The sequence below is a fragment of the Mesorhizobium sp. WSM4311 genome, assembly GCF_002295115.1.
Lineage (GTDB): Bacteria > Pseudomonadota > Alphaproteobacteria > Rhizobiales > Rhizobiaceae > Mesorhizobium.
The window spans coordinates 55,025-780,609 of record NZ_NSFV01000001.1 but is presented as its reverse complement, the minus strand read 5'-3'; the positions used below and the strand labels follow the sequence as shown (position 1 = coordinate 780,609).

Here is a 725,585-nt window from a genome sequence, read left to right as displayed (position 1 = left end):
GCTGGCGCTTGCGCTCGACTTGTCTGCCGTCGATGTCGAAGATGGCGACGCTGTCGCGGCGCACCACCGCCCAGTCGCCATCCTCGAGATAGGTGATCGAATTGGTGAACGGCGCCAGCGCGATGGCGTCGGAACCCAGGAACATCTCGCCGTCGCCATGGCCGACGGCCAGCGGCGGGCCGTTGCGGGCGCCGACGATCAGGTCCTCGTCGCCCTTGAACATGATGGCCAGCGCAAAGGCGCCTTCCAGCCGCTTCAGCGCCTGGTGCGCGGCTTCGACCGGCTTCAGCCCCTTGGCCAGTTCCCGCGCCACCAGGTGGGCGACGACCTCGGTGTCGGTCTGCGAGGAGAAGGCATAGCCGTCGCGGACCAGCTCGTCGCGCAGCTCGGAAAAATTCTCGATGATGCCGTTGTGGACGATGGCGACGCCGTCGGAAAAATGCGGATGCGCGTTGGTCTCGTTGGGCACGCCATGGGTGGCCCAGCGTGTGTGGCCGATGCCGATCGTGCCGTCGAGCGGCTCGTCCTTGAGCCGGCGTTCGAGGTTGATCAGCTTGCCTTCGGCGCGGCGGCGGGCGAGTTCGCCATGCTCGATGGTGGCGACGCCGGCCGAGTCATAGCCGCGATATTCCAGCCGCTTCAGCGCATCGACAATGAGCGGCGCAACCTGCGAGTGGCCGACGATTCCAACGATACCGCACATGCAGATAGCCCCCGATTCCCCATGGAAAACCAGCGATACTTAGGGATGGCCGGTCTACCGCGAAAGTCACATTGCATTTCGCCCGGTGTAACGGACGGTTGTGCACCCATGCACCATGACAGACCGCTGTTGCAATCCGGTTACTGCAATTGGTCGGTTTTTCGATTGCTTCGGCGGGAAGTAAACCCGCTGGCTGACCGTCAGTGATCGGCGCCAGCCGCCTTCTTTTTCGCCGCCGCGGCCGAGGCAAAGCGCTCGCGCAATTCCTTGCCCTTTCCGGGGATCGTCTTCTGGCGGGCGCGGCCGAAGGCCAGCGCATCGTCTGGCACGCTTTCGGTGATCACGCTGCCGGAGGCGATGTAGCCACCCTTGCCGATCGATACGGGCGCCACCAGCGAGGAGTTCGAACCGACAAAGGCGCCCTCGCCGATGTCGGTGAAGAATTTCGAATAGCCGTCATAATTGCAGGTGATGGTGCCGGCGCCGATATTGGCCCCCGCGCCGACACGGGCATCGCCGATGTAGGTCAAATGGTTGACCTTGGCGCCCTCCTCGATGACAGCCTGCTTGACCTCGCAGAAATTGCCGACCTTTGCCTTGTTCCGAAGATCGGCCCCCGGCCGCAACCGCGCGAACGGACCGACATCGCAGTTCGCGGCAATGGTCGCGCCTTCGATATGGCTGAAGGCATGGATCTTGGCGCCGCCGGCAATCTTCACGCCCGGGCCGAACCAGACATTCGGCTCGACGATGGTGTCGGCGCCGACCTCGGTGTCGTGCGAGAAATACACCGTCTCCGGCGCGATCAGCGTCACGCCCGACAGCATCGCCTCCTGGCGGCGGCGTGCCTGCCAGATGCCTTCGGCCTGGGCCAGTTCGGCGCGGTTGTTGATGCCGAGCGCATTCTCGAAGCTGGCCTCGGTGGCGACGACATCAAGGCCTTGCGCGCCCGCGATCTCGACGATGTCGGTGAGATAATACTCGCCCTTGGCATTCTTGTTGCCGACCGCGTCGAGCAGCTTCAGTGCGTGGGCGCCGGCCACCGCCATCATGCCGGCATTGCAGAAACCGATCTTCTTCTCCGCCTCGGAGCAGTCCTTTTCCTCGCGGATGGCAATCAGCTTGCCGCCTTTTTCGACCAGCCGGCCATAGCCGTTTGGATTGGGCGTTCGGAAGCCGATCACCGCAACGGCCGCACCTTCGGCGAGCTTCAGCCGAGCCAGGTTCAGCGCTTCCGCATCGATCAGCGGCGTGTCGCCGAACATCACCAGGATGTCGTCATAACCCCTTGATATCGCTTCACGTGCGGCAAGAACGGCATGCGCCGTACCCAGGCGCTCTTCCTGCACGAAGGTCTCGGCCTTGGGCGAGAACTTCGCCACCGCCTTGCGCATCTCTTCCGCACCATGGCCGATGACGATCGCATCGCTGCTGGCGCCGGCGGCGTCGGCCGCCTTGACCACATGAGCGACCATCGGCAGGCCTGCGATCTGGTGCAGCACCTTCGGCAGCGCGCTCTTCATGCGCGTGCCTTCGCCGGCGGCGAGGATGACGGACAGGCAGGATCTCTGGCTCATGGAAGGGCAACCGTAGGAAAAGGGTTGGGAATCAAGACAGGATAGCAGTGGCGCCATGCTGCACCAATGCGGTTAAATTCCGGTGAGGTGGCGGAGCAGCTGACTCTTGATCAGCTACCCCACAGCTCGATCCTAACAGCAATAGCGGCAGTGGCGATCTACCCCAGCCGGCCCAGCACCGGGAAATTCTCCAGCAGCCAGTAGGACACGGTCTGCACGCCGCCGGTGAGGAAAAACACGCCGGCGACCACCAGCAGCGCGCCGATCGCCTTTTCGACGCGGCCGAGATGGACGCGGAATTTGCCGAGAAAGCGCATGAAGGCGCCGGAGAACAGCGCCGCGATCAGGAAGGGGATGCCAAGGCCAAGCGAATAAGCGGCGAGCAGCAGCGCGCCCTCGCCTACGGTTTCGCGGCCGCCGGCCAGCGTCAGGATCGGCCCCAGCACCGGGCCGATACAGGGCGTCCAGCCGAAGGCGAAGGCGAGCCCCATGACATAGGCGGCGATAGCGTTGGCCGGCTTGCCTTGCGACTGGAAGCGCGCCTCGCGCGACAGAAGCGGAATACGCAGTATGCCGAGAAAATTCAGGCCCATCAGGATGATCAGCACGCCGGCGCCCATCGCCAGCGGCTCCTGCCAGACGCGCAGCAACCGGCCGATGGTCGAGGCGCCGGCGCCGAGCGCGACGAACACCGTCGAGAAGCCGAGCACGAAGGCGATCGAGGAATAGAGCAGCGCGCCGCGCGTGCCTTCGCGGGCTGTCACGCCCGCATCGCCGCGAAAATCGTCGACCGACACGCCTGCCATGTAGCAGAGATAGGGCGGCACCAGCGGCAGCACGCAAGGCGACAGGAACGAGATGGCTCCCGCCCCGACGGCGCTGACATAGCCGATGTCCAATGCCATTCCAAAACTCCAACTGCTCCCGGCCGGATATAGCGACGGCCAGGCCTGTCTGCCAATCACCATTATGTGGAACGTCAGCGGCATACCGACATGGGGACGAAAGCGGCGGCATGGGACGTTGATATCAAAGAGGCCGCGATTTCCCGCGCCTCTCCAATATCAGCCAGGGAGATTTCCATGAAAACCATGACCATAGGGCTGGCCGCGCTGCTTCTCAGCACCGCCGCATCCTTCGCCGCCGACGCGTGGAAGAAAGCCGAGGTCAACGGCACCAAGATCTACACCGACGCCAAGGGCATGACGCTCTATACCTATGACAAGGATGAGAAGGGCAAGACCAATTGCTACGACAAATGCGCCGCCAACTGGCCGGCGCTGAAGGCCGCGGCCGGCGCCAAGGCGGACGACGAATGGAGCGTCATCGACCGCACCGACGGCACCAAGATGTGGGCCTATGACGGCAAGCCGGTCTACACCTTCATCAAGGACAAGAAGGCCGGCGATGTGAACGGTGACGGTGTCGCCGGCGTCTGGCACATGCTGAAAGCCGATTGATCCTCGATACAATCGCCCGCCCGACGGCGGGACAAGGCTGGTCGCCGGGCATCCTCCATGCAGCCGGCGGCCAGCGTCAGGCGGCCTTTCCCCTCGTCGTCCCGGCATCGTACGCAAGCCGCCTTCTCCGCAACTCGGCGCAAAATGAATCGGGCCGTTCGCCCCGAGCAAGCGACGTCATCCCTCCCAGCCAAAATCTGTGATTTTCTCCATACACTCTAAGAGTGTATTGCTGCGAACAGCCCCGCAATTTGGGCGCTTCCCCTTGACCGGATGCAAAAGCGCGGCCATGTGAGCGGCAAATAGAACGAGATTTCGTCGCGCGCAGCGGAATTCTTCTGCCGCATCACAGCTGATATGAGACCTCATGGACGTCGTCGTCGTCGAATCGCCGGCCAAGGCGAAGACAATCAACAAATACCTCGGCAAGAACTACAAGGTTCTGGCCTCGTTCGGCCATGTCCGCGATTTGCCGGCCAAGGACGGCTCGGTGCGCCCGGATGAAGACTTCGCCATGTCCTGGGCGGTCGACACCGCCTCGGGCAAGCGGCTCGCCGACATCGCCAAGGCGGTCAAGGATGCCGACGGCCTGATCCTCGCCACCGACCCGGATCGCGAAGGCGAGGCCATTTCCTGGCATGTGCTGGAAGTTCTGAGGCAGAAGCGTGCGCTGAAGGACAAGCCGGTCAGCCGCGTCGTCTTCAACGCCATCACCAAATCGTCGGTGCTGGAGGCCATGGCCAATCCGCGCCAGATCGACGCGCCGCTGGTCGATGCCTATCTTGCCCGCCGGGCGCTGGACTATCTCGTCGGCTTCACGCTGTCGCCGGTGCTGTGGCGCAAATTGCCCGGCGCCCGCTCGGCCGGCCGCGTCCAGTCCGTGGCGCTGCGCCTGGTCTGCGACCGTGAATCCGAGATCGAACGCTTCATCCGCGAGGAATATTGGCAGATCGCCGCCATCCTCGGCACGCCACGCAACGAGACTTTCGAGGCGCGGCTGACCGCCTTCGAGCGCAAGAAGCTGCAAAAGCTCGACATTGCCAACAAGGCGCAGGCCGACGACATCAAGGCAATGCTCGAGGGCGCGACCTTCAAGGCATTGTCGGTGGAAGCCAAGCCGACCAAGCGTAATCCAGGCCCGCCCTTCACCACCTCGACGCTGCAGCAGGCCGCTTCATCGGGCCTCGGTTTCTCCGCCACCCGCACCATGCAGGTGGCGCAACGGCTCTATGAAGGCATGGAGATCGGCGGCGAGACCGCCGGCCTGATCACCTATATGCGAACCGACGGCGTTCAGATGGCGCCCGAGGCGATCGACGCTGCCCGTGAGGCCATCGCCAAGGAATTCGGCCCGAAATACCTGCCGGAAAAGCCGCGTTTCTACACGACCAAGGCCAAGAATGCCCAGGAAGCGCACGAAGCGATCCGCCCGACGGATTTCATGCGCACCCCGGCCTCGGTTCGGCAATATCTCGATTCCGACCAGATGCGGCTTTATGAGCTGATCTGGAAGCGCGCCATCGCCAGCCAGATGCAGCCGGCCGAGATCGAGCGCACCACCGTCGAGATCGAGGGGGTCAACGGCGCCCGCAGCGCCGAGCTTCGCGCGGTCGGTTCGGTCGTTCGCTTCGACGGCTTCATCGCCGCCTACACCGATCAGAAGGACGATGACGCGGAGGACGAGGAAAACCGCCGTCTGCCGGAAATCCGCGCCGGCGAGCAGCTTGCCCGCCAGGCAATCAACGCCACCCAGCACACGACCGAGCCGCCGCCGCGCTATTCCGAAGCCACGCTGATCAAGAAGCTGGAAGAGCTCGGCATCGGCCGGCCTTCGACCTATACGGCAATCCTGAAGACGCTTGAGGACCGCGACTATGTCACGATCGACAAGCGCCGGCTGGTGCCGCAGGCCAAGGGCCGTCTATTGTCAGCTTTCCTCGAAAGCTTCTTCGAGCGCTATGTCGAATATGACTTCACCGCATCGCTGGAGGAAAAGCTCGACGAGATTTCCGACGGCAAGCTCGCCTGGAAGGACGTGCTGCGCGATTTCTGGAAGGATTTTTCGGGCGCGGTCGCCGACATCAAGGAGCTGCGTGTCACCGACGTCCTCGATGCGCTGAACGAGGAACTGGCGCCGCTGGTCTTCCCCGCGCGCGAAGACGGCTCCAACCCGCGCATCTGCCCGAAATGCGGCACCGGCAACCTCTCGCTGAAGCTCGGCAAGTTCGGCGCCTTTGTCGGCTGCTCGAACTATCCCGAATGTTCCTTCACCCGCCAGCTCGGCGACGCCGCCAATCCGAATGGCGAGAATGGCGGCGGCGAGGACGGCATCAAGGTGCTCGGCAAGGACCCCTACACGGCGGAGGAAATCACCCTGCGCTCGGGCCGCTTCGGTCCTTACCTCCAGCGCGGCGACGGCAAGGAAGCCAAGCGCTCGAGCCTGCCCAAGGGTTGGACGCCCGGGACCATCGACCATGAGAAAGCATTGGCGTTGCTGGCGCTGCCGCGCGATATCGGCAAGCATCCCGAGACGTCCAAGATGATCTCGGCCGGGCTCGGCCGCTACGGCCCGTTCGTGCTGCATGATGGCACCTACGCCAATCTCGACAGCATCGAGGATGTCTTCTCGATCGGCCTCAACCGCGCCGTCACGGTGATTGCCGAGAAGCAGTCGAAGGGCAAGGGCGGCCGCAATGGCGGCACGCCGGCGGCCCTGAAGGAGCTTGGCGACCATCCGGATGGCGGCGGCAAGATCGTCGTGCGCGACGGCAAATACGGGCCTTACGTCAATTTCGGCAAGGTCAATGCCACGCTGCCCAAGGGCAAGGATCCGCAATCGGTGACGATCGAGGATGCGCTGGCGCTGATCGCCGAGAAGGAAGCCAAGGGCGGCGGCGGCAAGAAGCCGTTCCGCAAGGCTGCCGCGGCCAAAGCGCCGGCAGCCAAGAAGACCGCGGCCAAGAAGCCGGCAGCGAAGAAAAAAGGGTAGGACGGCGTGGCGCGCAGGATCACCGGACGGAGCCACGGCGATCCGCGCACCGCCGACACCAGGGCCAAGGTCAAGGACGACTACCGGCCCTCGCGCGACGAAATCCTGCGCTATATCGCCGAAAATCCCGACCGTGCCGGAAAGCGCGACATCGCCAAGGCCTTCGCGCTGCGTGGCGACGACCGCGTCTGGCTGAAAGATATTTTGCGCGACCTGCAGGATGAAGGCGTGCTCACCAAGGAGCGCAAGCGGCTGGCCCGCGTCGGCGCCCTGCCCCATGTCGCCGTGCTCGACATTTTTGGCCGTGACGGCGACGGCATTTTGCTGGCGCATCCGGCGGAGTCCGTAGGTACCGGGGAGCCACCTGTCGTCTCGATCCGCGTTTCGCGCAGCGGCAACGGTCCGGCGCCGGGCATTGGAGACCGCGTCCTGGCCAAGACCTTCCCGACCGATGATCCGTCAGGCCCCGCCTATACCGGCCGGGTGATGAAGATTTTTGAGAAACGCACAGATGCCGTCCTCGGCGTCTTCCGCGTGCTAAAGGACGGTACCTTCCGCATCGAGCCGGTGGAACGGCGCCAGCCGGAGTTGATCGTCGACAAGGAATTCCAGAACGGCGCCAAGAATGGCGACCTCGTCGAGGTCGAGCCCGCGCGGGCTTCCCGCTACGGGCTACCGAGAGCCAAGGTGCTCAATGTGCTGGGCTCGCTGACCAGCGAAAAAGCGGTCTCGATGATCGCCATTCACGCCCACGACATCCCGCACATCTTTCCGGCCGATGTCATCGCCGAATCCGAAGCCGTCAAGCCGGCGACGCTTGACCGCCGCGAGGACTGGCGCGACCTGCCATTCGTCACCATCGATCCGGCCGACGCCAAGGACCATGATGACGCTGTGTTTGCGACGCCTGATCTCGACGAAAAGAACCCGGGCGGCGTGATCGCCACGGTGGCGATCGCCGATGTTGCCGCCTATGTCCGCTACGGCACGGCGCTGGACCGCGAAGCCTTGAAGCGCGGCAATTCGGTCTATTTCCCGGATCGCGTCGTGCCGATGCTGCCCGAGCGTATTTCCAATGATCTCTGCTCGCTGCGCGAGGGCCAGGATCGCCCGGCGCTGGCCGTGCGCATGACCTTCTCCGCCGATGGCCACAAGATCCGGCACTCTTTCCACCGCGTGATGATGAAATCGGCGGCGAAGCTCGCCTATCCGCAGGCGCAGGCGGCGATCGACGGAGTGCCCGACGACAAGACCGGCCCGATCCTCGACACGGTGCTGAAGCCGCTCTGGGATGCCTATGCGATCCTCAAGCAAGGTCGCGCCGGCCGCCAGCCGCTCGAACTCGACCTGCCGGAGCGCAAGATCATGCTCAAGCCGGATGGCACGGTCGACCGTGTCATCGTGCCGGAACGCCTCGATGCCCATAAGCTCATTGAAGAATTCATGATCCAGGCCAATGTCGCCGCCGCCGAGACGCTGGAGGCGAAGAAGCAGGCGCTGGTCTACCGCGTGCACGACGCGCCGTCGCTCGCCAAACAGGAATCGCTGCGCGAATTCCTGCAGACGCTCGGCCTGTCGCTGGCGCGCGGCGCGCAGATGCGACCCAGCCAGTTCAACGGCATTCTCGAGCGCGTGCGCGGCGCCGACAATGAGGCACTGGTCAACGAAGTGGTCCTGCGCTCGCAGAGCCAGGCTGAATATTCGCCCGGGAATATCGGCCATTTCGGCCTCAACCTCAGGCGCTACGCGCATTTCACCTCGCCCATCCGTCGCTATGCCGATTTGATCGTGCATCGCGGGCTTATTGCCGCACTCGGCCTCGGTCAGGGAGGACTGACGCAGGACGAAGCAGCCCGGCTCGAAGACGTTGCGATCCTGATCTCCGGCACGGAACGGCGTGCCATGGCGGCCGAGCGCGACACGGTCGACCGGCTGATTGCAGCCTATCTCGCCGAGCGCATCGACGACCGGTTCGACGCCCGAATCTCCGGCGTCACCAAATCAGGACTATTTGTCCAATTGCCGCAATATGGCGCCGATGGCTTCATCCCCGTGTCAACTCTGGGCGGCGATTACTATATATACGACGAAACGGCTCGCTCGCTCTTCGGAGAACGCTCAGGCAAAGGCTACCAGCTCGCGGACCATGTCGAGGTCCGGCTCGTCGAGGTGGCACCGATGGCCGGCGCCATGCGCTTCGAGATGCTGACCGACCCGAAGCCCCTGCCAGGCTCTACCAGGTCGTTTCACAAGGCTAAGGGCCGCGCCCGTGCGTCGCAATCGCGACCGGGTTCGCGCGGCAGGAGACGATGATGCCAGAGGAATTAGGGATACAAGAACGGGTTTTCGGCGGCGAACATCACACGGGTCGGGTCGCCCGCCCCTTGTGGACGGCGATGAAGCGCGGCCTTTTGGGCCGCTGCCCGAACTGCGGCGAAGGCAAGCTGTTTCGCGGCTTCACCAAGACTGTCGAGACCTGCAGCGTCTGTGGCGAGGAAATCCATCACCATCGCGCCGACGACCTGCCGGCCTATCTGGTCATCGTCATCGTCGGCCACATCGTTCTCGGCGCCTTCATGGGCGTCGAAGCGGCATCGACGCTGTCCACCTGGCAGCACATCCTCATCTGGGTGCCCTTGACCATCATCTTGTCGGTTGCGCTGCTGCAGCCTGTCAAAGGCGCCGTCATCGGACTGCAATGGGCGTTCTATATGCACGGATTCGGTGGCGAAAAGGATGGGGCGGGCTCCCACCACGGCGCCTGATGCGCCGCTGGCGCAACACGCCAATCGCTAAGGCCACTTTCGCATGCAAGAAGTTTCCGCTAGGTCCCTGCGCATGGAAGCAATGACCAAGGCGGATGTCGACAAGCTCGACAAGGGTCTTGCCGCGCATGGCGGCCGGCCCCTGCGTCCGCGTGACGCCGCGACCCTGATTCTTCTCGACCGCGAGGGCGATGAGGTGCTGGTGCTGATGGGGCGCCGTCACGCCGGCCACGCCTTCATGCCCGGAAAATTCGTGTTTCCCGGTGGCCGTACCGACCCGGCCGACAGCCGCATCGCGACGGCCACGGCATTGCATCGCGACGAGGAAGCGAAGCTGCGTGCGGGTCCCGGCCGCACCAGTGCCGCGCGGGCCCGCGCTGTCGCTCTGTCGGCAATTCGCGAGACCTATGAGGAAGCCGGTCTGCTCATCGGCGAGAGGGCCGCCTTTGCCACCGACAAGCGTGACTGGCAAGGTTTCGTCGAACACGGCGTAAAGCCTTCGCTCGAAACGCTGCGCTTCATCGCGCGCGCCATCACTCCGCCCAACCGGGTGCGCCGCTTCGACACGCGTTTCTTCAGCGCCTGGCGCAGCGACGTCGCCGTTGAACTGCCGGGCGGCGGCCCGACCAATGAACTCGAGGAACTGGTCTGGCTGCCGCTTGCCAAGGCCAGGGAAGCCGACATACCCGACATCACCCGAATGATCCTGGACGAGCTGGAAAAACGCCTCGCCCAAGATCCGATGCTGCGTCCGGGCGGCCCCGTGCCCTTCTACCGGCTTGTCCGCAACAGCTTCACCCGCGAACTTTTGTAGAGCAATTCCGGGAAGAGGGTGACGCGGTTTTCCGCCCGGAATTGCGCAAGATCAACGAGACAGAGTATTCAGCATCCCATGACGGTCGATACCCAACCAAAGGGCGACGAACGCGTACACTGGCTGCCGATGGTGGCGGCGATCTCGTCGATCAGCGTCGTCGGCATCGCCATTGGCCTCGGCATGCCACTGCTCAGCGTCATCCTCGAAACGCGCGGCCACTCGGCTTCGATGATCGGCCTCAACACCGCCGTCGCCGGCCTGGCCTCGATCGCCGGTGCGCCGCTGGCGACGCCGCTCGCCATGCGCTTTGGCGTCGCCTGGACCATGATCGCCATGATCGCCACCGGCGCGCTGGCCTTCGTCGGCTTCCATTTCGCACCCAATTTCTGGATGTGGTTCCCGCTGCGCATCGTGCTGCATGTCGCGTTGACGGTGCTGTTCATCCTGTCGGAATTCTGGATCAGCACGTCGGCGCCGCCGCACCGGCGCGGCCTTGTCCTTGGCATCTACGCCACCGTCCTTTCGCTCGGGTTTGCCGCCGGCCCCTGGCTGTTCGCCCATCTCGGCAGCTCCGGCTTCAGGCCGTTCGGCGTAATCATTGGATTGGTGACGCTGGCCGCCGTACCGGTGCTGGCCGCGCGCAACGAAAGCCCCTCCATCGTGGCCGATGGCGAAACCAGCAATTTCCTGCGCTACGTCTGGCTGGTGCCGACCGCGACTTTTGCCGTGCTGGTGTTCGGCGCGGTCGAAACAGGCGGCTTCGCGCTGTTCCCGGTCTATGGCAACCGCATCGGCTATTCCGAAGCCGACGCCGCATTGCTGCTGACCATGATCGGGCTGGGCAATGTGCTCCTGCAGATCCCGATCGGCATGATCAGCGACCGCGTTTCGGACCGGCGCCATCTGCTGCTCGCCTGCGCCACGGTTGGCCTCGCCGGTACGCTGTTCATGCCCTTCTTTGCCGCGAACTGGCACTTGATGGCAGCGCTTCTGTTCGTCTGGGGCGGTGTCGTCGCGGCCATGTACACGATCGGCCTCGCCCATCTCGGTTCGCAGCTCTCCGGCCACGAACTGGCGTCGGCCAACGCGGCCTTCGTGCTGTGCTACGGCGTCGGCATGGTGCTTGGTCCGCAGGCGATCGGCATCGGCATGGACAGCTTCGGGCCTTCCGGCTTCGGCTGGTCGCTCGGCCTGTTCTTCGGCGCCTATATCACCCTGGTCTGCTTCAGGCTGGTGCGCAAGATCCTTTTGTAGCGCGACCGGGACAGCGATTCTGTTCGCGTACGCGGCAGGCTGCTGACAGAACCATGTCAGCAGCAGCGCGGTAAAAGAGTGTCCCCAAACATCGGAAGTTGAGGACACTCCCATGATCGACAGCGGCTTTGAAACCACATCCCTGAGAATGACGCTTCTGCTGCTCGTGACCTTCCAGGCCCCGGCGGCGGATGTCGACCGCATCATGGACGCGGTGGTTGCGATCGCCCCGCTGGCGATGGGCAAATATGACCGCAACGCCTATCAGTCGGCGCACGGCATCGAGCGCTACAGGCCGCTTGAGGGGGCCGCAGCCGGCGCCGAGACCGAATTGCGCCGCCGCCCGGGCACGGTCGAGGTTTCCTTCGAATTGCCTGATGACCAGGCTTTGGCCAGCCGTGTCGTCGAGGCGATTTTCCAGGCCCATTCCTACCAGGAGCCGGTGATCCGCATCCAGCCGATCCTCGCCAGCCGCTCCAAAGGGCTGGACGACCGTGCCAATCCGAATCGCTGGTGGAACACCACCGGGGACTGGAAAAAGATTGCGGCGCCGGAGACAGAAACCGCATGATTTGAGGCCATGGGGCGGTTCCGGTGGGGCGGAGAAGCTCCGCCGGGCTTGACTTTCCAGGCACGTTCTTTATGTGTCGCGCCAAGTTTCCCGCGTCCGGGTGTTTTCCCGTGCTCCAGCGGCCAAAACCCCACGAACAAACGGACTGATACCATGGCCAAAGCCGCAAACATCAAGATCAAGCTTCTGTCGACCGCCGACACTGGTTTCTTCTACGTGACCAGCAAGAACAGCCGTACCAAGACCGACAAGCTGTCGTTCCGCAAGTACGACCCGGTCGCCAAGAAGCACGTCGAATTCAAGGAAACCAAGATCAAGTAATCTGGTTTTGCCCTTGCAAACAAAAACGCCGCCCATCGGGCGGCGTTTTTGTTTCTAAGTCATTGTTTTCGTTAAGACAGGCGATGGACCGCATAGCGGCCAGCATAACGCGTCGGGTAGCCAATATGGCTAAACCACGAGCCGCTATTCCTTAAATTGCCGATTTTTCTATTAGCAATCTCTAAACTAAGTGGGAGGACGATGCGGCGTTGGGTTGGCTAGTGGGTGTTGCGATGCAAAGCGACTTTGCAGCGGCGCGCGAGCTGTTGGAATGCGCACAAAACCGCCTGTGCGGCGAGGATGAAACAAGCCAAAGCATACGGGCCAGGCTGGATGTAATGATCGAAGAAATAGCGGCTGCGGAATTTCAGAAGTCGCCGCTGACGATCGTGCCTTTCCCGAAAAGCCGGCCGCCGAGGTAGCCCAACAAATAGCCCGCACGGTGCGGGCCTTGCGGCACGAAAGACCCGCTTCTCCTTTCGAAGCGAGGGAGCCTCCCAAATCTGGTGAAGCGGAGTACCTCCCTGGCAATTGCGGCGCAGCGCCTGCTGAGGCTGCGAGTTGGGTTCCCTCGGCCCCGCCCGAAATCTCTTTCAGCCGATGCGATCGCCGCTTTTCGGATCGAACAGATGCAGCGCCGCAGGATCGGCCGCCAGCCGCACGGTGTCGCCGGGCCTCACGCCGGCCCGCCCCATGGCAAAGACGCAGAGCTGCTGGTTGGCCAGTTTGACGTAGAACTGCGTCGAAAGCCCGAGCGGCTCCACCACCACCACCTCACCCTGCAGCGCGCCGTCATCGGCCAGCCTTATATGTTCAGGCCGCAGGCCGATGGTGATCGCGTCGCCGTCCTTCAGCGGCAAGCCATCCGGCAGCCGCAGCTTCTGGCCATCGGAAAGCACCGCGTCCACCTTTCCGGCCTTCTCCACGGTTGCCGGCAGGAAATTCATGCCCGGTGAGCCGATGAAGCCGGCAACGAACATGTTGGCCGGCCGGTCATAGAGATCGAGCGGCGCACCAACCTGCTGGATCAGCCCGTCATGCATGACGACGATCCGGTCGGCCATGGTCATCGCTTCGATCTGGTCGTGGGTGACATAGACCGAGGTGGTCTTCAACTGCTGGTGCAGCGCCTTGATCTCGGCACGCATATGCACGCGCAGCTTGGCGTCGAGGTTGGACAGCGGCTCGTCGAAGAGAAAAACCTTGGGATCGCGCACGATGGCGCGGCCCATGGCGACGCGCTGGCGTTGGCCGCCCGACAATTGCCGTGGCAAGCGTTGCAGGAATGTGTCGAGCCCGAGCCGCTTGGCCGCGCCATCCACCCTTGCATCGATCGTCGACTTCTGCGCCTTCTTCAGGAGCAGGCTGAAGCCCATGTTCTTCGACACGTCCATGTGCGGGTAGAGCGCGTAAGACTGGAACACCATGGCGATGTCGCGGTCCTTGGGCGCCACATCATTGACCAGCCGCTCGCCGATACGGATCTCGCCGCCTGAAGCCTCCTCCAGTCCGGCGATCATGCGCAAAAGCGTCGACTTGCCGCAGCCGGACGGCCCGACCAGGACGACGAACTCGCCATCGGCGATTTCAAGATCGACCGCATGCAGGACGCGGACGGCGCCATAATCCTTGCGGACTTTTTCGAGCGTAACAGAGGCCATCGATCTATCCTTTGACGGCGCCGGCGGTCAGGCCGGTGACGAGATAGCGTTGCAGGAAGGCGAAGAAGATGCAGACCGGGATCAGCGCCAGGATGGACGCTGCCATCATCTGCCCCCAGTCGACGGCGAACTTGCCGATGAAGGTGAGCAGGCCGACGGCGAAAGTCTTCTGGTCGTCGCTGGAGATCAGCATCAGGGCGAACAGAAGCTCGCTCCAGGCGGCGGTGAAGACAAAGCCGAGCGTCGCGCCCATGCCGGGCAGTGTCAGCGGCACGATCACCTTGCGCATCGCCTGCGCACGGGTGCAGCCGTCGATCATCGCCGCTTCCTCCAGATCCTTCGGGATGCCATCGAAGAAGGACTGCATCAGGAAGGTGGCGAAAGCGGTGTTGAAGGCGGTGTAGATGATGATCAGCCCCGTCAGGCTGTTGATCAGGCCGATCTGCCCCATGACGCGGTAGATTGGCGGAATGACCATGACCAGCGGAAACGTCTGGGTCAAAAGCAGCATCAAGGCCAGCGCCGCCTTGCCGCGAAAGGTGAAGCGCGACATGGCGTAGCCGGCAAGCGTGGCGATGATCGTGACCAAGGCCGCCGTCGACACCGAGACGATGACGCTGTTGAGGAAGTAGCGCGGGAAATCGGTGGCCTCGAGCACGGTGACGAAGTTCTGCAGCGTCATGCGCGATGGCCAGAAGGTGATGCCTTCGGAATAGAGCAGCCGTTCCGGCGTCACCGAGATCTTCAGCGTCCAGTAGATGGGGAACAAGGCGAAGACCACATAGGCCGCGATCGCCGCGTAGAGGCCGACGCCGCCGAAGAACCGTTGTGAGGTTGAGCGTCCCGCGATCATCAGACGTGCCTCACCAGGGAGCGGCGTATGCCGATCAGCGCGATGGCATAGGCGATCAGCAACACAAGCAGCAGCACGGCCACCGCCGAGGCATAGCCCTTGTCCAGCGACTTGAAGGCGCTGACATAGATGTAGACCGGTACCGTGTTGGTCGAGCCGGCCGGTCCGCCCTCGGTCATGACGAAGATCAGGTCGGCGAAGGTGGCGATCCAGATGGTGCGCAGCATCACCGTGATGGCAATCGTCGGCGCCAGGAACGGCAGCGTCACCTTGGTGAAGCGCTGCCAGGGCGAAGCGCCGTCGATCGCCGCAGCCTCGTGCAGTTCCGACGGAATGGACTTCAGCGCCGCCAGCAGCGTGATGGCGAAGAACGGAATGCCGAACCAGACATTGGCGACGATCGGTCCCCACATCGCCGTGGCAGGATCGGAGAGCACATTGGTCGGTTCCGCCTTCAGCCCAAGCGCGAACAACCAGTGCGGCAGTGGCCCGATGATCGGATTGAACAGCCAGGCCCAGGTCAGGCCCGACAGGAAGGATGGCACCGCCCAGGGCAGGAACACCAGCGCCTGCACCGCCTTGCGGCCGCGGAACGGCTTGTCGAGCAGCAGCGCCAGGCCAAGGCCGAGGAAGAATTGGAAGAACAGGCTGGCAACCGTCCACCACAGCGTGTTGACCAGCGCCTGGCCCAGCACCTGGTCCGACAGCATCGCCTGATACTGGCCAAGCCCGACATATTCCGACTTGAACGCCGAGAATTTGCGGAAGGAGTAGCTGATGCCGATGACCAGCGGCACCAAAAGCACCACGACCAGCAGGATGATCGCCGGGCTGAGATAGAGCCAGGGCTCGATGGCGGCGTGCGACAGCCGCTTTCGTCGCGGCTTGCTGGCGGATCGGATTTCGGACACGGCGTAGGTCATCGATTTGGCTCTACGGTGGAGGATGGTGCCGGAAGGCAAAACAGCGTCCTTCACCCGTTCGACGGGGAGAAGATGCAGGCAGGCAGATGAGGGCGGCGCTGGCTTCTCAAAACTTGGAGCCGCCTCTCATCCGGCCCTTTCGGGCCACCTTCACCCCGTAAATGGGGAGAAGGGAAGAAGAACTACTTCTTGTTCTTCGCCAGCCAGTCCTGCTGTTCCTTGGTCAGGAAGGCGGCCCACTGGTCGGCGACATCCTTGGCGGTCTTCTGCCCAAGCAGCACTTCCTGGAAATTCTTGATCGCCACCTGGTCGACGAAATTGCCGAGGTTTTCCAGATGCGTCGGCGGCGTCACCATTTCATATTTGGAGGTGTCGCTGAGCTCCGTGAACCAGCCCTTGAACTGCTCGGTCTTGAAATGCGGATCCTGGTCGGCGCCGTTGTGGATCGGCACCACGCCGACTTCCTTCGCCCATTCGAGATTGTCCTTGGGCGAGAGCAGCGTCGCCATCAGCTTCCAGGCATCGTCCTTGTGCTGCGAGTTCGCGAACATCGCCCAGCCGGCATAGCCGAGCGTCGGATAGGACTTGCCGCTCGGGCCAACCGGCAGCGGCGCCACGGCGAAGTCGTCGGCGCTCATCTTGTCGGCGATGCCGAGCAGCGCGTCCGGATCCTGGTTGAGCATGGCGCAGGTGCCGGAATAGAAACCGGTGACGGTTTCGTTGAAGCCCCAGCTCACCGCATCCTTCGGCGCCAGCCCGTCCTTGTACATGTCGGCCAGCATCTGCAGGCCCTTCACCGAGCCCTCCTCGTTGATGGTCGAGGTGCCGTCCTCGTTGAAGTATCCGCCCTTGCCCTGGGCGATGTTCATGAACATGTGCATGCCGTTGAAGGCGCCCGGTCCGCCGCGCAGGCAGTAGCCGTATTTGCCCGGAATGGCGGAGATCTTCTTGGAGTCGGCGACGAACTCGTCGAGCGTCGCCGGCGGGCCGTCGAGGCCGGCCTGCTTGAACAGCTTCTTGTTCCAGAACAGCGCATTCACATAGTAGCCGTACGGGATCATGAACTGGGTGTTGTTGACCGTCGAGCCGAACTGCTTGGCGCGCTCGCCGAGCGTCTTGGCGTCATCCCATTTGGCCATGTAGGGACCGAGATCCTCGAGCTGGGCATTGTTGGCATAGAGGCCCATCCAGCGTTCCGGCATCTCGACCACGTCGGGCGTGTCGCCGGCCTGCACCATGGTCAGGAACTTTTCGAAGGCCTGGCCCCAGGGCAGCGAGATCAGCTCGACCTTGACGCCCGGATTGGCGGCCTCGAACTCGGCGATCTGCTTTTTCAGGAATTCGGTGCGCGGCGGGCTGGTGATGACTTCGACCATCTTCAGGGTCGAATCGGCCAGCGCGCTCCCGGCGGAAATTGCCAGCCCCGCAACGGTGGCAAGCATGACGGTCAGTTTTTTCATGTTCAAGACTCCCATTTTGAACCCGCTTGTTATTTTCTGGCTTTTTCGAAGGCCTGGGCGACGTCGGCCCAGAGGTCTTCGACACTTTCCAATCCGACATTGAAGCGGATGGTTCGGGGGCTCACGCCGAAGCGCGCCATCGAATTCAGTCCCGGCGTCTGCTCCAGCGACGCCTTGGCCGGCACGACCAGACTTTCATGCCCGCCCCAGCTGACGCCGATGCGGAAATACTTCAGCGCGTCGACGAAGACCGGGATGTCGATATCGTCCGTGACCTCGAAGGAGAACAGGCCGGCATAGCCGGCCAGCGTCGCCTTGCCGGGATGGTTCGAATAGGCTGGATGGTTGACGCGCTCGACATGGGCATGCGCCTTCAGCCGTTCGGCGATGGTGAGGCCGCTCTTCATGTGGTGCGGCAGGCGCAGCGGCAGCGTGCGCAGGCCGCGCAGCAGCAGCCAGGCCTCGAATGGCGACAGCTTGCCGCCTAGATAAGAATAGGTCTGCTCGTTGATATGCCTGATATGGGCGGCCGAGCCCGCCACCACGCCGGCGACTGTGTCGCTGTGCCCGCCGAGATATTTCGAGGCCGAATGCAAAACCAGGTCGACGCCATGCGAGATCGGCTTCTGGAACACCGGCGTTGCCCAGGAATTGTCGATCGTGGTGACGATGCCCTGCTCTTTCGCCAGCCGGGTCAAATGCGCGATGTCCTGGAGTTCGAACATCATCGAGGTCGGGCTTTCCAGGTAGAGCAGCTTGGCGCCGGGAAATGCCGCCGCGACCGCATCCGGATCGGAGCCGTCAACATAGTCGACCTTGATGTTGAGCCGGGGCAACAACCGTTCGAACAGCCGGTAGGCATCGCCATAGCAGTTGCGCACCGCGACAATGCGCTCGCCCGCCCCGACGAAGGCAAGCACGGTGGCGCTGATCGCCGCCATGCCGCTGGAAAAGCCGCGCGCGGCCTCGGCGCCCTCGAGCGCGGCGACGCGCGCTTCGAACTCCATCACGGTCGGATTGTCGCCGCGCGAATAGATCGGCTGTTTTCGTTTGCCGGCAAATGTATCGGCCATTTCGGCATAGCTGGCGAAAGTGAACAGCGAGGTCTGATAGATCGGCGGCACCACCGCGCCACCGGGGAACGGTTCATCATGCGCCAGCAATGTCGCCGCCTCGGCAAGATAATCGTGATCGAAACCGGTCGGATGCTCGTTCATGTCTGGCTCGAAAGTTTGAGTTTCGCAGCACCGCGCTTGAGATCGTCCTCGACGGTCGCGATCAGCTTGAGCGCCTCGGCACGGGCGCCTTGCGGGTCGCGTGCGGCAATGCATTCGTAGATGGTGCGGTGATAGGGAAAGCTGGCGTGGCCGAAATCGCGCACGCCCAGAGGATGCTCCCAGAAGCGATGGAACAGCTCGTGCATGGCGGCGATGATCTGCTCGAACAGCGGATTGCCGGAGACCCGGTAGATCGCCTGGTGGAACTCCCAGTCCTCTTCCGACGACATGCCGTCGCGGGTGCGGAAGGCCTGCTCCATGATGTCGAGCTTGCGCATGATCTCGGCAATGTCCGCGGGGCTGGCGCGTTCGGCGCAAAGGGCCGCCGCCTCCGCTTCCAGCGCGCGGCGAATTTCAAGCGTATGCATCAGGCTGGTGAAGTCGTTGCCGCCTGCCAGCGTCAGCGGCATGTGCAGCATGTCGGGCGAAACAGCCGCCTTGAGATAGGTGCCGCTGCCTTGCCGGCGCTCGACCAGGCCAAGCCCCTCCCACCGCGTCAGCGCCTCGCGCACCGTGTTGCGGCTGACCTTCAGCCGCTCGGCCAGGATGCGTTCGGTCGGAAGCCGGTCGCCGGGCTGCAGGGCCTCGGCGCGAACAAAACCCACCAACGCCTTCAGCACGGCGTCATCGCGCGCCGTCGTCTGAATGGGTGGCAGGCTGTTCTGGTCCACAAATCCTCCCGACTTCAAGTGGTCCAATGGTCCAACCAATTTCTGCACAGATGAAACCTCCTGTCAACTGATTGTCAGGAGGACTGTCGGCTTCTGCCTTATCGCAAGCTGCCACGCGATGCGCTTCAGGGCATCGCGTGGACCCGCTTCCATCTATGCGCTAGCTGGCGGGCGGCCCGAACCAGGTGGTTAGCGCCTCAGCCAGCCCCTGTTGGGTTCCGAACCCAACCCAGGCCACATAGCCATCGGGCCGGATCAGCACGGCGGCCGGCGCGGCCACCGTCCCGAGAACCGGCAGCTCCCAGGGGCCGTCATATCCATCCTCGATCTGCCGGACCCGATCCGCCCAGGGCGCAATATCCACCCTGCCCGGTTCGCCGAAATTTAGAAGCACCGGCCGGGCATCGTGAAGCAGACTGAAGACCCGCACCGGACCGTTGGCCGTGGCCAGGTCGAGGTCGGGCATTCGCCGCCCAAGCAGTGGATGTCCCTCGCCGAGATCGTAATGTACACCCAGACCGGACATCTCCCCCGCGATCCGTTTGCGCGGCTCATCCATGCCAAGCAGTTCGGTAAAGATGTCGTTCAACGCCTTGGTGCTGGCATCCATGCGGCGAAGCGCAACCTGTGCCTTCGCGTTGCGCAGCACGCGAGCGGCGATCGGATGACGCTCGGCGTGATAACTGTCGAGAAGGCTTTCCGGTGAGGTCCGCTTGACCACCTGGGCCAGCTTCCACCCCAGATTGACCGCGTCCTGCACGCCGACATTGAGCCCCTGCCCGCCCATCGGCGGATGGATATGCGCGGCGTCGCCGGCCAGCAGGACACGTCTGTCGCGGTAGGCGGCGGCCTGCCGTGTCATGTCGGTAAAGCGCGAGATCCAGGTCGGACTGTGGATCCCGTAATCGGTGCCATAGACTGCAGCAAGCGCCTCACGGAGATCTTGCAGCGTCGGTTCGCCGCCGATGGTCAATTGTCTCTCGGTCAGAACGACACCCAGCCGGTCGCTGTCTTCGATCTTGCCTATCGCATGAATTCCGTAGGCGTCGCTGCGAAAGCCCAGTGCCGGCTCACTGGACATTTCGACCTCGGCGATCATCCAGCTTATCGTCGGATCCCAGCCGGGGAACTCGACACCCGCCGCCTTGCGGATCGTGCTGCGCCCGCCGTCGCAGCCAACGAGGTATTGTGCCCGCAACCGTTGGCCTCCGGACAGCTCCACGTCGACGCCGCCATCATCCTGCGCGAAACCGGTGACGTCCTGTCCGCGATAGATCGGCACCCCCAACTCGTCGATCCAGTCGGCCAATATCCGTTCGATATGGTTTTGCCGCAGCGCCAGCAGGTAGTTGTGCCGGCTGGGAAAATCGCTGATATCCAAACGGATCATGTGGAAGCCGACGGTCGGGAAGCTTTGCCCTTGCGAGAGAAACCGTTCGGCAATTCCACGCTGATCGAGAACTTCGATGGTGCGCGCGTGCAGGCCGCCCGCGCGCAACCCGGCCAGCTGATGGGTTGGGCGCCGCTCGACAATGGCAACGTCGATGCCCGCCAAAGCGAGCTCCCCCGCCAGCATCAATCCTGTCGGACCGCCCCCGGCGATCGCCACCGCATGCTCTGAAATCATTAATCGCTACTCCGTTTTCGCGCCTGATCTGCGTGGTTTTTACGGGAGGAGACGGGTCTTGCCGCAAGCCCCTTGTGCGCCATATGTATGAAATGGAAGGGGTACTCTGCCGCCGTGATCGCTTGGCCGGCCGGCGGCCGTGGATCGAGGACGGGAGTCCTGATTGCTCACAGGCAAAAAAATCAGAGAACTTCGTGCCTTGGCACGAAGTTCTGATGTTCTGTTTGGAGGAAGGGGGCCGGTCGGCGTTTGGCAGCGGTACGAGGAGGCCACTATGTGCCAGCGCCGGCCGGCCGACCCCACGGACCCAGGAGATGCGGCGGACCTGAGCATCATGGGGTATTTCAGGGATCGAGCCGGTTGACTACCCTCGTGCCGGCTTCGTCTTGGCCTTCACATTTGCGCAAGAGCTTATGAAAATCAACAATTTCTTAACCAAGGCTCGCGAATCGCTTGGATTAAGGTAAATAGCTAACCTTATTGGATTGACCGTGGAATCGGTCGCGGGCGCCTACGCCGCCTTGGCTACGACGCGGTTGCGGCCGCCGCTCTTGGCTTCATAGAGCGCGAGATCCGCGCGCTTCATCAGTGCCGCCACCGTGTCCACGCCCTTCAGCACCGACGACACGCCGACGCTGACGGTGACCTCGATCGTCTTGCCGTCGGCGCCAATGGCGAACGGCTTCTGGGCGATTTCGGCGCGGATGCGTTCGGCCACTTTCTCTGCCACGGCGCCATCGGTGTCCGGCATCACCACGACGAACTCCTCGCCGCCGAACCGGCAGGCAAGGTCGATACCCCTGACATTCTTGCGCAGCCGCCGCGCGAATTCCCGCAGCACCTCGTCGCCGCCATCATGGCCATACGCATCATTGATCGACTTGAAACGGTCGAGATCGGTGATCATCACCGACAGCGGCCGGCGCCGCGCCACGGCGCGGTCGAACAGCGTCTGCAGATGGCTGTCGAGATAGCGGCGGTTGTGCAGCCCGGTCAGACCGTCGGTCACCGCCATCTCGATGGTCTGGGTGACACTGGCGCGCAATTGGTCGTTGTAGCGCTTGCGGCGCACCTGGGTGCGCAGCCGCGCCGTCAGCTCCTGCTGGTCGATCGGCCGCATCAGATAGTCGTTGATGCCGAGCTCGAGGCCGCGGATGATACGCTCCTCCTCGCCCTCCTCGGCCAAAAGGATGATCGGCACGAAACGGGTGCGGTCGAGCGAGCGCAATTGCGAGCAGAGCCGCAACGGATCGAAATCGGCGAAGGCCGTCGAGATCATCACGCATTCATAGGACGTCTCGGCGGCTTGAAAGAACCCGGCATGCGGGTCGCCGATGACATCGAGATCGGCGCGGTCGCGCAGCATTTTCTGGATGCGCTCGACCGACGATTTGCGCTCGTCGATCAACAGCACCTTCGGCGTCGTGTCCTCGGACGCGAAATTGCGGCTGAGCAGCTCCTCGATGCCGATGTTGCGCGTCGTCGAGGCACGCAGCCTGAGCTCGTCGGTGAGAGACTTCAACCGGACCAGGCTCTTGACGCGCGTCATCAGTTGCAGATCGTTGACTGGCTTGGTCAGGAAATCGTCGGCGCCGGCCTCGAGCCCGCGCACGCGGTCGGAAACCTGGTCGAGCGCGGTGATCATCACCACCGGGATGTGCGACGTCGCGGGGTCGCTCTTCAGCCGGCGGCAGACCTCGAACCCGTCCATGTCGGGCATCATCACGTCGAGCAGCACGACATCGACCTTGCCGTTCTCGCAGGTCTCGATGGCGTCAGGCCCGTTGGTGGCGGTCAGCACCTCGAAATATTCGGCCAGCAGCCGGACCTCCAGCAGCCTCACATTGGCAGGGATGTCGTCGACGACGAGGATCCGCGCGGTCATTTCACAAGGCTCCGGCTCGGCTGGAAAGGGACATCAGGCATCGCCCAGGTAAGATTTGATGGTTTCGATGAAACGCGGCACCGAGATCGGCTTCGAAATATAGGCCTCGCAGCCGCCCTGGCGGATGCGCTCCTCGTCGCCTTTCATGGCGAAGGCGGTCACGGCGATGACCGGGATGACGTGCAGATCGTCATCTTCCTTCAGCCATTTGGTCACTTCCAGCCCCGACACTTCGGGCAGCTGGATGTCCATCAGGATGAGATCCGGCCTGTGCTGACGTGCCAGGTCGAGCGCCTCCAGACCATTGCGGGTGCGCACTGTCTCGTAACCGCTCGCTTCGATGAGGTCCCGAAAGAGCTTCATGTTGAGCTCATTGTCCTCGACGATCATGACCTTCTTAGGCATCGACATCCCGTCCCGGCCGTCCTTCCGCTCGAAGGTGGCCGTCATGCGCTCCCGGTTGAACGCACCAAACCCTGCTTCACTATACGGCAATATAATTGACGAAACGGAAACCTCCGGGCTGCAAAGCAGCGCGAATTCCACCTCGCCTCGCTGCGCGTCCAAACGGCGCGCGGCGCTGTAAAGGCTTGCCGCAAGCAACTCTTGCCATTACTGCGGAAGAGACTCATTCCACGTACCGAAGGTAGTGATGGCAAACGCGGCGTCAATGCGCGAAGAGGCGGAAACCATTGCCGTGAAGGCGTTGGGCTTCGTCGCCTCTGATCCGGAGCTGTTGCCGCGCTTTCTGGCGATCACCGGAATAGAGGCGCATTCGATCCGCAAGGCCGCAGGCGAGCCCGGCTTTTTGGCCGGCGTGCTGCAGTTCATGCTTGCCCATGAGCCGACCCTGATGCGCTTTGCCGAGGAAACCGGCACGCCGCCGGCCGCCGTCGGCAAGGCGTTGCGCGCACTGCCGCTCGGCGACGACAACCATGAGCGGTCCATATGAGCGATGATCCCGAGACCGCGCGCCAGATCGAGGAACTGTCAGCGGACGACCGGCCGCTGCTGGTGCTCGACGTCGACGATGTCGTGCTCGAATTCATCCGCCCCTTCCCGCATTTCTTGAAGTCGCGCGGCTATGGGCTGACGCTGGCGTCCTTCCGGCTGACCGGCAACATTGCCGAAACGGCCAGCGGCCGGCTGATCGAACAGCCGGAAGTCACGGCACTTCTGGGTGATTTCTTTGACGCGCAGGCCGATTGGCAAAGCATAACCGACGGCGCCGCGGAATCCTTGGCAAGGCTTGGCGACCGCGCGGAAATCATAATGCTCACGGCCATGCCGCACCGGCATCGTGCCGTGCGCCGCGCGCATCTCGATGCCTTGGGTCTGAACTATCCGCTGCTGACCACCGAAATGGCCAAGGGACCGGCAGTGGCCAGGCTGCGCGGCAAGAGCGGCCGGCCGGTGGCCTTCGTCGACGATCAGCCGCACAATCTGGCGTCGGTGCGGGAATCGGTCACCGACGCCAATCTTTTCCACCTGATGGCGGACAATTCGCTGCGTGCGTTCCTGCCGCCCGTCCCGGACGATGTCATCGTCGTCCAGGACTGGCACGAAGCCGCGCCGAAGATCGTCAGCGCGCTGGGGCTCTAAAACGTTACACGCAATTCCCAAGGGAAAAACGCTGTGCGTTTTTCCTGGAATTGCTGGAAAGCCCAACCTCAAGGATTCAGCTTCGCGCCGGCCCCACCATTATCGCTGTCGCCACCATTGTCGCTACCGCCACCATTGGCGCCATCGCCATTGTCGCCGCCGCTGCTGTCGTCCGCGCCGTCACCGTCGTCGACGCTGTCGTCCACCGCCGGATCGGCGGGCTTCAGCATGACGCCGTTGACGGTGACCGAGCCGTCGGCCTTGGTGCTGACGGCCCATTCCAGCCGACCGTCCGGCAGCGTCTTGGCAAAGCCCTTGACCATGAGAGCGACGGGCACATACTGCCCGACCTCCGGTTCCGCCTTTGCCGCTTCCTGCAGATGCGCCATGATCTTGTCGAAGCCGGCGACATCGACGGTGAGATTTGCGTCGGGTTTCTGGCCGAAGCTCGTCATCTCACCTTCCAGCGCGATCTCCATGTCCTTGTTCTTCACAACGCTGTGGCCAATGACGACCTTCGGCGCCTTGGCCAGGAAGTCGGTCTTGAGCTGGTCGCCGAACTCGGCCGACAGCGGCGGATCCTGATTGAGATCAAAGGCTTCGATCGCCTTCTTCGCCATGGTGTCGAGATCGATATTGGCACCGCCGAAGTTCAGGTCGATATCGGTGGGCAGCAACGCCACGCTCCAGCTCGGCAAAAGCTGCTGCGGCACGGTCAGGCCCGACGCCTTGATGCCGTAGGTGACCTTGCCGCTCTGGGAAACGCCATCGCTGCCGAACGCGGTGCTGAGCTGGGTCGCGCCGAAAGTGCCTATCGGGCTGTCGACCGCGAAATCCTTGAATCCATAGGTGCCGTCGATGCGCTCCCACACCGGAAGCGCGGCGCGCAGCAGCGACTTGAGCTGCGCCTGGTTTGCCTTCAGCGTCTTCTCGTCCTCATTGGCCACGGCAAATGCCAAGAGGTCGAGCAGCGGCCTCGTCTGCACGCCCTTGCCGCTGGCTTCCACCGACAATTCTGGCGACTTGATGGTGACCGGGAAATTCAGCCCGTTCTCGGGATCGTCCAGTTTGATCGCCTCGGCGAAATTCGAAATTTTTTGCGACATCGTGAAATCGACGCCGCCATTGGCGGCCTTGGTGGCGGCGATCGTCGCGGTGCCGGCGCCAGTGCTGGCCTCCATCTGCTGCTTGGCATCCTTCGATGCCATCGTCATGCCGGCCAACGAGCTGGTGCCGCTGATGAATGCCGCCAGACTGGGATCATAGATGCCGGAACCCTTGCCGTCCTTGATCGAAAACTGCGTGCTCTGCAGCCCCTCGGGCCCGTTGAACTCGAAGGATCCGCTCTGCGAAAAATCCATCGAGACATCCCAGGTCCCGTCGCTACGCGGCTTCACCAGCACGGCGTAGGGCGCGAAGTCGAGTTTCACCTTTCCCTGTGCGGGAACCGTCGCGGCAAGCGCCTTGAGATCGAACGCGACCTTGTAGGCGTCGCCTTCGACCGAAACCTTCAGAATGCCCTTGTCGAGCGCCTGTTTGCCGACATAGCGGGACAGGTCATCGGACAATTGCTTGGCACCCTTGCTGTCGACGGTCTGGCCGAAGGCGGGCGCGCTGAAGAGAAGCGCGGCAAAGGCAATTGGCAACATACGGTTCACGGGAAGTCTCCGTTGATCGAAAAGGCAAAAATCGTTTCGTGCTTCTGGTAGGGAAATACCATCACAACTGCAAGATGATGACAGTCAGGCTGTCAGCCAAAAGCAGGAGCCGGCTATCAGCGCTGTGAAGCTATACCCTCAGGGGCTCTGTTTCGCGCCTGCATCGCCGCCATCGTCTTGGCTGCCGTCGCCATGAAAGCGAAAGGCAGGGCACGTTTCACAAAAATTCTCCGTTTCTTCATGCGGGTATGAAGTTACCGCCACAACTGCAAGATGAAATCAACAACGCCCGCCGACAAAAACGAGATCAAAGCACCAGCCGCATCAGCGGCCGGCCCGCCTTGCGTTCCACCAGCCTCTCGAACCCGGCTTTCTCGAACACCCCCGACGAGCCGACGAACAGGCCGATCGAGCGCGAATCGCGCGACAGGTCGATCGGGCAGGCCTCGACAAGCCGTGCGCCGTTGCCGCGGGCGAAATCGATGCCGCCTTCGACGAGGCGGTGCGTGATGCCCCGGCCCCGCGCCTTGGCGCGGACGAAGAAGCAGGAGATCGCCCAGACGGCCGGATCGGAAGCGTCGGCGGGATCGATCGGCGCCGAGCCCCTGCCCTTGTTGTTCCATTCAGGCACGTCGGCGCGCGGCCCGATCTGCATCCAGCCGACCGCCTTGCCGTCCTCGAAGGCCAGCAGGCCGGGGGGCGGGCCGGCCTCGATGCGCGCCTTGATATGGTCCTTGTTGCGTTCGCGGCTGCTCTCGCGCCGCGCCGCCGGCGCCAGCCGGAAATGCGTGCACCAGCAGCCGTAGCAGGCGCCCTGCTTGCCGAAAAGGTCCTCGAAATCAGGCCACAGCTCGGGCGCCAGCGGTACTACGGTCGTGCTCATATGGTTCTCCCCAGGCCAAGCTTGTCGCTGGCCCTGCACTGTCGTACCATTGCCTCTGTTCTCTTTATGTTCGCAGTGATGGCGGCCCCTGTCAACAATCCCGATCACGGTTTTTGCCGTGACTGCCTGACGTTTCAGCGCGGTGAATCGCGCCGCTGCCAGCGCTGCGGCAGCCCTCGCCTTGCCCGTCATCGCGAGCTTTACCGGCTGCATCTGGCCCATATCGATTGCGACGCCTTCTACGCGGCGATCGAAAAGCGCGACAACCCGGCGCTCAAGGACAAGCCGCTGATCATCGGCGGCGGCAAGCGCGGGGTCGTCTCCACCGCTTGCTACATCGCCCGCATCCGGGGCGTGCGCTCCGCCATGCCGATGTTCAAGGCGCTCGAGGCCTGCCCCGAGGCGGTCGTGATCCCGCCCAACATGGAAAAGTACGTACGTGTCGGCCGCGAGGTGCGTGCCATGATGCAGGCGCTGACGCCGCTGGTCGAGCCGCTGTCGATCGACGAGGCGTTTCTCGACCTCGCCGGCACCGAACGGCTGCACGGTCTGCCGCCGGCCGTGGTTCTGGCGCGCTTCGCGCTGGCCGTCGAGAAAGAGATCGGCATCACCGTTTCCGCGGGCCTCTCCTACTGCAAGTTCCTCGCCAAGATCGCGTCGGACTTCCGCAAGCCGCGCGGCTTTTCGGTCATCGGCGAGGCCGAGGCGGTCGGCTTCCTGGCGACGCAGCCGGTGACCATGATCTGGGGCGTCGGCAAGGCGTTCAACGCCACGCTGGAACGCGACGGCATCCGCACCATCGGCCAGCTTCAGACGATGGAGCGTGGCGACCTGATGCGCCGCTACGGCGTGATGGGCGACCGGCTCTACCGGCTTTCGCGCGGCGAGGACGTTCGCCGCGTCGACCCCGACCAGGACGCCAAGAGCGTGTCGGCCGAAACCACCTTCGACACCGACATCGCGTCGCTGGACGAGTTGGTCGCGGTGCTGAGAGGGCTCTCGGAAAAGGTCTCGGCGCGGCTGAAAAAGTCAGGCATTGCCGGACGCACCGTGGTGCTGAAGCTGAAGACCCAGGATTTCAAACTGCGCACGCGCAACCGCCAGCTCGGCGACCCGACGCGGCTCGCGGACCGTATCTTCCAGACCGGGGTGGAGCTTCTTCGCAGGGAAACGGACGGCACGAAATTTCGATTGCTCGGCATCGGCGTCAGCGACCTCTCCGACGACGACAAGGCCGACCCGCCGGATCTGGTCGACGTCAAGTCGCGCAAACGCGCCATGGCCGAAGGCGCGATCGATGCGCTGCGCGACAAATTCGGCCGCAAGGCGGTGGAGACCGGCTATACGTTCGGCAGGGGTCGCGATGCCCATCCGCCGGAGCCGCTGGAAGACTGAGCCTGGATACCAGATGTGTCGAGATTCAGTCGGATCCTGCCGTCAGACGCGCGTCAGATCGATCCGGCTCATCACCACGTTCTTGCCGGTTTTCGGATCGGTATCGGTGACCGTGAGCCGGATGCCGTTCTCGCCTCGCTTCTCGACCGTCATCCGCGCCTTGCGATCGCCATTGACCTCCTGGGCCCAGCGGATGCCAAGATTGATCGCGTCGCCCGAACGGCTGCCGTTCAGCTGTGCCGGCCCGGTGCGCGACCCGACATAGACGCCGCTGTATTTCGCACCCGTCACCTTCAACTTGGCACTGATGGCCCGCGTCACCAAAACGAGACCGCGGCAATTGCCATCCAGCGAGAGCGAGGTCGAGGTCGCGTTCGACTTGAAGCTGCAGGAAACACTGACGTTCGGCACATCGGTGGTCAACTGGACAGTGCCCTTGCCGGCAAAACTGCCCTTGAACGACTGGAGAAACTTGGTCTCGTCGGCATGTGCCGTGCCTGCCGCGACCAGGAGACAGCCGGCAAGCGCAAATTGCGCGAATGGTCTCATCGAAATTCTCCCTGTCGACGCTGAAAGACGTCCTGCGAAGCTCGGCTGAATACCGGGACTCAACGCCCACTGCCCTATCGGGTTCCGCTCGCGACATGACCGTTTTGCACATCACGCCACTGCAACTGGCCCAGAAGAATGGAGTGACTAGCAATTGCGGCAAAAGCCCCAGCCTGCGAGATAGCTGCCATGGCACCCACCCCCTCGATCCCCAAGGCCGCGTTCTGGATGGCGCTGTCGATCAGCTCTTTCCTGGCTATGTCGGTCGCCGGCCGCGCCACGACGGCCGAACTCAACGTCTTCCAGGTGCTGGAACTGCGCTCGGTGATCGGCTTCTTCATCCTCTTGCCGCTGGTGCTGGCGAGCGGCGGCTTCGCGGCAATGCGCACGCAGCGTCCCCTCGCCCATCTCGCCCGCAACGTCGTCCACTATAGCGGCCAGGCGGCATGGCTCTACGCCTTGACGCTGATCCCGCTGGCTGTGCTGATCTCGATCGAATTCACCACGCCGATCTGGACGGCGATCCTGGCGGTGACTTTTCTCGGCGAAAGGCTGAGCCGGCCGAAACTGGCGGCAGTCGTGCTCGGCCTGATCGGCGTGGTGGTCATCGTCCGTCCAGGCGTCGACGCGGTCGATCCCGGACATCTGGTCGTGCTGGGCGCCGCGGTCTGTTTCGGCATATCGCTGGTGCTGGTGAAATCGCTGACGCGCACCGACAGCGTCGTGCGCATCATTTTCTGGATGCTGATCATCCAGTCGGCGCTCGGCCTCATCCCCGCGCTCTACGTGTGGCGCACCCCATCGCTTGAACTCTGGCCCTGGATCCTGCTGATCGCCTTCACCGGCATGTCGTCACATTTCTGCATGGCCCGCGCGCTTACCTATGCCGATGCCACCGTCATTTCGCCGATGGATTTCCTGCGGGTGCCCTTGTCGGCGCTGGTCGGCTGGCTGCTCTATCACGAGCAGATCGACGCTTTCACCGCTGGTGGCGCGCTGCTGATCCTGATGGGCAATCTGCTCAATCTGCAGCGCAAACCGGTACAGCCGGCTGAAGTGGCGGCATCGTAGCGTTCAGCCCGTCAGTCGCCTTCGTTCGGATGTTGAGGACTTGCCCGCAGGCCTTGCAGTGCACGGCATCCGGTTCATGCCGCTGCAGCCCGCATTGCGGACAGGGAAAGAACACCTTGGCCGGCCGGAACATCGCCTGCGCCAGCCTGACAAACAGCGATATGCCGATGATCATGGTGACGATCGCCGTCAGCTTGCCGGCCATTCCCGGCAGCACGATGTCGCCGAAGCCGGTCGTCGTCACAGTGGCGACGGTGAAATAAAGCGCGTCGATGTAGTTTTCCAGGCCGGCTCCATTACGGAAGAAGAAGGTGTAGACGAAGCCGGTGATGACGAACAGAAACGTCAGGAGGTTGATGACCGCATGGCTTGCCTCGCGCCAGGGCCTGAGCCCACGCATCTCGAAATGCCGCCAGATCGAACCGCTGCGCGACAGCGACCACAGCCGCAGGATGCGCAGAAAACCGAGATTGGCGAGCGCCGTCGGCATCAGCAGCGTCAACAGGATGAAGACATCCACCCAGGAAGTCGGCTGCTTCATCAGGCGCAGCATGTCGTTTGAGGCCAGCAGCCGGGCGATCAGATCGGCGCCGACGAGCGCGGCCACCGCATAATCCAGCCATAGGAACGAGGCCGATTGCTGGATGACGGGTGTCGCGATGAAGAAGGCGACAATGGCCAGATCGATGACGATTGCCGCAGCGTGAAACCGGAAGGCGGCGGGCGCCCATGATAGAGCCTGCGCAGCGTGTTGCGCAGCCGCGCCATGGCGGAACGATCCTGTGATGCTCGCTTGTCCGCGGCCTTCATGCCGATCGCGATGACATGGGCGGCATGTGCCGACGCCTGCCAAGGCCGCGGATCACACCAACTCCACTTCGACCACACCGGGCACGGCGCGCATTGCCGAGGCGATCTGCGGCGAAACGCGGTAGCCGCCCTGCAAGGCGATCTCGACCTCGCCCTGGGCCTCTTCCTTGATCACGATGATGCTCACCTGGCTTTCACCGCGCTGGGTGAGCTGGGATTGGATTATCGAGGCGGGTCCATCGTTCCTGACGAATATGCGCAGCGCCTTCTGAATGCGGCTTGCCTCCTCCTCCAGCGATTGCACGGAGTTGATGCGCAAATTGACGCCCTCGGGCCGGTCCTCGGCCGCGACGGTGATGACGACGGAGCGGCCAGCTTCGAGCAGGTCACGGTACTGCGCCAACGCTTCGGAAAACAGCACGGCCTCGTACTGGCCGGAAGTATCGGAAAAGGCCACGACGCCCATCTTGTTGCCGGTGCGCGTCTTGCGCTCCTGTTTGCTGGTCACCGTGCCTGCCAGGCGGCCGGCGGAAGCGCCGCGTTTGACGGCGGCCGAGAACTCCGCCCAGTTCTGCACCCGCATCTTCTGCAAAGCCGCCTTGTATTCGTCGAGCGGATGGGCCGAGAGATAGAAGCCGACGACCTGGAATTCGCGGTGCAGCCGGTCGGCCGCGAGCCATGGGTCCGTCGCCGGCAGGTTCAGCGCCTGCGACTGTGCGCCGAGCGAGGCGCCGAAAATATCGGCCTGGCCGGAAACGGCGTTCTGCTGGGCAAGTGACGCCAATCCCATCATCCGTTCGACGCCAGCCATCATCTGGGCGCGGTCATGGCCGAAGCAGTCGAGCGCGCCGGCCATGATCAGGCTTTCGAAGACGCGCTTGCCGACGATCTTGGGATCGACCCGCTCGCAGAAATCGGCGAGATTCTTGAACGGCTTTTCGCCGCGCACGGCAACGATGTGCTCGACCGCCGCGTCGCCGACGCCCTTGAGCGCCGCCATCGAGTAATAGATGCGGTTCTCGCCGACCTCGAAAGGCCGGAAACTCGTCATCACCGACGGCGCCAGAACCTCGATGCCGAGGCGCAGTGCGTCCTGGCGGAAGTCGGCAAGCTTGTCGGTATTGCCCATGTCGAGCGTCATCGATGCGGCCAGGAACTCAACCGGATAATGCGCCTTGAGATAGGCGGTCTGGTACGAGACCACGGCGTAGGCGGCGGCGTGCGACTTGTTGAAACCGTAGTCGGCGAACTTGGCCAGCAGGTCGAAAATAAAGTCGGCTTGCGGCTTGCTGACACCGCGCTCGACCGCACCCGAGACAAAGCGCTCGCGCTGCTTGTCCATCTCGGCGCGGATCTTCTTGCCCATGGCGCGCCGCAGAAGGTCGGCCTCGCCGAGCGAATAGCCGGACAGCTCCTGCGCGATCTGCATCACCTGTTCCTGGTAGACGATGACGCCTTGCGTCTCCTTCACCAGATGGTCGATCTTCGGATGGATCGAGGCCATCTCCTCCTCGCCATGCTTTCTGGCATTGTAGGTCGGGATGTTCTCCATCGGGCCAGGCCGGTATAGGGCAACGAGCGCGATGATGTCCTCGATGCAGTCGGGCCGCATGCCGATCAGCGCCTTGCGCATGCCGGCACTTTCCACCTGGAACACGCCGACCACCTCGCCGCGCGACAGCATGGCGTAGGTCTCGGGGTCGTCGAGCGGGATCGTCGCCAGATCGATGTCGATGCCGCGCCGGCGGATCAGCTTCACCGCCGTCTCCAGCACGGTCAGCGTCTTCAGGCCGAGGAAGTCGAACTTCACCAACCCGGCCTGCTCGACATATTTCATGTTGAACTGGGTGACCGGCATGTCCGAGCGCGGATCGCGGTACATCGGCACCAGTTCCGACAAAGGCCGGTCGCCGATGACGATGCCGGCGGCGTGTGTGGAAGCGTGGCGGTAAAGGCCTTCCAGCTTCTGCGCCATGTCGAGCAGCGTCTGGACGATCGGCTCCTTCTCGGCCTCTTCGGCAAAGCGCGGCTCGTTGGCGATGGCATCCGCGAGCTTGACCGGATTGGCCGGGTTCTGCGGCACCATCTTGGACAACTTGTCGACCTGGCCATAAGGCATCTGCAGCACACGGCCGACGTCGCGCAGCACGGCGCGCGCCTGCAGCGTACCGAAAGTGATGATCTGGCCGACCTGGTCGCGGCCGTATTTCTGCTGGACGTAGCGGATCACCTCTTCGCGGCGATCCTGGCAGAAGTCGATGTCGAAGTCGGGCATCGACACGCGGTCGGGATTGAGGAAGCGCTCGAATAGCAGGGAGAAGCGCAGCGGATCGATATCGGTGATGGTCGTCGAATAGGCGACCAGCGATCCGGCGCCCGAACCACGGCCCGGTCCGACTGGAATGCCTTGCGCCTTGGCCCATTTGATGAAGTCGGCAACGATCAGGAAGTAGCCCGGAAATTTCATCTTCTCGATGATGCCGAGCTCGAACTCGAGCCGTTCGCGATATTGCTCGACCGTGTAGCCCGGCGTCGGCCCGTGCAGCGCAAGCCGCGCGTCGAGCCCCTCGCGCGCCTGGCGCGCCAGCTCCGCGGCCTCGGCCTTTTCGGCCGCGTCCTTGTCGGACCCATCGCCGCCGGTGAAGCGCGGCAGGATCGGGCTGCGGGTTTTTGGATAGTAGGAACAGCGCTGCGCGATCTCGACCGTGTTGTCGATCGCTTCCGGCAGGTCGGCGAACAATTGCGCCATTTCGGCCTGGCTGCGCAGGAAATTGTCCGGCGACAGCCGGCGGCGGGTGTCGACGGCGACGACGGAGCCTTCGGCAATGGCAATCAGCGCGTCATGCGCTTCATAATCGTCGCGCGACGAGAAGAAGGCTTCGTTGGTGGCGACAAGCGGTAGTTCGTGCGCGTAGGCGAGATCGATCGTCTGATGTTCGATGACCCGGTCGTAGCCCGCGACCCGGTCCAATTCGACATAGAGCCGGTCGCCGAACATCGCCTTGAGCGTCAAAAGCCGCGCCTCGGCCAGATCGCGGCGATCCTCCTTCAAGGCGTTGCCGATTGGGCCGCGCGGCCCACCGCTGAGGCAGATCAGCCCATCGGCTTTTCCCTCCAGCATCTCAGTCGTCAGATGCACCGCTTCGCCGGGCGGCGTTTCCAGGTAGACGCGGCTGACCAGCCTGACCAGGTTGGAATAGCCGGCTTCGGTCGCGGCGAGCAGAACGACCGGCCGCATCTCCGGGCCTTGACGTCGGCGGTCGCGCTGGCCGTCGCTGTTCTCACCGGAAAAGGCGAGCGCGATCTGGCAGCCGATGATCGGCTGGATGCCGTCCTTCACCGCCTTCTGCGCGAATTCGAGCGCGCCGAACAGATTGTTGGTGTCGGTGACGGCGATCGCCGGCGCCTCGTCCTTCACGGCATGGCCGACGATCTTGCCGAGCTGGAGCGCGCCCTCGAGCAGCGAATAGGCCGAATGCACGCGCAGATGCACGAACGGCCGCGCCGGCACCTCCGGCCGCGCGGCCGCAATGGCGGCTTCGCGCTTCAAGGGATCGCGTGGAAGTCTGTCATCCGCCATGGTTTCTCGCGCACTCGAAGGCTCTGAGTCGATGGAGATGTATTGTCCGGGACCGGGCGATACCAGTCCAGCACAAACGACCGCTGATCACAGGCTTGCCGCCGGCACGCGCCTCACCTCGGAGATTGTTTCGAAATTCGCTCCGGCGAGTCATGGAGGTGGTTTCGAGAACTGGAGCGCGGCGTACTTTTGGGTACGCGAGCACCGGAAGCGCAGAAAACGCCTTCAGATGGCCGCCGGAGTAGAATTCCAAACAATCTCTAGGCGAATTCCATGATCACTGCGTCCACAGCGAGACTGTCGCCGGGCTTGGCGTTGAGTTTCGACACGATGAGATCGCGCTCGGCGCGCAGCACGTTTTCCATCTTCATCGCCTCGACCACGGCCAAGGTCTCGCCGGCCTTGACCTCCTGGCCCTCGGTGACAGCGATCGACACGACGAGGCCGGGCATAGGGCAGAGCAGCAGTTTCGACGTGTCCGGCGCCACCTTCTCCGGCATCAGCCGTTCCAGCTCGGCGATGCGCGGCAGCATGGCGCGCGCGGTCACCGACATGCCTTTCCAGGCGATGCGAAGACCGTTGGCGACAGGCCGGATCTGGGCGACAACGGAGCGCTTGCCGACCGTGCCGCGCCAGATCAGGTCGCCCGGCCGCCAGTCGGATGAAACGGTCAGCGCCTTGCCGCCGTCGATCGACAGGTCGATCTCCATCGGAATGGAGATCATGCCTTCGAGGATGGACGCCTGGAGATATTCGCCGCCGAGCTTCACCACCCAATCGCGCTTGAGTACGCCCGAATGCGGCGCCAGCCGCCCACCCAGCCGGTCGAGCCGGTCGCGTCGCAGCAGTTCCACCGCGGTCACGATGGAGGCCAGCACCGCCTTTTCTTCGCTGTTCGGCACGATGGGCGCAAAACCGTCGGGATATTCCTCTGCTATGAAGCCGGTCGATATCGCCCCTTCCCGCCAGCGCGGATGCTGCATCAGCGCCGCCAGGAACGGAATGTTGTGCTCGATGCCGTCCACCACAAAACTGTCGAGCGCTTCCGACATGGCGTCGATCGCTTCGATGCGCGTCGGCGCCCAGGTGCACAATTTGGCGAGCATCGGGTCATAGAACATCGAAATCTCGGAGCCTTCGGTGACGCCGGTGTCGTTGCGGATGACGACATCGCCGAATTGCCCTTCCTCCGGCGGCCGGTAGCGCGTCAGCCGGCCGATCGACGGCAGGAAATTGCGATAGGGATCCTCTGCATAGAGCCGGCTTTCCACCGCCCAGCCATTCAGCTTGATGTCGCTTTGCTTCAAAGCGAGCTTCTCGCCGGCGGCGACCCGGATCATCTGCTCGACCAGATCGATGCCGGTGACGAGCTCCGTCACGGGGTGCTCGACTTGCAATCGTGTATTCATTTCAAGGAAATAGAAGTTCTTGTCCTTGTCGACGATGAACTCGACCGTGCCGGCGCTCTGATAGTCGACGGCCCTGGCCAGCGCCACCGACTGCTCGCCCATGGCCTTGCGCGTCTTGGCGTCGAGGAATGGCGACGGCGCCTCTTCCGCGACCTTCTGGTTGCGGCGCTGGATCGAGCATTCGCGCTCGCCGAGATAGAGCGCATTGCCATGCGCGTCGGCCAGCACCTGGATCTCGATATGGCGCGGATCGACGACGAATTTTTCGATGAACACGCGGTCGTCGCCGAACGAGCTCTTGGCCTCCGAGCGCGCCCGGTCGAAGCCGTCGCGCACTTCCGACTGGTTCCAGGCAATGCGCATGCCCTTGCCGCCGCCGCCGGCCGAGGCCTTGATCATCACGGGATAACCGATCTCGCCGGCGATCTTCTCGGCATGGTCGGCATTCTCGATGACGCCGAGCCAGCCCGGAACCGTCGAAACCTTGGCGGCATTGGCGAATTTCTTCGATTCGATCTTGTCGCCCATCGCCTTGATCGCCTTGGGCTTCGGGCCGATGAAGACGATGCCTTCCTTCTCCAGCGCTTCGCAGAAGGCGGCCCGTTCAGACAGGAAGCCATAGCCGGGATGCACGGCCTGAGCCCCGGTTTCCTTGCAGGCGGCGATGATCTTTTCAGGGACAAGATAACTTTGCGCGGCGGGCGAAGGCCCGATATGCACCGCCTCGTCGGCCATCTCGACATGCACGGCATCGCGATCGGCATCGGAATAGACCGCGACCGTGGCAATCCCCATCATGCGCGCCGTCTTGATGACGCGACAGGCGATCTCGCCACGGTTGGCGATCAGGATTTTCGTGAACATGCTGAGGTCGTTCCCCTCCGGTCGGTCGTTCCTTTTATGACCTGTGCTTGCGGGGTCAAGCCGACCATGCAAATCAGTGCCTTTCAATCGATTTGCGATTCCAATTCATCGCTGTGGCCCAGTCTCGGCGCCAGCTTCCAGTTGATCGTGTCGAAAAAACCTGAAACCTTGGAAAAAAATTCGCATTTGGAGGACGCCCTATGAAAACCCGCGCCGCTGTTGCCGTCGCCGCCGGAAAGCCGCTGGAGATCATGGAGGTCGACCTCGACGGTCCGCGCGAAGGCGAGGTGCTGGTCGAGATCAAGGCGACCGGCATCTGCCACACCGACGAGTTCACTTTGTCGGGCGCCGATCCCGAAGGCCTGTTCCCGGCCATTCTCGGCCATGAGGGCGCTGGCGTGGTGGTCGATGTCGGCAAGGGCGTCACCTCGGTCAAGAAGGGCGACCATGTCATCCCGCTCTATACGCCCGAATGCCGGCAGTGCCCGTCCTGCCTGTCGAGAAAGACCAATCTGTGCACTGCCATCCGCGCCACGCAGGGCCAGGGCCTGATGCCCGACGGCTCGTCGCGCTTTTCGATCGGCAAGGACAAGATTTTCCACTATATGGGCTGCTCGACCTTCTCGAATTTCACCGTGCTGCCCGAGATCGCGCTGGCCAAGGTCAATCCCGACGCCCCCTTCGACAAGATCTGCTACATCGGCTGCGGGGTGACCACCGGCATCGGTGCGGTCATCAACACCGCCAAGGTCGAGCAAGGCGCCACCGCCGTGGTCTTCGGCCTCGGCGGCATTGGCCTCAACGTCATCCAGGGCCTGAAGCTTGCCGGCGCCGACATGATCATCGGCGTCGACCTCAACAACGACAAGAAGGAATGGGGCGAGCGGTTCGGCATGACGCATTTCGTCAATCCGAAGGAGATCGACGGCGACATCGTCCCGCACCTCGTCAACATGACCAAGCGCGGCGCCGACCAGATCGGCGGCGCCGACTACACGTTCGACTGCACCGGCAACACCAAGGTGATGCGCCAGGCGCTGGAAGCCTCGCACCGCGGCTGGGGCAAGTCGGTCATCATCGGCGTCGCCGGCGCCGGCCAGGAAATCTCGACGCGGCCGTTCCAGTTGGTTACCGGCCGCACCTGGATGGGCACCGCCTTCGGCGGCGCGCGCGGCCGCACCGACGTGCCGCGCATCGTCGACTGGTACATGGACGGCAAGATACAGATCGATCCTATGATCACCCATTTGCTGAAGTTGGAAGACATCAACAAGGGGTTCGACCTCATGCATGAGGGCAAGTCGATCCGCAGCGTCGTCGTTTACTGAAGCAAGCCACACGCCGCCGACCGACCGGCCTGCGACCTCTGTGGTTCACAACTGGGAGGAGAAAAGAATGGCGGAGAAACTGCATCCGAAAATCGACAATGGCCTGCCCAAGGAGAGCGCGAGCTTTGCCGGCGGCACGCTGGTCTGCGCTTGTACCAGCAAGCCGGTCAAGGTGAAGGTCAAGGGCCAGATCGCCCACAACCACGCCTGCGGCTGCACCAAATGCTGGAAGCCGGAAGGCGCTATATTCTCGGTGGTTGCCGTCGCCGGCACCGGGGACGTCACCGTCACCGAGAACGGCGACAAGCTGAAAGTGGTCGACCCCTTGGCGCTGATCCAGCGCCACGCCTGCACCGGCTGCGGCGTCCACATGCACGGCCCGGTCGAGCGCGACCATCCGTTCAAGGGCCTGACCTTCATCCACCCCGAGCGCTTCGTCGAGGACGGCTGGTCGCCGCCGGGTTTCACCGCCTTCGTCTCGTCGATCATCGAATCCGGCGTCGATCCAAAGCGGATGGATGGTATTCGCGCGCAGCTAAGGACAATCGGGCTCGAACCATATGACTGTCTCAACCCCGGCCTGATGGACTATATCGCCACCTGGACGGCAAAGAAGTCTGGCGCCTTGCCGGCCTGAACGCTGCAGGATTTCAGGCAGGGGCCGGACACGCTTCCGGCCCCTGTCCGTCTCGGAGAAACAATGTCCGCACCCGCCATCTACGTCGACGCCGATGCCTGCCCGGTCAAGGCCGAGGTCGAGAAAGTCGCCGAGCGCCTCGGCGTCGTCGTCACCTACGTCTCCAATGGCGGCTTGCGGCCCTCTCGCGATCCGATGATCCGCAATGTCGTGGTCTCCAAGGGCGCGGACGCCGCCGACGACTGGATCGTCGAGAACGCCAGATCCAACGATGTCGTGGTGACGGCAGACATTCCGCTTGCCGCCCGCGCGGTGGCGCTAGGCGCCCATGTGCTCGGGCCTACCGGGCGGCCGTTTACGCCCGAAACCATCGGCATGGCGGTGGCCATGCGCGACCTCAAGCAGCATCTGCGCGAGACCGGCGAGAGCAAGGGTTACAACGCCTCCTTCGCGCCACAGGACCGCTCGCGGTTCCTCGGCGAACTCGACCGCATCTTGCGGCGCGCGCTGAAATCCGCCACACCCGGCTAGAAACCGAGCGCGAGGGTGGAGACGTCATGGCCACCGAAACCCCGATCCAGGGACCAATGCAGCGCCATATGCTGTTCGCAATGTCGGCGTGTTTCGGCGCGCTCGCGCTCCTTGTGGCGTTGCTGCTGCACGCCCCGCTCGCCTACTCGATCGGCGCCAATACCTTTTTCGCCGCCTACGTCATTCTTGTCGTCAGCCAGATGCCCAAATTCACCGGCAAATATCTGAGCAAGAATGCGCGCGCCACCGACCAGCCGGTGCTGGTCATCTTCGCCGTGACGCTCGTCGTCGTTGTCGTCGCCGTTGTCTCGTTGTTCCTGCTTATCAATCAGAAGAACAGAGGCAATTCCGTCGAGCTTGGTTTCGCGCTGCTGTCGATCCCGCTTGGCTGGTTCACCATCCATGCCATGGCCGCACTTCATTATGCGCATGTCTACTGGATGGACGGCGATGCGGTGGAGGCCGAAACCAATAAGAAAATCCCGGTCGGCGGATTGCTGTTCCCGGGCGACAAACGGCCGGAAGGCTGGGATTTCCTCTATTTCTCGGCGGTCATCGGCATGACCGCGCAAACCGCGGACACCAACATATCGACCACGCATATGCGCTGTGTCGTGCTTGTTCACTCGATCCTGTCGTTTTTCTTCAACACCGTCATCGTCGCCGCGGCCGTCAATCTCGCCGTCAGCCTGGGTGCTCCGTAATAAATCCGTGATCGGGTGAAACATCGGTTTGGATCGCGACGTATCAGGAGGACAATGAACGCGCAGGCCACGCCGCGAGGCCGGGAGACGAGACAAGATGGAATCCGTTGCCAGAAGCCAATCCGCCACCGGACCGGACGCTCCCGTGTCGAGTGACAGCACGCTGATCTACCGGCAGTCGCGCTGGACGCGGCTGACGCACTGGATCTGGGCCATTTCGCTGTTCTTCATGCTGCTTTCCGGGCTGCAGATCTTCAACGCCCGGCCGCAGCTCTATATCGGTAAGCAATCCGGCTTCGGCTACAACAACACCATCTTCGAAATCGGCGCCGAAAACACGAGCGCCGGGCCGCGCGGCTACACCGAAATCTTCGGGCACCGCTTCGACACGACAGGCGTGCTCGGCTGGTCGGGCCCGCCGGGCAACGAGACGGCGCGGGGCTTCCCGTCCTGGGCGACCATTCCGTCCTATTATGACCTCGGCACCGCCCGCGTCGTGCATTTCTTTTTCGCCTGGATCCTGACGACCACCTTGATCGTCTGGCTGGTCGCCAGCCTGGTCAACGGCCATATCAGGCGCGACCTCGCCCCGCGCCTCGACGACCTCAAGCGCCTGCCGCGGGACATAGTCGACCACGCCAAGCTGAAATTCCATCACACGCGCGAATACAACACGCTGCAGAAGATGGCTTATGGCGGCGTGCTGTTCGTGCTGTTGCCGCTGATGATCATCACCGGCCTTGCCATGTCGCCCAGCATGAATTCGGTGCTGCCCTTCCTCAACGAGGTGCTCGGCGGCCGGCAGACGGCGCGCACCATCCATTTCACCGTCATGCTGCTGCTGGTCGGTTTCTTCATCATCCACATTCTGATGATCCTGGCCGCCGGCCCGATCAACGAACTGCGCTCGATCATCACCGGCTGGTACCGCACCGACCCTCCCGCGCATGACGACGAGACGACCGAGAGGAGTGCCTGACATGGCCAAGTTTGAGATCAGCCGCCGGAAATTCCTGACCGCCGCCAGCCTTGGCGCCTCCGGCATCATGCTGTCGGGCTGCGACGCCTTCGACGGCCAGCTGAGCATTGGCGGCGGCCTGCGCAGTTTCCTCGAAAACGCCAATGGCCTGACGTATCGCGCGCAACGCCTGCTTGCCGGCCGTGACGCGCTGGCACCGGAATTCACCGAGGCCGACATCCGCCAGGCGCAGCGGCCGAACGGCGTTACCGCCCCCGACGATGACACCTACAAGGGCCTGCTCGCCAACAACTTCGCCGACTGGCGATTGGAGGTGTCGGGTCTAGTCGAGAAGCCGCTGTCGCTCAGCCGCGAGCAACTCCAGAACATGCCGAGCCGCACCCAGATCACCCGCCACGACTGCGTCGAGGGCTGGAGTTGCATCGCCAAATGGACCGGCACGCCGTTGTCGCTGGTGCTCGACCAGGCGGTGGTCAAGCCGCAGGCGCGCTACGTCATGTTCCATTGCCTCGACACGATCGACCGCAGCCTGTCCGGCGACATCAAATATTACGGCACCATCGACCTGATCGACGCCCGCCATCCGCAGACGATCCTCGCCTATGGCCTGAATGGCAAACCGCTCCCGGTCGAGAACGGCGCGCCGCTGCGCGTCCGCGTCGAGCGCCAGCTCGGCTACAAGATGCCGAAATACCTCTACAAAATCGAGCTGGTCGACGGCTTTGCCAATGTCGGCGGCGGCCGCGGCGGCTATTGGGAAGACAATGGCTACGATTGGTATGGCGGGATTTGATGACCATCCGCATACAGGCCGAGCACGATCTGTCGCCGATCGAGTTGAGCTTGCTTGAGGAACGCCTTCACGAGGACAACCGGCGCGCGACGGGCTGCGCCGATGACCGGACACTGGCTTTCGTTATTCGTGACGGTGCAGGACATGCCATCGGCGTTGCCGCCGGCTACTCTTGGGCGAGCACGTCCGAGCTGACATTGATGTGGATTGACGAGGCCTATCGCGGTCGCGGCTATGCAACGCAGTTGCTCAGCGCTTTTGTGGCTGAGGCAACCGTTCGAGGAGTCAGGAGAATTTGGGTCTCCAGCCACGACTTCCAGGCGCCGGGCCTCTACGAGAAGGCTGGCTTCCGGCGCATCGCCGAACTGGCGCAATGGCCCGAAGGCCACTCCAACATCATCCTTTGTAAAACGACAGCAGCGGACGGTGCACTTTAGGCAACCTTCTCAAGCAGCGGCCTTAGCGCCGGATGGATCTCCGGCGAGGCATGCTTGATCAAGGTCAGCAGCGCGCGCTCGTTTTCGTACAGGGGCCTGTCCACGCCGATGTGCTCGATCAGCCATTTGGCTTCGCCGGCATCGATCGTCTCGGCGCGGCGAGCCAGGGCCTCGGCCGCCCTGTTCTTCGCCTCCCACTCGGCCTCGATGTCATCAGGGGACCGATAGGCCTCGATGATGCCGGCAAGGCCGCCGGACACCATGCGGCTGAAGAAGCCGCCGATTTCCGGATCGGCGCGTTCGAGGAAGCTTTCCTGCCGCAGCGCCACATCGCGGGTCGGCGCCTCATAGCCGGCCGAACACATGACGAAATTGGCGATCGCCTTGACGAAAAGGTCGTTCCACGAAGGATCGTTCTTGGCCTGGGCGGTCTGCTCGTTGATCCTGAACAGCAGCTCGGCCTCGCCGCGGGTGATGGCGATGTTGCCGTCGCCGCCATGGGCATGCAGGATGCGGCGCAGCAGCTCGACTTCCGCCTTGGCGATCAGTCCGGGCACCAGCGCGCCGCCCAGCATCAGCGGCCCCTTGCCGTCGATGACGGCATGGGCGACCTGCTCCAGCGCATAGACGCAAAGCTTGCTCGGCGTGGATCTCGCCTTTTCCAGCACATGGACCAGCAATTCGAGTTCGGTGCGGCTGTCGACCATGCCGTCGCGCGAGATCGTGCGGACCAGCCAGCCCGCATTGTCCTGCGATATATAGCCGGACGGCTTTTCCTGATGGACGATGTAGTCGGTCACCGCCTCGACGAAGAACGGTGCCCACTGCGCGCATTTGTCCTGGGCCGTCTGGTCGAGAGCAAACAGCGCCTCGGCCTCGCCACGGGTCACCACGCCATCGGCGAACACGTCGCGGCGCAGCATCACCACATCCTCCGGGGCAATGCGATTCTTCGAGGTCAGCCCCGCCACCGGCGCGCTCATGATCAATTCGCCCATTGTCGTCCCCGTCCGCCCCAAAGCGTTACATCGGCCTGCTATATCAGGAGTGTCTTGAAAAACCGGCAAACGGCGTGGTTAGCGAAGACTTGTCGGTAACATGTCGCTGGGAGGTGACAAGGTGTCGCCGACGGGCTATGGATGGCGCGTCGAGGGCTCGGGATTCTGAGTCCTACCTGTTTGCGGGAGAGAGCAGCGAGAGCTGCCGCCGAAGGGGAAATCGCCCGAAATCTCTCAGGCAAAAGAACCGTAGACGGGAAAGACACTCTGGAAAGTCGGGGCTTGCCCCCGCGCCGAAGGTGTAAGCGCCGCTGACAGAGTTCCGGTTGCGCGAGTCTCTCAGGCTTCAGACAGAGGGGCACGGACTGGTCGCCATTCGCGGCCGATTGCGTGCGACTCTGGAGACGACATGACGGGCGACGACTCAAAACACCTTCCCCTCGAAGATATCCACACAGCCGCCGGTGCGCGCTTCGGCGCCTTTGCCGGCTGGTCGATGCCGCTGACCTATCCGGCCGGCGTCATGAAGGAGCACCTGCACACCCGCGAGCATGCCGGTCTCTTCGATATCTCGCACATGAAACTGTTCGAGGTCAGCGGGCCACAAGCGGTTGCACTACTCAACCGCGCTTGCCCCCTGGATGCCGGCGCGCTCGAAATCTCGCAGTCGAAACTGTCCTTCTTCCTCAATGAGGCCGGCGGCATCCTTGACGACCTGATCGTCACCCGGCTCGGCGATACCAGATTCATGGTGGTCGCCAATGCCGGCAACGCCGTCGCCGACGAAAAGCATCTGCGTGAGCTCGCCACGAATTTCGATGTGAAGGTCGAGCCGCTCGACCGCGTCTTCCTGGCCATCCAGGGACCCGAGGCCTGGGCAGTGCTGTCGCGCGCCGGCATCGAGACCGGTTCGCTGCTGTTCATGCACGGGGTCGAGCCGCGGAAAGACTGGTTCATGAGCCGGTCTGGCTATACCGGCGAGGACGGTTTCGAGATCGGGCTGCCGGAGGCCGACGCGCGGGATCTCGTAGCCAAACTGCTTGGCGATGAGCGCGTGCTGTGGATCGGCCTTGCCGCCCGCGACAGCCTGCGGCTTGAGGCCGGGCTTTGCCTGCATGGCCAGGACATCACGCCCGAGACCGACCCGGCCGCGGCGGCGCTGATGTGGGCGATCCCCAGGGATATCCGCGCTTCCGGCGCCTTTATCGGCGCCGACGCCTTGCGTGCCGCCGTCGAACGCGGCCCGGCACAAAAGCGCGTCGGGCTGAAGCCGGAAGGCCGCCAGCCGGTGCGCGCCGGTGCCGCTCTGTTCGACGCCGACGGCAATCCCGCCGGCCATGTCACATCGGGCGGCTTCGGCCCCTCGTCCGGCCATCCGGTCGCCATAGGCTATGTCGCCACGGCGCTGGCAAAGCCCGGCACGCGCGTGTTCGCCGAGGTACGCGGCACGAAGATCCCCGTCGATATCAGTTCCCTGCCCTTCACCCCTCATCGCTACCGCAAAGGATGAATTTTATGGCAACGACCTATTTCACCTCAGATCACGAATGGCTCCGCGTCGACGGCGGTATCGCCACCGTCGGCATCACCGACTACGCGCAGGAGCAGCTCGGCGACCTCGTCTTCGTAGAACTGCCGGAAACGGGCAAGAAGCTGACCAAGGGCGACACCGCCGTCGTGGTCGAATCCGTCAAGGCGGCCTCCGACGTCTACGCGCCGGTCGACGGCGAGATCACCGAGGCCAACGGCACGCTGTCTTCCGACCCGTCGCTGGTCAACTCGGCGGCAACCGGCGCCGGCTGGCTGTGGAAGATGAAGCTTGCCGACGAAAGTCAGCTCGCCGGCCTCATGGATGAGGCCGCCTACAAAGCCCATATCGCCTGAAATCAGGACACAGAGATGATGACCGCAGCACTTACCCCCTTCTCGGCCCGCCATATCGGTCCTGGCGTCAACGATGTCAGGGCCATGCTTGCCGTTATCGGCGTTCCCTCCGTCGAGACGCTGATCAGCCAGGCCGTACCGCAGTCGATTCGCCTCGATCTGCCGCTGACCTTGCCCGCGCCGGCCAACGAGGCCGAAGCGCTGGCCGAATTGTCGGCCATCATGGCGAAGAACACGGTGCTGAAAAGCTTCATCGGCGCCGGCTATCACGGCGTCCACGTGCCGCCGGTCATCCAGCGCAATCTGTTCGAGAATCCGGCCTGGTACACGGCCTACACGCCCTATCAGGCCGAGATCAGCCAGGGCCGGCTCGAAATGCTGTTCAATTTCCAGACACTGGTCACCGAACTGACCGGACTGCCGGTGGCGTCTGCCTCGCTGCTGGACGAGGCAACCGCTGTCGCCGAAGCGGTCGGCATTGCGCTGCGCCACCACCGCGACAAGCGCACCAAGGTGGCGTTCGCCGGCACGCCGCATCCGCAGACGCTGGATGTGGTGCGCACCCGCGCCGAACCGCTCGGCATCGAGATCGACGGCGAGACGATCGACGACAACACCGCTGCCTTGCTCGTCTCCTGGCCCGACACCCTTGGCGTCTATGGCGACCATAAGGCGGCGATCGACAAGGCCCGCGCCGCTGGCGCGCTGGTCGTCTTCATCGCCGATCCGCTTGGCCTGACACTCACCGAAGCGCCGGCGAAGCTCGGTGCCGACATCGCCGTCGGCCCGATGCAGCGCTTTGGCGTGCCGATGGGCTTCGGCGGCCCGCACGCCGCTTACTGCGCCGTCTCCGATAAACTGACGCGCCTGATGCCCGGCCGCCTCGTCGGCCAGTCGACCGACAGCAAGGGCCGGCCCGGATACCGCCTGGCCCTGCAGACGCGCGAACAGCATATCCGCCGCGACAAGGCGACCTCCAACATCTGCACCGCGCAGGCGCTGCTCGCCAACATGGCGACGGCCTATGCCATCTGGCACGGCCCCGCCGGGCTGCAGGCGATCGCCGGACGCATCCACGCTCTGGCCAACCGCCTGGCGAGCGGCCTCAAGGCGGCGGGCGTTTCGGTGCTCGGCGCCAGCCGCTTCGACACGGTGACGGTTGAGGCGAAAGGCAAGGCCGCGCAAATCGCCGAAGCCGCCGAGAAGACCGGCCGGCTGCTGCGCATCCTCGACGCCGACCATGTCGGCATCGCCTTCGACGAGACCTCGACCGATGCTGATCTCGATGCGATCGCTTCCCTGTTCGGTGCCAAGGCTGCCTCTTCGGCCGACAGCACCGTTCCCGGCAAGCCGCGTGGAAAGGAGTTTCTGACCCAGCCGGTGTTCAACGAGAACAAGTCGGAGACCGACATGATGCGCCTGCTGCGCCGGTTGGCCGACAAGGATCTGGCGCTCGACCGCTCCATGATTCCGCTCGGATCCTGCACCATGAAGCTCAACGCGGCGGCCGAAATGATGCCGGTGAGCTGGCCAGGCATCGCCAATCTGCATCCCTTCGCACCGGCCAGCCATTCGGCCGGCTATCGCGCCATGATCGGCGAGCTGGAAGTCTGGCTATCCGAAATCACCGGCTTCGACGCGGTCAGCCTGCAGCCCAATGCCGGCAGCCAGGGCGAATTTGCCGGCCTGCTCGCCATCCGCGCCTATCACCGCTCGCGCGGCGAAGGCCATCGCACGATCTGCCTGATCCCCTCCTCCGCGCATGGCACCAATCCGGCGAGCGCGGCGATGGCCGGCATGAGCGTCGTCGTCGTGCGCTGCCTGGAAGACGGCAATATCGACATGGACGATATGCGGGCCAAGGCCAACGAGCATTCCAAAAATCTCGCCGCGCTGATGTTCACCTATCCCTCGACGCATGGCGTCTATGAAGAAGGCGCCCGCCATCTCTGCGCCCTCATCCACGAGCATGGCGGCCAGGTCTATTTCGACGGCGCCAACCTCAACGCGCTGGTCGCGCTCGCCCGGCCCGCCGATATCGGCGCCGATGTCTGCCATATGAACCTGCACAAGACCTTCTGCATCCCGCACGGCGGCGGCGGCCCCGGCGTCGGCCCGATCGGCGTCAAGGCGCATCTGCAGCCTTATCTGCCGGGTCATGTCACCGAAGGCTCGGCGCAGGCCGTGTCGGCGGCACCCTTCGGCAGCGCTTCCATCCTGCCGATCACCTGGATGTATATCCGCATGATGGGGGCCGCCGGACTGAAGCAGGCGACGGAGACCGCCATCATCTCGGCCAACTATGTGGCGACACGGCTCGCGCCGCACTTCCCGCTGCTCTACAAGGGCCGACACGATCGCATCGCGCATGAATGCATCCTCGACACCCGCGTGCTCAAGGAGAGCGCAGGCATCAGCGTCGACGACATTGCCAAACGCCTGATCGACTACGGCTTTCACGCGCCGACCATGTCGTTTCCGGTCGCCGGCACGCTGATGGTCGAGCCGACGGAATCGGAGCCGAAGCGCGAACTCGACCGTTTCTGCGAGGCGATGATCGCCATTGCCGGCGAAGCCGCGAAAGTCGCCAGGGGCGACTGGCCGTTGGCCGACAACCCGCTGGTCAACGCGCCGCACACCGCCGCCGAGACGCTGGCCGGCCAGTGGACCCACCCCTACTCGCGCCTGGAAGCAGCCTATCCAGCCGGCGACGCCGATACGGCGGCCAAGTACTGGCCGCCGGTGTCGCGCATCGACAATGTCGCCGGCGACCGCAATCTGGTCTGCTCCTGCCCGCCGCTGTCGGATTATCTGGGAGCGGCTGAGTAGCAGTCCTACGCAGAGCGCAAGGCCGGCTTGACCGGTTCGGCCTTGCCCATTCTTTTGCGGCTGATGACGCAGTTTCGGCCGGCGCGCTTGGCCGCGTAGAGCGCGGCGTCCGCCTCGGCCAGCACCTCGTCGAGGCTGCTGCCGTCGGCGCCGCCAAAGCCGATGCCGCCGCTGACCGTGCTGCGCAACGGACCGAGCGCGGTAGGGACGATTTCGGTGCCGAAGGCCACGCCGATCCTGCTGGCGAGATCATGGGCCCGCTCTTCCGTCATCCGCGACATGACGATGGCGAACTCCTCGCCGCCCAGGCGAAAGGCGTCGACGCCGGTCCTGGCATATTTCCGGATGACGGTGGCGAAGCGGCATAGCACCTGGTCCCCGACCGGGTGACCATAGATGTCGTTCGTCCTCTTGAAATGATCGAGGTCGAACATGACGACCGCCATGAACGGACCGAACGGCCGCTCGCCGTGGAGGGACATCAACCCGCGACGGTTCATCAGCCCGGTCAATGGATCGGTCATCGTCTCGGCCTTCAGCTCGATCTGCGCCTGCAGATGGTGCAGCGAGAGCGTCAAGGCACCCAGGCCCGTCATGCAAGCCACCGCCACGACGGAATTCAGACGTTCGGCCCAGTTGTCGGGCGCCGCCCCGAGCGCCCATTGCCCCTTGGCCATCAGAACCACACCGCAAAGGGCAAACGACACCGCGCAGGTGCCGCTCAGGAAGGAAACCACCAGCAGGATCCGGCGATCGTGGCTGCCATTGACCCAGAACATGGCTCCGATCGTCGCCAGCAGCACGGTCACCGTCGTGTAGGTGACAATGAAGCCGACACCGTCAAGACCGAGAAAGGTGAAGGCCGCGCAGACCGCCATGGCGGCAAGTGTCGGCACGATCGCACGCCTGTGGTCCGGCATGCCGAGATACTGCATGGCCGAAAGGCAGATGATCAGGAAGCCCAGGCTGAGCAGCGCCAGCGCTATCTGGCAAAGCAGAGGATCGGGTTCCTTGGTGTAGCGCCAGAACAGGATCACATGCGCGACAAGCACGATGATGCCGCACGCCACCGTAAACACGAAACGCGCCCGCGGCGCGGTGAGCCAGATGGCAAACATGGTGACGGCCAGGCATGTGCCCGACAGCGCGGCCGCGAGCAGGAGCGAACTGAAATCCAGCATATCGGGCGGGAGCCTCTCCAGCGTCGGCGGTTACGCCGCATTCTAGGTCAGCGGCAGCCCTCGAACATGGTTTTCAGCCGGTCTTTCGACCCAAGCTGCGGTTAGGGTTTACAAAGCGTCGACAGTGCCTGGCCGGAAATCGGACCCTTGGCCGGCGCGAGGATCGAACGCGCATCAGCCCTTGTTCAGCAAAGCGAGATTGGCGTTGACGACCGTCGGGTCGGCCAAGCCGGCCTTCGCCTCGAGCAGCAGCGCCCTGGCCTTCTTCTTGTTGCCGCGCAGCATTTGCGAATAGCCCATATTGTTGACGATCTGCGGTTTGCGGCCTGCGACCTTCAGGAGTTGGCCATATGCGCGGTCGGCGAAGTCGAAGCGGCCGAGCTCGTCATAGGAGGCGGCCAGCCCCATCCAGGCCTCCGCATTGTCGGCCTTCAGCTCGACGGCCTTGCGGAAATGCTGTTCGGCGAGACCATAATTGGCGTCGCGAAACTGCGCCTTGCCCTGCGCCAGGTCGGATGTGTCGACATCCTTCGCCGCCGGCTGGATCGCGGTCGTCTTGGTCGTGTCGACGTTGTTGTTCGTCGTACACCCGGTGATAACAAGGACGGCCGCCATCGTGGCCACCGCCGCAAATTGTGTCTGACGCATGCCCTGCCCCGTCGCCCGATTTGCCGGGTCGTTCTTCAGGTAAAGACTTTAGAGCAAATCGATTAAGCTTCGGTGCAGAAATGCAGCTAAGATTTGGGTTCCGCAATACCAGCCATTAACCACTGGGCCCCAACGCCTCAGGCGGACGCAGGAGGTTCTCTCACGGCGGATCGATGGCCTTGAGCGCCGCCGGAACTGGATAGCGGCTGCCGTCATAGCGCAGCCGGTGGGTCCGGCTCACCGACTTGCCGGGGTGGGACTGGCACTCGCCATCCTTGTCGGGCAACGGCTCGTCGGTATCCTGCCGCTCGACCGCGATGATGTCATGATAGCCGCGATGGATCGTCGGGCTCATCGCCAGGCTGACCTGGCTGGAATGAAAGGACCCCGCGCAACTGGCGTCGCCTTCGCCGCCATAGCCGGCTACGGCAAGCCCGTCGAGCACCGCACGTAGCGCGTTGCCGGCGATGGCGTAGAGCCGCAGGTCGGTTTCGTTGAAGGGATTGGGCTGTGAATGATTGGCCATGTCGATGCGCAGGCCGAAGGCCGTGACACCGGGCGCCAGCCCATAGCGAGCGGTATCGAATTCGATGCCCCGGATGGCGACGGCATCGTCGTTCATCTGCCTGGGCTGGAGCAGTCGCTGGCGTACCTGCAGGGTTTTCCTGTCGACGACCAGAAGCTCGATGTCGCCAACATGCTGGCCGTCGACGGATTGGGCGCTGTCGATCAGCGGCACCGCGGCCAGCAGAAGATCGTCATGGGCGGGCCAGACCTTGCAGACCAGGCCCGGAATACCGTCCTGAGGAACCGCGAGCGGGATGCTGGTATGGGGTTCGAGCGTGAAAGAGCGGCCGTCGGCGCTCTTTTGAAGCTTGGGATAAGCCTGCCGCAACAGTGCGACGGCATCGCCGCAATCGTCGGCGGCGGCCAGGGCGGGCCACAGGCTGGCCACGACAAGAGCGGCGGCACATAACAGTATTCGCATGGGATCCTCATGTTGAAGGGCCGAGATCGGGCTGTCGGCCCAGCTTGGCATTAAGCCCCGCAAGCCGCCATCTGCCAGGCTGGCCGCTGAACATCGATGTCGCCTAGTGGCTGCCCGTCATCTTGACGATGATTGGGATGACAGCGATCATCAGTACAACGGGCAGGATGCACACCGTCACCGGTATCGACATCTTGGCCGGCAAGGCATGTGCCTTTTCCTCGGCCAGCGACATGCGCTTGTGGCGCATTTCGTCGGAGAAGACGCGCAGCGCGCCCGACAGGCTGGTGCCGAGTTCCTTCGACTGCTGCAGCAGCGTGGCGAAGGAGCGAACCTCGTCCAGGCTGAGGCGGTCGGCGAGCGCCTTCAGCGCATCGTCGAGGCTGCGCCCTGCCCTCAGTTCCAGCGACACAAGCTGCAAATTCTGGCTGAGCGCTGGATAGGTCTTGGCGAGTTCCTTCGAGACGCGCTCGATACCGGCTTCCATGCTCATGCCGGCATCCGAACAGACGATCATCAGATCCATGAAGTCGGGAAAGCCGTTGCGGTACTCGCGCATCTTCTCCCGCACCTGCTGGGTCAGCACCAGGCCGGGCAGGAAATAGCCTGCCACGCCCGACAGGATGACGAAAGCCCAGCGGCTGGTCATCGTCGCTTCGGCGCTGGCCAGCCACTGGTTGAGGACAAAGGCGCCGATCGCGCCGCCGACCAGCGCCGAGAAGCGTATGATGAAGAACGTGCCGACGGCGCGCGGCTCCATGTAGCCGGCCTGGATCAGCTTCATGCGCAACCGGGCGACATTTTCCGGATCGCTCTTGGCGTAGAATTCCTGCGCCCGCTTCACCGCCTTTTCGCGCACGACATTGGCGTTCTTCTTCTGCAGCGGCTCGGGCTTCGCGGCTACGGCGCCATGGTCGATCTTGAGCCGGCGCTTGACGTCGTTGCGGTCGCCCTTCGCCGCCACCATCGGCCAGGCGACGGCGACACTGCCCAAGGCCAGAAGCAGGATCGCCACCGGCATCAGGGAGGTCGGTGCGAGCGAGGCGAGGAATTCGATGAAGCCCTGCATGTCAGAACCTGAAATTCGACATCTTGAACATCATCAGATTGCCCAGCATCAGCCAGGTCACCGATCCGCCGATCAGGTACCAGGTTTTCGGCTCGTCCCAGACATCACGGTAGAAGCCCGGCATCAGCGCCATGATCGCGGCAAACAGCAGCGCCGGTATCGCCGTCAGGATGTAGGCCGACATGCGGCCTTCGGTCGAGATGGCGCGCACCTTGCGGCGAAGCTTGCCGCGCTCGCGGATCGTCAGCGCCAGGCCGTCAAGAATTTCGCGCAGATTGCCGCCCGAACTGGACTGGATGGACACGGCGGTGATGAACAGCGGCAGATCCTCATGGCCGACCCTGTCGAACAGCGAATTCAACGCCGAGACCAGGTCGGAACCATAGGTCACCTCATCGGCGATGACGCCGAACTCGGTACCGATCGGATCGGGCATTTCGCGCGACACCATGGCGATGGCCACCGGCACGGGGTGACCGGCCTTGAGGCCGCGCGTGATCAGCTCCAGTGCCTCGGGCAGCTGCATGCCAAAGCGCTTGAGCCGACGCTTGCGCTTGGAGCGCATCACCATCACCGGCACCAGCGGCATCAGCACGACGAACAGGAGAAGCCCCATCAGCAGCGGCAAGCCATGCCAGATGGCGACCAGGGCCACGGCCATCGCCACGCCCGAGGTGATCATCAGGAATTTCGACAGCGGCATGATCATGCCCGACTGCGTGCGCAGCGCGCGGAACCGGTCCGGCGAGAACAGCGAGGTGCCGGCGTCGAGGCCGCGCTCCTTGCGCAGTTGGATCAGCACCTGCTCCTGGCTGATCTTGCTTTCCTGCAGCTTCATGCGCCGGTTGATGGCGGTGCGTTTGTCGCTGCGTCCGGCATAGAGGAGATAGCAGGCCTCGGCGATCATGATGCCGGTAAGTGCAGCCCCGGCATAGACGACATAGATTGCGCTCAACCCGTCGAACACCTGGCTACTCCTGCGGCCGGCCGGGTTCGAAGTACCGTCCGGGAAACTCGATGCCCATGGCGCGCAGATCCTCAAGGAAGCGCGGCCGGATGCCGGTCGCCTCGAAATAGCCGAGGATGCCGCCATCGGCATCCATGCCGGTGCGTACGAAGCGGAAGATCTCCTGCATCTGGATGACGTCGCCTTCCATGCCGGTCACTTCGGCGACGCTCGTCACCTTGCGCTTGCCGTCGGAAAGCCGGGTCAGCTGCACGATGATGTCGATGGCGCTGGCGATCTGGCTGCGGATCGACTGCACCGTCATCGGCATGCCGGTCATGCCCAGCATCTGCTCGAGGCGCGAAATGGCATCGCGCGGCGTGTTGGCGTGGATCGTCGCCATCGACCCTTCATGGCCGGTGTTCATCGCCTGCAGCATGTCGAAGGCCTCCTCGCCACGGCACTCGCCGAGGATGACGCGGTCGGGGCGCATGCGCAGCGCGTTCTTGACGAGATCGCGCTGCTTGAGTTCACCATGGCCCTCGATGTTGGCGGGGCGCGTCTCCATGCGCGCGACATGCGGCTGCTGGAGCTGAAGTTCGGCCGCATCCTCGATGGTGATCAACCGCTCGTCTTCGGGAATGAAGGCCGACAGCGCGTTGAGCATCGTCGTCTTGCCGGTGCCGGTGCCGCCCGAAATGATCGTCGTCTTGCGTGCGTGGACGGCCGCCGCCAGCACCTCGGCCATGTTCTGGGTGATGGCGCCGAATTCGACGAGCTTGTGCAGGCCGAGCTTGTTCTTGGAGAATTTGCGGATCGACACCAGCGGCCCGTCGACGCCCACCGGGCGGATGGCCGCATTGAAGCGCGAGCCGTCCAGCATGCGGGCATCGACCATCGGCTGCGATTCGTCGACGCGGCGGCCAACCGCAGCGACGATTTTGTTAATAATTCTAAGCAGATGCGCCTCATCCTTGAACGGGATATGGACCTGCTGCAGCTTGCCCTTCTTTTCGATGAAGCAGTTCTGGTGGCCGTTGATCAGGATGTCATTGATGTCGGGATCCTTGAGCAAGGGCTCGAGCGGACCAAGGCCGACCATCTCGTCGACGATATCGTCGACCAGCGCTTCGAGTTCGGCGGTGTTGATCGCCATCCGCTCCTGGCGGGTTTTTTCCGAAACGAAATCATGCACCTGACGGCGCATCTCCTCCTTGGGCAAGCGCTCCAGCGCCACCAGGTTGATTTCCTCGAGCAGCATGCGATGAATGCGCACGCGTGCATCGAGCACCTTGTTGGCGTTCTTTGCCGGCGCGACATCCGGCTTTGCCGGCAAAGCCTTCCGGCTGGTCGGGATGACGACCGCATGATGCGCGACCGGCGTCGACTCCGCCGGGCGCTGCGGACGCGCATCGCGGTTCTGCAGGGTGGAAAAACGGCTGGTCATCCGGCCTTCCTCTTCAAGAAGCCCTTGCCGAGACCGAACAGCGACTTCGATTTGGCTCCGGTCGCGACCGCCTCCTCCGGCAGGATGATCTTCTTCAGATCGTTGACGACATTGGCATTGGGATCGATCTCGTGCAGCGGCACGCCGCGGTCGACCGCCTCGCGCACCAGCCGGTAATTGTTGGCGATGCCGCCGACGAAATGCTCGCCAAGGATCTCCTGGACATCCGCCTGCTTGATGCCGTTGTCGAACATCTTCTGCTCGAAACGGTTGACGATGACATTCGGCTTCACTTCCTTGCCGGCGGTCTCATAGACCGCCTGGATCAGCCTTTGCGTGTGGCGCAGGCACGGCACCGTCATTTCGGCGACGATATAGAGCTTGTTGGATCCAAGCAGCACGGTCTCCGTCCAGGGAAACCACGTGCGCGGCATGTCGATGACGACATTGTCGAAATAGGCCGAGACGAGGTCCAGCATGCGCACCACGACGTCGGTCTTGAACGAGCGCATCTCCGCCGGATGCGTCGGTGCGGCCAAAACGCAAAGCCCGCTGGCATGCTTGGACAGCATCACGTCGAGCAATTGCCGGTCGAGGCGTTCGGGCTGGTTTTCGATCTCGGTGATGTCGAAACGCGGCTCGAGGTCGAGATATTCGGCACAGGCGCCCTGCTGGAAATTGAGGTCGACCACGCAGGTCGAGGCGCCGCGCGTCACCGAGTGATGCAGCTGGAACGCAGTCTGCAGCGCCAGCGTCGTGGTGCCGACGCCGCCGGCGGCCGGCATGAAGGTGTAGATCTGCGACTCGGTGTTTTCCTCACGCCCCGGCCCTTGCAGGGCCCGCACCACCGAGCGCACCAGATCGGCCGTGGTGATCGGCTTGACCAGGAAGTCCGCGACCTTGAGCTGCACCAGGATGCGGACGGCGGCGGCGTTGAACTCCTGGGTGACCACGACCACCGGCGCCTTGCCCTCCAGCCGGCGCATGACGCGCTGCAGCGACTCGACCTCCTCCAGTCTCGCCGCGTCCATGTCGACGATGATGGCGCCGAAGTCCGCTTCTTGGATCTCGCCGCGCAGTTCGGTGACATTCTTTTCCACTGTGGAGAGCTGGATGATCTCGGAGGCGGCGAATGCGGTCCGCGTGTCCTGCACGAAGGTCCTGTCCGTCGATACGAGCAGGATCTTCTTGGTCTTGATGCCGTTTGCCATTTTTGTCAGCCTGTGAGCGCGATCGCCCTTTGGGGTCAGTTGCCCGTGGTCTGTTGCGAAGCCTTCGTAGCGGCGGCCTGATCCGGCGTGACCGGCACGGCGTCGCCGCGCTTGGCAGGCACGAGAAGCCTTGTGTTCTGGACGCCGTACTTCCAGGGATCGACCATCTGCATGACGGTGTTGGCGGCCTGGGCGTCGCCGGAGCCCGGCGTCACCCCTTCGGTGCGTATGTAATCGTCGCTGGTGCAGCCGCCGGCCAAGCCGGCAAGAAGCAAGGCGACACTCGATTTCAAGGCCACACGCATGGCTTCAGTCCTTCGGCAGGTCGAGGAAGTGCCCGACCGTGGTGGCGGGAGCGGTCCGTGCGGCGCTGCCATCGGCCAGTGCCAGCGCCCGGCCAGTGTCCGACGCCTTCACCTCCTCGGTGTTGTTGAGGAAATAGTCGACATTGCTGGCCGGCCGCGTGCCGTCGGTCGGCTCGACCATTTTCTTCGACGGATCGACCGGCTTGACCAGGTAGGGCGTGACGATGATGACCAGATCGGTCTCGCGCCGCTGATAGGATTTCGACGAGAACAGCGCCCCGAGCACCGGCATCTTTCCGAGGCCGGGAATGCGCGACGTGGTGATGTCGTTTTGCGACTGCAGCAGTCCGGCGATCATGAAGCTCTGGCCGTTCTTGAGATCGACCGAGGTCCTGGCGCGGCGCACGATGAATCCCGGCACCGAGATGGTGCCGATGTTGTAGGAGGACGACGCATCGATCGAGGAGACTTCCGGCGCGATGTCGAGGCTGACCAGCCCATCCTTGAGGACGGTCGGCGTGAAGTCCAGGCTGACGCCGTATTTCTTGTAGCTGACGGAGATCTTGCCGTTGTCTTCAGAGACCGGGATCGGGAATTCGCCGCCGGCCAGGAAGCTCGCCGTCTCGCCCGAGCGGGCGATCAGGTTCGGTTCGGCCAGCCGGCGGGCGAGGCCGCGCTCTTCCAAGGCCTTGATGGCGATGTCGATCGACACGCCGTTCGATAGCAGCCGGCCGATGATTTCACCGGTTCCGGCCGTCGGCACGGTTCCTGGGTCGAGCGAAACATCGCGCCCGCCGAAACCGTAGGCGAAATTGGCAGCGTATTTGGCACCCAGATCCTGCCCCGCCTGGCGGTTGATCTCGACGAAGCGTACGTTGAGCTGAACCTGCTGCGACGACGAGATGTTGACCGAGTTGATCACTTCCTCGGTGCCGGAAAAGCGCGTTGCGATCTTGTTCGCCTTTTCGGCGGCGACCGCATCATCCGCCTCGCCCGATAGCACGACACGGCCATTGGCCGAGCCGACCTTGATCTTGGCGTCCGGCACGCTGGCGCGGATGGTGCTGGCCAGTTGATCCGTGTCGAGCGTCACTTCGATGTCGACGGTGCCGACGAGCTGCTTCTTCTCGTCGAACAGAGCAATGCCGGTTGTGCCGAGATTGTTGCCGAGCACATAGAAGGATTTGTCGGTCAGCGGATTGACGTTGGCGATCTCAGGATCGCCGATGACGATCTGGTAGAAGGCGGCACTCGTCACGATCGTCTTGGGCTTGCCCTTGGCGACCTTGATCGACGCATTCTTGGTCGCCGAGACATAGACGATGTCATTGTCCGCCTTGGCCAGGCCGGGCAAGGCGAGCATCCCGCCGGCAACCAGCGCAGCAGCCATCGCCAAGGCGCGCGCAAAGCGCGATCGGTCCATCATTCGATATAGGGTACGCATCAACATTGCCCTGTCCCGTCCGGTCCCCACCGGCTTTTACTTCTGGTCCCGCTCAGGAACCTGATATTCCTCGGCCTTCGTGCCGCGCGTCACGATGACCGTCTTGAATTTCGGCTTCTCCGGCTCCTTGGTCACTGCGTCGAACAGCGAGCCGGCCGCGGCCTGAGCCTTGGCCGCCACCGATCCGCCAAAGGACGAGATGGTGGTGACGCCGTTCTTGCCGTCGCCGCCTTCGCTGGCGGAGCGCAGCGACAGCGACAGCGTGCCGACGGTGCGGGCAAGCGCCACTTTCTGCGCGCCTTCGGTCGTCACTTCGATGGTCACGGAATTCGTGATCTGCGGCGTCGTTTGGCGCTCGTCGGCACCCTGGCCGACACTCAGCACCTTGGCGTCGGCAACGACGATCTCGGAGGTGACGGTCGAACCGGCCGCGCCTTGCGCGTTCTTGGCGACTTCCTGGATTTCGCCGGCATCGCGCGTCAGCACCACATCGACGCGGTCGCCCGGCGTGACGAAGCCGCCGACACCGGCGATCTCGTCGGTGCGGATGGTCACCGCCCGCATTCCGGGCGTCAGCATGTTGGAGAGCGTGGCGCGACCGTTCGGTCCCGACAGCTTGGTCAGCAGCAGCGGCTCGTTGACCTCGATCGGCGACAGCACGATGCGATTGCCCTCGCCGAGCAATCCGTCGATGGTGGCAAAGGCACCTTGCGGCAGCGAATCCTGCGGCCAGGGGATCTCGATCAGCTTGGCGCGGTCGAGTTCCTGGCCGTAGCGCAGCGGCGCTTTCGCCACCACGATGGTCTTGAATTCGATCCTGGGCGGGGCAGGAGCGGCGATCGACGCCGTCTTCTCTTCGGCATCGGCCTTGGCCTGGCTCTTGACCCAGAAATCCGCGGCAAAGATCGAGATCGCGCCGAAAACGGCGGCGATGCCGATCATCGTTATGGCCTTGCCCCTCACGCCGAAACCCCTGATGTCCGTCGATTCTTGTTTTGTTAGGCTCACGCTAGGCGGGTTTGTTAAAGAAACAGGAATCTTGAAAGGCGGCATTCGACCTATTTCCGCCCGCTTGGTTATCGAATGGTTTTAGGATAAGACGGGTCAAATCCCCGAACGTAACAGGAACCTCCGTCGCTTGGCGCTGAAAAGCGTGGCAGTATCGACGGGTGATTCGCAGCACCGGACCCTATGGCAGGCATGGACGACAACAACGATCTCTTCGGCAATATGGACAAGCAGCCGCAGCCGGTTCGCTCGCCGGCGCGCCCGGCCGACCCGCTTGTGCAGGCAGCAGCCAAGCGCCCGGCCGCGACCAAGGATGGCAGCGAGGGCTATAGCGCCGCCGACATCGAGGTGCTGGAAGGCCTGGAGCCTGTGCGCCGCCGGCCAGGCATGTATATTGGCGGCACCGACGACAAGGCGATGCACCATCTGTTCGCAGAGGTCATCGACAATTCGATGGATGAGGCGGTTGCCGGCCATGCCACCTTCATCGATGTCGAGCTTTCGGCCGACGGGTTTCTGACCGTTACCGACAATGGCCGCGGCATCCCGGTCGATCCGCATCCGAAATTCAAGAAGCCGGCGCTCGAAGTCATCATGACGACGCTGCATTCGGGCGGCAAGTTCGACTCCAAGGTCTATGAAACCTCCGGCGGCCTGCACGGTGTCGGCGTTTCCGTGGTCAACGCGCTGTCGGATCATCTCGAGGTCGAGGTCGCGCGTGGCCGGCAGCTCTATCGCCAACGCTTTTCGCGCGGCATTCCGGTGAGCGGCCTGGAGCAGCTTGGCGAGGTCCACAACCGGCGCGGAACGAAAATCCGCTTCCATCCCGACGAGCAGATCTTCGGCAAGGGCGCGGCCTTCGAACCGGCGCGGCTCTACCGCATGACGCGGTCGAAAGCCTATCTGTTCGGCGGTGTCGAAATCCGCTGGACCTGCGATCCCTCGCTGATCAAGGAAAAGGACCAGACGCCAGCCAAGGCGGAGTTCCATTTCCCTGGCGGCCTGAAGGACTATCTCAAGGCGTCGCTCGGCGACGACTTCCAGGTGACGCGGGAAATTTTCGCGGGAAAAAGCGAAAAGCAAGGCGGCCATGGCTCGCTCGAATGGGCGGTGACCTGGTTCGGCGGCGACGGCTTCATCAATTCCTACTGCAACACCATCCCGACCGGCGAAGGCGGCACCCATGAGGCCGGCTTCCGCAACGTGCTGACGCGCGGCTTGCGGGCCTATGCCGATCTCGTCGGCAACAAGCGCGCCTCGATCGTCACCTCGGAAGACGTCATGATCTCGGCGGCAGGCATGCTGTCCGTGTTCATCCGCGAACCCGAATTCGTCGGCCAAACCAAGGACAGGCTGGCGACGATCGAGGCAATTCGAATTGTCGAGACCGCGATCCGCGATCCGTTCGACCATTGGCTGGCCGACAATCCGCAGGAAGCCTCGAAACTGCTGGAATGGGTGATCGCGCGCGCCGACGAGCGGGTGCGCCGGCGCCAGGAAAAGGAAGTGTCGCGCAAGAGTGCGGTGCGCAAATTGCGCCTGCCGGGCAAGCTCGCCGACTGCACGCAGAACGCGGCGGCCGGTGCCGAACTGTTCATCGTCGAAGGTGATTCCGCCGGCGGCTCGGCCAAGCAGGCGCGCGACCGCGCCAGCCAGGCAGTACTGCCATTGCGCGGAAAAATCCTCAACGTGGCCAGCGCCGGCAATGACAAGCTGGCCGCCAACCAGCAGATATCGGACCTGATCCAGGCGCTCGGCTGCGGCACGCGATCAAAGTACCGCGACGAGGATTTGCGCTACGACCGCGTCATCATCATGACCGACGCCGACGTCGACGGCGCCCATATCGCTTCGCTGCTTATCACCTTCTTCTACCAGGAAATGCCCGCGCTGGTGCGTGGCGGCCATCTCTATCTGGCGGTGCCGCCGCTTTACTCGATCCGGCAAGGCGGCAAGGTCGCCTACGCCCGCGACGACGCACACAAGGACGAACTCCTGCGCACCGAATTCACCGGACGCGGCAAGGTCGAACTTGGCCGCTTCAAGGGCCTGGGCGAGATGATGGCCTCGCAACTCAAGGAGACCACAATGGATCCGAGGAAGCGCACGCTTCTGCGGGTCGATGTGATCGACGCCGAGGCAGCGACGAAGGACGCGGTCGACGCTCTGATGGGCACCAAGCCGGAAGCCCGCTTCCGCTTCATCCAGGAACGTGCCGAATTCGCCGAGACGGAAGTGCTGGATATCTAGCCGCTGGCCAGTTTAGCTTGCGCTTCCGATATGGAGACCGGCATGTGACCTGGACGCGGCTGAAAGTCTATTTCGAGACGAGCCTGGCTGGGTTAACGCAGCCGACGCGCTCGGACTGGATTTTCGCCCTGCGCACCGTTTCGGCCGGCCTGATCGCGCTGCTCGCCGCCTATGCCCTCAAGCTCGACCACCCGCAATGGGCGATGATGACGGTGTTCATCGTCGCCCAGCCGGTCGCGGGCATGGTGCTGGCGAAGGGCTTCTACCGGTTGCTCGGCACGCTGGCCGGCGGGCTGGCGGCGATCGGCATCACCACTGTCTTCGGCACCAACCCATGGGTTCTGGTGACGGTGCTCGCCGTATGGATCGGCATCTGCACCTTCGTTTCCTCATTGCTGCGCAATCCCGAAGCCTATGGTGCGGCTCTTGCCGGCTACACGGCGATGATCATCGGCCTGCCTGCCTTCGGACAGCCGCATCTGGTCGTCGATCTCGCTGTCGCCCGTTGCGCGGAAATCGTGCTTGGCATCGTCTGCGCCGGCGTGACCAGCCGGCTGATCCTGCCGAAACTGGCCAGCGATGCCATCATATCGCGGCTGAAGCGCTGCATTCTTGACCTTGCCACCTATGCCGCAGGGGCCTTCTCGGGAGGTGATACAGCGACACTTTCCGCACTCCATCGCAAACTCGTCGCGGACACCCAGGCACTTGGCGAAATGCGTGCCTATGCCAGGCTGGAAGCGCCGAGCTTCGCGCCGCGTGCCCACCCGGTGCGGCGCACCATCGGACAATTGCTCTCGGCCCTGTCGGCGGCACGCGCGCTGCATTCTCACGCCGCGCCGAAAAACGCCGCCCTCATCCCGGTGCGTTCGGAATTGCAGGCCCTTGTCGGCGATCTGGCGGCAAAGCCCGGCGCACTGGACGATACGGCACCCTGGGTGGAACGGCTCGACGCGATCTCGGCCAAGGCCCGGCAACTGCCCGATGCCTCGGTCGACCAGGGCGACGACAGGGTCGGCACCATCACGCGCCTCACCATCGCCGCCGATTTTGCCGAGGCGCTCAAGCAGGTGCTGCGCGGGCTCGATGCCTTGCGCGCGCCGGTCACACGTACCGGCCGCGCCAGCAGGCAGCCTGCCCTGGTGGTGCACCGCGACTACCCCGGCGCATCGCGCAATGCCGTGCGCGCTGCCCTTGCCACCTTGCTGGTCGCGGCCTTCTGGCTGACGACGAAATGGTCCGAGGCAGCGGGTACGGTCATTCTCGTTGCCGTCGTATCCAGCCTTTTCGCCGCTCGCCCCGATCCGGTGCAGGTGTCCTGGGGCTTCTTCAAGGGAACGCTGCTTGCCCTGCCCTTTGCCTTTCTCATAGGCCAGATAGCGTTGCCCGCCCTGCCCGGCTTCGGCTGGTTCGTCCTGTTTGTCGTGCCGATCCTGGTGCCGACGGCGCTGGGCATGGCCAATCCGCGCTATGTCGGCGTGGCCACGGCCTTCGCCATCAACTTCCTCGCTTTCCTCAGTCCGCATCAGGCGATGACCTACGATCCTGGCCCGTTCTTCGCCGGCTCGGCGTCCGTGCTGGTTGGTATCCTGCTGGCCATCGGCGTCTTCATTGCCGTGCTGCCCGCCGATCCGTGGCTCGCGGCAAACCGCATCGTGCGGGCCATGCGCGAGGATTTGGCACGGCTTTGCCTGCACGAGCGCGTGCCGAGGCGTTCAGCCTTCGAAAGCCTCGCCTATGACCGCGTCAACCAGCTGATGCCGCTGGTGCAGAACTCCGGCAGGAAGGGCGAGGCGGTGTTGGGCGGCGGCGTTGCTGCCGTGACGGTCGGCCTGGAGATCCTGAGGCTGCGCGGCACAAACCAAAACCATGCCATCCCGTCCGAAACCGCACTTTCGATCGCCAATTTCCTGAGAGGGCTGGCGCGCGAGCTGCTGTTCCGCGCTCCGGGTGATCCGCAGACAGCGACCGTCGCTGTCGCCCGGCAGTATGCGGCGAGCATCGCCCAGCGCAACGCCACCGGCGACATGCTGCAGATCGCGGCATCGCTACGCATCATTGCCGCAGCGATGGAGGATTTTCCGGATTTCTTCGCGAAAGACCGAGGCTAAGCCGCCGCTATCGCCAACGCATGGCCGCGTGCGTTTTCGCGCAGCGCGTCGAGATGGATCGACTTGACCAGGGCGGCGAGATCGCCTTCCGCGGATTGCCCGCCCAACTCCTTGAGCATCAGCCAGCTGACTTCCTGCACGCCGGCGACGCGCTTGCCATTGGCGACCTCGCGCCAGATTTTCAGCGCACGCAGGATGATCGTATGCGTTGCCGCAGCCAGGCCCGCGCCGCGGAACAATGCCTGCAAGGCCACATCGTGGCCGCCGGCCAGCAGCGCCCTCACCCGCGGTTCGGACTGCTGGCCGAGTGCCACCAGCGTGGAGCCGAAGAAATCGACCTTGCCATGCGCTATGGTGCGGATGAGGAAGCTCGCGGTGAGATCGCCACGCAGCCTGAGATGCTCGATCAGCGCGGCATGTTCTTCCTGGCGCGTGCCCTCGATCAGCGTCACCGAGGCCTTGACGCAGGCGTCCCGCAGGACGCGATCGGCCCGCGCGGCGCCCATCAATGCCATGACCAGCGGTGAAGTCTTCAATGTCTCGCCGAGCTTTATGAGCAGCATGTGGCGGCAGTCGGCCGGAAGACGGGCGTCCGAAATCAGCGCCTCGCGCACCAGCGGCAGATGCCCATGGCGTTCGGCCATGCGGCGGAAGCTCAGCGACGCGATGTCGGCGCCGCTATTGGCGAGCAGAACCGCGCAGGCTTCCGATTCGCCGATCTCGGCGATTGCCGCCGCCAGCGCCATCGAGACGACAGGCCGGTCGGCGATCAGCTTCTGCGTCGCCTTTTGGCTCGCCGCCACGCGGTTGATCAGATCGGCATCGGTGAGCAGCGGTGAGCGCGCCAGCACCACACCGGCGACTTCCGGCTGGTCGGACGCCAGCGCACTGATGATCTGCAGCGGCGCGTGGTGGCTCATGGAGAGCGCTTCGGCCATCGCCAGCCGCACTTTCGACGAGGCATCGTCCAGCAGCAGCGTCAGCGCCGCCTCGGCGGCGCAGCGGTCCTCGAACGGCAATTCGGAATTGACATAGGCCCGGGCCAGCGCGTTGGCCGCGGCTGCGCGCTCGGACACTCTTGCCGTGTAGATCCATTTCAGGAAATGCGAAACAACAACCATGCCCGTCTGCTTACGCCCCTTGCCGGAAGGTTTCCGGCCCCGCTGAAGACGGTAGGCAGAAATGGTTTACGAACGGTTCACCATGTTCATTAACTGGCTTGCGACCACCGGATGCAGCGCCTATCAACCGTCAATCAGCGCAGGAGACTGAAAAATGGCCGGCCTATACCTCGAAGAGTTCGTCGTCGGCCATGTCTTCCGGCACACGCTGCGCAAGACCGTGACCGAGAGCGACAACATGCTGTTTTCGGTGATGACGCTGAACCCGCAGCCGCTGCATATCGACTTCGATTTCGCCGCCAGGAGCGAATGGGGCAAGCCGCTGGTCAACTCGCTGTTCACGCTCGGCCTGATGATCGGCATTTCGGTCAATGACATCACGGTCGGCACGACGGTCGCCAATCTCGGCATGAAGGAAACCACCTTTCCGCATCCGGTTTTCCACGGCGACACCATCCACGTCGAGACCACTGTCATCTCGGTGCGGGAATCGAAATCGAAGCCGGATCGCGGCATCGTCGAATTCGAACATCGCGCCTACAACCAGCATGGCGACCTGGTCGCCAAGTGCACCAGGCAAGCGATGATGCTGAAGAAGATCGCCTGATGCGCTCGCTGCTGTTTGTCCCCGGCGATTCCGAGCGAAAGCTGGAAAAAGGATTCGGCGCCGGCGCCGACGTCGTGATCGTCGACCTCGAGGATTCCGTGGCGCCGCAGAACAAGGCGACGGCGCGAGACATTGCGGCACGCTTTATCGCCGAACGCAGGGGGCAAACCAGCTCGGCCATCTATATCAGGGTCAACGACCTGTCGACCGGATTGACGGATGACGATCTTGCCGCGCTCGTACCGGCGAAGCCGGACGGCATCATGCTGCCGAAGTCCAACTGCGGCCAGGATGTGCAGCAGCTCTCGGCAAAACTCAGGGTGCGCGAGGCCGAGAACGGCTTGGCCGACGGCGCCATCAAGATTGTACCGATCATAACCGAAACCCCGGCGGGTGTGCTCGCCGCCGCGACCTACGCCGGCGCAAGCGCGCGGCTCGCCGGTCTAACCTGGGGCGCGGAAGACCTGTCTGCGGCGGTCGGGGCGCGCACGGCCCGCGACGAGCACGGACGCTACACCGACGTGTTCCGCCACGCTCGCCTGACGACCATCCTGGCGGCCGCAGCCGCGGAGGTCGCGGCGATCGACACCGTGTTCCCGAATTTTCGCGACATGGCGGCCTTCGCCGCGGAATGCGCGGAGGCCGAGCGCGACGGCTTCACCGGCAAGATGGCCATCCACCCCGATCAGGTGCCCGTGATCAACGCCGCCTTCACGCCCTCGGCCGAGGCGGTGAAGCAGTCGGCGGCGATCGTCGCGGCGTTCGAGGCGGCCGGGAATCCCGGCGTCGTCGGCATTGACGGCAAGATGTTCGACCGCCCGCATCTGCGGCTGGCCGAACGGCTGCTGGCACGCGCCAAGGCAGCCGGGCTCTCCGCTTAGTCTGGCGAGCCTTTGCTCGTCAGTCCCGCGCCAGCACGATGATCCGGTCCTCCGGCAGATAGGCCAGCGCTTCCGACCTCAGGGGATTGACGGTGACGCCGCCCAGCGCCCGCTGGTCGGCAACTCCGGCGCGGATGCGCCGGTAGCCTATCGCGATCTCGCCGCGCAGCCGCGCCGATTCCGCGATCGTCCAGAAGGTCAAGGGCTGGTCGATGGCGACATAGTCGGCGACCGGCCGCATGTAGATTTCGGAGCCCTGCTCGTCGAGCAGATCATCGAAGATCGCGGCGAGATATTGGTTCTCGGACGCCTGCGCCAGCATCAGGCTGACCAGCCGGTTGCTGACGACGAAATCTTCGGCCTTGGTCACCGCCGCAAGCTCGCGGTTGCGCACGTCGATCATCTCGCTGACGATGGAGATGTGCAGGCCGGCATCATCGGCGATCTTGCGCAGATGCAGCAGTGTCACCAGCGTGCGCGTGTCGGCCGGCTGCGCGGCCATGGTTTCGCTGTAGCCGAGGACCAGCACGTGGTCGTAGGAAGGCACGTCTAGGCTTGAAAGTGCCGTGCTGCTCGACGTGTCGGTGATGCGGCAGGAAACCTCCAGATTGTCGCCGGCGACCGGCAGTCCGGCAACTTCCTGCTCGAGGCCAGGCGTATCGGCGGCGATGGTCAGGATCGAACCAGGCGCGACATAGCGCGACAGTTCATAGGTGATGATCGGACCGCGCCGGTTCCAGCCGAGGATCAGCGTGCGCTCCGGCTTCGCCTCGACGGGCCGGGGGCCGCGGATCGCCGCCGCATTGATCTTGATCCCGGTGCTGCCGAGCCTGATCGCGGCATCGTCCTCGGCGATGATGATGGCGCGCATGTCCTTGCCGATCACCGTATCCGACGGCGGGTTGAGATTGACGCGCCCCTTTTGGTCGCAAAGCCCGATCAGCGCGCAATGCTCATAGGCCATCACCGCCTCGCCGAACGTCTTGCCGGTGAGTTCCGGCTGCGCGGTCGTGTAGATCTCGCAGCCGTCGAAATCGAGCAGCTCCGAATAGACGCCGCTGAGGCCCGACTGCCGGCTCGAATGCACGACGATGCGCGAGATCAGCTGATCGGCCAGCACGAGCTGCACCTCGGACCCGCCGACGACGCGGGCGACCTCGGCATTCTTGCCGTCGCGGATCTCGGCGGCGATGTTGTAGGGGTCGGTGCGCCGGCTTGGGTCGTTGACCAGCGCCAGCACCGTCTTGATGACCTGCGAATCCGGATCGTCACCGTCCGGCGACAGCACGATGACCGACCGCGAGGTCTGCGGATTGACGATGGCGAGATCATAGAGATCGGTCGGATCGCCGCTGCGGCAGATGATGCGCGTGTTGCCCAGTTTGCCGACCTTGGCCGCGATCTCATCCTCCATCGCGACCTTGTCCATATTGGCCATGACGACGATGCGCGGACGGCGACGGCTGGCATTGGCAATGACGAGTTCGGAGATGACGTCGAAGATCGACGGCGACCAGTTGAGGATGATGGTGTGATCGGCCTCCAGCACCCGAGAACGGCCCTTGCGCAATTCGTCGAGCTTGCCGTCGACGCCGGCGCTGAGCACGCCGATGAGGGCCGATACGACGAAGATGCCGGCAAGCGTGACGGCCAGCATGACGAGGCGGAAGGCCCAGCCTGTGTCGCCGCCCATCGTCCCGGAATCGAGCGTGCGCATCAGCGATTCCCAGAACGCCTCGAAGAAATTCAGCGGCTCGCCACCCTCCGGCGCGATGCGGGTCACGGCAAGGAAAGCCGCGGCGGCGATGATGATCAGCAGGGAAACGACTGCAAGCCAGCCGATCAGCGCGATCGGGCCGGCGGCCATGCTCTTGTCAAAGCCGTAGCGCAGCCGGGTTTCCAGCGTGTCTCGTCTCTTCATGCCAGTGGTGCCCCCGCACTATCCCCAAGGTCGATGCGCCAACCCCAACGCATCGCCGAAGCCGCTCTCTTAGCGTGTGTTCGGAGGAAGGGGAATCGTTTTTCGCGGTCACTGCCAAGGAAGCCGCCGTGAGGCGAACCTGACGCGCCGGTCTGGTGCGGCGGCTACCAGACCATCGGGATCAGGCGGTAGCGGACCCGGGTTGCGTAGTCGTCATAGCCGCGCAGGCCGGTGCGCAGGGTCTTCTCCTCGATGAAGGTGCGCATGGCGAGGAGAACGATGAACACGAGCACGGATACCAGCCCCCACCAGGAGCCAAGCAGGAGTGCGGTGCCGGCGAAGAAGAGGATGGCGCCGGCATACATCGGATGACGAACGTAGCTGTAGGGTCCCGTGGTGATCACGCGCTGTCCACGTTCGTCCTGGATCTTCACCACGGGTGCCGCGAAACTGTTCTCCAGCATGGTCAGGTAGCAGATCCAGATTCCGACCAGCAGGACCAGCGCGCCGACCGCCTGCGCCCAGAAGGGGACCGCCGACCAGCCGAAACGGAAGTCCAATCCCATGAAGCTCAGCCAGCCGAAGATGCCGATGAGAAGTATGGAGAGCAGGACCTTGTCGGCCGCGGTCTGATTCTTCTGGATGGGAGGGCTCAGCCGCTCGTTCATCAGGCCCGGATCGCGCCGCGCCAGCGCCACGCCCATGGTGAGGCTGAGCCCCACCATCACCATCAGATAGACCCACGCCCCCGGCCAATGCAGCGTTCCGGCCGACAGGAAGAGCAAGGCGCCCATGACGCCGAACCAGATGAATGTCTGAAGCACCAATTTCGCGATCATGATCGACCTTCCACGTTATGCCCCTCGCCCGCATTGGCTGAAACAGACCAATGGTCTATCATACCGACCACTGGTCTGTAATTCAAGCGGACTATCTGATATCCGTGCTGGACGGGAACGGCCGTCGCGTGCAGAAGGTTTCGTCATGCCCCGTGTCATCAAGCATCCAGAGATCAGGCGAGAAGACATTCTGGACCATGCCCAGGCCCTGTTCCTGACGCAGGGCTACGACAGAGCGAGCCTCAACGACGTGATTGCCTCCGCCGGCATCTCGAAGGGCGCCTTCTATCACTACTTCCCCTCCAAGGAGGCTCTTCTGGAAGCCTTGGCTGACCGTTTCGCGCGGCAGGCACTGGCTGGGGTCCAGGGTATACTCGACGATCCCGGCCTCGACCCACTTGGCCGGCTGAACAGCCTGCTCAGCCAGTCGCGGCAGGCCAAGATCGAGACCGCGGCGGAGGCCTGGGCTCTTTTCGAAACGATGTTCCGGCCGGAGAATCTGGTGCTTTTCCACCGCATCAACCTGGCGGCCAACGCGTCGTTTTCGCCCCTGCTGGTCAAGATCATCCGGCAAGGTGTCGAAGACGGCACCTTCAGGACCTTCGATCCGGAGGGTGTCGCCGATATCGTCATGCAGTTCGGCTTGGCCACGCACGATGTCGTCGCCAAGGCGATCACCGGCGGTAGCGACGCCGATATGGAGGTCGCGATCAAAGTTCTGGAACAACGCGTCAGGCTCTACGAAATCGCTCTCGACCGCATCCTCGGCCTTCCCGACGGCAGCATTCGGATCGGGGAACCCGGCTATATCAGAGCCGTCATGACGGCCCGACGGAAAGCCGACAAGGCGCGGTGACTTGCCAGGTCCAGAAACCTACTCCTTGCCCCAGCGTGGCCGGCGCATCGAGAAGACCTCATTGACGCAGGCGTAGTCCATGTAGCCGAGCCGAGCCACGTTGCCAGCCTTGATGATGTCGAACAGGCCATCTTTCAGGAAGGCGTCGTCAATGTGCACGCCGACCACCTCACCGGCGACAACGACGGCGCTCGTCGGCGTTCCATCCAGCGCCTTCGGGCGAAACACCTCCGTCACCCGGCATTCCAGCGCGGCAGGCGCGGCCGCCACGCGCGGTGGCTTCACGAGACGCGAAGGCGCCATGGCGAGATCGGCATAGACGAACTCGTTGACGCCGCGCGGCGCGTTGACGGACGTATAATTCATCTTCTCCGCGAGATCGCGGCTGACCAGATTGGCGACGAACTCGCCGGTCTCCTGGGCAAAGGTGGCGCTGTCCTTCTCGCCCTCCGAGGAGAACCAGACGATGAACGGCCGCGTCGAAACAGCATTGAAGAAGGAGTATGGCGCCAGGTTGATCTCGCCTGCCCCGTTCAGCGTCGATATCCAGCCGATCGGCCGCGGCGCCACGATCGCCTTCGACGGATCGTGCGGCAGCCCGTGTCCCTTGGGCGGCTCGTAGAACATTCAGCCTGCCCAGGCTCCTGAGTAGTCGGCATAGAGCTTTGCCGGATCGGGCCGTGGCCGCTCCGGCGCCGGGCCGGCATAGGAGCCGATATGGATGAAACCGACGACGCGCTCCTGCGGCGCCAGTCCGAGGATCGCCCTGCCCTCCGCCACGTCGGAATACCAGTTGCTGATCATGTTGGTGCCATATCCCAGCGCATTGGCTGCGATCATAAGGTTCATCGCCGCCATGCCGCCGGACAGGAACATCTCCCATTGCGGGATCTTGGGGTTCTCTTTCGGCACCGACACCACGCCGATCACCAGCGGCGCGCGGGAGAAGCGCGCCAGTTCCTGGTTGCGGCGGCCCTCGGGCAGCGGCCCTTCCCGCTGTTCGGCAAGCGTCGCCAGCTTCCTGCCGATCTCGATGCGGGCATCGCCGCGATAGAGGATGAAGCGCCAGGGCTCGAGCCGGCCATGGTCAGGCACGCGCGTGGCGGCGGCGATCATCGTTGCGATATCGGCGTCGCTCGGCGCCGGCTCCTTGAGGTCCGGAATCGGCGCTGAAGTTCGGGTCAGCAGGAAGTCGATGATCGGCGACGCCATGGGCGCAAGTCTCCTGAACACTCTGTTTTGAGCTGAAGCGCACCATCGGGAATTCGGGCGGCTCGGGCAAAGGCGCGCAAGCGCCGGCTGAAGAGTCTATCGATCGGACTCTTAAGCCTTGAAATTGCCACCGCCATGGGCTTCAACGCAAGGCATGTTTGAGGGGCGACTGCGTCTTTTCCTGGTCTGGCTCTGCGCCGCGCTGTTCCTGCTGCCGGTCTCCCTGGCTGCTGGGCAGGAAAAGGACGGCGTCAGCGACCTGAAACTCCCCGGAATTTCGAGCTACGCGACGCCAAAGAGCGAAGCCCCGCTGGCGCTCGGCGGCGGTGGCGCCATCACTTTGTCGGCGCAGCTGACCGACAAGGGCACCGATATCACCCGCGGCCTCGTCTGGCGTGTCTTCAAGCCCGAAGCCGTCAACGGCAAATTGCCGATGGTCGCCTCCGCGCATGGCGGCAGCGCCGTCTTCCAGCTCGAACCCGGCAGCTATCTGGTCCATGCCTCCTATGGCCGCGCCGGCGCCACCAAGCGCATCACTGTCGGCAAGGAAGCCAAGCGCGAAAGCCTGGTGCTCGACGCCGGTGGCCTGAAGCTCGATGCGGTCCTGTCCGGCGGCGTGCGCATTCCCCCGAAAAAACTGCGCTTCTCGATCTATGAGGGCACCGCCGAGGCCAATGGCGACCGCGCGCTGATCATTCCCGATGTCGAACCCAACAGCGTCGTGCGGCTCAATGCCGGCATCTACCATGTCGTCTCGACCTACGGTGCGGTCAATGCGGTGATCCGCTCCGACATTCGCGTCGAGGCCGGCAAGCTGACGGAAGCCACTGTCGAGCATCATGCCGCCGAGATCACCATGAAGCTGGTGCGCGAAGCCGGTGGCGAGGCCATCGCCGACACGTCATGGTCGCTGCTGAACGAATCCGGCGATCCGATCAAGGAGACCGTCGGTGCCTTCGCCTCGATGGTGCTTGCCGAGGGCGACTACACCATCATCGCCAAGAACCGCGACCGCATCTATCAGAAGGATTTCACGGTCGTGGCCGGGCAGAACCAGGAAATCGAGGTTCTGGCGACCGAAGCGGCGGCCATGGACCCCGAAGAAGGCGCGGACTAGCCTCCGCTGCGAATTCTCTAGCTTTCAGGCGGCCAGCTTGGTCCGCGCGGGCAGGAAGGGAATCCGGCGGCGCGGCACCTGCGGTGCCAGGTCGAACACACCGCGGTAAAGCCGGTCGAGCAATGCCTTGCGGTCGCGCAGCGGCCCCAGTTCGCTCCAGCTCAGAACGTCGCCGACGCGCACGTCGATCGCCTTGCCGGACAGCCGCGCGAATTCGTGGATGAGCATCGAAAGGCGCAGCGTCAGCGAAGCCTTGCCGACGAATTTGGCCACGCGGCCATCGCGCTCGGCCATGTTCATCGGCCCGCTGACCAGATGGAACAGCCTGCCATTCTGTCCGGAGAAATGCATCGGAATGACGGACGCCTTGGCATCCTGCACCAGACGCGCCGGAAACATCTTCCATGGCAGGTCGCGCGCCCGGCCAAAGCCTTTCGGCGCGGTGGCGACACCACCGGCGGGGAACACCACGATGGTGACACCCTCCTTCAGCAGCCGTACCGCCTCGTGGCGCACGGCCATGTTGTTCTTCAGCGCTTCCTTGGTCTCGGAAAAGTCGATCGGCAGCGAATAGGGCTCCATCTCGCGGATCTTGAGCAGATCCTTGTGGATCATCACCCGGAACGGCCGCCCCAACTGCTCCGCCAGCGACAGCACGGCAATGCCGTCGCCAATGCCGAACGGATGGTTGGCCACGATCACCAGCGGTGTGTCCGGCAATGGTGCGGGCGGCCATTGGTCGGCGGTGCGGATCCGCACGTCGATCAGGTCGAGCATGCGGCTGAACACGCGCTCGCCTGATGGCACCACCTGGCGGCGCCAGAAATCATAGAGCGCGGCATAGCGGTCGCGCCCCGACAGGCCTTCGATGGAATGGATGACCCAGCGCGTCAGCGCCGGCTGTCGCGGATTGGCATAGGAAAGCTCGGGAAACGGTTTTTCGCGCGTCTTCAGCTTGAGCATGAGGGCTCGTTACAAGGTTGGCGTGACAGGGATATGAAAATGGCGGTGGATCGCTCCACCGCCATTCCTGGGAACTAACGGATCAGGCCGCGCGTTTGCGCCTGCGGTCCGGCGTAACGGCCTCTTCGGTCAGTTGCGCGATCGCCTCGGCAAGGCCAAGCGATTCCTGGTCGCGCGAGCCGAGCCGGCGGATGTTGACCGTCTGTTCCTCCGCCTCGCGTTTGCCGCACACGAGGATGACCGGCACCTTGGCCAGCGAGTGTTCGCGGACCTTGTAGTTGATCTTCTCGTTGCGCAGATCGGCTTCCGCCAGCAGACCGGCGGCCTTCAGCTTTGCCACCACCTCGGTCGCGTAGCTGTCCGCCTCCGATGTGATCGTTGCCACCACCACCTGTAGCGGCGCGAACCACAGCGGGAAATGGCCGGAATAATTCTCGATCAGGATGCCGAGGAAGCGCTCCATCGAACCGCAGATGGCGCGGTGCACCATGACCGGCTGCTTCTTCTCCGAATCCGAGCCGATATAGAAGGCGCCAAAGCGTTCCGGCAGGTTGAAATCGACCTGCGTGGTGCCGCATTGCCATTCGCGGCCGATGGCGTCCTTCAACACATATTCGAACTTCGGCCCATAGAAGGCGCCCTCGCCCGGATTGATCGAGGTCTTGATCCGGTTGCCGGACCGCGTCCTGATCGTCTCCAGCACGCTGCCCATGATCGCCTCGGCATGATCCCAGGCCTCGTCGGTGCCGACGCGCTTGTCCGGCCGCGTCGACAGCTTGACGCTGATTTCGTCGAAACCGAAATCAGCATAGGTCGACAGGATCAAATCGTTGATGCGCAGGCATTCCGACGCCAGCTGCTCCTCGGTGCAGAAGATATGCGCATCATCCTGCGTGAAGCCGCGCACACGCATGAGCCCATGCAGCGCGCCCGACGGTTCGTAGCGATGCACATTGCCGAATTCCGCAAGTTTTACGGGCAGATCGCGATAAGACTTCAACCCATGCTTGAAAATCTGCACGTGGCCAGGGCAGTTCATCGGCTTCAGCGCGAAGACGCGGTCGTCGTCGGTTTCGTCGCCGGCAACCGTCACCTTGAACATGGCGTCGCGATACCAGCCCCAATGGCCCGACGTTTCCCACAGGCTCTTGTCGAGCACCTGCGGCGCGTTGACCTCCTGATAGCCCTGCTCGTCGAGGCGGCGTCGCATGTAATTGACCAGGTTCTGGAACATCTTCCAGCCCTTGGCGTGCCAGAAGACAACACCCGGCCCCTCTTCCTGGAAATGGAAGAGGTCCATCTCCCGCCCGAGCTTGCGGTGGTCGCGCTTCTCGGCCTCCTCCAGCATCGTCTGGTAGGCTTCGAGCTGCGCCTGGTCGGCCCAGGCCGTGCCGTAGATGCGCGTCAGCATCGGGTTGTTCGAATCGCCGCGCCAATAGGCACCGGCCACCTTCATCAGCTTGAATGCGTTGCCGATCTGGCCGGTCGAGGCCATGTGCGGGCCACGGCAGAGATCGAACCAGTCGCCCTGGGCATAGATCTTGAGGTCCTGATCCTCGGCAATGGCGTCGATCAATTCCAGCTTGTAGCGCTCGCCCTTGTCGGCGAAGACCTTTTTCGCCTTGTCGCGCGACCAGACTTCCTTGGTGAACGGCTTGTTGCGCGCGATGATCTCGCGCATCTTCTTCTCGATCACCGGAAAGTCGTCCGGTGTGAACGGCTCGTTGCGGGCGAAGTCGTAATAGAATCCGTTCTCGATCACCGGACCAATGGTCACCTGCGTTCCCGGCCACAATTCCTGCACGGCCTCCGCCAGCACGTGCGCTGTGTCGTGGCGGATAAGCTCGAGAGCGCGCGCATCGTCGCGGGTGATGATCTCGACCTTGCCGGACTTGCCGAGCGGGTCGCTGAGGTCACGCACGGTGCCGTCAATAGCGTAGGCGACGGCCTTCTTGGCCAGCGACTTCGAGATCGATTCGGCAAGGCCGGCACCGGTCATCGCCGCGTCGTAGTCGCGGACGGAGCCATCGGGAAATGTCAGGGAAACGGAATTCAGCATATGGTTCTCCTATCCAGTCCCGCAAACGAGCGCGGGTGGTTGAAATGCATGTCACCCAAAAATGTATGATGGTCCTGGGGTTACGACATACACAAGATAAAGCCGGATGCGCCAATCACATGGACAAACGGCAGCGCGCGGGTTTTAGAGGCAGTGCCGGGCCAGGTAAAGAGTGCTGACTGGCCGGCCGTCAGGAAATGTCGGCAGTGATGTCGCAGCCCTCCGCCCAGGCTTGCGAACATCCCCGCAATCGTCTGGAATTGCCGATATGGAAAACGCAACACCCAGCCGAACCGCCCTTGGCGTCGCCCGCATGAGGGCTCTGCATCAATTTTCACCGCAGGCAGGGTTGTTTCGCGATCCCTACGCGATCGCGATTCTGGGTGAAGCCGCTCCCGCGGCGCGCGAGCTTGAACAGGAAGACGAGCGCCGCCGGCGCATGCGCCTGTTCGTGGCAGCGCGCGCCCGCTTCGCCGAGGACTGGCTGGCGGCGGCGGTGCGTCGCGGTGTCCGGCAACTCGTCGTGCTTGGCGCCGGCCTCGATACGTTTTCGCTGCGCAATCCGTATCCCGACCTCGGCGTGTTCGAAGTCGATCACCCGGCCACGCAAGCCTGGAAACGCAAATGCATTGCCGACAACGGTCTCGCCGAGCCAGCCGCCACCAGATTCGTGCCGGTCGATTTCGAGCGGCAAAGCCTGTCTGCGGAACTGGCCGCGGCCGGCTTGCAGTCGACCGCGCCGAGCTTCTTCATCTGGCTGGGGGTCGTTCCCTACCTGACGAAGGAAGCGATCTTCAAAACCTTGTCCTGGATAGCCAGTGTCCCCGGCTCGGAGGTCGTGTTCGACTACAGCGAACCGGCTGCGAACCGCAGCGCGGCGGGACAGGCGGCGCTGGCCTTCCATGCGGCCCGCGTCGCGTCTGTCGGGGAGCCATGGATCAGCTTCTTCGTGCCGGCCGAGCTGGCGAAATCCATGGGCGAGCTCGGCTTCGACGAGATTGAAGATATCGAGAGCGGCGATATCGCCGCCCGTTTTTCCGAGGCCCCGAAGGAAATGACGAACAATTCCGGCGGCCACATCATCCGCGCGCGCCGGAGCATCTGAGCGACCTACTTCACCAGCAGCGGCAGGTCTTTCAGAAACGCCCCCCGCGTTTTGAGGCCTTTTGGCATATCGGTGCGGGTGGCATCGACAACAAGGCGGGCAAAGACGATCTGCTGGCCGTCCTTTTTCGCCCAGCCGACGAACCAGCCGAGCGAACGCTTGTCCCTGATCTTGTCGGCATCACTGGCCAGCCTTGTGCTGCCGGTCTTGCCTTGCACCGTCCAGCCTCCGGCCTGGAACGTCGGGATGATGGCTGACGTCATGTCGTAGGCCTTGGCCGAGACCGGCAATTTGCGCGCCAGCAGCTTGCGCAGGAAATCGACCTGCTCGACCGGCGTGATCTTGAGCGAGGAGTTGACCCAGGAATGGGTAAGCCCGTCATTCTTGCCGGGATTGCCGGAAACGTCTTTGTTGCCATAGTCGAGTTTCGAGACATAGCCGGCAAAGCTCTCGGGTCCAAGCTTGCGAGTGATTTCACGCGAATACCAGAGGATCGAATCCTTCTCCCAGATCGTCGGGTCGACTGTCTTCTGGTCCCGCTTCACGGCCGCGAACTCTGGCTTGTAGTCCCAGCTCGGCGTGTGCTCGTCGCCCAGGATGCCGGCGTCATAGCCGATCAGCGAAAGCGGCACCTTGAACGTCGAGGCCGGGCTGAACCGCTGGTCGCAGGTGCCGTCCTGGTAAAGCACCTTGCCGCTCGCCGCATCGGCAATGAGGGTGCACTGCACATCCCCAAGCGGCGCCGATTGCGCGCGCATCGGGAACCCCAGCAACCAGGCGAGCAGGAAGAGGACTCCAGCCAGGATAAAGGGAAGACGGTCGATGTTACGCATTGATGCTCGCTCCAGAAGGGTGTTCGCGAGCGGGCTTAGCGAGGTCTCTTGTCTCGATTTTGTCTCAAATGCGCAGTTGTTGTGCAGGCTGGCGTTAACCCTACCAGTTCGTAAAGAACGAGACGCCCGCGCAAAACCCGTCAGGTGCGATCAGCCCTTTGCTTCGCCACGCTTCTTGCCGATCCGCCAGTATCGCCACGGCATGAACCAGACGTAGCGATCCGCCAGCAACTCCGGCACGAGGTCGACACCGTGCGTGCCGAACGGCCCGCAGCGCAGCACCCTGAAAAACCCCATCCAGCCGCCGGCCCACAGGCCGTGGCGGGCGATCGCCTCATGCGCGTATTCGGAACAGGTCGGCAGATGCCGGCAGGAATTGCCGACAAAGCCGGACAGCGTCAGCTGGTAGAGACGCACGAGCGAAGTGCCGACGAGACGGCCAGGCGTCTTGCGCCACGGGCCGGGCCAGTTGCGCCCTCGCCCCGGCGGTCTGACAGTATGGGCATGCCCGTGCGGGTCGTGCACCGCAGTCTCCGTATCGCGTTTCCCGTGCGATAGATGTGAGCTTCGTCGGGAGAACGCAATCCCTGCCCCTTGCCCCCCTGTGCTGTCATGGGCGCGAGCGACGAGACGGCAGCCTGTCAACCGGAGGCGCCCAGCGGCCGTTGCGGACAGGCTCCTCGCCGCACTTTGCATGGTGGCTTTCGTCACACCATTGGAATGTTGCGATCCGCATGACATCGCCAAGGATGCTCAGGAACTGGATCATGGTCTGTCTCCTTTGACGCGATTAGATCGCCGCTGGCCTTGGCCTTCAAACGAGTATAATTTCCACTTCGGATAATCTTGGGTTATGCGAATGAAGCGCGGGCGGCTGCCGTTGACTGCATTGAGAAGTTTCGAGGCGGCGGGCCGGCACCTGAGCTTCAGCAAGGCCGCAGAGGAGCTTTTCGTTTCCCAGGCGGCGATCAGCCGCCAGATCCGCGAACTTGAAACCTTCCTGCGCCAGCCCTTGTTCGAACGTCACCATCGCCGCGTCGAACTGACCGACACCGGCCGCCGGCTGCTCGCCCAACTGGTCAGGAGTTTCGACGACATCGACAAACTGCTTTCGGAATTGGTCGCCGCCCCCGCGCAATCCGTGGTTCGCGTCAGCGTCGAGCCGTCGCTTGCCTCCGTCTGGCTGGTGCCTCGGCTCAACCGGTTTCGCCAGTTGCGGCCCGATATCGACGTGTCCCTCGAAGTCGATGCCAGGCTGATCGAATTCCGCAGCGATCAGCCCGAGCTTGCCTTGCGCTTCAGCGCAAAGGCGACCTCGTGGCCGCGCAACCAGGCGGAGCGGCTTGCCTCCACAGTCGATTCACCGGTTTTGTCGCCGGCGCTGCTCGCCTCGGGCCCTCCCCTCGAAAAGCCGATCGACCTTGCCCGCTACACACTTTTGCATGAGGAGAATCGCCAGGGCTGGACGCGCTGGTTCGAAGCCGCCGGCGTGCCGGCCGATGCCGTGCCCGCGCGCGGGCCGATGCTGGCGGATATATCGCTTTCAAAGCAGGCCGCCCTGCTCGGACATGGCGTGGCGTTGGGCGATCTCTTGCAGATCGGCAACGAGCTCGAAACCGGCGCGCTGGTCAAGCCGTTCGACATCGACGTTGCGTCCGGCGGCTACTGGCTGGTGGCCAGGAGCTTGAAGGAGCTTTCCGAGCCGGCCGCAGCGTTCGCCGACTGGATCCGAAGTGAATTTGCCTCAAGCAGACGGACATTGGAAGCAAAGGTCTAAGCCGGTTTCCGGGCCGGGGCTCCCGCTACTTTGCGTTCTTGTATTTATCGAGAAGCTTGTCGATGTCGTTTACCCCGACTGCTGGACGCCCGCCCGACGTGTCCTGTGCCGGGTGGAATGTGAGGACGACCTCGCGCCACAGATCGTAGTGCGCCGCATAGGACGTCAGGCCGGGAAACGGCGCACAACGCTTGATGGCCCGGACGGCAGCCTTGGCGACCTTGTCCGGCTGTGGTGTGACAGGATCGAGGATTTTTGGCGGACCGGCGAGAGAGCCGTCCTTGTTCAGGCTGATCCGGACGCGCGCAACACTCGTGGCATTTGCAGGCACTGCCCAACAGGTCTGGATAGCCTTCATGAGATAGTCGTGGATATCCCGCGTGACTGCCACGTCGGCCCGGCTCGAGCCACAGCCTGACATGAGTGCGCCGGCAAGGCTCCAGACGAACACCAGGCCATGAAAGGGTCGGTGTCGCGGGCTGCCGCGAAGTCCGCGCATCGTCAGAACGGGAAATGGCAAGATCAGGCCGCCTGTTCGGCGCGCTTCTTCTCGATTTGGCCGATGGCGTCGACCACGGCGTCAAAGGTCAGCATGGTCGAGGCGTGCCGTGCCTTGTAGTCGCGCACCGGCTCCAAATATTTGAGGTCGGCGAAGCGCCCTTCCGGCGGCGCGCCATTCTCTTTCAGCATCTTCAGCATGGCGTCGCGCACCGTGCGCAATTCCTCGGCGCTCGCGCCGACGACATGCTGCGCCATGATCGAGGACGACGCCTGGCCGAGCGCGCAGGCCTTCACGTCATGGGCAAAGTCGGTGACCACGCCGTCCTCCATCTTGAGATCGACGGTAACGGTCGAACCGCACAGCTTGGAATGCGCCTTGGCGGTCGCGTCCGGATGCTCGAGCCGGCCGATGCGGGCGATGTTTCCGGCAAAACCGAGAATTTTCGCGTTGTAGACATCGTTGATCATTATTTTCCAATCCGTCGCCGCCAAGCGAACAGCGATTGCCGCTGCTGCGTCTTCCTTTCGCTCGCTACGACCTTATATAATGCTGGCAGTCCGGTAACGACAAGGCGATGAGCGCCGCTGTCCTGGCCGGGAAGTTCACGCCGCTTACGGGGCTGGAAACGGGGCGAGTTTCCGACACCGAAAGGTCGTGGTCCGTTCAACTCGTTCCTCCTTGGAGAGGAACTACGGGAGACGCCTTTTATGGATGCCGTCATCAAGAAACTCATGCCCCAGTCCGTCTACATGGAAAAGCCGGTCACCGACCGGCCGAGCGAGGCCGAGGTCGAGGCCGCCGTGCGCACATTGCTGCGCTGGACCGGCGACAATCCGGACCGCGAGGGGCTGATCGACACACCCAAGCGCGTGGCCAAGGCCTACCGCGAAATGTTCGGCGGCTACGACATGTGCCCGGCCGATGAACTCGGCCGCACCTTCGAGGAGGTCGCCGGCTACGACGATCTCGTCATCGTCAAGGATATCCAGTTCCATTCGCATTGCGAGCACCACATGGTGCCGATCATCGGCAAGGCGCATGTCGGCTATCTGCCGGATGGCAAGGTCGTCGGCCTGTCCAAGATCGCGCGGGTCGTCGATATCTTCGCCCATCGCCTGCAGACGCAGGAAGCGCTGACCGCGCAGATCGCCGGCGTCATCCAGGATGTGCTCAACCCGCGCGGCGTCGCCGTCATGATCGAGGCCGAGCACATGTGCATGGCCATGCGCGGCATCCGCAAGCAGGGCTCCACCACGCTCACCTCCACCTTCACCGGCGTTTTCAAGGACACGCCCGAGGAGCAGGTTCGTTTCGTCACCATGGTTCGCGGCGGCGGGGCATAACGTCTAGGCCGATATCGCTAGGCCATGATCCTGAAAAACGCGGACCGGTTTTCGGGTAAGATCATGGTCAAACAGGAAGATACACCGGCGATGTCGGCACTGGAATTTCCCAAAACTCCATCAGACAAGAAAGCCCTGGAGGAAGGCGCGGTGTTTTCGCCGCGCTTCGACGCCGCCGGCCTTGTCACCGTCGTCGTCACCGATGCCCAAGACGGCATGCTGCTGATGGTCGCGCATATGAATGCGCAAGCCTTGGCGCTGACACTGGAAACCGGCATCGCCCACTATTGGTCGCGCTCGCGCAACGCGCTTTGGAAGAAGGGCGAAACCTCGGGCAATTTCCAGCATGTCGTCGAGATGCGCACCGACTGCGATCAGGATGCATTGTGGCTGCGCGTCAAAGTGTTGGGCCACGACGCAACCTGTCACACCGGCCGGCGTTCATGCTTTTATCGGACGGTGGGACTCGTCGACGGCAAGGGGACACTTGTTGACGACGGCAGCAAGCCGCTGTTCGATGCGGAATTCACGTATCGGAAGCCATCGTCTTGAACCATCTGCCTCACACCAACCACACAGATTCATCATTTCGATACGGCCTGTCCGTATATTAGTCTTGGGACAAGGGAGATCATGATGCTCGAGTGGGCGTCATTGCGTAACAGACCAGATGTCAGGGAGGCCAACGGCCTGACCTCTTCCGGCGGCGCGTCCGAAACGAAATCTCCCAAGAAAACAGCCATTTCGCTCGCTTTGGGCGGCGGTTGCGCAAGAGGCTGGGCTCATATCGGCGTGCTGCGCGCGCTCGATGAAGCCGGCATCGAAGTTTCGATGATCGCCGGCACCTCGATCGGCGCGCTGGTCGGCGGCTGTTATCTCGCCGGCAAACTGGATGAGCTGGAAGAGTTCGCCCGCAGCCTGACGAAGCGGCGCATTTTCGGCCTGCTCGATCTCAATCTGCGCGGCAGCGGCCTGTTCGGCGGCTTGAAACTCGATGCCCGTCTGCGCGAGCATGTGGCGGGCGTCCGTTTCGAAGACCTGCCAAAACCCTTCGTCAGCGTCGCATCGGAAATCCGCACCGGCCACGAGATCTGGCTGTCGCACGGCTCGCTGATCACGGCCATGCGCGCGTCCTACGCATTGCCTGGCGTGTTCGAGCCGGTGAATTGCAACGGCCGCATGCTGGTCGACGGCGCGCTGGTCAATCCGGTGCCGGTATCGGTTTGCCGCGCCTACGAGCAGCCGCTCGTCGTGGCGGTCAACCTTCACTACGACCTGTTCGGCCGCGCCGCCGTGATCAAACACAGCGCCGGCGAACTTGTTGTCGAAAAGGACGCGCCGCGCCCCGGCCATGTCGGCACCGAGCACCAGTCGCATCAGACCCGCCTCGGCATCACCGGCGTCATGGTCGAGGCTTTCAACATCATCCAGGACCGCATCTCGCGCGCCAGGCTGGCGGGCGATCCGCCAGATATGTCGCTGCAGCCCAAACTCAGCCATATCGGCCTCACCGAATTCCATCGCGCCGACGAGGCGATCCAGCTCGGCTATCAGGCGACGATGGCCCAGATCGGCGAACTGACCCGGCTGCAGACCGTTCTCGCCTGAGGCCAGCCGCTGTCCGAAACACCGTCCGTTGCGTCCCATCGACGGAGTGGTGCTGCACCCTTGAAGCGTTGGCGGCCTTTTCATTTGCCTGTTGTGTGAAAAACTGATTGCAAAACGCAATTGGTTATGCTGGCCTGTGCTGCTTATACGGAGGCGCCAATGGCCAGGCTCGTTTATTCCATGCTCACCTCTTTGGACGGCTATATCGCCCGATCGGACGAGGACATAGCACTGCCAGTGCCGGAGACAGAATTGCATCAGCATTTCAATGACATGATGAGGCTAGCCTCAGCAGTCCTTGCCGGGCGACGGATGTACGAGACGATGCGCTTCTGGGACAGCCCTGAGCGCGAGACCGGCTCCACCGAGGTCGAGCGGGACTTTGCCCGCGCATGGCGAGAGACACCGAAGATCGTCTTCTCGACCACGCTTCGGCAGGTCGGGCCCAATGCCCGGCTGGTGAATGGCGATGCCGAGACCGCGGTGAGATCGCTCAAGTCAAAGACGGATGGCCTCGTCATCCTCGGCGGCGCAGACCTTGCCGCCGGTCTGGCACGAGCAGGGCTTATCGATGAATACCGGCTGTACATGCACCCGGTCGTGCTGGGGGGCGGCAAGCCGTACTTCCAGTCCGGCCTGTCGCTGAGGCTGAAACCGCTCGGCAGGGAAAGCCTGCCCCAGGATGTGACGCTAATGCGTTATGCGCCGGCCAACCAAGCTGCATAGATACTGACGCGGCTACGCTCGCGCCGCATCGACAATGCGGAATTGCACCGTGCGGTTGCCGTTCCAGTAATTAACAGACAGCGAGCCGGCGACATGCACGCTCTTGCCACGGTTCTTGAACAGGAATTCGCCAAGCACCGTATCGACGGCACGAAAGGCGATCGCCTGGATACGGCCGCCGCTGTCCGACTGCAATTCACAGCGTATATGGTTGGTGCCGACCGGCCTGGCGTCGGCCAGCCGATGGCGCGGCAGCACGAAGACCGGCGCGACGTGGCCGGCGCCAAAGGGGCCGGCCTTTTCCAGCGCGTCGAGCAGGCTGAGCGTCGCGCCTTCGGCCGCAAGCGCGCCATCGATCGCCAGGCTCTCCTCGTCCTGTAGCCGAAACACGTCGGCAGCCGCCCGTTCCTCGAAGAACGCCCTGAGTTCGCCGAGCCTGGCGCGCTCCACAGTGATGCCGGCCGCCATGCCATGACCACCGCCCTTGACGATCAGCCCGACATCGGCGGCTTCGCGCACCAGCCGGCCGAGGTCGAAGCCCGACACAGAACGGCCCGAACCGGTGCCGATGCCCACAGCGTTGAAGGCAATGGCGAAAGCCGGCCGGCGCGCATGATCCTTCAGCCTCGAGGCGAGCAGGCCGACAATGCCGGGATGCCAGTTGTTGCTGGCGGTGACGACGATCGCCGGGCCGCTGCCACCGGCAAGCTCGGCATCGGCCTCGGCGCGCGCCGCGGCCAGCATCTCCTGCTCCATCAGCTGCCGCTCCTGGTTCAGCCGGTCGAGCGTCTCGGCGATGGTCCGCGCCTCGACCGGATCGTCGGTCGCAAGCAGCCGGCTGCCAAGCGCCGCATCGCCGATGCGCCCGCCGGCATTGATGCGTGGCCCGATCAGATAGGCGAGATGGAAGGTGCTGACCGGCTCGCCAATGCGCGATACCCGCGCCAATGCGGCCAAGCCTTCATTCTTCTGCTGGCGCGCCATTTGCAGGCCTTTGACGACGAAGGCACGGTTGACGCCGGTGAGCGGCACCACATCGCAAACGGTCGCCAACGCCACGAGATCGAGCAGCGAAAGCAGGTCTGGCGGCGCGACATCGCTCAGGCCACGCAGGATTTTCGCGGTCTGCACCAGGGCGAGGAACACGACACCGGCGGCACACAGATGCCCCTGCCCGGAAAGATCGTCGTCACGGTTTGGATTGACCACCGCAATCGCGGCCGGCAACGCGCCGCCGACCTGATGGTGGTCGAGCACCACGACATCGGCGCCGGCTTCGTTGGCGGCATCGACGGAAATGGCACTGTTGGTGCCGCAATCGACGGTGACGATCAGCGTCGCGCCGCGCGACACGAGTTCGCGCATGGCATCGGGATTGGGACCGTAACCCTCGAAGATACGGTCCGGAATATAGATTTCCGACGGTATGGAGAAATGTGCCAGAAACCGCTTCAGCAAGGCCGACGAGGCGGCGCCATCGACATCGTAGTCGCCGAAGATCGCTACCTTTTCCCGCGCCATCACCGCCGCCGCGATTCGGGTTGCGGCCTTGTCCATGTCGGTCAGCGACACCGGATTGGGCAACAGGTCGCGGATCGTCGGATCGAGGAAGCGCTCAGTCTCGTCGGCGGTAACGCCGCGTCCGGCCAGAACGCGCGCGACGATGTCGGGCACGCCATGACCTTGCGCGATGGCAAGCGCGACCATGTCCTGCCGTTCGGTCAGCCGGTGCTCCCAGGAGAGACCGGTCGCCGACTGCCTGACATCGAGGAAAAGGCGCCTTTCGCCCATTATGCGCTTTGCCAATTCATGGTCGGCCGCAGGATAGAGCATGTCGCGCAAAAATGTGCAGCGGTTTTGGGCTAACGACATGCGCGGACAACAGCCTAAAGTGCTGCGCGTGAACGCGACGCGCTTTAGGGCCAAAGACGGGCAAAACCAGGTGGTTCGCGGCGGGTGGCGTCGCAGGAGAATTCAAGACAAACCACGCTTTCCGCTTTTCAGCCAGGCGCGCCTGATCCATTCGTCGGCGGCGTCGCCCATTGTCTTGTCCCGACCGTCCTTTAGCCAGGCCATGAAAGGCCGATCGAACCTGAACGTATCGCCGCATTCGCGGGGTGAAATAGCGGCGCACATTCTGGGTGTTGCGATAGGATTTCGTGATGGGCGCGGCACACGAAATCGGATCCGCGTGCCAGTCGAACACATTCATCGTCAATCCTTGCGCCGCCAGGGTTCAGATGCAGCCAAGGGCTAGCAACTGCGGTGCGGCTTCGCAAGGAGGCCTAGAACTTATCCAGATCCTGATGCCGCGCCTTGATCTCGCGCACGGTCCGCGACGATGAGCGCAGTACGATGGTGTGGGTGGTGATATAGGTGCGGCCGAACTTGACGCCGGCCAGCATGTTGCCGTCGGTGACGCCGGTCGCCGCGAACAGCACGTCGCCGCGCGCCATGTCTTCCGCATGGTAGATCCGCTTCGGATCGGAAATGCCCATCTTGGCGGCGCGCGCGACCTTGTCCGGCGTATCGAGGATCAGCCGGCCCTGCATCTGGCCGCCGGTGCAGCGCAATGCGGCCGCGGCCAGAACGCCTTCCGGGGCGCCGCCCGTGCCGAGATAGAGGTCGATGCCGGTCTCCTCCGGGTCGGTGGTGTGGATGACGCCGGCGACATCGCCGTCGCCGATCAGCCGGATCGCGGCTCCCGTGGCGCGCACGGCATCGATCAGCTTGGCGTGGCGCGGCCGGTCGAGGATGCAGGTGGTGATGTCCGAGACCGCGACGCCCTTGGCTCGCGCCAGGCTCGCGATGTTCTCGGCCGGAGAAGCATCGATATCGATGACGCCTTCGGCATAGCCCGGACCAATGGCGATCTTGTCCATATAGACGTCGGGTGCGAACAGCAGGCTACCCTTCTCGGCAATGGCGATGACAGCAAGCGCGTTGGGCAGGTTCTTGGCGCAGATCGTCGTGCCTTCGAGCGGATCGAGCGCGATGTCGACTGCCGGTCCTTTGCCGGTGCCGACCTCTTCGCCGATATAGAGCATCGGCGCCTCGTCGCGCTCGCCCTCGCCGATCACCACCGTGCCTTTGATGGCAAGACGGTTGAGCTCCTGTCGCATGGCGTCGACAGCGACCTGGTCGGCAGCCTTTTCATCGCCACGGCCGCGCAGCCTGGCGGCCGCCACGGCGGCCCTTTCGGTGACGCGCACCAGTTCCATGGTGAGTATCCGGTCAAGGCCGGCGACGATGTTCTGGGCCACATTCATGTTCGGCAAATCCTCGTTGGCATAGCGCCTCCCGCCGGAGGCGGGCCTGTTTTGTCAAACGAGCATGACAACGGCAAGACCTGCCGGACGTTTTATCGAAAAGCCAGCAATATCAATCGATTGAACCGCATTTCCGACAAGATTGCGGACCGGTCGGAAACGACCGGGCCGCCTTGAAGAAGCACTGAGGATTGCCGCCGCGATCTAGAAAACCGCGAGATATCTGAGCAACGAAATGATGCCGATGATGATAACGATGACCTGCACGATCTGCCGCATCCTGGCGTCGAGCGGCAGGCGCTGCACGAGATAGAGAACGAGAATGATGACGAGGAATGTGATCAGTATGCCCATCAACATGGATGAAGCCATGATGCCCTCCTTCAAATGAATTCCTGAAACGGGAAACGAGCCGGCACTGCCAGCCCGTTACCGGCACGCTCAATACCAACGGCGGGGCGTGTCGTTGTTCATCGACTGGCCGACGGCGATCCCGGCCAGAAAACCAAGCAGGCCGACGACGCCGATCACGGCTGTCGTCGTGCCCGGGTTTTCGCGCGCGACTTCCGAAACCGCCTGAGCCTGGCTGCGCAGCTGCTGTGCTGTGCGCGATGCACGCGCCGCGGCCGTCTCATAAAAATCCGAAGCCTGTTCGCTGGCATCATCGAGCATTTCCGCGCCCCTTGCCGAAATGCTCTTGTTGATCTTGGTGATCTCCTTGCGCAGTTCAGCGATCTGCTTTTCCAGCGTTTTCTGGATATCGTCGATGGAGGGGGGGTCGGACTTGCTGGTATCGGCCATGAAGCGGCTCCCTTGGTTACTGACCAAGAGAACGGCGCCGCAACGAATTCGTTCCGGCCAATGCGCGGCTGGTCGCCATCTGTCGACCGCAGGCGCCGGCGAGGACGTTACCCGCCGGGGGACGACTACCCTGCCCGCTCGATGCGGATGACCTGCGGCTTGTCGGTCAGGTGACCGTCCTTGGTGATGCCATCGACGGCCTTGCGCACGGCTGCCTCGGTGGTCTCATGGGTAACGAGGATCACCGTCTTCTGCGCCGCCGCCTCGCCGCTGACCGCATGCTGGACGATCGATTCCAGCGAAATATCGTTGTCGGCCATGCGCTTGGCGATCGCGGCAAAGACGCCGATGCGATCATGCACGGTCAACCGGATGAAGTAGCCGCCGGCATGGCTGCGCATCTGCGCCTTCTTGTAGGGCCTGAGCTCCTTCGCCGGCAGGCCGAAGACCGGGCCATGCTGGAAGCCGGGCCGGCTCTTGGCGATGTCGGCGATGTCGCCGATGACGGCCGAGGCAGTGGCGTTGCCGCCGGCGCCGGGGCCTGAAAGCAACAATTCGCCAAGAATGTCGGTCTCGATCGCCACCGCATTGGTGACGCCATGCACCTGCGCGATGACGGAAGCGGTCGGCACCATGGTCGGATGCACGCGCTGCTCGATGCCGCTTTCGGTGCGCTGGGCAACGCCAAGCAGCTTGATCCGGTAGCCGAGATCGCCGGCCGCACGGATGTCGGCCTGGGTGATGTTGGAAATGCCTTCCATATAAATGTCGTTGGCGGCGATCTTGGTGCCGAAGGCAAGGCTGGTCAGGATCGACAGCTTGTGCGCGGTGTCGTGGCCCTCGATGTCGAAGGTCGGATCAGCCTCGGCGTAACCCAGCCGCTGCGCGTCCTTCAGGCAGGCGTCGAACGAAATGCCCTCGGCCTCCATGCGGGTGAGGATGTAGTTGCAGGTGCCGTTGAGAATGCCGAACACGCGATTGACCGAATTGCCGGCCATCGCCTCGCGCATCGTCTTGATGACCGGAATGCCGCCGGCCACCGCCGCCTCGTAGTTGAGCAGCACGCCCTTCTTCTCGGCGATCTCGGCCAGCGCCACGCCATGCTTGGCGAGCAGCGCCTTGTTGGCGGTGACGACGTGGCGGCCGGCTTCGAGCGCCGCCTTGACCGACAGGCGCGCCGGCCCCTCGTCGCCGCCGATCAGTTCGATGAACACGTCGATGTCGGCGATCTGTGCCATCTTGACCGGATCGTCGAACCATTTGGCGGCGCTGACATCGACGCCACGGTCGCGTTTCGGGTCACGCGCCGAAACTGCCGACACGACAATGTCGCGCCCGCATTGCCGGGTCAGTTCCGCTGCCTTGTCGCGCAGCACCCGCGCCACCGATGCGCCGACCGTACCAAGTCCGGCAATTCCAACACGCAGAGCTTCAGCCATGGAAGGCGACGTCCCTCAAAATCAGATCGAATTTTTGCTTACCGGTGGGCGGACAGCGGCACCACATTGTTGGGCTGCTTGGCGCTGGTCGACAGGAAGCGCTTGATGTTGCGCGCCGCCTGGCGGATCCGGTGCTCGTTCTCGACCAGCGCCAGGCGCACGAAATCGTCGCCATGTTCGCCGAAGCCGACACCGGGCGCCACCGCCACATCGGCGTGCTCGATGAGCAGCTTGGAGAATTCGAGCGAACCGAGATGCTTGAACGGTTCGGGGATCGGCGCCCAGGCGAACATCGAGGCGGCGGGAGCTGGAATGTTCCAGCCGGCGCGCCCGAAGGAATCGACCATGACGTCGCGGCGCTTGTGGTAGACCTCGCGCACCTCGGCGATATCGGCGCCGTCGCCGTTGAGCGCATGAGCCGCTGCCACCTGGATCGGCGTGAAGGCGCCGTAGTCGAGATAGGACTTCACCCGGGTCAACGCCGAGATCAGCCGCTCATTGCCGACGGCAAAACCCATGCGCCAGCCGGGCATGGAGAAGGTCTTCGACATTGAGGTGAATTCGACGCAGACATCGATGGCGCCCGGCACCTGCAGCACCGAAGGCGGCGGGTTGCCGTCGAAATAGATCTCCGAATAGGCAAGGTCGGACAGGATGATGATGTCGTTCTTCTTCGCGAACGCCACCACGTCCTTGTAGAAGTCGAGCGAAGCGACCAGCGCCGTCGGGTTCGACGGATAGTTGAGGATCAGCGCCAGCGGCTTCGGGATCGAGTGGCGAACGCCGCGTTCCAGCGCTGGAATGAACCCATCGTCCGGCTCGACCTGCAGCGACCGGATGACGCCACCCGACATGATGAAGCCGAAGGCATGGATCGGATAGGTCGGGTTCGGGCACAGGATGACGTCGCCAGGCGCGGTGATCGCCTGCGCCATGTTGGCGAAGCCTTCCTTCGAGCCGAGCGTGGCCACCACCTGCGTGTCGGGGTTGAGCTTCACGCCGAAGCGGCGCTGATAATAGGCCGCCTGGGCGCGGCGCAGGCCGGGAATGCCGCGCGAGGAGGAATAGCGATGGGTGCGCGGATCGCGCACCACTTCGCACAATTTGTCGACGATGGCCTTGGGCGTCGGCAGGTCCGGATTGCCCATGCCGAGGTCGATGATGTCGGCGCCGCGCGAACGGGCACTGGCCTTGAGCCGGTTAACCTGCTCGAACACGTAAGGCGGAAGCCGGCGGACCTTGTGAAACTCTTCCATGGCAGTTCCAGACAGCAAAAGGGGCTATGGGCGCGCGCTATATACTCATTTGCAGGTAGGGTCGAGGGCGGGATCGCATTTGCCTTCGATCTGCTTCAGCGTCTGCGGACCATGTTTCGTGGCTAGGTCCGCCAACGCCGCCTGATTGGCGACCGCAGCGCCGCCGCCGCTTTTGGCGCTCTGTGCGCCGCCATCAGCCTTGAGTTCGGCGAGCTTGGCGTTCGTCTCGGCCTGCGTCAGCTGCTTGTTCGCCACTTTGGGCGGGATGTTGAGGTTCGGAAAGGTGCCGGTATCCTTTGGACCTGCATTGTCGGCCATCGGCACCGGAGCGCTGGTATTCGTGCTCGAACACCCGGCGATCCCCAAAAGCACGATCGCCGCGCCGATGCGGCAAAAGCGTGCGGCATCAAAAAAAACAGTCTCGCCAATATTAATCGTCATATTGTTTCCTTGGCAGCCGCGGTAGAGCGAGATTGGACCCTGTCGGATGTCCCATGTTAATATGTCAAGAAAACGCTTCGGGAGGAACCCCGCGAACCATGTCCAAAACACCCGATTCGGGCAAAACGGAAGATGACGAGCCTTCGACCGTCGAGCAATATCTGGTGAAGGATCCGGAGCGCTTCGCGTTGAACATGGCGCGCATGATCGAGCAGGCCGGCAAGGCGGCGTCCGCCTGGGCCGAACCGCGCGAGCGCGGCGAAGTGCGCGACCACGTCGCCGAGCCGGTCGTCGACATGGTCAAGACGTTTTCCAAGCTGAGCGAATACTGGCTCGCCGACCCCCAGCGCGCGCTCGAAGCGCAGACGCGGCTGTTCGCCGGCTACATGACCGTGTGGGCGAACGCCATCCAACGCGTCAGCCCCAACGCCGAAGGCCCCGACGACGCCGTCAAGCCGGAGCGCGGCGACAAGCGTTTCCAGGACCCGGAATGGGGCCGCAACGCCTTCTTCGATTTCCTCAAGCAGGCCTATCTCGTCACCTCGCGCTGGGCGTCCGAACTGGTCGAGCACGCCGAAGGTCTGGACGAGCACACCCGCCACAAGGCGAGCTTCTACGTCAAGCAGGTGTCCAATGCCATCTCGCCGTCGAATTTCATCCTGACCAACCCCGAGCTTTTCCGCGAGACCGTCGCTTCCAACGGCGAGAACCTGGTGCGCGGCATGAAGATGCTGGCCGAGGACATCGCCGCCGGCAAGGGCGACCTGAAACTGCGCCAGGCCGACTATTCGCCCTTCGAGATCGGCAGGAACATCGCCACCACAACCGGCAAGGTCGTTGGCCGCAGCGATGTCGCCGAGATCATCCAGTATGATCCGGCGACCGAGACCGTGCTGAAACGCCCGTTGCTGATCTGCCCGCCCTGGATCAACAAGTTCTACATACTCGACCTCAACCCGCAGAAATCCTTCATCCGCTGGGCGATCGAGCAGGGCCACACCGTCTTCGTCATCTCCTGGATCAATCCGGACGAGCGCCACGGCGCGAAGGGATGGGAAGCCTATATCAGGGAAGGCCTGCAATATGGCCTCGACACGATCGAGGAGGCGACCGGCGAGCGGGACGTCAACGCGATCGGCTACTGCGTCGGCGGCACGCTGCTGGCGGCGGCGCTGGCTCTGATGGCACAGGAAGGCGACGACCGCATCAAGTCGGCTACCTTCTTCACCACGCAGGTCGACTTCACCTATGCCGGCGACCTGAAAGTCTTCGTCGACGAGGAACAGGTCGCGGCGGTGGAGAAGTCAATGAACGAGAAGGGCTATCTCGACGGCACCAAGATGGCGACCGCCTTCAACATGCTGCGCTCCGGCGACCTGATCTGGCCCTATGTCGTCAACAACTACATGCGAGGCAAGGACCCCCTGCCCTTCGACCTGCTCTACTGGAATGCCGATTCGACCCGCATGGCGGCGGCCAACCATTCCTTCTACCTGCGCAATTGCTATCTCGAGAACAACCTCTCGCGCGGCAAGATGGAACTGGCGGGGCATACGGTCTCGCTCGGCGATATCACCATTCCGATCTACAACCTCGCCTCGCGCGAAGATCACATCGCGCCGGCGCTGTCCGTCTTCCTCGGCTCGAAATATTTCGGCGGCAAGGTCGACTACGTGATGGCGGGATCGGGCCACATAGCCGGTGTCGTCAATCCGCCCGCCTCCGGCAAGTACCAGTATTGGACCGGCGGCAAACCGGAAGGCGATTTCGGCCAATGGATTGCCAGGGCCGCTGAGCATCCCGGGTCGTGGTGGCCGCACTGGCAAAGCTGGATCGAGGCCAAGGACGACACCCGTGTGCCTGCCCGCAAACCCGGCAAGCATATGAAAACCTTGGGCGATGCTCCCGGCAGCTATGTGAAGGTGCGAGTGTAACGGACTGTAATGTCTGGTGAGTTGACGGCCCGTCAAAAGCGGGCGAAATGGTGTCGTCAACCATCAAGCAGCCGTAATTCGGCAATCACTGCAAAAATACTTCCAGGCTTGCGGATTTGACACAGGTCTCGTTTCCGGATCGGAGACAAAGGTCACCTTGGACAGCGACTTCCAGTGCTGCGCCAAGGACGTACCGACCGGACATCGAGGGGGAATTTGACTTTGAAATCAGCAGGATGGAGCCTCGCAAAGGGAGAACGCAGCGCCATCTTGGCAGCGCTCTGCTGTGTGCTCCTGGCCTCCTGCACATCGGCCGGCGACCCGACAATGTCGGTCGGAATGCCCGGCTACAATGCCTCCGCCTCTGACATCAATGCGGCCGCCACCGGCAAGTCCATCGCCACCGCCGATTCGACATCGCAGACAACGGCCACGCAAACGACCGTGATGAGCGAAGGCGACACCGCACTCCCCGAAAAAGTCGCTTACGTACCGATCGCCAAGCCGCAAGCAGCCTTTCCGCTGATAACGCCGGCCGGCGCTGAAGCGATCGCGGGACAAACGCCGCAGGCCTTGCAGCAGCCGGCCCAGACGGCGCAGCAGACAGACGCGGTCGCCCAGAAGATCGCCGCCGCCGATGCGGCGGTGACAACGCCAAAGCCGGCCGCGGCGCCGGTGATGAACAATCCGGTCTATGTGACCGCAGGTGAGGCGACACCAGCCGAGGCGCCAAAGAAACGTGGCTTCCTGGCCTCGATGTTCGGCGCCACGCCCGCTTCGGCCACACCGGCTCCGCTCATCAACACGCGATCGGGCGAACAGCCGACCGCACAGGCCAAACCCGCGCCTGCGGCGGCGGCAAAGCCGATCATCACGTTGGCCTCGGCCGACTCCACGGCAAAGCCGATACAGTTGGCCTCGACCGGTGACGACGCAGGTCATATCACCGGCAGCGATGCCTTGCCTGGCGTGCGCCAGACCGCCCTGTTCGAGATCAAGCGCAAATCCGGCCTCGACGACGAAAGCGACGTCGACCTCAATGAGGATGAGGGTCCAATCGGCGGCAGCTATCAGGTTGCGTCCGCAGCCGGCATGGCCCGGCTCGCGCCAAACGGCCTGCTGAAGCAGAACGAAAGCGTCGATGTCGCCTGCCTGAAGCCGTCTCTGGTGCGCGTGCTGAAGACGATCGAAGGCCATTACGGCCGCAAGATGATGGTCACGTCAGGCTACCGCGACCCTGCCCGCAACCGCCGCGCCAACGGCGCCAAGAACTCGCTGCACATGTACTGCGCCGCCGCCGACATCCAGGTGCCCGGCGTCTCCAAATGGGAACTGGCGAACTACATCAGGACCATGCCCGGCCGCGGTGGCGTCGGCACCTATTGCCATACCGAATCGGTACATGTCGACGTCGGGCCCGAGCGCGACTGGAACTGGCGCTGCCGCCGGCGAAGCGGCGGCGGTGACGGCTGAACGGCGCGATTTGACGGGCCAGAGCGGCTAGGGTCGTGCCATCAATATCGTTCCAGTGGACTTTCCATTGGCCTGAGCGCCCCCCCAACTTCGTCATCCACGGGCGGAGCAGGAGCGAAGCTCCGTCGCGAAGACCCGAGGATCCATTCCGTGGCCTTGGTTGACGAGCGCGGCCGACCAGAATTCCGCACCGTTTCAACGCCTTGAAGTCGCGGCATGGATTCCTTTGGCTGCGGAGCAGCTCCAGGGTCTGCGCCGAGTAGCTTTGCTCCTTGCTCCGCCTTGGAATGACGAAGCAATGGGCGTTTTCGCTAGTCACCAAGCCGCGCAGTGGGTGGCGAAGCCCCCGATTCCAAAGCCTCGGAAAAAAGTTGTCCAAGCCGGCACCTGACGGGTTGCCGGTTGCGCACAACGTCAGTATAAGCCGCTTCGTCTGAGCGCGCCCATCGTCTAGCGGTTAGGACACCGCCCTTTCACGGCGGTAACAGGGGTTCGATTCCCCTTGGGCGTACCAGACCTTTCAAACACTTAGCGACCTCCCAGTCCTTACTGTCCAATTTTTGGGCCGATTCCAGGGAATTGGTCAAAATGGCAACACAAACAATTTCGCGTGCATGATGGACGTCACCACCCGCGCCGAATCCCGCATGTCTGATGCGGCGGACCTTTCGGAGATTCGCCATTCCATCACCGGACATGTCGCCGCCTGCGCCGAGCCCTTTAGCGCTCCTTCGGCTTCAGGATCTCCTCGACCCGAGCCCTCGCGCGCCATGCTGAAGCATCGCCTGTCCGGCGCTTGGGTTTCACCCTCATCCTGTGTAGTCAGGATAGTGCGCACGTGCGCCTTGCCGAAGACGCTGGCGAGCAGGTTGTGGCCGGCTTTGTCGGTCATTGGCCGGGATCGGTGCTGTTGAGGCTGCACATGCGGATCAGCCAGCGTCCGCCAGCAGCCTGTCGCTCAAAAACGCTGAGCGAAGTTCCGTTCCCGGTCGCCTCACCCTCCGAATAGGCCGCGAGAGACCATGCCAGCTTCCCGGATGCCCCCGCCTCTGGCTAGTGTTTTGTCGGGGTGGCGTATTGGGTCCAAACGCCATGCAGCGCCTCTATCGCCGCGCGGCCGCGAGGCGGCGGCGCATAGGGAGAATGCAATTCCGCGTCAGAAGTGAATACCGCCGCACAACCGGCAGCATCGCCGGCCCGATAGGCCGCAACGTAGATGTCCCAAAGCTCCTGCAGTTCGTCGCGGATCGACATCATTTCCTCCCGGTAAGGCCACGGAACCTTGGGCGCCTGTTGGCCTGCTCAGCCGCGGGCGGCCGCGCCGGTGCTGTCCCACGAAAGGCCGGCCGCGAGTTCATTTGCATTTTAGCTAATTGAATGTGAGATGGTCGTGAAATTCCGAGCGGGGGCTCATGACCACAGACATTTTTCTGACCGCTATCGCGGCATTCTCGATACTCGTTCCGCTGTACTTCATCCTCAGGTGAGGCGTTAAGCCGCTTGGCGGGCGCACCAGCGCGCGTTCCTCGCTGGCGCTGTCCTACGCGGCAGAGGCTTCCCGTGCGTCCTGGCGCCCGCCCATGGCCAGTCGCTGTGTCTCTGGATGCACCTGCAATCTGCTTGAACGCAGAAACCCCGCCGCTCCATTTGCGAAGCGGCGAGGCCTGCCCCAACCTCGGCCCCAATTGCCGGTCCCAACAGCCGGCATCGCTGACAATGCAATTGTTGTGCCAGCGACGATTGATCCATTACTGGACGGAAGAACCGGTCGCCGCAAGTTGCGCGGCCGCATCGTCCGGCCTGCTCAGGCGCCGCCCACCAGGCGCGATCGATTTCAACGGCGCCTTCCTTCCAGGGAGCCTCGCGAAGCCCGCCCTTTTCACGGCGGTAACAAGGGGTTCGATTCCCCTTCGGCGTACAGGCTTTCGTGCACTCCACCCCCTGTTTGCCGAATATCTCAGCCGCCCTTGCCTTGAGTCCCGGAGCAACCGCATCAACCATCTTATTAGCAAGCGCTTGTGTTCCTCACCAAGCCGGATCATTATCCAAACCATCAGGTCGCTGAAGGGGTAGAGCGCCATGGAACTGAGCTGCTATGATCCGGGCGGGAGCATCTTTGCATCACCCGCCTTCCTTAACCTCACGGCTGTTTTCATCATTCTGGCCGCCTTCGCCGTTGCGCGACTGATGGCAATGTCACGCGCGGATTCTCTCGACCAGCTTCGGTTCGCGCCGATCCAAGCCGCAAGTTGAGGACTGTCGTTCCTTGCCTTCAGCAGTCATGCTCTCGACGGTGTGCGCAATAGCGAAGTTGTGGGGGCGCCATCTTGTTCGTTGATTACTACGAACTCCTGGAAATCAGCCCGAACGCCAACTCGGAAACGATAGAACGGGTATTCCGCTATTTTGCCATGCGCTACCATCCTGACAATCAGGACACCGGCGATGAATCACGCTTTAGCGAAATCCTGGAAGCCCACAATGTGCTCAAGGATCCTGTGAAGCGCGCGCGGTATGATATCCAGCACAAAGACCATTTGAATCTGCGAACGGAGTTGATTGGGGAAGCCAGCAACAACACAACAATCGACCGCGATGTGGCCATTCAGGCGAAATTGCTCTCGCTGCTTTACGTCAAGCGCCGGCAAGACGTAAACAATCCCGGCATTGGCGATACAGAAATCGAACGTTTGTCAGGCTGTCCACGAGAACATCTTGAGTTTCATCTCTGGTACCTAAAAGCCAAGGGCTGGATTGGAAGGATCGAGAACGGAACCTTCGCGATCACCGTGGAAGGCATCGATCGCGCCAATTCCGAACATCGCCGTGACACCACGATAAGATTGCTGGACCATGCCGGCTGAAACGCGGAAGTTCGCGTCAGCGCCGCATTTCACTAACCGCCGACCAGCGGTACGGTAACGGTGGTGGCGTAGTTGATCGGAAAGGTGTCGAGGTAAGGAAAGTCGACGACGAAGGCATAGGTGGCGGTCAGATGCGCCATGCGGAAACCGCCGCTTGCCGGGTCGATGGCGATCGTCACGTTCACATCCTTCAAACCCAAGGCCTGCAATTTCTGCCTGGCGATCGATTGGATGTCGGCCTGGGTCAGCGTGTTCTGAAGCTGCAGCGAGCGCGATGATGTCTCCAGCGTATAGCGAACGCTGGACACCGAATGCATCGACCAGCCCAAGGCGAAGATCCCGAACAGCAATATGATGAGGAACGGTGCGATCAGCGCGAACTCCAACCCGGCCCCGCCCGAACGATCTCGCCCGAAGGCGCCTTGCCTGGCGCAATTCCAGGAAAAGTGTGAGCTGGTTGTCCCGGGAAAAGCGCGCAGCGCTTTCGCTTGGGAATCGCGGCAAAACAAAGAGCGAGGGCGTTTCGCCATTTCCGCGAAACGGTGAGACGCCCTAGCGAACACGGATCACCTCCAGATGGCCGATGACGCTGGAAGCGGAAAAGACGCCGAAGGTGAAGGGCGGCGTCCAGGTGGCCGATGCCTGGATCTGAACATAGACCGACGGCACCTTTGGTCCGCTGCACAGAGTGGAGGCGTCGACCACGGTCGTCCCGCACATATAGATCCGGCTTAGCGTGACCTGGCCGTCCGCCGGCCGTTTCTCCCAGCTCGAAATGGCGACGGCCTGCGTCGCCGTATCATTCGTCGAGCCTTCCATGATCAGGTTCGCGGCGGTCTTCACGCCGGCACGCATCGACAGCGAACTCGTCACATAGGACCAGCCGTCGATGATACCGAGCAGCGCCGCGCACAGGAAAGGCAGGACCATCGCGAACTCGACCGCTGCAACGCCCGTTTTATCGCTCAGGATCGGCACAGATCGGGGCTCCACGGAGGCTACTCCACCAGCGCCACGGACCGCGCCGCCGGAATGTCGCGCATTCCGAGGCTCGTGCAATCCTGGTTGATGGTCGTGCTGCCGGACCATTGAATCGTATTGGCGACGACCTGGGTGCAGCCGCTGTTGCCCGAGAAATTGCCAAGATAATTCACTTGCTGTTTGGGGAAGTAGATGGCCCCGGTTAGCAGCGAATCCGCTGTTCCATTGAATGTGCTGGATGCACTGTTGCCGGCCCTGTCGCCGTAGAACAGCACACCGGAATAGATACCCGAGGTCGGCGCGCTGAGCTTCACGGAGGCGTTGCCATTCATGCTGACGGTCGAACTGCCCGACATGAAGATGGTCACATCGCTGCCGGTGATGATCGCGTTGGCGTTTATCTTGAGATCGCCCTGAACGACATAGACGCCGGGCGAGAGGGCGACATTGCCCTTCAGCGTCATGCCGCTGCAATAGGTGCCTGGGCTCAGCGTCGCCTTGTTGTCGTTCTGGCATGGGTTCGAGGCCGCCGGAACCGGGAGGTCTGCAAATGGATCTGCCGCAGGCAGCGCCTGGGTGATCGGGGCCGCGCAGACCGTGGTGACGGGATTGCTGAGAGACACGCCGCCCGCCGATATCAGGCAATCGACCTGGAGGCTCGCCGAGCCCTGGAGCTTGATGGCGTCCGGAGCGATCGAATTGGACATCACCACGCAGCCGGTGACCTTCACGGTGGTATTGCCTGAAAACGATGCAGCCTGCGAGGCGGTCTGGTCGAGCGCGGTCATGCAGGCCTTCGAGGCATCGGTGATGAGAGCCACCGCCCTCGCCTGTTCGGGAACCTGGCTCTGCGTGAAGATCGAGGTGAACATCCGGTTGAGGTTCTGAGCGACGATGACCTCGACCGCCTTCTTCGCCGTATTCGGCCCGGACGCCGGCGGCGTGTTGACGATGATCGTGCCCGAGCCCAGCCCGTTCGTCGCTGCCGACTGCGTCGCGGCCGCGACGATCGTCGGCTTGTCGGAACCCGAGATCTGTTCAAGCGCGCCGGCATAGGCCGCGGCATCGGCCGTCGCCTGTAGTCTCAGGCTGTTGTAGTACCAGTAGGAGGTCTCCACGCCAAAGCCGGCCGCGCCGACGACGATCGGCAGGCTGAGGGCGAAGATGGTGGCAACATTCGCCCGTGTGCTCCGGCGTATACCGGTCGCCATGATCCGAATTCGGGCGAAGCAATTGAAAATCATAACTTAAATTAGAAAGCATGCATATATGAAGGAACGGCTAAAAAGTTCGGTTCATTTTTTGATGAGGGCTTCGATTGGCTTCAAACAGTGGGCCGTCGGCTGATCAGTGCATGCAGACGTCGCGATAGGCAAGAAACTCACGGCGCTGGAACGTCAGCACGGTTCGGCACCTTGCGCCTGGGCAAAAGCCCTCGAACTACATGTTGCTGGCTGGACGAATCGGAGGCGGTGGGCGATGCGCGGGTTTTTGCCGCGATTTAATGGGAATGTCCGCCAAGGATGCGCGTCTCGGCTTGATGGACAGCGATAGGGCATTGCCACGGCGCTTCAGCAACCCAACTGATATCTTGGCAACGAGGTCCCGTATTTCCATGGGCGCTCCTCCCGAGCAGCCCCCGCCACCTTATTATTAGCAGCGAAGCGAATTCTCCGCATTTAACTTTGATGTATCAAGGTCGCGCGATGTTGCTTCGATGTCAGGCTCATCGAACGCCATCTCCGCCCGTTGACGGTGACCGCGTCCTCGGCCGCCCTCGGGACAACGAAGGCGCAGCCAGGTGCTGCCTGGAAGAAATATTTTCTTCAGGCGGAAAGAACTGGAGCCGACTCAGTCGCCAGTCCAGCCGAAAGCTCTCTCTGTACGGCCAGGAAAAACCTGCGCACTTCATCACTGGCGGTTGCTCTGTCCCTGCCCGACCCGACAACCAGGTCAAGCAACTCGGCCGCTTTAGCCCTCCAGAACGAGGCTGCAGGCTCGCCATGCAGATTGTCTAGGCTGGCTGCAACTTCCCTGACCAAGAACAGCTGACGGTCGATCGGGAATGCACGGACTTTTTCTGGGGACATCTTCCAAACCTGAACTGACGCAACGAATCAACCATTGCTGAACAAGCATTGGCATAGCCGCCAAGGTGGAAACGGAAGCTTAACGCCGCTGTCGATGCATCATCGTGCGAGGAAATGCAGATGATGATCGAGGCACGAGATCACCACGCACATTCAAGGCAAGTTGGTTGAGAAAACGGAGTTGGTCGATCGGAACAGGCGAAGCAGCCCTCAGGCCCGCTGCAGGCTTGCCTCGCCGCCACGCTTGCGCGGCGCCATCATGTCGCTGGCCATCAGTCCGGTGACACGGCAGAACGCCATGAACGCCCGGCAGGCATCCTCGGTCTTGACCACGTCCACCGTGGCGCCGAAGCAGGCATTGAAGGCTTTCTGATAAACCGGTCCCTGCCGGCGCGCCGGCCAGTCCTGCAGGAAATCCAGCGCCTGCTCGACGCTGTAAATCTCCTCGACGGGCAAGCCGGGGCCTTGCGCAATGCGCACCGGCACCTCGAATTGCAATCTATCCATCCGCAAATCTCCCGACCCCGTCGCCCAGGCAGCGCCGTTCGTCGTCAAAAGTTGCTTTGCCCGCTCAGTGCCACGCAAATGTGTCGTCACTGCGGAAACGGCCGTTTTTGCTTCGCACGATGGCCGGAAAGGAAAGCAACCGTGCAAAAACCGATCGAAATTGGCCCGACGAGACGAATATCCCGCCGGCTAAGCCCGCATCAGCCAGTTCTTCCTTGAACCTTTTGCCCTCAAGTGCCAAATCTGGCGGAATACCCTCGCCAGAACTCCTGCAGCGCTCACTCTTCCATACGGACAAAATGGTCACCTATCTCGACGCCGCCACGGCCCCTCTCAGAAACACCGGCCAGATCCGCCTCTATGGCGAGGACGGTTTTGCCGGCATGCGCAAGGCATGTGACCTCACCGCCCGTTGCCTGGACGCGCTGGTGCCGATGGTCGCGCCCGGCGTCACCACGGACGCCATCGATCGTTTCGTCTTCGAGTTCGGCATGGATCACGGCGCGCTGCCGGCGACGCTCAACTATCGCGGCTACACGAAATCGTCCTGCACCTCGATCAACCACGTCGTCTGCCACGGCATTCCAGACAACAAGCCGCTGAAGGATGGCGACATCGTCAACATCGACGTCACCTACATTCTCGATGGCTGGCATGGCGATTCCTCGCGCATGTATCCGGTAGGCACCATCAAGCGCGCGGCCGAACGCCTGCTCGAGGTCACCCATGAATGCCTGATGCGCGGCATCGCCGCCGTCCGGCCGGGTGCCCGCACCGGCGCCATCGGCGCCGCCATCCAGACTTTTGCCGAAGCGGAGCGCTGCTCGGTGGTGCGCGACTTCTGCGGCCATGGCGTCGGCCAGCTCTTCCACGACGCCCCCAACATTCTGCACTATGGCAGCGCCAATGAGGGCGTCGAGATGCGGCCCGGCATGATCTTCACCATCGAGCCGATGATCAATCTCGGCCGGCCGCATGTGAAGGTGCTGTCGGATGGCTGGACGGCGGTGACGCGGGACCGTTCGCTGTCGGCACAGTACGAGCACACGATCGGCGTGACCGACACCGGCTGCGAGATTTTCACGCTCTCGCCCAAGAACCTCGACCGGCCCGGCCTGCCGGCCTGATATTTTAATACGTCGGGCGAGCGCCTTGCCCGACTGATTGGCTGGATGCGGGGGCTGATGGGGAAGGCCAGCGACGACGACGAGCGGAGTTTCTTCGCCGAGGTGCCGGTTCGGCCCGCGGCGAAGGCGAGGCCCGTTCCAGCTGAAAAGCCTGGATATCTCGGCCACCGCGACCGTTTGCGCGAGCGCTTTGCCTCGGCGGGTCAAGACGCCCTGCCCGACTATGAACTTCTGGAGCTCTTGCTCTTCCGGCTGATCCCGCGCGCCGACACCAAACCGGCCGCCAAGGCATTGCTGGCGCGCTTCGGTACGCTGGCCGAAGTGCTTGGCGCGCCCGTCAACCTGCTGCAGGAGGTCAAGGGCATCGGCCCGGCGGTGGCGTTCGACCTGAAGGTTGTCGCTGCGACAGCGCAACGCATGGCGCATGGCGAGGTGCACGGCCGCGAAGTCCTTTCGTCCTGGACGCAGCTCCTCGCCTATTGCCGCTCGGCCATGGCCTTCGAGGCGCGCGAGCAATTCCGCATCCTGTTCCTCGACAAGAAGAACGCGCTGATCGCCGACGAGGTGCAGCAGACCGGCACTGTCGACCACACGCCCGTCTATCCCAGGGAAGTGGTCAAGCGCGCGCTCGAACTGTCGGCCACCGCGATCATCCTGGTGCACAACCACCCGTCAGGCGATCCGACGCCATCGCGCGCCGACATCGAGATGACGAAAGAGATCATCGAAGCGGGCAAACGGCTGGGCATCGGCGTGCACGACCACATCATCATCGGGCGCAAGGGATACGCCAGCATGAAGGGCCTGCTGCTGATCTAGGGGCAACGACCAACATGGCGACCATGCCGTCTTCGCTGAAAGCAAAGCCATGGCGTTCCTGCCTCACGCATTCGGCCAGGCTTTCGTCATCGACTTCCGGTATTCCAACGCGTTTCCGACCGACATTGTCTGACGGACGGGACCATGGTCCTGGCTGGTATGGGACTTCAGTAGCACAGCGACCTCACGGCGCCTATTTGCATGAAATATCAATAAGTTAAGCCACAAGCCATTACCAGACTCGCGCATTGCGACCGCATTTGTCTAAAGTTTACTCCGTACGATTAGTGGATTCTCATATTACGCTGATCTAGCGCGGTTGGGCGGAGGTGGCGATTCCCCGAGGAGACACCATGACAAACCGAAAAACTCTGTTCGCGGCGCTTGCCGCATTGACGCTTCTGGCGTCGCCGGCGCTCGCCGGGGCCGGCGGCAACGGGCACGGTGGCGGCAATGGCAGCGGCCACGGTGGCGGCAACGGCAATGCTGGCGGCAATGGCAAAGGCAACAGCGGTGCCTCGCATGGCAAGTCTGCGTCGGCCCCCGGACGTGTCGGCAAGGTCGATGCTGACGCAACGACCGACACCACGGTCGACACGACCACCCAGGTCGCAGCCGTGCCGAAGGAGAAAAACATCCATGCCAAACTCGGCCGGCTGAATTCGCTGCAGCGCAACATCAACGCCTATATGAATTCCAAGAGCAAGAAGTTCGCTGCCCTCCAGGCCTTCGTGACACAGTCGGCGAAAGCCAAGGCTGCCCAGGCCGCGGCTGAGACGGCAGCCGCCACGGCCGCCGCCGCGCAGGCCCAACTGGATAAGCTGAATGCGCAACTGACCGCACTGCAGGCTGATCCGAATGCCACGGCTGCGCAGATCCAGGCTGTGAAAGATCAGATCACCGCCCAGCAGGCCGTTGTCGACGCCGACAACGCAGCGGCGGACCAGGCTGAGGCGGCGGCTGCCACGGCAACCGTCGGCACCGACCAGGCATCGCTCGATGCAGCGCTGACGGACATGGCCAACAAGCCCGTCGACGACGACGTCACCGCCTGGGCCGAAGGCGTCCTTGCAGACAAGATCGACCAGATGGCTACCAAGATCGAAGCGCAGACGACGCCTTAGGCGTCGACCGGAACGGCAATAGCAAGGCCGCCGGCGGCCTTGCTATTTCTTGACCATCGAGAAAAACTCGCACCCTCGGTCCTGGCCGGGTCAGAAGGCGACCTTGTCGCCGCCCTTCAGCGACAGGATCTCGCGCGCCTCGTCAGGCGTCGCCACCTCCATGCCAAGCCCTTCGATGAGCTTGCGCGCCAGCAAGACCTGTTCGGCGTTCGACTTGGCGAGCTTGCCCTTGCCGGCCCACAGGCTGTCCTCCAGCCCAACGCGGATGTTGCCGCCGAGTGCTGCCGATTGCGCGGCGATGCGCAGCTGGCTGGCGCCGGCGCCCAGCACCGACCAGCGGAACTGGTCGCCGAACAGCCGGTCAGCGGTGCGCTTCATATGGGCGACGTCTTCGGAATGGGTGCCGATGCCGCCGAGCAGGCCAAACACCGACTGCACGAAGAACGGCGGCTTCACCAGCCCCCGATCGGCGAAGTGGGCGAGGTTGTAGAGATGGGCGATGTCGTAGCACTCGAACTCGAAGCGCGTGCCATTGTCGTAGCAAGTCGCCAGAATGTATTCGATGTCCTTGAACGAGTTGCGGAAAACGAGGTCGCGCGTCGCCTCCAGATGCGGCTTTTCCCAGTCGAACTTGAAGGTCTCGTATTTGTCGGCGAGGTGATAGAGCCCGAAATTTATCGAGCCCATATTGAGTGAGGCGACCTCAGGTTTGAACTGGGCAGCCGGGCGCACGCGCTCCTCGACCTTCATGTACGGGCTGCCGCCTGTGGTGATGTTGATGGCGGCATTGGTTCCTTGCTTGACGTGCGGCAGGAAGCGGGCGAACGCCTCCGGCGTCTGGTCGGGCTTGCCGGTTTCCGGGTCTCGCGCATGCAGATGCAGGATCGCAGCACCGGCCTGCGCCGCCGCGATCGCTTCCGAGGCGATCTGATCCGGCGTGATCGGCAGATAGGGCGACATGGTCGGCGTGTGGATCGCGCCCGTCACCGCGCAGGTGATGATGACCTTGCCCTTGGCCGCCGATGCGCCTGATTTGCGGCTGGTTTCTTTCATTGTCCGAACTCCTGATCCGATTTCTTCTTGTGTGCCGCCAGCGCCATCAGCCGGCGATCCCGCCAGACCTGCCGGTCACCCAGGCTTTCCCTCGGCAGGCGCTTGCTGCGCTCGGCCTCGACCGTTTTCATGACATCGCCCGCCCAGTCGACGCGGCGCAGCATCTGCGGGAAGATGTTGGAATAGATGCCTTGGTAACGATCGACATAGTCGCGCACGCCGCCGGGTGCGTTGAGGTCGATGGTCTCGAACGGTCCCATGAAGGACCAGCGCAGTGCCAAGCCATCGCGAATGCCGATATCGACATCCTCGACACTGGCGTAGCCGTCCGCGACAAGCCGGAAAGCCTCCTCCAGCAAGGCCCCTTGCAGGCGGTTCATGATGAAGCCGTCGAGCTCGCGCCTCATCACCAGCGGCGCGTGGCCGGCGTCGATGAGGAAGGCGCGCGTCTTCTCCAGCGTCTCGGCGGAAGTCCACGGCGCCGGCACCACCTCTGCCGCCGGAATGAGATAGGGCGGGTTGATCGGATGCACGACCAAGCAGCGGTGCCGCCCTTGCAGATGGTCGGTGAATTTCGACGGCAGCAACGCCGAGGTGGAACTGGCGATGATCGTTTGCGGCCCGGCAAGCCGATCGATCAGCGAGAACACCTCCCGCTTCACATCCAGGTTTTCAGGCGTGTTTTCCTGGACATGGGTTGCGCCGGCCAGCGCCTCCGCCAGCTCGCCAACGATGGCGATGCGGCCAAGCACGGTGTCGACGGATTGCCCGCGCAGCAGGTCGTTCGCGGAGAGATCGCCGAGCACGCCCTCTATGTAGTGGCGCGCCCCGCCCGTCGCGGCAGGCGACTGATCCCACATGCGCACCTCATGGCCGGCGCGGGCGAAGCTGATTGCCCAGGCCCGCCCGATGAACCCGCTTCCGACAATCGCGACATTGGCCATGGCTTGGTCCTCAAAGTGTTTCGACGTTGCCGTCGACGCCGAGCGACTGGCCGGAAATGTTGATGCCCGCATCGGAGAGCAGGAACGCCACCATCGAGGCCACGTCATAGGGGCTGGTCATGCGGCGCAGCGAGATGTTCTGCAGATAGCGGCCCGTCATCTCCTCGTGGCCGATGCCGACCTGTTTGGCGCGCGCCGCGATGACGCTTTCGATGCGTGGCCCCTCGATAATGCCGGGCAGGATGGCATTGACCCTGATGCCGTGCGGCCCAAGCTCCTTGGCGAGGCTTTGCGTGAAACCGATGACGCCGAATTTGGCGGCCGAATAGGGCGTGCGGAACGCGTAGCCATGGCGGCCGGCCGCCGACGACATGGACACGATCGAGCCGCCGCCTTCTGCCTTGATCAGCGGTACGGCGCGCCTTGCGCAGAGGAACTGCCCTGTCAGGCAGATATCGATGCAGCGCCGCCAGTCATCCGGTTCGATCTCGTCGACACCGCCTGTCGGCCCGGCAATGCCGGCATTGTTGATCAGCGCGTCGAGCCCGCCGAGTTTCTCCTTGACCGTCTCGAACAGCCGGTCGACGTCCTCGTCGCGCGAGACATCGGCCTTGACCGCCGCGACCAGGTCGATCTTGCCGGGAGCCGCGGCCAGCGCCTCGTCGGAGATGTCGCAGACGACGATGCGTGCGCCGAGCCGCGACAGCGTGTCGGCGATGGCGAAGCCGATGCCGCCGGCGCCCGCCGTCACCAGCACGCGCTGCCCTTTCAGCCCGGCCAGAAATTCGTCCGCCGATGCGGGTGCCTTTGCGCTCATCGTCCTGTCCTTTTCATTGCAGCCGCCGTTCGCGCAGCGCCATGACGGCGCCCAGAACGACCAGCCCGTAAAGAATTGCCCTGGTGGCGTAGGCAGCGTGTTGGCCAGCAGCATCTGCAGCGCCGTCAAAAGCAGCTCGCCGCCGAGCATGCCCTCGTCATTCGATGTCGGAGACCGTATCATCATTTGATCAACGATCAATGATGAAATATCTTACATCAAGACTGGGGCGCCGACGCTTGACGCGGCAGCCGGAACCCTGCATTCCGGGAACGAGTTATGGCGCGGCCTTTGCGCCGAAAGGTTGATGGAAATGGCCGGAGCGGCGTTCAGGAAGCCGGGTGTCGAGATCGTGCCCCTGTCCAGGGAGACCCTGCAGGACAGGGTCTATCGCCACGTCACCGAATTGATCCTCGACGGCAGCATCGTGCCTGGCGAGATGGTGACGGTGCAAAGCCTGGCCGACGCCTTCGGGGTCAGTCCTATGCCGGTCAGGGAGGCATTGCGGCGACTGACCGCGGCCAATGCCCTGATGGTCGTTTCAGGGCGCTCGATCGGCATTCCCGCACTCAGCCGCGCGCGCCTCATCGATCTCAGGAATGTCCGCTTCGAGATCGAGGCGATCGCCGCCGCCTGGGCGGCAGAGCGCATCGACGATCAGGGCATCGCGCAACTCGGCCAGCATCTGACAGCGCTCGAACAGGCCAACGCGGCGGGAGACGTCAAATCCTATCTGCGCGCCAACTACGCCTTTCACTTCTCCATCTACCGCGCGGCCGGCTCGGAAAACATCCTCAACATCATCGAAAATCTGTGGCTGCAGATCAGTCCCTATTTCAACATGCTGCATGATTCCGGAAATTATTCGACCGCCAACGAGCATCACCAGGAGATGTTCGCGGCACTGCGCGACCGCGATGCCGAAGCCGTCCGCCAGGCCGTCCGCGCCGATATTGACGCCGCCTTCGACGTCCTGGTCGACCTGCTGAAATAGCACTGGGAATCCGGCTAAAACAGCCTCCGCTCATATCCTCCTCAAGCGCCGTTCGGAATTCCTGCTCGAACGATCGTTGAGGCGGTCAGAAGGTCATTCCAGCCTGCTGCTGATCCAGGGATAGCCCGTCTCGCCGCGGCAAAGGGCGCATTTTTCCCGTCAAGATAGTAGCCTCTGGAATTGCGACCCCAAATTAAGCTATGATGCGCTTGGCATTTCTTGCGGGCGGCTTCGCTCCCCCTTGAATGCCGGAGGAACGGGACATGGCCGTAGCGCTTGTACTCGTTTTGATCGTCGTGGGCTCGGTGTTGTTTCACCTCCTGAGCCCATGGTGGTGGACGCCGATTGCCTCGAACTGGGCCTATATCGACAACACCATCATCATCACCTTCTGGATCACCGGCGTCGTCTTCGCCGCCGTCGTGCTTTTCATGGCCTATTGCGTGTTCCGCTTCCGTCATCGGGAAGGCAATCGTGCTGCGTACGAACCGGAGAACAAGCGGCTCGAATCGTGGCTGACGATCGTCACCGCGGTTGGGGTCACGGCGCTGCTGGTTCCCGGCCTGTTCGTCTGGAGCCGATTTGTTACCGTTCCACGCGACGCGACAGAGGTCGAGGTCATTGGCCAGCAATGGCAATGGAGTTTCCGCCTGCCCGGCAGGGACGGCAAGCTCGGTACATCAGACACGCGCGACGTCGGTGCCGACAATCCGCTGGGGGTCATCCCCAGCGATCCCAATGGTCAGGACGACGTCGTGGTCGCAGCGGCCGATCTGCATCTGCCGGTCGGCAAACCGGTCAAGATGCTGCTCCGCTCGATCGATGTGCTGCATGATTTCTATGTACCGGAATTCCGCGCCAAGATGGACATGATCCCGGGCTCGGTGACCTATTTCTGGTTCACCCCGACCAGGACCGGAACCTTCCAGGTCCTATGCGCCGAACTTTGCGGCCAGGGACATCCGATGATGCATGGCGTCGTGATGGTCGACACCCAGGAAGATTATGTCGCCTGGCTCGGCCAGCAGCAGACTTTTGCACAATTGTCGGCCCCCCAGAAGACGGGGTCGGCAGACGAGACGACGGGACAGACCGCGGCAGCGGGTCCCGAAATTGCAGCAAGGCTCGAAACGGTAGGGTCTCGCTGAAAAAAGGACACGGAGGTGTTCCTATGGTCGACATCACCCCTGCAGATGGCATCCCGCCGGCCGAAGTCGCGGAAGTAGAACTCTACCATCCGCACAGTTGGTGGACCAAATACGTCTTCTCGCAGGACGCCAAGGTCATCGCCGTCCAGTATTCGGCAACGGCAACAGCAATCGGCTTGGTCGCCCTGGTGCTGTCCTGGCTGATGCGACTGCAGCTTGGCTTTCCCGGCACGTTCGACTTCATCACCCCGGAGGCCTACTACCAGTTCATCACCATGCACGGCATGATCATGGTGATCTACCTGCTCACCGCCCTCTTCCTCGGCGGCTTTGGCAACTATCTGATCCCCCTGATGGTCGGCGCGCGCGACATGGTCTTTCCCTATGTCAACATGCTGAGCTACTGGATCTACCTGCTCGCCGTGCTGGTCCTAGTGTCGAGCTTCTTTGCGCCCGGCGGACCGACCGGGGCCGGCTGGACGCTCTATCCGCCGCAGGCCATCATGAGCGGGACGCCAGGCGGCCAGGACTGGGGCATCATCCTGATGCTCTCCTCACTGATCCTGTTCATCATCGGCTTCACGATGGGTGGCCTCAACTATGTGGTGACCGTGCTGCAGGGTCGCACCCGCGGCATGACGATGATGCGCCTGCCGCTGACCGTCTGGGGCATCTTCACCGCGACCGTCATGGCGCTGCTCGCCTTTCCGGCGCTGTTCGTCGCCAGCGTGATGATGCTGCTTGACCGCGTGCTCGGCACCAGCTTCTTCATGCCGGCGATTTCCGAGATGGGCGAGCAGTTGCAACACAATGGCGGCAGCCCGATCCTGTTCCAGCACCTGTTCTGGTTCTTCGGCCATCCCGAGGTCTACATCGTGGCGCTGCCGGCGTTCGGCATCGTATCCGACCTGATCAGCACCCATGCACGCAAGAACATCTTCGGCTACCGGATGATGGTCTGGGCCATCGTCGGCATTGGCGCGCTGAGTTTCGTGGTCTGGGCGCACCACATGTATGTCAGCGGCATGCACCCTTATTTTGGCTTCTTCTTCGCCACCACGACGCTGATCATCGCCATTCCGACCGCCATCAAGGTCTATAATTGGGTGCTGACCCTGTGGCGCGGCGACATCCATCTCACCATACCCATGCTGTTCGCCCTGGCTTTCATCGTCACCTTCGTCAATGGCGGGCTGACCGGCCTGTTCCTCGGCAATGTCGTCGTCGATGTTCCGCTGTCCGACACGATGTTCGTCGTCGCCCATTTCCATATGGTCATGGGTGTCGCCCCGATCCTCGTGGTCTTTGGCGCGATCTACCATTGGTACCCGAAGGTCACCGGCCGGATGCTCCACGAAACGCTGGGCCGGTTCCATTTCTGGGTCACCTTCCTCGGCGCCTACCTGATTTTCTTCCCCATGCACTACCTCGGCTTGATGGGCGTGCCGCGGCGCTATGCCGAACTGACCGACATGACGATCATGACGGAGTCGGCCCATCACCTGAACTCTTTCATCAGCGTCATGGCCTTCATTGTCGGCTTCGCCCAGATGGTGTTCCTGTTCAACCTGATCTGGAGCATCCGCCATGGCCGCGAGGCCGGCGGCAATCCGTGGCGGGCCACGACTCTCGAATGGCAGACGCCGCAAACACCGCCGGCCCACGGCAATTTCGGCAAGGACCTGCCGATCGTCTATCGGTGGGCTTACGATTACAGCGTACCGGGTGCCAAGGAAGACTTCATCCCGCAGAACATGCCGGGCTCCTTCGGACCCTCAAGGGAGCCGGCATGAGCGTCATCCTGGTCTTCCTGCTCGTCATTGCCGGTTTTGCCGGATGGTGGCTTTCGCACCAGCGGCTGATGACGAAGCCATGGCTCGAGCAAGGTCTGGCCGGTGATTTTGTCGGGCTCGACCGGTCGGCCCTGCCAACAGCCAAGATAGGTCTCGGCGTTTTCCTTGCTGTCGTCGGCTGCCTGTTCGCGCTCTTCACCAGTGCTTATTTCATGCGGATGGCGGTGTCGGACTGGCAGCCGTTGCCCCTGCCGCGACTGCTCTGGCTCAACACCGGCGTGCTGGTCCTGAGCAGCGTCGCCCTGCAATGCACTTCGGTGGCGGCGCGCAGGGGTCAGATCGACACTGTCAGGCTCGGCCTTGCCACGGCCGGGCTCACCGCGCTCGCCTTCCTGGTCGGTCAGTTCATGGCATGGCGGCAGCTGACCGCCGACGGCTATTTCCTGGCCTCCAATCCGGCCAACAGCTTCTTTTACCTGATAACCGGCATGCATGGCCTGCACGTCTTGGGAGGGCTGGTGGGTCTGGGCAGGACGACCACGAGCGCCTGGACTGGAGCGCGGCCGGAACGGCTTCGCCTCGGCGTGGAACTATGCGCCATGTACTGGCATTTCCTGCTCTTCGTCTGGCTTGCCATCTTCGCGTTGCTGGCCGGCTGGGCCGCGACGTTCATCGACATTTGCCGGGAGTTGCTGACCTAAAGGGGATCAAGCGGATGGCAGAGACACTGACACATATCGGCCATACGGAGCCACGGCCTACAGGCTGGCGAGGCATTGCCGCCGATTGGTCCTCGGATCAGCGTGCGTTCAAGAACGTGTCCTGGGGCAAGGCCATGATGTGGATATTCCTGCTCAGCGACACCTTCATCTTCGGCTGCTTCCTGCTCTCCTACATGACCGCGCGCATTTCGACACGGGTGCCGTGGCCCAATCCGAGCGAGGTCTTTGCGCTTCGTATCGGCGGCTCGGATATCCCGCTGATCCTTATTGCCATCATGACCTTCGTGCTGATCTCCAGCAGCGGAACAATGGCCATGGCGGTCAACTTCGGCTATCGCCACGACCGCCGCAAGACGGCCATCCTCATGCTTCTGACCGCGGCACTCGGCGCGACCTTTGTCGGCATGCAAGCCTTCGAATGGACAAAGCTGATCACTGAAGGGGTGCGACCCTGGGGTAATCCCTGGGGTGCCGCACAATTCGGGTCGTGTTTCTTCATGATCACCGGTTTCCACGGCACGCATGTGACGATTGGTGTGATCTTCCTGATCATCGTGGCGCGCAAAGTCTGGCGCGGAGACTACGACCTCGGACGGCGCGGCTTCTTCACCAGCCGCACCGGCCGCTACGAGAATGTCGAGATCATGGGGTTGTACTGGCACTTCGTCGATCTGGTCTGGGTGTTCATCTTCGCATTCTTCTATCTTTGGTGAGAGGCAGACATGGCTGAAGCAACCGCAAACGGCCTAGGACAACACGCACTTCATGCGGCAGCGCCGGCGGCCGTCGCCCGTGCCGACGTGCATCAGCAACATCCGATCAAGCTCTATCTGGTGGTCTGGGCGTGGCTGTTCATCCTCAGCACCTGCTCCTACCTGGTCGACTATTTCGGCCTCCACGGCTATCTCAGATGGTCGCTGATCCTGATCTTCATGATCCTCAAGGCAGGGCTGATCGTCGCTGTCTTCATGCACATGGCCTGGGAACGGCTGGCGCTGGCCTATGCGATCATCCTGCCGCCGATACTGGTGCTGGTGTTCGTGACAATGATGGTCTTCGAAGCCGACTACACGCTTTTCACCCGGCTGGCATTTTTCGGAGCCGGACCCTGAGGCACGAACCGCATTCAGATCTTGCCGCCGCGCCTCGAACCATCAGCAGCTGGTCTATTTTAGTATCGGAAACGACATAAGGAGAATGACTGCCCTCGTTTCCCCACCCGTCGCGAACTCCGGCAAAGGGAGGCCAAGATGACGATCGCTACCAGACTGAAGGACTTTATCGACAGGAAGGGAATTTCATACGACACAGTCGCCCACCATCGCACGTCCACCAGCAGACAGTCCGCCATCGCGGCGCATGTACCCGGCAGCATAGTGGCCAAATCGGTCGTTGTTCACCACGAGCTCGGCTATGCGTTGGCCGTCGTTCCCAGCACGCACAGGATCGAGCTCGGCACATTGCAAGACGTCATGGACAAGCGTCTCGGACTGGCCTCCGAAGACGAGGTGACTTCGCTCTTCGCTGATTGCGATACCGGCGCCATTCCGCCGATCGGCGCCCCCTACGATGTGCCGGTGATTGTCGATGACAGCCTTGGTGATGCCGCCGACATCTACTTCGAAGGCGGCGACCACAGAACGCTGGTGCATGTCAGCGGCGAGGATTTCCGCAACTTGACGATGGGCGCATACCGCGCCCGCTTCAGCCACCGGGCTTACTGACGGCTTCGATCAAACCCGCACCGGCATCCTGAGCAATCCAGGAAAAGTGTGATCGGTTTTCCGTCCGGAATTGCGTTAAAACAAAGAGATAGAGCATTTTACCGTTTCCATGAAACGGTAAAATGCTCTGGCCGGTGCGGTGAAGCAAAACGTCCTTAACTCGTCGGTCTGGCGGGCGACTCCACAACCTTGCGGTAGACATGCCAGGTGGCATGGCCGAGGATCGGCAACACGACGGCGAGCCCGACGAACACCGGCAGCGAGCCAATGATCAGGCCGACGGCGACGATCAGCCCCCAGACAGCCATCACGATCGGGTTCGCCAGGACCGCACGCACCGAGGTGTGGATCGCTTCATAGGCACCGACATCGCGGTCGAGCAACAATGGGAAGGCGACGACCGTCGTGCACAACACCACCACGGCAAAGACAAAGCCGATGGCGTGCCCCAATATGATCAGCGTCCAGCCGCGTCCCGTGGCAAATATCGCGTTGATGAAGCTGGATATCGATTCCGGCGGAGCCGGGCCGAAAAGATATTCGTAGAATATCTTCGCCGTCAAAAGCCACGTGATGAAGATTGCAAACAGCATGATCCCGACCGCCGCGATGGCCGGCAGCGCCGGAGAATTCCTGACCTCGAAAGCGTGCCTCCAGGAGGTGTCGAGGCCGGCTTCCCGTCTACGGCTGATTTCATAGAGGCCTATCGCCGCGAATGGGCCAACCAGCGCAAAGCCAGAAACCAGCGGAAACAACAACGGTAAGGCATTGGCGCCTGAAGTCCAGGCGGCGAGCACGACGCCCACGAGCGGATAGATCAGGCAGAGAAAGATGATATGCGACGGTTTGACCATGAAATCATCGACGCCCCGCCTGAGCGCGTCAAAAAGGTCGGAAACAGAGATTTTTCGAATTTTGGTATGTTCCAGCGTCTCGCTGGCGCCTGCTATCACATGAAAGCTTGCCATGACCGTTCCTCCAGACCGGGTCCGGAAAGGTCGCGATTTAGCGGTGCTGACGTTTGCGCGACTGGCCACGCAAAACCGCGACCTGCACCGCCACCAATATACTCTCTTGTGAGGGACTTGTCGCCCGTTGTTGGGCCGCATGGCTGGCTCTGGAAACCCTTCTTCGATATGCTCATGCTGCGCCGCATGTCTCTTTTTGGGGCACGTAAAGGCGCTGGACCACTTGGATCCTTTGCGAACCGGAGAGCGGCGCAGCAGAGTCGATCCCGATCCTCAGGACCATGCACTGGGTCGAAGGCGAAGGTCATGGACGCAAGGACGCTTCTCATAGTCGGCCTTGGCATAATCATTCTGCTGTTGCTGGGATTCTGTGCGCTGCCATCGTGACGGCACTGCGCCGTCTTCTGCACGGCAATCGCCGGCCGGCCAGAGCGGTTCGCGGATGGCGATCTGCGCTCAGATCCCGGCTGAGATCAGCGCGCGCATGGCAATGGTGTCGGCAAGCAGCGCGGCGAAGATCGCGAAAAGATAGAGGATCGAATAGGCAAACAGCGCCTTGGCGGGTTTCAGCTCCGTTTCGGAAGCGGCCAGAACCTTCCATGAATGCCAGATGAAACCGACGCCCAATGCGGCCGAGGCGATTCCGTAGTAGCCGCTGGTGTATCCGAAGAGCCAAGGCAGCACGCCGACCGGCGCCAGAAGCAAGGCATAGACAAGGATTTGCCTACGCGTCGAAGCAGGGCCGGCCACATTCGGCATCATCGGAATGCCGGCAGCGGCGTAGTCGCCAACCTTGAACAGCGCCAGCGCCCAGAAATGCGGCGGCGTCCACAGAAAGATGATCAGAAACAGGATGAGGCTTTCGATGCCGACGGCGCCGGTTGCGGCCGCCCAGCCAATGACAGGAGGGAGGGCACCAGCCGCGCCGCCGATGACGATGTTCTGCGGTGTCGAGCGCTTCAGCCACATCGTGTAGATGACGATGTAGAAGAAGATGGTGAAGGCCAGCAGCGATGCGGCAAGCCAGCCTACCAGTACGCCGAGTGTCACGACCGAAAGCGCGGAAAGCACAAGGCCGAAGCCGAGAGCTTCGCCCGGCGCGACGCGGCCCGACGGAACCGGCCGTCTTGACGTGCGCGACATCAGCGCGTCGATGTCTGCGTCATACCACATGTTGAGGGCCCCCGCCGCTCCTGCTCCGATCGCAATCGAACCGATTGCGATCACGGCGATGACCGGATTCATCGCGCCAGGCGCCACCATCAGGCCTACGAAAGCGGTGAATACGGCAAGCGCCATGACCCGTGGCTTCAAAAGCGCGAAGAAATCGGCCGCCGTCGCTTCCGAAAGGCGGATGGAGGTATCCTTGAGGGGGCTTTCCCTAGTCGACATCTCGGACGACCACCGATGGGTGGCGAGGGGCCCAGGTCACTTGGAGAAGGTTTTCAGATAGGCAATGACGTTGGCCACGTCCGCATCGTTCTTGAGGCCGGGAAACGTCATTTTGGTGCCTTTGACCATGGCCTTGGGATCGTGAAGGTAGGTCGTCAGCGTTGGCTCGTCCCATTTGACGCCGGATTTGCCGGCCGCAATCATGGCATCGGAGTATTTAAAATCCGGATGAGTACCGGCCGTGCGGCCGATGACGCCGTGCAGCGATGGACCGATCTTGTTCTTGTCCTCGTTTGCGATGTGGCAGACTTGGCATTTGGTGAAGACCTTCTCACCAGCCGCGGCATCCTGTGCCTGCGACGGATGCGCGATGAAGATCGTAACGGACACCCCAGCAAAAAACGCTATAGCGCGCATGGCATTTCCTCCCTGATCGCCATTTATGCCTCGGACGATCGCGCCTTGGGCAGAATATCTCTCCCCAGTGGAATTGCGGTACAAACATACCATGGAATCCAGGCGGCGGGTAGAAAAAGCCAAGCATTGCGAAGGTTTAGAACCCAGCCACGCTCAAGGCGGATCGGTCCGGCAGCTTCCGGCGATCTGCTCAACCGCCTCTTCGAGCCCCGCAAGGTCGAAATCCGCCTGGCCGCGGCCTGACAACAAGCCGAACCGCCATGAAAGCGACAGCCGGCTTGCGGGAACAAGGCGCTTGATGCCGTCGGCGCCGTCGCGCACCAGCATTCGGCCGCGCGATCCGACCGACCAGCTCTCGTCGAACTTGCCGCCGTCGTCAACAGTGACGGACATGGTGATCTTGCGGCTGGCCGAAACCCCGTCATTCAACTGCAGCCATTCGGTCCAGCGCGGTTCTCCGTCTGCCCGGCAGGCAATGGTCAACACCGGGCTGTAACTCAAGGCACCGCCACCCGTGATCAGCTTGTTGGTGCCATGAAGCGAAGCGGTCACAAGGCCATCATCGTCCGTTCCGAAGCGCCACTCGCCGGCAAGCGCGCCGGCCTGGGCAACATCGCAGGCGAAGGCCAGAACGAGCGCCAGGGCGACGGGACGCCCCTTTTCGAAGAATAGGCTCAACGCCCCCTCCAGGAACCACACGGTTTGCAACAGCAGCGCAGATAATGCTCAACGCCAGGTATCGCCAAGTGCCATTTCCCGCAAAGCGAATCGGCTGTTGCAGTTTCGCAACGAAAAAGGCCGCCTCGAGGGCGGCCTTCGTCGATTCCATCAAGCTCGGGACTTATTCGGCGTCCTTGGGGGCCTTTTTCTTCGGCGCGGCCTTCTTCTTCGGCTCTTCCGCCTCGTCGCCGGCCTCGCTCGCCTTGGCTTCAGCCTTCTTGGCCGCGGCCTTCTTCGCGGGCTTCGCCTTGGTCGTGGTTTCCGCGTCCTCGTCGTCGGCCATCAGCTCTTCCTTGCTGACCTTGACGTCGGTGACCGAGATCTGGCCGAGAAGGTGGTCGACGACCTTCTCCTCGAACATCGGCGCGCGCAGCGCATTCAGCGCCTCGGGGTTGCTGCGGTAGAACTCGAAAGCTTCCTGCTGCTGGTTGGCCGGGAAGCGGCGAACCTGCTCGAACAGGCCACGCTGCAATTCCTCGTCCGATACGGTGACACCGGCCTTCTCGCCGATCTCCGCCAGCACCAGGCCGAGACGCACCCGGCGTTCGGCAAGACGCTGATATTCGGCGCGGGCTTCTTCTTCGGTCGTCTCTTCGTCGGCGAAGGTGCGGCCGGCGGCCTCCAGGTCGCGGGTGACCTGAGCCCAGATGTTGTTGAACTCGGCCTCGATGAGCTTCGACGGCGCCTCGAACGAATAGGCGGCATCGAGCTGGTCGAGCAGCTGGCGCTTGACCTTCTGGCGCGTCATCGAGCCGAACTGGTTCTCGATCTGGCCGCGCACGATCTCACGCAGGCGCTCCAGCGATTCCAAGCCAAGGTTCTTGGCGGTCTCGTCGTTGATTTCCAGCTCACCCGGCTTCGACACTTCCTTGACGGTGACGTCGAACGTGGCTTCCTTGCCGGCCAGATGTGCCGCCTGGTAGTTTTCCGGGAAGGTCACGGTGACCTGCTTTTCGTCACCGGCCTTGGTGCCGATAAGCTGGTCCTCGAAGCCAGGAATGAATTCCTTGGAGCCCAGCACCAACGGCTGGTCGGTGCCGGCGCCGCCGGCAAAGGCCTCACCATCGATCTTGCCGACATAGTCGATGCTGACGCGGTCGCCTTCGGCGGCCTTGCCGGTCTTCGGCTCATAGCTGCGTGCCGATTCGGCAACGCGCTTGACCTGGTCGTCGATCTCGGCCTCCGGTACGTCGAACACCTGACGCGTCACCTTGATATCGGAGAAATCCTTGATCTCGATCGCCGGGATGACCTCATAGTTGAGGCGGAACTCGAAGTCGGTCCCGCCGGCCAGGATCTTCTCGGCTTCCTTCTCGTCCTCGGTCATGATGACTTCGGGCTGCATGGCGGCCTTTTCGCCGCGGCCCGTAATGATCGAACGGGTGGAGTCGTTGAGGATCTCGTTGACCACTTCGGCCATGAACGACTTGCCATAGACCTTGCGCAGGTGCTGCACCGGCACCTTGCCCGGCCGGAAGCCGTTGATGCGAACCTTGTTGCGCGCGTCCGAGAGCCTCGCCATCAGCTTGGCTTCCATGTCACCAGCCGGCACGGTGATCTTGATCTCGCGCTTGAGACCGGAATTAAGCGTTTCGGTGACCTGCATCGTAAAACCTTTGTTTTCACCAATGAGACTGCCACGGCCTCTGCCGTTTACAGCCTGCCGGTATATTCTTGCCGGGAATGGCTTTTGGTACGGAACCTGGCGATTTGACCGAAATTACGGCTCAAACTCTCCCAAACTGCGTTCCAAAATGTGAATAAGTTCTTGTTTTTCCTACTTCTTATCACATTCTGTAGAAGCGGATCGTCGCGTCCCGTCACATTTGACACGCCTTTTGTCACAGGCGAGCCTAATTTTCAACAGTCTTCGCGCTTAGGCGAATAACCAACATTTCGGCCCTAGCCCACATCTCGTCTCTGACATCTCGTCTCCGACATTGACAGAATGATGGCTACATGGGATTGCCGGGCGATGCGGATGTGGCGGAACTGGTAGACGCCCTGGATTTAGGTTCCAGTGCCGAAAGGCGTGGGGGTTCGAGTCCCTTCATCCGCACCACCCTTCGCTCTGCGAGCTTCGGGTCGCAGGCCACCTGAAGCTCGCTAGATGCAAAGAGTCTCCTCGGAAGCTAGCTTCTGATGGCCTCGTCAAATGACCGCTATCGCATCGACCTCTATGAGGTAGCCTGGGGACATTATCGCCACCCCGACCACCACATTGGCTGGCTTGTGATCTCCAAACAGCGAAATCTGCGCTTCTTCGATGATCGGCACATGTTCGTCGCGCTTGTAGTCGACAATGTAGATCGTAATCTTGCAAACCTGCTCGGGCCGCGCGCCTGCCGCACTGAGCGCCCGGCCGAGATTGCCGAATGCCAGGCGCGCTTGCGCCGCAAAATCACCATGCCCAACCAGCTTGCCGTTTATGTCTTCGGGCTGCTGACCTGAGATGAATACCAGCTTGGATCCCGTCGCGACGACAACCTGTGTGTACATCTCTGGAACTGGCAGATCATCGGGGTTGATGAGTTCGAGCGACACTGGACAATCTCCTGCTTTGTTCGGCTGAAATCGATAGTGATGATCACCGCGCCGCTGGCACACAGGGCGACAGCGCCGGGCGCGTGACATCAACGGCACGGCCCCGCGCGAAATCTCCCAGGGCGACGACGCGCTGGCCAGCGCGCCGATTGGGCTCAACGCCATCAACACGGCTAACTCAGTGCATTTCGCATGGGGTGTCCGGCAATGATTGATCAGTCGACAGCGTGCTGTCAATTGATCCGGCCGGCGCGCGGTGGCGCATCCACATGTCGCCGGAGCATGCGGATTTGGCGGAACTGGTAGATGCCCTGGATTTAGGTTCCGGCGCCGAAAGACGTGGGGGTCCTTCATCTGCACCAATCTTTTCGGCGAATGGCCCCCACGAAATCCAACTTTCAAAGAAGGCTCTTGAAATAGCTCGTAGACAGGTTCTTATTGGCTGAAGGCAGGTTGGGGCTCTGTCAGCTTGTGCGTGTATTGTCTCTAGTTCTGGCGGTAGGGTCGATTGTAGCGGCGGCAACATCTCAGGTTGAGGCCCTAGAATACACGCCTGTTTCGTCTCCAGGGCAGCAGCCGTTTCTTGTTGTTTCCGGAGAGTTCAAAGACAATGAACCCCTGAACGCCTTTAGCAACGCGGTTGCGGGCAGCGGGGCCCGGATGATCGTATTCAACTCCCCCGGCGGCAACGTCGGCAGCGCGCTTCGGTTGGGGCGTATGATCCGCGCGGCGGGGTTGGATACGCTTCAGGTTCGCCAATTGCAGTGCGCTTCAGCCTGCTCACTGGCCTTCTTGGGTGGCGTCCACCGTGTTGCCGAACCAGGTACTATCGGCATTCATCGGGCTTGGTTGAAATGGACTGACGGGATTTCCAGAGAAGAAGCCAAGGCCCGTGTCGAGCTCGGAACGGCCGCAATCACATCCTATGTAGTCGAGATGGGAGTGGACCCCGAGCTGATTGAATTGGCGTCGAGCTATGACAAGCATGACATAAGATACCTATCGGCCAGCGAAATGGCAGAGTTGCGTGTGACCAATGTCGCAGCGAACCAATCGCCCGTGGATACGTCGCAGGTGTCGACGCGGCCAGATCCTGCGCCCGTGCCAGTGCCTGCACCCGACGCAAGGCAACAGGCGGAGAGCGCTGCGGTCGCCTTCGTCAAGGATCTGATCGAGCATCATGGCGACAACGACGATTTCGCTCTTGCTCAAGTTCAGGCGTCCTACGCTCGCACCGTCGACTATTATGGCAAGTTGACGAACCTGAGTTCGATCATTCAGGACAAGAGGAACTATTACCGGCGATGGCCTGAACGCATATATAACGTCCGCATTGACAGCATTGTGGTCACCTGTGCAAACGATCGCTGCATGGTTTCTGGCGTGTATGACTGGGTCGTGCGCAGCCCCTCGACACACAAGCAGGACAAAGGCGTAGCAGACTTTAGCTACACCATATCGACTGGCCCCTATCTCAAAATCATCGCCGAGACGAGTAGGGTCCGGAGTTGACCAGCGGAGTCCTCCATCCTGAGTCGGTGAACTCTCTTGCGAAAAATCTGTTCAGCTATTTCGCATAGTGGCACTCGCCCCTCCCGGTGGGCACCACAGTTGATACAAAGTGAGTCCATTCCGGTGCCGCGCTGCCGCAACGCTTGTACGGCAAGGCCTTACACTGATTTAGAGGCGTCTGGTCTTGCTTCGCACCGATAACCGGCATCCATCGTTATTAATATAGCGGTTCCTCGAATAGCGTCTTGTCGCCGTCGACCAATGCCTTGATCTGCGCGGTGCCGTCGCTGGCGAGCGCAAGCCTTATGCCGAACGGGCGCACCCGCATGTCGCTCTGGATCGCCATCCCCTCGCCTTCCGGCAGGTAGAACCGCTCGATGCCGTAGTCCGGCGCGATGGTCATGCCCTCGCTGCGCAGATCCCAGCCTTCGGCGACATGGCCTGCAATATCAGCCTCGTCGGCAGCGGTCGGCGCCGGCGCCTTGCCGAACCAGGCGGTGGTCGGCGTCCAATAGCCGTCAGCACCCTTTTTCAGGCGGACCACGATCGACGTATCGTCGCTGGAGAATTTGCCGGCGGGAATGTTGGCGATCATTTTCACCGGAATACGCGAAATCGCGTAGCCGAGGATGATGTAGTCGCCGCGCAGCAGATCGCGCGGATCGACGGGTTCGATCCTCAGCAGCACTTCCTTGCCGTTGCGCAGGATCGCCGCCCGGCCGGCGATGATCCAGCTCAGGAAGCCGATCTGGACGAGCGCCAGCACCAGCGCCGAGATAACAAGCCTCTTTCCGATCATCATGCGGTGGCTCCCCCCGTTGCCGGACCCTTCATGCGTTTTTCGACGCGAATGATGATGATCGCCAGGATGCCGAGCAGCACCGCGGCGGCAAGGAAGAAGCCGGCCGTGTCGAGCATGGACTGCAAGGTCACGACATAGATCATGGCGAGTTCGAAGGCGAAGCCGAGATAGGCAAGCCAGCGCAGGCCACGGCTCTCCCGTCCCGCCAGCACGATGGCGGCGACGATGCCGGCCAGCGCGACGACCGAGGCAATGGCGAAACCGCTGTTGTAAGTACTTTCGTCGGCCAGTTCGAACTGGATGATGGCCAGCCCGGTAAGAAAGGCGAGCAGCGCATGCAGGGGCAAGCGGCCGCCGAGTTGCACGATCCTGTCGACAGGTTCCGGTGCGAAGACAGAAGCCGCGAAGAGCACGGCGGAGACGATGACCAGAGGGATCGCCACCGGCAGCGTCGCGTGATTCCCGGCCAACAGCACGAGATAGAAGAGCAGCGACAGGATGATCAGATGCCGCGCGGCCTGGCTGCGGGTCCAGAACGAGACGGCAAACAGCACGATGGCCATGACGACGAAGGCATGCGGAAACTCGCTGCGGCTGTAATAGTCGAACCCCTTCAGGAACAGCCAGGCGTCGGCGATGCCGACCGAAGCGACGGTCAGCGGGTTCGACCGCAGCGCGACCGCCGCCAGCGCCGTTCCGGCGCCCCAGGTGACCAGCGCGGAAGCCTCGTCGCCGGACAGATGGTACATCTGGCCGATCAGCGCGATCGAACCGCCAAAGGCAGCCGCCGCCACGATCCACAGGGCTTCGCCGATCGCCGCATGGTCGCGCGTCTTCAGCACCGCGCCGCCGACATAACAGCCAAGGATGATGGCAAACAGCGCCGCGACCCGCGCCAGCCGCGGAATGGCATCCCAGTTGGCAGCGACGAAGATCAGGATGGCCGCGCCGAACAGCAGGGCCGCCATCATGGCCAGGATCGAACCGAAGCTCAGCGACTTGCGCGTATTCGCCTCGACGTCTCGCGTCAGGGCGTCGGCCGTCGCGGCGTCGATCAGGCCTGCCTGGAGCCACCGCACAATGTCGGATCTGACCCGTGTCGAATAGCCCGCCATGTCCTGCATCCCCCGCTAGGTCGTTTTTTTAACCGAACCAGCCAAACCGTTGACGTCACGGCACTTTCCGATTCTGGCTTCTTTGTGTCGGGTCCATGAAGGCGCGTTAATGTTGCATTGCACAATTTGCATTGCTGCCATGCAGCCATAGCGCTTTTAAATCGATATGAGCCCGCCTATTTATAGTTCGTACACAAACGGAATGATCCGCAAGAAAGACGAAACGAGAACTACCATGAACCTGATCCGCAACTATCGCAACTGGCGCCGCTACAGGGACACAGTGTCCGAGCTGAGCCGCCTGAGCAACCGCGAACTGACCGACCTCGGCATCAGCCGCAGCGACATTCCTTACGTCGCTCGCAAGGCGGTCTAATTTTTCGGACCGCAAATGGTCCGAACAAGTTTCCGAAAAGAGAACGACAATGAACCTGATCCGCAACTATCGTAACTGGCGCGTATATCGCGAGACGGTTACCGAGCTGGGTCGCCTTTCGAACCGCCAGCTGCATGATCTCGGTATCGTCCGCGACGAAATCAAGATCATCGCCCGCCGGGCGATCTAACGGAATTTCGCTGGGGTCGACCTCCTCCCCGACCTCCAGCGAACGGTCAGCCCTTATCCTCCTCCCGAGGGTTGACCACCAAAACGGCGCCCGCCGCACCTCCTCCCGCGGCGGGCGCTGTTCCCGGGGCAAACGAATTTTGCTCCAAAGGGTTTTGCCCCTTTTAAAAGATGGCAAAAGAGATTTCGTCAAAGCCGACCTCCTCCCCGGCAATGACGAATAGGTCCAACCTTCACCTCCTCCCGAGGGTTGGCCAACCAAACGGCGCCCGCCGCACCTCCTCCCGCGGCGGGCGTTGTTTCCCCGGAGCAAAATGAATTTTGCTCCAAAGGGTTTCGCCCCTTTTCAAAACGCGAAAGAGATTTCGTCAAAGCCGACCTCCTCCCCGGCGATGGCGAATACGGTCGATCTTCACCTCCTCCCGAGGATCGACCCCCAAAACGACACCCGCCGGACCTCCTCCCCCGGCGGGTGTTGTTGTTTTCGGCGCCTGGTTCACCATCTGCGGTTTGCCCGCACCAAGCACGGCAATTGCAATCGCCGCCCCAAGCGATTATTCCGGCGCTCATGAGCAAAAATCCCATACACATAATCGGCGGCGGTCTCGCCGGTTCCGAAGCCGCATGGCAGGCCGCGCAGGCCGGTGTTCCCGTCGTGCTGCATGAAATGCGCCCGGTTCGCGGCACGGACGCGCACAAGACCGATGGCCTGGCCGAACTCGTCTGTTCCAATTCCTTCCGCTCCGACGACGCCGAGAACAACGCGGTCGGCCTGCTGCACGCCGAGATGCGACTGGCCGGCTCGCTGATCATGAGCGCCGGCGACGCCAACCAGGTGCCGGCCGGCGGCGCACTGGCCGTCGACCGCGACGGCTTCTCCGAGGCCGTGACGAAGAAGCTCCAGGCGCACCCGCTGATCACCATCCAGCGCGAGGAAGTTCCCGGCCTGCCGCCGGCGGACTGGGACCAGGCGATCATCGCCACGGGACCGCTCACCGCCCCATCGCTGGCCCAGTCGATCGCCGAGGCGACCGGCGCCGATGCGCTCGCCTTCTTCGACGCCATCGCGCCGATCATCCATTTCGACACGATCGACATGGACACCTGCTGGTTCCAGTCGCGCTACGACAAGGTCGGCCCCGGCGGCACCGGCAAGGACTACATCAACTGTCCGATGGACAAGGAGCAGTATCTCGCCTTCGTCCAGGCGCTGATCGACGGCCAGAAAACCGAATTCAAGCAATGGGAAGGCACGCCCTATTTCGACGGCTGCCTGCCGATCGAGATCATGGCCGAGCGCGGCGTCGAGACGCTGCGCTACGGGCCGATGAAGCCGATGGGCCTGACCAACGCGCACAACCCGACGGTCAAGGCCTATGCCGTCGTCCAGCTAAGGCAGGACAATGCGCTGGGCACGCTCTACAACATGGTCGGCTTCCAGACCAAGCTGAAGCATGCCGAACAGGTCCGCATCTTCCGCACCATTCCGGGCCTGGAAAACGCCGACTTCGCCCGCCTCGGCGGCCTGCACCGCAACACCTACATCAATTCGCCGACCTTGCTCGACGCCTCGCTGCAGCTGAAATCGCGTCCGGGCCTGCGCTTCGCCGGCCAGATCACCGGTTGCGAGGGTTATGTCGAAAGTGCCGCGATCGGCCTGCTCGCCGGCCGCTTCGCCGCCGCCGAGCGGCTTGGCCATACGCCGTCCCTGCCGCCGCTCACCACGGCTTTCGGCGCGCTGCTCAACCACATCACCGGCGGCCACATCGTTTCGGACGACGAGCCGGGCAAGCGCTCCTTCCAGCCGATGAATGTCAATTTCGGCCTGTTCCCGCCGGTGGAAGCGGTGAAGATCGAAGGCAAGCGTCTGCGCGGCAAGGACAAGACGGTTGCCAAGCGCCATGCCATCACATCGCGCGCGCTGGGCGATTGCCGGCAATGGCTGGGTTTGCCGGCGCGGGCAGAGGCGGCGGAGTAGTCCATGGCTGGACGCTCCAGCCTACCTCAAATTCTGCCGCCGGGCTTGCCGCCCAGCGAGGAGCCTTTCGCCGGCGACTACGAAATTGTCTGGAGCATCTACGTCAGATGCAACAACCTGCAGAAGTTGCGCGGCACCCATATACCAGCACTTGAGGCATTGATCGGCCAGCCCCACGGCGGCAAGGGCTGGGTGATCGACAGCGAGAGTTACAATGAGAACCGCGATAGAAGTTTAAAGAGAATTGTTGCCGCAAAGCGCCTCCAAGGCCCCTACACCGAACAGTTCCTCCTCGATTTCATGAAGACGCTCTATTTGCTAGCGCCGTCTTGGAACATACAAGCCCGGCTGAGCCCATCCCATCCACATGGGGTGTATGTCTGCGCTCATTTCTCGAGGGAAACGACTACCTCAGAGGCGCCGGCAGTTGTTGATGCACTCGTCGAGTTAACGGCTGCTTTCACGGGCGATGGTCAATCCGGCACCTACATTGGCTCGGGTCAACGCATTAGCTGATAGACGACTATGAACAATGCCGACGAACCGTCCTATTCCGCCGGCTCGGCACCCGCCATCGGCAATCCCGGCTTCCCCGCCTCGGCAGGATTTCGCCTGACATAAGCTGCCTTCAGGCTTTCCGATGTTTCGCGCGAGCCGTCATGGCTCCAGCCGGGCGGCTTGATCAGGTAGTTCAGGCGATCGCTGAGCGTAATACCCGGCGCGAACGCATCCCTGAACATGCCGATCCATTCGTGGAACGCCACTTTCAGCGGATTGAAGGTGCCGAGATTCCTGACGATGCCGTAGCGCGGCCGGTCCTCCTCCAGTTCCTCGACGAATGTGCCGAACATGCGGTCCCAGATGATCAGCGTGCCGGCATAGTTGGCGTCGAGATAGCGTGGATTGGTGGCGTGGTGGACGCGGTGGTGCGAGGGCGTGTTGAAGATGAACTCGAACCAGCCCCACATCTTGCCGATCGTTTCGGTGTGGATCCAGAACTGCCAGACAAGGTTGAAGCCGAAGGTGAAGGCAATCACGGCTGGGTGAAAGCCGAGCAGCACCAGCGGCGCCTGCAGCACGAACATGAAGGTGAACAGGCCCGTCCAGCTCTGCCTGAGCGCCGTCGACAGATTGTAATGCTGGCTTGAGTGATGGTTGACGTGTTCGGCCCACACCCAGCGCACCCGGTGCGCGATGCGGTGATAGACATAGTAGCGCAAATCATCGAGCAGGAAGGCGGCCAGGAACACCCAGACCGACAGGCCGAGATTGAAGACGCGGAACTGCCACAGCCACAGCAGCGCCCAGTAGGAGACGACGCCAAGCAGCAGCCCGGCGACGACATTGCCGGTGCCCATCATCAGGCTGGTCAGCGTGTCGCGCGTCTCGAACGAGCCTTTCGCGCGGCCGGTGCGCACCAGCCAGAGCTCGATCAGGATGGCGGCGACGAAGAACGGAATGGCCAACTGGGTAACTTGCGGAAAATCATAGCTGTCCATCACGCGGCCTCCCTGGCGGCATGGCGTGCTTCAAAAGCTTTCAGCAAGGCCTGCGCATCGCCGGCATTGGCGAAGCGGAAACGGCCGCCCTTCCAGGTGAAGTCCGTCAATCGCAATTGAATTGTGTTCGTCTGGTCGGAATTGGACACCGAGACGTCCGTAGCGGTGACGATGCGCGTCAAGAAGCAGTCGCCGATGCTGTGGACGATGCCGGTGCGCCCTCGTCCAAGGTCCAAAAATGCCGTTTTGGCGTCCGCCGTCAGGCGAACTGTTGCAACCATCTCGTCGGGAAAATCCTCGGCGAAACGGTGCAACGCCTGATCGGGATCGGCCAGCGTGGCCGTCTTGCTGCCGCCGGTGAAATGCACCGCGGCAACCGACAGCGCAATGCCAAGGACGACGATCACGACCAGAAAGGGCAAGCTCATGGATTTCCTCCGGGCCGGCCTGTCATCTCTGGCGACAGTTCCCGGCACGGCCAAATCCTTAGCACGATTGACGTTTACGTCAAAGTGCAGGCCAGCCCTTGCTCGCCCGCCGCACCAGCAGCCAGTGCCGGCGCAAGGCGGATAGCCGCGCGACGCCGTCGAGCGGCGAATGGCGCGAGCCTTCCATCCTGTCGAGATAGGCGCGCGACAGCGCCAATGGCAGGAATGCCGGGCGCAACGACGCCGGCAGCACGGCGGCGCCTTGCTCGAAAGCTGAAAGGTGTTCGCGTGCCAGCGCTGTCATCGCCGCTACGGCACGCCGCGCCCCAGGCCCGCCATCGCCGGCAACAAATTCCTCCGGCGTCGATCCCGCCGCCGCCAGAATGTCGGCCGGGAAAAAACACTGCCCGCGCCTGTGATGCAGCGGCAACAGCAGCAGCAGTCCGGTCATGGCCTGCGCGCAGCCCGCCCTGCCTGCCAGTTCGGCGAAGCGGGGCGCCTCGACGGGATCGAGCACCATTGCGGCAAGCTGGATGAGCGCGGCCGCCGTCTCGCCGCAATAGCCTTCCAGGTCGGTGCGCGACGGCATCGGATCGTCATAGAGATCGAAGATGCGCGCCTCGAGCATGTTGTCGAAGGCCAGTTTCGGCAGGTGATGGCCAGAAATTGTCGCCTTCAATGCGTCGGCGACGGGATGGCCGATGGCTGCGCCGTCACTGTCGGCGGCGATGAGGTCACGCCACCATTGCAGCCGCACCTCGCCCGGCAATGCTTCATGGATGCGATCGCGGATGCCAGCGATTTCGGCATTGAAAGCGTAGAGCGAAAACAGCGCATCGCGCTTGTCGGCCGGCGCGTAGAGTACCGTCAGATAGCGGTCATGATCGGCGGCGCGCACCGCGTCCATGACGATTTTGGCATTTTGCGACATATCACTCGACGGCGATGAGCGCGGCAGCCACGGCGCGGTCTTCCGCCAGGAGGACATTGTAGGTCCGCACCGCAGCCCCGGTCGACATCGGGTCGGAGGCAATACCGGCCTCCTTCAACGCCGCTCGCAGCGCCGCGGGCAATGGCCTCAAATCCTTGCCCATGCCGACCAGCAGGATCTCGACCTTGTCGGCCTCGGCCAGCAGTTTTTCGAAATCCGCCACTGTCAGCGCTGAAGCGTCCGCCGGCTCCCAGCCATGGATGCCGGATGGCAGGCACAGCAGCGAACCGCGATGCGACATGTCGGCAAAGCGGAACCCGCCATTGCCATAGGCCTCGATCGACGCGCGGCCGGGGAAGTGCGCCTCGCGGATGACGATGCCTTTGCCGGTCACCACTTTCGTCACCCCTTCGAGGCCGCGCGTCAGGTCGCGACCGCCTTGCCGCCGTTGACCGGCTTCTCCTCGTCGGCCGAAGCCTGCGGCCGCAGCTTGAACAGGATCAGCAGCGGTGCCGCGATGAAGATCGACGAATAGGTGCCGAAGACGACGCCGAACAGCATGGCCAGCGTAAACGAGCGGATCACCTCGCCACCGAACAAAACCAGCGCCAGCAGGGCCAAGCTGGTCGTCACCGAGGTCAGCGTCGTTCTCGACAGCGTCTCGTTGATGGCGTTGTTCAACAGTTGCGGCAGCGGCATGCGCTTGTATTTTCGCAAATCCTCACGAACGCGGTCATAGACCACGATCGTATCGTTCAGCGAATAGCCGATGATGGTCAGGATCGCCGCCAGCGATGACTGGTTGAATTCAAGCCCGGAGATGACGAAGAAGCCGAGTGTCATGACCACATCGTGCACCGTCGCAACGATGGCGCCGACCGCGAACTGCCATTCGAAGCGGAACCAGACATAGACCAGGATGCCGACCAGCGCGACCAGCATTGCGATCGTGCCTTGCTTGGCCAACTCCCCGGAAACCGTTGGCCCCACAACTTCGACGCGGCGGAAGTCATAATTGTCCTGCAGCTCGCCGCGCACCTTGTCGATGACCGTCTGTTCGGCGTTTTCACCGGCATCCTGCGTGCCAACGCGGATCAGCACGTCGTTTGGCGCACCGAACTGCTGCACCTGGACCTCACCGATGTTGAGATCCGACAGCCGGCCTCTGATGTCAGCGATGTCCGCATTGCCGTTCTTGGCCTGCACCTCGATCAGCGAACCGCCCTTGAAGTCGATGCCGTAATTGATGCCGACGGTCATGAACGTCACCACGGACAGGATCGACAGCGCGCTCGAGAGCGTGAATGTCCAGCGACGGATGCCCATGAAGGGTATCTTGGTGCCCGGCGGAATGAAGGTCACCGGGGCCTTCGGCAATTCCTTCGGACGGGCGCGGCGCAACCAGATCGACACCAGCATGCGGGTGAAGGTGAACGCGGTGAACACCGTGGTCAGGATGCCGATGGCGTAGGTGATGGCAAAGCCCTTCACCGGGCCGGTGCCGAGATAGAACAGCACCACTGTCGCGATCAGCGAAGTGACATTGGAATCGATGATCGTCGCCAGCGCCTTCGAGAACCCGGTATCGATCGCCTGGATCACCGAGCGGCCGGCGCGTCGCTCCTCGCGGATGCGTTCGTAGATCAGCACGTTGGAATCGACCGCCATGCCGATGGTCAGCACGATACCGGCGATACCCGGCAAGGTCAGTGTCGCGCCGAGCAGCGACAGCAGGCCGACGATCATCGCCACGTGCACCGCCAGCGCGATGTTGGCGAGGAAGCCGAGGAAGCCGTAGGCGACGAACATGAAGGCAACGACGAGGATCGAACCGATGATGCCGGCCACCTTGCCGGCATGGATCGAATCCTGGCCAAGGCCCGGTCCGACAGTGCGTTCCTCAATGACCGTCAGTGTCGCCGGCAGCGCGCCGGCTCGCAAAAGCACGGCGAGATCGTTGGCGCTCTGGGCGGTGAAATTGCCAGATATCTGGCCGGTGCCGCCGAGGATCGGTTCACGGATCTGCGGCGCCGAGATTACCTGGTTGTCGAGGATGATGGCGAACAGTTTGCCGACATTTTGCGAGGTCGCCTGGCCGAAGCGGGCGGCGCCCTTCGAATCGAAGCGGAATGAAACCACCGGCTCGTTGTTCTGCGAATTGTAGGTCGCCTGCGCGTCGACGAGGTTTTCGCCCGAAACGATGACGCGGTTTTCGATCAGATACGGAACTGGCGGATCGTCCTGGGAATAAAGCACCGAGGAGCCTGCGGGCGGGCGCCCCTTGAGCGCGTCCTGCACCGGCATCGACTGGTCGACCATCTGGAAGGTCAGTTTCGCGGTCTGGCCGAGGATTTCCTTCAGCCGCTGCGGATCCTGCAGGCCTGGCACCTGCACAAGGATGCGGTCGTCGCCCTGCCGCTGCACGATGGGCTCGGTGGTGCCGAGTTCGTTGACGCGGCGCTCGACCACTTCGATCGACTGCGCCAATGCGGTCGATGTGCGGTATTTGATGCCAGCGTCGGTGACGGTGAATTTGAGCAGGCCCGGCTCGGAATCATCCAGCGACATTTCCTGGATGGAGCCACCGGAGAACAGGCCAGCGGCGACAGGATCGGTCAAGGTCTTCAACGCCTTTTTCGCGGCGTCGAGCTGGGCCGGATCCGTGATGCGCACCTGCAAGGTCCGCCCGGTGCCGGCAAGGCCGGTATAGCCGATCTTGGCGTCACGCAGCAGCGTGCGGATTTCGTCGCGCGTCGTCTCCAATCGATCCTTGATCAGATCGTTCTGGTTCATCTCCAGCAGAATGTGCGAACCGCCCTGCAGATCGAGGCCGAGCGTCATCTGCCGCTTCGGCACCCAGCTCGGCAGCTGGGCCAACGTGCTGGCGGGGAACAGATTGGGCGCGGCGAGGATCACTGTGATGGCGACGGCCACCCAGATCAGGATCATCTTGAAGCGCGAAAAATACAGCATATGGCGTCGTCCGTCAGAGCGTGTCCGCGGATCGCTCCGCCTTGAATTGGGTTATTTCTTGGCGTTCTGGTTGGCCACCGGTTCGCCCTTGACGCGCACATCGGCGATCGTCGAGCGCAGCGCCGTCACCTTGGTGCCACCACCAAGGTCGATCTCGAGCTCGTTGTCGTCGATCACCTTCGTCACCTTGCCGACGAAACCGCCGCCGGTGACGACCGTGTCGCCGCGGCGGACCGCCGCCAGCATCTCGCCGCGCTTCTTCAGCTGCGTGCGCTGAGGGCGGATGATCAGAAAATACATGATCACGAAAATCAGGACAAACGGCAAAATGCTGATGAACATATCGGGAGAGGCGCCGCCAATGCCTTGGGCGTATGCCGGTGTCACGAACATCGAGGTACTCCTGAATTTTGAAAACAGCCGCCAACCGTCCTGCGGAGTTTGGCGGCCCCTTGAAATTTGGCCGGAATATAGTCGGTAAAGTTGTCAATGCAACTGCGCGACCGACCAAATCGGCTGCTTTTCCGGCCTGTTCGCCCGTGTTAGAGCAGGATCGCGAAAAGCGAGAGCCGGTTTACCGAAAAGATCACGCTCGAACAAAAGGTTGGGACAGGTTTCGAACCCGACGGATTCGAACGTGTCCCACCTGCCTGCCCAGGAAACGAGCCAGAAGACCTGAAATGACCGACAGCACCATCGACGCCCTCAACAAGAAACTTGACCGCCTGATCGAGGCTGTCGGCCGCCTCGCCCCGCCGCCGGTGCATGAAACCGACCTCCGCGAGGCCGACTGCTTCGTCTGGCAGGCGGATCCCGGCTATCTTGAGCCGGTGCGCAAGGTAAACCGCGTCGACATCGGCCTGATCCGCGGTGTCGATCGCGTCCGCGACATCCTCGTCGACAATACCGAGCGCTTCGCCGCCGGCTTTGCCGCCAACAACGTGCTGTTGTGGGGCGCGCGCGGCATGGGCAAATCGTCGCTGGTCAAGGCCGTGCATGCCGAGATCAATGCCCGGGCCAAATCACAAAAGGCTAAATCCGACCTGCCGCTCAAGCTGATCGAGATCCACCGCGAGGACATCGATACGCTGCCGAAGCTGATGGGTCTGCTGAAGGCCGCGCCGTTCCGCGTCATCCTGTTTTGCGACGACCTGTCCTTTGATCATGACGACACGTCCTACAAGTCGTTGAAGGCGGCACTTGAAGGCGGCGTCGAAGGCCGCCCGGCCAATGTCATCTTCTACGCCACCTCGAACCGCCGCCATCTGTTGCCGCGCGACATGATCGACAATGAGCGCTCGACCGCCATCAACCCGTCCGAAGCGGTCGAGGAGAAGGTCTCGCTCTCCGACCGGTTCGGGCTTTGGCTCGGCTTCCACAAATGCTCGCAGGATGAGTATCTCGAGATGATCAACGGCTATGCCAGCCATCATGGCCTCGACATCGACCCCGAGCAGCTGCGCGCGGAGGCGCTGGAATGGGCGACGACGCGCGGCAGCCGCTCGGGCCGCGTCGCCTGGCAATTCACGCAGGATCTGGCCGGCCGGCTTGGCAAGCCGCTCAAGGATTGAGGCGTCGCGCCCGTCGCACGTCGCGCGGCGTTTGGCCGATCTCGCGGCGCATCCAATGCGCCAGATGTGACTGGTGCGCGAAGCCCGTCAATTCCGCGACCTCGCTGGTGCTGAGATCTCCCTGCTGCAGCAGGGCACGCGCGCGTTCGACCCGACGTCGCAACACATAGCGATGCAGTGTGACGCCCGTCGCCACCTTGAACCATGTCCGCAAGTGCGAGCTGCTCGCGCCGGCCACCCGGGCCAGCCGATGGATCGAGAGCGGCTCGTGGAGAGCGGCCTCGATGTGCTCCAGGACGCGCTTGAGCTGGATATCCGACAGGCGGTTCGTTCGTTCGATGTCCATATCGTCGGCACCAAGCAGCCTGACCGCCAGCGCGGCGCCAATGCTGTCGGCGAATAGAGAGCCACTCGGTGCGCCCGCATCGAGATCGCTCTGGAGCGCGCGAGCGAGATGCGCGATGCGCTGGTCACGAAGCAGGTGGCGCGTGTCGAGCCGCGACATCAGCGCCCTGCCGCCAAGTTCCGCCGCTACCCTTTCCATCAGGGCTGGCTGCAAGACGATCTCGATCGTGTCGAACGCGGTTTCGGCCTCGAAACCGCCCTCCTCGCCAGCTGGTACCAGGTCGATATCGCCGGCGCGCCTGACGAAATGGCGCCCAACCTGATTGCAGTAGGAGCGTGTCGCCGCGCTTGCATGCACCATGACACGATGGTGCGGCGCCCGCGGCAGACGATGGACACCTGCCTCGATGTGCCGGGAGATCATTGCGACGTCGGATGGGGATCGGGCCGGAGCGAATTGTGGACGCATGCTCTCTCGATTCGTGGCGAAACCTGTTCAAGATTTGGCAATTCCCGCGCGATTTTCAATGCCGCGAACCTGTACGCACGTCTCTCCATCAAGCTTGGAAGAGAGGTTGCCATGAGTTTCTATGTTGTCGTCGGCGCGGGCCCGGTTGGACGCGAGACCGCGCGCCTTCTTGGAGAGGAAGGACATGATGTCGTTCTCACCAGCCGAGGCGTCGGTTCGAACGCGCTGCCGAACGTGCGGACCATACAGGCCGATGCCACGCATGCCTCGGAACTGTCGCGTATCTGCCGAGGTGCCGATGCCATTTTCATGTGTGCCATGGCCGCTTATGATCGGTGGCCGATCGACTTTTTCCCCATCATCGATGGCACCGTGCGCGCGGCCGAAGCGGTCGGCGCCAAACTCATCGTGCTCGGAAACCTCTATGGCTATGGGGAAAATGCCGATAGCCCGCTTCGCTCCGACCTGCCCCTGGATCCCACTTCGAGGAAGGGAACCGCCAGGACGATCATGTGGCAGCGGGCGGTTCGTGCCGACGTACCGGCGATCGAAATACGCTCCAGCGACTATCTCGGACATGGCGCGATCAGCTATTTTTCACTGATCGCGCTGCCCTTCATCATCGAGGGCAAGCCTACCGCCTTCATTGGCGACCTCGACGCAACCCATGCCTGGACCTTCACCAAGGACGTCGCGAGGACGCTGGTCGCGGCGGCCCGCTACAACGGCGAATGGGGACGCGCGTTTCACGTTCCCTCGCAATACGCCTCACCACGGGAGCTCATCCAGAAAACCGCGGCGGTGCTCGGACGAGAGCTTTCAGGGACACGTTCCTATTCCGCCCCTGAGATCGAATCCCTGGGCATGCATGAGGCCATCGAGATGCGCTACCTCTTCGAGAGACCCCTGCTGGTTGATGCCTCCGACACAGAAGCACTTCTGGGCGTGAAGGCCAGCAGCCTCGAGGAGATGATCGCCGACACGCTCCGCGATCATCTGTGAACCGCGCGGGCGGGCTTTGCACAAACTGAAAAAGCCCGCTCCTTGCGGAACGGGCTGAGCCGGCGGGCCGGACTGGAGGTCAGACGGCCCGCAAAATCGCTTTTTTGTTCTATTCGAGATAGGTCGAGGGTTTTTTTGTTCTATTCGAGATAGGTCGAGGGATCGACCGGCGCCGAGTTCTTGCGCACTTCGAAGTGCAGCTTCGGCGAGTCCGTCGTACCGCTCATGCCCGAGAGTGCGATCTCCTGGCCGCGCTTGACCTTCTGGCCGCGCTGCACCTCGATCGAACTGGCATGGCCATAGACGGTGACCAGGCCGTTCTCGTGGCGCACCAGCACCGTGTTGCCGAATTCCTTGAGCCCGTCGCCGGCGTAGATGACGACGCCGTTCTCGGCCGCCTTGATCGGCGTGCCCGAGGGCACGGCGATGTCGACGCCGTCCTTGCCGGATCCAAAACCGGAGATAACCCGGCCGCGCACCGGCCAGCGCATCTTGCCGATACCCGTGGCATCGGGCGCCACCGCGTCGTCGTCCTCGGCCTGCTGGATGACCTTCGCGTCCTTCTTCGGCGGCGTATAGGATGCCAGCGTTTCCGACGGCGTGGCCTTTGCCGGAGGCTGCGTGGTTGCCGTGGTCACCGGATCGACTTTTGCCGGCTTGGCGCTGGCGACCGTCGCGGTTCCACCGGCCGGCACCTTCAGGGTCTGGCCGATCTTGAGCAGGCCATCCTTCATGCCGTTGGCCTGCTTCAGCGCAACGACGCCGACGCCGGTCTTTCTGGCGATCGAAGACATCGTGTCACCCGACTGGACCGTGTAGGTGCCGGCGGCGCCTGTTGCCTTGGCGACCTGCGCCGGCTTGAGCTCCTTGGGCTGGCTTGCGGCGGCCGAAGCATCGACCTGCGCGGCGGACTTGCCTTCCTTGAGCTTAGGCTGCTGCGGCAGGACGGCGACCTTGTCCGGCGCGGTGGCCGGCAGGTCGTGCTTGCCATCCTTCACCGGCCCGTCCTTCAACGGCCTGGCGTCGGCGACCTTCGGCTCGGCCTTGCTCGAATAGGCATAGGCCGGAATGACGATCTTCTGGCCGGTCTTCAGCCCCTTGGTCGGGCTCAGGCCATTCACCTTCATGATGACATCGGCCGGCACTTTGTAATGCGCCGCCAGGCCGGAAATGGTCTCGCCGTCCCTGACGACGATCTCGGTCGCGTGCGGCCTGCCCGCCTCGGCCACCTTCGGCGCGTCGGGCTGGGCATTCTTGAACGGCTTGGCGGCCGGCTCCACGGTGCCGGTTGTCGTCCTGTCGACATGGGGAGCAGGCCGAACCATGGCCGGCGCCGAAGCGACACGCACTGGATTGGCGGCAGGCGCGAGCGCCGGCGCGGGTTGCGCCTGGGCTGAAACGGGCGGCGGCAACGGCCGGCTCGAAACCGGGTCGAGGCTCGAGCGGCTGATCGACTGCGTGTGGCTACCGTCAAGCGGCGCGGCCGAGACATCGCCCGGATAGGGCTGTACGGCATCCTGCTTGTTGATGATGGCGCGCTGATTGTTGGTCGAGGAAGTGAAGACGTCGTCGACACTGTTGAACCGCGAAGCCTGGGAACTGCACCCGGCGGCCGCCCCCGCAATCATGAGAACAGCGCAGCCCCGCGCCAGATTGCGACTGTTTGTCTTCAAAACACTGAGTTGCATCGCACTAACCCGCACAAACGCTGCACCAACTGGATTGGATTAAAGCGCGTTAATGTTACTGGTCGGTTAACCCATTAGAATTCGACGAAAATTTTCTTAAAACATTCGAGTGCGCAGGAGGCGCGTCGAGATTCAGGTCAGACCAAGTCGAAAATGGTTGATACCGAGAACCGGAGCGGAGCGTACTTCAGTACGTGAGCACCGGCAGCGCAGGTGTCAGCCATTTGCAGGCCGGTCTCACCTGAATATCAATGCTCCTAGATGACCGCAGCTATGCTGCGCAGGATCGGCTGCAGCCGCACGAGGCCGATGTCCTCGCGCTCGAAACGGCTGCCGACCTTGGTGAGCTTGGCCAGCACCTGCTCGCCCTCCTCTGGCCCGATCGGCGCGATGACGATGCCGCCGCTCGACAGCTGGTCGAGCAGGAAGCGCGGCAGGCTGTCGAAGGCGGCCCAGGCGACAATGCGGTCGAACGGGCCTTCTGCAGGCAGGCCGCCGGAGCCGTCGGACTGGCGCACGATGATGTTGCCGATGCCAAGCGCCTCGAAACGCTGCCTGGCCTGCTCGACCAGGGTCTTGTAGCGGTCGATGGTGACGATCCGCGCCGCCAGCCGTGACATCACCGCCGCCGTATAGCCGGAGCCGGCGCCGATCTCGAGAACGCGGTTTCCCGCTTCGATGGCAAGGGCCGCGATCACCGCCGCCTGCATGTCGGCGCCTTCGATCGCCTCGCCGCATTCGATCGGCAGCATGCGGTCGGACCAGGCGAGTTGGTGGAAGTGGGCCGCCAGGAAGCCGCGCCGTGGTGTCGCCTCGAAAGCCGCGATCAACGCCTTCGGCACGGTTCCCCTGCCGCGCAGGCGCAACAGGAAAGCGGCAAATCCTTCGCGGTCATCGATTGGCAGATTCATGCAAGCGCCTTGCTCAGCTGGTCACGGATCTCATGCGCGGTGAGGTCGAGCTGCAACGGCGTCACCGACACCAGACGGTTGCGCAGCGCGTGGAGGTCGGTGCCTTGCTTGCCCTCGACCGGCTCGCGGCCGAAGCGCAGCCAGTAGTAAGGCAGGCCGCGCCCGTCACGGCGCTCGTCGACCCACAGGCTGTGCACGAGTTTTCCTTGTGTGGTGACCACCGTGCCCGCGACCTCTTCGGGAAGGCAGTTGGGAAAATTGACGTTGAGAAGCACGCCGTCCGGCAGCGGCGTCGCGACGAGCTTCTTCAGCAGTGCCGGCGCAAGCGCCTCGGTCGTTTCATAGGGAACGATGCGATCCTCGCCGACATAGGAATAGCCCTGGCTAAGCGCGATCGAGCGGATACCGAGCAGCGCGCCTTCCATGGCGCCGGCGACGGTTCCCGAATAGGTGACGTCGTCGGCGATATTGGCGCCCGAATTGATGCCTGACAGGATCAGGTCGGGCGCGCCGGGCAGGATCTTCTTCACCCCCATGATGACGCAGTCGGTCGGCGTGCCGCGCACGGCAAAATGCTTCTCGCCGATCCTGCGCAGCCGCAGCGGCTCCGAGATCGACAGCGAATGCGCATAGCCGGACTGGTCCTGCTCCGGCGCCACCACCCAGACATCGTCGGAGAGTGTGCGCGCGACGCGTTCGAGCGACGCCAGGCCCTCGGCATGAATGCCGTCGTCATTGGTCAGAAGAATGCGCATTACTTCGCTTCGATCTTTGCCAGACCGCCCATGTAAGGCCGCAGCACTTCAGGAATGGTTACGCTGCCATCCTCGTTCTGGTAGTTTTCGATGACGGCAATCAGGGCGCGGCCGACGGCGGTGCCCGAACCGTTGAGCGTATGGACGAAGCGATTGCCCTTGCCGTCCTTGTCCTTGTAGCGCGCGTCCATGCGGCGCGCCTGGAAATCGCCGCAGACCGAACAGGACGAGATTTCGCGATAGGCGTTCTGGCCGGGCAACCAGACCTCGATGTCATAGGTCTTGCGCGCGCCAAATCCCATGTCGCCGGCGCACAAAACCATGGTGCGGAACGGCAGTTCCAGCCGCTTCAGCACTTCCTCGGCGCATTGCGTCATGCGCTCGTGCTCGGCGAGCGAGGATTCCTGGTCGGTGATCGACACCAGCTCGACCTTGTAGAACTGGTGCTGGCGCAGCATGCCGCGTGTGTCGCGGCCGGCCGAGCCGGCTTCCGAACGGAAGCACGGCGTCAGCGCGGTGAAGCGCAGCGGCAGCTTTTCATGCGCGGTGATTTCTTCGCGCACGAGATTGGTGAGCGGCACCTCGGCGGTCGGGATCAGGCCAAGCCTACCCTCCCCATGCGGCGTGAAGAACAGGTCTTCCTCGAATTTCGGCAGCTGGTTGGTGCCGAAAAGCACTTCGTCGCGCACCATCAGCGGCGGGATCACTTCCTCGTAGCCGTGCTCGGTCGTATGCAGGTCGAGCATGAACTGGCCGATCGCGCGTTCCATCCGCGCCAATCCGCTCTTCAGCACGGTGAAGCGCGAGCCCGACAGCTTTGCCGCCCGCTCGAAATCCATCATGCCGAGCGCTTCGCCGACCTCGAAATGCTCCTTCACCCAGTTCGGCCGCGTCGGCACCTTGCCGACAATGTGTTTGACGACATTGTCGTGTTCGTCCTTGCCGACCGGCACATCGTCGAGAGGCACGTTGGGCAGCACCGCCAGCGCGTCGGTCAGCGCCTTGTCGAGCTCGCGCTCACGCGCCTCGCCATTCTGGATGAAGGTTTTTATATCGCCGACTTCGGCCTTGAGTTTTTCGGCAAGAGCGGCGTCACCCGAACGCATGGCGTTGCCGATCTCCTTCGAGGCGGCGTTGCGGCGCTCCTGCTTGGTCTGCAGCTCGGTGACGTGTTCGCGCCGCGCCTCGTCCCTGGCGATCAGATCATCGACCGTGGACTGCGCCTCGCCGGCCGACCACGAGCGCTTCACCAGCGCCTCGACAAGGGCCTTCGGGTTGTCGCGAATCCATTTGATGTCAAGCATGGTTTGAACGCTCCTGAGCTAAGCTCCGAGGGCGTAAACCGCATCCTTGACCGATGCAAGATGAGGCTGGGCGGCGCTTGTCGTTTTCCGCCGCCGCTGAGGTCTTACGAGGCAGCCGACGCCGGAGGCTCGTCCGGTGTCTTGTCGACCACGGTCTCCCCGGCTTCCTGCTTCTCACGCGCCAGGCGCTCGCGCTCCTGGCTGCGCTCGATCAGCCGGGACGACCAGATGGCGACCTCGTAGAGCAGGATGGTCGGGATGGCCAAGCCGATCTGGCTCATCGGATCGGGAGGCGTCAGCACGGCGGCGACGACGAAGGCGATGACGATCGCCCATTTGCGCTTCTCGGCCAGCGCCTTGGACGACAGCATGCCTACGCGCGTCATCAGGCTGGTCACCACCGGCAGCTGAAACACCAGGCCGAAGGAGAAGATCAGCGTCATGATCAGGCTGAGATATTCCGACACTTTCGGCAGCAGCGAAATCTGCACCTGCTCGTCCGTGCCGGCCTGCTGCATGGCGAGGAAGAACCACATCACCATCGGGGTGAAGAAGAAATAGACCAGCGAGGCGCCCATCAGGAACAGGATCGGCGACGCGATCAGGAACGGCAGGAAGGCGTTGCGCTCGTTCTTGTAGAGGCCGGGCGCGATGAATTTGTAGATCTGCGTGGCGATCAGCGGAAAGGCGATGACCATGCCGCCGAACATGGCGAGCTTGACCTGCGTGAAGAAGAATTCCTGCGGCGCGGTGTAGATCAGCTCGACCTTGTGCGGGTCAAGACCCGCCCATTTCGTCGCCCATCTGAAGGGGACGACCAGAAGGTTGAACAGCCTCTTGGCGAAGAAGAAGCAGACCAGGAAGGCGACGAAAAAGCCGCCGAGCGACCAGATCAGCCGGCGGCGCAACTCGATGAGATGCTCGATCAGCGGCGCCGACGACTTCTCGATCTCGTCCTTTTCCTTGTCCGAAACGCTCACTTGGCGGCTCCAGCCGTCTTCTTGGCCGCCGGCTTCTTCGCCGGCGCAGGCTTCGGTTCGGCTTTCGCCACGGTCTTTGCCGCAGTCGCCTTGGCGGCGGCAGGCTTCGTCACGGCCTTTGTCGACGCCTTAGGCGCGGGTGCGGCTTTTACCGTCACCGTCTTCGCGGATGTCGAGGTCTTGGCTGGCACCTTTGCCGCCGGCGCGGCCTTGGCGGCTTTCCTGCCCGCCTTCGGCGTCACGGCAGGTCCCGTGGACGCCACCACCACCGATTCATCGGTCATGGCCGGGAAAATCGGCGTTGGCGGCGTTGCTCCCGCGGCGCTGACGCCAGGCATTTCCGTCGCGCCGTTCTTCAACGGCTCGGACGCCTGCGGCGCCGTAGCCACCGGCGTTGCCGGATCGGCGGCCGGCTTCGGCTTCATCGCCGAGTCGACGCCGGCACGCACATCGGCCGCAGCCTGCTCGAACGGATTGAGCTGTTTTCTGATCTCGGCAACGGGGCTGAGCCCCCTGAGCTCGTCGACCGACTTCTTGACGTCGTCGAGTTCCGCTTCCTTCAGCGCTTCGTTGAACTGTTTCTGGAAGTCGGCGGCCATGGCGCGCAGCTTCGCCGTCGTGCGGCCAAAGGTGCGCAGCATATTGGGCAAATCCTTCGGCCCGACGACCACGATCATGACGACCGCGATCACCAGCATTTCGGTCCAGCCGACTTCAAACATGGCACTCTGTTCCGACTAGAACTTTTTGGCTCAGCTCTTGCTGGCTTTTTCCTTCACGGCCGAAACGGTCTCGTCGGCACGGTGTTCGACGGTGCGCTTGTCGTCGGCGACGTCGTCGTCTGCCATGCCCTTCTTGAAGCTCTTGATGCCTTTGGCCATGTCGCCCATCAGCTCGGGAATCTTGCCGCGGCCGAAGACCAGCAGCACGATCACCAGCACGATCATCCAGTGCCAAATCGAAAATGAACCCATAGCAAATCTCTCTCGAATGTTTTCCCTGGCGATGATCTATGCGTTTTCGCGTTGGGATTCAAACACAACAGCGACAGAGTTTATGAAAGGGTGACGGATGTCACGCTTTTTCGACTCGCTGGCCCGCTACCAATCGGCGCATCTACGACCTATCGGCGCGCTTGGACAGAGCGCCAGTGGTCAATCTTCCGTGACGCGTGGCGTCAGCAGGCCGAGTTCCTCGAGATCGATGTCGGTCAGCGGATCCTCGTCTTCCGTCAGCACGTCGGGATCGGCCGGCGGCTGCGGGATGGAGAAATTCGACGGCATGCGGCCCGAGAGCAGGCCCGCCCCCTTCAGTTCTTCCATACCGGGAAGATCGCGGATTTCCTCGAGCGCGAAATGATCGAGGAAGGTTTCGGTGGTGCCATAGGTGACGGGGCGGCCAGGTGTCTTGCGGCGGCCGCGCATGCGCACCCATTCCGTCTCGAGCAGCGTGTCGAGCGTGCCCTTCGACGTCTCGACGCCGCGGATATCCTCGATCTCGGCACGCGTCACCGGCTGGTGATAGGCGATGATCGCCAGCACTTCGAGCGCCGCGCGCGACAGCTTGCGCTGCTGCACCGTATCGCGGCTCATCAGGAAGGCGAGATCGCCGGCGGTACGGAAAGCCCAGGCGTCGCCGACCCGCACCAGATTAACGCCGCGCCGGGCGTAGACCTGCTGCAGCTCGGCCATGGCCAAAGCAACGTTGATGCCGTCGGGGAGGCGCGCGGCAAGCTGCTTTTCGCTGACGGGTTCGGCGCTGGCGAACACGATCGCCTCCGCCATGCGCACGGCCTCCGCAATATGCAGGCGCTCGGCCGGGTTCTGCATCGGATCCTCGGCCGAAGTCCGGTCGAGCTCGCCTTCCAGCTCATCGTCCACCTTGAAGGGGATAACCGAAGCGTTGGCGCGTTCGCTCATGATGCCACCTCGACTGCCTTGATTGCCGGTGCGCGGTGATCGCGCAGATAGATTGGCGCGAACACCTCGTCCTGTCGCAGATCCATCTTGCGCTCGCGCACCAGTTCCAGTGTCGCCGCGAACGAGCTGGCGATCGCCGTGCGCCGCTCTTCCGGGCTGGTCATGTATTGGATGAGGAAGCTGTCCAGCGCCGTCCAGTCGCGCAGCGAGCCGATCAGCCGGGTCAGGATGTCGCGCGCGTCCTTGAGCGACCAGACGCCACGCCTGGCGATCGTTACATTGGTGATCGCCTGCTTCTGCCGCTGCTGGGCATAGGCGGTCAGGAGATCGTAGAGCGACGCCGAATAGGCGTTGCGCTTCTCGATGATCACCATTTCGGGCATGCCGCGCGCGAACACGTCGCGGCCGAGGCGATTGCGGTTGACTAGGCGGGCCGCCGCATCACGCATCGCTTCCAGCCGCTTCAGCCGGAACTGCAGCACGGCCGCCAGTTCCTCGCCGCTCTCGCCCTCTTCGCCCGGCTGCTTGGGGATCAACAGCTTCGACTTGAGGAAGGCGAGCCATGCCGCCATCACCAGATAGTCGGCCGCAAGTTCGAGCCGCAGCGCCCTCGCCTTCTCGACAAAGGCCAGATACTGCTCGACCAGCGCCAGGATCGAGATGCGCGCCAGGTCGACCTTCTGGGTGCGGGCAAGATGCAGCAGAAGATCGAGCGGGCCTTCGAAGCCGGCCACATCGACGACCAGCGACGGGTCGCCGGTGACGCGTGAATCGTCATTCTCGGCCCACAGGCGGTCCATCGGTGCGGCCTTCGCGGCCTTGCCTTCCAATGTTTCCGCCACTGCCTCTGTCACTTCCCTTGGTTAGGCCACCGCATCGAAATAGGTGGCGAATTCAGCGCGTATCTCGGTTTCCTCTGCCGCGTCGCGTTTCCTTATATAGGTCAGCGCCCGCTTTGCACGCTCCAGCGACTTGCCTTCAAGCCCCGTGGTGCGCGACGCAATGCCCGCCATCTCCTCGAAAACGCCGTTGCAGTGAAGGACCAGATCGCAGCCCGCCGCAAGGATCGACGCCGCCTTTGTCGGGAAATCCCCAGAAAGTGCCTTCATCGAGGTGTCGTCGCTCATCAGGAGCCCGTCGAAGCCGATGTCGCGGCGGATGATCTCGTCGATGACCTTGCCGGACGTCGTCGCCGGGTTCTTGGGGTCGATGGCGCTGTAGACGACATGCGCCGTCATCGCCATCGGCAGGTCGTTGAGCTCTCGGAACGGGGCAAAGTCATGCCGCTGCAGGTCGCTGAGCGACGCGTCGACCGTCGGCAGCTCGAAATGCGTGTCGGCAAAGGCCCTTCCATGCCCCGGAATGTGTTTCATCACAGGCAGCACGCCGCCCGACATCAGGCCTTCGGCGGCGGCACGGCCGAGCTCGATGACCGCGCGCGGCTCCTTGCCGTAGGCACGTGCGCCGATGACGTCGCTGGCGCCTTCTATCGGCACGTCGAGCACCGGGAGGCAATCCGCGGTGATGCCGTAGCGCAGTAGATCGAAGGCGTGCAGGCGCGCCATCAGCCAGGCAGCACGGGCACCGGCGTCATGATCGTCGCGCCACAGCGCACCAAGCGCCCCGCCCGCCGGGTAGTTCGGCGCCAGCGGCGGCCGCAGGCGTTGCACCCTGCCGCCTTCCTGGTCGATGAACACCAGCGCGTCCGGCCGCCCGATACAGTCGCGCATCTCGGCGACGAGATCGCGGATCTGCTCGGTCTCGCCGATGTTGCGGGCAAACAGGATGAAGGCCCACGGGCATTCATTGCGATAGAAATTGATTTCTTCGCGGGTGAGCGATTTCCCGGCACAGCCGAGGATCATGGATTTTGATTCGGTCATGCCAGAAGTCTAGGGCTTCGCGCGGCCAAAGGGAATCGTCTGGAAATACATGCGGTCCGACGCCCGAAAATGCTTCCACATGAAAAAGCACTGGGCGTATGAAAAAACCGGCGCGACCTTGGGCCGCGCCGGCTTTGATTGGTTGAACGCGTCTAGCGCGACACGAAGCAGTTGCCGCCGGCGGCCTTGTAGCTGGTGCACAAATTGATGGCATCGTTGCGTGACTGGGCCACAACGCGGACGCGGTAGAACGTGCCCTTGCCGGCTATCTCGGCCTTGACGATGTTGGCGGTGCGGCCGGCAAGCACGCTGCCATAGCGGCGCTGCAGATCCTGGTAGGTCGACTGGGCGCTTTCCACCGTCGGCTGCGAAGCAACCTGCATCGACCAAGAACCGCTGCCGGTAGCCGTCGTTGCCTGGTCGATGGAGGCGACCTGATCGGGCTTGACCTCGCCGACCACGTCGACGGGCTGGTCGGATGGACGCTGCGGCGCGATCGCAACCTTGGCCGGCGTATTGGCCGACTGCGCCTTGGCCGGTTTGGCCGCCGGCTTGAGGGCCGGCTCATCGCCCGATTGGGCCGCGGCGGGCGCCACGGTGCCGGTCTGGTCGGCATCGGCGGACGGCGCGACGTGCTGCGGCGCCGGATCGCTCGGTTCAGCGGCCGCCACCTGCGGCGCGGCCGGCGCCGGATCGTCGCGCGGCACCAGCGAGCCGTCCGATTTGACCACCATCGTCCTCACCTTGCGCGGTGCGACGGCGACGACATCGGTGTTGTTGCCCTTGTCGGTATCCTGCAGCACCTGCGCGATGCGATCCTCGGACTTGGGCGCTGGCGCCGCATTGTCGGTCGGCGCAAGATTGCCAGCCGGCGCCGCACTGGCGGTCGGCGCGGCATTGCCGTCATCGGCTCCGCCGACGACAGCACCCTGGCCGGCAGAAGGATCGGCGGCACGGGCCGGATCCTTCGCCTGCACATCCACGGGAACCTCGGTGTTGGTGACAAGCTTCTGCTGCACCGGTTCGGCGGGCTTCGCGCCCTTAACCACCGCGTCGTAAACCTTGTTGTCCTGGTTCGGCACCACGGTGCCGCCCGGATTTTCCGGCTTGACCTTGATCGGCGAATTGTCGGCCTTGACGATCACCGGCGCTTCGCTGCCGCCCTTGCCGCCGAAAGACAGCGCAAAGGCGCCAAGACCGCCAGCGACCGCCACGGCACCGACGATCGCCGCGATGAACAGGCCACGCCGGCCCGACGGCCTGGCCGCTTGCCGCTCGCCGAGACCCGGAACGGACATTGCTTCGTCCAGTTCAGGATCATAGTCGAGCTCATCGACGGTGAAATCGTCCGCCTGCGAGACCGGCTGGCTGCCAGGCAGACTGTCGAGATCGAAGCCGTCGGCAGCGTCGGCATAGCCGGTGTTCGCTGCAGCACGGGCGGGCATTTCCGCCGGCCGCGCCGCATAGGTCCGCGCTTCCGGCTGAAGGGCCGGTTTGACCCCGCCATAAGCCGGTTTGGGTTCTTCGTACGCCGACGCATGATAGGCCGATTTGAATCCGCCATCAAAGGATTCATCGGCATAGGCAGCGCTGCTTGCGGGTGCGGCTGGAGCAGGCGCGACCTCCACCGAATTCATTTCCGTCAGAAGGCTGGCGAACTCTGCGTCGAGATCGTCATAGCCTGATGCGGCCGGTTCATCTTCCTCGAAATGCAGTTCCGGGATGTCGAGATCGTCCGCCAGCGCCACGACGCGCTCCGGCACATCGACCGTTTCGACATCGGGCATCTCTTCGTAGCGCGACGACTGTCGCGGCTGCGGTGCGGATGCGGGCGCCGCATAGGGCGCGGCCGCAACCGGCTCGGGCGCGCGGTAGGGCGGCACCACAGCCGCCGCTGGGGCCATTTCAGGCGCGGCGGTCCTTGCCGTCATCGAAGCGGCCGGCTGCGCCGCGAATGCCGGCTGTTGGGGAACCGGTGTCACGCGGCTCCACGAACGGGTCGGCTCGGTCGGTGCGGAGCGTTCGGCCAGCCAATCGGGGGAATCGGTCTGATCCTGCCGCCAAGCTGCCTCGTCGCGCGGATCGAGATCCCCGGCCAAGGCCGCGTCGAACGCATCATCGTCGAAATCGATGTCGCTATGATCGGCGGCGTCCGTGCCCAGATCCTGGCCGTGAAGCTCATCGAGCGGCAGATTGTCGAGATGCGGATCCTCGGTCGCATGTTCGTCGAGATCCCAGTCGAGATCGGCAGGCTCCTCGGCGGCCTTTGCCGGCGCGGGAACATACGACTGAACGGGAGCAGTGGCCGGCTGAGCCGCAACGGGTTGAGCGGCGGCGGGCTCGGGCTCCTTGGCCGGCGGCGGCGTGCGCGCCGTCATGGCGCCCAGAAGTGCGTTCAACTCGTCTTCGAGGCTACGCTCGTCCGCCACGGGGGCCGGCGCCGGCTCGGCCATGACGGCTGCCGGCGTTGCCGGAACTATCGGCTGGACCGCGGCAGCGGCAACCTCGGCGACCGGCTCTTCGGCAGGCTCGGCGAACGAGTCGTCCAGGTTCAGATCGAAATCATCTTCCGAAACGGCTTCGGAGCTCGAGAACTCGTCCATCGCATCCACGGCATGAGCGGGCACTTCGTGCGCTTCCGCCGCATCAAAGGCCACCGGCTGGTCCGCCTGAACCTCAAAATCCATATCGACATCCGCCATGGCGTCGTCGAAATGCCCCTCGAAATCCTCGTCGGCGATCGCCTGGGTTTCATTCGCGGCGGCCAGCACCGGCTCCGGATAGTCGACCGCGGCCGCATGGGGCTGATCCGCCGAATGGTCGTCGAGCATCAGCTCGTCTTCGAGCGAAATCGCGACCGCATCGTCGAATTCGTGCGCGGCGGCCGGCTCGACAGCCATCGGCACTTCGGCAACGGCATGCTGGGGCTCGACGGCTTCGTCCTCGATCTCGGCGGCATGGTCCTCGACGTGGAAATCCTGGTCGAGCGAAGCGGCAAGCTCGTCTTCCATCGGCAGGTCGTCCTCGAAGGGCGAAACGTCTTCGAGCGAACTGGCGACGGCATTGTCGAAATCGGCGTCGAAGGCAGGCTCGACGGACGGCGCGGCTTCGGCAGCGCCAGGGTTGGCATGGCTGGCGACGAGCCCCTGCTCGTCGGCACCCGCGAGGTCCAGATGGAAATCGTCGTCGAGCGACAGCGCAAGATCGTCGTCGGCCGCGTCTGTGGCAGCCGTTTCGAATGCCGGCTCATGAGCCTCGACAACCGGAGCGGCGACACTGTCGCCAGCGTCGAACTCGCCCATCAATTCCTTTTCGAGGTCGATGTCGAAATCGTCCTCTTGCACGGGCTGACTGGCAACAGCGGCCTGCGGCTCGACCCGCGCCTGCTGCTTGACTGGCTGGCGTGGGTCGAATCCCATGATCCTGGTCAGTTCCGCGAACGGATCATCGTCAGTGATGTCGTTGTTGTCGGCTACTCTCAGCTGGGTTCTGTCTGCCATTATTGTTCCCGAACTCGCACTCATTCGGACGCCATGGACGTCGCGCAGGGTTGGCCCTTACCAGCGCAATGTGGGCAAAAGGTGACAGGTTTTTTAGTCAAACCTAACGCATTTCGGTGGGCGCAGCGGCTCCGATCAACGTCAGGCCGGACGTCAGAACGTCCGAAATAGCCTGCACCAGCCCTAGTCTGGCATGCGTCAATTGTCGGTCGTTAACCTTAACAAAACGTAAGTCCGGATTATCCGTACCCCGGTTCCAGTGTCCGTGGAAACTGGAAGCCAGGTCATAAAGGTAAAATGCCAGCCTATGCGGCTCCAGCGCAAGAGCCGCGGATTCGATCAGGCGTGGATATTCGGCGAGCTTGCGGATCAGGCCGATCTCGCCCTCGTCGGTCAGCGAAGCCGCGGCGGCAGCCAGGCTCTTGCGATCGAAATTCGCTTCGCCCAGCTGCCCGCTTGCCTGCCGGAACACCGAATGGCAGCGCGCCGAGGCGTACTGCACGTAAAACACCGGATTGTCCTTGGACTGTTCGGTCACCTTGGCGAAATCGAAATCGAGCGGCGCATCGCTCTTGCGATACAGCATCATGAAACGGATGGCGTCGCGGCCAACCTCCTCCACGACTTCCCGAAGCGTCACGAAATCACCGGACCGCTTCGACATGCGAACCGGCTCGCCCTCACGAAACAGCTTGACCAGATTGCACAGCAGGACGGTTAGTTTGACCTCGTCACCGGCAATGGCCCGTGCCAGCGCCTCCAGCCGCTTGACGTAACCGCCATGGTCGGCGCCCAGCACATAGATCAGATCGACGAAACCGCGATCGACCTTGTCCTTCAGATACGCCACGTCGGCGGCGAAATAGGTGAACGCGCCGTCGGACTTGACCAGCGCCCGGTCCATGTCGTCGCCGACCGCGGTCGAGCGGAAAAGCGTCTGCTCGCGGTCTTCCCAGTCGTCCGGCTTCTCGCCCTTGGGCGGCGGCAGCTTGCCCTTGTAGATGTGGCCCTTCAGCGTCAGGTCGTTGATCGCCGAACGGATTTTCCTGGCATTGTCGGTATGCAGCGTGCGTTCGGAGAAGAACACGTCGTGATGCACGTTGAGCAGCGCCAGATCCTCGCGGATCATCGCCATCATCGCATCGATGGTGCGGTCCTTGACAATGGCCAGCGCCTCGTCATCGGGCATCTGCATCAGCGAACGGCCGAACTCCTTGACCAGCGCCTGACCAACCGGCACCAAGTAGTCGCCGGGATAGAGCCCGGCCGGTATTTCGCCGATGTCGTCGCCCAGCGCTTCGCGGTAGCGAAGGAAGGCCGAGCGCCCGAGCACATCGATCTGCGAGCCGGCATCGTTTATGACATATTCCTTGGTCACGTCGTAACCGGCAAACGCCATCAGATTGGCGAGCGCGTCGCCGACAACGGCGCCCCGGCAATGGCCGACATGCATCGGCCCCGTCGGGTTGGCCGAGACATATTCGACATTGGTTTTCCGGCCGGCGCCGATCGTCGAGCGGCCGTAATTGCGCCCCTCGCCCAGAAGCGCCGACAGGTGCGCCTGCCAGAAGCCGTCCTTGAGCCGGAGATTGACGAAGCCGGGGCCGGCAACCTCGGCGGCGGCGACATCCTTGTCATCGCGCAACGCCAACGCCAGCCTTTCGGCTAGCGCGCGCGGGTTCTGGCCGGTGGGCTTGGCCAGCACCATCGCCGCATTGGTCGCGAGATCGCCATGGCTGGCGTCGCGCGGCGGTTCGACGGCAATGCGTGAAAGGTCGGGCGAAACGCCGTCCTTGTCTTTCAGATCAAGCGCTTCGACAGCCTTTGTGACTCGCGCGGTGAAATCGGCGAAGATGTTCATGGGTATTGCTCTGGCGGTTTAGGCGAATCCGGCTCATTGGCCGGCAAAATCGCGCTCGCCCTAGCTCAAATCCGGGGTGCGGTCAAACAAACGCCTGTGTTCCTTGAGCGCATAGGTGTCGGTCATCCCTGCCAGGAAATCGGCGACGCTGCGCGCCTTGATGCGATCCTGCGCCCGGTCCAGCCCCTCGCGCCAGCCGTCCGGCATGGCGCGCGAGTCGTCGAAATAGACGTCGAACAGGTCCCTGACGATCTGCTCGGCACCGGCGCGCACCCGCATCACCTCCTCGTGCCGGTAGAGGTGCTTGTAGAGAAAGGCCTTCAACTCCTTCTCGGCCGCGGCCATCTCGGCGGAAAAGCTCACCATCGTCTCGCCGGCCGCCCTCACCGCGTCGGCGCTTTGCGGCCCGACACGTTCCAGATTTGCGGTCGTCGCGACGATGACATCCTCGACCATGGCGGTGATCTGCCGCCGCATCAGTTCGTGACCGGTGCGCACGTCATCGAGCCTGGGATAGCGTTGGCGCACGTCCTCCAGGATCTTCCCCGGCAGCGAGACGGTTTTCAGCATGTCGAGCGTCAGCAGCCCTGCCCGCAACCCGTCGTCGATGTCATGCGTGTTGTAGGCGATGTCGTCGGCGATCGCCGCGCACTGCGCCTCGATGCCGGCGAACCGGTCGAGTTCGAGATCCTGCAGCTGCGAATAATCGCGGATCGCTTGCGGCACCGGCCCTTTCAGCCCCTTGCCACTGGCATCGGTCAGCGGGCCATTGTGCTTGACCAGGCCCTCCAGAGTCTCCCAGGTCAGGTTCAGCCCGTCGAATTCGGCGTAGCGCGCCTCCAGCCGCGTCACGATGCGCAGCGACTGGGCGTTGTGGTCGAAGCCGCCCCAGGCCGCCATCTTGTCGTTCAGCGCGTCCTCGCCGGTATGGCCGAAGGGCGTGTGGCCGAAATCATGCACCAGCGCCACCGCCTCGGCGAGATCCTCGTCGCCACGCAGCGCCCGCGCCAGCGCACGTGCGATCTGCGCCACCTCGATCGAATGGGTCAGCCTTGTGCGATAATGGTCGCCTTCATGGGCGATGAAGACCTGTGTCTTGTGCTTGAGCCGCCGGAACGCCGTGGAGTGGATGATGCGGTCGCGGTCGCGCTGGAACGGCGTGCGGGTCGGGCTCTCGACCTCGTCGAACAGCCGCCCGCGCGAGCGCGCCGGATCGGTGGCATAGGCCGCGCGCGGCCGATAACCGAACCCGATGTCGCCCAACTCATTGGTCATGGCTGATGCTGCCGCAGTTGACTTGGCCCCTTGCGCTTCATACCTATCATGTGAAACCGAAAGCAAGGTGACGCCGATGGGCGCTGATGCCAAGACCGCCATGAAAGTGGACATGACCGAGGCCGCCGCCAGGCGGATCGCCAAGATTGTCTCTGGCGAGGCCGGCAAGACGGCGTTGCGCGTGTCCGTCGAAGGCGGCGGCTGCTCTGGATTCTCCTACAAATTCGACCTGGTCGACACGCGCAACGATGACGACGTCGCCATCGAGAAGGACGGTGCGACCGTGCTGATCGACGATTTGTCGCTGGTCTATATGGGTGGCTCGGTGATCGACTTCGTCGACGATCTGATGGGTCAGTCCTTCCAGATCCGCAATCCGAACGCGGTCGCCTCCTGCGGCTGCGGCACGAGCTTCTCCGTCTAGCGGCATGCCGGCCATCGGCGCGGTCCGTCAGGTCGCGCTGTCGGCCGGACGCAATCTTGATTCGACGCTGGCCTTCTGGCGCGATGTGCTCGGCATGGCCGTTCATGCCCGCTACGATCCGCCGGGCATCGCCTTCATCATGGCCGGCGATGTGAGGCTGCTGTTCACCGACGGCGTTCCGGCCGGCATAGTCTATCTCGACATAGCGGGCATCGAAGCCTTCCACGCCGAGGCGAAAGCCGCGGGCGTCCCCTTCACCGCACCACCGGCGCTCGTGCATCGCGATACCGAAGGCACCTTCGGACCACCGGGGGAAAGCGAGTGGATGGCCTTCCTAAAGGATCCCGCAGGCAATACGATCGGCCTGGTGGAACGCCACCCGCCGCAGGAAGAATAAGACCGTCATGAAAATCGTCACCTGGAACATCAACGGCATTCGCGCCCGCATCGGCAACCTGACCCACTGGCTGACCGAGAGCGCGCCCGACATCGTCTGCCTGCAGGAGATCAAGACGGTCGACGACCAATTCCCGCGCGCCGAGATCGAGGCGCTGGGCTACAATGTCGAAACCCATGGCCAGAAGGGTTTTAACGGCGTGGCGCTGCTGTCGAAGCTGCGCTTTGACGAAGTTATCAGAGGCCTGCCCGGCGACGACACCGATGAGCAGGCGCGCTTCATCGAAGGCGTGTTCTCGACCGACAAGGGCGCGTTGCGCGTCGCCTCGCTCTATCTGCCGAACGGCAATCCGATCGATGACGAAAAAAAATTCCCCTTCAAGCTCTCATGGATGGCGCGGCTGGAGCGTTGGGCCGAAGAGCGGCTGAGGCTGGAAGAGGCGCTCGTGCTGGCCGGCGACTACAACGTCATTCCCGAGCCGATCGACGCGCGCTTTCCGGAAAACTGGCTGGGCGACGCGCTGTTCCAGCCGCAGACGCGGCAAGCCTTCCGCCGGCTGCTCAACCTCGGTTTCACCGAAGCGGTGCGCGCGGTCACCGATGCACCCGACACCTACACCTTCTGGGACTATCAGGCCGGCGCCTGGCAGAAGAACAACGGCATCCGCATCGACCATCTGCTGCTGTCGCCGGAGGCCGCCAATCGCTTCTCGTCGGCCTCGATCGAAAAACATGTGCGCGCCTGGGAAAAACCATCGGATCACGTCCCGGTGGCGATCGACCTCGCTCTGCAGCCGGCCTGACCGGGAACCCTTCGGCCGGCGAATTGCCCCGGCCTGTGTCGCCACAACGACGTTGTATCGCCACAAATCGGGCGCATGATGGAAAATCATCATGGCGGCCGGGGTTCCCATGACCATTCGATTTTTTGCTTGTCCGATCGGCTTGGCATTTGCCACGGCCACCATGGTGCCGGCCTTCGCCGCCCCCGAATGTCTTGCCAATGGAAAATCCTATCCGGTCGGTCAGGTGGCCTGCCTGACGGTGGCCGACCAGAGCCACCTGGCGCGCTGCGAGATGGTGCTCAACAACACATCCTGGACGAAGATCGGCGACAGCTGCCCCGGAAACACGATGGCGCCGCACCTGCACGTCACGCCGATCTCGACGCCCGCGCCAAGCATGGTGCCGACAGAGCCAACCGAGAATTGATTTTGTCGCTTAATTGATCTCCCCGTGGAGGAGAGCGGCAGACGACCTTACTGGTCCGCGTTGGTGGTGCCCTTGGTCAGGATGTCATCGGCCAGCGAAATCGCCGTGCGCCGGTCGGCCTCGCCTGCGGCGGCGAAAGCCTCTTCCTGCATGCCGCGGATCCAGGGCTGGTCGGCAGGCGACGCGCGCTCGAGTGCGGCGGTCATCATCGCCAGGCCGCGAACGATCTTGCCGCTCTGGAACAAGAGATGGCCAAGCGTCGCCTGCGCGCCGGCATGGCCCTTCTCGGCGGCGAGCTGGAACCAGCGTCCGGCCTGCTTGACGCTGGCCTTCACGCCACCCTCGCCCTTGAGGAACATCTGCCCCATCTCGAACTGGGCGTTCGGGTTGCGGTAGTTGGCGGCGGCACGCATGTAATATTCCTGGGCCGCCACCTCGTTCTCGGTGACCGGGCTGCCGGGAATGCCCTTGCGCAGGTAATCGCCGAGCGCCACCAGCGCGTCGGAGACGTAGCTCTCTTCTGGCGAACCGGGCTCGACGTCCTGGTCGACGATCTCGGAGAAGAACTTGAACGCCTCATAGTCGTCGCGCGCCACGCCGTCGCCCTCGGCATACATGCGGGCAAGTTTCCAGGTGGCGCCGATCTGGCCGTTTTCGGCGGCGTATTTATAGGCTTCGGCGGCCTGTTCCTTGTGGCCGTTCTTGTAGGCGGAGAAGCCGAACTGGAACACCGCCCAGGGACTGGACTGTGGCTTCACGCCGGTTTTGTCGTCGAACACCTTGTCATCGAAGGCCAAAGCCTGGCCCACGGCGCCAAAGATCGCCGCAGCGACCAGTGCCGGAAGGACAGATGACCTCAACAACTCAGATATCCGCATAGCAGTGTGTTTCTTTCGCACCGCCCGGATGGGTGACCGCGCCATCCCTGGCCGACCCGACCGTCTGTGCGTATTTCCATATCGCGCCCGACTGATAGTCGGTCGTGCGCGCCTTCCATGTCTTGGCCCGCGCCGCCAGTTCGGCCTCCGACAGTGCCACCTCGATCGTGCCGTTCACGGCGTCGATCGAAATCACGTCGCCATCCCGGATGAGGCCGATCGGGCCGCCCACCGCCGCTTCCGGCCCGACATGGCCGATGCAGAAGCCGCGCGTCGCGCCCGAGAAGCGGCCGTCGGTAATCAGCGCCACCTTGCCGCCCATGCCCTGGCCGTAGAGCGCTGCCGTCGTCGACAGCATCTCGCGCATGCCGGGACCGCCGCGCGGCCCTTCGTAGCGAATGACCAGAACCTCGCCTTCCCTGTAGTTGCGATGCGTCACCGCCTCGAAACATTCCTCTTCCGAATCGAAGCAGCGCGCCGGGCCGGAGAATTTCAACTCCGCCATGCCCGCGACCTTCACGATCGCGCCTTCGGGGGCAAGGTTTCCCTTCAAGCCCACGACACCGCCGGTTTGGGTAATTGGTCTGTTGGCCGGGCGGACCACATCCTGGTGTTCATTCCAGGAAACGTGCTCCATGTTTTCGGCCAAAGTGCGGCCAGTGACCGTCAGGCAATCGCCATGCAGATAGCCGTGATCGAGCAGCGTCTTCATCAGGAGCGGAATGCCGCCGGCCTCGAACATGTCCTTGGCGACATATTTGCCGCCAGGCTTGAGGTCGGCGATGTAAGGCGTCTTCTCGAAAATCCTTGCGACGTCGAAGAGATCGAATTTGATGCCCGCCTCGTGCGCGATCGCCGGCAGATGCAGCGCTGCATTGGTCGAGCCGCCGGTCGCCGAAACCACGGTCGCCGCGTTCTCCAACGCCTTCAGCGTGACGATGTCGCGCGGCCGGATGTTTTTGGCGATCAGCTCCATGATCTTTTCGCCGGAGGCGAAATTGAAGCGGTCGCGCATTTCGTAAGGGGCCGGCGCACCGCAGGAATAGGGCAGCGCGAGACCGATCGCCTCGGCGACGGTCGCCATGGTGTTGGCGGTGAACTGGGCGCCGCAGGAACCGGCCGACGGACAGGCCGCCTGCTCGATTTCGAGCAGCTCGGCATCGCCGATCGTGCCGACCGAGTGCTGTCCGACCGCCTCGAACACGTCCTGCACGGTGATCTGCCGGCCGCGATAGCTGCCGGGCAGGATCGAACCGCCATAGATGAAGATCGACGGCACGTTGAGCCGCACCATGGCCATCATCATGCCGGGCAGCGACTTGTCGCAGCCAGCGAGGCCGACCAGCGCATCGTAGCAATGGCCGCGCATGGTGAGCTCGACCGAATCGGCGATGACCTCGCGCGACACCAGCGACGACTTCATGCCCTGGTGGCCCATGGCGATGCCGTCGGTGACGGTGATGGTGCAGAATTCGCGCGGCGTGCCGTTGGCGGCGGCGACGCCCTTCTTGACCACTTGCGCCTGGCGCATCAGCGAGATGTTGCAGGGCGCGGCTTCGTTCCAGCAGGAAGCAACGCCGACCAGCGGCTGCGCGATCTCGGCGGCCGACAGGCCCATGGCATAGAGATAGGACCGGTGCGGCGCACGCGCCGGACCGACAGTCACATAGCGGCTAGGGAGCTTAGCCTTTGAAATGACCTTGGCGTCCATTCTCATCCTTGCCGCGGGCGGTGCGGCCTGCCCCGTCGCCGAGCCTTTTGGCGCGTGTCCCGAGACAGGTTCGAGGTGCGCCGGGTTTATGGCGGGAAATGGGCAATTTCCCCGACCTGACTTCTAGCGCGGGGGTTGTTCAGAAAGTGTTGCCAAAACGTCACAATCGCAGCGGGCGATCCCAGTGCGGCTTATATACAACGCAGCTTGGATACCGGAGGCACCGACAATGTCGGTTCCAAACAAAAAGGCCGAGCATTGCCCGGCCTCTTTGTCGAATTCTCAATAGGTTAGAACTTGATCTTGATGCCGCCGGAAATTGCCGTGACCAGATCGTTGCCGAAGTCGTAGCTGACGTCATTGCCGGCCACATAGCCGTTTTCGCCATTCACTGTCCCAGAATGGCCGCTGGTCAGCACGCCGATCGCACCGGCCAGACGAACCTCGATATTGGGCTGGGGCGTATAGGCGACGCCGCCACCCACGGTCCAGGTATCGGTCTGTGAGCCATAGCCGTGTGACGTGCCGCGATCCCATGAAAGCTGGCCGGCCGCACTCCACTGATCGTTGAACTTGTGGCCGATGCCGCCCGTGACAGTCCAGCCGTCGCGATACATCAGATCCAGCGAGGTGATCTGGCCTGAATGCAGAGCATCACCCGTAACGCAGGCCGCCGAAGGAGTGCCGACCACGCAAATCGGAACACTCTGCAGCAGGCTCCAATTGACCCACTTCAGCGAGCCGAAGGCAAGCCAGCCGGGAGCAATGCCCGATTGCAACTTAAACTCGACCGTGTCCGGCATGTATTGTGTCGAGCCATAGATCGGCAGCACGACACTGCCGACATGCGTCAGGTCCAGCGTGCCCGAGATATTGTCGAGCTTGACCCGCGAATTGTAGACGAGGCTGGCGCGCAGCGCGATGTCAGGGATTTCATAGGCAAGGCCGGCGCGCCAGCCCCAGCCGGTCCCTTTGAGATCAACCTGACCGGTGCCCTGGAAACCCGGTACCAACGGCGACACCAGGTCTTTCTTGAAACCGTAGACTTCCTGGTAATACACGCCGCCGATGAAGCGAATCTGGCCTTTGCCGGCATCCATCTTGTAGGAGCAAGTCGTCGCGTAGTTGTTGCTCTTGATATCGGTTTCCATGTTGGATTCGGCGCCGGCCCACAGACCCGGGTTGGTGTGCGCGCCCCAAGGCTGGGAATAGTCGAACATACAGTCGACACCCTGAACGATCTGCGCCTTGACGCCGATGCGCGGCACCCAGTAGCTCTCGCTGTCCTTCGCCGTGCTGCCCAGGAATGTCAAATTGCCGTCGAGCGGGTTGGTATCCACCGCATTCTTGAGCTTGCGCTGCGGCATAACATAAGTCGATTCCGCTTCCGTTGCGAACGGCGCCGGATCGAACAGAAGATCGATATCGTAGCCGCCACGCTCAATGCCGCCGGCATGCGCCGAACTCATCGCCGTCCCGATCAAAGCCAGCGAAAAGCACCCTGCCCCCAGCAGTGCTTTCAGTCGCACAATAGTCATGAATGTCCTCCCCGAATTCGAGTGCATCAAGCTAGAACCAATTCGGGTTAACGGTGCAATAACGAATTCTTGGAGCGTACATGTACATGCTTGCCAAACGCATTTCCGACAAAATGCGGATAGGCACCGCAAGGCCGAAAAACGGCCAGACGCGTGCTTATCCGACCGAAAAATAGGGAAGATTCGTTCCAAAAGGCTTAAAAATAGCTCTTTTCACGGGCTTTCGGCCCCATTGTTACATTATGGCAACAATGGGGCTAAAACTTCCGTTTACGTCAAAATTACGCAACGGAATGCCTACTTTCGAGGCAAAAAGGGCCGTCATTTTAGAGACGGCTAAAGTCCAGCGAATCTATCCTCAACCGGCATCGCGAACCCTGGTCAACGCCACCGAGAGCTTGTCCTGCGCGTCGCGATATTCGGCGAGCTTTTCGCGCTCGGCGTCGACGATCTCGGCCGGCGCGCTGGCAACGAATCTTTCATTCGATAGCTTCTTGTGCAGGCGCGCTATCTCCTCGGTCACCTTGGCCAGTTCCTTCTGCAGCCGGGCAGCCTCGGCGGCGAGATCGATCAGGCTGCCGAGGGGCAAGCAGATCGTCGCCTCGTTGAGGACGATCTGCGCCGCGCCCTTGGGCGCCGCGTCGGCCAACGAGATGTCGCCGACGCGGGCCAGCCGCTTGATCGCCGAGTCCTCGCGAACCAGCCGCTCGCGCGTCACATCATTGGCGCCGACCACGACCAGCGGCGCGATCGCCGCCGGCGGCACGTTCATCTCGGAGCGCACCGAGCGGATGCCGGACACCAGGTCGACCAGCCAGTTGATGTCGGCGGCGGCATCCGCGTCCTCGAAGTCCGGCGACGGCCAGGCGGCGTGACACAACAGCGAGTCGCGCTCCTTGCCCTCGCCCGCCGTTTGCGCCCACAGCTCTTCCGTCATGAACGGCATCATCGGATGCAGGAGCTTGTAGATTTCGTCGAGCACGAAGGCGACGCAGGCGCGGCTCTCGGCCTTGGCCGCCTCGTCCGTGCCCATGAACACCGGCTTCAAGAGTTCCAGATACCAGTCGCAGAACAGGTTCCAGACGAAACGGTAGGCAGCTCCTGCCGCTTCGTTGAAGCGGTATGAGGTGATGCCGTCGGTGATCTCGCGCGCTGCCCGCGTCAACTCGGTCAGGATCCAGCGGTTGACCGCAAGCTTGGCGTCATTCAGCCAGAAATCGTCGTTGCGCGCGACTTCGTTCATCTCGGCAAAGCGCGTCGCGTTCCACAGCTTGGTGCCGAAATTGCGGTAGCCGGCGATGCGCGCCGGGTCGAGCTTCACGTCGCGCCCTTGCGCCGCCATCACGGTCAAGGTGAAGCGCAACGCATCGGCGCCATATTCATCGATGAGGTCGAGCGGATCGATGACGTTGCCTTTCGACTTCGACATCTTTGCACCGTTCTTGTCGCGCACCAACGCGTGCACATAGACGGTGTGGAACGGCTCCTCGTCCATGAAATGCAGGCCCATCATCATCATGCGGGCAACCCAGAAGAAGATGATGTCGAAGCCGGTCACCAGCACGTCGGTCTGATAATAGGTCTTCAGTTCCGGCGTCTGGTCCGGCCAGCCCAAAGTCGAGAACGGCCACAGCGCCGAGGAGAACCAGGTGTCGAGCACGTCCTCGTCGCGGGTCAGTATCTCGCCCGGCTGGAAGTTTTCCAGCTTGTCCTCGACCCAGGCCTTCCACGGGCCTTCGAGCGCCAGGTAATATTCGATCGCCGCGCTCAACGCCTCTTCCTCGGTCTTCTCGACAAAGACGCGCCCGTCAGGCCCGTACCAGGCCGGGATCTGGTGGCCCCACCACAGCTGGCGCGAGATGCACCAGGGCTGAATGTTCTCCATCCAGTCGAAATAGGTCTTTTCCCAATTCTTCGGCACGAAGTTGGTGCGGCCTTCGCGCACCGAGGCGATTGCCGGCCTGGCCAGTTCCGCCGCGTTGGCGTACCACTGCTCGGTCAGGAACGGCTCGATCGGCACGCCGCCGCGGTCGCCATGCGGCACGGCATGGCGATGCGGCTCGACCTTGTCGAGGAAGCCGCCTTCTTCCATCAGTTCGACGATCTTCTTGCGCGCGACGAAGCGGTCGAGCCCGTCAAGCTCGTCCCAGACGGCCTGGCGCTCCGGTGTCGCATCGAGACCGGCGAGGAAATCCTCATTGTCCTTCAACTTGATGGCGGCTTCGATGGTCAGGATGTTGATCGCCGGCAGCTTGTGGCGCTTACCGACCTCGAAGTCGTTGAAATCATGCGCCGGCGTGATCTTGACCGCGCCCGAACCCTTTTCGGGGTCGGAATACTCGTCCGCCACCACTGGGATTTTTCTGCCGACGATCGGCAGCAGGACGTTCTTGCCGACCAGATGCCGGTACCGCTCGTCATCCGGATGCACGGCCACCGCCGTATCGCCCAGCATCGTTTCCGGACGCGTGGTCGCGACCGTGATGAAGGTTTTCGGATTTTCCGGGTCGAAGGTCGCGCCCTCCAAGGGATAGCGGAAGTGCCAGAGATTGCCGTTGACCTCCTGCTGCTCGACCTCGAGGTCCGAGATCGCGGTCAAAAGTTTCGGGTCCCAGTTCACCAGGCGCTTGTCCTTGTAGATCAGCCCTTCCTTGTAGAGCGTGACAAAGACTTCGAGCACGGCCTTGGACAGGCCTTCATCCATGGTGAAGCGTTCGCGCGACCAGTCGGCTGAGGCGCCGAGCCGCTTCAGCTGGTTGAAGATGGTGCCGCCGGATTCGGCCTTCCACTCCCACACTTTCTCGATGAACTGTTCACGCGTGAGGTCGCGGCGATGGATCTGCTTCTCCATCAGTTGCCGCTCGACCACCATCTGCGTGGCGATGCCGGCATGGTCCATGCCGGGCTGCCACAGCACGTTCTTGCCGCGCATGCGCTCGAAGCGCACCAGAATGTCCTGCAGCGTGTTGTTGAGCGCATGGCCCATATGCAGCGAGCCGGTGACGTTGGGCGGGGGAATGACGATGGTGAAGGCTTCGGCGCCCTCCTCCGCTCCGGCGCCGGCGCGGAAGGCGTCCGCCTCTTCCCACACTTTGGCGATCTTCGGCTCGACGGTCTTTGCGTCGTAGGTCTTTTCAAGCATGGGGAAACGGTCCGCGCTGTCGGGATTTTTGCTGGTTCGGTGTAAATCGGAAGGTCTTGGCCAAGTCAACCGCAAGGGCCGCCTCGGTTCATGAGAAGCAAATAGGTGTGTCCGCGTTCATTTCAACGGAAGGTCGTGGCGTTCGGCAATCGCACCTTGACCGCCAGCCGTCGCAGCCATACCGTGCGGGCGCTGCAGTAGGGCGCATCGGCTTCCAGCCGGAGGGGCATTGCCCGCCTACGCCACCTCAACTCCACAATGCGCCCATGCCGACCCTCGAACACCACAAGAAACAGGCCAAGCTCTATCTGAAGTGGCATCGCGAACGGTATTATCCCGTCGCCGCTGTGATTGGATGGCTCCTGCCGCGTTTTCACCATCTCAGCGACGGCCAGATCCTCGATCACGGCTTCAAGCTTGCCGATGCCCAGGAACTCGTCGCCAGGAAGTCAGGTTTCGAGAGCTGGCAGGCGCTGAAGGAAGGCCTTCAAACCGTGACCGATCATTTAGCAACCGACGCCGCAAAACCGCATCTCGCCTTTGCCGAGCCACAGCTCTTTGTCTGCGACATCGTAGCGGCCTGTAGTTTCTACCGGCAAAAGCTCGGCTTCGAGACGCGCTACACCTATGGCGAGCCGCCCTTCTACGCCCAAATCATCCGCGATGGCGCACGGCTCAACCTGCGCCATGTCGACAAGCCTCCACTCGCCGCCAGTTCGACCGATGACCTACTGGCGGCGACGATCGTTGTCGACAACATCAAGGCTCTATTTCTGGAGTATCAGGCGGCCACGGCCCCGTTCCACCAGACATTGCGGACCGAACCCTGGGGCGCCCGCACCTTCATCGTCAAAGACCCCGACGGCAACCTCATCTGCTTCGCGACCAGCGCTGGCTGACCTCGTCGACAAAAACGCCGCCTCATGGGCGGCGTTTCGAGAGTGATCGTTGGAGGAGATTACTGCGCGCCGCGCGCGACGCGCTCGATCTCCTCGCGCACCAGGCGCTCGACCAGCGTCGGCAGATTGTTGTCCAGCCAGTCCTGCAGCATCGGCCGCAGCATCTCCTCGGCCATCTCGTCGAATGTCTTCTTGCTGCGGCTGGCAAAGGCGTCGGACAGCTCGCCGAAGGCCGCCGCGACCTGCCGGCCCGCATGTTCGGAAAGGATTGCCGGGCGCGCCGCGGGCCCATCGCTCGCCGCCGCCCACGCCTGAGCGGCGTCTGCAGGAGCCTCGCTCGAAGACGGCCGTTCGAACGCAGCCTCCACCACCGGTTCGCTCGTCGGCGTCTCGGGTTGGGCGACCGGCTTGCGGATCGCTTTCGCCTGCTCCCCGACCGCCGCGATCTCGCGCCGCCAATCGGCAACGATGGCATCGCTTGTCGCGCTGGCCTGCGGGGCGGCCGGCGCTTCGGTCGTGGCGGCGGGCGCCGGCTCGGCGGCGATCCTGGCGCTGACCTCGGCAAGCGTCATCGACGGCTTGAGCGGCACGGGATCGGCGCGCGTCTGCGATTCCACGCGCGCGATCACCGGCTCGGGCGAAGGCGGCTGGATTTCCGTGAGCGCGCCCGGCTTTCTGGCTTCGGGGGCTGCATGTAGCTCGGCGCGAAATGCATCGACATCGGCGGCGGGACCTTCGCCCGGCGACGGCTCCAGATCCTGCCGCAGCTCTTCGGCCTCGCCCGGCTGCTTGCGACCGTTGTCGCTGTCCTCGATGATCCTCCTGATGGAAGCCAGTATCTCTTCCATGGAAGGTTCGCGTTGTGCGCTGCTTGCCGTTGCCATCGTCACATCCGCCGCCCTTGTGACCTGTTAGTTCTTTCGCTCCGGCAGAAGCCGGATTCGAATCATGGCGACAGCGTAACCGACGGATCGCCCAACGAGAATCCCCAATCTGGGGACATGTGGGATTTCAACAGATTAGAAGCAATTCCGGGAAAAGTGTGAAAACGGGTTTCCTGGGGAAAGCGCGCCGCGCGCTCCCTTCGGAATCGCGCAAGTGCAAAGAGACAGGCGCAATTCCGAAGCAGAACCGGTTTTCAAGCAAGGTTGCGCTCGGACTGGCCCGACATAAGTCGGGCCGCCGGCGCTTAGCGGCCGTCCGGCGTGCGCAGGCCGATCCATTTGTCCTTGACGGCGTTGTAGTGCTCTTCGGGCTTGTACTTGGTGACCTGCAAGGCAAGCCGGTCGACCGACAGGCGACCCATCGCCGACAGGATGGCATAGCTCGCCACCACCACATCGTGTTCGGAATTGGCCTGGTTGATCTTCGCGGTGATGACGGCGGCCTGCGCGTTGAGGACGTCGAGCGTGGTCCTCTGGCCGACATTGCGCTCTTCGATGACGCCGTTCAGCGCCAGTTGAGCGGCATCGATCACCTGCCTGTTGGCCGAGACGCTCTGCTGCGCGGCGGTGTATTGCGACCATGCCGTAGCAACGGCCTGGCGAACCTGGTCGCGGCTGACGTCGACCTGGATGCGGGCCTGGCCAAGCGATTCCTTGTTCTGCCGCACGACCGCCGAGGTCCGCCCGCCCGAATAGATCGGAATGGTCAGCGTCGCGCCGATATTCGCCGAGGTCGAATTGCCGTTGGTGCCCGAGATGTCTGGAATGGCCTTGCGGTAGTTTTCCGAGATGCCGGCCGACGCCGACAGTTGCGGCAACAGCGCGCCCTCCGCCGACTTCACCGAGAACGCCGCCGCGTCGACCAGATGTTGCGTAGCGAGAATGGCCGGGTGTTCGTTTGCCCCGATCGCAATCGCCGCATCGAGGCTCGACGGCAGCAGCCTGCCCAACGGCGAAGCGGGCTTGAGCTTGCCCGGCTCGTCGCCGACCACCTGGTGGTAGGTTGCGGCGCTGGCCAGCGCCTGCGCGCGGGCGGCACTGAGCGAGGCCACCGCCGAGGCGCGCGACGCATCGGCCTGCGCGACGTCGGTGCGCGTGCCCTCACCAACCTCGAAACGCGAGCGCGCGGCACGCGCCTGCTCGGTCAGGAACTGCAGGTTCTGTTCGGTCAGCACCGCGATCTGCCGATCGCGGATCACGTCCATATAGGCCGTGGCCGCGCTGAACAGCGTGTTCTCTTCGCTGTTGCGCAGGCTCTCGACCGACGCCTTGACCTGGGCTTCAGCCGCCGCGACGTTGTTTTTCGTCTGAAAACCGTCAAACAGCGACTGGTTGATCTGAATGCCGTAGCCGCCGCTCGTCAGCTTCGAGTTGCCGCCGCCATTTGCCTGGCGCGTGTTTGTATAGTCGATGGAAGCCGATCCCGTAATCGTTGGGCGCCAGCCTGATTTGGCGATGGCCACGCCTTCGTCGGTGACGCGCACGCCGGCGCGGGATGAATTCAGCGTGGAATTGTATTGATAGGCCTTGGCGAGCGCGCCGGTGATGGTTTCCGCCGACGCGGTTAGTGGGGACAGCGCGGTCGCGGAGACGAGGACGGCGGCAAAAAGGGTCTTGGATACAGACGGCACGAGTACATCCCTCATTCGTTTTCCATGGGAACTTCGCCGCGCCAGCTTCTCGTCAGAGCAGCCGGAGTGGCGTGTTTCGTTCCCTGTCACTCGGTCCCAAAGTGCCCCCAGTCTGGGATTAGCAACGATTGTTCAAATGTAAGCGACCATGACAAAGCCTCTGCTGCAAGGCTAAATCATTCAGAATTCAAAAGCATGCTCACGTTCGAATCCCGGTAGTGGCTTAATTGCCGCATTAAATGCCCTTCTCCCGGTTACAACCCCCCCAGCCTTGAAAAAAAGTCGCGCCACGCCGGAATTGCCACGCCCTTCGACCGCGACGAGTCGGCCGCCTTCGGCCAGCTGATCGAGCAATGGCGCCGGCACTTTCTCGACACTGCCGCCGATGAAGATGACGTCATAGGGTGCCTTGGCCGCATGGCCCTGCGCCAGCGCATCCTGGACCACGGTCACATTGCCGCAGCCAAGGCCGGAAAGGGTCGATGCCGCGGTTTGCGCCAGCGCCGAATCGCTTTCGAGCGCCACGACCGACCTCGCCAGCCGCGACAGGATGGCCGAGGCATAGCCGGTGCCACAGCCGACATCGAGCGCCGAATCGGTCGCATTGATCTCGGCCAGCTGCATCAGCTTGGCCAGCGGCGATGCTTCCATCAGATAGCGCGCGCCATCGGCGCCATCGGCAATGCGGATGTCCTCGTCGATATAGGCGAGATCGCGCTGGCGGTCGCCGACGAAAACCTCGCGCGGCACGGTAAGCATGGCCTCCAGCAGCGGGGCGCTGGTCACGTCGGTGGTGCGAACCTGACCGTCGACCATCTTGACGCGAAGCTCGGAGAAATCAGCGCTCATGTTCCAACCAATCCGCTTGCCGCGCCAGAACCGCGGTTCATTTCGATGAGAACGTCAGGCTCCGGCGCTGAGCGCGCGGGAGCCCGGGTATTGGAGGCCTCGCCCGGAATCGAACCGGGGTGCAAGGATTTGCAGTCCTCTGCGTAACCACTCCGCCACGAGGCCTCGTTGCTCCCGGCGTTCCACCCGGTTCCAATAGGTTGCGGCGAAAATGGCGTCAAGCGGCCACCACGCATTCCGCGCGGTTTCCTCTGCAAGAATCCGACCCTCCACATCGAGCGCCGTGGCCACGGTGGGTCACGGCGAATATTAGACGATCATTAAGTATAGCAGCAGATCACGAGAAACTCCACGCCCTCGCCACCGTTGAGAAACGAGGAGGACTTCGCCATGCGACCGGCAGCGCCGAACACCGGAAGGAACGCCTGGGACGGCTTGTCGCGATCAGCACGCGAGGCATTGCTGCGCCATGCCATCGACTGCCTTGCGATAGATGGCACCGCCAGGCTTTCGCCGCGCGACCGCGCGCGTCTCGCCTCGGCTGCCGCCGTTCTCAGGGAAATCCGCGAGGATTTGGAGAGAGGTGTGAACCGAAAAGCGGATTCGCCAAAATCCGAAACACGAACAAGGGCATGACGACGCGGAAGGATGGCACGGTCAAAGGCCCGGCTTGGTACCCGTCGTTCCATCCGGCCGACGCCGCCGCTCCCACCAAACGACGAAGCGACGCCGGTGGCGTCGCACCATGGCGAATTCATAGGAGAGCACCAGCAATCCGATCGGAACCATCCAGAAGCCGAGGATCGGCAGAAAGCCGAGAATGCCGCCGATGGTCAAAAGAATGCCGATCGTGATTCTGAGGCCACGCGATTGCGGCATGGTGAATTCGCGCCCGAAAATCGAGATCTTTCGTGCCGGTATCCGGTTTTCGTCTGCTGCCGTCATCGCAATGGCTGCCCATCTGGTCGCTCGAAAAAGCCTATTTACGAAAGCCGCGACCGCCGTTTCGGTTCCGCGCCTATCGCCAAGACGGCTAATATGAGGGCGGACGCCGCCGATTGCGAGAAACCGTCGCGCGAAAAAGTCTCGGAAAAAAGCGAAATGCTTCTTTGCAAAGCCGAAAGGTGTTTGCTATAGGCTGCGCCACTTGCTGAAGAGCATCCGTTCCCCGGTAGCTCAGTGGTAGAGCAACCGGCTGTTAACCGGTTGGTCGCTGGTTCGAATCCGGCCCGGGGAGCCAAACATTTCCAAGCACTTGGCTATGATGTCTGCGTGAGCGCGAAATTGCGCTTTTGCCTTTGGGGCTATGTCTGGGGCAATAATTGCGAGTCTCCCGTCGCTTCCGATCGTGATGTTGCTTTCGCACGCGTTCCTGCGCGACTATCCAACTTTCAATGAAAGGGGCTAGACTAGAAGCCCGCTACCATATTCCTCCTCGCCGGGGTATGTTTCGGCAGGAGCGCAAAATGGGCCGGTACAACCGGCCCATCCCCAATCATTCCTCCTCAACGGATTCCGGGATTGCATCCGGAATGTTTTGCCGCCCAACACGGTCGGCAACGAGCATCGAAAGCATCATCTCGACAAGGCCATTGGCGGCCCCCTTCTCGCCACCGGTAGCGCCGATCTGGATCTGCGGCACGAGCGGCAGCCTGCCATTCTCGATCGCCTCAGCGAAGCGCATGAGAACCTGCGAGTTGAGCTGATAGTCCGGGCCGCCGAAGGCCGCGACCTTCTTCTCGGTTGCCTCGGCCTCCGCCAGACCGATGGCGCGCACCTTCTCGGCCTCCGCGAAACCGGTCGCCTTGATGCGTTCGGCATCGGCAAGCGCCACAGCCTTGATCATGTCGGCCTCGCCCAGGCCGGCCAGGCGTACCTTCTCGGCCTCTGCCTTGGCGGTGACCTGAATGGTTTCCGCCTCCTGGCGAGTGCGGGCGAGTTGCGCCTTGCCCTCGTTCTCACTGATTTCGATGGTAAGCGCCGACGTCGTGATCTTGGCCTGCTGTTCGGCGAGCGCCTCCTTCTCACGCAACGTGCGTTCCTGAGTGGCCGCCCTCTCTTGCAATTTATAAGTCTCGACCTTTTCGACCGCGATCTGGCGCTCGCGCAGCTGGATCAGGATCTGCTCGATGCTGTTCTGGCCATTGGCGGCACGGGGGGTGCCAATCAACACTTCCTGCAGCTCGAGACTGTAGGAGTTGAATTTTTCGCGCATCTCCTCGCCGGATTTGCGCTGGATATCGCTACGCTCCTGCAGAAGCTGGATCAGCGTCTTCGTCTGGGCGATATTCTTGAAGTAAGCCGAAACCATCGGATCGAGCGTTTGTTCGACCAACCGCTTGATGTCACCGAAACGCTGCACGACGAGCGGCGCCTTCATATAGTCGATATGCACCACGACGGAGAGCGGCAGCACAGGCTCGAACGCATCCTTGGTGATCAACGACACCTCGGACAGGTTCTCGTCCAGCCTGTGTTCGCCAAACTGCTCCTTCGTCCATTTGAGCACGAAGTTGGTGGTCGGTACGGTGATGATTTTGCCGGCATAGGTATTGAACGCATACTTGCCTGGCAGCAGCGGCGTCGACCAGACACCGCGCGCGCCGATTTCGACCAGCTCGCCGTGGCGGTATGCCTGCCCGGATATGTCCGTGCCGTGGCGGCCATTGTAGGAGACGACGACACCCACCGTGCCAACGTCGATGATCGTCTTCTCGACCAGTTCGACAGTCGCGAAAATGCGATTGAGGAAGTAGCTGCCGTCGGCCAGCACCTGCAACTGCCGGCCACGGTAGCCGCCGGCATTGAGAAACTTCTCCGGGTCCTGAAAATTGTTATGGAAGTTCGGGTCGTTCGGATCATTGGCGACGGTCGGCGCGATGATCTCGCCGTCCGGCAGCGCCGGACCGTCATGGATGGTGACGATGCCGATCATGTCCTCTGCATTATGGATGACGACTGGCTCAAAGCCGCCCCGCTCAGAAATCATGCTCGACATATTGGCAAAAAGGCTTTGTTCCGACGAACTCAGATTAACGGCATAGATCGACTGGGCGGTGAGCACGATGAATTGTGCGAGATTGATGGCATAGGTGCCTTCACGCAAGATCTTGCGTTGAGGTCCTTTCTGTCCGCCTTTTTCGAGAAAGCCGCGCACATCCTGGAAATCATCGGCGTCGGTGTTGGAAGCAAGTGTCTGCGTCGGAGGCAGCGGCTTGCCATCGCGGGCAAAGACATAGCCGATCTGACCCTGCGGGATGGTGACAAGGTTGGCGCGATGCATCGAATACTGGAACGGCATGAAGAAATGCAGGCCGCCGCGCACGACTTCCGGCTGGTAGCCTGCCTCACGGTTGAGCGCAATGAAGCCGCTGCTGACGGAGCCGCGAAAACTCCATAGTTTTTCCAAGATGCCGAGCCTGTCGTTTGGGATGTAGCGGACCACGCCGCTCCACCACAACAGGATTGCCAGCGCGATGACTAGTACCGCTACTTCGATCGCCATCCATTCCATCGGGCCGAGATATTGTAGGGTTTCCATCTCTTCTCTCCTATAGGGCGCGCAGGTTTGTTCACCCAACGGCCACCCGGTTGGTGTTGATTGATGAAGCGGGGAGATCGCGCACCGACACGCTCGACGCACTAAGGGCGTGTCGAACGCTTGGGCTGCTCAGTATCGGAAAGTGACCGCGCGTCCCGAGTCCCCAGTAAGGGCAAGCGCAGCCGTGAGCGATGTTACATCGGTGTTGCCTTGATAGACAATGGATGAAGTAGGGATAGCGCCTACAGGTTTAAAGATATTTCGCGAGGAAATCGTAAAAGTATTTCCAACGCTGTCGCTATTTCGAAAACATTGGCTTTAGAAATTGGCAAGAGCGCGAAATCGCGCTCTTGACGGGTCAGAACCGTCGGAAGGTTCTGGCGTAGTTTCGAGGGGGATCAGCAGCTCGTAGTTCGCGGTTTCATTCGGCCCGGGGAGCCAAACATTCTCAAGCACTTGGCTATGATGTCTGCGTGAGCGCGAAATTGCGCTTTTTCCTTTGGGGCTACGTCTGGGGCTATAATTGCGAGTCTCCCCGTCCTTTCCGGTCGTGATGGCGCTTTCGCACGCGTTCCTGCGCGACTATCCAACTTTCAATGAAAGGGGCTAGCGCGATGCCATCCAAGGTTTGGAATGCCGTTGCGTCTGGGGCAGTTGGGGTCGTCGGCGGGACCCTCACCACCGGTGCTTTCGGATGCCTCAACAAAAACCGAGAGCTCGACATCGAGATGGTCAGAGTCTGGCTTTCGATTTTTGGCATGAGAAGACAAGACACTTCCCTGTCAGGCCGAAAATTCGCCTAGCCATTCGACTGCTCCGCATCGCGAAGGTTCTAGGCGCCGCAGGGCACCGCGTCATGGACCAAGTAGAGCGGGAGATCGCCCAATGACCGCTCACGTCGGCACGTGGGACCTTTCGGTATGCCGGCGGGGATGAACCCGCGCGAATGCGCCGGTCAGTCGAGAAGCGTCTGAACGGCCTCCTAGACCGCGCCATGGGCCTGATTGCGTCCTTCGTTCGCATGTTTCTACAATATTAGCATGGACGCATATACTTGCCATGCGGCGCCTGGAGCGGAGACCCAAATGGGCGGCTATAAGGCCTGGCATGATGCTATTCACGACCATCAGGTCGAAAGTTTCGCTTCGGAGAACGGTTTGACTGCGGACCTGGTCTGGGAGTTGATCCTAAAACACGGTAACAGCCGCAAGGCCGTGATCAAAGCTGCGCAGGGTCTAAAAGGTGATGTCAGGCGACACGGCCGATCAGCACCCTGCCCGCCGACCCGCCCCGGACGATGAGCGTGGCCCGACGAAAGCAATAGCCGGCTTGCTCCAATAAGCCGCGATGGGCCACTGTCAGGTCGCTCGCTTGGCGCTTTCGAAAGTCGGTTTCGGCTTGCGCACGATTTGCAGAATCACAGCCATCCATGGCATTATATTCGTGACCGCTAATATGAAGGGCGTCGACTTCGTGAGACATTCCGAAACCGTCAGTTTTTGAAGCAGGAGCATGGCCCCAACTGTAGAAATCAGCCAATCCCTAGGCGAGTGGGTTGTTACGATCGTAACAACGGACGGCAACACCTATTCTAGAGCCTTCGAACGTGAGTCCGATGCGATCGCTTTCGCTGTCAATCAGCGTTTGCATCAGGAATTGCAACTTCCGCCGCCCGACTAGTCGCCCTGAACTGGCACCTTGCTTAGGCCTTTGTCCTCCTGGACTGGCCTGGGGTCAGGAAGCCATCCCTTATCAGGTCCAACGCGTCGAGCGCGTCTTCACCCAACAAGTTTGTCAAGGGCACTCCACCCACGCGCACAACCTTGTTGTTGTCTATGTCGTAGACTTCCCAGAGGCCATCATTGACCCTTCGGATTGCGTGCCGTCGCTCCATAAGGAGTCTCTAATAAACGAGTCACCGAAGCGCCAGCAAGAAAACTCGATCGAAAGAGTTAACGGTGGAAAACCATGCTCGCTTTGGCAAACCCCTGCGAATGACCCGCAAAGAGGCCGCGTCAAATCAGATCAAACTGGCAATCAGCTCTTCCACGAAGGCGAGTTCGCCGGCGCCATCACCCCAAATCGTCCAGCACTTCCGAAAGGGAGCTGGTTTGCGTTTGTAGTCGACCGGCGCGGTGCTCGACCTTAAGGGCAAACAGGATGGCGAAACATGCCGCCGCCTTGGCTACCAGGCCAAACGAACTATCTGGGAAAGCTCGGCAATGTCGCCATAGATCATCGATCCCTTGACGAGCAAACATTTGTTACCGAGAACCTTGGAGAGTGGGCTCGACGCGGTGCAAACCGGCCGGTCCCTGTCCTTGGCCTCGGCATAGCCGATGCTGATGGCAAGGACAGCGATAGCAATGAGTGTCGTCTTGGTCATATTGGGCCACCCACCAGCGAGTCTCTGCAAAACATAGGACGTGAGTATTTATTAGCACCTACTCATATTAGGCTTCATCCATCAATTAAATGAAGCGAACCCATCTTCGATCGCGCGCTAAAGGTAGATCAAAGCCGGCGGAGACCAGAGAGCGGCCCGGGGCGAGCGCAATAAAAATCGCCGCTTCACCATTGCTTTCCAGGGAGCTTGCGATGGATTACGTGGAACGGCGAGGAAGCCTGCGGAGCCATCCCACGGCGCCCCCCTCACGCCATACCGACAATGCTCTGCGCATGGGCATGGAGCTGTTGGGCCGCTCGCTGGTATTCGATCGCGTCGCCGCTGCAAACAACCAGGAACTGCGCCGCGAACTCGTGCGTATTTGTAGCCGGGATGGCAAGGATGGCCTTCACGATCTCCGACATGTCTTGATAAACGCGTTTCAGATCGCGGTCGGAAATGTCCAGGGAGATCGAATTCGTCAGTGCCTCCCAGCGCCGAAAACCCGCCAGGATGGGACTTTCGTTCGAGTTTGCGGCAAAAATCTTTTCCGCCGCAGCGGCCCCCATGGGCGGAAAGGAGACCATCGTGCCTACCACCGTGCGTCTGGTCATTGCATCAAACATCATGTCCGAGCTCCTACGACTGAACGCAATTCTGTAGGGCCGGCGATCGGGCGGCACATTGTTCTGCGTCAAATTCCGGCAAGCTGCCCGACGCGGAGCAGGCGGAATATGAAGGAAGTCTTCGGCTGGCTGGTCGATTGAGCCATTCATCGCAATGTCGAACGCCACTCCCGCTTGCACGCGGTTGTCCGCCGCGCGATAGATGCCTCGGTTCGGGGAGGTATCATGCGCAAAATCCTGATTTCGGTTCTGCTGGCCGCGGTTGCGCTTTACGCGAATTGCGCTCTGGCACTGGACAGCAGCACCGCGCCTGTCGTCGTCACCCCGCTCGCATCACGCACGACCACCGCTTCCGGCCAGCCGATCACGCTGCCGCAGAAGAACGTGCAGGTGCTGGTGTCGAGCTATGACATCGCACCGGGCGCGACCTTGCCGGTGCACCGGCACCCCTTCCCGCGCTATGCCTATGTCGAGGCCGGAACGCTGAAGGTCACCAATGTCGAGACCGGCAACAGCAACACCTACAACACAGGCGATTTCATCATCGAGATGATCGGCCAGTGGCATCAGGCCACGAACATCGGCGATGGCCCGGTCAAGCTCCTGGTGATCGACCAGGTCGAGCAAGGCGCCAAGAACACGGAACTGCGGCAGTAGCCAGGCGTCACGCTCATGTGGCGAAAGGCGGGAGGCAACGCGCCGCCCGCCTTCCCGCTCCGTATCGGATGACCATCCTGCAGCGCAGGACCGGTGCTCAGCCCCAGCTGCCGACCATCTGTCGTGTCGTCGCATTCAGCCGGTTGAAGGCGTTGATCAGGGCGATCTGGACAACCAGCGCGGCGAGGGCCTTCTCATCATAGTGGCGGGCGGCTTCGTCCCAGACATCGTCCGGCACCGCGTCGGGCCGGTCGGCAAGCCTCGTGCCGGCCTCGGCCAGCGCCAGGGCGGCCCGTTCGGCGTCGGTGAAGTAGGGCGTCTCGCGCCACGCAGCCAGCGCAAAAATGCGCTCGTCCTTCTCGCCGGCCTTCTTCAGTTCGCGCGCGTGCATGTCGACGCAGAGGCTGCAGGCATTGATCTGGCTGGCGCGCAGATGAATGAGCTTGCGCGTCACATAGGGTATGTCGGCCGCTTCGGTCGACTTGTCCAACGCCAGCAGCGCCTGCAGGGCGCCTGGGATGAGCATCACGGGATTCTTGAGTCTAGCTTGCATGGTCTTCTCCTTTTGAAGCGTTTTCGTCAGGACGTGTTTTGCCGAGCCCGGAAGCAACGCATCCGGGATTTTCAGCAGATGGAATTTCGGCTGCCGCCGCACGGCCACCGGTCAATCCATAACCGTGTAGCTATGGGTTATTCATAACTACACAGTTATAGGACTGTCAAGCCGGGAAATGTCGGCTGGTCCAAATGGCGGTGCGCCGTTCACGCTTTCGCGCCAGCCGCCCGGGTGCTAGGGCTTTGCGCAACATCATGAACTGGATCGCCCCTTGACCACGCAAACCCGCCTGCCGCTGATCGAAATCTGTGTCGAAGGCATCGATGGCCTGCTCGCCGCGCAGGCTGCCGGCGCCGACCGGGTCGAACTGTGCGCCAGCTTGGTCGAAGGCGGCATCACGCCGAGCCTCGGCACGGTGCGCGCGGCTCTCGATCAGGCGACAGTGCCGTTTCACGTCATGGTACGGCCGCGCGGCGGCGATTTTCTCTACAGCGAGACCGAATACCGCTCGATGCTCGCCGATGTCGCGGCGCTGCGCGATCTCGGCGTGCCGGGCGTGGTGTTCGGCTGCCTGAACGCCGACGGCACCATCGACGAGAAGCGCATGAGCGAATTGACGGAGGCCGCCGGCTCCCTGAACGTCACCTGCCATCGCGCCTTCGACATGACACGCGACCCGGCCGAGGCGCTGGAGGCGCTGATTGGCTGCAAGGTCGGCCGCGTGCTGACCAGCGGCCAACGCGACACCGCGATCGAAGGATTGTCCATACTGGCGGATCTCGTGCGGCAGGCCGGCGACCGCATCATCATCCTCGGTTGCGGCGGGCTCGATCTCGGCAACATCGCCGAGGTGCGCCAAAGAACCGGACTGGCCGAAATGCACTTTGCAGCGCTGAAGGACGTGCCAAGCGCCATGCACTACCGCAATCCCAAGGTTGGCATGGGCGGCTCCAATCTCGATCGCGAATACCGCAACACAGTGACCGACACACCGCAGGTGGCGGCGACGATCGCGGCGGCCAAGGCATGACCACCCCGATAGACCGCATAGCGCAAGGCGACGAAGCGGACATACTGGCGCTCAACAACGAGCATGCCGCCGAACTGTCCTGGCTCGAAGCCGAGCGGCTGTCGTTCCTGCTCGGCGAGGCGTTCTACGCACGGCGCATCGGCGATCTCGAGGCCTTCATCATGACCTTCGACCAGGAAGCCAACTACGACAGCCCGAACTTCATCTGGTTCCGCGAACGCTACGAACGCTTCATCTATGTCGACCGCGTCGTCGTGGCGGCGCATGCAAGAGGCCGCGGCCATGCGCGCCGGCTCTATCAGGACCTGTTCGAACATGCCGAACGCGCCGGCCACACGCTGGTCACCTGCGAGGTCAACGCCGATCCGCCCAACCCCGCCTCGGACGCCTTCCACGCCGCGCTGGGCTTTGCCGAGGTCGGCGAAGCAGTGATCCACGGCGGCAAGAAAGCGGTGCGGTATTACGTCAAGCAGATCGTCGCCTGATTGCTGGCCACATAAAGAAGACGCGCCTAATATAAGCGTTCCACCAAATGGAGGAACCGCGATGCCAAGCAACGTCTTCCGCTTCGACGAAAGCTGGGACATTCCCGAAGGCACGCCGCAGCAAGTGTGGGACGTGCTCTCCGACGCTGAATTGCTGCCGCTCTGGTGGGGCGAGGTCTACAAGGAAGTGGTTCCGCTCGACCGCAAGGGCAAGGCGTCAGTCGGCTCGCGGGCAAGGGCGCGGGCGCGCGGCGCCCTGCCCTATGAGTTGAACTTCATCATCGAGGCCGCAGAACTCGAGCCGGGCCGGCTGGTCGTCGTGAAAACCTTTGGCGACTTCGACGGGCTGTGGCGGGCCGAACTCTCGCCGTCGGGCAGCGGCACCCATGTCCAACTGACCTGGCAGGTCACTGTCGAGAGGCCGATCCTCAAATTCCTGGCACCCCTGCTGCGGCCGGCCTTCGCCTGGAACCATCGCTGGACAATGCCGCGCGGCGAAGCCGGCCTGCGGCGCTATCTCAGGCTCGCAACAACAGTGCCTCGGCGCGATGACGCCTGAATCACCAATTGCGGTTCAGCCATTCACGCGCCGGCCGCTCGATGAGGTAATAGCTGCAGAGCGCGCAGGCAAAGACACCGGCCAGCATCGGCCACGGACTGCTGCCTTGCTCGTAGACGAATTTGTAGAAGGGCTGCTGCCACAGATAGAGTGAGTACGACCACAGGCCCAACGTCGCCATGGGCCAGGACGAGAGCAATTTGGAAAAGATTGGCGTGCTGAAATCGAGCGCATTGACGGCCAGCGCCAGCAGCGGCACCGCCAGGAGATAGTGGATCGGCGTCGGCACCGGGTCCATGAACAGCAAAACCGCGACCGCCGCCGCTGCCAGGGCGATATAACGCCCCTTCAGCACCTCCGGCAGCCGGCCTTCGGCCTTGAGCAGGCAGATCGAAGCCGACAGTAGGATCGAGGCGATGTGCACATCGGTGCGCCAGTAGGTAGCTTCGTAATCCAGCCTGAACACCCAGTACGACACCGCGCCATTGGCCATTGCGAACAAGGCGAGCGTCACCAGCAAAGGGATGACGAGATTGCGGCTGGAGACGAGCGCGCTGATCAACGCCAGGATGATGTAGGCATGCTCCTCGACACAAAGCGACCAGATATGGTCGAGCGCTCCGGCGCGGGTGACGAGAATTCCGGCGTAATTGTAGGTGAATGTCAGTGCCGTCAGCGCCGCCTTCCACTTGAAGGCGACGAAGGTGCCGGAAAGCGCGATCATGGCGATGACGACGAAGACCAGCAGTGCCGGGTAGATGCGCGAAAAGCGGCGTTTGAAGAACTTCTTCAGCGGATAGCGTTCGATGAACAGGATCTCGCCCATCAGCCGGCCGCTGAGCACGAAGAAGAATTCGACGCCGAGCACGCCCAGATTGATTCCGGGCACCGGGAAAAAATGCCCGATCAGCACCAGGGCGATCGACAGGCCGCGCCAGCCATCGAGATAGGCCAATCTTGTTCTGGCCGATCTGTCGACGGCGGATCGGGACGGAACCATCTGGGTCGCGGTAATTTCGGACATGCCGATCCTTCGCATTGGCATGCGAAAGGGCACGGCGGTACATGTCCGAACCCGGCTCGCATTCCCGCCCCAACCCATACTGCAGTGCAATATAGGTTTGTGCAAGTGCGAGATTGGCAGCGACGCAGTTCCTTGGGCAGCAGGCTGGCGGAAATGCCTCGAGCAAGGGAGCGGCCGCGTGGCGGAATTCCTTCACGAGCCGCACGGCTACACTGCCGCATACAAAAGGGGCCAAGATGGCCCCTTTCATGTCGGCAACCGATGCTGTCAGGCGTTAGCCGCTGCCACCGCGCGCTTGGCCATGACTGCGATCAGGTTGGCGCGGTAGTCGGCGGAAGCGTGGATGTCGCTCATCAGGTTCTTCGCCGGCACTTTCACGCCGGCGAGCGATGCGGCGTCGAAATTCTTCGCAAGGGCTGCCTCGATCTCCTTCGAGCGGAACACGCCGTCGTCACCGGCGCCGGTCACCGCGACGCTGACGCCGTCCTTGCCCTTGGCCACGAACACGCCGACGATCGCGTAGCGTGAGGCCGGGTTACGGAATTTTTCGTAGGCCGCCTTTGCCGGGGCGGTGAAGGAGACCGCCGTGATGATCTCGCCATCCTTCAAGGCCGTTTCGAACAGCCCTTTGAAGAACTTGTCGGCCGATATCTCGCGCTTGTTGGTGACGATGGTGGCGCCCAATGCCAGAAGGGCCGCCGGATAGTCGGCCGCCGGATCGTTGTTGGCGATCGAACCGCCGATCGTGCCCTTGTAGCGCACCGCCGGATCGCCGATCAGCGATGCCAGATGGGCAAGCGCCGGGCAGGCCTTCTTGAGCTTCTCGTCGTTGGAGACGTCGAAATGCGTGGTGGCCGCGCCGATAGTGACCGTCTTTCCCGACACCTTGACGCCCTGCATCTCCTTGATGCGCGACAGATCGACGAGATCGGAAGGGGCCGCCAGCCGCGTCTTCATGGCAGGTATCAGCGTCATGCCGCCGGACAGCAGCTTGGCGTCGCCGCTCTTCACCAGCTTGGCGGCATCCGCAACCGAGGCGGCGCGATGGTAGTTAACCGAATACATGGTTGTTCCTCCTCAGTGCTTCGCGGCGCGGATCGCGGCCCACACGGTGGGCGGCGAGGCGGGCATGGCGATGTCGGCGATGCCGATGGCATCGGTGATGGCGTTGATCACCGCCGGCGGCGAGCCGATGGCGCCGGCCTCGCCACACCCCTTGATGCCGAGCGGGTTGCCCGGGCATGGCGTGTTCGAGGTCGAGACCTTGAACGACGGCAGGTCGCCCGCGCGGGGCATCGTATAGTCCATGTAACTCGCGGTCAGCAGCTGTCCGCTGGCGTCATAATGGGCGCCCTCCAGCAGCGCCTGGCCGATCCCTTGCGCGATGCCGCCATGCACCTGGCCCTCGACGATCATCGGATTGATGATGTTGCCGAAATCGTCGGCGGCCACGAATTGGACGATCTCTGTCGTTCCGGTCTCCGGTTCGATCTCGACCTCGCAGATGTAGCAGCCCGCCGGGAAGGTGAAGTTCGACGGATCGTAGAAGGCCGTTTCCTTCAATCCGGGCTCCATCCCTGCCGGCAGATTGTGGGCGGTATAGGCGGCCAGCGCCACCTGGAACCACGGCACGTTCTTGTCGGTCCCGGCAACCTTCAGCGCACCGTTCTCGATGACGATGTCGCCCTCGTCGGCTTCGAGCAGGTGGGCGGCGATCTTCTTGGCCTTGGCCTCGACCTTGTCGAGGGCCTTTGATATCGCCGACATGCCGACCGCGCCCGAGCGCGAACCGTAAGTGCCCATGCCCATCTGCACCTTGTCGGTGTCGCCATGGACGATCGAAACCGAATCGATCGGTACGCCAAAACGCTGGTTGACCAGTTGCGCGAAGGTCGTCTCGTGGCCCTGGCCATGGCTGTGCGAGCCGGTCAGCACCTCGATCGTGCCGACGGCATTGACCCGCACTTCGGCCGATTCCCAAAGGCCGACGCCGGCGCCAAGCGAGCCGACCGCCGCCGACGGCGCGATGCCGCAAGCCTCGATGTAGCAGCTCATGCCGATGCCGCGCAGCAAGCCCTTCTTAGCGGCCGCCGCCTTGCGCTTGGCAAAGCCGGCATAATCCGAAGCTTTCATGGCCGCGTCGAGCGAGGCGCCATAGTCGCCGGCGTCATAGTTCATGATCACCGGTGTCTGGTGCGGGAAGGAGGTGATGAAGTTCTTGCGCCGCAATTCGGCAGGCGACACGCCAAGCTCGCGCGCCGCCGCTTCCATCGTGCGTTCCAGGAGATAGGTGGCTTCCGGCCGCCCTGCCCCGCGATAGGCATCGACAGGAGCCGTGTTGGTGTAGACCGTGCGCACATTGGCGTGGATGGCCGGAATGTCGTACTGGCCCGACAAGAGCGTCGCGTAGAGATAGGTCGGCACGCAGGACGAGAACAGCGACATGTAGGCGCCGAGATTGGCGATCGTGTCGACCTTCAGCCCGGTGACCCGGTTGTTCTTGTCGAAAGCCATTTCCACCGTCGAGACATGGTCGCGGCCATGCGCGTCGGAGAGAAAACTTTCGGTGCGGTCGGCGACCCATTTGACCGGCACGCCGGTTTTCTTGGAAGCCCACAGGCAGACGATCTCTTCGGGATAGATGTAGATCTTGGAGCCGAAGCCGCCGCCGACATCCGGCGCGATGACGCGCAGCTTGTTTTCCGGCGCGACATTGTAGAAGGCGCTCATCACCAGCCGCGCGACATGCGGGTTCTGTGATGTCGTCCAGCAGGTGTAATGGTCCTCGGCCTTGTCGTAGTGGCCGAGAGCCGCGCGCGGCTCCATGGCATTCGGCACCAGCCGGTTGTTGACGATCTTCATGCGGGTGACATGCGCCGCGGCCTTGATCGCCGCGTCGGTCGCCTTGGCATCGCCGATCTCCCAGTCGAAGATCAGGTTGTTCTCGGCCTCGGCATGGATCTGCGGCGCGCCCTTTTCGAGCGCCTTGGTGGCTTCGACGACGGCCTTCAATTCCTTGTAGGTGATCTCGACCGCCTCGGCCGCATCGCGGGCCTGCCCCTTGGTCTCGGCCACGACGATGACGACGGCGTCACCGACATAGCGCACCTTGTCGACGGCCAGCGGCGACCAGGCGCCCATCTTCATCGGCGAACCGTCCTTGGAATGGATCATCCAGCCGCAGATGAGGTTGCCGATGCCGTCGGCCTTGAGCTCCTTGCCGGTCAGCACGCCGATGACGCCGGGCATGGCTTGCGCTCGTTTGACGTCGATCTTCTTGATCTGCGCATGCGCGTGCGGGCTGCGCACGAAAGCCGCATGCTTCATGCCGGGAACCACCATGTCGTCGACATAGCGACCGGCGCCGGTGATGAACCTTTTGTCTTCCTTGCGCGCCACCCGAGCGCCAACACCTTCAATACCCATCAGAAATTCCTCCCGAATTTAAGGGGAGTAGGTGAGCAGGGCACTAAGGCAGCAGGGAAGTTTTTCTGCTGGTTCCCTACTGCCTTAGTGCTCTACTGCCCTACTGCCTTGTTCATCACGCCGCTTGCTTGGCCCTGCCCTTGGTCCCCTTCGCCATCGTCTTCGATGCGGCGAGGATCGCCTTGACGATGTTATGGTAGCCGGTGCAGCGGCAGATATTGCCTTCCAGTTCGGCTCGCACCGTCGCCTCGTCGAGGCCTTCGGGATGGCGGTTGATCATGTCGGTTGCCGCCATGATCATGCCAGGCGTGCAGAAACCGCATTGCAGGCCGTGATGTTCCTTGAAGGCGGCCTGCACGGGATGCAGGTCGGCGCCGTTGGCGAGACCTTCGATCGTTACAACGCTCGAGCCGGACGCCTGTACCGCGAGCATGGTGCAGGACTTCACCGCCTTGCCGTCGACATGGACGACGCAGGCCCCGCATTGCGAGGTGTCGCAGCCGACATGCGTGCCGGTCAAGCCGAGATTCTCGCGCAGGAAGTGAACCAGCAGCGTTCGATCCTCGGCGGTCCCGCTGAACCGCCTGCCGTTCACCATCAACGAAACGTCCGACATGAATCCTCCCTGGGTATCAACCTTGGTCATCACGCTGCCGACGCGCCGCTGGCACTTCGGCCATGCGTTATTCGTACACCGCACAACGCACAAAAAACAGCGCGACGGAAAAGGCGGATCATTGTACTTTCGGTCATGGCCACGGCCGGAGGCACATTCCCCTCACCCCATTGCCAAAACACCGATTGGAAGCAACAATATCCTTCGACGCCTGCGCGCCAGAAGCCTGTAAAAACAGCCGCGTATAAAAGAGCGTCGGAGGAAATGCGGGAGAACGCCGCTGACCAGTTCACGGACGCGCTACGCTTGCGGCCTGTCGGCGCTGACCACGGACGAGCCCGACCCGGTTGCTTTCGCTCGCGCGGTCGCCAGCGAGGCCGCGGCAATCGACGCCGGCTTTGCCCTCGTGTTCTTCTCCCAAAGCCTTGTCGAGGCCGGCGCCCTGTCGCGGGCGCTCTCGGCGTATGCGCCGGGGCTTCACCATGCTGGCTGCTCCACCGCCGGCGAGATCACGCCGCAGGGGCTCGAGGAAGGCCACATGCTGGCGATGCTGCTTCCCTCGGCGTCGTTCACCGCGGTCAGCGCCATGGTGGACAATCTATCCTCGTCGGGCATGGACAGGATCACCGGCGAGGTCGAGGCCTTGCGGCGCACGCTGCGCGTCCGGGTGGGCGGCGAGCGGACCAGGAACACCTTCGCGCTCTGCTTCATCGACGGGCTGTCCTATGCCGAGGAAGCGGTCAGCTCTGCCATCCATTGGGGTCTTGACGACATACCCCTGCTCGGCGGCTCGGCCGGCGATGACCTGAAATTCGAGACGACGCGCCTGATCTCGAATGGCAGGGTCACCTCGGACAGCGCCATCATCGTGCTGATCGCCACGGAAATTCCGTTCCACGTCTTCAAGACCGACAATTTCGTGCCGACCGACGAAAAACTGGTGGTCACGGCGTCCGATGCCGATCACCGCATCGTACGCGAGTTCAACGCCACCAACGCGGCAGAAGAATATGCCGCTTCCGTCGGTATCGTCCCGCAGACCCTGACGCCGCTGAGCTTCGCCTCGCACCCGGTCGTGGTGAAGGTGGGCGGTGAATATTATTGCCGCTCGATCCAGAGGATGCACGCGGACGGCTCGCTGTCGTTCTTCTGCGCCATCGACGACGGCGTCGTGCTGTCGATCGCCCAACCCAAGGACATGGTGGAATCGACACGCGCGGCCCTGCGCGAGGTCGAGGCGAGGCTTGGCGGCATCGACCTGATCCTCGGCTTCGACTGCGTGCTGCGCCGGCTCGATGCGCGCAACCGGCAGGTCTTTCGTGATATTTCGGAACTCTACCGGGTCAACAATGTCGTCGGCTTCGGCACCTATGGCGAACAGTACCGGTCGATGCATTTGAACCAGACCTTCACCGGCATTGCCTTTGGCGAACGCCAGGCTGCAGAATGACAAGATGCCGCTCAAGGATATAAACGACCTCGAAAAACTGAAGAAGATCAATGCCGCCCTGGTCAGCCGCGTCGAGCGCTCGATGGACCAGCAAGGCAATGCCTTCTCGCTGTTCCAGACCGCCATCTCGCTCGAAAACCGGGTGCGCATGCGCACCGAGGAGTTGCACTCGACCTTGCGGCGGCTGGAACAGTCCAACATCGACCTCAGCGCCGCCAAGGAAAACGCCGAGTTCGCGAACCTGTCCAAGACGAGGTTCCTCGCCGCCGCCAGCCATGACGTGCTGCAGCCGCTGAACGCGGCTCATCTGTCCGTCTCGGCGCTCGCCGAGGTGCAGACCAGCGACGAAGGCAGGAAGCTGGTGCGGCAGGTCGAGCGCTCGCTGGAGACGATGGAGGACCTGCTGCGCACCCTGCTCGATATTTCCAAGCTCGACGCCGGCGTGGTGCACCCCGACATCGGCGACGTCAACCTGGAGGCGCTGTTCTCGTCGCTGCGCTCGGATTTCCAGCCGGTCGCGGAAATGAAGCGGCTGTCGCTGAAATTCCGGCCGGTCAATGCCGTGGTCCGCTCCGACCGCACGCTGCTGCGCCGCATCCTGCAGAACATCCTCTCCAACGCGCTGGGCTATACCCGCTCGGGTGGCGTGCTCGTCGGCACCAGGCATCGCGGCGATACGATCCGCATCGACGTCGCCGATACCGGCTGCGGCATCCCCGAGGACCAGCGCGAGGCGGTGTTCGAGGAATTCCATCGCGGCACCTTGCCCGCCAATGCGGGGCTCGACGGCGGCGGCCTGGGGCTCGGGCTTGCCATCGTGCGCCGCATGGCCGGCGCCCTCGGCCACCCCGTGACCTTCTCGTCAAAGGTCGGGCGCGGCACGATCTTCCATATCGATGTCCCGGTCGGCATCGGCGCCCCCGCCGACGCCATCGCCAGCGCCACCAGCCTGGAGCGGTCGCGCGGCTACGGCCTGTTCGGCACCAAGGTGCTGCTGGTCGAGAACGACGCCGAGGTGCTGGAGGCCATGACCTTCCTGCTCGAGCGCTGGCAATGCCTGGTGCGGGCAGCGACCTCGACCGACGATGCGCTTGACCTGCTCGGCGATACCGACTGGGTGCCTGACATCGTCATTGCCGACCAGCATCTCGACGGCGGTGACCTCGGCACCGCCACCATATCGGAAGTCCGCGACTATCTCGGCCGCGCCGTTCCGGCGCTGATCGTCACCGCCGACAGTTCCGAAGCCGTCGCCAAGGCCGCGCGCGCCGACGGCATCGAACTGATGCGCAAACCGCTGAAACCGGCGCAGTTGCGGGCACTGCTGGCGCATTTGCTGGCTTAGCTCCATACCCCCTGACATGGAGGTAAAAGATCAAAACCCAGCCTGATCCCTGAAAAGCTCCGCATTATCCAGCTTCGAAACCTCGATCACCGCTTGCGTGCGGCTGTAGACGTTGAGCTTGCGCAGGATCTCCGAGACATGCGCCTTCACCGTGGTCTCGCCGACCTGCAGTTCGTAGGCGATCTGCTTGTTGAGCAGGCCCTGGCGCAGCATCTGCAGCACGCGCAACTGCTGCGGCGTCAGCTTGGACAGGCGCTGGACCATGTCGGCGCGATCGACGCTGTCGGCGTCCGCCGGCTGGCCTTCATAGGTTTCCGGCACATAGATCGCGCCGTCCATCACCGAACGGATGGCGGCGGCCAGATCGCTCTTGCGCGCCGATTTCGGGATGAAGCCGGCAGCGCCATAGGACAGCGCCTCGGAAATGATCCGCGGCTCCTCATAGCCCGATACGATCACCACCGGCAGGCGAGGATAGCGGGTCCTGAGCTGCAGCAGCCCGTCGAAGCCGTGCACGTCGGGCATTGAGAGATCGAGCAGCGCAAGGTCGAAAGGCTTGGCGTCGGCCAGGAGATCGAGCGCCTCTGCGATCGAGCGTGCCTCGACCGTGTCGACCTCCGGATAGGCCATCTGAACGGCGCTATGCAGCGCCTCGCGAAACAGCGGATGGTCGTCGATGATCAGGAACCGGGCGCGATCGTTGGGGACTGTCATGTGGCTCGTTCCGGTTTACCTGCCACACCATAGTCCCGCGACCATGGCCGGATTATTAGCAAATAGTCTATCGCCGGTTGATAGGTCGCTGCAAATGTGATGGGGACCCTGAATTCCTTATACGGCCGGGCAAAGCCCGTGCTTTATGAAAAGCGACGCCTTGCCCGGTCTCCGAAATCGGCCGAAGGTGCCGCCATCGTCCTGATATCCAACGCAGAGACCGCCATGACCGCCTTCGTCCTTCCCGTGCCGCCAACGCCTTCCGTCGCCATCAGCGGGTCGGCCGAGCGCTTTGCCGTGCGGCGCATCTTCTGCGTGGGCCGCAACTATGCGGCGCATGCGCGCGAATTCGGCAATAACGAGCGCGATCCGCCCTTCTTCTTCACCAAGCCGGCCGACGCGGTGGTCGATTCCGGCACCGTCATCCCCTACCCGCCGCTGACGACCAATCTGCACCACGAGATCGAGCTGGTGGCCGCGATCGGCAAAGCCGGTTTCCGCATTCCCAGCGAGCGTGCGCTCGACCACGTCTGGGGCTACGCGGTCGGCATCGATCTCACCCGCCGCGATCTCCAGGATGAGGCCAAGAAGGCGGCGCGGCCCTGGGACTGGTCGAAAGCCTTCGACCGTTCCGCCCCTTGCGGCCCGCTGGTTCCTGCACAAAAGACCGGCCATCCGACGAAAGCGCGCATCTGGCTTGCCGTCGACGGCAAGGTCCGGCAGGACGCCGATCTCACCGAGCTGATCTGGCCAATCGCCGACATTGTCTCGATCTGCAGCGAGGGCGTAGAATTGCAGGCTGGCGACCTGATCTTCACCGGCACGCCGGCCGGCGTCGGCGCGGTCAATCCGGGTGAGACGATGACCGGCGGCGTCGACGGCATCGGCACGATCGAAGCGACGATCGGCCAGCCGCAATCATGAATGACAGGCCATGAGCGACATCGTCCTGCACAATTACTTCCGCTCCTCCACCTCCTACCGGGTGCGGATCGCGCTGGAGATGAAGGGGCTGAGCTATGACTATGTCCCGCATCATCTGCGCCATGGCGAGCATCTGGAGCCGGCCTATCTCGCGGTCAACCCGCAGGGGCTGGTGCCGGCATTGGTGCTCGACGACGGCACGCTTTTGACGCAGTCGCTGGCGATCATCGAGTATCTCGACGAGATCCAGCCCGCGCCGCCGCTGCTGCCGAAGGACCCGCTTGGCCGGGCGCGCGTGCGAATGCTGGCGCAGATGATCGCCTGCGACATCCACCCGGTGAACAATCTGCGCGTGCTGACCTCGCTGCGCACCTTGTTCGGTGCCGGCGACCAGGACATCACCAACTGGTTCCGCCACTGGGTGAACGAAGGCTTTCAGCCACTTGAAAAGATTCTGGCTTCCTCGCCTCAGACCGGAACATTCTGCCACGGCGAGGCGGCGGGGCTGGCCGATATCTGCCTGGCGGCACAGATCACCAGCAACGCCCGTTTCGGCGTCGACCTGACCCCTTACCCGACGATCACCCGCATCAACGCCGCCTGCATGGCACTGCCAGCTTTCCAGACAGCCGCTCCGCAGAACCAGATCGATGCGGAGTAAAGGCTGCTACTGCCGACGCGCCGAGCGAGTAGAAGATCATGTAGCCGCCCGCCCCGGCGACACAATGCTCGCGGATTTCCTCAACCGGGAAAACGGCTGACCCTGGCCGGTTCAGCAGACTGGTCAGGCTGGCGGAATCGATTTCCGCTTGACCGGCCAGGGAATCGGCTATCGTTTCCCCGGAGCAATTCCAGGAAAAGTGTGATGCGGTTTTCCGTCTGGGATTGCGTCAAAACAATGAGATAGAGTGGTTCTTCGTTTCCATGAAGCGATGAACCGATCTATCGCGCAGGGGTGGAGTGACCGATGAAAGCCGTCGTCTTCGAGAAGTTCGGCGAAGCGCCGACGATCCAGACCGTCCCCGATCCGAAACCGGCCGCCGATGGCGTCGTCATCAAGGTCGAGGCGACAGGGCTGTGCCGCAGCGACTGGCATGGCTGGATGGGCCATGATGACGGCATCACCTTGCCGCATGTGCCGGGCCATGAGCTGGCGGGAGTCGTCGTCGCCGCCGGCAAGCAGGTCAGCCGCTGGAAGGCCGGCGACCGCGTGACGGTGCCGTTTGCCGTCGGCTGCGGCCGCTGTTTCGAATGCAACTCGGGCAACCATCAGGTCTGCGAGCACCAGACGCAGCCCGGCTTCACCGGCTGGGGCTCGTTCGCCGAATATGTCGGCATAGAGCACGCCGACACCAATCTGGTTCGCCTGCCCGACGAGATGGAATACGCCACCGCCGCCAGCCTCGGCTGCCGTTTCGTCACCTCGTTTCGCGCCATCGTCGACCAAGGGCGGGTCAAGCCCGGCGAATGGGTGGCGGTGCATGGCTGCGGCGGCGTCGGCCTGTCGGCGATCATGATCGCCAGTTCGATGGGCGCCAATGTGATCGCCATCGACCTCACCGACGAGAAGCTGGAGTTCGCCAAAAAGATCGGCGCCGTGGCGACCATCAATGCGTCAACGACGCCGAATGTGGTCAAGGCGGTCAAGCAGATCACCAATGGCGGCGCGCATATGTCGATGGACGCGCTCGGCCACCCGACCACCTCGTTCAACTCGATCGCCAATCTGCGCCGGCGCGGCCGCCATGTGCAGGTCGGCCTGATGCTGGGCGAGCACGCCCGCCCGCAAGTGCCGATGGACAAGATCATCGCCTTCGAACTCGAAATCCTCGGCAGCCACGGCATGCAGGCCTATCGCTACCAGGCGATGATGGACATGATCCGCAACGGCAAGCTCAAGCCCGAACTGCTGGTCGGCAAGAAGATCAGCCTCGACGAGGCGCCCGCGGCCTTGATGGCCATGGGCGGTTTCGAGGGGATCGGCATTGGGGTGGTGACGAAATTCTAGGCGGGGGGGCGCTTCCCGAACTACCGCGCGAACTTCTTCGCCCCGAACACACATGCCACCACGCCGAGCGTGACGACCACCATCAGCGGGCTGACCTGCTCGTGCAGGAGGGTTGCCGCGAGCGCCAGGCCAAAGAAGGGCTGCAGCAGCTGTAACTGGCCCACCGCCGCAATGCCGCCTTGCGCCAGGCCGCGATACCAGAAGACGAAGCCGATCAGCATGCTGAACAGGGAGACATAGGCGAGCCCGATCCAGGCGTTGGAGCCGATGCCGGCAAAGGATGGCGGCAGGGTCGCGAAAGTCAGCACCAGCATGATCGGCAGCGACAGCGTCAGCGCCCAGCAGATCACTTGCCAGCCGCCAAGCCTGCGCGACAGCGCGGCGCCCTCGGCATAGCCCAGGCCGCAGACGACGACGGCGGCGAGCATCAGGCCATCACCGACCGGCGAGGCGGTCACGCCCTGCGCCAGCGCGAAACCGGCGACCAGCGCGCTGCCGATGCACGAAAACAGCCAGAATGCCGGACGAGGGCGATCGCCGCCGCGCAGCACGCCGAAGATCGCGGTCGCCAGCGGCAACAGGCCGATGAAGATGATCGAATGGGCCGAGGTGATGTGCTTGAGCGCCAATGCCGTCAGCAAGGGAAAGCCGACGATCACGCCCAGCGCCACGATCACCAGCGACACCAGATCGCCGCGCTGCGGACGTTTCTCCCGGAACAGCAGCAGCATCGCCAGGCCAAGCAGTCCGGCAATCGCGGCCCGGGCTGATGTCACGAAGGTCGGGTCGAAATCCATGACCGCCACACGCGTCGCCGGCAGCGAGCCGCTGAAGATCAGCACGCCGATAAATCCATTCACCCAGCCGCTCGCGGTCTTGTCCATTGCAGGCTCCATTGCTTTCGCCTTCTATCGGGCAGATGCCCGTGGCGCGGCCAGAGACAATGCGGTACAATTCTACGAAACTGTAATGGCATATTGAGCAGTACAGATGACCGACCTCGCCTTGGAAACTGATGGCGCGCGAACCCTTGGCGCCCCCACTCTGGTCGAAAGCGTCATTGCGGCCATTCGCCAGCGGATCGCCGCGCGCAGCCTGACGCCGGGAGCACGGCTGCCGTCGATCCGCGCCTTCGCCCAATCCATGCAGGTGTCCAAATCCACCGTGGTCGAGGCCTATGAGCGGCTCGCCGCCGAAGGCACGATCCGCTCCCGGCCGGGCTCGGGCTTCTACGCCGCCGGCTCGCTGGCACCGTTGTCCCTGGCCGAGATCGGTCCCCGGCTCGACCGTGCCGTCGATCCGCTCTGGGTCTCGCGCCAGTCGCTGGACGCCGGCGACGAGGTGTTGAAACCCGGCTGCGGCTGGCTGCCGGCCTCCTGGATGCCGCAGGCCGGGCTGCGGCGCGCACTCCGCACGGCAGCGCGCGCCGATGATGTCGCGCTTGCCGACTACGGCACGCCGCTTGGGCTGCCGCCGCTGCGGCAACTCTTGGCGCGGCGCATGGCCGGGCATGGCATCGAAGTCTCGCCTGAACAGATCATGCTGACCGAATCGGGCACGCAGGCCATCGACCTCCTATGCCGGTTCCTGATCGAGCCTGGCGACACCGTGCTGGTCGACGATCCCTGCTATTTCAATTTCCACGCTTTGCTGCGCGCCCACCGCGCCAAGGTCGTCAGCGTGCCCTATACGCCGTCGGGGCCCGATATCGAGCTGTTCGCGCAGGCGCTCGCCGAGCACCGGCCGCGCCTCTACATCACCAACTCCGCCATCCACAACCCGACCGGCGCGATCCTGTCGCCGGTTACGGCACACCGTTTGCTGAAGCTCGCCGACCAGTCGGACCTCACCATTGTCGAGGACGACATCTTCGCCGATTTCGGACATGCCCCTGCCCCGAGGCTGGCGGCATTCGATGGCCTGAACCGCGTCGTCCACATCGGCAGCTTCTCCAAGACGCTGTCGGCGTCGGTGCGCTGCGGGTTCATCGCCGCGCCCCGCGACTGGATCGAGGGCCTGACCGACCTCAAGATCGCTACCACTTTCGGCGGCGGACGCCTGGCCGCCGAATTGGTGCTGACCCTGCTGAAGGACGGCAGTTACCGCAAGCATATGGATCTGCTGCGCGCCAGGCTGGCGCGCGCCATGGCCGAGACCGGCGCCCGGCTGAAGGCGATCGGCATCACGCCCTGGATCGACCAGCCGGCCGGCCTGTTCCTGTGGTGCAGGCTCCCCGATGGCGTTGACGCGGCCGAAGTCGCCCGCCGGGCACTTGCCGACAATGTCGTGCTGGCGCCCGGCAATGCGTTCAGCCTGTCGCAGACGGCCAGCCATTTCCTGCGCTTCAACGTCGCGCAGTGCGAAGACCAGAGGATTTTCAAGGTGCTCGAGGCGGCGATGGCGCGCTGATCTCAGCGCCCCGCACAGACCTCCCGCACGCAGTCGCGCAACCAGCGTTGCGCCGGATCGGCATCGAGGCGCGGATGCCAGAGCATCGAAATGGTGACTTCCAGCGTCGTGACCGGCAGCCGAAAACTGTGCATGCCGGCGCGCGCGCCGGCCGTGTGCCGCTCGGGCACGCTGGCGATAAGCTCCGACGCGCGCGCCATGGCGAGCGCGGCCGAGAAACCCGAGACCATGCAGACGACCGTCCGCTGCAGCCCAAGCGCGCCCAGCGCCTCGTCGATCGGTCCTTTCTCGCGGCCGCGCCGCGAAACACTGATGTGCCGGCCCGCCGCATAGCGCTCGGGCGTCACCGTGCCTTCGCTCAAGGGATGGCCTGATCGGACAGCGCCGATGAAGCGGTCGCGAAACAGCGCCTGGATGCGCACTTCGGGTCCGGTTTCGCCGGCAACCCCGATTTCCAGGTCGATCGCCGCGTCGCGCAGCGACATCACATCCTTGTCGGACTTCGGCGCGAAACGCAGCCGCACCCCCGGCGCTTCGGCCTCGATGCGGGCGACCAGGCGAGGCCCGAACTCCTCGACGAAGCCTTCATTGGTGCGCAGCGTGAAGACCCTGTCCAGGGTTGAGAGATCAAGCAATTCGGCAGGGCGCAGCAGCGCCTCCGCCTCCTGGACGACAGGACTGATTTGGCGGCGCAATTCCTCCGCGCGCGGCGTCGCCACCAGGCCGCGGCCGGCACGGACCAGCAAAGGATCGCCCGTTGCGTCGCGCAGCCGCGCCAATGTCCGGCTCATCGCCGAGGGGCTGAGACGCAGACGGCGTGCCGCGCGGGCCACGCTGCCTTCCGCCAGCAGCACGTCGAGAGCAAAGAGCAGGTTGAGATCGGGCGTCGTCATTGGCGGATCTTAGCATGATGTGGCGTTTCATGCACTGATATGATGCAGATGCTGCGCCTTCCGCCATATCATCCGCAAGATTAGATCTCCATCGGCTCCGCTTTCGGAGCGAACGGAAAGGAGATCGCATGGCAGTCGCCGCACAAGATCGGGAAGGGCTGATATCAGCCTCGCAACAGAAGCAATCGGTCGGCTGGGTGCTGGCAAGCCTGTCGCTCGCCACGCTGTTGTCGTCGCTCGGAACCAGCATTGCCAGCGTCGGGCTGCCCTCGCTGATGCAGACGTTCGGGGCGTCGTTCCAGGCCGTCCAATGGGTGGTTCTGGCCTATCTCCTCGCTATCACCACGTTGATCGTCAGCGCCGGGCGGCTGGCCGACATGTTCGGGCGCCGGCCCCTGCTGCTTGGCGGCATCGCCGTGTTCACGTCGGCATCGGTGCTCTGCGGCCTGGCGCCGACGCTTTGGCTGCTGATCGTCGCACGGACCGTGCAGGGGCTTGGCGCGGCGCTGATGATGGCGCTGACGCTGGCCTTTGTCGCCGAGACGGTGAGCAAGGAACGGACCGGTAGCGCCATGGGCCTGCTGGGCGCCATGTCGGCGATCGGCACGACGCTCGGTCCGTCGCTCGGCGGCCTGCTGATCGCCGGCCTCGGGTGGCGCGCGATTTTCCTGGTTAATGTCCCGCTGGGCCTCCTGACCTTCGCCCTCGCCTGGCGTGCCTTGCCAGCCGGCAACAAGAACGCGCAGGCCGCTCATGGCAAGTTCGACGCGATGGGCACTGTCCTGTTGGCGCTGACGCTGGCCGCCTATGCATTGGCCATGACGCTTGGCCGGGGCCATTTCGGCGCACTCAACATCGGCCTGCTGGCCGCCACTGCTCTCGGCATCGGTCTATTCGCCATCGCCCAGAAGCGGGTGAAGAACCCCCTGGTCCAACTCGCCAGCTTCAGGGATCCGCGGCTCAGCGCCAGCCTGGTTATGAGCCTCATCGTCGCCACGGTGATGATGGCGACCCTGGTGGTCGCTCCGTTCTATCTGTCGCGTGGATTGGGACTCGATGCGGCAATGGTCGGCGTGGTGCTTTCGACCGGGCCGCTTGTCTCGACCCTGTCGGCACTGCTGGCCGGACGGCTCTCCGATCGCTTCGGAGCCCACCGGATGATGATCGCCGGGCTCACCAGCCTCGCCACGGGCACCTTCCTGCTGTCGCTCGCCATGACGAAACTCGGCATTGCCAGCTATGTCGTTCCCATCACTGTCACCTGCTTCGGCTACGCCCTGTTCCAGACGTCCAACAATGCGGCCGTCGTGAGCGGTGTCGGCGCCGGCGAGCGCGGCGTCATTTCAGGCCTGCTCAATTTGTCGCGCAATCTCGGCCTCGTCACCGGCGCTTCCCTGATGGGCGCCATCTTCGCGGTTGCATCCAACGGCGCTCGCCAAGGAACAGGACAGGATGTTCTGAGCGCCGGCGCGGCCGCCCGAGGCATGCAGATCACCTTTGAGACGGCAACGGTCCTGGCGCTGGCGGCACTGCTGCTCGCGCTGTTCTTGCTGCGCTTTGCTGGCCGTATCCAGCCCGGGATTGCCTGATCCATTTGGACGTTCGCCGGTACTGCCTAAGGTTGCCGGGCCGATTCCGGGCTGCTACTGAACGGCGCGCAGGCGGATGCCTGCAACGTCAATTTGGGGCAGCGGTATGGGAACCAGCGGCGGGCTTGGGCGAACGCTCAGGCCCCTGCCCGTTTGCGGCGTTCGTAGAGCATGACCAGCGTTTCCGCCGTCAGCGCCGGCTTTTCCTCGCCTTCGATCTCGACGGTGTTGGCTGCCTTCATCAGATACTGGCCGGGCCCCCTGTCTTCCATGGAAAGCAGGACGGTGCGCAGCCTGATGCGGGCGCCGACCCTGACCGGCGCCAGGAAACGCACCTTGTCGAAGCCATAGTTGAAGGCGGCCTGGGTGTTTTCCGGCACTATGCCCATGCCGAGCGCCAACGCGCCGATGATCGACAATGTCAGATAGCCATGCGCGATCGTGGTGCGGAACGGGCTTTGCCGCCGCGCGCGCTCAGGGTCGACATGGATCCATTGGTGGTCGCCGGTGCATTCGGCGAACTGGTTGATACGGTCCTGATCGACCGTGGTCCATTCCGAGACGCCGAGTTCCTGCCCGGACATCGTTCTCAGCTGCTCATAGGTCGGCGGCGTTTTAGGCCGTACTTCGTTCATTCCTGCTTTCCCGATCGCTTGCCGTGCCTCCGGACCACGAACGGATGGCTCCTGTCAATTCACCCCTTGTGAATCGGTTCCGTCGAATTCCGGCTGAACCGTGCCATGCCTTGCCGCGCAGTGGCAGGCCGAATTCGGATTTTCGGACCTTCCAGCGGCGCCGACGCCAATAACGTGGCGCGGATGCAACTATGCGCAGGGTCGCGAAATTGCAAACCGGCATGTCCCGCCGAAGACGAAACGACAGGCCGCGGGAGCCTATTTCTGCCCGTAGCCGGCGCGGATTTCCTCCATCGCCTCCTTGATGCGCGCGCGCAGGATTTCGATCGATTCGGTTCCGGATTTGCGAGCCAGTTCAGCCACTTCACCGGCATTCTTGAGCGCGGCCTCGAAGGATTTCCTGGCGAACTCCGTCTGCTTGGCCATCAGGTCCTGCGGGTTGCCCGGCGCCCGGTAGCTCTGCGCCATGTCGGCAATTTCGCGCAGCGTGTCCTGCAGCATTTCGCGCTGCCTCGACAACAGCGAGGTCGCGCCATCGGCGCCGGCTCGCGCCGATTTCTCCAAGGCTTCGAGATTCTTGCGGTGATGGGCAAGGATCGCCTCGACATCGACATTGGGCACCTTCAGGTCGCGGCCGAACCTGCCGAACATATCCATGAAGGAATCGGATTGCGGTAGCTTGGCCATGCTGTCTTCTCCCCTTTGCCGCGGATGCGGGTGCCCTCGCAGGGAGCATAGCACTCGGCTGCAGCCTGTCCATTTCGAAGACGGGCCCGACGATCGATGCGCATCAATTGACCGGGAGCAGCAGCTCGATCGTATAGAGCACGATACCCGCCAGCCCGCCGATGATCATGCCATTGAAGCGGATATATTGCAGGTCCCGACCAATGTTCATCTCGATCAGCCGCGTCAATTGCGCCAGGTCCCAGCGCTTGACCTGATCGGCGATGAATTTCGACACGCCGCTCTTCTGGCTTTCGACGAAGGAGGCCAGCGCCACGACGAACCCCTGGTTCATATCGGCCCGGATCTGCGCATCGCCGGCGAGATGGCGGCCGACCTCGACGAACATGTTGGCGAGATGCACGCGGATCACCGAATTCGGCGCCTTGGCATCCTGCTCGATGAACAGGCTGAGGCTCTCCCACATGTCACCGGCCAGCGCCCTGACTTCGGGTCGGGCGAGGAAATCGTGCTTCATCTTCTCGGCACGCTTTGCATATTGCTTGGACGTCCGCAGCCGTTCGACGAAGCCTTGCGCGAAACGATCGAACTCGGCGCGCATCGGGTGGTCGGGATCGGCCCGCACCTCGTCAAGCAAGGAGCCCGCCGAGGCGACGATCTTCTTCAGGAGATAGGCGTCGGCGCGGAACAGGTTGAACAGCGACGGCAGCTCCTCGCGGATCTTCTCGCGCATCGTCGCCAGGGCCTGTTCGTCGTTGAGGAAGCGCCCGACCACCTTGATGAACTCGTCGAACAGCTTTTGATGACGGCGGTCGTCGGTCAGCGCCGACAGCAGTTCCGCCGCCAGCGGCGCCAGCGGCACTTTTTCGATCTGCTCGAGCATGCGGCTGGTGACGAAGCCGCGCAGACCGGACTGCTCGACGGCGGCAAGTGTCTGCGGCACCAGCCGCACGACGAAGCGCGACAGGCCGGCGGCGCGTTCGGCATTGGTCAGCCAGTCGGCGACGAGTGCCGCAAAATCGACCTCGGCAAGCTTTTCCCGCACCGGTTCCGGCGCCAGGAAATTGGCCTCGATGAAGCGGCCGAGATTGTCGGCGATGCGGTTCTGGTTTTCCGGGATGATGGCGGTGTGCGGGATCGGCAATCCGAGCGGCCGCCTGAACAGCGCCACCACCGCGTACCAGTCGGCAAGGCCGCCAATGGTCGCCGCCTCGGCGAAGGCTGCGACAAACCCCAGCCATGGATGGGAGCTCTCGAACGACTTGGCCAAGGCGAACACCAGCACGCAAAGCGCCAGCGCGGCCGTGGCGATGAATTTGGTGCGACGCAACGCCGAGAGCTTGGCGGTCGCGTCAGTATCGAAACGGACAGGCGCCAGGGACGAAGCCGATTGGGACATGGATGAACTGCTCCTCGTCGATCTCTGGTCGACCTCTTGTCGATCTCTGGTCGACCTCTTGTCGATCTCGGCCCTATCTAGGGTTTCATCAGCCGGAATGCCCGTAGCGGCCGGTTTTCCCCTCGTTTTGTCGGGCTGCGCACATAAAGTTGACGAGAATATTCATCTATGATGCCCGGCTAGTCTGGAATTGTTCCAAGGTATAGGCCATATTCGGGTCAAGGCCAGCGCGGCGAATCCGAAACTCCGGGATCAGAACCGCGGCGGCGAAGTTCAGGAATCAGGCGTGGTTGAACCGCGCCGGCGCCTAGTGAGGACGAAATGCGGCTTACACGCCAGACCAATTATGCCATGCGCATCCTGATGTATTGCGCCGCCAACAATGACCGGTTGAGCCGCATTCCCGAAATCGCGACCGCCTATTCGGTGTCGGAACTGTTCCTGTTCAAGATCCTGCAGCCGCTGGTCGAGAACGGACTGGTCGAGACGGTGCGCGGCAGGAATGGCGGCGTCCGGCTTGGCCGCGCCGCCGAGGCGATCAGCCTCTTCGACGTCGTGCGCGTGACCGAGGAAAGCTTCGCCATGGCCGAATGCTTTGAGAACGATGCCGCCGAATGCCCGCTGGTCGACAGCTGCGCGCTGAATTCAGCGCTGCGCGAGGCCCTCAACGCCTTCTTCGCCGTGCTCGCCCGCTACACCATCGCCGACATGGTGGCGGCAAGGCCGAATGTGCGCAACCTGCTCGGCATCGACATGCTGGAGCGCCGCGCCCCGGCCGCGTGAGCTTCTTTCTCCTGTCCAACGGGGAGAAATGCCCGGCAGGGCAATGAGGGGCAGCGCTGACTTCGACAATTGGCGCGTCACCACAGAAATGCGCAGGAAACCGCCATTCGAAGGCCGGCCTCACCTGAATATCAATAGACCGCGGATTGCGGCAACACGAACGGCATATTGCCGGCCGGCAGCACGCCGACCCTGAGCCGGCAATCGAATACTTTTTCGATCAGATCATCACTCAGCACATCGTGTGGCGAACCGGTGGCCACGAGCCGACCACGATGCATGACGAAGATCCGGTCGGCATACATGGCCGTCAGATTGAGGTCGTGCAGAATGGCGACCACGCCGCCGCCCCTTCTGGCGAAGTCGCGGGCGATGTCCATGATGATCAGCTGATGCTTGATGTCGAGGCTGGAAACCGGCTCGTCGAGAAAGAGATAGCGCGGCTTGCCGTCGAGCACCGGCGCCCAGACCTGGCACAGCACGCGCGCCAGCTGGACGCGCTGCTGCTCGCCGCCCGAAAGCGCCTGATAGAAACGCCCGCCAAAACCGTCGAGGTCGACACGCGCCAGCGCCCGCTCCGGCAGCCGCGCATCCTCGCCCGGCAAGGCACCCGAGCGCCCGCCGACGAGGCCGAGCTTGACCACCTCGCGCACCGTGAACGGGAAGGACAGCGTCGTCGCCTGCGGCAGCACCGCACGATGCACCGCACTCTCGGCCGGCTTCATCGACGAAAGATTTCGGCCGTTGAGGGCGACGTGCCCGGTATAGGCGAGTTCGCCCGACAACGCCTTCAGGAAGGTCGTCTTGCCCGAACCGTTGGGGCCGACGATCGCCGCTATTTCGCCAGGCCGCGTGTCGAAATCGACACCACGGATTATGCGCTTGCCGGCGATATCAACGGAAACATCCCTTGCCTCGATCATCAAAGCCTCACAGGTCCCAGGTCTCGCCGAACTCACGTCTCACAGATCGATCACGCCGCGCTTGCGCAGCAGGATCCACAGGAAGAACGGCGCGCCCGCGATCGCGGTGACGATGCCGATCGGCAATTCGGCTGGCGCCACAATGGTGCGCGCAACGGCATCGGCCAACAGCAGCAGCGAGGCGCCAAGCAGCGCCGACGCCGGCAAGAGATAGCGGTTGTCCGGACCGATCAGCAGGCGCAGCAGATGCGGCACGACGATGCCGACGAAGCCGATGCCGCCGCTGACCGCGACGGAGGCACCGACCGCAGCCGACACGCCGATGATCGCTGTGTATTTCAGCCGCTGCACCGGTAAGCCGAGATGGCCGGCGGTCGCCTCGCCCAGCGCCAGCGCGTTGAGGCCGCGCGCCAGGAAAGGCATCGCCGCCAGCGCCAGTATGATGATCGGTCCGACGGAACCGATCTTCGCCCATGTCGCGCCACCAAGCGATCCGAGTGACCAGAACGTCAGGTCGCGCAGTTGGCGATCGTCGGCCATGAAGATGAGAATACCGGTCAGCGCCATGGCAAGGGCTGCCAGCGCGATGCCGGCGAGCAGCATGGTGGCGACCGAGGTTTGGCCACGTCGCGTCGCGACCTGATAAAGCACCAGGGTCGAGGCAAGGCCACCGAAGAAGGCCGCCAGCGGCAGCGCAAGCGTGCCGAGCAAGGTGGTCAACGGCGCCAGCACCGTGGTGCCAAGCACGATGATGGCCACGGCGCCGAGGCTGGAGCCGGCGGAAACGCCGATCAGGCCGGGGTCGGCCAGCGGATTGCGGAACAGCCCCTGCATGACGGCGCCCGAGACCGCGAGCGCCGCGCCGACCAGCATGCCGAGGATGATGCGCGGCAAACGGATGTCGTAGATGATCAGGCTGTCACGGGCGCTCAGCGCCACGTCGCTCGGAATGGCCCCAAGCAGCCATTCCTTGAGGACGCTGACAGCCGAAGCATCCGATGCCCCTGACGTGAGCGACAAAAGCATGGCGGCCGCGAGCCCTAGGCACAGCAACAGGATGACGATGCGGGCGCGGCCCGAGCGGTCGCCCTCGGATGCATTCGCCATCACCTTCACCGGGCCGGCGATCGATTGATCGACCATGATCCGCCCGCTCAGTCCGTGACCTGCGCGCCATAGAGCGAGACGGCGAGGTCGTGAATGGCGTCGGCGGTGCGCGGCCCGAAGCCGAGCAGATAGCCGCCATCGATGCGGATCAGCTTGCGCGCGGTTCCGGCCGGCGTCGAGGCGATCGACGGGTTGCCGAACAATTCGTCGTCCGACACCGGTGGCCCGGCATTGCTCATCATCAGGATCACGTCAGGCCTGGCGGTGATGATTGCCTCGTCGGACATCTGCTTGTAGCCGGAGAAACCGTCGACGGCGTTGACCCCGCCCGCCAGCTTGACCATGCCCTCGGCCGCGGTCTCGGCGCCGGCGGCCAGGATCTTGCCGCCCTGTATCGACAGCACGAACAGGATGCGCTTGCGCTCCTTGATCGAGGCCGTCTGTTTTTCGGCTGATGTCAGTTTGGCATCAAGTTCCTTGGCCAGCACCTCGGCCTTGGCATCAACGCCAAGCGCCTTGCCAACGATGCGGACCTTCTCGAGGATGCCGTCGTGGCTGTAGTGCTCAGGCACCTCGATGAAGGGAATGCTGGTTTTCTTCAGCACGTCGACGGCCTCCCTGGGGCCGCTGCCGTGCAGCGCCAGGATGCCGGTCGGATTGACCGACAATACGCCTTCCGGCGACAGGGCGCGCATATAACCGACATCGGGCAAGGCAAGCGCCGCTTTCGGATAATTGCTGGTGGAATCGCGTGCCACCAGGCGTTTCTCCTCGCCAAGCGCATAGACGATTTCGGTGATCGAACCGCCTATGGCGGCGATCTTCGACGGATCGGAGAAGACCTGGACGCCCTCGGCGGCGCCGGCCGGCTGCAGCGCGGCAAGAGAAAGGCCGACGATCGGCGCAAGCATCGATAGGCGCATGGCCGGCAGGTTCGGGAAAAACCGCATCACACTGTTCCTCACGCTGCCGTCGGGCTCGGGATACGCGGCAGGTTCTCGGCCAGGAATCGCCAATCGTCGCGCTCGCTTTCGCCTTCATGGCGCTTGCCGAAGAATTGGATGATCATCTCGCCGTCAGCGCCAAAGACCTCGAGCGAGGTGACATGGCCATCCGTGGTCGGCTTGCGCACCGCCCAGACTTCATGGATGTGGTCGGTGCGCAGGTGCAGGTGGAAGGTCTCGTCGAGAACGTTGATCCACGGTCCCATCGGCTTGATCGCCTTGACCGGTCCGGAATGGATCTGGATGCAGCCGCGGTTGCCGACGAAGCACATGATCGGCATCTCGCCTTCGGCGGCGTGATGAAACATGGCGCGGACCGCGTCATTGTCGAGCAGCCAGGCATAGTCCGTTCCGACCATGCGCACCGCCTGACGGCGGCTGAGCTTGAGCGTTTTCAGCATGCCGAAGAACTGATGCACGTCGGTCAGCCGGCTCCAGCGGTCGCGCAGATCGTTGGGGTTGGCGCTGGTTGCCCCGGCCTCGCTCCGATCGTCGGAGATTGGCCCTGAAATATCGACCGTCGGTTCCTGGTTGGGCGATTCCAGCGAGGCGACCAGCTTCTGGTAGGCATAGAGGCTGGAGGCCGGCCGCAGATGCACCTTGTGCACCGCCTCGCCCGCTGCATCGAAGAACTGCAGGCTGCGGCGGATCTCGTCGCCGTCGCGCTTCTCGACGGCAAAGCCATGCGCCCAGACCTTCGGGAAGATGCGCAGGTCGATGTTCTCGCCAAGCACCATGGCATTGTGGTTGCCGGTGACGACCTTGTCATAGACGCCGATCTTTTCGTGCACGGCGCTTTCGTTGCGGGTCAGCGCCATCACCTCGCCGACCGCCTCGAGACCGGTCAAGAGGTCGTTGACGCGCGGTTCGATGCGAACGACGCCGTCGCCGCAATGCGCGGCGACCAACTCGGCTTCCGAAATGCCGAGTTGGGCGGCCAGGTCACGCTCGCGCGTTTTCGGGTTTTCTGTCCGTGCCCGCCGGATTTCGTGCGGGGCGGGTTTTACGCGCTGGTCCATGTCTCGTCCCTGCTGCCTAGAGCAATTCCAGGAAAAGTGTGAAACGGTTTTCCGTCCGGAATTGCGTTACAAAGAGATAGAGTGGTTCGGCGTTTCCGCGAAACGGTGAACCGCTCTTGCCTTACTTGTTGAGAATGAGCTTGCCCTGCCGGGTGATCTTCAGCCGGTAGAGCGCGCCATGATGCTCGATGCCGATCTCGTGCTCGCCCTGGAACAGCGTGTTGCTGGAGAGCGTTCGCACCGCCAACGGGATCCGATCGAAGCGGGCGGAGGCATCATCGGAACGGCGGACGCGATAGCGAAAATCGTTGGGATTGTGCGTGTTCATCTGGGTCGATCCCTTTCCTGTGCCGGGCATCTGGCTAGGCGTTGCGAAATTGCCGATTCATTTCTTGACTTGAATAATCATGTTTATTAGTCAGTGCAATACCGGAGTAAACGAGTCAACATTTAAGACGCCGGACGCGATGAAAAATGCCAGCAAGCCCCGGGCCAGCCAGCATGAAACCTGGAATCTGGAGTTGGGGCATGGGGTTTTTGAACTGGGAATTGCGCGGCCGGTCGACGGCAAGCGGTGTCGCGGCTTTGTTGGCGAGCGGGGCGGCGATCGCCTTGTCCGCGCCACCGGTGCATGCCCAACAGGCAACGCAGCCGGCGGGCGAGCGGACGGATCAGTCGAAGCAGGCTGACCAGGAAAAAGCCGCCCCCGCGGGCGCGACGCTGCTCGACAAGATTTTGGTTATCAGCCGTACCGGCGAAACGGCTATCGAATCACTGGCCTCGGCAAGCCATGTCGACCAGGAGCAACTCGACCGCCGCATGGCGACGACGCCGAACGAGATGCTGTTGGGTGTGCCCGGCGTCGCGACACAGGCCGACGCCAGGCGCGTCAGCACCAGCATCAACATCCGCGGCCTGCAGGATTTCGGCCGCGTCGCGGTCATTGTGGACGGCGCGCGCCAGGATTTCCAGCGTTCAGACCATGGCACCCAGTCGACCTTTTACATCGACCCCGAGCTCGTCAAATCCGTCGATGTGATCCGCGGTCCGGTCGCCAACACCTATGGTTCGGGCGCCATCGGCGGCGTCGTCTTCTTCGACACCAAGGACGCCGCGGACTTCCTCAAGCCGGAGGAAACATGGGGCGCTTCGGTAACCGGACGCTATGAGAGCAACGGCAAGGGCTGGACCACCAGTGCCACCGGCGCCTACCGTTTCAACGAGAACTGGGACGCACTCGGCAACATCGTCTACCGCAACTACGGCAACTACAAGGATGGCGACGGCGACACCGTCAACGGCACCGGCTTCGACGTCCTGAGCGGCCTGCTCAAGACCAGCATACGGCCGACGGAGAACAGCGAGTTGAAGCTGGGCTGGGTCGGCTCAAGCGACAGCTGGGACGAAACCAGCGGCGGCGTGCCGGTCAACGATGTCGACCTGAAGTCGAACACTTTCACCGCCCGTTACAACATCACGGATGAGGACAAGAGCTGGCTCGATCTCCACATCAACACCTCCTACAACAAGACCAATCTCGACTTGACCAGCCTCGTTCCGCAAAAACGGTTTGATCCCGTAACGGGTCTTCCCACTGTCCTGCCGGCGGGGTCGCAATCGACTTTCGACGTCGGCACCACGGGTATCGACATCTGGAACACATCGCGCTTCGAAACAGGCGGGATCGCCCACGAATTGACCTATGGCGGCGACTGGGTCGGCGACAATGTGAAGACCGGCGGTACGGCCGGCGGCGACAGTTTCTACACGCCTTCGGGCAAGCGCAACGTGTCCGGCGCCTATGTCCAGGACAAGCTCACCTGGGACTGGCTCGAGGTCATCGCCGGGCTGCGCTACGACAATTACAGCCTCAAGGACAGCACGCGCGAGACATCGGGCGACCGGCTGTCGCCGCGCATCACCGTCGGCGTCTCGCCGTTCGAGACCGCCGGACTAGCCGGCCTGCAATTCTACGGTACCTACGCCGAAGGCTATCGCTCGCCGTCGCTGACGGAAACGCTGATCAGCGGCAACCATCCGGCCGGCGTCACCTTCCCGTTCCTGCCCAATCCCAATCTGCGGCCCGAGACCGGCAAGACGACGGAATTCGGCATCAACTACAAGCAGAACGACATCTTCGAACCCGGCGACGCGCTTCGCGTCAAGGCGGCCTACTTCCACAACAATGTCGACGATTACATCGATGGCGTGACCCTGTCGCCGTTCGCTCCAGGCAGCGGCTGCCCGTTCGGGCCTGGCATTCCGATCTGCTTCCAGTATCAGAATTTCGCCCAGGCCAAGATCGACGGCTTTGAGCTGGAAGGCGTCTACGACGCCGGCTGGGGCTATGCCGGGCTTTCGGCCTCGATCACCAATGGGCACACCATTTCCTACAAGGGTGTAGAAGCCGATCTCGCCACCATCCCCTCCTCGCAGGTCACCGCCCAGCTCGGGCTGCGCTTCCTCGAGGACAAGCTGACCGTCGGCGGCGAAGTGCAATACAACGGCAAGCCGAAGGGCAATGCGGTGGCCGAGGACTATACGCTGGTCAATGCCTTCGCCAGCTATCAGGCGACCGACAATCTGAAGGTCGATTTCCGCGCCGACAATCTGTTCGACGTCAAATACGCCAACCCATTGAACGGCAGCACGACGGTTGCGGTCTATGAGCCGGGCATAACGCTGAAACTGGCGGCAACCATGCGGTTTGGAGGCTGATGGCATGATGGGCTTGACGGCATCGCTTCGTATGCTGACCTCGACGCTGGCGATGTCGCTTGCGATGGTTCCGGCGCGGGCTGAAGGGTCCGCGCCGGCCCCCGCGCTGACCCTGGAGCTCAATGCCGCGCAGCCTTCCGACAAGGGCTGCCGGCTGACCTTCCTGGTCAACAACAATCTCGGTGCCGACCTCTCCAAGGCGGCGTTCGAGATTGCGCTGTTCAATGAGGCCGGCATCGTCGACCGGCTGACCGTGCTCGATTTCAAGGATCTGCCGGCTGGCAAGACCAAGGTGACCCGCTTTGATCTCGCCGGCACCGACTGCACCAAGGTCAGCCGCGTGCTGATCAACAGCGCGACCGAATGCGCAGGCGCCGGCGTCGAACCGGCCGCCTGCATGCGCAAGCTGAAGACGGACACCAAGACCGGCATCGCTTTTGGCGTCTGAGAACGGCCTTGGGACTGCATCCCGCATTCGGGCGAGACACCATGGCCTGGCCGCTGGCTGGCCATGGATCAGTGACGCCACGGGCAAACGATCTTGATTTGACTTTTGCCCGCCGGCCGCTGCAATTTCCGGCCCGCGAGATGCAGGAAATCAGCCCCCTCCCCGACGCTGGCAAAGAGCTGGCGATAGCGCCGGCAGAGCCGCTTGCAGTCGCGCGGCCGGTGGCCCGATGGCCCATTGCCATTGTCGTCTCCGGCCTGCTTCACGCCGCTGTCGCGGCATTCTTTCTGATCTCGCCCGCCGGCACATTCGATTTCCCGAATGCGGAGCAACCGGAAGGCAGCGATCACACAGGCGACAAGGTGGCTGGCAGCGCCCTGGACAAGGATCCGGCGGCGATCAATGTCACGCTGGAGTCGAAACCGCAGCCGACCAAGCCGGAGCCGGCGGTCAGACCGGTGCCGCCGACAAAACCCTTGCAGCCTGAGCAGCAAACCGTGGAGCAAGGTTCTCAGCCCACACAGGAACCAGCCAAGCCGCTTCCCAAACCTTTGCCGGAAGTTGTCAAACAGCCAGCAGTCACGCCGGACATACTGGTGGCGGCGACCCCGCGCCCTGACAACCAGAGTGTGGCTGCCAGGACCGAAACACCGGCACAGCCGAGCGTCCAGGCCGAGAGCGCTGAGATGCCTGTCGCCGTTCCGGACCAACCGCCGATCCCCAGCACTCGGCCCACTCCGGCGATCGCTCCTTCAAAGGCAGCGGACGAGAAGCGTGGCACGGCAGACGGCCAGGACCGGCTGGCGCAGGCCGCCAGCAAGGGCAAAAGGCGGAACGAGGCAGGCTCCAACGCTGAATCCAGCTACCGAAGCGACGTCATCAGCAAACTTGGCCGCGTGTATCGAGCAGTGCCGCCTTCGTTGCAAGCGACGGCGCGCACCAACGCCGTTGTCACCTTCGTCATCGGCAGGCAGGGCAACATCGACGAGCTGCGTGTCGTCGAAAGCTCGGGCTCGGCAACTTTCGACCAGATCGTGCTTGGTTTCGTTCGCAAGGCGGCCCCTTTCCCTCCGATCCCGGCAAAGGTTGGCAACAGTCTGGAATTCACCGGCGCGATCGGTCCGTTCTGAGAGCCGACGCCTCGCCGCATCCTTCAATCGCAGCAGTCCACCAATTCAGAAAGGAACGCCATGTACATCGCCATGAACCGCTTCAAGGTGCAGAACGGCTCGGAAGCCGATTTCGAAGCGGTGTGGAAGAACCGCGATTCCAGCCTTGCCGAGATGAAGGGTTTTCGGGAATTCCATCTGCTGCGCGGCCCGGTGAACGAGACCGAAGGCTACACGCTGTTTGCCTCGCACACGGTGTGGGCGAGCCAGGACGATTTCGTCGCCTGGACCAGGTCGGAGAATTTTCGCGCCGCGCACAGGAATGTCGGCACGACGAAGGTCCACTATCTCGGCCATCCGCAATTCGAGGGTTTTTCGGTCGTCGAAGGCGCCTGAGAATGGGCTGAACTAGGCCGCAGCTAGCAGGCTGGCATTGCCGCCCGCGGCCGTGGTGTCGACGCAGACCGCACGCTCATGCGCATAGGCCGCCGGGTTGAGCACCTCGCTGACCAGCGGGACGATCGGACCCGTTCTGTCAGCGATGACCTTGCGCACGATGCGCGCCGCCTCCGGTGTGCCTGAGAAAGCGACGACATCGACGCGCAGCGAACGCGCTTCGACCGGATCGGGGCGGCCATCTATTGCCGCCAGCGGCAAGCCCTTGCCGGTCAACGCCGACAATGCAGCCGGCGCCCCAGGCGCCACGGCCAGCACCGCATTGCCGGCGGCGAGCGCCTGGATCGTCTGGGCCAGCAGCGTCGCGGCATCCGGCCCCAGGCACAGCACCCGCCCGCGCGGCGACAGCGACAGCGTGTTGGCCTCGCCCGTCGGTCCGGGCAGGTCGACCTGGCCGAAATCGATTGCAGCGGCGGCGCCGATGGCTGCCGCGCCCTTGCCGCGCAGATGCTTCCTCAGGATGGCGATCCGGTCCGGGCGCGTCGACCAGCCGCCAAGGGTCGGATCGGGCAGATTGTCGGCCAGTTCGGTGGCCGTCACCTTGTGGCCATCGCCAACTTCCGTGCCGGCTTCCGGCCCCTTGCGGAAGCGGCGCAGATAATGCGGGCCGCCGGCCTTTGGACCCGTGCCGGACAGCCCCTCGCCGCCAAAAGGCTGTGATCCGACGACGGCGCCGATCTGGTTGCGGTTGACGTAGATGTTGCCGGCATGGATACCGTCGACAAAATGCTGGACGCGACCTTCGATGCGGGTGTGCAGCCCGAAGGTCAGGCCATAGCCCTTGCGGTTGATGGCGGCGATGACAGCATCGATCTCATCGGCGTCGAAGCTGGCGACATGCAGCACCGGCCCGAACACCTCACGGTCCATCTCCTCGATGCCCTTGACCCGGAAGACATGCGGCGCGACGAAGCGCCCGTCCTTCGGCGCCTCGAGCTTGGCGATCAGCCGGCCCTCTAGACCCTTCTTGACGCAATAGTCGCGGATCGACGCCTGCGCCTCATCGTCGATGACCGGCCCGACATCGGTCGAAATCCGCCAGGGATCACCGATGTTGAGCGCCTCCATGGCGCCTTTCAGCATCTCCAGCATCTTCTTCTCGACGTCCTTCTGGACATAGAGCACGCGCAGCGCCGAGCAGCGCTGACCCGCACTCTGGAAAGCCGAGGCCAGGATATCGCGCACCGCCTGCTCGGGCAGCGCGGTGGAATCGACGATCATCGCGTTCAAGCCGCCGGTCTCTGCAATCAGCATGGCGTCTGGAGCGGCGGTCTCGGCGAGCTGTTTTTCGATCAGCTTGGCGACATCGGTCGACCCGGTGAAGCAGACGCCGGCAATGCGCGGGTCGGCGGTCAGCGGCGCGCCCACCGACGGGCCGTCGCCGGGCAGCAGTTGGATGATGTCTTCCGGCACGCCGGCCTCGCGCAGCAATTCGACGGCACGGAAAGCAATCAGCGGCGTCTGTTCGGCCGGCTTGGCGATGACCGAATTGCCGGTAACCAGCGCTGCCGCGATCTGGCCGGTGAAGATCGCCAGCGGGAAGTTCCACGGCGAAATGCAGACTATGGCGCCACGCGCCTGCGTGCCCGCCTCGGCATTGGCCGCCTCGGCGGCGTAGTAGCGCAGGAAATCGACGGCCTCGCGCACTTCCGCCACGCCGTCGGCCAGCGATTTGCCTGCCTCGCGGGTGGCAAGCGCGAAGAACTCGACCGCATTGGCCTCATAGAGGTCGGCGGCGCGGTTGAGGATGGCGGCGCGTTCGGCAACGGGGCGCTTTGCCCAGGCCGGCTGCGCTTCCACAGCGATGCGCACGGCGATCGTGACCTGCTTGGCAGCGGCCTCGTGAACCGTTCCGACCACTTCATCGGGCTTGGCCGGATTGACGACCGGGCGTGGCTTGCCATAACCGGCAGCCCGCGTGATCGGCTTGGCGTGCCAGCGGTCCGGCCCGGCGAACGCCGCCCTGGCTTTGTCGATGACCGCCAGCGTCACCGTGTCGGTGATGTCGAATCCCCTTGAATTGCGGCGGCCCGCGCCAAAAATCTGCGACGGCCTGGCAATCGCCGGATTGGCGGCGGGGCCTTGGCTTTCGACCGTTTCGAGCGGATCGCGCGCGATGTCTTCCGGCTCGACATCCTCGTCGGTCAGTTGGTGCACGAAGGAGGAGTTGGCGCCGTTTTCCAGCAGGCGACGCACCAGATAGGCCAGCAGGTCCGAATGCGCGCCGACCGGCGCATAGATGCGGCAGCGCGTGCCTTCGGCCTGGCGCACGGTCTCGTGCAGGGCCTCGCCCATGCCATGCAGGCGCTGGAACTCAAAGGAATCGCGGTTCGTGGCCATCGACAGGATGGCGGCGACGGTATGGGCGTTGTGGGTGGCGAATTGCGGATAGATGCGGTCGGTCATGCCAAGCAGTTTCTTCGCGCAAGCCATGTAGGAGACGTCGGTGTTGGCCTTGCGGGTGAAGACGGGATAGCCGGCCAGTCCGAGCGTCTGCGCCCGCTTGATCTCGGTGTCCCAATAGGCGCCCTTGACCAGCCGCACCATGATGGTGCGGTCGTATTTCCTGGCCAGCGCATAGAGCCAGTCGATGACGAAGGCCGCGCGCGGCCCATATGCTTGCACCACCACGCCAAAGCCATTCCAGCCGGCGAGTTCCGGCTCGGCCAGCACGCGCTCGATGACATCCAGCGACAGATCGAGGCGGTCGGCCTCCTCGGCGTCGATGTTGAGGCCCATGCGCGAATGTCTGGCCGCAAGCGCCAGCGACAGCAGCCGCTCGGCCATGACAGGCAGCATCTCCTCCTTCTGCGCCACCTCGTAGCGCGGATGCAGCGCCGAGAGCTTCACCGAGATACCGTGGTTCTGCCTGATGTCAGGTCCGTTGGAACCGCCATCGAGCGAGGAAATCGCGTCGGCATAGGCCTTGTGGTAGCGCAGTGCATCGGCCTCGGTGCGGGCCGCCTCGCCCAGCATGTCGAAGGAATAGAGGTAGCCCTTCTGTGTCATCGGCCGGCCGCGCTTGACGGCTTCCGCGATGGTGCGGCCGAGCACGAACTGTTCGCCCATCTCGCGCATGGCGGCGGCCACCGCCTTGCGGATGACCGGCTCGCCCAGCCTGCGCACCATCGAGCGCAGCGTGCCTTCGATGCCGCCCTCGCCCTCGTCCAGCACGCGGCCGGTCAGCATCAGCGCCCAGGTCGAGGCATTGACGAAGATCGAGCTCGAACCGCCGGAATGCGCCGACCAGTCATGCGGCGCGATCTTGTCGGCAATCAGATCGTCCATCGTCTCGGTGTCGGGCACCCGCAGCAGCGCCTCGGCCAGGCACATCAGCGCCACGCCCTCCTTGGTGGAAAGGCCGTAGGCGGAGAGGAAAACTTCCATCAGCCGGGGATCGGAGGAGCCGCGCACCGCCCGCACCAGATCGGCCGCCCGCGCCGAGATCGCATCGCGATCCGCAGCCGAAAGCCCTGTCGCCTCGGCCAGCCGCTTCACGGCCTCGTCTTCGTCGGGAAGATAATTGGCACGGATCTGCTGGCGGATGGTGTCGAGCGGCATGGCGGGTCCCGTGGAGCGAGCATCAGGGAGCGGGCCGGTTGTCACCGGACCGAATGGCGCAAGCTAGCACAGGCGCGGATTCCAGTCGGTCCAAAGAAATCGACAGGACAGACCGATCGATCTATCATTATGTCAATTCCTCAGAGTTTGGACTGTAATTTTTATGACAGAAGACCAATTGGACCGCATCGACCGCAACATCCTGTCGGCGCTGGCCAGCAATGGCCGCCTTTCCATGTCGGAACTCGCGGCCAAGGTCGGTCTCTCCAAGACACCGGTGCAGGCGCGGGTCAAGCGGCTGGAGAAGGACGGCTACATCAGGGGCTACCAGGCGATCATCGACCGTGAGCGCATGGGCGAAGGCCATGTCGCCTTCGTCCAGGTGAAATTGTCCGATACCCGTTCCGCCGCGCTCGACGCTTTCAATCGCTCGGTGCAGGCGGTGCCGGAGATCGAGCAGTGCCACATGATGGCGTCGAGCTTCGATTACCTACTGAAGGTCCGCACCCGGGACATCGCCGCCTACCGCCGCGTATTGGGTGAACGCATCTCGGCGCTCCCCCACGTCGCCCAGACCTCGACCTTCGTGGCGATGGAGACGGTGAAGGATCGCTGACCATGATCCCGAAAAGTGGATGCCGGTTTTCGGACAAGATCATGGTCAAACAACAGCTTACTCCGACAGCGTCTTCAAAAACGCCACCAGCGCCGCGCGTTCGCGGTCCGACAGCTGCAGCGGATGGATCTCGGTTGTCCCCCTCACGCTCGCCGCCGCCTTGGCGTAATGCGCCACCACCTCGTCGAGCGACGAAAACTGCCCGGCATGCATATAGGGCGGCCGCGTGGCCGCGCCGCGCAGCGACGGCGTCTTGTAGGCGCGCACCAGTTCCGGCGCATCCTTGACCATGAAGCGCAGCTCGCCGCAGGCGCTGACGTCGCCGTCACGGTAGGCGCCGAAACAGTTGAACGGATCGGCCTCGACCTGTGCAACCGCGTCGACCCGGCCGCGATCCGGCGGCAGGTCCGCGACGGGCGGCACGCCGGTGTTGTGAAAACCGTTGTCGGTGAAGCGCGGGCCATTGTGGCAGGTCACGCAATTGGCCTTGCCGATGAACAGTTTCAGCCCAAGGATTTCTTCCCGCGTAAAGACGGCATCGCTCTTCGGCTCGGCGCCGGTGGCAAGGTCCAGGGCAAACCGGTCGAAGCGCGTCTGCGCCGGCTCGATCGAGCGTTCGAAGGCCGCGATCGCCTTGCCGATATTGGCAAAGACGCGGTTGATGGCGTCGCGCTGCGCATCGCTCATCGCGTTCCAGGCAGCCCTTTCGGCATCGTTGCCAAGCGGGCTCGCATTCAACGGAATGCCGGCAAAATCGGGCAACGGCCCGAAAATGCGCTCATAGCGCTCGCCGAAGCGTGCCTTGATGTAGTGCGCGTAGGCAGTACGGTTTCCTGCTTGCTCCAGCGGATTTTCCAGCGGCGTCAGCGCTTGCGCCCACAGGCTGTCGCGGCGGCCGTCCCAGAAGAACCAGGGATCGTGCGCCACGCCGGCCAGCGGCATGGTGCGCCGGTTGGTGCGGCCGACGCCCAGGGCTTGCGGCAGGTCGTCCTGGAACTGGCGGTCGATCTTGTGGCAGGTCGAGCATGACACCGTGCCATCGCGGCTCATGCCCAGATCGAAGAACAGCGTCGAGCCAAGGGCCGCGGCGGCCGGCACGTCGGCGAAGCGATTGGTGGTGTCGGGTTTCAGCGACGGCAGCGTGTTCAGGGCCAGCGAGGCGATGGTTTTCCTCTCGGCGTCGGAAAAATCCGACTTGCCGCAGCCCACGAGGATGACGGCGACCATCAGCGCCAGAAAGCAGAAAAGGCGCTTCATCGATCGCTCACAGCACCACGTTGAACAGCACCGTATCTGAGCCGGCGCCAGACGAGATGGCGAACCGAACTTGCCACCAGCCACTCATGGTGAATTTCAGCCCCTCGATGCGGTAACGGCCATCGCCGAGATAGTCGGTCACCTGCGGGCTGGTCGGCAGGCCGTGATTGTGTTGCGGCATGCCGCCGGAGATGGCGATCGCAGCTCGCTCCACCGAAGCCCCGGTCTTTGTTTTCAGCGTCAGCAGCCAGGATTCCAGTTCGCCCTGCCGCACCACGCCCCGTTCCGGTACGAAGCTCGCCATGTAAAGCCCGTTGTCGGTTTTCTTCGTCCGCGAGAGATCCGGGCCAGCAAGCTGCGCGCTTTGCGGCGCCGTTAGATAGACGACCGCGAGCACGCCGACCAGCAGAGCAGCCAGACCAAGACCCGCCAAAAGATAACGCCATATCGATGCCAAACCGGTTCCTCTTCTGCGGATAACGCTCGGCCGGGTGGATCGCGTCCCGCCAGCCTGTGGGAAAACGCTGTGGCGCAAAAAAGCCTGCTTGCCAAGCATGGCGCTGCCGCCGGCAAAAAGCTACAGCACCGAAATCAATGGAGGATTGCAGATGGCGGGAAACGGCGTCGCCTCGATCGGCGAATGCATGCTCGAACTGTCGGGCCAGACCGGGCCGAACTGGCGCATGGGTTTTGCCGGCGACACGTTCAACACGCTATGGGCGCTGCACGCGTTGAGCAAGGACCGGCCGGCGACCTATGTCTCGGCCTTCGGCGACGACCCCTTTTCGCAAGGCCAGATAGGCTTCTTCGCCGAAAACGGCATCGGCATCGGTTCCAGTCCGATAATACCGGGCGCGCGGCCCGGCCTCTATGCGATCACCCTGACAGGTGCCGAGCGCTCCTTCACCTACTGGCGCGGCGACGCCGCCGCCCGGCAGCTTGCCTCGGATCCCGCCGCACTGTCGAAAAATCTTGAAAATCAGGCGCTTGTGTACTTTTCCGGAATCACTTTGGCAATTCTGGACGATGCCGCACGCAAGACACTGCTGGAAGCCGTCGCCAAGGCACGCGCCGCTGGCTCGCTGATCGCCTTCGATCCCAATTATCGGCCACGGCTTTGGCGCAACCGCGAAAGCGCGCAGGCAGCGATCGTCGAGGCACTCGGCGTCACCGACATCGCCCTGCCGACCTTCCCCGATGAACAGATGCTGTTTGAGGATGCAACGCCGCTGGCGACGGCCGAGCGGCTCAGGCAATGGGTCGGCGAGGTCGTCGTCAAGAACGGCGAACGGCCGGCGCTGATCGCCGAGAGCGGAACATTGCATGACGTGCCGGCGATCCATGTCGCGGCCGCCGTCGACACCACCGGCGCCGGCGATTCCTTCAATGGCGGCTACCTGGCGGCGCGTCTTGCCGGCCATGGCCCGCGCGAAGCGGCAAGCCGGGCGCATCGCGTCGCCGCCGCCGTGGTCCAGGTTCGCGGCGCCCTGGCGCCATTCGAGACGCTGCGGGCAGCGTTCGAAAACTAGCCGCCTGGAGACCTATGGAAGGCGGAAACGGTATTCCGTCACGTGGTGATAAATCGCACCTGGCCAGAGCGTTGCCTGCGGGAAATACGGCCGGTTCGGCGCATCCGGCCAGATTTGCGGCTCCAGGCAGAAGGCGGAAAAAGCCTGGTAGTCGCGGCCTTCCAACCCCTTGCGCGGCGTCACATACTGGCCGGTGTAGAGCTGAACGCCTGGCTCGGTGGTCCAGACCTCCATCTCGACGCCGGAGCTCGCCCCTTGCGTCCATGCCGCTTGCCGCAACGGCCCGCGTGCCGATGCAAGGCAGAAATTCTGGTCGTAGGGGAGCTGCTCGCCCTCGGTCTCCATGCGCAGCGGCCGCGCCTGGCGGAAATCGAAGGGCGTGCCGTCGACCGGCTTGACCACGCCGGTCGGGATCATGTCGCCGTCGACAGGCAGATAGGCGCCGGCGTTCAGCATCATCCTGTGGTCGAGAATGTCACCGGCGCCGCCATCATCCAGGTTGAAATAGGAATGCTGGGTGAGATTGCACAGCGTCGGCTCCTCGCAGGTCGCCGTCAGCTCGACGCTGAGCGTGCCGGGGATCTTCAGCCGGTAGGTGCAGGTGACGTCGAGCGCACCGGGAAAACCCATCGCGCCGTCGGGATCGTGCAGCGTCAGCGTGACGAAGTCCCTGCCGTGCAGCGAAACCGCCCACGGCCGATGCGCATAGCCCTGTGAGCCGCCATGCAGCGTATGCTTGCCGAGGAAGTTTTGCTCGGTCTGGTAGCGGTTGCCACCGATGGTGAAGCGGCCGTCGCGGATGCGGTTGGCATAGCGGCCGACCACCGCGCCGAAGAAGGCGTTGTCGGCCTCATAGGCTTCCAGCGTGTCGTAGCCGAGCACCAGCGGCGCATCGTGACCGGTCAGGCGCAAATCCTGGATGATGGCGCCGAGGCCGATGACATTGGCGGTGAGACCGCCGCCCCTGATGGTGAAGCGGCGTACCGGCTCACCCGCCTGCGTCGTGCCGAAAACCTCGCCGTCCTTCATTGCCATGCCCGCAAACGTCAGTTGATCCAAAGGATTTCGGCTGGTTTTCTCGACCCAAGGCGGCGGGCCAGGCCCGCCGACTTCAGGGACAAGGTATCAGAGGCCGAGGCCGCCGATACAGACATATTTGGTATCGAGGTAATCCTCGATACCCTGATGTCCGCCTTCCTTGCCGAGGCCCGATTCCTTGACGCCGCCGAACGGCGCCTCCGGCGTGGTGATCAGGCCTTCATTGACGCCGACCATGCCGTATTTCAGCCCTTCCATGACGCGGAAGGCGCGGCCGAGATCGCCGGTGTAGAAATAGCAGGCAAGGCCGAATTCGGTGTCGTTGGCGAGCGCTATTGCTTCCGCTTCGGTCTCGAACTTGAACACCGGAGCGACCGGCCCAAAAATCTCTTCCTTCATGAAGCGCATCTTGGGCGTCGCGTTGGCGATCACCGTCGGCTGGAAGAACGAACCGCCGAGCGCATGACGCTTGCCGCCGGCGACAATCTTGCCGCCCTTCGAGGTCGCGTCTGCGATCAGTTCCTCGACCTTCTCGACCGCCTTCTCGTCGATCAGCGGCCCCTGCTGCACGCCTTCCTCGAGGCCGGAACCGACCTTCAGCCCGTTGCTGGCGGCGGCCAGTTTCTCGACGAACTTGTCATAGACGCCGGCCTGGACGAGGAAGCGGTTGGTGCAGACGCAGGTCTGGCCGGAATTGCGGTATTTGGCGGTGATCGCGCCGGCGACGGCACGGTCGATATCGGCGTCGTCGAAGACGATGAACGGCGCGTTGCCGCCAAGCTCCATCGACACCTTCTTCACGGTAACCGACGACTTCTGGATGAGGAGCTTGCCGACTTCGGTCGATCCGGTGAAAGTGATCTTCGACACCAGCGGATTGGCGCAGATCTCGTCGCCGATCTCGCTGGCCGAGCCGGTCAGGATGTTGACGACGCCCTTGGGGAAGCCGACTTCCTCGGCAAGCGCGCCCCAGGCGAGGCCCGAGTAAGGCGTCTGCGAGGCCGGCTTGACGACGGCGGTGCAGCCGGCGGCGAGCGCGGGACCGAGCTTGCGGGCCAGCATCGAGGACGGGAAATTCCACGGCGTGATGGCGGCGATGACGCCGACCGGTTCCTTGGTCACCAGGATGCGGCGGTCCGCCCATGGCGAGGGCACGACGTCGCCATAGGTACGGCGGCCTTCCTCGGCGAACCACAGAATGTAGGCCGCGGCCGAACCGATCTCGCCCTTCGATTCGAACAGTGACTTGCCCTGCTCGATGGTCAAGAGCTCGGCCAGCACGTCCTGATTGTCCATCATCGCGTCATGCAGCTTGCGCAAGAGCTTCGAACGCTCGAGCGCGGTCGTCTTGCGCCAGGTCTTGAAGGCGGCGTCCGCGGCCTCGATGGCGCGGCGGGTCTCGGCCTTGCCCGATTTCGGCACGGTGCCGATCTTGAGGCCGGTGGCGGGGTTGTTGACGTCGACCGTCTGGCCACTATCGGCCTGCACCCATTCGCCGTTGATGAGATTGGCCTGCCGCATGAAATGGCTGGTTTTCTGAAGCATGGTCTATCCTCCGTTCGGCGCACTGACGGGCCGGTCTGTGAAATCTTCGGTGAGCGTGCGCCATGACCTGAAGCCGGCACGCCGGAGCCACTGCTCTTTACCTAGGGCAAGGCTCGCAAGCAATCGCAAGATGGCATATAGGGGTTGGGCCAGCCCGGGACGAGAGCAAGCTTACCGCCTCGCCTGGATCTGCGCATCGCCTAGCCAAAGACATGCACGACAATCGTCAGCCAGAAAGCCATGGTGACGGCAGCGCAGGCGGTGGCGATGGTCATCTGGTTCGATGCAAGCGCCTGGCCGGTGTTGAACTGCACGGCGATCAGGTAGGAGTTGATGCCGGACGGCAGCGCCGCCACCACGACCGCCACCTTGGCGGTCAGGGGCGGCAGGCCGAGCAGCCAGACGAAGGCAAGAACCAGCGCCGGCATCAGGAACAGTTTCAGCGCCGAAAGCGCCAGTGCCGGCCGGACATTGCCGGAAACGCCGAAGCGGCGCAGGCTGAGCCCCATGGCAAACAGCGCCACCGGCCCTGCGGTGTGGGCCAGCGCATCGACCAGCCGCATGACGAGGCCAGGCAGCGGCACGCCGCTCAGCCGCCACGCCAGGCCGAGCAGGATGCCGATGATCAGCGGATTGATGAACAGCCGCCGCAGGAAGCTGCGCAGCACCCGCAGCGGATGCACATGTTCGTCACCGCCGCGGCCGAACATCTCGAACAGCACGATCGAGGCCATCATCATGACCGGCAGATGCACGGAAACCAGCAGCGACAGCACTTCGAAGCCGCTCGGGCCGAATATGCCGAGGATGAAGGGAGCGCCGAGCAGCACGACATTGGAATAGGCCGACGATACGCCTCCGACGACGCCGGCGCGCGCGTCGCGCCCGAAGATCCGCGTGGTGACGAGATGGCCGGCGGCCCAGGTGATCGCCGCCGCCGCGAAATAGGCTCCCCACAATGGCCACGGCGCAACGCCGTGGAAATCGGCCTTCACCATTGTCTGGAACAGAAGCAGCGGCATCGCCACCGAGACCGCGAAATCCGATATCCCCTCGCCGCTCGCCGGTCTGAGATAGCCGGTCAACCCGGCGAAATAGCCGAGCGCCACGAGACTGAAGACGAAGAGCACGGTTTCTGTAAGCGGAGACATTTTTTCAGGGATAGGCGAGCCATGCGCGCGGCGCAATCGCGCCCGAATTTGATCATGGTATGCTGGCAACGTTATAGAGGGTTTGCATCAGGGCGGACACGAACGGCAAATGACCTTTGTCGAAACCTCAGGACGCAATCTTCTTGCACGGATGTGGCTGACAGCTTTCGTCGCCGCCCTGTTTTGTCTTGCCGCGACGGCGCTTGCATTTGCCGAGGCGAAAAGCCTCAAGGGCGTGGCGCTGATCATCGGCCAGTCGAACTACCTGCACATCGCCGCCCTGCCCAACCCGGCCAATGACGCCCGCGACATGGCCAAGATGCTGACCGACCTCGGCTTCGACGCCCGCAACGTCACCGATCGCGATGCCGCCAAGCTGAATCGCGATCTCGAACGCTTCGTCGAGGACGCCGAAGGCGCCGACGTCGCTTTCATCTATTACTCCGGCCACGGCATCGAAGCCGGTGGTGAGAACTATCTGGTTCCGGTCGATGCCGATGTCACGTCGCTCAAGGACGCGGGCCAGGAGCTGGTGCCGATTTCCGCCGTCATGGACGAGTTGAAGAAGACCGTGCCGGTGACGATCATGCTGCTCGACGCCTGCCGCACCAATCCGTTTCCGGCGGACGCCGTGGTGCGCCGGGCGCCGACCGCTTCCGCCGAGCCGATCGGCGCCGGCGGGCTGGAACCGGTGCGCGGCGCCAAGGCGCTCGCCAACGCGTCGGCGCAAGATGCGAGCCTGGGCACGGTGGTCGGCTTCGCCGCCGAACCGGGCCGACCGGCGCTCGACGGCGCGGCCGGCGAAAACAGCCCCTATGCCGCCGCCCTGCTGCGCCACCTCGCGGCGATGAAAGGCACGGAGTTCGGCTCCGTCATGCGCATGGTGACGGAGGAAGTCTATCTCGACACCAAGGCCAAGCAGCGCCCCTGGGTCAATGAAAGCCTGCGCCGCCTGCTGTATTTCGGCGTCGCGCCACCGGAACCGACCGGCGACGACGGGCTGATCACCGGCGAGAGGCGGCAGTTGCTCTTGACCATTTCCGACCTGCCCGACCCGAAGCGGGCGCAGGTGGAACTGGCCTCGCTGCAGGAGGGCGTGCCGCTAGACGCGCTCTATGGCGTGCTGAGGGCGCTGGGAACGGACAAGATCCCCGAGGATCCGACCGACCTGCAGAAGGTGCTCGACGCGCAAGCCGAGCGCCTGAAGAAGATGATGTCCGAGCGTGCGGCACTGCGCACCGACGATCCCGAGATCAAGCGGCTGGTCGCCTCCGCCGACAAGGCCATTGGCCAGGGCGCCATGGTGACGGCGCGCAAATTCCTCGACGACGCCGTCGGCAGGGTCGAGCAGAACAGCGGTGCCGTCGACGAGGCCGAAGAACTGGTCAGGCAGAAACGCATCGCCGACGCCGCCATCTATGCCAAACGCGCCGACGCCGCCGCACTGGTCTTCGACTACAAATCCGCCGCCAACGACTATGCCAAGGCCTTCTCGCTGGTCGAGAAATGGGACGACAAGCTGCGCTGGAACTACAAGAACCAGGAAGCCGAGGCGCTCAACGCCCACGGTTACGCCACCGGCGATCTCGATGCATTGCAGCACGCGATCGAGGCCTATCGCGCCATCCTGAACTTCATTCCCAATGGCGAGCAGAACAGGGATTGGGCCATCACCCGCAACAACATGGCTGTGGTGCTGCAGACCATCGGCGAGCGCGAGACCGAGACCGCACATTTGGAAGAAGCCGCGCAGATCTTCCGCGCTTCGCTCGTCGTCTTCGAGCGCGAGAAGGACGATCGCAACTGGGCGGCCGCGCAGAATAACCTTGCCAATGTCCTCTTGAAGATCGGCGAGCGCGAGAGCGATCCGAAGCGTCTAAACGAGGCAGTGGCCGCGATGCGCGCCACGTTGGAAAAGCGCCCGCGCGACAAGCTGCCGCTCGACTGGGCAGCTTCGCAGAACAATCTCGGCCTGGCGCTCTATGCGCTTTCCGAACGCGAACCAGCCGGCGAGCACCTGAAGGACGCGGAAGCCGCCTACCGGCTGGCGCTCGAGGAATACACGCGCGAGAAAGCCCCCGTGGAATGGGCGATGGTCGAGAACAATCTCGGCAACACGCTGGTGACGCTCGGCATCCAGCTCAACGACAAGGCCAAGATCAACGAAGCGGCCGATGCCTTCCGCGCCGCGCTGAAGGTGCGAACCCGCGAGACCTTCCCGGTCTCGTGGGCGACCAGCCGGCTCAACCTCGGCAACGCGCTGAGCGGTGTTGCCCGCTTCGACATGGGCACGGACACGCTTGAAGAGGCAGCCGCGGCCTATGACGATGCGCTGACGGTGTTTACCCGGCAGCGCTTCCCGATGGACTGGGCGTCCGCCCAGAACAATCTCGGCTCGATCTACCAGACGCTTGGCCAGCGGACCCGCGACGCGGCCAGGCTCGAACAGTCGGTGGCAGCGTTCCAGGCAGCCCGGCAGGTCTATGTCAGGCGGAAATTCCCGCAGGATTGGGCCATGAGCTACTACAATCTCGGCAACACGCTGCAACTGCTTGGCGGCGTGACGGACAAGCCCGAGCACTACAGCGAGGCGGTCGACGCCTACAGCAATGCGTTGCGCGAGTACAAGCGCGAGACCAACCCGCGGCAATGGGCGCTCGCCCAGGCCGGCCTCGGCTCGACGCTGCACTGGCTGAGCATGAGCAATGCCGATCCCAAAACCCTGCGGGATTCGATCGCCGCCCGGCGGGCGGCACTCGAAGTGCTGACCATCGAGACGGCACCGGTCGACTGGGCCAACGCCCAGAACGGCATCGGCATGAGCCTGCTCAATCTCGGCAATATCGAACGGACCGGAAAATATCTCGACGAGGCCGAGGTGGCCTTCACGGCGACGCTGAAAGTCTTCACCAGGGAAAGCCAGCCCATGCAGTGGGCCTTTGAGCAGAACAATCTCGGCGACATCCACTGGAACCGCGCCAGCTATGGCGGCGGCAAGGCCGAGTATGTCAGGGCTATCGCGTTCTTCGAGAATGCCAAGCAGGGCTTTACCGAAGCCGGCTACACCATTCCCATCCCGCTTACCGACCAGAAGATCGATCTGGTGAAAAAGCAAATCGCCAAAAAGTGAGGCTGGGACATCTGCGACGCCCGCTTGTCTTTGTGCCGGCGTTCCGATCCCTATATGCGAATGGCCGGAACCCGATGTCGGGCCCCTGGAAGGACTGCGATGATCCGATTTGCCCTGGCCCTGTTGCTGCTCGTCGTTCCCGTCGCGGCCCATGCCACGGATGCCGGCTGGGCGTTGCTGCGCGATGGCGGCCATGTGGTGCTGCTGCGCCATGCCATGGTCACCGGCACCACCGATCCGGCCAATTTCGACATCGACAGCTGTGCCACCCAGATCAATCTGTCGGCGCGCGGCAAGCAGCAGGCAAGCAAGATCGGCGCCTTGTTTGCCGCTCGCGCCGCGCCGATCGAACGCGTGCTGTCCAGCCGTTACTGCCGCTGTCTCGACACCGCGCGTATCGCCTTCGAGGCCGAGCCGGAGCTTTTTGCCCCGCTCGATCTCCTGAAGGGCGACGACGGGCAGAAGGCAGCACAGATCGCCGCCATCATGAAGGAAATCCGCGCCTATTCCGGCTCCGACAATCTGGTCATGGTCACCCATTTGGAAGACATCGTGGCGCTGACCGGTGTTTCCCCGCGCGAGGGCGAGGCCGTGGTCGTCGAGCCGCAGGGCGACGGTCTGCGCGTGCTCGGCCGCGTCACCTTCTGAGGCCACTGCGTTCCATCCCGGGCGCGGCAGACAGTGTTGCCGAAATACCACCGCCGAAAGAAGCCGTAAATTCGCCGCGACAATGCCGCTTGCGACAACCCGTCGCAGGGGCTATAGGCGCGCACCCGGTCACGAAAACCGAAGTGAGCACAACGGTTGGAGCTTTCGTCTCCGCCCGTGCAGGCGGCTTTGCCGCGCTGTATACGGTGCCGCTTTGGGGATTGGGATCGCGGACGTAGCTCAGCGGAAGAGCGCCGGATTTGGGTCCGGAGGTCGCAGGTTCGATTCCTGCTGTCTGCACCACGGATAGCTCAGTTTGGTTAGAGCATCAGATTGTTAATCTGACTGTCGAAGGTTCGATTCCTTCTCCAACGGCCTGATAAGCCGACACCTTTGGGTGGTGTTATCCAAAAACGGTCCGGGGACCGGAATGCTGAAGACCTGACGAACGGCCGAAGCCTGCGGGCCAGGGCCGTATCGAAAGGTCCGACGCCATCGGTTCGCGGCCAGGTCCGCGGTGACGATCAAGGCGCAGTGTCGCCGGCAAGGGAGGCTTCGACCTCCGGCGCCCGCTTCGCTGCCCCGCGATCCGCTCCCGAAGGCCCGCCACGGATCGATGCCACCGGTCTCCGGATCATTCGTGCCCGGAAGATGATGTGAAACGAGAAACGAAGGGAAGATCGACGCATGAGTTGACGCCTCGCATGGGGCCATGCCCGACAGGAGTAAGACAATGACTGTTCTCGATAAGGTTCTTGGACGCGAGCGCGTCCTCGTAAGGGAAAACGAACGTGCCCTCACCCTCTACAAGGGTGAGATCAAGGCCGTCCTGATGCCGGGCGAGCACTGGCTAGCCAACCGGCGCGAGAGCCTGGAAGTGTCACGGCACGATCTGAAGAACCCGGAATTCGTTTCGGCATACGAGAAGGCGTTGTTCGACAAGCTCCCGGATGTGACCGCGCGTCATTTCACCGTCGTTCGCACCGGGCGCACGGATGTCGCCATCATCGAGCGCGACGGAAACCTGCATGCCGTTCTGGCGCCGGACCGCAAGCTGGTTCTGTGGACCGATGCCGGGCCGTGGACGGTGACGACGGTCGATACTTCGGCCGATCTGGCCATCGATCCGGCGGTCATGCGCCGGCTCGGCCAGGCCCGGAAGGCGGAGTTGATGTCCGTCCATCCGGTCGTCGATGGCCAGGCCGGCCTGCTGTTCGTCGATGGTGTCCTGGTCCGGACGCTAGCCGCGGGCGTGCACGGCTTCTGGAATGTCGGACGCCTGCTGCAGGTGAAGGTCGTCGACCTCAAGCGCCAGTCGCTCGATGTCGCCGGGCAGGAAGTGCTGACCAAGGATCGCGTAACGATCCGCGTCAACATCGCCGCCGAATACTGGGTCGTCGACCCGGTCAAGGCGGTGAGCGCCGTGAAGGACTTCTCCGAGGCCCTTTATCGCGCCCTGCAATACGCCTTCCGCAAGACGCTGGGCGCGCTGACGCTCGACCAGATTCTTGAAAAGAAGGTGACGGTCGACGAGGAAGCCGCGGCCAAGGTCCGTGCCGACATGGCCGATATCGGCCTCGAGGTCAGCGATATCGCCCTCAAGGATGTGATCCTGCCGGGCGAGATGCGCGAGATCCTCAACCAGGTGGTTTCGGCCGAAAAGCAGGCCGAGGCCAACGTCATCCGCCGCCGCGAGGAGACGAACGCCACGCGTTCCCTGCTCAACACGGCCAGGGTGATGGCGGAGAACCCGGTGATGCTGCGGCTGAAGGAGCTCGAGGCTCTGGAAACCATCGCCGGCAAGGTCGAGCGGCTGACTGTCCACAACGGAACGGGCGGGCTGCTGAACGACTTGGTCAAGCTCCGTGACAACAACTAACCTGACGTAATGGGAAGGGCCGCCGGGTTGACCGGCGGCCCTTCTTGCGTTTCTTGGGCACGCTTCCCATCTGCGCCCGGACTATCAGGCCTTTTCCTGCCGGGAAAAACCGATTAGACAGCGCCCAAACAGGATGCGGACAGATTCCGCCCGCAAAGAAGGAAAAGCCCTTGTCCACCACGTTCGACAAAGTCGCCAAGATCATTGCCGACACCAGCGAGATCGATATCGACACCATCACGCCCGAGAGCCACACGATCGACGATCTCGGCATCGACAGCCTCGATTTCCTCGACATCGTCTTTGCCATCGACAAGGAATTCGGCATCAAGGTGCCGTTGGAAAAGTGGACCCAGGAAGTCAATGACGGCAAGGCTTCGACCGACGACTACTTCGTCATGAAGAACCTGTGCGCCAAGATCGACGCGCTCGTCGCCGCCAAGACCGCCTGACGTCAGTTGAGCGCGTGACCTTGACGCGCTTTGCCGCCTGACCCACAAAGCCGCCCATGAGTAACCCCCGCGACGTCGTCATCACTGGTATCGGCCTTGTCTCCTCGCTGGGAGAAGGCCCTGACGCCCACTGGCAGAAGCTCGCGCAACCGGGCCTGCAGCCGGTGCTCGAAACCGCGCGCTTCGCGCCCTATACCGTTCATCCGCTGCCGGAGATCGACTGGAACCTGCAGATCGCCAAGCGCGGCGACCAGCGGCAGATGGAGACATGGCAACGGCTCGGCACCTATGCCGCCGGCCTGGCGCTCGACGATGCCGGCATCAAGGGCAATGACGAGCTTTGCACGACCATGGACATGGTGGTGGCTGCCGGCGGCGGCGAGCGAGACGAGGCGGTCGACGCCGCCATCCTCGCCGCTTCGGAAAGCCGCAACGACCGCGATGTACTGCTCAACGAGAAGCTGACCACGGAATTGCGGCCGACCTTGTTCCTGGCCCAGCTTTCCAACCTTCTCGCCGGCAACATCTCCATCGTCCACAAGGTGACGGGCTCCTCGCGCACCTTCATGGGCGAGGAAGGGGCCGGCGTTTCCGCCGTCGAGACGGCCGCGGCGCGGATCCGCTCGGGCCAGTCGACGCACGTGCTGGTCGGCGGCGCCTTCCAGACCGAACATTCCGATATGCTGCTCGGCTACGAGCTTGCCGGCTATCTGCATCGCGGCCCCTGGAAGCCTGTCTGGCAAAGGCAGGGTGCCGAGGGTGGCGGCGTGGTCTCCGGCTCCGGCGGCGCCTTCCTGGTGCTGGAACAGCGCGACCACGCAATGAGCCGTGGGCGCAAGATCTATGCCGAGCTCGGACCGGTCGTCTCCGGCCGGGCCAGGCGGTCGCGCGGAGAACTCGACGCCGAAATCGCCGGACTGCTCAGCCAGGCGGCGCTGCCGAACGGCAGACTGCTCGCCATGTCGGGCGCGTCCGGCGCGCATGCCGCAACCACTGCCGAGAAAACAGCGCTCGATGCCGTCGAGACAATCGCCGCGCGCGGCTTCTCGACGCTGACCGGGCACATGAAGGAAGCGCAGTTTCCGTTCGCCGTGGCGCTGGCGGCACTCGCCGTTGACCGTAAGGCCGCCTACCCCGTCTTTGATGCCGCGGCCGAGAAGCCGTTCGAAGGCATTCCCGCAAGCGTCCTTGCAACGGCGATCGGCTATCACCAATTCGAAGGCATGGCGCTGGTCAAATCAGCGTAAGGCGGGCACTCGCCATGCTGCCATGCTGCAGAGATAAACCGCTCGAGGGCTCCGATGACCAATTTCAGAGATCACATGGGCAGGCCGATCGTCGCCGTCACCGGTATCGGCGTGGTGACTTCGCTTGGCGTCGGCAAGGCTGACAATTGGGCGGCGCTGACTTCGGGCAAGTCGGGCATCCACCCGATCACCCGCTTTCCGGTCGACCACCTCAACACCCGCATTTCCGGCATGGTCGACTTTCTGGACTCAAGCTCGAAGGGCGCCAGCCCCCTCACCTACGAGTTGGCCGAAACCGCCGCGCATGAAGCCGTGGCCGAATCCGGCCTTGATTCCAGCGATTTCGGTGGGCCTCTCTTCCTTGCCTCGCCGCCGGTCGAGCTCGACTGGCACGAACGCTTCTCGCTCTACAATTCCGACAAACAGGACGCCGGCGCCGAAAGGCTGCTGCGGGTAGCGCGCGGACTGAAGGAACTCGACATCTTCGAGACCACCCAGTTCGGCTCGATCGCTGACCGGCTCGCCGATCGGTTCGGCACGCGCGGCCTGCCGATCACGCTGTCGACCGCCTGCGCCTCGGGCGCCACAGCCATCCAGCTCGGCGTCGAGGCGATCCGCCGCGGCGAATGCGACCGGGCGCTGTCGATCGGCGCCGACGGCTCGGCGACCGCCGAGGCACTGATCCGCTTCTCGCTGCTGTCGGCGCTGTCGACCCACAACGACATTCCCGAAAAGGCTTCCAAGCCGTTCTCCAAGGACCGCGACGGCTTCGTGCTGGCCGAGGGCTCCGGCGCGCTGGTGCTGGAATCGCTGGAAGCAGCCCTGGCCCGTGGCGCGACCGTGCTCGGCATCCTGCGCGGCTGCGGCGAAAAGGCCGACGATTTCCACCGCACCCGCTCCAAGCCTGACGGTTCGCCGGCAATCGCGGCGGTTCGCGCCGCCCTTGCGGATGCGGGCCTCAGCAAGGACGAGATCGACTACGTCAACGCCCATGGCACCTCGACGCCGGAAAACGACAAGATGGAGCATTTGTCGCTGTCGACAGTGTTCGGCGAGCGCATCGGCTCGATGCCGGTCTCGTCGAACAAGTCGATGATCGGCCACACACTGTCTGCGGCGGGCGCCGTCGAGGCGGCGTTCTCGCTGATGACGATGCGCGAAAGCGTCATTCCGCCGACCATCAACTACGACAATCCCGACCCGGCGATCGTGCTCGACGTGGTGCCGAACAAGAAGCGCAACGCCGAGGTTCGCAGCGTTCTGTCGAACTCCTTCGGCTTCGGCGGCCAGAACACTTGCCTTGTCATGGCGCGGGAACCGGTCTAAGCGACCTTTTTCAGCCCCACTGAACCGACAGGCCCAATGCGCGCATTGCAACTTATCGAGGATCGCCGTCTTGAGACGGTGGACCTGCCGCCTCCCCCGCCACCCGCACTCGGCGAAGTCACGCTGCGCATCAAGGCAGTGGCGCTGAACCATATCGACGTCTGGGGCTGGCGCGGCATGGCCTTCGCCAAGCGCAAGCTGCCGTTGGTTGTCGGCGCCGAGGCCTCCGGCGAGGTCGAGGCGGTCGGTCCCGGCGTGTCCAGCCTGCTGCCCGGGCAATTGGTGTCGATCTACGGCGCGCGCACTTGCGGCCTTTGCCGCGCCTGTCGCGAAGGCCGCGACAATCTCTGTGAACATGTTTCCGGCGTCCACGGCTTCCATCTCGACGGTTTTGCCCAGGAGAAGATCAACCTGCCGGCGCGCCTGCTGGTCCCCGCCCCGCCCGGCGTGAGCGATATCGGCGCCGCGGTGGCCCCCGTCACCTTCGGCACGGTCGAGCACATGCTGTTCGACAATGCGAGATTGCAGCCCGGCGAAACCATCCTCGTCCATGCCGGCGGCTCCGGCATCGGTTCGGCGGCGATCCAGCTGGCGAAGCGGATGGGCTGCACCATCATCACCACGGTCGGTTCCAACGACAAGATCGACAAGGCCAAGGCGCTCGGCGCCGACCAGGTCATCAACTACCGCGAAGACCGCTTCGAAGGCGTCGTGCGCAAGCTGACCAAGAAGAAGGGCGTCGATGTCGTCTTCGAACATGTCGGCGCCGACACCTTTGCCGGTTCGATGCTGTGCCTGAAGCGCGGCGGCCGCCTGGTGACCTGCGGCTCGACCTCGGGCGTTTCGACGCAGATCAACCTGATGCAGCTCTTCCAGCAGCAATTGAAGCTGCTCGGCTCCTTCGGCTGCCGCATGGAGAACATGGCCAACGCCATGCAGAAAATGGCGGCGGGACAGGTCGCGCCGGTCATCGACACCGAAGTCGGCTTCGACGATATCGACGCAGCGCTGAAGCGCATGGAAGGCCGCGACGTCTTCGGCAAGATCATCCTGCGCGTCGCCTGAGGCCTTGACTTCGGTGCTCAAGAAGTTTCGCCGCGATCTCAGGTTTCGCTATGGCAGGCAGCTGCGCCAGCTGAACTACTGGCTGGTCGCACGTGCGGCGATGATCATCATTTCGGTGCTGCGCCTGCTGCCGGTCGACAGCGCGCTGAATTTCGCCGACCGCGTCGCGCGCTTCATTGGTCCCAGGGTCGGACGCCACCGGGTCGCCATCGACAATCTGCGCAAGGCCTATCCGGAAAAGAGCGAGGACGAAATCCAGGCTATTGCCTCCGACATGTGGGGCAACATGGCCCGCCTTGCCGCCGAATACATCTTCCTCGACGCCCTGTTCGACTATGACCCGGCCGCCAGCACGCCCGGCCGCGTCGAGGTCAAGGGAATAGAGCATTTCGTCGAGATCGCCGCGGAGAAGCAACCGCACATCGTCTTCACCGGCCATCTCGGCAATTTCGAGCTGCTGCCGGTGGCGGCGGCGACCTTCGGCATGAATATCACGGCCCTGTTTCGCCCGCCCAACAACCCCTACCTTGCCGACTACATCCTCTCGACGCGGCGCTCGACCATGGGCGCGCTGCTGCCGTCGATGGCCGGCGCCTCCTTCGCATTGGCCGGGGTGCTGGAAAACGGCGGCAATATCGGCGTCCTTGTCGACCAGAAATTCTCCAACGGCCTGGACACGACCTTCTTCGGCCGCCCCTGCCAGAGCAACCGTGTGCTCGGCACGCTTGCCCGTCACTATGACTGCGACGTCTATCCGGCGCGTTGCATCAGATTGCCAGGCAACCGCTTCCGCCTCGAGATCGAGGACAGACTGGTCCTGCCGCGCACCGCCGACGGCAGCGTCGACGTTCACGCCACCACCCAGATGCTGAACGACGTGGTCGAGCGCTGGGTGCGCGAGGATCCCGGCCAGTGGATGTGGTTCCACAAAAGGTGGGAGATCAGCAACTGGCGGCGTAAAAAGCAGCCGCAGGCAAAAGCGCCGGCCGCAAACAGCTGACCCCTGAAGTGTTTGGCGCCTACCATTTCCGGTACCGATGGGCCGCGATCCAGACATTCGTAACGTCGCTGGTCAGGGAATCTTAAACGACGAGAGCGCACATACCCCACCGAGATGTTCATCGACTGGGATGGAGCCCGTGGCATGACGAATATCGAAATGCCGCGCCTGGATCGGGATGGCCTCGAAGATCGTTCCTTCGGCCGTCTTGGCCGGGCATGGTCCTATCTCCGCCAGCATGGCCTGCTGGAGCCGCTAAGGCTCATCCGCCGGCATGGGCTCGGCGCAAGCCTTGGCTTTGTCCAGCGCAACATCAGGCATATGCTCGCCGACCGCGTCGCCCGGAAATGGGATCGCCGGCACGGCGTCGATACGGCCGGCTCGATCCAGCTCGGCGCCCTCAATGTCGTCGGCCCGCACCGCGCCATGGGCAATGAAGCCGTCTGCACGTCGCCCAGAACCTTCGACTTCATCATGAAGTCGCTGCCACGCGATCTCCATGCCCATACATTCATCGACATCGGCTCCGGAAAATCGCGAACGCTGTTGCTGGCCTCGCAATATCCGTTCGCCGAGATCATCGGCGTGGAGTTCGCCCGCGAACTGGTGGACATCGCCCGAAGCAACATCGAGCGTTTCCGCGACCCGTCGCAGCGATGCCGAGCGCTCAGCGTCGTCGAGACCGATGCGGCGGCCTACGATTTTCCGCAAGTGCCCCTGGTGGTCTATTTCTACAATCCCTTCTCACAGGACGTCTTCGATATCGTCTTGAAGAATCTCATATCGTCGCTCGAACGCCACCCGCGGGATTGCTTCATCGTCTATGGCAGCTCGAGCCACCGCGCCATCGATTGGGCAAGGCCCGCCATCCGTGACACCGGTATTTTCCGGGAACTGTCCGTGCCGGCCATGCCGGGCTTCCTCGATGCGGTCCGCACCATCGACTACGCGGTCTTCCAGCTTCAGGCAGCGTAACGTCTGTCTCTCGTCCTCTGAATGAAACGGGAGACGGTGCGCGCGGCGAACGGCGTGCCGGCGGTGAACCGCATCAGCGGGCCAAAGCTGTCGACCGCGCTCGCGCCGACGAAATGCAGGCCCGGGATGCTGGATTCGAACCCGGCGGAAAGCAGCGGCAACCCTTCCCGGCGCGCAATCGGGGCAAGCATTGCGGGCGCGAACAGACCGAGCTTGGCGATATCGATCCGGTAGCCCGTGCCGAGCAGGACGTGGTCGAAGGTGGCGGCATCCTTCTCGAACCGCAGTTCGATGCCATTGTCCTTGGCGGATGCGCTGATCATCCTGCTGCCGGCCCTGATCTCTATCCCGTCAAAATCCGGCTTCAGCCAGCCCGTCGCACCGGCGCCGAGGCTGCGCTTGTTGAGCCCTGCCCGGGCTGGCTCCGGGAACCGGTGCACGAAGCCGGGGACCTCGACCAGCCAGGAAATCGGGAACGGACCGACCCTGGACGGCGATGCGAGCCGCTCCGACAGGAAGTCGCGCAGGCTCCAGCTCTGCTTTCCCGACAGCGCCCGATAGCCCAGCCAATGGATGTCGCCATGGCAGATGAGCTCGACTTCGGCCCCGTTTCGTTTGAGCAGAACGGCGGATTCGCAGGCGCTTTGCCCACGCCCGATGACGGCGACGCGCTTGCCGCGGAAGGCCTCATAACCAGTATGGTCGCTGGCATGGCTGACGAGTTCTTTTGGGATGCCGTTGAAGACAGCGGGGATCAGTTGCTGGTTCATCAGGCCGGTGGCAACCACGACGCGACGCGCCTTCAAGGCATCGCCATCGGCCAGTGCCAGACGAAATCCGCCATTCGCCTTCTCGACGCGGTCCACCTTGCGAGTATCCAGATCCGGAACCGTCTGGGCCTGGATCCACAATCCATAGTCGACGAAGTTTTCGAGCAGCAGCGGTTCGCGTGGCGAGATTCCAAGGGCCTTGGCATAGGAATCGAGCGAGAGCGGACCTTTGGTGTGGCCGATATAGGTCGCGTGCCAGGGCGAGCGCAGCCTCATGCCTCTCGGCATATGGTCGCGCCAGAACGACATCGCGCCGCCGAGGGTAAGCGTATCGACGCCCGCTCGCTTGAGGGCGGAAGCCACGGCCAGCCCAAAAGGACCGGCGCCGATCACGGCCACCTCGCAGTCGGTCCTGGGCGTGAAAACGGTCATGTCAGCGGTCTCGCCTGTCTGGTTCTGCAGCCGTGGAACTCACTCCGTCACGCCGCCGTCCTAAACATTTCCCGGTTAAGATTGCGGAAAGTATCCGTCGCGTCAGCACTCTCCAGGCCGTCAACGGCACGTCGATCAGGCCAGGCATCGGGTCATTCGCCTGGAATGTCGCCCATGCCCGTACTTTGGCGAATGAACTGAAATAGGCGAGTTTTGCCAACCGGCCGCTCGAGATCAACCGGCCGGCCGCCACAATATCCCGGACCAGATACATCCACGACGTGTTGGGCCGCGCTGAACCTGTCTTTACCGGCTGGCCCGATTGGACCGCCCAAAGCATGGCGCCGAGGTCGACGCCAGCGGCGGCACCCAGCCCAAACCATGTCCAGGGCCGTGGATTGACGTCGAGCACCTTCATCGAGCCATCGCGCGCATCGCGCTTGAATTCGACCTCCACCAGCCCGTGATGCGCGATCGATCCAAGCAGCCGGCGCGCGGCGTCGATCAATTGCGGTTCGTCGACCACCTCCACGAAGGTGCTCGTGTAGCCGAAATCGACCGGATATTGCCGTGTACGGCGGGCGGTGAACTCCGCCACCGGCGCGCCCTCATTCCAGAGCGCCGCGTAGGAGAACTGGCCCTCGCCTCCGCCCGGTATCATTTCCTGAACCACGACATTGTCGCTACCGATCTCTTCGGCAGCCCAGGCATAGGCTGCCAAAAACGCTGCTCTGTCATTGGCGAGAACGGCCTTGGCACGCGCAAAACGGCTGCGCCCGCCCATATTCGGCTTCAGGATCACGGGAAAGCGAAATTCGGCTGCCTCTGCCTGCTCGAGCGAGCTGATCGCATAGGTCAGTGGAACGGCAAGCCCCAGTTCGCCCGCCCGGCGATACAGCAGCGGCTTTTCACAGACCCATTTCAGTTGCTCCCAAGGCGGCAGCACCACGTCGAACGCGGCGGACAACCGGTCGATCGATTGCGATACGAAGCGAACTTCTGGATCGCCGCCGGCGATCAGCAGAAAACCGCCCAGCCCATGAACCTTGGCCAGATCGAGCAGGAAGGCGACGGCACCACCATCGTCGGGGCCGGGCCACGTCATTGTCCGCCGGGCATATCGCGAAAAGCCGGGCAACGGCGTGTCGTTGCTCACCAGCCAGACAGGCACTTTCCGAGCGCCGAAGCTTCTGGCCAGCGCCAGCGTCCCGTGCGCCCCGCCAAGAATGAGCACCCCGGCGGGCCGACTGGGAAGACGATCGTCCATCTGTGACTGGGGATGCATCTGTCAATTCCAGCAAACGGCACGCAACGGCAGGTTTCCGGCGAACCGATTGATCAGCCGGCAATATTTAAGCTACTCCTAATAATTCAAACCGCCCGATACTGCCGATTGTCCTCAGTCAGACATTGGCATGGAAAGCACACCCCTTATCCCTCGGCAATAGCCCTCAATCTCGGAACAGGTAAACCTTGGCCGATTGTTGTTGCCGTCAGTGGAATGTCTCGCGCCGGGCTCCGGCCCGGCAACGAGAATTCGCGCGTGCTGCTAGTTCGTCACGACAATGCGCGTGTTGCCGAAGCCCACTTCCCGCACCATGGCATAGAACGTCGCGGCATTGGCCGTGTGCAGCCGCACGCAGCCATGCGAGGCCGGACGGCCGAGTTGCCTGACGGCGCCCGTCCCATGGATGGCATAGCCGCCATGGAAGAACACCGAATAAGGCATCGGCGACATTTCGTATTTGCGCGAATACCACATCCGTGCGGTCCGCTGCGGCCGATACGTGCCACGCGGCGTGAAATAGCCCGGACGGGCAGTCGACACGACCCAGCGATAGACCTCCGAGCCGTACCGTACCGTCATCGTCTGCGACGACACGTCGATATTTGCTTCCAACATTGCCGCGTAACTTGCGGACGGCGTACCAAACAGCGCGGTTGCCAACATCGCCGCTGCTACGAGAAAGAACTTCCTCATGCGATCAAACCCCTTTGATTGCCCCTTGCCTTCTTGCCATCACGTTGTTTTTCACCTTTTTAATGGCAGTGAACAGCTAGCACACACTCCTTGATCAATTCGCCAATCCAAAGCAGCGAATTTGAACGATTTCCCGCGATAGTTGCCGCAACGACACGCCGCACCGGCTTGATTGCCGGCGGGCTTGCAATGCAACGTCGTTCGTTGCTCAACTCCCCTGATGAACGAGCGACTCCTGCAAGCAATCGATGACAGGCGCGACGATGTCGTCGCGCTGACCGCTGACCTGATCCGTTTCCCGACCATCAATCCGCCCGGCGAGGCCTACCGGCCATGCGCCGAATATGTCGGCGCGCGGCTGAGGAAGCGTGGTTTTGAAACCGAATTCATTCGCGCCGAAGGCACGCCCGGCGACACTGATCGCTACCCGCGCGTTAATGTCGTGGCCCGCTTCGACGGCCGGTCGCCCGGCGCCTGCGTCCATTTCAACTCGCATATCGACGTGGTCGAGGCCGGCGACGGCTGGACCGTCGATCCCTTTGCCGGCATCGTCAGGGACGGCAGGGTTTATGGACGCGGCGCCTGCGACATGAAGGGCGGCCTGGCCGCGTCGATCATCGCCGCCGAAGCCTTCATGGAGGTCTATCCCGACTTTCCCGGCGCCATTGAGATATCCGGCACCGTCGACGAGGAGTCCGGCGGCTTTGGCGGTGTCGCCCATCTGGCCGGGCTCGGCTATTTCTCCAAACCCAGGGTCGACCACGTCATCATCCCCGAGCCGTTGAACAAGGACCGAATCTGCCTTGGCCATCGCGGCGTCTGGTGGGCGGAGATCGAGACCAAGGGTGAGATCGCGCACGGCTCAATGCCGTTTCTCGGCGACAATGCGGTGCGCCATATGGGTGCCGTGCTCAGGGCGTTCGAGGACGAGCTGTTCCCGGCGCTCGATCGCAAGATAACGCGCATGCCGGTCGTGCCCGAAGGCGCCAGGCGCTCGACCATGAACATTAATTCCATCCATGGCGGCCAGACCGAGGATTTTCGGCCTGGCCTGCCTTCGCCCAACGTGCCCGATTCCTGCCGGCTGACCATCGACCGCCGCTTCCTGCTCGAGGAAGACCTCGCCACGGTCAAAGGCGAAGTGACCGGCATTCTCGAGCGGCTGAAGCGCGAGCGCAAAAAATTCGACTATGAGATCCGCGACCTGATGGAAGTGCTGCCGTTGATGACCGAGCGCGACGCGCCGGTGGTCAAGGCGGTGGCGCAAGGCATTCATGCGATCTTCGACCGCGAGCCCGACTACGTCATTTCGCCCGGCACCTACGACCAGAAGCACATTGCCCGCATCGGCCACATCTACGACTGCATCGCCTATGGGCCCGGCATTCTCGATCTCGCCCACCGGCCGGACGAGTGGGTCGGCATAGAGGACATGGTGGAATCGGCAAAGGTGATGGCGATCGGCCTCAACGTGCTGCTGCGCGGCACAACCGGATGATCGGCCCGCGGCGCAAAAACATTTCTCCTGGCGCGGCGCGACAGCACGAAACGCAATTTACTCCCGTGCGAAATCACGCTTCTATCCCCCAGGCTTGAGCATTTGAGCATATCGGGAGTTCAGCGATGAAACTTTGGAAGACCCTTCTGGCCGCTGCCGTGCTGGCGGTCGCAACCGCCACTTCGGCGTTTGCCGCCCGGACCGATCTCGTCATCGGCATTCCGCTTGAACCCCCGCATCTCGACCCGACGGCGGGAGCGGCCGCGGCAATTAGGGAGGTCACCTACGCCAATGTGTTCGAGGGCCTGACCCGGATCGGCCCCAATGGCGAAGTCTTGCCGGATCTCGCCGAAAGCTGGACCATTTCCGATGACGGCAAGATCTATACCTTCAAGCTGCACACCGGCGTGAAATTCCACGATGGCGCCGATTTCAGCGCCGACGACGTGAAATTTTCGCTCGACCGTGCCCGCGCGGAAAACTCCGTCAACGCGCAAAAGCAGCTCTTTGCCGCCATCGACGAGGTCGACGTGGTCGACCCCGCCACCGTGAAGGTGACGCTGACCCACCCGCAAGGCTCGTTCCTCTACAATATGGGCTGGGGCGACGCGGTGATCGTGTCGCCGAAATCCGCCGACACCAACAAGGAAAAGCCTGTTGGTACCGGCCCGTTCAAGTTCGAGAGTTGGGCCAAGGGCTCATCGATCACGCTGCTGAAATCAGATCACTACTGGGGCGCCCCTGTCTTCCTCGAAAAGGTCGAGTTCCGCATCGTTCCCGATGCCGCGGCGGCGGTGCCGGCGCTGCTTTCCGGCGACATACAGGCCTTCCCCTTCTTCGATCCCGACAGCGTCTCCCAGGTCAAGGATGATCCGCGCTTCAAGGTGGTGGTCGGCGCGACCGAAGGCGAGACCATCCTGTCGATCAACAACAAGCAGCCGCCCTTCGACAAGTTGCAGGTGAGACAGGCGATCTCCTACGCGCTCGACCGCAAGGCGATCATCGACGGCGCCTCGGCCGGGCTCGGCCTGCCGATCGGCTCGCATATGTCGCCGGCCAACAAATATTATGTCGACCTCACCGGCCACTATCCGCACGACGTGGCCAAGGCCAAGCAACTGCTGAAGGAAGCAGGACTGGAGAACGGCTTCAAGGCCACGTTGAAGCTGCCGCCGACGACCTATGCACGGCTCGGCGGCGAGATCATCGCCTCGGAACTCCGCGATGTCGGCATCAACCTCGAGATCATCCCCGTCGAGTGGGCGCAGTGGCTGGACCAGGTGTTCACCAAGAAGGATTACGATCTGACCATCGTCTCCCATACCGAGCCCAACGACATCGATATCTATGCCCGCAAGGACTACTACTTCAATTACGACAACCCCACCTTCAAAAAGGTGATCGCAGATCTGGAACTGACGTCCGACGAGGCCAAGCGCAAGGAATTATATGCCCAGGCGCAGAAGATTCTGGCCGACGATGCCGTGGTCGGCTTCCTCTACGAATTGCCCAAGGTCGGGGTCTGGGACGCCAAGCTGCAAGGGTTGTGGGAAAGCGCACCGATACCTGCCAACGACCTGACCAAGGTGAAGTGGAGCGAGTGAGGTTCGTTTCGTCATCCTGGGGCGGAGCAGGCGCGCTGCGACTGTGCAGACCCTGGGATCCATTCCGTGACTTACGAGCGCCCTCGCGGTGCAGAATCTGGGAGACGTTGCAGTGGAAACATTGAGGCGCGAGGCTGGTTCTGGACCGTCGCGCTGTTCGACCTCTGTTACGGAATGGATCCTGGGGTCTACGCGACGGAGCTTCGCTCCTGCTTCGCCCCAGGATGACGATACCTCTCTCGTCCCGTGTCCATGACCGCCTACCTCCTCAAGCGCCTCGCCATCTCGCTTGCCACGCTGGTGCTGGCCTCCATCGTGGTGTTCGCCGTGCTGGAAATCCTGCCGGGCGACCCGGCGCGGCTGATGTTGGGCATGAACGCCAGCGCCGACCAGGTCGAACTCTTGCGCAACCAGATGGGGCTGAATCAGCCCCTGCTCTTGCGCTACCTGCACTGGGCCGGCGGCCTGCTCAGCCTCGATTTCGGCCGCTCCTATACCTATTCGGTGCCGGTCATCGATCTCGTGCGTGAACGGCTTGCCGTCTCGCTGCCGCTGGCGCTGATCGCGCTTGCACTCTCCACGATCATCGCCATTCCGGTCGGCCTGTTTTCCGCCAGCCGGCGCGGCCGGGCCGGCGACACGATTTCAATGGGCGCGGCACAGCTTGGCGTTGCCGTGCCGAATTTCTGGTTCGCGCTGATGCTGATCTATGTCTTCGCCGTCTGGCTGCGGCTGGTGCCTGCCGGCGGCTTTCCCGGCTGGAGCGCTGGCATATCGCCTGCACTGAAATCGCTGCTGCTGCCGGCGGTGGCGCTTGCCTTGCCGCAGGCGGCCATCCTGGCGCGCGTCACCCGCTCGGCACTGATCGAGGTGCTGAACGAGGACTATATCCGCACCGCCCGCGCCAAGGGCCTGCCCTATCGCACCGTGCTGTGGCGGCATGCATTGCGCAACGCCATGATCCCGGTCCTGACCATTCTTGGCCTGCAATTCGCCTTCCTGCTCGCCGGCACCATCATCATCGAGAATGTTTTTTATCTGCCTGGTCTCGGCCGGCTGGTGTTCCAGGCGATCACCCAGCGCGACCTGATCGTCGTCGAAAGCGTCGTCATGTTGCTGGTCGCCGCCGTCATTGCCGTCAACCTCGTCGTCGACCTTTCCTACGCGGTCGTCGATCCACGCCTGAGAAGCCGGCAATGACCCTGCACATCGACATCCCCGAGGAGACGCTCAGCGGCATCCTGGCCAAGGCGTTCCGGAACACGGCTTTCGTCACCGGCTTCGTCATCACCGTGCTTATCCTGGTGATGGCTGTCATCTCCTACCTCTGGACGCCTTACGATGTGACGAAGCTGATCATAGCCGACAAGACGCAAGGCCCCTCGCTGGCACACTGGTTCGGCACCGACCATTTCGGCCGCGACATCCTGTCGATGATCATGGTCGGTGCCCGCAATTCGATCGCCGTGGCGCTGGTCGCGGTCGGCATCGGCATGGGTGTCGGCGTGCCGCTCGGCGCTTTTGCCGCCGCGCGCGGCGGCCTCGTCGACGAGGCGCTGATGCGCGTCAACGATCTCGTGTTCGCCTTTCCCGCGCTGCTGTCGGCCATCATGATAACAGCCATCTTCGGGCCGGGCGCCGTCAACGCCATCATCGCAATCGGCATCTTCAACATCCCGGTCTTTGCCCGCGTCGCCCGCGCCGGCGCGCTGGCGATCTGGCCGCGCGAGTTCATCCTGGCCGCGCGCGCCGCGGGAAAAAGCAGCACGCAGATATCGATCGAACACGTGCTGCCCAACATCGCCACGCTACTCCTGGTGCAAGGCACCATCCAGTTCGCGCTGGGCATCCTCGCCGAAGCCGGGCTTTCCTATCTCGGCCTCGGCGCGCAGCCGCCAATGCCGAGCTGGGGCCGCATGCTGTTCGACGCCCAGACGCGCATGGTGGTGGCGCCGTGGATGGCGATCTTCCCCGGCATGGCGATCGTCATCACCGTGCTCGGCCTGAATCTCCTGGGCGACGGCATCGCCGACATTCTCGACCCGAAATCGCGGCGGCAGCGATGAGCCTGCTGGAAATCGACAGTCTGTCGCTGACCATCGGCGACACGCAGATCCTGAAGGGGATGGAGCTTTCCGTCGCCCCCGGCGAGGTGATGGGGCTGGTCGGCGAATCCGGCTCCGGCAAGTCGATGACCGCGCTGACGGCGATGCGGCTTTTACCGCATGCAGCGCGCGCCACCGGGCGCGTCACCTTCGACGGCATCGACATCCTGGCGGCAACCGAGGACCAGATGTGCGCGCTGCGCGGCGACGACATCGGCATGGTGTTCCAGGAGCCGATGACAGCTCTCAATCCAGTGAAGACCATCGGCGAGCAGGTCGCCGAAGGCATACGCTGGCATACCAAGGTCACACGCGCGGCGGCTGAAGAGCGGGCGCGACAAATGCTCGACCGCGTTGGCCTGCCGCAAGCGAAATTCCCGCTGTCGCGCTATCCGCACGAACTCTCCGGTGGCCAGCGCCAGCGCGTCGTCATCGCCATCGCATGCGCGCTGAAGCCGAAGCTCTTGATTGCCGACGAGCCGACGACGGCGCTCGACGTGGTGCTGCAGGCGCAGATCCTCGGCCTCCTGCGCGACCTTGTCGCGGAGAGCCGCATGGGTCTGCTCCTGATCTCGCACGACCTCGCCGTGGTGACCGAGATGGCCGATCGCATCACCATCCTGCGCCGCGGCGAGGTGATGGAGGCCGGCGACACCGCCCGCACGCTGTCCGAACAGCTCCACCCCTACACACGCCAGCTGGCGCAGGCCTCGATGCATGTGCCGGCACGCGCCAGAACGCACGATACAAGTCAGGGCAAGCCCCTGATCCAGGTCGAAGGCGTGACCCGCGACTACCCCGGGCGGCGCAGTTCCCTGCTCAAACGGGCAGCCCCTATCCGCGCCGTCGACGATGTCTCGCTGTCGATGCAGCCGGGCCAGTCGGTGGCGCTGGTCGGCCGCTCCGGCTGCGGCAAGTCAACACTCGCCCGCATGATCCTGGCATTGGATCGACCGAGTTCGGGCACGATCCGGTTTCGCGGCGAGACCATTACCGGCAAGAGCGAAGTCGAGCTAAAACCCGCCAGGCGCGACATGCAGGTTGTCTTCCAGGACCCATACGGCTCCTTCGATCCGCGCCAGAAGGTCGAGAAACTGGTTGCCGAGCCGCTGCACGTGCTGGAGAAAAAACCGACGCGCGCCGAGCGCCGCGAGATGGTTGCACATGCGCTGCATGAGGTCGGCCTCGACCAGCGCGACATGGATAAATACCCGCACGAATTTTCCGGCGGCCAGCGCCAGCGCCTGTCGATCGCCCGCGCTATCATCACCCGCCCCAAGCTGGTCGTCGCTGACGAGCCGGTCTCGGCGCTCGATGTCTCGATCCGCGCGCAAATCCTCGATCTGTTCGCCGAGCTCAATCAAAAACTCGGTATCGCCTATCTCTTCATCACCCATGACCTGACTGTCGCCCGCGCCATCACGGACGAGGTGCTGGTGATGCATGACGGCAAGATCGTCGAGCGTGGCAAGACGACCGAGGTGCTCGATCATCCGCAATCAGAAGCGGCACAGGCGCTCGTCGCTGCCGCGCCGGACCTGCATCGGGCGATCGCCCGGAAGATGCAAGAGCAAGGCTGAGCGGGTGAAAGAACCTACTCTTCCGGCTTCACCACATCGACCGGGCTGATGTCGAGCAGGTCGAGCGTGCGGCGCAAGAGGCGCACCTCGCTCTCGGCCAGTTGCGAATCCGCCTTGGCGATCTCAGCCATGTGCTGGGCCAATTGCTTGCGCCGTTCGACATCGAGGTCGCGAAACAGCGCGATCGCCTGCGAGCCATTGGTCTCGTAGCCGAACTCGTTGAGATATTCGATGACGGCGTCGATGCTGGTTTCCTGGATGCCGAAGGCGTCCTTGCAGATCCGCCGGAAGGCAACCATCTCGCTCTCGCTGACCGTCCCGTCGGCCAGGATCATACGGAAAAGCATCAGCAGCTCCGCCGACAGGACAGGATCGTCGGCAACCTTGCGCACGCCCGGGTCGCCGTCGAAGATGGAGCGTATCTGGTCCAGCAATGCGAATGCCATCAGAGTCTCTTTCCGGGTTAACCAAATCCAAGCGCATTGCGCTTGGATAGAGGTAGCGCGGAATCGGCCTTGCGCAAACAGGGCTGTCGTGGTCGAACGCGTTATCCCGCCGACCGGACGCCTCCTCACATCAGATGATCGATCTCACCACCCAGACAATCGTCATGCTCGCCTTCGCCGCCTTTGCGGCGGGCTTTGTCGATTCTATTGCCGGCGGCGGTGGGCTGATCACCATTCCGGCGCTTTTGCTTGCCGGCTTCTCGCCGGTCGAAGCGCTTGGGACCAACAAGCTGCAAGGCATGTTCGGCTCCGGCTCGGCGACCATCCACTATGCCTCCAAGGGCCATGTCGATCTTCGCCGGCAATTGCCGTCGGCGCTGCTGGCGGCTGCAGGCGGTGTCATTGGGGCCTTGCTGGCCACCATCGTTCCGGGCGATCTCCTGCGCGCCCTGCTGCCCCTGGTGCTGATCGCCATCGCCCTCTATTTCGCGCTCAAGCCCAACATGAACGATGTCGACCGGGCCGAGCGCCTGTCGCCATTCCTGTTCGGACTGACCCTGGTGCCGGCGATCGGCTTCTATGACGGCCTGTTCGGTCCGGGCGCCGGCTCCTTCTATATGCTGGCCTTCGTCGCCCTTGCCGGCTACGGCGTGCTCAAGGCGACGGCGCACACCAAGCTGCTCAACTTCGCTTCCAACATCGGCGGCTTCATCGTCTTCGCCGCTGTCGGCGTCATCTCCTGGAAGATCGGCCTGATGATGGGCGTTGCCCAGTTCCTCGGTGCCCGCGTCGGCGCGAGCCTCGCCATGCGCATCGGCGCCAGACTGATCAAGCCGCTGCTGGTGATCGTCTGCCTGGCGCTGGCCGTAAAGCTGCTGGCCGATCCGGCCAACCCGCTGCGTGTCCTGATTGGTGTGTGATCACGCGCCTGTTACTATGGCGCTGTTCGAATCATGTTGGAGGAGCCACACATGAATCTCAGCGCGCCTACCCAGATCGTTTTCATCATTTCCCTGGTCATCGCCATCATCGGCATTCTCGCCGCGCTTGGCCTTCTTGCGTTCATCCCGCTCGCATCGGTGTGGATAGTTCTCATTGCCTACATCGTGCTCGCCGCCGGCTGCCTGATGCGCGGCGCCTGACAGGTTTCCCTTGAAGTGGGGACGGAGAGCGCCCGGCCAAAAGCCGGGCGCTTTTGATTCCGGCCGACGGCTGATAGATTTGTCCCGGCGGAAGGATGGCCATGCCGATCGAGATGCAGCGCCGGGAGGAACAGGACCGCTCCGTCGCAGGGCGCTTCGAGATGCGCCGGCGTCTTCCTGATCCGGCGCTTGACGGCATCGTCACCGATATTTGTGGCTATCGCGAAACAGCGGCAGGCCATTTCCGCAATGTCGAATACGCATCACTGACCGTGCCGCTGGTGATCAGCTTCGCCGAGCCTTTCGCCATCGGCCTCGGCAGGACGCCTGGCGACAATGACCGCTTCGCCAGTTTCGCCGCCGGGCTTTTTGCCGGACCCGTGATGATCGAATCCTTCGGCGCCGCCTGCTGCATCCAGGTCAACTTCACGCCGCTTGGAGCGCGCCGTTTCTTCCGCTTGCCGATGAGCGAACTCACCGACACCATGGTCGTCCTCGACGACGTGCTGGGCGCCGAGGGGACGGCACTGCGCGAACGGCTCGGCAATGCGTCGGACTGGGCATCGCGTTTCGAGCTTGCAGAAACCTTCGTCACCGCCCGGCTTGAGCGCGCCGCCGAAACGCCGCTGGAAATCGCCTGGGCGTATGACCGCATCATCGCTTCCGGCGGCCGGGTCCGCATTTCCTCCATCGCCGAAAAACTGGGCTGGAGCCGAAAGCATCTCGCCGGCAGCTTTTCCAATGCGATCGGCATCGGTCCGAAGACACTGTCGCGCATCGTCCGCTTCAACCGGGCGCTCGGCCTGTCACGGCGGCAGACTGCCGATTGGGCCGATATCGCCGCCGATTGCGGCTATGCCGACCAGGCGCACATGGTGCGCGAATTCCGCGACCTTGCAGGCGACGCGCCGACGGCGCTCTCGGTCAGGTAACATTTCTTCAAGACGCTGGACCGGCCATGGAACAGAGTGGGTTATCGGCCAACTCAGATCAAGGAGGTTCCCATGCCCACCGCCACTGAAGCCCCTCGCCTCTACCCTGCCTTGCGTTACAAAAACGCGGCGAAAATGATCGACTGGCTCTGCGAAGCCTTCGGCTTCAGCGTCCGTGCCCGCTATGGTGAAGGCGATGTCGTGCACCATGCCGAGCTGGTCTTCGGCACCTCGATGATCATGCTGGGCAGCGCGCGCGATGACGATTACGGCAAGATGGTCGGCGAACCCGGCACCGGTGGCGGCAAGTCGATCTATATCGCCGTCGATGATGCCGATGCCGCCTATGCCAGGGCCAGGAAAGCCGGCGCCACGATCATCCAGGAACTGACCGAGCGCGATTATGGCAGCCGCGAATTCATCTGCCGTGATCCGGAAGGCAATGTCTGGTCGTTCGGCACCTACTGGCCGAAGGCCGGGGAAAGGGCATAGGTCCTACCTAGCCAGCGAAAAAATCGCGTCGCAGTCGAGATGGGTCTCCAACTCGGCCGCGACGTCGTCCAGCGCCCGCTCGACTTCGGCGCGGTAGTCGATGCCGCCGCCCTTGATGCCGAGGCTTTCGAGGAATTTTCCGCGAAAGGCGTCGGCACCGAACAGACCGTGCATATAGGTGCCTGACACCTTGCCGTCGGCCGAGATCGCACCGTCGGCAACGCCATTGATGATCGCCGACGGCCGCATCGTGTCCGGGCCGGTGGTGCGGCCGAGATGGATTTCGTAGCCTTCGAGCGGCAGGTCGAACTGGACCGAATGCGCGCTGACATTGCGCACCGTCTTCTCCGGTTCCATCACCGTTTCGATATCGAGCAGGCCAAGCCCTTCGGCCTCGGTGATGCTGCCTTCGATGCCGTCGGGATCGCGCACCCTGCGGCCAAGCATCTGAAAGCCGCCGCAAATGCCGACGACATGGCCGCCGCGCTTGCGATGCGCGGCAAGATCCCGGTCCCAGCCATTCTCGCGGAATTTCAGGAGATCGCCGATCGTCGATTTGGAGCCGGGAATGACCACCAGCCCGGCATCGGCCGGCAGCGGTTTCCCAGGCGGCACGAACACCACCTCGACCTGCGGTTCGGCCTTGAGCGGGTCGAGGTCGTCGAAATTGGCGATGCGGCCAAGCATCGGCACCGCTATTTTAAGCGCCCGCGCCTCGCCGGATGCCAGCCGCTCGAGCACCACCGAATCCTCCGACGGCAGCCGCGCCGCCGCCTTCAGCCACGGCACGACGCCAAAACAGCGCCAGCCGGTGAATTTCTCGATCGCCTTCAAACCGTCATCGAACAGCGAAACATCGCCCCGGAACTTGTTGATGAGATAGCCGACGATCATGCGCCGGTCCTCTTCCGGCAGGATCAGATGCGTGCCGGCGACCGAGGCGATGACACCGCCCCGATCGATGTCGCCGACCAGCACAACCGGCACGTCGGCACGCGTGGCAAAGCCCATATTGGCGATATCGCGGCTGCGGAGGTTGATTTCGGCCGGCGAGCCCGCGCCCTCGACGATGACCAGATCGGCGCCCTCGCCGACCTTGCCCCAGGAGTCGAGTACGGCATCCATCAGCTTGGCCTTCAGCGCCTGGTAGTCGCGCGCGCGCGCCTCACCGAACACCTTGCCCTGCACGATGACTTGGGCGCCGACATCGGTCTGCGGTTTCAACAGTACCGGGTTCATGTGGACCGATGGTGCCACGCCGCAAGCGATCGCCTGCAGCCACTGCGCGCGGCCGATCTCGCCGCCGCCATGGTTGTTGTCGCCCGGAATATCCGCGACGGCGGCGTTGTTCGACATGTTCTGCGGCTTGAACGGCCGCACCTTCAGGCCACGCTTCTTCGCGGCGCGGCACAGGCCGGCGACCAGCACCGTCTTGCCGACATCCGAACCGGTGCCTTGCAGCATGATTGCCCTGGCCATCAGATTCGGCCCTGCGTGGCGGGTCCAGTGATAGTGGATTTCTGCGCCAGTGGTCCGCCGCGCCAGATGTAGAGCGCCAAAAGCGGTTCGGTGCCGGTTCGCATGGCGTGGTTGACATTCGAGGCGTGGTGGACGACCTCGCCCGCCTCCCGCACTCGAAAACCGCCCTCGCCCATGCGCCATTCCGTGCCGCCCGTCAGCGGAATGTAGATCTCCTCGGCGTCGTGATGATGGTCGGGATAGACAATGTCTGGCCCAAGGATCAGCAGGCCGGCGGCCACTTCGTCATTGGCGAAAAGGCCGCGCGTACCGAACACTTCCAGCCAGCCATAATTGTCGATGAAGGCCTTGCTGAAATCCGCCTCGGTGTAGGTCTGCCCCCAGTGCAATCCGTTGCGATGCTCCGTCAGCCATTGCACCAATGGTTTGGCGGCAGGCGGCGCCAGTTCGGCGGCACGGTCGAGATGGCGCACGCAGCTGATCCTATGCGGCTCCAGCGCGCGGGCCGGCATGTCCCAGCCGATGCGGGCCACGGCGTCGCGCACCAGGGCATTGTCCACAGAAGTGAGATAGGCGTGGAATTGCCGAAGCAGCTCATCGAATTTTGTCGTCACATCTCGCTCCGGACATGCATTGGTGCACAGCCGCTCCGCAGCGGGTCGGGTTGCGCGGCGGCATCATTGGTCTAGATTGATGCGCGCGCAAAGCCAAAAACGACAGGCCAGTGGGCCAGCTGGCATATAGGGAGAGAACGCCATGGACGCCGCGGTCGATGCGAGCACCAGCCAGTTCGAACTCAACGAGGAACAGCGCGCCATCCAGGAGATGGCGCAGGCGTTCGCCGCCGACCGCGTCGCGCCGAATGCGCTCGACTGGGATCGCAGGAAGCATTTCCCGGCCGATGTGATCCGCGAGACCGGGCCGCTCGGCCTCGGCGGCATCTACGTCAGGGACGATGTCGGCGGCTCCGCGCTCGGCCGCCTCGACGCCGTGCTGATCTTCGAGGCATTGTCACATGCCGACCCGGGCTTTTCGTCCTTCATCTCGATCCACAATATGGTGGCCTCGATGATCGACCGCTTCGGCAACGACGAGCAGCGCCAGCGCTTCCTGCCGAAGCTCACCTCGATGGAATGGCTGGCGAGCTATTGCCTGACCGAGCCGGGCTCCGGATCGGATGCCGCGGCGCTCAAGACGCGCGCGGTCAAGAGCGGCGGCGACTATGTCCTCAACGGCGCCAAACAATTCATCTCGGGCGCCGGCGACAGCGATGTCTATGCCGTCATGGTGCGCACGGGCGCCGACGGGCCGAAAGGCATCTCCACCATCGTCGTACCGAAAGATGCGCCTGGCCTCTCCTTCGGCGCCAACGAGCACAAGATGGGCTGGCACATGCAGTCGACCCGCCAGGTCATCTTCGAGGACTGCAAGGTGCCGGCGGAAAACCTCTTGTCGGGTGAAGGCGCCGGCTTCGGCATCGCCATGGCCGGGCTCGATGGCGGCCGGCTGAACATCGCCGCCTGTTCGCTGGGCGGCGCCCAGTCGGCGCTCGACAAGGCGCTGTCCTACACCGCCGAGCGCAAGGCCTTCGGCTCGAAGATCAACCAGTTCCAGGCGCTGCAGTTCAGGCTGGCGGACATGGAGACCGAGCTGCAGGCAGCGCGCATCTTCCTCTATGCCGCCGCCTCCAAGCTCGACCGCAAGGCGCCGGACGCCGGCAAATGGTCTGCCATGGCCAAGCGTTTCGTCACCGACACCGGCTTCAACGTCGCCAACGATGCGCTGCAACTGCTCGGCGGCTACGGCTATCTGCACGATTACGGCGTCGAGAAATTGGTGCGGGACCTGCGCGTCCACCAGATCCTCGAAGGCACCAACGAGATCATGCGCGTCATTATCGCGCGCGCGTTGATCGGACGATAGGCAGTAGGCAGTAGGCAAGAGATGATCGGCAAGATCAATTCTTACAAGGATCTTATCGTTTGGCAGCAGGCAATGGATCTGGCCGTCGCCACCTACTCCTTGACCAAGACATGGCCAAAAGAAGAAATGTATGGCCTGACCAGCCAAATCCGCCGCTCTGCAACCTCTATCCCTGCCAACATCGCTGAGGGCTACGGCCGCGACAACAGAGGCTCCTATCAGCAATTTCTCGGGATAGCCCAAGGCTCACGGAAGGAGTTCGAGACACACCTCCAGATCGCTGAACGCATTGGCCTCGCCACGCATGATCAGGCTCATCAGATGCTATTGGCGACCGAGGGTCTTGGAAAAATGCTTCGCCAACTCATTATCAAACTTGCCCCAGAATAAAGTCCCTACTGCCTACTGCCTACTGCCTACGGCCTTACCCAACCACGGAGCGTCACAATGACCACAATCGCCTTCATCGGCCTCGGCAACATGGGCAATCCGATGGCCGCCAATCTGGTAAAGGCCGGGCATGCGGTTCTAGGCTTCGATCTCATGCCGGAGAACCTTACGGTCGCAAGGGAGCATGGCGTGACGGTGATGGCCAACGCCATCGCGGCAGTCAAAGATGCCGATGTCGTCATCACCATGCTCCCTGCCGGCAAGCACGTGCTGTCGGTCTATGAAGACATCGCGCCCAAGGCAAAAAAAGGCGCGCTGTTCATTGATTCCTCGACCATCGACGTCGAGTCGGCGCGCAAGGCGCATGCGATTGCCGCCAAACACGGCCTGCTCTCCATCGACGCGCCCGTCTCGGGCGGCACCGGCGGTGCGGCGGCCGGCACGCTGACCTTCATGGCCGGCGGCTCCACCGATGCCTTCGCCGCCGCCGAGCCGATCCTGAAGCCGATGGCCGGGCGCATCGTCCATTGCGGCGGCGACGGTGCCGGCCAGGCGGCGAAAATCTGCAACAATATGATCCTCGGCATTTCGATGATCGGCGTCGCCGAGGCCTTCGTGCTGGCCGAAAAGCTCGGCCTGTCGCATCAGGCGCTGTTCGAGGTCGCCTCGACCTCTTCGGGCCAATGCTGGTCCTTGACCACCTACTGCCCGGTGCCCGGTCCGGTGCCCACTTCACCCGCCAACAGGGATTACAAGCCGGGCTTCGCCGCTGCCCTTATGCTGAAAGACCTGAAATTGTCCCAGGAAGCCGCACTGAGCGCGGGCGCGGTGACCCCACTTGGCGCCGAGGCGGCACAGCTCTACGCCCTGTTCAACGCCCAGGGGTACGGCGGCGCCGATTTCTCCGGCATAATTAATTTTCTCAGGGGCAACCCAGCGTAACCAGCGGACTTGATGGGTTTTTTCCAGATCAACCCGGCAGAAGAACCGCAAATTTAGATTTGCTTAAGCTCTCGATAACTCTGCGGTAACGATGTCCCTATAAAACGGACTGCGAGGCGGACATATCGCATCCGCCCGGCGCTCCGGATCAGGTCTCGCGTACCGGAGCCCGTAAGTTTCGCCAAGTGTTTGCGTAGCGAAACGCCATGCGTATCTGGCAAAGCCGCGTTCCCGATGGAGCGCGGTTTTTGCATTTCTGCCGCACCCACTTCTCCCCGATGTCTATATTCCGATCGCCGCGTTCGGGATTGGCACATGATCTTCGTTGGTCAGCACAATCGGCGCGTCCACTCCATCGACCCTGACCACAAGCAGGCGGATGCTCCACGTGCCGGCATTGCGGACCAGATGGGATAACACGGTGGCTTTGCCCTTGGCGCCGTGGACGGGAATGCTGAACTGGGCGTCGCCCGTGCCGTTCGCACTGACGTTGAGATGGCCGCCGACCCAGAAATTGTCGGTCACGTCGTCGCCAATGGCAGCCTTGACGCGGGTATCGGAACGCACGGCATCCATGGTCATGTGGTAGGCGTCGCTGCCTTTGAACATGAAGGGGATGCTGCCGACCGCCGTCGCACAGCCCCCGATACTGAGCACCCAGACAGCCAGGCCGGCTATTGCCCAGTTGCGCTGCGTCTTGCGGAACTGCTCGGCGTCGCGCCAGGCCCGGTTCTGCCAGGCCCAGCGGCTGCCGCGTGCTCCGAGCACGAAGATCATGACGAGGTTGACGACCGGGATCAGTGCCAGCAGCGCGATGAAGGTGCTGTTGCCGATGCCCCAGATCCAGTTGAGGAAGAAGGCGCCCCAATTCCAGCGGTCGAGCTCGGCCGGGATTTCAGCCGGCTGGTTGAGCGGTTGTCCGGCCATGATGTCCCCCCATCGGTGCTTATACCGATTGGTTCTAGACCATGATTTCGACAATGCGCAAAATCAAAGTTCCGCAGGGTCTATTTCAAGCCTTTGCCGACAGCCGGCGAAAATTCGCCTTCACCGCGCGGCTGGCGGGCTTGAGCGCGGCGCTGATCGACCGTTCCGCCGCGACGCCGTTGAACAGCGACGGCGTGCGACCGGAAAGGAGTTCCGGCCAGAATCGCGATGCCGATTGCAGGAAGGACATTTGCGCCGCGAACGCGCCCTCGGCGATTGCCGCGGTCTTCTCGTTCACCGCACGCGCGGTTTCGGTGCTCCAGGGCTGGCTGCTGCCGCTGTCCATGGCCATCAACGGCAGGCGCATCATCGCCACCAGCGGCGCCAGCATCAGGTCAGCGCCGATGCTGGCTGCTTCTTGCGCGCGTCGGCTCTTGCCGGTTTTTGTCATGGAAATGAACCCCTTGTCGCGGCCGGATGGCTGCTGCCGGACACACTACGCGCGGAGGATAACGTTTGTTCCCCATCGGGCAGCATGTTTCTCGAGGCCGGGCGTTCCCCTGAAGAAACGCCCGGTCGAGGTTCGCCTTACCGCTTGCGCAGATCGGCCTGCGCCAGATCCAGCGCCTTGCGGATCCGCTCGCAGGCCATGTCGATCGTGTCGCGGGTCCAGATCAGCGGCGGCGACAGGATCATCGTGTCGCCGGTGGCGCGCAGCATCATGCCGTTGGCGATGGCATGGTCGCGCACCGTCACCGCGGCACTTCCCGACGGCAGGAACCGTTCCTTGGTCGCCTTGTCCTTGACGATCTCGATCGCGCCCATCAGCCCGATCGAGCGTACCTCGCCGACCAGATCATGCCCGGCGATACGCTCCTGCAGCGCCTTGGCGAAATAAGGCCCAGTTTCGTTCCTGACACGATCGACCAGGCCTTCCTGCTCGATGATCTCGAGGTTCTTCAAGGCCACCGCGCAGGCCACGGGGTGGCCGGAATATGTGTAGCCATGGTTGAACTCGCCGCCCTTCTCGACCAGCGTCGAGGTGATGCGGTCGCCGACCAGCAGCGCCGACAGCGGTTGATAGCCCGAGGTCAGCGCCTTGGCGGTGGTGATGGTGTCCGGTTCGATGCCGAAGGTCTGTGCCGCGAACCATTCGCCGGTGCGGCCATAGCCGGTGATGACCTCGTCCAGCATCAGCAGCACATCGTATTTGCGGCAGATGCGCTGCACCTCAGGCCAGTAGCTCGCCGGCGGGATCTTGACGCCGCCCGCACCCATTACCGGCTCGCCGATGAAGGCCGCGACCTTGTCGGCCCCGGCCTCGAGGATGGCGTCCTCGACCGATTTGGCCGCGCGCAGGCCGAAATCATGGTCGCTCTCGCCCGGCAGCGCCAGCTCATAGGCATAGGGCATCATCACATGCACGATGTTGGGCACCGCTCCGTTGAGCTGCTTGTGCATGGCGTCCATGCCGCCGAGCGAGGTGCCGGCGATGGTCGAGCCGTGATAGGCCATCTTGCGCGAGATGACGCGGTTCTTCTCGGGCTTGCCCTCGATCACCCAGTAGTGGCGGACAAGACGCAAGGCGGTGTCGTTGGCTTCCGAGCCGGAGGAGCCGTAGAACACCTGGTTGACGTTCTTCGGGGCGATCTCGGCCAGCTTCTTGGACAACAGCACCGGCGTCGGCGTCGAGCATTTGAAGAAGGAATTGTAGTAAGGCAGTTCCTTCATCTGGGCGTAGGCGGCCTCGGCCAGTTCTTCGCGGCCATAGCCGATGTTGACGCACCACAGGCCGGCCATGCCGTCGAGCAGTTCCACCCCTTCGGAATCGTAGATGAACGGGCCATTGGCGCGGGTGATGATGCGCGAACCCGCCTCACGCAATTCCTTGTGGTCGGTGAAGGGATGGAGGTGATGCGCGGCGTCGATCTGCTGAAGCTGCTTCAGCGAATAATTCTGATAGGTCATGTCTGGATCTTTCCTCTGGATTCAGTCCGGCTGGCGCCGGGGCGAATGCATCAGAGGGCGGCGGGTGGCGAATAACCGATGCGGGCGCACAGCCGCAAAAGCTCCGCACGCAGCGTGCGCGGTGACGGTGTCACCGCGACCCCGAACGTGCAGGCAAAGGTCATAGCAGGAGCCATGCCAGGCACCTTAGAGCAAAGGCTGGCCGAGGTGAACCACCCTTTGCCTGGCCCATGACGGAATACTTCTAAGCCTTGGCGCTCAGTGCCCGCTGCAGGAAGACATATTTCATCGCCGTCTGTGCCGCCTGCGGCCGGCGGTCGCCCCGACCGCCATGGCCGCCTTCGGTCTCCTCGAAGAACAGTGTCCTGTCGTGGCCGGCCTCCTGCAGACGAGCCGCCATCTTGCGGGCATGTCCGGGATGGACGCGGTCGTCGGCGGTCGAGGTCGTCAGCAGCACCGGCGGATAGTCGGCACCCACCTTGACGTGCTGGTAGGGCGAATAGGCGGCCAGCCACCTGGCGTCCTCCGGCTTCGACGGATCGCCATACTCGGCCATCCATGAGGCGCCGGGCGGCAATTCGGTGTAGCGCAGCATGTCGAGCAGCGGCACCTCGATGATGACGGCGCCGAAAAGGTCCGGGCGCTGCGTCAGCGAAACGCCGGTCAGCAGGCCACCATTCGAGCCACCCTGGATGCCGAGCGAGCCTGCCGTCGCGATGCCGCGCCTGACGACGTCCTCGGCCACCGCGGCAAAATCGTCAAAACCGTTCTGGCGATTGCCTTTCAGCGCCGCCTGATGCCAGGCCGGGCCGAACTCGCCGCCGCCGCGAATGCAGGCCTGCACATAGGCATTGCCCTTCTCCAGCCACAGCCTGCCGCGCACGCCGGCATAGCCGGGCAAGAGCGGCACTTCGAAGCCGCCATAGCCGTAGAGCAGCGTCGGCACCGGTCCTTTCTGGTCGCGCCGCCTGACGACGAAGTATGGGATCATCGTGCCGTCCTTCGAGCGCGCCTCGAACTGTTCCGAGATCAGCGGCGCGGCATCGAAGCGCGCCGGCTGCGACTTCACCGTGGCGAGCGTCTCGCCATCGTCATCCGACCAGATGATCGAGCTTGGCGTCAGGAAATCGGTGAAGGAGAAGGACACGCTGGAGCCGAAGTGCTCGGCATGGCTGATGCCGACAGTGCCGTTCTCAGGCAACGCGACCGGCTTCAGAGACCAGGCGCCATTCTTGCGCTCGCAAACGAGAACCTTGCCGCGCACATTGTCCATCAGGCTGATGAACAGCCGGTCCTGCGTTCTGGCGAGCCCGGCGATGGACACGCGATGCGCCGGCGCCAGCAGGGTTTCGATGGTGCCCAAGCCGCCGGTTTCGATCCAGTGGGCGAAATCGAGCGAATAGAGCCCGTCCGGTTGGCACAGCGTGCCGTCCGGCGCCGTCCAGGGCGTGCGCACCCCGAACACCAGCTGGTCCTTGAAAAGCGATGTGTCGGTGGCGTCGTCGGGCAGCGGAATGCGCCTGTTCTCACCGGACGGGAGATGCAGGAAACTGTGCGATGCGAAGAAATTGATTGCCCGCGCCAGAAACACGTGACGCTTGTCGCCGTCGAACTCGACGCCCGCGCCGGCGGCGAGATCGTCTTTCTGCGCCTCGAAAATGGGTGTTGCGTCTTCGAGGCTGGTGCCGCGCTTCCAGAGCTTGATCACACGCGGATAGCCGGACTCGGTCTTGTCGGATTCCTCGAAGGCCGCCGAGACGATGACCGTGTCCTTGTCCAGCCAGCCGAAACCCGACTTGGAAGCCGGCGCACGGAACCCGCCCTCGATGAACGATCTGGTTTCAATGTCGAATTCGCGCATCTCGCTGGCGTCGCCGCCGTCCGGCGACATCGAGAGCAGGCAGCGGCTGAAGTCCGGATAGAGCCGGCTGGCGCCGCTGAACACCCATTTTATCCCCTCCTTCGCCGCGAGCTGGTCGAAATCGATGATCGTTTCCCAGACCGGGTTCTCGGTCTTGTAGGAAGCGACCGTCGTGCGGCGCCACAGGCCGAGCGCATTGGTCTTGTCCTGCCAGAAATTGTAGACATGGCCGGCGATTGCCGCGCCGACGGCGATGTTGTCCTCGGCCGTCATCAGGTCGAGTGCCGTCTGGAACGACGCCTGATACGAAGGATCGCCCTGCAATTCGCCAATCGCGATCTCGTTCTGGCCGTGCACCCAGTCGAGCGACTGTTTGCTGGTCCTGTCCTCCAGCCAGAGGAAGGGGTCCGCGGTATCGGCTTCTGGCTTGGCGATGGGCTTGGTCATGGAATCTCCAAATAGGCAATGCTTGGGCAAGCAACATCGACATGCCGCGCCCGATATTCAAGAGTTGCAGCCAAGGATTTAGGCCTTGCCGCGACCGGCGAGGCTCGCGACCGCCAAGGCCAGGCACATGAGGCAAAGCGTGATCGGCAGGCCTCTCGCGCCCAGTATATCCATGGCGCTGCCAGCCGTCGGCGGCACGGCTATGCCGCCGACGCCCCACATCAGCGAGAAGGCGGCGTTGCCAGCGACCAGTGTCGAGCCGGTGAAACGCTCGCCGAGCTCGATGATCGACATCGTGTAGATGCCGTAGGAGACCGCGCCCCAGACGAAGATCATCGGCCAGATCAGCGGCGTTTCGATGAGAAGCGGCAGCAACACGCATCCGACCACGGTCAAGGAAACACAGGCAAGCCGAACCAGGCGTGCGGTCAGCCTCTCCGCCAGCAGGCCGAGCGGCACCTGCATGGCAATGTTGCCGGCGATCATCATCGACAGCAGCGCCGACATGCGGGCCTCCGCGATACCATAGTGGTTACCATAGACCGGCAGCAAGGCCAGCGCCCCCTGTTCGAACCCCGCGGCCACGATGACCGCCAACAGAAGCAGCCAGGCCATCGGTACGAAGCCCAGAACGGAAACCCGATGCCCGGCCTCGTCCACCTTCGGCAGGCGCGGCAGCACCGACGCCAGGCACATGCCGCATAGCACGAAGGCGCAAATACCGACGAGGAAGGGCGGCCATCCCTGCGTACCGACGGCGAGCAGGCAGAGCGGGCCGGCCGCGAAGCCGGCCGAAATGATCGTCGAATAGACGCCCATGATGCGCCCGCGCCTGGCCGGCGGCGCAAGGGCAATTACCCAGATTTCGCTCAAGACATAGAGCGGATTGGTCACCGCGCCGATCAGGAAGCGCAGCGGAAACCACAGATAGACATTCTGCGTCCAGCCGATCAGCGCCAGCACGACGGCCGAGAGCGCGGCGCAAGTAAGCGCCGTGCGCCCCGCCCCGAACCGCCGCGCCAGCCCCGGGATCAGCGGCGACGAGACGATGAAGCCGATCGGCGTCATCGCAGCCGACAGGCCGATCATCGCCGGCGAGACGCCCTGGCGCTGCAGGATGAAGCTCAGCAGCGGATAGGACAGGCCCTGCGCGATGGCGAACACCGAGACGGTCGCGATCACGCCGGTGATCGCCGCCCATTGCATTCCTTCGCCAGTTTTCGAATCCGCCGCGGCCATGGTGCTACCGTTGGTACCCGGCAGGATTAACGGTTCGGCCAGACAGCGGTAAGCCCCGCCGGCGGAAAGCGCTTGCTCCAGCCAGATCGATGTCAGGAGGCTCGACGTTGCGAGGAGCGGTACTAGGCGAAGACGACCAGAACCGCATCGAGACCGGCGATCACCACGGGCAGGCCCAGCGGGCCGATGCCTTGCATCAGCTGACCGGCACCCGGCGGGCAGACAATGCCGCCAACGCCCCACAGCAGGGCGAAGGCCGCATTGCCGGTGACGAGCAGCGTGCCCTTGAAGCGGCTGCCGAGTTCGACCAATGCCATCGCATATACGCTGTAGCCGACCGCGCGCATCGCCAGCAACACCGCCCCAGATCAACGGCATGGTGAGCAGCAGCGCCGCGCAGATTGCCGTCGCCACCGCGCAGGCGCGGCTCTGGCCGAGCGGCCGCGGACTGGAATGAATGGCGGATCCCCGGCCCGGCGGCACTACGGGAAATAGCGGGCAATCGCGCCCTTCTTGCCGTCGGCGTATGGCTTCAACCACTTGTCGTCGATATTGAGCCCGTCGTCGTCGGAAGGCCCCTTGCCGATTGTCCTGCGCCAGGCGCGGAATTTGTAGTGGTCGAACACGTCAAGCATGTGCACGGCATAGGCGGCCGCGAAGGTCTTGTCGCCCTCGACGATCACCATGTTCTCGTCGTTCTCGTAGGACGCCTTGTAACCGAGATTGTGGCTGCCGGTGATGACGGTGGCGTTGTCTTCCATCGGATCGATGATGACGATCTTGTCGTGCACGATCGCATGGCCGACGGTCAGCACCTCCGCCTGGAAGTCGCGGGCGATCGTGGCGCCGGTCAGGTTTGCCGCACGCACGATGGAGACGTTCGGCGCTTCCCAGACCTTCTCCGGATAGACGAACGGCGCCTTGCCGTCCTTGTTCGACTTGTGTGTGACCGCATCCTTGGTCGGCGCGACATAGTTGGGCATGGCGGTTTCGTCAGAGATCGCGCCCTGCACGATCAGGTTCGGATCGGCCTTGGCCGCCGCCACGGCCTGGTCGACGATCGAGTTGTCGCCGAGCAGCGAGGGATTGAACACCAGGAACAGCACCGCCCGCTTCGCCGCTTTGATGCGGGCAAACACATCCGCGAGGTCGACCGGCCGCACGGAGATGTCCTTCTTGTTGCGGTCAGGGTCGTTGGGCGAAAACCAGACCGTCATGCCGTCCAGCGCTGCGGTGGCGCCGTTGAGCGGATTGGGCATGTGGTTCTCCCCGCGGAACGGCACGCCTTGTGTCTGCGCGACACGACCGGCCGCACTTTCCGAGGCCGGGGGCGGAAAGACGTCGGCCTTCATGCGCTGCCAATAGGCGTCGAAGATCTCGGCCATCGCCGGATCGTCGCGGATGAAGGCGTTGTTGGACTGTCCGCAGATACCGGTCGACGTCCAGTTGGTGCTGCCGGTCATCACTGCTTGCGGCTTGCCGTGGGCATCGCGGTAGACGGCAAATTTGTTGTGGCCGATGTGGTTGTTGTTGAACAGGCGGTCCGTCACCACGACGCCCGCGTCATGCAGGCGCTTCCTGTATGGCGCATTGCCGGCATCCCAGGCCTTGGTCTCGTCGTCCCTGCCCGAATTGGAAAGGATGACCTCGACGGCGTCCTTGGCGGCGATGATGGCATCGCACAGCTCGTCGTCACCGAGTTCATAGAGCGCGAGCCTGACGGTGCCGCCTTCGGTCTTGGCCCGCTTCAGGAGGCTGGTCAGCACGTCGGGAACATCGCCATGCAGATAGGCCCGTATATTGCTCGTCGGGTCCTGCAGCACTGCCCTGATCTTGTCGCGCTGCCCGACCTTGATGCCGGCCTCCTGCAGCGCATGCGACATCCATTGCGTCGACAGCACGCCATTGGTGAAGGCAACCCGCGCCTTGCCGAACATCTGACCCAGATAGATCGGCGGGCTGACCGCACCCTTGCCGAGATAACCGAGCGGGCGCGCCGTGCCGGTGTAGGCGGGTTTGCCGTCGACGATCTGATCAGGGCGCACCGGCACCGCATCGAGGCCTGGCTTCATGTCGCCGACCGGGCGCACCCGGTAGGCGATCATTTCGCCGTCCGGCCTGACGTCAATGCTGTCGCGCCGGCGCCGCACGGTGAGATCGCGCCAGAATGTCTTCTGCACCGGCCAGACGCCGGTATCCTGCGGGATCCATCTCGGATTGCGCTGCCCTTTGAACGGCACCCAGGAGGCCAGGCAGCGCTCCTCGCCTGTCTCGGGATAGAGGCGAACGACCTCGAAACCGAGGCAACCCGGGATCATCCCGTCTATGTCCCAGGAAAGGAACGCGACTTCGTTGTTTGTCGCGGCACGCACTTTGACGACGTCAGGCATGGCTGTCCCTCCAGAGACACTCGGCGCGCAAGTATGTCAGAAGTAGCGAGTATGTCAGAAGTAAAAGACGATACTGTAACGTATGACCCGTCGATATCCATCGCGCTCGGCACTCGTCGGGCGCGACGCTGTGGACCGGGCAATGTCGCAGCCATGCGGCTGCCGTTCAGGCATGTCGCTTCCCTCGCCCTAGTGGTCGCCGCCTCCGCAATGGCTGGCGGGTCGCCGGTCCATTATGCCGGCCGCTATTCGCATCCTACGAGGACCATCATGACCGCCGCCCTAAACCCCTTGGAACCGGCTCTGGCACCCGACCGTGCCCGCCGTGGCGGCCGCGCCGGAAAGCGCGCTGGAGGCTCGGCCGCCTTCGAGCAACCGGCTTTCCGCCAGTTGAAAAACCCGCTGGCGCCGACCAGGCTGGTGTCGGAAGACGAGCTGGAATCGATCCACCTCGCCTCCTTGCGCGTACTCAAGGAAATCGGTGTCGACGTCCTGCACGACGAAGCCCGTCGCATCATGCAGGCGCATGGCGCCGACGTGCGCGAAGGCTCGGAGCGCGTACGCTTCGACAGCGACATGATCCTCGAACTCGTCTCGCACTGCCCGTCCGAATTCACCATCCATGCCCGCAACCCTGCGCATAATGTGCGCTTTGGCGGCGACAATCTGATCATCTCGATGATGGCGTCGGCGCCCAACTGCTCCGACATCGACCGCGGGCGACGGCCCGGCAACCAGCAGGACTACCGCAATTTCCTGCGCCTAGCGCAGATGCACAACATCCTGAATTGCACCGGCGGCTATCCGGTAGAACCGACCGACATCCATCCGTCGGTGCGCCACCTCGAATGCATCCGCGACCTCGCCACGCTGACCGACAAGGTGTTCCACATTTATTCGCTCGGCAAGGAGCGCAATGTCGATGGCATCGAGATCGCCAGGATCGCGCGCGGCATCAGCCACGAGCAACTGCTCGAGGAGCCGTCCGTCTTCACCATCATCAACACCAATTCGCCGCTCAAGCTCGACGTGCCGATGATGGAAGGCATCATCCAGATGTCGAGCAAGGGCCAGGTCGTTGTCGTCACGCCCTTCACCCTGTCGGGCGCCATGGCGCCGGTCACCATTGCCGGCGCGCTGGTGCAGCAGAATGCCGAGGCACTGTCCGGCATCGCCTTTGCCCAGATGGTACGCAAGGGAGCACCCGTCGGCTATGGCGGCTTCACCTCCAATGTCGACATGAAGTCAGGCTCACCGGCCTTCGGCACGCCCGAATATATGAAGGCGCAGCTTGTCGGCGGCCAGCTTGCCCGCCGCTACAACATCCCCTACCGCACCTCCAACACCTGCGCCGCCAACACGGTCGACGCGCAGGCGGCCTATGAGAGCGTGTTCTCGCTATGGGGCGCCATCCAGGGCGGCGGCAATCTGATGATGCATGCCGCCGGCTGGCTCGAGGGCGGCCTGCGCTGCTCCTACGAGAAAACCATTCTCGACATCGACCTGTTGCAGATGGTGGCCGAATTCCTCACCCCGCTCGACCTGTCCGAAGAGGCGCTCGGCTTCGACGCCATCCAGTCGGTTGGCCCCGGCGGCCATTTCTTCGGCACCCAGCACACGCAGGACCGCTACAAGACCGCCTTCTATTCGCCCATCATTTCCGACTGGCGCAATTTCGAGACCTGGGCGGAAGCCGGCTCGCCGACGGCGCTCGAAAAGGCCAACAAGGTCTGGAAGGAACGACTGGCGTCCTATGAAGAACCCTACATGGATCCGGCGATCCGCGAGGAACTCAACGACTTCGTCCAGAAGCGCACAGCCGAAGGCGGCGCGCCGACCGATTTTTGATCAATGTTGTTGATGAACAGTCGACCCCCACTCCGTCGAGCTGCGCTCGACACCTCTCCCCCGATCGACGGGGGAGAGGAAGGGCGCGAGCGTGCCCCGGATCGCTCCCTTCCTCTCCCTCCGGAGGGGGGAGAGGTGGCGCCGCGAAGCGGCGACGGAGTGGGGGAAGCCGCTGGTCAACCCCGCAGTCGCCGCAAGACAGGCACAACCCAGCGGGTGCGCAACCTCAGGCAAGCAGGCAATCAGGCGGAAGCATTGCTTTGGCTTGAACTGAAGGCGCGCAAGCTTGGCGGCTATCGCTTTACACGCCAGTTTTCCATCGGCCCCTTTTTTGCTGACTTCTGTTGCCGCGAGCGAAGGCTCGTCGTTGAGACTGACGGCTCGCAACACGCCGGCAGTTCACATGACCGCCGCCGCGACGACTTCATGCGCGGCCAAGGCTATTCGATCCTGCGTCTTTGGAACCATGACGTTCTGAAACATCGTACTTCCGTCTGTGAAGCCATTCTTGCCGCGCTTGACGGCAGGCTGGTCGAGGATACCACTGTCTCCGACCTCCGCTTCGTCTTCGCGCCGCGCTTATCCGATTCAATTTCTCTAAAAACGGACCTATCTTCATGAAATCCCATGCAAAAGCGGTTGTCATCGGCGGCGGTGTCGTCGGCTGCTCGGTGCTCTATCACCTGGCCAAGGCCGGCTGGACCGACATCATGCTGATCGAGCGCTCGGAGTTGACCTCCGGCTCGTCCTGGCACGCGGCGGGCGGCTTCCACACGCTGAACGGCGACCCCAACGTCGCCAAGCTGCAGGCCTACACGGTGCAACTCTACAAGGAGATCGAGGAAATCTCCGGCCAGTCCTGCTCGCTGCACCTGACCGGCGGCGTGATGATGGCCGACACGCCGGAACGCATGGACTTCCTGCGCCTTGCCCATGCCAAGGGGCGTTATCTCGGCATGGACACCGAGCTGATCACGCCGTCCGAAGCCAAGGCGATGTTCCCGCTGATGGACGAGAAGAACTTCGTCGGCGCCATGTGGGATCCGGTGGAAGGCCATCTCGACCCGTCCGGCACCACCATCGCCTACTCCAAGGCGGCGAAGAAACTCGGCGCCGAGATCGTGCTGCGCAATCGCGTCGTTGATCTCACGCAGCAGCCTGACGGCACGTGGAACGTCGTCACCGAACAGGGCACGGTCCACGCCGAGCATGTCGTCAATTGCGGCGGCCTGTGGGCGCGCGAGATCGGCCGCATGGTCGGCGTCGAGCTGCCCGTGCTGGCCATGGAGCACATGTACCTCCTCACCGAGCCGATGCCGGAGGTCGAGGAGTTCAACAAGTCGACGGGCCGCGAAATGATCGGCGTGCTCGACTTCAAGGGCGAGATCTACACACGCCAGGAGCGCAACGGAATCCTGCTCGGCACCTATGAAAAGGCCTGCAAGCCGTGGTCCCCGGTCAACACGCCGTGGGATTTCGGCCACGAATTGCTGCCGCCCGATCTCGACCGCATCGCACCGTCGCTGGAGATCGGCTTCAAGCATTTCCCCGGCATCGAGAAGGCCGGCATCAAGCAGATCATCAACGGCCCCTTCACCTTCGCGCTCGACGGCAACCCGCTGGTCGGTCCGGTGCAAGGCCTGACCAATTTCTGGTGCGCCTGCGCCGTCATGGCCGGTTTCAGCCAGGGCGGCGGCGTCGGTCTCGCCCTGTCGAACTGGATGGTCCATGGCGATCCGGGCTTCGACGTCTGGGGCATGGATGTCGCCCGCTTCGGCGAATGGGCAGGCCTGCGCTACACCAACGCCAAGGTGCGCGAAAACTATTCGCGCCGCTTCTCCATCCGTTTCCCCAACGAGGAGCTGCCGGCCGCGCGGCCGGCCCAGACGACGCCGCTCTACGACACGATGCTCGCCAACAACGCCGTTATGGGCGACTCCTGGGGTCTTGAAACCCCGCTCTGGTTCGCGCCGAAGGGCAAGGAACCGAAGGACATCGTCTCCTTCCATCGCTCCAACGATTTTGGGCCCATCGGCGAGGAAGTGCGCGCCACGCGTGAGCGCGTCGGCGTCACCGAAATCGCCAACTTCGCCAAATACGAAGTGTCGGGACCGGGCGCGGAAGAGTTCCTCAACCGGCTGATGACCAACCGCATGCCGAAGACCGGCCGCATCGTGCTCACCCCGATGATCAACGAATTCGGCAAGCTGATCGGCGACTTCACCATCGCCAAGGCCGGCGAGGACCGCTTCATGATCTGGGGTTCGTCGGCCGCGCAGAAATACCACATGCGCTGGTTCGAGAAGCACCTGCCGAAGGACGGTTCGGTGCGCATCCACCGTTTCGACCAGACGCTTGTCGGCCTGTCGATCGCAGGGCCGAAATCCCGTGACCTCTTGCAGAAACTCGTCGACGTCGACATCTCGACGAAAGCCTTCCGCTTCATGGATTTCCGCGAGATGGCGGTCGGCGGCGCTCCCTGCATGGTCAACCGCATCACCTATACCGGCGATCTCGGCTACGAGATCTGGATGGCGCCGGCCTATCAGCGGCTGGTGTACAAGGCGATCAAGGACGCCGGCGAGGAGTTCGGCCTGGTCGATTTCGGCATGCGCGCTTTGCTGTCGATGCGCCTGGAAAAGAACTTCCCGACCTGGTTCCGCGAGTTGCGGCCGATCTACGGGCCGTTCGAAGGGGCGATGGACCGCTTCATCAAGCTCGAGAAGAACGACTTCATCGGCCGCGAAGCCGCTGCCAAGGAACAGGCGGAAGGCCCGAAACTGCGTCGCGTCTCCTTCATCGTCGATGCGGCGGACGCCGATGTCATGGGCGATGAGCCGATCTGGGCCAAGGTCAGCAAGGATTACGGCACGGTGGAAAAGCCGCATGGCTATGGCGCGCCGCGCTTCGATGACAAGGGCAAGGAAGTGCGCGGCTCCAACGCCGCCGAAGGCGCTTCCGCCGTGCGCGGCATCGTCGATGGCGGCTGGCGCGTGGTCGGCTGGGTCACATCAGGCGGCTATGCGCACTATGTGCAGAAGTCGATGGCGCAGGGCTACGTTCCGGCGGCACTGGCCGAGGACGAAAGTGCCGGCCTTTTCGAGATCGAGATCCTCGGGCACCGCCGCCCGGCGCGAATCAATGTCGAAGCGCCTTTCGACCCGAGCGGCGAGAAGATGCGGACCTGAGGTTCGACGATGGACAGCGCGGGGCCAAAGGGCAGTTTTGGCCGCCATCGCAAGATCATGCCGTTCGAGCCCGGCTCGATCGAGGCGCTGCGCGAAGCCTCCCGCCAGAAGGCGGCTTCGCTCAACCAGCACGTGCTGGGCTATGGCGCGCAGGCGGAAGCTGAATGGGCAGCGGCAGGGATTGCCGCGCCCGACCTGCCGGCGATGCGCCAATACCGGCTGGCGCGCATCCGCGCCGAGCTGAAGCGCCGCGACTATGCCGGCGCCCTTCTCTACGATCCCGTCAACATCCGCTACGCCACCGACAGCACCAATATGCAGCTGTGGGTGGCGCACAATCCGACTCGGCATTGTTTCGTCGCCACCGAGGGTCCGGTGGTGCTGTTCGACTATTTCTCCTGCGAGCACCTGTCCGACCATTCCGGCGTCGTCGACGGGGTGCGTCCGGCCGTGTCGTGGATGTATCTCTATGGCGGCGAACTGACAGAGCAGAAAGTCCGCCGCTGGGCCGCCGGCATTGCCGATCTGGTCAGGGAACATGGCGGCGGCAACAGCCGCATCGCGGTCGATTACATCAATCCGGAAGGCGTCGAGGAACTCGCCCGTCTCGGCATCTCGATCGGCAATGGCGAAGCGGTGATGGAGAATGCCCGGCTGATCAAATCACCGGACGAAATCCTCGCCATGCGCCGCGCCATCGTTGCCTGCGAGGCGGCGATGGGCGAGATGAAACAGGCTCTGCAGCCCGGCATTTCCGAGAACGAGTTGTGGGCCGAACTGCACCGCGGCAACATTGCGCGCGGCGGCGAATGGATCGAGACGCGGCTGCTGGCGTCCGGCCCGCGCACCAATCCGTGGTTCCAGGAGTGCTCGTCGCGCATCATCGAGGCCGGCGACCTCGTCGCCTTCGACACCGACCTGATCGGCCCCTACGGCTTCTGCGCCGACCTGTCGCGCACCTGGCTGTGCGGCGATACAAAGCCGACCAACGAACAGCGCGACCTGTTCCGCATCGCCGCTGACCAGATCACCCACAATACCGAATTGATGCGGCCGGGCATCTCGTTTCGTGACCTTGTCGAACACTCGGCCGTGCCGCCTGGAGACTGCTTCCCGACCCGTTACGGCGTGCTCTATCACGGCGTCGGCCTGGCCGACGAATACCCGACGCTGCCACATGCCAGCGACTGGACGCCGGACACGCCGGACGGCATGCTCGAACCGGGCATGGTGCTGTGCGTCGAAAGCTATATCGGCAGGCTTGGCGGGCGCGAAGGCGTCAAGATCGAGGAGCAGATCCTGATCACCGAGACCGGCAACGAGCAGCTTTCAACCTACCCGCTGGATGCGAGGCTGCTCGGCTAACCCAGCCAAGGCTTCACGCATTGCCCGGACGGTCTTTTCCGGCGTCGTCCTGGCAGTGATGAAGGGCAGGCCCTTGCGCCGTGCGGTCCAGCCGACGATCACAACCTTGCGTGCCGCCGGTTCGAAACGCTGCGCCAGCGCCCAGCTCTCGCAGTCGATCGCGGCGACATCTGCCCTGCCCTCGGCAACAGTGACGATCGAAGCGCGATGACCGCCGCTTTCGCTGCGCGAGGAAAAGATATCGAGGCTTTCGCCGGCCGCCTGCAGATCGCGCGTCAGGCCGAGAGTGCCCGACATCGAATCCAGGCTGTTGAAGGTGAAGCGTTTGCCGCGGAGCAGGTCGAGCGGCAGCACGGCCTTGCCATCCGCAGGCGATCGCGCCTCCGGCCCCTCGCCTGTCCGCATCACCAGCGCGCTGGAATAAAGTTCGCCCTGCCCGCCTTCATAGGCGTCATAGCTTGGCTGGCCGACCACTTGCACATGGCTCGACAGGCCGAATTCCATCGGCCCCCAGCAGGTCTGCGCGAACAGCAGCGCCGGATGTAGCCAGAGCATATGATAATCGAGTTCATCCGGTGGCGATGTCGCTGGATCCGGCGCGATCAGGACCCCCTGGGCATCGTGGATGCCGCCCGGCACCGGCGGCAGATCGCCATTGCGACGCACGATGGTTTGCGGTGCGTCGATGCCCTTTTGCCGGAAGGCATCGCACAGCAGCGCCCACTGCGCATCGACCTCGCCGCGCACTTCGGGCCAATCGTACATCGGCAGGGCCGCAATCGATTCACTCATGCCGATATCAAATCATCATGTCTGTAGAAAGGATCGCAAAAACGCGGCGTCCAATCAGAATTGGCCGACACAGAACCCGAGGGATGCCCCGGATTATTCCTTGGGCGGCTCGGCGGGCACCGGCGCGGTGCCGAGGCCATTGATGTTGCGCGCCCGGATACGCGGCTTGAACGCCCGGCCGTGCTCGGGCGCACGCCGCAGCACCGGATGCACGATCGGCTCTTTCGCCTTGAAGGCATAGGCTTTGATCAGCGCGAAATAATTCGGATAGGCATAGCCGTTGTTCATCCGCAGCCATTCGTCGCGACGCTCGCGAAACAGTTTCGGCAGCTTGTACCAGGCCACCGTAGGCGTCTTGTGATGGACGAAGTGCAGATTGTTGTTGAGGAACAGGAACGACAGCGGCGAGCGCTCGATGATCACCGTGCGGCCTTCCGGATGCTCGGACCACTGATGCTCGGCAAAGGTGCGGATCGCGATCAGCGACTGCCCGAGCCAGACCGGCGCCAGAATGTAGAGCCACAGTGGAATGCCGAAGCCAAACTGCACGATCGGCGCCACGATGGCGAGGCCGATCGCATGCAGCAGCCAAGCCTTGCGGATCGCCTTGTCGCCGGCCATCATCTGCTTGAAATCGTCGATGAAGAAGCCGATGCAGGACAGCCAGGGGCCAAGGAAGAAACGGCCGACCATGGTGTTGTTGATCTTGAGCAGGAACTTCATCGTCGGCGGCAAATCGTCATGCTGCCACAGCGCCTGGTAATAGCTTTCCGGATCGTCGAGCGGATCGGTCAGCCGCTCGTCGGCATGGTGGCGCAAATGCAATGTCTTGAAGCGGCGGAACGGCCAGACCAGGCCGATCGGCAGGAAGACGAAGGCCTCGTTGATCAACGCGCTGCGCGTCGGATGGCCATGCAGCACTTCGTGCATGATCGACGACTGCAGTGCCAGGATGAAGCCAAGGAGAGCGAGCGCGAGGATGGGATAGGACGGCCAGAGCAGGAAACCGGTGGCAAGCCATGTTCCGTAGCAGAAGAAAGCGAGAACCACTGTCGGCCACTCGATGGCCGGTGCGTTGCGTCGCTTGATGCTCTTGCCTGTCATGCTATCGACCACTGCCCCTCAGTCGTCGGAACCCCAACTGGTTCCTGACAGCATAGTGTCAGGAGAAACGATTCCACTCAACGCGACAAAGTATACAAAATGTTGCGATTGCGCATTTTTGACCGCACATGTTACACATTGTAAACAACCTTAGGGATTCATTTACGCCTGAGACGCCTCACCAGGCTGCCTTGACGCAAATTTTTCCTCAAGACTCGGAGAAGCGGACGATGGACAAACGCGATCTGTCAGCAATTTTCCGGGAGCGTCTGAAGCTGCTCCTGACACGCTCGGACCTCAACCAGTCGGCCTTCGCGTCAGCGGTCGGCATCGACCGGTCGGCACTGTCGCAGCTGATGTCAGGTGCCTCGACGCGCCTGCCGCGTGCCGAAACGCTGCTCAACATCGCCGCCGAATTCAAGGTGTCGCTGGACTGGCTGCTGGGCCTCAGCCAGGACGAAGGCGTCACCGGCGAAATCCGCGAAAGCCTGGAGATCGAGGAAGCGCCCGATGGTTTCGACCGCACGCTGCTCGCCAAATGGTTCGCCGAGGCAGCGGGCACCAAGATCCGCTACGTGCCCGCGGGCATTCCCGATCTGCTGCGAACCCGCGCGCTGGTCGACTACGAAGCCAACATCACCAACAGGAGCCGGCTGGCGCAGGCCAGCGAGACGCAGTACCGCATCGAATACAACCGCCGCCCGGAAACCGACATGGAAGTCTGCATGCCGCGCCACACGCTGGAGATTTTCGCGCGCGGCCTCGGTGTGTGGGATCGCTTTCCCGAGGCCGACCGCCGGCAGCAGCTCGCCCATATGGCGACGCTGCTCGACGATCTCTATCCGACCTTCCGCCTGTTTCTCTATGACGGCCGCATGCGCTATTCGATCCCGCTCACCATCTTCGGCCCCTATCGCGCCGCCATCTATGTCGGCGACATGTATGTCGTGCTGAACGCCACCCAGCCGGTCCAGGCACTGACCCAGCATTTCGACAATCTGATCCGTGCCGCCGACGTCAATCCGCACGAGGCAGCAAGCTTCGCCCGCAATCTGGCCGGCATGTCGTTCCCGTCAGGCTCTGTCTGATCGACGGCAATCATGGTCATTCGAATGCTGGACCCCGACACGGTCGAAGGCCACGCCATTGGCATTGCCGAAGGTCGCCACAAATCATTGACTAGACATAAAGACTTCTTTATATCCTTATTCGAATTTGAAACACGAAAGCCAATCCGATGACCACCACCAATCCGATCGATGCCCTGCTGGCTGAAAAGGGCGTGCTGCTGGCCGATGGCGCCACCGGGACCAACCTGTTCGCGATGGGTCTGGAGGCCGGCGAGGCACCCGAACTGCTGAACGAGACGGCGCCCGGCACCATCACCAGCCTGCACCAGAATTTCGTCGATGCCGGCGCAGACATCATCCTGACCAACTCCTTCGGCGGCACCCGCCATCGGCTGAAACTCCACCATGCGCAGGACCGCGTGCATGCACTCAACAAGCGCGCCGCCGAGATTGCCCGCGCCGTCGCCGACAAGGCCGGCCGCAAGGTGATCGTTGCCGGCTCCGTCGGCCCGACCGGCGAATTGCTGGTGCCGCTTGGCGCTATGACCTATGACGAGGCGGTCGACGCCTTCGCCGAGCAGATCGAGGGTCTCAAGGAAGGCGGCGCCGAAGTCGCCTGGATCGAGACCATGTCGGCACCCGACGAGATCCGCGCCGCCGCCGAAGCCGCCATCCGTGTCGGCCTCCCCTACACCTATACCGGCTCCTTCGACACCGCCGGCCGCACCATGATGGGCCTGCTGCCGAAAGACATCCATGGCGTCGCCGACGGGCTGTCGGAAGCACCGCTCGGCGTTGGCGCCAATTGCGGCGTCGGCGCCTCGGACATCCTGGCCTCGCTGCTCGACATGACTGAGGCGAAGCCGCGGGCGACGGTGATCGTCAAGGGCAATTGCGGCATTCCGGAATTCCGCGGCACCGAGATCCATTACTCCGGCACGCCGGAACTGATGGCCGACTATGTTCGCCTCGCCGTCGATGCCGGCGCCAAGATTGTCGGCGGTTGCTGCGGCACTTCGTTCCAGCACCTCGCCGCCATGCGCAAGGCGCTCGATGGCCACACCAAGGCCAGCCGCCCGACGGTCGAGACGATCGTCGAGCGCATCGGTCCGATGCGCAACAAGGTGGCAACGCAAAACACCGCCGAGACCAGCGAAGCGCGCCGCGAGCGTCGCCGCAGCCGGGCCTGAGGATTTCGATTATTCGCTGTTGTCGGCGTAGCTCGACTGCGCCGACTTGAAATCGACGGCATTGTCGCCGCGCATCGTCATCAGCGCGCCGGACGAAGCCGGATCGGTGATCTGTTCCAGCATCGCGCGGAAGCGGTCGTTGGTCAGCGCCGACATGGCGGTGTGACGGGCCTGCGCGACATCGTCGCTGATGCGTTTGGATTCGGCTGATGGTCCGGGCGAAGCCGTCGATGTTTGTGCTGGAATCTCTCGCGCCGGCGGCAACGAGTTGGCGATGGTGGTGATCTGCAATTGCGGCTCCCTCAAGCCCGAAGGCCAGTCCTGAATAATGGACCCGGGTTGCGATCCTCTACCGGAAATAACGCGCAATTTAACGACCTCGGAAAATCCGAAAAAAAGGTCGGCAAGGGAATGAACCCCTCGCCGGCCTGCCTCACCCGCCCGTGGGCCGGTTTCCCCTGTCAGAACGATCCCACCTGAAGGAAACCGGCCGTCATCGCCACTACCGGTTACCGCCCAGCGCCGAGGCAAGGCGCACAAGCGAGAGGAACTCGGACCTGTACCCAAACGGGTCGGCTCCTCGGGCGGCAGTGGCAATCTCCATGATCTTGTCGTAGCCGAACTTCGCGGTCGCATCCTCGTCGCGCAGCTTCTGGCCGAAGGCGGCGACCGCGACGGAGAAACGCTGGTCGGTGCTGGCCTGGTCGAAGGACGCCACCTCGTTGGCCGATGTCACCGGCGTGGTGATCAGCTTCGAGACGTCCTCGCTGGGCAGCTTGTAACGGATCTTGACGAAGGCATATTCATCCGCATTGGCGACGCCGCCATTGTTGACCGTGGCCTGGCCATAACGCAGCGGATCGATCTGCTCGCCACCACTGCCCTTCGGGGTGATCTCATAGATCGCGGTGACCGAATGGCCCGAGCCGATATCGCCGGCATCGACGCGGTCATTGTTGAAGTCCTCGCGGTTGAGCGCCCGGGTCTCGTAGCCGATCAGGCGGTATTCCGAGACCTTGTTGGGGTTGAACTCGACCTGGATCTTCACGTCCTTGGCGATCGGGAACAGCGTCGAGGAGGCATCCTCGACCAGTACCTTCTCCGCCTCGGCCAGTGTGTCGATATAGGCGGCGGTGCCGTTGCCGTTCTGGGCGATGGTCTGCATCATCTGGTCGTTCAGATTGTCGTGGCCGAAGCCGAACACCGACAGGAAGACACCGCTCTTGCGCTCCTGCTCGATCAGGCGCTTGAGATCATCGTCGTCGCTCTGTCCAACATTGAAGTCGCCATCGGTGGCCAGCATCACCCGGTTAACGCCGTCCTTGACGAAGGATTGCTGGGCAAGCTTGTAGGCTTCCTTGATGCCGGCCTCGCCGGCCGTCGAACCGCCGGGCGTGAGATTGTCGATGGCGTTCAGGATCTTGTCCTTCTCGGCAGCCCTGGTCGGCATCAGCACGGTGCCGGCCTCACCGGCATAGGTGACGATCGAGATCGTGTCGTCGGCCCTGAGCTTGCTGACCAGCAGCCGGAATGCCGACTTGAGCAGCGGCAGCTTGTCCGGCTCGTCCATCGAGCCCGAGACGTCGATCAGGAAGACCAGATTGGCCTTCGGCTGCTCGGTCGGCTTGATGTCGAAGCCCTTGATGGCGACATGCATCAGCTTGGTGTGACCATTCCACGGCGTCGGCATGACGCTGACGGTCGAATTGAACGGCGTCGACGCCGAGTCCGGCCCCTTCCAGTCATAGGGGAAGTAGTTGATCATCTCCTCGACACGGACGGTGTCGGCCTGCGGCACGGCCCCTTCCTTCAGCGAACGGCGCACGAAGGAATAGGAGGCGGTGTCGACATCGATCGAGAAGGTCGAGACCGGGTCTTCCAGTGCCGCATGCACCGGATTGGTCTTGAAATCCTGGACGCGATTGCGGTTTTCCTCTTGCGGCGCGATCTGATCTGCCGGCACCATGGCAGGCTGCTGCGGGGCCATCAGCTTGGCCTCGGGAGCAGCTCGCGAGGCACTGCCCTCGAGCGCGAATTCGCCGGTTGGCGCCGGCGCTGGCGGTGCAATTTCGCTCAGCACGCCTCGTCCGAGCGCTTTCTGCTGCTGCGCTGTGCCGCCGGCAACGGTCGATTCGGATTTAGGCGGCGAAGCCGGCGCGACGAGCGCATCGCTGGCGCCGCGGCTTTCGACATCCGCGTCGGCCTTCTTGTCCTTGGCCGGCTCGGTGGCTGCAAGCGGCTGGTTGATCTCCGGCTTCGCCTGCTTCGGCTCAGCCGGCTTCAGCGTCGCCGGCTTGTCGGCCAGCGTCTCGGTGATCTTTTCGTCACCGCCAAATTTGGCCGGCTGTTCCCTCAGCAGATGGAAAGTGGCGTATCCGGCGATCGGCAGGGCGACGAGCCCGGCAAGGGCCGGCGTGGCGATGAGTTTCTTTTGCATGATCTCTCTCCAGAGCTTTTGTGCTCGCTCTGTGAGACGAAGGCCGCCGACCGATCCTTGGGTGACGGCAGAAATAATTTCCTCATCATAGGCGCGCAGGGCGGCTTCGAAGGCGCGCGCCTTCGCGCTCTCACCCGGCGCCGGTGCCGCGATATCGCGCAGTCTGTTGAGTTCGTTGTCGTCGACCATGGTCACACTTCCCCGGCCGAGCGCATCAGCGTCTTCAGCCGTTTCTTCGCTTCATGGATGTGCCAGGAAACCGTCGTCTCCGAGATCGCCATCGCCTCGGCAGCGGCCGCATGGCTCAAGCCCTCGCCATAGACCAGCAGCACGGCGTCGCGCTGCTTGTCCGGAAGCTGCCGCACGGCGGCCCACAGCGCCTCGGCCGGATCCTCGCTCTCGGCCGGGGCCTCGCCCGAAATCAGCGCATGGACGCCATAGGCCTCGGTCTTCACGGTCTCGCGGGTGGTCTTGCGCATCATATCGCGCGCCGCGTTCATCGTCACGGAATAGAGCCATGTCGTGAAGGCACCTCCACCGCGATAGTCGCGGATCGCCTTGCCGAGCCGGACGCAGACTTCCTGGGCGATGTCTTCGGCATCGGCCTTCTTGCCGCACCAGCGATAGGCGGCGCGATAGACGAAGTCGTAGTGGCGCTCCAGCAATGTGCCGAAGGCCCCCCTGTCTCCGCCCTTCGCCCGCCCGATCAGTTCGGCGTCGGAGGCTTCGCTCTCATCCAGCATCATCGCCATCATTTGCCTGTTGGACGAAGGCTAATGGCTAATCCTTGGGATGATGGAAATATTTTTTTGGCAAGCGCCCTCCTCCTTCACCCCGTTCACGGGAGAAGGTGCCCGGCAGGACGGATGAGGAGCGGCGCCAACTCTCGAAGGTTCGTGCTGGAGTGCCCGAAATTGGAGCTTATCCCAAGCAGGCAGCCCCCCCTATCCCAGCGTCTCCGCAAACAGCGTGATCAGCCTCTGCCAATGCCGTTCGGCGCCGGCCTCGTTGTAGACGCTGTGGTCCGGCACGCACCAGCCATGCGCCATGCCGACATAGTTCTCGATGGCGTGGTCAACTTCGGCATTGCGCAGCGCCTCCTCCAGCCGTGTCGACTGCTCCGGCGGGAAACTCCTGTCGATCCCCGCCATGCCGACATAGACACGCGCCTTGATGGATGTCGCTTTGCGGTGCGGGCTGTCGGCGGCATCGCTGGCGAGATTGCCGCCATGGAAACTCGCGGCGGCCCTGATCCTGTCCGGGTAGGCCGCGGCCGCATTGAGCGCCCGCGCGCCGCCCATGCAATAACCCACGGTGCCGATCGGACCGGTGACGCCTTCCTCGGCGAGCGCATCGAGAAAGGCTTCGCCGTCACTGATGGTCATCTGCTGCGTCGTGCCGGTGACCAGCCCCATCAGCGCTGCCTTGGTGCTTTCCTCGGTGAAGGCGGTCTTGGCGTCGAACGGACCATAGGGCGCGTTGCGATGGAAGAGGTCCGGCACCAGCACCGCGTAACCCTCGCCTGCCAGCCGCTCGGCCATGCCGTCGAGCGCCGGACGCGGACCGAAGGCGTCCTGGTAGAGAATGACGCCGGACTTGGCGGAGGGCGTCTTGGCCGAGCGGAACAGGCCCGCTTTCGCCACCCCGTCACGGGTCTTGATCCTGAGATCCTGCTTCGCCATTGCGCGCTCCATTTGTCGGATGCGCGATACATATCCACGCGGCCTGCCACGGCAAGGCATTCCTTGAAAGTACCCGTCAACATTTCGTGCAGGATCGCGGGACGATCACAGGCCGGCGAATGCCGCCATGTGGAAGGCCTGGATATCAGACGGATAGCGATATTCCGTGCCATAGGGACAGGCATTGCGGTCGAGGCAGCCGCCGCTCCGGCACGGTTCGCCATTCCCTCCCCGCACATGCGCCAGGCAGGCCTGATAGGCGAAGCCTTTCGTGGAATAGGCATCGACCGGACAGGATTTCAGGCAAGGTTTCTCAACACAGGCATCGCAGAGATGCGCTGCCGCGCCCTGCCCCGGAAGCGCGATCTCGTCCTCGAACAGCAAAGCGCCGCGATAGGCATGCCAAAGCCCGTATTGCGGATGCATCAGAATGCCGAGCGGCGACGGTTTTAGCCCCTCGGCCCGGACAGCCCATTGCTGGAACGGCAGATAGGGCTTGTCGGAGGGAGAAACGGCGCGCGCGCCGAATGCCTCCGCCACATCGCCGATGACCTGCCGCGACCAGCTGTCGAGCGGATCGGCGATTGTCGACGGCTGCTGCTCCCGCCAGCGCAGGAAATGCGGCCAGGGTGCCGCACCCGCCTGCCCCACCAGCAGCACGGATTTCGCCGGCGCGCCCGAGGCGCTATGAGGGGCATCCTCATCACCGGGGAAAAAGAAGCCGCCACGCAGGATGAGGCCGTTGACGCCGAGCGCGGCCGTGATCTCTTCGATCATGCCGCGGGCAATCATCCCTTGTTGTCCGGATCGGAGAAGGCGCTCCGCCAGACTTCCTTGTGGATGATGTTGGCGACTTTAGCCCCGCCTGACTCGGGCTCCTTTCAAGTGAAGGCGTCGGGCATCGACCCCTTCTTCTTGGCGATGAACTCCTTCAGGGCTTCGTCGATGCTCGGATCGAGATGCGGCGCCTCGTAGCTTTCCAGCCAGCGGCGGGCGAGCTCGTTGGCGCGCTGCGGCGCGGTCTTCTCGCCTTCGGCCAGCCACTGTTCGTAGGAATTGTTGTCGGCGATGCTGGAGCGGTAGAAGGCCGTCTGGAAATTGGCCTGGGTGTGGTCGCAGCCGAGATAGTGGCTGCCCGGGCCAACCTGGCGGATGGCGTCCATCGCCTGGCCGTTCTCCGACAGGTCGACGCCTTCGGAGAATTTCTGCTGCATGCCGAGCTGATCGATGTCCATCATGAATTTTTCATAGCAGGACGCCAGCCCGCCCTCGAGCCAGCCGGCCGAGTGGAGGACGAAGTTGGTGCCGGCAAGGATCGTCGAGTTCAGCGTGTTGGCGCTTTCATAGGCCGCCTGCGCATCCGGAACCTTGGACGCGCACAGCGAACCGCCGGTGCGGAACGGCAGGCCGAGGCGGCGTGCGAGCTGTGCGGCGCCATAGGACACCAGCGACGGCTCCGGCGTACCGAAGGTCGGCGCTCCCGACTGCATCGAGATCGACGAGGCGAAAGTGCCGAACAGCACCGGCGCGCCCGGCCGGATGAGCTGCGTGAACGATGCGCCGGCCAGCACTTCGGCCAGAACCTGCGTCAACGTGCCGGCGACCGTCACCGGGCTCATCGCGCCGGCAAGGATGAACGGCGTGACGATGCAGGCCTGGTTATGGCGCGAATAAACCTTCAGCGCGCCCAGCATGGTTTCGTCGAACACCATCGGCGAGTTGGCGTTGATCAGGCTGGTCAGCACCGTGTTGTTCTCGACGAAATCGTCGCCGAACACGAGCTTGGCCATGGCGACGGTGTCCTCGGCGCGTTCCGGCGCGGTCACCGAGCCCATGAACGGTTTGTCCGAGTATTTTATGTGCGAATATATCATGTCGAGGTGGCGCTTGTTGACCGGCACGTCGACCGGCTCGCACACCGTGCCGCCCGAATGGTGGATCGACGGCGCCATGTAAGCGAGCTTCACGAAATTCTGGAAATCCTCGATCGTCGCGTAGCGCCTGACACCATCAAGGTCGCGCACGAAGGGCGGGCCATAGACCGGCGCAAAGACGGTAGCATTGCCGCCGATCTGCACCGAGCGCTCGGAATTGCGGGCATGCTGGGTATAGACGGACGGCGCGGTCTTCAGCAGCGAACGGCAAAGCCCCTTCGGGAAATGCACACGCTCGCCCTGGACGTCGGCGCCGGCCTCTTTCCACAGCTGCAACGCTTCGGCGTCATCGCGAAAGATGATGCCGATCTCTTCGAGCACCGTATCGGTGTTCTTCTCGATCAGCGCGAGGCCTTCCTCGTCAAGCACCTCATAGATGTTGATCTTGCGCTTGATGTAGGTGAGTTGGGTGCCGGGTCCGCCGCCGGAACGCGCGGCGCGCCTTGCCGCCGCTCCGCCGCTCGCGCCGCGCCCACGCCGCGCGTTTGACGCTTCCTGGTCGACTGCCGCGTGTTCACTCATGATCGCTCTTCCCTGAATATGGCCTGGCCTGACGATGGCCGGTCCGTAGCCGTTCTGGCCGCATGGCGCGGCTTTCGCCGGATCGTAGCCAAGCACCCTATTCGAAACGGCCCGTCCGCGCCAACGCCTGTCGCAAAATCGACAAGAAAACCAATAGATTTTCCAGTCGCTTTCCTTTTGCGGGAAGTCGCAAATCAGCTATGGATAGCAGCCCGTTGCGGGTTAGGTATGAACGCTAATATTTTGTGCCTTGCGACACAGTCGCGATGCCGTGAGGAGCTGGATAAAAATGTCCGACGACGAGATCATCCTTTCTGAACTTTCCGACGACGAGTTGGTGCAGCAGATGCACGACGACCTTTATGACGGGTTGAAGGAAGAGATCGAGGAAGGCACGCGCATCCTGCTCGAGCGCGGCTGGGTGCCCTATAAGGTGCTCACCGAGGCGCTGGTCGAAGGCATGCGCATCGTCGGCGAGGATTTTCGCGACGGCATCCTGTTCGTTCCCGAGGTGCTGCTGTCCGCCAACGCCATGAAGGCCGGCATGTTCATCCTGCGCCCGCTGCTCGCCGCCACCGGCGCGCCGAAACAGGGCAAGATGGTGATAGGCACCGTCAAGGGCGACATCCACGACATCGGCAAGAACCTCGTCGGCATGATGATGGAAGGCGCCGGCTTCGACGTCATCGACCTCGGCATCAACAATGCGGTCGAGAAATATCTCGATGCGATCGAGCAGCATCAGCCCGACATCATCGGCATGTCGGCGCTTCTGACCACGACCATGCCCTACATGAAGGTCGTCATCGACACGATGAAGGAAAAGGGCATTCGCGACGACTATGTCGTGCTGGTCGGCGGCGCGCCGCTCAATGAGGAATTCGGCAAGGCCGTCGGCGCCGACGCCTATTGCCGCGATGCCGCGGTGGCGGTCGAGACCGCCAAGGACTTCATGAAGCGCAAGCACAATGTCCGCGCTTCGGCCTGACCCAAGGCATCAGGATGACCGATAAGAAAAGCCGCGCCTTGCAGCGCGGCTTTTTTGTTCCCAGATGATGGGAAAGGCTGCCGATCAGTTGGCGACAGTGTCTTTGACTGCCCTTGCGGTCGATTTGACATCCTTGCCGACACCCCAAATGGTGTTGGCGCAGGCGGTGAGTGCAAGTGCGCAGGCAAGGATGGCTATCGGCGCGATGCGTAGCAGTTTCATGGATGGTGTCTCCCTCGACAGATAAATTGGCCCCGCAGCGAAAGCCTGATCGACTTGGTCAAGACGCAAAAAACGAAACCGAATCAAACAGACAGGTTGCTTGTCATCGCCTGTGGGATGATTGCGCGTGAGGTATTGGCCGTCAAGGAACAGCTCGGGCTGGATCACCTGGAACTGACCTGCCTGCCGGCAGAGTTTCATTTTTATCCCGACCGCATCGCACCCGCCATGGACAAGGCGATCGAGAAGGCCAAGTCGGAGGGGTACGAGCACATCTTCGTCGGCTATGCCGATTGCGGCACCGGTGGCCTGCTCGACCGCGTCATCGAGAAGCATGGCGTCGAGCGCATGGCCGGCCCGCACTGCTTCGCCTTCTATCAAGGCATGGAAGCCTACGCGAAGATCGCCGACGACGACATGATGTCCTTCTATATGACGGACTTCCTGTGCCGTCAGTTCGATTCCTTCTTCATGAAGCCGCTCGGCCTCGACAAGCATCCGGAGCTGATCAAGGACTATTTCGGCAATTACGAGAAGCTGGTCTATCTGGCCCAGACCGACGACCCGGAACTCGACAAGGTCGCGGAAAAGGCCGCCGCCCTGCTGGGCCTTGCCTATGAGCGGCGCGCGACCGGCTATGGCGACCTGACGGCGGACTTGGCGCAGGCGGCGAAGGTCGCCTGAGCGCAATGCGCTAGGCGGCCTCCTCCGCCCTCAGCGCCGCCAGCACATCGGCAAAACTCGTCTTACAGACAAAGCCGAGCCTCTCCCGCAACCGCGAGGCATCATAGACGCGGTCGATGGAGGAAAACATCGTCCAGCCTTTTTGCGCGTACAGCGCCGGAAAATCCGGGAAATAGCGCGCGGCCACTGACGGCGCATCGGCGATCAGTTCGGCGCAATCATCAGGCCGGAACGGCGTCGGCGCACAGACGATAAAGATGTCGAAGCCGAGCTGTGGCGCCTTCTCCAGCGCAGCGACATGGGCTTCCGCCGCGTCTTCCACCGTCAGCCGGCGGAACAGCAATTCATTCGCCTTAGTGTTGGCGTCAGACTGTTCGATCGCATGCGCCATGTCGTCGGCTTCGGGAAAGAAGCGGGCCGTGCGCAGCACGACCACCGGCAGGCCATGCTGCAGATGATAGAGGCGGCAGAGATGTTCGGCCGAAAGCTTGGTGACGCCATAGATGTTGCGCGGCTCGGGCGACATCGCCTCGGTCAGCCAGGCGGCCTTGCGCGCACCGCCCTTGAACCCGTCGCGTATCGCCTGCGAGATCATCAGCGAGGTGGTCGAGGTGAAGACGAAGCGCTGCACGCCGCTCGCCACCGCGGCGTCGAGAAGGTTAAGCGTGCCTTGCACGTTGGTGGCGACGAAATCGCTGTTGGCGCGGCTCTCAATATTGGGCTTGTGCAGCGCGCCGCTGTGAATGATGGCTTCGATTCGGTTGTCCCCGACCGCCCGCATGACCAGATTGCGGTTGGCGATCGAGCCGATCATCTGCGTTTCCACCGAAGGAACAGGGTCGAGGCCAATCACCTCATGGCCAAGCGCGCGCAGGCGCGGCGCCAGCGCGCTGCCCAGCCAACCCGACGATCCCGTGAGCAAGATTCGCATGCGTCACACCATGATTTCTGACGGCGACGCTGTTAAGCACGGATGACAGACGCGGGCGACCCGATAAAATCAGCCATCGACCGGCAACGGCGCCGCTCCAGACACTAACTGCCATTTTCCCGACTGCCATTTTCATTTTAGAGACTCAGGGAGTTCCAGATGATCCTTCGTCCCCTTTTTGCCGTCATCGGCCTGCTCTGCTGCAACCTTCCCGCTCTTGCCGACGGCCAGGTGCAGAAGCTGATCACGCCTGCCGACAAGGTCCGCCTCGACGAATATGGCGAGACGCGCAAGGCGGCGCTCGCCGAGGCGAAAGCGGGCGGCCCGGCCGAGGTCAAACAACTCGATGCCTTGCTGTCCAAGCCGCTGGTGTCGTTCTCCGACAAGGACCTGACCGGCAGCTGGAAGTGCCGCACCATCAAGGCAGGCGGTTTGAGCCCGCTCGTCATCTATGGCTGGTTCAAGTGCAAGGTGACCGACGATGGTTCCGGCTGGCGGCTTGAAAAAATCAGCGGCTCGCAGCGAACCCAGGGCCGCTTTTTCGACGATGGCGAGAAGCGCGCCATCTATCTCGGCTCCGGCTCCGTCAACAATGATCGGGCAAAACCTTATGGCAGCGGTCCGCAAACCGACCAGGTCGGCTATGCCTTCCGCACCGGTGCCAGCGAATGGCGCGTCGAACTTCCCGCGCCCTACTACGAATCGAAACTCGACATCATCGAGTTCAAGCGCTGAGTGCGGTCATCAAGATTTAACCCCATTCCGGCACAAATCAAGCCAGCATGCGGCAGCCGGCCGCGTGCAAGGCAGGAAAGCGGGCCATGTCTTCACCGGTTGGAGCCAGCGCGTCGATCGTCGTCGTGACCGGCGGCGGCCAGCATGTATGGGCCATGATCAACGCAATTGCCGATCGCGTTGGTCCTGTCAGCGTCATCCTCGAAACCCCTGGATCCAAAAAGCAATTGCTGCGTGGTCGGGCTCGCCGCCAGGGCTGGGTCTCGGCCATGGGCCAGCTTGGCACGATGGTGCTGAGTAGGTTGGGCAAGCGGCTGCGGGCCGGCCATAGCGCGCGATTGATTGCCGAGGAGAGACTGGAGGTTGAGCCGCGACCAGGCCAGGAGATCATCCAGGTGGCCTCGGCCAATGGGCCTGAGTGCCTGCAGGCGATCCAGAAGATCCAGCCAGGCGTCGTGCTGCTTAACGGTTGCCGACTGATCTCGGCTGAGATGCTGCGCAAAATGCCCTGCCCGGTGCTCAACTACCATGCGGGCATCACGCCGAAATATCGCGGCATGAATGGCGGCTATTGGGCCCTGGCATCAGGTGATGTGCAGAATTTCGGCACGACCGTCCACCTCGTCGACGCCGGCGTCGACACTGGCGGCGTGCTGAAGCAGGCACGCGGCAGACCGGAAAAAGGCGACACCATCTCAAGCCACGCGCTGCGCCAAACGGCGTTCTCGCGCGATATCTGCATCGAGGCGGTCAGCGATGCCCTGGCCGGAAAACTTACGACTTTCGATCCCGGCCTGCCTTCCAAACTATGGTATCATCCGACGATCTGGTTCTACCTCTGGACCGGCCTCAGAACCGGAATCTGGTAGGGTCTCATCAGCCCGGAGCCGCACAGGGCTAGACGGCTTTTCGGCACGCCGACGCTCCGCCGCTGCGCCCCGCGAACGAATTAACACGCCTTTCATTTTACGACATTGCAATGCGTCGCTTTTGAATGCGCGCGCGTCGTCCCATAACAAGCGGGTCCATTGCGCATCCGGCAATGCTCTGAGATCGAGGAGCGAGAATTCATGGCCGATCTTATCGTCGTCTACTGGCGCGACATCCCTGCCCAGGTCATCGTCAAGAAGGGCCGGCAGAATGCCAAGCGCGAGCTGCCGCTGCGCTTCACCGAAGCCATCGACATGTGCGCCATGCGCACCGGCGCCGGCGGCACCGACGACTATCTGGCCGAATGGCGCAAGGCCGATCCGGTTCCTGTCGGCGACGATCTCGAAACCGAGGTCGAAAAGGCTTTCCAGGACCTCGATACGAAATATGACCGAGAGAGACTGGTCGCTCTGGTCAAAGCGGGCGGCAAAGAAAATGTCTGAGACCACTCCTGTCAAAAACGATGGGCCGACGGTTACCCAGGCCACCCTGGTCAAGAAGGCAGCGCCGAAATCCGACTACAAGCCGGCCGACGTGTCGCCGCAGCGGCGCGTGCAGCGCTCCTTCGCGGTGAGACTATGGTCGATCCGGCATTCGCGCCTGCTCGAATGGTTCTATTCCCGTTTCGCCGACATGTTTCTGCTCCTCCACCCTCTGTGGAAAGGCATCGGCTACGGTCGCGTCGAGGCTCCGATCAAATTCGTCGAGAAGCGCGTCAAGGGTTTCATGTTCGACTGCCGCATGTGCGGCCAGTGCATCCTGTCTTCGACCGGCATGTCATGCCCGATGAATTGCCCCAAGCAACTGCGCAACGGCCCCTGCGGCGGCGTGCGCGCCAACGGCAATTGCGAGGTCGAGCCCGATATGCCCTGCGTCTGGGTCAAGGCCTGGGAAGGCTCGCAGAACATGGTCAACTCCGACAAGATCCTGGCCGTGCAGAAGCCGGTCGACCAGTCGTTGCGCGAGACCTCCGCCTGGCTGCGGGTCACCGCGCAGGCGGCCGCCGCCCGTGAGACCGCGGCCGCGCCAAAGACCGGAGCCGCCACATGAGTGCCCGTCAGCGCGACGAGAACCCGGCCGGCATTCACCTGCCGCTCGACCCCCTGCCCGGCCATTCGTCCCGCGGCCGCCTCGAGCGCGTGTTGCGGCGCGGTGAATTCGCCGTGACGACCGAGCTCAATCCTCCCGACAGCGCCGATCCCGAGGACGTCTACAACAGGGCCAAGATCTTCGACGGCTGGGTCGACGCCATCAACGCCGTCGATGCCTCCGGCGCCAACTGCCACATGTCCTCGGTCGGCATCTGCGCGCTTTTGACCCGCATGGGCTATGCCCCGATCATGCAGATCGCCTGCCGCGACAAGAACCGCATCGCCATCCAGGGCGACGTGCTGGGCGGTGCTGCCATGGGTGTCGCCAACATGCTGTGCCTGACCGGCGACGGCGTGCAGGCTGGCGACCAGCCCGGCGCCAAGCCGGTGTTCGACCTCGATTCCATGTCGCTGCTCGAAACCATCCGCATCATGCGCGACAACGGCAAGTTCCTGTCCGGCCGCAAGCTGACGACGCCGCCGCAGGTCTTCCTCGGCGCTGCCGTCAACCCGTTCGCGCCGCCCTTCGACTTCCGCCCGATCCATCTCGGCAAGAAGATCGCCGCCGGCGCGCAGTTCGTGCAGACGCAGTATTGCTTCGACGTGCCGATGTTCAAGACCTTCATGCAGAAGGCGCGCGATCTCGGCCACACCGAAAAAGTGTTCGTCCTGTGCGGCGTAGGCCCGCTCGCCTCGGCCAAGACCGCCAAGTGGATCCGCTCCAACGTGCCGGGCATCCACATCCCGGATGCCGTCATCAAGCGGCTGGAAGGCGCGCAGGACCAGAAGAAGGAAGGCAAGCAGCTCTGCATCGACATCATCAACGAGGTGAAGGAAATCCCTGGGATCTCGGGCGTCCATGTGATGGCCTACCGCCAGGAGGAATATGTCGCCGAGATCGTCGATGAATCGGGCGTGCTCAAGGGCCGCCAGCCCTGGAAGCGCGAAATCCGTCGCGACGACCAGATGGTTGCCGACCGGCTCGACCACATCCTGCACGACGAGATTACCGAAACCCAGGTGGATATGGTCAAGACCGCGCATTGATCCGCGCGGAGGACCACCATTCGCTTGATCGAGAAGAGATAACGATATAAAGAACTCTTTATATCACGACGGAGAGATTTCATGACCCGGACCATCGTTGCCTCGGCGACACGAGAAATCATCATCGGCTTCGACCAGCCCTTCTGCGTGATTGGCGAGCGCATCAACCCGACCGGCCGCAAAAAGCTCGCCGCCGAGATGGTGGCCGGCAATTTCGAGACCGTCATCAAGGACGCGCTGGAACAGGCCGCCTGCGGCGCCACCATGCTCGACGTCAATGCCGGCGTCACCGCCGTCGACCCCAACGCGACCGAACCGGCGCTGCTGGTGCAGACGCTCGAGATCGTCCAAGGGCTCGTCGACCTGCCGCTGTCGATCGATAGCTCGGTCACCGCGGCGATCGAGGCGGCGCTCAAGGTCGCCAAGGGCCGCCCGCTGGTCAATTCCGTCACTGGCGAGGAAGAAAAACTCGAAGCCATCCTGCCATTGATCAAGAAATACAACGTCCCGGTCGTCGCCATCTCCAATGACGAGACCGGCATTTCGATGGATCCGGACGTGCGCTTCGCCGTCGCCAAGAAGATCGTCCAGCGCTGCGCCGATTTCGGCATTCCCGCGCACGACGTCGTCGTCGACCCGCTGGTCATGCCGATCGGCGCGCTGGGTGACGCCGGCCGCCAGGTATTCGCGCTGCTGCGCCGCCTGCGCGAAGAGCTCAAGGTCAACACCACCTGCGGCCTGTCCAACATCTCCTTCGGCCTGCCGCACCGCCATGGCATCAACGCCGCCTTCATCCCGATGGTGATCGGCGCAGGCATGACGAGCGCCATCATGAACCCGGTGCGTCCGCAGGAAATGGAAGCCGTGCGCGGCGCCAATGTGCTCAACGGCACCGACGAGAACTGCACCAACTGGATCAGGACCTACAAGGACTACAAGCCGGCCGAAGGCGGCCATGCGGTCGCGGCGCCGACGCAGGTCAATGCGCCAGGCGACGGCGCTGCCAACGGTGGCCGCCGCCGCGGCGGCCGTGAAGCCCGCATGGCTCGGGGGTAAGCGCGCAATCGTGAACCGGACTGCAAACCACGCTGGACCGATCGCATCATCGATGCGGTCGGACCCGCCTGCGTTGCGGTCAGGCGACGCCCAATATGGCGTCGAACAACGCCATTCCCGCCCACGATCCGAATATGCCTGTCACGCCGCCTATGACGAAGTCATCGTCATAGGCGGGCCACAGCCCGTGCAGCAGCAGCACCGCGACGATCGCGCCGAGAATTCCGGTGGCCAGATATTGCGGATTGCGCAGCCACGGCCCCTTCAGCACCCGCACCATGGTAAAGGCGGTAAATATGCTGGACAGCAGGAGATCGGACATGATTGGCCTCTGGACCATCAGACACTCCGCCCAATAATGAAACGATCCGTTAAACGGTATCGACAATCCCTTCCGAGACACGTGTACGCATGAACTCGCCTGCCAACATTACCGATCCACTCGTGCTGTTCATGCCGTCGGGCAAGCGCGGGCGGTTTCCTGTCGGCACGCCGGTGCTCGATGCCGCGCGCCAGCTCGGTGTCTATGTCGAGAGCGTGTGCGGCGGCCGCGCCACGTGCGGGCGCTGCCAGATCGAGGTGCAGGAAGGCAATTTCGCCAAGCACAAGATCGTCTCCTCCAACGACCACATCTCGCCCAAGGGACCGAAGGAAGAGCGCTACGAGCGCGTGCGCGGCCTGCCTGAGCGGCGCCGCCTCTCCTGCTCGGCGCAGATCCTCGGCGACCTCGTCATCGACGTCCCGCAGGACACCGTCATCAACGCGCAGACCATCCGCAAGGATGCCGACACCAGGGTGATCGCCCGCGATACGGCGATACGCATGTGCTATGTCGAGATCGAAGAGCCCGACATGCACAAACCGCTCGGCGACCTCGACCGGCTGAAGATCGCGCTGATGAAGGATTGGGGCTTCAAAAACCTCGAATTCGATTTCTACCTGCTGCCGCAGGTGCAAGGCATATTGCGCAAGGGCAACTGGACCGCGACCGCCGCCATCCACAAGGATGCCGACAGCGACATCGCGCGCGTCATCGCCTTGTGGCCTGGCCTCAAGAACGAGGCCTACGGGCTGGCCTGCGACATCGGCTCGACCACCATCGCCATGCATCTGGTGTCGCTCCTGTCGGGCCGAGTCGCCGCCTCGTCCGGCACCTCGAACCCGCAGATCCGCTTCGGCGAGGATCTGATGAGCCGCGTCTCCTATGTGATGATGAACCCGGACGGCCGCGAAGGCATGACGGTGGCCGTGCGCGAGGCGATCTCCAGCCTCATCGACAAGGTGTGCGCGGAGGGCAATGTCCAGCGCAACGACATTCTGGATTCCGTATTCGTCGGCAATCCGATCATGCACCATCTGTTCCTCGGCATCGATCCGACCGAACTCGGCGGCGCCCCCTTCGCGCTCGCCGTCTCGGGCGCGGTGCGGATCAAGGCCTCCGACATCGGCCTCAAGCTCAACCAGGGTGCGCGCCTCTATATGCTGCCCTGCATCGCCGGCCATGTCGGCGCCGACGCGGCGGCGGTGACGCTGTCGGAAGGCCCGCATCGCCAGGACGAGATGATGCTGATCGTCGACGTCGGCACCAATGCCGAGATCGTGCTCGGCAACCGTGCGCGGGTCGTGGCGGCCTCCTCTCCGACCGGTCCGGCTTTCGAAGGCGCCGAAATCTCCGGCGGCCAGCGTGCCGCGCCCGGCGCCATCGAACGCGTGCGCATCGATCCCGACACGCTGGAGCCCAAATACCGCGTCATCGGCTCGGAACTGTGGTCCGACGAACCGGGCTTCCTGGAAAGCGTGCAGGCGACCGGCGTCACCGGCATCTGCGGCTCCGGCATCATCGAGGTGGTGGCGGAAATGTATCTTGCCGGCATCATTTCCGAGGACGGCGTGGTCGACGGATCGCTGAGTGCACGCTCGCCGCGCGTCACCGCCAATGGCCGTACCTTCTCCTATGTGCTCAAGGAAGGCGAGCCGAAGATCACCATCACCCAGACCGACGTGCGCGCCATCCAGCTCGCCAAGGCCGCACTCTATGCCGGCACCAAGCTGTTGATGGAAAAGCAGAATACCGACCATGTCGACCGCATCCACTTCGCCGGCGCCTTCGGCTCCTTCATCGATCCGAAATACGCCATGGTGCTGGGCCTGATCCCCGATTGCGAGCTCGACAAGGTTTCCGCCGTCGGCAACGCCGCAGGTGCTGGTGCGCGCATGGCGCTCTTGAACCGCGGCTATCGCCGCGAGATCGAGGAGACGGTGAGCCAGATCGAGAAGATCGAGACCGCGCTGGAGCCGAAATTCCAGGAGCATTTCGTCTACGCCATGGCGCTGCCCAACAAGGTCGACCCGTTCCCGAAACTGTCGGCGGCCGTGAAACTGCCGCCGCGCAAGACGGTGAGCGAGGACGGCATCGCCGGCGACGCCACGCCGCGCCGGCGCTCGCGCGAAGGCCACGCGGCGAGGCGTGGCCGCGAATAGACGCGACCTTCACAGGCCGTCTCCAACCTCAAACTCATTTGCATGCAAATGTTTCCGGATCGACCGATCCGGAAACCGAAACACTGTTTTCGCGAAATCCATCCGATACATGGCAGGCGCATTTACCCCGCATCGAACGGCGGCCGAAGATATTCCTCGGTCGTCGCCGTTCTTCAAGGGAGATGAAAATGTCGATGTTCGAAAATCTCGGCCGCTTCGGTGTGACCATCAGGCAGAACCACGCCAGGAACAAGGCGATCCGCGCGCTGAACAGCCTGCCGGCGCATGTGCAGAAGGACATTGGCTGGCCGGCATCGCCGCCCAGCGATCCGCAGGCCGCGCTCACGTCGCTGCTTCTGGGCACGGCGCGCTGATGACCTTTGCCGACAAATGCGAATTGCTCGGCAGGCGCCGGGGATCTCGGAAATCCCCCGTCGCCACCAGCAACCGGCTGCGCGCGGCCCTTTTGCCGCGCCGCTGACGGCGGCGCGGATCACACCGCCGTGTGGACAGAGCGCAAATCTTGACATTTCGGGCGAGCGTACGATCTTCGGAAATAGTGGAGGTTTCTCTTAGTCGGCTGCAGCCGAAGTTCGTGTATCCGCATGCCAAGTTTCAAAAGCCACATCGTGTCCTTCGTGCTCAGGTACAGCCGCAAGAAGGCGTTTGCCAGTCCGGAAAACCTGAAGCGCTGGATCGCGGCCGCACGCAAGACCGAGGATCACCATCCGCCGGCCTCGCTGCATCAGCGTTTCGACATCCAGACGCGCACCGTCGACGGCTTTCCCGTCTACGAAATCGCCCCAAGAGGTGACGAGCAGAAGCGGATTCTCTACCTGCATGGCGGGGCCTATGTCTTTGAAATCACGCCCTATCACTGGCACCTGATTGCCGACATGGCCGACCGGCTCGGCCATGGCATCACGGTGCCGATCTATCCCATCGCCCCGGAGCACGATTTCCACGCCATGTTCGGCATGGTCGGCGACGTCTATCGCCAGATGCTCGACGAGACCGAGGCGGAAGACATCGTCTTCATGGGCGATTCCGCCGGTGGCAACATGGCGGTGGTGCTGACCATGATGGCCGCGGAAGAAGGCTTGCCCCTGCCCTCGCACCACGTGCTTATCTCGCCCGGCCTCGACATGTCGCTTTCCAACCCCGATCTGTTCGAGGCCGAGCGCAACGATCCCTGGCTCGGTATTCCCGGCGGTCTCGAAGCGATCCGGATGTACAGCGCCGGCATCGATCGCAGCGACTGGCACATCAGCCCGATTTACGGCGACCTGTCGGTGCTGCCGAAAACGCTGCTCTTGACCGGCTCGCGCGATCTCTTGACGCCCGACAATCTGATCTTCGCGCAAAAGGCGCGGGAAGCGGGTGTCGAGGTTGATGTCGTCCACGAGGAAGGCATGTTCCACGCCTGGCCGTTGATCGACATGCCGGAATCGCGACGTGCGCGACAGCGCATCGTCACGTTCCTCGGCGAGAGCCGCTCACCGGTCAGGCAAGACAGGAAAACGAGGTCTCAAGCGCCCTCCGCCGAGGCGGCGGCGGAGTAGCGCTTTCGATCCGGCGACAGATCAGAACTTGCCGGTTTCCCGGAACACTTCGAAGGTCGCGCGGATGTGGTCGGCGACGGCCTTGACCGGCGCGCTGGCGTCCGGCGCCACCACCATGGCGAGGTTGTAGGTGCCGATATCGGGCATGCCGTCCTTCGGGCAGAGTTCAACCATATCGTTGCCGAGGAATGATCGCGGCAGCGGCGCGACCGCGAGGTCGGCCATGATCGCGGCACGCTGGCCTGCCGTATGCGCGCTCATATAGGCGACGCGGTAGTTGCGGCCCTCGCGTCCCAGCGCTTCGAGCGCGCCGGCACGCCAGGCGCAGCCCTCTTCCCACAGCGAAACCGGCAAGGGCTCGCGCAGATGCGCGCAGCCGCCCTTGGCGCCTGCCCACACGATCGGCTCGGTCAAAAGCACTTCGGCGCCGAGTGCGCTGGTCTTGTAGGAGTTGGTCAGAAGCGTGATGTCGAGCGCGCGGTCGTCCATGCGCCGGCGCAGATTGCTGCTCTGGTCTATGGTGACGTCGACGGCGATCGAGGGATGCGACTGCGCGAAACGCTTCAGCACATGCGGCAGCACGCGCTCGCCGTAATCATCCGGCGAGCCGAGCCGCACCACCCCGACAATCTCGGGAATGATGAACTTCGACACCACCTCGCGGTTGATCGACAGCAGCCGGCGGGCATAGCCGAGCAGCATCTCGCCGTCCGTGGTCAGCGATACGGAACGCGCATCGCGCGCGAACACCGAACGGCCGAGAATGTCCTCCAGCTTCTTGATCTGCATGGAGACGGCGGACGGTGTGCGGAAGACGGCATTGGCGGCGGTGGTGAAGCTGCCGGTCTCGGCAATCGCCACGAAAGTGCGCAAAACGTCGAGATCGAGGAGCGGCAGCGGATGATTGAGCGGGGCGTTCATGGGAAGCGACCTTCAATTTTTCTGATACAAAGCATCATTCCATTTCGTTTGATTGAACACCGGATCAGGAGGATAGTCAACTCCATCGATTGAGGTTGCTGCCACAAGCAGCCACGAAACGACCACGTCACAGGCCTGCAATCGACATGAAATGGGGTTGAAACACGCCGCGTGTAAGCCCCCACATCAAAGGCCGGAATGTCTCCGGCCCGGCACCTAAGGAGAATGAAATGTCTATCCTCTCGTCCCTCGGTCGCATCGCGACTGAATTCAGCGCGGCACGCGCCCGCTACCAGACCGAACGCGCCATCCATTCCCTGCCGATCGAATTGCAGAAGGATATCGGCTGGCCAGAAGCCGCCGACACCAAGACCGGCATTCGCAACGGCGTCGGATCCTGGGCTGGAGCAAAGTAAATCGTGTGTACCCTGTGCTGAAGGCCTGCCGCGCAGCCCGCCGGCAGGCCTTTTCTATTTTATTTGCGTTCAAATGATTTCCTAAGCCATGCCGCCGCTGCATGGCGCATATGAACAAGCCGCATAGCGGCCTGTTTTCGAACTAACTTCCTGTAAACAATCGCAAATCCTAGGCACCTTGCCCAAATTTGTCGCAATCCGTGTCGCATTTCATATCAAGTGCTTCGTTTTTGCGATTTAGTTTTACGCAACACAAGCCTATATCACCGCCAGCAAACGAGCTGCCCCACTCCATCAAGCGAAGGCGACCCGTCTGAGCAACCGATAGGAGATGATGATGAAGCTTTTTGCCCGCCTCTTTACCCGCCGCGAAATGAACCTGACCACCGCTCTCGAGCGTCAGCGCCTTGCCAAGACCATGCCCGGCCAGACCGGTGCGATGGCTGCGGCGCGCCTCGGCTTCGTCGCCTGACCATTTTCCAGGCAGCGTCTCCCTGCCGCTGCTTCACGAACTGTAACGCCGCCTGGCTCCAGCCACGGCGGCGTTTTTGTCTTGCTTTGTACATTTTGCCTGTCGCGTGAACAGTTGATGCAGCTCCCCTGAGCACTGCCGCACAATGATTGCCCATTTGCGACCCATGTCGCAAATTTTGTCTCACTGAGGCAGCGCAGACGATTGACAGCCAAGGTTTTTCCTGATGTCGCTATGCTATTCGCGACATCCTGTTCGCGCCATGGCCAGGTGAGGTTCCCGTGAACGCCATCAAGCATCCGATCAAGCGATCGTTTGTCTTTTTCCTTGTCCCCGATTTCACCATGATCGCTTTTGCGACCGCACTCGACCCGCTGCGCTCCGCCAACCGCATGCTCGGCTACGAGGCCTATCGCTGGCGGCTGGCCAGCATCGACGGCAAGCCGGTGCGCGCCTCGAACGGCGTCGAATGCGCGGTCAACACCTCGCTGGAGGAAGAGCGCAAGAAGATGGCGGGCCCCGACCGGCCCAACATGGCCATCGTCTGCAGCGGCATCGATGTCGAGCGCTACCATAACAAATCGGCCTTCGCCTGGCTGCGCGAGGAGTATAATCGTGGGGTCGCCGTTGGCGGCCTGTGCACCGGCGCGCACATCCTTGCCGCCGCCGGCCTCCTGTCCAACAAGCGCTGCGCCATCCATTGGGAAAACCTGCCGGGCTTTTCCGAGGCGTTCCCGAAGGCCAATGTCTTTGCCGACCTCTTCGAAGTCGACCAGAATATCTATACCTGCGCCGGCGGCACCGCCGCGCTCGACATGATGCTGAAGCTGATCGGTGACGATTTCGACGAGAGCCTCGTCAACCGGGTCTGCGAACAGGTGCTGACCGATCGCGTGCGCAGCCCGACCGACCGCCAGCGCCTGCCGCTGCGCGCCCGTCTTGGCGTGCAGAACTCGAAAGTGCTGACCATTATCGAGCTGATGGAAGGCAATCTCTCCGAGCCGCTGTCGCTGATCGAGATCGCCGACCATGTCGACCTGTCGCGTCGCCAGATCGAGCGCCTGTTCCGCACCGAGATGGGTCGTTCCCCTGCCCGCTACTATCTGGAGATCCGCCTCGACCGCGCCCGGCATCTGCTGATCCAGTCCTCAATGCCGGTGGTCGAGGTGGCGGTCGCCTGCGGCTTCGTCTCGGCCTCGCATTTCTCGAAGTGCTACCGCGAGCTCTACGCCCGCTCGCCGCAGCAGGAGCGTGTCGACCGCAAGCAGTTGCTGGCGGCCTGATCGCCGGATCAGGCCTCGGCCGGCTGCGCCTGTGCCGTGCGCATCGCCTCGACCCGGATGTCCTCGGTCAGCCGCGCTTTCAGCGCCGAGAATTCCGGGCTGGTCTTCAGCGTGTAGTGGCGCGGATGCGGCAGGTCGATGGCGACATCCGACTTGATGCTGCCGGGCCGCGCCGTCATCACGATGACGCGCGAGGCCATGAAGATCGCCTCCTCGATATCGTGGGTGACGAACAGCACCGTCTTCTTGCGCCGCTCCCAGATGCCGAGAAGCAGCTCCTGCATCAACCCGCGCGTCTGGTTGTCGAGCGCGCCGAACGGCTCGTCCAGCAACAGGATCTCGGGATCGTTGGCGAGAGCACGGGCGATCGCCGTGCGCTGCTGCATGCCGCCGGAAAGCTGCTTCGGCCAATGATTTTCAAATCCCCTCAGCCCGACCAGATCGACATAGGAGGCGACGATGTCGTCCCGCTCCTTCGGCGCCATGCCGCGTTCGCGCAGGCCAAAGGCGATGTTCTCAGTTACCGTCAGCCACGGGAACAGCGTGTAGGACTGGAAGACCATGCCGCGATCGGGTCCCGGCCGCGTCACGGCCTTGTCGTCGAGCAGCGAGCGGCCTTCACTGGGCGCCTCCAGGCCGGCGACAATTCTAAGCAGTGTCGACTTTCCGCAGCCGGACGGCCCCAGAATGGTGATGAAGTCGTTGGCGGCGACCGCCAGATCGATCGGCATCAGTGCCTTGACCGGCGGTCCGCCACGCACGCCGGCAAAGGTGCGCGAGACGCCCTCGATGAGAAGCTTGCTCACGCCAGGCTCCATGGAAAGAGCCAGCGGTTGAACGCCTTGAAGGCGAAGTCGGACAACAGCCCGATCAGCCCAATGACGATGATGCCGAAAATGATCTGTCCGGTCGCCAGCCGCGACTGGCTGTTGATGATCATGTAGCCGATGCCGGAGGACGAACCGATCAGCTCGGCGACGATGACATAAGTCCAGGCCCAGCCGAGCACCAGCCGCAGCGTCTCGGCGATTTCGGGCGCGTTGGCCGGCATGATCACCCGTTTGACGATGCCGTTGCTCGTCGAGCCCAGCGTATAGGCGGCCTCGACCAGATCGCGTCGCGTCGAGCCGACCTTGACGGCGATGATCAGGATGATCTGGAACACCGAGCCGACAAAGATGACCAGCAGCTTTTCCAGTTCGCCTATGCCGGCCCACAGGATCAGCAGCGGAATGAAGGCCGAGGCAGGCAGATAGCGGGCGAAGGAGACGAAGGGTTCCAGGAACGCCTCCACCGGCTTCCAGGCGCCCATGGCAATGCCGATCGGCACGGCGACGACCGAGGCCAGCACGAAGCCGCCGAAGACGCGCCAGATGGTGATCAATATGTCGAGCCAGAAGCGGTCCTCGACCAGCAGCCGCCAGCCATCCCTGAGCATTGATAGCGGATCGGCGAGGAAGATGCGGTTGACGTGGCCGCCAAGCGTGATCCAGGCCCAGAAGGCAATAAACAGCACGAAAAAGGAAATGCCGAGCACGGTTCGCAGGCTCGGCGAGACTGGATGCAAGGGGCGCATCTTCACATCGTCCCCATCAAATGGTCACGTGTCGAGGAAAGAGCGGCGGCGCCGGACGCCGCCGCACGATGGGCAAAGGTCGGACGATCAGTTCGCCACCGCGCTGGTGTCGGCCAGCGTGGCGACGTCGGGCGCTTCCTTGATCAGCCCCATCTGCAGCAGCAACTCGCCCGCGGTCTTGGAAAAATCCTGGAATTCCTTGGTGAAGAACTGCTGGTTCTCGGCCTTGTCGGCCCATTTCAGGTACTTCGCCGAATCCTCGAATTCCTTGGCCGACTGCTTCACGTCGGCGCCCATGATCTCGTAGGATTTCTGCGGATCCTTCTTGATCAGGTCGAGTGCCTCGAAATAGCTGTCGGCGAGCGCCTTGGCGGCGTCGGGATTGGCCTTGAGGAACTCGGGCGTGCAGCCGACCGTGTCGAGCACCATCGGATAGTCGAGCGTGGTCGCCAGTATGTGGCCCTGGTCGGCCTTGTCGCGCACGGCCGAGATGAACGGCTCATAGGTGACCGCCGCATCGTTCTGGCCGGCGAGGAAGGCTTGCGCCGCCGCGTCCGGCTCCAGATTGACGACCGTCACGTCCTTGGTCGACATGCCGTTCTTGTTCAGCACCCATGCGAGCAGGAAATAGGGCGACGTGCCCGGGGCCGAGGAGGCGACGTTCTTGCCCTTGAGATCGGCGACCGTCTTGATGTCGTTGCGCACGACGATGCCGTCGGCGCCATAGGATTTGTCGAGCTGGAAGATCTGCTTGGTGGTCACCCCGCTGGCGTTCCACACCAGCCACGTCTCGACGGTGGTGGCGGCGCATTGCAGGTCGCCGCTGGCGATGGCGAGCGGACGGCTGGCCTGCGGCACCTTCTTCAAGGTCACGTCGAGGCCGTGCTTCTCGAAGAGGCCTGCCTGCTTGGCAAGCGTCAGCGGTGCGAAGCCGGTCCAGCCGCTGATGCCGATGGTGACCGATGTGGCGGCCATCACCGGCGCGGACAGACCGGCGGCAAGCGTCAAAGTCGCGGTGAAAGCGGCGATTCTGTTCATGTCGGTTCCCCTTTTGTTTCTCTGGGCGAAATTGTTCACAGACGCCTGTCGGCTTGTCAATCAACAGGAACGTGTTCGGCTGCTGCCAGCAGGCTCGCCTCACCACTTGCGTTGGACAGAATTGAAGCCCTGCCCGTGGACAGTCGCCGCAACGGCGCTCGGCCGAAGAGCTGCGATCGGGTCGGTCGTCACCGTTGGTTGGCTCGCTCGGCTCAGCGGCTGTCGAGCATCCAGTTGCGGTTTCGCCACATTTTCTCGCCGATCTGGCAGTCGGCGGCGGGCTTGTCCTGCGCCAGCACCACCGGCGGATGATCGGCCTCCTCCGCCGCCCATTGCGGTGAGGTCGGGCCGGCAAGCTCCAGCACCAGTTTGCGGCGAATGGCTTCGGGAAATTGCGTCCAGTCGTTGACCGGGATCATGAAGGCGCCCGGGCCGCCGATGACGCAGTCGCTGTAGTAGCGGTCAAGATCGTTGACGTCGTAAGCGCCGGAAAGGCCACCCCGGGTCATCAGCGGCAGGCCGTTGATGACGATGCCTTGTCTGACCACGCCGTCGCGGGTGAGATTGACCGGAGCGCCCTGGTTGTTGGGCCCGTCGCCGGAAATGTCGATGACCCGCTTGGTCCCCTGGTAGCCGCTTTCGGCGAACAGATCGCTGCCGAATTCCAGCGCGCCGGAGATCGAGGTGCGCCGCGCGCTGTTCGGCGGCTGCGCCGACAATTGCGCGACCACCCGCTCCGCGTCGGCTCGGGTTGCGATGACAGTCCATGGCACGATGACGCGTTGCCATGTGGTGCCGGCCCATTCGACATAGGTGACGGCGATCTTGCCATGGGCGCCATCGGCGATCGCCTGCAGCACATTGTCATGCGTCAGCGCCGCCGCGTAGCCATGGCGCTGGATCTCGAGCTCGTCCGCCGACATCGACAGCGAAACGTCGACCGCCAGCACCAGCTCGACATCGACCGGCTCATCCGCGCGAGACCTCGGCGTCAGCGAAAGCATCAGAGCCAGCGCGGCGCAGCCGGAAAGCAGATGTCTCGCGCGCGATAAAGCAGACATGCCACAAGGGTAAGCGAAAACCGCCCGCTTAAAAAGACAAAAGCCCGGCTCGCAGCCAGGCTTTTGCAATAAGTCCCGTGGTCCGCCCGACCGATCAGCTGCGCGGCTTGAGGTTCTCCGGGTCATAGAGCGGCTTGTAGCCGACGCCGGCGACCTCGACCGGATAGGTCTCGCCGAAATATTCGACCTCAAGCTTGCGGCCTTCCTGCGCATATGAATGCGGCAGATAGGCGAGCGCGATGTTCTTGCCGATCGTCGGCCCATAGGCGACCGAGGTGGTGAAGGAGCGGCGGCCGAGCTCGTCGACCAGCGTCTCACCGGTAGCCGGATCCAGCACCGGCATCGTGCCAACGGGATAACGCGCCACGCCCTTGGAATCGGTGTTTTCGGTCATCACCAGCGTGCACAAAGTCGCCGGCTGGTACTCGCGGGCGCGGTATTCAACATGCTTGGCCTTGCCGCAGAAATCGTTCTCCTTGACCTTCGGACGCGCGAGATCGGCTTCCAACAGATTGTACTCGGTCAGAAGGTCGGCATTCTGCAGGCGCAGGCTCTTTTCCATGCGGCGCGTGTTGGCATAGGTCTCGACGCCGAACGGCATGACGCCGGTCGAGCGCAGTGCATCCCAGACGGCGAGGCCATCCTCGTAGCGCATATGCAGTTCCCAGCCCTGCTCGCCGACATAGGAGATGCGGAAGGCGGTGACATCCTTGCCGCCGATCCTGACCGGCTTGATCGCCGCGAAGGGGAAATTCTCCAGCGAAAGGCCCTCGGGATTCTCGACCACCTTCTGCAAGGTGGTGCGGGCATTCGGACCCCAAATGCCGATGGTGACGTATTTCTCCGTCACATCGGTGACGGTGACGTCAAAGCCTTTGTCCTGCGCTGTGCGCTGCATGTAGCGGAAGTCGCGCGGGCCGGCATCGGCGCCGTCGATCACGCGGCAGCGGTCGGCCATACGGATCACGGTGAAGTCGGCGCGCACCATGCCTTCCTCGTCGAGGAAGTGGGTGTAGATGCCCTTGCCGATGTTGTTGTCGCCGCCGATCTTGGCCGCGCACAGCCATTCCAGCAGCGCGACGTGGTCTGGCCCTTCGACGTCATACATCGAGAAATGCGACAGGTTGACGATGCCGCAATCCTCGCTCATCGCCAGATGCTCGGCATTGGAGACGCGCCAGAAATGGCGGTTGTCCCACTCGTTCTCGCGTACGGGAACGCGATTGCCATACTTCTCCAGCAGGTGCTCGTTGGCGGCGTAACCATGAGCACGCTCCCAGCCGCCCAGTTCCATGAAATAACCGCCGAGCTCCTTCTCGCGCTCCCAGAACGGCGAGCGCCTGATGTTGCGGCCCTTGGAGAAGGGCTCGCGCGGATGCACCGCGGGATTGTAGACCTTCATCGCCGTCTCGGTGCAGCGATCCCAGATGAACTGTTCCTTCGTCTGGTGCGGATAGAAGCGTGCATAGTCGATGGCGTGATGGTCGACCGCGGTGCGGCCGTCCGTCATCCAGTCGGCTATCAGCTTGCCCATGCCGGGGCCATCCTTGACCCAGATGGCGACGGCATACCACAGCCCTCTCACCTTCTGGCTTTCGCCCATCGACGGCCCGCCATCGGCGGTCACCTGCAGCAGGCCGTTGAAGGAATGGCTTTCGTTGTAGCCGAGTTCACCCAGGATCGGCGTCAACTCCATGGCGCGTTCGAGCGGCGCCAGGATCTGCTCCATGTCGAGGTCGCGCTGCGACGGCGACAGCCGCGCCTCATGCTTTTCGAGGAGGTCGCGCGGATGGCAAAGGCGCGGGTTGTTTTCTTCGTAATAGCCCCACTCGATCTGGCCGCCCTCGGCTGTCTTGGGGTCGCCGGTGTCGCGCATATAGGCCGAATTGCCCTGGTCGCGCAGCAGCGGCCAGCCGATCTCCTTGCCGGTGCCGGCGAATTCGTTGTAGGGGCCGAAGAAAGTCAGCGGATGGTCGATCGGCATGACCGGCAGGTCCTCGCCAACCATTTCGGCGATCAGCCGGCCCCAGATGCCGGCGCACACGATGACATAGTCGGCCTCGATCGTGCCGCGATCGGTCACCACGGCGCTGATGCGGCCGTCCTTGACCACGAGCGACTTGGCCGGCGTGTTGGCGAAGGATTTGAGCTTACCCGACGCTTCCGCCTGGTCGACCAGCTTGCCGGCGACGGTCTGCGAGCGCGGGATGACCAGACCTGCGTCCGGATCCCAAAGGCCGCCCTGCACCATCCCCTCTTCGATCAGCGGGAACTTCTCCTTGATCTCGGCCGGCTCGATCAGGCGCGCGCGCGTGCCAAAGGCCTTTGCCGAGGCGATCTTGCGCTTGATCTCATCCATGCGGCCATCGTCGCCGAGGCGAGCCACTTCGAGGCCGCCGATGCGGGCGTAATGACCCATCTTCTCGTAGAAATCGATGGAATAAAGTGTCGTCCAGCAGGACAGGAAATCGTGGCTGGTGGTGTAGCAGAAATCGGAAGCGTGCGCGGTCGAGCCGATATCGGTCGGGATGCCCGATTTGTCGATGCCGACAATATCGGTCCAGCCACGTTCGATCAGGTGATGGGCGATCGACGCGCCGACAATACCGCCAAGGCCAATGATAACGATCTTCGCCTTTTTCGGAAACTCTGCCATTGCCCGCGACTCCAAAGTGATAAAGCGGGCGGACTATAGGGCGGAGCGATAGCGCTGATGAAGCCTGTTTGCGACATTGGCAAAAAGCCGAGCGACCAGACAGCTGCGGACAAGGCGATTTGTCGCCAGTGGCAACTCAAACGCATTGGGTCGTTCGAAGGCGCTACGGCTGCGAAGCCTGCGCGGATTGATCTCCCACGGTTTCGCGCAGGATTGCCTCAAGCTTGACTGCAGCATCCGCGATATCTGACGCGTGGCCCAATCCACCCACAACATGCCGGGCGTTATAATAGTCTGCTTTGTCGGCGGTGATGTAATCCGCAAGCTTCTTGCCGGTAAAGCGGCCATCGAACATCGCCAGGGAAGTGATGCGATAGGCTATTTGCGGATCGACCGCGAGTTCAGGATGGTCGACCAGATCGATGTTCAATGCCGAGCCCATGAATTGACAATTGTTTCGGCCGGTTATTTGAAGATAGCCGCGCCCCCTGTATCGGGCACCATCGCCAGGTGAAGTGTTGCCGAGGGCGGAACCAAAAGGCGAATCCGGTCCATACTTCCCTTCCAGCGAAGCATCCGTCCCCATCTCGGTAACCGTCGAAAAAGAATTGGCTGTTTCAAACCTGATGGTTGCCAGAACGTATGCCACCTGGCGGATGTCTTGGGCTGACACGTCCTTTGAAATGTCCTGGAAAAGCTGGGTCAGATTATCAACGGTGCGTTGCGTGATGGTTCCGAATGCCTGTTTGTAACGCTCAAAGAAAACCTTCATGTCGCTCGCGCTTACTGGAACAACGGGACCGCCAGGACGTGGCAGAAAAGGCGCATCTTCAGACGTGAGTTTGCCGATCACGCCTGTCGGATCATCGATGAGCTGAATTTTCGCCAGAAACTGCAAATTCCTGAGCGAAACCGCTGGATCGCCTGTTTCCCACGCTTTGAGAATAAGGGACCCTTTGCTCTTCTCGCGCTCCAACGCCAGATTTGCGCTCGCCTGCATGGAATTCGTCACCTGCGTGACCACAAATCCTGCAATGGCCGTTATCAGAACTGGCGTCAGCGGCGCTGATAGGAATCTATACCATGCCCTTTTCTCAATGAGTTCTGCTTCTTTCAGCTTTATGTCGGCGCTCTTCAGGCCAAGATCCGCCTCCTTCAACCGGTCATCAATCGCGGGCTGGAGTCCTGGGCTAAGGGGATTGCTGGCAGGCTTCTTCGCCGCGGCTTTGACCATCTTTGCTCACGTCCAGTATTTCGTGTGCCAAGTTTCGCTAGAAATCCGAGAAACAACCGAACCAAGAGAGCCACAGAACAGCCTAAACAATATCCGCGCGGAAAGCAGCTGTCCACGCCCCATTGGCGGCTCTTCACCCCAAGATAACGCCAAATAAAGAAATATCGGCGGCATTGCCCGGGCCGATTCATTTCCGTCCGGTCGCCGATGTCTTACGCGAAGGCCCAGATATCCTCGGCCTGGAAACCAACCTGGTAGCCCGCCGTCTTCAGCTTGACCACGACCTGGCCGATCTCCGCCGCCGGCAGCGCGCCGACTTCGACCTTGATCATGCCGGGACGATAGCGTTTCAGATCAAGCTGTTCGAAGACGATCCAGTCCGCACCCTCACAATCGACGAGGAAGGCGTCGATATGGCTGATGCCGTTGCGGTCGAGCAGCGTCTGCAGCGTTTCCGACGGCACCTCGATATCCCTGAGGTGCGGTGCGAACTTGTTGAAATTGGCGTCGGCCTCGCCCCAGGCGTTCTTGCCCGACATCAGATTGGTGTCGGTGAACGAGGAGCAGCCGATAAACTCGATCGGCAGCGTGCCGGCCTCGAGCGCCGCGGCATCGAACGTGTGGACGGGGATCGTGCCCCTGGTCCTTGTCACCGCCACCGGCTCGATGATGAAGCGCTCCGTATCGGGATAGTTGGCGCGCAGGCGTTTCTGGTTGTACGGGATCGGCTCGACCAGCATGGCGCGGGCGCCGGCAATCCTGTGCAGCCACGGCGTCACATCGTCGAACAGCGCGCCGTCGCAGGCGCCGACATTGACCATCTGAAACGGCTGCCCTGCCCCGCCGAAGCGCGCTTTCAGCCCCGCCTTCGCCAGGAATTTCGTGCCGCGCAGCGACGGCCCGCGATCGAGCAGGCCCGAGGGAAGGCCGAGCGACAAGGCGACGCGCGCCAGGCTGGATAGCGAACTCATGGCTTGTCTCCCGGAATGACGTGCAAGGCCGCGCGATGCTGGCCGCGGACCGATGCTGCCCACAGCGCCATGAACGGCGTTGCCAGCAGCAGGAAGGGCGGCATCAGATGCGGGAAATAGATACGCGTGTCATGGATCGGAAAGACCGTGAACTTCGCCAGCGCACCCAGCACCAGCGCCGCGAACAGGATGCCTGCACGCCGGTCGAGCCGAAAACCGGCGCGGCTGGTGGCAAACCAGCCGGCCAGCGCCAGCACCGAAACGCCGACCCAGTTGTTCAAATTGACGGCGCGCAGCAGCGATGTCGCAAACGCCCTGAGGTAGGCGGTGACCGAGAACGCCGGCTCGAACCCGTCCATATTGTAGTGCTGCTCGATGCTCGAGAACCACAGATGCGGCCACCAGCCGGGATGCTGGGCCCAGTGCGAAATGGCGAAATAGGCGATGAAGGACGCGGCAAAGCCGGCCAGCGCGCCCCACGCCTTCTGCCGGAACGCGACCAACAGCACCGAGAATATGGCAAGGAAAACAATATTGTCCGGCCGCACCATGAAGGCGAGGAAGAGCAGGATCGCCGTCGCCGGCTCGCGGCCTCTGACATAGGCGTAGAGCCCGCCGAGCAGCAGCGCCGACGTCAGCAGGTCCGGCGTCGAAGCGCGCGCCGCATCGCCGAAATCAGCCATGATCAACACCGCGCCGATCACCGGCGCCAAGGCCAGGGCCTTTTCCCTGTGCAGCCAAAGCAGCGCGATCGCACCGAACAAAAGCACCGAAAACACCTGTACCAGCCGCATCGCCTCGACCGGCGACATCACCGCGCTCAGCGTCGACAGGATCTCGGCATAGAGGAATTTTATCCGGTACATGCCGAGCAGCGAATGAAAGTCGGCGGCATTTTCCGTCATGTGGCTGCGGAAGCCGCCGCCATCATCGGTCAGCGCCTTGTAGTCACCCGCCGACACGCCTGCCTTGACGGTGCTGTAGGCATAATCATGCAGCGCCTGTGCGTCGGGATGGGTGCCCTCTTCGGCGATGGCAAGGTAGGGCAGCATGTCCCAATTGGCATCGGGCATCACCCACGCCGTGAATGCCGTCAGAAGGATGTAGAGCGCGAAGGCTACCGCGCCGATGGGTGCGGCCAAGCGCGCATAGGTCCCCTCGCCCCACGCCAGACCGGTCTCGGTGAGCCGGTCGAGCGGGTTTTTCGCAGCGGGAGACTTGGTCAGCATCTTTTTGTGCTCAACGGACTCTCTTCTAACGGACCTGGCTTTTGACGAAGTCCTTCACGATAGACACGATGCCGCGCGACAGCAGGCTGTCGAAGGCATCGGCGAAGTGGTCGACATGCTCGCGCTGGCAGATCAGCGGTGGCTCGAGTCGGATGACGTTGCGGTTGTATTCGGTAAAGGCGACGAGCACGTCGTAGTCGCGCAGCAGCAGCGCGCCGACAAAGCCTGACAGCGAGCCCTTCAACTTGTCGTCGAGCATGCTGACCACCGGGCGCAGCACCATCGGCAAGGTCTGCGAGAAATCGTGGAACTCCAGGCCGATCATAAGGCCTTTGCCGCGCACGTCCTTGATGATCTTCGGGTACTTTTCCTTGAGCGCCTGCAGTCGCTGCAGCAGATAGTCGCCGGTGACCGCGGCGTTGTCGATCAGCCCCTCATCATAAAGCAGGTTGAGCGCCTCGATCGAGGTGACGCAGGCCTCGCCCATGCCGCCAAAGGTTGCCATGGCATGGATCATCGCCGTTTTCGGCGTGCCATAGGCCTTCATGTAAACGTCGCGCCTGGCGATCATCGCGCCGACAGCCGCCTTGCCGCCGCCGAGCGACTTGGCCAGCGCCGTCACGTCAGGCAGGACGCCGTAATGTTCGAAGGCATAGAAGCGGCCCGAGCGGCCATAGCCGCACTGCACTTCGTCTGCGACCCACAGCACCCCATACTGATCGCAGAGCGCGCGCAGCTTCTGCCAGTATTGCGCCTCTGCCTGGATGATGCCGCCGCCGCCCTGGATGGTTTCGAGCACGATGACGCCAACCTCCGGATCGGAACGAAACAGACTCTCGACCGCCTCGATGTCGCCGAAGGGAATGCGCACCGTATTGTCGGCCATCTTGAAATCGGCGCGGTAGAGCTGGCCGTCGGTGATGCCGAGCACGCCCTTGGTCTTGCCGTGGAAGGAATTCTCGGCATAGACGATTTTCGGCCGTTTCGGGCCGGCGGCGCGTTCGGCAAGCTTCACCGCCGCTTCCATCGCCTCCGAGCCGGACGAACCCAGGAACACCATGTCGAGATCGCCGGGCGAGCATTTGGCGAGGTTGTGCGCGAGCGCTGCCGCATATTGCGACATGAAGGCGATGGCGATTTCCTGGCGCTTCTCCTCCTGGAATTTTTTGCGTGCATCCAGGATACGCGGATGGTTGTGGCCGAAGGCCAGCGAACCGAAGCCGCCGAAGAAGTCGAGGATCTTGCGGCCGTTCTGATCGATGTAGAACATGCCTTCGGCACGCTCGATCTTGATCTTGTGGAAGCCGAGCAGCTTCATGAAGTGCAGCTGGCCGGGATTGAGATGCGCCTTGAACAGGTCGGTCATGCGGGCGACATCCATCGCCTTGGCCTGCTCGACACTGATCAGGTCGGGCTTGGCTATTGCTGCGGGCGACAGTGCCGGCGCGCTCACCATGGTGCCCGCATTCGTCTGTTCGGGCTTGGCCATGACGGTCATTTCAATCTCCTGTCCGCGCTACGACCGGCGTCGTGCGCCATGAATTGTTTGGCGGGGCTGCTATTCGGCGGGCACATGTTTGGTGGCGACAGCAGGCCCGCCCTTCTTGGCGCGGTATTCGCTGTAGGCGGCGATCAGCATGTCCTCGTCGCGATATTGCGGCACCCAGCCGAGCTGACGCTCGGCCTTGGACACGTCGAGCACGCATTCCTCGTCGGCGATCAGATATTGTTCGGGATCCATGATCGGCATGTTTACGAGATCGAGCAGGTCGAGCGTGCGCTTGACCGCCCAGGCGGGCGTCGGCAGCAGCATCGACTTCGAGCCGGCATGGCGGATGAGATCGCCGAGCAATTTCTTCACCGGCGGCGGGTTGAGCGAGCCGAGATTATAGGCCTCATTGGGCACCCCGGCCTTCCAGGCCGCGCGGGCAGCTTCCGCGCAATCGAAAACAGAAATGAACTGATAGGGGTTCCTGCCCGAGCCGATCATTGGCACTGGAAGGTTCCAGTCGATCAGCTTGAACAGTTTTTCGAGGATGCCGAGCCGGCCTGGGCCGATGATCAGGCGCGGCCGGAACAGCGAGATCGACATGCCGCGACTGCGCCATTCGGCGGCGAGTTCCTCGGTCTTCTGCTTCGACCAGCCATATTCGCCGAGCGGCGCGACCGGGTGCTCCTCGGTCATCGGCTGGGTGACGGTGTGGCCGTAGATCATGTCCGTCGTGTAGTGGACGAGCCTGGACGCACCAGCCTTGTCCATGGCCTGTATGATGTGCTCGGTGCCGTGGAAATTCACCGGGAAGAAGAAGTCGTGCCGTTTGGCGCGCACCTGGATCGGCGACAGCATCTTGGCCGACAGATTGTAGACCATGTCGTCGGCCTTGAGCCCGACGGCGGCGACCGACGCCGGATCGGTGACGTCGCATTGGACGAACCGGACGTTGCGGTAGTGCGCAAGGTCGCTCCTGGCGATGTCGGCGACGATGACCTCTTCGCCATCCGCCACGAACTTGGGCGCAAGGTGGCGGCCGACAAAGCCGTCACCGCCGAAAATCACATGTCTCATCGAACGGTCTCGTTTGCAGGGATCTTGTCGGGCGTGATGGAAGCGGTCTGGTCCTCATGCCCTCGCCCGCTTTGCGCGATCAGCACCGTGCCGACGCAGATGAAGGCGATGCCGGCGATGCGCCAGCCATTGAGGTCCTCGCGAAAGACGAAATAGGCGAAGATGGCGACGGCGACATAGGCGAGGCTGAGGAAGGGATAGGCAAAGGAAAGCTCGACCTTGGACAGCACATAGAGGTGCGAAGCCATGGAAATCACGAAGGTGCAGAGCCCGAGGAACACCCAGGGGCTAAAGACGATCTGCAGCAGCTTGACGAGCGGATTGACGGCCTCGAACGAGATCGGCCCAAGCGACATCATGCCTTGCTTCAGCATAAGCTGCGCAGCGGCATTGGTCATGACCGTAAAGAGAATAAAGACGATATATTTCATGCTCGCGCGCCAACCCCGTGATTTCCACTAATACAAAGCCCAAAAGATTTCGTGAACTCACAAGATTGTTTTGAGTAAATCTTGCGATTAACCGTTCGATAACCACGATTCATTCCATTTTGATCTATTCGGCAGCCTCCACGCCGCGCCGCCGCAGGTCGATGTCGCCGGCCGTGCGCGCCCAGAAATCGGACATGAAGGCAGGATCGCGCAGCGCTTCCAGCCTCGGCCAGTCCGCAAAGGAAGCAGCAAAGATTGCCGCGCCCATGCGCGCATCCTTGTAGGGATTGACCGCCCCGCCGGCCGCGACCGTGATGCGGTCGAGGTCGCCAAGCAAAGCAAGCGTCGACGCTCCCTTGTTGGGGAAATCCAGCGTCAGCGTGTAGCCGGGGCGCGGGAACGACAGCAGCGCCGGCGAGCGGATCGAACCGAAGCGCTTCAGCACGGTGAGGAAAGATCCTTGGCCTGCTCGCCGGGCCGCCGCGAGCAATTCCGGCACGACGCTGCGCGCCGCCTCCTCCGGCACCACGCTCTGGTGCTGGAACAGCCCATTGGGACCATAGAGCCGGTTCCAGTCGCGCACACCGTCGAGCGGAAAGAAAAAACCGTGGTAGCCGGTCTGACGCGGCGCGGTCGCGCGACTTTTATTCCACCGGTAGGCGGCGTTGAAAGCAGTCAGGAACGGCCGGTTGAGCACATTGAAGGGCGGCTGGAACGGCACGGAAAGATTGCCGCCGGCGCGCGAGGCCGCATGCGGGCCGTGCTCGGCATGGTTGCCGGTGAACAGCAGCCCACGCCCGCTGTTGCGGCCGCCGGCGAGCTGGTCGATCCAGGCCACCGCATATTCATTGGCCTGGTCGGCCGCCTCGGCCAGATCGAAGAATTCGCCGAGATCACGAAACGGCGTCGTCTTCTCGACGATGTCGAGCGAAGGCACCCGCATCAGCCGGATCGAGGCCGAGAGCATCAGGCCGGTAAGACCCATGCCACCGATGGTGGCCCGGAACAGGCGCGGATTGTCGGTGGCCGAGCAGCGATAGGTCTTTCGATCGGACCGCAGCAGCGTGAAGCTTTCGACATGGCAGCCGAACGTGCCGCGCCGATGGTGGTTCTTCCCGTGCACGTCATTGGCAATGGCGCCGCCGAGCGTGACGAACTGCGTGCCCGGAACCACCGCCGGGAAGAAACCGTAAGGTGCGGCGTGCGCGATGATATCGGACAGCAGCACACCGGCATCCGCTTCGAGCAAGCCCGTCTCGGCGTTGAAGGCGCGGATGTGGTTCAGCGTCCGCATATCGACGACCGTGCCGGCCTGGTTCTGGCAGGAATCGCCGTAGGAACGCCCGTTGCCATAGGCAAGCAGCGAGGCTTCCTTCGCCTGGCCACCCTTCAGCAGCGCGATGGCATCGTCGGCGTGGATCGCACACGGCGCCGGCGGCGTGGCAAGGCCAAAGCTCCGAAAGCGTTCGGCCATGCCTACCAACCCCCGATGACCAGCAGCACAGCGCCGATCAGCACCACGATCTGGCTGCGCCAGTCACGGATGATGAAGACGACCGGGTCGTCATTCATCTCGTCGCGGCGCGCCAGGATCCAGACGCGCATGGTGAGGTAAAGCACGATGGGCGGCAGCGGCCAGATCAGCCACGGATGCGGGTAAAGCTCGCGCACCGCGACACTGTCCATGTAGAGCGCCAGAACCAGCGCCGAGGAGAAGGCAGAGGCCATGCCTGCCTGGGCGACGATCTCCTGGTCTTCCGTGCGATAACCGCGCCCGGCAATACGTTCGCCGGGCGGAATGGCAGTTGTGCGCAGTTCGACGAAGCGTTTCACCAGCGCCAGCGAAAGAAAAAAGAAGATCGAGAAGGCGAGCAGCCAGAACGAGACGGCGACGCCGGTCGCGGCCGCACCGGCGATCACTCGGATCGTGTAGAGGCCGGCAAGCGTCAGCACATCGACCAGAAGCATGCGCTTGAACGATAGCGAATAGGCCGTCGTGACGACCATGTAACCGCCAAGCACGGCCAGGAATTCAGGCGACAGGAACAGCCCGGTACCGACGCCGATCGTCAGCAGCACCGCGATGGCGCCCAGACCGAACGGGATCGACAGCGCACCGCTGGCGAACGGCCTGTTGCACTTGGTGACATGCTTGCGGTCGAGCGCCAGATCGAAAAAATCGTTGAGGATATAGATCGCCGACGCCACCGCGCTGAACGAGACGAACGCCAGCAGGCATTCCCAGATCATGTTGGTGTTGAAATATTCGTGCGACAGCACCATCGGCACGGCGATCAGCGAATTCTTCAGCCACTGATGCACGCGCAGCATCTTGATGATGGTCCGCAAGGTCGGCCTTGGCGCCGGCATGGTTTCGGCGCCATGCGCTGCCTGCCAGCGCGCCGCATGACGGTCGGGCGCGACGACGATTGCATTGCGCGCGGCGTCGAAGACCTGGAGATCATGACGGCTGTTGCCGGCATAGTCGAAGCCGCCATCGCCATAAGCTGATATCAGCGAGGCGCGCTTCTTGCCGGAGGTGAGATTGTCGAGGCCGTCGGTCGCCAGCACACGGTCGAAAATGCCGAGATGGGCCGATATGGCGTCGGCGAATTTGCGCGGCGTACCGGTCGCCAGCACGATCTTGCGGCCTTCGCCGTGCTCGGCGCGCAGCCGGTCGAGCAGCGGCGCGCGATAGGGCAGCGTCGCGGGGTCGATATCGATGCGCTGTGCGATCGCCTGCTTCAGCCGCGCCAGCCCGGCGGCGGCCCAGAACGGCACCAGGAAGATATAGAGCGGGTTCTTCTTGAGGAGGAGGAACATGCCTTCCCACAACAGGTCGGTCGCGATCAGCGTGCCGTCGAGATCGACCGCAAGCGGTATTGCGTTCCTGTCCGACCGCGCATCCATGCCCGTCCTGCCCTGCCAGCCTATGATCCGGAACGCCGGAAACCCGTTGAGCGCCGCTTTTCGGCGTCTTGACGCTGGTATAGCGGGGTATGGCGCAGCGAACGTTAAAACGCCTGGTTGCAGGCGGCTGCTGCGGCGGTATTTCCGGCGTCATTGTTAAACAACAGCTACCGGAAACGATAAAAGGCCGAGCAAATGCCCGGCCTTTCCAATCATGGCGCCTGGGTTACTTGATGCGGGCGACGCCGCCCGAGATTTCGACGGTTTCCGAGCCGGTCAGGGCTTCAAGGTCACCGTTCGGCAAGGTGACGAAGCAGCCGTTCTGGCAGAATTCGACGGTTTCACCACCGGCCAGCGCAAGCTCGGTCTTGCTGCCGCCTTCCGTCACGACCAGCGTGCGGGTCTCGGCGTCCTTGTTGACCGCGCTGGCGGCATGGGCCGAGCCGCTCACGGCAAGCAAGGCCACGGCAGCGACGAGAGACTTCCACATGTTGCAATATCGGTGTTCCCACCGCCTCTGTTGCATTTCGCAAGGCATTTTCGCCCTTTGCATGGGAGCTTATATGAGATGGAAGCTGAACCGCAACTGAATGCCGCATTCATGCCGCAATTGGTTTTGGCCTGTCTGCAATCATACGCCCGACCCTGTCATTTTCGCTGGCCGGCACGATATGATGCGGGGCGGCAATGCGCTGACGGGGAACCGACCCTAGCTGGGATCGGGCTTGCGCGCCTTGCGTCCGGATTTGGCGAGCCTTTTCGCTTCGGCCGCGGCTTCCACCTTCGCCTGTTCCTGTTCGGCGAAGTCGGCTTCGATCTTGTCGTCGTCGGTTGGCCAGGCCTTGGGCTTGTTCACCTCGACGACAGCGCGCGGCGTCGACGGGATCTCGATATGCTGGTCGTTGAATGTCTCCAGCACGGCAAAACGAATGTCGTTCTGCACGACGCTGCCGTTCATGATATCGGCCAGGAACACGCGGATTTCGAACTCCAGCGCGGCCGCGCCGAAATTGGAAAACAGCACGAAGGGCTCCGGGTTCTTAAGCACCATCGCATGGCTGCGCGCGATTTCCAGCAGCATGGCATGCACCTGCTTGACGTCGCTGCCATAGGCGACGCCGACCTTGATCTCGACACGGCCGAGCTTGTTGCGGTGCGTCCAGTTGCCGACGGCGTTGTTGATCAGGTTTGAATTGGGCAGGATCACCGACTGCCGTTGGAAAGTCTCGATCTCGGTGGCGCGCACGCTGATCTTCTTGACTGTGCCGCTGACGTCGCCGGCGACGATCCAGTCGCCGACCTTGAACGGCCGCTCGGCCAAAAGGATCAGGCCGGAGACGAAGTTGGAGACGACATTCTGCAGGCCGAAACCGATACCCAGGGAAAGGGCACCGGCGACCAGAGCGAGGCTGGAAAGATCAATGCCCGCCGCCGATATGCCGACCAGCCCCGCCAGCGCCACGCCGGCATAGCCGACGGCCAGCCGGATCGAGTTGCGCACGCCGGTATCGACCTTGCCGCGCGCCATCACCGAGCCGTCGAGCCAGCCCTGGAACCATCGCGTCAGGAAATAGCCGATGATGAAGACGACGATGCCCGAAAGGATGCCGGTGACCGAAATCGTCACGGAACCGATATTGATCCCGGTCGCCAGCTTGTAGGCCCAGGCCTGGATGTCGCCGGGCTGGAACCCCCACATCAGCAGGATAAGCGGCAGGAAAACCAGCACTATCAACAGGTTGATGGCAACACTGACGACGAGGCCGAGCTGATCGAGTGCCGTGTCCTCGTAGCTGGAATGGGTCGACAGCCAGCGCCCGACCGTGGTGTTGGCGAACGCCCCTTCCTCGCCGATCGCCCGCGCCGACAGGAAGCCGATATAGGCGGTGATCAGCGCCGTGCCGGTGACCACGACCTGCAGCGAGACGAACAGGGCAAGGCCGATATAGCCAAGCAGCGCGGCGATGATGGTGAACAGTCCAAGCGCCAGCGCCAGATAGCGCAGCCATGCCGGCCAGGGCCGCCAGCTTCCGTCGCGTGCCCTGAACGGCCGCAGCATGGCCATCAGGATCAGGATGATGCCGACGACGATGGTGGCGACGAAACTGCGCGCGATGGTCAGCGACAGCGGCGAGCCCATCTTGTCGTTGACGACAGACAGGAAGGTGTTGACGCTGATGACGACCGCCATGGCGGTCGACAGGCGCACCAGCCAGCGCGCCGCGCCGGTTTCGACCGGGATGAGGCGCCAGTTCGGCAGTTGCGGCTCAAGCGCGGCATTGGTCAGCCGGTTGACGCAGAAGATCACCCCGATGGCGGTTGCCAGGGCATTCAGAAAGACTCCGATGTCGCCGCGCAACACATTGTAATAATTGAAAAAGAACACCGTGGAGGCGAGGAATACGCCGACCGCCAGGGTCGGCAGCATGGTAGACCAGAAGGCCACCGACAGACGGCTGAGATAGGACGGGTCCTCGTTGGCGGGATCGGCCTCGAACACCCGCCCGAACAGCCGCCGGCCACCGACCAGCAGCACCAGCGCCAGGCCGAGCGCCACGAAGGTTGCCGCCAGGATGGCCTGGAACTTGAACTTGAACGCGAAGCTCAGCCAGGACGACACCGCCTTGTAAAAGTTGGCGTATTCCTCCTGGGCGTCGGAGAAGACCTGCGGGCTCAGCGCGTCCGACAGCACGTAGCGCTTGGTCAAAAGGTTGCGGAACAGCGCGCTGCGCATGTTGCCGATCTTGTCGACCAGCCCGCTGATGCGGATCGACAGGTTCTGCGCGCTGGCGACGACCGAGTTGATCTCGGCCTTTTCCGACGCCAGCGCCTGGCGCTCGCCGGTCACGATGTCGGGCTCCTGCGGCTGGCCCGCTGCCGGCGGCGGGCCGAGCACCTCGATGCGATTGTTGATGTCGGTGAGGCGCGAGCGAAACGCCAGCGCACTGGTCAGTGCCGCTCGCGACAGATCCTCAAGTTGCAGACGGATATCCACGAGCGAGGCATCGTCCTCGGCGTCCTGCTGGATTTTCTTCTCGAGATCGTCGGTCTTGGCCGTCAGGCCCTGGATGACTTTCTGCTGATCAGTGACCAGGCCGATGGAGCCCTGGCCAAGCGCCTGCGCCATCGCCTCGAACGAAGGCGACGCCGAAATGACCAGCGTGAAAACCAAAATGAGGCGAAGCAATCTCAAAAGCATGACTATAGGCGACTCACGGCGGCAAAGGCATTTAAAAAGCCTGTCCTTGATAAAGACGGCCATATCGTGGGGCAAGCCGTCGCATCCGATGGCGATCCGATCGCGATCCGAGCGTCGGCCAGTCGAAAGGCCATGGCGCAATATTGGCTTTGCGGATGCAGCCTGCTCTATAGTCTGCCGCATCGCCCGAACCGGATGACAATGATGGCAGAGTACTCGGCCTTTTCGCTGCTCGCGAACGCGCTCAAGGGAAACAAGGACTGGAAGCCGGCCTGGCGCAAGCCGGACCCGAAGGCTTCCTATGACGTCATCATCATTGGTGGCGGCGGTCACGGGCTGGCGACCGCCTATTATCTGGCCAAGGAGCACGGAATCACCAACGTCGCCGTGCTGGAAAAGGGCTGGCTCGGCTCGGGCAATGTCGGCCGCAACACCACGGCGGTGCGCTCGAACTATCTGCTGCCCGCCAACACCCGCTTTTACGAACATTCGATGAAGCTGTGGGAAGGCCTGTCGCACGAACTCAATTACAACGTCATGTTCTCGCAGCGCGGCTGCCTGAACCTGGCGCACACGCCGGCGCAGTTCGACGACTATGCCAGGCGCGGCAATGCCATGCGCCATCTCGGCGTCGATGCCGAACTGATGACGCCGGCGCAGATCAAACGCCTGATCCCGGCGCTCGATATCTCCAGCGATGCACGTTTTCCGGTGGTCGGCGGCCTGATGCAGCGGCGCGCCGGCACCGCCCGTCACGATGCGGTGGCCTGGGGTTATGCGCGCGGCGCCGACCGGCGCGGCGTCGACATCATCGAGAATTGCGAGGTCACCGGCTTCCTGCGCGATGGCGATCGCGTCATCGGCGTCACCACGTCGCGCGGCGACATCAGGGCCAGGAAGGTGGCGGTCGCCGTGGCCGGCAGCACCGGACGCGTCATGCGGTTGGCCGGCGTCGAAACGATGCCGATCGAGAGCCATGTGCTGCAGGCTTTCGTGACGGAATCGCTCAAGCCCTTCATCGACACGGTCGTGACCTTCGGCATGGGCCATTTCTATATGTCGCAGTCCGACAAGGGCGGCCTTGTCTATGGCGGCGATATCGACGGCTACAACAGCTACGCGCAGCGCGGCAACTTGCCCATCGTCGACGAGGTGATGAGCGAGATGCTGGCACTGTTTCCGGGCCTTGCGCGTGTGCGCATGCTGCGTTCGTGGGGCGGTGTCTGCGACATGTCGATGGACGGTTCGCCGATCATCACAACCGGTCCCCTGCCCGGCATGTATCTCAACTGCGGCTGGTGCTATGGCGGCTTCAAGGCGACGCCGGCCTCCGGCTGGACCTTTGCCTGGACCATCGCCAAGGATGAGCCACACGATTTCAACGCGCCGTTTACCCTCGATCGCTTCCACCGCGGCCTAGTCATCGACGACAAGGGCCAGGGCGCGAACCCCAGACTTCACTAAGCAAGGCTGCATTAGGAAAATCCGATGTTGATCACCTGTCCCTATTGCGGCCCGCGCGACGTCATCGAATTTACCTATCAGGGTGACGGCAACCGCGAACGTCCCGACCCGGCCTCGCAGAATTTCGAGGCGTGGAACGCCTATGTCTACGACCGGCTGAATCCGGCCGGCGACCACAATGAGATCTGGCAGCATTCCGGCGGTTGCCGCGCGCATCTGCGCGTCGTGCGCAACACGCTGACGCATGAGATTTCGAGCGTCGCCTTCGTGCGCGGCGATCATGCCTCGGCCGCGCGCCGCAAGGCGGAGGACAAGGCATGAGCCCGCGCCGCACCGACACTGGCGGCCGCATCGACCGGCTGAAGACGATTCGCTTCAGCTTCGACGGCGTTGCCTATACCGGCCATGCCGGCGACACGCTGGCCTCAGCCCTCCTGGCCAAGGGCGTCACGCTTTTCGGCCGCTCGTTCAAATACCACCGTCCGCGCGGCCTGCTGACCGCGGGCGTGGAGGAGCCCAATGCGCTGGTGACGGTGCTGAAGGGCGAGGTGCGCGAGCCTAACATTCCAGCGACCATGGTCGAGATCCATGACGGGCTGGTGGCGATCAGCCAGAACCGCTTCCCTTCGCTGGCCTGGGACATCCATGCCGTCAACCAGCTCGGCGGCAAGATCCTGTCGGCCGGCTTCTACTACAAGACCTTCATGGGGCCGGTGATCGGTCCGCTGAAAGGCACGCGCTTCTGGATGTTCTGCGAGCACTTCATCCGCCGTGCCGCTGGTCTCGGCAGTGCCGGATCAGCGAAGGATCCCGCCCACTACGAACGCATGAACGCCTTTTGCGACGTGCTGGTGGTCGGCTCCGGGCCGGCCGGCCTGATGGCCGCCAAGGCAGCCGCCGATCAGGGCGCGCGCGTCATGCTGGCCGATCTCGAGCCGCGTTTTGGCGGCTCGACCAACTGGTCGAACGAAACCATCGATGGCGCGCCGGCCGCCGATTGGGCGCGGCGCACCGTCACCCAGCTCGAAGGCCGCGACAACGTCCGGCTTTTGCCGCGCACCACGGTATGGGGCTACTACGACAACAACACGCTTGCCGCGCTCGAACGCGTCAGCGACCACAAGGAACAACCCGCCAAGGGCGAACCGCGCCATCGCTATTGGGCGATCCGTGCCAGATCCGTGGTGCTGGCCACCGGCGCCTTCGAACGGCCATTGGTCTTCCCGGGCAATGACAGACCGGGCGTGATGCTGGCGCATGCGGCGGAGCGCTATGCCAACGAGTTCGGCGTGCTGCCGGGCGAGCGGATCGCGCTGTTCACCAACAATGACAGCGCCTATCGCGCGGCCATCGCCCTGAAGAAGGCCGGTGCGGCGATCGTCGCCATCGCCGACGTCAGGTCCGAGCTTTCGCCAGAGATGCGCAAGCTGGCCACGGAGGCCGAGGCCGAGATCTTTGCCGGCCACGCCGTCGTCGCCACCGAGGGCGGCAAGGCGCTCTCCGGCGTCAAGGTGCAGCGTTTCGACATGGTCACTGGCGCGCTCACCGGCGATGAGCGCAGCATCCATGCCGACTGCCTGCTGATGTCGGGCGGCTGGTCGCCGACCATCCATCTGGCCAGCCAGGCCGGCGCCAAAGCGGAATGGAATGCCGCACGCCAGGCCTTCCTGCCGCCGAAGCCGGCGCAGCAATGGATCGGGGCCGGCGCTTTTACCGGCAGTTTTTCCACGGCCGAGGCGATCGCCGAAGGCCGCGCCGCCGGCCTTGCGGCGGCCGGTGGAACGAGCACGCCGGCGGCATTGCCCACGGTCGAAGCCGTCCACGGAGATCCCGATCCGGCGCCTGTCTTCGAGATCAGGGCCAAGGGCAAGAGCTTTGTCGACTTCCAGCATGACGTGACGGCGGAGGATGTCCGGCTGGCGCACCGCGAAGGCTTCGTCTCGGTAGAGCATCTCAAGCGCTACACCACGCTCGGCATGGCCACCGACCAGGGCAAGAGCTCCAATGTTCCCGGCCTGGCCATCATGGCCGAGGCGCTGGGCAAGCCGATCCCGGAAGTCGGCACGACGCGTTTCCGTCCGCCCTTCGCGCCGGTGTCGATCGGCTCGCTGGCGGCGGAGCGCTTTGGCGACCTGAAGCCGGAACGGCTGACGCCGATGCATGACTGGCATGTCGCCAATGGCGCGACCATGTATTCCGCCGGCCTCTGGTACCGGCCGATGATCTACGGGCTTTCAGGCGAAACGATCGAGCAGGCCTATGTGCGCGAAGCCAAGGCGACGCGCGAAAGTGCCGGCATCGTCGATGTCTCGACACTGGGCAAGATCGCCGTGCAGGGCCCCGATGCCGCAGCGTTTCTCGACCGCGTCTATACCAACATGTTTTCGACGCTCGCCGTCGGCAAGGCGCGCTACGGGCTGATGCTGCGTGAGGACGGCTTCGCCTTCGACGACGGCACCACCTGGCGACTGGGCGAACAGGATTTTCTGATGACCACCACCACGGCCAATGCCGGCAAGGTGATGCAGCATCTTGAATACTTCCTCGACGTGATCTGGCCCGACCTCAAGGTCCACGTCACCTCGGTGACCGACGAATGGGCGGGTGCGGCGATCGGCGGCCCGAAAGCCAGGCAGATCCTCGCCGCCTGCGTCACCGGCACCGCGGTCGACAATGCGACACTGCCCTTCATGGGCATCGTCCATGGCCAGATAGCGGGCGTGCCGGTGATGATCTGCCGGCTTTCCTTCTCCGGCGAAATGGCCTTCGAGGTCTATTCCGGCGCCGGCCACGGCATCCATGTCTGGGAAGCGCTGATCGAAGCCGGCAAGCCGTTCGGGCTGGTCGCCTACGGGCTCGAGGCGCTGGGCACGATGCGCATCGAGAAGGGCCATGTCACCGGTGCCGAGATCGACGGCCGCACCACGGCGCGTGACCTGCATCTCGATTGGATGCTGTCGAAGAAGAAGCCGTTCATCGGCTCGGCGATGATGGACCGCGAAGGACTGATCGCGTCCGACCGGTTGGAACTGGTCGGCCTGATCGCGCTCGACAACCGGCCGCTAAATGGCGGCGCGCACATTGTCGAGGCGTTGGACGAGACCAATCCGCACGGCTCGATTGGTCACATCACCGCCTGCTGCTATTCGCCGGCACTCGGCAAGCACATCGCGTTGGCGCTGGTCCAGGCCGGCAAGGCCAGGCACGGCACGCGTGCCCATGTCTCCGATCCGTTGCGCAATAGGTTCGGACCGGTCGAGATCGTCTCCAACCATTTCTACGATCCGGAAGGGACCCGCATGCATGGCTGAGCGCCAATCCCCCCTCGAGCCGGAGTTCCATGTCGGCTCGCATGGCAATTTCGAGCATGGCGTCGAGATCCTGCTGACCGAGACCAGGCCGGGCTCGATCGTGCAGCTCGCCGCCTGGCCGGGCGAGGAGAAGAAACTGATCGCTGCCATCCGCACTGTCACCGGGTTGGCGCTGCCCGACGGCGCCGGCGGCGGCTCGAGCGACGGCGTGAAATCGGTGTTCGGCTTCGCGCCGGGAAAATTCACCGTGGCCGACGAGGCCGAAGGGCTGGCCGCTGCCTTCGCCAAGGCGGTGACACCGGCCATCGGCACGGTGACTGATCTGTCGCATGGCCGCACCGCCATCCGCATCGCCGGGCCGAAGGCCGAATGGGTGCTGGCGAAATTCTTCGCCATCGACTTCGCGCTGCCGGCCTTCCCGGTCGGCGCCGGCCGCTCGACGGCTCACCACGACGTCTTCGCCCAGATCCAGCGCACCGGCGCCGACCAGTTCGACATCTACGTCTTCCGCTCCTTCGCGCGTTCGTTCTGGAAGGCGCTTTGCCATGCCAGCGAGGAAGTCGGCTACGAGGTGCAGTAGGGCCACCTCCTCCGGTGCCGGCTAGGATTGCTGCGCGACGGCGTGCCAGTCGGTGTTCTGCAGGACAACACGATAGCCGTCGCAATCCTCGAAGGTGATGCCTTGCCTGTCCCAAAAGGGATTGAAGGACGGCACCGCGGCGTAGCCATGGTCCTTCATGCGCTGGATGGCCGCCTCCCAGGCGTCACGATCCGGCATGTAGAAGACAACCAGATTGTCTGCTGTGGGCGCCCTGCCCGCTTCATGACCATGGGCGTGGGTAAATTCGAAATGATAGGCGTCGCCGGGCTGCCCGAGCATGACGCCGTCGAAGCCATCGTGATCGCTGAAGCGAAACAGCTCCTGAAGGCCGAGACCATCCCGGTAGAAACGGATGACCGCCGCCAGATCGTTGGTCGGCCGCGCCACTCGCAGGACGAGCTGAGGTTTCATTTGCTGTCTCCTTTTTGGTCCGGATTGAAGTCGAGTTGGCTTGCCCGTGGCGCAATCGTGCTTGCCCATTGCGTCACCACGAGCCCGCCAATGATCAGCGCAAGTCCGGCGAAACGAGCGACGGTCACTGGCCGATGGGCAAAGCTCATCAAGGCGAAATGATCGATGACCAATGACGCGGCCATCTGGCCTGCAATCACGGCAACGATGAAGCTCGCGGCACCGAGCTTCGGTGCCAGAAGCAATGCGGCAGTGATGTGGGCCACGCCTGCCGCACCGCCGATCCAGATCCACCACGGACCTTTGACTGCCATCCCGACGGCGGGAACGGGCAGCTTGAAGCCTATCATGACCGGGACGATCAACACGGCGCTCACACCCAGAGAAACGAAGGTTGCCCAGAGCGGGTGACCGAGCAGGCGGCCGAGCATGGCGTTCGCCCCAGCCTGGAAGGGAACGGCGGTCCCTGCCAGCAGGGCGGCGATCAGAAAGGAAAAGGTGCTGGCCATGAGATTGTCTCCATATCGATCATGGCCGACTACATCATCAGGTCCACATATGGAAATTCGATTGTCGTACACATAGTATGCATGAAATGAATAATCTCGCCGCTATCGATCTGAACCTGCTCGTCGTACTGGAGGCCTTGCTGGCCGAACGCCACGTTTCGCGGGCGGCAATCCGCTTGAACAAGAGTCAGCCCGCTGTCAGCCATGCGCTCGCCAGGCTGCGTCACCTTCTCGATGACCCGCTGCTGGTCAGGCGGCAAGGGGGCCTCGAGCCGACGGCGCGCGCCATGGAAATCAGCCCGGCGCTCACCGAGGCACTCGACCGCATGCGGCACCTTCTGGCGCCGGCTGGCTTCGACCCGGCAACGGAGCGCCGAACGTTTCGGCTCGCCATGTCGGACTATGGCGCGGCGGTCATCCTGCCGGCCCTGCTGCCGCTCATGCGGGCGCAGGCACCGCAGGTCGATCTCATGGTCAGCCAGGCGAGCCGCGAGGTCATGGTTTCGCAAATCGTCGACGGCGAGATCGATCTGGCCTTTGGCGTCTTTCCCGACCTGGATCGATCCGTGCGCTCGCATCGCTTGTTCGACGAGCGTTTTGCCTGTCTCGCCGATGCGGCAAGTCTTGGCGGCAGAAAGACGATGGATCTGGCGACTTATCTCAAGCGGCCGCACGCGCTGGTCGATTTGCGGCCCGAGCGCCAGAGCGAGGTCGACAAGGCCCTGGCCGGATTGGGCCGCAAGCGGCGGCTCTGCCTCATCATCCCGCATTGGGGCGTCGGGCCACACCTGATCGCCGGCACCGACCTGGTTCTTACCATCGCCAGCCGGATACTTCCGGCGCCGGACAATCGGATTTGCGTGTTCGCCCCGCCTTTCGAAATCCCGGCCTTTCAGTTCACGCAGATCTGGCACAAGCGACGCGACGGCGACCCGGCGCACCAATGGCTGCGGTCGCAGCTTCAGCATCTGCTTGACGGTTGAGCGGGCTGAGCGGCGCGACATCGCTTCTGGCCTCAATGCCGGCCGGTTCTGCCGCTAGAGAATCGCACAGTGGGCGGCCATGGTGGAAAACGTGGCCGCCAGATCGGCCCAAGGGATAAAAATCCCGTCTCAGGCTCGGCACATTCGTTTGGTTCGAACATTCCCATGACCGCAGAACTATCCGCCGGCGCCACGGATCGCGCCGATGTGTCGGCCCGAGCCTTGCTCCTGCTGCCGCTGACGGTCGCTTGCGGTGTGTTCATGACCAGCCTCGACCAGAATGTCGTGGTGACGGCGCTGCCCGGTATTGGCGAAAGCCTCGCCCGCCCGCCGAGCCAGCTCGGTTTGCTGATCACCGTCTATGTCGCCAGCCTGATCATCTCGATGCCGCTCGGCGGCTGGGCGGCCGACCGCTTCGGCCTGCGCAACGTCTACTGCTTTGCCTTGCTGGTGTTCGCCACCTCCTCGGCATTCTGCGGCCTGTCTGATAACATCTGGACACTGGTCGGCGCCCGCGCGCTGCAGGGATTTGGCGGGGCGCTGATGGGCACGCTCGGCCAGGTCGTCATCCTGTCGAGCTTTCCGCGCAACCGGACGCTGAAGATCAACATGTATATCTCGGTCGCCAGCCAGACGGGACCGCTGGTCGGGCCGCTCGTCGGCGGCGCGCTGACCACCTACATTTCCTGGCGCTGGATCTTCTTCATCAACGTCCCGTTCGCGCTGGCGGCGGCGGTCCTTGCCGCCTCGCTGTTCCCGACGGTGACCAAGCCCGTTCGCACGCGGTTCGATTTTCCAGGCTTCCTGCTGGTCGGCAGCGGCATGATCCTGCTGGTGTTCGGCATGGACTCGCTTGCTGCCAAGGACGCCGCCGGCGGCATGATTGCCGGCGAACTGGCGCTGGCGGTCATCATCCTGTCGGTTGCCTCGCTCTACTGCCTGCGCGTGCCCAATCCCTTGCTCGACCTCAAGCTCCTGCGCATCCGCACCTTCCGCATCTCCTTCCTCACCGGCGGCGGGCTGGACACGATCGGGCTGAGCTCCGTCGCCTTCCTGCTGCCGCTGATGTTCCAGCTCGGCTTCGGCATGAGCGCGGTGCAGGCGGGATCGCTGACCTTCGTTGCCGCGCTCGGCTCGGTGATCATGCGTTTCTTCATGCCGCGCGTCCTCAACCGGTTCGGCTTCCGCCTTGTCCTGGTCTTCAACACGCCTGTCGTTGCCGCCATGGTCGCCGGCTTTGCCTTGATGCAGGCGACGACGCCGGTGTGGATCGTGCTTGGCTATATCTTTGCTTTCGGCGTTTTTCGGTCCGTCCAATGGGCCTCGACCGGCAACCTCGCCTATTCCGACATAGCCCCCGACCAGCTCGCCCGCTTCAGCGCGCTCTACTACATCCTCTGGCAGCTCGCGGTGGCGGTCAGCGTCGGCCTGGCGGCGGCCATGCTATCGTTCCTGGCCGGCGGCGGACCTGCCGTGACCAATGACTTCCGGATCCTGTTCGCGATCGAGGGCATCATCACGCTCTGCGCGCTGTTTGCCTATCTCAAGCTGACACCGCGGGACGGCGCCCATGTCAGCGGACATGGCATGCAGATGAATACGGAATAGCCACCATACGCCGCCGATTTCCTTCGGCGACCGCTCTATTCGCTGAACGACACCCACTCTTCCAGCGGCACGCGGTCGGTGCGGAAGGCGTTTTCCGGCTTGGAGGTGTCCTCATAGCCGAGCGCCATGCCGCAGACGACGATCTCCTCGTCGGGAATGTTGAGCACCGGCCGGATCTGCCGATGATAGGGCGCGAAGGCGGCCTGCGGGCAGGTGTGCAGGCCCCTGCCCCGCGCAGCGACCATGATGTTCTGCAGGAACATGCCGTAGTCGATCCACGAACCCTGGTTGAGCCGGCGGTCGATGGTGAAGATCATGCCCACCGGCGCGTCGAAGAAGACGAAGTTGCGGTCGTGCTGGGCACGCATCCTGTCGACCTCGCGGCGGCCGATGCCGAGCGCGCCGTAAAGGCCGAAACCGTTGGCGCGTCGCCGCGTCAGATAAGGTTCGAAGAACTGGGTGGGATAGTAGCGATACTCGTCCCAGTCGGCCTTTTCGGCGCGGATACCGGAATTCAGAACGGCGTCAGATATACGCTGCTTGGTCTCGCCCTTGGTGACGTAGACCCGCCATGGCTGCATGTTGGTGCCGGACGGCGCGCGTGCCGCAACCGCCAGAATGTCGCGAATGGTGTTGTCGTCGACCATGTCGGGCAGAAATGCGCGCACCGAACGGCGCGACACGATCGCCTCGTCGACGATCTCGGCCTCATCCGCTATTCGAGCCTTCTTTTCCAACATGGGCCGTCCCTTAGCCATTGCGTCGATCGGACGTCCCCACTCGCCGCTTGCGGCGGAGCCTTTGCATGAACCGTCAAAATCCTGCAAGCAAATCTTGAGCATTGGTGAAAATCTACTTGATTTTTTCATGAGCTTGATTTCTCATGAAATTCGGATTGAATTTTTCATGAAGTGAGCGTTTTGGCGTCTCCTACCGCACGAACATTGCAGGGACCTGACGAACGTGTGCTGGCCGGCGATATCAGGGCGCTGCGCCGGGCACGCGGGCTGACGCTCGCCGAAATCGCCCTGAAGCTTGGCCGTTCGGTCGGCTGGGTCAGCCAGGTCGAACGCGGCCTGTCGACGCCGTCGCTCAGCGACCTCAGGGCGTTCGCCGAACTGTTCGGTGTGCCGATCAGCCTGTTCTTCAGCCATGACGTGCCGGTCGAAAGCGAGCGCGGCGTGGTGGTGCGCGCCGGCAGGCGCCGCACGCTTGGTACCAGCGAATCCGGCCTGGTGGAAGAACTCCTGTCGCCCGATCTCGGTGGTAGCTTCGAGATGGTGCGCTCGATCTTCGCGCCGGGCGCGGAGATGAAGACCGAGCAGCTGCGGCCGACCGAGGAAGCCGGATATCTCGCCTCGGGTATTTTCGAGATCGAGATTGCGGGCGTCTGGCACCGGCTCGGCGAAGGCGATTCCTTCCGCTTCGAAGGCAAGCCCTATCGCTGGCGCAATCCAGGCACCGAGCCGGCGGTTGTCATCTGGGTGGTTTCGCCGCCGGTTTATTGACATGCATGTCGCCCAAAACTGTGCAGCGGTTTTGGGATAACGACATGCATCACAACAAAAAAGGAAGCGCAACGCGCTTCATTTCTGGGAGAAGAAGATGGCGGGTTTGCCGAGCACGGCGCGCGTGGTGATCATCGGAGGTGGCGTCGTCGGTACCTCCTCGCTCTATCATCTCGCCAAGGCGGGCTGGACCGACTGCGTGCTCCTGGAAAAGAACGAGCTGACATCGGGCTCGACCTGGCATGCAGCCGGTAATGTGCCGACCTTCTCCTCGTCCTGGTCGCTGATGAACATGCAGCGCTATTCGACCGAGCTTTACCGCGGGCTGGCCGACGCGGTCGACTATCCCATGAATTACCACGTCACCGGCTCGCTGCGCCTTGCCCATACGAAAGAGCGCATGCAGGAATTCCAGCGCGCCAAGGGCATGGGCCGCTATCAGGGCATGGATATCGACGTGGTCGGCGTCGACGAGATCAAGGGCCGTTACCCCTTCATCGAGACGCACGACCTGAAGGGCGCGCTCTATGACCCGAGCGACGGCGACATCGACCCGGCGCAATTGACCCAGGCGCTGGCCAAGGGCGCGCGCGACCTGGGTGCGAAAATCATCCGCTTCTGTCCCGTCACCGGCGTGCGCCGCGAGAAGGACGAATGGGTGGTGGCCACACCGCAGGGCGAGATCCGCTGCGAGATCGTTGTCAACGCCGCCGGTTACCGTGCCGCCGAAGTCGGCCGGATGTTCGGTCGCGAAGTGCCGATGATGGTGATGAGCCATCAGTACATATTGTTTGAGGAAATCCCCGAACTCGCCGCGTGGTCGAAGGAACAGGGCAAGAAACTGCCGCTGCTGCGCGATGTCGATACGTCCTACTATCTGCGCCAGGAAAAGGCCGGCATGAATCTCGGCCCCTATGAGCGCAATTGCCGTGCGCACTGGGCTGATCACAACGATCCGATGCCGGAGGATTTTTCGTTCCAGCTCTTCCCCGACGATCTCGACCGGCTGGAACATTATCTGGCAGACGCCGTCGCCCGCGTGCCGATCCTGGGCACGGCCGGCTTGTCCAAGGTCATCAACGGACCGATCCCCTATGCGCCGGACGGCAATCCGTTGATCGGCCCCATGCCCGGTGTGCCCAACGCCTTCGAGGCCTGCGTCTTCACCTTCGGCATCGCCCAGGGCGGCGGCGCCGGCAAGGTGCTGGCCGAATGGGTCACCCAGGGCCAGACCGAATGGGATATGTGGTCCTGCGATCCGCGCCGCTTTACGTCCTTTGCCTCGGCGCCGGACTATTGCATCGCCAAGGGCATGGAAATCTACGGCAATGAATACGCCATCCAGTTCCCGCGCCATGCCTGGCCGGAAGGGCGAGACCGCAAGCTGTCGCCGATCCACGACCGCACGAAGGCACTTGGCGGTCGCTTCGACACCTATAATGGCTGGGAACGCGCCACCTGGTACGCGCAACCCGGCGACGACATTTCCGAGGAGGCAACACTGACCTTCCGTCGCGACGGACCCTGGCAACAGCGCGTGCGCGAAGAATGCCTGGCAGTGCGCGACGCCGCCGGCATCCTCGATCTGCCCGGCTTCTCGCGCTTCAACCTCGAGGGCCCCGGCGCCGCCGAATGGCTGAGCCTGCAGGTCACCGGCCTGGTGCCGAAGCCCGGCCGCATCGGCCTTGTCTATTTCGCCGACGACAAGGGCCGCATCGTCACCGAAATGTCGGTCGTTCGCCACGGCGAGGACCAGATGACGCTGATCACCGCGGCGGTCGCGCAATGGCATGATTTCGAATGGCTGAAGTCGCGCATGCCAGGGGATGCGGCCTTCACCCTGACCGACCGGACCGAGGACTATTCCACCCAGATCCTGGCCGGCCCCAATTCGCGGAAAATCCTGGCCGATGTCTGCGACGCCGATCTCACTCTGCCGTGGCTGACACATCAGGAAACGGAGATAGCAGGCCGCTGGGCCAAGCTCGTTCGCGTCTCCTTCGCCGGCGAACTCGGCTGGGAAATCCACACCAAGACCGGCGACACCGCCACCATCTTCGACGCCATCTGGGCGGCCGGGCAGAAGCACGGGCTGAAACCCTTCGGCATGTACGCGCTGGATTCGCTCAGGCTTGAAAAAGGCTACCGCACCTGGAAGGGTGATCTGTCGACCGACTATTCCATCCTGCAGGGCGGGCTCGAGCGCTTCGTCAAATGGGAGAAGCCCGATTTCCGGGGCAAGGCAGCGCTGCAGAACGAGAAGCAGCAAGGCGTGAAGAAGCGCTTCGTCATGCTGGTCGTCGAAAACCCAGGCGATTGCGACGCGCCCTACATGTCGACGCTGTGGCATGGCGGCCAGATTGTCGGCGAGACCACGTCAGGCGGCTGGGGCCATCGCATCGACAAGTCGATCGCGCTCGGCATGCTGCGGATGGATTTGACCGAGGCCGGCACCTCCGTCGAGGTCGAAATCTTCGGCGATCGTTTCCAGGCGGTCGTGCAGAAGGACGAGCCGCTCTGGGATCCCAGGAACGAGAGGCTGCGCGCATGAAGAATGTCATCCTCACCGATGGCGGCATGGGCCAGGAACTGGTCCGGCGAAGCAAATCCGAGCCGACGCCGTTGTGGTCGGCCAGGGTCCTGATCGACGAACCCGATCTGGTGCGCGACCTGCATGCCGAATTCATCCGCGCCGGCGCGCGCGTCATCACCATCAACACCTATTCGGCGACACCTGAACGCCTGGCGCGCGAGGGGGCCGAGGACCTGTTCAAGCCGTTGCAGAAGCGCGGCATCGAATTGGCCAGGCAGGCCTGTGATGAAGCCGGCGAGGCAGCGATCGCCGGCTGTCTGTCGCCGCTTTTCGGCAGCTACGCCCCGGCGCTGACCATTTCCTACCAGGAGACGCTCGACATCTACCGCCGCATCGTCGCGGAGCAGGCCGACGGCGTCGATCTGTTCCTCTGCGAAACCATGGCCTCTGCCGATGAGGCGCGCGCGGCTGTCACCGCGGCATCGGAAAGCGGCAAGCCGGTCTGGGTGTCGTGGACGCTCGCCGATCACGGCGCGCCGCGACTGCGCAGCGGTGAAACAATAGCCGCCGCGGCAAACGCGCTCGATGGCATGCCGATAGCGGCGCGGCTGCTCAACTGCTGCCGGCCGGAAGCGATCGCCGCCGCCTTGCCTGAACTGATCGACCTCGGCGGCCCGGTCGGCGCCTATGCCAATGGCTTCACTTCCACCGAGGCGCTGAAGCATGGCGGTACCGTCGATGTGCTGCACGCCCGCCACGACCTCGGCCCAGACGCCTATGCCGAGCAAGCGATCGGCTGGGTGCAGGCAGGTGCCGACATCGTCGGCGGCTGCTGCGAAGTCGGCCCCGCCCATATCGCCGCACTGCGCGGCCGGCTCGAACGGGCCGGCTACCAGATATCGGGAGTTCAGTGATGCCCAGACCATCGTCTCGCATTTCCGGCATCGTGCCTTCGGGCAAGGATGGCTGGGAGGTTCATTTCGCCGCCTGGACCCGCAAGGAAGCCGGCGAAGACATCATCATGCTGTCGGTCGGCGACCACGACTTCGACACGCCTTCGCAAACGATCGAGGCCTGCGTGACCGCGGTTCGCGGCAGCAACCACCACTATACCCCGCTTCCCGGCCTGCCGCGCCTGCGCCAGGCCATGGCGGCCGCCTCCAGCGCCTGCACCGGCGTCGAGACGACGCCTGATCAAGTCATCGCCACGCCGGGCGGCCAGGCCGCCCTTTATGCGGCCGTGCAGGCCGTTCTCGACCAGGGCGACCACGCCATCGTGGTGGCACCCTATTATGCCACCTATCCCAATACGTTCAGCGCCGCCGGCGCCAGTTTCACCGTCGTCGAGACGCCGGCCGAGGATGGGTTTCAACCCCGCGCCGACATGATCCGCGCGGCCCTCAAGCCCAACACGCGCGCCATCCTGATCAACACGCCGAACAATCCGACGGGTGCGGTCTATTCGCGCGAGCGGCTGGAACAGCTGGCGCAAATCTGCAGGGAGCACGATCTCTGGCTTTTGTCTGACGAGGTCTACTGGACGCTGGGCGGCGGCGAGCATGTCTCGCCACGCTCACTGCCCGGTATGGCCGAGCGCACGCTGGTCATCAATTCCATGTCCAAGAGCCATGGCATGACCGGCTGGCGCATGGGCTGGCTGACCGGTCCGCAGGATATGATCACGCTGCTCATCAACCTCAATCTAGTGACGACCTACGGCCTGCCGGCCTTCATCTCGATCGCCTGCGCCGAGGCGCTTGAGAACCGTTACGGCGTCAAGGAGATCGCCGAGCGCTACGCGGCGCGCCGGACCGTCCTGCTGGATGCCGTGCGCGGCATGAACAATGTCAGCGTGCACGGTTCCGAAGGCGGCATGTATGTCATGCTCGACATATCCGATGTCGAACCCGACGACGAAAAATTCGCCTGGGCCCTTCTCGACCAGGAGAAGGTCGGCGTGATGCCCGGCTCCAGCTTCGGCAAAGCCGCCGCCGGCCACATCCGCATCAGCCTCTGCCAGCCCGAGGCCGTACTGCAGGAAGCGGCCGCTCGGCTGCGCCGTTTTGCTTCCACCTATCGCCGCGAGGCCGCATGACCAAGACCGTCCCTGCCAAGGCCCGCGCGGTGATCATCGGCGGCGGGGTTTCCGGCTGTTCTGTCGCCTATCACCTGGCCAAGCTCGGCTGGACCGACATCGTGCTCCTGGAACGCAAGCAACTGACCTCGGGCACGACCTGGCACGCCGCCGGTCTGATCGGCCAGTTGCGCGGTTCGCAGAACATGACGCGGCTGGCGAAATATTCGGCCGACCTCTACGTCAAGCTGGAAGCCGAGACAGAGGTCGGCACCGGCATGCGCCAGGTCGGCTCGATCACCGTTGCGCTGACCGAGGAGCGCAAGCACGAGATCTACCGGCAGGCATCGCTGGCGCGCGCCTTCGACGTTGACGTGCGCGAGATTTCGCCGAATGAAGTCGAGCAGATGTATCCACATCTCAATGTTTCGGACGTCGTCGGCGCCGTGCATCTGCCGCTCGATGGCCAGTGCGACCCCGCCAACATCGCCATGGCCCTGGCCAAGGGCGCACGCCAGCGCGGCGCCACCATCGTCGAGAATGTGAAGGTCACCAAAGTCCACACCAGGAATGGCCGCGTTACCGGCGTGTCGTGGGCGCAGGGTGACGAACAAGGCATGATCGAAGCCGACATCGTCGTCAATTGCGCCGGCATGTGGGCCCGCGAACTCGGTGCCCAGAACGGCGTCACCATTCCGCTGCACGCCTGCGAGCATTTCTATCTCGTCACCGAGCCGATCCCCGGCCTCTCCCGCCTGCCGGTGCTGCGCGTTCCGGATGAGTGCGCCTACTACAAGGAAGACGCCGGCAAGATGATGCTCGGCGCCTTCGAGCCGGTGGCAAAACCCTGGGGCCTGGACGGCATCCGCGAGGATTTCTGCTTCGACCAATTGCCCGAGGATATGGACCATTTCGAGCCGATCCTCGAAATGGGTGTCAACCGCATGCCGATGCTGGCCACCGCCGGCATTCACACCTTCTTCAACGGCCCCGAAAGTTTCACGCCTGACGACCGCTATTATCTCGGCGAGGCGCCGGAATTGCGAGGCTACTGGATGGCGACCGGCTACAATTCGATCGGCATCGTCTCCTCCGGTGGCGCCGGCATGGCGCTGGCGCAGTGGATCAACGATGGCGAAGCGCCCTTCGACCTATGGGAGGTCGACATCCGCCGCGCCCAGCCGTTCCAGAAGAACCGCCGCTATCTCAGGCAGCGCGTCTCCGAAACGCTCGGCCTGCTCTACGCCGACCATTTCCCCTATCGGCAGATGGTGACATCGCGCGGTGTGCGCCGCTCGCCCCTGCATGAGCAACTGAAGGCGCGCGGCGCCGTGTTTGGCGAGGTCGCCGGCTGGGAGCGAGCCAACTGGTTCGCCCGCGAGGGACAGGAGCGCGAATACCGCTATTCCTGGAAGCGGCAGAACTGGTTCGACAACCAGCGCGACGAGCATCTGGCGGTCCGCAACAAGGTCGGCCTGTTCGACATGACCTCGTTCGGCAAGATCCGTATCGAGGGCCGCGATGCCTGTGCCTTCCTGCAGAGGCTGTGCGCCAACGATATGGATGTGGCGCCGGGCAAGATCGTCTACACCCAGATGCTCAACCAGCGCGGCGGCATCGAGAGCGACCTCACCGTGTCCAGGCTCTCGGATACGGCCTACTTCCTCGTCGTTCCAGGCGCCACGCTACAGCGCGATCTGGCCTGGCTGCGCCGGCATGTCGGCGAGGAGTTCGTGGTCATCACCGATGTCACGGCGGCCGAAAGCGTGCTCTGCCTGATGGGTCCGGATGCGCGAAAGCTGATCCAGAAAGTCAGCCCCAACGATTTCTCCAACGAGAACAATCCGTTCGGCACGTTTCAGGAGATCGAGATCGGCATGGGACTGGCCCGCGCCCACCGCGTCACCTATGTCGGCGAACTCGGCTGGGAGCTCTATGTCTCGACCGACCAGGCCGCCCATGTCTTCGAGGCGATCGACGAGGCGGGTGCGGATGTCGGTCTGAAACTCTGCGGCCTGCACACGCTGGATTCCTGCCGCATCGAAAAGGCCTTTCGGCATTTCGGCCACGACATCACCGACGAGGACAATGTGCTGGAAGCCGGCCTCGGCTTCGCGGTGAAGACCGCAAAGGGCGATTTTCTCGGCCGCGATGCGGTGCTGAAGAAGAAGGAAGCCGGATTGAACCGCCGGCTGGTCCAGTTCCGGCTGAACGACCCGCAGCCGCTGCTCTTCCACAACGAAGCCATCCTGCGCGACGGCAAGATCGTCGGCCCGATCACCTCGGGCAATTACGGCCATTATCTCGGCGGTGCGATTGGGCTCGGCTATGTGCCGTGCCAGGGCGAGAGCGAGGCGGATGTGCTGGCCTCGACCTTTGAGATTGAGATCGCCGGCGAGCGGTTCGCAGCGGAGGCCTCGCTGAAGCCGATGTATGACCCAAAGGCGGAAAGGACGAGGATGTAGCGCAGTCCTGTCCTTCTCCCCTTGTGGGAGAAGGTGGATCGGCGCGCAGCGCCGACACGGATGAGGGGTGCGTGACGAAGCGCACCGTGAAAAGATCGAAGGATCACAAGCGCTTATTACTGCAAAGCAGAGTTCCTTCGCGCACCCCTCATCCGACCTCGCTTCGCGAGGCCACCTTCTCCCGCAAGGGGAGAAGGGAACGTCGCGCATCGCTCAAAACCGCTCCAGCTTCGTCCGCACCTTCGCCAAAAACGCCGCCCGCGTCTTTGGCGTCGAGGCGTCCATCAGATAATGCGCCAGGAAGAACGTCCTGCACCGTCTCGCGCACAGCGCCCGCATGCCGCGCAGCAACGTCTTGCGTCCAGGCTGGCCGACCACAACGCTCCACCAGGTCGGCGCGCCGCAGGTGGTAATGACACCGACCTTGCTGACATGCGTCATCAGCGATGTGATCCGCCCCTTGCCCGCCGGCAGTTTGAAGGCGACGTCCGTCGCCCAGACCCGGTCGAGCCAGCCCTTCAGCATCGCCGGCAGCCCGTACCACCAGGTCGGATAGACGAACAGGATCGCCTCGGCCCAGGCGAGCAGCTCGAAATGCAGCTTCAGCGCCGGGTCCCGCGGCGCCTGATTGTTGTAGCTGCGCCGCTCGTCGCAGCCCATCACCGGGTCGAATTTCTCGGCATAGAGGTCGAGCAGCCGCACCTCCCAGCCCCTTGCCTTGAGCACATCCAGGGCGGTGTCGCGGATTGCGGCGCAAAAGCTTTCCGGCACCGGATGGCAATAGACCACGAGGACCCGCATCAGAATGCATCCATGCTCGCCGCCACCTTCGTCATGAAGGATTTTCGTGTTTGGTCGGTCGACAGGTTCATCGCGTAATGCGCGAGGTAAGTCACCGGCGCGCCGGGCTTTACGGTGGCGCGCAGCATGCGCTTGATCAGCTTGCGGGGCGGATCGCCCATCACAATGGCGCGGAACCGGCTGCCGCCATAGGTGGTGACGGTCGCGACCTTCCTTATGTTGTGCAGCGACGGCTGCACCTTGCCGTCGACCAGCCTGAACGACACGCCGGGCAGAAAGACGCGGTCGAAAAAACCTTTCAGGATAGCGGGGAAACCGTAATTCCAGACCGGATAGGAAAGCACCAGCGCCTCGGCCCGCAGTAGGCGCTCGACATAGGGCGCCGCCGGGTCCTTGGAGCCGCGCTGGTTGTGATAATCCAGCCTCTCCTGGCGCACTAGCCGCGGGTCGAAATCCTCGGCATAGAGGTCGCAGTCGTCGACATTATGGCCCGCTGCCGTCAGCCGCTCGACGATCAACCGGTGCAGGCCGGCATTGAAGCTGGTCTCGACCGGGTGGGCGTAGAGTACGAGGATGTTCACGGGACAACATCCCGCAGGTCAGGGCGAGGCCAGGCGTTCGTCATTGCATCATCCCACCCTCTGCAGCCCCTTGAACAGGAAGGTCCTTCCGGAGCGATAATCATAGTCCGGATTTTCCCAGGCGATCATCTTGCCGGGGTTGAGCAGGCCTTGCGGATCGGTCTCGCGCTTGAAGGCGAGCTGCACGGCATCCGTCTGCTTCATGCCGCCCTCCTCCAGCGTGTAGCGGTGCGGGTTGAAGATCGGGCAGCCATTGTCCTCGTGCAGGCGCACGATCTCGTCCAGCCGCGCCTCGGTGGTGAATTTTACCAGCGGCAGGCCGAAACAGGTGATGTTGCCGTCCAGCCGCACGAATTCGAGATGCGAGTACACTTCGCCCGGAAACATCGCATCCATCTTCTCGACCAGCGCCAGCTGGTTGGGAAACGGATAAAGCGACTGCAGATAGGTGATGTCGGGGTCGACGCGCAGTGCCCTCAGCGTGGTGTGGTTCCAGGCCAGCTCATAGGCCGGCGGCAGGCCCTTTTTCTCCTCCGGCGTCGCGGTCGCGGCGTTGAAGATCACCTCGCCGCCGGCGCGCCGGGTGAAGGCGAGGAATGCATCCAGCCCATGCTGCGCCACCATGACGACGCAGATGCTTTGGCCTTCCCTGAAAAATTTCTGGTGGCGCTTGAAATAGAGCTGCGGCACCGGGGCGGCGATCGGCGTGATCAGCTTGGTCAGGATGCCGTCCTGGCAGGCCAGCGCATTGCCGTAGCGCGCCGCGTCCATGAAGGCATCGAAGCCGACAATGACGTCGACCCACTCATAGGCCGCCGTCAGCGGCATCTCGACTTCCGTGATGATGCCGTTGGTGCCGTAAGCGTGGGTGACCTTGTGCAGGTCCTCGCCGGTGAGTTCGAGCACTTTCGGCTCGGCCTCCATCGTCACCACGCGCAGGCGCAGCACATTGCCGAAATCGCGCAACCCGCCGAAATTGATCGAACCGACGCCGCCCGAGCCGCCGGCGATAAAGCCGCCGATCGAGGCAGTGTTGTAGGTCGAAGGCGAGAGCCGCAGCTCCTGCCCGGAATGCGCGCGCGTGGCCTTGTCGATATCGGCCAGCACCGCGCCCGGCCCGGTTACCACGCGCCCCGGCGCGATCGACTTGATCTCGTTCATCTCGGCAAGATTGAGCACCACGCCGCCCGACAATGGCATCGCCTGGCCGTAATTGCCCGTGCCGCTGCCGCGCGGCGTCACCGGCACGCCATGCCGGTGGCAGGCGGCCAGCACACGGATCAGCTCGGCCTCGGTCTTCGGCGTCACGATCAGGTCACCGGTGACATGGTCGAGCTGCTGTTTCAGCACCGGGCTGTACCAGTAGAAGTCGCGGCTCTTCTGCTGGACGATGGCCGGATTGTCGTCGAGTTTTATCCCGTCGAGATCGCGTTTGAGCGCCGAAACGTCCATCATTCCACCATCAGTTCGTCGAGTTCGGCATAGTCGGGCAATTGCCGCTCGATCGCGCGGCCGCCGCGCACGACGATGCGATCCGATTCGGGCCGTGACAGCAATTCCGTCCAGCTTCGACCTTTGAACAGGATGAAATCGGCATCGCCGCCGGCGGCAAGCGTGCCAAGTCCATCGAGCCGCATCACCTTGGCCGGCGTCGCGGCGACCGCTTGCGGCCAGTCCGCGACCGGATGATCGAAATGCAGGATGCGCGTCGCCATGCGGTAGACCTCCAGCATGTCGAGATCGCCATAGGCATAGAAGGGATCGCGCGTGTTATCGGAAGCGACGGCGACAGGAATGCCCCTTGCCTTCATCTCATGCAGCAGCGTCACGCCTCGCCAGCGCGGCGTGGTCTGGTCCCCGCGCCGATCCTGCAGATAGAGATTGCACATCGGCAGCGACACCACCGCCAGTCCGGCCTTCGCCACCTTGTCCAGCGTGTCCAGCACCTCGAGGTCGGGTTGCCGCGCCAGCGAGCAGCAATGGCCGACAAGGATCTTGCCCTCGAAACCGTTCCAAAGTGCGGCCTCGGCGATCTTCTTCAGCGAGATCGCCGCGATGTCGTCGGTCTCATCGGCATGGAAATCAAGATCGAGCCCATGCTTGATCGCTTGCGCGAAGACATGGTCGAGCAGTTCCTCCAGATCCGGCACCATATAGGTGACGACACCCAGTACCCCCTTGGCCGCGGCGACCCGCTTCGCCAGCCTATCGAACCATTTCTTGTCGCGCACGCCCTCTATGCCGAGCAGGCAGGCGCCCTGCAATTCGATGCGGCCGCGCCATGTCTCGCGCATCGTCTCGAACACCGGCCAGGAGATTTCCTCCTGAGGCGCGACGCTGTCGAGATGGGTGCGCAGCGCTTTGGTGCCATGTGCGTAGGCCGAGCGCAGCGAGAAATCCATGCGCTTCGCAAGGTCCTCGGCGCTCCAGCGCGCGACGCGGTCGGCGCCGGCGGCGTTGAGCGCCCCCATGAAGGTGCCGTCGGGATTGGGCTTTCGCGGCCAGATATGGCCCTTGTCGATATGCGTATGGCAGTCGACGAAGCACGGCAAGACGATGCGACCGGCAAGGTCGATAGCCTCCGTCGGCGCCTTCGCTTTGCCATGCACCGCAATGCTGGAGATCTTGCCGTCTGCAATAGCAACGTCGGCCAGCGTGAAACCGTCATTGTCGTAAGTTGCGGCAAGGCCCGACGTCAGCGATCGATGAAGGCGGGCGTTGGCGAGCTGGTATGAAGCTGAGTTCGGAATCAAGGTCCTACCGCTCCTGCTTCAGCGCGCTTTCATGCCAGCGCCGCAAAATGAGATGCGAAATCAGCGACAGCACGAGGAAGATCAGGATGCCGGTCAGTGAGATCAGGAACAGCGCCGCGAACAGCCTTGGCGCGTTGAGCCGGTAACCGGCCTCGATGATGCGCGAGGCGAGCCCCGACGACTGGCCGGTGGCGCCGGCAACGAACTCGGCCACCACGGCGCCGATCAGCGACAGGCCGCCGGCGATCTTCAGCCCACCGAGAAAATACGGCATCGCCGCCGGCAGCCTGAGATAGCGCAACTGCTGCCAGCGCGTCGCGCCATTGAGCTTGAACAGGTCGCGCAGATTGCGGTCGACCGAATTCAGGCCGAGCGTGGTGTTGGACAGGATCGGGAAGAAGGCGACGATCCAGGCGCACAGCAGAAGCTTGGTCGTCTGGTTGTTCACATAGATGTTGATCAGCGGAAAGATCGCCACGATCGGCGTCACCTGCAGCACGATGGCGAACGGGAAGAACGACATCTCCACCCATTTCGATTGCGCGAACAGCACCGACAGGCCGACGCCGCCGATGACGGCCAAGGCCAGGCTGAGGAAGGTGATGCGCAAGGTGACCAGCAGCGAGGAGAACAGCAGGCCGGCATCGTTGTGGAGCGTCTGCAGCACCACGCCGGGGCGCGGCAGGATATATTGCGGGATCTCGTTCCACACGCAGGTGCGGTCCCACAGCCAGATCGCCAGGATCATGATCGCCAGCGGCAGCACCCAACGGCCGACCCGCTCGAGCCGCTCCTGGCGCACGCGGCGCGCTTCCTCGGGGTCGAGTTTCAACGTGCCGTCAATGACCGTCATGATGCGGGCCCGCTGTTGAATTGATGGCATTGACCAGCACGTCGGAAGCCTGACGGCAAAGGGCTGCATAGTCCGGCGAGGTGCGAAATGCCTCGTCGCGTGGATAGGCCGCCTCGATGGCAAGTTCGTCGAACACCCTGCCCGGCCGCGCCGCCATGACGACGACCCGGTTGGATAAAAACACACTTTCGAAGACGCTGTGGGTGACGAAGACGACGGTGAAGCGTTCGTCCTGCCAAAGCTCCAGCAGATCGTCGTTGAGCTTGAAACGGGTGATCTCGTCCAGTGCTGCGAACGGTTCGTCCATCAGCAGCACACGCGGCTTGGTCACCATGGCGCGCGCGATCGAGACGCGCATCTTCATGCCGCCGGACAGTTCGCGCGGCACGGCGTCCTCGAAACCGGTCAGGTGCACCCGCGCCAGCATTTGCGTGATCGCCGGGGCGGCCTTGGCGCGGGAAATGCCTTTCAGCCTGAGCGGCAGCCAGACATTGTCGAAGACGCTGGCCCAGGGCAGCAGCGTCGGCTCCTGGAAGACGAAGCCGATATTGGCGCGGTCGAGCGAACCGCCGCCGCGCCAGTCAAGCACGCCGGAGGTCGGCGTCGACAGGCCGGCGATCAGTCGCAGCGCCGTCGACTTGCCGCAACCGGACGGCCCGAGCAGGCTGAGGAAATCGCCTTCCCGGATTGTCAGGTCGACGTCGCTCAGCGCCGTCACGCCGTTGGAAAACACCTTGCCGACGCCGCGCAGCGCCAGCAAGGTCGGAGCGACGTCCGATGCCGGCGCTCGCGCCACCTTTTCCCCTATCATGGTCAGGCTGGCCTATTTCTTCAGGTCGAGCCCGACGCCCTTGTTGACGAAGGCCAGCGTATAGGCCTTCGAAATGTCGATGCCTTCAGGCGTAACCTTGGCCTTGACCATCTTGTCATAGAAACTCTTGATGCGCGCGTCGGTCATGGCGCCGATGCCGAGCTTCTCGGTATCGCCGGAATCGGCAAGGCCGAACTTCTTCATCTGCTCGATCGAGAAAGCGATCTGCTCGTCGCTCATGTCGGGATTGTCTTTCTTGATCATGTCGTTGGCGGCCTTGTTGTCGCCGTAGAGGTACTTGTACCAGCCCTTGGCCGAGCCATCGACGAAGCACTGGACCACCTCCGGCTTCTTGTCGATCGTGTCCTGCATCACCTCGATCGTCGTCGAGTAGGTGTCCCAGCCATAGTCGGCGAGCAGGAACTGGTTCGGCACGAAGCCGCCTTCCTTCTTCACCGCGAACGGCTCCGAGGTGACGTAGCCCTGCTGGATCGACTTCTTGTTGGCGAGGAAGGGAGCGGTGTTGTAGGTGTAGGGCGCGCGCTTGGCGGCGTCGAAGCCGAGTGCGGTGACCATCCACTGGAAGAACGTCTGCACGCCTTCGTCACCCAGTATGTACTGGTCGGCGTTCTTCAGGTCCTCCCACTTGTCCAGCCCCTCGCCGGGGTGGGACATGATCACCTGTGGATCCTTCTGGAAATCGGCCGCCACCACGCGCATCGGAATGCCTTGCTGGACGGCATCGAAGGCCGACAGCAGATTGCCGCCCATGTAGAAATCGATCTTGCCGGCCAAAAGCATCGGCCGGCCGCTGACCTGCGGACCGCCCTGCATGATGGTGACGTCGAGGCCGCAGGCGGCATAGGTGCCGTCGGCCACGGCCTGATAGTAACCACCATGTTCCGGCTCGGCTAGCCAGTTGGTGCCGAAGGTGACTTTTTCATTCGCCGCGGCACCCAGCGTGCTGGCGGCAAGCAAGGCCACCACCGCCACCGAGATCTTCTGTTTTGCGTACATCGACAACCACCCTTTGTTTGCTCCGGCGCCACGCGCCAGGCTCGACACCAAAGATTCAAGAAGCAAGACACATGCCACCGGCGTCACGCGCCGGAACCCGCCCGCCTGCACCACAGCCATCTGCGAAAGCCGGAAAGGTCGTGCTGCACCGAAGGCATCGTGCCTATTTTTTGAACGCCTGTCCACAATCGCACCGGCAAGATGCACCGCCATCTTGAAGCTGGGATGCGTCCCGCCTTAGGCTGACGGCATCCAGGAGATTGCCATGTTCAGATTCCTCACCCCGAAGTCGATCAAGCCGCCCTTTGCCCGCTATAGCCACGGCGTCGAAGTGCCGGCGGGCAAGCGGCTGGTGCTGTGCTCGGGTCAGGTGGCGATCACGGCGGACGACCAGATTCCCGAGGACGCCGGCGCCCAGGCAGAACTCTGCTTCCGCAACATCGAGGCAATCCTCGGCGAGGCTGGGCTGGGGTTCGGGAACATCGTGCGCATCAACGCCTATGTCACCGACCGCGCCTATTTGCGCCCCTATATGGATGTCCGCGACAGGCTGTTTTCGAGCCCTGCGCCGGCCTCGACGCTGATGATCGTTTCCGGCTTTGCCCGCCCCGAATTCAAGGTCGAGGTCGAGGTCATCGCGGCTGGGTGATCGACAGCAGGCCTGTGCCGCGCTAGGTCTCACCGTTCATCGAAGAGGCATGACATGACCGCTGCAAAAAGACGCGTCTGGTGGGGCGACTACCGGACAACCGAATACGCCTCGATCGATCCGGAGGCGACGATCGCCGTTCTGCCGGTGGCGGCGATTGAGCAGCATGGACCGCATCTGCCTGTCTCGACCGACACTTCGATCATGAACGGCATGCTCGACACGGTGATCGCCCGCCTGCCCGACGATCTCGACATCCGCATCCTGCCGGTCCAGGCGGTGGGCAAGTCGAACGAGCACCTCCATGCGCCGGGCACGCTCACCTTGCCGGCAACGACGCTGGTCGAGGCCTGGACCGAGCTTGGCGTGTCGATCGCGCGCGCCGGGGTGCGCAAACTCATCGTCGTCAATTCGCATGGCGGCAATGAAGAGATCATGGGCATCATCACGCGTGAATTGCGGGTGCGCGAAAAGATGCTGGCGGTGAAGACGAGCTGGCAGCGTTTTGGCCGCCCGGCCGGCATGTACACCGAACTCGAGGACCGCCACGGCATCCATGGCGGCGATGTCGAGACCTCGCTGATGCTGCATTTCCGGCCCGACCTCGTCGACATGGCCAAGGCCGATAATTTCGTTTCCAACGTCGCCAAGGCCGAGAAGGAATTTTCGCTGCTGCGCCACACCGGCACCCATGCCTTTGCCTGGATCGCCGGCGATCTCAACCCGAACGGCGTGGTTGGCGACGCCGGCATCGCGACATCGGAAAAAGGCCGGCTGACGGCAGAGCATCAGGCCGACGGTTTCATCAGCCTGCTCAGGGATGTGCGCAAGGCGAAGCTCGCCGACTGGCTGAGATAGCCGCTTTTAGCCGTCGATCTTCAGCGCGAACGGCGTGCCTTCGAAGGCGTCGGCGCCGCGCCCGATCGACTGGATCGCCTCGATCATCCGGCCGTTGCGATCCAGCAGCGCGTCGGCCACGGCAATAAGCCGTGGATTGGGTGTCGCCGAGAGCGACAGCGCCCGCAGCGTCCATGCCAGTTCGGCCTCGTCGCGTGTCGGCGCCAGAGCGGCGGCGATGATGTAGGCCGAAGCGGTCGAGCGGCTGATGCCGGCATAGCAATGCACGACCATGGGCTTCGCCCGATCCCAGCGGCGCGCGAAATCGAGCACGTCGCGAACATGCTCCTCGCCAGGCATGGTCATGCCGTCCTGCGCCACCGCTATGTCGTGCATGACCACATGCAGATGGTTTTCCCGGGCGATCGAGGCCGGTCGCACCACCTCGGTTCCGGCGGCGAGCAGCGACAGCATGCGGTCGGCGCCGCTCCTTGCCACCGTTTCCTCGACCTTTGCCAGCGAGCAGACATGGATCATTGCTTCGAGCCCTTCGATTGATCCTCGCGCCGCGCCGCCCATTCGGCAAGGGCGAATTCGAGCCGCTGCCATTCCACCTCGCTCCCCGGCAGGCCGGCACGCAACACAAATGGCCGGTCGTTGAAGTGGCGAAGCAGAATGCCCCTCTCGCCAAGCGCCGAAAACAGGCCGGCGGCATCCGGAAGACCGATATAGCGGAACAGCGTGGTGCCGCCCACGGCCGGCACGCCGAAACGGCCGAACAATGCGTCCAGCCGCGCGGCTGCCTCGGCGAGCGATGCCCGCATCGCGTCCTGCCAGCCAATATCGGCAAGCGCGCGAATGCCATAATCCAGCGCTGGACCGGCCACTGCCCACGGCCCGAATTGCCTTTGCAGCAATTCCACCGTTGGCCGATCGGAAAGCGCGAAGCCAAGCCGCAGCCCGGCCAGGCCAAAGAACTTGCCGAAGGAACGCAGCACGACGATGCCGCCCTGATCGACGTCGCCGGCGAGGCTGTGCTGGCGCGGGCCGACATCCATGAACGCCTCGTCAACGACCAGCAGCCCGCCTCCGGCGCGCAGCCCGGCGGCCAATGCCAGCAACCGGTCGCGCTCGACGACGCGCCCATCCGGGTTGTTCGGATTGACGATGATGGCAAGGTCGGCCTGCGCCAGCGCGGCAAAATCGCTGACTTCGCTCACCTGGTGCCCGGCGATCGCCGCGGCTCGCGCATGTTCGGCATAGGTAGGCCCCAGCACCAATGCCTTGCCGGGTCTCACCAGCGATGCCACGCGCGGCAGCAGGATCTGTGTGCCGGGCGCCGCGACGACGTTGGCCGGCGACGGCGCGCTATAGGTACTGGCCGCGATCTCCGTCAACTCCCGCGCCCGCCCCGCTTCCGGCAATCGCGACAGCGAGGTGGCGGGCAGGTTGAAAAGCGGGTAGGAGTGCGGATTGATACCGGTCGAAAGGTCGACGAACGGCAGAGGAGCGCTGGGGAAAAGCGCCCTCGCCCGGCCAAGACTCCCACCATGGTCCACCGCTCCATCAAGAAGCTTCATGTCAGTCCTGATCGCTTTCCTGTCACTGGCCGTCGAATTTGTCCTGGGTTACCCGGACTGGCTCTTCCGCGCCATCGGCCATCCGGTGACGTGGTTCGGCAGGCTGATATCCTTTCTCGACTTGAGGCTCAACCGCGCCACTGATCCCGACGCGTTGCGTCGCCAACGTGGCGTCCAGGCGCTGCTGGTCATCGTGCTGGTGCCGGCGGTGATCGGCCTTTGCGTGCAGCTTGTCCTGCTCTGGTTCGTGCCGCTGGGGTTTTTCATTGCCGCGCTTCTGGCGACATCGCTGCTGTCACAGAAGAGCCTCTACGAACATGTCGAGGCCGTGGCTGACTCGCTCGAATCGGGCGGCCTCGCCATGGGCCGGGTCGCCGTCTCGCGCATCGTCGGCCGCGATCCCGAAGCGCTCGACCGCGCCGCCATCTGCCGCGCGGCGATCGAGAGCCTGGCCGAGAATTTTTCCGACGGCATCGTCGCCCCCGCCTTCTGGACCGGTGTCGGCGGACTGGCCGGCGGCGCTGCCTACAAGGCTGCCAACACCGCCGATTCGATGATCGGCCACCGCACCCCCCGCCACGAGGCTTTCGGCTGGGCGGCGGCGCGCTTCGACGACTGGATCAACCTGCCGGCCTCGCGGCTGACGGCGCTGCTGATCGTGCTGGCGGCTTTCCTGGTCAAAAACGCCGATCCCCGCAGTGCCTGGCAGGCGGTGTGGCGCGATGCCAAAAAGCACCGCTCGCCCAATGCCGGCTGGCCGGAAGCGGCCATGGCAGGCGCGCTCGGCCTGGCGCTTGCCGGGCCGCGCAGCTATGGCGGCATCGTGGTCGACGACGTCTTCATGGGCGAAGGCGGCCGCCGCGACGTCGACAGCGGCGACATCAGGCGGGCGCTGAAACTCTACCGCGTCGCCGACTATTTGCTCATCGCGTTGTTCGCCGTGGTTTCGGTCATAGTTCTTGCGTTCTAGAACTCGATCCCCTGCTGCGCCTTCACGCCTGCTGAAAAGTGATGCTTGGTCACGCCCATCTCGGTGACCAGATCGGCCGCTTCGACCAGTGCCGGCTTGGCGTTGCGGCCGGTGACGACGACATGCAGTCCCTCGCGGCGTGCCTTAAGCTCGGCAACCACCTTGTCGAGATCGAGATAATCATAGCGCAGCGCGATGTTGAGTTCGTCAAGCACGACAAGGCTGATCGAGGGATCGGCGATCAACTCCAGCGCCTTGGTCCAGGCAGCCTCGGCGGCAGCGATATCGCGCTTCAGATCCTGCGTCTCCCAGGTAAAGCCCTCGCCCATCGCGTGCCAGACGACGCGGTCGCCGAAGGCGGCAAACGCATCCTTCTCGCCGGTGTGCCATTTGCCCTTGATGAACTGCACGACGCCGACGCGCTTGCCGTAGCCGAGCATTCTGAGCGCCAGGCCGAAGGCAGCCGTGGTCTTGCCCTTGCCCGGACCGGTGTTGACGATCAGCAGCCCCTTTTCGATCGTCTTGGCCGCCACCTCGGCATCCTGCACCGCCTTGCGCTTGGCCATCTTGGCGCGATGGCGTTCCTCGTCCTTATTGTCGATGTCGGTCATGTCATTTCACCTTGAGCGGCAGCCCCGCCACCATCAGCAGCACGGTGTCGGCGATCGCCGCGACTTGCTGGTTGAGCCGTCCGGCGTCGTCGCGAAAACGGCGCGCCAGTGCATTGTCGGGCACGATGCCTTGGCCGACTTCATTGGACACCACGAACCACGGCCCGCGCGGCCGCGACAGCACGTCCCTCAGCCGCCGGCATTCCAGCTCGAGATCGTGATCGGCCAGCATGTGATTGGTCAGCCACAGCGTCAGGCAGTCGACCAGCACCGGCAGGTTGTCGGGCAAGGCCTCAAGCGCGCCGGCAAGGTCAAGCGGTGCGTCGACTGTTATCCAGCCCGCGCCGCGCCGCGAGCGGTGCAGCGCGATGCGCTCGCGCATCTCGTCGTCATAGGCCTGCGCCGTGGCGATATAGGTCCACGGTGACGGCAAGGCCGTCGCCAGGATTTCGGCGTGCGCGCTCTTGCCGGAGCGGGCACCGCCGATGATGAAGGTCAGCGAGCTTCGATCAGGCAAAGCTGTCGCGCAGGCTGGTCGCGGTGCCGGTGAAGCGTCCGCGCACAACGCCGACGACAGCGCCGAGCACCAGCCAGAACACTAGACGGGTGAGCGTTGAGGCCACGATGAACTGGTGATGCAAGCCTTCGGGGATTGGCGTCACGAAGCTATCGGGTTGCGGCGCGCCAACGATATGCGGCGCCACGATAAGAGCAATGCCAAGAAGGGCAAGAGGCAGTGACTTGCGGAACGCGATGAGCCCAAGGCCGGCGGCAGTCGCCACCACTGTCAAAGTCCACCAGATTTGGCGCTGCAAGAGATCGGCGTCAGGCATTGCCGGCAGTTTCGGCGGTAGGCCGAGCCCAGGTGCCAAAGTGAATATAGCGAAGCCAGCTAGGCCCCAGAAGACACCCTGCCGCCAGTTGCCGATACCGCCCATGAATTCGGAGACAGCGACCAGGATCAGCGCAAAACCGATACCGCTGACGATGTTGGCAAGGACATTGAAGGCGAAGCGCTCGAAACCGTCGGCCGGAGCCCAGCCTTCGTCCTCGACCGGGGCGGCCGCTTCCGCAGGAGCCGGGGCCGCGCCGCTCATGGCATTGTCAGCCGGAACGGCCGAGCTCATGGCGTTGTCGTTTGTGGTAACAGCGGCGTGGTCGTGGTGATGGCCGCCGCCGGCCTTTTCATAGACTTCCGCCTTCAGGATCAGTGGGTCGGTCGCGTAGGCTTGCATGCAGGCGAGCGCAATGCCCCCCACGAGCCCTGCGATCGCCGCGATGAACACGACGTTGCGAAACAAATTCATGATGTCAGGCCTTCGTCAGTGGCAGGGAAAACCCATCGAATGGCGATAGTCGTGAGCCGCATTGTGGACCGCATCGATATGCGAGAAGCCGACAAAGCCGATGATGAACGTGCCGAGCAGCGCGGCAAGCGCCAGCTGCATGAAGCGCGACTGCGAGGAGACGGAAGCGCCGAGGGAGACGGAAGCGGTATTCATATCTTGTCCTTTCACCCTCCACCCGAGGGCCTGTCAGTTTTGCCGTCGTCGGCAGGTCTCCTGGCTCACGGATCAGCGCCCTTCCCCACCTTCCCGAAGACGAATCTTCAGTGGCATATGGAGAGGACTACCGCACACAGTTGCGGGGGCAGCCACGGCATTGGGCAAGAATTTCGCCCGCACCGCATTCCCTCTTGGCTCCAAAACGGAACCGACGACTGCATGACTATAGGGAAAATCGCGACACGCGGCAAACCAAATTCCGCCGGCAAACAGCGCGATTGCGCCATGCCGTCTCCAGGCACGACAATTGACAATTCTCCTGACCGGGTGTCGGCTGGCCGCTTCACAGGAAGCCAGCCATGCAGCCCATTGCCGGTGAGCGCGCCCCTTACAATGGCCTGACCCAGGCCGAGCCGACCCTGCCCTCGTCGGCCTATTGGGACGGTGAGAGCTACCAGCGCGACCTCGACGCCATCTGGTACAAAAACTGGCTGCTCGTCTGCCGCGAGGCCGATCTGGCCCAGCCGCTGGCCTTCCGCAGGTTTCGCATCGGCACGCAGGACATCATCGTGCTGCGCGACGACACCGGCGCCCTGCGCGCCTTCCACAACACCTGCCGGCATCGCGGTTCGCAGCTTTGCCAGGAGAGCGAGGGCCGGCTGAAGGCGCGGCTGATCACCTGCCCCTATCATGCCTGGTCCTATTCGCTGCGCGGCGACCTCGTGCGCGTGCCGTCGAAATCGTTGCCGGACGGCTTCGACAAGGCCGACCATCCGCTCTACCGCGTCGCGCTCTCGGTGTGGCGCGGCTTCGTGTTCATCAATCTGCAGGAGGGTGCGGCGGACTCCGCGCAGGCATCCTTCGATCCTGCCTCCGGCAATCTCGGCAACTGGCCGCTGGAAACGCTGGTATCGGGCCATGTGCTGCGCAAGGTGATGCACTGCAACTGGAAGATCTTTTGGGAGAACTTCAACGAGTGCCTGCACTGCCCGGGCATCCACAAGGACCTGTCGCGCCTGGTGCCAATCTATGGCCGCGGCCTGATGAGCCGGCACGACGATCCCGAATGGACGCGCCACGCCGACAATGACGCGCCGGAGTTTTCCGGAGGCCTGCGTGCCGGCGCCGAGACCTGGTCGCGCGACGGCAAGACGCACGGGCCGGTCTTCTCCGGGTTGACGCCGGCCGAACGCGTCGCCGGCCAGACCTACGCCACCAGCCTGCCCTCAATGTTCATCGTCGGCCATGTCGACTATGTCAGGACGGTACGCCTGGTGCCGCTCGGTCCCGAACAGACGGAGCTTGTCGCCGAATGGCTGTTCGCGCCCGAGGCGCTGGCCGCGACCGACATCGACAACATCGTCGCCTTCGGCACACAGGTGCTGGAAGAGGACGCCGCCATCTGCGAGGTCAACCAGAGGGGCCTGCGCTCGATGCGCCACCATGCCGGCGTGCTCATGCCCGAGGAGTATGACCTGCACCGTTTCCACAACTGGGTGCGCGAGCGTCATGCGGCGCTTGCACCAAAGCCGTGATCCTCACAGTGACTTCGGCAGGTATCGCCACGTGACAAAACCGCAAACCGCCGCGAGCAGACCAAGCGTGACGAACACCGAGCCCAGCCCGAAGAAGGCGAGCACCACCGAATAGACCAGCGGCGGCGTCAGTTCGGAAAAATCGAGATAGGTGCGGTAGACCGCCGCCATCTGCGCCCGTTCATAGGAGCGCACCGAACGCATGAAGGCGGTCGAGCCCAGCGCGTCGAGCGCTATGGTGAAGAAGGCGCCGCACAGCAGGAACGCGCCGGTGAGCAGCGGGACGCTCTCTCCGACCGTGCCTGCCGCCAAAAGCATCGCCGACATGGCGAAATAAGCGAATGTCATGGTGCGCCGGCCGCCAAAGCGTTTTCCGGCCTTGCCCCAGAAGATCGCCATGAAGAGCAATGCGTTGCCCGCCGAAACCAGCAGGCCGCCGGCCAGCTTGCCCTCGCCGGTGATCACCATGAACAGCGGCCCATAGACGAAGAACGTCGTCCAGAAGCAGGAGCGGCCGAAGGCGATCAGCCAGGCAAGCCTCAATCTGGGCTGCGCGACGAAGCGGCCGATATTGGCGAGCGGATTGGCCGGCCGTGTCTTGCCGGGCCGGATCGACGGATTGTCGCCCAGCCGATAGGTCCAGAACAGCGCCAAGAGCGCTAGCGCGAACACCGCCACCGCACCATGCGCGGCATAGATACCGAAGCGCGTGTAGAGGAAGATGCCGAGTGTCGGCCCACCGGTCCAGGCAAACATCGACCACGCCATGCGCAGCGATTCGGCCTGCATGAAGTCGGTCTTGCGGATGTGGTCCATGATGTAGAGGTTGAGCGTGATCGAAAGCGCGCTGGCCCCCATGACACGGCACAGCATCCCGGCCAATTGCCCGGCCAGCGTGTGGGTGACGAAGAACAGCGAGCCGATGGCGAGCAGGCAGGCGCCTGCGGTGTAGACCCAGCGCCGGGCAAAGCGGCGGATCAGCATCGGCATGAACAAGGTTACCGACAGGCCGAGCAGCGCCACGATGGTGTAGAGGATCGAGACGATCTGCTCATTATGCAGGATTTCGTAGGCCTGGATCGGGATGACGCTCGACACCGTGGCGCGGGCAAAGGATTCGACCGCATAAAGCGAGGCGAAGGTGCGCGCATCCGCGGCCCTGAGGGCCGGGAGCCAGATTGGATGGCGCACATGGGTGGACATTGCTTCCCCAAAGCAGAATCACCGGCCAAATCTGCCTTGGCCGTTCCCGGACGATTAAGAGGAAACCGACGCATAGGCCGTGAAAAGCGAAGTCGGTCAACGACTTCCCGGCACTGGCCTAAAGCGCCGCTTGATCCAACGCCCCGGCTTCTTCTGTCCGGTCCAACCGTGATAGTTCTCACGCGGGGCTGAATCAGATCGCGAGACCATGACCATCCATACGCCGACCGCACCCGTTCCGGAGCCATCCAGGCGCATCGTCGCCATCGACATCGTGCGCGGCATCGCGCTGCTGGCCATGGCGAGCTACCATTTCACCTGGGACCTGGAATTCTTCGGCTATACCGATCCAGGCCTCACCGCCTTCGGCTGGTGGAAGATCTACGCGCGCTGCATTGCCTCGACCTTCCTGTTCCTGGTCGGCGTCAGCCTCTACCTCGCGCACGGCCAGCAAATCCGCTGGAACGGTTTCTGGAAACGTTTTGCCATGGTCGCCGGAGCGGCGATCGCCATTTCGGTGGTAACCCGTATCGCGACGCCGGACGGATTCATCTTCTTCGGCATCCTGCACGAGATCGCGCTCGCCAGCCTGCTCGGCCTCGCCTTCCTGCGGCTGCCCGCCCTGCTGACCCTTGTCGTTGCCGCGCTGGTCATCGCCGCGCCCGTCTATCTGCGCTTCGAAGCGCTGGACCATCCCTGGCTGTGGTGGATCGGCCTGTCGGCGATCAACCCACGCTCCAACGACTATGTGCCGCTGTTTCCGTGGTTCGGCGCGGTGCTTGTCGGCATCGGGGTAGCGAAACTCGCCTCAGCCTCCGGCCTGCGAGCCCGCCTGGCGAGCCTTATGCCCGGCCGCTGGGCCAATCCGCTGGTCTTCATCGGCCGCCACAGCCTCGCTTTCTACCTGATCCACCAGCCGCTGCTGATCGGCTGCGTCTGGCTGTTCTCGCAAGCCATGCCGGCTCAGGTCGAAACCGTGCAGGTCAATTTCCTGAAAACCTGCCAGCGTTCATGTGAGCAGACGCGCAACGCGACCTTCTGTTCGAGCTATTGCAGTTGCATGCTGACGACGCTCGAGGGCGAGGCCGCGCTTGATCGGCTCGAGAACAACGACCAGACTGCGGAATTCCGAGCGCATCTGGGCGATCTGGCCGCCAGCTGCACGGGCCAGACCGAGGACAAGATGAACGAGGGAGGAACGCAATGACCGGAACCCAGCCGAAGCCCGGCGTGATACCGTGGCCGCCGGTGATCTACGTCGCGGCAATCGCCATCAGCGTCATTCTCGGCCTGCTCTATCCGCTGCCCTGGATCGGCGATCTGCTGGGCGACCTGCTGTTCGCGGCCGGCTGGGTGGCACTATTCGCCGTCGCGGCGCTCTGGTTCACCGCCATCCGCACCATGGTCCGGGCCAGAACGACGCTCAACCCCAATGCAGTGCCGGACCACCTCGTCACCACAGGGCCATTCGGCGTCACCCGCAACCCGATGTATCTCGCCAACACGCTGCTACTAATCGGCGTCGCCTTTGTCACGGGGATCGTATGGTTCCTGCCGCTGGCGTTCATCGCGGCCTTCGCCACGCAGAAGGTCGCCATCGAGCGTGAGGAAAAGATGCTGGCGGCGAAGTTTGGGAAGAGATATCGCGATTACGCCAAAAGGGTGCGGCGCTGGATCTGAGCGGCGTTACGTATTGACGCCGAGCTCAACCAGCCGCTCGACGCAGGACTCCTCCGCCTGGTCGAGTTCGGCCAGCGTTTCCTCGAGGTCGCGGCGTTTTTGCCTGAGATCCTCGCGCTTTTCCTCGATGCGCTTGATCATCAGCTTCAGCTGCCCGACCTCGCCCGGCGGCTCCTTGTACATCTGGATGATTTCGCGGATCTCGTTGATCGAGAAACCGAGCCGCTTTCCGCGCATGATCTGCCGGATGAGATGGCGGTCGGACGGGCGAAACAGCCGCGTACGGCCACGCCGCACCGGCTGCACCAGCCCCTCGTCCTCATAGAAACGCAGCGTCCGCGTCGACACGTCGAATTCGCGGGTCAGTTCGGTGATCGAGTAATATTCCCGCATTGTCGCTCCATGCCCGAACCCCGGGGCAACGCCAGGCGGCGCTGCCTCCCGTCCCGAACCAAACCCTTGCCCGCCGGAATCGACATGGCCCCCGCACGAGCCTCGCACGGCATTTACGTAAAAGTCAATTGAGGCTACCTGACGCCGAACCACCAGCTTGCGAGGCCGAGGAAGGCGAAAAAGCCGACGCAGTCGGTGACGGTGGTGACGAAAACCGCCGACGCCACGGCGGGATCGATCTTGAATCGGTCGAGCATGAGCGGGATCAGGATACCGGCAAGGGCGGCCGCGAACATGTTGATGATCATCGCCGCGCCGATGATCCCGCCCAGATTGGGATCACGAAACCACAGGGCGGCGACGATGCCGATCAAAACGGCAAAGACAACGCCGTTGATGAAGCCCACACCCATTTCGCGGCGGATGATTCGGGCGGCGTTGTAGATGTCGAGATCCTTCGTCGCCAGCGCCCGTACGGTGACGGTCATGGTCTGCGAACCAGCATTGCCTCCCATGCCGGCGACGATCGGCATCAGCACGGCGAGCGCCACGATCCGCTCGATCGTGTGGTCGAACAGCCGGATCACCGATGCCGCCAGGAATGCCGTGACAAGGTTGACGAGCAGCCAGGGAACGCGCGAACGCGAGGTTGCAAACACCGTGTCGGAAAGTTCCTCGTCGCCGACGCCGCCCATGCGCAGCAGGTCTTCCTCGGCCTCCTGCTGAATGACGTCGACGACATCGTCGATGGTCAGCACGCCGACCAGCCGCTCGTTCTCGTCGACGACGGCGGCCGACAAGAGGTCGTACTGCTCGAATTCGCGCGCCGCCTCTTCCTGATCCATGGTCGCCGGAATGGCGTGGCGCGTCTCATGCATGACATCCTCAACCTTGACCGCGCGCTTGGTGCGCAGGATCTGGTCGAGATCGATGGCGCCGACGAGCTTGAAGGTCGGATCGATGACGAAGATCTGACTGAAACGGTCGGGAAGGTTCTTGTCCTCACGCATGTAGTCGATGGTCTGGCCGATCGTCCAGAACGGCGGCACCGCGACGAACTCCGTCTGCATGCGCCGCCCGGCGGTCTCTTCGGGATAGTCCAGCGAACGGCGCAGCCTGATCCGTTCGGTGAACGGCAGTTGCGACAGGATCTCGTCCTGGTCTTCCTTTTCAAGGTCTTCGAGAATGTAGACGGCGTCGTCGGAATCGAGTTCCTGCACCGCCTGCGCGATCTGCGCATTGGGCAGGTGATCGACGATCTCCATGCGGATCGCCTCGTCGACCTCGGTCAGCGCGGAGAAGTCGAAATCGGCGCCCAGCAGTTCGACCAGGGCGCGCCGCTGTTCGGGATGCAGCGCCTCGATCAGGTCGCCGAGTTCCGACTGGTGGAGATGGTCGACTTCATGCTTGAGGGTCGGCGTATCGCGGTCGGCGATCGCGGCGCCGATCTGGGCAAGGAAGGACGAAAGGACCGCACCGTCCTCGCCATAGATGTCAGCGTGGATGTCGTCGGCCGCCTTGGCGGAGATCGTCTGCTTGTCCTCCAACAGCGCCTCCCGCCATTCCCGGAAAAATCGTGTCTCAGGTCTAGAGCATCGGACCTTAAAGCGGAAACCGGTTTCGCGAAAATTCGATGCACCTCGCCTGCAGACGCGATTCGATTTGAGAACTTATCGCTCTAAGGCACGGAATATCAAACGAAACGCTGGTTCCATGCCACGTGGTGAGCGTATCGCCGGATCTCTGCCCTGGCGGCGCCTGTCCCATCAGCAACCAGCGAATCGCGGCTTCAGACGGCGCGACAGCCGATGTCGCTGGGGAAAGAGCACCCCCGCGCGATTGGGGCAGAATTGTCATGGTACGGGTCCAGGCCTGAAGCCTGACCTCGGAGTTGCGGCACAACCACCCCAGGACAAAAACGGCCCTTGAACAGCAAGCCCGGGAAAACGAGCAAGGCAATTGGCGACCGGCGCATGCGCATTGTCGTCGCCGAACGCAATCCATTCGTCATATCGGCGCTGCGCGAGATGCTCGAATGCGATGGCCGGTTCGACTTGTTGGGCAGCGTGCAGAGCGGCAAGCAATTCCTGGATCTGGCGGCGAAGGGCGGATTCGACGTCGCAATCATCGGCTGGAAGCTCGCCGACATGGACGGCGCGGATGTGCTGGCCGAGGTCCAGAGCCGCAAGCTCGACGTGCGCATCACCGTCTTTTCCAACGACCATGACATCGGCATCCTGAAGCAATGCGTACGGCTGGGAGCGCAGGGCTATTGTTTTCAGTTCGACGATCCGGCCATCATCTTCGACACAATCCTGGCAGTGGCGCATGGCCGCATCTGCATCCCCTATATCGACATCAACAAGGTCAACGACACGCCGCTCGCGCAGCTCACCGTGCGTGAGCGCGAGCTGCTGGCGGTGCTTTCCGACGGCTGGACCAATCTGCAGATCGCCACGCGCACCGGCATTTCCGAGAACACGGTGAAGTACCACCTGAAGAATCTCTACGACAAGCTCGACGTCCGCAACCGGGCGATGGCCGTCGCGCTCTATGCGCGCGAGAGGCGCACCCAGAAGCAGCCTTTCGGGTAGGCCAACCGGGTAGGCCCGCCCCACCCGCGCGCGGCGAGATCTTACCCGCCAAGGTGTTGTTGGCTTTAGCCGTCGAAACGAAACTCCCCCCACCGCTTTGCTGGATCAGGAGGAGTTCGCACCATGGCCGGTTTCACCCATCTCTTCATTCCCGGACCGACCAACATCCCCGAACAGGTCCGGCAGGCGATGAACCTCCCAATGGAGGACATGCGCGCCGCATCTTTCCCGGATCTGACTTTGCCGCTGTTCGAGGACATCAAGACAGTCTTCAGGAACGAGACCGGCCGCGTCTTCATCTACCCGTCCTCGGGCACCGGCGCCTGGGAAGCGGCGATGACCAACGTGCTCAGCCCCGGCGACCGCGTGCTGATGTCGCGCTTCGGCCAGTTCTCGCATCTGTGGGTCGACATGGCCCAGCGCCTCGGCTTCGAGGTCGATGTCATCGACTGCGAATGGGGCACCGGCGTGCCGCTCGAGCTCTATGCCGAGCGGCTGAAGGCGGACAAGGCGCACCGCATCAAGGCCGTCTTCTGCACGCAGAACGAGACGGCGACCGGCGTGACCAGCGATGTCGCCGGCTGCCGCGCCACGCTCGACGATGCCAACCACCCTGCCCTGCTCTTCGTCGACGGCGTGTCGTCGATCGGCTCGATCGATTTCCGCCAGGAGGAATGGGGCGTCGACTGCGCCGTCAGCGGCTCGCAGAAAGGTTTCATGCTGCCCGCCGGCCTCGGTTTCCTCTCCGTCAGCAAGAAGGCGCTTGTCGCTTCGCGAACCGCCACCCACCGGCGCTGCTTCTTCTCCTTCGAGGACATGATCCGCGCCAACGATGCCGGTTATTTCCCTTACACGCCGGCGACGCAGCTGCTGCGCGGCCTGCGCGCCTCGCTCGACCTGATCGCCGAGGAAGGGCTGGGCAACATCTTCGCCCGCCATCATCGCCTCGCCGAAGGCGTGCGCAAGGCGGTCGACGCCTGGGGCCTGAAACTCTGCGCCAAGGCGCCGAAATGGCACTCCGATACGGTCAGCGCCATTCTGGTGCCGGAAGGCATCGACAGCGCCGACATCGTCAAGCGCGCCTACCGTACCTACCAAACCTCGCTCGGCGGTGGCCTCAACAAGGTGATGGGCAAGGTCTTCCGCATCGGCCATCTCGGCTGGCTGAACGAGGTGATGGTGCTCGCCTCGCTGTCGGCGGCCGAAATGGCGCTGCTCGATTGCGGCGTCAGGCTGGCGCCGGGCTCCGGCGTCGGCGCCGCCATCCAGCATTTCCGCGCCTCGGCCGCCGTGCCGGTCGCCGAAGCCGCCTGAGGGAGCCGACGATGAGCCACACCATCAACCATTTGAAGAAATTGCGGCTGCAGCGCAGCGAGCTGGCGGTTCCCGGCTCCAGCCCGGAAATGATCGACAAGGCAGCCAACAGCGCCGCCGACTTCGTCTTCCTCGACATCGAGGACGCGGTCGCCCCGCCCGACAAGGAACGCGCCCGCAAGAACATCATCCAGGCGCTCAACGACATCGACTGGCGCGCCAAGGGCAAGACCGTCTCGGTGCGCATCAACGGGCTGGATACGCACTACATGTACCGCGACGTGGTCGACGTCATGGAACAGGCCGGCGACCGGCTGGACACCATCCTGGTGCCGAAGGTCGGCGTGCCGGCCGACCTCTACATGGTCGAGGCCATGGTCAACCAGATCGAGATGGCCAAGGGTTTCAAGACCCGCGTCGGCCTCGAAGCGCTGATCGAGACGGCGCTCGGTATGGCCAATGTCGAGGCGATCGCCGCGACGCCCGGCCGGCTGGAAGCCATGCATTTCGGTGTCGCCGACTATGCCGCAAGCTGCAAGGCGCGCACCGTCAACATTGGCGGCCTCAACCCCGACTATCCCGGCGACCAGTGGCATTTCGCCCTGTCGCGCATGACGGTTGCCTGCAGGGCCTATGGCCTGCGCGCCATTGACGGGCCGTTCGGCGATTTCTCCGATCCCGAGGGCTACATCGCCGGGGCCAAACGCGCCGCGGCGCTGGGCATTGAAGGCAAATGGGCGATCCACCCCTCGCAGATCGCGCTCGCCAACGACGTCTTCTCGCCGCCGGAAAAGGAGGTCGCGCGGGCCAGGCGCATCCTTGAGGTGCTCAAGGAAGCCGAGGCTCTGGGCAAAGGCGCCGCCGCACTCGACGGCAAGATGATCGACGCCGCGTCGGAGCGCATGGCGAGGAACGTTCTGGTGGTCAACGAAGCCATCGAACGCGCCGGCCAACTTAACCAACGGGAGCCGCGCGTCGCCACGCATTGAAAGTTACGGGAGGACAACAATGGACATCCACGAATATCAGGCCAAGGAACTGCTCGCTCGCCACGGCGTGCATGTGCCGCGCGGCGGGCTGGCCTACAGCCCCGAACAGGCGACCTACCGGGCGCGCGAGATCGGCGGCGGCAAATGGGTCTTGAAGGCGCAGGTTCATTCCGGCGCGCGCGGCAAGGCCGGCGGCATCAAGCTGTGCGCCAATGACGAGGAAATCTCCAGCGCCGCCGAAGCCATGCTCGGGCGCAAGCTGGTGACGCAGCAGACCGGACCGCGCGGCAAGCTGATCTCCAGGCTCTACCTCGAGGAGGCCGTCGACATCGCCCAGGAGCTCTATGTCGGCTTCGTGCTCGATCGCAAGGAAGAGCGCGTCATGATCGTTGCGTCGGCCGCCGGCGGCATGGAGATCGAGGACATCGTCGAGAAGGCCCCCGATTCCATCCTGCGCACCACGGTCGATCCCGGCGTCGGCATGCAGCGTTTCCAGGCCCGCGAGATCGCCTTCGGGCTCGGCCTCGACCACGACCTGATCGGCAAGGCCACCGAGACCATCTTCAGCTGCTACCAAGTGTTCCGCGACTACGACGCCTCGATGCTCGAGATCAATCCGCTGGTGGTGACCCGCGACGGCAATCTCGTGGCGCTCGACGCCAAGATGTCGTTCGACGAGAACGCCCTGTTCCGGCGGCCGGAAATCTCCGAACTGCGCGACAAGAGCCAGGAAGACCCGCGCGAAACCTTCGCCAGCGACCGTGGCCTTTCCTATGTCGGCCTGGACGGCAATATAGGCTGCATCATCAACGGCGCCGGTCTCGCCATGGCGACGATGGACATGATCAAGATCGCCGGCGGCGAGCCGGCCAACTTCCTCGACATTGGTGGCGGCGCCTCGCCCGAGCGGGTGGCGAAATCCTTCCGGGCAGTGCTGGGCGACAAGAATGTCGAGACCATCCTGGTCAACATCTTCGCCGGCATCAACCGCTGCGACTGGGTCGCCGAGGGCGTCGTCAAGGCGATCCGCGAGGTCGGCGTCACCGTGCCGCTGGTGGTGCGGCTCTCCGGCACCAAGGCCGAGGAAGGACGCCGCATCCTGGCCGATTCCGGCGAGGCGGTGATCGTCGCCGACACGCTGGCCGAAGCCGCCGAAAAAGCCGTCGCCGCCTGGCGCGCGGCCGCCAAGAAAAAAGCAGCCTGAGGGAGGTCGAGAAAATGGCAATCCTGCTCAACCGCAGCACCCGCGTCATCGTCCAGGGTTTCACCGGCAAGATCGGCAGCTTCCATGCCGAGGACATGAAACGCTACGGCACCAAGCTGGTCGGCGGCGTCACCCCCGGCAAGGGCGGCCAGACGCATCTCGGCCTGCCCGTCTTCAACACGGTCAAGGGGGCGGTGCGCGAGACCCGCGCGGAGGCGAGCATCGTCTTCGTGCCGCCGCCCTTCGCCGCCGATTCGATCATGGAAGCCGCGGATGCCGGCATAAAACTCTGCGTCTGCATCACCGACGGCATCCCCTCGCAGGACATGATGCAGGTCAAGCGCTACATGCGCCGCTACCGCTACGAGGACCGCATGCGGCTGATCGGCCCGAACTGCGCCGGCATGATTACCCCTGGACAGGCGCTGATGGGCATTATGCCCGGCAACATCTACCTGCCCGGCCGCGTCGGCATTGTCGGCCGCTCCGGCACGCTTGGCTACGAAGCCGCCTCGCAGATGAAGGCGCTCGGCATCGGCGTGTCGACCAGCGTCGGCATCGGCGGCGACCCGATCAACGGCTCCTCCTTCAAGGACATGCTGAAACTGTTCGAGCAGGACGACGAGACCGACGCCGTGGTGATGATCGGCGAGATCGGCGGACCGCAAGAGGCTGAAGCCGCGATTTGGGCACGCGACAACATGCGCAAGCCCCTGATCGCGTACATCGCCGGCCTCTCCGCCCCGAAAGGCCGCCGCATGGGCCACGCCGGCGCCATCATCTCCGCCTTCGGCGAGTCGGCGCAGGAGAAGGTCGAAATTCTGAAGGAGGCAGGCGTCATTATCGTGCCGACGCCGTCGTCGTTTGGCGAGGTGGTTGCCGATACGCTGGCGCGGATCAAGAAGGCGGCGTGATTTCCGCGCCTCTCCACGCTGGGGGTCCCTCACATACGCCCGCGCGAGCCTTCCTGGTCATAGGGGAGAGTCGGCGATCACCTTGGCGGGCGCCGCCCGCCGAGAATTGAAACCTCCAGCGCCGTGCCGGGCGTGCCAAGCCCCAGCGGCAGCAGTACCGATGCCATGTCATGGCCAAACGTGTGGGAGTACTCTGCCGCCTGAGCGTCACCATGAGCTTAGTTTGTGCATTCGCGTAGCAAGGTTGTGATTTTCGCATCGAGATTGCGAGCTACGGCAAGAGCCTCCAAACTGCCATAAGGGAGCAGACAACTCTCCATTTTGTCGTAGGAGACGTGCACGCCATCGGGACGTTCATCAACAAGGACTGTGACTGGAGCGTAAGATCCAGCATCGGAAACGTGCTTGACCATTTCTTTCATGATGAGTGGATTGCCCACCAGGAACCGCATGCTCTTGGGAGTCTCGGTTCCAGTTTCGCGGCGCAGAATGGCGCCCAGGTCGAATTCCGCGAAAAGCAGGAGACCTGTGCGGCCTAGGCCGCTTTGCACAACACGCTCCAAATCCGAGAAGGAATTTGCAGCCCTCGTCGCCTTGAAAAATTCGACAATGTCAGGTTGCCCGACCGCTGACTTGAGCGCGGCCACAACGGAGTCGAATGGTTTGGAACACTTCAGGCTGAAACGCTCAACCTCGACCTTTGCGAGTGTCATTTCTTTCTCCGTAACAGCTCTCAAGAATCAAGGTGCGACCGATCGCGCCGGATTATGCCACCGCCGATTACGCCTCCAGGAAGGTCCGGACGTGGCCGACGAACAATTCGTGGTACTGAAACAGGGCGCCGTGGCCGGAATCGGGATAGAGGACCAGCTGGGCGTTGCTAAGAGCCTTGAACATTGCGTAGGCGTTGTCCGCCGGCAGCATGGTGTCGCGGCTGCCGCTGACCACAAGGGCGGGCTGGTGGATGGCGCGCAGAAGGGCGTGCTCGGGATCAGGCGTGGCACACCAGGTAATAAGCGCTTTGGCCTGCGGATCCGTCACCGCGCCGCCGTTGTCCGTGTCCCGATCTTCCTGACGCACCTTCGCCCGCTTCAGGAAAGCCAGGCCGGCAGACTGGCTGGCGGACGACTTCGTGAAGAATAGTGGCAGGCGGACATCCGGCGCGTAGGTTTGGGAAAACGCGTCCTGGAGAACCGTCAACAGATGCTCTTCTCCGCCTCTCGGAGCCATGCCGACGAGGATGAGCTTGCGCACCAGCCGTCCGTGCTCGGCGGCGATCTGCTGGGCGACGCAGCCGCCGAGGGAAAAGCCAAGAAGGTCGACTTCGGAGAGGCCGAGCAGTTTGATAAAAGCGACCGCGTCTCGAGCCATCGCCACGATATTGTCGGGCGTTTGGCCTGTCGAGCGGCCGACCCCGGTGTTATCGAAAGCGATCACCGGTCGATCGGTGGCCAGCACATTCACGACGGCGGGGTCCCACGCGTCGATGTTGCCCGAGAAATGCTGTAGGAGAACAAGCACCGTTCCGGTCGATGGGCCGAGGCGGCGATAGGCGAAGCGGATACCGCCGCCTTCGATGTAACGGGTGGGCGCTGTTTCTAGCGTTGCGGCGTCCTGGCTCAAGGTGTCGAACTCAGTCATGTCATCCTCCGGATGCTTGGCATAGATAATCGAGTGGGAGTAGCTGGTGCGGTTTTGGCCAGGTTTGAGCCGTTCGCGGACCAGGCATTCCGTAGTCCGCCGAGCACCCTCGTCACTTCACGAGCGCGGCCTTTTCAATCACCGCGGCGACTTCCTTGGCGTGGACGACCAGGGAGGCATGGCTGCCGGCGACATCCGTCGTCTGGGCCTTCATCCTGTCGGCAAACAGCTTCTGGACCTCGGGTGCGATGACCTTGTCCTTCGTGCTGATCACATAGAACGTCTGCTTGTCGTGCCAGGCTGCCTTATCGACTGGAGCCTCGAACGCCGTGTGGTTCAACGGGAGCTGATGGTTTGCCAAGGATTCGGCGATCTCGGCAGGAAGGTCAGCCGCGACTGCCGAAGGAAACACTTTGGGGTCGATGTAGAGGTTGCCCTTTTCGTCGGGATGAATCGCCGCGGCGCCTTCGGTTGCCGGACCGCTCTTGGATAAGCTCGCCAGCGATTCTCCCACGTCGGGCGCGAATGCGGAGACGTAGACGAGCGCCGAGACGTTGGGATCGTCACCTGCCTGCGTGATGACCACACCGCCCCAGGAGTGGCCAACGAGGACGGTCTTGCCGTTCTGTTTCGCGAGCGCCTGTTTGGTGGCGTCGACGTCCGCCGCGAGCGAGGTAAGCGGGTTTTCGACGAGCGTTACGTTGTAGCCCTTCTTCGTAAGGATATCGGCGACCGGCTTCCAACTCGTCAGGTCGACGAAAGCGCCATGGACGAGCACGATATTGTGAGCCGCCCCCTTGGGCAGTTGAGCTGATAGGGCGGGGGCGGCGACTGTTGCTCCGGCCATGAGGACGGTGGCGACTGAGAGTAGAAGATTTCGCATTGGTTGCTCCTATTGAGATGACGGACGACGCGGGTCCGAGGAAAGGCAGGCGTGTCGGCAACAGTCGCGGTTCTCCCATCTGCCGTTCGGGTGATGGTTGCCGCATTTGACGTCGGCCCGCCACGACATGACCTAATCCGCGGGCATTCCGGACGATAGGGATCAATCGTCCGGATGTTGCGTCCGATCGTCCATTGGGTTAGTCTCGGCGGCATGGACATCCTCGCCCAAGTGCTCGATCGCGTTCGTCTCGGCGGGACGCTGCTCCTTCACTTCGAGCTCGGCCATCCCTGGCATCTTGAGTTGCCGGCGCGCCCCTACGCGCTGTTTCACTATCTCAGCCAGGGCTCAGCGACCCTCGCGCTCGGACAGGGGCAGGAAATCCAGATGACGGCGGGCGATTTTGTTGTCATCACGCGCGGAGAGCCCCATGTGTTCTATTCGGATCGCCGGGCCGAGCCTTTGCGGATTATGGATATCGATCGATCGTCGCCACGTCTGGTCTTCGTTCGTCACGGCACCCGCGCAAAGCCGCTCTCGACCATGATCTGCGGCAATTTCACGGTGTCACGGCCGATGTTCGGCAGCGTGCTGGAACTGCTTCCGCCCGTGCTCCTGCTAAAGCCGACGGCGGACGGTGATTGGCTTGAAGCAATCCTGCGCCGCATGTTTAGCGAGACCACGCTCGAGCGTCCTGGCCAACGCGTCGCACTTTCACGACTGACGGAAGTGCTCTTTGTCGAGGTGCTCCGAAGCTGGATCGCGTCTCTCAGCCCAGGACAAGGCGGCTGGCTCGGGGCCATATCTGACCCGCATATCGGACCGGCGCTCAAGCTGATTCACGAAAGCCCCGAGCGGCCCTGGACCCTGAGCGACCTTGCCCACCGCGTCGGGCTCGGCCGCTCGGTATTTTCGGCGCGCTTTACCAAGCTCGTCGGCCAGTCCGTGTACCGTTATGTGATCGAACGCCGGATGGCGGAAGCTGCGTTCCTGCTGGAAACCAGCGATGAGTCCATCGCACGGATTGCGAACCGGGTCGGCTACGAGACAGCGGCGGCGTTTTCGAAGCTGTTCCATCGACATCATGGCCTGTCGCCTGGCCGTTATCGAGCGGTTCGCCGATCTGACGGTGGCCGAAGGCAAGGGGGCGTTCTGGTAGCGGAAGTCGCCGATTGACCTCCCGCGCTTGTGATAGCGTGCTCGTAGACGAGCCAAGATCAGGCCAAGATTGCGCAACAAGACTTAACATCACTTCACGCATGCAGCCATTTTCACCTGAAATAGTCCGGATCATCGGGGGCTCTTACTGCCTCTCTGCTCTGGAGCATGCATGTTCAAAATGGTTTCTGGACTCTTCGCCGGCCGGGCCTCTCTCGCGGCGATGGCAATCCTGTTTTCAACGCAGTCGCAGATCGCGCAGGCGGCGGACGCCATCGCCGTCGACACCGAGGATCTGACCCCGCCGCCCGATCCTTCGCGTTTCGGGCGCTTCGAACAGAAACTGGCCGACTGGCATGTCGTGCTGGGCGGCGGCGCCATCATCGTCCCCAAATATGAGGGCAGCAACGAGTTCAAGGTCATGCCGGTGCCTTTCATATCGGCGACATTCCTCGACACGGTGAGAATCGATCCGACGGGCGCCAACATCGCCCTCTATGAACACTGGCCGTTCGAACTCGGCGCGCGGCTTGGGTACGACATGGGCCGCAAGGAGGACGTTGCCGATCATCTGCGCGGCCTGGGGGATGTCGACATGGGCGCCGTCGTCGGCGCCAAGGCGGCGGTGAAATTCGGTCCAGCGGAAATCTTCGCGCAACTGGACAAGACCATCGGCGGCAGCGACGGCGTGCAGGGCACGCTTGGCATCGAGGTGACGCGGCCTCTCTCCCAATCGTTGATTGTCGGCGCCGGCGCATCGGTCATCTTCGCCGACGAGAAATACATGCAGGCCTATTTCGGCGTCACGCCGGAGCAGTCGGCTCGCTCGGGGCTGGCGCGTTATGATGCCGGCGCCGGGTTGAAGCGCGCCGATTTTTCGATTTCCGCCACATATATGCTCAATCGGAACTGGATGGTGCGTGGCCAGGCGGGGGTCGGCATTCTTATGGGGGACGCTGTCGACAGCCCTGTTGTCGCCGACAAGGTCCAGCCCTCGGGGATGCTTCTCGTCGGATATCGGTTTTGATGGCCACACATAATACAATGCAGGCCGCGCTAGGCTCCAGCCGGATCGATCTGAACGCCGAGTTCAAATCGCCGAGGCAAGGCCCGTATATCCTCATTGTCGAAGACGATATCGAGATCGCCCGCATGCTCGGCGAGACGCTGACGGAAAACGGCATGATCGTGGAAATCGCCGCCAACGGCGTCCGCATGAACGCCGCGCTTCGCAACCAGAAATTCGATCTCATCGTGCTCGACATCATGCTGCCTGGCGAGAACGGTCTCAGCATCTGCCGCCGGCTTCGTGCGCAAACGAACGTTCCGATCCTGATGCTGACGGCGCTTGGCGAGGAAATCGACCGCATCTTCGGACTGGAAATCGGCGCCGACGATTACGTGACCAAACCGTTCAGCGCGCGCGAACTGACGGCAAGGATAAGGGCGTTGCTGCGCCGCACGGCTTACGCTCCCGACGAACGCGACCGCACAAAGGTGCTTCGCTTCAACGGCTGGCGCCTCGATCCCGTTCGCCGGCAACTGCATGATCCCAGCAATGCGCGGGTTGCGACCACGACGCATGAATTCGACCTGCTGCTGGCGTTCTGCCGCAATGCGGGCCGGGTTCTGTCGCGCGAGGAGCTTCTCAGCGTCACCCATGCCGGGCTTGCCGGCCCGATCGAGCGAAGCGTCGATGTCCATGTCAGCCGGATCCGCCAGAAGATCGAAAAGGATGCGCACGATCCGGTTCTTCTCAAGACTGTCCGCCTGGGTGGCTACATCTTCACCGCCACGGTGGAGGAAGCGTGAGGCGCTTGGTCCGCCGTTTCCTGCCGCAGTCGGTGCGTGGGCAGTTCGCGGCGATCATTTTCATCGCGGTGATCGCGATCATGTCCGTCGGATCGGTCGTCGAGGGTTTGATAGCGAATATCGACCTTCCTGTCGTTGAAGATAGCGCCAGGCGGGCTGCGGTTGTCGCTGCCTTGTTGCGCGAAACGCCAGCCGAAGCCCGCGGCGCCGTTCTGGCCGCGGCGACACGCGCGGGCCTTGATTTCAAGATCCTACCCAGGCAACAGATCAGCGATATTCCAGATTCCTATCTGCAATGGCGAAGCATCGGATGGCTTCTCCAGATCGAGAGCGGCTCGATCCCTGGGCGCTGGAAAAGGATCGGCGACCAATACGCGTTTGTCATCGATCTGGACCGGCAAAGCGTCCTGGCGCATTTCGGCATGCCCGATTCCTGGCTGACATCAGGCTTCGTCCGTGTCTCGTTCTACAGGTTCATGGCTTTCATCGCCTTGCCCGTGCTGATCTGGCTGTTTGCGGTCTGGGCCGTGACGGAGCCGTTGAAGCGCATCTCGAACGCAGTGGGGGAAGCCGAGATCGAGAATGGCAACGAGCTTTTCGCCGAGCGCGGCTCCATCGAAATGGTCGGCCTGGCGCGCGCGCTGAACAGGATGCGAACGCGCATCCGCACCATGATCGAAAACCGCACCCGCATGCTGCGCAGCGTCAGTCATGATCTGCGCACGCCGTTGACCCGGCTGCGGCTTCGCGCCGAGCGCATGGATGACGGCCCCGTTCGAACCGGCATATTGTCCGACGTCCAGCACATCGAAGATCTGATCGACGAAACCCTGACCTATCTGCGCAACGACGTCTCGATGGAAAAGCTGCAGCGGGCCGACATTGCCAGCGTGCTGCAAACCGTCTGCGCCGAATTCTCTGATGTCGGGTTTTCGGTTTCCTATTCCGGGCCGGACAGGCTTCTGGGCTGGTGCAAACCAAATGCGCTGGCGCGCGCCATCACCAATTTGTGCGAAAACGGGGTCAAATTCGCCGGCAACGTCACCGTCGCATTGACGCAGACCGACACGGCAGCGCGCATCGCGGTGGGCGACGATGGGCCCGGCATTTCGATGACGGCGCGCTCCCGCGTTTTCGAACCCTTCTTCAAGGAGGACATGTCGCGCGGCGTCGCGTCGAAACACGGTTTTGGTCTGGGTCTCTCGATCGTGGCTGACATCATCCAGGGCCACGGCGGCAAGATCGAGTTGCGCGACAATCAGCCAAGCGGCCTCGTCGTCACCGTCGAGCTGCCGAATGGACCCGAGGTCCAGCCCTAGTAGAGCGGCCGGCGCTGTGGTCAGGCCTGATGATCGCCAGATTTGCGGAGGTTACTTCAACGTATCCGAAGGCTTGCTTCAGGAAATTTGGTGCGGTCGAGAAGACTCGAACTTCCACGGGTTGCCCCACAGCGACCTCAACGCTGCGCGTCTACCAATTCCGCCACGACCGCACGTGGTAGGAGCCGGAACCGACCGGCTCGCGGCGTGTAGCAAATCGTTTCCGGCGAAACAAGTGCGCGATGCGCAATAATCTCAACCGATTGGCATATCGGTCCACAGGATCGGAATGAGCATGCGGAACTGGACGTTTGCACCAGATATCGCCATATGGAAGGCGGATGCATGTTGCCCAAAAGTGCGAGGCGGTTTTGGGATCGCGGCACGCACGAACAAAAACGAAGACCCATGACAGAACGCAGCCAGATCGCCACGTCGTTCCTGCCTCTCCCCGGATCGGCGCCGGTCGAGTGGCGCATCGAGCCCGGCCTGACCGCCTACCCCGATGCGCTGGCCTTCATGGAAGCGCGGGCCGAGGCGATCCGCAGCGGGACCGCCGGCGAAATGGTCTGGCTGGTCGAGCATCCCCCGCTCTACACCGCAGGCACCAGCGCCCGCATCGAGGACCTGATCGAGCCCGATCGCTTTCCGGTCTTTGCCGCCGGGCGTGGCGGCGAATACACCTATCATGGGCCAGGCCAGCGGGTCGCCTATGTCATGCTCGACCTGAAACGGCGGCGCGAGGACGTGCGCGCCTTCGTTGCCGCGCTCGAGCAGTGGATCATCGGCACGCTCGCCGCTTTCAACGTGCGCGGCGAACGCCGCGAGGACCGGGTTGGCGTCTGGGTGGTGCGGCGCGATCGCCCTGCCCTGCCGGACAGCTCGCCGGCCGAGGACAAGATCGCGGCAATCGGCATAAGGCTGCGGCGCTGGGTGAGCTTTCACGGCATCGCCATCAATGTCGAACCGGAGCTCGAGCATTTCGGCGGCATCGTGCCATGCGGGGTTCAGGAGCACGGGGTCACCAGCCTCGTCGACCTCGGCCTGCCCGTCGGCATGGCCGATCTGGACCTGGCGCTGAAATCAGCCTTCGAGGATGTTTTTGGTCCCGTGGCGGCTTTGCCGGCCGAGGCTGCCCGCAAGACGGGTTGATGCTTTCGGGCCTAACCAGTTCAGAGCAACTGCGCCGACGCCCACAGAACGCCGCAGCCATGGATGACGAACACCGCCAGCAGCGCGCCGGCGATGGCGAAGCGGTCGACGGTACCGATAGGCTTCAGCTCGTAACGCGGCTTTACCCCGCTGCCCATCGTCAGCAGGCTGAGGATTGAAAAGACCGCTCCGGTCGCCAGCAGGAAGCCGGAGGAAAAGCCGGCCTGCCAGCCCACCGCCAGGAACGCCGAGAGCAGGAAGAACGAGGCCAGCGCCAGCACGACCGGCCCCGGGCAGATCTGGCGCAGGACCTGGCCGCCGTCGAACTTCCACACCGGCACCAGATTGGCGATGTTGAACAGGGCCGCGCAGCCTGCCAGCGCCGCCAGCAGCGCTGCCGCGCCCTTATGCCCCTCGCTGCCGGCCAGCGCACTGGCGGCGATGACGATCGGCACCAGGAAGGCGGAAAAACCCGCTCCCATCAGCGCCACGAAGGCCACTTCGAAACGGCTGTTGTAGGGCCGGCCGCCAATGGCGATGCCGCCGAGCAACGGGATGAAGATCATCCGCGCCTTGCGGTGGCCCATCAGTCGGAATGCCGCCATGTGGCCGAGTTCGTGCAGGGCCACGACGGACGTCAGGATGGCGGCCAGCACCAGCCCGCCGAGATGGAGGCCGAAGAACGGCCACAGGATCAGTGCCGACAGCACGGCAAAGCCGACCTGGCTCAGCGGATGCTCGAACCAGCCGCCCTTGCGGTACTGCCCGGTCATCGCCCAACGTTGCAACTTGGACAGTTCGCGGCGCATGGCGAAGTAGCGGAACACCAGAAAGGCAACGCCGCGGTAACGATCCGTCCGGCCAAGCGTCACCCGCGTGCCGCTGCCTTCGGAAACCAGCTCTGCGGTTTCGCGATAGTCTTTCCAAAACGAGGCATCGAGCGCGGTATCCTCGAGCACGCGCATCGAGAAGCGGCCGCCCTCGACGACATCGTCAAACCGCGCCCTGCGCTCGATCGGCCCGCCGTCGCGGCCTTCCCACGACAGCATGATGCGGGACACGCCCTCCCCGTCCAGCGGCTCGGCCGACAGGATCTCGCCGGACCAGCCGGCATCGCTGCCAAGCGGCCACAGCGCCTGCCAGAGGCGCTGGCGGTTCATCGCAATCACGCGGCTAACCCTGACCGTGCGCGAACCAAGCGGCACGGTCATCAAGAGAAAGATCAGCCCGAGATTGCTGGCCACCAAAATGGCCGTGACGATGGGCGACACCTGAATGTTGCTCCCTGCCTGAGTGGCGCACCTTACCGCCGCGGCGGCAAGAAAGGCTTAACGGGGAAGCGGGGTTCACCCGGCAGGAACGAGGGCGGCGAGAGCCGCCAGATCACATGGCGCCGATCCAGATCGCCATGGAAATGAGAAAAGTGCTCATGCAAACCAGTGAGATGACATCCTGAACCAGATCGGTCATAACTCTCTCCTGTTGTTGATATGTTCGCAATTTGTTCTAATTTTGTTTCAATGTCAACGCGCAGAATCCGGCCTCGCCCAGAATCTCCGGGCGATCGGATTGGCAGGGTTAAGGAAAGGTTGACGGCGCGGCGCTTATCAACAGGCCACGACAGTGCGTGACGACAGGCCCTCGCCGGGGTTGGAAAAACCTGATGAAATTCGGTCGAACCTATCTTCGCTGAATCGCCGCTAGATCTGTCGATCTTCCGGTCCGTTCGCCTGAATGTCGGCACGGCCTTAAAGCGGCACGACCTTGCCGTCGGCGAGCGTGACGCGCCGGTCCATGCGCGATGCCAGCTCGTGATTGTGGGTGGCGATCAGCGCCGCGAGGCCCGATTGCTTGACCAGCGCGCCCAGCGCCTCGAAGACATAGGAAGCGGTGACCGGGTCGAGATTGCCGGTCGGCTCGTCAGCCAGCAGCACCAGCGGGGCGTTGGCGACGGCGCGGGCAATGGCTACGCGCTGCTGTTCGCCGCCCGAGAGTTCGGACGGCCGGTGCGAGGCGCGCTTGCCGATCTGCATATAGTCGAGCAGTTGCGCGGCGCGCTCGGCCGCTTCCTTGCGTGGCAGGCCCTTGATCAGCTGCGGCATCATGATGTTTTCCAGCGCGGAAAACTCCGGCAGCAGATGATGGAACTGGTAGACGAAGCCGACATCGTTGCGGCGGATCGACGTGCGTTCGTCGTCGGAGAGCCGCCCGCAGGCGCGGCCGGCCAGGATCACGTCGCCGGCGTCGGGGCGTTCCAGCAGGCCGGCCGTGTGCAGCAGCGTCGACTTGCCGGTGCCGGACGGCGCCACCAGCGCCACCATCTCGCCGCGCTTCAGCGAGAAATCCGCGCCGTTCAGGATGGTGAGCTTGCGCGGCCCCTGGACATAGTGCCGCTCGACGCTCTTCAGCTCGATAATGACCTCGGCCACTACTCGTACCTCAAGGCTTCGACCGGATCGAGGCGAGCCGCCCGCCATGCCGGAAACACCGTTGCCAGGAAGGACAGGCCAAGCGCCATGATGATGACATAGGTCGTCTCGCGCGGATCCATCTTCGCCGGCAGCTGGCTGAGGAAATAGAGTTCCGGGTTGAACAGCACCTTGCCCGTCATCCAGGAGAAGAACTGGCGGATCGATTCGATGTTGGTGCAGATGACGACGCCGAGCAGCACGCCGGCAAGCGTGCCGGTGACGCCGATCGCCGCTCCCGTCATCAGGAAGATGCGCAGGATGGCGCCGCGCGAGGCGCCCATGGTGCGCAGAATGGCGATGTCGTGCCCCTTGTCCTTCACCAGCATGATCAGTCCCGAAATGATGTTGAGCGCCGCCACCAGCACGATCAGCGTCAGGATCATGAACATGACGTTGCGCTCGACCTGCAGGGCGGAAAAGAAGGTCTCGTTGCGCTGGCGCCAGTCGACCATCTCGATGGGCCGTTGCGCCGCCTCTTCCACCTTCGGTTTCAGCGCGTCGACATTGTCGGGATTGTCGACATAGATCTCGATCGTCTGCGCGCGGCCGTCCATGTTGAAATAGAGCTGCGCTTCGGAGAACGGCATGTAGACGATGGACGTGTCATATTCCGACATGCCGACTTCGAAGATCGCCGCGATCTTGTAGCCTTTCATGCGCGGCGTCGTGCCGATCGGGGTCACGTCGCCATCGGGCGAGATGAGCGTAATGGTGTCGCCGAGCGTCAGGCCGAGATTCTCGGCCATGCGCTTGCCGATGGCGACGCCCTCGCCCGAATCGAAACCGGCGAGCGAGCCCTGCTTGATGTTGTTGGCGACGATGGCGATCTTGCCGAGATCTTCGCCGCGTATGCCGCGCACCAGCGCGCCGGTGCCGCCGCCGACATTGCCTTGCGCCAGCACCTGGCCGTCGATCAGCGGAATGGCGTATTTGACGCCGGGCACGCCATTGATGCGGCCGGCGACCTGGGCATAGTCCTCAAGCGGCGAATCGAGCGGCTGCACGATCAGATGGCCGTTGACGCCAAGGATGCGCGTCAAGAGTTCGGCGCGGAACCCGTTCATCACGGCCATGACGACGATCAGCGTCGCCACCCCCAGCATGATGCCGAGGAAGGAGATCGAGGCGATGACCGAGATCACCGTCTCCTTGCGCCGCGAGCGCAAATAGCGCCAGGCAACCGTGCGCTCGAAGAAGGAGAACGGGCCGGCGCCCGCCGATCTTGCCGCCGCCGCCTCGCTCATGTGGCGACACCGAAGCGTTTTTTCGCATCGGCGATCGGCAGCGTCTCGCGCTCGCCGGTCCTGCGATTCTTGATCTCGACCTCGCCGGCGGCCACGCCGCGCGGTCCGACGATCACCTGCCAGGGCAGGCCGATCAGGTCGGCGGTGGCGAACTTGCCGCCCGGCCGCTGGTCCGTGTCGTCGTAGAGCACATCCTTGCCGGCGGCGGTGAAGGCGGCATTCAGCTCATCGCTGACACGGTCGCAGTCGGCGTCGCCCGCCTTCATGTTGATCAGGCCGATGTCGAACGGCGCCACGGCGTCGGGCCAGATGATGCCGTTCTCGTCATGGCTGGCTTCGATGATCGCCGCGACTAGGCGCGATGGGCCGATACCGTAGGAGCCGCCGGAAGCGAAATGGTCCTTGCCGTCCGGGCCGGTCACCTTGGCGCCCATCGGCTTGGAATACTTTTCGCCGAAATGGAAGATGTGGCCGACCTCGATGCCGCGTGCCGAAACCTTGTCGCTCGCGGGGACCTTTTCCCAGGCGGCTTCGTCATGCATCTCGTCGGTGGCGGCATAGGGCGTCGTCCACGTCTTGACGATGTCTGATATCTCGCCGTCATTGGCGAAGTCGGTGTCGGCGCCCGGCACGGCAAGCGAAAGATAGTCGCGATGGCAGAAAACCTGGCTTTCGCCGGTATCCGCCAGGATGATGAATTCATGGCTGAGGTCGCCGCCGATCGGCCCGGTGTCGGCGCGCATCGGAATCGCCTGCAGGCCCATGCGCGTAAACGTCCTGAGGTAGGAGACGAACATCCTGTTGTAGGCAGCCCTCGCGCCCTCGAAGTCGAGGTCGAAGGAATAGGCGTCCTTCATCAGGAACTCGCGCGAACGCATGACGCCGAAGCGCGGCCGCACCTCGTCGCGGAATTTCCACTGGATGTGGTAGAGGTTGAGCGGCAGATCCTTGTAGGACTTCACATAGGCGCGGAAGATCTCGGTGACCATTTCCTCGTTGGTCGGGCCATAGAGCATGTCGCGGTCCTGGCGGTCCTTGATGCGCAGCATCTCCTTGCCATAGTCATTGTAACGGCCGCTTTCGCGCCACAGATCGGCCGACTGGATGGTCGGCATCAGGATCTCCAGTGCGCCGGCGCGGTTCTGCTCCTCGCGGATGATCTGGCAGACCTTGTCCAACACCCGCTTGCCGAGCGGCAACCAGGAAAAACTGCCCTGCCCCTGCTGGCGGATCATGCCGGCACGCAGCATCAGCCGGTGCGAGACGATCTCGGCTTCGCGCGGATTTTCTTTGAGGATAGGCAGGAAATAGCGCGACAAACGCATGGACTGGTCCGTGAATGAGAACGGCCACGCCAGAATCGGCGCGACGCAGGCTTGCTTGCCCCGGCTTCATAGCCATTTCATGACGGAATGGAAACCCGGGCATGGCGGCACATCAGCGCGCCACGGCCCGGAATCCTCCGGTTTCCGGACCAGGCCGTGCCGGCATTCGGCGTGCCGAACCTCTTCAGTTTGGGCCGCCAATTCTTTGCGCGCGTCAATCCGGAACATGCAGCAAAGGCTCCGTCGAGCCTTGCTGGTCGTTTCCCAAGCAATGCATGCCATACTATTGTGCAGTGCAGCACGAGAATGCCTGTTTCGAGGCAAAATTCTTCGTGACATTTTCATTCGGCTTGGGCTAGTGTGCCGCGATAACCGAGAGGGCGGAGAAAAATCTGCTCTCCTACGCGGTCAAAGTCTTGGGAGGATGCGATCTAGGCGCGGTTACTCGCTGCCGCCGGAAACCGGAAACAGATCGGACGCGTTTAATTGCAAGGCCTCGTGCCTTGCATTTTTTTTGTGCAATCATCTGGTTAGCGCGGCGTGCTGCAAGGTCACATGACCCAGCGTCAGCAAGCGGTCAGCCGTGAAATATGGCGGCATCTCGATCCGCGTCAGTGGCGCATCGACGTCGTCGCGGCACTCTTGCCGGGCGATCTATTTCGCCGGGGTCTGGCCGAAATCCGGCACGATATGCGGGATGTCGTTGAGGCTGTAGCCGAGCCCGTGCGTCAGCCCATAGAAAATGCCCATGAGGATCGCCGTGGCGATGGTGGTGCGGATCACCGCGCGCAGCATGTGCGGCCCGCGCGGCGCGCTTGGAACCGTGCCCAGTGTCACGTCATGATCGTCGTCCTGCGTCCTGACGCTGAACGGCAGTACGGCGAACAGCACCACCCACCAGGTCGCGAAAAACAGGGCGGTGAACGAAACCCAGCTCATGATTGCTCCAGTTCGATCAGCGTGCCGAAGAAATCCTTCGGATGCAGGAACAGCACCGGCTTGCCATGCGCGCCGGTTTTCGGATTTCCGTCGCCCAGCACGCGCGCGCCGGCGGCCTTGAGCTGGTCGCGCGCGGCCAGGATGTCGTCGACCTCGTAGCAGAGATGATGCATCCCGCCTGACGGGTTCTTCGCCAGGAACGCGGCGATCGGCGAGCCCTCGCCCAGCGGTTCCAGCAATTCGATCTTGGTGTTGCCGACATTGACGAACACCACCGTGACGCCATGCTCCGGCAAAGCCTGCGGCTCCGTCACATCGGCGCCAAGCGTGTTGCGGTAGGCGGCAACGGCAGTAGTCAGATCCGGCACCGCAAGCGCGACATGGTTCAGCCGTCCGAGCATGAGCGAGCTATCTCTCTTCTGTCACTGGCTGGCGTCATACGTCAAATCAGCTGAGATCAACAGCCATTCACGAGGCGCGCACTGTCGCACGTTGGTGAACATTCTGACGAATCACGATCGAGGCTATTCCGGCCCGCAACCGCAAAGTACAAACGGCAATGTCCTACATCCGCCCTGCCCGCGCCCGCGTTTTCACCTTCGATCTCGGCTCATTCAAGATTGCCGCCTTGCTCGACGCTGTCGATGTTCGCGACAACCTCGCGGCAGCGTTCGCGGCCAGACAGCCGCCAACCGCGGTGCATCAACTCGCGGTCTCGAACTTCATCGACCGGGATCGATTCGAACATTGTTTCATCCCGACGCTGATCGACACCGGATCCGAAAGGATCCTGTTCGACACCGGATGCGGCGATGAGGGCAGTTCACTCCTGGACTGCTTGAAGGACCTTGGACTCGGGCCTGATGATATCGACGTGGTGGTCATCACCCACGGGCATCCGGACCACATCGGTGGGCTTGTCAGCAACGGCAAACCCGTTTTCGGCCGGGCACGCTATGTGTTCGGCAAAGCTGAATTCGCTTTCTGGACCGAGGCAAGAGCGGTGCGCCCGGCCAGGTTGGCCAACCGTGATCTGTTCCGGCGGATTTGCACCGGACTGGCCGACCGGGCAACGTTCATAGCGCCTGGAGATGAGGTGCTGCCGGGCATTACCGCCGTCGACGCGTCAGGCCATTCCCCCGGCCTGCTGGCATTTCTCGTCGAAAGCGGCGGCCAGCGATTGCTGATCTGGTCGGATGCGTTCCTGCACTATGTCGTGTCCATCCAGCATCCGGAGTGGCATGCGGATTTCGATGATGACAAGGAACGGGCGATCGACACCCGCAAACGTTTGCTGAAGATGGCGGCGGAACAGCGCCTGCTGGTCGCCGGCCATCACATGCCGTTTCCTGGCTTGGGCTACATCGAATCGGTGAACGGCTCTTGTCGCTGGCTTCCGGTCAGCTACCAACTGAACGTCTAGACCAGCGAACCGACGCTACCGTCATCTGGTGACAAACACCGTTACCAGCGGTTTCTTGCCCCAGGCTTCGTTGGCGGCGCCACGCACCGCGCGCCGCACCGCTTCCTGAACCAGGTCGAGGTCCTTTCGCCGCTGGCGGGGAATCGAGTCCACCGCGCCGACAGCCGCATCGATCATCAAATCCTCCAGCGTCTCGCCGCTGGCGTCGGCCTCGGCGACGCCGATGGCGACCAGATCGGGATCGCCGGCCAGTTCATATTTGTCGTCGAGCACCACATTGACCGCGACATGGCCGGCAAAGGACAGTTTGCGCCGGTCGCGAATGCCCATCGCCTGGTCGGTGCCGATCAGATTGCCGTCCTTGTAGATGCGGCCGAACGGCACCTGGTCGATAATGGTGGCGGGGCCGGGAGCGAGCCGCAGCATGTCGCCGTCGCGCACCTGCGCCACCTGGCCGATGCCGGAGGTCGACATCAGCGAGCCCTGCGCCACCAGATGCGCCGCCTCGCCATGCACGGGAACGCCGATCCGCGGGCGCACCCATTCATACATCTTGCGCAATTCGCTGCGCCGGGGATGGCCGGAGACATGCACCAGCGCGTCGCCGTCCTCGATGATCTTGATGCCGAGATCGATCAGGCGGTTCTTGATCTCGAGGATCGCCTTCTCATTGCCGGGGATGGTGCGCGAGGAAAACACCACCGTATCGCCCGCCGTCAGCGAAACCGATTTCATCTCGTCGCGCGACAGTTTCGCCAGCGCCGCCAGCGGCTCGCCCTGGCTGCCGGTGCAGATGATGACCAGGTTTTCGCGCGGGATGAAGCCGAAATCCTCCTCGGCAATGAATTCCGGCAGGCCGTCCATATAGCCAAGCTCGTCCGCCACGTCGATGACGCGCTTCAGCGAGCGGCCGAGCACCAGGCACTGGCGGCCGGCATCGCGCGCCGCCTTGGCGATGGAGACGATACGCCCGACATTGGAGGAGAAGGTCGTCACGGCGACCCGGCCGACGGCACTCTGGATGACGCCCTTGAGCCCCTCGCCAACCGCCACTTCCGACGGCGATTCCCCTTCCCGCAGCGCATTGGTCGAATCGCAGATCAGCGCCAGCACGCCCTTGTCGCCATAGGCACGGAAACGTGCCTCGTCGGTCTTCGGCCCGATCGTCGGTTCCGGATCGATCTTCCAGTCGCCGGTGTGGATGACGGTGCCGGCCGGCGTGGTGATGGCAAGCGACATCGGCTCCGGGATCGAGTGCGCCACCGGAATGGCTTCGATCTCGAAGGGGCCGACGGTGAATTTCTCGCCGGCCCGGTAGATCGTCAGCGGAATCTTCGGCGCCCCCTGCTCGCCCTGCCGCTTGGCTTCCAGCAGCCCGGCACTGAACGGCGTCATCCACACTGGCGCTTTCAGCCTCGGCCAGATATCGAGCAGCGCGCCATAATGGTCCTCATGCGCGTGAGTGATGACGATGCCGCGCAGATTGGCGAGGTTTTCCTCGATGAAGCGCGTGTCGGGCAGGATCAAGTCGACGCCCGGATGCGCCGCGTCGGGAAAGGTGACGCCGACATCGATGACGATCCATTCGCGCGCGCTCGGCGGGCCGTAGCCGTAGAGGGCGAAGTTCATGCCGATCTCGCCGACGCCGCCGAGCGGCACGAAGACGAGTTCGGCGTTTTCCGCTTTCGCCATGATTTTTCCCTTCCTGGCCCTCAGGCCAAGCCGTTAAAGCAATTCCAGGAAACGTGTCTAACGGTTTTCCGTCCGGAATTGCGCAGAAATAAACTATACTTGAGCGGACGCGACCGCGCCGAAATGCACGTCGCCAGCCGCGATTGTCAGCACCGACCCCTCATCGTCGCGGATCACGAAACGGCAGTCCTCGTCAATGGTCTCGAACACCCCACGCACCACATTACCGTCAATTCTGACGGCTACCTCGCCGCCAAGCCCCGCCGCGCGCGCCAGCCAGCGCCGCCTGACAGTGGCGAGGCCGCGGCCTTCATCCCACAGCCGGGCATTCTCGCTCCAGGCATCGGATAGCGCCAGGAACAGCGTTTCGGCATCGCATGTCGCGCCCAGAGCTTGCAGCGATGTCGCGGGATAAGGCAAATCCGCGGGGTGCGCCACGACATTGACGCCGATGCCGACCGCCACCGCGAAGCGGCCGCCCTCCAGTATAGCCGACTCCAGCAGGATGCCGGCAAGCTTCGCGCCCGAAGCAAGCACATCGTTCGGCCATTTCAACTCGAAACGGTTTTGGCCCTGGCCCGCGCCATCGAGTCCCACGGCGATGCGGCCCTTCGGCACCACGGCATCCAGTGCGTCAGCAAGCGACAGGCCGGCGACGAAACCCAGAGTCGCGGCAAGGCGTAGTTCACCACCGGTGATGACGAGCAAGGTCGCCGCCAGGTTGCCATCGGGCGACACCCAGGCGCGGCCGCGCCGGCCACGTCCGCTTTCCTGCTTCTTGGAAACGACCCACAGCCTGCCCGGGTCACCGGCCCGGGCGTGATCCAGCGCCACCGTGTTGGTGGAGCCGACGCTGTCATGGGCCTCGAGCCGGAACCCTTCCGACGCCGAGGTTGGGGCCAGCCGAAATGCCATCCCGTCAGAAAAATGTCTTGGCGGCGGCTTCGGCATAGGTGCCGATCGGTCCGCCGATCAGCACATAGAACAGCACGAAGGCGCCGCAGACGCCGAGCACGACACGCAATTCGCTGGCCATCGGCACGAAGCCGCCGACCGGTTCGTCGAACCACATGATCTTGATGATGCGCAGATAGTAATAGGCGCCCACCACCGACGCCAGCACGCCGATGATCGCCAGCGCGTAGAGGTTGGCGTTGATGGCGGCGAGGAAGACGTACCACTTCCCCCAGAAGCCGGCGAGCGGCGGAATGCCGGCCAGCGAGAACATCAGGATGGTGAGGATGGTCGCCATGATCGGGTTGGTCGAGGAGAGCCCGGCCAGGTCGCTGATCTGCTCGACATTGCCCTCCTTGCGCCGCATGGCGAGGATGAAGGCGAAGGTGCCGAGCGTCATCACCAGATAGATCAGCATATAGATGGCGACACCGCGCACGCCGGCCTGGCTGTTGGCGGCAAGGCCGACCAGCGCGTAGCCCATATGGCCGATCGAGGAATAGGCCATCAGGCGCTTGATGTTGGTCTGGCCGATGGCGGCAAAGGCGCCGAGCGCCATCGAGGCGATCGAGATGAAGACGATGATCTGCTGCCAGTCGGCGGCGATCGGCTTGAACGCGCCCATGGTGACGCGCACGATCAATGCCATCGCCGCCATCTTGGGAGCCGCCGCCAGGAAGGCCGTCACCGGCGTCGGTGCGCCTTCATAGACGTCGGGCGTCCACATATGGAACGGCACCGCCGAGATCTTGAAGGCGAGGCCGGCCAGCACGAAGACCAGGCCGAAAACAAGGCCGAGCTGCCGCCCGCCGCTGCCGAGCGCCGAGGCAATTTCCTGGAAGCCGGTGTTGCCGGTGTAGCCGTAGACCAGGCTGATGCCGTAGAGCAGCATGCCCGACGACAGCGCGCCGAGGACGAAGTATTTCAGCCCCGCCTCGGTCGAACGCAGATTGTCGCGGTTGATCGCCGCCAGCACGTAGATCGCCAACGACTGAAGTTCGAGGCCGAGATAGAGCCCGATCATGCCGTTGGCCGAGATCATCAGCATCATGCCGAGCGTACACAGCAGGATGAGCACCGGATATTCGAACTTGTCGAAACGCTCCGCCTTGGCAAAGCGCATCGACATGACGAGCGTCACAGCCGAGCCGACCAGCGCCAGCACCTTCATGAAACGGGAGAAGGGATCCTGGATGAAGGCGTTGCCATAGGCGTTGCCCTGCCCGGTGGAAAGGATCAGCCAGGCGCCGGCGATTACCAGCACCGCGACGGCAAGCCCGGTCACGGTATTGGCGGTGTTGGCGCGCGAATAGGCTCCGACCATCAGCAGCGCGAGCGCGCCGAAGGCAAGGATCAGCTCGGGCGTCGAGAGCGACAGGCTGGAGAGAAGGTCCGGCGTCATGGTTCGCAAAACCCCTGGGTCAGTTCGCCGCCGCGGTCTGCGCGGCGCCGATGGATGCGGTGACATTGGTGACGAGCGATTTGACCGACTGGGCCGTCGCGTCGAAGACGGGAGCGGGATAAACGCCGAAGAAGATGACCAGCGCGACCAGCGGGTAGATGATCACCTTCTCGCGCAGCGACAGGTCGAGCAGCCCTTTCAGGCTGTCCTTGGTCAGCGCGCCGAAGATCACCCTGCGGTAGAGCCAGAGCGCGTAGGCGGCCGACAGGATGACGCCGGTGGCGGCGAAGAACGCCACCCAGGTGTTGACCCGGAAGACGCCGAGCATGGTCAGGAACTCGCCGACGAAGCCACTGGTGCCGGGCAGGCCGACATTGGCCATGGTGAAGACCATGAACACGGTGGCATATTTCGGCATGTTGTTGACCAGGCCGCCATAGGCAGCGATCTCACGCGTGTGCATGCGGTCGTAGATGACGCCGACGCACAGGAACAGCGCGCCCGAGACGAGGCCGTGGCTGAGCATCTGGAAGATCGCGCCCTGCACACCTTCCTGGTTCATGGCGAAGATGCCCATGGTGACGAAGCCCATATGGGCGACCGAGGAATAGGCGATCAGCTTCTTCATGTCCTCCTGCATCAGCGCCACCAGCGAGGTGTAGATGATGGCGACGACCGACAGCGTGAAGACCAGCGGCGCGAACATCTCCGACGCCAGCGGGAACATCGGCAGCGAGAAGCGAAGGAAGCCGTATCCGCCCATCTTGAGCAGGATTGCGGCCAGGATCACCGAACCCGCCGTCGGCGCCTCGACGTGCGCGTCGGGCAGCCAGGTGTGCACCGGCCACATCGGCATCTTCACCGCGAAGGAGGCGAAGAAGGCGAGCCACAGCCAGGTCTGCATGTTGGCCGGGAAGCTGTGCGTCAGAAGCGTCGGTATGTCGGTCGTGCCGGACTGGAAGAACATCGCCATGATGGCGAGCAGCATCAGCACCGAACCGGCGAGCGTATAGAGGAAAAACTTGAACGAGGCATACACGCGCCGCTTGCCGCCCCACACGCCGATGATGATGAACATCGGGATCAGGCCGGCTTCGAAGAAGACGTAGAACAGCACGATATCCAGCGCGCAGAACACGCCGATCATCAGCGTCTCGAGCAGCAGGAAGGCGATCATGTAGGCCTTGACGCGCTTGTCGATCGCTTCCCACGACGCCAGGATGCAGAGCGGCATCAGGAACGTCGTCAGGATGACGAACAGCATGGAAATGCCGTCGACGCCCATATGGTAGGAAATGCCGGAGTCGAGCCAGGCGAGTTTTTCGACGAACTGGAAGCCGGCCTGCGAATTGTCAAAGCCGGTCCAGATGAACAGCGAGACGATGAAGGTGAACGTCGTCGTCAACAGCGCGATGGCGCGGATGTTGCGGCGCGCGTTTTCGCTGTCATCCCTGATGAACAGTATCAGCAGCGCACCAACCAGCGGCAGGAAGGTGACCAGCGAGAGGATTGGCCAGGCGGTCATCAGAGCATCATCCAGGTGACGAGTGCGGCAACGCCGATCAGCATGGCGAAGGCATAATGGTAGAGGTAGCCGGTCTGCAGCTTGACGACGCGGTTGGTGACATCGACGACGCGCGCCGAAATGCCATCCGGCCCGAGACCGTCGATGACGGTGCCGTCACCGGTCTTCCACAGGAAATGGCCGAGACGCTTGGCGGGCCGCACGAACAGGAAGTCGTAGAGCTCGTCGAAATACCACTTGTTGAGCAGGAAAGCATAGAGCAAGCGATGGTTCGCGGCGACGCTCGGGGGCAATTCCGGTGAGCGGATGTAGAACTTCCAGGCCACCGCGAAGCCGATCAGCATCGCGATGAAGGGCGACAGTTCGACCCACAGCGGCAGTTCGTGGATTTCGTGCAGGATGTGATTGTCCGGCAGCGTGAACAGCGACGCCTTCCAGAACTCGGCATAGCCTTCGCCGATGAAGGAATTGTGGAAGATGATGCCGGCGAACAGCGCTCCGGCGGCCAGCACGAACAGCGGCACCAGCATCACCGGCGGCGATTCATGCACATGGTGCATCACCTCATGGCTCGCCCGCGGCTTGCCGTGGAAGGTCATGAAGATCAGCCGCCAGGAGTAGAAGGAGGTGAAGCAGGCGGCGATGACCAGCAGCACGAAGGCGAGGCCGGCAACCGAATTGTGGCTGGCAAAGGCGCTTTCGATGATGGCGTCCTTGGAGAAGAAGCCTGCGGTGCCGATGACAGTCACGGGAATGCCAACGCCGGTCAGCGCCAGCGTGCCGATCACCATCATCCAGTAGGTGCTCGGGATCAGCTTTCTGAGGCCGCCCATCTTGCGCATGTCCTGCTCGTCGGAGACGGCATGGATGACCGAGCCCGAGCCGAGGAACAGCAGCGCCTTGAAGAAGGCATGCGTGAACAGATGGAAGATCGCCGCGCCATAGGCGCCGACGCCGAGCGCCACGAACATGTAGCCGAGCTGCGAGCAGGTCGAATAGGCGATGACGCGCTTGATGTCGTTCTGGACGAGGCCGACGGTCGCCGCGAAGAAGGCGGTGAAGGCGCCGATGAAGGTCACCACGGTCAGCGCCGAATGCGACAATTCGAACAGCGGCGACAGCCGCGCCAGCATGAACACGCCCGCCGTCACCATGGTGGCGGCATGGATGAGCGCTGAGACCGGCGTCGGGCCTTCCATGGCGTCCGGCAGCCAGGTGTGCAGCGGCACCTGCGCCGACTTGCCCATGGCGCCCATGAACAGCAGCAGGCAGACGACGGTCATGGCCGCCTGCTTGTCCAGCGCATGGCCGAGGAAGGTCAGCACGGCAGCACCTTGCGGCGCGCCTTCGGCCGGAACGAACGTCGCCGCATTGGCGAAGATGGTGCCGAGATTGACCGAGCCGAACAGCACGAACACGCCGAAAATGCCGAGCGCGAAGCCGAAATCGCCGACGCGGTTCACGACGAAGGCCTTGATAGCCGCGGCATTGGCCGACGGCTTCTTGTACCAGAAGCCGATCAGCAGGTAGGAGGCGAGACCGACGCCTTCCCAGCCGAAGAACATCTGCACGAGGTTGTCGGCGGTCACAAGCATCAGCATGGCGAAAGTGAAGAGCGACAGATAGGCGAAGAAGCGCGGCCGGTTCGGATCGTGATGCATGTAGCCGATCGAATAGATATGGACCAGCGCCGACACGGTGTTGACCACCACCAGCATCACCACCGTCAGCGTGTCGATGCGCAGCGCCCAGGACGCTTCGAGCCCGCCCGACTGGATCCAGCGCAGCACCGGCACGGTGAACACCTCGCCGTGGCCGAAGCCGACGGTGAAGAAGGCGACCCACGACAGTATCGCGGCGATCACCAGGAAGCCTGAGGTGATGTATTCGGACGCCTTGGCGCCGAGCGACGTGCCGAACAGGCCGACGATCAGGAAGCCGAGCAGGGGAAGGAAGACGATGGCCTGATACATGGTGGTTCCGTCAACCCTTCATCATGTTCACGTCTTCGACCGCGATCGAGCCGCGGTTGCGGAAGAAGACGACGAGAATGGCAAGTCCGATTGCCGCTTCAGCCGCCGCGACCGTCAGCACGAACAGCGCGAACACCTGGCCGACCAGATCACCGAGCGCCGCCGAAAAAGCGACGAAGTTGATGTTGACCGCAAGCAGGATCAGCTCGACCGACATCAGGATGACGATGACGTTCTTGCGGTTCAGGAAGATGCCGAACACGCCGAGCGTGAACAGAACAGCCGATACGGTCAGATAATGTGCGATACCGACGACCATCTCAGACTCCTTCGCCCGACTTGACCTTGCGGATTTCCATGCCGGTGGCTGGCGTGCGACCGACCTGGGCTGCGATCGACTGCCGCTTGATCCCTTCCTTGTGGCGCAGCGTCAGCACGATGGCGCCGATCATGGCAACCAGCAGGATGAGGCCCGAAATCTGGAAGTAGTAGAGGTAGTCGGTATAGAGGATGTCGCCGAGCGCGGCCGTGTTCGAGCGCGTGGCGAGATCGGGAATGGGCTTCGACACCGTCGCGGCCAGCTTCGGCGCGAATGTGTAGCCGCCGAGCACGACAATCAGCTCCGCCGCCAAGATCAGCCCGACCAGCGCGCCGATCGGCGCGTATTGCAGCGCACCCTCTTTCATTTCAGCGAAGTCGACGTCGAGCATCATGACGACGAACAGGAACAGCACCATGACGGCGCCGACATAGACCACGAGCAGGATCATCGCCAGGAACTCGGCGCCGGTCAGCATGAACAGGCCGGCGGCGTTGAAGAAGGTCAGGATCAGGAACAGCACCGAATGCACGGGGTTGCGCGATGAAATGACCATGAACGCCGACGCCACGGCGACAAAGGCGAAGAGGTAGAAAAAGGCCGCCTCTAGTCCACTCAGCATTGGGGTTCCCCCGGGTTCCTATCCCAAACAGGACGTTCGTCCTGTTTGATTTTTGCGACCGCTTCCGGCCGGCAAGTTTCGTTGTGTCCTTAGACGAGGGCCCTCGCCTCGTCCATGCGTCAAATATCAGCGGTACGGCGCATCCAATGAGATGTTGCGCGCGAGTTCGCGCTCCCACCGGTCGCCATTCGCCAGCAGCTTGTCCTTGTCGTAGTAGAGCTCCTCGCGCGTTTCCGTCGCGAATTCGAAATTCGGCCCCTCGACGATGGCGTCGACCGGGCAGGCTTCCTGGCAGAAGCCGCAGTAGATGCACTTCACCATGTCGATGTCGTAGCGCACCGTGCGGCGCGTGCCGTCATTGCGGCGCGGGCCGGCCTCGATGGTGATGGCCTGCGCCGGGCAAATCGCCTCGCACAATTTGCAGGCGATGCAGCGTTCCTCGCCATTGGGATAGCGGCGCAGCGCATGCTCGCCCCGGAAGCGCGGGCTGACCGGCCCCTTCTCGTGCGGGTAGTTGATCGTCTCCTTCGGCGCGAAGAACTGGCGCATGGACAGGAAGAACGCGCTGACGAAATCTTGCAGCAGCAGCGATTTTGCGGCCTGGGACAAAGCGGACATCACGCAAACCCCGTGATCTTGAGGAAGGCTGCGGTGGCGACCACCATGAACAGCGAGATCGGCAGGAACACTTTCCAGCCCAGCCGCATCAGCTGGTCGTAGCGATAGCGCGGCACGAAGGCCTTCACCATCGAGATGCCGAAGAACACGAAGCAGACCTTCAGCACGAACCAGATGACCCCGGGCACCCAGGTGAAGGGCGCGAAGTCGAAGGGTGGCAGCCAGCCGCCGAGGAACAGGACGGTGGCCAGCGCGCACATCAGGACGATGGCGACATATTCGCCGAGGAAGAACAGCAGGAACGGCGTCGACGAATATTCGACCATGTGGCCGGCGACCAGCTCCGATTCGGCTTCGACCAGGTCGAAAGGCGGCCGGTTCGTCTCGGCCAGCGCCGAGATGAAGAAGATGATGAACATCGGAAACAGCGCCAGCCAGTTCCAGTCGAGGAAGGTGTTGGGCAGGCCAAGCCTGGTGCCAAGCCCACCCTGCTGCGACAGCACGATATCGCTGAGGTTGAGCGAGCCGGCGGTGAGCAGCACGGTGACGATGACGAAGCCGATCGAGACTTCGTAGGACACCATCTGCGCCGCCGAACGCAGCGCGCCGAGGAACGGGTATTTCGAGTTGGACGCCCAGCCGCCCATGATCACGCCGTAGACCTCGAGCGAGGAGATGGCGAAGACATAGAGGACGCCGACATTGACGTTGGCGATCGCCCAGCCCTGGCTGACCGGAATGACCGCCCAGGCCGAGATCGCCAGCACCGCCGACACCAGCGGCGCCAGAAGGAACACGCCCTTGTTGGCGCCGGACGGGATGACCGGCTCCTTGAAGACGAATTTCAACAGGTCGGCAAAGGCCTGCAGCGTGCCCCAGGGGCCGACGACGTTCGGACCGCGGCGCAGTTGCACCGCCGCCCAGATCTTGCGGTCGGCGTAGAGGATGTAGGCCACGAAGATCAGCAGCACCACGATCAGCACGACCGACTTCAGAAGGATCAGCAGTGCCGGCAGCACGTAGAAGGAGAAGAAGGTGTCCATGCTTATTCCGCCGCCTGCTTGAAGCCGCTCTTGGCCAGTGCCGAGCATTCCGCCATCACGGCCGATGCCCGCGCGATCGGGTTGGTCAGGTAGAAATCCTTGACCGGCGAGGTGAAGGTGCCCTTGTTCAGCCGCCCGCCGAGCTTCGCCACGCCGCCGATGTCCTCGGCATTGCCGGCCGCGACCTGATCGATGCGGGCCAGATGCGGGTACTCGCCATAGAGTTTGGCGCGCAGCTGCGGCAGCGAATCGAACGGCAGTTTCTTGCCCAGCACATCGGACAGGGCCCTGAGGATCGCCCAGTCCTCGCGCGCATCGCCAGGCGCGAAGCCGGCGCGGTTGGTCTGCTGCACACGCCCTTCGGTGTTGACGTAGGTGCCCGACTTTTCCGTGTAGGCAGCCGCCGGCAGGATGACATTGGCGCGGTGCGCGCCGTGGTCGCCATGGGTGCCGATATAGACGACGAAGGCGCCGCCGGTCTTGCCCATGTCGATCTCGTCGGCGCCGAGCAGGAACAGCACGTCCGTTTCGCCCAGCATGCCGGCGACGTCCTTGCCGCCCTCACCCGGGACGAAACCGAGATCGAGGCCGCCGACGCGCGCCGCCGCATTGTGCAGCACGGCAAAGCCGTTCCAGTCGGCGCGAGCGGCATTGACGGCAGCGGCGAGCTTCGCCGCCTGGCCGAGCACGGCCGCGCCGTCGGCCCGCGCCAGCGCGCCCTGGCCGATAATGATCAGCGGATGCGTCGCCTTCTTCAGCGTCTGGAAGAACTTGCCATTGCCGTCGGCCAGATCCTTCAACGAATCCGGCCCGGCACCGAGCAATTCATACTCGTAGCGCGTGTCGCCGATATCGCCGATGACGCCGACCGGCAGATTGCCGACCCGCCAGCGCTTGCGGACGCGCGCATTGAGCACCGAGGCCTCGAAGCGCGGATTGGCGCCGATGATCAGCACCGCGTCGGCCTGCTCGATGCCTTCGATGGTCGGGTTGAAAATGTAGCTGGCACGTCCGAGCGCCGGATCAAGCGCGGCGCCATCCTGGCGGCAGTCGACATTCTTGGAACCCAGCGAAGCCATCAGCAGCTTCAGCGCGTAGATTTCCTCGACGGCAGCGAGATCGCCCGCAATGGCGCCGATCTTCTCGGGCGTCGTCTTCGACACCGCGTCCTTGATCGTCGCGAAGGCTTCGGCCCAGCTTGCCGCAACCAGTCTGCCATCCTTGCGCACATAGGGGCGGTCGAGGCGCTGCGTGCGCAATCCGTCCCAGATGAAGCGGGTCTTGTCGGAAATCCACTCCTCGTTCACCTGCTCGTTGACGCGCGGCAGGATACGCATCACTTCACGGCCACGGCTGTCGATACGGATCGCCGAGCCGACCGCATCCATCACGTCGATGGATTCGGTCTTGGTCAGTTCCCAGGGCCGCGCCTGGAAGGCGAAGGGCTTGGAGGTCAGCGCACCGACCGGGCACAGATCGATGACATTGCCCTGCAGTTCCGAGGTCATCGCCTGTTCGAGATAGGTGGTGATCTCGGCGTCCTCGCCGCGGCCGATCAGGCCGAGTTCGGAAATGCCGGCGACTTCCGTGGTGAAGCGGACGCAGCGCGTGCAATGGATGCAGCGGTTCATCACCGTCTTGACCAGCGGCCCGATATACTTGTCTTCGACCGCCCGCTTGTTCTCATGATAGCGCGAGGAATCGACGCCGAAGGCCATGGCCTGGTCCTGCAGGTCGCACTCGCCGCCCTGGTCGCAGATCGGGCAATCCAGCGGATGGTTGATCAGCAGGAACTCCATCACGCCTTCCCGGGCCTTCTTGACCATCGGCGTGTTGGTGAAGATTTCCGGCGGCTCGCCATTGGGGCCGGGGCGCAAATCGCGCACGCCCATGGCGCAGGACGCCTGCGGTTTGGGCGGCCCGCCCTTCACCTCGATCAGGCACATGCGGCAATTGCCGGCGATCGACAGCCGCTCATGGAAGCAGAAGCGCGGCACTTCCGCGCCCGCGTCTTCCGCCGCCTGCAGCAGCGTGTAGTGGTCGGGTACAGTGATCTCTTTCCCGTCGACCTTGAGCTTTGCCATTCGCTTCAAACCCCTGCGGATTTCCCGCAATCTCATTTCCCGGGCGCGACAGACGCGGCGCCCGGCATTGCATTCACTTCTTCGCGGCCAGCACAGCCGCCTGCGCAGTCCAGTCGTCACGGCCGATTCGGCCGTTGAACGACAGATAGTCGTCGACCCAGGCGATCTCCTGCGGCGACCAGACGGCGATCTGGGCATAGGTCCAGATGCCGAGCCCGTTCAGCACCTTTTCCAGCTTCGGGCCGATGCCCGATATCGCCTTGAGGTCGGACGGTTTCGCCGGCTTGTCGATCGCCTTGGGCTGCCTGAAATCCTCGGGCAGCAGCACATCCGCGGTCTCGCCGGCCGCCGGAGCGACATTCACCGCCGGCGCCGTGGTCGCGGCTTCCTTGGCGGCGATGTCGGTGACCTCCTGCGCGAAGGACTGCGCCTCGGCAATCATGGTCTTGGCCGTCGCCCGCGCCCTGACGGACGACGAACTCGCGTCCTCGAATTGCTCGACGCGTGCCTCGAAATCCTCGATCAGCGGCTGCATGAGGCGCTGTGATGCCTCGGCGGCGCCCGAAAGCGCGCCCAGCCAGACGCCGAACGCATGATTGGCAAACCCAATGCCAAGCGCCGACATCGCCGCCGCGCCCGCGACAGGGTGCACGAAAAGGTTGATGGCGCTGGCCATCTCCTTCGGCATCATCCTGGTCAGGTCCTGGTTCATCTTCTCGATCTGGTCCAAATTGGGCATCAATGGGTAGGGTGTCGAATAGGGCGCCATAGAGTTCTCCCGGTCGTTTCTTCGTTCGCCCCGCCCCGTTATTCCAGCATTCAAAAATCTACTATTCCGCCGCCACCATCACCGGTTCGGCCCGATGCGCGTTGCGCGAAAACTCGTCGATACGCCGCTCCACCTCGCCGCGGAAGTGCCGCATCAGGCCCTGGATCGGCCATGCCGCCGCGTCGCCCAGCGCGCAGATCGTGTGGCCCTCTACCTGCTTGGTGACGTCGAGCAGCATGTCGATCTCGCGCTTCTGCGCCTCGCCGCGCACCAGCCGCTCCATCACCCGCCACATCCAGCCGGTGCCTTCGCGGCACGGCGTGCACTGGCCGCAACTCTCATGCTTGTAGAAGTAGGACAGCCGCGCGATCGCCTTCACGATATCGGTCGACTTGTCCATGACGATGACGGCGGCCGTGCCCAGGCCGGATTTGAGGTCGCGCAGCGCGTCGAAATCCATCGGCGTGTCGATGATCTGCTCGGCCGGCACCAGCGGCACCGAGGCGCCGCCGGGAATGACCGCCAGCAGATTGTCCCAGCCGCCGCGAATGCCGCCGCAATGCGTCTCGATCAGCTCGCGGAACGGGATCGACATCGCCTCCTCGACGGTGCACGGATTGTTGACGTGGCCGGAGACGCAGAACAGCTTGGTGCCGACATTGTTGGGCCGGCCGAAGGACGAGAACCAGGCAGCCCCACGGCGCAGGATGGTTGGCGCCACCGCGATCGATTCGACATTGTTGACCGTGGTCGGGCAGCCATAGAGGCCGACATTGGCCGGGAATGGCGGCTTCAGCCTGGGCTGGCCCTTCTTGCCCTCAAGACTTTCGAGCAACGCGGTCTCTTCACCGCAGATATAGGCGCCGGCGCCGTGATGCATGTAGACGTCGAAATCATAGCCGGACGTGTTGCCCTTGCCGATCAGCTTGGCCTCATAGGCCTCGTCGATGGCGCGCTGCAGCGCCTCGCGCTCCCTGATGAACTCGCCGCGCACATAGATGTAGGCGGCGATCGCGCCCATGGCGAAGCCGGCGAGTAGCGCTCCTTCGACCAGCGTGTGCGGATCGTTGCGCAGGATGTCGCGGTCCTTGCAGGTGCCAGGCTCGGATTCATCGGCGTTGATGACGAGGTAGCTTGGCCGGCCGTCGCTCTGCTTAGGCATGAACGACCATTTGAGGCCCGTCGGGAAGCCGGCGCCGCCGCGACCGCGCAGGCCGGACGCCTTCATCTCGTTGACGATCCATTCGCGGCCCTTGGCGACGATGCCGGGCGTGTTGTCCCAGGCGCCGCGCGCCATCGCGCCGGCCAGTGACTTGTCGAAGAGGCCGTAAATGTTGGTGAAGATGCGGTCTTTATCCTGAAGCATTTTTCGTCCCTCAGACCGGCTTCTTGCCGAAGACGCGGATGTATTCGGCGACGCCGCCCTTGGCGAGCGCCTTAGCCTGCTTGACCCAGTCGTCGCGCTCGATACGGCCCTGGAAAGAGAGATAGCCGTCGACCCACTCGCGCTCGGCCTTCTTCCAGGAAGCGACCTGCGCGAACGTGAAGATGCCCAGCGTATGCAGGACGCCCTCGATCTTCGGGCCGACGCCGGAGATCAGCTTGAGATCGTCCACCGCGGTCGGCCTGTCGATCCCGGCCGGGCGGTTCTTGTCTTCCAGCGACGGTTTCGCCGACTTGGCGGCCGGCGCCTTGGCTTCCGGCGCCTTGAAGGCAGCGGCCGGTTCGGCCTTGGATTTGGGCCCATTGCGCTGCTTGGAGACCTTCTCGACTTCCGGCGCAGCCCTGTTGGCATTGGCGGCTGAATGCAGCGGCGCCGAAACGCTCGCCGCCTTTTCCGCCGCCGGTGCCACCTTGTTCTTTGAGGGTGTCTTCAGCGCCGGGCTGGTCTCGAGCGCGTCGGTCTTCGGCTTGCTGGCTTTGGACGGCGCGACCGGAGCGGCAGCGGGCGCCGGAACGGGCGCGGCGATGATCGCGTCGGGTGCCGCCTTGGCGGCCTTGGCTGCTTCCCTGGCCTCGCGGTCGCGGGTCGACTTGAGGATCGCCTTTTCGCTTTTCAGCGTGGTCAGGCCGGAGGCCGGCTCCGAGCCGGTGCGGCCGTTCTGCGGTCCTGGTGCCACCGAAGCGCCCTTGCCCGCATCATAGAGATCGATGATTTCGGCCAGCCGTTCCGGGGTCAGATCCTCGAACGTATCCTTGAAGATCATCACCATCGGCGCGTTGACGCAGGCGCCGAGGCACTCGACCTCTTCCCACGACAAGGTGCCCTTGTCATTGGTGTGGAACTGGTCGTGATGGATTTTCGAGCGGCAGACATCCATCAGCGCTTCCGAGCCGCGCAGCATGCAGGGCGTGGTGCCGCAGACCTGGATGTGCGCGCGGGTGCCAACGGGATTGAGCTGGTACTGCGTGTAGAAGGTCGCGACCTCGAGCCCGCGAATCCTGGGCATGCCGAGCATGTCTGAAATCGTCTCGATCGCCGCCTTGGTGACCCAGCCTTCCTGCTCCTGCGCCAGCATCAGCAGCGGAATGATCGCCGACTGCTCGCGGCCCTTCGGGTACTTCTTGATCCATTGCTTTGCCGCTGCCGCGTTCGCCCGGTTGAAGGCGAAGGATGCTGGCTGGACGCTGGCTTCTGCGAGACGGCGGACTGACATTTAGCGATCGACCTCACCAAACACGATGTCGAGGGAGCCAAGAACGGCGGTGACGTCGGCCAGCATGTGGCCGCGGCAGAGGAAATCCATGGCCTGAAGATGCGCGAAACCGGGCGCGCGCAGCTTGCAACGGTACGGTTTGTTGGTGCCGTCGGAAACGAGATAGACGCCGAACTCGCCCTTCGGCGCCTCGACGGCCGCATAGACCTCGCCGGCCGGCACGCGATAGCCCTCGGTGTAGAGCTTGAAGTGGTGGATCAGCGCTTCCATCGAGCGCTTCATCGCCTGACGCTTGGGCGGCACGACCTTGCCGTCGAGGTTCGACACTGGGCCGGTGCTTTCTTTGCCGAGCAAGAGATCGACGCATTGCCGCATGATCCTGGCCGACTGGCGCATTTCTTCCATGCGCACGAGGTAACGGTCGTAGCAGTCGCCGTTCTTGCCGATCGGAATGTCGAAATCCATTTCCGAATAGCATTCGTAGGGCTGCGACTTGCGCAGGTCCCAGGCCGCGCCGGAACCACGCACCATGACGCCCGAAAAACCCCAGGCCCAGGCATCGGCCAGCGAAACAGTACCGATATCGACATTGCGCTGCTTGAAGATGCGGTTGCCGGTCAGCAGTTTGTCGAGGTCATCGATCGATTTCAGGAACGGGTCGATCCACTTGCCGATGTCCTCGACCAGCTGGCGTGGCAGGTCCTGGTGGACACCGCCGGGGCGGAAATAGGCGGCATGCATGCGCGAACCGCTGGCGCGCTCATAGAACACCATCAGCTTCTCGCGCTCGACGAAGCCCCATAGCGGCGGGGTCAGCGCGCCGACGTCCATCGCCTGCGTCGTCACATTGAGGATGTGCGACATGATGCGGCCGATCTCGCAGTAGAGCACGCGGATCAGTTGGCCGCGCTTCGGCACCTCGATGCCGAGCAGGCGCTCGGCGGCCAGCGCGAAGGCGTGCTCCTGGTTCATCGGCGCGCAATAGTCGAGCCGGTCGAGATAAGGGATGGCCTGCAGATAGGTTTTTGCCTCGATCAGCTTTTCCGTGCCGCGGTGCAGCAGCCCGATATGCGGATCGACGCGATCGACGACCTCGCCATCGAGCTCCAGCACAAGGCGCAAAACGCCATGCGCCGCAGGGTGTTGCGGGCCGAAGTTGATGTTGAAATTGCGGACGGAGGTTTCAGCCATTCTGGCGCCTCAATTCGTCTTGACTTTTTCATCGCCCGGCAGGACGTAATCCGTCCCTTCCCATGGCGAGAGAAAATCAAAATTGCGGAATTCCTGCTTGAGCTCGACCGGCTCGTAGATGACGCGCTTGGCTTCGTCGTCGTAACGCACTTCGACAAAACCGGTCAGCGGAAAATCCTTGCGCAGCGGATGGCCTTCGAAACCATAGTCGGTCAAAAGGCGGCGCAGGTCGGGATGGCCCGAGAACAGCACGCCATAGAGGTCGTAGGTCTCGCGCTCGAACCAGTCGGCACCGGGATAAACGCCGGTGATCGAGGGCACCATCGTCTCCTCGTCGGCCTGCACCTTGACGCGGATGCGCACATTCTGTTTCGGCGACAACAAGTGATAGATGACGTCGAAGCGCTTGGCCCGCGACGGATAGTCGGCGCCGCAGACATCGATGATCGAGATGAACTGGCAGCGCGCATCGTCGCGCAGGAAGGTCACGACTTCGATGAGGTCGCGCGGCTCGACATGGATGGTCAGCTCGCCATAGGCAAGCACCGCGTCATTGACGCGACCAATCAGCCTTTCGCCGAGATAGGTCGACAGTTCGCTAAGGGATGCGGCCATGGATTTACCGTTCGATCGTGCCGGTGCGGCGGATTTTCTTCTGCAGGAGAAGAATGCCGTAGAGCAAAGCTTCGGCGCTCGGCGGGCAGCCGGGCACATAGATGTCGACCGGCACGACGCGGTCGCAGCCGCGCACCACCGAATAGGAATAGTGGTAGTAGCCGCCGCCATTGGCGCAGGAGCCCATCGAGATGACGTAGCGCGGCTCGGGCATCTGGTCGTAGACCTTGCGCAGCGCCGGCGCCATCTTGTTGGTCAGCGTGCCGGCGACGATCATGATGTCGGACTGGCGCGGCGACGCGCGCGGCGCGACACCGAAGCGCTCCGAGTCATAGCGCGGCATCGAGGTGTGGATCATCTCGACTGCGCAGCATGCCAGACCGAAGGTCATGAACATCAGCGAGCCGCTGCGCGCCCAGGTGATCAGCGCCTCGGTCGAGGTGACCAGGAACCCCTTGTCGGCGAGCTCATTGTTGATTTCGAGGAAGAAGGGATCGTCCTCCCCCACCGGCCGACCGGTGTTGGGATCGATGATGCCCTTCGGCTTCGGCGCGACGAGGGTGCCTGAACTGTCGTTCAATCCCATTCCAGCGCTCCTTTTTTCCATTCATAGGCAAAGCCGATGGTCAGCACTGCCAAAAACACCATCATCGACCAGAAACCGAGCATGCCGATCTTCGAGAAGGACACGGCCCAGGGAAACAGGAAGGCCACCTCCAGATCGAAGATGATGAACAGGATCGACACCAGGTAGAAGCGGATGTCGAATTTCATGCGGGCATCGTCGAACGAGTTGAAACCGCACTCGTAGGCGGAAAGCTTTTCGGGATCGGGATTGCGGTAGGCCACCAGGAACGGTGCGGCCAGCAGCGCCAGGCCGACGACCAGCGCCACGCCGATGAACAGGACGATGGGCAGGTACGAACTGAGAAGTGCGTTCATGCAGCGGCTTTCCGTTGGCGCCAATCCACTTTGATTACAGCACCGGACCTTAATGCGGAAGCGTGACAGATTAACCGCTGAACCGTTTTAAGGGGCCTATGCTGCAACGCGGCGAGGGTTAGCGCAGCACTTCCAGCGAAGCAAGTCAAACCTTGTTCAAAACGCCGACCTGGACGGCATATCCGGAGAAACTGGTCCGATCCGCTCCTGTTTGATTTCCTTCTCTTTTTACTCCACTTTTCTCTCCTGACAGGGTTGCCGCAAAAACCCTGCTAGCATGGGCTGGAATCACCCCTCGGACCTCGGTCGAAACGCCCTTAGAGTGACAGCTGCATGAAGGAAAAGATCTCGCTTGCCGCGGCCCGGCGCATCGCTCTCGCCGCACAGGGATTTCTCGATCCCCGCCCAAATGGCACACCCGATCGCCGCCACTTTGCCCGTGTGCTCTCCCGCACCGGCCTGCTGCAGATCGATTCCGTCAGCGCGGTGGTGCGCGCGCATTACATGCCGCTCTATTCACGGCTCGGCCCCTATCCGCTCGCGCTGCTCGACAATGCCGCCGTGACTCGCAAGCGCACGGTCTTCGAATACTGGGCGCATGAGGCCTCGTTCCTGCCGGTCGAGACCTACCCGCTGATGCGCTGGCGCATGCAACGTGCCGAGCAGGGCGACGAGATGTATCTGGGCCTGGCCAAATGGGGCCGCGAGCATGCCGCCTACATAGAAGAGATCTACCGCGAGGTCGTCGCGCGCGGCCCGATCGCGGCTTCGGCGCTGGAAGGCCAGAAAGGTTCGGGCGGCTGGTGGGGCTGGAGCCACGCCAAGCATGCTTTCGAATGGCTGTTCTGGGCCGGCCGCATCACCACGGCGCACCGCCGCGGCTTCGAGCGCTTCTATGATCTGCCCGAGCGCGTGCTGCCGCAGGCGATCCTCGATCTGCCCGTGCCGCCAGCCGAGGACGCGCACCGCGAATTGCTGCGCATTTCCGCGCGCGCCCATGGGGTGGCGACATCGGGCGACCTGCGCGACTACTTCCGGCTGTCGCCGGCCGACATGAAAGGCCGGCTGGAGGAACTGGTCGAGTTGGGTGAACTGCTGCCGGTGCGCGTCGAAGGCTGGGACAAGCCGGCCTACCTTCATAAGGACGCCGGCCTGCCCCGGAAGATCGAGGCCCGCGCCCTGCTCGCGCCGTTCGACCCGGTCGTCTTCGAGCGCTCGCGCTCGGAGCGGCTGTTCGATTTCCACTACCGCATCGAGATCTATACGCCGGCCGAGAAGCGCCAATACGGCTACTACGTCCTGCCTTTCCTGCTCGGCGACAGGATCGTGGCGCGCGTCGACCTCAAGGCCGACCGGCCTGCCAGCGTCCTGCGCGTCCACGCCGCCTACGCCGAGCCCAAGGCACCGCCCGAGACCGCCGCGCAGCTCTCCGAGGAACTGAAGCAGATGCAAGGCTGGCTCGGCCTTGAACGCATGGAAGTGACGCCTGCCGGCGATTTGGGCCTGGCGCTTGCCGACATCGCCATGTCGTAGCCGTGCGTTGACACCGCTGCCTGCAAAAGCCTAAATCCGCTCCAGACGGTCCCTTGCCCGCAACGGCAGGGGCTAAGAGGGAATGCGGTGAGAGGTGAAAAATCTCAAATCCGCGGCTGTCCCCGCAACTGTAAGCGACGAGCCAAGGCCGAAAGCCACTGGGATGTTCCCGGGAAGGCGGCACCCAAGGCGATGACCCGCGAGCCAGGAGACCTGCCGTCTGCGACAAAAGAATCCGATCGCCCGGCGGGTTTCCGGGCAAGGAGCCCGGTTTTTTGGACCAGAACGGCAGTTTTTCGGCTGGCACAGAGGACAATTCGTCCGCCGACGGCGAAGCCTTGGCCGGCGTCACGGTGATCGTCTGCGCCTCGTGCCGCGACGAGACTGGCTCCGACGCCCATCCCCGCGCCGGCGAACTCTTGGCTGACGACACACGCCGCGCCGCATCTGATGGAAACATCCGCATCCACACGGTCGAATGTCTCGGCAATTGCAAGCGCCGGCTGAGCGCCGCGATCCTGCGCGACGGCTGCTGGAGCTACGTCTTCGGCGACCTGACCGTGACCAGCGGCGCCGACCTCGTCGCCGGCGCCAAACTCTTCGCCACCTCGACGGACGGCCTCATTCCATGGCGCGACCGGCCTGCTTCCCTCAAGCGCGGCCTCGTTGCCCGCATTCCTCCCCTCGACCTGTTGAAGGACTGATCATGAGCGCTTCCGTCACCCGCGTCCCCTGTACCGTCGTCACCGGCTTCCTCGGCGCCGGCAAGACGACGCTGGTCCGCCATCTCCTGGAGAACGCCGGCGGCAAGCGCATTGCGATCATCGTCAACGAGTTCGGCGACATCGGCATCGACGGCGAGATTTTGAAGGGCTGCGGCATCGACACCTGCCCGGAGGAAAACATCGTCGAACTGGCCAATGGCTGCATCTGCTGCACCGTGGCCGACGATTTCGTGCCGGCGCTCGACCAGATCCTGTCGCTGAACCCGAAGGTCGACCACATACTGATCGAGACCTCGGGCCTGGCTCTTCCCAAGCCGCTGGTCCAGGCGTTCCAGTGGCCAACAGTGAAGAGCCGCGTGACCGTCGACGGCGTGATCGCTGTGGTCGATGGTCCCGCACTTGCCGAAGGCCGTGTCGCCAACGACATGGACGCCTTGCAGGCGCAGCGTGCGCAAGATGACAGCCTCGATCATGACGACCCGGTCGAGGAACTGTTCGAGGACCAGATCGCCTGCGCCGACCTGATCATCCTGTCGAAAAGCGATCTGATGAACGCCGCCGGCTCGGCCCGCGCCAACGCCATCATCGGCGAACACTCCGCCCGTGCCGTGAAGATCGTGCCGACCTCGCATGGCAAGGTCGATCCCTCCGTGCTGCTCGGGCTCGGTCTCGCCGTCGAGGACGACATCGAGAACCGTAAGTCGCATCATGACGGCGCCTTCGACCACGAGCATGACGACTTCGACACCTTCATCGTCGACATTCCCTCGATCGCCAATCCGGACGAACTGGCACAGCGCGTGGCCGCCGCCGCCGAACAGGAAAACGTGCTGCGCGTGAAAGGCTTCGTCGAGGTCGGCGGCAAGCCGATGCGGCTCTTGCTGCAGGCGGTCGGCCCGCGCGTCAATCATTACTACGACCGCGCCTGGACCGCCGAGGACGACCGCCATTCGCGCCTGGTCGTCATCGGCCTCAAGGGGCTGAACCGCCCGGCAATCGAGCGTATACTCGCCGGCTGATTTCAGACACGGGCCGCGATGCATATCCTCACCACGACCTCCGCCTCGCTCGACGATCTCGCCGAGCCGGTCGATCTGCGGCAGACGCCGGCGGATATCGTGGCCCTGTCCTTCACCGACAGCGACCTCGCCGGACTGGCGGCCGCCTGGAAGGCGGATGCCGCCCGCCTGCCCTCGATGCGGCTGGCCGCCCTGCGCGACCTGCGCCACCCGATGTCCGTCGACCTCTGGGTCGACAGCGTCGCCCGCCACGCCAAGATCATCCTGGTGCGCATCCTCGGCGGCTACGACTGGTGGCGCTATGGCTGCGACCAGCTGGCCTCGACCGCCCGCGAGCGCGGCATCAAGCTGGCGCTGCTGCCGGGCGAAAGCCATGACGAGGATATCAGGCTGATCGAAGCCTCGACGCTGCCGCGCCGGGAATTGGACGACCTGCTCGGCTATTTCCGCGAGGGCGGCCCGGCCAATATGGGCGCGCTGGTGCAGAGGCTGGCCAGGCTGGCTGGACAGGACGCGGCTGTGGTTGAGCCGGTGGCGGTGCCGAAGGCCGGCTACTACGAGCCAGGCCGCGGCGTCGTCCCCCTCGCCCTCGAGGGCGAGGGAAAGGTCGTGCCCATTCTCTTCTACCGCTCGATGCTTCTCGCCGCCGATGTCGCGCCGATCGACGCTCTTTTTGAAGCGCTGCGCCAGCGCGGCATGACCCCGGTTCCCATCTTCGTCTCCAGCTTGAAGGACCGGGCGTCACTCGCCTTCGTCGAAACCGCGCTGGCCTCTCTGAAACCAGCCGCCATCATCACCGCGACCGCCTTCGCCTCCGGCGCCGAACCCGGCGTCGAAACCCTGTTCGACCGCGCCGGCGTGCCGGTCTTCCAGGTCATCGTCGCCACCACCCGCCGCGACGTCTGGGAAAGCAACCAGCGCGGCCTGGCACCCGCCGACCTCGCAATGCATGTCGTGCTGCCCGAACTGGACGGCCGCATCCTCGCCGGCGCGATTTCCTTCAAGGGCGAAAGCGATGTCGATCCCGCGCTTGGCCACCGCGCCTTCGCCAACCGGCCGGAACCGGATCGCGTCGCGCAGGTGGCTGACCGCGTGGCAGCCTTCATCAAGTTGCAGGACACGCCCCGCGCCGAACGCAAGCTGGCCATTCTGATCCCGGATTACCCAAGCGCTCCCGGCCGTACCGGCTATGCTGTCGGCCTCGACGTGCCGTCGAGCGTGCTGGCGATGCTGCATGACCTGAAGGAACAGGGCTATGCGGTTGAAGGGATCCCGCAATCGCCGCGCGAACTGCTGGATTTGCTGGAGCGGGGCGATGATGGGTTGGGGGTGGATGAGTATCTCGACCTTTCACGAGACCTGCCTGTCGAGGCAATGACTGCTGTTGAGGCGGCGTGGGGGAAAGCGGAAGACAAGACAGGTTTGCGCGAGGCGCCCCCCTCTGTCCTGCCGGACATCAGGACAGAGGGGGGCGCCTCGCGCCAACCTTCACAAACGACCTCAGCAAGCTTCCCCTTCCGCGCCGCCGCCTTCGGCAACATTACGGTCGCCCTCGCCCCAGACCGCGGCCGCTCCGCCGATCGCCGCGCCGACTACCACGATCCAACGCTGCCGCCGCGCCACGCCCTGATCGCCTTCGGCCTGTGGCTGCGCGAATCGCTGGGTGTGCATGCCCTGATTCATGTCGGCGCTCATGGCACGCTGGAATGGCTGCCGGGCAAGACCGTTGCGCTGTCGCAAAGCTGCTTCCCCGAGATCGTCACCGGCGCCCTGCCCGTGATCTATCCCTTCATCGTCTCCAATCCCGGCGAGGCAGCACAAGCCAAGCGACGCATTGCCGCCGTGACCCTCGGCCATCTGCCGCCGCCGCTGACCGGCGCCGGGCTGGACGAGGATCAGCACAGGCTCGAACGCCTGGTCGACGAATACGCCCAAGCCGACGGCCTCGACCGCCGCCGCCGCGACCGCCTGGCCAAGCTGATCGTCGACACGGCGCAAAAGACCGGCCTCGCCGCAGAAGCCGGTGTCGCCGGGACCGACGCACCCGACGAGGCGCTGCGCCGCATCGATGCCTGGCTCTGCGACCTCAAGGACTTCGCCATCAAGGACGGGTTGCATATCTACGGCCGCGCGCCCGACGATGAGGCCGACGCCAAGCGCCGCCAAAGTGCCGAGGCTGAAAGGTCAGCGCTGGTTGCCGCGCTGGACGGCCGCCACGTCAAGGCCGGCCCGGCCGGCGCGCCGACGCGTGGCCGCTCCGACGTGCTGCCCACCGGCCGCAATCTGTTCACGTCGGATCCCCGCACCATGCCGACGCCGACCGCCTATGATCTGGGCAAGGCGGCGGCCGAAGAAGTGGTGCGCGGCTATCTGCAATCGCATGGCGACTGGCCGCGTTCGCTGGTCATCGATCTCTGGGGCTCGGCCTCGCTGCGCACCGGCGGCGAGGAGATCGCACAAGGCCTGGCGCTGATGGGTTGCCGGCCGCAATGGGATGCCGCCACCGGCCGCATCACCGGCATCGAAGTGCTGCCGCCGGCCACGCTCGGCCGCCCGCGCGTCGACGTCACCTGGCGCATATCGGGCCTGTTCCGTGACATGTTCCCGACCCAGATCGCGCTGATCGACGCCGCTGCCAACGCCGTCGCCGCCCGCGACGAGGACGATTCGGAAAACCCGCTCGCGGCCCGGACCCGAGCGGACGGCAGGATTAGCCCGCGCATTTTCGGCACCTCGCCCGGCACCTATGGCGCTGGCGTCGAGGATCTCCTGTCCAGCGGCGACTGGGCAGCGCGCGAAGAGATCGGCCGCGCCTATCTCGACGCCACCTCGCATACCTATGGCGGCGCCGGCGGCGAAGGCATCTCGGCGCCGGGCGCGTTTGAAACCCGCATCGCCGAAGCCGATCTTCTGGTCCACACCGGCGACGACCCCGGCCGCGACATTCTCGAAGGCTCCGCCGACGTCGCCTTCATCGGCGGTTTTTCGGCCGCGCTTGCCGCCCTTGGCCGGAATGCCGATGTCATCGTGCTCGACACGACGGACCCGCAAAACCCGAAGCCGCGGTCGGTCGGTGAGGCCGTATCTCGCGTGGTGCGCGCCCGCGCCGTCAACGCGCGCTTCATATCAGGCCAGATGCGGCACGGCCCGCGCGGCGCCTCCGAATTCGCCGAGACGGTCGACCGGCTGGTCGGCTTCGCCGAAACCACGCATGCCATTTCAGGCGCGCTGATCGAGGCCGTGCACGATGCCTATGTCGGCGACGCGGAAGTCCGCGCCTTTATCCTTCGGGAAAACCCGGCGGCCGCGAAAGTCATTGCCGAGCGTTTTCTCTCGGCGCGCCGGCGCGGCCTCTGGCATCCCTTGCGCAATTCCATCGACGACGATCTCGCCGCGCTGATTGCCGAGGCCGAAGCGCTGGGAGTGGCGGCATGAACGCCTTCTCACGTCGCGGCGCCTGTCCGGCCCTGTCGGCGCCGATGCAGACCGGCGATGGGCTGCTGGTGCGGCTCAACCCGGTTGCCGGAGGCCCATCTTCTGAAGGATTGTCGCCGAAGCTGTTGATCGGTCTGGCCGATTCCGCCCTGCGGCATGGCAACGGCGTCATGGAAGTGACAGCGCGTGGCAGCTTGCAGATACGTGGCTTGACGGAGGACAGCGCAACGCTGCTGGCAGCGGAAGTCGATGCGCTGGGCATTGCGGTGCGGACCGGCGTGCCGGTCGAGACGGGGCCGCTGGCGGGGATCGACCCGCAGGAGATCGCCGATCCGCAACCGCTGGCTGAGCGGGTCAGGGCGGCGATCGAGGATGCTGGGCTGACGCCAAGGCTGGGACCGAAAGTGTCTGTCGTGGTGGACGGCGGCGGGCAGCTGACGCTGGATGCGGTGACGGCCGATGCGCGGCTGAAGGCGGTGCGGAATGGTGCCGAGGTTCGGTGGCAGGTGTCTGTTGCGGGTGATGGGCAGAATGCGAAGCTGCTCGCCACCGTAAGCGACGACGCCGCGCGCGACATTGCCGTTGCAGTGCTGAGGATGGTCGCAGAGAAAGGCCGCGAGGCTCACGCAAGAGACTTGTCGGAAAGGCAGTTGGTGTCTCTTGCGGATTGGCTATGCTTGCCAAGTTTGCGCGAGGCGCCCTCCTCTGTCCTGCCGGACATCTCCCCCTCGCGCAAACCTATCGGCCGTTTCCCCTTAGCCGGCGACACTTTCAGCCTCGGCATTGCCCTTCCCTACGGCAGCATGCCTGCCGACAAAATCATCGTTCTCACCCAAAGCGCCGTCACCCTCGGCACCACCGAAATCCGCCTCGCCCCAGGCCGCGCGATGCTCTTCCTCGGCCAACCCTCGGACACCGATCCGTCTCTCCAAGCCACTGCCGCCAGCCTCGGCTTCGTCACCTCCCCCGCCGACCCGCGCACGCGCATCGCCGCCTGCCCCGGCACGCCGGCCTGCGCCTCCGGCCGCATCGCCACCCGTGACATCGCCGAGACGATCGCCGCCGAAAACGCCGACATCCTCGACTTCACCATGCACGTTTCCGGCTGCGCCAAGGGCTGCGCGCATCCCGGCCCGGCGGCGCTCACAATCGTCGGCGGCGAAAATGGAGCCGGACTTGTCGTGAACGCGACGGCAAAGGCTCTTCCTGCCGGCTACAGGCCGGGCTATGACGCCCCGCGCGGCATTGGTCGCGTCGCGGCGGTGATCCGCAGCGCACGATTTCAGGGCGAGACCGCCGCTGCTTGCCTGACAAGGCTCGGGCCGGCGGCAATCGCCGAGACTTACCGACAGGCCCAAACTAAAAAAAAACGGAAATGAGCATGGCCGCCTACGACTACATCCACGACGGCACGGCGATCTACGAGCGCTCCTTCGCCATCATCCGCGACGAGGCGGACCTTTCGCGCTTCTCCGAAGCCGAGGCCGATGTCGCCATCCGCATGATCCATGCCTGCGGCCAGGTCGAAGCATCGAGCCATTTCGTTTTCTCGCCTGACTTCGTCACCGCCGCGCGCAGCGCTCTTGCCGCCGCCGCGCCGATCTTCTGCGATGCGGAAATGGTTTCGCACGGTGTCACCCGCGCCCGGTTGCCGGCCGGCAACGAGGTGATCTGCACACTGCGCGACCCGCGCACGCACGACATTGCCAAAGCCATCGGCAACACCCGCTCCGCCGCCGCGATCGACCTGTGGGGCGAACGCATGGCCGGCTCCGTCGTCGCCATCGGCAATGCGCCGACCGCACTCTTCTATCTCCTGGAGAAACTGCGCGACGGCGCACCGAAGCCGGCGGCCATCATCGGCATGCCCGTGGGCTTCGTCGGCGCCGCCGAATCGAAGGATGCGCTGGCCGAGAATTCCTACGGCGTGCCCTATGCCATCGTGCGCGGCAGGCTCGGCGGCAGCGCCATGACCGCCGCCGCGCTCAATTCCCTGGCGAGGCCCGGCCTGTGAACGCGCTTCCCAAAGGCAAGCTCGTTGGCGTCGGCACCGGTCCCGGCGACCCCGAACTGTTGACTCTGAAGGCCGCGCGGGCCCTGGCCGAAGCCGATGTCGTCGCCTATTTCGCCAAGCGCGGCAACAACAGCAATGCGCGGGCCATCGTCGAGGCGCGCTTCCGCCCGGATATGCTGGAACTGCCGCTGCTCTATCCCGTCACCACCGAGATCGACAAGGATCACGACGACTATCGCTCGCAGATTACCGGTTTCTACGAGGAGTCGGCGCAAAAGGTCGCCGAACATCTCGAAGCAGGCCGAATGGTTGCCGTCCTGTCCGAAGGCGACCCGCTGTTCTACGGCTCCTACATGCATCTGCATGTGCGTCTCGCCCATCGTTTCCCGACCGAGGTCATTCCCGGCGTCACCGCTATGTCCGGCTGCTGGTCGCAGACCGGTGTTCCGATCGTCCAGGGCGATGACGTGCTGACCGTGCTGCCCGGCACGATGAGCGAATTCGAGTTGACCCGTCGGCTGGCCGACACCGATGCCGCCGTCATCATGAAGGTCGGCCGCAATCTGCCCAAGATCAGGCGTGCGCTGGAAGCCACCGGCAAGCTGACCCGCGCCGTCTATGTCGAGCGCGGCACCATGGCCGGCAGCGTCTCGATGAAGCTCGCCGACAAACAGGACGACAACGCGCCCTATTTCGCCATCATATTGGTCGCCGGCTGGTCCGGCCGGCCCGGGGCGTTGGGAGCGCAGGCATGAGCGGCCGTCTCACCGTCATCGGTCTCGGGCCCGGCAATGCCGATCAGGTCACCCCTGAAGCCAGCCGCGCCGTGGCCGAAGCGAAGTTCTTCTATGGCTACAAGCCCTATCTCGACCGGCTCGAACTGCGCCCGGACCAGGCTCGTGTCGCGTCCGACAACCGCGAGGAACTCGCCCGCTCCAAGGATGCCTTGATCAAGGCCGCCGAGGGCCACGACGTTGCCGTGGTTTCCGGTGGCGATCCCGGCGTCTTTGCCATGGCCGCGGCCGTCTGCGAGGCGATCGAGGCCGGCCCGGCCGAATGGCGCGCGGTCGATGTGGCCGTCGTGCCTGGCATCACCGCAATGCTCGCTGTCGCCGCCCGTATCGGCGCCCCGCTCGGTCATGATTTCTGCGCCATTTCGCTGTCCGACAATCTGAAGCCGTGGGACCTGATCGAGCTGCGTCTGCTGGCGGCGGCCGGCGCCGGCTTCGTCATCGCGCTCTACAACCCGATCAGCAAGGCGCGCCCCTGGCAGCTTGGCCGCGCCTTCGAGTGCCTGACCGCGATCCTGCCCGGAACCACGCCAGTCATTTTCGGCCGCGCCGCCGGCCGTCCGGACGAGCGCATCGAGGTTTATCTGCTGGCCGATGTCGACGCGCAAAAGGCCGACATGGCGACCTGCATCATCATCGGCTCGCCGGAAACCCGTATCATCAAGCGCGGCGACAAACCGGCGCTGGTCTACACGCCACGCTCGGCAGCGGGCTCGACGAAATGATCCACCATCGCGGCGAGCTCATCGACGGTTTCAGCCGAAGGCACCTCCGGCAACGCCGGCCTGCGGACCATGATCACCTCGATGCCAAGCGCTCGCGCGGCGGCAATCTTGCCGTAAGTGGCAGCGCCGCCGCTGTTCTTGGAGACGACGACTTCAATTCGCTGTTCTTGGAGCAACGCGCGCTCGTCCAACTCACGGAACGGGCCCCGCGCCAGCAGATAGGTCGCATCCGGCACGGCCAGCTGCGGCTCGACCGGATCGACGCTGCGAATGAGATAGTGATGCTGGGGGGCTGCTTCGAAGGCAGCAACCTCTTGCCGGCCAAGCGCCAGGAAGACGCGCCGCGGCGCCGGGCCAAGCGCTCGCACGGCATCGCCTGTTGTATCGACCAGCGTCCAGCGGTCGCCTTCGACTGGCTCCCAGCCGGGGCGGAGCAAAGCAAGGATGGGCACACTGGTCAGCCGCGCGGCTTGCGCGGCATTGGCGGAGATTCGCGCCGCGTAAGGATGTGTGGCGTCGATCAGCAGATCGGTGCTGGTCTCCCGGAGATAGGCGGCCAGCCCCTCGGCGCCGCCAAAGCCTCCACTTCGCACGGGCACGCCTTGCGCGATCGGGGTTTCCGTGCGGCCGGCCAGCGACAGCGTGACCGAGGCGCGTACCGCCAGTTTGCCGGCCAGTTGCCGGGCTTCCGTGGTGCCGCCGAGGATCAGAATGCGGTGGGTCATCATGCCTGCTGAAAGTTCGCGCGGCGCCAGGCCGAAATGGCTGACGGTGATCGGCATCGGCGAGGACGGTTTAGCGGGTCTCGGCGACGAGGCCAAGCAGCGGATTGCCAAGGCCGAGATCATCTTCGGCGGCAAGCGGCATCTGGCGCTGGTCGCGTCCTTCGCCAAGGGCGAGCCGCGGCCCTGGCCGGTGCCATTCGATGCCGGGATGGCCGATGTGCTGGCGCTTGCCGGCAGAAACGTCTGTGTGCTCGCCTCCGGCGATCCTTTTTTCCACGGCGTCGGCGCCACCCTCGCCCGCAAGGTCAAGCCGCGGGAGATGCATGTCATCCCCGCGCCCTCGGCGGTTTCGCTGGCCGCCGCCCGCCTTGGCTGGGCGCTGCAGGATATCGAGATCGTCTCGCTGCATGGCCGGCCACTCGACCTGATCCGGCCGCTGCTGCAGCCCAATGCGCGCATCCTGGCGCTGACGTCGGATGCCGAAGCGCCTGATGCAATTGCCCGCCTGCTCACCGAACTCGATTTCGGCGCCTCGCGGTTGACGGTTCTTGAGGCGCTGGGCGGGCCAAAGGAGAACCAGCGCGCCGCCCGCGCGGATGCCTTCGACGTCGAAAACATCAATCCACTCAACGTGCTGGCGATCGAAATTGATTCGAGCCCGCAAGCCCGCGTCTTGCCGCTCACGGTTGGTCTTGCCGACCACCTGTTCGACCATGACGGCCAGATCACCAAACGCGAAATCCGCGCCATCACCCTGTCGTCGCTGGCGCCGAGGCGCGGCGAATTGCTGTGGGACATCGGTGCCGGCTCTGGCTCCATCAGCATCGAATGGATGCTGGCGCACCCCTTGATGCGCACGATCGCCATCGAAGCCGATCCGACCCGCGCCGCCCGCATCCACCGCAACGCCGCCGCCTGTGGCGTTCCCGGCCTTGTCGTGGTGGAAGGCAGCGCGCCCAAGGCGCTGGCCAGACTGGACACGCCGGACGCGATCTTCATCGGCGGCGGCGGCAGCGATACCGGCGTGTTGAACGCTGCCATCAAGGCGCTGCGTTCCGGCGGCCGGCTCGTCGCCAACGCTGTGACGCTGGAGATGGAAGCCTTGCTTCTCGCGCAGCACACAAAGCTCGGCGGCGATCTTACCCGGATAAACATCTCTCGCGCATCTCCGGTCGGCTCGATGCAGGCCTGGCGGCCGGCAATGCCGGTCACCCAATGGAGCTGGGTGAAGCCATGATGGTCGCAGGCATCGGCAGCCGCAAAGGCGTGAGCGCTGAAGACGTGCTTGCCGCGATTGAAACCGCTCTCGAAGCGCATGGGCTGGCCGTGACGGCGCTTTCCGCACTGGCAACTGCCGCACCGAAGAAGGATGAAGCGGCGATTGCCGCCGCCGGCCGCACGTTGAACCTTCCGCTCATCATCGTCGATGACGCGGCCCTTCGTGGCGCCGCAGGGGACACGCTGAGCCACTCCGACCTGTCGCAAGCAGTCGCCGGCACGCCCTCGGTTTCCGAGGCATCCGCCCTTGCCGTGGCCGGCACCGGCGCAAAGCTGCTTGGCCCCCGCATCGTGCTCGGCCCGGTCACCTGCGCCATCGCCATCAGCGGAGACGCGCCATGACCGTTCATTTCATCGGCGCCGGCCCGGGTGCGGCCGACCTCATCACGCTGCGCGGCGCAAGGCTCCTGGCAAGCTGCCCGGTCTGCCTGCATGCCGGCTCGATCGTCGCGCCTGAATTGCTGCAGCATTGCGCGCCGGGGACGAAACTGATCGACACCGCGCCGATGTCGCTCGACGAGATCGAGGCGGCCTATGTCGAGGCACACAAATCGGGCCATGATGTCGCCCGCCTGCATTCCGGCGACCTGTCGGTGTGGAGCGCCGTTGCCGAACAGATCCGCCGGCTGGGAAAGCACGGCATCCCCTACACGCTGACGCCGGGGGTGCCCTCCTTCGCGGCCGCGGCCGCAGCACTTCGCCGCGAGCTGACCATTCCCGAAGTCGCGCAAAGCCTGGTGCTGACCCGCGTTTCCGGACGTGCTTCAAAAATGCCGCCGGGCGAAACGCTGGCCGGCTTCGGCCGCACCGGCGCGACGCTCGCCATCCATCTTGCCATCCACGCCATCGACCGCATCGTCGCCGAATTGACGCCGCATTATGGCGGCGATTGTCCGGTGGCGATCGTCTTCCGCGCCTCCTGGCCGGACGAGCGGGTGCTGACCGCTACGCTGGAAACGATCGAGGCACGGCTGGCCGCCGATCCTATGGAGCGCACCGCGATCATCTTCGTCGGCCGCTCGCTGGCAGCGGAAGGTTTTGGCGAAAGTTCATTGTACGACGCCCACTACCAGCGGCGTTTTCGCGGACGGGACGGATTGTGAGCGGCAACACCAAAAACAACGGCGGCAACGCCACGCTCGAACGGGCCTTTTCGCGGTTGAATTTCAAGCCGCGCCCGCTGGAGCCGGGCCATGTCTGGCTGGCCGGGGCCGGCCCCGGCGACCCCGGCTGCCTGACGCTGGAAGTGCTGGCGGCTTTGGCCGAAGCGGATGCGCTGGTCTACGACGCTCTGGTTTCACCGGACGTCGTCGCCGTTGCCGCAAGCGCCGAGCTGTTCTTTGCCGGCAAGCGCGGCGGCCAGCCCTCGATGAAGCAGGATGACATCACCGCTCTGCTGGTCCGGCTGGCGCGCGCAGGCCGCCGCGTTATCAGGCTCAAGGGCGGCGATCCCTATATTTTCGGCCGTGGCGGCGAAGAAGCCTTGGCACTCGCACGCGAAAACATCCCCTTCCGCGTGCTGCCGGGCCTGACATCCGGCCTCAGCGCGCTCGCCGCAACCGGCATCCCGGCCACCATGCGCGGCATCAACAAGGCTGTGATCCTGGCGACCGGCCACGCCGCCGGCACTGACGACGATATCGACTGGGCGGCGATCGCCCGCACCGGCCAGCCTGTCGTGGTCTATATGGGCATGGCCAATTTGCCTTTGATCGCGGCAGCTCTGCTCGATGGCGGGCTGGCGCCGTCGACGCCGGCGGCGGTGATCGTCGCCGCCACCACGCCGCAGGAGCGGACCGTCGTCGCCACGCTCGCCACAATCGCCGAGGAAGCAGCCGCCGCCGGGCTGACCTCGCCGGCGCTGATCGTCGTCGGCGGCATCGTCGCCATGCGCGCCGCATTGACGGGGCAGGCATGACCGCCCGCGCCATCATCATCGGCGCGCCGCGCTCCGGCTCGGGCAAGACTAGCGTCACCATCGGTATCTTGCGCGCGCTCGCCCGGCGCGGCCTGAGGGTGCGCGGCGCCAAATCCGGCCCCGACTATATCGACCCCGGCTTCCACACCGCCGCCACCGGCCTTTCCGGCGTCAATCTCGACAGCTGGGCGATGCCGCCGTCGCTGCTCAATGCGCTGGCCGCGCAACAGGCCGAAGACACCGATTTCGTCATCCTCGAAAGCGCCATGGGCCTGTTCGACGGCATTCCGGCCGCGCCGGGGCGAACCGGCTCTGCCGCCGACCTTGCCCGGCTCTATGGCCTGCCGGTGCTGCTGGTCCTCGACGTGTCGGGCCAGTCGACCACGGCGGCCGCTGTCGCCAAGGGGTTCGCCACCTACGATCCGCATGTGCGCATGGCCGGCGTCGTGCTCAACCGGCTGGGCAGCGAACGCCATCGCAAGCTGTCCGGCGACGCCATCGAGGCGATCGGCCTGCCCGTTGTCGGCGCCATTTTACGCGACCCTACGCTGAACCTGCCCGAGCGCCATCTCGGCCTCGTCCAGGCCGGCGAGTATGATGATCTGATGGCGCATCTCGACCGGCTGGCCGACATGGCGGAGAAATCGCTCGACCTCGATGCCGTGATGAGGCTGGCGACGCCCCTCGCCCCGGCGGCCGGCGATTTTGGCGATGCGCTGCGGCCCCCCGGTCAACGTATCGCGCTTGCCGAGGATGCCGCCTTCACTTTCCTTTACCCGCATGTCGCAGCCTATTGGCGCAAGGCCGGCGCGGAGATCGTTCGGTTCTCGCCGCTTGCCGATGAGGCGCCCGACGATAGCTGCGATGTCTGCTGGCTGCCCGGCGGCTATCCCGAGCTTCACGCCGGCAAGCTTGCCGCCGCTGCGAATTTCCATACCGGAATGGCGCATTTCGCCGCGACCAGGCCCGTCCATGGCGAATGCGGCGGCTTCATGGTGCTTGGCGAAGCGCTGGAGGATGCTGCCGGCGAAACGCATCGCATGCTCGGCCTGCTCGGACACGCCACCAGCTTCGCCAAGCGAAAGATGAATCTCGGCTATCGCGAGGCGCGGCTGCGCGCCGATTGCCCGCTGGGGGTTCAAGGCGCGCTGATCCGGGGCCATGAATTCCACTATGCGCAGATGACGGCCACCGGCAATGACGAGCCTCTGGCCGACCTTGCCGACGGCCAGGGCAATCCGATCGGCGCTTCCGGCTACCGGCGTGGTCGTGTCAGCGGTACCTTCTTCCATGCGATAGCGAGGGCCAGCGCGTGAAGCTCCCGAATTTGACCCTTTCGCCCAGGCAAATCCTCGACGACATCGCGCTTTGCCTGGTCTTCTTCACCCGCCTGCCTTTGCCCGACCTCGACTTTCGCGGCCGCGGCCTTGCCGCCGCGATCTGGGCCGCACCGGCCACCGGCCTCGTCGTCGGCCTGATCGGCGCCATCGTCTTTGCCACGGCGGAACGATTCGGCCTTGCCATGGGGCCGGCGGCAGCACTTGCCCTCGTGGCAACCGTGATCACCACCGGATGTCTGCACGAGGATGGACTGTCCGACGTCGCCGACGGCTTTGGCGGCGGCAAGTCGCGCGGCCGCAAACTCGACATCATGCGCGACAGCCGCATCGGCGCCTATGGCGCCATGGCGCTGGCCCTGTCGCTGCTGATTCGCTGGAACGTGCTTTCGGAACTGGTGGATCCCACCCAGGCGCTCTTTGCCCTTGTTGCCGCGCACGCGGCATCGCGGGGCGTACTGGGCGCCTTCATGCATCTGTTGCCGCCGGCGCGCACCGACGGCCTCTCGGCCGGCGCCGGCACCGTCTCGCTTGAAACCGCGATCGCCGGCGCCGTGCTTGGCGCGATCCCGCTCCTCTTGCTCGGGGCCGGCGGCGCCATCGCCGCGCTGATCCTGCTCGGCCTGTTCTTTGCCGCCTTCCACGCCCTTTGCCTCAACCAGATCGGTGGCCAGACCGGCGACACGATCGGAGCCTTGCAGCAGGTGAGTGAAATCGCGGTGCTTCTCGTCGCCTCCGTTGCGCTTTCCTGATTCCCTTCGACTTGATTCCCTTCCGGAGACCTTGCCCCCATGCCTTTCAAATCCCTCGATGAATTGCGCGCCGCCTGCCTCGACCTGCCTGCCGGCAGCGATACAGCCGCCAAAGCCGTTGCCACCCGCCAGGACACGCTGACGAAGCCGCAAGGCAGCCTCGGCCGGCTGGAAACCATCGCCGCCTGGCTGGCGCGCTGGCAGGGCCGCGACATGCCCAGGCTCGACCGGGTGAAAATCTTCGTCTTCGCCGGCAATCACGGCGTCACCGCTCAAGGCGTGTCGGCCTATCCCTCCGAGGTCACCGTGCAGATGGTGGCGAACTTCGCCGGCGGCGGTGCCGCCATCAACCAGCTTGCCCGCATCGCCGGCGCCGAACTCGATGTCATCCCGCTCGATCTCGATCATCCCACCGGCGACTTCACGCAAGTGCCGGCAATGGATGAGAAAGCCTTTCTCGCCGCGGTCTCGGCGGGCTATGACGCCGTAACGAAAGACCTCGACCTGGTCTGCTTTGGTGAAATGGGCATCGGCAACACCACGCCGGCGGCTGCCATTTCGGCGGCGCTGTTTGGTGGTGGGGCGGAAAAATGGACCGGGCGCGGCACCGGCGTCGACGACGCCGGCCTGAAGCGCAAAGTGGTCGCCATCGAAGCCGGGCTAGAGCGGCACGCCGCGGCCCTCACCGACCCGCTGGCTATCGCCGCGGCCCTTGGCGGCCGCGAACTCGCCGCCATCTTCGGCGCGACGCTGGCCGCCCGCCATCTCGGCATACCCGTGCTGCTCGACGGCTTCGTCTGCACCGCCGCCGCCGCCCCGCTGGCCAGGCTGCATCCGACTGGCCTCTCCCACACCATCGCGGCCCATGTTTCGGCCGAATCGGGCCATCGCCGCCTGCTCGAAGCGCTCGGCCTGCCCCCCCTGCTCGATCTCGGCATGCGGCTCGGCGAAGGCTCCGGCGCCTGCCTGGCCGTCAACATCGTCCGCTCGGCGCTGGAGTGCCATGCGAGGATGGCTAGCTTTGCCGAGGCGGGGGTATCGGAGAAGTAGACCGCAACGCCCGGATCACACCTGATGAATGAGCCCTTGCAGATTCTCGGGGACCCCAAACAGGGACTTCGCGATATTCTTGCTCGGATTATCCGGGATTTCGACAGCAAAAGCGGGGCTTTTGCCGGCCTGAAGTACAATTCGCCGTGGATACTGGCAACACAGGATTGGGCAGAACGATCTGGCCATACGGTCGAAGAGCTGTGCGAGATGATTTCTCAATGGCGAATTTCAATCTTTTCCGGCGAGCAGGCAGGCCCGGGAATCGTTCAAGTTTTTGAAGACGTCCGCAGCGCTGCAGAAGAGTGGAGAACCGAGACAGGTTACGTCGATCCACCCCTTCCTCATGATCCTGAAGAGGCAAAATTCCCCAATCGCAAAGAACTAAAGGCGCATACCCTTAAAGCTTGGGATTCTTTGGGATTATCGACGCAATGGCATCACTATGATGCCCGAGACCTTAGTTTCAGCGGAATCTTCGAAGATAGATTTGGTCACAACGTTAGATTATCGATGACGTTCAAGCTCGCATATGGTGGCCCTATAAGATTGTTCTTCCAATTCCCTTACTATTCGGAAGGCGATCCGAGACATCTAGATCTCTTTATACTTTCGGGCGGGTTTGTGCGCCAGGACCTTCGTTTGCCCGAATCACCCGATCTTAAATGGATCGTCGGTAAAAGCAGGACAAACTTCGACACCATCGACGGCGTCTTGGCCATCGTGCGGGCAATCCTCAGTTATTTGCGACCCACGCTTCAGTAGCCAAGCCCGCACCGCTGCTCGAGCCTCGGCAGGCTCGCGCCGGAATCGACGCATGCTTAAGACGCGCCAAACGCATCTCGCTTTCAGGTCTTTCCACCAAGTCTTCAAGGAATTTGGTGGGTGCGCACAGGATTGAACTGTGGACCCGCTGATTAAGAGTCAGCTGCTCTACCAACTGAGCTACGCACCCACTCGGCCGGCAAAAACCGGCGTTGGCGGGCATATAGCCGCCACCATCGGTCATGTCTAGCCCTGCCGGAATCATTTCCCGACAAATCGACAAACCCTTACCGCGATCAGACGAACAGTCTGCCTTCCGCCACCTTGACCGCGTTACCGCCAATGCGCGCCGAGGCCAGTTTTCCGCCCTGCACTGTCAGCTCCAGGCGGATGCGCGACGGCCGGCCCATCTCCAGCCCCTGCTCGATCCACAGCTGCGAAATGCCATCCGTGGGAGCATCGAAATGCATGATGGCGCCGGCAAAGGCCGCCGCTGCCGAACCGGTCGCCGGATCTTCATAGGAAGGCGTGCCCGGCACGATCATGCGCACATGGAAGGCGCTTTCATGGTTCAACGTCTCGCGGCAATAGACATAGGGGCTGGCGAAGGCCCACTCGCTCTTGCGCGGCGCCAGTTCCGACCAGGCCTGGTCGTCCAGCCGGATGCGGCCCGCCGCTTCGAGATTGGCGACAGGAATGGTCACATAGGGCACGCCCGCCGACCAGAAGGCGACGCGGTGATTCTCGAAGCCGATCTCATGCGGCGCCAGGCCGAGGGCGGCACCGATCGCCTGCGGATCGGCCTCTAGCTTCAACGGCTCCGGCAATTTCGCTAGGTCGAATTCGGCGAAAGCGGCGCCGTCATGCCTGCTGACGGCGCAGCGCACCGGGCCGATGTTTTCCTCCAGCACGAAGATGCCGGCCCCGCTTTCGCCAGCCAGGTCGGCCAACGCGATTGCCGAACCAACTGTCGGGTGGCCGGCGAACGGCATTTCATAGTCCGGCGTGAAGATGCGGATGCGGTTTTTATGCTTGGGATTGTCCGGCGGCAGCACGAAGACCGTCTCGGACAGGTTGAATTCGCGCGCGATGGCCTGCATCGCTGCCGTGTCCAGACCTTTGCAATCCAACACCACGGCCAGCGGGTTGCCGGCCAGTCGCACGGTCGTAAACACATCGTAAAGCAAGTAGTTCCGGGGTTGCATTCCTGCCTCAATCCCAACATGGGCGAAATTTAATTTGATATTTGAACCGGTAACCCTGATCTGTGCACAGATAGGGACATTGCGCATCATAGGGGTCCGACGTGGACCAGATTGTCAATCTGCCAAAGACGGAATCGGATTCCGCCATCGCGACGGCGCTCGGGCTCGACAAGAAGGGGCGGAGCAAGACGCGCCGGCGTGGCTGGCTCTATGTGTTGCTGACCCTGACCGTGCTCGCCGCCGGACTTGGCCTCTATCAGTGGTATGCGGACACGCCCGCCAGGATCGATTACACCACGGTGCCGGCCGCCAAGGCCGACCTCACCGTCCAGGTCTCGGCGACGGGCACGCTGCAGCCGCTCACCCAGGTCGATATTTCCAGCCAGCTCTCCGGCATCATCCGCTCGGTCTCGGTGAATGAGAATCAGCAGGTGAAGAAGGGCGACGTGCTGGCGGCCCTCGACACCACCAAGCTGCAGGTGCAGATCGAGCGCGCCGAGGCTTCCGCCAAGGGCGCGGCCGCCAATGTCGAGGATGCCACGGTGACGCTGGCCGAGAACGAGCGCGCGCTGGTGCGCGCGGCCGCCTTGACCAAGCGCGGCATGGCGACCGACCAGTCGCTGGAGGCGGCGACGGCGACGCGCGACCGCTCGAAGGCTGCGCTTGATAGCGCTCAGGCCAATCTCGCCATCGCCAATGCCGATCTGAAATCGCAGCAGACCGACCTTGCCAACAGCACCATCTACGCGCCGATCGACGGCATCGTGCTGACGCGCTCGGTCGACCCCGGCCAGACGGTCGCCTCCTCGCTGCAGGCGCCGGTGCTGTTCATCATCGCCGCCGATCTGCGGAACATGGAGCTGGTGGCGGCGGTCGACGAGGCCGATATCGGCGCCGTCAAGACTGGCCAGCATGCGCGCTTCACCGTCGACGCCTTCCCCGAGCGGCCATTCGACGCCGAGATCCGCGACATCTCCTATGCCTCGGTCACGACGGACGGCGTCGTCACCTACAATGCGCGGCTCGAGGTCGACAACAACGAGTTGTTGCTGCGCCCCGGCATGACCGCCACGGTTTCGGTCGTCACAAGACAGGCCAAAGATGTGCTGACCGTGCCCGCCAGCGCCTTCCGCTATCGCCCGACGCAGCAAGCAGCACGCGCGTGGAGCTTCAGCGACCTGTTCACCGGCCGCATGGGCCGTCCGGGCGGCAATCGCCAGCGCCAGGCCGCAACGGCCCCCACCGACGGTTCGCGCACGCTCTATGTGCTGGAGAACGGACGGCCGCGTGCGGTCAACGTCAAGATCGGCTCGACCGATGGCGAACTGACCGAGATCACGTCCGGCCTGGAGGAAGGCGCGCAGGTCATCACCGCCTCGCAGTTGCGGAGCTGAGGCCGTGGCCGCGGGCGCGCCTCTCATCACCTTCGACAAGGTCTGGAAGAGCTACGGCCAGGGCGAGGCCCGGGTGCACGCGCTGGCCGGCGTCGACCTTGCCATCCGGCGCGGCGAATTCGTCGCCATCATGGGCCCGTCCGGGTCGGGCAAATCGACGGCGATGAACATCATCGGCTGCCTCGACACGCCGACGGCCGGAACCTACTCCTTCTTGGGCGTCGACGCCGGCCGGCTCGACCGCAACCGCCGCGCCATGCTGCGTAACCTCTATGTCGGCTTCGTCTTCCAGGGCTACAATCTCCTGGCGCGCACCACGGCGGCGGAAAATGTCGAACTGCCGCTGATCTATCGCGGCGTGGCCAGCCGCGAGCGTCGCGACCTTGCCATGCAGGCGCTCGCCCAGGTCGGCCTGGTCGGCCGCGAGCATCACACGCCGGCCGAGCTCTCCGGCGGCCAGCAGCAGCGCGTGGCCATCGCGCGCGCCATCGTCACGCGGCCGATGCTGCTCGTCGCCGACGAGCCGACCGGCAATCTCGACACCGCCCGCACGCATGAGATCATGGAACTGCTGACAAAGCTCAACAAGGAGCTCGGCCTGACCGTCACCATGGTCACCCACGAGGCCGATGTCGCCGACTATGCCGAGCGCACCATCCGCTTCCTCGACGGCCATGTCGCCTCCGACGACGTGAACTTGGAAACGACTTAGCCATGACCCCGAAAAGTGGAATCCGGTTTTCGGCCAGGATCATGGCCAAACAGGAAGATAGAGCCCCATCCCGGCTCTTTCGGGATGGGTCAGGCTCTATATCATGATCTGGGAAACCGTCCGCCTCTCGCTACACTCGATCCGCCGCAACGTGCTGCGCTCCTTCCTTACGCTGCTCGGCATCGTCATCGGCGTCGCCGCCGTCATCGCCATGCTGACCATCGGCTCGGGCACGACGCAGAAGGTCAAGGCCGACATCTCCAAGCTCGGCAGCAATCTTCTGGTCGTCCGCGCAGGACGTCCGGCAGGCCCCGGCGGCCCGGGCGGGCTCGACCAGGTGGTGCGGCCGCTGGCCGAGAAGGACCTTGCGGCGCTGGTCGCGCATCTGACCGGCGCGCGCGCCATTTCGCCGGCCTCGCAAAAACAGGTTCGCGTCATCTTCGGCACCGAGAGCCTGACCTCAGGCGTCACCGGCACCGACAGCGCCTATCTCGATGCGCGCGACTGGAAGCTGATGTCGGGCCGTCCGTTCAGCGATTCCGAAACCCGCTCGGGCACCGGCGTGTGCCTGATCGGCGAGACGGTGCGCCAGCAATTCTTCGGCGCCGGCGATCCCGAAGGCGAGATCATCCGCGTCAACCGCACCTCTTGCAAGATCATCGGCCTGCTCGAACCCAAGGGCTACACCGGCTTCGGCCAGGACCAGGACAATGTCGTCCTGATGCCGCTGCACGCCTATCAGCGCCGCATCGCCGGCAACCGCGACATCGACAACATCTACATCGCCGCCGACGACCGCACGCCGACCAGCGAGTTGCAGCCGCGCGTCGAGGACATTTTGCGCGATATCAGGCGCATCACGCCGGATCGCGAAAGCGATTTCGCCATCCGCGACATGACGCAGATCGCCGACGCCATGGCCAGCGCCACCACCACCATGACCGGCATGCTGGGCGCGGTCGCCGGCGTCAGCCTTCTGGTCGGCGGCATCGGCATCATGAACATCATGCTGGTCTCGGTCACCGAGCGCACGCGCGAGATCGGCATCAGGCTCGCCATCGGCGCGCACGAAAAGCACATCCTGATTCAATTCCTGGTCGAGGCGACGGTGCTGTCGCTGCTCGGCGGCATCATCGGCATCCTGATCGGCCTGGCGCTCGCCGGCCTGGCCTCAGCGACGCTGACCATCCCCTTCGCGCCGAGCCCGGCGGTCATCCTGCTCGCCGTCGGCTTCTCGGCGCTGATCGGCATGGTGTTCGGCTTCTTCCCGGCCCTGCGCGGTGCGCGCCTCGATCCGATCGACGCGTTGAGGCACGAGTAAAAGGCCGGGCCGGCTCCGCCACGACTGCGGCCATCCCCAACCTTGGACGCTCGCCTGCATCGACAGCCCTGTCGCCTGCTGGTCGACGATGCTAAGGCAAGACATCTCCGGTCGAGGGAACGACACATGAGCAAGAAGACACGACTGATCGTGACGATGGTGATCATCGAGGCCGCCCTGGCAGGCATCTGGTGGTATCTCGCCCGCTTCGGCATGGCCAATCCCGATCGCGTCACCTCGGATTTCCAGGCAGTCGTCGGCCAGACCATGGGAATGGCCATGGGTGGGTTGCTGGGCATCGGCTTTATCTTGTTCCTCGTCGCGGCCCGCAACGACCGCAAGGCGGCGCAGGAGAAGACGCGCCCTTAATCCACGCCGGAAAAGTGCCACTCGATCAGCGGCTTCATATACGATGTCAGCCCGTCCGGCAGGTCGCCGGCATGGCGTATGACCACCGGCCCTTGGATCTCCGGATCGGTTTCGCTGGCGACGAAGGCTGAGATTCGCCGCGCGATCTCATCAGCCGGCGCCGGCTCGTGATAACGGCGGAAGATCACCGTGCCGCTGTTCGTCGACAAGGCGTGATAGCGCTCGCCGCGCTCAGCAGCCGACAGGTCGAGGCCGGTCTCCTCGCGCACCTCGCGGATCATGTTGAAGTCGACATCGACCAGCCCATCGCGGAAATCGACCGGCTCGAACGAACCGGCGGCGAAATAGACGCGGCCGGCATTGACCGTGTGACGTCCCATGCGGATCGCCACCAGCGCATTGTCGCCGGCCACCAGCATGGCATGGGCATAGGCGTGCTCGGCTCCGGAATTCTCGCGCTGCTTCCGCCAGAGCATGAAGGTGGAGTAGTTGACCGCATGGCAGCGGCCGATCAGGCTGTTGTCACGCCAGGCAAGCTGCGACAGCAGCACCACCGTGCCGTCGAACAGCGCCGGATTGGCTGCTATCTCGCGCTGCCAGTTCTCGGCGATCGCCGCGGCATTATCCCTGGCGAAGGGATGCGGGCCGGGATCGAGCCGGACGTCGACGGCATCGACGGGCAGGATGACATTGCGCGGAAGATCGAAACTCATGCGTCTAAGCCCCAATGTCGCCTATCGAGCCCGATTATGCTTATCCAACCATGTCCAGCGTGATCGCCACCGGGCAATGGTCCGATGCTTTCGGCCGGTCCCAGCCGGCGCGCGGAAAGCGCTCGACTTCCTGGCCAGCCGGAAAGATCGTGCGCCAGGGCTGGCCATTGCGGATGATTTCGGGAACAGCGGTGGTGTTCTTCGCCGCCAGCCCCCTGGACAGCAGGATATAGTCGAGCTGGCAGAGATGCCGCTCCTCGGGTCCGCGCGTGTGATAGAAGGTCCAGCGGTTCATTTCCGGCCGACGCTCGATGACGTTCTCGCAGAAGCCGCCGGCGGTCAGCACGTCGATGCAGGACCGCGCCTCGTCGATCACCTCGAAATGGTAGCCGTCGACATCATCGCCGGCGATCTTCACGCGCTGGCGGTAATCGTTCATGTCGCCACAGATCGCCCAGCGCTTGTCGGCGGCATGGTCCTTGCCGAAACGCTCCTCGATGATCCGCCGCACCGCTTGCGCCTCGGCGATGCGCACCGGCATCGTCGCCTCGCGCCCGTCGAGCCCGTTGCGCGGCGAGCCCATCGACTTGAAATGCACGAGATAGAGCGTCAGCGGCACGCCGCCGACGGTGATGTCGACTTCCAGGCAGTCGCGCCGGAAGATGCGTTCATTGGCCTGGCTGCCGAGGGCCGCCAGTTCAGGCGTGTGCAGCCCGAACTGCTCGTAGGTGACGTAGGCATGGCTGGTCATGCGCACGAATTCGATCGGCTGTCCCTGCGCGGTCTCGTTGCGCATCATCACGGCGACATCGATGCCGCGCGAGTCATTGCCCGAGGTGGTGTATTTCTGCCGATAGCCCTGCCCCACCATCTTGAACAGATAGCCGTATTCGAAGGCCTTCAGCGCCTCGATATTGTCGACCTCCTGCATGCAGATGATGTCGGCTCGGGTGGCGGCGATCGCCAGCGCCGTCAGCTGGCGCGTGTCGTCGGACTGCGCGATGGCGCGGGCCTGCTCCAGCATCTTGTATTCGGCTTCGCTCTGTATATCGAACAGCGCCAGCGTCCGATCCTCGTTGAGCTGGTTGCGATAGCCGGAAAAGTCGAACCTGTTCATCAGGTTCTCGACATTGAAGGTGGCAAGGCGCAGCGACATGCCCTGACCTTTGCCTGCAAGAGCGCCGGAACACAAGATCGCAGGACCACAAGCCAAGATCGTTTGGACCTGACGGCATTCGCGCCATGGTTGACGGAACCTTTCCGTTCATCCGCCGTTCAGACGCAAAGATCCACAGTAGGCCCATTCCAGGGTAGGCGTGGGGCCTTTAGCTCTTGGAGAGTGTTATGAACTCGCTCTTTTCATCCACGGTAAAATCGGGGCTTGTCGCCCTGGGCGTCATATCAGGCATCACGGCGCCATCAGCTGCCGGACCGATCATGCAACCGGATCTGGCGCTTCCCACAAGCACGCCGGCGCCAACGGTCACGCCGGTTCGCGACGAGTGGGCGGGCGGCAATGACCGCCAATTCAACAACGACAATTGGAGATGGCGCCGGTCAGGTAACTGGAACGGTGGTCGGCACTGGAACGGTGGAGGCAACTGGAACGGCGATCGGCACTGGAACGGTGGAGGCAACTGGGACGGCGGCGACAATTGGCGCTGGCGCCATGGTCGCCGGCACTATCACGGCGGCTACAATGACGATGGCGCAGCCGCGATCCTTGGCCTTGGCCTCGGGCTTGGCCTCGGCAGCATGTACAACAATTACAACAACTACGACTACTATGCGCCGGCACCGCGCCGCTACTACCGCGCCGGGCGGCTTTCCAACGCCCATGTCCGGTGGTGCTATAACCGCTACCGGTCGTACCGCGCCTGGGACAACACGTTCCAGCCCTATGGCGGCCCGCGCCAGCAATGCTGGTCGCCCTATAGCTGAGCTGTAGGTCAGACCGAACAGGTTAAAACGGCGCCTCGCGGCGCCGTTTTTGTTTTGATCGGGAAGAACGGATTTCGCTCAGCTCTTGGCCTTGTCGACCAGCTTGTTCTTCGAAATCCCCCGCGTGCCCGCAGGGCGCAGCCCGAGGACGCGCAAAGGCAATAATGGGGATTTCGATCAGTTCTTGGCCTTGTCGACCAGCTTGTTCTTCGAAATCCACGGCATCATCGCGCGCAGCTTGGCGCCGACTTCCTCGATCTGGTGGCTGTCGTTCATGCGGCGGATGCCCTTGAAGCGAGACAGGCCGGCGCGGTATTCCTGCATCCATTCCGAGGTGAATTTGCCGGTCTGGATGTCCTTCAGCACGCGCTTCATCTCGGCCTTGGTCTCGGCGGTGATGATGCGTGGGCCGGAGACATACTCGCCCCATTCGGCGGTGTTCGAGATCGAGTAGTTCATGTTGGCGATGCCGCCTTCATAGATCAGGTCGACGATCAGCTTGACCTCGTGCAGGCACTCGAAATAGGCCATTTCGGGCGCGTAGCCGGCTTCCACCAGCGTCTCGAAGCCGGCGCGGATCAGTTCGACCAGGCCGCCGCACAGCACGACCTGCTCGCCGAACAGATCGGTCTCGCATTCCTCGCGGAAATTGGTCTCGATGATGCCCGAACGGCCGCCGCCGACGCCGCAGGCGTAGGACAGTGCCAGGTCGAGCGCATTGCCCGAGGCATCCTGGTTGACGGCGACCAGGCACGGCACGCCGCCGCCCTTCTGGTATTCGCCGCGCACCGTATGGCCCGGGCCCTTCGGCGCGATCATGACGACGTCGACGGTCGACTTCGGCTCGATCAGGCCGAAATGCACGTTGAGGCCGTGCGCGAAGGCGATCGCCGCGCCGTCGCGAATGTTCGGCGCGATCTCGTTCTTGTAGATGTCGGCCTGCAGCTCGTCGGGCGTCGCCATCATCATCAGGTCGGCCCATTTGGCGGCGTCCGCCACGCTCATCACCTTGAGCCCGTCGGCCTCGACCTTCTTGGCGGTCGCCGAGCCGGCCTTGAGGCCGATGGCGATTTCCTTGGCGCCAGAATCCTTGAGGTTGAGCGCATGCGCCCTGCCCTGGCTGCCATAGCCGATGATGGCGACCTTCTTGCCCTTGATCAGGTTGAGATCGGCATCACGATCGTAATAGACGCGCATTTTTACTTCCTTCCCGTTTCTTGAGATCAGAGGCCCTGCGGCCCGGTTTTTGCTCCGAAAAGAGCGAGAAACTGCTGCGTCGCCCGCACGGCATCGCCGCCGATCGTCGCCTCAGTCAATTCCAGCCGGTCGCCAAGCAGCAGACGGATCTGCACGTCACGGGCGACCAGCCCGAAAAAGCTGCGGAATGCCGTCTCGGCATCCGCGAAATCGAGAAGCCCGGCCTGGCGCCCTGCCTCGAGCACCGGCTTCAGGCGCCTGGCCAGCGCGAAGCGGCCATTCTCCAGCACGACGGCGCCAAGGTTGTCCTTGCCAGAACCGGCATGGCCGACCGCCACCCGGTTGAGCGCGATCGAGGTGTCGCTGGAAATCACCTTCAACCAGTCGGAAGCAAAACGCTCAAGGCTCGCCGTCAGCGAGGCAAGGTCGAGCCCTTTGCCGTCGACGGGCGCCACGCGCACCTTGGAGGCCTGCCACTGCACGGTCGCCGTCAACAGCCCGTCGCGGTCGCCGAACCATTTGTAGAGCGTTTCCTTGGAACAGCTGGCCCGCCGCGCCACCGCGGTCATGGTCAGCTGATCGCCCTCCTCGACCAACAACCGCAACGCCGCATCCAGAACGGCCTTCTGCCGCTCCGTCAGCGTCTCGCTGGTGTCGATGTCAGGTACGATGTGCAACACGCTCTTCCCTCGCGGACAGCCAAGCCAATCATCCTGGCAAGCCGTACCGTACGTTACGGTTCGGCATATTGCGCAATCCGGCCCGGCGCGCAAGGGGCGGCGCGGAAAAAGATCGACGGCCGCGAGCGCCAACGCTTTCATTGAGGCATCGCGGCACAGCGGCCAAGATCAGTCGAGGACAGGCGGATCACGCAGCCGGCCAAGCAGCGTCGACATCATCTTCAGTTCGTCCGCTGAAAGTTTGCCGCCAACCAGTTCGGCGATTGACCGTCCGTAGACAGTCCACATCCGGCGGCGCGTCTCACGCCCCTTGGCCGTGATGCGGATCGTCTGCCCGCGACCATCGTCGGCCACCGGCAGCTTCTCGACCAACCCGTCCGCCTCGAGCCGGGCCAGCAGCCGCGAGATGTTGTACTGCGCAAACAAGGTGCGCTCGATCAGTTGAAACGGCCGCAGACCGCCCTCTCCCGCTTCGGCAAGCTCGTGCAGCACGTCGTACCAGGCAAGCGGCGGCAGGCCGCCCTCCTTCAGCGCGTCTTCGACGCTTTCCACAAGCTGGCGCGAAACCCGCATCAGGCGAGCCCAGGCCTTGATGGCTTCCGGCGAAGGCGTGGCTTTCTCGGTCATGGCCCACCCTAGACGATAGATGCAAATGCATCAAGCTTGACGGTAGATGCAATTGCATCTATATGCATGCAACTGCATCAACATCGGAACCAAATCCATGAACGCCCTCATTCTCGTCAGCCACCCTCTCTGCCCGTATGTCCAGCGTGCGGCGATCTCGCTGACCGAGAAAGGCGTGCCGTTCGAGCGCGTCGACATCGACCTCGCCGACAAGCCGGACTGGTTCATGGCCATCTCGCCGCTAGGCAAGGTGCCGCTGTTGCGCGTCCAGCGAAATGGCGACGAAACGACAATCTTCGAATCCGCCGTCATCCTCGAATTCCTCGAGGAGACGCAGGCCAAGCCCCTCCACCCGGCCGACCCCTACGCCCGTGCCCGGCACCGTGCCTGGATCGAATACGGTTCGGCCGTGCTGAACACCATCGGCCGGCTCTATTCGGCACCGACCGAGGCCGGTTTCCGTGCCGAGTCCCGCGCGCTGTCGGGGATGTTTGACCGCCTTGAGGCCGAACTGGCGGACGATGCCTTGCGGAGCGCGCCATGGTTCGCCGGCCACCGCTTTTCGCTGGTCGATGCGGTGTACGGCCCTGTCTTCAGATATCTCGACGCGTTCGACCGCATCGGCGATTTCGGCATCCTGGACGCCAAGCCGCACGTCCAGTCCTGGCGGAAGGCGCTGAATGATCGTCCGTCGATCAAGCACGCCGTCGCGCCGGACTATCCGCAGCGTCTGCATGCTTTCCTGCAAGCAAAGGGATCCTTCCTGTCGAGCCTCATCCGCCAAGGCGATCAAGCCGGACCTTTTGCTTTGGCACGATCGGCTTGAACGCACGGATCGCGAGCAAGCATGTGCTTCGAGTGGCCTCAGTTCTCGAACATGACAAAGGCGGCCCAGACCCGCGGATCCTGGGCGCCTGATATCTTGCCGTCGCGGGCATCGCGTCGGGTCTGGCGCAGCGCTTCCGGATAGGTTTGTCCCGCGGCAAGATGGCCGTAGAACCCTACCATGAAAGCAGCGGTTCCGGCGTCGTCCACGGGCCACAGCGTCAACAGCGAGCGTTTCGCGCCGGCAATGTCGATTGCCGTCGGCAGGCCGCGCAAACCGCCGACGAATGTCTCCTGGCCGCGAGCCGTCTCACAGGCGGACAGGACAAGCAGATCGAGGCCCGACAAATCCCAGTTCATCAATTCCATGCCATAGAGCCGACCGTCATCGTCATCACGTTTCATCGACTGCCGGTCTCCCGACTGCGACAGCACGACCTGGCTCTGCCAAAGCGCGTTGACGGCGCCCACGCCGCCCTCTTTCTCATCACGGTAGGCGCCATGGGTGGCCAGATGCGCAATCGTCGCCTGCTCCATATCCTTGCGCAGCATCCGCTCGCTGGCCGCCGTACCGGTGAGCATTTCGACCGAATAGTGATCGGCGCCCAGGATCGAGGCGATCGCGTCGACCTCCTTGCGGGTGCCCGGCAGCGGCTCCGCCCCTTTTTCCGAACCGCGCGCATAGTCCAACCCGCCGGCCAGCAAGGCTCTGCCCGTCTTGGGAAAACTCTGATCGACGCCGGCATTCAACAGCGATTCCGGCCGCGTCAGCACGCGCACCACGAAACGATCATCGAGCGACGCCCCCCTGCCGTCCTGCAGCAAGGGGAATGGCACCGAAAACAGTTTTCCGTCCGGCACCACGAAAAGCGTATCGGCGCCACCAAGCGACGGCTCCAACGGCGCGATCAGACCGGAATAAAGCCCGGTGAATGTGGCGTTCAGATCGATCAAGGTCACGGCGCCCCGTTCCTGCGCGGAGCGCGTCGACCTCAGCTTCGCGATGCGTGTTTCGCGCGCGGCCGGGATGAGCCGGCGGGGATCGCCGAGATCATAGAGAGACGGCTGCCGATCCTTGCGGGTGACGATCGCATAGAGGCGCTCGTCTTCCAGCGGATCGGCACTCTCCCGATCCGCCCGCCACTTGCGGGTGATGAAGTAGTCGATCAGCGCCTCGTTTGGCTTCAGCAGGGCGCCGGCCGACGGCAGCGGCTTGTCCACCACGCCCTGGCTGAAACTGTATTTGGCCATGACTCTGGCCGTGGCCTTTTGGTATGCCGCTTCAACCTGCTCCGGCTGCACTGCCCCAGGATCGTCGGAACTGTCACCGCTGGAGGCCGCCTCCTGATAGGCCAGGGACATCCGGATCCCGGCCTGGATCAAATACCGCGTCTCCGTATCGTTCGGATCGATCAAGCGGGACAGTCTGCGCAACAGATCGCGTTTCTCGTTTTCAAGCGTCGGCCAGCGGCGCACGGCTTCGGCAAACGCCGGCACCGCCGATGCATTGTCTTTTGCGAGGCGCGCATAGTCGTACAGCATGTCATCGGCGAGGGCGCGGCTGGCCTCGGCCACGATTGGATTGCCAGCCGTGCTCACCTGGAACCAATTCCAACGCAGCATGTCTTCGTCGAGAGCCGCGAAATCGGCAGCCGCCTTCTCCGGGTTCGTCTTCGCCTTGAGATTTGCGATGGCCTGCCGCGCGGCAAAGGTCAGCGGGTGCACCACCCCGTACGTCGCTTCGGCGATGCTTTGGGCTCGCTCAAGCTGGCCCATGCCGTTTTCCCTGTCGCCCACTGCGACGAAATGCGCGGCGAGCAGGTTGGCGATCTTGATTGCCAGTATTTCGGGATAGTTCGGGTCGGTGGTCAGTTGTTGCAGCCTTGCCAGCGTCGGCTGATCGAGCGGCTGCGCGCTAGAGAGCGCCCTGGTATAGAGCAGCCAGGCATCGGCCTGTTCGACCAGATTGCCTTCCTGCTTGAGAACGACGGCAATGTCTCGATCCTGCTGGAAGTAGCGCAAGGCCTCGTCGTATTTGCCAAGGTCCAGATAGTCCTGTGCCGTGTTATTGGCGCTGACCAAAACGTTGAAGTGATCCGAGCCGTAGTAGCCGATCCGCTTCTCCAGCACGGCCAGATCGTATTGCAAGGCGCGTGTCGGAGCCCCCATCTGGCGCAGCATGTCAGCCAGATTGTTCTGCAGCTTCCAGATGAAACGATCATCGGTACCGGCTACCTGCGCCGCCAACTTCAGATTACGCTGTTCGATATTGATCGCCGACGCGATTTGACCGAATGCGGCGACCCCAGTGGCCAACACATCGTTGGCAAACAGGAGCTCCTGGGATTCCTTGCCGTGGTATTGGGCGTATAGATTGGTGGCTGTCGCGCACATGGAAACGAAGCCCTGATAGTCCTTCTCGGCCTGCTTCAGCATTGCGTAATTGAGATAAAAGTCGCCGCGCTTCTCGACATCCTGCTGCATCGCCCGGGTTTTCAGGCCTTCGGCAAAAATCTCTTCGGCGTAGTCGAGGATCTGGTTGTTGAGGAAAGTCGCGCCGGCGTTCGAGTAGCTCTCCACGGTGAAGTCGTAAAGGTCGCTTCTGGCGGCATCGAGCAGCGTTGCGCGCAATTGCGCATAACCTTCATCGAAGCGTCCTGCGTCCATCATCAGCTTGTAGGCCGCGTCAATGCGGGCTTTCAGCGCCACTTCGGTGTCAGCCGCCCCCTGCTGGCTGGCTTGGCCCGGCGTCTGGGCTTGCGCCTGCGGTGAGGGAAACGCTACCGCCAGCATCACTAGGATAGATGCAACAACGCGCATCAGATGTTGCGATTCTCGCGTTCTGAACATGGCGTGCATGCGAACCGGCATGGGCGAAAAACTCTATGAAGAGGTCGTATCATGACCTGAATTTTGACCGAAGTCCCATCGCGCTTCCGTCAATCCTGCCCGCCTGAACGGGTCGATCACCGTGCCGGCGACCATCGAGGCAAGAAACTGCGGCGCCGGCGGAATTTTCGCGACGGTCGCCACCAGCCTGTCGCGGATGAAGGGCAGTGCCACCGAATCCGATTGGTAGAACGGCGTGAATGCCAGCGACAGCGCCTGGAAGACACGCACGTGCCAGCGCCGCGCCTTGGCATAGGCTTCGAGCGCTGCCTCGATGCTCTGCGTGCGCGCCAGCGCATGGCTGAGCGCCGCGGCATCGAGCAGCGCCATGTTGGCCCCCTGCCCCAGCTGCGGGCTGGTCGAGTGCGCGGCATCGCCGATGACGGCCAACCGCCGGCCGACCGGTTGTTTCATCGTGTGATGGCCGTAGCGGGCCAGCGACAGCTGGTCGAAACTGTCGATCTGGCTGGTGAACGCTTCACTTTGCGGCCACAGCCGCACCACCCTTTCCTTCCAGGCGTCGATGCCGACAGCGCGCACCGCGTCGGCATCATCAGGCTTCAGGCTCCAGAAGAAGGCCGCCATCGTCTCGGCGCCCGGCTCCGGCCGGCCGATCGGCAGCACGCCGATCATCACGCTGGCCTTGTCGTAGCGCTGCGACAGCGCGTGCTCGTCAAAACCTTCGCCACGCCAGCCGAGCGATGCCCAGAACGCACCATAAGTCAGAGGGCGCGGCGCGCCCGCAGCGCCAACGCATTGCCGCAGTTTCGAGCGCGAACCGCTGGCGTCGACGACCAGATCGAAGGGCCCTGCCTTTGGCCCATTGCCTCGGACCAGCGTCGCCCGTTCGCCGGCTTCCACTGTCTCGATCTCGACGCCGGTCTCGATGGCGATGGCCTCGCGCCGAGTGGCGCGGAAGAGCACGCCGAACAGCGCCGCACGGTGCACGGCTAGGCCGAAACGGCGGCCGCGCTGGGCGTCGTAGCGAACGTCCAGCACGGTGCGACCGGTCGAGGCATCGGCGCCGTGCAGCCGGTCGATGCGGGCGCCGAGCGCCAGTATGTCGTCGAGCAGGCCGAGATCGGCCAGAACGGTCAAGCCGGTCGGCTGCAGGATCAACCCGGAGCCGACGGGCTTCGGCTCCTCGAAGCGCTCGAAGATGGTGACCCTGTGCCCTGCCCGCTTGAGATACAGCGCCACGGCCAGCCCTGCCGGACCGGCGCCTGCAATTGCAATGTCGTAGGAAATGCCGATGCCCCCAAGCCGAACTGGCCGGGACAATCCTTCAGCCGCCTGATGAAATCAAGTCGCGCCGCCGAACGCCGTCGCGCTGCTCAAGCCTGCGCTGCATCGAAACCGGCGCGCGCCTCACGCACCGCATCGTGGTTGAGTTCGGCCCATTGGATCAGGTGATGCAGGGCGCCGAACATCGAGCGTCCGAGGTCGGTGAGGCTGTATTCGACGCTGGGCGGCTTGGTCGGGAACACTTCGCGATGCACATAGCCGTCGCGCTGCAGGTCGTGGAGCGTCTGGGTCAGCATGCGCTGCGAGATGTCGGGCACCAGCCGCCGCAATTCGCCGAAGCGATACGGCTGTTCGGCGAGCGCCGCCATCAGCAACGAGCTCCATTTGCCATTGAGCCCCTGGATGACCTCGCGGACCGGACAATCGGCAAGGTTTCCGCCACCGGTCATGGCTTTGTAGACGTCGAGTTTGGACCTCAGATTGACGATCCGGCTGTCCATGGCTGGTTCCTTGCGTGTGCCTACCTCCCGAAAAACTGCCTTCTTTACGGCACCGGGTCAATTCCTATTTTAGTGCTGGTCTCTTTTTGAGACCATTAAGAGCACCCGCCATGCTGGCGCAAAATCAGGATCTCCCATGACCGAAACCCTTCTCGTCACCGGCGCTTCCGGCCAGCTCGGCCGCAGCGTCATCCGCTATCTCCTGGACACGCACAAAGTTCCGCCGGGAAAGATCATCGCCACCACCCGCAACCCGGAAAGCGTCGCCGATCTGGCGGCGCGTGGCGTCGTTGTCCGGGCCGCCGACTTCAACGATGCGACCTCGCTGGAAAACGCATTCAAGGGCGCCGACAGGGTGCTGATCATTTCGACCAGCGATCTCGATCTCAAAACCGGCAGGCGTCTGAAGCAGCATGAGGCGGCGGTGGCGGCTGCGAAGAAAGCAGGCGTTTCGCATCTGCTCTACACCTCGATGCCCAATCCGGAGCCGGTTTCGCCAGTGCTGTTTGCCGGCGACCACTACGGCACCGAGCAGGCGATCAAGGCCAGCGGTATCGCCTATACGATCTTCCGCAACGGCTGGTACCAGGAGAACCTGTTCATGGCACTGCCGAACGCCATTGCCTCGGGGCAGTGGTATACGTCCGCCGGCGACGGCCGCATCGCCCATGGTGCACGCGACGACATGGCCGCGGCCATCGCCGCTAGCCTCGCCTCCGGTTCGGCCGACAGCAAGACCTACACGCTAACCGGGCCGCAGGCCTATACGACAGCCGAAATCGCCGCCCTGGTGAGCGAAGTCACCGGCAAGCCGCTGAACGTCATTCAGCTGCCCGACGAGGCCCTGACCGAAGGCGTGAAGGCGGCCGGCGTCCCCGAGGAGTTCGCTCGCGTCATCGTGTCTTTCGACGCCAACACGCGGTCCGGCCGCATCGCCATGGCAACGGACGCGGTCGAAACGCTTTCCGGCAGGAAGCCGCGAACGCTGAAACAGTTCCTCGAAGCCAACAAGGCCGCACTGGCTGGTTGAAAGGTGCGCGGCAGGAGGTCTCCCTTCCGCCGCGCTACGTCTTGAGCAGGCCGAGCCGGATCAGACTCTCGCCGGTGGCGGCCAGCGCGTCTTCACGCGAGCGCGGCGCCCAGCCGAGCACATGTACCGCCTTGGCGTTGGTGGTATTCTTGACCTTGCCCAGTTCCGTCACCAGCTGCGCGGCTTCAGGGTTGAACAGTCCCACGATCCGCACCAGCCAATCGGGAAGTTCCGGGGTCTTGACGCGCGCCGCCGCCTCGCCGAGCCTCGTCTTCAAGGTCTGCGCGATTTCCCGCACAGTCATGAAATCACCCGATACCGCCAGGAAGCGCTCGCCTTCGGCGGTTGGATCGGCCATGGCGCGCACGTGCAGGTCAGCCACGTCGCGTGCGTCGACCACGCCGAAGGACAGGCGCGGCAGCCCCGGCATTGCACCGTTCATCATGCGCTGGACGAATTCGGTGGAGGTCGAATGGTCGGAGCCGAGCACAGGCCCGAAGATGCCGACCGGATTGACGACCGCCAATTCCAGCCCGCCGCCTTCGGCGGCAATGAAATCCCAGGCTGCGCGCTCGGCAAGCGTCTTCGACTTCACCTAGGCGCTGACCTTGGCCGTCGGATCGGTCCAGCTCTCCTCGGTGAAGGGCCGGCCGTCGGGCGGCATCTTGCCGTAGCCGATGGCCGCGAAGGACGAGGTCAGCACGACGCGTTTGACACTAGCGTCCCGCGCCGCCCGCAGCACCCGCAGCGCCCCCTCGCGAGCCGGGATGATCAGGTCATCCTCGTGCTTCGGCACGCCGGGTGGAAATGGCGAGGCGACATGCAGGCGCATAATCACAGCCTGCGACCGCTTGCGGCCAGCCGGCGTCGATCATGAGGTCGGCGACGGCAAAGGACAGCCGACCGCCCGGCTCGGCACCGCCAGCCTTGAGCATGGCCAGAACATCGGTTTCACGCCTGGCGGAGCGCACCGTCGTGCGCACGCGGTAGCCCGCATCCAGCAGGGCAAGGACACAGTGGGCGCCGAGGAAGCCCGATCCGCCGGTGACAAGCACCACTTCACCGCTCATGCCCGCCTCCGCACCTTTTCAGGTAAAGGCGATCGAGCTCGTCAGATCGCCACCTGTGTGCCGATCTCTACCACGCGCCCGGTCGGGATCTGGAAATATTCGGTCGCGTCCGCCGCCGTGCGCGCCAGGCCGATGAAGAGGCGGTCCTGCCACACCGGCATGCCGGAATTGGGCGAGGCCTTGAGCGAGCGCCGCGACAGGAAGAACGACGTCGTCATGATGTCGAACTTCCAGCCCTGCTTGCGGCAGATTGCCAGCGCGCGCGGAATGTTGGGCTGTTCCATATAGCCGAAGGTCAGCGTCACCCGCATGAACAGCTCGTTGACCGTCTCCATCTTGACCCGGTCGCTGTCGGACACCACCGGCTGCGGCGCCGTCACCACCGAAAGGATGACGTTCTGCTCATGCAGCACCTTGTAGTGCTTCAGGCTGTGCATCAGCGCTGTCGGCGCGCTGAGCGGATCGCTGGTCAGGAACACCGCGGTACCGGACACCAGCTGCGGCTTCTTCTTCAAGAGATTGCCGGCGAGGAAATCGAGCGGAATCTCGTTGCGGCGGGTCTTGTCGAACAGATAGCGGCTACCGCGCACCCAGGTCCACATGGCCATGATGATCGCGAAAGCTACCGCCAGCGAGGCCCAGCCGCCCTCGAACACCTTGACAATGTTGGAGGCAAAGAAGCCGATGTCGATCAGGCCGAACAGCGCCGTCAGCGCAATTGCCGGCCAGAGATTCCACTTCCAGATGCGCGTCATGATGACGAAGAGCAGCGTGGTCGTCACCAGCATGTTGCCGGTGACCGATATGCCATAGGCCGAGGCCAGCCTGCTGGACTCGCCGAAGCCGACCACCAGCAGCATCACCGCCAGCGCCAGCAGGAGGTTGACGCGCGGCATGTAGATCTGGCCGGACTGTTTTTCCGACGTGTGCAGGATTTCCAGGCGCGGCAGCATGTTGAGCTGCACCGCCTGCCTGGTCAGTGAGAAAGCGCCTGAAATCACCGCCTGGCTGGCGATCACCGTCGCCGCTGTTGCCAGCACGACCATCGGGATCAGGGTCCAGCCCTCGTTCATTTCGAAGAACGGATGGCCGACGACGCCGCCATTCGCCAGCACGAAAGCGCCCTGTCCGGCATAGTTGAGCAGCAGGCAAGGGAACACGATCGCCAGCCAGGCCAGCACGATCGGCTTGCGGCCGAAATGGCCGAGATCGGCGTAGAGCGCCTCGGCGCCGGTGACGGCGAGGAAGACCGCGCCGATCGTCACGAAGGAAACGTCGGGCGAATTGATCAGGAAGGCAACGATATAGTGCGGGCTGATCGCCCACAGGATTTCCGGGTCGGCGATGATGTGGTTAAGGCCGGAAAGGCCAATGGCCAGGAACCAGACCGCGGTGATCGGACCGAAGACCAGCCCCACGCCGCCGGTGCCGAAGCGCTGCACCGCGAACAGCATTGCGAGAATGACCAGCGTCAGCGGCACGACATAAGGCTGGAAAGCGGGCGTGACGACATTCATGCCCTCGACTGCCGACAACACCGAAATCGCTGGCGTGATGACGGCGTCGCCGAAAAACAGCGAGGCGCCCACGATGCCGATGCCGAGAATCAGTGCCGAGCGCTTCGGGAAACTGCCGCGCGCCAGCGCCATCAATGACAGCACCCCACCCTCGCCGCGGTTGTCGGCGCGCAGCACGAACATGATGTATTTCACTGTCACCGTAATCGTCAGCGACCAGATGATCAGCGACAGCACGCCGAGAATATCGCCACGGTTGGCAACGTTGCCGCCGGACGAGGCATGCAGAGCTTCGCGTAACGCATAGATCGGGCTGGTGCCGATATCGCCATAGACAACGCCAAGCGCACCCAGCATCAGCACCTTCGTGCTGTGCTGCTCGATTTCGGGATGGCTCGATTGGTCGACGGGTTCTGCCTCACTACCAGCATTGGCAAGGGCCATATACGACACTCCGGTAAACGCGCGGTGCTCTACTCTTGCTGCGATGCAATATCAAGTACCGTCGCGTTATGGCTGCCATGCTTACCGCGCGAGGCTGCCGTCATTTCCACCCGCAAGCCCTGAGGAACCGGCCCACCGTGCCGGCCATGCCATACTCCAACGCGTCGGCTGTCAACCCATGTCCGATCGATACTTCGGCCAATGCCGGAATGCGCTTGGCCAGGGCCGGCAGATTGCCCACCGTCAGATCGTGCCCGGCATTGACCTGCAGACCGGCGGCGAGTGCAGCGTCGGCCGTTTTTCCCAATCGTTCCAGTTCCTTGGCGGCTTTTGCCGAATCGGAATGGTAGCTGCCATAAGGGCCGGTATAGAGCTCGATCCGGTCGGCGCCGGTATCGCGCGCGGCTGTCATGCCGGCGGGATCGGCGTCGGAAAACAGCGAAACCCGGAAGCCGCCCTTCCTCAGGCGCCTGACGATAGGCGTCAGCAACGCCGCATCGGCGACGAAGTTCCAGCCATGGTCGGAGGTCGCCTGCGCCGGATCATCGGGAACGAGCGTCACCTGTTCGGGCTGATGCTTTTCCACAAGCGCCAGGAAATCCTCGCTCGGGTAGCCCTCGATGTTGAATTCCGCCTGCGGAAACTCATCGTCGATCAGCGCCCGGATCTCGGGCAGGTCGGAATGCCGCGTATGACGCTCGTCGGGACGCGGATGCACGGTCAGCCCATGCGCCCCGGCGGCAAGCGCAAGCCGGCCGATGCCGGTGACACTGGGCCATGGCAGGTCGCGCCGGTTGCGCAGCATGGCGATGGCGTTGAGGTTGACGGAAAGCTTTGCGGGCATGTCTGGTGTCCGTGAAATCAGGCGGTTAGCACGCGCCACACCTATCCATTCAGCCGCGGCGCGCTTGAGACTGGGCATCTATAGCGCCTTTGACGGGAACAGATAGGGGTTTCCGGTGTTCCAGAAGACGGACGCCGTTTTTGCGCAAGGAGGCCCATTCGTGAATTTCCTGCAATCCGTGCCGACGATCCGTCGCATCGACACCGATCGCGACGACCTGTTCGCCATCGACGTGGTCGGTCATGTCTCGGCGGCCGATGCGGAAAACCTGTTCGGTCTGCTGGAGGCGGCCTACGCGCTGCATCAGCGAATCGACGTGGCCGTGCGCATCGTCGATCACGACGGCGTCGACTGGACCGACATCTCCGACGAGACCCTGAAGCAGGGCACCATCCATGCGCTGGAGCATATAGGTCGCTGCGCGGCGATCGGCACGCCGGACTGGACACCGGACGCGCGACACGCTTTGCCCGCATCGTCGCCCATCGAATTCAGGCATTTCAAGGCCGAGGACGAAGAAGAGGCCTGGGAATGGCTTGGGGTCCGGCGGGTCGGCGTACGAGAGAAGCCGGCGTCGTAACTCTATCGGACAATGGTCAATCGTTCGGCCGCGCGGGTGATCGCGGTATAGAGCCAGCGCTGGCGCGTTTCCTTGAAGGCCCAGCTTTCGTCGAACAGCACGATTTCGTTCCACTGCGAGCCCTGCGCCTTGTGCACGGTCAGCGCATAGCCATAGTCGAAATCATCAAAACGCTTCTTCTGCTGCCAGGGGATATCGGCGTCGGGATCCTCGAACGCCGCCTTGAGCAGCTTGATCTTGGCGACGCCGCGGTCCGGATCGTCCTCTTCCGGCGAAACCAGGAGGTTGATGCCGGGCTTCACTGTCTCGCGCGACGAGGTCATAACTTTCCACAGCGAGCCGTTGAGCAGGCCCTTGGCCGGGTCGTTGCGCAGGCAGACCAGCTTGTCGCCGGCCTGCGGATAGTCGGCGTTGAAGCCCTTGAGTTCGCGCAGGCGCTGATTGTAGCGGCGGCGCGTGCGATTGGTGCCGACCAGCACCTGGTCCGCCTTCAGCACCAGTTCCTGGGTGACGTCTTCCTTGCCGATCACCTGCGCCGTGCCATAGTCGCCGCGCACGAATTCGCGGCCTTCGCGCACGTCGAGCGCCAGCCGCAGGATCGGATTGTCGCGCGCCTGCCGGTGGATTTCGGTGAGCAGGAAGTCGGGCTCGTGATCGGTGAAGAAGCCACCGCCCGAGATCGGCGGCAACTGGCCGGGATCGCCCAGCACCAGGATCGGTGTGCCGAAACTCATCAGGTCGCGGCCGAGTTGCTCATCGACCATCGAACATTCGTCGATGACGACCAGTTTCGCACGCGAGATCGGGCTCTGCCGGTTGAGCGAAAAGGTCGGCGACATCGATGTCTTGCCGGTCAACTCGTCTTCCACCGATTCCTCGCCCTTGGGCCTGTAGATCAGCGAATGGATGGTGCGGGCGTTGACCGCCCCCTTGGAGCGCAGCACCTGGGCGGCCTTGCCGGTGAAGGCGGCGAACTGCACCTGACCGTCGACATGTTCGGCGAAATAGCGCGCCAGCGTCGTCTTGCCGGTGCCGGCATAGCCGAACAGCCTGAACAACTGCGGCTTGCCGGCCTGCAGCCAGCGGGCGACCGCTTGCAGCGCCTCATCCTGTTGGGGAGAAAATTCCATCTGATCGTGTGACCGGATTCGCAAGGGAAAGACAAGATAGGCGCCACCCATCGATACAAACGGCGGCTAACTCCCCACACGCAGACTATCAGGCGCAACCAAGAACGTAAAGGGAACAAACGTCGTTCCGCCCGTGATCATTGCGCGGCGTGCGGATCGTTCTCCAGCAGGATCGGCTTGCCGTGCGGCGTGGCATGAGCCGCGCGCTCCCAGGCCTGCGCCATCGCATCGACATCGGATTTGGCGGCCAGCCCCTTTGAGGCAAGCAGGCTTTCCAGCGCCGCGAGCCAATGTTCGTAATAGTCATGGCCGTCGCTTGCAGCGCCCGGCTTCTTGACCTCGGCGGACAGGGCCTCCGCCCATTCGCTCCACGAAAACAAGCCCTTGTCGTGCAGTGCCACCGTCATCGCAAAGGCTTCAGCCTGCCATGGTTCTGAAAATACCGGTTCGTCGAACGGCAAGGTGCCTTCATGCCGGCTCAAGATAGCTCTCCCAGGCATCGATCGAGACGACAAGCGTCGGATCCGCCCCCTCGCCCCAGATCTCCGTGCCGTCGAAAACCACCGTATAGACCCATTGCGGGGTCTCGCCTTGCCCATGCGCGTTGCTGTCGGGGAAGACGAAGCCGTCCCGCACCGCCTCGATCTTGCCTTGCCTGCCACGCGCATAGCGCGGCAGCCTTGTGTGGCCGGTCGGGTTGAAATTCTTCGCCCGCACGGCGTCGCCGGCCTTGAACCGCGCCGGCTCCGCCATCGGCCGGTTGCAGGGACCGCCCTTGGCCAGCACGGCAGGCACATTTTCCGCCTTCAGCACCCGTTTCGGGGTCGCCGCCGCATCGATCGCTTCGCCTGCCTCGAGATCGCGCTCGCTGACGAAACCATGGCGCTTGAGCAGCGTTTCCAGCGCCTTGATCCAGATCTGGTAATAGCTGGAGGAATAATAGTCGGCCGGATGCAGCGATTCCCGCGCATGCCGGCTCTCGTCGATGGTCCAGGCGCCCATGGCGCCGGCGCACAGCGTGACGCCGAGCGCCCGCCTCTCCCATTCGGCGTGGAAATAGGGCTCGTCCTTTTCGGGCGCGACCGGCCCGAACCCCATTTGTCCGCCGAGATCCTGCGGCCCGTTCATGCCGGCGCCCCCTCCGGTGCTTTGGCCAGCGCGGTGCCGATCATCGCATCGCGGCTCACCAGTGCGGCCAGCCGTTCCTCGCTCCAGCCTTCGGTACCCTTGGGGCGCATCGGCACGACGAGATAACGTAGTTCCGCCGTCGAATCCCAGACGCGTATCTTGGTGGTGGCCGACAGCGCCAGCCCGAATTCCTCGAGCACGCCGCGCGGATCGATCACCGCGCGCGACCGATAGGGCGGCGCCTTGTACCAGACCGGCGGCAAGCCAAGAACCGACCATGGATAGCAGGAGCACAGCGTGCAGACGACGAGGTTGTGCGTCTCCTCGGTGTTGAACACCGCCTGCATGTGCTCGCCCTGGCGGCCGGTATAGCTCAACGATTCGATCGCCGCCGTCGCATCGCGCTTGAGCCAATCCGCATAGGCAGGATCGCTCCAGGCCTTTGCCACCACCCTGGCGCCGTTGCGCGGGCCGATCTTGGTCTCGTAGGTATCGACGATGACGTCGATCGCCGCCGGATCGATCAGCCCCTTGCGGGTCAGGATGGTCTCCAGCGCCCGCACGCGGGCGGCAAAAGGATCGAGCTCGTTGTCGTGGTCATGATCATGGGACATGGCCGCAAATTACGGTCGCGAGCCGCCGGTCGCAAGCATGACGACTTGGGCCAGCGGAAATCAGCGCCTGATGGCCGGCTATTCGGCCGCCGTCTTCTGCGGCTCGGCCGGGATGTCGTCGTTGATGCCGAACAGCGAGGGCTGTTCGGCATCAACGACCGCGGGCAACTCGGCCTTGCGCTTCGGCATGAGTCCGATCAGCCAGCCCGAGAAATTCTCCATGTAGACGTAGATCACCGGTGTCACGAACAGGGTGAGCGCCTGCGAGGCCAGCAGGCCGCCGACAACGGCGACGCCCAGCGGCTGGCGCAGTTCGGCGCTGGCGCCGGTACCGAGCGCGATCGGGAACGTGCCCATCAGCGCCGCCAGCGTCGTCATCATGATCGGCCTGAAACGCATCAGGCAGGCCTTGTGAATGGAGTCCTTGGCCGACATGCCCTCTCGTCGCAATTCAAGCGCGACGTCGACCATCATGATGCCGTTCTTCTTGACGATGCCGATCAGCATCAGAATGCCGATCACCGCGATAACCGACAGATCCATGCCGGCGAAGCGCAAGGCAACGACCGCGCCCAGCACCGCCGACGGCAGGCCGGTGAGGATGGTGAGCGGATGGATGAAGCTCTCATACAGGATGCCGAGCACGATATAGATCGTCAGGATGGCGCCGCCGATGAGCAGGCCCTGATTGGCAAGCGAATCCTGGAAGGTCTTGGCGGTGCCGGCGAAGGACGTCGAGATCGCCGTCGGCATGCCGATCTGCTCCTTCAGCGCGCTGATGCGAGCCGTGCTGTCGCCAAGCGCCACGCCTTGCGGCAGATTGTAGGAGATGGTCACGGCTGGAAGCTGGCCGAGCTGGTTGACCGTCAGGGCGCCCGCCGTGCGATCGACCCGGGCGAAGGCGCCAAGCGGAACCAGGCTGCCGCTTGCCGTCCGCATCTGGATGGCGAGCATCCGCTCGGGCGACCATTCGATCTTGGGATCGAGCTCGGTGATGACTTCGTAGCTGTCGGCCGAACCGAAGATCGTCGAAACCTGGTCGGTGCCGAAGCCGCCATAGAGGGCGGAGCGCAGCGTGTCGGTATCGATGCCAAGCTGGGCGGCCTTGTCGCGATCGACGACCAGCGATGCCTGCAGCGCATTGTTCTGCAGGTCGCTGGTGACGTCGGTGAAGGTCGCATGGTCGGCCGCCATTGCGTCATTCAGTTTCTGCGCCCAGATATCGGTCTGGACGGTATCGAGGCCTTGGACCACCAACTGGTAGGCGCTAGCGGACGACCGCGAACCCAATCTTAGGTTCTGCACTGGCTGCATGTAGGTTTCGATACCCGCCACGCCGGCCAGCTGCTTGCGCAGATCCGCCTGTACCTTCTCGATGTTGGGTCGCTGGCTCTTGTCCTTCAACTGCACATAGAGCTGGCCCTGGTTCAATGCATTGTTGCCGCTGCCTGCTGACCAGGCCACATGCGAAACATAGGGCGAATGGGAAAAGACGCTTGCCACCTGGCCCTGCAGCTTTGCCATGGCGTCAAAGGAAATGTCCTGACGCGCGATGGTGGTCACCGAGATCTGGCCGATATCCTCTTGCGGGAAGAAGCCCTTTGGCGAAATCTCGATCAGCCATACCGACGCTGCCGCGGTGCCGATGAAGACGAGGAACACCAGGAAAGTCTGGCGCAGGCAAAAGCTCAGGACCCGGTCGTAGCCGCGCGTGACGAGGTCCCGCTTGTGGCCAGGGGCGTGTGCTTCGCGATCGGCCTTGGTGACCGACAAGAGCCGCGAGCACAGCATCGGCGTCAGCGTCAGCGACACGAACATCGATGCCAGGATGGCGACCGTCACGACCACGGCGAACTCGTTGAAGATGCGCCCGATGACACCGCCCATCAGAAGCACGGGGATGAACACGGCCACCAGCGAGATCGAGATCGAGATGATGGTGAAGCCGATTTCGCGCGCGCCCTTCAACGACGCGTCGAAGGCCGACAACCCATCCTCCTCCATGTGGCGGAAGATGTTTTCCAGCATGACGATGGCGTCGTCGACGACGAGGCCCACCGCCAGCGTCAGACCCATCAGCGATATGTTGTCGATGGAAAAGCCGAACAGGAACATCGCAGCCAGCGTGGCAATCAGCGAGATCGGCACCGCCACAGCCGGGATGATGGTCGCCGTCACCCGGCGCAGGAACACGAAGATCACCATCACCACCAGGGCGATGGTCAACAGCAGCGTGAACTGCACGTCGTCGACTGCCTGGCGGATCGAGGTCGAGCGGTCGTTGAGCAGCTTGATCTGGGCAGCGGCCGGCATCTGGTCCTGGAAGGACGGCAGCATCGCCTTGACCTTGTCCACGACGTCGACAGTGTTGGCATCGGGCTGGCGCTGCACGGCCATGATGATCGCGCGCGTGCCGTCATACCAGCTCGCCGTCGTCGTGGTCTGCACCGAATCGACGACGCGGGTCACCTCGCCCAGCCGCACCGGATGGCCGTTCTTAGTGGCGATGATGAGGTTGGAGAACCCGGCGGCGTCGGTCAGTTGGGTGTTTGCTGTGATGGTCAACTGCTGCTTGTTGTTCTGCAGCACGCCGAGCGGCGTATTGCTGTTGGCCGATGCGACCGCCGCCTGCAACTGGTCGATCGAGATGCCGCGCGCGGCAAGCGCTGTCGGATCGATCTGGATGCGCACGGCATATTTCTGCTGGCCGAAGATCGAGACCTGCGCCACGCCGTCGATGGTCGACAGCGACGGCGAGATGACGTTCTCGGCAAAGGCGTCGAGGTCGGTCAGCGGAACCGTGTCGCTGACCAGCGACATCAAAAGGATCGGCGCATCGGCCGGATTGACCTTGCGATAGCTGGGTGGCGACGTCATCTGCGGCGGCAGCGATTTTTGCGTTCGCGCGATCGCGGCCTGCACATCCGCCGCCGCTGCGTCGATATCCCTGTTGAGCACGAACTGGATCGCGATCGAGGTCTGGCCGAGCGAGTTCGTGGTCGAAATGGAATCAATGCCGGCGATGGTCGCGAACTGCTTGATCAGTGGCGTCGCCACCGATGTCGCCATGGTTTCCGGCGAGGCGCCAGGCAGCGAAGCCGAGACGTTGACCACCGGGAATTCGGCGCTGGGCAGTGCGGCCACCGGCAGGAATTTGTAGGCAAACAGTCCGCCCAGCACCAGGGCGAACGACATCAGGAGGGTGGCGACGGGCCTGCGAATACAGAATTCGGAGATCATCGGGCCGCCTCGCCGGCATTGGTTGCCTCAGCCACCTTGGGCGCTGCGGCCGCGGCGCCTTCGTGCACGGCGGCGCCATCCTTCAGCCTGGTCTGGCCTTCCGTGACCACTTTCTCGCCGGCTTTGAGGCCTTGGCTGATGGCACTGTTTTGGCCTTCTGTCAGCGCCACCTGGACCGGCCGCATCTCGACCGTGTTGTCCGGCTTGACCACATAGACGAACGGCCCCTTCTGGCTGGGCTGCACCGCAACGGTGGGAACGGAGGTCATCTGCGGCATCATGCCGGCGTCGAGCACGACATTCACATACTGGCCCGGCCACAGCGAAAGATCCGCGTTCGGTATGCTCGCCCGCGTGGCGATCGTGCCCGAGGCGGTATCGACGCTGGAATCGACGAAATCGAGCGTGCCCTTGCCGATCGGCGTCGGCTCGCCATCCTTGGTCAACGTCACCGCCCCTTGCTGCGGATCGGCAAGCGCCTTGTGCAGCAGCGCAAGGTTGCTTTCCGGCAAGTTGAAGTTGACCTGCAACGGGTCCATCTGGGTGATGGTCACCAGCGGCGTCGAGGTGCTGTTGTTGCCATTGCTGGTGGTCACCAGATCGCCGACGGCAACGTTGACCGCACCCAGCCTGCCCGCGATCGGCGCCGCGATGGTGGCAAAGCCAAGCTGGACATTGTCCGCGTCGATCGTCGCCTTGTCGGCGTCGACGGTCGCGGCCGCCGCCTTCTGTGCGGCTACGGCCTGATCGTAGGTTTGCTGCGTGCCGGCCTGCTTGGCGACAAGGTCCTTGGCGCGCTGAAAATCGGAATTCGAACTGGCAAGCAGCGCCTGGTCCTTGGCAAGCGTGGCCTGGTCCTTGGCGAGTTGCGCCTTGAGCGCCCGGTCGTCGAGCGAGAACAGGGTGTCGCCCGCCTTCACCATCTGCCCGTCCTTGACGTTGATCGACACGATCTGGCTGGAGACCCGCGCGTTGATGCTGACCACGGCGGGCGATGAGACGAAGCCGATGGCGTAGCGCCGGATCGGGAAGTCGGCCGTGGTTGCCGTCGCCGAAACGATCGAGGCCGAACGGGCGCCACTGCCGCCGGACCCCTGCTTGCCCCCGGCTGCCTGCTTGTCGGTTGCCGCCTTGTCCGACGCCACGACCTGCTTTGCGCCGATGAGTTGCTCAACCTTGCCCAGCGTGTCCGGAGACAGATAGAGCCAGGCCGCGCCCGCACAGGCGACGACAAGCAATGAAACAGTGACTTTTCCACGCATCGACAAAGGCCTCTCCGTCCGACACGCCGTAGTCAGGTGGTCGTATTCTAGCGCAATCCACGGCTCGTTGCCGCGATTTCGCCGAATAGATAGGACACGCATTTGTTGGAAAAGGGCCAAAACACGGCATTACGAAGATTTAATGTGCACTGCACAATCGGTAGGCAGCGCCGCTATCGCCGCGAGCCGACGCCCGTCGAACCTTCGGGGAACCCTATTTCAGCATCGGCCAAAGCGTGGCCGCCAAGAGCACGCCCATGGCGATGTTGAACCATTTCAGTCGCACCGGATCCGATAGAAAGCTCCGCAGTGCCGTGCCGAATCCCGCCCAAACCGAAACGCTCGGCAGGTTGACGATGGTGAAGGCGATCGAGATCAACACCACTGACAGGAACGGGTGCTCGGCATTGGCATAGACAGCCATGGCGGTGATCGCCATCACCCAGGCTTTCGGATTGACCCACTGGAATGCAGCCGCATCGATGAAGCGCATGGGCCGCCCTTTCGTGTCACCCTTGCCGGTCAGCGAGCGCGACATGGCGATCTTCCAGGCGAGATAGAGCAGATAGGCGCCCCCGGCGATCTTCAATCCAGTGTGCAGCGCCGGAAACGCCGTCAACACAGCGCCAAGGCCAAGGCCGACGGCAAGCAGCAGCACCAGGAAGCCCATGCTGATGCCAAGCATGTGCGGAACGGTTCTGGTAATGCCGAAATTCACCCCCGATGCCAGCAGCATGAGGTTGTTAGGCCCCGGCGTGATCGAGGTCACGAAGGCATAGACGAGCAGTGCGAGGAATGCGTCGAGGGTCATGACGGCTCACAAAGGTCAGCTATGCTGACTTAAATCGACCGGGCGCCGGACGCAACTTCATTCAATTGGTCCAATGCGCCTGCCGCGATCCGACGACTGATTTCCCGGGCACGCCTGACCGGATAAATTCGGGCAATCAGTCTCGACGACGGCGATACTTCAGCGCCCAAAGAAACCAACTGAAGATGACGATGCATCCGGCATGGAAGAAAATTCCATCCCAGAATCTGGTTGGATTGTCGGCATAGGCGACCCATTCAGCGGTTCGGCCGACCAGGACTGTCATCGTCACCCAGGCATGGGCAAGCACCCAAATCGAGAATGCGATCATGGCGTACATCATCACATGTATCGCCAGTTCTTGTCGCGGGGTCATGCGCCACCAATTCTCAAACCGTCTTTCGGGCTGCCTTGCCCTAACGTGAATGCAGAATCTGAACGTCGTATGAATTCTTACATGCCCTGCGGGCCGCGGTTCATCGCCGCCACGCCGGTGCGGCAGATCTCGACCAGGCCGAGCGGCTTCATGATGGCGATGAACTGGTCGAGCTTGGACCCCTTGCCGGTGATCTCGAAGATGAAATGCTCGGTGTTGGCGTCGATGACGCTGGCGCGGAATGCGTCGGCCAGCCGCAGTGCCTCGACCCGGGCCTCGCCGGTGCCGGCAACCTTGACCAGCGCCAGTTCCCGCTCCAGCGGCCGCTCCTGTCCGAATTCGTGCGAGCGCACGGTGAGATCGACCACGCGGTGGACCGGCACGATGCGCTCGAGCTGGTGCTTGATCTGCTCCAGCACATGCGGCGTGCCGCGCGTCACGATGGTGATGCGCGACAGGTGCTTTTCATGCTCGGTCTCGGAAACTGTCAGGCTCTCGATGTTGTAGCCGCGCCCGGAGAACAGGCCGATGACCCGGGCAAGCACGCCCGGTTCGTTGTCGACCAGCACGGAGAGCGTGTGATTCTCCGGCCGCTCCGTTTCCTTGGCGATGAAATAGGCGGAGCCGGTCGGTTGAAGGTGCTGTGCGTTCATGGCATGGATCTCAAATTCTTGGTCTGATTGTTTGTTTGCGCACGGCTTCTTTCGACAAGCCCTGCCTTGGCCCGTCGACTACACCAGCTCCCTGCCCTTGGCGTCGATGGCATTGGCCACGGCCTCGTCGGTGGCCTCGTCCGGCAACAGCATCTCGTTGTGCGCCTTGCCCGACGGGATCATCGGGAAGCAGTTGGCGAGGTTCGCCACGCGGCAGTCGAACAGCACGGGCTTGCGGACCGAGATCATCTCGGTGATGGCGTCGTCCAGTTCGTCCGGCTTCTCGCAACGTATGCCATGGCCGCCATAGGCCTCCGCCAGCTTGACGAAGTCAGGCATCGCCTCGGTGTAGGAATGCGACAGCCGGTTGCCGTGCAAGAGCTGCTGCCATTGCCGAACCATGCCCATATATTGGTTGTTGAGGATGAAGATCTTGATCGGCGCCTTGTACTGCACCGCCGCGCTCATCTCCTGCATCGTCATCTGCACCGAGGCGTCGCCGGCAATGTCGATGACCAGCGCATCGGGATGCGCGATCTGCACGCCGAGCGCCGCCGGCAGGCCGTAGCCCATCGTGCCCAGGCCGCCCGACGTCATCCAGCGGTTCGGCTTTTCGAAATGATAATGCTGCGCCGCCCACATCTGGTGCTGGCCGACCTCGGTGGTGATGTAGGTGTCCTTGTCCTTGGTCAGTTCGTAGAGCCGCTGGATGGCGTATTGCGGCATGATCACGTCATTGTTCATCTTGAAGGCGAGTGAATCGCGCGCACGCCATTTGGCGATCTGCTCCCACCAGGGGTAGAGCGCCTTCTTGTCGGCCTTGGCGGTTGCCCGCCACAGCCGCACCATATCCTCCAGCACCCGGCCGACATCGCCGATGATCGGAACCTCGGTGTGCACGTTCTTGTTGATCGAGGACGGGTCGATGTCGATGTGGATCTTCTTCGAGTGCGGCGAGAACGCATTGAGCCGGCCGGTGATGCGGTCGTCGAAGCGCGCGCCGATGCAGATCATCACGTCGCAGTCATGCATGGCCATGTTGGCCTCGTAGGTGCCATGCATGCCGAGCATGCCGACCCAGTTCTTTCCCGACGCCGGATAGGCGCCGAGCCCCATCAGCGTCGAGGTGATCGGGAAACCGGTGAGGTCGACCAGTTCGCGCAGCAAATGGCTCGCTTCCGGACCGGAATTGATCACACCGCCGCCCGAATAAATGATCGGCTTCTTGGCGGTGGCCATCAGTTCGACCGCGGCCTTGATCTTCTCCAGATCGCCCTGGACCTTCGGCTGGTAGCTGGTGCGCGGCGCGATCTGCGGCGGAACATAAAACCCCTTGGCGAACTGCACGTCCTTCGGGATGTCGACCACAACCGGACCGGGACGACCCGTGGTGGCGACATGGAAAGCCTCATGGATGGTCGCGGCCAGTTCGTTGACGTCCTTCACCAGCCAGTTGTGCTTGGTGCAGGGCCGCGTAATGCCGACCGTATCGCATTCCTGAAACGCGTCGGAGCCGATGAGAGAGGTCGGCACCTGGCCCGTCAGGCAGACCAGCGGGATCGAATCCATCAGCGCATCCTGCAGCGGCGTCACCGCATTGGTGGCGCCGGGGCCCGATGTCACCAGCATGACGCCGGCCTTGCCGGTCGAGCGCGCATAGCCTTCGGCCGCGTGGCCGGCACCTTGCTCGTGCCGCACGAGAATGTGCTCGACCTCGTCCTGCTGGAAGATCTCGTCATAGATCGGGAGAACCGCGCCGCCGGGATAACCGAAGACATGCTTGACGCCATTGTCCTTCAGCGCCTGCACCACCATTTCGGCGCCCGTCATCTCGCGCCGCTCACTCTGTCCGTTGCTCATCGGTCTGGTCCCGTACTGTCGCCGCTTGGGCGTTGCCACTTGGGTGTTGTCGGTCGTTTAGTCGTGTTTCAGGCAATAAAAAAGGCCCCCGAGGGAGCCTGTGTGTTGCGCATGGGAGGTTTTCGCCCGGCGGTTACACCGCCTTGCCCACGCGCCTTCCTACGAGAATGAGTGCCTTTTTCATGGTCGCGGACACTACGGGCCGGCAAGGCGCCCTGTCAACGGCAAAAATCGCGCCGGCGATCAAGGCGCTTTCCAATTCGACAAATGGCCCGTCACGATTTCGCGATGGGCGCCGCATCGTGCCGACACCGCCACCATCGCCCTTCGCAAGAGCGCTCCAATCCGGCTCGGAAACCGCTCTCTCCAGATAAGTCCTTGAAGCCACGCGAAACTATGGTGGGGCGTGACGAAGGCCGTCCTCTCTGCCGATACTTCATCGTCCGGCTTGCAAGTCGGGAGGAGCCACCATGACGGCCTGGATTTCACGGAGGAAAACTTATGCTCGACAAGGCCCCAAGCAAGAAACTGTCCGACCTGCTCGACCAATTCGGCGGAGCCCTCGCCGCCAATGACATCGACAGGGCTGTCGGTTGCTTCCAGGAGGATTGCTACTGGCGCGACCTCGTCACCTTCACTTGGAACATCAAGACCATGGAGGGCAAGGACCAGATCCGCGACATGCTGAAGAGCCAGCTGTCGAAGACAAAGCCGTCGCATTGGGCACTCGCCAAGGGCGAGGACGCGACCGAGAGCGGCGGGCTGATCGAGGGCTGGATCAGTTTCGAGACCGAAGTGGCGCGCGGCTTTGGCCACATCAGGCTGAAGGACGGCAAGATCTGGACGCTGCTGACCACCATGGTCGAATTGAAAGGCCACGAGGAACCGGCCGGCTTCGCGCGGCCGATGGGCGCCAAGCATGGCTCGGGCAAGAACCGTCCGACATGGAAGGAAGAACGTGAGAAGGAAGCCGCCGAGCTCGGCTTCAAGACGCAGCCCTATACGCTCATCATCGGCGGCGGCCAGGGCGGGATCGCGCTCGGCGCAAGGCTGCGCCAACTCGGCGTGCCGACTATCATCGTCGAGAAGAACGAACGGGCCGGCGACAGCTGGCGCAAGCGCTACAAGTCGCTCTGCCTGCACGATCCGGTCTGGTACGATCATCTGCCCTATATCGATTTCCCGAAGAACTGGCCGGTCTTCTCGCCGAAGGACAAGATCGGCGACTGGCTGGAAATGTACACCAAGGTGATGGAGCTGAACTACTGGTCGTCGACCGAGGCCAGGAGCGCCTCCTATGACGACGAGAAGAAGGAGTGGACCGTCGTCGTCCGCCGCGACGGCAAGGACATCACCTTGAAGCCCAAGCAATTGGTTCTGGCCACCGGACAGTCAGGCAAGGCCAATCTGCCAAAATTCAAGGGCATGGAGAGTTTCAAGGGCGATCAGCATCACTCCTCGAAGCACCCTGGCCCCGATGGCTATGCCGGGAAAAGAGCCGTTGTCATCGGCTCCAACAATTCCGCTCATGACATCGCGGCGGCCCTTTGGGAAGCCGGCGCCGACGTCACCATGGTGCAACGCTCGAGCACCCATATCTGCAGATCCGACACGCTGATGGAGATCGGACTGGGTTCGCTCTATTCGGAGCAGGCGCTGCAGAATGGCATCACCACGGCCAAGGCCGATCTTATCTTTGCTTCGCTGCCCTACAAGATCCTGCACGAGTTCCAGATCCCGGCCTATGCCGAGATGAAGAAACGCGACGCGGCGTTCTACAAAGGGCTGGAGAAGGCCGGTTTCATGCTCGACTGGGGCGACGACGAATCCGGCCTGTTCATGAAGTACCTCAGGCGCGGCTCCGGCTATTACATCGACGTCGGCGCCTCCCAGCTGATCATCGATGGTTCAATCAAGCTCAAGAGCGGCGTCGACGTCGAAGAGATCAGGCAGCATTCGGTTGTGCTGAGTGACGGATCGGAACTGCCTGCGGACCTCATCGTCTACGCCACCGGCTACGGCTCGATGAACGGCTGGGCCGCCGATCTGATCTCGCGCGAAACCGCCGATAAGGTCGGCAAATGCTGGGGCCTCGGCTCCAACACCACCAAGGATCCAGGCCCTTGGGAAGGCGAATTGCGCAACATGTGGAAGCCGACGCAGCAGGAAGCGCTATGGTTCCACGGCGGCAATCTGCACCAGTCGCGCCATTATTCGCAGTTCCTGTCGTTGCAATTGAAAGCCCGGCATGCCGGCCTGCCGACGCCGGTCTATGGGCTGCAGGCAGTGCACCACAAGGGATAGAAGGCAACCTCGCAAGGCCTTTTGCCATCCCGCATCGGCGATCGGAAAAGGGTGACCCTGCGCGGCATGTCCGCCGCGCGGGGTTTTCGTGTCAGTCCCGCAAAGTCACGCCGGTCGCCTTGGCCCAGCGCTCGAGGATCTTGCGTTCGTCAGGCGTAGCCAGACGGTTGCCGAAACCGCGCACCTGCACCGCCCGATGCTGTGGATCGAGCTCGATCGTCAGCAAGCGTTCGATCTTGCCGAGCGCCTTGCGTCGGAGCGTCCAGATCGAGGCATATCCGGCAATGCATTTGGTCGCATAGGACGACACGCAGTGATGCATCGCCCTCGACTCGGCAACGAGATCCTCCGCCGTCTTCAACTGGCGGATAGAGAACCACTCGCCATGCGCCTTGGCTTCCTTGGGCGACGGATGCCATTCCCAGTCCTGCAGGCGCGAGCCGGCCCATGCATTGTTCTGCACCGGTGCGCAGGCGACGGGTTGAGCCCGCGCGACGGCACGCCGGCGCATCGCCTCGATGCGTTCGATCGCGGCAAGGTCGCGATGCCAATCCGACATCTGCCGGCTGAGCGAGGCGAGCGTGCGGCCCTTCAGGCTGTACGCCTTGTCACGCCGGTGCATGGCGGCGATATAGTCGCTGAGATCGTCGATCTCCTCCTTCGACGTTGGCTGCCCGCAGAAGAAGCGAGCCACCTCGCGCCAGAAGGCCAGATCGGCGCGCGGCGTGCGCGCGATCTTGGTGCGCGCCAGGCGAGCTGCCAGTCCGCAATCCTCGGTGTAGGAGCGAGCAATCGCGAACCAGAACGCCTCTTCGAAGGCAAAGTCGCCGGCCACGTTGAGGAAGCAATGCACCTCCTTGCGCGACAGCCACGCATTGGCGCCCGCCTTGTAGAGCGACCCACCACCTGCAACCGCGACGTACCAGGCAAGGCGAAGCGCGATCTCCTGGCCGTCCAGCCCCGATCGATCCAGCCAGATGGCCTCGAGCGCGGCCGAAACCGGATAGCGCGCATAGAGATAGCGGGCAGCAGCCAGCCGCAGTCGCGCCGGGTCGCGCGTCTTCAGCTTTGGACGCCACAAAGCCCCGTCGCGGATCGCCATGCCGGCATGGCCTCGGCGTACCTCGTCGAGCGCCCGCTCGAAATCCGGAGCGGGGCGCGGCATGGCGCAAACCCGCCGCAGCGATGCTTGATATGCTTCAATGCGTTGGCGCTCGGCGTCCTGCCTGCGCTGGATCATGGACCTGGCCATGGCCGTTCTTCCCGATTGGAACCCTGTCAGCCGCACGCAATTCCAGCGGCGGCACGGAATGTGTCGATCTGGATTGGCGTGACATCTGACAGGCCTCCTCTGGGGATGACGGGTTGGAATGGGCGGGCTCTCTAGGCCCGCAGAAACTTTCGTGCAAGAGCCAATCTTCCAATATTTACAATGGCCTGAGTAAGTGTTGCAAAGGCGCATCTCAGGCCTTCAGTCAGCCACCATCGTCGGCCGGGAGCATGTAGGCTCCCACCGTTTCATCGATCTCAGTGGCATCGATACAGCCGCGGACAACGACCGCGGCAACGCATCGCAGTTTGGCGGCCGTCAGATCGTCAGGAAATGGAATCCGCTGCGGTGCGAGTCAGCCCGTTCGACCGCCATGGAGGCGCGAAATGCGTGAACAAGCTCTCATCATGCCTCCTTCAACAGTGTGGTCGATACGGGTGCGGCAGATGAAAAAGGGCCGCATGTCGGGCGCGGCTAATACTCCGGAACCATCCCGACAGCAATATGGCGAACGTGGCCAGCGTCGGCCGGCCCGGTCGAAGCGACTGCGCCAAGCCGGCTTGGTTCGCCTTGGACAGGTCGTTCGGTGCCGGCGTCAGGCAAACGCTCGCGGCAGCTCTCCGGCCGGAATGCAGCCACCGCATTGTCACCGTCGAAGCAGAAACACATGGGTTGCCCCCTGCCTGATGGGTCGCGTCAGGCGCGGTTGCTGAATTCGTGCACGACACGCTGCAGCAACGGCACATAGTCGCGAAACGCCCGCGTCTTCATGTTGGCGACCTTGCCGCCCTCGTCCCAGATACGGACCCGCACCGCCTCCTCGTGGAACGGGTTCTTGCGGAACTCGGCCACCTCGTCGGCGCTCATCGGTCCGCCCTGCAGCGACAGCGTATGGACCGAAGCCGGCGACAGTCTCGAGAAATAGGTCGGGTCGGTGGCGCAGAGATAGCGCTTGGCCGCGACATGCAGCCTCACGCATTCGACGATGATCGGCGGGAAGAACGGCGCCAGCACCTCGCCGCCGGCCTCGTCATGATGCTTGTCCTCGACATCGTCGGGCGAATAAGTGCCGAACTCGCTGGTGTAGTGGCCGATGTCGTGCAGCAGCGCGGCCGCCACCAGTACTTCGGGCGCACCATCCTGCTCCGCCAGCCAAGCCCCTTGCAGCATGTGCTCGGACATGGTGACGGGCTCGCCGAGATAGGATTCCGCGCCCCGGCGCTCGAAAATGTCGGCGATGAATTCGACGACATTGTCCGCGTTCAAATCCTGGCCGCTCATTCGGCGGCCTCCTTGAAGCTGTGCTCGATCGCCGCAAGCGTCGACAACAGGCCGTCCTTGTCGGCGTAGCAGCCCTGCAGCCAGCGCTTGCCGGTGCCCGAAAACGCCTTGCGGGCATGCATGACGCGCGTGTTGTCGACGATGAAGGCTTGGCCAGGCTGAAGCTTGAACGTCACTTCGAAGGCGGGATCCTCGATCAGCTCCGCGAACCGGCGATAGGCGGCATAGTAGGCGTCCATATCGGCGAACGGCACGTCGACGACAGGCGCCAGCGAACGGTTGTTGAAGCGGATGCAGATCAGCTCGCCATCCGGTCCGAGTTCGATCATCGGCCGCTTCGCCTGCAGCCGCACGCCGGACGAGCCGGCATATTCGAAGCGCGCCGGACAGGAACTCAGCAGCCGGAAGCCCTCAGGGTTTTCCGCCTGCAGCGCGGCCGCAACGGCAAAGCCGTCTACGACGCTGGACTCACCACCCTCCACCGTATTCTCGACACAGGCCAGGATCTGCAGCGTCGGCACCGGATCTCGATAGGGATTGTCGGTGTGCGCCTGGAGGCCGAGATTGGTGTAGGCGAGATTGTTCGGATTGACCTCGGCGCGCACTTCGAACCAGCGGCCGTAATTGGTCTCCCTGATATAGCCGAACAGGTCGGAGACCTTGCACAGCGCCCCGGACTCCGCCGGCAGTCCGTCCATCACCGCAAAGCCGTAGGTCCTCACCGCCGAAAGCCATTCGCGCAGGATGCTGCGGCCGTGAAAGGCCGCCTTGTAGCTGGCGCGCGGCACCGAATTCTGCATCGTCGCCTTGGTCCAGCGCTGGATGATATCGCCCGTCCAGCCGGGTTCGCGAAGCTCGTCGCGATCATAGGCGTTGGCGCTCAACCATTGAGCGGGAAAGCTGACCGTTTTTCCTTCCGGCACGAAGCTGATTTCCAGCGCGCCGCCCTTGATCGCGGCAGCCCCAATCCTCGTCTCGGCTGGAATGTCGAGGATGGTGATCAGCCGCTGGCCATTGCCGGCGCTGCGCGTCTTGTCGTCGAGCGCATTGTCGCGCAGCCACATGGCGTGAAAGCGGGTGCGCCTCCCACCCTGCCAGCCAAGTTCGATCGTTCTGCCTTCGTCGCCAATCAGCGCGTGGGTGAGCATGGATCCGTTCCTGTCCTCTACGCCCCGCGGCCGGGTCCGCAGGGTTTCGATTGCATGTTGGCCATAAGAAAGGCATAACTCAAATTATCATTTTTCGACCAAAGACCACGAATTTGTAATGCCTCGGAAACCCATTCCCCCTCTCCCTCCCCTCGACTGGCTGCGCAGTTTCGAGGCCGCGGCGCGGCTGTCGAACTTCACGGCGGCCGCGGCCGAACTCGGCCTGACCCAGGCGGCCGTCAGCCAGCATATCCGGCTGCTCGAGGAGCGGTTGAAGACGCGCCTGTTCTCGCGGCTGGCGCGCGGCGTCGCGCTGTCGCCGGAGGGCGCCGCCTATCTGCCGCACATCCAGTCGGCCTTCGCCACCATCTCCAGCAGCACGACTGAACTGTTCGAGCCGCGCGCTGTCCAGACCGTCTCGATCCGGGTGCCGATCTCCTTCGCCTTGCTGATACTGGTCCCCGCGCTGCCCGATCTCGCCCAGGCGCTGCCGCGCATCCAGCTCGATCTGGTGACGATCCATCGGCCGACCGACTACGATTTGCCGGGTTCCGCGCTCGACATCCGTTTTGGCAACGGCTCCTTTCCCGGGCGCGAGGCCGACAGGCTGACTGCCGAGCGCCTTGTGCCGGTGGCAAGTCCAACCCTCGCCGGTGCCACCGACTGGACAGCCCTGCCGCTGCTTCTGGTCGCCGGCGCGCGGGAAATGTGGGCGGAATGGTTCGCGGCTGCTGGACTGGCCGGCCACCCCCAGCGATCGCATCGCTTCGACAGTTTCGTCGCGGCGATGGAAGCGGCGAGCGCCGGCGCCGGCGTGCTGCTGGGGTCGCGGCCGCTTGTCGACGCAGCGCTCAGGAACAGGAGCCTGGTGCCGCTTTCCGATTTCGAGCTCTCCAGCAGCTCAGGTCATTTTCTGACCAGCGCATCGACCGCGCGCCTGACCAGTGCCGAACAGGAATTCCGCCAGTGGCTGCAGGGGCACCGGTCCAGAAAGGCCCCGGCGTGACCGGCACTGTCTGGCGCGATGTGGCGCCGACACGCTTCCAGCAAATCAGCGTGCCGGCCAACCCGCCATGCCGGCGTCAATCGAGACGGCGCACGCGGCGCCGCTTGCGCGCGGCCTTGATGGCGCTGATGCGCTCGGAGTCTTCTTCCCGGAGATGCCGTCCACGCTCGAGGATCTCGAGCGTGTATTCCTCATAGGTCAGGCCCAGCCGCTCGGCCTTGTCCATGCGCATCAGCATGACTTCGCGGCTCGGCGCCTTCCATGCCTTGGCGTGCGCGGCCTGCCAGGCCAGGAAAATGTAGGGATCGCCCTTGCCCCAGGGGGGCCCCTTATACTCATCAAGAGGCGGCCCCCCGTTGTGGGAGCGCTTTGGCTGTCTCGCCATGATCTCAGCCCCTGACCAGCGCGACGAGATAGTCGGCGCCCGCCTCCAGGGCATGGAAGGTGCAGTCCGACGGCGCGCCGAGCGCCAGGCAGTCGCCGGGTTCGAGCTTGTGCACCACATCGCCCTCGGCGAATTCGAGCCGTCCGGAAATCAGCCAGATCTGCTGCTTGATGAAGGCGTAGGAAGCCGCCGGCAGACTGACCCTGGCGCCAGGCGGCAGATGCACCTTGATCAGTTCGAGCGGCATGTCGCCGGCCGGTGACAGATGCCGCCTGACATAGCCTGTATCGGGATCGCGCCACACCGGCTGATCGGCCTCGCGCAGCAACCCGCCGCCTTGCAATTCCGCGCGTGCGATGAGGGTCGACAGCGTCATGCCGAAAGCCGCCGCGATGCGCACCAGAAGGGCCGCCGTCGGACTGGTCATGCCGCGCTCGATCGTGCTCAGCATCGCCTTGGAAACACCGGACCGCTCGGCAAGCTCGGCAAGCGACCAGTCCCGCACGACCCTCTCGGCATGGATCCGCCTGCCGATGGTCGAAGAAATATCGTTCGCTATATCATCCATTCGTCCATCATAGCGAAAGACAAGGATTGGTGAAGAGCCATTTCGCGACAATTTTCGCCAGGCGCTTAATCCTCTCTACACCATCCGACCTCATCCGGCCTTAACCCCATTCCAGTAGGGTCTGATGTCAAGGGAAATGGGGATTGGCCTGTCCATGTATGTCGAACGCGAAGCTTCCGTCGGAGAACCGACATCGCAGGAGCGCCGCAACGCAGAGCAGAACGACCGGCGCATTCTGGGCAATGTCGTGCAATGCGACGGCGCGCGCGCCACGATCGCCGCCTATGCCGATGACGTCGACGGCGCGGTGACCGGCCTTTGGACGGTCGGCAAGATGATCTCCATCAATTTGGGCACGACGCGAACCGTTGGCCTGGTCTATGGCATCGGCAAGTCGGACCGCGCCTGGAGCAATGAAGGCCAGAACGCCATCGAGGTCAGCATCGAGCTGATCGGCGAAGTGCGCGATGGTGCCGAGCCCGGCGCCAAGCCGGTCTTCGACCGCGGCATCACCGCCTATCCGCATATCGGCGCGATCGCGCACCGCATCCGCAGCCGCGACCTGCAGGCCGTCTACGATCTCGCCGGCCGCCATTCCATCACCATCGGTTCGCTGTCGCAGGACGAGGCGATCGCCGCCAACATCGCCATCGACGACACGCTGGCGCGCCATTTCGCCATTGTCGGCACCACCGGCGTCGGCAAGTCCACCGCCGTCTCGCTGCTGCTGCGCAAATCGATCGCGGCGCGCCCGGATCTGCGCATCCTGATCCTCGACCCGCACAATGAATTCGCGGCGTCGCTGCCGGAATATTGCGTCAAGGTCGATTCCAAGACGCTCGACCTGCCGTTCTGGATGTTCAGGCTCGAGGAATTCGCCGAGGTGTTGTTTCGCGGCCGTGAAACGGTGCCGGAAGAGATCGACGCGTTGCGCGACCTCATTCCGCTGGCTAAGAGCCTCTACCGCAACCCGAATTCAGGTGCCTATATCAGGCGCGGCAACGATGCCCTGACCGCCGATACGCCGGTGCCTTACCGCATCGCCGATCTGCTCAAGCAGATCGACGAGCGCATGGGCATGCTCGAAAGCAAGAACGAGCGCCCGACGCTCAAATCGCTGAAGACGCGCATCGAATCGGCGTCCGCCGATCCGCGCTATCGCTTCATGTTCAGTTCGCGCCTGATCGAGGACACCATCCACGAGACGATCGGCAACATCTTCCGCGTGCCGCATCACGGCCGGCCGGTGACCTGCTTCGAGATGGCCGGCATGCCTTCCGAAGTGGTCAACTCCGTCTGTTCGGTGCTGGCGCGCCTGGCCTTCGACCTCGCTCTGTGGAGCGAGGGCAAGCTGCAGCTGCTATTGCTGTGCGAGGAAGCGCATCGCTATATGCCGGCCGATCCGCGTCTCGGCTTCGCGCCGACCAGGCACGCGCTGTCGCGCATCGCCAAGGAAGGCCGCAAATATGGCTGCTATCTCGGCGTCGTCACGCAGCGCCCCGGCGAGCTTGACCCGACCATCCTGTCGCAATGTTCGACCTTCTTCGCCATGCGGCTCGCCAACGAGCAGGACCAGGCGATCATCCGCTCGGCCATCGCCGACTCCTCCGCCTCCACGCTTGCCTTCCTGTCGTCCATGGGACAGCGCGAAGCCATCGCCTTCGGCGAAGGCGTGGCGACGACCATGCGGCTGAAATTCGAAAGACTGCCCAGCCACCTGCTTCCCGGCGCGGCCAAGCGCGAACAGATCGAGTCGCCAAAGGCCGGCGATGATGTCGACCTGGTGGCGATCGTCGAGCGGCTGCGCAACGTGCCGAAACCGACGCCGCAGGCGATGGCCTTCGCCGAAGTGGTCGATTCCGGCCGCCAGGCCGGCGATCCCGATTACCGCAAGCCGGCAACCGGCCGCGCGCAAGCGGACGACGATTTCGACATGCGCTACGGCCTGAAGCCCGCCACCTTCGGCCTGCGCCCCCAGAACGACTGAGCCTGCAACTTTCTGACGAAGAGCGGCACCAGCTTCGAAAGGCTCGACGTCGAACCAGCTTGGGTAAATCCCGAAAGGGAATTCATCAGGCCGGATTGAATGGCGCGGTTTTCGAGAAGCCGGAGCGGAGCGGACATTCAGTCCGTGAGCACCGGAAGTCGAGAAAGCCGCGTCAGGCAACCGGCCTCATGAATTCTTCTTCGGGATTTTAGGCGCAGACGCGGTTGCGGCCCTGCCTCTTCGCCTCATAGAGCTGGCGGTCGGCGCGGCGGTAGAACTCCTCGGCCGTTTCCTTGCGGTCCCAGACGGCAAGGCCGACGCTGGTGGTGATCTTGAGCCGGACGTTGCCCGAAAGGATCGACATGTTGGCTACCGCCTTGCGGATGCGCTCGGCGAACTTGGCCAGCAACTCCGCCTCCATGTTGGGCGTGACCACGGCAAACTCCTCGCCGCCCAGCCGTGCCACCACGTCGTGGAAACGTGTCATGTCCTTGAGGCAGCTGGCGACGGCCCTGAGGACCTCGTCGCCGACATCGTGGCCGTGCGTGTCGTTGACCTGCTTGAAATGGTCGAGATCGAGGATCATCAGCCCGACCGGCTTTTCGATGCGGCGGAACTCCTCGAGATATTCCTTAAGCGCATCGTCGAAATAGCGTCGGTTCTGCATGCCGGTCAGGCTGTCCGTCAGCGCGGCGTGCTCGAGCGTTTCGGAGCGAGCGCTGAGCGAAACCGTCATGGCGCGCAGCTTGCCTTCTTCCGTCGCCTGTTTGCGGATCAGCGGATAGATGAAGAAGATGCCGAAAAACAGCGCGGTCGCAAGCAGCACCCCGGTCGCGAACAACAGCTTGTTGAGGTAGATGACCTTGTCCAGGCCCGACTGCGTATGGAGTTCCGTGGCGAAGGATTGCAAGAGCCCATAGGCGTGCAGCGTCACCAGGCCAGCGGCCAGGATCACGAAAATAAAGACGAAAAAAGCGGATTCCGCCTTATGGAAACGCATCTGCTCCCCAATGGAAAAGTGCCCATCGACCTTATGGCACGGACCGCCTTACGGAGCGTTAATCCCGGCAACTTCGGCGCGAACCCTTCCGTCATGGTCAACTTTTTAAGTTGCATTAGCAACAAGTGTTTGGATCGTGGTTTCGAGATTGTCACCGGGGCGCAATCTATGCCATTCCGGCCCCAGCTGGTGGCGAAACCAGGTCGCCTGCCGCTTGGCGTATTGTCGGGTTGCAATCTTGGCGCGCTCGATTGCTTCGGCAAAGCTCAACTCTCCAGCCATCGCCGCCTGCAGGTCGCGAACGCCGATCGCCTTCATTGCCGGCAGATCCGGATCAAGGCGAAGGGCCGCAAGCTGCCTGACTTCCTCCAGCGCGCCCTTGTCTAGCATCTGGTCGAAGCGCCTCTCGATGCGATCGACCAGCGCGGCCCGATCCGGCTCGATGACCAGGAAACGCGCCGTCTGCCTGTCGATGAGCGGCCGGCCGCGCTCGGCCTGCCATTCCAGGATCGACCGGCCGGAGGCGTCGAGCACTTCGAGCGCCCGCACGATGCGCTGGCTGTCGGTTGGCTTGAGCTGCATGGCGGCTCTCGAATCCTCGCGCAGCAGCAGGCCGTGCAGCTTGACCGCGCCTTGTTCCTTCAACTCGTAGCGCCAGCGGTCGCGGATGCGCGGCGGAATGTCAGGCATTTCCGAAATACCCTCGGCCAGCGCGCGAAAATAGAGGCCGGTGCCGCCGACGAAGACCGGCCGCCGCGACAGTTCGCCATCGTCGATGAGTTTCATCACGTCGCGCAGCCACGCGCCCGTCGAATAGGCGGTCGCGGGATGGACGTGGCCGTACAGAAAATGCGGCACGCGTGCGAGGTCGGCCGGCTCCGGGCGGGCGGTCAGCACGTCGAGCACCGAATAGCCTTGCATGGAATCGGTGTTGACGATGACGCCGCCTGCGCGTTCGGCCAGGTCGAGCGCCAATGCCGACTTGCCGCTGGCGGTCGGCCCGGCTATCAGGATCGCGTTCTTCACGCGACCTTCGCCCGCATCCGTGCCGGAATCCTCTATGCCGCTCATTGCCACGCTTGTTTCCCGTCCCGCTGACCGCGCAGTATCGCCGTCGCTTGCGAATATGGCCTCGCGGTCGGTGGGCGCAAGCACTGTCGTCTGGCTGGCCGAAGGCATCGCCTGCGATCTAGCCCTGCCGCACGCGGCCGACACCGCCAATACCACAGCTGCCCTGCGTGCCGCATTGGCCGCGGAACCAGTCGATGTGATCGTCCAACAGGCCGAAACGCGCCGCAAGAAAATCCTCATCGCCGACATGGATTCGACCATGATCGACCAGGAGTGCATCGACGAGTTGGCCGACGAGATCGGCCTCAAGGAGCACGTCGCGGCGATCACCGCGCGATCGATGAACGGCGAGATCGCCTTCGAGCCGGCCCTGCGCGAACGCGTCGCGCTGTTGAAGGGGCTCGAAGCCGCCGTCGTCGACCGCATCGTCGCCAATCGGCTGACATTGGCCTCGGGCGGCCGCGCGCTGGTGCAGACCATGCTTGCTAATGGCGCCTGGGCGGCGCTCGTCTCGGGCGGCTTCGAAGTGTTCACGACCCGCATCGCGGCCATGCTCGGCTTTCAGGAGAACCGCGCCAACCGCCTGCTCGAACAGGACGGGCGCTTTACTGGCCTGGTCGGCGAGCCGATCCTCGGCCGCGCCGCCAAGGCCGACGCGCTGCTCGAAATATCCGCACGCCTTGGCCTGACGCCGGCCGACGCCATCGCCGTCGGCGATGGCGCCAACGACCTCGACATGATCCGCCTCGCCGGCACCGGCGTCGCGCTGCATGCCAAGCCGACCGTGGCGGCGCAGGCCAAGGTTCGCATCGACCATGGCGACCTCACCGCATTGCTCTATCTGCAGGGCTATCGCCAGGAAGAGTTCGTCCAATGAAACCCATGCGCACCGAACGCCTCATCCTGCGCAATTGGGAAGAGCGTGACCGCGAGCTCTTCCATCGCATCAATTCCGACGAGCGCGTCATGGAATTCTTCCCGTTCCGTCGTGACCGTGCCGCCGCGGACGCCAAGATGGACGAGGTCCGCGCATGGATCGATGAGGACGGCTATGGCTTCGCCGCGGCCGAGATTGCCGCCACGGGCGAGTGCATCGGTTTTGTCGGCCTGTCTGGAACAGAGGATATCGACGTCCTGCCCGCCGGCACCATCGAGATCGGCTGGCGGCTGGCGCCCGAATTCTGGGGCAAGGGCTATGTCACCGAGGCGTCGCAAGCCTGGCTGGCTTACGGTTTCGAAACATTGGCCGTCGAAGAGATCGTCTCCTTCGCGGTCGCGGGAAACCACCGCTCGACCGCCGTCATGAAACGCCTCGGCATGACAGCCGATCCGGCGGCCGACTTCGACCATCCCGGCATTCCCGACAGCCATCCAAAGCTCAAGCGGCATGTGCTCTACAGGCTTTCGCGCGAGGACTGGCAGGCAAGAAAAAAGGCGGCCGGTTAGAGCAATTCCAGGAAAAGTGCGAAGCGGTTTTCCCGGGAAAAGCGCATAGCGCTTTCCCTTGGGAATTGCTTCAAAACAAAAGCATAGAGCATTTCACCGTTTCCGTGTGAAATGCTCTATCCGCCTTTTTGAAAATCGCCGGATTGAAATCTCAATCCATCCGGATCGTCACGAAGCGCAACTCGCCGGTCTTCGACGCCAGCATCAGGAGCGCGTTCTTGCGGCCCTGCTCCTTCAGCGCGCCGATCCGGTCCATGACGTCCTTGGGCGTGGCGACCGATTCCTGCGCGATCTCGGTAATCACCTCGCCCGGCTGTATGCCGCGTTCGGCGGCGGCCGAATCCTTGGCCACGTCGGTGATGACGACGCCGGAGACATCGGCGGCGATGCTGAACTTCTTGCGCGTCTCGTCATTGAGTTCGCCGACGGTCATGCCGAGCACCGAGGCGGTCGAAACGGCCGGAGCCTTGTTGCCCTTGTCCTGGTCGGTGTTGCCGTTCTCGCCGCTGGCAAGCTTCTCGCCATCCTCGAGCCGGCCAAGCGTCACCTTCACCGTCTGCTCGACGCCCTTGCGCACGATCAGCACGTCGACGGCCTTGCCGACGGGGCTTTCGGCGACGACGCGCGGCAGGTCGCGCATTTCATGGATGTCCTTGCCGTCGAACTTGATGATGACGTCACCGGCCTGGATGGTGCCGTTGTCGACCGGGCCGCCCTTGATGACGCCGGCGACCAGCGCGCCCTTGGCGGTCGCCATGCCGAGGCTTTCGGCGATGTCGTCCGTCACCGGCTGGATGCGCACGCCGAGCCACCCGCGCCGCGTCTCGCCAAACTGACGCAACTGATCGACGACGCCGGCGGCAAGCTGCGAGGGAATGGAGAAGCCGATGCCGATCGAGCCACCGGACGGCGAAATGATCGCGGTGTTGATGCCGATGACTTCGCCGGCGCTGTTGAACAGCGGTCCGCCCGAATTGCCGCGATTGATCGCCGCGTCGGTCTGGATGAAATCGTCATAGGGACCGGAATTGATGTCGCGGTTGCGCGCCGACACGATGCCGACCGTCACCGTGCCGCCGAGGCCGAACGGATTGCCGACCGCCATCACCCAGTCGCCGACGCGCATCTTGGTGGAATCGCCGAACTTCACCGCCGTCAGCTTGTGGCCTTTCGGATCGACCTTCAGCACCGCGACGTCGGTCTTGGTGTCGGTACCGACCAGCGTCGCCTTCAGCGTCACGCCATCGGAGAAGTTGACCTCGATGTCGTCGGCGTCGGCGATCACGTGATTGTTGGTGACGACGATGCCTTGCTCGGCGTCGATGACGAAACCGGATCCCAGCGACTGCACTTTCTGCGCGCTATTGTCCTTGTCGCCGCCGCGGTTCTTGAAGAAATCGTCGAAGAAATCCTGGAACGGCGAGCCCTCGGGAAGCTGCGGCATCGGCACCGCGCCTGGCCCCTCCGTGCCCTTCACCGTCTGCGAAGTCGAGATGTTGACCACCGCGCCGAGCACGCCCTGCGCCAGGTCAGCCACCGAAGCAGGCCCATCGGCCGCGAAGGTCGGCGCCACGAAGGACGGGACGGCGACGGTGCCGACGAGCAGCGCTGCCGTGCCGGCGATCAAGGTCCGCCGCGCCGCGCGCAAAACGAGTGTGGATGTCATCGAGAAGCCTCCCGGTCTTTCTGAAAGAGAAAGCGCAACGGCGAAAACACCGCGTTGCGCTATGTTGGCAAAAAATACGGCACGTTTGCGGCTACGACTATCGGCAGAGGATTAATCCTCCGTTTTGCCGCGGACGAATAACGGCCATCTCATCCGCCCCGCACCAGCCAGACGATGCCGACACCGATGGCGATCGCGACCAGCCCGGCGATCCGCAATGCGTTCTCCGGCATCGACAGCACCTCGCCGGCGAGCTTCCGCGCGAAGCCGGGAAAGCCGCCATAGACCAGGCCCTCTATGACGAGGACCAGGCCTATCGCCGCGAAAAAGTCCTGCACCCGCTATTTCTGGCCGGTGCTGGGTTGTGTCGTCGGCGCGGCGGGCGCCGTTGCCGGTGCGGCGGGTGCCGCCGGTTTCGCCGGCCCTTCCTTGCTATCGGGATCGCGGAAGTAGCGGAAGAACTCCGAACTCGGCGACAGCACCATGGTCGTCCCGGTGTTGTCCAGCGCCGTGCCGTAGGCATTCATCGACCGGTAGAAGTCGAAGAAGGCCGGGTCGCGCTTGTAGGCGTCCGCGAAGGTAGCGCTGCGCTGGGCTTCGCCCTCGCCGCGCAGGATCTCGGATTCCTTCTGCGCTTCGGCAACGATCTCGACCACTTCACGATCGGCGCGCGCCGTAATGCGCTGTGCCGCCTCATTGCCGCGTGCCCTGAGCCGGGCGGCCTCGGCCAGACGTTCCGCCTTCATGCGATCGTAGGTCTGCTGTGAAACCTCGGCCGTGAGGTCGGTGCGGCGGATGCGGACATCCTCGATCTGCAGGCCGAGCGAGGTGGCGTCGGGCCGGAGTTGATCGCGCACCTCACGCATCATCACGGCACGCTGTTCCGAGAGTGCCGCCTCGAAGTCGCGCAGGCCGTAGACGCGGCGCAAGGCAGCGTCGAGACGCGTCCTCAGCCGCGCCTCGGCCAATTCGATCTGACCGGACACGGCGGCACGGAAGACGCGCGGATCCGAGATGCGATAGGCGATGAAGGCATCGACCTCATAGAACTTGCCGCCCGACACCTGGACGCGGATGTTGTCGAGGTCGAAGCGCAGCACCCTGTTCTCGATCAGTTGCACCGTATCGGCGTCGAAGAACGAGAACGGCGCCTTGAAATAGATGCCGGGCTCGGTCTTGACGTCGACGATCTCGCCGAACCTCAACACCAGCGCCTGCTGGCGCGCATTGACCACGAAGACCGAGGAATAGATCAGGAAAAGCACGACCGCCGCGATGACGACGAAAATGGGAAGACGGTTGGCCATCACTGTGTACCTCCCGTGTTCGCGGCAGGCGCGGCCGGAGCCGGCGGTTTCGCCTGCAATGCCGGCAACGGCAGATAGGGCACGACACCTTGTCCGTTGCCCTGCTCGACGATGACCTTGCTCGAGTCCTTCAGAACCCTCTCCATGGTTTCCAGATAGAGACGCTTGCGGGTTACATCCGGCGCCTTGGCGTACTCGTCATAGACCGAGATGAAGCGCTGGGCCTCACCTTCGGCTTCCTGCACCACACGGTTCTTGTAGGCGGCCGCGTCTTCGCGGATCTGTGCCGCCTGGCCGCGCGCCTGGCCGAGCTTCTGGTTGGAATACTGGTTGGCCTGCTCGACGAACTTGTCCTCGTCCTGCTCGGCACGCTGCACCTCGTCGAACGCATCGGCCACTTCGCGTGGCGGCGCTGCATCCTCGATCGATACGGCGTTGACGTTGAGACCGGCCTTGTAGCCGTCCAGCGTCGACTGGATGATTTCGCGCACCGACGCCGCTATGCCCTGGCGGTCGTCGCGGAAGATATCCTGTGCCGGCCGGCGGCCGACGGCTTCGCGCATGGCGCTTTCGGCAACCTGCCGCAGCATGCCGTCCGGATCCGAGACGTCGAACAGATAGGCCCGGGGATCGGAGACCTGGTAGGCCACCGAAAACTGCACGTTGACGATGTTCTGGTCGCCCGACAGCATCAGGCCGTTGCCGCTGGTGTTGCCGCCGCCAATGTCGACGAGCTGCTCGGAAATCTTGGCCGTCTCGACGGTTTCAAGCGGCCACCAATGGAAATGCAGGCCAGGTTGTGAGAGTTCGGGCTTCGGCTTGCCGAAACGCAATTCGACGGCGACCTCGTCGGGCTGCACCGTATAGACCGCCTGGAATGCCCACAGAACGACCAGCACCGCGGCAATCAGCCCGAACACTGCCGGACTGGCGCCACCGCCGCCGGGCAGAGCGCGCCGCAGCCGGTCCTGGCCGCGGCGGATAATGTCTTCGAGGTCCGGGGGCGAGCCCTGTGGGCCGCTTGGCCCCTTGGGCCCCTGCCCCCAGGGCCCCTGATTGTTACCGCCGCCGCCCCACGGGCCGCCGCCTCCGCCACTCTTGTCGTTCCAGGGCATGAACGTCCTTTCGCTTGGAATTCCCTCAAGCGCCGGAGTTACGGCGCAAATCCAGTGTTGTTCTTCTATAGGGACGCCACAGCACGCTTTCAACGCGATGCGCCGCCGACATCATCCGTTTTGGGCCGGTAGCGACCCTTTGTCGTCCTTCAATGCACTTTTTGTCTATCAAAGTATCGGGCGGCGGCGCTCATAAACCGAATAGCGTGTTGCGTGGCTGTCCTTTTCCCCGGCCGGAACCCCCTGCGAACTGACCACGCGCCATGTCTCGGCGTCGATCGGCGGGAAATGCGCGTCGCCGTCGACGGCGGCCAGCACATGGGTGACGTGCAGCCTGTCGGCCAGCGGCAGCGCCTGGGCATAGATCTGACCGCCGCCGATCACGCAGGCCTCGTCGATGCCGGCCATGCAGCGCGCGCGCACCGTTGCCAGCTGAATCGCGGCCTCCAGCGTATGCGCCACCTCGACGCCCTCGGCGCGCCAGCTCTTGTCACGGGTGACGACGATGTTGAGCCGGCCCGGCAGCGGACGGCCTATGCCTTCATAGGTTTTGCGGCCCATGATGATGGGCTTGCCCATCGTGTCGGCCTTGAAGCGCTTGAGATCGGTGGAGAGCCGCCATGGCAGTCCGCCATCCCGCCCGATCACGCCGTTCTCGGCAATGGCGACGTAGATTGCCACATGCATCAGTTCGCGTCCCCGCCATTGCTGTCCGACGGTTCGAGCAGCAGGATATCGATGTCGTGCTCTGGGTAAAAATCGTTCGCGGTCATCTCGAAACTCGTCGGCCCGACCTTTTTGACATTGTCGCCGCAGAACGAGACCAAGTCTTTCGGATTGCCCTTGTCGACGGTCAGCTTGAACTTACCGATGGTGCCCGCCGCCCAGTTGCCGCCGGTGGTCAGTATATAGGCGATGCGGCTTTCATAATATTTGGGATAGCCTTCCGGATTGTCCTTCGCCGCCTTGCGCACCGCGTTCTCGAACGTGTCGTCCATGCAGTAGCGGGTCTTGTATGTCGCATATTGCCCCTGGAACTGGCCGTCATAGAAGAAGCTGACCGACGACGTGCCGCCGACGCTCGGCTTGTAGCGATGGGAAACGTGAACGTCCTTGTTGGCCGGAAAGGTCGAGCGCCACCAGTAGGTCGAGCGCAATTGCCAGAACGGCGCATAGGAGGATTTCATGCCGCTGCCGTCATCGGCGGTGTCCTCGATGATGATGCCGCGGTTGACCCAGTCCTCGGCCACCGCTTGCGGCAGCTTCGCCAATGCCGCCTTGGCCGCATCGCCGAACGGGTTGAACGGCACATTCTGCGCCTTGAGATCGGCACCGATGTCGATGCCGAGCGCGAACACCTTCTGCTCGAGTTGAGGCTTTGCCGCGACACCATCAATCGTCACCTCGAAGCCGAGGAAATTGTCGCTTTGGTTTTCGGGGATGGCCGGCATTTCTTCGGGGTCGCCCGAAATATCGGGCATCGGGAAGGCGACGATCGCGTCGACATCCTTGTCGGTGTTGTTGTGAAAGACGTAGTCGACCGTGACCTTGTCGGGCGAGATGAAGAGATCCTCGCTTTGCATCGCGACCGCATCGCTGCGCGACAGGATCAAGCCGCCTGTGCCAAGCTCGGCAACCGAATCGTTGGCCAATGCGGGTGCCGCCGAAAGCGCCAGCGCCGCAGTCAGAACATATCGCAACATCGAAGCCCCCTCGGCAAGAATGCCCCGACGACCCTAGCCGTTTCAATGCGGCGTTTCAAAGCCCTTCCACTTGCGTGACTACGCCACACCGGCCTGGACATGCCAGCGGTCTGGACTAACAGCTTCCGATCGGGCAGGAGTTCGGCCCATGCGCAAGCTTCTCGTCATCGGCATCGGCGCCGGCAACCCCGACCACATGACGGTTCAGGCCATATCGGGCTTGAACCGTGCCGATGTGCTGTTCATCCCCGACAAGGGCGCCAAGAAGAACGACCTTGCCGAATTGCGGCGCGAGATCTGCGACCGCTTCGTCAGCAACCCGAAATCGCGCCGCGTCGAATTCGGCGTGCCGGTCCGCGCCGAACCGACGTCTTCCTACCGCTCGACCGTCGACGACTGGCACGAAGCCATCGCTGCCATCTACGAAGCCCTGATCCGCGACGAGATCGCCGAGGATGGCTGCGGCGCCTTCCTGATCTGGGGCGATCCTTCGCTCTACGACAGCGCGCTGCGCATCCTCGAGCGCGTGCGCCTGAGGAACAATGTCGCCTTCGAACTGGAAGTCATCCCCGGCATCACCGCCATCCAGGCGCTTGCCGCCAGCCACAAAATGGCACTGAACCGCATCGGCGATTCGTTCCTGGTCACCACCGGCCGCAGGCTGACCGAAGAAGGTCTGGCCAGCAATGCCGGCAGCACAGTCGTCATGCTGGACGGCAAATGCGCCTTCAACACAGTCGCCGACCCGGATGTCATCATCCATTGGGGCGCCTATCTCGGCACGCCGGACGAGATCATCGTCTCCGGTCGCCTCGGCGATGTCGGCGCCGAGATCGAAAAGGTCCGCGAGCAAGCCCGCCGGCAAAAGGGCTGGATCATGGACACCTATCTGCTGCGCAAGCCGGAAGAATAGGCAGTAGGCAGTGAAATTCTAACTTAGACGCGCGTTAAGGCAGATTTGGAAACGAAAATCTCCGACGGCGAAGAGTTGGGCCGCAATCCCTACTGCCCTACTGCCCTACTGCCCTACCGCCCCCGCCTCTCAGCCCGCATCGATCTCCGCCTGCAGCGCATCCATATGCGTCGCCGCTGCCGCAGTGGCCGCACGTTCGATGGCGCGGAAACGGCTGACCACCGCCAGGCCAATGGCCGTCAGCTGCGCGCCGCCGCCCTTGCGGCCTCCGGTCTGCGCGGCGACCAGCGGCTTGCCGAACACCCGGTTCATGTCCTCCACCAGATCCCAGGCGTGCTTGTAGGACATCTCCATGCCGCGCGCGGCGGCCGAGATCGAGCCGAAGGTGGCGATCTGCTCCAGAAGCTCGATCTTGCCCGGACCGATCCGCCCGTCGGGATCGAGATTTATCCGCAAGCTCAGCGATGGCATCTTTGCTCCTCCGCGGTCGCCAGGACTCCTGCCGAAGCCACTTCAGCGATACCGTTATTCCAAATCAATATAGCGGCGAACGCCGCTTCTGTCAGCCATCGACCTCGAGCGGCAGGCCGGCGCCGGTGTTGGCCCGGTCGAAACTCACTGTCTTGACCACAGCGAAAACCTTGCCGCCGAGCCGCAATTCCAGCGCCTGCCGCGACTGTTCGGTGATGCGGGCGAGCACCGTTGCGCCATTGCAATCGATGTCGACCTCGACCGCCGGCCCTTCGCCCGGGCGGATCGCAACGATCGTGCCAGGCAGGATGTTGAGCGCACTGAGGCCTGTCGGCTTCTCCGCGGCGATCATAACATCACGGGCCCGGATGCGGACACGCACGGGAGCCCCGGCTTTCATCGCCAGACGCGGCACGCGGATCTCACCGGCGGCCGAGACGAGCACGGTCATGCCGAAAATCTCGTCGTGGCGCAGCACCTTGGTGTCCAGCACCGCACCGCCCTCGCCGCGCTCTTCCGCCGGCAGCAGGTCGAGCCTTTGCATCACCGCATCGGTCGGACCGCTGGCAACAACCTTGCCTTGCGCCAGCATCACCACGTCGCTGGCCAGCCGCGCCACCTCGGCGACCGAATGGCTGACATAGACGATCGGGATCTTCGTCTCATCGCGCAGCCGTTCGATATAGGGCAGGATCTCGGCCTTGCGCGCCTCGTCGAGCGAGGCCAGCGGCTCGTCCATGAGCAACAGCCTGGGGCTGGCGAGCAGCGCCCGGCCGATCGCCACGCGCTGCTTCTCGCCGCCCGAGAGCTTCACCGGGCGCCTGTTGAGCAGCGGGCCGATGCCGAGCAGGTCGACGACGGCATCCATGTCGGCGTAGCGCTCCTTGGCCGGCGTGAACCAGCGGCCGTAACGCAGATTGCCGGCCACGCTCATATGTGGAAACAGGCGCGCGTCCTGGAACACCATGCCGATACGGCGCCTGTGCTTCGGCACGAAAATGCCGGCATCGGTGTCGACCAGTGCACGACCCTCCACCTCGATGCGGCCCTTGTCGGGCCGGATCAGCCCGGCGATCATGTTGATGAGCGTGGTCTTGCCGGAGCCTGACGGCCCAAACAGCGCGGTGAGCCGCCCGGCGCTCTCGAAGCGTGCCTCGATGGCGAAATCGCCGAGCCGATGGCCGATGTCGACGCGGACGCTCATTCGATGTCCATTTGCCGCCCGACCCGCAGCGCCAGCACTTCCGAGGCGACCAAAGCCGCCATCGAGATGACGACCGAGATCAATGTCAGCCGCAATGCCCCCTCATCGCCGCCCGGCACCTGCGTGAAAGTGTAGATCGCCGAGGGCAGCGTCTGCGTTTCGTTGGGGATGTTGGAGACGAAGGTGATGGTCGCGCCGAACTCGCCCATCGCCTTGGCGAAGGCCAGGATGGCGCCCGCGATCAGCCCGGGCAGGATCAGCGGCAGCGTGATGGTGGCGAACACCCACAAAGGATTGGCGCCAAGCGTTCCCGCGGCCGCCTCCATCTTGCGGTCCACCGCTTCGATCGACAGCCGGATTGCCCGCACCATCAGCGGAAAGCCCATGACACCGCAGGCCAGCGCCGCACCCGTCCAGCGAAACGAGAAGACGATGCCGAAATGCTCGGCCAGGAAGGCGCCGGCCGGACCGCGCTTGCCAAACGTCAAAAGCAGGAGATAGCCGGTCACGACAGGCGGCAGGATCAGCGGCAGATGAACCACGCCGTTGAGCAGCGTCTTGCCCCAGAATTGTCCGCGGGCAAGCAGCAGCGCGATGGCTATGCCCGGCGGCAGGCTGGCGAGCATCGCCACGGTCGCCACCTTGATGGACAGCCGGACCGCATTCCATTCGTCGGGAGTGAGGTCCACCAGCCAGGTCATATTGCGCTATCGGGCCCTGTTCAGTTGCTCGGCGTGAGCACGGTAAAACCTTGTTCCTTGAAGAGCGCGCCGGCCTTGGCGGACTTCAGGCATTTCAGGAAAGCCGTCGTATCCTTGTCCTTCGAATCGGCGGTCTGGGCAACCGGGTAGATAATCGGCGGATGCGAATCCTCCGGGAAGGTGCCGATCACCTTGACGCCCTTGTCGGCATGCGCGTCGGTGGCATAGACGATGCCGAGAGCGGCCTCGCCTGTCGAAACCAGCTTGAGTGCGGCGCGCACATTCTCGGCCTGCGCCACCTTGCCCTCGACCGAGGACCAGACGCCGAGCGATTCCAGTGCCGCCTTGCCGTACTTGCCGGCCGGCACCGCCTTGATGTCGCCCATGGCGAGCCTGCCGTCGCCGACCAGCTTGGCGAGGTCGAAACCCTTCTCGATCTTGGCCTCGACCTTCGAATCCTTCGGCGCCACCAGCACGATCTCGTTGCCGAGCAGCTTCACCTCGGTGTCTGGCTTGGTCAGCTTCTTGTCGGAAAGATATTTCATCCAGTCGAGATCGGCCGAGATGAAGACGTCGGCCGGCGCCCCGCCCTCGATCTGCTTGGCCAGTGCCGAGCTTGCCGCATAGGAGACAGTCGCGGCCTCACCGACATCGGCCTCGCAGGCCTTGTTCACCGCATCGAGCGCGTCCTTGAGGCTGGCTGCGGCAAACACCACGACCTTGTCTTGCGCATGTGCTGCCGGCACCGCAGCCATCAACGTCGCCGCAAGACCGCCGATGGCGATCGCCCTCAACCCGAAACCTTTGCGCGTCATCGAAAACTCTCCCTGGTTTGAAATCCGTGCGGCGCGAGGCCTGTCGATCGATATATCCGCATGAATATAACAAGGGAAGGCCCGACGGCTTGCGAAAACGCCATGCCCCGTCGATTGTTCTGGTAAGACGAGCGGCAAACCCTCATGCATCTTGCCCAAAAGCGACCTCGGTTTTGCGAGAACGGCATGCATAAAAGCAATGGAGAGCCCGATGAAGGTCAGCGCCCGCAATGTGCTCAAGGGGACGATCACCGAAATCGTCAAGGGGGCCACCACTTCGCATGTCAGGATCGACATTGGCGGCGGCGCCGTCGTCACCGCCTCGATCACCAACGAGGCGGTCGCCGATCTCAAGCTCGAAAAGGGCAAGCCGGCCTATGCCGTGGTCAAGGCCTCGGACGTGATGGTCGGCATCGACTGACGGGGGTCGAGCTCAAGGCATGTTGAGAGTCAGATCAGGCCGGCATCACCTGAATATCGAGATCCTTCAGACGGCGATCGGCGCCTTGATCGAGGCATCGGCCACGTAGTTTTCCAGGCGGAAATCCTCGAAGCGAAAGGCGAACAGGTCCTTCACCTCCGGATTGATCCACATTGTCGGCAGCGCCCTCGGCGTGCGCCGCAATTGCTCGCGCGCCTGTTCGAAATGGTTCGAATAGAGATGCGCGTCGCCCAGTGTGTGGACGAAATCGCCCGGCTTCAGCCCGGTCACTTGCGCCACCATCAGCGTCAGCAGCGCGTAGGACGCGATGTTGAACGGCACGCCGAGGAAGATGTCGGCCGAACGCTGGTAGAGCTGGCAGGACAGCCGGCCCTCGGACACGTAGAACTGGAACAGGCAGTGGCAGGGCGGCAGCGCCATCGCCTCCACTTCGGCCGGATTCCACGCCGAAACGATCAGCCGGCGCGATTGAGGATTGCGGCGTATCTCCTTGAGAAGGCCCGCGATCTGGTCGATCGAGCCGCCATGGCCGTCCGGCCAGGAACGCCACTGCTTGCCGTAAACGGGGCCAAGGTCGCCATTCTCGTCGGCCCATTCGTCCCAGATGGTGACGCCGTGGTCAGTCAGGTATTTGATGTTGGTGTCGCCGGCCAGGAACCACAGGAGCTCATGGATGATCGACTTCAGGTGCAACTTCTTGGTCGTGGTGACCGGAAAGCCGCGCGCCAGGTCGAAACGCATCTGGTAGCCGAAGACGGAGCGCGTGCCGGTGCCGGTGCGGTCGGCGCGATCGGCGCCATTGTCCAGCACGTGCTGCAAGAGGTCGAGATATTGGCGCATCGGTTCCAGCTCGATTCGAGTGTGCGCATATTATAGCGACCAGTCCGGCGGTCGAACACAGCAAAACGGCGCTAATCGGACCTGCGCATTGCGTGAGCGGGGAGAAAGTGGCTGGCCGCAACGCCGGCGCCGGCCTTCGCAAATTGACGCGCGATCGTCAGAGCGCGCCGAGTTTGCCCAGATCCTTGGCCACCAGGTAGTAAAAGGTCACGCGGCTCTTGGTGTTGTCGGCGTGCATCGCCTTGCAGGTCTTCTCGATCGAGGCGTCGGCCTTCGCCCCGTCGCTGACGCCGAGCTTTTTGGCCACCCAGCTCTCCTTGACGCGCTCGAGCTCCTTCGGGTCGGTGCAGGATACCAGCGAGGAATCGCGGTTCCTCAGCGCAATGCCCAGATGCTTGACGATCTTTTCGACCGCGTCGGCGCTGGCGCCCGCGTCGTATTTCTTCACATCCGCAAGATAGTCGGCCATCAAAAATTCCCCTCGTCGGCGCCACGGATCCGATCGATGAGGGCTGTGGCGCGCTTCGCAACTTGTGCGCTAGGTCGGTAACTCCTCACCGCTCGCAAAGCTTCCGTTGAGACCGCGCCCAAGTCAACCCTTGCCGTCGCGATTTGACCACAGGGGCAAAGCCTCACTCCGGCCTTTCATTTCCGGCGAACGCCCCCTATATTCGATTTGTCGGCTTGACCGACTATGGCGATAAATGGGCGATGAAATAAGCCGTTCGGACCCGGGGGCGGTACCCGGCGCCTCCACCAAAAGCCGCTGTTGACGACAGAGCGGTTTTTGCTGGGGGCGAAATAGGATCGACGAAGGTGTAAAGATCGTACTTTTGCCCGGCATTGTACCACCGTCATCGGGCTAAACTTATAGTTGCCAACGACAACTATGCGGAAGCACGTCTCGCTGCTTAATGCAGTGCGATAGCTTCAAATCAAGCCCTAGGGGTTCGCACTTCTAGGCGGGGTTCGGAGGTACCTGGCAACAGAAACCTCCACTTCTTCCCCTGCCTCAATCCACGTCACGCGCAACGGCCGCCTTTTGCCGTCCGGACTTCGTACGGCCCATTTGCCGCGAAGCCGCATCACGTGCCTCTTTCTCCATGGACAAGAATGCAAAACGATTCCGATCGATTCTTCGTGCTGACCGGTGGCCCGGGCTCCGGCAAGACCACTTTGATCGAAGCCCTGCGCGGGGCGGGCTTTGCGACTTCAGTCGAAGCCGGGCGCGGCATCATCCGCGACCAGTCCTCGATAGGCGGAACCGCCCTGCTCTGGAGCGACCGCGCGCTGTTCGCCGAACTCATGCTGTCGTGGGAAATGCGCTCATATCGGAACGCGGTCGAACAGAAGGGACCGGTCTTCTTCGATCGCGGCTTGCCGGACACGCTCGGCTATCTCAGGCTGAGCGGCCTGCCCGTGGCAGAACACATCAGCACCGCCATCAAGCGCTTCCGCTACAATCCGCGCGTGTTCATCGCCCCGCCCTGGCCTGGCATTTTCATGCAGGATCAAGAGCGCAAGCAGACATCAGACGAGGCCGAGCGCACTTACCATGCGCTGGCCGGCGTCTATGTGGAGCTGGGTTACGAGCTGGTTCCGCTGCCCCTGGCGCCAGTCGAGACACGGTTGCGTTTCGTATTGGCCGAGGCAGGGCTGAAATGAAAAGGCCGGGGGAACCCGGCCTTTTCGTGCGCTTGCGAGCAATGCCTATTCCGCCGGCGCTTCGACCGCCTCGCGCGAGCGGCCGAGCGTGACCTTTGCCAGCGTGAAGGAAATCACCGCGCAGAGCGTGATGCCGGCGACCATCGGCAGCGGCGTGCCGTCGAAGAACACGCCGGCGACGCCCATGGCGAGCGCGCCGATGGCGAAGTGCAGCGTGCCCATCAGCGCCGAGGCCGTGCCGGCGATCTCGCCATGTTCTTCCATGGCCAGCACCGAGGTGGTCGGGATGACCAGGCCGAGGAAGCCGTAGCCGACGAACAGCAGGGCCGCCATCACGTCGAGCCGGTCGACGCCCGTCGCCATGATCGCCAGCAGCACCACCATCGTCGAGGCGTAGCCGGTGACCGCGACGCGCACCACGCGCCGCAGCCCGAAACGCTCGGCCAGCAGTCCCGTCAGCTGCGACATGCCGATGAAGGCCACCGCGTTGATCGAGAAGAACACGCTGTAGACCGAAGGCGACAGCCCGTAATGGTCGATCAGGATGAAGGACGAACTCGACAGATAGACGAAGAAGCTCGCAATGCCGAAGCCGGCGATCGCCACCAGGCCAAGGAAGTTGCGGTCGCCCATCAGGAACCGGTAGCCGGCAAGCGCGGTGCCGAAGGAAGAACCGACGCGCTCTGCCGCCGGCCGCGTTTCCTTGAGCGATGTCGCGAGCAGGATGGTGGCAAGGGCTGCCGCACCGGTCACCGTCCAGAACACGGCGCGCCAGCCGAAATTCTCGATGATCTGGCTGCCGGTCAGCGGCGCCAGGATCGGCGACACCGAAAACACCAGCATCAGCAACGACATCAGCTTGGCCGCCTCATTGCCGGTGTGCAAGTCGCGCACGATGGCACGCGGCACGGCCATGCCGGCGCTGGCGCCAAGGCCCTGCAGGAAGCGGAAGGCGATCAGCCACTCGATGGTCGGCGCCATTGCCGAACCGATGCCGCCGACCATGAACAGCGCAAGACCGCCATAGAGCGGCAGCTTTCGGCCGACCATGTCGGAGATCGGCCCGACGACGATCTGGCCGAAGCCCATCGACAGGAAGAAGATCAGCAGGCTCATCTGCACGGCGGCGGTGCCGGCGTGCAGATCCGCGCCGATCGACGGCAAAGCGGGAAGATACATGTCGATCGCGAACGGGCCGATGGCGGACAACAGACCGAGCACGACCGCGATGCGGAGGAATTTGGCACTCATGATATTGGCTTCTTTCGAAATCTGGTTGCCGCCGCCAGGCGACGTCTGACCTAGGACGTTCCATCCCGTGAGCTTCCGACACTCCAGCAGCGAATCTTGTCGTCTCCCGGCGCGAAATCTCTTAATCGCATGTCCATAAATTTAGACAGTCTTGTCTAAATCGTCAATCACCTCTATATAGATTTTGATGAGAGCCAGCGTTTCTCCTGACACTTCCCCGCCACGCGGCCATGAGGCCAAGCGCCTGTCGATCGTCGACGCCGCCGCCGGCGTGTTCTGCCGCGAAGGCTTTGCCGGCGCCAATATCGATCTGATCGCCGCGGAGGCCGGCGTCTCGCGCCAGACCGTCTACAACCACCATGGCGACAAGGAAAAGCTCTTCATGGCCGTGGTGCGCGACCTCACGGATCGCTGCAATGTCGGCATCTTCGCCACCATTGCCACCTTCCCTGACCAGCCCGGCGATCTCGAAGCGGATTTGATCGGCTTTGCCGTGCGCCTGAATCAGAACTGCATCTGCAACCGCGACGGAAAATTCCTGCGCAAGCTGATCCAGACCGAAGGCGAACGCTACCCCCAACTGTTTGCCGAATGGCGCGAACAGGGTCCGGGCACGACGTGGCCGGCAATCGCCGCCCGCTTCGCCCGCCTCGCCTATGGCGGTTACCTCACCATCGATGACCCCGACGTCGCGGCGCGCCAGTTCTTCGGCCTGGTCAATGCCGAACTGCAGACCACCTTCATGCTCGGCGGCACGCCGCGTGAGGACGAAGTGGTGCAATCGGCGACGAATGGCGTGCGCACCTTCCTGCGCGCTTTTGGCAGGCGCCCTTCCCCGGGCAACGTCAAAAAGCACACTGCGCTGGCCAACGCATAACATTTGCGGTTGCCGCAAAGCCGCCTTGCCGATCAAATCGTTGGCAATAGTCCTCGCTTCGACGTGACGGTGGGCTATATCAGGTTTACGCCGCGCTCAAGCTTGATTACAGCTATGCGGACGATTCAACGGAACCCGACCACCACATGGCCGACGACCACATCCGCTACGACATTCTGGCCCAGGAGGCGTTGCGCGGCGTCATGCGCAAGGTCCTGGCCGAGGTCGCACGCACCGGCCTCCCCGGCAACCATCATTTCTTCATCACCTTCCTGACCGGCGCGCCCGGCGTGCGCGTGTCGTCGCGCCTGCGCGAGCGCTATCCCGAGCAGATGACCATCGTCATCCAGTTCCAGTACTGGGACCTCAAGGTGACCGACACCGGCTTCGAGGTTGGCCTGTCCTTCTCCGACGTGCCGGAGAAACTTGAAATCCCGTTCTCGGCCGTGCGTGGCTTCTATGATCCCTCGGTGAATTTCGAGCTCGAGTTCGACGTCAAGACCGATGCGCAGCCTGAAGAGGAACCGGCCCAGCCGGCGTCCGAGCCGCTGACCATCGTTTCCGAGAAGAAGCCGAAGGCCGAGAAGAAGGCTGCAGCCGAGCCGGAGAAGAAGCCCGCCGCGACCGAGGCCGGCGCCAAGGGCGCCGAAGTGGTTTCGCTCGACGCCTTCCGCAAGAAATAGCTTCGCGGTCCGCGCCATGGCCGACATCGTCAATCTCCGCCAGGCTCGCAAGCAGAAGGCGCGGGACGAGAAAACGCGTGTCGCCGAACAGAACCGGGCCCTGCATGGCCGTTCCAAGGCGGACAAGCAACGCGACCGGCTGAATGCCGACAAGGCCGAAAAATTTGTCGCCGGCCATCGCCTCGACCCGTCCGGCAAGGACAAGCAGTGAGTCTCCGGCAGTGAGTCTCCGGCCGTGAGCGTCGTCGAAAAGCGTTCGGTGACCATTCGCGGCCATCGCACCAGCTATTCCCTCGAAAAGCCCTTCTATGACGACCTCGTCGCCATCGCGGCGGCGAGAAAGCTGACGCTGGCCGCACTCGTCGCCGAAGTCGATGAGACGCGGCCCCGCGACACCAACCTGTCCTCGGCGCTGCGGCTTCATGTCCTGGAATGGGCGAAGCGCGGAACTGGCTTGGGCTAGACGCCTTCGACCGCGTCCGCCTTTCTCCCGCGCCTGGTGCCGAAGCCAAGCAAGGTCGAACGGTCGCGTTCCTCGGCCTGTTTCCTCGACCGCACGCGCATCAGGTCCTTCCAGCCGACATAGCCGATCAGTTGCAGGCTTTCGCGGGTCACGACCGGTAGATGCGAGACATTGGCCATCAACAGCTTGTCGGAGAGGCCTTCGAGATACTCGTCGGGATAGGCAAGCGTCACCTTGCTTCCAGCAAGCAGGTCGCCGAGCGTCGTCGTCCTGTGCTTGCCGGCACGGCGCCAGCGCAGGATCGCCGGCGGATCGATGAGGCCGAGCACCCGCCTGTTCTCGTCGATGACCGGGAAGCTCGGATGCCGGGTTTGCGGCGCGGTCAGGAACGCCGCCGCGCCATGCAGCGTCATCGTCGCCGGCACGCTCTCGACCTGCACCGTCATCACCTCGCGCACCCTGGTCAGCGCGAACGGGTCGACGCGGTATTCGCGCACGAGGTGGTGCCCGCGCCTGGCGATCTTCTCGGTCAGGATCGACCGTTTCATCAGGAGCACGGTGACGGCGTGCGCCGCGGCACAAGCCGCGATCAGCGGCACCAGCACATGCGTGTTGCCAGTCAGTTCCACGGCAAAGAACGTCGCCGTCAGCGGCGCCCGCATCGTGCCGCCCATGGTCGCCGACATCGCAAGCAGGGCCCAGAAGCCCGGATCCGCCGCGGGCAGGATGCCGGCGAGCACCGCACCCATTGCGCCACCCATGATCAGCAGCGGCGCCAGCACGCCCCCTGATGTTCCCGAACCGAGCGCCACCGACCAGATGATGGCCTTGACCACCAACAGCAGCAGCGCGGCGGCCGCGAGCGTGCGGCCATCCAGCATGTCGGCGATGTTGTCGTAACCGACGCCAAGCGCCCGCGGCTCGATCAGCCCGCCAATGCCGACCACCAGGCCGCCGATCATCGGCCACCACATCCAGTGGATGGGCAGTTTCTGGAAGGCGTCCTCGCAGGCATAGACCATCTGGGTGAGCAGCCCCGACAGCAGGCCGGCGCAGATGCCGACCAGAACCCAGCCGCCAAGCCCGGTGAACGAGATCGCCATGCCGCCCTGAAACGGAAAGATCGGCCCAGGCAAATGCAGCACGGTGCGCTCGACCTCGGCAATGATCGCGGCAACCGCCACGGGAATGAAGGAGCGCGGCGTCCATTCGAACAGCAGCAGTTCCACCGCCAGCATGATGGCCGCGATCGGCGTGCCGAACACGGTGGTCATGCCCGCTGCCGCGCCAGCCACCAGTAGCGTCTTGCGTTCATTGTCGGTGACCGGCAGCATCTGCGCGATCAGCGAGCCGATCGCGCCGCCGGTCATGATGATTGGGCCTTCGGCGCCGAACGGCCCGCCTGAGCCGATCGAGATCGCCGACGACAACGGCTTCAGGATCGCAACCTTGGCATCGAGTTTCGAGCGCCCGAGCAGGATCGCCTCGATCGCTTCGGGAATGCCATGGCCACGGATCTTCTCGCTGCCGTAGCGCGCCATCAGCCCGATGATCAGGGCGCCGATGACCGGCACCACCACCGCTGCAAGCCCAAGCGGCGTATCCTGCAATTTCAGATCGGCGAACGTGAACTGGCCAAAATAGGCAATGTTGGTGGCAAGCCGGATCAGTTTCAAAAGCACGATGCCGGCGAACAGCCCAGCCGTGGCGACCACCACGGCGATGGTAGCGATGGTCAGCACCCGCGCATCGGTGGTGAAATCCCTGAGATGGTTGTTTTCGGAGAGCTTCATGGCGGGCTTTCTGGCGACGGCCGGATCTCGAATACGCGGCACGGCGAAGACGCCGGCCGGCTGTGTCGGCTCGCTATGTATCGTAACACGATATAAATTCAAGCTGGTTCTCCATCAAAACCGTTTGAGCCTTTGGCCGGAATGGAACAAATGTCGGGAATGACGCAGCCCAGGAAATCTCGCCCCACCATCGAATTGGCCGACTACCAGCGGCTGTCGGAGTTTCGCTATCTGATCCGCCGCTTCCTCGAATTCAGCCAGCTGCAGGCCGAAGACGCCGGGCTGACGCCGCGCCAGCATCAGGCCTTGCTGGCGATCAAGGGCTATCCGGGCGGCGGACCGATGACGGTCGGCGATCTGGCGGAGCGCCTGCGCATCCGCCATCACAGCGCCGTCGAGCTGGTCAACCGCCTGAGTGAAGCCGGCATGGTCGTGCGCGATCAGGACAAGGACGACCATCGCCGCGTGCTGCTGCGGCTGACCGAACGCGCCGACGATCGCCTGGCCGAACTGTCGGCGGCGCATCTCGACGAGCTTTCGCGCATCGAGCCCATGCTGAGGCGTCTGCTCGATCAGGGCCGCGAGTGACGCTTCGGCATCCTGCGCTGAATGGCGCTTTTTATTTTTCGGGTGCCCGCATCTTTTGGCTTCCCGGCATCGTCTAGGCGATGAGAGGCCCAAAGGGCGCGCAAGGCAATCGAGAGGAAGACCAGCGATGAAACGCCATCTGATACGCTACAAGATGAAGCCCGAACGAGCCGATGAGAACGAGCGGCTGATCCAGGCCGTTTTCCGGGAATTGCGCAACAAATCGCCGGACGGCGTCCGCTACCTGACGTTGCGCGCCGCCGATGGGACATTCATCCATCTGGTCGAAACGCAAACCGATGCGCATTCTGATAGCATCACCGGCCTGGCCACATTCAAGGCTTTTCAAAGCGGCTTCGGGGATCGCTGCAGCGAATCTCCGCAACGCGACGAGATGGCCGTGATAGGCAGCTACCGGATGCTGGATGCCTGATCGAGGCAGACGAGGCGCAGAACGGAGGCTCATGAACATTCCCATTCCCGGCGGGCAGCGTGGGCTCTTCGAGCGCCTGTTTGGGGAATCGCGCCCCAAGCTGCACCGCTACTGTGCTCGCATTACGGGCTCGGTCTTCGATGGCGAGGATGTGTTGCAGGAGGCGCTGGCCAAGGCGATCGAGGCCTTGCCCGGTGCCGGCCCGATCGCCAATCCGGAAGGCTGGCTGTTTCGCATAGCCCACAATACGGCGCTCGATTTCCTGCGCCGCCGCACCCGCGAACAGGCCTATTCCGACGAGGATTTGGACATGATCGTCGACCCGGCGAATCCCACCATCGATCGCCAGGCCGCTTCTGCGGGGCTGCATACCTTCATGCGCCTTCCCGTCACGCAGCGAAGCAGCGTCATCATGATGGACGTTCTGGGCTACTCCCTGCAGGAGATCAGCGCCACGCTCGATACCAGCATCCCCGCGGTCAAGGCCGCGCTGCATCGCGGCCGCGACCGGCTGCGCCAGATTGCGCACGAGCCCGACGACCGCCCTCTCCCGAGACTGAGCGCCACGGAACGTCAGTTGCTCAACGCCTATATCGATCGCTTCAATGCCCGTGATTTCGACGCGGTGCGCGATATGCTGGCTGAAGAGGTGCGGCTGGAACTGGTGGCCAGGGCACGGCTCAACGGCAGCAAGGAAGTCGGCACCTATTTCGGCAACTATTCCAAGGTGCAGGATTGGCATCTCGTACCCGGCTTCGTTGAAGACAGGCCGGCAATCCTCGTCCGCAATCCCAACGACCCGACGGCGCGACCCGCCTATTTCATCCTGCTGGCCTGGCAGGACGGCAGGCTTGCCGCCATCCGCGATTTCCGCCACGCCCGCTATGTCGCTGACAGTGCCGAGATGCTCGTTCTCTAACACGATTTCGGAACGGGAAGGCTTCGCGCAACCGCCCTACCGCTACTGCAACGACTTCAACAAATTATCGATCGTGAACGGATTGGACTTCGGCTTGGCTGGCGGCGGGTTGTCGTTGGCTTGCGGCAACGGCACAGGCTCGATCTTGGGCGCCTGTTCGGCGGCCTTGCGTTCGGCTTCCAGCCTGGCCTTTTCCTGCGTGGCGATGCGCATCGCCTCTTCCGCCTTCTGGCGCTCCTGCTCGGCCTGCGCCTTGGCTGCTTCGTCGGCGGCTTGCCGCTCGGCCGCGGCCTTGGCGTCGGCATCGGCTTTGGCCTTCGCGTCGGCATCAGCCTTGGCTTTCGCTTCCGCGTCGGCCTTCGCCTTGGCATCCGCTTCAGCCTGCGCCTGGGCGTCAGCCTCCGCTTTCGCCTTGGCATCGGCCTCGGCTTTCAGCCGCGCCGCCTCTTCCTGCTGGCGCAGTTCCTCGGCGGCCTTGTCGCGCGCGTCCTGCAGTGCCGCATAGTAGCGCACTTCGCGCCGCAGGCGTTGCTTCTCCAGCAACGCCGCCTGCATCGCCTCGACGCGCTGCTGCTCCTTCTCCAGCGCGCGCTGGGTCAGGAACTGCGCCAAAGGCTCGCTGTCGAACTGCCGTTTGACGGCGCCGAACGGCCCCTCGGCGGTGAAATTGACGACCGGCTCGGAACCGACCAGCGCCTCATCGCCGGGCCGATAGGTAATGGCGCCCTTGGCGGAAACCGTGCTGGTATTGAGATCGGCCGTGACATCGGCGGACAAGGTCGCCTCCGGGTTTTCGAGGCTGATCGGCGGTGCCCTCAGCGTGCCGCCGGCGATCGTGAAGGCGATGTCGGCATTCCCGGCGGGGAAATTGCCATCGGCGGCGATCCCGGGCGCGAAATCAGCGGTCTTGGCCGCATCGATGTCGCGCCCGATCGCGTCCGCCTTGGCCAGCAGAGCGTTGAACGCGTCGGGATTGACGCCCGCCACCTGCAAACCCCTGAGCGTCGCCGTGCCGGAACCCGAGAGGGCGGCGATCATCGCATCGACCGACTTGCCGCTGGTCGACAGCGTCGTCGAGAAATCGCCGACGCCGCCAATGCCGCTATCTGGCAATACGGTTGCCAGATCGGCGCCCGCCAGCTTCATCTGGCCGGTGAAAAGCCCGGTGCCCTCATTGTTCTTCAACTCGAACAGGCCAGTCAGCGCCCCGCCAAGAAATTTTGCCTTCAGGTCCGAAACGCGGATGCCTTCCTGGTCGAGCTTCAGCGAAAAAGCGGCGTCATAGGCGGTGGCGAACGGTCCGGCGGCAAGCGCCGCCGTCGTCAGGTCGAGAGCGGCGGTAAACGGCAGGCTGGACTTCTGGCTGAAGGGTGCTGCCGGCCAGGAGCCGCCCTTCTCGCTCGCGCTTTTGTCGGCGCCATTCTTGTCGACAAGGAAAGCGGAATCGCCGAACAGCGCCACGGCCATCGGATCGAGATCGAGCTCGTCGAGTGCCAGCGCGCCCGCCAGATGTGGCACGCCGTCCTTGGCGTCGATGTTGACGTCGCCGGACACCGCCGCCTCGTTGATCGCGCCGCTGACATTGTCCAGCACGAGCAGCCCATTGCCATAGTCGCCCTGCGCCGAAAGCGATGTCGACATGCCTGCCCCCATGCCCGGCAGGCCGATGCCCGACGTCATCAGCCACGGTTCGATGTCGGCCGCATCCAGATTGATCTTGCCCTTGGCGGCAGGCCCTTGCGGCGTGTCGGCAACGGTTCCCTCGAAGCTGGCCTTGAAGTCATTGCCGGCAAGGCTGAAAGTCGTCGCCAGCCCGCCGCCCAATGTGCCTTTCGCCTGGATGTCGGTCGTTGCCTCGCCCAGCATGCCGAGCGGCAGCGCCGGCAGGCCGTAAAGCGCCAGCAGCGCGGTCGCATCCGGGTTTTTGGCGTTGAAGGTCAATGTCACCGGCGCCTCGAGAAGCTTGTCCGGCGCGCCCTTCCCCGACAGCGAAGCCGAAAAGGCCGAGCCGCCGGCGTTGCCCTGTCCGCTCACCGCCAGGCCCGTCGTGCCATCGCCATTGTCGGCGGCACTTGCCACGAGGTCGACGCGTGCGTCCTGGAACAGGTCGGGATAGGCGGCAGCGCGGCTCGCCAGCCCCTTCAGCACCGCATTGTCGGGATAATGCTGCGCGGCGACGTCGATCAGCGGCTTGAGGTCCACCGCGACAACCGATGCGTCGAGCTTGCCGGTCGGGCTCGCCGGGAAATCCTTGATCCGGCCGGTGGCGCTTATCGAGGCGCCGGCCAATCCGCCGACCGACAGCCGGTCGACTTCGAGCAAGCCGTCACGCAGCCTGAGCGCGGTATCCACCGTATCGGCGGTCAGCCCGCCGGCGCTGACGGGCCCGGCCTTGATCTGGAAATCGAGATCGCGGTCGGCAAAGCGGTTGGCGCCCTTGTCGCTGACGAAGATCGAGGCGAAGGCCGCCAGCCCGTCGACGTCGAGCTCACCGCCTTCGAGCCGCATCAGAACCGATGGCCTGGCTTCGTCAGGCTGGCTGGAATCGATGCGGCCGGAGAATTTCGCCTTGCCCAGGATCAGCTCGAGATCGCTGAAGGCCTGGCGCTTTTCCGTCAGGTCGACCTTGGCCTTGAAGCCGGCGGCGGGCAGACGGCGGATCGCCTCGTCGACATCTTTCGACAGCCAGGCGGCAAAACCGGATGGCTGCGCCACAGCCAGCAGCAGCGAGCCGGTGAAGCCGAAATGGCCCTCGACGCTGAGCATGCCGTCGGCTTCCAGCGTGGTGCGTCCGGGCAAGGTCGCGGCCAGCGATTTGACCGACCAGCCGCCTTCGGCCGGCTCGGCGGACAGATGCACGTCACGCACGGTGGTGTCGCCGGCCACCACAGCCGGCAGCTTCACCTCGACGGTGCCGGGGATGGTCGGCTTCGGCAGAGCGATCAGCGCCTGCTCGAGCCCGGCAATGCGCTGGTCGAGCGTCAGGCCGGTGCCGGCTTCTGCGCCCACCGCCTCGTCGAACTGCACCTGCGCGCCATTGGCCTCGATGGCGAAATTAGGCTTCTGGCCGAGATCGACAGAAGCCTTGCCTTCGGCGGTGTAGGGATTGTCCAGTGGCCCGGTTTCGAAACGGAATTCATCGACGCCAAGCTTCTGGTGGTCGAGCGAGAACTTGCCGTTCAGGCGAAAGCCCGGATCGGGCTTGCCGGCGCTGACCTTCACCGTCTCGCCATCGGTGCCGCGCAATTGGGCTGAATTCTTATCGGCGCCGGAGATCTTGAACTGGCCGGAATAGACGGCGGCACCATTGGCGATGCCGGCATTGCCGTCGGTTTCGATGACCAGCGGATAGGCGTCGGGATCGGCCTTCAGCCGCAGCCGCATCTGGCCGGTGCCTTCGGCCTTGCCGGTCGATGCCGCGACAGTGGTGCGCAATCCGTCAAGCCGCAACGTGCCGTCCATGCGCCACGGGCCGGCCAGAGACTTGGCCGAAATGGTCGAATTGATCTCGGAAAAGATATGGCTGCGTCCACCGGCGGCATGGCGCAGCTCGATCTGCCCTTCCGTCACCGTCAGCTTCTCGATCGAGATCTGGTTGAGGTCGAAGGGCGAGGACGGCCGCATCGCCCAGTCGACGGTGCCGTCATTGGCAATATCGATGGTCGCCTTCGGGTGCACCAGCCGCATGTCGAAGATCAGCACCTCGCCGCGCAGGAATGGCGCCAGTTCGGCATCCATCGAAAACGTCTCGACGGTCATGGCCGGCTGGCCATTGGGGCCGCCGGCGACGGCAACGCTGGAGAAGGTCACCGACGGGAACGGCAACAGCCTAGCCGTGGCGTCGCCCTGCACGGTCACCTTGCGGCCGAGGATGGCGCTTGCCTCACGCTCGAACTGGGCGCGGTAGCCGGTCCAGTCGACAAAGTACGGAACCACCAGCGCCGCGCACAGCACCAGTACGAACAGGCCACCGAAGATCACGAACAGGCGTGCGAGCATCAGCTCCGAACAGGTTGATTGAAATTCTGCCGCACTCTACCCGCATCCGCGTGTCGATAAAGAGGCAATTCATCCAGTATTGCGTCATCCCAGGCGATCTGAAACAAATCCGGCAAAAGCGGAGATTTTTCAGATGTCAGGCAAGAACTGGGACCGCGTGCCGATCGACGCGCAGAGCGTCGATGCGCCGCTTTCGCAATCGGCGATTTTTCTTGTCGTCACCGTCGCCGGCGAACAGCCCGCCCTGGCCAAGGTCTGTTCCGTGCTCGGCGAGCTTGGCGATCTGGTCAAGACTGTCGGTTTCCGCGATCTTGGCGGCCGCCTGTCGTGCATTGCCGGCATCGGCCGCGATCTCTGGGATCGGCTCAGCCCCCGCCGGCGGCCACAGGAACTGAAACCGTTCGCGCCGATCAAGGGCGCGGTCCATTCGGCGCCATCCACACCGGGCGACCTTCTGTTCCATATCCGGGCCGAACGGCCCGACATGTGCTTCGAGTTCGAGCGTATCCTGCTCGACCGGCTTGGCCCTGATGTCACCGTCGTCGATGAAGTGACCGGCTTTCGCTATTTCGATGCCCGCGACCTGCTCGGTTTCATCGACGGCACTGCCAACCCGACCGGCCTCGACCTGCCGGCCTCGGCGCTGATCGGCGACGAGGATGGCGACTTTGCCGGCGGCTCCTATGTGGTCGTCCAGAAATACCTGCACGACATGCAGGCCTGGGCGCGCATTCCGACGCCTGAGCAGGAGGCGATCATCGGCCGCACCAAGATCGACAACATCGAGATCGACGATGACGAAGCCCCGCGCAAATCGCACAAATCGCTGGCCACGATCGAGGATGCCGAAGGCAACGAATACGACATATTGCGCGACAACATGCCGTTCGGCCGGCCCGGGCAGAATGAGTTCGGCACCTACTTCATCGGCTATTCCAGGTATCTCTGGGTCACCGAAAAGATGCTGCAGCGCATGTATGTCGGCGATCCGCCGGGCGCCTACGACCGCCTGCTCGATGTCTCGACACCGCAGACCGGCACGACATTCTTCGCGCCGACCCGCCCGATGCTGCAGGCCCTTGTCGAGGGCGTGCGGCAGCAGCTTCCCGCAGCACGGTAAAGCGGCTGTCGACAGCCCTTGTCGCAGGGATCAGCGTGCGTCGCGCTTGGCTTGCGCCACCTTGCCTGCCTTGCGCTGCCGGCCCAGTTCCGCCGGCCGGACCAGCTTCGGCGCCCGCTCGTTGGCGACGGCCCGCATGCCCTTGTGAGCCGTGCGTGAATTGTGCGCGGGACCGTCCGCCGGCGCACTTTGCTTCATCGCCAGCGCCTTGCGTGCGTTCCCGACCAGTGAAACGCGGGCCGCCAGTTGGCGCCGCCGTTCGGCCTCGCCATTGAGCCGCCGCATCGCCATCGCCAGCACCGCCAGCTTGACCTGCGAGCCGCCATCGGCCTTTGAAGCGGCAGCGCCCTTCGGCGCGCCCTTGCCGCGTATTTCACGGCGGCGGCGATGTGCTTCGGCCTGCGCCTTGTCGCGCCGCCCGCGAAGCAGCTTGACCAGTCCGGAAAGGTCGACGTCGGAAAGCTCCTGCACCACCGGATGATGCGACTTCTCCACCAGTTCCTTCTCATCGGCACTCAGTGCGCGCGCTTCTTCCTTGCGTGAAATGGCCATGACAGTTCTCCTCCGCTGGCAACGCCTGTCTTGTCAGACCTGCCGCGCAAGAAGCCTCGACCCGAATGACGGCGCGGTCAAGACGAGCTATTCGGTTGCGGTCTCAGTCAGAAAATTGTCTGCTGGCAATCCTAGACGACAGTGGACTAGCTTGGCAGCGATAAATGATCGGGGGATCGAAGTTGGCGAAACGGTTGCCATATCGCGAAGGCTCGGTCTTTCGTATTCCCCTGCCTGATGGAGGCTTTGCGAGGGGGCTGGTGGCGAGAATGGCTCCGCGAGGACGAATACTTCTGGGCTATTTTTTCGGACCAAGAATGTTTTCAGCGGATACCAATGTGAGCGATCTTCTGCCAACTGAAGCTATTGTCGTCGGGCGATTTGGCGATCTGCATCTCATGGACGGCAAGTGGGAGATCTTTGGAGAGATTGTAGGCTGGAACCGGACCGATTGGCCTATCCCAGAATTCATCCATCACGACGCGCTACGCATCTTGCCAGACATGATCGTCCGATATTCAGACGACGATATCGTCCTGGGGACCAGAGAACGGAGACCAGTGTTTCCAGCAGACCTTGCGGAAGATGGACTGATGGGTGCGGGGTTTGTCGAAATCAGATTGAGCAGGCTACTGGCCGAAAAAACGTAAATGCGGGTGGTTCGGTTGCGCACACACCAGCTTTCAAGCATCGACTAATCTACCCCACAGCCGGCAATATCTTGCCAGGATTCATGATGTTTTGCGGGTCCAGCGCCAGCTTGATGGTGCGCATGATGTCGACGCCGTGACCGAGCTCGCTGCGCATGAAACCGATCTTGCCCTGGCCGATGCCGTGCTCGCCGGTGCAGGTGCCGTCCATGGCGATCGCCCGCAGGTTGAGCCGCGCGACGAATTTCTCCGACAGCGCGATCTCCTTCGGGTCGTTCACATCCATCAGCACCAGCACGTGGAAATTGCCGTCGCCGGCATGGCCGACGATCGGCGCGATCAGGCCCATCTCGGCGATATCGGCCTCGGTCTCGGTGACGCATTCGGCAAAGCGCGAGATCGGCACGCAGACGTCGGTCGACAGCCCCTTGGCGCCCGGCCGCAGCGTCAGCGAGGCCCAGTAGGCATCGTGCCTGGCCTTCCACAGTTTGGTGCGTTCCTCGGCGACGCTGGTCCACAGGAACGGCCCGCCGCCATTCTCCTCGGCGATCATGCCAAAGGTCTCGGCCTGTTCGGCAACGCCGGCATCGCTGCCATGGAATTCGACGAACAGGCAGGGGCTTTCGGGGTAGTCGAGCTTCGAATAATTCTTCATCGCCCGCATCTGCAGCGCGTTGACCAGTTCGATGCGCGCCACCGGAATGCCCATCTGGATCGTGGCGATGACGGCGTTGCAGGCCGCCTCGACGCTCGGGAACGGGCAGACGCCGCCGGAGATCGCCTGCGGAATGCCTTGCAGCTTCAGTGTCAGCGAGGTGATGATGCCGAGCGTGCCTTCCGAGCCGACAAGCAGCCGCGTCAGATCGTAGCCGGCCGAGCTCTTTTTCGCCCGCTTGCCGGTCGTCACCGTCTCGCCATCGGCCATGACGGCGGTCAGCGACAGCACGTTCTCACGCATCGTGCCGTACCGCACCGCATTGGTACCGGACGCCCGCGTCGCCGCCATGCCGCCGAGCGAGGCATTGGCGCCGGGATCGATCGGGAAGAACAGGCCGGTGTCGCGCAGATGCCGGTTGAGGTCCTCGCGCGTCACGCCGGGTTCGACCGTGCAGTCGAGATCCTGCGGATTGACCGCGAGGATGCGGTTCATCCGCGACGTGTCGATCGAAATGCCACCGCCCGGTGCGTTGGTGTGGCCTTCCAGCGAGGAGCCGACGCCAAAGGCGATGACCGGCACACGATGCGCGGCACAGGCGCGCACGATTTCCTGCACCTCGGCGGCCGTCTCCGGGAAAGCGACACCATCGGGCGCCTGTGTCGGAATATACGTAGTGGTGTGCGCGTGTTGCGAGCGGATGGCCTGGCCGGTCTGAAAACGCTCGCCGAACTGCTGCTTGAGGATGCCGAGCACCGCCGCGATGCCTTCCTCGTTGCGTTCGACCGGATTGAGGTCGCTCAGAGCCATGAATTCCTCCGCGAATGGACCAGCGCCCACGCTTGTTATGCAGCTATGGATGCCTAAAGCAATTCCAGGAAAAGTGTGAAGCGGTTTTCCGTCCGGAATTGCGTCAGAACAAAAAAAGTCTTCGCAGCCACAATTTGTCCAGCACCAGAACAAGGAAGTTTCGATGTCCATCCCTGCCCCCTTCGTCTCCAGGCCCATGGAAATCGAGAAGGACTGGATCGACTACAACGGCCATCTCAACATGGCCTATTACAACGTGCTGTTCGACCGCTGCTCGGACGAGGCCTTCGAGGCGATGGGCATGGGGCTGGACTATGTTAAGGGGCGCCGTCTCACCATCTACACCGCCGAGGTCCATGTCTGCTACGTCCAGGAACTGCATCTCGACCACAAGGTCCAGGTGTCCTTCCATCTCATCGACCATGACGAGAAACGGCTCCGGGCCTTCCAGGAAATCCGCCATGTCGACGGCTGGCTCGCCGCCACCTCCGAGACGCTGTCGCTGCATGTCGACATGTCGGGGCCGAAGGTCGCGCCCTTCCCCGCCGATGTGATGGCCAAGGTCGAAGCCATGCGCGCCGCCCATTCCGTGCTGCCGATGCCGGAGCGTGCCGGCCGCTCGATCGGCATCAAACGCAAATAGGGCGAAGCCGACACCGCTCCGAACAGAGTGACGGGACCTCAAAGCCACACCGGCAATCCAAAATCGCGGAACCCCCAAATCGGCCGGCCCCAATGCTTGAAGCCGCCCGGCACCCGCATTAACCTTACCGAGGTTTTAACGGGAACAAGCCAATTGAGCCGTTGAACGACTCAGCGGAGCGGTCGAAAACGATCCGCATCGAGTTGCGATACGGACGGCGGGGCGAAGCCGGTTCGAGGGACGTGCATGAAAACCGACATCAAGATCGAGGTGGACAGGCTGGCCGCTGATCCGCGCATCACGGACTATGATTTCTGGCGTTCGCTCAAGAACGTCGACAACGAGATCTTCCACATCGCCAACAACAATGAGCCGATCCCGTTCGACATGATCCGCTGGCGCAGCATCCTGAAGCGCGCCCGCCTGAAGCGCGGCCACGCATAGGCCGGCGAGACGGCTCGCGAAAACACCGGGCAACCAATCAAACCGCCTTTACGGCGACCGCTTCACCGCCGCCAGCGGCGAGCGCGCCACCACCGGTGACGACTGGATGACGGCTGTATTCGTCATTGCATAGGGAATGATGCGGTCGATCACCCGTTCGAGTTCGGCCACCGAGCCGACATGCGCGAGCGCGATGAAGCAATCCTCGCCGGTCACGCGGGCGCATTGCGCGATCTCCGGCGTCTCACGGATGATCTCGGCCACGACGGACAATTGCCCCGGCACCGGCCGGATGCGCAGCCATGCCGACAGCTTCAGACCCAGCGCGGCGGGATTGATCTTGACGCAATAGGCCTCGATCACGCCGTTTTCCTGCAGCCGCTTGATGCGCTCGGCGACACTCGGCGCCGACAGGCCGACCGAGCGCGCCAGCTCCGCCGTGCTGGCGCGCGCGTCCTTTTCCAGCAGCCGCAGGATCTTCATGTCGGCCGCGTCGAGATCGACATTTTCAGTTCGAAGGCGTTTCACGGATAAATCCTTGCTTTCGACAGAGATATGATCAGATAGGTCGATCGTCATCCATGTAGGTTGCGGAAAATGCCTGCGATACTGATCCGATGGACGATCAAGCGCAAGCTCCCACGGCAGGCCCTGTGCTTGCCCCCGCCTCCACCGGCTCTGGCGTTGGCCTGGCAACAAAATTGCCGCCGCATGTCTGGTTCGGCGTCAGCGCCATCTTCCACTATCTCGGCCCGGCCTTCGCCGTGCTGCTCTTCCCCCATGTCGGCGTGCTCGGCATGGCGTGGCTGCGCATCGCCACCGCCGCGTTGATTTTTGCACCCCTGACGCACCCCTGGCGAACCCTCGCCCGCGCCGATCCTCCGACACGCCTGCTGTTGCTGGCTTTCGGCGCCTGCCTGGCAGTGATGAACTGCTCATTCTACCTGGCGCTCGACCGCTTGCCGATCTCACTGGTTGCGGCGATCGAATTCGTCGGCACCATCGGCGTCGCGCTGATCGGCCTCAGGAGCCTGCGCAATCTCGCCGCCCTTGCCGTGGCCGTCACCGGCACCTTGCTCCTCATCGACGTCAGATGGTCCAGCGATCCCGTCGGCCTGTTTTGGGCCTTCCTCAACGGCGCGCTCTTCGTCGGCTACATCGTGCTAGGCCACCGTGTCGCCCGTTCCGGCGCCGGCGACGGCATTGCCGGCCTGGGTGCCGCCATGGCGGTCGCCTTCGTCGTCGTGCTGCCGATCGGTTTCCGCGACGCGCTGCCAGCCTTTTTCTCACCGCCCCTGCTCATCGCCGCCATCGGCGTCGGCATCTGCTCCTCGGTCATTCCCTACATCTGCGACCAGCTTGCCATGTCGCGATTGCCGCGCTCGAGTTTCGCGCTGATGCTGTCGCTGCTGCCGGTCACCGCGACGCTGATCGGCGTCATCGTGTTGCGCCAGATTCCAAGCCTTGGCGATTGCCTGGGGATCGCATTGGTCGTCGCCGGCGTTGCCTTCCACAAGCCGGCGCGCTGAAACAACGACTCTAGGCTAGCTTCTCCTTCAGGAAGGCGATCGTCCTGCCCCAGGCAAGATCGGCCGCTTTCTTGTCATAGCGCGCCGCCGACGTATCGTTGTTGAAGGCATGGTTGGCGCCTTCATAGACATAGACCGTGTATTCGACATGCGCGGCATCGAGCGCCTTCTTGAACGCATCGATGCCGGCATTGGTGCGATCGTCCAGCCCGGCATAGTGCAGCAGCAGTGCGGCCTTGATCTTCGAGGCATCGGCGGCATTCGGCTGCATGCCGTAATAGGCGACGCTGGCGGCGAGGCCGGGCGCGTTGACGGCCAGCATGTTGGCCGTGCCGCCACCCCAGCAGAAGCCGATGGCGCCGACCTTGCCGTTGCCGTCCTTGTCGGCCTTGAGGAAGGCGACGGTCGCCACGCCGTTGGCGACGGTCTGCGTCGGATCGAGTTTGGTGAACATGTCGCGCGCCTTGTCCTCGTCATCAGGCGTGCCGCCAAGCGGCGACAGGAAATCCGGCGCCAGCGCCACGAACCCCTCCAGCGCCACGCGCCGGGCGACGTCGCGTATGTGCGGGTTGAGCCCCCGGTTTTCGTGGATGACGATGACCGTGCCGAGCTTGCCGGCCTGGTTTGCCGGCTTGACCAGATAGCCCTTTATCTCGCCGCCGCTGCCGGGATAGCTGATGTCCTCGCCTTTCACGCGGGCATCGTTTTCGGCAACGATCGCCGCCTGGGCGGAATTCGCCGCCAGCATCGGCGCGATCGCGGCCGCTGCCGCACCCGATCCTGCAAGCCTGGTCAGCTGTTCCATGAAGCGGCGGCGATCGAGCGTCAGATGCGTGTATTCGTCATAGGCATCGATCATCGCCTGCGTGATGACAGGTTTGTCGGCGATGGTGGATCTGGTCACGGGGGCGCTCCTCGACTTTGGTGTCCTTGCGTTCGCAAGATAGGGGCGAGGCCCGCATCGTCCAGTCACGGCTCGGTGACGCTTCCGTTCCCTGCAAGCTGCGGCAACCATCATCACAATTTTGTCATCGGCGACAAATCTTGATGGCGCTGCCACAATAGTGGGGGAAACTGACTATCCGGCTGATCCATGACATGGCCGCGATCCTGAAGGGCCTGAAAGGAAAGCTGATGACCATGACCTCGCCGATCTTGGCAACCGCCTTCATGCTTGCCGCAGCCGCCATTCCAGCGATGCCCGCAACCATTGCGGCGGCGAACCGGAAGTCCATGGTCAAGGTCCCCAGCCGCCAGCGCCATCCGGCAAACACGAAAACCCAGGGTTGAGGTGAAGTCATGGACGTACAGGATATCGTGACCACCGTCTCGCAGAAGGCCGGTCTTGACCAGGCAACGACCGAAAAAGTCGTCGGCACCATTTTCTCGGTGCTCGAGCACGAGGCGGAAGGCACCAGCGCCTCATCCTTCTTCGCCAAGATTCCCGGCGCCGATGCGCTGGCGCAGAAATATGACGTCATGGCCGCGGCTCCTGCCGGTGGCGGTGGCGGCTTCCTGTCCTCGCTGCAAGGCGCGCTTGGCGGGGTTCTCGGCGAAAAGGCGGGCGCGCTGGTCAACGGCCTCGCCGCGCTGAAGGCATCCGGCCTCGATCTGGCGCAGATCCAGAAGGCCGGCGAGACGTTGGTCCAGCAGGCCGAAGCCGCCGCCGGCCCCGATTTGACCAACCAGGTGCTGGGCTCGGTGCCCAGCCTCAAGAGCCATCTCGGGCTCGGCTAGAGCATTCCAGGAAAAGTGTGAAGCGGTTTTCCCGGGAAAAGCGCGTAGCGCTTTGCCTTGGGAATTGCGTCAAGACAAAAGGGTTAGAGCAGTTCGCCGTTTCCATGAAACGGTGAACTGATCTAGCGCCGCGAGCGCTTTCGGCTGGCGCGGCCCAGCTACTTCGGCAGCGCGTACGCCATCACATAATCCCCGGGCTTGGTGCCGACCGAGCCGTGGCCGCCGGCGACGATGACCACGAACTGGCGCCCATCGGCGACCGTGTAGGTCATCGGCGTCGACTGGCCGCCTGCAGGCAATCGGGCCCGCCAGAGCTGCTTGCCTGAGGTCAGGTCATAGGCGCGCAGATAGTCATCGACCGCCGCGCCCAGGAAGGCGACGCCGCCAGCGGTGATCATCGGCCCGCCAATGCCGGGCACGCCGACCTTCAGCGGCAGCGGCAATGGCGTCATGTCGTAGACGGTGCCGTTGCGGTGCTTGTAGTTGATCGTGCCGGTCCTGAGGTCGACGCCGGCGACGTAACCCCAGGGCGGCGCCTGGCAAGGGATGCCGAGCGGCGACAGGAACGGTCCCATCACCACCGCATAGGGCGCGCCCTCATTGCGGTTCAGCCCCTGCTCGCTGCCCTTGGTGTTGTCACCCGGCGGCGACACGTCCGCGCGGGGAATGAGTCTGGACGTAAACGCCAAGTAGGTCGGCATGCCGAACATCACCTGCCGCACCGGATCGACCGCCACCCCGCCCCAGTTGAAGGTGCCGAAATTGCCGGGATAGACCAGCGATCCCTGCAGCGAGGGCGGCGTATAGCGGCCTTCATAGCGCAATTTGTGGAATTCGATGCGGCAGGCCAGTTGGTCGAACATGGTGATGCCCCACATATCGGCATCGGTCAGCGGCTTCGGGTTGAAGGAGAGATCGGAGACCGGCTGCGTCGGCGACGTGTGGTCGCCCTCGATGGCACCGCCGGGCGCCGGCACTTCCTTGACCGCGATCACCGGTTCGCCGGTGCGCCGGTCAAGCACATAGAGGTCGCCCTGCTTGGTCGGCCCGACCAGCGCCGGCACGACCGAGCCGTCGGCCTTGGTGATGTCGATAAGGCTTGGTTGCGCCGGCACGTCCATGTCCCAGAGATCGTGGTGCACGGTCTGCCGCACCCATTTCAACTGCCCGGTGTTGAGGTCGAGCGCGGTGATCGAGGAGGAGAATTTCTCGACATTGGCGCTGCGTCCGGCGCCGAGTTGGTCCGGCGTCTGGTTGCCGAGCGGCACGTAGAGCAGGCCGAACTTCTCGTCGGCGCTCGGCGTCGACCACATGTTGGGCGAGTTGGCGGTGTATGTCTGGCCGGCCGGCAGCGGCGTCTGGTCCGGATTGCCGGAATCCCAGTTCCAGATCAGTTTGCCGGTGCTCGCATCATAGGCGCGGATGACGCCGGACGGTTCCTGCGTCGAATAATTGTCGTTGACCGCGCCGCCGACGATGATCTTGCCGCCTGATATCAGCGGCGCCGAGGTCGAGTAGTAATAGCCCGACTTCGGGTATGGCATTCCGGTCAACAGGTTGAGCGTGCCGCCCTCGGCGAAGGCGGGACAGACCTGCCCGCTGGCGGCATCGAGCGCGATCAGCCGCGCATCCGAAGTCGGCAGGTAGACGCGGGCAGCACAAGGCTGGCCGGCGGCGCCGGTGGCATCGGCATAGTAGGATACGCCGCGGCAGGTCTGGTGCTGGCGGTCCTTGTCGAGCTTGACCTTGGGATCGTAGCGCCATTTTTCCTTGCCGGTCGCGGCGTCCACCGCGATGGCGAAATTGTGCGGCGTGCAAATGTAGAGCGTGTCGCCGATCTTGAGTGGCGTCACCTGATAGGTGGTCTCGCCGATGTCGTCAGGCCCCTTCACGTCGCCGGTGCGGTAGGTCCAGGCCGGCTGCAGATTGGCGACATTCTCCGGCGTGATCTGGTCGAGCGGCGAATAGCGCTGGCCGAACTGCGTGCGCCCATAGAAGTGCCATTCGCCCGCCGGCACGTCATTGCCCAGATTGGCGTTGGGAATCACCTTGTCGGTATCGAGCGCACCGGCAATGTCCTTCGGGTCCGTCGTCATCGAATAGCCGGCCACCGCCAGCGATGCCAGCACGGCAAGGATCAGCGGCGCGCGCCCGTCGGGCCCGGCAAGGCCCCGCCTTGCCCAAGGCGTCAGCAGCCACAGCGCCACCAGCACGATGATGCCGCCGCGCGGGCCGAGTTCCCACCAGTCGAAACCGATTTCCCAGACCGCCCAGGCCAGCGTGCCAATCACGATCGCCGCATAGAGCCAGAGCGCCGTGGACCGGCGTCGGTAAAGCAGCCAGGCGGCGATCAGGAAGGCGAGGCCGACGACGATGTAGTACCAACTGCCCCCCAGCGACGCCAGCCAGATGCCACCGCCACCAAGCGCCAGACCGAGGAGAAAGAGAACGAGAGAGGTGATGGTGACAGCCAAGATGATACTCCTTCGACTGTTGCGCGCTCACGCGGCCATGGGCAACCCGGTGCACCGCTCCTGCCCTGCGCACAGCTTTCTCCCGCCTGCCCCGCCTGTCAAGCTGCCCACACGCCAAGGTGGCAATCCATCTTGCCTGCGTCAGGGTTTTCCCGCAGTCTCCATGGATCGTCTTTCCCGTGGAGCAAGCAAAATGCCGTCACTCGTTCCGCCGCTGACGCGCATGGCGCTGATGCTCTACTGCCTCGTCCCGCTCTTTGCCGGCACTGTGGCCGCGCCGGCGCAGACAATCAGGGAGATCAACAAGGCGAACGGCTTTCACGAGATGCTGATGGGCATTGGCCCGGGTTTCACCGCGGCCGTGAAATCGGCGCCGGGAACGCCGCCGCGAAAGGTCCTGGACGCCCTTGCCGCCGCCATGGAAGGTGCCTTTGACCCGGAGAAGATGGAAGCGGCGATCGAAGCCCGGATGGCGGACAGGCTCAGTGCCAAGGACCTGTCCGAACTGGCCTCGTTTTATGCTTCAGCCCTGGGCAAACAGGTCACCGCGCTCGAGATCCAGGCTTCGTCGCCGCAAGCAAGGCAGGCCAAGAAGATCGAGGGCGCCAAAATCCTCGGCGAGCTTCCATCCAGGGATCCGGCCAGGTTCGCATTGTACAGGAAGATGATGGACGATATCAGCGCCGTCGACACCGGAGAAGCCGTCGCCTTGAACATGGGCTACGCCATGCTTTCCGAAATGCTGGGCGCGGCCGGAAAGCCCCTGCCCGACGACCAGGTAATGGCCCTGCTGCGCAAGCAAACCGAAGGGCTTCGCCGTGACATCGACAGCGAGGCCATGGAATCTGCAGCCTATGTCTACCGGGATATGTCCATGGCCGACCTGAAGCTCTATGGTGCCTTCCTGGCCTCACCCGCCGGCAGCCGCTACTACGACCAGATGCAGGTCGCTTTGGGCGCGGTGATGACGGACGAGGCGCGCTCCTTCGGCCATCGATTCTTCGTCGCCCTCGGCTACCGCAAGGCTTGAGCCGCCGGATAAGCCACTTTTACCCGGAACAAAACGTAGACAGTTCTGGTCTTTCCCTGCCGAATCACTACATTCGGGGGGAAGATGTCCGGCTTTTCCGAAGACATGCCCTTTTTCGATGAACCCAATGCGCGGCCGACGGCCCCGTCGGGCATTGCCGCGCGCGCCATGGCTGCCCGCGGCGGCCAGAGCAGTGCGCCCGATTATCTCAAGGGGCTGAATCCGGAACAAAGACTGGCGGTGGAAACCACCGAAGGCCCGGTTCTGGTGCTGGCCGGCGCCGGCACCGGCAAGACGCGTGTGCTCACCACCCGCATCGCCCACATCCTTGCCACCGGCAAGGCCTTCCCGTCGCAGATCCTCGCCGTGACCTTCACCAACAAGGCCGCGCGCGAGATGAAGCAGCGCATCGGCATCCTGATCGGCGAAGGCAATGTCGAGGGCATGCCCTGGCTCGGCACCTTCCATTCGATCGGTGTGAAGCTGTTGCGCCGTCATGCCGAACTCGCCGGCTTGCGTTCCGACTTCACCATCCTCGACACCGACGACGTCGTGCGGCTGATCAAGCAGCTGATCCAGGCCGAGGGCCTCGACGACAAGCGCTGGCCGGCCAAGCAGTTCGCCCAGATGATCGACGGCTGGAAGAACAAGGGGCAAGGTCCGGCCGATATCGCCGAGGGCGACGCGCGCAGCTTCGCCAACGGCAAGGGCCGCGAGCTCTACAAGGCCTATCAGGAGCGGCTGCAGACGCTGAACGCCTGCGACTTCGGCGACCTGCTCTGCCACCCCATCCGCATCTTCCGCGCCAATCCGGACGTGCTGAAGGACTACCACCGGCGCTTCAAATACATCCTCGTCGACGAGTACCAGGACACCAACACCGCCCAGTACATGTGGCTGCGCCTGCTGGCGCAGCGACCGGACGCCGGGCGTTCGACGACGTCAACGGATCCGCGATCGGCCGAAGGCCGCAAGCCCGGCCGGGCGTCGGCCGGCCAGGCCGCCCCCGCGGAGGCCAGCGAGCGGAGCTCGCGTGCGGCCGTGAGCGAAAACAAAGTCAACATCTGCTGCGTCGGCGACGACGACCAGTCCATCTATGGCTGGCGCGGCGCCGAGGTCGACAACATCCTGCGCTTCGACAAGGATTTCCCAGGCGCCACCATCATCAGGCTGGAGCGCAACTACCGCTCGACCGCGCACATCCTTGGCGCGGCTTCGCATCTCATCGCCCACAATGAAGGCCGCTTCGGCAAGACGCTGTTCACCGACCGCAACGACCCCGAGGATGGCAAGGTCAATGTCCACGCCGCCTGGGATTCCGAGGAGGAAGCCCGCGCCATCGGCGAGACCATCGAGGCCTATCAGCGCCAGAAGCACAATCTCAACGACATGGCGATCCTGGTGCGCGCGTCCTTCCAGATGCGCGCCTTCGAGGACCGCTTCATCACGCTCGGCCTCAACTACCGCGTCATCGGCGGCCCGCGCTTCTACGAGCGCATGGAAATCCGCGACGCGCTGGCCTTCTTCCGCGTCGTCGCCAACAGCGGCGACGACCTCGCCTTCGAGCGCATCGTCAATGTGCCCAAGCGCGGGCTGGGCGAAGCCACCATCCGCCAGATCCACGACACGGCGCGTGCGCTTCGCATTCCAATGCTTGAGGCCGCCGGCAATCTCGCCGAGAGCGACGAGCTGAAGCCGAAACCGCGCGCCGCGTTGCGCGAAGTGGCCGCCAATTTCGAACGCTGGCAGAAGGCGCTGGAAACCAAGCCGCACACCGAGCTCGCCGAGACCATTCTCGAGGAGAGCGGCTACACCGATATGTGGAAGAACGACCGTTCGGCCGAAGCGCCGGGCCGGCTGGAGAACCTCAAGGAACTGATCCGCTCGATGGAGGAGTACGAGTCGCTGCGCTCCTTCCTCGAACATGTGGCGCTGGTGATGGATGCCGAGCAGAATGCCGGGCAGGACGCCGTCTCCATCATGACGCTGCATTCTGCCAAGGGCCTCGAATTCGAGACGGTCTTCCTGCCCGGTTGGGAAGAAGGCCTGTTCCCGCACCAGCGCGCGCTCGATGAAGGCGGCCGCTCCGGGCTGGAGGAAGAGCGCCGGCTGGCCTATGTCGGTCTCACCCGGGCCAAGAAGAACCTGCATATCTGGTTCGTCTCCAACCGCCTGATCCACGGGCTCTGGCAATCGACCATCCCGTCACGCTTCCTCGAGGAGCTGCCGGAATCCCATGTCGAGATCGCCGAAAGCGGCAATTCCTATGGCGGCTACGGCAATCCCTATGGCGGTGGCTCCTTCGCCTCCGGCCGTGGCGGTGGGCGGCAGAACCCCTACGGCGCCTCGCGTTTCGACAGTGTCGGCGCCAACACCGAAAAATCCGGCGCCTTCTCCAACACCTATTCGACGCCCGGCTGGCAGCGCGCGCAGGCCAACCGCACGGAAGCAACCGACCGCAACTGGGGCACACGCTCCGGCCACCAGGTCGAGCGCATCGGCTATGGTGAGACCGACTCGGGCTACGGCGCCGGCCGCACCAGCGTAAAGGGCCGCACCATCGACGGCGAACTGGTCGCCAAATCCGTCGCCGACAAGCCGTCGCCCTTCAGCGTCGGTGACCGCGTCTTCCACCAGAAATTCGGCAACGGCAACATCTCGGCCATCGAAGGCAACAAACTGACCATCGACTTCGACAAGGCCGGCCAGAAACGCGTGCTCGACGGGTTCGTCGCGGCGGTGTGAGCTGCCCTTCCGAGCAGCTCTCGCGCCGTTCCAACAACGGCAGTGCTTCCCTCACCGATACCGTGCCTGGTTCCACTTATGCCCGAGCAGCGACAGGATGATGATCAGCCCGTTGAAGAACTGCACGTAGAAGCCGCTCAGGCCTGCCGCCACCACGCCGGTCTGGATGAACGACACGGTGACCGCGCCGATGGCGCCGCCAACGACCGTGCCGATGCCGCCCCAGGTTGGCGTGCCGCCGACGAACACCGAGGCCAGCACCGGCAGGAGATAGCCGTCGCCGGCCGTCGGCCACCAGGTGAAGTTGATCATCACCGAAAACGTGCCGGCGATCGCAGCCCCTATGCCGACGAAGACGAACACCTTCACCCGCACGCGCTTGACGTCGATGCCCATCTGCTGGGCGCTGTCGGGATTGTCGCCGACCACCCTCACCTGTGCACCGAAGCGATGCCTGTTATAGAGCATTGCCGACAGCACGACGAAGGCGATGGCCCAGAAGATCTGCACCGGAACGCCGTAGATCTGGCTGGAGAAGATCTTGTAGGCCCAGCTGTTGCTGAGGCTGGTCAACGACATCGACTTGCCTTCGTTGATGATCTGGATCAGGCCGCGCAGCAGGAAATTCATGCCGAGCGTGGCGATCAGCGACGACAGCCCGCCATAGACGACCAGCGAGCCGACGAGGAAGCCGAGCAGCATGCCCGTCACGAGTGCGGCCGCAATGCCGAGGAACGGGTCGTAGCCGGCCTGCACCACCAGGGCGAAAACCCAGGCGGCAAACCCCATCGTCGCCGGAAACGACAGGTCGATCTCGCCGCAGGTGACGACGAAGACCAGCGGCACCACCACGAACAGCGCCACGGGCAGCGTCGTCAGCACCGAGCTGTAGAGATACCAGGTGGTGAACACGGTCGGGTTGGCGACCATGAACACCGCCATCATGACGATGAACACGGCGAGCGTGCCGAGCGAGGCGCGGTTGTCGAGGACGAAGCCGCGAAGCCAGTGGTCGGATGGATGTTTCCACTCCTGGCGGGCGGACCCGGCGTGAGGGCGCAGAGGGCTTTCGAGATCGGGTTCCATGGTCTTGCTCATCGCGCTTGCTGCTCCGCTTCGCCGGCCTCGCGCAGCCCAGGCAATCCGCCGGGATGCGCGACGTCCTCCATGAAATTGATCAACTCCTCCGCCGACTTGACCGCGCTGCGGTCGGCGGTCAGCGCCACCTTGCCGCGATCGAGCACCACGAAGCGGTCGGCAATGTCGAAGACATGATGGATGTTGTGGCCGATGAACAGGATCGAGCGTCCGCTCGCCCGCACCTGGCGCACGAAGTGGAACACCTTGGCGGTCTCGGTCAGCGACAGCGCCGTGGTCGGCTCGTCGAGGATGATCAGCTCGGCCTGCTTGTAGATGGCGCGCGCGATCGCCACGCCCTGGCGTTCGCCGCCCGACAGCTGGCCGACGATCGAGTGCGGCGTGAACACTTTCGAGGTGAAGCCGATCTCGCGCATCAGCCGGCTCGCCTCCTCGATCTCCTTGTTGACCTTCAGCCAGCCCATGAAGCCGGTCAGTTCGCGGCCCATGAAGATGTTGCGCACGATGGTCTGCTGCACGGCCAGCGCCCGGTCCTGGAACACCGTCTCGATGCCGGCGTCGCGCGAGCGCGCCGCGCTCCAGCCGCTCACCGGCTTGTCACGCACGAGGATGTCGCCGGTGGTCGGCCTGACCACGCCGGACAGGATCTTGATCAGCGTCGACTTGCCGGCGCCATTGTCGCCTATGAGGCCGACCACCTCGCCGCGGTCGACGCTGAGATTGACGCCGCCCAGCGCATAGACCTGACCGTAGGATTTCGTGATATCGCGCAGTTCGATGATGCGTTCGGCCATCGGATCCTCGCTTTCATTGTCGCATGCCGGCCCTTTGCCGGCGGTCCTGCCGGCCGGGTCCAACCCGGCCGGCAGCCTTGGGAGGTCAGCGCAGCGCCTGCTTGGCGAGCTCTGAGACGATCTCGTAGTTCTGCGGCGTGACGAAGCCGGCACCGGTGTCGACATTCATCGGCGCCAGACCCAGAACCACTTGCTGGCAGAGGCTGAGGATCGGCAGATAGCCCTGCATGAATGGCTGCTGGTCGGCTGTCAGCTGCACCCAGCCGCCCTTGAAGCCCTCGACGATCTGCGGGCTGGTGTCGAAGCCGAAATTGAAGATATCGCCGGGCTTGCGCCCCGCGGCCTGCATATAGGTCGGCACATTGCCCAGCATCTGCCCGCCGGGGTAACCGACCGCCTTGACGTTGGGATTGTTGAGCAAGGCCGCGGTGATCACCGGGATCGCAAGATTCGGATCGGCGGCCCACTCGGTTACGGAATTGATTTGCACGACATCGACGCCGGCCTCCTTCAATGCGGCGACCGTACCACGCTCGCGTGCGCCCCGGCTCTCATTGTCGAAGGGGCCGATCATGATCGCCTTGTCACCGGACTTCAGCCCGGCCAGCTTGAACGCCTCGGCGCCGAGCGCGCGGCCCTGCTGCTCCTGCTGCGCGCCGACATAGCCGCCGCCGAACGCCGCCGTCACCTTCGGCACCGGCACGTTCTGGTACATCATCTTGATGCCGTCCTTATGCGCCTGCTCGGCCAGCGGCATGATCGCGTCTTCGCCTGGATGGCCCATCATGGCGATGCCGTTGGGCTTGACCGCGACCGCCTCGCGCAATTGCTGCACCATCTTTTCGACGTCCCAGCCGGAGAAGATGTAGTCGACCTTGGGCCCGAGATCGGCCGCCGCCTGCTTGGCGCCATTATAGACGATGGTGCCGAAAGCGTCGCCCTCGGCGCCGCCGACGAAGAAGCGGATATGGACATCCTTGCACCACTGGGCGTCGAGCGCCCGTGCCGGCAAGGTCGAGATTGCGGCGCAAAGCGCCGTGGCGGCGGCCACGACGGTCGTGCGCAGAAGTGTCGTTCTGATCGCGATGCTCATGCACTTGTCCTCCCATTGTTTCCCTCGTCAGCCGAGGGGCTGTTGACGATTGTTTCGCCACTTACGAACCGGCTCCTCCCGCCGGCCGGGTCCTCACGTCGGATTTTGCAGGTAGCTGGCGCCTCCCCGGCATTGCTTGAGATAATCCAGCGCGCGGACCTGGCCTGACATCTCGAGATCGCCGCGATAGACCGGATCGTGCCAGCCCTCTATGTCGATGGCGCCCTTGTAGCCGGCCAGCCGCAATTCGCTGATCACCCGCGTCCAGTCGCTGTCGCCGAAGCCGGGCGTGCGCATCTGTACGAAGGGCAGCCGGCCGAACACCCCGTGCTCGCGGATGACGTCCCAGCGCACGGTGGCGTCCTTGCCATGGACATGGAAGATGCGTGGCGCCCATTTGCGGATCTGCGGGATCGGATCGATCAGATAGACGAGCTGGTGGCAGGGTTCCCATTCGAGCCCGAGAGTGTCGTCCGGCACTTCGTTGAACATCAGCTCCCAGGCGTCCGGATTGTGGGCGATGTTCCAGTCGCCGGCCGCCCAATTGCCGTCCATGGCACAGTTCTCGAAGGCGATGCGCACGCCCTTGTCGGCGGCGCGCTTGGCCAGTGGCCCCCACACTTCGCGAAAGCGCGGCAGGCTGTCCGTCAGCTTCTTGCCGCGGATGCGCCCGGTGAAGCCGCTGACCATCGAAGCGCCGAACAGATGCGCATTGTCGATGACCGTCTCCCAGGCCGCGAGCACGCCGCGATCGACCTCGCCGCTCTCCAGCGGATTGCCGAAGACGCCGATGGACGAGACCGTGACATCGGCATCGCCGATCGCGTCGCGGATTTCGCCGGCAAGGCGTGGAAGGTCCTTGCCGCCCAGCGTCTGCCAGAAGAAGGGCTGGATGCTCTCGAAGCCGAGCGGCAGGATTTGCTTGATATACGCCGCCGGGTCGTCGAGGTTGGCCCGCACCATGGTGCCAATCCTGATGTCGAGAAGCGGGTTTGGCATCATCGTGTTTCCTGTGAAATCGCCACGCGGCGTCCGGTTTCGGCGCTCTCGATGGCGCTGAAAACCATGGCCAGGCTTTTGATGTTGTCGGTGCCGCGCGTCTCCGGCTCGGTGCCGGTCTCGATGGCGTGCATGAAATCCCTGATGATGCCGAGATGACCGCCGACGCGGTCGGCTGGATCGAGCGGCGGGACCTCGATCGGCTGGGTCTTGGCGAACAGCCCATCGCGGCCCGTCGCGACCACCTCCGCCGTCAAGAGGTCATGGCCATCCCAGATGAGGCTGCCGCGCTCGGCGACGATGCGCCAGCTGCCTTCCCAGCTGGTGCGAAAACCGTCGGCGCACCAGGAGCCGGCATAGGTGAAGACCTTGCCGTCGCCGAGATCGAAGACCGCACTTGCCGACGAGCCCTGCCGGTACCAGGAATTGGCCGGCTCCCATTCCTGGCAGTAGACGCTGGCCGGCTCGCCGCCGGCCATATAGCGGGCGGCATCAAAAGTGTGGATGGCCATGTCGAGCAGCAGCACGTGCGCCATCTCCTCGCGAAAGCCACCGAAATGCGGCGCGACGAAGAAATCGGCATGGATGCTGGTCGCCGCCCCAATGGCGCCGGAGTCCAGGAAGCGGCGAATGCGCCTGACATTGGCGACGTAGCGGCGATTCTGCACGACGGCATGGATGCGCCCGGCCTGGCGAGCCGCCTCGACGATGGCGCGCGCGTTTTCAGGACTGTCGGCCAGCGGCTTCTCGGTCAAGAGATGGCAATTATGGGCAAAGGCCGAAAGCGCGACTTCGCGCCGGGCGGCGGGAACCACGACATCGAACACCGCGTCGGGCCCGGTCTGGTCGAGCACCGCGTCGAGGCTGGTGCCGATGACAATGCCGGTGAGGTCGTATTCGTGCGCCCTCGCCTTCGCCCGCTCGGCGTCGAGGTCGACAAGGCCGACAATGGCAAGCCCATCGATCTGCCTCGCGGCATCGAGCCATTGCCTGCTCATCGCGCCGCAGCCGACGAGGACGACATTCATCATCCGGCGTTCCTCCTCCGCTCGGTCCCTCCAGACCGACCGTCACGGCATCCACGGCATCACCGTAAACGTTTTTCCGTAAACGTTTACGAGAACACACCCGATGGCGTAGAATGTCAATTGGCCGCTCGCGAAAATCGTCCCGAAGCCTTGGCCTGAGCGGCAGCCAATGATAGCGAAGGCAGGGGGGAGAAAGTCTTTGGCGTCCAGCATTCACGACCTAGCGCGTCACCTGAACATTTCGATCGGCACCGTATCGCGGGCGCTGAACGGCCGCGCCGACGTCAATGCCGACACGCGCCAGCGCGTGCTCGACGCCGCCAAGAAGCTGAACTATTCACCCAACCAGTCCGGCCGCAGTCTCAGGCAAGGCGCGACCCACTCGATAGCCTTCATGCTGCAGCCACATCCCGGCGACCAGCAATATGGCGAACCGTTCTTCATTCCCTTCCTGATCGGGCTGCAAGGCCGCCTTGCCGAAAGCGGACTCGACCTGACCGTGGTGATGGGCGCGCCGGGCGACTATCAGCAGGAGCGCCTGCGCCGCGTCGTCGAGACCCGCCGCGCCGATGCCGTGCTGCTGGCCTGGACGCGGCGCGAGGACGAACGCATCGATTATCTCACACAGGTCGGCTTCCCCTTCGCCACGCTCGGCCGCAGCCGCAGCGGCGGCAAGGCCTATCCCTCGCTCGACCTGGATTTCGAGAAGGCAGGCTGCGATGCGGTCGACCGCTTGGTGGCGCGCGGCCACCGCCGTATCGCCGCCATCCGCCCTTCCCTCAATCTCAATTTCGGCCATCTGTTTCTGAACGGCTACCGCAAAGCCCTGAAACGGCATGGCATCGAGGCCGACCCCGCGCTGATCGCCGACGGCTTCATCAACGAGGCTGGCGGCTACCAGGTGACGCCGCGCGTGATGCTGGCGAAGGACCGGCCGACGGCCATCATCTTCAACAACGACGCCATGGCCCTCGGCGGCTGCAAGGCGCTGGCCGAGATGGGCATCCGGCCGGGCCACGACATCGCGGTGACCGTGATCGTGGACACGCCGCTCTGCCGGTATTTTTCCCCGGCGCTGACCGCCTTCCGCCCGGCGCTGGAGCCGATGGGCCGGCGCCTGGCCGAAATGCTGCTGGCCTCGCTTCCCGCCTTCGCCGGCCCGGAAGGCCCGCGTATCATTCACGAAGTCTGGCCGCTGGAATTGGTCGCGCGCGACAGCGATTGATGGCGCTCGTAAAGCCTATCAATCCACCTTCTTCTCGCCCCGCTCGCCGGCCTTGACGATGTCGCCAGTGGTGAACAGGATTTCCTTCAACTCCGCCCGCCAGTCCTTCTTCTGGCGCAGCAGGAATTCCAGGTCCATGCCGAAATGCTTGAACTCCTCGCCTTGCGCGTTCTGCATGATGGCCCGCGCTTGCGCATCTTTCTCCACCGAGATGCGCTGTTCGTACCAGCCGATCGCTTCCGCCTCCTCGATCAGCGAGGTGATCATGCGGGCAAAGGTCCGCACCTTCTGCGACATTTCTTCAGGCGGTTCGTGATACTGGTCGAAACCCATGTCGTCCTCCGTGGTTCATTCCCATGAATGCCCGGGAATGCCGCCGGTTCCGCATCACCGCTGCAATTCCGCCAGCGCCCGCTCCAGCGGCGCCGGCGAAATCTGGATGGGTCCGGAGAACGGCACCGCTTGCCAATGACCCCGGCACCGATCACGCGGCGAAAGTCGCGGCAAAGGCCAGGTGTCTCGCGCGAAAGCTCGCCGCTCACGAAACCGGCGCCGCGCCGCCCTCTTCGGTGCGGCGCGCGATGAACTCGTCGAGCACTCCGGCGGTCGCCGCAGCTGAAGCGGGCGGCTCGAAATCGGCAAGAATGCGTTTCCAGATACCGGTGGCGCGCTCGCTGGCGGTCTTTGATCCGCTTTGCGTCCAGTTGCCGAAATTCGACCAGTCGGCCACCAGTGGCTCATAGAATGCGGTGCGGTAGCGCGCCATCGTGTGGCCGGCCGAGAAGAAATGCCCGCCCGGCTGCACTTCGGCGATGGCCTCGAAACCGATCGCATCGTCGTCGCCAGGCGTTGCCGCGCAAAGCTCGGCAATCGACTGCACAGCCTCGATGTCGGTGATCAGCTTCTCGAAAGAGACGCTCAGGCCGCCCTCCAGCCAGCCCGCGGCGTGGACGCAGACGGTGGCGCCGGCAAGCACCGAGCCCCAAAGGGCGAACTGCGACTCATGGGCGGCCTGCGCATCGGAAATGTTGGCGGCACTGCCAGCGCCCGAACGCCAGGGAAGGCCGATGAAGCGCGCCAATTGGCCGGCCCCCAGTGTCGCCTTGACGTGCTCGGGCGTGCCGAACGCCGGAGCGCCCGACTTCATGTCAACATTGGAGGAGAAGGAACCGTAGAGCACGGGTGCGCCCGGACGCACGATCTGCGCCAGTGCCAGACCGGCCAGCGCCTCGGCATGCTGCAGCGTCAGCGCGCCGGCGACCGTGATCGGCGCCATCGCGCCTGCCAGGCAGAACGGCGTGATGACCAGGACCTGCCCGGCGCGGGCGAAGTCGATGATGCCTTGCGCCATCGGAATGTCGAGCTGGCGCGGTGAATTGGTGTTGATGATGGTGTAGCAATGGGCGCCAGCGCGGAATTCATCCTCCGACAGCCCGCGCGTCAGCCGGATCATCTCGAAGCCATCCTCGACCTGCGGCGTGCCGCGTGCGAAGACAAAGGGGAACTTGTCGGACAGCGTCAACTGCGCGCGGTTGACGGCATAGTGGCGAAAACGGTTGTCGACATCCTGCGGCTCGATGCAGGGGCAAAGCATGTGCAGTACGTCGAAATGCTGGATGAGCTTGGTCAATTCCTCGAAGGCGCCGAGCGTTCCCGGCCGGCGGCCGCGTTCGAGATCGGTGACGTTCGGCGCGCCAGCGCCGGCGAGGAACGTCATCGAGCCGAGTTCGAGCAAAAGATCGCGGCTGCGGTCGCCCGCCAGCGCTGGAATTGATTTTGGCGCCGAGGCCAATGCCGCGGCCACGATGTCGCGGCCGATGCGCACCATGTCGGTGTCCGGCTCCACAAGCGCACCGGCGCGGGCGAAAATCTCCCGCGCCTGTGGCAAGAGCACCTTGATGCCGAGTTCCTCCAGCACGCGCAGCGCCGTGTCGTGGATGGAAGCCACCTGGTCATCCGAAAAGATCGGCTGCGGCAAGAACGGGTTCTTCAGCGACCGGTAGTTGGGCCGGCGGCTGCTTTCGCTGCCGGCTTCGCCCGTGCGTCCACGCCGGCGCTCGCGCCTGCTGTCTCGTGCCTCGATCATCGAAATCCTCCTCATTGCCGCATCGCCTTGCCCGAGGGATCGTAGGGCGCCGGCGCGACGACGCGAGCCGGCCGTTCGACGCCGACAATGTGCACCGAAAGCGCCGTCCCCTCCTCGGTAAAATCGGCGTCGACCAACGCCAGCGCGACGCTCTTGCCGATCGTGTAGCCAAAGCCGCCCGACGTGACGAAGCCGGCGCGCCGGCCATCGCGCCAGACCGGCTCGAAGCCGCCGGCGTCGGCCCGATGACGACTGCGCGGTTGTGCGACTTGAAGGCCTCCCTCCCGGTCTGTCAGAAGCACACCATATGCACACTAGACATAAGTGTCCAGTATTGCGCTTGCGCACCCGAACGATGCGTGGGGATCATCCATTCTTCCGCCAGAGCGCGTGTTTTTCTCGGCCTGTGAACACGCCGGCGTTCAGGCATGCCGCACTGTCACGCAAGCATCATGTTCGCGCCGTAGACCGCTTTTCGGGGGCGGCGCGCGGCAGCATCGCTTTCAGCTTTTTCGCTCTTCGGCCGCTCCGGCGCATCTGTCACAAAGAGGATCATCCATGAAACATCTGCACCGAACCGCCTGGATCGGCGTCGCGCTGGCCTTGTTCACCGCGCTCACGCCGGCGCTTGCCGACGGCACCGCGACCGTCGGCGGCCTCGTCAACAAGGGCCTGGTCGGCGTCGGCCGCATCCCGGCCGCACAGCGCGACAAATTCGGCGAGACGTTCGGCTCGGGTTCCGGCATGGCGATCGACACATCGAGCTGGAGGCGTGATGCGGGCACCTACAAGGGTTCGCTCTGGCTGCTGCCGGATCGCGGCTACAATGTCGCCGGCACCACCGACTACCGGCCGCGCCTCAACACGATCGGCATCGAGTTCACGCCGGCAGCAGCAGGCGCCGCTGGCCAGGAACAGACCGAAGTCAAGGCGACGCTCACCGACACCATGCTTCTCACCGACGAAAAGGGCGCCGATGCCACCGGGCTCGATCCGCTGTCGGATGTGCGTGCCGCCGCAGGCGACATGCCGATGCTGCCCGCCGCCACCAATGGCAAGCTCGCCCTCGACAACGAGGCGATCGTGCGCCTGCCGGACGGCTCGATGTTCATCTCCGACGAATATGGCCCCAACATCTACCGCTTCTCGGCGCAGGGCCGCCTGCTGTCGGCGACCCAGCCGCCGGCGGCCCTGGTGCCGATGCGCAAGGGCGCGCCGAACTTCTCCTCGGACAATCCGGGTCCAGGTGCCGCCGAGCCCGATCCGAAGGATCCCGAGACCGGCCGCCAGAACAACCAGGGTCTCGAAGGCATGGCAATGACGCCGGACGGCAAGTTCCTGATCGCCGTGCTGCAGTCGGCGACCCGGGAGGATGGCGGCGATTCAGGTTCGACTCGGCAAAACACCAGGGCGCTGGTCTATGACGCTTCCGACCTCGCCCATCTCAAGCTGGCGCATGAATATGTCGTGCCGCTGCCGGTGTTCAAGGACGCCAAGGGCAAGACCAAGGTCGCCGCGCAAAGCGAGATCGTGGCGCTGTCGGACACGTCCTTCCTGATGCTGACGCGCGACAGCGGCAACGGCCAGGGCGTCAAGGGCGACAGCTCGCTGCTGCGCCAGATCTTTGTCGTCGACGTTTCGGCCGCAACCGACATCGCGGGCAGCCCTTTCGACGCCGCCGACAAGCCGGTCGCGCCCAAGGGCGTGCTCGATCCGTCGGTGACGCCGGCCAGGCTGACGCCGTTCATCGACATCAACGACAATGCGCAGCTCAACCGCTTCGGCCTGCACAATGGCGCGCCGAACGACCACAACAACCTGTCCGAGAAGTGGGAAGCAATGTCGCTGGCCAGCGTGCTCGATCCACAGCTGCCCGACGACTATTTCCTGTTCGTCGCCAATGACAACGACTTCCTCGCCCAGGACGGTTTCCAGGTCGGCGCCCCCTACAAGGCCGATGACGGCGCCAATGTCGACACCGTGTTCCTGGTCTATCAGGTCACGCTGCCGGCTCTGGCGAAGAAGTAATCAGCACGATCCAGGCGGACGCGCATGGCGCGTTCGCCTGAGTATTCCGGTCGAACCGTCGATCGTGAAGGTACTTACTTCAAGAACTCCGCGTCCTTCGGCACGCCGGCATCGATCGGCTCAGCCGTCCTGCTCGACACCGCCATGATCTTGCCGGCAGCCGACAGGTTGGGACGCACGAAGACCTGCGCGGGACCGTTGACGCGGCTGTAGAGGTCGATGATGTCCTGGTTCATGAAGCGCACACAGCCCGACGAGGCATTCTTGCCGATGGAATCCCATTCTGGCGTGCCATGCAGCCGGTACATCGTGTCCTTGCCGTCGCGGAACAGATAGAGCGCGCGGGCGCCGAGCGGGCTCTGCGGGCCTGGCGGCATGCCGTCCTTGAATTTCGCCAGTTCCGGCCGGCGCTGGATCATTTCCGGCGGCGGCGTCCACACCGGCCACTTCTTCCGCGCCTGGACCACGGCGCTGCCGGTCCAGCCGAAGCCGGCCTTGCCAAGGCTGACGCCATAGCGGATGGCCTTGCCGCCGTCGCGCACCAGATAGAGGAAGTGCTCCGCGACATCGACGACGATGGTGCCGGGCTTTTCTCCGGTCGGGTCGGCCACGATCTGGCGCACGAACTTCGGATCGAGCTTGGCCACCGGGATCGCCGGCAGTTGATAGCCCTCGTCGGTGCGCGCCGCGTACATGGTTGCGGCGTCGCCGAGTGCCGGCTCGCTTGGCGCCGGCGCCACTGGCGGCGGCGGCGCCATATCAGTTGTGGTGCACGCCGAAACAACCACCGAGGCCGCGCTCAAAGCGGATGCCCCGAGAAAAGAGCGCCGGTTCAGGCGCTCGGAAAAAAGCGGAATATCGGACATGATCCCCCCGGCTTATCCATAAGATCTAGTAAGGAATGCGGGCCCCACGCCCCCGGGATCAATATCCCATTCCGTGAGCTTTGAGAACATGATTGGATCAAGGTCCATCACAATCCTGGCGGGCACGTTCCGCGCCCGTCCGCGATAGCCGCCCCGTGGACTACTGCTCCACGGCGCAGGGTGCATCTCGATCGGGCCTCCGATATCGTCGCGGGCCAGATTCACATTTGCCGAGTCGCCAGCCATGGACGAAAAAATGCCCGCGCGCCGGCGCACCGGCGACCTGACCAGCGGCCCGATCCCGCGCACGCTGCTGCTGTTTGCCCTGCCGGTGCTGGGTTCCAACGTGCTGCAGTCGCTCAACGGGTCGATCAATGCCGTCTGGGTCGGCCGTTTTCTCGGTGAATCGGCGCTGACCGCCACCTCCAACGCCAACCTCGTCCTGTTCCTGATCCTGGGCACCGTGTTCGGCATCGGCATGGCGGCGACCATCCTGGTGGCGCAGTCGGTCGGCGCCCGCGACCTGCCCGAGGCGCGCCGCATCGTCGGCACCAGCGCCACCTTTTTCTTCTTCGTTTCGGTGGTCTTCGCCGTCTGCGGCTGGATCTGGGTCGATGCCATCCTGGGCACGCTCGGCACGCCGGCCGACGCCTTGCCGCTGGCGCGTTCCTATCTGCGCATCATCTTCGTCGCCGTGCCGATGATGAACCTCCTGTCCTTCGTCATGACGGTACTGCGCGGTGCGGGCGATTCACGCACGCCCTTCATCTTCATGGCGCTGGCGGTCGTCCTCGACATCGCGCTCAACCCGCTGCTGATCCGCGGCATCGGCCCCTTCCCCGAGCTTGGCATCGCCGGCTCCGCCACCGCGACGCTGATCGGCCAGACGGTGAGCGTCATCGCCATCCTCGTCGTGCTCTACGCGCGCAAGCACCCGCTGCGGCTGGCCGGCGCCAATCTCGCCCTGCTGCGGCCCGACCCCGCCTTGCTGCGCATCGTCGTCTTCAAGGGCGTGCCGATGGGCCTGCAGATGATCGTCATTTCGGCGGCGGCCCTGACGGTGATGGGCATCGTCAATTCCTACGGTTCGCAGGTCGCCGCCGCCTATGGCATCGCCGCGCAGCTATGGACCTACATCCAGATGCCGGCGCTGGCCATCGGTGCCGCGGTCTCCTCGATGGCTGCACAGAATGTCGGCGCCGGCCGTTGGGACCGGATCGGCCGCGTCGCCGCCTCCGGCGTCGGCTTCAACCTCGTCCTGACTGGCGCCCTGGTCGCGATGCTGTGGCTCTTCGACCGCCCGATCCTCGGCCTGTTCCTGAGCAGCGACAGCGCGGCGATCGACATCGCCGCCCACATCAACACAGCCGCGTCCTGGTCGTTCATCCTGTTCGGCATCACCATCGTGCTGTTCGCTACCGTGCGCGCCACCGGCGCGGTGATGCCGCCGCTGATCATCCTGGTGATTTCGGTGCTCATCGTGCGCACCGGCTTCGCCTATTTCATGCGCGGCGTGATCGGCGAGGAAGCGTTGTGGTGGAGTTTCCCGGCCGGTTCGATCACCTCGCTCGTGCTGGCAGCGGCCTATTACCGCTTCGGCGGCTGGCGCAGCTTGCACATGATCGAGAACAGGCCGGCCGCCGGCGAGCCGCCGGACACCGGGCTCGGCGTGCCGCGCGGCCGCGCCAACATGGCGCCCGAGACGCCAAACGGTTGAAGCTCAGCGGGTGTATTTCGCGCCGAACCCCACCGCCACCAGGGAGAAGACGATGATCATGCCGGCGAAAGCCAGGCTCGCCACCGTGGCGCTCGCCCAGCTCGACAGGATGCCGATGCCGATGACCGGCAGTGCATTGCCGCAGAAGCAGCAGATGAAGAAGACCGACACCACCTCGGCCCGGCGGCCCGCCGGCGCAAGCTGGTTCACTACCTGCAGGCCGCCGCGATAGCCGAGCGCCGCCGCCACCCCGCAGAAGGCGGTGGCCATAATCATGGTGGCCACGGACGCGAAGAATTGCGCGGCCACGATCAGCGCCGCCGTCGGGATCATCAGCACCAGGGCCGCCAGCATGGTGAAACGGCTGGACAGGCTCGCCGTCACCACGATAGTCGCGGCAGCCACCAGCGACAATTCGAAAAACAGCGCGCCGGCTTCGGCATGGTTGGTTGCGTGCAGCTGCTGCGCCAGGATGCTCGGCGCCAGCGCAGCGTAGAAGCCGACCAGCGCCATGGCGCCGAAGCCCGTCACCGCGGGTGCAATGAAGCGCGTGCGGATGCTGACGGGAACCGAGAGGCGTGGCCGCATCGAGACATCGGTCAGCCGCGCCGGCCGCGACACGGTTTCCCGCGTGCGCCAAATCAGCAGCGTGACGAGGGCAAGCAAAGCAAGATAGACAGCGAATGTCAGCCGAAGTGGCCAGGGCGCGTATTGCGCCAGCAGTCCCGCCACAAGCGCGCCAAGCCCGAGCCCGACGAAATTGATGCTGGTGGCGATGATGGCCGCGCGCGATTTGTCCTCGCCTTCGATCAGCTCGGCCAGCCAGGCGGTTCCGGTTCCCGCGCCCACTCCGATCCCAAGACCGCTGAGTATCCGCGCAAGGTCGAGCCAAGCCACGTTTTCCGCAAACAGGAAAATCAGCGCACTGACCACGGCAACGGCCATCGCCGCCATCGCGGCTGGACGGCGGCCGACGACATCAGAGAGACGTCCGAACAGGATAAGCGCGCCCAGATTGCCGATGACGTAGACGGCGTAGACCAGTGTCAGCGTGATCTGCGAGAAACCGAAGGCCTGCTTGTAGATGACATAGAGCGGCGTCAACGCCGTGCTGCCGGCGAAAAGGGCCGCAATCATGGCGGCGACGGCCGCCGTCGCCGCACGGCCACCGAGTTCGTTGTCGCGAGTCATGGTCTGAGCGTTGATGGTCATGCCGGCATCTTCTTTTGGGAAACTCCTGCCCAACGTCTACCTGGCGACGGCGGTTCCCGTTTCCGTCCAAAGCTCCTGACAAGATTGTCAGTATGGCGCGGCACCACATCCTCTCGTAACGTTCGCCTGTTCGAGAGGGAGAATCATGGGCAAAGGCAGGGTCGAGGCATTCACCGACGGCGTGGTGGCCATCATCATCACCATCATGGTTCTGGAGCTGAAGGTGCCGGAGGGCGAGAACTTCGCGGCCCTGGTGCCGCAATTGCCGGTCTTCCTGTGCTACGTGCTGTCATTCATCAATGTCGGCATCTACTGGAACAATCTGCACAACATGTTCCACACCGTGCAGCGCGTCGACGGCGGGGTCTTGTGGGCAAACCTGCATCTGTTGTTCTGGCTGTCCCTGATGCCTGTAACGACCGCCTTCATGGGCGAGAACCATTTCGCCACGGTTCCCGTCGCGGTCTACGGCTTCGATCTCGCAATGTGCGCGACCGCCTATGCCATCCTGGTCCTGGCACTGCGCCGGCTGCATGGTCAGGGCACCGCCTTCGCCAAGGCAATCGGCACTGACCTCAAGGGAAGGATTTCGCTTGCCGTCTATATAGCGGCGGTTGCGCTTGCCTTCCTCAACCGGTGGATCGGTGTGGGCCTCTATGTTGCCGTCGCCCTGGTGTGGCTTATACCGGACACGCGTTTTTCCCGCGTTCTCGAAAAATAGCTCCAAAAAGCCGCTCTATTTGCGCATCGCTTTCAGCTTTTCGGCGACCGACGCCGCAAGATCGGCGTAGCGCTCCTCCAGCCGTTCGGCTGCCTTGATGATCGAGAAATCATGGCCGAATTTCTCCAGCGCCATGCGCAGCTTCTCAACGAACTCGGCCTGTTTTTCCAGCGCGGAGAACAGTGTCTTCACTTGGGCTTCGCTGATATCAGGGTTGGCCAGCATCTGCGGCACCTCGCGCCCCATCTGGTCACCGGTGGCGGTCTGCTCTTTCAGAATTGCGATCCAGTCCGTCAATCGAAAATCTCCATTTGTGGGCAGCATGCGCAGTCGCGGCCCGACTGGTCAACCCGAACACGTGCTGACGAAGGCTTGCGCAAGCCCGTCCCGGCGCTAAGTTCGGCGCCATCGAGAAAAGGATGCTGTTGCTCATGATCACCGACGCTGAAATCCAGATCGCCCTGCCCGCGCTTGGCCCCGGCAACGCCGCCGTCATCACTGGCGCGGCCAGCGGCATAGGCCTGGCAGCCGCCAAGCGGCTTGCGCTGATGGGCATGAAGATCGTGCTCGCCGACATTGGCAGCGCGCGCCTTGACGATGCCTCCCGCGCCGTCTCGGCCATTGCCGGCGATGATGCCGTGCTTGCCGTCGCCGCTGATGTTTCGAAGGCCGATGAGGTCGATCGTCTCGCCGACCGCGCATTCGGCGCCTTCGGCGAGGTCTCGCTGCTGATGAACAATGCCGGCGTCGGCGACAATCCGGGAAAACCCTGGGAAAACCGCGATGGCTGGAAACGGCTGCTCGACATCAATTTCTGGGGCGTCGTGCATGGCGTCGAAGCCTTCGCGCCGCGCATGCTGGCGTCGGCCAAGCCGGGCCTGATCGTCAACACCGGTTCCAAGCAAGGCATCACCACGCCGCCCGGCAACCTCGCCTACAATGTCTCCAAGGCCGGCGTGAAGACATTCACCGAAGGCCTGGCGCACGCATTGCGCAACGAACCCGGCGCCCGCCTGTCGGCGCATCTGCTCATTCCCGGCTTCACCTATACCGGCCTCACCGAAGGGGCGACGGAAAAGCCCGCCGGCGCCTGGACCGGCGAACAGGTCATTGATTTCATGCTGGAATCTCTGGTCAGGGGCGACTTCTACATCCTGTGCCCGGACAATGACGTGGCGCGGCCGCTGGATGAGAAACGCATGGCCTGGGCGATCGGCGACATCATCGAAAACCGCCCGGCCCTGTCGCGCTGGCACCCCGATCACAGGGATGCGTTCGCGGCCTTCATCAAAGGCTGATCAGCAAGCTCTCAAGCCGCGTGCTTTTTCGGGCCTCGCTTTTGCGCGACGGCCTTCTTGGCGGCCATGGCGGCGATCTTTTCGTCATGCCGCCGCGCCGCCCGCTCGCACTTGTCGCGGATTTCCTCGACCTCGGATTCCGTCAGGTGCTCGATGCCGATGAAATGGTTGTGGCCCCTGCCGACCCGGATCAGTTCATCGAGCTTGGCCTGGATCGCGGCACTATCGCGATTCTGGGTGTTCTGGATCAGGAACACCATTAGGAAGGTGATGATTGTCGTGCCGGTGTTGATCACCAATTGCCAGGTGTCCGAGAAGCCAAAGAATGGCCCGCTCACCGCCCAGACAACGATAATCATACAGCAGACGGCGAATGTCAGCGGCAGCCCCGTCATGTGGGCTACCCAATTGGCAATCTTGGTAAAGACCTTTTCCATCTGTCGAGATCTCTCAATGGCTGCGGCGATGAGAAACAACCGGAGAGCCGCTCGGGTTCCAGTCGGCAACAAATACATCAGGTGCAATTGGACACACGCAAGGCGCGCATGCGGCGGAAAACACACCTTATCGGTCTAATGTCATAGTAACCGTGCAGGCAAAAGTGCCTGTTCCTTCCGCTCCACAGCGGTTTACCTCCGGCCCCTTCCGCCGCGCCACCCCCGCATGGCGGAAGGGGTTTCAGTCCGGAGCGCGGAGGGATGGTTCCCGAAAGCGCCGACCGGCACAAGGACAGGCGGTCGCTTCACTTTCCCGCAGCCGGCTTGCCAGCGCCGCTCTTGGCCTGATGATGGCCTGCGCGGCAGTGACGGCCAGGGCCAACCCATTGTCAGCGGAAGCCTAGGCGGCGTCGTTTTCCCAACGATCAAGGAAGGCCTCGATCGGCATGGACTGGATATCAGGAACCGCCCTGGCGAGTTTCTCGACCGGCCAGTCCCACCAGGCAAGCGCGTCGATCCGCGCCGCTATGTCGGGAGCAAAGCGCGCCCGGAGCGGCTTTGTCGGCACGCCGGCGGCGATCGTGTAGGACGGCACGTCCTGCGTCACCACCGCATTGGCGCCGATGACCGCGCCATTGCCGATCGTGACGCCGGGCATGATCACCGCGCCGTGGCCGACCCAGACGTCGTGGCCGATGGTCACGGCCTTCGCCTGCCGCCGCTCGCGGAACGCCGCATCGACACCCAGCCAGCGGAAATATTCGTTCGGCCGATAACTCACCTTGTGCTGGGTCAACCGCTCGATCGGATGTTCAAGCGCGTTGATGCGGCTGTTGGCGGCAATCGAGCAGAATTTGCCGATGCTCGTATAGATCGCCTCGGCATGGCGCTCGAAATAGGAGAAATCCCCGACGCTCACCTCGCGCAGCACCACCCTCTCGCCGATCGAAGCGTAACGGCCGAGCTTGCACGCCTTCAACTCCGCGGTCGGATGGATGCGCGGCTCGGGATCTTTCAGGACGAGGTTTTCGGTGCGGTCCATGCGCGCGGCTTTACGCCCGAGCAATTGCTCCTGCAAGGCAGGAGCAATTGTCCGCGGTACCAATCAGCACAAAAAGACACCCATCCACCTATTTCGGCTTGCCCTTGCTCCACACCACGTTCTGGCCATAGAGCGGCACCGTGGTCACCGACATTTTGGCCGAGCCGTTCTGCACCTGGCGCGAATGCGAGAGATAGATCAGCGTCTCGTTGGTCTTGTCGTAGATGCGGTTCACCACCTGCTTCTTCCAGATCAGGCTGAGGCCCTGCTTGAACACCTCCTCGCCGCCTTCGCCCGTGTCGATGTCGCCGATGGTGATCGGGCCGGTCTGACGGCAGGAGATCGACGAATCGGACGGATCCTCGAACCAGTTGCCCTTGTGCAGGCGGTCGATGATGCTGCGGTCGAAATAGGAGACATGGCAGGTCACGCCATCCACCTTGGGATCCTTGATCGCTTCGACGATGATGTCATTGCCGACCCAGTCGACGCCGACCTTGCCGACTTCCTCGGCGACGGCGCCGCCGGCGCCAAGCACGACGCACGCGGCCAAGGCGCCGCCGATCAGTTTTCGCCCAATCCGTTCGCGCCCAACCAGTTCGAGCAAAGGAGCCTCCTGCGGTTCGAGTTGCCGGTATCAGGTGGGACGCGGCGTGCGGCTTTGCAAGCGGATGCGTCAACACCACCACGGTTGCGGCATCGCGGCACTTTGCCTGCGCAGGGCCAAACCGCTAAGACTGTCGCACCGGCGCGGCATTGAGCCGGCGCGATGATTTCTGCGGACGGACTTTTGTGATGATGCGTTCTATCCTGGTCGGCATTCTCATCCTGATGGCGGCCGGCATCGGCTGGCTGACCTTCGACTGGTATCGCGGCCATTATGGCGGCGAACCGTTCGGCGCACCCTTCACCCTCGTCGACCAGAAAGGCGCGCCGATCACCGAAGCCGCCTTCCGGGGCCAGCCCAGCGTCGTCTTCTTCGGCTTCACCCATTGCCCCGAAGTCTGCCCGACGACGCTGTTCGAACTCTCCGGCTGGCTGAAGACGCTCGGCGATGACGGCAAGACCTTGCATGCCTATTTCGTCTCGGTCGACCCGGAGCGTGACACGCCGGCGGTGATGAACGCCTATGTCAGCAATTTCTCGGACCGCATCACCGGCATCACCGGCGACCCTGACAAGGTCCATGCCATGGCCAAGTCGTTCGGCATCTACTGGAAGAAGGTCGATACAGGCGACGGCGACTATACGATGGACCACACCGCCTCGGTGCTGCTGCTCAACTCCAGGGGCGACTTTGCCGGCACGATCGCCTATGGCGAAAGCGCCAGCACGGCCGTGGAGAAGCTGAAGCGCCTCGCGGCCAAGGGTTGATAAGTATCCATATGACCCAGACGCGGCTTCATTTCACCACCGGCAAGATCGAGGCAGAGCGCGTCTTCGCGGCGCTTGAGCTGGCCTTCGAGGATGAAGGCCTGCCGATCGCCGTGCTCGAGGTCGACGAAGACCAGGACATCCACGAGGTTTCGCTCTACGCCGATGGCGACGTCGATGCGATTGAAGCGCGGGTGAAGGACATTCTCGCCGGGCTTGCTCAGTCGAAGCCGGTCGAGCGCGAAGTGCTGCCCGACATCGACTGGGTGGCGCGTTCGCTGGAGGGCCTGAAGCCGGTGCGCGCCGGCCGTTTCTTCGTTCACGGCGCGCATGACCGCAGGAAGCGCCACAGCGGCGAACTCGCCATCGAGATCGAGGCCGGCCTTGCCTTCGGCACCGGCCATCACGGTACCACCGCCGGCTGCCTGGAAATGCTGGAGAAAGTGGTGCGGCGCGAGCACCCGCGCAATGCGCTCGACCTCGGCACCGGCAGCGCCGTGCTGGCCATCGCCGTCGCCAAGCTGGCGCATATTCCGGTGCTCGCCACCGACATCGACCCGGTGGCGGTGAAGGTCGCCGCCGCCAATGCACGGCTCAATCACGTCAAGGCGCTCATCGAAACGGTCACCGCACCGGGCTTTCACCATCCGATCTTCGGCAAGCGTGCCCCTTTCGACCTGATCGTCGCCAACATATTGGCGCGGCCGTTGATGCGGCTGGCGCCGCAAATGGCCGGACACATCGCGCTTGGCGGCTCGATCGTCCTGTCGGGCATTCTCGAGCGCCAGCGCGACGCCGTCATCTCGGCCTATGTCGGCCAGAACTTCCGGCACATCAGCACCTTGCACCGCGAAGGCTGGGTGACGATCCACCTCAAGCGCTGAGATCGGCAACGCAACTGCCGATCCTCGACAGTCGCAACTTAGAACTTTGATGGGCCGTGGCATGGATTTCTCCGGAAAGCTGATCGTACCGCGGCTGGACCAGCCCCATTTGGTTGTCAGCCAGCCGGCGCCGTAGCAGTTTGCGCCAACCGGAAATCGATTCCGATTTCCGGACCCATAGGCTACGGTCACGCTGACATCAGGAGGCCCATCATGTTCCAGACCTTCGATTCCGCGGGCGACCCTTCGGTTGGCAAGCCGCGCGTGGCGCTGCTGCGCCAATGGCTGGCCGCCAATGGCCTCGACGGTTTTATCGTTCCGCGCGCGGACGAGCACCAGGGCGAATATGTCGCCGATCGATCGGCACGGCTGAAATGGTTGACCGGCTTCAGCGGCTCGGCCGGCGTCGCCATCGTGCTGCGCGACCGCGCCTTCATCTTCGTCGACGGGCGCTACACGCTGCAGGTGCGCAGCGAGGTCGATCTCGACATCTTTGCGGTCGAAAGCCTGGTCGACAACCCGCCCGCCGTCTGGCTCAAGGACAATATAGGCAAGGGCGCGCGGCTGGGCTTCGATCCATGGCTGCACACGATTGGCGAGATCAAGGCGTTGCAGGCCTCGGCCGACAAGACCGGCGCGGCGCTCGTGCCGCTCGAGAGAAACCCGATCGACATCATCTGGAACGACCAGCCCGCCGCGCCGGTGACGCCGGTCGAGCTGCACCCGATTGGCTTTGCCGGCGAACTCGCCAAGGACAAGCTGGCGCGGCTGGCAACAGCGATCGGCAAGGACGGCGCCACCCATGCGGTGCTGACCGACCCCTCCTCCATCGCCTGGGCCTTCAACGTCCGAGGCGGCGACGTACCGCACACGCCGCTGGCGCTCGGCTTCGCCATCCTCGCGGCGGATGGATCGCACCAGCTGTTCATGGACATGCGCAAATTCTCGCGCCAGGTCGCGGCCTATCTCACCCAGCTCGCAGATCCGCACGAGCCCGGCGAATTCGAGGCGGCGATCGCAGCGCTTGCCAAGGGTGGCGCCAAGATCGCGCTCGACCCGGTGCTGGCGGCCGACCGGCTGCGCATGCTGGTCGAGGACAATGGCGGTACCGTGGTCGCCGCGCCCGATCCTGCCCGCATCCCGCGAGCCACCAAGAACCAGGCCGAGATCAACGGCTCGCGCGCCGCGCACCGTCGTGACGGCGCGGCGGTGGCCAAGCTGCTGTGCTGGCTGGAGCGGCAAAAACCCGGCTCGCTCGACGAGATCGCGGTCGTCACAAGGCTGGAGGAGAGCCGCCGGCAGACCGGCGAGGAAACGCAAATGCCGCTGCGCGACGTGTCCTTCGACACCATTTCCGGCGCCGGCCCGAACGGCGCCATCATGCATTACCGCGTGTCGCGCGCCACCAGCCGCAAGCTGCAGGCCGGCGAGTTGTTCCTGCTCGATTCCGGCGCGCAGTATCAGGACGGCACCACCGACATCACCCGCACCGTGCCGATCGGCCAGCCGACCGAGGAAATGCGCGAACGCTTTACGCTGGTGCTGAAAGGCATGATCGGCATTTCCACGCTGCGCTTCCCCGCCGGCACGCGCGGCTCGGAAATCGACGCCGTCGCCCGCATGGCGCTGTGGAAGCATGGTTGCGACTTCGCCCATGGCACCGGCCATGGCGTCGGCTCTTATCTGGCCGTGCATGAAGGTCCGCAGCGCATTGCCCGCACCGGCACCGAAAAGCTGCTCGAAGGCATGATGCTGTCCAACGAACCCGGCTATTACAAGGAAGGCGCCTACGGCATCCGCATCGAGAACCTCATCCTGGTGACGCCGGCCGAACAGATCGAAGGCGGCGACATCGCCGTGCATGGCTTCGAGACGCTGACGCTGGCACCGATCGACATCAGGCTGGTGCGGTCAGAGCTGCTGACTCGCGAGGAGCTGCATTGGCTAGACGCCTACCATGCCCGCGTGCTGGCCGAGATCGGACCGATGCTTGACGGCGAAACCCTGGCCTGGCTGGAAAAGGCGACAGCGCCGCTGCCGCACGACGCGAAGATTTGAGGCGAGCCTCTTTCTCCAAGTCACTATACGGGGAGTTGAGAAGCGGTCCGCGAAGCGGACGAAAAGCCAATTGGTTGGCTTTTCGAGTGACGAACGCCCGGCAGGGCAATGAGGGGCGGTGCCAACGCTCGGAAAGATCGCGGGCCAAACTACGCTGCGAACTGCCGCGCCAGGATGAGCACTGCCGCGCCAGCCAAAAACATCGACATCAGCCCGCCGCGCAGCGAGACCGCGGCGGTGACGACCAGCGCCGCCCATTCCGCCGGTCCGGCATTCAACAGCTCCGGCGCCACCAGCGTCGTCAGCACCGCCGCCGGCACGGCGTTGAGGCCGGCCTTGACGCGCGGATGGATGTTCTCGAAGCGGGAGATGACCAGATGCCCGCCGACGCGCGTGAGATAGGTGGCGACCGCGCCGGCGATGATGATCCAGAACGTCGTGCTCATGGCCTTGTCTCCACGCCGCTATGGTGCGGCGGCAGGATGACGGCGAGCAGCACGCCGGCAATGGCGCCGATCGAGACGTGCCAGGGCGAGCCGACCGTCTTGTAGGCGACGATTGAGGCGCAGGCACTGGCGACCACCACCGGCAGCCACAGCGGTCGCTTGCGGAAGCCCATCACCAGGCCGAGGAAATAGATCGGCAACAGGAAATCGATGCCCAGCGCATGCGTGTCGGGGATGAGCTTGCCGAACACAGCACCCAGCGCGCTTTCGGTTACCCAGAACACATAGACCGGCAGGCCAAGCCCCAGATACCAGGCGAAGCCGACCGTCTGGCCCGACGCCGCCCTCGCCTCGGCCACCGCGAACTGCGGATCGGTGAGGATGAAATAGCCGAGCGCCTGCTGGATGACAGGCCAATGCGCGATGCGCCGGCCAATGCCGGCGGAGTAGAGCACATGGCGGAAGTTGACGGCGAAGATCGACAGCACGATCAGCCACGGCGCGACATGCTGGCCGAACAGCTGGATGCCGACCATCTGGCTGGCACCGCCATAGACCAGCGCGCTCATCATAAAGGCTTCGAGGACCGAGAAACCATTGTCGACGGCAAGCGCCCCGAACAGCACCGCGAACGGCGCCGACGCCACGACGACAGGCATGGAGAGCCGCACGCCTTGCCAGAAGTCGCTTCTGCCGCCGCTCTCGGAAATCACGTCCGTCGCCATCGATCGCTCCAGGGTCGAAACCGTCGATGTAGGTAGTGCAGCCCGCCTTGTCACACGAATTCGCTTGAGCCAAACGATCAGCGGAAATGATCATCGCCGGGCTCGAGATGGAACTTAGTCCTTCGCGATTTTGCCCTCGATCGCCCTGCCCCAGTCGAGCAGCGGCTTGGCGCGCATGGTGAAATCGACGAGTTCCTCGACCAGTTCCGGCCCGTGGATGCCCGCCGGATCGATGACGTGGCGGACGGCAAAATGCCGGTTGCGGATCGCAGCGACGAGATCCTTGTCCGTAACGTGCTCGAAGCCCCGCGGCGTGCGTTTCATGGCGTCTTCGGCGCTAAGCTCGAGGCCGTTCTTCTTCAACGCCTTAACCATGGCGCGAAACCTGTCCGGCCACGTCTCGATGGCGCGCCGCATCGCCAGCAGCAGCGCAGCCTCCGGCTGCCACCAGGCGACGCCGGCAAAGCAGCCCTCAAGCCCGATATGAATGTAGAACACGCCCTGCACGGCCTTGCTGCCATCGAGCGACAGGATCGCCGAGACATGCCGGTTGTAGGGCCGCTTGTCCTTGGCAAAGCGCACGTCACGATTGATGCGGAACAGCGACTTCTTGCGGTCGCCGCGCAAGCCGAGCCGCGCTTCCGCAAAGCGTTGGGTCAGCGTGTCGACGAGATCGCCAAGCGGATCGCGCAGTTCCTGTTCGAACAGGTCGCGGTTTTCCAAAAACCACTCTCGGCTCTGGTGGAAATCCAGCGCCTTCAGGAATGGAATGGCCTTTGGGCCGAAGCCTTTGAACGCCATCACGCCTTGCCGACCCGTTGCAGCCAGGTGTCCTCGTCGATGACTTCGACGCCAAGTTCGCTGGCAAGCTTGAGCTTGGAGCCGGCGCCGGGTCCGGCGACCAGCAGGTCGGTCTTGGCCGAAACCGAGCCGGCCACCTTGGCGCCCAGGCGTTCGGCCATCGCCTTGGCTTCCGAGCGCGTCATCTTCTCCAGCGTGCCGGTGAAGACGATGGTCTTGCCGGCAACCTCGCTGTCGGCCGAGACGGTGACGATATAGGGCTTGGGCCTGACCTGCTCGAGCAGCTTGTCGAGCACGTCGTCATTGCGTTCATTGCCGAAGAAATCGCGCAGCGCATCGATCACCGTGTCACCGATGCCGTTGACCGAAGGGAAGACGGTGTGCGGATCCTGCGCTGCCGCCGTTTCCTTGCCGACGCGGATCAGTTCCTCGATGGTGGAAAAGGTCTTGGCGAGCACGGCGGCCGTCGTCTCGCCGATATGGCGGATGCCGAGCGCGAAGATGAAGCGATCGAGTTCCGGCTCGCGGCGCGAGTCGATGGCCGCGAACAGCTTGTCGAGGCCTTCATAGTTGCGGTCCTCGACATTGCGCACATTCTTGCGCGTCTTTCCGGACGCCGCCTCACGCTGCCTGGCCTGCTCCTCGCGCCGCTCGGCCAGCGCCTTGGTGACGGCGGGACGTCGATCCCTGAGCGTAAAAATATCGGCGGCCGTCTTGATCAGTCCGGCATTGAAGAAGGTGTCGATGTTTTCGGCGCCCAGGCCCTCTATATCGAGCGCCCCGCGCGAAACGAAATGGCGCAATCTTTCCACGGCCTGTGCTGCGCAGATCAGCTCGCCGGTGCAGCGCCGGCGGGAATCCTCCTTGCCGGTCTTCTCGTTGATCTCGCGCGTCGCCGGCGAGCCGCAGACCGGACAGGTATGCGGGAATTCGTAAGGCACGGCATCGGCCGGGCGCTTGTCGATGACGACGCTGACGATCTGCGGAATGACGTCGCCTGCCCGCTGGATCACCACCGTGTCGCCGATGCGCACATCGATGCCGTCGCGGATCGGCAGGCCGTTGCTGTCGAAACCCTTGATGTAATCCTCATTGTGCAGCGTGACGTTCTCGACCACGACGCCGCCGACGGTGACGGGCGCAAGCCTTGCGACCGGCGCCAGCGTGCCGGTGCGGCCGACCTGGATGTCGATCTTCTGCACGGTCGTCATCGCCTGCTCGGCCGGGAATTTGTGGGCAACCGCCCAGCGCGGCTCGCCGGTGACGAAACCCCAGCGGCGCTGCAGTTCCAGCTGGTCGACCTTGTAGACGACGCCGTCAATGTCATAGCCGAGCGAGGAGCGCTGCTCCTCGATGCGATGATAGTGCGCTATGAGGTCGTCGATCGACTTCGCCCGCACCATCAGCGGGCTGACCTTGAACCCCCATTCCTTGAACTTCTGCACCGAATCGAACTGCGTCGGCGCGGGGTCCGCCGTCGTGTAGCCCCAGGCATAGGCGAAGAATTTCAGGTTGCGGCTGGCGGTGACCGATGGATCTTTCTGGCGCAGCGATCCTGCCGCCGTGTTGCGCGGATTGACGTAATCCTGGCCGCCGACCGCTGCCGAACGCTGCTTCAAAGCTTCGAATTCGGCATAGGTCATGTAGACCTCGCCGCGGATTTCGATCGTCTCCGGCCAGCCCGAACCCTGCAACTTCTTCGGAATGTCGGCAATGGTCTTCAGATTCGCCGTGATGTCCTCGCCGACGGTGCCGTCGCCGCGCGTCGCGCCCTGCACGAACACGCCATTCTCATAGCGCAACGACGCCGACAGCCCGTCGATCTTCGGTTCGGCTGTGAAGGCGATATCGAGGTCCTTGTCGCGATCGAAGAAGCGCCGGCCGCGCTCGATGAAATCGGCGACGTCCTCGTCGGTATAGGCCTTGGCGAGGCTGAGCATCGGCACGGCATGGCGCACCTTGGCGAAACCTTCGGCCGGCGGCGCGCCGACCCTGCGCGACGGCGAATCCTCGCGCACCTGGTCGGGAAAACGCTCCTCGATGGCAAGGTTGCGCCGACGCAGCGCATCATATTCGGCGTCGGTGATCGTGGGCGCGTCCTCGGCATGGTAGCGCCGGTCATGCTCGGCGATCTCCTCCGCCAGGCGCTTCAGCTCGGCTTCAGCCTCGCTTTCGCTGAGCGAATCGACAGGTTTTTCGGCCATGCTTTTCTTCCCCGAACGGTGGCGCGCCACAATAGAGCATGATCCCGAAAAGTGGGAACCGGTTTTCGGAAAAGATCATTCCTGAACAGCAGGATGGAGCCATATCCTGACTCGCTGCCATATCCTGCCCCGTCAATGACGCCGGATGGCCTTACGCCGCGTTTGTGTTCTCGCGCAGCAGCCTTTCGGCGGCGGCGCGTGCCTCGTCGGTGATCGTGGCGCCGGCCAGCATGCGGGCGATCTCTTCCTGCCGCGCCGGCCTGTCCATCTCGGCAATGCCGGTCGCCACACGGTCCGTGCTGCCCGATTTTGAGATCAGGAAATGCGTCGCCGCGCGCGCCGCCACTTGCGGCGCATGCGTGACCGACAGCACCTGCACGCGCTTCGACAGCCGCGCCAGCCTTTGGCCGATGGCATCCGCCACGGCGCCACCGACGCCGGTGTCGATTTCGTCGAAAACCAGCGTCGGCGCCGAGCCACGGTCGGCCAGCGCCACTTTCAGCGCCAAAAGGAAGCGCGACAACTCGCCGCCGGACGCCACCTTCATCATCGGCCCGGGCCGCGTGCCGGGATTGGTGCGCACCCAGAACTCGATCTGGTCGATGCCCTCTTCCATGCGGGTCTCGGCCTCGCTCTTCATCTCCACGATGAAGGCGGCGCGTTCGAGCTTCAGCGCCGGCAATTCGGCCATCACCGCCTTGGTCAGGCCGACGGCCGCCGCGTGGCGAAGCGAGGAAAGCTGCGCCGCGGCGATGTCATAGGCCTCGCGTGCCGCCGCGGCCTGCTTTTCCAACCCATGCAGGCGTTCCTCGCCGGCATCGAGATCAGCCAGATCCGCAACCATCGTGTCGCGCAGTTGCGCCAGATCGTCGACGGCGACACTATGCTTGCGTGAGGCCGCGCGCAGCGAAAACAGCCGTTCTTCCGCCTTCTCCAGCCGCTGCGGGTCATACTCGGTGGCGCGAAGTGCCGCCTCGACGCCGGATTGCGCGGCGTCGAGCGACAGCATGGCTTCGTCCAGCGACTTGACCACGTCCTCGAGCAGGCCGGGCGCCTCCGTCGCCTTGCGCTGCAGCCGTCTCAGCAGACTGGCGAGTTGCGGCAAGGGCGAAGACGGGCCGGACAGTACATCCTGGGCGTCATGGATTTCGGAAGCGATCTTTTCGGCGCGCATCATGTGGGCGCGCAGTTCGGCAAGTTCCGTTTCCTCGCCGGGCTGCGGATCGAGCTTGGTCAGCTCCGCCACCGCCGCACGCAGGTAATCGGCCTCGCGCGCCGCTGCCGCCACCTTGGCGCGGTGGCGCGTGAGCTCCTGCTCGCAGGCGCGCCAGTGGCGCCAGGCCTCGCCGGTCGATCGGACAGCGCCGAGATGGCCGCCGAAAGCGTCGAGCACGTCGCGATGGGCGCCCGGATCGACCAAGGCGCGTTCGTCGTGCTGGCCGTGGATCTCGACCAAAGCGCGCCCGACATCGCGCATCAGCGTCACGCTGGACGGCTGGTCGTTGACGAAGACGCGGGTGCGGCCGTCCGCCGTCTGCACGCGGCGCAGGATGATGTCGCCATCATCCTCGATGGCATTCTCGACGAGCAGCGCGCGTACCGGATGGTTGCGCGCCACATCGAACACGGCAATGACCTGGCCCTGTGGTGCCCCATGGCGCACCAGGGAGGCGTCGCCGCGCGCGCCGAGCGCCAGTGACAGGGCATCGAGCAGGATGGATTTGCCGGCGCCGGTTTCACCCGTCAGCACGGAAAGGCCCGGCTGGAAGTCGATATCCAGCTTCTCGATCAGGACGATATCGCGGATCGACAGTCTGGAAAGCATCAGAACCCGAACCTCAGGCAATTCCAGGAAAGGTGCGTAGCGTTTTTCCCATCGGAATTGCGTAGGACAAAAAGTTGGGACGGCTCAGCGCTTCAATCAAACCACTGAACCGCCGTGGAGCGGTGCGCGACCGATTGGAGTCGCAGCGCCGCACTATCTTTTTGTTTCAGCATCGGATCAATCCGAAAAGCGCGCAACGCACGCTTGCGCCTGACAGATCAGGCGCCGGTGATCAGCTTCCCGGCCTTGGAAATCCACGATCCGGCATTCTCGCGCGGCGAAAGCCCGTTGCTCTGCAGGAGCTTGTAGGAATCCTTGTACCACGGGCTGTCGGGATAGTTGGTGCCGAGCACCGCGGCGGCCGTCTGGGCCTCCGAGGTGAGCCCCATCGCGTAATAGCTTTCGGTAAGGCGGGCCAACGCTTCCTCGACATGACGCGTGTTGGAATAGTTTTCCACCACGGTGCGGAAGCGCTTGACGGCGGCGATGTACTCGCGGCGCTCCAGATAATAGCGGCCGATCTGCATTTCCTTGCCGGCGAGCTGGTCGTTGGCGAAGCGGATCTTCTCCTTGGCGTCGTCGACATACTCCGACGTCGGCCAGCGCGTGACCAGATCCTGCATCGTCTGCAGCGTCTGGCGCGCTTCCTTCTGATCCTGCGTCACGTCCTTGATCTGGCGATAGTAGCTCAGGCCGATGATGTACTGTGCATAGGGCGCGTCATCGGTGGACGGATAAAGCGCCAGATAGCGCTTGGCCGACGAGATCGCCTCGTCGTAGCTGCCCTTTCGGTAGTCGGCGAAAGCGCCCATCACCATCGACTTGCGAGCCCATTCCGAATAGGGGTGCTGGCGGTCGACGGCGTCGAACTTCTTGCTCGCCTCGTCGAGGCGGCCGGCATTCAAATTGGCGAGGCCCTGGTTGTAGAGAACGTCGGCCGGCTCGGTCTGGTCGACGTATTTCGACAGATCGATGTCTTTCTCCGACGACATGCAGGCCGACAGAAAGAGCGATGGAACAACCAGCGAAAGCGCCAGGAGAACAGACCGCTTTGGCGCTTTCGATTGACCGACTCGCTTGAAGAACATGATTGGATTGCGCCCTTTCGGCGTTATTTTAATGCCTCTTGCATGCTGTTGTCCCAAAACTGGTCCCCACTTTTGAGCGACATGCACTAATCGACGGCAGCAGCCATAAACCATAACCGCCTTGCCCGGCAACGCTATCTCCGGGCAATGGCGCATTTTTGTGGCGGCAAGGCGGCGCTAGGGCATCCCTATGATTTCGCCGGTCGATGATGCATTCCTGCAACACCCGGCATCCCGCCACAAAGCGTGAAAACGGTGCGAAACCTAGATCATCCAAGGCGCGTAGAGCGGCGCATTGACGGCGCTCATCTCTGCCGCGCGGCCACGCTCGCGGCGTGTCGTCTCGACGATCTCGAAGGCCGTGCGGTCCGACAGCAGGCGCCGCAGCGCCGCGGCGTTCAGCCTGTGGCCGCCGCGATAGGAGCGGAAACAGCCGATGAAGCGGGCTCCGGCCAGAGCCAGGTCGCCCATGGCGTCGAGCGTCTTGTGGCGCACGAATTCGTTGGGATAGCGCAGGCCGCCCATGTTGATGACGCGGTTGTCGTCACCGATCACCAGCGAGTTCTCGAGCGAGGAGCCAAGCGCGTAGCCGGCCGCCCACAGCCGCTCGACATCCTTCATGAAACCGAAGGTGCGGGCGCGCGCAATATCGCGGCGAAAAATGTCGGCATTGATGTCCGACGCAAAGAGCTGACGGCCGATGGCCGGGCTTTCGAAATCGATCTCGACCTCGAAGCGGGTGCCGTCATAGGGCCTGAACTCCGCCCAGGAAGCACCGTTCTCGATGCGAACCGGCTTGACGACCCTGATATAACGCCGCTTGACCGGCAGCGTCTCGATGCCCGCCTGGTCGATGGCTTCCACGAAGGCCATGGCGCTGCCGTCGAGGATGGGAACCTCGTGGCCGTCGATCTCGATGAGAACATTGTCGATGCCGAGCCCGAACAGCGCGGCCATGATGTGCTCGACGGTGGCGATATGCTCGCCCGAGGGATCGCCAAGCATGGTGCACAGATCGGTGGCGCCGATCTCGGAAAACAGGGCACGGAACTCGCGGCCCTGCCCTTCGCCATTGATGAGCTGGAACACGATGCCGGTGTCGGCATCCGCCGGCAGGAAACTGATGGAAACTTCTTTGCCGCTGTGGACGCCGGTGCCCGTAAGCGACGCGCGCGTCTTCACTGTCGTCTGGTAGTCGTGCAAGACAATCCCCATAAGCCCGATATGCCTAAGTCCGCTTCTCCAACCCAAGGGCGCGGCTCTTGTTAAATCGGCAGGCAGGGTCACTTCCCCGAAATCCCGGCAGACCGACTATGGTAGGCAGCGAAGATAATGTCCCGCCAGGGAGACTCCAAATCACGGTTTCTTACCCTCTGTAACCGCGAGCCGGAGCAAGCCCCATATCGTAACTGTTTGATTCTACAGCACTTAAAATGTTAACAGGCGAGCAATCCCTTGCTCGCCTGTTAACAATTGTTACGGTCCGTTAACCGCTCAGTTGGCCTGGCGGCGGAGGAACGCCGGAATCTCCAGCTGATCGTCGTCCTGAGTCGCCCTGGTCTGCGGCGTCAGGCGGCCCTGGTCGTCCAGCTGGCCACGGCGCGGCGCATAGAGCTGGGCGTCCTGGCTGGCGAGACGGCGCACTTCGGGGGCGGCCTGGCGCAGCTTCGGCTCGCGCGGTTGCGCCGGCTGCAGCCTTGCAGGTTCCTCCTCGCGGCGGGTCAAGCCGTTGGTCAGGCGCTTCAACAGGCCCATCGGTCCGCTGTTGTTCTCGTGGTCCACCGGACGGCTCTTTGCGTCGACCTCGGCCTTCACCACCGGCGGAAAGTCCTCGACGCGCGGCATGCGCTGCGGTGCCATCGCCACCGGCTGCTGGACCTCACGCAGCATTTCGCGCGGCTGCGGGGCCGGCTGCATCTGCTGGACGACCGGCTGCGGCATTGGCTGCTGCGGCGGCGCCTGGAAGATCTTGCTCTGCGGGCGGAAATCGTCCGCATGGGCGACAGGAGCCGGGCGGGCCTGCGCCATGGCGGCGGCGTTCGACTCGGCGAGCTGGATGGCCTCGGCGACCGGGTCCGCGGCGCGCGGTTCATAGACAGGCTGCTGGACCGGTGCCGGGCGGCTCTCCACGGCGGCCACGGCCGGACGGGCGGCCGGCTTCGGCGGTGCCGTACGGATCGAGATCGGCGCCGCGGCGATTTCAGCCGCCGACTTGTCGATGCCGGTGGCGACCACCGAGACACGGATGACGCCTTCGAGTTCCTCGTCGAAGGTGGCGCCGAGGATGATGTTGGCATCCTGGTCGACCTCCTCGCGGATACGGGTCGCTGCTTCGTCAACCTCGAACAGGGTCAGGTCGCGGCCGCCGGTGATCGAGATCAGCAGGCCCTTGGCGCCCTTCATCGAGGTCTCGTCGAGCAGCGGATTGGCGATCGCGGCCTCGGCGGCGGCCATCGCGCGGCCCTCGCCCGAAGCTTCGCCAGTGCCCATCATCGCCTTGCCCATCTCGCGCATCACCGAACGCACGTCGGCGAAGTCGAGGTTGATCAGGCCTTCCTTGACCATCAGGTCGGTGATGCAGGCGACACCGGAATAGAGCACCTGGTCGGCCATGGCAAAGGCGTCGGCGAAGGTGGTCTTGTCATTGGCCAGCCGGAACAGGTTCTGGTTGGGGATGACGATGAGGGTGTCGACGCATTTCTGCAGTTCCTCGATGCCCAAATCGGCCGTCTTCATGCGGCGCTGGCCTTCGAAGTGGAACGGCTTGGTGACGACGCCGACGGTGAGGATGCCCTTCTCGCGCGCGGCGCGGGCAACGACCGGAGCAGCACCGGTGCCGGTGCCGCCGCCCATGCCGGCGGTGACGAAGCACATATGGGTGTTGGACAGGTGATCGATGATCTCGTCGATGCACTCCTCAGCAGCCGCGCGGCCGACTTCCGGCTGCGAGCCGGCGCCGAGGCCTTCGGTGACATGCGCGCCGAGCTGGATCAGCCGGTCGGCCTTCGACATTGTCAGCGCCTGCGCGTCGGTGTTGGCCACGACGAACTCGACACCGCGCAAGCCCGCGGTGATCATGTTGTTCACGGCATTGCCGCCGCCGCCGCCGACACCGAATACGGTGATGCGCGGCTTAAGCTCGGTGATGTCCGGCTTCTGCAGATTGATGGTCATTGTCTCCGTCCTTTGCCTTTCACGCCGCTTCGCCGCCGCGGCCGCCTATGGGGCTGTCCCCGTCAATTAGAAACTGTCTCTCAACCACTGACTCATGCGATGCAGTTTTCCACCCGTTCCGGTCATCCTGAGACCGGAAATGCCTTTTGCAGGATGGCTCTCGAAATTCGCCATCTGCGGATAGATCAGAAGCCCGACGGCGGCCGAGAAAGCCGGCCCCTTCGCCGCTTCGGGCAGGCCCGCCACGCCGAGCGGGCGACCGATGCGCACATTGCGCCCCAGGATGCGGCGCGCCGCTTCCGGCAGGCCGGCCAGCTGGCTGGCGCCGCCGGTCAGAACGACGCGCTTGCCGACCGCATTGCCGTAGCCGGACTTGTTCAGCCGGTCGCGCAGCAATTCGAGCGTCTCGTCGATGCGGGCGCGCACGATGCGCGTCATCACCGAACGCGGGATCTGCAGCGGCACGTCGCCGTCGTCGCCGATCGGCTGGATCGACACCAGGTCGCGGTCGTCGGCACTGCCCGGCAGCGCCGAACCATGCATGACCTTCAGCCGTTCGGCGGCATCGAGCGAGGTCGAAAGCCCCTTGGCCATGTCGAGCGTGACGTGGTTGCCGCCAATGGCGATCGCGTCGCCATGGACGAACTTGCCTTCCGAAAACACCGATATGGTCGTCGTGCCGCCGCCCATGTCGATGCAGGCGGCACCCAGCTCCAGCTCGTCATCGACAAGCGCGGCGAGCCCGCTGGCATAGGGCGTCGCCACCATGCGCTCGACCGACAGGTGCGAGCGGTTGATGGAAAGCTCCAGATTGCGCATCGGTGCCGCATCACCCGTCAGCACATGCATGTCGACGCCAAGCGCGTCGCCGACCATGCCGCGCGGATCGCGCACGCCGCGCTCGGCATCGAGCGAGAAGCCGACGGGCAGCGAATGGATCACCTCACGCTCGGCCTTGAGCGCCTGCTTGGCGCCGGCGCCGAGCACGCGCTTGATGTCGGCTTCGTCGGCCTCGTGGCCGCCAAGATTGATGGTCGCCGAGAAGCTTTCGCTCTTCAGCCGGCCGGCGGTCATGTTGACGATGAGCGAATCGACCGTCAGCCCCGCCATGCGCTCGGCGGCGTCGACGGACAGGCGGATGGCATGCTCGGCGCGGTCGAGATCGACGACCACGCCCGACTTCACGCCTTGCGACTTCTGATGACCGATGCCGATCACCTGGATCCGGTGCGAGCGGCCGCGCAAGAGCTTGCCGTCATCGTTCGGCTTGAGCTTGGCCACCATGCAGCAGACCTTGTTCGAGCCGACATCCAGCACCGTCAGAGTGCCGGACCGGCGCGACGCGGCATCGCCTGAACCGCCAAGCCAGCTCATATCTTCGTCTCCGACTTGCGCTTGAGGGTCTTCGGCTTCTCGTTGAGCGCGGCCTCGCGCTGCGTCGCCGCTTCGGGCGTCAGCTCCACGACCAGCCGGTCTGTCAGGCGCATGTCGACGGCAGCGATGTCGCGCGACAAAAGCCCCTTGTCCTTGTCCATCTTGACCAGCTCGGCGAGCGCCTGGCCTTCCTCGTCCTCGGGCAGCTTGACGGTGATGCCGTTGTCGAGCTTCAGGTCCCAGCGGCGATCGCCAACGCGGACATAGCCTTTGACCCGGCTCGCGAGGTCCGGATATTTTTCGACCTTGGCCAGGAAGTCAGGCGCCTTGGCCGGCGCGCCCTCGCCGATCAGCAGCGGCAGCAGCACCTGCTTGCCGCCGGAGAACGGAGCGATGACCGCGCCATCCTTCTCGATGACCGAGAGATTATTGCCCTGCTGCCAGAGCGCGAAGGCTTCGCGCTCCTCGACGCGCACTTCCAGCGTGTGCGGATAGACCTTGCGCACCGCCGCCATTTCGATCCACGGCAGGCCGGAGATGCGCTCGCGTGCAGCCTCGGCGTCGAAGCCGATCAGCGAGGTCCAGCCGTCGAGCTCCAGCCTGTCGAGAATGTCGATCTCCGAGGTCTGGCGATTGCCGACCACCTTGACCTGATCGACGGCAAAGCCGGTACGGGCGGTGATGCTCTGGATGATGCCGTCGGCATGGCCACCGAGATAGGCGCCATAGGCGCCGCTCGAAGCGAGCAGCACCGCCGACATCATCGCGGCGGAGAAGCGCGGCGCCTCGAATTCACCATCGCCCAGGCGCGCCAGGATGCGCACCGGGCGGCGAAGCACGCGCGGCAGCACGAAATGGCCTGATGACAACGACAAGCCGAACAGCGACGGCCCGGCCGCGCCCTTCCCCTTGCCTTGCCCCCATTTCAACGCAGACACGAAGCGTCCTCCACCATCCAACTCAACAACTCACCAAACGAATGCCCGGCATGGGCCGCGATTTCAGGCACCAGAGACGTCGGCGTCATGCCCGGCTGAGTGTTGACCTCGAGCCATACAACTTCGCCATTTTCGGAGTGACGATCGTCATAACGGAAGTCCGACCGGGAAACGCCCCGACAGCCGACAGCTTGGTGAGCCTTGAGCGCCAGTGTCTGTATTTTTTGGTAAATATTCGGTGAAACTTTTGCGGGGCATTCGTGTTTTGATCCGCCCGCGACATATTTTGAATCGTAATCGTAGAAGGAATGACCGGTCGGGATGATCTCGCAGACGCCGAGCGCCACATCGCCCATGACGGCGCAGGTCAGCTCGCGCCCGTGGATGTAGCGCTCGACCATGACGGTATCGCCATATTTCCACTCGGACGAGCCGACGACCTGCGGTGGATGCGACTGCCCCTCCGACACGATGACGACGCCAAAGCTCGATCCTTCATTGACCGGCTTGATCACATAGGGCGGCTTCATCGGATGCTTGTTCTGGATGGCAAAGCGATTGGCGACCTTCGATTCGGCGACGGGAACGCCGACCGATTTGACGATCTTCTTCGCCTGCTCCTTGTTCATGGCGAGCGCCGAGGCGAGCACGCCGGAATGGGTGTAGGGAATGGCGAGATATTCAAGGATGCCTTGAATGGTGCCGTCCTCGCCGAACGGGCCGTGCAGCGCATTGAAGGCGACGTCAGGCTTGAGCTCGGCGAGCACCGAGCCGACATCGCGCCCGACATCGACGCGGGTGACCTGATAGCCCTCACTCTCCAGCGCATCGGCACAGGCCTTTCCGGAGGACAGGGACACGGGCCGCTCGGACGAAAAACCTCCCAGCAGGACGGCCACATGCTTGCTTTTCATTCCCCGTCATCCCCTCTCACGGCGGACCAAAAACCAAGATTTCCGCAACATTGAGTCCGAGTCTTCCGGCAGGTTGCCCCCCCAGACGGAAAACGCGGGTAACGCGTCGAACGACTCAAATCAGGAAACGCTTTCCAGCAGAGAATCAGAGAGTTGATTCACTGGCAAGTGCTTATGATTCCGAGAGATTCACTTTCTGAGAAAATGGCTGCGAAAACCGTGTCGCTGAGTCCCCGGAGCGACGGTTTTGCGCGTTCTGCGAGCGCATTGACGTTCATGCATCACATGAACTTCATAGACAGCGAGGGTACGTTGAGGTTCAGGTCAGGCCGAGTCGAAAACGATGGCCTTCGAGAACCGGAACGGAGCGGACATTCGGGTCCGTGAGCACCGGAAGCGGAGAAGGCCGTCGTTTGCAGGCCGGCATCACCTGAATATCAGCGTACCTAGAGAAGCTGACCCAGAAACTCCTGGACGGCATGCCCGGGCCGGAAATCGCCGATGCGCTTGATCTCCCACTGCAGCCGGATGCCTGAGTGTTCGAGCACGCGGGCGCGCACCGTCTCACCGAGATATTCGAGGTCGTAGCCGGTCGCGGTGCCGGTGTTGATCATGAAATTGCAGTGCATGGGCGACATCTGCGCGCCACCGATCATCAGGCCACGGCAGCCCGCCTTGTCGATCTCCTTCCAGGCCGACGTGCCTTCCGGATTCTTGAAGGTCGAGCCGCCGGTCTTCTCGCGGATCGGCTGCACGGTCTCGCGGTGGTTCTGCACCGCGTCCATCGCCGCCTTGATAGTGGCCTTGTCCTCGGCAAAGCCTTCGAACACGGCCGAGGTGAAGATCAGTCCGGCAGGGGCGGACGAATGGCGATAGGCATAGCCCATCTCGGCATTGCTCAGCGTCTGGACATTGCCCTTGCGGTCGAGAGCGCGCACCTCGACGACGCGCTCGCGCGTCTCGACGCCATTGGCGCCGGCATTCATCCTCAGCGCCCCGCCGACGGCGCCCGGAATGCCGTGATAGAAATGGAAGCCGCCAATGCCCGCTTCCAGCGCCAGGGCCGCGACACGCTTGTCGGGCGTGGCGGCACCCGCCTTGATCCTGATCGGCGAAACGATCTCGGCCTCGCCAAAGCCCTTGGCCGAGAGCCGGATGACGAAGCCTGGAATGCCGCCGTCCCTGACCAGCAAGTTCGAGCCGACACCAACGACGGTAAGAGGTATCTCTTCGGGAACCGCGCGCAGGAACGCGGCAAGGTCTTCTTCGTCGGCCGGCTGGAACAGCACCTCCGCCAGGCCGCCGGCGCGGAACCAGGTGATCTTGTCCATCTCGGCATTCGGCGTGAGCCGGCCGCGCAGGCCGGCAAGCCGGTCGCCGAGTCTGTCGATCAGGGCCTGGCCGTGCATCATGAGGCGGCAAGCTCCTTTGGCAGAGCATAGGCCCATTGGGTGATGTTGCCGGCGCCGAGGAAGACGACGAAGTCGCCGGGCTTGGCCAGGTCGCGAATGATCGGCGCGATCGCTGCCGGACCCTCTATGTATCGCGCGTCGCGATGGCCGCCGGCGCGGATGCGCGACACCAGCGCTTCGGAAGTCACGCCTTCGATAGGCTCTTCGCCGGCCGCGTAGACCGGCGCCACAATCACCGTGTCGGCATCGTTGAAGCAGGTTGAAAACTCGTTGAACAGATCATGCAGCCGGGTGAAGCGGTGCGGCTGGGCAATGGCGATCACGCGCCCCTTGGTGGCGCTGCGCGCCGCCTTCAGCACCGCCGAGATCTCGACCGGATGGTGACCGTAATCGTCGAACACATCGACGCCGTTCCAGGATCCGGTATGGGTGAAGCGGCGCTTGACGCCGGCGAAGGACGACAGGCCCTTCTTGATCGCCTCGCCGGACAGGCCGAGCTCATGCGCGACCGCGATGGCGGCGGTGGCGTTGGAGACATTGTGGCGGCCGGGCATCGGCAGGCGCAGACCTGAAATCGTGCTCTGGCTGCCGGTCTTGCGGTCGCGGATCACCACGTTGAACTCGGAGGTGGCCCCCGCCATGCGGTGGTTGGTGAAGCGCACATCGGCCTGCGCGTTCTCGCCATAGGTGATGACCCGGCGATCCTCGATGCGGCCGACCAGCGCCTGCACTTCAGGATGGTCGGTGCACATCACGCCGAAGCCGTAGAACGGCACGTTCTCGACGAACTGGCGGAACGCCTCGCGCACCTTGTCGAAGCTGCCGTAATGGTCGAGATGTTCGGGATCGATGTTGGTGACGACGGCGATGTCGGCCGGCAATTTGAGGAAGGTGCCGTCGCTCTCGTCGGCCTCGACCACCATCCACTCGCCGTCGCCCATGCGGGCATTGGTACCATAGGCGTTGATGATGCCGCCATTGATGACGGTCGGATCGAGCCCGCCGGCTTCCAGCAAGGTCGCCACCATCGAGGTCGTCGTCGTCTTGCCATGCGTGCCGCCGATCGCCACCGCCTGACGGAAGCGCATCAGCTCGGCCAGCATCTCGGCGCGGCGCACGATCGGCAGCAGCTTTTCGCGCGCGGCTTTCAGTTCCGGATTGGTCTTCTTGATCGCCGTCGAGACGACCACCACCTCGGCATGGCCGAGATTCTCGGCCTTGTGGCCGACGTAGCATTCGATGCCCTTGTCGCGCAGCCGCTGCACATTGGCACTGTCGGCCTGGTCGGACCCTTGTACCTTGTAGCCGAGATTGTGCAGCACCTCGGCGATGCCGCTCATGCCGATGCCGCCAATGCCGATGAAATGCACAAGGCCGATGGTCTGCGGCATCTTCATGCTTGCGTCCCTTTCTTGAAATCCGAAACGGTTTTTTGGGACGCAATAGCCTCTGTGAGATCGGCGAGCAACCGTGCCGCGTCCGGCCTGCCGGCCGATTTCGCGCCCGCGGCCATCGCCGCCAGTTGCTCGGGATTGTCCATCAGCCCGCCAATGAGGGCCGCGATGCGCTCGGGCGACAGCGTCGATTGCGGGTGCACCTCGCCGCCGCCGGCAGCGGCAAGGGCCGCCGCGTTCGCCGCCTGGTCGTGGTCGAGCGCATAGGGATAGGGCACCAGCAGCGCGGGCCGGCCGATGACGGCGATCTCCGAGACGGTCGAGGCGCCGGAGCGCGAGATCACCAGATGCGCCGCCGCCATGCGCGCCGCCATGTCGGTGAAGAAGGGCGAGACCTCGACGGCGACGCCAAGCGCGGCATAGGCCGTCTTCACCCGCGCCACGTCATCCGCGCGCGCCTGCTGCGTGATCACGAGACGCTTGCGCTGTGCATCCGAAAGCAACGCTATGGCACCCGGCATGGCATCGGAAAAGAACTGCGCACCCTGGCTGCCGCCGAACACCAGCAGGCGGAAAGGCTCCTCCCCTGTCGATGCCGCATAAGCCGTCTTGGCCGCTTCCAGCACCGCCGGCCGAACCGGATTGCCTGTCGTTACCGTCTTTTCGCCGGTGGCGCTCGTATCCTGCGGCAGGAAGCCGCCGGCTATGGCATCGACACGGCCGGCCAGCGCCCTGTTGGCGCGCCCCATCACCGCGTTCTGCTCATGGATCAGCGTCGGCACCTTGCGCCGCGTCGCCGCGTAGAGCGGCGGCAGGGTCGGATAGCCGCCAAAACCGACCACCGCGTCCGGCTTGATCCTGCCGATAATGGCGGAGGCCTGGCGCACGCCGCGCCAGATTTTCCAGAATGCGCCAAGCACGGCAATCGGATTTTTCGAGCCCATCGTCGCCGACTGGATCGGATGGACGGCTGCAGCCGGGAAGTGGCCGGCAAACCGCTCGGCGCGATCGTCGGTCGCCAGATGCACCGTCCAGCCGCGCTCGTTCAGCTCATGCGCCAGCGCCTCGGCCGGAAACAGATGTCCGCCGGTTCCGCCCGCCGCGAGTAGGATGACGCCCCTCGCCATGTCACTCCGCCGGCAAAGCGCGCTGCGGCAGCGCAAAACCCATCTGCTTGCGCTTCTCCGGCCGCTTGCGCGTCAGCGCCAGCACCATGCCCATCGAAATGGCGATGGCGATCTGCGAGGAGCCGCCATAGGAGATGAAGGGCAGCGTCATGCCCTTGGCGGGCACCAGTTGCAGGTTGACGCACATGTTGATTACGGCCTGCAGGCCGAACACGGTGACGAGGCCGCCGACCGCATAGCGGGTGAAGTCGTCATGTTCCTTGAGCGCCGTGTTTAGGCCGCGCAGCACGATGAATGCGAAGATCGACATGATGAAGAAGCACATGATCAGCCCGAATTCTTCGCCCGCGACCGAGAAGACGAAGTCGGCGTGGCTGTCGGGGATGACCCGCTTGACCGTTCCCTCGCCCGGGCCGACGCCGAACCAGCCGCCATTGATCAGCGCGTCGCGTCCCATGTCGACCTGGAACGTGTCGCCTTCGCCGGTGAGGAACTTGTCGATGCGCAAGGCAACGTGCGGAAACACCGTATAGGCGGCAAAGACGCCGCCGACGCCGGCAGCACCCAGCACGATGATCCACAGCCAGGGCAGCCCGGCCATGAAGAACATGATGCCCCAGGTGCCGGTCGTCAGCATGGTCTGGCCGAGGTCCGGCTGCGCCACCAGCAGCGACACGACCAGCACCAGCAGCAGCATGGCGAACAAATTGCCGGGAATGTCGGGCTGGCGCTTGTGCTCGGCGAACAGCCAGGCGCACATGATGACGAAGGCCGGCTTCAGGAATTCCGAGGGCTGGATCGACAGGCCGGCGAGCGACACCCAGCGCCGCGCACCCTTCACCTCGACGCCGATATAGAGCACCGCCACCATCAGCACCAGCATGAGGCACAGCATGATCAGCGACATGCGCCGGATCTCCCTGGAATCGAGGAAGGAGACGGCCAGCATCACGCCGAGCGCCGGCACGGTGAAGATGATCTGCCTGGTGGCGAAGTGGAAACTGTCGAGGCCGATGCGCTCGGCGACCGCGGGGCTGGCGGCGAAGGACAAGACGATGCCCAGCCCCATCAGCGACAGGAACGCCGCCAGGAACCAGCGATCGATCGTCCACCACCAGGTTGCGACAGGACTTTTATCGAGACGGCTCTGCATTATCGTGCCCCTCCGATGGGTTTGACGCCATCTATAGCGCTCGCAGCTTGCCTGAAGGCTTCGCCGCGAACTTCGAAATTCTTGAACTGGTCGAAACTGGCGCAGGCCGGCGACAACAGCACCACCACCTCGCCACTGCCGTCCTTGGCCGCATCATGGGCGGCGTGCTCGACCGCGGCGGCCAGCGTGCCAGATATCTCGTAAGGCACCGCCTCGCCCAGCGTCGCCGAAAAGGCCGGTGCGGCCTCGCCGATCAGATAGGCCTTGGCGATGCGCGGGAAGAAACCGCGCAGCGGCTCGATGCCGCCCTCCTTGGGCAGGCCGCCGGCGATCCAGTAGATGCGCGGAAAGCTCGACAGCGCCGGCGCCGCCGCGTCGGCATTGGTCGCCTTGGAATCGTTGACGAACAGCACATGGCCCTTGCGGCCGACCTGCTCCATGCGGTGCGCGAGGCCGGGGAAGCTCTCGAGCCCCGACTGGATTTCGCCGAGGTCGAGCCCGACCTTCAGGCAAGCGGCGACCGCGGCAAGCGCGTTCTGCGCATTGTGCTGGCCACGCAGCGAACCGATGCCTTCGAGGAAGGCGACCTTGCTGTAGCGGCCGTGCACGGCCTCCATCAGATTGGTGCCGTCGGCGAAATAGCCGTCGGTCAGCGGCAGCCGCTTGGAAATGCGGATGACCTGCCGCCCTGCCCGCTCCAGCCGCTCAGCGATCTGCGCGCACCAGGAATCGTCGATGCCGATGATCGCCGTCTCGCTGCCCGCCACGAGCCGCTCCTTGATCGAGGCGTAGTGCTGCATGGTGCCGTGGCGATCGAGATGGTCGGGCGTCAGGTTGAGCAGGATGCCGGCGGTCGGGTTGATCGAGGGAGCAAGGTCGATCTGATAGGACGAACACTCGACGACATAGTGTCGATTGGTCTTCGGTGGATCGAGCGTCATCACCGCGCGGCCGATATTGCCGCCCATCTGGGTGTCGCGGCCGGCCGATTTGAGGATATGCGCCGTCAGCGCGGTCGTCGTCGACTTGCCGTTGGTGCCGGTGATGGCGATGAAAGGCGCCGTTGGCGCGCTGAGCGTCCGCTCGCGGCAGAAAAGCTCGATGTCGCCGATGATCTCGACGCCGGCGCCCCTCGCCAGTTCCACCGTCCAATGCGGCTTGGGATGCGTCAGCGGCACGCCCGGCGACAGCACGAAGGCCGAGAATTTCGCCCAGTCGGCGCCGCGCAAATCGGCGGTTGCGATACCGGTGGTGGCCGCCTTGGCGACACTGTCGGGATTGTCGTCCCAGGCCAGCACCTGCGCCCCACCCTCGATCAATGCGCGTGCGGTCGCGATCCCCGAGCCACCGAGCCCGAAGAGCGCAACGTGCTTGCCTGCGAAGGATGCGGCGGGGATCAAGGGAGGGCTTCCTATCTGAGCTTCAGGGTGGAGAGGCCGACCAGCGCCAGGATGACGGCGATGATCCAGAACCGGATCACCACCTGGCTCTCGGTCCAGCCGAGCTTTTCGAAATGATGGTGGATCGGCGCCATCAGGAACACGCGCTTGCCGGTCATCTTGAAGTAGCCGACCTGGATGATGACCGACAAAATCTCGACCACGAACAGGCCACCGACGATGACGAGCACGATCTCGTGCTTGGTGGCGACGGCGACCGTGCCGATCAGGCCTCCCATGGCCAGCGAACCGGTGTCGCCCATGAAGATCGCCGCCGGCGGCGCGTTGAACCAGAGGAAGCCGAGGCCGGCGCCGATGACGGCGCCCAGCACGACCGCCAGTTCACCGGTGCCGGGAACGAAATGGATCTGTAGATATTCGGCGAACACCGCATTGCCTGAGAGATAGGCGATGACGCCGAACGACGCCGCCGCGATCATGATCGGCACGATCGCCAGTCCGTCGAGGCCGTCGGTCAGGTTCACCGCATTGCCGGCGCCGACGATGACGAAGCACGAGAACGGGATGAAGAACCAGCCGAGGTTGATGATGAATTCCTTGGCGAAGGGAAATGTCAGCGATGAGGAGAACGGCGCCTGGCCGTTATGCATGATCACCCAGGCGGCGATGCCGGCGATGATGAATTCGAGCCCCAGCCGCGCCTTGCCGGAGAAGCCGAGATGCGACTGCTTGGTCACCTTCAGATAGTCGTCATAGAAGCCGATCGAGCCGAAGCCCAGCGTCACCAGCAGCACCACCCAGACATAGATGCTCGACAGGTTCGCCCACAGGAGCGAAGAGCCGATGATGCCCGACAGGATCATCAGCCCGCCCATGGTCGGCGTACCCGCCTTCTTGAAATGCGTCTGCGGCCCATCGGCGCGGATCGGCTGGCCCTTGCCTTGCCGTAGCCGCAGCGAATTGATGATGGTCGGCCCGAAGATGAAGACGATCAGCGCCGAGGTGATCAGCGCCCCGCCGGTGCGGAACGTGATGTAGCGGAAGACATTGAAGACCGAGATCTTGTCCGCGAAATCGACCAGCAGTGTAAACATGCGCTTTCGTCCCCCGACTTGACCTAGGTCAGTTTGCTGGTTGTCGTTTCAGCCGGGTACTTGCCCAGCAGCGCATCGACCAGTTTTGCAAAACCGATGCCCTTCGACGATTTGATCATCACCACGTCGCCAGGCTTCAGCGCGGCAAGCAGCACCGGCTTCAATTCCTCGACGCCGGCGCGGTATTCCGTCTTGATGTCGCCCGGTAGCGCTTCCGCCAGTGCCCGCATTTGGGGGCCGCCGAGAAACACTGTCTGCGTGCCGGTGCCAACGATGAGATCGGCAAGGGCGGCATGCAGCTTGGCCGAATGCTCGCCGAGTTCCAGCATGTCGCCGAGCACGGCGATGCGGCGCCCCTCACCCGTCACCGGCGTCGCGTTGAGCAGCGCCATGGCCGCCGCCATCGAGGCCGGATTGGCGTTGTAGCTCTCGTCGATCAGCGTGATCGGGCCACCGGGGTGGCTCGAAGTCGGGCCACCGGGATGCCGCAACACATGGCGCTTGCCGCGACCGCGCTCTGCCGAGAGATCGGCCAGGGCCAGGGCCACCTTGTCGAGATCGGCGCCGACCAGTTGCGCCGCGCCCAGCACCGCCAGCACGTTCTGCACCATGTGCCGGCCGGGCGCACCGATGCGGGCGATCATGTCATGGCCGCCGATCCGAGCGGCGATGTCGGAATGGTCGGCATGCAACTCGCATTTGGTGAGCTTGAAGGTCGAGCGCGCATTCTCGCCGAAACCGTACACATGCTCGACGCCTGCCGCATGCGCCATCTTGTCGAGCAGCTTGAAGCGCGCATCGTCGCGGTTGAGGACGGCCGCACCCTCGGGCTCCAGTCCTTCGAAAATCTCGGCCTTGGCCTTGGCGATCTCGTCCAGATTGCGGAAGAAGCCGAGATGCGCCGCAGCGATCATGGTGACGATGGCGACATGCGGCCGCACCATCTTCACCAACGGCCGGATCTCGTCGGGATGGTTCATGCCGATCTCGAACACGGCATAGTCGCAATCATCGGGCATGCGCGCCAGCGTCAGCGGCACCCCCCAATGATTGTTGAAGGACTGTGCCGAGGCATGCACCTTGCCGACCGCCGACAGCACATGGCGCAGCGCTTCCTTGGTGGTGGTCTTGCCGGCCGAACCGGTCACCGCGATGATCTTGGCCTGGGAACGGGCGCGCGCCGCGACACCAAGCTTTTCCAACGCGACCAGCACATCCTCGACGACGATGATTGGCGCCGTCAGCCGGCCGAGCGACGGCAGCTTGCCTTCCGCCACCACCAGCACACCGGCGCCGGCCTTGATGGCCGCGGTGGCGAAGTCGTGGCCATCCATCGCCTCGCCCTTGATGGCGAAGAAGGCGTCACCCGGCTGCAGGCTGCGGCTGTCGATCGAAATGCCCGATATGCCCTCGGGCATAGGCCCGAGCGGCCGCCCGTCCATGGCGGCAACCAGCGCGTCGGAGGTCCACAGCAAACTCATGCGGCACGCTCCCGCAGCGCCGCGCGGACTTCCTCGTGGTCGGAGAAATGCAGGGTTTCGGAGCCGATCATCTGGCCTTCCTCATGACCCTTGCCGGCGACGATCAGCGTGTCGCCGGCATGAAGCATGCCGACAGCCTCGTGGATCGCCTTGCGCCGGTCGCCGATTTCGATGGCGCCGGGGGCAGCGGCCAGAATGGCGGCGCGGATCGTCTCGGGCACTTCCGAGCGTGGATTGTCGTCGGTGACGATGACGACATCCGCAAGCCGGGTGGCGATTTCGCCCATGATCGGCCTTTTGCCCCGGTCGCGGTCGCCGCCGCAACCGAACACGACCATGACGCGGCCGGTGGTGAACGGACGCACCGAAGCCAGCACGTTTTCCAGCGCATCGGGCTTGTGGGCGTAGTCGACATAGACCGGCGCACCGCTGGCGGTGGTGCCGACCAGGTCGAGCCGCCCCGGCGCGCCCTTCAATTTTTCCAATGCGGCCAAGGCCTTGGCGACGGGTGTTCCGGTGGAAATGGCAAGCCCTGCAGAAACCAGCGCGTTCGAAATCTGGAAATCGCCGGCCAGCGGCAAGTCGATTTCGTAAAGCACGCCCTCGGCCTCCACCTCGGCGCGCTGGCGATGGCGTTCGTGCTCGACCCGCTTCAGCGTGAGGAAATCGCCATGGCGGCCAACCGTTAGCACATTGAGCCCGGCGGCCTTCGCCGCCTGGATCGTCGGTGCCGACCACGGATCGTCGGCGAAGATGACCGCCGGCGCGCCCTTCGGCAGCAGCGTGTCGAACAGGCGCAGTTTGGCGCGATGATAATCCTCGACCGTCGGATGGTAATCCATGTGGTCGCGGCCAAGGTTGGTGAAGCCGCCGGCGGCGAGCTTCACGCCGTCGAGACGGCGCTGGTCGAGCCCATGGCTGGAGGCTTCCATCGAAGCATGGGTGACGCCGGCATCGGCCAATTCCCGCAGCAATTGGTGCAGGGCGACGGGATCTGGCGTAGTCAGCGAGCCATACTCGTTGCGGCCTGGCGCCACCACGCCGGTGGTGCCGATCGAAGCCGCGGCGTAGCCCGCCTGCTCCCAGATCTGCCTGGTGAAGGCGGCGACCGAGGTCTTGCCGCTGGTGCCGGTCACAGCCACCATGGTCTGCGGATGCTTGCCGAAAAAGCGGGAAGCACTCAATGCCAACGCCAGGCGCGGATCGTCGACCGCCAGCACAGGAACCGGCAGTTCGGCAACGGAACTGCCCTTGACTGTCACGATCGCCAGCGCGCCGCGCCTGGCCGCGTCGGCGGCATAGGCCGCGCCGTCCGCCTTGGTGCCGGCGAGCGCAAAAAAGACGACGCCCGGTTTTACCTGGCGGGAATCGGACGAAATCCCGGTAACCTCCAGATCGGCGGAAGCTGTTCCTTCGACTGGCAGGACACCGGCTAGATCTCTGAGCTTCATCGAGTTCCGTTCACCGCAATAAAATAGCGCGCAGTCGCCGGCGCGCCCTAAGAATCACTCGTAGGAAACCAACGTTGCACCATTTTCATGGCTGAAATCTGGTTTCACGCCAAGCATGGCCGCCGACCGCCTGATGATATTACCCGCTATGACCCCCGCATTCGCGGCCGCGACGTCGGTCATCCCAGGCTTTTCCGGGTGCGGGGCGTCGGCAATCGTGAACACCAGATATTGCGGATCGTCCATTGGAAATGCGGCGACAAAGGTATTGAAATTCAGGTCTTTAGAGTAGCGGCCGTTGATGACCTTCTCGGCCGTTCCGGTCTTGCCGCCAACGCGGTAGCCGGGGACTCTGGCGTTTCTGGCCGAGCCCTTCTCGGCATTGAGCGAATAGAGGTAGCGCATGCCCTCGACCGTCTTTTCGTTGACGACTTTCTTGGCAATCGCCATCGCTTCCTGCTGCGTGCGCACCAGGAAGGTCGGATTCATCAAATAGCCGCCATTCATCAGTGCCGCGCAGCCGACAGCCGCCTGGAGCGGGGTCGTCGATACGCCATGGCCGAAGGCGATGGTGAACGAATTGACCTGTTTCCAGACCTTCGGTTCGGTCGGGCGGGCGACTTCCGGCAGTTCGGTCTGCATCCTTTCCAGGATGCCAAGGCGATGCAGGAATTCCCGGTGCCCTTCGATGCCCACCAGTTCGGCCTCTCTGGCCGAGCCGATGTTGGACGAATAGAGGAACACCTCCGGCAAGGACAGCACACGGTTCTTGCCGTGGAAATCGTGAATGGCCTGATGGCCGACCCGGATCGGATGCGACGCGTCGAAACGACTGTTCATCGTCGCCTTGCCGGAATCGAGCGCCATGGCCGAGGTGAAGCTCTTGAAGGTCGAGCCCATCTCATAGAGGCCCGCCGACATCCGGTTCAGCCGATCCTTTTCCTGCGCATTGTAAGGATTGTTCGGATCGAAATCCGGCACCGAGGCCATGGCCACCACTTCGCCGGTCTTGACGTTGAGCACGACGGCGCCGGCGCCGAGCGCGCGATAGCGCTCCAGGCCGGCGGCAATCTCGTCGCGCACAACATGCTGGACGCGCAGATCGATCGACAGCTTCACCGGCTTGAGATCCTTGGCCACCGCCAGGCCCGACGCCTGCAGGTCGCTCAGGCCCTGCTCGTCGATATATTTCTCCATGCCGGAGATGCCCTGGTTGTCGATGTTGGTCAGGCCGACAATGTAGGACGAGGTTTCGCCGCTCGGATAGAAACGGCGCTTCTCCGTGCGGAAGCCGAAACCGGGAATGCCGAGCTGCATGATGTCGGCCTGCTGCTTGGGCGTCAGCTGCCGCTGCAGCCAGACGAAGCCGGCGCCGCTCTTGAGCTTGTGGTAGGTCTGCTCGTAATCGATCTCGGGCAGCACCGTCGACAGCTTCTCGATGGCCTCGTCGGCGTCGACGATGCGGCGCGGCTCGGCGAACAGCGACGCCGTCTTGATGTCGGTCGCCAGCACTTCGCCATTGCGGTCGACAATGTCGGGCCGCGAGGCGGTGATCCGGCTCTGCGGCCCCCCCGACAGGTCAGGCGTCTGGAAGCCGAGATAGACCAATCGCCCTGAAATGGTCGAGAAGATGCCGAAGAACACCGCCATCGTCATCACGATGCGCGCCTTGCCCTTGCCGCCGGTCGCCTTGCGTGCGCCCTCGACGACGATCGATCCGTCTTCACCCGTCCTTGCGCGACGCTTCAGCAGTTTGCCGATCATTGGGCGATGCCTCCAGTCACGACGGGATCCTTGCCGTCCGCAGGCGCCTTGTCGGAATTGTCGGCCATGCCGCCCTGGCGTCCGTTCAGAATGTCCTGGATGTCCAGGGCCTTGGCCGGCAGGTCGCCCAAGCCGACGATCTGGCGGGCGCTGACCGGTTCGAGTGCGAGCTGCGACTTGTAGAGTTCGGCGAGCTTCTGCAGCCGCGACGGCTGCGTGAGCAGGCTCCAGTCCGCCTTGAGCAGGTCGATCGTCTCCTCCTCATAGCGTATCTGGTTGTGGATCTTCTGCACCGCCGCCAACTGATCCTCGGCCTCGCGCTTGGTCTTGTAGGTCAGGGCCGCCGCCGAAACCATGACGGCGATCAGGACAATGTCGCTGGTACGGAACACGTGCTTACCTCTCCCCCGGCCGATCGATGCCGGGAAGCTTTGGAAGGCCGAAAATCGAAAAATCGCCGGCGCGCGCCGGCGCCTCGGTGCGGATCGCAGCGCGCAGCCTGGCCGAGCGGGCGCGCGGATTGGCAGCGACCTCGGCATCATCAGCCGTCACGCCGCCACCGGCCTTGCGGAAGGTCGCCGTGCGCGCATGCGCCTCGGGCAGGTGACGTGATCCCGTGGCGACGTCGGCACGGTCGGCGATGAAGCGCTTGACGATGCGGTCTTCCAGCGAATGGAACGTCACCACGGCCAGACGCCCGCCGGGCTTCAATGCGCGTTCGGCCGCGAATAACGCCTTGGCCAGTTCACCGAGTTCGTCATTGACGAAGATGCGCAGCGCCTGGAAGACGCGGGTCGCCGGGTGGATCTTGTCCTTCGGCGCGCGGCCGATATGCGTTTCGATGGCGTCGGCCAGTTCCAGCGTGCGCTCGAATGGCTTCTTTTCGCGGCGCGCCTCGATCATGCGGGCGATGCGGCCGGCGTGACGCTCCTCGCCGAGGAAGCCGAAGATGCGGGCAAGGTCGCCCGGCTTGAAGCTGTTGACGACGTCGGCCGCACTCAGGCCCGCCTGCGCCATGCGCATGTCGAGCGGCCCGTCGAAGCGGAAGGAAAAGCCGCGCTCGGCCTGGTCGAGCTGCATGGAGGACACGCCAATGTCGAGCACGACGCCGTCGGCGCTTTCGACATGCTCGTCCAGCGTCGAGAACGGCGCCTGCACCAGCCTCAGCCGGCCGCCCGATTGCGCCTCGAGATCGCGCCCGGCGGCGATCGCGTCGGGATCGCGGTCGATGGCGACGACGGAAGCGCCGGTCGCCAGAATGGCCTTGGTGTAGCCGCCGGCGCCGAACGTGCCGTCGATGATGATGTCGCCCTCCGCCGGCGCCAGTGCCTCGAGCACTTCGGCAAGGAGAACCGGAATGTGGCGGACCGATCCGCCAACGGCGTGGACGTCATCGCCGTGGCCCGCCGTCATTCCGGTCGCTCCCCAGGCTTCGTCCCCTGCCGAAGCAGCAAAAGCCTGGCCCGTGCCTGCGCCCCATAGGCCGCAAGCCGTCCCGGCTCCCAGATCTGAAAGAAATTGCCGCGCCCGACAAAGGCCACCTCCGCCGAGATGCCGGTATGCTCGCGAATGAAATCGCTCATCGTGATGCGGCCGTCCTGGTCGAGTTTCAGGAATGCTCCGTCGCCATGGCAGAAGAACGACATGTCGTCCGCCGTCTGCAGAAAGGGATCCTCCTGCGCGATGCGCTGCTCGTAGCGGTCGAGCAGGTCGAGCCCGCCGACATCCATCGCCGGCAGGTCCAGACAGCGCAATGCATAGAGTTCCGAATAGCCGCGCTTCTGCACGACGGCGCGGAAATGCGCCGGAACGGACACCCGCCCCTTCGCATCGATCCTGCTCACCGTGTTCGACAGAAACCGGTCCATTAAACGCTACGGCCGCTTGCGCCGCCGCACCCCTCTTCATCGTCTCGCACGCGCCGCCGCTGCGCGTTCCCTGCCCCGTATCAGCCTCGCCCGCACGGGCAAAAACCGGCAAACGCGCAGCCGCCGCGGCTGCCCGACTGGCGTACGCTTTACCCTGACGCGGAACGAAGGCTGTGATGTCTTGATGGGATATCATGGGGCACTATGGGCGTCAACGGGAATAGGCTTCATAAACACGCGCATCGCGACCAATCCGAGCAGCCGTTACGGCACGTCCCGTCTTTATGATCCATTAAGCCTAACGAAGCGTTTAGAGCCCGCTGGCCCAAAAGACCTGGCTTGCCGCCGATCACCCGCGCGCATAGCGTCGAGCGACGTCTTCCGCCCAAAAACAAGGATCGAGTTCATGTCCGAGACGGCAAAGTCACGCGCCGCCGAACTTTCTCATTTGCGCAGCCGCGATTTCGCCAGTGGCGATCCGATCCCCTTGCCGCTGACCATGGCGTCGATCTTTCACACGCCGGGTGTAGAGACCGGGTTCGATCAATATGGCCGCTACGACAATCCAACCTGGCGCGCCGTGGAACATGTGCTCGGCCATTTGGAAGATGCGCAATGCGTGAGTTTTCCCTCTGGAATGGGCGCGATTTCGTCGGTGTTTTTCGCGCTCCTGAAATCAGGCGATCGCGTGCTCCTGCCGGCGGACGGCTATCATGCGACGCGCGCGATGGCCGAACGCTTCCTGAAGCCGCTCGGCATCACCTGCGACACCAGGCCGACGCCAACCTTCCTTGACGGCGGCTTCAAAGGCTATTCGCTGGTCTTCGTGGAAACCCCGTCCAATCCGCGGCTGGACATCTGCGATATCTCGGCGATTGCCAAGGCTGTCCACGAACAAGGCGGGGTCCTTGTCATCGACAACACGACGATGACGCCATTCGGCCAGCGTCCGCTCGACTTCGGCGCCGATGTCGTCGTCTCCGCCGACACCAAGGCGGTCAACGGCCATTCGGACGTGCTGTTCGGCCACGTCGCCAGCCGCGACGCCGACATCATCACCAAGGTGACGGACTGGCGGGCAATGGCCGGCGGCATTCCCGGGCCGTTCGAGGCATGGCTGGTGCATCGCGGCCTCGAAACACTGGAAGTGCGCTTCGACCGCATGTGCTCGTCCGCCGAAACGATCGCGCAGCGGCTGAGGGAACATCGCGCGGTGCGTGGCCTGCGTTTTCCCGGCCTGAACGGCGACCCGTCGCACAACCTCGCCCGCGCCCAGATGGAGCGCTTCGGCTTCCTCATCTCGTTCGACCTCGCCTCGGAGGACAAGGCCGAGGATTTCATCAACAATTGCCCATTGATAGAGGCCGCGACCTCCTTCGGCGGCGTCCACACTTCGGCCGAGCGGCGCTCGAAGCGAGGTGATGCGGTGCCGCCCGGCTTTGTGCGCCTCTCGATCGGCTGCGAACCGGTGGAAGAACTCTGGAAGGCCATCGAGACGTCGCTGGACAGGATCAGCACCTGACAGGCCGATCACGAACCGAGGTCGTCGGCCTCGATGTTGCGATGGCCGTGCAGCACGCGAAGAATTTCGATCGCGTCGCCGACGCGATACAGAGTGAGATACTCGCCGACGACCAGATGACGGATGCCAGGCCCAATGTCGTCACGTGGCGCGCCTGAGGAGGGAAAGGAAGCCAGTTGCTGCCACCGCGCCTCGAAGCGGTCGAGCAGCCGATCGGCTGCGGCCTCGTTGTCGCGCGCAACATGAAGCCAGATCGCGATCAGATCGTCTTCCGTGCGTTCTGGACGATGGGCAGAAAATTCATGCCGCGTCGTCAGATCGCAAGCGTCTCCGTGCCTCGGCCTTGATTTCATCCATCGATGCAAATCGTCCCGGCCCGCTGTCGATCCCTTCCTGCACCAACTTGCGTAGTTCCTCGATCGTATAGCCGAAGAGATCGCGACGGTCCTTCCACTGCCGCAGCGCATCGCGGATGACCTCGCTCGCCGAGGCATATTCGCCGGCGGCGACCACGTCGTCCACCGCTTGCGCCAGTTCCGGCGAGAGCGTGATGCTGCGCTTGTCGACCTGTCCCATGATAGGGCTCCCGATATCGTTCTCGGACCACAGTAGGATTTAATCGCACCAGCTTCAAGTGAGGCCGAGCTGGGTTCTTGTAGGCGAATAGCCGAAAAGACTTGAATCGACAGGCGCGCCCGAGGGCGCAACCTGCTGATCTCAAAGGACTTCTCTTCGAGGACGAAACTGCCAGCTGGCCTGTAAGCCGGGTTCTGTATGGCCCTCGCCCCTTGCGGGACGAGAACGTGGCGACCATTCATCTTGGGCGCATGTTGCCATGCGCCTCACGCAACCTACCCGGACGGTGAGCCGGAAACAGCCCTCGAGGGTTTCCCCTCGCACCGCCCCTATTCGGTTTTGCTCCCGGTGGGGTTTACCGTGCCGCTCCTGTTGCCAGTCGCGCGGTGGGCTCTTACCCCACCCTTTCACCCTTACCCCGACAAAGTCGTGGCGGTTTGCTTTCTGTGGCACTTTCCCTGGGGTCGCCCCCGCCGGCCATTAACCGGCACCGTGTCTCCATGGAGCCCGGACTTTCCTCACTCGCGGCCTTTCGGCGTTTGCGAGTGCGGCCGCCCAGCCAGCTGGCAAGGCGTATAAAGGGGTTCAGCCGGGAAAACGCAAATGAAAAAGCCGGCTTGTCCGCCGGCTCTCGCAACTTGCTATCAGAGCGCGGCCATCTGAACCTTGACCTTGCTGCAATAGGCGGCCGAGATCGGGTTCATCCGCGTCGCGGCATGGCCGGCATTGTATTTCAGGATCGTGCCACAGGTCGTGCCACCGCCAAGGTTCTGCGCCAGAGCGAGATACTTCATGCCGTATTTGATGTTGGTGTCGGGATCGAACAGGCCCTTGGCCGAACCGTTGTAGCCCATCATCCGCGCCGTCGCCGGCTTGATCTGCATCAGGCCGATCTCGCCGGCGCTGCCGACCATGTTCGGCCGGTAGTTGCTCTCGATCGTGATGACGGCGTTGGCCAGCGACACCGGAACGCCGTAGCTTGCCGCATAGCGGGCAACGATCGCGGAATACTGGCCGCTGCTGGCCACTGCCGCCGTCGACGCAGCGACGTTCCTGAGACCGATCGATGCCGTTGTCGTCATGTCGACGGTCTTGCGGCCACGCGTCGTCCGTCTTTTGGCGGAGGATTTCTTCGCCTTGGTCGAGCTGGCTTTTTCCACCTTGGCGGAAGCCTGCTTCGCCGTTGCCTTCAGGCTGCTGCTGCTTTTGGCTGAAGTGGCCTTGCCCTTGGTCACCGCGACGAGCCCCTGATCGGCCCGGGGGCTCCATGTCGCGGCATCGGCCGCGCTGAAGGCAAAAGTCACTACGCCGGCAGCAAGAGCTGCCGTTACAACGGTCAATTTCTGCATGTGATCCTGTTCTGTCTGGACCACGCGAAGATATTCACGTGGCACTGCTTGATTAATAGCGGAACATCCGGGGGCTGGAGATCCGACAAACTGTACGAATTGCCCTTTGAGGCCCGAATTGGCGCCAATGAAGGCGGGGCAAGTCACTTTGAGTGACAGTTTGTAACCTTACAGGGAAAAAGACTACTTGGGCGGCGCCTTGCCCCCGCGTTATCCGCTCACCGAGGCAAGCAACTTCTGCAGCGTGCGCATGGTCGAGCCATCGGCCAGCCCGTCGACCAGACGGGGTCGAAAATGCCGTTGGAACGCCTCGACGACAATCCGCGTCTGATGGTCGAAAACACCCGATATCTCGACGCCATAGCCATAGAGCGTCAGCATAGACTGCAACGCCTCGACATCGGTGCCGCTGTCGCCGGGCTTCAGCGCGGTTCCGCGCCTGATGGGTGCGGCCGGCACGAGATGACCGACGCCGGCCATGAACAGGGCGGCCCACGGGAACTTCTCGCCAGGATCGATCTTACGGCCCGGTGCCACGTCGGAATGCGCCAGCACCCGCATGGCGGGGATCGCATGCCGCGCGGTAATTCCCTTGCACAGGCCGATCACCGCCTCGATCTGGCGCCGGGGAAACCCGGCATAGCCCAGCGAATGGCCAGGATTGACGATCTCGATGCCCACCGAGCAGGAATTGATATCGGTGCGTCCGAACCAGGAACTCTTGCCGGCGTGCCAGGCGCGGTCGCTTTCCCGGACCATCTGCACGATGTGGCCGTTCTCATGCACGAGATAGTGCGATGAAACCTCGCTCGCCGGATCGCATAGCCAGGCTTCCGCCCCGGCACCGGTCGCCATGCCGGTGTAGTGCAGCACGATCATGTCGGGTTTCAGCGCATCACGCCTTGGCCCAAAATTCGGCGATACCCTGACCTCGGCGCTCGGCTCGTCGGGCAGGAAGCCGCTCATGCGTGCCGCAGGCCCCGCTCGATCATTTCATAGGCGGCGTTGATCGCCGCGACCCTGGTGGTGGCGATCTTGATGAATTCCTGCGGCAGGCCACGCGCGATCAGCCGGTCGGGATGGTTGTCTGAGACCAGCTTGCGGTAGCGCTTCCTGACCTCCTCGAACGGCCGGCCGCGCTCGATGCCGAGCACGACATAGGGATCGCCGGCGCCAAGATTGACGTGCCGGGCGAGGATCGACTCGTAATGCGCCTCTTCGATGCGGAAGATCTCGGCGATACGGTGCAGGAAGATGCCTTCGCGTTCATGCACCAGCCCATCGGCCTTGGCGATGTGGAACAGGCCGTCGAGTATGTCTTCCAGCATCACGCAATTGGAATGTCCCGAACCGCACAATTGCGCCATGCGCTCGGCATAGGTTTCGAAACCAGCCACGTCCCGCTGGGCGAGATCGAACAGCCGCGCGACATTGCGCGTCTCCTTGGGTGGCACTTCGAATATTTCCTGGAAGGCGCGCACCTCATCCTGGGTGACGATGCCGTCTGCCTTGGCCATCTTGGCCGAGAGCGCGATCATCGCCACGGAAAAGGCTACGCGGCGGCGCAGGTCCGCATCGCCGGAAAAAACCGTGCGCACGGCCTCCACCACATCGGCAACGCCCGACGAGGCTGAAGACGATACCCGCGTGATGAAGTCGCCGAGGCGGTCCCAAATCGACATGGCCGCTTCTTAGAGCGAACCGGTCCATGCTATCAAGCCAATAACGGGGTTGTGAACGACAGCCACCCCGACAGATCGATGGATCGGCCCGCGAAAAAGGCCGGCATCATGCCGGCCTTCCTCCCAAGACACGCTTACTGCTTACTCACCTACAAGCTACTGCGCAGGCGCAGGAGCAGGCGTTGCCGGAGCCGGCTCGGCGGGCTTGGTCGAATTATCGGCCGGAGCCGCGGGCTTCATCGGCTGCTCAGCAGCAGGCGGATTGGTGCTCTGCGTGGTGGTGGTGTCAGTGCCCTTGCCGCTGTCGCTGCAGGCCGCGACGCCCAGCAGGGCAAGGGCGGACACGGAAGCCAGAATGAGCTTTTTCATAATATCTCTCCTTCAACACACGCTCACGTTGCGGTGAACGGTCGCAGAGGAAATGCGCGACACGGTCATGAGTTTCGTAACGTTGCGTTTCCGCGTGTAACATCAACGGGATGCGTTGCCGCCGATGCATTGGCGCATTAACAACGAAAGCTGACAACGAAAAATACCGGAGACAGCCGCCATGGCCGCGAAGTGGGATTTCTGGATCGACCGGGGCGGCACCTTCACGGATGTCATCGGCCGCGATCCGCAAGCGGGGCTGCATCCGCGCAAGCTTCTGTCGGAGAATCCCGAAGCCTATGCCGATGCGGCGATCCAGGGCATCCGCGACCTGCTCGGCGTTGACCCGGGCGCCGCGATCCCGTCCGGGCTGATCGGCGACATCAAGATGGGCACCACGGTCGCCACCAACGCGCTCCTGGAGCGCAAGGGCGACCGCGTGCTCCTGCTCATCACCAAGGGCTTTCGCGATGCGCTTAGGATCGCCTACCAGGCGCGGCCCGACATCTTTGCCAAGGAGATCATCCTTCCCGAGCAGCTCTATGAGCGCGTCATCGAGATCGACGAGCGCGTGCTCGCCGATGGCCGCGTCGAACAACTGCTCGACATCGCCGCTTGCCGGCCCGCGATCGAGCAGGCGAAGGCCGACGGCATCGATGCCGTCGCCATCGTCTTCATGCATGCCTGGAAATACCCCGATCACGAGAAGGCGGTGGCAAAGGTCTGCCGCAAGATCGGCTTCGCCCAAGTCTCGGTCAGCCATGAGGTCTCGCCGCTGATCAAGCTGGTCGGCCGCGGCGACACCACCGTGGTCGACGCCTATCTCTCGCCCATTCTGTCACGCTATGTGCAAAGGGTGGCGGGAGAACTGGGCGCGGCGAGAGATGGCGACCAGTCCCCTCGCCTGATGTTCATGATGTCGTCGGGCGGCCTCACCGCCGCCGACATGTTCCAGGGCAAGGACGCACTGCTGTCGGGTCCGGCCGGCGGCGTCGTCGGCATGGTCGAGACGGCCAAGCTCGCGGGCTTCGAAAAAGCCATCGGCTTCGACATGGGCGGCACCTCCACTGACGTTGCCCATTACGATGGCGAGTACGAGCGCGCTTTCGATACCGAAGTCGCCGGCGTGCGTGTCCGCGCGCCGATGATGCGTATCCACACCGTCGCCGCCGGCGGCGGGTCGGTCCTGCATTACGAGGCTGGCCGTTTTCGCGCCGGGCCCGATTCAGCGGGCGCCAATCCCGGACCCGCCGCCTACCGGCGCGGCGGTCCGCTCGCCGTCACCGACGCCAATGTCATGCTCGGCAAATTGCAGCCGGACTTTTTCCCTGCGATCTTCGGCCCCGGCCAGGACCAGCCGCTCGACGTCGAGAGCGTGCGCGCAAAATTCGCGGCCCTGGCCTCCCAGATCGGTGACCGCCGCTCGCCGGAAGCGGTTGCCGAGGGCTTCGTCACCATCGCCGTCGAGAACATGGCCAACGCCATCAAGAAGATTTCCGTCCAGCGCGGCTACGACGTCACCGAATATCTCTTGAACTGCTTCGGCGGCGCCGGCGGCCAGCACGCATGCCTGGTCGCCGATGCGCTCGGCATGGAAGCGGTGCTGATCCACCCCTTCTCCGGCCTGCTTTCGGCCTATGGGATCGGCCTGGCGTCGGTCTTTGCCTCGCGCCAGCAGGCATTGCTCAAACCGCTTGCCGAGGAGTCCCGAACCGAGATCGCCAGCCTCATCGCCACCTTGAAAAAGACGGTGATCGCCGAATTGGCCGTGCAAGGCATCGCCGAGGACGCGGTGGCCGCCAAGCCCGTGCTGCACATCCGCTATGACGGCACCGACACGACGCTGCCGGTGAATTTCGAAAGCGACTCGATTTTCCAGGCAAGGCGCGACTTCGAAATCGCCCACAAGGCGCAATTCGGTTTCGTCTATGACGACAAGCCGATGATCGTCGAGACGGTTGGCGTCGAGGCCAGCGAAATCGGCGAGAGCAGCGCCGAGGCCTATGCGCCCGCCGGGCCCGCACGGATTGAAGCCGGCGCTTCCGGAACGCGGCGCATCTACACCGAAGGCCGGTGGCATGAAGCCGGCATCCATCGTCGCGAGAACCTGCGCCCATCCAATCTGGTCGCCGGCCCCGCTCTTATCATCGAACCGAACCAGACCATTGTCGTCGAACCGGGCTGGCGGGCCGAAATCACCAACCTCAACCATGTCGTGATCCGCCGCACGGCAAGGAAGGCGCGCGCCGCCGCCCTTGGCACCGACGCCGATCCGGTGATGCTCGAAGTCTTCAACAACCTGTTCATGTCGATCGCGGAGCAGATGGGTGTCACGCTGCAGAACACCGCCTACTCCGTCAACATCAAGGAAAGGCTGGATTTCTCCTGCGCCGTCTTCGACCATACAGGGGCGCTGGTCGCCAACGCGCCGCACATGCCGGTGCATCTGGGCTCGATGGACCGCTCGGTCGAAACCATCATCCGGCTGAACGCCGGCGACGTCCACCCAGGCGACGTCTTTGCCTTGAACGCACCGTACAATGGCGGCACGCATCTGCCCGACATTACCGTGGTGACGCCAGTGTTCGACGACGCCCAGAAAGAGATCCTGTTCTGGGCGGCCTCGCGCGGCCACCACGCCGATATAGGCGGCACCGCCCCCGGCTCGATGACGCCGCTCGCCACCACGGTCGACGAGGAAGGCGTGCTGTTCGACAATTTCCGCATCGTCGACCGCGGCAAATTCCGCGAAAAAGAGCTGCATGCGCTGCTCACCGACCATCGTTACCCGGCCCGCAACCCGCACCAGAACATTGCCGACCTCAAGGCGCAGATCGCCGCCAATGAGAAAGGCGTCGCCGAACTGCGCAAGATGGTCGCGCATTTCGGCCTCGATGTCGTCGAGGCCTATATGGGCCACGTCCAGGACAATGCGGCCGAGAGCGTGCGGCGGGTGATCGAGCGGCTGCCCGATACATCGGCCTATGAATATCCCACCGACACCGGCCAGGTGATCAAGGTGAAGATATCGGTCGACCGGCAAAAGCGCGAAGCGACGGTCGACTTCACCGGCACATCGCCCGTCATGAAGAACAATTTCAACGCGCCGGAGCCGGTGGCCCGCGCCGCGGTCCTCTATGCCTTCCGTGTCATGGTCGAGGATATGATCCCGATGAATGCCGGATGTCTGCGGCCCATCAACATCGTCATTCCCGACGGCTGCATGCTGAAGCCCGCCTACCCCGCCGCCGTCGTCGCCGGCAATGTCGAGACCTCGCAGCACGTCACCAACGCGCTGTTCGGCGCCATGGGCACCATGGCCAATGCGCAGGGGACGATGAACAACCTTACCTTCGGCAACAAGAAGTACCAGTACTACGAGACGATCTGCTCCGGCTCGCCGGCCGGCCATATGAACTCCGGCCGCGGCTTTGCCGGCACTTCCGGGGTGCACACCCACATGACCAATTCGCGCCTCACCGATCCTGAAGTGCTGGAACTGCGCTTTCCCGTGGTGCTGGAGGATTTCCACATCCGTAAGGGATCGGGCGGCAAGGGCAAATGGAGCGCCGGTGACGGCACCAAACGCAGCATCCGCTTTCTCGAGAAGATGGAATGCGCGATCCTGTCCTCGCACCGCAACCGCCCGCCTCAGGGGCTGGACGGCGGCGGCGACGGCGAGGTCGGCTCGACCAAGATCCGCCGTAAGGACGGCACGATCGACATGCTGAAGGCCTGCGACCAGACCGTGCTCGAGGACGGCGATGCCGTTATTTTGATCACGCCGACGCCGGGCGGGTTTGGACCCGCCTGAGGGAGCTTCGAGAATTCGCTGCGGCGAGTCAGGTGACGTGGCTTTCGAGAACCGGAGCGGAGCGGACGTCGGAGTCCGCGAGCACCCGAAGCGCGGAAGGCCGCGTCAGATGGCCGCCGCAGTAGAATTATCGATGCCTCCGGCTGTCACCGGCCTGTCATGACCCTGGGTTACCCGCTTGCGGCAAAGCAAATGGGGAATCACTTTGTCATGACGGACGTATCCTCGGATCTGGTTTTTCGCCGCGGCAAGGAAGTTGGAAAAGCCGTCTACCAGAACCGCGCGCTTTCGAAAGCCGGCATCTCCGAGCGGCTGTTCGCCTTCCTGTTTTCCGGCCTCGTCTATCCGCAGATCTGGGAAGACCCCGATGTCGACATGGAGGCTATGCAGCTTGGCCAGGGCCATCGCATCGTCACAATCGCTTCCGGCGGCTGCAACATCCTGGCCTACCTCACCCGATCGCCGGCACGGATCGACGCCGTCGACCTCAATGCCGCCCACATCGCGCTGAACCGCATGAAGCTGGAGGCGGTGCGCCGCCTGCCCTCGCAGGGCGACCTGTTCCGCTTCTTCGGCGCCGCCGACACCAGCCACAATTCGCAAGCCTATGACCGTTTCATCGCGCCGCATCTCGATCCGGTCAGCCGCCACTATTGGGAACGCCGCAACTGGCGTGGTCGCCGTCGCATCGGTGTTTTCGACCGCAATTTCTACCAGACCGGCCTGCTCGGCCTGTTCATCGCCATGGGCCATCGCACGGCAAAGTTCTTCGGCGTCAACCCGGCCCGCATGATGGAAGCCAGGAACCTCGGCGAGCAGCGCCGCTTCTTCAACGAGGAACTGGCGCCCGTCTTCGACAGAAAGCTTTTGAAATGGGCGACCTCGCGCAAGGCTTCGCTATTCGGCCTCGGCATTCCGCCGGCGCAATATGATTCCCTGATCACATCAGGCGACGGCACCATGGCCAGCGTGCTCAAGGCTCGGCTGGAGAAGCTCGCCTGCGATTTTCCCCTGGAAAACAACTACTTCGCCTGGCAGGCCTTTGCCCGCCGCTATCCCGAGCCCGGCGAGGCCGCCCTGCCGGCCTATCTGGAAAAGCAGAATTACGAGACCATCCGCGGCAATGTCGACCGCGTCGCCATCCACCATGCCAATCTGATCGAGTTCCTGGCCGGCAAGGATGCGGGTGCCGTCGATCGCTTCATCCTGCTCGATGCGCAGGACTGGATGACCGATGACCAGCTCAACGCGCTGTGGTCGGAAATCAGCCGCACCGCCTCCGCTGGCGCCCGCGTCATCTTCCGCACCGCAGCCGAGCCCAGCCTGCTGCCGGGCCGCGTCTCAACCTCGCTGCTGGACCAGTGGGACTATCAGGACGAGGCCTCGCGCGAATTCTCGGCCCGCGACCGCTCCGCCATCTATGGCGGCTTCCACCTCTATGTGAAGCGCGCCGCATGAGCACGACCGAGCTGCCGGCCAGCCCCGAATTCAAGGCCAATCATGCCGAGCTGATGGATGGCGTCTACCGCTGGCAGCGCCACATCTACGACCTGACCCGCAAATACTACCTGCTCGGCCGCGACCGGCTGATCGATGGGCTTGAGGTGCCGCAAGGCGGCACCGTGCTGGAACTCGGCTGCGGCACCGGCCGCAACATCATCCTCGCCGCCCGCCGCTACCCCGATGCCCGCTTCTTCGGCCTCGATATTTCGGCCGAGATGCTGGAGACGGCCGGCAAGGCGATCGACCGCGAAGGCATGTCAGGCCGCGTCACGCTGGCACGAGGCGACGCCACCGATTTCGACACCGCCGCACTTTACGGCATCGAGCGCTTCGACCGTGTCTTCGTCTCCTATTCGCTGTCGATGATTCCTGGTTGGGAGAAGACGGTGTCGGCGGCTCTTGCGGCACTATCCCCCGGCGGCTCCCTGCATGTCGTCGATTTCGGCCAGCAGGAGGGCTTGCCGGCTTGGTTCCGGACCTTGCTGCGCGGCTGGTTGAAAAAATTCCACGTCACGCCGCGTGAATCCCTGCGCGAAGTCCTGGAATCGGAATCTCGGCAAGCCGGCGCAACCTTCCGTTTCCGCACGCTTTATCGCGGTTATGCCTGGCTGGGCGTGATTGGACCGCACAACCTCACCTCCCCCTCGATGGAGGAGGTCGCGCCGAAGGCGCGGGTGGGGGTGGAGCGCTAGGCAGCCCACCCCGGCGCTGCGCGCCGACCTCCCCATCAAGGGTAAAAGGTCCTAATGCAGGGCCTTCATCAGCGCCCCCACCATCGTCTGCGGACGATAGCCGAGCTTGGCCGGCGTCAGCCCCAGCCGCACGATCACCAGCTGCTCCGAGGGAATGATGGCGACGGTCTGGCCGTCGTGCCCTTCCATCCAGTAGGTGTCCTTGGGCAGGCCGGCCGCGACGCCGGCGCCGGGATTTTCCTCATCGCCCGGCGCCTCGATCCACAACTGGCCCTTGCCGTAGACTTTCGAGGCAGGCGCCGGCTCGCGCATCCAGTCGACGAAGCCGGCCGGCAGCACCTGGTTGCCGTTCCACACCCCACCCTGCAGCAGGAACTGGCCGAAGCGGGCCCAGTCATGCGCCGTGGCGTAGAGATAGGACGAGCCGACGAACGTGCCCTGCTCGTCGGTTTCGAGCACCGCGCTGTGCATGCCGAGCGGCCCGAACAATGCGCTGCGCGGCCATGTCAGCGCCTTGGCCTTGTCGCCGATCGCGTCCTGCCAGAGCCGCGACAGCATCACCGCCGTGCCGCTCGAATAGGTGAACACCTTGCCGACCTCGCCTGCCAGCGGCTTTGATTCGGCAAAGCCCGCCATGTCGGGCTCGAGATAGAGCATGCGCGTGACATCGGCGACGTCGCCATAGTCCTCGTTGAATTCCAGCCCGCTCGACATCGCCATCATGTCGGCAAGGCTGATAGCGGCGCGGCCGTCCGCCTTCCACGGCGCGAACAGGCCCTTGTTGTCGACGGCCATCTTGCCGTCCTTGACCAGCGTGCCGACGATCGCGGCGTTCACCGTCTTGGTCATCGACCAGCCGAGCAGCGGCGTCTTGGCCGAAAAGCCGTCGCCATAGCGCTCAGCGACGACGCGGCCGTTCTTGACCACGACCACCGCGCGCATGCCTGCCCCGGTCAGCGCCGCATCGTCGAGCAGCTTGGCAATCACCGGATCCTGCGATGCCTCGACCCGCTCGCCTTCGGGCCACAGCGTATCCAGGCTGGTTGCCGAAGGCTCGACATGGACCGTCGTGCGCCGCGCCTTGCCGACATCGCCGTCAGGGATCGAGGCGCAGCCCAGCCCATCGCGGGAAACCGCCTCGCTCTTGCCGAGGAAGCCCAGCAGGCCCGCCGAAACCGTTCCCCGGTTCTTGTCGACCGAGACCCGCATCAGCCGCAACAGCGGGTGGCCGGGCGCCTGCACGTCGACGGCAAGCACTTCGTTGGCATCGCGCCCGGCAATGAAGACGTTGGAGCAGACGATCTTGGCCGAATAGCCGGAACCGACACGGATCAGTTCGGGCGGCGCGATGTAGAGCCAGCCAAACAGCCCGGCGACCGCCAGAACGATCAGTCCAAGCAGCCATTTGACGATCTTGACGACGAACCGCATCTGCTTCCTCCCGGGCTTTCGCCCGACCCTTATGTCATCGAATTGCCGCCATTGCTCCCGCAAAATCAGGGCTCTTGTCGAGCGCCGTCAACGGATTATCAACCATGATCGGCGATCACAGGATGCATGTCGCCCAAAAGCGCGCTGCGGTTTTGGGACATGCACAAAAGGGATAGACTGGGCGATGCTGTGGGGCGATCGCCCGGAGGGGGCTCGACCAATCGTCGGCCATCGGTTCACAGACCCATCAGCGACCGGCTGTTTCCGGCTTGGAAGTTGTGATGCGCCGTCTTGCGGCCCTTTTCATGCTGACGCTGCTTGGCGCCTGCTCGACCGTGGACGATCTGTCGCCGCTGTCGCCATCCGGGTCCAGCAGCCCGACGGTCGCCGTGCGTGCTCCCCGCTTCGAGGATTCCAAGCCACATGAATGGGACAGCGGCGCGCCGTGGAACTATGCCGTTCACGGCACCGACGTTTCCAAGTACCAGACCTCGGTCGACTGGCCGACAGCCAGGGCGAGCGGCATTTCCTTCGCCTTCATCAAGGCGACCGAGGGCGGCGACCGCTTCGACGAGTATTTCAACGAGCACTGGGCGCGCACGAAAGCCGCCGGCGTTCCTCGCGCGCCCTATCATTTCTTTTATTTCTGCACCCCGGCCGCCCAGCAGGCGCGCTGGTTCATCCAGAACGTTCCCGTCGACCGCTCCGCCATGCCGCCGGTTCTCGACATGGAATGGAACCCGAAATCGCCGACCTGCAGGCTGCGTCCCGACGCCGCCACGGTGCGTGCGGAGATGACCACATTCCTCCAGATCGTCGAACGGCACTACGGCAAGAAGCCGATCATCTATACCTCCGTCGACTTCTTCGACGACAACCAGTTGTCGACCTTCCGCGGCTACCCCTACTGGCTGCGCTCGGTCGCCGGCCACCCGCGCGAAAAATACGGCAGCCACCCCTTCACCTTCTGGCAGTACACCGGAACCGGCATCGTCCCCGGCATGACCGGCAAATCAGACATCAACGTCTTCAACGGCTCGGAAGCCGCCTGGAACAAGTGGCTGCGGCAGAACACCCGTTGACGTCTGGTTCAACGGACTATCGTTGAACCGGGCTCAACGGCAGCGAAACTCATGGAACAAGTGGCCGCTGCAGAACACCCGTTGACACCGGTTCAACGGCAGCGAAGCCCATGGAACAAGGGGCTGCCGCAGAAGACCCGTTGACACCGGGCCTGCCGCCTGCTTTTCGACACAGCCAGCGGTAGGGTGCAACCGCCGGTAATTCAGGGCGTTGGGCGTTCAGCCAGCACGACAATGCCCTCTTCGTTCGAAAGGAAGCTGATGCGACTGCGTTCCCAAGCCCTCGCGGCGCTATTCCTGTGCGCCACGGCCTTGCCGGCGATGGCGCAGGAATGCGGCGGCGACTTCGAAACCTGGAAACAGGGCGTGGCGGCGGAAGCCAAGGCGGCCGGTGTCGGCGCCGTCGGTCTCGATGCGCTGGAAGATGCCACCTTTGACGAGCGGGCGCTGGCGCGCGACCGCGCCCAGGGCGTCTTCACCCAGACCTTCATCGAGTTCTCCAACCGCATGATTTCGGCCTACCGGCTGAAGCAAGGCGCGGCGAACATGAAGAAATACGCCGATGTCTTCGCCCGCGCCGACCAGCAGTTTGGCGTACAGGCGCCTGTCATCACCGCCTTCTGGGCGCTGGAGACGGATTTCGGCGCCGTGCAGGGCGATTTCCATACGCTGAGCGCCCTGGTGACGCTTTCGCATGATTGCCGGCGCCCGCAGCTGTTCCGCCAGCAGCTGGTGCCGCTTCTGCAGCTCATAGATCGCGGCGTGCTGCCGGCCGACGTCAAGGGCGCATGGGCCGGCGAGATCGGCCAGACGCAGATACTGCCTTCGGACTATCTGGCCCGGGGCGTCGACGGCGACGGCGACGGCAAGATCGACCTGCGCAACAGCGTGCCCGATGTGATCATGACCACGGCCAACAAGGTGCTGTCGCGCGGCTGGAAGCGCGACGAGCCCTGGATCCAGGAAGTGCGGGTGCCCGACGAGATGCCCTGGGATCAGACCGGGCGCACCAACAAATTGCCGCTGACACAGTGGGCGCAGTGGGGCATCACCAACCCCGACGGCTCGCCGCTTGTCGACAAGGGCCTCAAGGCAGGCCTGGCGCTGCCCATGGGCCGCAAGGGCCCGGCCTTCCTCACCTATGACAATTTCGACGTCTATCTCGAATGGAACCAGTCCTTCACCTATGCGCTGACCGCGGCCAATCTCGCCGCACGGCTCGCCGGCGCGCCGCCGCTTGATCCGCGCAACCCGGAACAAGGCCTCAACAACGAGCAGATGAAGGCGCTGCAGACCAAGCTCGAGGCCCGGGGCTACGACGTCGGCACGGTCGACGGCATTCTGGGCACCAACACCCGCGAAGCGATCCGCAAGGAGCAGATGCGGCTTGGCCTGCCGGTGGACGGCTGGCCGACATCGGAGCTTTTGGCGAAGCTGTGAGGGGCCGCCAATCTTGAGGCCCTCGCTACCGGCTAGCGCCTGCTCTCCTCGCCCGCACGAAATCGATGAACGCCCGCAAGGCGGGCGGCACCTGCCGTGAACTTGGGTGGTATAGACAGAAGCCGGGAAAGCTGGGCGACCAGGCTTCCAGAAAACGGACCAGCCTGCCTTGCTCGATCCAGGGCCGAACCTGGTATTCGAACATGTAGGCAATGCCCACGCCATCCAGCACGGCATTGAGCATCAGCTCGGTATCGTTGACGGTCAGGCTGCCTTCGACCGCGATTTCCAGGACCCGTTTGCCGCGCGCGAACTCCCATCGATACAGGTTGCCGCCGTCCGGCCACTGGAATTTGATGCATTGATGCTGGTGCAGTTCCTGCGGATGACGCGGTACGGCCCGGTTCTCGAGATAGGCGGGAGCGGCCACCGCGGCCATCTGCAAATCCTCGCTCAGTTTCACCGCCACCATGTCCTTCTCCAGCCGCTCGCCGAGCCGGATTCCTGCATCGAACCGGCCTTCGACAATGTCTGCCAGCGTGTCATCGACGATGACGGTCAGCGCGATATCGGGATAGCTGCGCTGAAAGTCCCCGAGGATCGGCGCGATGAATCGCATCGCGGCGACACGCGGCACATTGATGCGTAGCGAACCCGCCGGCCGATCGCGCGCCGCATGAACATCGGCAATGGCGCTTTCCAGTTCATCAAAGGCGACGGCAAGGCGCAAAAAAAGCGCGTCGCCTGCGGCGGTCGCGGAGACACTGCGGGTCGTGCGGTTGAGGAGCCTGACGCCGATGCGCGTCTCCAACTGCCGGATAGACTGGCTGAGCGCCGGTGGCGACACGCGCAGCCTTGCGGCGGCACGGACGAAACTGCCCTCTTCGACGATGGTGGAAAATGCCTTGAGCTCGGTGAATTCGGATCCGCGCATTATGTACCCTTGGATTAACAAGCCAATCAGATAATAGGTCATTATCTGATCAATTGCATGCCGCTATCTCTCAGCCATCGGCCACATCGCAGGCAAAGCCGCCGGCCAGAATGGTTGAAGGAAATTGATCATGTCCCAGTCTCTGCACGGCAAAACCGCAATCGTCACCGGCAGTTCGCGTGGCATTGGCCGGGCCATCGCCGAAGGCCTCGCCGCCCAGGGCGCCGCCGTGGTCGTCAACTATGTCGGCAACCGGAAAGCCGCCGATGAGGTCGTCGCCGGCATCGCCAGCAAGGGAGGAAAGGCGATTGCCCTCCAGGCCGACATATCAAGCGTTTCCGATGTCCGCCGTCTGTTTGACGAGACCGAGAGCAGGCTGGGCGCAATCGACATCGTCGTCGCCAATGTCGGCGTCGCCGTCATCAAGCCGCTGACCGAGGTGACGGAAGCCGATTTCGACCAGGTCTTCGGCACCAATGCCAAGGGCACCTTCTTCACGCTTCAGGAAGCAGCGCGCCGGGTGCGCGATGGCGGCCGGATCATCGCCGTCTCCACCGGCGGCACGAAGATGTTCTTCACGCAGACGGCGCTCTATCTCGGCAGCAAGGGCGCCGTCGAACAGTTCGTCCGCGTGCTCTCGCGTGAGCTCGGGCCGCGCGGCATCACGGTGAATGCGCTGTCGCCGGGCTTCACCGACACGGACCTGCTTCCAGAGCGCGATCGCGCCGTGGCCGCCGGAATGTCGCCCTTCGGCAGGATAGGCGCGCCGCGCGACGTTGCCGATGTCGCGGTCTTCCTGGCCAGCGACGACGCCCGCTGGCTGACCGGCGAGAACATCCAGGCCGGCGGTGGCGTGGCCTAATCCGCCATCGTCTCCAGGCTGGCGAAGCCCTGCGGCGCGTCGCCTTCGTCGAACGGTGTCGTCACCTCGACGAATGTGTCGGGGTAAAAGCCGTTGAAGCGGGTCCTCAGCGACAGCGAATAGGCGCCGATATGGCCGATTTCGATCCAGTCACCGGTATCGACGGTTTCCGGCAGCCAGAATGGCCTGGACAGGATGTCGACGGAATCGCAGGTCGCGCCGCAGACCTTGAACGGGACGACGTTCTTTTCAGCGCCATTGCGGGTCCTGATCGCCGGATCGGGGATGAAGCGCGCCGGCAGCGTGATCTTGCCGGTCCATGAATCCGACAGCGATGCCCAGATGCCGTCGTTGATGTAGAGCCGCTTGCCCTTGCGCAGCAGCACGCGCACGATCAGCGACAGGCAGCGCGCCACGATCACCCTGCCCGGCTCGGCCACCAGCGGCATCTGGTCGAACTGATATTCCTTCAGGTCGCCGGAGAGCCGCGACATGATCTGGCCGAGCGAGGGCATCTCGATCTGCTTGCGGTTGGGATCGTGGCCATATTCGGCTGGAAAGCCGCCGCCGACATCGAGCCCGGCAATGTCGAAGGTCAGCCGGTTGCGCACCCAGTCGGCCGAGGCCAGCGCCCGCTCATAGGTGTCGGGATCCTCGATCTGGCTGCCGACATGGAAACACAGACCGACCTTGTAGCCGGTGCGGTTCAGCCGCTCTGCCAGCTCCACGGCATAAGCCGGCCCGGCGCCGAACTTCTTCGACAATTCGTAGGCCGCCGACCCTTTCGTCTGGATGCGCACGAACACGCTGATCGAGCCAGGGTCGATGTCGAGCGCCCGCACCACCCGCGTCAGCTTGGTGATCTCGTCCTCATGGTCGAGCGAAATGACGCGGATGGCGTATTTCTCCAGCGCCAGCTTGATGTCGGACTGCGCCTTGACCGGGTGCATGTAGAGCATCTCGGCATCGGCAGAGACGGCGCGCACGGCAGCGAATTCGCCGGGCGAAGCGACGTCGAAGGCGGTGACGCCGGCCTCGACCAAGGTCTTCAGCACGATCTGCTCGCCATTGGTCTTGACCGCATAGGCGGTCTTGCCCGGGAACATGCCCATGAACTGCCTGGCATCGGCCTTCAGCACCTGCGGGCGGAAGCAATAGACCGGATCGTCGGGACGAAGTGCCAGTGCCGCCTCGCGGGCATTCTCGAATCGCTGCATTGACGAATCCTCGATCTCGGCTGCGCACAATTAATCCAAGCTAGCGGCTAGCGCATGACCCCGAAAGTCGATTTCGACTTTCGGAAAGGATCATGCGCCAAATATGAGTCTTGCAGCATCCGAGGACGCGCGGCGCTGCAATGAAAACAATTCTGTGTCTCGTGCACCTGACACTGCGGCGGTAGTCTTGGTAGCGTCGTCAGCCAGCGATCAGGTTTCGGGTGGCGCTTGCCGGCAGACCCGATATGCCTGTGCCTGGCCGGCTGACATTCGAGCCGGCATGTCGGGGGAGGACGAGCCACATGGCAATTGCCGCTACATCCGCACCGCGCGGACCGATGACCCTCGCCGACTGGGGGCAGTTGCTGCTGCTTGGTGCCATCTGGGGCGGTTCGTTCTTCTTCGCCCGCATCGCGGTGGCGGAGCTTCACCCGCTGGTGCTGGTGCTGTTTCGCGTCGCCATAGCGGCAATCGCGCTGCAGATCTATCTCTGCCTGCGCGGCCCATCGTTCCGCCTTGCTTTTCCGCATGCTGGCCTGTTCTTTCTGCTGGCCTTCACCAACAATGTCGTCCCCTTCTCGCTGATCTTCGCCGGCCAGACCGAACTTGGCGCCGGCGTCGCCTCGGTGCTCAACGCGACGACGCCGTTCTGGACGCTGATCCTCGCCAACGCGCTGACATCGGACGAAAAGCTCTCCTGGAACAAGCTCGCCGGCATTGGGCTCGGCGTCGCCGGCACCGCCGTCATGATCGGTCCCGGCCTGCTCGCCGGACTTGGCGGCCCTGTCTGGGCGAAATTCGCGCTGATCGGCGCGTCTTTGTCCTATGCCGTCGCGCTGATGGTCGCCCGGCGATTCAAGGGCGTGCCTTCGCCGGTCATCGCCACCGGGCAGCTGACCGCTTCGACCATCATCATGATACCGATCGTGCTGCTGGCGCACGGCCCCGCCGGCCTGTTCTCGGCCTCGCCGCCAGTCTGGGCGGCGGTGCTGGCATTGGCGCTGCTCTCCACCGCCTTCGCCTACATCCTCTATTTCAACCTCGTCGCCTCGGCCGGCGCCACCAACGCCTCGCTGGTCACGCTGATCGTGCCGGCCAGCGCCATGCTGCTCGGTTTTCTTTTCCTGGGCGAGCGGCTGGAACTGTTCGAGATCGGCGGCGTGGTGCTGATCGGCCTCGGTCTTCTCACAATCGACGGACGTGTCCTTGGACGGCGTTAAGCGCGAAAATCAAAGCCGACTTCGCGGCGGTAGCGCTGCCATGACACAGCATCGACACGCCCCCGCCATAATTTATTCACAGGCATGAAGCGGGTTTTTGCCGAAGAGTTTCAACGGCTAACGGCAAAACCAGAGTCGCAAATTTCACAATCACGTCGCAATGCAGCACATTTTCCGCTTGCCTGTGGCACAAATGGACCTAGACTCTCAGGCATAGCTCTTTAAGAGGAGGCTATGTCATGGGACTTACGAGGCCAATCAACGCATTGATGATTTGTGCTGCGTTTGCTTTCATCGGCGCCCTCATTATGGGCGTCCTTCCCTGAACCCGCCAAGACGGGGAAGACCAGCACCAGATAGTCTAAACAATTCGAAAGGCCGGGTTTTTACCCGGCCTTTTGCTGTTTAGGCTGAAGCGCGTCGCGTATGAATGGATTCATGCGACGCACTTTAAGTCTTTGTTTTTATGCATGTCGTTCTCCCAAAGCCGGGGCCACTTTTGGGCGACATGCATTAAACCTCACGCAGCAGCCGAGCCCGCCACCTCCGCCTCGTGCGAGCGGATGCCGATCATGTGGCAGATGGCGAAGACGAGGTCGGCGCGGTTCATCGTGTAGAAGTGGAAGTCGCCCACGCCGCGCTCGACCAGGTCGAGAACCTGTTCGGCGGCGACGGCCGATGCCACCAGCGCATGCGTCTGCGGATCGTTCTGCAGGCCGTCGAAACGCTCGGCCAGCCATGCCGGCACCAGCGCGCCGCAGCGCGCCGAGAAATTGGCGACCTGGGTGAAATTATGCACCGGCAAAATGCCCGGAACGATCGGGATGTAGATGCCGGCCCGACGCGCGCGCTCGACATAGCGCTCGTAGAGATCATTGTCGAAGAAGAACTGGGTGATCGCCCGCGTCGCGCCATTGTCGACCTTGCGCTTCAGCATGTCGATATCGGTGGCGAAGTCCGGGCTTTCCGGATGCTTTTCCGGATAGGCCGAAACCGAGATGTCGAAATCGCCCGCTTCCTTCAGCGCGCCCACCAGTTCGGCGCCGTTGGCGTAGCCGTCCGGATGCGGGCGGTAGGCGGTGCCCACGCCCGCGGCCGGATCGCCGCGCAGGGCGACGAAGCGTTTGACGCCCATATCGGCGAATTCCTGGATCACCGCGTCGACCTGATGACGGGCAGCGTCGACGCAGGTCATGTGCGCGGCCGGCGTCAGGCTGGTCTCGTTCAGGATGCGGCCGACGGTGCGCGCCGTGCGCTCACGCGTCGAGCCGCCGGCGCCATAGGTCACCGAGACGAATTTCGGCTTCAGCGGTTCCAGCCTTGTGACCGTGTCCCACAGCCGCGCCTCCATCTCGTCATTCTTGGGCGGGAAGAACTCGAAGGAAACCTTGACCTTGTCGCCAATGTCGGGGCGGCGGGAAAAGCGGAACTGGTTCATCAGGCGATTTCCCCTATCGAATTCACTTTGGTCTGCTGGCTGTCATTGGCAGGGTCGGCGATCAGCAGGCGCCGGTCGCGGCCAAGCCAGAGCTTGACGGTGAGCCTGGGCTCGCTGCCGCCGCGCGGCTCGAATTCCTGGGCATCCTCGAGATCGAGGCCGGCCTCTGCAAACCATTCGCCGATCTGCCGGTCGGAAAAGCCGAGCCGCATATGCGCGTGCTCTTCGCGCAGGAATTCCAGCGTGTGCGGCGCGAAGTCGACGATGACCAGCCGGCCCGACGGCCGCAAAAGCCGCGCCGCCTCGTGGATGGCGCGGGCGGGATCGTCGAGATAATGCAGCACCTGGTGGATGGTGACGAGATCGAAAGCGTCGCGCTCGACCGGCGGCGAGAAGATGTCGCCCTGCCGCACCTGCGCGTTCGAAACGCCGGCCTTGTCGAGATTGGCACGCGCCACGGTCAGCATCTCGCGCGACATGTCGATGCCGACACCGCGCCGGTAGAGCGGCGAGAAGATTTCCAGGAGCCGCCCGGTACCGGTGCCCAGATCCAGCATCGACTGGAACGGCCGCTTGCCGACCAGCTTCAGCATCGCCGCCTCGACCGCACGGTCCGGCACATGCAGCGAGCGGATATGGTCCCAGCTTGCGGCGTTCACCGAGAAATACTCGGCCGCCCGGTCCTGCCGCTTGCGCTTGACCGAGGCCAGGCGTTCGAGATCGCGCTCGACCTGCGGATCGGCGCCGCGAATGCTGGAAACCAGCCCCATGACGAAGTCGCGCGCGGAATCGGCATCCGACAGGCGGAAGAAGGCCCATGATCCTTCCTGGTAGCGGTCGATCAGCCCGGCCTCGAGCAGCAGCTTCAAATGCCGCGAAACGCGCGGCTGCGACTGGCCGAGAATTTCGGTAAGATCGGAAACGGTGAGGTCTCCACGCGACAACAGTGCCAATATGCGCAGGCGGCTGGATTCGGCCGCCGCCTTCAGCGTATCCACCATGGTGTCGAGCGAAACATGCATCAGCGTATTCTCTTTTCAGCGCATTCACTTTGAAAAAGATATAAACATATGTTTATGTCGGTTTTCAAAACCTTGCAAGCGCTATGTCGCTTCCGGACAAGAAAATGCCGCATGCGTGATTTTCCGGTGCGCGCCGCCCAAAAATGTGTAGCGGTCCTGGGACAATGACAGCAGCAGCACGGAGATGGGCAGAATGACGGGGCCGCGCGAAATGTTCGAGGCACGCGAAGGCGAGCAGAGGCTGGGCTTGGATCCGGCAACGATGCCGGCGGATGGCCGCGTCGTCTTCATCGGCCGCATCGCCTCGCTCTGGACGACAAGGGAGAGCTGCCCGAAAAACATGCGCACGGCGCGCGAGACCGGACAGCCGGCGGTGCTGACCATCGACGCGCCCTATCGCCCTGGCTTGCAGGGTCTGGAGCGCGCCAGCCATGTCATCATCCTGTCCTGGCTGCATCACGCGCCGCGGAATCTGATTGTGCAAAAACCCCGCCATGCGACTGAAGCAAAAGGCGTATTCGGCCTGCGTTCCCCAGCCCGGCCGAACCCAGTCGGCCTGCATGTGGTAAGGCTCGTCGGATTGGACATCGCCACCGGGCGCATCGATCTCGACGCCATCGACGTGCTCGACGGCACGCCGGTCATCGACATCAAACCCTACTTCGCCTCGACCGACGCCATACCGGAAGCGATCATCGAGGGACGCGGGGAGCGATGACTGCACCGACCGGCCGCCGCCGCGCCATCGCCAAGGCGCTGACCGCACTTCTGCCGCTGGCGCCCTATGCCGACATGGAGAAGATCCGTGCGGATGCCGGCGCAGTGCATATGAAGACCTTGCCGCCAGGCATTGCCGTGTGGCTGGCAACCATTGCCCACATCCGCCACATGCACACCGACTATGAAAAGCTGCTGGCCGAGGGTTATGACCGCGACTCCGCCCGCTTCTTCGTCATCGAGAAGACCAACATCGTGCTCACCCGCTGGCGCGCGACACGCCTGCTCGACGCCGACGACGAGGAGGAATGAAGCGGCTATTGTCGCGTCAGCACGGCGATCGCATTGTAAGGCTGGCCATCGGCCTGGCCGACCCAGGTCCAGGACAGGTTTCCCTTGAAGAAGCGGACGGTGATGTCGCCACTGTCGATGCACCTGTCCTGGCCATAGGTGATGCTTTCATGGAATTCCGCCGACGTCTCGTCCCTCGACGTCTGCGACAGCGATCCGCCGCAGCCAAGTGACGGATAATCGATCGACGCGCCGTCATTCCTGATCGTCATGGCGATCGACCAGTCGGCGCCGGCATCACCCGCCGGGCTCTGGTGGCCGCTGCCGACCCAGGTGCCGGTCAGTGTCTGCGCCGGCGCATTCACCGTGCAAGGCAGGTTCTGGAAGATCGGCGTCAACTCGCTGCCGGTCTTCTCGCAGCGATAGGTCTGGCCGTTTTGGCAGAGTTCGTCGCCTTGTTTCACGCACTGCGCGCTGGCCTCGCCCGTGGCGGCGAAAATCATCATGGCTGCGATGATGGTCCCAAGCCTGCCCATATCCCCTCCCATTCCAAGCCATCCGATCATAAGGCAATTCCAATCCGGTGTATCGGCTAGGACCGTCATGGAGGACGAACGGTGCCGGGCGGTTGGCTCTATGCCTCCTGTCCCGGGCCGGTAGGCTGATGACCCGCCCTGCCCGCGAGGAGGCCCCGATGGACCACACGACGGCCACACAGGCTACAAAACCACTGCCCACGGTCAGCGACCGCCATGTCGACCCGCACACCTATCCCGACGGCATCGCCTTCCTCGACGGCCAGTATCTGCCGATGTCGCAGGCCAAGGTGTCGGTGCTGGATTGGGGGTTCCTGCATTCCGACGCCACCTATGACACGGTGCATGTCTGGAAAGGCCGCTTCTTCCGCCTCGATCTGCATCTCGACCGCTTCTTCGGCGGGCTCGACAAGCTGCGCATGACCATCCCCTTCGACAGGGATGGCGTGGCCGATATCCTGCACAATTGCGTCGCCCTTTCAGGCCATCGCGCCGCCTATGTCGAAATGCTGTGCACGCGCGGCGCATCGCCAACCTTCAGCCGCGATCCGCGCCAGGCGATCAACCGCTTCATGGCCTTCGCCGTGCCGTTCGGTTCGGTCGCCAATGCCGAACAGCTGCAGCGCGGCCTGCGCGTCGCCATCAGCGACAAGGTGCGCATCCCGCCGGCATCGGTCGATCCGTCGATCAAGAACTACCATTGGCTCGATCTGGTGCGCGGCCTCTACGACGCCTATGACCGCGGTGCCGAGACCGCACTCCTTCTCGACTTCAACGGCAATGTCGCCGAGGGTCCGGGCTTCAACGTCTTCTGCGTCAAGGATGGCAAGCTGTCGACGCCGGCCATCGGCGTGCTGCCTGGCATCACCCGCCGCACCGTCTTCGATCTCTGCGCCGAAGAAGGTCTTGTAGCCGCCGCCGCCGATGTCAGCGTTGCAGCACTCACGGCGGCCGACGAGGTCTTCATCACCTCGACCGCGGGCGGCATCATGCCGGTGACTGAGATCGATGGCGCGGCGATCGCCGACGGCAAGGTCGGGCCTGTTACCGGCCGGCTGATGGCGCTCTACTGGCAAAAGCACGACGATCCGGCCTGGTCGTCTCAGGTGAGTTATCGCTGATCAAGGGACGTCTTGTTCAAAAAGATTTCCCCTCGCCCCTGGAAAATCACGCGATAGGCCGTATATGCCCGAAAGCGGAGAAGCCTCCGCTTTCATCCAAAAATTGCGCCCGCAAGGGCAAGGATTCTACATCATGACAAATAAGGTTTGGTTCATCACCGGATCGTCGAAGGGTTTTGGCCGCGTCTGGGCCGAGGCCGCATTGGCGCGGGGCGACCGTGTCGCCGCGACCGCTCGTGACGCCGGCACGCTCGCCGATCTGGTCGAGAAATATGGCGACAACATCGCCGCGATCAAGCTCGACGTCACCGACAAGAAAGCCGTCGATGCCGCCGTCGCCGAGGCGCACAAGCGCTTTGGCCGGCTCGACGTCGTCATCAACAATGCCGGCTACGGCCATTTCGGCGCCATCGAGGAAGTCAGTGAGCAGGAAGCCCGCGACCAGATCGAAACCAATGTGTTCGGTGCCCTCTGGGTCACGCAGGCCGTGGTGCCGATCATGCGCGCCCAGCGGTCCGGCCACATCATCCAGATTTCGTCGATCGGCGGCGTCAACGCCTTTGCCTCGCTCGGCCTCTACCATGCCTCGAAATGGGCGCTGGAAGCCTTCAGCCAGTCGCTCAGCATCGAGGTGGCGGAATTCGGCATCCATGTCACGCTCGTCGAGCCGGGCGGCTTCTCCACCGACTGGTCCGGCGCCTCAGCCAAGGTGTCCAAGCCGATGGAGGCCTATGCGCCCGCCCGCGCCAAGATGGCCGAGCGCCGCGCCAACTCGGTCGCCGGCGATCCCGAGGCGACAGGTCCGGCAATGCTGGCCATCGTCGACGCCGCCGAGCCGCCGCTGCGGGTGTTCTTCGGTGACGGCGGCCTGCCGATGATCCGTCAGGAATACGCCAACCGCCTCGCCACCTGGGACAAGTGGGACCACGTGTCCGTCATGGCGCAAGGCGCCAACAAGAACCGCAAGGGCTGAGGCTTCGGCATTTTGCTACGCCGCTCATCAGCGGCGTAGCCCTTCGGTCACGATGCAACCGCGCTGCTATGCCTGATAAATCCACTGCTCCGGCACCCGCGCCGAAATCTCTTCGCCGGCCCTGATCGGTCCGGGCTTCTCGACCCAGGCGACCACGCCACGCAGCCGTTTGGCCATTTTGGGAAACAGCAGCGCGCCGGCTTCGATGTCGGCCATTCCCGCATTTTCGGCGATCGATCGCCCGGAAATGCGGCATGGTCCGTTCTGGGCGTCGACCTTAAGGGTGACGCCATCCTTGAAGAACAGCAGCGTGCCGGCCGGCAGCATCGACAGATGCGGCACGCCTTCGATCACCAGATTGGCGCCGATCCATTCCGGCTTGATCTCGGGAAGGCCCATCCGCCCGGCGACGATGGCCAGCTCGTCCGCCGCCACGATCGACAGCTGCCGCTCGTTGCGCATTTCGGTGCCGCGCGGATACCAGGGTTCGCGCCCGCCCGAGCGCCGCGTTGCGCCCGCGTGGAAATCGCCCAAAATGCCGTCGAAGCCAAGCCGCAATTCCTCCACCGGCCGCGTCTGGAAATGACCCGCCGGCGCGACATAGAGCGCTGCGGCGCGGGCGGAAAGCTTTTTTGCCGGGACGATTTCGACCGGCTTCTCGGCGTCGGGGAAGAGATCCAGCATGGCGTTCCGTCCTTGAATCATGCTCCCCGTTTTTGCTCTTCGGGCGGCAAGGCCGCAAGAGCGGTTTGGGCCATAATGCGCAACTCTTCGACCGATGCGCCGTCCCGCGCCTGGATCGACATGCCGTTCATGACGCCGGCGATATATTTGGCGAAGCTCTCGACGGAGAAGCCTTCCGGCAGGTCGCCCACCGCCCTGCCCTTCGCCAGCCGCTCTGCAATCGCCGCCTCGCTCGCCTTACGATAGGACTTGAGTTCATCGGCAATCGCCTGTGCCTGCGGCGAAGCCGCCAGGGCACCGCTGACAAAAAGGCAGCCACCCGGCTTGCCGGGCCTGGAATAGGCCTCCGCCGCGCCCAGCAGCAGCAGCCGGATCGCCTCTCGAGTCGACACCGGCGCGCTCAGCGCGTCCAGCGCAAAGCCGATCTCCGTCTCGTGGTAGCGCGTCAGCGCCCTGCGGAACAAGGTCTCCTTGTCGGTGAAGGCGTTGTAGATCTGCGGCGGCGTCAACCCCATCGCCTCGCGCAGCATGGCCAGCGACGTCGCCTCATAGCCATGCTCCCAGAACAGATGCATCGCCGCATCCAGCGCCCGGTCCGGGTCGAACGCGCGGGGACGACCACCCCTGGCCTTTTCCAAATTATCCATAGTGATCGATACGAAACCTGTTGACTTGCTCGTTGTGCATAACGTAACAATTGATACGAAACATGGCAAGCCGGAAGACGATCTTCCGGCAAGGCCGTGCAGCCGAAGGACAAGGAGAGACCAAATGCCCATCACCGTGACCGCGCCAGAAGGCGTACTGACAGAGGCCGGAGAGCGCGAGATCCTGCCGCGCCTCAGCGCCGCCCTCATCGAAGCTTCCGGCGCCACCGGCAATGCGTTCTTCACCGCCATCGTCGGTGGCACGGTCCACATCCTGCCGTCGCGCCACATCTATGCCGGCGGCGCCAACAGGCCTGTCGTGATGGTGGAGTTGAAATTGCCCAATATCGCCCTCGGCTCGATCGAGGCTCGCAACGCCTTCATCACCACGGCCGCCGGCATCGTCGCCGAACTCTGCGTGGCCGGGCACAAGCCCGAAAACACCTGGATAAACATCGTCAACGCGCCCGACGGCGGCTGGGGCATCGGCGACAGGCAATATACCGGCGACGCACTCATTGCCGCCGCCACCGCCGCCGCGCACTGATTTCATAGGAAGATGTGATGCGGCTCTCCCCTTCGCTGTTCTTCACCACCAACTGCGAGCCGGCACTGGCTTTCTACGAACAGTGCGGCCTTGGCCGGGGAACCATCCTGCTGCGCTGGGGCGATAACGGCATGCCGGTGCGAACCGAAACCATGCGCGGAAAAATCCTGCATGCGCGCTTCGAAGGTCCGGGCGTGCTGTTCCATGCCTCCGACAATGATGATGCCGAGCCGATGAAAGGCTCTGCCATGATGCTGGAATTCAACGACCTGGCAGCCATGCGGGAGCTTTTCTCCCGCATGGCTGCCGGCGGCCGCATCACCGTGCCCCTGGCGCGGCAATACTGGGGAACCAGCTTCGGCATGCTGGTCGACGCCTATGGCGTGCAGTGGATGTTCAGTTGCTCGGGTCAATAAGGCGAAGGATCACGATCTTCTTACCGGAAATGGAATTGGTGCCGCATTGCCGCCGCGTCGGATCGCTTTCATGTTGGCGAGACACTGTGGAGGTTCTCATGCGCCCCGCGACGGCAATCGCGCTGCTCTGGCTGATCTGGGTGGTCACCTGGATTGCGGCCGCCGTGTGGGCTGATCCGGCTCAAAAACGCGCCACCATCGGCGCAGAGGTCCGCTATCGCATCTTCTGGCTGGCGGGCACCGTCCTGCTGTTCGTCCCGGCGCACCGCTATGAAGGCAGGTTGAGATTGTGGACTCCGACCCTGGCCGAGGCCTGGGCCTGCATTGCCCTGATCGCCATCGGTCTCATCTTCTCGTGGTGGGCGCGTATTCATTTGGGCAGGCTGTGGTCGGCCTCGGTCACCGCCAAGGCAGACCACCGCGTGGTCGATACCGGCCCCTACGGCCTCGTTCGCCACCCGATCTACACAGGATTGCTGCTGGCGCTCCTCGCCACCATGATGGCGAAAGGCACTGTCTGGGGCATTGCTGGTGTCGCACTCCTCACCATCGGCATCGTCATGAAGGCAAGACTCGAGGAGCGCTTCCTGCGCGGCGAACTTGGCCCCGCCTATGACGACTACGCGCGGCGGGTGCCGATGCTGGTTCCTTTTACGCCGGCCTGACACGCCAAGGTGCGTTGGAACGACAGCTCAGCCCGATTTTTTCGCCCCGCTGCCTTGCCGGAAATGCTCGACGGCACCGTCGATTTGAACCCAATCATGTTTCGATTGCTCGAAGATCGACCGGACTGGCGGCGGACAGTTCGGGTCGGTCAGCGCCCCGACGGCGACGCCGATCATCATTGGCAGCCTGTCGGCTTTCCAATAGACCGTCGAGCCGCAGTTGGGGCAGAAGTAGTTGTGCACCTTCCCGCCGCTTGCCGCATCGCGGGTGAATTCCTTCGCGGTTCCGGAGATGGCAACGGCCTCGGCCGGATAAAAGGCGCCGACGCCGAAGGGGGCCCCGGTTCGGCGCTGGCAGTCGAGACAGTGGCAGGCGACAACCAGTTTTGATGGTCCTGCCAGCGTCAGCAGGAGGGCACCGCAACTGCATCGGGCATCGACCATTGCAACTCTCCTTTTCTGGAAACGGGATCGCGTTGATCCAAGCTCGGATACCCCCGACACAGGCTGTGCGAGGGTCAAGTCAGGTTGAACGGCAGTGGAAAACGGTGCGAAGCAGCCCGGTTGGGGCGAAATTCCGGATGACCCTTTCAGGCCACAGTTCGAAGTCGAACACGGGCGCGAAGCGACCAAACCAGATGGTTTTCGAGAACCGGAGCGGAGCGTACTTAAGTACGTTAGCACCGGCCTACGCCGGCCGCAGCCTTAACTGCACGACCACTCATGACTGCTTCGGCCGGCGAAGGCCGGAAGCGCAGAAAGCCTTCGTTTGCAGGCCGGCATCACCTGAATATCGGCGCACGTTAAAGCATCCGGATGAGCGCGCCGCCTATCGAATATCCCGCGCCAAAGGCGCAGATCAAGCCGAAATCGCCGGGTTTCATGTCGGCATGGTTCTCCGACAGCGCGACGATGGCGCCGGCGCCCGCCGTGTTGCCCAGCCGCTCCAGCACCATCGGCGCGCGATCGTTGTCGACATCGTGGCCGAACGACAGTTTCAGGATCATCGCATTCATGCGCGCATTGGCCTGATGCAGCCAGAAGCGCCTGATCGCCTGCGGCGTCAGTCCGTGCTCGGCCAGGAATTCGACGATGAATTTCTGGCCGGCGACGGTGACTTCCTTGAACACCTTGTTGCCGACCTGTTTGATCAGATTGCCTTCCAGATTGATCATGTAGGGATCATCCTGGGCGGTGCGGGTGTGGTAGCCGAGATTGGTGCGGATGTTGTTCGACATCTGCGTCCACAGCCGCGTGTCCAGCACCTCGAAGCGCCCCGGCCGTTTGTCGCCCTGGGCAAGCCCCTCCACAACCATCGACACCGAGGCGTCGCCGAAGATGAAATGCGTCTGCCGGTCGCGGAAATTGAGATGTCCCGTGATGATTTCCGGCGTGGTAACCAGGATGCGCTTGTGCGCGCCCGAGCGCACCAGATTGACCGCCATGTGAAGCGCGGCCGCCGCTGACGAACAGCCGAGTCCCATGTCGAAGCCGGCGCCGGTGGTGCCCAGCGCTTCCTGCATTTCGATTGCGATCGCCGGATAGGGCCGCTGGTGGTGAGAGGCCGAGCAGATGATCAGGTCGATCTGGGACGGTTCAAGTCCGGCATGGTCGAGCGCCTTCCTGGCCGAGGCGATGCCGAACTCGGCCTCCAGCGACAGCGCATCGTCGGGTCGCGCGGGAATGCGCGGCGTCATGCGGGTCGGGTCGAGAATGCCTTCGCGCTCGATGACATGACGGGATTTCACGCCCGAGGCGTGGACGATGAAGTCGCTGTCGGATTTCTGCAGCAGCGCCTCTCCGGTGCCCTGACGGCGCGCATTCTCCGTGTCGACCCAGCTGTTGAAGCTCTCGACCAGTTCTTCATTCGTGATGACAGCTTCAGGAATTTCAGCGCCGATGCCGCTGATGATGACGCGATGCATGTTTCAGTCCGTCCCATCCGCAGGCGTTGCGGCTTCATGTGGGCGCCGAAACGCTTCGGCGCAACACTTTTCTCATCCGGCCGGTTTACGCCGGCTTAAACCAAATGTTGAGGCGGACTTGAACCGGGATTTCACCAGGCGCACAGCTTGGTGTTGGTCTGCGGGTTGTTCCAGCAGGCGCCGTCGTCACGGCTGCGCACGAACTGCCCCGCCAGCGGCACGTTGCGGCGACCGAGATTGACATAGCCATAGGCAAAGCCCGGCCCGTCGATCTCCAGCACATAGGTCGGGTAACCCGGCGCCGATATCCGGAAACTGCCGGCATCATCGATCGTGCGGTAGCTGCACGGGAAATACCCATCATCCGACGTGAAGCAGCGCGCCCGCTTGGCTTGCGCCGAAACCGAGAACGCCACAAGGGCGGCCGCGCACACGCCGCCGCCATAAAGCAATCTTTTCAAACTCATCATTTCCCCCTGCCACGCGGCCATCATGGCCCCACGCGGTGAATTGGGCATGACGGCGAAACCGGGTCAAGCCACGGCAATCGACCGCAGGCGAAGCGGATAATCTAGCCGGCCCGCTTGGCGACAATGAAGATACGCGGGAAGCGCAGCAGCACCTTGCCGTTCGCCATTCTGGGATAGGCCTGTTTGACCTTGGCCGTGTAACTATCCAGGAACATCTTGCGCTCGTCGGCGTCCAGCGGATCGAGGAACGGCTTCAGCCCGGTCGATCTCACCCATTCGACGATCGCCTCGGCGTCGGCCAGGGGATGGTTGTAGGCCGTATGCCAGATATCCAGCCGGTCGGAGAGCGGCGACAGCAGGTCGTAATAGAACGACACCGGCGGCAACGGTCCGCGCGCCGCACCCTTGAGCTTGTCGGCGAACGGCATTTCGGCGGCGGTTTCCCGCATCGCTTGATGCGAAGGCTCAAGCAGGTTGTCCGGCATCTGGACGGCCAGCGCGCCACCAGGCGCCAGAAAGCCCATCAGCCGCTGGAACACCGCCGGATGCGTGGGCAGCCACTGGAACACCGCGTTGGCGAAGATCACATTGACCGGTTCGGCCGGCTGCCATGTCGACGCGTCCGCCAGGTCGAAACTGACATTGGGCAGGCGTGCCCTCGCCTTCTCGATCATGTCGGGAGAGGTGTCGAAGCCACTCACCTGCGCATCCGGCCAGCGCTCGACCAGAAGCTCGGTCGAATTGCCAGGCCCGCAGCCTATGTCGACGACCCGGCGCGGGAAATCGACCGGCACCTGCGCGGCCAGATCGCGCGCCGGCCGCGTGCGCTCATCCTCGAACTTCAGATATTGGGCGGCGGACCAGTCAGCCATTTGAGCTCCTCATGTGGCTTTGAGAGTTCACCGCCCTAGCGATCCCCTACCGCGTCAGCCGCTTGTGCGTCATGCGGTGCGGCGCTGCCGCTTCCGCACCGAGGCGGCGCAGCTTGTCCTTCTCATATTCCTCGAAATTGCCTTCGAACCATTCGACATGCGCGTCGCCTTCGAAGGCCAGCATGTGCGTCGCCATGCGGTCGAGGAACATGCGATCGTGGCTGATGATGACGGCGCAGCCGGCATAGGCTTCGAGCGCGTCTTCCAGCGCTCCCAGAGTTTCGGTGTCGAGGTCGTTGGTCGGTTCGTCGAGCAGCAGGACATTGCCGCCGCCCTTCAGCATCTTGGCCAGATGCACGCGGTTGCGCTGGCCGCCCGAAAGGTTGCCGACTTTCTGCTGCTGGTCGCCGCCGCGGAAGTTGAAGGACGAGCAATAGGCGCGGCTGTTGATCTCGTGCTTGCCGAGCTTGATGATTTCGGCGCCGCCCGAGATTTCTTCCCACACAGTCTTGTTGCCATCGAGCGCGTCGCGGCTCTGGTCGACGTAACCGAGCTTGACCGTCTCGCCGATGCGCACGGTGCCCGCATCCGGTTTTTCCTGGCCGGTGAAGGTCTTGAACAGCGTCGTCTTGCCGGCGCCGTTCGGGCCGATGACGCCGACGATGCCGCCCGGCGGCAGCCGGAACGACAGGTTCTCGATCAGAAGCTCGTCGCCAAAACCCTTGTTGAGGCCTTCGACCTCGATGACGACATTGCCGAGACGCTCGCTCGACGGAATAACGATCTGCGTGTCGGTCGGCTTGCGGTTCTGCGACTGCTCGAGCAGTTCCTCGTAGGCCTTGATACGCGCCTTCGACTTGGTCTGGCGCGCCTTCGGCGAGGACTGGATCCATTCGCGCTCGCGCCAGATCGACTTCTGACGGGCGTCGTCCTCGCGGCCTTCCTGGATCAGGCGCTTGGTCTTGGCATCGAGATATTTGGTGTAGTTGCCCTCATAGGGAATGCCGCGGCCACGGTCGAGCTCGAGGATCCACCCGGTGACATTGTCGAGGAAGTAGCGGTCGTGGGTGATGATCAGCACCGAGCCGGGATAGTCTCGCAGGTGCTTTTCCAGCCACGCCGTGGTCTCGGCATCAAGATGGTTGGTCGGTTCGTCGAGCAAAAGCAGGTCGGGCTGTTCCAGAAGCAGCCGGCAGAGCGCCACGCGGCGACGCTCGCCGCCGGACAGGTTGGTCACTTCGGAATCGCCAGGCGGACACTGCAGCGCGTCCATCGCCATCTCGACCTGCTGCTCGAGATCCCACAGGTTGAGCCTGTCCATCTCGTCCTGCAGCTTGGCCGACTCGTCCGCCGTCTCGTCGGAATAATTCATCATCAGCTCGTTATAGCGCTCGATGATGGCGGTCTTCCTGCCGACGCCGTCCATGACGTTTTCAAGCACAGTCTTTGAGTTGTCGAGCTGCGGCTCCTGCGCCAGGTAGCCGACCGTGGCGCCCTCGGCCAGCCATGCCTCGCCCTGAAACTCCTTGTCGAGCCCGGCCATGATGCGCAGGATGGTCGACTTACCCGAACCGTTGGGTCCGAGAATGCCTATCTTGGCGTCCGGATAGAAGGACAGATGAACATTATCGAGCACCTTCTTGGTGCCATAGGCCTTCGACAGGCCGGACATGTGATAGATGAACTGGCGTGCCACGCGCGCTTTCCCTGAAAAACTGACTGAATTGTCGATTTGAATGGAGGTTGGCCGCTATGTAGGCGATGCGGCGGCGAACGGCAATCGCTTTTGCCGGATCAGGCTGAACACACGGGCAAGTGTGTGCTGACTACCGAAGTTTTCCGCGCTCACGAACCGCGTTGAAATCTCCGGTTAACTCTTCCGCGTCAAAACAGGATCGGGGTGGAATCGCTGGCTGGCCGCGATTCCAGTAGAGAAAGCGGATCGACGGCAGTGCTGAACAGTTTCCTGCTCCTTGCCGAAGCGGTCGTCTACTTCAGCGTCATGGTGACGCTATTCCGCTTCCGCAAGCGCATTGGTCTCGGCGTCTTCGTCTGCGCGCTCGGCGTCATGCATTTCCTGGAAACCTATCTCGCCAGCGTCTTTTATGTCGCACTGCCGTTCGGCTTGGTCTCGCCGGGCTCGGCGGTGCTGTTTTCGGGCAAGCTGGTGATGCTGCTCCTACTCTACATCAAGGAGGACGCCGCCACCGTGCGCCAGCCCATCTATGGCCTGCTGCTCGGCAATGCGGTGATGATCGGGCTGGTATTGCTCTTGCGCCTGCACGCCATAGCGCCGCTCCCCGACGGCAAGCTGCCCGATATCGGCTTCATCGACGAGATGGGCTGGTTGATGGTGTGGGGCACGACCCTCCTGTTCATCGACGCCATCCTGATCGTCCTGCTCTATGAAAGACTTGGGCGCACCCTGCGCAAGGCGCAGTTCGCGCGCATCCTGATCTGCGTCGCCTGCGTGCTGACCTTCGACCAGGCGGGCTTCTTCACCGCGCTTCATTTCGTCGCCGGCGCGCCGATCGCTGTCTTCTTCGGCGGCTGGTTCGCCAAGATGGCGGCGGCCCTGGCCTTCAGCGGCATGCTCGTGGCCTACCTCAGATGGTTCGAGGCCCGCGATATTGCGCTGCCGCGCGGGCTGACCGACATTTTCGAAACGCTGACCTATCGCGAGCGCTATGAAGCGCTGGTCGAGCATGTCGGCCGCGACGGCCTGACCGGCCTGCTGCATCGCGGCCGCTTCGACGCCGACGGTGAAGCCGCCGTCGAGCTCAGCCTGCGCACGGCGAAGCCCCTCAGCCTGCTGATCATCGATGTCGACCATTTCAAGTCGATCAACGACCGGTTCGGCCATGCCGAAGGCGACAAGGTGCTGAAAGCGATCGCGGCCCTGCTCCGCGAAGTGGCGAGCGCCGAAGACCAGGTGTTTCGCATCGGCGGCGAGGAGTTCGCCATCCTCAGTTCGCGCCCGCATCCGGTCGCCAGGCTGTTTGGCGAAAGCATCCGTTACGCCGTCAAGGCATCGCCCGTGGCCAGCCGCTTCGAGCTGACCGTCAGCGCCGGCGTTTCAACCGTCAGCGAAACGACGCGCTGTCTTGCCGATCTGTTCGCCCTCGCCGACCAGCGCCTTTACAAGGCGAAGTCGACCGGACGCGACCGCGTCGTCGGCGAGCCCGGCGGCCATGAGCCGGACGCCGCCATCGCCTGGACCAAGTCGGCGCAGTTCTGATCGAGGATTTCTCTGTCGCGCAATGCCGGCCAGCCGCCTGTGCTACTGGAACCCGATCGCGTCGACGGTGCCTATCGGGCAACCGGCCTTGTTGGTCGGTACGGAAGCCAGCAACAGGTCCTTGAGCGAGCTGTTCGGGCTGATCGGGCCGGCAAGGCCGAGCGTCAATTCGCCGATCAGCCGCCGGCCGTTCGAGGGATCGATGACGCAGGACACCCGCACACGATCCCCTGCCCCGGCGCCGAAGGCCTGGTCGAAGGCGCCACGGATCTGGTCCGCCGTCAGCTTGCCGCCAATGGTCTTGGCGAAGAGCTCGCGCACCGGCGAGGCATTCACCTGTCGCATCAGGCCGAGCGCGTCGGAGAAGTATTCCTGCTGGTTCTTGCCGTAGCAGGTGCCGTGCTTGATCCATTCATGCCGTTCCAGCTGGGAGGCCGTGCCCGGCATCACCTGGTCGAGCTCCTTGCGGGTGCCGGCGTCCAGATTGACCGGCGGCAGATCCTTCCAGTGAGCAGGATTGTCGTTGGCCTTGTCGCTGGCCGCCACCTGGCAATAGAAATTGCCGTTCGGCTGCGGCCACAGCCCATGCAAGGTGAAGTTGGTGGCGTCGAACTCATTCGGGTTCTGCGCCCTGCATTCGGTCTTGCTCGACTTGGTCTCGCAAAAAGCCGGCTGCCAGCTCAGCGCGAAGACATATTCGGGCTTCCCCGAGGCGGCCGGCTTGCCTTGTCCGCCAGGTGCCGCAGGCGCTGTCGCGGCACTGCTGCCCGCCAGATGGCCGCAAGTGACCTTCACCCAGCGGCGTTCCGGATCGGCGCCCGGCACCAGGATCAGATAATGCGTCGGCGCGTCCTTGTTGCCGGCAAGCAGCTGGTAGCTCTGTCCGGCATCGGTCGAGACGTTGCCGGGGTTCTTGCCGTTCTTGATGGCTTGCGTTGCCGGACAGGCCGCATCGGCAACGAAGGTGCCGCTCATCTTGACTTCGGCATGCGCAGCATTGGCCAGCGATACCGCCAGCATAGCCAATCCGAAAACGACACCAATGCGCATGAGAAATCCCCGGCTGAGAAGTGGGCGACAGACTGAAGCTGTCTCCATGTCAGAATTGCGATATTTTGCGGGTCGAACGCAAGAAACATCGTCGCGCAAAAGCATTTGCTGTGGATTGACGCGTAACCGGCAGCGGCGCAAACAAAGCCAACAACGATAAAACGAGGGGGAGAGCGGGCGGCCATGCCTTTCAATCAGCAACGCATGGTCCACTCACCGACCGGCGCCGATCTCAATCTCCTCGTCAGCCGCGCTGAAGGCAAGCCGCGCGCGGTCGTCCAGATCAACCACGGCCTGGCCGAGCACGCCGCGCGCTATGCCCGCTTTGCCGATTTTCTCTCCGCGCGGGGCTTCCACGTCTATGTCCATGACCATCGCGGCCATGGCGCGACCAAGGCCTCCGATGCGCCGCTCGGCAAATTCGCCGACGAGGATGGCCCGGCCAAGGTGATCGCCGATGTCAATGCCATCCACGATCTCATCGCCGTCGAATGCCCGAACCTGCCGGTCATCCTTTTCGGTCATTCGATGGGCGCGTCGGTGGCGCTGAACTACCTTTTGGAGCACTCCCCGCGCATCCATGCCGCCGCGATCTGGAACGGCAATTTCTCACAAGGGCGGCTTGGGCAGGTAGCGCTCGGCATTCTCGCCTGGGAGCGGATGCGGCTGGGCTCCGACGTCCCGTCCCGCCTGCTGCCGAAACTCACCTTTCAGGCCTGGGGCAAGGCGGTGCCCAATCACCGCACGCCGTTCGACTGGCTGTCGCGCGACGAGGCCGAGGTGGCGAAATACATCGCCGATCCGCTGTGCGGCTGGGATGCCTCCGTGTCGATGTGGCGCGACGTGGTCTCGATGGCGATCAACGGCGGCAAGGATGCCGCCTTCGCCGGCGTCCGGCGCGGCCTTCCCATCGCCGTCGTCGGCGGCGAGAGAGATCCCGCTTCGGACCATGGCAAGGGCATCATCCACCTTGCCAATCGCATGCGCGGGATGGGCTTTTCGAATCTCGTTTCAAAGGTTTACGCCGACACCCGCCACGAAAGCCTGAACGAGGTGAACCGCGATATCATCATGAACGATTTCGCCACCTGGGCCGACAGCGTGCTGAAATAGCGACCTGCATCCTTTTCGAACCGGCCCGTTGGCCTATTGCAAGGGCCGTGACAGCCGATGCCGGGCTTGATAGAGGCTCTGCTTTCGCGGCAATCATGGTGATTGCGGCAATCACGGTGATTTATGGCCGAACCACCCCTGAAAGGCGTCCGCGTCGTCGAACTCGCCCGCATCCTCGCCGGTCCATGGGCCGGGCAATTGCTTGCCGATCTTGGCGCCGACGTCATCAAGGTCGAAAGTCCCGATGGTGGCGACGACACCCGCAAATGGGGCCCGCCCTTCGTCATGAGCCATGACGGCGAGAACCTGTCGGCCGCCTATTACCATTCCTGCAACCGCGGCAAGCGCTCCATCGCTATCGATTTCTCGACGCCGGAGGGCGCCGAGACCGTGCGCCGGCTGGTCGCGACCTCGGATGTGCTGATCGAGAATTTCAAGCTCGGCGGCCTGAAGAAATACGGGCTCGACCATGACAGCCTGCGCAAGATCAACCCGCGCCTCGTCTATTGCTCGATCACCGGCTTCGGCCAGGACGGGCCCTATGCGCCGCGCGCCGGCTACGACTTCATCATCCAGGCCATGGCCGGCATGATGTCGATCACCGGCGAGGTCGGCCGCGAGCCGCAAAAGGCCGGCGTCGCCATCTCCGACATCTTCACCGGGCTCTATTCGGTCATCGCTATCCAGGCCGCGTTGCGGCATGCCGACCGGACCGGCGAAGGCCAGCATATCGACATGGCGCTGTTCGACACGCAGATCTCGGCGCTCGGCAACCAGAACCTCAACTATCTCGTCTCCGGCAAGTCGCCGGTGCAGATGGGCAATGCGCACATGAACATCGCGCCTTACGAGGTGGTGCCGGTCCGGGACGGCCACATTATCCTTGCGGTCGGCAATGACGGCCAGTTCGCCAAATTCTGTGCCGCGGTCGGGCTGGATGAACTGTCGACTAATCCCGATTTCGCCACCAATCCGGCCCGGGTCGCCAACCGGGTGAAGCTGCGCGAACGCATCGTCGAGGCCCTGAGCACGCTCGATCGCGACCCGCTGCTGGCAAGGCTGGAAGCGGCAAGCGTGCCGGCGAGCCCGATCAACACGATCGGCCAGATGTTCGCCGACCCGCAGACGATCGCACGCGGCATGCGGCTCGACCTCGACGACGGCCATGGCAATCTTCTGCCCTCGGTGCGCGCGCCGATGGTGATGTCCGGCACGCCCCTGGTCTATGAGCGCCCTTCGCCGCGCCTGGGCGAACACACCGACGAAATCCTTGCCGAACTGGAGAGATCAGCGAAATGAAGACCGGTGGACAACTGATCGTCGAGGCGCTGGAAGCGAACGGCACCGACCGCATCTTCTGCGTGCCCGGCGAATCCTATCTGGCGGTGCTCGACGCGCTGCACGATTCATCGATCCGCACCATCGTCTGCCGCCAGGAGGGGGGTGCCGCGATGATGGCCGACTGCCAGGGCCGGCTGACCGGCAAGCCCGGCATCTGCTTCGTCACCCGCGGCCCCGGCGCCACCAACGCGTCCGCCGGCATCCACATCGCCATGCAGGATTCGGTGCCGCTCATCCTGTTCATCGGCCAGGTTGCCAGCCATGCCAAGGAACGCGAGGCGTTCCAGGAGGTGGACTACAAGAAGTTCTTCGGCGACATCGCCAAATGGGTGGTCGAGATCGACGACGCCTCGCGCATCCCCGAATTCGTCACCCGCGCCTTCGCGGTCGCGACGTCGGGCCGGCCTGGCCCGGTCGTCATCTCGCTGCCCGAAGACATGCTGACCAGCGAGGTCGAGGCTCCGGAAGCGCTCCCCCACACGCCTGTCGAGACCTATCCCGGCGGGGCCGAACTCGACGCGCTGGAAATGCTGCTCAACGGCGCCAAGCGACCATTCGTCATCCTCGGCGGCACACGCTGGAATGAGGAAGCGGTTACGCGCATGCGCGCCATATCGGAGACATGGTCGCTTGCCGTCGGCTGCTCTTTCCGCCGCCAGATGCTGTTCGACCATCTTCACGCGAACTACGCCGGCGACGTGGGCATCGGCATCAACTCCAAACTGGCGGCGCAGATCAAGGCGGCCGACGTCGTGCTGTTGATCGGCGGGCGCATGGGCGAGATGCCCTCCTCCGACTATACGCTGCTGAAAAGCCCCTACCCCGACCAGGCGCTGGTGCACGTCCACGCCGACGCCGGCGAGCTCGGCCGCGTCTACCGGCCGACGCTGGCGATCAACGCCTCGCCCGCCGCCTTCGTCGAGGCCTTTGCCGAGCGCAAGCCCGCCGGCACGCCATCCTGGTCAGCCGAGACAGCCAAGGCACATGCCGCCTATCTCGAATGGTCGACGCCGCCGCAGACGGGTCCGGGCGACGTGCAGATGGGTCCGATCATGACCTATCTGGAACAGGAGTTGCCGCACGACGCCATATTCGCCAACGGCGCCGGCAACTACGCCACCTGGGTGCATCGTTTCCACCGCTTTCGCCGTTTCGGCACGCAGGCGGCGCCGACCTCCGGCTCGATGGGCTACGGCACCCCGGCCGCGGTCGCCGCCAAGGCGCTTTATCCGGATCGCACCGTTATCGCCTTTGCCGGCGACGGCTGCTTCCTGATGAACGGCCAGGAGTTCGCCACCGCCGTGCAATATGACCTGCCGATTATCGTGATCGTCGTCAACAACGGCATTTACGGCACCATCCGCATGCATCAGGAACGCGAATATCCCGGCCGCGTCGTCGCCACCGATCTCAGGAATCCCGACTTCGCGTCGCTGGCACGCGCCTATGGCGGCCATGGCGAGACGGTCGAGAAGACGGCGGATTTCGCGCCGGCCTTCGTGCGAGCCCGCGCCAGCGGCAAGCCAGCCATCGTCGAAATCAGGCTCGACCCCGAAGCGATCACGCCAACCCGCACGATGACGCAGATCCGCGACAAGGCGTGATCCAAAAAAAGGGGCGGTCGCCCGCCCCTTTTTAAGCGATTTCCGCTACTTTGCCGCCTCGATCTGGCCGCGGATCTCGCCATCTTTGTTGGCGGCGGTGTGGACGTTGACATAATAGTTGCCCGCCGCCAGGTCGGCGGCCTGCGCGTCCGTCAGCGTTGCCGAACCCTTGATCGGACTCTTGAGCTTGCCTTTGAACGGGATGACCGGATCGGCGTTCGCACCCATCGCAGCCGGGCCGTGAATATGCGCTGCCGTCGCCGGTCCGCTAAGGCCGGAATATTTGACGTTCCAACTGAGTTTCTTCTTGGTGGTGTCGAAGGTGAGCGTGGCGGTGCCTTTGCCCTTGGTGGTGACGGGCGGGTTCTGCTGGCCGCCATCGAGCGTTGCCTTGTACTTCACCACCTCGGCCATTGCTGGCGAAGCGAGCAGGAACGCGGTCGAAACGGCCAGCGCCGAAAGCACCGGCAGGAAAGAATATGTGCGCATGAAGAACCTCCGATTGGCTGCCGCATGCGTCGCTGCTCCCCCGGCGCGCGCATGCCTCAACTGCAACGGCTGGGCGACGCAATGTTTCCCTGAACACGAATTTGTGAAGAAAGGGCGATCGGCCGCCCCTTCCGGCGTCCCGAGAGAGAAATCAGACCGACGCCAGCGCCTGCGTCAGGTCCGCGATCAGATCGTCCGGATGCTCGACACCGATCGACAGCCTGACCGTGGTCTCCAGCACACCGATGCGCTGGCGCACGTCGAAGGGAATGCCGGAATGGGTCATGGCGGCCGGATGGCTGGCGAGCGACTCGGTGCCGCCGAGACTTACCGCCAGCTTGAAGATCTGCAGGGCGTTGAGAAACGCGAAAGCCGCCTTCTCTCCACCTTTGATGTCGAAGGAGAAAGTCGAGCCGGCGCCGCTGCATTGCCTCACATAGGCGCGCCCCGCCGGCGTATCCTCGCCCAGGAACGGCAGATAATGCACCTTCTCGACCTTGGCATGATCGCGCAGGAATTCGGCGACCAGGCGCGCATTGTCGTTGGCCCGCTCCATGCGGATCGACAGCGTCTCCAGCGAACGGCCGAGCATCCAGCAGGAATGCGGGTCGAGTTGCGTGCCGATCGCGCCGCGCAGCGCCTTGATCGGCTTGGTGACCGCCTTGCTGCCCATGGCCGCGCCCGCGATCAGGTCGGAATGGCCGCCGACATATTTGGTCAGCGAATAGACGGAGACATCGGCCCCGTGCTCGATTGGCCGCTGGAACACGGGGCCGAGCAGCGTGTTGTCGCAGACGATGATCGGTGTTGACCCTTGGCTCGCCCCAATCTCGTCAGCGATCGTCCGCATCAGCGCGATATCGACCAGGCTGTTGGTCGGATTGGACGGCGTCTCGATCAGGATGACTGAAACACGCCCCTTCGCCACCGAGGCATCGGCGGCTGCCCGAACCGCCTTCTCGTCGACACCATCGGCGAAACCGACGGCGCCGATGCCGAAGCCGGACAGCGTGCGCGTCAAAAGCGTCTCGGTGCCGCCATAGAGCGGCTGCGAATGCAGGATGACATCGCCCGGACGGGCATAGGCGAGCAGTGTCGTCGCGATCGCCGACATGCCGGAGGAAAACAGGATACAGGCGTCCGTCCCTTCATAGATCGCTAGCCGGTCCTCGACGATCTCGCTGTTGGGATGGTTGAAGCGCGAATAGACGAGACCCGACGCCGTGCCGCTCGGCGGTTCCTTGCGGCCGGACGTGTAGTCGAAGAAGTCGCGCCCCTCTTCCGCCGATTTGAACACGAAGGTCGAGGTCAGGAACACCGGTGGCTTGACCGCGCCTTCCGACAGCTGCGGATCGAAACCATAGCTCAGCATCAGCGTCTCCGGATGGAGCTTGTGGTTGCCGATATGGGTTTTCGACGGGCGTGGCGCGGTCATGGCTTTTCCTGCTTTCGAGGGATGTCGCCCCGCAATTTATGCGATCCCGATCAGCCAGTCCTTGCTATTCTCGGGCTCACATGGCTGCATGCCGGCAACAAACTGCCTAAAGAGAGCAAAAATGCAGCAGAAGATAGCCGATGATTTCGACCTCAGGATTCTGCGCGAACTGCGGGCCGACGCCCGCATCACCAACAACGACCTCGCCGAGCGCATCGGCCTGTCGCCATCGCCTTGCCTGAGGCGCGTGCGGCGGCTGGAGGAGACGGGTGTGATCAAGGGTTACACCACGCTGGTCGATCCCGCCGTCTTCGGCTGGAGTATGGTCGCCATCGCCACAATTCGGCTCAGCCGGCAGAACGAGGACGAGATCGTCATGTTCGAAGAGGCGATCCGCGGCTGGGAAGAGGTGCTGGAATGCCACCTTGTCACCGGTTCGCGCGACTATGTGCTGAAGGTGGTGACCGGCAGCCTCGAACAGTACGAGCGCTTCATCAAGGAAAAGATCGCGCGGCTGAAATGCGTCGCCTCGATCGAGACCAGCTTCGTCATGAACACCATAAAGGAACGGCGCCTCTGAGGGCGCCGCTCCATTTTACATTTGAGCATGACCTTTGCGGGATCACGCTCTGCAGGGTTACTTGATCGCCTTGTCGGTGATCGCGGTCGTGTAGGCGCCTTTCGGCTCCTTGGTGATGATCTTCTGGTCGAGCAGCGCCTTGGCGGTGCGCTCGTAGGTCGCCGGATCGAGCTTGCCGTCGGCATTGTCGATCAGCTTGGCGACTTCGCTCATCATGCGCTTCTGGTGGTTCTCGTCCTGGCCGCCGCCATCCATGACGATGCCTGCCGCCTCGTCATTGTTGTCGACGGCGTATTTCCAGCCCTTCATCGAGGCGCGCACGAAACGCACCATCTTGTCTGCGAAGGCCGGATCCTTGAGCTTGTCTTCCGACGCATAGAGCCCGTCCTCGAGCAGGTCGTTGCCCATCGCCGAATAGTTGAAAACGGTCAGCTGTTCCGGCTTGTAGCCGGCGTCGATCAGCTGCCAGTACTCGTTGTAGGTCATGACCGAGATGCAATCCGCCTGCTTCTGGATCAGCGGCTGCACGTCAAAGCTCTGCTTGAGGACGGTGACGCCGTCCTTGCCGCCATCGGTCTTGAGGCCGAGCTTGTTCATCCAGGCGTAGAACGGATATTCATTGCCGAAGAACCAGACGCCCAGCGTATGGCCCTTGAAGTCGGCCTCGGTCTTGATCGGCCCGTCCTTCGGGCAGACCAACTCCATGCCGGCCTTCTTGAAGGGCTGGGCGATGTTGACCAGCGGCACGCCCTTTTCGCGCGCGGCCAGCGCACCGCCCATCCAGTCGACGATGACATCGGCGCCGCCGCCGGCGATCACCTGCTCGGGCGCGATATCGGGGCCACCCGGCTTGATGTCGACGTCGAGGCCTTCTGCTTCATAGAAACCCTTGGCCTTGGCGACATAGTAGCCGGCAAACTGGGCCTGCGTGACCCATTTCAGCTGCAACGTCACCTTGTCGGCGGCCATTGCCTGGAAGGCGGCGAGCGACATCGCGCCGGCCAGAACTGGAATGACAAGTCTTTTCATGTTTTTACCCTCTGAAGTTAGCACCCTTAAACCCACCGCCCCTATCCACCACGGACAGAGGGATGCCAAAACGTGACGGCTCTTTCGACAAGAGCGACCACGCCATAAAAGACCGAACCCGCAAGTGCTGCAACTGCGATTTCGGCCCAGACCATGTCGATGTTCATCCGCCCGACCTCGGTCGAGATGCGGAAGCCCATGCCGACGACGGGCGTGCCAAAGAACTCGGCGACGATGGCGCCGATCAGCGCCAGCGTCGAGTTGATCTTCAGCGCGTTGAAGATGAAGGGAGCGGCGGCCGGCAGCCTGAGCTTGATCAGTGTCGGCCAATAGCCCGACGCGTAGGTGCGCATCAGGTCGCGCTCCATATGGCCTGATGCGGCGAGCCCGGCGACCGTGTTCACCAGCATCGGGAAGAACGTCATGATGATGACGACCGCCGCCTTGGACTGCCAGTCGAAGCCGAACCACATGACCATGATGGGCGCCACGCCGATGATCGGCAGCGCCGAGACCATGTTGCCGATCGGCAAAAGCCCACGCCGCAGGAACGGCACGCGGTCGGCGAGGATGGCGGTGATGAAGCCGGCGCCGCTGCCGACGACATAGCCGAAGATCACCGCCTTGAAGATGGTCTGGCGCACATCGGCGCCGAGCACCGGAAGCGAACCGGCGATGCGCGCGCCGATGGCGCTTGGCGGCGGCAACAGGATGAAGGGGATGCCGGCGCCGCGCGTCACCGCTTCCCAGATGATCAGGATCCAGGCGCCGAAGATGGCGGGGATGACCAGGCGCAGCGCGTTGCGGGCCGAGTTCGCCATCGGGCGAAGCCCCGACAGCACCGCCACGCAGCGCCAGCCAAGGAGCCAAGCGGCGGTAAGCAGCAGGAAGTACGGCGCCAATGCCGTGCCCTCGAACCCCGCAATGCCCGAGATCAGCAGCCAGGCAACGAGATGGGCGCCGACAAACAACACGACGGCCTCCACAAGCGAAGGAATCCTGAGCATCGAAACCAGCGCCGCCACGATCACCAGGCCGAGCATCAGGCCCTTGGTTCCGAGATAGGGATAGCTGATGCTGGCGGTCGGGTCCGCGAGCGCTGCCGCTTCCGGCTTCGACATCGCGCCGAGCGCGATTGCGATCATGCACAACACGATCGCCAGCACGGCTTGCCACGAAGGTTTCCGCCAGTTCATGCCGGCCTCCCGCCCATGGCGCGATCGACGATGCGCCCGGCAATGCCGACCACCATGACCAGCAGTGCCGCCACGATCGAACCGGCGACCAGCGCCGACCAGATGTCGATGGACTGGCTGTAATAGGCGCCGGCAAGCAGCTTGGCGCCGATGCCGGCGACAGCACCGGTCGGCAGTTCGCCGACGATGGCACCGACCAGGCTTGCCGCCACCGCCACCTTCATCGAGGTGAACAGGAACGGCACCGAGGCCGGCACGCGCAGCTTCCAGAAGGTCTGCGAGGCACTGGCATTGTAGGTGTGCATCAGGTCGAGATGCATGATCTCGGGCGAGCGCAGCCCCTTCACCATGCCGACCGTCACCGGGAAGAACGACAGATAGGTCGAGATCATCGCCTTCGGGATCAGCCCGGTGATGCCGATCGCCGCCAACACAACAATGATCATCGGCGCCACCGCCAGGATCGGAATGGTCTGCGAGGCGATGATCCACGGCATCAGGCTGCGGTCGAGCGTCGCCACATGCACGATGCCGACGGCGATGATGATGCCGAGCGCGGTGCCGAAGGCAAAGCCGAGCAGCGTCGACGACAGCGTCACCCAGGCATTGTAGACGAGGCTGCGGCTCGAGGTGATGGGCCGCAGAAACGTGTTCTCGAAGAAGTTCACCGCCACCTGATGCGGCGCCGGCAGCGTCGGCTTCGGCTGCGCCAGCGTCTTGCCGATGAACTCGACGGCGCCGGGCGTTTCGTTGGCCCGGCTGTCGAGATCGCGCTGGAACGGCGCATTGAGGATGACGGCGAAGACATACCAGAGCACGACGACGCCGGCGAGGATGGAGGTCACGGGGACGAGCTTGTCGCGGAAGCTATCCATCTAGAGCTGCCCTTCTCCTCTCCCCGCCGGGGAGAGGGTGGCCGGAGCGAAGCGAAGGCCGGGTGCCTTCGTTTTCGCTGCCGCGACGTTCGTTCTCTTCGTCATCCTAGGGCGGAGCAAGGAGCGAAGCGACGCGGCGCAGACCCTAGGATCCATGCCGTTACCTCGACGCTCCGCAGCGGTGCGGAACATGGCTCCCTGCGTCTCGCGCTGCTTGGCGGGTATTCTCAGCCGTTTGCGCTCTCCGACCGACGTCACGGCATGGATCCTAGGGTCTACGCAGGCTGCTTCGCGCCTGCTCCGCCCTAGGATGACGAAAGCGTAGGGGGCCGCTTGCTTGCCAGGCCGCTCAATCATCATAGCTGTGCCCTGCCCTCAACCCATCGCGCACGCGGGCAGCTATCGCCAAAAACTCCGGTGTCTCGCGGATGTCGAGCGGCCGCTCCTTCGGCAGCGTCGATTCGATGACATCGCTGACGCGGCCCGGGCGCGGCGACATGACGACGATGCGCGTCGACAGATAGACCGCTTCCGGAATGGAGTGGGTGACGAAGCAGATGGTCTTGTTGGTCCGCCCCCACAACTCCAGCAATTGCTCGTTGAGGTGGTCGCGCACGATCTCGTCCAGCGCGCCGAACGGTTCGTCCATTAGCAGCAGGTCGGCGTCGAAGGCCAGCGCTCGGGCGATCGAGGCGCGCTGCTGCATGCCGCCGGAAAGCTGCCAGGGGTATTTCTTCTCGAAGCCCGAGAGGTTGACGAGATCGAGCGTGCGCTTGATGCGTTCCGCCTGCTCCGCCTTCGACAGGCCCATGATCTCCAGCGGCAGCGCGACATTGCGCTCGATGGTGCGCCACGGAAACAGGGCGGCTGCCTGGAAGACATAGCCATAGGCGCGTTTCCCGCGCGCCTGCTCCGCCGTCATGCCGTTGACCGAGATCGTGCCTGATGTCGGTTTCTCCAGATCGGCGATGACGCGCAGCAGCGTGGTCTTGCCGCAGCCCGACGGTCCGATGAAGGAGACGAACTCCCCCTTGCCGATCGTCAGGTCGACATTGGACAGTGCCTGGACGGGGCCGTCATTGGTCTGGAAGGTGAGGCCAAGTTTGCTTGCCGCGACAACGGCTGGCGAAATCCCTGTCATCGGCCGCTGCCTGCCTGTTCCCGCCAAAGGGGCGTCGGCCGGAATCCGATTGCTTTTATCGCGATGTTGTTTTCCACTCGCCCTGTCCCATTGGCCCTGTTCCACGCAAATCGACGCCCGGAGTTTCCCCGATGTCGCCCAAACCCACTTGTCATCTTATCCGCCCTGAAAGCACTTATGAAGGCAAGCAGGGACTGACCTATTTCTCCGGCATCGCCACGGAGTCGGTCGGCTCCTCCGGCATCTGCATGCACGTGCTCACCATGCCGCCCGGCGCCCGTGCCAAGGCGCATCTGCACGAGAACCATGAAACGGCGATCTACGTGCTCTCCGGCGAGGTCCATACCTGGTATGGCGACCGGCTCGAACACCACATCGTCGTCAAGGCCGGCGACCTCTTCTACATTCCGGCCGGCGTGCCGCACCTGCCGGCCAATCTGAGCAACGCCCCGTCCTCGGCCGTCATTGCGCGCACCGACCCAAACGAACAGGAGAGTGTCGTCCTGCTGCCGGAACTGGATGCGCTGGTCGCCTGAGCTCGACGGGATCGCCGTCATTTGCACCGCGAGACTTCCCCCATCACATTGCCGTCCGCATCCGTGATCGTCAGCTTCCTGGTGTTCCTGGCGCTGCGCTTGATGGTGAAATTGGTCGGCTCCTGTCCCTCTTCGCCTTCCGCCTCGCATGTCGCCGTCACCACCAGCGATCCGTCAGCCTGCGCTTGCGTCTTCGTGAACGTGCAGGCGCTGGCGGCGGTAATCAATTCCTTGTCGGTCAAAAGCAGCATCTTGTCGGCGGCGACTTCCTGGCCATTGCGGTTGATGCAGCCATATTTGTCGCCATAGGGTTTCGACAGATCAATGCTTGCCGCGGAAGCTTGTCCCGCCGCCAGCACAAGCGTCATCGCAACAGACAAACCGAAACCGCGCATGCTCATCCCCCAGATCCCAGTGCTCATAACATCACGAACATGACCGCAGCGGCCCCAGTTCCTCAAGACCGGGAATGGTGACGAAGAAGCCATCCGCACCCTTGTTGGTGACCACGATTGTTTCGATCGTCGTTCCCGCCTCGCCTTCGGCGGAACAGGTCGAACGCAGCGATTGCGGACCCGGCACCGGGGTCAATTGCTGCTCGAACCGGCAACCGCTGCCATAGGTCTCGATGCCTTCCGCGGTCAACAGGATATAGGCATCACTGTTCTGGTAACCGGCCTTGATGCCGGCACAGCCGACATCATTGCCCCAGGAGCCAGCCAGCACGCCAGCCGCGGTCGCCGGGCCACCGGCAACCGCCGCCAAGACCATCGCGATGAGCGCGGCCGAACGCGCCAAGCCTAAACCCCCGTCGCCGGGATGCCCGTGCGTTCCACCTTGCGCGGCGCGGTGATCTCTTTCCACGTCGACAGGGCCCGGTTGACCGCGGCGTTCGGCTCGCGGCCGACGAACTGGCCGTGGCCGGGCTTTGCCTTCACCTCGGCCTCCTCGATCGACAATTCGCCGCGCGAGAAGACGAAGCGCGGCAGGCCGGTCACCTCGACGCCCTCAAACACATTGTAGTCGATCACCGACTGCTGCTTCTTGGCCGAAATCGTCTTCTTGCGCTTCGGATCCCAGACGATGATGTCGGCATCAGCCCCTTCGACGATGGCGCCCTTCTTCGGATACATGTTGAGGATCTTGGCGATGTTGGTCGAGGTCACAGCGACGAACTCGTTCATCGTCAGCCGCCCGGTATTGACGCCCTTGGTCCACAGCACCGGCAGACGGTCCTCGAGGCCGCCCGTGCCGTTGGGTATCTTGGTGAAATCGCCGACGCCGAAGCGCTTCTGCTTGGTGGTGAAGGCGCAATGGTCGGTCGCCACCACCTGCAGCGATCCGGCCTGCAGGCCTGCCCACAGCGAATCCTGATGCAGTCTGTTGCGGAAGGGCGGGCTCATGACGCGGCGCGCCGCATGGTCCCAGTCCTTGTCGAAATACTCGCTCTCGTCGAGCGTCAGGTGCTGGATCAGCGGCTCGCCGAACACCCGCATGCCTTTCTGGCGCGCCCGCCGAATGGCCTCGTGAGCCTGCTCGCAGGAGACATGCACGACATAGAGCGGCACGCCGGCCATGTCGGCGATCATGATGGCGCGATTTGTCGCCTCGCCTTCCACTTCCGGCGGCCGCGAATAGGCATGGCCCTCCGGGCCATTGTTGCCGGCGGCGAGCAGTTTCTGCGAAAGTGCGGCAACCACGTCGCCATTCTCGGCATGCACCAGCGGCAGCGCGCCAAGGTCGGCGCAGCGCTGGAACGACGCATACATCTCGTCGTCGTCCACCATCAGCGCGCCCTTGTAGGCCATGAAGTGCTTGAACGAGGTGATGCCCTTGTCGACGACGGTGGCCATCTCGTCGAACACCTGCTTGCCCCACCAGGTGACCGCCATGTGGAAGGAATAGTCGCAGGCAGCTTTCGACGTCTTGTTGTCCCACATCTGCAAGGCTTCGAGCAGTGACTGCTGCGGCGCCGGCAGGCAGAAATCGACCACCATGGTGGTGCCGCCGGCAAGGGCTGCCCGCGTGCCGGATTCGAAATCGTCGGCCGAATAGGTGCCCATGAACGGCATTTCGAGATGGGTGTGCGGGTCGATGCCGCCCGGCATGACATAGCAGCCGGTGGCGTCGTACTCATGGTCGCCATGCAGGTCGGAGCCTATGGCGACGATCTTGCCGTGCTTGACTAGCACATCCGCCTTCCACGTTCGGTCGGCGGTGACGACGGTGCCGTTCTTGATGACTTTGGTCATTTTCTTGTTCCCTTGTTCTCTTCGCGCTTCTTCATGAGCAGCGTTTGGAATCTAGATGTCTAGGCTCACTCCACGATGACGGCGGTCTCCACCACCGCGTGGAACAGGACGTCGGCGCCGGCGCCGGCCCATTCCTTGGTGATTTCCTCGGCCTCGTTGTGCGACAACCCGTCGACGCACGGGCACATCACCATGGCGGTCGGCGCGACGCGGTTGATCCAGCAGGCGTCGTGGCCTGCACCGGACACGATGTTGCGGTGCGTATAGCCGAGCCGATCGGCGGCATCGCGGATGGCCTTCACGCAGCTGGCATCGAAGGTGACCGGATCGAAATGGCCGACCTGCTCGACCTTGTACCGGATGTCGAGCGCCTCGCAGATCGTGTCGATGCCTTCGCGGACGCGCGCATCCATGGCGTCGAGCACTTCCTTCTCGGGCGAGCGGATGTCGATGGTGAAGACGGTGCGGCCGGCGATGATGTTGCGCGAATTGGGATAGGCTTCCATGTGGCCAACCGCGCCGACGGCATCCGGCTGGTAGTCCATGGCGATCTCGTGCACCAGCTCGATCACGCGCGCCATGCCGAGACCGGCATTGCGGCGCTTCGGCATCGGCGTGGAGCCAGTATGGGCTTCCTTGCCGGTCAGCGTCACCTGCAGCCATTTCAGGCCCTGGCCATGGGTGACGACGCCAATGTCGATGTCTTCGTCCTCGAGGATCGGCCCCTGTTCGATATGCAGTTCGAAGAAGGCGTGGATCTTGCGATCGCCGACCTTCTCGGTGCCCTTCCAGCCGATGCGCTCCAGTTCCTCGCCGAATTTCTTGCCGTTCTTGTCCGTGTGCTCATAGACGTCTGCCTGGTCGAGCACGCCGGCGAATACGCCCGACGCCATCATCGCCGGGGCAAAGCGCGCGCCTTCCTCGTTGGTCCAGTTGGTGACGACGATCGGGTGTTTCGTCTTGATGCCGAGATCGTTGAGCGAGCGCACGATCTCCAGGCCGCCGAGGACGCCCAGCACGCCATCATATTTGCCGCCGGTCGGCTGCGTATCGAGATGGCTGCCGACATAGACCGGCGGCAGGCTGGGGTCGGTGCCTTCGCGGCGGGCAAACATCGTGCCCATCTCGTCGACGCCCATTTCGAGCCCGGCATCATCGCACCAGCGCTTGAACAGATGCCGGCCCTCGCCGTCTTCGTCGGTCACGGTCTGGCGATTGTTGCCGCCGGCAATGCCAGGGCCGATCTTCGCCATTTCCATTATCGAATCCCACAAACGGTCTGAATTGATTCGCAGATTCTCGCCGGGTGCGGCCATTCAAGGTCCTTCCATTTCATTCAAAAATCGGACGGCGGTTCCCAACGCCGTCCGACTATAGACTAGGCTAGTCGATCGACCTTAGCACTTCACGCACATGGTCGATCAGTTCGTTGATCTGGCCCTTGGTGATGATCAGCGGCGGCGACAGCGCGATGATGTCGCCGGTGGTGCGGATCAGCGCTCCGCGCTCGAACGCCTTGACGAAGGCCGAGAAGGCCCGCTTGGTCGGGCTGCCGGCGATCGGCGCCAGTTCGATCGCGCCGATCAGGCCGATGTTGCGGATGTCGATGACATGCGGCTCGCCTTTCAGCGAGTGCAGCGCGTCCTCCCAATAGGGCGCCAGTTCCTCGCCACGGGTGAGCAGGCCCTCTTCCTTGTAGGTGTCGAGCGTGCCCAAGGCCGCGGCACACGCGATCGGATTGCCCGAGTAGGTGTAGCCGTGGAAGAACTCGATCATATGCTCGGGGCCGGTCATGAAGGCGTCGTGGATTTCCTTCTTCACGAACACCGCGCCCATCGGGATGACGCCGTTGGAGACGCCCTTGGCGGTGGCCATGATGTCGGGCGTGACACCGAAATAGTCGGCCGCGAACGGCGCGCCGAGACGGCCGAAGCCGGTGATGACCTCGTCGAATATCAAAAGGATGCCGTGCTTGGTGCAGATTTCACGCAGCTTCTGCAGATAGCCCTTGGGCGGCAGGATGACGCCGGTGGAGCCGGCGACCGGCTCGACGATGACCGCTGCGATGGTCGAGGCGTCATGCAGGGTAACGATGCGCTCCAGTTCGTTGGCGAGCTCCGCGCCATATTCCGGCACACCCTTCGAGAAGGCGTTCTTTTCCGGCAGATGCGTATGCGGCATATGGTCGACGCCGCCGAGCAGCGTGCCGAACATCTTGCGGTTGGAGACGATGCCGCCGACCGAGATGCCGCCGAAATTGACGCCGTGATAGCCGCGTTCGCGGCCGATCAGACGGGTACGGGCACCCTCGCCCTTCATGCGATGATAGGCGATCGCCATCTTCAGCGCCGTCTCGACCGATTCCGAACCCGAATTGGTGAAGAAGACATGGTCCATGCCCTTGGGCGCGATGTCGACCAGGCGGTTGGCCAGCTCGAACACGATGGGATGGCCCATCTGGAAGGCCGGCGCGTAGTCGAGTTCGGCGGCCTGGTGCTGGATCGCTTCGGTGATCTTCGGCCGGCAGTGGCCGGCGTTGACGCACCACAGACCGGCGGTGCCGTCGAGCACCTTGCGGCCATCGCTGGTCGTGTAGTGCATGTCCTTGGCGGACACGAACATGCGTGGCGCCTGCTTGAACTGCCGGTTTGCCGTGAACGGCATCCAGAATGCACTGAGATCGTTCGGCGTGACTTTCAGCCGGTTGGACATGACCAAGACTTCCCCTTGTAACCTGTTTCGGTGCGTCCAACGCTTGGTCTTTGCGCCGTTTTCATGCTACGCAAATTTTTGACCGATTGGACAAACGTTAGCACCGCCCTGTCGGCGGTCAAGGGATTACTAGCGGAAATGCGGCTCCTGAAGTGCGTTCCACAGCCTAGGGAAAAACTGGTCCAGAGAATTGGTCCAGATGACCGCCAACATGAGGGTTCGCAACGGTGAACACCGGCACGGAAGTCCCTCGCCGCACCCGCATCCAGCAGGAAAAGCGCGAACTCATCCTCGAGGCCGCGCTCGAAGTGTTCTCCACCCATGGCTTCCGCGGCTCGACCATCGACCAGATCGCCGAAGCCGCCGGCATGTCGAAACCGAACCTGCTCTATTACTTCCGCCGCAAGGAGGACATTCACGAGACCTTGATGCTGCGCCTGCTCGACACCTGGCTTGCGCCGCTGCGCGAACTCGACGACATCGGCGATCCCCTGACCGAGCTCAGGAGCTACATCAGGCGAAAGCTCGAAATGGCGCGCGATTTCCCGCGCGAGAGCCGGCTGTTCGCCAACGAAATCCTGCAAGGCGCGCCGCGCATCATGCCGCTGCTGGCTGGCGATCTGAAGACGCTGGTCGACGAGAAGGCCACCGTCATCAAGGGCTGGATGCGCGCCGGCAAGATCGCCCGCACCGACCCCTGGCACCTGATCTTCTCGATCTGGGCGACGACGCAGCACTACGCCGATTTCGACGTCCAGGTGCGCGCCGTGCTGGGACCGAACCGTGGCGGCGACGGGCGCTTCGAGGACGCGGCAAGATTCCTGGAGCAGTTGTTCCTGGATGGGCTGAAGCCGAAGGGCTGACCCCCGCCGGCTCAGGCGCTACGCCGCTCGGCCGGAAGCGCGTCCAGCAAGGATTGCAGCTTGGCAATCGAATTCTGCTCGGCGAGCGGCGTGTAGACGACCAGCCTCATGTCAGAACCATCGTCGATCGACAGGCTCATATGCTCGAATGTCATCGCACCCGCAATGGGGTGCCGCACGTGCTTCAGCCCGGTCAGTCTTCGTGCCACGTCCCTCAGGGGCCACCAGTCACGGAACTCGGGGCTCGAGCGCATCATAAGCGCGATCAGCCGGTCGAAATCGGGATCACCGACATATTTGGCGCTCTCCGCACGAAACGACGCGAGCACCACGCGGGCGAGTTCTTCCCAGTCGACCAGCAAACGGCGGTGGTGCGGGCTGGTGAACACCATGTGGACGATGTTGCGGGCGTCACCCTCGAGAAGGCCATAGTCGCCGAACACCGCGACGGCCGCGTCGTTCCAGGCCAGCACGTCCCAGCGTCGGCCAACGACGTAGGCGGGTTGCAGGACGAGGCTTTGCAACATGTGCAGCAAGGGACCGTCGGCCCTTTCCGGCGCGGCGACGCGGCGCTCCGGCTGCTGACGCCCGGCAAGGATGAACAGGTGCCGCCTCTCGACGGCGTCGAGGCGCAGCGCCTCGCTTAACGCCGTCAGCACCTCCACGGACGGGCGCACGTCCCTGCCCTGTTCCAGCCAGGTGTACCAGGTGGTGCCGACGCCGGCGATCATCGCCACCTCTTCGCGGCGCAGGCCCGGCGTGCGACGCCTGAGGCCGGTCGAGATGCCGGTCGCCGAGGGTGTCAGCCTTTCGCGCCGCGAGCGCAGGAAAGCCCCAAGCTCGCGCCGGCGGCTGTCTTCAGCGGAATGGGAGGGAGCATCCATGCTTCTTATTATAGCAGTATTGATACCAGGATAAAGTTTGAACTGTTTGAGATCGGCCAGACGTCCCATCTTGCGTTCAGAGCAGCAGACAGGAGGCTCTGGACATGGACCTGAAAGACAAGACAATCCTCATCACCGGCTCGACCGACGGCGTCGGCCGCGTCGTCGCGCAACGGCTGGGTGCCGCCGGCGCCCGGGTGCTGGCGCATGGCCGCGACGCGGCGCGCGGCAAGGCAGCGGTCGCCGAGATCGAAGTCGCCGGCGGCAAGGCCGAATTCCTCGCGGCCGACCTTGCTTCGCTGGCCGAAATTCGCCACCTCGCCGAGGCGGTACGTGCCCGGACGAACCGGCTCGATATCCTCATCAACAATGCCGGCATCGGCACGGCAGGCGCCAAACGGCAGGTCAGTGCCGATGGCTACGAACTGCGCTTCGCCGTCAACTATCTCGCCGGTTTCCTGCTGACCTCGGAGCTTCTGCCGCTGCTGAAGGCCAGCGCTCCGGCGCGCATCGTCAACGTCGCCTCGGCCGGCCAGCAAGCGATCGATTTCGGCGACATGATGCTCACCCACGGCTATAGCGGCGTGCGCGCCTATTGCCAGAGCAAGCTGGCGCAAATCCTGTTCACCGTCGATCTGGCGGAAGAGCTGAAAGGCACCGGCGTCACCGTCAACGCGCTGCACCCAGCAAGCTACATGAACACCACCATGGTCCGGCAGGCCGGCGTGACGCCATGGAGTTCGGTCGAGACCGGCGCCGAAGCCATCGTCAACCTCGCCGCCGCTCCCGCGCTAGAAGGCCGCAGCGGCCTCTATTTCGACGGACTGCGCGAAGCCCGCGCCGATGCCCAGGCCTATGACGCCAGGGCACGGCAACAATTGCGAAAGCTGAGCCTCGACCTTGTCGGCCCGGCCTCCTCAAAATCCAGGGAACAGCACTCATGACCAACAGAACCGAACACACAGTCATCATCGGCGGCTCATCCGGCATCGGCCTGGCGACCGCGCGAAAACTGCTCGGCCCAGGCATGAAGGTGACGATCACCGGGCGCAACCAGGACAAGCTCATCGGCGCCTGGAAGAGCCTCGGCGGCGCCGCCGACAAGGCCGCGTTCGATGCGTCGAAGCCGGACGAGGTCCGCCAGTTCTTCGAGCGCCTCGGCCCGTTCGACCACCTCGTCTTGGCGGCCAGCGGCGGCAAGGGCCTTGGCCCGTTCGAGACGCTTGACCTTGCCGATCTCGGCAGCGGCGTCGAAGAGAAGGTGCGGCCGCAACTTTCCTGCCTGCAGGCCGCCTTGCCGACGCTGAACAAATCGGGCTCGGTCACCTTCATATCCGCGGTGTCGGCTCAGGCCACAATGCCTGGCGTCGCCGGCATCGGCGCCATCAACGGCATGCTCTTGACCGTGGCGCCGATCCTCGCGGTCGAACTGAAGCCCTTGCGCGTCAACGTCGTGGCGCCCGGCGTCATCGACACGCCGTGGTGGGACTTTTTGCCCGACGACCAGCGGCAGGCGGTCTTTGCCGAATATGCCGGCAAGACGCCTGTGGGCCGCATCGGCCGCGCCGAGGACGTCGCCTCGGCGATTGCCTTCCTCGTGTCCAACGGCTTCATGACCGGCCAGGTGCTGACCTGCGATGGCGGGTTGCGGTTCGCGGCCTGAGTTAGACCCTCAGAGCGTCTGCGCGATCAACGTCAGGAAACCGCCGCCCAGCGCGACATTGCCGACGAAGCCGTTGATGCGCGCCGCGCGATCCGGGCCCTGGTGGTCCCAGAAATTGTGGAACATCGGCGTGGCGACGATCAGGAACAGCACCAGCACCGCGCAGGCGAGTGCCGTCCACAGGCCGGCCATCACCAGGACACCGGCGATGATCTGGAGCACAATGCCGGCCCACAGCGCCAGCCGCGCTTGCGGCACGCCCCGCGCGGCCATCAGCCCGGTCAGGAAAGCGGCGTTCAGGATGTTGCGCAGGCCGGCGAAGACGAAGGCGCCGCCAAGCAACAGGCGGCCTAGAAACAACAAGATCGATGGCAAATCGGCAGGCATAAAACACCCCCTTTGAAAACAATCGGAGCGCCGCCTCATCGACGGCGCTCCAATGGCGATAAGATCAGGCGGCCTTGGCGGCCGGCATCGGATGAATGGCCTGGAACGGGATGCACAGCCGGTTCCAGGTGTTGATCATGCCGAGCGCGACGGACAGCTTGACCAGTTCCTCTTCCGAGAAATGCTCAAGCGTGCGGGCATAGAGCTCATCCGACACACCATTGTTGGCGATCAGGGTCACCGCCTCGGTCCAGGCGAAAGCGGCGCGCTCGCGTTCGGAAAACAGCGGCGATTCCTTCCAGGCCGCGACGAGATAGAGCCGCTGCTCGGTTTCGCCGTCGCGCCGCGCCTCGCGGCTGTGCATCTCGACGCAGAAGGAACAGCCATTGATCTGCGAGGCCCTGAGCTTGATCAGATGCAGCAGGCTGGCCTCCAGCCCGCATTCGTCGACCGCCTTGTTGAGCGCCGATACCGCCTTCATGATCTCCGGCGCCTTGGCGAAAAACTGCATCCTCTGTTTCATCTGATATCCTTTCACATCTGCTTTGGCGGGGTTGAACTGGATTTCTGCGGCCGCTGGTGGCGCGCCACGAAGGCGCAGCTCGCGGCAAAGGATCTGGGATCGCCTTCCGCCGCGTAGTCCGCCACGATGTCGGACAGCTTCACTTCAGCAAGCGCGGCCCGATAGGCGCGCTCGGCCTTGAGCATCGCGGCATTGATGCCGCAGGGTTTGACATAGGCCGAGGCATCGATCTTGACCGGCCCGTTGCGGCGGATTTCGCCGCAGCGAAATGCGGGTTCGCGCCCTTCTATGGCCAGCACGATATCGAGCAGGGTGATGCGTTCGGCCGCCCGCGCCAGCCGGTAGCCGCCAGCCGGCCCCGGCACCGATTCAAGAATGCTGGCGGCGGCCAGCATGTTGAGATGCTTCAGCAGATAGCTGGGCGACAGTCCGAAACACTCGGCGAGAGCAGCACCCGGCATGGTGCTGTTGCCCTCGACGCTTGCAAGGGTGGCCGCGCAATGGATGGCCGCCTCAACGCCCTCGCCCAGCTTCATGATGCCGATTTCCTATTCATGGATACTATTTATCGTGGATAATTGTTATCCGCAATAGGAAAAAGAAAAACGGCACCCGAAGGCGCCGTTTTTGCGTGTCTGAGGCTACTCCGCAGCCACCTTGGCCATCGGATTGTTCGGATGCGTCGTCCAGTTGGCGTAGATCGGCGACACCGGCTTGCCGGTGCGCTGGTCCATGACGCCGGCAGCCAGCGGCTCCATGGTGATGCAGTTCTCGACCGGGCAGACATTGACGCACAGATTGCAGCCGACGCATTCGGCCTCGATCACCTCGAAGTGTCTCACGCCATTGACCACGCTGGTGATGGCCTGGTGCGAAGTGTCCTCGCAGGCGATGTGGCAGCGGCCACACTTGATGCAGGCGTCCTGGTCGATATGCGCCTTGGCGACATAGTTGAGGTTGAGATACTGCCAATCGGTGACGTTGGGCGTGGCGCGGCCGATAATGTCGTCGAGCGAGCGGTGGCCCTTCTCGTCCATCCAGTTTTCCAGACCGGCGATCATCTCCTGCACGATCTTGAAGCCGTAGGTCATCGCCGCTGTGCACACCTGCACGTTGCCGGCGCCGAGCGCCATGAATTCAGCGGCGTCGCGCCAGGTGGTGATGCCGCCAATGCCGGAGATCGGCAGGCCGTGTGTCTCCGGATCGCGCGCGATTTCGGCCACCATGTTCATGGCGATGGGCTTCACCGCCGGGCCGCAATAGCCGCCATGCGAGCCTTTGCCGTCGATGGTCGGCATCGGCGCGAAACTGTCGAGGTCGACGCCGGTGATCGAATTGATGGTGTTGATCAGCGACACCGCGTCGGTGCCGCCGGCATGCGCCGCCCGCGCGGGCTTGCGGATATCGGTGATGTTGGGCGTCAGCTTGGTGATGACGGGCATGCGCGTATACTGCTTGCACCAGCGCACCACCATTTCGATATATTCCGGCACCTGGCCGACGGCCGCGCCCATGCCGCGTTCCGACATGCCGTGCGGGCAGCCGAAATTGAGCTCGATGCCGTCGGCCCCGGTCTCCTCGACCAGCGGCAGGATAGCTTTCCAGCTTGCCTCTTCGCAAGGCACCATGATCGAGGCGACGAGTGCGCGGTCGGGCCAGTCCATCTTGACCTGCTTCATCTCGCGCAGGTTGGTCTGCAGGTCGCGGTCGGTGATCAGCTCGATGTTGTTGAGGCCGAGCAGGCGCCGGTCGGCGCCCCATATCGCGCCATAGCGCGGGCCGTTGACGTTGACGACCGGCGGGCCTTCCTCGCCCAGCGTCTTCCACACCACGCCACCCCAGCCTGCCTTGAAGGCGCGGATGACGTTGTAGGCCTTGTCGGTGGGCGGTGCCGAGGCCAGCCAGAACGGATTTGGCGATTTGATGCCGACGAAATTGTTGCGGAGGTCTGCCATGACAGGTCCCTTTCAGCCGAGACGAAGAAGCAGTTCAACGGGTGCGAGAATGCCGCCTTCAAGCGCGGCGGTGACATTGGCGATCTTGGTGCCGGCGTCTTCGCCCATGACGAGGCCGACGCCGGGCGGCGGCTTCTTGCCTTCCGCTTGCGCGGCGGCCATCCGGGCACGTATCGCGGCGAAGAATTCGACGGCGAAAGCACCGCGCCGCCGCTCGGCGACGACGGAGAAGCCGGAAGCCGTGGCAGCCGAGCGATAGTCGTCGGGCGTGGCAACGAAGGACATGCTCTCATCCGATGCCCATGGCAGCGGATAGGTCAGCGCGCCATCGTTGAGCCGCATCACGTCGTAGACGGCAAAGACGCCGCCCGGCTTGAGCACACGCGCGGCCTCGCTCATCAGCTTTTTCTTGTCGGGAAGGTTCATGCCGACATGCAGGATCATGGCCGCGTCGAAGCTGGCATCGGCGAATGGCATGTCCAGCGCACTGCCTTGCACGAAGTGCGTCCTGTCGACCATGCCCGCGCGCTTCGACAGGCTGGTTGCGATGTCGACATAGCTTTGCGTGAGATCGATGCCGGTGACATCGGCGCCGGCTTCGTTGGCGGCAAAACGGGCGGGACCGCCCACCCCCGATCCGATATCGAGCAGCCCGGCTCCCGGCTTCAAACCCATCTGCCCGATGAGTTCCCTTGTGGCGGCGATACCGCCAATGTGGAATTCGTCGACCGCCTCAAGATCGCCGGCGCGCAGATGGGCAACGTCCACGCCGATATCGGCGAGCGCGGCAAGGATGCGCTGCTCGAGACCCGCTATGTCGTAGTGACGGGCGATGCCCGGTTCCACCGTGGCCATGATCCTTATCCCTGCGTCAGACTCCTGTGCATGCTCTCGGCAGCGTCACGGCCCTGCGCGACCGCCGAAACGGTCAGGTCGTCGCGGCCAAAGATGCAGTCGCCGCCGGCCCAGACTTTCGCCAGCGAGGTGCGCCCTTCCCCATCGACCTTTATACGCCGGGCTTCGAGCTCGATCGAGGCCTCGCTGCCGTTGAGCGCGGCCGGGACAAAGCTCTGGCCGATCGCCTTGAACACCTGGTCGGCGACAAGCGTCAGCGTCTCGCCGGTACCGGCAAGCTTGTCGCCCTTCAATGCCGTGTATTCAAGTTCGATGCCGGAGACCTGGCCGGCGTCGGTGATCACCCGCTTCGGCTGCAGCCAGTGGCGGATGGTGACGCCGTTGGCGGCGGCCAGGTCCTGCTCGAACTCCGAGGCGTTCATATGCTCCTGGCCGCGCCGGTAGCAGATCGTCACCTCCTCGGCGCCGAGCAGCTTCGACTGCACGGCGGCGTCGATCGCGGTCATGCCGCCGCCGATGACGACGACGCGGCGGCCGACAGGCAGGCTGGCGAGATCGCTGGCCTGGCGCAGCTCGGCGATGAACTCCACCGCATTGGTGACGCCGGCGGCATCCTCGCCATCGGCGCGCAGCGCGTTGACGCCGCCAAGCCCCATGCCGAGGAACACCGCGTCGTAGTTGCGGATCAGGTCGGAGAGCTGATAGTCGCGGCCGAGCGCCTTGCCGTTCTGGATGTCGATGCCGCCGATCGCGGTGACATAGTCGACCTCGGCCTGGGCGAAATTGTCGACGCTCTTATAGGCGGCGATGCCGTATTCGTTGAGGCCGCCGGCCTTCGGCCGCGCCTCCAGTATGGTCACGTCATGGCCATGGCGGGCTAGCCGGTGCGCAGCGGCAAGGCCAGCCGGGCCGGCGCCGACCACGGCAATGGTCTTTCCGGTCGGCTCCGGGCGCGCGTAGAACTGCTTGTTCTCGGCCATCGCGACATCGGTGGCGTAGCGCTGCAGGCGGCCGATCTGCACCGGCTTGCCTTCCGCCACCTCACGCACGCAGACCTCTTCGCACAGCGTCTCGGTCGGGCAGACGCGGGCGCACATGCCGCCCAAAATGTTCTGATCGAAGATGGTCTTGGCCGAGCCGATCGGATTGCCGGTCGAGATCTGGCGGATGAACAGCGGAATGTCGATCGAGGTCGGACACGCGTTCATGCACGGCGCGTCGTAGCAGAAATAGCACCGGTCGGATTCGACCAGCGCCTCGTGGTGATCGAGCGGCGGATGCAGGTCGGAAAAATTGTCCGCATACTGCTCGGCTGGAAGCCGGCCGCCGACGATACCTTCCTTGAACTGGCCTTCTGGCATTGTCAGTTCCCCATGTTTTCGTTTTGGGGAAGGCTAGCACGTTTTATTTTTTTATCAATTGGTCAATTTTTGGCACAAGCCGCTGAAAAGGCTCGATAAAAACATGATTTTTTTACTCATGTTATGCCATGGACGGCTGTTCTTGCCTGGGTGCGCTGCCCTGGTCGACCGGCCGGCCGTGGAGGGCCCGGACCTCGTCCGCGACCAGTTCCTGCAGCCGCCACAGATTGCGATCATGGATGCCGAACGCTTCGAGATGGCTGACCGTGTTGTAGAGATATTCGGCGCCGGATCCGATATGGCCGCAGGCCCTGGCCAATATGCTCGCCACTCTGTCCAGCGGCTGGCCCAGCGACGTTCCCCTGCCCTTCACGCCAACCCAGAAACCGAGTGCGCGGAGCGCGCCTTGCGCCGTATGCACAGGCAGCCACCTGACCGAGCTGACGCTCTCATGGTCGCTGATCTCGCGGCGCAGCAGCTTTTCGATCCGCGCCGGCTTTTCACCCTCCGGCAAACGGTAGATCACGCCGTTGCAGCGACCGCCGCGTTCGAGCGCCATCATCAGCCCCGGCTGCGCGGCACTGCCGCGCCAGCGCACCATGTCGAGGCAGAAAGAGCGGTGCCAGCCGAAGGCCGTGGCGAGCCGTTGCTCGACCGATTCGAATTCCGGCTTCCAGATCAGCGAGCCATAGGCGAACACCCAAAGCGGCCCCTCGTCCGCTTCGCCGGACAGCCGCAATGCAAGCGTCTGGAAATCCCCGTCCTTCAGCTCCGTCCAGCTCGGATCCGGGCCGGGATCGGCCTCTTCCCTGTGGCACAGTGCGACAAGCTCCGGCGTGAGCGACATCTGGCGCATGAACAACCCCCTTGCCGTAGAGAAATCGAAAATCGAGGGGCACGCAACCGGGAACGCATGTCATGGGCAGGCATTATTGTCCGGGGCGGTTGTCGGATTTGCGTGGCCAGGATCGTCCTGCGGTGGATCGGACAACGATCGATGCCGAACGGTGAGGAGACCGACCATGCCGAAATCCCCAATGCCCTTCTTCTGGTACGAACTGATGACTTCAGACCTCGACGCCGCCGAAGCCTTCTACACCAAGGTTGTCGGCTGGACGGCGCAGCCCTTCGACAAAGCGCCCGGCATGCCGCGCTACATCGTCATGAATGTCGGCGAGCGTGGCGTCGGCGGGCTGATGACGATGCCAGAGGACGCAGCCAAGATGGGTATGCCGCCCGCCTGGCTCGGCTATATCCACACCAAGGATGTGGACGCGTCGACCAAAGCATTGAAGGCGGCTGGCGGAGCCGTCCACCGCGAGCCCGACGACATCCCGGGCGTCGGCCGCTTCGCCGTCGTCGCCGACCCGCAAGGCGCGACCTTCATGTTCCTGCAGCCCAACGGCCCCGACCAGCCTGTCGTACCGGCCAGCACGCCCGGCCATATCGGCTGGCACGAGCTGTACACATCGGATTGGAAGGCGGCGTTCGATTTCTATTCCGACCAGTTCGGCTGGGTCGATGCCGGCGATTTCGACATGGGCCCGATGGGCACCTACCAGACCTTTACCGCCGGCCCCGAATCCGGTGGCGGTATCATGAACAAGCCTGAACAGATCCCCGTCCCGGTCTGGCAGTTCTATTTCAACGTTCCGGCCATCGACGCGGCCGCAAAACGCGTCACCGACAATGGCGGCAAGATCCTGATGGGACCGATGGAGGTCCCCGGCGGCAGCTGGGTCGTGCAGTGCCAGGACCCGCAAGGCGCGCATTTCGCGCTGATGGCGCCGGTGCGCTGACGGCAGCAGACAACGCCACCACGAAGCGACGGCCTTTCATCGCACACCGATGAAAGGCCGCATCGCTCTGCGTGCCGCCCTATTCCGGCGTCAGCACCGCAACCTTCAGCTCGGCCTTTTTCGCGCCGCTGAACTGGACGGTGGCCGGGCCGGCAGTGAGCTTGAAGCGTACGCTCTTGCGGATGCCGGGGCAGGTTTTCACACCGCTATAGCCCGCCGACTTGATGGCCTTGCCGTCCTGGATGACATCGATCCAGGCCTCGCCTGACAGGCTGATCTGAATGGCTCCTCCGGCTGGCACCTCCACGCTGGCGACGGCACCGAACGTGCCCTCGGCCGGCGCGCGCTCGGGCGGCAACGTAAAACCGGCTTTCTCCGCCGGAACCAATGCCAGGTCCGCGGCAGCACCGACCGCCAGCTCCGCTCCAGCGGGCGTGGCGGGCGCCGCGGCAAACAGCGCCTGTTCCCGCGTCACAGGCCACTTGAAGGCCTCGCAACCGGCGTCCTCGGCCATGGCGAAGCTGGTGCCTGCAAGGAGCGCGAATAGACTTATGACGACTTTTTTCATGGCAAGGGAACCCACAGGTTTAGAGTGTCCATCTCAAATACAACCATAGCGATATAAATGCAACCCTGACGAGAGCGATATGAAAGGGCATGCCGGAGAACATTTCCAATCACCGATTGTTGATGGCGCGCCATGGGAAGTGAATGGTCCATCGCCGGACCATAATCTATGGCCGGACCGGGAGGGTGAAAATGGAGTTTCAGATGAAGCTTTTCGAAGGCCTCTCCAGATACCAGCCGCAGGCGCTCGGCGTGCTGCGCATCATGACCGCGCTGCAGTTCATCGAGCATGGCAGCCAGAAACTGTTCAACTTCCCCGCCAGCGCCGAGCCTCACGTCCTCACCGGGCTAACGACGGCCGCCGGCATCCTCGAATTCGCCGGCGGCATCCTGCTGGCGCTTGGCCTGTTCACTCGCCCGGTCGCGTTTCTGCTGGCCGGCGAAATGGCGATCGCCTATTTCATGGCGCACTACCCGCGCGACTTCTTCCCGGCCAACAATGGCGGCGACGCGGCGATCTCCTTCTGCTTCATCTTCCTCTATCTGGTCTTCGCCGGTGCCGGCGCCTTCGCGCTGGACAATCGCAAAGCTTGACGCTCGCCATGCGGGGTGAACCTTCACCCCCGCATGCGCTCAAAATTCGCGTCGAACAGCGGTGTCGCCTGGATGCGCGCCGCATGGCGCTTGCCCAGCAACTCGATTTCGAAGCCGTCGCTCTCCTCGGCGATCTCCTTCGGCACATAGCCGACGGCGACGGACTTTTTCGAATGATGGGCGTAGCCGCCCGACGTCACCCAGCCGCGCACCGCGCCGCCGAACCAGATCGGTTCGTCGCCGATGACATCGGCATCGTCGGCCTCGACAATGAAGGCACGCAGCCGCAATTTTCCGCCTTGCTTGCGCTCGGCCAGCGCCGCCGCCTTGCCGATGAAATCGGCTTCCTTGCCATAGGCGACGAAGCGGTCGAGCCCGGCTTCGAGCGGCCCGTAGATCGGCCGGTATTCGCGCCCCCATGAGCCGTAGTTCTTCTCGAGCCTGAGCGCATTGAGCGCGCGCGAGCCGAACAGGCCGATGCCGAATTCCGCGCCGGCCGCCATCAGCGCATGATAAGCCGCGCGCTGATATTCCGGCGCCACCCAGATCTCATAGCCGAGATCGCCGGTGTAGCTGACGCGGCCGACCAGGCACGGCGCCATGCCGATATCCATCCTGGCCACCGCCATGAACGGGACGGCCACGTTCGAAACATCGGCGCGGCTGACCTTGGCCAGCACCTCTCGCGCCTTCGGGCCGGCAATGGCAAGGCCGGTGAGTTTCGCCCCCAGCGCCTCGATATGAACCGAGCCGTCGCCAGGCAGATGCTGCTCGAACCAGCGCATATGATACTGCTCGGCGATGCCGGAGCCGGCGAGGAACCAGCCATCCCCATCTCGATCTGGAGGGCCCAGGTTGGCCAGCGTGAAATCGCCGATCAGCCTGCCGTCGTCCTTCAGCATCGGCGCCAGCGTCATGCGGCCAGGCTTGGGCAGTTTACAGGCGAGCATGCGGTCGAGCCAGGCAGCCGCCCCTCCGCCCGTCACCTTGTATTTGGCGAAGCTCGAAATCTCCGCCAGGCCGACGCCGTCGCGCACCGTCGCGACCTCTCTGGCGACATGTGAGAAATCACTGGAACGCCGCCAGGAGAACTCGTCCTTGACGCCTTCCGGCGCGTACCAGAGCGGCACTTCCAGCCCATAGGCGACGCCAAACTGCGCGCCCTTGGCCGACAACAGATCGTAGACCGGCGTCGTCTTGAGCGGCCGTCCGGCCGGCAGTTCCTCATTGGGGAAGCGGATCGAAAAGCGCCTGGAATAGTTCTCGCGCACCTTGGCGTTGGTGTAGGCCATCGTCGCCCAGTCGCCATAGCGCGCCACGTCCATGGCCCAGATGTCGGCGCCGGGGTCGCCCTCGATCATCCAGTTGGACAGCGCGAGACCGACGCCGCCGCCCTGCGAAAAACCGGCCATGACACCGCAGGCGACCCAGAAGCCCGGCAGGCCGCGCACCGGCCCGACCAGCGGGTTGCCGTCGGGCGCGAAGGTGAAAGGCCCATTGATGATTTGCTTGATGCCCGTGTTCTGGAAGGCCGGGAAATGCCGGAACCCGACCTCCAGCGACGGTGCGATGCGGTCGATGTCGGGCGCCAGCAATTCATGGCCGAAATTCCAAGGGGTCTGGTATTCGGACCACGGCTTGTTGGCTTTCTCATAGGTGCCCATCAGCATGCCGCCGCGCTCCTGGCGCAGATAGAGCTCGCCGTCGAAATCGACCGCATGGATGATCTCGGTGCCGGTCTTGGCGTTCCAGGCGGCGACTTCCGGCATGTCCTCGGTGATCAGGTACATGTGCTCCATGGCCAGCACCGGCAATTCGAGCCCGACCATGCGGCCGACCTCGCGCGCCCACAGGCCGCCGGCATTGACGACATGCTCGGCCACCACCTCGCCCTTGTTGGTGATGACGCGCCATAGGCCGTCGGGCCGCCGCACAATGTCCTCGACCTTGGTGAAGCGCTCTATTTCCGCCCCAAGCTTCCGCGCGGCCTTGGCATAGGCGTGGGTGACGCCGGAGGGATCGAGATGGCCGTCCTCCTTGTTGCGGACGGCGCCGACGAACTGCTTGGGGTCGAGCAGCGGCATCAGCTCGGCCGCTTCTGTCGCCGAGATCACTTCCAGATCGATGCCGAGATAGCGGCCCTTGGCGACGACACCGCGCAGCCAGTCCAGCCGCGCTTCGGTCGCGGCGAGCAGCACGCCGCCGGTCAGGTGCACGCCGGTCGCCTGACCCGACAGCTCCTCGATCTCCTTGTAGAGGCTGATCGTGTATTTCTGCAGCTTGGCGACGTTGGGGTCGCCATTGATCGTGTGCATGCCGCCCGCCGCGTGCCAGGTCGAGCCGGATGTCAGCTCGTCGCGCTCCAGAAGCACCACGTCGGTCCAGCCATGGCGGGCCAGATGGAACAGCACGGAACACCCGACGACACCGCCGCCAATGACCACGACCTTTGCATGCGATTTCATGGATTTTTCTCTGATATCAGTGAGTTGGATGGGTAGATGGATTCAGGATGGGAGGCATCACGGCTCGCCCTGCCCGATCGCTTCCTTGCGCCTGGCCACGTAGGCTTCGAGCGCCTCGCGCACGGCGACATCCATCGCCGGCTCGACATAGTCTTCCAGCGCCTTCTTCCACAGCCGCGTCGCGCGCGCTGTTGCATCGAGGCTGCCGGCCTCCTGCCAGGCTTCAAAATTCTGCCAGTTGGACAGCATCGGCTGGTAGAAGGCGGTGGCGTAGCGCTCCAGCGTGTGCGGCTCGCCGAAGAAATGGCCGCCCGTCGGCACCGCCCCCAGCGCCTCGACGGCAAGCTCGGCCTCGTCGACCACGATCGGCCGCAGGAACTCCATCATGTGCTGGATCATCTCGACATCGATGATGAACTTTTCGAACGACGCCGTCAGCCCGCCCTCCTGCCAGCCGGCGGCGTGATAGACGAGATTGCCATGACCGAGCACCGCGCCCCACAGCGCCATCAGCGTCTCATAGGCGCCTTGCGCATCTGCCGCATTGGAGGCCGAGCCGGGCGTCGTCCGGTAGGGCAGCCCGTAGCGCCGCGCCAATTGCCCGGAGGCGATATTGGCCTTTGTGTTCTCCGGCGTGCCGAAGGCCGGTGCACCGGACTTCATGTCGACATTGGAGGTGAAGGCGCCATACATGACAGGCGCGCCCGGCCGCACCAATTGCGTCAGCACGACGCCGAACAGTGCCTCGGCATTCTGCTGCGCCAAGGCACCCGCCAGCGTCACCGGGCTCATCGCCCCCATCAGCGTGAACGGCGTCACCGCCACCGACTGGCCGAACTCGGCCATGGTCATCAGCCCTTCGGCCATCATCTCGTCGAAGCGGCGCGGCGAATTGACCGAGATGATGGTGGCGATGCCCGGATCGTCGCGCAGCTGGTCCAACGTCAGCCCGCGCGCGATCGCCATCATCTCGATGCCGTCCAGCGCCCTGCCCCGGCCGATCGCCGAGACATGAAAGCTCTTGTCGGTCAGCGTCAGATTGGTGAAGTAGGTATCGAGATGGCGCGAATTGGCCGGCAACTCGACCGGCGCGCAGACCTGGTTGCCGAGCATGTGAACGCAGTTGAAATTCTGCGCCAGCCGGGTGAGATCGGCATAGTCGCGCAGATTGCCGGCGCGGCGGCCACGCTCCATGTCGTGCACGTTGGGCGGGCCGGCAACCAGCGTGAAATTGATGGTGTTGCCGCCGAGATGAATTGTGTTGGCCGGGTTGCGCGGCGTCAGCGTATAATTGGAGCGCGTCGTCTTGAGCGCCTCGTCGACCATGCCGCGATCGATGCGGACATTGGCCGAGGCGTGATCGACCCTGGCACCCGCCTGCTCGAACAGCGACAGCGCCCGCGGGCTCATCACCTCGATGCCGAAATTCTCCAATATATGCATTGAGGCCTGGTGGACCGCCTCGACCTGGTCTGGAGACAGCAACGCCATCGGCGGATAGGGATTGGTCACCCGCCTTTGCGGCAGTTGCGGGATGGGCGCCGGCCCCCGGTTGCTGGTGCGCTCGGCGCCGCGCTTGCGTCTTGGTTCGCTCATGCCGGCATCAAAGCCTTGGCAAACCAGGCAGGCTGTCAGAAATGCGCCGTTTACGGGCGTGATTTTAGCCAAGGCGGCATTTACGCAGTGCCATTTTATAAAAAGCGGCAGAAAGAGTCGGGATATCTACAGGGCTTTTTCGCGAGCGCTCGTGACTGCGAGGCGTTAACGGCGGCAGCAAGATTCCTTTTATGATTTCGGCCTATTGCTCATCCGATGCGTAGGTCGAGTTTTAGTAAAATTGTAGCGGTTGGCGTGTTGCTGGCACTTTCGGCCTGCGCGACCGCGCCCAGTCACATCAACAATGTCTGTGCCGTCTTCGACGAGAATGACGGCTGGTTCGACAACTGGCAGTCCGCGGCCGAACGCACCGCGCAGAAATATGGCGTGCCGGTCCCCGTGCTGATGGCGACGGTGCGCAAGGAATCCGGCTTCAAGAGCAATGCCCGGCCGCCGCGCACCAAGCTTCTCGGCTTCATTCCCTGGAAGCACGTCTCGTCGGCCACCGGCTTCTCGCAGGCGCTCGACGGCACATGGTCGCAATATCAGCGCGAAACCGGCAACTGGGCGGCGCGGCGCAGCAGATTCGCCGATGCCGTCGACTTCGTCGGCTGGTATCATTCCAAGACGGCAGACAGCTACGGCGTCGCCCGCAACGATACCTACAATCTCTACCTCGCCTATTATCTCGGCTGGACCGCCTACGGCCGCGGCAACCGCGGTGACGCCGGCGTACAGGGTTACGCCCGGGCCACCGACAAGATGGCGCGGGACTATGAAGCGCAGTTGCGGCAGTGCGGAAGCTGACACTCAGCCTGGGTTAGTGCCGCCTTGTCGTATCCTTCGGCTTTGAAACGCCGGTTTCGGAAACCTCGTCGCGGATTTCGTGTCGACGGGCTCGCAGGACGGCGTCCGCGTCCTCGACGGCCTTTCCGGTCGCGTCGGCTTTCGCACTGGCGTTTTTGCCGCTCGGACGCGCCGGCGGCGAACCGGCAAAGCCTGGACCTTCGCCCTGCACCGCGTCGTCCGGCACGCCCTCATGCGCGGCATGCTCCTTGTCGAACTTGATCACCGGCTCCATCTTGGCCAGCACGTCGTCGGCAAGCCAGCACAGGCTCATATGGCCGTCGCCGAGATGCTTGACCGGCGGCACCTTGGTCTCGCACAGATTGTCCGGCACCAGCTTCTTGTAGCCGCAGCGTGTCTGGAACGGGCAGCCGGTCGGCGGGTTCATCGCCGAGGGGATGTCGCCTTCGAGCACGATGTGCTTTTTCACCACGCTGGTGTCGGCAATCGGGATCGCCGACAGCAGCGCCTCGGTATAAGGGTGATAGGGCGGCGCGAAGATCTGGTCGGTCGTGCCTTGCTCGACGATATAGCCGAGATACATGACGACGACGCGGTCGGCGATATAGCGCACGACCGACAGATCGTGGCTGATGAACAGCATCGTCGTCTTGTTCTTGCGCTGTATGTCCATCAACAGTTCGGTCACCGCCGCCTGCACGGACACGTCGAGTGCCGAGACCGGCTCGTCGGCCACCACCACCTTGGCATCGCCGGCAAAGGCGCGCGCCACGCCGATGCGCTGCTTCTGGCCACCGGACAGCTGGCGCGGCTTGCGGGTCTCGAAGGCGCGCGGTAGCTTCACCAGGTCGAGCAATTCCAGCATGCGCTTGCGGCGGTCGGCGACCGTCTTGCCGACATTGAATTTCTCCAGCGTGCGGATGATCTGCGACCCGACCGAATGGCTGGGGTTCAGCGTGTCGAACGGATTCTGGAACACCATCTGGATCGACGACACGGTTTCGACGCTGCGGCTCTCGATACCGGTCGACTGGATCTGCTTGTTGCCCAGCGTCACCGTGCCGGCACTTGCCGTCTCCAGGCCGAGCAGCACCTTGGCCAGCGTCGACTTTCCGCAGCCGGATTCGCCGACGATGGCGACGGTCTCGGACTCGCGCGCCATGAAGGAGATGGTCTCGTTGGCCTTGACGACGCGGCCCTCACTCGAGCCGAACACCTCGCTGCCGCCGACCTTGTAGTATTTCCTGAGATCCTCGATCTTGAGCACCGGCGCGCCGGGCACGACGCGCTCATTGACCTTCTTGGCGCCGGGCGGCAGCGCCTCCCAGTCGATCTCGTTGAAGCGCACGCAGCGTGAGAAATGGCCTTCGTGGCCGGCGACCTCGACCATCGGGATTTCGGCGGCGTTGCAGACGCCCTCGACGAAATGGTGGCAGCGCGGACCGAAATTGCAGCCCATCGGCCGCTCATGCGGCAGCGGCAACTGGCCGGGAATGGAGATCAGCGGCCGCGAATTCTTGTCGGCGCCCGGTAGCGGGATCGAACGGAACAGCCCTTGCGTGTAGGGATGGCGCATCCGGTCGAACACGTCCTTGATCTTGCCGGTCTCCACCGCCTCGCCCGAATACATCACGGTGATGCGGTCGCAGGTCTCGAGGATAAGGCCGAGATTGTGCGACACGAAGATCATCGACGTGCCGAACTTCTCGCCCAGTCCCTTGACCAGTTCGACGATGCCCGCCTCCACCGTCACGTCGAGCGCCGTCGTCGGCTCGTCGAGCAGAAGCAGTGCCGGCTTCGACAGCAGCGCCATGGCAATGACGATGCGCTGCTGCTGGCCGCCGGAGAGCTGGTGCGGATAGGAGCGCATCATGCGCTCGGGATCGGGCAGCTTGACGGCACGCACCATTTCGAGGGAGCGTTTGTAAGCCTCTTCCTTCGACACCTTGTCGTGGATAAGCGGCACTTCCATCAACTGCTGGCCGACCTTCATTGCCGGATTGAGACTGGCCATCGGCTCCTGGTAGATCATCGCGATCTTGTTGCCGCGGATGGCGCGCAGCTCCTCCTCGGAGAGCTCGCCCATGTCCTTGCCCTGGAACTTGATCCTGCCGCCGACGATCTTCCCGATGTTGGAAAGGTCGCGCATGATGCCGAGCGACACGGTCGACTTGCCGCAGCCGGATTCACCGACGATGCCCATCGCTTCTCCGGGCATGACCGTGCAGGAAAAATCCATGACCGCCGGTATTTCGCCCTTGCGGGTGAAGAAGGAGATCGACAGGTTTTCGATCTCGATGATCGGCTCTGCGGGATTTCGAACTGCCTCGTTCATGGGTCGCTCCAATCCAAATTCTACCAGATGCGGGCCGGAGCCCGTCAATCAGTCTTTCATCGATTGTTCACGCAGCGAGTCGGCCAAAAGGTTGAGCCCCAGCACGAACGACATCAGCGCGATCGTCGGCGGCAGCGCCGGATGGATGAAGGAGCGCAGCAGCCGGCTGGCATCCTTGATCGCCGTGCCCCAGTCGGGGCTTTCCGGTGCCAGGCCGAGGCCGAAATAGCCCAGCGTCCCGAGCAGGATGGTGGTGTAGCCGATGCGCAGGCAGGCATCGACGATCAACGGCCCGCGTGCATTGGGCAGGATCTCCCAAAGCATGATGTACCAGGGCGATTCACCGCGCGTCTGCGCCGCCGCCACATAGTCGCGCGTCTTGATGTCCATCACCAGGCCGCGCACGATGCGGAACACGCCCGGGCTGGAGGCAAACACCACGGCCACGAAGATGTTGAGCTGGTTGGGATCGATGTGGACGATGTGCAGCGGGTCCTTGTCGAAGACAAGGCCCAGATAGATCCAGCCGCCTATGATCAGCGTCAGGCCGAGCAGGATGTACAGCCGGTCTGGCCGGTTCTTGTAGCGCGTCCAGAACAGCACGCTGAAGAAGATGATCGGAAACAGGAAGAACACGCCGGCCATGGCATAGGGGATCGGCGTGTCCATGATGCCCGGCGTCACCAGGAGGTAGAACAGCAGGATGACCGGGAAGGCCAGCACGAGATTGGCCAGGAACGACAGCACCGTGTCGATCTTGCCGCCGTAATAGCCGGCGGGCAGGCCAAGCGTGATGCCGACCATCAGCGCGAAGCCGGTCGCCGCCGGCGCGATGATCAGCACGATCTGGCTGCCATAGACCATGCGCGAAAACACGTCGCGTGCCAGCTTGTCGCCGCCGAACAGATAGACAAGCCCCGATTGCGGCTCGATGGCGCCGGGCAGCATGTCCTTCATCACCGGGACCTGGGCCAGCGGATCGAAAGGCGAGATGGTCGATGCGAAGATTGCCGTGAACAGCCAGAACAGGCAGATGCCGACGCCGACAATGCCGACGCCGCTGTCGAACAGCTGTCCGTAGAGCGCCAGCCTCTTCTTGTAGGCGAAGCTCGCACCCATGACGATGATGAGCGCAATCCAAACTGGCCAGAAGCGCGACAGCACTTCGAGAATGACGCTGAAGGCACTGATATATTGGACCTGCATCCGCTTCGCCCCCTACTGAACTCTGATACGCGGATTGAGAAACGCGTAGCCGACATCGGAAATGAGCTGTGTGATCAAGACGATGAACACCGAGACCAGCGAGCAGCCAAGCAAAAGGTCGATGTCGTTGTTGCCGGCGGCCTCGACCAGCGTGTAGCCGAAGCCCTGGTAGCGGAACATCACCTCGACGATGACGACGCCGGTAAGCAGCCAGGGAAATTGCAGCATGATGACGGTGAACGGTGCGATCAGCGCGTTGCGCAGCGCATGTTTCACCACCACGCCGCCGAAGGAGAGACCCTTCAACCGGGCGGTGCGGATATATTGCTGCGTCATCACTTCGACCATCGAGGCGCGGGTCATGCGGGCGATGTAGCCGATGCCGTAGATCGCCAGCGTCATCACCGGCAGGGTGAAATTGTAGAAGGTGATGCCCTGGCTTGCGGACGCTGCCGAACCGTTCAACCAGCCGAGCCATGAGGCGAAGATGACGGTGAAGATGACGCCCGACACGTATTCGGGCGTCGCCGTCGAGGCGATCGAGGCCACCGAAAGCACCCGGTCGGTTCGCGATCCCTCGCGCATGCCGGCCAGGATGCCGATCAAGAGCGATACCGGCACCATCACCGCCAACACACAGAACATCAGGATGCCGGTGGCGCCAAGTGCCGGGAACAGCTTAGAGGCGACGGTCGTCTTGAACTTGGTCGAGCAACCGAAATCCCCTTCGAGGACGCCGGAGAAGGTTGGTACGGCCGGATCGTTGCAGAAAGTGAAACGCTGCGTCGGCTTGCCGGTTGCCGGGTCGGTCACCGGCTGCTTGGGCAGCAGGCCCAGCCACTGTCCGTAGCGGACGAAGAAATTCTGCCGGTAGCCATGGTTGACCAGCCAGTCCTCCAGCTGTTCGGCCGAAGTGTGCATTTCCGTCTGGCTGATCGCCAGCTTCTTCAGGTTGGGTTCGAGGTTGATCAGGAAGAAGACGATCATCGTCAGGCACAGCATCGTCAATGCCATGGTGCCGAGACGCCTGAGAACGAAAGAAAGCATGGCGGCCCCCTGCCGATGGGGTGGGTTTTGAGCCGGCTTCAAACCTCGCCTGCCGTCACCGGCGGACTGGCCGTCAAACAGGCCCTCGAATGCGATCAACCCTGTTTTTATCGCATGGCCTTTGCGGGTGAGTCCGTATTTTTTTACGGACGAACCTGCAATGGCGACGCAGAGAGGGAGGGAAAGGGGCATTGCCCCTTCCCCCGGCCCGATCGATCAGGCCTGATCGAGCCAGACCTTGCCGTAGTCGCGCTCGAAGGTCGGATGCATCTTGTAGTTTTGCACCGCCTTGACCGAGTGGCTGTAGAGCTTGCGCCAGTAGGGCTGGATGATGATACCGGAAGCCTGCAGGATCTGCTCGATGTCCTTCATCATTTCCTTGCGCTTGGCAGCGTCGGCAACGGCGAGTGCAGCGTTGAGCTTGGCGTCCCAATCCGGATTCGACCACGCTGCCTCGTTCCAGGCCTCGCCGGTGCGATAGGCGATGGCCAGGACCTGCACGCCGAGTGGGCGCATATTCCAGTTGGTCATGGACAGCGGATACTTCGTCCAGTCGTTCCAGAACGTCGAACCCGGCAGCACGGTGCGCTTGACCTTGATACCGGCGTCGCGCAGCTGGGCGGCGATCGCGTCGCCGGTGTTCTTGTGCCAGTCCTCGTCAACGGTGATCAGCTCGTGTTCGAAGTCGGCCTGGCCGGCCTCCGCCATCAGCGCCTTCGCCTTGGCCGGATCACGGGCAACCTTGGGCAGCTCGTAATATTCCGGATGGATCGAGCAGACATGGTGGTTTTCGGCGACCGAGCCGGCATTGCCGTAGCCGAGCTGGAGGACGACATTGTTGTCGACCGCCAGTTGCAGGGCGTTACGCACCTTCTGGTCGCCATAGGGCTTGTTGTTGACGTTGGTGCGGCAGACGATGGTCGAAGCCGTGACAACCTCCGACTTGACCAGGTCCATCTTGTCGAGGATCGAGACATAGTCGGCCGACGTTTCGAAGTTGGTGTGCACTTCGCCAGCCTCGAATGCGCTGACCATGGCCGCCGGATCGGTGCCGTAGTCGATGAATTCGATGCCGTCGAGAAACACTTCGCCGTCCCACCACTTGTTGTCTTCGCGGCGCTTGTAGACGACTTTCTGGCCGACGTCGTAAGAGACGAGCTCGAACGGACCGGTGCCGATCGGGCAGGCCTTGAAGTCGCCGCCCTTCTCGTCGAAAGTCTTGTGCACGATCAGGCCGGGATAGTCGCACATGTTGGGAATGAGCGCGATGTCAGGCTTGGCGAGCTTGAGTACGACCGTGTGGTCGTCCGGCATGCTCACGGCGCTTTCGTCGAGCTTGTCATCCTTGACCAGCGAGCCGAGACGGCCGGGCATCGAATTGCCTTCGGCCTTCTTGTCGGCCCAGCGCTTCAGGTTGAAGACGACGTCAGAGGCTGTGAAGGGGTCGCCGTTCGACCAGGTCACGCCCTTGCGCACATGCAGCGTGTACTGGGTGGCGTCGTCGTTCACGTCCCAGCTTTCCAGCAGATAAGGACGGAACGTATATTCGCTCGTGTACTTGACCAGTGGCTCGAGCGCCTGGCGCTCGGCATTGGCAATTTCCGACCAGTCGGCCTTGCGAGGATCCTTGGGATCCTTGATCCACTGCGCGACCTTCAGCGTGCCGCCTTTCTTGCCTTTTACCTCTTCTGCCCTTGCCGGCGTCGGATCGGCGAGACCGAGAAGACCATAGGCCATCGCCGTCGAGGCGCCGAAGACGCTTGCCATGGCCAGGAATTCGCGGCGATCAACCTTACCTGCCTTGGCTTCTTCGGCCATGGCCAGGATGTGATCCGGAACGCGATCGCCATTACTCTTGTAGATTGTCATGACTAACTCCCATTGTTGGCTTTCCGCCGATTAACATTCCGCATCCAGGCCCTGATGTCAAAGACGGCTTGGATTGGGAACATGTTGGCGAATGTGCAACTTTGAAAAGGGAGCGGTACGCGCGATAGCGACAGTCTTGACGCAAAATTGCTAGTGCGCCCAGATTTCGCCAAAATCCACTCAGGGCGATTAAACTGAGACATTGGCACGGGTTACGACAGCGCCAGTCCCGGCAATGGTGAGGGCCAGTCCCTCAATATTCCTTTTCGTAGAAGATTCCGCCCTTGGCCTCGCCGGCGTCCGTCGCCTCGCCACGCAACTTGACGCCACGCCCGACATTGAGGTCGATGGTCGCCTTGCCCGAGCCCGGCTTGTCGCCCTTCTGGATGGTCACATAGGTGCGGTCGTTGAGGTATTTGCCGGCCGAGACCGCCGTGCCGCCCTTGTCGTCGGTGGTGACGTCGAGATCGTCGACGCCGATGGCGCTGCGCAGGTTCTCCAGCAGCGACGTCGAGCCGCCGACGCCAGCCAGTTGGCCGGCCGCCTCGGCCAGCTGCGCGATCTGCAGCGGCGACAGGTTCGACATGGACCGGCCGAAGATCAATTGCGCCAGCACCTCGTCCTCGGGCAGCGCCGGCACCGAGGAGAAGGTGAATTTCGGATTGGTCGCCTCGCCCGACACCACGATGGTGACGGTGGCGCTGGCCGTCGTCGTGGTCGCCGTCAGGTTGAGATAGGGCACCAGCGAGCCGGAGAAACCGACCGTACCCTCGGTGAAGGTCAGCCGCTTGCCCAGGATCGACAGCCGGCCGCGCTGCAAGGTGAAGGTGCCGACGGCCTGCGGCGACGAGGCCGGGCCGGTCAGCCTGAGCGAGCCGCCCAGTTCGGCATCGACGCCCCTGCCCTGGATGAAGATCTGGTTCGGCGCATTGACGGTGACGTCGAGCGCAAGCCCGCTGCCGCCGCTCTTGCCCGACGTCGTTGCCGGGCGCAGCGCCTTGTCCTGCGCGCTGACGGCGCCGGGCGCGTTCTTGTGCTTGACGTCGAGCGCCGAGAGCGAGCCCGGCAACTTATCCGGAACCGTGATGACGGTCTTGGCGAGATTGACGGCGCCGGCAATCGCCGGTGCCGATACCAGCGGCCCCTTGATCGTCAGGTCGCCGCCGAGATTGGCGGTCACCACGCGTCCGTCCGTATAGCGCCCGTCGGTGAGCTTGATCGACAGGTCGGCCGGAAAACCTTGCGCCGGGTTGATGCCGACCGTGCCGCTGGCCGACAGGCTGCCGCGCGTCGACAATGTTCCGGTCAGGCGGTTGATCCTGGCGACGCCGCCGCCGATCGAGACATCGGCCGCGAGATCGTTGACGGCCAGGCCCGAGCGGGCATCGACCAGCCGCGCGCCCGATGTGCTGACACTACCGCCGACGACAGGCGACGTCGCCGGGCCGCGCACCTGGACATTGACCGTGGCTGTTCCCGACAGCGACAAGCCCTGCGCGGCAAGCTTCTGGCTGAGCATGCCGAAGGGCACGGCACCATTGAAGTCGAGCACCAGCGCCGGCGTGCCCGCCGTCGTCACCGTGCCGCCGCCCTTGAGGCCAAGGCCGGCGCCATCGCTGACATTGGCGTTGAAGGTCAGCTTGTTGCCGGCAAAGGTACCGGAGGAGGCAACTCCGACCGCGCCGACGCCGGCGCCTCGGGTTTGCGACGTCTGCACGCCGGCCGCGTCTATGTTGAAGGCTACGGAAGGGCTCGCCGGCGCGCCGGTCACCTTCACCGTGCCGGAAATCGAACCGGCGGCATCGAGACCCGGCGAGAAACCGTTGGCGAGCGACATCGGCACCTTCGCCAGCGCCGCGTTGATGTCGAGCGCCTGCCCGACCTTGCCGGTCACCGTCGCCGTGCCGCCGCCAAGGTTGAGCACCAGCCGGTCCAGCGTCGTCGTGCCGTTGGCGATGCTGACCGTCGAAGCCTGGGCGATGGCCGCCTTGATGCCCTGGACGGTCGCCTGGCCGGAAGCGAGTTCGATGGTGGTCGTGCCATTGGCCACCTTCACGCGGCCGGCCGCCTTGGCCGGAATGCCCTTGACCGTGGCGCCACCGGAAAAGCCGGTCCAGTCGCCGTCGCGCTTCAGATCGACATCGATGCCGCTGATCACGGTGCCGCCCGATTTGACGGTGTCGGCGCGGATCTTGCCCGAGGTCACCGGTGCGGCGAGATAATTGGCGATCAGCGCATCGATGGAAACCGCCTTCGCCTGGAGATCGCCGCGCGTGATCGAGGCGGTGGCCGCCTTGATGGCGACCTGAGGTGCGGCACCGTTCTTCGTGAAGGCGATCGTGCCGCGCACGTCGCCCTCCGCCTTTTCCAGCGCCAGCGCGGCGAGCGGGCCGATATCGGGCAGGTCGAGCGAGATGGTGCCTTCGGGTACGAACTTGTCGTCCAGCGCCAGATCGCCGGAAATCCGGTTCTTGCCGAGCGACAGGAGCAGGCCGTTGATGGCGCTCTTGCCGTCCGCCGTCGCCAGCACCGCGCTGCCTTGCAAGGCTTGTCCCGCGACATTGCCGGTCAGTTGCACGTTCGCGGCCGGGTTGGCGGCATCCGCCTTGCCGGTAGCCGTGAGCTTCAGTCCGGTGATCTCGCGCTCCGCCACCAAAAGCCGATCGCTGTTGACCGTCAGCGACAGATCGGGGGCGATGGCCGGGCCCTGTGCGTTCAGCGCAAAGGCAATGGCGCCCTTGGCGTCCTTCGACAGCGGCGAGATGTCGGCAAGGGCGCCGGTGATGTCGGCGGCCAGCTTGTTGTCGGCAAGGCTCGCCCGCCCTTGTGCGGTCAGTCCGCCCGAGACCAGCTTCAACCCATCGAGATTGATGCTGCCGTTGGGATCGCGCTTCAGCGTGGCGCTGATCTGCGCGCGCTCGCCAAGCATGCCGCGCGCCGCCGCCGGCAAGGCCGATGACGGGGCATCCGCACTCAGCTTCAGGTCGATGGCGCCATCGCGCAACGACACCTGCCCGGCGACCTGGCTGTTCAGCGCATCGCTCTTGAGCGAGCCGCTGTCGATGGCTATGCCGTCCGACGTCAGCCGGGCGTTCAGCGCGGCCGTCACCTTGCCGGCGATCAGCGGTGCGATAACGGCATTGTCGAGACCGACCTTGTCCACCGACACCGTGCCGGAAACCTGTCCGGCGCGGTTCTTGAGATCGAACGCATCCGAATGCAATGCCAGGACAAGCCCGTCCACCTTCGCCGGGCTGGTGGTGACCGAAGGCAGGATCGCGGAGACGTCCAGGCGGGCTCGCGCGGTCTCGCCCGCCGCCTTGGCCGACAAGGACCGTATCTCGATCTTCACCGGGCTCGCGGCGCTTCCGACCGTCAGCGGCAGGCTCGGTCCCGACGATGTAAGGTCGAGGGCAAAATCGCTGGCGCCGTTCGGATTGATGGTGCCGGAGGCCTCGCCGGAAATCTTGTCGCCGGACAGCGTCGCATGGTCGAGGACGACGCCGCCGGCCAGGGTGTAGGTGCCGGCCGCGTCGACCGCGAGCGACCCGAGCCCGGCCTGGCGGGTCTGGCTGGTTTCGACGCCTGCAAGCTGTGCGTTGAACCGAACTTCGGGGGCAGCCGGCGTTCCAGTCACTTGAGCAGCGCCGCCGAGCATTCCCACCGCATCGAGCGCGGGGGCAAAATCATTGGCCAGGGCCGCCGGCAGCGCGGAAAACTGTGCGGCGAGATCGAGCGTCTGGCCGGCGTTGCCCGACAGCGTCACCGAACCGCCGCCGACATCGAGCGCCAGCTTCTCGATGCTGGTGGTGCCGTTGGCGATGGTCAGGGTCGAGGGTTCAGCGATTGCCGCCTTGATGCCGCGAACCGTGGCTTCGCCCGAAGCAATCTCGACGCTGGTGGTGCCCTCAGCAATCTTGACCCGGCCGGCGGCGGTCGCCGGAATGCCTGCTATGGTGGCGCCGCCGGTGAAATTGGTCCAGTCGCCGTCGCGCTTCAGGTCGACGCCGATGCCGCTGATCTCGGTGGCGCCCGAGGTGACGCTGTCGGCCTTGATGGTGCCCGAGATCGCCGGCGCCTTGAGATAGTTGGCGATCAGCGCGTTGACGGCAATCGCCTTGGCCGTCACTTCGCCACGCGCGACAGACGTGCTTTTCGCATCGATGGTGACGGAGGGTGCGTCGCCGTCCTTGGCAAAGAGGATGGTGCCGTTGATGTCGCCGGTCACGGCCTGGCCGGCGAGTGCCGCCAGCTGGTCGATTGCCGGTGCGGCGAGCGTCAGCGTGCCGAGCGGCATGAACCTGTCATCGAGCACCAGGTCGCCGGAAACCTTGTTGTCGCCGAGCGAGACCAGGAAACCGTTGATCGAGCGCTTGCCCTCGCTGGTCACCAGCGCCGCCTTGATATCGAGCGGCTGGTCGTTGACCGATCCGGTCAGCGAAACATCGGCCGAGGGGCTCGCTATGTCCGCCTTGCCGCTTGCCGTCAGCTTGATCGCCTTCACCGTGCGGCCCGAGGCGGTCAGGCTGTCGCTGTTGGCGGAGACGGTGAAATCCGGGGCCGTCCTGGCGCCGCTTGCCGACAGCGCGAAATCCACACCGCCGGCAACCGGCACGCCGACCGTCGGCGACAACACCGACACGTCGCCCAGTTTGCCCTTGATGTCGGCCTGGATATCCGTGCCTTGCATGCTGGCGGTGCCGCTGGCGCTAAGCGATCCGGAGGTCAACGAGATCGAGTTGGCGGCAAAGGCTCCTTGTGGATCGCGCGTCGCGGCGGCCGAGAACTTCACCCGTGCGCCAAGCACCGAGGCGATCTGCGGCGGCAAGGCCGTCGCCACTGCGTCGGCGTTCATTTTGAGCCGCATCGACAGGTCGGCAAGTGCCACCGTCGCCGTCAGCGAGGCATTGAGCGCATCGGAGCGCAGCGTGCCCTGGTCGATGGCGATGGCGTCCTTGCTCAGCGATCCGGCGAGGTCGACATCGACCTTGCCGGTGATCAGCGGCGCCAGCGTCGCCACGTCGGTCTTCAGCCCGCCCGCCGCCAGCTTCACGGAGACCGGCCCAGCGCGGTTCTGAATGTCGAAGCCGTCGGAATGGATCTGTCCCGAAATATCGTAGAGCTGGGTACCGCCCGCCACCACCGAAGCCAGCGAGGCACCGATATCGATGATCGGCGCCTTGCCGTCGCCGAAGGCGCGGGCGGTGGCGTTCCTGATCGCGACAGTGATCGGTTGCGCCGCGCTTCCCACGACGATCTGCACCGGCGCGCTTTTGGCGGCGATTTCGACCGACAGATCGCTGGCGCCGGCGGGGTCGGCGATGCCGGTGGCTGTGCCATGGATCGCGTCGCTTTCGACGCTGGCCCGGTCGACACTGATGCCGCCGGCCGATGTCGCGGTGCCCGCGACATCGAAGCTGGTCTTGCCGGTAAACAGCGGCCTCAGATTTTCCGGCAGGAAGGGCGCGAACTCGCCGTCGCCCTTGGCCTCGACGTGGTTGCCCTTGTCGGTGAGTTGATGACGGCCCGTCAGTTGCGTGACGATCTTGCCGTCGACCATGAATGTGGCGATGCCATTCCAGTTGGCCAGTGGTCCGGTGCCCGAGACCGCTATGTCGACCGGCGGCGTATCGGGCAGCTTGAGCAGATTGGCGATGATGCCGCCGGCCGGCTCCGATGCCTTGAGGTCAAGGTCCAGCCTGTTGTCTGCCGGCGCAAAGTGGATCTTGGCGGCGACATTGCCTTGCTTGCCGTCATGGCGGGTGACGTTGAGCACCGTCTCGACCGCGAGCGGCGCCGCGTCGACCTTGAGCATCCCCTTGGCGGCGAGTTCGGCGATGCCGGTGCCGGCCAGTTGCTGGCCAAGCGCGATTTCCGGCAGGTCTATCTCTCGGATGTCGATGGAAACCGGCAGCGTGGCCGTGCCGCCCTGCGCTGGCGGCTGCGTGCCGGCCACCGGCAGGCGTGCCAGTTCGATGCGCCCGGCGGCTATGCGGCCTGCACTGAAGCTTTTCGACAGCAGCGCCAGCGGCGACCAGTCGACGGCGACCTTGCGCGCCACCAGCCAGGCGCCCTGGCGGTCTTCCAGCACCACATGGTCGACGCTGAGCGCGCCCGCCCAGATGCCGTCAATGCCGCTGACCGTGATCTTGCGGTCGTCGTTCGAAGCCAGCCGCGAAATGATGCCGGCGAGATTGTCGCGTCCGCGCTCTGTCTTTGTCAGGACGACGAGCGCGCCGATCGCGCCCGCGACCACGATCAGCAGCGTGTAGAGGACAATGCGAAGGATGCGCCACACCGTCTTCATTTCAGAACGTCTGCCCTATGCCGGCATAGATGCCGAAATGCGGATCGCCGGGATCGCGGTTGAGCGGCACGGCCGCATCGATGCGCAGTGGCCCGAACGGCGTGACGTAACGCAGGCCGACACCGGCGCCGACCTTGACGTCGGAGAAGTTGGGAACCGACTTGGTCGACACCGTGCCGGCATCGACGAACGGCACGATACCGATCGTATCGGTGACGGCTATGCGCATTTCGACCGAGGTCTCGAAGAAGGACAGGCCGCCAATCGGCTGGCCGGTGAAGTCTTTCGGGCCTATGCCCTGATAGGCATAGCCGCGCACCGAACCGCCACCACCGGAGTAGAAGCGTCGGTCGGCCGGAACGTTCTGCAGCCCGGTGCCGACGATCGAGCCGACGGCGACGCGCTCGGCCAGCACGAATTTCGAGGCCGTGTCCAGCGACTGATAGGCCGATCCCTCGCCCTTCAGCTTGAGGAAGGCCGCACCGCTCAGAATGTCGTAGCTCGGCTCGGCATAGGCCAGCACCCGGAAGCCCCTGGTCGGGTTCAGCCTGCTATCCCTGTTGTCATAGACATATTGCAGGGGAACGCTGGCGATGAGGTAGGTGTGCTTGCCGAACGCATCCGTGATCCTGGAATAGTCGAGCGCCACTTCCGCCGAGACCGTCTGCTTCTTGTCGAGTTCATAGGACAGGCCGGTGCTGCCCTTGACCGAGAAATGGTCATACGCATCCGGATGCTCGAGCACGGTCTTGAAGCTGGCAAAGAACTTCGACGCCGGCCCGATCACGCCGGGTTTCTCGAACATGATGCCCGCATTGTAGTTCAGCTCGGACAGGTTGTTGCTGCCGATGCCGCTGATGGCGCCATCAATACGCAGCTTTTCCGCGTGACCAAACAGGTTGCGGTGGCCCCAATAGCCCTCCAGGCCCAGCCCTTCCGTGTTCGAGAAGGTGCCGCCAAGGCCGAAATAGCGCGGCTTGCGCTCGCTGACCTGGACGCCGATCGGGATGTTGCCGTCGGCATCGAGCTTGTCGGCTTCCTTGAAGGTGACGCTGTTGAAGACTTCCAGCGCCAGCAGCCTGTCGCGTGCGTCGCTGATCTCCTGCGGCGAATACTGCTTGCCGCGTTTCAAGCCCGTCATGTATTCGGTGAAATCGCGGTCGACGTTCTCCGTGCCCTCCACCGTGGTCGCGCCATAGCCGGCGACCGGTCCGGCCGCCACCGTCAGCGTCACGTCGAGCGTCGAGGTGGCATGATCGGCGACGATCTGCCGGTCGGTCACCTTGGCCAGCGGCCGGCCCTGCTCCTTCAGCGTCCGCACGATCAGCGCCTCGGCCTTGAGCACCGCCCCCGATCCGGCGTCGCCGCCCGATATCAGACCGTAATCGGCGCTCATCAGCCCCGCCGCGTCGCCCTCCAGCCTGATGTCGCCGAGGGTGAATTTCGGGCCGGCGGCGATATTGATCGCCACCGGAATCGGCTGCGGACCCTGGAATTCGGCATCCGGCGGCAAGTCGTCGAGCGGTTTGCCGTCGATGGTGATGGTGACCACGCCTTCGTAGCGGGCATCGGCGTAAAGGGCGGCGACCAGTTGTTCCCTATCGCTGCGCGCCTTGGCCATCAGCCCGAGCGAACCGGAAACCGGCCGATCCTCATCGCCCTTCAGCGCCGAGGCGTTTTCGAGCTTCTTGACCAGATCCTTGTCGGCATCGGGCGCTGTGATGGTAACGGCATAGCGCAGCGGATCGACGATATCGGCGTCCTCGTCGTTGGACGATCCCCACAGCTTGATGCCGAAAAGCTCGAAAGCGGCCGCAGACCTTGATTCGGCGGCCAGCGCGGTCGCGCACATCATGGCCAAGAGCAGGACGCGCGGAAGCACGCGCCCTGGCGCGGTCCCTCCTGACATCTGCTCTTCATGCGCCGGCATTAAGACAACCTAGGTTACAAAACTAAAATTGGAATGAAGTTCTGAAGCGCTCGTAAAGGGGCCACAATCCAATTGTCTGAAATAGGACGGGCTTGGAATTCACACCTTTTGCGTCGCCGCAAGAATGCGTGATCCCCTGTCCTATGGAGGTACTACCGGTCATCGGCCGGAAAGGAAACCGTTGGCAGGCGGAACCCTGCCGCGTCCTGAGTTGACAAGCTTGACTGGAGCTTGAACATGCCTGGACGTCTGCAATTGTCTGGAGGGTGTAATGGCAATGCGCGCGGCTCGTGGTCTGTCAATCCTGATCCTTCTCTTCTTCGCCTGGGCCAATGTCTTGGCCTGGAATGGTGTCGCGCAAGCGGCCGAGGCCCGGCGAATCGCAACGACGGACAATTCCGACTATTTCGGCTTTGATCTCAGATCCGATCAGAATGTCACCCTCGACCAGTGCAAGACGACATGCCTTGGCGATCCGGCCTGCCGTGCCTTCACCTACAACACCAAGGCCAAATGGTGCTTTCTCAAATCCGACTACAACCAGCTCAAACCATTCAACGGCGCGGTCGCCGGCAAGGTCGTCAACATTGACGGCGATCCCGATATCGGCGCGCCGCCAGAACTGACCTTCTTCCCCAACTGGATGGCCGACCAGGCCCAGCAGTACCGCAACAGGCTGCTTGGCCCGGCCTTCGACAAGCCGACCGAAGGCATGGCCGCCCTGATCAACTCGGCCGAACAGGCCGTGCTGACCGGCAACCATCGCTCCGCCATGCAGAAATACGAGGCCGCGGTCTCGGTGATGCCCGATGATGGCCAACTCTGGCTCAATCTGGCGCGTGAAACGCTGGCTGTGCAGCCCGCCACCAACACCTCCGAAGCGTCGACCTTGCCGATGAACGCCACTTCGGCCGCCTTCAACGCCTATAAGTTGTTACGCACCACCAAGACGCGCGCGGACGTGCTGGCGCTGCTTGGCGCCGGCCTCGACAAGCGTGATCTCTACCGCCCGGCGCTGCAGGCCTATGAGGCGAGCCTTGCGCTGGTTGCGTCGCCGGCCGTGCAGGCCGACTATGCCGATCTCAAGGCCCGCAAGGGTTTCCGTGTCGTCGACCACAGCGTCGATGCCGACACCAGCGCGCCCCGCATCTGCGCGCAATTCTCCGAGGAACTGGTCAAGACCGGCGTCGACTACGCGCAGTTCGTGACTGTCGACAACGCGCCGCCGAAAGGCGTCGAGGCCAAGGACAAGCAGATCTGCGTCGAAGGCCTCGAACACGGCCAGCATTATGACGTCACCTTCCGCGCCGGCCTGCCGGCGGCCATCGGCGAAGTGACCGCCGCTCCCGTGGTGCTGTCGATCTATGTGCAGGACCGCGCCCCGTCCGCCCGCTTCACCGGTGACAGCTTCGTGCTGCCGGCCGGCGCGCGCCGCGGCATTCCGGTCGTCACCGTCAACATGAACGCCGCCGAAATGAAGCTCTACCGCATCGGCGACCGCTCGCTGGCGCAGCTTCTGTCGGGCTACCAGTTCCTGCACCAGCTCGACGGCTATGACATTTCCAACATTTCCGAGCAGATGGGCGCGCCTGTCTGGCAGGGCAAGCTCGACATCGTCAACGACCTCAACAAGGAGGTCACCACCTCCTTCCCGGTCGACGAAGCGCTGCCGCAGCGCAAGCCCGGCGTCTATGTGCTGACCGCGCAGGCCGTCGACGGCAAGGGCGACGACTACAATTCGCTGGCCACGCAGTGGTTCGTCGTCTCCGACATCGGCCTGTCGACCTATACCGGCCAGGATGGGCTCAATGTCTTTGCCCGTTCGCTGGGCTCGGCCAAGCCGATAGCGGGCGCCGAATTGACGCTGGTTGCCCGCAACAACGAGATTCTCGGCACCGCGACATCGGATGCCGACGGCCACGCGGTCTTCAACCCCGGCCTGACGCGCGGCGACGGCGGCATGGTTCCGGCCGTGCTGATGGCCAAGCAGGGCGACAATGATTTCGTCTTCCTCGACATGTCCAAGGCCGGCTTCGACCTGTCGGACCGCGGCGTCACCGGGCGCGCGGCGCCCGGCGCGCTCGACGTCTATGCCTGGACCGAACGCGGCATTTACCGCGCCGGCGAGGATGTCCATGTCGCCGCCCTTGCCCGCGATGGCGCCGCCAAGGCGGTAGAGAACCTGCCGCTGACCTTCATCTTCTCGCGTCCCGACGGCGTCGAGGACCGCCGCATCGTCAGCGACGGCGCTTCGGCCGGCGGCCATGCCGTCGACCTGCCGCTCGAACCCAACGCCATGCGCGGCACCTGGTCGGTGTCGATTTACACCGATCCGAAGCAGCCGGCGGTCGCCAGCCAGATGTTCCTGGTCGAGGACTTCGTGCCGGATCGCATCGAATTCGACATGAAGGCCGACAAGCAGGAGATCGAGCGCGGCGAAACCGCCAACATCAACATTGACGGCCGCTTCCTCTATGGCGCGCCGGCGGCGGGCCTGGCGCTGGAAGGCGAGCTGACGCTGTCGACGGCGCGCGACTGGGACCGCTTCCCCAACTTCTCCTTCGGCCTCGCCGATGAGCAGTCGGCTGAGCCCACGGTGACGCCTCTGACCAACCTGCCGGTGGTCGGCGATGACGGCAAGGCGACCTTCCCTGTTACCGTCGATCAGTTGCCCTCGACCACCAAGCTGGTCAACGGCAAGGTGACGGTGCGCATGCGCGAAACCGGTGGCCGCGCCATCGAGCGCTCGCTCGACATCGGCATTCGCCCGCAAGGCCATATGATCGGCATCCGTCCGGACTTCGCCGACGAAGAAGTGCCGCAGGGCGGCACGGCCAAATTCAGTCTGATTGCGGTCGATCCGGCCGGCAAGCGCGAGGCGCTGACAGGCGCGCAGTGGACGCTGGTCAAGGTCGAACGCAATTACCAGTGGTACCGCTCCAACAATTCGTGGAGCTACGAGCCGGTGACCTTCACCAAGTCGATCGCCAATGGCCAGATCGACCTCGGGGCCGATGGCGACGCCACCGTTTCCGTTCCCGTCGATTGGGGCCAATACCGGCTCGAGGTCGAAACCTCCGATCCCGAGGGACCGGCCACCAGTTATGAGTTCGACGCCGGCTGGTATGTCGCCTCGACCACCACCGAAACGCCTGACGGCCTGGAGATCGCTCTCGACAAGGGCAATTATGCCGCGGGCGAAGTGGCCAAGCTGAAGGTCTCGCCGCATTTTGCCGGCGAACTTCTGATCAATATCGGTTCCGACAAGCTGTTGAAGACAATCACGGCCACCGTCCCGGCCGGCGGCAGCACCATCGACATTCCCGTCGGTGACGATTGGGGCGCCGGCGCCTATGTCACGGCAACCCTGTTCCGGCCGGGCGATGCGCAGGAGACGCGCATGCCGGCCCGCGCCATCGGCGTGAAATGGCTGACGGTGGATCCGGGCGCCAAGAAGCTCGCGGTCACGCTGACGCCGCCGGACAAGACGATGCCGCGCCAGCAGCTGTCGATCCCGGTTTCCGTGGCCGGCGTGCAGCCGGGCACCAACGCCTATGTCATGGTTGCCGCCGTCGATGTCGGCATCCTCAACCTGACCAACTACAAGGCGCCCGACCCGGAGAACTGGTTCTTCGGCCAGCGCATGCTGGGCATGGAGATCCGCGACATCTATGGCCGCCTGATCGACGGCTCGCTGGGCACCACCGGCAAGCTCAGGAGCGGCGGTGACGGCGCCAACATGCAGGCGCAAGGCAGCCCGCCCACCGAAAAGCTGGTCGCCTTCTTCTCCGGCCCGGTCCAGCTCGACGCCGACGGCAAGGCACGGATCGACTTCGACATCCCGCAGTTCAACGGCACCGTGCGCGTCATGGCCGTCGCCTGGACCAAGGAAGCGGTCGGCCATGCCCAGTCGGATGTCATCGTGCGCGACCCGGTGGTCATCACCGCCGGCCTGCCGCGCTTCCTGGCGCCCGGCGACAATGCCGTGATGCGGCTTGACGTGGCCGACACCGACGGCCCGGCCGGCGACTATGCCTTCTCGATCGACACGACAGGCGACCTGTCGACCGGCGACAAGCCCTTGCCCCAGAAGCTGACGCTCGCCCAGGGCAAGCGCCAGACGCTGACCGTGCCGCTGATCGCCAAGACACCGGGCAATGCCTCGCTCACCATCAAGCTGGCGCACGCCGACGGCACCAAGGTCGAGCAGACGCTCTACGTGCCGGTGCGCCCGGCGCAATTGCCGGTCACCACGCGCCTTGTGGTCGACCTCAAGGGCAATGGCGGCGCGCTGCGCGTCGACAAGGAACTGCTGGCGGCAAGCCTGCTGGAAGGCGCTACCGTCAGCGTCGGCGTTTCGCAGACGGCTGCCTTCGACGTGCCCTCGCTCCTGATGACGCTCGACCGCTACCCCTATGGTTGCGCCGAGCAGACCACCAGCCGCGCCATGCCGCTTCTCTATGTCAACGAGATGGCCTCGGGCGTCGGCATGGAAAGCGACCCCGACCTGCATGGCCGTATCCAGGATGCCATCTATAAGGTGCTGAGCTACCAGTCCTCGAGCGGCAGCTTCGGCCTGTGGGGCCCGGGCTCCGGCGATCTGTGGCTCGACGCCTATGTCAGCGAGTTCCTGACCAGGGCACGCGAGCAGAAATACGACGTGCCGGCTCTTGCCATGAACCAGGCGCTGAGCAATCTGCAGAACTCGCTCGGCTACGACCAGAGCGTACAGGACCGCGGCAGCGAGATCGCCTACGCCCTCTACGTCCTGGCCCGCAACAAGAAGGCCTCGATCGGCGATCTGCGCTACTACGCCGACACCCAGCTCGAAGCCTTCTCGAGCCCGATGGCCGTTGCCCAGCTGGCGGCGAGCCTTGCGCTCTACGGCGACACCCAGCGCTCGGAGGCGACCTTCAAGACCGCGCTGCAGCTCGCCAAATCGAGCACCGACTACGACTGGTACCGCTCCGACTACGGTTCGGCGCTGCGTGACGGCGCGGCAATGCTGTCGCTGGCGGCGGAATCGAAGCCGGTTTCGTCGGTCGTGCCGGAGCTGATCAAGCTGGTGACCCGGCAACGCGCCGAAGTGCGCTGGACCAGCACCCAGGACGATTCCTGGATGCTGTTGGCGGCCCGCGCGCTGAAGGAGGGCAATGATTCGATCACGCTCTCCGTCAATGGCGCGCCGCATTCGGGTGGCTATTCCAACCAGGTCAACGGCTCCGAACTGGTCGAAAGCCCGCTCGAAATCGCCAACACCGGCAAGACCCCGCTGCAGGCCGTCGTCACCACCGTGGCGTCGCCGATCCAGCCAATGCCGGCCGGCGGCGACGGCTTCACCATCAGCCGCACCTACTACAAGCTCGACGGCACCGAAGCCAATGTGACGGAGGCAACCCAGAACGAACGCTATGTCGTCGTGCTCAAGGTCACCGAGCAGAACAGCTGGCCGTCGCGCCTGCTGGTCACCGACCTGTTGCCGGCCGGCTTCGAGATCGACAATCCCGGCCTGGTCTCCAGCGCGCAATTGACGAACTTCTCCTGGCTGGCGCAGACCGACGCGGCCCATCTCGAATTCCGCGACGACCGTTTCGTCGCGGCGTTCAACCCGGCCGACGGCGATCACGACCACAATCTGACGCTCGCCTATGTCGTGCGCGCGGTGACGCCGGGCACCTATGCCCATCCGGCGGCAACCGTGGAAGACATGTACCGGCCGCAATACTCGGCCCGCACCGCCACCGGCATGATGGAAATCAAGGCGCCGTAAGGTGCCTATCGTGGCGATCATGCAAATGGCGATGGCGCTAATGACAGCTTCCTCCTCCCCGTCACCATACGGGGAGGTGAACCGTGGTCCGCGCAGCGGACGAAAAGCCAACTGCTTGGCTTTTCGAACGGCGAACGCCCGAAGGGCCGTCGTGCCGGCAGCCGGATGAGGGGCGGCGCCATGCTCTCGCAAAAATTGCTCCGTCGCGCAGCGATCGCCGCAGCTTCCTGCGCCGGCATTCTCGCGGTGTCCGTCGCCACCCTCTGGGAACTCGACCGCGCCTTCCCGCCGCCGCTGCCGGCGGAACTCACGGTCTCGACCGAAGTCCAGGACCGCGACGGCCAGCTATTGCGCGCCTTCGCCACGCCGGACGGCTACTGGCGGCTCGAAACCCGGATCGACCAGGTCGACAAGCAGTTCGTCGACATGCTGGTCACCTATGAGGACAAACGCTTCTGGGACCATCAGGGCATCGACGTGCTGGCGCTTTGCCGCGCAGCCGGCCAGTTCGCCGCCAGCGGCCACATCGTCTCTGGCGGCTCGACCCTGTCGATGCAGCTGGCCCGTCTGATCGAGCCGCGCGAAAGCCGCAGCCTCGGCTCCAAGATCAAGCAGATACTGCGCGCCATCCAGATCGAGCGGCGGCTCTCCAAGCGCGAGATCCTCGAACGCTATCTGACGCTGGCGCCCTATGGCGGCAACCTCGAAGGCGTGCGCGCCGCCTCGCTTGCCTATTTCGGCAAGGAGCCGAAGCGACTCACCGTTTCGGAAGCCGCCCTGCTCGTCGCGTTGCCCCAATTGCCGGAGAAGCGCCGGCCCGACCGCAACCTCGCAATCGCCCATGCCGCCCGTGACCGCGTACTGACCCGCATGGTCTCGTCCGGCCTGATCGGCGAACGCGAGGCCGCGCGCGCCGCCCTTGACGACGTGTCGGGCCTGCGCCGCGCCTTGCCGGCGCTTGCCCCGCACGCCGCCTATGCGATGCTGCCCAGGGCCGTTCCCGGCGAGCCGCTCAAGCTGACGATTCGCAAGAGCGTTCAGGAAGGACTGGAACAGGTGGCCAGGGACGCCGCGACCAAGCTCGGACCGCGTCTGTCCGTCGCCATGGTGCTGGCCGATTCCCGCACCGGCGACATTCTGGGCGAAGTCGGCTCGGCCAATTTCTTCGATGCCAGCCGCTCGGGTTGGATCGACATGACCAAGATCGTGCGCTCGCCCGGCTCGACGCTGAAACCGTTCATCTATGGCCTCGCCTTCGAACAGGGGCTGGTGGCGCAGGAAACGCTGATCGAGGACAGCCCGGTCGATTTCGGCGGCTACCGGCCCAAGAATTTCGACATGGGTTATCAGGGCGATGTCAGCGTCCGGCAGGCACTGCAATTGTCGCTCAACGTGCCGGCGATCCGCGTGCTCGATGCGGTCGGCCCGGCGCGGCTGACCGCGCGCTTCCGTCAGGCCGGCGTCAACCCGATCCTGCCGGTCAACGAGGCGCCGGGCCTGGCCATCGGCCTCGGCGGCGTTGGCGTCACGCTGCGCGATCTCGTCCAGCTCTATACGGGGCTCGCCAATGGCGGCAAGACGCACACGCTGCATGACGGCACCGAGCCGACGAATGCCGAGCGCACCACCGCCATCATCCTCAACGACCAGGCGAACTGGCAGATCATCGACATCTTGTCGGGGGTCAAGCCACCGGAAGGCGCCTTGCAGCGCGGCATCGCGTACAAGACCGGCACCTCCTACGGCTACCGCGACGCCTGGTCGGTCGGCTTCGACGGCCGCTACGTCTTAGGCGTCTGGGTCGGTCGCCCGGACGCCAGCGCCGTGCCGGGCCTTTCCGGCTATGTCTCGGCCGCTCCCATCCTGTTCGAGGGCTTTGTCCGCTCAGGCCTTGCGACCGTGCCGCTGCCGGGCAAGCCGCCCGGCGCCTTCACCCCCAAGCGCGAGGAGTTGCCGGTGACGCTCGCCCGCTTCGGCGCTGGCGCCGATGGCCTGGTGCAGGCGACGCCGACCGAGCCCGCGCCGACGATCATCTTCCCGCCGGACGGCGCCCGCGTCGACCTCGCCACGAATTCCGCCGACGCCACGCCGCTGGTGCTCAAGCTGCAAGGCGGCCGTGCGCCGTTCCGCTGGCTTGCGAACGGCAAACCGCTGGTTGGCATCGACCGCCGCCGCACCGCGACCTGGCAACCGGACGGCACCGGTTACTCGACGCTGACCGTGATCGACGCGGCCGGGCGAGCGGCCAGCGTGAAAGTGTTCGTTGAATAGAGTGAGCCAGGCGATTCTGCGCGTTGGCTTTTATGCGCTGACGGTTGTCGCTTCCGTTCTGCCGGCACATGCCGATGCCCTCCCCGCCGGCTTCGTCCGCCTCGTCGATATCGCCCCGTCCATCCGCCAGGACATCCGCTACGCCGGCGCGGACAATTTCCTGCACCGCAAGGTGACCGGCTACGACGCACCACTCTGCATCCTCACCTCGCAGGCGGCGCAAGCTCTTGCCGGCGTCCAGCAGGCAATCGCCGCTCGAGGCCTGACGCTGGTCGTCTTCGACTGCTACCGCCCTGCCCGTGCCGTCGCCGACATGGGCGACTGGACGCGACAAGGCGGGCCGCCCGATCCGCAATGGTATCCCGGGGTTCGGCGTGGCGACCTCATCGCCAAGGGCTATGTTGGTGAGTTGTCAACCCATTCGCGCGGTTCGACCGTCGATGTCGCGATTGCGCGGGCCGACGGCCCATCCGTCGCCAAACCCGCCTGCGGCGCCATCGATGCCGATACGCTCGACTTCGGCAGCGGTTTCGACTGTTTCGACCCGACGAGCGAGACGGCGCATCGCCCGCTCGGCAATGAAGCGACAGCAAACCGCAAGCTGCTCGTCGAGGCCATGCGTGCCGGCGGTTTCAAGAACTACGCGCGGGAATGGTGGCACTATACGCTCCGGCATGAGCCCCTTCCCACCCAGCGCTTCGATTTCCCGGTGAGCGCCGAGTGATTTGCCGGACCATGCGGCCTTGCCTCGGCACCGCGCATCCCTAGTTAGGACCTCGAATCCGCGCCGGGCGCCGACGAGGAAAATATTTCCCGATGCGGCAGGAGATCGTCGAAGATTTTCTTCAGGAGGGCAAAAAAGGCAACATTCGATGCATCTAATTTCTATCAATTCGCTAGATTTGGCCCGGGTTCAACGGAGGCAGAAATGACCAAACCTCATTTCCGGAAACTGCTCGGCGCACTGGTCGCCACATCTGTCCAGTTCGGCACGCTCGGTTTCGCGTTTGCCGACACCACCATCCTCAACGTGTCCTATGATCCGACGCGTGAGCTCTACAAGGCCTATGACGAGGCCTTCGCCGCCCACTGGAAAGCCGAGACCGGCGAGGCGATCACCATCCAGCAATCGCATGGCGGATCGGGTGCCCAGGCCCGCGCCGTGATCGACGGCCTCGACGCCGATGTGGTGACGCTGGCGCTCGAGGGCGACATCAACGCAATCGTCTCCAAATCGAAGAAGATCAATCCCGACTGGCGCAAGAAATTCGAAAACAATTCAGCGCCTTACACCTCGACCATCATCTTCCTGGTCCGCAAGGGCAATCCCAAGGGAATCCACGACTGGAGCGACCTGGTCAAGGACGGCACCCAGGTGATCACACCCAATCCGAAGACCTCCGGTGGCGCCCGCTGGAACTATCTGGCCGCCTGGGCTTACGCCAACGCCCATGATGGCGGCGACGAAACCAAGACCAAGGAATTCGTCGGCAAGCTCTACGCCAATGCCCCGGTTCTCGACACCGGCGCGCGCGGCTCGACCGTCACCTTCGCGCAAAAGGGCATCGGCGACGTGCTGATCGGCTGGGAAAACGACGCCTATCTGGCGCTCGACGAATTCGGTGCCGACAATTTCGAGATCGTCTATCCGCCGACATCGATCCTGGCCGAGCCGCCGGTGGCTATCGTCGACGCCAACGTCGATGCCAAGGGCACGCGCAAGGTGGCCGAAGCCTATCTCGGCTGGCTCTATTCCAAGGAAGGCCAGACGATCATCGCCAAGAACCACTATCGTCCGGCCAAGCCCGAACTGGTGGCGCCGGCGGATCTGCCCAAGACCCCCGACATCAAGCTGATCTCCATCGACGATCCGCTTTTCGGCGGCTGGAAGAAGGCGCAGCCTTATCATTTCGGCGATGGTGGTATATTCGACCAGATCTACAAGCCGGCCCAGTGAGGTTGGGCAGAGCCCGAAGAAGCCCGTGAATGCGCTTCTTCGGCGACAATCTGGTTGAGTGAGAAGGGACGATCCAGAACTCCATGACCACAGCACCCGCTCAGGCGGGGTGGCGATTCAGGCAGCCGAGTGTCATTCCAGGTTTCGGATTGACGCTCGGCTTCTCGCTTGCCTACCTCACCCTCATCATCCTCATTCCGCTGTCCGGGCTGATCTGGCGCTCGGCCTCGCTCGGCTGGGCTGAATTCTGGGCGATCGCCAGCGACCGCCGCACCATCAATGCGCTGGAAATCAGCTTCGGCACCGCCTTCCTCGCGGCGGCCGTCAATGTCGTCTTCGGCACGCTGGTCGCCTGGGTACTGGTGCGCTACCGCTTTCCCGGCCGCCGCATCGTCGACGCCATGGTCGATCTGCCCTTCGCCCTGCCAACCGCGGTCGCCGGCATTGCGCTCACCACGCTGTATGCGCCGAATGGCTGGATCGGCAAATTGCTGATGCCGCTCGGCGTCAAGGTTGCCTACACGCCGCTTGGCATCGTCGTGGCACTGGTCTTCATCGGCCTGCCCTTCGTCGTGCGCACGGTGCAGCCGATCATGGAGGAGATCGACAGGGAGGTGGAGGAAGCCGCCGCCACGCTTGGCGCCAACCGCTTCCAGATCATCACCCGCGTGCTGTTTCCAGGCCTGGCGCCGGCCATCATCACCGGCTTCTCGCTGGCCTTCGCGCGCGGCGTCGGCGAATACGGCTCGGTCATCTTCATCGCCGGCAACCTGCCCTACAAATCCGAGATCGCGCCGCTGCTGATCGTCATCCGGCTGGAGGAATACAATTACCCGGCGGCGACCGCGATCGCGGCGATCATGCTGGCTCTATCGTTCGTCATGCTTCTGGTCGTCAATCTCGTGCAGACATGGAGCCGCAAGCGCTATGGCTGATCCCGAAATCAAATCCTACGAACCCTACCATGAGAGCCGCTCGGCGGCGGTGACGGAAAGCCGTCCCGCGCAAGCCGTGCTGATGGCGATCGCTTTTGTCTTCCTCGGCGTCTTCCTGCTCTTGCCGCTGATCATCGTCTTCCACGAGGCGCTGGCGAAAGGCATCAGTGCCTATACGCTGGCATTGGGCGAGCCGGACGCTCGCTCGGCCATCCGTCTGACGCTGCTGGTCGCAGCGATCTCTGTGCCGCTCAATGTCGTCTTCGGCATCTCCGCTGCATGGGCGATCGCCAAGTTCGAGTTCAAGGGCAAGGCGTTTCTCACCACGCTGATCGACCTGCCCTTCTCGGTCTCGCCGGTCATCTCGGGCTTGGTCTATGTGCTGCTGTTCGGCGCGCAAGGGTTGCTCGGTGAGTGGCTGAAGGCGCATGGCATCCAGATCCTGTTCGCCGTGCCTGGCATTGTGCTGGCCACCGTCTTCGTCACCTTCCCCTTCGTCGCCCGCGAACTGATCCCGCTGATGCAGGAACAGGGCAATGGCGACGAGGAGGCCGCCCTTTCGCTCGGCGCCAATGGCTGGCAGACCTTCTGGTATGTCACGTTGCCCAACGTCAAATGGGGCCTGCTCTACGGCGTACTGCTTTGCAACGCGCGCGCCATGGGCGAATTCGGTGCGGTGTCGGTGGTGTCGGGCCATATCAGAGGCCTGACCAACACCATGCCGCTGCATGTCGAAATCCTCTACAACGAGTACAATGCCGTCGGTGCTTTTGCCGTCGCTTCACTGCTTGCCGGGCTGGCGCTCGTCACGCTGGTCTTGAAAACACTGCTCGAGATGCGCTACGGCGCCGAACTCGCCGCGACGCGCGGACACTGACTAAATGCATGTCGCCCAAAAGTGGGAGCCGGTTTTGGGACAACGACATGCATCAACTACAAAGGGATTTGTATGGAAGTTCGCGTTGCCAACGTGCGCAAGGAGTTCGAGCGGTTTCCGGCGCTCCATGACGTGTCGCTCGACATCAAGTCGGGCGAGCTGATCGCCTTGCTGGGGCCGTCCGGCTCCGGCAAGACGACGCTGCTCAGGCTGATCGCCGGGCTGGAACGGCCGACGCGCGGCAAGATCTTCTTCGGCGACGAGGATGCTTCGCAGAAGTCGATCCAGGAGCGCAATGTCGGCTTCGTCTTCCAGCACTATGCGCTGTTCCGGCACATGACGGTGGCCGACAATATCGGCTTCGGCTTGAAAGTCCGGCACGGATCCTCGCGGCCACCGGCGCAGGAAATCCGCCGCCGCGCTTCCGAACTTCTCGACCTCGTCCAGCTTTCGGGATTGGAGAAGCGCTATCCGGCGCAGCTCTCCGGCGGCCAGCGCCAGCGTGTCGCGCTGGCGCGTGCCATGGCGATCGAACCCAAGGTGCTTTTGCTCGACGAACCGTTCGGCGCGCTCGATGCGCAGGTGCGCCGCGAACTGCGCCGCTGGCTGCGCGAGATCCATGACCGCACCGGCCACACCACCGTCTTCGTCACCCATGACCAGGAAGAGGCGCTGGAGCTTGCCGACCGCGTCGTGGTGATGAGCCAGGGCCGCATCGAACAGGTCGGCACCGCCGACGACATCTACGACACGCCGAACTCGCCGTTCGTCTACGGCTTCATCGGCGAATCGAGCTCACTTCCCGTCAAGGTCGAGAATGGCGAAATCTGGCTTGCCGACCGCCCGATCGGCCTGTCGGCGCCGCATGCGCCCGAGGGCGAGGCGACGCTGTATTTTCGCCCGCACGATGTCGAACTGCTCGACGGCTGCAGCGGCTGCATCGCCGGCACGGTCGCCGCCAGCCGCCGCGTCGCCGGCACCCGGCGCGTCGAACTCGAAATCGGCGGCGAGCGCCAGCGGGTCGAGATCGAACTGCCTGTCGGCCATCCCGCGGCCCAGAAGAGCCGGGTGGCGTTCCGTCCGGGGCGTTGGAAGCTGTTTCCGGCGGCGTGAGACCACGGCGACTTTGGTATGCCAAAGGGACATCTCGCCCGATGGCAGTGACCTAATCTTTCATCCGCAATACAGCATGACCCTCTTGAAAGAAAATCCTACGATCCACCTGTTCGGGCAACAGTTTTTCTAGCAACAAGACCCAGGCCCTCGCCTCGATGCCTCGCCCCGCCCCCTGCGCCACGGCTATGGTTAGCGTACGCATTGCATCCGGAGCCTTTTTCATGAAGCGATTTTTCCTCGGCGTTGCCACTGTTGCCGGCCTGTTCCTCGCATCCTCCCAAGCCTGGTCGGCCGACAAGCTGCTCAACGCCTCCTATGACGTTGGCCGCGAACTGTTCGTCCAGGTCAACAAGGCCTTCGTCGCCGGGCATCCGGGCGTGACCGTCGACCAGTCGCATGCCGGCACCTCGGCGCAGGCGCGCGCCATCGCCGAGGGCCTTGGCGCCGATGTCGTCACCTTCAACCAGGTCACCGATGTCGATTTCCTGGTCAAGAAAGGGCTCGTCTCCGCCGACTGGCAGAAGGACTTTCCCGACAATGCCTCGCCCTTCTATTCGCTGCCTTCGTTCCTTGTGCGCGCCGGCAATCCCAAGCACATCAAGGACTGGAACGATCTGGTGCGCGACGACGTGCAGGTGATCTTCCCCAACCCGAAGACCTCCGGCAATGCGCGCTACACCTATCTGGCGGCCACTGCCTACGCCAAGGAAGCCTTCAAGGGCGACGATGCCAAGGTGAAGGAGTTCATCACCAAGCTGTTCAACAACGTGCCGATCTTCGACACGGGTGGCCGCGCCGCGACCACCACCTTCGTGCAGCGCGAGATCGGCGACGTGCTGATCACCTTCGAATCCGAGACGCGCGGCATCCGCAAGGAGTACGGCGACGACAAGTTCGAGCAGGTGACGCCCTCGGTCAGCCTGCTCGCCGAATTCCCGGTGGCGATCGTCGACAAGGTCGCCGACCAGCACGGCACGCGCGAACTGGCCAAGACCTATCTCGATTTCCTCTACACGCCGGAGGGCCAGGACATCCTCGCCCAGAACGGCAACCGGGTGCGTGATGCGGCCGTCGCCGCCAAATACAAGGCCGATTTCCCACAGGTACGCCTGCTGACTGTGGAAGACGTCTTCGGCGGCTGGGACAAGATCCAGAAAGAGCATTTCGCCCCGGGCGGCCTGCTCGACCAGGCCTATGGCAGCCGCTGACGGTTGCAGCATCGATTGCGTAGATGAGGAAAGCCGGCAACGAGCCGGCTTTCTTCGTTTCTGCCATCCGCCAGGACGAATACGGCGCCATCCCGGCAAAACGTTACAAAGAATCAACGCGTTTGTGCCTAACGTGCCATTCGGCGTCTTGTTTTCGCGAAATATCATCGCGCGGCGAAACCGTCATTATTTGCACACAAACAGCCGCCAGATGCGGGGTGGTTGGGGCTTCAACGGGTTGACTCGGGCATGCTGACAAAAAAAGGCAAATACGGCCTCAAGGCCCTCGTGCATCTTTCCGGCTTGCCGGTCGGCCAATTGGCCTTCGTCAACGACATCGCGGTCGCCAACAACATCCCGAAGAAATTCCTCGACGCCATCCTGGGCGAGTTGCGCAATGCCGGCTTCGTCCAAAGCCGCAAGGGCAAGGAAGGCGGCTATCGCCTCGCCCGCCCTGCCTCCGAGATCAAGATCGGCCATGTCGTACGCGTGCTGGACGGCCCGCTGGCGCCGATACCCTGCGCCAGCCGCACGCAGTACCAGCGCTGCGAGGATTGCGACGAGGCGACCTGCCAGGTCCGGCACATGATGCTGGAAGTGCGCCAGGCGATTGCCGAGGTGCTCGATAACAGAAGCCTCGCCGCCATGCGCGATGCCGATAACGACGATTTCCCGGTCGAGCTGTCGTCGCAGATTTAGATCGACGGCCAGGGGCGGCGTTTGTCATCGTAAGATTCCATGATCGCCCATGGCGATGCCATGACAGGCGACGGGTACCGGCTCATGAATTGGCCAGCAGATGCATTGCGTCCGCGACGACATCGGCGACGGGACGCGTCGCGTCGATCGTCAGCGCCCGCTCATCGTTGCCCGGCGGCTCCAGTATGGCGAACTGGCTGTCGACCAGGCTTGCCGGCATGAAATGGCCCTTGCGGCTGGCGACCCGCTGCCTCGCCGTCGCCGGGTCGATCTCCAGATAGAGGAAGATGAGGTCGGGGCAAAAACCGCGCAGGCGCTCGCGGTAGCTGCGCTTCAGCGCCGAGCAGGCCGCGACCACGCCCTGCCCTTCGCCGATCGACGTCGCGATGCGCTCGCCGATGGCGTCGAGCCAGCCTTCGCGCAACTGGTCGGTGAGCGGCTCGCCGCTTGCCATGCGCGCCACATTCTCCGGCGGATGCAGCCTGTCGCCTTCGATGAAGACGGCATCCAGTCCGGCCGCCAGCGCGATGCCGACAGCCGACTTGCCGCAACCGGCGACACCCATCACCACGATGGCCGGGGGCGCCGCGCGGGGAACGCCCGCCGGCGCCTGTGCTGCTTCTTCGTCCACGGCTAGAGCATGATGCCGAAAAGTGTGAAGCGGTTTTCGGACGACATCATGCTCTATCTCCTTGATTTAGAGGCGGATTCAGATTTCGGGTCGATTCGGCCTGGAATCATCCGGCTCTAGCGGCTTGCCGGCGCGCGGCCGTAGAGCAGCAGCATGGCGACGATGACGACGCCATAGATGATCTGCCGCCCCGCCTCCGGCATCTGCATGACCGACAGGATGGATTGCAGCAGCGTGATCAGGATGACGCCGGCGACGGTGCCGAGATAGGAGCCGCGCCCGCCCAGGATCGAGGTGCCGCCAAGCACCACGGCGGCGATCGATGGCAGCAAATACGCATCGCCCATTGACTGCGCCGCCTTCGAGGCATAGCCGGCCAGCAGCACGCCGCCGAAGGCCGACAGCCCGCCGGAGACGGCGAAGGCGATCATCACCACGCGCCTTGTGTCAATGCCGGAGAGATACGCGGCGCGCTCGCGGTTACCGATGCCGTAGACGGTGCGGCCAAAGCCGGTGCGGGTCAGCACGAAGACCATCGCGGCCCCGATCAGCGCCCAGATGATGACGGCGTTGGGAACGCCCGGAATGGCAAAGCCGGTGGCGAGGTAGCGCATCGCACCCGTGGCCGAATCCTGGGGCGAGAAGCCGCCGGTGTAGACCACCATCAGCCCTTGCGCGACGGCGTTGGTGGCGAGCGTGATGATCATCGAGGGAATGCGCAGATAGGCGACGCCGATGCCGTTGACGATGCCGATCAGCACGCCGCAGAAGATGCCGAACGGAATGGCCAGCGCCACGCCGAGCGGACCGTAGGCCGCCGCCGCGCAGGCCATCATCGCGCCCGCCGCAACCGACCATGGCACCGACAGGTCGATCTGGCCGAGCAGGATGACCAGCATCATGCCGGTGGCGATGACGCCGAGGAACGAGGCCACCTTCAATTGCTGCAGCAGATATTCAGGCGACAGGAAGCTTCTGGAATAGAGGCTGCCGAGGAACAGCAACAGCACGATGCAGGCGAACGCAGTCAGCACCGCCGGATCGGCGCGGCGGATGAATTTCGGCATGCGGCCGGCAATGCCGCCAAGCGTCGTTTCGCTCACAGGAACCACTCCAGCCGGTTGCGGACCCGAAACAGGGCGAAGGCGCCGAGGCTGACCGCGATCAGCAGGATAACGCCCTGGAACAGCGGCTGCCAGAGCGGATCGAAATCGAACACGAACAACAGATCGCCAATGGTGCGGAAGGCCAGCGCGCCGAAGATGGCGCCGATGGCGCTGCCCTTGCCGCCGAACAGCGAGACGCCGCCCAACACCACGGCGGCGATCGAAAACAGCGTGTAGGCGTTGCCGCTGGCATAGGCAGCATCGCCCGTATAGGTGAAAAAGGTCAGGAACAGCCCGCCGATCGCCGCCAGCAGCCCGGCCAGCGTGTAGGCGGCGAATTTGCCGCGCCTGATCGGCACGCCCGACATATAGGCCGCCGTCTCCGACGATCCTGCAGCGTAGGCAGCGCGGCCAAGCACCGAGCGGCTGAACGGCACCCAGATCAACAACACGATGGCGAACAGCACGACGAGGCTCGCCGGCACCACATCGAAGACGCGTCCGGTCATCGCATCGGCCAGATCCTCATTGACCGAGCCGCCCGGGAAGGGCCGCAGCAAAAGGCCGATGCCGTAATAGACGGCCCCGGTGGCGATGGTGGCGACGATCGGCTGCAGCCGGCCGTAGATGACGATGGCGCCGTTGACGGCGCCGCACAGAAGACCGACCGCCAGCACGGCGATGACGCCGAGCGTCGTCTGCATGGGCGTGCCCACCACCAGCCAGGAGGCCAGGCAGTTGGTCAGGAGAAAGATCATGCCGACGGATAGGTCGATGCCGGCAGTGATCACCACCAGCGTCTGCGCCATGGCGACGAAAGCGAGCAGCACGCCCTTGTTCGCCGCCGTCTGCACCACATTGGCGGTGAAGCCGGCCGGATGGTTCGAGGTGTAGATGATGAACATGACGATGAAGATGCCGAGCGCCAGCAGCGTTCCGCGCTGCTCCGCCAGCCAGTAGCGCCAATCCTTCACGCGCTTGCTCCCAGGCCCACCGGGCTCTCCTCGCCATGGATGTTGAGCGCGCTTGCAATCAGCGCCCGCTCGGTGATCTCGGCGCCGACCAGTTCGCGCTTGACCGCGCCGTCATAGAGCACCAGCACGCGGTCGCAGCAGCCGATCAGCTCGTCATAGTCGGTCGAATAGAACAGGATCGCGGCCCCGGCGTCCGCCAGCTTGCGCATCAGCTGATAGAGCTCCTGCTTGGTGCCGACATCGATGCCGCGCGTCGGATCGTTGAGCAGGATGATGCGCGGCTGGCGCATCAGCCATTTGGCGATGACCACCTTCTGCTGGTTGCCGCCCGAGAGCGCGCCGACCGGGATATCGAGACCCGCCGTCTTGATCGCGAGCAGGCCGACCATGTCGTCGATCAGCCGCTGCTCGGCGGCGCGGTCGATGATGCCGCCTTTGGACAGCCGGTCGAGCGCGGCGAAGGACAGGTTCTCACGCACTGTCATCGGCAGCATCAGTCCTTCGGTCTTGCGGTCTTCAGGAATGAGCGCCATCCCGATACGGTCCTCGCGGGCCGCCGCGGGACTGCTGATCGCCACCGGCTTGCCGTCGATCAGCACCTCGCCGGAAAGGCCGCGCAGCACACCGAAGAAGGCTAGCAGCAATTCGCGCTGGCCCTGGCCGTCGAGACCGCCGAGGCCGACCACCTCGCCTGCCCTGACGGTCAGCGAGATGTTGTGCAGCCGGTCGGTCCAGGAGAGCTTGCGGGCTTCAAGCCTGGGTGCGGCTGTAGCCGGCACGGCCGCCGGCTTGGGCGGGAAGATGTGACTGTATTCGCGGCCGATCATCAATTCGACCACCTCATTGTCGCTCTTGGAGCCGGCCTTGTAGCTGGCGACATTGCGGCCATTGCGGAACACCGTGCACTGATCGGCAAGTTCGGCGATCTCGTTCATGCGGTGCGAGATGTAGAGCAGTGCCAGCCCTTCCGCGCGCAGCCGCTTCAGGACGCCAAAAATCTTCGAGACATCCGCCGCCGTCAGCGCCGAGGTCGCCTCGTCGAGGATGAGAATGCGCGGCTTCCTGGCCAGCGCCTTGGCGATCTCGACCATCTGCCGGCGCGACAGCGGCAGATCCTTGACCAGCGCCAGCGGATGGATGTCGGCCGCGCCCGCGCGCGCCAGCGCCTCCTCGGCGATGCGTCGCTGTGCCCCGCGGTCGATCATGCCGAAGCGTTTGGGCGGATCGGAAATGACGATGTTGTCGGCGACACTGAGATCTGGAACCAGCGACAGCTCCTGGAAGATGCAGACGATGCCTGCCTGGTTGGCGGCGGCCGGTGACAGGAAGGTCACCTCCCGGCCATCCAGCGTCATGCGGCCCTCATCAGGCGCCACGACACCGGCCATGACCTTGATCAACGTCGACTTGCCGGCGCCGTTTTCGCCAAGGATGGCGTGGATGCTGCCGGATGTGACGACAAGCTCCGCCTTTTCCAGAGCTCGCACGCCACCATAGCGCTTGGATATGCCTTCCATCCGGAAGAGCGGAACCGCACTGTCCATCGGCCCTCCCCGGGGCGCTTTGATCATCAGCATATCAAGTGACCGGCGCCGCGGGAGATCCCACGGCGCCGGGATTGCAGCTACTGGTCCGCCTTGGTCTGGCCCATGATTTCCTGCGCGGTGAAATTAATGCCGCAGGTCGGGAAGGAATTGCCGACGAAGAAATTATCGGATTGGTCGGGGAAGAAATCCTGACCTGCCTTGAAGTTCGGATCCTCGACGATGGCAAGCGGCAGCTTGACCGACTGCGGGACGACATTGCCTTCAAGCGCTGCGATCGCCGTCTTGATGGCAACCGCCACCTGCGCCGGACCGGTACCGGCTGACGAGCATTTCAACCCGTCGGCCGCGTGGGCCGCGCAGAACTTGCGAAAGCCGTTCTCGGTCTCGCCGCCGAACGGCACGAAGGGATGCTTGGCATCGATCATCGCCTGCACGATACCGGTGTCGCCGCCCTGCCCGGTAACGCCGTCGAAGGGGCCGTTGGTGGCGATCGCATCGGCCGAAGCTTTTTGCGCGACGCCGTCGTCCCACTTGCCGACGACCTCGGTGACGGCCCATTTCTTGCCGGAGGCATCGAGAACCTCATGGATGCCGTTGTGGCGATCAGTGTCGACCGAGGTCCCGGCAACGCCGCGCACTTCGAGGATCTTGCCGCCATTCGGCACATGGGAAATCAACCATTTGCCCCACAGCTCGCCAAGACCCTTCTGGTCGACATTGACGTTGATGGCGTCCTTGGTGTCGAGAATGTTATCGAAGGCAACCAGCACGACGCCGGCTTCCTTGGCGCGCTTGATCACTGGCCCGAATGCGGTCGGGTTCTGCGCGTTGACAACGATCGCGTCATAACCGGAATCGATGAAGTTGTTGATCGCCGAAATCTGCGCCGGCACGTCCTCACCGGTCGAGACGACCTTGAATTCCTTCAGCTTCGCGGCGACGTCCTTCTGTGCCGCATAGGCCTTTGCGGTCTGCACCATCTGGATGCGCCAGGTGTTGGCGATATAGCCGTTGGCCAGCGCGATGCGGTACGGCCCGGCCTTCTTGGGGAACTTGAAGAATTGCGTGTCGGCTGCCCAGGGCGCGAAACAGTCAGGCTCGGCAGCCGGACCCTTGACGATTTCGGGACCCGCAGCAATCGCCGACGAGCTCAACATTACGAATGCAGTGGCGGCAACGATGCCACCGACGAGTGACTTGATCATCGATAATCCTCCCGATTGCAGTTCTGATTTGTTGCTTCAGTTTTATGCAATTCCCGCGTTTCCGGCAGGCCCTCCCGCCTTGCCCAGTCACGCCTGTCAGGTGCCAACGACCTTCGCGCCAACCTCCCCTTTGCCGTCCCCATCGACCGAAGAAAAACTATCATATTATACATAATAAACAAGCGTGAGCTGTTGCTTATGTATAATAAACAAGCGGAACACTTCGGACGCGAGGATCGCTCTGAAAAATGGTAGCGCTACCATAGCGTTGTGTAAAGCGCCATTTGAGCGCCTTCTAAAAAGCGGGTTCAGCGGGCTGTACTCTCGCGGCGCTTGAGCTCGAAGCCGAGATCGACGACCCGCTCCTGCGGTCGGTCACCGGCGATCGCCGCCAGCGCCATGGCGACGGCCCGCCTGCCGATTTCGTAGCGGTAGGTGCGGATGCTGGTGATCGAGGGAAACGCCACCTGCATCATGTCGAGATCGTTGAAACCGACAATGCCGATGGTCTTGGGCACATCGATCGCGGCGCGATGGCACTCGAACAGCACGCCGAGCGCGATATCGTCATTGTTGCAGAACACGCCGTCGAGCGTCGGCATCTTGGCCAGGGCATCGCGGAACAATTCGCGGCCGAGCGGCACGCTGGACAGCACCGGCGTGGTGGTGACCAGGCGCGGATCGAACAGTCCGGCCTTCTCCATCGCCGCGCGGTAGCCGGCAAGGCGTCGCTGCGAGCGCGGGTCCATGCGCGCACCGATGAAGCCGATGCGGCGATACCCCATCTCGATCAGGTGCTCGGTCGCCGTCCTGCCGCCGTCGAGATGCGAGAAGCCGACCATCATGTCGATGGGATCGGGCCCGGTCTCCATCACCTGCACCACCGGGCAGCCGGCATTCTCCAGAAGTTTTCGCGAGGTTGGCGTCTGGTCGATGCCGGCGACGATCAATGCTGCCGGCCGCTGCGAGCCGAACAGCTGCAAGAGTCGCTCCTCCTCGAGCCCGGAATAGTGGGTGTTGCCAAGCTGGATGCGGAACGGACTGTCCGACAGGCTGTCATAGATGCCGCGCACCACCTCGGCGAAGACGTTGTTGGTGAGCGATGGCACCAGCACGCCGAACACCTCGGCACGCGCCGAAGCCAGCGCCCGCGCATTGGGGTCCGGCACATAGCCGAGTTCGTCGATGGCGGCCTGGATCTGGCGGCGCAGATCCTGGCTGACGCGCTCCGGCTCGCGCAGCGCCCGCGACACTGTGATGGCGCCGACGCCGGCCTTGCGCGCGACATCCGATATGGTCGGGCGGCCGCCGCCCCGGCGCGCGCGCGGCTTGATCAAGGCCACCGCCCGCGCATATGGCCGCCGAAGCGCGCCCGCAATACGATCATCTGAGCTGTCGCCATCTCACCGGCCTGTTGCCGCAACCCTTTGCCTCTGGGGTCGCGCAGCCCTTGCCCATTGTCAAGCCGAGGCGCGCCTCAGGCTGCCATGACGGCCCTGCCCCTTGCCTTCCACATGAACAGCCCTATCGCCACTATGTTCAGCAAATTCCAGGCGATGCCATTGAGGAAGGCTACGGCGTAGGAGCCGGTCAGGTCGTAGATCCAGCCCGACATCCAGCCGCCGATCGCCATGCCGAAGATCGTCGCCATCATGACGATGCCGATACGCTGGCCGGCCTCCTTGGCCGGCAGATATTCGCGCACGATGATCGCATAGCAGGGCACGATGCCGCCTTGCGACAGGCCGAATACCAGCGACACGACATAGAGCGAGGCGAGCCCGTCGAACGGAATATAGAACAGCAGCGACAGGCATTGCAGCACCGAGCCGATGACCAGGGTCTTGGCGCCGCCGATGCGATCGGCAACGAAGCCCGAGGCAAGCCGGCTGACGACGCCCGCCGCCATCATGATCGACAGCATGTCGGCGCCATGCGCAATGCCGTATCCAAGATCCATGCAATAGGCGACGATGTGCACCTGCGGCATCGACATCGCCACGCAGCAGCCAAGGCCGGCGATAACCAGCAGCGCCTGCAGCGCCGCCGGCGACATTGGAATCGGTTGCACAGACCGGCTTCCCGGCGACCCAGCAGCGGCAGCCTCCGGAGCGCCGCGCCGCAGCATCAGCACCAGCGGCACCATGGTGACCAGGCAGAAGATGCCGATGGCCGCATAGGTGAAGCGCCAGCCTTCCACCTTGATCAGCGTCGGCATGATGGTCGGCCAGAGCGCGCCGGCGAGGTAATTGCCCGCCGCCGCCGCCGTTACCGCGACGCCGCGCCGGCGGTTGAACCAGTGCGAGATGTCGGCGATGAGCGGCCCGAAGATCACTGACGTGCCAACACCGATCAGCACACCCTGGGCAAGGGTGAATTGCAGGATCGAGGTCGAAAGTGCGGCAAGCAGGAGGCCGGCCGAGAGTGCTACGGAGGAAATCAGCGCCGGGATCCAATACCCCATGCGATCGATGGCGCGGCCGACCAGCACATTGCCGGCGGCGAAGCCCACCATGGTCGCTGTGTAGGGCATGGATGCCGCGGCTCGGTCGACGCCGAACTCGGCCTGCGCCGCAGGCAGCACCACCACGACGGCCCACATGCCGACCGCACCGATCGTCGCCAGCACCATCGAGATGGCCAGGCGCATCCAGGCGTAGGAACTGTCGATGCCGGGGCTCGGCCGGCTCAAGTCGGTTCGGGTCAAAGGCGTTTCCTGTCGACGGTTACGAAAACCGGCTGCCGTTTGCGCCACTATCGGCGCATTCTCGGGACGCAGCAGCGCCACGGCGGGCAAATCCGTGGCTCCAGAGCGGACAAGAAAGCGGGAACCGACGCCGATGTCTGGAGTTTTCCGATCATCAAGCCGCAAAGGAGTCCCAGCCATGACCGCTGCCAGGCAGAAATGGTCGGCCGAGGTGACCGAGCACAGCGACGCCATGGATCTCGAGGATCACGTCTTCGAGTCCGACGATGCCAGGAAGATCGCCGCCTCGCTCAAACGGTCGGCCGAACACAGCCATCGCCGCAAGGCCGAACCTTTCCAATCCGCCATGTCGATGCTGAATTTCTACATCAACCGCGCCGGCAAGAACCTGCCCGCCACGCGCAGGCGAGTGCTTGAGCGCGCCAAGGACGAACTGCGCGTGGCCTTCGGGCGCGAGAAGGAAGATTAGCTCCGGCCTCGGGTGTGTTGAGATTCAGGTCAGGCCGAGCCGAGAAAAACTGCCGCTCGCAGGCCGGCGTCACCTGAATATCAACAACCTAGCGCGACTTGATCACGTTGTCGGTGTTGGCGAGCAGCTTGCGCACCGCGGCGCGCGCCGCGTCCGGGCGTTGCAGCCGGATGTTCTTCTCGATCGCCTCATGCAGCTTCTGCACGTGATTGAGGTCGTCGACCGCTCGTGTGGTGAAGGTGAAGAGATGGTCGAATGCCGACTCGATGAGCACGCCGAGCGGCACCAGGAGGTCGTTGCCGGAAGCCCGCAGGATGGCCAGGTGAAAACGCGTATCGGCGCGCGTGCGCTCCTGCAGGCTGGCCGCCTCCCCCATCTCGCGGCAGGCCTGGCTGATCTCGGCCATCTGCTCGTCGGTCCGACGCATGGCGGCGAAGGCGGTGGCTTCCGGTTCGATGATGTGGCGGAACTCCTGCACCGTCTTGAGGAACACCTCGCGGTCGGGCGACGTCGCGTACCAGGCGAGCACGTCGCGGTCGAGCAGGTTCCAGCGTTCCCTGGGCTCGACCCAGCTGCCGATCTTGGGGCGCGAGGCCAAGAGGCTCTTGGCCATCAGCATCTTGATCGCCTCGCGCACCGCCGACCGGCTGACGCTGAAGGTTTCCGACCATTTCGCCTCATTGGGCAGGATGGTGCCGGGCGGGTAGTCGCCGCGCACGATCCGCAGGCCAATTTCGCTGGCCAGCGACGTGTGCACGCTGGCGCCGGGAATGCGCGCCGCATCGGATCGGCGAACGCCGGGCTGGCGCTCGGCGGATGCCGGCTTTTTCGGCGCTCTTTCCTTGTTCGGCTTTGCGTCCCGCATGGACTTCAGAAAGGCCGGTTTGCGGAACCTGTCAAGCGCGGCGCGGGCGCTGGGCCGCAAAGCCCGCTTCTATGCACAACCCAGCCGCGATTTTATCCCCGTTCGGCCTATTTGACATATTTGCGCCAGCTATGCTCCGGACGGAAGTCGAGCATGTCTCGCGCCTTGCGATTGGAAAGCAGCGTCTCGTATTCGCCGAGTTCGGCCTTGACCGGCACATCGGGATAAAACCGCCGCAAAAGTTCGGCCGTCGGCAGGTCGGACGAAGTGTCGTCATTGGCGGCGTTGAACACCTGGTAGCCGAGCCCGTCCTTCTCGATGGCGCGCAGCGTGATCTGGCCGAGATCGCGCGCGTCGACATAGCTCCAGGCGATGCGCTTGCGGAAACCCGGATCGGCGAACCATTTCGGGAACAGCGAATATTCATGCGGCTCGATGACATTGCCGATGCGCAAGGCATAGATGTCGGTGCCATTGCGCTGCGCGAAGGCTCGCGCCGTCTTCTCGTTGACGACCTTGGACAGCGCATAACTGTCCATTGGGTCGACGTCATACTCCTCGTCGAGTGGGAAATATTTGGGGTCACGCGGCTCGTTGGCGAACACTAGGCCGTAGGTCGTCTCCGAGGAAGCGACGATCACCTTGCGGATGCCGAGCTTCACCGCGGCCTCGATGACATTGTAGGTGCCCATCGCATTGATGCGGAACACTTCATTGTCCGGCGTGATCATGATGCGCGGGATGGCGGCGAAATGCACCACCGCATCCACCGGTTGCGGGCGCAGCGACGGGTCGAATTCGTGCAATCCCATATAGCTCGACAGCGCGTTGAACACCTGCCCGCTATCGGTGATGTCGGTGATCAGCGTGCGCACCTTGGGATTGTCGAGCGGCTTGGTGTCGATGTTGAGCACCTGACAGCCCTGTTCGACAAGATATTGCACGACATGACGCCCAGCCTTGCCGCTGCCGCCGGTGAACATGATCCGCTTCGTCATTCTGGTCTCCATGACAGGCTCTGGAATTGCCGTCTATTGTCAGACAATATTGCTTTCTGCAACCGCATATGGCTAAAACAGCGACGCAATTATCGATAATCCGGAATAGGACGACGACATGAACACCACCACCGCGCGCGAAAAGATCGGCTTCATCGGCCTTGGCCTGATGGGGCACGGCATTGCCAAGAACATCGTCGACAAGGGCTATCCCCTGACATTCCTTGGCCGCAAGAACCGCAAGCCGGCAGAGGACCTTCTTGGCCGCGGCGCCAAGGAAGCGTCGACCTCGCACGATGTGGCAGTGGCGTCCGATATCGCCTTCATCTGCGTCACCGGTTCGCGCGAAGTGGAGGCCATCATCCGAGGCCCCGGCGGCCTCAAGGAAGGCTTGAAGAAAGGCTCGGTCGTTGTCGATTGTTCGACCTCGGACCCAGTCTCTACCGTGGCGCTTGCGGCCGAACTCAAGGCGCTGGGCATCGACTTTGTCGACGCGCCGCTGAGTCGCACGCCGAAAGAAGCCTGGGAAGGCACGCTCGACGCCATGGTCGGCGCACCCGACGCCGTCTTTGCAAGGGTCAAGCCGGTGATCGAGACCTGGGCCGGCCGCATCGTGCATATCGGCGACACCGGCGATGGCCACCGCATGAAGCTGCTCAACAATTTCATCTCGCTGGGCTACGCCGCCATCTATTCCGAGGCGCTGGCCCTGGCCGAAAAGGTCGGCATCTCGCCACCGCGTTTCGACAGCGTCATCCGCAATGGCCGCATGGATTGCGGCTTCTACCAGACCTTCATGCGCTGGACACTGGAAGGCGACCGCGACGCCCACAAATTCACCATCGCCAACGCCTTCAAGGACCTGACTTATCTGGAATCGATGGCGGGTGCCGCCGGCATCGCCAACCCGCTCGGCAACGCCACCAAGAACTCCTTCGCCGGCGCCCATGCCACCGGCCCGGCCGAACAGTTCGTGCCGATGCTGGCGACCCATATCGGCAAGGTCAACGGCGTCGATCTGATGCCGACCAAGGATGGCAAGAAGCAGACGATCTAAGGCTGTAACTCTTTGTTTGACGCAATTCCCCAGGGAAAGCGCTATGCGCTTTTCCCGGGAAAACCGTTTCACACTTTTCCTGGAATTGCTCTAACCGCCGGACGGCTACCGCCGCCGGCTGCCGATCCCCTCATCGGTGTCGGCAAGCAGCTTGTGCACGGCATTGCGCGCCGCCGCCGGCCGTTGCAGGCGGATGTTCTTCTCGATCGCCTCGTGCAGTTTCTGCGCCCGGGTCTGGTCGCTGATCTGGCGTGTCGTGAAGACGAAGAGATGGTCGAGCGCGGACTCGATCAGCACGCCGAGCGGCACCAGAAGGTCGTTGCCCGAGGCCCGCAGGATGGCGAGGTGGAACCGTGTGTCGGCACGGATGCGTTCCGGCAGGTTCGCAGCCTCGCCCATCTCGCGGCAGGCCAGGCTGATCTCGGCCATCTGCTCGTCGCTGCGCCGCATGGCGGCAAAGGCGGATGCTTCCGGTTCGATGATATGGCGGAACTCCTGCACGGTGCGCAGGAAGGTTTCACGGTCGGGTGCGGTCGCGTACCAGGCGAGCACGTCGCGGTCGAGCAGGTTCCAGCGCTCCTTCGGTTCGACCCAACTGCCGATCTTGGGACGTGATGCCAAAAGACTCTTGGCCATCAGCATTTTGATCGCCTCGCGCACCGCCGAGCGGCTGACGTTGAACGTCTCGGCCCATTTGGCCTCGTTGGGCAGGATGCTGCCGGGCGGATAGTCGCCGCGCACGATCCGCAGACCAATCTCGCTGGCGAGCGAGGCATGAACACTGGACCCGGGAAAGTGCGCCGCATCCGCTCTGCGCACGACCGCCGGATCGCGGCTGGCTTGCGCCTTGGCCCGGCTGGCTTGCTTCTTTGCCTTGTCCTGGGGCATCCACGTTCCAATACGGTCGACCGCCTGTCGCCCGGAGATACTCCGAACCCTGTGGCGCGCCGATCCCGTCACCGAAAAATCCAAACCACGGACGCGTCGAGGCCGGAGCCTGTTGCCCCTTGCCACGGCGTCTCGCTCAGGAATTGACGGGGCGCCCGTCAGACGGGCGCCCCGGATCGAAAGACCTATTTCTGGATGCAGGTGTCGACCGTGTCCTTGGTGCACTCATCGAGGCCGGTGAAGACCGGATCGTCGACCTTCTTGCCCGTGATCAGGTCGATCATCACCGACGGCGCCTTGTAGCCCATTTCAAAGGGCCGCTGGCCGACCAGCGCGGTGACCAGGCCGTCCTTGGCGATCGCCACTTCGTCGCCGATCGTGTCGGCGGCGCCGATGACGAAGTCGTTCTTGGCCAGCCGGTCCTTCAGCGGTCCAACCAGGTCACGATAAGGCTGCGGCGCGCCGAACAGCGGCCAACCGCCCATGATGCCGAAGGCGTCGAGCTTGGGGTTGGCGGCGAGGATGTCCGTCATCGCCTGAACGCCCTTGGCGCCGTCGTCGTTGGTGAACACCGGGCAGCCGGCGACTTCCGTCCATCCGCCTTCACCGGCAAGTGTCGCGAGACCTTCCTTGCCCGTCAGAGCGTCGCGCATGCCTTGTGCGCGGCGCAGGATGTTGTCGGCAGCCGGATTGCCTTCGATCGTGCAGATCGTGCCGCCATTCGGCTTGGCCTTCTTGATGTACTCGCCGATCTTCTTGCCCATCAGATAGTTGTCGGTGCCGAGATAGGTCTTGCGAAGGGCTGCATCTTCCTTGGCAAGGTCGGCGTCGACGGTCATGATCGGGATCGACGGATTGGCGCTCTTGATCGTCTGCGCGATCAGCGGCGCGTTGGACGGCGAAATCGCCATCGCCACCGTGTCGGGCTTGCTCAGCATATCCTGGACGATCTGCGCCTCGCCAGCCTCGTCGGAAGTCGACGCCGGACCGGTGTAGAAGCACGCATATTCCGAACTCGCGTTCTCCTTGTTCCATTTCTCGCAGCCCTGATGGATGGCTTCGAAGAATGGATTGTCGAGACCTTTCACCACGATGACGAGCTGCTTCTTGGCCAAAGCCGGCCCGGCGCCCAGCGCCATGGCGGCGACGGCGGCGAGCAATACTGTTTTCCTCATGTCAGTCCTCCCTTGGAAACAGACGGACACGGCGTGCCCGCCATACAAATCGACCTGATGCGAGATGGCAGAGCCAACGCTCGTGCCGCCGTGCAAGGCCGATAAGCATTTTCAGATGCGACCGGACCGCCAACATGCCGGAACGGCCGATAACCTCCCACCGGTCCCGCCGCAACAATGGTTTGGGACCGGATATCTTTCTCCGACCGTCAACTAATAACGGCGCGGCGCCAACGTCAATTGCTATTTGTCCTACAAAACGGATTTTTCAGAGGCACATGTCGCTATTCGTCTGACAAATAGCCCATTTCGACAATTGACGCCCGTGCGGGCATTCGCGTAAATGCCGAAGATCGTTGCTTCCGGGAGGAATGGGGAGCACGATATCGGAGCTGCGACCTGGAAAAGGCATGCAGCAAGACATGGGAGGCAACAGGCTGGTGGCGGTTCTCGAACTCACCAACATCTCGAAGCATTTTGGCGCCATCCAGGCTGTCAACGACGTGTCGCTGTCGATCGAACCCGGCCAGGTCGTCGGCCTGATGGGCGACAATGGCGCCGGCAAGTCGACGCTGGTCAAGATGATCGCCGGCAATTTCCATCCGAGCCATGGCACCATGCGCATGGACGACAAGGAATTGATCCTGAACAAGCCGGCGGAAGCCCGCCAGCACGGCATCGAGATCGTCCACCAGGATCTTGCGCTCTGCAACAATCTGACAGCGGCCGCCAATGTCTATCTCGGCCGCGAGTTGCGGCGCGGCGTCGGTCCATTCCGCATCCTCGACTATGCCGCGATGTACAAGCGCGCCGGCCAACTCTTCGCCGAGCTGAAGTCCGAGACCCGCCCGCGCGATCTCGTCAAGCAGATGTCGGGCGGCCAGCGCCAGGCGGTTGCGATCGCCCGCACAATGCTGTCGCAGGCCAAGATCGTGCTGATGGACGAACCGACGGCGGCGATCTCGGTCAGGCAAGTCGCCGAAGTGCTCAACCTGATCCGCCATCTGCGCGACCAGGGCATAGCGGTGGTGCTGATCAGCCACCGCATGCCCGACGTGTTCGACGTCGCCGACCGCGTCATCGTCATGCGGCGCGGACGCAAGGTCGCCGACAAGGCAATCGCGTCGAGCTCGCCCGAGGAGGTCACCGGGCTCATCACTGGCGCCATCGAGCAGGTCTCGTGAGCGCGGCTAATCCGGATTTCACCAGGCTGGCGTGCATCGCCGCCGGCAGGAAAGGTCGATAATGGCAGTCACCCTTGATCAGACGATCGCGCAGAAGCAGCACACTTTCCTGTCGCGGCTGTTCTCCACCCAGACCTTCTGGGTGGTGATCGCCGTCATCCTCGCCTGCATCTTCCTGTCGTTCGCCACCGACGCTTTCGCAACCTCGAAGAACCTCTACAACATCACCCGCAACATCACCTTCGTCGCCATCGTCGCGCTCGGCATGACCTTCGTCATCATCACCGGCGGCATCGATCTGTCGGTCGGCTCGGTACTGTGCCTGTCGTCGATGGTGCTGGCCGTCACCATGCATGCCGGCTATTCGATCGAAATCGGCATCCTGGCCTCGATCGCCACCGCGCTCGCCATCGGTGCCTTCAACGGCATCCTGACCGCCTATCTCGGCTTTCCACCTTTCGTGGTGACGCTCGGCATGCTGTCGATTGCCCGCAGCCTGGCCATGGTCGCCTCCAACAACACCGTCGTCTTCCAGTTCGGGCCGGACCATGACAAGCTGCTGGCGCTCGGCGGCGGCGCCTGGGTGTTCGGCATCGCCAATCCGGTGCTCTACATGATCCTTTTGGCGCTGATCACCGGCTTCATCCTGCGCTGGACCAAGTTCGGCCGGCACATCTTCGCCATTGGCGGCAACGAGCACGCGGCAACGCTGACCGGCGTCCCAGTGAAGCAGATCAAGGTAGCCGTCTACATGATATCGGCGCTGTCGGCGGGAATTGCCGGGATCATCCAGACCGGCTGGCTCGGCGCCGTCACCACCAATCTCGGCACCGGCATGGAGCTGCAGGTCATCGCCGCCACCGTCATCGGCGGCGCCAACCTGGCCGGCGGCGTCGGCACCGCCTTCGGCGCCATTGTCGGCGCGGCCCTCATCGAGGTCATCCGCAACAGCCTTGGCCTGCTTGGCATCAATGCCTTTTGGCAAGGCACCTTCATCGGCGGCGCCATCCTGCTGGCGGTGCTGTTCGACCGCATCCGCAATTTCAGGCGCAACGACTGACATTTAAGTGCCTGTCCTTCTCCCTCATGGGAGAAGGACATTGCCAAGCGCTGTTCGTTCCGGTTCCTATCGCTCAGTCTGAAAATCAGCCGGAGCGAGCCACCACCGTTTGCCGCCAACAGCCTATGTCTTGACGGAAACAGGCAACCGGCAGCACAATCTCCAGGCAGGCGAAGGGAGGCCAGTCGTCTGCGGGAGGATATACCCATGACGGAAGCGATCAGGCTCTACTGGGGCCGGTTCGGACATGTTTCTGTCCTGAATGTCGCAAGCGACTTCGTCACCCATGCCCATGTCGAGGCGCATCTCATCATCTGGCTCGAAGGCACCGCCGGCGAGATGACCATCGGTCGCGAGACGGTAAGGCTCGGTTCCTGCACCGCCGCCGGCATCAATTCCTTCCAGCCGCACAGCCACGTCCTGTCGCAAAACGGGACGCCCGGTCTGTTCCTTGCCTTCTACATCGATCCCGATTGGGCGCGCCGTCGACGCGACCTGCCCTCCTCCGCGCCGCTGTTTGCCCAGGCGGCGATCACGCTGGAGCCCTGGCTGCACCAGGCCGCCGCCAGCCTGCTCGACCATCTGACCGACAATGAAAGCGTCGACGATGTTGCCAATTACGAGATCGAGCGCTTCATTGATTCGGTGCTCGATGCCGCCGATGCGTCGGCGCCGCAGGAGGCGCGCACCCGCATCAACACCCTGCAGGATTTCCGCGTCCGCAAGGCCATCCAGCTGATGAAGGCCAATGTCTGCGAACGCATCTCCTTCGACGATGTGGCGCGCAGCGTCGGCCTGTCGCGGCCGCATTTCTTCGCCCTGTTCAAGGAACAGACCAATCTGACGCCCAACGTCTACTGGAACACGCTGCGCATGGAGGAAGCCGTGCGGCAGCTGCATTGGTCGCAGGAGCCGCTGATCTCGGTCGCCTGCAATCTCGGCTTCACCACGCAGGGCAATTTCTCGCGCTTCTTCCGCGACCATGTCGGCGTGCCGCCGACGCTTTATCGCGAGGCCGCGCGGGCAACCGCCTGAGCCTGCTTTTTCAGACTCCTTGATACGCGCACAAGACGCATTGATAAGCGTCAGCCAGGCCACCGCCCTACCCTTGCCCGACTATCGCATTCGCAAGGGAACGTCCTATGGCAAAAGTCACCATCTCCAGCGTCATCGACGCGCCGGTCGAAAAGGTCTGGTCGCGCATACGCGACTTCAACGGCCTGCCGGGCTGGCATCCGCGCATGGTCGAGAGCCATATCGAGGATGGCAAGGACGCCTCGACGATCGGCTGCGTGCGCAATTTCGAGCTGATCACCGGCGCGCGGCTGCGCGAAAAACTGCTCGACCTTTCCGATGAGAACTTCCTCGTCAGCTATTCCATCCTGGAAACGCCGCAGCCGCTGACCAACCACAAGGCGACGCTGCAGCTCAGGCGTGTCACCGATGGCGACCGCACCTATGCCGAATGGACCGCCAGCTTCGATGCAGCCCCCGAAGAAGCCGACAAGATCGCCGCCGGCATGGGGACCAACGTCTTCCAGGGCGGTTTCAACGCACTGAAGAGCCATTTTGCCGGCCAGAGCTGAACTGGGCTTCAGAACAGGAGCGTTCCATGGCGCTTGCCCTCCAGACTTTCCCGACCGTGAAGGACGCCAATGCGGCGCTGAAGGCGCCCGGCACCCGCTATCTCGGCGGCGGCACACTCGTGGTCCGCGCGGCCAATGAAGGCGATGTTTTGGTCTTCGGCCTTGTCAGATCGACCGACCCGGCGCTCACGGCCATCACGGTCGCCGACCGCAAGGTCCGTGTCGGCGCATCGGTGACCATGGCGGCGATCGCCCGTCATCCCGAGCTCGCCATCCTTGCCAAGGCCGCGCGCGCCGTCGGCGGTCCGGCGATCCGCAACATGGCGACCGTCGGCGGCAATCTGTTCGCGCCGGCACCCTATGGCGATTTCGCCGTGGCCTTGCTGGCGCTCGACGCCATGGTCGGCACCGAGGATGGCGAATTGCCGATCGAGACTTTTCTCGCCAAGCGGGACGGCAGCCGCTCCATCGTCACGTCAGTCGGTTTCACACTGCCAAAGGCCGACGGCTTCCGCTTCCTGAAAGTGTCGCGGGTCAAGCCCAAAGGCGTTTCGGTGCTCAGCATCGCGGCCGTCCTGGAACAGGCCGCCGACGGCACCGTGTCCTCGGCGCGGATCGCGCTTGGCTGCATGGCGGACCGGCCAATGCGGGCCAAGGCGACGGAAAAGGCGCTCGAGGGAAAGAAACTCGACCAGAACGGCATCGCGGCAGCATTGGCCGCCGCCACCGAGGGCATTGCGCCGGTCACCGATCCGATCGCCAGCGCATGGTACCGCGCTGAAGTCCTGCCGGTCCATCTCGGCCGGCTGCTGCTGGCCTGAAATCACCGTTGGGGGGCGCGCGTCTGTCCGATCCGTCGGGCAGGCGCGCAAGGAGGAAACATGGCGAAGATCCCGGTTCAATTCACGCTCAACGGCTCCGAGAAAGCCGAATTCATCGACAGCGGCACGACGCTGCTCAACGCTCTGCGCGACAAGATCGGCGACACCTCGCCGAAGGGCGGCTGCCACCAAGGCACATGCGGCGCCTGCTCGGTCATCATCGACGGCGAACTCAGGCTGTCCTGCCTGACCTTGGCCGAAACCTGCAATGGCGCTGCCATCACCACGACATCGGGCCTCGCCGAAGGCGGCGTGCTGCATCCGCTGCAGCGTGCCTTCCTCGACACCTTCGCCACGCAATGCGGCTTCTGCACGCCGGGCATGATCATGGCCGCCAAGGTGCTGCTCGAGCACACGCCAAACCCCAGCCGCGACGAGGTGGTGGAGGCGCTGTCCGGCAATATCTGCCGCTGCACCGGCTACGAGCCGATCATCCAGGCGGTGCTCGCGGCGGCCCGTGCCAATTCGCAGAACGCGGCCTGAGGGACCAACGATGGAACTGCGCAAGAACTACTTCGCCGATGTCCGCAAAGACGATCTGCACGAGATCGGCCAGCCCCGGCCCCGTTCGGATTCGCCCGGCCATGTCACCGGCAAGACCGCCTTTTTCGCCGACCGCAGCTTTCCCGGCATGCTGCACCTGAAGATGGTGCGCAGCCCGCACCACCATGCCCGCATCCGCTCGATCGACACATCCGAGGCGGAGAAACATCCGGGGGTCGTCAAGGTACTGACCGCCAAGGACGTGCCGCACAATGTCTACACCATCCTGATCCTCATCCAGATCGGCCCTGAGGACGAGACGGTGCTGGCCGACGGCAAGGTGCGCTGGAAGGGCGAGGCCGTGGTGGCGGTGCTTGCCGAGACCGAGCGCGCCGCGCAGGAGGCCGCAGCCAAGATCAAGATCGACTACGAAGTGCTGCCGGCCGTCTTCGACATGGAGGAAGCGCTGAAGCCCGGCGCGCCGCTGGTCAACGAATATCACGGCCAGAACTATTACCTCTATGACAGCGGCGAGTGCCGCAAGGTGCGTTTCGGCGATGTCGAGGCGGGCTTTGCCGGCGCCGACCATATCCTGGAGCAGAGCTACCAATCCTCGCCGATCGAGCATGCGCCGACCGAGACCACCGGCTGCGTGGTGGCGCCCGAAGGCAATGACCGCTTCACCTGCTACACCAACACGCAGGCGATGTTCTTCACCCTCGACAACACCTCGATCATCCTGCAGATGCCGGGCAGCAAGCTGCATTTCGTCGGCGGCACGGTCGGCGGCGGTTTTGGCGGCAAGGTCGACGTCATCGTCGAGCCCATCGCCATCCTCGGCGCCAAGCTCACGGGCCGGCCGGTCTCCTTTGTCTACAGCCGTGAGGAGGAAATGCAGATATCCTCGCCCCGCGCGGCCGAAAAGGTCGTCATCAAGGACGGCGTGATGAAGGACGGCCGTATCGTCGCCCGAAAGGTCACCGGCTACACCGATGCCGGCGCCTATTCACGCCACTCGCCCTATGGCGCGCAGAAGGGTGCCGGACACTATCCGGGCCCCTACACCATCCCCAATGTCTGGATCGACACCTATTGCGTCTACACCAACCGCACGCCGTCGTCGGCCATGCGCGGCTTCGGCGTCACCATCGGCGACTTCGCGCTGGAGGTGCAGATGGACAAGCTGGCGCGGCTGATCGGCATGGACCCGCTCGAATTCCGCTTCATCAACGCCTATCGCGACGGCGACATGAAGGCGCATCGCCAGCCGACGGAAGGGGCAGCGCTCATCGAGTGCATGCAGGAAGCCTCGCGCACCGCCAACTGGCCGGTGGCGGAGAAATTCATGGCGATGTCCTCCTACAGGAAGGGAGCCTGATATGGCAATCCGGCGTGGACGCGGCGTCGCCGCGATCAACTATCCCACCGGCATGAATCTCGGCGGCGACCCGACCCAGGCTCTGGTCCATTCGACGCCGACCGGCAATTTCATGGTGACGCTGTCCTCCGTCGATCTCGGCCAGGGCATGAAGCAGATCATGGCGCAGATCTGCGCCGAGACCATCGGCGTGCCGACCGACCGCGTCGTCGTCGACACCGCCGACACCGACACCGGCCCGCACTGCATGGGCACGTTCGCCTCGCGCGGCACGCACCGCGCCGGCAACGCCGTCATCCAGGCGGCCAGGGAAGCGCGCCAGGTGATGCTGGAAGTCGCTGCCGAGGAACTGGAGGTCAACGCCTCTGACCTCGAGACCGACGGCCAGGGCAACATCCTGGTCAAGGGCGCACCGCAGAAATCGATCTCGATCTTCGATGTCGCGCTGTCGGCGCATTTCAAGCGCGGCCGGTCCATATCGGGCCGGGGCATGTTCCTGATCCCGCGCTCCTACCCGGACAAGGAGACCGGCGCGATGAAGCCGTCGACCTGCTATGCCCACGCCTGCACCGTGGCCGAAGTCGAGGTCGATGACGAGACCGGCGAAGTCACGGTTTTAACGGTCAAGAACGTGTTCGAGATCGGCCGCGCGCTGAACCCGAAAATGGTCGAGCAGCAGCTGGTCGGCGGTTCCTGGATGGGCATCAGCCACGCGCTCTATGAGACCACCGAGCCCTATTATCCCAACCGCGACCATGGCGGAACCGATTTCAACCAATACCTGATGCCGGGTCCCGGCGACCTCGCGCAGACCGAGATCATTGTGCTGGAGCGGCCGTCGGCGGACGGGCCTTACGGCGCCAAGGGTCCGGGGGAAATGTGCGCCAACCCGCAGATACCGGCGGTCGCCAATGCCGTCTTCGACGCGGTCGGCGTGCGCATCGACACGCTGCCGATCACGCCGGAACGCATCCTGCGCGCGCTCAAGGCGCAAGCGGCAAACTGACATGCCCGAGCTCACCGCCGAGACTGTCGCGACCTCGCCGGAGGCGGTAGCGCAGCACCTTGCCGCCTCGTGCTACCTGGCCGACGACAGCCTTTCCACGGCCATCTTCCTGGCGATCCGGCTGGGCAAGCCCCTGCTGCTCGAAGGCGCGCCCGGCGTCGGCAAGACCGAAGCGGCCAAGGCGATCGCCGAGCTGCTCGGCCGCGATTTGGTGCGGCTGCAATGCTATGAGGGCATCGACGCCGCTCACGCGCTCTACGAATGGAACTACCAGCGCCAGCTGCTCGCCATCCGCCATGCCGGCGAGCATGAGATCGACATCTATGACGACCGTTTCCTGATCGCCCGCCCGCTCCTGCAGGTCTTGCGGGCACCGGAGCAGCGCGTGCTGCTGGTCGATGAGATCGACCGTTCCGACCATGAATTCGAGGCGCTGCTGCTGGAATTCCTCTCCGACTTCCAAATCAGCATTCCCGAGCGCGGCACCATCCGCGCCGCCGCCCAGCCGATCGTCATCCTGACCTCGAACCGCACCCGCGAACTCGCCGAAGCGCTGCGCCGCCGTTGCGTCTACCACTGGATCGGCTATCCCGAGGCCGAGCGTGAGGCCGCCATCATCATGCTGCGCGCCGGCGATGTCGCCGAGGCCACCGCGCGCGCCGTGGCGGCAGCCGTGCAGACCATCCGTGCCCGGCCGCTGGCCAAGCCGCCCGGTATCGCCGAAGCGGTCGAATGGGCCAACGCCGCCACCATTCTGGAAAAGGGCGGCAGCCCATGGCCCGAGGCCTTCCGCCGCGCCATCGGTGTGCTGATCAAGGACGAGGAAGATCTCTCCTACATCGCGCCCGAGCTTGGCCGCATCGTCGAGGAGGCGCTGGGATGAGGGCGCTGCCTCGGCCGGCCGCGCCCTTCCTCGGCTTCGGCCGGCTGCTACGCCGCTACGGTTTCGCCGTCGCACCCGAACAAATCTCCGGCTTCATGCAAGCCGTGACATTACTTGGCCCACGCTCAATGTCTGACATCCACGAAGCCGCCCTTGCCACGCTGGCGCCGCCACCCGATCGCCGCGACGAATTCGAGGTCCACTTCCAGAGCCATTTCTACGGCAACACGTCAGCCGTGGTCGAAGGCGAAGCAGACGAGGAAACCCGCATCAAGGATGATGGCGGCGCCGACGATGAGCGGACCGAGGCCGAGCGTAGCCGGGAAGGCGGCGAGCTATCCTCGGCCCTGGAACAGTTGAGCACGCGCGACTTCCAGCGCGACGACGACAGGCTGACCGCCTTTCGCCGAAAACTGTCCTCCGCTTTGCCCGCCCGCCGCTCCTTCCGCACCGTGCGCACCCCTTCGCGTGGCAAGCTCGATCTGCGCCGCTCGCTCAGGGAAATCGTCAGCGCCGATGGCGACGTGCCCTCGCCGCTGCTGCGCCGCCGCCAGACCGTGCCGCGCAAGCTGCTGCTCTTGATCGACGTCTCCGGCTCGATGAAACTGCACACGGCGGACTATCTCAAGCTGGCGCATGCCGCCGTGCAAGGCGCCGGCCGCGCCGAGATATTCACCTTCGGCACGCGGCTCACCCGCATCACCTCGGCCCTGCGCATCCGTGACCGCGATCAGGCGCTGGCCCGCGCGGCAGCCCAGGTCGACGACTGGGACGGCGGCACCCGCATGGGGCCGACGTTGCTCGCCTTTCTCTCCGTGCCGCGCTTCTCGTCCTTCGCGCGTGGAGCAGCAGTCATCATCCTGTCCGACGCTCTGGAGCGCGGCGACCATGCCGAACTGGAGACCGCGATGCGCCGGCTGAGCGCCCGCGCCTTCCGGCTGTCGCTGGCCACGCCTTTGGCCGGCGACCCGCGCTTCCGGCCGGCAACGGCAGCGCTGCGCGCCATCCTGCCTGATCTCGACGATCTCATCGACGGCTCGTCGCTGACCAGCCTCACCGATTTCATCCTGTCGCTCGCCCGCCCTGCCCCCACGGCATCGACAATCTGGAAAAAGGTATCGTGATGCAGAAAGCCATCGACGCGCATTTCCACATCTGGCGCCAGAAGGATCAGCCCTGGCTGGTCGGGCCGATGGTGCCGCGCATCTTCGGCCCCTACGAGCCAATCCGTCGCGACTATCCGATCGGCGAATTCCTCGAGGACCAGAAGAGGTCAGGCGTCGAGAAAGCCGTCTATGTCCAGACCAACTGGGCCAAGGAGGATTTCGAGAAGGAAGTCGCCTTCCTGCAGACGACCGCTGACGAGACCGGCTGGCCGCATGCCATCGTCGGCTATGCCGACATGACGGTCGACGATGTCAGGCCTCAGATCGACCGGCTGATGCAATACAGGCTGCTGCGCGGCGTGCGCATGCAATTGCACTGGCACGGGACGCCGGCTTTCCGCTTTGCCGCCTCGGCGGATCAGGTCATCGACCCCAAGGTGCGGGCCAATGTCGCGAGGCTGAAGGATTACGGCCTGTCCTTCGACCTGCAGCTCTTCCCCGCCCAGATGAAGGACGGGCTGACGCTGGTCGGCGAGAACCCCGAGACCAACTTCATCCTCACCCATGCCGGCATGCTGACCGGCCCGGAGCCGGTAACCACCGAGGCCTGGAAGGCCGGACTTCGCACGCTTTCGGCCGCACCAAACCTCTATGCCAAGCTGTCCGGTCTCGGCACCTTCGTCCACCGCAACGACCCAGCGCTGATTGCCTATATCGTCGACAACGCCATCGATATTCTGGGTGCGGATCATCTGATGTTCGGCTCGAATTTCCCGATCGAGAAGCTCTGGACCAGCCATGCCGAGTTGATCAAGGCGCACCGCGATGCGGTGGCGAAACATGGTGCAGAAACCGAGGCCGGCATTTTCTGGAACACGGCCGAAAAGGTTTATCGGCCAGTGTAGCGCTCTCTTCCTTCTCCCCTTTGTTTGGATCGGGAAAATCGCACACCTGTTCGCGATGTCCCCGGTCCAAACACCCTTGCGGGAGAAAGGTGGCCTCGCGAAGCGAGATCGGATGAGGGGTGCTCCAGGGAACACCACGCCTCACTCCGCTGGAATACCCCTCATCCGTCTCGGCGCTGCGCGCCGATCCACCTTCCCCCACAAGGGGGAAGGAAGAAGCCGCCACACAACCCTTACTGCGTCGGCAACATGCCTTCGACGTCGCTTGCCGCGTCATAGAGCGCTTCCTTGGGTGAGGCCGACTGGTCGACGATGCGCGACAGATTGTCGACGATCGTCTGCGTGACCTTGACCCCATTGTGGCCCGGGAAGGCATACCATGGAACCATCAGCGGCATCTGGCTGAGCCCGGCCTGGAACAGCGGGTTCTTCTTGTAGAAATCGCCGAGATACTCGGGAGACTTCGCCGCCAGTTCGTTGTTGGGGACATAGCCGGTACCCGGCACCACGACGGAGGCGCCATAGGGGCCGGCGGCGAATTTCGCGAACTTCCAGGCGGCCTCCTGCTTGGCCGCGTCCTTGGTCAGGATGACCACGGCATTGCCGCCGGTCGGCAGATGGCCGTTGATCGGATCGATCAGCGGGATCTTGGCCGTGCGCAGGGTGAACTTGTCGCCGACATTCTTGATCGTGTTGACCAGCGCACCGGTGGTCTGGAATTCGAAGCCGACCTTGCCGGCCGCGAACGCCTGTTCGCCCGCCGGCTTGGTGAAGACCGGCATGCCGCCTTCCTTCACCATGCGCTCGAGGGTCGCCACCGCCTTCTCGCCTTCCGGCCCGTTGAAGGCGACCTTGCTTTCGTCCTCGTTCAGCATCTTGCCGCCGGCGCCGAACAGCAGCGCCGAGAACATCCAGTCATCGCCCTGCCAGCGGAAGTCGATCCCGTCGATGCCATTGCCGAGCGCCTTGATTTTGCCGCCGAGCGCGATGACCTCGTCCCAGGTCTTGGGCGGATTGTCCGGATCGCCGCCGGCCGCCTTCACCAGGTCGGCGTTGTAATACATGATCGGATTGGAGGTGGCGAAGGCGAGGCCAACCTGCTTGCCATTGACCTGCGCCAGCTTCAGAATCGTGTCGGAGAAGCCGAGCTCCGCCATATTGCCTTCCTTCTTGACCAGCGGGCCGAGATCGACCGCAACGTCGCGCTCATTGAGCATGCGCAGGCGGTTGAGGCCGATGAAGGTGATGTCGGGCATCTCGTCGGTGCCGGCCTGGCGAAGGATGGTCTGGATGCCCTCTTCATAGGTTGCCGACGGGCTGGCGAACTGGATCCTGATGTCGGGATTTTCCTCCATGAACTTCTTCGAGATCGTGTCCATCACGTTCTTGAAGAAGCCGGGCATCGGGTAGTGAACCGTCAGCGTCGTCTCGGCATAGGCGGGAAGGGCCGCCGCCAGTAACACCGCTGCTGCGGCAAAAATCCTAGAAATATGCTTCATCGTTCGTGCTCCTTGTTGGTCCGATCAGCCTTTGAGACCGGTCATGGTGATGCCCTCGACGAAGCGTTTCTGCGCGAGCAGGAAGGCGGCGACGAGAGGAAGGGTGATGATCAGCGCGGCGGCCATCAGCGCGCCGTAGTCGTCGCCGGCCTCGGCGGCGCGGAAATACATCAGGCCGAGCGGCGGCGTGGCGTAGGCCTGCTTGCTGACGACGATCAGCGGCCAATAGAGATCATTCCAGTGCGCAACGACGGAAAAAATCGCGAAGGCGGTGACCGCCGGCCAGGCATTGGGCACGATGACGCGCGCGACGATGCCGAGTTCGGACATGCCGTCGAGCCGCGCCGCGTGCAGCAGGTCGTCGGGCATGGCGCGGAAGAACTGCAGGAACATGAAGATCGCGAACACCGAAATGGTGAAGGGCGCGACCAGCGAGGTGTAGCTGTTCAAGAGCGACATCCTGTCGAAGGCGAAATAGAGCGGCAGCGCCGTCGCATGGATCGGCACCAGCAGGCCGAGCATGACCAGCACCATCATCAGCCGCGCGGCGCGGAACTTCAGCTTGGCCATCGCATAGGCGCAAGGGATCGCCACCACGACCTGGAAGAAGAAGATCAGGCCGCACACGATGACACCGTTCCACAGCAGCGTCGCCATCGGCACCTTGGCAAACGCCTTGGCGAAATTCTCGGCGAAGTAGAAATGCTGCGGGATGAGCGCCAGCGACGAGGTGAAGATGTCGCTCTGCGTTTTGCCCGCGGTCGAGATCATGAAGATATAGGGCGCAAGGATCATCAGCGCGCCGAGCGAAAGCAGCGCGAAGCGGATGATGCGGCCGGCCGGGATGCTGTTCATGTGTAATGCACCCGCCGGTCGAGCACGCGATATTGCACAAGCATCAGCACGACCAGGATCGCCAGGAAGACGACCGTCATCGCCGAGGCGTAGCCGACGCGCAGATAGACGAAGCCCTCCTGGTAAATGGTGAAAAGCAGCACTTCGGAGGCCTTATTAGGCCCGCCGTCGGTCAGCATCTTCACCGTTTCGAAGACCTTCACCGCATTGGTGATGCTAATGGTGACGACGAACAGCGTCGTTGGCCCGAGCATCGGCCAGGTGACCAGGAAAAACCGGTCGAGCGCCGATTTCGCGCCGTCGACATGGGCTGCGGCATAGAGCTCGCGCGGGATCGCCGTCAGGCCTGCCAGGAACAGCACCATGTTGAAGCCGACCGACTGCCAGATGCCGATGATCGACAGGCTGTATAGCACGGTGTTCGACGCGCCGAGCCAGTTCGGGCCGGGAATGCCGGCAAGCGAAAGCAGCGCGTTGAGCGGCCCGATCGTCGGATGGAAGATGTATTGCCAGACGGTCGCCATGGCGACAATCAGCGAGGCGACCGGCAGGAAATAGACGGTGCGGAAGAAACCGCGCGCCCGCCCCTCGCCTTCGATCAGCAGGGCAACCCCCAGGCCAAGCACGATCGACACGGGCGCGACGATGGCCGTATAGACCGAGGTGTTCCACAGCGACCGGCGGAAGGTGCGGTCGTTCAGGAGATGCGCGTAGTTCTCGAAGCCGACGAAGCGAAACTTGCCGTAGCCAAGCTCGAAATCGGTGAAGCCGAGGAAGATGACGGCGGCCACCGGCAACAGCACGAACAGCAGCAACAGCACGATGGCCGGCGCCGCCAGCAGCCAGGCGGTCCGGTCTTCGCTGCGCGCACGCAGCGCCGCGGCGCTCGCGACATTGCCCGCCAGCGCGACGCTAGACATAGGCCGGCTCCTGCCGCGCACCCGCCGCGACGCGCAGCCGCTTTCCTTCCGGCCCGAAGACCAACGCCTGCTCAGGGGCCAGGACGAGACCCACCTTCATTCCTCCGATCAGGTCCTTCGCCTCATGCGGTGCCAGCTTGGCGACGACGGCGTCGCCGGAGGTCTCGAGCCGGCAATGGGCAATGACTTCCGAGCCGAGGAACTCGAGCCGTTCGATCATCCCGGCAAGGCCGCTCCGGCCGCTGGGAGACAGTTTGACGAATTCCGGCCGGATGCCGAGGCTGACCGGGCCGTTCGCCACCTTCTCCAGCAAAGCCAGCCGGATGCCTTCGAAACCGACACGGCCGTTTTCGGCGAACGCCGGGATGATGTTGATCCGCGGCTGGCCGACGAAACGCGCGACCTCGATATGGGCGGGATCGTTGTAGATCATTTCCGGCGCGGCGAGCTGCAGCAGATTGCCGCCGATCATCACCGCCACCCGGTCGGCCATCGAAAGCGCCTCGGCCTGGTCGTGCGTCACATAGAGCGTCGGCACGCCGGCGCGGCGGTGCAGTTCGACGATCTCGCCGCGGGCATGGACGCGCAGATTGGCATCGAGGTTGGAGAGCGGCTCGTCCATCAGGAAGATGCTGGGATGGCGCACCATGGCACGCGCCAGCGCCACGCGCTGGCGCTGGCCGCCCGACATCTGCCCCGGCTTGCGGTCGAGCAGATGGTCGATCTTGAGCAAACCCGCCATCTCACGGACATCGCGCGCGATGCCGGTGCGAATATCCTTTTGGCCGGGCAGCAGGGGGCCGACCAACGGCAGGCGCTGCGACCGGCTCAGCCGCTTCATGGCGAGCGGCACGGCGATGTTCTGCCCAGCCGTCAGATGCGGGTAGAGCGCGTAGGACTGGAACACCATGGCGATGTTGCGGTCGGCCGCGGCGACCGGCGACATGTCCTTGCCGCCGACGAAGATTTCGCCGCTGTCGGCATGGTCGAGCCCCGCCAGAATGCGCAGCAAGGTGCTCTTGCCGCATCCGGAAGGGCCGACGAGCGCGATGAATTCGCCGGCTTCGACATCGAGGCTAACGCCATTCAGAATGGCGTTGCCACCAAAGGATTTTTTCAGCCCGCGAAGCGACAGCGCGCTCATGACGCCACCCGCTTTCGAACCTTGTGCGCCTCGTGCGGATAGACCTCGGCCACCACGTCATCGAGGACGTAAGCCGTCATGCCGGGTATGGCGACAATCTCGCTGGCGACGGTGTCGCCGAATTGATGCCCGAGTTGATGGATGACGGCGCCAAGCAGCCGTTCGCCCGGCATGTCGCGCTCCATGTCACCGACCACGAAGGCGGCCGACGGCCCCCATACAAGCGACGTGCTTTCGTAGTGGCCTTGCCATGCCCGGTGCAGGTGGCCGCTTGCGAACAGCGCGACATCGTGCGCGGCGATCAGATCGTAGAGGCGCTGGCGCTGCGCCGGCCTGACGCTCCAGTAGCCGGTATCGCCCTCGCCGGGCGCATCGACGAACAGCGGCTTGTGGGCGAACAGCGCGACGCGCCGGCCGCCGCGGCTTTCCAGCGCGCTGCGCAGCCAGTCGAACTGCGCCTCCTCCTCCGCATCGTCGAAGCCCATCAGCAGGCTGTCGAGGCCGATGAGGCGCCATCTCCCTGCATCCCCCATCCAGTAGTCGTGCCCAACCAGCCGGCGCCAGCGCTCAAGGCGCCCGGCATTGACCGGCTGCAACGAACCCGGCAGGTGGCCGACATCGTGATTGCCGGGCACCAGCAGCATCGGGGTGGAGATTTCCCGCATCAGATCCATGCAGAAGGCGATATCGTCATCCTTGTCGGCACCGTCGACACTGAGGTCGCCGGTGTGGATGACAAGGTCGGCGCCGCTCTGCTCGATCCAGGCGGCGAGCGGTGCCCAATTGCCGTTGAAATGCGGCTTGGTCGGACTGAAATGGGTGTCTGTAATCTGAACGATTTTCATGCCGGCTCCACCATACGAGCCGCGCCCCAGGCAAGCGGCATCGCATGGGGCTTCCTTAGTGCCGTTCCATGTCACTTCCTTAACAGCGGCCGGGATAAACCGCGCAATTGCAGGCAACGGTCGTCGAAGAGCGCTGGAGGCACGCGCCGCAACGCGGAAACCGAAAAGATTTCAGCCACTTACCGCCGGTGCGCGACACATTGGCCGCGCTCACAATCTTGTGACGGCGCGCGAAAAGCTCACTTCACCTCGAATTGCGGATCGACCGGGATCTGCATCGCCGTCACCAGATGGTTGGTTTGGCCGGCGAGCCCGATGATCGAGATAAGTTCGCCATGCTGCGCGTCGGTCATGCCCTTGGCCCGGGCCGCCGCCGTATGCGAGTGGACGCAGTAGGAGCAACCATTGGCGGTCGACACCGCGATGTAGATCATTTCCTTGGTCAGCGGATCGATGGCGCTGTCCGCCACCATCACCGCCTTCAGCTGTTCCCACACCCGCTTCAGCGACGCCGGATCATTGGCCAGCCCGCGCCAGAAATTGTTGACGAAATCCGACTTGCGCGTCGCCCTGATATCGTCGAACACGGCCTTCACCGCCGGGATTTTTTCGACCTCGGCATCGCTGAGCAGTCTTGTGGTGGCCATGGCGTTTTTCCTTCGTTGAACCGATGGATCAGGTCGTCGAATCAGGTCTCGAGCAAAGGTGGCTAATCGGCTCTTCTGATTCAGTTTTCGACGTACGCACCAGCCAGCATCCTAATGCACCGCCGCGTACATGATCTTCTCCTCCGTCGCCTCCGCCGGCGAAAACTCTTCGACGATGCGACCCTGTCGGCACACCAGAATCCGGTCCGACAGGTTCATGATCTCCGGCAGGTAGGACGAGATGACGACGACGGCCAATCCCTCATCGGCCAGCCGATTGATGATCTGATGGATCTCGGCGATGGCGCCGACATCGACGCCACGCGTCGGCTCGTCGAAGATGACGATGCGCGGCTGCTGCACCAGCCCCTTGCCTATCACCACCTTCTGCTGGTTGCCGCCGGACAGTTCGACCACCCTGGCATTGTCGTTGATCGCCTTGATGTTGAGCGTCTTCGTCCATTGTGCCGACAGCTGCCGCATCTCCTGCTGGTTGATCACCCAGGCCTTTTCGCGGCCCGCGGCGAGCAGCCCCCCGAACAGGTTCTCGGCAATGCCCATCGTCTCGAAGATGCCTTCGCTCTTGCGGTCCTCGGTGACGTAGACGATGCCGTCGGCCACCGCCTCGCTCGGCACGAGATAGCGCACAGGCCGATCGTCGAGCTCGATCGCGCCGCCGCGCAGAAAATCGCGCTTGTAGATGCCCGACACGATCTTGAAGGTCTCGGTGCGGCCGGAACCGATCAGCCCGAACACGCCGGTGATCTGGCCTTCGAAGATCGAGAAGGAATTGTTGCGCACGACATTGCTCATCGAAATGTCCTGCACCGACAGCACCTTCTTGCCGGCCTTGCGCAGTCTGGCCTCGTCGCGCTGACGGTAGATCTGCCCCGACAATGTGCGCCCGACCATGGCCGCGACGATCTTGTCGCGGTCGAAGGCCGACGTGTCGTCGGTGATGACCAGTTCGCCGTCGCGCAAAACGGTGATGCGATCGGCAATGGCAAGCGCCTCTTCCAGCGCGTGGCTGATGAAGACGATGGAGACGCCGCTCGCCTTGAGCCGACGGATCAGCGCGAAGAAGTGGCGTTTTTCCTCCGGCGTCAGTGTCGCCGTCGGCTCGTCGAAAATGATGATCTCGGCATTGTGGTGGACCGCGCGCGCGATCTCGACCATCTGCCGCTTGGCCGCGCCCAGCGTCGCCACCATGGCGTTGGGATCGACGGGGAAATTCAGGGACTGCAGGAACTGCTGTGCTGAAATATACGTTCCGCGCAGCCGGTTGAGGAATTTCTCAGTGCCGAGATAGAGGTTTTGCGCCACCGTCATCGACGGCACCAGGCTGGTTTCCTGGAACACCATGGCGATGCCGGCTTCGAGAGCCGCGTGCGGCGACGCATAGGCGATCTCGCTGCCCTTGTGGAACATCTTGCCGGAGGTGGCGTCGACCACCCCTGCGATGATCTTGGTCAGCGTCGATTTGCCGGCGCCGTTCTCGCCGAGCAGCGCGTGGATCTCGCCCTTGCGCAGGTCGAAGCTGACATTCTTGACCGCGGGCACGCCGCGATAGTTCTTGGTGACGTTCTCCAGACGGACGATCGGTTCCATCAAAAACCTCCCGAAGCGAGGTCGACAGCCAGAACGCAGTCGCCGCCCTTGGAGGCGATGAACAGCCGGCCGGCCTTTTCCGTCACGCTGCAGATGCCGTGGCGTGTGCCGTTGGCGCGGCTGTGCAGGCTGAATTGCGGCTGCATCTCTGCGTCGAGCCTGACCACCAGACCGTAGGAGCGGCTCGGCGACCACGGCTTGTGGATGCCCATGGTGCGGATGCCACCGCATTGCAGCGGCTCGAGGAAGCTGCGGTTGGAAGCCAGCGCCGGCGCGATCCAGTAGGCCGGCGGCACCTGGTCGATCATATCCTGCCGGTAGTGCGTTTCCTGCAGAACGAATTCGATCAGCCGGTTGCGCGGCGCAAACAGCGCCAGCCAGGCGCCGCCATCGCCGGCCGGAGAAAGCCGCGCGGGATAGCCGGGCAGATGCGTGAGCACGGTTGAACGGCTGCCCGCAGCGCCGTCGAAGCGGATGAGCTGATGGCGCCAGCTTTCGCTGACCAGCACGTCACTGCCGATTAGGTGGAGCCCATGGGGAAAGGCGAGATCGCCGGCCACCTTGCGGAATTCGCGGCCCGTCGCGTCGCGTTTCCAAAGCGAACCGGACGCACCCTTCTTCATCAGATCGGCCGCCCATTGCGAGGGCGCATGTTCGGCCGAACCATTGGCCAGCCACAGCGTGCCGTCTTCGGCATAGGCAAGTGCTGTGATGCAGCTGAGATCACCCGGCAGCGAAAGCTCCTTGCCTGATACCAGCAGCTTGCCGCTTTCCAGTGCCACCGTGAGTTCGCCCGATGGCGACCCGGCCAGCGCCGTGATGGGCGACGGAAAGGTCTCGATCACCTTGGGCTCGGCTCCGGCGGCAAGCGAATAGACTGCGTTGCCGCTGGAGGCGAGCAGCCGATCACCGCAGGCCAGTAGATTGTCAGGCTCGCTCAGCTCGGCAAACGACGATGCATCGTCCAGCCGCGTGTTGGGCCGGAAAGCGCCATCCAGCGGTGGGATGGTGACCGCCTTGCCGCGAAACATGTCCAGGATCGGATCGAGGATCATGGCTTTGCTCCCCAATAGGAAGCCGGGCTGGTCCAGTTCGGATCGGCGCCTGAAATCCTGTAGCGGCCGACGCGGTTGTTGAGGATGCCGCCGACGAAGAGGTAGCCCTTGTGTTCGCGCATCGAGGTAACCATCGGATGCGCGGCGCCGGAAAGGTCGCCCAGCGCCTCGACGATGCCGCCCTTCTGGTTGAATTTCACCACGCCGCCGGTGTTGATGTTGGGAAACAGCCACTCGTCCTGCGGCAGCCGGCGCGTCATGCGCTTGCGCATGTCGGGATGGCGCAGCGACAGGTCGAAGCTCGGCGTGCGCATGCCGAGCCACGCCATCCAGTAATTGCCGTCGGAAGCGCGGTTGATGTTGTCGGGATAGCCCGGCATGTCGCGGATGACGCATTCGGCGGTGCCGGCCTTCGGCCCTTCCAGCCAGTAGCGATGCACGCGGCAGGCCCAGCTTTCGGCGAAGAACAGCGATTTGCCGTCATGCGCCATGCACACGCCGTTGGTGTAGCGGTAGCCGTCGAGCAGGGTCTTCGTCAACCCGTCCCTGGGGTCGTAGACCAGCAGCCGCCCGGTGGCGCGGTTCTCGATCGAGTCCAGCGCCCAATCATGGGCGTCGTAGCGCTTGGTCGAGTCGGTGAAATAAATGCGCCCGTCGGGAGCGATGTCGCAATCGTTGGGATCGCGCAGCCGCGCATCGTCGACGATCGAGGTCCAGGAGCGCGCGGTCTCGGCCGACAGGCGTTTTACTTCCCGCTGCGGCGAGACGGAATAGAGCCCCATGGCGCCAACGCAGCTGATCAGATTGCCTGACTTGTCGAAGGCCAGGCCCAGCGGGAAGCCGCCAATATGGGCGAACACTTCCGACCTGACATAGTCCGGCGCGAAGAAGCGGACGATCTCGCCATGGCGGGTGCCGCAATAGAGATGGTCGTCGCGGTCGAGGATGACATCCTCCGGCCCCTCCAGTTCGCCAAGCCCGATATGGTCGGCCGCCGACAGCCGGTTGTCGAGTTCGTAAGGCGTGCCGGAGTCCGGTACCGCCGACTGTGTCTCGCCCATCTTGAGGTAGACCGGCGCGACATAGACCTCGTTCAGCACCTTATGGCGGTTCTTCAGCCAGCGGATGTCGATGGTCACCGCCACCGCCAGCATGATGCCGAGCACCATCTGGTTGGTGCCGGTGCCGTAGCCCAGCCGGATCAGCCCGTTGGTCATGGTCAAGACGATGATGGCGCCCATCAACCCCTTGATCACCGAGCCGCGCCCGCCGCCCAGGCTGACGCCGCCGACCACCGCCGCCGTCAGCGCCATGATCTCGAGGTTGAGGCCGGTGCCCGGCCCTGCCCCGCTCAAACGGCAGGCGATGAGAAAACCGCCGATCGAAGCGCAGAAACCGGAGAAGACATAGGTCATGAACACGGTGCGGCGCACGCGGATGCCGGCATTGTGCGCCGAGCGCCGGGAGCCGCCGACCGCCAGCACATGCCAGCCCGGCCGCGAGCGCGTCAGCGCGATATGGGTGACGATGGCAAGGATGATGGCGAGCCACACCGAGACCGACAGGCCCCAGAAAGTGCTGTCGCCGATGAAGTCGAGCACGTCCGAGGTGGCGGTCGAGAGCTGCACGTCGGCGGCATAGGTGGTGACCAGGATGTCGAACAGCGCCCGGCCGAAGATGAAGGTGACCAGCGTGGTGAGAAAGGCGCGCAGCCTGAGGTAGCCGACGAGGTAGCCGTTGATGGCGCCGAAAATCAGGCCGGTGGCGAGCGAGGCGGCCATCGCCAGCCAGATCGACTGTTCGAGGATGAAGAAGACATAGACGGCGGAGAAGCAGGACAGCGCGAAGATCGAGCCGACCGACAGGTCGATGCCGCCGCCCAGCATCACCACCGTCATGCCGGTGACGACCATGGAGAACTCGCCGAGCTGGCGGGTCGATTCCTGCAGCGCGTTCAGCTTGAAGAAGCCGGGAATGATCGAGCCGAAACTCGCCAATGTCACCACCAGCGCCAGGAACGGAATGGCGTTGTCGGTCCAGCGTTTGGTCAGGATCTCGCCGACCAGATGGTCGGGCACGAGATTGTAGCGCCAGGACTGCAGGCGTTCGCGAAAGGACATTGGCAGCCGTTGATCAAGAGAAAGAGGTGGCCGAACTGATCCGGCCACCTCATGGAGTCTATTCGACCGCGTGGCTTACTTCGCCGCCGCTTCGGCCTGCAGCGCCTTCAAATCCCAGCAGCTGTCGGGCTTCAGGTCAGCCTTGGTCGTCGCCTTCTCCAGCGTGTAGATGTAGGTGTGCGAGGTGCCGGCCGGCTGGCCGCTCTGCAGCAGGAACTTGATGATGGCGTTCATGTCGCCCGACTGGCGGGCAAGCTCGGTCATCACCACGGCGCCATAGGTGCCGTCGGCGAGCTTGTCGCAATCCGCGGCTTTTTCGCCACCGCCGGTGGTGACCAGGAACACCTTGCCGTCGAGCTTGGCGTCGCGGATCGCGGCGGATGCGCCGGTGGCGTCACCGTCCCAGAAATCGATGATCGAGCAGATGTCCGGGTTCTGCTGCAGCATCGTCGTCGTCACGTTGCGCGAGGTCGTCGCGTCCCAGTTGGAGTCGGGCTTGGCCACCACCTTGAAGTCGGGATGCTTGTCCAGCACCTTCATGATGCCGGCATACTGGTAGAGGCTGGAAGAGTTCGCCTGGTCGCCCTGCACCAGGCCGATCTTCTTGGAAGAATTCTCGCCGCAGCCCTTGATCGCCGCTTCGGCCTCGAGCTGGCCCAGCCGGTCCCAGTCGCTGCCGACAAAGGCATCGGCCGGGAAATTGGCGGGATTGTCGACCAGAAGCACATAGGTGCCGGCGGCCTGCGCCTTCTTCATCAGCTTGGAATAGGAGTTGAGGTCCGGGGCGTGGATGATCAACACGTCGGGCCTGGTGTCCGACGAGATGGCGTCGGTGATCGCCTGCGCGCCGGCATCGACCACCCAGTTTGGATCGCGCGTCTCGAACGTGCCGCCCCAGGCCTCGACCTCCTTCTTCAGATAGTGCGCCCAGCCTTGTGCCAGATCGAAGCCCATCGCCAGCGGCACCAGCATGACGCGCTTGCCCTTGAGCGCCTGTGCGTAGGCCGCCGGACCCGGATCGTCGGCGGCGAAGGTCGGCGCCACGAAGGCGGTAACGGCGAGCGCCGTTGCGGCGACCATAAGTGTCTTGATCAGTCTCATGTCACGTCCTCTGGTTCGGTTTTCATTGCCGGCCGATCGTCGCGATCGCGCCGGGTACCCCGAGCAAGATGGGCTAACCCATCTGCTCTAAATGTCGCCCTGTTGTGCGGTCTGTTCGTCGCGCGGATTGATGATGCCGTCGACGATGATGGCCCCAAGCAGGATCGCCGCCTTGATGAGGTTCTGGTAGAGCAGCGGAATGTCGATGATGGTCATGGCGTTGAGCAGGATGCCGATCAGCGCCGCCCCCACCAGCACATTGCGCACCCCGCCCCTGCCGCCCGACAGGCCGATGCCGCCGATCACCGCCACCAGCACGATGTCGTAGAGCAGCGTCGAATTGACGATGCGGGTGTTGATCGAATGCAGGCTGGCCGCGGTCAGCAGGCCGGCGATCAGCGCGACGAAAGCGGAGAGCACGTAGCGCAGCACCAGCATCGGCCGCACCGGAACGCCGATGTTGCGCGCGGCGACCGGATTGTCGCCGGCGAAATAGATGTAGCGGCCCCATTTGGTGTAGCGCAGGAACAGGAAGAGCAGGAAAGCCAGCCCGGCGAAGACGAACACCTCGATCGGGATGTCGAGGAAGCGCAGGCCGCCAAGCAGCTCGACCCAATGGCCCTGCGGCACCGGCACGGCGTCCTGCGTGATCAGTTGCGAGCGCACATAGCCGAAGACGAAGGAGCCGGTCGCCAGCGTCACGAAGATCGCCGGCACGTCGGCATAGGCGACGAGAAAGCCGTTGAGCAGGCCGATGGCGAGCACGCCGGCCAGCACATAGGCGAAGGCCAGCCCGTCCGAGGTTCCGGTGTTGAGCAGTTGCAGATACCAGGCAACCGACATCGCCATGATCGCCACGGCCGACAGGTCGATGCCGCGGCCGATGATGACGACCGCCATGCCTAGCGCCAATATGCCCAGCACCGACACCGACCTGACGATGGCGACGAGGTTGTTGGCGTCGATGAAGCCCGGCAGGCCGATGGCAGCTGCAACAAACAGCACCACTGCGATGGCAAAGACAATGCCTTCCTGATTCAGGCTCCTGAGATTTAGCCAGCCGATCGCATTCATGTCTGCATTCGCCCCGATGGCAGCGCTGCCATCCCGAAAGCAAAAGCTAATCGGCTCTGAGCTAGTTCGTCAAACGAATCCGCGTTCAGAACGCGGCCTTATGCCGAAATTCGCCGAGTGGACGCATCGATTGCCAAAACTGGCGCAATGCCCGGAAACTCCTGCATTTTTGGCAATCGATTTCGCCATCGCAGCCATTCGCGAAAGTGCCGCATCAAGGCGAAAGGATGAGGCGGAATTTATCTCCGCATCAGGCGAGAAAATCCGATTTTCAATTCCCCGGCGCGTGGCCGGAAACCTCGGCGCCCGCAGCTGGCGGCAGCACCAGAAAACGCAGCGCCGCCACCAGCCCGATGGTGCCGATCACGAAAAAGGCGATTCGAAAATCGACGAGGTCGAGCGACGGTTGCGCCCTGGCGATCTGCGACAGGTTGAGGATCGCCGCCGCCACGGCGACGCCGAACAGCATCGCCACCTGCTGCAGCATCGAGGACAACGTCGCCGCGGAGCTTCGCTGCGCGGCGTCGATATCGGCGAAGGCCAGCGTGTTGAGCGCGGTGAACTGCATCGAGCGCGACAGGCCGGCGATCAGCATCAGCGCCACCACCAGTGCCTGCGGCGTCTGCGGCGAGATCACCCCGCAAGCCATGATCGAGGCCGAGGCGATGATGCCGTTGACCACCATCACCGGGCGGAAACCGAAACGCCGCAGCGTCGGCGTCGTCACCGTCTTCATGCCGAGATTGCCGAGGAAATAGGCCAGGATCATCAGGCCGGCATCGACAGGCGAGAGGCCGAAGCCGAGCTGGAACAATAGCGGCAGCAGGAACGGCGTGGCGTTGATCGCCACCCGGAAGATGGTGCCAGCGGCAAGCGTCGAGATGGCGAAGGTCAACACCTTGAACGAGGAGAGGTCGAGCAGCGGATGCGGAGCGCGCCGCAGATGCCGCACCGCCAGCCAGCCGATGACGCCACCCGCCGTGATCAGCGCCGTGGTCGGCAGCACGCCATCCTCGGGATGCGCGATGCGCTCGAGACCGTAGAGCAGGCAGGCGAGCCCGAGCGACGTCAGGAAAAATCCCGGCCAGTCGAGCGGCTTCGGGTCCGCCTCGCGATCGCCCGGGATGAAGCGGGCGACCAGCGCCAACCCGATCAGCCCAAGCGGGATGTTGATGAAGAAATTCCAGTGCCAGGATAGATAGGTGGTGATGAAGCCGCCAAGCACCGGACCGACCACCGGCGCGAACAGCGCCGGCCAGGTGATCAGCGCGGTGGCGTTGAGCAGCTCGGATTTCGACGCATTGCGCAGGACGAGAATGCGGCCCACCGGCGTCATCAGCGCGCTACCCAGCCCCTGCACGGCACGTGCGGCAACGAATTCGGTCAGATTTTGCGAGAAACCGCAGGCGAGCGAGGCCAGCGTGAACAGCGCGATGGCCAAGAGGAAAATGTTGCGCGCGCCGAAACGGTCGGCGAGCCAGCCCGACAGCGGCACGAACACCGCCATGGTCAGCATGTAGACGGTGATGCCGATGCTCATCGCCACCGCCGGCACGTCGAAAGACTGGCCCATCTGCGGCAGCGAGGTCGAGATGATCGTCGAATCCAGCAGTTGCATGAAGAAGGCGATGGCAACGATTAGCGCCACGCGCCGTGCATTGGTGGCCGTTTCCGGCAAGGTCTCGGTCTCGGGAATGGCAGTCATTTCGGTCCGGTTTGAACAGCATTTAGCCGGCGGCGTCCAGACACGGCGCAACAAACTTTCGTGTCGCGTCGCGGCCTGCTATGGGATGCGCGGGTGATCGAGGAAAGTGCGTGCGCAAAATGAAGCCCATCTATATCGACTATCTCAATGCCCTCGACATTGAAGCGCTTGCCATGACCGATGGCGAAGTCATCGCGGCGGTCGAGGCTGGCCTTGTCGCCCAGGGCAAGGGCCAGACGGTGATCGAGCCGCGCGTTCATCTCGAACCGGACCCATCCTTCCATGGCCATTTCAATGTCTTGCGCGGCTATGTGGCGCCGCTCGACACGGCGGGCGTGAAAATCGTCGGCGACTATGTCGACAACTATCTGCACGGCCTGCCCTCCGAATTCGGCATCCTCAATCTGTTCGATCCACGCACCGGCACGCCGCGCGCCATTCTCGACGCCACCGTCATTACCGACATGCGCACCGGTGCGGTCACCGCGATCGGCGCCAAGCATCTGGCGCGCAAGAATTCGAGGGTGCTGGCCCATGTCGGCGCGCGCGGCACCGCCTACTGGAACGTGCGGCTGCTCGACCATCTGTTCGACTTCGATGAAATCCGCGTCCATTCGCGCCGCCCGGAAAGCCGTGACGGCTTTGCCGCCAAGCTCTCCGCCGATCTCGGCAAGGCGGTCACGGCCGTAGCCGACTGGAAAAGCTGCGTCGAGGGCGCCGACATCGTCGTCGAGGCCTCACGGCTGCCGGAGCCACAACCGCTGCTCAAGACCGAATGGATCAAGCCCGGTGCGCTGGTCGTGCCCTATGGCACGATGAGCGCGGTGGAGCTGTCGCTGACCGACATCATGGAGAAGATGGTCGTCGACGATTGGGGCCAGTGCAAGGGCGGCAAGTTCGGCTCGCTACGCGCTCATGTCGAGACCGGGCGGCTCAGCGAGAAAACGCTGCATGCCGAGCTCGGCCAGATCGCCGCCGGCCTCAAGCCGGGCAGGCAGAGCGACGACGAGACCATCCTGTTCTGGCATCGCGGCCTGTCGCTCTCCGACATTGCGCTGGGCAAGGCGATGCTCGCCAAGGCAGGAGAAAGAGGCATCGGCCAGAGGCTGCGCTTCGCATGAGCGCGCTGGTCCTCACCGGAGCCGGCGTCAGCGTCGGTGATGTCGCCACCGTCGCCCGCCAGGCGCGCAAGGTAGAGATCGGAGCCGACATCATCGGCCGGCTGGACAAGGCGCGAAAAGTGCTCGACCAGGCCGCCGCCTCAGGCCAGCAGATCTACGGCCTGAACACCGGGCTTGGCGCCAATCTTGGCACCTCCGTCGAAGGCGACGCCAGCGCCTTCCAGCGCCAGCTGCTGCACGGCCGCAGCGGCGCGGTCGGTGAAACTCTGCCGGTAGAGGCCGTGCGGGCCACCATGGTCGCCCGCGCCTCGATGCTGTCGGCCGGCGGCTCCGGCCTGTCGCCCATGGTCTTCGTTGCTCTGGTCGACGCGCTCAATGCCGGCGTCCATCCGGTGATGCCGTCGCTCGGCTCGATCGGCGCCGGCGACCTCGTGCCGATGACCGCGCTTGCCCGCCTGCTGATCGGCGAAGGCGAAGCCGACTATCAGGGCCGGCGCATGCCGGCGGCCAAGGCGCTGATAATGGCCCGCCTCGCCCCGATCAGCCTGGCTCCCAAGGACGGACTGTCGCTAATCAACGCCTCGGCCGTCTCCGCCGGCAGCGGCGCCCTCGCGATCACGGATGCGCTGTCGGCGCTCGCCCAGCAGCAGCAGGCCGGCGCGCTGACCATGGAAGGTTTTGGCGCCAACCGCACCATCCTCGATCCGCGCCTGCAGATGGCGCGGCCGGCGGCCGGACAGCAGGAGGCGGCGAAGGCCTTGCACGACCTTCTCGCCCGCGACGAGATGCCGGCGCCCACGACCATTCAGGACCCGTTGTCGATCCGCTGCATGCCGTCGATCCACGGCGCGCTGATCGAGGCAATCGGCCAGGCAAAGAGTGCTGTCGAGATCGAACTCAACGCCGCTGCCGACAACCCGCTGGTGATCGGCGACGATGAACTGGTGATGTCGACCGGCAATTTCCACACGGCCTCACTCTCGCTTGCCTTCGAGACGCTCGGCCTGGCCATCGCGCAATGCGCCGCCGCCAGCGTTGCCCGCTTCATCCAGCTCACCGGTTCGGGCCGCAACGGTCTGACCAAATATCTGTCGCCCATCGGCGGCGCCTCGGCCGGTTTCGTGCCGCTGCAGAAGACGGCGACATCGATCCTGGCTGCCATCCGCCACAAGGCCAATCCGGTGATGCTCGACTTCCTGCCCGTTTCGGAAGGCGTCGAGGACCATGCGACCCAGTCGCCCCTCGCCGTTTCGAAATGCGCCGGAATGATCGCGCTGTGGCGGCGGCTGATCGCCTTCGAATTGATGGCCGCCGCCCAGGCCGTCGACCTGCGTGAAGGGTTGACGCTGGCGCCGCGCACTGGCGCGATCTATGCGGCGGTGCGCGCGCATGTATCGATGCTGAAGGACGACCGGCCGCTGGGGATCGACGCCGAGGTGCTCCACGCCATGCTCACCGACGGAGCATGGCAAGGCGCTGCGGCGGTCAGCAAAGAAATCGAATAATCAGCTCTTTGCGTCTACCCTTTTCATGAACAGGCTGAGCTCGGCCGGGTCCATGCGCACGACGTGCCTGTCCTCGGGATAGGCGCCGCTGTTGACGTCGGCGACATATTCGGAGAACGCCGCCACCCGCTCCGCCTGCAGCCGGTCATACTCGGCGGCGAAATTGCGATAGACCTTGGAGTGACGCGGCATGTGGCCCCGGTTCTGGCCGAGAATGTCGTCGGCGAACAGATATTGCGCGTCGCAGCCGGTCCCCGCCCCCATCGACAGCATGATCAGCGAGGTGCGCTCGGAAATCGCCTTGGCCACCTCGACCGGCACCACTTCGATCTCGGCGCCGACAGCACCGGCGGCCTCCAGCTGTTTCACCGCCTCGAAAACCTGGATGGCTGTGTCGGCGGTCTTGCCGACCGCCTTGAAGCCGCCGGTCCAGGTGGCGCGCGACGGAATGAGGCCGACATGGCCGATGACGGGGATGGCATCGTCCGCCATGCGCTTGATGGTGGCGTAGCCGGCGCTGCAATAGACCGCGTCGGCGCTTGCCTTGTAGAGCCGGAAGGCCCAGCGCACGAAATCATCCGCCGTGCCGATCTCGAAGAAATTCTCGCCCGGCATGGTGAACAGGCTGGGCGCGGCATCGCGATATTGCGGGTTGAGCACCAATTCGGGTGGCACCGAGACGATATCGACCCCTGCCCGCTCGGCGGCCTCCGCCTCATCCAGGTTGAGCACGCGCAGCATGGTCAGCTGACGCTTGCCCTTCATCGCCCGCAGATCGGCGACGGTCGGTCTCTTTCGGCTCATTAAAGCGTCCCCTTTGTGATGCTGGATCGGTTGCCGCGCGTCAAATCTGGATCATCACCTTACCGGCCTCGATCTTCACCGGATAGGTCACGAGATTGACGCAGACCGGCGCGCCCTTGGCGGCACCTGTCTTGTAATTGAAGCGGCCATTGTGCTTGGGGCATTCGATGATGTCGTCCATCACCAACCCGTCGGCCAGATGCGCCTTCTCATGCGTGCAGTAGCCGTCGGTGGCGAAGAACTCGTCATCGGGCGAGCGGTAGACCGCGAAGGTGCGGCCGCCATGGTCGAAGCGGATGACATCCTCTTCCTCGACATCATCCACCGCGCACGCTTCAACCCAATCGGCCATCTCGGTCTCCTGCAAAATTCGCGATCGCTATTCGGCCGCAGCCGACATATCGACCTCGTGGAACTCGCCGCGATAGGGCCTGGCCGTCGGCGGCAGTTCGCGCTTGAGATAAGAATCCTCGTATTTCAGCTGCCTGAGCAGCACCGGCCAGACCTCGCGATAGGCATGCCACATCGACGGGTTCGGCTCCGGCAGGTCGTGTTTGATCAACTCATGCAGCCTGGGCAGCGCGTGATACGGCACCATCGGGAACATGTGATGTTCGACATGGTAGTTCATGTTCCAGTAGATGAAGCGGCTGATCGGGTTCATGTAGACGGTGCGGGTGTTGAGCCGGTGGTCGACGACATTGTCGGCCAGCCCAATATGCTGCAGCAGGCCGGTCGTCACCATGTGCCAGGTGCCGTAAAGGCGTGGCAGGCCGACCAGCACCAACGGGATCCATGACCCCAGCGCGATCGCGGAAGCGATCGTCGCAATGTACACGGCCATGTGCCAGCGGGCGGCGACGACAGCCTTGTGCTGTTCCATCTCGGGGATGTAGCTCTTCTCCTCCTCCGACAGGCTGCCGAAGGCCTGGCGCACCAGCGTCGGCAGCGAATAACGGAAATCGAGAATGCCGGTGAAGGCCAGCGCCGCCTTCAACAGGTCCGGCGGGCGCATGACCGCGATCTCGGCGTCGCGGCCGACGATGATGGTGTCGGTGTGGTGGCGGGCATGGCTCCAGCGCCATTGCACGGGATTGCGCATCAGCATGAAGGAGGCGATGTGGTAGACGACATCGTTCATCCAGCGCGTGCGGAAGGCCGTGCCATGGCCGCATTCGTGCCAGCGCGAGTCGCTCGACGAGCCGTAGAGCACGCCATAGACGAACAGGAACGGCACCACCCACCACGAGCCCCAGAACCAGACGATGCCAGCCGCCGAGCCGACGATGGCGGCGAGCCAGATGACGGTGTCGCGGATCGCCGGACCGTCCGAGCGCTGCATCAATTCCTTCATCGCCTTGCGCGGCACGTCGGTGTGATACCATTCGGCCGAGGCCAGGCCGGTCTCGATCGCCCTGCGCGTGCTTTCGCCGACCAGGCTGTAATCGCGCTTTTTTGCCATCGTCGTCACATCGACCTCCAATCGTCATGCACCGCTGGCAATCCGGTCCGCCGGCCGGAGGGCTTGCTTGGGACAAATGTTGCGCTCACGCCTTGCCCGCCAGGCTTGGGAAATTGCCGGAGGGCTGAGGATAATCCTGCTCGGGCTGGCGGGCGATGGCCGCGATCCTGCCTTCGGCCGCGGCAATCTCACCAGCACCGTCGAGCGCCCGGAACACTGTGTTATAGGCCCGGGCTTCGCCATGCTCCAGCCAGATCATCTCGCCGCGGTCGCGGGCGGCGAGATCGCCAAGCACATGATGGGTCGAAGGCTCGATGCCCAGCGCATACTGGCCGGCCTGGAAATTCTGCCATTGATAGGCGCAAGGCAATTGATCCTTGCGCGTCACCACTTCGAAGCCCAGACCGAGCCGGTCGTTGACCACGGCAACAGGCACCTCGCCCTTTGCGTCGGCGCCCATCTCATGCTGCCACACCTGCTCGCTGAACCCCAATCGCGGTTCCGGCATGGTGCGGTAGCCGACCTTCTGCGCCTCGTAGCGCTCGCCGGCATGACCGGCCCACACCACGTCGCGGATTGGCGCCAGATAGCGCGAGCCCTGGTCGAGTAAGGGATGGCTGACATTGACATGGTAGAAATACATGTGCGGCGTGCGGTTGAAGCCATGGTTGACGACACGGTCGAAAAGCCGGACCTCGTTGCCGCCGACATCGGCCTCGATACGACGGATGAGATGCAGGTCCTCGCCGAACACCGCCGACTGCTGGACGATGCCTTCGGCCCACAGCACGCAGCGGTCGCCATCCCAGCTTTCGCCATAGCCGGTTAGCCGCGCCGGGATGGTGCCGACGCGACCGTGCAGCGAATGGATGATGGTTTTCTTGCCGGGGTAGTTGTAGTTTTCGGCCGGCACTTCTTCGCGGCCCAATATGTGGTCGAGGCCGCAGGTGACGAGCAGGCCGGAAAAGGAGCGCGCCCAGGCGAGCCCGCTTTCACCCTCATAGTCGTGCAGCCCGGGATGGCGGAAGCCGCTCGGGGAATGCCAGCCGATCGCCTGGCCCTTGAAGTCGCAATCGGCGATGTCGAGTGCGCGGTCGACCAGCGAGGTGAAGCGCAGGCCCGAGCCGGTGCGGAACTCCAACATGCGGATGCCGCGCTCCACGCCGTCGCCAAGCGTCATGAGCCGCACACCGGCGAATTGCGACAGCAGGCCGGAGCGCTCCGCCACCTGCCTTCGCGACAGCGTCTTGCCGTAAAGCTCTACCATGTCACGGCCGCTTCTTCACTGCACTGTCGTCCCTTCAATCGGCGGCACTAACGGCCTTCACAGACCGTTGGCGCGGAACTTCCCGTCGAGGAATTTCTTGGCGCGCGGCACGTCGTCTTCCGACAGATGCTCGATGATGACCGGGATGTTCGGGTGCTTTTCCGCCAGCCGCTTGAGGTAGAGGTCGTAGTTCAGCGAGCCGAGGCCAGGCGCCGGCAACTCGATCTCACCGACGCCCCGGAACGTGTGGCTTTCCATCGCATCGGCGTCGCCGATATCGGCGTGCTTCTCCGACTTGTCGTCGCCCGAGCGCTTGACGTCCTTGGCATGCGCGATCTTGATCTTGTCGGTCAGCGTGTCGAACACCTGGTTGAGGATCTGGTCCATCCTGTCGATGTTGTGCGTCTCGAAATAGTTGGTCGGGTCCATCAACAGGCCGAGGCCGGGATGGTCGACCTGCGCGAACATCTTCACCGTCTCCTCGACCGAGCCGACGACGTTGTTGACATAGGTTTCAAGCAGGAACACCGCGCCGTGGTCGTAAGCCGTCTGGGCGAGGTCCGCGATCACCTTGCGGCATTCCTCGAACCCCTCCTCGGTCTTGTTCTTGGGGTGATGCACCCAGTCGGACTCGGTGTTGTAGGTGCCGGTCTCCGAGATCACGTAAGGCGAGCCGAAATGGCGAGCGTTGCGGATGATCTCCTTGAGATAGCCCACGCGCTTGTCGCGCTCCGCTTTGTCGGGATGGATGATGTTGGTGTAGCCCGACACGCAGCAGACCGGCAAGTTGTGGTCGCGGAAAACATCACGCACCTTCTTGGCCTTGTCCTTGGTGATCTGCCCGGCCGACAGGTCGACATCCTTGAAGTGGAGGTCGAGCTGCACCGTGTTGAAACCAAGACCGCGGATCTTCTTCGCCGTCTCTTCGAGGCTGTACGGGAAATAGCCCGTAAAAATGCCTGCCTGCATCATGATCTTGAATTCCTCCCTGTAAGCGATTCAATTATCTGGTGTTTCAGTTGCGGTGATCAGATAGCGATTTCGGAAAGCTTGACCGTGCGCCTCGATGCCATCGAGCGGTAGCCTGCCTCGACGAGCGCCATGGTCTTGACGTTGTCGGCGACGGACAGCGCCGGCGGCGTACCGGTCTTCACCGCGTGCTGCAGCTGCTCCATGACGCCGATAAAGGCATGCGGGAACCACATCGTCTCCCAGCTTGGGCTGACCCATTCGCCGCCAGTGGTCTCGGCCGAAGCATAGGTCAACGTCGAGGCAGCGCCCGTCGGCCAGCCGATCGTGCCCTTGGCGACACCCTTGGTGCCATCGACGCGCCAGTTGATGTGCTGGTCGTCCTTGTAGCCTTCCTGGCGCGGACCGGACCAGACATCCTCCAGCGAAACCGCGAGCACGCCGGACGGGAAACGCAGCGTCGAGACGGTGATGCCATCCAGATGGTCGAATGTCGTGCGTGGGTCTTTCCGCGTGACTGTCGTGATCTCATCGGGATCGCCGAACAGGAAACGCAGCACGTCGAGATGGTGCACGCTCATATTGGCGAGGGTCAACCGGTCGTAATCCTCGAGAAACGTTTGCCAGTGCGGGATCGCGTGCATATCGATCTGCGCGAAGACGATGTCGCCCAGCGCGCCGCTGTCGATAATCTGCTTCAGGACGCGCATCGACTGGTCGTAGCGCATGTTCTGATTGACCGAGAGGACCTTGCCGGCCTTCGCCGCCTCGTCGCGCAGCTTGACGGCTTCCTCGACCGACAGCGCCAAGGGCTTCTGCGCCATGATCGCCTTGATGTGCTTCTGCTTCAGCGCGTGGCGAATCAGCGCCGGCTGCAGGTCGGGCGGAAAGGCCAGGTCGATGATCTCGACGTTTGCATTCTCGATCAGCTGTTCCGGCGTGTCGTGCACGGTCGGGATCCCCCAGCGCGTGGCGACCTTTTGCGCATTCGGCCGCGTGCGCGAGGCGATCGCAACGACCGGAAACCCGGCCTCCTTGTAGGCGGCAAGATGGCACTCGGCCATGATCATGCCGGCGCCGACGCAGCCGATCCTGTATTCTTTCGTGCGGATCTTCACATCCGGCTCGAAGCCTTTGCCTGCCATGTCTTCCTCCCGAAATTCTGTCCTCGCGGCTGCAATCATCTCACCAGCGCGCCTCCGCTTTGCCCGAAATAATGCACGCGGGCGGGCTCGCAGAAAATCGCCACCATGGCGTCGGGCTTGATGTCGGGCTGGCCGCGCAACAGCGCCTTCAGCCGCGCCTGCCCGGCGGCGAGTGTCACGACGGTGTAACCACCAAGCGGCTCGACCTCGAACACCCGCGCCGGCCGGCCCTGGCCGCCATCCGCCCACGGCCTGACCTTGATATCCTCCGGCCTGAGCCCAATCTCGACGGCATCAACGGGGGCAGCCTTGTCGGCAATCCGGATTGTGCCTTCGGCGGCTTCGACGCCGCCCTCGCCCCGTGCGGATTTCAGTATATTCATCATGGGCGAACCGAGCAGCCGCGCCACATAGGTGCTCGCCGGACGGTCATAGATCTCAGCGGGCGCGCCGATCTGCCTGATCTTGCCATTGTCCAGTATGGCGATGCGGTCGGCGACCGACATCGCCTCTTCCTGGTCGTGGGTGACATAGATCAGCGTCTTGCCGAGCTCGCGCTGGATGCGCTTCAGCTCGACACGCGTCTCCTCGCGCAGCCGCGCATCGAGCGCCGAGATCGGGTCGTCCATCAGATAGGCGTTCGGGTCGCGCACAAGCGCACGCGCGATCGCCACGCGCTGCCGCTCGCCGCCCGAGAGCTGCGCCGGCGGCTTGTGCAGGATGTGGCCGATATGCAGCTTGGCCGCGACATCGGCCACCCGCCTTTCGATCTTTGCCTCGGCGACTTTGCGCTCGACCAGCGGGAAGCGGACATTGTCGCGCGCGCTCATATGCGGGAACAGCGCGAGGTTCTGGAACACCATCGCCACATTGCGATCGGCCGGCGACACCGCGTTGACCGGTCTGCCGCCGATCAGGATTTCGCCGGCGTCCGGCCTCTCCAGTCCAAGCACCAGGCGCAGCATCGTCGACTTGCCGGACAGTGGCGGCCCGAAGAAGCAGAAGAACTCGTTATCGTTGACGATGAACGAGGCATCGTCGACCGCGAGTGTGTTGCCGTAGTGCTTGGTTACATTGCGAAAAACGATGTCAGCCATCTCAACCCGCCTTCATCGCAACGCCGGAAGCCGCATCGAAGATACGCACGGACGAAGCCGCCGGCGCGACGACTGCGGTTTGCCCGATCGACAGCCCGACATCATTGTCGAACACCGCCTTCACGGCGCCATCGCCTTGGCCGAGATGGACGATGGTGCGCGCACCGATTCGCTCGACAAAGGTGACCGGCATGGCGAGCCCACGCCCGTCTTGCGCCAAAGCCACCTGCTCCGGCCGGAAGCCGTAGAGCATGTCGCCACGTGCACCGCGCAAGTATGCCGCCAATTCGTCCGGCAACGGCGGCGTGATGCCCAGCGGCCCGAGATCGATGACAAGGCCCCGATCGCTCTCCGCCGGCTTACCGTGGAGCAGGTTCATGCCCGGCGCGCCGATGAAGCGAGCGACGAAGACATTGGCCGGATTGTTGTAGACTTCGAGCGGCGTGCCGACCTGCTGCAGGACACCATGATCCATGACGGCGATACGATCGGCCATCGTCATCGCTTCGAGCTGGTCGTGGGTGACATAGACCATGGTCTGCCTGAACTGGCGCTGCAGCTGCTTCAGCTCGGTGCGCATGACAGCGCGGAAGGCCGCGTCGACATTGGAGAGCGGCTCGTCGAGCAGGAAGATCGCCGGCTCCATGATCGCCGAACGGCCGATCGCGACGCGCTGCAATATGTTGACGGACAGCCGGTCGGCCTTGCGGTCGAGCAGCGCCGTCAGTTGCAGCAGCTCGCCGATGGCGCCGACGCGGCGGTCGATCTCGGCTTTGGCGCCGCCCCGCATTCTCGGCCCATAGGCCAGGTTCTGGCGCACCGTCATATGGGTGAAGATGGCATAGTTCTGGAACACGAAGCCGACGCCACGCCGACCCATCGGCACGCCGGCCATATCGCGCTTGCCGAACATGATCCTGCCGCTGGTCGGCTCCTCCATGCCGGCGATCATGTTCATCGTCGTCGACTTGCCGCAACCGGATGGCCCGAGCAGCGCCATGAACTCGCCGTCTGCTATGTCGAGGTCCATGGTCTTCAGCGCAGTGAAGTCGCCGAATGTCTTGGTGAGGTTGCGCAGCTGGATCGCGCTCATGCCGCCACCTGCCTTGCCCGCGCCATACGCTTGATGGCGAACACGGCGACGATGGAGAGCACAATCAGGATGGCCAGCGCGATCGCCGCGACATAGCCCCAGATCAGGTCCTGCGTGGTGACCTTGTAGATGTAGACGGAGATCGTTTCGGTCGCGACGCCAGGGCCGCCGCCGGTCATGATGTAGAGCGTGTCGAATATCTTGAAGTTCTCGATCACGCGGATCGCCAGCGCGATGATGATGATGGTCTTCATCTTCGGCAGCGCGATGGTGACGAAGCGCTGCCATGGGTTGGCGCCAAGCAGCGTTGCCGCCTTGATCTGGTCCTCCGGCACGCCGACCAGGCCGGCAAGCAGGATGAGGAACATCAGCGGTGTCCACTGCCAGATATCGGCGATCATCACCGCGATCAGCGCAAGCGTGGGTTCCGACAGCCAGGCGATGGTGACTGATGTGCCCGTGATGGCGGACAGGATGTCGTTCACCGGGCCGCCTGACTGGAACAGCATGAAGAACATGTAGCCGGCCACCGCCGGCACCACCATCATCGGCATCAGCAGGATCGAATAGAAGATGCGCTTGCCGGGAAAATCGTCCGCGAACAGTGTTGCCAGTCCTAGGCCGAGCAGGAACTCCGCCGGCACGCAGACGATCATGACGAGCGCCGTGCGCTTCAGTGCGCTCCAGAAGCGGGCGTCGGCGGCAAGGTCGGTGTAGTTGGCGAAACTGTTCCACATCTCCCAGGCATTCCACCAGCCGAGGCCCGAAAGCGGCGACCAGTCGGTGACGCTGATGTAGAGCTGCATCAAGAGCGGAAAGGCCGAGATGAACAGCACCAGGATCTGCGCCGGCAGCGTCAGCCGGAAGCCCAGTCGCGCGCCCTCGTCGCGCAGGGCCGGCTTCGCACGGGCGGCACCCATTTCGTCCTCCGAAACAGTCACGGTCGCCGCGCTCATTGCTTGAGCGCCCCAAAGGTCAGCCCGCGCACCAGATGGCGCTGGATGGCGATGCCCATGATAACCGGCGGCACGGCGGCGATCAGGCCGAGCGCTGCCTTGGCGCCATAGAGCTGGCCGGTCATCGAGGACGACAGCGAAGCCATGTAGACCGGGATCGTCACCCATTCGCGCGTCGTCAAAAGCAGCGCGATCAGATAGTCCGACCAATTGAGGATGAAGACAAAGAGGGCAGCGCTAGCGAGCGGCGCGCGCATCATCGGCAGCGTGATGCGGGTGAAGACGCGCAGCCGCGAGCAGCCCTCGACCAGCGCCGCCTCCTCGATCTCGCGCGGCATGTCGTCGAAGAACGTCTTCATCAGCCAGAAGGCGAACGGCAAGGTGACGATGCCGTAGATCAGCGCCAGCCCCCACCAGCTGTCGGTAAAATTCAGGAAGGCCCACATGATCATCACCGGGATCATCACCGCCATCGGCGGAAACAACCGCAACTGGATCAGCGCCAGCGGCAGGTTCTGCCCAGAGCCGAAGCGCGACAGGCCATAAGCAGCAGCCGTGCCCGCCGACATGGCGATGGCCGTGCCGAACACCGCCGACAGCAGCGACGACAGGATCGGTTTCAGCGCCGTGCGGTCGAGCGCCACGATCAGGCTGTTGGTGGATTCGCCGAAGACGAACTGGAAATTGCTGAGTGTCGGGTTCTTCGGCCACCATCTCAGGTCGGCGCCGGTCGCCGACCATTCGGCGATCGGCTTGAAGGCCATTGACACCATCCACAGGATCGGCACCAGCGTCACCGCCATCGCCGCGAGGATCGCGGCATAACGAAATATCTCGAAAGGTACGGAACGCTTCATCTGGCTGCTTTTGCTGGTGGCGTTGAGTGCGGAGGGGAAGAGCTTTCGCCCCTCCCCTCCGGCTCGATCCAGGGAAACGGATCAGCTGATCGGATCGAGAACGGTCGGCCAGGCCTCCTTGTTGGTCCTGATGGCTTCGAGCAATTTGTCCTCGCCGATGCGCCGGGCGATCTTCTTCCACTCGGTCTCGGTGTCGGCCATTGCCTGTTCAGCGGTCTTGGCCTTGGTCAGCGAGGCCATGAGGTTTTCGTCCAGCGCATTGTGGAAGGCGGTGGCGCCGGGATAGTTGATGGTCGGCACCGTGCGGGCGACCGTCTCGCGCACCACGTCCATGTGGTAGGCGTGGTAGGTCTGCCGCACCAGCGGATCGGAGAAATCCGACAGCCGGAACGGATCCAGATAACCGCCGGGATTGGCGCTCATCCAGGCGTAGATGCGGGCGGAGCCTAGCCATTGCAGCAGAAGGTAGGCGACCTCCTGGTTTTTCGACTGCGACGAGACCATGCCGGTCAGCGAGAACCACAGAACGGAGCGGCTGATCAGCTTGCCGTCGATCTCGCGGCCGGGCGGCAGCATCGAGCCGATCTTGCCGGTGACAGCCGAATCCTTGTTGCCGGGATTGTCGAGGAATTTCGGCAGGTTGGAAAAGGCACAGGTCATCGCCGCACCGCCCTTGGCAAAATTGCCGTACTGCTCCGGCCAGCCCCACGAGATCGCATCCGGCGAGTGATGGGCGAGCGAGCCGACATATTCGTTGGTGGCGGCGATGCCATGCTCGGAATTGATCAGCGGCTTGCCGTCGTCACCGAACAGGAACTGGTTGGGCGAAGCCATCGAAACATAGCGCTGGTACCAGTTGGTATAGCCCCAGCCCTGGTTGCGCAGGTCGGTCAAGCCGAACAGGCCCTTGTCCGGGCGCTGGAAGAAGGCGGCGATGTCGCCATGCTGCTTCCAGGTCTTTGGCGGCGCCAGATCGTAGCCGTATTTGTCCTTGAACGCCTTCTGCTCGACTGCGTCGCCGAACAGGTCGCTGCGGTAGACCCAGGTCTGGAAGTCGCCGTCCAGCGACACGCCATAGTTCGACCCGCGATATTTGTTGAGCAGTGATACGCCCTTGGCTCCGTCGACATAGCCGGTCTTGGGATCATCCCACTCGGGCTTGTACTGGGCAACGAAGTCGTCGAGCTTGGCGATGCCGCCGGTCTCGGCGAGATCGCCGAGGCGGTTCCATTCGGTCGAATAGATGTCATAGGCCCCACCCTTGGTGGAGATATCCTGCATCGTCTTGGTGAATTCCTGGCCGTTCGGCAGGCCGACGATCTCGATCGGAATGCCGGTTTCCTTTTCCCACAGTTCCTTGATCGACGGCGCGCCGGCGGGGAAAGGCTGCGTGAGCTGGCCGATCGAGCCGTCCGACAGGCCGAGCACGATCTTGGCAGGTGCCTTGCCCGCGCCCTTCAGCGACTTGGCCGCCTCGATGGCACGGCCTTCCGGCGTGTCGGCGCCGTATTGGTAACGCTCGGCGCCCTCGAAGCCGGTCGGGCCGCCGATCATGCCAGGCGCCAGCGCGTCGGCCGCAAAGGCGCGGCCGGGACGAATGAATTGCGGCGCGATACCGGCCGCTGCCACGAACGCCGCCAACTTTCCTCCGGACGCCAGCAATCGGCGCCGCGATATGCGGATCAGATCAGACATTGGAATTCCTCCCTCAGGGCTCCATGTTTCCTCCACGAGCCCATGAGGGATATTGACGGCAGGATCGGAAGACTGTCAACATCATAAATAATCAAAACACCTCATAACATCGCAATGAGGCGAGGAAATGCGTCGTACCAAGGTCCACATACCGCTCCTGATGCCTCGATTTGATGGGAAATGTGCCTTCCCATTCCGGAATAGCCGTGCCGGGCGACCTGATTTAGCCCGACGGCTTGCGCATCGGCCAAGGCCGGATACATCATTTCCCATCAGAATCGCCGACGGCAGACAGTCGGCATTGCGTGATCCTGATGCGTTGAGGAGATGAAAGACGTGCGTTCCACCCTGACCGACATAGCCCGGGAAGCCGGCGTTTCCGCCGCCACCGTCGATCGCGTGCTCAACAACCGTCCCGGCGTGCGGACGCGCACACGCGAGATCGTGCTCGAAATGGCGCAGCGTCTCGGTTACATAGCCGAAGGCCCGAACGGAGCAGCGCCCCGGCCCTCGCCCGGCGAGGTCATCCGGCTAGACTTCGCGCTGCCGGCCGGCACCAACTCCTTCATCAAGATGCTGCACCGACACATCGAGGCGCAGGCCTTGGCGCGCCCGGATCTCGATGTCCACATCGCCACCATAGAGGGTTTCAACCCCGACCGGCTCGCCCGCCTGCTGCAGGAATTGCGCGGACAGACGCAAGGCGTCGGCGTCATCGCGCTCGACCATCCGACGGTGCGTGAGGCGATCCGCTCGCTGTCGGCCAACGACGTCAAGGTGGTGACCATCGCCTCCGACATCCTGCATGTGCCGAGGGTCGCGTATATCGGCATCGACAACCGCGCCGCCGGGCGGCTGGCCGGCTATCTGCTCAACCGTTTCATGGGGCCGGAGCGCCCCGGCAAGGTGGCGCTGTTCGCAGGCTCGCTTTCCTATCGCGGCCATGAGGAACGCGAGATGGGATTCCGGCACATATTGACCGAGGAATCCCCCAATCTCGAGATCGTCGAGATGCGCGAAATGCTCGATGATCGCGAAAAGGCTTATTCTGAAGCATCAGCACTGCTGGACCGGCACCCCGATCTCGCCGCGATCTACAATGTCGGCGCCGGCAACACCGGCATCGCCCGCGCGCTCAAGGAACGCGGCCGTGCGCAATCGATGGTCTTCCTCGGCCATGAGGTGACGGACGGCACCAAGGACCTTCTGCTCGACGGCACGCTGGATGCGGTCATCGACCAGAACCCGCGCGTCGAGGCGCGTGAGGCGCTCAACACTCTGACCCAGGCGGTCCGGGGACTACCCTATGAGCTGCACCAGCCAAGGCTGCAGGTGATCTTCAAGGAAAACATCCCGGAGATTTGAGCGGCTAGCTTTCTGTTTTAGCCCTTATGACCGCCTGGCCATCCGTGCCAGTGCGGATGGCTAACCGATCACCGGAAACGATCCCACCACTATCACATACCACCAGCGGCATACTTTTCCCGTACAGAAACTCCGCTACGATCGCCCCCACCGCCAGGATCGGATCCGGCCGCTCCAGAAGAATGCCAGCCGGCGCCGTACCCCGGCGGATCGCTTCGGCCAGGACGGAGGATGAGGAGGATGACCCTCGCCCGCTTGGCATGACCAGTATCCTGCCGGCGACATTCTGGCCCAATCCAGGATGCGAATGGTCGATGATTTCCCCCGTCTCGGCGTCGATGCCACCCCAGAAACTGAGCGGCTGCGAGAACACCAAAGCCGGGCCATCGGCCTCACCGGCGAGTTGGAAAGTGCCCAGCCTATCGGCCGCGTCCTTTGCAACGGGCTGCGTCATGAGGCACCCCGCACGACATGTCCGGCCGCTGCGGAGCGGATGCAATCCTTCATCTCGGCAAAGGCGACGGTCACGCCGATATTGCCCGGCGCGTAATGCGCCCATTTGCCGGAATTGGTCATCACCACGCCGTCGAGCCGCTCGAGGATGGAGGTGACATAAGTGCACGTATCGGCGACCGGGATCAGGCCGAATGCCTCCATGCCGGCCAGCGCGCCTTCCTCCTGCAACCGCGTCAGCGTCGCGCGTCCGGTGTTGACATAGATCGGGATGCCCTTGCCCGGCGCTGCCTCGCGCAGCATCGGCAACAGGCGCGTCCACTCCTCGTGCGAGAAATGCGGCGTGCCCAGCGACACTGCGGCAAGCGGCGCCCCGTCGGCCACTCCGGACAATCTGGACAACGCATGATCGATATCTGCCCGGGTGATGCGGATCGTCTCATCCGGCGCGTGGCCGTGAAACGCTTCGTCGAGCATGTTGGCCTCCGGCGTGATGCCGACCGCATGGAACAACGCCACGGCACCGGTCGTCGCGGCCGCCGCGCCAAGCGCCTTGAGCTGATCCTCGTCGCGCGGCCGCGGCAGGCCGGCAATGACCGGAATGCGGTCGCCACTGACTTGTCCGACGATCAGCCCGACGCCGACGAACAGGCTGTCGCTCGGTTCGGCTTCAACGATGTCCAGCTCGAACAGGATGCGGCCGCGCCGGTTTTCGCTGAGATGCAGGCCCCAGGCCGGTGCGCGCCCGGTCATGGCGCAGCACAAATCGATGAAGTCGCCATAGCGGTTGGTGCGCGCGCCGATCACCGAATTGGCGAAGACGATGGCATTGGATTCGCCCCAGGCGATCTGTTGGCCGAATTCAGGCCGGAACCGGGTCTGGTAGGGCGCGCAAGTGAAGGTCGCCTGGCAGCCAAGCTCCAGATGCGCCTTCATCAGCCGCCGCGCCGGCACCTCTTCCGCCGCCGGCATCTTCACCATGCCCGGATGGATGAGGTCGAACGAGCCGACATTGAGCGTCGTCGGCACCTGCACGCGCCCGCCGCCCTCGACCAGCCGTTCGACGAAATCCAGCCCGGCCTTGCCGTGATAGAGACAGCCGTCGATATGGGCACCGCTGATGTCGAGCAGGCCGCATGCGCCGATGGCGTTGGAGAACGCGACGAGGATTTTCATGGCGGCGGCTGCCGACGGGCCTTGCTCGCCGTCGAGCATGGATCGGTCACGCGCCATCAATTCTAGCGTCATCGGAATGCTCCGGACTTATGCCCGGCTATGCTGTTCCCTATTGTCCCACGTCTGGCAAGAGCCGGAGCGAGGATCAGGTCGCAGCAATCAGCACCGTGCTTTCCGGCGACCAGCGCAGCACCACATCCTGCCCTTCCGCCAGCCTGTCGGCGCCGGTGTTCTGCACGATCACCTTCAGTGTCTGGCCGGCACGCTCGACGAAATAGGTGCTGTTGTTGCCGGCGAAGATGCGTTTGGAAACCTGGCCCTTCAGCATGTTCGCATCGCTATCCACAGCCCCGGCATCGGTGCCGATCCGGATGCGCTCGGGCCGCACGGCGCAGCTCGCCTTGGCGCCGGCGGCAAGCGTCGCACCCGCGCCTGCGGCAATCGCCGTACCATCCTGCAGGCGGATGCCGTTGCCGGTCGTATCGCCGCGAAAAATGTTGGCGTCGCCGAGAAAGGTGGCGGCGAATTCGCTTCTCGGCCGATCGTAGATCTCCTCCGGCGGCCCCTCCTGCACCAGCCTGCCGTCGCGCAATATGCCGATGCGATCGCTCATCGTCAGCGCCTCTTCCTGGTCGTGGGTGACGAAGATGGTGGTGATGCCGATCTCGCGCTGGATGCGCTTCAATTCGATCTGCATGTCGACGCGCAGCGCCTTGTCGAGCGCGCCGAGCGGCTCGTCGAGCAGCAGCACGCGCGGCTTGGTGACGATGGCGCGCGCCAGCGCCACGCGCTGGCGCTGGCCGCCGGAGAGCTGGTGCGGCCGGCGGCCGCCGAGCTTGCCCAACTGCACAAGGTCGAGCGCGCGCTGCACTTCGGTCGCAATCACCGCCTTGGCCTCGCCCCGCACCGAAAGGCCGAAGGCGACATTGTCGGCGACGCTCATATTGGGGAACAGTGCATAGTTCTGGAACACCATGCCGATGCGTCGCTTCTCGACCGGCACCCGCTCCACGCTCTCGCCGCCGATGGAAATGCGGCCGGAGTCAGGAAAATCGAAGCCGGCGATCTGCCTGAGCAACGTGGTCTTGCCGCTGCCCGACGGACCGAGCAGCGCATAGAAGCCGCCATCGGCGAAGTCGATGGAGACATCGTCCAGCGCCTTGTGCGCGCCAAAACTGCGCGAGACATCAGATACCTGCACGCCGGCCATTATTTCTCTCCGCCGAATTTGAAGAAGCGCGCCGTGAGCAGCATCAGCGCCATCGACACGACAATGATGATGGTCGAGACAGCATTGATCTCGGGCGTGAACCCTTTGCGGATCGCGGCATAGATCTCGACCGGCAGCGTCGTCTGGCCGGGCGTCGACAGGAAGTAGGACACGACGAACTGGTCGAACGACACGGCAAAGGCAAACAACCCGCCGGCGATGACGCCCGGCATGATCCAGGGCAGCGTGACACGAACTGTGACCTGCCACTGATTGGCGCCGAGCGAGCGCGCCGCCTCCTCCAGTTCCGGCGCGAAGGTCTGCAGCCGCGCCGAGACGACGACGATGACATAGGGCAACGCCAGCGCGACATGGCCGAGCAGAATGGCGAACAGGCCGCGTCCGATGCCGACGCCGAAGAAGAAGATCAGCATCGCCGTGCCGGTAATCAGCCAGGGAATGGCGATCGGCGGGAAGAGCAGCGCCTGCAGGACCTTCTTGCCGAGAAATTCGTAGCGGAAGAGCGCCAGCGACGCCGCCGAGCCCAGCACCACGCTGATAATGGTGGTGAGGATTGCGATCTCCAGGCTGTTCCAGGTCGCGGCAATCAGCTGGTCGTTCTGCCACAGCGAGGCGTACCATTCGGTCGTCCATTCGAACGGCAGCTGGTAGAAGGGCGAGACGTTGAACGACATCAGCGCCATGATGATGATGGGAAGATAGAGGAAGGCGAGCAGCAGCCCGATGTACAGCCGGCCAAGTCCTTCCAGGATGCGGGTCGTCGCCATCACGCAGCCCTCCGCAGCACCGGCGAGGCGATCGCCAGGATGACCAGCACGACGGCGAGCAGGATGAAGGATAATGCCGCCCCCAGCGGCCAGTTGAACACGGCGACGAACTGGTCCTCGATCACGGTGCCGTAGAAGGTGCCGGTGCGCCCGCCGAGGATGCGCGGCTCCATGAACGAGCCGACGACGGGGACAAATATGAGCGCGGCACCGGCCACTAGGCCCGGCATCGACAGCGGAATGATCACCCGCTTCAGCACCTGCAGCCGCGTGGCGCCGAGCGAGCGCCCGGCCTCGATCAGCGAGTCGTCGATTGCCTGCAAGGTGAGATAACAGGTCAGCACCATGTAGGGCACGTAGGAGTGCACCAGCCCGATGATGACGGCCGGATAGGAATACATCAGATCGATGTTGATCTTGAACGGCAGCACGGCGTTCAGCGCCGTATCGAGGATGCCGCCTTCGCGCAAAACCATCGCCCAGGAGAAGATGCGCACCAGCCCGTTCGACCAGAACGGCAGGATGACGAGCAGGAAGATCGCTTCGCGGCTGCGCCCCTTCAGCACCTTGGCGAGCACGTAAGCGGCGGGATAGCCGATGACGATGCACCACAGCGTCACTTCGAGGCCGAGGCGCAGCGAGGCGAGCAGCAGCGTGAGATAAAGGCTCTGCGAGAAGAAGGCGGCATAGTTGCCGAGCGTGAAAGCCCAGGGCTTTCCCGACAGCGGCAAGTCGGTCATGAAGGAGAAGAAGACCATGGCCGACAGCGGCAGGAAGATCGCCACCGTCAGCCAGATATAGGCCGGCGCCAGCAGCGGCAGAGCCGATCTCAACCCGCTGCGCGATGCGGTCGCGCTTTGTGCCGCCATGCCACCCTCCTCCCCAGGATTGAAAGGACCAGCCGGCGCGAACCGCCGGCTGGTTCGGACGTGCGTTTTATTTCACGTCGACCTTGAGCTGCTGCCAGAGCGCCAGATAGGCCTCGCGCTGGGCATCGGTGATCGGCGCCTGGAACTGGATGCGCTTGGCGACCTCTGGATCGCCCATCACCTTGCGGTTGAAGGCATCCTGAGGCAGCGCCGCCACGGCCTTGGTGTTGGCGGACACAGGGGCGCCGACTTTGGTGACCCATTCGACGTAGAATTTCGGGTCGATCATCCAGTTGATGAAGGCCTGCGCGCCCTCGACATTCTTGGAGCCGACAGGAATGGAGAAGGCATCCAGCCAGGCGACGGCGCCTTCCTGCGGAATGACCAGCGAAACCGGCAGCTTGAAATGCGTCTTGGCGCGATCGGCCGATCCGCTCCAATAGGTGCCGATGTCGATCTGGTTGGAGGCGACCATCTGGTTCCAGTCGTTCTCCGAGCTCCAGAACGTCTTGATCTGCGGCATCAGCGAGGTGAGCTTCGTCTTGACCGCATCCATATCCTTGATGTCGTTGATGTTCTGACCGGTGGCGATAGCGCCGAACTGCACCGCCTCGACGGCGTCGTCGCGAATGACGACGCGGCCCTTGTGCTTGGGATCCCACATTTCGGCGATCGACGTCGGCGCCTTGTCGAAGGATTTTTCATTGATGGCGAGCGCGGTCAGGCCCCACACCCATGGCACGCCATAGACCTTGCCCTCATGGTCGAGCATCGGCGAACCGGCCTTATCCTTGCTGATGTCGGCATAGTTCGGCAATTTCGACGTATCGATCGGCTGGATCAGTTTTTCCGCCATCGCCTGGTCGTTGAAGGCGGCGTTGATCATGACCACGTCATAAAGCCCCGGATTGGTCCGGATCTTGGTCAGCATTTCCTGTTCGGAATTGAAGAAGTCGTTGACGACCTTGTTGCCGGTCGCCTTCTCGAAGGCGGCGACCGCCCAGGGCTCGTCGGCGCCGTAGCCTTTCCAGTTGAGCACATGCACTTCGGCGGCATTGGCGGCCAGCGTGAGTGCGGTGGTGAAAACGGCAGTCGCCGTCAGCAGGGCAGTCAATCTTGGCATGCGCATGTCGGTTCCTCTCATTGTTTGCCCGCTTGGCGGGGCTTGTCAGGCTGTCTGATGGGCCTTCTGGTTCTGGCCCGGCGCGCCGGTCGCGGCGGCCTGGCTCAGGAAAGTCTGGATTTCCGCATCGGTCGGCGCCGATGAGCCGCCATGGCGGGTGACCGAAATGGCCGCCGCCGCATTGGCGTAACGCCCCGCCTCGAAGGGCGGCGTACCGCGCGCCAACGCACTGATGAAAGCGCCGATATGGGTGTCGCCGGCGCCGTTGGTGTCGACTGCCGTGACGTTGAAGCCGGTAATGGTCTGCGCCATGCCGTCGGCCAGCCTGATATGGCAGCCCTTGGCCGCCGAGCGGATGACGACGCCGGCGGCCCGGGGGCAATGGTCGGCGAGCAGCCGCGTCGCCAGGCTCTCGACGTCACCGGAGCCGGCAATGTCGGCGGCCTCCGCCGCGTTGCAGCTGAGCCAGGTGGTGCGGGCAAGCACCCGCGACAGGATCAGGCGCGGAATGTCCGAAATGATCGGCGTCGGGTCAAAGACGAACGGTGTTTGCGCAGGAAGCGCCTCGATCCAGTCTGTGAGCGCGTCGCGGCTTCCCGCATAGCTCAGCGTATAGCCAGAGGTGAACACCCAATCGTCCGGCGCCGCCGATACGGGCGCCATCATGTCGAGGGTGAGCACACTTTCTGCCCCCGGCCACGAGACGAAAGTGCGCTCGGCATCGCTCGAGATCATGGCGACGCAATTGCCGCTGTCCATCGCAAGCGATGGCGGCGTCAGTGTCTCGATGCCTTCTGCGGCGAAGGCGGCGCGCAGGAAATCGCCGTTCGGCCCGCTGCCGAGCTGGCCGCCGAACACCACTGTCATGCCGGTGCGGGAGGCCGCGACCATCATGTTGAAGCCGCCGCCGGCGACCTGGGCAAAGCTCGATGCCGTCTTCTCGGTACCCGGCGCGGGCAAGGCGTCGATGCGGTAGACATAGTCGACCACCGCGCTGCCGATATGGACGAGGCGCCCGCTCATTCGGCCGCGTCCTTGCCGAACCCGGTCTTGGCCACCCTTGCCGCCACGAGATCGGCGGCAAGCGCGCGCACCTCTGACATGTCGATGCCGACAAGCCGGGCAATATGCTGCTGCGGCAACAGTGAAAAGCCGGTGCAGGCGCCGGCCATACCGGCCGCGATGGCGCCGATCGTGTCGGTGTCGCCGCCGAGATTGGCGCTGATCACAGCCGCTTGCCAGGGATCGCCCCCGGCGACTTCCAGCACAGCGAAGGCGGCCGGAACCGATTCCTGGCTGGCAACGCCGGTGCCGACCAGGTCGGTGATCAGCCGGATCGCATCCCCCGCCACTTTGCCGCGCACCAGATCCTGCGCCCAGACGATACGCGAGGCGATGTCGCCGCCGGTCACCCAATGGCCAAGTGTCGCCCCTCGCCTCGCCGCCGCGACGGCACTGTCGCAGGCGGCGCGCCAGTCGCCGCCGGAAACGCCACGGCTGACGGCCGCCGCGACCGCTGCGGCCGAGGCTATGGCAATCGAGGTGTTGTGCGTGGCGCGGCAGGTCTCGGCCACCTTGGCGACGAACGCGTCGAGTGGCTCCAGCGGCATCATGATGCCGACAGGCGCGATGCGCATGGCAGCCCCATTGGTGTCGCCGCTGCGCCCCGCTTCCTCGGCCGGCACGCCCTTGTTGATGGCGTCGATGGCGCGCTTGGTCGACGGCCCCAGCAGATCGTAGCTGCCGCGCGCCTTGACCTCGCGCTCCCAGTCGAGCAGCGCGTTGACCCAGCGCGTGTGGTCGAAGCGCTCGCCTGAAACAACCAGGATGCGGCCGAGCAGCAGCGCCTGTTCGGTATCGTCGGTAATTGTGCCGGCCAATAATCCCTTCGACACGGGATGCTCGGCGAAGGGCGCGACGAAATCGTCGACACGGCCGTAGAGCTCCGCGATGCGCGCCGGCGACAGGAGCTGCGTCGGCATGCCAAGCGCGTCTCCCAGCGCCCCGCCGACAAGCGCGCCCATGGCGCGATCAAGCGTGTCCGGCATCGCTCAGAACCTCATATGCAGCGCGAAATGCGCCGGATTGAGCAGGCTGGTGACATATTCGATCGGCCGGTCGTCGGCCGCGCGCGTCAGCCGCCGCCCGCGCAGGAAGGGCGTGCCTTGCGGGCAACCCAGGATGGCCGCGTCCTCGGCGTTGAGCATCTCGATGCCGACCCATTCCTCGCCATGGTCGGGGATGAGGCCGGCGCCGCGCAGCGTCTGGTGCAGCGATCCTTCGCGCAGGCCGCGCAGCGGCACATCCTCAAGCTCCGGCGACAGCGGCAGGCGGCTGCGCTCGATCGAAATCGCGTGGCCATCGCTGGCATTGGTGCGCACACGGTCGACGGCGATGAAGAAGGGGCTTTCGATCTCCAGCAAGGCAGCGAGATCGGCGTCTTCGATGATCTCCAGCCGCAGCGTCCTCGTTTCGGCATTGGCGCCGGCATTGGCCAGCGCCCGCGACCAGCCGATCGCGTCGTCGACCGGCTTGCCGTCGAAGGTGACGAAGGAGCCGATGCCGACCTTGGTGGTGATCAGCCCACGGCTGGACAGTTCCTCGAGGCCCTTGCGGACCGTGTTGCGGCTGACGGAGAAGCGCTGGACGAGCTCGTTCTCGCTTTGCAGGCGGTCTCCGAAGCCGAGCACGCCGGAGCGGATTTCATGTTCCAGAACGGTCGCGATCTGCTCGGGCTTGCCCGTGCCGGGAGACAGTTGAACCATGCGCCGCTTCATATGCATACCTGTTCATTGAACCTGTATAGTCCTGTTCATTATATGGCTGTAAACCTCCTGTCAATGCGATGCCGAGACCCCAGGCAGCGACTGGAAATTGCCTGTTACGGACATTGGCGTCAGCTAGATCGCCAATGACGTGCCGAGCAAGGGGCTCGGGCCAGCCATCGTCGAGGCGTTGGTGAGACAGCTGGAAGCCCGGGCGGAACCATCAGCCACACCGACGGCACAAGCGTCTCGGTTACCCCGGCAAAATGCCCGCTCCGGGATACCGGGGCGGGCCTTGGAGGAGGATGAAGGGGTGGGGCCCTCTCCTCTTGTTTCCACGGGGGGTGTGGACCGAAATCACCATACGCCAGTCCCGCGTGACGGCGGTTCACAAGCCGGCTGGCTTGCATCACAATCCGGTGCGCCTCGGCCCCGACATGGTCACGGGATTGCGATCATCCCGGCGGCTTGCAGGCAGCTAGATGCGCCCTAGTACGACGAGGATGATGATGATCAGCAGCACAAGCCCGAGCCCGCCGCCGCCATAGTAGCCGGTTCCATAGAACGGCCCGCCGCCGAGCCCGCTAAAGCCGCCAAGCAGCGCGAGGACAAGAAGGATGATGAGTATTGTGCCTAAGGTCATGGTTCCCGCTCCCGTGGGCGCTGGTGCGCCGGTTTCGAACACCGTCATTTGCAGTGTTTCGAAAATGAGAACGTTCGAGCCGCCTTACCGTTCCGCCCCTAATGTTCGCCGGCGAAGGAAGGATCCGATATCCCGATAGATACAGGGTAGGAATTGACAGCGCCAGACACGCGGAAGCCTGCCCGAGAGACGGGCTTCCGAACGGCCGGAGGTCAGACCGTCAAAAAGGTTCACGCCGATTGCGCACGTCGATTCCTGGCGCCCCTGGCTTCAGCGGCGGGCGATCAACAGGCAGAGCTGACGCAGGTCGCGATCATAACTGCCCTCGCTGCTGAGCACGTCGACGCAGCGCTTCTTCATGCGCGCCACCTGGCTGTTGGACATCTGGGCTACGACACCCGGCAGGCTCGGATGATTGGGATTGCTCGCGTACGAGAGATTGCTCGGGCTGGACGGATTGCTTGGATTGGTTCCGCCACCAATGCCGACGCGCGGACCGGTATGGCGACCGACCGATCGCGGACCCCAGCCTCTTCAATCGACAATCCTGCCCTCAGAACAGGCGGTAGAACAGCCTGTAGCGCACACGTTCCATGTAAGCGCGATACTCCGGTTCGGCGGCCAAAAGGGCCTCCTCGCGCAGGATGCGATACAGCTGCATGTAGGTGATGACCGCATAGACAGCGAGGTTGTGGAAGGAAAAGGCCGACAGCAGATAGAGCACATGGCCGGCGAGGTAGCCGGCATAGATCGGGTGCCGCACAATCCGGTAGGCGCCGCCCGTCATCACACCGCGATTGCCAGGCAGGATGGCAAAGGAACGGCCAAGCGATATCTTGCCCCAGATGACGAACAACAGCGCAACAAACTGCAGCGGCGCGGCGAAATAGACCGGAACAAGCGCTATGCCAGGCTGGAGGCTGATCAACGCGACACCGAAACTGGCGGTCACGGAGACGACGACCGTAAGCGGATTCCAGTCACGCGTCACCGGACGCCGCGACAGAAGCAGCCAGGTGAAAGTGAGGATCTCGGAAATCGCCACCAGCGCGGCGTTGATCCGGGTCGGGTCCTCCACGAGCTGGGACATGCCGCGATAGACGAACAGCCCCGCGCAGGCCAGGGCACAGAGGCGAAAAAAGCCTTCGCGCAGATCGACCAGTATGTCACGCTTTCGCGCCGCGGAGAAAAATCCGCCCTCATTATTATGCGAAAACGCTTCACTTTTTGACGTGAGCAACGCAAACACCCCGATGATCCCCCGAAGCGACCATTGCACGCAACCATTGCCGGGGGGTTAACCGGGACGATCGGATCGGCATCAAACGGGACAACTCCTGCGAAAGCATGCGGGTGCGGGACGCCCCCCGCATGCGAACCTAACGGAACAGGCCGTCCGCTACCGGGTGATGCTTGTCCAGCCTCATCCCAAATTCAGATTTACGAAATACTTCGTGAAATCAGGGCGCTGCGTCAGGATCTTACCATCAGCGTCGCGCAAGATTCCCGCTTTGAAGAGATAGTCGCCTATGGCGTCCATCTTGGCCGGATCCATCGTGCCGATGGCGCCGTTCTCCGCGCGCAGATAATGCCCGTCGATCAGCGCCTTCAGCGACGCCTCGATCAACGCCGGATTGGTCAAGGCATCCTTGTTGGCGGCGATCAGCAGCGCTGCGGCTTCGGCTGGATGATCGACGGTGAACTGATAGCCGCGCCGCGTTGCCTGAATAAAAGCCGACGCCAGTGCCGGGTTTGCTTCGAGATAGGCTTCGCTCGAGGAGATCAGCGTCGTATGCTCGTCGGGCACGCCGTAGTCGGCATAGACGAAGCTGCGCTGCTTGATGCCTTTGAGTTCGGCCTCGACGCCCTCCCAGGTCGAGACCTCGAGCGTGAAGTCGACAGAGCCATTGGCCAGCGCTTCATAGGCGGAAGTGCCGAGCGTCACCGTTTCGAAATTGCCCTTGCCGCCGTCGTGGCGGATGATGGTCGAGATCAGTGCGTTTTCCCAGGCGCTGCCGAAACCGCCATAGGTCAGGCCGTCAAGGTCCTTCGGACTTTTGATCTCGCTGCGCGCCGCATTGAAGACCACGCGGCCGGTTTCCGACTGCACCACGGCGTAGACGGCCTTCAAGTCGGCCCCGGCGGTCTTCTGGGTGAACAGGCTGATGGTGCCGTTGATGCCGAAATCGGCAACGCGGTTGGCGACGAGCGTGCCGGCGCCGGTATTACTGTAGGGCAAAATGTCGACCTCGAGGCCGGCCTCGCGGTAAAATCCCTTGTCGCGGGCGACGAACAGCCCGATGTGGTTGGTGTTGACAGTCCAGTCCAGCGCGACGGTGATTTTTTGCGTCGCGGCGAAGACACGGCTCGCTCCGGCGATCAGCGGAAGACCGCTGGCAAGGGTGAGCAGCAAAGCCTGCCGGCGTGTCAGATCAGTCATGGTCATGTCCTTTGGATGGTTGGGGGTTGAGCAAGATGTCGAGGATCTCGGCCTCGAGTGCGCCGGCCTGTTGCGCGGTGGCGCCGGTCGGATCGCGCGGACGCGGCAAGGGCACCGTGATCTCGCGCAAAACACGGGCCGGGCGCGCCGACAGCACATAGATGCGGTCGGACAGGAACACCGCCTCGCGCACATCGTGGGTGATCAGCAGCGCCGTCCAGCGATGATGCCGCCACATCTGCTCGAGCCAGCGCTGCATGGCCGCGCGGGTCAGTGCGTCGAGCGCGCCAAACGGCTCGTCGAGCAAAAGCATGTCGCGCTCCTGCACCACGGTGCGCAAAAGCGCCGCGCGCTGGCGCATGCCGCCGGAAAGCTGTGCCGGAAAATGCCGCTCGAAGCCGGCGAGCCCGAACTCGGCAAGCAGCGGCGCGACCCGCGCCCGCGCCGCCTGGCGTCCGACGCCTTGCACTTCCAGCCCGAGTGTCGTGTTGTCGAGGATGCGCCGCCACGGCATCAGGGCGTCGCGCTGCGGCATGAATGCGAAATGCCGGCCATGGTCGTCGAGCGGCGTGTCGTCGAACAACATCTCGCCTTCGCCATGCTCGGCACCCGTCAGAAGCTGGAACAGCGTCGACTTGCCGGCACCCGAAGGCCCAAGGATCGAGACGAATTCGCCGGCACCGACGCTGAGCGAAATGTCGGCGAGCACGTCGAGCCCGCCAAACGCCTTGCGCACATGCCGCAATTCGAGCCGGCTCATCGCCCCGGCCCCTTACCTGCCGGCTGGCGGCCGATCCGTTCCCAGGGCATGGCGAGGCGCTGCAAGAGCACCGTCAGCCCAAACAGGATCAGCGTGAGCGCGGCACTGACGCCGACCGCGGCCAGCACCAGATCGGGGCGGAAATTGTTCTTGGCGTTGAGCATGTAGATGCCTAGTCCCTTGGCCGCACCGGCATATTCGGCGAAGATGGCGCCGACCACGGCATAGGTGATGGATATCCGCAGGCCGGCGAAGAAATACGGCAGTGCCGAAGGCAGCCGCGCCAGCACGAAGACACGCCAGCACCCTGCCCCCATGGCGCGCAGCATCTGACCGATCTCCACCTCGGTCGCCTCGTAGCCCTGCACCAGAGCCACCAGCATCGGGAAGAAGGTGACCAGCGCCACCAGCATGATCTTTGGCGTCAAACCGAAGCCGAACCACAGCACCACCAGCGGCGCGATGGCCACCAGCGGCAAGGTCTGGCTGACGATGAAGACAGGAAACAGCGCCCGCCGCAGCGGCTGGAAGAAGTCGACCAGCATAGACAGCGCGAAAGCGGCGCCGAGCGAGCAGGCAAAGCCCATCAGCGTGGCGCGGATGGTGGGAATGGCGTTGTCGATCAGCGCCTCGCGATTGAGCATTGCCTGTTCGAAGACGCGCGACGGCGCCGGCAGGATCGTCGGTTTGATGCCGGAATAATTTGCGTAGAGTTCCCAGGCCACGAGCAGCAACCCGACCGACATCACGGCCGGTGCTGCCTTGGCGAAGAGACCCGCGAGCTGCAGCGGGCGGCTTGACGACGATGAGACCACGAGAGGATAACCTTGACGGCCGCGCGACGAAGGCGCGTTCTGTTCAGACAGCGGTGGGGCTGTTGGCGGAAACCGTGACGTCAAGGGTTACGTGGCCGGCGCCCGGCCCGAAGCGGCAGAAGGCTTCATTCAGCGCCGAAAAGATCGCGCCGGTATCGCCGCGCAGTTTGGTGCAGAAGTTCTTGGAGCGATCGTAGACGCCGGACTGTTTCAGGAAATCGATGCAGCCATAGATCTCATCCATGTGGTCGCCGGTGCCCATCACATAGAGCGAGAATTGCGCCGCCGCCGGCTGGCCGGTGGCAGCAGCATTGCGCACGACGGTGATGGCGGCTTCCTTGCGCGGCCCGAGCGGCCCGACAGGCCCGCCGAACGCGTCGGAGCGGCAGATCGGATCGTCCGGCTCGCCGGGACAGCCGCGCGAAATGGCGGCCGACAGCACGCAATGCTTGCCGCTCCGCGCCGCCGCCACGAACAGGTCGCGCAGCGCCGGGAACAACACTTCGGGTGGCCCGACCAGCAAGGTCGAGATGTCGTCGGTCTCGATACGGAGCCTGTCCCGGTAGGGGTCGAGCGCGCCGAGCGCGCCCAAGATGACACCGACGAAATCGTCGGCCATGGGATAAAGGGAAATCTGTGCGCCTGAAAACATCGCCCGCCTCGCTCCGCTGGTATTACCCAGATCAGCTTCTAGGGTCTGTGGGCTTGCCGCCCCCGTCTCAGCCCCGACCGTACGGAGCACCCCTGTGGATGAGCGCGTTAAAGCACCATTCCAACGGAAGGGGAAGCCGTTTTTTCAGCGCACCGGGCCAAAAGCGTTGCACCAGCAACACCGCAAACGCCATGGATGGGTCCGGCGGCAGCGGCCGGTCAGTGACTGTAGACCCGAGCACGCCGGCTTCGCCCGATACGGTCGATCCGGCAATTACCAACAGCACGACCATCGCGCCGGGCGACATGAACTCCGATGCGGATCGCAATTGCCCGACCAATCCGCAAGGCGCGCAGTCCGATGCCAACGGCAACGCGACGGCCCCACCGTGAACGACAACAACTGCGGCAAGTAAGTGATTGCCCAAACTGAAAAAGCCGCCGGACATCCGGCGGCTTTTCGATATCATTCCCAACGATGCTTTTTGCCCAATCGTTAGGATGCGGCCTTCTCGCGAACCGGCAGCTTCCAGCCCGGCCTGACGAAGTGGCAGGTGTAGCCGTTTGGATATTTCTCCAGATAGTCCTGATGCTCGGGCTCGGCATCCCAGAAGGCACCGGCCGGCGCGACTTCCGTGACGACCTTGCCTGGCCACAGGCCGGAGGCATCGACATCGGCAATGGTATCTTCGGCGACGCGCTTCTGCTCGTCGCTCGTATAGTAGATCGCCGAACGGTAGCTCAACCCGACATCATTGCCCTGGCGGTTGCGCGTCGTCGGGTCGTGGATCTGGAAAAAGCGCTCCAGCAGCGTGCGATAGCTGATCACGGCCGGATCGAAATTGATCTCGATGGCTTCGGCATGGGTGCCGTGGTTGCGATAGGTGGCGTTGGGCACATCGCCGCCACTATAGCCGACGCGCGTGGAGATGACGCCGGGATAGCGCCGTATCAGATCCTGCATGCCCCAGAAACAGCCACCGGCAAGCACTGCGCGTTCGGTCGAAGTCGCCATGTCACGTCTCCTCAAAAAGCAATTCCAGCTCATGCGAGCGTTTCCCGCCCGGAATTGCGCAGACAAAATTGGATTTCCCAATAGATGGGCATTGTCGTCCGCTTCGTCCAGTCGCGTGGAAACAACGCGGCCATGAACGAACGATATCACGACGCGATCGGGGATCGAACCGTTTCAGTTGGGCAGATGCCGGGTCGGGCTGTCGACGGCAAGCTGCGGATAGAGCGTGCCCGGCGGAATGGCAGCAAAGCTGATTGCCAAAGGCGGCGCCGTGCGCGACCAATTGAAAAGAACGGTCTTGACCGGGAGGTTGCCCAGCCATGTCCGCAACTGCGGCGGCACGCCATGTCCTCGCCAAACCATCAGCATGCCGTGGTCGCGCAAGCGCTGCCTGGTGATCCAGGGCGCCAACCGGGTGTCAAGATCGGTGAAGATCGACGGCTTGTCATAGGCATTGAGGCCAGCCAGCAAGGCCACCTGGGTATCGCCGCCGACAATGTCGAGCCGGCCGGGCGCCGCCGCGTGCCAGACCGCCTCGGCCTCGTCCGCGATCGGCTCCGCCGGCCAGCAGACGGCATCCAAGCGCCCCCGCACATTGCAGCCCGTCCAGCGCAGCGCAGCATAGGCGCCCGACACGGTGACGATGCAGAGGAACGCGCAGATCGCCAGCCTTCGCATCTCGATGGCGCCGAGCCGGTGGCCGAGGAAGGCCAGCACCGTGACACCGACAAGATTGTACATCGGCGCGCCCCAGGACTCGCCGGTGCCAATGAACAACGAGGCCACCATGATCAGGGTCCCCGGGCCGAGCCCCATCCACACGAGATAGACCAGAATGCTGCGCTCGACGGGCACTTCGGGGGCGGGCGAGCGCCGCAGCAGGCCTGATATCGCCAGCACCAGAAGAAGGCCGGAGAGTCCGGCCATCTGGACACCTATGTAATAAAGGCGCGCCCGGTGTTCGGCCACCCATTGGTCGCGGGCGGCGAAATAGGTCAGCGGCAGGAAATCGATGCGGTAGAGCGCGATGGCCAGCGGTGTGGCAACGGCGAGAAAAACGGCAAGGCCGAGCCATGGCCAGGGCGTCGCCAGCCGGCTGCGCGCGCGTGCGTCGCGCAACAGCCAGAGCGCGCCGAAGGCAAGCAGCAGGCCGGTGGAGAACTTGGCATAGAGCCCGACGCCCGACACCAGTCCAAGCGCCAGCCACCAGCCCGGCCCGCCGCCACGGCCGGCGCGCCAGAGCAGCCAGCAGATGGCCGCCCAGAACGGCATCTGCGCGTAGTCATGATTGAATTGCGGGGTCGGCCAGCCGAAGAAATAGAGCGACGGCATCAAAAGCACGGCGGCCAGCGCACGGCTTTGCCCGAGCATGTCGCGGGCCAGCAGGTAGACCAGGACGAAGGTCGACGAGATCGTCAGCTGGGCAACCAGATATTGCGGCCAGCGGAACGATCCGGTCAGAAGATGGCTGGTTTCGAGCAGCCAGCCTGGAAGCTGTGGGTGCTTGTAGGTCAACAGCACCCATTCGCGGCCCCACATGAAACCTTCCACCACGTCGCCGGGCGGGGCGGGATCGATCAGTGCCGGCACCGCCGTCCAGCACAGGATCTGCACCAGGCACAAAAGCGCCAGCAAATACCAGGGATGGCGGAGCAGGCCGGGCCATACCGATGACGAGTCGAGGCCGGCGGAAGTCAGCCCCGCCGGCGCCCAACCATCCATGGAGTCGTTTATTCCCACCATGCGGCGCTTAAATCACATCGTCCGGTTTGCCGAACAGTCCCCATAATCAAAGCTTACGAAAAAGTATACTTGCAAGCCATTGCAAAACCAAGATTGGGCAGGAATTTCGGCGCTCCGCTGCCCTCCCCCGGCAGAACAGCCGCCCATTTGGTCCTGACTGAACATCCCGGATATCGATGCGTCACCAGCATGCCGTCATCCACCATCGCGCGCTCGACTTCTGGCTGGCACGTGCGGCTGTCCTCGTCATCATCTGTTTGCAGCTCCTGGTGATCAACGATCTTTCGTTCGGCCCGCGCTGGCTGGCGCCGGCGCTGGAGGCCGCCCTGCTCGTGCCTCTGTCCGTCGCCACCGCCTGGACACAGGTCGCTAGCCAGAAAGCGGGGAGGAGCACTGGTATCTGGTCGGCCGGTTTCGCGTCATCATCCGCAGGACGGCGCTGGTGATGACCGGCGTCGTCAGCGTCATGAATTGTGGTTCGCTGGTGTTCCTGGTGCGCGCCCTGCTGGCGGGCCATGCCGGCTCCAGCGGCCAGACGCTGCTGATCGACGCGCTCAACATCTGGGTCACCAACGTCATCGTCTTTGCCTTGTGGTTCTGGAGCACGGACCGCGGCGGGCCGCCGACATGCGGCCTCGTCAATCGCGCCCATTCCGACTTCCTGTTCCCGCAAATGACCTTGACGACCGCGAGATCCGCGACTGGCTGCCGGGCTTCGTCGATTATTTCTTCCTCGCCTTCACCAATGCGACGGCATTTTCGCCGACCGACACCTTGCCGCTGTCGCAGCGCGCCAAGCTTTTGATGATGGCCGAGTCGATGATATCGCTGCTGACGATCGCACTGGTCGCCGCCCGCGCAGTCAACATCCTCGCCTAGGCCCAGAAACGCGAAAATAGCCCGCCCGGCGAACCGGAGCGGGCTATCGGATGGTTTGCGCCCAAAGCTGGAGCGCGAGGTCGACGATCTCACCCTCAATCCGCGCCGAGATCGCGTTCGAAAACCACCTGGTCGCGCAGCGGAATGCCGTTCACAAGCAAGCCTTCGGGGTAACCGGTCGATGGCCCGAAGGCATCCTGCACGATGCGAGACATTCGAAAGCCCTGTCTTTGGTAAAATCGCAAATTGCCGATATCGGCCGCCGCGGTCGACACGATCAGGCGCCGGCCGTAACGCTCGCGGCAGCGGGTGACCGCCGCCGCGACAAGGGCACGCCCCAGCCCCTCGCTCTGTCTTGCCGGACGGACCGCCAGGCTCTTGAGCTCGAAGACACCGCCCTCGCCTGTCTCGATGAGCTGCACGTGGCCGATGATCCTGTTGCCCTCTCGCGCGACCAGCACCTCGCCCTCATCGATATAGCTGGAAACCTGCGTGGGGGAATCGTCGGCAAGGGCAAACAGCGGCAGCAATATTTCGCGGTCCCCATCATATCGTTCAATCTGCATCCGTAACCTCGGGCTGGATCAACGCCGCCGCGAGTTCGGCAACCTTTCATCGGGATATAGCAGTGGCCGGGCGGGCGCCACAAACGCAAAAAGCCCGCCTCGGCGCGGGCCGAGGCGGGCATTGGCTCGATCGAGCCGTCAGGCGCGAATTCTCGGACGCACGGCAAGCCTTCGTAGGCAGGAATGAACGTGAAGATACTGGCCGTCGATCGCGCCCCGCCGCGTGCAATCCGTCACCCAAACCAGCCAAACGTAAGGCTAACCACCAAGACCGCGATGAGGATTGAGAGCGGCACCGCCATGAACAGCCCAGCCTCTAATAATCGGGTTTCCTTGTCACTGAACATTAGGCCCTGCCTCAACAAGCTTCGCTCAGATAGAAGCTGCGAAGCCTGTTTCCGTTCCGAATACCGGCGACATGCGATCCACGAGCGATTTGGCTCAACATGGTTGCCTGGAGATCGAAATCAGTTCGGTTTCCTCAATGATGCCGGCCATGTATTTTGCAATGATACGGGAGGCCAGCGCATCATTCGATTGGTGCCCCATTCCGGCCCAACAAAGGCGGTTTCGGGAGCGATTTCAGCGGAGGCTAATTGAATCGCGGTTTTTCAAGGAGCGAGCAGCTGTCGAAAAACCCGCCGGCCGCAGCCAGCGCGCCTCGCCCTTCCTTCGTTCGCACGTTTCGCTGATATGAGCAGGGGTGCAAATATCTTCACCAGTCGGCGCTGCCATCTCAAGGCCCTGCCGGTCAGGCCCAGTGGCCTTCCGCTGCCAGTCCCCACTAGCAACCAAGCCGCTGGGCCGCAGGCATGATTTGCGCCACATATGCGGCATGAAGGCGCTGAACAGAAGGTGTTGCTCGATGCTCCGGACAGACAATGGCGCGGCACTGAGGCTTTCAGATTTCGCCGATCCCAACGATGCAGTAATTGCCGCAATCGAGCTCTATGGGCCGGAAGCGCAGACCGCAGCGGCCTACTGCGCCATGGAAGCACACTTCGCCGGGCGACTGGCCGATTTCCGCCTCTGGTGCGAGGTCTTTCGCGTCTTCAGAACCAGATTCCATTGAGAGGCACATATATCGGGCTGCGCAGCCATCAGCGCGTTCTCGCAGTGCAGCCTGCCGCACGAAGCAATCATCGGAAATGCGAAAGCCCGCTTCGGCGGCCTTTCAGTCTTCCGTCGCCGACTTGAACTTCTGCACGATCACCTCGAACAGAGATGGTTGATGGCGGCATCGAAATCCCTGGGCAGCACCGACAGCACGATCTTCAGATACTGGTCGGGCTTGCCGGCCCGCACCTCGGCGATGACGCCGGCGCCATGCGCGCGGAAATCGGCGCGCACGGCGGCGAGAAAATCGTCGCCCAGCGTCTTCTTCGTCCGCGTCGCGCGAGTCTTCGGCGCCAAGGCAGGCTTGGCGACGGGCTTGCGCCTTGCCGGCTTTGTCATGCGGCGCGCCGGCCCGGCGGCGGCTTCGTCAGCCATCGACTTGATCCATGGTGCTGGCTGCGTTTGCGGAAGCCGCCAAGCCGGTCTTCGGCACCGATCTGGCCGGCTTCCTCGCGCGGGATTTCCTTTTCGCCACCTTGGCCCTCTTCGCGCGCTTCGGCTTTGCGGTCGCGGCAGGTTTTGGCGCACTGGCGCGTTTTGCCACGCTGGCCCGCGCCCTGAGCCGCGCCAGGACGAGACCCATGGCGCGGCCGCCGATGCCGGCTTGGGGAAAACCAAAGCCACCACCCGCGTCCCGCACCATGCCGATCAGCACGCCCGATCCCACCGGCTCGATCCGGCCCAGCCGCGGGCGTGGCGGCGCGCCCTCGAACGCGCCGATGGCGCTGACGATTTCGCGGCCGTCATCGTCGGTGATGATCGTGGCGTAGCGTTGGGTCATTTGATTTCCCGCAAAGGTCGCGCCCTACGGCCCGCCACCATACGAAGTTGGCGGCCGGCGGCTGCCAAGGCGCCAGAAACACAAAACCCGCCTCGGCGGCGGGTCGTTGGCGCAAATCAGCACCATGGACAAATATGTAGCATGGCTGCCCTCACCCGGTCAAGGAAAAAATTCCTAGATCATGGAGCCTCTCAAGCCTCCTTCTCGATCAAGCTCTGTGCCGTCGCCGAAACCCGAACCGGATAGCCGGCTTTTCATCAGCCGGCAGCTGTGGGACCATCAGAAGAAGCTCATGGAATGATTCGCGTCGTACGGCCTTGCAGGAGAGGGCGATGGACAGACCAGCCATGGCATCCGTCTTCAGGATGCGGCATGCTCCAGCCACGGTTTCCGGTGTGCGCAGCACCGGTCAAGGCCAGGCTGATCCGATCATCCGCGTGAACTCGCTTGGCGACGCGATCCGCTTCGTCGCCAACGCCTACCCCAACTACGACATCAGCGCCGTCGCCATCACCTGCGGCGATCCGTCGATCCCGCGCCTCGGCAGCATGGAGGTCAAGGCGGTGTGGCGCGAATATGGCGAGCGCCTGACGCAGGAATAGGCCGGCAGCACGAGCCAGCGCCTGCCCGGCATCCCGGTTGAAATCGGCTCCGCGCCTGGCTTCGGATCGGAAACGCCGCTGGCGCGTTTCCCCTTTGGTCAATGGAGGGAACCCCATGAACGTCGCCAATCTGCAACTCGAAGGCCTGCTGATGGCCGTCGCGTCGATCAACCACGTCCTGGTTCGCAAGGGGGTGCTGACATCGGAGGAGATCGACATCGCGCTGCGCAAGGCCGAGGCCAGCGAAACCGGCGAGGAGCGATCCAACGGCATGTCGGCGTCGAGCCGCGACGCCGTCAATTTTCCGATTCGGCTGCTGGAACTCGCCAACCAGTGCCAGCCGGAGGCCGACATGCCGTCCTTCTCGAAACTGGCCCGCATGGTCGGCCAGATGAAGGAGCCCTACAACGATCAGCTGTGAGGCCCGGGCAGTTCACCGTTTCACGCAAACGGCGAACTCCTCCGATTTTGTAGCTCGTCTCAAGCCTTGCCCGGCCAGCCCAGGTTCAGCGCCAGCGTCCGTCCCGGCCCGTGGACGGCGGCGAAGAGCAGGCCGGCGGCGAACGGGAAATGCGACATGAAGGCGCCGAACTCGGCCTGGTTCGAGGCCCAGTGCGACGGGCCGTGGAAGGCAAAGCCGAGGAAGGTGACATAGACTGCCGCGACCAGCGCCGCCGGGGTCAGCAGGGCGCCGGTCAGGAAGGCTATCACCAGCAGCGTCTCTAGGATCGCGGCGCACCACGCCAGAAACAGCGGAAACGGGAAGCCGGCGGCGGCGATGTAGCCGGCGGTGGCGCCCATGTCCATGAACTTGAAGACCACCCCCATCAGGAACATGGCGGCGAAGACCAGGCGGGCGATGAGAAGGGCCGCGGTCTGCCACGGCGATTGAGTGATGTCCGGCATTTTGTCTCTCCAGGGTTGCAATGGATATCGACCCAAGGACGAGCGACGCCATGCAGTTCCGACACCGGCCTGAATTTTTGTCCGCAAGCGCGGCCGCAACGGACGCCGGCGCCGGTCCGGCGCTAACGGACGGGCGCAGTCGCCGGGCCTGAAACCTTGCCGCGACCTGCCCCGAAAGCTACCCTCGCAAAGGGGGCTCGATCAGTTTGTGAGGAGAGCCAGCAATGGCGACGGTCCGGTATCTCGTCAGCGATGTCGAGTTGGCGATAGAATTTTACACCAGCCATCTGGGGTTCGCGCTGCGGCAGCAGTTCGGCCCGGCGATGGCCATCCTGAAGCGCGACGACCTGACGTTCTGGCTCGCCGGCCCGATGGCGTCGGCGGCGAGACCGATGCCGGATGGCCGCACGCCGCAGCCCGGCGGCTGGAACCGCATCGTCATCGAGGTGCAGGACCTGCCGGCGCTCGCCGCCCGGATGCGCGATGCCGGCGTGCCGTTCCGCAACGAGATCGTCGATGGCCCCGGCGGTCGCCAGATCCTTTGCGAGGACCCGTCCGGCAACGTGGTCGAGCTTTTTGAACCAAGAGCATGATCCCTTCCGAAGCCCGTTCGGGATCATCATTGGTTTCTTCGTTGCCTCGCTTGGACCTCAGTTCGCCACCGGCGCCGGCGTGCCGAGTTCGAGGAACGGCACCGTCGAGCCGGGGATCATCGACTTCGGCAACTGCCCGTCCCATTTTTCGGCCTTGGTCAGTTCGACCAGCAGCGGATTGTTGGCGAGCGCTGCGGCGCGCGCCTTGATCGCTTCGGCCGTCGCCTCGCCTTCGATCTTGGTCTTGTAGGCGCTGGCTTCGGCTTCCGCCTTGACGCTGTCGGCACGGCCCTTGGCCTGGGTGACCGCGATGTCGGCCTTGATCTTTTCCTGCTGCAGGTTCTGTTCCTGCTTCTGCACTTCCACCTGCGCCGTCATCCGCGCCTCGACCGCCTGCTCATAGGCGTCGGAAAAGTCGATGTTCTCGACCTGGACGCTGTCGATCATCACTGGGCCGTCGGTCACCGACGAGATGGCGTCGGCGACATCCTTGTTGAACTTGGCGCGGTTCTGGATCACCGACACGGCGTCGTACTGGCCAAACACCGTCTTGATCTCCTGCGGCGCCTTGCGGGCGATGACCCGGTCGGCCAGCGCCTCGATCGACCCGTAATTGGTGTAGACGTTCGAGACCTCGGCCGCCGGCACGTGGAAATTGACGGTGACGCGCATGTCGGCCGGCTGCTGGTCACGCGAATAGGCCTGCATGGCCGGCAGATTGCCGCAATCGCTCTGGTTCTCGCAGCCCCATTTCAACACCTGCTGGCGCAGGCTGATCTTCTCGACCCTCTGCAACCACGGCAGTTTGAAATGCAGGCCCGGATCGACGACCGAACTCAACGCGCCATTGGTCAACAGCACGCCGCGGTCACCCTGGTCGATCGTGTACCAGGACCCCATGACGGCACCGATCAGCGCCAGCACGATGGCCAGCGCGACGATGCCGCTGCCGATCGAGCGCGAGCCCACGGCCCCGTGCTGGAGGGCACGGTTCGAATTGCCTTGCGTGTCAGTCATTGCCACCCCCCGTTGTCATTGCCCGATACCGCGATTGCGCGGAATCATGGAGGCAAGATTGCTCAGATGTGGAGTGCCTCGGCCGTCCGCGCCAGTGAAATCAGATTATTTCGGTTTGCCTGCTGATGGTATGGGGCCGCTGGATGCGATCGCGACCGGCCGCGTCGGCGCTCCTATTTATGGTGCTGCCAGGCGGTTGAACCCAGCCAACGCGTTTGGCACTTGGCGCCAGCTTTCACCAACAAATAGCGATCCCGAAACTTGTCCGTAACCCGCGACGTGATATTGTTAGCTTGGGCTAATGTACAGGCATGTCCGGTGCAACCATTTTGGGGGGTGAGTTTTGGGCGCGAGCGTCAGGTTCAGGACGAGGTCCTATCTGGTCCGGTCACCGGTCCTCGAGTGTAATGGCTGTGGCGGCACCGGGCAGGTTTTCCAATGCCCACGCTGGACAAGCTCCAACGGGCTTTGCTGTCCCGCCGGCACGCATCAGCGCGGCTGCCCCGGCGCCAGCGCTGCTTGCGCCGAATGCGGCGAGGCCGATCCCCATGCCGCGGGCCCCGCCCCTGCATCGGCCTGACAGCCTCGATCCGCGTCGGGCAGGCTTCTGTCCGCCATCTGCCTTGGAACCAGCAGCGCCGATCGCTGTTATGTCTGATCGCGGCATCCTATATACTGATGCCCCGCGACCGTGCGGCTGACAGAAAGCGAGGCACCGCCATGCCCGACGACAAAACGAAGATCAAGCAGGACCGCAAGCTGGTTTCGAGCGAGGAGACCTACGAGGTCGCCGCCTTCGCGCGCAAATACGGCATCCCGCAGAGCGAAGCCCAGACCATCATCAAGCGCTACGGCCCGTCGCGCAAGAAGCTCGACAACCACATGGCCGCGCGCGGATAGGCGGGGGCGGCCGCGAGCTGCAACCATTTCGCCGGCATTGCGTTGAAGGATGTTGCGGGCCGCAGCGGCCGGGTCGGGAGCACCAGCCCGGTCGGCGGTGCGAACGGGATTTTCCCGGTTTCTGGCCAACGAAATGGCCAGCATCTGTTCCGCCCGGCCCTTGGCGTGCCAGACTGACGAAAGCCAGACCGAGGGAGGGCCGCGATCATGTCCGACACCACACGCAGAACCGGCAGTTGCCTGTGCGGCGGCGTGCATTTCGTCATCATCGGCCAGCCGACACGCGTCGGCCTTTGCCACTGCAAGGACTGCCGCAAGGCCAGCGGCTCGGCCTATTCGGCCTTTGCGATATGGCCGCGCGACGCCTTCGAGACATCGGGCGAAGTCGCCTCCTACGGCACGCGCAGCTTCTGCCCGACCTGCGGCAGCCGCGTCGCCTGGGTCGGCGACGATGAAGTCGAGGTGATGCTCGGCAGCCTCGACGTCGCGCCGACCGACCTGGAGCCGCAATATGAATTGTGGATCAGCCGCCGCGAGACCTGGCTGCATGCCTTGCCCGGCACCGAACAATTCGAGCATGACCGGCCCTTTGACGGGCCGGCGCCCGAAGACGCCGCTCCGCCGCCACCGAGGCCTTTGTCCGACGCCGTCGCGCAGACTGAAAATTGATCTTCGGGCCTGGAACCCTCCCTTGTCGACGACGTTATCCGGCGCCCCTCACAAGTGCCGTTGTCCACAACCGCGGTCAGTGTCGGGCGACATGCCACGGAGACGTCAGTTGAACGACAAGATTTTTCCCCGACCGATCCGCCTGAAATTCGCCCCCGAGCGTGAACGCATCGTGCGTAGCGCCTGGGAGCGCCTGGAATGCCTGGGCGACTGGCCTGCCGGCCGAGGCCGGCGATATCTGGCGGCGCTGCGCTGCTGTCGCGATGCGCTGGACGGCTGGACACCGCCGGAAAAGGCGATGCGGGCGATGATCGACGCCGCGCGCGAAGCCCGCATCCTCCAATAGTGGAAAAACCAGAGGCGGGAAGAGCAATGGCCGATGTGATGCTGACGACACCGGTGCGGATCAAGCCGCATGGCTCGGACACAATCCGTGAGGTGGCGACCCTTCAGGACGCCAGTGAAGTCCTGATCGACTGGCCGCAAGCCAGCCGCGGTCCCTTCTACCAGGCCGCGCGCGCAAAGGTCGAAGCGGCGCTGGAAAACAAGGACGGCACGGCGCAGGCGCAGGAAGCCTTTACGGCGCTGTGCGATCATGCCGGCGTGCTGGTTCGCTAACCCAGAAATGCAGGCGGTGCCCCTCGCCTGCTTTTCTGTTTGCTGTCATCCCTATTTTTGCGCGGGTAGATCGCCATCCACGATCGGATGAGAGGTCTCGAACCCAAAATTCTTCGGCGCCTGGCTTTCTACTTGGCCTGCGGCTGAGCCGGCACCTGGCCCGGCTTGATCACCGGTGTCTTGCCCACGTCGGGCGCCGGTGTCGCCATGCCCTGGTCGCCGGTGGCCGGCGGCTTCAGCACCCCGCCGCAATCATTGAGCTTTTCGCTCAGATTGCCGCCACCTGGCTGCTGCTTGCCTTGATCTGGCTCGACCCGGCATTTGTCGGCCTGCGGAGTCGGGTTGTTGGTGCCCTGCTGCTGATCCGTCTGTGCCGCCGCCGGCACGGCCAGGGCCAGCAACAGCGACGCGATGGCCAGAGGTTTTTTCATCTGAGCCTCCTTTTGCTTTGACGGCCGCCCGCGGCGGCAGCCTGCCTCGCAGGGACAACGCCCAACCGCCCGAAAGGTTGGCGAACAAAGGTCGGTGCTCCGACGCGACCGCCCGCAACCAAATCCGGCCTCCGGCCGTTGCCGGAAAGGAGGCACCACCATGTTCGGTAATTTTCAGTCGATAGAAATCGATGCCGGCGATGCCGGCATATTTTTCCGCCGTGCGGGCAACGGTCCGGCGCCTGCTGCTCCTGCACGGTTTTCCGCAGACCCATCTGATGTGGCGCGACGTGGCACCGGCCTTGGCCGAGCGGTTTACCGTCATCTGCGCCGACCTGCGCGGCTATGGCGCCAGCGCGTGCCCGTCGTCCGACAGCGCTCACGCCCCTTATGCCAAACGGGCCATGGCCGCCGACATGGCGGCCCTGATGGCCAAACTCGGCTTCGGCAGCTTCATGGTCGCCGGCCATGATCGCGGTGGGCGGGTGGCGTACCGCATGGCGCTCGATCATCCCGGCCGCGTTGAAAAGCTTGCGGTTCTGGACATCGTCGCAACGGCCGACGCATGGGATCGGGCCGACGCCAGGCTGGCACAGGGCTATTGGCCCTGGTCACTGCTGGCGCAGCCCGAGCCCTTGCCGGAGTTGATGCTGCGGGGATCCGCCGAGGCGGTCGTCGACAACGCGCTCGGCGGCTGGGGGTCGTCGCCGTCAACGTTTCCGCCCGAGGTCCGCCAGGCTTACATCGATGCCTTGCGCGATCCCGCCCACATCCACGCCATCTGCGAGGAATACCGCGCGGCATCGACGCTTGACCGCGAGCATGACCATGCCGACAAGGCCGCCGGCCGGCGTATCCGCTGTCCGGTGCTGGCGCTGTGGAGCGGGCAAGGTGCGCTTGCCGACTGGTACGCGGGCGACGGCGGGCCGCTGGCTCTTTGGCGAGGCTGGGCCGATGACGTCCGCGGACGGGCCATGCCCGGCGGTCATTTCTTCCCCGAGGAGGCGCCGCAACAGACCGCTCGGGCATTGGCGGACTTCTTCGGCGAACCGGGTGGGGCCTAGGGGTCAACCTTGCCGGAGGCGCCAGCACGGTTCTCCGCATCGTGCGATGGGGCAGCAGGCGGATCGGTCCTTTGCGGGCACGCCTCAAAGCAGTGGTCGCGTCCGCCACGGAAGGAACAGCATGGCTTCGGGACCCTCGTTTCCGGGCCACCATTGCGGCGTTTCGTAGGGCTTCCTGCCATCCATGACCAGCAATGCGCGATGCCTGATTTGCGCGGGTGGCCTCGCGCCGCCTCTTGCCCCGCGCAATACGCGGCCCGTCGCGGAACGGGCGGACACATGATGGGTTTTATGGGACAATGCAGCACCCGAACAAAAGAGAAGCCGCCATGCCCGCTCGCCTGCCTGTCCTGTTGATCACCTTGGGCTCCGTGCTCGCCGCGACCAGCCTGGCCGAGGCCCGCCCCGACAGCCGCGGCATGAGCTGCGCCGAGATCCGGGCGATGATCCAGAGCCGTCGCGCCGTGGTGTTGACCACGGGACCGGATACCTATGACCGCTATGTCAGGCAGTTCGGCAATGAATGCGACTGGCCGGAAGTGCCGATGTCGGCCTATATCCCGGCGCGCGACGGGCACTGCCCGGTCTATCGCTGCGAAGAGCCGGTCGACAACTTCCCGAATTGACGCCTCGCCGTCCTGACGGCATAAGCATCGGAGCTTCTCCCGCTTCGTCTAATGGTAGGACAGCGCCCTTTGAAGGCGTGAATCGTGGTTCGAGCCCATGAGCGGGAACCAATCTTGTCAATGGTTTGGTGCGGTCTCGACCGAAATCGCCTGATATCCAGCGATAAACGTGTCTGTATCAGGCGAACGCTGGCCTGCAGGGCGCGAGCATTTGGACACGACCAACTCAAACCTGTTCCGTCATCTTCGGAAACTTGATGTCCTGGATCATGAAGCCGCGGCGCGAGATCGATACGCCTGCAGTTTGTTGACGCTACGGGATTTGCGACACCACCCTAGACCGGTGGCTCGACAACCGCGCAAACGGCTTCCCCAGCCGCATTGGCGCGGCCGGCGCCGGTTCTGGCTGAGTTCGACGCCTATGATGCGTCGATCTAAGGCAACGGTTTGAAAGGCTGACTTTCTTTTTTGTTGCATCTTTCGCAGCCAGTGTGTATTTATACACATGAAAAGTGCGGACGTTATCAAGGCCCTGGAGGCCGACGGTTGGTACGAAGTCGCTCGAAAGGGCAGTCATGCACAATTCAAACACAAGAAGAAAGCCGGCAGGGTCACGGTCCCGCATCCCAAAAGGGATATCCCTTTGGGAACTTTGCGGAGCATTGAACGTCAGTCCGGTCTGAAACTGAGGTAGAGAGACATGAAGCAGTATATCGGACTGATCCATAAGGACGCCGACAGCGACTTCGGCGTGTCCTTTCCCGATTTTCCCGGCGTTGTCACCGCCGGCGCCGATCTAGATGACGCTCGCGCTATGGCGGAGGAAGCGCTTGCCTTCCACATCGAAGGGCTTGTGGAAGATGGCGAGGCGATTCCAGAACCTTCCAGCCTGGAAGATGTCATGGCCGACGCCACCAATCGAGACGGCGTTGCAATCTTGGTAGCGGTGAAGACCGAGGCCAAAAAAGCTATCCGGGTGAACGTCACGCTCCCTGAAGATGTTCTGCGCCGGATTGATGCCTTTGCTGAGGCGCACGGGTATACCCGATCCGGCTTTATCGCGAAGGCAGCTCAAAGGGCCATGGAGCTTGAGGCGGCCTAAAGGATCGCGAGACGCTTTCCCGCAGCGACGCCTCCAGCGCTTCGGCACGATCTCCGGCGGCGGCGGCAACGCAAGGTGCAGCCGCACCTTGCGGTCCCCTGATCGGGGAGCGCAAAATCCGTGTTTGTGGGCGAGCCCCAAGCTGCCTTCCGCGATCACACCATAGGCCAACGCGGCCATGTGGGTCACAGTGCAATCACAAGCGGTCGTTTCCTTGGCGGGCTTTGCCATGGGGACCAAGGTCCCATGGCCCTCGCGCAAAGGTCTGATGTAACCGCTTTGGTTCCGGTATCGTCCATTGGACGTTCCGTTAATTTATCCAATCGCGATATACATTCCTTCATTTGAATGCTTCAGTTGGATTGGTCGTGCCGCATACATAGCCAGCCGGCAGCCGCCCCAGGCCGGTTAGGCCCGGTGCGCTGCTTACCCCAACCAGAGGTGTACCGGGCCGCCTGAGGGATAAAAGCCCGCGCTCTCGGCCAGAGGCGCGCGGGCCGATCGGAAACCCGATCTTCGGCAGGGAATGCCCCCGCCCTGCCGACAAACACAAACAATTAGAAACGACTAATGTTCCATCAGCCCGTCGAATGCCGGTTTCCCGTCGCGCTAAAATCGCCATTCAATTAGCGCAAACTTAATTAGACATTTTGGATTTTAACGAATCGTTGACCGCGCTGTCCTATTTTGGAACAGCGCGGTCAAACCCCAACCGGACCGCGTAGGCGGCTCCGGCAACCCGGCCCCTGTTGCACTGCCGGAGCCGCTACCACACCGTACAAAATACCAGCAATGGTTGAATCAACAGTTACCAGGCGTGCTTTACGGTGCGCTACCGACGCTATTTTCCAGCCAGTGCCGCGGATCGGGGAACGCGTTCCGCTTTCGATCTAGGGAGCCCGCGGATCGTGCACCCGAGCGAACATTCGAAGGTGCCGCCACAGCCCAGCCTCACGCGCCAGTGATTGGAACCAGTGAAACTTTGGGCCGACACGCGCGTTTTGCATCAGCAACCTTGTTGAGGTTCCAATGCAACCTGCGTGGTTCTCCAAGCCCGTGGTGGTTTCGGTCGGTGTGGCCGGCGCCACCCGCCACTTGTCCAATACACAGCAGGCCATCGAATTGTTGACGACACATTGGCGCGACGCCGGCAGCCTGAAACATCAGTCCGCGCTGCGCGCCTGCCGCCGGGCGACAAGCGGCGACGTGCCTCCCGATGTCGCCAGGGAGGCTTTGGTCGAGGCCGCGCGCGAGGCGCATATACTGGTCGAGTAGGCCGCGCCGTATTCACGGATCGCAACCCTTATTCACAATTTCGTGATCGACGGAACCGTCTGAAACCGCAGGCGTTTTTTTACGGACGTCTTTTTGTCAGGCAACATCAGGAGGCGTTTATGCGCATCATGAACCTCGTCACTCTCGCCCTCATCATCCTTGGCGGCCTCAACTGGCTGTCCATGGGTGTGACCGGCTATGACGTAATCGGCACGGTCTTTGGTGGCGCCATGCTGGCCCGCCTGGCCTATGTGATCATAGGCCTTGCAGCCATATGGCAGCTCATGCCGGGCTTCCAGAGCTTCACCCTTGGGGAAGTCGATGCCGAAAGGCATCTCCCGCATCACCGGTGACCGGCAAGCCGGGGCGGCGGAAAACCTGCCGTCCCGGCTGTGCACGATGCCCTTTGGCGGGCGGTGTCCAGGCGCATCGCCTGATTATCGCTGATCTTGAACAGTGCCGCGATTGCAGTGGCGGTCAAAATCCTGCCGTTGCCTGACCGAGAGACGACGCCAATCTCCTTTACGGGGCATACCGGACGTTCAGATGCCGAATCCCAGCGCTGCGCCGCCGTCGGCTTCGACACCGGCTTGCGGCACGATGATCGATGCCAGCGGTGCACTGAGCCGCCAGCTGAGACGGCCGGGCGAGCGCTCCAGTTGAGCCGAACCGCCCAGCGACTGCGGCGCCACCCGCTGCAGGACAACGGTGCCGAACCCCTTGCGGGCGCTCTCCTCGCGCTCCGGACGAGGCGTGGACGTCTCGGTCCAGAGCAGCTGGAAGTCGCGTCCGCCCGATGCACCGACACTCTTGGTGACCAAGTCATTGGCACCCAAGTCCTGGGAGCCGGGGCCTTGGTCGCTTGAGCCGATTGTCCAGGTGATCTCGACCTTGCCGTCTTCGCTGCCCAGCGCGCCATATTTGGAGGAATTCGTGCCGAGCTCGTGGAAAGCCATGCCGAGATTCTGCACCGCATTCGACTGCAGCGTCAGGACCGGGCCGGAGAGCAGGATCTGCTCCTCGCGGCCGAAAGGTTTCAGATGTTCCTGGATCAGGTCGAACAGGCTGGCGCCGGCCCACTCCGAGGTGACGAGCAGATCATGCGAACGCGAAAGCGCCATGATGCGGGCGCGGATCAGTTCCTCGAACTCCTGCGGGTCGCTCGAGCGCCTGCTCGTCTCCCTGACCATCGACAGGATGACCGCGAACTGGTTCTTGACGCGATGGTTGACCTCCCGCATCAGCAGCCTGATCCGGCGCTCACTCTCCTTTGCGGAGGAAATGTCGCGGGCGATCTTGGAGGCGCCGACGATCTCGCCATTGGCGTTCCTGATCGGCGAAACCGTCAGCGAGACGGAGATAAGCGCGCCGTCCTTGCGCCTCCGCGTCGTCTCATAACTCGCCACGCGTTGGCCACTGCGAACCCTGCTGATGATCTCGGTCTCCTCGCTCTTGAGGTGATCGGGGATGAGCATGAGGATCGACTGGCCGATGGCTTCCTCTGCGGTGTAGCCGAACATGCGTTCGGCCGCCAGGTTCCAGCTCGTGATGATGCTGGTCAAATCCTTGCTGATGATGGCATCGAAAGAGGAATCGACGATGGCCGCGAGGCGTGCGTCGGCAGTCGCGTCCTGTTTCTGGTTGTTTGTTGCGATGTCCGCCGTCGCCGCCACGATTTCGCTCATCGGCATGAGGTAGTGCGCGAGCGGATCAAGACAATCTCCCCGGCCGCAATTCGCATGCGGCGCGCCACGGATGAAGCCAGCGTCACTCCGACGGCCGATCGCCCGTCTTGCCGTCGCCGTCCGGCAGCACGCCGAACTCCTGCGATTTGACGCCCTGCTCGGCCGTCAGGAACCCGTCCGAGGAAAGACCGCGCCGCAGCAGCTCCCGGACCGCTGCCGAGCGGCTCGGCATGCGCTTTTCGAAGCGCCAGTTTTCCAGCGCCGCCAATTCGTCCGTGGTGAGCATGATCTGCAGCCGTTCCGGACGTTCCAGTTCAGCCATGTGCGCGCTCCTCGCTCAGGACTAAAAACACGGTGAGTTAGCATCTAGCTCATTCAGCTTATAAGTATGGTGACCCCCATTATGCGTCAAGACCGGCCAGTGAGGCCTCCGCACATCAAACGCATGATGCTCATCGAACGCCTGATACGCATTCCTGTAATTTAACTAACCAACTGATTTTATTTGTATATTTTTCAGATTTCACTTGCCAGACCGATACCCCGAGCGCATGTTTCAACCTGAACAGAAAACCGTTCCCTTTGGGAGGTTTCGATGCGCTACGATTACTCCATGCGCTTGCACGATGACGTCAATGCAGCGGTCGAGAGGGCATTCAAGACCGCCGGCATCGTCAACATCACGGTGACGGCCGAGCAGGTCAGGATCATGAATCTGGCCGAGAATGTCGCCCTCGAGGACATTGAATATCTGGTCCTGCGGGCTGCCCAACTGCTTGGCGCGGCAATCGAATTCGACTCCATGAGCAGCGGGTTGGCGCTGTCTGGAAACGTAGAGGGTGAGGAACGGGCGATCAGCCCCCTCGTTCTTTCGCAGCCGGCCTCGATCCAGTGATGTCGCCCTGACGCCACGCCCGGTCTCGGCGTCGCTTCCAACATCCGGACTGGCTCCGGCCTGGGCATGCCTGGCGCCCGGCACCCTTGATCACAGTCGGTTGAGACAGCGCTGCACACCTATGGGAATTGGGCGCGTGCTCTATATGGTGCTGCAAACCCCAACCGGAGCAGCGCAGCCATGACCCTCGCGACACGAAAACTCGGCAGCCAGGGATTGAAAGTCTCGGCCATCGGCCTCGGCTGCATGGGCATGAGCCAGTCCTACGGCCCGGCCGACGAGGCCGAGTCCATCGCCACGCTGCATCGCGCGATCGAACTTGGCTGCACCTTCCTGGATACCGCCGAGGTCTATGGCCCGCACACCAACGAGGCACTTCTCGGCCGGGCGCTGAAGGGCAAGCGCGACCAGGTGACAATCGCCACCAAATTCGGCTTCCGCATCGAAAACGGCAAGCAGCTCAGCGGCGTCGACAGCCGGCCCGAGCATATCCGCGAGGTTGTGGAAGCCTCGCTCGTCCGGCTCGCCACCGACCATATCGACCTGCTCTACCAGCACCGCGTCGACCCTGACGTGCCGATGGAGGATGTCGCCGGCGCGGTCGGCAAGCTTGTGGCCGCGGGCAAGGTGCGCTTTTTCGGCCTGTCGGAGGCAGGTAGCGCCAACATCCGCCGGGCGCATGCCGTCTTTCCCGTCTCGGCGCTGCAGAGTGAATATTCGCTGTGGGAACGCAATCTGGAGCCGGAGATCATCCCGCTGCTCAAGGAACTCGGCATCGGCTTGGTGCCGTTCTCGCCGCTCGGCCGCGGCTTCCTCACCGGCGATGTCAAGCGCGCCGAGGATTATCCGGAAGGCGACTATCGCCGCAACGACCCGCGCTACCAGGGCGAAAATTACGACGCCAATGTCGATGCGGCCGGCACGGTGCGCGACATCGCGGCGGCCCGGGGCGTCAAGCCAGGACAGATCGCGCTGGCCTGGCTGCTCGGCAAAGGCGGCGATTTCGCTGTCGATATCGTGCCGATCCCCGGCACCAAGCGCAGAAAATACCTGGAGGAGAACATCGCCGCCGCCTCGCTGAAACTCGACGCCGCCGAAATGGCCGCACTGGACGAGGCGCTGGCGCCGGGAAAAATCGCTGGCCCGCGCTATGGCGAGCGCGGCATGGCGATGGTCGATCGGTAGCTCCAGCGCGTTCATCGCAAGCGGCATTGAATGCGGGAAGCGGATGCTTTTCTCCTCGGCAGTCTGCCGCTGAAGTCCATTGGTGATGGCTCAAAGCCTCCCAGCCCGACGATGGCAGCTGCCCGCGAACCACGAGGAATGGCCGGACAGACATTCTGCTGTCGCAAACCGTCGGTCGAAGATCGGAGCGGCAGGGCCCGCCACGGGGAAGCGGCGGACCCGGATGGGCTTGGATCACTGAAGTCGGGCTCCCGCCGCAACGCCCTCGGATGTGGGTTGTTCCTTCAAATTTCCGCCCTGTCGCTTTTGCCAATTCGCCTGGAACGAAATTTTTTCGTCGAGGTTTATCCCGCGAAGGGACTGATGCTTTCGAGGAGACCTCCCATGAAGCATATGTTGATCACCAGCATGCTCGCGCTCGGCATCGGATGCGGTGCCGCGGTGGCTCAGACACAGCCGGCTGAAACTCAGTCGGGCGGTGACGCCAATTGCGCGGCCGGCGCGGCCAACTGTCAAAATGGCTCGAAGATGAAGATGGGCGAGCAGGCTCAGGGCAAGGCCAAGGCCCAGACGGACCAGCAGGCCCAGGGCAAGCCGAAGCTCAAGACCGACGAGCAGGCTCAGGGCAAGGCCAAGGTCGAGACCGACCAGGCCCAGGGCAAGGCAGGTGCGACCACCGATCAACAGGCTCAGGGCAACGCCAAGGTCCAGACGGACCAGCAGGCCCAGGGCAAGCCGAAGCTCAAGACCGACCAGCAGGCCCAGGGCAAGGCAAATGCAACCACCGATCAGCAGGCTCAGGGTAAGGCCAAGGTCCAGACCGACCAGCAGGCCCAGGGCAAGGCAAATGCGACCACCGATCAGCAGGCTCAGGGCAAGACCTCGACACAGACTGATCAGGGTTCGACTGCCTCTATCAGCAATGTGACGGTCGAACAGAAAACCCAGATCACCCAGGTCATCAAGGAGACCCGGGTCGAGCCGGTGTCCAATGTCGATTTCGACATTTCGGTCGGCATCGAAGTTCCGCGGCACAAGATCCGGCTGCATCGTCTGCCGGCGCGCATCGTCAAGATTGTTCCGGCCTATGAAAGCTACGAGTATTTCGTATTGGCCGACGGTCGGATCGTCATAGTCGATCCAGACACGTTGAAGATCGTCCTTATCCTGACCTGACTTGGGCCAACGCTCTGAAACGCCCGCACACCCAGGTGGCGGGCGTTTCCATGAGATCTGCCGTTGAATCAATTGTGGGCGGAGGCTGCCGTGTTCGGGGACAAGGCCGGGGATCTAGCCGCCAGGACGTCAAAGCTGGATTTCAGCGCCTGCCTGTTCGTCGAACAAAACCGGGCAGCCTCGTGCAAGCGCTACCTTGGAAAGGGCGTTCGCCACCACATCGTCCGGCGACACGAAATCGCCGGTCAGCACCCGCAACTCTTCCACGCCTTCAGCCATCGAGACAAAATTTCCGACCACGCGGTCGTGCTTACAGGCCTCGACCACGTAAAGCAGATCGACCAGTTCGAAGCTGCGCATGTTCAGCCTCCAAAAAAACGTCCCTTGCAGGATCTTGAAACGCGTTGGCGGAGCGTAATGTTCCGACAGACCCGACTTAGCTCTGGCTCGCCGCCGGCAACCAGAGCTCAGATGTCAGGATCGTCGAGAATGCGAGCGAGCGTGCTGCGCCCCAGCGCGCTCATGGCTGGGTTGGTGCCACGGTAATACCAGACGAGACCCATGGCCTGCTGGAACGCCCAGGCAGCACCGCGCTTCCATAAGAGGTCCTCGACCTGAAGGCCGCTGCGAAAGGCCGCCCTTCGCTCGCGGTCGAGAAGATGCCACGCCACCACCAGATCCAGCGACGGATCGGCCGGCCCGAAACTGCCGCCATCAAGCACGCCGACAAGACGCTCGCCCTGCACGAGAAGGTTTGCCGGGATAAGGTCCTTGTGACTCATCACGACAGGCCCGGCGGCGGGCAACTCCCGCAACCGGGCCCACAAATCGCGCAGTCGGGCCACATCAAGCAGGCCATCGCTGTTTTCAAAGCAAACAGCCATCCAATCGTCATGATCGGGGAGATGTCCGCCACGTCCTTGCCCGTCGAAGCGCCGGCCCCGTGTGTCCGCCTTGCGCAACGATGCCACGAGGCTTGCAAGGTCAAGCGCGAACATCGTCGATCCACTTAGCCCGTGCGGCGTGGCAACCTCGCCTTCGATCCACGTTTGCAATGCCCATGGCATTGGATATCGAGGACCGGGCTCGCCGAGCCCAATCGGGCGTGGCGTCGCAAACAGGCAATGTTCGCCGATCTCGACCATGGCAGCGGCCTCCGACCGAAGCATATCGGCGCATTCGGCAGGGTTCATCGCCCGCAGCGGGAAGCGCGCAGCGCTCTTCGAGCCGATGCGGAAGATGGCGTTGACGGTTCCCGACGATCCGACCGAGGTGATGTGCTCATGACGATATTGGGGAAACTGATCGTCGATCATGTGGCGGGCGATATCGATGTCGATATTCACCTGATCGTCATGCATCATGTGTTCTCGTCCTGCCGGGCATGATCCGCTGGCGCCGACGACCGGGATGCGGCGCAAAGCCACTATAAGCGCCCTTACCGGTAGGTCGAACCAGCGCTCGCGGCGATCGGCTTCTGCCCCTAGCCCGCCGCCGCGGCCGGCACCTTCCTTGGCGCGGCGCGCGGCCGGCGCATGCGCCGTTTGGCGACGAGCTTCAGCGCCACCGGCGGCTCGTTCGACAGCGCGCCGGTCACGGCGTCGACCATGCCGTGCGCGACGAAATCCGCGTTGATGTCCTGGGCGAGCTTGGCCGCCGCTTCCTTGTCTCCGTTGCCGGTTTCCGACCAGAACACGATGCCCACCCGAAGCGCCGCCTTCGCGCGCTTCAGCCGCCGAACCAGGAAGCGGGCATGCTTGACGGAATCGCGGTTGAGGAAGCCGACCACCACCGTGTCGACGGTCTCGAGCTCGAGATGGCGGATGCCGGCGGGTTCCATGTCGACAAAGTCAGCCTTCGACACGGTCGCTCCCTGGACCTCCAGCACCTGCGCCAGCATCGCCGCGGCGGCGTCGTCGAGCTCGCCGCGCCCGCCGGCGCAAAGCACCGATAGGCCACTGCCGTCGGGCAGCTCGGCCTCGTCCTCGGCGGCGGCATCGCCGGGCTCGCCCCCTTCCCCGGCCACATGCCGGCTTTCGTCCTCGGCCGCCTCCTCCTTGGCATCATCTTCGAGATTGGCCACCAGCGCGAGCGCGCTGGCCGCCACCTGCCGCCTTTGCAGGTCGCCCATGACGCCGCGCACACGGTCGCGCTCGCCCAGCAAAAGGGCGGGAACAGCCACCTTGTCGTAGAATTCGACCAGATATTTTTCCTCGAGCATTTCCTCCGCGTGATCGGTGGCCTCGTCCGGGTCGCCGGCCAGGAGCCGCTGGTACAGCCGCGCATGCGGTTCCAGCACCGGCTCGTTGCCGAACAGCACGTCGAGGAATTCAAACTGCGGTACGTGCCTGCCCAGCACCACGAGGCAGACGGTGAGCGGCGTCGACAGGACGAGCCCGAGCGGCCCCCACAGCCACGTCCAGAAGATCGCCGCGACGATGATCGCCAGCGGCGACAGCCCGGTTCGCGAGCCGTACAGCCAGGGCTCGACGACATTGCCGGTGACCAGTTCCATCACCACGAACAGGGCCGCCGTCCACAACACGAGCGACCAGCCGGGAGCCACGGCAAGCGCCAGGAACAGCGGCAAAAGCATGCCGATGGCCGGACCGATATAGGGAACGAACCGCAGCGCCAGCGCCAGCAGGCCCCACAACAGCGCATTGGGAATGCCAAGGATCCACAGCCCGATCGCAATCGGTATGGCGTAGAGGATGTTGACCACCAATTGCATGAGCAGGTAGCGGCCCACGCGCTTGGCTGCAACCTGAAGCGCCTCGGTGGTGCGGTGTAGGTCGCCATAGCCGACAAGCCGGATGAAGCGGTCGCGCAAATCCTCCCGCTCGAGCAGCATGAAGATGACGACGACGACGATCAGTCCAGCCGATCCCAGCGGGCTGATCAGCGGACCGACGATGTTCTGCAGGACTTCGAGCGGCCTTTCACGCGCAACGATCTCGACCGGGACCGGTTCGCGCGGCGGCTTGTCGGGCGTGGCGGCCGGCAGCGTGGCGTCCTGCCTGTCGATCTCCTGGCCGACACGCTCGACCACGCTGCTCAACCTGGCGATGATCCCGCCCCCGACTCCGGTTTCCTTGAGCGAGCGGATCTTGGCCAGGATGTTGGTCTGGTAGACCGGAATGTTCTGCGCCAGCTCGCTGACCTGCGTGGCGACGACGAAGCTGAACAGGGCAAGGGCCGCGAAGGCGCCGAGCACACTGGCGATGACGGCGGCGATCCGGGGAATGCCGACCCGTTTGAGCGCCGAAACCAAAGGCGCCAGCGCGAAGGTCAAAAGCAGCGCGATCGCGATCGGCAGGAACACCTCGCGGCCGAAATACAGCGCAGCCACCGTCGTCACGGTGGTCGCCACATTGGGCAATGCGGTTCGCGGACGGGGCGCGGCGGCCGAAAGAATATCGTCCAGCCCATGCGCCTCGGACGCCGTCCCGTTTCGACGATTGGCCGCCACTTGCTGTCTCTCCCCCTGCCAGCGGCCATGGTCTGACATATTGAGCCGGCGTGCAACATTTGCCGGCAGACCGCTGGTTACCCTTCAATTCCGGGCGGGTCAGTATGTTCCCTGCGGCCGGAGGCAATGGAAAGAAGTGATTTTATCCGCTCGTCGGGATTCACGTCCCAGAGCCGATCAGCGCGCCCCGTGCCTTGCCAGCGCGTGCTCGATCAGCACGTCGATCACCTTGCTGTAGCCGATGCCGGCCGCGGCAAGTGCCTTGGCGTACATCGAAATGTCGGTGAAGCCGGGCAGCGTGTTGACCTCGTTGACCAGCAGCGAACCGTCGGCGCGCAGGAAGAAGTCGACGCGCGCCATGGCCTCGCAACCGAGCGCCCGGAAAGCCCGCGCCGCCATCTCGCTCGTCCTGGCAACGACATCGGCCGGGACATCGGCGGGCACCTTGACCAGCGCGCCGTCGGCATCGAGATATTTGGCCTCATAAGTGTAGAAGCCATGCTTGCCGGCGGGAATGATCTCGCCCGGCAGCGAAACCGTCAGCGAGCCGTCGGCCTGCTCCAGCACCGAGCACTCGATCTCGCGGCCGTCGACGAACTCTTCGATCAGCGCCTTGCTGTCATAGCGCAAAGCCGTTTCGACCGCCTGCTCGAAGCCATCCCTGTCATGCACCTTGCTCACCCCGAAGGACGAGCCCTGGCGCGCTGGCTTGGCGAAGAAAGGCAGCCCAAGCGCCCCGGCAATCTCCTGGAACGAACCGACATCGCCTCTCAGCACGGTGACCGAGCGGGCAACGGCAAGCCCGGCCTCGCGCAGCAGCCGCTTGGCGACATCCTTGTCCATGGCGGCTGCCGAAGCCAGGATGCCGCAGCCGACATAGGCGACATCGGCAACCTCGGCATAGCCCTGCACCGAACCGTCCTCGCCGAACGGCCCGTGCAGCACGGGAAAGACGACATCGACGGGGTCAGGCTGTTCGCCATTCTTGGTGAGAGCCATCAGGCGGCCCTTGCCGCCGGGCAGCAGCGCGACCTCCACGCCATCCTCCGACACCGGAGCCCCTGCCCCGTCGGCGTCAGCCTCGGACGAAGGCTGCAGCCGCCACCTGCCGTCCCTGGAAATGGCGATCGGCACCACCTCGTAGCGCGTCCGGTCGATCGCCTTCAGCACATTGGCGGCCGACAGCCGCGACACGTCATGCTCGGCCGAGCGCCCGCCATAGAGGATGGCGACCCTGATCCTATCCTTCATTGAAAAGCCTGTTCTTCATCGAAATCCCTCGAAATCAAATGGTGACGGCAATGCCGCGATTGGCAAAGAAACGGTCGAAATCGGCTGGCGCCAACACTGCGTTGGCCTGTGTGGCGCTGGTATGGCCGGATGGGTTGTGAAAGCGAAAACCGTCCCGCGACGCCGCCGTGACCAGCACCAGATGGCCGCCCTTCGACGGCGGCTCGTGCTCGGGCCAGCGGATCGAACTGCTGACCGAGGCGATGAAGAAGCGTGACTGCCCGAGGATCGCCGGAATGTCCGACGTCGCGACATTGGTCATCACCTGCGCCTCCAGGCCGAATTCCGCCTGCACGAAGGTGACGAAGGGCGCGTAGATCAGGCCCTTGATCGAGCCTTCGTTGACGACATAGCCGCCATATACGGTGCAGCGTCTCGCCAGTTCGATCGTCGGCACGATCTCGCCGCGCGTCGCAAGGATCATTTTCAGGCACGCCATGCCGCAGATGTTGGCGGCCCAGACCGCGTATTCGTCGAGGCTTTCCGCGCCCGACCCTTGCCATAGCGGATCGCGCCGCAGCGCCACATCGGCGCCATCGGCGAGCACGGCCAGCGTCATGTCAGGCGTTTCCCACTGGCTGAAAAACGGCACGGCTCCAGGCAACGGGTTCATACGGATTTCTCGGATAGTTCCCACGGTCTCGCATACGAGGATACGAGATCGTGGGAAAGCCGCTTGGGCCTCCGAACAACGAAACCCCTGACGGGCAACGCCGGGCGGCGCCGCCCGCCTACTCGGCCTTCGTCCAGCCGAAGACCAGCCAGGCGTATTTCGATTTCTCGTCGGGCTCGGCGGTGTAGGTCATCTGGATGTCGCCGTCCTTGGCGTAGATGTCGAGCCTGGGCGCCGTATCCAGCTTGAGCCATAGCGAGCTCTTGCTGAAGGACCAGGTTCCGCACCAGACGCAGGCGCCCGACGCCGCGTCACCCGGCTGATGGAAATTGTAGCGGCCGTCCGCCGTGATCTCCAGATAGTCGAACGCGCCGTAGAAGGCGGTCACCGTCTGCTGAAACGCGGCGGCCGCCGCTTCCTGTTCGGGCGTCGGCGCATCCTTCATGTCGCGCGGCGGGCGGATGGCCGAGCCGCTGAGCTTCCATTTGCCGACAAAGTCCTTCTTGGTCGGAAGATATTCCTCCTGAGCCTGCGCCGATGAAATATAAGAAACTGATAATATGCTTGTCGGCAAGATGGCTCCGCCCGCAAGTAAAAGCGCGGCGGCGCAGATTGCCCTGGTGGATTTTTGCATGAAATATATTTCTCCACGATGGGAAAGGATGTCTCGGTCCAGTGGAAATTTAGGGCGTACCTTGCCTGGACGCCGATTCCAACCGCCTTTGCACGGTTAGCATTGGGGCCAGCGACCTGGCAACGACGGGACGCCGTCAATCCCCGTTGGGTCAGCAGGCGCGCAAAATGTCGCCGGCGGTGGCCGCGGCTGCGTTCGATGGAAGCCCCTAGAAGGTGATCTTCACCGAAGCGACGCTGCGCGTATGCGCACCGTGATGGACGGCCTCGATGTTGTTGCCGTCGGGGTCGAGCAGGAAGGCGGCGTAATAGCCGGGATGATAGGGCCGCTCGCCCGGCGCGCCATTGTCCGTGCCGCCGGCCGCCAGCCCGGCCTTGTGGAAGGCATCGACCATCGCGTGGTCCCTGGCCTGGAAGGCCAGATGGTGACGGCCGGTGAGTTTTCCCAGCGCGGCCCGGCTGTCGGCGCTGGAGATGAACAGCTCATCGGACCAGAAATAATCCTTGCCAGTCCCGCCGATCGGCACGCCGAGCACCTGCAAGACCGCCTCGTAGAAACGCCGGCTGGCGGCGAGATCCCTTACCACCAGCTGGATGTGGTCGATGAGCCGGCCGCGATGCAGTTCCTGGGTTTCCACGAAAATCCTCCTCGCAATGTTCCAAATCTAAATTCGCTTGGGGCGCCGTCAATGCGGGCGGGCGCAGGCTACTGACAGCCGCTGCCTTCCGGCGTCGCCGCCGAAAATCCCGCCCTTCGGTCCTCTGCAAATGAAATGCCCGCCGGAGAGGGGAACCCGGCGGGCTTTGGAAGGCCTCGTTGACCAGGCCTTCAGATGTCTGCGGGGGATCAGACACCTAGGAACACCTGTCGGCTGAAGAGGTTCCACCCCGATCTTTTTTCGGGAGAAAATTCTCCTGACGGGAACTTTCCGATCAAACCGGAGTTTCGTGGCGCGGCGGGAGGAACCACGATTGGATTGTTTTGAGAGACTGGAAGCGCTTATCGACAGCGCCGGGGCCGGCGACGTCGAGGAGGCAAACGCCTTGCTGCGGCACTTCAAGGGCAAGTCGCAGGCGGTCGCCACGGCAATCGACGAGTTCATGCTCGACTTCGTGACATTGGTCTTCGTCGTCGAGACCGGCGAGGAAGATTTTGAAAAACCGCTCCGCAAACTGGCGCGCACCAGGCTTGCGATACTCAGGCACCTGGTCACCGTGACGGCGTAGAAATGCCGCCTTCCGCGACCGGCCTACCGCTTCAGCAGCGCCGCCAGCCGTGGAATGCCCTCGGTCACCGCGCGGCGGTCGGCCAGCGTGAAGGACAGCCGCAGCGTGTTGCGCCCGGTGCCATCGGCGTAAAAAGCGTTGCCGGGCACAAAGGCGACGCGCGCCTCCTTCACCGACCGCGCCAGGAGTTCGGTGGCATCGGACCCTTCGGGCAATGTCGCCCAGACGAACATGCCGCCTTCCGGGCGGCTCCAGGTCACGCCCTCCGGCATGTTGGCTTCGAGCGCGCCGAGCAGCCCGTCACGGCGCTCTCGATAGGCGCCGATAAGTTTGTCGACCTGGCCGTCGAACACGGATTCGGCGACGCGGTGCATGACCAGCTGGTTGATCGACGGGCTGTGCAGGTCGGAAGCCTGCTTCATCAGCACCAGTTTTTCCACCACATGGCGCGGGGCGCACACCCAGCCAACGCGCATGCCCGGCGACAGGATTTTCGAGAACGAGCCGCAATAGAGCGTGCGCGCCTTGTCGATAGAGCCGCAGCGCGCGCAATCGAGCGCCAGGATCGGCGGCACGCCCTCGCCGTCATAGCGCAGGGCGCGATAGGCGGCGTCCTCGATGACGGCGATGTCGAGTTCGCCGGCAAGGTCGAGCACCGCTTCACGCTGCGTCCTGTCCAGCGTGTTGCCAGTCGGGTTGGCGAAGTCGGGCACCAGGTAGGCGAACTTGACCTTGCCGCCATTTGCGGCGGCCGCCGCGCGATAAGCGTCCGGCGTCATGTTGCCGCCTTCGGGCCGCAGCCGGTCGTAACGCGGCTCATAGGCATTGAAGGCCTGCAGCGCGCCGAGATAGGTCGGCCATGTCACCAGCGCGGTGTCGCCCGGCGACAGGAACAGTTTGCCCAGATAATCCAGCGCCTGCTGCGAGCCGGAGGTGATGAAGATGTTGGCCTCGTCGCAGGCGACGTCGAGCGTGCCCATCTGCCCGGCGATCCAGCGCCGCAACGGCAGGTAACCTTCCGACACCTGGTATTGCAGTGCCGCGCCAGCCTCCGCACCGCCCAGCACCTCGGCATAGGCATCGCGGATGGCCTCGGCCGGAAACAGCGTCGGATCGGGAATGCCGCCGGCGAAGGAGATAATGTCCGGCTGGTCGAGCAGCTTCAGGAGTTCGCGGATTTCGGAGGCCTTCATGCGCGACGAGCGCGAAGCCAACAGGTTCAAAAGGGTCAAGTCACGCCTCCCCGGACGATTTTCATATAGGTCAATGTAGCTGACCTATATCCGCTTTGTCAGGCAATTTGAATAGTGCCTGAAAGCCTTCCGCTATACGCCAGCCGCCGCAGGGGCGGAACGGATGCGCCTAAAGGCCCTTCTTGTAGCCAATATGGCTGCCGGTGAAGCCGAGGTTTTCATAGAAGCGGTGCGCATCCGCCCGCCCCTTGTCGGTGGTCAGTTGCACAAGGCCGCAGCCGCGCGCCCGGCATTGATCGATCGCCCATTCGACCATCAGCCGGCCGATGCCGCCCGATCGCCGATGGCCGGCGACGCGAACCGCCTCGATCTGCCCGCGCCAGGCGCCCTTGCGCGACAGCCCGGCAAGGAAGGTGACCTGCAACGTGCCGATCACCTCGGCTCCGTCCACGGCCACCGCCAGCAGCTGGTTGGGATCGACATCGATGGCGTTGAAGGCATCGAGATAGCCAGGCGCCAGCGGCAAGGAGGCATCCTCGCGGGCCGCGCCTAGCGGATCGTCGGCCAGCATGGCGACGATTGCCGGCAGGTCGGAGGCTTGCGCCTTGCGGAAGGTGATCATGGCGCCGGGATAGCGCGGGGCAGTGGCGGCGGCAAGGCGGCTTCTTCCTTCCCCCCTTGTGGGGGAAGGTGGATCGGCGCGCAGCGCCGAGACGGATGAGGGGTGTTCCAGCGGAGTGAGGCGTCGGCACTCCCTGGAACACCCCTCATCCGACCTCGCTTCGCGAGGCCACCTTCTCCCGCAAGGGGAGAAGGAAGAGGGCTAGTTACTCCTCGCCCTCATACACCCTTTGCGCCTTTATCAGCGCCTGATCCAGCCTCTCGCCCTCGGCGTATCCAGCCAGATTCCGCGGCCGCTCTATGCCGGGCAGCAGCCTCGGACACGGCTCGGCGGCGCCGATCACCGTCCGCACCGGGATGACGCCGGCCCACACCGGATGGCCATAGTCCTCCTCGTCGTCGCCGACGCCCTTGGCGCGCACTTTGGCTGACGCCTCCTCGATGCGCATGCCGATCACCATCGTCGCCTTGGCTTCCTGCGCCGAGATCGGCCGCAAGGTTTCGCTGCGGCCGGGATAGAAGCGGTCGACGACGCCGGCCAGCGCCTTCATCTTTTCCTCCGGCTCGTCGACAATCCGCGCGGTGCCAAAGCACATCGCCGAGCGGTAGTTGGCGGAATGGTTGAACCCGGTGCGCGCCAGCACCAGTCCGTCGAGATGCGACACGGTGAGACAGGCCGGCGTGCCGCCGCGCAGCTGGCGCAGCATGCGGCTGGCCGATGAGCCGTGCCAGTAGAGCATGTCGCCCTCGCGCCAGTGAATGGTGGGCGTGCAATAGGGCTGGCCGTCGAACGTGTAGGCGACGTGGCAGAGCAGCCCGGCATCCAGCACCGCGAAGACGGCCGCATGGTCGTAGCTGCCGCGCTCATGCAGGCGCTTGACCCGGTTGCGGCTGGTGGTTGGAAAGCTGGCGGAGACGTCGTTCACGGCTTGCATCCTCGGCTGTTGTCTGCCAACCATGCGCCATGGCATTGGTCGATAAAAGAACCAATCAGGGAGATAAAATTCAGACCAATCCGCCGGATTGGTCGGCGTTGATCCCGGTCCTGCCGGGCGACGGCCCGCGCAGCCGCGAGCTTTACGCTGCACTCAGGCGGCTGATCGAGACCGGCGCGCTGGCCGCCGGCGCCAAGCTGCCGACCACCCGCGACCTTGCGCAACGTTTCGGCCTGTCGCGTTCGGCGGCGGTCGCCTGTTTCGAAATGCTGATCTCGGAAGGCTTTGCCGTGGCCAAGGTCGGCGCCGGCACATTCGTCGCGCCCGACGTGCCATATCTGCCGACAACGCTGGCCAAGGCGCGTCCGCCGGAGATTGACGCCGCCACTTCGCTGCCTTGCGGCCTTGGCGTGGCGGTGTCCGACCCGCGCACGCTGAACCTGTTCCGCATCCTGCTGTCGCGCCACCTCGCCCGCCCCGGCCCCGAACATTTCCGCTATGGCGATCCGCGCGGCGGCCTTCCGCTGCGCAGCGCGATTGCCACTTATCTCAGGACCGCGCGCGGCGTGCGCTGCGACGCCGGCCAGATCCTGCTGACCTCGGGCACGCAGCAGGGGCTGGACCTTCTGGCGCG

The 725,585-nt window shown here is 63.6% G+C and carries 685 protein-coding genes, 9 tRNA genes, 2 other RNA genes, 7 pseudogenes and 4 riboswitches (1 of these 707 cut by a window edge); of the genes and pseudogenes, 286 read left to right on the top strand and 417 right to left on the bottom strand.

Annotated features, from left to right (window positions below):
- From CK226_RS03815 to CK226_RS03805, 3 genes and pseudogenes are all read right to left on the bottom strand, one after another.
- Window positions 1–703, bottom strand: a pseudogene (locus CK226_RS03815) (glutamine--fructose-6-phosphate aminotransferase); the annotation flags it as partial.
- Between the two features lie 200 nt (window positions 704–903).
- The gene (gene glmU, locus CK226_RS03810; RefSeq protein ID WP_095791036.1) at window positions 904–2,280 is read right to left on the bottom strand and encodes a bifunctional UDP-N-acetylglucosamine diphosphorylase/glucosamine-1-phosphate N-acetyltransferase GlmU; all 1,377 of its coding nucleotides are present in this window, start codon (window positions 2,278–2,280) and stop codon (window positions 904–906) included.
- A 158-nt stretch (window positions 2,281–2,438) separates the two neighbouring features.
- A complete protein-coding gene (locus CK226_RS03805) occupies window positions 2,439–3,185 on the bottom strand; it encodes a cytochrome c biogenesis CcdA family protein (RefSeq protein ID WP_095772753.1) in 747 nt (248 codons plus the stop codon).
- A 177-nt stretch (window positions 3,186–3,362) separates the two neighbouring features.
- Between CK226_RS03805 and CK226_RS03800 the strand changes: the two genes are divergently transcribed.
- The 9 genes from CK226_RS03800 (at window position 3,363) to CK226_RS03760 (ending at window position 12,879) form a co-directional block, all read left to right on the top strand.
- Window positions 3,363–3,740 carry a hypothetical protein gene (locus CK226_RS03800; protein ID WP_095790092.1) on the top strand — a complete coding sequence of 126 codons (378 nt, stop codon included), beginning with the start codon at window positions 3,363–3,365 and terminating at the stop codon, window positions 3,738–3,740.
- A 367-nt stretch (window positions 3,741–4,107) separates the two neighbouring features.
- Complete coding sequence (gene topA / locus CK226_RS03795; RefSeq protein WP_095791035.1) at window positions 4,108–6,729, top strand: type I DNA topoisomerase; 2,622 nt, start codon at window positions 4,108–4,110, stop codon at window positions 6,727–6,729.
- A 6-nt stretch (window positions 6,730–6,735) separates the two neighbouring features.
- Complete coding sequence (rnr, locus tag CK226_RS03790) at window positions 6,736–9,042, top strand: ribonuclease R (protein WP_095791034.1); 2,307 nt, start codon at window positions 6,736–6,738, stop codon at window positions 9,040–9,042.
- On the top strand, window positions 9,042–9,494 hold the full coding sequence (locus tag CK226_RS03785) for a DUF983 domain-containing protein (protein ID WP_095791088.1): 453 nt from the start codon (window positions 9,042–9,044) through the stop codon (window positions 9,492–9,494). The genes rnr and CK226_RS03785 overlap by 1 nt, the downstream gene beginning before the upstream one ends.
- Window positions 9,495–9,567: 73 nt before the next feature.
- On the top strand, window positions 9,568–10,308 hold the full coding sequence (locus tag CK226_RS03780; RefSeq protein ID WP_095791033.1) for an NUDIX hydrolase: 741 nt from the start codon (window positions 9,568–9,570) through the stop codon (window positions 10,306–10,308).
- Between the two features lie 78 nt (window positions 10,309–10,386).
- A complete protein-coding gene (locus CK226_RS03775; protein WP_095791032.1) occupies window positions 10,387–11,565 on the top strand; it encodes an MFS transporter in 1,179 nt (392 codons plus the stop codon).
- A 112-nt stretch (window positions 11,566–11,677) separates the two neighbouring features.
- Window positions 11,678–12,136, top strand: a complete 459-nt coding sequence (locus tag CK226_RS03770; protein ID WP_095791031.1) for a hypothetical protein — start codon at window positions 11,678–11,680, stop codon at window positions 12,134–12,136.
- A 153-nt stretch (window positions 12,137–12,289) separates the two neighbouring features.
- Complete coding sequence (rpmG, locus tag CK226_RS03765; protein WP_006201775.1) at window positions 12,290–12,457, top strand: 50S ribosomal protein L33; 168 nt, start codon at window positions 12,290–12,292, stop codon at window positions 12,455–12,457.
- A gap of 233 nt (window positions 12,458–12,690) precedes the next feature.
- Window positions 12,691–12,879 (top strand): hypothetical protein, encoded by a 189-nt coding sequence (locus tag CK226_RS03760; RefSeq protein WP_095791030.1) that lies wholly within the window; start codon window positions 12,691–12,693, stop codon window positions 12,877–12,879.
- 171 nt (window positions 12,880–13,050) lie between these two features.
- Here CK226_RS03760 and ugpC read toward each other — a convergent pair whose 3' ends face one another.
- From ugpC to CK226_RS03710, 9 genes are all read right to left on the bottom strand, one after another.
- Window positions 13,051–14,118 (bottom strand): sn-glycerol-3-phosphate ABC transporter ATP-binding protein UgpC, encoded by a 1,068-nt coding sequence (gene ugpC / locus CK226_RS03755; RefSeq protein WP_095791029.1) that lies wholly within the window; start codon window positions 14,116–14,118, stop codon window positions 13,051–13,053.
- A gap of 4 nt (window positions 14,119–14,122) precedes the next feature.
- On the bottom strand, window positions 14,123–14,971 hold the full coding sequence (locus CK226_RS03750) for a carbohydrate ABC transporter permease (protein WP_095772762.1): 849 nt from the start codon (window positions 14,969–14,971) through the stop codon (window positions 14,123–14,125).
- Window positions 14,971–15,894: a sugar ABC transporter permease gene (locus tag CK226_RS03745; protein ID WP_095772763.1), complete on the bottom strand. Its 924-nt coding sequence runs from the start codon at window positions 15,892–15,894 to the stop codon at window positions 14,971–14,973. The genes CK226_RS03750 and CK226_RS03745 overlap by 1 nt, the downstream gene beginning before the upstream one ends.
- Before the next feature lie 182 nt (window positions 15,895–16,076).
- Window positions 16,077–17,354 carry a sugar ABC transporter substrate-binding protein gene (locus tag CK226_RS03740; RefSeq protein WP_095773080.1) on the bottom strand — a complete coding sequence of 426 codons (1,278 nt, stop codon included), beginning with the start codon at window positions 17,352–17,354 and terminating at the stop codon, window positions 16,077–16,079.
- 29 nt (window positions 17,355–17,383) lie between these two features.
- Window positions 17,384–18,571, bottom strand: coding sequence for a PLP-dependent transferase (locus CK226_RS03735; RefSeq protein WP_095791028.1), 1,188 nt, complete (start codon window positions 18,569–18,571; stop codon window positions 17,384–17,386).
- On the bottom strand, window positions 18,568–19,302 hold the full coding sequence (locus tag CK226_RS03730; RefSeq protein ID WP_095772765.1) for a FadR/GntR family transcriptional regulator: 735 nt from the start codon (window positions 19,300–19,302) through the stop codon (window positions 18,568–18,570). Before CK226_RS03730 ends, CK226_RS03735 begins: the two co-directional genes overlap by 4 nt.
- Before the next feature lie 160 nt (window positions 19,303–19,462).
- A complete protein-coding gene (locus CK226_RS03725; protein ID WP_095791027.1) occupies window positions 19,463–20,929 on the bottom strand; it encodes an FAD-dependent monooxygenase in 1,467 nt (488 codons plus the stop codon).
- A gap of 511 nt (window positions 20,930–21,440) precedes the next feature.
- The gene (locus tag CK226_RS03715; RefSeq protein ID WP_095790083.1) at window positions 21,441–22,814 is read right to left on the bottom strand and encodes a PleD family two-component system response regulator; all 1,374 of its coding nucleotides are present in this window, start codon (window positions 22,812–22,814) and stop codon (window positions 21,441–21,443) included.
- A gap of 33 nt (window positions 22,815–22,847) precedes the next feature.
- Complete coding sequence (locus CK226_RS03710; protein ID WP_006334976.1) at window positions 22,848–23,219, bottom strand: response regulator; 372 nt, start codon at window positions 23,217–23,219, stop codon at window positions 22,848–22,850.
- A 247-nt stretch (window positions 23,220–23,466) separates the two neighbouring features.
- Here CK226_RS03710 and CK226_RS03705 point away from each other — a divergent pair, with 247 nt between their 5' ends.
- Window positions 23,467–23,766 (top strand): DUF3572 domain-containing protein, encoded by a 300-nt coding sequence (locus CK226_RS03705; RefSeq protein ID WP_095790082.1) that lies wholly within the window; start codon window positions 23,467–23,469, stop codon window positions 23,764–23,766.
- Window positions 23,763–24,416 carry a hypothetical protein gene (locus CK226_RS03700; protein ID WP_095791026.1) on the top strand — a complete coding sequence of 218 codons (654 nt, stop codon included), beginning with the start codon at window positions 23,763–23,765 and terminating at the stop codon, window positions 24,414–24,416. Before CK226_RS03705 ends, CK226_RS03700 begins: the two co-directional genes overlap by 4 nt.
- Before the next feature lie 68 nt (window positions 24,417–24,484).
- Here the strand turns inward: CK226_RS03700 and CK226_RS03695 are convergent, their stop codons facing one another.
- Both CK226_RS03695 and CK226_RS03690 read right to left on the bottom strand, forming a co-directional pair.
- A complete protein-coding gene (locus CK226_RS03695; protein WP_095791025.1) occupies window positions 24,485–26,065 on the bottom strand; it encodes a hypothetical protein in 1,581 nt (526 codons plus the stop codon).
- A 316-nt stretch (window positions 26,066–26,381) separates the two neighbouring features.
- Complete coding sequence (locus CK226_RS03690) at window positions 26,382–26,957, bottom strand: GNAT family N-acetyltransferase (protein WP_095772770.1); 576 nt, start codon at window positions 26,955–26,957, stop codon at window positions 26,382–26,384.
- A gap of 66 nt (window positions 26,958–27,023) precedes the next feature.
- Between CK226_RS03690 and CK226_RS03685 the strand changes: the two genes are divergently transcribed.
- Window positions 27,024–28,352 carry a DNA polymerase IV gene (locus CK226_RS03685; RefSeq protein ID WP_095772771.1) on the top strand — a complete coding sequence of 443 codons (1,329 nt, stop codon included), beginning with the start codon at window positions 27,024–27,026 and terminating at the stop codon, window positions 28,350–28,352.
- A gap of 42 nt (window positions 28,353–28,394) precedes the next feature.
- Here CK226_RS03685 and CK226_RS03680 read toward each other — a convergent pair whose 3' ends face one another.
- Window positions 28,395–28,901, bottom strand: a complete 507-nt coding sequence (locus CK226_RS03680; RefSeq protein ID WP_095772772.1) for a hypothetical protein — start codon at window positions 28,899–28,901, stop codon at window positions 28,395–28,397.
- A 189-nt stretch (window positions 28,902–29,090) separates the two neighbouring features.
- Between CK226_RS03680 and CK226_RS03675 the strand changes: the two genes are divergently transcribed.
- On the top strand, window positions 29,091–29,972 hold the full coding sequence (locus CK226_RS03675) for a DMT family transporter (protein WP_095772773.1): 882 nt from the start codon (window positions 29,091–29,093) through the stop codon (window positions 29,970–29,972).
- A 28-nt stretch (window positions 29,973–30,000) separates the two neighbouring features.
- On the opposite strand, the pseudogene CK226_RS03670 reads toward CK226_RS03675, so the two are convergent.
- The 3 genes and pseudogenes from CK226_RS03670 to CK226_RS03660 all read right to left on the bottom strand — a co-directional run.
- Window positions 30,001–30,782: pseudogene (locus CK226_RS03670) on the bottom strand (ion channel); the annotation flags it as partial.
- 52 nt (window positions 30,783–30,834) lie between these two features.
- Complete coding sequence (gene dnaE, locus CK226_RS03665) at window positions 30,835–34,362, bottom strand: DNA polymerase III subunit alpha (RefSeq protein WP_095791024.1); 3,528 nt, start codon at window positions 34,360–34,362, stop codon at window positions 30,835–30,837.
- Window positions 34,363–34,622: 260 nt separating this feature from the next.
- Window positions 34,623–36,635 carry an acetyl/propionyl/methylcrotonyl-CoA carboxylase subunit alpha gene (locus CK226_RS03660; protein ID WP_095772776.1) on the bottom strand — a complete coding sequence of 671 codons (2,013 nt, stop codon included), beginning with the start codon at window positions 36,633–36,635 and terminating at the stop codon, window positions 34,623–34,625.
- A gap of 200 nt (window positions 36,636–36,835) precedes the next feature.
- Here CK226_RS03660 and CK226_RS03655 point away from each other — a divergent pair, with 200 nt between their 5' ends.
- The 7 genes from CK226_RS03655 to CK226_RS03625 all read left to right on the top strand — a co-directional run bounded on the left by CK226_RS03655 (window position 36,836) and on the right by CK226_RS03625 (window position 42,044).
- On the top strand, window positions 36,836–37,963 hold the full coding sequence (locus tag CK226_RS03655; protein WP_095790078.1) for an S-(hydroxymethyl)glutathione dehydrogenase/class III alcohol dehydrogenase: 1,128 nt from the start codon (window positions 36,836–36,838) through the stop codon (window positions 37,961–37,963).
- Between the two features lie 67 nt (window positions 37,964–38,030).
- Window positions 38,031–38,600: an S-(hydroxymethyl)glutathione synthase gene (gfa, locus tag CK226_RS03650; protein WP_095791023.1), complete on the top strand. Its 570-nt coding sequence runs from the start codon at window positions 38,031–38,033 to the stop codon at window positions 38,598–38,600.
- A gap of 63 nt (window positions 38,601–38,663) precedes the next feature.
- Window positions 38,664–39,131 carry a YaiI/YqxD family protein gene (locus tag CK226_RS03645; protein WP_095772779.1) on the top strand — a complete coding sequence of 156 codons (468 nt, stop codon included), beginning with the start codon at window positions 38,664–38,666 and terminating at the stop codon, window positions 39,129–39,131.
- Window positions 39,132–39,157: 26 nt separating this feature from the next.
- A complete protein-coding gene (locus tag CK226_RS03640) occupies window positions 39,158–39,835 on the top strand; it encodes a DUF1345 domain-containing protein (RefSeq protein WP_095791022.1) in 678 nt (225 codons plus the stop codon).
- A 97-nt stretch (window positions 39,836–39,932) separates the two neighbouring features.
- The gene (locus CK226_RS03635; protein ID WP_095791021.1) at window positions 39,933–40,814 is read left to right on the top strand and encodes a cytochrome b/b6 domain-containing protein; all 882 of its coding nucleotides are present in this window, start codon (window positions 39,933–39,935) and stop codon (window positions 40,812–40,814) included.
- A gap of 1 nt (window position 40,815) precedes the next feature.
- Complete coding sequence (locus tag CK226_RS03630) at window positions 40,816–41,607, top strand: molybdopterin-binding protein (RefSeq protein ID WP_095791020.1); 792 nt, start codon at window positions 40,816–40,818, stop codon at window positions 41,605–41,607.
- Window positions 41,607–42,044, top strand: coding sequence for a GNAT family N-acetyltransferase (locus CK226_RS03625; RefSeq protein WP_095791019.1), 438 nt, complete (start codon window positions 41,607–41,609; stop codon window positions 42,042–42,044). The genes CK226_RS03630 and CK226_RS03625 overlap by 1 nt, the downstream gene beginning before the upstream one ends.
- Here the strand turns inward: CK226_RS03625 and CK226_RS03620 are convergent.
- On the bottom strand, window positions 42,041–43,042 hold the full coding sequence (locus CK226_RS03620; protein ID WP_095791018.1) for a hypothetical protein: 1,002 nt from the start codon (window positions 43,040–43,042) through the stop codon (window positions 42,041–42,043). The two genes, CK226_RS03625 and CK226_RS03620, sit on opposite strands and share 4 nt — an antisense overlap.
- A gap of 173 nt (window positions 43,043–43,215) precedes the next feature.
- Window positions 43,216–43,302, top strand: a riboswitch (glycine riboswitch).
- A gap of 149 nt (window positions 43,303–43,451) precedes the next feature.
- Here CK226_RS03620 and gcvT point away from each other — a divergent pair.
- The 3 genes from gcvT to gcvP are packed head-to-tail and all read left to right on the top strand — an operon-like array spanning window position 43,452 to window position 47,755.
- On the top strand, window positions 43,452–44,552 hold the full coding sequence (gene gcvT, locus CK226_RS03615; protein WP_095790070.1) for a glycine cleavage system aminomethyltransferase GcvT: 1,101 nt from the start codon (window positions 43,452–43,454) through the stop codon (window positions 44,550–44,552).
- Window positions 44,553–44,557: 5 nt separating this feature from the next.
- Complete coding sequence (gene gcvH, locus CK226_RS03610) at window positions 44,558–44,926, top strand: glycine cleavage system protein GcvH (RefSeq protein WP_095773081.1); 369 nt, start codon at window positions 44,558–44,560, stop codon at window positions 44,924–44,926.
- A gap of 15 nt (window positions 44,927–44,941) precedes the next feature.
- Window positions 44,942–47,755 carry an aminomethyl-transferring glycine dehydrogenase gene (gcvP, locus tag CK226_RS03605; protein ID WP_179300956.1) on the top strand — a complete coding sequence of 938 codons (2,814 nt, stop codon included), beginning with the start codon at window positions 44,942–44,944 and terminating at the stop codon, window positions 47,753–47,755.
- 5 nt (window positions 47,756–47,760) lie between these two features.
- On the opposite strand, the gene CK226_RS03600 is transcribed toward gcvP, so the two are convergent.
- The 10 genes from CK226_RS03600 to cpaB form a co-directional block, all read right to left on the bottom strand.
- Window positions 47,761–48,936 (bottom strand): GGDEF domain-containing protein, encoded by a 1,176-nt coding sequence (locus tag CK226_RS03600; RefSeq protein ID WP_095772787.1) that lies wholly within the window; start codon window positions 48,934–48,936, stop codon window positions 47,761–47,763.
- Between the two features lie 174 nt (window positions 48,937–49,110).
- A complete protein-coding gene (locus tag CK226_RS03595; protein ID WP_095772788.1) occupies window positions 49,111–49,584 on the bottom strand; it encodes a hypothetical protein in 474 nt (157 codons plus the stop codon).
- 160 nt (window positions 49,585–49,744) lie between these two features.
- A complete protein-coding gene (locus CK226_RS03590) occupies window positions 49,745–50,572 on the bottom strand; it encodes a hypothetical protein (RefSeq protein WP_095791086.1) in 828 nt (275 codons plus the stop codon).
- A 103-nt stretch (window positions 50,573–50,675) separates the two neighbouring features.
- Window positions 50,676–51,641, bottom strand: coding sequence for a type II secretion system F family protein (locus CK226_RS03585; protein WP_095791017.1), 966 nt, complete (start codon window positions 51,639–51,641; stop codon window positions 50,676–50,678).
- Between the two features lies 1 nt (window position 51,642).
- Window positions 51,643–52,608 (bottom strand): type II secretion system F family protein, encoded by a 966-nt coding sequence (locus CK226_RS03580; protein WP_095790065.1) that lies wholly within the window; start codon window positions 52,606–52,608, stop codon window positions 51,643–51,645.
- Window positions 52,609–52,612: 4 nt separating this feature from the next.
- A complete protein-coding gene (locus CK226_RS03575; RefSeq protein ID WP_095772791.1) occupies window positions 52,613–54,034 on the bottom strand; it encodes a CpaF family protein in 1,422 nt (473 codons plus the stop codon).
- Complete coding sequence (locus tag CK226_RS03570; protein WP_095772792.1) at window positions 54,031–55,245, bottom strand: response regulator/pilus assembly protein; 1,215 nt, start codon at window positions 55,243–55,245, stop codon at window positions 54,031–54,033. Before CK226_RS03570 ends, CK226_RS03575 begins: the two co-directional genes overlap by 4 nt.
- Window positions 55,246–55,280: 35 nt before the next feature.
- A complete protein-coding gene (locus CK226_RS03565; RefSeq protein WP_095772793.1) occupies window positions 55,281–55,550 on the bottom strand; it encodes a hypothetical protein in 270 nt (89 codons plus the stop codon).
- A gap of 4 nt (window positions 55,551–55,554) precedes the next feature.
- Entirely contained in the window at window positions 55,555–56,940 is a 1,386-nt protein-coding gene (locus tag CK226_RS03560) for a type II and III secretion system protein family protein (RefSeq protein WP_245318128.1), read from the bottom strand.
- A gap of 90 nt (window positions 56,941–57,030) precedes the next feature.
- Complete coding sequence (cpaB, locus tag CK226_RS03555) at window positions 57,031–57,957, bottom strand: Flp pilus assembly protein CpaB (protein ID WP_245437642.1); 927 nt, start codon at window positions 57,955–57,957, stop codon at window positions 57,031–57,033.
- Window positions 57,958–58,194: 237 nt separating this feature from the next.
- Between cpaB and parE the strand changes: the two genes are divergently transcribed.
- Complete coding sequence (gene parE, locus CK226_RS03550) at window positions 58,195–60,252, top strand: DNA topoisomerase IV subunit B (protein ID WP_064984353.1); 2,058 nt, start codon at window positions 58,195–58,197, stop codon at window positions 60,250–60,252.
- A 44-nt stretch (window positions 60,253–60,296) separates the two neighbouring features.
- Window positions 60,297–62,363, top strand: a complete 2,067-nt coding sequence (locus CK226_RS03545; protein WP_095791015.1) for an FUSC family protein — start codon at window positions 60,297–60,299, stop codon at window positions 62,361–62,363.
- On the opposite strand, the gene CK226_RS03540 is transcribed toward CK226_RS03545, so the two are convergent.
- Complete coding sequence (locus tag CK226_RS03540; RefSeq protein WP_095772797.1) at window positions 62,360–63,484, bottom strand: DUF2336 domain-containing protein; 1,125 nt, start codon at window positions 63,482–63,484, stop codon at window positions 62,360–62,362. The genes CK226_RS03545 and CK226_RS03540 overlap by 4 nt on opposite strands.
- Before the next feature lie 154 nt (window positions 63,485–63,638).
- On the opposite strand from CK226_RS03540, the gene CK226_RS03535 reads away from it, so the two are divergent.
- Window positions 63,639–64,091 carry a MaoC family dehydratase gene (locus CK226_RS03535; RefSeq protein WP_095791014.1) on the top strand — a complete coding sequence of 151 codons (453 nt, stop codon included), beginning with the start codon at window positions 63,639–63,641 and terminating at the stop codon, window positions 64,089–64,091.
- Window positions 64,091–64,972, top strand: a complete 882-nt coding sequence (locus tag CK226_RS03530; protein WP_095791013.1) for a CoA ester lyase — start codon at window positions 64,091–64,093, stop codon at window positions 64,970–64,972. The genes CK226_RS03535 and CK226_RS03530 overlap by 1 nt, the downstream gene beginning before the upstream one ends.
- 19 nt (window positions 64,973–64,991) lie before the next feature.
- Here the strand turns inward: CK226_RS03530 and CK226_RS03525 are convergent, their stop codons facing one another.
- Both CK226_RS03525 and CK226_RS03520 read right to left on the bottom strand, forming a co-directional pair.
- A complete protein-coding gene (locus CK226_RS03525; protein ID WP_095772800.1) occupies window positions 64,992–66,893 on the bottom strand; it encodes a hypothetical protein in 1,902 nt (633 codons plus the stop codon).
- Window positions 66,894–67,057: 164 nt separating this feature from the next.
- Window positions 67,058–67,732, bottom strand: coding sequence for an isoprenylcysteine carboxylmethyltransferase family protein (locus CK226_RS03520; protein WP_095791012.1), 675 nt, complete (start codon window positions 67,730–67,732; stop codon window positions 67,058–67,060).
- Between the two features lie 145 nt (window positions 67,733–67,877).
- On the opposite strand from CK226_RS03520, the gene CK226_RS03515 reads away from it, so the two are divergent.
- Complete coding sequence (locus tag CK226_RS03515; RefSeq protein ID WP_095791011.1) at window positions 67,878–68,588, top strand: TetR/AcrR family transcriptional regulator; 711 nt, start codon at window positions 67,878–67,880, stop codon at window positions 68,586–68,588.
- A gap of 18 nt (window positions 68,589–68,606) precedes the next feature.
- On the opposite strand, the gene CK226_RS03510 is transcribed toward CK226_RS03515, so the two are convergent.
- Both CK226_RS03510 and CK226_RS03505 read right to left on the bottom strand, forming a co-directional pair.
- Window positions 68,607–69,215 carry a flavin reductase family protein gene (locus CK226_RS03510; RefSeq protein ID WP_095791010.1) on the bottom strand — a complete coding sequence of 203 codons (609 nt, stop codon included), beginning with the start codon at window positions 69,213–69,215 and terminating at the stop codon, window positions 68,607–68,609.
- Entirely contained in the window at window positions 69,216–69,800 is a 585-nt protein-coding gene (locus tag CK226_RS03505; protein ID WP_095791009.1) for a nitroreductase, read from the bottom strand.
- A gap of 154 nt (window positions 69,801–69,954) precedes the next feature.
- Here CK226_RS03505 and CK226_RS03500 point away from each other — a divergent pair, with 154 nt between their 5' ends.
- Window positions 69,955–70,917: a hypothetical protein gene (locus tag CK226_RS03500; RefSeq protein ID WP_095772805.1), complete on the top strand. Its 963-nt coding sequence runs from the start codon at window positions 69,955–69,957 to the stop codon at window positions 70,915–70,917.
- A gap of 24 nt (window positions 70,918–70,941) precedes the next feature.
- Here CK226_RS03500 and CK226_RS03495 read toward each other — a convergent pair whose 3' ends face one another.
- Both CK226_RS03495 and thrS read right to left on the bottom strand, forming a co-directional pair.
- Window positions 70,942–71,880: a GNAT family N-acetyltransferase gene (locus tag CK226_RS03495; RefSeq protein WP_095791008.1), complete on the bottom strand. Its 939-nt coding sequence runs from the start codon at window positions 71,878–71,880 to the stop codon at window positions 70,942–70,944.
- Between the two features lie 82 nt (window positions 71,881–71,962).
- Window positions 71,963–73,939: a threonine--tRNA ligase gene (gene thrS, locus CK226_RS03490; protein ID WP_095791007.1), complete on the bottom strand. Its 1,977-nt coding sequence runs from the start codon at window positions 73,937–73,939 to the stop codon at window positions 71,963–71,965.
- A gap of 268 nt (window positions 73,940–74,207) precedes the next feature.
- Between thrS and CK226_RS03485 the strand changes: the two genes are divergently transcribed.
- Complete coding sequence (locus CK226_RS03485; RefSeq protein ID WP_095791006.1) at window positions 74,208–75,044, top strand: class I SAM-dependent methyltransferase; 837 nt, start codon at window positions 74,208–74,210, stop codon at window positions 75,042–75,044.
- Between the two features lie 5 nt (window positions 75,045–75,049).
- Here CK226_RS03485 and blaOXA read toward each other — a convergent pair whose 3' ends face one another.
- Both blaOXA and yidD read right to left on the bottom strand, forming a co-directional pair.
- Entirely contained in the window at window positions 75,050–75,877 is an 828-nt protein-coding gene (gene blaOXA, locus CK226_RS03480) for a class D beta-lactamase (protein WP_095791005.1), read from the bottom strand.
- Window positions 75,878–76,027: 150 nt separating this feature from the next.
- Window positions 76,028–76,402, bottom strand: a complete 375-nt coding sequence (gene yidD, locus CK226_RS03475; protein ID WP_095772810.1) for a membrane protein insertion efficiency factor YidD — start codon at window positions 76,400–76,402, stop codon at window positions 76,028–76,030.
- Window positions 76,403–76,736: 334 nt separating this feature from the next.
- Here yidD and CK226_RS03465 point away from each other — a divergent pair, with 334 nt between their 5' ends.
- Window positions 76,737–77,654: a LysR substrate-binding domain-containing protein gene (locus tag CK226_RS03465; protein ID WP_095772812.1), complete on the top strand. Its 918-nt coding sequence runs from the start codon at window positions 76,737–76,739 to the stop codon at window positions 77,652–77,654.
- A gap of 25 nt (window positions 77,655–77,679) precedes the next feature.
- On the opposite strand, the gene CK226_RS03460 is transcribed toward CK226_RS03465, so the two are convergent.
- Window positions 77,680–78,174, bottom strand: coding sequence for a cell envelope integrity protein TolA (locus CK226_RS03460; protein WP_142887654.1), 495 nt, complete (start codon window positions 78,172–78,174; stop codon window positions 77,680–77,682).
- Between the two features lie 2 nt (window positions 78,175–78,176).
- Window positions 78,177–78,623, bottom strand: coding sequence for an iron-sulfur cluster assembly scaffold protein (locus CK226_RS03455; protein ID WP_095790049.1), 447 nt, complete (start codon window positions 78,621–78,623; stop codon window positions 78,177–78,179).
- Between the two features lie 240 nt (window positions 78,624–78,863).
- Here CK226_RS03455 and folE point away from each other — a divergent pair, with 240 nt between their 5' ends.
- The 4 genes from folE (at window position 78,864) to CK226_RS03435 (ending at window position 81,833) form a co-directional block, all read left to right on the top strand.
- Window positions 78,864–79,499 (top strand): GTP cyclohydrolase I FolE, encoded by a 636-nt coding sequence (folE, locus tag CK226_RS03450; RefSeq protein ID WP_095772815.1) that lies wholly within the window; start codon window positions 78,864–78,866, stop codon window positions 79,497–79,499.
- 90 nt (window positions 79,500–79,589) lie between these two features.
- Window positions 79,590–80,051, top strand: coding sequence for a phosphoribosyl-AMP cyclohydrolase (gene hisI, locus CK226_RS03445; protein ID WP_095773083.1), 462 nt, complete (start codon window positions 79,590–79,592; stop codon window positions 80,049–80,051).
- Between the two features lie 84 nt (window positions 80,052–80,135).
- A complete protein-coding gene (locus CK226_RS03440; protein ID WP_095790099.1) occupies window positions 80,136–81,107 on the top strand; it encodes a patatin family protein in 972 nt (323 codons plus the stop codon).
- 159 nt (window positions 81,108–81,266) lie between these two features.
- On the top strand, window positions 81,267–81,833 hold the full coding sequence (locus CK226_RS03435) for a dihydrofolate reductase family protein (protein WP_095773085.1): 567 nt from the start codon (window positions 81,267–81,269) through the stop codon (window positions 81,831–81,833).
- A gap of 12 nt (window positions 81,834–81,845) precedes the next feature.
- Here CK226_RS03435 and recJ read toward each other — a convergent pair whose 3' ends face one another.
- The 9 genes and pseudogenes from recJ to CK226_RS03395 all read right to left on the bottom strand — a co-directional run bounded on the left by recJ (window position 81,846) and on the right by CK226_RS03395 (window position 89,150).
- Window positions 81,846–83,627, bottom strand: coding sequence for a single-stranded-DNA-specific exonuclease RecJ (gene recJ, locus CK226_RS03430; RefSeq protein WP_095791085.1), 1,782 nt, complete (start codon window positions 83,625–83,627; stop codon window positions 81,846–81,848).
- Between the two features lie 180 nt (window positions 83,628–83,807).
- Window positions 83,808–83,909, bottom strand: a complete 102-nt coding sequence (locus CK226_RS35985) for a DUF6434 domain-containing protein (protein WP_280951464.1) — start codon at window positions 83,907–83,909, stop codon at window positions 83,808–83,810.
- Window positions 83,910–83,989: 80 nt separating this feature from the next.
- Window positions 83,990–84,045, bottom strand: a pseudogene (locus tag CK226_RS35980) (hypothetical protein); the annotation flags it as partial.
- 73 nt (window positions 84,046–84,118) lie between these two features.
- Window positions 84,119–85,102 carry a class II fructose-bisphosphatase gene (gene glpX / locus CK226_RS03420; RefSeq protein WP_095790047.1) on the bottom strand — a complete coding sequence of 328 codons (984 nt, stop codon included), beginning with the start codon at window positions 85,100–85,102 and terminating at the stop codon, window positions 84,119–84,121.
- A 204-nt stretch (window positions 85,103–85,306) separates the two neighbouring features.
- Window positions 85,307–85,474 carry a Thivi_2564 family membrane protein gene (locus CK226_RS03415; RefSeq protein ID WP_095773087.1) on the bottom strand — a complete coding sequence of 56 codons (168 nt, stop codon included), beginning with the start codon at window positions 85,472–85,474 and terminating at the stop codon, window positions 85,307–85,309.
- Window positions 85,475–85,543: 69 nt separating this feature from the next.
- Window positions 85,544–85,903, bottom strand: coding sequence for a hypothetical protein (locus tag CK226_RS03410; protein WP_095791003.1), 360 nt, complete (start codon window positions 85,901–85,903; stop codon window positions 85,544–85,546).
- 125 nt (window positions 85,904–86,028) lie between these two features.
- Complete coding sequence (locus CK226_RS03405) at window positions 86,029–87,342, bottom strand: homoserine dehydrogenase (protein WP_095772818.1); 1,314 nt, start codon at window positions 87,340–87,342, stop codon at window positions 86,029–86,031.
- 38 nt (window positions 87,343–87,380) lie between these two features.
- Complete coding sequence (locus CK226_RS03400; protein WP_019858471.1) at window positions 87,381–88,598, bottom strand: LL-diaminopimelate aminotransferase; 1,218 nt, start codon at window positions 88,596–88,598, stop codon at window positions 87,381–87,383.
- Window positions 88,599–88,643: 45 nt separating this feature from the next.
- The gene (locus CK226_RS03395) at window positions 88,644–89,150 is read right to left on the bottom strand and encodes a hypothetical protein (RefSeq protein ID WP_179300955.1); all 507 of its coding nucleotides are present in this window, start codon (window positions 89,148–89,150) and stop codon (window positions 88,644–88,646) included.
- Here CK226_RS03395 and phaC point away from each other — a divergent pair.
- The 3 genes from phaC to CK226_RS03380 all read left to right on the top strand — a co-directional run bounded on the left by phaC (window position 89,138) and on the right by CK226_RS03380 (window position 92,960).
- Window positions 89,138–90,973, top strand: a complete 1,836-nt coding sequence (gene phaC / locus CK226_RS03390) for a class I poly(R)-hydroxyalkanoic acid synthase (RefSeq protein ID WP_095772820.1) — start codon at window positions 89,138–89,140, stop codon at window positions 90,971–90,973. The genes CK226_RS03395 and phaC overlap by 13 nt on opposite strands.
- A gap of 216 nt (window positions 90,974–91,189) precedes the next feature.
- The gene (locus tag CK226_RS03385) at window positions 91,190–92,446 is read left to right on the top strand and encodes a YcbK family protein (protein ID WP_095791001.1); all 1,257 of its coding nucleotides are present in this window, start codon (window positions 91,190–91,192) and stop codon (window positions 92,444–92,446) included.
- Window positions 92,447–92,885: 439 nt separating this feature from the next.
- Window positions 92,886–92,960, top strand: a tRNA-Glu gene (locus CK226_RS03380).
- A gap of 69 nt (window positions 92,961–93,029) precedes the next feature.
- Here the strand turns inward: CK226_RS03380 and CK226_RS03375 are convergent.
- Both CK226_RS03375 and CK226_RS35445 read right to left on the bottom strand, forming a co-directional pair.
- Complete coding sequence (locus CK226_RS03375) at window positions 93,030–93,338, bottom strand: hypothetical protein (RefSeq protein ID WP_095791000.1); 309 nt, start codon at window positions 93,336–93,338, stop codon at window positions 93,030–93,032.
- A gap of 161 nt (window positions 93,339–93,499) precedes the next feature.
- Window positions 93,500–93,700 (bottom strand): nuclear transport factor 2 family protein, encoded by a 201-nt coding sequence (locus tag CK226_RS35445; RefSeq protein ID WP_245437641.1) that lies wholly within the window; start codon window positions 93,698–93,700, stop codon window positions 93,500–93,502.
- Between the two features lie 825 nt (window positions 93,701–94,525).
- On the opposite strand from CK226_RS35445, the gene CK226_RS34725 reads away from it, so the two are divergent.
- The gene (locus CK226_RS34725) at window positions 94,526–94,699 is read left to right on the top strand and encodes a hypothetical protein (protein WP_179296424.1); all 174 of its coding nucleotides are present in this window, start codon (window positions 94,526–94,528) and stop codon (window positions 94,697–94,699) included.
- A gap of 74 nt (window positions 94,700–94,773) precedes the next feature.
- Window positions 94,774–95,310, top strand: coding sequence for a J domain-containing protein (locus CK226_RS03360; RefSeq protein WP_095790998.1), 537 nt, complete (start codon window positions 94,774–94,776; stop codon window positions 95,308–95,310).
- A 32-nt stretch (window positions 95,311–95,342) separates the two neighbouring features.
- Here the strand turns inward: CK226_RS03360 and CK226_RS03355 are convergent, their stop codons facing one another.
- From CK226_RS03355 to CK226_RS03335, 5 genes are all read right to left on the bottom strand, one after another.
- Window positions 95,343–95,696, bottom strand: a complete 354-nt coding sequence (locus CK226_RS03355) for a TadE/TadG family type IV pilus assembly protein (protein ID WP_095772824.1) — start codon at window positions 95,694–95,696, stop codon at window positions 95,343–95,345.
- Window positions 95,697–95,862: 166 nt separating this feature from the next.
- On the bottom strand, window positions 95,863–96,303 hold the full coding sequence (locus CK226_RS03350; RefSeq protein WP_179296079.1) for a TadE/TadG family type IV pilus assembly protein: 441 nt from the start codon (window positions 96,301–96,303) through the stop codon (window positions 95,863–95,865).
- A gap of 5 nt (window positions 96,304–96,308) precedes the next feature.
- Window positions 96,309–97,535 carry a pilus assembly protein TadG-related protein gene (locus tag CK226_RS03345; protein ID WP_179296426.1) on the bottom strand — a complete coding sequence of 409 codons (1,227 nt, stop codon included), beginning with the start codon at window positions 97,533–97,535 and terminating at the stop codon, window positions 96,309–96,311.
- 582 nt (window positions 97,536–98,117) lie between these two features.
- Window positions 98,118–98,381, bottom strand: coding sequence for a DUF6074 family protein (locus CK226_RS35440; protein ID WP_095772826.1), 264 nt, complete (start codon window positions 98,379–98,381; stop codon window positions 98,118–98,120).
- Between the two features lie 210 nt (window positions 98,382–98,591).
- Window positions 98,592–98,888: a DUF982 domain-containing protein gene (locus CK226_RS03335; RefSeq protein ID WP_095772827.1), complete on the bottom strand. Its 297-nt coding sequence runs from the start codon at window positions 98,886–98,888 to the stop codon at window positions 98,592–98,594.
- Between the two features lie 299 nt (window positions 98,889–99,187).
- Here CK226_RS03335 and map point away from each other — a divergent pair, with 299 nt between their 5' ends.
- The 3 genes from map to CK226_RS03320 all read left to right on the top strand — a co-directional run bounded on the left by map (window position 99,188) and on the right by CK226_RS03320 (window position 101,958).
- Window positions 99,188–100,015, top strand: a complete 828-nt coding sequence (gene map, locus CK226_RS03330) for a type I methionyl aminopeptidase (protein WP_095772828.1) — start codon at window positions 99,188–99,190, stop codon at window positions 100,013–100,015.
- 57 nt (window positions 100,016–100,072) lie between these two features.
- A complete protein-coding gene (gene radC, locus CK226_RS03325; protein WP_095790997.1) occupies window positions 100,073–100,834 on the top strand; it encodes a DNA repair protein RadC in 762 nt (253 codons plus the stop codon).
- 353 nt (window positions 100,835–101,187) lie between these two features.
- The gene (locus CK226_RS03320; protein ID WP_095790996.1) at window positions 101,188–101,958 is read left to right on the top strand and encodes a hypothetical protein; all 771 of its coding nucleotides are present in this window, start codon (window positions 101,188–101,190) and stop codon (window positions 101,956–101,958) included.
- Window positions 101,959–102,048: 90 nt separating this feature from the next.
- On the opposite strand, the gene CK226_RS03315 is transcribed toward CK226_RS03320, so the two are convergent.
- The 3 genes from CK226_RS03315 to CK226_RS03305 are packed head-to-tail and all read right to left on the bottom strand — an operon-like array spanning window position 102,049 to window position 104,772.
- Complete coding sequence (locus tag CK226_RS03315) at window positions 102,049–103,011, bottom strand: 3-keto-5-aminohexanoate cleavage protein (protein WP_095790995.1); 963 nt, start codon at window positions 103,009–103,011, stop codon at window positions 102,049–102,051.
- Window positions 103,008–103,955 (bottom strand): 3-hydroxyacyl-CoA dehydrogenase, encoded by a 948-nt coding sequence (locus tag CK226_RS03310; protein ID WP_095790994.1) that lies wholly within the window; start codon window positions 103,953–103,955, stop codon window positions 103,008–103,010. The genes CK226_RS03315 and CK226_RS03310 overlap by 4 nt, the downstream gene beginning before the upstream one ends.
- Window positions 103,956–103,965: 10 nt before the next feature.
- The gene (locus tag CK226_RS03305) at window positions 103,966–104,772 is read right to left on the bottom strand and encodes an SDR family oxidoreductase (RefSeq protein WP_095790993.1); all 807 of its coding nucleotides are present in this window, start codon (window positions 104,770–104,772) and stop codon (window positions 103,966–103,968) included.
- A gap of 313 nt (window positions 104,773–105,085) precedes the next feature.
- Here CK226_RS03305 and CK226_RS03300 point away from each other — a divergent pair, with 313 nt between their 5' ends.
- From CK226_RS03300 to CK226_RS03270, 7 genes are all read left to right on the top strand, one after another.
- Entirely contained in the window at window positions 105,086–105,766 is a 681-nt protein-coding gene (locus tag CK226_RS03300; RefSeq protein ID WP_095791084.1) for a GntR family transcriptional regulator, read from the top strand.
- Between the two features lie 263 nt (window positions 105,767–106,029).
- Entirely contained in the window at window positions 106,030–106,914 is an 885-nt protein-coding gene (gene coxB / locus CK226_RS03295) for a cytochrome c oxidase subunit II (protein WP_095791083.1), read from the top strand.
- A gap of 23 nt (window positions 106,915–106,937) precedes the next feature.
- On the top strand, window positions 106,938–108,707 hold the full coding sequence (gene ctaD / locus CK226_RS03290; protein WP_095772834.1) for a cytochrome c oxidase subunit I: 1,770 nt from the start codon (window positions 106,938–106,940) through the stop codon (window positions 108,705–108,707).
- A complete protein-coding gene (locus tag CK226_RS03285) occupies window positions 108,704–109,408 on the top strand; it encodes a cytochrome c oxidase subunit 3 (RefSeq protein WP_095772835.1) in 705 nt (234 codons plus the stop codon). The genes ctaD and CK226_RS03285 overlap by 4 nt, the downstream gene beginning before the upstream one ends.
- Window positions 109,409–109,422: 14 nt before the next feature.
- Complete coding sequence (locus CK226_RS03280) at window positions 109,423–110,142, top strand: heme-copper oxidase subunit III family protein (protein WP_095772836.1); 720 nt, start codon at window positions 109,423–109,425, stop codon at window positions 110,140–110,142.
- A gap of 9 nt (window positions 110,143–110,151) precedes the next feature.
- Window positions 110,152–110,541 (top strand): cytochrome C oxidase subunit IV family protein, encoded by a 390-nt coding sequence (locus CK226_RS03275; RefSeq protein WP_095772837.1) that lies wholly within the window; start codon window positions 110,152–110,154, stop codon window positions 110,539–110,541.
- A 138-nt stretch (window positions 110,542–110,679) separates the two neighbouring features.
- Entirely contained in the window at window positions 110,680–111,153 is a 474-nt protein-coding gene (locus CK226_RS03270) for an aminoacyl-tRNA deacylase (RefSeq protein WP_095772838.1), read from the top strand.
- A gap of 155 nt (window positions 111,154–111,308) precedes the next feature.
- On the opposite strand, the gene CK226_RS03265 is transcribed toward CK226_RS03270, so the two are convergent.
- From CK226_RS03265 to tig, 5 genes are all read right to left on the bottom strand, one after another.
- Complete coding sequence (locus CK226_RS03265; protein ID WP_095772839.1) at window positions 111,309–112,121, bottom strand: DUF2189 domain-containing protein; 813 nt, start codon at window positions 112,119–112,121, stop codon at window positions 111,309–111,311.
- Window positions 112,122–112,577: 456 nt separating this feature from the next.
- Complete coding sequence (locus CK226_RS03260) at window positions 112,578–113,513, bottom strand: heme o synthase (RefSeq protein ID WP_095790992.1); 936 nt, start codon at window positions 113,511–113,513, stop codon at window positions 112,578–112,580.
- 36 nt (window positions 113,514–113,549) lie between these two features.
- Window positions 113,550–113,930: a cytochrome c family protein gene (locus CK226_RS03255; protein WP_027046909.1), complete on the bottom strand. Its 381-nt coding sequence runs from the start codon at window positions 113,928–113,930 to the stop codon at window positions 113,550–113,552.
- A 153-nt stretch (window positions 113,931–114,083) separates the two neighbouring features.
- Window positions 114,084–114,608 (bottom strand): hypothetical protein, encoded by a 525-nt coding sequence (locus tag CK226_RS03250; RefSeq protein WP_095787519.1) that lies wholly within the window; start codon window positions 114,606–114,608, stop codon window positions 114,084–114,086.
- Window positions 114,609–114,771: 163 nt separating this feature from the next.
- Window positions 114,772–116,256: a trigger factor gene (gene tig / locus CK226_RS03245; protein ID WP_095790991.1), complete on the bottom strand. Its 1,485-nt coding sequence runs from the start codon at window positions 116,254–116,256 to the stop codon at window positions 114,772–114,774.
- A 371-nt stretch (window positions 116,257–116,627) separates the two neighbouring features.
- On the opposite strand from tig, the gene CK226_RS03240 reads away from it, so the two are divergent.
- Window positions 116,628–116,712, top strand: a tRNA-Leu gene (locus CK226_RS03240).
- Window positions 116,713–116,801: 89 nt separating this feature from the next.
- Here the strand turns inward: CK226_RS03240 and CK226_RS03235 are convergent.
- A complete protein-coding gene (locus CK226_RS03235; RefSeq protein WP_095787517.1) occupies window positions 116,802–117,194 on the bottom strand; it encodes a RidA family protein in 393 nt (130 codons plus the stop codon).
- Window positions 117,195–117,632: 438 nt separating this feature from the next.
- On the opposite strand from CK226_RS03235, the gene CK226_RS03230 reads away from it, so the two are divergent.
- Window positions 117,633–118,706: a hypothetical protein gene (locus tag CK226_RS03230; RefSeq protein ID WP_142887652.1), complete on the top strand. Its 1,074-nt coding sequence runs from the start codon at window positions 117,633–117,635 to the stop codon at window positions 118,704–118,706.
- A gap of 217 nt (window positions 118,707–118,923) precedes the next feature.
- On the opposite strand, the gene CK226_RS03225 is transcribed toward CK226_RS03230, so the two are convergent.
- Window positions 118,924–119,508 carry a GDYXXLXY domain-containing protein gene (locus CK226_RS03225; RefSeq protein WP_095787515.1) on the bottom strand — a complete coding sequence of 195 codons (585 nt, stop codon included), beginning with the start codon at window positions 119,506–119,508 and terminating at the stop codon, window positions 118,924–118,926.
- The gene (locus tag CK226_RS03220) at window positions 119,505–120,623 is read right to left on the bottom strand and encodes a DUF2157 domain-containing protein (protein ID WP_095787586.1); all 1,119 of its coding nucleotides are present in this window, start codon (window positions 120,621–120,623) and stop codon (window positions 119,505–119,507) included. The genes CK226_RS03225 and CK226_RS03220 overlap by 4 nt, the downstream gene beginning before the upstream one ends.
- Window positions 120,624–120,858: 235 nt before the next feature.
- Here CK226_RS03220 and CK226_RS03215 point away from each other — a divergent pair, with 235 nt between their 5' ends.
- From CK226_RS03215 to CK226_RS03200, 4 genes are all read left to right on the top strand, one after another.
- Window positions 120,859–120,999: a DUF1127 domain-containing protein gene (locus CK226_RS03215; RefSeq protein WP_013531315.1), complete on the top strand. Its 141-nt coding sequence runs from the start codon at window positions 120,859–120,861 to the stop codon at window positions 120,997–120,999.
- Window positions 121,000–121,048: 49 nt separating this feature from the next.
- The gene (locus tag CK226_RS03210) at window positions 121,049–121,189 is read left to right on the top strand and encodes a DUF1127 domain-containing protein (RefSeq protein WP_019858543.1); all 141 of its coding nucleotides are present in this window, start codon (window positions 121,049–121,051) and stop codon (window positions 121,187–121,189) included.
- Window positions 121,190–121,756: 567 nt separating this feature from the next.
- Entirely contained in the window at window positions 121,757–123,166 is a 1,410-nt protein-coding gene (trmFO, locus tag CK226_RS03205) for a methylenetetrahydrofolate--tRNA-(uracil(54)-C(5))-methyltransferase (FADH(2)-oxidizing) TrmFO (RefSeq protein WP_095790989.1), read from the top strand.
- 3 nt (window positions 123,167–123,169) lie between these two features.
- Entirely contained in the window at window positions 123,170–123,682 is a 513-nt protein-coding gene (locus CK226_RS03200) for a hypothetical protein (RefSeq protein WP_095790988.1), read from the top strand.
- A gap of 32 nt (window positions 123,683–123,714) precedes the next feature.
- Here the strand turns inward: CK226_RS03200 and CK226_RS03195 are convergent, their stop codons facing one another.
- From CK226_RS03195 to yajC, 6 genes are all read right to left on the bottom strand, one after another.
- On the bottom strand, window positions 123,715–124,665 hold the full coding sequence (locus CK226_RS03195) for a sterol desaturase family protein (protein WP_179300953.1): 951 nt from the start codon (window positions 124,663–124,665) through the stop codon (window positions 123,715–123,717).
- A complete protein-coding gene (locus tag CK226_RS03190) occupies window positions 124,665–125,093 on the bottom strand; it encodes a hypothetical protein (RefSeq protein WP_095790986.1) in 429 nt (142 codons plus the stop codon). Before CK226_RS03190 ends, CK226_RS03195 begins: the two co-directional genes overlap by 1 nt.
- Window positions 125,094–125,172: 79 nt before the next feature.
- The gene (locus CK226_RS03185) at window positions 125,173–126,024 is read right to left on the bottom strand and encodes a phytoene/squalene synthase family protein (RefSeq protein ID WP_179300952.1); all 852 of its coding nucleotides are present in this window, start codon (window positions 126,022–126,024) and stop codon (window positions 125,173–125,175) included.
- A gap of 1 nt (window position 126,025) precedes the next feature.
- Entirely contained in the window at window positions 126,026–126,421 is a 396-nt protein-coding gene (locus tag CK226_RS03180) for an Mth938-like domain-containing protein (RefSeq protein WP_179295843.1), read from the bottom strand.
- A gap of 26 nt (window positions 126,422–126,447) precedes the next feature.
- Window positions 126,448–128,997 carry a protein translocase subunit SecDF gene (gene secDF / locus CK226_RS03175; protein WP_095787511.1) on the bottom strand — a complete coding sequence of 850 codons (2,550 nt, stop codon included), beginning with the start codon at window positions 128,995–128,997 and terminating at the stop codon, window positions 126,448–126,450.
- 51 nt (window positions 128,998–129,048) lie between these two features.
- Entirely contained in the window at window positions 129,049–129,390 is a 342-nt protein-coding gene (yajC, locus tag CK226_RS03170; RefSeq protein WP_010909882.1) for a preprotein translocase subunit YajC, read from the bottom strand.
- A gap of 287 nt (window positions 129,391–129,677) precedes the next feature.
- On the opposite strand from yajC, the gene CK226_RS03165 reads away from it, so the two are divergent.
- Window positions 129,678–130,568 (top strand): ATP-binding protein, encoded by an 891-nt coding sequence (locus CK226_RS03165; protein WP_095790985.1) that lies wholly within the window; start codon window positions 129,678–129,680, stop codon window positions 130,566–130,568.
- Here the strand turns inward: CK226_RS03165 and CK226_RS03160 are convergent.
- Window positions 130,558–131,382 carry an AraC family transcriptional regulator gene (locus CK226_RS03160; protein WP_095790984.1) on the bottom strand — a complete coding sequence of 275 codons (825 nt, stop codon included), beginning with the start codon at window positions 131,380–131,382 and terminating at the stop codon, window positions 130,558–130,560. The two genes, CK226_RS03165 and CK226_RS03160, sit on opposite strands and share 11 nt — an antisense overlap.
- A 111-nt stretch (window positions 131,383–131,493) precedes the next feature.
- On the opposite strand from CK226_RS03160, the gene CK226_RS03155 reads away from it, so the two are divergent.
- A complete protein-coding gene (locus CK226_RS03155; protein ID WP_095790983.1) occupies window positions 131,494–132,384 on the top strand; it encodes an NAD-dependent epimerase/dehydratase family protein in 891 nt (296 codons plus the stop codon).
- A 140-nt stretch (window positions 132,385–132,524) separates the two neighbouring features.
- Here the strand turns inward: CK226_RS03155 and CK226_RS03150 are convergent, their stop codons facing one another.
- The 13 genes from CK226_RS03150 to CK226_RS03090 form a co-directional block, all read right to left on the bottom strand.
- Window positions 132,525–134,072, bottom strand: coding sequence for a peptidoglycan DD-metalloendopeptidase family protein (locus CK226_RS03150; RefSeq protein ID WP_095790982.1), 1,548 nt, complete (start codon window positions 134,070–134,072; stop codon window positions 132,525–132,527).
- Window positions 134,073–134,329: 257 nt separating this feature from the next.
- Complete coding sequence (locus CK226_RS03145; RefSeq protein WP_095790981.1) at window positions 134,330–134,983, bottom strand: protein-L-isoaspartate(D-aspartate) O-methyltransferase; 654 nt, start codon at window positions 134,981–134,983, stop codon at window positions 134,330–134,332.
- Window positions 134,980–135,738, bottom strand: a complete 759-nt coding sequence (gene surE / locus CK226_RS03140) for a 5'/3'-nucleotidase SurE (protein WP_095772855.1) — start codon at window positions 135,736–135,738, stop codon at window positions 134,980–134,982. The genes CK226_RS03145 and surE overlap by 4 nt, the downstream gene beginning before the upstream one ends.
- Entirely contained in the window at window positions 135,738–137,042 is a 1,305-nt protein-coding gene (gene serS / locus CK226_RS03135) for a serine--tRNA ligase (protein WP_095790980.1), read from the bottom strand. Before serS ends, surE begins: the two co-directional genes overlap by 1 nt.
- Window positions 137,043–137,146: 104 nt before the next feature.
- Window positions 137,147–138,022, bottom strand: coding sequence for a twin-arginine translocase subunit TatC (gene tatC / locus CK226_RS03130; RefSeq protein WP_095790979.1), 876 nt, complete (start codon window positions 138,020–138,022; stop codon window positions 137,147–137,149).
- A complete protein-coding gene (gene tatB, locus CK226_RS03125; protein ID WP_095772858.1) occupies window positions 138,019–138,744 on the bottom strand; it encodes a Sec-independent protein translocase protein TatB in 726 nt (241 codons plus the stop codon). The genes tatC and tatB overlap by 4 nt, the downstream gene beginning before the upstream one ends.
- Before the next feature lie 30 nt (window positions 138,745–138,774).
- Window positions 138,775–138,996: a twin-arginine translocase TatA/TatE family subunit gene (locus CK226_RS03120; protein WP_010909892.1), complete on the bottom strand. Its 222-nt coding sequence runs from the start codon at window positions 138,994–138,996 to the stop codon at window positions 138,775–138,777.
- 180 nt (window positions 138,997–139,176) lie between these two features.
- Entirely contained in the window at window positions 139,177–139,941 is a 765-nt protein-coding gene (scpB, locus tag CK226_RS03115; RefSeq protein WP_095787504.1) for an SMC-Scp complex subunit ScpB, read from the bottom strand.
- A complete protein-coding gene (locus tag CK226_RS03110) occupies window positions 139,938–140,741 on the bottom strand; it encodes a ScpA family protein (protein WP_095773095.1) in 804 nt (267 codons plus the stop codon). Before CK226_RS03110 ends, scpB begins: the two co-directional genes overlap by 4 nt.
- 63 nt (window positions 140,742–140,804) lie before the next feature.
- Window positions 140,805–141,824, bottom strand: coding sequence for a beta-N-acetylhexosaminidase (nagZ, locus tag CK226_RS03105; RefSeq protein WP_095790978.1), 1,020 nt, complete (start codon window positions 141,822–141,824; stop codon window positions 140,805–140,807).
- A gap of 152 nt (window positions 141,825–141,976) precedes the next feature.
- Window positions 141,977–145,324, bottom strand: coding sequence for an SPOR domain-containing protein (locus tag CK226_RS03100; RefSeq protein ID WP_095790977.1), 3,348 nt, complete (start codon window positions 145,322–145,324; stop codon window positions 141,977–141,979).
- A gap of 103 nt (window positions 145,325–145,427) precedes the next feature.
- A complete protein-coding gene (gene argS, locus CK226_RS03095; RefSeq protein ID WP_095790976.1) occupies window positions 145,428–147,185 on the bottom strand; it encodes an arginine--tRNA ligase in 1,758 nt (585 codons plus the stop codon).
- A gap of 60 nt (window positions 147,186–147,245) precedes the next feature.
- Window positions 147,246–148,460 carry a deoxyguanosinetriphosphate triphosphohydrolase gene (locus tag CK226_RS03090; protein ID WP_095790975.1) on the bottom strand — a complete coding sequence of 405 codons (1,215 nt, stop codon included), beginning with the start codon at window positions 148,458–148,460 and terminating at the stop codon, window positions 147,246–147,248.
- A 76-nt stretch (window positions 148,461–148,536) separates the two neighbouring features.
- On the opposite strand from CK226_RS03090, the gene erpA reads away from it, so the two are divergent.
- The 4 genes from erpA to CK226_RS03070 all read left to right on the top strand — a co-directional run bounded on the left by erpA (window position 148,537) and on the right by CK226_RS03070 (window position 150,492).
- The gene (gene erpA, locus CK226_RS03085) at window positions 148,537–148,884 is read left to right on the top strand and encodes an iron-sulfur cluster insertion protein ErpA (RefSeq protein WP_019858570.1); all 348 of its coding nucleotides are present in this window, start codon (window positions 148,537–148,539) and stop codon (window positions 148,882–148,884) included.
- Window positions 148,885–148,888: 4 nt separating this feature from the next.
- Complete coding sequence (locus CK226_RS03080; protein WP_095787499.1) at window positions 148,889–149,281, top strand: VOC family protein; 393 nt, start codon at window positions 148,889–148,891, stop codon at window positions 149,279–149,281.
- Between the two features lie 7 nt (window positions 149,282–149,288).
- A complete protein-coding gene (xth, locus tag CK226_RS03075; protein ID WP_095787498.1) occupies window positions 149,289–150,083 on the top strand; it encodes an exodeoxyribonuclease III in 795 nt (264 codons plus the stop codon).
- A 91-nt stretch (window positions 150,084–150,174) separates the two neighbouring features.
- Window positions 150,175–150,492, top strand: a complete 318-nt coding sequence (locus CK226_RS03070; protein WP_179300951.1) for a hypothetical protein — start codon at window positions 150,175–150,177, stop codon at window positions 150,490–150,492.
- Window positions 150,493–150,539: 47 nt separating this feature from the next.
- On the opposite strand, the gene CK226_RS03065 is transcribed toward CK226_RS03070, so the two are convergent.
- From CK226_RS03065 to CK226_RS03050, 4 genes are all read right to left on the bottom strand, one after another.
- On the bottom strand, window positions 150,540–151,370 hold the full coding sequence (locus CK226_RS03065) for a tetratricopeptide repeat protein (protein ID WP_095787497.1): 831 nt from the start codon (window positions 151,368–151,370) through the stop codon (window positions 150,540–150,542).
- Window positions 151,357–153,081: a dihydroxy-acid dehydratase gene (gene ilvD / locus CK226_RS03060; RefSeq protein ID WP_095772867.1), complete on the bottom strand. Its 1,725-nt coding sequence runs from the start codon at window positions 153,079–153,081 to the stop codon at window positions 151,357–151,359. The genes CK226_RS03065 and ilvD overlap by 14 nt, the downstream gene beginning before the upstream one ends.
- A gap of 290 nt (window positions 153,082–153,371) precedes the next feature.
- Window positions 153,372–154,619 (bottom strand): OmpP1/FadL family transporter, encoded by a 1,248-nt coding sequence (locus CK226_RS03055; protein ID WP_095772868.1) that lies wholly within the window; start codon window positions 154,617–154,619, stop codon window positions 153,372–153,374.
- 358 nt (window positions 154,620–154,977) lie between these two features.
- Window positions 154,978–157,761, bottom strand: coding sequence for a valine--tRNA ligase (locus CK226_RS03050; RefSeq protein ID WP_095790974.1), 2,784 nt, complete (start codon window positions 157,759–157,761; stop codon window positions 154,978–154,980).
- Window positions 157,762–158,027: 266 nt separating this feature from the next.
- Here CK226_RS03050 and CK226_RS03045 point away from each other — a divergent pair, with 266 nt between their 5' ends.
- On the top strand, window positions 158,028–158,660 hold the full coding sequence (locus CK226_RS03045) for a VOC family protein (protein ID WP_095790973.1): 633 nt from the start codon (window positions 158,028–158,030) through the stop codon (window positions 158,658–158,660).
- A 59-nt stretch (window positions 158,661–158,719) separates the two neighbouring features.
- Here CK226_RS03045 and CK226_RS03040 read toward each other — a convergent pair whose 3' ends face one another.
- The 6 genes from CK226_RS03040 to CK226_RS03020 all read right to left on the bottom strand — a co-directional run bounded on the left by CK226_RS03040 (window position 158,720) and on the right by CK226_RS03020 (window position 163,029).
- Entirely contained in the window at window positions 158,720–159,544 is an 825-nt protein-coding gene (locus CK226_RS03040) for a PopZ family protein (protein ID WP_095790972.1), read from the bottom strand.
- Between the two features lie 305 nt (window positions 159,545–159,849).
- The gene (locus tag CK226_RS03035) at window positions 159,850–161,250 is read right to left on the bottom strand and encodes a TolC family outer membrane protein (protein ID WP_179295841.1); all 1,401 of its coding nucleotides are present in this window, start codon (window positions 161,248–161,250) and stop codon (window positions 159,850–159,852) included.
- Window positions 161,251–161,415: 165 nt separating this feature from the next.
- Entirely contained in the window at window positions 161,416–162,084 is a 669-nt protein-coding gene (locus tag CK226_RS03030) for a protein-L-isoaspartate O-methyltransferase (RefSeq protein ID WP_095790971.1), read from the bottom strand.
- A gap of 91 nt (window positions 162,085–162,175) precedes the next feature.
- Window positions 162,176–162,249: transfer RNA gene (locus CK226_RS03025), tRNA-Cys, on the bottom strand.
- A 155-nt stretch (window positions 162,250–162,404) separates the two neighbouring features.
- Window positions 162,405–162,560, bottom strand: coding sequence for a hypothetical protein (locus CK226_RS34720; RefSeq protein WP_179300950.1), 156 nt, complete (start codon window positions 162,558–162,560; stop codon window positions 162,405–162,407).
- Window positions 162,561–162,741: 181 nt separating this feature from the next.
- Window positions 162,742–163,029: a hypothetical protein gene (locus tag CK226_RS03020; protein ID WP_095772873.1), complete on the bottom strand. Its 288-nt coding sequence runs from the start codon at window positions 163,027–163,029 to the stop codon at window positions 162,742–162,744.
- A gap of 220 nt (window positions 163,030–163,249) precedes the next feature.
- Between CK226_RS03020 and CK226_RS03015 the strand changes: the two genes are divergently transcribed.
- Window positions 163,250–163,324 (top strand) — tRNA-Asn (locus tag CK226_RS03015).
- A 255-nt stretch (window positions 163,325–163,579) separates the two neighbouring features.
- Here the strand turns inward: CK226_RS03015 and CK226_RS03010 are convergent.
- The 4 genes from CK226_RS03010 to CK226_RS02995 form a co-directional block, all read right to left on the bottom strand.
- Window positions 163,580–165,625, bottom strand: coding sequence for a flotillin family protein (locus CK226_RS03010; protein ID WP_095790970.1), 2,046 nt, complete (start codon window positions 165,623–165,625; stop codon window positions 163,580–163,582).
- A gap of 1,248 nt (window positions 165,626–166,873) precedes the next feature.
- A complete protein-coding gene (locus CK226_RS34715; RefSeq protein WP_179300949.1) occupies window positions 166,874–167,164 on the bottom strand; it encodes a hypothetical protein in 291 nt (96 codons plus the stop codon).
- A 646-nt stretch (window positions 167,165–167,810) separates the two neighbouring features.
- A complete protein-coding gene (locus CK226_RS03000; protein ID WP_095772875.1) occupies window positions 167,811–168,011 on the bottom strand; it encodes a hypothetical protein in 201 nt (66 codons plus the stop codon).
- A 266-nt stretch (window positions 168,012–168,277) separates the two neighbouring features.
- Window positions 168,278–168,640 (bottom strand): hypothetical protein, encoded by a 363-nt coding sequence (locus CK226_RS02995; protein ID WP_095787489.1) that lies wholly within the window; start codon window positions 168,638–168,640, stop codon window positions 168,278–168,280.
- 222 nt (window positions 168,641–168,862) lie between these two features.
- Between CK226_RS02995 and CK226_RS02990 the strand changes: the two genes are divergently transcribed.
- Window positions 168,863–169,294, top strand: coding sequence for a cupin domain-containing protein (locus CK226_RS02990; protein WP_095790969.1), 432 nt, complete (start codon window positions 168,863–168,865; stop codon window positions 169,292–169,294).
- A gap of 97 nt (window positions 169,295–169,391) precedes the next feature.
- Here CK226_RS02990 and CK226_RS02985 read toward each other — a convergent pair whose 3' ends face one another.
- Window positions 169,392–169,847 (bottom strand): carboxymuconolactone decarboxylase family protein, encoded by a 456-nt coding sequence (locus tag CK226_RS02985; RefSeq protein WP_019858596.1) that lies wholly within the window; start codon window positions 169,845–169,847, stop codon window positions 169,392–169,394.
- Between the two features lie 274 nt (window positions 169,848–170,121).
- Between CK226_RS02985 and CK226_RS02980 the strand changes: the two genes are divergently transcribed.
- The 3 genes from CK226_RS02980 (at window position 170,122) to CK226_RS02970 (ending at window position 171,924) form a co-directional block, all read left to right on the top strand.
- Entirely contained in the window at window positions 170,122–170,880 is a 759-nt protein-coding gene (locus tag CK226_RS02980) for a copper homeostasis protein CutC (protein ID WP_245437640.1), read from the top strand.
- On the top strand, window positions 170,877–171,365 hold the full coding sequence (locus CK226_RS02975; protein WP_095790967.1) for a GNAT family N-acetyltransferase: 489 nt from the start codon (window positions 170,877–170,879) through the stop codon (window positions 171,363–171,365). Before CK226_RS02980 ends, CK226_RS02975 begins: the two co-directional genes overlap by 4 nt.
- Window positions 171,366–171,426: 61 nt before the next feature.
- Window positions 171,427–171,924: an SRPBCC family protein gene (locus CK226_RS02970; RefSeq protein WP_095772880.1), complete on the top strand. Its 498-nt coding sequence runs from the start codon at window positions 171,427–171,429 to the stop codon at window positions 171,922–171,924.
- 1 nt (window position 171,925) lies between these two features.
- Here CK226_RS02970 and CK226_RS02965 read toward each other — a convergent pair whose 3' ends face one another.
- The 4 genes from CK226_RS02965 to CK226_RS02950 all read right to left on the bottom strand — a co-directional run bounded on the left by CK226_RS02965 (window position 171,926) and on the right by CK226_RS02950 (window position 176,990).
- Window positions 171,926–172,948, bottom strand: coding sequence for an acyltransferase (locus tag CK226_RS02965; RefSeq protein WP_095791081.1), 1,023 nt, complete (start codon window positions 172,946–172,948; stop codon window positions 171,926–171,928).
- Window positions 172,949–173,215: 267 nt separating this feature from the next.
- On the bottom strand, window positions 173,216–174,013 hold the full coding sequence (locus CK226_RS02960) for a xanthine dehydrogenase family protein subunit M (RefSeq protein WP_095787485.1): 798 nt from the start codon (window positions 174,011–174,013) through the stop codon (window positions 173,216–173,218).
- A gap of 12 nt (window positions 174,014–174,025) precedes the next feature.
- A complete protein-coding gene (locus CK226_RS02955; protein WP_095790966.1) occupies window positions 174,026–176,374 on the bottom strand; it encodes a xanthine dehydrogenase family protein molybdopterin-binding subunit in 2,349 nt (782 codons plus the stop codon).
- 115 nt (window positions 176,375–176,489) lie between these two features.
- The gene (locus tag CK226_RS02950; protein WP_095791080.1) at window positions 176,490–176,990 is read right to left on the bottom strand and encodes a (2Fe-2S)-binding protein; all 501 of its coding nucleotides are present in this window, start codon (window positions 176,988–176,990) and stop codon (window positions 176,490–176,492) included.
- Between the two features lie 313 nt (window positions 176,991–177,303).
- On the opposite strand from CK226_RS02950, the gene CK226_RS02945 reads away from it, so the two are divergent.
- A complete protein-coding gene (locus CK226_RS02945; RefSeq protein ID WP_095772884.1) occupies window positions 177,304–178,440 on the top strand; it encodes an FIST signal transduction protein in 1,137 nt (378 codons plus the stop codon).
- Window positions 178,441–178,444: 4 nt separating this feature from the next.
- Entirely contained in the window at window positions 178,445–179,785 is a 1,341-nt protein-coding gene (locus CK226_RS02940; protein ID WP_095787581.1) for a hybrid sensor histidine kinase/response regulator, read from the top strand.
- A gap of 30 nt (window positions 179,786–179,815) precedes the next feature.
- On the opposite strand, the gene CK226_RS02935 is transcribed toward CK226_RS02940, so the two are convergent.
- Entirely contained in the window at window positions 179,816–180,499 is a 684-nt protein-coding gene (locus tag CK226_RS02935) for a response regulator transcription factor (RefSeq protein ID WP_064984109.1), read from the bottom strand.
- 225 nt (window positions 180,500–180,724) lie between these two features.
- On the opposite strand from CK226_RS02935, the gene CK226_RS02930 reads away from it, so the two are divergent.
- The 3 genes from CK226_RS02930 to CK226_RS02920 all read left to right on the top strand — a co-directional run bounded on the left by CK226_RS02930 (window position 180,725) and on the right by CK226_RS02920 (window position 183,431).
- Window positions 180,725–181,423, top strand: a complete 699-nt coding sequence (locus CK226_RS02930) for a fumarylacetoacetate hydrolase family protein (RefSeq protein ID WP_095791079.1) — start codon at window positions 180,725–180,727, stop codon at window positions 181,421–181,423.
- A 10-nt stretch (window positions 181,424–181,433) separates the two neighbouring features.
- Window positions 181,434–182,084 (top strand): maleylacetoacetate isomerase, encoded by a 651-nt coding sequence (maiA, locus tag CK226_RS02925; RefSeq protein WP_095790965.1) that lies wholly within the window; start codon window positions 181,434–181,436, stop codon window positions 182,082–182,084.
- 306 nt (window positions 182,085–182,390) lie between these two features.
- Window positions 182,391–183,431: a zinc-dependent alcohol dehydrogenase family protein gene (locus CK226_RS02920; protein ID WP_095790964.1), complete on the top strand. Its 1,041-nt coding sequence runs from the start codon at window positions 182,391–182,393 to the stop codon at window positions 183,429–183,431.
- A 20-nt stretch (window positions 183,432–183,451) separates the two neighbouring features.
- On the opposite strand, the gene CK226_RS02915 is transcribed toward CK226_RS02920, so the two are convergent.
- A complete protein-coding gene (locus tag CK226_RS02915; protein ID WP_095790963.1) occupies window positions 183,452–184,315 on the bottom strand; it encodes a DMT family transporter in 864 nt (287 codons plus the stop codon).
- A 106-nt stretch (window positions 184,316–184,421) separates the two neighbouring features.
- On the opposite strand from CK226_RS02915, the gene CK226_RS02910 reads away from it, so the two are divergent.
- Window positions 184,422–185,840 (top strand): PLP-dependent aminotransferase family protein, encoded by a 1,419-nt coding sequence (locus tag CK226_RS02910; RefSeq protein ID WP_095790962.1) that lies wholly within the window; start codon window positions 184,422–184,424, stop codon window positions 185,838–185,840.
- Window positions 185,841–185,842: 2 nt separating this feature from the next.
- Here CK226_RS02910 and CK226_RS02905 read toward each other — a convergent pair whose 3' ends face one another.
- Window positions 185,843–186,733 carry a LysR family transcriptional regulator gene (locus CK226_RS02905; protein ID WP_095790961.1) on the bottom strand — a complete coding sequence of 297 codons (891 nt, stop codon included), beginning with the start codon at window positions 186,731–186,733 and terminating at the stop codon, window positions 185,843–185,845.
- Window positions 186,734–186,861: 128 nt separating this feature from the next.
- On the opposite strand from CK226_RS02905, the gene CK226_RS02900 reads away from it, so the two are divergent.
- Window positions 186,862–188,322, top strand: a complete 1,461-nt coding sequence (locus tag CK226_RS02900; RefSeq protein ID WP_095790960.1) for an MFS transporter — start codon at window positions 186,862–186,864, stop codon at window positions 188,320–188,322.
- 137 nt (window positions 188,323–188,459) lie between these two features.
- On the opposite strand, the gene CK226_RS02895 is transcribed toward CK226_RS02900, so the two are convergent.
- From CK226_RS02895 to CK226_RS02885, 3 genes are all read right to left on the bottom strand, one after another.
- Complete coding sequence (locus CK226_RS02895; RefSeq protein ID WP_095772891.1) at window positions 188,460–188,957, bottom strand: MaoC family dehydratase; 498 nt, start codon at window positions 188,955–188,957, stop codon at window positions 188,460–188,462.
- 258 nt (window positions 188,958–189,215) lie between these two features.
- Window positions 189,216–189,644 (bottom strand): phasin family protein, encoded by a 429-nt coding sequence (locus tag CK226_RS02890; RefSeq protein ID WP_095790959.1) that lies wholly within the window; start codon window positions 189,642–189,644, stop codon window positions 189,216–189,218.
- A 103-nt stretch (window positions 189,645–189,747) separates the two neighbouring features.
- Window positions 189,748–191,043, bottom strand: coding sequence for a DUF445 domain-containing protein (locus CK226_RS02885; protein ID WP_095790958.1), 1,296 nt, complete (start codon window positions 191,041–191,043; stop codon window positions 189,748–189,750).
- A gap of 321 nt (window positions 191,044–191,364) precedes the next feature.
- Between CK226_RS02885 and rirA the strand changes: the two genes are divergently transcribed.
- Window positions 191,365–191,826: an iron-responsive transcriptional regulator RirA gene (rirA, locus tag CK226_RS02880; protein ID WP_010909941.1), complete on the top strand. Its 462-nt coding sequence runs from the start codon at window positions 191,365–191,367 to the stop codon at window positions 191,824–191,826.
- A 131-nt stretch (window positions 191,827–191,957) separates the two neighbouring features.
- Here the strand turns inward: rirA and CK226_RS02875 are convergent, their stop codons facing one another.
- From CK226_RS02875 to hemP, 5 genes are all read right to left on the bottom strand, one after another.
- The gene (locus tag CK226_RS02875; protein ID WP_095790957.1) at window positions 191,958–192,749 is read right to left on the bottom strand and encodes a heme ABC transporter ATP-binding protein; all 792 of its coding nucleotides are present in this window, start codon (window positions 192,747–192,749) and stop codon (window positions 191,958–191,960) included.
- Window positions 192,750–192,788: 39 nt separating this feature from the next.
- Window positions 192,789–193,892 carry an iron ABC transporter permease gene (locus CK226_RS02870; protein WP_095790956.1) on the bottom strand — a complete coding sequence of 368 codons (1,104 nt, stop codon included), beginning with the start codon at window positions 193,890–193,892 and terminating at the stop codon, window positions 192,789–192,791.
- An 11-nt stretch (window positions 193,893–193,903) separates the two neighbouring features.
- The gene (locus tag CK226_RS02865; RefSeq protein WP_095790955.1) at window positions 193,904–194,806 is read right to left on the bottom strand and encodes a hemin ABC transporter substrate-binding protein; all 903 of its coding nucleotides are present in this window, start codon (window positions 194,804–194,806) and stop codon (window positions 193,904–193,906) included.
- A gap of 11 nt (window positions 194,807–194,817) precedes the next feature.
- Window positions 194,818–195,879, bottom strand: a complete 1,062-nt coding sequence (locus CK226_RS02860; RefSeq protein WP_095790954.1) for a hemin-degrading factor — start codon at window positions 195,877–195,879, stop codon at window positions 194,818–194,820.
- Between the two features lie 121 nt (window positions 195,880–196,000).
- Window positions 196,001–196,207 (bottom strand): hemin uptake protein HemP, encoded by a 207-nt coding sequence (gene hemP, locus CK226_RS02855; RefSeq protein ID WP_027051401.1) that lies wholly within the window; start codon window positions 196,205–196,207, stop codon window positions 196,001–196,003.
- Between the two features lie 200 nt (window positions 196,208–196,407).
- Here hemP and CK226_RS02850 point away from each other — a divergent pair, with 200 nt between their 5' ends.
- From CK226_RS02850 to CK226_RS02835, 4 genes are read left to right on the top strand one after another with little or no spacing between them, the layout of a single operon-like run.
- Window positions 196,408–198,597, top strand: a complete 2,190-nt coding sequence (locus CK226_RS02850) for a TonB-dependent hemoglobin/transferrin/lactoferrin family receptor (protein ID WP_095790953.1) — start codon at window positions 196,408–196,410, stop codon at window positions 198,595–198,597.
- A gap of 4 nt (window positions 198,598–198,601) precedes the next feature.
- On the top strand, window positions 198,602–199,045 hold the full coding sequence (locus CK226_RS02845) for a hypothetical protein (protein WP_095790952.1): 444 nt from the start codon (window positions 198,602–198,604) through the stop codon (window positions 199,043–199,045).
- A 41-nt stretch (window positions 199,046–199,086) separates the two neighbouring features.
- A complete protein-coding gene (locus tag CK226_RS02840; protein ID WP_348629073.1) occupies window positions 199,087–200,175 on the top strand; it encodes a TonB family protein in 1,089 nt (362 codons plus the stop codon).
- 60 nt (window positions 200,176–200,235) lie between these two features.
- The gene (locus tag CK226_RS02835; protein WP_095772901.1) at window positions 200,236–200,550 is read left to right on the top strand and encodes an antibiotic biosynthesis monooxygenase; all 315 of its coding nucleotides are present in this window, start codon (window positions 200,236–200,238) and stop codon (window positions 200,548–200,550) included.
- 12 nt (window positions 200,551–200,562) lie between these two features.
- On the opposite strand, the gene putA is transcribed toward CK226_RS02835, so the two are convergent.
- Window positions 200,563–204,171 (bottom strand): bifunctional proline dehydrogenase/L-glutamate gamma-semialdehyde dehydrogenase PutA, encoded by a 3,609-nt coding sequence (gene putA, locus CK226_RS02830; protein WP_095790950.1) that lies wholly within the window; start codon window positions 204,169–204,171, stop codon window positions 200,563–200,565.
- 163 nt (window positions 204,172–204,334) lie between these two features.
- Between putA and CK226_RS02825 the strand changes: the two genes are divergently transcribed.
- Window positions 204,335–204,787 carry an Lrp/AsnC ligand binding domain-containing protein gene (locus tag CK226_RS02825; RefSeq protein ID WP_064988817.1) on the top strand — a complete coding sequence of 151 codons (453 nt, stop codon included), beginning with the start codon at window positions 204,335–204,337 and terminating at the stop codon, window positions 204,785–204,787.
- A gap of 57 nt (window positions 204,788–204,844) precedes the next feature.
- Here CK226_RS02825 and CK226_RS02820 read toward each other — a convergent pair whose 3' ends face one another.
- Complete coding sequence (locus CK226_RS02820) at window positions 204,845–206,044, bottom strand: cytochrome-c peroxidase (protein ID WP_095790949.1); 1,200 nt, start codon at window positions 206,042–206,044, stop codon at window positions 204,845–204,847.
- A gap of 7 nt (window positions 206,045–206,051) precedes the next feature.
- On the bottom strand, window positions 206,052–206,501 hold the full coding sequence (locus CK226_RS02815) for a FixH family protein (protein ID WP_095787465.1): 450 nt from the start codon (window positions 206,499–206,501) through the stop codon (window positions 206,052–206,054).
- 151 nt (window positions 206,502–206,652) lie between these two features.
- Here CK226_RS02815 and CK226_RS02810 point away from each other — a divergent pair, with 151 nt between their 5' ends.
- Window positions 206,653–207,573 (top strand): sugar kinase, encoded by a 921-nt coding sequence (locus CK226_RS02810; RefSeq protein WP_095791078.1) that lies wholly within the window; start codon window positions 206,653–206,655, stop codon window positions 207,571–207,573.
- A 12-nt stretch (window positions 207,574–207,585) separates the two neighbouring features.
- Here the strand turns inward: CK226_RS02810 and CK226_RS02805 are convergent, their stop codons facing one another.
- From CK226_RS02805 to CK226_RS02795, 3 genes are all read right to left on the bottom strand, one after another.
- A complete protein-coding gene (locus CK226_RS02805; RefSeq protein ID WP_095787464.1) occupies window positions 207,586–208,608 on the bottom strand; it encodes an aldose epimerase family protein in 1,023 nt (340 codons plus the stop codon).
- A gap of 90 nt (window positions 208,609–208,698) precedes the next feature.
- A complete protein-coding gene (locus CK226_RS02800) occupies window positions 208,699–210,156 on the bottom strand; it encodes an NAD-dependent succinate-semialdehyde dehydrogenase (RefSeq protein WP_095787463.1) in 1,458 nt (485 codons plus the stop codon).
- A 200-nt stretch (window positions 210,157–210,356) separates the two neighbouring features.
- Complete coding sequence (locus CK226_RS02795) at window positions 210,357–211,307, bottom strand: AEC family transporter (RefSeq protein WP_095790948.1); 951 nt, start codon at window positions 211,305–211,307, stop codon at window positions 210,357–210,359.
- 151 nt (window positions 211,308–211,458) lie between these two features.
- On the opposite strand from CK226_RS02795, the gene CK226_RS02790 reads away from it, so the two are divergent.
- The 11 genes from CK226_RS02790 to CK226_RS02740 all read left to right on the top strand — a co-directional run bounded on the left by CK226_RS02790 (window position 211,459) and on the right by CK226_RS02740 (window position 223,029).
- Window positions 211,459–214,437, top strand: coding sequence for a caspase domain-containing protein (locus CK226_RS02790; protein WP_245437637.1), 2,979 nt, complete (start codon window positions 211,459–211,461; stop codon window positions 214,435–214,437).
- Between the two features lie 99 nt (window positions 214,438–214,536).
- A complete protein-coding gene (locus CK226_RS02785; protein ID WP_095790946.1) occupies window positions 214,537–215,085 on the top strand; it encodes a histidine phosphatase family protein in 549 nt (182 codons plus the stop codon).
- 229 nt (window positions 215,086–215,314) lie between these two features.
- Window positions 215,315–215,388, top strand: a tRNA-OTHER gene (locus tag CK226_RS02780).
- Between the two features lies 1 nt (window position 215,389).
- Window positions 215,390–215,457: transfer RNA gene (locus CK226_RS02775), tRNA-Asn, on the top strand.
- A gap of 361 nt (window positions 215,458–215,818) precedes the next feature.
- Window positions 215,819–216,964 carry a slipin family protein gene (locus tag CK226_RS02770; RefSeq protein ID WP_179300948.1) on the top strand — a complete coding sequence of 382 codons (1,146 nt, stop codon included), beginning with the start codon at window positions 215,819–215,821 and terminating at the stop codon, window positions 216,962–216,964.
- A 170-nt stretch (window positions 216,965–217,134) separates the two neighbouring features.
- On the top strand, window positions 217,135–217,416 hold the full coding sequence (locus CK226_RS02765; protein WP_010909964.1) for an acyl carrier protein: 282 nt from the start codon (window positions 217,135–217,137) through the stop codon (window positions 217,414–217,416).
- Between the two features lie 56 nt (window positions 217,417–217,472).
- Window positions 217,473–218,663, top strand: coding sequence for a beta-ketoacyl-ACP synthase (locus tag CK226_RS02760; RefSeq protein WP_095790945.1), 1,191 nt, complete (start codon window positions 217,473–217,475; stop codon window positions 218,661–218,663).
- Between the two features lie 54 nt (window positions 218,664–218,717).
- Window positions 218,718–219,989 carry a beta-ketoacyl-ACP synthase gene (locus CK226_RS02755; protein ID WP_095772911.1) on the top strand — a complete coding sequence of 424 codons (1,272 nt, stop codon included), beginning with the start codon at window positions 218,718–218,720 and terminating at the stop codon, window positions 219,987–219,989.
- Between the two features lie 36 nt (window positions 219,990–220,025).
- The gene (locus tag CK226_RS02750) at window positions 220,026–221,054 is read left to right on the top strand and encodes a zinc-binding dehydrogenase (protein WP_095772912.1); all 1,029 of its coding nucleotides are present in this window, start codon (window positions 220,026–220,028) and stop codon (window positions 221,052–221,054) included.
- Window positions 221,055–221,067: 13 nt separating this feature from the next.
- Window positions 221,068–222,054, top strand: a complete 987-nt coding sequence (locus tag CK226_RS02745) for a lipid A biosynthesis lauroyl acyltransferase (RefSeq protein ID WP_179295839.1) — start codon at window positions 221,068–221,070, stop codon at window positions 222,052–222,054.
- A gap of 144 nt (window positions 222,055–222,198) precedes the next feature.
- Window positions 222,199–223,029, top strand: coding sequence for a class I SAM-dependent methyltransferase (locus tag CK226_RS02740; protein ID WP_245437635.1), 831 nt, complete (start codon window positions 222,199–222,201; stop codon window positions 223,027–223,029).
- On the opposite strand, the gene CK226_RS02735 is transcribed toward CK226_RS02740, so the two are convergent.
- Window positions 223,017–224,231, bottom strand: coding sequence for an NAD(P)/FAD-dependent oxidoreductase (locus tag CK226_RS02735; RefSeq protein WP_095790943.1), 1,215 nt, complete (start codon window positions 224,229–224,231; stop codon window positions 223,017–223,019). The two genes, CK226_RS02740 and CK226_RS02735, sit on opposite strands and share 13 nt — an antisense overlap.
- Before the next feature lies 1 nt (window position 224,232).
- Entirely contained in the window at window positions 224,233–225,198 is a 966-nt protein-coding gene (locus CK226_RS02730; RefSeq protein WP_245437633.1) for an ATP-grasp domain-containing protein, read from the bottom strand.
- 72 nt (window positions 225,199–225,270) lie between these two features.
- Here CK226_RS02730 and CK226_RS35435 point away from each other — a divergent pair, with 72 nt between their 5' ends.
- Window positions 225,271–225,504 (top strand): hypothetical protein, encoded by a 234-nt coding sequence (locus tag CK226_RS35435; RefSeq protein WP_245437631.1) that lies wholly within the window; start codon window positions 225,271–225,273, stop codon window positions 225,502–225,504.
- Window positions 225,505–225,780: 276 nt separating this feature from the next.
- Here the strand turns inward: CK226_RS35435 and CK226_RS02725 are convergent, their stop codons facing one another.
- Window positions 225,781–226,212 carry a L,D-transpeptidase gene (locus CK226_RS02725; protein ID WP_095772917.1) on the bottom strand — a complete coding sequence of 144 codons (432 nt, stop codon included), beginning with the start codon at window positions 226,210–226,212 and terminating at the stop codon, window positions 225,781–225,783.
- A 220-nt stretch (window positions 226,213–226,432) separates the two neighbouring features.
- On the opposite strand from CK226_RS02725, the gene CK226_RS02720 reads away from it, so the two are divergent.
- From CK226_RS02720 to CK226_RS02700, 5 genes are all read left to right on the top strand, one after another.
- A complete protein-coding gene (locus tag CK226_RS02720) occupies window positions 226,433–227,710 on the top strand; it encodes an acetylornithine deacetylase/succinyl-diaminopimelate desuccinylase family protein (protein ID WP_095790941.1) in 1,278 nt (425 codons plus the stop codon).
- A gap of 125 nt (window positions 227,711–227,835) precedes the next feature.
- The gene (locus CK226_RS02715) at window positions 227,836–229,314 is read left to right on the top strand and encodes an ABC transporter substrate-binding protein (RefSeq protein ID WP_095790940.1); all 1,479 of its coding nucleotides are present in this window, start codon (window positions 227,836–227,838) and stop codon (window positions 229,312–229,314) included.
- 252 nt (window positions 229,315–229,566) lie between these two features.
- Complete coding sequence (locus tag CK226_RS02710) at window positions 229,567–230,514, top strand: ABC transporter permease (protein ID WP_095790939.1); 948 nt, start codon at window positions 229,567–229,569, stop codon at window positions 230,512–230,514.
- The gene (locus CK226_RS02705; protein WP_095787453.1) at window positions 230,511–231,380 is read left to right on the top strand and encodes an ABC transporter permease; all 870 of its coding nucleotides are present in this window, start codon (window positions 230,511–230,513) and stop codon (window positions 231,378–231,380) included. Before CK226_RS02710 ends, CK226_RS02705 begins: the two co-directional genes overlap by 4 nt.
- A complete protein-coding gene (locus CK226_RS02700) occupies window positions 231,377–232,999 on the top strand; it encodes a dipeptide ABC transporter ATP-binding protein (protein ID WP_095790938.1) in 1,623 nt (540 codons plus the stop codon). Before CK226_RS02705 ends, CK226_RS02700 begins: the two co-directional genes overlap by 4 nt.
- A gap of 14 nt (window positions 233,000–233,013) precedes the next feature.
- Here the strand turns inward: CK226_RS02700 and CK226_RS02695 are convergent, their stop codons facing one another.
- The gene (locus tag CK226_RS02695; RefSeq protein ID WP_027046940.1) at window positions 233,014–233,445 is read right to left on the bottom strand and encodes a TerB family tellurite resistance protein; all 432 of its coding nucleotides are present in this window, start codon (window positions 233,443–233,445) and stop codon (window positions 233,014–233,016) included.
- A gap of 134 nt (window positions 233,446–233,579) precedes the next feature.
- On the opposite strand from CK226_RS02695, the gene CK226_RS02690 reads away from it, so the two are divergent.
- From CK226_RS02690 to CK226_RS02675, 4 genes are all read left to right on the top strand, one after another.
- On the top strand, window positions 233,580–234,365 hold the full coding sequence (locus CK226_RS02690) for a TSUP family transporter (RefSeq protein WP_095787450.1): 786 nt from the start codon (window positions 233,580–233,582) through the stop codon (window positions 234,363–234,365).
- A 51-nt stretch (window positions 234,366–234,416) separates the two neighbouring features.
- Window positions 234,417–234,587, top strand: a complete 171-nt coding sequence (locus CK226_RS02685; RefSeq protein WP_095787449.1) for a hypothetical protein — start codon at window positions 234,417–234,419, stop codon at window positions 234,585–234,587.
- 101 nt (window positions 234,588–234,688) lie between these two features.
- Window positions 234,689–235,519 (top strand): AraC family transcriptional regulator, encoded by an 831-nt coding sequence (locus CK226_RS02680; protein ID WP_095791076.1) that lies wholly within the window; start codon window positions 234,689–234,691, stop codon window positions 235,517–235,519.
- A 72-nt stretch (window positions 235,520–235,591) separates the two neighbouring features.
- On the top strand, window positions 235,592–236,011 hold the full coding sequence (locus CK226_RS02675) for a VOC family protein (protein WP_095772923.1): 420 nt from the start codon (window positions 235,592–235,594) through the stop codon (window positions 236,009–236,011).
- A gap of 3 nt (window positions 236,012–236,014) precedes the next feature.
- Here the strand turns inward: CK226_RS02675 and CK226_RS02670 are convergent, their stop codons facing one another.
- Together CK226_RS02670 and CK226_RS02665 are read right to left on the bottom strand one after the other, a co-directional pair.
- On the bottom strand, window positions 236,015–237,490 hold the full coding sequence (locus CK226_RS02670; RefSeq protein ID WP_095772924.1) for a cobyric acid synthase: 1,476 nt from the start codon (window positions 237,488–237,490) through the stop codon (window positions 236,015–236,017).
- Complete coding sequence (locus CK226_RS02665) at window positions 237,490–238,104, bottom strand: dimethylsulfonioproprionate lyase family protein (RefSeq protein ID WP_095790937.1); 615 nt, start codon at window positions 238,102–238,104, stop codon at window positions 237,490–237,492. The genes CK226_RS02670 and CK226_RS02665 overlap by 1 nt, the downstream gene beginning before the upstream one ends.
- Window positions 238,105–238,246: 142 nt before the next feature.
- Here CK226_RS02665 and CK226_RS02660 point away from each other — a divergent pair, with 142 nt between their 5' ends.
- Genes CK226_RS02660 through mmsB form a run of 3 tightly spaced genes read left to right on the top strand, consistent with a single transcriptional unit; the run spans window position 238,247 to window position 240,745 of the window.
- Window positions 238,247–239,413, top strand: a complete 1,167-nt coding sequence (locus tag CK226_RS02660; RefSeq protein WP_095790936.1) for an isobutyryl-CoA dehydrogenase — start codon at window positions 238,247–238,249, stop codon at window positions 239,411–239,413.
- 21 nt (window positions 239,414–239,434) lie between these two features.
- Entirely contained in the window at window positions 239,435–239,803 is a 369-nt protein-coding gene (locus CK226_RS02655) for a four helix bundle protein (protein WP_095790935.1), read from the top strand.
- Between the two features lie 57 nt (window positions 239,804–239,860).
- A complete protein-coding gene (gene mmsB, locus CK226_RS02650; protein ID WP_095790934.1) occupies window positions 239,861–240,745 on the top strand; it encodes a 3-hydroxyisobutyrate dehydrogenase in 885 nt (294 codons plus the stop codon).
- Between the two features lie 282 nt (window positions 240,746–241,027).
- Here mmsB and CK226_RS02645 read toward each other — a convergent pair whose 3' ends face one another.
- The 8 genes and pseudogenes from CK226_RS02645 to CK226_RS02610 all read right to left on the bottom strand — a co-directional run bounded on the left by CK226_RS02645 (window position 241,028) and on the right by CK226_RS02610 (window position 249,577).
- Entirely contained in the window at window positions 241,028–241,672 is a 645-nt protein-coding gene (locus CK226_RS02645; protein ID WP_095772929.1) for a cytochrome c oxidase assembly factor Coa1 family protein, read from the bottom strand.
- Window positions 241,673–241,757: 85 nt separating this feature from the next.
- Complete coding sequence (locus CK226_RS02640) at window positions 241,758–242,063, bottom strand: hypothetical protein (protein ID WP_245437630.1); 306 nt, start codon at window positions 242,061–242,063, stop codon at window positions 241,758–241,760.
- Window positions 242,064–242,260: 197 nt separating this feature from the next.
- Window positions 242,261–243,640, bottom strand: a complete 1,380-nt coding sequence (locus CK226_RS02635) for an aspartate aminotransferase family protein (protein WP_095790932.1) — start codon at window positions 243,638–243,640, stop codon at window positions 242,261–242,263.
- Between the two features lie 50 nt (window positions 243,641–243,690).
- Window positions 243,691–243,816, bottom strand: a complete 126-nt coding sequence (locus CK226_RS02630) for a capsid protein (RefSeq protein ID WP_095790931.1) — start codon at window positions 243,814–243,816, stop codon at window positions 243,691–243,693.
- A 68-nt stretch (window positions 243,817–243,884) separates the two neighbouring features.
- Window positions 243,885–245,948, bottom strand: a complete 2,064-nt coding sequence (locus tag CK226_RS02625) for a prolyl oligopeptidase family protein (protein WP_095787444.1) — start codon at window positions 245,946–245,948, stop codon at window positions 243,885–243,887.
- A 78-nt stretch (window positions 245,949–246,026) separates the two neighbouring features.
- The gene (locus CK226_RS02620; protein WP_245437629.1) at window positions 246,027–247,154 is read right to left on the bottom strand and encodes an MFS transporter; all 1,128 of its coding nucleotides are present in this window, start codon (window positions 247,152–247,154) and stop codon (window positions 246,027–246,029) included.
- A gap of 155 nt (window positions 247,155–247,309) precedes the next feature.
- Window positions 247,310–247,610: pseudogene (locus tag CK226_RS02615) on the bottom strand (MFS transporter); the annotation flags it as partial.
- Window positions 247,611–247,669: 59 nt separating this feature from the next.
- Window positions 247,670–249,577 carry a phospholipase D-like domain-containing protein gene (locus CK226_RS02610; protein ID WP_095790929.1) on the bottom strand — a complete coding sequence of 636 codons (1,908 nt, stop codon included), beginning with the start codon at window positions 249,575–249,577 and terminating at the stop codon, window positions 247,670–247,672.
- Between the two features lie 270 nt (window positions 249,578–249,847).
- On the opposite strand from CK226_RS02610, the gene CK226_RS02605 reads away from it, so the two are divergent.
- The 4 genes from CK226_RS02605 (at window position 249,848) to CK226_RS02590 (ending at window position 255,978) form a co-directional block, all read left to right on the top strand.
- On the top strand, window positions 249,848–251,425 hold the full coding sequence (locus CK226_RS02605; RefSeq protein WP_095791075.1) for a trimethylamine methyltransferase family protein: 1,578 nt from the start codon (window positions 249,848–249,850) through the stop codon (window positions 251,423–251,425).
- 135 nt (window positions 251,426–251,560) lie between these two features.
- Window positions 251,561–252,046 carry a DUF559 domain-containing protein gene (locus CK226_RS02600; RefSeq protein WP_095791074.1) on the top strand — a complete coding sequence of 162 codons (486 nt, stop codon included), beginning with the start codon at window positions 251,561–251,563 and terminating at the stop codon, window positions 252,044–252,046.
- Window positions 252,043–254,613 carry an FAD-dependent oxidoreductase gene (locus tag CK226_RS02595; RefSeq protein WP_095790928.1) on the top strand — a complete coding sequence of 857 codons (2,571 nt, stop codon included), beginning with the start codon at window positions 252,043–252,045 and terminating at the stop codon, window positions 254,611–254,613. The genes CK226_RS02600 and CK226_RS02595 overlap by 4 nt, the downstream gene beginning before the upstream one ends.
- Before the next feature lie 9 nt (window positions 254,614–254,622).
- Window positions 254,623–255,978, top strand: a complete 1,356-nt coding sequence (locus CK226_RS02590; RefSeq protein ID WP_095790927.1) for a Xaa-Pro peptidase family protein — start codon at window positions 254,623–254,625, stop codon at window positions 255,976–255,978.
- Here CK226_RS02590 and CK226_RS02585 read toward each other — a convergent pair.
- Both CK226_RS02585 and CK226_RS02580 read right to left on the bottom strand, forming a co-directional pair.
- A complete protein-coding gene (locus CK226_RS02585) occupies window positions 255,943–256,770 on the bottom strand; it encodes a PhnD/SsuA/transferrin family substrate-binding protein (protein WP_095790926.1) in 828 nt (275 codons plus the stop codon). The two genes, CK226_RS02590 and CK226_RS02585, sit on opposite strands and share 36 nt — an antisense overlap.
- Before the next feature lie 93 nt (window positions 256,771–256,863).
- Entirely contained in the window at window positions 256,864–257,874 is a 1,011-nt protein-coding gene (locus CK226_RS02580; RefSeq protein WP_179296431.1) for a fatty acid desaturase, read from the bottom strand.
- A gap of 230 nt (window positions 257,875–258,104) precedes the next feature.
- Between CK226_RS02580 and CK226_RS02575 the strand changes: the two genes are divergently transcribed.
- Together CK226_RS02575 and bmt are read left to right on the top strand one after the other, a co-directional pair.
- A complete protein-coding gene (locus CK226_RS02575) occupies window positions 258,105–258,962 on the top strand; it encodes a helix-turn-helix transcriptional regulator (protein WP_095772939.1) in 858 nt (285 codons plus the stop codon).
- A gap of 149 nt (window positions 258,963–259,111) precedes the next feature.
- A complete protein-coding gene (bmt, locus tag CK226_RS02570; protein ID WP_095772940.1) occupies window positions 259,112–260,134 on the top strand; it encodes a betaine--homocysteine S-methyltransferase in 1,023 nt (340 codons plus the stop codon).
- A 9-nt stretch (window positions 260,135–260,143) separates the two neighbouring features.
- On the opposite strand, the gene CK226_RS34710 is transcribed toward bmt, so the two are convergent.
- The 6 genes from CK226_RS34710 to CK226_RS02540 all read right to left on the bottom strand — a co-directional run bounded on the left by CK226_RS34710 (window position 260,144) and on the right by CK226_RS02540 (window position 266,709).
- Complete coding sequence (locus CK226_RS34710; protein WP_095787438.1) at window positions 260,144–260,425, bottom strand: hypothetical protein; 282 nt, start codon at window positions 260,423–260,425, stop codon at window positions 260,144–260,146.
- Window positions 260,426–260,636: 211 nt separating this feature from the next.
- The gene (locus CK226_RS02560) at window positions 260,637–262,760 is read right to left on the bottom strand and encodes a VWA domain-containing protein (protein WP_095790925.1); all 2,124 of its coding nucleotides are present in this window, start codon (window positions 262,758–262,760) and stop codon (window positions 260,637–260,639) included.
- Between the two features lie 2 nt (window positions 262,761–262,762).
- Complete coding sequence (locus tag CK226_RS02555) at window positions 262,763–263,323, bottom strand: RNA polymerase sigma factor (RefSeq protein ID WP_095773110.1); 561 nt, start codon at window positions 263,321–263,323, stop codon at window positions 262,763–262,765.
- A 192-nt stretch (window positions 263,324–263,515) separates the two neighbouring features.
- On the bottom strand, window positions 263,516–264,253 hold the full coding sequence (locus CK226_RS02550; RefSeq protein ID WP_095791073.1) for a dienelactone hydrolase family protein: 738 nt from the start codon (window positions 264,251–264,253) through the stop codon (window positions 263,516–263,518).
- Window positions 264,254–264,358: 105 nt separating this feature from the next.
- Window positions 264,359–265,045 (bottom strand): hypothetical protein, encoded by a 687-nt coding sequence (locus tag CK226_RS02545; RefSeq protein ID WP_095790924.1) that lies wholly within the window; start codon window positions 265,043–265,045, stop codon window positions 264,359–264,361.
- Window positions 265,046–265,134: 89 nt separating this feature from the next.
- Entirely contained in the window at window positions 265,135–266,709 is a 1,575-nt protein-coding gene (locus CK226_RS02540) for a trimethylamine methyltransferase family protein (protein ID WP_095773112.1), read from the bottom strand.
- 289 nt (window positions 266,710–266,998) lie between these two features.
- Between CK226_RS02540 and CK226_RS02535 the strand changes: the two genes are divergently transcribed.
- Window positions 266,999–267,697, top strand: a complete 699-nt coding sequence (locus tag CK226_RS02535; protein WP_027046950.1) for a B12-binding domain-containing protein — start codon at window positions 266,999–267,001, stop codon at window positions 267,695–267,697.
- An 84-nt stretch (window positions 267,698–267,781) separates the two neighbouring features.
- Here the strand turns inward: CK226_RS02535 and CK226_RS02530 are convergent, their stop codons facing one another.
- Complete coding sequence (locus CK226_RS02530; RefSeq protein ID WP_095790923.1) at window positions 267,782–267,919, bottom strand: EncA/B family entericidin; 138 nt, start codon at window positions 267,917–267,919, stop codon at window positions 267,782–267,784.
- Between the two features lie 54 nt (window positions 267,920–267,973).
- Between CK226_RS02530 and CK226_RS02525 the strand changes: the two genes are divergently transcribed.
- Window positions 267,974–268,603 carry a DUF1638 domain-containing protein gene (locus CK226_RS02525; protein ID WP_095772944.1) on the top strand — a complete coding sequence of 210 codons (630 nt, stop codon included), beginning with the start codon at window positions 267,974–267,976 and terminating at the stop codon, window positions 268,601–268,603.
- A 10-nt stretch (window positions 268,604–268,613) separates the two neighbouring features.
- On the opposite strand, the gene CK226_RS02520 is transcribed toward CK226_RS02525, so the two are convergent.
- Window positions 268,614–269,534, bottom strand: a complete 921-nt coding sequence (locus CK226_RS02520; protein WP_095772945.1) for an NAD(P)-dependent oxidoreductase — start codon at window positions 269,532–269,534, stop codon at window positions 268,614–268,616.
- Window positions 269,535–269,693: 159 nt separating this feature from the next.
- Between CK226_RS02520 and CK226_RS02515 the strand changes: the two genes are divergently transcribed.
- From CK226_RS02515 to CK226_RS02490, 6 genes are all read left to right on the top strand, one after another.
- Window positions 269,694–270,269: a DUF4893 domain-containing protein gene (locus CK226_RS02515; RefSeq protein ID WP_095790922.1), complete on the top strand. Its 576-nt coding sequence runs from the start codon at window positions 269,694–269,696 to the stop codon at window positions 270,267–270,269.
- Between the two features lie 86 nt (window positions 270,270–270,355).
- The gene (locus CK226_RS02510; protein WP_095791072.1) at window positions 270,356–271,138 is read left to right on the top strand and encodes a formyl transferase; all 783 of its coding nucleotides are present in this window, start codon (window positions 270,356–270,358) and stop codon (window positions 271,136–271,138) included.
- 201 nt (window positions 271,139–271,339) lie between these two features.
- Window positions 271,340–271,642 carry a virulence factor gene (locus CK226_RS02505; protein WP_095772947.1) on the top strand — a complete coding sequence of 101 codons (303 nt, stop codon included), beginning with the start codon at window positions 271,340–271,342 and terminating at the stop codon, window positions 271,640–271,642.
- Window positions 271,635–272,249 (top strand): methylenetetrahydrofolate reductase C-terminal domain-containing protein, encoded by a 615-nt coding sequence (locus CK226_RS02500; RefSeq protein ID WP_095772948.1) that lies wholly within the window; start codon window positions 271,635–271,637, stop codon window positions 272,247–272,249. Before CK226_RS02505 ends, CK226_RS02500 begins: the two co-directional genes overlap by 8 nt.
- Window positions 272,246–273,337 (top strand): methylenetetrahydrofolate reductase, encoded by a 1,092-nt coding sequence (locus tag CK226_RS02495; protein ID WP_095772949.1) that lies wholly within the window; start codon window positions 272,246–272,248, stop codon window positions 273,335–273,337. The genes CK226_RS02500 and CK226_RS02495 overlap by 4 nt, the downstream gene beginning before the upstream one ends.
- An 81-nt stretch (window positions 273,338–273,418) precedes the next feature.
- Entirely contained in the window at window positions 273,419–274,393 is a 975-nt protein-coding gene (locus CK226_RS02490) for a methyltetrahydrofolate cobalamin methyltransferase (RefSeq protein WP_095772950.1), read from the top strand.
- Between the two features lie 79 nt (window positions 274,394–274,472).
- On the opposite strand, the gene CK226_RS02485 is transcribed toward CK226_RS02490, so the two are convergent.
- Window positions 274,473–274,733, bottom strand: coding sequence for a hypothetical protein (locus CK226_RS02485; RefSeq protein WP_095772951.1), 261 nt, complete (start codon window positions 274,731–274,733; stop codon window positions 274,473–274,475).
- Between the two features lie 71 nt (window positions 274,734–274,804).
- Here CK226_RS02485 and CK226_RS02480 point away from each other — a divergent pair, with 71 nt between their 5' ends.
- The 3 genes from CK226_RS02480 to CK226_RS02470 all read left to right on the top strand — a co-directional run bounded on the left by CK226_RS02480 (window position 274,805) and on the right by CK226_RS02470 (window position 278,436).
- Window positions 274,805–276,874 (top strand): ASKHA domain-containing protein, encoded by a 2,070-nt coding sequence (locus CK226_RS02480; RefSeq protein WP_095787430.1) that lies wholly within the window; start codon window positions 274,805–274,807, stop codon window positions 276,872–276,874.
- 188 nt (window positions 276,875–277,062) lie between these two features.
- Complete coding sequence (locus CK226_RS02475) at window positions 277,063–277,248, top strand: hypothetical protein (RefSeq protein WP_027046953.1); 186 nt, start codon at window positions 277,063–277,065, stop codon at window positions 277,246–277,248.
- 231 nt (window positions 277,249–277,479) lie between these two features.
- The gene (locus CK226_RS02470) at window positions 277,480–278,436 is read left to right on the top strand and encodes an alpha/beta hydrolase (RefSeq protein ID WP_095772953.1); all 957 of its coding nucleotides are present in this window, start codon (window positions 277,480–277,482) and stop codon (window positions 278,434–278,436) included.
- Between the two features lie 21 nt (window positions 278,437–278,457).
- Here CK226_RS02470 and CK226_RS02465 read toward each other — a convergent pair whose 3' ends face one another.
- Window positions 278,458–279,357, bottom strand: a complete 900-nt coding sequence (locus tag CK226_RS02465) for a LysR substrate-binding domain-containing protein (RefSeq protein WP_010910020.1) — start codon at window positions 279,355–279,357, stop codon at window positions 278,458–278,460.
- A gap of 230 nt (window positions 279,358–279,587) precedes the next feature.
- On the opposite strand from CK226_RS02465, the gene CK226_RS02460 reads away from it, so the two are divergent.
- From CK226_RS02460 to CK226_RS02450, 3 genes are all read left to right on the top strand, one after another.
- Window positions 279,588–279,773 (top strand): hypothetical protein, encoded by a 186-nt coding sequence (locus tag CK226_RS02460; protein WP_095772954.1) that lies wholly within the window; start codon window positions 279,588–279,590, stop codon window positions 279,771–279,773.
- 337 nt (window positions 279,774–280,110) lie between these two features.
- On the top strand, window positions 280,111–280,245 hold the full coding sequence (locus CK226_RS35975; RefSeq protein WP_095791071.1) for a hypothetical protein: 135 nt from the start codon (window positions 280,111–280,113) through the stop codon (window positions 280,243–280,245).
- Between the two features lie 281 nt (window positions 280,246–280,526).
- On the top strand, window positions 280,527–281,528 hold the full coding sequence (locus CK226_RS02450) for a GlxA family transcriptional regulator (RefSeq protein ID WP_095772955.1): 1,002 nt from the start codon (window positions 280,527–280,529) through the stop codon (window positions 281,526–281,528).
- Window positions 281,529–281,536: 8 nt separating this feature from the next.
- On the opposite strand, the gene CK226_RS02445 is transcribed toward CK226_RS02450, so the two are convergent.
- The 15 genes from CK226_RS02445 to CK226_RS02375 all read right to left on the bottom strand — a co-directional run bounded on the left by CK226_RS02445 (window position 281,537) and on the right by CK226_RS02375 (window position 300,399).
- A complete protein-coding gene (locus CK226_RS02445) occupies window positions 281,537–282,334 on the bottom strand; it encodes an ABC transporter ATP-binding protein (protein ID WP_095791070.1) in 798 nt (265 codons plus the stop codon).
- Window positions 282,331–283,104 carry an ABC transporter permease gene (locus CK226_RS02440; protein ID WP_095772956.1) on the bottom strand — a complete coding sequence of 258 codons (774 nt, stop codon included), beginning with the start codon at window positions 283,102–283,104 and terminating at the stop codon, window positions 282,331–282,333. Before CK226_RS02440 ends, CK226_RS02445 begins: the two co-directional genes overlap by 4 nt.
- An 87-nt stretch (window positions 283,105–283,191) precedes the next feature.
- On the bottom strand, window positions 283,192–284,142 hold the full coding sequence (locus CK226_RS02435; protein ID WP_095790921.1) for an ABC transporter substrate-binding protein: 951 nt from the start codon (window positions 284,140–284,142) through the stop codon (window positions 283,192–283,194).
- A gap of 212 nt (window positions 284,143–284,354) precedes the next feature.
- Window positions 284,355–285,203, bottom strand: coding sequence for a DUF1194 domain-containing protein (locus tag CK226_RS02430; RefSeq protein WP_095790920.1), 849 nt, complete (start codon window positions 285,201–285,203; stop codon window positions 284,355–284,357).
- 94 nt (window positions 285,204–285,297) lie between these two features.
- Window positions 285,298–287,859: an FAD-dependent oxidoreductase gene (locus CK226_RS02425; RefSeq protein WP_095790919.1), complete on the bottom strand. Its 2,562-nt coding sequence runs from the start codon at window positions 287,857–287,859 to the stop codon at window positions 285,298–285,300.
- A 163-nt stretch (window positions 287,860–288,022) separates the two neighbouring features.
- Window positions 288,023–289,093, bottom strand: a complete 1,071-nt coding sequence (locus CK226_RS02420; protein ID WP_095790918.1) for a hypothetical protein — start codon at window positions 289,091–289,093, stop codon at window positions 288,023–288,025.
- 212 nt (window positions 289,094–289,305) lie between these two features.
- A complete protein-coding gene (locus CK226_RS02415) occupies window positions 289,306–290,064 on the bottom strand; it encodes an FkbM family methyltransferase (RefSeq protein ID WP_095790917.1) in 759 nt (252 codons plus the stop codon).
- Window positions 290,061–291,293: a glycosyltransferase 87 family protein gene (locus CK226_RS02410; protein WP_095790916.1), complete on the bottom strand. Its 1,233-nt coding sequence runs from the start codon at window positions 291,291–291,293 to the stop codon at window positions 290,061–290,063. Before CK226_RS02410 ends, CK226_RS02415 begins: the two co-directional genes overlap by 4 nt.
- A 25-nt stretch (window positions 291,294–291,318) precedes the next feature.
- A complete protein-coding gene (locus CK226_RS02405) occupies window positions 291,319–292,749 on the bottom strand; it encodes an aspartate aminotransferase family protein (RefSeq protein WP_179300961.1) in 1,431 nt (476 codons plus the stop codon).
- Window positions 292,750–292,851: 102 nt separating this feature from the next.
- Window positions 292,852–293,859, bottom strand: a complete 1,008-nt coding sequence (locus tag CK226_RS02400) for an NAD(P)-dependent oxidoreductase (protein WP_095790914.1) — start codon at window positions 293,857–293,859, stop codon at window positions 292,852–292,854.
- On the bottom strand, window positions 293,856–294,290 hold the full coding sequence (locus CK226_RS02395) for an EamA family transporter (RefSeq protein ID WP_095772965.1): 435 nt from the start codon (window positions 294,288–294,290) through the stop codon (window positions 293,856–293,858). Before CK226_RS02395 ends, CK226_RS02400 begins: the two co-directional genes overlap by 4 nt.
- Window positions 294,291–294,414: 124 nt before the next feature.
- Entirely contained in the window at window positions 294,415–295,764 is a 1,350-nt protein-coding gene (locus CK226_RS02390; protein WP_095790913.1) for an FAD-binding oxidoreductase, read from the bottom strand.
- Window positions 295,765–295,766: 2 nt separating this feature from the next.
- Window positions 295,767–297,200, bottom strand: coding sequence for a UbiA family prenyltransferase (locus CK226_RS02385; RefSeq protein WP_095772967.1), 1,434 nt, complete (start codon window positions 297,198–297,200; stop codon window positions 295,767–295,769).
- A 226-nt stretch (window positions 297,201–297,426) separates the two neighbouring features.
- Window positions 297,427–297,690 carry a hypothetical protein gene (locus CK226_RS02380; RefSeq protein ID WP_027145877.1) on the bottom strand — a complete coding sequence of 88 codons (264 nt, stop codon included), beginning with the start codon at window positions 297,688–297,690 and terminating at the stop codon, window positions 297,427–297,429.
- Between the two features lie 219 nt (window positions 297,691–297,909).
- The gene (locus CK226_RS02375; RefSeq protein WP_095790912.1) at window positions 297,910–300,399 is read right to left on the bottom strand and encodes a mechanosensitive ion channel family protein; all 2,490 of its coding nucleotides are present in this window, start codon (window positions 300,397–300,399) and stop codon (window positions 297,910–297,912) included.
- Window positions 300,400–300,603: 204 nt separating this feature from the next.
- Between CK226_RS02375 and CK226_RS02370 the strand changes: the two genes are divergently transcribed.
- From CK226_RS02370 to CK226_RS02355, 4 genes are read left to right on the top strand one after another with little or no spacing between them, the layout of a single operon-like run.
- Entirely contained in the window at window positions 300,604–301,863 is a 1,260-nt protein-coding gene (locus CK226_RS02370) for a sarcosine oxidase subunit beta (RefSeq protein WP_095791069.1), read from the top strand.
- Window positions 301,864–301,887: 24 nt separating this feature from the next.
- Window positions 301,888–302,184: a sarcosine oxidase subunit delta gene (locus CK226_RS02365; protein ID WP_095772970.1), complete on the top strand. Its 297-nt coding sequence runs from the start codon at window positions 301,888–301,890 to the stop codon at window positions 302,182–302,184.
- Window positions 302,181–305,174 (top strand): sarcosine oxidase subunit alpha, encoded by a 2,994-nt coding sequence (locus CK226_RS02360; RefSeq protein ID WP_095790911.1) that lies wholly within the window; start codon window positions 302,181–302,183, stop codon window positions 305,172–305,174. Before CK226_RS02365 ends, CK226_RS02360 begins: the two co-directional genes overlap by 4 nt.
- Window positions 305,167–305,754 carry a sarcosine oxidase subunit gamma gene (locus CK226_RS02355; RefSeq protein WP_095787416.1) on the top strand — a complete coding sequence of 196 codons (588 nt, stop codon included), beginning with the start codon at window positions 305,167–305,169 and terminating at the stop codon, window positions 305,752–305,754. Before CK226_RS02360 ends, CK226_RS02355 begins: the two co-directional genes overlap by 8 nt.
- A gap of 21 nt (window positions 305,755–305,775) precedes the next feature.
- Here the strand turns inward: CK226_RS02355 and CK226_RS02350 are convergent, their stop codons facing one another.
- Both CK226_RS02350 and CK226_RS02345 read right to left on the bottom strand, forming a co-directional pair.
- Complete coding sequence (locus CK226_RS02350; protein WP_095772973.1) at window positions 305,776–306,186, bottom strand: VOC family protein; 411 nt, start codon at window positions 306,184–306,186, stop codon at window positions 305,776–305,778.
- Window positions 306,183–306,695 (bottom strand): DMT family transporter, encoded by a 513-nt coding sequence (locus tag CK226_RS02345; protein ID WP_095790910.1) that lies wholly within the window; start codon window positions 306,693–306,695, stop codon window positions 306,183–306,185. Before CK226_RS02345 ends, CK226_RS02350 begins: the two co-directional genes overlap by 4 nt.
- A 77-nt stretch (window positions 306,696–306,772) precedes the next feature.
- On the opposite strand from CK226_RS02345, the gene CK226_RS02340 reads away from it, so the two are divergent.
- Window positions 306,773–307,678: a LysR family transcriptional regulator gene (locus CK226_RS02340; RefSeq protein ID WP_245437628.1), complete on the top strand. Its 906-nt coding sequence runs from the start codon at window positions 306,773–306,775 to the stop codon at window positions 307,676–307,678.
- Between the two features lie 165 nt (window positions 307,679–307,843).
- Entirely contained in the window at window positions 307,844–309,286 is a 1,443-nt protein-coding gene (locus tag CK226_RS02335; RefSeq protein ID WP_095790909.1) for an MFS transporter, read from the top strand.
- Between the two features lie 35 nt (window positions 309,287–309,321).
- Here CK226_RS02335 and CK226_RS02330 read toward each other — a convergent pair whose 3' ends face one another.
- Window positions 309,322–310,026: a nitroreductase gene (locus CK226_RS02330; protein ID WP_179296433.1), complete on the bottom strand. Its 705-nt coding sequence runs from the start codon at window positions 310,024–310,026 to the stop codon at window positions 309,322–309,324.
- Between the two features lie 204 nt (window positions 310,027–310,230).
- Here CK226_RS02330 and CK226_RS02325 point away from each other — a divergent pair, with 204 nt between their 5' ends.
- The 5 genes from CK226_RS02325 to CK226_RS02305 all read left to right on the top strand — a co-directional run bounded on the left by CK226_RS02325 (window position 310,231) and on the right by CK226_RS02305 (window position 317,866).
- Complete coding sequence (locus CK226_RS02325) at window positions 310,231–310,794, top strand: XRE family transcriptional regulator (protein ID WP_095772976.1); 564 nt, start codon at window positions 310,231–310,233, stop codon at window positions 310,792–310,794.
- A gap of 97 nt (window positions 310,795–310,891) precedes the next feature.
- Window positions 310,892–313,345, top strand: a complete 2,454-nt coding sequence (locus tag CK226_RS02320; RefSeq protein ID WP_095790908.1) for an FAD-dependent oxidoreductase — start codon at window positions 310,892–310,894, stop codon at window positions 313,343–313,345.
- Window positions 313,342–314,241 (top strand): homocysteine S-methyltransferase family protein, encoded by a 900-nt coding sequence (locus CK226_RS02315; protein WP_095790907.1) that lies wholly within the window; start codon window positions 313,342–313,344, stop codon window positions 314,239–314,241. Before CK226_RS02320 ends, CK226_RS02315 begins: the two co-directional genes overlap by 4 nt.
- Window positions 314,241–315,422 carry a pyridoxal phosphate-dependent aminotransferase gene (locus CK226_RS02310; protein WP_095790906.1) on the top strand — a complete coding sequence of 394 codons (1,182 nt, stop codon included), beginning with the start codon at window positions 314,241–314,243 and terminating at the stop codon, window positions 315,420–315,422. Before CK226_RS02315 ends, CK226_RS02310 begins: the two co-directional genes overlap by 1 nt.
- Entirely contained in the window at window positions 315,419–317,866 is a 2,448-nt protein-coding gene (locus CK226_RS02305; RefSeq protein ID WP_095790905.1) for an FAD-dependent oxidoreductase, read from the top strand. The genes CK226_RS02310 and CK226_RS02305 overlap by 4 nt, the downstream gene beginning before the upstream one ends.
- Before the next feature lie 213 nt (window positions 317,867–318,079).
- On the opposite strand, the gene CK226_RS02300 is transcribed toward CK226_RS02305, so the two are convergent.
- Genes CK226_RS02300 through CK226_RS02270 form a run of 7 tightly spaced genes read right to left on the bottom strand, consistent with a single transcriptional unit; the run spans window position 318,080 to window position 324,682 of the window.
- A complete protein-coding gene (locus CK226_RS02300) occupies window positions 318,080–318,667 on the bottom strand; it encodes an NAD(P)H-dependent oxidoreductase (protein WP_095790904.1) in 588 nt (195 codons plus the stop codon).
- Complete coding sequence (locus CK226_RS02295) at window positions 318,667–319,248, bottom strand: NAD(P)H-dependent oxidoreductase (protein WP_095790903.1); 582 nt, start codon at window positions 319,246–319,248, stop codon at window positions 318,667–318,669. Before CK226_RS02295 ends, CK226_RS02300 begins: the two co-directional genes overlap by 1 nt.
- Before the next feature lie 48 nt (window positions 319,249–319,296).
- Complete coding sequence (locus CK226_RS02290; protein WP_095791067.1) at window positions 319,297–320,700, bottom strand: FAD-binding oxidoreductase; 1,404 nt, start codon at window positions 320,698–320,700, stop codon at window positions 319,297–319,299.
- The gene (locus CK226_RS02285; RefSeq protein ID WP_095772984.1) at window positions 320,700–322,001 is read right to left on the bottom strand and encodes a cytosine deaminase; all 1,302 of its coding nucleotides are present in this window, start codon (window positions 321,999–322,001) and stop codon (window positions 320,700–320,702) included. Before CK226_RS02285 ends, CK226_RS02290 begins: the two co-directional genes overlap by 1 nt.
- A gap of 4 nt (window positions 322,002–322,005) precedes the next feature.
- On the bottom strand, window positions 322,006–322,854 hold the full coding sequence (locus tag CK226_RS02280) for an ABC transporter permease (RefSeq protein WP_095772985.1): 849 nt from the start codon (window positions 322,852–322,854) through the stop codon (window positions 322,006–322,008).
- Window positions 322,841–323,665, bottom strand: a complete 825-nt coding sequence (locus CK226_RS02275) for an ABC transporter ATP-binding protein (protein WP_095787407.1) — start codon at window positions 323,663–323,665, stop codon at window positions 322,841–322,843. The genes CK226_RS02280 and CK226_RS02275 overlap by 14 nt, the downstream gene beginning before the upstream one ends.
- A 12-nt stretch (window positions 323,666–323,677) precedes the next feature.
- A complete protein-coding gene (locus tag CK226_RS02270; protein WP_095773117.1) occupies window positions 323,678–324,682 on the bottom strand; it encodes an ABC transporter substrate-binding protein in 1,005 nt (334 codons plus the stop codon).
- 265 nt (window positions 324,683–324,947) lie between these two features.
- On the opposite strand from CK226_RS02270, the gene CK226_RS02265 reads away from it, so the two are divergent.
- Together CK226_RS02265 and CK226_RS02260 are read left to right on the top strand one after the other, a co-directional pair.
- Complete coding sequence (locus CK226_RS02265) at window positions 324,948–325,331, top strand: RidA family protein (RefSeq protein ID WP_095790902.1); 384 nt, start codon at window positions 324,948–324,950, stop codon at window positions 325,329–325,331.
- A gap of 54 nt (window positions 325,332–325,385) precedes the next feature.
- Window positions 325,386–326,189, top strand: coding sequence for a creatininase family protein (locus CK226_RS02260; protein ID WP_095790901.1), 804 nt, complete (start codon window positions 325,386–325,388; stop codon window positions 326,187–326,189).
- A gap of 6 nt (window positions 326,190–326,195) precedes the next feature.
- Here the strand turns inward: CK226_RS02260 and CK226_RS02255 are convergent, their stop codons facing one another.
- Complete coding sequence (locus CK226_RS02255) at window positions 326,196–326,705, bottom strand: tyrosine phosphatase family protein (RefSeq protein ID WP_095790900.1); 510 nt, start codon at window positions 326,703–326,705, stop codon at window positions 326,196–326,198.
- On the bottom strand, window positions 326,702–327,748 hold the full coding sequence (gene cobD, locus CK226_RS02250; protein WP_095790899.1) for a threonine-phosphate decarboxylase CobD: 1,047 nt from the start codon (window positions 327,746–327,748) through the stop codon (window positions 326,702–326,704). The genes CK226_RS02255 and cobD overlap by 4 nt, the downstream gene beginning before the upstream one ends.
- On the opposite strand from cobD, the gene cbiB reads away from it, so the two are divergent.
- On the top strand, window positions 327,747–328,718 hold the full coding sequence (cbiB, locus tag CK226_RS02245) for an adenosylcobinamide-phosphate synthase CbiB (RefSeq protein ID WP_095790898.1): 972 nt from the start codon (window positions 327,747–327,749) through the stop codon (window positions 328,716–328,718). The two genes, cobD and cbiB, sit on opposite strands and share 2 nt — an antisense overlap.
- Here cbiB and cobO read toward each other — a convergent pair.
- The 4 genes from cobO to CK226_RS02225 are packed head-to-tail and all read right to left on the bottom strand — an operon-like array spanning window position 328,715 to window position 330,831.
- Window positions 328,715–329,329, bottom strand: coding sequence for a cob(I)yrinic acid a,c-diamide adenosyltransferase (gene cobO / locus CK226_RS02240; protein WP_095790897.1), 615 nt, complete (start codon window positions 329,327–329,329; stop codon window positions 328,715–328,717). The genes cbiB and cobO overlap by 4 nt on opposite strands.
- Before the next feature lies 1 nt (window position 329,330).
- Window positions 329,331–329,846, bottom strand: a complete 516-nt coding sequence (cobU, locus tag CK226_RS02235; RefSeq protein ID WP_095790896.1) for a bifunctional adenosylcobinamide kinase/adenosylcobinamide-phosphate guanylyltransferase — start codon at window positions 329,844–329,846, stop codon at window positions 329,331–329,333.
- Window positions 329,839–330,636 (bottom strand): CbtA family protein, encoded by a 798-nt coding sequence (locus CK226_RS02230; protein WP_095772994.1) that lies wholly within the window; start codon window positions 330,634–330,636, stop codon window positions 329,839–329,841. The genes cobU and CK226_RS02230 overlap by 8 nt, the downstream gene beginning before the upstream one ends.
- A gap of 15 nt (window positions 330,637–330,651) precedes the next feature.
- Window positions 330,652–330,831 (bottom strand): CbtB domain-containing protein, encoded by a 180-nt coding sequence (locus tag CK226_RS02225; RefSeq protein WP_095772995.1) that lies wholly within the window; start codon window positions 330,829–330,831, stop codon window positions 330,652–330,654.
- Between the two features lie 32 nt (window positions 330,832–330,863).
- A riboswitch (cobalamin riboswitch) is annotated at window positions 330,864–331,062 on the bottom strand.
- A 131-nt stretch (window positions 331,063–331,193) separates the two neighbouring features.
- Between CK226_RS02225 and CK226_RS02220 the strand changes: the two genes are divergently transcribed.
- Window positions 331,194–332,369 (top strand): aromatic ring-hydroxylating dioxygenase subunit alpha, encoded by a 1,176-nt coding sequence (locus CK226_RS02220; RefSeq protein ID WP_095790895.1) that lies wholly within the window; start codon window positions 331,194–331,196, stop codon window positions 332,367–332,369.
- A 3-nt stretch (window positions 332,370–332,372) separates the two neighbouring features.
- Here the strand turns inward: CK226_RS02220 and CK226_RS02215 are convergent, their stop codons facing one another.
- A complete protein-coding gene (locus CK226_RS02215; RefSeq protein ID WP_095787396.1) occupies window positions 332,373–333,572 on the bottom strand; it encodes an MFS transporter in 1,200 nt (399 codons plus the stop codon).
- A 208-nt stretch (window positions 333,573–333,780) separates the two neighbouring features.
- Between CK226_RS02215 and CK226_RS02210 the strand changes: the two genes are divergently transcribed.
- The gene (locus tag CK226_RS02210) at window positions 333,781–334,779 is read left to right on the top strand and encodes a DUF1624 domain-containing protein (protein ID WP_095790894.1); all 999 of its coding nucleotides are present in this window, start codon (window positions 333,781–333,783) and stop codon (window positions 334,777–334,779) included.
- Window positions 334,776–335,252 (top strand): isoprenylcysteine carboxylmethyltransferase family protein, encoded by a 477-nt coding sequence (locus CK226_RS02205; protein ID WP_095787394.1) that lies wholly within the window; start codon window positions 334,776–334,778, stop codon window positions 335,250–335,252. Before CK226_RS02210 ends, CK226_RS02205 begins: the two co-directional genes overlap by 4 nt.
- A 6-nt stretch (window positions 335,253–335,258) precedes the next feature.
- On the opposite strand, the gene CK226_RS02200 is transcribed toward CK226_RS02205, so the two are convergent.
- Both CK226_RS02200 and mgtE read right to left on the bottom strand, forming a co-directional pair.
- A complete protein-coding gene (locus CK226_RS02200; RefSeq protein ID WP_006203215.1) occupies window positions 335,259–335,645 on the bottom strand; it encodes a MerR family DNA-binding transcriptional regulator in 387 nt (128 codons plus the stop codon).
- A gap of 134 nt (window positions 335,646–335,779) precedes the next feature.
- Window positions 335,780–337,192 (bottom strand): magnesium transporter, encoded by a 1,413-nt coding sequence (gene mgtE, locus CK226_RS02195; protein ID WP_095790893.1) that lies wholly within the window; start codon window positions 337,190–337,192, stop codon window positions 335,780–335,782.
- Between the two features lie 426 nt (window positions 337,193–337,618).
- On the opposite strand from mgtE, the gene CK226_RS02190 reads away from it, so the two are divergent.
- From CK226_RS02190 to sucD, 5 genes are all read left to right on the top strand, one after another.
- Entirely contained in the window at window positions 337,619–338,239 is a 621-nt protein-coding gene (locus CK226_RS02190; RefSeq protein ID WP_095773001.1) for a response regulator transcription factor, read from the top strand.
- 123 nt (window positions 338,240–338,362) lie between these two features.
- A complete protein-coding gene (locus CK226_RS02185) occupies window positions 338,363–339,553 on the top strand; it encodes an aminotransferase class V-fold PLP-dependent enzyme (protein WP_095790892.1) in 1,191 nt (396 codons plus the stop codon).
- 11 nt (window positions 339,554–339,564) lie between these two features.
- The gene (locus CK226_RS02180; protein WP_095787392.1) at window positions 339,565–340,542 is read left to right on the top strand and encodes a CoA ester lyase; all 978 of its coding nucleotides are present in this window, start codon (window positions 339,565–339,567) and stop codon (window positions 340,540–340,542) included.
- A gap of 19 nt (window positions 340,543–340,561) precedes the next feature.
- Window positions 340,562–341,746, top strand: coding sequence for a malate--CoA ligase subunit beta (locus CK226_RS02175; protein ID WP_095773004.1), 1,185 nt, complete (start codon window positions 340,562–340,564; stop codon window positions 341,744–341,746).
- Window positions 341,747–341,760: 14 nt separating this feature from the next.
- Entirely contained in the window at window positions 341,761–342,660 is a 900-nt protein-coding gene (sucD, locus tag CK226_RS02170; protein WP_095790891.1) for a succinate--CoA ligase subunit alpha, read from the top strand.
- Window positions 342,661–342,878: 218 nt separating this feature from the next.
- Here the strand turns inward: sucD and CK226_RS02165 are convergent, their stop codons facing one another.
- The 3 genes from CK226_RS02165 to CK226_RS02155 all read right to left on the bottom strand — a co-directional run bounded on the left by CK226_RS02165 (window position 342,879) and on the right by CK226_RS02155 (window position 345,184).
- Entirely contained in the window at window positions 342,879–343,373 is a 495-nt protein-coding gene (locus tag CK226_RS02165; protein WP_095787391.1) for a DUF302 domain-containing protein, read from the bottom strand.
- A gap of 67 nt (window positions 343,374–343,440) precedes the next feature.
- The gene (locus CK226_RS02160; RefSeq protein ID WP_095790890.1) at window positions 343,441–344,301 is read right to left on the bottom strand and encodes an alpha/beta hydrolase; all 861 of its coding nucleotides are present in this window, start codon (window positions 344,299–344,301) and stop codon (window positions 343,441–343,443) included.
- Window positions 344,302–344,413: 112 nt separating this feature from the next.
- Window positions 344,414–345,184, bottom strand: a complete 771-nt coding sequence (locus CK226_RS02155) for an alpha/beta hydrolase (protein ID WP_095790889.1) — start codon at window positions 345,182–345,184, stop codon at window positions 344,414–344,416.
- Between the two features lie 213 nt (window positions 345,185–345,397).
- Here CK226_RS02155 and CK226_RS02150 point away from each other — a divergent pair, with 213 nt between their 5' ends.
- The 4 genes from CK226_RS02150 (at window position 345,398) to CK226_RS02135 (ending at window position 349,473) form a co-directional block, all read left to right on the top strand.
- On the top strand, window positions 345,398–346,360 hold the full coding sequence (locus CK226_RS02150; protein ID WP_179295850.1) for an AraC family transcriptional regulator: 963 nt from the start codon (window positions 345,398–345,400) through the stop codon (window positions 346,358–346,360).
- Window positions 346,361–346,514: 154 nt separating this feature from the next.
- Window positions 346,515–347,369 carry a MipA/OmpV family protein gene (locus CK226_RS02145; RefSeq protein WP_095790887.1) on the top strand — a complete coding sequence of 285 codons (855 nt, stop codon included), beginning with the start codon at window positions 346,515–346,517 and terminating at the stop codon, window positions 347,367–347,369.
- 17 nt (window positions 347,370–347,386) lie between these two features.
- On the top strand, window positions 347,387–348,154 hold the full coding sequence (locus CK226_RS02140; RefSeq protein ID WP_179300960.1) for a response regulator transcription factor: 768 nt from the start codon (window positions 347,387–347,389) through the stop codon (window positions 348,152–348,154).
- Entirely contained in the window at window positions 348,151–349,473 is a 1,323-nt protein-coding gene (locus CK226_RS02135) for an ATP-binding protein (RefSeq protein WP_095790886.1), read from the top strand. Before CK226_RS02140 ends, CK226_RS02135 begins: the two co-directional genes overlap by 4 nt.
- A gap of 88 nt (window positions 349,474–349,561) precedes the next feature.
- On the opposite strand, the gene CK226_RS02130 is transcribed toward CK226_RS02135, so the two are convergent.
- Window positions 349,562–349,646, bottom strand: a tRNA-Leu gene (locus tag CK226_RS02130).
- Between the two features lie 235 nt (window positions 349,647–349,881).
- Between CK226_RS02130 and lipB the strand changes: the two genes are divergently transcribed.
- Window positions 349,882–350,625, top strand: a complete 744-nt coding sequence (lipB, locus tag CK226_RS02125; protein ID WP_095790885.1) for a lipoyl(octanoyl) transferase LipB — start codon at window positions 349,882–349,884, stop codon at window positions 350,623–350,625.
- Between the two features lie 20 nt (window positions 350,626–350,645).
- On the opposite strand, the gene CK226_RS02120 is transcribed toward lipB, so the two are convergent.
- From CK226_RS02120 to mce, 6 genes are all read right to left on the bottom strand, one after another.
- Window positions 350,646–351,896 carry a site-2 protease family protein gene (locus CK226_RS02120; protein ID WP_095790884.1) on the bottom strand — a complete coding sequence of 417 codons (1,251 nt, stop codon included), beginning with the start codon at window positions 351,894–351,896 and terminating at the stop codon, window positions 350,646–350,648.
- Window positions 351,897–352,373: 477 nt separating this feature from the next.
- Entirely contained in the window at window positions 352,374–353,102 is a 729-nt protein-coding gene (locus CK226_RS02115; RefSeq protein ID WP_179295835.1) for an ABC transporter ATP-binding protein, read from the bottom strand.
- The gene (locus CK226_RS02110) at window positions 353,054–354,340 is read right to left on the bottom strand and encodes a lipoprotein-releasing ABC transporter permease subunit (RefSeq protein WP_095773011.1); all 1,287 of its coding nucleotides are present in this window, start codon (window positions 354,338–354,340) and stop codon (window positions 353,054–353,056) included. The genes CK226_RS02115 and CK226_RS02110 overlap by 49 nt, the downstream gene beginning before the upstream one ends.
- Complete coding sequence (gene proS / locus CK226_RS02105; RefSeq protein WP_095790883.1) at window positions 354,337–355,665, bottom strand: proline--tRNA ligase; 1,329 nt, start codon at window positions 355,663–355,665, stop codon at window positions 354,337–354,339. Before proS ends, CK226_RS02110 begins: the two co-directional genes overlap by 4 nt.
- A 654-nt stretch (window positions 355,666–356,319) precedes the next feature.
- Complete coding sequence (locus tag CK226_RS02100; protein WP_010910093.1) at window positions 356,320–356,604, bottom strand: DUF1467 family protein; 285 nt, start codon at window positions 356,602–356,604, stop codon at window positions 356,320–356,322.
- The gene (mce, locus tag CK226_RS02095; RefSeq protein WP_095790882.1) at window positions 356,601–357,005 is read right to left on the bottom strand and encodes a methylmalonyl-CoA epimerase; all 405 of its coding nucleotides are present in this window, start codon (window positions 357,003–357,005) and stop codon (window positions 356,601–356,603) included. Before mce ends, CK226_RS02100 begins: the two co-directional genes overlap by 4 nt.
- A gap of 227 nt (window positions 357,006–357,232) precedes the next feature.
- Here mce and CK226_RS02090 point away from each other — a divergent pair, with 227 nt between their 5' ends.
- Window positions 357,233–358,027, top strand: coding sequence for an MBL fold metallo-hydrolase (locus CK226_RS02090; RefSeq protein WP_245318127.1), 795 nt, complete (start codon window positions 357,233–357,235; stop codon window positions 358,025–358,027).
- Between the two features lie 21 nt (window positions 358,028–358,048).
- Here the strand turns inward: CK226_RS02090 and CK226_RS02085 are convergent, their stop codons facing one another.
- From CK226_RS02085 to CK226_RS02005, 17 genes are all read right to left on the bottom strand, one after another.
- A complete protein-coding gene (locus tag CK226_RS02085) occupies window positions 358,049–359,719 on the bottom strand; it encodes a ribonuclease J (RefSeq protein ID WP_095787380.1) in 1,671 nt (556 codons plus the stop codon).
- A gap of 93 nt (window positions 359,720–359,812) precedes the next feature.
- Entirely contained in the window at window positions 359,813–360,634 is an 822-nt protein-coding gene (locus tag CK226_RS02080; protein ID WP_095773016.1) for a biotin--[acetyl-CoA-carboxylase] ligase, read from the bottom strand.
- A gap of 4 nt (window positions 360,635–360,638) precedes the next feature.
- Window positions 360,639–362,075, bottom strand: a complete 1,437-nt coding sequence (nuoN, locus tag CK226_RS02075) for an NADH-quinone oxidoreductase subunit NuoN (RefSeq protein WP_095787378.1) — start codon at window positions 362,073–362,075, stop codon at window positions 360,639–360,641.
- Between the two features lie 19 nt (window positions 362,076–362,094).
- Entirely contained in the window at window positions 362,095–363,600 is a 1,506-nt protein-coding gene (locus CK226_RS02070; RefSeq protein ID WP_095790881.1) for an NADH-quinone oxidoreductase subunit M, read from the bottom strand.
- Window positions 363,600–365,573, bottom strand: a complete 1,974-nt coding sequence (gene nuoL, locus CK226_RS02065; protein ID WP_095790880.1) for an NADH-quinone oxidoreductase subunit L — start codon at window positions 365,571–365,573, stop codon at window positions 363,600–363,602. The genes CK226_RS02070 and nuoL overlap by 1 nt, the downstream gene beginning before the upstream one ends.
- Before the next feature lie 10 nt (window positions 365,574–365,583).
- The gene (nuoK, locus tag CK226_RS02060) at window positions 365,584–365,892 is read right to left on the bottom strand and encodes an NADH-quinone oxidoreductase subunit NuoK (RefSeq protein WP_010910101.1); all 309 of its coding nucleotides are present in this window, start codon (window positions 365,890–365,892) and stop codon (window positions 365,584–365,586) included.
- A 1-nt stretch (window position 365,893) separates the two neighbouring features.
- Window positions 365,894–366,514, bottom strand: a complete 621-nt coding sequence (locus tag CK226_RS02055; protein WP_019858932.1) for an NADH-quinone oxidoreductase subunit J — start codon at window positions 366,512–366,514, stop codon at window positions 365,894–365,896.
- A 126-nt stretch (window positions 366,515–366,640) separates the two neighbouring features.
- Window positions 366,641–367,132, bottom strand: coding sequence for an NADH-quinone oxidoreductase subunit NuoI (gene nuoI, locus CK226_RS02050; RefSeq protein WP_032930717.1), 492 nt, complete (start codon window positions 367,130–367,132; stop codon window positions 366,641–366,643).
- On the bottom strand, window positions 367,132–368,175 hold the full coding sequence (gene nuoH / locus CK226_RS02045) for an NADH-quinone oxidoreductase subunit NuoH (protein ID WP_095787376.1): 1,044 nt from the start codon (window positions 368,173–368,175) through the stop codon (window positions 367,132–367,134). The genes nuoI and nuoH overlap by 1 nt, the downstream gene beginning before the upstream one ends.
- Window positions 368,176–368,177: 2 nt before the next feature.
- A complete protein-coding gene (gene nuoG / locus CK226_RS02040; protein WP_095790879.1) occupies window positions 368,178–370,259 on the bottom strand; it encodes an NADH-quinone oxidoreductase subunit NuoG in 2,082 nt (693 codons plus the stop codon).
- 73 nt (window positions 370,260–370,332) lie between these two features.
- Window positions 370,333–371,028 carry an NADH-ubiquinone dehydrogenase gene (locus tag CK226_RS02035; protein WP_095773022.1) on the bottom strand — a complete coding sequence of 232 codons (696 nt, stop codon included), beginning with the start codon at window positions 371,026–371,028 and terminating at the stop codon, window positions 370,333–370,335.
- A gap of 61 nt (window positions 371,029–371,089) precedes the next feature.
- Window positions 371,090–372,394 carry an NADH-quinone oxidoreductase subunit NuoF gene (gene nuoF / locus CK226_RS02030; protein ID WP_095773023.1) on the bottom strand — a complete coding sequence of 435 codons (1,305 nt, stop codon included), beginning with the start codon at window positions 372,392–372,394 and terminating at the stop codon, window positions 371,090–371,092.
- Between the two features lie 10 nt (window positions 372,395–372,404).
- The gene (locus CK226_RS02025; RefSeq protein ID WP_095790878.1) at window positions 372,405–373,685 is read right to left on the bottom strand and encodes an NADH-quinone oxidoreductase subunit E; all 1,281 of its coding nucleotides are present in this window, start codon (window positions 373,683–373,685) and stop codon (window positions 372,405–372,407) included.
- A complete protein-coding gene (locus CK226_RS02020) occupies window positions 373,686–374,876 on the bottom strand; it encodes an NADH-quinone oxidoreductase subunit D (RefSeq protein WP_095790877.1) in 1,191 nt (396 codons plus the stop codon).
- 9 nt (window positions 374,877–374,885) lie between these two features.
- Window positions 374,886–375,491 carry an NADH-quinone oxidoreductase subunit C gene (locus CK226_RS02015; RefSeq protein ID WP_095790876.1) on the bottom strand — a complete coding sequence of 202 codons (606 nt, stop codon included), beginning with the start codon at window positions 375,489–375,491 and terminating at the stop codon, window positions 374,886–374,888.
- A gap of 4 nt (window positions 375,492–375,495) precedes the next feature.
- A complete protein-coding gene (locus CK226_RS02010; protein WP_015317338.1) occupies window positions 375,496–376,077 on the bottom strand; it encodes an NADH-quinone oxidoreductase subunit B in 582 nt (193 codons plus the stop codon).
- Window positions 376,068–376,433, bottom strand: coding sequence for an NADH-quinone oxidoreductase subunit A (locus tag CK226_RS02005; RefSeq protein ID WP_010910112.1), 366 nt, complete (start codon window positions 376,431–376,433; stop codon window positions 376,068–376,070). The genes CK226_RS02010 and CK226_RS02005 overlap by 10 nt, the downstream gene beginning before the upstream one ends.
- Window positions 376,434–376,766: 333 nt before the next feature.
- Here CK226_RS02005 and CK226_RS02000 point away from each other — a divergent pair, with 333 nt between their 5' ends.
- From CK226_RS02000 to CK226_RS01965, 8 genes are all read left to right on the top strand, one after another.
- Window positions 376,767–377,966 (top strand): winged helix-turn-helix domain-containing protein, encoded by a 1,200-nt coding sequence (locus tag CK226_RS02000; RefSeq protein ID WP_095790875.1) that lies wholly within the window; start codon window positions 376,767–376,769, stop codon window positions 377,964–377,966.
- A 29-nt stretch (window positions 377,967–377,995) separates the two neighbouring features.
- A riboswitch (cobalamin riboswitch) is annotated at window positions 377,996–378,202 on the top strand.
- Between the two features lie 39 nt (window positions 378,203–378,241).
- Window positions 378,242–378,670, top strand: a complete 429-nt coding sequence (locus CK226_RS01995) for a DUF1636 family protein (RefSeq protein WP_095791065.1) — start codon at window positions 378,242–378,244, stop codon at window positions 378,668–378,670.
- Between the two features lie 2 nt (window positions 378,671–378,672).
- Window positions 378,673–379,710, top strand: a complete 1,038-nt coding sequence (cobW, locus tag CK226_RS01990; protein ID WP_095790874.1) for a cobalamin biosynthesis protein CobW — start codon at window positions 378,673–378,675, stop codon at window positions 379,708–379,710.
- Window positions 379,711–379,728: 18 nt separating this feature from the next.
- On the top strand, window positions 379,729–383,145 hold the full coding sequence (gene cobN / locus CK226_RS01985) for a cobaltochelatase subunit CobN (RefSeq protein ID WP_095790873.1): 3,417 nt from the start codon (window positions 379,729–379,731) through the stop codon (window positions 383,143–383,145).
- The gene (gene cobG / locus CK226_RS01980) at window positions 383,142–384,524 is read left to right on the top strand and encodes a precorrin-3B synthase (RefSeq protein ID WP_095790872.1); all 1,383 of its coding nucleotides are present in this window, start codon (window positions 383,142–383,144) and stop codon (window positions 384,522–384,524) included. The genes cobN and cobG overlap by 4 nt, the downstream gene beginning before the upstream one ends.
- Window positions 384,525–384,526: 2 nt before the next feature.
- Window positions 384,527–385,159: a precorrin-8X methylmutase gene (locus tag CK226_RS01975; RefSeq protein WP_095790871.1), complete on the top strand. Its 633-nt coding sequence runs from the start codon at window positions 384,527–384,529 to the stop codon at window positions 385,157–385,159.
- Window positions 385,156–385,914, top strand: a complete 759-nt coding sequence (locus CK226_RS01970; RefSeq protein ID WP_095787368.1) for a precorrin-2 C(20)-methyltransferase — start codon at window positions 385,156–385,158, stop codon at window positions 385,912–385,914. Before CK226_RS01975 ends, CK226_RS01970 begins: the two co-directional genes overlap by 4 nt.
- Window positions 385,911–386,675, top strand: a complete 765-nt coding sequence (locus CK226_RS01965; RefSeq protein WP_095787367.1) for a precorrin-3B C(17)-methyltransferase — start codon at window positions 385,911–385,913, stop codon at window positions 386,673–386,675. The genes CK226_RS01970 and CK226_RS01965 overlap by 4 nt, the downstream gene beginning before the upstream one ends.
- Here the strand turns inward: CK226_RS01965 and CK226_RS01960 are convergent.
- Window positions 386,639–387,400, bottom strand: coding sequence for a cobalt-precorrin-6A reductase (locus tag CK226_RS01960; protein WP_095791064.1), 762 nt, complete (start codon window positions 387,398–387,400; stop codon window positions 386,639–386,641). The genes CK226_RS01965 and CK226_RS01960 overlap by 37 nt on opposite strands.
- A gap of 1 nt (window position 387,401) precedes the next feature.
- Between CK226_RS01960 and cbiE the strand changes: the two genes are divergently transcribed.
- From cbiE to CK226_RS01920, 8 genes are read left to right on the top strand one after another with little or no spacing between them, the layout of a single operon-like run.
- Complete coding sequence (cbiE, locus tag CK226_RS01955; RefSeq protein ID WP_095791063.1) at window positions 387,402–388,637, top strand: precorrin-6y C5,15-methyltransferase (decarboxylating) subunit CbiE; 1,236 nt, start codon at window positions 387,402–387,404, stop codon at window positions 388,635–388,637.
- On the top strand, window positions 388,634–389,020 hold the full coding sequence (locus CK226_RS01950; RefSeq protein ID WP_095773122.1) for a cobalamin biosynthesis protein: 387 nt from the start codon (window positions 388,634–388,636) through the stop codon (window positions 389,018–389,020). The genes cbiE and CK226_RS01950 overlap by 4 nt, the downstream gene beginning before the upstream one ends.
- Window positions 389,017–389,781 carry a precorrin-4 C(11)-methyltransferase gene (gene cobM / locus CK226_RS01945; RefSeq protein ID WP_095790870.1) on the top strand — a complete coding sequence of 255 codons (765 nt, stop codon included), beginning with the start codon at window positions 389,017–389,019 and terminating at the stop codon, window positions 389,779–389,781. The genes CK226_RS01950 and cobM overlap by 4 nt, the downstream gene beginning before the upstream one ends.
- Window positions 389,778–390,596 (top strand): uroporphyrinogen-III C-methyltransferase, encoded by an 819-nt coding sequence (gene cobA, locus CK226_RS01940; protein WP_095790869.1) that lies wholly within the window; start codon window positions 389,778–389,780, stop codon window positions 390,594–390,596. Before cobM ends, cobA begins: the two co-directional genes overlap by 4 nt.
- Window positions 390,593–391,912 (top strand): cobyrinate a,c-diamide synthase, encoded by a 1,320-nt coding sequence (locus CK226_RS01935; protein WP_095790868.1) that lies wholly within the window; start codon window positions 390,593–390,595, stop codon window positions 391,910–391,912. The genes cobA and CK226_RS01935 overlap by 4 nt, the downstream gene beginning before the upstream one ends.
- A complete protein-coding gene (locus CK226_RS01930; RefSeq protein ID WP_095773036.1) occupies window positions 391,909–392,685 on the top strand; it encodes an adenosylcobinamide-GDP ribazoletransferase in 777 nt (258 codons plus the stop codon). The genes CK226_RS01935 and CK226_RS01930 overlap by 4 nt, the downstream gene beginning before the upstream one ends.
- 39 nt (window positions 392,686–392,724) lie before the next feature.
- On the top strand, window positions 392,725–393,735 hold the full coding sequence (gene cobT / locus CK226_RS01925) for a nicotinate-nucleotide--dimethylbenzimidazole phosphoribosyltransferase (RefSeq protein ID WP_095773037.1): 1,011 nt from the start codon (window positions 392,725–392,727) through the stop codon (window positions 393,733–393,735).
- Window positions 393,736–393,759: 24 nt separating this feature from the next.
- Window positions 393,760–394,500 (top strand): hypothetical protein, encoded by a 741-nt coding sequence (locus tag CK226_RS01920; protein WP_095773038.1) that lies wholly within the window; start codon window positions 393,760–393,762, stop codon window positions 394,498–394,500.
- 114 nt (window positions 394,501–394,614) lie between these two features.
- Here CK226_RS01920 and CK226_RS01915 read toward each other — a convergent pair.
- Window positions 394,615–394,690, bottom strand: a tRNA-Lys gene (locus CK226_RS01915).
- Between the two features lie 106 nt (window positions 394,691–394,796).
- On the bottom strand, window positions 394,797–395,705 hold the full coding sequence (locus CK226_RS01910) for a PhzF family phenazine biosynthesis protein (RefSeq protein ID WP_095790867.1): 909 nt from the start codon (window positions 395,703–395,705) through the stop codon (window positions 394,797–394,799).
- A gap of 101 nt (window positions 395,706–395,806) precedes the next feature.
- Between CK226_RS01910 and CK226_RS01905 the strand changes: the two genes are divergently transcribed.
- From CK226_RS01905 to CK226_RS01890, 4 genes are all read left to right on the top strand, one after another.
- Window positions 395,807–397,099, top strand: coding sequence for an efflux RND transporter periplasmic adaptor subunit (locus CK226_RS01905; protein WP_095790866.1), 1,293 nt, complete (start codon window positions 395,807–395,809; stop codon window positions 397,097–397,099).
- Between the two features lie 4 nt (window positions 397,100–397,103).
- Window positions 397,104–397,811 (top strand): ABC transporter ATP-binding protein, encoded by a 708-nt coding sequence (locus tag CK226_RS01900; protein ID WP_095773041.1) that lies wholly within the window; start codon window positions 397,104–397,106, stop codon window positions 397,809–397,811.
- Window positions 397,812–397,914: 103 nt separating this feature from the next.
- Entirely contained in the window at window positions 397,915–399,132 is a 1,218-nt protein-coding gene (locus CK226_RS01895; protein ID WP_095790865.1) for an ABC transporter permease, read from the top strand.
- A gap of 126 nt (window positions 399,133–399,258) precedes the next feature.
- On the top strand, window positions 399,259–399,501 hold the full coding sequence (locus CK226_RS01890; RefSeq protein ID WP_095773043.1) for a hypothetical protein: 243 nt from the start codon (window positions 399,259–399,261) through the stop codon (window positions 399,499–399,501).
- Here the strand turns inward: CK226_RS01890 and CK226_RS01885 are convergent.
- The gene (locus CK226_RS01885) at window positions 399,498–400,214 is read right to left on the bottom strand and encodes a hypothetical protein (protein WP_095773044.1); all 717 of its coding nucleotides are present in this window, start codon (window positions 400,212–400,214) and stop codon (window positions 399,498–399,500) included. The genes CK226_RS01890 and CK226_RS01885 overlap by 4 nt on opposite strands.
- A gap of 40 nt (window positions 400,215–400,254) precedes the next feature.
- Complete coding sequence (locus CK226_RS01880) at window positions 400,255–401,370, bottom strand: endonuclease/exonuclease/phosphatase family protein (RefSeq protein WP_095773045.1); 1,116 nt, start codon at window positions 401,368–401,370, stop codon at window positions 400,255–400,257.
- Between the two features lie 188 nt (window positions 401,371–401,558).
- On the opposite strand from CK226_RS01880, the gene CK226_RS01875 reads away from it, so the two are divergent.
- Complete coding sequence (locus CK226_RS01875; protein WP_095790864.1) at window positions 401,559–402,155, top strand: BA14K family protein; 597 nt, start codon at window positions 401,559–401,561, stop codon at window positions 402,153–402,155.
- Between the two features lie 177 nt (window positions 402,156–402,332).
- Here the strand turns inward: CK226_RS01875 and ilvC are convergent, their stop codons facing one another.
- The 3 genes from ilvC to CK226_RS01860 form a co-directional block, all read right to left on the bottom strand.
- Entirely contained in the window at window positions 402,333–403,352 is a 1,020-nt protein-coding gene (gene ilvC, locus CK226_RS01870) for a ketol-acid reductoisomerase (RefSeq protein ID WP_010910140.1), read from the bottom strand.
- 26 nt (window positions 403,353–403,378) lie between these two features.
- Window positions 403,379–404,032: a TetR/AcrR family transcriptional regulator gene (locus CK226_RS01865; RefSeq protein ID WP_095773047.1), complete on the bottom strand. Its 654-nt coding sequence runs from the start codon at window positions 404,030–404,032 to the stop codon at window positions 403,379–403,381.
- 168 nt (window positions 404,033–404,200) lie between these two features.
- Complete coding sequence (locus CK226_RS01860; protein ID WP_095773048.1) at window positions 404,201–404,659, bottom strand: MarR family winged helix-turn-helix transcriptional regulator; 459 nt, start codon at window positions 404,657–404,659, stop codon at window positions 404,201–404,203.
- A 97-nt stretch (window positions 404,660–404,756) separates the two neighbouring features.
- Between CK226_RS01860 and CK226_RS01855 the strand changes: the two genes are divergently transcribed.
- Window positions 404,757–405,485: a glutathione S-transferase family protein gene (locus tag CK226_RS01855; protein WP_095787562.1), complete on the top strand. Its 729-nt coding sequence runs from the start codon at window positions 404,757–404,759 to the stop codon at window positions 405,483–405,485.
- Between the two features lie 38 nt (window positions 405,486–405,523).
- Here the strand turns inward: CK226_RS01855 and CK226_RS01850 are convergent, their stop codons facing one another.
- The 3 genes from CK226_RS01850 to CK226_RS01840 all read right to left on the bottom strand — a co-directional run bounded on the left by CK226_RS01850 (window position 405,524) and on the right by CK226_RS01840 (window position 410,118).
- Window positions 405,524–408,304, bottom strand: a complete 2,781-nt coding sequence (locus CK226_RS01850) for a CHAT domain-containing tetratricopeptide repeat protein (RefSeq protein WP_179300946.1) — start codon at window positions 408,302–408,304, stop codon at window positions 405,524–405,526.
- 63 nt (window positions 408,305–408,367) lie between these two features.
- Window positions 408,368–409,654 carry an NAD(P)/FAD-dependent oxidoreductase gene (locus CK226_RS01845; protein ID WP_142887595.1) on the bottom strand — a complete coding sequence of 429 codons (1,287 nt, stop codon included), beginning with the start codon at window positions 409,652–409,654 and terminating at the stop codon, window positions 408,368–408,370.
- A gap of 53 nt (window positions 409,655–409,707) precedes the next feature.
- Window positions 409,708–410,118 carry a helix-turn-helix domain-containing protein gene (locus CK226_RS01840; RefSeq protein ID WP_095773051.1) on the bottom strand — a complete coding sequence of 137 codons (411 nt, stop codon included), beginning with the start codon at window positions 410,116–410,118 and terminating at the stop codon, window positions 409,708–409,710.
- A 136-nt stretch (window positions 410,119–410,254) separates the two neighbouring features.
- On the opposite strand from CK226_RS01840, the gene CK226_RS01835 reads away from it, so the two are divergent.
- Complete coding sequence (locus tag CK226_RS01835; protein ID WP_095790862.1) at window positions 410,255–411,148, top strand: SDR family oxidoreductase; 894 nt, start codon at window positions 410,255–410,257, stop codon at window positions 411,146–411,148.
- A 34-nt stretch (window positions 411,149–411,182) separates the two neighbouring features.
- Here the strand turns inward: CK226_RS01835 and CK226_RS01830 are convergent.
- The 3 genes and pseudogenes from CK226_RS01830 to CK226_RS01820 all read right to left on the bottom strand — a co-directional run bounded on the left by CK226_RS01830 (window position 411,183) and on the right by CK226_RS01820 (window position 415,023).
- A pseudogene (locus tag CK226_RS01830) lies at window positions 411,183–412,218 on the bottom strand (aldehyde reductase).
- Between the two features lie 41 nt (window positions 412,219–412,259).
- Complete coding sequence (locus CK226_RS01825; protein WP_095773054.1) at window positions 412,260–414,179, bottom strand: potassium transporter Kup; 1,920 nt, start codon at window positions 414,177–414,179, stop codon at window positions 412,260–412,262.
- A 100-nt stretch (window positions 414,180–414,279) separates the two neighbouring features.
- A complete protein-coding gene (locus CK226_RS01820) occupies window positions 414,280–415,023 on the bottom strand; it encodes a pyridoxine 5'-phosphate synthase (RefSeq protein ID WP_095790861.1) in 744 nt (247 codons plus the stop codon).
- A 160-nt stretch (window positions 415,024–415,183) separates the two neighbouring features.
- Between CK226_RS01820 and CK226_RS01815 the strand changes: the two genes are divergently transcribed.
- The gene (locus tag CK226_RS01815; protein WP_095773056.1) at window positions 415,184–415,603 is read left to right on the top strand and encodes an STAS/SEC14 domain-containing protein; all 420 of its coding nucleotides are present in this window, start codon (window positions 415,184–415,186) and stop codon (window positions 415,601–415,603) included.
- Window positions 415,604–415,605: 2 nt separating this feature from the next.
- On the opposite strand, the gene CK226_RS01810 is transcribed toward CK226_RS01815, so the two are convergent.
- From CK226_RS01810 to CK226_RS01765, 10 genes are all read right to left on the bottom strand, one after another.
- Window positions 415,606–416,733 carry an ATP-dependent RecD-like DNA helicase gene (locus CK226_RS01810; RefSeq protein ID WP_095790860.1) on the bottom strand — a complete coding sequence of 376 codons (1,128 nt, stop codon included), beginning with the start codon at window positions 416,731–416,733 and terminating at the stop codon, window positions 415,606–415,608.
- Window positions 416,734–416,870: 137 nt separating this feature from the next.
- Window positions 416,871–417,233, bottom strand: a complete 363-nt coding sequence (locus CK226_RS01805; RefSeq protein WP_179295870.1) for a nitrile hydratase accessory protein — start codon at window positions 417,231–417,233, stop codon at window positions 416,871–416,873.
- Entirely contained in the window at window positions 417,202–417,861 is a 660-nt protein-coding gene (gene nthB, locus CK226_RS01800; protein ID WP_095790859.1) for a nitrile hydratase subunit beta, read from the bottom strand. Before nthB ends, CK226_RS01805 begins: the two co-directional genes overlap by 32 nt.
- Entirely contained in the window at window positions 417,858–418,475 is a 618-nt protein-coding gene (nthA, locus tag CK226_RS01795) for a nitrile hydratase subunit alpha (RefSeq protein WP_095790858.1), read from the bottom strand. The genes nthB and nthA overlap by 4 nt, the downstream gene beginning before the upstream one ends.
- Window positions 418,476–418,553: 78 nt before the next feature.
- Entirely contained in the window at window positions 418,554–421,715 is a 3,162-nt protein-coding gene (locus CK226_RS01790; RefSeq protein ID WP_095790857.1) for an efflux RND transporter permease subunit, read from the bottom strand.
- On the bottom strand, window positions 421,712–422,977 hold the full coding sequence (locus tag CK226_RS01785; RefSeq protein ID WP_095790856.1) for an efflux RND transporter periplasmic adaptor subunit: 1,266 nt from the start codon (window positions 422,975–422,977) through the stop codon (window positions 421,712–421,714). Before CK226_RS01785 ends, CK226_RS01790 begins: the two co-directional genes overlap by 4 nt.
- A gap of 214 nt (window positions 422,978–423,191) precedes the next feature.
- Complete coding sequence (locus tag CK226_RS01780) at window positions 423,192–423,788, bottom strand: LysE family translocator (RefSeq protein ID WP_095790855.1); 597 nt, start codon at window positions 423,786–423,788, stop codon at window positions 423,192–423,194.
- A gap of 136 nt (window positions 423,789–423,924) precedes the next feature.
- A complete protein-coding gene (locus CK226_RS01775; RefSeq protein ID WP_210202222.1) occupies window positions 423,925–424,128 on the bottom strand; it encodes a hypothetical protein in 204 nt (67 codons plus the stop codon).
- Window positions 424,129–424,241: 113 nt separating this feature from the next.
- A complete protein-coding gene (ilvN, locus tag CK226_RS01770; protein WP_013894763.1) occupies window positions 424,242–424,817 on the bottom strand; it encodes an acetolactate synthase small subunit in 576 nt (191 codons plus the stop codon).
- A gap of 78 nt (window positions 424,818–424,895) precedes the next feature.
- Window positions 424,896–426,677 (bottom strand): acetolactate synthase 3 large subunit, encoded by a 1,782-nt coding sequence (locus CK226_RS01765; protein WP_095787806.1) that lies wholly within the window; start codon window positions 426,675–426,677, stop codon window positions 424,896–424,898.
- A 501-nt stretch (window positions 426,678–427,178) separates the two neighbouring features.
- Here CK226_RS01765 and CK226_RS01760 point away from each other — a divergent pair.
- Entirely contained in the window at window positions 427,179–428,981 is a 1,803-nt protein-coding gene (locus tag CK226_RS01760) for an NAD(P)/FAD-dependent oxidoreductase (RefSeq protein ID WP_095790853.1), read from the top strand.
- A gap of 91 nt (window positions 428,982–429,072) precedes the next feature.
- On the opposite strand, the gene CK226_RS01755 is transcribed toward CK226_RS01760, so the two are convergent.
- The 3 genes from CK226_RS01755 to CK226_RS01740 form a co-directional block, all read right to left on the bottom strand.
- On the bottom strand, window positions 429,073–430,233 hold the full coding sequence (locus CK226_RS01755; RefSeq protein WP_095790852.1) for a PcfJ domain-containing protein: 1,161 nt from the start codon (window positions 430,231–430,233) through the stop codon (window positions 429,073–429,075).
- A 714-nt stretch (window positions 430,234–430,947) separates the two neighbouring features.
- The gene (locus CK226_RS01745) at window positions 430,948–431,532 is read right to left on the bottom strand and encodes an HD domain-containing protein (RefSeq protein ID WP_095790850.1); all 585 of its coding nucleotides are present in this window, start codon (window positions 431,530–431,532) and stop codon (window positions 430,948–430,950) included.
- Window positions 431,529–432,680, bottom strand: a complete 1,152-nt coding sequence (locus tag CK226_RS01740; RefSeq protein ID WP_095773067.1) for a gamma-butyrobetaine dioxygenase — start codon at window positions 432,678–432,680, stop codon at window positions 431,529–431,531. The genes CK226_RS01745 and CK226_RS01740 overlap by 4 nt, the downstream gene beginning before the upstream one ends.
- Before the next feature lie 118 nt (window positions 432,681–432,798).
- Here CK226_RS01740 and CK226_RS01735 point away from each other — a divergent pair, with 118 nt between their 5' ends.
- Window positions 432,799–433,686, top strand: coding sequence for a LysR family transcriptional regulator (locus tag CK226_RS01735; protein WP_095790849.1), 888 nt, complete (start codon window positions 432,799–432,801; stop codon window positions 433,684–433,686).
- Window positions 433,687–433,762: 76 nt separating this feature from the next.
- Here the strand turns inward: CK226_RS01735 and CK226_RS01730 are convergent, their stop codons facing one another.
- Window positions 433,763–434,071, bottom strand: coding sequence for a hypothetical protein (locus CK226_RS01730; protein WP_095790848.1), 309 nt, complete (start codon window positions 434,069–434,071; stop codon window positions 433,763–433,765).
- Window positions 434,072–434,075: 4 nt separating this feature from the next.
- Entirely contained in the window at window positions 434,076–434,639 is a 564-nt protein-coding gene (locus CK226_RS01725; protein WP_095790847.1) for an XRE family transcriptional regulator, read from the bottom strand.
- A 154-nt stretch (window positions 434,640–434,793) separates the two neighbouring features.
- Here CK226_RS01725 and CK226_RS01720 point away from each other — a divergent pair, with 154 nt between their 5' ends.
- Window positions 434,794–436,626 carry an ATP-binding protein gene (locus tag CK226_RS01720; RefSeq protein WP_095787797.1) on the top strand — a complete coding sequence of 611 codons (1,833 nt, stop codon included), beginning with the start codon at window positions 434,794–434,796 and terminating at the stop codon, window positions 436,624–436,626.
- 208 nt (window positions 436,627–436,834) lie between these two features.
- Here CK226_RS01720 and CK226_RS01715 read toward each other — a convergent pair whose 3' ends face one another.
- Both CK226_RS01715 and miaA read right to left on the bottom strand, forming a co-directional pair.
- Window positions 436,835–437,626 (bottom strand): GGDEF domain-containing protein, encoded by a 792-nt coding sequence (locus CK226_RS01715; RefSeq protein ID WP_095787796.1) that lies wholly within the window; start codon window positions 437,624–437,626, stop codon window positions 436,835–436,837.
- A 105-nt stretch (window positions 437,627–437,731) separates the two neighbouring features.
- On the bottom strand, window positions 437,732–438,697 hold the full coding sequence (gene miaA, locus CK226_RS01710; protein WP_095790846.1) for a tRNA (adenosine(37)-N6)-dimethylallyltransferase MiaA: 966 nt from the start codon (window positions 438,695–438,697) through the stop codon (window positions 437,732–437,734).
- On the opposite strand from miaA, the gene serB reads away from it, so the two are divergent.
- Window positions 438,687–439,574, top strand: coding sequence for a phosphoserine phosphatase SerB (gene serB, locus CK226_RS01705; RefSeq protein WP_095790845.1), 888 nt, complete (start codon window positions 438,687–438,689; stop codon window positions 439,572–439,574). The genes miaA and serB overlap by 11 nt on opposite strands.
- Window positions 439,571–440,143 (top strand): GNAT family N-acetyltransferase, encoded by a 573-nt coding sequence (locus CK226_RS01700; protein WP_095790844.1) that lies wholly within the window; start codon window positions 439,571–439,573, stop codon window positions 440,141–440,143. Before serB ends, CK226_RS01700 begins: the two co-directional genes overlap by 4 nt.
- A 151-nt stretch (window positions 440,144–440,294) precedes the next feature.
- Here the strand turns inward: CK226_RS01700 and CK226_RS01695 are convergent, their stop codons facing one another.
- From CK226_RS01695 to CK226_RS01670, 6 genes are all read right to left on the bottom strand, one after another.
- Window positions 440,295–441,809: a DegQ family serine endoprotease gene (locus tag CK226_RS01695; protein WP_095790843.1), complete on the bottom strand. Its 1,515-nt coding sequence runs from the start codon at window positions 441,807–441,809 to the stop codon at window positions 440,295–440,297.
- A 149-nt stretch (window positions 441,810–441,958) separates the two neighbouring features.
- Entirely contained in the window at window positions 441,959–442,147 is a 189-nt protein-coding gene (locus tag CK226_RS01690; protein WP_056573074.1) for a DUF2065 domain-containing protein, read from the bottom strand.
- A 3-nt stretch (window positions 442,148–442,150) separates the two neighbouring features.
- Window positions 442,151–443,116, bottom strand: a complete 966-nt coding sequence (locus CK226_RS01685) for a protease modulator HflC (protein WP_095773077.1) — start codon at window positions 443,114–443,116, stop codon at window positions 442,151–442,153.
- A complete protein-coding gene (hflK, locus tag CK226_RS01680; protein WP_095790842.1) occupies window positions 443,116–444,231 on the bottom strand; it encodes an FtsH protease activity modulator HflK in 1,116 nt (371 codons plus the stop codon). The genes CK226_RS01685 and hflK overlap by 1 nt, the downstream gene beginning before the upstream one ends.
- A gap of 168 nt (window positions 444,232–444,399) precedes the next feature.
- Window positions 444,400–444,918, bottom strand: a complete 519-nt coding sequence (locus CK226_RS01675; protein WP_095774005.1) for a dihydrofolate reductase — start codon at window positions 444,916–444,918, stop codon at window positions 444,400–444,402.
- Window positions 444,918–445,934 (bottom strand): DUF4424 domain-containing protein, encoded by a 1,017-nt coding sequence (locus CK226_RS01670; protein ID WP_095790841.1) that lies wholly within the window; start codon window positions 445,932–445,934, stop codon window positions 444,918–444,920. The genes CK226_RS01675 and CK226_RS01670 overlap by 1 nt, the downstream gene beginning before the upstream one ends.
- A gap of 148 nt (window positions 445,935–446,082) precedes the next feature.
- Here CK226_RS01670 and cobF point away from each other — a divergent pair, with 148 nt between their 5' ends.
- Complete coding sequence (cobF, locus tag CK226_RS01665) at window positions 446,083–446,847, top strand: precorrin-6A synthase (deacetylating) (RefSeq protein ID WP_095790840.1); 765 nt, start codon at window positions 446,083–446,085, stop codon at window positions 446,845–446,847.
- A gap of 129 nt (window positions 446,848–446,976) precedes the next feature.
- On the opposite strand, the gene CK226_RS01660 is transcribed toward cobF, so the two are convergent.
- From CK226_RS01660 to modA, 4 genes are all read right to left on the bottom strand, one after another.
- Complete coding sequence (locus CK226_RS01660; protein ID WP_010910183.1) at window positions 446,977–447,318, bottom strand: winged helix-turn-helix domain-containing protein; 342 nt, start codon at window positions 447,316–447,318, stop codon at window positions 446,977–446,979.
- Between the two features lie 91 nt (window positions 447,319–447,409).
- Entirely contained in the window at window positions 447,410–448,522 is a 1,113-nt protein-coding gene (gene modC / locus CK226_RS01655) for a molybdenum ABC transporter ATP-binding protein (protein ID WP_095774001.1), read from the bottom strand.
- On the bottom strand, window positions 448,519–449,223 hold the full coding sequence (gene modB / locus CK226_RS01650; RefSeq protein WP_095787787.1) for a molybdate ABC transporter permease subunit: 705 nt from the start codon (window positions 449,221–449,223) through the stop codon (window positions 448,519–448,521). The genes modC and modB overlap by 4 nt, the downstream gene beginning before the upstream one ends.
- A gap of 20 nt (window positions 449,224–449,243) precedes the next feature.
- Entirely contained in the window at window positions 449,244–450,038 is a 795-nt protein-coding gene (gene modA, locus CK226_RS01645; protein WP_095787786.1) for a molybdate ABC transporter substrate-binding protein, read from the bottom strand.
- Between the two features lie 211 nt (window positions 450,039–450,249).
- On the opposite strand from modA, the gene CK226_RS01640 reads away from it, so the two are divergent.
- Entirely contained in the window at window positions 450,250–450,459 is a 210-nt protein-coding gene (locus CK226_RS01640; RefSeq protein ID WP_095774042.1) for a molybdopterin-binding protein, read from the top strand.
- Window positions 450,460–450,525: 66 nt separating this feature from the next.
- On the opposite strand, the gene CK226_RS01635 is transcribed toward CK226_RS01640, so the two are convergent.
- Together CK226_RS01635 and CK226_RS01630 are read right to left on the bottom strand one after the other, a co-directional pair.
- Complete coding sequence (locus CK226_RS01635) at window positions 450,526–451,320, bottom strand: thymidylate synthase (RefSeq protein ID WP_095773998.1); 795 nt, start codon at window positions 451,318–451,320, stop codon at window positions 450,526–450,528.
- 157 nt (window positions 451,321–451,477) lie between these two features.
- Window positions 451,478–451,789: a DUF2853 family protein gene (locus CK226_RS01630; protein ID WP_032930772.1), complete on the bottom strand. Its 312-nt coding sequence runs from the start codon at window positions 451,787–451,789 to the stop codon at window positions 451,478–451,480.
- 170 nt (window positions 451,790–451,959) lie between these two features.
- Between CK226_RS01630 and ssrA the strand changes: the two genes are divergently transcribed.
- Both ssrA and CK226_RS01620 read left to right on the top strand, forming a co-directional pair.
- Window positions 451,960–452,320: a transfer-messenger RNA gene (gene ssrA, locus CK226_RS01625) on the top strand.
- A gap of 113 nt (window positions 452,321–452,433) precedes the next feature.
- A complete protein-coding gene (locus CK226_RS01620; protein WP_095790839.1) occupies window positions 452,434–452,985 on the top strand; it encodes an AAA family ATPase in 552 nt (183 codons plus the stop codon).
- 45 nt (window positions 452,986–453,030) lie between these two features.
- Here CK226_RS01620 and CK226_RS01615 read toward each other — a convergent pair whose 3' ends face one another.
- Window positions 453,031–454,236, bottom strand: coding sequence for a multidrug effflux MFS transporter (locus CK226_RS01615; protein WP_095790838.1), 1,206 nt, complete (start codon window positions 454,234–454,236; stop codon window positions 453,031–453,033).
- Between the two features lie 187 nt (window positions 454,237–454,423).
- On the opposite strand from CK226_RS01615, the gene CK226_RS01610 reads away from it, so the two are divergent.
- From CK226_RS01610 to CK226_RS01595, 4 genes are all read left to right on the top strand, one after another.
- A complete protein-coding gene (locus CK226_RS01610; protein ID WP_095773994.1) occupies window positions 454,424–455,113 on the top strand; it encodes a TetR/AcrR family transcriptional regulator in 690 nt (229 codons plus the stop codon).
- A 146-nt stretch (window positions 455,114–455,259) separates the two neighbouring features.
- The gene (locus tag CK226_RS01605; RefSeq protein WP_010910193.1) at window positions 455,260–455,796 is read left to right on the top strand and encodes an SspB family protein; all 537 of its coding nucleotides are present in this window, start codon (window positions 455,260–455,262) and stop codon (window positions 455,794–455,796) included.
- A gap of 16 nt (window positions 455,797–455,812) precedes the next feature.
- Window positions 455,813–456,007 (top strand): DUF4169 family protein, encoded by a 195-nt coding sequence (locus tag CK226_RS01600; protein ID WP_019859033.1) that lies wholly within the window; start codon window positions 455,813–455,815, stop codon window positions 456,005–456,007.
- 24 nt (window positions 456,008–456,031) lie between these two features.
- Entirely contained in the window at window positions 456,032–456,259 is a 228-nt protein-coding gene (locus CK226_RS01595) for a ribbon-helix-helix domain-containing protein (protein ID WP_095773992.1), read from the top strand.
- On the opposite strand, the gene CK226_RS01590 is transcribed toward CK226_RS01595, so the two are convergent.
- Window positions 456,256–458,052, bottom strand: a complete 1,797-nt coding sequence (locus CK226_RS01590) for a chloride channel protein (protein WP_095790837.1) — start codon at window positions 458,050–458,052, stop codon at window positions 456,256–456,258. The genes CK226_RS01595 and CK226_RS01590 overlap by 4 nt on opposite strands.
- Window positions 458,053–458,202: 150 nt before the next feature.
- Here CK226_RS01590 and CK226_RS01585 point away from each other — a divergent pair, with 150 nt between their 5' ends.
- The 3 genes from CK226_RS01585 to CK226_RS01575 all read left to right on the top strand — a co-directional run bounded on the left by CK226_RS01585 (window position 458,203) and on the right by CK226_RS01575 (window position 459,992).
- A complete protein-coding gene (locus CK226_RS01585; protein WP_095774041.1) occupies window positions 458,203–458,640 on the top strand; it encodes a helix-turn-helix domain-containing protein in 438 nt (145 codons plus the stop codon).
- A gap of 127 nt (window positions 458,641–458,767) precedes the next feature.
- A complete protein-coding gene (locus CK226_RS01580) occupies window positions 458,768–459,073 on the top strand; it encodes a hypothetical protein (RefSeq protein ID WP_095790836.1) in 306 nt (101 codons plus the stop codon).
- Window positions 459,074–459,104: 31 nt separating this feature from the next.
- A complete protein-coding gene (locus tag CK226_RS01575) occupies window positions 459,105–459,992 on the top strand; it encodes an RNA polymerase sigma factor (RefSeq protein ID WP_095790835.1) in 888 nt (295 codons plus the stop codon).
- A 42-nt stretch (window positions 459,993–460,034) separates the two neighbouring features.
- Here CK226_RS01575 and CK226_RS01570 read toward each other — a convergent pair whose 3' ends face one another.
- On the bottom strand, window positions 460,035–463,991 hold the full coding sequence (locus CK226_RS01570; RefSeq protein WP_095790834.1) for an AsmA-like C-terminal region-containing protein: 3,957 nt from the start codon (window positions 463,989–463,991) through the stop codon (window positions 460,035–460,037).
- A gap of 133 nt (window positions 463,992–464,124) precedes the next feature.
- Between CK226_RS01570 and CK226_RS01565 the strand changes: the two genes are divergently transcribed.
- Window positions 464,125–465,111, top strand: coding sequence for a Dyp-type peroxidase (locus tag CK226_RS01565; protein WP_095790833.1), 987 nt, complete (start codon window positions 464,125–464,127; stop codon window positions 465,109–465,111).
- 30 nt (window positions 465,112–465,141) lie between these two features.
- Here the strand turns inward: CK226_RS01565 and CK226_RS01560 are convergent, their stop codons facing one another.
- Window positions 465,142–465,663, bottom strand: a complete 522-nt coding sequence (locus CK226_RS01560; RefSeq protein WP_095787779.1) for a hypothetical protein — start codon at window positions 465,661–465,663, stop codon at window positions 465,142–465,144.
- A 164-nt stretch (window positions 465,664–465,827) separates the two neighbouring features.
- On the opposite strand from CK226_RS01560, the gene CK226_RS01555 reads away from it, so the two are divergent.
- Window positions 465,828–466,313: an Imm26 family immunity protein gene (locus CK226_RS01555; RefSeq protein WP_095790832.1), complete on the top strand. Its 486-nt coding sequence runs from the start codon at window positions 465,828–465,830 to the stop codon at window positions 466,311–466,313.
- Window positions 466,314–466,362: 49 nt separating this feature from the next.
- Here the strand turns inward: CK226_RS01555 and CK226_RS01550 are convergent, their stop codons facing one another.
- Window positions 466,363–467,778, bottom strand: coding sequence for an FAD-linked oxidase C-terminal domain-containing protein (locus CK226_RS01550; RefSeq protein WP_095791061.1), 1,416 nt, complete (start codon window positions 467,776–467,778; stop codon window positions 466,363–466,365).
- A 163-nt stretch (window positions 467,779–467,941) separates the two neighbouring features.
- On the opposite strand from CK226_RS01550, the gene CK226_RS01545 reads away from it, so the two are divergent.
- Together CK226_RS01545 and CK226_RS01540 are read left to right on the top strand one after the other, a co-directional pair.
- Entirely contained in the window at window positions 467,942–468,421 is a 480-nt protein-coding gene (locus tag CK226_RS01545; protein WP_095790831.1) for a thioesterase family protein, read from the top strand.
- A 246-nt stretch (window positions 468,422–468,667) separates the two neighbouring features.
- Window positions 468,668–468,865 carry a hypothetical protein gene (locus CK226_RS01540; protein ID WP_010910205.1) on the top strand — a complete coding sequence of 66 codons (198 nt, stop codon included), beginning with the start codon at window positions 468,668–468,670 and terminating at the stop codon, window positions 468,863–468,865.
- Window positions 468,866–468,913: 48 nt separating this feature from the next.
- On the opposite strand, the gene CK226_RS01535 is transcribed toward CK226_RS01540, so the two are convergent.
- Window positions 468,914–469,393: an Lrp/AsnC family transcriptional regulator gene (locus CK226_RS01535; protein WP_095791060.1), complete on the bottom strand. Its 480-nt coding sequence runs from the start codon at window positions 469,391–469,393 to the stop codon at window positions 468,914–468,916.
- A gap of 89 nt (window positions 469,394–469,482) precedes the next feature.
- Between CK226_RS01535 and CK226_RS01530 the strand changes: the two genes are divergently transcribed.
- Window positions 469,483–470,394, top strand: a complete 912-nt coding sequence (locus CK226_RS01530) for a DMT family transporter (protein WP_095790830.1) — start codon at window positions 469,483–469,485, stop codon at window positions 470,392–470,394.
- Between the two features lie 10 nt (window positions 470,395–470,404).
- On the opposite strand, the gene CK226_RS01525 is transcribed toward CK226_RS01530, so the two are convergent.
- A complete protein-coding gene (locus CK226_RS01525) occupies window positions 470,405–471,253 on the bottom strand; it encodes a dienelactone hydrolase family protein (RefSeq protein ID WP_095791059.1) in 849 nt (282 codons plus the stop codon).
- A gap of 239 nt (window positions 471,254–471,492) precedes the next feature.
- On the opposite strand from CK226_RS01525, the gene CK226_RS01520 reads away from it, so the two are divergent.
- Entirely contained in the window at window positions 471,493–471,684 is a 192-nt protein-coding gene (locus CK226_RS01520) for a hypothetical protein (RefSeq protein WP_142875846.1), read from the top strand.
- Window positions 471,685–471,693: 9 nt separating this feature from the next.
- Window positions 471,694–472,131, top strand: coding sequence for a hypothetical protein (locus CK226_RS01515; RefSeq protein WP_095790829.1), 438 nt, complete (start codon window positions 471,694–471,696; stop codon window positions 472,129–472,131).
- 158 nt (window positions 472,132–472,289) lie between these two features.
- On the opposite strand, the gene CK226_RS01510 is transcribed toward CK226_RS01515, so the two are convergent.
- Complete coding sequence (locus CK226_RS01510) at window positions 472,290–474,605, bottom strand: glucose/quinate/shikimate family membrane-bound PQQ-dependent dehydrogenase (protein WP_095790828.1); 2,316 nt, start codon at window positions 474,603–474,605, stop codon at window positions 472,290–472,292.
- On the opposite strand from CK226_RS01510, the gene CK226_RS01505 reads away from it, so the two are divergent.
- Both CK226_RS01505 and CK226_RS01500 read left to right on the top strand, forming a co-directional pair.
- The gene (locus CK226_RS01505) at window positions 474,592–475,635 is read left to right on the top strand and encodes a hypothetical protein (RefSeq protein WP_245437627.1); all 1,044 of its coding nucleotides are present in this window, start codon (window positions 474,592–474,594) and stop codon (window positions 475,633–475,635) included. The two genes, CK226_RS01510 and CK226_RS01505, sit on opposite strands and share 14 nt — an antisense overlap.
- An 84-nt stretch (window positions 475,636–475,719) precedes the next feature.
- Window positions 475,720–478,380, top strand: coding sequence for a UvrD-helicase domain-containing protein (locus CK226_RS01500; protein WP_095790826.1), 2,661 nt, complete (start codon window positions 475,720–475,722; stop codon window positions 478,378–478,380).
- A gap of 51 nt (window positions 478,381–478,431) precedes the next feature.
- Here the strand turns inward: CK226_RS01500 and CK226_RS01495 are convergent, their stop codons facing one another.
- The 5 genes from CK226_RS01495 to CK226_RS01475 form a co-directional block, all read right to left on the bottom strand.
- Window positions 478,432–479,478, bottom strand: coding sequence for an ABC transporter permease (locus CK226_RS01495; protein WP_095787769.1), 1,047 nt, complete (start codon window positions 479,476–479,478; stop codon window positions 478,432–478,434).
- A complete protein-coding gene (locus CK226_RS01490) occupies window positions 479,475–480,272 on the bottom strand; it encodes an ATP-binding cassette domain-containing protein (protein ID WP_095774037.1) in 798 nt (265 codons plus the stop codon). Before CK226_RS01490 ends, CK226_RS01495 begins: the two co-directional genes overlap by 4 nt.
- Before the next feature lie 85 nt (window positions 480,273–480,357).
- Window positions 480,358–481,365, bottom strand: coding sequence for a substrate-binding domain-containing protein (locus CK226_RS01485; protein WP_095773975.1), 1,008 nt, complete (start codon window positions 481,363–481,365; stop codon window positions 480,358–480,360).
- A 93-nt stretch (window positions 481,366–481,458) separates the two neighbouring features.
- Entirely contained in the window at window positions 481,459–482,367 is a 909-nt protein-coding gene (locus tag CK226_RS01480; protein ID WP_095790825.1) for a sugar phosphate isomerase/epimerase, read from the bottom strand.
- Entirely contained in the window at window positions 482,364–483,395 is a 1,032-nt protein-coding gene (locus tag CK226_RS01475; RefSeq protein ID WP_095790824.1) for a Gfo/Idh/MocA family oxidoreductase, read from the bottom strand. Before CK226_RS01475 ends, CK226_RS01480 begins: the two co-directional genes overlap by 4 nt.
- A 196-nt stretch (window positions 483,396–483,591) precedes the next feature.
- Between CK226_RS01475 and CK226_RS01470 the strand changes: the two genes are divergently transcribed.
- Window positions 483,592–484,617 (top strand): LacI family DNA-binding transcriptional regulator, encoded by a 1,026-nt coding sequence (locus tag CK226_RS01470; RefSeq protein ID WP_095790823.1) that lies wholly within the window; start codon window positions 483,592–483,594, stop codon window positions 484,615–484,617.
- Window positions 484,618–484,635: 18 nt separating this feature from the next.
- On the opposite strand, the gene CK226_RS01465 is transcribed toward CK226_RS01470, so the two are convergent.
- From CK226_RS01465 to CK226_RS01455, 3 genes and pseudogenes are all read right to left on the bottom strand, one after another.
- Window positions 484,636–484,950, bottom strand: coding sequence for a hypothetical protein (locus CK226_RS01465; RefSeq protein ID WP_095787767.1), 315 nt, complete (start codon window positions 484,948–484,950; stop codon window positions 484,636–484,638).
- 205 nt (window positions 484,951–485,155) lie between these two features.
- Window positions 485,156–486,703: a trimethylamine methyltransferase family protein gene (locus CK226_RS01460; protein WP_095790822.1), complete on the bottom strand. Its 1,548-nt coding sequence runs from the start codon at window positions 486,701–486,703 to the stop codon at window positions 485,156–485,158.
- Window positions 486,704–486,714: 11 nt separating this feature from the next.
- Window positions 486,715–486,945, bottom strand: a pseudogene (locus CK226_RS01455) (glycine cleavage T C-terminal barrel domain-containing protein); the annotation flags it as partial.
- Between the two features lie 316 nt (window positions 486,946–487,261).
- Here CK226_RS01455 and CK226_RS01450 point away from each other — a divergent pair.
- The gene (locus tag CK226_RS01450) at window positions 487,262–488,731 is read left to right on the top strand and encodes an esterase-like activity of phytase family protein (RefSeq protein ID WP_095790821.1); all 1,470 of its coding nucleotides are present in this window, start codon (window positions 487,262–487,264) and stop codon (window positions 488,729–488,731) included.
- A gap of 74 nt (window positions 488,732–488,805) precedes the next feature.
- On the opposite strand, the gene CK226_RS01445 is transcribed toward CK226_RS01450, so the two are convergent.
- Window positions 488,806–489,597: a L,D-transpeptidase gene (locus CK226_RS01445; protein WP_095787764.1), complete on the bottom strand. Its 792-nt coding sequence runs from the start codon at window positions 489,595–489,597 to the stop codon at window positions 488,806–488,808.
- A gap of 244 nt (window positions 489,598–489,841) precedes the next feature.
- Here CK226_RS01445 and CK226_RS01440 point away from each other — a divergent pair, with 244 nt between their 5' ends.
- Window positions 489,842–491,314 (top strand): MATE family efflux transporter, encoded by a 1,473-nt coding sequence (locus tag CK226_RS01440; RefSeq protein ID WP_095790820.1) that lies wholly within the window; start codon window positions 489,842–489,844, stop codon window positions 491,312–491,314.
- A gap of 3 nt (window positions 491,315–491,317) precedes the next feature.
- Here the strand turns inward: CK226_RS01440 and CK226_RS01435 are convergent, their stop codons facing one another.
- The gene (locus CK226_RS01435) at window positions 491,318–492,526 is read right to left on the bottom strand and encodes an MFS transporter (protein ID WP_095790819.1); all 1,209 of its coding nucleotides are present in this window, start codon (window positions 492,524–492,526) and stop codon (window positions 491,318–491,320) included.
- Between the two features lie 145 nt (window positions 492,527–492,671).
- On the opposite strand from CK226_RS01435, the gene CK226_RS01430 reads away from it, so the two are divergent.
- Window positions 492,672–493,247, top strand: coding sequence for a TMEM175 family protein (locus tag CK226_RS01430; protein ID WP_095790818.1), 576 nt, complete (start codon window positions 492,672–492,674; stop codon window positions 493,245–493,247).
- Window positions 493,248–493,262: 15 nt separating this feature from the next.
- Here CK226_RS01430 and CK226_RS01425 read toward each other — a convergent pair whose 3' ends face one another.
- A complete protein-coding gene (locus CK226_RS01425; RefSeq protein WP_095773965.1) occupies window positions 493,263–493,544 on the bottom strand; it encodes a hypothetical protein in 282 nt (93 codons plus the stop codon).
- A 134-nt stretch (window positions 493,545–493,678) separates the two neighbouring features.
- On the opposite strand from CK226_RS01425, the gene CK226_RS01420 reads away from it, so the two are divergent.
- A complete protein-coding gene (locus CK226_RS01420; RefSeq protein WP_095791057.1) occupies window positions 493,679–494,545 on the top strand; it encodes an SDR family NAD(P)-dependent oxidoreductase in 867 nt (288 codons plus the stop codon).
- An 11-nt stretch (window positions 494,546–494,556) separates the two neighbouring features.
- Here the strand turns inward: CK226_RS01420 and CK226_RS01415 are convergent, their stop codons facing one another.
- The 3 genes from CK226_RS01415 to CK226_RS01400 all read right to left on the bottom strand — a co-directional run bounded on the left by CK226_RS01415 (window position 494,557) and on the right by CK226_RS01400 (window position 496,631).
- Window positions 494,557–494,982 carry a low affinity iron permease family protein gene (locus tag CK226_RS01415; RefSeq protein ID WP_095773964.1) on the bottom strand — a complete coding sequence of 142 codons (426 nt, stop codon included), beginning with the start codon at window positions 494,980–494,982 and terminating at the stop codon, window positions 494,557–494,559.
- A gap of 400 nt (window positions 494,983–495,382) precedes the next feature.
- Window positions 495,383–496,024 carry a DapH/DapD/GlmU-related protein gene (locus tag CK226_RS01405; RefSeq protein ID WP_095790817.1) on the bottom strand — a complete coding sequence of 214 codons (642 nt, stop codon included), beginning with the start codon at window positions 496,022–496,024 and terminating at the stop codon, window positions 495,383–495,385.
- A gap of 88 nt (window positions 496,025–496,112) precedes the next feature.
- Complete coding sequence (locus tag CK226_RS01400) at window positions 496,113–496,631, bottom strand: CreA family protein (protein ID WP_095787759.1); 519 nt, start codon at window positions 496,629–496,631, stop codon at window positions 496,113–496,115.
- A gap of 188 nt (window positions 496,632–496,819) precedes the next feature.
- Between CK226_RS01400 and CK226_RS01395 the strand changes: the two genes are divergently transcribed.
- From CK226_RS01395 to CK226_RS01385, 3 genes are all read left to right on the top strand, one after another.
- The gene (locus CK226_RS01395) at window positions 496,820–497,398 is read left to right on the top strand and encodes an SCO family protein (RefSeq protein WP_095790816.1); all 579 of its coding nucleotides are present in this window, start codon (window positions 496,820–496,822) and stop codon (window positions 497,396–497,398) included.
- An 11-nt stretch (window positions 497,399–497,409) separates the two neighbouring features.
- Complete coding sequence (locus CK226_RS01390) at window positions 497,410–498,282, top strand: 50S ribosomal protein L11 methyltransferase (protein WP_095790815.1); 873 nt, start codon at window positions 497,410–497,412, stop codon at window positions 498,280–498,282.
- A 213-nt stretch (window positions 498,283–498,495) separates the two neighbouring features.
- A complete protein-coding gene (locus CK226_RS01385) occupies window positions 498,496–500,340 on the top strand; it encodes an aminopeptidase P family protein (RefSeq protein ID WP_095790814.1) in 1,845 nt (614 codons plus the stop codon).
- A gap of 149 nt (window positions 500,341–500,489) precedes the next feature.
- Here CK226_RS01385 and CK226_RS01380 read toward each other — a convergent pair whose 3' ends face one another.
- From CK226_RS01380 to mraZ, 23 genes are all read right to left on the bottom strand, one after another.
- A complete protein-coding gene (locus CK226_RS01380) occupies window positions 500,490–500,786 on the bottom strand; it encodes an AzlD family protein (protein WP_095790813.1) in 297 nt (98 codons plus the stop codon).
- Window positions 500,783–501,511 carry an AzlC family ABC transporter permease gene (locus CK226_RS01375; RefSeq protein WP_095787754.1) on the bottom strand — a complete coding sequence of 243 codons (729 nt, stop codon included), beginning with the start codon at window positions 501,509–501,511 and terminating at the stop codon, window positions 500,783–500,785. The genes CK226_RS01380 and CK226_RS01375 overlap by 4 nt, the downstream gene beginning before the upstream one ends.
- Before the next feature lie 114 nt (window positions 501,512–501,625).
- Window positions 501,626–502,315 carry a DUF2461 domain-containing protein gene (locus CK226_RS01370; RefSeq protein ID WP_179300944.1) on the bottom strand — a complete coding sequence of 230 codons (690 nt, stop codon included), beginning with the start codon at window positions 502,313–502,315 and terminating at the stop codon, window positions 501,626–501,628.
- The gene (gene ligA, locus CK226_RS01365; protein ID WP_095790812.1) at window positions 502,312–504,516 is read right to left on the bottom strand and encodes an NAD-dependent DNA ligase LigA; all 2,205 of its coding nucleotides are present in this window, start codon (window positions 504,514–504,516) and stop codon (window positions 502,312–502,314) included. The genes CK226_RS01370 and ligA overlap by 4 nt, the downstream gene beginning before the upstream one ends.
- Before the next feature lie 151 nt (window positions 504,517–504,667).
- Window positions 504,668–506,341, bottom strand: coding sequence for a DNA repair protein RecN (gene recN, locus CK226_RS01360; RefSeq protein ID WP_095790811.1), 1,674 nt, complete (start codon window positions 506,339–506,341; stop codon window positions 504,668–504,670).
- A 218-nt stretch (window positions 506,342–506,559) separates the two neighbouring features.
- Window positions 506,560–507,429 (bottom strand): outer membrane protein assembly factor BamD, encoded by an 870-nt coding sequence (locus CK226_RS01355; RefSeq protein WP_095773953.1) that lies wholly within the window; start codon window positions 507,427–507,429, stop codon window positions 506,560–506,562.
- Window positions 507,430–507,693: 264 nt separating this feature from the next.
- Window positions 507,694–508,644: a UDP-3-O-acyl-N-acetylglucosamine deacetylase gene (gene lpxC / locus CK226_RS01350; protein WP_095773952.1), complete on the bottom strand. Its 951-nt coding sequence runs from the start codon at window positions 508,642–508,644 to the stop codon at window positions 507,694–507,696.
- Between the two features lie 279 nt (window positions 508,645–508,923).
- On the bottom strand, window positions 508,924–510,603 hold the full coding sequence (gene ftsZ / locus CK226_RS01345; RefSeq protein WP_095787749.1) for a cell division protein FtsZ: 1,680 nt from the start codon (window positions 510,601–510,603) through the stop codon (window positions 508,924–508,926).
- A gap of 66 nt (window positions 510,604–510,669) precedes the next feature.
- Complete coding sequence (ftsA, locus tag CK226_RS01340) at window positions 510,670–511,977, bottom strand: cell division protein FtsA (RefSeq protein WP_095773950.1); 1,308 nt, start codon at window positions 511,975–511,977, stop codon at window positions 510,670–510,672.
- On the bottom strand, window positions 511,974–512,915 hold the full coding sequence (locus CK226_RS01335) for a cell division protein FtsQ/DivIB (protein WP_095790810.1): 942 nt from the start codon (window positions 512,913–512,915) through the stop codon (window positions 511,974–511,976). Before CK226_RS01335 ends, ftsA begins: the two co-directional genes overlap by 4 nt.
- On the bottom strand, window positions 512,903–513,829 hold the full coding sequence (locus CK226_RS01330) for a D-alanine--D-alanine ligase (protein WP_095773948.1): 927 nt from the start codon (window positions 513,827–513,829) through the stop codon (window positions 512,903–512,905). The genes CK226_RS01335 and CK226_RS01330 overlap by 13 nt, the downstream gene beginning before the upstream one ends.
- Window positions 513,830–514,275: 446 nt before the next feature.
- Window positions 514,276–515,241 carry a UDP-N-acetylmuramate dehydrogenase gene (murB, locus tag CK226_RS01325; RefSeq protein ID WP_095773947.1) on the bottom strand — a complete coding sequence of 322 codons (966 nt, stop codon included), beginning with the start codon at window positions 515,239–515,241 and terminating at the stop codon, window positions 514,276–514,278.
- Complete coding sequence (gene murC, locus CK226_RS01320) at window positions 515,238–516,638, bottom strand: UDP-N-acetylmuramate--L-alanine ligase (RefSeq protein WP_095790809.1); 1,401 nt, start codon at window positions 516,636–516,638, stop codon at window positions 515,238–515,240. The genes murB and murC overlap by 4 nt, the downstream gene beginning before the upstream one ends.
- Window positions 516,635–517,762 carry an undecaprenyldiphospho-muramoylpentapeptide beta-N-acetylglucosaminyltransferase gene (gene murG, locus CK226_RS01315; RefSeq protein ID WP_095773945.1) on the bottom strand — a complete coding sequence of 376 codons (1,128 nt, stop codon included), beginning with the start codon at window positions 517,760–517,762 and terminating at the stop codon, window positions 516,635–516,637. The genes murC and murG overlap by 4 nt, the downstream gene beginning before the upstream one ends.
- Before the next feature lies 1 nt (window position 517,763).
- The gene (gene ftsW / locus CK226_RS01310; protein WP_095790808.1) at window positions 517,764–518,915 is read right to left on the bottom strand and encodes a putative lipid II flippase FtsW; all 1,152 of its coding nucleotides are present in this window, start codon (window positions 518,913–518,915) and stop codon (window positions 517,764–517,766) included.
- Entirely contained in the window at window positions 518,915–520,315 is a 1,401-nt protein-coding gene (murD, locus tag CK226_RS01305; protein WP_095773943.1) for a UDP-N-acetylmuramoyl-L-alanine--D-glutamate ligase, read from the bottom strand. Before murD ends, ftsW begins: the two co-directional genes overlap by 1 nt.
- 11 nt (window positions 520,316–520,326) lie before the next feature.
- Window positions 520,327–521,409: a phospho-N-acetylmuramoyl-pentapeptide-transferase gene (mraY, locus tag CK226_RS01300; protein ID WP_010910257.1), complete on the bottom strand. Its 1,083-nt coding sequence runs from the start codon at window positions 521,407–521,409 to the stop codon at window positions 520,327–520,329.
- 23 nt (window positions 521,410–521,432) lie between these two features.
- The gene (locus CK226_RS01295) at window positions 521,433–522,890 is read right to left on the bottom strand and encodes a UDP-N-acetylmuramoylalanyl-D-glutamyl-2,6-diaminopimelate--D-alanyl-D-alanine ligase (RefSeq protein ID WP_095790807.1); all 1,458 of its coding nucleotides are present in this window, start codon (window positions 522,888–522,890) and stop codon (window positions 521,433–521,435) included.
- Window positions 522,887–524,341, bottom strand: coding sequence for a UDP-N-acetylmuramoyl-L-alanyl-D-glutamate--2,6-diaminopimelate ligase (locus CK226_RS01290; RefSeq protein ID WP_095790806.1), 1,455 nt, complete (start codon window positions 524,339–524,341; stop codon window positions 522,887–522,889). The genes CK226_RS01295 and CK226_RS01290 overlap by 4 nt, the downstream gene beginning before the upstream one ends.
- A 54-nt stretch (window positions 524,342–524,395) precedes the next feature.
- Window positions 524,396–526,105 carry a penicillin-binding protein 2 gene (locus CK226_RS01285; RefSeq protein WP_095787740.1) on the bottom strand — a complete coding sequence of 570 codons (1,710 nt, stop codon included), beginning with the start codon at window positions 526,103–526,105 and terminating at the stop codon, window positions 524,396–524,398.
- Complete coding sequence (locus tag CK226_RS01280) at window positions 526,102–526,497, bottom strand: hypothetical protein (protein ID WP_095787739.1); 396 nt, start codon at window positions 526,495–526,497, stop codon at window positions 526,102–526,104. Before CK226_RS01280 ends, CK226_RS01285 begins: the two co-directional genes overlap by 4 nt.
- A gap of 4 nt (window positions 526,498–526,501) precedes the next feature.
- Window positions 526,502–527,518, bottom strand: coding sequence for a 16S rRNA (cytosine(1402)-N(4))-methyltransferase RsmH (gene rsmH / locus CK226_RS01275; RefSeq protein WP_095790805.1), 1,017 nt, complete (start codon window positions 527,516–527,518; stop codon window positions 526,502–526,504).
- A complete protein-coding gene (gene mraZ / locus CK226_RS01270) occupies window positions 527,515–527,973 on the bottom strand; it encodes a division/cell wall cluster transcriptional repressor MraZ (RefSeq protein ID WP_095790804.1) in 459 nt (152 codons plus the stop codon). The genes rsmH and mraZ overlap by 4 nt, the downstream gene beginning before the upstream one ends.
- Window positions 527,974–528,379: 406 nt before the next feature.
- On the opposite strand from mraZ, the gene CK226_RS01265 reads away from it, so the two are divergent.
- Entirely contained in the window at window positions 528,380–529,495 is a 1,116-nt protein-coding gene (locus CK226_RS01265; protein ID WP_095787736.1) for a cystathionine gamma-lyase, read from the top strand.
- 8 nt (window positions 529,496–529,503) lie between these two features.
- Here CK226_RS01265 and CK226_RS01260 read toward each other — a convergent pair whose 3' ends face one another.
- The 7 genes from CK226_RS01260 to CK226_RS01230 all read right to left on the bottom strand — a co-directional run bounded on the left by CK226_RS01260 (window position 529,504) and on the right by CK226_RS01230 (window position 533,471).
- Window positions 529,504–529,848, bottom strand: coding sequence for a type II toxin-antitoxin system RelE/ParE family toxin (locus CK226_RS01260; protein ID WP_095787735.1), 345 nt, complete (start codon window positions 529,846–529,848; stop codon window positions 529,504–529,506).
- Window positions 529,796–530,071, bottom strand: coding sequence for a type II toxin-antitoxin system ParD family antitoxin (locus tag CK226_RS01255; protein ID WP_095773934.1), 276 nt, complete (start codon window positions 530,069–530,071; stop codon window positions 529,796–529,798). The genes CK226_RS01260 and CK226_RS01255 overlap by 53 nt, the downstream gene beginning before the upstream one ends.
- 167 nt (window positions 530,072–530,238) lie before the next feature.
- Window positions 530,239–530,638: RNase P RNA component class A (gene rnpB, locus CK226_RS01250), an RNA gene on the bottom strand.
- A gap of 77 nt (window positions 530,639–530,715) precedes the next feature.
- Entirely contained in the window at window positions 530,716–531,420 is a 705-nt protein-coding gene (locus tag CK226_RS01245) for a transglycosylase SLT domain-containing protein (protein WP_095787734.1), read from the bottom strand.
- 210 nt (window positions 531,421–531,630) lie between these two features.
- On the bottom strand, window positions 531,631–532,386 hold the full coding sequence (locus CK226_RS01240; protein WP_095773932.1) for an N-acetylmuramoyl-L-alanine amidase: 756 nt from the start codon (window positions 532,384–532,386) through the stop codon (window positions 531,631–531,633).
- The gene (locus tag CK226_RS01235) at window positions 532,383–533,102 is read right to left on the bottom strand and encodes a DnaJ family molecular chaperone (RefSeq protein WP_095773931.1); all 720 of its coding nucleotides are present in this window, start codon (window positions 533,100–533,102) and stop codon (window positions 532,383–532,385) included. Before CK226_RS01235 ends, CK226_RS01240 begins: the two co-directional genes overlap by 4 nt.
- A gap of 156 nt (window positions 533,103–533,258) precedes the next feature.
- Complete coding sequence (locus tag CK226_RS01230) at window positions 533,259–533,471, bottom strand: hypothetical protein (RefSeq protein WP_019859105.1); 213 nt, start codon at window positions 533,469–533,471, stop codon at window positions 533,259–533,261.
- Between the two features lie 181 nt (window positions 533,472–533,652).
- Between CK226_RS01230 and CK226_RS01225 the strand changes: the two genes are divergently transcribed.
- The 3 genes from CK226_RS01225 (at window position 533,653) to CK226_RS01215 (ending at window position 539,480) form a co-directional block, all read left to right on the top strand.
- Complete coding sequence (locus tag CK226_RS01225; RefSeq protein WP_095787733.1) at window positions 533,653–537,285, top strand: hydantoinase B/oxoprolinase family protein; 3,633 nt, start codon at window positions 533,653–533,655, stop codon at window positions 537,283–537,285.
- A gap of 159 nt (window positions 537,286–537,444) precedes the next feature.
- Window positions 537,445–538,743 (top strand): DUF3419 family protein, encoded by a 1,299-nt coding sequence (locus CK226_RS01220; protein ID WP_095787732.1) that lies wholly within the window; start codon window positions 537,445–537,447, stop codon window positions 538,741–538,743.
- Window positions 538,740–539,480: a class I SAM-dependent methyltransferase gene (locus CK226_RS01215; protein ID WP_095773929.1), complete on the top strand. Its 741-nt coding sequence runs from the start codon at window positions 538,740–538,742 to the stop codon at window positions 539,478–539,480. Before CK226_RS01220 ends, CK226_RS01215 begins: the two co-directional genes overlap by 4 nt.
- Before the next feature lie 51 nt (window positions 539,481–539,531).
- Here the strand turns inward: CK226_RS01215 and CK226_RS01210 are convergent, their stop codons facing one another.
- Window positions 539,532–540,911: a serine hydrolase gene (locus CK226_RS01210; RefSeq protein ID WP_095790803.1), complete on the bottom strand. Its 1,380-nt coding sequence runs from the start codon at window positions 540,909–540,911 to the stop codon at window positions 539,532–539,534.
- 281 nt (window positions 540,912–541,192) lie between these two features.
- Here CK226_RS01210 and CK226_RS01205 point away from each other — a divergent pair, with 281 nt between their 5' ends.
- Window positions 541,193–541,993, top strand: coding sequence for a GH25 family lysozyme (locus CK226_RS01205; protein ID WP_095790802.1), 801 nt, complete (start codon window positions 541,193–541,195; stop codon window positions 541,991–541,993).
- Window positions 541,994–542,254: 261 nt separating this feature from the next.
- On the top strand, window positions 542,255–543,433 hold the full coding sequence (locus tag CK226_RS01200; RefSeq protein WP_095787834.1) for a lytic murein transglycosylase: 1,179 nt from the start codon (window positions 542,255–542,257) through the stop codon (window positions 543,431–543,433).
- A gap of 25 nt (window positions 543,434–543,458) precedes the next feature.
- Here the strand turns inward: CK226_RS01200 and CK226_RS01195 are convergent, their stop codons facing one another.
- Complete coding sequence (locus CK226_RS01195) at window positions 543,459–544,367, bottom strand: LysR family transcriptional regulator (RefSeq protein ID WP_095790801.1); 909 nt, start codon at window positions 544,365–544,367, stop codon at window positions 543,459–543,461.
- A 130-nt stretch (window positions 544,368–544,497) separates the two neighbouring features.
- Here CK226_RS01195 and CK226_RS01190 point away from each other — a divergent pair, with 130 nt between their 5' ends.
- A complete protein-coding gene (locus CK226_RS01190; RefSeq protein WP_095787729.1) occupies window positions 544,498–545,229 on the top strand; it encodes an SDR family oxidoreductase in 732 nt (243 codons plus the stop codon).
- Here CK226_RS01190 and CK226_RS01185 read toward each other — a convergent pair.
- Window positions 545,226–546,446: an alanine racemase gene (locus CK226_RS01185; RefSeq protein WP_095774032.1), complete on the bottom strand. Its 1,221-nt coding sequence runs from the start codon at window positions 546,444–546,446 to the stop codon at window positions 545,226–545,228. The two genes, CK226_RS01190 and CK226_RS01185, sit on opposite strands and share 4 nt — an antisense overlap.
- 302 nt (window positions 546,447–546,748) lie before the next feature.
- Here CK226_RS01185 and CK226_RS01180 point away from each other — a divergent pair, with 302 nt between their 5' ends.
- On the top strand, window positions 546,749–547,666 hold the full coding sequence (locus CK226_RS01180) for a DMT family transporter (protein ID WP_095790800.1): 918 nt from the start codon (window positions 546,749–546,751) through the stop codon (window positions 547,664–547,666).
- A 520-nt stretch (window positions 547,667–548,186) separates the two neighbouring features.
- On the opposite strand, the gene metF is transcribed toward CK226_RS01180, so the two are convergent.
- Together metF and CK226_RS01170 are read right to left on the bottom strand one after the other, a co-directional pair.
- Window positions 548,187–549,104, bottom strand: a complete 918-nt coding sequence (metF, locus tag CK226_RS01175) for a methylenetetrahydrofolate reductase [NAD(P)H] (protein ID WP_095773923.1) — start codon at window positions 549,102–549,104, stop codon at window positions 548,187–548,189.
- A complete protein-coding gene (locus CK226_RS01170) occupies window positions 549,104–550,126 on the bottom strand; it encodes a metalloregulator ArsR/SmtB family transcription factor (RefSeq protein WP_010910281.1) in 1,023 nt (340 codons plus the stop codon). The genes metF and CK226_RS01170 overlap by 1 nt, the downstream gene beginning before the upstream one ends.
- A gap of 193 nt (window positions 550,127–550,319) precedes the next feature.
- On the opposite strand from CK226_RS01170, the gene tsaA reads away from it, so the two are divergent.
- Window positions 550,320–550,844 carry a tRNA (N6-threonylcarbamoyladenosine(37)-N6)-methyltransferase TrmO gene (gene tsaA, locus CK226_RS01165; RefSeq protein WP_095790799.1) on the top strand — a complete coding sequence of 175 codons (525 nt, stop codon included), beginning with the start codon at window positions 550,320–550,322 and terminating at the stop codon, window positions 550,842–550,844.
- Entirely contained in the window at window positions 550,841–551,155 is a 315-nt protein-coding gene (locus CK226_RS01160; protein WP_095773920.1) for a DUF2293 domain-containing protein, read from the top strand. Before tsaA ends, CK226_RS01160 begins: the two co-directional genes overlap by 4 nt.
- A gap of 5 nt (window positions 551,156–551,160) precedes the next feature.
- Here CK226_RS01160 and CK226_RS01155 read toward each other — a convergent pair whose 3' ends face one another.
- Window positions 551,161–551,670: a hypothetical protein gene (locus CK226_RS01155; RefSeq protein WP_095790798.1), complete on the bottom strand. Its 510-nt coding sequence runs from the start codon at window positions 551,668–551,670 to the stop codon at window positions 551,161–551,163.
- Window positions 551,671–551,828: 158 nt separating this feature from the next.
- Between CK226_RS01155 and CK226_RS01150 the strand changes: the two genes are divergently transcribed.
- A complete protein-coding gene (locus CK226_RS01150; RefSeq protein ID WP_095791055.1) occupies window positions 551,829–552,791 on the top strand; it encodes a D-amino acid aminotransferase in 963 nt (320 codons plus the stop codon).
- Between the two features lie 133 nt (window positions 552,792–552,924).
- Window positions 552,925–553,764, top strand: a complete 840-nt coding sequence (locus CK226_RS01145; RefSeq protein WP_095791054.1) for an SDR family oxidoreductase — start codon at window positions 552,925–552,927, stop codon at window positions 553,762–553,764.
- A 66-nt stretch (window positions 553,765–553,830) separates the two neighbouring features.
- Here the strand turns inward: CK226_RS01145 and CK226_RS01140 are convergent, their stop codons facing one another.
- Window positions 553,831–554,448 (bottom strand): MOSC domain-containing protein, encoded by a 618-nt coding sequence (locus CK226_RS01140; RefSeq protein WP_095790797.1) that lies wholly within the window; start codon window positions 554,446–554,448, stop codon window positions 553,831–553,833.
- A gap of 17 nt (window positions 554,449–554,465) precedes the next feature.
- Window positions 554,466–555,164: a TetR/AcrR family transcriptional regulator gene (locus CK226_RS01135; protein WP_245437625.1), complete on the bottom strand. Its 699-nt coding sequence runs from the start codon at window positions 555,162–555,164 to the stop codon at window positions 554,466–554,468.
- 55 nt (window positions 555,165–555,219) lie between these two features.
- On the opposite strand from CK226_RS01135, the gene CK226_RS01130 reads away from it, so the two are divergent.
- From CK226_RS01130 to CK226_RS01120, 3 genes are all read left to right on the top strand, one after another.
- A complete protein-coding gene (locus CK226_RS01130) occupies window positions 555,220–555,642 on the top strand; it encodes a hypothetical protein (RefSeq protein ID WP_095773915.1) in 423 nt (140 codons plus the stop codon).
- Between the two features lie 17 nt (window positions 555,643–555,659).
- Window positions 555,660–556,058: a glyoxalase/bleomycin resistance/extradiol dioxygenase family protein gene (locus CK226_RS01125; protein WP_095790795.1), complete on the top strand. Its 399-nt coding sequence runs from the start codon at window positions 555,660–555,662 to the stop codon at window positions 556,056–556,058.
- A gap of 98 nt (window positions 556,059–556,156) precedes the next feature.
- On the top strand, window positions 556,157–556,723 hold the full coding sequence (locus tag CK226_RS01120; RefSeq protein WP_095790794.1) for an isoprenylcysteine carboxylmethyltransferase family protein: 567 nt from the start codon (window positions 556,157–556,159) through the stop codon (window positions 556,721–556,723).
- A gap of 27 nt (window positions 556,724–556,750) precedes the next feature.
- On the opposite strand, the gene CK226_RS01115 is transcribed toward CK226_RS01120, so the two are convergent.
- From CK226_RS01115 to ettA, 5 genes are all read right to left on the bottom strand, one after another.
- Complete coding sequence (locus CK226_RS01115) at window positions 556,751–557,167, bottom strand: GFA family protein (RefSeq protein WP_095790793.1); 417 nt, start codon at window positions 557,165–557,167, stop codon at window positions 556,751–556,753.
- Window positions 557,168–557,526: 359 nt separating this feature from the next.
- Window positions 557,527–558,648 (bottom strand): beta-ketoacyl-ACP synthase III, encoded by a 1,122-nt coding sequence (locus tag CK226_RS01110; protein ID WP_095790792.1) that lies wholly within the window; start codon window positions 558,646–558,648, stop codon window positions 557,527–557,529.
- A 131-nt stretch (window positions 558,649–558,779) separates the two neighbouring features.
- Entirely contained in the window at window positions 558,780–559,115 is a 336-nt protein-coding gene (locus tag CK226_RS01105) for a hypothetical protein (RefSeq protein WP_095791053.1), read from the bottom strand.
- Between the two features lie 104 nt (window positions 559,116–559,219).
- The gene (gene tam, locus CK226_RS01100; protein ID WP_095790791.1) at window positions 559,220–559,990 is read right to left on the bottom strand and encodes a trans-aconitate 2-methyltransferase; all 771 of its coding nucleotides are present in this window, start codon (window positions 559,988–559,990) and stop codon (window positions 559,220–559,222) included.
- 46 nt (window positions 559,991–560,036) lie between these two features.
- On the bottom strand, window positions 560,037–561,686 hold the full coding sequence (ettA, locus tag CK226_RS01095) for an energy-dependent translational throttle protein EttA (RefSeq protein WP_095790790.1): 1,650 nt from the start codon (window positions 561,684–561,686) through the stop codon (window positions 560,037–560,039).
- Window positions 561,687–561,941: 255 nt separating this feature from the next.
- Here ettA and CK226_RS01090 point away from each other — a divergent pair, with 255 nt between their 5' ends.
- A complete protein-coding gene (locus tag CK226_RS01090) occupies window positions 561,942–563,228 on the top strand; it encodes a GGDEF domain-containing protein (RefSeq protein ID WP_095790789.1) in 1,287 nt (428 codons plus the stop codon).
- 42 nt (window positions 563,229–563,270) lie between these two features.
- Here the strand turns inward: CK226_RS01090 and CK226_RS01085 are convergent, their stop codons facing one another.
- Window positions 563,271–564,278 (bottom strand): ribonuclease, encoded by a 1,008-nt coding sequence (locus CK226_RS01085; protein WP_095790788.1) that lies wholly within the window; start codon window positions 564,276–564,278, stop codon window positions 563,271–563,273.
- Window positions 564,279–564,461: 183 nt separating this feature from the next.
- On the opposite strand from CK226_RS01085, the gene CK226_RS01080 reads away from it, so the two are divergent.
- The 3 genes from CK226_RS01080 (at window position 564,462) to CK226_RS01070 (ending at window position 568,336) form a co-directional block, all read left to right on the top strand.
- Entirely contained in the window at window positions 564,462–565,391 is a 930-nt protein-coding gene (locus tag CK226_RS01080; protein WP_095790787.1) for an alpha/beta hydrolase, read from the top strand.
- 123 nt (window positions 565,392–565,514) lie between these two features.
- Window positions 565,515–566,690: a CaiB/BaiF CoA-transferase family protein gene (locus CK226_RS01075; RefSeq protein WP_095790786.1), complete on the top strand. Its 1,176-nt coding sequence runs from the start codon at window positions 565,515–565,517 to the stop codon at window positions 566,688–566,690.
- Window positions 566,687–568,336 (top strand): thiamine pyrophosphate-binding protein, encoded by a 1,650-nt coding sequence (locus CK226_RS01070; RefSeq protein ID WP_095790785.1) that lies wholly within the window; start codon window positions 566,687–566,689, stop codon window positions 568,334–568,336. Before CK226_RS01075 ends, CK226_RS01070 begins: the two co-directional genes overlap by 4 nt.
- A 45-nt stretch (window positions 568,337–568,381) precedes the next feature.
- Here CK226_RS01070 and CK226_RS01065 read toward each other — a convergent pair whose 3' ends face one another.
- Both CK226_RS01065 and CK226_RS01060 read right to left on the bottom strand, forming a co-directional pair.
- Complete coding sequence (locus CK226_RS01065; RefSeq protein WP_095773903.1) at window positions 568,382–568,825, bottom strand: CHRD domain-containing protein; 444 nt, start codon at window positions 568,823–568,825, stop codon at window positions 568,382–568,384.
- A gap of 151 nt (window positions 568,826–568,976) precedes the next feature.
- Window positions 568,977–570,260, bottom strand: coding sequence for a cystathionine gamma-synthase family protein (locus CK226_RS01060; protein WP_095790784.1), 1,284 nt, complete (start codon window positions 570,258–570,260; stop codon window positions 568,977–568,979).
- Between the two features lie 121 nt (window positions 570,261–570,381).
- Between CK226_RS01060 and CK226_RS01055 the strand changes: the two genes are divergently transcribed.
- Window positions 570,382–570,840: an Lrp/AsnC family transcriptional regulator gene (locus CK226_RS01055; RefSeq protein WP_095773901.1), complete on the top strand. Its 459-nt coding sequence runs from the start codon at window positions 570,382–570,384 to the stop codon at window positions 570,838–570,840.
- 57 nt (window positions 570,841–570,897) lie between these two features.
- Here the strand turns inward: CK226_RS01055 and CK226_RS01050 are convergent, their stop codons facing one another.
- The 4 genes from CK226_RS01050 to CK226_RS01030 all read right to left on the bottom strand — a co-directional run bounded on the left by CK226_RS01050 (window position 570,898) and on the right by CK226_RS01030 (window position 575,081).
- On the bottom strand, window positions 570,898–571,869 hold the full coding sequence (locus CK226_RS01050; RefSeq protein ID WP_019859152.1) for an ABC transporter substrate-binding protein: 972 nt from the start codon (window positions 571,867–571,869) through the stop codon (window positions 570,898–570,900).
- Between the two features lie 41 nt (window positions 571,870–571,910).
- The gene (locus CK226_RS01045) at window positions 571,911–573,065 is read right to left on the bottom strand and encodes an ABC transporter permease (RefSeq protein ID WP_095790783.1); all 1,155 of its coding nucleotides are present in this window, start codon (window positions 573,063–573,065) and stop codon (window positions 571,911–571,913) included.
- Window positions 573,062–573,940: an ABC transporter permease gene (locus tag CK226_RS01040; protein WP_095790782.1), complete on the bottom strand. Its 879-nt coding sequence runs from the start codon at window positions 573,938–573,940 to the stop codon at window positions 573,062–573,064. The genes CK226_RS01045 and CK226_RS01040 overlap by 4 nt, the downstream gene beginning before the upstream one ends.
- A 349-nt stretch (window positions 573,941–574,289) precedes the next feature.
- Window positions 574,290–575,081, bottom strand: coding sequence for an ABC transporter ATP-binding protein (locus CK226_RS01030; protein WP_095773897.1), 792 nt, complete (start codon window positions 575,079–575,081; stop codon window positions 574,290–574,292).
- Between the two features lie 131 nt (window positions 575,082–575,212).
- On the opposite strand from CK226_RS01030, the gene CK226_RS01025 reads away from it, so the two are divergent.
- Window positions 575,213–575,617, top strand: a complete 405-nt coding sequence (locus tag CK226_RS01025) for a cupin domain-containing protein (protein WP_095773896.1) — start codon at window positions 575,213–575,215, stop codon at window positions 575,615–575,617.
- 17 nt (window positions 575,618–575,634) lie between these two features.
- Here the strand turns inward: CK226_RS01025 and CK226_RS01020 are convergent, their stop codons facing one another.
- From CK226_RS01020 to CK226_RS01000, 5 genes are all read right to left on the bottom strand, one after another.
- A complete protein-coding gene (locus tag CK226_RS01020; protein WP_245437623.1) occupies window positions 575,635–576,012 on the bottom strand; it encodes a hypothetical protein in 378 nt (125 codons plus the stop codon).
- Window positions 576,013–576,043: 31 nt separating this feature from the next.
- Window positions 576,044–576,415 (bottom strand): hypothetical protein, encoded by a 372-nt coding sequence (locus tag CK226_RS01015; protein WP_095790780.1) that lies wholly within the window; start codon window positions 576,413–576,415, stop codon window positions 576,044–576,046.
- Window positions 576,416–576,417: 2 nt separating this feature from the next.
- The gene (gene hydA / locus CK226_RS01010) at window positions 576,418–577,869 is read right to left on the bottom strand and encodes a dihydropyrimidinase (RefSeq protein ID WP_095773893.1); all 1,452 of its coding nucleotides are present in this window, start codon (window positions 577,867–577,869) and stop codon (window positions 576,418–576,420) included.
- Window positions 577,870–577,934: 65 nt separating this feature from the next.
- Entirely contained in the window at window positions 577,935–579,185 is a 1,251-nt protein-coding gene (locus CK226_RS01005) for a Zn-dependent hydrolase (protein ID WP_095790779.1), read from the bottom strand.
- 67 nt (window positions 579,186–579,252) lie between these two features.
- Window positions 579,253–580,581, bottom strand: a complete 1,329-nt coding sequence (locus CK226_RS01000; protein WP_095790778.1) for an aspartate aminotransferase family protein — start codon at window positions 580,579–580,581, stop codon at window positions 579,253–579,255.
- Window positions 580,582–580,808: 227 nt separating this feature from the next.
- On the opposite strand from CK226_RS01000, the gene CK226_RS00995 reads away from it, so the two are divergent.
- Window positions 580,809–581,444, top strand: coding sequence for a TetR family transcriptional regulator C-terminal domain-containing protein (locus tag CK226_RS00995; protein WP_095773890.1), 636 nt, complete (start codon window positions 580,809–580,811; stop codon window positions 581,442–581,444).
- Window positions 581,445–581,455: 11 nt separating this feature from the next.
- Here the strand turns inward: CK226_RS00995 and CK226_RS00990 are convergent, their stop codons facing one another.
- Entirely contained in the window at window positions 581,456–582,328 is an 873-nt protein-coding gene (locus tag CK226_RS00990) for a helix-turn-helix transcriptional regulator (protein WP_095790777.1), read from the bottom strand.
- Window positions 582,329–582,432: 104 nt separating this feature from the next.
- On the opposite strand from CK226_RS00990, the gene CK226_RS00985 reads away from it, so the two are divergent.
- Both CK226_RS00985 and CK226_RS00980 read left to right on the top strand, forming a co-directional pair.
- Window positions 582,433–583,272 carry an SDR family oxidoreductase gene (locus CK226_RS00985; protein WP_095790776.1) on the top strand — a complete coding sequence of 280 codons (840 nt, stop codon included), beginning with the start codon at window positions 582,433–582,435 and terminating at the stop codon, window positions 583,270–583,272.
- The gene (locus tag CK226_RS00980; RefSeq protein ID WP_095773887.1) at window positions 583,269–583,991 is read left to right on the top strand and encodes an SDR family oxidoreductase; all 723 of its coding nucleotides are present in this window, start codon (window positions 583,269–583,271) and stop codon (window positions 583,989–583,991) included. The genes CK226_RS00985 and CK226_RS00980 overlap by 4 nt, the downstream gene beginning before the upstream one ends.
- A 9-nt stretch (window positions 583,992–584,000) precedes the next feature.
- Here the strand turns inward: CK226_RS00980 and CK226_RS00975 are convergent, their stop codons facing one another.
- The 7 genes from CK226_RS00975 to CK226_RS00945 form a co-directional block, all read right to left on the bottom strand.
- A complete protein-coding gene (locus tag CK226_RS00975) occupies window positions 584,001–584,378 on the bottom strand; it encodes a DoxX family protein (protein ID WP_095773886.1) in 378 nt (125 codons plus the stop codon).
- Window positions 584,379–584,442: 64 nt separating this feature from the next.
- Window positions 584,443–584,901, bottom strand: coding sequence for a carboxymuconolactone decarboxylase family protein (locus CK226_RS00970; RefSeq protein WP_095773885.1), 459 nt, complete (start codon window positions 584,899–584,901; stop codon window positions 584,443–584,445).
- 11 nt (window positions 584,902–584,912) lie between these two features.
- Window positions 584,913–585,437 carry an Rrf2 family transcriptional regulator gene (locus CK226_RS00965; protein WP_095790775.1) on the bottom strand — a complete coding sequence of 175 codons (525 nt, stop codon included), beginning with the start codon at window positions 585,435–585,437 and terminating at the stop codon, window positions 584,913–584,915.
- Between the two features lie 105 nt (window positions 585,438–585,542).
- Window positions 585,543–586,856 (bottom strand): NAD-dependent dihydropyrimidine dehydrogenase subunit PreA, encoded by a 1,314-nt coding sequence (gene preA, locus CK226_RS00960; protein ID WP_095790774.1) that lies wholly within the window; start codon window positions 586,854–586,856, stop codon window positions 585,543–585,545.
- A 12-nt stretch (window positions 586,857–586,868) separates the two neighbouring features.
- Window positions 586,869–587,711: a methyltransferase domain-containing protein gene (locus tag CK226_RS00955; RefSeq protein ID WP_095790773.1), complete on the bottom strand. Its 843-nt coding sequence runs from the start codon at window positions 587,709–587,711 to the stop codon at window positions 586,869–586,871.
- A 5-nt stretch (window positions 587,712–587,716) separates the two neighbouring features.
- A complete protein-coding gene (locus CK226_RS00950) occupies window positions 587,717–589,072 on the bottom strand; it encodes an NAD(P)-dependent oxidoreductase (RefSeq protein WP_095790772.1) in 1,356 nt (451 codons plus the stop codon).
- Between the two features lie 121 nt (window positions 589,073–589,193).
- Complete coding sequence (locus CK226_RS00945; RefSeq protein WP_095791052.1) at window positions 589,194–589,928, bottom strand: gamma-glutamylcyclotransferase; 735 nt, start codon at window positions 589,926–589,928, stop codon at window positions 589,194–589,196.
- A 166-nt stretch (window positions 589,929–590,094) separates the two neighbouring features.
- Here CK226_RS00945 and CK226_RS00940 point away from each other — a divergent pair, with 166 nt between their 5' ends.
- The gene (locus CK226_RS00940) at window positions 590,095–590,871 is read left to right on the top strand and encodes a VOC family protein (RefSeq protein ID WP_095790771.1); all 777 of its coding nucleotides are present in this window, start codon (window positions 590,095–590,097) and stop codon (window positions 590,869–590,871) included.
- A gap of 79 nt (window positions 590,872–590,950) precedes the next feature.
- On the opposite strand, the gene CK226_RS00935 is transcribed toward CK226_RS00940, so the two are convergent.
- On the bottom strand, window positions 590,951–591,439 hold the full coding sequence (locus CK226_RS00935) for a hypothetical protein (RefSeq protein ID WP_095787694.1): 489 nt from the start codon (window positions 591,437–591,439) through the stop codon (window positions 590,951–590,953).
- A 203-nt stretch (window positions 591,440–591,642) separates the two neighbouring features.
- Between CK226_RS00935 and CK226_RS00930 the strand changes: the two genes are divergently transcribed.
- Entirely contained in the window at window positions 591,643–592,032 is a 390-nt protein-coding gene (locus CK226_RS00930; protein ID WP_095791051.1) for a DoxX family protein, read from the top strand.
- Between the two features lie 23 nt (window positions 592,033–592,055).
- On the opposite strand, the gene CK226_RS00925 is transcribed toward CK226_RS00930, so the two are convergent.
- Complete coding sequence (locus CK226_RS00925) at window positions 592,056–594,497, bottom strand: FAD-dependent oxidoreductase (RefSeq protein WP_095790770.1); 2,442 nt, start codon at window positions 594,495–594,497, stop codon at window positions 592,056–592,058.
- Between the two features lie 57 nt (window positions 594,498–594,554).
- Window positions 594,555–596,093 carry a trimethylamine methyltransferase family protein gene (locus CK226_RS00920; RefSeq protein ID WP_095790769.1) on the bottom strand — a complete coding sequence of 513 codons (1,539 nt, stop codon included), beginning with the start codon at window positions 596,091–596,093 and terminating at the stop codon, window positions 594,555–594,557.
- Between the two features lie 216 nt (window positions 596,094–596,309).
- Between CK226_RS00920 and CK226_RS00915 the strand changes: the two genes are divergently transcribed.
- Window positions 596,310–596,900, top strand: a complete 591-nt coding sequence (locus CK226_RS00915) for a transglycosylase SLT domain-containing protein (protein ID WP_095790768.1) — start codon at window positions 596,310–596,312, stop codon at window positions 596,898–596,900.
- Between the two features lie 13 nt (window positions 596,901–596,913).
- Here the strand turns inward: CK226_RS00915 and CK226_RS00910 are convergent, their stop codons facing one another.
- The 6 genes from CK226_RS00910 to CK226_RS00885 form a co-directional block, all read right to left on the bottom strand.
- Entirely contained in the window at window positions 596,914–599,235 is a 2,322-nt protein-coding gene (locus tag CK226_RS00910) for an ABC transporter ATP-binding protein (protein WP_095790767.1), read from the bottom strand.
- A 48-nt stretch (window positions 599,236–599,283) separates the two neighbouring features.
- A complete protein-coding gene (locus CK226_RS00905) occupies window positions 599,284–600,441 on the bottom strand; it encodes an ABC transporter permease (RefSeq protein WP_095773874.1) in 1,158 nt (385 codons plus the stop codon).
- A 12-nt stretch (window positions 600,442–600,453) separates the two neighbouring features.
- Window positions 600,454–601,488 carry an ABC transporter permease gene (locus CK226_RS00900; protein WP_095773873.1) on the bottom strand — a complete coding sequence of 345 codons (1,035 nt, stop codon included), beginning with the start codon at window positions 601,486–601,488 and terminating at the stop codon, window positions 600,454–600,456.
- Between the two features lie 216 nt (window positions 601,489–601,704).
- Window positions 601,705–603,357, bottom strand: coding sequence for an ABC transporter substrate-binding protein (locus CK226_RS00895; RefSeq protein WP_095787691.1), 1,653 nt, complete (start codon window positions 603,355–603,357; stop codon window positions 601,705–601,707).
- Between the two features lie 253 nt (window positions 603,358–603,610).
- Window positions 603,611–609,664, bottom strand: coding sequence for a translocation/assembly module TamB domain-containing protein (locus CK226_RS00890; protein ID WP_095790766.1), 6,054 nt, complete (start codon window positions 609,662–609,664; stop codon window positions 603,611–603,613).
- A 1-nt stretch (window position 609,665) separates the two neighbouring features.
- Window positions 609,666–611,594 (bottom strand): autotransporter assembly complex family protein, encoded by a 1,929-nt coding sequence (locus CK226_RS00885; RefSeq protein ID WP_095790765.1) that lies wholly within the window; start codon window positions 611,592–611,594, stop codon window positions 609,666–609,668.
- A gap of 271 nt (window positions 611,595–611,865) precedes the next feature.
- Between CK226_RS00885 and CK226_RS00880 the strand changes: the two genes are divergently transcribed.
- The 7 genes from CK226_RS00880 (at window position 611,866) to CK226_RS00850 (ending at window position 624,517) form a co-directional block, all read left to right on the top strand.
- The gene (locus tag CK226_RS00880; RefSeq protein ID WP_095790764.1) at window positions 611,866–617,364 is read left to right on the top strand and encodes an alpha-2-macroglobulin family protein; all 5,499 of its coding nucleotides are present in this window, start codon (window positions 611,866–611,868) and stop codon (window positions 617,362–617,364) included.
- A 165-nt stretch (window positions 617,365–617,529) separates the two neighbouring features.
- Entirely contained in the window at window positions 617,530–619,635 is a 2,106-nt protein-coding gene (pbpC, locus tag CK226_RS00875) for a penicillin-binding protein 1C (protein WP_095790763.1), read from the top strand.
- The gene (locus CK226_RS00870; protein ID WP_095790762.1) at window positions 619,628–620,359 is read left to right on the top strand and encodes a M15 family metallopeptidase; all 732 of its coding nucleotides are present in this window, start codon (window positions 619,628–619,630) and stop codon (window positions 620,357–620,359) included. The genes pbpC and CK226_RS00870 overlap by 8 nt, the downstream gene beginning before the upstream one ends.
- A 204-nt stretch (window positions 620,360–620,563) precedes the next feature.
- A complete protein-coding gene (locus tag CK226_RS00865; RefSeq protein WP_095773866.1) occupies window positions 620,564–621,592 on the top strand; it encodes a sulfate ABC transporter substrate-binding protein in 1,029 nt (342 codons plus the stop codon).
- An 83-nt stretch (window positions 621,593–621,675) separates the two neighbouring features.
- Complete coding sequence (gene cysT / locus CK226_RS00860) at window positions 621,676–622,527, top strand: sulfate ABC transporter permease subunit CysT (RefSeq protein ID WP_095787685.1); 852 nt, start codon at window positions 621,676–621,678, stop codon at window positions 622,525–622,527.
- Window positions 622,520–623,404: a sulfate ABC transporter permease subunit CysW gene (cysW, locus tag CK226_RS00855; protein ID WP_095773864.1), complete on the top strand. Its 885-nt coding sequence runs from the start codon at window positions 622,520–622,522 to the stop codon at window positions 623,402–623,404. The genes cysT and cysW overlap by 8 nt, the downstream gene beginning before the upstream one ends.
- A gap of 72 nt (window positions 623,405–623,476) precedes the next feature.
- Window positions 623,477–624,517 (top strand): sulfate/molybdate ABC transporter ATP-binding protein, encoded by a 1,041-nt coding sequence (locus CK226_RS00850; RefSeq protein WP_010910344.1) that lies wholly within the window; start codon window positions 623,477–623,479, stop codon window positions 624,515–624,517.
- Between the two features lie 52 nt (window positions 624,518–624,569).
- Here the strand turns inward: CK226_RS00850 and CK226_RS34705 are convergent, their stop codons facing one another.
- Entirely contained in the window at window positions 624,570–624,743 is a 174-nt protein-coding gene (locus CK226_RS34705; protein WP_179300942.1) for a hypothetical protein, read from the bottom strand.
- On the opposite strand from CK226_RS34705, the gene CK226_RS00845 reads away from it, so the two are divergent.
- Both CK226_RS00845 and CK226_RS00840 read left to right on the top strand, forming a co-directional pair.
- Window positions 624,742–625,728, top strand: a complete 987-nt coding sequence (locus CK226_RS00845; RefSeq protein ID WP_095790761.1) for a sulfate ABC transporter substrate-binding protein — start codon at window positions 624,742–624,744, stop codon at window positions 625,726–625,728. The two genes, CK226_RS34705 and CK226_RS00845, sit on opposite strands and share 2 nt — an antisense overlap.
- A gap of 249 nt (window positions 625,729–625,977) precedes the next feature.
- Window positions 625,978–626,427: an Rrf2 family transcriptional regulator gene (locus CK226_RS00840; protein WP_095773862.1), complete on the top strand. Its 450-nt coding sequence runs from the start codon at window positions 625,978–625,980 to the stop codon at window positions 626,425–626,427.
- Between the two features lie 82 nt (window positions 626,428–626,509).
- Here CK226_RS00840 and CK226_RS00835 read toward each other — a convergent pair whose 3' ends face one another.
- From CK226_RS00835 to CK226_RS00805, 7 genes are all read right to left on the bottom strand, one after another.
- On the bottom strand, window positions 626,510–627,058 hold the full coding sequence (locus CK226_RS00835) for a gluconokinase (RefSeq protein ID WP_095790760.1): 549 nt from the start codon (window positions 627,056–627,058) through the stop codon (window positions 626,510–626,512).
- 116 nt (window positions 627,059–627,174) lie between these two features.
- Window positions 627,175–628,161 (bottom strand): ABC transporter permease, encoded by a 987-nt coding sequence (locus CK226_RS00830; RefSeq protein ID WP_095790759.1) that lies wholly within the window; start codon window positions 628,159–628,161, stop codon window positions 627,175–627,177.
- Entirely contained in the window at window positions 628,158–629,138 is a 981-nt protein-coding gene (locus tag CK226_RS00825; RefSeq protein WP_095773859.1) for an ABC transporter permease, read from the bottom strand. The genes CK226_RS00830 and CK226_RS00825 overlap by 4 nt, the downstream gene beginning before the upstream one ends.
- Window positions 629,135–630,682: a sugar ABC transporter ATP-binding protein gene (locus CK226_RS00820; RefSeq protein ID WP_095787681.1), complete on the bottom strand. Its 1,548-nt coding sequence runs from the start codon at window positions 630,680–630,682 to the stop codon at window positions 629,135–629,137. Before CK226_RS00820 ends, CK226_RS00825 begins: the two co-directional genes overlap by 4 nt.
- Window positions 630,683–630,762: 80 nt before the next feature.
- A complete protein-coding gene (locus tag CK226_RS00815; protein ID WP_095773858.1) occupies window positions 630,763–631,890 on the bottom strand; it encodes a sugar ABC transporter substrate-binding protein in 1,128 nt (375 codons plus the stop codon).
- 308 nt (window positions 631,891–632,198) lie between these two features.
- The gene (locus tag CK226_RS00810) at window positions 632,199–633,227 is read right to left on the bottom strand and encodes a LacI family DNA-binding transcriptional regulator (RefSeq protein WP_095791050.1); all 1,029 of its coding nucleotides are present in this window, start codon (window positions 633,225–633,227) and stop codon (window positions 632,199–632,201) included.
- 140 nt (window positions 633,228–633,367) lie between these two features.
- Complete coding sequence (locus CK226_RS00805; RefSeq protein WP_095790758.1) at window positions 633,368–634,597, bottom strand: MFS transporter; 1,230 nt, start codon at window positions 634,595–634,597, stop codon at window positions 633,368–633,370.
- A 178-nt stretch (window positions 634,598–634,775) separates the two neighbouring features.
- Here CK226_RS00805 and CK226_RS00800 point away from each other — a divergent pair, with 178 nt between their 5' ends.
- Window positions 634,776–635,066 carry a DUF3175 domain-containing protein gene (locus tag CK226_RS00800; RefSeq protein WP_179296478.1) on the top strand — a complete coding sequence of 97 codons (291 nt, stop codon included), beginning with the start codon at window positions 634,776–634,778 and terminating at the stop codon, window positions 635,064–635,066.
- Between the two features lie 88 nt (window positions 635,067–635,154).
- Here the strand turns inward: CK226_RS00800 and CK226_RS00795 are convergent, their stop codons facing one another.
- The gene (locus CK226_RS00795; protein WP_095791049.1) at window positions 635,155–635,931 is read right to left on the bottom strand and encodes a FadR/GntR family transcriptional regulator; all 777 of its coding nucleotides are present in this window, start codon (window positions 635,929–635,931) and stop codon (window positions 635,155–635,157) included.
- A 107-nt stretch (window positions 635,932–636,038) separates the two neighbouring features.
- Window positions 636,039–636,929 carry an NAD(P)-dependent oxidoreductase gene (locus CK226_RS00790; protein WP_095774024.1) on the bottom strand — a complete coding sequence of 297 codons (891 nt, stop codon included), beginning with the start codon at window positions 636,927–636,929 and terminating at the stop codon, window positions 636,039–636,041.
- 118 nt (window positions 636,930–637,047) lie between these two features.
- On the opposite strand from CK226_RS00790, the gene CK226_RS00785 reads away from it, so the two are divergent.
- On the top strand, window positions 637,048–637,986 hold the full coding sequence (locus CK226_RS00785; RefSeq protein ID WP_095790757.1) for an NAD(P)-dependent oxidoreductase: 939 nt from the start codon (window positions 637,048–637,050) through the stop codon (window positions 637,984–637,986).
- Window positions 637,987–638,091: 105 nt separating this feature from the next.
- Here CK226_RS00785 and CK226_RS00780 read toward each other — a convergent pair whose 3' ends face one another.
- Both CK226_RS00780 and CK226_RS00775 read right to left on the bottom strand, forming a co-directional pair.
- Entirely contained in the window at window positions 638,092–638,874 is a 783-nt protein-coding gene (locus CK226_RS00780; protein ID WP_095787676.1) for a FadR/GntR family transcriptional regulator, read from the bottom strand.
- A 185-nt stretch (window positions 638,875–639,059) separates the two neighbouring features.
- Entirely contained in the window at window positions 639,060–640,049 is a 990-nt protein-coding gene (locus CK226_RS00775; RefSeq protein ID WP_095773853.1) for a sugar-binding protein, read from the bottom strand.
- Window positions 640,050–640,489: 440 nt separating this feature from the next.
- Here CK226_RS00775 and CK226_RS00770 point away from each other — a divergent pair, with 440 nt between their 5' ends.
- The 11 genes from CK226_RS00770 (at window position 640,490) to CK226_RS00720 (ending at window position 650,521) form a co-directional block, all read left to right on the top strand.
- The gene (locus CK226_RS00770) at window positions 640,490–641,233 is read left to right on the top strand and encodes an ATP-binding cassette domain-containing protein (RefSeq protein WP_027047043.1); all 744 of its coding nucleotides are present in this window, start codon (window positions 640,490–640,492) and stop codon (window positions 641,231–641,233) included.
- Between the two features lie 61 nt (window positions 641,234–641,294).
- Window positions 641,295–642,293, top strand: coding sequence for an ABC transporter permease (locus CK226_RS00765; RefSeq protein WP_095773852.1), 999 nt, complete (start codon window positions 641,295–641,297; stop codon window positions 642,291–642,293).
- A 207-nt stretch (window positions 642,294–642,500) separates the two neighbouring features.
- Window positions 642,501–643,328, top strand: a complete 828-nt coding sequence (locus CK226_RS00760) for an AraC family transcriptional regulator (RefSeq protein WP_095773851.1) — start codon at window positions 642,501–642,503, stop codon at window positions 643,326–643,328.
- 107 nt (window positions 643,329–643,435) lie between these two features.
- Window positions 643,436–643,879, top strand: coding sequence for an SRPBCC family protein (locus tag CK226_RS00755; RefSeq protein WP_095773850.1), 444 nt, complete (start codon window positions 643,436–643,438; stop codon window positions 643,877–643,879).
- Window positions 643,880–643,905: 26 nt separating this feature from the next.
- A complete protein-coding gene (locus CK226_RS00750; RefSeq protein ID WP_095790756.1) occupies window positions 643,906–644,700 on the top strand; it encodes an FAD binding domain-containing protein in 795 nt (264 codons plus the stop codon).
- A 60-nt stretch (window positions 644,701–644,760) separates the two neighbouring features.
- Window positions 644,761–645,243, top strand: a complete 483-nt coding sequence (locus CK226_RS00745) for a (2Fe-2S)-binding protein (RefSeq protein ID WP_095790755.1) — start codon at window positions 644,761–644,763, stop codon at window positions 645,241–645,243.
- A gap of 10 nt (window positions 645,244–645,253) precedes the next feature.
- On the top strand, window positions 645,254–646,621 hold the full coding sequence (locus CK226_RS35970) for a xanthine dehydrogenase family protein molybdopterin-binding subunit (protein ID WP_095790754.1): 1,368 nt from the start codon (window positions 645,254–645,256) through the stop codon (window positions 646,619–646,621).
- Window position 646,622: 1 nt separating this feature from the next.
- Entirely contained in the window at window positions 646,623–647,627 is a 1,005-nt protein-coding gene (locus CK226_RS35965; RefSeq protein ID WP_095773846.1) for a molybdopterin cofactor-binding domain-containing protein, read from the top strand.
- Between the two features lies 1 nt (window position 647,628).
- Window positions 647,629–648,510 carry a MoxR family ATPase gene (locus tag CK226_RS00730; RefSeq protein WP_095790753.1) on the top strand — a complete coding sequence of 294 codons (882 nt, stop codon included), beginning with the start codon at window positions 647,629–647,631 and terminating at the stop codon, window positions 648,508–648,510.
- A complete protein-coding gene (locus tag CK226_RS00725) occupies window positions 648,507–649,634 on the top strand; it encodes a VWA domain-containing protein (protein WP_095790752.1) in 1,128 nt (375 codons plus the stop codon). Before CK226_RS00730 ends, CK226_RS00725 begins: the two co-directional genes overlap by 4 nt.
- Window positions 649,634–650,521: an amidohydrolase gene (locus tag CK226_RS00720; RefSeq protein WP_179300958.1), complete on the top strand. Its 888-nt coding sequence runs from the start codon at window positions 649,634–649,636 to the stop codon at window positions 650,519–650,521. The genes CK226_RS00725 and CK226_RS00720 overlap by 1 nt, the downstream gene beginning before the upstream one ends.
- A gap of 233 nt (window positions 650,522–650,754) precedes the next feature.
- Here the strand turns inward: CK226_RS00720 and CK226_RS00715 are convergent, their stop codons facing one another.
- From CK226_RS00715 to CK226_RS00660, 12 genes are all read right to left on the bottom strand, one after another.
- Entirely contained in the window at window positions 650,755–652,020 is a 1,266-nt protein-coding gene (locus CK226_RS00715) for an ABC transporter substrate-binding protein (protein ID WP_095790750.1), read from the bottom strand.
- 24 nt (window positions 652,021–652,044) lie between these two features.
- On the bottom strand, window positions 652,045–652,875 hold the full coding sequence (locus CK226_RS00710) for a carbohydrate ABC transporter permease (RefSeq protein WP_095790749.1): 831 nt from the start codon (window positions 652,873–652,875) through the stop codon (window positions 652,045–652,047).
- Window positions 652,872–653,795 carry a sugar ABC transporter permease gene (locus CK226_RS00705; RefSeq protein WP_095773840.1) on the bottom strand — a complete coding sequence of 308 codons (924 nt, stop codon included), beginning with the start codon at window positions 653,793–653,795 and terminating at the stop codon, window positions 652,872–652,874. Before CK226_RS00705 ends, CK226_RS00710 begins: the two co-directional genes overlap by 4 nt.
- Window positions 653,788–654,939, bottom strand: coding sequence for an ABC transporter ATP-binding protein (locus CK226_RS00700; protein WP_095790748.1), 1,152 nt, complete (start codon window positions 654,937–654,939; stop codon window positions 653,788–653,790). Before CK226_RS00700 ends, CK226_RS00705 begins: the two co-directional genes overlap by 8 nt.
- Window positions 654,936–655,784 (bottom strand): metallophosphoesterase, encoded by an 849-nt coding sequence (locus CK226_RS00695; protein ID WP_095790747.1) that lies wholly within the window; start codon window positions 655,782–655,784, stop codon window positions 654,936–654,938. The genes CK226_RS00700 and CK226_RS00695 overlap by 4 nt, the downstream gene beginning before the upstream one ends.
- Window positions 655,785–656,023: 239 nt before the next feature.
- Window positions 656,024–656,431, bottom strand: a complete 408-nt coding sequence (locus tag CK226_RS00690) for a carboxymuconolactone decarboxylase family protein (RefSeq protein WP_095773837.1) — start codon at window positions 656,429–656,431, stop codon at window positions 656,024–656,026.
- Between the two features lie 111 nt (window positions 656,432–656,542).
- Complete coding sequence (locus CK226_RS00685; RefSeq protein WP_095787666.1) at window positions 656,543–658,039, bottom strand: sugar ABC transporter ATP-binding protein; 1,497 nt, start codon at window positions 658,037–658,039, stop codon at window positions 656,543–656,545.
- Window positions 658,039–659,094, bottom strand: coding sequence for a hypothetical protein (locus tag CK226_RS00680; RefSeq protein ID WP_095790746.1), 1,056 nt, complete (start codon window positions 659,092–659,094; stop codon window positions 658,039–658,041). Before CK226_RS00680 ends, CK226_RS00685 begins: the two co-directional genes overlap by 1 nt.
- A complete protein-coding gene (locus CK226_RS00675; protein WP_095790745.1) occupies window positions 659,091–661,214 on the bottom strand; it encodes an SMP-30/gluconolactonase/LRE family protein in 2,124 nt (707 codons plus the stop codon). Before CK226_RS00675 ends, CK226_RS00680 begins: the two co-directional genes overlap by 4 nt.
- Window positions 661,215–661,289: 75 nt before the next feature.
- Window positions 661,290–662,315: a sugar ABC transporter substrate-binding protein gene (locus CK226_RS00670; protein ID WP_095790744.1), complete on the bottom strand. Its 1,026-nt coding sequence runs from the start codon at window positions 662,313–662,315 to the stop codon at window positions 661,290–661,292.
- Window positions 662,316–662,402: 87 nt separating this feature from the next.
- Window positions 662,403–663,389 carry an ABC transporter permease gene (locus CK226_RS00665; RefSeq protein ID WP_095790743.1) on the bottom strand — a complete coding sequence of 329 codons (987 nt, stop codon included), beginning with the start codon at window positions 663,387–663,389 and terminating at the stop codon, window positions 662,403–662,405.
- Between the two features lie 271 nt (window positions 663,390–663,660).
- Window positions 663,661–665,094 (bottom strand): DHA2 family efflux MFS transporter permease subunit, encoded by a 1,434-nt coding sequence (locus tag CK226_RS00660; protein WP_095790742.1) that lies wholly within the window; start codon window positions 665,092–665,094, stop codon window positions 663,661–663,663.
- Between the two features lie 119 nt (window positions 665,095–665,213).
- Here CK226_RS00660 and CK226_RS00655 point away from each other — a divergent pair, with 119 nt between their 5' ends.
- Together CK226_RS00655 and hutH are read left to right on the top strand one after the other, a co-directional pair.
- Complete coding sequence (locus tag CK226_RS00655) at window positions 665,214–666,215, top strand: ornithine cyclodeaminase family protein (RefSeq protein ID WP_095790741.1); 1,002 nt, start codon at window positions 665,214–665,216, stop codon at window positions 666,213–666,215.
- Complete coding sequence (gene hutH / locus CK226_RS00650; protein WP_095790740.1) at window positions 666,212–667,720, top strand: histidine ammonia-lyase; 1,509 nt, start codon at window positions 666,212–666,214, stop codon at window positions 667,718–667,720. Before CK226_RS00655 ends, hutH begins: the two co-directional genes overlap by 4 nt.
- Here the strand turns inward: hutH and CK226_RS00645 are convergent, their stop codons facing one another.
- From CK226_RS00645 to CK226_RS00595, 11 genes are all read right to left on the bottom strand, one after another.
- Complete coding sequence (locus tag CK226_RS00645) at window positions 667,721–668,524, bottom strand: 3-methyl-2-oxobutanoate hydroxymethyltransferase (protein ID WP_095773828.1); 804 nt, start codon at window positions 668,522–668,524, stop codon at window positions 667,721–667,723.
- Window positions 668,525–668,564: 40 nt separating this feature from the next.
- Entirely contained in the window at window positions 668,565–668,876 is a 312-nt protein-coding gene (locus CK226_RS00640) for a MocE family 2Fe-2S type ferredoxin (protein ID WP_095787828.1), read from the bottom strand.
- A 27-nt stretch (window positions 668,877–668,903) separates the two neighbouring features.
- On the bottom strand, window positions 668,904–669,986 hold the full coding sequence (locus CK226_RS00635; RefSeq protein ID WP_095774023.1) for a fatty acid desaturase family protein: 1,083 nt from the start codon (window positions 669,984–669,986) through the stop codon (window positions 668,904–668,906).
- A gap of 85 nt (window positions 669,987–670,071) precedes the next feature.
- Window positions 670,072–671,253, bottom strand: coding sequence for an aldose 1-epimerase family protein (locus CK226_RS00630; RefSeq protein ID WP_095773826.1), 1,182 nt, complete (start codon window positions 671,251–671,253; stop codon window positions 670,072–670,074).
- Window positions 671,254–671,310: 57 nt separating this feature from the next.
- Window positions 671,311–672,225, bottom strand: a complete 915-nt coding sequence (locus CK226_RS00625; RefSeq protein WP_095773825.1) for a sugar phosphate isomerase/epimerase — start codon at window positions 672,223–672,225, stop codon at window positions 671,311–671,313.
- A gap of 56 nt (window positions 672,226–672,281) precedes the next feature.
- Complete coding sequence (locus CK226_RS00620; RefSeq protein WP_095790739.1) at window positions 672,282–673,367, bottom strand: Gfo/Idh/MocA family oxidoreductase; 1,086 nt, start codon at window positions 673,365–673,367, stop codon at window positions 672,282–672,284.
- A gap of 35 nt (window positions 673,368–673,402) precedes the next feature.
- Window positions 673,403–674,464: an ABC transporter ATP-binding protein gene (locus CK226_RS00615; protein ID WP_095790738.1), complete on the bottom strand. Its 1,062-nt coding sequence runs from the start codon at window positions 674,462–674,464 to the stop codon at window positions 673,403–673,405.
- A gap of 1 nt (window position 674,465) precedes the next feature.
- A complete protein-coding gene (locus CK226_RS00610; RefSeq protein ID WP_095790737.1) occupies window positions 674,466–675,557 on the bottom strand; it encodes an ABC transporter ATP-binding protein in 1,092 nt (363 codons plus the stop codon).
- A complete protein-coding gene (locus CK226_RS00605) occupies window positions 675,554–676,513 on the bottom strand; it encodes a sugar ABC transporter permease (RefSeq protein WP_095773821.1) in 960 nt (319 codons plus the stop codon). Before CK226_RS00605 ends, CK226_RS00610 begins: the two co-directional genes overlap by 4 nt.
- Window positions 676,510–677,370: a carbohydrate ABC transporter permease gene (locus tag CK226_RS00600; protein WP_095773820.1), complete on the bottom strand. Its 861-nt coding sequence runs from the start codon at window positions 677,368–677,370 to the stop codon at window positions 676,510–676,512. The genes CK226_RS00605 and CK226_RS00600 overlap by 4 nt, the downstream gene beginning before the upstream one ends.
- Before the next feature lie 81 nt (window positions 677,371–677,451).
- Window positions 677,452–679,065 (bottom strand): extracellular solute-binding protein, encoded by a 1,614-nt coding sequence (locus CK226_RS00595; RefSeq protein WP_095790736.1) that lies wholly within the window; start codon window positions 679,063–679,065, stop codon window positions 677,452–677,454.
- A 336-nt stretch (window positions 679,066–679,401) separates the two neighbouring features.
- Between CK226_RS00595 and CK226_RS00590 the strand changes: the two genes are divergently transcribed.
- Complete coding sequence (locus tag CK226_RS00590; protein WP_095774022.1) at window positions 679,402–680,430, top strand: LacI family DNA-binding transcriptional regulator; 1,029 nt, start codon at window positions 679,402–679,404, stop codon at window positions 680,428–680,430.
- 4 nt (window positions 680,431–680,434) lie between these two features.
- Here CK226_RS00590 and CK226_RS00585 read toward each other — a convergent pair whose 3' ends face one another.
- The 15 genes from CK226_RS00585 to CK226_RS00510 all read right to left on the bottom strand — a co-directional run bounded on the left by CK226_RS00585 (window position 680,435) and on the right by CK226_RS00510 (window position 694,124).
- Window positions 680,435–680,884 carry a DUF126 domain-containing protein gene (locus CK226_RS00585; RefSeq protein WP_095790735.1) on the bottom strand — a complete coding sequence of 150 codons (450 nt, stop codon included), beginning with the start codon at window positions 680,882–680,884 and terminating at the stop codon, window positions 680,435–680,437.
- Window positions 680,881–682,131, bottom strand: a complete 1,251-nt coding sequence (locus tag CK226_RS00580; RefSeq protein ID WP_095790734.1) for an aconitase X — start codon at window positions 682,129–682,131, stop codon at window positions 680,881–680,883. Before CK226_RS00580 ends, CK226_RS00585 begins: the two co-directional genes overlap by 4 nt.
- Window positions 682,132–682,204: 73 nt before the next feature.
- The gene (locus CK226_RS00575; protein ID WP_095790733.1) at window positions 682,205–683,269 is read right to left on the bottom strand and encodes an ABC transporter ATP-binding protein; all 1,065 of its coding nucleotides are present in this window, start codon (window positions 683,267–683,269) and stop codon (window positions 682,205–682,207) included.
- Complete coding sequence (locus CK226_RS00570; RefSeq protein WP_095790732.1) at window positions 683,269–684,057, bottom strand: ABC transporter permease; 789 nt, start codon at window positions 684,055–684,057, stop codon at window positions 683,269–683,271. Before CK226_RS00570 ends, CK226_RS00575 begins: the two co-directional genes overlap by 1 nt.
- Window positions 684,057–684,926, bottom strand: coding sequence for an ABC transporter permease (locus CK226_RS00565; protein WP_095787651.1), 870 nt, complete (start codon window positions 684,924–684,926; stop codon window positions 684,057–684,059). The genes CK226_RS00570 and CK226_RS00565 overlap by 1 nt, the downstream gene beginning before the upstream one ends.
- A 67-nt stretch (window positions 684,927–684,993) precedes the next feature.
- Window positions 684,994–686,055 (bottom strand): ABC transporter substrate-binding protein, encoded by a 1,062-nt coding sequence (locus tag CK226_RS00560; RefSeq protein ID WP_095791048.1) that lies wholly within the window; start codon window positions 686,053–686,055, stop codon window positions 684,994–684,996.
- A gap of 39 nt (window positions 686,056–686,094) precedes the next feature.
- Window positions 686,095–687,072 carry a PfkB family carbohydrate kinase gene (locus CK226_RS00555; protein WP_095790731.1) on the bottom strand — a complete coding sequence of 326 codons (978 nt, stop codon included), beginning with the start codon at window positions 687,070–687,072 and terminating at the stop codon, window positions 686,095–686,097.
- Window positions 687,069–688,097, bottom strand: a complete 1,029-nt coding sequence (locus tag CK226_RS00550; protein ID WP_095790730.1) for an ADP-ribosylglycohydrolase family protein — start codon at window positions 688,095–688,097, stop codon at window positions 687,069–687,071. Before CK226_RS00550 ends, CK226_RS00555 begins: the two co-directional genes overlap by 4 nt.
- A 3-nt stretch (window positions 688,098–688,100) precedes the next feature.
- Entirely contained in the window at window positions 688,101–688,826 is a 726-nt protein-coding gene (locus tag CK226_RS00545; RefSeq protein WP_095774021.1) for a GntR family transcriptional regulator, read from the bottom strand.
- A 466-nt stretch (window positions 688,827–689,292) separates the two neighbouring features.
- The gene (locus CK226_RS00540; RefSeq protein ID WP_095774020.1) at window positions 689,293–689,457 is read right to left on the bottom strand and encodes a DUF3309 family protein; all 165 of its coding nucleotides are present in this window, start codon (window positions 689,455–689,457) and stop codon (window positions 689,293–689,295) included.
- Window positions 689,458–690,010: 553 nt separating this feature from the next.
- Window positions 690,011–690,547 carry an isoprenylcysteine carboxylmethyltransferase family protein gene (locus tag CK226_RS00530; RefSeq protein ID WP_245437620.1) on the bottom strand — a complete coding sequence of 179 codons (537 nt, stop codon included), beginning with the start codon at window positions 690,545–690,547 and terminating at the stop codon, window positions 690,011–690,013.
- A gap of 333 nt (window positions 690,548–690,880) precedes the next feature.
- Window positions 690,881–691,897 (bottom strand): ABC transporter substrate-binding protein, encoded by a 1,017-nt coding sequence (locus tag CK226_RS00525; RefSeq protein ID WP_095791047.1) that lies wholly within the window; start codon window positions 691,895–691,897, stop codon window positions 690,881–690,883.
- Entirely contained in the window at window positions 691,890–692,657 is a 768-nt protein-coding gene (locus CK226_RS00520; RefSeq protein ID WP_095787648.1) for an ABC transporter ATP-binding protein, read from the bottom strand. The genes CK226_RS00525 and CK226_RS00520 overlap by 8 nt, the downstream gene beginning before the upstream one ends.
- Window positions 692,654–693,472, bottom strand: a complete 819-nt coding sequence (locus CK226_RS00515) for an ABC transporter permease (RefSeq protein ID WP_179300941.1) — start codon at window positions 693,470–693,472, stop codon at window positions 692,654–692,656. The genes CK226_RS00520 and CK226_RS00515 overlap by 4 nt, the downstream gene beginning before the upstream one ends.
- Before the next feature lie 43 nt (window positions 693,473–693,515).
- On the bottom strand, window positions 693,516–694,124 hold the full coding sequence (locus tag CK226_RS00510; RefSeq protein ID WP_095790729.1) for a YkoF family thiamine/hydroxymethylpyrimidine-binding protein: 609 nt from the start codon (window positions 694,122–694,124) through the stop codon (window positions 693,516–693,518).
- Window positions 694,115–694,228: riboswitch (TPP riboswitch) on the bottom strand. (Overlaps the previous gene by 10 nt.)
- On the opposite strand from CK226_RS00510, the gene CK226_RS35320 reads away from it, so the two are divergent.
- A complete protein-coding gene (locus CK226_RS35320; RefSeq protein ID WP_245318171.1) occupies window positions 694,223–694,516 on the top strand; it encodes a hypothetical protein in 294 nt (97 codons plus the stop codon). (Overlaps the previous riboswitch by 6 nt.)
- Window positions 694,517–694,619: 103 nt before the next feature.
- On the opposite strand, the gene msrA is transcribed toward CK226_RS35320, so the two are convergent.
- Entirely contained in the window at window positions 694,620–695,138 is a 519-nt protein-coding gene (gene msrA, locus CK226_RS00500; RefSeq protein ID WP_095790728.1) for a peptide-methionine (S)-S-oxide reductase MsrA, read from the bottom strand.
- A 174-nt stretch (window positions 695,139–695,312) separates the two neighbouring features.
- Window positions 695,313–696,860 (bottom strand): glycosyltransferase family 39 protein, encoded by a 1,548-nt coding sequence (locus CK226_RS00495; protein WP_095790727.1) that lies wholly within the window; start codon window positions 696,858–696,860, stop codon window positions 695,313–695,315.
- A gap of 197 nt (window positions 696,861–697,057) precedes the next feature.
- Between CK226_RS00495 and CK226_RS35420 the strand changes: the two genes are divergently transcribed.
- Both CK226_RS35420 and CK226_RS35415 read left to right on the top strand, forming a co-directional pair.
- Window positions 697,058–697,327 carry a hypothetical protein gene (locus CK226_RS35420; RefSeq protein ID WP_245437618.1) on the top strand — a complete coding sequence of 90 codons (270 nt, stop codon included), beginning with the start codon at window positions 697,058–697,060 and terminating at the stop codon, window positions 697,325–697,327.
- A 181-nt stretch (window positions 697,328–697,508) separates the two neighbouring features.
- Complete coding sequence (locus tag CK226_RS35415; RefSeq protein WP_245437616.1) at window positions 697,509–697,760, top strand: hypothetical protein; 252 nt, start codon at window positions 697,509–697,511, stop codon at window positions 697,758–697,760.
- A 95-nt stretch (window positions 697,761–697,855) separates the two neighbouring features.
- Here the strand turns inward: CK226_RS35415 and CK226_RS00485 are convergent, their stop codons facing one another.
- Window positions 697,856–698,326, bottom strand: coding sequence for a GNAT family N-acetyltransferase (locus tag CK226_RS00485; protein WP_095773804.1), 471 nt, complete (start codon window positions 698,324–698,326; stop codon window positions 697,856–697,858).
- Window positions 698,327–699,161: 835 nt separating this feature from the next.
- Here CK226_RS00485 and CK226_RS00480 point away from each other — a divergent pair.
- Window positions 699,162–699,398 carry a hypothetical protein gene (locus tag CK226_RS00480; protein WP_095790726.1) on the top strand — a complete coding sequence of 79 codons (237 nt, stop codon included), beginning with the start codon at window positions 699,162–699,164 and terminating at the stop codon, window positions 699,396–699,398.
- 137 nt (window positions 699,399–699,535) lie between these two features.
- Here the strand turns inward: CK226_RS00480 and CK226_RS00475 are convergent, their stop codons facing one another.
- Both CK226_RS00475 and CK226_RS00470 read right to left on the bottom strand, forming a co-directional pair.
- Entirely contained in the window at window positions 699,536–699,817 is a 282-nt protein-coding gene (locus tag CK226_RS00475; RefSeq protein ID WP_245437614.1) for a hypothetical protein, read from the bottom strand.
- Window positions 699,810–700,223: a hypothetical protein gene (locus CK226_RS00470; protein ID WP_095790725.1), complete on the bottom strand. Its 414-nt coding sequence runs from the start codon at window positions 700,221–700,223 to the stop codon at window positions 699,810–699,812. The genes CK226_RS00475 and CK226_RS00470 overlap by 8 nt, the downstream gene beginning before the upstream one ends.
- A 332-nt stretch (window positions 700,224–700,555) precedes the next feature.
- On the opposite strand from CK226_RS00470, the gene CK226_RS00465 reads away from it, so the two are divergent.
- Both CK226_RS00465 and CK226_RS00460 read left to right on the top strand, forming a co-directional pair.
- Window positions 700,556–700,825 (top strand): hypothetical protein, encoded by a 270-nt coding sequence (locus tag CK226_RS00465; RefSeq protein WP_095790724.1) that lies wholly within the window; start codon window positions 700,556–700,558, stop codon window positions 700,823–700,825.
- A gap of 115 nt (window positions 700,826–700,940) precedes the next feature.
- Complete coding sequence (locus tag CK226_RS00460) at window positions 700,941–701,246, top strand: hypothetical protein (RefSeq protein ID WP_010910423.1); 306 nt, start codon at window positions 700,941–700,943, stop codon at window positions 701,244–701,246.
- Between the two features lie 59 nt (window positions 701,247–701,305).
- On the opposite strand, the gene CK226_RS00455 is transcribed toward CK226_RS00460, so the two are convergent.
- Complete coding sequence (locus tag CK226_RS00455) at window positions 701,306–701,731, bottom strand: DoxX family protein (RefSeq protein ID WP_095773797.1); 426 nt, start codon at window positions 701,729–701,731, stop codon at window positions 701,306–701,308.
- Between the two features lie 224 nt (window positions 701,732–701,955).
- On the opposite strand from CK226_RS00455, the gene CK226_RS00450 reads away from it, so the two are divergent.
- Complete coding sequence (locus tag CK226_RS00450) at window positions 701,956–702,324, top strand: VOC family protein (protein WP_027047052.1); 369 nt, start codon at window positions 701,956–701,958, stop codon at window positions 702,322–702,324.
- Window positions 702,325–702,381: 57 nt separating this feature from the next.
- On the opposite strand, the gene CK226_RS00445 is transcribed toward CK226_RS00450, so the two are convergent.
- Window positions 702,382–703,341 carry a prohibitin family protein gene (locus tag CK226_RS00445; RefSeq protein WP_095790723.1) on the bottom strand — a complete coding sequence of 320 codons (960 nt, stop codon included), beginning with the start codon at window positions 703,339–703,341 and terminating at the stop codon, window positions 702,382–702,384.
- A 720-nt stretch (window positions 703,342–704,061) separates the two neighbouring features.
- Between CK226_RS00445 and CK226_RS00440 the strand changes: the two genes are divergently transcribed.
- The 4 genes from CK226_RS00440 (at window position 704,062) to CK226_RS00425 (ending at window position 705,528) form a co-directional block, all read left to right on the top strand.
- The gene (locus CK226_RS00440; RefSeq protein WP_010910426.1) at window positions 704,062–704,241 is read left to right on the top strand and encodes a DUF3606 domain-containing protein; all 180 of its coding nucleotides are present in this window, start codon (window positions 704,062–704,064) and stop codon (window positions 704,239–704,241) included.
- A 207-nt stretch (window positions 704,242–704,448) separates the two neighbouring features.
- On the top strand, window positions 704,449–704,910 hold the full coding sequence (locus tag CK226_RS00435) for a GFA family protein (protein ID WP_095790722.1): 462 nt from the start codon (window positions 704,449–704,451) through the stop codon (window positions 704,908–704,910).
- A 109-nt stretch (window positions 704,911–705,019) separates the two neighbouring features.
- Complete coding sequence (locus tag CK226_RS00430) at window positions 705,020–705,256, top strand: DUF982 domain-containing protein (protein ID WP_095790721.1); 237 nt, start codon at window positions 705,020–705,022, stop codon at window positions 705,254–705,256.
- 26 nt (window positions 705,257–705,282) lie between these two features.
- Entirely contained in the window at window positions 705,283–705,528 is a 246-nt protein-coding gene (locus tag CK226_RS00425) for a DUF982 domain-containing protein (protein ID WP_095773793.1), read from the top strand.
- 128 nt (window positions 705,529–705,656) lie between these two features.
- Here the strand turns inward: CK226_RS00425 and CK226_RS00420 are convergent, their stop codons facing one another.
- Window positions 705,657–705,959, bottom strand: coding sequence for a hypothetical protein (locus CK226_RS00420; RefSeq protein ID WP_095773792.1), 303 nt, complete (start codon window positions 705,957–705,959; stop codon window positions 705,657–705,659).
- A gap of 160 nt (window positions 705,960–706,119) precedes the next feature.
- Here CK226_RS00420 and CK226_RS00415 point away from each other — a divergent pair.
- The 7 genes and pseudogenes from CK226_RS00415 to CK226_RS00385 all read left to right on the top strand — a co-directional run bounded on the left by CK226_RS00415 (window position 706,120) and on the right by CK226_RS00385 (window position 710,379).
- Window positions 706,120–707,023 (top strand): annotated as a pseudogene (locus CK226_RS00415) (alpha/beta hydrolase).
- A 329-nt stretch (window positions 707,024–707,352) separates the two neighbouring features.
- A complete protein-coding gene (locus CK226_RS00410) occupies window positions 707,353–707,649 on the top strand; it encodes a hypothetical protein (protein WP_095773790.1) in 297 nt (98 codons plus the stop codon).
- 37 nt (window positions 707,650–707,686) lie between these two features.
- A tRNA-Gln gene (locus CK226_RS00405) sits at window positions 707,687–707,760 on the top strand.
- 394 nt (window positions 707,761–708,154) lie between these two features.
- Window positions 708,155–708,343, top strand: coding sequence for a type II toxin-antitoxin system HicA family toxin (locus tag CK226_RS00400; protein ID WP_095773789.1), 189 nt, complete (start codon window positions 708,155–708,157; stop codon window positions 708,341–708,343).
- 6 nt (window positions 708,344–708,349) lie between these two features.
- The gene (locus tag CK226_RS00395; protein ID WP_095790720.1) at window positions 708,350–708,751 is read left to right on the top strand and encodes a type II toxin-antitoxin system HicB family antitoxin; all 402 of its coding nucleotides are present in this window, start codon (window positions 708,350–708,352) and stop codon (window positions 708,749–708,751) included.
- 1,029 nt (window positions 708,752–709,780) lie between these two features.
- Window positions 709,781–710,026, top strand: a complete 246-nt coding sequence (locus CK226_RS00390) for a DUF982 domain-containing protein (RefSeq protein ID WP_095790719.1) — start codon at window positions 709,781–709,783, stop codon at window positions 710,024–710,026.
- Window positions 710,027–710,145: 119 nt separating this feature from the next.
- The gene (locus CK226_RS00385) at window positions 710,146–710,379 is read left to right on the top strand and encodes a DUF378 domain-containing protein (RefSeq protein WP_095790718.1); all 234 of its coding nucleotides are present in this window, start codon (window positions 710,146–710,148) and stop codon (window positions 710,377–710,379) included.
- Window positions 710,380–710,568: 189 nt separating this feature from the next.
- Here the strand turns inward: CK226_RS00385 and CK226_RS00380 are convergent, their stop codons facing one another.
- Together CK226_RS00380 and CK226_RS00375 are read right to left on the bottom strand one after the other, a co-directional pair.
- Window positions 710,569–711,717 (bottom strand): PAS domain S-box protein, encoded by a 1,149-nt coding sequence (locus tag CK226_RS00380; RefSeq protein ID WP_095790717.1) that lies wholly within the window; start codon window positions 711,715–711,717, stop codon window positions 710,569–710,571.
- Window positions 711,718–711,793: 76 nt separating this feature from the next.
- Window positions 711,794–712,033 carry a hypothetical protein gene (locus CK226_RS00375; protein ID WP_095773785.1) on the bottom strand — a complete coding sequence of 80 codons (240 nt, stop codon included), beginning with the start codon at window positions 712,031–712,033 and terminating at the stop codon, window positions 711,794–711,796.
- Window positions 712,034–712,306: 273 nt separating this feature from the next.
- Between CK226_RS00375 and CK226_RS00370 the strand changes: the two genes are divergently transcribed.
- The 3 genes from CK226_RS00370 to CK226_RS00360 all read left to right on the top strand — a co-directional run bounded on the left by CK226_RS00370 (window position 712,307) and on the right by CK226_RS00360 (window position 714,967).
- A complete protein-coding gene (locus CK226_RS00370; protein WP_095773784.1) occupies window positions 712,307–712,606 on the top strand; it encodes a hypothetical protein in 300 nt (99 codons plus the stop codon).
- 180 nt (window positions 712,607–712,786) lie between these two features.
- Complete coding sequence (locus CK226_RS00365) at window positions 712,787–713,791, top strand: aldo/keto reductase (RefSeq protein ID WP_095787635.1); 1,005 nt, start codon at window positions 712,787–712,789, stop codon at window positions 713,789–713,791.
- 30 nt (window positions 713,792–713,821) lie between these two features.
- Window positions 713,822–714,967: a DUF1236 domain-containing protein gene (locus CK226_RS00360; protein WP_245437612.1), complete on the top strand. Its 1,146-nt coding sequence runs from the start codon at window positions 713,822–713,824 to the stop codon at window positions 714,965–714,967.
- Between the two features lie 129 nt (window positions 714,968–715,096).
- On the opposite strand, the gene CK226_RS00355 is transcribed toward CK226_RS00360, so the two are convergent.
- The 7 genes from CK226_RS00355 to CK226_RS00325 form a co-directional block, all read right to left on the bottom strand.
- Window positions 715,097–715,327 (bottom strand): hypothetical protein, encoded by a 231-nt coding sequence (locus CK226_RS00355; protein WP_095774017.1) that lies wholly within the window; start codon window positions 715,325–715,327, stop codon window positions 715,097–715,099.
- A 107-nt stretch (window positions 715,328–715,434) separates the two neighbouring features.
- Window positions 715,435–716,331, bottom strand: a complete 897-nt coding sequence (locus CK226_RS00350) for an aminoglycoside phosphotransferase family protein (protein WP_179295862.1) — start codon at window positions 716,329–716,331, stop codon at window positions 715,435–715,437.
- A 119-nt stretch (window positions 716,332–716,450) separates the two neighbouring features.
- Window positions 716,451–718,439, bottom strand: coding sequence for an AI-2E family transporter (locus tag CK226_RS00345; RefSeq protein ID WP_179300939.1), 1,989 nt, complete (start codon window positions 718,437–718,439; stop codon window positions 716,451–716,453).
- Between the two features lie 177 nt (window positions 718,440–718,616).
- Complete coding sequence (locus tag CK226_RS00340) at window positions 718,617–719,690, bottom strand: D-alanine--D-alanine ligase family protein (protein WP_095790714.1); 1,074 nt, start codon at window positions 719,688–719,690, stop codon at window positions 718,617–718,619.
- A gap of 34 nt (window positions 719,691–719,724) precedes the next feature.
- A complete protein-coding gene (locus tag CK226_RS00335) occupies window positions 719,725–720,342 on the bottom strand; it encodes a C39 family peptidase (RefSeq protein ID WP_095790713.1) in 618 nt (205 codons plus the stop codon).
- Between the two features lie 118 nt (window positions 720,343–720,460).
- Window positions 720,461–720,976, bottom strand: a complete 516-nt coding sequence (locus CK226_RS00330) for a hypothetical protein (protein WP_095790712.1) — start codon at window positions 720,974–720,976, stop codon at window positions 720,461–720,463.
- 208 nt (window positions 720,977–721,184) lie between these two features.
- Entirely contained in the window at window positions 721,185–721,613 is a 429-nt protein-coding gene (locus CK226_RS00325; protein ID WP_095773777.1) for a VOC family protein, read from the bottom strand.
- A 334-nt stretch (window positions 721,614–721,947) separates the two neighbouring features.
- On the opposite strand from CK226_RS00325, the gene CK226_RS00320 reads away from it, so the two are divergent.
- Window positions 721,948–722,202 (top strand): hypothetical protein, encoded by a 255-nt coding sequence (locus tag CK226_RS00320; protein WP_245437611.1) that lies wholly within the window; start codon window positions 721,948–721,950, stop codon window positions 722,200–722,202.
- A gap of 23 nt (window positions 722,203–722,225) precedes the next feature.
- On the opposite strand, the gene CK226_RS00315 is transcribed toward CK226_RS00320, so the two are convergent.
- From CK226_RS00315 to CK226_RS00305, 3 genes are all read right to left on the bottom strand, one after another.
- Window positions 722,226–723,395 carry a PLP-dependent aminotransferase family protein gene (locus tag CK226_RS00315; RefSeq protein WP_179300957.1) on the bottom strand — a complete coding sequence of 390 codons (1,170 nt, stop codon included), beginning with the start codon at window positions 723,393–723,395 and terminating at the stop codon, window positions 722,226–722,228.
- A gap of 169 nt (window positions 723,396–723,564) precedes the next feature.
- Complete coding sequence (locus CK226_RS00310) at window positions 723,565–724,017, bottom strand: GNAT family N-acetyltransferase (protein ID WP_095790709.1); 453 nt, start codon at window positions 724,015–724,017, stop codon at window positions 723,565–723,567.
- 205 nt (window positions 724,018–724,222) lie between these two features.
- Window positions 724,223–724,975 (bottom strand): pyridoxamine 5'-phosphate oxidase family protein, encoded by a 753-nt coding sequence (locus CK226_RS00305; protein WP_179300938.1) that lies wholly within the window; start codon window positions 724,973–724,975, stop codon window positions 724,223–724,225.
- Window positions 724,976–724,980: 5 nt separating this feature from the next.
- Between CK226_RS00305 and CK226_RS00300 the strand changes: the two genes are divergently transcribed.
- Window positions 724,981–725,585, top strand: the 5' end (the start) of a protein-coding gene (locus CK226_RS00300) for a PLP-dependent aminotransferase family protein (protein ID WP_095790708.1). It continues 841 nt past the right edge of the window; the window shows 605 of its 1,446 coding nt (coding positions 1–605); its start codon is at window positions 724,981–724,983; its stop codon lies beyond the right edge, outside the window.

What these genes read in the sequence shown, in the direction of transcription:
- glmU (WP_095791036.1), bottom strand. Translation starts at nt 2,280, where the DNA reads ATGAGCCAGAGATCCTGCCTGTCCGTCATCCTCGCCGCCGGCGAAGGC.
- CK226_RS03805 (WP_095772753.1), bottom strand. Translation starts at nt 3,185, where the DNA reads ATGGCATTGGACATCGGCTATGTCAGCGCCGTCGGGGCGGGAGCCATC.
- CK226_RS03800 (WP_095790092.1), top strand. Translation starts at nt 3,363, where the DNA reads ATGAAAACCATGACCATAGGGCTGGCCGCGCTGCTTCTCAGCACCGCC.
- topA (WP_095791035.1), top strand. Translation starts at nt 4,108, where the DNA reads ATGGACGTCGTCGTCGTCGAATCGCCGGCCAAGGCGAAGACAATCAAC.
- CK226_RS03785 (WP_095791088.1), top strand. Translation starts at nt 9,042, where the DNA reads ATGCCAGAGGAATTAGGGATACAAGAACGGGTTTTCGGCGGCGAACAT.
- CK226_RS03780 (WP_095791033.1), top strand. Translation starts at nt 9,568, where the DNA reads ATGGAAGCAATGACCAAGGCGGATGTCGACAAGCTCGACAAGGGTCTT.
- CK226_RS03775 (WP_095791032.1), top strand. Translation starts at nt 10,387, where the DNA reads ATGACGGTCGATACCCAACCAAAGGGCGACGAACGCGTACACTGGCTG.
- CK226_RS03770 (WP_095791031.1), top strand. Translation starts at nt 11,678, where the DNA reads ATGATCGACAGCGGCTTTGAAACCACATCCCTGAGAATGACGCTTCTG.
- rpmG (WP_006201775.1), top strand. Translation starts at nt 12,290, where the DNA reads ATGGCCAAAGCCGCAAACATCAAGATCAAGCTTCTGTCGACCGCCGAC.
- CK226_RS03760 (WP_095791030.1), top strand. Translation starts at nt 12,691, where the DNA reads ATGCAAAGCGACTTTGCAGCGGCGCGCGAGCTGTTGGAATGCGCACAA.
- ugpC (WP_095791029.1), bottom strand. Translation starts at nt 14,118, where the DNA reads ATGGCCTCTGTTACGCTCGAAAAAGTCCGCAAGGATTATGGCGCCGTC.
- CK226_RS03750 (WP_095772762.1), bottom strand. Translation starts at nt 14,971, where the DNA reads ATGATCGCGGGACGCTCAACCTCACAACGGTTCTTCGGCGGCGTCGGC.
- CK226_RS03745 (WP_095772763.1), bottom strand. Translation starts at nt 15,894, where the DNA reads ATGACCTACGCCGTGTCCGAAATCCGATCCGCCAGCAAGCCGCGACGA.
- CK226_RS03740 (WP_095773080.1), bottom strand. Translation starts at nt 17,354, where the DNA reads ATGAAAAAACTGACCGTCATGCTTGCCACCGTTGCGGGGCTGGCAATT.
- CK226_RS03735 (WP_095791028.1), bottom strand. Translation starts at nt 18,571, where the DNA reads ATGAACGAGCATCCGACCGGTTTCGATCACGATTATCTTGCCGAGGCG.
- CK226_RS03725 (WP_095791027.1), bottom strand. Translation starts at nt 20,929, where the DNA reads ATGATTTCAGAGCATGCGGTGGCGATCGCCGGGGGCGGTCCGACAGGA.
- CK226_RS03715 (WP_095790083.1), bottom strand. Translation starts at nt 22,814, where the DNA reads ATGACCGCGCGGATCCTCGTCGTCGACGACATCCCTGCCAATGTGAGG.
- CK226_RS03710 (WP_006334976.1), bottom strand. Translation starts at nt 23,219, where the DNA reads ATGCCTAAGAAGGTCATGATCGTCGAGGACAATGAGCTCAACATGAAG.
- CK226_RS03705 (WP_095790082.1), top strand. Translation starts at nt 23,467, where the DNA reads ATGGCAAACGCGGCGTCAATGCGCGAAGAGGCGGAAACCATTGCCGTG.
- CK226_RS03700 (WP_095791026.1), top strand. Translation starts at nt 23,763, where the DNA reads ATGAGCGATGATCCCGAGACCGCGCGCCAGATCGAGGAACTGTCAGCG.
- CK226_RS03695 (WP_095791025.1), bottom strand. Translation starts at nt 26,065, where the DNA reads ATGTTGCCAATTGCCTTTGCCGCGCTTCTCTTCAGCGCGCCCGCCTTC.
- CK226_RS03690 (WP_095772770.1), bottom strand. Translation starts at nt 26,957, where the DNA reads ATGAGCACGACCGTAGTACCGCTGGCGCCCGAGCTGTGGCCTGATTTC.
- CK226_RS03685 (WP_095772771.1), top strand. Translation starts at nt 27,024, where the DNA reads ATGTTCGCAGTGATGGCGGCCCCTGTCAACAATCCCGATCACGGTTTT.
- CK226_RS03680 (WP_095772772.1), bottom strand. Translation starts at nt 28,901, where the DNA reads ATGAGACCATTCGCGCAATTTGCGCTTGCCGGCTGTCTCCTGGTCGCG.
- CK226_RS03675 (WP_095772773.1), top strand. Translation starts at nt 29,091, where the DNA reads ATGGCACCCACCCCCTCGATCCCCAAGGCCGCGTTCTGGATGGCGCTG.
- dnaE (WP_095791024.1), bottom strand. Translation starts at nt 34,362, where the DNA reads ATGGCGGATGACAGACTTCCACGCGATCCCTTGAAGCGCGAAGCCGCC.
- CK226_RS03660 (WP_095772776.1), bottom strand. Translation starts at nt 36,635, where the DNA reads ATGTTCACGAAAATCCTGATCGCCAACCGTGGCGAGATCGCCTGTCGC.
- CK226_RS03655 (WP_095790078.1), top strand. Translation starts at nt 36,836, where the DNA reads ATGAAAACCCGCGCCGCTGTTGCCGTCGCCGCCGGAAAGCCGCTGGAG.
- gfa (WP_095791023.1), top strand. Translation starts at nt 38,031, where the DNA reads ATGGCGGAGAAACTGCATCCGAAAATCGACAATGGCCTGCCCAAGGAG.
- CK226_RS03645 (WP_095772779.1), top strand. Translation starts at nt 38,664, where the DNA reads ATGTCCGCACCCGCCATCTACGTCGACGCCGATGCCTGCCCGGTCAAG.
- CK226_RS03640 (WP_095791022.1), top strand. Translation starts at nt 39,158, where the DNA reads ATGGCCACCGAAACCCCGATCCAGGGACCAATGCAGCGCCATATGCTG.
- CK226_RS03635 (WP_095791021.1), top strand. Translation starts at nt 39,933, where the DNA reads ATGGAATCCGTTGCCAGAAGCCAATCCGCCACCGGACCGGACGCTCCC.
- CK226_RS03630 (WP_095791020.1), top strand. Translation starts at nt 40,816, where the DNA reads ATGGCCAAGTTTGAGATCAGCCGCCGGAAATTCCTGACCGCCGCCAGC.
- CK226_RS03625 (WP_095791019.1), top strand. Translation starts at nt 41,607, where the DNA reads ATGACCATCCGCATACAGGCCGAGCACGATCTGTCGCCGATCGAGTTG.
- CK226_RS03620 (WP_095791018.1), bottom strand. Translation starts at nt 43,042, where the DNA reads ATGGGCGAATTGATCATGAGCGCGCCGGTGGCGGGGCTGACCTCGAAG.
- gcvT (WP_095790070.1), top strand. Translation starts at nt 43,452, where the DNA reads ATGACGGGCGACGACTCAAAACACCTTCCCCTCGAAGATATCCACACA.
- gcvH (WP_095773081.1), top strand. Translation starts at nt 44,558, where the DNA reads ATGGCAACGACCTATTTCACCTCAGATCACGAATGGCTCCGCGTCGAC.
- gcvP (WP_179300956.1), top strand. Translation starts at nt 44,942, where the DNA reads ATGATGACCGCAGCACTTACCCCCTTCTCGGCCCGCCATATCGGTCCT.
- CK226_RS03600 (WP_095772787.1), bottom strand. Translation starts at nt 48,936, where the DNA reads ATGCTGGATTTCAGTTCGCTCCTGCTCGCGGCCGCGCTGTCGGGCACA.
- CK226_RS03595 (WP_095772788.1), bottom strand. Translation starts at nt 49,584, where the DNA reads ATGCGTCAGACACAATTTGCGGCGGTGGCCACGATGGCGGCCGTCCTT.
- CK226_RS03590 (WP_095791086.1), bottom strand. Translation starts at nt 50,572, where the DNA reads ATGCGAATACTGTTATGTGCCGCCGCTCTTGTCGTGGCCAGCCTGTGG.
- CK226_RS03585 (WP_095791017.1), bottom strand. Translation starts at nt 51,641, where the DNA reads ATGCAGGGCTTCATCGAATTCCTCGCCTCGCTCGCACCGACCTCCCTG.
- CK226_RS03575 (WP_095772791.1), bottom strand. Translation starts at nt 54,034, where the DNA reads ATGACCAGCCGTTTTTCCACCCTGCAGAACCGCGATGCGCGTCCGCAG.
- CK226_RS03570 (WP_095772792.1), bottom strand. Translation starts at nt 55,245, where the DNA reads ATGGCAAACGGCATCAAGACCAAGAAGATCCTGCTCGTATCGACGGAC.
- CK226_RS03565 (WP_095772793.1), bottom strand. Translation starts at nt 55,550, where the DNA reads ATGCGTGTGGCCTTGAAATCGAGTGTCGCCTTGCTTCTTGCCGGCTTG.
- CK226_RS03560 (WP_245318128.1), bottom strand. Translation starts at nt 56,940, where the DNA reads ATGGCTGCTGCGCTGGTTGCCGGCGGGATGCTCGCCTTGCCCGGCCTG.
- parE (WP_064984353.1), top strand. Translation starts at nt 58,195, where the DNA reads ATGGACGACAACAACGATCTCTTCGGCAATATGGACAAGCAGCCGCAG.
- CK226_RS03540 (WP_095772797.1), bottom strand. Translation starts at nt 63,484, where the DNA reads ATGGTTGTTGTTTCGCATTTCCTGAAATGGATCTACACGGCAAGAGTG.
- CK226_RS03535 (WP_095791014.1), top strand. Translation starts at nt 63,639, where the DNA reads ATGGCCGGCCTATACCTCGAAGAGTTCGTCGTCGGCCATGTCTTCCGG.
- CK226_RS03530 (WP_095791013.1), top strand. Translation starts at nt 64,091, where the DNA reads ATGCGCTCGCTGCTGTTTGTCCCCGGCGATTCCGAGCGAAAGCTGGAA.
- CK226_RS03525 (WP_095772800.1), bottom strand. Translation starts at nt 66,893, where the DNA reads ATGAAGAGACGAGACACGCTGGAAACCCGGCTGCGCTACGGCTTTGAC.
- CK226_RS03520 (WP_095791012.1), bottom strand. Translation starts at nt 67,732, where the DNA reads ATGATCGCGAAATTGGTGCTTCAGACATTCATCTGGTTCGGCGTCATG.
- CK226_RS03515 (WP_095791011.1), top strand. Translation starts at nt 67,878, where the DNA reads ATGCCCCGTGTCATCAAGCATCCAGAGATCAGGCGAGAAGACATTCTG.
- CK226_RS03510 (WP_095791010.1), bottom strand. Translation starts at nt 69,215, where the DNA reads ATGTTCTACGAGCCGCCCAAGGGACACGGGCTGCCGCACGATCCGTCG.
- CK226_RS03505 (WP_095791009.1), bottom strand. Translation starts at nt 69,800, where the DNA reads ATGGCGTCGCCGATCATCGACTTCCTGCTGACCCGAACTTCAGCGCCG.
- CK226_RS03500 (WP_095772805.1), top strand. Translation starts at nt 69,955, where the DNA reads ATGTTTGAGGGGCGACTGCGTCTTTTCCTGGTCTGGCTCTGCGCCGCG.
- CK226_RS03495 (WP_095791008.1), bottom strand. Translation starts at nt 71,880, where the DNA reads ATGCTCAAGCTGAAGACGCGCGAAAAACCGTTTCCCGAGCTTTCCTAT.
- thrS (WP_095791007.1), bottom strand. Translation starts at nt 73,939, where the DNA reads ATGCTGAATTCCGTTTCCCTGACATTTCCCGATGGCTCCGTCCGCGAC.
- CK226_RS03485 (WP_095791006.1), top strand. Translation starts at nt 74,208, where the DNA reads ATGGAAAACGCAACACCCAGCCGAACCGCCCTTGGCGTCGCCCGCATG.
- blaOXA (WP_095791005.1), bottom strand. Translation starts at nt 75,877, where the DNA reads ATGCGTAACATCGACCGTCTTCCCTTTATCCTGGCTGGAGTCCTCTTC.
- CK226_RS03465 (WP_095772812.1), top strand. Translation starts at nt 76,737, where the DNA reads ATGAAGCGCGGGCGGCTGCCGTTGACTGCATTGAGAAGTTTCGAGGCG.
- CK226_RS03455 (WP_095790049.1), bottom strand. Translation starts at nt 78,623, where the DNA reads ATGATCAACGATGTCTACAACGCGAAAATTCTCGGTTTTGCCGGAAAC.
- folE (WP_095772815.1), top strand. Translation starts at nt 78,864, where the DNA reads ATGGATGCCGTCATCAAGAAACTCATGCCCCAGTCCGTCTACATGGAA.
- hisI (WP_095773083.1), top strand. Translation starts at nt 79,590, where the DNA reads ATGTCGGCACTGGAATTTCCCAAAACTCCATCAGACAAGAAAGCCCTG.
- CK226_RS03440 (WP_095790099.1), top strand. Translation starts at nt 80,136, where the DNA reads ATGCTCGAGTGGGCGTCATTGCGTAACAGACCAGATGTCAGGGAGGCC.
- CK226_RS03435 (WP_095773085.1), top strand. Translation starts at nt 81,267, where the DNA reads ATGGCCAGGCTCGTTTATTCCATGCTCACCTCTTTGGACGGCTATATC.
- CK226_RS35985 (WP_280951464.1), bottom strand. Translation starts at nt 83,909, where the DNA reads ATGGCCTGGCTAAAGGACGGTCGGGACAAGACAATGGGCGACGCCGCC.
- glpX (WP_095790047.1), bottom strand. Translation starts at nt 85,102, where the DNA reads ATGAATGTGGCCCAGAACATCGTCGCCGGCCTTGACCGGATACTCACC.
- CK226_RS03415 (WP_095773087.1), bottom strand. Translation starts at nt 85,474, where the DNA reads ATGGCTTCATCCATGTTGATGGGCATACTGATCACATTCCTCGTCATC.
- CK226_RS03410 (WP_095791003.1), bottom strand. Translation starts at nt 85,903, where the DNA reads ATGGCCGATACCAGCAAGTCCGACCCCCCCTCCATCGACGATATCCAG.
- CK226_RS03405 (WP_095772818.1), bottom strand. Translation starts at nt 87,342, where the DNA reads ATGGCTGAAGCTCTGCGTGTTGGAATTGCCGGACTTGGTACGGTCGGC.
- CK226_RS03400 (WP_019858471.1), bottom strand. Translation starts at nt 88,598, where the DNA reads ATGGAAGAGTTTCACAAGGTCCGCCGGCTTCCGCCTTACGTGTTCGAG.
- phaC (WP_095772820.1), top strand. Translation starts at nt 89,138, where the DNA reads ATGTCCAAAACACCCGATTCGGGCAAAACGGAAGATGACGAGCCTTCG.
- CK226_RS03375 (WP_095791000.1), bottom strand. Translation starts at nt 93,338, where the DNA reads ATGACCGACAAAGCCGGCCACAACCTGCTCGCCAGCGTCTTCGGCAAG.
- CK226_RS35445 (WP_245437641.1), bottom strand. Translation starts at nt 93,700, where the DNA reads ATGTCGATCCGCGACGAACTGCAGGAGCTTTGGGACATCTACGTTGCG.
- CK226_RS34725 (WP_179296424.1), top strand. Translation starts at nt 94,526, where the DNA reads ATGGAACTGAGCTGCTATGATCCGGGCGGGAGCATCTTTGCATCACCC.
- CK226_RS03345 (WP_179296426.1), bottom strand. Translation starts at nt 97,535, where the DNA reads ATGATTTTCAATTGCTTCGCCCGAATTCGGATCATGGCGACCGGTATA.
- CK226_RS35440 (WP_095772826.1), bottom strand. Translation starts at nt 98,381, where the DNA reads ATGTCCCCAGAAAAAGTCCGTGCATTCCCGATCGACCGTCAGCTGTTC.
- CK226_RS03335 (WP_095772827.1), bottom strand. Translation starts at nt 98,888, where the DNA reads ATGGATAGATTGCAATTCGAGGTGCCGGTGCGCATTGCGCAAGGCCCC.
- map (WP_095772828.1), top strand. Translation starts at nt 99,188, where the DNA reads ATGGTCACCTATCTCGACGCCGCCACGGCCCCTCTCAGAAACACCGGC.
- radC (WP_095790997.1), top strand. Translation starts at nt 100,073, where the DNA reads ATGGGGAAGGCCAGCGACGACGACGAGCGGAGTTTCTTCGCCGAGGTG.
- CK226_RS03320 (WP_095790996.1), top strand. Translation starts at nt 101,188, where the DNA reads ATGACAAACCGAAAAACTCTGTTCGCGGCGCTTGCCGCATTGACGCTT.
- CK226_RS03315 (WP_095790995.1), bottom strand. Translation starts at nt 103,011, where the DNA reads ATGAAAGAAACCAGCCGCAAATCAGGCGCATCGGCGGCCAAGGGCAAG.
- CK226_RS03310 (WP_095790994.1), bottom strand. Translation starts at nt 103,955, where the DNA reads ATGGCCAATGTCGCGATTGTCGGAAGCGGGTTCATCGGGCGGGCCTGG.
- CK226_RS03305 (WP_095790993.1), bottom strand. Translation starts at nt 104,772, where the DNA reads ATGAGCGCAAAGGCACCCGCATCGGCGGACGAATTTCTGGCCGGGCTG.
- CK226_RS03300 (WP_095791084.1), top strand. Translation starts at nt 105,086, where the DNA reads ATGGCCGGAGCGGCGTTCAGGAAGCCGGGTGTCGAGATCGTGCCCCTG.
- coxB (WP_095791083.1), top strand. Translation starts at nt 106,030, where the DNA reads ATGGCCGTAGCGCTTGTACTCGTTTTGATCGTCGTGGGCTCGGTGTTG.
- ctaD (WP_095772834.1), top strand. Translation starts at nt 106,938, where the DNA reads ATGGTCGACATCACCCCTGCAGATGGCATCCCGCCGGCCGAAGTCGCG.
- CK226_RS03285 (WP_095772835.1), top strand. Translation starts at nt 108,704, where the DNA reads ATGAGCGTCATCCTGGTCTTCCTGCTCGTCATTGCCGGTTTTGCCGGA.
- CK226_RS03280 (WP_095772836.1), top strand. Translation starts at nt 109,423, where the DNA reads ATGGCAGAGACACTGACACATATCGGCCATACGGAGCCACGGCCTACA.
- CK226_RS03275 (WP_095772837.1), top strand. Translation starts at nt 110,152, where the DNA reads ATGGCTGAAGCAACCGCAAACGGCCTAGGACAACACGCACTTCATGCG.
- CK226_RS03270 (WP_095772838.1), top strand. Translation starts at nt 110,680, where the DNA reads ATGACGATCGCTACCAGACTGAAGGACTTTATCGACAGGAAGGGAATT.
- CK226_RS03265 (WP_095772839.1), bottom strand. Translation starts at nt 112,121, where the DNA reads ATGGCAAGCTTTCATGTGATAGCAGGCGCCAGCGAGACGCTGGAACAT.
- CK226_RS03260 (WP_095790992.1), bottom strand. Translation starts at nt 113,513, where the DNA reads ATGTCGACTAGGGAAAGCCCCCTCAAGGATACCTCCATCCGCCTTTCG.
- CK226_RS03255 (WP_027046909.1), bottom strand. Translation starts at nt 113,930, where the DNA reads ATGCGCGCTATAGCGTTTTTTGCTGGGGTGTCCGTTACGATCTTCATC.
- tig (WP_095790991.1), bottom strand. Translation starts at nt 116,256, where the DNA reads ATGCAGGTCACCGAAACGCTTAATTCCGGTCTCAAGCGCGAGATCAAG.
- CK226_RS03225 (WP_095787515.1), bottom strand. Translation starts at nt 119,508, where the DNA reads ATGATGATCGGAAAGAGGCTTGTTATCTCGGCGCTGGTGCTGGCGCTC.
- CK226_RS03220 (WP_095787586.1), bottom strand. Translation starts at nt 120,623, where the DNA reads ATGGCGGGCTATTCGACACGGGTCAGATCCGACATTGTGCGGTGGCTC.
- CK226_RS03215 (WP_013531315.1), top strand. Translation starts at nt 120,859, where the DNA reads ATGAACCTGATCCGCAACTATCGCAACTGGCGCCGCTACAGGGACACA.
- CK226_RS03210 (WP_019858543.1), top strand. Translation starts at nt 121,049, where the DNA reads ATGAACCTGATCCGCAACTATCGTAACTGGCGCGTATATCGCGAGACG.
- trmFO (WP_095790989.1), top strand. Translation starts at nt 121,757, where the DNA reads ATGAGCAAAAATCCCATACACATAATCGGCGGCGGTCTCGCCGGTTCC.
- CK226_RS03200 (WP_095790988.1), top strand. Translation starts at nt 123,170, where the DNA reads ATGGCTGGACGCTCCAGCCTACCTCAAATTCTGCCGCCGGGCTTGCCG.
- CK226_RS03195 (WP_179300953.1), bottom strand. Translation starts at nt 124,665, where the DNA reads ATGGACAGCTATGATTTTCCGCAAGTTACCCAGTTGGCCATTCCGTTC.
- CK226_RS03190 (WP_095790986.1), bottom strand. Translation starts at nt 125,093, where the DNA reads ATGAGCTTGCCCTTTCTGGTCGTGATCGTCGTCCTTGGCATTGCGCTG.
- CK226_RS03185 (WP_179300952.1), bottom strand. Translation starts at nt 126,024, where the DNA reads ATGTCGCAAAATGCCAAAATCGTCATGGACGCGGTGCGCGCCGCCGAT.
- secDF (WP_095787511.1), bottom strand. Translation starts at nt 128,997, where the DNA reads ATGCTGTATTTTTCGCGCTTCAAGATGATCCTGATCTGGGTGGCCGTC.
- yajC (WP_010909882.1), bottom strand. Translation starts at nt 129,390, where the DNA reads ATGTTCGTGACACCGGCATACGCCCAAGGCATTGGCGGCGCCTCTCCC.
- CK226_RS03165 (WP_095790985.1), top strand. Translation starts at nt 129,678, where the DNA reads ATGACCGACAGCACCATCGACGCCCTCAACAAGAAACTTGACCGCCTG.
- CK226_RS03160 (WP_095790984.1), bottom strand. Translation starts at nt 131,382, where the DNA reads ATGCGTCCACAATTCGCTCCGGCCCGATCCCCATCCGACGTCGCAATG.
- CK226_RS03155 (WP_095790983.1), top strand. Translation starts at nt 131,494, where the DNA reads ATGAGTTTCTATGTTGTCGTCGGCGCGGGCCCGGTTGGACGCGAGACC.
- CK226_RS03150 (WP_095790982.1), bottom strand. Translation starts at nt 134,072, where the DNA reads ATGCAACTCAGTGTTTTGAAGACAAACAGTCGCAATCTGGCGCGGGGC.
- CK226_RS03145 (WP_095790981.1), bottom strand. Translation starts at nt 134,983, where the DNA reads ATGAATCTGCCAATCGATGACCGCGAAGGATTTGCCGCTTTCCTGTTG.
- surE (WP_095772855.1), bottom strand. Translation starts at nt 135,738, where the DNA reads ATGCGCATTCTTCTGACCAATGACGACGGCATTCATGCCGAGGGCCTG.
- serS (WP_095790980.1), bottom strand. Translation starts at nt 137,042, where the DNA reads ATGCTTGACATCAAATGGATTCGCGACAACCCGAAGGCCCTTGTCGAG.
- tatB (WP_095772858.1), bottom strand. Translation starts at nt 138,744, where the DNA reads ATGTTTGAAGTCGGCTGGACCGAAATGCTGGTGATCGCGGTCGTCATG.
- CK226_RS03120 (WP_010909892.1), bottom strand. Translation starts at nt 138,996, where the DNA reads ATGGGTTCATTTTCGATTTGGCACTGGATGATCGTGCTGGTGATCGTG.
- scpB (WP_095787504.1), bottom strand. Translation starts at nt 139,941, where the DNA reads ATGAGCGAACGCGCCAACGCTTCGGTTATCCCCTTCAAGGTGGACGAT.
- CK226_RS03110 (WP_095773095.1), bottom strand. Translation starts at nt 140,741, where the DNA reads ATGGACCGCCTGTGGGCCGAGAATGACGATTCACGCGTCACCGGCGAC.
- nagZ (WP_095790978.1), bottom strand. Translation starts at nt 141,824, where the DNA reads ATGACCGAATCAAAATCCATGATCCTCGGCTGTGCCGGGAAATCGCTC.
- CK226_RS03100 (WP_095790977.1), bottom strand. Translation starts at nt 145,324, where the DNA reads ATGGCAGACAGAACCCAGCTGAGAGTAGCCGACAACAACGACATCACT.
- argS (WP_095790976.1), bottom strand. Translation starts at nt 147,185, where the DNA reads ATGAACATCTTCGCCGATTTCACCGCGCGAGTCACAAAGGCTGTCGAA.
- CK226_RS03090 (WP_095790975.1), bottom strand. Translation starts at nt 148,460, where the DNA reads ATGACCAATGAGTTGGGCGACATCGGGTTCGGTTATCGGCCGCGCGCG.
- erpA (WP_019858570.1), top strand. Translation starts at nt 148,537, where the DNA reads ATGGGCGCTGATGCCAAGACCGCCATGAAAGTGGACATGACCGAGGCC.
- CK226_RS03080 (WP_095787499.1), top strand. Translation starts at nt 148,889, where the DNA reads ATGCCGGCCATCGGCGCGGTCCGTCAGGTCGCGCTGTCGGCCGGACGC.
- xth (WP_095787498.1), top strand. Translation starts at nt 149,289, where the DNA reads ATGAAAATCGTCACCTGGAACATCAACGGCATTCGCGCCCGCATCGGC.
- CK226_RS03070 (WP_179300951.1), top strand. Translation starts at nt 150,175, where the DNA reads ATGGCGGCCGGGGTTCCCATGACCATTCGATTTTTTGCTTGTCCGATC.
- CK226_RS03065 (WP_095787497.1), bottom strand. Translation starts at nt 151,370, where the DNA reads ATGCGGATATCTGAGTTGTTGAGGTCATCTGTCCTTCCGGCACTGGTC.
- ilvD (WP_095772867.1), bottom strand. Translation starts at nt 153,081, where the DNA reads ATGGACGCCAAGGTCATTTCAAAGGCTAAGCTCCCTAGCCGCTATGTG.
- CK226_RS03055 (WP_095772868.1), bottom strand. Translation starts at nt 154,619, where the DNA reads ATGACTATTGTGCGACTGAAAGCACTGCTGGGGGCAGGGTGCTTTTCG.
- CK226_RS03050 (WP_095790974.1), bottom strand. Translation starts at nt 157,761, where the DNA reads ATGCTTGAAAAGACCTACGACGCAAAGACCGTCGAGCCGAAGATCGCC.
- CK226_RS03045 (WP_095790973.1), top strand. Translation starts at nt 158,028, where the DNA reads ATGCCGACCCTCGAACACCACAAGAAACAGGCCAAGCTCTATCTGAAG.
- CK226_RS03040 (WP_095790972.1), bottom strand. Translation starts at nt 159,544, where the DNA reads ATGGCAACGGCAAGCAGCGCACAACGCGAACCTTCCATGGAAGAGATA.
- CK226_RS03035 (WP_179295841.1), bottom strand. Translation starts at nt 161,250, where the DNA reads ATGAGGGATGTACTCGTGCCGTCTGTATCCAAGACCCTTTTTGCCGCC.
- CK226_RS03030 (WP_095790971.1), bottom strand. Translation starts at nt 162,084, where the DNA reads ATGAGCGCTGATTTCTCCGAGCTTCGCGTCAAGATGGTCGACGGTCAG.
- CK226_RS34720 (WP_179300950.1), bottom strand. Translation starts at nt 162,560, where the DNA reads ATGGCATGGCGCAGCAATGCCTCGCGTGCTGATCGCGACAAGCCGTCC.
- CK226_RS03020 (WP_095772873.1), bottom strand. Translation starts at nt 163,029, where the DNA reads ATGACGGCAGCAGACGAAAACCGGATACCGGCACGAAAGATCTCGATT.
- CK226_RS03010 (WP_095790970.1), bottom strand. Translation starts at nt 165,625, where the DNA reads ATGGAAACCCTACAATATCTCGGCCCGATGGAATGGATGGCGATCGAA.
- CK226_RS03000 (WP_095772875.1), bottom strand. Translation starts at nt 168,011, where the DNA reads ATGACCAAGACGACACTCATTGCTATCGCTGTCCTTGCCATCAGCATC.
- CK226_RS02995 (WP_095787489.1), bottom strand. Translation starts at nt 168,640, where the DNA reads ATGATGTTTGATGCAATGACCAGACGCACGGTGGTAGGCACGATGGTC.
- CK226_RS02990 (WP_095790969.1), top strand. Translation starts at nt 168,863, where the DNA reads ATGCGCAAAATCCTGATTTCGGTTCTGCTGGCCGCGGTTGCGCTTTAC.
- CK226_RS02985 (WP_019858596.1), bottom strand. Translation starts at nt 169,847, where the DNA reads ATGCAAGCTAGACTCAAGAATCCCGTGATGCTCATCCCAGGCGCCCTG.
- CK226_RS02975 (WP_095790967.1), top strand. Translation starts at nt 170,877, where the DNA reads ATGACCACCCCGATAGACCGCATAGCGCAAGGCGACGAAGCGGACATA.
- CK226_RS02970 (WP_095772880.1), top strand. Translation starts at nt 171,427, where the DNA reads ATGCCAAGCAACGTCTTCCGCTTCGACGAAAGCTGGGACATTCCCGAA.
- CK226_RS02965 (WP_095791081.1), bottom strand. Translation starts at nt 172,948, where the DNA reads ATGTCCGAAATTACCGCGACCCAGATGGTTCCGTCCCGATCCGCCGTC.
- CK226_RS02960 (WP_095787485.1), bottom strand. Translation starts at nt 174,013, where the DNA reads ATGTATTCGGTTAACTACCATCGCGCCGCCTCGGTTGCGGATGCCGCC.
- CK226_RS02955 (WP_095790966.1), bottom strand. Translation starts at nt 176,374, where the DNA reads ATGGGTATTGAAGGTGTTGGCGCTCGGGTGGCGCGCAAGGAAGACAAA.
- CK226_RS02950 (WP_095791080.1), bottom strand. Translation starts at nt 176,990, where the DNA reads ATGTCGGACGTTTCGTTGATGGTGAACGGCAGGCGGTTCAGCGGGACC.
- CK226_RS02940 (WP_095787581.1), top strand. Translation starts at nt 178,445, where the DNA reads ATGCCGCTCAAGGATATAAACGACCTCGAAAAACTGAAGAAGATCAAT.
- CK226_RS02935 (WP_064984109.1), bottom strand. Translation starts at nt 180,499, where the DNA reads ATGACAGTCCCCAACGATCGCGCCCGGTTCCTGATCATCGACGACCAT.
- CK226_RS02930 (WP_095791079.1), top strand. Translation starts at nt 180,725, where the DNA reads ATGACCGCCTTCGTCCTTCCCGTGCCGCCAACGCCTTCCGTCGCCATC.
- maiA (WP_095790965.1), top strand. Translation starts at nt 181,434, where the DNA reads ATGAGCGACATCGTCCTGCACAATTACTTCCGCTCCTCCACCTCCTAC.
- CK226_RS02920 (WP_095790964.1), top strand. Translation starts at nt 182,391, where the DNA reads ATGAAAGCCGTCGTCTTCGAGAAGTTCGGCGAAGCGCCGACGATCCAG.
- CK226_RS02915 (WP_095790963.1), bottom strand. Translation starts at nt 184,315, where the DNA reads ATGGACAAGACCGCGAGCGGCTGGGTGAATGGATTTATCGGCGTGCTG.
- CK226_RS02910 (WP_095790962.1), top strand. Translation starts at nt 184,422, where the DNA reads ATGACCGACCTCGCCTTGGAAACTGATGGCGCGCGAACCCTTGGCGCC.
- CK226_RS02905 (WP_095790961.1), bottom strand. Translation starts at nt 186,733, where the DNA reads ATGACGACGCCCGATCTCAACCTGCTCTTTGCTCTCGACGTGCTGCTG.
- CK226_RS02900 (WP_095790960.1), top strand. Translation starts at nt 186,862, where the DNA reads ATGGCAGTCGCCGCACAAGATCGGGAAGGGCTGATATCAGCCTCGCAA.
- CK226_RS02895 (WP_095772891.1), bottom strand. Translation starts at nt 188,957, where the DNA reads ATGAACGAAGTACGGCCTAAAACGCCGCCGACCTATGAGCAGCTGAGA.
- CK226_RS02890 (WP_095790959.1), bottom strand. Translation starts at nt 189,644, where the DNA reads ATGGCCAAGCTACCGCAATCCGATTCCTTCATGGATATGTTCGGCAGG.
- CK226_RS02885 (WP_095790958.1), bottom strand. Translation starts at nt 191,043, where the DNA reads ATGTCCCAATCGGCTTCGTCCCTGGCGCCTGTCCGTTTCGATACTGAC.
- rirA (WP_010909941.1), top strand. Translation starts at nt 191,365, where the DNA reads ATGCGGCTTACACGCCAGACCAATTATGCCATGCGCATCCTGATGTAT.
- CK226_RS02875 (WP_095790957.1), bottom strand. Translation starts at nt 192,749, where the DNA reads ATGATCGAGGCAAGGGATGTTTCCGTTGATATCGCCGGCAAGCGCATA.
- CK226_RS02870 (WP_095790956.1), bottom strand. Translation starts at nt 193,892, where the DNA reads ATGGTCGATCAATCGATCGCCGGCCCGGTGAAGGTGATGGCGAATGCA.
- CK226_RS02865 (WP_095790955.1), bottom strand. Translation starts at nt 194,806, where the DNA reads ATGCGGTTTTTCCCGAACCTGCCGGCCATGCGCCTATCGATGCTTGCG.
- CK226_RS02860 (WP_095790954.1), bottom strand. Translation starts at nt 195,879, where the DNA reads ATGGACCAGCGCGTAAAACCCGCCCCGCACGAAATCCGGCGGGCACGG.
- hemP (WP_027051401.1), bottom strand. Translation starts at nt 196,207, where the DNA reads ATGAACACGCACAATCCCAACGATTTTCGCTATCGCGTCCGCCGTTCC.
- CK226_RS02850 (WP_095790953.1), top strand. Translation starts at nt 196,408, where the DNA reads ATGGGGTTTTTGAACTGGGAATTGCGCGGCCGGTCGACGGCAAGCGGT.
- CK226_RS02845 (WP_095790952.1), top strand. Translation starts at nt 198,602, where the DNA reads ATGATGGGCTTGACGGCATCGCTTCGTATGCTGACCTCGACGCTGGCG.
- CK226_RS02840 (WP_348629073.1), top strand. Translation starts at nt 199,087, where the DNA reads ATGGCCTGGCCGCTGGCTGGCCATGGATCAGTGACGCCACGGGCAAAC.
- CK226_RS02835 (WP_095772901.1), top strand. Translation starts at nt 200,236, where the DNA reads ATGTACATCGCCATGAACCGCTTCAAGGTGCAGAACGGCTCGGAAGCC.
- putA (WP_095790950.1), bottom strand. Translation starts at nt 204,171, where the DNA reads ATGCCGCTCGACACCATCCGCCAGCAGATCCGTGCCAATTATCTTCCC.
- CK226_RS02825 (WP_064988817.1), top strand. Translation starts at nt 204,335, where the DNA reads ATGACAGAAGACCAATTGGACCGCATCGACCGCAACATCCTGTCGGCG.
- CK226_RS02820 (WP_095790949.1), bottom strand. Translation starts at nt 206,044, where the DNA reads ATGAAGCGCCTTTTCTGCTTTCTGGCGCTGATGGTCGCCGTCATCCTC.
- CK226_RS02810 (WP_095791078.1), top strand. Translation starts at nt 206,653, where the DNA reads ATGGCGGGAAACGGCGTCGCCTCGATCGGCGAATGCATGCTCGAACTG.
- CK226_RS02805 (WP_095787464.1), bottom strand. Translation starts at nt 208,608, where the DNA reads ATGGCAATGAAGGACGGCGAGGTTTTCGGCACGACGCAGGCGGGTGAG.
- CK226_RS02800 (WP_095787463.1), bottom strand. Translation starts at nt 210,156, where the DNA reads ATGCTTCAGAAAACCAGCCATTTCATGCGGCAGGCCAATCTCATCAAC.
- CK226_RS02795 (WP_095790948.1), bottom strand. Translation starts at nt 211,307, where the DNA reads ATGTCTCCGCTTACAGAAACCGTGCTCTTCGTCTTCAGTCTCGTGGCG.
- CK226_RS02790 (WP_245437637.1), top strand. Translation starts at nt 211,459, where the DNA reads ATGTGGCTGACAGCTTTCGTCGCCGCCCTGTTTTGTCTTGCCGCGACG.
- CK226_RS02785 (WP_095790946.1), top strand. Translation starts at nt 214,537, where the DNA reads ATGATCCGATTTGCCCTGGCCCTGTTGCTGCTCGTCGTTCCCGTCGCG.
- CK226_RS02770 (WP_179300948.1), top strand. Translation starts at nt 215,819, where the DNA reads ATGACTGTTCTCGATAAGGTTCTTGGACGCGAGCGCGTCCTCGTAAGG.
- CK226_RS02760 (WP_095790945.1), top strand. Translation starts at nt 217,473, where the DNA reads ATGAGTAACCCCCGCGACGTCGTCATCACTGGTATCGGCCTTGTCTCC.
- CK226_RS02755 (WP_095772911.1), top strand. Translation starts at nt 218,718, where the DNA reads ATGACCAATTTCAGAGATCACATGGGCAGGCCGATCGTCGCCGTCACC.
- CK226_RS02750 (WP_095772912.1), top strand. Translation starts at nt 220,026, where the DNA reads ATGCGCGCATTGCAACTTATCGAGGATCGCCGTCTTGAGACGGTGGAC.
- CK226_RS02740 (WP_245437635.1), top strand. Translation starts at nt 222,199, where the DNA reads ATGACGAATATCGAAATGCCGCGCCTGGATCGGGATGGCCTCGAAGAT.
- CK226_RS02735 (WP_095790943.1), bottom strand. Translation starts at nt 224,231, where the DNA reads ATGACCGTTTTCACGCCCAGGACCGACTGCGAGGTGGCCGTGATCGGC.
- CK226_RS35435 (WP_245437631.1), top strand. Translation starts at nt 225,271, where the DNA reads ATGAACCTTGGCCAGATCGAGCAGGAAGGCGACGGCACCACCATCGTC.
- CK226_RS02725 (WP_095772917.1), bottom strand. Translation starts at nt 226,212, where the DNA reads ATGAGGAAGTTCTTTCTCGTAGCAGCGGCGATGTTGGCAACCGCGCTG.
- CK226_RS02720 (WP_095790941.1), top strand. Translation starts at nt 226,433, where the DNA reads ATGAACGAGCGACTCCTGCAAGCAATCGATGACAGGCGCGACGATGTC.
- CK226_RS02715 (WP_095790940.1), top strand. Translation starts at nt 227,836, where the DNA reads ATGAAACTTTGGAAGACCCTTCTGGCCGCTGCCGTGCTGGCGGTCGCA.
- CK226_RS02710 (WP_095790939.1), top strand. Translation starts at nt 229,567, where the DNA reads ATGACCGCCTACCTCCTCAAGCGCCTCGCCATCTCGCTTGCCACGCTG.
- CK226_RS02705 (WP_095787453.1), top strand. Translation starts at nt 230,511, where the DNA reads ATGACCCTGCACATCGACATCCCCGAGGAGACGCTCAGCGGCATCCTG.
- CK226_RS02700 (WP_095790938.1), top strand. Translation starts at nt 231,377, where the DNA reads ATGAGCCTGCTGGAAATCGACAGTCTGTCGCTGACCATCGGCGACACG.
- CK226_RS02695 (WP_027046940.1), bottom strand. Translation starts at nt 233,445, where the DNA reads ATGGCATTCGCATTGCTGGACCAGATACGCTCCATCTTCGACGGCGAC.
- CK226_RS02690 (WP_095787450.1), top strand. Translation starts at nt 233,580, where the DNA reads ATGATCGATCTCACCACCCAGACAATCGTCATGCTCGCCTTCGCCGCC.
- CK226_RS02685 (WP_095787449.1), top strand. Translation starts at nt 234,417, where the DNA reads ATGAATCTCAGCGCGCCTACCCAGATCGTTTTCATCATTTCCCTGGTC.
- CK226_RS02680 (WP_095791076.1), top strand. Translation starts at nt 234,689, where the DNA reads ATGCCGATCGAGATGCAGCGCCGGGAGGAACAGGACCGCTCCGTCGCA.
- CK226_RS02675 (WP_095772923.1), top strand. Translation starts at nt 235,592, where the DNA reads ATGCCCACCGCCACTGAAGCCCCTCGCCTCTACCCTGCCTTGCGTTAC.
- CK226_RS02670 (WP_095772924.1), bottom strand. Translation starts at nt 237,490, where the DNA reads ATGGCCAGGGCAATCATGCTGCAAGGCACCGGTTCGGATGTCGGCAAG.
- CK226_RS02660 (WP_095790936.1), top strand. Translation starts at nt 238,247, where the DNA reads ATGGACGCCGCGGTCGATGCGAGCACCAGCCAGTTCGAACTCAACGAG.
- CK226_RS02655 (WP_095790935.1), top strand. Translation starts at nt 239,435, where the DNA reads ATGATCGGCAAGATCAATTCTTACAAGGATCTTATCGTTTGGCAGCAG.
- mmsB (WP_095790934.1), top strand. Translation starts at nt 239,861, where the DNA reads ATGACCACAATCGCCTTCATCGGCCTCGGCAACATGGGCAATCCGATG.
- CK226_RS02645 (WP_095772929.1), bottom strand. Translation starts at nt 241,672, where the DNA reads ATGGCCGGACAACCGCTCAACCAGCCGGCTGAAATCCCGGCCGAGCTC.
- CK226_RS02640 (WP_245437630.1), bottom strand. Translation starts at nt 242,063, where the DNA reads ATGCTGGCGCCGCTGGTGGCGATGATGCGCCTGCCGTTGATGGCCATG.
- CK226_RS02635 (WP_095790932.1), bottom strand. Translation starts at nt 243,640, where the DNA reads ATGACCTATCAGAATTATTCGCTGAAGCAGCTTCAGCAGATCGACGCC.
- CK226_RS02630 (WP_095790931.1), bottom strand. Translation starts at nt 243,816, where the DNA reads ATGGCTCCTGCTATGACCTTTGCCTGCACGTTCGGGGTCGCGGTGACA.
- CK226_RS02625 (WP_095787444.1), bottom strand. Translation starts at nt 245,948, where the DNA reads ATGACCAAGCCCATCGCCAAGCCAGAAGCCGATACCGCGGACCCCTTC.
- CK226_RS02620 (WP_245437629.1), bottom strand. Translation starts at nt 247,154, where the DNA reads ATGCAATGGGCGGCGATCACCGGCGTGATCGCGACCGTCTCGGTGTTC.
- CK226_RS02610 (WP_095790929.1), bottom strand. Translation starts at nt 249,577, where the DNA reads ATGCCTGACGTCGTCAAAGTGCGTGCCGCGACAAACAACGAAGTCGCG.
- CK226_RS02605 (WP_095791075.1), top strand. Translation starts at nt 249,848, where the DNA reads ATGACCGCCGCCCTAAACCCCTTGGAACCGGCTCTGGCACCCGACCGT.
- CK226_RS02595 (WP_095790928.1), top strand. Translation starts at nt 252,043, where the DNA reads ATGAAATCCCATGCAAAAGCGGTTGTCATCGGCGGCGGTGTCGTCGGC.
- CK226_RS02590 (WP_095790927.1), top strand. Translation starts at nt 254,623, where the DNA reads ATGGACAGCGCGGGGCCAAAGGGCAGTTTTGGCCGCCATCGCAAGATC.
- CK226_RS02585 (WP_095790926.1), bottom strand. Translation starts at nt 256,770, where the DNA reads ATGAGTGAATCGATTGCGGCCCTGCCGATGTACGATTGGCCCGAAGTG.
- CK226_RS02580 (WP_179296431.1), bottom strand. Translation starts at nt 257,874, where the DNA reads ATGACAGGCAAGAGCATCAAGCGACGCAACGCACCGGCCATCGAGTGG.
- CK226_RS02575 (WP_095772939.1), top strand. Translation starts at nt 258,105, where the DNA reads ATGGACAAACGCGATCTGTCAGCAATTTTCCGGGAGCGTCTGAAGCTG.
- bmt (WP_095772940.1), top strand. Translation starts at nt 259,112, where the DNA reads ATGACCACCACCAATCCGATCGATGCCCTGCTGGCTGAAAAGGGCGTG.
- CK226_RS02560 (WP_095790925.1), bottom strand. Translation starts at nt 262,760, where the DNA reads ATGGTCGACGACAACGAACTCAACAGACTGCGCGATATCGCGGCACCG.
- CK226_RS02555 (WP_095773110.1), bottom strand. Translation starts at nt 263,323, where the DNA reads ATGGCGATGATGCTGGATGAGAGCGAAGCCTCCGACGCCGAACTGATC.
- CK226_RS02550 (WP_095791073.1), bottom strand. Translation starts at nt 264,253, where the DNA reads ATGGCGAAGCAGGATCTCAGGATCAAGACCCGTGACGGGGTGGCGAAA.
- CK226_RS02545 (WP_095790924.1), bottom strand. Translation starts at nt 265,045, where the DNA reads ATGATTGCCCGCGGCATGATCGAAGAGATCACGGCCGCGCTCGGCGTC.
- CK226_RS02540 (WP_095773112.1), bottom strand. Translation starts at nt 266,709, where the DNA reads ATGAGTGAACACGCGGCAGTCGACCAGGAAGCGTCAAACGCGCGGCGT.
- CK226_RS02535 (WP_027046950.1), top strand. Translation starts at nt 266,999, where the DNA reads ATGTCCGACGACGAGATCATCCTTTCTGAACTTTCCGACGACGAGTTG.
- CK226_RS02530 (WP_095790923.1), bottom strand. Translation starts at nt 267,919, where the DNA reads ATGAAACTGCTACGCATCGCGCCGATAGCCATCCTTGCCTGCGCACTT.
- CK226_RS02520 (WP_095772945.1), bottom strand. Translation starts at nt 269,534, where the DNA reads ATGCGAATCTTGCTCACGGGATCGTCGGGTTGGCTGGGCAGCGCGCTG.
- CK226_RS02515 (WP_095790922.1), top strand. Translation starts at nt 269,694, where the DNA reads ATGATCCTTCGTCCCCTTTTTGCCGTCATCGGCCTGCTCTGCTGCAAC.
- CK226_RS02510 (WP_095791072.1), top strand. Translation starts at nt 270,356, where the DNA reads ATGTCTTCACCGGTTGGAGCCAGCGCGTCGATCGTCGTCGTGACCGGC.
- CK226_RS02505 (WP_095772947.1), top strand. Translation starts at nt 271,340, where the DNA reads ATGGCCGATCTTATCGTCGTCTACTGGCGCGACATCCCTGCCCAGGTC.
- CK226_RS02500 (WP_095772948.1), top strand. Translation starts at nt 271,635, where the DNA reads ATGTCTGAGACCACTCCTGTCAAAAACGATGGGCCGACGGTTACCCAG.
- CK226_RS02495 (WP_095772949.1), top strand. Translation starts at nt 272,246, where the DNA reads ATGAGTGCCCGTCAGCGCGACGAGAACCCGGCCGGCATTCACCTGCCG.
- CK226_RS02490 (WP_095772950.1), top strand. Translation starts at nt 273,419, where the DNA reads ATGACCCGGACCATCGTTGCCTCGGCGACACGAGAAATCATCATCGGC.
- CK226_RS02485 (WP_095772951.1), bottom strand. Translation starts at nt 274,733, where the DNA reads ATGGTCCAGAGGCCAATCATGTCCGATCTCCTGCTGTCCAGCATATTT.
- CK226_RS02480 (WP_095787430.1), top strand. Translation starts at nt 274,805, where the DNA reads ATGAACTCGCCTGCCAACATTACCGATCCACTCGTGCTGTTCATGCCG.
- CK226_RS02475 (WP_027046953.1), top strand. Translation starts at nt 277,063, where the DNA reads ATGTCGATGTTCGAAAATCTCGGCCGCTTCGGTGTGACCATCAGGCAG.
- CK226_RS02470 (WP_095772953.1), top strand. Translation starts at nt 277,480, where the DNA reads ATGCCAAGTTTCAAAAGCCACATCGTGTCCTTCGTGCTCAGGTACAGC.
- CK226_RS02465 (WP_010910020.1), bottom strand. Translation starts at nt 279,357, where the DNA reads ATGAACGCCCCGCTCAATCATCCGCTGCCGCTCCTCGATCTCGACGTT.
- CK226_RS02460 (WP_095772954.1), top strand. Translation starts at nt 279,588, where the DNA reads ATGTCTATCCTCTCGTCCCTCGGTCGCATCGCGACTGAATTCAGCGCG.
- CK226_RS35975 (WP_095791071.1), top strand. Translation starts at nt 280,111, where the DNA reads ATGAAGCTTTTTGCCCGCCTCTTTACCCGCCGCGAAATGAACCTGACC.
- CK226_RS02440 (WP_095772956.1), bottom strand. Translation starts at nt 283,104, where the DNA reads ATGCGCCCCTTGCATCCAGTCTCGCCGAGCCTGCGAACCGTGCTCGGC.
- CK226_RS02435 (WP_095790921.1), bottom strand. Translation starts at nt 284,142, where the DNA reads ATGAACAGAATCGCCGCTTTCACCGCGACTTTGACGCTTGCCGCCGGT.
- CK226_RS02430 (WP_095790920.1), bottom strand. Translation starts at nt 285,203, where the DNA reads ATGTCTGCTTTATCGCGCGCGAGACATCTGCTTTCCGGCTGCGCCGCG.
- CK226_RS02425 (WP_095790919.1), bottom strand. Translation starts at nt 287,859, where the DNA reads ATGGCAGAGTTTCCGAAAAAGGCGAAGATCGTTATCATTGGCCTTGGC.
- CK226_RS02420 (WP_095790918.1), bottom strand. Translation starts at nt 289,093, where the DNA reads ATGGTCAAAGCCGCGGCGAAGAAGCCTGCCAGCAATCCCCTTAGCCCA.
- CK226_RS02415 (WP_095790917.1), bottom strand. Translation starts at nt 290,064, where the DNA reads ATGAGTTCGCTATCCAGCCTGGCGCGCGTCGCCTTGTCGCTCGGCCTT.
- CK226_RS02410 (WP_095790916.1), bottom strand. Translation starts at nt 291,293, where the DNA reads ATGCTGACCAAGTCTCCCGCTGCGAAAAACCCGCTCGACCGGCTCACC.
- CK226_RS02405 (WP_179300961.1), bottom strand. Translation starts at nt 292,749, where the DNA reads ATGGTGAGCGCGCCGGCACTGTCGCCCGCAGCAATAGCCAAGCCCGAC.
- CK226_RS02400 (WP_095790914.1), bottom strand. Translation starts at nt 293,859, where the DNA reads ATGAGACATGTGATTTTCGGCGGTGACGGCTTTGTCGGCCGCCACCTT.
- CK226_RS02395 (WP_095772965.1), bottom strand. Translation starts at nt 294,290, where the DNA reads ATGAAATATATCGTCTTTATTCTCTTTACGGTCATGACCAATGCCGCT.
- CK226_RS02390 (WP_095790913.1), bottom strand. Translation starts at nt 295,764, where the DNA reads ATGGCCGAACGCTTTCGGAGCTTTGGCCTTGCCACGCCGCCGGCGCCG.
- CK226_RS02385 (WP_095772967.1), bottom strand. Translation starts at nt 297,200, where the DNA reads ATGGATGCGCGGTCGGACAGGAACGCAATACCGCTTGCGGTCGATCTC.
- CK226_RS02380 (WP_027145877.1), bottom strand. Translation starts at nt 297,690, where the DNA reads ATGTGGAAGTCTCTCGTCGCTGCCGTGGCCTTGCTTGCCGTGAGCGGC.
- CK226_RS02375 (WP_095790912.1), bottom strand. Translation starts at nt 300,399, where the DNA reads ATGCTTTTGAGATTGCTTCGCCTCATTTTGGTTTTCACGCTGGTCATT.
- CK226_RS02370 (WP_095791069.1), top strand. Translation starts at nt 300,604, where the DNA reads ATGGCAGAGTACTCGGCCTTTTCGCTGCTCGCGAACGCGCTCAAGGGA.
- CK226_RS02365 (WP_095772970.1), top strand. Translation starts at nt 301,888, where the DNA reads ATGTTGATCACCTGTCCCTATTGCGGCCCGCGCGACGTCATCGAATTT.
- CK226_RS02360 (WP_095790911.1), top strand. Translation starts at nt 302,181, where the DNA reads ATGAGCCCGCGCCGCACCGACACTGGCGGCCGCATCGACCGGCTGAAG.
- CK226_RS02355 (WP_095787416.1), top strand. Translation starts at nt 305,167, where the DNA reads ATGGCTGAGCGCCAATCCCCCCTCGAGCCGGAGTTCCATGTCGGCTCG.
- CK226_RS02350 (WP_095772973.1), bottom strand. Translation starts at nt 306,186, where the DNA reads ATGAAACCTCAGCTCGTCCTGCGAGTGGCGCGGCCGACCAACGATCTG.
- CK226_RS02345 (WP_095790910.1), bottom strand. Translation starts at nt 306,695, where the DNA reads ATGGCCAGCACCTTTTCCTTTCTGATCGCCGCCCTGCTGGCAGGGACC.
- CK226_RS02340 (WP_245437628.1), top strand. Translation starts at nt 306,773, where the DNA reads ATGCATGAAATGAATAATCTCGCCGCTATCGATCTGAACCTGCTCGTC.
- CK226_RS02335 (WP_095790909.1), top strand. Translation starts at nt 307,844, where the DNA reads ATGACCGCAGAACTATCCGCCGGCGCCACGGATCGCGCCGATGTGTCG.
- CK226_RS02330 (WP_179296433.1), bottom strand. Translation starts at nt 310,026, where the DNA reads ATGTTGGAAAAGAAGGCTCGAATAGCGGATGAGGCCGAGATCGTCGAC.
- CK226_RS02320 (WP_095790908.1), top strand. Translation starts at nt 310,892, where the DNA reads ATGGCGGGTTTGCCGAGCACGGCGCGCGTGGTGATCATCGGAGGTGGC.
- CK226_RS02315 (WP_095790907.1), top strand. Translation starts at nt 313,342, where the DNA reads ATGAAGAATGTCATCCTCACCGATGGCGGCATGGGCCAGGAACTGGTC.
- CK226_RS02310 (WP_095790906.1), top strand. Translation starts at nt 314,241, where the DNA reads ATGCCCAGACCATCGTCTCGCATTTCCGGCATCGTGCCTTCGGGCAAG.
- CK226_RS02305 (WP_095790905.1), top strand. Translation starts at nt 315,419, where the DNA reads ATGACCAAGACCGTCCCTGCCAAGGCCCGCGCGGTGATCATCGGCGGC.
- CK226_RS02300 (WP_095790904.1), bottom strand. Translation starts at nt 318,667, where the DNA reads ATGCGGGTCCTCGTGGTCTATTGCCATCCGGTGCCGGAAAGCTTTTGC.
- CK226_RS02290 (WP_095791067.1), bottom strand. Translation starts at nt 320,700, where the DNA reads ATGGACGTTTCGGCGCTCAAACGCGATCTCGACGGGATAAAACTCGAC.
- CK226_RS02280 (WP_095772985.1), bottom strand. Translation starts at nt 322,854, where the DNA reads ATGACGGTCATTGACGGCACGTTGAAACTCGACCCCGAGGAAGCGCGC.
- CK226_RS02275 (WP_095787407.1), bottom strand. Translation starts at nt 323,665, where the DNA reads ATGATAGGGGAAAAGGTGGCGCGAGCGCCGGCATCGGACGTCGCTCCG.
- CK226_RS02270 (WP_095773117.1), bottom strand. Translation starts at nt 324,682, where the DNA reads ATGTACGCAAAACAGAAGATCTCGGTGGCGGTGGTGGCCTTGCTTGCC.
- CK226_RS02265 (WP_095790902.1), top strand. Translation starts at nt 324,948, where the DNA reads ATGTTCAGATTCCTCACCCCGAAGTCGATCAAGCCGCCCTTTGCCCGC.
- CK226_RS02260 (WP_095790901.1), top strand. Translation starts at nt 325,386, where the DNA reads ATGACCGCTGCAAAAAGACGCGTCTGGTGGGGCGACTACCGGACAACC.
- CK226_RS02255 (WP_095790900.1), bottom strand. Translation starts at nt 326,705, where the DNA reads ATGATCCATGTCTGCTCGCTGGCAAAGGTCGAGGAAACGGTGGCAAGG.
- cbiB (WP_095790898.1), top strand. Translation starts at nt 327,747, where the DNA reads ATGTCAGTCCTGATCGCTTTCCTGTCACTGGCCGTCGAATTTGTCCTG.
- cobD (WP_095790899.1), bottom strand. Translation starts at nt 327,748, where the DNA reads ATGAAGCTTCTTGATGGAGCGGTGGACCATGGTGGGAGTCTTGGCCGG.
- cobO (WP_095790897.1), bottom strand. Translation starts at nt 329,329, where the DNA reads ATGACCGACATCGACAATAAGGACGAGGAACGCCATCGCGCCAAGATG.
- CK226_RS02230 (WP_095772994.1), bottom strand. Translation starts at nt 330,636, where the DNA reads ATGAATTTGTTTCGCAACGTCGTGTTCATCGCGGCGATCGCAGGGCTC.
- CK226_RS02225 (WP_095772995.1), bottom strand. Translation starts at nt 330,831, where the DNA reads ATGAATACCGCTTCCGTCTCCCTCGGCGCTTCCGTCTCCTCGCAGTCG.
- CK226_RS02220 (WP_095790895.1), top strand. Translation starts at nt 331,194, where the DNA reads ATGCAGCCCATTGCCGGTGAGCGCGCCCCTTACAATGGCCTGACCCAG.
- CK226_RS02215 (WP_095787396.1), bottom strand. Translation starts at nt 333,572, where the DNA reads ATGTCCACCCATGTGCGCCATCCAATCTGGCTCCCGGCCCTCAGGGCC.
- CK226_RS02210 (WP_095790894.1), top strand. Translation starts at nt 333,781, where the DNA reads ATGACCATCCATACGCCGACCGCACCCGTTCCGGAGCCATCCAGGCGC.
- CK226_RS02205 (WP_095787394.1), top strand. Translation starts at nt 334,776, where the DNA reads ATGACCGGAACCCAGCCGAAGCCCGGCGTGATACCGTGGCCGCCGGTG.
- CK226_RS02200 (WP_006203215.1), bottom strand. Translation starts at nt 335,645, where the DNA reads ATGCGGGAATATTACTCGATCACCGAACTGACCCGCGAATTCGACGTG.
- CK226_RS02190 (WP_095773001.1), top strand. Translation starts at nt 337,619, where the DNA reads ATGCGCATTGTCGTCGCCGAACGCAATCCATTCGTCATATCGGCGCTG.
- CK226_RS02185 (WP_095790892.1), top strand. Translation starts at nt 338,363, where the DNA reads ATGGCCGGTTTCACCCATCTCTTCATTCCCGGACCGACCAACATCCCC.
- CK226_RS02180 (WP_095787392.1), top strand. Translation starts at nt 339,565, where the DNA reads ATGAGCCACACCATCAACCATTTGAAGAAATTGCGGCTGCAGCGCAGC.
- CK226_RS02175 (WP_095773004.1), top strand. Translation starts at nt 340,562, where the DNA reads ATGGACATCCACGAATATCAGGCCAAGGAACTGCTCGCTCGCCACGGC.
- sucD (WP_095790891.1), top strand. Translation starts at nt 341,761, where the DNA reads ATGGCAATCCTGCTCAACCGCAGCACCCGCGTCATCGTCCAGGGTTTC.
- CK226_RS02165 (WP_095787391.1), bottom strand. Translation starts at nt 343,373, where the DNA reads ATGACACTCGCAAAGGTCGAGGTTGAGCGTTTCAGCCTGAAGTGTTCC.
- CK226_RS02160 (WP_095790890.1), bottom strand. Translation starts at nt 344,301, where the DNA reads ATGACTGAGTTCGACACCTTGAGCCAGGACGCCGCAACGCTAGAAACA.
- CK226_RS02155 (WP_095790889.1), bottom strand. Translation starts at nt 345,184, where the DNA reads ATGCGAAATCTTCTACTCTCAGTCGCCACCGTCCTCATGGCCGGAGCA.
- CK226_RS02150 (WP_179295850.1), top strand. Translation starts at nt 345,398, where the DNA reads ATGGACATCCTCGCCCAAGTGCTCGATCGCGTTCGTCTCGGCGGGACG.
- CK226_RS02145 (WP_095790887.1), top strand. Translation starts at nt 346,515, where the DNA reads ATGTTCAAAATGGTTTCTGGACTCTTCGCCGGCCGGGCCTCTCTCGCG.
- CK226_RS02140 (WP_179300960.1), top strand. Translation starts at nt 347,387, where the DNA reads ATGCAGGCCGCGCTAGGCTCCAGCCGGATCGATCTGAACGCCGAGTTC.
- lipB (WP_095790885.1), top strand. Translation starts at nt 349,882, where the DNA reads ATGACAGAACGCAGCCAGATCGCCACGTCGTTCCTGCCTCTCCCCGGA.
- CK226_RS02115 (WP_179295835.1), bottom strand. Translation starts at nt 353,102, where the DNA reads ATGGCGGGCGGCTCGCCTCGATCCGGTCGAAGCCTTGAGGTACGAGTA.
- CK226_RS02110 (WP_095773011.1), bottom strand. Translation starts at nt 354,340, where the DNA reads ATGAGCGAGGCGGCGGCGGCAAGATCGGCGGGCGCCGGCCCGTTCTCC.
- proS (WP_095790883.1), bottom strand. Translation starts at nt 355,665, where the DNA reads ATGCGTTTGTCGCGCTATTTCCTGCCTATCCTCAAAGAAAATCCGCGC.
- CK226_RS02100 (WP_010910093.1), bottom strand. Translation starts at nt 356,604, where the DNA reads ATGAGCTGGGTTTCGTTCACCGCCCTGTTTTTCGCGACCTGGTGGGTG.
- mce (WP_095790882.1), bottom strand. Translation starts at nt 357,005, where the DNA reads ATGCTCGGACGGCTGAACCATGTCGCGCTTGCGGTGCCGGATCTGACT.
- CK226_RS02085 (WP_095787380.1), bottom strand. Translation starts at nt 359,719, where the DNA reads ATGGCGAAAGCGGAAAACGCCGAACTCGTCTTCGTGCCGCTCGGCGGC.
- CK226_RS02080 (WP_095773016.1), bottom strand. Translation starts at nt 360,634, where the DNA reads ATGGCATTTCGGCTGGCCCCAACCTCGGCGTCGGAAGGGTTCCGGCTC.
- nuoN (WP_095787378.1), bottom strand. Translation starts at nt 362,075, where the DNA reads ATGACGCCGGACCTTCTCTCCAGCCTGTCGCTCTCGACGCCCGAGCTG.
- CK226_RS02070 (WP_095790881.1), bottom strand. Translation starts at nt 363,600, where the DNA reads ATGACCGCCTGGCCAATCCTCTCGCTGGTCACCTTCCTGCCGCTGGTT.
- nuoL (WP_095790880.1), bottom strand. Translation starts at nt 365,573, where the DNA reads ATGTATCAGGCCATCGTCTTCCTTCCCCTGCTCGGCTTCCTGATCGTC.
- nuoK (WP_010910101.1), bottom strand. Translation starts at nt 365,892, where the DNA reads ATGGTCGTCGGTATCGCACATTATCTGACCGTATCGGCTGTTCTGTTC.
- CK226_RS02055 (WP_019858932.1), bottom strand. Translation starts at nt 366,514, where the DNA reads ATGCTGAGTGGACTAGAGGCGGCCTTTTTCTACCTCTTCGCCTTTGTC.
- nuoI (WP_032930717.1), bottom strand. Translation starts at nt 367,132, where the DNA reads ATGTCCGCTTTGTCCCAGGCCGCAAAATCGCTGCTGCTGCAAGATTTC.
- nuoH (WP_095787376.1), bottom strand. Translation starts at nt 368,175, where the DNA reads ATGGACACCTTCTTCTCCTTCTACGTGCTGCCGGCACTGCTGATCCTT.
- nuoG (WP_095790879.1), bottom strand. Translation starts at nt 370,259, where the DNA reads ATGGCAAAGCTCAAGGTCGACGGGAAAGAGATCACTGTACCCGACCAC.
- CK226_RS02035 (WP_095773022.1), bottom strand. Translation starts at nt 371,028, where the DNA reads ATGGCGCCCTATTCGACACCCTACCCATTGATGCCCAATTTGGACCAG.
- nuoF (WP_095773023.1), bottom strand. Translation starts at nt 372,394, where the DNA reads ATGCTTCAGGATAAAGACCGCATCTTCACCAACATTTACGGCCTCTTC.
- CK226_RS02025 (WP_095790878.1), bottom strand. Translation starts at nt 373,685, where the DNA reads ATGTCAGTCCGCCGTCTCGCAGAAGCCAGCGTCCAGCCAGCATCCTTC.
- CK226_RS02020 (WP_095790877.1), bottom strand. Translation starts at nt 374,876, where the DNA reads ATGGCTGAAACCTCCGTCCGCAATTTCAACATCAACTTCGGCCCGCAA.
- CK226_RS02015 (WP_095790876.1), bottom strand. Translation starts at nt 375,491, where the DNA reads ATGGCCGCATCCCTTAGCGAACTGTCGACCTATCTCGGCGAAAGGCTG.
- CK226_RS02010 (WP_015317338.1), bottom strand. Translation starts at nt 376,077, where the DNA reads ATGGGATTGAACGACAGTTCAGGCACCCTCGTCGCGCCGAAGCCGAAG.
- CK226_RS02005 (WP_010910112.1), bottom strand. Translation starts at nt 376,433, where the DNA reads ATGAACGCACTTCTCAGTTCGTACCTGCCCATCGTCCTGTTCATCGGC.
- CK226_RS02000 (WP_095790875.1), top strand. Translation starts at nt 376,767, where the DNA reads ATGAAGGAAAAGATCTCGCTTGCCGCGGCCCGGCGCATCGCTCTCGCC.
- cobW (WP_095790874.1), top strand. Translation starts at nt 378,673, where the DNA reads ATGAGCGCTTCCGTCACCCGCGTCCCCTGTACCGTCGTCACCGGCTTC.
- cobN (WP_095790873.1), top strand. Translation starts at nt 379,729, where the DNA reads ATGCATATCCTCACCACGACCTCCGCCTCGCTCGACGATCTCGCCGAG.
- cobG (WP_095790872.1), top strand. Translation starts at nt 383,142, where the DNA reads ATGAACGCCTTCTCACGTCGCGGCGCCTGTCCGGCCCTGTCGGCGCCG.
- CK226_RS01975 (WP_095790871.1), top strand. Translation starts at nt 384,527, where the DNA reads ATGGCCGCCTACGACTACATCCACGACGGCACGGCGATCTACGAGCGC.
- CK226_RS01965 (WP_095787367.1), top strand. Translation starts at nt 385,911, where the DNA reads ATGAGCGGCCGTCTCACCGTCATCGGTCTCGGGCCCGGCAATGCCGAT.
- CK226_RS01960 (WP_095791064.1), bottom strand. Translation starts at nt 387,400, where the DNA reads ATGACCCACCGCATTCTGATCCTCGGCGGCACCACGGAAGCCCGGCAA.
- cbiE (WP_095791063.1), top strand. Translation starts at nt 387,402, where the DNA reads ATGCCTGCTGAAAGTTCGCGCGGCGCCAGGCCGAAATGGCTGACGGTG.
- CK226_RS01950 (WP_095773122.1), top strand. Translation starts at nt 388,634, where the DNA reads ATGATGGTCGCAGGCATCGGCAGCCGCAAAGGCGTGAGCGCTGAAGAC.
- cobM (WP_095790870.1), top strand. Translation starts at nt 389,017, where the DNA reads ATGACCGTTCATTTCATCGGCGCCGGCCCGGGTGCGGCCGACCTCATC.
- CK226_RS01935 (WP_095790868.1), top strand. Translation starts at nt 390,593, where the DNA reads ATGACCGCCCGCGCCATCATCATCGGCGCGCCGCGCTCCGGCTCGGGC.
- cobT (WP_095773037.1), top strand. Translation starts at nt 392,725, where the DNA reads ATGCCTTTCAAATCCCTCGATGAATTGCGCGCCGCCTGCCTCGACCTG.
- CK226_RS01920 (WP_095773038.1), top strand. Translation starts at nt 393,760, where the DNA reads ATGAATGAGCCCTTGCAGATTCTCGGGGACCCCAAACAGGGACTTCGC.
- CK226_RS01910 (WP_095790867.1), bottom strand. Translation starts at nt 395,705, where the DNA reads ATGCAACCCCGGAACTACTTGCTTTACGATGTGTTTACGACCGTGCGA.
- CK226_RS01895 (WP_095790865.1), top strand. Translation starts at nt 397,915, where the DNA reads ATGATCTGGGAAACCGTCCGCCTCTCGCTACACTCGATCCGCCGCAAC.
- CK226_RS01890 (WP_095773043.1), top strand. Translation starts at nt 399,259, where the DNA reads ATGAGCAAGAAGACACGACTGATCGTGACGATGGTGATCATCGAGGCC.
- CK226_RS01885 (WP_095773044.1), bottom strand. Translation starts at nt 400,214, where the DNA reads ATGAGTTTCGATCTTCCGCGCAATGTCATCCTGCCCGTCGATGCCGTC.
- CK226_RS01880 (WP_095773045.1), bottom strand. Translation starts at nt 401,370, where the DNA reads ATGTCGCTGCGCCTTGCCACCTTCAATGTCGAGAACCTGATGAACAGG.
- CK226_RS01875 (WP_095790864.1), top strand. Translation starts at nt 401,559, where the DNA reads ATGAACTCGCTCTTTTCATCCACGGTAAAATCGGGGCTTGTCGCCCTG.
- ilvC (WP_010910140.1), bottom strand. Translation starts at nt 403,352, where the DNA reads ATGCGCGTCTATTACGATCGTGATGCCGATCTCAACCTGATCAAGGGC.
- CK226_RS01860 (WP_095773048.1), bottom strand. Translation starts at nt 404,659, where the DNA reads ATGACCGAGAAAGCCACGCCTTCGCCGGAAGCCATCAAGGCCTGGGCT.
- CK226_RS01855 (WP_095787562.1), top strand. Translation starts at nt 404,757, where the DNA reads ATGAACGCCCTCATTCTCGTCAGCCACCCTCTCTGCCCGTATGTCCAG.
- CK226_RS01850 (WP_179300946.1), bottom strand. Translation starts at nt 408,304, where the DNA reads ATGCGCGTTGTTGCATCTATCCTAGTGATGCTGGCGGTAGCGTTTCCC.
- CK226_RS01840 (WP_095773051.1), bottom strand. Translation starts at nt 410,118, where the DNA reads ATGGACAGCCGGATCGTCAATCTGAGGTCCAAACTCGACGTCTACAAA.
- CK226_RS01835 (WP_095790862.1), top strand. Translation starts at nt 410,255, where the DNA reads ATGACCGAAACCCTTCTCGTCACCGGCGCTTCCGGCCAGCTCGGCCGC.
- CK226_RS01825 (WP_095773054.1), bottom strand. Translation starts at nt 414,179, where the DNA reads ATGGCCCTTGCCAATGCTGGTAGTGAGGCAGAACCCGTCGACCAATCG.
- CK226_RS01820 (WP_095790861.1), bottom strand. Translation starts at nt 415,023, where the DNA reads ATGCCCGCAAAGCTTTCCGTCAACCTCAACGCCATCGCCATGCTGCGC.
- CK226_RS01810 (WP_095790860.1), bottom strand. Translation starts at nt 416,733, where the DNA reads ATGGAATTTTCTCCCCAACAGGATGAGGCGCTGCAAGCGGTCGCCCGC.
- CK226_RS01805 (WP_179295870.1), bottom strand. Translation starts at nt 417,233, where the DNA reads ATGCCTGGGAGAGCTATCTTGAGCCGGCATGAAGGCACCTTGCCGTTC.
- nthB (WP_095790859.1), bottom strand. Translation starts at nt 417,861, where the DNA reads ATGAACGGGCCGCAGGATCTCGGCGGACAAATGGGGTTCGGGCCGGTC.
- nthA (WP_095790858.1), bottom strand. Translation starts at nt 418,475, where the DNA reads ATGTCCCATGATCATGACCACGACAACGAGCTCGATCCTTTTGCCGCC.
- CK226_RS01790 (WP_095790857.1), bottom strand. Translation starts at nt 421,715, where the DNA reads ATGATCTCCGAATTCTGTATTCGCAGGCCCGTCGCCACCCTCCTGATG.
- CK226_RS01785 (WP_095790856.1), bottom strand. Translation starts at nt 422,977, where the DNA reads ATGCGTGGAAAAGTCACTGTTTCATTGCTTGTCGTCGCCTGTGCGGGC.
- CK226_RS01780 (WP_095790855.1), bottom strand. Translation starts at nt 423,788, where the DNA reads ATGACCCTCGACGCATTCCTCGCACTGCTCGTCTATGCCTTCGTGACC.
- CK226_RS01775 (WP_210202222.1), bottom strand. Translation starts at nt 424,128, where the DNA reads ATGTACGCCATGATCGCATTCTCGATTTGGGTGCTTGCCCATGCCTGG.
- ilvN (WP_013894763.1), bottom strand. Translation starts at nt 424,817, where the DNA reads ATGAACGCACAGCACCTTCAACCGACCGGCTCCGCCTATTTCATCGCC.
- CK226_RS01765 (WP_095787806.1), bottom strand. Translation starts at nt 426,677, where the DNA reads ATGAGCAACGGACAGAGTGAGCGGCGCGAGATGACGGGCGCCGAAATG.
- CK226_RS01760 (WP_095790853.1), top strand. Translation starts at nt 427,179, where the DNA reads ATGCTCGACAAGGCCCCAAGCAAGAAACTGTCCGACCTGCTCGACCAA.
- CK226_RS01755 (WP_095790852.1), bottom strand. Translation starts at nt 430,233, where the DNA reads ATGGCCAGGTCCATGATCCAGCGCAGGCAGGACGCCGAGCGCCAACGC.
- CK226_RS01745 (WP_095790850.1), bottom strand. Translation starts at nt 431,532, where the DNA reads ATGAGCGGCCAGGATTTGAACGCGGACAATGTCGTCGAATTCATCGCC.
- CK226_RS01740 (WP_095773067.1), bottom strand. Translation starts at nt 432,680, where the DNA reads ATGCTCACCCACGCGCTGATTGGCGACGAAGGCAGAACGATCGAACTT.
- CK226_RS01735 (WP_095790849.1), top strand. Translation starts at nt 432,799, where the DNA reads ATGCCTCGGAAACCCATTCCCCCTCTCCCTCCCCTCGACTGGCTGCGC.
- CK226_RS01730 (WP_095790848.1), bottom strand. Translation starts at nt 434,071, where the DNA reads ATGGCGAGACAGCCAAAGCGCTCCCACAACGGGGGGCCGCCTCTTGAT.
- CK226_RS01725 (WP_095790847.1), bottom strand. Translation starts at nt 434,639, where the DNA reads ATGGATGATATAGCGAACGATATTTCTTCGACCATCGGCAGGCGGATC.
- CK226_RS01720 (WP_095787797.1), top strand. Translation starts at nt 434,794, where the DNA reads ATGTATGTCGAACGCGAAGCTTCCGTCGGAGAACCGACATCGCAGGAG.
- CK226_RS01715 (WP_095787796.1), bottom strand. Translation starts at nt 437,626, where the DNA reads ATGCGTTTCCATAAGGCGGAATCCGCTTTTTTCGTCTTTATTTTCGTG.
- serB (WP_095790845.1), top strand. Translation starts at nt 438,687, where the DNA reads ATGCCGCTCATTGCCACGCTTGTTTCCCGTCCCGCTGACCGCGCAGTA.
- miaA (WP_095790846.1), bottom strand. Translation starts at nt 438,697, where the DNA reads ATGAGCGGCATAGAGGATTCCGGCACGGATGCGGGCGAAGGTCGCGTG.
- CK226_RS01700 (WP_095790844.1), top strand. Translation starts at nt 439,571, where the DNA reads ATGAAACCCATGCGCACCGAACGCCTCATCCTGCGCAATTGGGAAGAG.
- CK226_RS01695 (WP_095790843.1), bottom strand. Translation starts at nt 441,809, where the DNA reads ATGACATCCACACTCGTTTTGCGCGCGGCGCGGCGGACCTTGATCGCC.
- CK226_RS01685 (WP_095773077.1), bottom strand. Translation starts at nt 443,116, where the DNA reads ATGGCCAACCGTCTTCCCATTTTCGTCGTCATCGCGGCGGTCGTGCTT.
- hflK (WP_095790842.1), bottom strand. Translation starts at nt 444,231, where the DNA reads ATGCCCTGGAACGACAAGAGTGGCGGAGGCGGCGGCCCGTGGGGCGGC.
- CK226_RS01675 (WP_095774005.1), bottom strand. Translation starts at nt 444,918, where the DNA reads ATGCATGTGGCAATCTACGTCGCCATTGCCGAGAACGGCGTGATCGGG.
- CK226_RS01670 (WP_095790841.1), bottom strand. Translation starts at nt 445,934, where the DNA reads ATGTTGCGATATGTTCTGACTGCGGCGCTGGCGCTTTCGGCGGCACCC.
- cobF (WP_095790840.1), top strand. Translation starts at nt 446,083, where the DNA reads ATGCGCAAGCTTCTCGTCATCGGCATCGGCGCCGGCAACCCCGACCAC.
- CK226_RS01660 (WP_010910183.1), bottom strand. Translation starts at nt 447,318, where the DNA reads ATGCCATCGCTGAGCTTGCGGATAAATCTCGATCCCGACGGGCGGATC.
- modC (WP_095774001.1), bottom strand. Translation starts at nt 448,522, where the DNA reads ATGAGCGTCCGCGTCGACATCGGCCATCGGCTCGGCGATTTCGCCATC.
- modB (WP_095787787.1), bottom strand. Translation starts at nt 449,223, where the DNA reads ATGACCTGGCTGGTGGACCTCACTCCCGACGAATGGAATGCGGTCCGG.
- modA (WP_095787786.1), bottom strand. Translation starts at nt 450,038, where the DNA reads ATGACGCGCAAAGGTTTCGGGTTGAGGGCGATCGCCATCGGCGGTCTT.
- CK226_RS01640 (WP_095774042.1), top strand. Translation starts at nt 450,250, where the DNA reads ATGAAGGTCAGCGCCCGCAATGTGCTCAAGGGGACGATCACCGAAATC.
- CK226_RS01635 (WP_095773998.1), bottom strand. Translation starts at nt 451,320, where the DNA reads ATGCGCCAATATCTCGACCTCTTGCAGCACGTGCTGGACAATGGCGCC.
- CK226_RS01630 (WP_032930772.1), bottom strand. Translation starts at nt 451,789, where the DNA reads ATGGCCGACTATCTTGCGGATGTGAAGAAATACGACGCGGGCGCCAGC.
- CK226_RS01620 (WP_095790839.1), top strand. Translation starts at nt 452,434, where the DNA reads ATGCAAAACGATTCCGATCGATTCTTCGTGCTGACCGGTGGCCCGGGC.
- CK226_RS01615 (WP_095790838.1), bottom strand. Translation starts at nt 454,236, where the DNA reads ATGAGTGCCAAATTCCTCCGCATCGCGGTCGTGCTCGGTCTGTTGTCC.
- CK226_RS01610 (WP_095773994.1), top strand. Translation starts at nt 454,424, where the DNA reads ATGAGAGCCAGCGTTTCTCCTGACACTTCCCCGCCACGCGGCCATGAG.
- CK226_RS01605 (WP_010910193.1), top strand. Translation starts at nt 455,260, where the DNA reads ATGGCCGACGACCACATCCGCTACGACATTCTGGCCCAGGAGGCGTTG.
- CK226_RS01600 (WP_019859033.1), top strand. Translation starts at nt 455,813, where the DNA reads ATGGCCGACATCGTCAATCTCCGCCAGGCTCGCAAGCAGAAGGCGCGG.
- CK226_RS01590 (WP_095790837.1), bottom strand. Translation starts at nt 458,052, where the DNA reads ATGAAGCTCTCCGAAAACAACCATCTCAGGGATTTCACCACCGATGCG.
- CK226_RS01585 (WP_095774041.1), top strand. Translation starts at nt 458,203, where the DNA reads ATGTCGGGAATGACGCAGCCCAGGAAATCTCGCCCCACCATCGAATTG.
- CK226_RS01580 (WP_095790836.1), top strand. Translation starts at nt 458,768, where the DNA reads ATGAAACGCCATCTGATACGCTACAAGATGAAGCCCGAACGAGCCGAT.
- CK226_RS01575 (WP_095790835.1), top strand. Translation starts at nt 459,105, where the DNA reads ATGAACATTCCCATTCCCGGCGGGCAGCGTGGGCTCTTCGAGCGCCTG.
- CK226_RS01570 (WP_095790834.1), bottom strand. Translation starts at nt 463,991, where the DNA reads ATGCTCGCACGCCTGTTCGTGATCTTCGGTGGCCTGTTCGTACTGGTG.
- CK226_RS01565 (WP_095790833.1), top strand. Translation starts at nt 464,125, where the DNA reads ATGTCAGGCAAGAACTGGGACCGCGTGCCGATCGACGCGCAGAGCGTC.
- CK226_RS01560 (WP_095787779.1), bottom strand. Translation starts at nt 465,663, where the DNA reads ATGGCCATTTCACGCAAGGAAGAAGCGCGCGCACTGAGTGCCGATGAG.
- CK226_RS01555 (WP_095790832.1), top strand. Translation starts at nt 465,828, where the DNA reads ATGATCGGGGGATCGAAGTTGGCGAAACGGTTGCCATATCGCGAAGGC.
- CK226_RS01550 (WP_095791061.1), bottom strand. Translation starts at nt 467,778, where the DNA reads ATGGCTCTGAGCGACCTCAATCCGGTCGAACGCAACGAGGAAGGCATC.
- CK226_RS01545 (WP_095790831.1), top strand. Translation starts at nt 467,942, where the DNA reads ATGTCCATCCCTGCCCCCTTCGTCTCCAGGCCCATGGAAATCGAGAAG.
- CK226_RS01540 (WP_010910205.1), top strand. Translation starts at nt 468,668, where the DNA reads ATGAAAACCGACATCAAGATCGAGGTGGACAGGCTGGCCGCTGATCCG.
- CK226_RS01530 (WP_095790830.1), top strand. Translation starts at nt 469,483, where the DNA reads ATGGACGATCAAGCGCAAGCTCCCACGGCAGGCCCTGTGCTTGCCCCC.
- CK226_RS01525 (WP_095791059.1), bottom strand. Translation starts at nt 471,253, where the DNA reads ATGATCGATGCCTATGACGAATACACGCATCTGACGCTCGATCGCCGC.
- CK226_RS01520 (WP_142875846.1), top strand. Translation starts at nt 471,493, where the DNA reads ATGGCCGCGATCCTGAAGGGCCTGAAAGGAAAGCTGATGACCATGACC.
- CK226_RS01515 (WP_095790829.1), top strand. Translation starts at nt 471,694, where the DNA reads ATGGACGTACAGGATATCGTGACCACCGTCTCGCAGAAGGCCGGTCTT.
- CK226_RS01505 (WP_245437627.1), top strand. Translation starts at nt 474,592, where the DNA reads ATGGTGACAGCCAAGATGATACTCCTTCGACTGTTGCGCGCTCACGCG.
- CK226_RS01500 (WP_095790826.1), top strand. Translation starts at nt 475,720, where the DNA reads ATGTCCGGCTTTTCCGAAGACATGCCCTTTTTCGATGAACCCAATGCG.
- CK226_RS01495 (WP_095787769.1), bottom strand. Translation starts at nt 479,478, where the DNA reads ATGAGCAAGACCATGGAACCCGATCTCGAAAGCCCTCTGCGCCCTCAC.
- CK226_RS01490 (WP_095774037.1), bottom strand. Translation starts at nt 480,272, where the DNA reads ATGGCCGAACGCATCATCGAACTGCGCGATATCACGAAATCCTACGGT.
- CK226_RS01485 (WP_095773975.1), bottom strand. Translation starts at nt 481,365, where the DNA reads ATGAGCATCGCGATCAGAACGACACTTCTGCGCACGACCGTCGTGGCC.
- CK226_RS01480 (WP_095790825.1), bottom strand. Translation starts at nt 482,367, where the DNA reads ATGATGCCAAACCCGCTTCTCGACATCAGGATTGGCACCATGGTGCGG.
- CK226_RS01475 (WP_095790824.1), bottom strand. Translation starts at nt 483,395, where the DNA reads ATGATGAATGTCGTCCTCGTCGGCTGCGGCGCGATGAGCAGGCAATGG.
- CK226_RS01465 (WP_095787767.1), bottom strand. Translation starts at nt 484,950, where the DNA reads ATGGGTTTCGACCAGTATCACGAACCGCCTGAAGAAATGTCGCAGAAG.
- CK226_RS01460 (WP_095790822.1), bottom strand. Translation starts at nt 486,703, where the DNA reads ATGATCGAGGCACGAGACAGCAGGCGCGAGCGCCGGCGTGGACGCACG.
- CK226_RS01450 (WP_095790821.1), top strand. Translation starts at nt 487,262, where the DNA reads ATGAAACATCTGCACCGAACCGCCTGGATCGGCGTCGCGCTGGCCTTG.
- CK226_RS01445 (WP_095787764.1), bottom strand. Translation starts at nt 489,597, where the DNA reads ATGTCCGATATTCCGCTTTTTTCCGAGCGCCTGAACCGGCGCTCTTTT.
- CK226_RS01440 (WP_095790820.1), top strand. Translation starts at nt 489,842, where the DNA reads ATGGACGAAAAAATGCCCGCGCGCCGGCGCACCGGCGACCTGACCAGC.
- CK226_RS01435 (WP_095790819.1), bottom strand. Translation starts at nt 492,526, where the DNA reads ATGACCATCAACGCTCAGACCATGACTCGCGACAACGAACTCGGTGGC.
- CK226_RS01430 (WP_095790818.1), top strand. Translation starts at nt 492,672, where the DNA reads ATGGGCAAAGGCAGGGTCGAGGCATTCACCGACGGCGTGGTGGCCATC.
- CK226_RS01420 (WP_095791057.1), top strand. Translation starts at nt 493,679, where the DNA reads ATGATCACCGACGCTGAAATCCAGATCGCCCTGCCCGCGCTTGGCCCC.
- CK226_RS01415 (WP_095773964.1), bottom strand. Translation starts at nt 494,982, where the DNA reads ATGGAAAAGGTCTTTACCAAGATTGCCAATTGGGTAGCCCACATGACG.
- CK226_RS01405 (WP_095790817.1), bottom strand. Translation starts at nt 496,024, where the DNA reads ATGGACCGCACCGAAAACCTCGTCCTGAAAGATCCCGAGCCGCGCATC.
- CK226_RS01395 (WP_095790816.1), top strand. Translation starts at nt 496,820, where the DNA reads ATGATGCGTTCTATCCTGGTCGGCATTCTCATCCTGATGGCGGCCGGC.
- CK226_RS01390 (WP_095790815.1), top strand. Translation starts at nt 497,410, where the DNA reads ATGACCCAGACGCGGCTTCATTTCACCACCGGCAAGATCGAGGCAGAG.
- CK226_RS01385 (WP_095790814.1), top strand. Translation starts at nt 498,496, where the DNA reads ATGTTCCAGACCTTCGATTCCGCGGGCGACCCTTCGGTTGGCAAGCCG.
- CK226_RS01380 (WP_095790813.1), bottom strand. Translation starts at nt 500,786, where the DNA reads ATGAGCACGACGTTCTGGATCATCATCGCCGGCGCGGTCGCCACCTAT.
- CK226_RS01375 (WP_095787754.1), bottom strand. Translation starts at nt 501,511, where the DNA reads ATGGCGACGGACGTGATTTCCGAGAGCGGCGGCAGAAGCGACTTCTGG.
- ligA (WP_095790812.1), bottom strand. Translation starts at nt 504,516, where the DNA reads ATGGCCGAAAAACCTGTCGATTCGCTCAGCGAAAGCGAGGCTGAAGCC.
- recN (WP_095790811.1), bottom strand. Translation starts at nt 506,341, where the DNA reads ATGCTTTCCAGACTGTCGATCCGCGATATCGTCCTGATCGAGAAGCTG.
- CK226_RS01355 (WP_095773953.1), bottom strand. Translation starts at nt 507,429, where the DNA reads ATGTTCTTCAAGCGAGTCGGTCAATCGAAAGCGCCAAAGCGGTCTGTT.
- lpxC (WP_095773952.1), bottom strand. Translation starts at nt 508,644, where the DNA reads ATGGGGATTGTCTTGCACGACTACCAGACGACAGTGAAGACGCGCGCG.
- ftsZ (WP_095787749.1), bottom strand. Translation starts at nt 510,603, where the DNA reads ATGACCATCAATCTGCAGAAGCCGGACATCACCGAGCTTAAGCCGCGC.
- ftsA (WP_095773950.1), bottom strand. Translation starts at nt 511,977, where the DNA reads ATGAGCTGGCTTGGCGGTTCAGGCGATGCCGCGTCGCGCCGGTCCGGC.
- CK226_RS01330 (WP_095773948.1), bottom strand. Translation starts at nt 513,829, where the DNA reads ATGAAAAGCAAGCATGTGGCCGTCCTGCTGGGAGGTTTTTCGTCCGAG.
- murB (WP_095773947.1), bottom strand. Translation starts at nt 515,241, where the DNA reads ATGATGCACGGCCAGGCCCTGATCGACAGACTCGGCGACCGGCTTGCC.
- murC (WP_095790809.1), bottom strand. Translation starts at nt 516,638, where the DNA reads ATGAAGATGCCGCAGACCATCGGCCTTGTGCATTTCATCGGCATTGGC.
- murG (WP_095773945.1), bottom strand. Translation starts at nt 517,762, where the DNA reads ATGGCGAGGGGCGTCATCCTACTCGCGGCGGGCGGAACCGGCGGACAT.
- ftsW (WP_095790808.1), bottom strand. Translation starts at nt 518,915, where the DNA reads ATGCAGAGCCGTCTCGATAAAAGTCCTGTCGCAACCTGGTGGTGGACG.
- mraY (WP_010910257.1), bottom strand. Translation starts at nt 521,409, where the DNA reads ATGTTTACACTGCTGGTCGATTTCGCGGACAAGATCTCGGTCTTCAAT.
- CK226_RS01295 (WP_095790807.1), bottom strand. Translation starts at nt 522,890, where the DNA reads ATGAGTTTGCTGTGGACCTCCGACGCGCTGGTTGCCGCCATGGACGGG.
- CK226_RS01290 (WP_095790806.1), bottom strand. Translation starts at nt 524,341, where the DNA reads ATGAAGCTCAGAGATCTAGCCGGTGTCCTGCCAGTCGAAGGAACAGCT.
- CK226_RS01285 (WP_095787740.1), bottom strand. Translation starts at nt 526,105, where the DNA reads ATGATCGGCAAACTGCTGAAGCGTCGCGCAAGGACGGGTGAAGACGGA.
- rsmH (WP_095790805.1), bottom strand. Translation starts at nt 527,518, where the DNA reads ATGACGGCGGGCCACGGCGATGACGTCCACGCCGTTGGCGGATCGGTC.
- mraZ (WP_095790804.1), bottom strand. Translation starts at nt 527,973, where the DNA reads ATGGACCGGTTTCTGTCGAACACGGTGAGCAGGATCGATGCGAAGGGG.
- CK226_RS01265 (WP_095787736.1), top strand. Translation starts at nt 528,380, where the DNA reads ATGTCCGAGACGGCAAAGTCACGCGCCGCCGAACTTTCTCATTTGCGC.
- CK226_RS01260 (WP_095787735.1), bottom strand. Translation starts at nt 529,848, where the DNA reads ATGAAATCAAGGCCGAGGCACGGAGACGCTTGCGATCTGACGACGCGG.
- CK226_RS01255 (WP_095773934.1), bottom strand. Translation starts at nt 530,071, where the DNA reads ATGGGACAGGTCGACAAGCGCAGCATCACGCTCTCGCCGGAACTGGCG.
- CK226_RS01245 (WP_095787734.1), bottom strand. Translation starts at nt 531,420, where the DNA reads ATGCAGAAATTGACCGTTGTAACGGCAGCTCTTGCTGCCGGCGTAGTG.
- CK226_RS01240 (WP_095773932.1), bottom strand. Translation starts at nt 532,386, where the DNA reads ATGAGCGGCTTCCTGCCCGACGAGCCGAGCGCCGAGGTCAGGGTATCG.
- CK226_RS01235 (WP_095773931.1), bottom strand. Translation starts at nt 533,102, where the DNA reads ATGTCGATTTGGGACCGCCTCGGCGACTTCATCACGCGGGTATCGTCT.
- CK226_RS01230 (WP_019859105.1), bottom strand. Translation starts at nt 533,471, where the DNA reads ATGAAAAAGCTCATTCTGGCTTCCGTGTCCGCCCTTGCCCTGCTGGGC.
- CK226_RS01225 (WP_095787733.1), top strand. Translation starts at nt 533,653, where the DNA reads ATGGCCGCGAAGTGGGATTTCTGGATCGACCGGGGCGGCACCTTCACG.
- CK226_RS01220 (WP_095787732.1), top strand. Translation starts at nt 537,445, where the DNA reads ATGACCCTGGGTTACCCGCTTGCGGCAAAGCAAATGGGGAATCACTTT.
- CK226_RS01215 (WP_095773929.1), top strand. Translation starts at nt 538,740, where the DNA reads ATGAGCACGACCGAGCTGCCGGCCAGCCCCGAATTCAAGGCCAATCAT.
- CK226_RS01210 (WP_095790803.1), bottom strand. Translation starts at nt 540,911, where the DNA reads ATGCGGTTCGTCGTCAAGATCGTCAAATGGCTGCTTGGACTGATCGTT.
- CK226_RS01205 (WP_095790802.1), top strand. Translation starts at nt 541,193, where the DNA reads ATGCGCCGTCTTGCGGCCCTTTTCATGCTGACGCTGCTTGGCGCCTGC.
- CK226_RS01200 (WP_095787834.1), top strand. Translation starts at nt 542,255, where the DNA reads ATGCGACTGCGTTCCCAAGCCCTCGCGGCGCTATTCCTGTGCGCCACG.
- CK226_RS01195 (WP_095790801.1), bottom strand. Translation starts at nt 544,367, where the DNA reads ATGCGCGGATCCGAATTCACCGAGCTCAAGGCATTTTCCACCATCGTC.
- CK226_RS01190 (WP_095787729.1), top strand. Translation starts at nt 544,498, where the DNA reads ATGTCCCAGTCTCTGCACGGCAAAACCGCAATCGTCACCGGCAGTTCG.
- CK226_RS01185 (WP_095774032.1), bottom strand. Translation starts at nt 546,446, where the DNA reads ATGCAGCGATTCGAGAATGCCCGCGAGGCGGCACTGGCACTTCGTCCC.
- CK226_RS01180 (WP_095790800.1), top strand. Translation starts at nt 546,749, where the DNA reads ATGGCAATTGCCGCTACATCCGCACCGCGCGGACCGATGACCCTCGCC.
- metF (WP_095773923.1), bottom strand. Translation starts at nt 549,104, where the DNA reads ATGAACCAGTTCCGCTTTTCCCGCCGCCCCGACATTGGCGACAAGGTC.
- CK226_RS01170 (WP_010910281.1), bottom strand. Translation starts at nt 550,126, where the DNA reads ATGCATGTTTCGCTCGACACCATGGTGGATACGCTGAAGGCGGCGGCC.
- tsaA (WP_095790799.1), top strand. Translation starts at nt 550,320, where the DNA reads ATGACGGGGCCGCGCGAAATGTTCGAGGCACGCGAAGGCGAGCAGAGG.
- CK226_RS01160 (WP_095773920.1), top strand. Translation starts at nt 550,841, where the DNA reads ATGACTGCACCGACCGGCCGCCGCCGCGCCATCGCCAAGGCGCTGACC.
- CK226_RS01155 (WP_095790798.1), bottom strand. Translation starts at nt 551,670, where the DNA reads ATGGGCAGGCTTGGGACCATCATCGCAGCCATGATGATTTTCGCCGCC.
- CK226_RS01150 (WP_095791055.1), top strand. Translation starts at nt 551,829, where the DNA reads ATGGACCACACGACGGCCACACAGGCTACAAAACCACTGCCCACGGTC.
- CK226_RS01145 (WP_095791054.1), top strand. Translation starts at nt 552,925, where the DNA reads ATGACAAATAAGGTTTGGTTCATCACCGGATCGTCGAAGGGTTTTGGC.
- CK226_RS01140 (WP_095790797.1), bottom strand. Translation starts at nt 554,448, where the DNA reads ATGCTGGATCTCTTCCCCGACGCCGAGAAGCCGGTCGAAATCGTCCCG.
- CK226_RS01130 (WP_095773915.1), top strand. Translation starts at nt 555,220, where the DNA reads ATGCCCATCACCGTGACCGCGCCAGAAGGCGTACTGACAGAGGCCGGA.
- CK226_RS01125 (WP_095790795.1), top strand. Translation starts at nt 555,660, where the DNA reads ATGCGGCTCTCCCCTTCGCTGTTCTTCACCACCAACTGCGAGCCGGCA.
- CK226_RS01120 (WP_095790794.1), top strand. Translation starts at nt 556,157, where the DNA reads ATGCGCCCCGCGACGGCAATCGCGCTGCTCTGGCTGATCTGGGTGGTC.
- CK226_RS01115 (WP_095790793.1), bottom strand. Translation starts at nt 557,167, where the DNA reads ATGGTCGATGCCCGATGCAGTTGCGGTGCCCTCCTGCTGACGCTGGCA.
- CK226_RS01110 (WP_095790792.1), bottom strand. Translation starts at nt 558,648, where the DNA reads ATGCATCGCGTCATCATCAGCGGCATCGGCGCTGAAATTCCTGAAGCT.
- CK226_RS01105 (WP_095791053.1), bottom strand. Translation starts at nt 559,115, where the DNA reads ATGAGTTTGAAAAGATTGCTTTATGGCGGCGGCGTGTGCGCGGCCGCC.
- tam (WP_095790791.1), bottom strand. Translation starts at nt 559,990, where the DNA reads ATGGCTGACTGGTCCGCCGCCCAATATCTGAAGTTCGAGGATGAGCGC.
- CK226_RS01085 (WP_095790788.1), bottom strand. Translation starts at nt 564,278, where the DNA reads ATGCGCATTGGTGTCGTTTTCGGATTGGCTATGCTGGCGGTATCGCTG.
- CK226_RS01080 (WP_095790787.1), top strand. Translation starts at nt 564,462, where the DNA reads ATGCCTTTCAATCAGCAACGCATGGTCCACTCACCGACCGGCGCCGAT.
- CK226_RS01075 (WP_095790786.1), top strand. Translation starts at nt 565,515, where the DNA reads ATGGCCGAACCACCCCTGAAAGGCGTCCGCGTCGTCGAACTCGCCCGC.
- CK226_RS01070 (WP_095790785.1), top strand. Translation starts at nt 566,687, where the DNA reads ATGAAGACCGGTGGACAACTGATCGTCGAGGCGCTGGAAGCGAACGGC.
- CK226_RS01065 (WP_095773903.1), bottom strand. Translation starts at nt 568,825, where the DNA reads ATGCGCACATATTCTTTCCTGCCGGTGCTTTCGGCGCTGGCCGTTTCG.
- CK226_RS01060 (WP_095790784.1), bottom strand. Translation starts at nt 570,260, where the DNA reads ATGACCGCGCCACGCCCGTCGAAAACCCATATCGGCAACCACAAGCTC.
- CK226_RS01055 (WP_095773901.1), top strand. Translation starts at nt 570,382, where the DNA reads ATGCAGCAGAAGATAGCCGATGATTTCGACCTCAGGATTCTGCGCGAA.
- CK226_RS01050 (WP_019859152.1), bottom strand. Translation starts at nt 571,869, where the DNA reads ATGAAAAGACTTGTCATTCCAGTTCTGGCCGGCGCGATGTCGCTCGCC.
- CK226_RS01045 (WP_095790783.1), bottom strand. Translation starts at nt 573,065, where the DNA reads ATGAACTGGCGGAAACCTTCGTGGCAAGCCGTGCTGGCGATCGTGTTG.
- CK226_RS01040 (WP_095790782.1), bottom strand. Translation starts at nt 573,940, where the DNA reads ATGGATAGCTTCCGCGACAAGCTCGTCCCCGTGACCTCCATCCTCGCC.
- CK226_RS01030 (WP_095773897.1), bottom strand. Translation starts at nt 575,081, where the DNA reads ATGACAGGGATTTCGCCAGCCGTTGTCGCGGCAAGCAAACTTGGCCTC.
- CK226_RS01025 (WP_095773896.1), top strand. Translation starts at nt 575,213, where the DNA reads ATGTCGCCCAAACCCACTTGTCATCTTATCCGCCCTGAAAGCACTTAT.
- CK226_RS01020 (WP_245437623.1), bottom strand. Translation starts at nt 576,012, where the DNA reads ATGCGCGGTTTCGGTTTGTCTGTTGCGATGACGCTTGTGCTGGCGGCG.
- hydA (WP_095773893.1), bottom strand. Translation starts at nt 577,869, where the DNA reads ATGACCAAAGTCATCAAGAACGGCACCGTCGTCACCGCCGACCGAACG.
- CK226_RS01005 (WP_095790779.1), bottom strand. Translation starts at nt 579,185, where the DNA reads ATGGCCGCACCCGGCGAGAATCTGCGAATCAATTCAGACCGTTTGTGG.
- CK226_RS01000 (WP_095790778.1), bottom strand. Translation starts at nt 580,581, where the DNA reads ATGTCCAACCGGCTGAAAGTCACGCCGAACGATCTCAGTGCATTCTGG.
- CK226_RS00990 (WP_095790777.1), bottom strand. Translation starts at nt 582,328, where the DNA reads ATGGATGCTCCCTCCCATTCCGCTGAAGACAGCCGCCGGCGCGAGCTT.
- CK226_RS00985 (WP_095790776.1), top strand. Translation starts at nt 582,433, where the DNA reads ATGGACCTGAAAGACAAGACAATCCTCATCACCGGCTCGACCGACGGC.
- CK226_RS00980 (WP_095773887.1), top strand. Translation starts at nt 583,269, where the DNA reads ATGACCAACAGAACCGAACACACAGTCATCATCGGCGGCTCATCCGGC.
- CK226_RS00975 (WP_095773886.1), bottom strand. Translation starts at nt 584,378, where the DNA reads ATGCCTGCCGATTTGCCATCGATCTTGTTGTTTCTAGGCCGCCTGTTG.
- CK226_RS00970 (WP_095773885.1), bottom strand. Translation starts at nt 584,901, where the DNA reads ATGAAACAGAGGATGCAGTTTTTCGCCAAGGCGCCGGAGATCATGAAG.
- CK226_RS00965 (WP_095790775.1), bottom strand. Translation starts at nt 585,437, where the DNA reads ATGAAGCTGGGCGAGGGCGTTGAGGCGGCCATCCATTGCGCGGCCACC.
- preA (WP_095790774.1), bottom strand. Translation starts at nt 586,856, where the DNA reads ATGGCAGACCTCCGCAACAATTTCGTCGGCATCAAATCGCCAAATCCG.
- CK226_RS00955 (WP_095790773.1), bottom strand. Translation starts at nt 587,711, where the DNA reads ATGGCCACGGTGGAACCGGGCATCGCCCGTCACTACGACATAGCGGGT.
- CK226_RS00950 (WP_095790772.1), bottom strand. Translation starts at nt 589,072, where the DNA reads ATGCCAGAAGGCCAGTTCAAGGAAGGTATCGTCGGCGGCCGGCTTCCA.
- CK226_RS00945 (WP_095791052.1), bottom strand. Translation starts at nt 589,928, where the DNA reads ATGCGCCAGATGTCGCTCACGCCGGAGCTTGTCGCACTGTGCCACAGG.
- CK226_RS00940 (WP_095790771.1), top strand. Translation starts at nt 590,095, where the DNA reads ATGCCGAAATCCCCAATGCCCTTCTTCTGGTACGAACTGATGACTTCA.
- CK226_RS00935 (WP_095787694.1), bottom strand. Translation starts at nt 591,439, where the DNA reads ATGAAAAAAGTCGTCATAAGTCTATTCGCGCTCCTTGCAGGCACCAGC.
- CK226_RS00930 (WP_095791051.1), top strand. Translation starts at nt 591,643, where the DNA reads ATGAAGCTTTTCGAAGGCCTCTCCAGATACCAGCCGCAGGCGCTCGGC.
- CK226_RS00925 (WP_095790770.1), bottom strand. Translation starts at nt 594,497, where the DNA reads ATGAAATCGCATGCAAAGGTCGTGGTCATTGGCGGCGGTGTCGTCGGG.
- CK226_RS00920 (WP_095790769.1), bottom strand. Translation starts at nt 596,093, where the DNA reads ATGAGCGAACCAAGACGCAAGCGCGGCGCCGAGCGCACCAGCAACCGG.
- CK226_RS00915 (WP_095790768.1), top strand. Translation starts at nt 596,310, where the DNA reads ATGCGTAGGTCGAGTTTTAGTAAAATTGTAGCGGTTGGCGTGTTGCTG.
- CK226_RS00910 (WP_095790767.1), bottom strand. Translation starts at nt 599,235, where the DNA reads ATGAACGAGGCAGTTCGAAATCCCGCAGAGCCGATCATCGAGATCGAA.
- CK226_RS00905 (WP_095773874.1), bottom strand. Translation starts at nt 600,441, where the DNA reads ATGCAGGTCCAATATATCAGTGCCTTCAGCGTCATTCTCGAAGTGCTG.
- CK226_RS00900 (WP_095773873.1), bottom strand. Translation starts at nt 601,488, where the DNA reads ATGCTTTCTTTCGTTCTCAGGCGTCTCGGCACCATGGCATTGACGATG.
- CK226_RS00895 (WP_095787691.1), bottom strand. Translation starts at nt 603,357, where the DNA reads ATGACAATCTACAAGAGTAATGGCGATCGCGTTCCGGATCACATCCTG.
- CK226_RS00890 (WP_095790766.1), bottom strand. Translation starts at nt 609,664, where the DNA reads ATGAAGACGGTGTGGCGCATCCTTCGCATTGTCCTCTACACGCTGCTG.
- CK226_RS00885 (WP_095790765.1), bottom strand. Translation starts at nt 611,594, where the DNA reads ATGCCGGCGCATGAAGAGCAGATGTCAGGAGGGACCGCGCCAGGGCGC.
- CK226_RS00880 (WP_095790764.1), top strand. Translation starts at nt 611,866, where the DNA reads ATGGCAATGCGCGCGGCTCGTGGTCTGTCAATCCTGATCCTTCTCTTC.
- pbpC (WP_095790763.1), top strand. Translation starts at nt 617,530, where the DNA reads ATGAGGGGCGGCGCCATGCTCTCGCAAAAATTGCTCCGTCGCGCAGCG.
- CK226_RS00865 (WP_095773866.1), top strand. Translation starts at nt 620,564, where the DNA reads ATGACCAAACCTCATTTCCGGAAACTGCTCGGCGCACTGGTCGCCACA.
- cysT (WP_095787685.1), top strand. Translation starts at nt 621,676, where the DNA reads ATGACCACAGCACCCGCTCAGGCGGGGTGGCGATTCAGGCAGCCGAGT.
- cysW (WP_095773864.1), top strand. Translation starts at nt 622,520, where the DNA reads ATGGCTGATCCCGAAATCAAATCCTACGAACCCTACCATGAGAGCCGC.
- CK226_RS00850 (WP_010910344.1), top strand. Translation starts at nt 623,477, where the DNA reads ATGGAAGTTCGCGTTGCCAACGTGCGCAAGGAGTTCGAGCGGTTTCCG.
- CK226_RS00845 (WP_095790761.1), top strand. Translation starts at nt 624,742, where the DNA reads ATGAAGCGATTTTTCCTCGGCGTTGCCACTGTTGCCGGCCTGTTCCTC.
- CK226_RS34705 (WP_179300942.1), bottom strand. Translation starts at nt 624,743, where the DNA reads ATGAAAAAGGCTCCGGATGCAATGCGTACGCTAACCATAGCCGTGGCG.
- CK226_RS00840 (WP_095773862.1), top strand. Translation starts at nt 625,978, where the DNA reads ATGCTGACAAAAAAAGGCAAATACGGCCTCAAGGCCCTCGTGCATCTT.
- CK226_RS00820 (WP_095787681.1), bottom strand. Translation starts at nt 630,682, where the DNA reads ATGGACAGTGCGGTTCCGCTCTTCCGGATGGAAGGCATATCCAAGCGC.
- CK226_RS00815 (WP_095773858.1), bottom strand. Translation starts at nt 631,890, where the DNA reads ATGATCAAGTCACTCGTCGGTGGCATCGTTGCCGCCACTGCATTCGTA.
- CK226_RS00800 (WP_179296478.1), top strand. Translation starts at nt 634,776, where the DNA reads ATGACCGCTGCCAGGCAGAAATGGTCGGCCGAGGTGACCGAGCACAGC.
- CK226_RS00795 (WP_095791049.1), bottom strand. Translation starts at nt 635,931, where the DNA reads ATGCGGGACGCAAAGCCGAACAAGGAAAGAGCGCCGAAAAAGCCGGCA.
- CK226_RS00790 (WP_095774024.1), bottom strand. Translation starts at nt 636,929, where the DNA reads ATGACGAAGCGGATCATGTTCACCGGCGGCAGCGGCAAGGCTGGGCGT.
- CK226_RS00785 (WP_095790757.1), top strand. Translation starts at nt 637,048, where the DNA reads ATGAACACCACCACCGCGCGCGAAAAGATCGGCTTCATCGGCCTTGGC.
- CK226_RS00780 (WP_095787676.1), bottom strand. Translation starts at nt 638,874, where the DNA reads ATGCCCCAGGACAAGGCAAAGAAGCAAGCCAGCCGGGCCAAGGCGCAA.
- CK226_RS00775 (WP_095773853.1), bottom strand. Translation starts at nt 640,049, where the DNA reads ATGAGGAAAACAGTATTGCTCGCCGCCGTCGCCGCCATGGCGCTGGGC.
- CK226_RS00765 (WP_095773852.1), top strand. Translation starts at nt 641,295, where the DNA reads ATGGCAGTCACCCTTGATCAGACGATCGCGCAGAAGCAGCACACTTTC.
- CK226_RS00760 (WP_095773851.1), top strand. Translation starts at nt 642,501, where the DNA reads ATGACGGAAGCGATCAGGCTCTACTGGGGCCGGTTCGGACATGTTTCT.
- CK226_RS00755 (WP_095773850.1), top strand. Translation starts at nt 643,436, where the DNA reads ATGGCAAAAGTCACCATCTCCAGCGTCATCGACGCGCCGGTCGAAAAG.
- CK226_RS00750 (WP_095790756.1), top strand. Translation starts at nt 643,906, where the DNA reads ATGGCGCTTGCCCTCCAGACTTTCCCGACCGTGAAGGACGCCAATGCG.
- CK226_RS00745 (WP_095790755.1), top strand. Translation starts at nt 644,761, where the DNA reads ATGGCGAAGATCCCGGTTCAATTCACGCTCAACGGCTCCGAGAAAGCC.
- CK226_RS35970 (WP_095790754.1), top strand. Translation starts at nt 645,254, where the DNA reads ATGGAACTGCGCAAGAACTACTTCGCCGATGTCCGCAAAGACGATCTG.
- CK226_RS35965 (WP_095773846.1), top strand. Translation starts at nt 646,623, where the DNA reads ATGGCAATCCGGCGTGGACGCGGCGTCGCCGCGATCAACTATCCCACC.
- CK226_RS00730 (WP_095790753.1), top strand. Translation starts at nt 647,629, where the DNA reads ATGCCCGAGCTCACCGCCGAGACTGTCGCGACCTCGCCGGAGGCGGTA.
- CK226_RS00725 (WP_095790752.1), top strand. Translation starts at nt 648,507, where the DNA reads ATGAGGGCGCTGCCTCGGCCGGCCGCGCCCTTCCTCGGCTTCGGCCGG.
- CK226_RS00720 (WP_179300958.1), top strand. Translation starts at nt 649,634, where the DNA reads ATGCAGAAAGCCATCGACGCGCATTTCCACATCTGGCGCCAGAAGGAT.
- CK226_RS00715 (WP_095790750.1), bottom strand. Translation starts at nt 652,020, where the DNA reads ATGAAGCATATTTCTAGGATTTTTGCCGCAGCAGCGGTGTTACTGGCG.
- CK226_RS00710 (WP_095790749.1), bottom strand. Translation starts at nt 652,875, where the DNA reads ATGAACAGCATCCCGGCCGGCCGCATCATCCGCTTCGCGCTGCTTTCG.
- CK226_RS00705 (WP_095773840.1), bottom strand. Translation starts at nt 653,795, where the DNA reads ATGTCTAGCGTCGCGCTGGCGGGCAATGTCGCGAGCGCCGCGGCGCTG.
- CK226_RS00700 (WP_095790748.1), bottom strand. Translation starts at nt 654,939, where the DNA reads ATGAGCGCGCTGTCGCTTCGCGGGCTGAAAAAATCCTTTGGTGGCAAC.
- CK226_RS00695 (WP_095790747.1), bottom strand. Translation starts at nt 655,784, where the DNA reads ATGAAAATCGTTCAGATTACAGACACCCATTTCAGTCCGACCAAGCCG.
- CK226_RS00690 (WP_095773837.1), bottom strand. Translation starts at nt 656,431, where the DNA reads ATGGCCACCACAAGACTGCTCAGCGATGCCGAGGTCGAAAAAATCCCG.
- CK226_RS00685 (WP_095787666.1), bottom strand. Translation starts at nt 658,039, where the DNA reads ATGGAACCGATCGTCCGTCTGGAGAACGTCACCAAGAACTATCGCGGC.
- CK226_RS00680 (WP_095790746.1), bottom strand. Translation starts at nt 659,094, where the DNA reads ATGATCCTCGATCCGATCCTGGACATGTTTCGCGGCAAGGCGGTCACC.
- CK226_RS00675 (WP_095790745.1), bottom strand. Translation starts at nt 661,214, where the DNA reads ATGTCCTTTCGCGAACGCCTGCAGTCCTGGCGCTACAATCTCGTGCCC.
- CK226_RS00670 (WP_095790744.1), bottom strand. Translation starts at nt 662,315, where the DNA reads ATGAGACTGATCAAGACACTTATGGTCGCCGCAACGGCGCTCGCCGTT.
- CK226_RS00665 (WP_095790743.1), bottom strand. Translation starts at nt 663,389, where the DNA reads ATGAATGCGATCGGCTGGCTAAATCTCAGGAGCCTGAATCAGGAAGGC.
- CK226_RS00660 (WP_095790742.1), bottom strand. Translation starts at nt 665,094, where the DNA reads ATGACTGCCATTCCCGAGACCGAGACCTTGCCGGAAACGGCCACCAAT.
- CK226_RS00655 (WP_095790741.1), top strand. Translation starts at nt 665,214, where the DNA reads ATGAAGCCCATCTATATCGACTATCTCAATGCCCTCGACATTGAAGCG.
- hutH (WP_095790740.1), top strand. Translation starts at nt 666,212, where the DNA reads ATGAGCGCGCTGGTCCTCACCGGAGCCGGCGTCAGCGTCGGTGATGTC.
- CK226_RS00645 (WP_095773828.1), bottom strand. Translation starts at nt 668,524, where the DNA reads ATGAGCCGAAAGAGACCGACCGTCGCCGATCTGCGGGCGATGAAGGGC.
- CK226_RS00640 (WP_095787828.1), bottom strand. Translation starts at nt 668,876, where the DNA reads ATGGCCGATTGGGTTGAAGCGTGCGCGGTGGATGATGTCGAGGAAGAG.
- CK226_RS00635 (WP_095774023.1), bottom strand. Translation starts at nt 669,986, where the DNA reads ATGGCAAAAAAGCGCGATTACAGCCTGGTCGGCGAAAGCACGCGCAGG.
- CK226_RS00630 (WP_095773826.1), bottom strand. Translation starts at nt 671,253, where the DNA reads ATGGTAGAGCTTTACGGCAAGACGCTGTCGCGAAGGCAGGTGGCGGAG.
- CK226_RS00625 (WP_095773825.1), bottom strand. Translation starts at nt 672,225, where the DNA reads ATGATGCAGGCAGGCATTTTTACGGGCTATTTCCCGTACAGCCTCGAA.
- CK226_RS00620 (WP_095790739.1), bottom strand. Translation starts at nt 673,367, where the DNA reads ATGGCAGGCAAAGGCTTCGAGCCGGATGTGAAGATCCGCACGAAAGAA.
- CK226_RS00615 (WP_095790738.1), bottom strand. Translation starts at nt 674,464, where the DNA reads ATGGCTGACATCGTTTTTCGCAATGTAACCAAGCACTACGGCAACACA.
- CK226_RS00610 (WP_095790737.1), bottom strand. Translation starts at nt 675,557, where the DNA reads ATGAGCGCGATCCAGCTGCGCAACCTCACCAAGACATTCGGCGACTTC.
- CK226_RS00605 (WP_095773821.1), bottom strand. Translation starts at nt 676,513, where the DNA reads ATGAGCGCGGCGACCGTGACTGTTTCGGAGGACGAAATGGGTGCCGCC.
- CK226_RS00600 (WP_095773820.1), bottom strand. Translation starts at nt 677,370, where the DNA reads ATGAAGCGTTCCGTACCTTTCGAGATATTTCGTTATGCCGCGATCCTC.
- CK226_RS00595 (WP_095790736.1), bottom strand. Translation starts at nt 679,065, where the DNA reads ATGTCTGATCTGATCCGCATATCGCGGCGCCGATTGCTGGCGTCCGGA.
- CK226_RS00585 (WP_095790735.1), bottom strand. Translation starts at nt 680,884, where the DNA reads ATGACGCAGCCCGTTGCAAAGGACGCGGCCGATAGGCTGGGCACTTTC.
- CK226_RS00580 (WP_095790734.1), bottom strand. Translation starts at nt 682,131, where the DNA reads ATGACGCTAGAATTGATGGCGCGTGACCGATCCATGCTCGACGGCGAG.
- CK226_RS00575 (WP_095790733.1), bottom strand. Translation starts at nt 683,269, where the DNA reads ATGGCCGGCGTGCAGGTATCTGATGTCTCGCGCAGTTTTGGCGCGCAC.
- CK226_RS00570 (WP_095790732.1), bottom strand. Translation starts at nt 684,057, where the DNA reads ATGGCGACGACCCGCATCCTGGAAGGACTTGGCCGGCTGTACATCGGG.
- CK226_RS00565 (WP_095787651.1), bottom strand. Translation starts at nt 684,926, where the DNA reads ATGGCGGCACAAAGCGCGACCGCATCGCGCAGCGGGTTGAGATCGGCT.
- CK226_RS00560 (WP_095791048.1), bottom strand. Translation starts at nt 686,055, where the DNA reads ATGCGCATGCCAAGATTGACTGCCCTGCTGACGGCGACTGCCGTTTTC.
- CK226_RS00555 (WP_095790731.1), bottom strand. Translation starts at nt 687,072, where the DNA reads ATGAGCGGGCGCCTCGTCCATATCGGCAGCGCGGTGGTCGACTATGTC.
- CK226_RS00550 (WP_095790730.1), bottom strand. Translation starts at nt 688,097, where the DNA reads ATGCCGGACACGCTTGATCGCGCCATGGGCGCGCTTGTCGGCGGGGCG.
- CK226_RS00545 (WP_095774021.1), bottom strand. Translation starts at nt 688,826, where the DNA reads ATGAAGCGGCGCATGGTTCAACTGTCTCCCGGCACGGGCAAGCCCGAG.
- CK226_RS00540 (WP_095774020.1), bottom strand. Translation starts at nt 689,457, where the DNA reads ATGACCTTAGGCACAATACTCATCATCCTTCTTGTCCTCGCGCTGCTT.
- CK226_RS00530 (WP_245437620.1), bottom strand. Translation starts at nt 690,547, where the DNA reads ATGTCCCAGCTCGTGGAGGACCCGACCCGGATCAACGCCGCGCTGGTG.
- CK226_RS00525 (WP_095791047.1), bottom strand. Translation starts at nt 691,897, where the DNA reads ATGACTGATCTGACACGCCGGCAGGCTTTGCTGCTCACCCTTGCCAGC.
- CK226_RS00520 (WP_095787648.1), bottom strand. Translation starts at nt 692,657, where the DNA reads ATGAGCCGGCTCGAATTGCGGCATGTGCGCAAGGCGTTTGGCGGGCTC.
- CK226_RS00510 (WP_095790729.1), bottom strand. Translation starts at nt 694,124, where the DNA reads ATGTTTTCAGGCGCACAGATTTCCCTTTATCCCATGGCCGACGATTTC.
- CK226_RS35320 (WP_245318171.1), top strand. Translation starts at nt 694,223, where the DNA reads ATGAGCGCGTTAAAGCACCATTCCAACGGAAGGGGAAGCCGTTTTTTC.
- msrA (WP_095790728.1), bottom strand. Translation starts at nt 695,138, where the DNA reads ATGGCGACTTCGACCGAACGCGCAGTGCTTGCCGGTGGCTGTTTCTGG.
- CK226_RS00495 (WP_095790727.1), bottom strand. Translation starts at nt 696,860, where the DNA reads ATGGATGGTTGGGCGCCGGCGGGGCTGACTTCCGCCGGCCTCGACTCG.
- CK226_RS35420 (WP_245437618.1), top strand. Translation starts at nt 697,058, where the DNA reads ATGCGTCACCAGCATGCCGTCATCCACCATCGCGCGCTCGACTTCTGG.
- CK226_RS35415 (WP_245437616.1), top strand. Translation starts at nt 697,509, where the DNA reads ATGCGGCCTCGTCAATCGCGCCCATTCCGACTTCCTGTTCCCGCAAAT.
- CK226_RS00485 (WP_095773804.1), bottom strand. Translation starts at nt 698,326, where the DNA reads ATGCAGATTGAACGATATGATGGGGACCGCGAAATATTGCTGCCGCTG.
- CK226_RS00480 (WP_095790726.1), top strand. Translation starts at nt 699,162, where the DNA reads ATGAAGGCGCTGAACAGAAGGTGTTGCTCGATGCTCCGGACAGACAAT.
- CK226_RS00475 (WP_245437614.1), bottom strand. Translation starts at nt 699,817, where the DNA reads ATGGCTGACGAAGCCGCCGCCGGGCCGGCGCGCCGCATGACAAAGCCG.
- CK226_RS00470 (WP_095790725.1), bottom strand. Translation starts at nt 700,223, where the DNA reads ATGACCCAACGCTACGCCACGATCATCACCGACGATGACGGCCGCGAA.
- CK226_RS00465 (WP_095790724.1), top strand. Translation starts at nt 700,556, where the DNA reads ATGGACAGACCAGCCATGGCATCCGTCTTCAGGATGCGGCATGCTCCA.
- CK226_RS00460 (WP_010910423.1), top strand. Translation starts at nt 700,941, where the DNA reads ATGAACGTCGCCAATCTGCAACTCGAAGGCCTGCTGATGGCCGTCGCG.
- CK226_RS00455 (WP_095773797.1), bottom strand. Translation starts at nt 701,731, where the DNA reads ATGCCGGACATCACTCAATCGCCGTGGCAGACCGCGGCCCTTCTCATC.
- CK226_RS00450 (WP_027047052.1), top strand. Translation starts at nt 701,956, where the DNA reads ATGGCGACGGTCCGGTATCTCGTCAGCGATGTCGAGTTGGCGATAGAA.
- CK226_RS00445 (WP_095790723.1), bottom strand. Translation starts at nt 703,341, where the DNA reads ATGACTGACACGCAAGGCAATTCGAACCGTGCCCTCCAGCACGGGGCC.
- CK226_RS00440 (WP_010910426.1), top strand. Translation starts at nt 704,062, where the DNA reads ATGCCCGACGACAAAACGAAGATCAAGCAGGACCGCAAGCTGGTTTCG.
- CK226_RS00435 (WP_095790722.1), top strand. Translation starts at nt 704,449, where the DNA reads ATGTCCGACACCACACGCAGAACCGGCAGTTGCCTGTGCGGCGGCGTG.
- CK226_RS00425 (WP_095773793.1), top strand. Translation starts at nt 705,283, where the DNA reads ATGGCCGATGTGATGCTGACGACACCGGTGCGGATCAAGCCGCATGGC.
- CK226_RS00420 (WP_095773792.1), bottom strand. Translation starts at nt 705,959, where the DNA reads ATGAAAAAACCTCTGGCCATCGCGTCGCTGTTGCTGGCCCTGGCCGTG.
- CK226_RS00410 (WP_095773790.1), top strand. Translation starts at nt 707,353, where the DNA reads ATGCCCGCTCGCCTGCCTGTCCTGTTGATCACCTTGGGCTCCGTGCTC.
- CK226_RS00400 (WP_095773789.1), top strand. Translation starts at nt 708,155, where the DNA reads ATGAAAAGTGCGGACGTTATCAAGGCCCTGGAGGCCGACGGTTGGTAC.
- CK226_RS00395 (WP_095790720.1), top strand. Translation starts at nt 708,350, where the DNA reads ATGAAGCAGTATATCGGACTGATCCATAAGGACGCCGACAGCGACTTC.
- CK226_RS00390 (WP_095790719.1), top strand. Translation starts at nt 709,781, where the DNA reads ATGCAACCTGCGTGGTTCTCCAAGCCCGTGGTGGTTTCGGTCGGTGTG.
- CK226_RS00385 (WP_095790718.1), top strand. Translation starts at nt 710,146, where the DNA reads ATGCGCATCATGAACCTCGTCACTCTCGCCCTCATCATCCTTGGCGGC.
- CK226_RS00380 (WP_095790717.1), bottom strand. Translation starts at nt 711,717, where the DNA reads ATGCCGATGAGCGAAATCGTGGCGGCGACGGCGGACATCGCAACAAAC.
- CK226_RS00375 (WP_095773785.1), bottom strand. Translation starts at nt 712,033, where the DNA reads ATGGCTGAACTGGAACGTCCGGAACGGCTGCAGATCATGCTCACCACG.
- CK226_RS00370 (WP_095773784.1), top strand. Translation starts at nt 712,307, where the DNA reads ATGCGCTACGATTACTCCATGCGCTTGCACGATGACGTCAATGCAGCG.
- CK226_RS00365 (WP_095787635.1), top strand. Translation starts at nt 712,787, where the DNA reads ATGACCCTCGCGACACGAAAACTCGGCAGCCAGGGATTGAAAGTCTCG.
- CK226_RS00360 (WP_245437612.1), top strand. Translation starts at nt 713,822, where the DNA reads ATGCGGGAAGCGGATGCTTTTCTCCTCGGCAGTCTGCCGCTGAAGTCC.
- CK226_RS00355 (WP_095774017.1), bottom strand. Translation starts at nt 715,327, where the DNA reads ATGCGCAGCTTCGAACTGGTCGATCTGCTTTACGTGGTCGAGGCCTGT.
- CK226_RS00350 (WP_179295862.1), bottom strand. Translation starts at nt 716,331, where the DNA reads ATGATGCATGACGATCAGGTGAATATCGACATCGATATCGCCCGCCAC.
- CK226_RS00340 (WP_095790714.1), bottom strand. Translation starts at nt 719,690, where the DNA reads ATGAAGGATAGGATCAGGGTCGCCATCCTCTATGGCGGGCGCTCGGCC.
- CK226_RS00335 (WP_095790713.1), bottom strand. Translation starts at nt 720,342, where the DNA reads ATGAACCCGTTGCCTGGAGCCGTGCCGTTTTTCAGCCAGTGGGAAACG.
- CK226_RS00330 (WP_095790712.1), bottom strand. Translation starts at nt 720,976, where the DNA reads ATGCAAAAATCCACCAGGGCAATCTGCGCCGCCGCGCTTTTACTTGCG.
- CK226_RS00315 (WP_179300957.1), bottom strand. Translation starts at nt 723,395, where the DNA reads ATGAAGGCCTCCGAAATCCGCGAACTCCTGAAGCTGCTCGACCAGCCG.
- CK226_RS00310 (WP_095790709.1), bottom strand. Translation starts at nt 724,017, where the DNA reads ATGATCACCTTCCGCAAGGCGCAAGCCTCCGACCTGCCGGCAATCGTC.
- CK226_RS00305 (WP_179300938.1), bottom strand. Translation starts at nt 724,975, where the DNA reads ATGGTTGGCAGACAACAGCCGAGGATGCAAGCCGTGAACGACGTCTCC.